General features: G+C 42.8%; 833 protein-coding genes, 2 tRNA genes, 5 pseudogenes, 1 riboswitch and 6 other annotated features (2 of these 847 cut by a window edge). Of the genes and pseudogenes, 230 read left to right on the top strand and 610 right to left on the bottom strand.

Annotation, left to right across the window (positions count from 1 at the left end):
- Together IGI69_RS08250 and IGI69_RS08245 are read left to right on the top strand one after the other, a co-directional pair.
- Positions 1-676 carry the 3' portion of a VanZ family protein gene (locus IGI69_RS08250; protein ID WP_438740393.1) on the top strand. 488 nt of this gene lie to the left of the window's left edge, so the window shows 676 of its 1164 coding nt (coding positions 489-1164); its start codon lies off the left edge, out of view; the stop codon is at positions 674-676.
- A gap of 58 nt (positions 677-734) precedes the next feature.
- Positions 735-2081: a DEAD/DEAH box helicase gene (locus tag IGI69_RS08245; RefSeq protein WP_005226134.1), complete on the top strand. Its 1347-nt coding sequence runs from the start codon at positions 735-737 to the stop codon at positions 2079-2081.
- Between the two features lie 37 nt (positions 2082-2118).
- Here IGI69_RS08245 and IGI69_RS08240 read toward each other — a convergent pair whose 3' ends face one another.
- A complete protein-coding gene (locus IGI69_RS08240; RefSeq protein ID WP_373191804.1) occupies positions 2119-2556 on the bottom strand; it encodes a GNAT family N-acetyltransferase in 438 nt (145 codons plus the stop codon).
- Between the two features lie 70 nt (positions 2557-2626).
- On the opposite strand from IGI69_RS08240, the gene IGI69_RS08235 reads away from it, so the two are divergent.
- From IGI69_RS08235 to cls, 4 genes are all read left to right on the top strand, one after another.
- The gene (locus tag IGI69_RS08235) at positions 2627-3679 is read left to right on the top strand and encodes a DUF7278 family profilin-like fold-containing protein (protein ID WP_005226132.1); all 1053 of its coding nucleotides are present in this window, start codon (positions 2627-2629) and stop codon (positions 3677-3679) included.
- A gap of 351 nt (positions 3680-4030) precedes the next feature.
- Positions 4031-6673 carry an alanine--tRNA ligase gene (alaS, locus tag IGI69_RS08230; protein ID WP_438740391.1) on the top strand — a complete coding sequence of 881 codons (2643 nt, stop codon included), beginning with the start codon at positions 4031-4033 and terminating at the stop codon, positions 6671-6673.
- 278 nt (positions 6674-6951) lie between these two features.
- Positions 6952-8094 (top strand): cation diffusion facilitator family transporter, encoded by a 1143-nt coding sequence (locus tag IGI69_RS08225; protein ID WP_438740389.1) that lies wholly within the window; start codon positions 6952-6954, stop codon positions 8092-8094.
- 24 nt (positions 8095-8118) lie between these two features.
- Entirely contained in the window at positions 8119-9585 is a 1467-nt protein-coding gene (gene cls / locus IGI69_RS08220; protein ID WP_015509734.1) for a cardiolipin synthase, read from the top strand.
- Here the strand turns inward: cls and IGI69_RS08215 are convergent.
- Positions 9565-9981, bottom strand: coding sequence for a ribonuclease HI family protein (locus tag IGI69_RS08215; RefSeq protein WP_438740386.1), 417 nt, complete (start codon positions 9979-9981; stop codon positions 9565-9567). The two genes, cls and IGI69_RS08215, sit on opposite strands and share 21 nt — an antisense overlap.
- Positions 9982-10046: 65 nt before the next feature.
- Between IGI69_RS08215 and IGI69_RS08210 the strand changes: the two genes are divergently transcribed.
- The 19 genes from IGI69_RS08210 to IGI69_RS08120 all read left to right on the top strand — a co-directional run bounded on the left by IGI69_RS08210 (position 10047) and on the right by IGI69_RS08120 (position 29309).
- Positions 10047-10457: an EbsA family protein gene (locus IGI69_RS08210; protein ID WP_015509732.1), complete on the top strand. Its 411-nt coding sequence runs from the start codon at positions 10047-10049 to the stop codon at positions 10455-10457.
- 209 nt (positions 10458-10666) lie between these two features.
- Positions 10667-12337: a formate--tetrahydrofolate ligase gene (locus IGI69_RS08205; RefSeq protein WP_142964935.1), complete on the top strand. Its 1671-nt coding sequence runs from the start codon at positions 10667-10669 to the stop codon at positions 12335-12337.
- 228 nt (positions 12338-12565) lie between these two features.
- On the top strand, positions 12566-12973 hold the full coding sequence (locus IGI69_RS08200; RefSeq protein WP_010748376.1) for a hypothetical protein: 408 nt from the start codon (positions 12566-12568) through the stop codon (positions 12971-12973).
- Entirely contained in the window at positions 12966-13673 is a 708-nt protein-coding gene (locus IGI69_RS08195) for a CBS domain-containing protein (protein WP_005226123.1), read from the top strand. The genes IGI69_RS08200 and IGI69_RS08195 overlap by 8 nt, the downstream gene beginning before the upstream one ends.
- A complete protein-coding gene (gene lspA / locus IGI69_RS08190; RefSeq protein WP_438740383.1) occupies positions 13670-14155 on the top strand; it encodes a signal peptidase II in 486 nt (161 codons plus the stop codon). Before IGI69_RS08195 ends, lspA begins: the two co-directional genes overlap by 4 nt.
- Positions 14139-15047, top strand: coding sequence for an RluA family pseudouridine synthase (locus IGI69_RS08185; protein ID WP_074535788.1), 909 nt, complete (start codon positions 14139-14141; stop codon positions 15045-15047). The genes lspA and IGI69_RS08185 overlap by 17 nt, the downstream gene beginning before the upstream one ends.
- A gap of 243 nt (positions 15048-15290) precedes the next feature.
- Complete coding sequence (gene pyrR, locus IGI69_RS08180; protein ID WP_016609309.1) at positions 15291-15827, top strand: bifunctional pyr operon transcriptional regulator/uracil phosphoribosyltransferase PyrR; 537 nt, start codon at positions 15291-15293, stop codon at positions 15825-15827.
- A 19-nt stretch (positions 15828-15846) separates the two neighbouring features.
- On the top strand, positions 15847-17127 hold the full coding sequence (locus IGI69_RS08175; RefSeq protein WP_005226119.1) for a solute carrier family 23 protein: 1281 nt from the start codon (positions 15847-15849) through the stop codon (positions 17125-17127).
- 47 nt (positions 17128-17174) lie between these two features.
- Entirely contained in the window at positions 17175-18101 is a 927-nt protein-coding gene (locus IGI69_RS08170; RefSeq protein ID WP_005226118.1) for an aspartate carbamoyltransferase catalytic subunit, read from the top strand.
- A gap of 36 nt (positions 18102-18137) precedes the next feature.
- Positions 18138-19421 (top strand): dihydroorotase, encoded by a 1284-nt coding sequence (locus IGI69_RS08165; RefSeq protein ID WP_005226117.1) that lies wholly within the window; start codon positions 18138-18140, stop codon positions 19419-19421.
- A gap of 1 nt (position 19422) precedes the next feature.
- Complete coding sequence (locus tag IGI69_RS08160; RefSeq protein ID WP_010748372.1) at positions 19423-20502, top strand: carbamoyl phosphate synthase small subunit; 1080 nt, start codon at positions 19423-19425, stop codon at positions 20500-20502.
- 1 nt (position 20503) lies between these two features.
- Positions 20504-23689, top strand: a complete 3186-nt coding sequence (carB, locus tag IGI69_RS08155) for a carbamoyl-phosphate synthase large subunit (RefSeq protein ID WP_438740380.1) — start codon at positions 20504-20506, stop codon at positions 23687-23689.
- Positions 23690-23710: 21 nt separating this feature from the next.
- Complete coding sequence (locus tag IGI69_RS08150; protein ID WP_005226114.1) at positions 23711-24487, top strand: dihydroorotate dehydrogenase electron transfer subunit; 777 nt, start codon at positions 23711-23713, stop codon at positions 24485-24487.
- Entirely contained in the window at positions 24487-25410 is a 924-nt protein-coding gene (locus IGI69_RS08145) for a dihydroorotate dehydrogenase (protein WP_201689129.1), read from the top strand. Before IGI69_RS08150 ends, IGI69_RS08145 begins: the two co-directional genes overlap by 1 nt.
- Entirely contained in the window at positions 25410-26129 is a 720-nt protein-coding gene (pyrF, locus tag IGI69_RS08140; protein ID WP_005226112.1) for an orotidine-5'-phosphate decarboxylase, read from the top strand. Before IGI69_RS08145 ends, pyrF begins: the two co-directional genes overlap by 1 nt.
- Positions 26126-26761 (top strand): orotate phosphoribosyltransferase, encoded by a 636-nt coding sequence (gene pyrE / locus IGI69_RS08135; protein ID WP_438740376.1) that lies wholly within the window; start codon positions 26126-26128, stop codon positions 26759-26761. Before pyrF ends, pyrE begins: the two co-directional genes overlap by 4 nt.
- 157 nt (positions 26762-26918) lie before the next feature.
- Positions 26919-27596, top strand: coding sequence for a carbonic anhydrase family protein (locus IGI69_RS08130; RefSeq protein WP_017144366.1), 678 nt, complete (start codon positions 26919-26921; stop codon positions 27594-27596).
- 307 nt (positions 27597-27903) lie between these two features.
- The gene (locus IGI69_RS08125) at positions 27904-28806 is read left to right on the top strand and encodes a helix-turn-helix domain-containing protein (RefSeq protein ID WP_438740374.1); all 903 of its coding nucleotides are present in this window, start codon (positions 27904-27906) and stop codon (positions 28804-28806) included.
- Positions 28807-28820: 14 nt separating this feature from the next.
- On the top strand, positions 28821-29309 hold the full coding sequence (locus IGI69_RS08120) for a pyridoxamine 5'-phosphate oxidase family protein (RefSeq protein WP_438740372.1): 489 nt from the start codon (positions 28821-28823) through the stop codon (positions 29307-29309).
- Positions 29310-29560: 251 nt separating this feature from the next.
- Here IGI69_RS08120 and efbA read toward each other — a convergent pair whose 3' ends face one another.
- Both efbA and IGI69_RS08110 read right to left on the bottom strand, forming a co-directional pair.
- A complete protein-coding gene (efbA, locus tag IGI69_RS08115; RefSeq protein ID WP_156236187.1) occupies positions 29561-31261 on the bottom strand; it encodes a fibronectin-binding protein EfbA in 1701 nt (566 codons plus the stop codon).
- A gap of 108 nt (positions 31262-31369) precedes the next feature.
- Positions 31370-31768 (bottom strand): DUF1622 domain-containing protein, encoded by a 399-nt coding sequence (locus IGI69_RS08110; RefSeq protein WP_016609320.1) that lies wholly within the window; start codon positions 31766-31768, stop codon positions 31370-31372.
- Positions 31769-31894: 126 nt separating this feature from the next.
- On the opposite strand from IGI69_RS08110, the gene IGI69_RS08105 reads away from it, so the two are divergent.
- From IGI69_RS08105 to IGI69_RS07990, 24 genes are all read left to right on the top strand, one after another.
- Entirely contained in the window at positions 31895-32473 is a 579-nt protein-coding gene (locus IGI69_RS08105; protein WP_438740370.1) for a hypothetical protein, read from the top strand.
- 374 nt (positions 32474-32847) lie between these two features.
- The gene (trpX, locus tag IGI69_RS08100) at positions 32848-33900 is read left to right on the top strand and encodes a tryptophan ABC transporter substrate-binding protein (protein WP_438740368.1); all 1053 of its coding nucleotides are present in this window, start codon (positions 32848-32850) and stop codon (positions 33898-33900) included.
- Between the two features lie 78 nt (positions 33901-33978).
- Positions 33979-34863, top strand: a complete 885-nt coding sequence (locus tag IGI69_RS08095; protein WP_010748362.1) for an ABC transporter permease — start codon at positions 33979-33981, stop codon at positions 34861-34863.
- On the top strand, positions 34863-35621 hold the full coding sequence (locus tag IGI69_RS08090) for an ABC transporter ATP-binding protein (RefSeq protein ID WP_005226102.1): 759 nt from the start codon (positions 34863-34865) through the stop codon (positions 35619-35621). Before IGI69_RS08095 ends, IGI69_RS08090 begins: the two co-directional genes overlap by 1 nt.
- 413 nt (positions 35622-36034) lie before the next feature.
- Positions 36035-36904, top strand: coding sequence for a shikimate dehydrogenase (locus IGI69_RS08085; protein WP_015509715.1), 870 nt, complete (start codon positions 36035-36037; stop codon positions 36902-36904).
- 39 nt (positions 36905-36943) lie between these two features.
- Positions 36944-37969: a 3-deoxy-7-phosphoheptulonate synthase gene (gene aroF / locus IGI69_RS08080; protein WP_005226100.1), complete on the top strand. Its 1026-nt coding sequence runs from the start codon at positions 36944-36946 to the stop codon at positions 37967-37969.
- Positions 37970-38005: 36 nt separating this feature from the next.
- On the top strand, positions 38006-39061 hold the full coding sequence (aroB, locus tag IGI69_RS08075; protein WP_142974258.1) for a 3-dehydroquinate synthase: 1056 nt from the start codon (positions 38006-38008) through the stop codon (positions 39059-39061).
- A gap of 19 nt (positions 39062-39080) precedes the next feature.
- Positions 39081-40247, top strand: coding sequence for a chorismate synthase (gene aroC / locus IGI69_RS08070; protein ID WP_438740364.1), 1167 nt, complete (start codon positions 39081-39083; stop codon positions 40245-40247).
- A gap of 44 nt (positions 40248-40291) precedes the next feature.
- On the top strand, positions 40292-41374 hold the full coding sequence (locus tag IGI69_RS08065) for a prephenate dehydrogenase (protein WP_010748358.1): 1083 nt from the start codon (positions 40292-40294) through the stop codon (positions 41372-41374).
- 9 nt (positions 41375-41383) lie between these two features.
- A complete protein-coding gene (aroA, locus tag IGI69_RS08060; protein WP_128488562.1) occupies positions 41384-42673 on the top strand; it encodes a 3-phosphoshikimate 1-carboxyvinyltransferase in 1290 nt (429 codons plus the stop codon).
- Positions 42670-43176, top strand: a complete 507-nt coding sequence (locus IGI69_RS08055) for a shikimate kinase (RefSeq protein WP_015509710.1) — start codon at positions 42670-42672, stop codon at positions 43174-43176. The genes aroA and IGI69_RS08055 overlap by 4 nt, the downstream gene beginning before the upstream one ends.
- A gap of 1 nt (position 43177) precedes the next feature.
- The gene (pheA, locus tag IGI69_RS08050) at positions 43178-44059 is read left to right on the top strand and encodes a prephenate dehydratase (protein ID WP_438740361.1); all 882 of its coding nucleotides are present in this window, start codon (positions 43178-43180) and stop codon (positions 44057-44059) included.
- Positions 44034-44504 carry a GNAT family N-acetyltransferase gene (locus tag IGI69_RS08045; protein WP_010748355.1) on the top strand — a complete coding sequence of 157 codons (471 nt, stop codon included), beginning with the start codon at positions 44034-44036 and terminating at the stop codon, positions 44502-44504. The genes pheA and IGI69_RS08045 overlap by 26 nt, the downstream gene beginning before the upstream one ends.
- Positions 44505-44621: 117 nt before the next feature.
- Positions 44622-45896: an LCP family protein gene (locus IGI69_RS08040; RefSeq protein WP_438740359.1), complete on the top strand. Its 1275-nt coding sequence runs from the start codon at positions 44622-44624 to the stop codon at positions 45894-45896.
- 93 nt (positions 45897-45989) lie between these two features.
- Positions 45990-46838, top strand: coding sequence for a DegV family protein (locus IGI69_RS08035; RefSeq protein WP_005235946.1), 849 nt, complete (start codon positions 45990-45992; stop codon positions 46836-46838).
- Positions 46839-47014: 176 nt separating this feature from the next.
- Positions 47015-47557 carry a GNAT family N-acetyltransferase gene (locus tag IGI69_RS08030; RefSeq protein WP_438740357.1) on the top strand — a complete coding sequence of 181 codons (543 nt, stop codon included), beginning with the start codon at positions 47015-47017 and terminating at the stop codon, positions 47555-47557.
- On the top strand, positions 47550-47807 hold the full coding sequence (locus tag IGI69_RS08025; RefSeq protein ID WP_225000846.1) for a TfoX/Sxy family protein: 258 nt from the start codon (positions 47550-47552) through the stop codon (positions 47805-47807). The genes IGI69_RS08030 and IGI69_RS08025 overlap by 8 nt, the downstream gene beginning before the upstream one ends.
- A 189-nt stretch (positions 47808-47996) precedes the next feature.
- Positions 47997-48476, top strand: coding sequence for a DUF6530 family protein (locus tag IGI69_RS08020; RefSeq protein WP_005235941.1), 480 nt, complete (start codon positions 47997-47999; stop codon positions 48474-48476).
- Between the two features lie 18 nt (positions 48477-48494).
- Positions 48495-50762, top strand: coding sequence for an AAA family ATPase (locus tag IGI69_RS08015; protein ID WP_438740355.1), 2268 nt, complete (start codon positions 48495-48497; stop codon positions 50760-50762).
- Positions 50763-50899: 137 nt separating this feature from the next.
- Positions 50900-51538, top strand: coding sequence for a hypothetical protein (locus tag IGI69_RS08010; protein WP_438740353.1), 639 nt, complete (start codon positions 50900-50902; stop codon positions 51536-51538).
- An 87-nt stretch (positions 51539-51625) separates the two neighbouring features.
- Complete coding sequence (locus tag IGI69_RS08005; protein WP_086338209.1) at positions 51626-52294, top strand: hypothetical protein; 669 nt, start codon at positions 51626-51628, stop codon at positions 52292-52294.
- 15 nt (positions 52295-52309) lie between these two features.
- The gene (locus IGI69_RS08000) at positions 52310-53158 is read left to right on the top strand and encodes a sce7725 family protein (protein WP_005226083.1); all 849 of its coding nucleotides are present in this window, start codon (positions 52310-52312) and stop codon (positions 53156-53158) included.
- Positions 53159-53278: 120 nt separating this feature from the next.
- A complete protein-coding gene (locus IGI69_RS07995) occupies positions 53279-53431 on the top strand; it encodes a hypothetical protein (RefSeq protein WP_010748347.1) in 153 nt (50 codons plus the stop codon).
- A 1449-nt stretch (positions 53432-54880) separates the two neighbouring features.
- The gene (locus IGI69_RS07990) at positions 54881-55291 is read left to right on the top strand and encodes a hypothetical protein (protein ID WP_438740350.1); all 411 of its coding nucleotides are present in this window, start codon (positions 54881-54883) and stop codon (positions 55289-55291) included.
- 159 nt (positions 55292-55450) lie between these two features.
- On the opposite strand, the gene IGI69_RS07985 is transcribed toward IGI69_RS07990, so the two are convergent.
- Positions 55451-55837: a hypothetical protein gene (locus tag IGI69_RS07985; RefSeq protein ID WP_074535834.1), complete on the bottom strand. Its 387-nt coding sequence runs from the start codon at positions 55835-55837 to the stop codon at positions 55451-55453.
- Positions 55838-56050: 213 nt separating this feature from the next.
- Here IGI69_RS07985 and IGI69_RS07980 point away from each other — a divergent pair, with 213 nt between their 5' ends.
- The 4 genes from IGI69_RS07980 (at position 56051) to IGI69_RS07965 (ending at position 57467) form a co-directional block, all read left to right on the top strand.
- On the top strand, positions 56051-56419 hold the full coding sequence (locus IGI69_RS07980; protein WP_074535836.1) for a hypothetical protein: 369 nt from the start codon (positions 56051-56053) through the stop codon (positions 56417-56419).
- Positions 56420-56455: 36 nt separating this feature from the next.
- Positions 56456-56734: a hypothetical protein gene (locus tag IGI69_RS07975; protein ID WP_438740347.1), complete on the top strand. Its 279-nt coding sequence runs from the start codon at positions 56456-56458 to the stop codon at positions 56732-56734.
- Positions 56731-57018, top strand: a complete 288-nt coding sequence (locus IGI69_RS07970; protein ID WP_005226077.1) for a hypothetical protein — start codon at positions 56731-56733, stop codon at positions 57016-57018. Before IGI69_RS07975 ends, IGI69_RS07970 begins: the two co-directional genes overlap by 4 nt.
- A gap of 95 nt (positions 57019-57113) precedes the next feature.
- Entirely contained in the window at positions 57114-57467 is a 354-nt protein-coding gene (locus tag IGI69_RS07965) for a DUF2200 domain-containing protein (protein WP_081116305.1), read from the top strand.
- 315 nt (positions 57468-57782) lie between these two features.
- Here IGI69_RS07965 and rsgA read toward each other — a convergent pair whose 3' ends face one another.
- Together rsgA and mgtE are read right to left on the bottom strand one after the other, a co-directional pair.
- Complete coding sequence (rsgA, locus tag IGI69_RS07960) at positions 57783-58724, bottom strand: ribosome small subunit-dependent GTPase A (protein WP_015509693.1); 942 nt, start codon at positions 58722-58724, stop codon at positions 57783-57785.
- Between the two features lie 152 nt (positions 58725-58876).
- Positions 58877-60241, bottom strand: a complete 1365-nt coding sequence (gene mgtE, locus IGI69_RS07955; RefSeq protein ID WP_438740344.1) for a magnesium transporter — start codon at positions 60239-60241, stop codon at positions 58877-58879.
- Between the two features lie 408 nt (positions 60242-60649).
- Between mgtE and IGI69_RS07950 the strand changes: the two genes are divergently transcribed.
- Positions 60650-61636: a DNA/RNA non-specific endonuclease gene (locus IGI69_RS07950; protein WP_128431959.1), complete on the top strand. Its 987-nt coding sequence runs from the start codon at positions 60650-60652 to the stop codon at positions 61634-61636.
- A 34-nt stretch (positions 61637-61670) separates the two neighbouring features.
- Here the strand turns inward: IGI69_RS07950 and IGI69_RS07945 are convergent, their stop codons facing one another.
- Positions 61671-61940 (bottom strand): LexA family protein, encoded by a 270-nt coding sequence (locus tag IGI69_RS07945; RefSeq protein ID WP_438740342.1) that lies wholly within the window; start codon positions 61938-61940, stop codon positions 61671-61673.
- A gap of 340 nt (positions 61941-62280) precedes the next feature.
- Between IGI69_RS07945 and IGI69_RS07940 the strand changes: the two genes are divergently transcribed.
- Entirely contained in the window at positions 62281-62766 is a 486-nt protein-coding gene (locus IGI69_RS07940) for an AmiS/UreI family transporter (RefSeq protein ID WP_284591704.1), read from the top strand.
- A gap of 35 nt (positions 62767-62801) precedes the next feature.
- On the opposite strand, the gene IGI69_RS07935 is transcribed toward IGI69_RS07940, so the two are convergent.
- Positions 62802-64052 (bottom strand): glycosyltransferase, encoded by a 1251-nt coding sequence (locus IGI69_RS07935; protein WP_438740339.1) that lies wholly within the window; start codon positions 64050-64052, stop codon positions 62802-62804.
- Positions 64053-64214: 162 nt separating this feature from the next.
- Here IGI69_RS07935 and IGI69_RS07930 point away from each other — a divergent pair, with 162 nt between their 5' ends.
- From IGI69_RS07930 to IGI69_RS07920, 3 genes are all read left to right on the top strand, one after another.
- Complete coding sequence (locus IGI69_RS07930) at positions 64215-64607, top strand: hypothetical protein (RefSeq protein ID WP_438740337.1); 393 nt, start codon at positions 64215-64217, stop codon at positions 64605-64607.
- A gap of 61 nt (positions 64608-64668) precedes the next feature.
- Complete coding sequence (locus tag IGI69_RS07925) at positions 64669-65208, top strand: sigma-70 family RNA polymerase sigma factor (RefSeq protein WP_438740335.1); 540 nt, start codon at positions 64669-64671, stop codon at positions 65206-65208.
- On the top strand, positions 65198-65992 hold the full coding sequence (locus IGI69_RS07920; RefSeq protein ID WP_438740333.1) for a hypothetical protein: 795 nt from the start codon (positions 65198-65200) through the stop codon (positions 65990-65992). The genes IGI69_RS07925 and IGI69_RS07920 overlap by 11 nt, the downstream gene beginning before the upstream one ends.
- 718 nt (positions 65993-66710) lie before the next feature.
- Here IGI69_RS07920 and IGI69_RS07915 read toward each other — a convergent pair.
- Positions 66711-68036 carry a dihydrolipoyl dehydrogenase family protein gene (locus tag IGI69_RS07915; RefSeq protein ID WP_086295375.1) on the bottom strand — a complete coding sequence of 442 codons (1326 nt, stop codon included), beginning with the start codon at positions 68034-68036 and terminating at the stop codon, positions 66711-66713.
- 183 nt (positions 68037-68219) lie between these two features.
- Here IGI69_RS07915 and IGI69_RS07910 point away from each other — a divergent pair, with 183 nt between their 5' ends.
- The gene (locus IGI69_RS07910; protein ID WP_005226063.1) at positions 68220-68408 is read left to right on the top strand and encodes a hypothetical protein; all 189 of its coding nucleotides are present in this window, start codon (positions 68220-68222) and stop codon (positions 68406-68408) included.
- A 62-nt stretch (positions 68409-68470) separates the two neighbouring features.
- On the opposite strand, the gene IGI69_RS07905 is transcribed toward IGI69_RS07910, so the two are convergent.
- The 3 genes from IGI69_RS07905 to IGI69_RS07895 form a co-directional block, all read right to left on the bottom strand.
- The gene (locus IGI69_RS07905) at positions 68471-69448 is read right to left on the bottom strand and encodes a Gfo/Idh/MocA family protein (RefSeq protein ID WP_005226062.1); all 978 of its coding nucleotides are present in this window, start codon (positions 69446-69448) and stop codon (positions 68471-68473) included.
- A gap of 23 nt (positions 69449-69471) precedes the next feature.
- Positions 69472-69870 carry a heme-binding protein gene (locus IGI69_RS07900; RefSeq protein ID WP_438741506.1) on the bottom strand — a complete coding sequence of 133 codons (399 nt, stop codon included), beginning with the start codon at positions 69868-69870 and terminating at the stop codon, positions 69472-69474.
- Between the two features lie 114 nt (positions 69871-69984).
- Positions 69985-71010, bottom strand: a complete 1026-nt coding sequence (locus IGI69_RS07895; protein ID WP_005226060.1) for a Gfo/Idh/MocA family oxidoreductase — start codon at positions 71008-71010, stop codon at positions 69985-69987.
- Positions 71011-71214: 204 nt separating this feature from the next.
- Here IGI69_RS07895 and IGI69_RS07890 point away from each other — a divergent pair, with 204 nt between their 5' ends.
- The 4 genes from IGI69_RS07890 to IGI69_RS07875 all read left to right on the top strand — a co-directional run bounded on the left by IGI69_RS07890 (position 71215) and on the right by IGI69_RS07875 (position 74108).
- On the top strand, positions 71215-72108 hold the full coding sequence (locus IGI69_RS07890; protein ID WP_010748330.1) for a MurR/RpiR family transcriptional regulator: 894 nt from the start codon (positions 71215-71217) through the stop codon (positions 72106-72108).
- Complete coding sequence (locus IGI69_RS07885; RefSeq protein WP_118215221.1) at positions 72105-73070, top strand: Gfo/Idh/MocA family protein; 966 nt, start codon at positions 72105-72107, stop codon at positions 73068-73070. The genes IGI69_RS07890 and IGI69_RS07885 overlap by 4 nt, the downstream gene beginning before the upstream one ends.
- A gap of 159 nt (positions 73071-73229) precedes the next feature.
- On the top strand, positions 73230-73454 hold the full coding sequence (locus tag IGI69_RS07880; RefSeq protein WP_005226057.1) for a hypothetical protein: 225 nt from the start codon (positions 73230-73232) through the stop codon (positions 73452-73454).
- Between the two features lie 177 nt (positions 73455-73631).
- Positions 73632-74108, top strand: coding sequence for a GNAT family N-acetyltransferase (locus IGI69_RS07875; RefSeq protein WP_208788281.1), 477 nt, complete (start codon positions 73632-73634; stop codon positions 74106-74108).
- A gap of 71 nt (positions 74109-74179) precedes the next feature.
- On the opposite strand, the gene IGI69_RS07870 is transcribed toward IGI69_RS07875, so the two are convergent.
- The 8 genes from IGI69_RS07870 to IGI69_RS07835 form a co-directional block, all read right to left on the bottom strand.
- Positions 74180-75223 carry an AI-2E family transporter gene (locus tag IGI69_RS07870; protein WP_081119471.1) on the bottom strand — a complete coding sequence of 348 codons (1044 nt, stop codon included), beginning with the start codon at positions 75221-75223 and terminating at the stop codon, positions 74180-74182.
- Between the two features lie 172 nt (positions 75224-75395).
- Positions 75396-76253 carry a triphosphoribosyl-dephospho-CoA synthase gene (locus tag IGI69_RS07865; protein WP_438740329.1) on the bottom strand — a complete coding sequence of 286 codons (858 nt, stop codon included), beginning with the start codon at positions 76251-76253 and terminating at the stop codon, positions 75396-75398.
- 12 nt (positions 76254-76265) lie between these two features.
- Positions 76266-77351, bottom strand: a complete 1086-nt coding sequence (locus tag IGI69_RS07860; protein ID WP_438740327.1) for an acyltransferase family protein — start codon at positions 77349-77351, stop codon at positions 76266-76268.
- 24 nt (positions 77352-77375) lie between these two features.
- Positions 77376-77969: a malonate decarboxylase holo-ACP synthase gene (locus IGI69_RS07855; protein ID WP_438740325.1), complete on the bottom strand. Its 594-nt coding sequence runs from the start codon at positions 77967-77969 to the stop codon at positions 77376-77378.
- A gap of 3 nt (positions 77970-77972) precedes the next feature.
- Positions 77973-79655, bottom strand: coding sequence for a biotin-independent malonate decarboxylase subunit beta (gene mdcD, locus IGI69_RS07850; RefSeq protein ID WP_413135663.1), 1683 nt, complete (start codon positions 79653-79655; stop codon positions 77973-77975).
- Complete coding sequence (locus tag IGI69_RS07845; RefSeq protein WP_221693066.1) at positions 79645-79944, bottom strand: malonate decarboxylase subunit delta; 300 nt, start codon at positions 79942-79944, stop codon at positions 79645-79647. Before IGI69_RS07845 ends, mdcD begins: the two co-directional genes overlap by 11 nt.
- A 25-nt stretch (positions 79945-79969) precedes the next feature.
- Positions 79970-81616 (bottom strand): malonate decarboxylase subunit alpha, encoded by a 1647-nt coding sequence (gene mdcA / locus IGI69_RS07840; protein WP_015509676.1) that lies wholly within the window; start codon positions 81614-81616, stop codon positions 79970-79972.
- Positions 81617-81621: 5 nt separating this feature from the next.
- Entirely contained in the window at positions 81622-82536 is a 915-nt protein-coding gene (locus IGI69_RS07835) for an ACP S-malonyltransferase (protein WP_010748321.1), read from the bottom strand.
- A gap of 117 nt (positions 82537-82653) precedes the next feature.
- Between IGI69_RS07835 and IGI69_RS07830 the strand changes: the two genes are divergently transcribed.
- A complete protein-coding gene (locus tag IGI69_RS07830) occupies positions 82654-83508 on the top strand; it encodes a LysR family transcriptional regulator (protein ID WP_010748320.1) in 855 nt (284 codons plus the stop codon).
- Positions 83509-83730: 222 nt separating this feature from the next.
- Here the strand turns inward: IGI69_RS07830 and IGI69_RS07825 are convergent, their stop codons facing one another.
- The 4 genes from IGI69_RS07825 to IGI69_RS07810 form a co-directional block, all read right to left on the bottom strand.
- Positions 83731-84150: a cupin domain-containing protein gene (locus IGI69_RS07825; RefSeq protein WP_438740322.1), complete on the bottom strand. Its 420-nt coding sequence runs from the start codon at positions 84148-84150 to the stop codon at positions 83731-83733.
- On the bottom strand, positions 84151-84495 hold the full coding sequence (locus IGI69_RS07820) for a carboxymuconolactone decarboxylase family protein (RefSeq protein WP_005226045.1): 345 nt from the start codon (positions 84493-84495) through the stop codon (positions 84151-84153).
- A complete protein-coding gene (locus tag IGI69_RS07815; RefSeq protein WP_438740320.1) occupies positions 84464-85030 on the bottom strand; it encodes a flavodoxin in 567 nt (188 codons plus the stop codon). The genes IGI69_RS07820 and IGI69_RS07815 overlap by 32 nt, the downstream gene beginning before the upstream one ends.
- A 166-nt stretch (positions 85031-85196) precedes the next feature.
- Positions 85197-86078 carry a LysR family transcriptional regulator gene (locus tag IGI69_RS07810; protein WP_005226043.1) on the bottom strand — a complete coding sequence of 294 codons (882 nt, stop codon included), beginning with the start codon at positions 86076-86078 and terminating at the stop codon, positions 85197-85199.
- A 289-nt stretch (positions 86079-86367) separates the two neighbouring features.
- On the opposite strand from IGI69_RS07810, the gene IGI69_RS07805 reads away from it, so the two are divergent.
- A complete protein-coding gene (locus IGI69_RS07805) occupies positions 86368-86556 on the top strand; it encodes a hypothetical protein (protein ID WP_438740317.1) in 189 nt (62 codons plus the stop codon).
- Between the two features lie 130 nt (positions 86557-86686).
- Here the strand turns inward: IGI69_RS07805 and IGI69_RS07800 are convergent, their stop codons facing one another.
- The 17 genes from IGI69_RS07800 to IGI69_RS07720 all read right to left on the bottom strand — a co-directional run bounded on the left by IGI69_RS07800 (position 86687) and on the right by IGI69_RS07720 (position 105788).
- On the bottom strand, positions 86687-90004 hold the full coding sequence (locus IGI69_RS07800) for a polysaccharide lyase family 8 super-sandwich domain-containing protein (protein ID WP_438740315.1): 3318 nt from the start codon (positions 90002-90004) through the stop codon (positions 86687-86689).
- Between the two features lie 127 nt (positions 90005-90131).
- Positions 90132-90944 carry a PTS system mannose/fructose/sorbose family transporter subunit IID gene (locus tag IGI69_RS07795; RefSeq protein ID WP_086292358.1) on the bottom strand — a complete coding sequence of 271 codons (813 nt, stop codon included), beginning with the start codon at positions 90942-90944 and terminating at the stop codon, positions 90132-90134.
- The gene (locus tag IGI69_RS07790; protein WP_016611815.1) at positions 90934-91728 is read right to left on the bottom strand and encodes a PTS mannose/fructose/sorbose/N-acetylgalactosamine transporter subunit IIC; all 795 of its coding nucleotides are present in this window, start codon (positions 91726-91728) and stop codon (positions 90934-90936) included. Before IGI69_RS07790 ends, IGI69_RS07795 begins: the two co-directional genes overlap by 11 nt.
- Positions 91729-91739: 11 nt before the next feature.
- On the bottom strand, positions 91740-92237 hold the full coding sequence (locus IGI69_RS07785; protein ID WP_142968415.1) for a PTS sugar transporter subunit IIB: 498 nt from the start codon (positions 92235-92237) through the stop codon (positions 91740-91742).
- Positions 92238-92259: 22 nt separating this feature from the next.
- A complete protein-coding gene (locus tag IGI69_RS07780; protein ID WP_438740311.1) occupies positions 92260-93447 on the bottom strand; it encodes a glycoside hydrolase family 88 protein in 1188 nt (395 codons plus the stop codon).
- Between the two features lie 157 nt (positions 93448-93604).
- Positions 93605-94366 carry a GntR family transcriptional regulator gene (locus tag IGI69_RS07775; RefSeq protein WP_438740309.1) on the bottom strand — a complete coding sequence of 254 codons (762 nt, stop codon included), beginning with the start codon at positions 94364-94366 and terminating at the stop codon, positions 93605-93607.
- 288 nt (positions 94367-94654) lie between these two features.
- Positions 94655-95359, bottom strand: coding sequence for a flavodoxin (locus IGI69_RS07770; RefSeq protein WP_438740307.1), 705 nt, complete (start codon positions 95357-95359; stop codon positions 94655-94657).
- 192 nt (positions 95360-95551) lie between these two features.
- Positions 95552-96493, bottom strand: coding sequence for an ABC transporter ATP-binding protein (locus tag IGI69_RS07765; RefSeq protein WP_438740305.1), 942 nt, complete (start codon positions 96491-96493; stop codon positions 95552-95554).
- A 103-nt stretch (positions 96494-96596) separates the two neighbouring features.
- Positions 96597-98027, bottom strand: coding sequence for an ATP-binding cassette domain-containing protein (locus tag IGI69_RS07760; RefSeq protein ID WP_438740303.1), 1431 nt, complete (start codon positions 98025-98027; stop codon positions 96597-96599).
- Positions 98028-98033: 6 nt separating this feature from the next.
- Entirely contained in the window at positions 98034-98930 is an 897-nt protein-coding gene (locus IGI69_RS07755; RefSeq protein ID WP_438740301.1) for an ABC transporter permease, read from the bottom strand.
- Between the two features lie 11 nt (positions 98931-98941).
- Positions 98942-99871: an ABC transporter permease gene (locus IGI69_RS07750; protein WP_438740299.1), complete on the bottom strand. Its 930-nt coding sequence runs from the start codon at positions 99869-99871 to the stop codon at positions 98942-98944.
- A 61-nt stretch (positions 99872-99932) separates the two neighbouring features.
- Positions 99933-101510, bottom strand: coding sequence for an ABC transporter substrate-binding protein (locus tag IGI69_RS07745; protein ID WP_015509666.1), 1578 nt, complete (start codon positions 101508-101510; stop codon positions 99933-99935).
- A gap of 678 nt (positions 101511-102188) precedes the next feature.
- The gene (locus IGI69_RS07740) at positions 102189-102917 is read right to left on the bottom strand and encodes a DUF554 domain-containing protein (RefSeq protein WP_332282706.1); all 729 of its coding nucleotides are present in this window, start codon (positions 102915-102917) and stop codon (positions 102189-102191) included.
- A 28-nt stretch (positions 102918-102945) separates the two neighbouring features.
- Positions 102946-103326, bottom strand: coding sequence for a RidA family protein (locus IGI69_RS07735; RefSeq protein WP_015509664.1), 381 nt, complete (start codon positions 103324-103326; stop codon positions 102946-102948).
- A gap of 9 nt (positions 103327-103335) precedes the next feature.
- Positions 103336-104037, bottom strand: a complete 702-nt coding sequence (locus tag IGI69_RS07730; RefSeq protein WP_074535896.1) for a 4-carboxy-4-hydroxy-2-oxoadipate aldolase/oxaloacetate decarboxylase — start codon at positions 104035-104037, stop codon at positions 103336-103338.
- On the bottom strand, positions 104037-104780 hold the full coding sequence (locus tag IGI69_RS07725; RefSeq protein ID WP_438740296.1) for a PIG-L deacetylase family protein: 744 nt from the start codon (positions 104778-104780) through the stop codon (positions 104037-104039). The genes IGI69_RS07730 and IGI69_RS07725 overlap by 1 nt, the downstream gene beginning before the upstream one ends.
- Before the next feature lie 54 nt (positions 104781-104834).
- The gene (locus IGI69_RS07720; protein WP_142968408.1) at positions 104835-105788 is read right to left on the bottom strand and encodes a catechol 2,3-dioxygenase; all 954 of its coding nucleotides are present in this window, start codon (positions 105786-105788) and stop codon (positions 104835-104837) included.
- Between the two features lie 336 nt (positions 105789-106124).
- Between IGI69_RS07720 and IGI69_RS07715 the strand changes: the two genes are divergently transcribed.
- The 3 genes from IGI69_RS07715 to IGI69_RS07705 all read left to right on the top strand — a co-directional run bounded on the left by IGI69_RS07715 (position 106125) and on the right by IGI69_RS07705 (position 108146).
- Positions 106125-106778, top strand: coding sequence for a GntR family transcriptional regulator (locus IGI69_RS07715; RefSeq protein ID WP_074535900.1), 654 nt, complete (start codon positions 106125-106127; stop codon positions 106776-106778).
- A gap of 137 nt (positions 106779-106915) precedes the next feature.
- Entirely contained in the window at positions 106916-107419 is a 504-nt protein-coding gene (locus tag IGI69_RS07710; RefSeq protein ID WP_086295329.1) for a GNAT family N-acetyltransferase, read from the top strand.
- Positions 107420-107645: 226 nt separating this feature from the next.
- The gene (locus IGI69_RS07705; protein ID WP_010748304.1) at positions 107646-108146 is read left to right on the top strand and encodes a hypothetical protein; all 501 of its coding nucleotides are present in this window, start codon (positions 107646-107648) and stop codon (positions 108144-108146) included.
- A gap of 174 nt (positions 108147-108320) precedes the next feature.
- Here the strand turns inward: IGI69_RS07705 and IGI69_RS07700 are convergent, their stop codons facing one another.
- The 5 genes from IGI69_RS07700 to IGI69_RS07680 all read right to left on the bottom strand — a co-directional run bounded on the left by IGI69_RS07700 (position 108321) and on the right by IGI69_RS07680 (position 113740).
- Complete coding sequence (locus tag IGI69_RS07700) at positions 108321-109010, bottom strand: ABC transporter ATP-binding protein (protein ID WP_086295327.1); 690 nt, start codon at positions 109008-109010, stop codon at positions 108321-108323.
- Between the two features lie 176 nt (positions 109011-109186).
- Positions 109187-110203 carry a Tat pathway signal sequence domain protein gene (locus IGI69_RS07695; protein WP_256925778.1) on the bottom strand — a complete coding sequence of 339 codons (1017 nt, stop codon included), beginning with the start codon at positions 110201-110203 and terminating at the stop codon, positions 109187-109189.
- Complete coding sequence (locus IGI69_RS07690; protein ID WP_260459607.1) at positions 110200-110631, bottom strand: hypothetical protein; 432 nt, start codon at positions 110629-110631, stop codon at positions 110200-110202. Before IGI69_RS07690 ends, IGI69_RS07695 begins: the two co-directional genes overlap by 4 nt.
- A 183-nt stretch (positions 110632-110814) precedes the next feature.
- On the bottom strand, positions 110815-111303 hold the full coding sequence (locus tag IGI69_RS07685) for a hypothetical protein (protein WP_438740292.1): 489 nt from the start codon (positions 111301-111303) through the stop codon (positions 110815-110817).
- 421 nt (positions 111304-111724) lie between these two features.
- Positions 111725-113740: a glycosyl hydrolase 115 family protein gene (locus tag IGI69_RS07680; RefSeq protein ID WP_438740290.1), complete on the bottom strand. Its 2016-nt coding sequence runs from the start codon at positions 113738-113740 to the stop codon at positions 111725-111727.
- 405 nt (positions 113741-114145) lie between these two features.
- On the opposite strand from IGI69_RS07680, the gene IGI69_RS07675 reads away from it, so the two are divergent.
- On the top strand, positions 114146-114550 hold the full coding sequence (locus tag IGI69_RS07675) for a hypothetical protein (RefSeq protein ID WP_373191884.1): 405 nt from the start codon (positions 114146-114148) through the stop codon (positions 114548-114550).
- A gap of 762 nt (positions 114551-115312) precedes the next feature.
- On the opposite strand, the gene IGI69_RS07670 is transcribed toward IGI69_RS07675, so the two are convergent.
- From IGI69_RS07670 to lepA, 3 genes are all read right to left on the bottom strand, one after another.
- Positions 115313-115564 (bottom strand): hypothetical protein, encoded by a 252-nt coding sequence (locus tag IGI69_RS07670; RefSeq protein ID WP_015509648.1) that lies wholly within the window; start codon positions 115562-115564, stop codon positions 115313-115315.
- Between the two features lie 273 nt (positions 115565-115837).
- Positions 115838-116788, bottom strand: a complete 951-nt coding sequence (locus tag IGI69_RS07665) for a zinc-binding dehydrogenase (protein ID WP_438740287.1) — start codon at positions 116786-116788, stop codon at positions 115838-115840.
- A gap of 180 nt (positions 116789-116968) precedes the next feature.
- On the bottom strand, positions 116969-118804 hold the full coding sequence (gene lepA, locus IGI69_RS07660; RefSeq protein WP_005226023.1) for a translation elongation factor 4: 1836 nt from the start codon (positions 118802-118804) through the stop codon (positions 116969-116971).
- A gap of 145 nt (positions 118805-118949) precedes the next feature.
- Between lepA and IGI69_RS07655 the strand changes: the two genes are divergently transcribed.
- From IGI69_RS07655 to IGI69_RS07640, 4 genes are all read left to right on the top strand, one after another.
- Positions 118950-120164 carry a GNAT family N-acetyltransferase gene (locus tag IGI69_RS07655; RefSeq protein ID WP_005226022.1) on the top strand — a complete coding sequence of 405 codons (1215 nt, stop codon included), beginning with the start codon at positions 118950-118952 and terminating at the stop codon, positions 120162-120164.
- A 51-nt stretch (positions 120165-120215) separates the two neighbouring features.
- A complete protein-coding gene (locus tag IGI69_RS07650; RefSeq protein ID WP_010748216.1) occupies positions 120216-120701 on the top strand; it encodes a nucleoside 2-deoxyribosyltransferase in 486 nt (161 codons plus the stop codon).
- The gene (locus tag IGI69_RS07645) at positions 120702-121367 is read left to right on the top strand and encodes a hypothetical protein (RefSeq protein ID WP_438740285.1); all 666 of its coding nucleotides are present in this window, start codon (positions 120702-120704) and stop codon (positions 121365-121367) included.
- 276 nt (positions 121368-121643) lie between these two features.
- On the top strand, positions 121644-121829 hold the full coding sequence (locus IGI69_RS07640) for a hypothetical protein (RefSeq protein WP_005226019.1): 186 nt from the start codon (positions 121644-121646) through the stop codon (positions 121827-121829).
- Between the two features lie 60 nt (positions 121830-121889).
- On the opposite strand, the gene lepB is transcribed toward IGI69_RS07640, so the two are convergent.
- The 4 genes from lepB to clpB all read right to left on the bottom strand — a co-directional run bounded on the left by lepB (position 121890) and on the right by clpB (position 127888).
- The gene (gene lepB / locus IGI69_RS07635) at positions 121890-122459 is read right to left on the bottom strand and encodes a signal peptidase I (protein ID WP_060792036.1); all 570 of its coding nucleotides are present in this window, start codon (positions 122457-122459) and stop codon (positions 121890-121892) included.
- Positions 122460-122625: 166 nt separating this feature from the next.
- Entirely contained in the window at positions 122626-123579 is a 954-nt protein-coding gene (locus IGI69_RS07630) for an ABC transporter ATP-binding protein (protein WP_086295310.1), read from the bottom strand.
- A complete protein-coding gene (locus tag IGI69_RS07625; RefSeq protein ID WP_221693052.1) occupies positions 123576-125117 on the bottom strand; it encodes an ABC transporter permease/substrate-binding protein in 1542 nt (513 codons plus the stop codon). Before IGI69_RS07625 ends, IGI69_RS07630 begins: the two co-directional genes overlap by 4 nt.
- A gap of 167 nt (positions 125118-125284) precedes the next feature.
- The gene (gene clpB / locus IGI69_RS07620) at positions 125285-127888 is read right to left on the bottom strand and encodes an ATP-dependent chaperone ClpB (RefSeq protein ID WP_086295306.1); all 2604 of its coding nucleotides are present in this window, start codon (positions 127886-127888) and stop codon (positions 125285-125287) included.
- 309 nt (positions 127889-128197) lie between these two features.
- Here clpB and IGI69_RS07615 point away from each other — a divergent pair, with 309 nt between their 5' ends.
- Positions 128198-129724, top strand: coding sequence for an ABC-F family ATP-binding cassette domain-containing protein (locus tag IGI69_RS07615; RefSeq protein WP_081117045.1), 1527 nt, complete (start codon positions 128198-128200; stop codon positions 129722-129724).
- Between the two features lie 38 nt (positions 129725-129762).
- On the opposite strand, the gene IGI69_RS07610 is transcribed toward IGI69_RS07615, so the two are convergent.
- From IGI69_RS07610 to IGI69_RS07555, 12 genes are all read right to left on the bottom strand, one after another.
- Positions 129763-130794 carry a lysylphosphatidylglycerol synthase transmembrane domain-containing protein gene (locus IGI69_RS07610; protein ID WP_074535939.1) on the bottom strand — a complete coding sequence of 344 codons (1032 nt, stop codon included), beginning with the start codon at positions 130792-130794 and terminating at the stop codon, positions 129763-129765.
- Positions 130795-130821: 27 nt separating this feature from the next.
- Complete coding sequence (locus tag IGI69_RS07605; protein ID WP_010748207.1) at positions 130822-131094, bottom strand: DUF1294 domain-containing protein; 273 nt, start codon at positions 131092-131094, stop codon at positions 130822-130824.
- A gap of 33 nt (positions 131095-131127) precedes the next feature.
- A complete protein-coding gene (locus IGI69_RS07600) occupies positions 131128-132036 on the bottom strand; it encodes a diacylglycerol/lipid kinase family protein (protein ID WP_438740280.1) in 909 nt (302 codons plus the stop codon).
- 99 nt (positions 132037-132135) lie between these two features.
- Positions 132136-133368 carry a peptidase T gene (gene pepT / locus IGI69_RS07595; protein ID WP_005226010.1) on the bottom strand — a complete coding sequence of 411 codons (1233 nt, stop codon included), beginning with the start codon at positions 133366-133368 and terminating at the stop codon, positions 132136-132138.
- An 11-nt stretch (positions 133369-133379) separates the two neighbouring features.
- Positions 133380-134498: a Nif3-like dinuclear metal center hexameric protein gene (locus IGI69_RS07590; protein ID WP_438740277.1), complete on the bottom strand. Its 1119-nt coding sequence runs from the start codon at positions 134496-134498 to the stop codon at positions 133380-133382.
- Positions 134495-135190, bottom strand: coding sequence for a tRNA (adenine(22)-N(1))-methyltransferase (locus IGI69_RS07585; RefSeq protein WP_086295301.1), 696 nt, complete (start codon positions 135188-135190; stop codon positions 134495-134497). Before IGI69_RS07585 ends, IGI69_RS07590 begins: the two co-directional genes overlap by 4 nt.
- Positions 135191-135285: 95 nt before the next feature.
- Positions 135286-135747, bottom strand: coding sequence for a hypothetical protein (locus IGI69_RS07580; RefSeq protein WP_309421243.1), 462 nt, complete (start codon positions 135745-135747; stop codon positions 135286-135288).
- A gap of 25 nt (positions 135748-135772) precedes the next feature.
- Positions 135773-136702: a primosomal protein DnaI gene (dnaI, locus tag IGI69_RS07575; RefSeq protein WP_005226006.1), complete on the bottom strand. Its 930-nt coding sequence runs from the start codon at positions 136700-136702 to the stop codon at positions 135773-135775.
- On the bottom strand, positions 136702-138078 hold the full coding sequence (locus IGI69_RS07570) for a replication initiation and membrane attachment family protein (protein ID WP_438740274.1): 1377 nt from the start codon (positions 138076-138078) through the stop codon (positions 136702-136704). Before IGI69_RS07570 ends, dnaI begins: the two co-directional genes overlap by 1 nt.
- Before the next feature lie 13 nt (positions 138079-138091).
- A complete protein-coding gene (nrdR, locus tag IGI69_RS07565; protein WP_005226004.1) occupies positions 138092-138562 on the bottom strand; it encodes a transcriptional regulator NrdR in 471 nt (156 codons plus the stop codon).
- Between the two features lie 203 nt (positions 138563-138765).
- On the bottom strand, positions 138766-139407 hold the full coding sequence (locus IGI69_RS07560) for a FusB/FusC family EF-G-binding protein (RefSeq protein WP_015509634.1): 642 nt from the start codon (positions 139405-139407) through the stop codon (positions 138766-138768).
- A 248-nt stretch (positions 139408-139655) separates the two neighbouring features.
- The gene (locus IGI69_RS07555) at positions 139656-139994 is read right to left on the bottom strand and encodes a CsbD family protein (RefSeq protein ID WP_438740272.1); all 339 of its coding nucleotides are present in this window, start codon (positions 139992-139994) and stop codon (positions 139656-139658) included.
- Between the two features lie 168 nt (positions 139995-140162).
- Here IGI69_RS07555 and IGI69_RS07550 point away from each other — a divergent pair, with 168 nt between their 5' ends.
- Entirely contained in the window at positions 140163-140942 is a 780-nt protein-coding gene (locus IGI69_RS07550) for an ABC transporter ATP-binding protein (protein WP_438740270.1), read from the top strand.
- Between the two features lie 174 nt (positions 140943-141116).
- On the opposite strand, the gene coaE is transcribed toward IGI69_RS07550, so the two are convergent.
- From coaE to IGI69_RS07415, 27 genes are all read right to left on the bottom strand, one after another.
- Complete coding sequence (gene coaE / locus IGI69_RS07545; protein WP_015509632.1) at positions 141117-141710, bottom strand: dephospho-CoA kinase; 594 nt, start codon at positions 141708-141710, stop codon at positions 141117-141119.
- Entirely contained in the window at positions 141707-142549 is an 843-nt protein-coding gene (gene mutM, locus IGI69_RS07540) for a DNA-formamidopyrimidine glycosylase (protein ID WP_060792046.1), read from the bottom strand. Before mutM ends, coaE begins: the two co-directional genes overlap by 4 nt.
- 15 nt (positions 142550-142564) lie before the next feature.
- On the bottom strand, positions 142565-145210 hold the full coding sequence (gene polA / locus IGI69_RS07535; protein ID WP_005225998.1) for a DNA polymerase I: 2646 nt from the start codon (positions 145208-145210) through the stop codon (positions 142565-142567).
- A gap of 125 nt (positions 145211-145335) precedes the next feature.
- Positions 145336-146028, bottom strand: a complete 693-nt coding sequence (locus tag IGI69_RS07530) for a Bax inhibitor-1/YccA family protein (protein WP_005231333.1) — start codon at positions 146026-146028, stop codon at positions 145336-145338.
- Complete coding sequence (locus IGI69_RS07525) at positions 146021-146494, bottom strand: MaoC family dehydratase (protein WP_438740266.1); 474 nt, start codon at positions 146492-146494, stop codon at positions 146021-146023. Before IGI69_RS07525 ends, IGI69_RS07530 begins: the two co-directional genes overlap by 8 nt.
- A 141-nt stretch (positions 146495-146635) precedes the next feature.
- Positions 146636-147970, bottom strand: coding sequence for a UDP-N-acetylmuramate--L-alanine ligase (gene murC, locus IGI69_RS07520; RefSeq protein WP_005225995.1), 1335 nt, complete (start codon positions 147968-147970; stop codon positions 146636-146638).
- A 114-nt stretch (positions 147971-148084) separates the two neighbouring features.
- Positions 148085-148549: a SprT family protein gene (locus tag IGI69_RS07515; RefSeq protein WP_086295283.1), complete on the bottom strand. Its 465-nt coding sequence runs from the start codon at positions 148547-148549 to the stop codon at positions 148085-148087.
- Positions 148546-150732, bottom strand: a complete 2187-nt coding sequence (locus IGI69_RS07510) for a Tex family protein (protein WP_438740264.1) — start codon at positions 150730-150732, stop codon at positions 148546-148548. Before IGI69_RS07510 ends, IGI69_RS07515 begins: the two co-directional genes overlap by 4 nt.
- Positions 150733-150869: 137 nt before the next feature.
- Positions 150870-151604: a metallophosphoesterase family protein gene (locus IGI69_RS07505; protein ID WP_123833883.1), complete on the bottom strand. Its 735-nt coding sequence runs from the start codon at positions 151602-151604 to the stop codon at positions 150870-150872.
- 165 nt (positions 151605-151769) lie between these two features.
- Complete coding sequence (locus tag IGI69_RS07500; RefSeq protein WP_005225991.1) at positions 151770-152141, bottom strand: VOC family protein; 372 nt, start codon at positions 152139-152141, stop codon at positions 151770-151772.
- A 22-nt stretch (positions 152142-152163) separates the two neighbouring features.
- A complete protein-coding gene (locus IGI69_RS07495; RefSeq protein WP_167822796.1) occupies positions 152164-152577 on the bottom strand; it encodes a DUF1149 family protein in 414 nt (137 codons plus the stop codon).
- A 91-nt stretch (positions 152578-152668) separates the two neighbouring features.
- The gene (locus IGI69_RS07490; RefSeq protein ID WP_005235759.1) at positions 152669-153721 is read right to left on the bottom strand and encodes a SepM family pheromone-processing serine protease; all 1053 of its coding nucleotides are present in this window, start codon (positions 153719-153721) and stop codon (positions 152669-152671) included.
- Positions 153711-154205 (bottom strand): pantetheine-phosphate adenylyltransferase, encoded by a 495-nt coding sequence (coaD, locus tag IGI69_RS07485; protein WP_005231326.1) that lies wholly within the window; start codon positions 154203-154205, stop codon positions 153711-153713. Before coaD ends, IGI69_RS07490 begins: the two co-directional genes overlap by 11 nt.
- 1 nt (position 154206) lies before the next feature.
- A complete protein-coding gene (rsmD, locus tag IGI69_RS07480; RefSeq protein ID WP_005225987.1) occupies positions 154207-154761 on the bottom strand; it encodes a 16S rRNA (guanine(966)-N(2))-methyltransferase RsmD in 555 nt (184 codons plus the stop codon).
- A gap of 100 nt (positions 154762-154861) precedes the next feature.
- Complete coding sequence (locus IGI69_RS07475; RefSeq protein WP_373191911.1) at positions 154862-155206, bottom strand: YlbG family protein; 345 nt, start codon at positions 155204-155206, stop codon at positions 154862-154864.
- Positions 155193-155621: a YlbF family regulator gene (locus IGI69_RS07470; protein WP_373191912.1), complete on the bottom strand. Its 429-nt coding sequence runs from the start codon at positions 155619-155621 to the stop codon at positions 155193-155195. The genes IGI69_RS07475 and IGI69_RS07470 overlap by 14 nt, the downstream gene beginning before the upstream one ends.
- On the bottom strand, positions 155608-156738 hold the full coding sequence (locus tag IGI69_RS07465; RefSeq protein ID WP_015509623.1) for a CAP-associated domain-containing protein: 1131 nt from the start codon (positions 156736-156738) through the stop codon (positions 155608-155610). The genes IGI69_RS07470 and IGI69_RS07465 overlap by 14 nt, the downstream gene beginning before the upstream one ends.
- 15 nt (positions 156739-156753) lie before the next feature.
- Positions 156754-160182 (bottom strand): pyruvate carboxylase, encoded by a 3429-nt coding sequence (locus IGI69_RS07460; RefSeq protein WP_016609529.1) that lies wholly within the window; start codon positions 160180-160182, stop codon positions 156754-156756.
- 22 nt (positions 160183-160204) lie between these two features.
- Positions 160205-161368, bottom strand: coding sequence for an FtsW/RodA/SpoVE family cell cycle protein (locus IGI69_RS07455; protein ID WP_005225982.1), 1164 nt, complete (start codon positions 161366-161368; stop codon positions 160205-160207).
- Between the two features lie 2 nt (positions 161369-161370).
- On the bottom strand, positions 161371-161670 hold the full coding sequence (locus tag IGI69_RS07450) for a YlaN family protein (RefSeq protein ID WP_010748186.1): 300 nt from the start codon (positions 161668-161670) through the stop codon (positions 161371-161373).
- Between the two features lie 370 nt (positions 161671-162040).
- Positions 162041-163075, bottom strand: coding sequence for a diacylglycerol kinase (locus tag IGI69_RS07445; protein WP_010748185.1), 1035 nt, complete (start codon positions 163073-163075; stop codon positions 162041-162043).
- A 10-nt stretch (positions 163076-163085) separates the two neighbouring features.
- Positions 163086-164516 carry an Asp-tRNA(Asn)/Glu-tRNA(Gln) amidotransferase subunit GatB gene (gatB, locus tag IGI69_RS07440; RefSeq protein WP_005225979.1) on the bottom strand — a complete coding sequence of 477 codons (1431 nt, stop codon included), beginning with the start codon at positions 164514-164516 and terminating at the stop codon, positions 163086-163088.
- Complete coding sequence (gatA, locus tag IGI69_RS07435) at positions 164513-165985, bottom strand: Asp-tRNA(Asn)/Glu-tRNA(Gln) amidotransferase subunit GatA (protein WP_010748184.1); 1473 nt, start codon at positions 165983-165985, stop codon at positions 164513-164515. The genes gatB and gatA overlap by 4 nt, the downstream gene beginning before the upstream one ends.
- The gene (gene gatC, locus IGI69_RS07430) at positions 165985-166290 is read right to left on the bottom strand and encodes an Asp-tRNA(Asn)/Glu-tRNA(Gln) amidotransferase subunit GatC (protein ID WP_005225977.1); all 306 of its coding nucleotides are present in this window, start codon (positions 166288-166290) and stop codon (positions 165985-165987) included. Before gatC ends, gatA begins: the two co-directional genes overlap by 1 nt.
- Before the next feature lie 215 nt (positions 166291-166505).
- Entirely contained in the window at positions 166506-168536 is a 2031-nt protein-coding gene (ligA, locus tag IGI69_RS07425) for an NAD-dependent DNA ligase LigA (RefSeq protein WP_373191918.1), read from the bottom strand.
- Positions 168537-168549: 13 nt separating this feature from the next.
- Complete coding sequence (pcrA, locus tag IGI69_RS07420) at positions 168550-170793, bottom strand: DNA helicase PcrA (RefSeq protein WP_438740258.1); 2244 nt, start codon at positions 170791-170793, stop codon at positions 168550-168552.
- Between the two features lie 211 nt (positions 170794-171004).
- The gene (locus IGI69_RS07415) at positions 171005-172471 is read right to left on the bottom strand and encodes an alpha-amylase (RefSeq protein WP_438740256.1); all 1467 of its coding nucleotides are present in this window, start codon (positions 172469-172471) and stop codon (positions 171005-171007) included.
- Positions 172472-172676: 205 nt separating this feature from the next.
- Between IGI69_RS07415 and IGI69_RS07410 the strand changes: the two genes are divergently transcribed.
- Genes IGI69_RS07410 through IGI69_RS07400 form a run of 3 tightly spaced genes read left to right on the top strand, consistent with a single transcriptional unit; the run spans position 172677 to position 176285 of the window.
- On the top strand, positions 172677-173432 hold the full coding sequence (locus IGI69_RS07410; protein ID WP_159160620.1) for a DeoR/GlpR family DNA-binding transcription regulator: 756 nt from the start codon (positions 172677-172679) through the stop codon (positions 173430-173432).
- On the top strand, positions 173429-174346 hold the full coding sequence (gene pfkB / locus IGI69_RS07405; RefSeq protein WP_015509619.1) for a 1-phosphofructokinase: 918 nt from the start codon (positions 173429-173431) through the stop codon (positions 174344-174346). Before IGI69_RS07410 ends, pfkB begins: the two co-directional genes overlap by 4 nt.
- Before the next feature lie 13 nt (positions 174347-174359).
- Complete coding sequence (locus IGI69_RS07400; protein WP_438740254.1) at positions 174360-176285, top strand: PTS fructose transporter subunit IIABC; 1926 nt, start codon at positions 174360-174362, stop codon at positions 176283-176285.
- 42 nt (positions 176286-176327) lie between these two features.
- Here IGI69_RS07400 and IGI69_RS07395 read toward each other — a convergent pair whose 3' ends face one another.
- Positions 176328-177659, bottom strand: a complete 1332-nt coding sequence (locus tag IGI69_RS07395; protein ID WP_438740252.1) for a hypothetical protein — start codon at positions 177657-177659, stop codon at positions 176328-176330.
- 130 nt (positions 177660-177789) lie between these two features.
- Here IGI69_RS07395 and IGI69_RS07390 point away from each other — a divergent pair, with 130 nt between their 5' ends.
- The gene (locus tag IGI69_RS07390) at positions 177790-177966 is read left to right on the top strand and encodes an SPJ_0845 family protein (RefSeq protein ID WP_375820124.1); all 177 of its coding nucleotides are present in this window, start codon (positions 177790-177792) and stop codon (positions 177964-177966) included.
- 113 nt (positions 177967-178079) lie between these two features.
- Here IGI69_RS07390 and IGI69_RS07385 read toward each other — a convergent pair whose 3' ends face one another.
- The 8 genes from IGI69_RS07385 to IGI69_RS07350 all read right to left on the bottom strand — a co-directional run bounded on the left by IGI69_RS07385 (position 178080) and on the right by IGI69_RS07350 (position 185832).
- Positions 178080-178961, bottom strand: coding sequence for a helix-turn-helix transcriptional regulator (locus tag IGI69_RS07385; protein WP_438740250.1), 882 nt, complete (start codon positions 178959-178961; stop codon positions 178080-178082).
- Between the two features lie 171 nt (positions 178962-179132).
- Positions 179133-179717 (bottom strand): ribosome biogenesis GTP-binding protein YihA/YsxC, encoded by a 585-nt coding sequence (gene yihA / locus IGI69_RS07380; RefSeq protein ID WP_005225967.1) that lies wholly within the window; start codon positions 179715-179717, stop codon positions 179133-179135.
- A 69-nt stretch (positions 179718-179786) separates the two neighbouring features.
- On the bottom strand, positions 179787-181031 hold the full coding sequence (gene clpX / locus IGI69_RS07375) for an ATP-dependent Clp protease ATP-binding subunit ClpX (protein ID WP_438740248.1): 1245 nt from the start codon (positions 181029-181031) through the stop codon (positions 179787-179789).
- Positions 181032-181257: 226 nt separating this feature from the next.
- On the bottom strand, positions 181258-182541 hold the full coding sequence (gene tig, locus IGI69_RS07370) for a trigger factor (protein ID WP_005225965.1): 1284 nt from the start codon (positions 182539-182541) through the stop codon (positions 181258-181260).
- Between the two features lie 119 nt (positions 182542-182660).
- The gene (locus IGI69_RS07365) at positions 182661-183608 is read right to left on the bottom strand and encodes a hypothetical protein (RefSeq protein ID WP_201689033.1); all 948 of its coding nucleotides are present in this window, start codon (positions 183606-183608) and stop codon (positions 182661-182663) included.
- A gap of 37 nt (positions 183609-183645) precedes the next feature.
- Positions 183646-184476, bottom strand: a complete 831-nt coding sequence (locus IGI69_RS07360) for an RDD family protein (protein WP_438740245.1) — start codon at positions 184474-184476, stop codon at positions 183646-183648.
- 2 nt (positions 184477-184478) lie between these two features.
- The gene (gene sppA / locus IGI69_RS07355; protein WP_156235750.1) at positions 184479-185510 is read right to left on the bottom strand and encodes a signal peptide peptidase SppA; all 1032 of its coding nucleotides are present in this window, start codon (positions 185508-185510) and stop codon (positions 184479-184481) included.
- Between the two features lie 31 nt (positions 185511-185541).
- Positions 185542-185832, bottom strand: coding sequence for a hypothetical protein (locus IGI69_RS07350; protein ID WP_005225961.1), 291 nt, complete (start codon positions 185830-185832; stop codon positions 185542-185544).
- A gap of 445 nt (positions 185833-186277) precedes the next feature.
- Here IGI69_RS07350 and glmS point away from each other — a divergent pair, with 445 nt between their 5' ends.
- The gene (gene glmS / locus IGI69_RS07345; protein WP_373191937.1) at positions 186278-188089 is read left to right on the top strand and encodes a glutamine--fructose-6-phosphate transaminase (isomerizing); all 1812 of its coding nucleotides are present in this window, start codon (positions 186278-186280) and stop codon (positions 188087-188089) included.
- Between the two features lie 291 nt (positions 188090-188380).
- On the opposite strand, the gene glmM is transcribed toward glmS, so the two are convergent.
- From glmM to nifJ, 4 genes are all read right to left on the bottom strand, one after another.
- Positions 188381-189736, bottom strand: a complete 1356-nt coding sequence (gene glmM / locus IGI69_RS07340) for a phosphoglucosamine mutase (RefSeq protein WP_005225959.1) — start codon at positions 189734-189736, stop codon at positions 188381-188383.
- Between the two features lie 39 nt (positions 189737-189775).
- On the bottom strand, positions 189776-190867 hold the full coding sequence (locus IGI69_RS07335) for a CdaR family protein (RefSeq protein ID WP_373191940.1): 1092 nt from the start codon (positions 190865-190867) through the stop codon (positions 189776-189778).
- Complete coding sequence (cdaA, locus tag IGI69_RS07330) at positions 190864-191745, bottom strand: diadenylate cyclase CdaA (RefSeq protein ID WP_005235688.1); 882 nt, start codon at positions 191743-191745, stop codon at positions 190864-190866. The genes IGI69_RS07335 and cdaA overlap by 4 nt, the downstream gene beginning before the upstream one ends.
- Before the next feature lie 268 nt (positions 191746-192013).
- Positions 192014-195697 (bottom strand): pyruvate:ferredoxin (flavodoxin) oxidoreductase, encoded by a 3684-nt coding sequence (gene nifJ, locus IGI69_RS07325; protein ID WP_438740242.1) that lies wholly within the window; start codon positions 195695-195697, stop codon positions 192014-192016.
- Positions 195698-195924: 227 nt separating this feature from the next.
- On the opposite strand from nifJ, the gene IGI69_RS07320 reads away from it, so the two are divergent.
- Complete coding sequence (locus IGI69_RS07320; RefSeq protein WP_016610143.1) at positions 195925-196440, top strand: DsbA family protein; 516 nt, start codon at positions 195925-195927, stop codon at positions 196438-196440.
- Positions 196441-196527: 87 nt separating this feature from the next.
- Here the strand turns inward: IGI69_RS07320 and whiA are convergent, their stop codons facing one another.
- From whiA to uvrB, 7 genes are all read right to left on the bottom strand, one after another.
- On the bottom strand, positions 196528-197463 hold the full coding sequence (whiA, locus tag IGI69_RS07315; RefSeq protein WP_015509605.1) for a DNA-binding protein WhiA: 936 nt from the start codon (positions 197461-197463) through the stop codon (positions 196528-196530).
- 18 nt (positions 197464-197481) lie between these two features.
- Entirely contained in the window at positions 197482-198483 is a 1002-nt protein-coding gene (locus IGI69_RS07310; RefSeq protein ID WP_010748165.1) for a gluconeogenesis factor YvcK family protein, read from the bottom strand.
- Positions 198480-199370 carry an RNase adapter RapZ gene (rapZ, locus tag IGI69_RS07305; protein ID WP_438740239.1) on the bottom strand — a complete coding sequence of 297 codons (891 nt, stop codon included), beginning with the start codon at positions 199368-199370 and terminating at the stop codon, positions 198480-198482. Before rapZ ends, IGI69_RS07310 begins: the two co-directional genes overlap by 4 nt.
- Before the next feature lie 113 nt (positions 199371-199483).
- Complete coding sequence (locus IGI69_RS07300) at positions 199484-200194, bottom strand: amino acid racemase (protein ID WP_005225951.1); 711 nt, start codon at positions 200192-200194, stop codon at positions 199484-199486.
- 3 nt (positions 200195-200197) lie between these two features.
- On the bottom strand, positions 200198-201451 hold the full coding sequence (locus tag IGI69_RS07295; protein WP_016610145.1) for a carboxylate--amine ligase: 1254 nt from the start codon (positions 201449-201451) through the stop codon (positions 200198-200200).
- A 308-nt stretch (positions 201452-201759) separates the two neighbouring features.
- A complete protein-coding gene (gene uvrA / locus IGI69_RS07290) occupies positions 201760-204576 on the bottom strand; it encodes an excinuclease ABC subunit UvrA (protein WP_275850480.1) in 2817 nt (938 codons plus the stop codon).
- Between the two features lie 13 nt (positions 204577-204589).
- Positions 204590-206581, bottom strand: coding sequence for an excinuclease ABC subunit UvrB (gene uvrB, locus IGI69_RS07285; RefSeq protein WP_438740236.1), 1992 nt, complete (start codon positions 206579-206581; stop codon positions 204590-204592).
- 270 nt (positions 206582-206851) lie between these two features.
- Between uvrB and IGI69_RS07280 the strand changes: the two genes are divergently transcribed.
- Together IGI69_RS07280 and IGI69_RS07275 are read left to right on the top strand one after the other, a co-directional pair.
- Complete coding sequence (locus IGI69_RS07280) at positions 206852-209005, top strand: amino acid ABC transporter substrate-binding protein/permease (protein ID WP_010748161.1); 2154 nt, start codon at positions 206852-206854, stop codon at positions 209003-209005.
- A 1-nt stretch (position 209006) separates the two neighbouring features.
- Positions 209007-209744 (top strand): amino acid ABC transporter ATP-binding protein, encoded by a 738-nt coding sequence (locus tag IGI69_RS07275; RefSeq protein ID WP_005225946.1) that lies wholly within the window; start codon positions 209007-209009, stop codon positions 209742-209744.
- A gap of 48 nt (positions 209745-209792) precedes the next feature.
- Here IGI69_RS07275 and IGI69_RS07270 read toward each other — a convergent pair whose 3' ends face one another.
- A complete protein-coding gene (locus IGI69_RS07270) occupies positions 209793-210032 on the bottom strand; it encodes a hypothetical protein (RefSeq protein ID WP_438740233.1) in 240 nt (79 codons plus the stop codon).
- Positions 210033-210429: 397 nt separating this feature from the next.
- Here IGI69_RS07270 and IGI69_RS07265 point away from each other — a divergent pair, with 397 nt between their 5' ends.
- Together IGI69_RS07265 and IGI69_RS07260 are read left to right on the top strand one after the other, a co-directional pair.
- The gene (locus IGI69_RS07265; protein WP_438740231.1) at positions 210430-210783 is read left to right on the top strand and encodes a hypothetical protein; all 354 of its coding nucleotides are present in this window, start codon (positions 210430-210432) and stop codon (positions 210781-210783) included.
- A 294-nt stretch (positions 210784-211077) separates the two neighbouring features.
- Complete coding sequence (locus IGI69_RS07260; RefSeq protein ID WP_438740229.1) at positions 211078-211833, top strand: Tat pathway signal sequence domain protein; 756 nt, start codon at positions 211078-211080, stop codon at positions 211831-211833.
- Between the two features lie 95 nt (positions 211834-211928).
- Here IGI69_RS07260 and IGI69_RS07255 read toward each other — a convergent pair whose 3' ends face one another.
- The 11 genes from IGI69_RS07255 to IGI69_RS07205 all read right to left on the bottom strand — a co-directional run bounded on the left by IGI69_RS07255 (position 211929) and on the right by IGI69_RS07205 (position 224151).
- Entirely contained in the window at positions 211929-212384 is a 456-nt protein-coding gene (locus IGI69_RS07255; protein ID WP_008382180.1) for an S-ribosylhomocysteine lyase, read from the bottom strand.
- 12 nt (positions 212385-212396) lie between these two features.
- The gene (locus tag IGI69_RS07250; RefSeq protein WP_438740227.1) at positions 212397-213041 is read right to left on the bottom strand and encodes a class I SAM-dependent methyltransferase; all 645 of its coding nucleotides are present in this window, start codon (positions 213039-213041) and stop codon (positions 212397-212399) included.
- 2 nt (positions 213042-213043) lie between these two features.
- A complete protein-coding gene (locus IGI69_RS07245; protein WP_438740225.1) occupies positions 213044-214189 on the bottom strand; it encodes a cystathionine gamma-synthase in 1146 nt (381 codons plus the stop codon).
- Positions 214179-215144 carry a PLP-dependent cysteine synthase family protein gene (locus IGI69_RS07240; protein ID WP_438740223.1) on the bottom strand — a complete coding sequence of 322 codons (966 nt, stop codon included), beginning with the start codon at positions 215142-215144 and terminating at the stop codon, positions 214179-214181. Before IGI69_RS07240 ends, IGI69_RS07245 begins: the two co-directional genes overlap by 11 nt.
- A 409-nt stretch (positions 215145-215553) precedes the next feature.
- Positions 215554-216654, bottom strand: coding sequence for a glycerol dehydrogenase (locus IGI69_RS07235; RefSeq protein WP_034857973.1), 1101 nt, complete (start codon positions 216652-216654; stop codon positions 215554-215556).
- A 187-nt stretch (positions 216655-216841) separates the two neighbouring features.
- On the bottom strand, positions 216842-218011 hold the full coding sequence (gene dnaJ, locus IGI69_RS07230; protein WP_005225937.1) for a molecular chaperone DnaJ: 1170 nt from the start codon (positions 218009-218011) through the stop codon (positions 216842-216844).
- Positions 218012-218137: 126 nt separating this feature from the next.
- Positions 218138-219967: a molecular chaperone DnaK gene (dnaK, locus tag IGI69_RS07225; RefSeq protein WP_005225936.1), complete on the bottom strand. Its 1830-nt coding sequence runs from the start codon at positions 219965-219967 to the stop codon at positions 218138-218140.
- A 52-nt stretch (positions 219968-220019) separates the two neighbouring features.
- Complete coding sequence (gene grpE, locus IGI69_RS07220) at positions 220020-220607, bottom strand: nucleotide exchange factor GrpE (RefSeq protein WP_005225935.1); 588 nt, start codon at positions 220605-220607, stop codon at positions 220020-220022.
- 38 nt (positions 220608-220645) lie between these two features.
- Positions 220646-221689, bottom strand: a complete 1044-nt coding sequence (gene hrcA, locus IGI69_RS07215; RefSeq protein ID WP_087627396.1) for a heat-inducible transcriptional repressor HrcA — start codon at positions 221687-221689, stop codon at positions 220646-220648.
- A 182-nt stretch (positions 221690-221871) separates the two neighbouring features.
- On the bottom strand, positions 221872-223062 hold the full coding sequence (hemW, locus tag IGI69_RS07210; RefSeq protein ID WP_373191961.1) for a radical SAM family heme chaperone HemW: 1191 nt from the start codon (positions 223060-223062) through the stop codon (positions 221872-221874).
- Between the two features lie 441 nt (positions 223063-223503).
- Positions 223504-224151 (bottom strand): hypothetical protein, encoded by a 648-nt coding sequence (locus IGI69_RS07205; RefSeq protein ID WP_438740219.1) that lies wholly within the window; start codon positions 224149-224151, stop codon positions 223504-223506.
- 161 nt (positions 224152-224312) lie between these two features.
- Between IGI69_RS07205 and IGI69_RS07200 the strand changes: the two genes are divergently transcribed.
- A complete protein-coding gene (locus IGI69_RS07200; RefSeq protein ID WP_005225931.1) occupies positions 224313-225134 on the top strand; it encodes an aldo/keto reductase in 822 nt (273 codons plus the stop codon).
- A 136-nt stretch (positions 225135-225270) separates the two neighbouring features.
- Here the strand turns inward: IGI69_RS07200 and iadA are convergent, their stop codons facing one another.
- The 4 genes from iadA to truB all read right to left on the bottom strand — a co-directional run bounded on the left by iadA (position 225271) and on the right by truB (position 230299).
- Positions 225271-226455: a beta-aspartyl-peptidase gene (iadA, locus tag IGI69_RS07195; RefSeq protein WP_373191963.1), complete on the bottom strand. Its 1185-nt coding sequence runs from the start codon at positions 226453-226455 to the stop codon at positions 225271-225273.
- 30 nt (positions 226456-226485) lie between these two features.
- Positions 226486-228177, bottom strand: a complete 1692-nt coding sequence (yfcC, locus tag IGI69_RS07190) for a putative basic amino acid antiporter YfcC (RefSeq protein ID WP_438741503.1) — start codon at positions 228175-228177, stop codon at positions 226486-226488.
- Between the two features lie 239 nt (positions 228178-228416).
- The gene (gene ribF / locus IGI69_RS07185) at positions 228417-229370 is read right to left on the bottom strand and encodes a riboflavin biosynthesis protein RibF (protein WP_373191964.1); all 954 of its coding nucleotides are present in this window, start codon (positions 229368-229370) and stop codon (positions 228417-228419) included.
- A gap of 2 nt (positions 229371-229372) precedes the next feature.
- Positions 229373-230299 (bottom strand): tRNA pseudouridine(55) synthase TruB, encoded by a 927-nt coding sequence (truB, locus tag IGI69_RS07180; protein ID WP_086295210.1) that lies wholly within the window; start codon positions 230297-230299, stop codon positions 229373-229375.
- Between the two features lie 122 nt (positions 230300-230421).
- Between truB and IGI69_RS07175 the strand changes: the two genes are divergently transcribed.
- Complete coding sequence (locus tag IGI69_RS07175) at positions 230422-231000, top strand: phosphatase PAP2 family protein (RefSeq protein ID WP_086295208.1); 579 nt, start codon at positions 230422-230424, stop codon at positions 230998-231000.
- 51 nt (positions 231001-231051) lie between these two features.
- On the opposite strand, the gene rbfA is transcribed toward IGI69_RS07175, so the two are convergent.
- The 12 genes from rbfA to IGI69_RS07115 form a co-directional block, all read right to left on the bottom strand.
- Positions 231052-231402: a 30S ribosome-binding factor RbfA gene (rbfA, locus tag IGI69_RS07170; protein ID WP_438740215.1), complete on the bottom strand. Its 351-nt coding sequence runs from the start codon at positions 231400-231402 to the stop codon at positions 231052-231054.
- A gap of 32 nt (positions 231403-231434) precedes the next feature.
- A complete protein-coding gene (infB, locus tag IGI69_RS07165) occupies positions 231435-234194 on the bottom strand; it encodes a translation initiation factor IF-2 (RefSeq protein ID WP_373191967.1) in 2760 nt (919 codons plus the stop codon).
- Between the two features lie 12 nt (positions 234195-234206).
- On the bottom strand, positions 234207-234509 hold the full coding sequence (locus tag IGI69_RS07160) for a YlxQ-related RNA-binding protein (protein WP_015509584.1): 303 nt from the start codon (positions 234507-234509) through the stop codon (positions 234207-234209).
- Positions 234502-234798: an RNase P modulator RnpM gene (gene rnpM, locus IGI69_RS07155; RefSeq protein ID WP_005225922.1), complete on the bottom strand. Its 297-nt coding sequence runs from the start codon at positions 234796-234798 to the stop codon at positions 234502-234504. Before rnpM ends, IGI69_RS07160 begins: the two co-directional genes overlap by 8 nt.
- A 16-nt stretch (positions 234799-234814) precedes the next feature.
- On the bottom strand, positions 234815-236029 hold the full coding sequence (gene nusA / locus IGI69_RS07150; protein WP_060792086.1) for a transcription termination factor NusA: 1215 nt from the start codon (positions 236027-236029) through the stop codon (positions 234815-234817).
- Positions 236030-236050: 21 nt separating this feature from the next.
- Positions 236051-236524 carry a ribosome maturation factor RimP gene (gene rimP, locus IGI69_RS07145; RefSeq protein WP_008378146.1) on the bottom strand — a complete coding sequence of 158 codons (474 nt, stop codon included), beginning with the start codon at positions 236522-236524 and terminating at the stop codon, positions 236051-236053.
- Positions 236525-236731: 207 nt separating this feature from the next.
- Complete coding sequence (locus IGI69_RS07140; RefSeq protein ID WP_256925774.1) at positions 236732-237073, bottom strand: DUF2752 domain-containing protein; 342 nt, start codon at positions 237071-237073, stop codon at positions 236732-236734.
- The gene (locus IGI69_RS07135) at positions 237070-237504 is read right to left on the bottom strand and encodes a DUF4234 domain-containing protein (RefSeq protein ID WP_034857985.1); all 435 of its coding nucleotides are present in this window, start codon (positions 237502-237504) and stop codon (positions 237070-237072) included. Before IGI69_RS07135 ends, IGI69_RS07140 begins: the two co-directional genes overlap by 4 nt.
- A 174-nt stretch (positions 237505-237678) precedes the next feature.
- Entirely contained in the window at positions 237679-239619 is a 1941-nt protein-coding gene (gene thrS, locus IGI69_RS07130) for a threonine--tRNA ligase (protein ID WP_438740211.1), read from the bottom strand.
- Between the two features lie 311 nt (positions 239620-239930).
- The gene (locus IGI69_RS07125) at positions 239931-240107 is read right to left on the bottom strand and encodes a 2-hydroxymuconate tautomerase (RefSeq protein ID WP_005225916.1); all 177 of its coding nucleotides are present in this window, start codon (positions 240105-240107) and stop codon (positions 239931-239933) included.
- 88 nt (positions 240108-240195) lie between these two features.
- Positions 240196-240693 carry an ASCH domain-containing protein gene (locus IGI69_RS07120; RefSeq protein WP_081116852.1) on the bottom strand — a complete coding sequence of 166 codons (498 nt, stop codon included), beginning with the start codon at positions 240691-240693 and terminating at the stop codon, positions 240196-240198.
- Entirely contained in the window at positions 240663-241535 is an 873-nt protein-coding gene (locus IGI69_RS07115) for an aminoglycoside 6-adenylyltransferase (RefSeq protein ID WP_438740209.1), read from the bottom strand. Before IGI69_RS07115 ends, IGI69_RS07120 begins: the two co-directional genes overlap by 31 nt.
- 140 nt (positions 241536-241675) lie before the next feature.
- On the opposite strand from IGI69_RS07115, the gene helD reads away from it, so the two are divergent.
- The gene (gene helD, locus IGI69_RS07110; protein WP_438740207.1) at positions 241676-243955 is read left to right on the top strand and encodes an RNA polymerase recycling motor HelD; all 2280 of its coding nucleotides are present in this window, start codon (positions 241676-241678) and stop codon (positions 243953-243955) included.
- 57 nt (positions 243956-244012) lie between these two features.
- Here the strand turns inward: helD and IGI69_RS07105 are convergent, their stop codons facing one another.
- The 24 genes from IGI69_RS07105 to fabT all read right to left on the bottom strand — a co-directional run bounded on the left by IGI69_RS07105 (position 244013) and on the right by fabT (position 262711).
- Entirely contained in the window at positions 244013-244672 is a 660-nt protein-coding gene (locus IGI69_RS07105; RefSeq protein ID WP_438740205.1) for a hypothetical protein, read from the bottom strand.
- Between the two features lie 215 nt (positions 244673-244887).
- Complete coding sequence (locus IGI69_RS07100) at positions 244888-245610, bottom strand: YebC/PmpR family DNA-binding transcriptional regulator (RefSeq protein ID WP_005225911.1); 723 nt, start codon at positions 245608-245610, stop codon at positions 244888-244890.
- A gap of 79 nt (positions 245611-245689) precedes the next feature.
- Positions 245690-246856, bottom strand: a complete 1167-nt coding sequence (locus IGI69_RS07095) for a nucleotidyltransferase (protein ID WP_438740203.1) — start codon at positions 246854-246856, stop codon at positions 245690-245692.
- A gap of 27 nt (positions 246857-246883) precedes the next feature.
- On the bottom strand, positions 246884-247612 hold the full coding sequence (locus IGI69_RS07090) for a class I SAM-dependent DNA methyltransferase (protein ID WP_034695540.1): 729 nt from the start codon (positions 247610-247612) through the stop codon (positions 246884-246886).
- Complete coding sequence (gene rsfS, locus IGI69_RS07085; RefSeq protein WP_034695537.1) at positions 247612-247953, bottom strand: ribosome silencing factor; 342 nt, start codon at positions 247951-247953, stop codon at positions 247612-247614. The genes IGI69_RS07090 and rsfS overlap by 1 nt, the downstream gene beginning before the upstream one ends.
- A gap of 11 nt (positions 247954-247964) precedes the next feature.
- Positions 247965-248564 carry a bis(5'-nucleosyl)-tetraphosphatase (symmetrical) YqeK gene (yqeK, locus tag IGI69_RS07080; protein ID WP_005225907.1) on the bottom strand — a complete coding sequence of 200 codons (600 nt, stop codon included), beginning with the start codon at positions 248562-248564 and terminating at the stop codon, positions 247965-247967.
- On the bottom strand, positions 248554-249195 hold the full coding sequence (locus IGI69_RS07075) for a nicotinate-nucleotide adenylyltransferase (protein ID WP_438740201.1): 642 nt from the start codon (positions 249193-249195) through the stop codon (positions 248554-248556). The genes yqeK and IGI69_RS07075 overlap by 11 nt, the downstream gene beginning before the upstream one ends.
- A gap of 12 nt (positions 249196-249207) precedes the next feature.
- Positions 249208-249519 carry a ribosome assembly RNA-binding protein YhbY gene (yhbY, locus tag IGI69_RS07070; protein ID WP_005225905.1) on the bottom strand — a complete coding sequence of 104 codons (312 nt, stop codon included), beginning with the start codon at positions 249517-249519 and terminating at the stop codon, positions 249208-249210.
- A gap of 15 nt (positions 249520-249534) precedes the next feature.
- The gene (gene yqeH, locus IGI69_RS07065; RefSeq protein ID WP_010748089.1) at positions 249535-250653 is read right to left on the bottom strand and encodes a ribosome biogenesis GTPase YqeH; all 1119 of its coding nucleotides are present in this window, start codon (positions 250651-250653) and stop codon (positions 249535-249537) included.
- 1 nt (position 250654) lies between these two features.
- The gene (locus tag IGI69_RS07060) at positions 250655-251179 is read right to left on the bottom strand and encodes a YqeG family HAD IIIA-type phosphatase (protein WP_005225903.1); all 525 of its coding nucleotides are present in this window, start codon (positions 251177-251179) and stop codon (positions 250655-250657) included.
- Between the two features lie 359 nt (positions 251180-251538).
- Positions 251539-252264: an amino acid ABC transporter ATP-binding protein gene (locus IGI69_RS07055; protein ID WP_438740198.1), complete on the bottom strand. Its 726-nt coding sequence runs from the start codon at positions 252262-252264 to the stop codon at positions 251539-251541.
- Positions 252265-252280: 16 nt separating this feature from the next.
- On the bottom strand, positions 252281-252970 hold the full coding sequence (locus IGI69_RS07050; RefSeq protein WP_005225900.1) for an amino acid ABC transporter permease: 690 nt from the start codon (positions 252968-252970) through the stop codon (positions 252281-252283).
- 22 nt (positions 252971-252992) lie between these two features.
- The gene (locus IGI69_RS07045) at positions 252993-253838 is read right to left on the bottom strand and encodes a transporter substrate-binding domain-containing protein (RefSeq protein WP_005225899.1); all 846 of its coding nucleotides are present in this window, start codon (positions 253836-253838) and stop codon (positions 252993-252995) included.
- A gap of 190 nt (positions 253839-254028) precedes the next feature.
- Positions 254029-254814 (bottom strand): acetyl-CoA carboxylase carboxyl transferase subunit alpha, encoded by a 786-nt coding sequence (locus IGI69_RS07040; protein ID WP_015509573.1) that lies wholly within the window; start codon positions 254812-254814, stop codon positions 254029-254031.
- The gene (gene accD, locus IGI69_RS07035) at positions 254807-255676 is read right to left on the bottom strand and encodes an acetyl-CoA carboxylase, carboxyltransferase subunit beta (RefSeq protein ID WP_005225897.1); all 870 of its coding nucleotides are present in this window, start codon (positions 255674-255676) and stop codon (positions 254807-254809) included. The genes IGI69_RS07040 and accD overlap by 8 nt, the downstream gene beginning before the upstream one ends.
- Positions 255677-255688: 12 nt before the next feature.
- A complete protein-coding gene (locus tag IGI69_RS07030; protein WP_005225896.1) occupies positions 255689-257053 on the bottom strand; it encodes an acetyl-CoA carboxylase biotin carboxylase subunit in 1365 nt (454 codons plus the stop codon).
- A 7-nt stretch (positions 257054-257060) separates the two neighbouring features.
- Positions 257061-257489 (bottom strand): 3-hydroxyacyl-ACP dehydratase FabZ, encoded by a 429-nt coding sequence (fabZ, locus tag IGI69_RS07025; protein ID WP_005225895.1) that lies wholly within the window; start codon positions 257487-257489, stop codon positions 257061-257063.
- A 4-nt stretch (positions 257490-257493) separates the two neighbouring features.
- A complete protein-coding gene (gene accB / locus IGI69_RS07020) occupies positions 257494-257976 on the bottom strand; it encodes an acetyl-CoA carboxylase biotin carboxyl carrier protein (protein WP_016610184.1) in 483 nt (160 codons plus the stop codon).
- Positions 257977-259215, bottom strand: coding sequence for a beta-ketoacyl-ACP synthase II (gene fabF / locus IGI69_RS07015; RefSeq protein ID WP_016610185.1), 1239 nt, complete (start codon positions 259213-259215; stop codon positions 257977-257979).
- A 12-nt stretch (positions 259216-259227) separates the two neighbouring features.
- Positions 259228-259965, bottom strand: a complete 738-nt coding sequence (gene fabG / locus IGI69_RS07010) for a 3-oxoacyl-[acyl-carrier-protein] reductase (RefSeq protein ID WP_438740195.1) — start codon at positions 259963-259965, stop codon at positions 259228-259230.
- A gap of 9 nt (positions 259966-259974) precedes the next feature.
- Complete coding sequence (gene fabD, locus IGI69_RS07005; protein WP_154694429.1) at positions 259975-260898, bottom strand: ACP S-malonyltransferase; 924 nt, start codon at positions 260896-260898, stop codon at positions 259975-259977.
- Between the two features lie 123 nt (positions 260899-261021).
- A complete protein-coding gene (locus IGI69_RS07000; protein ID WP_005225890.1) occupies positions 261022-261246 on the bottom strand; it encodes an acyl carrier protein in 225 nt (74 codons plus the stop codon).
- Between the two features lie 52 nt (positions 261247-261298).
- Complete coding sequence (locus IGI69_RS06995; protein ID WP_005225889.1) at positions 261299-262261, bottom strand: beta-ketoacyl-ACP synthase III; 963 nt, start codon at positions 262259-262261, stop codon at positions 261299-261301.
- A 9-nt stretch (positions 262262-262270) separates the two neighbouring features.
- The gene (fabT, locus tag IGI69_RS06990; RefSeq protein ID WP_008378199.1) at positions 262271-262711 is read right to left on the bottom strand and encodes a fatty acid biosynthesis transcriptional regulator FabT; all 441 of its coding nucleotides are present in this window, start codon (positions 262709-262711) and stop codon (positions 262271-262273) included.
- Between the two features lie 320 nt (positions 262712-263031).
- On the opposite strand from fabT, the gene IGI69_RS06985 reads away from it, so the two are divergent.
- Positions 263032-263973, top strand: coding sequence for a GIY-YIG nuclease family protein (locus tag IGI69_RS06985; protein WP_154694428.1), 942 nt, complete (start codon positions 263032-263034; stop codon positions 263971-263973).
- 68 nt (positions 263974-264041) lie between these two features.
- On the opposite strand, the gene IGI69_RS06980 is transcribed toward IGI69_RS06985, so the two are convergent.
- The 7 genes from IGI69_RS06980 to IGI69_RS06950 form a co-directional block, all read right to left on the bottom strand.
- Complete coding sequence (locus IGI69_RS06980; protein ID WP_005225886.1) at positions 264042-264272, bottom strand: YkuJ family protein; 231 nt, start codon at positions 264270-264272, stop codon at positions 264042-264044.
- A gap of 83 nt (positions 264273-264355) precedes the next feature.
- Positions 264356-265231, bottom strand: coding sequence for an NAD(P)-dependent oxidoreductase (locus IGI69_RS06975; protein WP_438740193.1), 876 nt, complete (start codon positions 265229-265231; stop codon positions 264356-264358).
- 74 nt (positions 265232-265305) lie between these two features.
- A complete protein-coding gene (locus IGI69_RS06970; RefSeq protein ID WP_005225884.1) occupies positions 265306-266538 on the bottom strand; it encodes a glycosyltransferase family 4 protein in 1233 nt (410 codons plus the stop codon).
- 31 nt (positions 266539-266569) lie between these two features.
- Positions 266570-267580, bottom strand: a complete 1011-nt coding sequence (locus IGI69_RS06965) for a glycosyltransferase (RefSeq protein ID WP_438740191.1) — start codon at positions 267578-267580, stop codon at positions 266570-266572.
- A gap of 266 nt (positions 267581-267846) precedes the next feature.
- Positions 267847-269574, bottom strand: coding sequence for a phosphoenolpyruvate--protein phosphotransferase (ptsP, locus tag IGI69_RS06960; RefSeq protein WP_438740189.1), 1728 nt, complete (start codon positions 269572-269574; stop codon positions 267847-267849).
- A complete protein-coding gene (locus IGI69_RS06955; protein ID WP_003126335.1) occupies positions 269574-269840 on the bottom strand; it encodes a phosphocarrier protein HPr in 267 nt (88 codons plus the stop codon). The genes ptsP and IGI69_RS06955 overlap by 1 nt, the downstream gene beginning before the upstream one ends.
- 160 nt (positions 269841-270000) lie before the next feature.
- Positions 270001-270192 (bottom strand): hypothetical protein, encoded by a 192-nt coding sequence (locus IGI69_RS06950; RefSeq protein WP_005225880.1) that lies wholly within the window; start codon positions 270190-270192, stop codon positions 270001-270003.
- A gap of 270 nt (positions 270193-270462) precedes the next feature.
- On the opposite strand from IGI69_RS06950, the gene IGI69_RS06945 reads away from it, so the two are divergent.
- Together IGI69_RS06945 and IGI69_RS06940 are read left to right on the top strand one after the other, a co-directional pair.
- A complete protein-coding gene (locus IGI69_RS06945) occupies positions 270463-272727 on the top strand; it encodes an ATP-dependent Clp protease ATP-binding subunit (protein ID WP_179190657.1) in 2265 nt (754 codons plus the stop codon).
- A gap of 148 nt (positions 272728-272875) precedes the next feature.
- Entirely contained in the window at positions 272876-273187 is a 312-nt protein-coding gene (locus IGI69_RS06940; RefSeq protein WP_005225878.1) for a DUF1827 family protein, read from the top strand.
- 162 nt (positions 273188-273349) lie between these two features.
- On the opposite strand, the gene IGI69_RS06935 is transcribed toward IGI69_RS06940, so the two are convergent.
- Positions 273350-274669: a helix-turn-helix domain-containing protein gene (locus tag IGI69_RS06935; protein ID WP_275855243.1), complete on the bottom strand. Its 1320-nt coding sequence runs from the start codon at positions 274667-274669 to the stop codon at positions 273350-273352.
- A 473-nt stretch (positions 274670-275142) separates the two neighbouring features.
- Complete coding sequence (locus IGI69_RS06930; protein ID WP_010748074.1) at positions 275143-275610, bottom strand: hypothetical protein; 468 nt, start codon at positions 275608-275610, stop codon at positions 275143-275145.
- Between the two features lie 1029 nt (positions 275611-276639).
- On the opposite strand from IGI69_RS06930, the gene IGI69_RS06925 reads away from it, so the two are divergent.
- Positions 276640-277134, top strand: coding sequence for a hypothetical protein (locus tag IGI69_RS06925; RefSeq protein ID WP_087627379.1), 495 nt, complete (start codon positions 276640-276642; stop codon positions 277132-277134).
- Positions 277135-277154: 20 nt separating this feature from the next.
- A complete protein-coding gene (locus IGI69_RS06920; RefSeq protein WP_438740186.1) occupies positions 277155-278213 on the top strand; it encodes a hypothetical protein in 1059 nt (352 codons plus the stop codon).
- Between the two features lie 112 nt (positions 278214-278325).
- Here IGI69_RS06920 and IGI69_RS06915 read toward each other — a convergent pair whose 3' ends face one another.
- The 8 genes from IGI69_RS06915 to IGI69_RS06880 all read right to left on the bottom strand — a co-directional run bounded on the left by IGI69_RS06915 (position 278326) and on the right by IGI69_RS06880 (position 287609).
- A complete protein-coding gene (locus IGI69_RS06915; protein ID WP_438740184.1) occupies positions 278326-279036 on the bottom strand; it encodes a hypothetical protein in 711 nt (236 codons plus the stop codon).
- 726 nt (positions 279037-279762) lie between these two features.
- Positions 279763-281343, bottom strand: coding sequence for a peptide chain release factor 3 (locus tag IGI69_RS06910; protein WP_005225872.1), 1581 nt, complete (start codon positions 281341-281343; stop codon positions 279763-279765).
- A gap of 191 nt (positions 281344-281534) precedes the next feature.
- Complete coding sequence (locus tag IGI69_RS06905; protein WP_016610206.1) at positions 281535-282350, bottom strand: MetQ/NlpA family ABC transporter substrate-binding protein; 816 nt, start codon at positions 282348-282350, stop codon at positions 281535-281537.
- A 5-nt stretch (positions 282351-282355) separates the two neighbouring features.
- Positions 282356-283024 carry a methionine ABC transporter permease gene (locus IGI69_RS06900; RefSeq protein ID WP_159160494.1) on the bottom strand — a complete coding sequence of 223 codons (669 nt, stop codon included), beginning with the start codon at positions 283022-283024 and terminating at the stop codon, positions 282356-282358.
- On the bottom strand, positions 283011-283736 hold the full coding sequence (locus IGI69_RS06895; protein ID WP_438740181.1) for a methionine ABC transporter ATP-binding protein: 726 nt from the start codon (positions 283734-283736) through the stop codon (positions 283011-283013). Before IGI69_RS06895 ends, IGI69_RS06900 begins: the two co-directional genes overlap by 14 nt.
- Before the next feature lie 11 nt (positions 283737-283747).
- Complete coding sequence (locus IGI69_RS06890) at positions 283748-284764, bottom strand: lipoate--protein ligase (RefSeq protein ID WP_431402037.1); 1017 nt, start codon at positions 284762-284764, stop codon at positions 283748-283750.
- Positions 284765-285004: 240 nt separating this feature from the next.
- Positions 285005-286381, bottom strand: coding sequence for a hemolysin family protein (locus IGI69_RS06885; protein ID WP_005225867.1), 1377 nt, complete (start codon positions 286379-286381; stop codon positions 285005-285007).
- 112 nt (positions 286382-286493) lie between these two features.
- Positions 286494-287609 carry an AI-2E family transporter gene (locus IGI69_RS06880; protein ID WP_010748066.1) on the bottom strand — a complete coding sequence of 372 codons (1116 nt, stop codon included), beginning with the start codon at positions 287607-287609 and terminating at the stop codon, positions 286494-286496.
- Positions 287610-287750: 141 nt separating this feature from the next.
- Here IGI69_RS06880 and IGI69_RS06875 point away from each other — a divergent pair, with 141 nt between their 5' ends.
- Positions 287751-288185, top strand: coding sequence for a GNAT family N-acetyltransferase (locus IGI69_RS06875; protein WP_438740178.1), 435 nt, complete (start codon positions 287751-287753; stop codon positions 288183-288185).
- Positions 288186-288252: 67 nt separating this feature from the next.
- Here the strand turns inward: IGI69_RS06875 and IGI69_RS06870 are convergent, their stop codons facing one another.
- The 4 genes from IGI69_RS06870 to recX all read right to left on the bottom strand — a co-directional run bounded on the left by IGI69_RS06870 (position 288253) and on the right by recX (position 291941).
- Positions 288253-289215, bottom strand: a complete 963-nt coding sequence (locus IGI69_RS06870) for an N-acetylmuramoyl-L-alanine amidase (RefSeq protein WP_438740177.1) — start codon at positions 289213-289215, stop codon at positions 288253-288255.
- A 160-nt stretch (positions 289216-289375) separates the two neighbouring features.
- Positions 289376-289909 carry a nucleoside tri-diphosphate phosphatase gene (ntdP, locus tag IGI69_RS06865; RefSeq protein WP_005225863.1) on the bottom strand — a complete coding sequence of 178 codons (534 nt, stop codon included), beginning with the start codon at positions 289907-289909 and terminating at the stop codon, positions 289376-289378.
- A 93-nt stretch (positions 289910-290002) separates the two neighbouring features.
- Positions 290003-291154, bottom strand: a complete 1152-nt coding sequence (mutY, locus tag IGI69_RS06860) for an A/G-specific adenine glycosylase (RefSeq protein ID WP_438740176.1) — start codon at positions 291152-291154, stop codon at positions 290003-290005.
- Positions 291147-291941 carry a recombination regulator RecX gene (gene recX, locus IGI69_RS06855; RefSeq protein ID WP_438740175.1) on the bottom strand — a complete coding sequence of 265 codons (795 nt, stop codon included), beginning with the start codon at positions 291939-291941 and terminating at the stop codon, positions 291147-291149. Before recX ends, mutY begins: the two co-directional genes overlap by 8 nt.
- Positions 291942-292055: 114 nt before the next feature.
- Here recX and rlmD point away from each other — a divergent pair, with 114 nt between their 5' ends.
- On the top strand, positions 292056-293432 hold the full coding sequence (gene rlmD / locus IGI69_RS06850) for a 23S rRNA (uracil(1939)-C(5))-methyltransferase RlmD (RefSeq protein WP_438740174.1): 1377 nt from the start codon (positions 292056-292058) through the stop codon (positions 293430-293432).
- Between the two features lie 71 nt (positions 293433-293503).
- Here the strand turns inward: rlmD and IGI69_RS06845 are convergent, their stop codons facing one another.
- The 4 genes from IGI69_RS06845 to IGI69_RS06830 are packed head-to-tail and all read right to left on the bottom strand — an operon-like array spanning position 293504 to position 297179.
- Complete coding sequence (locus IGI69_RS06845; protein ID WP_254777448.1) at positions 293504-294073, bottom strand: hypothetical protein; 570 nt, start codon at positions 294071-294073, stop codon at positions 293504-293506.
- Between the two features lie 16 nt (positions 294074-294089).
- Positions 294090-295295: an ABC transporter permease gene (locus tag IGI69_RS06840; RefSeq protein WP_438740173.1), complete on the bottom strand. Its 1206-nt coding sequence runs from the start codon at positions 295293-295295 to the stop codon at positions 294090-294092.
- Positions 295292-295966 (bottom strand): ABC transporter ATP-binding protein, encoded by a 675-nt coding sequence (locus tag IGI69_RS06835; RefSeq protein WP_118214905.1) that lies wholly within the window; start codon positions 295964-295966, stop codon positions 295292-295294. Before IGI69_RS06835 ends, IGI69_RS06840 begins: the two co-directional genes overlap by 4 nt.
- On the bottom strand, positions 295950-297179 hold the full coding sequence (locus IGI69_RS06830) for an efflux RND transporter periplasmic adaptor subunit (protein ID WP_118214906.1): 1230 nt from the start codon (positions 297177-297179) through the stop codon (positions 295950-295952). The genes IGI69_RS06835 and IGI69_RS06830 overlap by 17 nt, the downstream gene beginning before the upstream one ends.
- Before the next feature lie 244 nt (positions 297180-297423).
- On the opposite strand from IGI69_RS06830, the gene IGI69_RS06825 reads away from it, so the two are divergent.
- Together IGI69_RS06825 and IGI69_RS06820 are read left to right on the top strand one after the other, a co-directional pair.
- The gene (locus IGI69_RS06825) at positions 297424-298569 is read left to right on the top strand and encodes a sensor histidine kinase (protein ID WP_123834839.1); all 1146 of its coding nucleotides are present in this window, start codon (positions 297424-297426) and stop codon (positions 298567-298569) included.
- 18 nt (positions 298570-298587) lie between these two features.
- On the top strand, positions 298588-299265 hold the full coding sequence (locus IGI69_RS06820; RefSeq protein ID WP_016610236.1) for a response regulator transcription factor: 678 nt from the start codon (positions 298588-298590) through the stop codon (positions 299263-299265).
- A 145-nt stretch (positions 299266-299410) separates the two neighbouring features.
- On the opposite strand, the gene glyS is transcribed toward IGI69_RS06820, so the two are convergent.
- The 5 genes from glyS to IGI69_RS06795 form a co-directional block, all read right to left on the bottom strand.
- Positions 299411-301483: a glycine--tRNA ligase subunit beta gene (gene glyS / locus IGI69_RS06815; protein ID WP_438740172.1), complete on the bottom strand. Its 2073-nt coding sequence runs from the start codon at positions 301481-301483 to the stop codon at positions 299411-299413.
- A 1-nt stretch (position 301484) separates the two neighbouring features.
- Positions 301485-302396 (bottom strand): glycine--tRNA ligase subunit alpha, encoded by a 912-nt coding sequence (gene glyQ / locus IGI69_RS06810; RefSeq protein WP_005225852.1) that lies wholly within the window; start codon positions 302394-302396, stop codon positions 301485-301487.
- 15 nt (positions 302397-302411) lie between these two features.
- Positions 302412-302651 carry a hypothetical protein gene (locus tag IGI69_RS06805; RefSeq protein WP_015509542.1) on the bottom strand — a complete coding sequence of 80 codons (240 nt, stop codon included), beginning with the start codon at positions 302649-302651 and terminating at the stop codon, positions 302412-302414.
- Between the two features lie 298 nt (positions 302652-302949).
- Positions 302950-304707, bottom strand: a complete 1758-nt coding sequence (locus tag IGI69_RS06800) for a glycoside hydrolase family 35 protein (RefSeq protein ID WP_373192008.1) — start codon at positions 304705-304707, stop codon at positions 302950-302952.
- Positions 304707-306719 carry a beta-galactosidase gene (locus tag IGI69_RS06795; RefSeq protein WP_438740171.1) on the bottom strand — a complete coding sequence of 671 codons (2013 nt, stop codon included), beginning with the start codon at positions 306717-306719 and terminating at the stop codon, positions 304707-304709. Before IGI69_RS06795 ends, IGI69_RS06800 begins: the two co-directional genes overlap by 1 nt.
- A 121-nt stretch (positions 306720-306840) precedes the next feature.
- Here IGI69_RS06795 and IGI69_RS06790 point away from each other — a divergent pair, with 121 nt between their 5' ends.
- Complete coding sequence (locus IGI69_RS06790; RefSeq protein WP_218213011.1) at positions 306841-307647, top strand: AraC family transcriptional regulator; 807 nt, start codon at positions 306841-306843, stop codon at positions 307645-307647.
- On the opposite strand, the gene recO is transcribed toward IGI69_RS06790, so the two are convergent.
- The 9 genes from recO to IGI69_RS06745 form a co-directional block, all read right to left on the bottom strand.
- A complete protein-coding gene (recO, locus tag IGI69_RS06785) occupies positions 307641-308414 on the bottom strand; it encodes a DNA repair protein RecO (RefSeq protein ID WP_438740169.1) in 774 nt (257 codons plus the stop codon). The genes IGI69_RS06790 and recO overlap by 7 nt on opposite strands.
- Before the next feature lie 93 nt (positions 308415-308507).
- Positions 308508-309407, bottom strand: coding sequence for a GTPase Era (era, locus tag IGI69_RS06780; RefSeq protein ID WP_005225846.1), 900 nt, complete (start codon positions 309405-309407; stop codon positions 308508-308510).
- A gap of 34 nt (positions 309408-309441) precedes the next feature.
- Entirely contained in the window at positions 309442-309831 is a 390-nt protein-coding gene (locus IGI69_RS06775) for a diacylglycerol kinase family protein (RefSeq protein WP_016610244.1), read from the bottom strand.
- On the bottom strand, positions 309815-310291 hold the full coding sequence (gene ybeY, locus IGI69_RS06770) for an rRNA maturation RNase YbeY (RefSeq protein WP_005225844.1): 477 nt from the start codon (positions 310289-310291) through the stop codon (positions 309815-309817). The genes IGI69_RS06775 and ybeY overlap by 17 nt, the downstream gene beginning before the upstream one ends.
- Positions 310291-312492, bottom strand: coding sequence for an HD family phosphohydrolase (locus IGI69_RS06765; protein ID WP_373192012.1), 2202 nt, complete (start codon positions 312490-312492; stop codon positions 310291-310293). The genes ybeY and IGI69_RS06765 overlap by 1 nt, the downstream gene beginning before the upstream one ends.
- Before the next feature lie 21 nt (positions 312493-312513).
- On the bottom strand, positions 312514-313488 hold the full coding sequence (locus IGI69_RS06760; protein WP_438740166.1) for a PhoH family protein: 975 nt from the start codon (positions 313486-313488) through the stop codon (positions 312514-312516).
- 170 nt (positions 313489-313658) lie between these two features.
- The gene (locus tag IGI69_RS06755) at positions 313659-314108 is read right to left on the bottom strand and encodes a GatB/YqeY domain-containing protein (protein WP_005225841.1); all 450 of its coding nucleotides are present in this window, start codon (positions 314106-314108) and stop codon (positions 313659-313661) included.
- 33 nt (positions 314109-314141) lie between these two features.
- The gene (gene rpsU, locus IGI69_RS06750; RefSeq protein WP_002356740.1) at positions 314142-314318 is read right to left on the bottom strand and encodes a 30S ribosomal protein S21; all 177 of its coding nucleotides are present in this window, start codon (positions 314316-314318) and stop codon (positions 314142-314144) included.
- Between the two features lie 160 nt (positions 314319-314478).
- On the bottom strand, positions 314479-314910 hold the full coding sequence (locus IGI69_RS06745) for a Fur family transcriptional regulator (RefSeq protein WP_005225833.1): 432 nt from the start codon (positions 314908-314910) through the stop codon (positions 314479-314481).
- A gap of 95 nt (positions 314911-315005) precedes the next feature.
- Here IGI69_RS06745 and IGI69_RS06740 point away from each other — a divergent pair, with 95 nt between their 5' ends.
- A complete protein-coding gene (locus tag IGI69_RS06740; RefSeq protein ID WP_010748043.1) occupies positions 315006-315893 on the top strand; it encodes a pyruvate, water dikinase regulatory protein in 888 nt (295 codons plus the stop codon).
- Between the two features lie 81 nt (positions 315894-315974).
- Here the strand turns inward: IGI69_RS06740 and thrB are convergent, their stop codons facing one another.
- The 6 genes from thrB to trxB all read right to left on the bottom strand — a co-directional run bounded on the left by thrB (position 315975) and on the right by trxB (position 322617).
- Positions 315975-316844, bottom strand: a complete 870-nt coding sequence (gene thrB / locus IGI69_RS06735) for a homoserine kinase (RefSeq protein WP_005225831.1) — start codon at positions 316842-316844, stop codon at positions 315975-315977.
- The gene (thrC, locus tag IGI69_RS06730; protein ID WP_005225830.1) at positions 316841-317899 is read right to left on the bottom strand and encodes a threonine synthase; all 1059 of its coding nucleotides are present in this window, start codon (positions 317897-317899) and stop codon (positions 316841-316843) included. Before thrC ends, thrB begins: the two co-directional genes overlap by 4 nt.
- A gap of 2 nt (positions 317900-317901) precedes the next feature.
- Positions 317902-319152 (bottom strand): homoserine dehydrogenase, encoded by a 1251-nt coding sequence (locus IGI69_RS06725; RefSeq protein ID WP_081116560.1) that lies wholly within the window; start codon positions 319150-319152, stop codon positions 317902-317904.
- A gap of 116 nt (positions 319153-319268) precedes the next feature.
- Positions 319269-319562, bottom strand: coding sequence for an ArsR/SmtB family transcription factor (locus IGI69_RS06720; protein ID WP_005225828.1), 294 nt, complete (start codon positions 319560-319562; stop codon positions 319269-319271).
- Positions 319563-319809: 247 nt separating this feature from the next.
- Complete coding sequence (locus IGI69_RS06715) at positions 319810-321537, bottom strand: phospho-sugar mutase (protein ID WP_438740163.1); 1728 nt, start codon at positions 321535-321537, stop codon at positions 319810-319812.
- 147 nt (positions 321538-321684) lie between these two features.
- On the bottom strand, positions 321685-322617 hold the full coding sequence (trxB, locus tag IGI69_RS06710; RefSeq protein WP_015509534.1) for a thioredoxin-disulfide reductase: 933 nt from the start codon (positions 322615-322617) through the stop codon (positions 321685-321687).
- 185 nt (positions 322618-322802) lie between these two features.
- Here trxB and IGI69_RS06705 point away from each other — a divergent pair, with 185 nt between their 5' ends.
- Positions 322803-324188 carry an MATE family efflux transporter gene (locus IGI69_RS06705; RefSeq protein ID WP_010748039.1) on the top strand — a complete coding sequence of 462 codons (1386 nt, stop codon included), beginning with the start codon at positions 322803-322805 and terminating at the stop codon, positions 324186-324188.
- Positions 324189-324341: 153 nt separating this feature from the next.
- Positions 324342-324812 carry a glutathione peroxidase gene (locus IGI69_RS06700; protein ID WP_010748038.1) on the top strand — a complete coding sequence of 157 codons (471 nt, stop codon included), beginning with the start codon at positions 324342-324344 and terminating at the stop codon, positions 324810-324812.
- 233 nt (positions 324813-325045) lie between these two features.
- Here the strand turns inward: IGI69_RS06700 and IGI69_RS06695 are convergent, their stop codons facing one another.
- Both IGI69_RS06695 and IGI69_RS06690 read right to left on the bottom strand, forming a co-directional pair.
- Positions 325046-326479 (bottom strand): 6-phospho-beta-glucosidase, encoded by a 1434-nt coding sequence (locus IGI69_RS06695; protein WP_438740160.1) that lies wholly within the window; start codon positions 326477-326479, stop codon positions 325046-325048.
- Positions 326480-326499: 20 nt separating this feature from the next.
- Positions 326500-327891 (bottom strand): 6-phospho-beta-glucosidase, encoded by a 1392-nt coding sequence (locus IGI69_RS06690; RefSeq protein WP_005225822.1) that lies wholly within the window; start codon positions 327889-327891, stop codon positions 326500-326502.
- 260 nt (positions 327892-328151) lie between these two features.
- Between IGI69_RS06690 and IGI69_RS06685 the strand changes: the two genes are divergently transcribed.
- Positions 328152-329072 carry a MurR/RpiR family transcriptional regulator gene (locus IGI69_RS06685; protein ID WP_375814900.1) on the top strand — a complete coding sequence of 307 codons (921 nt, stop codon included), beginning with the start codon at positions 328152-328154 and terminating at the stop codon, positions 329070-329072.
- Between the two features lie 86 nt (positions 329073-329158).
- Here IGI69_RS06685 and IGI69_RS06680 read toward each other — a convergent pair whose 3' ends face one another.
- The 16 genes from IGI69_RS06680 to IGI69_RS06605 form a co-directional block, all read right to left on the bottom strand.
- Positions 329159-331078 (bottom strand): beta-glucoside-specific PTS transporter subunit IIABC, encoded by a 1920-nt coding sequence (locus tag IGI69_RS06680; RefSeq protein ID WP_438740158.1) that lies wholly within the window; start codon positions 331076-331078, stop codon positions 329159-329161.
- A 200-nt stretch (positions 331079-331278) separates the two neighbouring features.
- A complete protein-coding gene (gene licT, locus IGI69_RS06675) occupies positions 331279-332121 on the bottom strand; it encodes a BglG family transcription antiterminator LicT (protein ID WP_438740156.1) in 843 nt (280 codons plus the stop codon).
- Between the two features lie 413 nt (positions 332122-332534).
- Positions 332535-333644 (bottom strand): LacI family DNA-binding transcriptional regulator, encoded by a 1110-nt coding sequence (locus IGI69_RS06670; protein ID WP_438740154.1) that lies wholly within the window; start codon positions 333642-333644, stop codon positions 332535-332537.
- A gap of 148 nt (positions 333645-333792) precedes the next feature.
- Positions 333793-334506: a hypothetical protein gene (locus IGI69_RS06665; RefSeq protein ID WP_438740152.1), complete on the bottom strand. Its 714-nt coding sequence runs from the start codon at positions 334504-334506 to the stop codon at positions 333793-333795.
- Positions 334507-334523: 17 nt separating this feature from the next.
- Positions 334524-336653 (bottom strand): hydantoinase/oxoprolinase family protein, encoded by a 2130-nt coding sequence (locus tag IGI69_RS06660; RefSeq protein WP_074931560.1) that lies wholly within the window; start codon positions 336651-336653, stop codon positions 334524-334526.
- Positions 336654-336715: 62 nt separating this feature from the next.
- Complete coding sequence (locus IGI69_RS06655) at positions 336716-338068, bottom strand: SLC13 family permease (protein ID WP_074931563.1); 1353 nt, start codon at positions 338066-338068, stop codon at positions 336716-336718.
- Positions 338069-338742: 674 nt separating this feature from the next.
- Positions 338743-340518 carry an ABC transporter ATP-binding protein gene (locus IGI69_RS06650; RefSeq protein ID WP_010748035.1) on the bottom strand — a complete coding sequence of 592 codons (1776 nt, stop codon included), beginning with the start codon at positions 340516-340518 and terminating at the stop codon, positions 338743-338745.
- Entirely contained in the window at positions 340518-342266 is a 1749-nt protein-coding gene (locus IGI69_RS06645) for an ABC transporter ATP-binding protein (RefSeq protein ID WP_060792801.1), read from the bottom strand. The genes IGI69_RS06650 and IGI69_RS06645 overlap by 1 nt, the downstream gene beginning before the upstream one ends.
- A gap of 200 nt (positions 342267-342466) precedes the next feature.
- A complete protein-coding gene (locus IGI69_RS06640) occupies positions 342467-342688 on the bottom strand; it encodes a YneF family protein (protein ID WP_005225816.1) in 222 nt (73 codons plus the stop codon).
- Positions 342689-342795: 107 nt separating this feature from the next.
- Positions 342796-343599 (bottom strand): ABC transporter permease, encoded by an 804-nt coding sequence (locus tag IGI69_RS06635; RefSeq protein WP_438740147.1) that lies wholly within the window; start codon positions 343597-343599, stop codon positions 342796-342798.
- 2 nt (positions 343600-343601) lie between these two features.
- The gene (locus IGI69_RS06630; RefSeq protein ID WP_438740145.1) at positions 343602-344510 is read right to left on the bottom strand and encodes an ABC transporter ATP-binding protein; all 909 of its coding nucleotides are present in this window, start codon (positions 344508-344510) and stop codon (positions 343602-343604) included.
- A 240-nt stretch (positions 344511-344750) separates the two neighbouring features.
- A complete protein-coding gene (locus IGI69_RS06625; protein WP_438740143.1) occupies positions 344751-346274 on the bottom strand; it encodes a helix-turn-helix domain-containing protein in 1524 nt (507 codons plus the stop codon).
- A 297-nt stretch (positions 346275-346571) separates the two neighbouring features.
- Complete coding sequence (locus tag IGI69_RS06620; protein WP_438740141.1) at positions 346572-347624, bottom strand: LPXTG cell wall anchor domain-containing protein; 1053 nt, start codon at positions 347622-347624, stop codon at positions 346572-346574.
- Between the two features lie 225 nt (positions 347625-347849).
- Positions 347850-348758, bottom strand: a complete 909-nt coding sequence (locus IGI69_RS06615; RefSeq protein WP_434237730.1) for an ROK family protein — start codon at positions 348756-348758, stop codon at positions 347850-347852.
- Positions 348759-348820: 62 nt separating this feature from the next.
- A complete protein-coding gene (locus IGI69_RS06610; protein WP_434237727.1) occupies positions 348821-349993 on the bottom strand; it encodes an MFS transporter in 1173 nt (390 codons plus the stop codon).
- A gap of 28 nt (positions 349994-350021) precedes the next feature.
- A complete protein-coding gene (locus IGI69_RS06605) occupies positions 350022-352034 on the bottom strand; it encodes a beta-galactosidase (protein ID WP_438740138.1) in 2013 nt (670 codons plus the stop codon).
- A gap of 119 nt (positions 352035-352153) precedes the next feature.
- Between IGI69_RS06605 and IGI69_RS06600 the strand changes: the two genes are divergently transcribed.
- Both IGI69_RS06600 and IGI69_RS06595 read left to right on the top strand, forming a co-directional pair.
- Complete coding sequence (locus tag IGI69_RS06600; RefSeq protein ID WP_087627344.1) at positions 352154-353056, top strand: AraC family transcriptional regulator; 903 nt, start codon at positions 352154-352156, stop codon at positions 353054-353056.
- A gap of 447 nt (positions 353057-353503) precedes the next feature.
- Positions 353504-354631 carry a CdaR family transcriptional regulator gene (locus IGI69_RS06595; protein ID WP_087627343.1) on the top strand — a complete coding sequence of 376 codons (1128 nt, stop codon included), beginning with the start codon at positions 353504-353506 and terminating at the stop codon, positions 354629-354631.
- Between the two features lie 319 nt (positions 354632-354950).
- On the opposite strand, the gene garR is transcribed toward IGI69_RS06595, so the two are convergent.
- The 11 genes from garR to IGI69_RS06540 form a co-directional block, all read right to left on the bottom strand.
- The gene (garR, locus tag IGI69_RS06590) at positions 354951-355835 is read right to left on the bottom strand and encodes a 2-hydroxy-3-oxopropionate reductase (protein WP_086338335.1); all 885 of its coding nucleotides are present in this window, start codon (positions 355833-355835) and stop codon (positions 354951-354953) included.
- A 12-nt stretch (positions 355836-355847) separates the two neighbouring features.
- Positions 355848-356993: a glycerate kinase gene (locus IGI69_RS06585; protein WP_118214921.1), complete on the bottom strand. Its 1146-nt coding sequence runs from the start codon at positions 356991-356993 to the stop codon at positions 355848-355850.
- Positions 356994-357025: 32 nt separating this feature from the next.
- On the bottom strand, positions 357026-357922 hold the full coding sequence (locus IGI69_RS06580) for a dihydrodipicolinate synthase family protein (RefSeq protein WP_010748025.1): 897 nt from the start codon (positions 357920-357922) through the stop codon (positions 357026-357028).
- Positions 357923-357971: 49 nt separating this feature from the next.
- Positions 357972-359300 (bottom strand): enolase C-terminal domain-like protein, encoded by a 1329-nt coding sequence (locus tag IGI69_RS06575; protein ID WP_438740134.1) that lies wholly within the window; start codon positions 359298-359300, stop codon positions 357972-357974.
- A gap of 120 nt (positions 359301-359420) precedes the next feature.
- Positions 359421-360731: an SLC13 family permease gene (locus tag IGI69_RS06570; RefSeq protein WP_118214923.1), complete on the bottom strand. Its 1311-nt coding sequence runs from the start codon at positions 360729-360731 to the stop codon at positions 359421-359423.
- Between the two features lie 109 nt (positions 360732-360840).
- Positions 360841-362193: an enolase C-terminal domain-like protein gene (locus IGI69_RS06565; protein ID WP_167822872.1), complete on the bottom strand. Its 1353-nt coding sequence runs from the start codon at positions 362191-362193 to the stop codon at positions 360841-360843.
- Positions 362194-362879: 686 nt separating this feature from the next.
- Positions 362880-364502, bottom strand: coding sequence for an Ig-like domain-containing protein (locus IGI69_RS06560; protein ID WP_438740131.1), 1623 nt, complete (start codon positions 364500-364502; stop codon positions 362880-362882).
- 304 nt (positions 364503-364806) lie between these two features.
- The gene (locus tag IGI69_RS06555) at positions 364807-366897 is read right to left on the bottom strand and encodes an ABC transporter permease (protein ID WP_438740129.1); all 2091 of its coding nucleotides are present in this window, start codon (positions 366895-366897) and stop codon (positions 364807-364809) included.
- On the bottom strand, positions 366869-367645 hold the full coding sequence (locus IGI69_RS06550) for an ABC transporter ATP-binding protein (RefSeq protein ID WP_438740127.1): 777 nt from the start codon (positions 367643-367645) through the stop codon (positions 366869-366871). The genes IGI69_RS06555 and IGI69_RS06550 overlap by 29 nt, the downstream gene beginning before the upstream one ends.
- 89 nt (positions 367646-367734) lie before the next feature.
- Complete coding sequence (locus IGI69_RS06545; RefSeq protein ID WP_060792808.1) at positions 367735-368682, bottom strand: sensor histidine kinase; 948 nt, start codon at positions 368680-368682, stop codon at positions 367735-367737.
- Complete coding sequence (locus tag IGI69_RS06540; RefSeq protein WP_438740125.1) at positions 368679-369374, bottom strand: response regulator transcription factor; 696 nt, start codon at positions 369372-369374, stop codon at positions 368679-368681. The genes IGI69_RS06545 and IGI69_RS06540 overlap by 4 nt, the downstream gene beginning before the upstream one ends.
- Positions 369375-369536: 162 nt before the next feature.
- On the opposite strand from IGI69_RS06540, the gene IGI69_RS06535 reads away from it, so the two are divergent.
- Positions 369537-370154 (top strand): FMN-dependent NADH-azoreductase, encoded by a 618-nt coding sequence (locus IGI69_RS06535; RefSeq protein WP_005225804.1) that lies wholly within the window; start codon positions 369537-369539, stop codon positions 370152-370154.
- A 134-nt stretch (positions 370155-370288) separates the two neighbouring features.
- On the opposite strand, the gene IGI69_RS06530 is transcribed toward IGI69_RS06535, so the two are convergent.
- The 4 genes from IGI69_RS06530 to tyrS all read right to left on the bottom strand — a co-directional run bounded on the left by IGI69_RS06530 (position 370289) and on the right by tyrS (position 373946).
- Positions 370289-370675: a cytidine deaminase family protein gene (locus IGI69_RS06530; protein ID WP_034858030.1), complete on the bottom strand. Its 387-nt coding sequence runs from the start codon at positions 370673-370675 to the stop codon at positions 370289-370291.
- Between the two features lie 45 nt (positions 370676-370720).
- Positions 370721-371614: a deoxyribonuclease IV gene (locus IGI69_RS06525; protein WP_438740122.1), complete on the bottom strand. Its 894-nt coding sequence runs from the start codon at positions 371612-371614 to the stop codon at positions 370721-370723.
- An 88-nt stretch (positions 371615-371702) separates the two neighbouring features.
- The gene (locus IGI69_RS06520; protein WP_005225801.1) at positions 371703-372614 is read right to left on the bottom strand and encodes an AEC family transporter; all 912 of its coding nucleotides are present in this window, start codon (positions 372612-372614) and stop codon (positions 371703-371705) included.
- A 69-nt stretch (positions 372615-372683) separates the two neighbouring features.
- Positions 372684-373946, bottom strand: a complete 1263-nt coding sequence (gene tyrS / locus IGI69_RS06515; protein WP_005225800.1) for a tyrosine--tRNA ligase — start codon at positions 373944-373946, stop codon at positions 372684-372686.
- A gap of 262 nt (positions 373947-374208) precedes the next feature.
- Here tyrS and IGI69_RS06510 point away from each other — a divergent pair, with 262 nt between their 5' ends.
- On the top strand, positions 374209-376653 hold the full coding sequence (locus IGI69_RS06510; RefSeq protein ID WP_151195322.1) for a transglycosylase domain-containing protein: 2445 nt from the start codon (positions 374209-374211) through the stop codon (positions 376651-376653).
- Positions 376654-376796: 143 nt separating this feature from the next.
- On the opposite strand, the gene ccpA is transcribed toward IGI69_RS06510, so the two are convergent.
- The gene (ccpA, locus tag IGI69_RS06505) at positions 376797-377795 is read right to left on the bottom strand and encodes a catabolite control protein A (RefSeq protein WP_008378470.1); all 999 of its coding nucleotides are present in this window, start codon (positions 377793-377795) and stop codon (positions 376797-376799) included.
- A gap of 194 nt (positions 377796-377989) precedes the next feature.
- Between ccpA and IGI69_RS06500 the strand changes: the two genes are divergently transcribed.
- Together IGI69_RS06500 and IGI69_RS06495 are read left to right on the top strand one after the other, a co-directional pair.
- Positions 377990-379090 carry a M24 family metallopeptidase gene (locus IGI69_RS06500; RefSeq protein ID WP_438740119.1) on the top strand — a complete coding sequence of 367 codons (1101 nt, stop codon included), beginning with the start codon at positions 377990-377992 and terminating at the stop codon, positions 379088-379090.
- A gap of 54 nt (positions 379091-379144) precedes the next feature.
- On the top strand, positions 379145-380023 hold the full coding sequence (locus tag IGI69_RS06495; RefSeq protein WP_086295096.1) for an NAD-dependent epimerase/dehydratase family protein: 879 nt from the start codon (positions 379145-379147) through the stop codon (positions 380021-380023).
- An 83-nt stretch (positions 380024-380106) separates the two neighbouring features.
- Here the strand turns inward: IGI69_RS06495 and IGI69_RS06490 are convergent, their stop codons facing one another.
- The 6 genes from IGI69_RS06490 to hprK all read right to left on the bottom strand — a co-directional run bounded on the left by IGI69_RS06490 (position 380107) and on the right by hprK (position 385207).
- On the bottom strand, positions 380107-380787 hold the full coding sequence (locus IGI69_RS06490) for a YtxH domain-containing protein (RefSeq protein ID WP_086295094.1): 681 nt from the start codon (positions 380785-380787) through the stop codon (positions 380107-380109).
- 14 nt (positions 380788-380801) lie between these two features.
- A complete protein-coding gene (locus IGI69_RS06485; RefSeq protein WP_005235398.1) occupies positions 380802-381227 on the bottom strand; it encodes a DUF948 domain-containing protein in 426 nt (141 codons plus the stop codon).
- Between the two features lie 160 nt (positions 381228-381387).
- On the bottom strand, positions 381388-382305 hold the full coding sequence (galU, locus tag IGI69_RS06480; protein ID WP_005225793.1) for a UTP--glucose-1-phosphate uridylyltransferase GalU: 918 nt from the start codon (positions 382303-382305) through the stop codon (positions 381388-381390).
- A gap of 17 nt (positions 382306-382322) precedes the next feature.
- Positions 382323-383351 carry an NAD(P)H-dependent glycerol-3-phosphate dehydrogenase gene (locus IGI69_RS06475; protein WP_086295092.1) on the bottom strand — a complete coding sequence of 343 codons (1029 nt, stop codon included), beginning with the start codon at positions 383349-383351 and terminating at the stop codon, positions 382323-382325.
- A gap of 75 nt (positions 383352-383426) precedes the next feature.
- Positions 383427-384257, bottom strand: coding sequence for a prolipoprotein diacylglyceryl transferase (lgt, locus tag IGI69_RS06470; RefSeq protein ID WP_010748008.1), 831 nt, complete (start codon positions 384255-384257; stop codon positions 383427-383429).
- 14 nt (positions 384258-384271) lie between these two features.
- Entirely contained in the window at positions 384272-385207 is a 936-nt protein-coding gene (gene hprK / locus IGI69_RS06465; RefSeq protein WP_005235388.1) for an HPr(Ser) kinase/phosphatase, read from the bottom strand.
- A 157-nt stretch (positions 385208-385364) separates the two neighbouring features.
- On the opposite strand from hprK, the gene IGI69_RS06460 reads away from it, so the two are divergent.
- Positions 385365-387065, top strand: coding sequence for a M3 family oligoendopeptidase (locus IGI69_RS06460; RefSeq protein WP_086295090.1), 1701 nt, complete (start codon positions 385365-385367; stop codon positions 387063-387065).
- 62 nt (positions 387066-387127) lie between these two features.
- Here the strand turns inward: IGI69_RS06460 and IGI69_RS06455 are convergent, their stop codons facing one another.
- From IGI69_RS06455 to rplU, 37 genes are all read right to left on the bottom strand, one after another.
- Positions 387128-387487, bottom strand: a complete 360-nt coding sequence (locus IGI69_RS06455; protein WP_005225788.1) for a phage holin family protein — start codon at positions 387485-387487, stop codon at positions 387128-387130.
- Complete coding sequence (locus tag IGI69_RS06450) at positions 387487-387795, bottom strand: PspC domain-containing protein (RefSeq protein ID WP_005225787.1); 309 nt, start codon at positions 387793-387795, stop codon at positions 387487-387489. The genes IGI69_RS06455 and IGI69_RS06450 overlap by 1 nt, the downstream gene beginning before the upstream one ends.
- 49 nt (positions 387796-387844) lie before the next feature.
- Positions 387845-389407: a daptomycin-sensing surface protein LiaX gene (liaX, locus tag IGI69_RS06445; protein WP_074931614.1), complete on the bottom strand. Its 1563-nt coding sequence runs from the start codon at positions 389405-389407 to the stop codon at positions 387845-387847.
- A 528-nt stretch (positions 389408-389935) separates the two neighbouring features.
- Positions 389936-390613: a phosphate signaling complex protein PhoU gene (phoU, locus tag IGI69_RS06440; protein ID WP_010748004.1), complete on the bottom strand. Its 678-nt coding sequence runs from the start codon at positions 390611-390613 to the stop codon at positions 389936-389938.
- An 11-nt stretch (positions 390614-390624) separates the two neighbouring features.
- Positions 390625-391383, bottom strand: coding sequence for a phosphate ABC transporter ATP-binding protein PstB (pstB, locus tag IGI69_RS06435; protein ID WP_005225784.1), 759 nt, complete (start codon positions 391381-391383; stop codon positions 390625-390627).
- Between the two features lie 31 nt (positions 391384-391414).
- Positions 391415-392221 carry a phosphate ABC transporter ATP-binding protein PstB gene (gene pstB, locus IGI69_RS06430; RefSeq protein WP_005225783.1) on the bottom strand — a complete coding sequence of 269 codons (807 nt, stop codon included), beginning with the start codon at positions 392219-392221 and terminating at the stop codon, positions 391415-391417.
- 13 nt (positions 392222-392234) lie between these two features.
- Complete coding sequence (gene pstA, locus IGI69_RS06425) at positions 392235-393119, bottom strand: phosphate ABC transporter permease PstA (RefSeq protein WP_005225782.1); 885 nt, start codon at positions 393117-393119, stop codon at positions 392235-392237.
- Entirely contained in the window at positions 393119-394039 is a 921-nt protein-coding gene (gene pstC / locus IGI69_RS06420) for a phosphate ABC transporter permease subunit PstC (RefSeq protein ID WP_005225781.1), read from the bottom strand. The genes pstA and pstC overlap by 1 nt, the downstream gene beginning before the upstream one ends.
- Before the next feature lie 97 nt (positions 394040-394136).
- Positions 394137-394991, bottom strand: coding sequence for a phosphate ABC transporter substrate-binding protein PstS (locus IGI69_RS06415; RefSeq protein ID WP_010748000.1), 855 nt, complete (start codon positions 394989-394991; stop codon positions 394137-394139).
- 401 nt (positions 394992-395392) lie between these two features.
- Positions 395393-396124 (bottom strand): alpha/beta hydrolase, encoded by a 732-nt coding sequence (locus IGI69_RS06410; protein WP_205905082.1) that lies wholly within the window; start codon positions 396122-396124, stop codon positions 395393-395395.
- Positions 396125-396220: 96 nt separating this feature from the next.
- On the bottom strand, positions 396221-397894 hold the full coding sequence (gene recN, locus IGI69_RS06405; protein WP_016610293.1) for a DNA repair protein RecN: 1674 nt from the start codon (positions 397892-397894) through the stop codon (positions 396221-396223).
- A 15-nt stretch (positions 397895-397909) separates the two neighbouring features.
- Positions 397910-398359 carry an arginine repressor gene (argR, locus tag IGI69_RS06400; RefSeq protein ID WP_005225777.1) on the bottom strand — a complete coding sequence of 150 codons (450 nt, stop codon included), beginning with the start codon at positions 398357-398359 and terminating at the stop codon, positions 397910-397912.
- A 97-nt stretch (positions 398360-398456) separates the two neighbouring features.
- The gene (locus IGI69_RS06395; protein ID WP_151195330.1) at positions 398457-399278 is read right to left on the bottom strand and encodes a TlyA family RNA methyltransferase; all 822 of its coding nucleotides are present in this window, start codon (positions 399276-399278) and stop codon (positions 398457-398459) included.
- Positions 399275-400171 carry a polyprenyl synthetase family protein gene (locus IGI69_RS06390; protein WP_081116532.1) on the bottom strand — a complete coding sequence of 299 codons (897 nt, stop codon included), beginning with the start codon at positions 400169-400171 and terminating at the stop codon, positions 399275-399277. The genes IGI69_RS06395 and IGI69_RS06390 overlap by 4 nt, the downstream gene beginning before the upstream one ends.
- The gene (locus tag IGI69_RS06385) at positions 400168-400389 is read right to left on the bottom strand and encodes an exodeoxyribonuclease VII small subunit (RefSeq protein ID WP_005225774.1); all 222 of its coding nucleotides are present in this window, start codon (positions 400387-400389) and stop codon (positions 400168-400170) included. The genes IGI69_RS06390 and IGI69_RS06385 overlap by 4 nt, the downstream gene beginning before the upstream one ends.
- A complete protein-coding gene (xseA, locus tag IGI69_RS06380; RefSeq protein WP_438740112.1) occupies positions 400370-401722 on the bottom strand; it encodes an exodeoxyribonuclease VII large subunit in 1353 nt (450 codons plus the stop codon). Before xseA ends, IGI69_RS06385 begins: the two co-directional genes overlap by 20 nt.
- The gene (locus IGI69_RS06375) at positions 401723-402574 is read right to left on the bottom strand and encodes a bifunctional methylenetetrahydrofolate dehydrogenase/methenyltetrahydrofolate cyclohydrolase (protein ID WP_005235351.1); all 852 of its coding nucleotides are present in this window, start codon (positions 402572-402574) and stop codon (positions 401723-401725) included.
- Positions 402575-402867: 293 nt separating this feature from the next.
- Entirely contained in the window at positions 402868-403332 is a 465-nt protein-coding gene (nusB, locus tag IGI69_RS06370; RefSeq protein ID WP_271292600.1) for a transcription antitermination factor NusB, read from the bottom strand.
- Positions 403325-403750 carry an Asp23/Gls24 family envelope stress response protein gene (locus tag IGI69_RS06365; protein WP_005225770.1) on the bottom strand — a complete coding sequence of 142 codons (426 nt, stop codon included), beginning with the start codon at positions 403748-403750 and terminating at the stop codon, positions 403325-403327. Before IGI69_RS06365 ends, nusB begins: the two co-directional genes overlap by 8 nt.
- Before the next feature lie 209 nt (positions 403751-403959).
- Positions 403960-405024 carry a M24 family metallopeptidase gene (locus IGI69_RS06360; protein ID WP_005225769.1) on the bottom strand — a complete coding sequence of 355 codons (1065 nt, stop codon included), beginning with the start codon at positions 405022-405024 and terminating at the stop codon, positions 403960-403962.
- A 217-nt stretch (positions 405025-405241) separates the two neighbouring features.
- A complete protein-coding gene (locus tag IGI69_RS06355) occupies positions 405242-405481 on the bottom strand; it encodes a GlsB/YeaQ/YmgE family stress response membrane protein (RefSeq protein ID WP_005225767.1) in 240 nt (79 codons plus the stop codon).
- Between the two features lie 74 nt (positions 405482-405555).
- Positions 405556-405921: a DUF956 family protein gene (locus IGI69_RS06350; protein ID WP_005225766.1), complete on the bottom strand. Its 366-nt coding sequence runs from the start codon at positions 405919-405921 to the stop codon at positions 405556-405558.
- A 114-nt stretch (positions 405922-406035) separates the two neighbouring features.
- Complete coding sequence (locus IGI69_RS06345; protein ID WP_005225765.1) at positions 406036-406947, bottom strand: PTS system mannose/fructose/sorbose family transporter subunit IID; 912 nt, start codon at positions 406945-406947, stop codon at positions 406036-406038.
- A 20-nt stretch (positions 406948-406967) separates the two neighbouring features.
- A complete protein-coding gene (locus tag IGI69_RS06340) occupies positions 406968-407771 on the bottom strand; it encodes a PTS mannose/fructose/sorbose transporter subunit IIC (protein ID WP_005225764.1) in 804 nt (267 codons plus the stop codon).
- Positions 407772-407801: 30 nt separating this feature from the next.
- On the bottom strand, positions 407802-408794 hold the full coding sequence (locus tag IGI69_RS06335; RefSeq protein ID WP_005225763.1) for a mannose/fructose/sorbose PTS transporter subunit IIA: 993 nt from the start codon (positions 408792-408794) through the stop codon (positions 407802-407804).
- A 69-nt stretch (positions 408795-408863) separates the two neighbouring features.
- Entirely contained in the window at positions 408864-409358 is a 495-nt protein-coding gene (locus tag IGI69_RS06330; protein ID WP_026008065.1) for a PTS system mannose/fructose/N-acetylgalactosamine-transporter subunit IIB, read from the bottom strand.
- Between the two features lie 229 nt (positions 409359-409587).
- Complete coding sequence (locus IGI69_RS06325) at positions 409588-412362, bottom strand: sigma-54-dependent transcriptional regulator (RefSeq protein ID WP_060792504.1); 2775 nt, start codon at positions 412360-412362, stop codon at positions 409588-409590.
- Between the two features lie 230 nt (positions 412363-412592).
- Positions 412593-413126, bottom strand: a complete 534-nt coding sequence (locus IGI69_RS06320) for a GNAT family N-acetyltransferase (RefSeq protein WP_086295078.1) — start codon at positions 413124-413126, stop codon at positions 412593-412595.
- 96 nt (positions 413127-413222) lie between these two features.
- Positions 413223-414131: a diacylglycerol/lipid kinase family protein gene (locus IGI69_RS06315; protein ID WP_086295076.1), complete on the bottom strand. Its 909-nt coding sequence runs from the start codon at positions 414129-414131 to the stop codon at positions 413223-413225.
- Positions 414132-414276: 145 nt separating this feature from the next.
- Positions 414277-415068, bottom strand: a complete 792-nt coding sequence (gene phnE / locus IGI69_RS06310; protein ID WP_010747988.1) for a phosphonate ABC transporter, permease protein PhnE — start codon at positions 415066-415068, stop codon at positions 414277-414279.
- Positions 415065-415847 carry a phosphonate ABC transporter, permease protein PhnE gene (gene phnE / locus IGI69_RS06305; RefSeq protein WP_005235330.1) on the bottom strand — a complete coding sequence of 261 codons (783 nt, stop codon included), beginning with the start codon at positions 415845-415847 and terminating at the stop codon, positions 415065-415067. Before phnE (IGI69_RS06305) ends, phnE (IGI69_RS06310) begins: the two co-directional genes overlap by 4 nt.
- Positions 415844-416632 (bottom strand): phosphonate ABC transporter ATP-binding protein, encoded by a 789-nt coding sequence (gene phnC / locus IGI69_RS06300; RefSeq protein WP_016610305.1) that lies wholly within the window; start codon positions 416630-416632, stop codon positions 415844-415846. The genes phnE (IGI69_RS06305) and phnC overlap by 4 nt, the downstream gene beginning before the upstream one ends.
- 95 nt (positions 416633-416727) lie before the next feature.
- Positions 416728-417663 (bottom strand): phosphate/phosphite/phosphonate ABC transporter substrate-binding protein, encoded by a 936-nt coding sequence (gene phnD / locus IGI69_RS06295; protein WP_015509497.1) that lies wholly within the window; start codon positions 417661-417663, stop codon positions 416728-416730.
- A 460-nt stretch (positions 417664-418123) separates the two neighbouring features.
- On the bottom strand, positions 418124-418588 hold the full coding sequence (locus IGI69_RS06290) for a GNAT family N-acetyltransferase (RefSeq protein ID WP_081118057.1): 465 nt from the start codon (positions 418586-418588) through the stop codon (positions 418124-418126).
- A gap of 109 nt (positions 418589-418697) precedes the next feature.
- Entirely contained in the window at positions 418698-418991 is a 294-nt protein-coding gene (gene rpmA, locus IGI69_RS06285) for a 50S ribosomal protein L27 (protein ID WP_003126181.1), read from the bottom strand.
- 12 nt (positions 418992-419003) lie between these two features.
- Entirely contained in the window at positions 419004-419348 is a 345-nt protein-coding gene (locus IGI69_RS06280; RefSeq protein ID WP_005225752.1) for a ribosomal-processing cysteine protease Prp, read from the bottom strand.
- Positions 419349-419374: 26 nt separating this feature from the next.
- A complete protein-coding gene (gene rplU / locus IGI69_RS06275; RefSeq protein WP_005225751.1) occupies positions 419375-419683 on the bottom strand; it encodes a 50S ribosomal protein L21 in 309 nt (102 codons plus the stop codon).
- A 19-nt stretch (positions 419684-419702) separates the two neighbouring features.
- Positions 419703-419773: a sequence feature (ribosomal protein L21 leader region), on the bottom strand.
- Between the two features lie 169 nt (positions 419774-419942).
- Between rplU and IGI69_RS06270 the strand changes: the two genes are divergently transcribed.
- A complete protein-coding gene (locus tag IGI69_RS06270) occupies positions 419943-420596 on the top strand; it encodes a uracil-DNA glycosylase (protein ID WP_010747984.1) in 654 nt (217 codons plus the stop codon).
- A 17-nt stretch (positions 420597-420613) separates the two neighbouring features.
- On the opposite strand, the gene leuD is transcribed toward IGI69_RS06270, so the two are convergent.
- The 4 genes from leuD to IGI69_RS06250 are packed head-to-tail and all read right to left on the bottom strand — an operon-like array spanning position 420614 to position 425145.
- Complete coding sequence (gene leuD / locus IGI69_RS06265; RefSeq protein ID WP_087627315.1) at positions 420614-421201, bottom strand: 3-isopropylmalate dehydratase small subunit; 588 nt, start codon at positions 421199-421201, stop codon at positions 420614-420616.
- A complete protein-coding gene (gene leuC / locus IGI69_RS06260) occupies positions 421201-422583 on the bottom strand; it encodes a 3-isopropylmalate dehydratase large subunit (protein ID WP_087627314.1) in 1383 nt (460 codons plus the stop codon). Before leuC ends, leuD begins: the two co-directional genes overlap by 1 nt.
- Complete coding sequence (leuB, locus tag IGI69_RS06255) at positions 422564-423628, bottom strand: 3-isopropylmalate dehydrogenase (RefSeq protein ID WP_015509492.1); 1065 nt, start codon at positions 423626-423628, stop codon at positions 422564-422566. Before leuB ends, leuC begins: the two co-directional genes overlap by 20 nt.
- Positions 423625-425145, bottom strand: coding sequence for a 2-isopropylmalate synthase (locus tag IGI69_RS06250; RefSeq protein WP_438740104.1), 1521 nt, complete (start codon positions 425143-425145; stop codon positions 423625-423627). Before IGI69_RS06250 ends, leuB begins: the two co-directional genes overlap by 4 nt.
- Before the next feature lie 575 nt (positions 425146-425720).
- On the opposite strand from IGI69_RS06250, the gene IGI69_RS06245 reads away from it, so the two are divergent.
- The 3 genes from IGI69_RS06245 to IGI69_RS06235 all read left to right on the top strand — a co-directional run bounded on the left by IGI69_RS06245 (position 425721) and on the right by IGI69_RS06235 (position 427402).
- The gene (locus IGI69_RS06245; RefSeq protein WP_010747978.1) at positions 425721-426419 is read left to right on the top strand and encodes an O-methyltransferase; all 699 of its coding nucleotides are present in this window, start codon (positions 425721-425723) and stop codon (positions 426417-426419) included.
- A 145-nt stretch (positions 426420-426564) separates the two neighbouring features.
- Positions 426565-426638 (top strand) — tRNA-Arg (locus IGI69_RS06240).
- A 341-nt stretch (positions 426639-426979) separates the two neighbouring features.
- Entirely contained in the window at positions 426980-427402 is a 423-nt protein-coding gene (locus IGI69_RS06235) for an HIT family protein (RefSeq protein WP_438740102.1), read from the top strand.
- Between the two features lie 39 nt (positions 427403-427441).
- On the opposite strand, the gene IGI69_RS06230 is transcribed toward IGI69_RS06235, so the two are convergent.
- Positions 427442-427978, bottom strand: a complete 537-nt coding sequence (locus tag IGI69_RS06230) for an adenylyl-sulfate kinase (RefSeq protein WP_438740100.1) — start codon at positions 427976-427978, stop codon at positions 427442-427444.
- A 114-nt stretch (positions 427979-428092) separates the two neighbouring features.
- Between IGI69_RS06230 and IGI69_RS06225 the strand changes: the two genes are divergently transcribed.
- Positions 428093-428950, top strand: a complete 858-nt coding sequence (locus IGI69_RS06225; protein ID WP_438740098.1) for a PhzF family phenazine biosynthesis protein — start codon at positions 428093-428095, stop codon at positions 428948-428950.
- Between the two features lie 154 nt (positions 428951-429104).
- On the opposite strand, the gene trpA is transcribed toward IGI69_RS06225, so the two are convergent.
- From trpA to trpE, 7 genes are read right to left on the bottom strand one after another with little or no spacing between them, the layout of a single operon-like run.
- Positions 429105-429881: a tryptophan synthase subunit alpha gene (gene trpA, locus IGI69_RS06220; protein ID WP_375806378.1), complete on the bottom strand. Its 777-nt coding sequence runs from the start codon at positions 429879-429881 to the stop codon at positions 429105-429107.
- Entirely contained in the window at positions 429878-431071 is a 1194-nt protein-coding gene (gene trpB, locus IGI69_RS06215) for a tryptophan synthase subunit beta (RefSeq protein WP_438740096.1), read from the bottom strand. The genes trpA and trpB overlap by 4 nt, the downstream gene beginning before the upstream one ends.
- Complete coding sequence (locus tag IGI69_RS06210; protein WP_347482806.1) at positions 431068-431715, bottom strand: phosphoribosylanthranilate isomerase; 648 nt, start codon at positions 431713-431715, stop codon at positions 431068-431070. The genes trpB and IGI69_RS06210 overlap by 4 nt, the downstream gene beginning before the upstream one ends.
- Positions 431712-432470, bottom strand: a complete 759-nt coding sequence (trpC, locus tag IGI69_RS06205; RefSeq protein WP_438740093.1) for an indole-3-glycerol phosphate synthase TrpC — start codon at positions 432468-432470, stop codon at positions 431712-431714. The genes IGI69_RS06210 and trpC overlap by 4 nt, the downstream gene beginning before the upstream one ends.
- A 26-nt stretch (positions 432471-432496) precedes the next feature.
- Positions 432497-433531 (bottom strand): anthranilate phosphoribosyltransferase, encoded by a 1035-nt coding sequence (gene trpD / locus IGI69_RS06200; RefSeq protein ID WP_438740091.1) that lies wholly within the window; start codon positions 433529-433531, stop codon positions 432497-432499.
- A gap of 16 nt (positions 433532-433547) precedes the next feature.
- Positions 433548-434126 (bottom strand): anthranilate synthase component II, encoded by a 579-nt coding sequence (locus IGI69_RS06195; protein ID WP_438740089.1) that lies wholly within the window; start codon positions 434124-434126, stop codon positions 433548-433550.
- The gene (gene trpE, locus IGI69_RS06190; RefSeq protein WP_438740087.1) at positions 434107-435513 is read right to left on the bottom strand and encodes an anthranilate synthase component I; all 1407 of its coding nucleotides are present in this window, start codon (positions 435511-435513) and stop codon (positions 434107-434109) included. Before trpE ends, IGI69_RS06195 begins: the two co-directional genes overlap by 20 nt.
- A gap of 58 nt (positions 435514-435571) precedes the next feature.
- Positions 435572-435818, bottom strand: a binding site (T-box leader).
- Positions 435819-435884: 66 nt separating this feature from the next.
- Positions 435885-436097 (bottom strand) — a binding site (T-box leader).
- 862 nt (positions 436098-436959) lie between these two features.
- Here trpE and IGI69_RS06185 point away from each other — a divergent pair.
- Complete coding sequence (locus tag IGI69_RS06185; protein ID WP_438740086.1) at positions 436960-438411, top strand: helix-turn-helix domain-containing protein; 1452 nt, start codon at positions 436960-436962, stop codon at positions 438409-438411.
- A 16-nt stretch (positions 438412-438427) separates the two neighbouring features.
- Here the strand turns inward: IGI69_RS06185 and IGI69_RS06180 are convergent, their stop codons facing one another.
- Positions 438428-440992, bottom strand: a complete 2565-nt coding sequence (locus tag IGI69_RS06180; protein ID WP_438740084.1) for an HAD-IC family P-type ATPase — start codon at positions 440990-440992, stop codon at positions 438428-438430.
- Between the two features lie 268 nt (positions 440993-441260).
- On the opposite strand from IGI69_RS06180, the gene IGI69_RS06175 reads away from it, so the two are divergent.
- Positions 441261-441599: a RidA family protein gene (locus IGI69_RS06175; protein WP_015509482.1), complete on the top strand. Its 339-nt coding sequence runs from the start codon at positions 441261-441263 to the stop codon at positions 441597-441599.
- A gap of 76 nt (positions 441600-441675) precedes the next feature.
- On the opposite strand, the gene IGI69_RS06170 is transcribed toward IGI69_RS06175, so the two are convergent.
- Positions 441676-442827, bottom strand: a complete 1152-nt coding sequence (locus IGI69_RS06170; RefSeq protein WP_438740082.1) for a glycerate kinase family protein — start codon at positions 442825-442827, stop codon at positions 441676-441678.
- 170 nt (positions 442828-442997) lie between these two features.
- Here IGI69_RS06170 and IGI69_RS06165 point away from each other — a divergent pair, with 170 nt between their 5' ends.
- The 4 genes from IGI69_RS06165 to IGI69_RS06150 are packed head-to-tail and all read left to right on the top strand — an operon-like array spanning position 442998 to position 446077.
- On the top strand, positions 442998-444188 hold the full coding sequence (locus IGI69_RS06165; RefSeq protein ID WP_309420288.1) for a helix-turn-helix domain-containing protein: 1191 nt from the start codon (positions 442998-443000) through the stop codon (positions 444186-444188).
- Positions 444181-444408: a PLD nuclease N-terminal domain-containing protein gene (locus tag IGI69_RS06160; RefSeq protein ID WP_010747962.1), complete on the top strand. Its 228-nt coding sequence runs from the start codon at positions 444181-444183 to the stop codon at positions 444406-444408. Before IGI69_RS06165 ends, IGI69_RS06160 begins: the two co-directional genes overlap by 8 nt.
- Positions 444405-445316 carry an ATP-binding cassette domain-containing protein gene (locus IGI69_RS06155; protein WP_438740079.1) on the top strand — a complete coding sequence of 304 codons (912 nt, stop codon included), beginning with the start codon at positions 444405-444407 and terminating at the stop codon, positions 445314-445316. Before IGI69_RS06160 ends, IGI69_RS06155 begins: the two co-directional genes overlap by 4 nt.
- Positions 445313-446077: an ABC transporter permease subunit gene (locus IGI69_RS06150; protein WP_428206366.1), complete on the top strand. Its 765-nt coding sequence runs from the start codon at positions 445313-445315 to the stop codon at positions 446075-446077. The genes IGI69_RS06155 and IGI69_RS06150 overlap by 4 nt, the downstream gene beginning before the upstream one ends.
- Positions 446078-446179: 102 nt before the next feature.
- Here IGI69_RS06150 and IGI69_RS06145 read toward each other — a convergent pair whose 3' ends face one another.
- The 4 genes from IGI69_RS06145 to IGI69_RS06130 all read right to left on the bottom strand — a co-directional run bounded on the left by IGI69_RS06145 (position 446180) and on the right by IGI69_RS06130 (position 449060).
- The gene (locus IGI69_RS06145; protein ID WP_144808501.1) at positions 446180-446803 is read right to left on the bottom strand and encodes a YitT family protein; all 624 of its coding nucleotides are present in this window, start codon (positions 446801-446803) and stop codon (positions 446180-446182) included.
- A gap of 168 nt (positions 446804-446971) precedes the next feature.
- Positions 446972-447532, bottom strand: a complete 561-nt coding sequence (locus IGI69_RS06140; RefSeq protein WP_438740077.1) for an NAD(P)H-binding protein — start codon at positions 447530-447532, stop codon at positions 446972-446974.
- A 67-nt stretch (positions 447533-447599) separates the two neighbouring features.
- Positions 447600-448004 carry a MerR family transcriptional regulator gene (locus IGI69_RS06135; protein WP_167822894.1) on the bottom strand — a complete coding sequence of 135 codons (405 nt, stop codon included), beginning with the start codon at positions 448002-448004 and terminating at the stop codon, positions 447600-447602.
- Positions 448005-448079: 75 nt separating this feature from the next.
- Positions 448080-449060, bottom strand: coding sequence for an aldo/keto reductase (locus IGI69_RS06130; RefSeq protein WP_005225721.1), 981 nt, complete (start codon positions 449058-449060; stop codon positions 448080-448082).
- 171 nt (positions 449061-449231) lie between these two features.
- On the opposite strand from IGI69_RS06130, the gene IGI69_RS06125 reads away from it, so the two are divergent.
- Positions 449232-449636 carry an HIT family protein gene (locus IGI69_RS06125; protein ID WP_144055301.1) on the top strand — a complete coding sequence of 135 codons (405 nt, stop codon included), beginning with the start codon at positions 449232-449234 and terminating at the stop codon, positions 449634-449636.
- A gap of 65 nt (positions 449637-449701) precedes the next feature.
- Here IGI69_RS06125 and IGI69_RS06120 read toward each other — a convergent pair whose 3' ends face one another.
- Genes IGI69_RS06120 through IGI69_RS06110 form a run of 3 tightly spaced genes read right to left on the bottom strand, consistent with a single transcriptional unit; the run spans position 449702 to position 453914 of the window.
- Positions 449702-450550, bottom strand: coding sequence for a PRD domain-containing protein (locus IGI69_RS06120; RefSeq protein WP_010747958.1), 849 nt, complete (start codon positions 450548-450550; stop codon positions 449702-449704).
- Between the two features lie 20 nt (positions 450551-450570).
- Positions 450571-452034, bottom strand: coding sequence for a glycoside hydrolase family 1 protein (locus tag IGI69_RS06115; protein WP_015509472.1), 1464 nt, complete (start codon positions 452032-452034; stop codon positions 450571-450573).
- Between the two features lie 47 nt (positions 452035-452081).
- On the bottom strand, positions 452082-453914 hold the full coding sequence (locus IGI69_RS06110; protein ID WP_438740074.1) for a beta-glucoside-specific PTS transporter subunit IIABC: 1833 nt from the start codon (positions 453912-453914) through the stop codon (positions 452082-452084).
- Between the two features lie 336 nt (positions 453915-454250).
- Between IGI69_RS06110 and IGI69_RS06105 the strand changes: the two genes are divergently transcribed.
- The 8 genes from IGI69_RS06105 to IGI69_RS06070 all read left to right on the top strand — a co-directional run bounded on the left by IGI69_RS06105 (position 454251) and on the right by IGI69_RS06070 (position 461568).
- On the top strand, positions 454251-455174 hold the full coding sequence (locus IGI69_RS06105; protein ID WP_438740072.1) for a dihydrodipicolinate synthase family protein: 924 nt from the start codon (positions 454251-454253) through the stop codon (positions 455172-455174).
- Complete coding sequence (locus IGI69_RS06100) at positions 455164-455823, top strand: HD domain-containing protein (protein ID WP_438740070.1); 660 nt, start codon at positions 455164-455166, stop codon at positions 455821-455823. Before IGI69_RS06105 ends, IGI69_RS06100 begins: the two co-directional genes overlap by 11 nt.
- Positions 455824-456137: 314 nt before the next feature.
- The gene (locus tag IGI69_RS06095) at positions 456138-457202 is read left to right on the top strand and encodes an ABC transporter permease (protein WP_005235249.1); all 1065 of its coding nucleotides are present in this window, start codon (positions 456138-456140) and stop codon (positions 457200-457202) included.
- 11 nt (positions 457203-457213) lie between these two features.
- A complete protein-coding gene (locus tag IGI69_RS06090) occupies positions 457214-457930 on the top strand; it encodes an ABC transporter ATP-binding protein (RefSeq protein ID WP_005225713.1) in 717 nt (238 codons plus the stop codon).
- Positions 457927-459414 (top strand): phytoene desaturase family protein, encoded by a 1488-nt coding sequence (locus tag IGI69_RS06085; RefSeq protein WP_005235239.1) that lies wholly within the window; start codon positions 457927-457929, stop codon positions 459412-459414. Before IGI69_RS06090 ends, IGI69_RS06085 begins: the two co-directional genes overlap by 4 nt.
- Positions 459404-460327: a phytoene/squalene synthase family protein gene (locus IGI69_RS06080; RefSeq protein WP_081116731.1), complete on the top strand. Its 924-nt coding sequence runs from the start codon at positions 459404-459406 to the stop codon at positions 460325-460327. Before IGI69_RS06085 ends, IGI69_RS06080 begins: the two co-directional genes overlap by 11 nt.
- A gap of 2 nt (positions 460328-460329) precedes the next feature.
- Positions 460330-460890 carry a TetR/AcrR family transcriptional regulator gene (locus IGI69_RS06075; protein ID WP_010747950.1) on the top strand — a complete coding sequence of 187 codons (561 nt, stop codon included), beginning with the start codon at positions 460330-460332 and terminating at the stop codon, positions 460888-460890.
- Positions 460891-460989: 99 nt separating this feature from the next.
- Complete coding sequence (locus IGI69_RS06070) at positions 460990-461568, top strand: TMEM175 family protein (protein WP_074535651.1); 579 nt, start codon at positions 460990-460992, stop codon at positions 461566-461568.
- A 106-nt stretch (positions 461569-461674) separates the two neighbouring features.
- Here IGI69_RS06070 and IGI69_RS06065 read toward each other — a convergent pair whose 3' ends face one another.
- The 10 genes from IGI69_RS06065 to IGI69_RS06020 all read right to left on the bottom strand — a co-directional run bounded on the left by IGI69_RS06065 (position 461675) and on the right by IGI69_RS06020 (position 471411).
- A complete protein-coding gene (locus IGI69_RS06065; RefSeq protein ID WP_074535650.1) occupies positions 461675-462679 on the bottom strand; it encodes a sugar kinase in 1005 nt (334 codons plus the stop codon).
- Between the two features lie 9 nt (positions 462680-462688).
- Positions 462689-463438: a 2-dehydro-3-deoxy-phosphogluconate aldolase gene (gene dagF, locus IGI69_RS06060; RefSeq protein WP_438740067.1), complete on the bottom strand. Its 750-nt coding sequence runs from the start codon at positions 463436-463438 to the stop codon at positions 462689-462691.
- On the bottom strand, positions 463435-464541 hold the full coding sequence (locus IGI69_RS06055; protein WP_438740065.1) for a DgaE family pyridoxal phosphate-dependent ammonia lyase: 1107 nt from the start codon (positions 464539-464541) through the stop codon (positions 463435-463437). The genes dagF and IGI69_RS06055 overlap by 4 nt, the downstream gene beginning before the upstream one ends.
- Positions 464525-465637 (bottom strand): amidohydrolase/deacetylase family metallohydrolase, encoded by a 1113-nt coding sequence (locus IGI69_RS06050; protein ID WP_438740063.1) that lies wholly within the window; start codon positions 465635-465637, stop codon positions 464525-464527. The genes IGI69_RS06055 and IGI69_RS06050 overlap by 17 nt, the downstream gene beginning before the upstream one ends.
- A gap of 4 nt (positions 465638-465641) precedes the next feature.
- The gene (locus IGI69_RS06045) at positions 465642-466736 is read right to left on the bottom strand and encodes a DUF871 domain-containing protein (protein ID WP_438740061.1); all 1095 of its coding nucleotides are present in this window, start codon (positions 466734-466736) and stop codon (positions 465642-465644) included.
- A 1-nt stretch (position 466737) separates the two neighbouring features.
- Positions 466738-466989 (bottom strand): hypothetical protein, encoded by a 252-nt coding sequence (locus IGI69_RS06040; RefSeq protein ID WP_438740059.1) that lies wholly within the window; start codon positions 466987-466989, stop codon positions 466738-466740.
- A 27-nt stretch (positions 466990-467016) separates the two neighbouring features.
- Entirely contained in the window at positions 467017-468315 is a 1299-nt protein-coding gene (locus tag IGI69_RS06035) for a PTS sugar transporter subunit IIC (RefSeq protein WP_005225702.1), read from the bottom strand.
- A gap of 140 nt (positions 468316-468455) precedes the next feature.
- On the bottom strand, positions 468456-468701 hold the full coding sequence (locus IGI69_RS06030; RefSeq protein ID WP_010747943.1) for a hypothetical protein: 246 nt from the start codon (positions 468699-468701) through the stop codon (positions 468456-468458).
- Position 468702: 1 nt separating this feature from the next.
- Positions 468703-470007, bottom strand: coding sequence for a PTS sugar transporter subunit IIC (locus tag IGI69_RS06025; protein ID WP_121261710.1), 1305 nt, complete (start codon positions 470005-470007; stop codon positions 468703-468705).
- 12 nt (positions 470008-470019) lie between these two features.
- Positions 470020-471411, bottom strand: a complete 1392-nt coding sequence (locus IGI69_RS06020) for a glycoside hydrolase family 1 protein (RefSeq protein WP_010747941.1) — start codon at positions 471409-471411, stop codon at positions 470020-470022.
- A 171-nt stretch (positions 471412-471582) separates the two neighbouring features.
- Between IGI69_RS06020 and IGI69_RS06015 the strand changes: the two genes are divergently transcribed.
- On the top strand, positions 471583-472353 hold the full coding sequence (locus tag IGI69_RS06015; protein WP_016620488.1) for a MurR/RpiR family transcriptional regulator: 771 nt from the start codon (positions 471583-471585) through the stop codon (positions 472351-472353).
- Positions 472354-472376: 23 nt separating this feature from the next.
- Here the strand turns inward: IGI69_RS06015 and IGI69_RS06010 are convergent, their stop codons facing one another.
- Both IGI69_RS06010 and IGI69_RS06005 read right to left on the bottom strand, forming a co-directional pair.
- Positions 472377-473114, bottom strand: a complete 738-nt coding sequence (locus IGI69_RS06010; protein ID WP_438740055.1) for a MurR/RpiR family transcriptional regulator — start codon at positions 473112-473114, stop codon at positions 472377-472379.
- Between the two features lie 30 nt (positions 473115-473144).
- Positions 473145-473633 carry a GNAT family N-acetyltransferase gene (locus IGI69_RS06005; protein ID WP_010747938.1) on the bottom strand — a complete coding sequence of 163 codons (489 nt, stop codon included), beginning with the start codon at positions 473631-473633 and terminating at the stop codon, positions 473145-473147.
- 168 nt (positions 473634-473801) lie between these two features.
- On the opposite strand from IGI69_RS06005, the gene IGI69_RS06000 reads away from it, so the two are divergent.
- Positions 473802-474065 (top strand): hypothetical protein, encoded by a 264-nt coding sequence (locus IGI69_RS06000; RefSeq protein ID WP_438740053.1) that lies wholly within the window; start codon positions 473802-473804, stop codon positions 474063-474065.
- Positions 474066-474181: 116 nt separating this feature from the next.
- Here the strand turns inward: IGI69_RS06000 and IGI69_RS05995 are convergent, their stop codons facing one another.
- The 3 genes from IGI69_RS05995 to IGI69_RS05985 all read right to left on the bottom strand — a co-directional run bounded on the left by IGI69_RS05995 (position 474182) and on the right by IGI69_RS05985 (position 476585).
- On the bottom strand, positions 474182-474352 hold the full coding sequence (locus IGI69_RS05995; RefSeq protein WP_005225698.1) for a hypothetical protein: 171 nt from the start codon (positions 474350-474352) through the stop codon (positions 474182-474184).
- 131 nt (positions 474353-474483) lie between these two features.
- Positions 474484-475359 carry a cation diffusion facilitator family transporter gene (locus IGI69_RS05990; RefSeq protein WP_005225697.1) on the bottom strand — a complete coding sequence of 292 codons (876 nt, stop codon included), beginning with the start codon at positions 475357-475359 and terminating at the stop codon, positions 474484-474486.
- A 200-nt stretch (positions 475360-475559) separates the two neighbouring features.
- Positions 475560-476585 (bottom strand): NAD(P)/FAD-dependent oxidoreductase, encoded by a 1026-nt coding sequence (locus IGI69_RS05985; RefSeq protein ID WP_010747936.1) that lies wholly within the window; start codon positions 476583-476585, stop codon positions 475560-475562.
- 266 nt (positions 476586-476851) lie between these two features.
- On the opposite strand from IGI69_RS05985, the gene IGI69_RS05980 reads away from it, so the two are divergent.
- The gene (locus tag IGI69_RS05980) at positions 476852-477577 is read left to right on the top strand and encodes an alpha/beta fold hydrolase (RefSeq protein ID WP_005225694.1); all 726 of its coding nucleotides are present in this window, start codon (positions 476852-476854) and stop codon (positions 477575-477577) included.
- A gap of 2 nt (positions 477578-477579) precedes the next feature.
- Positions 477580-480126, top strand: coding sequence for a bifunctional lysylphosphatidylglycerol flippase/synthetase MprF (mprF, locus tag IGI69_RS05975; protein ID WP_010747935.1), 2547 nt, complete (start codon positions 477580-477582; stop codon positions 480124-480126).
- Positions 480127-480193: 67 nt separating this feature from the next.
- On the opposite strand, the gene IGI69_RS05970 is transcribed toward mprF, so the two are convergent.
- Complete coding sequence (locus IGI69_RS05970) at positions 480194-481153, bottom strand: SPFH domain-containing protein (RefSeq protein ID WP_010747934.1); 960 nt, start codon at positions 481151-481153, stop codon at positions 480194-480196.
- Positions 481150-481425 carry a hypothetical protein gene (locus tag IGI69_RS05965; protein WP_016620494.1) on the bottom strand — a complete coding sequence of 92 codons (276 nt, stop codon included), beginning with the start codon at positions 481423-481425 and terminating at the stop codon, positions 481150-481152. Before IGI69_RS05965 ends, IGI69_RS05970 begins: the two co-directional genes overlap by 4 nt.
- A 185-nt stretch (positions 481426-481610) precedes the next feature.
- Between IGI69_RS05965 and IGI69_RS05960 the strand changes: the two genes are divergently transcribed.
- The 3 genes from IGI69_RS05960 (at position 481611) to IGI69_RS05950 (ending at position 484204) form a co-directional block, all read left to right on the top strand.
- A complete protein-coding gene (locus tag IGI69_RS05960; RefSeq protein WP_026008061.1) occupies positions 481611-482021 on the top strand; it encodes an organic hydroperoxide resistance protein in 411 nt (136 codons plus the stop codon).
- A gap of 58 nt (positions 482022-482079) precedes the next feature.
- Positions 482080-482526 carry a MarR family winged helix-turn-helix transcriptional regulator gene (locus IGI69_RS05955; protein ID WP_438740049.1) on the top strand — a complete coding sequence of 149 codons (447 nt, stop codon included), beginning with the start codon at positions 482080-482082 and terminating at the stop codon, positions 482524-482526.
- 127 nt (positions 482527-482653) lie between these two features.
- Positions 482654-484204 (top strand): IS1182 family transposase, encoded by a 1551-nt coding sequence (locus tag IGI69_RS05950; protein ID WP_438740047.1) that lies wholly within the window; start codon positions 482654-482656, stop codon positions 484202-484204.
- A gap of 160 nt (positions 484205-484364) precedes the next feature.
- Here the strand turns inward: IGI69_RS05950 and IGI69_RS05945 are convergent, their stop codons facing one another.
- The 5 genes from IGI69_RS05945 to IGI69_RS05925 form a co-directional block, all read right to left on the bottom strand.
- A complete protein-coding gene (locus tag IGI69_RS05945) occupies positions 484365-484727 on the bottom strand; it encodes a hypothetical protein (protein ID WP_005225688.1) in 363 nt (120 codons plus the stop codon).
- A 277-nt stretch (positions 484728-485004) separates the two neighbouring features.
- A complete protein-coding gene (locus IGI69_RS05940; protein ID WP_015509452.1) occupies positions 485005-485373 on the bottom strand; it encodes a DUF7006 family protein in 369 nt (122 codons plus the stop codon).
- A 680-nt stretch (positions 485374-486053) separates the two neighbouring features.
- Positions 486054-488216: a lectin-like domain-containing protein gene (locus IGI69_RS05935; protein ID WP_438740044.1), complete on the bottom strand. Its 2163-nt coding sequence runs from the start codon at positions 488214-488216 to the stop codon at positions 486054-486056.
- 18 nt (positions 488217-488234) lie between these two features.
- Positions 488235-489284, bottom strand: a complete 1050-nt coding sequence (locus IGI69_RS05930; protein WP_438740042.1) for a DUF916 and DUF3324 domain-containing protein — start codon at positions 489282-489284, stop codon at positions 488235-488237.
- Positions 489285-489300: 16 nt separating this feature from the next.
- Positions 489301-489969 (bottom strand): WxL domain-containing protein, encoded by a 669-nt coding sequence (locus IGI69_RS05925; RefSeq protein WP_086294982.1) that lies wholly within the window; start codon positions 489967-489969, stop codon positions 489301-489303.
- Between the two features lie 92 nt (positions 489970-490061).
- Here IGI69_RS05925 and IGI69_RS05920 point away from each other — a divergent pair, with 92 nt between their 5' ends.
- Positions 490062-491567 (top strand): helix-turn-helix domain-containing protein, encoded by a 1506-nt coding sequence (locus tag IGI69_RS05920; protein WP_438740039.1) that lies wholly within the window; start codon positions 490062-490064, stop codon positions 491565-491567.
- Positions 491568-491649: 82 nt separating this feature from the next.
- On the opposite strand, the gene IGI69_RS05915 is transcribed toward IGI69_RS05920, so the two are convergent.
- The 7 genes from IGI69_RS05915 to IGI69_RS05885 form a co-directional block, all read right to left on the bottom strand.
- Positions 491650-492537 carry an SDR family oxidoreductase gene (locus IGI69_RS05915; protein WP_086338394.1) on the bottom strand — a complete coding sequence of 296 codons (888 nt, stop codon included), beginning with the start codon at positions 492535-492537 and terminating at the stop codon, positions 491650-491652.
- A gap of 246 nt (positions 492538-492783) precedes the next feature.
- Positions 492784-494484, bottom strand: coding sequence for a DUF4091 domain-containing protein (locus tag IGI69_RS05910; RefSeq protein WP_438740037.1), 1701 nt, complete (start codon positions 494482-494484; stop codon positions 492784-492786).
- 2 nt (positions 494485-494486) lie between these two features.
- Positions 494487-495458, bottom strand: coding sequence for an alpha/beta hydrolase (locus IGI69_RS05905; protein ID WP_438740035.1), 972 nt, complete (start codon positions 495456-495458; stop codon positions 494487-494489).
- 3 nt (positions 495459-495461) lie between these two features.
- Positions 495462-496826 carry a glycoside hydrolase family 1 protein gene (locus IGI69_RS05900; protein WP_438740033.1) on the bottom strand — a complete coding sequence of 455 codons (1365 nt, stop codon included), beginning with the start codon at positions 496824-496826 and terminating at the stop codon, positions 495462-495464.
- Positions 496819-497724 (bottom strand): ROK family protein, encoded by a 906-nt coding sequence (locus IGI69_RS05895; RefSeq protein WP_218213079.1) that lies wholly within the window; start codon positions 497722-497724, stop codon positions 496819-496821. The genes IGI69_RS05900 and IGI69_RS05895 overlap by 8 nt, the downstream gene beginning before the upstream one ends.
- A 9-nt stretch (positions 497725-497733) precedes the next feature.
- Positions 497734-499086: a PTS sugar transporter subunit IIC gene (locus IGI69_RS05890; RefSeq protein WP_438740031.1), complete on the bottom strand. Its 1353-nt coding sequence runs from the start codon at positions 499084-499086 to the stop codon at positions 497734-497736.
- A gap of 19 nt (positions 499087-499105) precedes the next feature.
- On the bottom strand, positions 499106-501307 hold the full coding sequence (locus IGI69_RS05885) for a glycoside hydrolase family 3 N-terminal domain-containing protein (protein WP_438740028.1): 2202 nt from the start codon (positions 501305-501307) through the stop codon (positions 499106-499108).
- 159 nt (positions 501308-501466) lie between these two features.
- Here IGI69_RS05885 and IGI69_RS05880 point away from each other — a divergent pair, with 159 nt between their 5' ends.
- The 3 genes from IGI69_RS05880 (at position 501467) to IGI69_RS05870 (ending at position 503552) form a co-directional block, all read left to right on the top strand.
- Entirely contained in the window at positions 501467-502642 is a 1176-nt protein-coding gene (locus tag IGI69_RS05880; protein ID WP_270266561.1) for a helix-turn-helix domain-containing protein, read from the top strand.
- A gap of 106 nt (positions 502643-502748) precedes the next feature.
- Positions 502749-503006, top strand: coding sequence for a hypothetical protein (locus IGI69_RS05875; RefSeq protein ID WP_005225681.1), 258 nt, complete (start codon positions 502749-502751; stop codon positions 503004-503006).
- 360 nt (positions 503007-503366) lie between these two features.
- Positions 503367-503552, top strand: coding sequence for a hypothetical protein (locus tag IGI69_RS05870; RefSeq protein ID WP_438740025.1), 186 nt, complete (start codon positions 503367-503369; stop codon positions 503550-503552).
- Positions 503553-503601: 49 nt separating this feature from the next.
- Here IGI69_RS05870 and IGI69_RS05865 read toward each other — a convergent pair whose 3' ends face one another.
- The 3 genes from IGI69_RS05865 to IGI69_RS05855 form a co-directional block, all read right to left on the bottom strand.
- Entirely contained in the window at positions 503602-505071 is a 1470-nt protein-coding gene (locus IGI69_RS05865) for a glycoside hydrolase family 1 protein (RefSeq protein WP_015509445.1), read from the bottom strand.
- Between the two features lie 91 nt (positions 505072-505162).
- Entirely contained in the window at positions 505163-507064 is a 1902-nt protein-coding gene (locus tag IGI69_RS05860) for a beta-glucoside-specific PTS transporter subunit IIABC (RefSeq protein ID WP_438740023.1), read from the bottom strand.
- Between the two features lie 170 nt (positions 507065-507234).
- A complete protein-coding gene (locus tag IGI69_RS05855) occupies positions 507235-508077 on the bottom strand; it encodes a PRD domain-containing protein (protein ID WP_005225677.1) in 843 nt (280 codons plus the stop codon).
- A gap of 1061 nt (positions 508078-509138) precedes the next feature.
- On the opposite strand from IGI69_RS05855, the gene IGI69_RS05850 reads away from it, so the two are divergent.
- Together IGI69_RS05850 and IGI69_RS05845 are read left to right on the top strand one after the other, a co-directional pair.
- On the top strand, positions 509139-510002 hold the full coding sequence (locus IGI69_RS05850) for a helix-turn-helix domain-containing protein (RefSeq protein WP_438740021.1): 864 nt from the start codon (positions 509139-509141) through the stop codon (positions 510000-510002).
- Positions 510003-510081: 79 nt separating this feature from the next.
- Entirely contained in the window at positions 510082-510264 is a 183-nt protein-coding gene (locus IGI69_RS05845) for a hypothetical protein (protein WP_438740019.1), read from the top strand.
- On the opposite strand, the gene IGI69_RS05840 is transcribed toward IGI69_RS05845, so the two are convergent.
- Positions 510261-512054, bottom strand: a complete 1794-nt coding sequence (locus tag IGI69_RS05840; protein WP_438740017.1) for an oligopeptide ABC transporter substrate-binding protein — start codon at positions 512052-512054, stop codon at positions 510261-510263. The genes IGI69_RS05845 and IGI69_RS05840 overlap by 4 nt on opposite strands.
- A gap of 377 nt (positions 512055-512431) precedes the next feature.
- Between IGI69_RS05840 and IGI69_RS05835 the strand changes: the two genes are divergently transcribed.
- From IGI69_RS05835 to IGI69_RS05815, 5 genes are all read left to right on the top strand, one after another.
- Positions 512432-513733 carry a DUF1576 domain-containing protein gene (locus tag IGI69_RS05835; RefSeq protein ID WP_128487511.1) on the top strand — a complete coding sequence of 434 codons (1302 nt, stop codon included), beginning with the start codon at positions 512432-512434 and terminating at the stop codon, positions 513731-513733.
- Positions 513730-514080 carry a hypothetical protein gene (locus IGI69_RS05830; protein WP_010747917.1) on the top strand — a complete coding sequence of 117 codons (351 nt, stop codon included), beginning with the start codon at positions 513730-513732 and terminating at the stop codon, positions 514078-514080. Before IGI69_RS05835 ends, IGI69_RS05830 begins: the two co-directional genes overlap by 4 nt.
- 167 nt (positions 514081-514247) lie before the next feature.
- Entirely contained in the window at positions 514248-514610 is a 363-nt protein-coding gene (locus IGI69_RS05825) for a YxeA family protein (RefSeq protein WP_275851001.1), read from the top strand.
- 7 nt (positions 514611-514617) lie between these two features.
- Entirely contained in the window at positions 514618-515370 is a 753-nt protein-coding gene (locus IGI69_RS05820) for an ABC transporter ATP-binding protein (protein ID WP_005225671.1), read from the top strand.
- Between the two features lie 13 nt (positions 515371-515383).
- The gene (locus tag IGI69_RS05815) at positions 515384-517189 is read left to right on the top strand and encodes an ABC transporter permease (RefSeq protein WP_438740014.1); all 1806 of its coding nucleotides are present in this window, start codon (positions 515384-515386) and stop codon (positions 517187-517189) included.
- Positions 517190-517293: 104 nt separating this feature from the next.
- On the opposite strand, the gene IGI69_RS05810 is transcribed toward IGI69_RS05815, so the two are convergent.
- From IGI69_RS05810 to IGI69_RS05795, 4 genes are all read right to left on the bottom strand, one after another.
- The gene (locus tag IGI69_RS05810; protein WP_086292111.1) at positions 517294-518001 is read right to left on the bottom strand and encodes a demethylmenaquinone methyltransferase; all 708 of its coding nucleotides are present in this window, start codon (positions 517999-518001) and stop codon (positions 517294-517296) included.
- A 159-nt stretch (positions 518002-518160) separates the two neighbouring features.
- Positions 518161-518889 (bottom strand): GntR family transcriptional regulator, encoded by a 729-nt coding sequence (locus tag IGI69_RS05805; protein ID WP_081116759.1) that lies wholly within the window; start codon positions 518887-518889, stop codon positions 518161-518163.
- A 101-nt stretch (positions 518890-518990) separates the two neighbouring features.
- On the bottom strand, positions 518991-520346 hold the full coding sequence (celB, locus tag IGI69_RS05800) for a PTS cellobiose transporter subunit IIC (RefSeq protein ID WP_081116760.1): 1356 nt from the start codon (positions 520344-520346) through the stop codon (positions 518991-518993).
- Positions 520330-520842, bottom strand: a complete 513-nt coding sequence (locus IGI69_RS05795; RefSeq protein WP_015509419.1) for a hypothetical protein — start codon at positions 520840-520842, stop codon at positions 520330-520332. The genes celB and IGI69_RS05795 overlap by 17 nt, the downstream gene beginning before the upstream one ends.
- 418 nt (positions 520843-521260) lie before the next feature.
- Here IGI69_RS05795 and IGI69_RS05790 point away from each other — a divergent pair, with 418 nt between their 5' ends.
- Positions 521261-521629 carry an iron chaperone gene (locus IGI69_RS05790; protein ID WP_081116761.1) on the top strand — a complete coding sequence of 123 codons (369 nt, stop codon included), beginning with the start codon at positions 521261-521263 and terminating at the stop codon, positions 521627-521629.
- Between the two features lie 76 nt (positions 521630-521705).
- Here IGI69_RS05790 and IGI69_RS05785 read toward each other — a convergent pair whose 3' ends face one another.
- A complete protein-coding gene (locus IGI69_RS05785; RefSeq protein ID WP_010747909.1) occupies positions 521706-523046 on the bottom strand; it encodes a peptidoglycan DD-metalloendopeptidase family protein in 1341 nt (446 codons plus the stop codon).
- Between the two features lie 283 nt (positions 523047-523329).
- On the opposite strand from IGI69_RS05785, the gene IGI69_RS05780 reads away from it, so the two are divergent.
- Positions 523330-523761, top strand: coding sequence for a GNAT family N-acetyltransferase (locus IGI69_RS05780; RefSeq protein WP_010747908.1), 432 nt, complete (start codon positions 523330-523332; stop codon positions 523759-523761).
- A gap of 253 nt (positions 523762-524014) precedes the next feature.
- Here IGI69_RS05780 and IGI69_RS05775 read toward each other — a convergent pair whose 3' ends face one another.
- From IGI69_RS05775 to IGI69_RS05705, 15 genes and pseudogenes are all read right to left on the bottom strand, one after another.
- Positions 524015-525325: an alpha-glucosidase/alpha-galactosidase gene (locus IGI69_RS05775; RefSeq protein WP_010747907.1), complete on the bottom strand. Its 1311-nt coding sequence runs from the start codon at positions 525323-525325 to the stop codon at positions 524015-524017.
- A 19-nt stretch (positions 525326-525344) separates the two neighbouring features.
- Positions 525345-525446 (bottom strand): annotated as a pseudogene (locus IGI69_RS05770) (carbohydrate ABC transporter permease); the annotation flags it as partial.
- A 147-nt stretch (positions 525447-525593) separates the two neighbouring features.
- Positions 525594-526616: a LacI family DNA-binding transcriptional regulator gene (locus IGI69_RS05765; RefSeq protein ID WP_010747906.1), complete on the bottom strand. Its 1023-nt coding sequence runs from the start codon at positions 526614-526616 to the stop codon at positions 525594-525596.
- Between the two features lie 219 nt (positions 526617-526835).
- On the bottom strand, positions 526836-527528 hold the full coding sequence (locus IGI69_RS05760; RefSeq protein ID WP_010747905.1) for a response regulator transcription factor: 693 nt from the start codon (positions 527526-527528) through the stop codon (positions 526836-526838).
- Positions 527529-527539: 11 nt separating this feature from the next.
- The gene (locus tag IGI69_RS05755; protein WP_142962722.1) at positions 527540-530140 is read right to left on the bottom strand and encodes a sensor histidine kinase; all 2601 of its coding nucleotides are present in this window, start codon (positions 530138-530140) and stop codon (positions 527540-527542) included.
- A gap of 12 nt (positions 530141-530152) precedes the next feature.
- Entirely contained in the window at positions 530153-530689 is a 537-nt protein-coding gene (locus IGI69_RS05750) for a potassium-transporting ATPase subunit C (protein ID WP_431406104.1), read from the bottom strand.
- A gap of 41 nt (positions 530690-530730) precedes the next feature.
- Entirely contained in the window at positions 530731-532761 is a 2031-nt protein-coding gene (kdpB, locus tag IGI69_RS05745; RefSeq protein WP_081116762.1) for a potassium-transporting ATPase subunit KdpB, read from the bottom strand.
- Positions 532762-532773: 12 nt separating this feature from the next.
- Entirely contained in the window at positions 532774-534450 is a 1677-nt protein-coding gene (gene kdpA / locus IGI69_RS05740; RefSeq protein WP_438740011.1) for a potassium-transporting ATPase subunit KdpA, read from the bottom strand.
- Between the two features lie 259 nt (positions 534451-534709).
- Positions 534710-540640: a bacterial Ig-like domain-containing protein gene (locus tag IGI69_RS05735; protein WP_438740009.1), complete on the bottom strand. Its 5931-nt coding sequence runs from the start codon at positions 540638-540640 to the stop codon at positions 534710-534712.
- 28 nt (positions 540641-540668) lie between these two features.
- The gene (locus IGI69_RS05730) at positions 540669-541397 is read right to left on the bottom strand and encodes a LytTR family transcriptional regulator DNA-binding domain-containing protein (protein ID WP_431406113.1); all 729 of its coding nucleotides are present in this window, start codon (positions 541395-541397) and stop codon (positions 540669-540671) included.
- A 667-nt stretch (positions 541398-542064) separates the two neighbouring features.
- The gene (locus IGI69_RS05725; RefSeq protein WP_438740007.1) at positions 542065-543096 is read right to left on the bottom strand and encodes a DUF916 and DUF3324 domain-containing protein; all 1032 of its coding nucleotides are present in this window, start codon (positions 543094-543096) and stop codon (positions 542065-542067) included.
- Positions 543097-543207: 111 nt separating this feature from the next.
- The gene (locus IGI69_RS05720; protein ID WP_431406108.1) at positions 543208-543855 is read right to left on the bottom strand and encodes a WxL domain-containing protein; all 648 of its coding nucleotides are present in this window, start codon (positions 543853-543855) and stop codon (positions 543208-543210) included.
- The gene (locus IGI69_RS05715; RefSeq protein WP_375836783.1) at positions 543852-544160 is read right to left on the bottom strand and encodes a hypothetical protein; all 309 of its coding nucleotides are present in this window, start codon (positions 544158-544160) and stop codon (positions 543852-543854) included. Before IGI69_RS05715 ends, IGI69_RS05720 begins: the two co-directional genes overlap by 4 nt.
- A 151-nt stretch (positions 544161-544311) precedes the next feature.
- On the bottom strand, positions 544312-545643 hold the full coding sequence (locus tag IGI69_RS05710) for an adhesive domain-containing protein (protein WP_438740004.1): 1332 nt from the start codon (positions 545641-545643) through the stop codon (positions 544312-544314).
- 102 nt (positions 545644-545745) lie between these two features.
- Positions 545746-555156, bottom strand: a complete 9411-nt coding sequence (locus IGI69_RS05705; protein ID WP_438740002.1) for an Ig-like domain-containing protein — start codon at positions 555154-555156, stop codon at positions 545746-545748.
- A 1161-nt stretch (positions 555157-556317) separates the two neighbouring features.
- Here IGI69_RS05705 and IGI69_RS05700 point away from each other — a divergent pair.
- A complete protein-coding gene (locus tag IGI69_RS05700; RefSeq protein WP_375836791.1) occupies positions 556318-557202 on the top strand; it encodes a helix-turn-helix domain-containing protein in 885 nt (294 codons plus the stop codon).
- 73 nt (positions 557203-557275) lie between these two features.
- Here the strand turns inward: IGI69_RS05700 and IGI69_RS05695 are convergent, their stop codons facing one another.
- Positions 557276-558838 carry a polysaccharide deacetylase family protein gene (locus IGI69_RS05695; protein WP_438740000.1) on the bottom strand — a complete coding sequence of 521 codons (1563 nt, stop codon included), beginning with the start codon at positions 558836-558838 and terminating at the stop codon, positions 557276-557278.
- Between the two features lie 234 nt (positions 558839-559072).
- On the opposite strand from IGI69_RS05695, the gene IGI69_RS05690 reads away from it, so the two are divergent.
- Entirely contained in the window at positions 559073-559747 is a 675-nt protein-coding gene (locus IGI69_RS05690) for a CPBP family intramembrane glutamic endopeptidase (RefSeq protein ID WP_413155640.1), read from the top strand.
- A gap of 78 nt (positions 559748-559825) precedes the next feature.
- Here IGI69_RS05690 and IGI69_RS05685 read toward each other — a convergent pair.
- From IGI69_RS05685 to IGI69_RS05675, 3 genes and pseudogenes are all read right to left on the bottom strand, one after another.
- Positions 559826-561370 (bottom strand): annotated as a pseudogene (locus IGI69_RS05685) (MucBP domain-containing protein); the annotation flags it as partial.
- Positions 561371-561513: 143 nt separating this feature from the next.
- Positions 561514-562676 (bottom strand): annotated as a pseudogene (locus IGI69_RS05680) (IS3 family transposase).
- A gap of 40 nt (positions 562677-562716) precedes the next feature.
- Complete coding sequence (locus tag IGI69_RS05675) at positions 562717-563664, bottom strand: SpaA isopeptide-forming pilin-related protein (RefSeq protein ID WP_438739997.1); 948 nt, start codon at positions 563662-563664, stop codon at positions 562717-562719.
- Between the two features lie 639 nt (positions 563665-564303).
- On the opposite strand from IGI69_RS05675, the gene IGI69_RS05670 reads away from it, so the two are divergent.
- Positions 564304-564918 (top strand): helix-turn-helix domain-containing protein, encoded by a 615-nt coding sequence (locus IGI69_RS05670; RefSeq protein ID WP_431406116.1) that lies wholly within the window; start codon positions 564304-564306, stop codon positions 564916-564918.
- 45 nt (positions 564919-564963) lie between these two features.
- Here the strand turns inward: IGI69_RS05670 and rfbB are convergent, their stop codons facing one another.
- From rfbB to IGI69_RS05585, 17 genes are all read right to left on the bottom strand, one after another.
- Positions 564964-565908, bottom strand: a complete 945-nt coding sequence (gene rfbB, locus IGI69_RS05665) for a dTDP-glucose 4,6-dehydratase (protein WP_413153500.1) — start codon at positions 565906-565908, stop codon at positions 564964-564966.
- 151 nt (positions 565909-566059) lie between these two features.
- Positions 566060-566932 carry a UTP--glucose-1-phosphate uridylyltransferase GalU gene (gene galU / locus IGI69_RS05660; RefSeq protein ID WP_086338432.1) on the bottom strand — a complete coding sequence of 291 codons (873 nt, stop codon included), beginning with the start codon at positions 566930-566932 and terminating at the stop codon, positions 566060-566062.
- Positions 566933-566953: 21 nt separating this feature from the next.
- Positions 566954-568120, bottom strand: coding sequence for a nucleotide sugar dehydrogenase (locus IGI69_RS05655; RefSeq protein ID WP_431406117.1), 1167 nt, complete (start codon positions 568118-568120; stop codon positions 566954-566956).
- A gap of 10 nt (positions 568121-568130) precedes the next feature.
- Positions 568131-569510: a lipopolysaccharide biosynthesis protein gene (locus tag IGI69_RS05650; RefSeq protein WP_431406119.1), complete on the bottom strand. Its 1380-nt coding sequence runs from the start codon at positions 569508-569510 to the stop codon at positions 568131-568133.
- Complete coding sequence (locus IGI69_RS05645) at positions 569497-570900, bottom strand: glycosyltransferase (RefSeq protein WP_167821742.1); 1404 nt, start codon at positions 570898-570900, stop codon at positions 569497-569499. Before IGI69_RS05645 ends, IGI69_RS05650 begins: the two co-directional genes overlap by 14 nt.
- A gap of 20 nt (positions 570901-570920) precedes the next feature.
- Entirely contained in the window at positions 570921-572045 is a 1125-nt protein-coding gene (locus IGI69_RS05640) for a glycosyltransferase (RefSeq protein WP_167821741.1), read from the bottom strand.
- Positions 572046-572055: 10 nt separating this feature from the next.
- The gene (locus IGI69_RS05635) at positions 572056-573132 is read right to left on the bottom strand and encodes an EpsG family protein (protein WP_431406121.1); all 1077 of its coding nucleotides are present in this window, start codon (positions 573130-573132) and stop codon (positions 572056-572058) included.
- Between the two features lie 13 nt (positions 573133-573145).
- Positions 573146-574132: a GDP-mannose 4,6-dehydratase gene (locus IGI69_RS05630; RefSeq protein ID WP_438739992.1), complete on the bottom strand. Its 987-nt coding sequence runs from the start codon at positions 574130-574132 to the stop codon at positions 573146-573148.
- 1 nt (position 574133) lies between these two features.
- Positions 574134-575246, bottom strand: a complete 1113-nt coding sequence (locus IGI69_RS05625; protein WP_167821738.1) for a glycosyltransferase — start codon at positions 575244-575246, stop codon at positions 574134-574136.
- Positions 575243-575737 carry a PssE/Cps14G family polysaccharide biosynthesis glycosyltransferase gene (gene pssE / locus IGI69_RS05620; protein ID WP_167821737.1) on the bottom strand — a complete coding sequence of 165 codons (495 nt, stop codon included), beginning with the start codon at positions 575735-575737 and terminating at the stop codon, positions 575243-575245. The genes IGI69_RS05625 and pssE overlap by 4 nt, the downstream gene beginning before the upstream one ends.
- Entirely contained in the window at positions 575737-576186 is a 450-nt protein-coding gene (pssD, locus tag IGI69_RS05615) for a PssD/Cps14F family polysaccharide biosynthesis glycosyltransferase (protein WP_205820736.1), read from the bottom strand. The genes pssE and pssD overlap by 1 nt, the downstream gene beginning before the upstream one ends.
- Positions 576187-576200: 14 nt before the next feature.
- On the bottom strand, positions 576201-576881 hold the full coding sequence (locus IGI69_RS05610; protein WP_431406143.1) for a sugar transferase: 681 nt from the start codon (positions 576879-576881) through the stop codon (positions 576201-576203).
- 27 nt (positions 576882-576908) lie between these two features.
- Entirely contained in the window at positions 576909-577673 is a 765-nt protein-coding gene (locus tag IGI69_RS05605; RefSeq protein ID WP_431406123.1) for a tyrosine-protein phosphatase, read from the bottom strand.
- Positions 577674-577696: 23 nt separating this feature from the next.
- A complete protein-coding gene (locus tag IGI69_RS05600) occupies positions 577697-578401 on the bottom strand; it encodes a CpsD/CapB family tyrosine-protein kinase (RefSeq protein ID WP_086338445.1) in 705 nt (234 codons plus the stop codon).
- Between the two features lie 13 nt (positions 578402-578414).
- Positions 578415-579194: a YveK family protein gene (locus IGI69_RS05595; protein WP_431406125.1), complete on the bottom strand. Its 780-nt coding sequence runs from the start codon at positions 579192-579194 to the stop codon at positions 578415-578417.
- A 16-nt stretch (positions 579195-579210) separates the two neighbouring features.
- Positions 579211-580140, bottom strand: coding sequence for an LCP family glycopolymer transferase (locus IGI69_RS05590; protein ID WP_431406126.1), 930 nt, complete (start codon positions 580138-580140; stop codon positions 579211-579213).
- A 45-nt stretch (positions 580141-580185) separates the two neighbouring features.
- Positions 580186-581055: a hypothetical protein gene (locus IGI69_RS05585; RefSeq protein WP_438739987.1), complete on the bottom strand. Its 870-nt coding sequence runs from the start codon at positions 581053-581055 to the stop codon at positions 580186-580188.
- 854 nt (positions 581056-581909) lie between these two features.
- On the opposite strand from IGI69_RS05585, the gene IGI69_RS05580 reads away from it, so the two are divergent.
- Complete coding sequence (locus IGI69_RS05580) at positions 581910-583379, top strand: helix-turn-helix domain-containing protein (RefSeq protein WP_422700448.1); 1470 nt, start codon at positions 581910-581912, stop codon at positions 583377-583379.
- Between the two features lie 229 nt (positions 583380-583608).
- Here IGI69_RS05580 and IGI69_RS05575 read toward each other — a convergent pair whose 3' ends face one another.
- From IGI69_RS05575 to IGI69_RS05565, 3 genes are all read right to left on the bottom strand, one after another.
- The gene (locus IGI69_RS05575; RefSeq protein WP_431406128.1) at positions 583609-584808 is read right to left on the bottom strand and encodes a 3D domain-containing protein; all 1200 of its coding nucleotides are present in this window, start codon (positions 584806-584808) and stop codon (positions 583609-583611) included.
- A 205-nt stretch (positions 584809-585013) separates the two neighbouring features.
- The gene (locus IGI69_RS05570; RefSeq protein ID WP_431406129.1) at positions 585014-585781 is read right to left on the bottom strand and encodes a putative ABC transporter permease; all 768 of its coding nucleotides are present in this window, start codon (positions 585779-585781) and stop codon (positions 585014-585016) included.
- Positions 585782-585918: 137 nt separating this feature from the next.
- Entirely contained in the window at positions 585919-586296 is a 378-nt protein-coding gene (locus IGI69_RS05565) for a DUF7006 family protein (protein WP_438739984.1), read from the bottom strand.
- 489 nt (positions 586297-586785) lie between these two features.
- Between IGI69_RS05565 and IGI69_RS05560 the strand changes: the two genes are divergently transcribed.
- Positions 586786-587409, top strand: coding sequence for a hypothetical protein (locus tag IGI69_RS05560; protein ID WP_431406131.1), 624 nt, complete (start codon positions 586786-586788; stop codon positions 587407-587409).
- A 62-nt stretch (positions 587410-587471) separates the two neighbouring features.
- On the opposite strand, the gene IGI69_RS05555 is transcribed toward IGI69_RS05560, so the two are convergent.
- From IGI69_RS05555 to IGI69_RS05545, 3 genes are all read right to left on the bottom strand, one after another.
- Positions 587472-589349 carry a glucosaminidase domain-containing protein gene (locus tag IGI69_RS05555; RefSeq protein WP_438739982.1) on the bottom strand — a complete coding sequence of 626 codons (1878 nt, stop codon included), beginning with the start codon at positions 589347-589349 and terminating at the stop codon, positions 587472-587474.
- 33 nt (positions 589350-589382) lie between these two features.
- Positions 589383-590873: an NlpC/P60 family protein gene (locus IGI69_RS05550; protein ID WP_438739980.1), complete on the bottom strand. Its 1491-nt coding sequence runs from the start codon at positions 590871-590873 to the stop codon at positions 589383-589385.
- A 368-nt stretch (positions 590874-591241) separates the two neighbouring features.
- Positions 591242-591862, bottom strand: a complete 621-nt coding sequence (locus IGI69_RS05545) for a TetR/AcrR family transcriptional regulator (RefSeq protein WP_005225615.1) — start codon at positions 591860-591862, stop codon at positions 591242-591244.
- Between the two features lie 110 nt (positions 591863-591972).
- On the opposite strand from IGI69_RS05545, the gene IGI69_RS05540 reads away from it, so the two are divergent.
- Positions 591973-592575, top strand: a complete 603-nt coding sequence (locus tag IGI69_RS05540) for an ECF transporter S component (protein ID WP_016613515.1) — start codon at positions 591973-591975, stop codon at positions 592573-592575.
- A gap of 132 nt (positions 592576-592707) precedes the next feature.
- On the opposite strand, the gene IGI69_RS05535 is transcribed toward IGI69_RS05540, so the two are convergent.
- The 8 genes from IGI69_RS05535 to IGI69_RS05500 all read right to left on the bottom strand — a co-directional run bounded on the left by IGI69_RS05535 (position 592708) and on the right by IGI69_RS05500 (position 600974).
- Positions 592708-593067, bottom strand: coding sequence for a DUF1304 domain-containing protein (locus IGI69_RS05535; protein WP_016613516.1), 360 nt, complete (start codon positions 593065-593067; stop codon positions 592708-592710).
- A 2-nt stretch (positions 593068-593069) separates the two neighbouring features.
- Positions 593070-593357 carry a putative quinol monooxygenase gene (locus IGI69_RS05530; protein ID WP_086294924.1) on the bottom strand — a complete coding sequence of 96 codons (288 nt, stop codon included), beginning with the start codon at positions 593355-593357 and terminating at the stop codon, positions 593070-593072.
- 14 nt (positions 593358-593371) lie between these two features.
- Entirely contained in the window at positions 593372-594007 is a 636-nt protein-coding gene (locus IGI69_RS05525; protein ID WP_008378805.1) for a nitroreductase family protein, read from the bottom strand.
- Positions 594008-594021: 14 nt separating this feature from the next.
- Positions 594022-594429 carry a MarR family winged helix-turn-helix transcriptional regulator gene (locus IGI69_RS05520; RefSeq protein WP_008378808.1) on the bottom strand — a complete coding sequence of 136 codons (408 nt, stop codon included), beginning with the start codon at positions 594427-594429 and terminating at the stop codon, positions 594022-594024.
- A gap of 209 nt (positions 594430-594638) precedes the next feature.
- Entirely contained in the window at positions 594639-597305 is a 2667-nt protein-coding gene (locus tag IGI69_RS05515; RefSeq protein WP_413127474.1) for a cation-translocating P-type ATPase, read from the bottom strand.
- Positions 597306-598071: 766 nt separating this feature from the next.
- Positions 598072-598986 (bottom strand): cation diffusion facilitator family transporter, encoded by a 915-nt coding sequence (locus IGI69_RS05510; protein WP_086294922.1) that lies wholly within the window; start codon positions 598984-598986, stop codon positions 598072-598074.
- Between the two features lie 175 nt (positions 598987-599161).
- Positions 599162-600316 (bottom strand): LCP family protein, encoded by a 1155-nt coding sequence (locus IGI69_RS05505; RefSeq protein WP_034868433.1) that lies wholly within the window; start codon positions 600314-600316, stop codon positions 599162-599164.
- Between the two features lie 193 nt (positions 600317-600509).
- Complete coding sequence (locus tag IGI69_RS05500) at positions 600510-600974, bottom strand: VOC family protein (RefSeq protein ID WP_042890471.1); 465 nt, start codon at positions 600972-600974, stop codon at positions 600510-600512.
- Positions 600975-601051: 77 nt separating this feature from the next.
- Between IGI69_RS05500 and IGI69_RS05495 the strand changes: the two genes are divergently transcribed.
- The 5 genes from IGI69_RS05495 (at position 601052) to IGI69_RS05475 (ending at position 606604) form a co-directional block, all read left to right on the top strand.
- The gene (locus IGI69_RS05495; RefSeq protein WP_438739975.1) at positions 601052-601984 is read left to right on the top strand and encodes a helix-turn-helix transcriptional regulator; all 933 of its coding nucleotides are present in this window, start codon (positions 601052-601054) and stop codon (positions 601982-601984) included.
- A gap of 73 nt (positions 601985-602057) precedes the next feature.
- Positions 602058-602417 carry a hypothetical protein gene (locus IGI69_RS05490; RefSeq protein ID WP_086294920.1) on the top strand — a complete coding sequence of 120 codons (360 nt, stop codon included), beginning with the start codon at positions 602058-602060 and terminating at the stop codon, positions 602415-602417.
- Between the two features lie 150 nt (positions 602418-602567).
- A complete protein-coding gene (locus tag IGI69_RS05485) occupies positions 602568-603107 on the top strand; it encodes a GNAT family N-acetyltransferase (RefSeq protein WP_086294919.1) in 540 nt (179 codons plus the stop codon).
- Positions 603108-603122: 15 nt separating this feature from the next.
- On the top strand, positions 603123-604853 hold the full coding sequence (locus IGI69_RS05480) for an ABC transporter ATP-binding protein (protein ID WP_142967783.1): 1731 nt from the start codon (positions 603123-603125) through the stop codon (positions 604851-604853).
- The gene (locus IGI69_RS05475) at positions 604850-606604 is read left to right on the top strand and encodes an ABC transporter ATP-binding protein (RefSeq protein ID WP_086294917.1); all 1755 of its coding nucleotides are present in this window, start codon (positions 604850-604852) and stop codon (positions 606602-606604) included. Before IGI69_RS05480 ends, IGI69_RS05475 begins: the two co-directional genes overlap by 4 nt.
- A gap of 65 nt (positions 606605-606669) precedes the next feature.
- Here IGI69_RS05475 and IGI69_RS05470 read toward each other — a convergent pair whose 3' ends face one another.
- The 6 genes and pseudogenes from IGI69_RS05470 to IGI69_RS05445 all read right to left on the bottom strand — a co-directional run bounded on the left by IGI69_RS05470 (position 606670) and on the right by IGI69_RS05445 (position 612677).
- Positions 606670-606942: a GNAT family N-acetyltransferase gene (locus tag IGI69_RS05470; protein ID WP_086294916.1), complete on the bottom strand. Its 273-nt coding sequence runs from the start codon at positions 606940-606942 to the stop codon at positions 606670-606672.
- Positions 606930-607208, bottom strand: a complete 279-nt coding sequence (locus tag IGI69_RS05465; RefSeq protein ID WP_142967784.1) for a (4Fe-4S)-binding protein — start codon at positions 607206-607208, stop codon at positions 606930-606932. Before IGI69_RS05465 ends, IGI69_RS05470 begins: the two co-directional genes overlap by 13 nt.
- A 191-nt stretch (positions 607209-607399) precedes the next feature.
- Positions 607400-609592 carry an alpha-galactosidase gene (locus tag IGI69_RS05460; protein WP_086294914.1) on the bottom strand — a complete coding sequence of 731 codons (2193 nt, stop codon included), beginning with the start codon at positions 609590-609592 and terminating at the stop codon, positions 607400-607402.
- 40 nt (positions 609593-609632) lie between these two features.
- Positions 609633-610448 (bottom strand): annotated as a pseudogene (locus IGI69_RS05455) (carbohydrate ABC transporter permease); the annotation flags it as partial.
- 2 nt (positions 610449-610450) lie between these two features.
- Positions 610451-611326 (bottom strand): carbohydrate ABC transporter permease, encoded by an 876-nt coding sequence (locus IGI69_RS05450; RefSeq protein ID WP_005225588.1) that lies wholly within the window; start codon positions 611324-611326, stop codon positions 610451-610453.
- A 61-nt stretch (positions 611327-611387) separates the two neighbouring features.
- A complete protein-coding gene (locus tag IGI69_RS05445) occupies positions 611388-612677 on the bottom strand; it encodes an ABC transporter substrate-binding protein (RefSeq protein ID WP_016608159.1) in 1290 nt (429 codons plus the stop codon).
- 168 nt (positions 612678-612845) lie between these two features.
- Between IGI69_RS05445 and IGI69_RS05440 the strand changes: the two genes are divergently transcribed.
- Both IGI69_RS05440 and IGI69_RS05435 read left to right on the top strand, forming a co-directional pair.
- Positions 612846-614369 (top strand): response regulator transcription factor, encoded by a 1524-nt coding sequence (locus IGI69_RS05440; protein ID WP_086294912.1) that lies wholly within the window; start codon positions 612846-612848, stop codon positions 614367-614369.
- The gene (locus IGI69_RS05435; RefSeq protein ID WP_086294911.1) at positions 614366-616069 is read left to right on the top strand and encodes a sensor histidine kinase; all 1704 of its coding nucleotides are present in this window, start codon (positions 614366-614368) and stop codon (positions 616067-616069) included. The genes IGI69_RS05440 and IGI69_RS05435 overlap by 4 nt, the downstream gene beginning before the upstream one ends.
- A gap of 106 nt (positions 616070-616175) precedes the next feature.
- Here IGI69_RS05435 and IGI69_RS05430 read toward each other — a convergent pair whose 3' ends face one another.
- The 9 genes from IGI69_RS05430 to IGI69_RS05390 all read right to left on the bottom strand — a co-directional run bounded on the left by IGI69_RS05430 (position 616176) and on the right by IGI69_RS05390 (position 626848).
- Positions 616176-617603, bottom strand: coding sequence for a 6-phospho-beta-glucosidase (locus IGI69_RS05430; protein WP_142967785.1), 1428 nt, complete (start codon positions 617601-617603; stop codon positions 616176-616178).
- A gap of 16 nt (positions 617604-617619) precedes the next feature.
- On the bottom strand, positions 617620-619491 hold the full coding sequence (locus tag IGI69_RS05425; protein ID WP_086294909.1) for a beta-glucoside-specific PTS transporter subunit IIABC: 1872 nt from the start codon (positions 619489-619491) through the stop codon (positions 617620-617622).
- 116 nt (positions 619492-619607) lie between these two features.
- On the bottom strand, positions 619608-620444 hold the full coding sequence (gene licT / locus IGI69_RS05420; RefSeq protein WP_074535051.1) for a BglG family transcription antiterminator LicT: 837 nt from the start codon (positions 620442-620444) through the stop codon (positions 619608-619610).
- Positions 620445-620671: 227 nt separating this feature from the next.
- A complete protein-coding gene (locus tag IGI69_RS05415) occupies positions 620672-621718 on the bottom strand; it encodes a hypothetical protein (protein WP_179190655.1) in 1047 nt (348 codons plus the stop codon).
- A gap of 241 nt (positions 621719-621959) precedes the next feature.
- Positions 621960-622775, bottom strand: a complete 816-nt coding sequence (locus IGI69_RS05410) for a carbohydrate ABC transporter permease (RefSeq protein WP_015509354.1) — start codon at positions 622773-622775, stop codon at positions 621960-621962.
- A gap of 21 nt (positions 622776-622796) precedes the next feature.
- The gene (locus tag IGI69_RS05405) at positions 622797-623681 is read right to left on the bottom strand and encodes a carbohydrate ABC transporter permease (RefSeq protein ID WP_074535050.1); all 885 of its coding nucleotides are present in this window, start codon (positions 623679-623681) and stop codon (positions 622797-622799) included.
- Between the two features lie 30 nt (positions 623682-623711).
- Entirely contained in the window at positions 623712-625022 is a 1311-nt protein-coding gene (locus tag IGI69_RS05400; RefSeq protein ID WP_086294907.1) for an ABC transporter substrate-binding protein, read from the bottom strand.
- Positions 625023-625192: 170 nt separating this feature from the next.
- On the bottom strand, positions 625193-626305 hold the full coding sequence (locus IGI69_RS05395; protein ID WP_086373150.1) for an NADH-dependent flavin oxidoreductase: 1113 nt from the start codon (positions 626303-626305) through the stop codon (positions 625193-625195).
- A 171-nt stretch (positions 626306-626476) separates the two neighbouring features.
- On the bottom strand, positions 626477-626848 hold the full coding sequence (locus tag IGI69_RS05390; RefSeq protein ID WP_438739966.1) for a MarR family winged helix-turn-helix transcriptional regulator: 372 nt from the start codon (positions 626846-626848) through the stop codon (positions 626477-626479).
- 308 nt (positions 626849-627156) lie between these two features.
- Between IGI69_RS05390 and IGI69_RS05385 the strand changes: the two genes are divergently transcribed.
- Entirely contained in the window at positions 627157-627813 is a 657-nt protein-coding gene (locus IGI69_RS05385) for a hypothetical protein (RefSeq protein WP_373192892.1), read from the top strand.
- 43 nt (positions 627814-627856) lie between these two features.
- Here IGI69_RS05385 and IGI69_RS05380 read toward each other — a convergent pair whose 3' ends face one another.
- The 10 genes from IGI69_RS05380 to IGI69_RS05335 all read right to left on the bottom strand — a co-directional run bounded on the left by IGI69_RS05380 (position 627857) and on the right by IGI69_RS05335 (position 637730).
- Positions 627857-629233, bottom strand: coding sequence for a TrkH family potassium uptake protein (locus IGI69_RS05380; protein WP_373192893.1), 1377 nt, complete (start codon positions 629231-629233; stop codon positions 627857-627859).
- A gap of 78 nt (positions 629234-629311) precedes the next feature.
- On the bottom strand, positions 629312-629941 hold the full coding sequence (locus tag IGI69_RS05375) for a V-type ATP synthase subunit D (protein ID WP_010747829.1): 630 nt from the start codon (positions 629939-629941) through the stop codon (positions 629312-629314).
- Positions 629922-631319: a V-type ATP synthase subunit B gene (locus tag IGI69_RS05370; RefSeq protein WP_438739963.1), complete on the bottom strand. Its 1398-nt coding sequence runs from the start codon at positions 631317-631319 to the stop codon at positions 629922-629924. The genes IGI69_RS05375 and IGI69_RS05370 overlap by 20 nt, the downstream gene beginning before the upstream one ends.
- Positions 631303-633090, bottom strand: coding sequence for a V-type ATP synthase subunit A (locus tag IGI69_RS05365; RefSeq protein WP_016608179.1), 1788 nt, complete (start codon positions 633088-633090; stop codon positions 631303-631305). Before IGI69_RS05365 ends, IGI69_RS05370 begins: the two co-directional genes overlap by 17 nt.
- Positions 633091-633105: 15 nt before the next feature.
- Positions 633106-633414, bottom strand: coding sequence for a V-type ATP synthase subunit F (locus IGI69_RS05360; RefSeq protein ID WP_005225570.1), 309 nt, complete (start codon positions 633412-633414; stop codon positions 633106-633108).
- Positions 633404-634390, bottom strand: a complete 987-nt coding sequence (locus IGI69_RS05355; RefSeq protein WP_438739961.1) for a V-type ATPase subunit — start codon at positions 634388-634390, stop codon at positions 633404-633406. The genes IGI69_RS05360 and IGI69_RS05355 overlap by 11 nt, the downstream gene beginning before the upstream one ends.
- A 3-nt stretch (positions 634391-634393) precedes the next feature.
- Positions 634394-634978 (bottom strand): hypothetical protein, encoded by a 585-nt coding sequence (locus tag IGI69_RS05350; protein ID WP_005225568.1) that lies wholly within the window; start codon positions 634976-634978, stop codon positions 634394-634396.
- 13 nt (positions 634979-634991) lie between these two features.
- Complete coding sequence (locus tag IGI69_RS05345) at positions 634992-635462, bottom strand: V-type ATP synthase subunit K (RefSeq protein WP_005225567.1); 471 nt, start codon at positions 635460-635462, stop codon at positions 634992-634994.
- Positions 635459-637420 (bottom strand): V-type ATP synthase subunit I, encoded by a 1962-nt coding sequence (locus IGI69_RS05340; protein WP_086294903.1) that lies wholly within the window; start codon positions 637418-637420, stop codon positions 635459-635461. The genes IGI69_RS05345 and IGI69_RS05340 overlap by 4 nt, the downstream gene beginning before the upstream one ends.
- The gene (locus IGI69_RS05335; RefSeq protein WP_015509344.1) at positions 637398-637730 is read right to left on the bottom strand and encodes a hypothetical protein; all 333 of its coding nucleotides are present in this window, start codon (positions 637728-637730) and stop codon (positions 637398-637400) included. The genes IGI69_RS05340 and IGI69_RS05335 overlap by 23 nt, the downstream gene beginning before the upstream one ends.
- 110 nt (positions 637731-637840) lie before the next feature.
- Positions 637841-637894 (bottom strand) — a sequence feature (sodium ion sensor (DUF1646 type); this cis-regulatory element may regulate processes involved in with the transportation of sodium ions).
- A gap of 718 nt (positions 637895-638612) precedes the next feature.
- Between IGI69_RS05335 and IGI69_RS05330 the strand changes: the two genes are divergently transcribed.
- The 11 genes and pseudogenes from IGI69_RS05330 (at position 638613) to IGI69_RS05280 (ending at position 644110) form a co-directional block, all read left to right on the top strand.
- A complete protein-coding gene (locus tag IGI69_RS05330; RefSeq protein ID WP_438739959.1) occupies positions 638613-638828 on the top strand; it encodes a hypothetical protein in 216 nt (71 codons plus the stop codon).
- A gap of 51 nt (positions 638829-638879) precedes the next feature.
- Positions 638880-639113 carry a hypothetical protein gene (locus IGI69_RS05325; RefSeq protein WP_438739957.1) on the top strand — a complete coding sequence of 78 codons (234 nt, stop codon included), beginning with the start codon at positions 638880-638882 and terminating at the stop codon, positions 639111-639113.
- A 15-nt stretch (positions 639114-639128) separates the two neighbouring features.
- A pseudogene (locus IGI69_RS05320) lies at positions 639129-639380 on the top strand (GNAT family N-acetyltransferase); the annotation flags it as partial.
- A 57-nt stretch (positions 639381-639437) separates the two neighbouring features.
- The gene (locus IGI69_RS05315) at positions 639438-639923 is read left to right on the top strand and encodes a tetratricopeptide repeat protein (RefSeq protein ID WP_167826802.1); all 486 of its coding nucleotides are present in this window, start codon (positions 639438-639440) and stop codon (positions 639921-639923) included.
- Between the two features lie 227 nt (positions 639924-640150).
- Positions 640151-640522, top strand: coding sequence for a hypothetical protein (locus IGI69_RS05310; RefSeq protein WP_074535041.1), 372 nt, complete (start codon positions 640151-640153; stop codon positions 640520-640522).
- Complete coding sequence (locus tag IGI69_RS05305; protein ID WP_438739954.1) at positions 640465-640974, top strand: YybH family protein; 510 nt, start codon at positions 640465-640467, stop codon at positions 640972-640974. The genes IGI69_RS05310 and IGI69_RS05305 overlap by 58 nt, the downstream gene beginning before the upstream one ends.
- Positions 640975-641058: 84 nt before the next feature.
- Positions 641059-641643: an AAA family ATPase gene (locus IGI69_RS05300; protein WP_060793076.1), complete on the top strand. Its 585-nt coding sequence runs from the start codon at positions 641059-641061 to the stop codon at positions 641641-641643.
- A 103-nt stretch (positions 641644-641746) separates the two neighbouring features.
- The gene (locus IGI69_RS05295) at positions 641747-642169 is read left to right on the top strand and encodes a VOC family protein (protein ID WP_438739952.1); all 423 of its coding nucleotides are present in this window, start codon (positions 641747-641749) and stop codon (positions 642167-642169) included.
- A 213-nt stretch (positions 642170-642382) separates the two neighbouring features.
- Positions 642383-642541 carry a hypothetical protein gene (locus tag IGI69_RS05290; RefSeq protein ID WP_167823014.1) on the top strand — a complete coding sequence of 53 codons (159 nt, stop codon included), beginning with the start codon at positions 642383-642385 and terminating at the stop codon, positions 642539-642541.
- Positions 642542-642665: 124 nt separating this feature from the next.
- Positions 642666-642854 (top strand): hypothetical protein, encoded by a 189-nt coding sequence (locus IGI69_RS05285; RefSeq protein ID WP_096741410.1) that lies wholly within the window; start codon positions 642666-642668, stop codon positions 642852-642854.
- 404 nt (positions 642855-643258) lie between these two features.
- A complete protein-coding gene (locus IGI69_RS05280; RefSeq protein ID WP_081116612.1) occupies positions 643259-644110 on the top strand; it encodes an Rgg/GadR/MutR family transcriptional regulator in 852 nt (283 codons plus the stop codon).
- Positions 644111-644182: 72 nt separating this feature from the next.
- Here IGI69_RS05280 and IGI69_RS05275 read toward each other — a convergent pair whose 3' ends face one another.
- The 4 genes from IGI69_RS05275 to IGI69_RS05260 form a co-directional block, all read right to left on the bottom strand.
- A complete protein-coding gene (locus IGI69_RS05275) occupies positions 644183-645409 on the bottom strand; it encodes a glycoside hydrolase family 3 protein (protein ID WP_074535037.1) in 1227 nt (408 codons plus the stop codon).
- A gap of 130 nt (positions 645410-645539) precedes the next feature.
- Positions 645540-646070, bottom strand: coding sequence for a folate family ECF transporter S component (locus IGI69_RS05270; RefSeq protein ID WP_005225551.1), 531 nt, complete (start codon positions 646068-646070; stop codon positions 645540-645542).
- Between the two features lie 26 nt (positions 646071-646096).
- Positions 646097-646198: riboswitch (THF riboswitch) on the bottom strand.
- Positions 646199-646429: 231 nt separating this feature from the next.
- Positions 646430-646612: a hypothetical protein gene (locus tag IGI69_RS05265; protein WP_005225550.1), complete on the bottom strand. Its 183-nt coding sequence runs from the start codon at positions 646610-646612 to the stop codon at positions 646430-646432.
- Between the two features lie 31 nt (positions 646613-646643).
- Positions 646644-647909 carry an MFS transporter gene (locus IGI69_RS05260; protein WP_074932126.1) on the bottom strand — a complete coding sequence of 422 codons (1266 nt, stop codon included), beginning with the start codon at positions 647907-647909 and terminating at the stop codon, positions 646644-646646.
- Positions 647910-648131: 222 nt separating this feature from the next.
- Between IGI69_RS05260 and IGI69_RS05255 the strand changes: the two genes are divergently transcribed.
- Positions 648132-648788: a Crp/Fnr family transcriptional regulator gene (locus IGI69_RS05255; RefSeq protein ID WP_015509334.1), complete on the top strand. Its 657-nt coding sequence runs from the start codon at positions 648132-648134 to the stop codon at positions 648786-648788.
- Positions 648789-648843: 55 nt separating this feature from the next.
- Here the strand turns inward: IGI69_RS05255 and IGI69_RS05250 are convergent, their stop codons facing one another.
- From IGI69_RS05250 to IGI69_RS05180, 15 genes are all read right to left on the bottom strand, one after another.
- Positions 648844-649236 carry an OsmC family protein gene (locus IGI69_RS05250; protein ID WP_438739948.1) on the bottom strand — a complete coding sequence of 131 codons (393 nt, stop codon included), beginning with the start codon at positions 649234-649236 and terminating at the stop codon, positions 648844-648846.
- Complete coding sequence (locus tag IGI69_RS05245; RefSeq protein ID WP_002316738.1) at positions 649233-650123, bottom strand: ATP-binding cassette domain-containing protein; 891 nt, start codon at positions 650121-650123, stop codon at positions 649233-649235. Before IGI69_RS05245 ends, IGI69_RS05250 begins: the two co-directional genes overlap by 4 nt.
- Positions 650123-651001, bottom strand: coding sequence for an ABC transporter ATP-binding protein (locus IGI69_RS05240; protein WP_005234835.1), 879 nt, complete (start codon positions 650999-651001; stop codon positions 650123-650125). The genes IGI69_RS05245 and IGI69_RS05240 overlap by 1 nt, the downstream gene beginning before the upstream one ends.
- Positions 651002-651004: 3 nt before the next feature.
- Complete coding sequence (locus tag IGI69_RS05235) at positions 651005-651835, bottom strand: ABC transporter permease (protein WP_010747808.1); 831 nt, start codon at positions 651833-651835, stop codon at positions 651005-651007.
- Complete coding sequence (locus tag IGI69_RS05230) at positions 651835-652794, bottom strand: ABC transporter permease (RefSeq protein ID WP_167823003.1); 960 nt, start codon at positions 652792-652794, stop codon at positions 651835-651837. Before IGI69_RS05230 ends, IGI69_RS05235 begins: the two co-directional genes overlap by 1 nt.
- A gap of 72 nt (positions 652795-652866) precedes the next feature.
- A complete protein-coding gene (locus tag IGI69_RS05225; protein WP_086294892.1) occupies positions 652867-654447 on the bottom strand; it encodes an ABC transporter substrate-binding protein in 1581 nt (526 codons plus the stop codon).
- A 51-nt stretch (positions 654448-654498) separates the two neighbouring features.
- Complete coding sequence (locus tag IGI69_RS05220) at positions 654499-655329, bottom strand: MetQ/NlpA family ABC transporter substrate-binding protein (RefSeq protein WP_002307592.1); 831 nt, start codon at positions 655327-655329, stop codon at positions 654499-654501.
- A 256-nt stretch (positions 655330-655585) separates the two neighbouring features.
- Positions 655586-656680 (bottom strand): aminotransferase class I/II-fold pyridoxal phosphate-dependent enzyme, encoded by a 1095-nt coding sequence (locus IGI69_RS05215; RefSeq protein ID WP_086294891.1) that lies wholly within the window; start codon positions 656678-656680, stop codon positions 655586-655588.
- Entirely contained in the window at positions 656670-657869 is a 1200-nt protein-coding gene (locus IGI69_RS05210; RefSeq protein WP_086294890.1) for a MalY/PatB family protein, read from the bottom strand. Before IGI69_RS05210 ends, IGI69_RS05215 begins: the two co-directional genes overlap by 11 nt.
- A complete protein-coding gene (locus IGI69_RS05205; RefSeq protein WP_086294889.1) occupies positions 657859-658827 on the bottom strand; it encodes a homoserine O-succinyltransferase in 969 nt (322 codons plus the stop codon). The genes IGI69_RS05210 and IGI69_RS05205 overlap by 11 nt, the downstream gene beginning before the upstream one ends.
- A gap of 399 nt (positions 658828-659226) precedes the next feature.
- On the bottom strand, positions 659227-659997 hold the full coding sequence (locus IGI69_RS05200) for a C39 family peptidase (protein WP_086294888.1): 771 nt from the start codon (positions 659995-659997) through the stop codon (positions 659227-659229).
- Between the two features lie 138 nt (positions 659998-660135).
- Positions 660136-660747 (bottom strand): hypothetical protein, encoded by a 612-nt coding sequence (locus IGI69_RS05195; protein WP_005225537.1) that lies wholly within the window; start codon positions 660745-660747, stop codon positions 660136-660138.
- A gap of 118 nt (positions 660748-660865) precedes the next feature.
- Complete coding sequence (gene rsmA / locus IGI69_RS05190) at positions 660866-661753, bottom strand: 16S rRNA (adenine(1518)-N(6)/adenine(1519)-N(6))-dimethyltransferase RsmA (RefSeq protein WP_086294887.1); 888 nt, start codon at positions 661751-661753, stop codon at positions 660866-660868.
- A complete protein-coding gene (gene rnmV / locus IGI69_RS05185; protein WP_016608225.1) occupies positions 661750-662322 on the bottom strand; it encodes a ribonuclease M5 in 573 nt (190 codons plus the stop codon). The genes rsmA and rnmV overlap by 4 nt, the downstream gene beginning before the upstream one ends.
- Positions 662315-663085 (bottom strand): TatD family hydrolase, encoded by a 771-nt coding sequence (locus tag IGI69_RS05180; RefSeq protein WP_005225534.1) that lies wholly within the window; start codon positions 663083-663085, stop codon positions 662315-662317. The genes rnmV and IGI69_RS05180 overlap by 8 nt, the downstream gene beginning before the upstream one ends.
- 185 nt (positions 663086-663270) lie before the next feature.
- On the opposite strand from IGI69_RS05180, the gene IGI69_RS05175 reads away from it, so the two are divergent.
- The 3 genes from IGI69_RS05175 (at position 663271) to IGI69_RS05165 (ending at position 665329) form a co-directional block, all read left to right on the top strand.
- Complete coding sequence (locus tag IGI69_RS05175) at positions 663271-663987, top strand: hypothetical protein (RefSeq protein ID WP_015509323.1); 717 nt, start codon at positions 663271-663273, stop codon at positions 663985-663987.
- 173 nt (positions 663988-664160) lie between these two features.
- On the top strand, positions 664161-665021 hold the full coding sequence (locus IGI69_RS05170) for a metallophosphoesterase (protein WP_015509322.1): 861 nt from the start codon (positions 664161-664163) through the stop codon (positions 665019-665021).
- 134 nt (positions 665022-665155) lie between these two features.
- On the top strand, positions 665156-665329 hold the full coding sequence (locus tag IGI69_RS05165) for a hypothetical protein (protein ID WP_010747796.1): 174 nt from the start codon (positions 665156-665158) through the stop codon (positions 665327-665329).
- Positions 665330-665357: 28 nt separating this feature from the next.
- Here the strand turns inward: IGI69_RS05165 and IGI69_RS05160 are convergent, their stop codons facing one another.
- Together IGI69_RS05160 and IGI69_RS05155 are read right to left on the bottom strand one after the other, a co-directional pair.
- Positions 665358-667115 carry a metal ABC transporter permease subunit gene (locus IGI69_RS05160; protein ID WP_086294886.1) on the bottom strand — a complete coding sequence of 586 codons (1758 nt, stop codon included), beginning with the start codon at positions 667113-667115 and terminating at the stop codon, positions 665358-665360.
- A gap of 1 nt (position 667116) precedes the next feature.
- Positions 667117-667839 carry a metal ABC transporter ATP-binding protein gene (locus tag IGI69_RS05155; RefSeq protein ID WP_081116599.1) on the bottom strand — a complete coding sequence of 241 codons (723 nt, stop codon included), beginning with the start codon at positions 667837-667839 and terminating at the stop codon, positions 667117-667119.
- 573 nt (positions 667840-668412) lie between these two features.
- Between IGI69_RS05155 and IGI69_RS05150 the strand changes: the two genes are divergently transcribed.
- Positions 668413-669927, top strand: a complete 1515-nt coding sequence (locus tag IGI69_RS05150) for a flavocytochrome c (RefSeq protein ID WP_010747793.1) — start codon at positions 668413-668415, stop codon at positions 669925-669927.
- A gap of 83 nt (positions 669928-670010) precedes the next feature.
- Here the strand turns inward: IGI69_RS05150 and IGI69_RS05145 are convergent, their stop codons facing one another.
- The 4 genes from IGI69_RS05145 to IGI69_RS05130 form a co-directional block, all read right to left on the bottom strand.
- Entirely contained in the window at positions 670011-672077 is a 2067-nt protein-coding gene (locus tag IGI69_RS05145; protein WP_438739940.1) for a beta-galactosidase, read from the bottom strand.
- A 9-nt stretch (positions 672078-672086) separates the two neighbouring features.
- A complete protein-coding gene (locus IGI69_RS05140) occupies positions 672087-672941 on the bottom strand; it encodes a sugar ABC transporter permease (RefSeq protein ID WP_081116596.1) in 855 nt (284 codons plus the stop codon).
- Position 672942: 1 nt separating this feature from the next.
- Positions 672943-674178, bottom strand: coding sequence for a carbohydrate ABC transporter permease (locus IGI69_RS05135; protein WP_016608233.1), 1236 nt, complete (start codon positions 674176-674178; stop codon positions 672943-672945).
- Positions 674179-674317: 139 nt separating this feature from the next.
- Positions 674318-675589: an extracellular solute-binding protein gene (locus IGI69_RS05130; protein ID WP_086294881.1), complete on the bottom strand. Its 1272-nt coding sequence runs from the start codon at positions 675587-675589 to the stop codon at positions 674318-674320.
- A gap of 254 nt (positions 675590-675843) precedes the next feature.
- Here IGI69_RS05130 and IGI69_RS05125 point away from each other — a divergent pair, with 254 nt between their 5' ends.
- A complete protein-coding gene (locus tag IGI69_RS05125) occupies positions 675844-676842 on the top strand; it encodes a LacI family DNA-binding transcriptional regulator (RefSeq protein ID WP_086294880.1) in 999 nt (332 codons plus the stop codon).
- A gap of 81 nt (positions 676843-676923) precedes the next feature.
- Here IGI69_RS05125 and IGI69_RS05120 read toward each other — a convergent pair whose 3' ends face one another.
- From IGI69_RS05120 to IGI69_RS05040, 17 genes are all read right to left on the bottom strand, one after another.
- On the bottom strand, positions 676924-677445 hold the full coding sequence (locus IGI69_RS05120; protein ID WP_086294879.1) for a GNAT family N-acetyltransferase: 522 nt from the start codon (positions 677443-677445) through the stop codon (positions 676924-676926).
- 17 nt (positions 677446-677462) lie between these two features.
- Positions 677463-678224: a YibE/F family protein gene (locus IGI69_RS05115; RefSeq protein WP_086294878.1), complete on the bottom strand. Its 762-nt coding sequence runs from the start codon at positions 678222-678224 to the stop codon at positions 677463-677465.
- Positions 678221-679252 (bottom strand): YibE/F family protein, encoded by a 1032-nt coding sequence (locus tag IGI69_RS05110; RefSeq protein WP_010747785.1) that lies wholly within the window; start codon positions 679250-679252, stop codon positions 678221-678223. Before IGI69_RS05110 ends, IGI69_RS05115 begins: the two co-directional genes overlap by 4 nt.
- 168 nt (positions 679253-679420) lie before the next feature.
- Positions 679421-680380 (bottom strand): D-2-hydroxyacid dehydrogenase, encoded by a 960-nt coding sequence (locus tag IGI69_RS05105; protein ID WP_015509314.1) that lies wholly within the window; start codon positions 680378-680380, stop codon positions 679421-679423.
- Entirely contained in the window at positions 680377-681708 is a 1332-nt protein-coding gene (locus IGI69_RS05100; protein WP_438739936.1) for an APC family permease, read from the bottom strand. Before IGI69_RS05100 ends, IGI69_RS05105 begins: the two co-directional genes overlap by 4 nt.
- Positions 681709-681831: 123 nt before the next feature.
- Complete coding sequence (locus IGI69_RS05095) at positions 681832-683052, bottom strand: MFS transporter (protein ID WP_438739934.1); 1221 nt, start codon at positions 683050-683052, stop codon at positions 681832-681834.
- Positions 683053-683240: 188 nt separating this feature from the next.
- Positions 683241-683840: a YczE/YyaS/YitT family protein gene (locus IGI69_RS05090; protein ID WP_005225521.1), complete on the bottom strand. Its 600-nt coding sequence runs from the start codon at positions 683838-683840 to the stop codon at positions 683241-683243.
- Positions 683841-683947: 107 nt separating this feature from the next.
- Positions 683948-685432 (bottom strand): response regulator transcription factor, encoded by a 1485-nt coding sequence (locus IGI69_RS05085; RefSeq protein WP_005225520.1) that lies wholly within the window; start codon positions 685430-685432, stop codon positions 683948-683950.
- Positions 685425-687173 (bottom strand): sensor histidine kinase, encoded by a 1749-nt coding sequence (locus IGI69_RS05080; RefSeq protein ID WP_438741499.1) that lies wholly within the window; start codon positions 687171-687173, stop codon positions 685425-685427. Before IGI69_RS05080 ends, IGI69_RS05085 begins: the two co-directional genes overlap by 8 nt.
- Positions 687166-687786, bottom strand: a complete 621-nt coding sequence (locus tag IGI69_RS05075) for a DUF624 domain-containing protein (protein ID WP_438739932.1) — start codon at positions 687784-687786, stop codon at positions 687166-687168. The genes IGI69_RS05080 and IGI69_RS05075 overlap by 8 nt, the downstream gene beginning before the upstream one ends.
- A gap of 279 nt (positions 687787-688065) precedes the next feature.
- The gene (locus tag IGI69_RS05070) at positions 688066-689535 is read right to left on the bottom strand and encodes an ABC transporter substrate-binding protein (protein WP_005225517.1); all 1470 of its coding nucleotides are present in this window, start codon (positions 689533-689535) and stop codon (positions 688066-688068) included.
- Positions 689536-689562: 27 nt separating this feature from the next.
- Positions 689563-690483: a carbohydrate ABC transporter permease gene (locus tag IGI69_RS05065; RefSeq protein WP_438739929.1), complete on the bottom strand. Its 921-nt coding sequence runs from the start codon at positions 690481-690483 to the stop codon at positions 689563-689565.
- A gap of 13 nt (positions 690484-690496) precedes the next feature.
- Positions 690497-691378 carry an ABC transporter permease gene (locus tag IGI69_RS05060; protein ID WP_086294872.1) on the bottom strand — a complete coding sequence of 294 codons (882 nt, stop codon included), beginning with the start codon at positions 691376-691378 and terminating at the stop codon, positions 690497-690499.
- A gap of 240 nt (positions 691379-691618) precedes the next feature.
- Positions 691619-693010, bottom strand: coding sequence for a glycoside hydrolase family 1 protein (locus tag IGI69_RS05055; protein WP_438739927.1), 1392 nt, complete (start codon positions 693008-693010; stop codon positions 691619-691621).
- A complete protein-coding gene (locus IGI69_RS05050) occupies positions 693003-693878 on the bottom strand; it encodes an ROK family protein (protein ID WP_081091708.1) in 876 nt (291 codons plus the stop codon). Before IGI69_RS05050 ends, IGI69_RS05055 begins: the two co-directional genes overlap by 8 nt.
- Before the next feature lie 3 nt (positions 693879-693881).
- Positions 693882-696560, bottom strand: a complete 2679-nt coding sequence (locus IGI69_RS05045; protein ID WP_086294870.1) for an alpha-mannosidase — start codon at positions 696558-696560, stop codon at positions 693882-693884.
- Positions 696561-696633: 73 nt separating this feature from the next.
- Entirely contained in the window at positions 696634-697923 is a 1290-nt protein-coding gene (locus IGI69_RS05040) for a glycoside hydrolase family 125 protein (RefSeq protein ID WP_086294869.1), read from the bottom strand.
- 155 nt (positions 697924-698078) lie between these two features.
- Here IGI69_RS05040 and IGI69_RS05035 point away from each other — a divergent pair, with 155 nt between their 5' ends.
- Both IGI69_RS05035 and IGI69_RS05030 read left to right on the top strand, forming a co-directional pair.
- Positions 698079-699131: a GntR family transcriptional regulator gene (locus IGI69_RS05035; protein WP_086294868.1), complete on the top strand. Its 1053-nt coding sequence runs from the start codon at positions 698079-698081 to the stop codon at positions 699129-699131.
- A gap of 5 nt (positions 699132-699136) precedes the next feature.
- The gene (locus IGI69_RS05030; RefSeq protein ID WP_438739923.1) at positions 699137-701287 is read left to right on the top strand and encodes a GH92 family glycosyl hydrolase; all 2151 of its coding nucleotides are present in this window, start codon (positions 699137-699139) and stop codon (positions 701285-701287) included.
- 85 nt (positions 701288-701372) lie between these two features.
- Here the strand turns inward: IGI69_RS05030 and IGI69_RS05025 are convergent, their stop codons facing one another.
- Complete coding sequence (locus IGI69_RS05025; RefSeq protein ID WP_042890481.1) at positions 701373-702179, bottom strand: Cof-type HAD-IIB family hydrolase; 807 nt, start codon at positions 702177-702179, stop codon at positions 701373-701375.
- Positions 702180-702351: 172 nt separating this feature from the next.
- On the opposite strand from IGI69_RS05025, the gene IGI69_RS05020 reads away from it, so the two are divergent.
- The 5 genes from IGI69_RS05020 to IGI69_RS05000 all read left to right on the top strand — a co-directional run bounded on the left by IGI69_RS05020 (position 702352) and on the right by IGI69_RS05000 (position 709538).
- Complete coding sequence (locus IGI69_RS05020) at positions 702352-703347, top strand: ROK family protein (protein WP_438739920.1); 996 nt, start codon at positions 702352-702354, stop codon at positions 703345-703347.
- A gap of 37 nt (positions 703348-703384) precedes the next feature.
- Positions 703385-705226, top strand: coding sequence for an FAD/NAD(P)-binding protein (locus tag IGI69_RS05015; protein WP_438739918.1), 1842 nt, complete (start codon positions 703385-703387; stop codon positions 705224-705226).
- A gap of 192 nt (positions 705227-705418) precedes the next feature.
- The gene (locus tag IGI69_RS05010; protein WP_005225502.1) at positions 705419-706357 is read left to right on the top strand and encodes an AAA family ATPase; all 939 of its coding nucleotides are present in this window, start codon (positions 705419-705421) and stop codon (positions 706355-706357) included.
- Positions 706358-706359: 2 nt separating this feature from the next.
- Positions 706360-707403, top strand: coding sequence for a DUF58 domain-containing protein (locus IGI69_RS05005; RefSeq protein ID WP_438739916.1), 1044 nt, complete (start codon positions 706360-706362; stop codon positions 707401-707403).
- The gene (locus IGI69_RS05000; RefSeq protein ID WP_167826820.1) at positions 707400-709538 is read left to right on the top strand and encodes a transglutaminase-like domain-containing protein; all 2139 of its coding nucleotides are present in this window, start codon (positions 707400-707402) and stop codon (positions 709536-709538) included. Before IGI69_RS05005 ends, IGI69_RS05000 begins: the two co-directional genes overlap by 4 nt.
- 58 nt (positions 709539-709596) lie before the next feature.
- Here the strand turns inward: IGI69_RS05000 and IGI69_RS04995 are convergent, their stop codons facing one another.
- Positions 709597-712248 carry a cation-translocating P-type ATPase gene (locus tag IGI69_RS04995; protein WP_438741498.1) on the bottom strand — a complete coding sequence of 884 codons (2652 nt, stop codon included), beginning with the start codon at positions 712246-712248 and terminating at the stop codon, positions 709597-709599.
- 349 nt (positions 712249-712597) lie between these two features.
- Here IGI69_RS04995 and IGI69_RS04990 point away from each other — a divergent pair, with 349 nt between their 5' ends.
- Positions 712598-713341 carry an NADPH-dependent oxidoreductase gene (locus IGI69_RS04990; RefSeq protein WP_034857682.1) on the top strand — a complete coding sequence of 248 codons (744 nt, stop codon included), beginning with the start codon at positions 712598-712600 and terminating at the stop codon, positions 713339-713341.
- Positions 713342-713460: 119 nt separating this feature from the next.
- Here the strand turns inward: IGI69_RS04990 and IGI69_RS04985 are convergent, their stop codons facing one another.
- Positions 713461-713811, bottom strand: a complete 351-nt coding sequence (locus tag IGI69_RS04985; RefSeq protein ID WP_074535004.1) for a hypothetical protein — start codon at positions 713809-713811, stop codon at positions 713461-713463.
- Between the two features lie 160 nt (positions 713812-713971).
- On the opposite strand from IGI69_RS04985, the gene IGI69_RS04980 reads away from it, so the two are divergent.
- Together IGI69_RS04980 and IGI69_RS04975 are read left to right on the top strand one after the other, a co-directional pair.
- Complete coding sequence (locus IGI69_RS04980) at positions 713972-714280, top strand: DUF5960 family protein (RefSeq protein WP_240934852.1); 309 nt, start codon at positions 713972-713974, stop codon at positions 714278-714280.
- Positions 714281-714408: 128 nt separating this feature from the next.
- Positions 714409-714615 (top strand): hypothetical protein, encoded by a 207-nt coding sequence (locus IGI69_RS04975; RefSeq protein ID WP_034857684.1) that lies wholly within the window; start codon positions 714409-714411, stop codon positions 714613-714615.
- A gap of 143 nt (positions 714616-714758) precedes the next feature.
- Here the strand turns inward: IGI69_RS04975 and IGI69_RS04970 are convergent, their stop codons facing one another.
- Positions 714759-715052: a hypothetical protein gene (locus tag IGI69_RS04970; protein ID WP_438739913.1), complete on the bottom strand. Its 294-nt coding sequence runs from the start codon at positions 715050-715052 to the stop codon at positions 714759-714761.
- A gap of 221 nt (positions 715053-715273) precedes the next feature.
- Complete coding sequence (gene pepV, locus IGI69_RS04965) at positions 715274-716698, bottom strand: dipeptidase PepV (RefSeq protein ID WP_005225493.1); 1425 nt, start codon at positions 716696-716698, stop codon at positions 715274-715276.
- Between the two features lie 159 nt (positions 716699-716857).
- Between pepV and IGI69_RS04960 the strand changes: the two genes are divergently transcribed.
- Positions 716858-717694: an NAD(P)H-hydrate dehydratase gene (locus tag IGI69_RS04960; RefSeq protein ID WP_034868393.1), complete on the top strand. Its 837-nt coding sequence runs from the start codon at positions 716858-716860 to the stop codon at positions 717692-717694.
- A 74-nt stretch (positions 717695-717768) separates the two neighbouring features.
- On the opposite strand, the gene IGI69_RS04955 is transcribed toward IGI69_RS04960, so the two are convergent.
- From IGI69_RS04955 to IGI69_RS04915, 9 genes are all read right to left on the bottom strand, one after another.
- Entirely contained in the window at positions 717769-719823 is a 2055-nt protein-coding gene (locus IGI69_RS04955) for a beta-galactosidase (protein WP_438739910.1), read from the bottom strand.
- Complete coding sequence (locus tag IGI69_RS04950) at positions 719820-722057, bottom strand: alpha-galactosidase (RefSeq protein ID WP_438739908.1); 2238 nt, start codon at positions 722055-722057, stop codon at positions 719820-719822. The genes IGI69_RS04955 and IGI69_RS04950 overlap by 4 nt, the downstream gene beginning before the upstream one ends.
- 8 nt (positions 722058-722065) lie before the next feature.
- Positions 722066-722533 carry a hypothetical protein gene (locus IGI69_RS04945; protein WP_438739906.1) on the bottom strand — a complete coding sequence of 156 codons (468 nt, stop codon included), beginning with the start codon at positions 722531-722533 and terminating at the stop codon, positions 722066-722068.
- Between the two features lie 52 nt (positions 722534-722585).
- Positions 722586-723920 carry a PTS sugar transporter subunit IIC gene (locus IGI69_RS04940; protein ID WP_008379001.1) on the bottom strand — a complete coding sequence of 445 codons (1335 nt, stop codon included), beginning with the start codon at positions 723918-723920 and terminating at the stop codon, positions 722586-722588.
- A 100-nt stretch (positions 723921-724020) separates the two neighbouring features.
- The gene (locus IGI69_RS04935) at positions 724021-725055 is read right to left on the bottom strand and encodes a LacI family DNA-binding transcriptional regulator (protein WP_086294853.1); all 1035 of its coding nucleotides are present in this window, start codon (positions 725053-725055) and stop codon (positions 724021-724023) included.
- Between the two features lie 141 nt (positions 725056-725196).
- A complete protein-coding gene (locus IGI69_RS04930) occupies positions 725197-725799 on the bottom strand; it encodes a hypothetical protein (RefSeq protein ID WP_438739903.1) in 603 nt (200 codons plus the stop codon).
- The gene (locus tag IGI69_RS04925) at positions 725796-726656 is read right to left on the bottom strand and encodes a carbohydrate ABC transporter permease (protein WP_005225484.1); all 861 of its coding nucleotides are present in this window, start codon (positions 726654-726656) and stop codon (positions 725796-725798) included. The genes IGI69_RS04930 and IGI69_RS04925 overlap by 4 nt, the downstream gene beginning before the upstream one ends.
- Positions 726656-727567: a carbohydrate ABC transporter permease gene (locus IGI69_RS04920; protein ID WP_005234717.1), complete on the bottom strand. Its 912-nt coding sequence runs from the start codon at positions 727565-727567 to the stop codon at positions 726656-726658. Before IGI69_RS04920 ends, IGI69_RS04925 begins: the two co-directional genes overlap by 1 nt.
- 132 nt (positions 727568-727699) lie before the next feature.
- Positions 727700-729016, bottom strand: coding sequence for an ABC transporter substrate-binding protein (locus IGI69_RS04915; protein WP_008379010.1), 1317 nt, complete (start codon positions 729014-729016; stop codon positions 727700-727702).
- Positions 729017-729258: 242 nt separating this feature from the next.
- Between IGI69_RS04915 and IGI69_RS04910 the strand changes: the two genes are divergently transcribed.
- Positions 729259-729777 carry an isochorismatase family cysteine hydrolase gene (locus IGI69_RS04910; protein ID WP_086338495.1) on the top strand — a complete coding sequence of 173 codons (519 nt, stop codon included), beginning with the start codon at positions 729259-729261 and terminating at the stop codon, positions 729775-729777.
- A 55-nt stretch (positions 729778-729832) separates the two neighbouring features.
- Here the strand turns inward: IGI69_RS04910 and IGI69_RS04905 are convergent, their stop codons facing one another.
- Positions 729833-730117 (bottom strand): hypothetical protein, encoded by a 285-nt coding sequence (locus IGI69_RS04905; RefSeq protein ID WP_005225480.1) that lies wholly within the window; start codon positions 730115-730117, stop codon positions 729833-729835.
- A gap of 287 nt (positions 730118-730404) precedes the next feature.
- Here IGI69_RS04905 and IGI69_RS04900 point away from each other — a divergent pair, with 287 nt between their 5' ends.
- The 4 genes from IGI69_RS04900 (at position 730405) to IGI69_RS04885 (ending at position 733169) form a co-directional block, all read left to right on the top strand.
- The gene (locus tag IGI69_RS04900; protein ID WP_074534994.1) at positions 730405-731538 is read left to right on the top strand and encodes an alcohol dehydrogenase catalytic domain-containing protein; all 1134 of its coding nucleotides are present in this window, start codon (positions 730405-730407) and stop codon (positions 731536-731538) included.
- A 19-nt stretch (positions 731539-731557) separates the two neighbouring features.
- A complete protein-coding gene (locus IGI69_RS04895; protein WP_086338496.1) occupies positions 731558-731902 on the top strand; it encodes a YrhK family protein in 345 nt (114 codons plus the stop codon).
- 28 nt (positions 731903-731930) lie between these two features.
- Positions 731931-732146 carry a DUF378 domain-containing protein gene (locus IGI69_RS04890; RefSeq protein ID WP_008379021.1) on the top strand — a complete coding sequence of 72 codons (216 nt, stop codon included), beginning with the start codon at positions 731931-731933 and terminating at the stop codon, positions 732144-732146.
- Between the two features lie 180 nt (positions 732147-732326).
- Complete coding sequence (locus IGI69_RS04885) at positions 732327-733169, top strand: hypothetical protein (RefSeq protein WP_086338497.1); 843 nt, start codon at positions 732327-732329, stop codon at positions 733167-733169.
- 113 nt (positions 733170-733282) lie between these two features.
- Here the strand turns inward: IGI69_RS04885 and IGI69_RS04880 are convergent, their stop codons facing one another.
- From IGI69_RS04880 to IGI69_RS04830, 11 genes are all read right to left on the bottom strand, one after another.
- Positions 733283-734833 (bottom strand): IS1182 family transposase, encoded by a 1551-nt coding sequence (locus tag IGI69_RS04880; RefSeq protein WP_074536951.1) that lies wholly within the window; start codon positions 734831-734833, stop codon positions 733283-733285.
- 158 nt (positions 734834-734991) lie between these two features.
- Entirely contained in the window at positions 734992-735855 is an 864-nt protein-coding gene (locus IGI69_RS04875) for a formylglycine-generating enzyme family protein (RefSeq protein ID WP_438739898.1), read from the bottom strand.
- A gap of 15 nt (positions 735856-735870) precedes the next feature.
- Positions 735871-736647, bottom strand: a complete 777-nt coding sequence (locus IGI69_RS04870) for a sulfite exporter TauE/SafE family protein (protein ID WP_074534991.1) — start codon at positions 736645-736647, stop codon at positions 735871-735873.
- Positions 736644-737756 carry a radical SAM/SPASM domain-containing protein gene (locus IGI69_RS04865; RefSeq protein ID WP_270266372.1) on the bottom strand — a complete coding sequence of 371 codons (1113 nt, stop codon included), beginning with the start codon at positions 737754-737756 and terminating at the stop codon, positions 736644-736646. The genes IGI69_RS04870 and IGI69_RS04865 overlap by 4 nt, the downstream gene beginning before the upstream one ends.
- 29 nt (positions 737757-737785) lie before the next feature.
- Positions 737786-739273, bottom strand: a complete 1488-nt coding sequence (locus tag IGI69_RS04860) for a sulfatase-like hydrolase/transferase (RefSeq protein ID WP_270266370.1) — start codon at positions 739271-739273, stop codon at positions 737786-737788.
- Positions 739274-739286: 13 nt separating this feature from the next.
- Complete coding sequence (locus IGI69_RS04855; RefSeq protein ID WP_438741497.1) at positions 739287-741221, bottom strand: beta-glucoside-specific PTS transporter subunit IIABC; 1935 nt, start codon at positions 741219-741221, stop codon at positions 739287-739289.
- Between the two features lie 111 nt (positions 741222-741332).
- A complete protein-coding gene (locus IGI69_RS04850; protein WP_010747748.1) occupies positions 741333-742154 on the bottom strand; it encodes a PRD domain-containing protein in 822 nt (273 codons plus the stop codon).
- Positions 742155-742368: 214 nt separating this feature from the next.
- The gene (locus IGI69_RS04845; RefSeq protein WP_438739894.1) at positions 742369-743682 is read right to left on the bottom strand and encodes a DUF438 domain-containing protein; all 1314 of its coding nucleotides are present in this window, start codon (positions 743680-743682) and stop codon (positions 742369-742371) included.
- Entirely contained in the window at positions 743679-743912 is a 234-nt protein-coding gene (locus IGI69_RS04840; RefSeq protein ID WP_010747746.1) for a DUF1858 domain-containing protein, read from the bottom strand. The genes IGI69_RS04845 and IGI69_RS04840 overlap by 4 nt, the downstream gene beginning before the upstream one ends.
- Before the next feature lie 113 nt (positions 743913-744025).
- Complete coding sequence (locus IGI69_RS04835) at positions 744026-744760, bottom strand: ABC transporter permease (RefSeq protein ID WP_421758379.1); 735 nt, start codon at positions 744758-744760, stop codon at positions 744026-744028.
- Positions 744757-745476, bottom strand: a complete 720-nt coding sequence (locus tag IGI69_RS04830; RefSeq protein WP_438739892.1) for an ABC transporter ATP-binding protein — start codon at positions 745474-745476, stop codon at positions 744757-744759. The genes IGI69_RS04835 and IGI69_RS04830 overlap by 4 nt, the downstream gene beginning before the upstream one ends.
- 96 nt (positions 745477-745572) lie before the next feature.
- Between IGI69_RS04830 and IGI69_RS04825 the strand changes: the two genes are divergently transcribed.
- The 3 genes from IGI69_RS04825 to IGI69_RS04815 all read left to right on the top strand — a co-directional run bounded on the left by IGI69_RS04825 (position 745573) and on the right by IGI69_RS04815 (position 747754).
- Positions 745573-746325, top strand: coding sequence for a polysaccharide deacetylase family protein (locus IGI69_RS04825; RefSeq protein ID WP_179190629.1), 753 nt, complete (start codon positions 745573-745575; stop codon positions 746323-746325).
- Positions 746322-747299 carry an ABC transporter substrate-binding protein gene (locus IGI69_RS04820; RefSeq protein ID WP_438739890.1) on the top strand — a complete coding sequence of 326 codons (978 nt, stop codon included), beginning with the start codon at positions 746322-746324 and terminating at the stop codon, positions 747297-747299. The genes IGI69_RS04825 and IGI69_RS04820 overlap by 4 nt, the downstream gene beginning before the upstream one ends.
- A 128-nt stretch (positions 747300-747427) precedes the next feature.
- Positions 747428-747754, top strand: coding sequence for an arsenic metallochaperone ArsD family protein (locus IGI69_RS04815; protein WP_438739888.1), 327 nt, complete (start codon positions 747428-747430; stop codon positions 747752-747754).
- 56 nt (positions 747755-747810) lie between these two features.
- Here IGI69_RS04815 and IGI69_RS04810 read toward each other — a convergent pair whose 3' ends face one another.
- Together IGI69_RS04810 and IGI69_RS04805 are read right to left on the bottom strand one after the other, a co-directional pair.
- Positions 747811-749073: a PTS sugar transporter subunit IIC gene (locus IGI69_RS04810; RefSeq protein WP_438739886.1), complete on the bottom strand. Its 1263-nt coding sequence runs from the start codon at positions 749071-749073 to the stop codon at positions 747811-747813.
- A 109-nt stretch (positions 749074-749182) separates the two neighbouring features.
- A complete protein-coding gene (locus tag IGI69_RS04805) occupies positions 749183-749839 on the bottom strand; it encodes a YczE/YyaS/YitT family protein (RefSeq protein ID WP_010747739.1) in 657 nt (218 codons plus the stop codon).
- A gap of 92 nt (positions 749840-749931) precedes the next feature.
- On the opposite strand from IGI69_RS04805, the gene IGI69_RS04800 reads away from it, so the two are divergent.
- Entirely contained in the window at positions 749932-750603 is a 672-nt protein-coding gene (locus IGI69_RS04800) for a cyclic nucleotide-binding domain-containing protein (protein ID WP_438739884.1), read from the top strand.
- A gap of 122 nt (positions 750604-750725) precedes the next feature.
- Here the strand turns inward: IGI69_RS04800 and IGI69_RS04795 are convergent, their stop codons facing one another.
- The 3 genes from IGI69_RS04795 to IGI69_RS04785 form a co-directional block, all read right to left on the bottom strand.
- Positions 750726-752168 (bottom strand): glycoside hydrolase family 32 protein, encoded by a 1443-nt coding sequence (locus IGI69_RS04795; protein ID WP_373192933.1) that lies wholly within the window; start codon positions 752166-752168, stop codon positions 750726-750728.
- A 43-nt stretch (positions 752169-752211) separates the two neighbouring features.
- On the bottom strand, positions 752212-753588 hold the full coding sequence (locus IGI69_RS04790) for a PTS transporter subunit EIIC (RefSeq protein ID WP_015509272.1): 1377 nt from the start codon (positions 753586-753588) through the stop codon (positions 752212-752214).
- A 146-nt stretch (positions 753589-753734) separates the two neighbouring features.
- Positions 753735-754730, bottom strand: coding sequence for a LacI family DNA-binding transcriptional regulator (locus tag IGI69_RS04785; protein WP_270266351.1), 996 nt, complete (start codon positions 754728-754730; stop codon positions 753735-753737).
- 364 nt (positions 754731-755094) lie between these two features.
- On the opposite strand from IGI69_RS04785, the gene mazE reads away from it, so the two are divergent.
- Complete coding sequence (gene mazE / locus IGI69_RS04780; RefSeq protein WP_270266349.1) at positions 755095-755325, top strand: type II toxin-antitoxin system PemI/MazE family antitoxin; 231 nt, start codon at positions 755095-755097, stop codon at positions 755323-755325.
- 282 nt (positions 755326-755607) lie between these two features.
- Here the strand turns inward: mazE and IGI69_RS04775 are convergent, their stop codons facing one another.
- From IGI69_RS04775 to IGI69_RS04755, 5 genes are all read right to left on the bottom strand, one after another.
- Complete coding sequence (locus IGI69_RS04775) at positions 755608-755949, bottom strand: DUF7006 family protein (RefSeq protein WP_081343842.1); 342 nt, start codon at positions 755947-755949, stop codon at positions 755608-755610.
- A gap of 177 nt (positions 755950-756126) precedes the next feature.
- Positions 756127-762672 (bottom strand): MucBP domain-containing protein, encoded by a 6546-nt coding sequence (locus tag IGI69_RS04770; protein ID WP_438739880.1) that lies wholly within the window; start codon positions 762670-762672, stop codon positions 756127-756129.
- Between the two features lie 247 nt (positions 762673-762919).
- On the bottom strand, positions 762920-764398 hold the full coding sequence (locus IGI69_RS04765; RefSeq protein ID WP_074534977.1) for a helix-turn-helix domain-containing protein: 1479 nt from the start codon (positions 764396-764398) through the stop codon (positions 762920-762922).
- Between the two features lie 550 nt (positions 764399-764948).
- Positions 764949-766259, bottom strand: coding sequence for an NCS2 family permease (locus IGI69_RS04760; RefSeq protein ID WP_016610053.1), 1311 nt, complete (start codon positions 766257-766259; stop codon positions 764949-764951).
- A 160-nt stretch (positions 766260-766419) separates the two neighbouring features.
- Positions 766420-767019: an NUDIX hydrolase N-terminal domain-containing protein gene (locus tag IGI69_RS04755; protein ID WP_438739877.1), complete on the bottom strand. Its 600-nt coding sequence runs from the start codon at positions 767017-767019 to the stop codon at positions 766420-766422.
- A gap of 189 nt (positions 767020-767208) precedes the next feature.
- Here IGI69_RS04755 and IGI69_RS04750 point away from each other — a divergent pair, with 189 nt between their 5' ends.
- The gene (locus IGI69_RS04750) at positions 767209-768213 is read left to right on the top strand and encodes a DUF389 domain-containing protein (RefSeq protein ID WP_438739875.1); all 1005 of its coding nucleotides are present in this window, start codon (positions 767209-767211) and stop codon (positions 768211-768213) included.
- Positions 768214-768256: 43 nt separating this feature from the next.
- On the opposite strand, the gene IGI69_RS04745 is transcribed toward IGI69_RS04750, so the two are convergent.
- The 20 genes from IGI69_RS04745 to IGI69_RS04650 all read right to left on the bottom strand — a co-directional run bounded on the left by IGI69_RS04745 (position 768257) and on the right by IGI69_RS04650 (position 790999).
- Positions 768257-768883, bottom strand: coding sequence for a zeta toxin family protein (locus IGI69_RS04745; protein WP_026008045.1), 627 nt, complete (start codon positions 768881-768883; stop codon positions 768257-768259).
- Positions 768884-769750, bottom strand: a complete 867-nt coding sequence (locus IGI69_RS04740) for a class II fructose-bisphosphate aldolase (RefSeq protein ID WP_428206492.1) — start codon at positions 769748-769750, stop codon at positions 768884-768886.
- 22 nt (positions 769751-769772) lie between these two features.
- Positions 769773-770165: a hypothetical protein gene (locus tag IGI69_RS04735; RefSeq protein WP_005225457.1), complete on the bottom strand. Its 393-nt coding sequence runs from the start codon at positions 770163-770165 to the stop codon at positions 769773-769775.
- A gap of 18 nt (positions 770166-770183) precedes the next feature.
- A complete protein-coding gene (locus IGI69_RS04730; protein ID WP_008379073.1) occupies positions 770184-771473 on the bottom strand; it encodes a PTS sugar transporter subunit IIC in 1290 nt (429 codons plus the stop codon).
- A 31-nt stretch (positions 771474-771504) separates the two neighbouring features.
- The gene (locus IGI69_RS04725; RefSeq protein WP_005225455.1) at positions 771505-771807 is read right to left on the bottom strand and encodes a PTS sugar transporter subunit IIB; all 303 of its coding nucleotides are present in this window, start codon (positions 771805-771807) and stop codon (positions 771505-771507) included.
- Positions 771808-771831: 24 nt separating this feature from the next.
- The gene (locus IGI69_RS04720) at positions 771832-773901 is read right to left on the bottom strand and encodes a BglG family transcription antiterminator (RefSeq protein WP_438739871.1); all 2070 of its coding nucleotides are present in this window, start codon (positions 773899-773901) and stop codon (positions 771832-771834) included.
- 236 nt (positions 773902-774137) lie between these two features.
- Entirely contained in the window at positions 774138-775187 is a 1050-nt protein-coding gene (locus IGI69_RS04715) for an FUSC family protein (protein ID WP_086294828.1), read from the bottom strand.
- A 261-nt stretch (positions 775188-775448) separates the two neighbouring features.
- Positions 775449-776669, bottom strand: coding sequence for an NAD(P)H-dependent oxidoreductase (locus IGI69_RS04710; RefSeq protein ID WP_438739868.1), 1221 nt, complete (start codon positions 776667-776669; stop codon positions 775449-775451).
- A gap of 26 nt (positions 776670-776695) precedes the next feature.
- Complete coding sequence (locus tag IGI69_RS04705) at positions 776696-777301, bottom strand: NADPH-dependent FMN reductase (protein ID WP_005225450.1); 606 nt, start codon at positions 777299-777301, stop codon at positions 776696-776698.
- A gap of 24 nt (positions 777302-777325) precedes the next feature.
- The gene (locus tag IGI69_RS04700; protein ID WP_101699225.1) at positions 777326-778264 is read right to left on the bottom strand and encodes an FAD:protein FMN transferase; all 939 of its coding nucleotides are present in this window, start codon (positions 778262-778264) and stop codon (positions 777326-777328) included.
- 201 nt (positions 778265-778465) lie between these two features.
- Entirely contained in the window at positions 778466-779317 is an 852-nt protein-coding gene (locus IGI69_RS04695; RefSeq protein ID WP_438739865.1) for a helix-turn-helix domain-containing protein, read from the bottom strand.
- A gap of 66 nt (positions 779318-779383) precedes the next feature.
- Positions 779384-780106, bottom strand: a complete 723-nt coding sequence (locus IGI69_RS04690; protein ID WP_005225447.1) for a deoxynucleoside kinase — start codon at positions 780104-780106, stop codon at positions 779384-779386.
- Positions 780107-780121: 15 nt separating this feature from the next.
- Positions 780122-780562 carry a nucleoside 2-deoxyribosyltransferase gene (locus IGI69_RS04685; protein ID WP_438739863.1) on the bottom strand — a complete coding sequence of 147 codons (441 nt, stop codon included), beginning with the start codon at positions 780560-780562 and terminating at the stop codon, positions 780122-780124.
- Positions 780559-781137: an LOG family protein gene (locus tag IGI69_RS04680; RefSeq protein ID WP_438739861.1), complete on the bottom strand. Its 579-nt coding sequence runs from the start codon at positions 781135-781137 to the stop codon at positions 780559-780561. Before IGI69_RS04680 ends, IGI69_RS04685 begins: the two co-directional genes overlap by 4 nt.
- Before the next feature lie 322 nt (positions 781138-781459).
- Entirely contained in the window at positions 781460-781867 is a 408-nt protein-coding gene (locus tag IGI69_RS04675; protein WP_016613633.1) for a helix-turn-helix domain-containing protein, read from the bottom strand.
- Between the two features lie 506 nt (positions 781868-782373).
- Positions 782374-785274, bottom strand: a complete 2901-nt coding sequence (locus IGI69_RS04670; RefSeq protein WP_438739859.1) for a WxL domain-containing protein — start codon at positions 785272-785274, stop codon at positions 782374-782376.
- A gap of 990 nt (positions 785275-786264) precedes the next feature.
- Positions 786265-787488, bottom strand: a complete 1224-nt coding sequence (locus IGI69_RS04665; protein WP_194193118.1) for an amidohydrolase family protein — start codon at positions 787486-787488, stop codon at positions 786265-786267.
- 16 nt (positions 787489-787504) lie between these two features.
- A complete protein-coding gene (locus IGI69_RS04660; protein WP_005225442.1) occupies positions 787505-788866 on the bottom strand; it encodes a hypothetical protein in 1362 nt (453 codons plus the stop codon).
- Positions 788867-789214: 348 nt separating this feature from the next.
- The gene (msrA, locus tag IGI69_RS04655; RefSeq protein WP_438739857.1) at positions 789215-790138 is read right to left on the bottom strand and encodes a peptide-methionine (S)-S-oxide reductase MsrA; all 924 of its coding nucleotides are present in this window, start codon (positions 790136-790138) and stop codon (positions 789215-789217) included.
- A gap of 315 nt (positions 790139-790453) precedes the next feature.
- Positions 790454-790999 carry a cysteine hydrolase family protein gene (locus tag IGI69_RS04650; protein ID WP_035006689.1) on the bottom strand — a complete coding sequence of 182 codons (546 nt, stop codon included), beginning with the start codon at positions 790997-790999 and terminating at the stop codon, positions 790454-790456.
- Between the two features lie 120 nt (positions 791000-791119).
- On the opposite strand from IGI69_RS04650, the gene IGI69_RS04645 reads away from it, so the two are divergent.
- Positions 791120-791533, top strand: coding sequence for an Lrp/AsnC family transcriptional regulator (locus IGI69_RS04645; protein ID WP_420901887.1), 414 nt, complete (start codon positions 791120-791122; stop codon positions 791531-791533).
- A gap of 226 nt (positions 791534-791759) precedes the next feature.
- Entirely contained in the window at positions 791760-791888 is a 129-nt protein-coding gene (locus tag IGI69_RS04640) for a hypothetical protein (protein WP_420901886.1), read from the top strand.
- Here the strand turns inward: IGI69_RS04640 and IGI69_RS04635 are convergent.
- From IGI69_RS04635 to IGI69_RS04625, 3 genes are all read right to left on the bottom strand, one after another.
- Positions 791844-792194: a type II toxin-antitoxin system PemK/MazF family toxin gene (locus IGI69_RS04635; RefSeq protein ID WP_074932270.1), complete on the bottom strand. Its 351-nt coding sequence runs from the start codon at positions 792192-792194 to the stop codon at positions 791844-791846. The two genes, IGI69_RS04640 and IGI69_RS04635, sit on opposite strands and share 45 nt — an antisense overlap.
- Positions 792188-792451: an AbrB/MazE/SpoVT family DNA-binding domain-containing protein gene (locus IGI69_RS04630; RefSeq protein WP_086316420.1), complete on the bottom strand. Its 264-nt coding sequence runs from the start codon at positions 792449-792451 to the stop codon at positions 792188-792190. Before IGI69_RS04630 ends, IGI69_RS04635 begins: the two co-directional genes overlap by 7 nt.
- 236 nt (positions 792452-792687) lie before the next feature.
- A complete protein-coding gene (locus IGI69_RS04625; protein ID WP_201705861.1) occupies positions 792688-793557 on the bottom strand; it encodes an AraC family transcriptional regulator in 870 nt (289 codons plus the stop codon).
- Positions 793558-793662: 105 nt separating this feature from the next.
- Here IGI69_RS04625 and IGI69_RS04620 point away from each other — a divergent pair, with 105 nt between their 5' ends.
- Positions 793663-794148: a GNAT family N-acetyltransferase gene (locus IGI69_RS04620; protein WP_167822960.1), complete on the top strand. Its 486-nt coding sequence runs from the start codon at positions 793663-793665 to the stop codon at positions 794146-794148.
- Positions 794145-795023, top strand: coding sequence for a DMT family transporter (locus tag IGI69_RS04615; protein WP_201705860.1), 879 nt, complete (start codon positions 794145-794147; stop codon positions 795021-795023). Before IGI69_RS04620 ends, IGI69_RS04615 begins: the two co-directional genes overlap by 4 nt.
- Before the next feature lie 331 nt (positions 795024-795354).
- Here the strand turns inward: IGI69_RS04615 and map are convergent, their stop codons facing one another.
- The 4 genes from map to rlmH all read right to left on the bottom strand — a co-directional run bounded on the left by map (position 795355) and on the right by rlmH (position 798466).
- Positions 795355-796113, bottom strand: a complete 759-nt coding sequence (map, locus tag IGI69_RS04610; protein ID WP_005234612.1) for a type I methionyl aminopeptidase — start codon at positions 796111-796113, stop codon at positions 795355-795357.
- Positions 796114-796155: 42 nt separating this feature from the next.
- Positions 796156-796893 carry a tRNA pseudouridine(38-40) synthase TruA gene (gene truA, locus IGI69_RS04605; RefSeq protein ID WP_167822958.1) on the bottom strand — a complete coding sequence of 246 codons (738 nt, stop codon included), beginning with the start codon at positions 796891-796893 and terminating at the stop codon, positions 796156-796158.
- 189 nt (positions 796894-797082) lie between these two features.
- Entirely contained in the window at positions 797083-797943 is an 861-nt protein-coding gene (locus tag IGI69_RS04600; protein ID WP_074534952.1) for an LEM-3-like GIY-YIG domain-containing protein, read from the bottom strand.
- Between the two features lie 43 nt (positions 797944-797986).
- Complete coding sequence (rlmH, locus tag IGI69_RS04595) at positions 797987-798466, bottom strand: 23S rRNA (pseudouridine(1915)-N(3))-methyltransferase RlmH (RefSeq protein WP_438739850.1); 480 nt, start codon at positions 798464-798466, stop codon at positions 797987-797989.
- 373 nt (positions 798467-798839) lie between these two features.
- Here rlmH and IGI69_RS04590 point away from each other — a divergent pair, with 373 nt between their 5' ends.
- On the top strand, positions 798840-800144 hold the full coding sequence (locus tag IGI69_RS04590; RefSeq protein WP_010747716.1) for a S1C family serine protease: 1305 nt from the start codon (positions 798840-798842) through the stop codon (positions 800142-800144).
- 68 nt (positions 800145-800212) lie between these two features.
- On the opposite strand, the gene ytpR is transcribed toward IGI69_RS04590, so the two are convergent.
- The 5 genes from ytpR to pepA all read right to left on the bottom strand — a co-directional run bounded on the left by ytpR (position 800213) and on the right by pepA (position 803305).
- Entirely contained in the window at positions 800213-800827 is a 615-nt protein-coding gene (gene ytpR, locus IGI69_RS04585) for a YtpR family tRNA-binding protein (protein ID WP_005225431.1), read from the bottom strand.
- Positions 800828-801013: 186 nt separating this feature from the next.
- Entirely contained in the window at positions 801014-801196 is a 183-nt protein-coding gene (locus IGI69_RS04580) for a hypothetical protein (protein WP_422704517.1), read from the bottom strand.
- A gap of 104 nt (positions 801197-801300) precedes the next feature.
- Entirely contained in the window at positions 801301-801762 is a 462-nt protein-coding gene (locus IGI69_RS04575; protein WP_438739847.1) for a universal stress protein, read from the bottom strand.
- A gap of 12 nt (positions 801763-801774) precedes the next feature.
- On the bottom strand, positions 801775-802095 hold the full coding sequence (locus IGI69_RS04570) for a thioredoxin family protein (protein WP_194193215.1): 321 nt from the start codon (positions 802093-802095) through the stop codon (positions 801775-801777).
- 133 nt (positions 802096-802228) lie between these two features.
- On the bottom strand, positions 802229-803305 hold the full coding sequence (pepA, locus tag IGI69_RS04565; protein ID WP_034872382.1) for a glutamyl aminopeptidase: 1077 nt from the start codon (positions 803303-803305) through the stop codon (positions 802229-802231).
- A 292-nt stretch (positions 803306-803597) separates the two neighbouring features.
- On the opposite strand from pepA, the gene IGI69_RS04560 reads away from it, so the two are divergent.
- Complete coding sequence (locus IGI69_RS04560; protein ID WP_005225425.1) at positions 803598-803942, top strand: peptidase; 345 nt, start codon at positions 803598-803600, stop codon at positions 803940-803942.
- Between the two features lie 59 nt (positions 803943-804001).
- On the opposite strand, the gene IGI69_RS04555 is transcribed toward IGI69_RS04560, so the two are convergent.
- From IGI69_RS04555 to IGI69_RS04545, 3 genes are all read right to left on the bottom strand, one after another.
- Positions 804002-805036, bottom strand: coding sequence for a YncE family protein (locus IGI69_RS04555; protein ID WP_368264147.1), 1035 nt, complete (start codon positions 805034-805036; stop codon positions 804002-804004).
- A 77-nt stretch (positions 805037-805113) separates the two neighbouring features.
- Positions 805114-805515, bottom strand: coding sequence for an Ohr family peroxiredoxin (locus IGI69_RS04550; RefSeq protein ID WP_005225423.1), 402 nt, complete (start codon positions 805513-805515; stop codon positions 805114-805116).
- Positions 805516-805699: 184 nt separating this feature from the next.
- On the bottom strand, positions 805700-805948 hold the full coding sequence (locus IGI69_RS04545) for a GlsB/YeaQ/YmgE family stress response membrane protein (RefSeq protein WP_005225422.1): 249 nt from the start codon (positions 805946-805948) through the stop codon (positions 805700-805702).
- Between the two features lie 406 nt (positions 805949-806354).
- Between IGI69_RS04545 and IGI69_RS04540 the strand changes: the two genes are divergently transcribed.
- From IGI69_RS04540 to IGI69_RS04530, 3 genes are all read left to right on the top strand, one after another.
- A complete protein-coding gene (locus tag IGI69_RS04540) occupies positions 806355-807614 on the top strand; it encodes an ABC transporter substrate-binding protein (RefSeq protein WP_087627106.1) in 1260 nt (419 codons plus the stop codon).
- 92 nt (positions 807615-807706) lie between these two features.
- Entirely contained in the window at positions 807707-808579 is an 873-nt protein-coding gene (locus IGI69_RS04535) for a carbohydrate ABC transporter permease (RefSeq protein WP_194193132.1), read from the top strand.
- Entirely contained in the window at positions 808569-809420 is an 852-nt protein-coding gene (locus IGI69_RS04530) for a carbohydrate ABC transporter permease (protein WP_010747711.1), read from the top strand. The genes IGI69_RS04535 and IGI69_RS04530 overlap by 11 nt, the downstream gene beginning before the upstream one ends.
- Positions 809421-809492: 72 nt before the next feature.
- On the opposite strand, the gene IGI69_RS04525 is transcribed toward IGI69_RS04530, so the two are convergent.
- The gene (locus IGI69_RS04525) at positions 809493-810434 is read right to left on the bottom strand and encodes a magnesium transporter CorA family protein (RefSeq protein WP_086294811.1); all 942 of its coding nucleotides are present in this window, start codon (positions 810432-810434) and stop codon (positions 809493-809495) included.
- Between the two features lie 185 nt (positions 810435-810619).
- On the opposite strand from IGI69_RS04525, the gene IGI69_RS04520 reads away from it, so the two are divergent.
- Complete coding sequence (locus IGI69_RS04520) at positions 810620-811447, top strand: manganese catalase family protein (protein WP_005225417.1); 828 nt, start codon at positions 810620-810622, stop codon at positions 811445-811447.
- Positions 811448-811582: 135 nt separating this feature from the next.
- Positions 811583-812422 carry an aldo/keto reductase gene (locus IGI69_RS04515; RefSeq protein ID WP_086294810.1) on the top strand — a complete coding sequence of 280 codons (840 nt, stop codon included), beginning with the start codon at positions 811583-811585 and terminating at the stop codon, positions 812420-812422.
- A gap of 351 nt (positions 812423-812773) precedes the next feature.
- Here the strand turns inward: IGI69_RS04515 and IGI69_RS04510 are convergent, their stop codons facing one another.
- The 9 genes from IGI69_RS04510 to IGI69_RS04470 all read right to left on the bottom strand — a co-directional run bounded on the left by IGI69_RS04510 (position 812774) and on the right by IGI69_RS04470 (position 824922).
- Positions 812774-814297: a hypothetical protein gene (locus IGI69_RS04510; RefSeq protein WP_086294809.1), complete on the bottom strand. Its 1524-nt coding sequence runs from the start codon at positions 814295-814297 to the stop codon at positions 812774-812776.
- A 67-nt stretch (positions 814298-814364) separates the two neighbouring features.
- Positions 814365-815906 carry a hypothetical protein gene (locus tag IGI69_RS04505; protein WP_142967793.1) on the bottom strand — a complete coding sequence of 514 codons (1542 nt, stop codon included), beginning with the start codon at positions 815904-815906 and terminating at the stop codon, positions 814365-814367.
- Positions 815907-816038: 132 nt separating this feature from the next.
- The gene (locus IGI69_RS04500; RefSeq protein WP_438739842.1) at positions 816039-818621 is read right to left on the bottom strand and encodes a S8 family serine peptidase; all 2583 of its coding nucleotides are present in this window, start codon (positions 818619-818621) and stop codon (positions 816039-816041) included.
- Between the two features lie 320 nt (positions 818622-818941).
- Positions 818942-820171 (bottom strand): GLUG motif-containing protein, encoded by a 1230-nt coding sequence (locus tag IGI69_RS04495; protein ID WP_438739840.1) that lies wholly within the window; start codon positions 820169-820171, stop codon positions 818942-818944.
- Between the two features lie 400 nt (positions 820172-820571).
- The gene (locus IGI69_RS04490; protein WP_074534940.1) at positions 820572-821309 is read right to left on the bottom strand and encodes an SIS domain-containing protein; all 738 of its coding nucleotides are present in this window, start codon (positions 821307-821309) and stop codon (positions 820572-820574) included.
- Entirely contained in the window at positions 821310-822560 is a 1251-nt protein-coding gene (locus IGI69_RS04485; RefSeq protein ID WP_016610654.1) for a PTS ascorbate transporter subunit IIC, read from the bottom strand.
- A gap of 2 nt (positions 822561-822562) precedes the next feature.
- The gene (locus tag IGI69_RS04480) at positions 822563-822844 is read right to left on the bottom strand and encodes a PTS sugar transporter subunit IIB (protein ID WP_005225413.1); all 282 of its coding nucleotides are present in this window, start codon (positions 822842-822844) and stop codon (positions 822563-822565) included.
- A gap of 12 nt (positions 822845-822856) precedes the next feature.
- Positions 822857-823285 (bottom strand): PTS sugar transporter subunit IIA, encoded by a 429-nt coding sequence (locus tag IGI69_RS04475; protein ID WP_074534939.1) that lies wholly within the window; start codon positions 823283-823285, stop codon positions 822857-822859.
- Positions 823282-824922 (bottom strand): BglG family transcription antiterminator, encoded by a 1641-nt coding sequence (locus tag IGI69_RS04470; protein ID WP_074534938.1) that lies wholly within the window; start codon positions 824920-824922, stop codon positions 823282-823284. Before IGI69_RS04470 ends, IGI69_RS04475 begins: the two co-directional genes overlap by 4 nt.
- A 201-nt stretch (positions 824923-825123) precedes the next feature.
- Here IGI69_RS04470 and ypfJ point away from each other — a divergent pair, with 201 nt between their 5' ends.
- Positions 825124-826014 carry a KPN_02809 family neutral zinc metallopeptidase gene (gene ypfJ / locus IGI69_RS04465; RefSeq protein ID WP_010747705.1) on the top strand — a complete coding sequence of 297 codons (891 nt, stop codon included), beginning with the start codon at positions 825124-825126 and terminating at the stop codon, positions 826012-826014.
- Between the two features lie 285 nt (positions 826015-826299).
- On the opposite strand, the gene IGI69_RS04460 is transcribed toward ypfJ, so the two are convergent.
- From IGI69_RS04460 to IGI69_RS04435, 6 genes are all read right to left on the bottom strand, one after another.
- Entirely contained in the window at positions 826300-827115 is an 816-nt protein-coding gene (locus IGI69_RS04460) for an ABC transporter permease subunit (RefSeq protein ID WP_438739836.1), read from the bottom strand.
- Complete coding sequence (locus tag IGI69_RS04455) at positions 827112-827996, bottom strand: ABC transporter ATP-binding protein (RefSeq protein WP_115232041.1); 885 nt, start codon at positions 827994-827996, stop codon at positions 827112-827114. Before IGI69_RS04455 ends, IGI69_RS04460 begins: the two co-directional genes overlap by 4 nt.
- Before the next feature lie 442 nt (positions 827997-828438).
- On the bottom strand, positions 828439-829269 hold the full coding sequence (locus IGI69_RS04450) for an energy-coupling factor transporter transmembrane component T family protein (protein ID WP_438739834.1): 831 nt from the start codon (positions 829267-829269) through the stop codon (positions 828439-828441).
- Positions 829259-830968 (bottom strand): ABC transporter ATP-binding protein, encoded by a 1710-nt coding sequence (locus IGI69_RS04445; protein WP_270266273.1) that lies wholly within the window; start codon positions 830966-830968, stop codon positions 829259-829261. Before IGI69_RS04445 ends, IGI69_RS04450 begins: the two co-directional genes overlap by 11 nt.
- 25 nt (positions 830969-830993) lie before the next feature.
- Positions 830994-831548 (bottom strand): ECF-type riboflavin transporter substrate-binding protein, encoded by a 555-nt coding sequence (locus IGI69_RS04440; protein WP_005225401.1) that lies wholly within the window; start codon positions 831546-831548, stop codon positions 830994-830996.
- Entirely contained in the window at positions 831545-832393 is an 849-nt protein-coding gene (locus IGI69_RS04435; protein ID WP_005225399.1) for an SAM hydrolase/SAM-dependent halogenase family protein, read from the bottom strand. The genes IGI69_RS04440 and IGI69_RS04435 overlap by 4 nt, the downstream gene beginning before the upstream one ends.
- 91 nt (positions 832394-832484) lie before the next feature.
- Positions 832485-832724: a binding site (T-box leader), on the bottom strand.
- A 630-nt stretch (positions 832725-833354) separates the two neighbouring features.
- Here IGI69_RS04435 and IGI69_RS04430 point away from each other — a divergent pair.
- A tRNA-Leu gene (locus tag IGI69_RS04430) sits at positions 833355-833436 on the top strand.
- A 93-nt stretch (positions 833437-833529) separates the two neighbouring features.
- Here the strand turns inward: IGI69_RS04430 and IGI69_RS04425 are convergent.
- Positions 833530-835182 carry a peptide ABC transporter substrate-binding protein gene (locus tag IGI69_RS04425; protein ID WP_270266270.1) on the bottom strand — a complete coding sequence of 551 codons (1653 nt, stop codon included), beginning with the start codon at positions 835180-835182 and terminating at the stop codon, positions 833530-833532.
- Between the two features lie 561 nt (positions 835183-835743).
- Here IGI69_RS04425 and IGI69_RS04420 point away from each other — a divergent pair.
- Positions 835744-836196: a DIP1984 family protein gene (locus IGI69_RS04420; RefSeq protein ID WP_270266269.1), complete on the top strand. Its 453-nt coding sequence runs from the start codon at positions 835744-835746 to the stop codon at positions 836194-836196.
- Between the two features lie 235 nt (positions 836197-836431).
- Here the strand turns inward: IGI69_RS04420 and IGI69_RS04415 are convergent, their stop codons facing one another.
- From IGI69_RS04415 to IGI69_RS04400, 4 genes are all read right to left on the bottom strand, one after another.
- A complete protein-coding gene (locus IGI69_RS04415; protein ID WP_270266587.1) occupies positions 836432-837148 on the bottom strand; it encodes an NADPH-dependent F420 reductase in 717 nt (238 codons plus the stop codon).
- Positions 837141-838202, bottom strand: coding sequence for an LLM class flavin-dependent oxidoreductase (locus IGI69_RS04410; RefSeq protein WP_015509212.1), 1062 nt, complete (start codon positions 838200-838202; stop codon positions 837141-837143). Before IGI69_RS04410 ends, IGI69_RS04415 begins: the two co-directional genes overlap by 8 nt.
- A 152-nt stretch (positions 838203-838354) precedes the next feature.
- The gene (locus tag IGI69_RS04405; protein ID WP_016610641.1) at positions 838355-838717 is read right to left on the bottom strand and encodes a TIGR02328 family protein; all 363 of its coding nucleotides are present in this window, start codon (positions 838715-838717) and stop codon (positions 838355-838357) included.
- 14 nt (positions 838718-838731) lie between these two features.
- Positions 838732-839700, bottom strand: a complete 969-nt coding sequence (locus tag IGI69_RS04400; protein ID WP_015509211.1) for an NADP-dependent oxidoreductase — start codon at positions 839698-839700, stop codon at positions 838732-838734.
- Between the two features lie 267 nt (positions 839701-839967).
- On the opposite strand from IGI69_RS04400, the gene IGI69_RS04395 reads away from it, so the two are divergent.
- Together IGI69_RS04395 and IGI69_RS04390 are read left to right on the top strand one after the other, a co-directional pair.
- Positions 839968-841047 carry an ABC transporter substrate-binding protein gene (locus IGI69_RS04395; protein ID WP_115232034.1) on the top strand — a complete coding sequence of 360 codons (1080 nt, stop codon included), beginning with the start codon at positions 839968-839970 and terminating at the stop codon, positions 841045-841047.
- Positions 841048-842652: an amidohydrolase gene (locus tag IGI69_RS04390; RefSeq protein WP_270266265.1), complete on the top strand. Its 1605-nt coding sequence runs from the start codon at positions 841048-841050 to the stop codon at positions 842650-842652.
- 117 nt (positions 842653-842769) lie between these two features.
- Here the strand turns inward: IGI69_RS04390 and IGI69_RS04385 are convergent, their stop codons facing one another.
- Genes IGI69_RS04385 through IGI69_RS04375 form a run of 3 tightly spaced genes read right to left on the bottom strand, consistent with a single transcriptional unit; the run spans position 842770 to position 846947 of the window.
- On the bottom strand, positions 842770-844200 hold the full coding sequence (locus tag IGI69_RS04385) for a glycoside hydrolase family 1 protein (protein ID WP_270266263.1): 1431 nt from the start codon (positions 844198-844200) through the stop codon (positions 842770-842772).
- A gap of 28 nt (positions 844201-844228) precedes the next feature.
- Positions 844229-846100: a beta-glucoside-specific PTS transporter subunit IIABC gene (locus IGI69_RS04380; RefSeq protein ID WP_142973717.1), complete on the bottom strand. Its 1872-nt coding sequence runs from the start codon at positions 846098-846100 to the stop codon at positions 844229-844231.
- Complete coding sequence (locus tag IGI69_RS04375) at positions 846090-846947, bottom strand: PRD domain-containing protein (protein ID WP_074534926.1); 858 nt, start codon at positions 846945-846947, stop codon at positions 846090-846092. The genes IGI69_RS04380 and IGI69_RS04375 overlap by 11 nt, the downstream gene beginning before the upstream one ends.
- A 721-nt stretch (positions 846948-847668) precedes the next feature.
- On the opposite strand from IGI69_RS04375, the gene IGI69_RS04370 reads away from it, so the two are divergent.
- Positions 847669-847815, top strand: coding sequence for a hypothetical protein (locus IGI69_RS04370; protein ID WP_005234527.1), 147 nt, complete (start codon positions 847669-847671; stop codon positions 847813-847815).
- A 218-nt stretch (positions 847816-848033) separates the two neighbouring features.
- Positions 848034-848618, top strand: a complete 585-nt coding sequence (locus IGI69_RS04365) for an SOS response-associated peptidase (protein ID WP_005225388.1) — start codon at positions 848034-848036, stop codon at positions 848616-848618.
- An 81-nt stretch (positions 848619-848699) separates the two neighbouring features.
- On the opposite strand, the gene IGI69_RS04360 is transcribed toward IGI69_RS04365, so the two are convergent.
- Positions 848700-849305, bottom strand: coding sequence for a short chain dehydrogenase (locus IGI69_RS04360; RefSeq protein ID WP_270266256.1), 606 nt, complete (start codon positions 849303-849305; stop codon positions 848700-848702).
- 201 nt (positions 849306-849506) lie between these two features.
- Positions 849507-849738: a binding site (T-box leader), on the top strand.
- 49 nt (positions 849739-849787) lie between these two features.
- On the opposite strand from IGI69_RS04360, the gene IGI69_RS04355 reads away from it, so the two are divergent.
- Entirely contained in the window at positions 849788-850627 is an 840-nt protein-coding gene (locus IGI69_RS04355) for a MetQ/NlpA family ABC transporter substrate-binding protein (protein ID WP_438739826.1), read from the top strand.
- Positions 850628-850762: 135 nt separating this feature from the next.
- A complete protein-coding gene (locus tag IGI69_RS04350; protein WP_438739824.1) occupies positions 850763-851674 on the top strand; it encodes a LysR family transcriptional regulator in 912 nt (303 codons plus the stop codon).
- Between the two features lie 137 nt (positions 851675-851811).
- Here IGI69_RS04350 and IGI69_RS04345 read toward each other — a convergent pair whose 3' ends face one another.
- The 11 genes from IGI69_RS04345 to fdrA (IGI69_RS04295) all read right to left on the bottom strand — a co-directional run bounded on the left by IGI69_RS04345 (position 851812) and on the right by fdrA (IGI69_RS04295) (position 867502).
- The gene (locus tag IGI69_RS04345; RefSeq protein WP_373193338.1) at positions 851812-853560 is read right to left on the bottom strand and encodes an ABC transporter ATP-binding protein; all 1749 of its coding nucleotides are present in this window, start codon (positions 853558-853560) and stop codon (positions 851812-851814) included.
- Positions 853544-855298 carry an ABC transporter ATP-binding protein gene (locus tag IGI69_RS04340; RefSeq protein ID WP_074534922.1) on the bottom strand — a complete coding sequence of 585 codons (1755 nt, stop codon included), beginning with the start codon at positions 855296-855298 and terminating at the stop codon, positions 853544-853546. Before IGI69_RS04340 ends, IGI69_RS04345 begins: the two co-directional genes overlap by 17 nt.
- Before the next feature lie 461 nt (positions 855299-855759).
- Positions 855760-857403, bottom strand: a complete 1644-nt coding sequence (locus IGI69_RS04335) for a peptide ABC transporter substrate-binding protein (RefSeq protein ID WP_438739821.1) — start codon at positions 857401-857403, stop codon at positions 855760-855762.
- Between the two features lie 28 nt (positions 857404-857431).
- On the bottom strand, positions 857432-858142 hold the full coding sequence (locus IGI69_RS04330; RefSeq protein ID WP_428214609.1) for a gamma-glutamyl-gamma-aminobutyrate hydrolase family protein: 711 nt from the start codon (positions 858140-858142) through the stop codon (positions 857432-857434).
- A 293-nt stretch (positions 858143-858435) separates the two neighbouring features.
- The gene (gene ssb / locus IGI69_RS04325; RefSeq protein WP_016610622.1) at positions 858436-858918 is read right to left on the bottom strand and encodes a single-stranded DNA-binding protein; all 483 of its coding nucleotides are present in this window, start codon (positions 858916-858918) and stop codon (positions 858436-858438) included.
- Between the two features lie 228 nt (positions 858919-859146).
- A complete protein-coding gene (allD, locus tag IGI69_RS04320) occupies positions 859147-860208 on the bottom strand; it encodes an ureidoglycolate dehydrogenase (RefSeq protein WP_167826869.1) in 1062 nt (353 codons plus the stop codon).
- Positions 860209-860256: 48 nt separating this feature from the next.
- On the bottom strand, positions 860257-861474 hold the full coding sequence (locus tag IGI69_RS04315) for a dicarboxylate/amino acid:cation symporter (protein WP_438739817.1): 1218 nt from the start codon (positions 861472-861474) through the stop codon (positions 860257-860259).
- A 13-nt stretch (positions 861475-861487) separates the two neighbouring features.
- Positions 861488-862420: a carbamate kinase gene (gene arcC, locus IGI69_RS04310; RefSeq protein WP_438739815.1), complete on the bottom strand. Its 933-nt coding sequence runs from the start codon at positions 862418-862420 to the stop codon at positions 861488-861490.
- Positions 862417-863667 (bottom strand): MFS transporter, encoded by a 1251-nt coding sequence (locus IGI69_RS04305; protein WP_005225376.1) that lies wholly within the window; start codon positions 863665-863667, stop codon positions 862417-862419. The genes arcC (IGI69_RS04310) and IGI69_RS04305 overlap by 4 nt, the downstream gene beginning before the upstream one ends.
- Before the next feature lie 15 nt (positions 863668-863682).
- Positions 863683-864504: a DUF2877 domain-containing protein gene (locus IGI69_RS04300; protein ID WP_142972820.1), complete on the bottom strand. Its 822-nt coding sequence runs from the start codon at positions 864502-864504 to the stop codon at positions 863683-863685.
- Complete coding sequence (gene fdrA / locus IGI69_RS04295; RefSeq protein ID WP_015509195.1) at positions 864494-867502, bottom strand: DUF1116 domain-containing protein; 3009 nt, start codon at positions 867500-867502, stop codon at positions 864494-864496. Before fdrA (IGI69_RS04295) ends, IGI69_RS04300 begins: the two co-directional genes overlap by 11 nt.
- A 116-nt stretch (positions 867503-867618) precedes the next feature.
- Between fdrA (IGI69_RS04295) and IGI69_RS04290 the strand changes: the two genes are divergently transcribed.
- From IGI69_RS04290 to IGI69_RS04280, 3 genes are all read left to right on the top strand, one after another.
- Positions 867619-869196: a PucR family transcriptional regulator gene (locus IGI69_RS04290; RefSeq protein ID WP_201688593.1), complete on the top strand. Its 1578-nt coding sequence runs from the start codon at positions 867619-867621 to the stop codon at positions 869194-869196.
- On the top strand, positions 869193-869990 hold the full coding sequence (locus tag IGI69_RS04285; RefSeq protein WP_438739811.1) for an alpha/beta hydrolase: 798 nt from the start codon (positions 869193-869195) through the stop codon (positions 869988-869990). The genes IGI69_RS04290 and IGI69_RS04285 overlap by 4 nt, the downstream gene beginning before the upstream one ends.
- Before the next feature lie 204 nt (positions 869991-870194).
- Entirely contained in the window at positions 870195-871340 is a 1146-nt protein-coding gene (locus IGI69_RS04280; RefSeq protein ID WP_005225371.1) for a cation:proton antiporter, read from the top strand.
- Positions 871341-871496: 156 nt separating this feature from the next.
- Here IGI69_RS04280 and abc-f read toward each other — a convergent pair whose 3' ends face one another.
- The 4 genes from abc-f to IGI69_RS04260 form a co-directional block, all read right to left on the bottom strand.
- Positions 871497-872966 (bottom strand): ribosomal protection-like ABC-F family protein, encoded by a 1470-nt coding sequence (gene abc-f, locus IGI69_RS04275; protein WP_438739809.1) that lies wholly within the window; start codon positions 872964-872966, stop codon positions 871497-871499.
- Positions 872967-873325: 359 nt separating this feature from the next.
- Complete coding sequence (locus tag IGI69_RS04270) at positions 873326-874594, bottom strand: dicarboxylate/amino acid:cation symporter (protein ID WP_074932367.1); 1269 nt, start codon at positions 874592-874594, stop codon at positions 873326-873328.
- A gap of 18 nt (positions 874595-874612) precedes the next feature.
- A complete protein-coding gene (locus IGI69_RS04265; protein WP_005225368.1) occupies positions 874613-875863 on the bottom strand; it encodes an MFS transporter in 1251 nt (416 codons plus the stop codon).
- A gap of 151 nt (positions 875864-876014) precedes the next feature.
- Positions 876015-877229: a pyridoxal-phosphate-dependent aminotransferase family protein gene (locus IGI69_RS04260; protein ID WP_086338592.1), complete on the bottom strand. Its 1215-nt coding sequence runs from the start codon at positions 877227-877229 to the stop codon at positions 876015-876017.
- A gap of 130 nt (positions 877230-877359) precedes the next feature.
- Between IGI69_RS04260 and IGI69_RS04255 the strand changes: the two genes are divergently transcribed.
- Positions 877360-878991: a PucR family transcriptional regulator gene (locus IGI69_RS04255; RefSeq protein WP_167821641.1), complete on the top strand. Its 1632-nt coding sequence runs from the start codon at positions 877360-877362 to the stop codon at positions 878989-878991.
- 30 nt (positions 878992-879021) lie between these two features.
- Here the strand turns inward: IGI69_RS04255 and arcC (IGI69_RS04250) are convergent, their stop codons facing one another.
- Genes arcC (IGI69_RS04250) through allC form a run of 7 tightly spaced genes read right to left on the bottom strand, consistent with a single transcriptional unit; the run spans position 879022 to position 886990 of the window.
- Positions 879022-879957, bottom strand: coding sequence for a carbamate kinase (arcC, locus tag IGI69_RS04250; RefSeq protein WP_194194823.1), 936 nt, complete (start codon positions 879955-879957; stop codon positions 879022-879024).
- A complete protein-coding gene (locus IGI69_RS04245) occupies positions 879930-880793 on the bottom strand; it encodes a DUF2877 domain-containing protein (protein ID WP_438739805.1) in 864 nt (287 codons plus the stop codon). Before IGI69_RS04245 ends, arcC (IGI69_RS04250) begins: the two co-directional genes overlap by 28 nt.
- A 38-nt stretch (positions 880794-880831) precedes the next feature.
- The gene (locus IGI69_RS04240; protein ID WP_005234461.1) at positions 880832-882094 is read right to left on the bottom strand and encodes a DUF1116 domain-containing protein; all 1263 of its coding nucleotides are present in this window, start codon (positions 882092-882094) and stop codon (positions 880832-880834) included.
- Between the two features lie 12 nt (positions 882095-882106).
- Positions 882107-883861 carry an acyl-CoA synthetase FdrA gene (gene fdrA, locus IGI69_RS04235; RefSeq protein ID WP_270266211.1) on the bottom strand — a complete coding sequence of 585 codons (1755 nt, stop codon included), beginning with the start codon at positions 883859-883861 and terminating at the stop codon, positions 882107-882109.
- A gap of 8 nt (positions 883862-883869) precedes the next feature.
- Positions 883870-884946, bottom strand: coding sequence for an ureidoglycolate dehydrogenase (gene allD, locus IGI69_RS04230; RefSeq protein WP_438739802.1), 1077 nt, complete (start codon positions 884944-884946; stop codon positions 883870-883872).
- A 13-nt stretch (positions 884947-884959) separates the two neighbouring features.
- Positions 884960-885745 carry a (S)-ureidoglycine aminohydrolase gene (gene allE, locus IGI69_RS04225; protein ID WP_005225360.1) on the bottom strand — a complete coding sequence of 262 codons (786 nt, stop codon included), beginning with the start codon at positions 885743-885745 and terminating at the stop codon, positions 884960-884962.
- 15 nt (positions 885746-885760) lie between these two features.
- Positions 885761-886990, bottom strand: a complete 1230-nt coding sequence (allC, locus tag IGI69_RS04220) for an allantoate deiminase (protein WP_270266204.1) — start codon at positions 886988-886990, stop codon at positions 885761-885763.
- 169 nt (positions 886991-887159) lie between these two features.
- Between allC and IGI69_RS04215 the strand changes: the two genes are divergently transcribed.
- Positions 887160-888032, top strand: a complete 873-nt coding sequence (locus IGI69_RS04215; protein WP_270266202.1) for an alpha/beta hydrolase — start codon at positions 887160-887162, stop codon at positions 888030-888032.
- Positions 888033-888118: 86 nt separating this feature from the next.
- Here IGI69_RS04215 and tkt read toward each other — a convergent pair whose 3' ends face one another.
- The 11 genes from tkt to rhaB all read right to left on the bottom strand — a co-directional run bounded on the left by tkt (position 888119) and on the right by rhaB (position 900026).
- Positions 888119-890122: a transketolase gene (gene tkt / locus IGI69_RS04210; protein ID WP_218212877.1), complete on the bottom strand. Its 2004-nt coding sequence runs from the start codon at positions 890120-890122 to the stop codon at positions 888119-888121.
- Between the two features lie 165 nt (positions 890123-890287).
- Entirely contained in the window at positions 890288-890980 is a 693-nt protein-coding gene (gene alsE / locus IGI69_RS04205) for a D-allulose 6-phosphate 3-epimerase (RefSeq protein ID WP_086294769.1), read from the bottom strand.
- 70 nt (positions 890981-891050) lie between these two features.
- A complete protein-coding gene (locus tag IGI69_RS04200) occupies positions 891051-892151 on the bottom strand; it encodes a PTS fructose transporter subunit IIC (RefSeq protein ID WP_005234436.1) in 1101 nt (366 codons plus the stop codon).
- 24 nt (positions 892152-892175) lie between these two features.
- Positions 892176-892496 carry a PTS fructose transporter subunit IIB gene (locus IGI69_RS04195; RefSeq protein ID WP_008380953.1) on the bottom strand — a complete coding sequence of 107 codons (321 nt, stop codon included), beginning with the start codon at positions 892494-892496 and terminating at the stop codon, positions 892176-892178.
- Between the two features lie 25 nt (positions 892497-892521).
- Positions 892522-892974: a PTS sugar transporter subunit IIA gene (locus IGI69_RS04190; RefSeq protein ID WP_074536500.1), complete on the bottom strand. Its 453-nt coding sequence runs from the start codon at positions 892972-892974 to the stop codon at positions 892522-892524.
- Positions 892975-893032: 58 nt separating this feature from the next.
- Entirely contained in the window at positions 893033-893470 is a 438-nt protein-coding gene (locus IGI69_RS04185) for a PTS sugar transporter subunit IIA (protein WP_074536501.1), read from the bottom strand.
- Positions 893463-894941: a BglG family transcription antiterminator gene (locus IGI69_RS04180; protein WP_270267244.1), complete on the bottom strand. Its 1479-nt coding sequence runs from the start codon at positions 894939-894941 to the stop codon at positions 893463-893465. The genes IGI69_RS04185 and IGI69_RS04180 overlap by 8 nt, the downstream gene beginning before the upstream one ends.
- 351 nt (positions 894942-895292) lie before the next feature.
- Positions 895293-896444, bottom strand: a complete 1152-nt coding sequence (fucO, locus tag IGI69_RS04175) for a lactaldehyde reductase (protein ID WP_270267243.1) — start codon at positions 896442-896444, stop codon at positions 895293-895295.
- An 84-nt stretch (positions 896445-896528) separates the two neighbouring features.
- Positions 896529-897353: a rhamnulose-1-phosphate aldolase gene (gene rhaD, locus IGI69_RS04170; protein WP_216697758.1), complete on the bottom strand. Its 825-nt coding sequence runs from the start codon at positions 897351-897353 to the stop codon at positions 896529-896531.
- Positions 897354-897360: 7 nt separating this feature from the next.
- The gene (gene rhaA, locus IGI69_RS04165; RefSeq protein ID WP_270267240.1) at positions 897361-898614 is read right to left on the bottom strand and encodes an L-rhamnose isomerase; all 1254 of its coding nucleotides are present in this window, start codon (positions 898612-898614) and stop codon (positions 897361-897363) included.
- The gene (gene rhaB, locus IGI69_RS04160; protein WP_438741494.1) at positions 898611-900026 is read right to left on the bottom strand and encodes a rhamnulokinase; all 1416 of its coding nucleotides are present in this window, start codon (positions 900024-900026) and stop codon (positions 898611-898613) included. Before rhaB ends, rhaA begins: the two co-directional genes overlap by 4 nt.
- A 199-nt stretch (positions 900027-900225) precedes the next feature.
- Between rhaB and IGI69_RS04155 the strand changes: the two genes are divergently transcribed.
- On the top strand, positions 900226-901107 hold the full coding sequence (locus IGI69_RS04155; protein ID WP_005225353.1) for an AraC family transcriptional regulator: 882 nt from the start codon (positions 900226-900228) through the stop codon (positions 901105-901107).
- 192 nt (positions 901108-901299) lie between these two features.
- Here the strand turns inward: IGI69_RS04155 and IGI69_RS04150 are convergent, their stop codons facing one another.
- The 17 genes from IGI69_RS04150 to IGI69_RS04070 form a co-directional block, all read right to left on the bottom strand.
- Positions 901300-903129, bottom strand: coding sequence for a lantibiotic ABC transporter permease (locus IGI69_RS04150; protein ID WP_438739796.1), 1830 nt, complete (start codon positions 903127-903129; stop codon positions 901300-901302).
- Positions 903104-905368 (bottom strand): glycosyltransferase family 2 protein, encoded by a 2265-nt coding sequence (locus IGI69_RS04145; protein WP_438739794.1) that lies wholly within the window; start codon positions 905366-905368, stop codon positions 903104-903106. Before IGI69_RS04145 ends, IGI69_RS04150 begins: the two co-directional genes overlap by 26 nt.
- Entirely contained in the window at positions 905365-906405 is a 1041-nt protein-coding gene (locus tag IGI69_RS04140; RefSeq protein WP_074536517.1) for a bifunctional glycosyltransferase family 2/GtrA family protein, read from the bottom strand. The genes IGI69_RS04145 and IGI69_RS04140 overlap by 4 nt, the downstream gene beginning before the upstream one ends.
- Before the next feature lie 60 nt (positions 906406-906465).
- On the bottom strand, positions 906466-907518 hold the full coding sequence (locus IGI69_RS04135) for a GGDEF domain-containing protein (RefSeq protein ID WP_074536518.1): 1053 nt from the start codon (positions 907516-907518) through the stop codon (positions 906466-906468).
- Between the two features lie 332 nt (positions 907519-907850).
- Positions 907851-908960, bottom strand: a complete 1110-nt coding sequence (locus tag IGI69_RS04130; RefSeq protein WP_438739791.1) for a GGDEF domain-containing protein — start codon at positions 908958-908960, stop codon at positions 907851-907853.
- A gap of 4 nt (positions 908961-908964) precedes the next feature.
- Positions 908965-909672, bottom strand: a complete 708-nt coding sequence (locus IGI69_RS04125) for an EAL domain-containing protein (protein WP_151195855.1) — start codon at positions 909670-909672, stop codon at positions 908965-908967.
- 375 nt (positions 909673-910047) lie between these two features.
- Entirely contained in the window at positions 910048-910455 is a 408-nt protein-coding gene (locus IGI69_RS04120) for a NusG domain II-containing protein (protein WP_005237322.1), read from the bottom strand.
- A gap of 25 nt (positions 910456-910480) precedes the next feature.
- Positions 910481-910876: a hypothetical protein gene (locus tag IGI69_RS04115; protein ID WP_005225342.1), complete on the bottom strand. Its 396-nt coding sequence runs from the start codon at positions 910874-910876 to the stop codon at positions 910481-910483.
- Between the two features lie 37 nt (positions 910877-910913).
- Positions 910914-911084: a 50S ribosomal protein L32 gene (rpmF, locus tag IGI69_RS04110; RefSeq protein WP_005225341.1), complete on the bottom strand. Its 171-nt coding sequence runs from the start codon at positions 911082-911084 to the stop codon at positions 910914-910916.
- Positions 911085-911113: 29 nt separating this feature from the next.
- A complete protein-coding gene (locus IGI69_RS04105) occupies positions 911114-911248 on the bottom strand; it encodes a putative metal homeostasis protein (protein WP_005237325.1) in 135 nt (44 codons plus the stop codon).
- Between the two features lie 15 nt (positions 911249-911263).
- The gene (gene rpsN, locus IGI69_RS04100) at positions 911264-911533 is read right to left on the bottom strand and encodes a 30S ribosomal protein S14 (protein ID WP_005225340.1); all 270 of its coding nucleotides are present in this window, start codon (positions 911531-911533) and stop codon (positions 911264-911266) included.
- 16 nt (positions 911534-911549) lie between these two features.
- Positions 911550-911702 (bottom strand): 50S ribosomal protein L33, encoded by a 153-nt coding sequence (rpmG, locus tag IGI69_RS04095; protein ID WP_005225339.1) that lies wholly within the window; start codon positions 911700-911702, stop codon positions 911550-911552.
- Positions 911703-912003: 301 nt separating this feature from the next.
- Positions 912004-913983 (bottom strand): prolyl oligopeptidase family serine peptidase, encoded by a 1980-nt coding sequence (locus IGI69_RS04090; RefSeq protein WP_438739788.1) that lies wholly within the window; start codon positions 913981-913983, stop codon positions 912004-912006.
- 90 nt (positions 913984-914073) lie between these two features.
- The gene (locus IGI69_RS04085) at positions 914074-915018 is read right to left on the bottom strand and encodes a tocopherol cyclase family protein (RefSeq protein ID WP_074536524.1); all 945 of its coding nucleotides are present in this window, start codon (positions 915016-915018) and stop codon (positions 914074-914076) included.
- A 118-nt stretch (positions 915019-915136) separates the two neighbouring features.
- Positions 915137-915970, bottom strand: a complete 834-nt coding sequence (locus IGI69_RS04080) for a hypothetical protein (protein ID WP_074536525.1) — start codon at positions 915968-915970, stop codon at positions 915137-915139.
- A 6-nt stretch (positions 915971-915976) separates the two neighbouring features.
- Positions 915977-916294, bottom strand: a complete 318-nt coding sequence (locus IGI69_RS04075) for a PadR family transcriptional regulator (protein WP_074536526.1) — start codon at positions 916292-916294, stop codon at positions 915977-915979.
- A 152-nt stretch (positions 916295-916446) separates the two neighbouring features.
- Positions 916447-917484 carry an NADH:flavin oxidoreductase/NADH oxidase gene (locus IGI69_RS04070; protein WP_438739785.1) on the bottom strand — a complete coding sequence of 346 codons (1038 nt, stop codon included), beginning with the start codon at positions 917482-917484 and terminating at the stop codon, positions 916447-916449.
- A gap of 263 nt (positions 917485-917747) precedes the next feature.
- Here IGI69_RS04070 and IGI69_RS04065 point away from each other — a divergent pair, with 263 nt between their 5' ends.
- Positions 917748-919886 (top strand): HelD family protein, encoded by a 2139-nt coding sequence (locus IGI69_RS04065; protein WP_438739783.1) that lies wholly within the window; start codon positions 917748-917750, stop codon positions 919884-919886.
- Positions 919887-920050: 164 nt separating this feature from the next.
- On the opposite strand, the gene IGI69_RS04060 is transcribed toward IGI69_RS04065, so the two are convergent.
- On the bottom strand, positions 920051-921427 hold the full coding sequence (locus IGI69_RS04060; RefSeq protein ID WP_438739781.1) for a CHAP domain-containing protein: 1377 nt from the start codon (positions 921425-921427) through the stop codon (positions 920051-920053).
- Positions 921428-921818: 391 nt separating this feature from the next.
- On the opposite strand from IGI69_RS04060, the gene IGI69_RS04055 reads away from it, so the two are divergent.
- Positions 921819-922746 carry the 5' portion of a metallophosphoesterase gene (locus IGI69_RS04055; protein WP_438739779.1) on the top strand. It continues 473 nt past the right edge of the window, so only the first 928 of its 1401 coding nucleotides appear in the window; the start codon lies at positions 921819-921821; its stop codon lies off the right edge, out of view.

The raw sequence follows: 922746 nt of genomic DNA, 5'->3' as shown, positions 1-922746 counted from the left end.
TCGTCCGTATCGCTTATTCGATGTCAATGATCTCTTTGTCAATACAGTTGGAGGGCTTGTGGGCTGGACGATCGCCCCACTTTTTACGTTCTTATTGCCATCAAGGGCAGAGATGGATGCCGATTCTTACGCCAAAGGCACTCGGGTGACTGTGACACGAAGGGTGTTTGCTTGGTTGATCGACTGGGGAATACTGAATGTGGTCAGTTTTATTGTGGTGATCGCTGTTCGTTTGCTCACTCAACAGACGGTACGGGACTTTAGTGGGGACTATTGGTACTTTGCTCTTGAAGTGTTGCTGTACTTTGTGTTGTTGGCTTACCTTGCCAAAGGACAAACGATTGGAAAAAAACTCGTACGAATCAAAATCATGCAAGAAGGCCGTGAGCGTGTCAGCTTGGGGGCTTTATTGAAACGCTATGGTTTGTTTTATCTGATTTATGCCAGCATCAGTCGGGTCAATATCTTTTTCGCACCGTTTCTTGAGTCCAACAATCTGCTGCTTTTAGTCGTTAGTTTGTTGATGGTAGTTATTTTGGGGTTGATCCAGTTTGGTTTTTACTTGAATCTCTTGTGGGCAGCAATAAAAAAAGAAAGCCGCTTTTTCTATGAACGCCGCAGTGCAACGTATACTATCAGTACGATCGATCCTCAATCGATTACAAAAGAAAGTTAGGAAAACAAGGCAACATATGCTATAATCCAAAGGATGCTAAAAGAAAGAAGGTGTTTGAATGTCTTTTGAGTCATTTAAATTTCAACCATTTATTTATGAAGCACTTGCTGATAAAAAGTTCTCTAAACCAACAGAAGTGCAAGAAAAACTGATACCTGTTATCCAAAAAGGACGCAGTGTTGTAGGGCAATCACAGACCGGAAGTGGTAAGACCCACACATTTTTACTGCCGTTGATGGATAAAATCGATGCCGAAAAAGATGAAGTGCAAGTAGTGATCACTGCACCGAGTCGTGAATTAGCCACGCAAATCTATCACGCCGCAAAACAAATCGGCGGATTTCATGATCCTGAAATTCGAGTGTCAAATTTCGTCGGAGGAACGGATAAGCAACGTCAATTAAGCCGTCTGCAAAATCAACAGCCCCATGTCGTGATTGGGACACCTGGTCGCATCTTGGATATGATCAACGAACAAGCGTTAGGGGTTCACACTGCCAATGTATTTGTCGTGGATGAAGCAGACATGACCTTGGATATGGGCTTTTTGGAAGAAGTCGATCAAATTGCGGGGCGTTTGCCTGAGAAACTACAAATGCTGGTTTTCTCCGCAACGATTCCAGAGAAATTGCGCCCATTCTTGAAAAAATACATGGCCAATCCATTGATCGAAGAAATCAAATCGAAAGCAGTCATCTCTGATACGATCGAGAATTGGTTGATTTCTACCAAAGGGAAAAATACCAATAAATTGATCTATCAATTATTGACTACAGGCCATCCCTATCTTGCCATCGTTTTTGCCAACACGAAGAGCCGTGTGGATGAAATTACGGATTACTTAAAGGAACAAGGCTTAAAAGTAGCGAAGATCCACGGCGACATCAGTCCTCGTGAAAGAAAACGGATCATGCGCCAAGTGCAAAATTTGGACTACCAATATGTTGTCGCAACAGATTTAGCTGCGCGAGGAATTGATATTGAAGGGGTTTCTCATGTCATCAATGCTGAGATTCCAGCTGATTTGGATTTCTTTATCCACCGTGTTGGTCGGACCGGTCGAAACCAAATGGATGGGACCGCGATCACTTTATATGATCCAAGCGATGAAGGGGCAATCCAAGCCATCGAAGATCTAGGGGTTGTTTTCCAACCGAAGGAAATCAAAAATGGCGAGATCGTTGCGACTTACGATCGGAATCGTCGGCAAAAGCGGGAAAAATCTCGTGACGAATTAGACCCAACCTTGATTGGCTTAGTCAAGAAAAAGAAGAAAAAAATCAAGCCTGGCTACAAGAAAAAAATTCAATGGGCCGTTGATAAGAAGAACAAAGAAAAACGGAAGATCGAACGTCGTCAAACGACTCGAACCGCCCGCAAAAACAAGAAAAATTCGAATAGCTAATGCTTACCAAAACAGCAGTCAAGGAAGAGAACTACTCTTACTTGACTGCTGTTTTTAATTGTTTGGTCATTTCTACACACAATACGCCATCTTCAGCATAGGGTTCAGATGTTTGTTGATACCCACAGGATTCATAAAACGCACAAGCGTCGATCTCTGCGGATAACACTGATTGGAGGGCGCCCTCTTGGACACCACGCATTTCGAGATAATGCAATAATTTGGTGCCGTATCCTTGGTGCCGATAGGCCTTGGCTACGCAAAAGCGATCAGGTTGCAGGGTGTTTGGCGTAGAGAATTGATATCTGATGGTAGCGATCGGTGCGTTTCCATCTAGCCAAAGAAAGTATGGGCAGGTTTGGTCTTTTTCATCAAATTCCCATTCTATAGGGATGTGCTGTTCTTCCACAAAAACGGCTTGCCGCAGGGCGAAAACCGCTTGTAGCATCCACGGACTGCGTCCAAAATAAAGCATCAGTCGTTTTCCTCCTTTTTCGTGGTATACTCGTTATAGAGTAATTGTAGCAGATGAGAGGAGAAATGACGTGGATTTTTTTGAGGCGTTACAATGGTCAAATTGGAAGACACTGTCCTTTGAAATCAAAGAACAGCTGATCCAGCAAATTTTAATGTATTTTGTCAGTCCTTTAAAGGAGATCACCGATGTCCATTTTAGTCAGTTGACGTATGCAGGGTTGAAATGTGCTACCTTTGAATTAACGATCGATGGCGAAGACTTTGTCTTTATACCAGGGAACTCTGAGGCGATCTTAGGTTGGGATCTCGGTGTGCAAGGATTACCAGCTACTTGCTGGAGTAAAAATTGGCAGTCACCACCCAACGAGATCATTCGCCAGCTGGAAACAATCTATGAGTTAGAAACCAGCCAGGATTGGGGGATTTTTGTCAATGAGTCTACGAGCCCTTTGCGCAAAGCTGTGATTGATCCTATGCTAGTCCAAAAAAGTTCTCTGCCTGCTGGCGCAAGGTATATCGGGCAGTTAAATACAATCACTGGGGAGTTTCACGGGTTAGTCGATCAATTCAGTGTTTTCGAAAAAGAGCTAAAGGCACAATTCACAGCACCAGCGTCCTTTGAGGAAAGCTTGCGTTGGGAATTACCCGCTTTTTATCACGAAGAGAATCGCTATTTTGCTGCACTCGAGCCGTTATCGGAAACCTATCAGTTATTTACCCACGAATCCGTCAGTCAAACAGAATTGAAACAGCAGTTAGACAAACAAGGCTTTCAGCTGTTATCAGAGGATCAATGGGAATACGTTTGCGGTGCTGCGACTCGGCGACTTTTTCGCTGGGGCAATGAAAAATCCTGCGACGATGGTGTCTCTTTGTCAACCGCTGAATTGCTTGAACCGAATTTATTTGGCTGCACCTATGGGCTTGCGGATGCTTGGGAGCTGACAGATGGCTTGTCTTTAAAAATGGAGAACTGGCAGATTTGTGGGCATCCCTTATTCGATGCCTTGCCATATGCCAGTTATTACCGTTCACGGAAAATGCTGCAGCCAGATCAAAAGCTTTCTCCCCAGAGCTATCGTTACCGCAAAGCGATTCTGATCAACAAAGAACGGATTTGAGGATTGACTTTTTCGACACATTTCCTTATACTTTGAATGACGAAGGATATGGTCGGTTTGATGATTCATCACAGAAAGTTTTTCACTGCTGAGAGAAAAACATGAATTCAGACGGATTGCTCCCTTTGGTGCTCAACTGCAGCAGAAATGTTGCCGTCCACTCCGCGTTAACGAGTCTAAGAGGTAATGAGTCACATCATTGCAAGCAAGGTGGTACCGCGTATCGACGTCCTTGTTCTGCAATGGTGTTTTTTTATCGTCAAAATGACTCGACAGGCATAAGAGCGCCTTACCAGCAATTTTGTCAGCCCCTGTATCTTAAGCGAACACAGAAGAAAGTAGGAGAATAACGTGAAACAATTATCCAGTGCAGAAGTACGCCAAATGTTTTTGGACTTCTTTCAATCAAAGGGTCATTCAATTGAACCAAGTGCGTCCCTTGTCCCAGTCAACGATCCAACCCTATTATGGATCAATTCAGGGGTGGCAACGCTAAAAAAATATTTTGATGGCAGTGTTGTTCCTGAAAACCCAAGAATTACCAATGCGCAAAAATCGATTCGGACTAACGACATTGAAAACGTTGGGAAAACAGCAAGACACCATACGATGTTTGAAATGCTAGGAAACTTTTCGATCGGCGATTACTTCAAAAATGAGGCGATCCATTGGGCATGGGAATTTTTGACCTCACCAGAATGGATGGCTTTTGATCCAGAAAAATTATATGTCACGGTTTATCCAAAAGACACAGAAGCAAAACGGATCTGGGCAGAAGAAGTCGGCTTGACACCAGAGCATATCGTTGAGATTGAAGACAACTTTTGGGACATCGGTGCAGGACCATGTGGACCAGATTCAGAGATTTTCTATGACCGTGGTCCTGAGTTTAATGACGTAGCGGAAGATGATCCCGAAAACTATCCTGGTGGCGAAAATGAACGCTATTTGGAAATCTGGAATCTGGTCTTCTCAGAATTCAATCATCAACCAGATGGCTCCTATGAACCATTACCACATAAAAACATTGATACGGGGATGGGGCTGGAACGAATGGTTTCCATCGTTCAAAATGCACCAACCAATTTTGAAACAGACTTGTTTCTGCCGATCATCAATGCAGTGGCAGATTTAAGCGGTCGTGTGAACTACGGCGACAGCAAAACGACAGATATCTCCTTTAAAGTGATTGCAGACCATATCCGCGCGCTTTCTTTTGCGATCGGCGATGGGGCACTTCCTTCAAATGAAGGTCGTGGCTATGTTTTACGTCGTTTATTACGTCGTGCAGTCATGCATGGGAAAAAATTAGGGATCGATACTGCCTTCTTATACAAATTAGTACCGATCGTTGGCGAGATCATGGAAAGCTACTATCCTGAAGTACTAGAACAGCAAGAATTTATTGAGAAAGTGATCCGAAACGAGGAAGAACGTTTCCATGAAACGATCAATGAAGGGTTAGATATTTTAAATCAAGTGATCGCCCAAGTAAAAGCAGACGGTCAAGATACGTTAGCTGGTCAAGATATTTTCAAATTGTATGACACTTACGGCTTCCCAGTTGAATTGACAGAAGAAGTGGCGGAAGACGAAGGGTTGAAAGTGGACCACCAAGGGTTTGAACAAGAAATGGATGCACAACGTGCCCGTGCTCGTGCGGCTCGACAAACGGAGCTTTCAATGGGCGTACAATCCGCTTTATTGACAGATATCAAAGTAGACAGCCGTTTCGTTGGCTATGATTCACTTGAAGCAAACAGCGAATTATTAGTGATCATCCAAGACGAAGCGTTACATGATTCTGTTTCGACAGGTGAAGCAAAACTGATTTTTGCCGAAACACCATTTTACGCAGAAATGGGTGGACAAGTTGCGGATACAGGCACGATCGTAGCAGAAGATGGTACGATCGTAGCGGAAGTGACGGATGTCAAAAAAGCACCGAACGGTCAGTTCTTGCATACTGCTACAATCAAAGCGCCACTACAAGAAGGCATGAACTATTTCTTACAAGTGGATCAGCATCGTCGCAATAAGATCATTAAAAATCATACAGCGACTCACTTATTGCATAAAGCCTTAAAAGAAGTATTGGGCAGCCATGCGAACCAAGCAGGTTCATTAGTTGCTCCAGGACATTTGCGCTTTGACTTTAGTCATTTTGGGCAAGTGACCAGCGAAGAGCTGAGCCAAATGGAACAAATCGTAAACCAGAAAATTTGGGAAGCTCTTCCTGTTGTGACGATCGGAACGGATATCGATACCGCAAAAGGCATGGGAGCGATGGCACTCTTTGGTGAAAAATATGGGCATGACGTTCGCGTCGTCAATGTTGCCGATTGGTCGATCGAATTATGTGGGGGAACCCATGTAGCAAATACGGAGGATATCGGTATTTTCAAAATCGTTTCTGAATCAGGGATCGGTGCTGGTGTTCGTCGGATTGAAGCAGTGACTAGTCAAGAAGCTTATACGTTATTGCATGAAGAAGAAGCGCAATTAAAAGCAATTGCAGGGATCGTTAAATCCGCCCAATTAAAAGAAGTCGTTGCCAAAACAGAACAACTGCAAGCGCAGCTGCGTGAATTGCAAAAAGAAAACGAAGCTCTTGCCAGCAAGTTAGCAAACCAGCAAGCAGGGGATGTTTTCAAGGATGTCAAAGAAGTAAATGGTCTGCGTCTGATCACAGCAAAAGTGACTGTAAAGGACATGAACCAATTACGTCAACTAGCTGACCAATGGAAACAAAAAGACCATTCTGATATTTTAGTGTTAGCTACCGCGAATGATGGCAAAGTGAATCTTTTAGCTGCCATGAACAAAGCAGCCAACGAAAAAGGATTGAAAGCGGGCGATTTGATCAAAGAGATCGCACCTAAAGTTGGTGGCGGAGGTGGCGGCCGTCCTGATATGGCACAAGCCGGCGGGAAGAATCCTGAAGGAATCACAGCAGCACTTGAGACCGCAGCAGCGTGGTTAGCTGCCAAGTAATCACACTAACTGGTTGAATCTGTGCCAGGGAATTTCTTTCGTTTAAGATGATAGATGAAAGAGAAGCGCAGGTCTTTAGCACAGTCCTTTTTTGAACGAAGATGACGGAGGGGGAGACCCTTCCGTTATCTTTTTCCTTTTTTCCTACGTGTTATCTGAAAATGCGTTCGATAATTGAAGGGAATTCGCTTTTTTTTCGAAAAAACGATACGAATAGTTGTTTAATTGAATTCCTTCGGGGTAAAATAAGAAAGATGGTTTTTTGAGAGGGTGATGATTTGCTAAACTTTTTTTTAAATCGTAGCAAAAAAAATGGTGTCTACGAACGTACAGCCATCGGGAAGTTAGCAGGTAGCCTCGGGTTGCTTTCCAACCTCCTATTATTTGCCGGAAAATTTATCATTGGGTTATCTGCACAATCTGTTTCGATTATGGCCGATGCCATCAACAGTCTTTCAGATACAGCCTCGTCTATTTTAACATTGATCGGTTTTCGGATCTCGGCGAAACCAGCCGACAGTGAACATCCATATGGACATGAGCGATTTGAAGCCATCAGTGGGTTTGTGGTATCTTTGATCATCACGTTTGTTGGCGGTCAATTTCTCATCAGCTCTGTGCAACGCATCATGGAACCGACGAGTATCCGTCTTTCACCACTATTGTTTATCGTTTTGGTTTTATCGATTTTGATCAAAATCTGGCAGGGAGCGATGTACCGCAAACTGGCGAACCTGATTGGCTCTCAAACACTTAAAGCCAGTGGGCAAGACAGTCTCAACGATGTGTATACAACGGGTGCGGTTTTGTTTTCAGCGACGATCGAGTGGTTGACTGGCCTACGTATCGATGGCTTTGTCGGCTGTCTGATTGCCTTGTATATTTTGATTAGCGGAATCAAAATGATTCGTTCCTTTATCAACGAATTATTAGGGGCACGCCCAACCCAAGAAGAAGTAGCTGCCATGGAGCAACGCTTGGATCACTATCCGACGATTCTCGGTTACCATGATTTACTGGTTCATAATTATGGACCGAAAAATCGCTTTGCCAGTGTGCATATCGAAGTGGATGAAACGTGGTCTTTACGAGAAGCGCATGAGGTGATTGATGCGATTGAACAAGATTTTCGCCAATCTTTAAAGGTCGACCTGGTCTGTCATCTTGATCCAGTACCAATTCAAGATCAGCAGTATCGGCATTTAAAAAAAGAAGTGTCAAAGATCCTTCGCTTCGTTGACCCACAGTTACGGATGCATGATTTTCAGGTCAAAGGAGATCTGTTGGCTTTTGATTTAGTGATTCCCGCAAAACCGGCGTATAGTGATCAAGAAATCGAAGAAATGCTGAAACAAAAAATCAAAGAAACACTAGGGGACTATGAATTGAAGCTTGCTTTCGATCACAGTTACCTATTATAGGGTTACAGGATATAGGAGGAAACTATGATAAAAATGGATATGAGCATGATTTCCACGGTCTTATTGGCACTTTTGTTTATAAATACGATTGCTGCTTTTATTACTGTTTTTCGGAAACCACGCTCGATTGCAAGTGTCTTTGCTTGGATGATGACATTGGTATTCATCCCCGGCATCGGGTTCTTGTTGTACTTGTTTTGTGGTCGGGGGATCGACGGAGAAATTATTTATAAATTTAGTGAGCACCACCAAAGTAGGATCAATGAGTTGAATCAAATCATCAAAGTGCACAATTATTCTTTTCCTGAACATCCTTACTCAGATGACAATCATCTATTAGAGCGCTATTTTAAGAACCTTGATGAATCGCCCTTGACGAAAGGAAACAAAGTAGAATTTTATACAGATGGAAAAGAAAAATTTGCCGCATTGTTTGAGGACATGAAGCAAGCAGAAGATAATCTGCATGTGGAGTATTATTCGTTTTTTAATGATGAGATCGGTGGCCAATTCTTGTCTATCTTGATCGATAAAGCCCGTGAAGGCGTTGAAGTGCGTTTGGTCTATGACCCATGGGGGTCACCAAAAGCCAATCGAAAATTCTTTCAACCGTTGATTGATGCCGGTGGAAAAGTCGTGCCTTTCATCACTTCGAAGAATCTGATCCGCAACACACGATTGAACTACCATCTACATCGAAAAATCGTTGTGATCGACGGTCAAATCGGGTGGACTGGCGGCTTTAATGTTGGTGATCAATATCTTGGGAAAAAGGCCAAGTTCGGCTATTGGCGAGATACCCACGCAAGAATTGTCGGAACTGCCAGTTTTACACTACAAGAGATTTTTATTCGTGATTGGAACGCATCTGTAAAAAGAGAAGAGGATCAGCTGGAATACGAGGATCGCTACTTTATTCTACCGCCGAAAGAGCGCTCTGGAAATGTTGATTTGCAGATCGTCGCTGATGGGCCTGAAAGTGAGACCCAAATTCTCAAAGGCGGTTTTGTAAAAATGATCTTAGCTGCCAAAGAATCGATTTGGATCCAAACGCCTTATTTGATTCCTGATGACAGTATGATGAACGCATTGGAAATTGCCATCCACTCAGGTGTAGACGTCCGAATCATGATTCCATGTATGCCGGATCACCCATTCATTTATCGGGCAACACAGCATTATGCCAATTACTTGCATCGCCGTGGTGCAAAAATCTACATTTATAACAATGGTTTCCTCCATGCGAAGACGGTCATGATGGATGATACCATTAGTTCCTTTGGGACGACGAATCAAGACATTCGGAGTTATGCCTTGAATTTTGAAGTCAATGCCTTCGCCTACGATCACGATGTCACGCAAACGTTGAAAGGCTTCTTTGAAGAAGATATGGCACAATCAACATTACTGACGGATGAAATTTTGGCGAAGCAATCTTACTGGTTGCGCTTCAAACAAAACTTCTCTCGGTTATTGTCTCCGATCCTTTAATTTCATCGCTTTTGCTAATCCTTGGCGTGCCAAATGGTCGGCACCTTTGTTTTGACTCTCAGGGACCCATTGGATGATTGCTAAAACGAACTGTTTCAACAAGTATTGAATTTCTGTTAAATAATCAGAAAAAGCAGGGTTTTTGGTATAATTCTTGTCGATGGTCTGCGCAACGACTTTGCTGTCGGTATAGAGCATAATTGTCTGTTCCTGTAAACCTTTGTCAATCAGCAGCTGCAACGCGTTGACCATCACAGCGAACTCTGCTTGGTGGTTGGTTGAATCAGGTAGCGAAAACGCAATTTGTTCATGCAGATCAGTACCGACAATGACGATTCCACCGCCACTAGGGCCGGGGTTGCCTTTCGTGGAAGCATCAAGATAAACTTTTAACATTGTCTCACCCTTTTTTGATATGATAAAGATAGTATACTAGAAATTTTATGTTGTGAGGAACTTTTATGAAGCGTAAATTGTATTGGCAACCGGAAGCTGCTACAGCGATCATTTATTGGTCGTTTACTATGATGATATTATTTATCAGTTTGATTCTTTCGTTAGAAAATACCAGACCTTATTGGAAAAGCAACCTCGTTTTAGCCGTCTTTTTCTTTTTTGTATGGTTAGGGATTCACCGAAGCATGCTCATCAGGAATGATTTGCTCCTGATTCGCTATGCGCGCTTATGGAAGAAAAGCCTTATTTCTTTACCTGAGATAGAAAAATGGCAAATTATAAACCGTTTAATAAGCATTACCGATCATCAAAAAACGTATACCTTCACGTTGCGTAAAAAAGATGTGGCATGGTTAGAAACTTTTTTTCAAGAAAAAATCCCTGAAAAAAGGGTGCAGATCGAAACCAACGAGTAATTCATAGGAATCTAGAAAGCAACGATCACTCCTTTTGGCGTTACAGCCTTAGGAGGGACGTTGTTTTTTGTTTACATAAAGGATTCGTGAAACTTCTTGTAAAAGTGTGAAAAATCACTCTTTCTTTCTGAATAAAATCAAGTATAATAAGAGCATAGCAAACAAAATACATTTTAAAGTGCTAAATAGTTCGTGAATTGAGGGTAAAAATGAAATCAGATATCGAAATTGCACAAGAATCAATGCCTAAACCGATTATTGAAATTGCTGAACCACTTGGTTTGACAGGCGATGACCTGGAACTTTATGGCAAATATAAAGCAAAAATCGAATGGTCGGCAATCAACGAAAAAGCAAACAATCCGCTGGGTAAACTCATTTTAGTCACAGCGATCAGTCCGACACCCGCTGGAGAAGGCAAGTCAACCGTGACCATTGGACTTGCAGATGCGTTAAATCAAATCGGCAAGCAAACCGTCATCGCCTTACGTGAGCCATCTTTAGGACCAGTAATGGGCATCAAAGGCGGCGCCACCGGCGGCGGCAAAGCACAAGTGTTGCCGATGGAGGACATCAACTTACACTTCACTGGCGATATGCATGCGATCACAGCAGCAAACAATGCCTTGTCTGCATTGATCGACAATCATATCCAGCAAGGCAATGAGCTGGGGATCGACGGACGTCGGGTCACATGGAAACGGGTTGTCGATTTGAATGATCGAGCGTTACGACAAGTGATCGTCGGTCTAGGGGGACCGTTACAAGGCGTTCCCCGAGAAGACGGTTTTGACATCACCGTTGCTAGTGAAATCATGGCGATTTTGTGCTTGGCAACAAGCATTGATAATTTAAAAGAGCGATTAGGAAAGATTTTAATTGGTTATTCTTTTGAGAAACAACCGATTTACGTAAAAGATCTGGCGGTCCAAGGTGCTTTAGCCTTACTTTTAAAAGATGCCCTCAAACCGAATCTTGTTCAAACGATTGAAGGAACCCCTGCGCTGATCCATGGCGGACCTTTTGCAAATATCGCTCATGGGTGTAATAGTGTCATCGCAACCGAGACGGCTTTGCACTTAGGCGAATACACGGTGACCGAAGCTGGGTTTGGTGCTGACTTAGGGGCAGAGAAATTTCTTGATATCAAAACACCGAACTTATCAAAGGCACCAGATGCGATCGTAGTAGTAGCGACGATCAGAGCACTGAAGATGCATGGTGGGGTCGCTGTGGCTGATTTAGGGACAGAAAACTTAAAAGCATTAGAGTTAGGCTTCAGTAATTTAAAGCGACATGTTGAAAACATGCGTAAATACGGGATTCCAGTTGTCGTTGCGCTTAATGAGTTCTCACAAGACACCGAAGCGGAGCGAACATTAGTCGAAACCATGTGCCAGCAAATCGACGTCACCATCGCACGGACAGCCGTTTGGGCAGACGGTGGTGCAGGTGGAACGGATCTAGCAAAAGCAGTGGTTCAAGTAATCGAGGAAAAACCTGCCAACTATCAACGCTTGTATACCGACGATTTGCCTTTAGCGGATAAAGCTTCTTTGATCGTGCGGGAAATCTATGGCGGGGCAGAGGTTGAGTTTGCGCCGAAAGCCAAGGCACAGTTGCAAAGCTTCAAAGAACAAGGCTGGGATCAGCTGCCGATCTGTATGGCAAAAACCCAGTATTCCTTCAGTGATGATCCAAAGCGATTGGGCGCACCAGATGACTTTACAGTAACGATTCGCGAATTCGTGCCAAAATTAGGGGCTGGCTTTATCGTAGCCTTGACAGGTGCCGTGATGACGATGCCAGGATTACCGAAGAAACCTGCCGCCATCAATATGGACGTGACTTCTGATGGCCAAGCGATCGGTCTTTTCTAAAAGAGCTATCACAAACAAAGAAGGCATTCGCTGCATTTGAAACGGAAAAACGGAAAGAGATGATTTGAAAGGACGGGTGCAAGCGGCATTCGTCTTTTTCTCGTTCATTAGACGTGATGGAAGATAAAAGTAGGGATTCTTGTTATAATAATCAAGGAAGCAAGCAAAAGTCTATTTTCTTTCTTTTGATAATCAAGTATACTTAACCAATTGAGGTGATCTTTGTCAATGGAGCTACAACTAACTAGGAGGACTGGTTTTTATGGAATGGGCAGTCCCTTGGAGGTCATGCAAGGAAAAAAAAGAATCGCTGCCATCAATCATCAGCAAACGATTTTTTTGGCGCTGGCTGAGCAGACGCCGATTCGTGTGCGCATGTTTTTTTTAGAAAGTCAGCCTTTTCAGTTACCAAAAGGCCAATCAGCGCTCAAGCTGGAGGTCGTGATGAATCCTGCGCTTAAAAGAATATATATCGGCTTTTATTTAAGCCTTTTTCTCATGATGGGGGTATTGGGCTTATTATCCATCTCCCTTTACTCGTTGCTTTTTGTCGGTGTGTATTTAGTGGCATATTTTGTCTTTGTTTTGATTTATTTAAAAAAAGCGTATCTTATCAAGGAGGTTCCTCATGGCTAGTGGTGCAGATCAATTTTTGAGCAGTTTTAATCGAATCGAAAAGCGGCTTCGTGACGAATTGGATAATCCGCGGAATATGGGTTTTTCTGAAATGGTTCGTCGCTTGTCAAAAAGCAAAAATATCAATGTCAGAAGAGCAGAAGATGATCTATTACAAATGGCTCAGCTGCGCAATGCCATCGTACATGAAAAAATCGGAGAAAACTTTGTCATTGCAGAACCGAATGAATGGGTTGTCAATCGCATCCAAGAAATTGAACGCTCCTTACTGGCACCTGAAAAAGTCATGCCGCGTTTTGCGAAACGAGTGACTGGTTTTGAAAAGCACCTGCCATTACCAGAGTTATTGAAAATCGTTGCCCAAAAGCGCTATTCACAATTTCCGATCTATGATAATGGTCGATTTTTGGGATTGATCACCTTGCGGATGCTGGGATACTGGTTAGCGAAAGAAAGCCTCCATGGTGAAATCAAGTTGGCAGGCAGAACGGCAGATGAATTATTAGCAGGAGATGGGAAACGATCGAATTATTGTTTCGTGTCGGCTGAAACGACCATCGTAGAAGTGGAAGAATTGTTTCAAAAAAATGCCCTGCTTGAGGCGGTTTTGATCACCAAGGATAAAAATCCGAATGGAAATCTCTTGGGCATCATCCGTCCGCGAGATATTTTTAAAGAAGAAAGAGTGGAAAATTTATGATCGCGTTGTTTTTTTTGTTAAGTGCTGTTGTCATTGGCTTGGATCAATGGCTGAAAATTTGGATCGTTGCCAATTATCAACTGGGTGAAACACATTCTCTGATCGACAATGTGTTGTCCCTGACCTATCTTCAGAATACGGGCGCAGCTTGGAGTATTCTAGAAGGAAAAATCACCTTTTTTGCGATCATCACCGTTATCGCGGTTGCTGTTGTTGTTTACCTATTGTTTCGCTACCAAAAAAGCAGTCTATGGTTTCGTTTCGGACTTGCGTTTGTTCTAGGTGGGGCGATCGGTAATTTTATCGATCGGTTGCAGCATGGCTTTGTGGTCGATATGTTCCAGTTTGATTTTATCAATTTCCCAATTTTCAATATCGCTGATATGTCATTAGTGTTCGGGGTGATCTTGATTTTTATTTATGCACTGGTAGATGACGAAGCAAAAGGGAAACAAGGAGAATCAAATGGAAAAGCAAATTGAAGTAATCATTAAAGAAGAAAAAGGGCGGGTCGACAAAGTGTTGGCTGAACGCTTGCCAAATCATAGTCGGTCACAAATCCAGCAGTGGCTAAAAGAAGATGCGGTCACATTGAAGGGCGAAACGGTTCGGGCAAATTATAAGGTAAAAGCAGGTGATCACTTGATCATCCAAGTACCAGAACCTGAAGTTGTAGACTTACAACCAGAAAATATTCCTTTGACGATCGTCTATCAAGATGCTGATGTGGCAGTCATCAACAAGCCGCAAGGGATGGTGGTTCATCCATCCGCTGGGCATCCCAATGGCACCTTGGTCAATGCGTTATTGTACCATATGGATGATTTATCCACGATCAATGATGTTGTTCGGCCAGGAATCGTTCATCGAATCGACAAAGATACGTCGGGTCTGTTAATGATCGCCAAAAATGATCAGGCACATGAGTCGTTAGCGAAACAATTGAAAGACAAAACATCGTTACGCAAGTACGTAGCATTGGTCCATGGCAATATCAGCCACGAAAAAGGCACCATCAATGCACCGATCGGCCGCTCGAAAGTCAATCGGAAAATGCAAGCCGTGATCGAGAATGGCAAACCCGCAGTGACTCATTTCACCGTGTTGGAACGCTTTGATCAATTTACCTTGGTGGAATTGCAATTGGAAACTGGAAGAACCCATCAAATAAGAGTCCACATGCAGTACATCGGTTTTCCGCTAGCTGGCGATCCGCTATATGGACCTAAGCGCACGCTAAAAGGCAATGGGCAGTTTTTACATGCCAAGCTTCTAGGCTTCACCCACCCAACAACAGGCGAGTCGCTGGTCTTTGAAGCGCCATTACCAGAGCTGTTCGCGGACACGTTAAAAAAATTGCGAAAAAATGATTGATTTTTTTGTGTGAGAACTGTATAGTAATTGTAACAACTAAATAGCTCCTTTAAATGTAGTCCCGTGAGGCTAAGAAGGAATGAGTAAGCAGACGACTCCCGCGTTGGAGATTCGAACCCTTACTAGATGATAACGTGTACCCAAAATCCACAGAATGGGATTTTAGGCAACGATCGGAAAACATGACTCCTACCTCAAGCAGGTAGGAGTTTTTTTATGTTCAAAATTAGGAGGGAATAACATATGGCAGCGAAAGAAGTAGTAGATGCAGTAACAATGAAACGAGCGTTAACGCGGATCACCTATGAAATTATTGAAAGAAATCGAGGCATTGATAACTTGGTGCTGGTAGGGATCAAAACCCGCGGCATCTATATCGCGCAACGAATAGCAGAACGTTTAAAACAACTAGAAGGCGTAGAAGTACCTGTCGGTGAATTGGACATCACCTTGTACCGAGATGACAAAAAGAAAGAAGATGATCCAGAGATCCATTCATCAGACATCCCGACTGCCATTGATGGCAAAGAAGTCATCTTGATCGATGATGTCTTGTTTACAGGACGGACGATTCGGGCAGCTTTGGATGCAATCATGGATATTGGTCGACCAAAAAGAATCTCACTCGCCGTTTTAGTTGACCGCGGTCATCGTGAACTGCCGATTCGGGCAGATTTTGTTGGAAAAAATATTCCAACTGCTTTAAGTGAAGAAATTATCGTGGAGATGGAAGAATCAGATGGTTCTGACCGGATCATGATCAATAAAGAAAACGACTAGGAAGAAGAGTGACAGCAACATGCAGAAGCAAGAATTTCGTAATCCAGACGCAGTTTTAGACATCAAAGATCGGCCCAAAGCACTGCCTTGGCTAGGCCTAAGCTTACAACATCTTTTCACGATGTTTGGGGCAACCGTTTTAGTTCCGATCCTCGTTGGGATCAACCCCAGCATCGCATTAGTTAGTTCAGGTATTGGAACATTGGTTTACTTGGTTACGACGAAAGGGAAGATTCCAGCGTATCTAGGCAGCAGCTTTGCGTTTATCGCAGCGATGCAGATGCTGATGAAATCTGACGGCTACCCAGCTATCGCACAAGGCGCCATCACGACTGGGTTGGTCTACGTGATCGTTTCGATGATCATTAAACGTGCAGGTGCTGCTTGGTTGGATAAGATCTTACCACCGATCATTGTCGGTCCTGTGATTATGGTGATTGGATTAGGGTTAGCCGCTAACGCAGCTCAGAATGCGATGTACAATGACTCAGTCTACGATTTCAAGTACATTCTGGTAGCGTTGGCTACCTTAGGATTAACGATTTTCTTCAATATGTTTCTGCGAGGGTTCTTAGGACTGATTCCGATCCTTCTGGGGATCGTGGGCGGATACTTGATCGCCTTAGCAGCGGGAATCGTCGATGTACAGCCCATCATTGACGCCAACTGGTTTGGCATGCCGAGCTTCGAGATTCCCTTCATTAACTATGAACCAAAACTGTATCTGAATGCGATCACGACGATGGCGCCGATCGCTTTTGTTACCATGACCGAACACATCGGTCATCTGATGGTCTTGAACAAATTAACCAAGCGGAACTTTTTTGAAGAGCCAGGCTTGAACCGAACACTTTTGGGCGATGGTTTTGCTCAAATCGCAGCCGGTCTCGTTGGGGGACCCCCAGTGACAAGTTACGGAGAAAACATCGGGGTTTTAGCCATTACACGCGTCCACAGTGTGTTCGTCATCGGTGGTGCGGCAATTCTAGCCATCGTACTAGGCTTCGTTGGAAAACTAAGCGCATTGATCTTAAGTATTCCTGGTCCAGTCATCTCAGGGATCAGCTTCCTGCTCTTTGGCGTCATCGCTGCCAGCGGGTTAAAAATTTTGATCGACAATAAAATCGATTTTGATCGTAAGAAGAATTTGATCATTGCGTCAGTGATCCTTGTGGTAGGAATCGGCGGGCTTGTCTTCACGGTCGGGACCTTCACCTTATCCGCAATGGCGTTAGCAACTGTCCTAGGAATCTTCTTGAATCTTATTTTACCTGACAGCTCTCGCAGCGAAGAAAAATAACTTGTGACAACTCATCGTTTAAACAGAATCAAAGGAGGAATTCATTCATGATTATTCAATCCGAAAGAATCAGCTTAAAGCATCTTTTGACGGTCGAAGCATTGACAGACCGTGAAGTGATGGGACTCATCCGCAGAGGACAAGAATTCAAAAGAGGGGCGAAATGGATGCCCCAAAAAGAACAATATTTCGCAACAAATCTCTTTTTTGAGAACAGTACCAGAACCCACAAAAGCTTCGATGTTGCTGAGAAAAAACTAGGGATCGAAGTCATCGAATTTGAAGCCTCCACCAGTTCTGTTCAAAAAGGCGAGACCTTGTATGACACGGTCTTGACGATGTCGGCTTTAGGTGTAGACGTTGCGGTCATTCGTCACGGCGATGAAAACTACTACGACTCTTTGATCCAAAGCAAAACGATCCAGTGCAGTATCATCAATGGCGGGGACGGCAGCGGCCAACACCCAACGCAATGTTTGCTAGATCTGATGACGATCTATGAAGAGTTCGGGCACTTTGACGACTTGAAAGTCGCAATCGTAGGCGACATCACCCACTCACGGGTCGCAAAATCAAACATGCAAATGTTGAAGCGGCTCGGCGCGAAAGTCTTCTTCTCAGGTCCAAAGGAATGGTATGACGAAGAATTTGAAGTATACGGTCACTGGATGCCACTCGACGAATTGGTCGCAGAAGTCGATGTCATGATGATGCTTCGTGTCCAGCACGAGCGCCATGATGGAACGGAAAGCTTTTCAAAAGAAGAATACTTAAAAAATCACGGGTTGACCGTCGAACGCGCCGCAAGAATGAAAGAGCATGCGATCATTATGCACCCAGCACCAGTCAATCGCGATGTGGAGTTAGCTGATGCCTTAGTTGAAAGCTTACGCTCGCGCATCATCACCCAGATGTCCAATGGCGTCTTTGTTCGAATGGCAATTCTTGAAGCGGTGTTGAACGGTAAGGCCTAACAGGCAAAAAGGAATGAATTAGAGGAGGAAGTTTACATGAAAACACTCATTAAAAACGGTAAAATCATCAAAAAAGACAATCACTGTGTTCCTGCAGCAATTTGGATCGAAGACGGAATCATTCGCGGGATCGGTACAGCATTTCCCGAAACAGATTTTGACGAAGTCATCGATGCCAAAGAGCAATTGATCACACCAGGTTTAGTGGATGTTCATGTACACTTCAGAGAACCGGGCTTTGAATACAAAGAAACAATCGAAACGGGCAGCATGGCAGCCGCTCGTGGCGGGTTCACGACAGTTTGCGCAATGCCAAACCTTGACCCAGTTCCTGATACACCAGAAAAATTAGCAGCTGTTTACGAAAAAATCAACGCAGATGCATCAATCAATGTCTTACAATACGCCCCGATCACCGAAAACTTGCGCAGCGAAACGTTGACGGATGCAGCTGGAATGAAAGCCGCGGGGGCATTTGCCTTAACAAATGACGGTGTCGGGGTTCAGACTGCTGGCACAATGTATTTGGCAATGAAGCAAGCCGCCGAAAATGACTTGGCCTTGGTTGCCCATACAGAAGATGATTCCTTACTCTTTGGCGGCGTGATGCATGCTGGTAAAAAAGCAGAAGAACTTGGATTGCCAGGGATCTTGAGTGTAACAGAAGCTTCTCAAATCGCTCGGGATGTGCTTTTGGCGGAAGCAACAGGAGCCCATTACCATGTCTGCCATGTCTCTACGAAAGAAAGTGTTCGAGTGATTCGAGATGCCAAAAAAGCTGGGATCCATGTGACAGCCGAAGTTTCTCCCCACCATTTGCTTCTCATCGATGAAGATATTCCTGCCGATGAAGGCTTTTGGAAAATGAACCCACCGTTACGTGGGCAAGAAGACCGTGAAGCGTTGATCGAAGGTCTGTTGGATGGCACGATTGATTGTATCGCGACGGATCATGCCCCACATGGCTATGAAGAAAAAATGCAAAGCTTTTTAAAAGCACCATTTGGCATCGTCGGATCAGAATATGCCTTCCAATTGTTGTACACTCATTTTGTGAAAACAGGACGCTTTACCTTGCAGCAGCTAGTGGATTGGATGACCGTGAAACCAGCGTCGCTCTTTGGTCTAAGTGCTGGAACGATGATGGTCGGAGACAAAGCCGACCTGGCAATTTTTGACTTAGAATCAGCTTATAACGTGGATCCTAAGCAATTCCTATCAAAAGGAGTCAATACGCCTTTCGGTGGATGGACGTTATATGGGGATACGAGTTATACATTTGTAAATGGTAAAACAGTATGGCAAAAAGGTGGGCAATAATATGAAGCGTTGGCTTATTTTAGAAGATGGAACATACTTTGAAGGCGAAGGGTTTGGTGCCAGTGTCAATGTTTTTGGTGAGATCGTTTTTACCACAAGCATGACAGGGTATCAAGAAGCCATTACGGATCAAAGCTTTAACGGACAAATCATTACGTTTACGTATCCGATGGTTGGCAATTACGGCGTCAACCGAGACGATTACGAATCAATTTCACCAACTTGTAAAGGGGTTGTTGTGAAAGAACACGCGCGTCTAGCGAGCAATTGGCGGAAACAGCTGACGTTAGACGAATTTTTAAAACGCAAAAATATTCCAGGGATCGCAGGAATCGATACACGAGCGCTGACGAGAAAGATTCGTCAACACGGAACCATGAAAGCGAGTATCGTTGATGCAGGCGATGTCTTTGATCATGCCTTTGATCAATTAAAAGCGGCGGTTTTACCAACCAATCAAGTGGCACAAGTTTCTACCTCAAAACCTTATCCAAGTCCTGGAACGGGTCGCAATATCGTGGTCATCGACTTCGGCTTGAAGCACAGTATTTTACGGGAGTTGTCACGCCGCAACTGCAATTTAACGATTTTGCCATACAATACGACAGCCCAAGAAATTTTAGACCTCGCACCAGATGGTGTAATGCTGACGAATGGACCAGGCGATCCCAAAAGCTTGCCAGAAGCAATTAAAATGATACAAGGGATTCAAGGCAAGGTACCAATCTTCGGGATTTGTTTAGGCCATCAGCTCTTCTCATTAGCGAATGGAGCAGATACCTATAAAATGAAGTTCGGTCACCGCGGATTAAACCATCCGGTAAGAGAGATCGCCACTGGTCGGATCGATTTTACCTCACAAAACCATGGCTTTGCTGTGGATGAAGCATCCATCGATCCAGAAAAACTAATGGTGACCCACGTCGAAGTAAACGATGGCACGATCGAAGGAGTTCGTCATCGCCGTTACCCAGCATTCAGTGTCCAATACCACCCAGATGCGGCACCGGGCCCGCATGATGCAGTCCACTTATTTGACGAATTTTTAGAGATGATCGATGCATGGAAGGAGCAGAACTAATATGCCAAAACGTACAGATATCAAGAAAATCATGGTTATCGGTTCTGGACCGATTATTATAGGACAAGCGGCAGAGTTTGATTATGCCGGTACACAAGCTTGCTTAGCTTTACGAGAAGAAGGCTACGAAGTGGTGTTAGTCAATTCGAATCCCGCAACGATCATGACGGACAAAGAAATTGCTGACAAAGTCTACATTGAACCAATCACATTTGAGTTTGTCTCACGGATTTTACGTAAAGAACAGCCTGATGCAATTTTACCGACATTAGGCGGACAAACGGGCTTGAATATGGCGATGGAATTAGCCAACTCAGGTATTTTGGATGAATTAGGAATTGAGTTGCTAGGAACCAAATTAGCAGCAATCGACCAGGCAGAAGACAGAGATTTATTCAAACAATTAATGGAAGAATTGGATCAACCGATCCCAGAATCCGAAATCGTGTCAACGGTGGAAGCAGCAGTTGATTTTGCGAAAAAAATCGGCTTTCCAATCATTGTTCGTCCAGCATTTACGCTAGGGGGAACGGGCGGCGGCATGTGTAACAATGAAGAAGAACTTCGCCAAATCGCTGAAAACGGCTTGAAGCTCTCGCCAGTGACCCAATGCTTGATTGAACGGAGTATTGCTGGATATAAAGAGATCGAATATGAAGTGATGCGAGATTCTGCTGACAACGCGATCGTCGTTTGTAATATGGAAAACTTCGATCCAGTCGGTATCCACACCGGCGATTCCATCGTCTTTGCGCCGAGCCAAACTTTGTCAGACCATGAATACCAAATGTTACGGGATGCCTCATTAAAAATCATCCGCGCGTTAAAAATCGAAGGTGGCTGTAACGTTCAATTGGCGCTTGATCCTCATAGCTTCAACTACTATGTCATTGAAGTAAATCCACGGGTCTCACGTTCCTCTGCGTTAGCAAGTAAAGCTACAGGGTACCCGATTGCCAAACTGGCAGCGAAAATTGCCGTCGGTTTAACATTGGATGAAATGAAAAATCCAGTCACAGAAACGACGTATGCAGAATTTGAACCCGCCCTTGACTATGTCGTCGCAAAAATTCCTCGCTGGCCGTTTGACAAGTTTGAAACTGGGGAACGTCGATTAGGAACACAAATGAAAGCGACTGGTGAAGTGATGGCGATCGGTCGTAATATTGAAGAGTCATTATTAAAAGCCGTTCGTTCATTGGAGATCGGCACACACCATATCGAAATGAAAGAATTAGAAGCTCTTTCTGACAATGATCTGATGGAAAAAGTCATCAAGGCGCAAGATGATCGCCTATTCTACGTCATGGAAGCCATCCGAAGAGGGTACACCATCGAAGATTTGAACGAAATGACGAAAATCGACTTGTTCTTCTTGGATAAGATGCTTCACATCTTTGAGATCGAACAAGCATTAGCAAACGAACCACATTCCCTTGATGTGTTGAAAAAAGCCAAGCAAAACGGCTTTACGGATAAAAAGATTGCTGAGCTGTGGGAAACCACGGAAGCTGAGATCCGCACGCTGCGTCATGAGCAAAAGATTTTGCCCGTCTACAAAATGGTAGATACATGTGCCGCAGAATTTGAATCAGCAACACCTTATTTCTACAGCACCTATGAGTTTGAGAATGAAAGCAAGCGCAGTGAAAAAGAATCTGTTCTTGTCCTAGGTTCTGGACCGATACGAATCGGACAAGGGGTGGAGTTCGACTATGCAACAGTGCACTCGGTGAAAGCGATCCAAGCTGCTGGCTATGAAGCGATCATCATGAACAGTAATCCTGAAACGGTTTCGACTGACTTTTCTATCTCCGACAAGCTGTACTTTGAACCATTGACCTTAGAGGATGTCTTACACGTCATCGACTTGGAACAACCCATTGGGGTCATCGTCCAATTTGGCGGGCAAACGGCGATCAATTTAGCAGAGCCTTTAGTAAAAGCTGGGGTCAAAATCTTAGGCACCAGCATTGAAGATCTTGATCGTGCCGAAAATCGTGATCTCTTTGAGCAAGCATTACAAGCGCTAGATATTCCGCAACCACCAGGGGATACAGCGACGAACGAACAAGAAGCGATCGCCATCGCTCAAGAAATCGGCTATCCTGTTTTAGTCCGCCCAAGTTATGTCTTAGGGGGACGTGCGATGGAAATCGTGGAAAACCAAGCCGATTTAGAAGATTATATGCGTCATGCAGTGAAAGCATCACCAGAACATCCTGTTTTGGTCGATCGTTACTTGGTTGGTAAAGAATGTGAAGTCGATGCTATCTGTGACGGCAAAACTGTTTTGATACCTGGAATAATGGAACATATCGAGCGTGCAGGGGTCCATTCAGGAGATTCAATGGCGGTCTATCCACCGCAAAATCTTTCGGATGAACTAATTGCTACGATCGAAGAATATACCAAACGCTTGGCATTAGGTTTAAATTGTATCGGTATGATGAATATCCAATTTGTCATCCATGAGAACAAAGTGTATGTCATTGAAGTAAATCCTCGTGCTAGCCGAACCGTACCATTTTTAAGCAAGGTAACAGAGATCCCAATGGCCCAAATTGCCACGAAGGCGATTCTCGGGGAAGAGATCACAGCGTTAGGTTATCAAGACGGACTTGCCCCAACACCAAATGAAGTACACATCAAAGCACCTGTCTTCTCCTTTACAAAACTTTTAAAAGTCGATACTTACTTAGGCCCTGAAATGAAATCAACGGGTGAAGTAATGGGATCAGACAAAGATTTGGCAAAAGCACTTTATAAAGCTTTTGAGGCATCAGGCCTGCATATTCCTGAATTTGGAAAAGCACTTTTCACCGTTGCAGACGAAAGCAAAGAAGAGGCAGCAGCACTGGCAGCGCGTTTCGTAGAGGTCGGCTTCACCTTATTGGCTACCAATGGAACCGCCGATTACTTTGAAGAAAAAGGACTACAAGTGACTCGGGTTGCCAAGATTTCTGAACAGCAAGCAGAAGAAACGGTTGTTGATTTGATCCGTAAAGGAACGACCCAAGTAGTAGTCAATACCATGGACAAAGATCGCCAAAATGCAACGGAAGACGGATTTATCATCCGCCGAGAAGCGGTGGAACATGGTGTACCGACCTTTACTTCTCTTGATACAGCGGATGCGATTCTAAAAGTGATGGAATCCCGCAGTTTTTCAACGAAAGCAATTTAACGCAGATAAAGGAGTTTTTTGATGAAGCAAGAAATCATGACCATCAGCAAACAGCGTCAACTGGCACCGCGGATTTTTGAAATGACATTGACGGGTGAATTAGTCAATGAGATGAGGACCCCAGGGCAATTTCTACACCTGCGGGTTCCTCAAAATGCCTTTCTTCTTCGCCGACCGATCAGTATCAATCATATCGATGCTGAGAAAAAAGAATGCCGAATCATTTATCGGGTCGAAGGAGATGGCACAAGAATTTTTTCAGAAATGACTGTTGGTGATCCAATCGATGTGATGGGGCCGTTAGGAAATGGGTTTCGCTATCATCATTTAAACCAAGGGGACACTGCATTTATCGTAGGGGGCGGTATCGGTGTACCGCCGCTCTATGAATTATCGAAACGCCTGACGCAACAAGGCGTCCACGTCATTCACTTTTTGGGCTTTGCCAGCAAAGACGTCATGTATTATGAAGAGGAATTTCGCGCACTGGGAGATACGAGGATCGCTACCGACGATGGTAGCGCGGGTTTACAAGGAAATGTTGGCAACCTGTTATTAGCTGCAGAGCAAACACCTGCGGCGGTCTTTGCTTGCGGAAATAACGGTCTTTTAAAAACCACCGCCCAGCTTTTCGAAGACCTTCCAGATGTTCAATTATCAATGGAGGCACGAATGGCTTGCGGGATGGGTGCCTGTTATGCCTGTGTTTGCCATACGAAAGATGATGAACAAGGCACAAAAAGTGTCAAAGTTTGTGACGAAGGGCCTGTATTTCAGGCGAGAAAGGTGGTCATTTAATGTCGATCAATGTCGAGCTACCCGGATTGAGTCTAAAAAATCCGATCATGCCTGCCAGCGGCTGTTTTGGGTTTGGTGCAGAATATGATAAATATTATGACATCAGTCAATTAGGTGCGGTGATGATCAAAGCGACTACACCTGAACCACGTTTTGGCAATCCGACCCCAAGGGTAGCAGAAACGCCTAGCGGTATGTTAAATGCCATCGGGTTGCAAAATCCTGGGTTAGAAGCGGTCATGAATCAAATTTTACCCGACTTAGCTCAAAAACACCCCGATTTGCCAATCATCGCGAATGTTGCCGGTTCGACCGTCGAAGATTATGTTCTTGTGTGTCGGGAAATCAGTCAGGCAGAAAATGTCAAAGCGATCGAATTGAATATCTCTTGCCCGAACGTCAAGCATGGCGGCATCACGTTCGGAACCGATCCTGCGGTTGCTGGTGCATTGACTGAAGCGGTCAAAAAAGTCTCGCAAGTGCCGATCTATGTCAAACTTTCGCCGAATGTGACGGATATCGTCCCAATTGCGCAAGCGATCGAAGCAGGCGGCGCCGACGGGTTTACGATGATCAATACACTTTTAGGCATGCGGATCGATCTAAAAACACGGAAACCAATTTTAGCTAACCAAACGGGGGGCTTGTCTGGTCCGTCAATCAAACCAGTGGCGATTCGCCTGATCAAACAAGTGGCGCAAGTTTCTCAATTACCAATTATTGGCATGGGGGGCGTGATGTCAGTGGATGATGTCCTTGAAATGTATCTGGCAGGTGCTAGTGCTGTTGCAGTCGGAACCGCAAACTTTACCGATCCTTACATTTGCCCAAAGTTGATTGAAGAATTGCCTATACGAATGGCAGAATTAGGAATCCCTTCTTTGGAACAGCTGATAAAAGAAGTGAGAGAGGAGCACATGTGATGAGTGAACGGCCAATTATTGCCTTAGATTTTCCTAACAAACAGGCTATTGAAACTTTTTTAGCGCAATTTCCTATAGAGGAAAAGTTGTTTGTGAAAGTGGGAATGGAGATTTTCTACCAAGAAGGACCAGCGATCGTTACTTGGTTAAAAGACTGTGGTCATGATATTTTTTTAGATTTAAAACTACATGATATTCCCAATACAGTAGGACGAGCAATGGAACGCTTAGCTTCTTTAGGTGTTGCTTTGACGAATGTTCATGCGGCCGGCGGGATCGAAATGATGACTGCTGCTAAAAAAGGCCTGCAGCAAGGAACCCCCGCAGGGCACAAAGTTCCTGATTTGATTGCAGTTACCCAATTGACCTCCACTAGTGAGGCACAAATGCATCATGATCAGCAGATCATGACGTCACTGCAAGAAAGTGTCATGCATTACGCCACTTGTGCCCAAAAAGCTGGGTTAGACGGTGTTGTTTGCTCCGCTCACGAAGCAAAGCAGATCAAACAAAGGACAACGGATGCCTTCATACGCTTGACGCCTGGTATCCGACCAGCTGGCAGTGAAGTTGGTGATCAAAAACGGATCATGACACCTGCACAAGCTCGTAAAGCAGGGGCTACCATGATCGTTGTGGGACGTCCAATCACCCAATCTAAGGCACCGTATGAAAGTTATCTGCAAATAAAACAAGAATGGAAGGAAGCTAGCCAATGAAAGAACAATCCAATCAAATCGCCAAAGATCTTTTAGACATCGAGGCGATTTTCTTACGACCGAATGAACCATTTACTTGGGCAAGCGGCATCAAAAGCCCTATTTACTGCGACAATCGAATTACTATGAGTTATCCACATGTACGTCGCGCCATTGCGAAAGGCTTAGCTGCAGTCATCAAAACGACTTACCCAGAAGCAGAAGTGATTGCAGGGACCGCAACAGCTGGGATTCCCCATGCTGCATGGGTCGCTGAATTGTTAGATTTGCCAATGGTTTATATTCGAAGCAAAGCAAAAGAACACGGTAAAGGCAATCAAATTGAAGGGCGTATCCAACCAAATCAAAAAATGGTCGTCATTGAAGATTTATTGTCAACAGGTGGCAGTGTCTTAGAGGCTTGTGAAGCAGCCAAAAGAGAAGGAGCCGATGTATTAGGCGTCGCTGCGATCTTTACTTACGAGCTGCCTCAAGTCCAAGAAAATTTTGATCAAGCAGGTTTATCCTATGTGACTTTGACAAACTATACAGCGTTGATCGAGTCGGCTTTAGAAACGGGTGCTATTCAAGAATCTGATGTTGCCCTGTTACAAAAGTGGCGTAAAGATCCTGCTGCTTGGTTGAGTGAATAAGGAATTGAAATAAGAAACGGATATGTGAGGGAATGACCAAGCATATTCGTTTTATTTTTACCTATTTTCTGATAGCATTGGGAGAAAGTTTTTTGATAGGAAGGGCTATACCTTGCTGTCAACTTGAATTAGGAGGCTGTTTTTTTTGAAAAGAAATATGGACGTTCCCTGGAGTTATTCCGGAGACAATGGACCTGAACATTGGCACACTTTGTGCGACTGGTATGCACAAGGTGCCGAATTTCCTTACCAATCCCCAATCGCTTTAGTCCACGATGAGACCGAAGAACCCATCGATCAGGACTTGGCTTTTCACTATAAACGAGAGCGGTTCACGGAAAAAGAATTCAAAAATACGATTCACTTCGTTCCTTATAACAAAGAAAGCTATGTCACATTTAAAGGGATCAACTACTATTTGACGGATATTCATTTTCACATGCCGTCTGAACACATTATCGATGACGAGCAGCAAGAATTAGAGTTTCATCTCGTTCATATGAATGATGACGGAGAAAACTTGGTCGTGGGTATCTTATTCAAACTGACGGATAAACTCAACTGGATCTGCAATCAGCAAGACGACAGCATCTGGGACTTTGAGAACCACACCCAATGGTTTGATCCGAGCATGTTCTTGCCAGAGCGCACCCACCATTTTCATTATGTTGGTTCCTTGACGACCCCACCAACGAAAGGGCCAATCAACTGGTTTGTCTTTGACTGGATTGGGGAGATGAGCCGTCGCTTCATTTTAGAATTCCGCGAAGAAGTATTAGAAAATAATAATCGCCCATTACAAGACCGCAAAGATCGGCCTATTTATTTCTATTGATTTATAAAAATGGTTCCTTTTACGTATTTTTTTCGGACTTCTCTTCTGATTATCCTATAAAACCCGACGTAGTGGGAACCTTCAAGCAATACAATAGTTTAAAACGAACGGAAAAAAAGACGAAAATCCTCGTCTTTTTTTTATTTTCATAGGCATCGAGCACAAAGACTATGCTAAACTAATCAATAAGCAGGTTTTGAGTATTCGTTTTATTGTGAAATAAAACACAATTGAATCAATTGAAAAAGAGCAGACACGGTAAAGCTTTTTTAGCGAATTATTTTATAGTAAAAGAAAGGAAATTCATATGCATGCATGGGAGGCAATCCAAAAATCAATCGATTATATTGAAGACAATCTTACCGAGCCGTTAGAGATCGAAACGTTGGCGCAAGTTGCATCATTGTCCGTTTTTTATTATCAGCGCTTATTCACTCGTTTGGTTAAAATTTCTGTTAGGGAATATATAAAACTGCGTCGTTTGGCAAGAGGTGCGCTTTTATTGAAAAACCAAAAGAAGCGAGTCATTGATGTCGCTTTTGAAGTCGGCTTTAGCAGTCATGCCGTTTTTTCAAGAACGTTTAAAACGGTCTATAGAATTTCACCCTCGCTTTATCAGAAAAAGCCCATTGGCTTACAAAACTTTGATAAGCCAGATCTTTCATTAGGCTATATTGTGACGGAAGAGGGTATCCCATTGATCAGTGAAGGGGTTGTTTTAGAAATCCAGAAAAAAAGCAATCCGCATCTACTGGTCTTCTATGGGATCGTCGGTTACTACCCATTCAACTATGGGAAAATGCTAGGGCAACGAACAGGGATCGACCCGATTGAAGAAATTTGGCATAAATTTCTTCAAAAGATTGCCAATCAACCGGGAAAAGCCAACTACCAGATCGGTGTTTCGTTTCCAGGAGATGCGCCAGAAGGCTATTCGAGTTACTTTGTTGGCCAAGTAGGTGATGACTCACAGGGATCGACCTTCAATGAATGGACGCTACCGGCTCGGGATTACGTTGTTTGCAGTTTTGATACGATTTCAGAGCAACTGATCATCAATATGGGGAAGGCGATGCGCTATACCCGTTTCTGGTTAAAGAAGAATGGGTGGATTGCTGAGGATTTTTTCCCTGAGCTTTATCAAGAAAGAGAAAATCATGTCGTTCATGTTGAATTATGGATTCCTTTTAAAAAAAGAAGTGAGATGTAAGGAGGAACAGTACAATGACTCAGTTTGAAGAAGGAGTAAAACTACTTGAAGAAAAATTCGGACATTTTAAAGACAATGTGATCGCCCTTGCCACGACTGCTTGTAACGAGAATGACAAGGGAGAAACACAGCCAGTCGTCCGAGAAGTAGATGCTTTTTATGAAGACGGCGTTTTTTACGTGACAACTCATGAGCAATCAAACAAAATGAAGCAAATCAGTAAGAATTCAGCAGTTGCGATTGCTGTCAGTGGTGAATGGTTTACTGCGATCGGTCAAGGAGAGAATTTAGGGTGGGTGCTAGACCCTAAAAATGCAGAATTAAGAAGCAAAATTCGAAAAGCCTTTGTCTGGTACGACGAAGTTAACAATGAGGATGATAAAGGCTGTTGTTTTCTAGCGATCCGTTTGATCAAAGGAACGTTGAATATCAATCACTGGGAAAAGCTGTATCATTTTGATTTTGAGAAGAAAGTCACTATGGAGGATGGCGGGATTTATTAGCCAGCAGAGCCTATTAGCCGCAAGTGATGTTCAATTGCCATTCTAGCGGATCTAGCAGATATGTTGATGGCTGAATTCTGAGAAGGCTTGCCTTTTGTGATACAAGCTAAGCAAAATTGTTGCTGAAAGAGCAGTAGATAGAACGAAAAAGCATAAAAACCGATCACAAGCGCGTGCCTCTTCGCAGCGCTTGTGATCGGTTTTTTGATTGATTACTTTATGATTTTTGATCCGAATAAACTTAGAAACAGCTAGGACTGTTTTAATCTCAAAATTCCCTCATCAGGTGTCACAAAAAGTGTTTTTTGATTCTCATAAATGACGAATCCAGGCTTGGCACCATTCGGTTTCCGAATATGTTTGACTTGCACGTAGTCCACTGGTACTTGGGCAGATTGACGATATTTTGAGAAATATGCGGCAAGCTCTGCAGCTTCCATTAAGGTTGTCTCACTAGGATCATCCGAACGAATGATGACATGAGAGCCAGGAATATTTTTGGTATGCAGCCAGATATCACTCTTACGAGCTGTTTTTAAGGTCAGTTGGTCATTTTGTAAATTGTTTTTTCCGACGAAAATTTCAGTTCCGTCTGAAGAAAGAAATCGTTCTGGTTGCGAAGGAGCAGCTTTTTTACGCTGTTTCGCCCGATTTTTGACATAGCCTTGTGCGATCAGTTCTTCCCGAATAACCGCCAGATCCATGGGAGAGGCAATTTCTAATTGGGCTAACACGGATTCGAGATACGCGATTTCTTCTTTCGTTTCGGCAATCTGCTGATGGATCAGTTTGACTGCATTTTTTAATTTCTGGTAACGTTGAAAATATTTCTGAGCATTTTGATTGGGAGAAAGAGCAGGATCGAGTTTGATCGTCAAAAGCCGATTCTCATCATAATAATTTTCCAAATCAACTGAAGCAGCACCACGGGGGACTTGATTCATAAAGGTCGTCAAAAGCTCCCCTTTTTGACGGAATTCTTCGGCGTTTTCTGAATCGATCAACGTTTGTTGGCGTTTCTTTAACTTCAACTGGTTCCGTTTCAGTTCATTCTCAATCTTCTTTAGTAATTCGCCACCTTGTTGTTTGACCCGATCTCTTTCCGCCTTGTCGTGATAAAACGCATCTAAAAGCTCGCTCAGACTCTGATAATGGGTGACAGTGGTGGTCGCATCGATCAATGATGGATAGGGAATTGGTGTAAAATATTCCTTTTTCTCTGACTGGAGATAACTTGGTGCTAGCTCCTGGGTAAGCTCTGTAAAGAAAGCTTCCCACTGACGCAGTTTTTCATTGGGATTGGCATTGATTCGAGCGATCAATTCTTCTGCTGTATCGCGGCCTAAGCCTTGGAATCGTTGTTGAAGTTCTTTTGCCGTCAATGGATCAAGAGTAGATAATTCTTCAAAAATTTTGGTGCGAGAGGCTGTGAAAGGATTAAGCGTCGATTGCTTTGGTGGTGCAACATAGACAGCACCTGGCAATAAGGTACGATACGTATTTTGGGAATGACCAATGTGTTTGATCGTATCGACGATTTTTCCACTCGTCTTATTCATTAATAAAATCGTACTGTGACGGCCCATTAATTCGACGATCAAGACGAGGGCTTGCAAATCACCTAATTCATCTCGTCGCGTGAAATGAAAATGGATCACACGGTCATTGTCGATTTGTTCGATTGATTCTAAGATCGCCCCTTCTAAATATTTCCGTAGCATCATCAAGAAATTCGGTGGGGTTTCTGGATTGCTATAGGCGATCGTTGTGCATTGTACACGAGCATAGGTGGGGTGTGCGGATAGCAAAAGTTTGTGATTTTTCCCTTGGGAACGAATCACAAATACGACCTCATTTTCATAAGGTTGATGAATTTTGTTTACACGTCCACTGGTTAATTGATTTTGTAATTCTTGGACCATTAAATGGGTAAAGACACCATCAAAAGACATATTGTTTCCCTCTTTTCTTTTAAGGATAGTTTGACTGAGGGATTGATCCTTCCAATGTCAAATATTCCTATCTATTATACCGAAGAATCCAAAGAAAAGCCATGGCAGCTAGCTTTCCTTTTTCTTGGTAGGTTGGTGATCGGTGGTTTGCAGTGCACGCTCGATTTCCTTATTCAAGAAATAAGAGATGACTGTCCGAATAATAACGACGGCAGCTAGACGTACGATGTCTTCGAAAGTAGGGTGGATGATCGTCTCAATAATATCTGCTGCAATCAAGATCTCCAGACCTAATAAGACATAGCTCCCTAAATAATTGCGGATAAAATTATTCTCTCTGGCTGCCACCAATCGATCCTTTTCTGTTAATTCGTAGCGCACAAAATCAATGCCTGCGATCAATACACCCCAAACGATGACAAAAATGGAGAGAAAGTTCAAACAGACAACGATGAAATCGAAGATTGGATTGGCTCCAGTCATCAATGAATCAGCTAGATTATGCATAATGACTCCTTTACCGTTTTCTTTTATCTTACCGAATTATCGAAGAAATGTGAAGTTTCTTGACGTTCTAGGAGGGAATTGATAGTATGAATTAATAGTAGGATTTTTAAAAAAGGTGGGCAAATTATGGAACAAGTTAGGAACTTTGTTCATTACACGAAAGAAAAAATAGTTGAAAGCTGGCAAGCTTTTTTAGATGATCTTTATCGAGATCAGAAAAAAACGATTTTCACGCTGATCGGGGGAATTCTTTTCGCACTGGTCTTCGCAGGTTTGATCGTCTTTTCTCAAAACCGTATCAATGCTTCTTTAGTGGATCGGATCACTTTTGACAAGCTGCCGTCAGAAAAAGTACAGCCATTGCCTTATCTGACTGCAGACAAGACGATTCGTGAAACACGAGCGATCTCGGTGATGTTTAGTAAGCCCAACGGACCTCAACTCGATCAAGTATTTGATCTGATCCAAGCGCAAGAAGATGAGCTGAATCGGACATTTTTTTATTATCCAATCGTCTATGATGCGGCTTTTTTCTCCAATGAATACAGCGTTGATCCTGATAAAGTGACGTTTGTTTTTTATGAAGAAGGGGTTGAGAAAAATCGCTTTACCTTTGATTCATTTGAGCAGCCAACGACGGAATTCATCCCAGAATTGAATCGTTTACCGATGTGGACGATTCGTTCTTCTGCCAATGATCGATAAAAAAATCTGACAATTTGACAGAAAATTGTTGACGTTTTTTTATCAATAAGCTAAACTGAACTCAATCAAGAAAGAAAACAAGTTGAGAAGGAGGAACAATCATGAAACTATTTATTCCATTGCAAGTGAAATCATGGCAAAACTGGCGTAGATAGTTGTATTGATGGGACCTCATTCCATAGATACAACTTTTTAGAGAACCTTCTAAAGTGCTGTATCTATGCTGGTAGTTGAATTTATCGCCGCATAGGACAAGCTTCTATGCGGCTTTTGCTTACTTGCAATTGCCGTCACATAGGCAGTTGCTTTTTTTGTTCTCAAAAACCATAAAATGAAAAACACGAAAAACGTAAGCAGAAAAAGGAGAATGAAAAATGAAAAACAAGGGATTAATTGCATCGGTTGCCGTTATTTTATTATTTTTAGGAGCGACATTTGTCTATCAGTTAGGAATGAGAAGTGGGACCAATCAAGCTAGTGAGACTTCGGAACCAGTAGAAAAAGCTGAAAAAACAGTCGGGATCCTACAATTTGTCAGTCATGAAGCACTGGATGCGATCACCGAGGGGATCAAAGAAGGCCTTAAAGAATCAGGCTATACCGAAGGGGACAACTTGACAATCGAATTCCAGAACGGTCAAGCGGATCAAAGCAAATTGGCAACGATGAGCCAGCAGCTGCTAAATAAAGATGCCGACGTTTTGGTTGGGGTAGCAACACCCTCAGCACAAGCGTTGGCGAATGTCACTCAGGATGTACCGATCGTTTTAGGAGCAGTCACTGATCCAGTTGGGGCAAATCTGGTGGCAGATATGGATCAACCCGGCGGCAATATCACTGGTGTTTCCGATAAAGCACCAGTTGCTGCACAAATCAAACTAGCAAAAGATTTGCTGCCAGAGGCAAAAACAGTCGGTATTTTGTATTCTTCGACCGAAGACAATTCGAAATACCAAGTGGCAGAAGCAGAAGCTGCTGCCGAAGAAAATGGCTTGACCAGCAAATCGTATGCCGTTCCTTCAAGTAATGAAATTGCGCAAATGGTGCAAGTGATGGCACGGGAAGTCGATTTTATCTATATTCCGTTAGACAATACGATCGCAAATGCTATGCAGACCGTGGTTCAAGAAGCCAATAAATCAAAAACACCAATCATTACTTCCGTAGACACGATGGTGGAACAAGGCGGTTTGGCAACGGTCGGACAAGATCAATTTACGATAGGCGTGGAAACTGGGAAGATGGTGGCAGCAATTCTTGATGGGACAGCAGAACCTGCGACAACACCAATCTATACATTCAGCGATGGCGAAACGATCATCAATGAAACCCAGGCGCAGTTATTGGGCATCACTATCCCAGAAAACCTCAAAGACGAGGCGAAACTGATTACAACGACGCCAGAAAGCGAAGCAAGTGACGAGTAACAACCAAGAACAGCGACCACCTGCGATCATCGAGAGGGTCTTGAAAGAGAAAACTTGTAAGAATATGGAGGAAGAATGATGATTGTTTCAGCAATAGGGCAAGGACTACTTTGGGGAATCCTGGGATTAGGGATTTTTATGACCTATCGAATTTTAAATTTCCCGGATATGACGACGGAAGGGTCCTTTCCGTTAGGCGGTGCTGTCTGTGTGACAGCGATCACCCATGGGGTGTCGCCCGTCTTAGCGACTTGTTTAGGAGTATTGGCTGGGATGTGTGCGGGCTGTGTGACAGGACTTCTTTATACAAAAGGCAAAATTCCCGTGATTTTAGCTGGAATCTTGGTGATGTCTTCATTGAACTCGGTCATGCTGTTTGTGATGCGCTCACCCAACCTCTCTTTATTAAACCAACCGAAAATTCAAGATTTTTTTACTAGAATGAATTTACCGAATTATTATGATACGGTAATCATTGGATTGATCATGGTCTTGTTGATCGGGGGCGTCTTGGTTTACTTTTTCCATACAAATTTGGGTCAAGCTTACATCGCTACAGGTGATAATGAGCATATGGCAAAATCGATGGGGATCAATACCGATCGAATGAAAATCATTGGATTGATCGTCTCCAATGGCGTGATCGCACTCTCAGGCGCATTGATTGCGCAAAATGACGGCTATGCCGACATAAGCAAAGGTATCGGTGTGATCGTTATCGGACTGGCGTCAATCATCATTGGTGAAGTGTTATACGGGGAACTGACCTTGCTGGAACGTTTGATCGCTATTGTGATCGGCAGCATTATTTACCAATTATTGATCCTATTTGTGATCAAAGCTGGATTTGATACGACCTACTTGAAGATCTTCTCTGCAATCGTCTTGACGATCTGCTTGTTGATCCCTCAATTTAAACAAGCCTTGCATCTACGCACTGGTTTTGAAACGGAGGACGAATAATGTTAGCCTTAAAAAAAGCCTTTAAAGTTGTCGGCAACGGACCAAATGAGAAAAAAGTACTCTTGAATAAAATCGATCTTTCTTTAAAGCCAGGAGAATTTGTCACGGTCGTTGGAGGAAATGGCGCCGGCAAAAGCACGTTATTCAACTGCATCTCAGGCACCATGCCCTTGACGAGTGGGCAAGTGATGATCGATGATCAAAATGTGACTACACTTTCGGAAGAAAAGCGCGCACGCTTTTTGGCGCGGGTTTTCCAAGATCCGAAAATGGGCACTGCTCCCCGTATGACAGTGGCAGAAAATCTGCTGTTAGCCCAAAAAAGAGGGCAAAAACGGTCACTTGGTCTTCGACAACTCCAAGGACAAAGGGAAATGTTCTTTGCACTTTGTAAAGAAATCGGCAACGGGTTGGAAAATCATTTGGATACGCCAACGGGCAGTTTATCTGGTGGTCAACGACAGGCACTAAGTTTATTGATGGCAACGATCCAAACTCCAAAACTGTTGTTGCTAGATGAACATACGGCTGCGTTAGATCCAAAGACCTCCAAACAGCTGATGCAAATCACTGCAAAACGCGTGGAAGAACAAAACCTGACCTGTCTAATGATCACCCATCGGATGGAAGATGCATTAAAATACGGAGACCGCTTGATCCTGCTCAGAAAAGGGGAGATCGTCAAAGATCTTTCAGCAGAGGAAAAAGCGCAATTAAGCTTACCTGAACTATTATTGTTCTTTGAGGATGACTTATAAACCCTTGATAGAACAGTGTTTTCAAAAAAAACAATCAAATAAATGAAAAAAATAAGAAAAAATCATTGACATCTTTCAAAGTTAAACCTATACTTAGGTCAATCTTACATCAGTTTGGAGCGAACGACTATGCAAAAATTATTGCTAACGAACCCCACACAACTGAATAAATATTACTTTAGCTATTTTAGATAGGTTTGTATTCATGAAGGCATGGGTACAAACGCTAAGTTTGTATCTATGATGGCTAGAGCATTTCGTAATGAATTCGCAGCCACGTAGATCGTAAAATCTATAGTGGCTATTTTTTATATTCACATATCGGCTCTGTCGTTATGTAATGTTTGAAGGTGTTCACTGTAGATTCTTAAATTTACGGTGGACATCTTTTTTTGTTGAAAGGAATGAACCAGATGAAACAAATGATAACCGGACACACACGGTTGGCGGCACTATTTGCCAAACCAGCCAAACACAGCATCTCTCCAGCGATGCACAATCTTTCTTTTGAAGAACAAGGGATCGACGCCGTGTATCTGGCCTTTGATGTTGAGCCGGACGATTTAGCCGCTAGTATCCAAAGCATCCGTCAGTTGGACCTCTTAGGTGTCAATTTATCGATGCCTCATAAAATGGCGGCTGTAGCGCTGATGGATGAATGTTCACCAGCAGCCGAGTTGATCGGCGCAATCAATACGATCGTCAATCAAGAAGGTCGCTTGATTGGGCACAATACAGACGGCATCGGCTTTATGCGAGCTCTTGAGGACATTCAAGTATCCATCATTGGCGACACCATGACGGTGATTGGAGCTGGCGGAGCGGCGACAGCGATCATTAGCCAAGCCGCACTAGACGGCGTCAAAACGATCCATGTCTTTAACCGCAAGGATGAGTTTTATCCAATCATCCAAGAAAAATTAACACAGATTGCACAAAAAACAGCTTGTGAAATTACCTTAACCGACTTAGAAGATCAGATGGCTTTAAAAACAGCCATCGATCAAAGCAGCTTATTGGTAAATGCCACGGGCGTGGGAATGAAACCAAATGATACCGTAAGTCCTCTGAAAGATAAAACACTCCTACGGGAATCATTAGCTGTCTATGATGTCATCTATAATCCAAGAGAAACGCAGCTTTTGAAAGATGCGAAAGCAGTCGGCGCCAAAACTGCAAACGGCTTAAGCATGCTACTCTATCAAGGTGCAGCCGCATTTGAACTTTGGACTGGCAAAGCGATGCCTGTTGAAAAAGTCAAAGCACTCATCGAATCCATGTAAAAAATAAAAAACAGAAAAAAACGAAAGTAGGAAGAAAAAATGATCGTAATTATGAAACCAGGCGCTACGCCAGAACAAGTTGAAGTTGTTGTAACAAGAATCAAAAAAGAAGGCTTAGATGTTCAAGTCAACCAAGGAAAAGAACAGGTCGTTATCGGCTTAAAAGGGGATACCCGCCGCATCCAAGATGTTGCTTTTCGCAGCTACGAGGGTGTCGAAGATGCCATTCGGATCTCAAACACCTACAAATTGACCTCTCGTGAGTTCCATCCGCAAGATACGGTTGTGGATGTAGATGGCGTGAAAATCGGTGACGGCAACTTTGTTACGATGGCTGGTCCATGTTCGATTGAAGGCTTAGACCAAATTCGTGAATGTGCCCGAATCGCTAAAGCTGGTGGTGCACAAATCTTACGTGGTGGTGCCTTCAAACCACGCACGTCGCCATACGCATTCCAAGGGCTGGAAGAAGAAGGGCTAAAATACATTCGTCAAGCAGCGGATGAAACGGGAATGAAAGTCATCACAGAAGTCATGGACGAAGGACATATCGATATGGTTGCGGAATACAGTGATATTTTGCAGATTGGTGCTCGGAACATGCAAAACTTCAAATTGCTAGCTGCCGTTGGGAAAACTGGGAAACCAATTGGCCTTAAACGAGGCATCTCTGGCACAATCGACGAATGGTTGAATGCAGCGGAATACATCGCCGTTCAAGATAAAAGTGAAGTGATTTTCATTGAACGTGGGATCCGAACTTACGAAACAGCAACCCGTAATACCTTTGATTTAAGCGCGGTACCAATCATCAAAAAACTGAGCCACTTCCCAATCATCGTTGATCCTAGTCATGGAACAGGTATCTGGGATCTTGTACCGCCTATGGCTAGAGCGGGTGTTGCTGCTGGCGCCGATGGGATGATCGTTGAGATCCATCCAGATCCAGCCAATGCTTGGTCTGATGGTCCTCAATCACTTAATGAAAAAACGTACATGAACATGATGAAAGAAGTCCATATCATGGAAAAAGCGATGAAAGAAATCAAAGCGTTGCAAGACTAAGCGTCAAGACAACCAATAAAAGAGGTGCAAAAATCAATGTTACACATTCATTTAGAAGAACATTCCTATGATATCCTCATCAAACGAGGGGCGTTTCAAAACGTCGGAACCTGGGTGCAACAGTTGTGGGACAAACAGCGTATTGCCGTCATTACAGACAGCAACGTCGCACCCCTGTATGGCGGACAAATCGTCGATTCCTTGACCGCTGCAGGGTTTGAGGCAACACTGTTAGTCGTACCAGCTGGCGAAAAAAGCAAATCACTAGAGCAAGCAGCTAATTTATATGATGGTCTTGCCCAACTCGGAATGACCAGAAGCGATGGGATCATTGCCCTTGGTGGCGGTGTGATTGGTGATCTTGGAGGATTTGTTGCTTCTACTTATATGCGCGGCATTGATTTCTTGCAGATTCCAACGACGTTATTGGCACAGGTCGATTCAAGTATCGGCGGAAAAACAGCTGTAAATACTGGCAGTGCCAAGAATCTCGTCGGGACATTTGCACAACCAGCCGGTGTGATGATCGATCCAGATTTACTTACAAGTTTGCCCCTCAAACGCGTCCAAGAAGGCATTGCTGAAATCATCAAGTCAGCCGCTATTGCAGATCCTGAGCTTTGGCAAACGTTAGCAGGTTTGAAAGATGAAGTCGATCTTTTGGCACATGCTGAGAAAGTAATCACTGCTTCTTTAAAGGTAAAACAAAAAGTAGTAGAAGAAGATCCTTTTGATCATGGCAGTCGTCTGACACTGAACTTCGGTCATACGATCGGGCATGGCTTAGAAAGAACAGCCGCGTTTGACACCAGTCATGGCGAAGGGGTTGCAATGGGGATGATCATGATCACCCGTCATGCAGAAGCCATCGGATTAACACCAAAAGGTACGACCCAGCAGCTTACAGAAATGGTTGAGAAGTTTCATTTGCCGATCACACCAAGTGAAATAGATAAAGAGCAATTATACCAAGCAATCACTCATGATAAAAAAGCCCGCGGGCAACAATTGAAGATTATTCTATTAGAAGCGATCGGACAGGCGAAAATCGTGACGATCCCGACTGAAAAAATCAAAGACTACCTATTATAAGAAAGGAAGGTAACGGATCATGCGTTATATTACAGCAGGCGAATCACATGGACCAGAGTTGACCGCCATTATCGAAGGTTTACCGGCAGGATTGCCATTAACAGCAGAAGACATTAATTTTGAATTAGCGAGACGACAAACCGGCTATGGCCGTGGGGGACGGATGCTGATTGAAAAAGACCAAGTCCGTATCACTTCGGGTATCCGTCATGGAAAAACACTAGGCTCTCCTGTGACTTTAGTGGTTGAGAACAAAGATTGGAAAAACTGGACCAAGGTCATGGCGATCGAAGAGGTACCAGAAAAAGACCGCAAACTACGACGAGTGGCACGACCAAGACCTGGTCATGCTGACTTAGTCGGCGGCATGAAATACCATCATCAAGATTTACGAAACGTTTTGGAACGCTCATCTGCTCGTGAAACGACCATGCGGGTAGCCATCGGAGCAATCGCGAAGAAAATTTTAAAGGAGCTTGGCATCGATGTGGCGGGTCATGTAACAATGTTAGGCGGCATCAAAGCGGAAATTCCTGAAGGGTTGACCGTCAAAGAAATCGCAGAACGCTCTGAAGCTTCAGAAGTAAGGGTGTTAGATCCGTCAGTCGAAGAAGAAATCAAGCAGCTGATCGATCAAACGAAGAAAAATGGCGATACGATCGGCGGTGTAGTGGAAGTACTTGTTGGCGGCGTTCCTCCTGGTTTAGGCAGTTACGTGCAATGGGACAAAAAACTTGATGCGAAAATCGCCCAAGCCGTGGTCAGCATCAATGCCTTTAAAGGTGCTGAGTTCGGCGTTGGCTTTGAGGCTGGTGTTTTGCCAGGTTCCAAAGTCATGGATGAGATTTTATGGGACGAACAACGAGGCTATACCCGTCGCAGCAACAACCTTGGCGGGTTTGAAGGCGGCATGACGAACGGTGAACCAATCGTGGTTCGTGGTGTTATGAAGCCGATCCCGACCTTGTACAAGCCGTTGCAAAGTGTGGATATCGACAGCAAAGAACCGTATAAAGCAAGCGTCGAACGCTCAGATAGCACCGCTGTACCAGCAGCCAGCGTTGTTTGTGAGAGTGTGGTGGCGACAGTGGTGGCCAATGAACTATTAGAAAAGTTCCCAAGCGATTCATTCGCAGAATTGACCGCATCTGTTCAGGCGTATCGAGAATACTTGTTAACCTACTGATTAAAGAACCAGCAAAAATTCCAGTAGAAATGAGGATTCTTTTCATGAACCAAAATATCTTTGTCGCCGGTCTAGGATTGATCGGCGCTTCCTTAGCAAAATGTATCAAAAAGGCACATCCGCAAGTGCATTTGATGGGCTGGGATTGTCAGGAAACCAATGAGATCGCATTAGCAACAAGTTTAGTAGACGAAGTGCCCCCTTCATTTTCAGAAGGTGCTGTCCGTGCCGACGTGATTTTGTTGGCATTGCCGGTAGAGATCACCAAAAAATATCTTGCCGAACTGGGGGCACTTTCATTAAAGCCTTCGGTGCTAGTAACAGACACCGGCAGTACCAAAGCGGAAATCACCCAATTCGCCGAGTCCTTTTCCTTTGATTTTATTGGGGGCCATCCGATGGCTGGCTCTCATAAATCAGGGATCACAGCAGCCGATGAGAACCTTTTCGAGAATGCTTACTATATCTTCACACCGACGAAAAGTCAGCGGATGGAAGAGCTGCAAGAGCTTTTTCGCGGCACCAGAGCCAAATATGTGGCGCTTGCGCCAAAAGAGCATGATCAAATCACAGGGATGTTGAGCCATTTGCCCCATATTATTGCTTCTGGATTAGTCAATCAGGCAGACGCTTTCAACCAAGCCCACCCCAGAGCGCAGCAACTTGCAGCAGGTGGTTTTCGCGATATCACTCGCATCGCTTCTTCAGATCCTCGCATGTGGACCGATATCTTATTGAGTAATCGACAGGAACTGCTGCAGCTGATCGATGAATGGCAAAAACAAATGACGACCATGGCTCACTGGTTGCAGGAAAAAGACGAACGGGCGATCTTTCGGTTCTTTGAATCCGCGAAGGAAACACGGGATCAATTGCCGGTTCATCAAAATGGCGCGATCCCGGCATTCTATGATCTATTCATCGATGTACCGGATCATCCCGGTGTTGTCGCTGAAGTGACGGGCCTATTGAGCGAACATCAGCTCTCTTTGATCAACTTAAAAATTCTTGAAACTCGAGAAGACATCATTGGTGTTTTACAGATTTCATTCAAAACGCAAAATGATTTGCTGCAAGCAGAGCAGCTGATCCAAAATAAGACGACCTATTCGTGTCGAAAAAAATAGGAGGCTGGGATGAAACTAAAAAAAGCAACACATTTAAAAGGGACGATAGCGGTCCCTGCTGACAAATCGATCTCGCATCGCAGTATCATGTTCGGGGCGTTAGCTGAAGGAACAACGACTGTCCGAAATTTCTTACGTGGAGAAGACTGCTATAGCACCCTTCATGCATTTCAATCATTAGGGGTTCCGATCCATGATGACGGTCAGACGATCACGATTGAAGGACAGGGCTTCAATGGCCTTAAGCCTGCCCACGAACCAATCGATATCGGTAATTCTGGCACAACGATTCGTCTAATGATGGGGATTTTGGCTGGACAGCCATTTACAACTACCTTATTCGGTGATGACTCATTGAATAGACGACCAATGAATCGCGTGATGCTGCCATTAAGAGAAATGGGTGCCAATGTGAGAGGGCATGAACAGACGGAATTCCCACCGATCACCATCAATGGCACGGCTTCATTACATCCCATCAATTATCAGATGCCCGTAGCAAGTGCTCAAGTAAAATCAGCGCTGATTTTTGCGGCACTACAAGCACAAGGTACATCTACGATCATTGAAAAAGAAACAAGCCGCAACCACACCGAAGAAATGATCCGTCAATTCGGTGGTGTCATCACAACACAAGGCAAAACGATCACTGTGACGGGACCTCAAACACTCCAAGGACAAGAAGTAGTTGTTCCCGGTGATATTTCCTCTGCTGCCTTTTTCTTAACAGCTGGCGCGATTATGCCAGAAAGTGAGATCGTTTTAAAAAATGTCGGGATCAACCCCACTCGTACAGGAATTCTTGACGTGTTAGAGGAGATGGGTGCTTCGATTGCTTTTTCTAATCAAGATGATCAGAATCAATCAGCTGACCTTACCGTTCAAAGTTCTACCTTGCAGGCAGTAACCATCGCTGGCGATATTATCCCACGCTTGATCGATGAATTGCCGATCATTGCGTTGTTAGCCACGCAGGCGCATGGCAAAACGGTGATCAAAGATGCGGAAGAACTAAAAGTAAAAGAAACCAACCGAATCGATGCAACTGCCGAAGAGTTGACAAAACTAGGAGCGGACATCACTCCCACCGAGGACGGGTTGATCATCAACGGTCCAACCCCTTTGCATGGCGGACGTGTGTCAAGTCGGGGGGACCATCGCATCGGTATGATGCTGCAAATTGCCGCCTTATTGACAGATGAAGAGGTAGAATTAGAAAAAGCCGAAGCCGTAGCAGTTTCTTATCCTGATTTTTTTGAGGATGTCGCACGTTTGGCTAAAGGAGGAAACAGCGAGTGAAAAAAGTGATATTAATTGGCTTTATGGGTGCTGGAAAAACCACGATTGGTCGTCTTTTGGCTGAAGAAACGAACCAGTCTCATGTGGATTTTGATGACTTGATCGTTGCTGAGATCGGCATGACCATTCAAGACTTTTTCGACCAACACGGTGAGGAAGCCTTTCGCAAAATCGAAACGGATATTTTAGCTAAAACTTTGGCAAAGGAACAAATTATTTCCACTGGTGGGGGCATCGTGTTAAAAGAAGAAAATCGTCAACTTTTAAAAGAGATGCCGCTCGTCGTGTATTTAAAAACAGATCCCGAGGAACTGATCCATCGCTTAAAGGCGGATACTGGCAGCATTCGTCCCTTAGTCGTCTCAAAATCACCAGAAGAAATATTGGCTGTTTACCGTCCTCGGATCCCTCTTTATGAAGAAACTGCTTCATTGATCGTTGAAACGACGAACAAAACACCAGAAGAAATCGTACAGGAAATTTTGATCAAAGCAGGTGCATAAAATGAAGATTGGTTATTTAGGACCGAAAAGTTCCTTTACGCATTTAGCTGCGCAAGAAGCGTATCCAGAAAATGCCTGTATCCCTTATGGATCGATTCCACTTTGTATTCATGCGCTAGCTAACGGTGTGATCGATCGTGCGGTCGTTCCGAACGAGAACTCATTAGAAGGGTCCGTTCATGCCACTATTGATACACTGTTTCGTCAAAATCAATTGAGCATCGAACAGGAAATTATTTTACCGATCAATCATCAATTGTTAGTTTCTCAGCAAATAGCAAAAGACAACCGTCCTATCACTAAGATAATTTCTCATCCGCAAGCCTTGGCGCAATGTGCCGACTTCATCGAAGCCCGATTTGCTGGAGCTACTGTTGAGGCGGTTGCTTCCACAACGACTGCAGCAGCCTACGTAGCAAAACATCCAGAAGAAGCAGTTGCGGCGATTGCTTCCAAAGAAGCCGCTTTGGCTTATCAGTTAACGATCAAAGAAACCAATATTCAAGATGTTGCCTTTAATCAAACCCGTTTTTGGGCTTTGACGAAGAAAGCAGCAAACACCCAATTACCAGAGCAGACCGTCGAGAAAGCAACGATTTTTGTGACGCTGCCAGCAAATCGTCCGGGAATCTTGCACAAAATCTTAGCAACCTTTGGCTGGCGAGAAATTGATTTAAGCAAAATTGAATCGCGGCCGTCAAAAACCACCTTAGGGGAATATTTTTTCGTGATCGATCTAGTGATGGACAAACCGTGGCAACTGATTGTAAATGCCTTTGAAGAGATTCAGTTGTTGGGTGGACACGTCCATCTTCTCGGCGTGTACTCGGTAAATGTTGTTGAGGAAGTGACAAAAAATGACTCAAGTCAAAATAAAAATTAGCCAAGATGAAACACTTTTAGCAACGTTTCATAAAGAGATCCAAACACAGCACCATCAATGGTACCCAACGATTTTTAAGCCCTTTGATCAGCCAAGATTTGAACAAGCAATCACACAGCAGCTGCAAGAACCAAGCCACCACTTTTTTATCGCTTGGTTGGCGGAACAGCCTTGTGGCTTTGTGCATCTTCAAGAGGTCTGTTTGCCACAAAATGCGATGATGCATGAACGAAAGTGGCTGGAAATTGCAGCGATCGCTGTTGACCCTCGGTATCAAGGGATGCATATTGGGAAACAATTGTTGGCATTTGCTGAAAACGTTGCGCTGGAAAAAGGCTTCGATGATCTCTCACTAAACTTTTGGTCGGCAAATCAAGTGAAATCATTTTATGAGCAAGCAGGATTTGTGAGCACACGACAAGGAGCATCAAAGCATCTAAGGTAGAAAAATGAAGAAATTTCCTAGAAAAAGGTTAAAATTTCAGAAAATAGCTTTCTTTCTATAAGGTCTAGGGTATCCTTATAGACAGAGAGCTATTTTTTAGTTGGAGGATCAGAAGCAATGAGCAGGATGGAAAAAAATAAAAAACTGCATGAACGGCTAGAAAAGGAATCCAGTCAGGCAGCCAAAGAAAGTATCTTTGCCCGCCGAGAAGCAAAAAGAAGAAACCAGCGCGTCAGACCGAGTGATTCTACTTCGTCTGCTGATGAGCCAGTAAGAGACATTTTGTATCAAAACACCGAGCATCCTAGGGCAAGCGACCCTCGTGCGGCTCAAAGTTCCCGAGAACAGTCACAAGTAGGAATAAAAAAATCTGAGGGACGAAAAAGAGCAATCCCCCCGCTATCTGCTCAGGGACCTGCGATGCATCATGGCCAGGAACAAAGCAAACAAAAACCGCAAAAGCTTAAGAAGAGCAAGCAACCCAAACAAAAGAAAAAGCGGAAGCACCCAGTTCTACGTATTGTGGTTCGGGTACTATTGGTGCTTTTTGCCTATTCATTGATTGCGTTTCTTGTCGGTCAGCAAGTCGCAAGAAGTGACGCTGCTTTTGCTACGACTGATGAAGAGTCCTTTAATGGTACGGCCGCTGCTAATGGTGCTCGTAATATATTGCTCATTGGTAGTGATAGTCGTGAAGGAGAAGCTGGACGCGCAGACACTATTATGGTTTTGCAATTAGATGGTCCCAGTAAGCAACCGAAGCTGCTTTCCTTTATGCGGGATACTTTAGTTACGATTCCCGGTTATGGCGAAAACAAGATCAATGCGGCGTATGCCTTTGGTGGTGCTGATTTAGTCAGACAAACATTAGCGGAGAATTTCGGGCTAGAAACCAACTATTATGCAAAAGTTGACTTTCGTTCCTTTGAAAAAGTGATCGACACACTGTTTCCCTCAGGTGTTGCTATCAACGCGGAAAAAGATATGAGTAAAAATCTTGAAGTTGCCATCAAACAAGGGCAACAACAAATGAATGGGCTTGAGCTGTTGCAATACGCACGCTTTCGGATGGACGAAGAAGGTGACTTCGGTCGTGTAAGACGACAGCAGCAAGTAATGGATGCGATCTTTAGCGAAATGAAAAATCCTTTAGCTATTTTAAAATTGCCTTATGCAGCAGGAAAAGTCTTAGGCTATGCTTCCACCAACCTGCCAATGTCTTTCCTATTAAAAAATACCTTCTCGATTGCTCGAGGGGCGGGAGGCGTCGACAGCTTGACTGTCCCAGTCGCTGACTCTTGGCAATACGGTTCAAGTGCGAGTGCTGGAAGTGTGTTAGTCGTCAATCTTGAAACCAATCAACAAGCGATCAGGAATTTTCTTAATGAGTAAGCAGAATGAAAAGTTCTGAAAACCATTTGAAAGTAAGTAAATTTATGCTATATTATTAATGACGTTTGAAATTTGTTGAAACGAGGAAAAAGAATGAAATTAGCCGTTGTTACTGACAGTACAGCTTATCTGCCGGAACGGATCAAAAATCATGAAGATTTGTTTATCATACCGATTCCTGTTATTTTAGATGGAAAAGTCTACAATGAGGGTATCGACATTGAAGCTGATGAGTATTACGCTTTGCTGAAAAACAGCAAAGAATTCCCAACCACTTCTCAACCGGTATTAGGAGAAGTGTTAGCCTTATATGAGTCATTGAAAGATCGCGGTTACGACACGATCATTAGTATCCACTTATCAAGCGGTATCTCTGGATTTATCGGAACGCTGTATGGAATCACCGATGAAATCGAAGGCGTTCAAATCATTCCTTACGATTCGAAAATCACAAGTATGCCGATGGGTCACATGGTAGAAACCGCTCTTGATCTATCAAGTCAAGGCAAAACCGTCGAAGAGATCATTTCCCATCTGGACACTATCAGAGACAATACCTATGCCTATCTAATCGTGGACGACTTGAATAACTTGGTTCGCGGCGGTCGCTTAACCAATGGGGCAGCCTTGATTGGCGGATTATTAAAAATCAAACCGATCTTGACCTTTGATCAAGGAAAAATTGTGCTTTACGAGCGCATTCGTTCCAGTAAAAAAGCATTCAATCGCGCAGAAGATATCATTGGTCAACGGGAGCAAGAAATCGCATTGCCTGTTAAATTTTATGTAATCCACGCCAACAATTTAGAAGTAGCGAAAGAAGAAAAAGCGAAGCTACAAGCGAAATACCCAAATGCAGAAATTGAGATTGGTCACTTCGGACCAGTTATCGGCACGCATTTAGGAGAAAAAGCCATTGGGATCGCTATTTCAGCGCAATAATTTTTATTTTTTCTATGTTTATCACGCCATTATCTTTTCAAGACGATGTATGTAAGAACCAGTTAGACGTTTGTCTAGCTGGTTCTTTTTTCTGCTTTTTTGAGATTCGCTTGTAAAAAATCACACAAACTCGTACAATAGGATCAAAATGAAGGACTGATAAAGGAGGAATTGCTATGAAGTGTTCCTTAAGAAGGTGGCAAATGAGCGATGCGCAAGATTTAGCCCATGCGTTAAATAATCAAAACATCCACGATTATTTACGAGATGGGTTGCCATTCCCCTATACGGTCGCAGATGCACAAGCCTATATTCGATCTGTGGAGGAAGCAGAATTTGCCTTTGCGATCACTGTGGATGACCGAGCAGTCGGCAGTATCCGTGCTGTTCGCAAAGAAAATATCCATTATAGAACGGCTGAGATTGGCTACTCTATTGCACAAGAGTATTGGGGAAAAGGCTTGATGACCCAAGCTGTTCAGCAACTATGTGACTATGTATTTACTACATCAACTATTGTTCGTATGTCTGCAGAATCTTTTGCGAAGAATCATTCCTCTTGTCGTGTGTTGGAAAAGGCAGGTTTTACGTTAGAAGGCGTTTTGCGAAAGCATGCGGAGAAAAACCAGCAGCTGTTCGATATGAAGCTCTATGCGTTGGTTCGTCAAGAGAAAGAGGGGCAAGATGACCACAATCAAAAAGGAGAAACCTATGAATGAACTGCAAAAATTACCAAATGTAGGTCAGGTTTTAGCGGATCACCTGGTTCGTATCGGCATCAATACCCCTGAACAACTACGCACAAAAACGGCCGAAGAGGTTTTTCTAGCTATCCGCCACCAATGCGATGCGGGCGCTTGCTTGCATATGCTCTACGGCATTGAAGGGGCGATCCAAGGCATTCCTAAAGCGCAGCTTACACATCAGAGAAAACAAGCGTTGCGCCTTTTTTTCAATCAATTGAGTTAGTGAAGTAATGCATCATAAAAAAGCACTTTTTAAGAGCGTTTGTTTTTAGATCCTTCTTATCAAGTGCTTTTTCTATAGACATCTGTCCCTAGCTACTAGAAAAGACCTTTTGCTTGTTCCAAACCAACTTCCTCATTATACTTACTCTATCTAGTAAATTACTAATTTACTAAACAAGGAGTGAGAATAATGAAAATACCAGAAAACTTGAAACATAAGCCCGTCATTAAAGTGGAAGACTATGATACTGTTGACGGAAAAAATGCGTTACATACAGATGCAAAAGGCCTTTCCCTCGGATTAGCACAATGGAATGATCGCGGAAAAGTCGATATCTCAGGCAAGGTTTGGCGCCATACAGGTGAAAAATGGTCTCGTCAGTCAGAAGAACTACCCCTCACTAGAATCTTAGATCTAGCAATCTTAGTGGCGCAATCTAGTTTGTATTTTCAAGAGGCCTATCGCCATGAAAAGTTTTACGATCCTGAAAACCCGTTGATCGAGATCATTGGCTTACAAGGAAATCGAATGACCGTTGAAGTAGACACCGAAAATCCTAAAATCGATGAAGACATTTTGCTTTTTTATGATTCCTTGCAAAAAGATGGCGAGCTTTACGGCGAACGCTTCAAAATCCTGAAACGGCTTTTAGATGAGCTAGGCTATTAAGAAAAGGAGCAGAGTGCCATGACACAACATCAACCGTCTTTTGTCGTAACGAAAGGACGCGCTTTTAGCAAATTAGAACAAACCATGATTTGGAAAAAACCACAAAGTCATCAGACCAGTGCTGAAGAACTACGAATTGCTTCAGAGATCGCGTTGAATTGGGCGGATCCAGAGATGAAGATCTTCAATGTGTTGCTGGAAGGCGATGCTGGGTCCGGTAAGACTCAGTTGGCAAAGGCACTTTCTGCCGACCTGCAACTGCCCTACACCAAAATCACCTGCTTTGCGGATATGGATAAGTCAGATGTATTTGGTGCTTTATTACCAGTGATCAACACCGACCAAGAAGAGGACAAGGACTTGCTGGATGCGATTTATCAAAGTGATTGTTTTGAAGATGTCTTAGGGTTGATCCAGCGGCATTTTTCCCTGACTCGTGAGCGGGCACGGGCGAAATTTGCGGAACTGATCGAACGGATCGAAACCAGTGATCAGCAACCGACGATTCAATACAAATTTTATCCCTCCGAAATCGTACGGGCGCTGGAAAAAGGCTACTTGCTTGAGATTCAAGAACCAACGGTCATTCGTGATGCTTCGGTACTAGTGGCACTAAACTCGGCCCTTGAACAAAACGGGATGCTGAATATCCCGACTAGCTTTGTTCGACGACACCCTGACTGTGTGGTGATCATCACAACGAATCGGAATTACCAAGGCAACCGCCCCTTGAACGAATCCTTGCGAGATCGGATGCAGCATGCTGAAAAAATGGATTTACCTGAGCTAGCAGTCATGGTGCAGCGAGGCATTGCCAAAACCAATTATCCGGACAAAACGACTGCAGAGAAAATGGCTGAAATCATACGATTACTAGACGTGACCGCCAAAGCCAACGCCATCAAAGGGGTGGCGGGCATGCGTTCTTATTTTTATTGGTTAAATGCAGTCAAACAAGGACAAGATCCCTTTACAGCAATTGATAGCAAAGTGCTCTACAAAATCACTACCGATCCAAATGAGCTTTCTCTGTTACAACAGGCGTTAGAAGCTTCAGGATTATTGGCGCAATTGCGGCTTTTGTTTTCTGGACAACCGCTAAATGCCTTTAAAGAACAAATCAGAGGACGCCGAATCAGCAGCGAAGAGGCTAACCAACGCAATGTAGTGGAAGAAGGCACGCCCATCCTAAAAAATGAGCAAGTCCTTGAGACCGTCAATCAAGAAACTGAGGCGGAAACGATGGAAACCAGTGATTCTGACAAACAAGAAGCGAAAAGCGCAGCAACTGAGGCGACGTTTTCAGAAGAACTAGAACGCAATAGTCATGATGGCCAAGCAAAAGCTGGGAGTGAGACACAAGATGCAGCTCCTGCTTCTCATTCTTTGTCCATAGAAGCGTATGAAGCCCAGGAGAAAGAAAAGAAAACCACGGCATCAAAGGCAGCACGACAAGCATTGAAAGAATCGATCCATGCCAAAGAAGGGCTGATCGTTCATCGACCACCCGTCGATTTAGAAAAAGCGACTGAAGCCCAACAGCGTTTGCAGCCGTTGCTGCCGATCGTAGAGTCATTGATCAAGCAAACCCAAGAAGTATTGGAAAACGAACAAGCTTCGGCATACAGTAAAGGTAAGTACAGCGGTACACGCTTTGATGCCAGCAAGGTTGCGTATCAGGATTTTCGGACCTTTGACAAGAAGAATCCACCTCACGAACAGCCTTCCTTAGCTCTTGCTTTGCGCATCGATGAATCGGGTTCGATGATTCGAGAAGATCGGATATTGTATGCGCAACAGGCGGTCTTAGCGGTGAATGCTTTTGCCGAACGTTTATCTTTGCCATTGATGATCTATGGCGATACAGCGGACGTGACCGCTCGTGAAAAAACCTCGCTTTTTGCATACAAAGAATTCTATGAAGGCTTTGAATTTATGCCAGAGAAACTCATGACAATGAAGCCTCGGCAAAATAACCGTGACGGAGCTGTCTTGCGTGTGCTAGCTGAAAAGCTCGCTCATCAGCCGGCAACCACTAAATTACTCTTGAATATCAGTGATGGCCAGCCAAAAGCTCTTCCTGATTATACAGGGGTAAAAGCCAAAGAAGATATTCAGCAGGTGATCGCTGACTATGAACGACAAGGGGTGCTGTTTCTTGCAGCTGCTATTGGGCAAGACAAAGAGGTGATCAAAGCGATTTATGGGGAAGAACGCTTTATTGATCTTTCCAATCTAACAGAATTTCCGCAACGTTTGTTGCAACTACTGACAAGGTATTTGTAAACGTCGATAGCTAAAGGGAAAAGAGTGTGGACTGCATGCCGCACTCTTTTTTTGATTATAATTATATTATGTAAACAAGATGATATTTGTCTAAATTTGGAAAGTTCTGTAAAATAGACGCCAAAAGGAGGGTTATCATGAACAAATGGCGGTACTTCTACTATCCTTGCCAATTCGGCTGGCACGCGGCTCTTCGTAGGCGCAGTTTGCTGATGAGTGGTGTATTGGCGATTCTTCTACTGATCATCGCCATCTTTGCAGAGCATTGGCTAGTGTTTTTTCATCAATGGCTACAATATGAAACAAATAGCAGTGAGAATCAGTTGGATCTCACGTATGCCAGTTGGCTTTTCTTTTTGCAGTTGCTACGCTTCGTACTAGGCGTTCTAACTGTAGGCTTGATCGCCGCCTTTTTATGGCACTGCAATCACATGTATCGTTTTCATTTGATGGGGGAGGAGCAGCAATCTCTGAGTATTCGGTTGTTGTTAGGACAGTCTCCGTTGTTGGTCACCTTTGAAGAGCTTTTCTTTGTAGGCATTCAAAGCATTGTTATTAGTTTGATAGGGCTTGTCAGCGGTTTGTGGCTTAGTCAAAAAGCACTGCAGGATTTTTTCCATTTCTTTCATCTTCCCGCAGGCTTTACTTTCGAATTTCCCTTTAAAGGTCTATTAATCGCTCAACTTGGTGTGCTCTTGCTGCTTTTTTTGTTACGATTCCGCGGTACAAAGAGGACGGTTGAAGAGATTCTCGTTAACGGATGCCCGAATGGGTGAGGGGATGATAGGCTGCTTTTATTTCCCTCTTCCAAAATGCGAACATATGTTTTATAATAGGTGAAACAAGACAAAGGTCGTGAATTTGTGAAGACATCCTTAACTTTAGAAATGGAAGAGGCACTTTATTATTATTGTCGGGAAAACAGTGATATTGTGGTAGAAGAGGTAGTCATGCCAGATGATCACGGCATCGTGGATACTTTGAGTTGTCGCTTGACGACTGAAAACACGTTTGAATGGCGTTGCTACGAACTCAAAGTTAGTTTGGCAGATTTTCGCTCAAAAGCAAAACTATCCTTTATTGGGAATTATAATTATTTTGTCTTACCTAAGGCATTGTATGAAAAAGTCAAAGATCAGATTGGACCTACAATTGGTGTTCTGGTCTATCATGCATTTCTTGAAAAAGAAACGGGCAGCAAAGGGTATTTCAGTGTCGAAAAGAAGCCCCAACGGCAAGAGCTGCAGGTTCCAGAAAATGCCTTATTGTTTCGGTTGATTTCGGCACAAGCGCGAGAAGTTGGCAAAGCAAAACAGACTGCTCGAGGATTGCGGGTATTTTCAACAGAACGTTTGTACCAAGAACTGAAGAAACGTCAGCCTGAGTATGACTTGTTCGGTGGTGGAGTCAATTACTATGATCGATTTATTGAAGATACTCAGCTGCAAGCGATCGAAGCCTTGAAAGAAGAATTGGCCGCTACGAGATCAGCCTATGAAGCGCTGGAAAAACGTTTTTTATCAGGCGAGTAAGAAGGAGAGAAGAAGATGTACTTCCCGTATATTCGTGGAAAACAATTTGATTTATTGGCGTTGAAAGCACTGTTGGAACAAGATTGTTTGTCAGACGCGATCCAGCCGATCATTGAACCAGTCAAGCAATCAAAAACGTTTTGGACGACCATTGACCTGTTTCAAAGGAAGCAGCATCCTTTTTATCTGGTTCGCAATCCACAGGCGGGGGCTTTTCTGACGGCAGAGGGGTTAGCAGAGTTGCAAAATGTTACTGCCCCTAAAGCAATGATCGTAGATCGCCCCATTGAGACAGTGGAAGAAAAGCCTGATCTTTGGATCATTCATCAAGCGGACCAAGCACTCGCTAGTGATTGGCGGGAAAATACGCTGCCGGTGCTGGTAAGCAAAGAGTTTCGTTTGTTAAATAAAATCAACGGCCCGAAACTACTGATGGAAGATCCGTTTACCCGTTTACCTAAAAATAGTTTTTATACAGAATGTCCAGACGAAGGATTTTCAAAAACCCATCATCTTTATCATAAATTGGGCTATGCGGGATTTAGTGATTTTTCTGTCGATAGCAAAATTTATTATGAGCACAGTTATCCCTCAAAACGGTTGGTTTTGCATTGGATCTATCCAACAGCAGAGCAAGACTTGCGAATCGTTCACTTATTTTCTGAGGAAGAATTACCAAGTCAGAAAGAAAAGTTTTTCGAAGTCATGGAAGCTTTGTTACAGCATGAGGAAGAGTATCCTACGCAAACAGCTGGGCTGCAGCTATTAGTTGCTGCTTATCAGCAAGGGGCGTTTCCAGGTATGGGCGTTATTCGGAAAGCTGCCGTTATGAATCACTTGGAACTCGTCAGTCGTCTTATTTAGTCGCTATACGCATACGATTGTAGGCTCTAACAAAATACTGCCATTTATTGTACAAAACACCTTGATTGCACCCATTGTTTTCAGGATAGTGATAAAATCAGGGAAAAGGAGTTGGCGCTCGTGGGAACAAAAGATAGAGAATATTATCGAAATGAAGGAAAAGAATTTGAAAAAAACAAGAAAAACCTGCTTATTCGACGTTTAAATCAACTAATCGTTGTCTTGGTCATTTTGATCATTGTCTTTTCGGCGATCCTGTATTACATAGTTTGAAACTTTCCGTAGCTGTCATTGCTTTATTGGCAGCAACAAAACGAAACTTGTACTTAGATGACTGTGCACCCTTGATTAGGACTCGCTATGGGAATCTGATCCGTTTAAGTGAAAACTGAACGCAACGAAATGTTTCTTGTTTATCGTTGCTGGTTTGCCTGTGATCAAGATTCCCATTAGGCTATTAGTTAGCACAAATTTGCTGGGTTAAGTGCGAATCATTACTGATAAGATCGTGAACAATGATACTTGACTGATTCATTGAGTTTGGCCAGCAGCTGCAAACAAACCTTGAATTCAAAGATTCAATAATCAACAAGATCAAATACAGACAAAGGTACAGGTATAATTTGTCAGTTGATTTTCTTATCAGACCTAGAACAAACAAAAACTATCGCTCAAATAACCATTTTTTTGGATTATGCTGCCAATTAGGTGAATTTAAAGGAAATATTCCTAAATAAGAGGGAGGAGAGCCGTAAAATTACCAGTTAAATACGGTGTTCGAAAAATTTTATATTTTAGTTTACATAATATATATTATACAAAGTTATATTCGAAAAAGAGTTCGTGATATTTTAGACAGTTCAAGTCAATTTTGCATCATTTTACCTCCCTCCGAATGACTTTTATCAGAAAATTGTCTCTAATTCATCTAAAATTTAACTAAAGCTAAGAATTTCTTATTTTACAAGTTTCTTCAGATTCTTTTTGGATTTACTAATCAACAGATTGTTAACGGTCTTGTAGCAAGTTACATACGGATTCGTCTTTTTTATCTCAGCAAATACAGAATCAAGCTATCAGCCTTGATTCACGAACCAATCGGTTTGATTATATGCTATAATCATGTTGAAAATCTTTGAGCTTTTACCTAGAACTTTATTCATATATAGCCAATCCATTTCAAAGTTCTTACACAAGTAGTTAGACGTTGCAAATGACAGCAAATATCTATTACATGATTCGATAAAAAAGAACCCTAAAATCATGTAGATAATTTAGGGTATTTCGTTATTTAATATAATTGTAATGTTCATAGGTCGACATAAACGTCCATATTTTGCTAAAAAAGTCTGAATAAAGCGCCGTTGATCATTCCTTGGAATACTAGAATCATGGCAAGTAAAATCAAACCAGCAGCTACCCATAAGCTTATTTTTCCTTTTCGTCGACTGCTGAACGGGTTTTGCTTCAAGTTGCCACTCGTCAGGATGAAATACATAATCATGCTGAATGATATGAGCAAAATAATTTCTATCCCTATACCTAACCATAATCGCTGATTGTTTATTATTGTCATTTTATCACCTCAACTCATTTTACCATTAATGAGTTGCAGACTACTGATTTGCCTGGTTTGCAGCTTGTTTTTTCCATTTGTGTAATTAACACCCGATAAAAGCAATTCCATCCGTATAAGCTGACAATTTTAAAAGGAGAATAATAATGAAAAAGAAGAAGCAATTAAAGCTAGACTTTTTACCAAAAATCTGGGCGTCACTCCTCTACTTGCTTTTCGTGTTCACAGCCCTCTTCCTCTACTTATCAAAGTACTTGGACGTTTCTTTCTTTACTTCGATGTATCCTGACTTTTATCTTCATATCTCCAATTTTTCGATTAGTTTGATTATTGGCTTACTGGGGTACTTTTGGCTTCTCGTAGGTGCGCCATTTAAAGCCGTCACGCTATTGACCCTGCTCTTACTCATTGCCAATCTATTGAGCGAGACTGTCTTGGGCTTTATGAACACCCCTGATCGAATCGATTTACTTTTTGGGATTGCAGGAACGCTCGTCGCATATTTTACTTTGGCAATGATCAAAAGACACGGTTTAGTCAAGAATCAATCGGTTTGATTCAAACAGTCGTGACTTCTCCTTATATGATCCCCCTTGCTACTTAGGTTCAACCCATTTTTTGGGAAAAGAAACATCTTGCTGCAGTGATTTAGCCGAAAAAAGCACTCAATAAAGGGAGTGCTTTTTTTCGTTTCCATTGGCGATACTTTCGTATGGCTAGTCACTTGGTAGCCAATACAATGGACTTAGCTGTAGATTTTCCCAATACGGGTTGTGAAACCCTATCAAATAGTGCATAGCTAAATACCCAAAAATCATAAAGCCAAATGACAAAGTCACGATCCGTCCCCACCGTGGTATTTCTTTGATAAATAGACCTAGCATACCTATCAATAAGGGGAACGAATAATTAAACAGTAAATCACTTCTAATATTTTGGTTCCGAGGATCCTTCATTATTTTGTCATTTAAGCCCCAACTTATGCCGACGATCACAAACATAAGCGCCAGAATAGTCAATCGTTTGGGATCAAAAAGCCACTGTTCTTTATCTTTCCTACTTGCAAAGTAGATCGTAAGCAGGACCACGATTAATCCAGACATACTATTCTCCTTTTTCGCCAGCTATTTTCTAAAACGTTCATGATTACTTCAGGATAAATTATAACATATATAGTATAAAAAAACGATACCCGCCACTATCCCCTTGTTTGATGCACTTTTTAGATGTTTCATAGAAGAATCAGAAATTTAAAAATCTGTTCGCTTTACAAAAGAGAACGTATGTTTGTATTATATAGATAAGAGGTGATTGCTATGGGTATGCTGCAACCATATGAAGATCGGAAAAAGCTAAAGTGGCAAGGATTCTTTTTATCTGAGCATACAACTGAAATTGAAGAAGAGCCGACACGCACGTTTGATTGTCCGCCTAAGCCGTCACTCACAACGGAAGAAATCAATCAATGCTTATTCGAAGCGATGAAAAAGAATCTAACTGTGGCGATCCAACGAGAAGAAGTCAATGAAGAAGGTGGCTATCCCCCAGATATTGTCGGAAAAATCAACGGATACGACACATTGGGCATTTATTTGACGGGAGAAACCACAGAAAAAATTCATTATGATGAGATTCGTCATGTTGCTTTTTATGAAGAGAAAAAATGGTTTGATCTCAACGAATGATCCGCTTTTTACTACTTACTAAAGGAGGAATACCTGATGCAAACACAAAAAGGCGCTGTCTCAAAAATAAGGATCGTCTCCTTTGCCCCCTCCCCTTTGGTCCGCTTTACACTAGGCACCACCAACTGTTTGATTGCGAAGCACAGTTTGAATTTTTTAGGCGATGTTGATGAGGGCATGTTTCTAACTGTGGGTGGCTATTGGAATAAGCGCCACCAATTCGTGGTGCAAAAGTATACGGTATACGGCAAAACAAAAATCATGTTGGATATCGATGCCTATCGACAAAAAACAGTAATGGCGGGTTCATTATGAGAGCAAGAGACCTCTTGACAGCACTGACAACGTCGTCGAGTGCAGCAGATTACCAAGGAATTTATTTAACTTACAAAGAAAACCTGATTCCTTTTACGACGATCGCACAAGATAGTCATAACCAATTGATTTTATTTTTCGAACCCAAAAAGCCTGCTCTGACTCTGAAAGAATTATATACACAGCTAATGCTGCATAAGAATTTGGACTTGCTCTATTGGGATGGCGAGTCACGACAAAAGGTATTGGGGTTTCGTGAACAAGAAGAAAAAATCATCCTTTAGTCCCCTCGCCTATTTTGGCACACAACAAACGTTGAAAATCTCTGCAAAAAGAAAAAAATGAAGTATACTTTGTGTAAAGACTAAAGGAGTTTATCATGAAAAATCAAAAGATTACCCAAATGAGTTTTGCGAAAGTCTATCCTCTGTATATTGCCAAAGCAGAACGGAAAAATCGGACAAAAGAAGAAGTAGATCAGATTATTACCTGGCTGACTGGGTATGACCAAGAAACACTCCAACAGATGGCTGATGATGTTTCTTTTGGACGCTTTTTTAAGCAAGCCCCTCAGCTCAATCCTGCACGAAAACAGATTACTGGTGTGATTTGCGGGATTCGGGTAGAAGAGATCGAAGAGCCAATAGTTCAAGAAATTCGTTACCTAGATAAACTGATCGATGAATTGGCGAAAGGAAAAGCCATGACGAAAATTCTGCGCTCTGCTGAATGAGGCGTTTTTTTCGAGTTGCTATTTAAGAATCAACGCTTTATACTAGAAATACCTTGGCAGGGGCAAATCATTGCTCAAAACACAGTGGGACAACACCCCACTGTGTTTTTTTATCCTGCCTTTCTGGACGACAGCTTGTAACCAGGCAGGCGATCTTAGTTTAGTTCAACCACTTAGCATGTAGTGCCCTTTGGAATTGGCCGCCTTTTCGTGAAAACACAAGAACGTTGGCTGCGGCTCTCCTCTTCTTTACTCAACAAGGCGCTCTTGACACGTACAAAAAAGCACTCCTCTTATAGAAAGGAGTGCTAACTATTACTTTTTCATTTCTTTGATCTGTTCTTTTCGTTTCAAATACGCCAGCTCTTTTTCCATTTTGCGATAGCGAGCGAAGGCTGCTTCTGAAAGCTCACCGGCAGCAATAGCTGCTTTTACCGCACATTTCGGTTCTGTTTCATGCTGACAGTCTCTGAAGAAACAACCTTCAGCATATTGACTGATCGCTTCAAAGGATTGCTCGATCGAAGCTGACCGAACGGTACTGATGCCAACTTCCCGCATGCCAGGAGTATCGATGATCATTGCGCCAGAGGGCAGTGTGAACAACTGGCGACTCGTCGTCGTGTGTCGTCCTCGACTATCCTCTCGTATGTCATTGGTTTTTTGAACGGCTTGTTCCATGAGCTGATTTAATAAGCTGGACTTCCCGACGCCTGACGAACCGATAAATGCACTGATTTTTCCGTCTGAAAAGTAGGCTTCTGTCAGCAATTCGTTCGGTTCATAAATAGAAGTAGCGAATGCTTTCACACCAAAAGCATCGTTTAATGCTTGCAGCAGCTCTGCTTTTTCATCAGCTGTGACTTGATCGGCTTTGGTCAAGAGAATCACTGGGTTAGCGCCACTGTCCCAAGCGATCGTGACAAAGCGCTCTAACCGAGCGAAATTAAATTCTTCATTGGCACTAGTAGCAATAAAAACCGTGTCGATGTTCGCAGCGATCCCTTGTTCATCCGTCCGATTTCCGGCTACTTTTCGTTGTAAAAAACTCTTTCGTGGGAGCAAAGCATCAATCAAGAAATGATCTTGATCATACACCTGCCCTTGGACAAAATCGCCAACAATAGGATAATCCTTTGGCGCTCGTGCCTGTTGACGAAATTTTCCTGAAACGGTTGCTAAACATTCTTCTCCTGTAGTCAGGCGGACTTTTGCGATATCCTTAGCCTGAAAGACCACGATTCCTTGTTTTTCCATGATTTCCCTCCAGTTAATTAGGAGGCCGCACTTAAAAAGAGAAACCTCCGAGTTGATGTTGCTTCATTTGATTTGTCATAGGACATTTCCCCTTTCTATGTTGTGCTCATTATGTGATGTCGCTTTATTATACCACTGGAACGGACAGTATGCTAAAGCAAATGACCCAAAAGAACATTTACTGAAACGAAGTAGATAAACAAGCCAGCAATATCTTTGATCGAGGTGATGATCGGTGCCGAACCGGCTGCTTGGTCGATGTTTAGTTTAATAAGTACAAACGGGACTAAAAAGCCAAGTGCTGCCGCTAAGGTCATAGCAAAAACTAAGGAAATCCCAACAGCGACCCCTAACATCGGGATCCCTTGCCAAAGTGAAGCAGCGGTTCCAGAGATGATCCCGACGATCAAGCCTAGACTCAAACCGATCCAAACTTCTTTAAACAAATGTCTGGTGAAGGTTGAAAGATCAATATGCCCTAACGACATCCCCCGAACAAATACAGTAGAGGATTGTGTACCAACGTTTCCACCCATATCCATGATCAAAGGAATAAAAATCGCAACGGCTGCCACCGACTCTAACGTTTGTTCAAATTCATCAATGACGACCCCAGCTAAAAGTCCAGCCACTAAAGTGATCACTAAGAATGGCAAGCGGACTTTCCAGATTTGCCACAGGCTGCCATTGATCAAAACATTACTACGGTCTGCTTCGTTGGAGGCGACATCGACCAAACCAGCGGCATTAAACATGTCTTCCGTTGTTTCCAACTCGATGACATCGATCGCGTCATCGACGGTAATGATCCCAACGATTCTTGATTCCTTGTCTACGACTGGCAGCGCAATGATATCTAGTTCATTTAGCAAACGGGCTGCTTCTTCTTGGTCGGTGTCCGTGGTCACATAAATAACTTTTTGGGACATGATCTCACTGATGCGTTGATCCCCTTGTGCTATTAAGAGATCTTTCAGCGACAAAACACCTTCTAACGTTTTCGTTTGATCAGTAACATAAAGCGTATAGATCGTTTCTTTTTCTTTGGCTTGCATTCGCACTTTTTCCAATGCTTGATTGACTGTCATATCTTTTTTCAATGTAATGAATTCCGGTGTCATCAAGCGACCCGCAGTTTCGGCTTCATACCCTAGTAAGAGGTTTGTTGCAGCTCGTTCATCAGGCGCCAACGATTGTAAAAGTTTTTGTGTTACGGTCGCTGGCAACTCATCTAAAAGCCGTACACGAACATCTGGCGCCATCTCATTCACAAATTCGGTTGCTCGTTCATCGGTGAAAGAGCGTAATAAGTGTTGTTGGGTAGCTGGTGTCAAATCTTCAAACAGGATAAGGGCTTTGTCTTTCGGTAACAGTCGGAAAACGATCACTTTTTCATCCGCGGATAAGTTGCTGAATAATTGTAATAGCGGCAGCTCTTCCATTCCTGATACGAGTTCTTTTAACTTTTCAGAGTCTTTCTTATTTAAATAATGTAAGATGGTTTCTTGCTGGTTCATGGGATACACTCCTTCTCCTATAATTTTGGTCAAAGAAAGAAAGGCAATCGTTCAGAAAATTGTCCAGTTTTCTTTCGTTTGAACGTTGTCTGCTAGACAGCTGAAAGTTTGTTCCGCAGCTGGAGATGACTGTTATTAAAACAAGCATCAAAGGGATAGAGCAGCAACTTTATTCATTATATCACATAGTTTTTTTAAAATATGAAAAATATCACTCGCAGACGAAAAATTCTTTTAAAGGACGTCGCTTGTAAAGAAAATTGACTGAAGTTTGTCAAGAACAAAAGGCAAAAGAAGCTAGCAGACGCTGTAAAACATCCCCCGCAAATGGTATGATAAACTAGTTGTGATTTTTTTACTCACCGTTTATTCTAAACCTATATCAATGAAAAGAGAGGCAATAAAGAGATGGCAAAGAAAAAAACATTGATTGGATCGGTCACTGCGCTTCTCGCACTCGCAGCAGTTGGCTTTGGTTTCCTACAAAACAATGAACTATTTCCAAAGCAGGAAACGCAACAATCAGAGGTAAGCACCCCTTCTGCTAAAGATATTCGCGCAGACGAATTGGCACAGCTAACCTACCAAGGCACCCAAACAATTGAAGTCAATCAAAACATCCCTGAGTTTTCAGAAGACGACCTTTCACTTGAAAATGGTGCCTGGGAAGCATACGGCGACCTTGACCACCTCAATCGAGCGACTTCGGCTGAAGCAATGTTGAATCAATCCTTAATGCCTACGGAAAAACGTGGCGATATCTCCAGCGTGAAACCGACAGGCTGGCGTAATAAACAGCTCCCCAATGGGAAATATTTATATAATCGGACGCATTTGATTGGGTTTGCTTTAGCTGGCGAAAATGCAAACTGGAAGAATTTGATCACGGGAACTAGTCAATTGAACAATCCAGAGATGTTGCGCTTAGAAATGGATATCAACTACTATCTCAAGCAAGACAAAAACCATTATGTTCGATATTCTGTCACTCCAATCTATCGTGATGACGAGCTGGTTGCCCGTGGGGTACAGATGCAAGCCCAATCTATTGGCGACGATACGATCCAATTCAACTATTATATCTTCAACATCCAAGATGGTGTCACGATCAACTATGCGGATGGCAGCAGCGAGATTTCAAACGAAGATATGACGCAACAGGAGAATGCTACAAGTAGTGAGAACAACACGACAACAGCCACTTCTCAAAACAGTGAAACAGAGGAGAAACAGAAAGAATATGTCGATCAACAAGGAAATGGTTTGATCAAAGGATCAAGAAGCGGCATCTATCATTTGCCAGGATCTAAATACTATGATGATACGACGAATCCGAAAGAATGGTTCAAAACGATCGCTGAAGCGGAAGCTGCTGGCTACCGTGCACCAAAATAAAAAAGCCTAGAGGCTTTTTTATTTTGGTGTTAAGTTATTCTTCATTGCCATGCGTTTGTTTTTCGTCTGCTAAAAGTGCTTGTCGCAACACTTTGACATAGGCCTTCCCTTCGTCTGTAAAACGAACCGAACGTGACTTAAAGCGATAAGCTCGGTAAATCAGGCCTCTTTTTTCGAGACGCAGCAAATGAAAAGAAGTTGTTTTTATCTCTTCATTGGCACAGATTTCTCGTATGGTAGGTGCGCAACCTTGAGCTTGCATATATTCGTCAATGAAAAGTAAGATTCGATCTTTTCTAGGCATAAGTCCTCCTTTCTGCAAAACAGTCTTCACTGCTGCAAATTCGTAAAAACCGATAAACTGCTACCTGGTCTGCTTTTTGTCCGATCAATACACTGAAAATCTATTGATCTGTCTCTTTTCCCCTTCTTCTAACGAGTAAAAGTTCTTTTTATACGCTGAAATTTTCCCCTTAACGAGAAAAGCATCGGCTAGCAGCGCTCTTTGGTATTGATTTTATCAAATTTAGCAGCAAAAAATAGTAAATTTCAAAATTATTTTCCTTTTTATTGACCTAAAAATAAATAGAGCTATTATTTTTTCTTAGAATTTGTTATTCTAAATTTAAGTAAAGGAGGATTTTATGTTAGGGATCGGTTTATTTTTTGTAGGAATTACTTTGATAATCAACGGCTGGGGCAGCTTACTTCACATTGACTACCGCTCACTTGCTTTGATCAATCTTTTTACAGGTACGTTATCTTTTATTATCAATCTAATCTATATGCTTCAAGGCGCTTATTATGAAGCGGGCACTGGCTTTCTCTTTGCCTTCACGTATTTGTTGGTAGGGATCATTTACCTTTTTGATTTAGATCTACGTATTTATGGGATTTTCGCACTATTCGTAGCCATCAATACCTTACCTTTTGCTTGGGTCTCTTGGCAATGGGAGCAAGATCCCCTCTTTGCATTGATTTGGTTAACATGGGGAGTGTTATGGTTTTGCGGCTTTTTGGATACGATCGTGAAGGTAAACTTTGGTCGTAAGATTCATTATTTTGCGATCGCTTGTGGTATCTTCACTACGTGGGTCCCAGGCTTGCTGATGCTAGTAGATCTCTATTAAAAAAGAGTGATTATCTCAATGATAATCGCTCTTTTTTAATAGGAAAATTTAGAAAAATTGTTTTTTTCTAAAAAGTGTTCAATCTCCTGCATCGCTTTCTGAGGACCATTTGTTGGGAAATGCTTCTTTAGCTGGCAGGCTTGTTGTCGGATTTTCGGTAAACAAACCTCAGTTAGGGCAGATTCTAGCTTTTTCTCAGTTACAGGTTTTGTCAGTGCGATTGCATTGCCATACGCCACGCAGTACTGAATATTGCAGCTTTGCTCATAGTGCATCCCAATTCCGATAAACGGCTTCCCAGATGCACAAGCTGTTTGAACAGTCCCTTCCCCACCATGGATAAAAGAAAAATCGATATGCTCATGCAATAGATGACTTGGCAGATATTCGGTCAAGAACAGATTCTCTGAGTCGTTGTGTTTCCCCTTGAGTAGATGTGTAACCGGAGCAATGATCGCTAGTTCCGAACGGTTTCGCAAGAAAGCTAAGATTTTTCGCACCATGCGCGGATTCCCCGAACTGCCCATCGCAAAATAAACGATTCGTTTTCTTTCCCGCCGCTTTTGTTGAATAAAAGTCAACACTTCGTCTGGTAAAGAAGACCCGAGCTTCGCAAAAATCGGCCCAACGATTTGATAATTTTCTGGCAGCTGCTCTTTCGTTAAAAATAAATCAGGAGTGGTGATGAGATTTAAATCAGCGTCCATCATTCGTAAGCTCGTTTCAGGCATAAAAAGTTTTTCTGTTTGAGCAGCGTGTTTGAATGCTCGGGGCATCCAGCGGGATTTTACCAATTGTTTTCTTATCCAATACCAAAGTGGTTTCCTTAGCGGTCCGAAGAAACGCAAACTAGAAGGGATAAATGCGCTATCTGATCGAAAAAAGGGATCGCTCATCGCATAGGGTTTTACGTAGACTAAGGGAATCTGTTTGCTGCGAGCAGATAGAAAGATCGTGACATTCGATCCAGTTACAATGACCTGAGGAGCAAGTTTATCGATCAGCTTTTGTTCGCTCAGAATACGCGCGGCAACCATCTCTTTGGTGAAGGGATTTTTGATTGAGCGTAGTTGATCTAATTTTATGATCTGTTCCTCTTGTTTTTCTGTCAGAGTCGGCGTCAGCAAATGGTACGTAAAGCCACTTTCAGTGATAAGTGAAGCAAAGGTTTTTGAAAAACCAAAGAACTCGCAGTGGTGATTTCCTTGCATTTGTTTAGCGACTTCGATCATCCTTGTCGTTTCAGCCAAGTTGAATACTGCAGGCGCAAAAAGAATCGTTGGCATGAAATCCTCCTTATGTATCGAGTCCATCCACTCGTTTCTTTCAAGTATACTAAAAGTAGGCACATGTAGGAGAAGTTTTTTTGCAGACCTTCTCGTTCATCTTTTTACATTATTTAATTAAAAATTTGCTATAATAAAGAAAACCTTTCAAGGAGTAAACCAATGCGAAAAAAAATATCTTCCTTGCGGCTTAGTACATTCTCACGCGGGCTCATTCTCTTTGCTTTCTTTTTCTTGATTCAACAATTTTGGGAAATGGTTGTTTCTGACTTTGCACTTTTGCCTTCGCTGGCATTCATCCAAATTCTCTTGATGATCCTTTCAACCTTTCTCATTAGCAAGTTTGTTAAAAAACGCTCGTGGCGGCAAGTGCTTTTTGGCAGCTACCTATTCATCATCGGCTCGCTATTTTCTTTCTGGCTAGCAAATAATCCATTGGAGCTGCAAGCAGTCATTCTTTATATGATAGGCGCTTTTTTTGGCGGCATTCTTTGGGAATATTTGGCCCAGCGCTTGACAACAGATTTTCTGGCCAAAGAACATGAACCTCGTTAACAGAGGTTTTTTTCTTTTTCTGATAGAAAAGGCAAACATTCTTCGTATATAGTGTGAAGGGGTGAAAAAGGTGCAGGATGAAGAAATCATTGAACGAATCAAAAAGAAAGACTATGCCGGCTTAGAAGAACTGTTAGCTGTTTATGGTGATAGCATGCTGAGGACGATTCATAGTGTCCTCTCCCAACCGCATGAAGTGAGCGAGCGCCAAGATGTAGCGAACGAAGTTTTTTACGAGGTTTGGCAAAAGATTGCTGCGTACCAACCAGAAAAAAGCCGCTTGATTACTTGGCTGCTTTTGATCAGTCGTAGTCGTGCAATTGACCACAAACGGAAGTTGAACAAGCGCTCACTGGAAGAAAAACCTGTTGATGAGCAGGAACTAGCTATTGAAGAATCACCTTTGACAAAGGAAAACTTTTTGGGTTTTATTGAATCCCTTGAAGCCCTCGATCAAAGGATCTTTCTGCTCTACTATTTTTACCAAGAGTCACCCGAAACCATCGCAGAGCAGACGGACTTAAATGTCTCAGCGATCTACAATCGTCTTTCCCGTGGCCGCAAACGCTTAAAAGAAAGGATGACTATCGATGGATTTTAAACAGTTAGTCTTAAATGAAAACAATTCACTGACAAAAATATCTGAACAAGAAAAAGCAACAACCTTCGAGCTGTCCAAACAATATGTTTTCTTGCAAGATCTATTAGAGGAGCTTCGGACGCTTTTAGCAAAAGACGAAACGATTCTTGGCTATCTGCCTTTGACGCCAGATGGAAACCTCGCCTTCGCCAATCAAGGGCTTGGCGCCTATGCCTATGCAACAACCGAGAAAGCAAAAGCATACCGTGACATCTTTCATGATACCCGCGGCAATCGTTTGTTAGTTTTCACAGAAACCCGAATGCTTTTTCTGGTCATCATCGACTATTTAGAAAGTAACACCTATTTCAGTTACCCCTATGAGACCATCAAGGCGTTCACGATCAAGCCAAGAAAGCTGATGAAGCACGAATCACCAGAGGATAAAGAACAATTCCATTGGGGCTATTTCGACTTTCAGGCAGGGACGCACATTTTCTCAGAAGTACTGACGAAAAAAGACTACGAATTATTTACGTTCTATCATGAATCGATCCCTGCACTCAAGAAAATTCCGATTCAAAACAAAGTTTACCGAGCAGCGAAATATCAGTATTTCCTGAGTAATTGGCATTTCAGTTTTCGCTTGATGACCGCTTTCAACCTGGTTTTCCTGCTGCTGTTTGTATTAATGATTCTCGGTTTTTTCTTACACATTGGTCCACTGAAAGGATTTTATTATAAGGATCTGTTGGACATAGGTATGGTCATTTCCCTTTTTTATAGTAAGAACATCTTGCCATAAAAAAGGACTGCTGCTCCTTCCTAAGCATTTCTTTTATATCAATTGAATAAAGCACCAGATTTTCTACAAAAGAGTACCCCTTGCAGGATTCAAGTCAAAATGAATGCTGCAAGAGGTATTTTTCGTCTCGGACTATTGGGATATTCCTAACCGTTCATTTTTTCATTTCCTTTTGAAATTCTCAGATTTCTTGTGAACTTTTCAGAAGACTCCACTCATAATTTCATACACGCCTAATGGGATTATTTTTTCCTTCACGCTTGCTTTTTAGGAAGAAACGTTATGATGATTTTACTTGCTATGAGGTGTGAAAAATCGAACTTATCGGACATTTGGTCTTTTGGATCCCGTTTTGTCTTTTTCTAGTGATTGGATCGTTTTTCATACAATGGCGGAAACGTTTCGTTTCAACCCTTATTGCAGCGATCCCGTTTCTCTTTTTTATGGTAAAAATATTCAATTATCGGCACTATGAGCCAGATTCTATTTTCATCATCTATTTGGTCGGGCTCTTCTTGTCGGCGATCTTACTGATTGCTGCTGTCCGCCGGCTGTCAAAAAAAGCCTAAACCTAGGGTTACTAGAAAACAAAGACATTGCCTAAAATGAAACCCAGCCTAACTTTAAGGTTCATTTAAGGTTCACGGACTATAGTCAATACGGACATAATAATTTAGAGCCTGTGCTAGCGGAAACTAGCGCAGGCTTGTTTGATTATTTATAGAAAATAGGACAAATCGCTAGCAGGTGTTGGGTAGGCAAAAATCATTTGGGCCAGCGCTTCTTTCGATAGCTGATTCTCCAACACAAAAACGAAGTGGTTGATCAACTCATCGGCCAATGCAGAAACAATCGTGACAGCAACGATGGTATCAGATGTGTCATAAATCAATTTGATTTTTGCATCTTGATCATTGATTCGTCGATAGGTATACCAAGAAGAAAGATCCATCACCTCGCTATGATATTCTGAGGCATTATCGGCAATCTCTTGCTCACTGATCCCGACTCTTGCCAGTTTTTCCGCACCAAAAACTAGTGTAGGGATCAGTGGATAGCGGATGGGCGTTTTCTGGTCATCTATATGCTCGACAAGATAGGCGGCTTCAAAGCTAGCAACAGGCGTCAGTTTTGGCTGCTTTTTCGCTAGCACATCTCCGATTGCGTAGATGTGTGTTTGACTAGTCTGCAAAAACTCATTTACAACGATCCCTTGTTTTGACGTTTCTACCCCTGCCTTTTCCAGTTGCAGCTGATCGCTATTGGGTCTGCGTCCCGTGGCACCAATCACTGCTTCTACGGTGAGAGACAATGCTTGTGTCTGAATTGTATAGTGGTTTTGTTCTTTCATGATTCGCTGTGTGTTCTGGTTAAAGTGAAACGAAACACCTTGGTCCTGCATTGAACGAACCATTTCTGCGGTCAATTCAGCATCAAATCCTTTTAATGGCTGGTCATTATGATGAATCACATGAACTTCAGCACCTGCTGCTTGAGCGATCATCGCCAGTTCGAAGGTAATATAACCAGCACCTATGAAAGCAATCGTTGCTGGCATCTTTTCAAAGGAAAGAAAATCAGTACTGCTTTGTAAATGTTCCTTGCCGACGATTGGCAGTACCGCTGGACGCTGTCCTGTCGCAATAATTATTTTTTCTGCTTGAATCTCTTCTGCGTCCACGACGACCGTATGGGCATCACGAAAAGCGGCTTGTCCGTAGTAAGTAGTGATTCCTTCTGCTAGTAACCCTTGTTTGGTTGACTCCGGCACCCGATCGGTATACGAGCGCTTAAACGCCATCAGTACTGGCCAATCAATGGCTACCTGCCCTTGAACGCCATTGCCTTGCATACGTTTCGCCTCTGTTTTGACTTCTACGCCTCGCATCAGTAGTTTTTTCGGATCGCACCCGCGATTGGGGCAAGTGCCACCCCATAAATCGGCTTCAACGATCGCCACTGTCTTACCTTTGGCTTTTAACCCATAGGCAGCAGCCGTTCCAGCTGGACCCGCTCCGATAATCAGTACATCCACCTTTTTCATCTGTCTCCTCCTTCTCCTAAAAAAATATTCCTGCGCTTTCTCTTCCCTTCAAGTATAGCGAATCACGGCCAGTCGACAAAACAATTCGCCTTTAGCGGCTCCTGCGAAAGATCACATTCAGCCCTTGAAGTTGCATTTGATGTGGTATACTTTTCTTGTCAGTTTAACGACAAAGGAGAATGAATGACTGTGAGTTTTAAACGTTTTTTTCAGCTCTTTCTTTTTTATTTTCTCTCGATTCTGGTGGCATATGGCCTGATTGCATTTCTAGCAGTAGATAACTTTTGGCTGGTGGTCTGTTTGATGACGATTGTCGGCTACCTCACATTGGGTATCCCACTAACCTTATTGAGTTTAAAGAAGAAAAAATAAGACAACAGACAAAGACACCAGCAACTTTTCTAAGAAGCTGGTGTCTTTCCTCATTGATGCGATTATCCTAATACGATCTGGGCATCTGCCAATGCTTTTTCCACGACTTCCATCACCAGCTTGCTATGGGCAAGACGTTCCTTGACAAAGGCCTGATCATTTTCGTGAATGGCTTGTGCAAAACGGACAAATTCTTCAAACATACGATGTCCGTGAACGCTGCGATCCTGATGGCTTTTTGCCCCATGGACCGGTTCAACGTCATAGCTGGCAAGCATATTCGTCGGCCCATTGACGATGATCGATCCTTTCGTCCCTTGGATCGTTGAACGAATCGTCGCTGTCGAATCTTTGGCGCCGATACAAACGACTTTTGTTTGTTCATAGTCTAAAAACAGCATGCCAGAAGTATCGATCCCCTGTTCGACATTAGCAAAATAGCGGACACTTTTTGGTTTTCCTAAAAGCCCGACGACAAAATGAATATTATAGATATTGATATCCATCAATGCCCCACCACCCATTTTCGGGTTAAATGCAGGTAAAACGGTTCCCTCTTTGAATAAATCATAACGAGAAGAATACTGCGAATAGTTGCATTCAATCACTTTCAGCTCTCCCAATGTTTCAAGCTGCGCTTTTATTCCTTGATAGTTGGCTAAGTACTGATTTGTGATGGCTTCGATCAAAAGCACCTTGTGGGCAGCAGCCAATTCTGCTAATTCTACTAATTCTCGTGTCTGCAACGTAAATGGCTTTTCACAAATGACGTGTTTGCCAGCGAGGATTGCTTCTTTGGCAAAGGAATAATGCAAATGATTGGGCAGTGCGACATACACGGTATCAACGGATGGATCCGCCAAACATGCCCCTAACTCTGTGTAGACGGTTTGAATCCCGTATTGCTGTTTTAAGTGATTCATTTTTTCTAAATCATTTTCTGTCCCAAAAATAGCGGACAGTTCAAGCTGCGGGACATCCCCTGCCACCGTCAAAAAATCATGGACGATCATGCCTGCCCCTAAAATCGCTAAGTTCATCTTGCTTCCCCTTTTCTATCTTCTTAAATCATTTGTTTCAATACTTCGGTGATCACTTTATGATCCTCTAAATGGGCCAAACCTGACACACAGATAGCACCAGTGACTTTCCTGTCTTCGATAATTGGAAAACCACCACCACAAATTGCATAATGTTCGTCTTGTGCCCATTTAGCAAATTGTATATCTCTATCTTTTTGCGCATAGACGTATAGTGTACTATGCCCGCTTTCTAGTACCGTTCGTTCTTTTCTTTCAAGCCAAGGGCTTTCTTTTCGCCCTGCCATTAAAAATCGAATGATCGGCAAGCCCTGATGAACAACTTTGATCCCTACCGGCTTCGGGTAGTTCCTTTTAACGTACTGATCGATGGCAATAACCAACCGCAATGCGAGGTCATTGTCAAAATGAGCAAACTGCAGCTGCTGTTCTTCTTGCAGGATTTCTGAAGGTTCGATTCGGATCTACTCCTTTACGTTGAGTCAGTTGATGCCTTCAGGCGCTTTGTTTGTCAAAAGCCCCATAATCACCCTGCCTTATGACTCAGTAATCACTTGATTGATGCCTGTTTCTAGCATTTCGATTTGTAAAATCGTTTCTTCGTCTTTCACGATTTTCTCTTTGCCATGGATGATCGTTTCATAGACGCCCTCATACACACGGCTATAATCACCAATTTCAGAGATGACTTTTTCTTCATGGTAGTTCCCGTTAGCATCCATATAAGTTAGTGTGCCATAGTGCTCTGGCAAATCGATCCCAAAATCGGCATGATCTGGGAGATAAAACTGTTTTAGATGCTCTTCTTGTCGATCCTTGGTTTGTTTTACAAAAACGCCGTTTTCGCCATAAACGACAAAACTAGGCCGCTCTTTTAATCGGAAGTAACTAGATTTGACTGAGACTTTCATTCGACCATAAAACAGATCCAAATCGAAGTAATCATTCATGCGATTTTTTCCAAGCAATTGCCGAACCTCATAATGGACATCGTCTGGTTGCCCAAAATAGGAGATCACTTGGTCCAGTGTATGACAAGCGTGTCCGTACAAGTAGCTAGTATTCAATGAAAATTCGGTCACTGACCGTGGAATCTCTGGACGAAAATAATCATAATGCATCTCTACTTCTAAGAGATCTCCGAGCACGCCGCTTTCGATCACTTTTTGCGTAGTCAAAAAATCGGAATCAAAGCGGCGATTTTGATAGCATTGCACAAACAAGCCTTTCTCCTGCGCCAGTGCGAACAATTCCTTTGCTTGTGCCGAAGTTTCCGTAAAAGGTTTTTCGATCAAGACATTTTTCCCATGAAGCAAGACATCCTTGCCTAATTCATAATGCAAATGACTGGGGGTCGTGACCACAACTAATTGAATTTCAGGATCACGGTAGATATCCTCTAAGTCAGAGGTGTAATGAACACCTTCTAGTGTTGGCCAGGTCAGCTTGCCGCTTGGTGAATAGATCGTCTTTACTTTGATCTTATCCTGCAGCTTGGTTGAAAAAGGCAGATGGTAGCGATTGGTGCTTTTTCCGTTTCCGAGATATGCGATAGTTAACATTATGACGCCTCCTATGAATTGATAGCTTGATTATTGCTGATATCCTTCGAAATGAGAAGTCTTTTGCCAAAAACAGGTTCTTTTGACCAGACTTTTTCGCAAACTGCTCAGTGGTTCTGAACATTTTTACCAAATTGCCAAAAAGGTACAGTTTTTGCTTTTGGTTTTCTTTGTCCTAGGCTATGATTAGAAAGAGGTGGTTTGATGTTATTAGGAGATAAATTACGGCTTCAAGAAGGATTGACCAATACGGAGAAACGGATTGCCGATTATATTTTGCAAAATATCAATGATGTGCCTTCGTTGACGATTGAAGTCATCGCTAAGCATACATACACATCCCACTCTTCCGTCATTCGTCTAGCCAAAAAGATGGGGTATGAAGGATTTAAAAGTTTTCGCTTAGGTCTGGCTGAAATTGCCCATAATCAGATGTTCAACCCAACCTTTGTTGACGCGAATTTTCCCTTTTCGCCTAAGGATCAAACACCTGACATTTTGAAAAAAATGGCCGATCTAACGATCAACTCGATCCACAAAACCCATGCTCAGGTCGCTCCAGAAATGATGGAAGCAGTGGTGCAATCGTTGGAAGCTGCGCAACGGATTTTCTTATTTGCTCGCGGCGATTCTCAGATCCGGGCAAGAAGTTTTCAAAATAAGTTGGTCAAAATCAATAAGTATCTGATCGTTGCTGATGAATATGGGGATGATGCGTGGAATGCATCGAACGTCACGCAAAATGATTGTGCCGTGTTTATTACCTACCGTGGGAAAAATACGCAATACGAAAAAATCATGCAGCACTTTCGTGATGTCGGGGTACCAGTGATCGTGATTTCTGGAAACGCCCATGCGAAAATCATCCCATTAGCGACCCATGCGATCATCGCTTCTCATGATGAACGTGATTTTCTCAAAGTCGGCACCTTTTCTTCACAGGTCGCCTTTGAGTATATTTTAGATTCACTGTTTGCATTGCTGTATGCCAAAGAATACCAAAAAAATATTGTCGAGTTAAGAAAAAAACAAACTGTTTTGGAATCAGGGATTCTCTCAGAATACCCGTCAACTGAAGAAAAGAGGGAAATGAAATGATCAATTGGGGAATTATTGGTGCCGGAAATATCGCCAATCGCTTTGCTGCAAGTTTAGAAAATTTTCAAGACGCCCAGCTTTATGGGGTTGCTTGTCGTACGATGGAAAAAGCGCAAGCGTTTCAAGCAAAATTTCCGTGTGATGCCGTCTTTGATGACTACCAAAACCTATTAGATGATCCAACTATCGATGTCGTTTATATTGCTTTGCCACATTTGTATCATTATGAATGGATCATCAAAGCCTTTCAAGCGAAAAAAGCTGTTTTATGTGAAAAACCAGCAACCTTGACTGCACAAGAAATGCGCGATGTACAAAAACAAGCTCAAGCACACGAAGTCTTCTTTATGGAAGCCATGAAGCCACGCTTCACCCCAGCGTATCGCAAACTAAAAGAACTTGTGGATGGTGGTCATATCGGTGAGCTAACAAGTGTCACGACTACTTTTCGCCGCCATTTACCAGTCGAAGGCAGTTCTTACCATTATCTGCCAAAACAAGGGGGTGCTTTACTGGATATGGGGATCTATAACTTAGCCTTTATCCAAGATTTTTCACCAGAAAATTTAACTGCCGAAATGATCGATTACAGCCTGTATGAAACTGGGGTTGATACCTATGTTGAAGCACGCTTTGTCAGTGAAGACTTTGTTGCAGTGATTGAGACTGGATTTGACCAAACAAAAGAGACGGTGGCGGAGTTACAAGGAACAAAAGGGAAAATCACGATCCCCAACTTCCATCGCCCCGCTTCTTTTACCGTGACGATTGACCAAGAAGACACGGTCTATGATATTGGGTACGAGATCGATGATTTCCATTCGGAGATTCAAGCAGTTCATACCGCTCTTGCACAAGGACAACTCGAAAATCCCCTGATGTCCTTAACGGATAGTATTGCCTGTATCGCTTTAGCTGATGAACTAAGAAGCTTACTAGATGCGGAAAAAAAAGACAATTAAGATCATGCCCCATCGTTTTTGAATAGAACTGACCAGTGGTTGCCACTCGGTCAGTTTTTTGTATCAAAAATTGAGCGCTTTCTTTGACGGTATCGAAATGGTTATATTATATTTATTGAGTATATTTTTATGCAAACAGAAAAAGAAAGGAAAACGCTTATGACTCCAGAAATTATTACGTATCTTATTTGTTTATTGACCTTCGCTTATCTAGCTGTGACGGTTTTTACTTTTGTAAAAAATCGCCGGACAGGTGACGGCTATCGCCTCCGTATTTTTTACGTGTTGGCAGCAGCACTCGTCTTTTTGCTTTCCGTTTATGCAATCGCTACCGGTCAAACCTATGACGACTTAGTGACATCGATAAATGATCTTTTTCAATAAAACAACGACGGCACGAACCCCTGCGGATCTCTTCGTTTGTGAACCTGTGGTTGAGGGAAGGATCAAAACAGAAACGAGCCAATGAAAGACTGCTAATCGATGGCTTTTCCATCAGGATCTGCTAAGCCGAATCAATGTCTTTCAATAAATGATGTCTGATTTTTTATGGAGGTGTGCATGCTCATTCAGCTTAAAGAAGCGAAGCTTTCCGATCTGCTTTCAATCTACTTGATACAAAAAGCGGCCTTCAAACCACTCTTTCTCCGTTATCAAGACAAAGAAACTTCTCCCTATTTACAAAGTTTCGAGAAGCTAAACGCAAAGTTTTCGGCGTCGAATACCACTTATTATTTAATCATGACCGCTCAGAAAACCGTGGGCTTTATAAAACTGACGGTTGAGCAGGAACATACGACGAAGCTATCTTCCATCGCCCTTCTTCCCTCCTACGAGAACCGCGGGATTGGTAGACAAGCAATGACCTTGATTGAAAGGCTCGTTCAAACAGATACGTTACGTTTGAATACGATCCTGCAAGAACCTAAGCTGGTTCACTTTTATCACTCGTTAGGGTATTCAGCAACAGGGATGTTTCAAAGCCCCTCTTCAGCAATCTGCTTTGTCTCCTTTACGAAAAAAATTGCTGCGAAATAAAAAAGCCATCTCGCCTTTCATCGGCAGAGATGGTTTTTTCTATCAATTGCCATCCTTTATAGCAATCATTTTTATTGGTCCTGCAAGGTGTCATCGGTTTTTTTACGCAATCGCGGAATCTCTTTCACATTCATTAAATCTAAAAAGAAAGTGAACAATGGGATCCCGATGATCAAGCCCCACAAGCCAAAGAGATGTTCGCTTAGATACAGGAGAATAAACGTGTAAAACATCGGGATCTCTGTTTTATTGGCCATCAAGCGGGGATTTAAGATATACGATTCCAACGCATGAACAAACACTATGATCAATAGAATGTAGATCACATCATTAAATCCGCCGATGGAATAGGCTATAAACGTCAATGGGATACACGAGATGATCACACCAGCAACAGGAATCAAGCTGAGGAAGAAAATCATCAACGCCAAACTCAACAGCTGCGGAAAGCCCATCACCGCTAAGGCGAAGACAGTGATTGCTGTATTAACTAAGGCGATCACCAACTGCGTCTCAATCACATTTCCGAAAGCCCGCGTAAACTTAGCTCCTAAATAGTAAACATCTTCAAAGAACCACGCCCCTCGCCCTTGCAAAAACAACTGAGAAAACGCAACGGTCTTTTTGTTATCGATCATAAAGAAGAAACTAAGCAGAAATGAGATCAGCACCGTCAATGCCAGTTCACCGAAATTATACAGATAATTGATCACGACTAAAACGCCGCTTTGTAATTTCTGAATATATTCACTGGTTTGCAATAAATTTAAGACATATTCGATCAATTCATTATTGGAGTCTGTCCGTTGGTAGAAATCAGCAACGGAATTGACTAATTGGACGGATTGTTTGATGATGATGGGAACATAATTTGTTGCTACTAAATAAAGAATAAAGACAATCAGGCTGTAAGTCAGGATGCTCGTAAGCTTGATGGGCAGTCGGCTTTTTCGATGGAGCAAAAGAACCAGCCGATAAATCAGATACGTAAAGATAAAGGTCAGCAAAAGAATGGTCATCATACTGCGAAACAAAAAAAGAATGCCCGCAAGCATAAACAGGACCGTCCAGCGCCGCAACACAAGATTTTGAAGAAAAGCATTATAGTATTTCATCTGTAACTCCTTTATTCGTTGCAATGGAGCAACGAAGCATTTCAGTAGTGCCTAAGAATTATCTAATCATTAAACTATCCAAATAGCAAGAGATTTTATTTTTCTTAATCGAGCGAAAAAATGAAACAAAAAATCCTTAGAAGAATCGTTGCCTTTCTTCTAAGGAAAAGAGTTATTGGTAAACGGTCTTTCCTTCATTAACGGGTAAAACCGAGTTGATGGACAATAAAAAGAAGCTGGCAGCCAACAGATCAGCACTACCGCCGGGAGACACATTTTCTGACTGGCAGAAGGCTGCTAGTGCATGAAATGCTGGGTTCGGCAACGCTTGCTGATTGGCTTTTTGTGCGAGTTGCTGAACCAGTGCCAGTACCTCTTGATTGCTGCGGTATAAAATACACGTATCGTCCAGCGTAGCGATGATCGCCAACAGCATGTGGAGTCTTTTTTTGGTCTCATTGGAACAATCCCGAGAAAAGTAATCTACTAGAGCGATTTGAACATGAGGAAACCCAGCAGCAGCTTCCCCATACGCACCGAGATGTCCATATTTGGCTTGAACAGTTTTGCCATGACTTTCTGTTTGTTGAATCAGCGCACGATCAGGAAATGCAGTGAGAAGCTGGATGTCAGAAAAAACTTCTGGTAAAAAAATCCGCTGTTTGCGACTAAGTTGGCTGCTGACGGCGCTGATGAGCAAGCCTAATGCCCAGATGGCTCCTTTATGAGTGTTGATGCCACCAGTGGCTGCCAACATCGCCTGTTCTGCCTTCCGACCGATTGCAGCGATTGCTTCCCGCAACTCTTGAGACATGCTGCTTCCCCAAGACACCAAGGCCATTTCTTCAAAGTATGGCGTCAATGCTCGAGCTGATCGCAGAAAGAGTGCTTGATCCATATCGTGATGGGCACCTGAATCAATGGCATCCACTAACCCAGGTTTTGGGGACAATGTCACTTCTGCAATCAAGGCTTCTTCTACCAATTGGGCGAGTCGTCGACAATTTTCTTCTACAGCTAATGCAAACATCCAACTCCTCCTCTAGTTTTTGATTTGACCTTTGATCGTTACCCATAAAACATGCAAAACATAGCTTGTTAAAAAACCACAGCTGGCAGTTGCCAAATAAGCGACTATGATCATGATGCCCATTGGCAGTTGCAGCAACAAATCTTTGAAGCATAGCAACAAGACTTGAAAGACAAAAACATTGGCAAGATAGGTTCGATACGCATAAGTAGACAGCCACTTAAACGTCCCTAACTGTGGGGCATTGTTTTTGATCATGGTTGATCCAAACATAAAGACTGCAAAAATCAATACTAAGCTATATAGGCTTTGCAATGTATTTAAATACGGTGCATGAGCGAAACTTAGATCACCTGCATAATGTAGCAGATGATTGGCAGATAATAGCCCTAATGCTAAGCCCACTGGCAAGAAAGCGTAGCGAATCTTGTATAGGAAGCGATAGACGGTTTCGTGATAAATCAAAGCGGCTTCGCCATAGATCCCGTAGATCACAAAGCTAAAGACAAACCGATCCAATAAATACCAGCTTTCATGATGCGGTCCTTCAAAAACTTGGCGATCGTAAAACACATACCAAACGACATACAAAGCAGTTGCGACGATCAATACTGGCCAAACAGCTTTTTTCTTCGTCAACACTTTGTAGCCTAACCAGACAAAAAGCGGCATCAACAATTGGATCTGCAGCATCATGATCGTATACCACAAGTGTGGCGCCGCATCCCCCGTCACATATTTCAGTAAAAACGTTGCTGTGTCAGTATAAGGTTTTCCTTGTTGGACAGCGGGAAAGAGCCATAAATAAGCCGTCGTCCAAAGCACATATGGCACGACAAGTTCAAAAAACTTTTCTTTCAAAAATTCTAGATAAGACAGATGTTGACTAGTCTTAACCATGTTATAAACAATAGCAAAAATAAACAGGGGTGCGGTAAATTTCACCAAGACATAAAAGGTACCGATGAATGCTGCAGTCTTTTCATCTTGGGTATTGGATAAGGCAAAAGTCAAAATCGTTTGCATCATTACTGCTGTCACGGCAAATACTTTTTGGAAATCACTGATGTTGATTTTTAAATCGTTGTTCTCAAACATGTTTTTCGCTCACTTTTCTAATAATTACCAAATCTCAGTGGTGAGTTTTGGCCCTTCGTCTGTTTTTACTAAGATTTTTTTTGATGGATGTTCCAAATACTCCTTTAAGGCAAACCCGCCTTGTTTTGTGATAACTTGAACATCGATCTGTTGAAAAAAGGCTGCCTGCTTTTCCAATAGTTCCAGTGGCAGCTTTTCTTTCGTGTCGGCATAAAGCAACAGATCTAAATCACTGGTCGGCTTGATTGCTGCCTGTTTTGCAGCCAATTCAAAACCCAAGCTGCCACCGATTCCCCAAGAATAGTGCTTCAATAAAAGCCGTGCTTGTTGATAGCTGCGGTAAACTGGATAATTGGCTACTTCATTGAATCGAAAGCTCTCACGAGTGATCAATTCCCAAGGATGGATCGTTCGTTTGATCATGTTGCAGGGTGCCTCAAAGGCAAACCGTTCTTGCCGCTTTTCCCCGCGCAACCCCACTGGTAAATAGCTGGGGTTACGGGGTTTCCCACGACGGACGGTCGCAAAAAGCTGTTCTTTTTCAGAAAACCATTTGGGAATATCAATCATATCAAGAACTTCTTTATCTAATTGAACGATATCGTGGGCACTGTTCATTCGTTACTCATTCCATTCTGCATTCATTTTTTCAAATACGTTATTCGTTTCCAGCCGGCCGCTCTTTTTAGCGATCGGATTGGTGTAGCGACTGGTCAACATCGTGTCATTCGTTTTACGCACATCATCAATCGCCTCATTGATCGCTTCAATTACAGTCGCTTTGCTTTCAGAGGTGACAGACTGATCCGTAATGGAGGATAAGAAAGTGAAGATTGCCCCAAGTTTCGTATAATTTTTGATATCATAAGCAATACTCGGTACTTTTTCCGCCGCGGCTTCAATCGCGGCAATCGACCGTTTGGTGACTCGACTTGCACTTTCTTTTGACATTGCTTGAACAGTGATCTTTTCACTATTTAATGCGATCAGACGACTTGATTGCAAGCCATGCGCTAAGAAAGCCCCAGAGATCGCATTACCAGCGATAAAACCGATCACTGGATGACCCGCTTGGCGTAGTTTGGCATAAGCTGCCGCACTATTTGCTAAAGCTGCATGAATACCAATCAATTCTTCATTATAGCCATACGCTTGGCTAGGGACATCGATGACCGCAACGATTGGCCGTTTGATTGCTTTCTCTTTGTCTTCGTGATAAACAGTTTCTAACAGATGGCCCATCTCGTACCCTTCGACTAAACCAACTTCTCCATTGCGTACCCGATACATCGGATTATTTGGGTTTGGCACGATGGCTGTAACAACGACTTCTTCAGTAAAAAGGTCAGATGCAGCTGCATAGACTGTTGCACTAGTTGAGGTTGGGAACTGCAGATTCGTCAATGCTGAAAACCAATGATAACCGATACTGTCAGCAGCAGCTTCTTGGCCTTCTGTTACAGTAATAGGTGCCACTTCAGTTGCTTTATGCGCTGCAAGAGCCTTATTGTATGCCTCGATAGTCAGCGGCTTTGATAGATCAAGTTCGTTTAAAAGAGAAAGATAAAAACCACTTTTTTCGCTGCGATGACTGTCTTTCTTTTCAACCATCGCCGCAATCACAGCTTCTTGGATCGATTCGACACTGTCAGTCACTAGTTCATCGATCATTTGTGCTTCCAAACGTTGTTTGGCGCCAATGGTATTCCAAATCAAATCTTTATCACTGGAATCAAATTCTCTCACGCCAGCTTCTTGTTCGATGACTTCAGGACCGTTCAAACCGATACGGGCTTTCTTCGTCGCTATCAAGTAACTCATAAGTGCTGAGGTAATCGACATACCGCCAAAAGAACCCACCCGACCTGGCACTAAGCCAATCACTGGCACATACGATTTTATTGCAACGATCAAATTGCCGATTTCTGCGATCGACAATAAGCCGTAATTCGCTTCTTGGAGGCGTACCCCACCAGTATCGAGGATGATGATCGGTGTGATCGGATTGCCCTTTTGGTTTTCTTCCAACACATGCGTCAATGCAGCGATGATTTTAGCACCAGAAACTTCACCGATACCGCCACCTTGGAATTTCCCTTCCATAGCGATCACGACTACGTTTTCTCCAGAAATCGTTCCACGACACACAACGATCCCATCATCGCTTTGTGGCACGATGTCTTGAGCCACCAGATTGGGTGCGATCATTTGGTCGAATGGATCGATCAATTCACGACCGCTCTTGGCATCCAATAATGCGTGCACCCGTTCTCGAGCATTTAATTCTACAAAACTATTCTTCATCTGCTAGTTCCTCCATTGCTTGGGTTAATCGTAGGTAAACCACACCGGGAGTGGCGCCAAAGTCGTTGATCACTATTTGCGCACTGATTGGATAGCGCTCAAAAAAACGCGTCAAGACATTTTGCCACACATCGCCAAAGCCGTCACTTCCTGTACAAACTGAAACGGTGGTTCCTTGTTTGTCTGTTGGAAAAAGCAGAATTTCCAAGTCACCAGAACCCACCACGCCAACATGGACTTTTTTGGTGACTGGTTTCGTTGTTTGATACGTATAAGCTAATTTTTCCATCTCTTCTTCTCTCCTCTTGCTCTTATTAAGACCACGTTCTGAATTTCATTGGCGGTTCGTACAACCCATCGGACCATTCGATCAAATCATCAACGGTTTGAGCTGCTAGCAATGATCGTTTGGCATCACTGCGTTTGATCCCTAAGTCTTCTGGTAATTTCACGATCCCCGCTTTGCGAAGGGCATCCAGAGAAGCTTTTGTGCTGGTCATTCCTAGTGGGGTTACACCACCGATGGCTGCGATGGCTGCTTGTTTTTCCTCTTTTGAATTTGCTTTATAAAGATAAGCGATGCCTTCTTCTGTCACGATATGCGTCGTATCTTCGCTATAGATCATAATTGGGGCATTGGCTAAACCAGCTTGCTTTTGGACAGCCAACGCATCTAACGTTTCTACAAAAACAGGTTTTTTATTGGACCCATACGTTTCAACCATTTGAACGACTAATTTTTGTCCTTTTGCTAAAGGATCTGTTTCATCCCGCAAGGATTGCCAAGCTGGAGTCGAATGCCGACGGCCCCCCGGATTATGCCCCATATTTGGTGCACCACCAAACCCAGATAAGCGGCCTTTCGTCACTGTAGAAGAATTTCCTTGATAATCTAGTTGTAAGGTCGAACCGATAAACATATCGATGGCATATTGACCTGCAGTTTGTGATAATGCTCGATTGCTGCGCATCGTGCCGTCTTTTCCGACAAAGAATACATCGGGTCGAGCGGCAATATATTTTTCCATACCAACTTCCCCACCAAAACTGTGGATGCTTTCGACCCAACCAGATTCGATAGCTGGAATCATCGTTGGATGAGGATTCAAGACCCAGTTTTTCGCTACTTTTCCTTTGATTCCAAGCGTTTCTCCATAGGTTGGTAAAAGTAACTCGATCGCAGCGGTGTTAAAACCGATCCCATGATTCAACGATTGTACTTCATGTTCTGCATAGATTCCTTTTAATGCCATCATCGCCATCAAAATTTGTAATTCCGTAATGTTTTGCGGATCTCTCGTAAAGAGGGCTTCTAATTGATACGGTTGGTCTGCTACCACGACGACATCGATCCAATCGCTGGGAATGTCGACCCGCGGCAAACGATCGACCACTTCATTAACTTGAACGATCACAATCCCATCTTTAAAGGCTGCTGCTTCGACGATCGTTGGCGTTTCTTCCGTATTGTAACCTGTATAAAGATTTCCTTGGCGATCGGCTTTGTCCGCCGCCACAAGGACCACATTCGGAATCAAGTCGATAAATAAGCGACCATATAATTCCAAATACGTATGAATGTCCCCTAATTTCATAGTTTTGTCTTCAATCATTTGGGCAACGCGCGTACTTTGTGCGCCTGCATAAGAAAAATCGATTTTCGCTGCAATGCCTTTTTCAAATATCGTCAAATGTTCTGGACGGGAGATACTCGACATGATCATATGCAAATTATTGACTTTTTGAGCATCGACTTGTTCTAAGCTTTTTGATAGGAAGCTTGCTTGTTTTTGATTGTCGCCTTCAAGGACCACTTTGTCTCCCGGACGGATCAACTGTTCTAAGACTTCAATGATCGCTTCCGTTGGGACATATTTTCCATCGAGAAGATGCTCGATTTTTTTCATGGTTTGGGCCTTCTTTTCACGTTTACTTGCCCAGTTTCTTGCAGGTTTTTCCATTCTATTCATCTCCATTTTTGATATAGGAATAAAGCATCATCCAAGCCATGTTGATCCAAATTGATCACACGGATCGCTTTGTTTTCACCAAATTTTGCTTGGATCAGTTTTGTTAGGGTATTGCCAGGAGGAAATTCAAGAGCCAAATCAAGTCCTGCTTCGTAGGCAACATCCATGATCTTGTTCCACTGCACCGGATAAGCAATATTTTGCAGCAAATCTCGACGGATCTCTTCAGGGTTCATGGTCATCCGACCATCCGTATTTTTGAGGTACGGACAGATAGGCACATCAAGGAATACCGTGTTCATAAATGGCGCAAACCGTTTCACGGGTTCTGCCATCAACACACAATGGGACGGGACAGGCACTGCTAAAAGTTTGGCGGTTTGCGCATGATAATCTTTCGCTTGAGCTAGCGTCTTGCGCAAGCCTTTGATATGACCAGAGATCGTATGCTGCATGGGGCAATTTTCATTTGATAAATAGACGGGAGCAGCAGGATCAAATGTTTTTGCCACGAGCGCTTCTGCTTCACTTCTCGTTACACCAACCAGTACCCCCATGGCATAATCAGTCGGATAGGCTTCTTTCATCAATGTCGCCCGATGATAGACCAAGCTAGCGGCATTTTCGAAACTCAAGCTTTCACAAGCTAACGCAGCGGAAAAAGCGCCAATCGAATGCCCCGCCACAAGCTGAGGTTGCACACCAGATGCTTTCATCTGGTCCGTGTAAAAAGCCGCTTTTACTAAAAGGGCCAACTGAATAGAGACGGTATCTTGTTTGAGATCCCCCGATACAGGGTGTAAATCAAAGCCTGTCGCCTGTTCTAGCCGATGGAAATAACTGGCAGGCACGTCCTCAAGCATCTTGCTGGTCTGACTGCCTTGTCCTGGGTATAAGAAACCTGTACTCATGAAACACCTCCTAAACAATTTCTCTTTCCTGTGTCATAATAACGGAAGTTTGTTATAATAAAAAATACCAGTTTCGTGAATATCCATAACCAAAAGGTATGGAAAGAGGAGTATCTGATGAACCTTGATCATTTACGCTACTTTAAAAAAGTAGCCGAATCGAAAAATATTACCCAATCTGCACAAGAATTATACATCTCACAACCTGCCTTGAGCCGTGCCATGAAACACCTAGAAAGTGAACTAGGCGTTCCTTTGTTCTATCATGCCGGTCGGCATATCGAGTTGACGATGTATGCTGAAGAATTTTATCCCTATGTCGTTGAGACGTTAGCACGTTTCGACGAAGGAATGAGTGCGATCCAAGCCTTAAATGGAGAAATGGTCCCTGCAGTGACGATTTACTCTGAAGTCGCTTCTGTTTCCTTGCCCAACTTGGTGGCGACATTCGTTGAAAAGCACCCTGAGATCCAACTTTCGATCAAGCAGCACGGCAGTAAGGAGACCAACAAAGAACAAGCATTCTACATTACCTCTGAGCCAAAGAACGGCTTGACCAATCTGCCAATATTCACGGAACCCATCTTACTGGCGATCCCCAAAAAGCATCCCTTGGCAGAAAAAAAAGACTTGCAAGTTGCCGATATCCAACACGTGCCTTTGCTGATGCTGGTTGAAAACAGCCCGCTGCGTAGAACCATCGACGAAGCTTTTGAAGCAAAAAAAATCAGTTTGGCTATCGGTTCAACGACGGACGATCCGGCGACGTTGCGCTCCCTCATCAATCAAGGACTAGGAATCACGTTCTTTCCTAAAATTACTTGGGGCTATGAAGATGAGGCACCTTTCGTTTTACGTGAACTAGCAGATTTCCCCTTATCAAGGACGATCTATTTAGCATCAAGCTTTACTAAAGGTCATCCCATGACAAAACTAATTGCAAAAACGTTGATTGAATTTTATCTTGGCTAAACAAAAAGAAGCGTCCATTCGCACGTTAGCTGTGCAAGTGGACGCTTCTTTTTTCTCTCCTATTTACAAAGGTTGAATCATCGGCTCGACCGTACATTCATTCACATTGATCACATTGACCACTTCGATCTCTTTTGACTCGCCACACTATTGGCTGCCCCAGTCAGGTGAGACCCCATAAGATTTGTTACATGCCTTCCAGTACGGCTGCCTTATCATCGCTTATGCATCAGGCAATTGATCGTATTCTTCATCACTAACTGCTTCTAACCATTCTGAAGCACCAGCAGTAATCGCGACATGGGCAAACCAACTATTTTTTGATGCACCATGCCAATGTTTGACCCCTTCCTTGATGACTACGACATCACCAACAGTAAGTTTTTGCGGTTTCTTGCCTGCTTCTTGGTACCAGCCTTCTCCTGAAGTCACCAACAACAATTGATACCCACCATCAATATGCCGATGCCAATTGTTGCGGCAACCTGGTTCAAAAGTCACATTGCCAACGTTGACTGGAATCGCTGGATCAGCTACTAAAGGATTCAAGTAACTCTGACCGCTAAAATATTGTGCATAGGCGTCATTTGTATTGCCTAATGAAAAGATTCCAGCTCCTTTTGCTGCATCGAGTTCTGACATTTATTTTTCCTCCAATTCAGCTAGCTCTTCTTGATAAACCGTTTTGGCGATGTTAAAAGCAGACCAAGCTTTGGGCCAGCCAACATAGAAAGCCAGATGAGTGATTACTTCTGCAATTTCCTCTACAGTGATCCCGTTTTCCTTGCCAATCGTCAGATGGGCAGTCAATTGTTCAAAATTGCCACCCGAAATCAAGGCAGATATCGTTAATAAACTTCTTGTATGAGGAGCCAATTCTTCCTCACGTGACCAAACTTCACCAAATAACACATCATCATTTAATTGCGCAAATTTCGGCGCAAATGTCCCTAGATTATCTCTTCCTGCAGTTTGTTTCTTTACCATATCGATCGACTCCTTCTTCTATTGTGATAAAATGCTGGCTCACCCAATTTTGAATGGCAGTATCCGCCTTATTCACTCGTGAACCACGGATGGCTAATCCAGGATAAATGAGGGCTTCAGGACAAGTTTTTTTAAAGTCTTCTAGGCTATTGCCGAATCCTGAGCCTTCATGAGTACAAAAGGGAAAAATAATCTTCCCATCGAAATGATTGTCTTTTAAAAAACTCGCCACGATCATCGGATAGGTCCCCCACCAGTTGGGAAATCCAACAAATAGTATCCGTTCTTTAAAAAACGCAGACGGTACTGTTTGATAGCGGGGAAAATCATTAGCAGCTTTTTCTTTTTTTGCATGTTCGACCATCGCCCGATAACTTTCAGGATAAGGTTCCACAGGGTCAAGAGTATAAAGGGGGCATTGCAGCTGCTCTGACAGCTTCTCTGCTAGAATCTGCGTATTTCCTATGCCCAGTTTTTTGAGCTGTCCCTCAATCAGATTTTCACCAGCTCGTGAACAAACAAGTATTGCCGCCATTGTGTCACCTCCTACTCTTTGTTTCCTGATAGATTTAATGGTAAGCCAATCGAGTTGGATTGGCTAATGCTTTTTCACACAAGACCTTATGCTTACAAAGCATAGCTGGTTTCGATATACAAAAAAGAAGCGGATATCACCGCTTCTTTTGATGTTTACACTGAGACTATTGAAAGGAATCGCGAAATCGTCGAATAAACTCGATAACGACTGGAGACAGTACACGATTCTTTTTCCAAACCAATACACAGCTGGTCTCGATTTGTGGTACTAAAGGCAGAAACTTGATTGCCTCATTCCTTCGCTGACCAACAGCGCCACTAACAGTCAGTGCCGAACCAACATGGTTTTCTACTAAGGAAAAGACATTGAATATTAAATTGTAGGTACCCACGATCGGCAACTCTTCCACTGGTGTCTTCGACCATTGGCTGAACATTTGCTGTACTTCTGGACGCTTGGAGATCAATAAAGGCACACCTTTGATGTCTTCGGGTGTAATTTCTTCTTTATGCGCAAGAAAAGAATCAGCCGAAGTCAAAAAGCCCCATGTTTCTTTTCGTGGTAGAACGATTTTTTCATACTTCTCGATTTCAATCGGTTCGATCAAGATCGCTAGATCCAACAAGCCTTTCTCTAGACGATCGCTGATATCATCTCCGGTACCACTATGAATATGAAAGCGAACATCCGGATAATCATTGATAAATTCTTCCAACATCAAGGAAAGCGTATCGGAATTATCTGCTTCCACACAACCAATCGTGAAGTGACCGCTAAATAAATGTTTTTTACGATCTTCAAACGCTTGCATTGTCTGGTCTGTCAAACTCAAAATCTCTTCCGCACGGCTTTTAAAAAAACGCCCCGCTTCCGTTAAAACCATTTTACGATTATCACGAGTGAATAGTGCCGTCCCTAACTCGTCTTCTAATTCTTTTAATTGTCGACTCAATGTCGGTTGTGTGATGTGGAGCACTTCTGCAGCTTGAGAAATCGTCCCTTCCTCCGCAATCGTGTAGAAATATTTTAATAACCGAATTTCCACAAAATCTCCTCCTCATTTTTTTCTTTTGCATTCAAGGTGTTCGAAACAAAAGAGAACCACCCTCTCCAGTCTCCTTTTCAAGTCTTATGATAACAAAGAATCACTGTTCCAGCGAATCTAGCTAAAAAATCGTAGGAAATTGCAGAATTGTAAAAAGATTCGTCAACAACATGTAAAAACTGTTCGCTTAAACGAACAGTTTTGTCAGCTGCTTGCTTTTTTCGGCTTTTGGCGTAGGATGTATGAGTATCTTGGTATGAGTCCTCATACAATGATTTGGAGGAATATGATGTTAAATTTATCAATTTTTTTATTTTGTGTAGCGATCGCTTTACTCGGACTTGGAGTATTCATCTTTAGAGTGCGTGCGTTGCTGAACAAACGTCCGTGGAATGGTCCTGTATTGCCATTGTCGGTTATTGGTGTGATTCTTTTGGCAATTTCTCTTGTCATGATTTATCTTTCTTATCCGAAATAAGAATATTTTTCGAAAAAACTAAAAGAAATCCAGTTTTAATTGTTAATTGACAAAAAAGGACTGGCAATACAGTCCTTCTATGAAGAAAGCTAAGTTTGAAAAGAGATTATACAATCATCAATTGTTTTCTTTAATCTTTGTTAAATAAAATCTGGCTATTTTGTCCGTTTGAATCGGTTGTATCAATTTCAATCTCCCAATAATACATTCCATCTAGAGAAGTGACTTTTTTCGCTGAAATATTACTATCTGCTTCTTTAATACGATAACCATCGTCTTTGAGATGAATCAGATCCTTTTGAGCACGCTTCATTGTAGGATCTGAATGTGAAAGTATAATCATTTCATCGCTGTCCACTCGTGTAAGTGCCATTGGGGTTTGAAATTTCATATCAAGGATTTCGACTTCGGTCTCATTGTAGACATTAATACCAATTACATTATTTGACTGTACTGCATGAATGTTTTTATCATTGCGCAATATTTTAGCAGGTTCAATTTTTTCGAATTCAGTTCTGTCCCTATTAGGATAGATAGCATAGTTGTACCCATCTTCTTGATGGGTATGCGTTTTCCACATTGTAAAGTAGCTTCTCGTAATCGGGTCAATGCTCCCTGATCCATTGATCCGATTCCAACTATCTGTACGTTCTTCAATCATCAAAGTCAAATCTTGAGGGTTGATAAATTTATATCCGATAGATTGTTGCGGATCAGAAGCCTCCAAATAAACACTTTCAACATTAGAAAAGCTTTGTTGTCCATTTGATAAATCAATCTGTTCATTATTCACAAATAATCTGTAATCAATCGTCTCATTTAGCTTTCTGTTCTCTATAACTGTTTCAATGATACGGTCATTTTGAAAGTTTATATTACTTCCGATAGCAACAAGCTCGTCACCAAGGATGAACCATGACTTTTGAGCTGTCAACGTTCTTTCATAATTGATAAAATCCATGACAAAACTACCATAACGATCATCAACAGTGGAACCTCCCACGAAGTCTGTTTCCGCTACACTATAACCGCTTTGATCAAGTCGAATTTGCTTATCCACAGTAATGCCTGGCAATCTATAGGGATCAACTGTCGCCCAAAAGTCTTGATTAAATTGATTTAGATCATCATTATATAGATAAAGCATTCCATCGCCCGTATGCCATCCTTGAAGGTTTTCATTATTCATTGTTTCATATCGTTTGATTCTACTAGAGGACATACTTAACCCAAAACTAAAATCAAAATCTTTATTAAAATAGGTCATTCGATCCATATTCGCAAAATTTGTAAGTTTTGTTGTGTAAGGACTATCGGAGGCTATATCAGGATTAGATAATATTGTTTTTGCTAGTGAAATATCTCTAAAGCTTGATAAACTATTTAAGTAGTCAAAATTCGCACTATTTGCCTCTATCCAATGCTTAGCAAAATGAAAATATCTTTCGCTGTTCGATAGTTCTGGAATACTCGCAAAACGAATCATCGCTTTTGTCATTTCAGCTCCAGCAACATTGCTCTCCATTTGGCTCCTTGAGATAGCTCTTCCTCTGACCATATCCATCATATTTCCTTTATACATGAACGGGACGATTGATTCTTGAATCCAGAAATCTATCACTTTAACTATACTATCATCTGGAAAACAGTCTGTTGACTGAGTCATTGTGAATATCTGTGAGATACCATCAAGAAGAACATTTCCATATGAACCAATATAAGGAACGTTGTCATGTTGTAAAAACGAACCATCAGTATAAAAGCCATCACCCTCGGTTACAAAAGGATAAACTTTTTCTAATGCGCTTATCGCTTCACTAACACCAGAATCCTTTTCTTCCAAGATGCTTTTAATTAGTATTATTCGGGTGTTATCCACTTGATTAGCTCCAGTTGCTTCAAGTGCAAGTTCTGGATTTACACTATACCTATTATAATTGACGTCTGGCAAAAAGCGGTCAATCGGTCTTAAAAAATCGCCAATCTGTTCTTGTGATAAAAAAGGATGTAAAGTAGTAACCAAGTCATTGATAGCTCGAGGAACACCAATTTCCCAATCCCACCAGTTCCCGTGCGTTTGGACGGAAAGATTATACTTATAAGAGTACATCCAGTCTAATCCTGAAAAAATATCCTCTAATAATTTTCTGTTGAGGTAGTTTTCCGAATGTGGATTCGTTGCTGACAGGGCTAAGGTAGTTAAATTTCTAAAACTTCTTGTCAAATTAGCTGATGATGTCAATTCAGATTGTTCATCCCACAAATCCTCTTTATCTTCATCTTTATTCAATGTTTCCCATAATAGGTTGGCTGTTCTATCCATTGATCTTTGCTTATCAATCATTAACGAATCATCAGAATCAAAATAGTTAGCTCCAAGAATCATTTCGTGCCACTTTGTTCTCATGTCATCAAATTTGTTGTGGTCACCTTTATCAATCGATACATTAACGAGAACGATCAGCTCACCACTTTTATTGGTTATTTTTATTCGTGTTGTTCCCTCCTTTTTAGGCAGAATAATCCCATCAAAGACCTCTAATAAATCTTGGTTTTCCACAAAAACGTCTAATTCTTCAAGTGGTTGGAAGAGAGGTATGATATGCATTTGATCTAATGTAAGATGTACATTGTCATGTCTATCTTTTGTAACAAAAATGGGGATACTTACTTGAATAGTCTCATTTTTATCGCTAATAATGATCTCACTGGTCCCTGATGCTACACCAGTAACATACCCCCGCTCATTTACTTGAGCTACCTTTGGATCACTTGAAGAAAAAGATAGGTTTTTCCGAGGGAAATCTTCGGGGTAAGTTTTAAGCTCGATTAACTGGCGTTCACCAATTTGCAAATGCAGCTCTTCTTGAGAAATGATAATCTCTTGTATTTCTTCATATATGCGATCATACAAACGTGCATTTCTGTATTCAATCAATCCCGAGGTATTATCAAAAAAAAGCTCCAATTTTACTTGTTCCGTATCTGCTCCAGTCGTAAAAGTAACTGCAAGGCTTTCCCATCCCGAAGTTCCTGAAACAGCTTCACTTGAGTAAAGAGATATTTGAGTTCCATTTTCCATGTACTGAACCCTTATTCTTCCACCAAGTACATTAGAAATATCTGTTGTTTTCACCTCGACAATTGCGCGATATTCTGTATTTGGAAGAACAGGTATACCTTCTTGAAAAACTGCTGCACGACTGACTTGATTGGAAGAAATTTCAATGCTATTTTCTTCTGTTACTCTCACTTTTGGACGGATATCTGAAGGGAACCAAAGGCGCCAGTGATCTGCTCCAATTGAATCATGCCACCCATTCGTATTCTCAGATTGTTGTGAAAAGTCCCCGTTCAATAATAAATTATGTTCAATCGTTGTGCTGTGAACAGTGATTGGTAGTATAAACAAATGGGTCAGAAACAGAAATAAAGCAAGTATTTTCATATTTTTCCTTTCTGCATTAGGCGGAGGCTTCTTGTCATCATATACATAAAGAAACTGTCATTGAATTGAATAAAAACCGAATAACTATAAAATTGATAGAACTATGGTCTAATAACTACATGAACAGTCATCCAAGGATACCTGACAGCGACCCTAAAATACCCAAAACAAACAACAAAATGAGTAACTTATAAACATTCCAATTTTTCTTTTTAATTAGATAATAAACCATGATCGTTACTAATCCAGGTAAGAGCCGAGGTAAAATCTGGTCAAAAACTGTTTGGAGCGCTACTACTTGTTGTTCGCCTTCGATCGTCGTTGCATACTCTATAGCCATTTCAGCTTTTACAAAGCTGACCGCTAAACCAGAGATAACTGTGACACCAACAATATTCGCTGCCCGAGAGATTTGGTTGATTTTTTGGCTGAGCATTTCAATTGCACTTGTGCCCATTCGATAACCCAACCAGCCTAAAAGACACTTAAGAAACAGATTAAAGCCAATCATACAAACCAAAAACATGATTGGGCTAGCAGTAATACCCGCAATCGCCATGCTAGCAAAAATCGTTGAAAATAACGGTGCTACACCAAATTGAGATATCGCATCCCCAATTCCTGCCAAGGGACCCATTAATGCCATTTTTATACTTCTAATTTTTGATACATCTTCCCCGTGATCAAGCATTGCTAATTGTAAGCTAGTAACAAAGGGGACTGTCTGAGGATTGACATTATAAAATTCCAAGTTATCAATAGTGGCTTTTTTTAATGCTTCCTGATCATCTTTATAGATCTTTTTTAATCCCGGAAAAATAATATTTGCATAACCCGTTCCTTGATACGTGTTATAGTTGAAGCCATTTTGGAGAAAGTATGAGCGCATAGTTGCTATAAAATAATCGTTTTTCGTTAGTTTTTGTTCTTTAGATTCCATCTTCTTCGATTCCTCCTTGTTGAGCGAAAGTCATTGAAAGTTCTTGTCTTTTTTCTTGATTATAGTAATCGATCATTGCAAATACTGCTCCTACTAATGCAATCGCCATAACAGGTAAATCTAAATATGCAATACAAATGTAGCCTAAGATCACGTAAGGAATAACGTCTTTGGAAACCATGACCGATAGAATCATTGCAAAACCGATTGCGGGTAGTAAGCCTCCAGCAACAGTCAGTGCTTGAACCAATTCATTCGGAATCATTTCGACAAATTTTCTAAGAGGCTCCATACTTAAAGCAGAAAGTAATGCAATAAAGAATCCCACAAAGAAAAAACTAATGAAAGTTGTATGTGCAAACCATTTAAAGCGTTTGAAACGGCCATTTTCTACCGCAACTCTTGCAGCTTCGGATGAACCAGCACATACTGTATAAATGAGTGTCTGGCAAATTTGAAATAATACTGCAAATGGATAAGATAATGCCAAGGCACTTTCAGGTGTGACCCCTTGATCTTTTAAAGTTATCGCCATTATGGTCCCCACCACTCCTGGACCTAAAGGATTAGGTGGGACCGTTCCCCCAGCGCCAACGCCAAATCCCATAAAAGCAAGTTCACCAATGGCACCCATCATTAATCCAGTTTGAACATCACCAAGAATCAACCCTACAAAAAAGGAAAGGACAATGCAACGATTTGTAAAAATGCCTAGCAATAGACCCGAATAACAAACGCCTGCCATAAGTGCCAGTAAAAAAGCTTGCATAATTGATATATTCATTTTATTCTCTCCTATTCGTTTTCAAGATGAGACATGAGTTGTTTCAATGAATCAACGTCTGGAGCCATCGGCGAGGTACGGGTATCAAACTTGATTTGGAATGCATCCTTTAATTCTTTTAACGCTCTTTTATCTTCTTCACCGATAAAAATATAGTTGGATATTTTCGTTTTTCCTACTGCATTGTGAATGTTCCCAACATTGATTTGTTCTATTGGTACACCTCCTTTGACAAGTGCCAGTGCATCCTGTGGATTAGCCACAACGATAAAAATCATTTGCTTAGGCGAGGCTTTATGAATGATTTCGCATGTTTGTTGAATCGTGAAAAATCGCATACTCACATTTTGTGCCACTGCTTTCATTAATTGTTGTTGAAATGGATCATTTGCGGCTTGATCGTTAGCTACGATACATAAGTTGACACCCAATGATTTGATCCACATTTGACCTTGACCATGTATCAAGCGTTCATCAATTCGTGTCATTTTAATATTTGGTTTTGCCATTTGATTCCCTCCTTTAGTCTTTTTACCAAAATAATTGCCAGTTTTTTTTATGTCTTACCAGTGCTTCCATATAGAAGTAATCCCCCCAAATATTCCCTTCATTCACACCCTTTCCGGAATGCCAGGAATAGACCCCTTCATTGATGAGCGCTACAGCTCCTGTGCCCTTTTTTTCTGTGTAACGGTTCATTAAGTTTCTTAGCATAACTTGTTGGATGTTGTGATACATTTTTTTCATAGGATGGTTATCCGCTAGATATTTTTCCATTTCATTCATCCCACAAAGGGTTATTGCATTAGCAGAGGTATCCCGAGGTTGATCAGATCCCTCTTCAAAAACCAAATCCCAATAACAGATTAGATCACTAGGCAAACGATTTAAGAAGTAATTCGTTACAGCTTCATAAAGTTTTACATTTTCCTCCTTTCTACAATAATGCTGATTTAATGCTATTCCATAAATCAACCAACTTTGGCCGCGTGCCCAACTGGAGTCGTCAGAGAATCCTTGCTTCGTTTTACCATATAGGGGCTGACCTGTTGTGGGATCGAAATAATAAGTATGAAATGCTGAAGCATTTTCTCGAATCGCATATTTAATGGTGGTCTCATAATGTTTCTCTGCCACAGCTTTATAGATATCGTCACCAGTCTCCTCATATGACCAATGCAATAATGGTAGATTTAAGAGACAGTCAACAATTAAACGAAATTCATTAGAGTCATCCAAATCTCCCCAAGCTTGTATAAATTTCCCTTTATTTCGAAATCGCTCAACGAGTTTGTCAGCTGCGCTAATGGAAAGTTCTCTAGCTTGGGAGTTGCCTGTGATTTTGTAACAACTGACACACGAAAGAGTATAAAGAAAACCTAGATCATGATGATTGATTTCTATATTTTGAGACAATCTTCTGGAAAAGCTTTCCATATGCTTTTCTGCTAAATCCTTATACTTATTTTCCCTGGTAATATCATATGCGAGCCATAAAATGCCTGTCCAAAAAGCCGTCGTCCATTCTGTGTTATCAATAACTTGGTAATTTTGGTTTTTAGTGGCAGGTGCAGGAAATTTCTCTCCAAATATAGCCATATTTTGATCAATTTTCTGTAAACACTGATTAATCGCTTGATCAATTTCTTTCGTACTTAATTCTAATACTTCTAGTTTTTGATAATTATTCTTTAAAGGTTCAATTCTTTTAGAAAGCATGTTTTTCCTCCATTCGCAACTTATAGCGTTAACGTGTTATCTGGATGCAGTATACAATATTCTCGCTTTCTACGCAAGCGTTTTCAAGTTTTTTTGCTTTAATGGAATAAAAAAAGCACATAACGTCAGTTATATGCTTTTGAAATATAGTTGTTAACTAATTAATAATATCAATACTATAGTAATCAGGATGAATAAATGCCTGATCATATTCAATAGCATTTTCAAAACGATCATAAACAATTCGATTCCTCACAAACAAAGCTGCTGGTCGATTATTCTTAAAATAGCTTTTCATTATTTTCTGATCTTTCTCTGATAAATTATCTATGATCGATTCAAAGTCAGATACAGAGATTGTCATTTTCTCTGATTCTGGTATTTGGTTTAAATCTTCTAGCACTTTAGTAAATGACAACCCCTTTTTCAGCTGAGCGATTGGAATATCAGTCGGTCCAGTGATATGTGCATATCTAAATTGAAGTTTCCACGGCTTATTATTAATAAATGCAACTTGACTTAGTTTTAAAAACGGTACCCTTGTTTCTTCAAACGAAGGAGCATGTAAAATCTTTGCTATATCTGAATTCGTTATTTGTTGAATGAGATCTACCGCTTCCACGACAGTCTTTTCAGATATTGGTTCTTTTTTATCATTAGTCAAGGGGCGTGTATTTTCACTAAAGAAAACACGTTTATTTAGAATGTTTTTTCGTACAAATGTTCCTTCGCCTTGTCTCCGAATGAGATAACCTTGTGCAACCAGATCATTCATCACTTTGATGACGGTTGTATTACTTACCCCATATTTTGCTTTCAAGTCTCCCTCTGAATAGATACGGTCCCCCGGTTTAAATTTACCAGCTTCAATATCTCGAAGAATATCTTGTTTGATTTTTTCATATTTTAATACAGCCACTTTTAGTCCCCCTAAAACAATCTTTATGTACGCAATTTTAGCTAAATGGAATAATATTTAATTTACCTAAATTAAGACAGCAATTGATTAAAAATTTTTATTGAATCGACGAGTATTATAGCTGAAAATAAGGTTCTTTGCTTTTACGCTAAATCATTAGATTAATCATATCATATATCTCAAATAGACGTCTAACAGTCTCATAGAAAAATAAAACAAAGAAGAAGCCTTTAAACAAGGCCCCCTCTATAATTAAAGAAATTCTTTTATTCTTTATTGCTGCTCTTTTTATAATCCCATCTGATTTAGCCACTCTAATACTTCAGGTTCAGCGTCTTCAACACTTCCCGCTCTTGCTGCAAAGCCTTCAAGAATGTCATACGCTGGATACAACGATTGAAGTTCGTTTTGACTATTGGTCAGTCCACTTCCCCCATGGGTTGCAAAAGGAATGATTTGTTTATCCGTAAGATCATAGGTTTCAAGAAATGTTAAAACGGCTCTTGGGGCACGGTTCCACCAAACGGGAAAGCCGATAAAGAGAACATCCACTTCAGTCATTTGGGCAACGTCAGCCTTCAACGTTGGTCGGGCATCTTCTTCCACCTCTCTAGTCGCTAAAGCTGTATGTTCATCGTAAACGTTAGGGTAACCTACTTCTGTTTGAATCGAGAACAACGCACCGCCGGTCTGTTCAGCGATCATTTCTGCTAGCACCTGGACATCTCCTACTAAGGTGTCATCGATTACATTAAAACTACTTCCAGAAACTGCTTCGACCGCTGGTTCATGCTCTAAATTTTCTGGTCTTGTGAAGTAGGCGATCAAAATATCGGCCTCCCCATCAATCCCTGTTTCTCTCATTTGTTGCGTAACGGTGTCACTAGTACTTGTTTCCGTTGTACCGATGTCTGGCTCGTCATTCATTGAATCACTGCTGCATCCTGCTAGAAAAATCATTGTCAGAAAAAGTCCTTTTGTCCATTTGTTCATTGAATTGCTCCTTTCTTTTCCCATCAAAAATGGTAGTTCCAGTATAATTCTTGAAGTGGACTTTAAGGCAAGGCTCTTGAGCAAACCTTCCCCCATTTTTTACATCTTTCTCACAACTTCCTCACAAAAAAATTTCCTTCCCAGCATACTGAAAAAAGCCGTAAACAAAGCTTCGTTTTACGACTTTTTCGTTTAGTTATCGATTTTTCTCAAACTGGCAGCGACAAAATGATTTGTTCCTACCTGAACCCAATCCGGGTCCGCTGTTTCATCTGTTTTAAATGTGGTGAAATCAAAGACATTGTTTTCCTTACTGTAAAAGTCATCAGGCGCTGTTTTCTTGTTTCGAATGTCGGTTCTTAAAAATGCAGCAAGTAAGCGCCTTGTGTACGGATGGTAAGCATTTTTGAAGATCTCATTGATTGGGGCACTCTCGACGATTTTTCCCCCATGCATCACGATCACATCATCGGCCATTTTACTAATGACACCCAAATCATGGGTAATAAACAAAATACTTGTATCCAGCTTGTCTTTTAACTCATTCATTAACTTAAGGATTTCTGCTTGGATGATCACATCGAGTGCGGTAGTCGGTTCATCGGCAATCAATAGCTTCGGATTGCAGGCTAATGCCATTGCGATCATTACCCGCTGACTCATTCCTCCAGATAACTGATGAGGATATTGCTTGGCTACTCGTTTAGGATCTGTGATCTTGACAGCTTCTAACAGCTCATATGCCCGTAAAGTCGCCGTCTTATTGTCGACGTGCTGATGAAGTTTCAAGGCTTCTGTCAGTTGTGCTTTGATTGTAAATACCGGATTCAAACTTGTCATAGGCTCTTGAAAGATCATTGAAATATCATTTCCGCGAATTTTCAAAAGCTCTTTTTTGCTTAATTCGAGGATATTTTTTCCATCAAAACGGATCTGCCCTTCCGCTATATATTGATTTCGCTGAAAAAGTTGAAGGATCGACATGGCTGTTTGACTTTTGCCACTCCCACTTTCTCCAACAATTCCTAATGTCTTCCCTCTTTTTAATGAAAAAGTAACGCCTTTGACGGCTTTGATAGTGCCCCGTTTCGTATCAAAATACGTATGAAGATTATCAACTTCTAGTAAATCCATCTGGACCTCCTTTTGATTTTTTTCCATTAAACCAATCGTATCATGCTTATGGTTCGATTGATTGACTCATCAACCATGTTTCAATTCCTATGTTCTAAAAAAACTATTTTCGCGTACACTTCACAAAATGATTAGGCTCGACTTCTACCCAATCTGGATCAGCATCAGTTTCTTTTGAATAGTTGAATGCCAAATCAGGATGGGTTTCATCAAGAGCCCATGGGCGATACTCTTCGTCTAGCGTTGGAATGGCATTTAATAATTGCCGTGTGTACGGATGGATCGGGTTAGAAAAAATCGTCTCAGCTGAAGCTAATTCTACAAGATGCCCAAAATACATCACACCGATCCGATCAGAAATAAATTTTACGACTCCAAGATCATGGGTGATAAACAAGTAAGTCAAATTGAGTTCTTCCCGCAAATCATGAAGCAAATTGATGATCTGTGACTGAATCGAAACATCTAACGCTGAAACAGCTTCATCGCAAACAATGAATTTGGGCTTTAAAGCTAAGGCACGAGCAATCCCGATTCGTTGTCGTTGTCCACCAGAAAATTGATGCGGATAGCGATGAATAAATTCTTTCTTTAACCCGCATTTTTCCATGATATCAAGAATATAGGTTTCATAGTTTGGGTCCTTTTTACTAGCAAAAAATTTGTGTATCAACAAACCTTCTCCAATAATATCACCCACTGTTAACCGTGGATCTAGTGAGGAGTAAGGGTCCTGAAAGATAATTTGCAGGTCTTTTCGTAAAACTCTTGATTCCTTTTGAGTCAAAGCAGCTAGATCGATGCCAGAATCAAGCTGCTCTTCGTAGTATGAAAAGTCTTTTTTGTTCATGACTTCATTTTTTAGTTGTGCGACTTGCTTATCAATAGCTGCTAAATCATTTTGTTGTTCAGCGATCGTTTTTTCCAAGTTCATGAGCTCTGTTTGATCCACTGCCCCATTCATCGCTTGTTTTTGCTGATTAAATGTTAACGCTCGCTTGCTAGCGGCGACTTTTGCTGCAGCTTCGTAACGAGACGAAAGAAGCTTACTGACCTTTTGTAGATCATCATGCAAAATCAAGCCTCCGACTAATCGTAGGGTATTGCCATATTCATTTTCAAAAGCGATTTTCTTTAGACGCAACCGTTCCGTTGTTGCCTCTACTTCAGCAGCTGAATCGATAGCGAGTTTTGATTCGATCGACTGGAGCTCATTGACAGAATCAGTAAACTGTTTCATCTTTTGTGGCAGTTGTTGATAGACTTTTTTTACGTAACGAGGCATGAAATCTTCGATCGTCTCTCCATAGTAAAGGGTCGAGCCTCCGGTTTGTCGCTGGAGCTGAATAATCGTGCGTCCAAAGGTCGATTTTCCACAGCCACTTTCACCGACGATGCCTAATGTTTCTCCTTCATATATATCGATCGTAAGATCTTTATTTGCTTTCACATAGTCTTGTCCCACCCCAAAAAAGTTTTTCTTCTTCACAGGAAAATACTTTTGTAGATTCTTGACGCGCATGATCGTGTCCATAACTGCTTACCTCTCTCTCATCTTCGGATCGATGGCATCTCGGATTCCGTCACCGATCAAATTGAAGGATAAAATGGTCAACATGATCGCGATCCCTGGATAAATCGTCAGGTAGGGATGTGTTCGGATATAGCCTCGTCCAAAATTTAACATCGTTCCCCATTCCGCAACGGAAGCCTCCATACCTAAGCCAATAAATCCTAAGCCAACAGCAGATAAAATTGCTGTGGCAACGCCCATTGATGAATGCACGATGACTGGTGAAAGGATATTTGGCAAGATGTGTTTGAAAATCAGCAATCCATTATTTGCGCCCAGCGCTTTTCCAGCTTCAATAAATTGCTTCTCTTTGACCGCCATCACACTTGCCCGAATAATACGAGCAAAAATGGGGATATTCGCCAACCCGATCGCCAAGATCATGTTCGGCAGACTGGATCCCAAAGAAGCCACGATGGCGATTGCCAACAAAATGGAAGGGATGGATAGTAAAATGTCACAAAAACGCATAATCAGCGTATCGATCCACCCTCTGAAATAACCGGATAAGACACCTAAGATGCCACCTAAAAAGAGTGCCAGTAACACCGCACAAACACCTACAGTAAGCGATATTCTCGTGCCGTAAATCAAACGAGACAATACGTCACGTCCCAAGTCATCTGTCCCAAACCAATGAGAACGACTTGGAAATTGCAATGCATTGGCTAGATTTTGCTCCCGCATACCATAGGGAGCTATAAAGTCTGCAAAAATCGCAGTAATCGTCAGTAACGTGATAAATAGTAACCCAAACATTGCTCGGCGATTTGCTTTTAAGGAAAGCCAAATCTCTTGTTTCGATCCTTCTGGTACGCCTGCAAGTGCTTGCGTTTTCGCTATGGCCTTTTTTCTAGAAAACATGAGTTCCTCCCTTAATCATATGAGGTTTTAATTCGCGGATCGATATATGCATAGAGAATATCGACACATAGATTAACCATCGTAAAAATAAATGCAATAAATAAAACGCCGCCTTGGACGATCATTGTGTCTCTTGTACGGATCGCATTCACCATCAATGTCCCGATCCCATTGATACTAAAAACAGTCTCGGTCAATACAGCCCCACCTAATAAAGCCCCAAACTGCAAACCAATGACTGTCACTACGGGAATCAAGGCATTTCTTAAAGCATGATGGAACGTCACCTTTGAACCATTTACTCCTTTGGCTTTTGCCGTGCGAATATAATCTTGGTCTAAAACGTCCATCATACTCGACCTTGTGATCCGGGCGATCGTGCCAATTGACGAGGAAGCCAATGCAAATACTGGCATGATCATTTGCTGCCAAGTATCAAAACCAGATGCTGGCAACCAGCCCAGGGTAGAAGTAAAAAGAATAATTAAAAGGAGTGCCTGCCAAAAGGTTGGCATAGAAACCCCAACTAGTGAAAGAAACATCACGAAATTATCAACCTTGGAATAAGGTCTCGAAGCAGAGATCACTCCCAGTGGAATACCAATCAGCGAGGCAAATAACTCACTCCATACTGATAATTTGATTGTGTTGGGCAAACGGACTAGGATTTCATCCATGACCACCCGGCCAGAAACATACGATCTCCCAAGATCAAATTTGACGACAACATTTTTTATATAATGAAAAAATTGTTCGATAAAACTACGGTCAAGCCCCATTTGCACACGCATGGCCTCATATTGTTCAGGAGTCGCTCCTTCCCCCAACACCATCGTTACAGGGTCTCCAGGTGATAGATACATAATCGTAAATACAATAAAAGAGACGCCTAGCAGGATAGGAAACAACCACAGAATTCGTTTTACAATATATTGGAACATCTATTCATCTCCTCAAAATAAAGAGCCATTGCGGCTCTTTATTTTATACTCTCAATCCAATTTAGTTTTTTGACACCGTATCTAAGAAGTAACTTCCAGTTGGATGATGTTCGAACCCTTGCACCCAGTTGCGGATACCTGAAACATTTTCTCTGGTTTGTAAGTAAACCCATGGCATCTCATCATTGATAATCTCTTGCGCTTCATGATAATAGGCCAAGCGTTCCTCTTGGTCAGAAGTGCTACGAGCTGCATCAAGTAATTCATCTACCCGTTCATTATGATAGAACGTACGATTTCCAGCTTCGCCAAAGCTACTTGAATGGAACAGTGGATACAATCCATAGTCAGCATCTGTTGTGATCGTTGTCCAACCTAGTAAGAACATATCTGGTTCACCAGCTGCTGCAGCATCTAAAAATGCTCCCCACTCCATTTGGTTGACCTCAACAGTGATACCTAATTCTTCTAAAGCAGCGGAAACAACCTGCGAGACACGGATTCGTTCTTGATTGTTATCACCGACATACAACGAAAGAGAGAACCCGCCATCTGGATAACCAGCTTCTGCTAATAGTTCTTTTGCTAATTCAACGTCATAAGGAGTAGCTTCCAAGTTTTCATTATATCCAAAAACCAATTCATTGATCGGTCCACTCATTTGAGTCCCGATCCCCATATGAACCGTTTGGATAATCGATTCGACATCGATAGCATGGGCAATCGCGCGACGTACCCCTACTTCTTGCAATGGTGTATCATTTCGAACGTTGAAACCTAAGTATTCCGTTCCTAAATTTTCTGTCGCTAATAAAGTCAATTCATCGTTTTCTTCAACCTTTTCATTATCAGAAGGAGCGATATCATAAACAATATCGACGGTTCCTGACTCTAGTTCAATCAAACGAACACTTGAATCTGTAATTGTCCGAAACTCAATTCTTTCCATTCCCGCTGGCTCATCCCAGTGATCGTCAAATCGATCCAACGTCACGTGACTACCGGTAGCCCATTCAACAAATTCAAAGGGACCCGTTCCCACAACGCTGCTGATACCATAATCTTCACCAGCTTCTTCCACAGCTTTCTCACTCAAAATTCCAACCGCAGGATGTGCTAAATGAGTCAAGAAAGGCCCGAAGGCACCATTTGTCCCGATATGGATCGTATGATCATCGATCACTTCGATCGTATCAGGATCGATCGAACCAATGATATGACTGATCGAAGGTGAGTCAACCGCCCGTCGAAGAGTGTAGGCAACATCAGAAGCTGTCATCGCTTCCCCATTATGAAAGACAACATCTTCTCGCAACTTGAACTCATAAAGGTTCTCTTCAATTTCTTCCCACTCTGTTGCTAACCCTGGCACTAACTCAAGATCGTTCGTCTGTTTGATCAGTGTTTCATAAATCTGTCTTGCTACCCTGGTAGTTGCTTGGTCGTTCGTTTGATGGATATCTAATGTCACTGGATCCGCACCTGATGCGACCACTAATACATTAGGATCAGAACTAGCTCCCCCTGACACATTCCCTCCCGAACTATCTGTTGGGTCTTGGCCTCCACTACCACAAGCACCTAATACCATCAGACTTGTTAACAATACGAGAGCCCAGCTTGTTTTCCTTTTTTTCATGTTATCCTCCATTTCGTCCCCCGTAACTTAAGGTTTTTTTTTGCGCTCTTCTTAATACCAGAAAATATAGAAATTAGACGCACTGGTGTGTAATTTGGATCGAAAACACATACGCTCGTCCTGTTTTCTATCAACTAACTATAAAAAATTTGCTCATAATGAAGAAGCTTTTATCTGAATGATGAAAATTTTCAGATAATAACAAACTTTAGCTTGGAAATGTGATAGATTTGTGATGAACACCTAAGAAAATTGTCATTTTGTTAGAATAAAATGAAGAATTGCGATTTATTATCATTAATTTGACTTTTTTTTATAAGCTTCCTCTTTTTTAGATGCCGTTTTATTCCTAATTCCCTTCTTTAAAATAGAGCGAACGCTGATTCGTACAGAGAATCAGTGTCTTTAGCAAGACAGGAAGCTTTGCGAGTTTTTTTTTCATCTCACCAGAACCCCGATCCCTCTAGACTATTTGGAAAAGCTGAAATCGCTATTCATTTGACAAGAACTGATCGAAAGAAGCGTTATGCAAACTTTCTTCAGTTACATTTAACTAACGCTCCTTTAATTGTCCAAACGATCCTTTTAAGCAGAAAAAAGTACAATGGGCAAAAATATGCCTCACTGTACTTTTTAGTAAAAACGATCACCCGAATCAGTTATTTCTAATAAGGACCATTAGATCAGTGGAACAATGAAGTTGGTCCAAAGATGACTGATAGGCATCGCTAAAATCATTGCTGGGATCATATCTGCTACTGGGAATTCTTTGACTTTCATCATCCGAAATCCAGTAGCGATCATAAGAAATGCCCCCGCCGCTCGAAAATCGTTGATCATTTCTGGCGTTGTCAAAGGCAAAATCTGTTTCGCCCCCAAAAACAACAGGAAAAAGATAATAAATTGCGGTAGAGCGATGATCGAAACCACATAACCTAAATTTGCGGCAAAAATCGCAGCAGTGAAAAGATCCAGAATCGATTTTGAGATCAATATAGTGTTATCCCCTGTCATCCCAGCATCTAAAGAACCATATATGCCGGTTCCACTGGCACAAAATAAAACGATCGCTGTAGTTAACGCGGAGACAAACTCTTCTTGTGATAGTGTGCTTTCTTTGCTCTTTGCCATAGCAGCAATCGGTTTCTCCATCATAGAGGCACCATGATTGATCCACTTACCTAATTTCAAAACCAATCCTAACCCTGTTCCAATCACTACCGCAAAGACCACGGCTGGCATATTCTGCATTAAACCTAAAGTAAAAATCCCCATCGACATTGAACAAACCCCAAAGATCAAGGTAATCTGGGTCTTAAATTCTGCACTTAGCTTTTTTCCTGCTATCCCGCCGACGATTCCTCCAACGATAACAGATGAAACATTAATTAGTACTCCTGTGGGCATGCTTGGTTTCCCCTACTTTCACTTAGTATCAAAGAACAGCGACCATCTCCACTTGAACGTGAACCCCCGGTTTCAATGAATGAACGGTGGTATGCCTTGCAGGTCGATTATCAGGGTCAGGGAATAGTTTTAGCCATTCTTTGTTTACAATTTCTTTGTATGATCGATCTGTCACTGATACGCTGAGATGGGCAATATTTTCGCTACTCCCACCTGCTTTTTCCATAATCTCAAGGATATAGGTAAATAGTTGTGCGACTTCTTCTTCTACAGTTTCTGGCATTTGTCCCGAAGAAGGATCGGTACCCATAAGTGCAGAAGTATAGACCATATTTCCAATTTTAACTGCTGTTGGTATTGGATTTTCATGCGCAGAACCGTTGATTTGAATCACTTGTCTTTTTGTCATGGTTATCACCTACTTGATTTCATCATCGACTTGGTCAAGATAAACGACCCCTTGCTCTGATAATCGCCCACGCAAATTATGGAAATCCATACTTAAGATACCTGCCGCAATTTGCTCCTTGACCGTTGCTTCTTTTCGCATTCTTTTTTCTGCGCTTGCTAAAGTTGCCGCTAGGTTTTCTTTTTGAACGACGACTACCCCATCATCGTCAGCCATGATCAAATCACCGCCCCGCACGACTTGTCCAGCACAAGCTGCCGGTGCATTGACCCAACCACCTTTATTTTTGAACGTTCCTTTTGAGTAAATCGCTCTTGTCCATACTGGAAAACCTAGTTTACGAATTTGCGCAACATCCCGAGCAGCAGAATCGATCACTACTCCTTGTATTCCACGTTTCATCAAAGCAGTAACGATTAATTCGCCGATCATACCGCCAACATATTCGCCACTGGTCGTCGTGATCACTAAAATATCTCCTGGCTGACAAACCTCGATCGCTGCATGAACCATAAGATTATCCCCTGGTGGACAGATGACTGTCACCGCAGGCCCGACGATTTGCTGACCTTCGATCAATGGTCGCATATAAGGCAACATCAGGCCAGTTTTGTCCTGTGCTTCATAGACAGTGGAAACATCATATTTCCGATAGTCCTTTAACGTATCTTCTGATGGGCGGTAGATATTTTTTAAAATATATTTATTCATTAGTTAAAGGCACCTCCTACATAGGGAAAGAAACGTGTGAATGCTTCTGCATATTGATAGTCGTTATTTCCTGAACAACGTCTTGCCTGATTGCCCCGCAGCAAAGCTTTGGCACTGTAATAGTTGATCAAATGTTCTTGTGCTTTGAAGCAGTTCATTGCTGCTTGTTTTTGCTCATAGGTTTCAGTAATATCAATGATTACTTCTGGTTGAAAGCCACTGATCTCTGATTGGTGTGGTTCAAACCCGAAAAGCCGACTTTGCTTGCATCGTTTTGTGTCATCGATCTGTACACCGTTTGAGGTGGACAAAACGCTCGCCTCAAAAACAAAGTTAGAAACAAGTTCATGATCAGGATTAAACGCATCTTTTGGTCCATGGGTCAAAATGATATGTGGTTGAACGTCGCGCATCTTACGAACCATTCGATCCATTTCGACTTCGCCTACCGACATATGATAGTCTTGCAAATCCCATAGCTCATAATCCGTAACCCCTAAATGTTTTGCCGCTTTCATAATTTCTGAACGCCGAACTGATTTGACCTGCTCCAGCGTTTGACCTGGTTCATTCCATAAGTCGTTTGACTCACCTCGAACGCCATAGCTCAAAACAACCAGTGAGACGTGCGCGCCATACTTGATGTATTTGGCGATCGTTCCGCCACTGCGCCAAATAAAGTCTCCGGCATGGGCACTAACAACTAATAAGCGTGTCTTTTCATTGATCAATGATGCTTCCAATTTTATTCCTCTTTTCTATGTTCTCTGTGGAAATGCTGCTTTTATTTATAAGGATTATTCCTCAACATGAGGTGTGCCGTACGTATGGAAGGTCGAAACAGTTTTATTGCCCCAAGCCTGTCCACGAGCGCGTTCCTCTTCGTCCCATGAGATGACTTCCCAGTCCGGTTGCAATACTAAATATCCTCCTGCGGCGATCTCGATGCGATTTCCACCTGGTTCATAACAATAAACAAAATACGTTTGATTGATCGCATGCTTACTTGGTGCAAATTCGATGTGAATGTCATTCTCACAGAAAATATCAGCCGCACGTGCGATCTCAGCAAACGAATCGACCGCCATTGCAATATGATGAAAACGTCCTTTTGAAGCGGTTGCATCTTTTGTGAAAACAACCTCATAAGACTTGTTATTTGGACTGTACCAGACAGCTTGACGTGATCCGTCTTTAAATTTGATCTGTTCCGTGAGACGCATTCCAAGTAACTCTTCCATCATGTCGCCATCAGCCGGTGGGTTTGAGGACAAGAAATTGATGTGGTCTAAGTGTTTTACAGCTGCTCCACGACCAGTAAATTTCTGCGGTTGATTTTTCAAACAAGGCTTAAGTTCAGGTGGCGCAACATATTTTACTGTTTCGTAGTAGAGCTCGTGGAGATGTCCATCGGGACCTTTAAAACGGTATGCTCGACCATGACCATAATCCCCTTCGATCCAGCCAACACCAAAACCAGCTTTTTCTAAGGCATTCGCTCGTCTTTCTAACGCTTCTGGACTAGTCGTTCGATACGCTGTGTGCTTGATTCCAGCAGTATTTGAAGCAGTCAAAATGACAGAATAAAGCTCATAGTCACCCCAACAACGTAAATAGACAGAGTCGTCTTTTTGATGGACTTCTTCCATTCCTAATACATCAATAAAGAATTTGGTGCTTTCGGATAACTTCGGTGTCAACAGTTCTACATGACTTAAGTGTGCAATTTCATGACTCATTTTCTGTTTCATTTTTCCACCTCATTATTTAATAGTTTTGTGTTCTATTTCTAGTACCAACCTTCTTACCTCCGGACAGTAAGCGATTACAAAAGTCTAAAAAATAAAACAACGGTTTTTCTTCTTGCTAGCAACGATCCAACAACGAATAACGTTAAACATCATTGTTGAACAATTTCATTCTACAATTCACTCTTTTCTTTGTCAACAGCTTTTGGTGATTCTTTTTTTGATCCATTTTTGTTCCCCCTAGAGGAAATCATTGACATACAACGGAAAATCCCTGTATAGTAAGTCTAGAAGATTGTTGAACAACATTTTTCAACAATAAAAAAAGCAGGTGAAGAGATGGAACAAAAAGCAGCATTACCCGTTGATAAAGCCTATGAATATATAAAAACGCGCATCATGGATGGACGTTTTCATCCTTCTCAGAAATTAATTGAGAACGATTTAGCACAAAGTATTGGTGCCAGCCGTAATACCATAAAAAAAGCGTTGCTTAAGCTTGAACAAGAGAATCTAGTTATTTTGGAACCAAACAAAGGAGCAAAAATTAAAGCCTTTGAATTGCAGGAAATCAAGAATTATTTGGAAATTCGGGAGGTTCTAGAAGGTGCGATTTTGCGTCGGACCGCCAAGACGATTTCTACCTCCGATATCAAAGCACTTGAAGATCTGATTGAGCAAATGAAGGAATTTGCAGCCTCCAATAATCTGAATGGGTATTCACAATGCAATCAACAGTTTCATGAAATTATTTATCGTGCCTCAGAGAATCAGGAGGCAGTTGCCTTAGTCAAACAAATCAAAACACAATTGCAGCGATTGCAGCTTCGAACGAATCTCGTTCCCGGACGAATTGAGCAATCGATCCAAGAACATCAGCAGATATTGGCAGCGCTGAAAGCAAATGATGGCAGTGCTGCTCAAAAAGCGGTCGTTGCCCATATCACCCATTTAATAGAAACGATCGATGCGAATTATCAACAGCTGATTTAAGTAGAAAAACGTCTATTCTGATAAACTATAGCGACTAGACAAGATGAACCAGCGCTTTCGTTTCTGCTATATGTTTGAATGTGAGTTTTTTTATAAGCAATCAGTCCGTCTATTAGGAAAATTAAGGAGAAGCACACATGAACATTTCTTTTCGCCCCCCGCTATTACAAGACCTTAAGTCTATAATGGAAATTGAGCGAGCTAGTTTTACGGTAGATGAGGCAGCATCAGAAAAAGCGATGAAAGAGCGTATTTCAATCATTAAAGATAGTTTTTTGGTTGCAATCAATAACGACGATCAACCGATTGGCTATGTTGTTGGACCGATTATCCAGGAGCGGTATTTATATGATGAACTATTCGAAAAAACCAGTCTAAATCCTCCTTCTGGCGGTTATCAAAGCATTCTTAGTTTAGCTGTTGCACCCGAGTATCGACAGTTGAAGGTTGGTGGAAAACTTTTGAAGCAACTTATCCTGCAGTGTAAGGAGCAGCAAAGAACTGGAATTACATTGACCTGTTTGGAGCCATTGATCCCTTTCTACAAAAAACACGGTTTTAGTTTAGAAGGTCTTTCTGCTTCACAGCACGCAAATGTCCCTTGGTTTAATATGGTTTTAGAACTGAAACGAAATGAATAAAAAAAGAGATCACTTCGATCTGTAATGGTCTCTTTTTCGTCTAAAGAGCTCGATAATCATTTCCTTTGTGAAACCTGAGGAAGCGAGAATACTGTTTAAGCAAATGAGACATAGTAAAAAAAATCTGAGATTCTTCATTCTATTTACTAGTAATTAGAATGAGATAGATGTATTATTAAGATAAAAGAAATAAGTTGGTATAATTTTACTTAAAAGGAGAAAATACATGAAAAAAATATTTATTGCCTATTTTTTATGTTCAATGTTGGGTCTTGCAGCTTGTAGCACAGGTACCTCGGATAGTGTATCAACCAAAGAAAGCACTACTCGCACTTCGCTTACAAGTGAAAGTACTCTTTCCAGTTCCTCTTCTACAAATGAATCAATAGCTGAAACAACAACTGGAACAATTCCCAGCCAATCATCTGTTACACAGAACACACAAATCCAATCATCAGATATTGCGACTGATTCAAATACACAAGCGAATGCTGACGCTACGCTTTCTATGGAAGATCAAGCATTAGAAATGCTGTATGCCGCTAGACCAGAAATGAAAAATGACGATTATACATTCGCATTTTTCGGGATGGTTGGTGCTGATTATCTTTTCCGGGGTACAAGCATTTCGATTCGTAATCAAGGCGGATCGGGGACAATAGGATTTTTCCGAGTAACACCTGAAGGCGCTGTGATCGATACCGACTCATCGGGAAATCCTTACTAAATCATCCGTTCTCAATGATTCAAAGTTACTATTAAAAAGTTTTGCGGATTTCAACATCCCCAGAACCGAATAGTTGGATATGTTTTTCATTTTTCGAAGAACAAAATGAATAAAGAGAGAGCAAAAAAGAGTTGTCTTTTGCTTCTCTCTTTTTAATTGCCGGTTGTCCTTTTATTATTGGTCCTTCACATAAATCTCCTGATATTTTTCCATCAATGATTTTTTAGGATCATTGTATTCAAACATAACCCCATCTTTCAGAAATAAGATCTGCTGAGAGATCTCCTCCAAATTATACAAAATATGAGAAGAAACCATGATCGCTTTTCCTTCTGCAGCCAGCTGCTGCAAAATAGTCGAAACCAATAAAACATTGGTAGGATCCAGTCCGTTCATCACTTCATCCATGAACATATATGACGTATCCCCGATTACTTGCATCGCAAAACAGAGCCGCTGACGCATGCCTAATGAATAGGTCACTACGCGGTTTTTTGCATAATCTTCCATTTGTAGCAGAGCAATGATCGTTTCAACCTTCTTTGATGACTTCCAAATACTTTTGTATAGCTCAAGATGTTCAATACCGGTAAATTCCTCAAACAATTCACTTTGATCTGGTAATAGAGATACATTTTCTAATAAACGGCTTTTTTTCTTTAGCGAAGTGAAATCTTCGCCGTTTAATGTTATCTCACCAGAAAAGCACGGTACTTGTCCCAGGATTGCTTTCATCATTGTGGTCTTGCCAGTACCATTTGGCGCTACTAAACCAATAATCGCCTTTTCTGGCAATTCAAAGGAAATATTTTTTAGGATCTGCTTATCTCCAAAATTGACGGATAAATTCTGAATGCTCAACATTTTTTTCGTCTCCCTTCAATCAGATAGGTAAGCAGAAGCAAACCCGTTAAACGAACGATCCAGGCTAATAAGACCCTGACTCCGAAATCAAAACGCATCCGAGGATCATAATAATCAAACCAGCTTCTCCCCAATACGACCTTCCCAATACTAACAAAAGAAGTGGGGAAAAAATGTCAGCTATTGTATGCTCCGCCACCTCGAACCAGATAAAAATTACTGGAAACAAGCAGCAGCAATGAAAACATCGCACTAATAATCTGAGAAGAAAACCACTTATTTAGTAAAAACGCAAATAGAAAACCAAGAATCAGGAACAACACATAGAGAGCAAGGCAACGAAGCAACACGCTTCCCAACGTCGATAAACCAAAATTCACTTCGATACCACTTGTCCAATAAACCGCCACTGGATAATCTAAGCGCCCAACTTCATGGGTAAAGCTATAGAGAAAAACGCAAGCCATGACTGGTAAAAGCAAGCTGAGCCCATACGCTAACCCAGCTGCAGCTTTGGCTAAAAATCTGCGGGACTTGCGCAATGGAAATGTCGCAAGCAGTGTCTCATGTTTTTGGTCCCGTGTAAAACTATCACTAATTCCTAAAATGAAAAAGAAAAGCAAAGCCATTGGCAAGATCGTTTCACTGCTTCTGAGCAAGGCCTGCAAAGCCGTTTTTTCCTCCAAGGCTTGTGCTGTCACCTCCCCCTCATAGCGGGCAAATTCCTGATATTTCAAGATATTTTTTTGATAGTCGTAATGTCCATCGATTTTTGCATTCGGATTATTGTTTAAATAATAAGGAATGTCGTAACGTAGAACCCCAATATCGTTTGCGAATAGCTGCTCGTCAGAAAATCGATACCATTCACTCGTGGCTTCAGCGTATTGCCGCCAATCATGATCATCGATCGCTGCTAATCGCATTTGATCCCATTTGTTCCAAATCGGAAATACACTCAGCGCATAATGAACATAAAAGTGAGTATTTTCATCCACAGTAGTATTTTCTAGAAATGTCTGTCTTTCCGCAATTCTGGTGTTGATAACAGGTCGATTGATTTTATCGATCGGCTCGAAAGTGGATGCGACCTGCAATGTATAGTAGACACCTAAGAAGAAAAGCAGGAAAAAAGAGACATACGTTCTTTTTTGGCGAAACTGTCGCTTTAATTCGAACATCCAGATAGTCATTTCCTTAATCCCCCTTTCACTCGTTGTGTGGTCAACCAAAAAAGAGCGACCGTATAGATGAGCAAGAGGATCAGAGCGAAATAGAAAGAATAGAATGACCAATCACTGGCAAAAGCATAGTCTCCTTGAAGCAGCTGGAAGACATTCAGAAATTGAAACGGTGTAAGCAGCCAGATCCGACTAGGAACAATCAGCGGTAATGCCCCAAGTAAACTAGCAAGTAAGCAGGTTTGTAAGACGTCTTTCGTTACAGTAAAAATGAACGAGGTCAAACAAATGGCAAAGCCAGTGATGACAATCGTCATCAGAAAATACAAGAGCAAAAAGAGAAGAAATTCAACTGCTTGAATTTCCCGCAACCAATAGGCAAAAGGATATGAAAAATCAACATGATCAAAAAAGAAAGAACAAAAAACAGCACTGATCAAAAACAAGCTGGTCCCTATGGTGCAAATTACCAGTCGAATGATGATAGGAATAAAAATTCGGTCTCGTTTTCTAAAAGGTACGCTGTTGGAAAACTGCGGTCGTTTCACTTCTGAAAGAAAAAGATCTGCTGACCAGAAAACAGTCAAATAAAAAAGTAGTGCGCCATAGAGTAAAAAAACGGTTTACCAGTAGTCACTAAATCCTTGCTGATTCCAATGAAATTCTTTGCTTTTGGCAAGTACTTGTGTGAACTCACTTGTTTCTTGAACCACTTTTGCCTGTTTTGGAAACAAGGATTGGTCACTTTCAGCGACATATTGCTCATAGAACGTTTCCATTTTTTCACCATAATCTATGCTGGCAGATAGATACCGTTGGCGATTTTCTAACATAGCAGATTGTGTCATGGTTGCTAAAGCGTTGGATTGATCGATAAGACTAAGGTAACGCTCATCGGTATTCTCTACATCGGTCAAATCAATTTTTTGATAACTTTGCAAGGCGATATCGATAGATGATAGTCGTGCCTGAGCAATAGCTGCGACTGTTTCTGTCACATTTTTTTGAATGAAAACAAAAAATAGCGGCAATAACAGCAAGAATACTACTATAAAGCGATGCTTTAGGCTGTTTGTTTCTAATTTTAGGTAAAAGAGTAAGGTGTTTTTCAAAAGACGCTCCTCAATAAATCATTTTTAGAAAGTTCATCATTACATAAAAGTCCATAAAACATTCATTTTGCAAGATATATTTTCGTTTTTATGATTATATATAAATAAACATTAACTTTTTTTGCTATTGTAGTCAATCGATTTTCTACACAAAAACTTCCTAACTCTGTAGGCTAGGAAGTTGTCGTAAAACCGTTTATAAATATATGACTTGAAATTTTTCTCAAAAAGATGCTTAAGAACAATTATTTTATGAAATTGGAAAATTCGCTAAATCCGGGCCAAAATTGCATGGCTATATATCCATAGATAATGACTAAAATTATTAATAAAAAATGCAAGGATGTCTACTCGCGTCTTTAAAAGTACTTATTTCAATACATTAAGGCTACTCTGATTTTTCTTGCTAACTTTTCATCCGTCAACGCTTTTTTAGTATTTGAAAGCAACATAACTCTTGATTCAGTGGGATCCATAATATATTTTCTCTCCCACTGATCTTGATTGGACCATCGCCAATGATGCGAATGTAAGACAACAGACTTTTGATCATCTCTTTTGTCAATGTTAGGTTGGTATAGCCATCATTTTCATAAAAATCATACCATGTATCACTAGGATTTTCCTTCAGTATTTGAATTAGTTGATGGATTTCTTCTAATGCATCGAAAACTTTTACAAATACAAAGACCATTTCTTCCCGATCAATCATCTGATAAGCGTCTAACAAATGGAGCAGTGCTTTTAATGTTTTGCATTGAACGGCTACTGAGAGGTAAATATCATTAAAAAAGCGAGCATTTTGTGCATGTTTATCCTGAAGGGATAATGTAATCTGCTGGCATCTCAGCAATAGATTCTCCCAGGCTGCTATCTTTTCTCCTACCATAGAGAAAATTTCTGTGACTTGCTCCTTGTTTTTCCGATCACCCGTCAACCATTCTATCCTCGGAATTTTTGTTTCTTGCTTGAGCCAGGATTGAATAATTTTTCGAATCAAATAACAGGCAAACTCGTCCCCAGCGGTTTGATCCTCATGTGTTCCATAGCGAATAATCGCTTCAAAGTAAGCTTCATAGACAGCTTGGATCTCTTCTTGCTGATTTTGATAATATTGTGTTACATGCTCTGAAATTATCTCTTGATTGGTTCGTAACTGATAATCTGCTCGCCAGAAATTCGCTATTTCTTGTAAGAACAAAATATGCGGTTTTATGTTGCCTGTATTGACTAAGACAAACTTATCCATCTTGACTTCTCTAACCGCCATTAACTCTCTAGAAACAAATTCTGGGCTATTAGGCAAGATTGTCAAGAAATTAGATGCTTGTAAATCATGAAAGGCAACGTGATAATAGATTCCCCTTGATTGATTTGGTTTTGATGTGTTTGTTAACACTTCATCTCGTGGATCGTGATTTTCTTGTCTACGAGAAACCATTTTGCCATAACCATTATCCGCCCAAATCTCAATCACATCATCTGGAAGCTCAAGTAAGCCAAGATTAAATAATTCCGTCATCTCCCCATAAATGTTCACTGAACATACTGCATGAGGATCGATTTCTTTAACCATATGGTATTGCAGATGGACGACTTCGTTGATCACTGCTGCTTTTTCCGCTGCTGACCACTGTCGATCAAGATCTTCTGCCCAGAAAGGACAATCCCCTTGTCCCCGAAAACCGAGTGTGTAAATAACGTTGGTACCCTTTTGCTCGTGTAAGGCTTTTTTCCATAATTCCTGAAACAACGCAAAATGTTCCTCGTATGAAGCCTTCAAACCAGGATACCTTCTAGCAAACATCTCAGCGCCTAGTGGCTCGGCATGATGATGTGTATAGATCAACCCCATCGCTTGCGCACTTTCTCGATGTCTATGACTGTTCTTATCTGTTCCAGGGATGATGACATTTCCGCCTAAACGTAACAATGTTTCATAAATACGTTCCCATACATATTCATTTGAACCATTATCTTCCCATTGATCCAGCAGCAACTCATCATTAACGAACCAGCCCCGATAGTCCGTTGCAAAATCAGGCAGTGTTAAGTCAAAACCTGTCCATTCAATAAATGGCTTTTTTATTGGAGGAATATCCATGAAATACCAAAAGGGTTGAACATCTAAAATTTTATGAGAGATTTCAAGAACCCCATACATTAATCCTAACGGTGTTTCAGCACACACTTTTACTTTATCTGGCGATACGAAAAGTATATGAAAAGCATCCTTTTCATTTTTTTCATCAAGTAAAACCAATTCAATTTCATTTGCCTTCCTCGTGTCTGTCACAACAGTTAAAATGTCACGCTGCAAGATCTTGCAAGCATGTCCAATCACTTCATTTTCCAGCTGTTTTGACGTGACAGAAGTATTTTTCGAAATGAAAAATGTTGTTTCCATGTAATCACCCGTTTCATCTTTTTCTTTCATTACTTTAACTCTAATGAAATCCAACTACTGTACTGTAACTAATATTCTATCTATAACTTGATAGTCAATTCGCTCTTAGAAAAAATAGGACCACATTCTAAAAATCATTCTAATAATCCCGATCTAAACACTTTGAGATCGTTTACAAGTATAGAATAAACGAAACCTTTCCCCAAAAAAATAGAGAAAATCGATGAAAAAAATAAAAAAACAGACTTTTTTCGTATTGTGGTTTTAATCGTCTTCTTTTAAGTAAACACGTCTCTCATAGACAGATTACTTTAATTCAATCAATAATTTCGTCCTTCCCATTACTAGATTGGCGATACAAGTTAGCTAAAATTTCCCTCGCTTAGCACCTTCATCCTGATATAATGAAGTAAATCAACGACAAGGAGCCATAGCATGTCAAAAATAATTATTTCTGGAAGTATCGCTTTTCAAAAGGATTTTGAAGAACTGACGAATACACTTACTGAAAATGGTCATCAGGTGATCAATTATCCAAGAGCCACGGACGATCTTTCTACTCAGTTTCCAACCTTATTCGTAGACTTTTATAAAGACATAGAAAAAGCCGAGATTTTTTATTTATATAACAAAGAAAAAAATGGCATCTGCGGTTATATTGGTGCAGCTGGTTTTGCGGAAGCAACCTTTGCTTTGACTCGAAAACTACTTTACGGACAGAAAATTCAATTGTTTTTGCATGAGGAACCGAGTGAAAAAGTAGCTTGTTCTGAAGAGATTGAGCTGTGGAAAAAGAATGGTTGGATCACAGTTAAAAATCTAAACACATCTTTGGATTGAGAAAAAATTAATTTTTATATGAAAGCTGGCGGTAGTCTGATGAAAAAGCTTATATTTATCAGCGGTACGATGGGAATTGGTAAATCAACTATAACTGAAGAACTATCCAAACAAACAAAGCAGTCTGTTTACCTTGACGGGGATTGGTGCTGGATGATGAATCTGTTTGTCGTCAATGAATAAACTAAGGATATGGTGATCAACAATAGCCATTTTCTGTTAAACTCGTTTATCAATAACTCTATGATCAACGTCATTTATTTTTGCTGGGTTATGGATGAGCAAAAAATTGTGGATCGAGTCTTGAACGGCATCGCGTTGGAAGATATTGACGTGTAACACTTCTCATTAATTGCCTCGCCAGAAAAATTGCAGACAAACTTTGAAGGAGATATAACCATCGGGAAACGAACATTATCTGATTTACAACGTTCACTGGATAGGTTACCAAAATATACTGAATTGCGTTCAAGAAAAATTGATATTTCCCATTACTCTGTTGCGGAGACCGTTTCAGATATAAGAAAAATAATTTTGGCATCTTTTTAAATATTCCTTCAATTAGTAAATTTTGACCCATGTTTTTTAACGCAACTATTATCAGAGAGCTACTTCTTCTGAATGATACAAACAAGCCCACACTCATAAGAGCATGGGCTTATTGAGATCATTGTCAATTCTAAATCTTCAATTGAAATCTGGCTTTTATCAATTCAGATTTCAATTGCTGAATAATGGTGACAACTTCTTATTTTTCATCAATTACATATACTTCTCAACTTCATCAATTTCTTTTTGTAGTGCTTTTTCATCGTACTTTTCATACTTACCGGCTTCGTGTGCGATCTTTTTGATTTCATGAATCGCTTTTTTCTCAACGATCCACTTCTTCATACTATGTTTTTTTGCATCTGCATCTAGTGTGTCTAATTCAGCTAAATTTTCATCTAACTTATCAAGAACCTCTGCAATCTTTACCAATGCTTTTGCTTCCTTTTCTTCATAGTTTGTCATAGATATCACTCCTTAAGTATTTGATATATTTATCTTACTGCTGTAATTAAATATTTTCAAATTAAATGTACTGTTTATCACAAAGTTTTATCTTATTCTCACTGAATAGATAGAAACTATTATTTTCTTGCAATATTCTATTCATTTTACATTTATTTTTATCTTTAAAGATGTATCATAAGAGAACTATCGATTATATAAAAAAATGATTTAGTGAAATATCAAACATTCGGTGTATCGTTTACAATAAAATTATTTAGTTTTGTTACTTTCTTATGGTTGCAGCAGAATTTTACCGATACTTTTTCCAGATTCTAAATAATCATGGGCAGCTTTTCCGTCAGCTAATGAAAAAATGGTTGGTTGACTGATTTTCATTTGATCCTTGCTAAAGTAATCAAACAATCGGGTGCTTCTTCTCTCCCGCTCTTGAAAACTTGTCAAGTAATCCCAGAGATCCCCTGTCAAAATACTTTTTGATTTAGATAACAAGGGAATAAAGTCGATCGCTGGCGGATTTCCGCCGGCCATGCCAAAAAAGATAACCTTTCCTCTATTTTTGAGCAAGTCGACACTTTCGGCTAATGTATGCCCAATGCCATCATAAACGGTATCAAAGAAAGAAGTGTAGGTATCTTGCCATTTTGTATTTCTTAAAAAGACTTGTTTTGCTCCTTGGTCTAAAGCCAGTTGTCGCTTTTCTTCCGTAGAAGTGACGCCATACACTTCTAGGCCATCTGCGGTTAATAGTTGCGATAAAATTTGTCCGACGCCACCACTTATCCCATGGACGAAGACCTTACTATGATTCACATTATTGCCAAGATCATGAGCTAAAAAATCAGCTGTCAACCCTTGCAGACCGATACTGGCTGCTAATTTAGGTGGTATACCTGATGGAATACGGATAGCATTTTCCTCAGGGACAGCCACCAATTCTGCATTAGCAAAAGGAACATCCACAAAAAGAATCGTTTCTCCTAGCTGAAACTTGGAGACAGATCTTCCTTTTTGAACAATCCTCCCTACCCCTTCATAGCCATTAATAAGAGGGGCTCGGGATTCAATATGATAGTTACCCTTTCTCCGATAAATATCAGCATAATTCAACCCAATATACACCATTTCTACCAATAGCTCATTTTCATGAATGATGGGATCAGGCAAATCCCCATATGTTAAAACAGTTGAATCACCGAATTCATTAAAATACAACGCCTTCATGCGCAAATCATCTCCGATCTTCAATCTATCAAAAGCCACGCATCAATCGATTGAAACTATCTACTAAACAACCGACGAATGTCCCTTCGGTCATTTTATATTTTTCCTTTTATTAAAAAAAGCACCTTCTCTCGAAGGTACTTTCATTTTATTCCTCTTACTGACATCCGTCAAAACAGATTATTTCTTCGGTTCATCCTCATCCATCTTCAGAACGGCCATGAAGGCTTCTTGCGGTACTTCGACGGAGCCGATTTGTTTCATCCGCTTCTTCCCTTCTTTTTGTTTCTCTAGGAGTTTGCGTTTTCGAGAAACGTCACCGCCGTAACATTTCGCCAATACGTTTTTACGCAAGGCTTTGATGTCGGAACGCGCAACGATTTTTTGTCCGATGGCTGCTTGGATCGGTACTTCAAATTGTTGTCGTGGGATCAGTTTTTTCAGTTTTTCAACGATGGCTTTACCGCGTTCATAAGCAAAGTCACGGTGAACGATAAAGCTTAACGCATCAACTTTTTCAGTATTCAGCAAGATGTCCATCTTCACTAGCTTGCTAGTTCGATAACCAGACATTTCATAATCCAGTGATGCGTACCCTTTGGTGCTGGATTTCAATTTATCAAAGAAATCAAAGACGATTTCCGATAGTGGGATCTCATAAACGACGTTTACACGATAATCATCCAAGTAATCCATCGTGACAAAGTCTCCCCGTTTGCGTTGGGACAATTCCATTACAGCACCGACGTAATCATTAGGCACCATGATTTGTGCTTTGACGTAAGGTTCTTGTACGTTTTCAATTGTGACTGGTTCAGGAAATTCTGCTGGGTTATCAACGACCACCATTGAGCCATCTGTCTTGTTGACATGATAGATTACGGATGGTGCAGTCGTAATCAACTCAAGGTTAAATTCACGTTCTAGCCGTTCTTGCACGACATCCATGTGTAATAGGCCTAAGAAGCCGCAACGGAACCCAAATCCTAATGCTTGAGAGGTTTCTGGTTCAAATTGCAATGCTGCATCATTCAATTGTAATTTTTCCAATGCTTCTCGAAGGTCGTTGTAGCGTGAAGTATCGATTGGGTACAATCCGCAATAAACCATCGGATTCATTTGACGATAACCAGCTAAGGCTTCTTCTGCTGGATTGTTGGCTAATGTCACCGTATCCCCGACTTGGGTATCTTTAACGGTCTTGATGGCAGCAGTGATATACCCAACATCGCCCACCATCAACGCATCTCGTTGAATGGCTTTTGGTGAAAAGACACCAACTTCCGTAACATCAAAGGTCTTGCCATTGCTCATCATTTTGATTTTATCTCCAGGTTTGACCATCCCGTCCATGATGCGGACGTTTAAGACCACCCCACGATAGGAATCGTACACGGAGTCAAAGATCAACGCTTTTAGCGGTGCTTCAATATCACCTGCTGGAGCTGGGACATACTCAACAATTTGTTCCAAAATGTCTTCGATCCCAATACCTGCTTTGGCACTTGCTAAAACAGCTTCACTGGCATCGATACCGATCACATCTTCGATCTCTGTTCGTACTCGCTCAGGATCGGCAGCTGGCAAGTCTATTTTATTAATGACTGGTAGGATCTCTAAATCATTGTCTAACGCCAAGTAGACGTTTGCCAATGTCTGTGCTTCGATCCCTTGAGCTGCATCAACGACGAGCACGGCGCCTTCACAAGCAGCCAAACTGCGGGAAACTTCATAGGTGAAATCGACGTGCCCTGGGGTGTCGATCAAATGGAAGATGTAGGTTTCGCCGTCTTTGGCGGTATAGTTAAGTTCCACGGCATTTAATTTGATTGTGATTCCTCGTTCACGTTCAAGATCCATGGAGTCTAATAGTTGGTTTTGCATTTCTCGTGACGTCACCGTATGGGTTTGTTCCAAAATACGGTCCGCCAATGTTGATTTCCCATGGTCGATATGGGCGATAATGGAGAAATTACGAATCTTCTCCTGTCGTTTTTTCATTTCTTCTATGTTCATGGATACGTTCCTCATTTCTTTTAGTCAGCTTTTCTATTATACCAACGAAACGCCAATAGATAAAGTATTTTTCTTAACCGTTATTTAGACATATTCATTCAGGTTTTGCTATACTAGAGCTAGCAAATAAATTGGAGTTGAAAGAATGGACAATAATTTTCATCAAAATCTACATATTCGAGCGGTGGAAGAAAAAGACGTTGATCAGTTCAACGAACTGTTAAGCTATGTTTTTCAGATCACTGAATCGGATATTGAAGAAAGCGGCTATGAGAGCAAACGGGAAATGATTAAATCTAAGCGCCCGATCTTAGAGCTTTCCAAAGTCTTTGGCTGGTTCAATGAAGACAAGTTGATCTCGCAAATCGCCGTTTATCCTTGTGAAGTCAATATACACGGCAAATTGATCAAAATGGGCGGAGTGACCGGTGTTGGGACCTACCCAGAATATGCCGGACATGGCCTGATGAAAGACTTGATCAAGCTTGCCTTAGAAACGATGCGGGAAGATCAGCAATGGATCTCCTACCTTTACCCTTATAATGTGCCCTACTATCGTCGCAAAGGCTGGGAGATCATGTCCGACAAGCTGACCTTCAAAATTCGTGATACCCAGCTTCCGAAAACCAAAGAAGTCCCTGGGATCGTAGAGCGCAAAGAAGTGGATGATCCTGATGTCTTTACTGTCTACAACCAATTCTCCCGCGACAACCATGGTGCCTTGCAGCGGACCTCTTTTCACTGGGAAGAGTATTGGCGCTATGAAAATGAAGAAGAGCGCACCGCGGCTGTTTATTACAATGCCAGTGGTCATCCGACTGGTGTACTTTTTTATTGGGTAGCCGAAGAAGTCTTCCATGTAAAGGAAATGTTCTACTTGAATCAAGAAGCCCGCAATGGTCTTTGGAATTTTATCTCTGCCCATTTCTCAATGGTTTATTGGGTCAAAGGAGACATATATTCAAACGAACCCCTGTCCTTCTACTTGGACGATAGCCAAATCAAAGAAACCATCGAGCCTTATTACATGGCGCGGATCGTCGATGTTGAACAGTTTTTGAAAAACTTCCCATTTGAAGCCTTCCAAACACCCTTTCACTTTGTTGTTTCCGACCCAGTTGCCGATTGGAACAACGGGATCTTCGGTGTCCAATACAATCACGGGGAGATCGTGGTTTCAAGAGAAGCTATCGGAAAAGCGGTCCAACTGGATATTCAGACATTGTCGTGTCTGTTGATGAATTACCGCCGCCCAGCTTACTTAGAGCGTGTGGAGCGGCTAAATACCGATTCAGAAACACTGGCATTACTGGAATCGATCATCCCTGATATGGAAGCCTATTTCAGCGATTATTTCTAAACAACGAATCAACAAAATGTACAACTATGAATGATTAAGGAGTGTTTTTGAATGAAACTATATTTTGCTGCTCCCCTGTTTGCTGCTAGTGACCTGCGCTACAACGCCGAACTTGTTGCGTCGATTCGTCAGCAGTATCCGCAGCTGGAGATTTATTTACCTCAAGAAAATGCCGCGATCAATGATAAATCCGCCTATGCGGATAGCAAAATGATCGCTTTGGCAGATACCGAAAAAGTGCTGGAAAGTGATTTAATGATCGCATTGCTGGATGGTTTGACCATCGATGCTGGGGTTGCCTCTGAGATCGGTGTCGCTTATGCTAAAGGCATTCCTGTTTTAGGGCTTTATACGGATAGTCGCCAACAAGGTGCCGACAATCAGCAAAAGCTGGCAGCATTACAAACCGTTGCGGAAAATCAGTTCCACTATGTCAATCTTTATACGGTGGGTTTGATCAAGCTAAACGGGGAAATTTACTCCTCTGAAGCAGCCCTTTTAGCTGGCTTAGCCGACTATCTTTCGGAGGACAACTAAATGGGGCAAAATTATCAGCGACTGCAAAAGGTATTCACTATTTTTGGTATTCTCGTGTTTTGTTTTTCTTTGTGGGAATTTTTCCGTGGTGTCTATCCGCAAACACAAGGATTGATTTTCCTCGCCCAAGCCTTGCTTGGGATTTTATTGATCTTCGTCCCAGAAATGAGTAAAAAGTTCTTGAAAATCCAGCTACCAAACGCCACCGTCTACTTTTATTGGTTTTTCTTGCTGATCTCTGTGTTTATGGGGACGATCTTACATTTGATCGAAACCATTGCTTTCTGGGATAAAATTCTGCATGCGGTAAGTCCAATGGTCTTGACGGCTGTCGGCTATGGATTGATCTGTCTGCTACTGAAAGAAGTCAAAGTTTCAAACGTCTCTCCCTGGTTATTCTTACTGATGGGCTTTGCTTTTGCTGGCTTGTGTGGTATCTTCTGGGAGTTTTGGGAGTTTATCTGCGATTCTGTTGGTGGAATGAACCTCCAACGTTATGCAACCTTAGATGGCACCCCATTTATCGGTCGTGAAGCATTAATGGATACGATGGGCGATTTACTGACCAACACGATTGGTGCTGCCTTGATGGGCGTGATCGCATATGTGCAAGGTCGAGGCAAACCTGATTACTTTGAAATTTATCGGATTAAAAAATTATCATAAACGACCATAAAAAGCTTGTTGAAACCAGCGTTTTTCAACAAGCTTTTTTCTTTTGTTCTTTTATCCATAAAGAAAAATTTATAAAAATACTTAAATAACACATCTTATTTTTATAGATTCGCTTTCTATCAAGGTTTGACCTTTCTTACACTTCCCTATAAAACGATTACAACTACAAAAAAATTCCCTCGTTTAATCATTTTTATTTCCCCAAAAAACCATGGTCTGTTATAATTACATTATTCATTTGACGTTGCGTCAGTAAAGGAGAGGCTTATGGTTCTAACAGTGTTTTTTATTTTATGCTGCTTGATTTTTTCATCGATCACCTACGCGTTCTCTAAAGATGCCCGAAAATTTGTCCAACCTTTATCAATCAAAATTATTTTTATTGCATCAGCTATTATTGCGGTTTGGACAATGTTCTTTTCAATGGTTGCATTTGTCGCTTGGGTCATCTAAAAAACATTCTTGCCAGTTGCGGCGTTTTCGCTGCACTGGCAAGAATGTTTTTTCTTTTGATTAAAATAGTTTGATTTGATTCAATGGCCAAAAGCGCAGCAGCACTTTCCCTTCCATTTGATCTTCTGTTACAACCCCGAAACTGCGACTGTCTCTAGAGATCAAACGATTGTCTCCCATCACAAAATAACTGCCTTCAGGAACAGTTACCGTAAAATCGTCGGTAAAGTGTTCCGCACCAGCGGCGATTTGCTGAAACATTTCGCGATAAGAATATTCGTCTTGTAATTGATCGTCTGCAAATTTCTCTTTAAACTCATCTAAATAGGGTTCTTCGTATACTTCTCCATTGATCGTTAGGACATCATCTTTCATCTCGATGGTATCACCGGGTAAACCAATCAACCGCTTGACAGCGATTTTACTTGGATCATCTGGTTCAACACATATCACGATGTCTTGTCGGTCATAGGAGGAGATTTTTGATGCAATCAAACGCTGTTTATCTGCCAACGTCGGGTCCATAGAATGGCCACTGACTTGAACAGGGGTCAGGACAAACAGACGGATGAGAACCACGGCGACGATAAAGAAAAGCAGTAACCAATTTTCTTTGAGAATTTTTACCATAGCTGCTCTTTCGCTCCTTTACTGCATCTTTTGTCATCAGCGAAAGCTTGTTCTGCCATTTTGACAAAAGATATCTTCCTCAATCTTACGTGGAATATTTGCTTTGAGCAAGAGAAATCATCGATTTTAAAAAATTTATGATATTTCTCGTTGCGAAAAGAATCGTTTACGTTCGATCACGACTCAAGAAAGCAAACACATCTTTTCGACGTAGACTCCCTATCAGTTGGTGATTTTCTTCGATCACCACCGTCTCATGACTCGCAAATAAAGTATACAACTCATTTAATGGCGCAGATGCTGCAATTTTCGGGTCAGCTTGATTGATATCATTGCTGAAAAAGTTCATCCGTATCAAATCTCCTGCTGTGACCAGTTTTGCTTCATCTTCCCCGGTTTCTTCAAAGAAGCTTTTCACAAAAGCGGTCTTCGGTTGTGAAACGATGACTTCTGGTGTATCGCATTGAACGATCTTCCCTTGATTCATCACAGCGATGCGCGTCCCTAGTTTTACCGCTTCTTTCATGTTATGCGTGACAAAAATAATCGTCGTCCCAAGCTCTTTGTGCAGATCGAGGACTAGCTCCTGTAAAGAATTACGAGAAATTGGATCAAGGGCACTAAAGGGTTCGTCCATCAGAATGATTTCGGGATTGGCAGCTAACGCGCGCAAGATCCCGATCCGTTGCTGTTCCCCACCAGACAATTCTTTCGGCATTCGATGACGGTACTGCTCTGGGTCAAGTTTGACCTGTGTCAGCAAACGATCCACGGCTTCTGAGCGATCTTTTTTTGACCACCCTAACATCTCTGGGATCACTTCAATATTTTGTTTGACATCCATCGTCGGAAACAGAGCGATTTGTTGGAGAACATACCCCATTTGCCAACGCATCTTTTGAATATTGTATTCTTTGATGCGTTTTTCTTTGAAGTAAATATCACCATCTGTCGGTTCTGACAAGGCGTTGATCATCTTCAAAGTCGTCGTTTTCCCACTCCCAGAAGGACCGACCAAAACAAAGATTTCTCCTTTATTGATACTCAGATCTAATTGATCGATCACTAGTTTTTGATCAAACTTTTTACTGACGTTTTTAAATTCAATAATTGGTGTCATTCTTGTCCCTCCTTAATTAATCCTTCGTCTATCAGGAAGGTACGTGCGACTTCTGCTGGATTTTTTCCTTCGACATTGACCTGATAATTCATTTCACTCATTTGTTCTTCGGTGATTTTCCCTGCCAACTTTTCCAATGCACGGACGACTTCTGGATGTTCCTTGGCAAAGGCTTCTTTCATCAAAGGCGCTCCTTGATAAGGTGGAAATAGTTCCTGATCGTCTTCTAGAATAACTAAGCCATATTGACGCAATTCACTGTCCGTGGAATAGGCATCCAGTAGATTGATATCACCATTATTGATGGCTTGGTAACGCAATGCTGGTTCCATACTTTGGACACTTGGAAAATCTAGCCCATAAAGTTCTTGGATCCCCGCATATCCGTCCGTCCGATCAATGAATTCGAGAGTGAAGCCAGCTTTGATTTGATTTTCGATTTTCTTCAAATCAGAGATCGTGGTTAGTCCATTTTCCTCAGCAAATTCTTTTTTGACAGCCAACGCATAGGTATTTTGATACGCCATCGGCTGAAGCAAGGTCATCTCAAACTGATCCTTCAATAGATTGACTGCTTCGGTATAGGTTTCGTCGGAGTCAAGGTTTTGACTCGCAAGCTTTTCTGGTACCTCAACTAAGCTCTCCAACACGGTACCAGTAAACTCTGGATATATATCAACTTGACCATTGTCCAATGCGCTGAATAAGAAAGAGGTTTTTCCAAAATTTGGCTCTAGTTCAACTTGGGCATCAGGGTCTTCTTGTTCAATCAATTCTTTGTACATGTTGATCAAGATATCAGGTTCAGACCCTAGTTTCCCTGCGATCGTAATGGTTTTGGGAGCAAAAAATCCGCTTTGTGAGAAGGAAACCCCACCAATCAGCAAGATGATTGCTGCCAACGTGATCAAGGTATAGCGCGGTTTTAAATGTTGCAGGTAACGGATCAGGGTACTGAAAACAATCGCCAACAAGGCAGACCCGATCGCACCAATTAACGTTAACTCAGGCGCATTTCGATCGATCCCTAACAAAATAAAGGAACCTAACCCGCCAGCGCCAATCAAAGCGGCCAAGGTCGCTGTTCCGATGATCAAGACCAGCGCCGTGCGAATCCCAGAAATTATGACAGGCAAAGCAATCGGCAACTCGACTTTGATCAATCGGCGCATCCGAGACATACCAAATGCCGCAGCAGCTTCTTCGATTGATGGATCGATCTCCGAAAGGCCAATATAGGTATTTTGAAAGATCGGCAATAATGCATAAATAACTAATGCGATCAATGCAGGTGGCGTTCCGATCCCCACGAATGGAATCAATAAACCTAACAGTGCCAGTGATGGAATCGTCTGCAACACACTCGTTATTTGTAGGCCGACTTCCGCTGCCCGTTTATGATTAACCAGCCAAATAGCTAAAGGAACAGCAATAACGATCGCCACGAGCAGCGCAATGATCGACAATGATAAATGTTCAAAGACAGCTGTCAGCAATTCCCCTTTTCGCTCATTCAACGTTTCAAAAAAAGTATTCATCTTTTCATTCCTCTCCTACTCCATAAGAACAGTATAATCGAAGTGCGAATTTCCTCCAAACAACAAGCAAGGAGAACTTTTTTGTCTTATGTTGAGCGACAAAAAAACGATGGCTGCCAATGAAATGGCAACCATCGTTTTGTATTTATTCATTTGTTCTCTTTTTATTATTCGGTCATTGGCGTATTTTCAAAAACCAGCTGATCGTTCAATAATTCGATGGTGACTTGGGTCTTTGGTAAGACTCTGCCAGCAACGATTTCTTTTGCCAATGGGGTTTCGACTTCTCTCGTGATAAACCGACGGAGAGGACGCGCACCATACGCTGGCTCATAAGCATTTTCAGCGATCCAGCGTTTGGCTTCTTCAGTGATCGTCAACAGTATATCTTGGACTTCCAGTCGTTGTGAAAGCTGTGCGATGATCTTGTCGACGATGCCTGTCACATCGTTTAGACTAAGCGGTGTGAATAAAATCGTATCGTCGATCCGATTTAAGAATTCTGGTTTGAAATGCCCTCTCAAGAGATTACGGACAGTTTCTGCGACAGTTTCTGGGATCGTTCCTTCTGCCGTTACACCATCTAGCAAGACTTGAGAGCCGATATTGCTAGTCATGATCAAGACGGTATTTTTGAAATCAACGACGCGTCCTTTTGAGTCTGTCAAACGGCCATCATCAAGCACTTGCAATAAGATATTGAAGACATCTGGATGGGCTTTTTCGATCTCATCCAATAAGACGATCGTGTATGGATTGCGTCGAACGGCTTCAGTCAATTGTCCACCTTCTTCAAATCCAACATAGCCTGGAGGGGCACCGACCAAACGAGACACCGAATGTTTTTCCATGTATTCGCTCATATCGATCCGAACCATATGCTCTTCAGAGTCAAAGAGGTTGACCGCTAACGCTTTCGCTAATTCGGTCTTACCGACGCCGGTCGGTCCTAAGAACAAGAAGGAACCTAATGGTCGATTTGGATCTTGCAGACCAGCTCGGGAACGAATGACTGCGTCACTGACGGCATCGACTGCCTCATCTTGTCCGATCACTCGTTGATGCAAGGTCTCGTTTAATTTCAACAGTTTTTCTCGTTCGCCCTCCACTAATTTCGCAACAGGGATTCCTGTCAAACGGCCCACGACTAAGGCGATCTCATTTTCTGTCACTGACTCTTGAACCATCCGAATGCCTTCGTCTTGGTTTTTTTCTTCCAATTCAGCGAGTTCTTTTTCCAGTTGGGGAATCGTCCCATGACGAAGAACAGCTGCCCGTTCCAAATCATAGTTATTTTCAGCATCTTCCAACTCATGCTTGGCTTTATCGATCTCTGCCCGTTTATTGGAAACTGCATTGACTTCTTCTTTTTCCGTTTCCCACTGCATTTTCATGGTATTGACTTCTTCACGCAATTCCGCCAATTCTTCTTGTAAAATGCCTAAACGTTTTTTCGATGCATCATCGGATTCTTTTTTCAGTGCGGCTTCCTCGATCTCCAGTTGCATCAACCGTCGAGTGACCTGATCGAGCTCGGTAGGCATCGAATTCATTTCCACCCGAATCGTGGCACTTGCTTCGTCGATCAAATCGATGGCTTTGTCTGGTAAAAAGCGGTCCGTGATATACCGATCAGATAAGGTCGCAGCAGCAACAAGCGCATTGTCATGGATATTGACGCCATGATGGATCTCGAACCGTTCTTTCAAGCCACGTAAAATCGAAATCGTATCTTGAACGGTTGGTTCCTGTACCAGCACTTTTTGGAAACGACGTTCCAAGGCTTTGTCCTTTTCCATGTATTGACGGTATTCATCAAGGGTGGTTGCGCCAATCGTATGCAATTCTCCCCGTGCCAGCATTGGTTTTAGTAAGTTTCCAGCATCCATGCTGCCTTCCGTCTTACCAGCACCTACAATATTGTGGATCTCATCAATAAAGAGAATGATCCGTCCATCGGCTTTTTTCACTTCTTGTAAGACGGCTTTCAAACGCTCTTCAAATTCACCTCGGAACTTGGCACCTGCGATCAAGGCACCCATATCCAGAGAAAAGATCGTTTTGTCTTTTAGGTTTTCTGGGACGTCTTTTCGCACGATCCGTTGAGCCAATCCTTCAACAATGGCTGTTTTACCAACCCCCGGTTCACCAATCAAAACGGGATTGTTTTTTGTTTTCCGAGAAAGGATGCGAATCACGTCGCGAATTTCTTCGTCTCGTCCGATAATGGGGTCCATTTTTCCGCTGCGGACTTGTTGGACCAAGTCAACGCCGTATTTTTCTAATGCTTTGTATTGTTCTTCTTGATTTTGTGAGGTCACACGATCCCCTCCTCTTAATGTTTCGATCGTTTGCTTGATTTCTTTCGCGGTGATTCCTTGTTTCTTTAAATACACCGTCAATGGATGATTTTTCAATTTCATCAACGCATAAAGGACGATTTCTGTGGAAAGATACTCGTCTTGAAATTCATTTTTTAATTGATCTGCCTCAGACAAAAGATGAAACAGATTTTGACTCATGGATTGACCATAACGAACATTTCCTCCTTCAACCGAAGGCAGTTCATCTAGTAGCTGGTCGACTTCCTTTTCAAATGCATCGACATCAAGGCCTGTATCCGTATAAAAATTGCGGCCGAATTGATTGGCTTGCAATAAAATCTTCCATAAATGCGGAATATCGATTTCTTGGTGGTGACGCGTCATGGCAATCTGCTGTGCTTCCGCGATGGCACTCTGTAAGGTAGTCGTCATTTTTTCTGGGTTCATACTTTTCCCTCCCAAAATGGTAGTCAGAAAAATAAGTACGCTGCAAGCAGCATCCTTTTTTCTACTCTTGTATTATACAATATTGGTCAGTAATGGTCAAAAGATTTCCCTCGAAGATCAAGATTTTTTTCAGTATTCTTTCATGAAAATTGACAGATAGGAAGCCGCAATGGTATGCTAGGTCCTGATTGGTCAGGAACTATTGATTTTCCTGATCCTTTTGATCGCTCTTTGGCGATAGTTATTCAGTAAGATTATCTACTTAGCTGTAACGTCTACTGTTTACAGCTTTTTTATATGGAGGAAACGATGTTAACATTAACGAATATTAGCCAACAATTTGGCGACAAATTGCTTTACGAAGATGTTTCCGTTCAAATCAACCGTGGGGAAAAAGTCGGTTTGATTGGACGAAACGGCGCTGGCAAAAGTACTTTAATCAAAATCATTACAGGAGAAATTCTCCCAGACGATGGCTTTGTTCAATTTCCGAAAAATTTGAAAATGGGCTATTTGGATCAATACGTCAATGTTGATGAAACGCAATCGATCCGTGATTTTTTGCGCTCTGCCTTTGCAGAAGACTTCGAAAAAGAACAACAGATCGCAGATCTTTATACTGCTTATGGCGAAAGTCTTGACGATAAGCTTTTAGAAAAAGCCGGCGAATTGCAAAATCAATTGGATCAAGGAAATTTCTATCAAATGGATACATTGATCGATGATTTAGCAGAAGGATTAGGTATTTCGGTTCTCGGCATGGATACCCCCCTCGCTTCCTTAAGTGGTGGTCAACGCTCAAAACTGATCTTAGCAAAAATGCTGCTAGAAAAACCCGACATGCTGATTTTAGATGAACCGACCAACCACTTAGATGATGAGCATATCAAATGGCTGGTTGAGTTTTTACAGGACTTTACTGGTACCTACTTAGTCGTTTCTCATGATCGTCAATTCTTGAATGAAATCACGACCCATATCATTGATATCGAATTTGGCAAGCTTTCTAAGTATACGGGGAATTTAGACAAAGCATTAAAGCTAAAAACGCTGCAAAATGAAAGTTATATGAAGCAATACGAAGCACAACAAGAGCATATCAAGAAAACCGAAAGCTATATTCGTAAATACAAAGCTGGTTCTCGTTCAACAATGGCAAAGAGTCGTGAAAAACAATTGGCAAAAATCGAACGTTTGACCCCACCCCAAGATGTCCCTAAACCGCATCTAGGATTTGATTTGGCACCGATCGTTACGACCTTGGCATTAGAGACGACCAATCTAGTGATCGGTTATGACCAAAAGCCTTTACTATCGCCAATCAACCTAACGATCCGCTATGGCGAAAAAATTGCGATTCGGGGATTTAATGGGATCGGTAAATCGACGTTGATCAAAACAATACTTGGTGTGATCCCTGCAATTGAAGGAACCGTTTCTTACCCACAGCATACAAAGTTTAATTACTTTTCTCAAGATCTTGACTGGGAGTATCCATTACAGACGCCTCTGCAATACCTCGAGGATCTTTTCCCAAAGGCAACCAACAAAGAATTGCGACGACAACTTTCTCGTGCGGGATTACCTAGCCAGCTTGCTCAAGAGGAATTGAAATTATTAAGTGGTGGCGAGCAGACAAAAGTGAAGTTAGCTGAAATGATGCTGATCAAAAGCAACTTTTTGATTCTTGATGAACCGACCAACCATATAGATCAAGACACGAAAAACAATTTGGAAGAAACCCTGGCAACTTTTCCCGGAACCGTTCTGATCGTTTCCCATGAAGCTGAATTCTATGAATCCTTTGTTGATCGGATCATTGATTTGAAAGACTAAAAAAAACGCTTATCCTCTACTCGAAGATAAGCGTTTTTTTAACTTTCCACTTTTTCTTTTCTGAGCTCTGTCAGCTCTTGGCTAATGTCTTTGCGCTTTTCTTTCATTACATATGCAAAACCAATAATGAAGGGCCAAATGAATGTCGCTAAGCGATACAGCAGCATAGAAGATGCTGCATCGACTGTGCCGACTAATGGACCAAAAAGCAGCATATAAATAAATTCAAAGGAACCGATCCCTGCCGGTGTTGGAATCACCCCGGACAAGACGACGGCAAAGCTGATGAAGGATAACGTCAACAAGAAATCGATCTCTGGGTGCTGCACGACAAGAATCACATAAGGGATCACGTACCAAGGCAGCATCTTCAAAAGATTCCAAAGATAGATGCGTAAGAAAGCGGTGCGGTCGGTAATGATCGCATTGACCGTTTCTCGCAAAGAATAGATCTGGGTGTTGCATTTGTCAACGATCCCTCTTAACGCTGCACTTTTGAATAGCTTATTGCTGACGATCACAAAAAAGACTTGAATGTTGATACTGACAGAAAGTGCCAATAAAGCGGCAATGATCAAAAAGACGAGTACGATCCCCGCCAATATCACCCAAATCATATTCGGCGCATTGTCATAAAATAGCGAGAATTGAATGATCAACCCAGCGATCGCATAAGTCAATATGGCAAACTTATACATCACCATGTGTAAGGTGGTGACCCCAACCCCTTGCGACAACTGCAAGCCATTTTTACGATAAAAATTCACTTCTGAGATCAAGGTGCCCGCGCCAAAGGTCACAATTCGGTAAAACCCACTGTAACAGACGGTCAGAAACCCCGCCTTGGTGGTGAATTCCGGTTGGAAAGTCACAGCAATCTCTTTGACCGTTCGTCCTTCAATCACTAGGTACAATGTGCCAAGCCCCATAACCAGTAAGACGACGAGAAAGCTGGTCTCTCTTAGCCCCGCTAAAATTTCCATCATCGAGTTACGGACAAAAAAATACATCACACCCAGAATGCCTACTAATAAAAGTAAATTAAGGGCGAACTTCACTTTAGTTTTCATATTAACTCCTTGCTTGTTAAACCGAATTTATGCAAAAAAGACCATCAGCAGGATAGCAAAAACGGTGCCGAAAGCAAAAAAGAAATAAAACTTCTTCTTTCTTGTTTTATGGCGAAACACGCGTTGCGCGATCAAACCGCCTAATCCGCCGCCAATCGCCCCCATAAAAAGGAGATTTGCTTCGGGAACCCGCCAACCTTGTTTTACTGCCTGATATTTATCATAACCCATCAGACAGAAAAGATAAAGATTGACTGCAATTAAATAAAACCACAATGGATTGTAAATCAGTGCATCCATCCATTTCCTCCATATGATTGATCGTAGGGACCATTATTTTGATTCTTGTGCTTCCTCAGGTACCAACATCGTCAACCCGTGCTTGATGACTTTCATGTCGATTGGCAGATCATCCGTTGGATCGCCGTCGGTCCGAGTATGAACCGTTTTTTCTTTCGCCTTGATCGAGACCTTTGCGGCAGTGAAATATTCAACACTTGGTACTTTGGCAATTCTACCACGAATAATTCTTGGCAAATACAAAATAAACCGTAAAATGTTCAATTTTGGCAAAAGAATAACATGGAACAAGCCATCGTCAGGTTTTGCTTCTTCATCAAAGTTCTTAAACCCACCTGCTGAATTCGACATAACGATCGTCAGTAATTGACTTTTCCCCTGCCATTTCCGTTCGTCAGCAATGACTTCCAATTTGTATTGTTTCTTTTTGATCAACAGATGAATGAACCGTTTCATAAACGCCAACGGACCGTACTGTTGTTTTTCTTCTTGGGAAGTTGCTGCTGCTGTATCTGCCAAAAGACCAATGGTCATCGTCGAGATCATTACTTGATCATTGACCATCCCATAATCGATCGGACGTTCAACCCCTGTTAAAATATTCTCAAACGCTTCTTCTGGCTTGACTGGTATACCTAACATTCGAGCGAAGTTATTTACCGTTCCTCCAGGAATGATCCCGATCTTCAGCTCATCCAGCTTTTCTTTGAATGTTTGCAGCCCATGATGGATCGTTCCATCCCCACCAATAATAACAATCGTATCGACCGCATGTTTCTTGGCTGCCTCTTTAACATCCTCAGGGTCAACATCGGGATTTGATGCTTGTAAAAACACTTGATGCTCATCGCCTTGTTCGTTCACATAGGCTTGGAATTTTTCTGCTGTTTCTTTTGCTTCACTTTTCCCCGCTGTATCGTTGTATAATACGAGAATTTTCATCCTATTCACATCCTTATAAAAGGCCGGGCCTTACGCAAGACCTGCGTGAAGAGTTCCCAGCCCTAAAGTTGTTCTTTTCTTTCAATGAAGAAGCTGCTGCTATGCTTGCGCATTCAGTTCGGCGATTTTCACAATCACATCGGTCGCTTTCATCATTGATTGTAGTGAGACGAACTCATAACGTCCGTGCATATTTTCTCCACCAGCAAAGATATTCGGGGTTGGAATCCCTAGATAGGAGATTTTCGAGCCATCGGTCCCACCACGGACAGGTTCTGTCATCGGTGTGATTCCAACTGCTTTCATCGCATCTTTCGCTAAATCAATGATGCTCATATCTTTTTCGATGATTTCTTTCATGTTGTAGTATTGATCATATAGATGTACGTGCACTCGTGGTTCATCAAAGCGGGCATTCAAGCTTTCTTGAACCGCTAATAATTGTGCTTTTCTTTCTTCGAAACGACTCCGGTCATGATCTCGAATAATGTATGCCATTTTCGCTTCTTCTACTGAACCACTAAGGCTCATCAAATGGAAGAACCCTTCTGTCCCTTCGGTTTTCTCAGGAACTTCATCAGCAGGTAGCGCATTTTGAAAATCGACTGCTAGTTGCAAGGCGTTGATCATGGTGTCTTTAGCTGTTCCAGGGTGGACATTCTTTCCTTGGATCGTAATTTCAGCTTGCGCCGCATTGAAGGTTTCGTATTGCAATTCTCCTACTGGACCGCCATCCATTGTATAGGCAAAATCAACATTGAAATCTTCAACATCGAATTTATCGGCACCAACACCAATTTCTTCATCAGGTCCAAATGCGACTTTGATTTCCCCATGCTTGATCGTTGGGTTTTTCAGTAAAATTTCCATGGCTGTCATGATTTCTGCAATACCTGACTTATCATCAGAACCTAATAAAGTGGTACCATCAGTAGTGATCAAGGTTTCGCCAGCATAATTTTTTAAATTCGGAAAATCTTTTGTGTTTAATGTGTATTTTCCTTCTTTATCTAATTTAATGGTCGATTCGCCATCGTAATTTTCGATGATCTGCGGATCAACATTTTCTGCATTAAAATCGGCGGTATCCATATGGGCGATAAAACCGATGGAGCGCACGTCATGATCGACGTTACTTGGTAATGTTGCGATCACGAAACCATTGGATTCATTGTAATGAACATCGCTTAACCCTAGTTCTTCAAGTTCTTTTTGCAGTTCTTTAGCAAACGCGACTTGTGTTTGGGTGGAAGGTGTTGTGGTGCTTGTCGCATCTGAGCGAGTTTCTGTTTTGACATATTTTAAAAAGCGAGGCAATAAATTTTCGTACATAAAAGATTCTCCTATCTATAGTCAAATGGATTTGTTGAAGTGGTGGAAGGAACAAAGGTCACAGCCCAGTTCTCTTCTGCTTTCCACTGATAGAATTTCTCAATAAACCAAGGAATACATTCCTTTTCGATGTTGTGCCCTGGATCGATCCCGATCAACCCATTGGCTTGCATGTCATGGGCGAAATGGTAACTGATATCGCCAGTGATGTACACATCCGCTTGATGGCGTAAGGCATCGGAATAAAACGATTGACCACTGCCGCCACAAATGGCGATTCGCTGAATTTTTTCAGGTGCATTAGGAAAACTGACAACCCGTAAAGCAGTCAAACCAAACCGCTCTTTGACACGTGCGACAAACTGATCAATGGAAAGAGGCTCAGCGAGGTTGCCAACCCGTCCGATTCCATAGGTCTTCGGCAAATTGTCTAAGGCATACAGATCATAAGCTGGCTCTTCGTAAGGATGAGCAGCGATCATTGCCGAAAGGACCTTTTTCTCGATCGTTTCTGGAAAAATGACTTCGATTTTCGCTTCTTGCACCTGTTCTTCTTTTCCGATCTCACCGATGGCAGGATGCGCCGCTTGCTGTGGTGTAAAGCGACCGGTGCCAATCAATGAATAGCTGGTGTTTTGGTAATTGCCTTGCTGACCAGCACCAGCTTTTCCTAATGCCTTTCGCAATGCTGGTGCCGATTCAACAGGTGTAAATACAGCTAGTTTCTTCATTTTTACTTGATGGGTTTGCTTCAAGTACGTATCTGGTTCAACTTCTAGCAGTTCACAAAACCAATCGTTCAAACCGTCTTCAATAATATCCATATTGGTGTGGGCGGCGTAAACGGCGATATCATGCTTGACGAGATCCATCAACATCTTTTGTTGCGGATCATCGGTCAGCAAGCGGTTCAAAGGGCGAAAGATCGGTGGATGTTTCGCGATGATCAAGTCGATCTTTTTCTCGATGGCTTCGGTTACCACTTCTGGACGTACATCAAGGGTCATCATGACTCGCTCGAGGGGTTTGTTTAATGTACCAACATGCAGACCAACAGGATCGCCTTCTTCTGCCAACCATAACGGGCAGTATGCTTCAAAGCGTTTGATAAATTCTTGACCAGAAATCATGCCAGTACCTCCTTGATCCATTCGATTTGTTCTTTCAATTCATTCATTTTCTCAGCAGGTGGTTCTTTGGCTTTCTCTAACTCTTTGACCACTCGTTGACGCTGCTTCAATTCATGCTGCCATTTTTTATAAAAAACTGGATTTTTTTCTTTTAATAAAAAGGGACCAAAAAATAATTGCTGGGTCGTGTACGTCGCTTTTCCAGTTTCCGCAACGATGATTTCATAATTTTTGTCATTTTCTTCTAACAGCACTTCATGAGTGATCGTAAAATTGTGATCAACGAGCCATTCCCGCAAGGTCCTTTCGCCAACATTCGGTTGTAAGACCAAACGTTTGACCCCCGCTAAGCGATTTTTTCTGCTGCCTTCTTCTAAAATAGAGCGAATCAAAGTTCCCCCCATTCCAGCAACAACAACCGTGTCGATCTTATCTGCTGGCTGAATAGCGTCCAATCCGTCTGCTAAGCGCACCACGATCTTCTCTGTTAGCCCGTTTTTACGTACTTGTTTACTGGCAGAATCATAAGGTCCTTGAACGACTTCTCCAGCTACAGCATAAGTGATTTTGTTCTGCAGCATCAATGCCACAGGTAAATAAGCATGGTCGGAGCCGATGTCGGCGATACGTGCTTGGTCGGGAATTTGTTCGCCCACGCAAGCCAAACGATCCGATAATGCATGTTCGTTCATATTGTCACTCCTTCTTTCGTAGTATAACACGCTTTCCATAAATAGAAAAAAATGTGCGTCTTGACTGTGGTGCCATTGCCAAGGCGCACATTGCATTAATCGTTCACTAATTCAACCTTTTGAATCGAGTTACCGGGAATTTGCGGTGGGATCGACATCGTCATGATCGGGACGCCTTGCAGCGACACTTGGACTTTGTCTCCTTCAACTAACTCCTCGATCTCTCCTGAATAGACCTCGATAGGGACATGGAGAATGACCCCATCATTTTGAAAACTTTGGACGACTTGATCCTCATCTTCAACTGCCGCTACGTCTTTCAAAAATAATTGAAAGGTATCATCTGAACCTGCTCGGGCATCTTCTTGAATAATACCAGTAAAAACCGTCGCTGTTTCGCTCTCTGAAGAACTATTGGCAACGGAACTAGTATTCTCACTTGATTCAGAAGGCGTGTTATCGCCACTTGATGCATTGTTGTTTTCGGGACTGCCACAAGCCGTTAACAGCAGCACTGCTGCTAAGGACAAGCCTAGAATCACTTGTTTTTTCATCATCTTCTTCCTCCAGTAATGGTCATTTTTAGGCATCATTTCGTCGATTTTTGCCCGTCATTTGGATTTCTTGTGTCAAGTAACGAATACGCTCCATAATACGTTTGGCTTTCAATGGTTCGGATTCGCCGCGTTGCGTTACTGAAAGATGCTGCTCTAACTCATGCATGGTAAAATTCGAGGTGAAGAACGTCGGGAGTTGCTCTTGCATTCGGTATTGTAGAATCACACCGAAGACTTCATCACGAATCCAACTACTCATCGCATCCGCACCGATATCGTCCATCATTAAGATTGGGGCTTTTTTCACTGCGTTCAGCTTATCCCCCACCTGATCTTTGCCGATTGCTTGTTTCATCTCTACTGCAAATGTCGGGAAGTGAACCAATGTCGTCGTGTAGCCTGCCTCCGCTAAATCTCTGGCGATCGCGCCAAGCAGATAGGTTTTTCCGATCCCAAAACTCCCCACAAAGTAAAGTCCTTTATGAAACTCCTGTGGATTGGCTGTCAACTCACTAATAAAATCAACGGCAGCTGCGATGGCCTCCATTCGGCCAGGCGTTTGCTGATAATCTGCAAAACTTGCTTCTTGTATATCTTTAGGCATATCCATCGCTTTGATGCGACTGCGGATCTCTTCTTGTTTCTGATATGCCAGTAGTTCTTTCGTTGGTACATAGGTGACGTCAATAAAATGAAAATTTAACGCTAAGCGCGGCTCATAGCCCGGTGCGATCATGGATGGATCATTGATGCGGAATTTCCGCTTTTCTTGGACGAACTCATATAGTTTCGCATAGCTTTTTTGAATATCTGCTTCGGTCAATACCTCTTCATTTTCGGCAATAAATGCTTTGACATCAGGATCTTGTAAAACCTCTGCCATCATTGCTGAAAACTGATCACGGTAATTGCGTTTATCCAATAGTTTTCCTAAGTTTTTCCCTACATCTTCCATTACTTGTCACCAGCTTTCTTATGCAAGTAGTTTTGCAGTTTTTTATCTAATTCTGCTTGTCGCTCTGGCGTTAATGCTGTCTCTTCCACTGGTTTTTCAGCCCAAGAAGGCAGCTTTTCTTCGCGAATGATTTTTTTGCCGCTGGTTTGTGGTCGGCTGCGTTTTTCCTTGGCACTTCGAACAAGGCTCCGAACATGTTTGATGGCATCTTCTGCCGTACCAATTTTTAATTCTGACCACTGGGCGGCGATATTGTTCACATAATTCCCTGACAAAGCGGCATTGTTTTGGACCACCAAGACATAATGAACCAGAACATTGATCACACTATTTGGCAATGGTGACCGTTCGACAAGGCTCTTGATCAGCCATTGTTCTGAATCGGTCATAAAACTGTTTTTCTCCGCTTTGATCGCCTTGAGAAAAGCGATCGGTGCATTGTTCTCACTTTCTTGAATCAATAAGACATCATTTTCTGAAAAACCATTCTGTTTTAAGGTATTGAAGCGGCGCAACTGACTTTCCGCTTGGGGATCTTCTCTTTTTGATGTTTTCGTGAATGTTTGCCGTGATTTCTTCATGATAGCTTGTTCCAGCTTCTTCTGGTCGACCTCGCCTGTTGTCAAAGAAACATTGTCCGCCATCAAATCCAACAATTCCAACACATCATAGCCATATAAAGAATGGTATAGAACTAACTTTTGTCGAAAACTTGGCGTGAAATTAGCGGCACGGATATACCGACGCTGCGCTTCATATAAAAGAAAGTCCCAATCCAACTGCTTTTCGTCAAGCACCAAGTTCGCTTTGGTTTCTTGAAAAGAATCACTGACTGCCTGTAACGTTTCTTCATGGGAAGCAAAACGTGCGGTATTTAACCCATAGGCGGCTGAGAAGGATTGAGTCACTTCCTGATAATCGGTCAAGGAACACTGCTTTGGTTGATACAACTTGACCAGCTGATTAAATTTACGCTCTCCGACTCTTTCCAACAACAGATAAACATACAATTCATCTTGAAAAAACGCTGCTGGATGGACCGGTTCTTGCAACCAATACAGATACGAGCTCCCGTTTTGAGCATCTGCTTTCTCATAAGACTTTAGCAAGCCGATGCCCTCTAAGTTTTGCTTGGCTTTTATGAAGCGAGGCATTCCCGCATTCATGGCATTCAAGATATCGAGATGCACGGCCGTCATCGACTCCTCGCCAGAAAAGCTTTGGGCTTGGACATCGCTTGCGAGTGTCAAATACAACGCTAAAGCATCACTTTCAATAATTGGTTGATACAAATAAATGAGGGCGTCTTTCCCTTCCGTTGTAAGTGGACGGCTTTTGAACACTTTGTACGATTGATTCGGTAAACTATTGCCCACTTGTTGTCCCCCTCTATTCTTGTGGTTCTTTCGCTTTTTCGACGATGTCTTGTAGTTCTTTCAAGAAAACTGACATGTCTTTAAACTGGCGATAGACACTGGCAAAACGGATATAAGCGATCTCGTCTAAATCAACTAAATCCTCCATCACATACTCACCAATCTGTGTTGTAGAAATTTCATTTTCACCAAGAGCACGAACACGACTTTCCACATGATCGACGATCGTTTCCATCTGATCCATTGTCACTGGACGTTTTTCAGCAGAACGAATCAACCCCCGTAGGATTTTTTCTCGATTGAATTCTTCACGGGCACCATTCTTCTTAATCACAAGTAGGGGTGCCTCTTCGATACGTTCAAATGTTGTAAAGCGATAGCCGCAATTTTCGCATTCACGACGGCGGCGAATCACACGTCCATCATCGGCTTGTCGACTATCAACTACCCTAGAATTGTTATGATGACATTTTGGACATTGCATAGTTCCACCTCATTTTCTCTCTTATGCGCTTACGTATTTACGTAAAGTCATCGGTTTCTATGATTAATTATAACATGAAATCCGTTGGTACAATAGCCAAAGTGGTTTATTCTGTTCATTTATTACAAAATTTAAATAATGTTATAACTACTGTTTTTTTGAATTTGAAAAAACGGCAGAAATCTTTCTGCCGTTTCATTTCGTTATTTATCTTTCATTTGCAGCAAAGAAACAAAGTCATGCAAATTTGCTGGCTGTTCCATCTGCTGATTGCACCGTTGGCTATCACGACAAATATAGTTCCCCCGTTTGGTATACGTTCCATCGCCATTGCTTTTCGTCAGAGAAAGAAACATCGAGACATTCCCTTCATGCTGACACAAGGGACAGATTCCTTTCTTGACCTCGGTTGAGACATGACCGTGAAGTCCTGTAAAGCCCTGCTCAGTGGCAATGATCATAAACTTACTTTGACTACCGATATCATCCCAAGAAAGATAGGTGGTCTCTTTTAAATCAACGGAAGCAAAATCAGGTATTTTCAGTTTTTTTACTTTCCGAAACATTTTTTCAATTTGTTTTGTTGTCGGTACCTGAAAGGGTCGGACGTACTCTTTGAGCTCTGTTAATAGCTCATTGCTGCGACTGATCGTCATCCCCGGTTGAAAGAAAGCAGCTAAAATTTCTCGTGGTGCTGTTTCTTCTTCAGGAAAAAATTGTTCTATGGCGTCTTTTGTCATCGTTTCAACCGTTTTGATCGTTCGAGGATCATTGACCGATTGATACGTTCGTACTAATTGGTATACTTGATGTTTAATTGAATGAAATTGGTAAGGTTCGATCATAAAAAAGCCTTCTTTCTAATTTTCCGTTTCCTATTGCGGCTGTTCTACTTTCTTGACAGTCGTACACAATGCATAAATAAGCATTTGATGACCACCTCCCAATTTCTTTGCTTCTTTCCACGCGATCTTAATGGATTATAATGAGAGGTTGAGAAATTGTCAACTGTGTAGGTGGTTGTCTTTCAACCTCTCTTTGGTCTCATTAACAAAAAATGCCTCGTCTAGAAGACGAAGGCATCCATGTTTGTTTATAATTTATCTTCAATTCCTGTGTAATGCTTCAGCTGGTCTGCATCCCGTCGATCATTCGAAGAAATTTTATTTGCATCGGGATTTTCAGCTCGCAATAGTTCTTCGCTGCTGACATTTTCAGGGGTGGTTCGATCATTGCGGGCATCACGCTCAGCATTTTGATCATCTAGTTCATTGACTCGTTTTTGATCGTGCTCTTTCTTGATTTGACCTTCTTGTGCTTGTTCTTTCCCAGAGTGGGCAAGTTCTTCATTGTTGGTCCACTCACCGATTTTTTCTTTGGCTTTGCCAACGATCACATCTTTTTCATCTTTAAAAGTACCCATAGTTATCATCCCTCCTGTATAGTTTCATCATAACAAGCATTCTGTTTTCTGACAAAAGATATGAATGCGATACCAAACAGTCAGCAAAATGTTTTTCTTTATGCTATAATATGAGCGATTATTTTCTGAATATTCATACAACTGGAGGTGAAGAACCTGTCTAAGGTTCGACAATAGATGACAATCCTCGATTTCCAACAGGTTTCTTTCGTTCGCGACAAGAACTATTTATTAAAAGCAATCAATTGGCAAGTGAAAAAAAATGAGCATTGGGCGATTTTAGGGCTGAATGGTGCTGGCAAAAGTTTATTACTCCAAATGATCACGGGAAGCTTATGGCCTTCTTCTGGTCAACGAACGGTCTTAGGTGAGCGTTACGGAAAAACGTCTGTGCCCGATCTTCAACGGCGCATTGGTTGGGTCAGTTCAGCGCTGCAAAGCAAGTTTTATGGTCGCGATCTTGCCGAAGAAATCGTTCTTTCGGGGCTTTATTCCAGTATTGGTCTTTATGCGTCCTACGAAGAAGAGCAGCTGATCCAAGCAAAAGAGCTTTTGGCTGACTTAGGTTTGTCGCATCTGATCCATCGTTCCTATCATGTCCTTTCGCAAGGGGAAAAACAATTTGTCATGATCGCACGTGCCATGATGGCACAACCAGAGATCCTCATTTTGGACGAACCTTGTACGGGCCTTGATTTATTTGCGCGAGAAGAACTGCTAACCCGTCTGCAGGCTTTTTCACAGCTGCCGAATACGCCGACTCTTCTTTACGTTACCCATCATACGGAAGAGCTACTACCGATTTTCACTCATTTGCTGATGTTAAAAAACGGCAAAGTCCACGCCGCTGGTCAACGAGAGACGATTTTTACTGAGGAGGTTCTCACCTCTTTTTATGATCAGCCGATCATTCTTCACCCCTTTTCCAGCAATCGCGTGATCGTGACCCCAAAATAAATCAGGGCTGGTACTTTGATATTTAACCATTCATACACGATCGTCTTACTTTCCAAACCAAACAGTTTCCGACATGTTTCAGCGCCAGTTGTTTTTGGAAATGATAGGGGTAGGTTTGCTATTGAAAGATAAAATAGCAGGTTCCCTTTTACTGAAGGGAACCTGCTGTCTTATCTATTTGTTTAAGGATGCTAACCAATCATCGATCTGCTGATTGAGTTGGGCGATCGTTCCTTGATTATCAAAGACAATATCTGCCCGTTGTTTCTTTTTCTCAATGGAAAGCTGACTGTCGATTCGTTGTTGCGCTTCTTGCTCACTCAGTTGATTACGTGCCATCAACCGCTCTTTTTGAAGCGCTTCTGGCACATAAACGACTGCGGTTTGATCCATGTATTGGTCGTAGTCGGCTTCATAAAGCAAAGGAATGTCAACGATCAACAAGGGCACTTGCTGCCTTTTTTCTTCGATCTGAGACAAAATCTCTTGTCGAATAAATGGCGACAGCGTCTGATTCAGCAAGCGACGTTTTTCTGGATCATTAAATATCAGGGCACCGAGGGTTTGCCGATCCAGGTGTCCGTCATCGGTCAAAATCTGCGGACCAAAGGCTTGTGTCACCGCCTGCAAGCCCTCCGTATTCGGTTCAACGACTTCTCTGGCGATGATATCGGCATCAATAATCGGTAAGCCCAGTGAGCGAAAATGCGCGACTGCGGTACTTTTCCCAGTGGCGATCCCGCCAGTGACCCCTAAGACAAAACTCATTTGCTGGACCTCACATGCAATTTTTGGCACTGAGGACAAAAGTGCGTCCCCCGTTGGGCAACCTTGGTCTTGACGATTGGTGTCCCGCATCGCCCGCAAGGATTGCCCGTTTGGCCATAGACATTTAATGACATTTGGAATTTTCCTGCTTCGCCCAATGCATTGAGATAGGTCCGAATGGTTGTCCCCCCTGCTTCAACGGCGCGTTCCAAGACATCGATGATCGCTTGATGCAACACGTTGGCTTCTGCTGGGGTGAGCGAATCTGCTGGTTGTTCAGGATGGATCTTCGCTTGCCATAGCGCCTCATCTACATAAATATTGCCCAAACCAGTCACAAGTTTTTGATCTAACAAAAGGGGTTTGATGGCTTTTTTAGACCGCTTTAAGCCTTGCTCAAATGCTTCCAATAAAAACAATTCAGGCTTAGGCTCAGGACCTAATTGCATGATGCCTTTATAGGCTGCGCTTTGGTCTTTATCCACTAAAGTCATACGACCAAATTTTCTTACATCATGGTAATTTAACTGACTGCCATCTGTAAAATGGAAAATGACATGTGTATGTTTATCGACAATCGGGTCTGACTCAAAATACTCGTACTTGCCTTCCATTCGTAGATGAGAGATCAGATCATAATCTGTCAATTTAAAAATCAAAAATTTTCCACGTCGTTCAAATTTTTCAAAACGTTGCCCTTTCAACAGTGCCGAAAAGATCGGCACTTCAGGACTTTCGATGATTCGCGGCCAAAGGATCTCGACCGATTCGATCGTTTTATTTAAAACAAGTTTTTCAAGTCCTTTGCGGACCGTTTCAACTTCTGGTAATTCAGGCACCTCTGTTCACCTCATTTATTTTGCATCGTACCATGTTTTGCCCCAATTGCTGTCTGTCAGTAAAGGGACATGCAATGCAACGGCTTGCTCCATCACTTCTTTCACTAAAGCGTCAAGACGAGGCAATTCAGATTCAGGTACTTCAAAGACTAGTTCATCGTGTACTTGCAGCAGCATCGTTGCTGCTAATTTTTCTTCTTTCAAACGTTTCGCCAAATCGATCATGGCAATCTTTAAGATATCCGCCGCACTGCCTTGGATCGGTGTATTGATGGCGGTTCTTTCAGCAAAAGTCCGAATATTGAAATTGCGCGAATTGATATCAGGTAGGTAACGACGGCGATGATACAAGGTTTCAACGTACCCTTTGTCCTTCGCCTCACGAACCACATCCTCCATATACGTTTTCACACCAGGATATTTTTCAAAATACGTATCAATGTATTGTTGGGCGGCTTTTCTGGTGATTCCTAGATTCTGGGATAAGCCATAATCGGAAATACCATAAACGATACCAAAGTTGACCGCTTTGGCTTGACGACGCATATTTGGTGTCACATCTTCTGCTTTTTCGATACCAAAGACTCGCATCGCTGTGCTTGAGTGAATATCTTGACCTTCGATAAAGGCTTCTTTCAAATGGGTATCATCTGAAATATGTGCCAATACCCGTAATTCGATTTGAGAGTAGTCAGAAGAATAGATCACCCAATCAGCTTCTCGTGGCACAAAGGCTTCACGGATCTTTCGACCTTCTTCTAAACGAATCGGAATGTTTTGCAGGTTCGGATCGACAGAACTTAAACGACCAGTTTGAGTCAAGGTTTGTACATATCGTGTATGGACTTTGCCATCCCCTTGGATCACTTTTAATAAGCCTTCTACATAGGTTGATTGGATCTTAGCGATTTGACGATAAGTCAAAATGTCTTCAACGATCGGTGCTTGCTCTTTTAGTTGTTCTAACACATCGACGGCTGTCGAATAGCCAGTCTTGGTTTTTTTGATGACTGGTAAGCCCATTTTTTCAAATAAGATCACACCCAGTTGTTTCGGTGAGTTTAAGTTGAAGGTTTCACCAGCTTCGGCGTAGATTTTTTCTTCAATTTCATGCAACCGTTGCGCAAATTCGCCCTTCATCTGATGCAAGCGAGACGCATCAACTTTGATTCCAGTAATCTCCATATCAGCTAAAATCATTGATAAAGGCAATTCCATTTCTTCAAATAGCGCTGTTTGATTCTTCGCTGCCAATTCTTCCGTAAGCTTTGGTGTTAGGTTCGTAATCGCTGCTACTTTACGGGCTAAATGAGCAAAGAAGTCTTCCTCATCCGCTGGCAGACCTTTTTTCGCACCTTTTCCATAAATCGCTTCATCCGATTGGATCGCATCATAGCCATAGTGAGCGGCAACACCTGCGATGTCATTATTCGTATCATTCGTGTCTAAAAGATAAGCTGCCAATAAAACATCAAAAGCGATTCCTTTTGGTGCTGTCGTGTATCGGTTTAATGCCACATACGTGCGTTTGGCATCATAGACGAATTTTTTACGCTCCTCGTCTTTTAACCAATTGGTAAAGACTGGACTTTCAAACAATTCTTCACGATTGCTGACATAAATTTTTTCTTGATTGCCCCAAGCAACACCGACGATGTCTTCCAAATGATAGTTATCCCCCATCATCTCGACATACAATGCTGTGTCTCCTTGGAACATATCTTCTGTTACTTCTTCAACGACCGAAAACAAAATGTCTTCCATCTCAACTGGTTCAGCTGTAATCTGCAACTTCTCTAAGAAGCTATTAAAGTTCATTTCTTGGTAGAATGGCACCAATTTCTCTAAATCTTTGCCTTCATATTTCAGTTTGTCGACATCGACCTCAATGGGCGCATCCACATCGATGGTTGCTAATTGTTTTGAAAGAAAGGCGATCTCACGGTCATTGATCAGGTTTTCTTTCATCTTGCTTTTTTTCATTTCATCGATGTGTTCATAGATCCCCTCAACGGAGCCATATTCCTTCAATAGCTTGATGGCTGTCTTCTCACCAATTTTGGTGACACCAGGAATATTATCGGAAGCATCGCCGGCTAGTCCTTTCATGTCGATGATTTGTAAGGGCGTTAGGCCGTCATATTTTTCAGCCACATGAGCGGGCGTATAACTTTCAATTTCGCTAACTCCTTTGACCGTAATGTCAACTTTCACGTGCTCCGTTGCCAGCTGGGTCAAATCGCGATCGCCAGATAAAACGACGACATCAAACAGCTCTTTGTCGACTTTATTCGCCAATGTACCAATAATATCATCGGCTTCGTAATTATCTAATTCGTAATATTGAACACCTAACGCGTTGATCAATTCGCGAATGTAAGGCATTTGTTCTTTAAATTCCCCAGGGGTTTTTGAACGTCCGCCTTTATAGTCTTCATACATCGCTGTCCTGAAGGTGGTTTTTCCAGCATCAAAAGCCACTAAAACATGTGTTGGCTGTTCTTTTGCCATCACATTTTCAAACATAGTATGAAACGCATAGATGGCATTTGTGTGCAGCCCATTGGCATTTTTAAACCGTTCTAATGAATTATGCAACGCAAAAAACGCGCGAAAAGCCACACTATTTCCATCAACGAGTAGTAATTTATTTTTTGGCATTTGATTACTCCTTTTCTCAAAAAGTTCCTCTTTATTCTATCAAAGAACGGGCACAAAAGCGATGAATTGCTTTGTTTTCTCTCTCATTTTATACAAAAAAAAAGGCGAGTTTCCTCGCACTTTTTTTAGTTGTTTTTTCCAAAGATTCGCAATAACGCAAGGAATAAGTTGATAAAGTCCAAATACAGTTGTAATGCCATGAAAACGGCCACTCCTGTATTTGCGCCACCATTCGTTGCGAAGTATACATTGCGGATTTGCTGATTGTCATAAGCGGTGATCCCCATAAAGACAAAGACGGTCACGATCGATAAGAAAAAGTCAACCGGTTGACTGCGTAAAATAAATACATTCAAGAGCGTCGAGATGATGATCCCGAGCAACAGACCATAGCCGATACGACCAACTACACTTAGATCCCGTTTGGTCATGATCCCAAATGCTGACATGACACCAAAAGTGACAGCTGCTGAAACAAATGCTCCCACGATCGATCCAAAGTCATAGATCATCAGTGTCACAGATAAGGTCAATCCATTCAAGAGCGAATAGACTAAAAAGCCAGCAACGGTCAAGGACGGATTTTTCTGCGCCTTCACCCCTAATACAATAACTAGAATGATCTGTAAGATCCAAAGACCGGTAAATCCTAGCGGAAAGTTGCTGATAAATTGCAGGGTTTGCGCTTGAAAGACTTCCCCAAATATATAGGCTGAGATCGCACTGATCGCAAGCCCAACGCCGAAGAATAAATACACTTTTGAATAAAAGCGATTTAAGCCTTGGGCTTGGACGGTTTCATTATTTAAATTATTCATCTTGTTGTTCCTCCTCATTTTCTGCTACTGCTTTTGGCGGCTGGACCATGACCACAGCATCTAAAATACGATGATCTTCTGTGTTGATCGCTTCAACCGAAATAGTTACCACGTCTTTCATTTTATCCACTTTGATCACTTCGAATTCAAAGGTCAACGTTTCATAATGATATACAGGTTCAATAAAGTTTACCGAAAAATTGACTACATGAGAGCCAGAACCAGGCAAATGTTTCGATACGGCACTGGTGATGATCCCCATCAACATAATGGATGGTACGATGGGACGCTGGTACTCAGTTTTTTGCGTGTAGTCATGTTGTATATACAAAGGATTGGCATCATTAGTCAGCCCTAAATATAACAACAGTTGATTGTCTTCGATCGATTCTGTTAAGGATAACGAATCGCCTTCCTCGATATCTTCAATACTTTTTCCTATTTTTCGCGGTTTCCCTATATTCAAAATTTAATTCCTCCAAAAAGAATAGTTTCATCTGAGTATATTCTATCAGATGCCGACAAAAGTGCAAGTTCGCGGTGCTGCTTTTGCAAAAACTTCAGATGTAAAAAACTCTTGCAGCAAACACGCCACAAGAGTCTTTGATTACAATACGTTACGAGTTGTATTGCTTAATAGTTTTTCATAGGCTGTCTCAAATTTTTGCACATCGCCTGCTCCCATGAAAATCACGACAGCATTTTGATGATCCAATAGCGGAGATACGTTCTCTTCTTTGATCACAGTTCCGCCTTTTTGAATTTTCTTGCCTAGATCTTCAATTTTAACATCTCCTCGTGATTCACGAGCAGATCCAAAAATGTCACATAGATAGACATGGTCTGCAAGATCCAATGCTTCCGCAAATTCATCCATCAAAGCGATCGTGCGGGTAAAGGTATGTGGCTGGAAGACAGCAATAATTTCTTTCTCTGGATATTTTTGACGAGCGCCATCGATCGTTGCTTTGATTTCTGCAGGATGGTGGGCGTAGTCGTCCACGATCGTCATATCCGCCACGATTTTTTCGCTAAAGCGGCGTTTCACTCCAGGAAATGAAATCATCTCAGCTGCAACTTCTTTCATATCCAATCCTTCTTTGTAAGCCACAGCGATCACACTTAATGCGTTGTTGATGTTGTGCTGACCAAACGCTGGCAAGACAAAATGGCCAATATTTTCACCATGGATAAAGACGTCGAACTCTGAACCTTGGGTGGTGCGTTCAATATTTTTTGCTTGGACATCGTCGTTATCGTTGACGCCGTAATAGTAGATTGGGACATCGGCTTCAAGTTTACGCAAGTATTCATCATCACCAAAAGCAAAGATGCCTTTTTTCACTTGACTTGCCATCGATTGAAAGGCTGAGAAGACATCCTCGATCGAGTGGAAGTAGTCTGGGTGATCAAAATCGATGTTGGTCATGATTGCATAATCCGGTGAATACGCTAAGAAATGACGACGGTATTCACAGGCTTCAAATGAAAAGAATTCCGCATCAGGTTCCCCATGACCAGTCCCATCGCCAATCAAGAAACTTGTTGGACGGATGCCGCTTAAGACATGAGAAAGCAATCCTGTCGTACTGGTTTTCCCGTGAGAACCGGTCACCGCAATACTCGTATAGGGCTGAATGAATTGGCCAATAAAGTCATGATAACGAGTAACTTCTAAACCAAGTTCTTTTGCCCGTACGATTTCTTCGTGGGTGTCAGGGAAAGCATTCCCTTGGATAATGACCATTTCTGGTTGAATGTTTGCTTTATCGAAAGGCAACAATTTGATCGCTGCTTTTTCTAGATCACGTTGAGTGAAGAAATATTCTTCCACATCAGAGCCTTGTACTTGGTAGCCTTTTTCGTGCAGAATCAAAGCCAATGAACTCATACCGGAACCTTTGATTCCAACAAAATGATGTATTTTGTTTTGATTTTCCATTATTATAATCCTCTTTTCTCAAATCCGCGTCGTAAAAAAACGCGTGTATTGACAAATATCAGGTTGTCACACGACCTACATTATCATACAAAATGTAAAAAATAGCAACGAGTTTTATTTTTCGACTTGACTTTTCTCATCATTTCCTATTTCTAGCAAACGTCCACGACATTTTCCACAAACATATTTTTTGATATCCACACGTCGCTGCCGCCGAATCTCGCAGCCGCAATTTTGGCATCGATAGCGATGTTTGGCTGTCCTTTTGGCAGGAGGTGCATAACGCAAGCCTCCCGTTCTTGCCAGCAATGCTTTAAAGGCAGGATCTTGGTGACGGTGACCAAGACCTGCTAAGTGCAAATGATAATGACACAATTCATGCTTGATAATGCCGATAAAAACCTCCATCCCGTGTTCTGTGAGCATGGTTGGATTGAAATCCAAGTGGTGATCACTTAGATGGTAGCGGCCACCGGTTGTTTTTAAGCGAGAATTAAACACCGCTCGATGCGTGAATGGTTTGTTGAAAACAGACAGCGACAGCTCTTCCACCAACCGCTGCAGTTCTTGTTGGGTCATTTGGCATTTCCCGGATCGACCATGGTTAAACTGATACGGCCTTTTTTGACATCTACTTGCTCGATCCAAACGGTTACGACATCACCGACGGAAACAACGTCTTTCGGATGCTTTACAAACGAACGGCTCAGCTTCGACAAATGCACCAGTCCATCTTGTTTGACACCGATATCGACGAAAGCACCAAAGTCGATCACATTTCGAACCGTTCCCTTCAGTTCCATTCCCGGTTTTAGGTCCTCCATACTCAGCACATCTTTGCGCAATAATGGGGCTGGCATTTCATCACGCATATCGCGTCCAGGCTGCATTAACGCCTTTAGGATATCCGTGATGGTTTCTTTGCCGACTGACAATTTTGCGGAAAGCTCCGCTGGGCGTAGTTGGGCAAGTTTCGCTTTATTTTCTTCCATTTGCTCTTTCCCTAGCTCCGCTAAAGAAATACCCGCGATCGCCAAAATTTCTTTGGCAGTGTCATAACTTTCTGGATGGATCCCGGTATTGTCCAAAATGACTTTTCCGCCAGGTATCCGCATAAAGCCGATCGCCTGTTCATAAGCTTTTGGTCCTAAGCGAGGGACTTTTTTCAGTTGATTCCGCTGCGTAAATACACCATTTTCTTCTCGATAAGTCACGATATTTTGAGCAGTGGTTTTATTTAAACCAGCTACATGCTGCAAGAGTGCCGCACTTGCGGTATTGACGTCAACGCCAACTTGGTTGACAACAGTCTCAACAACAAAATCCAATTGTTCAGCGAGGCGTTTTTGCGAAACGTCATGCTGGTATTGTCCGACGCCCACGGATTGTGGATCAATTTTGACTAATTCTGCCAAAGGATCTTGCAGACGGCGACCAATACTGATGGCGCTGCGTTCTTCCACTTGCAGATCAGGGAATTCTTGACGAGCGATCGGACTGGCAGAATAAACAGAAGCGCCTGCCTCATTCACGATCACATAATATACTTCTTGATCGATCAATTTTAATTGTTCAGCGACGAATTGCTCTGATTCCCGACTCGCAGTCCCATTACCGAGTGCGACCATCTCGACTTTATAGGTTTGTAATAAGCGACGAAACGCTGGTCCAGCAGCTTCTCGCTTATTCATAGGCGCTGGTTTATGAGGATAGATCACTTCGATCGCTAGTACTTTTCCAGTCTCATCAATGACGGCTAGTTTACAGCCTGTACGATACGCTGGATCAAAACCTAAAACGACTTTGCCCTTCAATGGCGGCTGCAGCAACAGATTGCGAAGATTTTCTCCAAAAATCGCAATTGCTTGTTCGTCAGCTTTTTCTGTCAATTCATTGCGGATCTCTCGTTCGATGGCTGGTGAAATAAACCGTTTCAGCGCATCAGCAGCTGCAGCTTCAACAAAACTGGCTGCGGGTGAATCCCTATTCGTGATCAATTTGCGACGTAGGTAATCCATGATTTTTTCTTCATCTGCCACAAGGGCGACCTTCAAGATGTCTTCTTGTTCCCCACGATTAGTGGCTAAAATTCGGTGGGATACCATCTTATTGATAGGATGCTGGAAATCGTAATACATTTCATAAACGCCTTTTTCATCTTTTTCAGCATTTTTGACCGTGCTTTGATACAGTCCTTTGTTTGTGTAATAGCTGCGGATCCAACTACGAAACTCTGCAGTATCACCAACGCTTTCTGCAATGATCTCGTGCGCGCCTGCTAAGGCATCTTCTACAGTAGGAACAGCATCACTGATAAATTCGGCCGCTTTTTCTTGAACGTCACCTGCTTTTGGGAAGCTTAACAGCCACTGAGCAAATGGTTCCAAGCCGTTCTCTTTGGCGATCGTCGCTTTGGTGCGTCGTTTTTGTTTATAAGGACGATACAGGTCTTCGACGGCCTGCATTTTTGTTGCAGCTAAAATCGCCTGAGATAGTTCAGGCGTTAGCTTTTCTTGTTCTTCTATCAAACGCAAAACCTCTTGCTTGCGCTTCTCTAAGTTTTCTAAGTACTGGTATCGCTCTTCAATTTCTCGAATCTGAACTTCGTCAAGTCCATTCGTCATTTCTTTACGGTAGCGGGCAATAAAGGGGACGGTATTTCCTTCTTGCAATAACTGCAACACCGTACTGATTTGTTTTTGGGTAAAAGCGGTTAATTCTTGTTTTACTAAATCAAGTACCTCTTGATTCATTTCTGCCATTTGTTCTCACCTTTCCTTTGTTGCTTTTGCTATTTTAACATAAAAAAGACAGCCATTGAGCGAACAAGATTGCACGAAAACAATGTTGCTTTCGCGACTCTTGTTATGGCTGCTTTTGTCTTTTCTCAAAAAGACTTTTAAAAGTCTGGTTGCCAAGGACCTGCTAAATTTTGGTATTCGATGTCCTGAACGATCCCTTTGTCATCAAAAATCACGCCATGCACCGATCCACCAAATACTGCCCCGCCATCGATGCCGATTTTGTCGTCTTGTTGCCATAGATCCGTCGTCTGCATATCTCCATGCAGCATGGGCGTGATGGTATGGCCAAAAACGATCGTTTTTCCTGTACGGTTTTTTCCTTTATGAAATGGCTCGCGAATCCAGATAAAATCATGGTCTGCGGTCTTACGCCAATCTTTTTTACTTAAATCCACGCCCGCATGAACAAAGAGATACTTTCCCCATTCGTAATAAAGCGGTCGCTCCATCAAAAACTCTATTAAGTCTCGATAGCTACTGCGGATCATTAAGGCGATTTCCGTCGGCGAATACTCCTCAGTAGCGCCTGTATGCAAAAGACTTTCAATCGTTTCTTTGCCGCCATTGCGTACGTAAGCGGCAAACCAATCCTCAGGGGCATTTAGAAATTGCAGAAAATACTCTTCGTGATTGCCGCGTAAATAAATCGCTTGGTATTCTTCGACTAACTTTTTTCCAAGCAAAAAACACTCTTTTGACTTCGGCCCCCGATCATTTAAGTCTCCAATCAAAAGCAGCTGATGGAGCTTAGGGTCATAATCGGTAAGAAGTTTTTTAAACAGATCGGCCATTCCATGAATATCACTGATTGCATATAGATAGTTTTGCATAGTCATTTCCTCCTTAAAGGCAATTGATTCTCTTGTTATCAATTTTAGACCTTTGCCCGTAAAATGTCTTGCAATAAAACGAAAAAACCAACCATTTGTCCTGAACAGTACGACAACATAAAGTCGGGTTCAAAAGGACGAATGATTGGTTACGATCGACAAAAGCTATTTTCCTGAAACAGCAAAATAATTGCCATCCGGATCGGCAAAATTGAAAACCAGTTGTTCTTCCATCTGAATCAATTCACCCACTTCTGCTTCCATCTCTAAAAGCTTTTTATAAAGTGTCGTAATATCTTCTGCAAAAAACATGATCGATGGGGAATTCAAAGCGACTTCGGGTGAATGTGTTTCGATAAACTCACGGTCATATAAGACAAAATGTGCCTCTGCCTCTTTTGATGGCGCGATTTCAACGACGGATGTTCCATCAACGGTTTGTTGTTCAATGATCACAAACCCTAGTTCTTGCCAAAACTCAACTGCTTTCGTCACATCATCGACGTATAGCATCACTTGCATTTGATTGGAAAACAATGGGCATCCCTCCTATTTCTCGTTATTCGTCTTCTTCCTTCGCTTCTTGCGCAGCGTTCGAATTGGTATTAAAGTTCAATTGTAAACCTGGTTTGTCGGTCACGATCTCTGTCACTTCATAAGTCAAGCGTTTGACGATATCAAACAAGGGCTCAACCAAGCGATCAGTTTCGGCTTTCGTCAAATCCTCTCCAGAATTGACTTTGCGATTCAAAATATGATTGACTTGTCCGACACGTCCTGACAAAACGTAATCAGGGAACACCAATTGGAATTCTAAGCGGGCACCAATAATACTGTTTTTTTCCATATATTCTTCATCTTTGACTTTTAACGGCGCAAAGCCGACATTCAATTTTGTTTCCATTTCTTTGTCTTTCGGTTTCATATCGAAATGATATGCTTCAACGATCGGTTGTTGTCTTTTTAATTCCACTAGATTCACACTCCTTATCTAAAAGTATAGCATAACCTTTTCTTTGAGCCTACTGTATTCTTTAGACAATAAAAAAACGGCAAGTGCCGTTTTAATTTGCTTCTTTTAGTGTTGCTAGGTAGTCCAATGCATCTTGGACATTGGCGATCGGAACGATTTTCATGTCTGTGTCTAACTTCTTCGCTGCTGCCACTGCCTCTTCGTAATTCGTTTTAATGGAAGGATCTATTTCACGCTCTTCATCAGTGATTTCATCGTCCGGAGCAAAAAAGATTTCTGCACCACTTTCGCTGGCACTCGCTACTTTTTTGTCAATCCCACCGATTCGACCAACCGTCCCATCAGCTGAGATCGTTCCGGTTCCAGCAATATTATGGCCTTTACGCAAGTTATCTCCAGTTAGCTGTTCATAGATTTCAAGGGTGAACATCAACCCAGCTGAAGGCCCACCGATATTGCCAGAATCGATCACGATCTCTTCATCAGAAGTGATCTCTGTATGATCGACGAGTGAGATACCGATCCCAGCTTTTTGATTGCTTTCCAGTTCAATTAATTTGCCTGTTGCTTCTTTTTCTTCGCCATCTTGCAAGTAAGTCACGGTGATCTCATCACCAATGGTTTGACTTTGTACATAGTCGATAAAGTCTTGGCTACTTTTAAACTCTTTGCCATTGACAGCGGTGACGGTATCTCCCACGGATATTTTCCCCGCAAAACTGGAATTTGGATCGATCCCCATGACATAGACCCCTTTATAGGTCATTTCATAAGGCAAGTCTGCCAGCTTTAATGCTTGCTCAATCGCACTATTTTGCGAGGATTCCATATAATAGCGCTGGATGCGATTGTACTCCTCATCTGTCGCACCGCCTAAAAGTTCTTCCTCACTGATCAAGTCTTGAAATTCATTGAATTTCGTTCCAATCGCCGTAAACACGGTAGCCTGTCGAATCCCGACACTGGTTAAAGAAAAGGAGCCGGCTGAGGTGTCTTCTTTTTGATTGACGGTAATCAATTCTTTTAAATCGATCGTTGCACCGGGTTGCTCGATATAATAAGGAATCGGCAAAAAGGCACAGGCTGCGATGATCAGTGCTAAAACAAACAAGAGAACATATTTGATCGTTGATTTAAGATTCATTGGTATCACGCTTCTTTACTATAGCATCGTAGATATTTTGTGGTAAATATTCCGCAACATCGCCGTTAAAGGTTAAGATTTCTTTCAACAAACTGGAGCTGATGAAACTATGCTTTGCATCTGCTAAAAGAAAGACGGTCTCTAGGGAAGGTTCTAAGTGATGATTCATTTCCATGATGTCCCGCTCATACTCATAATCTTTCACACTGCGAATGCCTCTAAGCAGAAACTGTGCGCCTAGTTTTTTCGCGATCGTGACCGTCAGCTCCGTTTCTTGCGCCAGAATCTTGACGTTTGGAATATGAGCGAGGGCTTCTTCAATTAGATGAACTTTTTCTTCACTTGTAAAAAAACTTTTTTTATTGGTATTTGTAAAAACACCCACGATCAGTTCATCAAAAAGCGTTGCGCCTCGCTCAATCAGATCCACATGACCTGACGTCAGCGGATCAAAACTTCCTGGAAATAAAGCAATCTTTTTCATGTTATCCCTCATTTCTATAGATCGTCACCGCAGATATGCCATAGGTTTGGGCGCGCATCAAATGCAAAGAACCAATCTTTTCTGGCAAGACGATGGACTTATCTGTTTCGCAAACCACATAAGCAAACGGACGAATCAATTCATCCTTCAGCATAGCTTCTAGCTGTTGCAGGATCTCTTGCTTTGCGTAAGGTGGATCTAAAAATAGATAGTCAAAACTTTGTCCCTCAGCTGCAAACTGGCGTAAGGCTTGATTGGCATCCATTTTTAGTACCGTGAACTTTTCTGGTTCTTTGGTTATTGCAATATTTTCACGGATCACTTTGATAGCTGGAAAACTACGGTCGACACAAACGGCATGCTCCGCACCACGAGAGACCGCTTCGATCGCTAAGCCCCCGCTCCCACTAAACAGATCCAGTACAACTCCTCCATCTAAATATTGCCCTAACATGTTAAAGATCGCCCCTTTTACTTTGTCTGTCGTGGGGCGAGTGTTATCTCCAGCAAGACTTTTTAATCTGCGGCCACCATATTCTCCGGCTACTACACGCATGCGTTTTTCCCTCCAAGATCTTCGTAAATACAAATATAGCACTGTTTCTATAAATAGCAATAAAAAAATGGCGGTGACTCAAGGCACCCCCACTTTTTTATTACACGTTTTCTGCCAATCGAATCATCGTATTTTTTTCTTCGATATCAAACCCTTCATCTTTCAATGGATAGGCTGCTGATGTACCAATTTTTTCAGCAAAATCCATTTCGACATCTGGTCGATAGGAAGCTTCAACTTGTCGAACAAAGTGAAACTGCTCGATTTTTGTTTTTTTGCTTTCGTATTCTTCTTCGTTCAAATACATGACCACATATTTCATTTTGCGTGACACATAATGAACGAAGCCAAAACGACGCAAATTTTTTAGTTGACGTAGGCTGTAGACCCATACGATCAATCCTCGACGCTTCTGCATCGTAAAAGGCGTTTTATCCTCGTGCATGACAATTTCCTCCACAACTTGATTTTGATTGAAAAAAAGGACTTCCAGCATCCACTTTGACAGTTGGTGAAAAACACGTAGAAATCGCTACGGTCAGTTCATCCAGCAAACGCTGCAGCTGCGTTTCACTCCAGCGGTACTCGCTCACTTGCTCATTGAGATCCAGCTGTCGCTTAGCTGTGCGCATCGCACGCTTTTTCTCTTTGAAATCAGGGGCATATGCGCCGTACGCTTCAATTCTTTCAAAATCCAGCTTTTTTTCTATAAACGATCGCATCAATTCCTGAGCAACAGGATCTTGATGCATGGTTTGTTTCGCTATTTGATAGTTTCTACACGTTTCACTCGCTTTGATTGCCGTTACAAGTGAATCGATTTGATCTTCAATCTCGAAAAAGGCTTCATCGTAAATCATCTGATGTACTATCCTCGGTCCCTTCTACATCTTCTTGCACTAAGACTACCATATTTGCTTCAGAAAAAGCAATTCCTATCTTTTCTGATTGTTCATGGGTCAAACGTTCAGTAAATCTTGGGTTACTGAACCAAGATAAAATAGTAAAGGTTGGATCATAGACAGGCGCTTCAAAAATCGAAGCAGAAGCCTCTAACTCCTTCGCTGCTAATAACTCCTGCCACTCATCGTTCGTCAAAACAAAATTACTCGTTTTTTCCGAAGAAAGAGCACGTTGATAGGAATGGATGCGTTGAGAGGTCAAATGATCCGATAGATTATTCGTCAAATCCGCTAAAAGTCCGACCGCATCTTGATGCGTCTGGGTATCTTGTACAAAGCTTTCCAAACCGATTTGATTACGAAGCTTATCAATAATGACAAAGGCTAACGTCTCTTTTTCAAGATCAGCTTGTGCTTGGTCAATCGTTTGCGAAACTTGAAACAGCGGTCGTTCTCCTTCTGTCAAGGGATAGGGCGCTAACTTAAGCAGGGTCGTCTGATCCAAGTAAGTGATCGCCTGCAGTTGAGCCGTCTCTTGATCAAAGAATAAAACAGCAAATGTCCCATTATCAAACGCTACTAAGGGTCGGTAGTTCATATCTTCTTCCATCAACTCAAAACTGATGGTGCGATCATTTTGTGTCAAGGTAAAATTTGGATAAATCATGGTCAGCTCAGTCAAGTCAGTCAAGGTCATGCCCATTGCAAAGGGCGCTAGGGAAGATCCCCCGGCGCCGATCACTTTGATTGCCTGCACACTCTCACCATCAGTATTGATCTCAACATATTGCTGATCGTCTAATTGATTGTAGACCCGAATTTCAAACTCGTAGCCCGAGCGATACGTTTGAACTGGAAGCCCGTAGATTTCTTCAAAATCAGAAACAGGCTCCCCAATCAATTCAGCTAATCCTTGGGCTGCGATTGGTTCATAATTCATGGTCGTTGGTGCTTTGATTGGGTTCTCGATCGTCATTCTTGAATCTGAAGCGTTTTGCATGAATACTGGCTGCAAATACACGATTATCAGGGCTAGGACAAATAAGCCGCAAAATAATAATCCCCTTCGCTTCATCTGCTGATCGACTCCTTATTTTTCTTTGACTTCAATCAGAAGGTCTCCTGACTGGATTGGTTCCCCATCGGTTACGTAAACATGCTCAACTACACCAGAGAAGCGAGCTTCGACGGAAGTTTCCATCTTCATCGCTTCAGTGACCATCAACGTCTGTCCACGTGCCACTCGATCACCTTTTTTGACTAATACTTCTAAAACTGAACCACTCATGGAGGCACCGATTTGTTCTTTGTTCGTTGGCTCTGCTTTGCGTTTTGTTTGAACAGAACTGATGATCGAACTATCTTTCACAACGATTTCTCGTCGTTGACCGTTTAAGTTAAAGAAGAGGGTCCGATTGCCTTCGATATCTGGTTCACCGATTTCATCGAGACGAATGATCAAGATTTTGCCTTTTTCTAATTCGACATTGATCGTTTCGCCTAAGCGCATACCATTAAAGAAGGTTGGTGTATCAAGGACTTTTACATCGGCAAACTGCTCATACGCTTTTCGATAATCAAGGAAGACTTGCGGATACATCAAGTAGCTCAAGACTTCTTCGTGTTTTGGTTCATAGCCGATTTTTTCGGCTAGTTCTTGTTTCACTACGGCAAAATCAACTGGTTTGGCAAAGGCTCCTGGACGTTCCGTAAAGGCTGGGCGTCCTTTTAAGATAATGCGTTGCAATTCTTTCGGGAAACCACCGACTGGCTGACCTAACTCGCCTTGGAAGAAGGTGATCACTGATTCTGGGAAACTCAATGTATCGCCTTTTTCAAAAATATCTTTTTCTGACAAGCCATTTTGTACCATGAAGAGCGCCATATCGCCCACGACTTTCGAAGAAGGTGTCACTTTCACGATGTCTCCAAACATCATATTGACTTCATGATACATTTCTTTGATTTCATCCCATTTTTCGCCTAAACCAACGGCTTTGGCTTGTTGCTGGAGATTGGTATATTGTCCTCCTGGCATCTCATGCTTGTACACTTCCGTTTGAGGGGCGTTCAAGCCATTTTCAAAGGAATGATAGTACATGCGCACATCTTCCCAATAGTGATTCAATTGTTGGATATTATCCACATTGATCTCTGGGCAACGCTCGCCGTTTAAAAGAGCATAATACAAACTACTCATACTTGGCTGACTCGTTGCGCCACTGATAGCTGACATAGCGACATCCACGATATCAACGCCAGCTTTGGTAGCTGCTGAGTAAGTGATAATCCCATTCCCGCTGGTATCATGCGTGTGCAGATGGATCGGTACATCGATCGTATCTTTTAACTCACTGATCAAACGATAAGCCGCTTGCGGTTTTAATAATCCAGCCATATCCTTGATCGCAATAATATGGGCACCAAGATTTTGCAATTCTTTTGCCATATCTTTGTAATATTGTACCGAATATTTTTGGCGGGATGGATCATTGATATCCCCTGTATAACAAATCGTCGCTTCTGCAATTTTCCCCGTATCACGAACAGCTTGGATACTTTTCTCCATTTGTGGGACCCAGTTCAAACTATCAAAGATTCGGAATACATCGATTCCTTGTGCCGCAGATTCTTTGATGAATTCTTCCAAAACATTGTCTGGATAATTGGAATACCCGACAGCGTTGGAGCCTCTAAACAACATTTGTAAGAGTGTATTCGGCATTTTTTTCCTGAACATCCGCAATCTTTCCCATGGATCTTCTGTTAAGAAACGGTACGCAACGTCAAAGGTTGCCCCACCCCACATTTCACTTGAGAACAATTGTGGTAGGCCAGCTTCCGTCATCGCGGCAATTTTCTTAAAGTCATGGGTTCTTACACGAGTTGCCAACAAACTTTGATGGGCATCTCGGAAGGTTGTATCCGTCAGTAAGACATTCTTTTGTTGACCGATCCATTCAACGACACCCTCGGCACCTTTCGTATCTAAAATATTTTTGGCGCTGACAAAATCAGGCGTTGCTTGGATGTGTTGTGGCATCCGTGGTTCATTGTAGAAAGGTTTCTTTTGTTTTTCGATTCCCGGGAATCCATTGATCGTGATTTCACCGATATACTTCATGGTTTTGTTTCCACGGTCACGAATCCGAGGGAAATTGAATAATTCCGGCGTATTGTCGATAAAGGTGGTTTTGGCTTCCCCTGAACGAAAGGCTGGATGAGAAACAACATTACGCATAAAGAGAATGTTTGTTTTTACACCACGTACTCGGAATTCTTTCAGACAGCGCATCATTTTTTGAATTGCTTGGTCGAACGAAGCAGCATGCGTACAGACTTTTACTAGTAGCGAGTCGAAATAAGGGGTTACCACTGCACCAGCATAAGCATTTCCGACATCTAAACGAACCCCAAATCCACCCGGAGAGCGGTAGGTATCGATCTTACCAGTATCTGGCATAAAATTATTCGCTGGATCTTCTGTCGTCACGCGACATTGGATCGCAACACCCTCAAAGCGAATGTCTTTTTGTTCAGGAATTCCGATTTCTTTATGCAAGTCTTTGCCTTGTGCAATCAAAATTTGTGTCGTCACGATGTCTAAATTGGTGATCATTTCAGTGATCGTATGTTCCACTTGGACCCGTGGGTTTACTTCGATAAAGTAGAATTTGTCGCCCTCTACTAAAAATTCCACGGTTCCAGCATTGATATAGCCGACATGCTTCATTAGTTGAACGGCTGCTTGGCATATTTTTTCCCGTTGTTCATCAGTCATTGACACACAAGGTGCCACCTCGACTACTTTTTGGTGGCGGCGCTGAACCGAGCAATCACGTTCAAATAAGTGAACGACGTTTCCGTGCGTATCTCCTAAGATTTGGACTTCAATATGTTTTGGATTACTAATGTATTTTTCAACGTAGACTTCATCACTACCAAATGCCGCTTTGGCTTCACTTTTGGCACGTTCGTAGCCGTCTCTTGCTTCTTTTTCATCATGAGCGACACGCATGCCTCGCCCACCGCCCCCAAGGGCTGCTTTGATCATGATTGGATAATCATGTTCGTTTGCAAAAGCTAAAACGTCATCGATCGATGCAACTGGACCATCAGAGCCAGGAATTGATTGAATTCCGGCCTCGATCGCTGCTGCTTTTGCTTTGATCTTGTCGCCAAAAATATCTAAATGATGGGTGGATGGTCCGATGAAAATCAAACCTTCTTCTTCACAGCGTTGAGCAAATCCCAGATTTTCTGATAAAAAGCCGTATCCGGGATGGATTCCTTCGGCACCGGCTTTTTTCGCCGTGCGAATGATATCTTCAATGTCTAAATACGCATCGATTGGACGTTTGCCTTTCCCCACTAAATACGCTTCGTCTGCTTTAAAGCGATGGACGGAGTATTCATCCTCCGCAGCATAAATTCCGACAGTTTTGATCCCAAGTTCCGCACATGCGCGGAAGACACGGATCGCGATTTCTCCACGATTGGCAACAAGAATTTTCTTCATCTAATCCACTCCATTCAATTGATCAATAATTCAAATAAACCTGTTTCCTCTTTTCTTCGGCACTGATATTTAACACAAAACCGATACAAATCGATAGCATCAGCAAGCTTGATCCACCTTGACTTAGAAATGGGAAAGTGATTCCCGTCAATGGGATCAAACCAGTGATTCCACCTAAATTGATAAAAATCTGAGACATAAATAATGTCCCTATACCTATACACATCATGGAATTAAAGGGATCTCTTGAACGAATACCGACAAGAAAGATTCGTCCCACCATATAGAATAAAACACCTAAAATGATGATCGATGGAATCAGCCCTAATTCTTCCATAACGATCGAAAATATATAATCGGTGTGCGCTTCGTTTAAGAAGCCACGTTTTTGGATACTATTTCCAAGCCCGCGCCCGAACAGCCCACCGTTGAACATTGCGTAATACCCATTAACCATTTGATGACCTGTATTGTATTCATCAGCAAACGGGTTCAAAAAAGATGAAAAACGACTATAGACATAGTCGGGTAAAAGCTTACCACCGGTTAGATTCACAAACAAGACGATCAACATACTACCGATAATACCTGCCACACCTAATATTAAGGTATACAGGTAATTCAATCCGCTAGACAATAACACGACAAATGCCAGCAACATAACGATTACAGCATTCCCTAAGTCGGGATAAAGTGCCATGATCCCGGTGTAGACAAAAACGATTCCGATTGGACGCCAAACCGTTTTCCAAAATTCTTGTTGGATACCTTTTTGACGATAAGATAGCGTCACCGATAAAAACCAAATCACAATAAACTTTAAATACTCTGCTGGTTGAATGGAAAAGCCAGCAATCGATAACCAACCGAGTGCCCCATTTCTTCTTGGGAAAAAGAAGGCAGCGATCAATAAAAACAAGATGACGATCATGGCGATCTGGACAAATTTTTTGTTCCGAAAAACATCCGTTTTCATTTTATACATGACAGTGATCGCTATTAGGCTCACCAACCAAAATAATGTTTGATTGATGACGTAAGAAGCAGCTGTGGTCGGTTGTGTGGCGGTCATCGCAACGTAAGATGTGGAACTATAAACCATCATCAAGCCCGTGACACACATAACAATATATGGTAATAAAATACTATAATCTAATAAATGTCTTTTCTTTACTTTCTCTGGCAAGTTTATGCCTCCTTGCCGATGTCAGGTGTCCGCTGGTCCTCGTAGACCTCGCTATACAATTGGTTCAAATCTTTTTCAAGATCCGCCATCAATTGCTGCCCTGTTTGATTATCAACGATCCCCAAGCGGATCGCAAATGCCACTTGTCGTGATAGACCATACATCTGGGTATCAACCACTTCTTCAAATGCTTTGCATTGTGCGATACATAAACTATTTTCTTGGTTTCGGATCAGCTTTTTGATTCGTTCTGCGTCATCTCTCAGCAGATCAAGCGCTTTTGTAGAATCGATTTGCTCCATTCCGGTCCCCCCATTTCTTCGTTTCACCATTATAGCATATTCTTATTCGCTTTTGCATCCATAGATTGGATAGAAATACGGAAATAACGAACTTTAATGAGCATATATTCGAAAAGTTCGCTTTTTGATGATTATCATTCGTGTTTTGGAAATTTTATTCGTTTTATTTATATGATCCGCGCCTGACTTCGTGAAACAAAGGCAAATCGTGAAACACTTTATAAAAAACGTCCTTTACTAAAATTTAAGAAAAGCTATTCTATCAAGTATTCGAAAAAAAATCGGTGCCTGCTTTTCCACAATTACGTTTTAAAAAAAGAACAGGTCCAAAAGTCCCTGTTCTTTCAACTCGCATGAAAAGAAAAATCGTTTACTTTGTTTCGTCGCCGATCTTGCCATCCCCATTGATGTCCTCATCGGAAAGACGTTCGACTTCTTTAATAAAACCTTCGCTCATCTCTTGATAATTTTGCTCACCAACGACCGCATCGTCAGGGATTTGATCGACATTTGCAAAAAACTCAATATGATTGTGTAGGTTTTCAAAGCGCATAGGAGCATCTCCGCCGTATTCGCCATCAAGGTTGATCATTAAACGATTGACCTGTTCTGGTGCGTCTACTTCAAGAAAAGATGTTTTCGTATAAATCAGACGACGATCGTTGATGTGTTTTCCACCATTCATCATTAAAGCAACTAAGTGGACGATCTCAAAAATATTGGCCGTTTTGACAATGATCAACGAAAATTTCCCATCGTCAAGCTTTGCATCAGGCGCAATCTGTTCAAAGCCCCCCACTGAATTCGTCAGCCCTAAAAAGAACATCGACGCTCCGCCAATGTATTCTCCGTCTTCATACTTTAGATGCATTTTGATTGGTTTGACACGAGGGAGTAATTCCGCTCCTTTTGCTAGATAAGCTAAGTAGCCAAAAACACTTTTCAGTTCAGAAGGAACATCGTAGGTCAACTCCGTTAAGTGCCCACCAGCAGCAATGTTGATAAAATACGTGTTGGGTGTTTTTCCGACATCCATTTTCACTGTCTGCTGCTTCAAAATCACTTCCGCAGCTGCTTTGATATCCGTACGGGGAATCTTTAGTGCTCGTGCGTAGTCATTGGTCGTGCCTCCAGGAATGATCGCCATTTTTGGTCGCTTTTCTAAAGGAGCGATCCCATTGACGACTTCATTGATCGTGCCATCCCCACCGGCAGCTACCACCAAATCAAAACCAGCTTCGCCGGCTCTTCTTGCTTCATCACGAGCGGAAAATGGCGCAGCGGTCGTGGCAAATGCACTCGCCTCATAACCGCCAGTTTCCAAAACATCTAAAATATCTGCTAAGTTTTTTCGAATCAATTCTTTCCCAGATGTCGGGTTGTAGATTACTCTTGCTCTTTTCATCGCTTGCCTCTTATCGCTTTGCTAGTTCTTCTTGCAACAACTTGTTCACAACACCTGGATTCGCTTGTCCTTTGGTTGCTTTCATGATTTGACCAACTAAGAAACCGACTGCGCGGTCTTTTCCGTTTTTGAAGTCATCGACGGATTGTTGGTTGTTATCTAATACTTCATTGATCATTGGTAGTAATTGCGCAGGATCTGATAATTGGATCAATCCTTTGGCTTTTACGACTTCTTCAGCGTCGCCGCCGTTTGTGATCAACTCTTTGAAGACTTTTTTCGCAATCTTCGAACTGATCGTGCCATCGGCGATCAAACGAATCATTCCCGCTAAATTGTCTGGGGTTAATTTCGTTTCTGGCAGTTCCAATTTCTCGCTGTTCAGATACGCTGAAACTTCACCCATCAACCAGTTAGAAGCTTGTTTAGGATCAGCTCCGGCATCGATGGTTTTTTCAAAGAAATCGGACATTTCTTTTGATAAAGTCAAGACCATTGCATCGTATTCTGGTAAGCCTAATTCAGAGATGTAACGGGCACGACGTTTTTGCGGCATTTCTGGCAAGCTTTGACGTACACGTTCGATCCATTCATCATCGATCACAAACCGTGGGATATCTGGTTCTGGGAAGTAACGATAATCAGAAGAACCTTCTTTGACACGCATCAATAAGGTTTTGCTGGTTGCTTCATCAAAACGTCGAGTTTCTTGTTGGATCTCGCCTCCAGAAAGCAATACTTTGGCTTGGCGTTTTTCTTCAAATGCCAACCCTTTTTTCACGAAGGACATAGAGTTTAAGTTTTTCAGTTCTGTTTTTGTTCCGAATTGTTCTTGGCCGTAAGGTCGCAACGAAATATTCGCATCACAACGCATGGAACCTTCTTCCATCTTCACATCGGATACTTCTGTAAACAAGATGATTGAACGCAACGCTTCTAGATACGCATATGCTTCTTCTGGTGAACGCATATCCGCTTCGGAAACGATCTCGATCAAAGGGGTTCCTTGACGATTTAGATCAACATAAGAATAACCGCCTTTGCCGTGCATGTTTTTCCCAGCATCTTCTTCCAAATGAACTCGCTCGATGCGAATCTTTTTCTTTTTGCCTTCCACTTCGATCTCGATCCACCCATCATGACCGATCGGTTGATCGAATTGCGAAATTTGATACGCTTTAGGATTGTCGGGATAGAAATAGTTTTTGCGGTCGAAATGGGTTTCTTTTGAGATTTCACAATTCAGCGCAAGCGCAGCTTTCATCCCAAATTCGATAGCCGCTTTGTTCATTACTGGTAAAACACCTGGATAGCCCCAGTCGATCACATTCGTGTTGCTATTTGGTTCAGCGCCAAAGTGAGCAGGTGCTGGAGAAAAAATCTTTGATTCTGTTTTTAATTCTACGTGGACTTCAAGCCCAATGACTGTTTCGAAGTTCATGCCTTATCCCCTCCTAAAATCACTGGTTTTTTCGTATGGAAATCAGTTGCTTGTTCAAAGGCATAAGCCGCTTTATACATGGTTGCTTCATCAAAATGTTTCCCAATGATCTGCAAGCCGACTGGCAGTCCTTCAGAAAAACCTGCTGGGATCGACATCCCTGGCAGTCCTGCTAAGTTCACAGGAATGGTTAAAATATCATTCAAGTACATGGTGATCGGATCATTGATGTTTTCTCCAATACCAAATGCTACCGTTGGGGAAGCTGGGCCAATGATCAAGTCGTATTGGCTGAAGACCTTATCGAAATCTTGTTTGATCAACGTACGTACTTGACCGGCTTTTTTGAAGTAGGCATCGTAGTAGCCAGCACTTAGTGAAAACGTACCTAACATGATCCGACGTTTTACTTCTTCCCCGAATCCTTCACTGCGAGAATTGACATAGACATCTTCTAGATTGCTGACATTTTCTGAACGGAAACCATAACGAATACCGTCAAAACGTTGCAAATTAGAACTTGCTTCAGAAGAAGCGATGATATAGTAAACGGCTACCCCGTATTTTGAGTGTGGCAAGCTGACTTCTTCCACAGTCGCTCCTAACGCACGGAAAGTGTCCGCTGCTTTTAAGATTGCTTCTCGAACGCCTGCTTGGATCCCTTCACCTAAGTATTCTTTAGGCAAAGCGACTTTCATTCCTTTGATATCACCCGTCAAACCTGCTGTAAAATCAGGGACAGCAGCGCCTGCTGATGTACTATCTTTCGCATCAAACCCACTGATGGCATTTAATGCAAAGGCATTGTCTTTCACACCACGCGTCATCGGTCCAATTTGATCTAAAGATGATGCAAACGCGATCAGACCAAAACGAGAAACCCGTCCGTAAGTTGGCTTCATCCCGACGATTCCATTGAAAGCTGCTGGTTGACGAATCGAACCACCCGTATCGCTACCTAATGATAGGGGGACTTGTCCAGCTGCAACGGCAGCCGCCGAGCCACCTGATGAACCACCAGGTACTTTTGTTTCGTCCCAAGCGTTTTTCGTTTTCTTAAAGAACGATGTTTCGGTACTTGCGCCCATGGCAAATTCATCCATATTTAACTTACCAACTGGAATCATGTCTGCTTGATAAACTTTGTCCATAACGGTCGCATCGTAAATTGGATCAAAATTACCTAAGATTTTTGAAGCAGCTGTTGTCCGCAAATCTTTGGTAACGATGTTGTCTTTGATTCCGATTGGAATTCCCGCCAACACATTGCTTTCAGTGATGCCTTTTTGATCGATGGCTTGTGCCAATTCCTGCGCTTTTTCTTCATTCAACGCTAGAAACGCATCGACTTTCGGCTCTGTTTCTTTAATGCGAGCAAAGGTTTCGCTCGTTAAGTCTGTTGCAGTAATTTCCTTTGACACTAATAAGCTGTGTAATTCTTCTAAGCTTTTTTTATATAATTCAGTCATTAGGCACCCGCCTCCCCATTATCAATGATTGCAGGCACTTTGATAAAGCCTTCTTCGGATTCTGGAACATTTTTCATTAATTCATCACGGTCCCAGCCGCCGGTCGTTACATCTTCACGCATCACGTTGATCGTTTCTGCGACATTCGATGTGAATGGTACTCCTGTAGTGTCCACTTCTTCAAGTGTTTCAACCATATCAATAATTTTTCCTAGCTGAGAGGTAAACTCATGTAATTCATCGTCTGAGAATGAAAGTTTTGCTAGTTTGGCAACGTGTTTGACTTGTTCTTCGCTGATCGCCATAAAATCCTCCTCTTTCTCGTATCCGTAATCTACGTTTACGTTTTTCCAATGTATTGTATCATTTTTTTAACAAATCATGAAATAGAATTTGAAAATTATCAAATATAATTGCAAATAAAAGCAGAAATCATTTCTTTCCTCGTAGTGCAGGGAAGAAATGATTTCAATTAGACAAGAAAAAACAACTGCTTCTCGTCTGTGACAATGCTTAAAGGTTATTGATCTGCCGAATGACTGCCTTCGATCGCAGCCACCATTTGAGCTTCATCCCAAACGGTGACACCTAGGGATTGTGCTTTGGTCAGTTTGCTGCCTGCTTCTTCCCCGGCAACAACGATATCGGTCTTTTTCGATACACTGCCTGTTACCTTCCCACCGAGATTTTCAATTCGTTCCTTGGCTTCTTCACGAGTGAAGTGACTTAATTTTCCTGTTAAAACGACGGTTTTCTCTTTAAATGGTGATTCGACGTCTTCCAACTGTTCATTTCTAAGCCCCAAATAAGCAAAGTTGACACCCGCTCTTTCAAGTTCATCTAACAGGTCGTGAACTTCTTGATTGTCAAAATACGTAACGACACTTTCAGCAATCGTTGCGCCGATAGCTTCTAGCGAAATGATTTCTTCTTCCTTGGCTTTGCTGAGCGCCCGCAGATCACCGAAATGTTCTGCTAAAATCCGAGCCGCTTTCGCACCGACATGACGGATGCCTAGCCCAAAAATCAAACGTTCAACCGAATTTCCTTTACTTTGATGAATCGCCCGCAACAGGTTATTGGCTGATTTCTCTTTGATTTTATCAAGGGTCAACAATTGTTCTTCTGTTAAAAAGTACAAGTCGGCCACATCTTTAACTAAGGATTTATCGAACATTTGCTCTAAAACACGGGGCCCTAAACCGTCAATGTTCATAGCATTCCGTGAAACGAAATGGCTGAGTCCTTCTTTGATCTGTGCTGGACACTTTGGATTGATACAACGCAAGGCAACTTCTTCATCTAAATGGATCAGCTCACTCCCACATTCGGGACAATGTGTAGGCGATTCAAAGGGTTGACTTGCTTCTGTGCGTTTTTCTTCCAAGACTTTCGCAACCTCTGGAATAATGTCCCCCGCCTTATAGATGATGACCGAATCGCCAATGCGGATGTCTTTCATTTTAATGAAATCTATATTATGGAGACTGGCACGGCTGACCGTCGTTCCAGCAACACGAACAGGGGTCATAACAGCGGTCGGTGTCACAACACCCGTCCGTCCCACGGTCCATTCGATCGTTTCGATCACTGTTTCCGCTTCTTCCGGTGGAAACTTATATGCCGCCGCCCATCGGGGTGCTTTTACGGTAAAGCCTAGCGCATCTTGATCTTTGAAATTATTGACTTTGATGACTACGCCGTCAATCTCATAGGGAAGCTCGCTGCGCTTGTCATGAAACTCTTCGATATATGCCCAAACCTCATCGATGGTGTGACACACTCTGCGTTCGTGATTTGTACGAAAGCCTAATTGATCCAGTTCATTCAATGCTGAAAATTGATCATTGGCTTCAATTGGTCCAAAGTCAGCTAGTGTGTACAAGAAGGTGCTTAAGTTTCTTTGGGCTGCGATCCGTGTGTCTAATTGTCGCAAGCTTCCAGCCGCTGCGTTTCTAGGATTGGCAAAAACTTCCGCCCCTTCTTCTTCTCGCTGTTGATTCAATTTCAAAAACGAAGCCTTTGGCATATAGCATTCGCCACGAACTTCCAACGAGATCGGTTCTTTTAATTTCAGTGGAATCGATTTGACGGTCTTTAGGTTTTCTGTAATGTTTTCACCTACCGTACCATCTCCTCGAGTTGCTCCACGAACAAAGCGCCCTTCTTCATATTTCAAGGAAATTGACAATCCATCGATCTTTAACTCGCAGACATAATCTACCGCTTTCCCCAGTGCTTTTTGAACACGGGCATCAAAAGCCACGATTCCTTCTTTGTCAAAGACATCGTTCAGGCTATACAGCGGAATATCATGCGTGACCTTTTCAAAGCCAGGTAAAATGATACCGCCTACTCGTTGGGTGGGTGAGTCTTCGGTTACTAGCTGCGGATAATTGGTTTCAATTTCAACCAGTTCTGCATATAGCTGATCATAGAGATAATCTTCCACGGAAGGCTGATCTTTTACATAGTATTCGTAAGCATACTGATTTAATTGTGTGCGCAGCTCTTCTGCTCGTGATTGGATTTCTTTTGAAGGGACATCCATCCTAATATCCTCCTTATTTTTCAACTTTTTCAATCGGCGCAAAGGCCGCCAACAATCGTTTGACGCCTTGTTGTGGGAACGCCACATCTAATTCAACATCTTGCGCGCTGCCAGTCGTCCGAACGACGGTACCGATTCCCCATTTTTTATGTTGAACTTTCTCGCCTACTTGCCAAGTATTACCAGCTGCAGAAGTCTGTTGTTTAGAAGCGACGGTCGTTTGACGCGGTTGTGTATAGCTCGGTTTGAACATTTTTGGTTGAAACGGTGCAGCAGCTTTCGGCTGTGAACGCTCGCCTAATGATTGCAGCAGATCTTGTTCGATCTCTTCGATAAACCGAGACGGACGATTGTATTGGGTCCGACCGTATAATGTTCTGGAAAAAGCGTTGGTCATAAAGAGCTCTTCCTCGGCACGAGTGATTCCCACGTAAGCAAGGCGCCGTTCTTCTTCGAGCTCGCTTTCTTCCATTAAGGCACGAGAAAGCGGGAAGATATTTTCTTCCAACCCAATCAAAAATACCACTGGAAACTCTAGTCCTTTTGCAGCATGCAAGGTCATCAAAGTCACTTGACTACTTTCTTCTTCATAACTATCGACGTCTGACAATAAAGCTAAGTCATTTAAGAAAACACTCAACTTCTCATCTGGTGCATCTGCATCGTCTTCGTTTTGCGCCTCAAATCGTTTGTCGAATTCTTGGGTAACCGATAAAAATTCTTCCAAGTTTTCAAGTCTAGCTTGTGCTTCTAAATTATTCTGGTTGACTAACTCTTGACGATAACCCGTTTTTTCTAATATTTCTTTCGTCAGTTCGGTTACTGATAGGTAAGGAACCATCTGGGCGAAGCCATCCATCATCATCCCAAAGCTCCCTAATTCTTTGCCAGCCTTTCCAGAAATATTCGCTAACTCGACATTCATGGCTGCTTCTAACAATGACCATTCATGAAGATTCGCAAACGCTCGTAGTTTCTCGACGGATGTCGCACCGATCCCACGTTTCGGTACATTGATGATACGCTCTAAGCTGATGGAATCTCGCGGATTGGCGATCGCCGATAAATAGGCCAAAATATCACGGATTTCTTTGCGGTCATAGAATTTTCTGCCGCCGACCATCGTATAAGGAACGTTGGCTTTTAAAAGCATTTCTTCAATGATCCGTGACTGGGCATTGGTCCGATACAATATCGCAAAATCACCGAATTTACGGTTCTTTTCTGCAATTTGTTTTTGCATTTCACTGACGATAAATCGCGCTTCATCTCGTTCACTATCCCCGCGATAATAAGTGATCTTTTCCCCATCATGATTTTCTGTCCATAGATTTTTATCTGGACGGTTGCGGTTATTTTTGATTACTTGGTTTGCCGCATTTAAAATCGTTTGCGTTGAACGATAGTTTTGCTCTAACAAAATCGTTGCGGCATCTGGATAGTCCTTTTCAAAGTCTAAAATATTTTGCATGTTGGCACCACGCCAACCGTAAATACTTTGGTCCGCATCCCCAACAACACAAAGATTTCGAAAACGAGCGGCCAATAAATTGACCAGCGTGTATTGGGCGTGGTTGGTATCTTGGTATTCATCGACATGGATATAGTGGAATTTCCGTTGATAAAATTGCAGCGCATCTTCATTGTCTTGGAAGAGGCGGATCGTATTCATGATTAAATCATCGAAGTCCATGCATTGATTGTTTCGCAGCTCTTTTTGATATTTTTCATAGCAACGACCTACGATCTGCTCAAATAGACTACCTTCCATGGCTTGGTAAGCTTCAGGTGTCAACAGCTCGTTCTTTGCATGAGAGATCGTTCCCAAAATAGAACGAGGATCATATTTTTTGGGATCGATATTCAATTCTTTTAATACCCGTTTCATCAGTGTATTTTGCTCAGAAGAGTCAATGATGGTAAAATTCTTCGAATAGCCAATACGATCAACGTCCCTGCGCAAGATTCTGACACACATCGAGTGGAAGGTTGAAACCCAAACGTCTTCTCCACCTGATCCTAATAGTTGACTGACCCGTTCCTTCATTTCACGTGCCGCTTTATTCGTAAATGTGATGGCTAAAATATTCCATGGATTTACATTTTTTTCTTCTATTAAATAGGCGATTCGGTGGGTTAGGACACGGGTCTTCCCGCTTCCTGCACCTGCCATCAGCAGCAACGGTCCTTCCGTATGCATAACGGCTTCTTTTTGCCGTGGGTTCATGCGTTCAAGTAATTCACTTTTGGATGACATGATTTTAAACATCCTTTCTTTCTCAATCTTCTCAATTATAGCATTATCCGGGAAAGGGGAAAACCGAACGCTTTGAAAACTTTTAATTAAAAGCGCTTTGATTTTTTCCCTTACGATTCATGCGATTTTTCAAGAGAAAGCAGGCTTGGTTTGTTTACATAATAAAAAGGCTGTAAACCTACCAGCCTTTTTATTCGTTTGAAGATTTTGGTTAACTAAAGTACTTCTCTACTAGTTTTTCATTTACATAAATCGAGACTTGCCCATCATTGACCGGGAAAACACCTTTTCCGGTATCATCTAAAACAACTTTCGCTTCATTGTTTCTCAATATATCCACGAAGGTCTCTCCACCATGGATCGCACTGATAGTCATTTCTTTTTCCGCTCCTTGGGCATTGGTCATCACGACCGCTAATCCAGAAAGCTCATGTTCATAATCGCCAGTTAATACCCAGCCAATGCAATTAGGATCATCGAAATAATCGACTTGATTCCCGAATGCAAGCTTCTCCCGAAGTTTCAGCATATGGACCAGCGCATCCCCGACAGGGGCGATTTCTTGCGCGGGAATCCCAAATAAATCCCCCCAGAAAACTACTGGTACGCCAGCTTTACGTAAAAGGATCAATGAATAGGCATGGACTTTGAACCATCCGTCTATCCAAGATTGTAAACTTTGCCCAACCTGCGTGTCATGATTATCCACAAAAGTCACTGCATAATCTTCGCGAGCGGCGGTCAACGTACCTGCAAAAATTTGGCTCATATCGTATTCGCCATTTGAGTGAGATGCTTCATATAAATTGTAGTGCAATGGCACATCAAATAAATAAATCAAATTTCCTGAAGAATCTAAATACCCTTCTAATTTTGGCAGATCCCCTGACCAATATTCTCCGACAACAAATAGTGGTTTGCCTTTTTCCTCGCGTCGGTTTAAGATCCAATCCGCGTAATAGTTGAACTCAATGTGTTTGACCGCATCTAGTCGATACCCGTCAACGCCGGTCAGTTCTTGGTACCATTGGCCCCATTTATTGAGTTGTTCCACTGTTTCGGGATTTTCCATGTCCAAATCACAACCCATTAAGTAGTCGTAATTGCCCATCTCATCATCCACTTGGTTTTCCCAGCCCTTATCAGCGAAGTTAAAAATCCCGTGGTCTTTGTTGCGGTCATCATAATCGACACCAGAAAAATTATGCCACGTCCAAACGTAATCATTGTACGTCCCCTGACGTCCTGGGAATGTGAACTTGGTCCAAGCTTCGATTTCTTCCTCATCACTGATCGGTTCATTACGGTTTTCGGTATTGTATTTAACCGCTGGAACGACTTCTTTTTCATCGGCACCAATCAAGTGATTGAAAACGATGTCGGCATAAACCTCTATTCCTTGTTCTTGCAGTGCTTTGATGGCTTCTAGGTATTCATCCTTTGTCCCATATTTTGTTGGCACCGTCCCCTTTTGATCGAATTCGCCTAGATCATAATAATCATAGACACCATACCCAACGTCTTCGGACCCAGCTGTCCCTTTATAGGCAGGCGGCAGCCAAATTGCGGTAAATCCATACTCTTTGATTTCTTTACTCATTTCTTTCAATTTGTTCCAGTGCTGGCTATCTGCCGGCAGGTCCCATTCGAACCCTTGTAAAATGACTTTGTTATTCATTTATTTATCCCCCCTTACTTCAATTAAGCCAAATAATAGTAAAAATTGTCAAATATAAGGATAGCTATTAAATCAAAATGAAGGTTATCATGACCGTTTATGACCGATTCCATTTATTCACGCTTTCATTTTGAATGTTTTTTACTGTTTATGATTGATTTTGAACGAATCATATGGTATCATGGCAGGTGAAGAGGTGATGAAAATGCTTACAGAGGAGCGTCATCAAGCGATTTTGGCACGATTGGAACAAGAAGAGATCGTCAAGGTCAGTGAACTGATTCAACTGTTGGATGCTTCAGAATCAACGATCCGTCGAGACCTGCAAGAGTTGGAAGACAAAGGATTTTTAGTCAGAATTCACGGTGGAGCCAAGAAAAGTCAGCAATTAGGCTTCGAACCAAACATGTCAGAAAAAACGGCGAAGTTTCAAACGGAAAAGCAAAAGATAGCAAGAACAGCTGCCCAGACGATCAAAAATGGTGAAGTCATTTACTTAGATGCTGGAACAACGACCCTCGAAATGATTCCTTTCCTATCGGCTATCACAGGCCTTAAGGTGGTCACGAACTCCGTCAAACACGCTTCCCTATTGATCGATCACGGGATCGACACCATGATTTTAGGGGGAACCATTAAGATATCGACGAACGCTGTGTTAGGGATCAATGCTGGTGAACAACTGCGAAAACTACGCTTTAATCGTTGCTTTATGGGCATGAACGGGGCTCATTCTGAGGCTGGATTCACAACACCTGATCCTGAAGAAGCCCTGATCAAGCAGATCGCTTTAGAGCACAGTCAACAAGCCTATGTCTTGCTAGACCATTCCAAATTTCAGCAAACGACTTTTGCTCAAGTTGCCTTTATCGAAGGTGCGACGATCATCACCGATTATTGCCCAAAAAACTATTTAGCGAAATTCAGAGCAAAAACAACCATTATGGAGGTAATACAATGATTTACACAGTAACACTCAATCCATCGATCGACTTTATCGTCCATGTCGATCATTTGGAAATCGGCGCCCTTAATCGAATGAAACAAGACTTTAAACTACCTGGCGGCAAAGGAATCAATGTCTCACGGATTTTGAAACGCATCGGCATCGCCTCGACTGCCCTTGGTTTCGTTGGCGGATTTACTGGTCGTTTTATTGAAGAGTGGCTGACCAAAGAGGAAATCAACAGCAACTTTACCCAAGTCGCTGCGGACACACGAATCAATATCAAACTAAAATCCGGCGAAGAAACAGAAATCAACGGTCTTGGTCCAGTCATTCGCCAGCAAGAAATTGCTGAATTGAAACACCAATTAGCCACTCTTTCTGCCGAAGACATCGTCATCCTATCAGGAAGTAAACCAGCTGGTCTTCCAACCGACTTTTATAAAGAATTGATCAAAATCGTTAAAGAAGCGGGTGCGGAATTTGTCATTGATACGACCGGCGCGGAACTTTTTGACGCTTTATCCGATCAGCCTTTGCTAATCAAACCAAATAATCATGAATTAGCCGAACTTTATGAAACTTCTTTTTCAACAATCGAAGATATTTTGCCTTATGGTCAAAGAATGCTAAAGGATGGCGCTAAAAATGTCATTGTCTCTCTAGGCGGCGATGGCGCCCTGCTCTTTACTGGCAATGAGATCTATCGATCCAATGTGTTGAAACGACCTTTGAAAAATTCAGTTGGCGCTGGAGATTCCATGATTGCTGGATTCATTGGGCGTTATGCAAAGACCAAAGATGTGGTTGAAGCATTCAAATGGGGAGTCGCTTGTGGCAGTGCCACTGCGTTTTCAGATGATTTAGCTGAGGCGTCATTTATCGAAGAATTACTACCGGAAGTCATAATTGAACAAGTGAATCTATAGGAGGATGGAAAAAATGAAAATCAATGAGTTGATGCTAAAAGATGCCATGATCATGGACTTACAAGCAACAGACAAAAAAGGTGCCATTGATGAAATGGTAGCAAAATTATATGCTGTCGGACGAATTTCAGATATCGAGGTCTACAAAGAAGGAATTCTTGCCCGAGAAGCTCAAACATCAACAGGGCTAGGTGACGGCATCGCAATGCCTCATGCCAAAAACAGTGCGGTCAAAGAAGCGACGGTCTTATTCGCAAAAAGTAATGCGGGTGTTGACTATGAGGCGTTAGATGGACAACCAACGTACCTCTTCTTTATGATCGCAGCACCAGAAGGAGCAAATGATACTCATTTACAAGCATTAGCAGCGCTATCTCGCTTGTTGATCGATCCAGATTTCGTTGCTAAACTAAAAACAGCGACAACTTCTGATCAAGTACAACAACTTTTCTCAGAAGCTGAGGCACAGCAAGAAGCCGATGCTTTAGCAGAAGAAGCGGCAAACCAAGAAGCAGCACCTGCTAGCGAACGTCCCTATATCGTCGCAGTTACAGCTTGCCCGACAGGGATCGCCCACACCTACATGGCAGAAGATGCTTTGAAAAAGAAAGCCAAAGAGCTTGGTGTTGACATCAAAGTCGAAACAAATGGTTCAGAAGGAATCAAAAATCGTTTAACAGAAGCTGATATCGCCCAAGCTGCTGGTGTGATCGTAGCTGCCGATAAAAAAGTTGAAATGGATCGCTTTGACGGCAAACATTTAGTAAACCGTCCTGTGAGCGATGGTATCCGTAAAACCGAGCAATTAATCAATGAAGCATTGAGCGGAACTGCTCCTGTTTTTCACGGTAGTGGCCAAGCTTCTGATAAAGAGGACGCTTCTGCTGATGGTTCAGTCGGTCAACGAATCTATAAAGATTTGATGAATGGTGTTTCTCACATGTTACCATTTGTTATTGCCGGTGGAATCATGATCGCTATTTCCTTCATGGTGGACCAGTTCATGGGTGTCCCTCAAGATGCCTTGAGTCAATTAGGAAACTACAACCAAGCCGCTTCTTGGTTCAATCAAATCGGTAGCGCGGCATTTGGTTTTATGTTACCTGTCTTAGCTGGTTTCATCGCTTCAAGTATCAGTGACCGACCTGGATTGATCGTCGGTTTCGCAGCAGGTGCCCTAGCAAATACGGGTGGTGCTGGATTCTTAGGAGCATTGATTGGCGGTTTCTTAGCTGGTTATGTCATCAAGTTCTTGCGTTCATTATTCAAAGGTTTACCAAAATCATTAGAAGGAATCAAAACGATCCTTTTCTACCCTGTTTTCGGCCTATTGATCACTGGCTTCTTGATGTTACTGATCAACGTGCCAATGAAAGCCATCAATGACGGTTTGAATAGCTTCTTGACTGGCTTAAGTGGTACCAACGCAGCTTTACTTGGCGCTTTGTTAGCAGCGATGATGGCAGCCGATCTAGGCGGCCCAATCAACAAAGCCGCTTATGTTTTTGGTACTGCAACATTGGCAACGACCGTTGCTGAAGGTGGTAGCGTCGTAATGGCATCTGTAATGGCGGGCGGAATGGTTCCTCCATTAGCAATCTTTGTCGCAACGTTATTGTTCAAAAATAAATTCACAAAAGACCAAAAAGAAGCAGGTTTGACAAATATCGTCATGGGGCTGTCCTTCGTCACAGAAGGTGCGATTCCATTTGCAGCAGCAGATCCACTGCGAGCGATCCCAAGCTTTATCGTCGGTTCTGCCCTGACTGGTGCACTTGTCGGTGCCTTTGATATCCAATTGATGGCGCCACATGGTGGGATCTTCGTTGTCCTATTATTATCTAAACCAATTTTGTTCTTGCTATTCATCTTGATCGGTGCGATCGTTTCTGGCGTCGTATTCGGTTTGTTGAAAAAAGCGCCTGAGCAAACAGCTTAATTGAAAAGACCCACAAGATCCTCGTAATCTTGCGGGTCTTTTTCATTCTTGATTGGTAAAAAGCTGCTGCTCGACTAGCTTTTGGGTGTTCATAAAATACACTCGTAGTTTTTTCCCATCCTTCTTTAGATTGACCCATGTATATTTGCGCGTGCGGTGCAGATAGCCAAAATGAACATCAGGCATGGTCGCTTTCAATGCATCTAGCGGTAAGTGCTTCAAAGCAGTCTCAGGCAAATAAAATTGCAAGCAAGCAGTATAGTCTTTAAAACGATCCTCTGAATATTCAATCTCAAGATGACTACGAATATAGAATGAATAAGCCTCTACACCATCGTCTATCGTTAGTTCTGGCTTTAATACGATATAATCCATCATGCGCAACCGCTCTTGATCCACCCAAGGAAAATACGCTTGGGCATTCAGATACCCTTTCACTCGCCGCTCTTGATACTCTTCGTTCACGAGGTCGAAGCTTCTGGTGACAAAATGTGTCGCACTGCGTTTTGTTGTTGGCTGCAGTCGATCATTTTGGTATTGAATGGTTTGGATCAAGTGATCGCCAAAGGCATATTCAATATATGGTTCTCTCAAAATACCGACCCCGTTATCCGAAGTCAATTGATCGATTCCAGTTTGATCGCGAAACAATCGCTGGTAGGATAGATTCAATTCGTGATCCCACTGGAAAGGATCTCGATACAATTCCACCATCACAACCCCTTGATCTCTTACCTGCACTTGCTCCACCTGCTGCGCATCAGTAATGATCACCTGAGGAATGATATGCGCGTAGAATGCCGAAAAGTACATGCGCCAGCAAGAAGTCAGTGTATAGCCATTGTAAAAGACGTCGTAACCAGAAAACTGATTGCAGTCGATGACGATTTCTTGTTCAAAATTTTTCCGCTTCGGTAACGCGTTGATTTCAGCAATCGATTGAAAATTTTGCCTTTTCTCGATTCCCTCGACGTTATGCATCAAGTACTCATCATATGAACGCAAATAGCCGAACAAGCCATCTCTTTGCATCGTTTCATCGAAGTAACTTAAAATCACGGGTTTTTGCGTGGAAAATACGTCTTTCGTAAACAGGTGCCGTTGTAAAACAGCCTCTTGAATGATATGGATACTGGACTCATTTTGGCCGTCCGTCACAATCAATTCCGTATTGATTTTTTCAGGGGCGCTATGCAGCAGTTGACTGACCTCATCCAAATCATAAGGTTTCTTTGCTTGCTGATTGTAGTAGTATTCCGTCGGCTGATAGCTAAGACGAACCAAAGCGAACCAATTTTCAATCAACAAACGCAACTGTGCTGCTTCCATTTGGGTTGATTGTAGAAAGCCATAGATTTTTTCAGTTTTGATCATCGCTATCCCTCTTTTCTATCCCCTTTCTTTAATTATAGTAAAGGGGGAAACGATTGAACACTATTTCGCTTTTTTTTTGATGAAATCTACCACCGTTCGTGGTAAACTTAAGGCGCTTGGAGGTGAACCTATGGGCTTAAAATTCCAACGAGAAGACTCGCTAGATAAAATGTTTGATGATTTTGCCTTTCTTCCCGATAACAACAAAGACAAGAAAAAGCAGGAAAACGATATTGAGCGTTTCTTGAAAAACGAATCTGATGAAGAGAAAAAAACACAACCTAAAGATAGTAAGAAAGCAGACTAATAAAAAAGGCAAAGGACGCGTCAGTCCCTTGCCTTTTTTTACTTGCCGAAATAGATAATGAGCCACTGAAGCTACAGAAGTTCAACGATCAGAATCATCATCTAGAGGTTTTCTTATAGCTCTTCATACAACATACTTTGACGTAATCGCACCAAGCCAATGGTCAACAAACAAAGAATAAAAAAGATGGTTGTTAAGATCGTCATCACGAAGATCACCACAAAAATCGGTGAGCTTGTAAAACGAATCATTGGTTCAAAGATAGTGGTTTTAATCAAGTCAGGGATCTCAGAGACCAAGAGTTGTTGAATCGCTTGGTTAAAATCTTCCGTTGATGAATTTGCGGGCAAAACAGCCATAAAACTCCCTACACCATAATTTGCGACCCCAATCCAAGCAATTGCGACGTTTGCTAGAGCGAGCCAGCCAACGCCAAGATTACCGACAACGATCGAACCGATCGCAAGATTGCCAATCCCAACTAATAAGCCAAAGCAGAGATTCCCTATTGCAATGACACCGATACTGACTGTCCCAATTCCCAACATTCCGAAGGACAATAAGCCAATCGATAAAAAGCCTAAACTGACAACCCCCAAAGCAATAATCCCTTTGGCTTTGACACCAAGGCTAAACCAGCCGCTGGCAGTTGGTAACTCTTTCATCAGCACAAAAAACCCTCGAACACTCGTCACTTGATTCAGTAATAAGAATAAATTGGGAATCAAAATGTGCATCAACGGAAGCCGCAGAACCGTCCGTTCACTTTTGTATTCATAATAGTAGGTTTCTTTTTTTTCTTTTAATAGCTCTTCCACTGGTGTGCCTAATAAATCGGCTAGACGGACCAATGTCTCGATGTCTGGCAACCCATTTCCTCGTTCCCATTTTGAAATGGCCTTATCAGAAACAAATAACCTCGCAGCTAATTCCTTCTGTGTTAAATTATGTCTTGATCGATACTCTTTTAATTTTTTACTTAATGATTCATGCATTCGACCACACCTCCTTGTTACAAGTTTAACAAATAACAAGGAGATTTTCGCTAAAATTGAGCAAATTCAGCACTCTACGCTGCGTAGAATAGCTTAAATCAGCTAATTTCCACTGTAAAATGAGAAAAACCGAAGCAAAGGACTTTCTTGCTTCGGTTTCCTAAATGATAATTATTTTATTGCTGCTTCAATCGCTTTCCACGCTTCTTCTTTTCCTTGTTTGGTAATGGAAGAAAAGAGGATAAACGTATCTGCTGGATCAAAGGATAATGCTTTTTTGATCATGCTTTCATGCTTGTTCCATTTCCCGCGAGGGATTTTGTCTGCTTTGGTGGCGACCACGATCACTGGAATCTCGTAGTATTTCAAAAACTCATACATTTGAATATCTTCTTGTGAGGGGGCATGACGTAAATCAACAAGAGATACGACTGCACGCAGCTGCTCTCTTTGTTCAAGATATGTCTCAATCATTTTCCCCCATTTCGCTCGCTCTGTTTTCGATACTTTTGCATAGCCGTAGCCGGGGACATCGACAAAATGCAGCGTATTTTCAATCAAATAAAAGTTCAGCGTTTGCGTCTTCCCAGGTTTTGATGAGGTACGGGCTAAATTTTTACGATTGATCAATGTATTGATGAAGGATGACTTTCCGACATTTGAGCGGCCTGCTAAGGCAATCTCCGGTAAAGGTGTAGCTGGATATTGTGCTGGAGAAACGGCACTGATGACGATTTCAGCATCATGTACTTTCATCGAATCGCTCCTTTCTATTTTTTCAAAAAGAAAGCCGGATAGCAATGAAACTATCCGACTTGGTCTCGATTAGACTGCTTTTTTGGTCTCTTCATTGTAAATGATTTTTGGTTCACCAAGTCCTTTTGCCGCTTCTTCCGTGATGGTGACTTTTTGGATCGACTCATCAGAAGGGACATTGAACATGACATCCATCATGATATTCTCGATGATCGAACGCAACCCGCGAGCACCGGTATTTCGCTCAATGGCTTGCGCAGCAATGGCACGCAAAGCCTCTGGCTCAAATTCCAGCTCGGTGTCATCTAATGCCATTAACTTTTGGTATTGTTTGACCAGCGCATTTTTTGGTTCAGTCAAAATATGCACTAAATCATCTACTGTTAATTTCTCTAGCGCAGCCATCACTGGCAAGCGGCCAATAAATTCAGGAATCAAACCGAATTTAAGCAAGTCTTCAGGAATGATTTGCTGCATCACGCTTTCGCCTTCTTCAAGGCGCTTATTGTTCGTGCCAAAACCAATTGTTTTTTCACCTAAACGGTTTTTAACGATGGTTTCGATTCCGTCAAACGCCCCGCCAACAATAAAGAGAATATTGGTGGTATCAATTTGGATCATCTCTTGATGTGGATGTTTCCGTCCACCTTGTGGCGGTACACTAGCAGTCGTTCCTTCTAGGATCTTCAGCAAAGCTTGCTGTACGCCTTCACCGGATACGTCACGAGTAATCGATACATTTTCACTCTTACGGGCGATTTTATCGATCTCATCAATATAGATGATCCCTTTTTCAGCCATTTCTACGTTATAATCAGCAGCTTGTAACAGTTTCAAAAGAATGTTTTCCACATCTTCACCGACATAGCCGGCTTCTGTCAAACTGGTTGCATCAGCGATTGCAAAAGGCACGTTTAGTGAACGTGCTAACGTTTGTGCCAAAAATGTTTTCCCAGAACCTGTTGGTCCGATCAAGCAAATATTGCTTTTTTGTAATTCTACATCTTCTGCTGTCGTTTCTACATTGACCCGTTTGTAGTGATTGTAAACTGCTACAGCCAATGTCCGTTTCGCACGATCTTGTCCAATCACATATTCATTGAGAACATTCAGTAATTCTTGCGGTTTCGGCACTTCGGTAAATTCCCGAACTGCTTCTTCGTAAAACTCTTCATCAATGATTTCTTTACACAAATCGATGCATTCATTACAGATATAGACCCCAGGACCTGCAACGATCTTTTTCACCTCTTCTTGCGTTTTGCCACAAAAAGAACAACGAACAGCTTCATTACCGTTTGTATTATCGTACATACTGTTCACCCCTTGAAAATTTTCCAACCTATTTAAAGGAGTGGAATTTTGTTTACTAACTTTGCAGTCTTAAACAATCATATCATAACTTTTTTGAAAGAAAAAGTTCTTTTTACGTTGCCTAACGTTTTCTTATCATTTGTTAGTAATTGTTAAACTAGCCCCTCTTACTCCCAAGAAAAAACGGCAAACACCGCTAGATGTTCGCCGTTTTTAAGCATGTTGCTTACGCTTCTTTTGCAGTACCTGTGACAAGTTCAACTGCTTTCTTCATCGTGATATCATGTTTCAACATGTCTTCTGTTAAGACGCGTTTGATTTGATCCACTGGCATGTTGTAAGCTTCAGAAAGTTCTTTGATTTCGTTTTCGATATCTTCTTCTGTTGCTTCCAAACCTTCTGCTTTAGCGATTGCTTCAATAACAAGGTTTGTTTTCACGCGGGTTTCTGCTTCACCTTCAAATTGTGTGTGCAGATCTGCTTCAGTTGAACCAGTTAATTGATAATACATTTCTGGTGAGATTCCTTGACGTTGCATATTGTTCAAGAATTCATCCATTGAACGGTGTACTTCATCATGAACCATTGAATGTGGTAATTCAACGATTTCTGCGTTTTCAACTGCTTGACGGATCGCAGCTTCATCTTTTGCATCTTCAGCTGCTTTTTCTTTTGTTTCAGTCAATTCAGCACGGTATTTTTCTTTTAATTCAGCTAATGATTCAACGCTGTCATCAACGTCTTTTGCGAATTCATCATCTAATTCAGGAAGTTCTTTTGCTTTTACTTCGTGAACAGTTACTTTGAAGACTGCTTCTTTACCAGCTAAATCTTCTGCTTGATAATCTTCTGGGAAAGTAACGGTAACGTCTTTGCTATCACCAGCTTTTGTTCCTACTAATTGTTCTTCAAAACCAGGGATGAATGAGTTTGAGCCAAGTTCAAGTGAGTAGTTTTCACCTTTGCCGCCTTCAAATGTTTCTTCCCCTAAGAAGCCTTCAAAGTCGATAACGACTGTGTCGCCATTTTCAGCTGCTTCGTCTTCTTTGATAACTAATTCAGCTTGTGCTTCTTGTTCACGTTTGATGCGTGCATCCACGTCTTCTTCTGTTACTTCACGGTCTTGTTTTTCAACTGTTAATTCTTTGTAATCACCAAGTTTTACTTCAGGTTTTACAGTAACTTCTGCTTTGATAACCCAATCTTGGCCTTTTTCCATGCTGTCAACGTCGATTTTTGGTTGCGCAACAGGATCGATCCCTGCTTCTTTTACAGCAGCTTCATAAGCTTCTGGAAGAACAGCGTTCAATGCATCTTCATACAACGCTTCTTCGCCGTACATACGGTTAAATACTTGGCGTGAAACTTTCCCTTTACGGAAGCCAGGTACGTTAAGATTGCCTTTCACTTTATTGAATGCAGTCGTCAAGCCTTTTTGGATTTCTGCTTGAGCGATCGTAAATGTCAAAACACCATCATTGGTGCCTGTTTTTTCCCATTTTGCAGTCATTTATTTCCCTCCGAATATTAATTGATTTACATATGAAATAGCTTCATGCATACCTTTAAATAGTACACTAACGTTGTTTAATTGTAAACATTTTACCATGAAAGTTGCGAATTTTTCTTTCAGCGAATGCTCAATCGTAGGATATTGCGTAGGTGTCGTTTGCGTTCTTCTATTTCATTCGCTGCTTTTGGCTGTTCTTTTTCTTCAAATAACCCACGATAATCTTCAATGTAGCTTGCCACCCATGCTTTTGCCTCCTCTTTTGCAGGTAAAAATGGGTAGCTGATGGCTAAATGATCATTGATCTCTGCTGAGACGCTTTCTGCTAAAATCGGATCTTCTTGGGCGATCGTTTCGTCAATCTCTTTCTGGATCGCTTTAACAGCGGCATCTTCTTGCAAAAGTTTTAACTCTTTCGGAACGATTTGCTGCATATTCCCAAGGTAATCGATCAGTTCAAAAGGTTCGTCCACTTCAAGACGTACGAGCTCATCCACTAATTTGGGCAGTAAATATGGATTTTTGATGGAAGCTAACGTTTCATGCATCAGCGTGACAAATTGTGGTTTGGTAATGGCTTGGGTAAAAACGTGCCATTCTGTTGCACTCACCGGTTGATTGGCTTCATCTAATGCACGTAAATGCTTGCGTTTCCCATGAAAATCTTCCAGTCCTAAAATTTGCTGAACTTCTTCTACCTTTGCTAATTCACTTGCTAACTGTTCCTGATAGCGGCTTGCAATTTTTGTTTTTTTACCTAATGTAAGCCAGCGCCGAGCTTTTAAATACTGACCATCCAAGATCAGCAGATGACCAATTTGTAAATACCCGTCGGTTTCTTTTAGATAATCATCCAAATAGTCTTCCGCCAGATCTAACGCTTTGGCAAAATCATTCAACTGCTGCAGACATTCAACCAGCCATTGATTGATCTCAAAACTGGCATTTTTTTGATAGAGTTCATTGTACAGGCGAAAAGCTTGCAAAAACTCCTTTGACTGGTAGGCTTTTTCTGCCGCCAGCCGAAGCCGTTCATTTGGTCCTGGGAAATCAATCGTCTCACCCATTCTCGATCCCTCCTTTACTACTTGCTTGATCTGCTAGTTAGTTTTGTGCGCCAATCATTACGTGATTGGCATCCACTTGTTTATTGAAAGCTTTGATCAGATTAATGGTCACCACACTGGTTTCTGCAAAATAATCCGCAGCCTGCTGCTTATTTTTATTAAAGGCGATCGGTAAATAACCAAGATAAAAGAAAAGATTGAATTGTAATACGTAGCGTCCGCAAAGCTCGCGAATCAACACAGTTTGCCAGCTGAGTTCTTCCTCTACAAAAGAAACCACTCGAATGCCAAAAAGCATTTTTCCAATCGTTTGACCATGATTTAGCTTTGTCATTAGAACAAAATAGCCTAGATAGATTGCTAAGGCACAGATGTTGTAAAGGCCAAACCGCTGATTGGTTGCCGTTAAATTCGCTAGATTGTAGATACTACCGATCGTTATTTGAGTAATCGCTCGGATCACCAACACATCAACGAGATAAGCAAAGAAACGAATCCAAAACCCAGCAAAAAAGTAGCTAGGAAAATCATTGAAGAACCGTTTGTCTTCTGCCTGTTTTTCAGGTTCTTCATACCGTTGCCAGGCTTGTTGTTTTTCCTCGATCTCGCTTTGGGTATACTCTTCTTCCTTAAAAGACGTCAAGACTTGTTGGTAAAAATCATCGGGATGATTTACTTGTGCGTTCCTCATCGCTTTGCTGGCGTTTACTGGTTCGGTTGTTTCTGAAACCTGCGCTTCAGTTGGCACATCCGTATGACCGGTTGACGGTGTCGAGGTTTCCCGCTGTTCCCTTTGATCGATTGACGTACTTGTGTGATTGTCATCCGTTGACGATGTGCCAGCGGAATACTTGTTTTTCTCTGTCATAGTCATTCACCTCCATAGTAATAAAGAGGTTTCGGAGCATCGCTGGTTCCAAGGCTTTCCATCAATTGGATCACTCGCTCTGTGTTTGATTCTTTTAATCCTTGCAGTTCGGCTAAACTTGAACCTAACCAAGTAGAAGCAAATCCAGTAGAGGAAACATCATAGCTGAAAATCTCGGCATCTTCCAAGCCTAGATCTGCTTGCATTGCTGCTAATGTATCTTCAGGAAAACCGATTTCATCCACTAAACCAACGGACACTGCTTGCTGCCCATCATAGATGCGGCCATCAGCGATCTTTCTAACGGCTTCTTCTGTCATGCCACGTCCTTCTGCTACGATTTTTACGAACCGACCATAGGCATTGTCGACATAGGTCTGCAAGACTTCCTTGTCGGCTTCTGTGGGTTCTCTCGTTGATGAACCTACATCTTTTAGTGCGCCACTTTTATACGTATTGTCTTCGATCCCTAGCTTTTCGAATAAGCCAGCATAGTTTAGCCCTGACATGATCACCCCGATTGAACCAGTAATGGTTTCATCCGTTGCAAAAATTTTATCAGCACCTGCCGAGATATAATAACCGCCACTGGCTGCCATGTTTTTCATACTGACATACATCGGAATCCCTAACTCTTTGATTTTTGCTAACTCCCGAGCGATCTCCGCACTTTCATAGACGCCGCCTCCAGGGGTATTAACTTCCATCAAGATGCCCCCAATAGTTGGATCTTCTTGGATCATCCGTAGTTCTTCCAAAAACCGCTGATGATCATAAGATTCCGTTGTGAATAAACCGCCACTGGAGCTGCTGGCGATGGTTCCTTCTAAAGATAAGCGAACGATGCGATTGTCTTGATCTCCGGCAACTAACGTTGTCTCTTCGATCGCATTACTTCCATAGAACAAAGCATTTAACCCTTGTAACGTCTGAGTTTCCTCTTGCTCTGGACGATTTGTGATTACTGAAAAAACCCCCGAGCAGATAAATAACCCTGCTGCGATCGCCACTGCGATCCATCTTCTTTTATTCATTCTCCCACCTAACTTTTCACCTTTCCCATTTTTAGTATAGATTTTTGATGACGATCACTGCTTCTTCGTCTCCAACCGCATCAAATTTCTCACTTTTTTCAGCTAAGACGTAGCCACCAAAAAATTCCTTTGTTAGTTCATCTTGGACTTCGAATGTTTGCGCGGTTTCCACGGTGACTGATCCAGGCAAAATTTCTTGCAAGCTGTCCCAGCCCGTATCCAACATGACCTTTGTTTCATCTGTGACATTAGGATCTTTTTCTATCGCAGCTACCATTTTCTTTAGCTCGGAAAAAGTCATACAATTTACAAATTCTGGCATTTCATTCCCTCACTTTCTTACTTTTTTATTGTAGCGAACTTAAAAAAAAAAGCATAGCTTTATGAGGAAATTTCTTGGGAATCTTATTCGACAAAGCTATGTCAGCTGTTTTGATTTCCTTTACACAGGTTCAAATCAACCTTACCAATAACTATACCAATTATTTTTATATAACTTACAGTTGACAGAGACAGGAATAAATATTATGATATTGCTTGTATTTCTATAAAATATCTCACAAGGAGGATAGATAGACCAATAAGGATAGCGCCTGATCTGGAAACAGATGACGAGGAAAGAGTTTATCGAAACATTCGGCGGATGACTCTAGGGACTGCACTCTACAGGCAAGAACAAATCTCATCGTAAGATGATGACAAAGACTTGCTACGCAGATAGAAATACATAATGCCAAACTAAATTTTTTGAAAGTAGGATTATCATTATGTGTGGAATTGTAGGAATCGTAGGAAAATCAAATGCAGAACGAATTATTTTGAACGGATTGGAACGCTTAGAGTATCGCGGCTATGACTCAGCAGGTCTTTATGTCGCTGATCGGACTTCGGATCACTTAATTAAAGCCCAAGGAAGAATCAAAAACTTGGAAGAAAAAGTGACTTCTGAAGTAACAGGAACGATCGGTATCGGACATACCCGTTGGGCGACCCACGGCAAGCCATCAGAAATGAACGCTCATCCTCATACTTCAGCAAACCAAGCACTCGTGTTGGTTCATAACGGTGTGATCGAAAACTTTGAAGAGCTTCATCAAGAATATTTAAGCAACCACCAATTTGAAGGTCAAACAGATACGGAAATCGTTGTTCATTTGATTGAAGCATTGAAGGAGCAAGACAACAGCACGACCAAAGCAGCCTTTAAAAAAGCTTTGTCCTTGATTCGCGGCTCTTATGCCTTTGCCTTAGTAGAAAAAAATGATCCAAAAACCATTTATGTTGCCAAAAACAAAAGTCCTTTATTGATCGGTTTGGGAGATGGGTTCAATGTCATCTGCAGCGATGCCTTAGCAATGCTCGATCAAACGACTCATTTTGTTGAGATCGAAGATGGCGAAATGGTGACCGTAACAGCCGATACAATCGAAATCGAAGATCCAAAAGGAAACCTTGTGTACCGTGAGTCTTATGAAGCACAACTAGATCTGACTGACATCGAAAAAGGAACGTACCCTTACTACATGTTAAAAGAAATCGATGATCAACCAACTGTGATGCGCCGCTTGATTCAAGAATATCAAGGAGAATCTGGTGAAGTAGTGATCGATCCAGCGTTAAAAAACGAACTTTTAGCTAGCGATCGGATCTACATCATTGCTTGTGGTACTAGCAATCATGCTGGCTGGGCAGCAAAAGCCATTTTAGAAAAACTAACACAGATTCCTGTTGAGGTTCATTTATCTAGTGAGTTTGGCTACAACATGCCATTGTTGTCAGCAAACCCCTTCTTCTTGTTCTTATCACAAAGTGGTGAAACGGCAGATAGCCGTCAAGTATTAGTGACGATCAACCAGTTAGGTCTTCCTAGTCTGACGATTACCAACGTTGCTGGTTCTACTCTTTCTCGAGAAGCGAACCATACCTTATTGCTTCATGCTGGTCCAGAAATCGCTGTTGCCTCTACAAAGGCGTATACTGCACAGATCGCAGTGATGACGTTATTAGCAAAAGCCATTGGTGATGAAAAAGCTGTTCCTGAAGCATTGGACTTTGATGTTTTCCATGAACTAAGCATCGTTGCTTCTGCAATGGAGGCTTTAGTGGATGAAAAAGCTGTTATCAGTCAATTTGCTGAGGATTTCCTTTCCGAAACCCGTAATGCGTTTTACATTGGACGTGGAAATGATTACTATGTATCGATGGAAGCGGCATTGAAATTAAAAGAAATTTCTTATATCCAAGCGGAAGGCTTTGCGGCTGGTGAATTAAAACACGGCACCATCGCGTTGATCGAAGAAGGTACACCAGTGATCGGTGTGATCACGGAAGAAGTGACCGGCTCTCATACGCGAGGCAATTTGAAAGAAGTCGAATCTCGTGGGGCTCATACCCTTGTGATCGTTAGCCAAGAATTAGCAAAAGCGACTGATCAAATCATTTTACCAAGCGTTCACCCATTGGTAACCAGCTTAGTGGCAGTCGTTCCAACACAGCTGCTGGCTTACTTTGCCACTTTACAGCGCGGATTCGACGTTGATAAACCAAGAAACTTAGCAAAATCCGTTACCGTTGAATAAGTTTTTTAAAAGATTGAAACCGAATTGGTTATCTTCTGAATAATAAAAAGAACTCCTCGTTCGATGACTCGATCGTTCATAGGGGTTCTTTTTTTCTTGTCTACTGCACAACAAATCCGAAAAGACTTTTAAAAGCAACTATCCTTCGCAAGGCTTGCCCGCTGCGTCTCCTCTGTTAAGCGTTGCCGACAAAATCGTTGACAAGTTTCTCTAATTCGCAAGTTGGCTTCTTGCTGGTAAGTAGACAAAAAAGACGACCAAAGGATGTCTTTGATCGTCTTACTTCTTCATTTATTCCGCACCGATTTCCTCTCGAACGACCGCTGCGATTTTTTCAACATAGTAGTCGACTTTTTCAATGGTTGGCGCTTCTGCCATCACCCGAAGCAATGGTTCTGTTCCTGAAGGACGAACCAAAATACGGCCTTCGCCGTTCATTTCTGCTTCTGTCTCTTCCACGATTTTACGGATAGCTGGAACATCCATCGCGCCATTTTTATCTGTCACTCGAATGTTGACAAGTTTTTGTGGATAGATTGTTACCTCTCCTGCTAATTCCGACAGTTTCTTGCCCGTTTGTTTCATGATATTCAATAGTTGAATTCCTGATAGCAAACCGTCACCTGTCGTATTGAAATCCAAGAAAATCATGTGACCTGATTGCTCGCCACCAAAATTATAATCGTTTTTACGCATTTCTTCGACGACATAACGGTCACCGACTTGTGTGATGACATCTTTCAGTCCAATTGCTTCCACTGCTTTATGGAACCCTAAATTGCTCATGACTGTTGTCACGATCGTTCCTTGGTTCAAGCGCTTTTGCTCCGCTAAATATTTCGCACAGATATACATGATTTTATCGCCATCAACGATGTTTCCTAGTTCATCTACTGCGATGACCCGATCACCATCTCCATCAAACGCAAGACCAGCATCCGCCCCTTTTTCAACGACAAATTCAGCTAACGCTTCAGGGTGAGTCGATCCCACACCATCATTAATGTTCAACCCGTCTGGAGACGTCCCCATTGTGAAGAATTCTGTTTCTAGATCGGCAAACAAACGATTGACACTTGTTGCTGTTGCGCCATTTGCTGCATCAACACACACCGTGATTCCTTCCAAATCATCAGGAATCGTTTGACGTAGAAATTGAGAGTATTTCAACAACCCTTCTGGAAACTCATCCACCGTTCCTAAGCCATCGGCAGAAGGACGTGGAAGTGTGTCTTCCGGCGCATCAAGTAATGCTTCAATTTCAGCTTCTTGTTCATCGACTAATTTAAAGCCATCATTCCCGAAAAACTTGATGCCATTGTCTTGTGCAGGATTGTGAGAGGCAGAGATCATTACACCTGCACTCGCTTTTTGCACTTTCGTCAAGTACGCAACACCCGGTGTAGAAATAACACCCAATTGGAATACCTCGATCCCGACAGATAATAGTCCAGCGATCAATGCATTTTCTAGCATCTGTCCAGAAATCCGTGTGTCCCGTCCCACCAAAACGCGGGGACGGCGGTCACCAGTTTCATGCTGACTTAATACATAGCCGCCGTAACGACCTAATTTAAATGCTAATTCAGGTGTCAACTCCTTGTTTGCTTCTCCTCTAACACCATCAGTACCAAAATATTTTCCCATTTTAATAACCTCTCTTATTCATTCTCTACAGTCAAACGACTAAGAACTGCTTGTCGTCGTGCTGCTTGCGGAATTCTCTGTTTGTTCTTGCGTCGTGTCGACTGTCGAAGAATTGGCTTGAGAATTCGCACTGTTCGTTGCTTCATCGCCATCATTGTTTGATTGATTCTCAGTAGTTGTTTCTGCAACCGGAGTGATTTGGATCGTCACAACTGTTGGATTGATCGTTGTTCCCTCTGGTACTGGAATCGTTACTGTCCGTTCGGTCGTGGTTGTGATCTCACTAACATCCACTGGGACACCGATCTGCTGGGTCTCATCCAAAATACTTTGTGGTCCTGTTAGCACCGCACTGATACTACTCATCCGGTAGATGTAATGAGAGATCCCATCTGGTGTTGTCCCCTGTTGAGTGACAAACAATTCAATTTCTTTGCTTGGTGCTTCCATCATCAATGCCACATCGACCGAATCTGGCTCAGGAATGATCGCTAAAGGATTGTTTTCACTATCCCAAGCCTCGATCGTTCCATCCACCGTGATCGAATCGCCAGTAATATCATCTGGATTCACGATCGCTACCACTCGGTCGATTTCTGCCAGTGTCTTGTCGCCAGTAGTGATCTCTACTTCTTGCGGTTCAACACTCATTGAATCAACGCCGTAACCACTCGTTGCTCCATCAGTCGAGATGACTGGCTCAACGGTAAACGTTTGGGTGACTTTTTTCTCGATCGTCACAGTGACGGTTTTGGGTTCGATTTCGGCTGTCACACTTGAGCTAAGATTGTTCACTTCTAAAGGGACCTCATGGGTTCCTTCATCAAGTCCAGTCAAATCAGCAACTACTCGAAAGCTCCGCGTTTCCTCGCTACGTTCAGCATTCAATTGCACCCGATTTCGACTAGACAAAGTCACGTCTACTGTTGTTTCAAATCCTTGGATAAAGTATTCATCTGTGTCATAGGTGGTCTGAATCGGTACATTATCGATCTCTTCCTCATAAGGATTTGAAGTTCCTGCAAGGTTGACTTGCAGGCTTGATCCGCTGGCGATGAAAAACAGAACCAGACTAAAGAACAGCGCTAGTATACCATAAAATACGTTTTGACGACGTTCTTTCTTGATCATTTTCTTCCTCCTTTGTTGACCCCTTCAAAGAAAGATTGCAGCAAGTTGCGTTTACCAGGCTTTTCTTCTGGCACTAATTCGCGATTCAACACGTCGAGATACTCTTGTCGCGAAAGCTCAGTAAGCATCCGATTATTCAGGGTAATACTGACGTCTCCCGTCTCCTCTGAGACGATAATGGTCAACGCATCACTAACTTCTGAAATCCCGACAGCCGCTCGATGGCGCGTCCCAAATTCTTTGGGAATCAACGGACTTTCTGACAGTGGTAAGTAGGCACTAGCAACAGCGATCTTATCATCTCTTAAGATGACTGCACCATCGTGTAGCGGTGTATTGGGAATAAAAATATTGATAAGTAATTCGCCCGTCACGTCCGCATCTAAAGGAATCCCCGTTTCAATATATTCTTCTAACCCCGTCGTCCGTTCGATCGTGATCAATGCACCAATTTTTCGTTTTGCCATATATTGAACAGCTTTGTCCAACGCTTGGACCAACACTTCATCCCGTCGTTTTTCATTCTTAGAAGTCTTGAAGAAAGAGCTACGGCCAAGATGCTCCAGCCCTCGTCGAATTTCTGGTTGGAAAATAACAATCGCGGCGATCACCCCATACGTGATGACTTGATCCATCAACCAAGATAGCGTCTTTAATCCTACGATACCTGCCAAAAACCTTAGAACAATGAATAGGCCGACGCCTTTAAACAACTGGATCGCTTTTGTTCCTCGCACAAGCTGGATCAGCTTATAAACCAAGTACCAAACAACGATCACATCTAAAACATTTACTAAAAATGACCAAGAAAATATATCAAATGAGAGCAATTCTCTCCAATAATCTAAATTAAAAAAATCCCTGAAATTTATCAACATAAACAGCCTTCCTTTATTCTTAAGACTTCAGATAATAGTATAACATAGGACCTCTTCAAAGATTTGAAAAAAAACAAATTTATGAAAAAGTTTTGAAAAAATAAACAGCTCTTTTACTTAGTTTACCATTATCCTGAAATCATTGTTTGTCAAAGGTCTTAGAAGATTTCATCTAAACGAGCTTCTTGCACTCATTTCTTAGGAAAAACAACAAATGACCCTGAAAAACGGGTCAAACCGTTTTTCAGGGTCATTCCTCAGCGAGCGATTACTCTTGCTGACGGCGCTTTGCGCGCGCTGCACGCCGTGCTGCTCTTTCAGCGATCTGTTCTTCGCTTAACGGCTGTTTTTCTCTTCGTACACGCTCCGTTTTTACTGCCGTTGGTTGTTCTGCATCAGTACTTACCTTTTTTTCAAGCTTTGCTCGTATTTTTTCTTCTTGACCTGCTAAGCGGGCATAGTTGTAGAAACGAGTTTTCGCATCTGAAACGGTTTTTTCAAACAATGCTTGCGCCGCATTCGGATTGGCAGACTGCAAGGATGCAAATCGAACTTGTGTCTGCATAAAGGCAGGCATTTGATCAAATGCTGGCTTTTTGAAATCGAGTGTCATTGGCTGTTTCCCTTTTTCTGCCAACAGCGGGTTATAGCGGTAGAGACTCCAATACCCCGATGCAACTGCTTCTTGTGCTTCTTTCAAGGATTGACGCATTCCGCCTGCAAGACCGTGGGTGATACATGGCGTATAGGCAATGATGATTGACGGTCCTCGGAACCGCTCGGCTTCTTCAAAGGCTTTGATCGTTTGCATTTGATTGGCACCAGATGCGATTTGTGCGACATAGACATGTCCGTAGGTCATCGCCATCATTCCTAAATCTTTTTTGGAAACAAACTTGCCACTCGCAGCGAATTTAGCAATGGCCGAAGTCGGTGTCGCTTTAGAGACTTGCCCCCCTGTATTAGAATAGACTTCATTATCTAACACGAGAATATTGACGTCTGCACCAGAAGCGAGAACATGATCGATACCGCCAAACCCAATATCATATGCCCAGCCGTCACCGCCTATCATCCATTGGCTTGGCTTAACAAACAAATCTTTCTCCTGCAAGATTTTGTTCAGCTGAGGTGTTGTGGCAGCTTCAGCTTCTAAGGCGGCGATCAATTTTGCTGCTCGCTGTTGCGTCCCAGCACTTTCTTCTCGATGAAGGTCCCAATCATCAATCAAAGTCTGCAATTCTTCTGATACATTGGCTTTCAACGACTGCAACTGGGCTGCTAATTTCTCCCGTCGGGTTTGATTGGCTAAAAACATACCATAGCCATATTCGGCATTGTCTTCAAATAACGAGTTTGACCAAGCTGGCCCTTGTCCTAAGTGATTGGTTGTATAAGGGGATACTGGTGAGGTTCCACCCCAAATCGAAGAGCAGCCAGTCGCATTGGCGATCATCATGCGATCACCAAACATTTGGGTCAATAGTTTCACATAGGGGGTTTCTCCACAGCCCGCACAAGCACCAGAGAACTCCAATAAAGGTTTATTGAATTGGGAGCCCAAAACAGTTCCTGGTTTTGCTGGATTTTCTTTTTGACGTAAAGTCATCGCAAAAGCCCAATTTAAAGCTTGTTCTTTTTGTTCTTCGTAAGGACGCATCGTCAAAGCTTTCCCTTTGGCGGGACATGCTTCCACACAAAGGCCGCAACCTGTACAATCTTCAACGGAAACTTGAATTCGATATTTTTGCCCATTCGCGCCTCGCATCTCTCTGACGATAAAGCCTTCAGGTGCTTCGGTTAATTCATCTTCATCTGCCAAAAACGGACGGATCGCCGCATGAGGACAGACAAAAGCACACTCATTGCACATGGTACAGCGATCTGATAGCCACTCGGGCACTTCAACAGCGATGCCCCGCTTCTCAACCGCTGTTGTCCCGACAGGGATCACCCCTTCGGTCATTTGATTCCGTACGAGGGTGCCCACGGTTAGTTGGTTGCCTTCTTGACGATTGATGGGTTCCACGATTTCCCGCACAAATTGTGTTGTCGCAGTGGATGTCCTCTCCGGCACTTCGAGAGTTGCCCACTTGCTTGGAACAGGGATTTCTTGTAATAATTCGATGGTACGATCGATGGCTGCTTGGTTCTTTTCAACGATCGCCATCGATTTGTGCCGATAACTTTTCAGTGCCTCTTCTTTTAAAATCGGCAAGATTTCCTCGGTCGGAATGATGTTTGCCAAGTAAAAGAAGGCTGTTTCCATCGCGGTATTGATCCGCCCACCTAAGCCAACTTCCATTGCCAACTGCATGGCGTTGATGGTATAAAAACGGATCTCGTTTTCAGCAAGATAACGTTTCATTTTCTTCGGTAAATTTTTTAAGATTTGCTCTTGTGACCAGGTCGTATTTAATAAAAAGGTTCCGCCTTTTTTGAGTCCTTTCAGCAAATCATACGTATGCAAATACGCAGGCGTATGACACGCAACGAAATCCGCGTGTTCGATCAAATAGGTAGAACGAATGGGGGTATCCCCAAATCGCAGATGAGAAACCGTTAGACCACCAGATTTTTTCGAATCATAATGGAAATAGCCTTGTACATATTTTTCGGTATGGTCACCGATGATTTTGATTGCTGACTTATTTGCCCCGACGGTCCCGTCAGAGCCGAATCCCCAGAATTTCGCTTGGAAGGTGGATGGATCAGTTAGATCTAGCGTGCCCTTTGATGGCAGCGACAATTGCGTCACATCATCCGTGATCCCAATGGTGAAGCGTTTCTTTTGGCTCGCTTTTGGTTTGAGCAATTCGTCATAAACGGCAACGATTTGATCTGGCGTCACATCTTTTGAACCCAGACCATAGCGTCCACCAATGATCGTCGGCCGCATCGCTGCATCATACATGGCACTTTGCACATCCAAAAGCAAAGACTCGCCATTGGCACCAGGTTCTTTGCTGCGATCCAATACAGCGATACTTTTAACGGTAGCAGGCAGTTTTTCTAAGAAGACTTCTAGTGGGAATGGTCGATACAAATGGATCGACAAGACCCCCACCTTGCGGCCTGAAGCGCATAAATGATCCACCGTTTGCTGGATCGTTTGCGTCGAGGAGCCCATCGAAACGATCACTTCTTCGGCGTCTGAAGCACCATAATAATCCACTAAATCATAGTTGGTTCCTCTTAAAGCATTGATTTTCTTCATGTAAAAACGAACGATGTCAGGCAATGTTTGATAATGCTGATTGATCGTTTCCCGCTGTTGAAAATGGATATCAGGATTTTGATTCGTTCCACTCGTTGTCGGATGATTCGGGTTCATGGCTTTTTGTCGAAAGGCGGTCAATTTTTCATGATTAACGAACTGAGCCAATTCCTCATAATCTAAGACCTCTATTTTTTGAATCTCGTGACTGGTTCGGAAACCATCAAAAAAATTTAAAAAAGGTATATTGGCTTCGATAGCTGCTAAATGAGCGACTGGCGCTAAATCCATTACTTCTTGGACACTGCTTTCCGCTAACATAGCAAAGCCTGTTTGTCGAGTGGCCATTACGTCGGTATGATCTCCGAAAATATTCAAAGCATTGGTGGTCACTGCTCGGCTGGCGACATGAAAGACGCCTGGCAGCATTTCCCCAGCAATCTTGTACATATTTGGTACCATTAATAAAAGTCCCTGGGATGCCGTATAGGTCGTCGTTAAGGCGCCCGTTTTTAATGAGCCGTGAACCACACCGGCCGCCCCTGCTTCAGATTGCATTTCAACCACTTTCACCGGCTGCCCAAAAAGATTATGCTTTCCTTGAGCAGACCACTGATCCACTAATTCAGCCATGGTTGAACTAGGGGTTATCGGATAGATCGCCGCAAGTTCCGTAAAGGCATAGGAAATATAGGCTGCTGCCGTATTGCCATCCATTGTTTTTCTTTTTCTCATCTATATAACATCCTTTAATCATCATTTTGCACAATAAAACACAATTCATTATAGCTGAAAATCAAGGAATATAAAAGCACAGTCAGGGGATTTTTCATAATTTCGTGAAACGAAATACATAGTATTCAGCTCATTCTCCCCCTCTTTTCACAGACTTAAATCAAAAGACCTGAGGCTTTTCTTTCAGCAGAAACTTCGGTAAACTAAAAGAAAAAGGAGGAATCTTAATGGATATTTCAATCATCAAAGCACAAGAAACAAATGCGGTAACAGGGATACATATCGGAGACCCTTCCGCTAAACCGATCGTCGAATTTATGAATTTGCGCTGCCCTTACTGTCGGCAATGGTTTGAGGAATCGTTACCGATCTTAGGTGAAGCTGTCGCAGCTGGGAAACTACGCCGTGTCATCAAACTATTCGACAAAGAAAAAGAATCATTGCAACGAGGCAATGTGATGCACCGCTTTGTTTCCAGTACAGATCCTCAGGCAACGATCGCTGAGATCACAAAAATTTATCAAACACAAGACGAATGGGGTCATTTATCTTTACCTGAAGTGGCAGAATATGCGAAAAATACCTTAGGGCTATCTGAACAAGACCATCCTGCGATCGCAGGAGAAATTGTGGAAGAAGCGAAAAACGCCAACATTCAATTTGTGCCAACGATTATCTTAGATGGGCACATTTTTGATGAATCGATCTCTGCTGAGGAATTAACTGCATTGATCAATGAATAACCACTAACAAAAAACAGGAGCTGATTTGACACTAAAATCCATGTCAAATGCAAGCTCCTGCTTTTTTGATTTCATTCACTACTTAGATTAACTGACTTGTTCACGCAAATGATCCGCAAATTCATTGATTTTGCGAATGCGATGATTAATTCCTGATTTCGAGATCGCTCCTGATGGAATCATTTCTCCTAGCTCTTTCAAGCTGACCTCGGGATGTTCCAAACGCAATTCGGCGATTTCTTGCAGCTTTTCAGGTAAAGCTTGCAAGCCAACTCGATCTTGAATAAATTCGATATTGTCGATCTGCTTCGAAGCAGCGTCGATCGTTTTGTTCATATTGGCGGTTTCGCAATTCACCAAACGGTTGACTGAGTTACGCATATCACGCACGATCCGCACGTCCTCGAATTTCAGCATGGAATTGGTGGCACCGATCAGTGTCAAAAAATCAGCGATTTTCTCAGCGCCTTTCAAGTAAGAGATATACCCATTTCTGCGTTCTAATGGACGGGCATTCAATCCATATGCGTTTAGCATATCGCAAATATCTTGGTTATGCTCCTCATAGATGGAATAGATCTCTAAATGATAGCGGCTGGTTTCTGGATTGTTGATGGACCCAGATGCCATGAAAGCGCCTCGTAAATAGGAACGCATTTTTTGAGTATTGCCCATGATCTCATCAGAAACATGGCTTTGAAACATCAGCCCGTCCATGATATCTAAGTCCAAAAGCACGCGCTGTGTATCTTGCTTCAAACGAACGATGTAAACGTTGTTCTTTTTTAATTTCATTTTACGACGGACCAGCAATTCGCTGCGCACGTCGTAATGATCTTTTAGTAACGAATAGATGCGTCTGGCAATCGCCGCGTTTTCTGTTTGAACGTTTAAAACAAATTGCTGGTTATTGATACTTAATGACCCATTCATCCGAATCAAAGCGGCCAATTCTGCCTTGGCATGTTCGCGATGAACTTCTAATGCGGTCAATTCTTTTTTTACTTCTGCTGCAAAGGACATAAAAAAATCCCTCCTTTCTTAGATTTTGGCCCCGTAAACGATACGTAGAAGTTCTTCAATCACTTTATCTCCGTCATGAAAAACTCCGCCATCTCTAAGCTCCAGAAAGTCAGCTGAAATGACACGGCTGGCTTCTTCTCGCAGTCCTTGGAAATCGTGTTTCACTTGTACAAGATATTCATCATAAATCTCTGGGTCCATATACCCTTCTGGAACTTTCTCGGTGTTGACTAACACCGTATCAATAAAGGGTTTGCCTAAATGCTTATGCAGGACCCGCACATGGTCGGCATCACTAAAGTGTTCAGTTTCACCTTTTTGGGTCATGATATTACAAATATAAACCGTTTCAGCTTGTGTTTCCAACATTGCTTGGCCGATCTCGCTAATCATGAGATTGGGCAAAATACTAGTAAAGAGACTACCAGGACCCAAGACGATCATATCTGCCTCCATAATTGAAGAAACAACTTTACGAGCTGCTTTCGGCTCATCATTATTTTCTTGATTACGAACAAAGACCCGATCGATCGTTTTGCGATCAACCGCGATCTTGGACTCTCCTACCGCTTCGGTGCCGTCTTTAAAAACAGCGTGCAACACCAATGGCAGATCTGACGAAGGATAAACTCGTCCATCGATATGCATGATTTTTGACAAAATTTGAATGGCTTCATAGGTACTGCTGCGCATTTCAGCAATCGCCGCAATAATCAAGTTCCCCAGGGCATGATTGGCTAAAAATTTGTCTTCGGCTTTAAAACGGTATTGAAAAATATCATTATACAGTTGCGGCATATCAGATAGAGCCGCCAAAACATTGCGCAGATCCCCCGGTGGCGAGATAGAGGAAACCAAATTGCGAATTTCGCCGCTGCTACCGCCATCATCAGCGACCGTAACGATCGCTGTGATGTCGACACCCTGATTCCGCAAGCTCTTCAGGATGACTGGTAACCCAGTTCCGCCACCTACCACAACGATCTTCGGCTTTCTGATTCGGTACGTTTTCATTTTCATGAACGATTCACCGTCTCTTTACGCTTATCTTTGTCGCGATGAGTAATATTGACGCGATAGTCTTCTGCCAAAACCGCACCGATGCGCTCAGATAATGCAACTGAACGGTGTTGGCCCCCTGTACAGCCGATAGCCACCGTCAAGCTGCTTTTGCCTTCCTTGACATAGCCTGGCATGATCGTTTGCAACAGTGTACTAAATTGCTGATAGAATTCTTCCGTTTCTGGAAAAGACATGACGTACTCATACACGTGTTCATCTTTACCCGTTAAAGGACGCAACTCTGGAATGTAATGGGGATTCGGTAAGAAACGAACATCCATCACAATATCAGCATCGATCGGCAAGCCATACTTGAAGCCAAACGAAAGTATTTCAATACGAAACCCTGTCTCATGAGAAGCACGAAATTCTTGATTGATTTTTTCTCTCAATTGCCGTGGAGTCAGCGTCGTTGTGTCGATAACAATACTGGCACGCGTCTTCAAATCGTTTAAGATCGCTCGCTCTTTGCGAATCCCTTCCGTAACTAAGCCATCCATCGCTAATGGATGTGCTCTTCTCGTTTCTTTGTATCTTGACACCAATTCATTGTCCGATGCATCTAAAAAGAGCATCCGTGTGTCAATAAAATTCGTGTTTTCAATATCGATCAGCATACTTTGGATTTCTTCAAAAAACGATCTTGAACGCAGATCGACAACTAAGGCAATTTTTGTCACTTTTCCTGATTCTTTGATCAGTTCCCAAAATTTAGGGATCAAGCTTGGGGGCATATTATCGATACAAAAGTACCCCATATCTTCAAAACTCTGGATCGCGACCGTTTTGCCGGCTCCGCTCATCCCAGTAATAATGACCAATTCTAAATGATCCACTTCAGTCATAGGTAAAACTCCTTTCTGAAACAACTCTATTATATCATGCCGGGCGTATCATTGGAACACTGGCATAAAAAAAGACGTTAGCTCAAAAAATGCCGCTAACGTCGCTATCAGCTTTAGATTGCTTGGCGATTTGCCAATGCTTTTTCGATCGTCCGATCAACTAAAATCGATTGGGCATCGACGACTGGATACGGATTATCAGTCACAAATTCATCCATCAAGGACAACTCGGTACATCCAAGCACTACGCTTTCACAGCCGATACGTTCGGTGACTTCTTCCAGTATCTCAAAGTAAAGTTCTTGATCCAAATGATCATTTTCTTTGATTCGATCATAGATCAATGTATTGACCTTTTTTTGGATCGTCGGCTCTGGAAGATAGACGTCAAGTCCGAACTTCCGCAATTCTTTTTCATAGATGCCAGCTTTGACACTGCCTTCTGTCCCAAGAAAGGCCACTTTTCCAGTGACGCCTTTTTCAAAAACGACTTTCGCAGCCTCACGAGGCATATGCAAAATCTCGATCTCAGTGGCAGCTTGCAGCTCATCAAAAAAATAATGGGCAGTGTTACAAGTCAACACAATAAAATTTGGCTTTAACAAATTTTGTTTTTCGATGTCGTCCATTAAATATGGAACAGGGTTTTCTAACGTGTTGTCTAAAATATATGCCGTCCGATCTGGGACTGTCGCATGATTGAATAAAACATAGTTCAAGTAATCTTGGTCTTTATGGGTCTGTGTCCGTCGGTTTAAAATGCGGACAAAACTTTCCGTCGCTAACGTTCCCATGCCGCCTAAAATACTAAAAAAATTCTCCATCTTCTAGCCTTCTTTCGTATGGAAATACGTTTTGAATCGTTTGTTGTACAGATGAAACATTCTCTTTAATAGAATCCAACGCTTTAGAGATAAGTCTTCTTTGTAAAAGACAGTCGTTCCCCAGCGATTCTCTGCTAATAATTTTTTTGCGCGTTCTTTCGCAGGATTTTCTTTTGCATAAGTCAAGAAAATGTTTTTTGGTACCCCTAGCCATAATTTCGCTTCAGGCGCGTCAGCTTTGCCATAAACCGTTTCTGTGTAAGGTTTTTCGAAGACTAAATCCTCTGTGATGAACTTCGCCAGATTCAATCCGCTTAAGGTAATAAAGAAACTGCTTCTTCCTTGACGCAAGTTGATTTCAAATAATTTATATTGACCGTCTCGCGCATCATATTTCAAATCAAAATTGGCAAATCCAACATATTCAATCTCTTTTAAAAACTTACGGATCATTTGATAGATTTGATCATTTTCATCTGGAATGATCACGACATAATTCCCAACAGCTCCAGGCGTTGGATCCTCTAACAAAGGATGACCTAAGCCCATCACGCGAACTTCGTGATTCTCATCAACATAGGCATTTAAGACCCGCATGTTGCTGTCATCGCCAGGAATAAAATCTTGGACGATCATTTCATATTGATAACCCGCTTGATAAATGCGAGAAACGATTTCTTCAAATTCTGTTCGATTGTCAATAATGAAGGCTTTTTTGCGCCCTTCAAAATCAACTGACAGCCACGCGACACTATTTGCTGGTTTCAAAGCCACAGGAAAATCAAAAGGCAGCTCTCCTTTGAACGTTCCTTCCGTCAACAGTTCAGGTGTTAAAATGAAGGTCTTAGGATAAGGCAAGCCATATTCCTCGCAAACTTCGTAAAAACTGACTTTATTGATCAACCGTTTTAATAAGGAATAGTCATTGGCAATAAAGGTATAATAAGGCTTCAATTCTTCTTTATGCTTCGCTAACAGTTCTGCATAGCCATCGCCGCAGGGAATCAATAAATATTTCATGGCAGGATCGTTGTAAGTATTTTTACCTAACTTGATCAACGTCTCAGTGAATCCTGGATCATGGTCAAAACCTTCCACTTGATTGATTGTAACAATTTTACTAAAGCGGGTTGGCGCAAGTTCCGCACCAGCATAAGCAACTGATTGAATGCCATATGCTTCGTGGAATGCTCTGGCCATACCATAAACATTCATATCGCTTCCTAATAATATGGGAAGAAAATTTTCCTGACTCATCAAAAATCACTCTCTCTTTTGAATACGAAAAACGACCTCTCTCGTTTCGTTTAATTACAATAGAATTATAATACCACAAAGAAAAAAGCAATCAAAGTATCTATCTTTGATTGCTTTCTCCCACTTTGAACGGATAGAACTTATAGGCAGTTTATTCAATGCGAATATACGTATACCTATTGCTATTCTATCAAATAAAATTTTGATTTCAAGCCCTTATCATGAAATTTGCAGATATTTCACGCTTCCTTAAACTTTAGCGAAACCTATTGACAGACAAGTAAAAAAGTGAGTGCTCTTTTCCTTGCTTAAAGGACTTTTTTCAAATAATGACCGGTGTAGCTTTCAGAAACCGCAGCAATCTCTTCTGGTGTACCAGTTGCAATGATCGTTCCACCGCCTTCGCCACCTTCTGGACCTAGATCAATCACATGGTCCGCTGATTTGATGACATCCAAGTTGTGTTCGATCACTAAAACGGTATTGCCAGCGTCGACAAATCGTTCCAAAACTTTCAACAAACGGGCAATATCATCCGTATGCAGACCAGTCGTCGGTTCATCTAAGATATAAAAACTCTTGCCATTGGAATTTTTGTGCAGTTCACTGGCAAGCTTCATCCGTTGCGCTTCCCCACCAGACAAAGTAGTCGCTGGTTGTCCCATCGTGACATAACCTAGACCGACATCGACGATCGTTTGCAATTTTCGATGGATTTTAGGAATATGTTGGAAAAATTCCACTGCATCTTCCACGGTCATATCTAAGATTTCCGAAATATTTTTTCCTTTGTAATGAACTTCTAACGTTTCTGAGTTATAACGTTTGCCATGACAAACCTCACAAGGTACGTAGACATCAGGTAAGAAGTGCATCTCGATCTTGATGATTCCGTCCCCTTTACATGCTTCACAACGTCCACCTTTTACATTAAAACTAAAGCGGCCTTTTTTGTAACCACGGACTTTCGCCTCATTGGTTTTAGCAAATAAATCGCGAATGTCATCAAAGACACTGGTATACGTTGCTGGATTGCTTCGAGGCGTCCGACCGATAGGGCTTTGATCGATATCGATCAATTTCTCAATCGCTTCATAACCAGTAATGGTTTTAAAGCGACCAGGTTTGTTCGAATTCCGATTGATTTTTTGCGCCAAGGCTTTTTTCAAAATTTCATTGACTAATGTCGATTTACCAGAGCCAGAGACCCCAGTAACGGCGACGAACTTTCCTAATGGAAAATCGACCGAAATGTTTTTCAAGTTATTCTCAGAAGCACCGGTCACACGAATCTTTTCACCATTGCCTTTGCGGCGTTCCGTTGGTGTCGGGATTTGTCGTTTTCCTGATAAGTACTGACCTGTTAAGGAAGACGCATTGGCTGCGACTTCATCAGGAGTGCCTGCAGCGACGATCTCGCCACCTGCGTGTCCTGCACCTGGACCGACATCGATCAAGTAGTCCGCTGCCCGCATCGTGTCTTCGTCATGCTCAACGACGATCAGCGTATTCCCAAGATCGCGCATTTTCCGCAATGAATCTAGCAAGCGATCGTTATCCCGTTGGTGAAGACCGATCGATGGCTCATCAAGAATGTAAAGCACCCCAGACAAATTGGAGCCGATTTGTGTTGCCAAACGAATCCGTTGCGCTTCCCCACCAGAGAGTGTGCCTGATGCACGACTCAAGGTCAAATAGTCCAATCCGACATTTTTCAAGAAGCTTAGACGATCATCGACTTCTTTCACGATCGGACGTGCGATCATTTGCTCTTGTTCCGATAGTTTCAATTCTTCGACAAAGTTCAACGCATTGTTGATTGCCATCTCGCTCATTTCACCAATGTGTTTTCCGTTGACTTGCACGCACAGCGCTTGAGGGTTCAAACGATAGCCATGACAAGTTTTACAAGTCAATTCCGTCATATACAAACGCATTTGATCACGGGTGAAATCAGAGTTGGTTTCATGATAACGGCGTTTGATATTTGATAATATCCCTTCAAAAGCTACCTCAACATCACGCACGCCACCGAAATCATTCTCATAATGGAAATGGAAAATTTCTCCATTCGAACCATTCAAAATAATGTCTTTGTGTTCTTCTGGCAGTTCTTCAAAGGGTGTATCCATATCGATATTGAACTCTTGGCAGGCTTGTTCCAGCATTTGCGGATAATACTGTGAACTGATTGGGTTCCAAGGTAATAGTGCACCTTCACGCAACGTTTTGCTTTGATCGGGAATCACTAGGTCGACATCGACTTCTAGCTTCACACCAAGACCATCACAGTCTGGACAAGCACCAAAAGGCGCATTGAATGAAAAGAGCCGTGGTTCTAATTCACCAACTGTAAAGCCACAATACGGACAAGAATAATGTTCACTGAAAAGCATCTCTTCTTGACCAATCACATCGACTACCGCATAGCCATCAGCTAAACGTAATGCCGCTTCAAAGGAATCAAACAGACGAGAACGGATGCCTTCCTTTACAACGATTCGGTCAATGATGATGGCAATATCATGCTTTTTATTTTTTTCTAATTCAGGCGCTTCAGAGACATCATAGACTTCGCCATCCACCCGCATCCGAACATAACCTTCTCTTTGGATACGTTCGAAGACTTTTTTGTGCTGCCCTTTCTTTTGATAAACGATAGGTGCCAACAATTGGATCTTGGTGCGTTCTGGTAATGCCAAAACTTCATCCACCATCTGCTCAACCGACTGACTAGTAATCTCGATATGATCATTGGGACAGATTGGGTGACCGATTCTGGCGTAAAGAAGCCGCAGATAATCATTGATTTCAGTAACCGTCCCCACTGTTGATCGCGGGTTCTTACTGGTGGTTTTTTGATCGATAGAAATCGCTGGACTAAGTCCATCAATGCTATCTACGTCGGGTTTATCCATTTGCCCTAAAAACTGACGGGCATATGCCGATAGACTTTCGACATATCGGCGCTGTCCTTCGGCATACAACGTATCAAATGCTAAGGAGCTTTTCCCTGAACCCGAAAGACCAGTTACAACAACGAGCTGGTCTCTGGGAATCGTCACATCGATATTTTTTAAATTATGGGCCCGTGCCCCATGGATCACGATTTTATCATTTGCCATATTGTTTCTCCTTCTAATCAGCAGCTTTTAGCTCAAGAATAGTATCTCTCAAGGTAGCAGCCGTTTCAAAATCCAGTGCTTTCGCAGCATCTTTCATTTCTTTTTCTAATTTCAACAACAAGGTTGCTTTCTCTTCACGACTCAGTTCTTCATAAGAAGTCGTGGTGTATTCGCCAGTTTCTTCCGCCACTTTCGTGATCGCGATCAGATCGCGAATCTCTTTGATGATGGTTTTCGGTACGATTCCATGTTCTTCGTTATAGGCTTCTTGAATACTTCGGCGTCGCGCTGTTTCGTCGATCGCTCGCTGCATCGAATCGGTCATTTTATCGGCGTACATGATTACTTTTCCTTCTGAGTTTCGAGCTGCTCGTCCGATGGTTTGGACTAATGAACGCTCACTGCGCAAGAATCCTTCCTTATCGGCATCAAGGATCGCAACCAGGGAAACTTCTGGGACGTCTAACCCTTCTCGCAGTAAGTTGATTCCGACCAGTACATCAAATTCACCGAGACGCAGGTCGCGAATGATCTCTGTTCGTTCCAATGTTTTGATGTCACTGTGCAAGTATTTGACTTTGATCCCTAATTCTTTAAAGTAATCCGTCAAATCTTCAGACATTTTTTTCGTCAAGGTCGTGACAAAGACCCGTTCATTTCGCTCGACTCGCTCATTGATTTCTCCTACGAGGTCGTCAATTTGACCCATGATCGGTCGTACTTCGATCACCGGATCTAACAGACCAGTCGGACGAATGATTTGTTGAACGACGGTATCGGTTTGATCGTATTCATAGGGGCCAGGTGTTGCTGACACATAGACGATTTGATTGACATGCTTCTCAAATTCTTCCAAGCGTAACGGACGGTTGTCCAGTGCAGAAGGCAAACGGAAGCCATAATCCACTAACATTTGTTTTCTAGCACGGTCACCATTATACATCCCACGAACTTGGGGCATCGTTACGTGTGATTCGTCGATTACTAATAGAAAATCATCTGGGAAGAAATCCAATAACGTATAAGGCGGTTCGCCTTCTTTTCGTCCATCCATATGGCGAGAGTAGTTTTCGATTCCTGAGGTATACCCCATTTCTCGCATCATTTCAATATCATAGTTGGTTCGCTGCTCTAAACGCTGTGCTTCCAGCAGCTTATTTTCTGCTCGCAAAACTTTCAGTCGTTCATCGAGTTCACTTTGGATCGAAGCGATCGCATGTTCCATATGGTCTTCATTGGTCACAAAGTGCGTTGCCGGAAAGATCGACACATGTTCGGTGTCACTCATGATCTCGCCCGTCAAGGCATCGACTTCACGAATCCGATCGATTTCATCGCCAAAAAACTCAATGCGTAACGCTCGCTCATCACGAGAAGCTGGGAAAATCTCCACAACATCGCCGCGCACGCGAAAACGTCCCCGTTGAAAATCGATGTCGTTTCGTTCAAATTGGATCTCGATCAATTCTTTTAATAGTTGATCCCGAGACTTTTCCATCCCTATTCGTAAAGAAACAACCTGTCTGGCATACTCGATCGGCGAACCTAAACCGAAAATACAGGAGACAGAAGCTACAACGATCACATCGTTTCTCTCTAATAAAGAACTTGTCGCCGAGTGACGCAGCTTATCGATTTCATCGTTGACACTGGAGTCTTTTTCGATGTATGTATCACTGGAAGGAACATACGCTTCTGGTTGATAGTAATCATAGTAACTGACAAAATACTCGACTGCATTATTTGGAAAGAAGTCCTTAAACTCGCCATATAATTGTCCAGCCAATGTTTTATTATGGGCAATGATCAATGTCGGTTTATTGACTTCCTTGATTAGATTAGAAATCGTATAAGTCTTACCGGTCCCAGTGGCTCCCAACAAAATCTGTGCTTTTTTTCCACCGACCACCCCGTCAACCAATTGATGGATCGCTTCTGGTTGATCCCCAGCTGGTTGATATTTTGATACTAAGTCAAATTCATGGGAAGTTGTTCTTTCGATCATCTTCATTCCCCCTCGATTATTCTAAACGACAACAAAAAAAGAAAAACTCGCTGCCGCTTTTCCATAAATAAGTATATCATAGCGAACATACTTTCGCCATCATTTGCTATGAAAGTTTCATGCGATTAAGCATAACTTAACATGTTTGATTTTCTAACATCTGATGTGAGGTTTAAGCAATTTTGTCATATTTTTAAAGAGAAAGACTTGTGTGTTGAAGAAAAAATCCATATAATCTATAAATACGTTATATCTAAAGGGGGAATTTTCTTGAAAAGAAAACACATGTCCTTCGCTTTAATCGCGCTGATTATCAGCATTTTTACGCTATCAGTAAAGTCAGCAAGTGCGGAGGAAACTACGTATAAGATAGGAACAGATTTAACATTTGCTCCTTTCGAATTCCAAAATGAAAATAATGAATACGTTGGGATCGATATAGATTTATTAAACGCGATCGCTGAAGATCAAGGTTTTGCAGTTGATTTACGTCCTTTAGGTTTTGACGCCTCCATTCAAGGCGTGCAATCAAATCAGTTAGATGGCATGATTGCTGGGATGAGCATCACTGATGAACGTAAAGAAACGTTTGATTTCTCAGATCCTTATTTTGATAGTGGGATTCAAATGGCGGTAGCTGCGGACAATGACAGCATTACTAGCTACGAAGATCTTGAGGGCGAAACGGTCGGTGCAAAGGTCGGTACCGAAAGTGCCCGCTTTTTAGAAGAAAATAAAGACCAATATGGCTACGACATCAAACTTTATGATGACGCTACTGGGTTGTATGGCGCTGTACGCAATGGTACTGTGGCAGCCGCTTTTGATGATTATCCAGTGCTTGGCTATGCCATCAACAACGGCGAACCGATGAAACTTGTCGGCGAACCTGAAAAAGGTGCTTCTTACGGATTCGCTGTCAGAAAAGGCCAAAATCAAGAACTACTTGAAAAATTCAATGCTGGTTTAGCCAACATGAAAGCTTCTGGCAAATACGACGAAATCGTCAATACTTACATCACAACGTCTGATTCAGATGCAGACACCAGTGAAATGGTGAAAGTCGAACCAAAGAAAGATGTTTACCGAATTGCCAGTGACTCCGCCTTCGCTCCATTTGAATTCCAAAATGAAGACAATGAGTATGTAGGGATCGATGTTGATTTAATGAATCGGGCGGCAGAATTGCAAGGGTTCAACATTGAATTCAATTTCATCGGTTTTTCAGGAGCTTTGCAAGCCTTGGATGGTAACCAAGCAGATGGGATGATCGCTGGGATGACGATCACTGATGAGCGTCGCCAATCCTACGACTTCTCAGACTCTTACTTTGAAAGCGGCATTCAGATCGCTGTAAAAGAAGGCAATGATTCCATCAATTCCTATGAAGATCTAGATGGAAAAACCGTTGGTGCGAAAGTGGGGACAGAAAGTGCAGACTTCTTGATCGCCAACGAAGAAAAATATGGCTATTCGATCAAATATTATGATGCGGCCGATCAATTATATGCGGCTGTTAACGGCGGACAAATCGATGCCATGATGGATGATTATCCAGTGATTGGATATGCCATCAGCCAAGGTCAAAAACTAGTGACACCGATTGAAAAAGAATCTGGCGGTCAGTACGGTTTTGCGGTGAAAAAAGGCCAAAATCCTGAACTGATCCAAATGTTCAATGAAGCATTGAAAGAAATGAAACGGACTGGCGAGTACGATCAAATCATCAATAAATACATTGAAGATGGCTCTGCCACAGAAAAACGAGTGGATGAATCAACGATCACTGGTTTGATCAGCAACAACTATAACGTCTTATTAAAAGGTTTATGGAATACCCTTTTACTAGCATTGATTTCTTTTGCCTTAGCATTAGTGATCGGCATCATTTTTGGACTATTTAGTGTTGCTCCAATCAAAGCATTGCGGGTTTTTGCAGGGATCTATGTTGATATCATTCGTGGTATTCCTATGATGGTATTGGCTTTCTTCATCTTCTTCGGCCTTTCCGATGCCATTGGTATCACGATTCCCGACTTTGCAGCCGGGGTCATTACATTGACTTTAAATGCCAGTGCCTATATCGCTGAGATCGTCCGTGGCGGGATCAATGCGGTGCCAAAAGGTCAGATGGAAGCCTCTCGTAGTTTGGGGATGACCTACACTCGGACAATGCAGAAAATCATTTTACCGCAAGCGATCAAAATCATGATTCCATCTTTCGTTAACCAATTCGTTATCTCGTTAAAAGATACAACGATCATCTCGGTTATCGGAGTCGTAGAATTATTGCAAACTGGGAAAATCATCGTTGCTCGGACTACGCAAAGTACCTATGTTTACTTGATCATCGCGATTATTTACTTAGTCGTGATCACAGCTTTAACGAAACTTGCAAAAGTTTTAGAAAAGAAGGTGAAATAGCATGAAAGAAAAAATCTTAGTTGAAAATCTTGTAAAAAAATACGGCGACAATACCGTATTGAACAATATCAATGTTTCAATCGCTGAAGGAGAAGTCGTTTGTGTGATCGGTCCTTCAGGATCTGGGAAATCGACGTTCTTACGCTGTTTGAACCGCTTAGAAGAACCAACCAGCGGCGATATAATCGTTGACGGCGCACATCTGATGGATAAAAACACCAATATCAATGCTGTTCGTCAACATATCGGCATGGTGTTTCAGCATTTCAATCTCTTCCCTCACTTGTCGGTTTTAGAAAATATCATTTTAGCACCGATGGATCTAAAAAATGCTTCTCGGCAAGAAGCGGAAAAGAACGCAATTCGTTTATTAGAAACGGTCGGTTTGGCAGATAAAAAAGACATGTACCCTGACAATCTGTCTGGAGGACAAAAACAACGGGTGGCGATCGCTAGAGCTTTAGCAATGAATCCCGATGTGATGTTGTTCGATGAACCAACCTCCGCACTCGATCCAGAAATGGTTGGCGATGTACTCAATGTTATGAAGGATTTGGCAAAACAAGGAATGACCATGGTAATCGTTACTCACGAGATGGGGTTTGCCAAAGAAGTAGCAAATCGTGTGATGTTTATTGACGGCGGGAACTTCTTGGAAGACGGTACACCTGAGCAAATCTTTACCAATCCTAAGCATGAGCGTACCAAAGACTTCTTAGACAAAGTATTGAATATTTAAAAAAACCTCTGCATCAGTCCGACGAAGGAACTGTTGCAGAGGTTTTCTTTATTGCTTGTTTCGTTTCGTTTCATCTGCGATCCGCTTTTGATTTTCCCCCAAAAACACTTTTGTATCGATGGGGTTTGCTTTGTTCGCCCCGCCGATGCCAGTATCAACCATTTTCCCCCAGCCCTTCAACGGCTCTTTCCCTGCTGCACGAAGCTTGGCATTTTTTAACCGTAATGCCTGCTTTTTTGCTTCTTTTTTCGCTTGATGTTTTTCTTGCCATTGCTTTAAGATGCTCATATTCCTTCCTCCTCTCCGTGTTATGAAAAAAATCATTCCTTACATAAATTCTTAGCAAAAGGTATGCTGGTTCCTGTTGATCTGGTAAGAGTAAACAGGATTCGCCTTTAAAATAGCAAATTTTTATTGAGTAGTTAAATCTATTATAACATTTCCTTTTCAACATCGTAAGCTACAGATACCAATTTTACTAAAACCATGAAAGGATATTGAAAATCAAGTAGCCAGATCGGAAGCAACATGTTACACTTATTAAACACCACTCCCTCCAAATCTAAATAGGTATACAAACATTTTTCTTTTTTATTTTATAGCAACTGACGGGATTTTTCTAATAAAAAACCAACATTAAAATAACAAAGAAAATTAACGAAATCATTTTGGAGGAACCTATCTTATGAAAACCATCTTTTTATTTCCCTTACTAATGTTACTCTCCCTCTTTCTCACTGGCTGTACCTTAATTGACGAAATCATGGATGACACCACCAAGAGCAGTTTTTCACCAGAAGCAACGTCGTCTTCTCAATCTTTGTCAGCTGATTCTGAAACCATAGCTTCTTCTTCCAGAACTGAGAACCACACATCAGAACCCGCATCTGAAACAGCTCGTTCTTCTGATGACTTTGCACAAGCTCAGAGCAGTACCGAAACAGCTGCCCCTCAATTTTCGTATTGTGAACAATTGCAGATCGGGCTGCCGCGACGGTGGAATCGAACAGTCAACAAAGACTTACTCCACCAATTGTAAGAAGGAATGTCCTGCGATCAAGTTCTTGAGATCATGGGTGGACTGCCTTCTTGGCGACTAGCGGTTGTTGGTGTGGAATCTAATGCATGGATTAATTCCGATGGTGAGGCAATCATTGTCACTCTTATTAACCGAACCGTTTCTGATGTGACCTGGCATGATCAGTTTTCTGAATCAGAAATTGAGTAATCCATTAAGCGATCTCTCGTAACTAAGATTGGCAAAATGCGTGATGAAATTCAAACACCTCTATTATCATGAGTCGTCTAAAAAACTTAGGAGTTTAAGGATAAAATGAAACTGAATCGTCCTATGAAAAAAATCCGGGAGCATCGCAGAAGAAGTCTGTTTCTTTGTTTGGGCATTAGTTGTTTTTTACTCAGAGCTGTCCTCTTCTACAGCGAAAATCAACCAGCAGTTGCCTACGAGCAGTTTTTAGAGATCGATTACTTAACTGCTTTACTGGAAGAAAGACCTTCCCCTGAATCTATCAGCGATCTTGGCCTCGCTCTCATCAAACGGAGTGATCGGGTAAACCAAGAGCGCAGTGCCATTAACCGAAAGCGGCGCCGCGAAAATGTGATCGTCACGGAAGAGACTAGAAAAGTTTTTTCTCCCGATCAAGGAGCAATGGTGGATGAAGTAAGAAAAGTAACCACTCGTTTACCTGATTCAGCCATTGATTTGTTATCAACGATGGCTGACCGCAGCGCTCTCGAGACCAAAAGAGTTCCTTTAGGTTCAAGGGACAAACTGTCCAAAATCAGCTTTGATTTTGACTCCGATAACGCGGGAAATGAACATTTATCTAGAATCACATTGGTTGATGTATCGGAATTTTTCGGTATTGATTTCTCACAATTCGGGAAAGAGGATGATGTTGAGGAGATCAAAGAGACATTGATCGAGCAGTATGGTTTAGATGCTCACATCAGAGACGTTAGCGCCATTCGGAGACTTTTCTTTGTTCATGAAGGATTTGAGTTTTACATTAGTCATACCTATAATCCAAACGGAGTTGGCATCACCGTCCAAGCAGTAGAACCATAAACAAAAAATAGTGAATCCCCGTCTCTTTGCGGGTTTAACAAAAAAGGCGTCTGCGAATCCAAACGCAGGCACCTTTTTTCTACTTCTATTTTTATTTAGGCAAAAACGGTCGACCAATTGTCACGTTCATCAAGAAATTCTTGCGCTAATTTTTGCGCACCCTCTAAGGTATGGTTCGCCGCCCAACCGCATTGCACTTCATTGCTGGCAGGTACTTCAGTTGCTTGCAAAACGTCCTTCATAGTTTTTTCTAGGACGGTCAAAATCTCTTCATAATCGTCGTGATTCAAGACAGTCAAATAAAAGCCGGTTTGGCAGCCCATTGGTGACCAGTCCACGATATAATCCGCATGATTACGAATCAATTCTGCCGTCAAATGTTCTAGCGAATGCAGACTTGCCATATCCATATGTGCTTGGTTCGGCTGCTTCAAACGGACATCATATTTGATGATGGTATCATTTGTTCCTTGTTTTTTATCGGCAACCCGTACATAAGGTGCTTTGACTTTCGTATGATCCAAATTAAAGCTTTCAACATTCATTTTCATTGTACTTCTCTCCTACTCTTTTTGTGCTTCCACAAGCCAAACATACTCATTGATTTGCTTAAAACGACTGGTAAACCCATGTTGGCGAAAATATCGTTCGATATCCGCAGTAACTGGATAGTACTCCCGTTGCAGATCAGCGGCTAGTCGCTGGTGTCCAGCTTGCCGCGCTTCATCGATTAGCTCCATTTTTCGTGCTAGGGAAAGAAACATCGTATCCCCGAACATCACTTTCCCGCCTTTGGGCAGCATCGCAGCATATTTGCCGATTGCCCGTTGTTTTTCGTCCTCCGTAAGATGATGAAAAACATAGGTAGAAACGATCGTATCAATGACATCCGTGATCTCAGGAAAAACCTCCATATCACCATCTACAAAAGTCACTTTAGAAAGACTGGGTTTTGACTTGGCGATTCGCCGCATCTCTGGCGATGGCTCGATTGCCAGCACGTTTTTTCCTTGATCAAGCAGAGCTTGTGTTAGATTTCCAGTTCCACTACCAAATTCTACCACAGACTGCCCTGCTTTTTCAGCAATTTCAGCGAGTAACTGTTCATATTTGAAAAAAACCGCTCGATACTCTTCATCCTTACCTGCAACTGTTTCATCGTACTCAGCTGCCCAGTCAGAAAAAATTGGAATAAACTCTCTCCCCATCACTAGCTACCTGCCTTTTCAAACGCTTGCTCTAAATCTGCCTGCAGATCCTCACCGTCTTCGATGCCCACCGACAACCGAATCAAGCCATCTTTGATCCCAGATTGCTCACGAATTTCTTTAGGGATCGAGGCATGGGTCATCACGGCTGGCACTTCTACCAAGCTTTCCACGCCACCTAAACTTTCTGCTAAAGTAAAAATCTTTAATGATTCAACAAAGCCGGCTGTTTTCGTTTCATCGTTTAGTTCAAAAGATATCATACCGCTATACCCAGACATCTGTGATTTGGCGATCTCATGACCTTCATGGTCAATCAATCCTGGATAATAAACCTTTGCAACAGCTGGATGTGCTTGTAAGTAGTGGGCAATTTTCATCGCATTGTTTTGATGTGCTTTCATCCGCAAAGCAAGTGTTTTGATGCTTCGCTGAATCAACCAGCTATCATGAGGCCCCAATACACCGCCAATAGCGTTTTGTAAAAAGGCAATTCTTTCGGCGATTAGCGGCTCTTTGGCAACCGCTAATCCAGCTACTACATCACTGTGTCCACCGAGATACTTGGTAGCACTGTGAATCACAATATCTGCGCCTAATTGTAGCGGCTTTTGAAAGTAAGGGGTCGCAAAGGTATTATCCACGATCGTCAAAATGTCCTGTTTTTTAGCTAGTTGGGCAATGATTGCGATGTCCGTGATCTTCAATAATGGATTAGTCGGCGTTTCCAGAAAGATCGCTTTGGTTTCTGGAAGGATGGCTGCTTCAACGGCAGCTAGCTCATTTGTTTTGACAAGTGAATAAGTCAACCCGCTTTTTTCTAATACTTGATGAAGCAAACGAAATGTCCCCCCATAAACGTCATCTCCTAAAATGACATGATCTCCTGTCTGAAAAAGCGTGAAGATCGCATGGGTGGCTGCTAATCCAGAGGCAAAAGCAAACCCTTGAGCGCCTTCTTCAAGATCCGCAATCAATTCTTCTAAGGCAAAACGAGTTGGGTTGCCTGAACGACTGTATTCATATTGCTTTGGCTGACCAAGAGCATTTTGCCGATAGGTAGATGTTTGGTAGATTGGCACACTGACTGCACCGGTGAATTCGTCTTCGCTGATACCGCCGTGAATTACTTTTGTATTAAAATGCATTGTTTGTTCCTCCTATGAATGGTGTGATTGCTGATTGGCCAGCATAAATCTTTTTTGATAGATAGCGGTCGCCACCATCGGGAAAGACTGTGGCGATCGAGCTTCCGGTTGGTAATTCGAGGCTTTCTTTTACTGCTGCTGCCATCACGGCTCCACTTGAACTTCCAACAAGCAGACCATAGTTTTTTGCCAAGTAACGCGTAAAAGCAAAGCCTTCCGCATCACTGATCGTATAAATTTGATCAATACGTAAATCGTCAAAAAATTGTGGAATGAACTCAACTCCGATCCCTTCAATCTCATGTCCATGGGCAGGCCCGCCATTTAAGATCGATCCTTCTGGTTCAACGACAGCAAGTCGAGTGCTTGATTTTTGCTTCTTTAAGTATGTTGCGACACCCGCGAAGGTCCCCCCGCTACCAGCTCCAGCAACAAAGCTGTCAATTTTTCCAGATAACTCCTGAAAGATCTCTGGGCCTAAGGTTGCTTGGTAGGCTGCAGGATTGTTTTGATTGTGAAATTGCATTGGCATAAAACTATTTGGCAGCTGTTTTGCTATTTTCTTTGCTTTTTCAATCGCCCCTTGAATGCCTGCTTCAGTGGGCGTATGAACGATGGTCCCGCCCAACGCTTCAATCAGTTGCTGCTTTTCAAGGCTAAATTTTTCAGGAATGACAAAAATCATTTTTAAGCCATACTCGATCCCAGCTAAAGCTAAACCAATTCCAGTATTTCCCGCTGTCGGTTCGATAACGGTTGTCTCATGATCGATCACATGCTCACGAAACGCTTCATCGATCAAATACTTTCCTAAGCGGTCCTTGATACTTCCACCAGGATTCAAATACTCAAGTTTCGCATAGATGGTACTTCCCTTTTTGCCGCCAAATGCTGCGGCATCAAATTCAAAGAATGGGGTGTGCCCAATCAATGCTTTTATATTATTAACGATCATCGCTCGACTCCTCACTCAACTTTGTTTGGCACAGCTCGTATGCTTCATGTACTCATTTTCATTTGCAATCATCAGCCGTCGCCAATGAAAGCGGTAAAAAACAGCAAACAAAAAGGGGTACTGACTATTACATCAGTACCCCAAAAAAATGTCGTCTTATCCGGATAGAAGTGAATCACTAAAGAAACTTCAGCGATCTTCTGCGACAAAGGAACTAATAATAGGCATGACAAATCGGTATGCTGCTTTTTGCACCATACAACAACAACAGGTAGTTTGTGTGTTGACGTTTGTCATGTCTTGTTCCCTCCTTTAATTTGCTTGTTATCAAAATAGCACGACTCTTTTTTATTGTCAAACGTTTTTTGAAATCACCGAGCACACATTGATGACCTTTAATAAAATAACATCATAGAGGATAGTAAGCACTCACATAGGCATCCACGGCTTTGATCGCTGCTGCAACATCTTCTGCAGAAACCGGAAATGGCATATTGTGGATCGTTTCCCCTTCGATGGTTGCTTGCTCGCCAATTTTTAATAGGTCTGCATCGCTGGCTTCCGCAAGATGCATGTCGGATAATGTCGTCGGTAATTCTAATGCCTGATACAATTCTATATATTGGTCGAGCTCTTCAGGATCTGCATTTTCCAGCATCAATTGAGTGAGTGTTCCGTAAGCAACCTTCTCACCATGGGTCAGATCATGAACGTCTCCTTCAAGGGCTGTCAAGCCATTATGAATCGCATGAGCTGCTGCCAGACCTGCACTTTCAAAGCCTAATCCACTAAGCAAAGTGTTGGCTTCCACGATTTGTTCAAAAGCTTCGGTAACGACTTGTTTTTTATTCGCTTGATAGGCTTTTAAGGCATTCTCAAAAAGGATCTCTTCGCATTTTTCAGCGATCGCCATGCTGGCAATTGGTTGCACTCCGCCGACCATATTTTTACTATGGCTTCGAGCAACAGCACGTGCCTCGACATAGGTTGCGAGTGCATCCGCAATACCAGCGGCTAGCAATTTGGCAGGCGCTTTGGCAATCACAGCGGTATCCACTAAGACAAGTTCAGGATTTTTGTTATAAAAACGATACTTTTCAAAACGACCTTCATCAGTATAAATAACAGAAAGTGCCGAAGTTGGTGCATCAGTGGAGGCAATCGTTGGCAAAACAGCAATCGGTATTTTCAATTCATCCGCAACAGCTTTCCCAGTATCGATGGCTTTCCCACCACCTAATGCGGCAATCACTTCGATTGATTCACTTTTGGCTTTAGAGACGATACGATCGATTTCATTTGCAGAAGCTTCTCCACCAAAAATTTCTTTTACCGGTTCTAACTCGGCTGCTTTCAGGTTCTCAAATAGTTCTTCACCGGCAATTTTCCAAACAGTTTCATCGGTCAAAAGAAGCACTTTCTTTCCTAAATCTTTGATATGGGATAACCCATGCTTCAAGACCCCTTTTCCTTGAACGTATCGTGACGGACTCGCAAATATTCTTTCCATTGTATCTCCTCCTTTAATTGGTCTACTTTTATTGTGACACACTAAGCAAGCGATTTCAAAGGAAAAGAAAAAAAGATGGCCAAGAAGATTCGATTCTTGCCCATACTGCACATTTATAGCCATACAAACACTCATGCCCTTATAAAACGGATGGTTTTATAAGGGCATGAGTTGGATTTTTTCATGGTTATTTCTTTTTCCCACCAAAAGCATCTTTCATTTTATCAAAAAATCCTTCTGGTTGTTGTTCGTTCGTTTCATGGCCACTGGCTTTTGCATAAGCCCGCAATGCCTCTTTTTGTTCCTCATTTAAGTTCTTAGGTGTGATCAGCTTCACTTTGACCTGTTGATCGCCATTGCCGCCTCCCCGTAAGCGAGGGGCTCCCTTGCCGCGTAAGCGGAAGTTTGTGCCTGTTTGCGTACCAGCTGGAATTTTTAATTTCACATTCCCATGAACCGTTGGTACATTGACTTCGTCGCCTAAAGCAGCTTGGACAAAGTTTAACGGCAGTTCGTAATAAATTTCCGACCCATCACGGTCAAAAATATCACTTTCTTCCACTCGGAAAACAACGTACAGATCACCATAAGGACCACCATTGGTGCCAGCTTCTCCTTGACCAGACAAGCGCATTTGTTGTCCATCTTCGACACCTGCAGGTACGTTGACTTTCACACTGTGTTTTTTCTTTTCATGGCCAGTACCATGACATGTTGTACATGGTTCTTTGATTTCTTTCCCAGTTCCATGACAAACATCACAGGTTTGACGGCTCATCACACGACCAAGCGGTGTTTGACGTTCAACATTGATGGTACCTGCACCATGACATTTATGACAGGTTTCTGGTGAAGTACCTGGTTTTGCCCCGTTCCCACCGCAGGTATGACAGGTTTCTTCACGATTGTATTGAACAGTTTTTTCCACTCCGAAAATCGCTTCTTCAAAGGAAAGATCAACCGCATATTGCAAGTCCGCTCCTTGTCGAGGTGCATTAGGATTGGCTGCTCTGCCGCCTCCACCACCGAAAAACGATTCGAAAATGTCTTCAAATCCACCAAAACCGCCACCGGAGAATCCGCCACTGTTAAAGCCGCCGAATCCACCGCCATAACCGCCTCCGTAGTTCGGATCGGTACCAGCATGACCATACTGGTCATAAGCAGCTCTTTTTTGGGAATCACTTAATATTTCATAGGCCTCAGAAATCTCTTTAAACTTTGCTTCTGCATCAGGTTCTTTATTGATGTCTGGATGATATTGTTTTGAAAGCTTACGATAAGCTTTTTTGATTTCGTCATCCGAAGCCCCTTTTTGTAGACCTAAGACCTCATAATAATCTCTTTTGTCTGCCATTGGCTTCCCTCCACTATATTCTTGCGTCTCTCGTATTTTAGCATATAATTCGCTCTAGAAAAATACGTTTCGCAAATTCATAAGAAAAAGCCAAAGCGGTGACTTTGGCTTTTTCACAAACAGCGATTATTTATCGTCACCGTCTACTTCTTCAAAGTCGGCGTCAACCACATCGTCTGCGCCGCCTTGTGCAGCTTCTGGATTTTCTTGTGCTTGTTGTTGTGCTGCTTGTTCGTATAACTTAACAGTTAAGTTTTGTACGATTTCATTCAAAGCATCACGTTTCGTTTTCATTTCTTCTAAGTTGTTTGCTTCAAGTGCAGCTTTCAACTCATCACGAGCTTCTTCCGCTTTTTTGACTTCGTCTGCATCCACTTTGCCTTCAAGCTCTTTCAATGTTTTATCAACAGTGAACAACAAAGCATCGACGTCATTGCGTAGATCAACTTCTTCTTTGCGTTGTTTGTCGGCTTCAGCGTTTGCTTCAGCATCTTTTACCATGCGTTCGATTTCTTCATCTGATAAACCTGAAGATGATTTGATCGTGATTTTTTGTTCTTTTTGTGTACCTAAATCTTTTGCAGAAACATTGACGATCCCATTTTTATCAATATCAAATGTTACTTCGATTTGAGGGATGCCACGAGGTGCTGGTGGAATATCCGTCAATTGGAATCTACCTAATGTTTTGTTGTCAGCTGCCATTGGGCGTTCTCCTTGCAAGACATGGATATCAACGGCTGGTTGATTGTCTGCTGCAGTTGAGAAGACTTGTGATTTACTTGTAGGGATCGTTGTGTTACGATCGATCAGTTTTGTGAAGACGGCACCCATTGTTTCGATACCTAATGATAATGGTGTAACGTCTAGTAAGACGACATCTTTCACATCACCTGTGATCACGCCACCTTGGATCGCAGCACCCATCGCTACCACTTCATCTGGGTTTACTGATTTGTTTGGTTCTTTATTGGTTTCTTTACGAACAGCATCAACTACTGCTGGAATACGTGTTGAACCACCAACTAAGATGACTTCATCGATTTCTGATTGTGATAAGCCAGCATCTTTCAAAGCTTGACGTACTGGAATTTTTGTCCGTTCGACTAGGTCTGCGGTCAATTCATCGAATTTCGCACGAGTCAAGGTCATTTCCAAGTGCAATGGACCAGCATCACCAGCTGTGATAAATGGCAAGCTGATTTGAGTACTTGTTACACCTGACAAGTCTTTTTTCGCTTTTTCAGCAGCATCTTTCAAACGTTGCAAGGCCATTTTATCTTTTCCAAGATCAATGCCGTTTTCTTTTTTGAATTCTGCTACCATGTGATCGATGATTTTGTTATCAAAGTCATCCCCACCTAGGTTGTTGTCCCCAGCAGTTGATAATACGTCAAAGACGCCATCCCCTAATTCAAGGATCGATACGTCGAAAGTACCGCCACCTAAGTCAAAGACTAGGATTTTTTCATCTTTATCTGTTTTATCTAATCCATAAGCTAAAGCTGCAGCAGTTGGTTCGTTGACGATCCGTTCTACTTCAAGACCGGCAATTTTACCAGCATCTTTGGTTGCTTGACGTTGCGCATCGTTGAAGTATGCAGGAACAGTAATGACTGCTTTTTCAACTTTTTCACCTAAATAGTCTTCGGCAAATCCTTTGATGTATTGAAGAACCATTGCGGAAACTTCTTGTGGTGTGTAAGATTTGCCTTCAACTTCTACTTTGTATCCAGCTTCACCCATATGGCGTTTAATAGAAGAAATCGTATTCGGGTTTGTTACTGCTTGGCGTTTTGCAACTTCCCCTACTTGGATCTCACCGTTTTTGAATGAGACAACAGAAGGTGTGGTACGGTTCCCTTCTGGATTCGTAATGATTTTTGCTTCGCCACCTTCAAGGACAGCAACAGCTGAGTTTGTTGTTCCTAAGTCGATACCGATAATTTTACTCATAAGTAATACACTCCCTTTTTTAATTTAAACATCTACTTATAGATAGAAAGAACTATTGTGCAACGATGACCATGCTTGCACGCAAGACACGATCATGCAATTTATACCCTTTTTGCAAGACAGTAACGATTGTGTCTGCCGGTGTTTCATCAGAGGCAGGTACAGTCTGCACCGCTTGATGCAAGTTCGGATCGAACATTGCACCTTCAGCAGGAATCTCTTCGATTCCCTCTTCTTTTAAGGCTTGACGCAGACTTTCAAGAACCATTTCAACGCCTTTTTTCAAATTCGCAGCTTGGTCTTGATCGACATCTGCTGCCATCGCTCGTTCCAAATTGTCGATTGCTGGCAACAGTTTTTTGCCAAGATCTTGCGAGCGGTATTTTTGTAAAAGTTCCCGCTCGTTGCGGTTACGTGAAGTGATATTTGCGATCTCTGCACGAGCACGCAGGAATTGATCTTCCAATTCGTTATTCTTTTCTTGCAAAAGTTCCAATTCGCTTTTTTCCACTGCTTCTTCCTCTGGTTGAGGAGTCTGTGCTTCAGTTTCAGTTGATTCATTTGAAGATTCAGTTGTTTCTGCGGTTTCTTCAGCAGTTTTATCTAATTCTTCATCTAAACGCTCTTCTTTTTCCGTCACGTTTCAACCATCCCTTCTACGATTTGTTTCATTGCCGCTTATTCATTGGCAGCGTCCAATGCGCGATAATAATCGGCCAATTTTTTTGCTAACTCGCCTCGAAAAACTTCCATCAATCCAAACATCCGTGAATACGGCATACTTGATGGACCTAATAAAGCGATCGTTCCTTGTCCATGACCTTCGATTTCATAGCTGGCTTGGATCAAACTCATATTTTGTAACAAGTCGTTGCCAAGCTCAGAGCCGATTCTGATTTGAATCGCAGAATCTCTTGGCGCCAGCAGCTGTGTCAGCTGATCTGCGTTTTTCATAAATGAATACATCGATTTGAACTGACTAACATCTTGCGTCGGTTCAAAATCCAGAAGATTCATTCGCCCGCCGACGAAGATTTTTTCTTCAAAAATATGGCTCAGCATCGTATCAAAGAGATCAACGATTCCGTCAGTCGTTTGAAAATACTTATGCAGAATCATAGGAATCTCGGTTCTTAATCGATGGTAGACCGTCATTAGAGGTTCACCGATCAATTTGTCGTTGATGATCCTTACCATTTTTTCCAAATCTTCGCTGCTCATCGATTCAGGAAGAGCAAAGACTTGATTTTCGACATTTCCTTTATCCGTCACGATGATCGCGATGATCTGTCGTGCATTCAAAGGGACGATTCGAAAGCCCGTCAATTTCCTTTCCTTCATATCTGGTCCGAGAGACAACGCTGTATAGCTAGTCAAGTTGGACAAGATCGTGGCAGACTGCTGGATGATTTCATTGATTTCATGAAAATCTTTTCCAAAAGAATGACGAATGGTTTGAATTTCGTTTTGGTCAACTTCAGATGGCTTCAATAAGTGATCAACGTAATAGCGATACCCTTTTATTGATGGCACACGCCCTGAAGATGAATGTGTTTTTAGCAGAAGTCCAGCTTCTTCCAGCGCCTTCATCTCATTACGAATGGTGGCAGAGCTAGCTTCAACCCCATCTTCCATCAATCGCTTCGAGCCCGTGGGCTGACCAGTATTCGTATAGTTTTGGATGATGAGGTGTAAAATCATTTGTTGTCTAGGTGTCAACATTTTATCCACTCCTCCGTTAGCACTCATTCCTATTAAGTGCTAACACGATTATAAATATACCATATTTGCTAGGAATGTCAAGTATTTGCATCACTTTTTTAGCACTCTTTCTAAGAGAGTGCTAAAAAAGAAATCAAAAAAAGAAGCAGCGCGAAATGGCTACTTTTCTTCCTTGTTCTTTCTTATTTTTCTCCATCCAAGAGAAATGCTTCAAACACTTCGTTGCCAATGAACATCCCAGCTTTCGTTAAAAAGACACGATCACCTTGACTAGCCAACCAGCCTTGTTGAATCAACTGTTCGCTAGTTGAACCATAGATTTCCTGAAAAGACTTCCCGAATTTTTCTGCAAAGCGTATTTTTGAAATGCCAGCCTTTTTACGAAGGCCTAAAAACAGTTCCTCTTCCATTTGATTACTGGTTGTCAGTTCTTCGGTTTCATGGATTGGCAATTGATTTTCCTGTAATGGTTTCAAATAATGCTGGATTGGACCTTTATTCTTGTAGCGGGTCTGTCCAAGATACCCGCTGGCGCCTGCCCCAAATCCAAAATAATGTTCATTGTTCCAATACACTAGATTATGCAAGGACTCATACCCTGGTCGTGCAAAATTACTGATTTCATATTGATTCAAGCCAGCTTTTGTCATCGCGGCGATCGCCTCATCAAACATCTGCGTTTCAGCTTCTTGAGAAGGCAGCGCCATTCTGCCTTGGCGAACCCAGTTCATAAACATGGTTTTGTTTTCTAAAATCAAGGAATACATCGCATAGTGAGGCAACCCGAGATCAATCGCTCGCGTCAGTGTATCACGGAAGCTTTCTATGCTTTGTCCCGGAAGTGCATAAATCAAATCGATCGTCACATTCTGAAAATCATGTTTTTCCAGCAGCTGAATGGTTGAATAAACATCTTCAGCGGTATGCTTGCGGCCAATTTTTTTAAGCAAGCGATTATCAAAGGTTTGGACCCCCATCGACAAGCGAGTGACTTGATGGTTTTTCAAAACCAGCATTTTTTCTTCACTCAAATCACCAGGATTTGCTTCCATGGTAAACTCTTTGGTTGTGTGGGTCGGCAGCAATTCATGCACACCTGAAAGCAATCGATCCAGCTGGTTCGCCGAAAGCGACGTTGGCGTCCCGCCGCCGATATAAATTGTTTCCGCCTCATTGATAGGCTGACGCAAGAGGGTCAGCTCAATTTCTTTTAGTAACGCTTCGATGTACTCATCCACTGGCTGCCCTTCTAAAAACACTTTGTTGAAGTCACAGTAATAGCAGATATGTTCACAGAATGGTATATGTATATACGCAGAAATATTTTGCGCGCTTTTTGTAGATGGATCGTTTATTGTTTGACCTTCAGGCATTCCTAAGTGATTCTCCTCTACCTTCTTTTTACTCCCATCGCTGAGAGCATCGGCACTCATTGTAGCATAGTTCTTAGAATTCTCCTATCACTTGGACTATTTTGGGCAAGAAAAAACACCACTTCCAAGAAGTGATGTCTTCAAATAGTCATAGCAAAAATTAAGAGCACTACTCTTATTAAGTACGGTAAAATACCGCTTTTGTTCTTATCCCACCCAGAAAAAAATCTGTTTGTTACAAGAACTAACACTTCCCCCAAACTGTTAGCGCCACAATAGATAAGCTGTTGCTGACGGCTTACTTAACAAGAGCAGGACTCTTATTCTTGAAAGACAATTGCTTGTCTTATCTGACTTAAGTATACCTTTTTTAAAAAATTAAGTCCTATCATCTTTTTCACCAGTCTATGAAAACGATGAGAATCATCCCCTTGGCGACCGTTATAGAATGTGCAGCAAAATATCGATCAGATAGCGGATCAACCGATACGCAATAAATAAGAAGAAAATATTTCCCAGCAAGAATTGAAAAACATTGCCGATCGATCCCTTAAAGGAGCGAAAGCTGAAATAACGCGACCAACGATTGAACCCGTTTTGGCGATTTCGTTTCAAACGATACGCTTCATCATATTTCATTTCCAAGAGGTCATAGTAAAAAATCATCAAGGGTTGTTGCACAAAGAAAACTTTTTTATAGCCTGCCATCAACGTGTACTGTTTATTATTGGAAGGGAAATTGCGATTGCCGTTTTTCTTCACGCGCATCGTTGTTCCATCGTTCATTGGGAACGCATAATGATCCTCGAATTCTGTCAGTTGATGAATTTGCGGCACCTGATTTTCTTCTTCAAAAGCACGTACGACCTCACTCGCTTTCTGAGAAAGTGAAACCAGCCACGCCATCATCCCTAGCAAAATACCTAGCAAGATGATATTTAAAAGCAAACTTTCTTGTAACAAAAATAAATAACCTAACATAATCAAAATCGCCACACCCAGGGCAATCATTCTTCTACGGAAATAACTGCGATACATCAATTCAAAAGAGCGCCGATAATAGGCAAAATCTTCTTTTACAAAATCCATTTTTTCCACATCTTTCTGCGTTTAGGTTGCTGATAATGTATCAAAGATCCTTTTGAAAGTCAATTTACCGAAAAAGTTTCAGCGTCTGATTTGTTTCAAACAAGAAAACGTTTTATAATGGAAGATGTAACAAAAAAAGCGATGAAAGTAGGTTGAGATACGTGATATTACAAGAAACATTTACCTTGCAGAACAAACTGACGATTCCTAAGATTGGCCTTGGAACCTGGCAATCTTCTCCAGAAGATGCTTACAACGCCACAAAATTTGCCATTCAAAACGGTTATCGACATGTCGATACAGCGGCAGCATACAAAAACGAAGAAGCGGTTGGGAAAGCTGTGCGCGATTCAGGCGTTGCCCGCGAAGAAATTTTTGTTACCACGAAAGTACCTGCTGAGTTGAAGACCTACCAAGAAGCGGTTGATAGCATTGATGCTTCTCTAAAAAAACTTGACTTAGGGTATATCGATTTGATTTTGATCCACGCCCCTCGTCCTTGGAAAATCATGGGAAACAATCCAGAAAACAAAGATTTTTATCTTGAAAACATCGATGTTTGGAAAGCATTAGAAGAAGCCTACTTAAGTGGGAAAGTAAAATCAATTGGTGTTTCCAACTTCGATCAAAAAGATTTACAGAATATTTTTGATCATTGCGATGTGAAACCGATGGTCAACCAGTTTGTTTACCATATTGGACGCACAAATGAAGAGTTATTGGCATTTTGTAAAGACCACGAAATTTTAGTGGAAGGCTATTCTCCAATCGCCACCGGTCGTTTACTCGATAACGATGCAGTGAAGACGATTGCGGAAGCTTATGGAAAATCTATTCCACAACTTTCAATTCGTTACTTGCTACAAAAAGACATTCTGCCATTGCCAAAATCCGTTCATGAAGAATACATTTCTGACAATGCCAAAGTTGACTTTGAAATTTCTGAAGAAGACATGAAGAAATTGGATGCGTTGCAAGCTTAAGAATGCTTGCGTTTAATTGAAAAAAGCAGTCCGATCAAGTCCAGTAAATGCTGGTCATGGATCGGGCTGCTTATTTTGTTCTAAAACTCTGTTTAGAAAAACAACCGTTTCTTAGTTTGTCAAAGCTGGAATCTTCTTATGTTAGTTGCTCAAAGGTACCCCACACTTTTACTTCTTGTTTTTCTACCATCGTTCTGCCTTTCGCTAGAACCGTTTCTACTGTTAATGATTCTTTGTTCAGCAAGCAAATATCAGCATCCATCCCTGCTGCAAGACGTCCCTTTTGATCAAGCTTCAATACTTTCGCTGGATTAGAAGTGATTGCTCGAATGGCGATCTCCAATGGAATCTGCTCTTTTTGGACTGCTTCTTTAATGCCTACCATCAGCGCTCGCGAACTACCGACACCCAGACCTATGAATTGATTGTTTTCATCAAAGTACGGGAGGCTGCCTTGCCCATCAGAGGTCATGGTAAATTGATCCAGCCCGATCCCTTCTGCTAACAAACGCTTCAGTCCTTTACTGAAGCGAACCTCATCGTCTTCTTTTTCCCAGAAATCAGGATCCTCACTCGCCGTAAAATCAATCGTTCCACCCATTTTTGCAAAAGCAATACTTGCTTCGAAAAGCTCGCTAGTCCGATTGGCATGTGTCGGTAAAAATTGGCTGATTGGAATCTCTGTTTCTTCGATAGTTCGTAAAAGCAGCTCATATTTTCTCTTTCCTCCACCTAAGTGGACGTTTACGATGCCTGCTTTTCCAGAGAGCATCCCACCAACACGGGCATCCGCCACCGCGCGGGTAAATTCTTCGAAACTCGGTTGTGAAGAACGATGGTCAGAAACGGCAATTTCACCGATACCAATGATTTTGTCAATAGTCAAAAAATCTTGAATGATAGAATCGGTGACCGGAGTCAATGGCAATCGATAAGAACCGTCATACAAGTACGTCGTGATGCCTTCTGCCTCTAGTCCACGGGCCTTACTGATCAAGGCAGTCATATCTCTGCCTACTCCGTCAGTACCCAAACAGCCAACCACTGTCGTTACCCCCGCAGAGGTCAGCTGAGACAATTTCACTTCTGGTGTCCGGTTCTGAAAGCCGCCTTCCCCGCCACCTCCTAAGATATGAAAGTGGCAGTCAATAAAGCCGGGCACAGCGAGTAACCCTGTGCCATCGATTTCTTCAAGAGGAACCCCTGAGAATCCTCCTTCGATCGAATCTTCAATAGCAATGATCTTGTCTTCGCTTAATAGAATATCTTTTTTTCCTAAATAGTCAGGCGTGTAAACCTCTGCTTGTCGTATCACCTTCATGAGTGCTTCCTCCTTGTGTCTGATTGCTTCTTATTGCAAGCCGATCGCGACCGCAATAAAGATGAAGATCGTTCCTAATACAAATAAGAACCCTTGCATTTTGATCTGGAATTTCGCCCATTTCACCCATTCGATTCTTGCGACACCTAGCACACCGATCAGACTTGCCGATACTGGAGTGAAAGCATCCATGAAGCCTGAGCCTAATTGATAAGCCAATACAGCGATCTGTCTTGAAACTCCCAAAAGATCAGCTAATGGCGCCATGATCGGCATGGTCAATGCAGCTTGACCTGAATTTGAAGTCACGATCAAATTGAAGAAGCTTTGGAAAATGTACATGAACCAGGCACCAATAAAAGCTGGAACATTGCTTAACAAACCGCCGATGCTGTGCAAAATCGTATTCAACGCTGATGGCACATTGGCATCAGAACCGCCGAGAACCAGAAGAATCCCTTTGGCCATCCCTACAACGATTGCAGTTCCTGCCAATTCTGAGGCCCCTGATTGAAAGGCACTCGCCACATCATTCAAGCCCATATTTTCTAATTTGAAAAGAACCGCTATGATTCCTGCCCCTAAGCCCATAACAAAGAATTGAGAAGCAATCTCGGGAATATAGTAGCCTTTCTGCGTCACACCCCATACGATCCAGATCAAAACCGCCAGCATTTCAACCAAGATCAATTTATGACCTAATAAAAATGGTTTTTGCTCACTGGAGGTTTTTTCAAGATGATTTCTAAAATACGCATCCGATTGATACGTTAGCGATTTCTCAGGATTCTTGCGAATTCTTTCGGCATAGATCATGAGGTACCCTGCGGATAGTGCGGTAACCACGACCCACATGATGATTCGGAACGTTGCGCCTGAAAGAACGGGAATACCTGCGATCCCTTGAGCTACTGCCACACTAAACGGACTCATCCACGAGGTGGCATTTCCAATCTGGGAGGCGACATAGGTGACGGTGACCGCCACGATCGAATCATACCCCAATGCGATCACGAAAGGCACCATGACCATCGAAAACGGAATGACTTCTTCTGCCATCCCAAAGGTAGCGCCCCCAAATGAAAAAGCAAAGAACAACAGCGGCAATGCCAAGCGTTCTAATCCACGAGTTTTGCTGATAAATGCAAAGATCCCCGCATCGATCGCTCCCGTTTGCATGATAATACCAAATGCACCACCAACCACTAAAATCAGTGCTGCAATCCCAACTGCTGAGCCGTATTTGTCGCCAGAAACCAACCCTTCAAAAACAAAATTTAAAAAGCCGAAACCGCCAAAGTCATCGGTTCCCCAAACCTTGGCTGTTTTGTGCAGTTTTTCTGAAGTATCATAAATCTTTTCGCCATAAAGGCTGTAAAGGGTGTCATCCGTTAGCCCGACCTCATCTAATTGACTCTGGGACAACTCTTTAGGACCTTCAGCTAGAACAGCTGCTAAAGCCTCAGGATCGACATCTAATTCTGCCAACTCTTGTGGATCCTCTTCCAATTGATTCAACTGTTGATAGACGTATTCGTTATCTAACGGGTAGGCATAACGAAACGAATCTTGCATCAAGACCGTTCTGGTACTTATGTCCCCATTTGCATCGGTATACTCGATTTCTTGTGTACTAAATTTCCCAGCAGGAACTAAGAAAGTCAGCAACCATGCCAACAGCACAACCCCAAAAATGATGACATACGTATGCGGCGTTTTCATTTTGGTTAAATCTTTCTTTTCTTTCCCCTTTTTCGCTTTTTTTCCAATTGTCACTTTTTCTCTCCCTTTCCCTTTGCAGCGTACTGCATAAATTATCATTTTAGCCTATTTTTTAGTATATCGAAAAAACGTTTTTTCCTCATGGGGAAAGCATTAGAATTCAAATAAACTACGTTATAAAAAGAGAGAAAAAGAAAAAGTGAAAAGAAGCCAGAAACGCTTCTTTTCACTACGAATGCTTACTTTTCTTCAGAAAGCCCATCAAAATAAACTTCAGTGTCTCGTTCATCTTGCTTTAATTGCTCGATCAACGCTTGTGCGCCATTGAAAGCGACTTGATCACGTAAGAAATGATGCCAACGGATCGCCACGGTTTCACCATAGATATCTTGGTGAAAATCGAGAATATAAATCTCAACTGTTAACTGGCGACCTTGACCAAACGTATCATTGTGACCAATCGATCCCATCGATGGATACCACTTGTCACCAACTTTGATTTCCGTCACATAGACGCCTTCTTTTGGCAACCGAACGGTGCTCTTCACTTTGATATTTGCGGTTGGAAACCCAAGTTCTCGTCCTCTAGCATCTCCGTGAACGACCGTTCCTTCAAATTCATAAATATACCCTAACAAGCGATTGACTTGCGCCATATCGCCATTTTGTAGTGCAGAGCGAATGCGTGTGGAGCTGACCTTTTCCTCATGAAACGATTCTTGCGCGACAGTCACGACTTCAAAACGTCCTTCTGCATAGGTTGGCAAAAGCGCCATGTTGGCAATTTCCTTCTTGCCATAGGTATAGTCAAAACCTGCAACAACAACTTTTGCATGCAGTCCGATCATGTATTCATCTACAAATACTTGCGGTGCCAAATTTGCAAAAGCAGAAGTAAATTCAATGATATAAAGAATATTTACCCCAAGTTGTTCCATATGCGCTTCTTTTTGCGGCAAACTGGTCAGGTATTGCATTTTTTCAGGATCAACCTTTTGAAAAACGATCGAGGGATGCTGATTAAAGGTCATCAACGCCAATTTTAACCCTTTCTCCTCTGCAATCTTTCGTCCTGTTTCAATGACTTTTTGATGACCTAAATGCACGCCATCGAAAAAGCCTAAAACTAAGACGATCTCCTCATCAGGAATCGCTGCGTGATCATAAGGGTGTCTTATTTCAATGATTTCCATATTCATTCTCCTATTTCTGTACGGATGACTTTTACCGGTTTCATCATATCCTGGTATTTGTCATGAGCTTTATAGATACTGATCAATTGTTCTCGATAAAAAATCGCCACTAATTCCTCTGGGCGCTTTGGTAATCCAAACGCGCTGAAGGGCAAACGCATGCCATTTTTTACTTTCTGCCAGAGGTCTGCATCGATCGTCACTTGAAGAAATTCTGATACCCCGTATTCTAAAGGTAGTAGTAGTTCCGAAACACGTTGTTCATCGACTGCCTTTTGCACCTCTGCAATCGTGTAGGATTGTTCTTTTGAAAAACCACCGCTTTTTAGGCGAGTCAAATCAGACATATGCGCGGGTACACCCAGCAATTTCCCTGTGTCGACCGCTAACGTGCGAACATAAGTCCCTTTTCCACAAGAAACTTCAAAACGCCAGCTTTGCGTATTGTCCTCATGAATAATCGGCTCTGAAATTCGTTCAAAGGAATAAATTTCTGCTTTGCGCTGTGGCCGCTCGACACTTTCATTGTTACGAGCATATTCGTAAAGTCGTTTGCCATTGACTTTGACCGCCGAATACATCGGCGGGATCTGGGTAATCGTCCCCGTCAACTGTTTCATTGCCTGATCGATCTCTTCCTTCGTAAAAGGACGAGTTAGTGCTTGTTGTTCAACGATATCCCCCGACCGATCTTCTGTAGTGGTACTGAAGCCCAAAGTGATTTCCCCGGTGTAGACTTTTCCAGAATCAACCAAGTATTCGACGATCTTCGTTCCTTTTCCGATACAAATGGGCAAGACACCATCCACGTCAGGATCTAGTGTGCCGCTGTGTCCGATTTTTTTTGTCTTTAATATTTTTCGTAATTTAAACACGCAGTCGTGACTTGTTTGTCCACGCTCTTTCCATAATGGTAAAATCCCGTCCATCGTATTCCTCCATTTCACTTCAACTTGCTTATTATAACATATAAAAAAAATTCATTGCACGACAAAATCCTTTTCGCTCTTTCTCATTACATGATAAACTAAGCATATAAGGAGGTCCTAAAATGGTTGTTTTAACGATAGGGTCATTTATTGGATTTGCCATTTTTTTGATCATGATTCAGCTCGGCACGATGCAGCGTTGGGAAGAAGCGTTTGCTTTGCAGATCATCCAAAGCCGTACGCCCTCTTTGACGCGCATGATGCACTTTTTTACCAATTTAGGAAAAGCCTTTCCGACAGTTGCGATCGCTTTACTGTTGTTTGCCTTTCCATCATCGCGGGCGGATCTTGCACCAAAAACAGCAGTCAGTATCTTCATAGTATCAGCAGCTGCTTACTTGATCAAACGAATCGTCCGACGAGATCGTCCTATTGATCATCGTTTAGTTGAAGAAAAAGATCACAGCTTTCCTAGTGCCCATGCTGCCACATCCGCTGCCATGTACGGAACGATCGCCTTGAATCTTGGACAATTGGTTCCCTCAGCAGTCCTTCCGATGACTCTGCTGGCAGTTTTGTTAAGCTTTATGATCGGCTTTAGCAGAGTCTACTTAGGGATCCATTTTTTAACAGATGTGATCGGAGGCTGGCTCTTGGGGACAGGTGTTGCTGGACTGGTAACTTTACTGATGAATACCTGATGCTCTTTTCAAATAAAAAAGAACAGCTTCGATTGGAAGCTGCTCTTTTTTTTATTCTTCTGAGTGCAATGCGCGAATCATTTCATCAATTTTATTCCCGTATTGTACTGATTCATCCAATTCGAATTGGATTTCTGGAACTTTATAGAGCGTTAACGCTTGACCTAATTCACGACGAACCAAGCCAGTTGCTTTATCCAGTCCTGCTTGGGCTTTTTGCTTATCTGAAGCTAAGTCCGTTAGGGTGCTGTAAAAGATCGTTGCTTGCTGTAAATCTCCAGTTACTCGTACATCTGTGATCGTCACATCTTGCACGCGAGGATCACGAACTTTTTTACGAAGAATTTGATTGACTTCTTTTAAGATTTCTTGCGCCACTCGGCGATCTCGATAGTTAGCCATTCAAAAAGCCTCCTTGTATAGTTGTCATTCCGTTATTTTGTCGGTACTTCTTCCATGACATAGCCTTCGATCACGTCATCAACTTTAAGATCGTTGAATTTCTCGATCATCGCGCCACATTCAAACCCTAGCTTCACTTCTTTGACATCATCTTTGAAGCGTTTCAAGCTGGCAAGTTTTCCTTCATAGATAACGATGCCGTCACGGATCACGCGGACGCCACTGTCACGGCGAATACTGCCTTCCGTTACGTAGCAACCTGCGATCGTGCCCACTTTAGATACTTTGTATGTTTCACGAACGATCATTTGACCAGTGATTTTTTCTTCGAATTCAGGATCAAGCATCCCTTTCATCGCGGTTTCGATTTCTTCGATCGCTTTGTAGATGATGCGATGCAAACGAATATCGACTTTTTCCGCTTCCGCTTGCTGTTTGGCTTGCGGTGTTGGACGGACGTTAAATCCGATGATGATGGCATTACTTGCTGCTGCTAGCGTTACATCACTTTCATTGATTGCACCAACGGCTGAATGGACGATGTTCACTCGCACACCTTCAACATCGATTTTCTTCAATGAAGCAGCTAATGCTTCAGCTGAACCTTGTACGTCTGCTTTGATGATGACATTTACTTCTTTCAGTTCGCCTTCTTTTAGACTTTCAAACAAGTTATCCAATGTCACACGACTGCTTGATGCGCGTTGCTCCATCAAGGCACGTTTTGCACGTTCTTCACCTGCTGCCCGAGCCGTTTTTTCATCTTCAAAGGTAACGAAACGGTCACCTGCTTGAGGGACATCGTTCAATCCTGTGATTTCGACTGGCGTTGCAGGTCCAGCTGCTTTATCACGACGACCTAAATCATTCGTCATCACGCGGACACGACCGAAAGTGTTCCCTACAACGATTGGATCACCAACATGAAGAGTTCCTTGTTGTACCAATAGTGTTGCTACAGGACCTTTGCCTTTATCAAGGCGCGCTTCAATAACGGTACCGATCGCTCGTTGGGTAGGATCAGCTTTCAAATCTTCGACTTCTGCTACTAAGAGGATCATTTCAAGCAATTCTTCAATGTTTTGCCCAAATTTCGCTGAGATTTCAACGAAGATCGTATCCCCACCCCAAGCTTCTGGGATCAACTCATGTTCACTTAATTCTTGCATCACATGTTGAGGGTTAGCACCTGGTTTATCGATTTTGTTAACTGCAACGATGATTGGCACTTTTGCTGCTTTCGCATGGTTGATCGCTTCCACCGTTTGCGGCATGACACCATCATCAGCTGCGACAACTAAAATCGTAATATCAGTGATACTTGCTCCCCGTGCACGCATACTGGTGAACGCCGCGTGTCCAGGAGTATCTAAGAAAGTGATTGGTTTGCCATTGATGTCGATTTGGTAAGCCCCAATATGCTGCGTGATTCCTCCAGCTTCACCACTTGTTACGCGTGAATGACGTAATGTATCAAGCAATGTTGTTTTCCCGTGGTCAACGTGACCCATGATGGTAACAACAGGTGGTCGTGATACTAAATTCTCTTCAATTTGTTCTTCTGCTTCGAAGAATTTATCGATATCTGCGATATCCACTTGAACTTTTTCTTGTGGTTCGATTCCGTAATCGGTAGCAAGCAGTTCAATCGTATCTTTATCTAAAGGTTGGTTTTGATTGACCATAACCCCCATCATAAAGAGCTTCTTGATGATCTCTGCTGGTTCACGGTAGATTTTTTTCGCGATATCCGCTACGTTCATGCCTTCTGTATATTCCAATACTTCTGGCAGTTCACGGAATTTACGTGCTGGAACTGGCGGTTTCTTTTCCGTCTGCTGACGGCCTTTTTTCCCTTTTTTGTTAAATTTATTGCGATTGTTGTTGTTGAAATTGTTATTGCGTCCACCGTAATTTGACTTGCCGCGGTTTTGATTTCCTCCACGGGAATCATTCGAGCCTTGCGTACGGTTGTTGTTGCGGTCTGCTCCTTGCGTATTTCCTGCAGATTGAGCGGCTGGACGGTTTTGTTGCCCTTGATTGTTCGGACGATTTTGTTGTCCTTGGTTGTTTGGACGGTTTTGCTGTCCTTGGTTATTCGGACGATTTTGTTGCCCTTGGTTGTTTGGACGGTTTTGCTGTCCTTGATTGTTTGGACGGTTTTGTTGCCCTTGGTTGTTTGGGCGATTTTGTTGCCCTTGGTTGTTTGGGCGATTTTGTTGCCCTTGGTTATTCGGACGGTTTTGCTGTCCTTGATTGTTCGGACGATTTTGTTGTCCTTGGTTGTTTGGGCGATTTTGTTGCCCTTGATTATTCGGACGGTTTTGTTGTCCTTGGTTTGTTGGGCGGTTTTGTTGCCCTTGATTGTTACGATTCTCTTGGTTATTCACTCGATTATGACTTCCTTGGTTATTTGGTCTGTTACTTCCTTGACTGTTCGTGCGCTCTACTTGTCCTTGACCAGCAGGACGGTTATTGCTTTGCGTAGTTCGCTGTTGACTTTGATTGTTATGACGGTTTTGGAAGTTAGGATTATTTCTTTGCGTTTTAAATTTCTTTTGTTCTTGTTTTTCCGGCTGGTTGGCTGGTTTCTGATTTGCGGGATTTGAGTTTGCAGATGTTTTACCATTTGGATTGCCGCCTAATGACTGCTGCAATTTCTGCGCCTCTCCATCTGAGATCGCGCCCATATGATTTTTGACATCAAAGCCTAAAGATTGTGCTTTTTCAACAACCTCTTTGCTCGATTTGTTCCATTCTTTTGCAAGTTCATAAATTCTTTTTTTCCCCATGCAATCACCTTCCTAACCTAATATTAATTCCTGCACCTTCCTTGCAAATCCTTGATCTAAGATGCCAATGACCATTCTTGGTTTCCCAATGGCCGCACTGATTTCATCAGCAGAAAATGCATCTAGGAGCGGAATTTCGTAATAAGAACTTTTGTCCTTAATTTTCTTTTGTGTATTTTTACCAGCATCACTGGCGACAATGACCAAAGCAGCTTTCTCATTGCGAATCTCTTTTAAGGTCATTTCTTCACCAGTCACTAATTTCCCAGCACGCATGGCTAGTCCTAACATATTTAATGCTTTGGTTTTATTCATTTGCAAATAACTCTTTTCGCGCTTTTTGGTGCGTTACATAGTCCAATAGTTCTTGGTAAAATTCATCTGTTAATTTCGTTTCCAGCACCCGATCCAAGATCCGCTTATCCCATGCTTTCTGGGCTTCAGCCGGTTCGATCGCTATATAAGCTCCTCGACCGGGCATTTTTCCTGTTGGATCGATGGAAACAACGCCTTCTTTTGAACGAGTGATACGAAGCATTTCTTTCTTAGGCAGCATTTCGCCTGAAATCACTGATTTTCGTAAAGGAATTTTTCGTTTTTTCATCACGATCTCACCTCAACTATTTTTCGTCAAACTCAACATTTTCATAATCATCCGCAGTCATATCTGATGAAAGGATCGCTTCATCAACTGTTTCTGCAGATTCTGTTGCTTCTGTGCTGCTTTCTTCAGCAGCTTCTGAAGCAGTTGCATCATACTCATCGATATAGTCGCCTTCATCCAGCTTCGCATAAAACTCTTCCATATCTGTTTCTGATTTGATATCGATTTTGAAGCCAGTCAATTTGGCTGCTAGACGAGCATTTTGTCCGCGTTTACCGATCGCCAATGATAATTGGTAATCAGGAACGACAACAGTACATGCTTTCGGATTATCAACGTCGAAAATAACGTCGCTGACTTCTGCTGGATTCAACGCATTGGCGATGAAGATCGCTGGATCTTCATTCCATTCCACGATGTCCATGTTTTCGCCTTTTAGTTCATTGACGATCGCTTGAACCCGTTGACCTTTAGGGCCGACACAAGTGCCGACTGGATCGACGTTGGCATCAAAGGAACGAACAGCGACTTTGGCACGATCCCCTGCTTCACGAGCAATACTTACGATCTCTACAGTACCATCATATACTTCTGGCACTTCTTGTTCAAATAATCGGCGTAGCAAATCTGGATGGCTACGGCTAACGAATACTTGAGGGCCTTTCGAAGTATTTTCAACACGAGAAACGAATACTTTGATCCGATCATGGGGTTGATAAAACTCATTTGGCATTTGGTCTTGTTTTGAAAGCACGGCTTCAATTTTGCCTAAGTTTACATAGATATAACGATTGTCTTGGCGTTCAACGATTCCTTGCAGAATGTCTTTTTCGTACGCGCTAAATTCGTTATAGATAATGTTTCTTTCTGCTTCACGGACCCGTTGCAAAATGACTTGTTTTGCCGTTTGCGCCGCAATACGACCAAAGTCTTTAGGCGTTACTTCAAAACGGATTTTGTCGCCGATTTCATAAGCGGGATTGATTGTCATCGCTTCTTTTAATGAAACCTCTAGTTGCGAGTCCATGACTTCTTCTGTCACTTCTTTGACTGCATAGACGTGGATGTTGCCTTTTTTCTGATCAAATTCAACTTCCACATTTTGTGCTTGCCCGTAATGACGTTTGTAGGCTGAAACCAATGCCGCTTCCAAGGCATCGATGACAATCTCTTTTGAAATGCCTTTCTCTGCTTCTAATGCATCCAATGCATTCAACATTTCTTTACTCATGATTCTTTCATTCCTCCGTGTTTAAAATTGAATGGCTAAACGAGCTTTGGCAATATTTTTCCGGTCGATCGTTCGTTCTTTTTCTCTGGTTTTGATTCGGGTCTTCATAACTAGCTGATTTTCGTCGAATGACTGTAAAAAGCCTTCGAACTGTTTTTCTCCATCAATCGGTTGATATAAAGAAACATGAATGTACTCGCCGACTGCCCGTTGATAATCTGCTTCTTTCTTCAATGGACGCTCGGCGCCAGGGGAAGAAACTTCCAAGAAATAGGCCTGTGGAATAGGATCAGGTTCGCATTGGTCTAATTGTTCACTAAGTTGTTCACTGACAAAGGCACATTCCTCGATATCGATTCCGCCTTCTTTATCGATGAACACACGAAGAAACCAATTTTTCCCTTCCTTCACGAATTCTACTTCAACTAATTCAAATTTTTGCGCATCCAGAATAGGGGTCACTATATCTGTAACAGTTTCCACTACCGTACTCACAACATCGCCTCCTTTATTTCTCAACGAAACGAACTTCATTCCATTAAAAAGAGTGAGCGAAAAAACCGCTCACTCACTCTAAGTATCATTACATTGTAAATATAACACAATTTTCATAAAGATTCAACTACTGTCGCATGTTCCCTTCGCTTTCAGAAAAAAACAAAGCATTTTCTTAAAGATTTTTAATGCTTGGGTGAATGGCTGTTAGTGAATCACTTGACCAATCCGGCGTAGTAGTTGTGGGTAAATGCTCTCTGGATCAAAGTCCATTGGCGCGTCATGTGGGAAATGAAGCCAGAGCCGACCACCATAAACCACTAGTACCGAAAGTGTCAAGGTCAGCCACAGGTTGTGACTGTGGTAAAGTTTGCTGATTTTCGGATTTTTTTTGAACAAAACGATTCCGAATACGATCGGCACTAACCAAAACAAGGGATGAAAATGCAGCGCACCTTCAAGATCACCCTGAAATAAGTGCAAGTAGGCGCGCGTCATGCCACAACCTGGACAAGGAAACCCCGTTAACCATTTAAACGGACAAATCAATAATCGACCCAATCATCTGAATCAGACGAATCGTTTGATGTAGCAGATGACATCATGGCATTTTGATCAGCTGCTTCCCACATTTGATTCATATCACCTTGTAAAATCGCCATGTTGATGAAATCAAAAGCAAAAAGGCTCAAGACGACAAAAAGGATTTTGTTGTCACTCAGACGAGGCATATTCGCTCGTTGTTGTGCACTCATAAAGATATCCGCAATTCGGTACCACCAATAAATTTGGTACAATCCGCAAGTAAGGATCGTGAGTAAAATCGACGTTTCTGGCGAAAGACGATTATCCCCGCTGTACTCTGCTAGCTCTTTGGTTGTTTGGTACATCCAAAAGAATGTATAAATGCCACAAGTAATAAATGTTAATAAAATGACCGATACAACCGATTTCTTTCTAACCCCGTAATTATAATTCATCACAAACTCCTTCTAGTTTATTCCTTTTTATCACTTACTAATTATACACGATTTTATTCACAAAAACAAAAAAAATCTAATTATTTTATTTTATATAGATTAAAAAAGGTAAATAGCACCTACTGAAAGCAGGTGCCTATACTATAAAATCATTCGTTTTCTTTGAACCAAAAGCTATGCTCGACTATAATTTTTCACTTCAGCAGCCATTGCATCAACAAACAAACTCAATTCTTCGACTTGGGTCTCCTTGCTGCCGTAGCGACGGATATTGACTGTCGCATCATTGACTTCTTGATCCCCAACAACAATTTGGTAAGGAATTTTTTGGGTTTGTGATGCACGGATCTTATACCCCATTTTTTCGTTGCGGTCATCCACTTCCACTCGCAGTCCTTGCGCTTGCAGGCGTTCTTTGATTTCGTAAGCATAGTCGCTGTGGGCTTCGACTGAGACCGGAATGATCGATGCTTGGATTGGTGCCAACCAAGTCGGGAATGCCCCTTTATAGACTTCTGTCAGGTAAGCCACAAAACGTTCCATCGTTGAAACGATTCCGCGGTGGATCACCACTGGACGGTGATTGTTTTCGCCATCTTCACCAACATATGTTAGATCAAACCGTTCAGGCAATAAGAAATCCAATTGGATCGTTGACAAGGTTTCTTCCATACCTAAAGCTGTTTTCACTTGGACATCTAGTTTAGGTCCGTAGAAAGCTGCTTCACCGTCAGCTTCAAAATAATCCAATTCTAATTCATCCATGGCCGCTTTTAGCATTGTTTGCGCATTTTCCCACATCGCATCGTCATCAAAATATTTGTCTTTGTTTTGTGGATCGCGATAACTTAAACGGAAACGATAGTCAGTAATATTAAAGTCATCATAAACACCGATCATTAAATCAAGTGTCCGTTTGAATTCTTCTTTGATTTGATCAGGACGAACAAATGTATGACCATCATTTAAGGTCATTTCCCGAACCCGTTGCAATCCAGATAATGCCCCTGATTTTTCATAGCGGTGCATCATGCCTAATTCAGCGATCCGAATAGGTAGCTCACGATACGAATGAATGTCATTTTTATAAACCATCATATGATGCGGACAGTTCATTGGTCGCAATACTAACATTTCCCCATCCCCCATATCCATTGGCGGGAACATGTCTTCATGGTAATGATCCCAGTGCCCTGAGGTTTTGTATAGATCCACGTTTGCCATGATTGGTGTATACACATGTTGGTACCCTAAGCTGATTTCTTTGTCCACGATATACCGTTCGATCGTACGACGGATCGTAGCTCCTTTTGGCAGCCAGAAAGGCAAACCAGCGCCGACTTCAGGTGATAACATGAACAATTCTAATTCTTTTCCTAATTTGCGATGATCGCGTTCTTTTGCTTCTTCCCGTAAACGGATAAATTCCTTCAAGTCTTTTTTATCGAAAAAGGCTGTTCCGTATACCCGTTGCATCATTTGATTATCAGAACTTCCACGCCAATAGGCTCCGGCTACTGATAACAATTTGTACACTTGGATACGACCTGTCGATGGGACATGAGGGCCGCGGCATAAGTCAACAAATTCACCTTGCTGATAGGCAGTAATCGTTTCATCATCTGGTAATTCAGTGATCAACTCTACTTTGTATGGATCTTCGGCAAAAAGGGTCAACGCTTCTTCTTTTGTTAACACGCGGCGTTCGATTGGCAGATTTTCTTTGATGATCTTCATCATCTCTGCTTCGATTGCTGGTAGATCTTCTGCAGTTACTGGGTTTTCCCCATTGTCTGTGTCATAGTAAAAACCAGAATCAATTGCAGGTCCTACCCCAAAATGGATCGATGGATAGAGTCTGCGCATGGCTTGAGCCATTAAATGAGCTGTCGAATGACGAAGTAAGCCTAAGGCGTCTTCATGATCGGGTGTCACGATCTCAATCGTTGCATCTTCTTCGATCGGACGTGAAAGATCGATCAGTTGTCCATTGACTTTTCCAGCTAAGGCTTTCTTTGCAAGACTTTTCGAGATACTTTCAGCAATCTCTTTGGTTGTTACCCCAACAGCAAAATCTTTTTTTGCGCCATCAGGAAATGTAATAAATAATGACATATGAATGTCCTCCTTTGATGATTTCAATCAATAAAAAAAGTCCTAGTATCGGTTACGATACTAGGACGATCACTCGTGGTTCCACCTATTCTTCAAAAACAGAAAAAGTCTGTTTTCCTCTTCATGAGATAACGGTTCAACCGCCTCCGTTTCAACAGAGGTCTTAAAAAAGTGGTCATCCTTTGGTTTTCTTCTAGGAAATTTTCAGCCAAGATTTCCCTCTCTTATCGAAGACTCTCAAATTCAGGTGTCTTTTTTATTGATCGATTATGGCTCAATTAAACCACTCTCTTGATAAAAAAGCAAGAGAATTATTTCCAATCGCCATTCACAGCATAGGTTCCTTGCTTCATTTCATTGATGATAACGTGGATATGCTCTTTAGGGGCGCCTGTATTTTTATGGACCGCCTCAGTGATTTCTTTCATCATATTCGTCAGTTGCTCTTGCGAACGTCCTTCAACTAGTTCGACATGGATAAATGGCATACGACTTCCTCCTTTGTTTGCTTTTGATTATACACCTTTTTCAAAAAGACAAAAACTATTACCTTGGTTTCCAAAGAAAACCATGACTTTATTCTTCCTGATAAACGACACAAAACTTTTCGCAAACACACAGCATTTGATCGTGAAAAGACAACCCCGCTGAGGCATAAGCTCGTCGAAAAAAAGCTTCATGAACACGGCGCCAATAAGCCAAAGTGCGATCTCCTTCCCCTTCTAAAAAGGCAAAGTCTGCTGTCACCTCATCAAAAGGCACGATGGACACTGACTCTAAGTAAAGAACAGCTTTTGGTACATCCGACCCATTTAAAAGGACACTATAGGTTCCTGATTGCGGCAGTGCTTCTTGCTCTATTTCATAGAGCGCAGCGGCAGATGTCGTTGCCGTCTTTTTGCCAGCTAAAACCAGTGCTGCCAGTTCATCGGCCATTTGTGGGGTATCACCAAAGGACCAAGCATCTTCATAGGTCAAAGGAGATTGATTTCTTGGATTTGCTTTTAAAAACCGCTGCCAAAACGCCTGAATCTGACAGTCTTTTATTTTTGATTCTCTGGTTTCATCTGCCAATTTTTTTCACTCCAATACTTCGTATATGTTTGGACATTCTCAGCTTCTTGCCAATCATAGGCCAGCCCTAATTTCTCGCTGATGTTCTTTGCTTGGCCATCAAAACGTTTTTGCATCTTCAAGAGGGACTGACCGCAAGCAGTGATCGTGGAAAAATCAAGCAATGAGGTCAATTCCCGCCACTCCTTTTCCGTTAGAAACGACTGTAGGTATTTATGATTTTTCCCTGTACTCACCTGAAATTGCTGAGCTTGGGCAACGAACAAATCTTCAATCCATAACAATTCTTGCCAACAAATAGTGTATAAATGATCTGCAGCATAAATCAGCTGCTTTCGAAGCAGCCCTTTCACGACATACGTGCTTACCCACCAAAATTCGTTGCAGTGTTCCTGAAAAGCGGCTTGGGTCGGGCGCTTGATCCAGTAATGCGAATGATTTGCTTGATTAGCAAAACTTAGTATTTGGTCTGGATCAAGCAGCGGCTGCAAGCCTGGTTCGTTAGCCAGACGATCGACCAGTGCAAGAGGACATAGCATGAGATCGATTCTTACTCCGTCTAAAAAATGCATCAAGTACGTAAAACACCCGCCCAAACTTGGCGGATAGATGGTGCTAGTTTCCGGTGTTTGCCTGATCATGATCGGTCCAAAGGCTTCTAACCATGAAGGATCATCGACCAAGGGCTGAATATCATCCATTACGTAAACCACATCAAAGTCTTGCAAAAAATCTTTTGGCGCCTGTGGATCGGTCCGTGAACCAGATAAACCGATGGCACGTGCCCCAACACGTTGCCCCACAGACAGGATCAATTGGTGCAATTCTGATTCTTCCCTCACCGTCTCCACCTCTTTTTCGTTTCGTTTTTGAACACCTAAGCTCTTTTTATAAATATTAGCATAGTTTCTTTTTTTCCACGACATTCGCAGGGAAAATATGCTATAATTTTATGTCGCAATTTTTTTAAGGAGGATCCTTCGTGAACGAACGTCAAAAAGAACAACAACATGTTAATGAAACCATTGCTCTGATCCACAGAGAACAAGCGATCCTTTCGCAGCAAAAACAAGAGTTAGCCGCTAAAATGGATGATCAATTAAAAGAAATCGCCGATAAGAAAATTCGCGGGGGCGACAGTGAAGCCTTTTATGAATCAGTTATCGAGTACCAGCAGCATGAACAAGAATTGCTGATAAAATACCAAACCGCAGAATCACAAGAAAAACGCGTCAAAACCTTAACAACGATGGCGGGCAATCCGTATTTTGCTCGAATCGATTTCAAAGAAGAACAAGAAACCGAGACCCTCTATTTGGGGATCGCTTCATTGCGAGACAAAGATGAAGAAACGATCGTCATTGACTGGCGCGCACCGATCGCCAATCTTTATTATGAAGGAGAGCTTGGTGAAACCTTCTACGAAACAGACACTGATCGGTTTACGGTAGAATTGCTTTTGAAACGCCAATTTAAAATTCAAAATGGGGAAATCTTGTCGATGGTCGATACTTCGGAGATCATCAATGACGAATTTTTGTTGGAAATATTGGATGAAGCCTCTTCTTCTCAAATGCGTAACATCGTTTCGACGATCCAAAAAGCACAGAATCAAATCATTCGTGATACCACCAATAAATTCTTACTGATCGAAGGAATTGCTGGAAGTGGGAAAACCTCTGCTTTGTTGCAGCGGGTCGCCTTTTTACTTTATCGGAATCGCAAATGGTTGGACGAAAAACAAGTCTTGCTGTTTTCACCCAATCATTTGTTTTCTGACTATATTTCCATGGTCCTGCCTTCTTTAGGTGAAAGTGAAGTGCCCACAAGAACCTTCCACCACTTTATCCAATTGATTCTGACTGGCTATGAAGTGACGAAAGAAACCCAACAAGAAGAAACCTTTTTAAGTGGCGACGATGATGCCATTGAAAAAATCAAAAGTAGTCTTTTCTTGGTGGAAAAAATCAACCGTTATGTCCGTTCGATTGCACCGATCGGTCCCTTGTTCCGTGATCTAAAAATCCAAGGGCAAACCTATTTGACAAAAGAACAGATTCGCCGCTGGTATCAAGAAACCAATAACGAACTGCCGATTTACCAAAGAACCCAACTGCTTCAAACGAAATTATTAAAAAAAATCGGCGGATTGGAAAAAGATGAAGCCAAAAAAGACTGGGTCAAAGAAGCGACCGAAGAACAATTGCAACAAGTATTTGCCAATGATCCTCATCAAGAATACAGCGAAGAAAACGAACGCCGTTTGCGGAAGAAACTTAGACAGCAGATCGTCCGCAAGAAGTTCCGTTCCTTGACGCGGGGAGTGAAAAACTTTCAGTTTATCAACCAAGCCAAGCAATACTTACACTTTTTACAATCGGTTGAGTCTGCTGCAGTCAAAGAAACTGGCATCGAGCCTGCGGCTTGGCAGCAAAGTATTGCCGATATTCGACAAGGCATGCGCCAAAGACAGATCAAACAAGAAGACGCCGTTTTGTTTTTCTTACTGATCAAACAGCTTTATCCTGTTCACGTCGAAGAAAAAGCTCGGTTTATCTTTATCGATGAAATGCAGGATTTTCCACCAGCACAAGTGGCTCTACTGCGTCAGCTTTATCCAAAGGCTGGCATTACCCTGTGCGGCGATTTGAATCAAAAAGTGTATGGCAATGAAACGGTCGTCGGGGCATTAGCAGAATTATTCCCCCGCGAAAGTGTGAAACGTTATCAATTGAAAACCAGCTATCGTTCGACTAAGGAAATCACAGATTTCGCCAATCAATTTTTAGTTGGTAGTGATCAAGTGGAATTGACGGCTCGTAAAGGGGCGGTACCAACAATTGTTAAAGGAACTGCAACTGAAAATCTGGCTTTCCTAGAAACCAGTATTCGTGACGCCGCTGAGAATCAGCGTTGGCGCACCGCGATCATTTGTAAAACCGCAAAGGATTGCCAGCAGTTATATGCCCAGCTGGCAGAAACAATGCAGGAACAAGTGCAGCTGATCACCTCTGAAGAAGACTTCATGAAACGCAATGTGATGATCTTCCCGGCCTTTTTAGCAAAAGGGCTAGAGTTTGACCAAGTATTTGTCTGGACACCAGGTGCCACTTTCGTGACTGAACAAGACCAATTGATTTTTTATACAATGGCGACACGGGCGATGCATCAGTTGACCGTCCTCACCCAAGAGGAATTGCCGCTGCTAGCAAAAGCTGATCCTACCACTTATCAGTTCCAAGAAGCATCAACGATCGGATAACAAAAAACATCACTTTCGGCGAGTTCCCAAAGGAAACAAGCCGATCGTGATGTTTTTTTAGCCTTTTAACTCGCCAATAAATAAACGGGTTTCTGGATAGCGCATCCCTACGATGGTTAAAATCATTTGCAGCTCAGAAACGTGTTCGGGATCTTCTGGAACGAATAATTTTGTATGTCGTCCAATGCTGCCGTTATCGATCAAGCGACGGGTACGATTCCACTCACTAAATTCTTCAATCGTCGTAAAGCGACTAAGAGGAAAGCCAGCGCCATCTAGAATTTCTGTCAATCGAAAAAGTACATAGGAACTGTCGATGACAAATTCTTTTTTATGAGGCAAAGCACGCGTTCGTTTATAATCAATAATTGCTTTTTCTGGTCGGTGCTCTAAAAGCCAATCCAACAGCAAGAAGAACCCTTCCATTCGATACTCATCGATAAAGAGCCGTTCAGAGTATTCCGACATGCGAAAGACTAAAGGAATCAAGAATCGCTCTTTATATATTAATAAGGGTGCGCGATCAACGACGACATTTAAATAACGATTCAAATAAGAAGAGCCGCGATAATCACCTAGACGATACCCTTCCACCCCATACTTTTGATATTTCCGACAAAGAGCCGAGCAGTCAGAAATCGATACAGACACTTCTGCTAGCTTTTCAAAACCACTTAAGATTCGATTAAATGGCTCTAAAACGATTTTTTCTTCCATGTCTGCCCCCCTAACGATTTGTTTGCTTATGTAGTAAATCATAACACATAAAATGTATAGAAACCAACTGAAAAGATGATCAACACAGAAGAATTTTCATTAAATGAGCAACGCTACCGCTTCATTATTTCTCTTGCATAAGCGACAAAGCTTCTACATAAAAAAACATACTAAAAAAATGGCAGCCAGATTGTCTCTAGGCTGCCAAGTGACACTTATTCTTCCGCGTCTGCCACATTGTGATAGACGTTTTGTACGTCTTCAAGATCTTCTAACACATCGATCATTTTTTCGAATTTTTCTAGATCGTCACCCGTCAAGGTTACTTCATTTTGAGGAATCATTTGCATTTCTGCAATTGAGAATTCAGTGATTCCTTTTTCTTTCAAGGCTTCTTGAATGGCATGGAAGTCACTTGGTTCACCGTGAACGATGATTTGTCCATCTTCTTCAACAACATCACGAACATCGATCTCTTTGTCCATCAAGTATTCTAAGATTTCATCTGCATCGTCACCGGCAAAGCCAAAGAGTGCCGTGTTATCAAACATATAAGCAACGGCCCCTGAAACACCCATATTCCCACCGTTTTTACCAAAAGCGGCCCGAACATCGGCTGCGGTACGGTTGACGTTATTTGTCAACGTATCGACGATCACCATTGATCCATTTGGTCCAAATCCTTCATATCGAAGTTCTGAGTATTGTTCATCGCCAGAACCTTTGGCTTTTTCAATCGCACGGTCAATAATGTGTTTTGGCACATTGTAGGTTTTCGCACGTTCGATAACAAAGCGTAATTTTTGGTTCGCGTGAGGATCAGGATCACCCGATTTTGCTGCTGCGTAGATTTCGATTCCAAATTTTGCATAAACTCGGCTATTGTTTGCATCTTTAGCAGTTTTTTTCGCTACGATATTTGCCCATTTACGACCCATGATTTCACTTCGCTTTCTTGTTTTTAAAAATCCTTATTCATTATACTTGTCAAATGACGTTCTGTGAAGTAATTTTCACTTATTTATCAATAAAAAGCGGAATTCTCCGAAAATTTTGTTCTGTGATTTGAGGATTCCCTTGCTGATAGATCTGGTCGATCCGCAATGACAAGCCGTAGCGCTGTGCTTCTTGCTTACCAAATTTAGCGATCAGCGGCAGGGTCAGCTCTTTTTTGACCTCTTTTAAATATTGCTGCCCTTGCTTCGTATACCCTAAGACTCGAATAAAGGAATGTTCTTGGGCTTCCTTCATTTCAGCTTTTGTCACTTGGAACAATACATAACAAGCAAGACGCTGCAGCCGCGTTTGGGTATAACGTTTCGTCTTCAACAACTTGATAAAATCTGCAAAAGAATCCGCCGCTGTCACATATTGTTTTAGTCGATATTCTAGTCCTTCTTCCATCTGGTAAATAGCAGCTAATTTTTCGATTGGGGCAGAGATGATCTGGTATTGAAGATACGGCCAAAAGGCTTCCCAGTCGACTGTTGCTTGTGAAAGAAAGTTTTGGGTGGCTTCAGGAACAAAATCCGCAACAGCTGTACCTTGTTTGATTGCTTGGCGAATGGCTGTTGCACTGGCGATCGTGGGATGATCGAATTGTTCTGAATGATAAGACGCCGCAACGCGTTGGATGGGGACCAAGCGTATTGGTTTTTCATAATGCAGTACTTCCCGCGCATACGCCATACCCAACAGATGATTAGGCTGGTCCTTTTCTGCATGGTACTCAGGATAAAGCTCACTGAAGACCGCACTCATTTTTTGACTATAGGTAGCATTTTGCCTAGCTAAGCGTTGAAATGCGTCATCGATCATTAGGTGATTTTCTTTTTCAAATTGAGCAAACTTGGCATAGTCGAAGGGGTGTTTCGTATCTGTGCCAAAGCATAACAACTCACATTGCAGATCCTGCAGAATCCTAATCGCTCCCGCTGCAAAAAAATCAGCAGAGTGGACGGCCCAAGCGGGGGGCAATTCGACGATCAAGTCTACCCCATGTTGTAGTGCTGCTTGAGCTCGCTGCCATTTATCGATGATTGCTGGTTCGCCACGCTGTAAAAAATTTCCACTCATCACCGCAACGACGACATCAGCATTCGTTACTTGTCGTGCTTTTTCCACATGGTATTGGTGTCCATGGTGAAAAGGATTGTATTCTACGACTAGTCCGCAAGCCTTCATCGACATCCCTCCTGTTTTACATAACGGTTACTTATGGCAGACAAAAAACCAGCGACGGCTTTTTTCATTTGGCTTCGTATCGATAAAATCGGCATAGCATTCAACATTAGCAAAACCAGCATTTTCTAACATTCTTAAATAGCTCTCGAGAGGATAGGTTCTTTCTTGATGAAGCTCATCTAAGCGTTCAAACAATCCATTCTCTTGTGCAACAAAAAAGGTCAAGAAGTGTTCAATGCTATGGTCTTTTTCGCCTTGATAGCTTTCCCAAAGAAAGGCAAATTCATCGGTTTGGTAATGATAGCTATAATCAGGAAAGACTTCATCGATTTGATATACGGAATGCACATCAAATAAAAAGACGCCGTCTTCTTCTAAACAACTGTAAACACCATCAAACACTTGCTGCACACTCTGCTCGTCTTCCATGTAGCAAAGGGAGTCAGAATAGCAGGTAATTGCTTGATAGGTGCCAACATCTACGAGATCCAGCATGTCACCCGCAACAAATTGCACAGCCGCCTCTTCTTTTTCAGCCCGTTGACTAGCGATCATCAGCATCTCTTCTGAAAGATCTAACCCAGTCACGTCAAAACCAGCCTTGGCAAACTCAACGGCTAACGCACCAGTTCCACAAGCCAATTCTAACAGCTGTTTTCTTTTTCCTAAATGACGACAAGAAAAATCCAGCCACTTTTTATAGAGACTGGAATCCATTACTTCGTCATAGACAAATGCGAAGGTTTCGTAAGCCATTACGCCACGACCCATTCATTAAGATCCACAAGCGGCGCATCAGACCATAATTTTTCTAGGTTGTAAAAAGCACGTTCTGAGGCACTGAATACGTGAACGATCACGTCACCTAAGTCGATCAAGACCCATTTTCCACCATCTTTTCCTTCGACACGACGAACAGATACTTGATTTTCTTCTTCTTTATCGATGACTTCATCAATGATCGCATTGATTTGACGTTCGCTATTTCCTGAACAGATCACAAAGTAATCTGCTAGCAAAGAGATTTCCCGCACATCTAATGCCATAATATCTTCGGCATGTTTTGAATCGGCGGCTTTTACAGCAATTTCTAATATTTTCTGACTATCTATGGTAATTCCCTCCTATATTTGGCTACCCAAAAATTGTAGGTTTCGATCGTTTTTGGGTAGATAACTGCTTCTGTTTCGATCAAATGAAGCAAGGTATGTTTCGTTTCGTAAGCAACAGCGGCATCTAAGTCAATCATTGCGATCTCTCTGGCTTCAACGACTCCAGGAAACGTACGTCCGGGTTCGATATAATCTGCCACATAGATGATTTTATCTAACAGGCTCATCTTAGCAGCTCCGGTGGTGTGCAAACGGATCGCTTGTAAGATTTCTTCGTCATCGATTTCTAATTCTCGTTGAACGAAATCAGCACCGACAAGTCCATGCCAGATAGCATTGTTCCAGTTCAAGAGATCCAAGTCGAATCCGTCTCTACGAATGACTAATTGAAATTCTTCATCGCTGCGTTCTTTCGCATAATCATGCGTCAAGGCGGCGATGCTGGCTTTGACCGGTGAAGCACCATATTTTTCCGCAAGGGCAACGGCCGTTTTTTCGACACCTAACACATGCTCAAAGCGCTTTTGACTCATCTGCATTTGGACCTTTTGCATCAAAAGTTCCCGTTCTGCTTGTGTGTAGTGTTCACTCTTCATCCAAGTACAACCCCTTTTCTTGAATATAGTGTAACACATTATCTGGCAATAAGTAGCGAACCGAACAACCTTGTTGCACTTTTTTACGAATTGTTGTTGAGCTGACATCCATTAGCGGGATATCGATCCAAATAATCGGGTATGGGCTATCGATCGGCACTTCTGGACGGCGAACCCCCACAAAAGTCACCAATTCCATCAGATCATCGATTTGATGCCATTTTGGTAAATAGTTCACCATATCCCCGCCAATGATAAAATAATAATTGGTATCTGGATTCTTAGCTGTCAATTCCCGCATCGTATCAACCGTATAACTCTTGCCTTTTCGTTCCAACTCAATGGTCTCTACAGCAAATCGCGGATTATCGGCGATCGCCAACTCCAACATCGCCAAGCGGTGCTCAGCTGGGATCGTCTTTTTCTCATCAACATGAGGCGGTAAATACTCAGGCATGAAATAAACTTTATCCAGCCCTAATGCTTGCCCTACTTGCTCACCCATGACCAGATGTGCGTAGTGTACTGGATTAAAATTCCCACCAAGAATGCCCACTTGCTTTTTCGGTACAAGTTCTTGTGTTTGTGTCTCTAAAACCATTTGTACCTTTCCAAATGTTTGTCCTTGCATGCCTTCTCCCTCCTAAATTGAACGAACTTTGCTTGAAATCGTTTGGTATTTTTCTTTGCTTGACGGTTTGAATAAAACGATCACTCGTCCGATGATCTGTACCACTTCACAGCCGACTTTCTCACGGATCGTTTCAGCTGCTTCGTCAGCAACCTCATCGGTATTTTGGAGCAATGAGACTTTGATCAATTCTCGTTTTTCTAGCGCTTCTTCAATTTGCGCCATCATCGCGTCATTCAAGCCGCCTTTGCCGATTTGAAAAATCGGGTTTAAATGGTGCGCTTCACTTCGTAAAAATCTTTTTTGTTTTCCTCGTAAGTCCATATTCTTCCTTCTTCCTTATACTAATGCTTTACGTCTAAGCACATCGACACCCTTTGGCGCCCACCCAGCGATGACACACGGTTTGGTGATCGTGATCCAGCCAAGTCCAGCAAAAACGATATCGGTTTTTTCTTTGATTGAAAATTCGAAACGGACGAGTTCAGGAAAATCCGCCACTTCATCTGCTCGCGGCGGCTGCAGCAGCCCACCAACATGTTTCTCATAAAACTCATCGGCTTTCGTTAATTTGGTCCGATGGATCGCCACATCATTTGCTACATAAGCAATAAATGAACTGCGTTCTCCTTGAATGAAATCAAATCGGGCAAGTCCTCCTAAGAACAAAGTTTGTTCTGGATTCAACTGATACACCTTTGGTTTGATCTCTTTGGCTGGTGCCACGATTTTTAGATCTTTTTTACCTAAATAATGCGCCATTTGATGACGATGAATGATTCCTGGTGTGTCGATCAAGAAGTGTCCGTCATCCAATGGAATCTCGATTTTATCCAATGTGGTTCCTGGGAAACGCGAAGTCGTGATCAATTCGTTGATCCCCGCTGTTTGTTTGATGATTTGATTGATCAATGTTGATTTTCCAACATTCGTCACACCCACCACATAGACATCGCGTCCTTCACGATACGTTTCGATCGCTTGCAGTAAAGCTTCCGTTTCACCTGGCTTCTTGGCACTCGTCAATAATACATCCACTGGTCTTAAACCAGCTTCATGAGCACGTTCCTTCATCCATTGGGTCATCTTCGATTTTTTCAAAGATTTTGGCAAAATATCCACCTTGTTGCCCACTAATAAAACAGGATTATTGCCGACAAAGCGGTGCAGTCCTGGGATCAATGAACCATTAAAATCGAAAATATCAACGACATTAACGATCAAGGCTTCTTTTTCCCCGATTTCATTCAGTAGACGCAGAAAATCATCGTCGGTAAGGGAAACATCTTGGATCTCATTGTAATGGCGCAAACGGAAGCAGCGTTGACAATAGACTTCTCCTGATTCAAGTCCTTTTTCTAATGCGGATTGCGGGGTGTAGCCCAATTCATTGGGGTTCGTTGTCTGAATCACTGCCCCGCAGCCGATACAGTGAATTTCTTCGATTCCTTCTGTCATATTAAATTCCTCCACGCCATTTTAACTCTGGGTTGTGCTTCAATAAATAGTTCATGATTTTTCTTTCTGCGGCTCGATTAAATTGGGTTTTCCAAGAATCCGTTGGGATCACTGGTTTCACTAAAATACTGCGAACACCGGCACGATTGGCACCTCGTACATCCGTCATGATTTGATCGCCGATCATCACGACCTCTTCTTTTTTCAAGCCTAATTGTTGATAGCCTTGTTTGATCCCTCTTGAAAAGGGTTTTAATGCGCGGTGTACGTACTTTAAACCAAAGGGCGCAACTGCCCGTGCCACTCGTTCACTATTGTTGTTGGAAACGACAACTACCGGTATCCCTGCATTTTTCATTTCCAGTAGCCAGTTTTTTAGTTCTTCGGTTCCGTCAGGATTGTTCCAAGCAATCAAGGTATTATCAAGATCGGTCAAAATCCCTTTGATCCCCTGTGCCTTTAGTTGGCTAGGGGTGATTTTATAAATCGCATCGACCATCCAAGTCGGTTTATAATTTGAAAACATAAAATCTCCTTTGCTGCATGATTTCTTCACGTATTAAAAATCGGCGACTAGTCATCGATCCAAATTGTCGATCCTTAAAAAGAAACAGTCCGATCTGCCTACAATCACGCAGATGGTTTCTATCAAGATCAGACCTCCTCAACCTGTAATTATACAATAGAATCTTTTTGAATACTAGCAAGTGCGCCAGTTTCTGCAGGTTTCTTGTAAAAGAACTGAAAAAGGAACCTGCCAAGACAACCGTTTGTCCTATCACTTCTTTAAAGTAGTCTTTTTTCCGTCAAAAAAGCATCCTTTTACTGAAAGGATGCTTAGGAAAGGTCCAAATTTATCACTAACAACTGCGAACTTCTCGCAGTTTACAATACTTTACTCAAAAAATCAATGGTTCGTGGATTTTTCGGATGATCAAAGATCTGTTCTGGCGTTCCTTCCTCCATAATGATTCCCTGATCCATAAATAAAATCCGATCCGCGACTTCTTTCGCAAAGCCCATTTCATGAGTGACGATGACCATCGTCATTCCTTGCTGAGCCAAACGCTGCATGACGGACAATACTTCGCCAACCATTTCTGGGTCTAACGCTGAAGTCGGTTCATCAAAGAGCATCACGTCTGGTTCCATCGCCAAGGCACGTGCGATAGCGATTCGTTGCATTTGTCCACCAGAAAGACTTTGAGGATAGGCTTTTGCTTTGTCTGGTAAGCCAACATCATTTAGTAGTTGTTTTGCCAACTGATCAGCCGCCGATTTTGCTACCTTCTTGACTTTCGTCGGGGACAAAGTAATGTTTTCTAAAACCGTCATATTCGGAAAAAGATTAAAATTTTGAAATACCATACCCATTTTTTCACGCATCTTATACAAATCATTCTTTGGATCGGTAATATCGGTTCCTTCAAAAAAGATTTTTCCGCTTGTCGGTACTTCTAATAGGTTCAAACAGCGTAAAAACGTGCTTTTTCCTGACCCAGATGGCCCAATCACCACTACGACTTCTCCTTGAGCGATCGTCGTTGTGATCCCTTTTAGCACTTGATTGCTGCCAAAGGTTTTGTGTAAATCTTGAATATCTAACATCATAGCTTGTCTTCTCCTTTTAACGACGATAGCCTTTGCCTAGTTTCTTTTCCCATAAACTCAATAGTCGCGAAGTCGTAAACGTCAAGATGAAGTAAATGACCGCCGCCACATAGAAAGGCGTTAATGGTTGGAAAGAACTGGTGACAACGATCTGCGCACTGTTCATCAGCTCGTAGATGCCGATCGTTGAAAGCAAAGAGGAATCCTTAATCAAAACGATAAATTCATTGCCTAGTGGCGGCAAAATGTTGCGTAGTGCTTGTGGCAATACGACATAACGCATCGTTTGAAAAGGCCGCAACCCTAAAGAACCAGCCGCTTCTGTTTGACCGTAATCAACGGCATTGATTCCCCCTCGGACGATCTCAGCAACATATGCCCCAGAATTAAGCGAGAGCGCAATGATCCCAGGAAATAGCCGCCCAAAATCAAGACTCAACACGCCGATCGAGACCGTCGGCAAGGCAAACATTCCTTGCAAAAGACCAAAAGCGATCAATATCTGCACCAGCATCGGTGTGCCGCGGATGACTTCAATATACGCATTAGCAAACCAGCGCAAAGGCGTCACTTTTGATAATTTCATTAGGGCAAAAATCACCCCTAGAATCGTTCCAAAGATCACGGTGATGATAGAGATCACGATGGTGATCACCACACCAGAAAGAAAATAAGGGTAATATATCGCTAAAAAGGATAAATCCATAATTGTGTCTACTCCGTTCTATCTATTGCGCCGCATTTTCGTTGGCTAGATCTGTGTTCTTTTGTACATACTCATCGATTGTACCATCTTCAATCAATTCTTTCAAAATACTGTTTAGTTCTTCTTGTAATTCGGTACTCCCTTTAGGTAAAGCAATTGCATAAGAATCGCCTTCAGATGCTTCTAATGCTACATCAGTGATCACGAGGTCATCATTTTGTGCAACATACGATTCAGCAACCGCACTTTCAAGGACCAAACCGTCGATCGAGCCTTGTTTCAATTCATTGACTAGATTCGGAACTTTGGCGATGGAAACCAATTGCGAATCAGCTAATTGATCTTGAACGATCATTTCTTGGATCGAGCCTTTTTGAGCGCCTACTTTTTTGCCAGACAAGCTTTCGATTGAATCAAATGCCGATTCATTGTTTTTATTAACAACTAATTTTTGTTCTGGTGTAAAATAGTTATCGGTGAAATCAAAAGTCTGTTTACGTTCGTCAGTTGCTGAGATGCCTGAAACAGCGATATCGGCTTTCCCTTGTTGCAAAGCAGTCAAAACAGCATTGAAATCAAGGTCCAAAATATTCACTTCGACACCAAGACGATCAGCGATCTCATTGACCATATCGATATCTGCGCCCACGATCGTATCTTTGCCATCGATCAAGGCATGAAATTCAAACGGGGCAAAGTCAGCAGAAGTTGCCACATTTAACACACCAGCTGCTTTGATGGCTTCCAATTGATTATCCGCCGAACCGCTGGCACTAGAACTTCCAGTACTCGATGATCCGCCATTCCCACAAGCTCCTAAAACCAAAATCCCCGTCAATACAACAAGTGCTCCAAATAATTTTTTCATTAAAAACGCTCCTCTTCAAAACAAATATTTATGCAATATAATCTTCTTATATTCAGAATATATACATAATAGCACAGAATAATTAAATTTTAAACTAAAAACTTCGCCATTTGTACGATTTATTCAATAACACTTTTAATAAAAAAATACTAGGATACCCATCCTCTAATCAGAGTGGATATCCTAGTTTTTAAAATCGGCGAAAACGTTGATACCTTGCCTCAAGCAATTCATCTGTTTGCAAGGTAGAAAGTTCGGCAAGTTTCTTTGAAATTGCCGCTTTCATCTGTTCCATCAATTGCTCTTTCGGTAAAAAGGCCTCTTCATGGGTTTCAGCAATCACTTTTTCAATAACACCGAGTTCATATAATTCTTGAGCTGTGATCTTCATCAAGCCAGCAGCTTCTTTGGCACGGCTGCCATCTTTCCATAGGATCGAAGCAAAGCCTTCGGGAGATAAAATGGCATAGATCGAATGTTCCATCATCCAAACCTCATCGCCTAATGCCAGTGCTAAGGCACCGCCGCTGCCGCCTTCACCAATGATGATTGCCAAGATCGGTACCGTTAAATCGGACATTTCCATCAAGTTACGGGCAATCGCTTCGCCTTCTCCGCGCTCTTCCGCGCCAATACCGCAAAACGCCCCTGCTGTATTGATCAATGTGACCACAGGTCGCTGAAATTTTTCTGCTTGCTTCATTAAGCGTAACGCTTTGCGATAGCCTTCAGGATGTGGCGAGCCAAAGTTTCTGCGTAAATTTTCAGGCAGATTACGGCCTTTTTGAATACCGATCACGGTCACTGGCTTGCCATCTAAACAAGCAATGCCGCCAACAACGGCTTCATCTTCGCCAAACAGACGGTCTCCATGAAACTCTTCAAACTCAGAAAAAATGCCGTCAAAGTAATCCAGTGCCGTCAAACGGTCTTTGCTGCGAGCGAGTTCAACGATTTCGTGGGCTGCTCTAGTCATTACGATCCCATCCTTTCCGCGTATGCAAAGAAATCAAATGGTGGATTTTCTCCCGCAAGTTCGTCCGCGGAACGATTTGATCGACAAAGCCATGATCTAACAGAAACTCTGCCTTTTGAAAGTCTTCAGGTAGTTCCTGACGAATGGTTTGTTCAATCACACGTCGTCCAGCAAAACCGATCAAGGCTTGCGGTTCTGCCAGGATGATATCCCCTTCCATCGCAAAACTAGCGGTGACGCCACCGGTTGTCGGGTCCGTTAAAACCGTTAGATAAAACAAGCCAGCTTTACTATGGCGTTTTACCGCCGCAGAGATTTTTGCCATTTGCATCAGTGACAAAATTCCTTCTTGCATCCGTGCACCACCTGAAGCGGTAAAAAGAACAACTGGTAGCTGTTTTTCGATCGCACGTTCAAACAAACGGGTAATCTTCTCCCCCACGACCGTTCCCATACTGCCCATGATGAAATTCGCATCCATGATCCCGATCGCTAACGGCAATCCTTGAACTTTTGCTTCTCCTGTGAGGACAGCCTCATGCAACCCAGTTTTTTCTTGCATTTGGGCGACTTTATCCAAATATCCAGGAAAATCAAGAGGATCTTTTGTGGTTACATCTGTGTCCCATTCTTCAAAACTTTTCTCATCAATCGTGATAGCGATTCGTTCCCAGGCACTGATTCGGAAATTATACCCGCAGTGAGGACAGACTTTCTCTGCCCCCATCTCCTTCGTATAAAGCGTTCGTTTGCAACTAGGACATTTCGCCCAAAGATTATCTGGTACGACTGGTTCGTTCGTTGGCAGCTGACCTCGATTAGGATTGATGCGAATGTAGTTTTTCTTCTTAAATAAAGCCACTCATCTTCCCTCCTATTGTTCAGGTGTCCAATTTGGCAGAAATTCCTCTTGTAAAAAGGCGGTTGTATAGTCTCCCGCAATCACTTTCGGGTGACTGATCAAGTCCATTTGGAATTCTGCATTCGTAATGACACCATCGGTCACTAATTCGGCTAACGCCCGCTGCATCTTCATCAACGCTTCGAAACGGTTCTCGCCGTGAACGATCACTTTAGCGATCATAGAATCATAATAAGGTGGAATCGTGTAGCCAGAATACATGGCACTGTCTACACGAACGCCTAGGCCGCCACTTGGTAAAAACAAATTGTTGATCTTGCCTGGTGACGGTGCAAAATTGAAGGCTGGATTTTCTGCATTGATCCGACATTCGATCGCCGCGCCCGTCATCTTGATGTCTGCTTGCGTCAAACCTAGCGGTTCACCACTAGCGACTTCAAGTTGTTTTTTGACTAAATCAATGTTTGTCACCATTTCGGTGATCGGGTGTTCCACTTGGATTCGAGTGTTCATTTCCATGAAATAAAACTCCCCAGTGTCCGCCATTAAAAACTCGATCGTGCCAGCATTACGATACCCTACCGCTTGTGCGGCACGCACCGCTGCTTCTCCTAGTTCTGCTCGCTTGCTTTCAGAAATCACCACAGAAGGGGATTCTTCCAACACTTTTTGGTTGTTGCGTTGTAGCGAGCAATCGCGTTCACCAAGGTGGATAATATTACCAAAAGAATCACCTAACACTTGCACTTCTATGTGTCGAGCAGGATAAATGATTTTTTCAATGTACATTTCATCGTTGCCAAATGCCGCTTTCGCTTCTTGCTGCGCCGAAGCAAAATGATGAGGCAATGCTTCTTTATCTGCGACTTTCCGTATCCCTTTACCGCCACCGCCGGCCGCAGCTTTGAGCATGACTGGGTAACCAATCTCTTCAGCGATCGTTAAAGCTTCTTCCACATCAGAAATCGCGCCTTTGCTTCCGGGAATGACCGGTACTTCTGCTTCGATCATCAAGCGTCTTGCATTGATTTTGTTTCCCATTGCATCGATAGTCTCACTCTTTGGCCCAATAAAGACGATATTGCATTCCTCGCACATCGCAGCAAAGCGGCTATTCTCTGAAAGAAAGCCAAATCCAGGATGGATCGCCTCAGCCTTTGTGACGATCGCAGCGCTTAGGATCTGCTGTACATTCAAATAAGAGTCGGCTGCTTTGGCAGGTCCGATACAAATCGCTTCATCGGCAAGCTCTGTATGCAACGCTTCTTTATCTGCTTCTGAATAAACGGCGACCGTTTGAATACCTAATTCGCGACAAGCGCGAATGATACGTACGGCGATTTCGCCACGGTTTGCGATCAATACTTTAGAAAACATGTCTCACCTATCCAATCATGAAAGTCAATTCTGCTTCCGCCACTTTTTTCCCATCAACATAGGCAATTCCTTTGCCGATGCCAGCTGCAGATTTCACTTTGATTATTTCTACTTCTAAGATCAAGGTATCGCCTGGTGTTACTTTTTTTCTGAATTTTGCTTTGTCTAAACCGCCAAAGTAGGCAGTTTTCCCACGAAAATCTTCCAATGATAGCAATGCCACAGCACCTGCTTGTGCCATTGCTTCCACGATCAATACTCCGGGCATCACTGGTTCATGGGGAAAATGACCTTGGAAAAACGGCTCATTGATAGTAACGTTTTTCTTCGCAACGACCCGTTTGCCTTCTTCTAACTCCTCTACCCGATCCACTAAAAGCATCGGATAACGATGGGGGATGATTTCTTTGATTTCTTGAATCGTTAATGCGCTCATTGCTTTACCCTTCTTTCACACGGAATAATGGTTGATTGTATTCAACGATTTGTTCGCTTTCAACCAAGACTTCAACTAATTCGCCATCGACGTCGCTGACGATTTCATTCATGACTTTCATCGCTTCAACGATACAGAGAATATCACCTTTTTTCACGTGATCGCCGATTTGTTTGAAGTTGTCTTTATCAGGACTTGGTTTCAAATAAACGACACCCACTAATGGAGAGACAACTTCTTTGCCCTCTAAAACAGGTTTTGCCGTTTCTACTGTGTCCGGTGTTGCTGAGACAGCAGGCGTTGGTGCAACAGGAGTTGGCGCAGCATTCGCTGCAGGAGCAGAAGCAGGTGCAGAGGATGCACTTTGTAGCCCACTTGTCGTATTTTTATTAAAATAAAGTTCAAATGTCTCTTTTTTTAATTGAAGCTCAGTTAACGTCGATTGATCGAATTGGCTGAGCAGCTCTTTTACCTCATGTGTTTCCAATTACGCTTCCTCCCAACGTTTCAGCAAGATCACTGCATTATGACCGCCAAACCCAAGTGAATTACTCATGGCATAGGTCAATTCTGCTGGCTGGCTTTGATTGATAACAACGTTCAAGTCGATCTCAGGATCTTGTTCTGTCACGTTGATGGTTGGTGGAATAAATTGATGTTGTAATGCTAATAGTGAAGCAATGGCTTCGATTCCACCAGCCGCTCCAAGCAAATGACCAGTCATTGACTTTGTACTGCTGACATATGGTTTTTTATAGTCTTCGCCCAATCCGTATTGGATCGATGTCGCTTCTGCACTGTCATTGGCAGGCGTGCTTGTACCGTGGGCATTGATGTAGCCAACTTCAGCCGGGGTGATCGCTGCTTCTTGCATCGCCAATTTCATTGCTTTTCCAGCACCTGATCCATCTGGATTTGGCGCAGTCATATGGTAGGCATCACAGTTCGCACCATACCCTACGACTTCACCTAAAATCGTTGCCCCACGTTTTTGCGCATGCGCCAATGATTCTAAAATGAAGACACCAGCGCCTTCACCCATGACAAACCCACTACGATTTTTATCAAACGGAACGGAAGCTTTGTCAGGGTCTGATTCAGTGGTTAACGCCGTCAGAGACGCAAAACCAGCGATACCGATTTCACAGATCGTCGCTTCTGAACCACCAGCGATCATGACATCTGCGTAGCCATGCTTGATGTTCCGAAAAGCTTCACCGATTGAATGGGTACCAGAAGCACAGGCGGAAACAGTCGTCGTACAAATGCCTTTCGCACCTACCCGTAATGCAATGTTGCCGGCAACCATATTTACGATCGACATCGGTACAAACATTGGTGATACCCGGTTTGCTCCTTTGTCATGCATCCGAATTACTTGGTCTTGAATCGTTGGCAAGCCGCCGATCCCTGAACCAACCATCACGCCAAAACGATCCACATCAATGGTTTCTGTATCTAACTTCGCCATTTCCATCGCTTCTAACGCCGCATAAATTCCATAAATGGAAAAAAGATCCATCCGCTTCGTATCTTTTTTAACGAAGTACTTTTCTAACGGAAAATCTTTGACCTCAGCGGCAACTGAGATCCCAGTTGCTTCTGCGTCAAATTTTGTAATCGGGCCGATGCCGTTGGTCCCGTTTTGTAAACTTGCTAAAAATGTTTCTGGGTCATTTCCGATTGGAGAAGTGACGCCGTATCCTGTAACTACTACTCGATTCATCTATTCTTCCTCCTACCCTTGCATTGCCATCCCGCCGTCTACACTGATCACCTGACCAGTGATGTAGGGGCTTTTTGCTAAAAAGACTGCTGTTTGCGCAACATCCTGTGTGGAACCAAAACGCTGTAATGGAATATTTGCCAATGATTGTTCTTTGACTTTATCCGACAGCACTTCAGTCATCTCTGTTTCGATAAATCCTGGGGCGATCGCATTGCAGGTGATCCCCCGAGCGGCACCTTCACGAGCGGCAGATTTCGTAAAACCGATCACGCCAGCTTTACTTGCCGCATAGTTGGCTTGCCCGATATTTCCCGTCAAGCCGACCACACTCGTCAAATTGATGATGCGGCCTTCTCGCAGCTTCATCATTTTTTTCAACGCGTGCTGCGTCATATTGAAGGTACCAGTCAAATTGATTTTGATCACTGAATCAAAATCTTCGGGTTTCATTCTCAACAATAATTTGTCATTCGTGATCCCGGCATTATTGACTAAAATGTGGATCGGTCCGACTGCCGCTTCTGCTTCTAAAAGCATGGCTGCCGCTTGATCAAAATCAGAAATGTCCCCATTGATCGCTACACATTTCACGCCGTAGTTGGTGATGCGATCGATCAGTGACTGAGGAATTTCTTTTCGTCCATTTAAAACGATATTCGCTCCTTCTTTGGCAAAGGCTTCCGCGATGGTAAAACCGATCCCTCGCGAGCTACCAGTTACAAAGACGTTTCTATTTTGCAGATCCATAAATTCCTCCTAGTTGAATCGGGCTAGTGTATCTGCCAACGTTTGGCTATCTTCTACACGCGCAGTCTGGATTTCTTTGTCTATTTTCTTCATAAAACCGCTCAATACTTTTCCTGGTCCGATCTCGATGACTTGTTGGATGCCAAGCTGCTTCAGTGTCGCAATGCTTTCGTAAAAACGCACTGGCGATTTCACTTGCAGCGTCAACAGTTCCTTGATTTGGTCTTGCTGCATTGGCTGCGCGGTCGTATTGCTGATGACAGGTATTTGCAACTCATCAAAGGTGATTTGAGCTAATTCCTGTGCTAATTGCTGCGATGCGGGTTCCAACAAAGCAGTATGGAAAGGACCGCTGACATTTAAAGGAATCACCCGTTTGGTTCCAGCAGCTTGTAACAATTCCACCGCTTTATCCACTGCCGGCGCTTCACCGCCAATGACGATCTGCTGCGGCGTATTGTAATTCGCTGGTGTCACGATCCCCACTTGACTTGCTTCTTTACAGATTTCTTCAATCGTCTCAGCGGGTGTGTTCATCACAGCGACCATTTTCCCAATACCTGCTGGCGCCGCACTTGCCATATACCGACCGCGCTTTTGCACCAATGCGACTGCTGTCTGGAAATCAAGCGCACCACTAGCGACTAAGGCTGTATATTCGCCTAAACTCAAGCCAGCAACAGCATCTGCTTTGATTCCTTGCGCATCCAAAAGTCGCCAAAAAGCCGTACTTACCGTTAAGATGGCAGGCTGCGTATATTCCGTCTGGTTTAAACGTTCGTTTTCAGTAAAGCATAGCTCGGCCATATCATATCCTAGAATGGTGCTGGCTTGTTCAAACGTCTCACGAACGATTGCTTCTTGGTGATAGAGCTCTTCTCCCATTTGGGGGTACTGTGCGCCTTGACCGCTAAATAAAAAGGCTGTCTTCATCTTGCACTCCTTCATTACTTTGATCGTTGTCGTTGGAGAACATGGCTTCTTGCAGTTCGTCTATGAATCAGCAAAAACACGTTCTTAAAAAGGAAAGGCTAGGCTGTCTGCCTAGCCTTTGTTTTATGCTTGTTGTTTTTCTACATATTTAACTAGATCTTCAACGGTTGTGATACCATCTTCTGTTTCGATCTTCACATCGAATTCATCTTCGATCTCGTTAATGATTTGGAAAAGATCCAAGCTGTCTGCTTCTAAATCTTCTTGGATGTTTGTGTTCAATTTGATTTCTTCTTTTTCTTTTCCTAATTCTTCTGCTACGATTTCTTGAATTTTTTCGAATACCATGTGTATATTCCTCCAATGTGTTTTTCAATAGTAATTTTGTTTCGTGAACAAGTTATAAGGTGGCTAACATAGTTCCCCATGTCAATCCGCCGCCAAAACCTGAGAACACCACTTTTTGACCACTGCCAAGTGACAGTGTACCTCGTTTGATTTCTTCATCTAGCAATAACGGAATCGAGGCTGCCGAAGTATTGCCATAATCTTGCATATTTTGCAAAAATTTCTCACGGGGCTGCTTCAGCTTGCGAGCAACTTTGTCTAAAATACGTGAATTTGCTTGGTGAAGCAAAAAATAATCGATTGCTTCATCTTGTGTCAGATCATTGATCGAGGCGACCACATCACGCGTCGCAAAATCAAAGATTTCTCGTCCAATCATTTGCATACAAGCACTATACGCCGGAGCGTTTTGTGAAAAAGGATTCTCATTCGTTCGAAAACCAGATGTTAAGGACATGCCTCGCGTCCCATCTGCTTTTAAAGACTCTTTGAGCAAATGCTGCTCTGAAGATGCTTCCAGCAATAGACCGCCGGCACCATCTCCGAATAAAACAGCCGTCGAACGGTCGTTCCAATCCAAGACTTTTGAAAGTACTTCTCCACCGATGACCAATCCTTTTTTAGCGCCCGTTCGAATCAGTTTTTCAGCCATAGACAATGCATACACGAAACCAGCACATGCTGCACTGATATCAAAAGCAAAGGCATTGACTGCCCCAATCGCCCCTTGGACTTGGCAAGCAACCGCCGGTGTATTGAAATCCGGTGTGATCGTCGCTACCAAGATAAAATCTAGACTTTCTGCTGAAAGCTGAGCATCTTGCAAGAGCGTTTGAGCGACGCGAATACAAAGGTCTGAAGTGTTTTCGCCAACAGCGACTCTTCTTCGTTTGATTCCCGTGCGAGAATGGATCCATTCATCTGAAGTATCCATCAAATTTGATAGATCATCATTTGTTACGATTTTTTCTGGAACATAACTTGCAGTCGCGGTAATTTTTCCAAACATATTCATCCATTATTCTCACTTATAATCTTGTAAAAAGTCATGCAGATTTTTCAGTGCTTTCAACAGTGCCTGTTCCTCTTCAGGAGACATCTGACTCAAGACACCTTTCACCATCTCACGATGAAAATGCTGATGAACACGATAAAGGAGTTTTCCTTTTTTCGTCAAACCTAGTTTGACGACTCGCCGATCATCTTCACTGCGAATCCGTTCTACATATTCTTTTTTCACCAAACGATTGATCGCGATGGTCAAAGTCCCAACAGTGATCGAAAGCTCTTTGGCAACTTCAGTCGTGGTCTTTTTTTTGTACATCCCGATGGCTTCGATGGTATGCATTTCGGTAATTGAAAGGTCTTTGAATTGAGATTTTTTCAATTCAGATTCTTCAATCACTAAGATGTCATTAAAGACGCTGACTAAGTAGTCATTAACTGTTTCTAAATTGGGTTCCATAACCTTCACCATCCGAATACTTTGATAATCAAATCATTTGATAGTCAAACTATATCGGAAGTTATTGAGAAATGCAAGAATTTTTTCGAACTTTTTTTATTTTTAAGCGCATTTTTATTTAAGAATTGATTTTCTAAGATTTTAAAAGCTGCGAGTTGACAAAATAATCTGTTTCCGTTATAGAGAAATTTCCTTTGAATGTCAAAGTTTATCATTGCGTTGCCTCCACTCTATTTCTAATTTTTTCTTGTCAATGGCCAGCAAACGTTGCTCTCTTACGCTTCATCTGCTACTCTTTGGAGGAAGGAGAGGAACGATCGATGAATCCGAACAAAGAGTTTTTAAAAAACAAAGCAAATGCACTGCCTGAAAAGCCTGGTGTTTATTTAATGAAAGATCAGCACAACGAAGTCTTGTATGTAGGAAAAGCCAAATCATTGAAACAGCGTGTCGTTTCTTACTTCCGAAAAAATCAGCAGCATGCCAATAAGGTGCTTCGACTTGTTTATAATGTCGTTGATTTTGAAACGATCGAAACAGATACAGAATTGGATGCACTATTACTTGAATGTCGTTTGATCCAAGCTTTTCATCCTATCTACAACCGACAAATGAACCATTCAGCCAACTATTGCTTTGTTGACTTGACGAATCATACCTTCACGATCACTCAAACACCACAAATTGGCAGTTATGGCCCCTTTCGGCAAACAAAAAAATTGCCAGCATTGTTTCAATTATTGTCAGAAACCTTTCAATTGCCGACTGTCAACGAACTGACGCTATTAACCTTACGTAAGCAGCTCCCTCAAATGGATGCGTATCCCTTGGAAGAGAAGTGGCGGGAGATCGGCTGTTTTTTTGCAGGAAAGAAGACCGACTGTTTTTCACTCCTTAAAAAACGCTTGGCATACCTGATTGATCACTTATTGTTTGAGCAAGCTAGTGTACTGCAGCGCGAGATCCATTTAGCAAAAAGCTTTTACCAAGAAATCGTGAGGGTCAATCAGTTTATTCAAGAACCAGAAGTGATTTTTTCTATTCCCCTTGACTTAGAGGAGCCAGGATCACAGACGACTCAAATCAAATACTATCAAGTTAGCTTTGGCAAGTTGATCCAAACAAAAGTTCTTTCTCCCGAGGAAACATTCCAGCCACTCCCGCCAGCAAGCGCTGCGCTTCCTTTAGCCCCGGAAGATCTCGATCCATTAGGGATCATCCTTAATCACTTGTATCGCCAAGAAAAAGCAGCAGATAAATAAAAAACAGCAAGCCCAAGTAGGCTTGCTGTTTAGAAATGAGAAAGCGACGACGAACGTCCCACTCATTCTTATTGGATCAAATCATAGATTTCCATGGCTACAATATCAACATTATCAAATTGATAAGATTGACTTGATTCTGCTTCCGTTAATTCAAACGTTTCTGTCGAATTGTCATAAGTAACGGTACATTTTTCGACGCCTTCTTTTTCAAAACGACGTACTTGAACTTCATTGTCTTGCGCTTCGACCATCGCTTCTAAACGTTTGATGATAGCGACTAATTGCGAACTTTTCATTCGTAAGCCTCCTTTTTCTGTCCGTTATATTGTATCAAAACATCCTCTATCTTGCATTGATTTTTCGTATTTTTTTTGTCATTTTAAGATTTTTTTCCATCTTGCCACCAAAGTTTAATCAGCGCCTGCGTTCCGTCATTTTCGAAGCCTTTTTCAGCCAACTGATCATACAATTTTTTAGCTAAAGCGGTGCTTGGCAAATCCAATCCCATCTTCTTGGCCTCATCCAAAGCGATCCCCAAATCTTTGATGAAATGTTTGACAAAAAAGCCTGGTGAATAATCCTCTTTTAGGATACGAGGACTATAATTCGTCATGGACCAATTGGCTGCCCCACCACCAGAAAGGGTTTCAATCACTCGTGGTAAATCAAGACCCGCTTGGTTCGCATAGACCAGCATTTCTGTCATCCCCGTCATGGTTCCGGCAATCATGATCTGATTGGCCATTTTCGTATGCTGACCTTTCCCTGCCCCTCCTTGAAGTTGAAACGTCTTTCCTAATACTTCAAAAAGTGGTTTTACTTGTTGGTAAGCTTCTTCATCGCCACCAACCATAATCGTTAGCGTAGCGTTTCTCGCACCAAGATCCCCACCAGAAACTGGCGCATCGATACTCGCTGCTCCTTTTTCCTTCGCTGTCTGGTAGATTCGTTCTGCCAAATCAGGTGTACTGGTGGTAAAATCCACCAATGTTTTGCCCGTCACAGCCGTTTGAAAAATCCCTTGAGGCCCATAGTAAACTTCTTCAACGTCGGATGGATAACCAACCATTGTAAAGATGACTTCACTTTCTGATGCAACTTCTGTTGGGGTGTCACACCAAATTGCTCCATTCGCAACGAGTTCATCAGTTTTTTCTTTCGTCCGATTGTAAACATTCACTGTATGTCCTGCAGCTAAGAGATGACCAACCATCGCTTGACCCATGACACCAGTACCGATAAATCCTAATTTCATGCAGATCCCTCCAAAATAAAAAAGTTCATGTCTTTAGTATACGCTAAAAACATGAACTTGCGAAAATTTTCTGTTTAATCGATCGTTCGGCGAAAGGCCTTTAATTTTACTTTGAATTTTTCTAGCGTCTGCTCGGTTTCTTTTTCGATGCGTTCTGTTTCATAATAAGCGACCATGTCATGGTAGAAAGATAGCATCGACTCACCGAAGCGCAATGCCGAGATCTCGTACATTTTTCTAGCAAGAACTTCGGGATCAGCAGGAATCTTTCGTTCATAATAATCAATAAATGCTTTTGCGAAATCCCGATCACTCTCATAGGTGACGCCTAAAGACGGATCATCGATCAAGGTGTTTAAGTAGTCATTGCCTTCAACGACTAACGGTGTTCCAGCAGCCATTGCTTCCGTGTAAGTCAGTCCTTGTGTTTCTGATGTGGAGGCACTGACGAAGTAATCGGCAGCATGGTAATAGATCGCCACTTTATCATTTGCCACTTCACCGACAAATTGAACATGGTCAGATAAAGCCATATCCACCACTTTTTCTTCTAATTTTTCTTTATGCGGACCTTTCCCAACGATCACTAATTGCGCATCAGGAATCTTCGTTAAAATTTCTGGCATGCCGTCGATGATTGCTTGGATATTCTTTTCATAAGAAATACGACTGAGGGAAAGCAGCATGGGTTGATTCTCAGTGATGCCCAATTTCTCCCGCAATTCTTTTTTCATGTCAGTTGTAATATCCGGTCGGCGAAACTTCTCAACTTCGATCCCTGTGGGGATGATCCGCATTGGTGAAACCACACCATACCCTCTCAGCGTATCGATGACCCGTTCACTTGGACAAACAACACCTGTCGAGTGGTTGGCAAATAGCCGTGAAAGATATTTCACGTGAGATGGTCGTAAGACTTTCCCGTTTGCGATGTAGTGCAAGTAATCTTCATACATTGTATGGTAGGTATGGATCACAGGAATCTGCAATTTACGCCCCACCATTTTCCCCAACATCCCAGAACCAAACTCTGTATGGGTATGGATCAATTCCAATTCTAATTCTTTGGCGATCAAATAGGCATACAACATGCCGCGAACCACGATTCGCCGATCTTTGAAGGACACAAACGGGACACTTGGCATGCGAATGATATCTTCTTCATCCAGATCAGCATTTGGATCGGTCGTTGTAAAGATATACACTTTATGGCCTTTTTTCTCAAGCTCTTCTTTCAATGTCTTGATCGATGTCGCCACACCACTTACCTGGGGGAAGTAGGTGTCTGTAAAAAATCCGATTTTCAAAACGGTACCTCCAAACTTTACATTAGTTTCTTCATTCCGTATTCATCACTTTTGTATAAACCTCTTGTAATTTAAACCCAATTTCATCAATACTCTTTTGCTTTGCTGTTTCATAACCCGCTTCACTCAATGGTGGTAACGTGCCTTCCACGATTCCTTTGATTTTCTCAATAAATCCTTCATTGGTTTTTTCCATGTATGCATTGCGCCCATTACTTAGCCACCCTTTATAAACAGGAATATCCCGAACAAGCACATTTTGGCGGCTGGCTAACGCCTCAAGGACTACGATCCCTTCTGTTTCTTCATAAGAAGGAAAGAAGAATAAATCGGCAGCGGAATATGCGCCTTCGATGATATCCCCTTTGATATAGCCGGGAAACAACACATTTTCTGGATGGTCTTCATTGACGAGGTCGCGGATCTGTTTAGGAATCGTCATCATTGGTGTATGACCAAACCAGATAAGCGTATACTCAGGCAATTGTCTAGCTATCTCTACAAAATCAAGAATGCCTTTTCGTTCAAAAAATAAACCGACGGATATAATGACTTTTTGATCTGGTAAGAGATTGAAATACTCACGAAAGGCTTTTTCTTTCTCTTGATCCGGCTGATATTTGTCAAGATCGATGCCGTTTGAGATTGCCTCGATCGGTACTTGGATACCATACCCTTCCAAAAGTTCTTTCGAATAAGGAGTCGGTGTGATCAACTGATCGGCTCTAGAATAAAGATTGATCAAATATTTTTTATATAATGGCGAAAGCTGGTTTGAGCCGATAAATGAATTCCGAAAATCCTCTTCTGTAGAATGGGCATGGTAAATCACTTTTTTCCCTTGTCTTTTGGCTTTGTTGACCATGTGCATACTATTGATCCCATACGTGTTGATATGAAGGATATCATAGTCCTCATCATTTTTATCAAGAGTAAAAGGAATCCCGACAGATGCCAGTGCTCGTTGCTGATGGGCCAACGCTCGACCGATACCTGATTTAGCTAATAATTTTTCTCCTTCAAAATAAAGAAGTACTTTCAAAGATGATTCCTCCTTGGAAATGCTTATATCTGATATTAGTATACCATAGGCAATCGGAGACATACTCCTACCATGGTCCTAGATTTTGTTCCCCATTTAATCATGATACGTGAAAAACCTACGGAATCATAGCTTTATACAAAGATATGACAAAATTGTTCGTTTTCTGAAAAAACGAGCAGGCTGTTGCAAGTCAAATCGAACAAGAAGGCTTCTTATAACAAAAAAAAAGGCAACAAGCAAAATTGCTTGTTGCCTAGAAATGATTAGTTTACATACTGTTCGATTAGCTCAACAACTTCTTCCATTGTATCGCAATCTTCTAAAGCACGTTTTGCTAATTCTTGCATGTCAGTCGTTGACAAGCGTTTCATTAAGCTACGTGTTTTCAGAACAGATGTTGCACTCATTGAGAACTCATCTAAGCCCATACCTACAAGAAGCGGCACAGCAGTTTGATCGCCCGCCATTTCTCCACACATACCAGCCCATTTGCCTTCAGCATGCGCTGAGTCGATCACGTTTTTGATCAAACGTAAAATTGATGGGTTGTATGGTTGGTACAAGTAAGACACGCGCTCGTTCATGCGGTCTGCAGCCATTGTGTATTGGATCAAGTCATTGGTACCAATACTGAAGAAGTCAACTTCCTTCGCAAACTTGTCTGCTAAGACAGCAGCTGCTGGAATTTCGATCATGATTCCGACTTGGATCTCGTTAGAAACCTCAACGCCTTCGTCAATCAATTTTTGACGCTCTTCTTCATACATTTTCTTCGCAGTACGGAACTCTTTCAATGTTGCCACCATTGGGAACATGATACGTAAGTTGCCGTGAGCAGAAGCACGTAACAACGCACGAAGTTGGGTACGGAACATGTCATCCCCAAGTTCAGATAAGCTGATACGCAATGCACGATAGCCTAAGAAAGGATTCATTTCATGAGGCAATTTTAGGTAAGGAAGTTCTTTATCGCCACCGATATCCATTGTACGGACAACCACTGGTTTGCCAGCCATTCCTTCTAAAACTGCTTTGTATGCTTTGTATTGGTCTTCTTCTGTTGGGAAATCAGGAGAATCCATGTACAAGAATTCAGTACGGTATAAACCGACTGCTTCTGCACCATTGTTGTGGACACCTTCTAAATCTTTAGGCGTTCCAATGTTCGCAGCTAATTCAAAGTGCTTACCATCAGCGGTAACTGTTTCAGCATCTTTCAATTTTTCCCATTCTGCTTTTTGTTCTGCGTAGGCTTTCCCAGCTTCAACAAATTCAGCTGCTTGGTCATCTGTCGGGTTGACGATAACGTCACCGATAATACCGTTAACAGCTAAGATGTCGCCCGCTTTCACTTTTGCAGTGATCTCCATTGTTCCAACGATTGCTGGGATTTCAAGAGAACGTGCCATGATAGCGGAATGAGAAGTACGTCCACCGATATCTGTTACAAAAGCTTTTACAAAGTTGCGGTCTAATTGTGCAGTATCACTTGGTGTCAAGTCATGCGCAACAACGACTACTTCTTCGTTGATCATTGAAGGATTAGGCAAAGTCACATTCAGCAAATGCGCCAAGATACGTTTTGCGACATCTTTAATGTCAGCTGCCCGTTCTTGCATGTAAGCATTGTCATCCATTGCTTCAAACATACCAATATACATGTCAGTAACTTCTTTCAACGCAGCTTCTGCATTGACTTTGTTATCTGTCACGTTTTGTTTGATTTGACCAATCATCTCAGGATCTGAAAGAACCATTAAATGAGCATCAAATACTTGTGCTTCTGCTTCACCTAAAGTTTGCGCTGCTTTGTCACGGATTTGTTGTAATTCCGCTGTTGACTTCGCTAACGCATCATCTAAGCGTGCTTCCTCTGCTACAGTATCTTCAACTGATACTTTTGAAAAAGATAAATCAGGTTGTACTAACAGGTAGGCTTTCGCAACGGCTACACCATCACTAGCAGCAATTCCTTTTAGCATCTCAACCATTATTCAGACAAACCTTCTTTTTTCATTGTTTCTACGATTGCAGCGATTGCATCTGCTTCGTCAGCACCTTCAGCAGTGATAGTTACATCAGAACCTTGGCCAACGCCTAATGACATTACGCCCATGATTGATTTAAGGTTTACTGATTTACCTTTGTACTCTAAGTTGATATCAGAGTTGAATTTGCTTGCTGTTTGAACCAATAATGTAGCTGGACGTGCGTGAATCCCTGTCTCAGCAACTACGTGAAAATCTTTCTTTTCCATATTGATCAATCTCCTTTATGATACGTTTTTTTGTGTGAAGGCAAAATTTCCATGCATGCAATGACACCCGAAAAAAATCGCCCTTTCAACTGTTAAGATTACCATTTTTTTCCTCGATAGACAACCGTTTTCTCTTAAATAAACGATTGAAATAAATGTCCTATTTATTTTCTTGCACATAACGGTAGATGATCTTCCCATTTAAGCCCGCTTCTCCGACAAAAGAAGACCGATCTTCCAACTGGAGCCAGACATCTCTAAACGCCAGGAATTCTGGCTGTTGGACAATCAATTCTTGGATCTCTCCATTGCGCAAACGCGTTATTTCTGAAGCAAAATCTCTGTTCTCCATCCTAAATTCTCACCTCTTTCTTTCTATTATAATGGAATTACTTTTTATTTAAAAGACGCTTCTGCTAATGAAAGAGCGGCAAAAATTTTTACGAGTAAAATTCTTGCAGTCTGACAAAAAGTTAGTATAATAGAATTATGGTCAGTAAAGGTCAATAACACATTACCTCGAAGATGACCGTTTCTATGCACACAGCCCCTTTTCTTTTACAAGTGTAAAAAAGCGCCGTAAAATAAGGGTGTTGGAACAAATATGAAAGGTCGTGAATCTATGCTTTGTCAAAATTGCGGCAAAAATGAAGCGTCTATTCATTTATATGCCAGTGTCAATGGTCAAAGAAAACAACTCGATTATTGTCAAAGTTGTTACCAAAAATTAAAAGCTCAATCTGGGAATGCTGCAGCTGCAATGGCGCAAGATCCTTTTGGATTCGGCAATATTGATGATCTATTTCGTCAAATGTCTCGCCAGATGCAGCAAGGAAATACCCCTTATGAACAAACCCCACCGACGCAAACCGGCGGTAACGGTTTTGTCGGTGGACAGCCTCCACGCAATAACCAAGCACCTGCAGGTCTGTTAGGAGAATACGGTATCAATATTACCCAAATGGCTCGTGATGGCGAAGTCGATCCAGTCGTTGGTCGTGATTCAGAGATCAAACGAGTGATTGAGATCCTTAATCGTCGAACAAAAAACAACCCTGTGCTTATTGGTGAACCTGGGGTTGGGAAAACTGCCGTCGTTGAAGGGTTAGCCCAAAAAATCGTAGATGGCGATGTGCCACAAAAACTGATGGACAAAGAAGTCATTCGTTTGGACGTTGCGTCTCTTGTTCAAGGCACAGGTATTCGTGGACAATTTGAAGAACGCATCCAAAAATTGATTGAAGAAATCAAGCAAGCAGAAAACGTGATTTTGTTCATTGATGAAGTCCATGAAATCGTTGGCGCTGGTGCAGCTGGCGACGGAAATATGGATGCTGGAAACATCTTAAAACCAGCTCTTGCTCGTGGAGAACTACAAATGGTCGGAGCAACGACGTTAAATGAATACCGCATCATTGAAAAAGACGCTGCTTTAGAACGCCGTTTGCAACCAGTACGTGTGGATGAACCTTCTGTGGAAGAAACGATCCGCATCTTAAAAGGTTTGCAACCACGTTATGAAGATTATCATCATGTGAAATATACTGATGAAGCGATCGCAGCTGCCGCTACCCTTTCTAACCGATACATCCAAGACCGATTCTTGCCTGATAAAGCAATCGATCTACTAGATGAAACAGGTTCTAAGAAAAACTTAACGATCCAAATCGTTGATCCAAAAACGATCGAAAAGAAATTACAAGAAGCAGAAGAGCAAAAACAAGCTGCCTCTCGAGAAGAAGATTTCGAAAAAGCTGCTTACTATCGCGATCAAATCAATAAATTGCAAAAAATGAAGGAACGCCAAATCAGCGAAGAAGAAACGCCAGTCATTACCGAAAAAGACATGGAACAAATCGTTGAAGAACGGACAAATATTCCAGTTGGTGAATTGAAAGAAAAAGAACAAACGCAATTGAAAAATCTTGCGGATGACTTGAAAGCTAAAGTTATCGGACAAGATGAAGCGATCGATAAAGTAGCCAAAGCGATCCGCAGAAATCGGGTCGGTTTAGGCAAACAAAATCGTCCGATCGGCTCTTTCTTATTCGTCGGTCCAACCGGTGTCGGGAAAACCGAATTAGCAAAACAATTAGCCTATGAGATGTTTGGTTCTGAAGAATCGATGATTCGTTTCGATATGTCAGAATACATGGAAAAACACAGTGTATCCAAACTGATTGGCTCTCCTCCTGGTTACGTTGGCTATGAAGAAGCGGGTCAATTGACTGAAAAAGTTCGTCGGAATCCATATAGCCTGATTTTATTAGACGAAGTGGAAAAAGCCCATCCTGATGTATTGCATATGTTCTTGCAAATTCTCGATGATGGTCGTTTGACGGATGCCCAAGGACGTACAGTCAGCTTTAAAGATACCTTGATCATCATGACAAGTAATGCTGGAACTGGCAAAGTTGAAGCCAACGTCGGCTTTGGCGCAGCGCGTGAAGGCATCACTCGTTCCGTGTTAAATCAATTGAACAATTACTTTACGCCAGAATTTCTCAATCGCTTTGACGGGATCATTGAATTCAAGGCACTTAGCAAGGACAACTTGTTATCGATCGTGTCCCTTATGCTGCATGATGTCAATCAAACACTTAGTCATCAAAAATTGCATATCGATGTTCCACAAGACGTGCAAGAAAAACTGGTCGATCTAGGTTACAGCGCAACGATGGGTGCTCGCCCATTGCGCAGGACCATCCAAGATCAAATCGAAGACGGGATTGCTGAATATTATCTTGAGCATCCTCAAGTCCGTCAGTTAAAAGCACAATTGGAGGATTCCGATAAAATCGTTGTAACTTCAGCTGAATCCTCTGCACTTCCTGAAGAAACACCTTCTGCTGAAGACGAAAAACCATCGGAAACAGATGAGCAATAACGTGTCAAAACGGTGACCAAACCGTTCGTTTTGCCAGACAACCATGTTTTGCCAAAAAATTGGGTAATTCCGAGTTGTCTGGCTTTTCTTTTGAAAAAAAACGACCTATAATGTTATTAATAAATACATAGAATGTGAGGTGAGTCTGGTGAAATTAATCAACGTTACAAACAGCCATTCTCGACTAGTATTGAATCAACTTGAAAATACCGACGCAGAACTTGTAAAGGTTTACACTGCCGGAGACACGACCGTGATCTTTACCTCAGCGCCGAACCACAATGAAATTTTGCTGATCAATAAAAAACGGAATATTCGCCCGACGGAAGTAGAAGAAATCAAAAATTACTTCTTGAAAAAATTACCTGATGGCTCCTATGATCCTGCTACGATCTCTGTGATCCAAATGCCCGAAGTGGTAGAAATCTCCATCAAAAAAACGTTGTCTTCCTCACGTTAGCTTTGCCTAATCACGTGTTTAAAAAATATCTATAAAAGGTGACTGTCGCAGCCCTCTTTTATAGATATCTTTTTTTGTCTTCTCTCCTCCTTCTTTCGCCTAGTACTTCGACCAACGCTACCTGATAGTCAAGCAAAAAAAGAGAGCGTTACGCTCTCTTTTTCAAGTATATTTATTAGAAATCATCGACTGGATCATCACATGTAGATTGTGCCAATCCTTGGTACTATGAACATTGCCAAAAAATGTAAATTTCTGCGACTCATTATGGATCAGCACGCCATCAGAAACCAGTATGTCTGAGTCTCCTAAGTTCGAACTAAAGTGAATCACATTTTCATTGTAAATTTTCAATAGTTTGTTCTTAATGACCGGAATATATTCAGGGTGGTTCAAAAGAGAAATACCAATGCGAATCGGTTCCTCTTTTTGGATAGGTAAATAAGATGCTGTAATCTGAGCGATTTTCCTTAAGAAAAGGGCTTCTTTTTCTATTACAAACGAATGGCGCTGCAAGACGGTCGCAATCAGCTCCTCCACCTCTAATACGCGTTCGTTCGTAGAGGACAAATCTTCAGTAGACACAAAACTATCCAAAAAGAGATGAAGACAGCCCCATGTATTCATCACTAATTCATAGGTAAGAAACGCTTCGATCGCTTTGGAAAGATGATACTTTTGCGACAAAACAGCCACAACATCGGCAGAAAATTCGACCAATGGATTCCCCGAGAGGTTTCGCAGCTGTTTCCCCAAAAGAAGTTTCTCTTGATCCGAGATCGTTTCAGGTATGAAGAGAAAAACCCAGAAATGATAAAAAATCTGTTCTTTCTCGATATCTTGCTGACTTCTGATCGGCAGCAGCTTGATCACTTGCTTTTCCCCATTGAGTTGCTTGATTTGCTCATAAATAGCGATGGAAGCTTCGTCTAATTCATTGACGATATAGCCCCTCAACACCGCATTCTCAATGATTGAAAACATAATGTCGTGCTTCACTTTTGTAGTTTTCAACGGCTCATATTCTTTCGCAGCTAATTCAACGCTTGCACGGGTGCGCTGATTGATGTAAACATTGCAAGCCATGATCTCAACTAAATAATGGTACATCCGCACACAAGGCTCGGCCCCTGTCAGATCAATGGAATCTGTGTTGTTATTGATAGTAATCGGGACATTTTGGATAACCAGCATTTTTTTCAGATAGCTGATCAATTTATAACAATAAGAAATACTAAAAATCAATTCTTCTGAGATGTCCACCATACGGGTCTTTCTTTTTCTTAACAAATAGGATAATAGACGATAATAAGGAGATTCTAAGAAATACTTCTTCTTTAGATTCACAAAAATATGCAGGCTTTGTTCTTCGTTTAATTCTCGTGACAAATAAACGGTTCTCTTTTTCAACAAAAAAATAGACTCGTCAAAGGTCGTAAACTCTCTCATATCTTCGGCGATTTCATTGATCAATATTTTCACCTGATACAAAGATTTGTTTATCGTTTCACATATTTTATCAAGAGACAGCTGCTTCTCCAAAATGATATTTCTAATAATAGTTAATTTATCTACCTGTTTTTTGGTTAAATAAAACCTATACAACTTTTCTATATACTCCAAAATTTTTTACCCGCCTTATTTAAAAAGTATCCTAGTTTCCAATTATAGTAAAATAAACTTAAATTTGAGCCTCTTTTTTCATTAAACGGACAATTTTAATAAAAACTTCAGAAAAATCCCCGCTTCTTTAAAACAGAACGGGTGAGAAAAACTTGTGAAACGATTCTTACCTTTTGTAACAAAAAAGCGTTGGAAACCATTAAAACGATCCTGTGAATTAGCTGTTTCCATAGACTAAGAAAAAATTCGTATTCTTTCATTGATTGGTAAGTGACTTGGAGAGTAAAATCATTTTCTAGCTGGACAAACTTCTTTGAGGAATCAAGTTCATTTCAAAGAGCTTGTAATAAAATATCTTCTCTTTTTAGCCAGCAATCTTTGTATTCATAAATGTTGATGATCGACAATTCATCACTGATCTCATTAATTGACCGCATAATTTCTTCATCATCCGAATCAACATTGCCAATCACATGCAAATCATAATGAATACCAGATTTATCCACGCACTCAACGATATAACTGATGACATCTCCCCAAAAATGTTCCAATCGATGCGTGCCTCCTGCTTTTTCTAGCCTTGAACGTTCAGCGATACACAAAACGTTTTTCGAAGAGTATTGCAAGATGTTGATTTCCCCTAGTGATTCTGCTAAGTAGTCAAGAACCGATTGACGATCATCCTCTTGATCCACAATTAAATTTCTCTCTAAAATCGTGTTCGTCTTGTTGCTGAAAAAGCGCACAGTCAACATGGTAGCATTCTTTTGTCCACTGAAATTTATTCTGGTTTGCAGCATTTTGATTCACTCCTTAAAAGAACTTTGATCCTCTGCTATTAAGGATATAGTAAGAACCAGCTGATTTTTATCGTCTTTTTTTCAAAAAAACTACAAATAAAATAATCATTGTCACTCTTTTTCTTTCTACTGACTAAAAGACCTGTCGATTAGAAACGAGTAGCAACTTCATAAAATTAAGAAAGACAAAAAAACTCTTTCAAAGCTTTCTTCAAAGAGTCTGATTGTATATTCCTAAAAAAATATGCTTCCTATTAAAATCTATGGTTCATGAGATAGCCATCCCCACACAGTTAGTTTTTTGAGATTTCTTTATAATGAAACAAACATGAACGTTTATTAACACAGGAGTAACCCTTGATGTCTCTGTCGCTTGAAGCTAGAAGAATTGTAGGTGCAGATTACTAATTGAATGAAAACGTTAATTGATATTTTTTCATAAGTAACTTCGATATACCTATCCAATAGGAACGCATAAATAGAATCATACTTTTCAATCCCCACCCTACGCAACTGTTCATACGCGTAAAGCTACTTCCAAAATAGTTTCTTAAAAATGATAGAAAGTTGGTTTCTATTGAATTGCAGGGTTCACTAAAGAAATATCAAACATGAATTTTCAGAAAGGCTTTTTCTGATACTACTGACCCAAAGCAAATTTTCAGAGACTACGAATAACTTTTTTTCTTTTTTTAGGTCCAATCCTAGTTGGAACGACAATTCTTTCAGCTCTGAGAAGACTTTGACTTAAAATAAAAGCCAAAATATACCCCTGCAACAAATTTACTTTCATAGTGATTATTACCGAATTGATAATTCATAGACAGAAAGATAGGTCAACTTGATAATCAACATCATTTGACCACTAGAATATTTTATTAAATTATTTTATAAAAAAATCAGATTAATAAAATACTTTCTACTTTTTCATTAAAAATAGCGAAAAAACGGATAATAACATAATACACCATCATTGTATACTTTATTTAAGCAGTAATTCATCTGCAAAAATTAAAGTGAGGTTTTATTATGAAAAAAGTTATTTTGGGTACTACATTCATTGCATCTTTGTTGTTAGCCGGAGGAGTCAACGCGTTTGCTGTGACAGATATCCCTGACCCGATGACGATTCCGATTGAACTCGAATATGGAGTTGCAACATTCGAGTTTAATGACGACATCGAATTGGAAGAATCTGTACAGATTACTAAAGATTTATTAACCGACGGAACTGTGGAAGGAACTATCTTAAATGTAGGTGGTACTTTGACCAATTTAACTGCTTCTACAGCAATCGTTAATATTTATGTTAACGCGCCTGATGACATCATTGTCGACGCCACTAATCCTAACACTTTGACTGCTGAGCCCGTTGCTATTGATTCCTTAAGTACAGACATAACATTTACAATCAATCAAAAATTTGCACAAGATTTTGCTGCATTAGCAGAAGGTGCAGACGCTCCTGTGATCACTGTAACTGCTCAAGATGGTACCGATACTGGTGAAACTCCACCTTTATAATTTTCAGAAGGAAAAAAATCATGAATCATACATTCAAACACAGAAATTCTTTTCTAAGGATTTCTGTGTTGCTTCTCTTACTGACACTGATCAGCAATACAAACATCCGTAATGCAAATGCCGATGAGACGACGAACTCACTGAAACTTACTCTTAGAGAAACAGAATACAAAACTTCTGATAATACCTTGAGTATTTCTCCTGAGATGGAGACGACGTATATTGTTGAAATTACACTAGAAAATGTTGGATCCGGTGATTCATCCATTGTTGTCACGCCTTACACCTCTACTGCTCTCTCACGAGAATCAGCTATCATCTATAGCGATGACCTAAACTTACTGCTAGATGACAAGTATAACTTTTCCAATTATGCATTGATCGAATCAGAAGCATTAGATGATGATGATCAAATTGAGATTCTCCCAAATGAATCCGTTCTTGTGACTGTAACGATTACTCTTCCAGAGGAGCCTGCACGTGAAGGAACCGTGATGGGAGCAATCAATTTTAGTCAGATCATGGGTCTTGAAACAGCAGAAGATTCAGTTGGTATCAAATCTGTGTATGAGTCACTTATTTTTATCAACTTACTTTTTAGTGATGTAGAAGAGCTCAAAGACGTCGTTTATGAAGACTTCTCCTTTGTTGCTCTTCAGGACACGGTAAACCTACAATTTTACGCACTCAACTATAATCCTATTTTAGGCAACTTGAACAATGCTCTTTACGAACTAATAAATCCAAATGGAGAAACAATTGCCTCTGGGGAGTTAGCAGATTCCGTTCTTTTAACGCCGTTAACCAAATCAAGAATGCAGATCCCTTTACTAGACAATAGTGAACTTATTGAAGGCGAATACCGTTTGACAATAGAAACAACTAGAAAAGCGATCACGACTACTTTTTCTTATGAGAAAGAAGACATGGATAACTTCAAAAAAGAGAACCCTCCAACGAACACTGCCGATGTTCAGACAAATAATCAAATCCTTATCTGGATCATCTTTGTTCTCGTTGCAGCGTTGGCAGCTGCAATCATTTACATCTTAAAATCGAAAAGAAAAAGAGAGGGCTAGTTCCTCTCTTTTGTGCTGTTTCTGCTTATTCCACTGGTCATCAATTATTGATAGTTTTCTTTTTAAAATAATGTTGCGTATCTCCTCTCCGAAGTGGGACAAGAAAAACCGCTCATATCAAATAAGCGGTTTTTCCTGATATATGCCTAAATATTTTTTCTTCAATGATCATTTCTTTTGAAAAAAAGGTTGCTGTCTCGCACTGGCTTTTCTTCCCTAAAAAAAACTCAGTACTAGCCTCATCCTCGACATCACTGATTGAATCTTCTAGTTTGGTAGAATCATTATCAAGTGAGTCTTCTTCCAAGTTTGCTTGTTCGTCGTAAATAGATTCTGCTTCTTCCTTTTGGCTCTCGGATTCTTCCTCGAGGCCATCGTCTTCTTGCTTTTCATCCTCTTGGTCTTCATTTGTCAAGTTTTCATCTGGAATCTCTTCTTTTTCCTCATCCGTCTGATTCATTTTTATATCTTTCGTAAAGGTCTCTGAATCATTAATTGCTGTAAACGTGACTGATAGGTAGTACTCAGAGTTGGCATCAAGGTATTCCTTTATGTTCAATGTTGCAGCTACATTAAGAATCATTGATGCTTCATCAGTATCCTCAATCTGAATGATCAACTCTTCCGAACCGTTCACGCTGTTTAGTTCTGCTGAAAATGCTTCCCCGACAGCCGTGATTGTTACGCCAAAAGCACCTTCACTGCCGTTGCTATTGACGGTCAGCTGAAGATCCTGTGTGGTTTTCAATAAATAATAGTGTTCGTCCTTAAAATCAATCGTGTTCAATTCAAAAATCAACGTTTCGGAAACGTCATCAGCCATAGCCTCTACTGTTGGAAAGAAAAATATCGCCGAAAATATGAATAACAAACTTTTTAGCACTACATGGTCCCCTTTCTGGTTTCAGAAATCACTTTTATTTAATAAATAATCATTTGCTTTAGCAAAAGCGATAGATAGATAACTGTAAACTAGCAATAAGACTAATTCATTTTTTGAGTCGCGAAGCCATGGTACACCAACTGAAAACTTAAACCATCTGTTAGAAGTGCTTCAAATGAAGTTTCAAGGGCAATCACCGATTCATGCTCAGATAAAGAAAGCTTAGGCTTCACTAGTAGCATCTGACAAAAAGAACATGTCCCTCGATCAAATGAATAAACGACCTCTATCACTGGCAATCTATTCTGTGCTTTCCCCCTACTTTCAAACAAGGAGAAAATTTCCTGAACCATCAAATGTGCCTATGATATTTTTCTATTCATTTCAAGTGTATTTCCTTGTGGTCACCTTTAATACTACGCTCTTTTTCCGACTCATTTTATCTTCTTTTAAAAGAATGGTTATAAATTAGGATAATTGTCTAATCATTGGACGATTGCCCCCAATCATGCAACCTTCCTTCTGTATCAAAAGCACGTTTTCAGCAAAAAAAGCCCCTTCTTATCCATTTGGATAAGAAAGGACTTTCTACGATCGTTCAATTAAAAAAGATCAGCCTTACGTACAATGTTGCGCATACCTAGACAGTCTCGCGGGAAACGACTCTTACATCAAACTCTTCAATTCGACGTCTGGGTACTTATCTGCGAACCAACGCATTGCAAATTGATTTTCAAATAAGAACAATGGCTGGTCGAAACGGTCTTTCGCTAAAATGTTACGGCTTGAGCTCATACGCTCATCCAAGTCTTTCGGATCGATCCAACGGGCGATCTTGTGGCCCATTGGGGTCATAATGACTTCGGCATTGTACTCATTCATCATGCGGTATTGGAAAACTTCAAATTGCAGTTGCCCGACAGCACCGATGATATACTCATCACTAAGATACGTCTTGTACAACTGGATAGCCCCTTCTTGGACCAACTGATAGATTCCTTTGTGGAAAGATTTTTGCTTCATCACATTTTTTGCAGTGACTTTCATAAAGAGTTCCGGAGTAAACGATGGTAGCTCTTCGTAAGCAACTTTTAGTTTTCCTTCATAGATCGTATCGCCAATTTGATAATTTCCCGTGTCATAGACACCAATGATATCTCCAGCGACTGCTTCTTCAATATTTTCTCGGGTATCTGCCATAAATTGTGTCACATTGCTGAGTTTCATTTTTTTGCCAGTACGCTCAAGTGTCACGTCCATGCCTCGTTCAAAGGTTCCTGAACAAATCCGGACAAAGGCGATCCGGTCACGATGGGCAGGGTTCATATTTGCTTGGATCTTGAACACAAACCCAGACATTTCTGGTTCATAAGGACTGACTTCATCACCAGCCAAAGTTTTGTGACCGTAAGGCGCTGGTGCAAAGGACAAGAAGGTTTCCAAAAAGGTCTGCACGCCGAAATTCGTAAGGGCGGAACCAAAGAACACGGGTGTTTGATCGCCTCGTGCGATTTTTTCTGTATCAAAGGCATCACCAGCTTCTTGCAACAATTCCACTTCTTCTAAAACTTGTTGGAACAGCCCATCTTCGGCAAATGGATGATCTGCAGGAAATTGTCCATTTTCATCTAGGGCAACTAAACGTTCCCCACCGTGATTGTCAGGACGGTAAAATTCGACCCGTTGGTTATGGATATCATACAGTCCTTCTAAGCCTTTCCCCATGCCGATCGGCCAATTCATTGGAAATGATTCGATCTCTAAAAGATCTTCTAGTTCTTCTAATAATTCTAATGGTTCGCGGCCATCACGGTCGAGTTTATTGATAAAGGTAAAAATCGGAATACCGCGTTTTTTAACGACCTGGAAGAGTTTTTTCGTTTGCGCTTCGATCCCTTTTGCGCTATCGATCACCATGACCGCACTATCCACCGCCATCAAGGTACGGTAGGTATCTTCAGAAAAGTCCTCATGCCCAGGGGTATCTAAAATATTGACCCGTTTGCCTTGGTAATCAAACTGCATAACAGAACTGGTAACGGAGATCCCCCGTTGTTTTTCAATTTCCATCCAGTCGGACTTTGCGAAATTCCCAGTCTTTTTCCCTTTGACCGTACCAGCTTGGCGAATCGCGCCACCGAATAATAATAATTGTTCTGTAATGGTTGTTTTCCCCGCATCCGGGTGGGAAATAATCGCAAAGGTACGGCGACTATCTACTTGTTGTTTTAATTTTGGATTATCCATTGATTTTATTGCTCCATTTCTTGTATTTACAATGCGAACAGTGTCCATTTTAGCCTGTCGCTAGTTTTCTGACCAAATCAGTATATCATGGATAAGGGTGATAAAAAAGCAAAAAAAGACAAGAAATCCCTTTGACTATTCTCTTTTACAGAGTTAGGCAAAGGGCGTTCTTTCCATTTGATGGAAAGAAATTAAAATGCTGGCAATAAGGTATCGCTATGGTCGTTTTCTAAAAATTCGCGAACTTTATCGCTAGTCATGGCACGGCGCAAAACGGCGATTTTTTCAGAATCTTGATTGTCTTCTCGAGCAACCAATGAGATAGCAAAGCGATCATCGATCGTTTTTTCTAAGAAAAGGGCATCGGCTGGTTTCAAACCGATTTTCGCAATATAGGTTGGGTAGTTGTATACCAAGGATACATTCGGCTCATCATAGGCTTCCGCAAGATTCAGTAAATCAACAGATAACCATTCAAAGTTTTTGGGATTTTCGGTAACGTCTTTAAGTGTTCCATTGACACCAACGCCTTCTTTAAGAGTGATCAATCCTTCTTCTGCTAAAATCGCTAATGCTCGACCTTCATTGGACACATCATTCGGCAATGCGACTTTCGTTCCTTCTGGAATATCATTGATATCCGTATATTCTTTGGAATAAAAACCGACTTTTGCGTTATAGATTTTATCTAATGCCACTAGGTTTGCATCTTTTTCTTCATTATACATTTGCATATATGGTTCATGTTGCGCAAAGTTGGCATCGACCTCGTCATTATTCAGCAGCTCATTGTACTGGATATTGTCATTGACTTGGACCAACTGGATTTCCCAGCCATCTTCCACTGCTTCCGCTGCAACCTTTACGACATCGGTCATTGGTGTCGTTTGCGAAGCGACCTTGATGATTTTCTCTTCGCTTGCCTCATCAGAACCCGTACCGCAAGCCCCCAATACACCTAATGCCAATACACTCAATCCTAAAACAAATCCTTTTTTCACTTTCATTCCTCCTATTTTCGTTTATCAAGTTTTCTTGCTGCTTGATTGCCAATCCCCTGCAGGATAAAGACCAAAAGAATCATGATGATAATTGCAAAATACATGACGCCATATTCATAGCGTTGATAGCCATAGCGGATCGCAAAATCGCCGATACCACCACCGCCGACGATCCCCATCACTGTTGAATAAGAAACCATGCTGACTGCTGTCGTCGTTAAAGATAAAATCAAGCCGCTTCTAGCTTCCACCAGTAAAAACGACCAAACGTATTGCCATTGACTGACACCAAGGGATTTCGCCAAATAAGAAACTTCTTCGGGGACATCCAGCAATACTTGCTCCGTCAAACGAGCAAAAATACTCATAGCAACGATGCTCAAAGGGAAACTGGCGGGAATTGGTCCAAATGAGCTACCTAAAAGCATTCGCGTCAGTGGAATCAAGGCTACGACAAATAATAGAAACGGAAATGAGCGGATAATCGTCACAACGAGATTCAAACCCTCATAAAGAAATGAGATTTTTTTCCCACGACTGCGGCTAAGAAAGAGCCAGACACCTAGCGGTAGTCCTAAGACAATGGTTGCGAGCATCGAAATCCCCATCATGATCGCTGTTTCTTTCAAAGACTGAAGTAATTCAGGTAAATAATACAAAATACTCTCACTGATCGTCATGCAGCAAACTCCTCTCCACTTTGTCCACATAAGAGCTTTCTTTGCGGACAATTGGCTGCGGATGATTGACAAATTCCGCCGCAAAGACGGCATCTTCCAATACAAACACACGTTGACAAATTTGTCTGACTGCGGTTAGCTCATGACTAACGAAAATGACTGCTGGCTGAAACGTCTTTTGAACTTTTTGCAGTAAAGCAAGTACATCGGCTTTCGTATCTTCATCCAGCGCACTAGTGGGTTCGTCACACAGCAAGATTTTCGGCTCACGGATCAACGCCCGTGCGATAGCTACTCGTTGTTTCTCCCCACCGCTCAACTTGGCTGGATAACTGTCGGCTTTGTCTTCCATCCCAACAAATGAAAGCATCTCCAACACCTTCTCCGATGATTTCCCCATTAACTTCAAGGGCAAATAGACATTTTCAAAAACGGTTCGATTGTGTAGCAGATTGTAATTTTGAAAAATCATGCCGATTTCCTGCTGCGCATGTAGCAGTTGCTTTTTGTTTAAGGGATCGATTCGTTTCCCGTCAAAGAGCAGCTCCCCACTGTCAGGTGTCTCAATTAAGTTCAAAAGCCGAAGCAACGTTGATTTCCCCGAGCCGCTTTTGCCGACGACCCCAACAATTTCCCCCGGCTGAACAGCAAAAGAGAGACCATCTAGGACGCTTCGATCGTAACGCTTTGTGATGTTGATGGCTTCTAGCATCTTTTTTCCTCCTAATCAAACAGCAACGCAAGAAATTCAGCGTTAGTCATCTGATGGATAAATTGCTCGATGGCAATATCCTTTAGCAAGCGGCTAATGGTGTTTTGTTCAAAATCAATACCTTGTAGCATCGCTTCAAGTTCACTGATCTCTTTTTGTCCAAAAAAATCACCGGTAATTTGAATCGCTGCAATCTTGCCTTTGTTGACAGTAAAATCGACTTCAACGATCCCAACCTGCGCAAACCGCTTTCTTTTTTGCCATTCAAAAGCAGGCGCTTCATTAAAAATCCACTCATTGTTCGCGTAACGTTCTTCAAACAACGTTTGGATCGCTTGGCGATCCGCATCCGTCAAGACGATCTCTTGCTCACTGATTTCATCAATCGATTCTACTTCATAGATATGGCAAAGGAGTGTATCTCGAAATGCCTTGGTATCCATTGATTGGTATTGTTCTGCCAAATACGGTTTAATATTCGTCACACTTTTCCGTACGGATTTCGTTGCTTTAGAGGCAATTTTTTCTTGGGCAACGTGTAGAACTTTTGTTAATTCTTCTAGATCCACATCATACATCAATGTGCCATGAGAATACGTTCGACCTTTTTTTGTATACATCGCATTGCCAGAAAACTTTTTCCCATCAATGAACAGATCATTGCGACCATGTACTTCTACCTCCTTGGCTCCCATTGCCGCTAAGCCTTTCATGATCGGTTGTGTTGCACTTTGGTAGTCACCAAAACTCGTGGCATCTTTTTTGGTGACAAAACTAAAGCTCATGTTGCCTAGATCGTCATAAACTGCTCCACCGCCAGATGTCCTGCGAGTCAACACGATATTGCGACTCCTTAAATAGTCAAAATCAATCTCTTGATACGCATTTTGATTTCTGCCGATTATAACACATGGTTTTTGTATGTATAACAGAAGACAAGGTTCTGAAACATCTACGTTATTCATTAAATACTCTTCAGTTGCCAAATTGTAACGGATATCCTCACTAAGCATACGGTAAAATTTCATTTCAAGCCCCTCGTTCTTATTAGATTTCTATGGATATTCTCGCTTTTCTTACGGAAAATTGCAATCAAACTGCTTAACGATAAGATACACTTGTTTTTTTATCTGTTTTTAAACTGTATTATTGATTAGATTTATCGTAACCGTTTCTTACAAACAAATCAAGGGGAATAAGTAAAAAAAAAGGAACAAAAAAGACCAAAGCAGTTGCCTTGGTCTTTCTCATTTCATTCATGCGGAACTTTAACGGCGAGGCTCATCTTCCTCAAAATCTTTGCGGAAATAGCGGCGTTCTTCTTCTGGTTCCACTTCGCCTTCTTCTGGATCATGGAAGATTACACGGATCTTCAAGACACGTGATCCTTCCATTTCTTCAGAAATCAATTTCACGTTATCCACTTCAAAGGAAAGTTTCTCTCCTTCATCTGGAATCATTCCTAAAGCAGTGATCAAGTAGCCTGCCATCGTATCGACGTCGCTCATATGCAAGCTCATATTGAAAGCTTCATTGAAATCATCGATCAGCATCCGACCTTGGATCACGTATTCTTTATCAGAGATTTTTTCATAAAGCTCTTCGACCTCATCGGATTCATCATCGATCTCACCGACGATTTCTTCAAGCAAGTCTTCTAACGTAACTAACCCAACGACTCCGCCGTATTCATCAAGCAAGATCGCCATTTGGTTTTGGGTTTTCTTTAATTCATAAAGCAAATCATCGATAAAGACTGTTTCTGGCACAAACAATGGTTCTTGCAAGATCTGCTTGATATCCATTGTTTCAAAGCCGTATTTGTAGGCACATTTCAAGAGATTTTTGGTATGCAAAATCCCAACGACTTTGTCTTTATCTTCATTATATACAGGAATACGAGAATAATTTTCTGCTAAAATTTCAGTCAAAATTTCTTCTACTGAGTCATTGATATCCACCATAAAGGCAGAGGTTCGAGGAACCATGACTTCACGGGCGACTTTCGTATCTAATGAAAAGATCCCTTGCAGCATCTCTAATTCATCTTCTTCGAAGACCCCTTCTGTTTCCAACATATACCGCATTTCATCACGGGTCATCTTTGTGTCTTCATCGTCAAATTCCATTGGAGTGATCCGCGCCAATAAGCTTGTTGAAGCAGATAAGAACCAGACAAAGGGCTTTGCAATAATCCCGATCGTTCGAATCACACCAGAAGTGAACTGGGCAACTTCTTCTGATTTGTTCATGGCGATACGTTTTGGATACAACTCACCGAAAACGATCGACACATAGGTCAAGATCGCTAAAACGATAATGTTCGCTAAGCTTTTAGCCGCCGTTCCTCCACCTAATAAAGGTGCCAGACGGGTCGACAAGGTATCTGCCAGAGATGCCCCAGATAAGATATTCACCAAGGTAATCCCAACTTGGATCGTTGACAAGAAATTTGTTGGATTATCAATGATTTTCAATAATTTTTGTGATTTGACATTTCCTTCTTCCGCTTTTTGCTCCACACGGTTTTTGTTGACTGAGACGACTGCGATCTCAGAGGCCGCTAGAAAAGCGTTGATCAATGTCAAAACGATCAATAATAAAATTTGCGCTAGAAGCGACTGACTCTCGGGGTCAGCATTCATAATAGCATTCTCTCCTTATTTTTTCATATTCTAAAAAAAATCGTGGGCTTAGCCCACGATAAAATCCTATCACAAAGTTTTTTTCTTTGCAATAAAAAACACCAGTCATTGATTACTCGATCAACCGTTCTTGATTTTTCTTGATTTTGTCATCTTTGATCAGACGAACAATAAAGACCACGATCGTCCGACAAATTGCGTAAAACGGTACTCCTAAGAAAATTCCCAGCAAACCTGCCAGATTTCCAGCGACCAATAAAACCAAGATGATCGTTAATGGATGGATCGCTAATGATTTTCCGATCACATTCGGGTAGATAACATTTCCATCTAATTGTTGGACGACTAGTACCACGACACAGCACAGCAATGCGCGGAAGGGTTCATCAAAGACCGTTACTAAGACTGCCGGAATCAAGCCAAGATACGGACCTAAATAAGGAATCAAGTTTGTGACCCCTGCGATCACCCCAAAAAGAAAGGCATAGTTGACGCCGATCATCCAGTACCCAATAAATGTGAAGGTAGCGACAAAAATACATTCGATCGCTTGCCCACTGATGTAATTGGATAGTGTCTTGTTTAAGTCACCTAGCAACCCAACAATCTGATCTCGTCTTCTTTCTGGAAAGACTGTTTTCAGATTAGGAACTAGCTTTTCTCCATCCTTCAACATGTAGAAAAGGATGAATGGAACTGTAACGATGATCATCGTCGCGGAAGCAATCGTACTGACGATCGATCCTAAGCTAGTGGATAATCCACTAAGAAACTGCTGCAGCAAAGAACCATAAGAAAGATTTAGGTTTTCTAACTGCTGCGCGATATCGATTTGTTTGAAAAATGGATCATCTGCGATTCTTGAGATCCAGCTTTCCATATTTTTGGCAAATGTTGGAATATTTTCCGCCAATGAAGTAATCTGACTCACCAGATTAGGAATAACGCTGACGAAAATCAAGATGATTGCTGCTACTAATAACAATAGAACCAATATGACAGCAAACAGTCGTTTTATTTTTGTGGTTTTCATCAAAAATAGGACGATTGGATTTAGCAGATAATACAGAAAGCCAGCAATCAATACTGGTGCAAATAAAGTAGAAAAAAACGTGCCAATCGGTGCAAATAGAAAATTGACTTTACTTAACACAAACACGAGTGTCACTAAAACCAATGCTTCCAATGACCAAAAGAACAGTTTTGATTGTTTGAATTTGTCGAACAAAAGATTCCCTCCTTTTTTATAACATTATAGTTGATTTTGTAAAAAAAAGCTTGCGACTTTAGCCGCAAAAAAAAGAAATTTGTAAAAAAAGTGGTATACTAATAAAAATAACGGAGAAATCATAGCTGAGGTGAGTTTTTTATGCATATCGCACAAACAAAAGATACGCTAAGTGAGATCTATTTGGCGTCATTGAAAATACGAAATCAAGTGTTCGTAAAAGAGCAAGGAGTTCCATTAGCATTAGAAGTAGATGAAAATGAGGCATTGGCTGTTCATGTCGTCTTATATGACGATGACAATGAAGCAGTAGCAACCTTACGTTTTTTACCGATCTCTGATCATGAGGTGAAATTACAGCGAATGGCGGTGCCAGCTGCTCATCGAGGTTCAGGTTACGGCAGGCAGTTGATCGAGGGAGCGGAAGCTTTCATTCAAAAACAAGGAATCAAAAAAGTCACCTTAGGGGCACAGTTAACTGCCAAAGAATTTTACTTGAAGTTAGGCTATCAGCCTGAAGGCGATGTCTTTTTAGACGCGGATATGCCCCATATCAAAATGAGCAAAACCTTTTAACGAGCAGTGATTACTTAAAACAGCGACCCCAAAACAGATCCTTTCTCTGTTTTGGGGTCGCTGCTTTTTATTCCTCTGCTTCAACGATCTCTTCAATCGCTGTAAGCAGTGCTTGCGCCACCCTTTGATCATAGCCTTCACTTGTAATCACTGCCAGATCAGTGTCACTGTTCAGATAGCCTAACTCCAACAAAACTGCTGGAATATATTGCTCTCGTAAAACATAATAGTTACCAAAACGAGTGCCGTTGGAACTCAGTGCCACTGAACTACTCAAACTGGAAGTGATCGTTTCTGCCATCTCTTTTGCCCCAGTATAGTAATAGTAAGTTGTCAGTCCTTGATTGCTGTTTGGTAGCTCTGAATTATCGTAATGAATGCTGATAAATAGATTTGGTTCCTCCGAGAGTGAAGCTGCAGTAATTTCAGACAGCGCTAAATAGCGATCTTCGGTGCGTGTATAACTGACTTGAATTCCCGCTTGTGTCAGTACTTCGCCGATCGTTTGGACGGTGGCTAACGTCAAATCTTTTTCCAGGATCGTTTGATCCGTTGACAGTGCCCCAGAATCTTCGCCGCCGTGCCCCGCATCAAGAACGACTTTATAGTCTGACAATTTTTTCGGCGTCTCCGAAAGTGGAACTTCTTGGATGGATGCAGAATGCTTTTCAATGTAACCTGTTATTCCATCGTCAGTTTGGATTTCAACCATCTCTTCTGTTTGACTAAGTACGGTTGCCCAACTTCCACGGTGGATCTTCCCGATGACGGTCTCTTGACTTGTTGTCTGATAGATCGATACATAATCGTTCTCACTTTCAATCGTTGCATCGTATTCTGAGGGATCCACGTAAATTTGGACCATGCTTGCCGTTTGAGCGACCTCTTCTGCTTGTGCGTCCGACTCGGTTTGAGCCGTGCTTTCTTGAGTCTCTTCTTGAACAAAATGATCATTTCTCAACACGGCAAAACCTGCCGCAAAAATTAGAATCATGGTAGTACCGATAACAAGCTTCCCTTTTTTCTTCATTTGCTTCCCCCACTTTTTTCTTGGTCTTTCTATCATGGGACTAGCAGCTTAAACAGAACTTAAAGGCAACTGCTAGAAGCAACCCTCTCACAGCACAAAAAAACTTCAACCGAAATGGTTGAAGTTTCTCGGGAAAAATGAGCGATCCGACCCATTTCACTTATTTTTGAGACAACTGCTTGTAGCGATCATACCAAATGTCCACATACCCTTGCGAAAAGGGTCCTTTGCCATTATTGATCCAATCTACTAAAATTTTGACATTTTCTTTCAAGATAAAATCAATGTCTTGCGGATATTGCATAATCTTACTGTGCAATTCATACTCATCCACATCTAGTAAACGTTTCTCGCCATCAGGAAATACTTTGATATCAAGGTCATAATCGATATATTTCAATGCCTCTTCATCAAGTAAATACGGTGAAGCAAGATTACAATAATAGGAAACCCCCTTTTCTCGAATCATTGCAATAACATTAAACCAGTATTTTTTATGAAAATATACAATTGCTGGTTCACGGGTAACCCAGCGTCTTCCATCTGATTCGGTCACTAATGTATGATCGTTGACCCCTATCACTGAGAATTCACTGGTCTTTAAGACCATCGTATCCCGCCACGTTCGATGCAAATTGCCGTCATGTTTGTAGCTTTGAATGCTGACAAACTCTCCTTCTTTTGGAACTCGCATAGCAACCCTTCCCTCAGCAAGAAAACTTGCGTTTTGTTTGGGTGTTCATTACACCGACATCGTTAATATTATAGCAATAAAAGAAAGCTTTGCCTAGAAATCTTTATCGAGTTTCTGATATTTCTTTAATTGATCCACCAATTTCTGCTGAGGTTTTGGGAAAACATAGTTTTGAAAGGATTCTTTTGCTGCCCATTCGCTGTCTCGTAACGTGAGCTCTCCACGTTTTCTGCCGTAAAATAAAAGGACGTGCCATTTCAAATGACTAAAGATATGAGTGATCTCGCCAAAATGTCGTTTTTGCCAAACGACAGGCAGATCAGGAAAAATCTCGAGCGCATCATCTTCGGCAATCAAATCCAACTGCAGCTGCTCCTCTTTTGCCCATGCTCGCTGCAGAGCCTCGTACTGTTCTTTCGTCACTTCTACCAATGGAAAATGCCACATAGAAGCCAATAAGCCTGTTTCAGGTCGCTGAACGAGTAAAAACGAGCCTTGATCTTCGATGGCGCCTGCGATGTAATAGACATCTTTTGGCTTTGCTTTTTTCGATTTCACTGGAAAGTCTGTTTGTCGATTCTGCGCATAAGCAAGACAATACTGACTGATGGGACACTCTTCACATTTCGGTGTGGTGGGTGTACAGATTCGTGAGCCAAGATCCATCAAGGCTTGATTAAACTCACCGGGTTCATCGGGGGAAATGATCGTTCTCATCGCTTCGTCGAATGGTCTTCGGCTGCTGGCTTTCGCAATATCTGCTTCGATACAAAATAACCGACTGACGACCCGCATCACATTTCCATCGATTGCCGGTTCTGGCAAGCCAAAAGCAATACTGCCAATGGCTCCAGCTGTGTAGGGACCAATTCCTTTTAGTGAGCGAATCTCCTCAATTGATTGGGGCATTTCTCCGTCGAATTCGGCAACGATTTGCTGGGCGGCAGCCTTAAGGTTACGGGCACGAGAGTAATAACCTAGACCTTCCCAAACCTTTAAAAGCTTTTGTTCTTCGGCTGCCGCCAAGTCTTGGATCGTCGGGAATTGTTCCATAAAACGATAGAAATAGCCAATCACTGTCTCCACTCGTGTTTGTTGAAGCATGATCTCTGAGATCCAGATTGCATACGGATCGTTGGTCGCCCGCCAAGGGAGATTGCGTTTTTCTTTATGATACCAAGTTAAAAATGTTTCTTGGAACGTCTTGATTTTTTCTTCATCCCAAGTTTCCCATTGCTTACTCATCCATTACTTCCTCATCTAAGAATCGTTGTATATCATCGATGGCAAACCCTTTTTGATAAAGGCCTTGCTTGATTTTCATTTTTCGTTTCATCAACGGTAACCGCTGATGCCGCCGCATAAGTCGGGCACCTTCTCTTTGGAGCGCTTCATTTTCTTGGTCCTCATCTTTTTCCATCGGTAATTCATCCAAAATCATCTGAATGACTCCTTGATGAAAACCTTTTTGCATCAAATGCATTTTTATCTTTTGGACCATTTCTTTATGGCTTTTGTTGTGAAAACGACGCATCGCTTTTTCAGCCGTATGATAACCGACTTCAAACTGCATTTCCTCGGTATACAAAGGCAATACTTCCTGAATCACGGGATCTTTTAATCCTTTTTTTCTCAATTGCTGACTGATGACCACGGGTCCTTTATCACTCATACGGACTTGGGTGCGAATGTAGCTTTCTCCGTAGTTTTTGTCATCGATCAAATTCAGCTCTTTCAGACGTTCAACGACTAAGTCTCGGTCTTGTTTTTCGATTTCTTTGTCTTTCAAATAGGTACGGACTTCCATTTCAGAACGCAGCTGATAGCTGATATAGTTCATGGCTTGCTGCAATCCTAAATCAAACCCCGCACTTTTTTTGATTTCTTTTAATTCTTCTTCACTCAGTTCCTTGCCTTTTAATAGCCGAAAACGGACCAAAAGATCTTCTGAGACCCGCAGTGTTTCACCTTCTGATGTCGCCACTTCATAAAATGGTCCTTTTCCTTTATTGATACGAATAATTGTATTCATCTTCTTCACCTCGCGAACGTACATTCTATTTTACCACAACTACGATGAAATTCCTTCTAATCAAGCTGAAAAAATGTGGTAAAATGAACTGACTATTTTATTTAAGGAGTTCACATGGCAAATACACAAGTCCAGCTTGGACAAAAACTACAACTAACGATCAAACGCTTGGGGATCAACGGAGAAGGCATCGGGTATTACAAAAAGCTGATCATCTTTGTTCCCCGTGTTCTGCCGGGGGAACAGGTCATTGCCGAAGTCACCAAAGCATCTCCCCGCTTTGCGGAAGCCAAGATGACCAAAATCATCAAGCCAAGCAGCGATCGCATCCAACCACCCTGCAAGTTTTACGACCGGTGCGGCGGCTGCCAATTGCAGCACTTAGTCTACGACAAACAATTAGACTTCAAAAAAGACCTATTGAAACAAGCACTTGAAAAATTTAAGCCAAAAGGCTACCAACAGTTTGAATTAAGGGATACTTTAGGCATGGATGTTCCTTGGCATTACCGCAACAAAGCACAATTTCAATTGCGTTACAACAGTCAAACCAAACGAATCGAAGCGGGTTTATACGAAATGGAGTCTCATCGCTTAGTCGCCATTGATGATTGCCTCGTACAAGAACAAGATACACAAAAAGTGATCAACGGCATCGTCCAATTGTTGAATAAATACCAGATCCCGATTTACGATGAACGCAAGAACAGCGGGATTCTACGGACATTGATGGTTCGTATCGGGATCGCGACTGGCGAAGTTCAAGTCGTGTTCATTACCAACTCTGTCAAACTGCCGCAAAAAAATGCGCTGATTCGCGAGATCAATCAGCGCTTGCCGCAAGTCGTTTCCATCATGCAAAATGTGCAAAACAAAAAAACGTCCGTCGTCATGGGAGAGGAAACGATTCATCTTTGGGGCAAAGAAGCGATCGAAGAACGGTTGAATGAACTGACCTTCGACTTGTCCGCCCGCGCATTCTTCCAGCTGAATCCACAGCAAACCAGCATCTTGTATCAAGAAGGGTTAAAAGCCCTTGACTTGAGCAAAAATGAAACAGTCGTTGATGCCTATTGCGGTGTGGGAACGATTGGGTTGAGCGTGGCTCCATATGCCAAAGAAGTCCGCGGCATGGACATTATTCCTCAAGCAATTGAAAATGCCCAAGAAAATGCACGCCGCATTGATGCCCAAAATACCCATTATGAAACGGGGACTGCAGAAGAGCTCTTACCAAAATGGTTCAATGAAGGCTTCAAACCTGATAGCATCATTGTTGATCCGCCAAGGACAGGCTTGGATGAACGATTATTGCAAGCTTTGCTGAAACAACCACCGAAGAAGATGGTCTATATATCTTGTAATGTTTCTACTTTAGCAAGAGACTTGGTCCAATTAGCCAAAGTGTTTCACGTAGAATATCTGCAATCAGTAGATATGTTTCCACAAACCGCCCGCTGCGAAGTAGTGGTAAAATTGACCCGCAAATAAGCATTCGCCTGACAAATCATCTTGTGATCTGTCGGGCGAATGCTGTTTTCGTTGTCTTTTAAGTATAACGATTAATTGATTTGTAAGACGAGGACTTTCGTGGCAATAAAGGTGTCCCCTACTCGCTGCCCATAAAGACTTACCGATCGTTCAAGCTGCAGATCCGCACGTGACCCCTCCACGATTCGAGAATTATGTGATTGCGCATCATATAGAATTACTTTTATCTCAGTCTCGCTAGTAATCGTAAAGGATAATCTTTCCTCAGATGCGATCGCCATATCAAAGACTTCGCCGTCTTCCCCTGTTCCTTGAGAAATGTTCGTCAACTCCATCTCAAAACGATCACCATCAATAAAAATGAGTGTGCCCGTTTCATCTGCTTGTGCCAATTCCTCATTCGCTCGCTCTGCATCTGTCTGAGTCACTTGTTGTGCTTTTGTCTGATCGGTTTGATCGATTTGATCGTGATTATTTTGCGTCTCGTCTCCACTTTGACTTGATTGTGTTTGCGTTTGCGGCGTATTGACTTGGTTGTTGATGGGTACGTTGTCGTTGTTTGTCTGTGGGTCATTCGTAGCAACACCACAACCACTAAGTAATGCCACAAACAAGATAATTGCTGTTTGTTTTTTTATCATAAAAAACACCTTCCTTTTATTCATAGCGTAATGCTTCGATCGGTTTTAATTTCGACGCTTTATAAGCGGGTAAGTAACCAAAAATAGTACCGATCAGCATTGAAAATGACACACTGATCAAAATGGATAACAATGAGATCGTCATCGGATACTCTAACAGACGCAAAGCGATCAGACTGATCAACAGACCGACGATGATGCCAATCAGCCCCCCGATCACCGATAAAGCGATTGCTTCTGTCAAAAATTGCTGCAAAATCACTTTACGTTTGGCACCCAATGCTTTCTTCAAACCGATCTCTCTGGTACGCTCTGTCACACTGACCAGCATCGTATTCATTACTCCGATCCCACCGACGAGTAAGGAAATGCTAGCAATTCCCCCCAGTAAAATCATATTCGATCGATTGATATCATCGGTCATTTTCTGCACTTCATCATAGTTGCGAATGGAAAAAACAAAATCTGAAGGCGGAATACTCTTGGTCAATTCATGGCTGGCTTGGACGACTGCTGATTCTAAGACGTCCGCATTCGTCGCCTGAAACAGCACTGTTGGCCTTTGGTTGAGCTTTCCTTCGACGAAACTTTGGCTGCCTCGAGGGATGAAGACATATTTTCCTGACAGTTGCTCCGTGTCAGAAACAGCTACGCCAACGATGCGAAAGGGCGTCCCACTGATTTCGATCAGTTGATTGATAGGATCACGATACGAGAAAAAAATTTCCGCCAAATCTTTCGTAATCACCGCAACTTGTTTTTGTGTCTGCAATTCGGTTTCACTCATTGCTCTGCCAGCAAGGATCGTATGGGGCAAAATTTCAAAGAACCCGCCATCCATGCCTAGCACTATCGTATCGGTTTGCTGGTCTCTTTGGAAAACTGTCAGATTGGCTTCATAGAACAAGCTAACGTTTTTGGCATGATCAATAGTCAACAGCTTTTGCAGCTCTCCTTCTGATAGTTGCGGGGCGTAATCAGGCAAACGATCATTTCTGCCGCTTTCGCCCGCTAAAAAAGCACTTCTGGCGTCATATTCGATCCGCATCGAGTTAGTATCACCACCAATCAGCTGCTTTTTCATGTTCTCAGTATTTCCGTTGATGATACTCACAATGGAAATGATGGAGGCAATCCCGACAATGATTCCTAGCATCGTCAACAAGGAACGCAAACGATGCTGGTAGATTGCGTGAATGGCCAAGCGAATATTTTCGGTCATCTTGCGCCCTCCTCAACAACTTCACCATCTTTAATGACGATTTGCCGCTTTGCATAGTCCGCGACTTCTTGTTCGTGGGTAATCAAAACCACTGTTTTTCCTAGATGGTTCAGCTTAGTAAATAGCGCCATGATCTCATGACTATTAGCGGTATCTAAAGAACCCGTCGGCTCATCTGCTAAAATCACATTTGCTTCTCCTGCTAATGCCCGAGCGATCGCTACTCGTTGTTTTTGCCCCCCTGACAACTGATTGATCCTAAAATCGATCCGATCCCTTAATCCGACACTTTCTAAGGCGTGAATTGCTCGAGTCGTTCGTTCTTCCTGATTGACACCAGCATACAAGAGCGGTAAGGCAGCATTTTGTAAAACGGATAGTTTGGGCAACAGTTCAAAATTTTGAAACACGAAGCCGATTTTTTGATTGCGGATCTCGGACAGTTCATCTTCACTCAATTGACTGGTATTTTTATCATCGAGTAGATAGCTGCCCATTGTTGGCGTGTCTAAACAGCCAATAATATTCATCAAGGTCGACTTGCCTGATCCTGATCGGCCCATGATGGAAACAAACTCGCCAGCATTGATTGTTAAGTTGATTTTTTTCAAAACGTGAATTTCGCTAGTGCCCTGTGGGAACGTTTTGCAGACATCAATCAGTTGGATCATTTGGTTTCACATCCATTCCTTCTTGGATCCGAACTGTTGGGAAGACGAGCACCACTTGCATATCCAGTTCACTTTCTAACAGATACATGGCTTCATCCGTTTCATCTTCCATGATTTCCACGGATAGTTTACTGATTTTATAGTCCTCAACGACGTAGATGAAGGGCCTATCTTCTTCATAAAACACGAAAGATTTGGGCAGCTTGATCGCGGTTTGCTCTTCCTCAATGCGTTCTACAAAACAATGGATGCCAATACTAGGTGGCTCTTCACTTTCATCTAAAACGACCTCAAAACTAAATTGCGACAAATTAGGGTTTGCGCCTTGTTCTTCAACCACTACCGAAGGCTCTTTCATATCCCCAACTCGGGTGATCTTTCCAGTCCATCGCTGACTGCCGCCATTACGGTCTCTAAGTTCAACTTTTTGACCAGGCTCAAGTTGATTGCGGCGAAATTCATCCACAGTCCCTTTTAAAAAGAGCCGACTGGTATCAACGATCGTCATAAAAGGATTCTCTGGAGCCGCTTCACTTGCGCTTCGATTCATTTGTCGCTCGTCCACGTCTTTAACGATTCCATCAATTTCGGCTTCCACGACGTCTGAGCCATGTTGCTCTTTGACTGAACGTAGTTCTAATTCTGCCCGTTCCAGCTCTAATTCGGCATCGCCAATGCTGCTTTCCAAGTTTTGCGCTTCTAGCAGTAATTGACTTTGCTGCATTTCCAAATCGGTTTTACGATCTTCCAGCCCTTCTTTGTCCTCTTCTTCCGCACTGGCAATTTTTTGTTTCGTCTCCTCCAGCTGATTCGTGACCTTATTGTATTGTTCCCATTTTTGATTCGTTTGCCGTCTTGCTTGTTCCACAGCTCTCGAGCGATTTGCCGTCGCCTGTTCTGCTTCTTTAATGGCCAAAGCCCCCTCAGGGTTAGAGTAAACAAAAAGAGCTTGCCCTGCTTTGACTTGATCCCCTGCCTCTACTTTTTTCTCAACAACTGATCCTCTTGAGCTATCCACCTTGACTTCAACCGTTCTTGCTGGTTCAACGACTCCTACTAAGTAAAAATCTGCTCTCGGTTGCAGATCTTGCAAAGTTATTTGAGTGATGGAAGGTTCTTCACGACGAGCAATCCCCCAGGCACTCGTCCAGCCTAAACTGCCGATGATCAGTAAACTACTGATGATCATGAAACTCTTTTTTGATTTGTTCATATGCTTTCTCAAACATCTCACCTTCCTGATTGGTTAATCGAATGACCACCTTTATTTAACCATTGTATCAATTTCTGTTTTAAACGTTTCTCTTAATATCTGCTGAAGATTTCTTAAGAAAATAGAATTTTTCCATTCTTTTTTTATTAATATGAAGAATTCTTAAGAAGAATTAGCTATTCGCTCTTACTCCTCTTTGCTATAATCAAGAAAGAATCAAGAACGAGTTAGAAAGGACTGTTTCATGCGTACGAAAACCTCTTTATTAATTTTTTCATTGTTTGGTCTTTGTTTATTGGTAGGTGCCTTATGGCTATTAAAGGAAACGAGACTCATTCAAATGGTGCTAGATAATTTTTTGTCAAACCTTGTTACAGATGGCGTTGTGGAAACAAGTGATGGCGAAGGCGGGATGATCGTTGGTACCTTTGTCGACTGGCGCCCTATTAAACAATTGTTCTTGGCATTCTCCTTCTTCCTCGTTTTTGCCGTTACCTTGATTTGCTATTTTAGTTATCGTTATGTTTCAAGAAAAAAAATTGCAAGGATCGCCGAAGGAATTCAGCTCTTTTTCTCTCAATCGGAAGCAAGTTCCACGGGCAGCCTAGCGATCGATCATGAATTATTAAAAATAAAAGATACGATGAACCGCAATGAGGCTCTTTTAAAGGAAGAAACACAGCGCACCAAGGACTTGATCACCTATTTGGCGCATGACTTAAAGACTCCCTTAGCTTCAGTGATCGGCTATCTCAACCTATTGTTGGATACGAAAAACTTGACCAATGAACAAATGACGCAATCCTTGACGATTGCTTTAGAAAAGTCTGAGCGTTTGGAAACGCTGATGAATGAATTTTTCGACATCACCCGTTTTAATCTGCAAGACATCCAATTGTATCAACGGGAACTTGATTTCGTCTTCTTACTGAAGCAAATCCAAGAAGAATTCTATCCGCTGCTAAAAGAAAAAGAACAAACCATCTGCTACTCTGGACCAGAGAGCTTGAAATTAAAAGCCGATAGTGAACAGTTGGCGCGAGTGTTAAACAATCTGTTAAAAAATGCCATTGCCTATGCGCCTGATCAAACCACGATCATAATGCAGCTAACCGTGGACGAACAAGCAGCAACTTTTATCCTAGCGAATCAAAGTGAGCCGATCGAACAAGAACAATTGGAGGCATTATTTGAAAAATTTTATCGTCTGGATCAAGCTCGTTCAACCAAGACAGGTGGAGCAGGTCTCGGATTGGCGATCGCCAAAGAAATTATTTTGGCGCATCAGGGAACGATCCGAGCTGCTAGCAAGAACAATGAGATTCAAATGATCGTCACATTGCCTTTAGCGACAAACCAACACGAAAAAACGAGAAAGTCAGTTAACTGAAAAGGAAGGTCAATACGAGTGGAAAAGATACTTTTAGTTGAAGATGAAAAAGAAATTTCAGATTTGATTGCCTTTTATTTACGAAACGAAAATTTTTCTGTCATCACTTGTGCAGATGGGAATGAAGCTCAGGTACAGATCGAGCAAAACAGCTTTTCTTTGGCGATTCTTGATGTCATGCTGCCAGATATCACAGGCTTTGACCTGTGTAAAATCATCCGCAAAAAGCATCATTATCCAATTATTATGTTGACAGCTAAATCTGAGGAAATCGATAAGATCACTGGTTTGACAATTGGTGCCGATGATTACATCACCAAGCCCTTTCGTCCGTTGGAAGTGATCGCTCGGGTGAAAGCTCAGATACGCCGCTCGACCCAATACAACGGCTCAGATCAAAACAAATTGATCGTGAGGGAGTTGGAATTAGATGTCAATAAGCGAAAATGTTTCTTGCAAGAAGAAGAACTTTCCCTGACGCCCATCGAATTTTCCATTTTAAAATTATTGATGGAGCGAAAAGGCCAAGTGGTAAGCTCTGAGGAAATGTTTCAAGAGGTTTGGGGCGAAAAATATTACACGTCTTCCAATAATACCATCATGGTCCACGTTCGAAACCTTCGGGAAAAAATGCACGATACCCACAAGAAGTCCTCTTATATCAAAACCGTTTGGGGGATCGGCTATAAAATTTAACACCAAAAACCGTCCTTTCATTGTACGAAAAGGACGGTTTTCTTGGGACTGAACACAAGTAAATCGAGAAACATAGAAAAAAGCTGGAACTGATTCTTTCAGTTCCAGCTTTTTTTATTTAGAAACGTGCAACTGCAAGCTTCTTTTATTTCGTAATCAAAGCATCTAAACTAGCCACTGCCAGACTCATCTTCGCGATTTTATCCAACAAGGCAAAACGGTTGCGGCGAATCTGTTCATCTTCCACCATGACCATTGTTTGATCAAAATAAGCTTCGATCAATGGGCGCAGTGCCACTAAGCTTTGGTAGTTTTCTTCCATCGTTTGATGTGGGAACTTGTCCTCTACTGTTAAGACCGCTTCATACAAGGTAGTTTCAGAGTCGTTTTCAAACAAGGCAGGATCAATTGCTGCTTGATCCAATTCGGCTTTTTTCGCTAAATTGATCACCCGTGTCAAAGCTTCCATCGATGGTTTGAAGTCGTTGTCCTGCAGATGTTCTCTTAACATTTGAGCCGTTTCAAACAACGTACTGATGTCTGCTTGACGTGCGCCTAAGACAGCTTCGATGACATCATGACGCGTATTTTTGCTGAGTAAGAATTGACGCAGACGACCTTTCACAAAATCGGTCACTTGTTCTTGACCAGCGGCAAGTTGAATCCCAAAAACTTCTGGTTGAGCATTAATGGCTTCCCGAATTTCTTCTTGCAACTGAGCAAATGGGAAGTACCAGCGCTTTTCAGCTAAGATGCGAATAATCCCGTAGGTTTGACGGCGTAAAGCATAAGGATCGTTTGAACCGCTTGGAACCATATCAACAGCGAAGAAAGCAAGTAAGCTGTCTAATTTATCCGCAATCGCTAAAACAGCCCCGATTTTTGATTGTGGCAGCTCGCCTTCTGCTGAGATCGGCATGTAGTGTTCACGAATCGCTTGGGCAACTGCTGGTTTCTCTCCTTGGATCAGGGCATATTTTTCCCCCATGATCCCTTGCAACTCAGGGAATTCCCCTACCATATTGGTCACTAAATCAAATTTATAGATTTGAGCTGCCCGTTGAAGGTCGGTCAGTTCTTCTTGTGTTAAACCAACGGTCTTCCCGATGATTTGCGCTGCTAGTCCGACACGTTGCATTTTTTCATATAAGCTGCCGATTTTTTCGTGGAAGGTGACTTGCTTAAGTTTTTCCACGCAATGGTCAATGGTCAGCTTTTTGTCTTCATTGTAGAAAAACTCAGCATCTTCTAGACGAGCGGTCAGGACTTTTTGGTTTCCTTTGATGACATTATCGATCTTCACAGCATCCCCGTTGCGGGCAGAGATGAAGTGCGGCAGCAATTCTCCGTCAAGGGTGCGGACATCGAAGTAACGTTGATGTTCTTTCATAGAAGTAACTAATACTTCTTCAGGGACAGAAAGATATTTTTCTTCAAAGTCCCCTACAAAGGCTGTTGGGTATTCAACTAGATTTGTCACTTCTTCTAGTAAGTCTTCATCTAAATCGATCCGCCAGTTGTTTTCTTGAGCGATCGCATTGATTTGTGCGGTGATCATTTGTTGACGTTCGCTTGGATCAGCGATGACAAATTGATGCTTCATTTTTTCCAAATAGTCGTCCGCATGATCAAACGTGACCGCCTCACCTAAGAAACGATGACCTTTTGACTCGCGACCGGTAACAATATCAAGGATTTGGAAAGGAATGACTTGCTCACCAAAGAGTGCTACGATCCAATGAATTGGTCGGATATATTCAAAATCGTAGTCTGCCCAGTGCATCGTTACTGGGAACGTCAAACTCGTGATTACTTCCTGCAATCCTTTCAATACCTCAACGGTTGGTTGACCTTGGGTATGTTTCGTTACATAGACATACTCAACACCTTTTAATTCACGGAAGGTGATGTCATCGGTTGTCAATCCTTGTCCACGAACAAACCCTTGAGCTGCTTTCGACCAATTGCCTGCATCATCTAACGCGATTTTTTTCGCTGGTCCTTTGACCTCTTCTTGCGTATCCGCTTGTTTTTCAGGAATACCGGTGACATAGACAGCCAAGCGGCGAGGTGTGGAATAGGCTTCGATCGTTGTATAAGGCAATGCATGAGCATCTAAGAAAGCTGCCGTTTTTTCTTGTAATTGTTTCATACTTGGGGTTACGACATGCGCAGGTAATTCCTCTAAGCCGATTTCTAATAATAGGTTTTGTGCCATCTTATTTTCCCTCCTCAATCAGTTTTTGCGCCACTTCTGGATCAAGCAATGGATAACCGAGATTTTCCCGTTCTGCTACAAATAGTTTTGCTACTTGACGTGCCATGTTACGGATACGTGCGAGGTACCCAGCACGTTCAGTGACGGAGACTGCACCACGTGCATCCAACAAATTGAAGGTATGGCTGCATTTTAAGATATAGTCGTAAGCTGGATGAACTAAGCGTTCATCGATACAGCGTTTTGCTTCTTTTTCAAAACGATCGAAGTTCCCTAAAAGCAAGTCTTGGTCACTGACTTCAAAGGAATATTTTGAATGTTCATACTCAGGTTGGCGGAAAATCTCACCATATTTGACACCTGCAGACCATTCAAGATCGTAGACACTTTCAACTTCTTGAATATAAGATGCTAGACGTTCTAAGCCGTAAGTGATCTCTGATGTCACTGGCTTACATGCTAAGCCGCCGACTTGTTGGAAGTAAGTAAACTGAGTGATCTCCATCCCGTCTAACCACACTTCCCAACCAAGACCTGCACAACCCATCGAAGGATTTTCCCAGTTATCTTCGACAAAACGAATATCATGTTCTAATGGATCGATCCCTAAAAGACGCAGGCTTTCTAAATAAAGCTCTTGGATATTTTCAGGAGAAGGCTTCATCACGACTTGGAACTGGTGGTGCTGATACAAACGATTTGGGTTTTCCCCGTAGCGGCCATCAGCTGGACGGCGAGAAGGTTCTACGTAAGCGGCGTTCCATGGTTCTGGACCGATTGCACGTAAAAATGTGTATGGGCTCATGGTCCCAGCCCCTTTTTCTGTATCATAGGCCTGCATCAGCATACAGCCGTTTTCAGACCAGAATTTTTGCAGGGTCAAAATCATCTCTTGCACAGTTAGTTTACTCATCTTTATCTTCCTTTCTTATAACGCATTGACGACAGGATAAAATTCGACAACTGATCCAGGAATCAATTTCACTTCGACCACGACATCTGCTTCTAAAACATCCGATAAGTCGTAAAGCATTTGGTCTGGGCTCGTTGTAAATTCATGTAAAAGCTGTTCATCCTTTAAAAGGCGAACTTGCAGTGGAATACTTGCTAATACTTTGAGCTTTTTTTCGGTAAACGCACTTGCTGGAATCGTCATATCAAATAACATAAAAACCCTCCTTTGTTTTTGGCTATTCTTGGTGTGAAACATAAAAAAGTCCCTATATCTATACAAAGTGTATAGATATAGGGACGATAAATTCGCGGTTCCACCCTACTTCCGACAAGTCGGCAGCTTCATTGATCATGCTCACGGACGCCTGCGAAATAAGGTTCCAACTTGGCTTTCACTCTCCCAAGTTCGCTTCATGGAATGGTCTTCTTTCTTTCTTCCGATCATAGCACGGATTCGATTACCCTTATGATAGTAGTTGAAGCTAGGGTTTGTCAATGATTAATTTGAACTTTTATGCTTCTGGGCCTAAATCCGCCTGATCATGAAAGACGATCTCATCAGCGATTTTCCCATCACTTTCAAAAACGATGATCTCATTCATTCCGATTTTTAAAAACGGTGCTGGGACGTACAAGCGCTGCTGCGGTCCTTTTTCCCAAAAACGGCCGATCGTATGACCATTGACTTGGACAAACCCTTTACCCCAGCCTGGCAATTCGATAAAGGTATCTGCACATTCATCAAAAACACATTCAAAGCGTGAGAAACTTGGTTGTCCTTTTTGCCATTTTCCTTGGAAATCAATGGCATGCAAATTATCCATCGGTAAGGGATAGATTTCCCAGTTGCTTTGGAAGGCGCCATTGATGATCACACCGTCTTTGATGCCTTTGTGCTGATGGTTCATTTTTACAGAATAATTGACCCGCCCCATATTCTCCACCAAGATCCCCAACTCGTTTTCTGATTCTGATAAATCGAAACTGTAGGTTTGACCGATTTCTTGATCGTAATCGATGCGCAAAAGTTCCTGGTTGATAAACGTATGGGCACGATCCATCGTATTGATCAGACGGTAGTCGGCAATCTTCCGAGCAGGCCCAATCAGTGAGCGATAATAGATATAACCTGTCGCTTGATTGCAGGCTTCCATCGATAACGGGTAATTACTTATAATCGGTTGACTGATCGTGTCGATCGTCGAAAACAAGGAGACTCGTTCTTTCACTGAGAATGTTCCATAAGCTTTTCGCTCAATTTCCATACTCAAGGGAAACTCAGGAATTTCCGCATAGTCAGCGATCACCTTTTTGAAGGCTTGGTATTTGGCAGTAGGTTCTCCCCATTCTGTCAACAAGGCATCGTAATCATAGCTAGTGACATCCGGCGCTAAGCGTTCATAATAGTTTGACCCGTTCATAAAGCCAAAGTTGGTCCCGCCATGAAACATATAGATATTGACAGAACCTAATGCTAAACAATCCTGCAATTCCTTTACTGCATCTTGTGTTGAGGTCGTATGGTGCTGGTCGTCACCCCAGGCATCAAACCAGCCGATCCAAAATTCCATGACCATCAGTGGCCGTTTTTCTCCGTGAAATTTTCGAAGTTTTTCAAAATTTTCCTTGATGTTGGAGCCGCAGTTGATCGTAGGCAATGCCAAGTCTTTGATACTGCCGTTTTCTAGCATATCGTGCCAAGGTCCGTCAGAGGTCACTAACGGCGTTTCTACACCATGCTGCCGCATCGCAGCCACCATTTTCCGCAAATACTCTTTATCATTGGCGTAGCTGCCGTATTCATTTTCTACTTGCATCATTATAATCGGACCGCCTTGGGTGATCTGCAGATCCCGCACTTGTGGAAACAAATGGGCGAAATAACGAGTGATTTTTTCCATAAATGGGGGATAATCAAACCGAAGCTTCATCATAGGGTCTTGCAATAGCCAATAAGGCAGTCCCCCAAATTCCCACTCCGCACAAATATAAGGTGCTGGTCGCAAGATGACATAAAGCCCTACTTCTTGTGCCGTTTGGATAAATCGCCGCAAATCAAGGATCCCATCAAATTGATAGACACCTTCCTGTGCTTCATGAAGATTCCAAGGAACATAGGTTTCGACGGTATTACAGCCCATCAAGCGTAGTTTCTCTAAGCGGTCTTGCCAATATTCAGGAACGACACGAAAATAATGGATCGCTCCAGAGATCACTTTAAAAGGCTTGTTGTCTAAATAAAAGTCATCTTCAATAGCAAAAGTTCGCATCAGTTACGCCCCTCTTTGACGATATAGGTGGTGTAATGCGTCAGCATCATTTCTGAAGAAAGAACCTTACCCGTCAGAAGATCCGTTTTTCCAACAAACATTTCTGGCAGCGGTTGTGCTTCTTCGTGGAAATTGATGATGACGAAAAATTTCGCCTCTTCATTTTCACGACAGGCAATTTCTAGTTTTGTTGCCTCCTCGATCACTGGGGTAATATCGGACTCTTCGACGATCGTTTTGAAAAGCTGATCTTGCAGCTGATCTTCCAACTGTCCACCGAAGTAATAGACGGTTCCATCGCCAAATGTATTTTTGGTCACTGCCGGCATTCCTGCATAGAAATTGCTCGTGTAATGCGCTAGCGCTTCGGCGTTTTCTAAATGAATCAAATCGCTGACTAAATTACTTGTTCCTGTGAGTTCTTCATTGACTAACGAAACCCCGTTTGATTGTTCTGGGGCTAATGCATCGATTTCTTCCACCCAGATGCCAGCTAATTCCCGTAATGGTCCAGGGTAGCCGCCTAAGTGAACATTGTCTGATTGATCAACGATGCCGCTCATATACGTCGTAAGTAAGGCACCACCTTGCTTAACGAAATCAGTGAGCCGCTCTTGCATCCCTTCTTTGATCATGTAAAGAACCGGAGCTGCGACTAGCTTGTATTTTGATAAGTCAGCATCCACGGGAACCAAATCGACCGCTATATTTTGGTCGTAAAAATAGCGATAGTAGCGATGGATCTGTTCTACATATTTCAGATCAACGGTCGGACCACTCGTGTATTCTAATGCCCAATAATTGTCCCAATCGAAAATCACAGCAACCTGTGCTTGGGTTTGCGTGCCAATGATGTCTGAAAGCTGTGCTAATTCAGCCCCAAGAGCGGCTGTTTCTCGGAAAACCCGCGTGTCTTCATGACCGACATGTTCGATGACCGCGCCATGGAATTTCTCACAAGCACCAATGGAACGTCGCAATTGGAAGTATTGGATCGTATCTGCCCCATGAGCAATCGTTTGGTAGCTTTGCGCCCGCATCTGTCCTGGTTTTTTTAATGAATTATAAGGCTGCCAGTTTTGTTGGGAAGGTGTTTGTTCCATCAGCATAAAAGGCTGCTGTTTTAACCCGCGCATCAAATCATGGGTCATGGCTACTAAGCTCCATGGCGTATTGTACGATGGATAATTATCCCACGAAACAAGATCCATTTCCTTTGCCCACTTGAAATAATCCAGTCCTTTAAAGGTTCCCATCAAATTCGTTGTAATCGGTGTTGTGGGATCGATTTTCCGAATAGCGTCCCGCTCCATCATGTAGTTTTTTAAAAGACTATCCGAGTTGAACCGTCGGTAGTCAATAGAAATTCCTGCAAATGCCGTCTTGTCATAGCCGATTCCTTCTGACAGCGCATTTGGCAGCACGATTTCATCCCATTCATACACGGTATGCCCCCAAAATTCCATATTCCAGGCTTTATTCAGTGCTTCGATCGTATGATATTTATCCTTTAACCAGACACGAAACGCTTTTTCACAGTTGTCGCAATAACATTCGCCGCCGTATTCATTATTGATGTGCCAACAAGTCACTTGTGGATTTTCGCCGTAACGTTCGGCTAATTTCGTTGCCAAGCGTTCTGCGTATGTTTGATAAACCAAACTGTTGGGACAGGCATTGTGCCGTTGCCCAAACTTATGATGGCGTCCATCATAATCGGTGCGAACGACTTCTGGATACTTCTTAAACATCCAAGCTGGCAAAGCGGCTGTGGAAGTGGCTAAGACGATGTCGAAGCCTTCCGTACTTAATTTTTCGATGATTTGATCCAATTCCTCAAAATCATAACAATTTTCAGAGGGTTGGATCTTTGCCCATGAAAAAACATTGACGGTCGCGCTATTGATACTTGCTTTTTTAAAGATCCGAATGTCTTCTTCCCAAATCTCTTTCGGCCACTGATTGGGATTATAATCGCCGCCAAATAGAATTCTATCAAAAAATTTTGTCATGTAAGTGAACGCTCCTTTAAAATAAAATGATTTCTACTCTCTTATTGTAAGGCTTTTCATTCTATTGTAGTATAATACATGAAACACTATTTTATAACTTTTCGAAACACGGAGGTACACTATGCCTATCTACTTTTATCAAACCAATCAGCAGCTGCCTTTATCTCTTGAAAGCATCGGCAACGATTGGGCGCAAGATGACGTCGCTCGTCCTGATGGTTATCCCTACTTCCATTGGCTGCAAACCGAGCAAGGGGAAGGCCGAATCACATTTGGTCAGGAATCGTTTATCTTACGTCCGAATGAAGGCATTTTGATTTTTCCTTTTACGCCCCATCGCTACTATCCATTGACTAACTGGAAAACATCCTTCGCCACATTCCAAGGCCCTTTGGCAGCTGAGGTGTTAAAGCAGTACACGAATCAGCCCTATATATTAGCTGAAGAGTCAGAAACCTTTTCTTATGTCACCTGGATCAATCAACGGATCAAAGAAGACCAACAAATCAGTTGGGACCCGCTACGGGCTTCTAGCGAATGTTACCGCTTTTTATTGACGATCATGCAAGAACGCTTAGGGAATCCAACAGAAAAACACCCGCTGTTCCAACAATATCTGGTTCCCGTTATACAAGAAATCGAAACGAATTACGATCAGGCGATCACGATCAAAGAACTAGCAGGGCTCGTCTATGTGTCACCACAGTATCTCTCACGTTTGTTCCAACGTTTTTTGGGGCAATCTACTGCACAATATTTATTGAACTACCGCATGACCCGAGCCAAAGAGCTTTTGGTGGCACAGCCAGATCTGCCCATTCAACAAGCTGCCTTCGCCGTGGGGTTTCAAGATGCAAGTCACTTTACAGCATTATTCAAAAAAAGAGTCGGCTTAACTCCATTGAAGTTTCGCCAACTCTATCATTGATTTTTCGGTTTTAAGACGTCTTGCCAGTGCCCCATCTGATCGATAAACTTCTTACTTTTTAAATGAATGCCCACATATTCATCATATAATAAATCAATCACTCGTCGGATCGCGGCTTTCGTTTCTGGCTTTAATTTGATTGATGCAATCTGCTCGTAGGATATTTGCGAAAATAAGCGAATAAAATGGATCGCCCGAGAATCAGCATGATAACGACGTTCGTCCATCCCCCAGTGCTGTTCACATAAAATACCGCTATATTTTGAGGAATAGTCAAACCGACCGTCGGTTTTTCCGCAGATCGCACAATGGGTCCAATTCGGGGTGATCCCGAAACGGTGCAAAATCTGGATCTCAAAGATATTGGTGATGATCTCTGCGTCGTTTTCTTGATCCATTAATTGCAAGGCCTCATGTAAAAATTGGTATAGATGTGGGTCATAGACCCGATCATCAATAGCAGAATCAGCCAAATTCAATAAGTAGGTTGCATAACCAGCAATAAAAATATCACTTTGGATCGTACGAAAAGGATGGATGTCTTTGGCATTGTTTAAAAAGGACAAGCCTTCCGTTTTGATGGTTCCCATGTAGGTGGCTTCAGTATAGGAGAGCAGCGCTGGTGCCAAGGGGTTATTTTTCCGATGGGCACCCTTGACATAAAACATTTGCTTCCCAGCAGATTCCGTAAAGATTTTGACTAGCTTGTCTTTTTCTTTATGGTCTTTTGAAAAAAGTAAGATTCCTTTTGTTTCAACAAGATTCATCGTCGCACCCCATTTCTTTAAAAAAACTGATCCAGTTCGCTGACTGCATCAGTTTTTCCTCATTAAAACAGATCATGTTTGATCTGCATGTCATCAATACTCATCTTTGCGATAGCCATAGTCCGTTAAGAAGGTTTGCTTGTCGCGCCAATCTTTTTGCACTTTTACCCATAATTCCAAGAAGACTTTGTCATCTAACAAGTGTTCAATGTCTAAACGAGCTTTCGTACCGATCTGTTTCAGCATTTTTCCGCCTTTACCAATGATAATGCCTTTTTGACTGTCACGTTCGACAATGATCGTCGCTTGAATATGCACCTTGTCATTGTGGTCTCGTTTCATAGAGTCAACGACGACTGCTACTGAGTGAGGTACTTCATCTCTGGTCAGTAGCAAGACTTTTTCCCGCACCAATTCGGAGACGATAAAGTATTCTGGATGATCCGTGATTTGATCCTCTGGGAAGTACTGAGGTCCTTCTGGCATTTCATCGATCAGTAGCTTCATTAACGTTTCGAAATTATTGCCTTCTGTTGCGGAAATCGGTACGATCTCAGCAAAGTCCATTTGTGAGGAGTAGTCTTCAATAATTGCCAATAAGGCATCTGGATGGACTTTATCAATTTTATTGATCACGAGGAAAACCGGTGTCTGACTTTGGCGCAATCGTTCGATAATAAAATCATCGCCCTTGCCACGCTTTTGGTCCGCACTGATCATAAATAGCGTCACGTCAACTTCTCGCAGTGCACTATAGGCGGTTTCAACCATAAAATCGCCTAAACGGTGTTTGGGTTTATGGATCCCTGGTGTATCGATAAAGATCAGCTGTGCGTCATCCGTCGTGTAGACCCCTTGGATTTTGTTACGGGTCGTTTGCGCTTTGTCACTCATGATCGCGATTTTTTGTCCTACGACTCGATTTAGTAGTGTTGATTTCCCAACATTTGGCCGCCCGACGATCGCAACGAAGCCTGATTTGTGTGTTGTCATTGTTGTTCCCCTTTATCTTGTGTTTTGGTGCGCATCAGAAGAGCTGCAGCAATTTTGGCAAGAAGATGATCGCTGCGACGACTAACGCAAAAACTGCGGTCATCAGCACGGCACCAGCTGCCATATCTTTGATTTTTTTTCCGATAGGATGGAAATGGAAATCTGTAAACATATCTACGACGTTTTCAAAGACGGTGTTGATGATCTCAACGATCCAGACTAAGAAAACAGCTAGCAGCAACCAGAGCCATTCCATTTGACTCAAACGGAAAATAAAGCCTGCAATGATCGCAACGATTCCTAGTGCAACATGTTTACGCATATTGCGTTCCTCTTTAAAGACGGTTTTTATACCAGTGAAAGCAAATTCGATCGACGAAATAAATTGTTTGTTTTTCCCAATATTCTTATCTTTTGAGTCCATAGGCATCCAGTATTTCCTTTTGCAGTCCAAACATTTCCTTTTCATCTTCAGGTGTCATATGATCATAGCCATTGATATGCAAGAAACCATGTAACGCCAAGAAACCCAGCTCCCGATCATAGGTATGCCCGTATTCAGCAGCTTGTTCTTTCGCTCGTTCAATGGAGATCATAATATCTCCAAGATCACGCGGCAGCTCTTCAAGGGCTTCGTCAAAAATGATCGACAGCTCTTCGTCAGTTTCTTCTTCAAAGGCAAAACTGATGACATCTGTTGGCATATCTTTGCCGCGGTACTCCCGATTGATTTCTTGGATCGCCGCATTGTCCATAAATGTGACGGACATTTCAGTATCCTCTGGAAGTTCTAAATGTCCTGCAGCAAATTGCAACAGTCCTTCGATCTCTTTGATCTTGGTTTCCCCCACTGAATTTGTCTCATCTAAAAAGGTAATCTCCATTAGCGCTCTCTTCTTTCTTGTTCTTCTTTCATTTTCTCTGCTTCCGACTTCATTTTTGGATATTTGATCCGTGAATGGAAGGTACTGCAAAGTCCGTTGACCAGTGATTTTTCAATCATTCGGATTTCTTTCAAAGTCAGGCCTGTTTCATCCAATTGACCGTCTAAGATCCGATCATTGATGAGATTTGCAACAAATTCTTGAATCTTTTGATTTGTTGGATTTTCCATCGCTCGAACAGCTGCTTCACAACTATCCGCGATACTCACAACGCCAGCTTCTCGTGTTTGCGGTTTTGGACCAGGATAACGGAAATCTTCTTCCGTCACCTCGGGATTACGCTCTTTGGCTTTCACGTAGAAATAACGCATCAAGGTCGTGCCATGGTGTTGACGACAAATGTCGATCACCATGCGCGGCATTTTGGCTTCTTCGAGAATTTCCGCCCCATCGATCACGTGACCGAAGATGATTTGTTTGCTGTCTTCAGGCAACAAGAAATTATGCGGGTTTTCGGCACCAGCAGGTAAATTTTCTACAAAGAAATTGGCATGTTTGACCTTGCCGATATCATGGTAATAACAAGCCACACGAGTCAGTAAGCTTTGCCCGCCGATTTCGGCAACGGCATTGGCACTAAGATTAGCAACCATCATACTGTGATGATACGTTCCTGGCGCTTCTTCCAGCAACTGTTTTAACAATGGATGATTCGGGTTACTCAATTCATTTAACACGATCATACTCTCATCCGTCACCAACAATTCGATGTAAGGATGTAGTCCCATCGTTAGCAAATAGCTTAAAAGAGAGCCTGCTAAACCACAAATGATCGTGGTCCAAGTGTTCCCGCGAGCAAAATCCATTCCTTGGAAAATCACCAGCACAAAACTCAGTAAGAGCGGAAAGACGATCACCCACGCTACTGCCGTTTTCCCTTGACTAGCGATGCGGGCGCGCTTGATCATCGTTCCCATCAAGCCAGAGAACAAATAGGTGACTAAGACGGTCGTCAACAAGTTGGTTCCGCTAGAATCAAAGTAAATAAAGAGTGCGCTGATTACTTGGAAAATCGCTGACAAAATCCCCAAACGACGGCTGGAGAAAATACTCAGGATCAACGGTGTAAACGCAGCTGGGAAAAACAGCGGGATAAAGGTCACTAATTCAGATTGGAAAAGTTGGAAAAACTTCATGATCAAAATACTGAATGCCATTGCCAAAATATAAAACGTGACCGCATTCATCCGTTTTTCCACGTCTTTCGTCTGTTTCGTGTAATAAAACACCATCAGCATCTGTAAGACTGTTGCTAACACTAAAGCGATCAATGGAAAAACAGAAAAGGTCTGATTAGTCATTCCTAAAAGCTGCAGCTTCTCTAGGGCATTGGCATCGATCTGCGAGCCCTCACGGACAATGATCTCTCCTTGATAAATCATCACTGGAGGAACAGCATCCATGGCGGTTTGCCGTGCTTCTTCTGTCCGTTTTTCATTTGGGATATCGTTCACGACGATTCCTTGATTGACTAAGAAACGTAAGACAGAAGCCATATCTGAGCTAACATCTAAGAACTGGATCTTATCTTCCGCCTCAGAACGGAACGCACTTAATTCCGTTTGGCGGATCTGTTTCGCCATTTGTTCATCTATTAATTGTAGCGCATAGGTACGAACTGTATTTAATTCATCATCACTTAATGAGAACATCGTCGTCAAAAAATTATTGGTAAATGACTGATAAAAATCCAGTTCATCATCACTCATTTTTTCAAATTCTTGTTTTAAGGCTGCGATATATTCATCTGTACTAGGTTTAGGGATATTTTCATCCTCATCGGCCTCAGCCACTTTTTTTTCATGGGCTTCATCCACTGATTTTTTGACTGAAGCAACTAAGTCAAATAAATGATCGATACGATCATGCTGCGTTTGCGCCAGTGTATCCTGATACGTGTACTCTGGTGGTACAGCTTCGGCAGCCAGTTTACGCTTTTGTTCTGTCGCAGCGGTATTTTCGATCGTTTTATTGGCACGGATATTTTCTTCCGCCACTTGACCTTCGCTATAATCGACATTGTTTTGTTTGACGCTGGTGTACATGATACCAATCGAAAAAAGAAAGAAAAGGAACATCAAAACTGGTAGATAGAATTTCCCAAGTCTTTCTCTAAATTTCCGTAGTGGTTGAATGATCATAGTTCTCCTCCTAAAAGACGATCAGCGCTTGTCTTTAAGATCTGCTTCTTTATATGCGCGAATGATCTCGGCAACAACTGGATGCCGCACGACATCTCCTGCTTCAAAATTAGCAAAAGCAATTTTAGGGATCTCTTGTAACGTTCGTTCGGCGTGGATCAGGCCGCTTAAAGTCCCTTTTGGCAAATCGATCTGGCTGGTATCGCCATTGACGATCATTTTAGAGTTGAATCCTAAACGGGTCAAAAACATTTTCATTTGAGCGATCGTCGTATTTTGCGCTTCATCTAAAATGACAAAGGCATCTTCTAGCGTACGTCCACGCATATATGCCAATGGTGCGATCTCAATGACGCCTCGTTCCATGAGACGGTTCGTATGATCCATCCCAAAAATTTGATACAACGCATCATAAACGGGGCGTAAGTAAGGATCGACTTTTTCTTTCAAGTCTCCTGGTAGGAAACCAAGATTTTCTCCTGCTTCAACCGCGGGCCGTGTCAAAATGATTTTTTGCACTTGGCCTTTCTTTAAAGCTGCAATTGCCATTACGACTGCTAAGAAGGTCTTTCCGGTTCCAGCGGGGCCGACACCAAAGACTACATCATGTTTACGGACGGCTTCGATATATTTTTTTTGCCCAGCATTTTTCGCTCGGATCGGTTTGCCGTTACGGTCTTTGATGATCTCTTCTTCATACATATCTTTGAAATAATCAAGACTGCCCTTATTCACCATATTCAACGCGGTGATCACATCGGGGGTACTGATATTGATGCCTCGTTTGATCAACTCTTGCAAAGCCCGAATCACGGATTGTGCCTTTTCAGCGGCTTCGGTTTCTCCTACGATTTGGATCAGCTCACCACGAGTGTGAATGACCGTTCCTGTGGAGTCTTCAATAATTTTGATGTTCTTATCGTGGGCACCTAATAATAAACGAACGTCATCGTTTTCACTAAGTGTTATCTCGATCGTTATTGTTTTGTCTGTCAAATATGTTACAGCTCCTTTTTTGGCGTTCTTATTAATAATAACATAAGATGGAAAAAAGAAAAATTACTTATCAAGCACAACAGTCGTTTCCCCTTGTCCTTATGCTTTTTTTAAGTTTTCGAAATCAGAAAAAAAGCCGCAAGCATGTCATCCATACTTGCGGCGTGAGCTTACATTTGATCCAATAATTCTTTAACGATCGCATTGACTTGATTGCCGTCTGCTTTGCCTTTAACTTGTGGCATTACAGCACCCATCACTTTTCCAAATTCTTTGGAAGAAGAAGCACCAGTCTTTTCAATCGCTCCAGCGACGATTTGGCGGATTTCCGCTTCATCGAGTTGTGCTGGCAAATATTTTTCAACAACTGCAATTTCAACTTTGACTTTCTCTGCTAGATCATTTCGGTCAGCTTTCTCAAACTCATTTAAAGAATCACGACGCTGTTTCATCTCACGAGACAAAACGGTCAACTCTTCTTCTTCATTCAAGTCAGAACCTTTTTTGATCTGCTCATTTTGAATTGATGCTTTCAACATGCGGATCACCTGCAAGGTTTCCTTGTCTTTGGCTTTCATCGCTGTCTTCATGTCATCATTCAGTGTACTTAGTAGTGTCACACTACCAGCTCCAATTCTCAAAACAGTAGAAAATTAGAATTTTTTGCGTTTTCTAGCTGCTTCAGATTTTTTCTTACGCTTTACGCTAGGTTTTTCGTAAAATTCACGTTTACGAGATTCCTGTAAAGTACCCGCTTTTGACACGGAACGTTTGAAGCGACGAAGAGCATCGTCAAGTGATTCGTTTTTGCGAACGACTGTTTTTGACATGTAAATTCCCTCCCTCCGAGCTTAAAAAGTAACCGTAGTTGTTATTGAAATAAAATCCCAAAAAACACGACTGTCCTTTAAAAATTATAGCTAACCCCTGAAAAAGTGTCAAGGCATTCTGTTAAAAAAGTCTTCGATCCCATCAAGTTTGTTTGGGTTTTCATTGACATTCTTCACAACGGCCCAAAATCTCGAAGCGATGTCCCTCGATCAAGCAGCCAGGAAGCTGTTCTTGGAAGAAGTCCATCGGGCAAATATGTAGTTCTTTTGTTTTGCCACAAACCGTGCAAATAAAGTGATGGTGATGATGGTCCTCTAATTCTGCACAGCAGTTATAGCGAAACTTCATCTCCCCGTTCAGCTCTGTTTCTTCTAAAATACCGATCTCAGAAAAATCATGCAGATTACGGTAGATCGTATCATAACTCAAGCCAGGATACTTTTCTGACATGTATTCATGAATTTCCTTTGCTGGCAAATAGCGATTGCGTTTCACTAAATAGGTGATGATCGCTTCTCTTTTTTTGGTGTATTTAAAGCCATTTTCTTTCAATGTAGTCATGGCATGCTCAATAAGTGTTTGATTTTTCATCGTAGGCCCTCCTGATAAATCAAAATCATTCCGATTCTATCGATCTTAAGTATGGTATAATGAAATCAATAAAAAAGCAAGAGAGGATTTTTCTTATGAAGCCAACTGAACCTGAACAACCAGACTTGCAAGAAAAATTGCAAACCAGTGCCGCAGTGACGATGTTCGTGTTGTCGGACTCTGCCGGCGAAACGGCATCGAAGCTTGCACAAGCGACAATGGCCCAATACCCCAGCGTCGAATTTAACCTTTTTAGACGCACGTTTATCCACACAAAAGAGCATTTGATCAAAGCTTTGTCTGATGCAAAAAAACACAACGCCATTATTCTTCATACCTTGATCAAAGAAGAACTTGTGGATTTGACGAATCATTTTTGTGAAGAAGCTGACCTTTACCATTTCGACGTATTGACCCCTCCAGTAAGTGAAGTAGAACGACGAACTGGCGTAGCACCTTCACGAGAGCCAGGGGCTTTGCACCACTTAAACGAAAATTATTTCAAACGCATCAAAGCCATGGAATTTGCGGTTATGTACGATGATGGGAAAGACCCTCGTGGCTTCTTGGAAGCAGATGTCGTGTTACTAGGGGTTTCTCGGACGTCAAAAACGCCTTTGAGTCTATTTTTAGCAAACAAAAATTTAAAAGTTGCTAACCTGCCTTTAGTACCGCAAGCCCACATCCCAAAACAGCTCTGGGAAATCGATCCGAAAAAAATCGTCGGGCTAACAAACGATCCGAATGTGTTAAACAGTATTCGCAAAGAACGGATGCGCTCCTACGGATTGAACCCCGATTCTGCGTATTCCGATATAGAAAAAATCAAAGCGGAGCTGACGTTTGCCAATGATCTTTACGAGAAACTAGGCTGTGTCGTGATCAATGTCGCTTCTCTTTCCATCGAAGAAACCGCCTCTATGATTTTAAATGCATTAAACTTAGAAGATCATAGTTATTACACGTCAGAAACGAAAGACTAACCCCGATGAAGCAATGAAAAACGGTGAGCAGAAAATCTTCTGCTCACCGTTTTTGGTCTGTGGCTCATTTATTATTCTCTTTTAGAACACTTGCAGCCCTTCACGATCGATTTGCAATTGTTCAATATACGCATTGCTCTCCAAGGCGTGCAAAAGTTTTGAGATTCGTTCTGCCCGTTCCTCTGGGACGATCGCTAAGACCGTAGGACCTGCGCCGCTTAAGAAACAGCCATAGCCGCCTTCTTCTTCGCAGATTTGGCGAATGGTCGACAAGTGCGGTACAAGCTTTTCCCGATAGGCTTCATGAAAACGATCCTGCTGCATCAATTTTCCTGCAAGAGGCAGATTGCCATTGATGACCGCTGCGATCATCACGTTGGCGATCGCACTGGCTTCGACAGCTTGCTCGTGAGAAAGGGTCTGCGGCAAGACTTGACGACTTGCTTCAGTCAACAGTTCTTCATGAGGAATATAGGCAATGATCTCGCACTCTGGAAAATGATGCTTGACTAAATACGTATGCTTGTGCTGATGGTCGTAAGCAGCAACCGCAAAATCTCCATAAATTGCTGGTCCAACGTTGTCAGGATGCCCTTCGATGGCAGTTGCGATCTCAAGCTTTTGTGCTGCACTCAGATTCATGTGGGCCATGCGGTTGGCTAGTTCAATCCCGGCGACGATCACTGAGGAACTGCTGCCTAAGCCTCGTGCCAAAGGAATGTCCGAACTCATTCGGATTTTCAAAGGCTTCATGTTTGGTGCTAATTTCAATGCCACACGCAAAAGCAAGTTGGTTTCATCCGTTGGGATCTCTGAACCTAGCTCATGGATGATTTCCCACGTATCGTTTTCTTTTAAAACTTCAATGAACAAATACTTTGACAGGGCAATCCCGCAGGAATCAAAACCAGGCCCTAAGTTCGCACTGGTTGCAGGAACGCGGATCTTCATAGATTGGCAACTCCTTCACGAAGATGCTGACGCATTTCTTCTAAATCACTCATCTTATTGATGGTTACTTCTGTCGCTTTGATAGCTGTATCAGGATCTTTCAGACCATTTCCAGTAAAGACGGCAACGACAGTCTCACCTGGTTTGATTTTCCCTGCTTTCACGTGCTGGATGACACCAGCCAGCGAGGCAGCTGAGCCTGGTTCAATAAACACACCATCTTGCGCAGCAATTTTACGGTAAGCATTCAAAATTTCCTCATCGGTTACTGCATCGATGTGTCCATTTGATTCATCACGAGCGGCTTCTGCCAACTGCCAGCTGGCTGGATTGCCGATCCGAATCGCTGTAGCGATCGTTTCTGGCTGTTCGATGACTTCACCACGGACGATCGCAGCAGCACCTTCAGCTTCAAACCCATGCATTCTTGGCAACGCGGTGCCTTTTTTCTCATGCCATTCTTTGAACCCTTTCCAATATGCCGAGATATTTCCTGCATTACCGACAGGAATCGCAAGAACATCTGGCGCTTGTCCTAATTGTTCGCATACTTCAAAGGCAGCTGTTTTTTGTCCTTCTAAACGATAAGGATTGACTGAGTTTACTAGTGCCACGGCTTCGGTTTCTGCAATATCTCGTACTGCTTTTAACGCTTCATCAAAGTTTCCTGGGATCGAAATGATGTCGGCTCCATAAACGATCGCTTGCGCCAATTTCCCCATAGCGATCTTGCCATCTGGAATAACAACGTAAGCTTTGATCCCCGCTCTGGTCGCATAAGCTGCTGCTGCCGCACTGGTATTTCCTGTCGATGCACAGACGATTGCTTTGGCACCTTCTTCCACCGCTTTTGCCACCGCCATGACCATCCCTCGGTCTTTAAAAGAGCCTGTCGGATTCAGCCCTTCGTATTTTCCATACAATTGAATCCCTAATTCCTTGGAAAGGCTTGGTAAGGGAATCAACGGCGTGTTGCCTTCAGCCAGCGACAATGCTGGTGTATTTTCGTTGACTGGCAGATATTCCTTGTATTGATGCAATAATCCTTGATACATGTTTATTCCTCCATCACTTTCATTATTTGTATGTCTTGTGCATCGGTATAAGTTGCGAGTTTTTCTGTTAGCTCTTTTTCGCTCATTGGATTGGTGATTCCAGCTATTCGTTGGTCTGCTTCGTTGAACACCGTTTGCTCAAACGCAAACCATTCTGGAAGAGCGTTCCCTTTGATCTCTTGACTTGAAAAAGACACATAATGCTGGCTAGGGACTTCTTCTACAGATGCTAATGCTGTTTCTTTTTCAAAAGTTAGAAAAGGTTCAACGATCCCAAAGCTTTTATTTTTTGCTAAAACGGTCAAATCCGCTACCACGCTGGTGGCCGTCGGTCGTGATCCTGCTCCTGGTCCATAAACCATTGATTGATCGATGCCTTCACTCTCGATAAAAATGCCATTAAACTCGTTTTGGATCGTCGCTAACGCATGGTTTTTCGGCACTAATACAGGTCCAACTGACACAGTAAGGGAACCGTCAACTGTCTTTTGTGCTGCACCGATCAACTTCACTTCATAACCAAAGGCTTGTGCCTGCTTAATATCTGCCACAGCTAAGCCGCGGATGCCTTTTGTTGCCACATCAGCAACATGGATCGTTTTCCCAAAAGCAAATTTGGTCAGGATCACCATTTTATAGGCCGCATCGATACCGTCAACATCATTAGTAGGATCTGATTCGGCAAAACCTTTTGCTTGGGCTTGTGACAAAGCATCTTCATAGGTCATGCCATCTTCCGTCATTTTTGTCAGCATATAATTGGTCGTCCCATTGACGATACCAAAAATCCCTGTGATGGTATCAGGCAGATAGTGGGTGCTCAATGTACGCAAGATCGGAATGCCACCACCCACGCTGGCTTCATAATAAAGAGACACCCCGGCTTTTTCAGCGATTGCCAGCAGTTCAGGTCCATGGGTGGCAATCAAGTCTTTATTTGCCGTCACAACGTGCTTCTTATTTTCTAAAGCAGCTGAAATAAACGCTTTTGCCGGATCGATCTTCCCGATCAATTCCACAATTACGTCGATGGTCTCATCTTCAAACAACTCATTTGCCTCATTCGTCAACGCAAACCCGTACTTAGCCGCTAACGCAGACTTATCCTCGTAAGGCGAAGCTAATGCTTTCGTGATTTGCACACTGACTCCTGTGCGTGCCAGAATGGCTTCTTTTTGCTCTGCCAACACTTGGCATACCCCGCTGCCGACAACACCCATTCCTAATAATCCAATGTTCAATTGCTTACCCATAATGCCCCCTAACTGAAAACGTTATTAAAAACCGTTCATCTAATTTTAATATTTCCACTAGCATACCAAAAACAATAAGAAAAAACTAGGACTTTTGAGAAATTCTCGCCCTAGTTTTAACGGTGATGGATATGTTCGAATGTTTTTTGCAAAATATCCACAACATGTTTGTCATCAAGACTATAAAGGATGGTTTTTCCTTGTCTTTCCGACTTTACGATCCGATTATCTTTCAAAAGTTTCAGCTGATGAGAAACTGCTGATTGTTCCATATGTACTTGTTCTGCAATCGAAGTGACATTGCGCTCTCCTTCTTGAAGAGACAACAAAATTTTTAGTCTAGTGGGATCACTAAGCATTTTAAAAATCTGTGTTACTTGCTGAATTTCTTCTAGTTTCGGCGTAGTCATCGCGCCACATCCTCTCTTATTTCCTTTTGCATTTTAGCCCTTGATAGACAGCTTGTCAATCAATGCTCGACGATCAAGGAGAAGAAACGAGCTAAAAGACAAGAATAGATCCAAGCGTCAGAAAATTCCCTTTAGAAGCTTCGGTCCCTCAACACCTGTTTGCTGAGGGAAGCGAACGCTTCTTTTTCTACCACTCGGATCATTCAGTCAATTGCAATTTTTTTGATTATGAAGACATCAGATGACTTTATTCACCTGTGATTTCTTCGATCGCTGCTTGCAGATCAGCAATTTTTTGTTCTGCTGCTTCTGCCGTATCGCCTTTTACACCAATATAAAACTTGATTTTAGGTTCGGTCCCAGAAGGACGAACAGCAATCCAGCTTTCATCTTCCAAGGTGTATTTCAAAACATCAGAAGGCGGTGTGGTCATTTTTTGTTGGTGACCATCTAAGCCCACACGAGTCAACACTTTAAAGTCTTCTGTTTGCACGACAGGGGTTCCTGCGAAGACGGAAGGTGCTTTTTCACGGAAAGTCTTCATCAAGGCAGCAATCTTAGTTGCCCCTTCCATGCCGCTCATCGTTACAGAAATCGTTTTTTCTGCATAGTAGCCGTACTCTTCAAAAATATCTTGCAGACCATCATACAATGTTTTGTCTGATTGTTTGTAAAAAGCAGCCACTTCTGCTAATAAAACGAGCGCTTGGATCGCGTCCTTGTCCCGTACGAATGGTTTAACTAAGTAGCCATAGCTTTCTTCAAAGCCAAACATGAAAGTTTGAGAATGGTCTGTTTCAAATTGTTGGATTTTTTCGGCAATAAATTTAAAGCCAGTTAAAACATTGATCATATCAACATCGTAGGATTTAGCGATCGCTGTTGGCAATTCACTTGAAACGATCGATTTTAAGACTGCTGCATTTTCTGGCAATGTTCCAGCTGTTTTATGGGCTTCTAAAATGTAACGGATCATCAATGCACCTAACTGGTTACCTGTCAAGACTTGGTAGTTGCCATCTGGCATTCTTACTGCAGCCCCTAAGCGATCGGCATCTGGATCTGTTGCGATCAATAGGTCAGCACCTTCTTTTTCTCCTAAAGCAATCGCATATTCAAAGGCAGAGTGCTCTTCTGGATTCGGTGATTTTACTGTACTGAAGTTTGGATCAGCAACCGCTTGTGAGGGTTCAATAATGAATTGTTGGAAACCAGCTTGTTTCAACGCTTTCTCGCCAAGCATCCGCCCTGTTCCATGAAGTGGTGTATAGACAAGTTTCAAATCTTTGCCCACCGTATCGATCAATTCTTGATCGATCGTGACTTCTTTGATTTCTTTCAGATAGGCAGTATCGATTTCTTCGCCAATAATAGAGATCAAGCCGCTGTTTTTGGCTTCTTCTTCACTTAATACAGGAATCTCCAACGGATTTTCAATTTCCCGAACAAATTTTGTCAATGCATCCGCATCTGCTGGTGGCATTTGCCCACCATCTTCCCCATATACTTTGTAGCCATTGTATTCGGCTGGATTGTGAGAAGCAGTGATCATGATTCCAGTAAAGGTTTTTAAGTAACGCACAGCAAAAGATAATTCTGGCGTCGGACGTAAGCTTTCAAAGACAAAGGCTGGAATATCATGTTTTGCCAATGTTTTTGCTGCTTCCATCGCGAACTCAGGTGAAAAATGACGGGAATCATAGGCAATCGCTACGCCACGACGTCTTGTTTCGGGATCTTGTGTATCCATAAAGCGAGCCAAGCCTTCGGTTGCTTGACGAATCGTATAAATGTTCATCCGATTGATACCAGGTCCTAAAATCCCTCGCATGCCAGCAGTCCCAAATTCCAAAGGCATATAAAAAGCGTCTTCTAACATCGCAGGATCTGCTTCTAATGCGGTTAATAGTTCTTTTAATTGTGGATCTAAGTGTTCACTGTTTTTCCATTGATTAAATGTTTGTTCCCATGCCATAAAATAACCTCTCCTTTTTCCGTTAAAATGCTCTAAAATTAGTATAACACTACTTACAGATTTCTCAAAGAATAACCAAACGAAAAATAAAAAAAGCTGCTATCAAAAGTGATTGACACTTTAAAAATAACAGCTGATTTCATTAAATTATTTTGTTAATTGTGCATCCTTTTGTGTTTCAATAAAATCAAACACTTGTTGACCAGCAATACTGCCATCGCCGACTGCCGTCGTGATTTGACGCAAGCCTTTTTCACGAACATCGCCAATCGCGTAAACACCAGGAATTGAAGTTTCCATCTGATCATTTGTTAAGATCCAGCCAGCATCATTCGTGATACCGCTAGCTTTGAAAGGTTCTGTCAACGGATCTAAACCAACATAGATAAAGACACCGCCAGCAGCTTCTTCTGTCACTTCATCCGTTTTTACGTTTCTGATTTGCACGCCAGTTACGACCATCTCATTGCCTTTGATTTCTTCCACAACAGAATCCCAAATAAAAGAGATTTTCTCGTTGGCAAATGCGCGGTCTTGGATGATTTTTTGTGCTCGTAATTCGTCACGACGGTGAACGATCGTTACTTCAGAAGCAAATTGCGTTAAGTAGATAGCTTCTTCGACTGCTGAGTCGCCTCCGCCAACAACGATCAAGCGTTTGTTACGGAAAAAGGCACCGTCACAAACCGCACAGTATGAAACACCGCGTCCTGCGAATTCTTCTTCGCCTTTGACGCCTAACTTTCTATGTACACATCCTGTGGCAATGATGACTGTTTTCCCTTGATAGGTTTTGTCTTCGGTGGCAACTTCTTTGAACTCCCCTTGATCCGTGATGCTTTGAACGATCCCATAGGCATTTTCAACCCCAAACTTAATGGCACCTTCATACATTTTAAATGCTAATTCAGGGCCTAAGATTGATTCGAAGCCAGGATAGTTTTCAACCTCAGCCGTATTGTTCATTTGTCCGCCAGGTGCTCCTCGTTCAATCATTAGTACTGATAAATTCGATCTTGACGCATAAAGCGCTGCTGTCATCCCCGCAGGGCCTGCGCCGATGATAATTACATCATACATATATTTCCCTCCAATTTGGACTACCCATACTTTACTTTCAAAAGCAAATTCTTTCAACTCATCTGCTTACAAAAAATAATAAGATATTCCCGCTTTTACTTTTGAAAATTACATTGACTTTCTTTTCAATTTTTGTAAAATTTTCACGATACGTCTATTATATAGAAAATAAGGAGTCCTTACAATTGAATAAGAAAAAACTTTTAGGAAAATCAGACCGTGAACTGATTTTTCTCAGCTGGCCGATTTTTGTTGAGCTATTTTTGCGGGTCGTTATTGGGAATGTCAACGTTTGGATGATTTCTCATTACTCCGAGCCGGCAGTAGCGGCCGTCAGTGCTGCCAATCAACTATTGAATTTAACGGTCTTTATTTACGGGTTCATCACCGTGGGTACTCAGATCATTATCGCACAATTGATTGGTGCGAAAAAACGCGACCAGATACCGAAAGTCATCAATACCGCTCTTTTTGGGTCATTGTTCATCGGGATTTTGATCAGCTTGATGTTCCTTTTCGGCTCAACCTACCTTTTGCGATTCATGGGCTTAGATGCTGAATTAGTTGCTTTAGGTCATGGATACTTACAAGTATATGGCGGAAGTCTGTTCCTTTCATCGATCACGGCGGTCATAATTGCTGTCATGCGTAGCCACAGTTTCACAAAACCTGCGTTATTGGTACCGATGTTTGCTAGTATCCTAGCCGTCATTGGCAATTATTTTGTCTTATACAGCCCCTTTGGTTTACCGAATTTCGGTGTGACTGGATTGGCATTTTCTAGCGTCTTTGGTAATTCGATCGGTTTACTAATTGCCGCCATGTTGCTGAAGAAACATGTGAATTTTTCTGTTTTATCTGCCCGTTTCTCGAATGTCTCTTGGGGCGTGATGAAAAACATTTTGACTTACGGATTGCCTTCTTCTGGCGAGTCTCTTTCCTATCAAGGAGCGCAAGTCGTGGTGACGATGATCGTGGCTCAACTTGGCGCAAGTGTCTTGATTGCAAAATCTTACGTAACAGCTATCACCCAATTTGTTTATTTGATCGCCTCCGCATTAAGTCAAGGAAACCAAATCATGATTGGCCGCAATGTCGGTGCGGGTGAATTCGATCGTGCACATCAGCGAGGCATGCGCACGATGGTGATCGGGATCATCGCCTCGGTAACGATCTGCTTATTGACCTATCTATTTATTGAACCGATCATGGGGATCTTTACTTCCAATACCGAAGTAATCGAGATTGCTAAAGGTGTCTTTTTAGTAGAGATCGTCTTAGAAACAGCGCGTGCAGTCAATATGATCCTAGTTGGTTCATTAAATGCAAGTGGTGACGTGAAGTTCCCATTGATCTGCAGCCTAATTGTTCTATGGGTCATCAGCTTACCGTTTTCCTACTCACTGGCCATCGTCTTTAAATTTGGCTTGATCGGCGTTTGGATCGCTTATGCCATTGACGAAGCATTGCGCAGCGTCTTAATGATCTATCGCTGGCATTCTGGGGTATGGAAGACTAAATCTGTCGTTCATCCACAAGAAGCAGAACCAGAAGTCTTACCAGAAGCATAATAAGAGTCCAGTGGTCCCAACGGCCGCTGGAATTTTTTGTTTTTTATAAGAAATAAAATGCGCCAAGAAGTTTGCTTGGTTTTTTTGAAGACTTTGCTCTATACTTATCTCAGAAACTATCGACTATGATTTACATTAAAAGGAGCGTTTGCTATGTCAATCTATGACTACCAAGCAACATTAGAAAACGGCGAAACTTATTCGCTAGCAAACTACGAAGGTCAACCGCTGGTGATCGTCAATACAGCTACAAAGTGCGGGTTGAGCCCGCAGTTCAAAGAATTACAAAGTCTTTATGAAACCTATAAAGACCAAGGGTTGGTCGTTCTAGGGTTTCCTTCTGACCAGTTCAAACAAGAAGTCGGCTCAGCCGAAGAAGCCGCAGCCGCTTGCCGAACCACCTATGGTGTTGATTTTCCGATGCACAAGTTAACGGTGATCAATGGCAAAGACGCGGATCCCTTGTTTCGCTATTTGGAAGAAGAAGCACCGGGTACATTAGGGAAAGCCATTAAGTGGAATTTTACGAAATTCTTGGTGGACCGCCAAGGTAAAGTCGTTGAGCGTTTTGCTCCACAAACTAATCCTCAAAAAATGATTCCAGAAATCGAAAAAGTTCTTTAAAAAACTGATAAAGGCGACCTCAAGGACAAAACATGTCATCCTTAAGGTCGCCTTTTTTGCACTTGCTGCAACGCAAACATTTTACAGTACTCTAATTGTCGGTTATCAAAATTCTCTGAGCAGCCATTTCTACTTATAGAAATCATTTGTTAAAAAGTTTTTAAAAAGACTTTAAAAAAACTGCAGTTGATCTACTTAGATTTCTCTAAGGGAGCAACTGCAGCTTCTTATGATTAGTTATTCGATAAATCTTCACCATTTGAAGCAATCACTTGTTTGTACCAATCAAATGATTTTTTCTTTGTTCGTTTCAAGGTGCCGTTTCCTTCATTGTCACGATCCACATAAATGAAACCATAGCGTTTTTTCATTTCACCTGTTCCAGCTGAAACTAAATCGATACAACCCCATGTGGTGTAACCCAATAAGTCGACACCATCTTGTTCAACCGCATCTTTCATTGCTTGGATATGCTCTGCCAAGTACTGGATTCGATAGTCATCTTCCACATAGCCATCTGCATCTGGTGTATCCACAGCGCCTAGACCATTTTCAACGATAAACAATGGTTTTTGGTAACGGTCATAAATGTCATTCATCGTGATCCGCAAACCAAGTGGATCAATTTGCCAACCCCATTCACTTGCTTCCAAGTATGGGTTTTTCACAGAGGCAAAAATATTGCCAGCCGTTTGTTCTAACAATTCAGCGTCCGTGGTTGATACGCGTGAAGAATAGTAAGAGAAGGAAATAAAGTCTACGGTGTGAGCTTTCAACAGCTCAAGGTCGCCTTCTTCCATTTTGATTTCGATCCCATTGCGTTCCATTTCTTTCAGCGCATATTGTGGATATTCCCCACGTGATTGAACATCAATAAAGAAATAGTTTTCGCGATCTGCTTTGCGTGATTCCCAGACATCTTCTGGTTTGCTTGTATATGGATAGTATGCGCCAGCAGCTAACATACAGCCTACTTTGTTCTCAGGATCGACTTCATGAGCGATTTTCGTTGCGATCGCAGAGGCCAATAGCTCATGGTGAGCCGCTTGGTATTTCACTTGCTCAACGTTATCGCCTTCTTCAAAGTAAAGACCAGCTCCCATAAATGGCGCATGGAGAATCATGTTGATTTCGTTGAAGGTCAACCAGTATTTTACTAACCCTTTGTAACGGTTGAAAATCACCTTACACAAGTTTTCATAAAATCCGACCAATTCACGAGAACGCCATGCCCCGTATTTTTCAACTAAATGCATTGGGCAATCAAAGTGAGTGATCGTTACTAATGGTTCGATCCCATATTTGTGGCATTCTTTGAAAAGATCTTCATAGAACTTCAAGCCGTCTTCATTTGGTTCTGTTTCATCCCCTTTAGGGAAAATTCGACTCCAAGCGATCGACAAACGGTAGGTTTTAAAGCCCATTTCGCCAAATAGCGCGATGTCTTCTTTGTAGCGATGATACATATCGATCGCTTCTTTTGCTGGGTAGAAATGTTCGTCATCAAAATCGAACATTTTCATTTGACCCGTAATGACTGGAAAACGATCTTTGCCGATCGGTACCACGTCAACGTTTGCCAAGCCGCGTCCGCCTTCTTGGTAGCCTCCTTCACATTGATTGGCAGCTGTTGCGCCGCCCCATAAAAAGTCTTTTCTAAATGCCATGTTTCTTTCCTACTTTCTCTTTATTTAACTAGTTCGCGATCAAGTTCGCGGGCTACTTCATCTTGTACTTCTACGCCTTCTTTTTCAAGACGTGCGATCGTTTCCTTAAATTTAGGCAAGTGATCTTTGTGGGCAATAAACAGTTCATCCATGACACGTTTTGCCGTATCACCTGATGGAACCAATGGGTTGATGGTGAAGGCTTGTAATGCGATATTGTAATCCCCCGTCACAGCTGCTTCGATCGTTAATAATTCCATTGCTTTCATTACCTGTAACCAACCTTTTTCAGCTGTCGGTAACTCACCAAAGGCAACATTTCTAGCCCCTTGTCCGCCAACGTAAGCTGTTACTTCGACTACGCAATCGGCAGGAAGATCTGGAACGGCGCCTTCATTTTTGGTTGAAACGACGATTTGGGTATTTTTATTAGCATAAATGGAAGCAATCGTTTCACACGCTGCATCTGAGTAGTATGCACCACCACGTTTTTGCAGCTGTTCAGGTTTATGATCCAATTCAGGATCTTTGTACAACTCAAACAATTCGGCTTCGGTTTGTTTCACTTGCTGTGCGCGTGTACCGACAGTCTTGTACTCTTCGATCGCATGATTCAACATTTCTTCTTGACGATAGTAATAACGGTGATACCCGCAAGGAATCATCTTCATTTGTTCCAGCTGTTCTTTGTAAAATGGTACATCAAAGATATTCTTCGGTAAGCCATTGTCTTCTTCATACATTTTATCAATAATGTCCATCGTAACGTCATTGCCGTGTGAGTCGGTAACTTTGTGCCAGTGAAAGTGGTTCAATCCTGCAAATTTGTAAATCAATTCGTCAGGTTCTTTGCCAAGCAACGCAGGTTCAACCATCGTTGCCATGACAGGCACGTTACACAACCCGATGACTTTGTCCCATTTTCCGTAACGCACGATTGCTTCAGTCACCATACCGCTTGGATTCGCAAAGTTGATCAACCAGGCATCGGGACACAAGCGTTTCATGTCTTCAACGATTTCAAGAATGATTGGAACCGTACGAAACGCTTTGAACATACCACCAGGGCCGTTGGTTTCTTGACCAATCATGCCGTAATAGGCAGGAATTCGTTCATCTTTGATACGGGCATTCAGCAATCCTACTCGGAATTGAGTCGTAACGAAATCAGCATCTTTTAACGCTTCTTCTCGATCCAATGTCATGTGGATTTTTACATCGTAGGGTGACGCATCCCACATCCGTTGTGCCATCGCACCAACGATTGCTAATTTTTCTTTTCCTGCTTCGATATCTACTAGCCAAATCTCACGAATCGGCAATTCTTCATAGCGTTTGATAAAGCCTTCCATTAACTCCGGGGTATAGCTGCTGCCGCCACCAATGGTTGCAATTTTAATTCCTTTTGTCATTGTATTGCTCCTTTGCTATTTTATTTACATTCTTATTATCATTCATAAAAACATTTGATTCAATGTAAATAGCCTATTTAGAAAAAGCGTTTGCAAATCTCACTTCTTCTTGCAGTTGTTTTGTAAAAAAGATTTACAAAGAGCATCAAATAAGGAATAATTAGGATGTAAACGATTCGCTATGTACAGAATAAAAACGAATTTCTGTAAAAACCATTTACAAATAATCATAAAAAAATGTAAAAAGGAGCATATATACCATGTTGTTACAAGAAAAAATGCGCCAAATCAAACTAGCACCCGCCGAACGATCGTTGATTGATTATTTATTAGCCAATCCGACCGCGATGGCGGATCAAACCATCAAGGAATTATCTGAAAAAACCTATGTTCATCCTTCTACTTTTATTCGGATCGCAAAAAAATTAGGCTTCAATGGTTGGCTCGACTTAAAAACGGCCTTTGTGGAAGAGCAAACTTATATGAGCAGCCATTTTACCGATGTGGATGCGAACTTTCCCTTCTCCTCCCATGACGGTATTATGACCATCGCCAAAAAGTTGGCAAAACTTGAACAAACAACGATCGAAGACACGCTTTCCTTGATCCATCATGATGAATTACAAAAAGCGAAACAATCGTTACTCAATGCCAACCATATCAGGATTTTCGCCAGCAATGCCAACACTTTGATTTCTCAAGACTTTGTTTTGAAGATGCGGCGTTTAGGAAAAAGCATCCACGTCTGCGATACCTTCGGCGAAAGTGCCTATGAGGCTTCCAACTGTACCTCCGATGCGACCGCGATCTTGATTTCTTACACAGGTGAAAACAAAATGGTCAAAGAAATCGGGAAGATTCTTGCCGAACGGCAGGTCTCCATCATCGGAATGACGAGTATCGGCGAGAATGCGTTGGCGAAATTAAGCGATTGTGTCTTGAATATCACCACAAGAGAAAGGCTTTATTCAAAGATTGCGAATTTTACGATCAATACCTCGGTTTGCTACTTGCTAGATTTGTTGTATGCAGTCGTCTTTTCGGAGCACTATGAGAAAAATCTGCAGCATTTGATCGATATTGGGATGGCGTATGATAAGCGCCCCACTTCATCAACGATAATCGCTGAACCAACCTATGATAAAAACCTTCATTATAAAGACTCACTGTTTCCCAATTAAATGACTGTCAAAAAGCGATCGCGCCTTCACGACCGATCGCTTTTATCCTTATATAGCTATATAGCTGTTTTGTAGGTAAACATTTCCTAAACTAAAGCCGTGATCAAATCATCGGAACAACCAACTTCTCGTTTGTCAGACTCGATGATATCCAAATAATCCGCTGAGTTGGTCACTAGCACTGGGGTCTCAATATTGAATCCTGCTTTGATCAATGCATCTTTATCAAAGCTGATCAATTTTTGCCCACGAGTGACTTTATCGCCTTGCTTCACATGCGCTTCAAAGAACTCACCATTCAATTGAACAGTATCCAAACCAATATGGATCAAAAGCTCTAAACCATTCTCAGAAATCAACCCGATGGCATGTTTGGTTGGGAACAATGTCATCACTGTACCATCAAAAGGAGCCACGACTTCGCCTTTTGATGGATGGATCAGGATGCCTTTTCCTAGCACTCCTTGAGCAAAAGCTTCATCTTTGGCACTGCTTAGTGGCGCGATCGTTCCTTCCACTGGAGAAGTGATCACTTCTTTTCGAACAGTCATCGCTGGTTGTCCTTCTGCGATTTCTTCTTCCACTGCATCATCTTTCCAGAAAGCCATGGTCAAACCAAAGCCAATCGCTGCAGCGATCAAGATTCCGAAGACAGAGAACCACATGCCACTAGCGTCGCCTTCTGGAGTGATGTAGTTGAAAATGCCAAAGACCCCTAACCCACCAGAGGTGTAGCTCGTTGTTCCATTAATCATCAAGAAGGCACCTGCGACCGCACCACCGATCATTGAGTAGAAGAACGGCATTTTTTTCGGTAACGTGATCCCATAAATCGCTGGCTCCGTTACACCGAAAAGTCCTGAGATAATAGCTGGCGGACATAGTGCTTTCAGTTTTTTATCTTTCAGTTTAAAGTACATCGCTATCACTACGGCTGTTTGAGCAAAGCTGGCACCAAACGTAGCTACCAAAATCTGACTATAACCAAGTTGCGTGATTTGCATAATGTGTAGCGGAACAACTGACCAGTGAAGACCGAAAATAACCAATACTTGCCAGAAAAAACCTAGCAACAAGCCATAGGCAACTGGTGAGAAGTCCATCAACGCTTCAAATCCTGAGCTCAAAAGGTCCGTCAACATACTGATTACAGGTCCAATCACCAAAAACCCAATTGGCAATGCAATCAAGAGAACCAAGAACGGCACTAAGAACGTTTGGACAACAGAAGGAATGATTTTTTTCGCAAATTTTTGAACTTGCGCAGCAAAGGCAATGATAAAGATGACCGGCACCACACTGCTAGTATACGTTGCGCCAACCCACGGAATTCCTAAAAACGTTTCGTACGCAGGCAAGCCTAACAAGCTATACGGTGCAACAGCTCCCTCGCCAGCGCTTGCAAGAAATGCGGCTTGCAAAGCAGATCCTTGAATCGTTGGGTAACAAAGCGCTGACCCGATCACGATTCCCACCATTGGATTTAAGCGAAACTTTTTCGCTGACGTATACCCTAAAATCACTGGCATAAACATGAAGATCGAATCGCCGATCGCATTGAACATCACATAGGTACCAGTCGTTGTTGTATAATCGATCAAGCCTGTTGTACCAATAAAAAGCAACAGTGCGTTTAGTCCTTTGATCATCCCCGCCGCACACAAAGCCCCTAAGAAGGGTTGGAAGCAGCCGCTCAAAATATCGATCAAACGATCAAACAAGTTGCCACCTGAAGCTGTTTCTTCAGCATCACCACTGATTCCTGCAACATCGATCACTTCTGCATAGACATCTGGCACATGGTTTCCGATAACCACCTGGTATTGACCGCCACTCTTCATGACCGTCACGACCCCATCCATGTTCTTTAAGACTTCATCATTTGCGACGCCTTCATCCTTTAATTTAAAACGCAGGCGTGTGATACAATGCGTCAAGCTATTGATGTTCTCTTTTCCACCGACATTTGCTACGATTTTTTCTGCTAATTCACGATATTTTCCCATTTTTGATTCCTCCAATTTTTTTTTATTGAAGGTTTAGCCAACTGAATGTCACTATCCAAAATGTTTTCTTTTTTTGATTTCTTGCTACATGGTCAGATGTCTTGAAGCTGACGTTTGATAAGAATCATTGCGCAGAAATTTTTCTTTTTCGACACCTTCTCATGAATCAAAAAATCCTTCTCCTTTCTTGTTTTTTTCAATCAACGATTTTTTTGCACAAGTCTGGCAATATGAATCGTTAAATACAAACTTTCGTCACTGGACATTTGATACTGATACTGATTTTCTAATAGCTCAGCGATTTTTTGTACGCATTGATACGCATTTCGGTACTTCACTTTGACCATAGCCAAAAGATCTTCATCGGTTTCATCCACATGAGTAGTATAGTTTTGCATTCTTGAAACAAAAAATTTCAAATGCGTAGTGAAGCGATAAAAATAAACGGACTCTTCATCAAAGGTTGTTTTGAAAAAATATTTAACAATGTTTATGATGTCTTGCATCGTTTGGGTTAGTTCAGCAATATTGCCTTGGTCACCATTCTCAGTTTGCGCATTGACGAGATGCAGAGCAATAAAGCCAGCTTCGTCATCTGGCAGCTGAATCCCGTAATGTTCTTTGATTTTCTCTACTGTTTTGCAGCCTATTTGGTACTCATCGGGGAAAAAACGCTTGATATCCCACAATAAGACATTTTTGACCGTCATTCCTTTTTTCGATCGTTCAATGGCACAGTGCATGTGATCCGTCAAGGAGATGTAAATGGAATCATTGATTGGGGATGACAATTCTCGCCGAGCATACTCAATGATCTCATTGGATAATTCAAGATATTCCAGTGGTAAGTCAGCAAGCAGCTCTTGAAATTGAGATAAGATCGTCTGATTTTCTAAGCGATACACTTTATCGACCGTTTCTGAAGAAATTTCATCTCCCACTTTTTTCTTAAATGCAATCCCCCGCCCCATAACAATAATCTCGTTTTGACTTTGATCGGTAGTGATCACAACATTATTGTTTAACACTTTACTGATTTTCATGTCCTACCCCCACTTACTTTATCATTGCGGATATGGTTCATTGCTTGTCTTTATTGCTGAGCCAACAGTCAACACAGAAAAAACCTCATGAAAGCAGCGCAAATACCGCAGCTTCATCAGGTTTAGCTTGTTAAAAATCAACAATCACTATCCATTAGAACCAGTTTTATTATCTTTATCATAGCAAAGGTAGAAAGCGCTGTCAATCGTTGTTCGTTATTTTTACCGACACCTAATACGAATCTATTGATCGTTTCTTAAAAACACCAGCGATCAATTTCTATTCATTCTTATCTTAGATAAAGACAAAACCCTTAGCGAATGAAAAAAACGCTCCCCAAAGACTTGACTGATCAATCTAATCTTTGGGGAGCCGGCTGTGGTGTCATTTGTTTCTTGTTTTTCAAAAAAACCTAATCATCTTGTTTACGATAATTTTTTTTGATGTAGGGCTGGTTTTCTTGGTTCATACGGATAACGATCTTATCAAAACTATTGTCACTCACTTGTGTCGAACCATTCATTTTGATTTTTGGCTGTACTTCGATCACCTTTGGTTTATACTGCATTTTCCCTTTTGAGATCCGCTTGACTATGAGTTCAGCAGCTTGCGAACCAATCTCATACGACGGTTTTTCAATCACAGACATTTCATGATGATAAAGTTTGTTCCAGCCTAAATCATCATAGCCCCCGATCGCAACGTCTTCTGGAATCCGTAAGCCCAAGCTATAGATCACATGGATCAACGCAAACATCAACTCACTGTTTTCAGCTAGTATTGCTAAACGATAGCCTTGATTTTTTTTCAACAATTCGTTTAGTGACTCCTTACACGCGTCAAATGCCGCTTGTGTTTCTTCGATCTCAAATGCTAGTTGTTCAGGATTTCTAACTGCGATTTTAGAACTTTCCAGAAAAAGAGCGAGCTTTTTCTTCCGACTAGGCGTTGTGAGCGGTGGTGTAAAGTAAGCGACTCGATCAAAGCCTTCTGAATAAATTCGTTGAATCATCTCGCCCGTCGCTTTTTCATTATCAACGATGACTGTATCAATCATCACTTCTTCGATCGTGCAATCAGCCAGCACGATCTTGACCTTTTGCTCAGTCAAGCTTTTCACGAATGCTTCGTTCTGATTCGACGACAGAATCAGCCCTTCCACTTGACGGTCGATCAACGCTTGAATTTGATCCTGCTGAGAAATATTTTTGTGATCGGTTTCAACAAGAATCACCTGAAAAGATTTTCGTATACAATAATCATTGACGCCTCGAACTAAAGCTGCTACTTCCGGGATCATGATATTGCTGACAACGATGCCGATCAATCCCGTTTTATTGTTTTTCAACCCCTGTGCTAGCGCATTTGGACGGTATTCAAGCTCTTCGATCACTTCTTCGATGCGCTTTTTTGTCTCTGCTGACATAAATTCATATTTGCCATTCAAATATCTAGAAACGGTGGTTTTTGAAACATTTGCTTTTTCTGACACCATCTTAATGGTGATTTTCTCATTTGCCATTCAATCCACGCCTTGCTTTTTGCTGTTGGTCAATTATATCATGGAACCCTTGAAAAATGAACAAGGACCGATTTCGTTTGACATGGACTGTCCTATCTCAATAGTGACGGATCGTAAAGAAGCCGCTAAGTGAGCGATTTTCAAAGAACTAGCCCATTGCTTCAATGTGGCGCATTTCTTGCTGCACGACTTCATATATACTTTTTGAAAAGTCGACTTCCAACGGATAAGAAAGCAAAATATCTAACATTTGAGGCACAAAGTCTGTCTCACACAGTTCTTTTGCAAAGGCCATCGCCGCAATTTCCGAAGCACAACCAACCGTTGAACGATGCTCGTAGGAAAAAAAGCGCCACAGTGGAATCGTTTTGGTGATATGGTACATCGTTGCCCCATGTTGCTCTTCTAAATAGTGAAAAATTTCATGAGCGATCAAGACTCCTCGGATAACTTCTGGTTTAGGCAATATTTCCGAAGATCGAGTCAGCTCGGTGTAAGCAGCAATGGGTTCAGTGATCAATTCAATGGAGCGCTCCATGATAAACTGCGCAAAGACCATACGAAACTTCGTCGGTTTTCCAGATCTTTCCGTAATCGATAAACCAAGCTTATTCGCCAAGTACCAGGCACGATCTGCCTTTTCCTGTTTTTTTAAATCAAACTGGTCGAGCATTTTTTGCGCCCATGTTCTACCACATAGAATGGCTTCTTCAATGATTTCGTTTTTTTCCTCTTCACTCACTTTATTACGCAGCATCTCGCGGGTAAACTCAAATACTCCCCAACTGAATTCGTTGATGGGCATGAGCTGTTCATACCACGTTTCTAATAATGCCAGATCAACCGTATGTTGCTGTTTCAAGAAAAACCTCTGCTTGATCATAGGGAATTCGCCGCCAGAACCATCACTTCTTCATTTGGATCTAAAGTCGACATTTCGATATCGATCAACAACATCAATGCCTCCAAATCGTTTACTGAAAAATCCATCACCCGTGGTCCGGCACAAATATAGAAATCTGGACGCAAAATCACTTCTGTCTGATAGATCGCCAAGTCATCCCACAGTTGCTCGACTGCTTGCACATAATTCTCCGCGGTAGTTTTGATGACCTTCCCTGAAGCTCGTTGTACTTTAATAAAGCCTTTTTTATCAAGGATTCGAATTGCCGGATTGTCTCCTGAAGAAACACGGGTTCCAAACACATAAAAATGCGAGCTTTTCTCTAAAAGATCAATTTCGTTGGTAGGTAGCCCCAAATCGCCTGCTGCTAATTCTTGGGCTTCCTCGACGGTTGCCTCTGCTAAAAGATCCGTCGTCTTGACTTCGGTGGAACCAGTCGCAATGGCTGTGACTTTAGACGTTTGAGGATCGATTTCGATAAAGACTTCCACACTTTCTGGGGTAGCCCCACTCTCAATGGCTTTATTGATAGCCTCTGTTTTGATTGATCGCAAGTCTTCTTTCGAAGGGGAAGGAATGATCCGTTCAACGACATCTCGCACCATCGCTAGGGCGACGCCAATTGAGGAAATCACTTCAGCATTCTCCGGAATCGAATATTTTACGCCCATTTTTTCTGACAAGTAGATAATTAATGACGAAGCGCCGCCACCAACTCCTACTAAGGAAATTTGGCTTTTTTCTAATTTGTATTTTTCTGCTAAAGCCAAAATGACTGGCTCTAATTTTGCATAAGAACGCTCCATGATTTGAGTCGCGATATCTTCGATCGTCGTGCCACAATAATCCGCTAATACGCCCATCGCTTTTCGAGCCGCTTCGATATTCCCATAAGAAAAATGTTCCGGTTTGATTAAGCCCAACACATTCGCTGCACACGAATTGGTGATAGTTACCCGCTCACCATTATCAAATTTGATTGCAACATAATCCGCAGGATCTCCTTCTTTCGGACTAAAGAATTCCACCTTTCCTCCTGTCCAATTGGTTGGATCAGAGTAGACTGCGTAGTCCAGACCGGCAATATGAGCAGAACGAGGTCCTACATCTACCACTCCATTAGCAGTTGCACGAATCATGGAACCCCCTGCACAGCCCGTGATCCGAACATCCAAACTGGAAATGTATGTTTCATGTCCGCCAACGACAGAATAGTCGATCGCTGGCCGTCCGTTTTTAATGACACCGATATTGGTGGTTGTGCCGCCTACTTCAAAATACACACCATTTGATGCTCGTAAATACATCAGTGAACCCATTACTGAAGCTGCTGGACCCGAGAGCATAGTCAGAACTGGTCGCTTTTTCATCTCAGCAATTTCCATAACCCCACCATCGCCGCGCATGATCATTAAGGGTACATCTACTCCCGACTCCTTCACAGAGACTTCTGTTGAATTTGCGACAGATAACATTTTAGGTAAAATACTTGCATTGATAGTGGCCGTTCGTGTTCTTCTGGTCAATCCGTAAAGTTTCGTAATATCCGAAGCAACGGTACAGGGAATTCCTTTTTCTGTACAAACTTCCATCACTAGATTCTCAGCATCATTATTATCTACTCCAAAAGCCATACTAGCGACGATCACTTCTGATCCTTGCCTCACTAGATCATCGATCATCTCTTCCACACTCGCTTTATTCATTCCTTTGAGTTTTGAGAAGGCATTGATGATCTTAATGGATCGCTGATTCCCTAGGACGATATCGGCAATTTTTAATTGACGCTTTGCCAGAAACCCTTCGAAACCACCCCGAGCCATACCGAAAACACCAATGTCAGCCACATCCCCTTCAATCAAAGCGTTCGTGGCTTGGGTGGTTGAATGAGCAACAAAAATCACACTTTTTGGGTCAATATCATTTTCTTTCATACAATTTTGAAAACTCTCGACAACGCCAGCAGCTACCCCCCGTTCATGATCATGGGTAGTCTTCACGCTAGATTTTCCTATGATCTCGTGAGTCAGATTATCGATAGCGACAGCTTTTGTATGGGTACCGCCTACATCGATCCCCATTCTAACTTTTCTTAATTCACTCATTTCCACTTTCCTCCTACATCCATAGTTGCATGATTTATTGATTAGCTACGTTCCTTCATCGACTAGTTATTCAATCCGAACAAAATGAGCGCAATGATACACAGGATCGCACTAGAAAGCCACCCAGCTGGTATCGAAAACTTCATGAAATCTTTAGAACCAACTTTATGATGTCCTAGCCCCCATGCTACCCATGACTGAGTAATATCCAAATGCTGAGGAGCGATCGTGACCACAGCGAAAAGTGGAAAAATGAATGCCAGATCCCAATTTGTGGCAGCTAAGATCACTGCCGCTACTGCGCCTCCTGATCCGACTAAGTTCAAAGGACCACGGAAGAAACCAAGGGGTGCTAAGATGGCAAATAAGATCGCAAGAGCCACGGTACTATGAGGAACTAGACCGCCAACGATTGGTTCAAAGAAAGGAACCGCGAGACTTGCAGCTGAATTAAACATAGCCAGTACTAATAAGAAACCTACCAGGGGCGCAACATCGACAGCACCATCTGCAAATTGTTTAGCTAACATGCGGCAAATATTCACGAAACCACCTTTTAATTTTCCGCAAGTCAGTAAGGCGTACAAAGCTGCCAGAATAAATGCAGGAATAATAGGAAACTCAGCAAACACAACGAGTAAGACTGGTGCGATCACAGCCACCCAAGAATACCAAGGAGCATCGCCTGAAGTTGCACCAGGTGTGGAAGCCCACGCTTTGACTTTTGATGATTTCGCACGACTTAAAGCAATATTGGCAAAAACTAATGTCACAAGTAAGGAAACGACTAGTGCGATCATGCCGAATGTGAAATAGTCGGAAAACCCATATTCCATCATGGATTGACTTCCTTCAGGTTGTAATGCTGCTAAAATACCTTGGTATTGCACAAAATTTGTTACATTGGCAAAAATTCCCGCCATGATGGAACCCATAAAAGCGAATAAAGCAATCGCTGTTGGAATACCCAACGCTTGCAAAATCGGCATAACGATCACTGCGATAGAGATTACAGGACCAATGCCCGTCATGGAAGTAAAACATAAGGCAGTAACAGTACATAAAAGGGTCATGGTGATCCGTGGTTTATCTCCACCAAGCTCAACAACCTTCCGAATCAGCGTTGCTGCGATCCCTGTATCCATCAAAATCCGACCAAAGAAGGAACCGAAGAAAATATTGACCAGAATCGAACTAGCAAAACCGGCGGGTCCTGTTTGATAAATGTTCGTGATCGTATCGACAAAATTCAAAGCTGTTAAATCCGGACTCAACGCATTGCCAATAAAAGCTAAAACGGTCCAAAGTGTTGCCATAACGAAGAAACCTACCATCAGGTTGAACCCTTTGACGCAGTACCAAACCATTCCTAAGAAAGAAACGATCATTAAAATACCAATTATAATTTCTACCATAAATTTTCCCTCATCTTTCCATTTGAACTATTTTTTTTTCATAGATCGTGTTGCAAGTTTCTACGTTTGCTACTTTCCCTATTCTCGCTGAATGCAACCTTTGCCATGAAAAAAACGGCTAAACTTGTGACTATTCCCCACGTTTGCTTTCCTCCTCTTTTTTGTTAACCGTTTTAGTTAACCGGTTAACAAAGAATTTAAAAAAATAAAACAACGAATGATTTCTCGTGTTTATCCACTCGACTATCTTTGAGCTCTCAATACATTCCTTTTCGCCCCCTTCTCGATGGGACTGCCTTTATTCCAATCACCCTCCACAATCCTCTCTCGTTGGTTGGGTTCTTCGTAAAAAATAGGCTCAGGATACTTGCCTTTTGCTTAGAGCAACTTCTCTCATATATCTAGTCTATAATTTGATCCTCCTATTTGCGCAACATTTCACATAGAGCTCCTCTGCCACTCGCTTGACTGCGTGTGATTCCTAATCTTAACCGAAAGGTCTCGCGACCGTTTGATCCGTTTGTATGTCTAGGAGCTAGTTGCTTTAATGTCTACATGATAGCAAAGGGTGAAAACGCTGTCAATCACAAATAGAAATTTTTTCCTCCATTTGTTCAATTTATACAAAATAGACCTTTAAATACCTAGGTGGTATTTTAAGGTCTATTGGTCGTTTAAACTTCACTTGCCTGCAAACGGTACATATCGGCATACAACCCTTTTTGAGCCAAAAGTTCATCATGGGTGCCTCGTTCGACGATCGAGCCTTTATCAAGCACCAAAATCAACTCGGCATCGCGGATGGTAGACAATCGATGGGCGATCGCGATCGTGGTTCGCCCTTGACGCATATTTGCCAACCCTTCTTGGATCAGTCCTTCTGTTTCAGTATCGATATTGGCAGTCGCCTCATCCAAGACCAGCACTTTCGGATCGGTCACCATGGTGCGAGCAAAGGAAATCAATTGTCGCTGCCCACTTGAATAGCTGGCGCCCCGTTCAATCACTTTGGCGTGGTATTTACCAGGTAATTTTTGAATAAAGGCATCTGCTTGAACAAATTTTGCTGCTGCTTCGATCTGTTCCTCACGAATGTCCTGATTCAATAAGCGGATATTGTCAGCGATGTCCCCATAAAACATGAAGGCGTCTTGCAATACGAGTCCGACTTTTTTCCTAAGCTCTTCCATCGTGAAGTCGCGGATATCTTGATCATCGATCAAAATTTGCCCTTCCCCGAATTCGTAAAAACGCATTAACACATTGATGATCGAGCTCTTGCCACTTCCTGTGTGACCGACTAAAGCCACGGTCTCACCTGGATAGGCGATGAAAGAAATATGATTCAATACGTTGTTTTTACCATCATAGGAAAAACTGACATCGCGAAATTCGATTTTTCCTTTGGTGATGGTTTGACTAGCATCGGGGTTTTGCTGGGGCGTGTATTCTTCGTTATCCATAATCTTTAGAATACGGCTGCCGGCGACCATCCCATCAGTAAAGACGCTGAGAAAATCCATCATCTGTGTCATGGGATTAAAGAATCCTTGAATATAGGTCGTAAAGGCGAAAATCAACCCGACTTCAATGGGCGATTCTAAGGCATCAAACCCAAAGACCGTCAACGACAAGGCGATTGCTAAGGCATACAACAAACTAATGATTGGTGATAATAGCAGCGCATTCGTGCGGATCATAGCGTATCTAGTTTTCAAATAATCATCGTTGGTCGCTTCGAATTCTTCATTCAGCCGCGCCTCTTGACGGAATTGCTGAATGATCTGCATACCAGAAATCGATTCATTCAATTTCGTATTCAGCTGACTCAGTTTTTCCCGCATTTGACGATAGATACGAGAGCTGAATTTTTGATAATACCAGATGACTACCATTAGGATCGGCAGAAAAATCAAGTTCAGTAAGGCAATTTTGACGTTGATGCGGAACATGGCGGCAAAGGAAGAAACCACCGCAAAAATTCCTGTCAATACCATCAAGAAGACATACCAAAATTCATACAACGTTTCTGTGTCGTTGCTGACCCGTGAAACGATCGAACCCGCTGGCGTCTGATCGAAATAGCGCATCCCAAGACTATGCAATTTTTCAAATAATTTTGCTCGAATATACTGATAGGTTTTTAAAGAACCCATCGAATAAAGGAACCATTGGAAAAACCAAATCACAGCTTTTACCAACACCCCAAAGAAATACAATGCAGCAAAGAAATAAATGACTTGCTGGGTCGCCGTTTGATTGGTCAAATAATTATCCATAAAGGTTTGAATGATCAAAGGCAACAGGATATTGACGATCGATAGCACAAAAGCAAAAAAGATCGCTGCATAGAAGGTTTTTCGAAATGGCTTGGCAAAAAGAAACATTCGTTTGATGATGTTTTTTTGCTCTTTAAAGGGAATCGATTTACTCCATTCTGATTCTTGCATTAGGCTTCACTCCCTTCGATTTTGGCTTCTAGTTGCTGTTTGTCCCACATTTTTTTATACCAGCCATTTGCAGCCAATAATTGTTCATGGGTCCCGCGTTCACTGATTTTCCCATTGTCGATCACGAGAATTTCTTCTGCGTGCTTGACACTGCTTAGGCGGTGGGCAGCAATGATCGTTGTTTTATTCTGACGGAACGTCCGCAACTGTTGTAAAATAGCTTCTTCCGTTTTGGCATCTACTGCTGAAAGAGCGTCATCTAAAATCAATAATTCTGGATCGGTGATCAAAGCACGGGCAATGGATAACCGCTGTTTTTGTCCGCCAGAAAGAGAAACACCACGTTCCCCCACCATCGTTTCGTACCCTTCAGGAAACTGACTGATATCCTCGTGGATCACTGCCAATCCAGCAGCTGCTTCCACTTCTGCTTGAGAAGCCCGTGGTTGCGCAAAGCGGATATTGTCTCGAATCGTCATGGAAAATAAGAAATGATCTTGCGGAACATAACCGATCGACCCCAAAAGAGCATTCAAGGAGTATTGCTTGCTGTCGATGCCCCCGAAGGTGATCGCCCCGTCAAATGAATCATACTCTCGCAACAAGAGCTTCATCAAAGAGGTTTTTCCAGCACCGGTTTTCCCGACGACACCAAGTGTTTGCCCGGCAGGCAAAGTAAAGTGGATGTCTTGCAGGGCAAAATCATCTCCTTGATAGTGAAAATCATTGATTTGAACGTCAACCGTTCCTTGGGCTGGGGCATCGACCGCATCTTTGGCTTCAATGATATGGGTCTTGGCCGCCAACAATTCGGCAACCCGATCATAACTAGCATTGCCTCGTTCCAGCACATTAAACAGACGTCCGATGGCAAACATCGGCCAAACTAACATACCGATATAACTGATGAAGGATACCAATTGACCGATCGAGATGGTACCGTCCATAACATAATTGCCGCCGACGATGATCGTTAGCACATAGGAGATTCCGATGATGATCGTAATAAACGGATCAAACAAGGCATCCAGAAAATTGACTTTGCGGTTTTTGATGATGGCATGGTCGATTTTGGTTTGAAAATCAGCGATGTCCTCTTTTTCCTGTCCAAAGGTTTTGATGACTTTCATCCCAGTAATACTTTCTTGGGCTTTGTCGTTGATGGAAGAAAATGCTTCTTGCGAGTCACGAAACGCATCATGCAATTTGCTGCCAAGAACCCTTGCCATGACTGCTAAGAAAGGCAGCGGCAATAGAGCAATGATCGTTAACCGCCAGTCGATAAAGAGAACCATCGCAATGATGGTTGCCCCTCCCGAGATGAAGGAATCGGCAAAGGTCAAGATCCCTGCCCCTGCCACATTTTGGATGGCATTCAAGTCATTGGTGGCATGGGCCATCAAATCACCTGTCCGATGCTTTTGATAAAACAACTGATCCATCCTTGTAAAATGTGCAAATAGCTGTCTGCGTAACGTTTTTTCTAGCCGAGCGGCACTGCCCCAGATATGCGTTCGCCAGACAAAACGAAACACGTATTGAGCGATGGCTGAAGCAATCAAGATCATGACCCAAAAAAAGATCGTCTGCATCGAGATCTCTTTTTCCGCAATCTCATCGATGATGATCCCGATAACTTTGGGAGGTGCCAACTGTACCAAGGCGACCAAGACTAAAGAGCCTACGCCTAACAAATAATGTTTCTTTTCTTGTTTAAAAAACCAACCTAACTTCCTAAATATTGACATAACACTCTCCATTTCTTTATGACCTGTTGCCTAAATTTTGCGATTTTTCCGAATATTCATTGGATTCAGATTCGATTGCTACCCCGCTATTCACAGAACGTAAACAGAAAAAGTAGCCTGGGGACATTTTTTATTGGCTCCTGCGTTTTGCCGCAATAAAAAGCGAGCTGATAAAATCAGCCCGCTTTTTAGAAAAAAACCTACTTTTGGTTTTTCATTTGCTGCATCATCTGACGAATTTTTTTCTCAGAAGGTTTTTGACCCATTGACATCATCATCGAGCGAAGCATATCCTCATTAACGGGAGGATTTTTCTTTAGATAATCTTGCATATATTTACGCGCCAAAAAGAAGCCGCCGACAGCGCCTAGTAATGCTGCAACAACAGCGATCACGATTACGATTCCTATATTAATAGTCATTTGAAAACTCTCCTTTCTCTTGTACTCTCAATGAATCATTTTACTAGAAAAAAACACAAAAAGAAAGAGTGAAAGCTGGATTTATCCAAAAACTTTCACTCGTTTCCTCAACTTAATGCGACATCTCTTTTGTTGAATAACCAATTTGTTAAAAGGTAGATTAAAACACTGTAAACAAGGATCCCGATCGCCATTTCCCAATAGCCCAATCCCGGATCAAAGGCAGTCATCTGCATGTCAGGACTATTTAATAAACTCGGTATTTGCTCTTTAATATTCATAAAATTAAATGGATTCCACTTCAGCCATGGGTATTTTTCTTGCGCAAAAAGCATGATCGAGTTGATGATGCTGCTTCCAAACAACATACCCAAGCCTAAGCCTACCGCCAAGCTTTGGGAGCGAATCACGGCTGAGATAAAGATGGTCAATGCAATATAAAAGACAATCAATAGCAAGTTGGTTCCCGCAAAAACAAGGGCAACGAGAATCGCCGCTAGCCCGTTGTAGCCAGTAGCAGCAAAAGGTGATTCAGCTGCTAAAAATAAATTGGCGGCTGCTAAACTACTGATTAGTAAAACAGCAGTCCCTAAAAGCGCAAATAAAAACGTGTTGATGGCTTTTGCTGCTAAGATTTGACTTCTGGAAAAAGGCCGAATCAATAAGAACTTGATCGTTCCTCGACTAAACTCTTCCGCCACTGAAGAAGCCGCCACAATCACTACAAATAAGTTTAAGAACGACGTCATATCGCTTAAAGAAGTAAATAAATCATTGGCACCAATTTCTGGACTACCTAAGCGTACAACATAGGTCAAGCCAAACGTCATTAAAACCAATAAAAGCAGCATGATCCAAGTAGAACGCTTTTTGGTTAATTTGATCCATTCATTTTTAATCAATGTCAGCATGCTTACAAACCTCCTTCTTCGGTCCAAGCCAAGAATGTATCTTCTAAAGAAGATTGCTTTGTCCGTAGTTCTTTTAAGCCGATGCCCGCCGTCACGATCGCTACAGCGATTTCAGAACGCTGATCTGATTGCAACGTGACGTGCAATTCGTCTTCTACATGCAAGACCTCGACGTCAAAGGAAGCTTTTAACAGTGCTTCTGTTTGCAAGTGATCATCGGTTTTGATGATCAACACATTTTTCTCTGCTTTCAACTCTGCCATTGCTACTTGATGAGTGACTTTTCCTTTTTGCACCACGATCAAATGATCGGCAATTTGTTCGATATCGCTTAATTGATGACTGGAAACTAAGACAGAAACTCCTTTTTCTCTCAAAGAAAGAATCATTTCTCGAAACTCCCGCATGCCTTTAGGATCCAGGCCATTCATCGGTTCATCTAAAACTAATAAGTCTGGTTGATGGACCAATGCCTGGGCAACACCTAAACGCTGACGCATCCCTAATGAATAGGTTTTGACTTTTTGATGGATATGTCCTTCTAAATGCACCTGACGGATCAGGGCTTCTAGCTCAGAGGCTGTGCCTTTTTTCTTCGCCATACGCTGATACTGCATCAAATTCTCATAACCGGTCATATAATTATAAAACTCAGGATTCTCAACGATCGCTCCGACTGAGGCAATCGCTGTTTTAAAAGAAGAATCCAATAAATTTCCCATAATGGCAATCGATCCTGTGTTGTGCTTCATCAAGCCAACGATCATTCGGATGATCGTCGTCTTCCCAGCCCCATTGGGCCCTAATAAACCAACGACTTGTCCTTGGTCCACCACAAAGGAAACATCATCAATGATTCGTTTGGTCCCAATCAATTTGGAAACATTTTGCAGTGCTAATACTTCTGTCAAAGTTACCCCTTCTTCCTAACACCATTTCTGCAACGATTTTAAATAAAAAACGTTATGATAATATGTATACCATGCCATCTCTGTAAAAAAAAGTCAAGAAGCGAAAAAGGAACATCGATGCTCCTGTTTTTGCTTCTTGACAACTTCGTTTATCACTGATGCTTTTCACGTTTGCCCTATTGCTGCTGGTCAAAAGCTTGGCAAAATTATAAGTTCTATATGCTCGATCTTATTGCGGGGTCACTCCGTTTGGGTGAATGCCAGTTGGGCGAACGCCGCCTTGTTCTTGGCACTTCTGATCTGTTTGATCACTTGCTTGAGCTGTTTCCACTCCTTTGCGCTTGGGTGACCATTCCAATAAAAGAGGTAAGGCTGTTCTTCCTCGGAAAATTCCTGATGGATCGGATAATCGCTGATCACCAAATCTGGTTTTTGAGACAGCGAATAATGGGCCATCGCTCGATGCGTGGCATTCATCAAGCGGTTCTTGATCCAAAGCTCTTGCGTTTTTCCGTATTTCGAATGGATCGAGAACGTGACCGGCTGTTCATATTTGATAAAAATAACTCTCAGTAACATACAGTATTGGAAAATCAAACGATCATTCATTTGCAGTAATCTACGCAACGCTGGTAAAGAAACAGTCGCTTCCAAAAAAAACCGTTTCATGGTTGGATAGAGTACTGGAAAAGCGGCTTGCAGCTCTTGCTCGTCGGTTGTTTTGCCAAAACTATCGCTTTTTTGTCGCGTACCAAAACAGCCAGAGGCGGAATGGATCATGACCAGATTAACCAGTAAATAGTTTTTTTCGGCTTCTGTAAACGTCAACTGAAAATACACGGCTAGTTTTTCAACGAGCTGTGCTTCTTGCTGGTACTTTGGCTGAGTCAGCCACGAGATGTTAGCAGCATCGAGATCCTCTTCAAGATAGGTGTTCATTACCCCAAACATATAATACAAGAAGCTGCGTTCAACCTCCGAAATTTCAGAAAACGGCAGATGATTCCTGTGAAACAATGGGTTCAAAAAGACCTGATCAAACTGTTTTTTTTCAATTAATGGGTGCTCAAAGGTCAGTACTTCGTTTGGTAAAAACGAAAGCGGATGCTTTTGATGGATTCTTTGCACGGAGATAGCGAATAGATGAAGAAATTTATCGATATCGATTTTTCTCATATAAGAAGCATGGGTTTCAAACAACGCTTCAGCCTGCTCTTTCTCCTTGATCGATGCCAAGACTTGTGAGTCCTTCTCATCAAAAATTTGCCAATAGGTAAGATGATAAAAATAGCGGATCGCATATTCATCACCTGCCAAAGGATCACCTTTTTTTAAACTATAGGACAAATGATAGTTCGCCAAAACATGATTTAACTCCTGCAATTTTCGTTGAATCGTGCGGGGACTGCTAAAGGTTTTGTGGCTGAGTTGTTCAAGGGAATGATAATCCCCCTGAAAGAGTGCATCCAGCAAGATAAACCCAACGGTTCCCTGCAACAATACACTATAGGCTTGGCTCAATAGAAATCGTGGAGAAAAAGCAATCGACACTTCTTTTTCCAGCCGATCATAGGTCAAAGTAAACTGAGGATAGCGTGCACGAAACACCTCTACTTGCTGAACGATCGACTGCATTTTGTTGGTTTTCCTATCGAAAACACCTGAGAGCTCTTTAATTGTATAGTCTTTCTTGTTCGTTTCGTAACAATAACTTAGAAACGCATAAATTTGTTTTTCTGTCGTATCCAAAAGTGCCTGTAACATGAAATTTCCCTCGCTTGTATAATCAGCAAACGCTGTTTTTATCCTAAATTTGTCATCTTACAAAATTGTAAGCTGGCAGTGTTTGGTGATGGTACCACCGTGCGCTCTTTTCTGTCAAATCACTTTTAACAAATTTTCCTTTCGTTATCTGTATATTTTCATAAAAAAAGTCTGACGCCTCAAAAGGATCGTCAGACTTTTTGTTAAAAACGGTAAAACAAAACGTGATTGTGCTTTCTGGGGAAGAAAATTCCAATCGTGGGTTATCAATTCTCTCATTATCCTCGGCTTTTTTCTTTACTGCCTCTCATCAGAAAATAACTTTCGATTCAGCCAGTAAAGGAAGACAGTAAGGATAACCACGCCTAGACCAAAGAGTAAATAGCGAATACTTGTATTTTTGCTGCCGGTTTTCGGTAGTACGGCTCCATTGACCTCCTTAGCACTGCTTGTCTCCGTACGTTGTTCCTGTTCCATTTTCACTGAAGACGATGCTTTAGCGAGTTGTTTGCCTGCGGGATCATCGGAGGAAACACTTCGCTTGCTTGACTGACTTAGGTTAGGCGCTAATTTGTTTGGTTTCGTTTCTGAATCTGAAAGATCCTCAGATGCCGCTTCACTAACGGTCGTTGTTCCTGTTGTTTCGGTGGTTTCTTGACTCCTAATTGTCTGACTCGATTCACTCTCACTAACTGGTTGGGTGTTGAAGTTTTCTGACTCACTTGCATTGTGACTACTTTCGATACTTTGAGAATCCTGACTTGTGTTTTCCGTAGTAGAAGTCCTTGGATCCGTCGATTGAGAGTCGCTAAATTTCGGTTCGATACTACTAAAGGAAGAGCCTGTTTCTTCAGACACCTTAGAGCTTGCGCTTATCTCAGAGTTCGTGCGCTCACTAGAGCTCGGGGGTGTTATTACCTGCCATTGACTAGGCTTCAAGTTTTCAGTAATCGTTGTTTCACCGTCATAAATCACAACTAAATCTACTTTATCCACACTTTTGATCTCATCGATGGCCATCTCAGCATAGATCCTTAAGTAGTTTTCAACACCTGAAAACCAATCGACATTTGTTAGATACGTTTCACCAATCACCTTTTCACTGTGTCCATTGCCATCCCAACCATAAGTTAATCGGATACAAACTTTTTGTGAAGTCAGCGTTTTGTTCGGCCGTACCGGGATCGTAATGACTTTCAAGGCTTCATCATAGATCACTCGGTTCGTTTGAACAGAAAACGATAAATTCCCTCCGGCTCGTTCTTTTGCTGAAGTATGATCGAAACCAAACACCAGCAGCAATAATCCCGCTAACAGCAAAATCAACACAATTCCAACCAGTTTTCTCATTTCCTCACTTCCTAAATGAATATTTCAAGATAACTTGATAAGGAAATTATAATAAATTCTCAGAGAAAACATGCGCCGAAAAAAAAAGGAAAGACCCAATAAAATGGCATCTTCCTTTTGCTATAAAGCATCTGAATTTGTTGATAATCTTCCACGGAATCAAATTGGGCGTGCTTATTCACACATTTTACGATTGTTCTACTTCCATTTAATAGAAACCACTATTCAAGAAAACCTTTGTTCGATAGATAGTAATAAATTATAAACCGCACCAAGGAGGTTCGCTTCGTTCCCGTAAAGACAAGCTTCGATGCTAATTTCTTTAAAATTCATTGCCAAAAGTGGTAACTGCTTTCGAACTGAACGGTACTGGTATTTTATTTCTTGTATTAAAATCGGTTGGGCACTAATGCCTCCACCAATCACTAGTTTGTCAAGATCAAGTGTCACCTGCAAATTAATAATCATCCGTGCAATCAGCTGACAATAGTCCACAAACAATTTCTTTAACGCCACATTCTCACCTTTGACTAGTTCATCAAAAACAGTTTTCCCGTCATACTGATCGTCCATATTTAAAAGTGCTGCCCCACTTTGCACGAAGCCTACAGCGGAACCTTTCACTCCAATTAGTTGTTCCAAAGATAGTTCTCCAGTCATATTTGCTAAAAAGCTTATCTCACCAGCCTGAAAGTTGCTTCCTTGATAAAGCTTGTTGTCGAGAATCAAACCACAACCAATGCCTGTACCCAAGACAATCGCTGCCCCGTGTGAACAGTCTTTTAGATTTCCAATCCACCATTCTGCTAACGCGGCGGCTTTTCCATCATTTGACAAAGCACAAGTAATTCCGTGTGTTTCTTCGATATATTTTTTTAGTGGGTATTCATGAAGATACGTTAGTGCTCCCCCGAAATACACAACTCCTTTTTTGGTATCAATTTTACCTGGTAGACTTATGCCTACCCCCTTGATTTGGTCATGATAGCTTTGAATAATAGAAGAAAACGTTTCGAGGAAATCGGTCAGATCATTCGGGGTTACACGTTGTTTTTTCTCCACGATGCTTCCTTTGTAGTCAATCAATGCATATTTGATTGCTGAACCACCAACATCAATTCCTAAATAATTCATCTATCCACTCCTGCTCTTTAATCAAACTGGTTTTTAAATTTCATAACTAATCGTTCAGTTTGTTAGTTTTCTGACACTCTCAATTGTTTACTGAAGAAGAATGTGATCAAAGCAAAGCCCGTAAAGACATAGCCTGACGAAAGCATACTGAATGCTGCTGTCTGGTTAGTAAAAAAATTGCTGATAGCAGACATAATATACGGGGAAAAGAAAACACCCAAATTAACGCCTACCATGCCAATTGATACTGCTAAATTTGCCGCATTTCTCGGTGCTTTTTGCATTAGTATCCCAAAAGAATAGGGTGTATATAATGCTGCTCCCGCACTGGCTAAAAAGATTGCTACGGTCAATGAGAACATGCTCGAACTGTTCGAGATTAAAAAGAATGAGATCCCCAAAATAAGATAACTAATAGGCATTGTGTAATGTTTCGTGTACTTTACAATGTTTCCATACAAAAAATTACAAATAAATGCGACGATCGTCGCCAATGATAGAGCAGTGCCTAAAAACTCGGCATCCGAAAAATTTGCTTCTAAAACAAACGTTGTTGCTTTCGTGTATAAATTCATAATAAATGCAAAGGTGAAAAAGAAGCCTAGCGCCGATAGAATGGTAAAAGGATTTATTTTGATCGTTCCCTTATCTTTCTCATCGCCTTCAGTCTTCGTGTGAATTGTTGGAATAAAGAAAAGAAACAAAACAACTGGTACCAAGGCTAAACCATAAACGATGTATGCATACTGCCAACTGATCACAGCCAACTGACTTGCTAAAAAGGTCATAATCATCTGACCTAAACTTTGAAAAGCAGTTTGATAGCCTAGCATTTTATTACGAAGCTCCCCTTCATAAAAATAATCAATCAGACTCACAGCCAAAGAATTATACATTCCTAACCCCGCACCAAGCGCTAAACGCGACAGATAAACAATTGTATAATTTTCTGTAATCATGGGCACCATCCCACTGATCCCAGCAATCGTCAATCCTAATAATACAACCGTCTTTGTCCCTAAACTTCTAACTAGAAATGTGCTTAGCAAAACAAAGATCATGATGGTAATATTTGGTGCAGTTACTAAGGATTCAACGGCAGTCGCTGAATGATCAACAAAGGTTTCTTTCATTTTAGAGACCGCTATGGCAATTGTTCCGCCCGATTGTAGCATCAATGAAATTGAGAGAAGTGCTAGCTTAAAGCTGGCACTTCTCGGACTTGCTTTCTCCATAAAAACACTCCTTTTTTGATTGCTTTTATTACTTTTGAATGAATATTTTGACGTCCCAAGGGTTTAGCTCAACACTCGTTCCGGCAATCGTTGTCTTATTTTCAAAAAGGTCATAATATTCTTTGGTGAGACAAATTTTTTGAGGATCATTACAATAATTAAAGTAGAAAGATACTTTTTGTCCTTGTTCATTTAAACAATTTTTGATAATTACAGGGAAAGCTTCTGAGGGTCTTTCAATTTGAGCATGGGTCAACATTTCAATGAATAATTTACGAATCACTTCATTTGAAGCAAAGCACCCAATATATGTTGCTGTGCCTTTTCCATAATGATTTTTTGTGATGGCTGCATATTTTCCCCAGTGCTGATGATTGTAGGAAGCGATCGTCTCTGCAGTAGTTGGGACCAGCAGTTCCATCCATTCAGAAATATCATACGTTGTTGCTTCGTCATCCGCGAATGACAGAGTCACATTCTTTGGCTTAACAAATTGCTGATAGTGGACCCCACAAACTTCCGAGATATAACCTGGCTGAGCGGTGGTCCGAACTTTCACATGCTCATCCGTAAAGCCAGACTTAAAGGTGTAGAGAATATGTCCTCCATTTTCCACAAATTGATTTAACTGTGCCAGTTCTGTGTCAGAAGCAGTGTATAAAGCTGGAACGATCAGCAACTTGTAACGGTTGATTCGTTCATCACCAACACTTATTACATCAGCGCCAACATTCAAATTATAAAGTTCGTCATATAGTTGACGAAAAATATCATTGTAGCCATGCGCACCGTTATTATATAATTCATGACCAGAAAACGGGAACCAGTCATTTATGGCTGTCAAGCTTTCATTACTGACAACAAAGGCAACTTGATTTTTCTGTTGTAACCCAGAAAGTTCTTTTTGGTATTTTTTCAACTCTGAGCCAATAATTTTCGCTTCGTTATAAACTGGATTTGGTTGCAGATCATGGCTTAACAAACCTTTCCAATAGGTTTCAGCAGAATTATGAATCGAATGCCAGTGCCAATAACAGATCATTGATGCACCTGAAGCAATATGGCTGAACGCTTGCAATCGCAATTGATTTTCATAAGGAACCCATTCCTTAAAGGCCTGTGCTTCTGTTTCAACAACAAAATAATTTTGATCTTTTGTTGTCCTAGCAACGTCCCCCGCAAATGAAATCTCTCTACCCGTGAGTTCATCCTGTGAAGGATGGTAAACATCAATTCCAGTAATATCGAGAGGTTTTGCAGCTTCAAAATGATTGACGTCTGGTTGAATGCCGAAAGAATAGCCACGCCATTCAAAATCAAAGTTGTGCATGACAAACTGATGATCTTTCTTATATTCATTGACGATCGAAACTTGCCATGCTAAAAAGTCAGTGACAAGTTTTCTTTGGAATTTTGAAAACTCACTGCCTAAGCTCCCATTGATCGTACCATTAACAGAGGGAAAATCTTCCCAAGCATTGATGCGATTGCTCCAATAAGACAAACCAAAGGCTTGATTCATTGCCTCCAAATCATGACTGAACATTTCTTTTACATATTTTTGAAATTGAATCTGGACATTTTCTCCTGCAGTTCCATAATGTTTCGTTTCATTATCTACCTGAAAACCAATCACCGCTGGATGATCAATGACTTCCTCAATCAGCTTTCGTATAATTCGTTCACTGTAATAAAGGTATTGAGGATTTGTTATATCCATAATTTGTCGCGCGCCGTACGTTTTCTTTCCTTCTTTCGTAGTAACCAATACCTCCGGATATTTTTTTACTAGCCAAGTCGGTACAGCATACGTCGGTGTTCCTACGATTACATCAATTCCGGCTGCATGCATTGCATCTAAAACACGATGGACCGACTGGAAATCGAAAACTCCTTCTTGTGGTTCATGGGTACTCCAAGTACTTTCCCCAATGCGCACAACATTGATATTCGCGTCTTTCATCATTTCAATATCTTTTTGCAACCGATCGTAGGGCATATACTCATCATAATAAGCAACGCCGTAGTGAATCTTACTCATAAATCTTCCCCTCTCTTTGAAACCGCTTTTATATTTGTGTTTACATTCTATAAAACATTTGCTAATCTGTATATGGACAAATATTTAAAGAATTTGTACATTTTTCAGGTGGTGGATCTATGAGTATATTAAAAGATGCTAAGCGATTACCAGCAATTGATTGGAAATTATCGTTCTTCGGGGGACATACACAAGAAGTCGATGAGGGATGGTCTGTAGCTGAGGACAAGCACTTGGCTTTTGAATTGATCTATGTCATTCAAGGAAGTGAAGATGTTATTATAGATAAGACTTGTTACCACTTAGAAGCAAGTGACATGGTCATTATTCCCCCAAACAGCCTTCACAAAATCCAGGCCGGTCCTAGGCTTCATTATTTTTGCACGCATTTTGATATTGACGACCCAGATTTCGTCTCTGACATGATCAATTACAGCGACATTAAGATTACACCACAAAGTAGTTTTTTTATAGCAATCAAAGAAGTGATCCAACGTTGGATTCAATTGATCAATAACCCCGCTATCAAAGAATTCGAAAAGAAAATGCACATTCAAATTTTATTATCCCAATTTCTGCTTATATTGAATCATGAGATTGAGAAAAAAAAGCAACAGCAGCTCTTCCAAGAAAACAGCAACTTAACGATTCACTATGCAAAAACTATTTCAAAAAAAATTCAGTTGGAATTACAGAAAATTTGGAAAGATCCTCAAAAGCAGCGCTGTTTGTCTGATATATCAATCAAGGAGCTGATTGAAGAGATTGGTATCCAAGCATCTTATGGCAGTACTCTCTTTAAAAGAGTGTATGGTCTTTCTCCAAAAAAATATGAATCATCCTTGATTTTAAAAGAAGCAAAAAATTTGCTTAAGATCCACTCCCTTTCGATTGAGGAAATCAGTGAACAACTGCGTTTTAACTCCCTAGCAAGTTTCAGCAAACAATTTAAGCGGTGGGTCAACATGTCTCCGCAACAATACCGAAACAAATACTACAAATCGCTGAAAGAAAACGAATAATCAAAAAGTCGTTGAAACTATATTGTTTTCAGCGACTTTTTGATTGTTCAATTTTCATTGCATCTAACGATAACAAATAAAAACGAACCATTTATATATAAAGTTAGCTTTGTGTATCCAGTTCCCAAAAAGGTATTTGAAAAGTTCTCGCTCCTTTGTGAATAAAACGTTAGTATACACGTGCCAATGAATAATCTCTTTATGCACGATAGAGAAAATACAACGGTAGTTTTGCTAATTGGGATTCAGCGATTCAGCAAACATCAGGAAATGTTTCCATACATAAAAACACGATAGAAATTGTGAATAAACTGAACCCTAAGCAAAATAAACCGCCAATAAAACAGTTTATTATTTATCATTTAAATATATATTATATATAATATATGACCATTTTTGTGCTAAAATTCAAGTATAAGCAAATCAACCTTTAGGAGTACGTGATCGATGGAATTAGAGCCAAAAGTAGCAAAATTGATTGTTAAAAGCTTAAAAGATATCATCAACCATGAAATCAATCTTTTTGATACCTCGGGTACGATCATAGCTAGTACAGATACCGTGCGGATTGGTACCAGTCATGAAGGCGCCCGTTTAGCAGCCAAAAATCAACAGACATTAACGATTGAACATGACAATCAATTTAAAGGAGCAAAAAAAGGAATCAATATCCCGGTCCTTTTTAATCAATCCGTTGTAGCAATTATTGGAATTACTGGCGAGCGTACAAAGGTAGAACCTTTGGGGAATATTATCAAAAAAATGACGGAGATTTTGATCCGAGAAAACTGGATTCAATTGACAAATTTCCATCAACGGCAAAACTACCACAGTCTAGCTACGATGCTGATCGCTCCTCAAAGAGATGATAGCTTGGCGGCTTATTTAGCCTCGCTCTTGGACATTGATTTGGAACGACCTCGCATCCTCGTGATAGGGAAATTCCTTTTTACTAGAGAAAAAAATAATCTGAATTATGAAAAACTGCTCCATACCATCCAATCGCATTTGCACATTTTTCCAGGTAGTTTCTTCTCGCTGATCAATCAAGAAATTTGCCTGTTTTTCGAAAAGCAGGAAGAAGCTTCGCTGATCCCCCTACTGATGCAAATGCAAAAGGATATTTCTAAGCGTTTTGATCGTCAAATGTCCTTTGGGATCGGCGGTTTAGCAGAAACCATCGATGAGTATTGGTCTAGTTATGAAAAGGCGCAAAAAACCGTCAATTGGTTGATCAATCAAAAAAGTGCGACCATCTCTTCTTATCAAGAAATGGATTATGGGTTGCTCTTTGTCGGGATTTCTGCAGAAGATAATAAACAATTGCAAAAGAAAGTGCTTGGCAGTCTGACTGTTGAGGAGATTGAGCAGTTCCAATTGATCTTTGAAACGTATAAACGCTACAATGGTAGTATTATGAAGTGTGCCGAGGCACTTTTTTTACACAAGAATACTTTTCAAAACAAACTGAATCGCATCACGGAAAAGACGGGCTACAATCCACGTAATTTGAGTGATTTTACTGTGTTGTCGGCTGCTTTTATGAGTTATCGCTTGTCTAATCTAGAGAGATGATTTGTTGAACAAGCAACTGCTTCAGCGTAACAAACTTCGCATTTAAAATTGATGGTATCATTTGTTGTTCAAGTCATCTGTTTCCAATCAGCCTGATTATCCATCAACAGCCTAACTCATAGCACCAGCAACGTTTCCCTGTTTTCTTTCTTCCAGTGGACGAAAAATTGTTTTTACACTGTATTTTTGAGTTTCAATACACGCAACAAAAAGAGCGCTCCTGTGAGAAGAAACGCTCTTTTATTATGTCCTTTAGTTGTGAACAGCTCGTGCTCTCTTTTCAATGAAAAGGAAAACAAATGACCTCGATTCGTTACTGTTAACCTTGCAGTTTTAAATCATTGATCGTTTCATAATAGTTTGCGATTGCAGAATGATCCCTTTTTTCTAATCCGTAGGCTTTCAGTGATTGCATAATCTCCATTGCAGATGCTGTAAATGGTGTAGAAACATTACTATCATGTGAGGTGTCTAATGCATTTTGTAAGTCCTTGATATGCAATTCGATACGGAAACCAGGATCGAAGTTGCCAGAAAAAATCTTTTCTGATTTTTGATCCATGACTGTGCTTCCTGCCAAACCTGTGCGAATGGCTTGATAAACTGCTTCAGGAGAAACACCTGCTTTTTTAGCTAGACAATAAGCTTCAGAAATAGCTGCGATGTTGATCGCTACAATCATTTGATTGGCTAGTTTCGTAATATTTCCAGCCCCTACTTCACCGACTCGTGTCACAGAAGAAGCCATCGTCTTCAATAAAGCTTCATATTTCTCAAAAACTGCTTTTTCTCCGCCAACCATTACCGCGATCGTTCCATCAATGGCTTTTGGTTCTCCACCAGAGACAGGCGCATCAATAAAATGGACTCCTTGTTCTTTCAAACGAGCCGCAAAGTCTTGGCTGGCTTTTGGTGCGATTGAACTCATATCAATGACTGTTTTACCAGCTGACAAGCCTTCAGCGATCCCTCCAGGATTGAATAGCGCCGCTTCTACGTTTGGAGAATTCGGTAGCATCGTAATGATCACTTCTGCTGCTTCTGCCACCTTGGCGCCTGACTCTGCTGCATGTGCACCAGCTGAAACAACTTCATCGATTGCGGATTGGTTAAAATCAAACACAATAACCTCATAGCCATTCTTTACTATATTTTTCACCATTGGTTTACCCATGATTCCTAAACCGACAAATCCTACTTTCATCAATACCATCTCCTACTTTCGTTGATTTAATAAATATGCTCGGATCGCGGTTTCTCCAGCGATCACCACATTTTCCTCTACTTGTGTCATTGCTTCTTGCAAACTCATTGGTCGATGGATAATTGGCAAAATAAGGTCAATTCCAGCGGCATAAGCTGCCGAAACCTCTTTCTCCCGACTACCGACCACAGCAATCACCGGTTTATGGTGCTTTTTGGCTAGCTCGGCAATTCCCACAGGAACTTTGCCATTCAGCGATTGCTGGTCAAGCTTGCCTTCGCCAGTTATGACGAGAGCAGCTTGGGCAATTTTCTTTTCAATTTCTACTAAATCTAAGATCGTTTCAATACCGTTGCACGTTTTGGCTTGGCAAAACACTTGCAATGCAGCCCCTAGACCGCCTGCTGCGCCTGCACCTGGTGCGTCCGCAATATCAATCTGCATCTCTTTTTTGATCACAGAGGCATAATGTTTCATCCACTGATCATAGGTTTTCGTTTGGTCAATCGGAATGCCTTTTTGAGGACCATAGATAGCAATGGCACCTTTTTCACCGACTAACGGATTCGTTACATCCGATAAAATATTGATTTTTACATCCTTTAATCGTGGATCAATTTTAGAAATATCTATCGAAGCAAGCTTTGCTAATCCAGCTAATCCTCTCGGGATGTCCTTTCCTTGATCGTCGTAAAAGGAGACCCCTAATGCTTTTGCCATTCCAGTCCCGCCATCACTTGTTGCACTGCCGCCTATGCCAAGGTAGATCTCTTTTGCGCCTTCATCGAGGGCAGCCAAAAGCAACTCCCCTACCCCGTAAGTCGAAGCATTTAAGGCATTCTCAGCATTTTGCTCGATCAAAGTAATCCCACTTGCTTCTGCCATTTCTAATACGACGATTTGATTAGGTAAAACACCATATTGCGCCTTCACAGGATTTCCCAATGGATTTTGAACAGTTATCCTTTTTCGTTTTCCTGCCAAGGCATCAACTAAAGCTTCGACTGTGCCTTCTCCACCATCGGCGACTGAAAATTTATCGATAGGACTATGAGGCAAAACCCGACGAATCCCTTTTTCTAACCACATTGAGATATCTTTACTGGAGGCACTTCCTTTGAAAGAATCTGCTGCAATCACAATTCGCTGTTCTTCCATGAATCCACCCCCTTTTCTATAGTTAGGCTTGATTATAAGAAACCCGCCTTCTTCATTTCATCAATCATCTTGTCTAACACAACGCCCTTACTTGCTTCCGTCGGCAAGATCGAAGGTCCCACATTCAAGCCCATCAAGTTTGCCATATCTTTGGTAGCTGAAGGGAAACTTGCTGCATCTTGCGATAAACGGATCGGGTTCAGGGTAAATTGGTTCTTTAGCGCGCCTTGGAAATCACCAGATACGTACTGGTCATAAATACCGCAAACCAATTCAGGATAAATATTTGCCGTTGAACACACACCGCCGACTGCTCCCACACAGAGTGAAGGATAAACAATGGTATCTTTTCCTGCAATCACTCGAAAGCCAACATCAGCATTCCGTCGAACCAATTCGCTTAGGAAGGTCAAATCTCCGCTCGAATCTTTTATCCCTACGATATTCTCAACGGTATGCGCCAGCTTTTCGATCAATGGTTGACTCAACGAATACCCAGCTCTTGCTGGATTGTTATACAAAAGCACCATCGTATCGGAAACCGCGTCTGCGATTGCTTTAAAATGATTGTACAGTGCTTCTTCTGTGGGTTTGATGAACATTGGGTGTAAAACGGAAATACCAGCGATCGGCAATTTTGCTGCCTGTTTGGCAAGTGCCACCGCATGTTTCGTACGTATTGGGCCCATCCCAAAGAAAACAGGTACTTTTCCAGCGGCTTCATCTAAAATGATTTCTGTTGCTGCAAGCATTTCATCATGTTCGAACATATAAAACTCACTATTACTGCCAAAAGCCAAAATGCCATGAACACCATGATCGATCACATGCCGTACGATCTTTCGCAACTTAGTTTCGCAAATCATTTCTTCTTCATTCACTGGCGTGAGTAAAGGAACAATGATCCCTTTAATCTTTTCTTTTTCCATTATGGTCAATCCTCTCACTCAAAGCTTCGATTAATTTGTATTCGCTCGATTACTCTCTGACTAAAGCTGGTTTCTTATTGTCAAATGTCCAGCCAGGAATCAAGTACTGCATGGCAATCGCATCATTGCGCGCCCCTAAGCCTTCTTTTAAATACAGTTGATGCGCTGCATCTAGCTTTTCTCGGTCAAGTTCTAGCCCAAGGCCATGGGAATTTCTTGGAATGGTAATTTCACCGTTTTTGATTTGATGCGGATTTTTGGTCAAGCCTTCGCCATCTTGCCAAATCCAGTGGGTATCTGCGGCATTTACTTCCCCAGGTGCTGCCGCTGCAGTATGAGCGACCATCGCCAAAGAAATATCAAAATGATTATTGGAATGCACACCCCAAGTCAAATCTAGGTCATGACATAACTGCGCCACACGCACACTGCCTTGCATCGTCCAAAAATGCGGATCTGCCAGCGGAATCGTCACACTATCTAAGCGAATCGCTGCTTTCATTTCTCGCCAATCCGTTGCTACCATATTCGTCGCCGTCGGCAATCCTGTTTTTCGGCGGAATTCTGCCATCGTTTCTCTACCAGAGAAGCGACCTTCTGCACCACAAGGATCTTCTACATACGCTAATACGCCGTGAAGGTCTTTGCAAAGCGCAATTGCATCATCTAGTAACCATCCGCCATTCGGATCAAGGGTAATCCGAGCATTGGGAAATTCTTTTTTCAACGCTTTGACGGTTTGTACTTCTTCTTGCCCTGATAACACGCCGCCTTTTAATTTAAAGTCCTCAAAACCATAGCGCTCATAGGCAGCTTTCGCTATCTTGACGATTGCTTCTGGGGTCATCGCTTCTTCACGACGTAGTGCTCCCCATGAATCATCGAGCGTATTGTCAGAAGCATAAGGCAAGTCTGTTTTGTTGCGATCTGCTACATAAAACAGATAACCTAAAAACTTCACTGATTCGCGCACTTGTCCTTCACCTAACAAAGCGGCAACGGGCACCTGCATGTGCTGTCCTAGTAAATCCAACAATGGCGCTTCAACAGCAGTCATAACATGAACCGTCGTTCGCAAATCAAATGTTTGGTTCCCGCGCCCACCAGCATCCAACTGTGCATAACGTTCGTGAATCTCTTTCACGATGTTTTTGTATTCACCCAAAGTCCGACCCACAACTAATTCACGACAGTCTTCCAATGTCTGACGAATTTTCTCACCACCTGGCGCTTCTCCTAAACCTGTATTACCTGTGTCATCAGTTAAAATAACGATATTTCTAGTAAAGAAAGGGCCATGGGCTCCACTTAGATTTAATAGCATACTGTCATGTCCTGCTACAGGGACAACTTCCATTTTTACGATTTTTGGAATCATCAAAATCTCTCCTAGTCAAATTGATAGTTTTTAATATACTGTTTCCCCCAAAAAGAATACAGAGTATCGAGTGCAGACTTTTCGTCGAAAAACAGTGAATTTATGTGCTAAAGAACATTTTTAAATAAAGATCCCCAATAAGATCCCTACTAGCGTCCATGCCAAGCTGATTCCCCAGAATTTAAAGAAGGAATAACGCAAGAATTTTCGTACATTGGTTTCCCCTAAATCACAAGCCATGATGATTTGTGGTTGGGCAATCAGTGAAGCAAACGCACCAATATTAAAGAATAATGTCAAGGCAACAATATCTGGAGCAACGCCATATTCTCCTGCTAAAGCTGCAATGATCGGAATGAGCGCAAAAAACCAAGTATCGTTGGTAAACAACAGCATCAATGGTGTGCTGAAGATAGCGATCGCAATATGAACATAGGGACCAACAGCTGCGGGAATAATATTCACGAGAACTTGAACCATCGCATCCATCATGCCCGTTCCTTGCAAGATCCCCACGACAACCCCAGAAAGCAAAACGATGGGCGCAATCGGATATGTTTTTGAAGCATATTTACTGATCAATTGATTTTGATCTTTGAAGTCTGGATAGTTCACGCACAAAGCGATGATCAAACCAGCTGCGAAAATATAGTAAGAAGGCAGGTTTGAAAACGACAAAGCGATCACTAAGAGGATGGTCAAGATCAGATTGAACCAAAATAGCTTGGGACGAGCAAGCGGTCCATAGTTTTGCTCTTTCGCTAATGAATCAGCGATCCCTTCAAATTTTTCTCCATTTGCCAGATGCTTTTTATGGACACCTAAACCTAAAAAATAACCAAGGATCATCGTTCCGATAAAGACAGTGATCCAAACAGGTAGTAAGGTGGTAAATAAGGTCATCGGTGCATTGGGTACATCTGGAAGCAGACTTGCAGCCCGTAAGATCCGTGCGTTCCATGGTGTGATCGATCCTAACATGATACCGACTGAGCAAAGAAAAACGAGTATCACCGGATCGATTTTCAACTTCTTAAATAGCGGCAAAAACAACGGGATCGCAATTAGATAGGTCGACATGACACTTCCATCTAATGTGGTGATCACCGAAATAAACACAGTCAAGCTGCAGAGAATCGGCGCTTTGATTTTTACTTTTTTTAAAAACTTGAATACCATAATATCGAAGACTGCTGCATCAGATATCAGAGAAAAATAAGGTAATGAAAACATGATCATCAAAAAGATGTCTCGTGTCATATCAAGACCGTCAGCGATATATCCTTCCGTCGCTGTCCAGCTTGCCCCGCTTAAGAAAGAAAATGCGACAGGTATCAATGCAAAACAGACAAGTATATTTATTTTATTTCTTAGTAATAAACCCGTGATCAATGTCATCATGACAAAGCCAAGAATAGCTAAATAGCTCATTTTTTATATCCCTCCGATTAATAGATCAGTCAAAGAGGAATATAGCTGAAACTTCAAGCAAAAATTTCAGCTATATCTCTGACATCAAGTAGTCCTTCAATAAATACCTTTAGCGCACAAAGCAAGGTTTTTTTGAGTCAAACTGCCAATCTTCAATAAAGTATTGCATCGCAATTGAATCATCACGATCACGGTATTTGGGATCCATTGACTGGTACAATTGATGTGCTTCCAGCAATTTCTCCATATTGATTTCAATACCTAGGCCAGGTTTATCGGTGATTTTGATCACGCCATCTTGAATCAAGACAGTGTCATCGCAAAGTTCTTGTCCATCCTGCCAAATCCAGTGTGTATCGATTGGTGTAATATTTCCTGGTGCAGCTGCGGCACACTGTGCGAATGTTGCCAACGTAATATCAAAATGGTTATTGGAGTGAGAACCCCAAGTCAATCCCCAGTCATTCAAGATTTGGGCCATGCGAACACTTCCGTTTAATGTCCAGAAATGCGGATCAGCCAGAACGATATCTACTGCTTTTGAATTTAATGCATGATAAAATTGTCGCCAGTTGGTCGCAATCATATTTGTTGCCACTTGATGTCTCGTGGCTGTTTTGAATTCATTCATGATCTCACGACTTGAAAAACCTGCTTCAGGACCACATGGATCCTCCACATAAGAAATCGTGTCTAGTTTGTCTTTGCAAAGCTCGATTGCCTCTGCTAACGACCAAGCACCATTAGGATCAATATTGATTCGCGCTTCTGGAAACGCCTCATGTAAAGCAACTACTGCTTCCATTTCCTCTGTTCCCTTCAGCACGCCACCTTTGACTTTGAAATTTTTGAACCCATAGCGTGCCTCAAGTGCTTTTGCTTGCTGCACCATTCCCTCTGGTGTTAAGGTTTCCTGTCTTCTAATGCGCTCCCACTCATCTTTTGGCTCTTCCTCTATGCGATAAGGCAGATCGGTTTTCCCTGCATCGGCGATATAAAACAAATACCCCAACACTTCAACTTCATTACGCTGCTGACCATCACCTAACAATGCACACATCGGTTTATTTAGAAACTTGCCAAGCAGATCCAGCATCGCACATTCAACCGCTGCCTCCGCTTGGACGACAAATTTCAGATTTTTTAAATCCAACCCTTGAAGTCCTTCCCCATCATTTCCTTTCATCGCCGCTCCATTTTTGCGAATCGTTGTAATCACATTACGATAATTGGCAATTTCTTGACCCACGACAAAAGGAATGTAACTCTCCAGCATTTTGGTGATGTCTTCACCGCCATGGATCTCACCAATGCCTCTATTCCCAGTTTCGTCTTCTAATACAACAATATTCCTCGTAAAATAAGGTGCATGACACCCGCTTAAGGTAAGGGTCGGACTGTCATACCCAGCAATCGGAAACACCTGCATCTTTGTCACTTTTGGAGAACCATTTTTACTCATATTCATTCCACCTTCTCTATTATTTTTGGTTTGTTCAGTTTGAAGAAAAACATGCTTCGTAATCAAAACGCTTTACGTTTTTATAAATTGCTTCCTGTGCATACCACTAGATCCTTCTTCGCTCATTCTTGTTAACAAAATCACAATCCATTGGTCAGTAAATGTTTTTGAAGAATTCTGCTCATTTTTCGAGCAATCGAAACAAAAATCAGTTTCTAGAAAGAAGGGTCCGAAACACTAACTAGACTAAGGGAACTTCTGATAGTTCTCGCACATTTCCAGTCAGATGTCGAAAAAGCGTCAGCGTATGGAAGCGGTTTATGATCATTAACTTGCTCTAAGAATACAAATATTCTTCGCGAATAAAAAGGGGATGTGAGATAGTTATCCGCATCGTTTCTGCTTGATAAATGTTACAGAAACCATTTTAAGAATTCCAAAACAGCCAAATTTTTTCTGTAATCGACGGACTACAAGCGTAAAAACGGTAGGTCACCCCATCGAGAAAATAACAAAAAAAAACCGATAATGCCCTTGATGACCTCTTTCAGCAAAAAGAACTAAATTTTACTGAATCAGTCGATCAAAACACATGAACGGTTTTGTCGCTACTTTTTATTCTGTTTTCTGCTAACCCAAGTCCCCATTGGATAATTATATTTGTTTTTGCCCGTTGTAGACTTTTGTTATCTGTTGAAGGGACTTTTCCCCATTGATTTTTTTAGCGTCACATAGGTAACGATAGACAGTATGACTATTCCTAAGAAAATCAACCGATCATTCAAGACTTCATCCGTCTGCGGGAGAAGCTTCTGCTTATTATGGTTGGCATCACCACTTCTTGCCGAGCTAGAAGAGTGACTTGACCCACTATTATTTAGCAAACCACCGATTGTATTGCTTGTACTACTTTCACTACTTGGTTCGGTTGTACTACTGGTGCTGCTTTCGCTACTTGGTTCCGTACTACTACTTGTGCTGCTTTCGCTACTTGGTTCCGTACTACTACTTGTGCTGCTTTCGCTACTTGGTTCCGTGCTGCTACTTGTACTACTTTCACTACTTGGTTCCGTAGTACTACTAGTGCTGCTTTCGCTACTTGGTTCCGTACTACTACTTGTACTGCTTTCGCTACTTGGTTCCGTGCTGCTACTAGTGCTGCTTTCGCTACTTGGTTCCGTACTACTACTCGTACTGCTTTCGCTACTTGATTCCGTGCTGCTACTTGGTTCCGTACTACTGCTGGTGCTACTTTCAGTACTTGGTTCCGTAGTACTACTAGTGCTGCTTTCGCTACTTGGTTCCGTACTACTACTTGTACTGCTTTCGCTACTTGGTTCCGTGCTGCTGGACTCCCCTGGTTCACCGGTTCCGCCACCACCGCCACCATAGCGTGGCGTATAGCCAGTAATACTGCTTGTTCTTGGCACATCATTGACAAAAGCATCAAGGATGCCCCGATTGGTATATTGTTCCAATGAACCATCCGTTTCTGTTTTGTAGGTAATGTAGATCCGTTCCTCCGTATCCCGCAAAGGAATTTCAAAGGACCCATCACTATTTAAAACGATCGGTACTTGCTCGACATACGTTGGGTTGGAAACGCTGGGTCCATAGACCACTCGAGCACTCGTACTAACTAAAGTCTGATGAGGACCTACAAAGTCAATAAACGTTCCATCTTTGATTGCCACTTGGTTCGTGTCAAACGAGTTGATATACACACGCCAATCAATGATCCGTTTGGGTTCTTGCGTACCTAAATACAGTCCTTGTTTGGCGAGTAAGGCACCCTTCCCTGTATCATCCACTGCTTGAATAAAAATAGGCACCGATTGCGTCCCATTTGCCGTTTCAAAGCTGATGTTGTTGATCTGGTTTTCTATCACGTCATCACTGAACTTTGTCCAAAAATAAAAGTCCCCATGTACATTGGTATTTTGTTCGACAAATTCCGTGAAAACAAAGGTCAGCTGATTGCCAACTTGGGTAACATTGACCACTAAGTTGTTATTTTCATCGTATAAAGCATACGTATTATTAACGCCTTCAATCTCAGCTGGCAAAGTGACGGTCGCTTTGTCACCTGCTTTTAAATCACCTAAGTCCTCCAAACTCCAGGTCATATCTATTTTGAAGGAATCATCCTTTTCAATACTTGTGATGACCTCGTTGCGGCTATTAACGATCGATACATTGGTGATCAGCTTGGCTCCCACATCGGTTTCCCCATAAACAACCCGCATACCAGCAAAAACAGGAATCAACAGCAGCAAGACAGCAAATGCTTTTCCTAGACGTTTGATCATTGATTTCCTCCCTTAAGTGAGCGCTTAGCTAAACCTATCGGTCACAGCAATTACTGTACTCGTCATGAATATTGTCATTAACAGTTGTCTTTTTGTTTCACGGTGAGAAAAATAAACTTCCAGTTGCCACATTCTTGCAGCGTAACAGCGACTGCCTAATAGAATCAGTGTTAACTAATTTTATCTGCTTTTCGGTGATTTACACAATTAAAACGCTTCATTGGTGAAAGAAAATAACAATGCAGCAAACAAAAAACCAAATCCCAATCTGTGTGGATTGAAAGGGATTTGGCTAAAAAATAAATCACTCTGTCGGATCGGCGATCCTATCAATTTGCTGGAAGTACCGGTACTGACAAACAAAGTAAAAAACGATTTGGAAAATCAAAAAGAGACTAACGATCACGCCATAGTATTGCCAAACAGGCAATTCTACTAAAATACGCAAAGCGGTCATTGCCACCGCAAAATGGATCATTGCCACGACTGTTGGCAAGAAGTACATCACTTGCAGCTGGCGTCTCAGAACGTTGTGACGCTCCTTGGGCGACACGCCTAAAATATGCAAGGAACGATGATACGCACCATCTTTATCTAAATCTGCAAATAAACGGAAATAGATAATCGAAGCGGAGAAAATAAAGAAAACCGAACCCAGTAATACCGTGATCATTAAGATGATGCCATTTCCTTGACGATTTTCTTGGAAAACTTGGTATTTCGAGGTATAAGACGTACGCATCGGAATGTCTTTTGCCGCTTCTGACCACTCTTCATCCGTATAGTCACCTTTGGCTTCAAACTCCCGACTGAGTTCTTCGTATTGCTGATCGATCAAGGCATTTTCTTTATCTAACTTTCCATTGAAATCAGATACCAATTCAGGTGTTTCAGCCCATTCTGGATAGTCTAACCAAATAAAACCAGATTCCATATCATCGTTAGATTCTTGTAAAAGAGCTTGCCATTCCTCAAAGGTCTTATCTGTCACAACTGACAAACCAAAGTGATTCAGAGAAAGCATTGAGGGGCTGTGGACAATCGAAATATCCTTTTTTATACCGGCTTCTGAACCCAATTCAAGTGGATAGATACTTGTGCGTTCGTTCTCAGGGACTTCTAGAAGCTGTTTTCGACGTGAATAATTAGCACTAAGTGTCATTATTTGATTATCTGCAACGGAATCAGCTTCCTCACCGATTTGTTTCATCATTTTCTGATAGTCGCTTTCTCGCATAATTGAAAAGCCATTCGTCGTATAAAATGAATCATTCATAACTGCAGATTCATCAAGATTCGCATAGGCCCATAGTAAGGAAACACTATCCGTTACAGGCGCATACCCTTTTTCTTCTATGGCAGTTTTAATTTCATTCACTTTTCTCTCAGAATGATCGAGGTCTTCTGGCCCAGACCACGGAAACACATAGGCTACACTGATTCCTTGTATCGAAGAAAAAGAAGAACTGCCAATCGCCAGCATCACGGAAATCCCAACGAATGCCACGGAGGTACTTATAGCGATCAAACTATACATCGCCGCATTGTCTCGCATGCGAAAAATCCATTCGCTGATAGTCAGCATCCGAGTCCCTCGTAAGAAGGTCGGGCGTTTCTTTAATCGTTTCAATAGAAATACGCTGAACTGATGGAATGACAAAATCGTGCCTGCAACAGTCAACAAGACTCCTAGCATAAGTGGCAGCATTGAGTACGTTTGGTAGCTAAAATAATAGACCGATCCATAGCCAACTAGTAACAGCACAATTCCTGAAAATGCCAATGCCCAATGACTTTTTGGCTCAGGACGTGGTTTTTCATTTTCCTTGATCAATGAGATGATCTGTTCTCCTTGCAAGGCCCGAGTACTGAAAAAGGAGATCAAGAGGAAAATAAAGACATAGATCCCAAAGGTCAATTCTAAACCTTCCATAGGAACCATAAATTTCAGTCCTTCTGTTAGATACATGACATTTTGCGCAATCAGCAGCAATAATTTCGTCAATAAAATCCCTAACCCAATACCAGTTACTGTGGCACAGGTTCCTAAAAGGGCATTTTCGACAAACAAAATCTTTCGCAGATCTTTTTCTTCGATCCCCAAAATCAAGTAGATCGCCAGATCACGTTTGCGTCGTTTCAAAAAGACCACAAATGTATACCATAAAAACAACAGCGACAGTAAGGCGATCACCACGAGTGCGACGGATAGACCAACCTTAGCTAAGCTTGAAAGTGTATCGCTATTAGATAAGTTTTCTTCCAATTGCGGATGAAAGAGCAAAAGACTAAAGATATAAAACACCATCGCCGCAAAGGCGCTGCTGACGAAGTAGGCCGCATAAGTTCGAAAATTCCCCCGCAGATTACGAATGATCAACTGTCTGAAATTCATGGCGGCGACCTCCTAAATGTGCTAGGACTTCAAGAATTTTTTGATAAAATTGCTGTTGATCAGCACCACGATAGACTTCGTTATACAGCTTTCCGTCTTTGATGAAAACGACCCGATCAGAAAAGCTGGCGGAATACGGATCATGGGTGACCATCATGGTGGTCACCTTGCGCTGCTTGTTCATCTGACTTAGTATTTCCATGACATCTCGTGCTGCCTTTGAATCAAGATTCCCCGTCGGTTCATCTGCTAAAAGCAATTCCGGCTGATGGATCAAAGCTCTAGCGATCGCAACCCGCTGCTGCTCCCCACCGGAAAGCTGATAGATGCGTTTGTCTTTTTTCTCATAGATCCCAAGTTCACGTAATAGCTGTTTCGAACGTTCTTTCATCTCAGGAACCGGCACCCGATCCAATGTCAGTGGTAAAATAACATTCTCAAGCACGCTCAATGGCGAAAGCAAATTGTAGTTTTGAAAAACAAAGCCTAGTTGCCGACGACGAAACTCCGCGAGTTTTTGCTTAGATAAATCCAGTGGCTGCTCGCCCTTGAGGATCACCGAACCTGAAGTCGGTTTATCCAATGTTGCCACCAAGTTCAACATGGTGGTCTTGCCACTGCCAGATGGACCCATAATGCTGATAAATTCTCCTTCTGGCACTTTGAGATCGATTTGCTGTAAAACCTCAACAGACACTTCCCCTGTATAGGTTTTCGATACATTTTTCAATTCTAGTAAAGCCATCATCTTCACTCCTTTGCTACCAGTTTAGCAGGCGGAACCGCAATCAGTTATCGATTTCATGATAGAAAGCTTACAAAAATGTAAGAAAGCCTTCACCTCCGAAATGTTAAGGTAACTGTCGTGCCTTGATTCTCCTTAGAGGCAAGCGACACATCGATATCTAATTGTGTACTGATCGTTTCAACTAAATAAAGACCGATCCCAGTTGCCTCTCCTGTTTGCCGCCCATTCTGACCTGTATAAAAGGGGCGAAAAACTCGCGGGAGATCCGCTGTTGCAATCCCGCAGCCTTCATCTGCGATCGTTAAGCTTCTAGAAAAAGGATCGATCTCAAAATAGACTTTACTGTCTGGCTTTGAGTACTTGATGGCGTTGCTGATGAGTTGAAAGAGCAAAATACCTAGCCATTTTTTGTCTGTTGTCACCGTGATATCTGCTTCACTCATCAGCTTCGGATAGACTTCACTGCGAATAAAATTTCGCTTCTGGTCACCGATACTGTGTTTTAACAATTCCAACAATGAGGCTGATTCGATAACGAAGTCCTCCGTGAAATCTTCCAAGCGCACAAAATTCAGCGCAGTCGCCAAGCCACTTTTTAAGCGATCTGTTTCAGCCAAAAGATCATAGCTATCGACTTCTTCACTTTCAGCCATTAGCGCCAAAACTGAGACAGGTGTTTTCATTTGATGAACCCAGATATTCATGAAACGAATATGATTTTGATGGTGCTGATCTAATTCCGTCAGCCGCTCTTGCTCTTGCTGTTCATGGGCATCGAACTGCTTGCGCCATTGCTTGGAAAGGTAGCCATTGCTTCGGTGTGTCGCTCTTCCATGCTTGATATACTGATAAAACGCAGTATTGGAAAGGTAATCTACCAAATAAACAAGAACAATGAACAGCCCGAATAGAAGCAGACCATAACCAATTACGAGGTAATTTCGATAGCCATCCAACCAAATCACTAAAACGAACAATGAAATGGCTAGGAAGGTAACGAGTAGTTTAGGTAAATGAACACTTGCATATGCTTTCATTCTTCCGTACCTATCACTGATAAAGCGTAACCCTTTCCGCGAATCGTTTGGATCGGATCATTAATGCCCATTGCCGCCAATTTTTTTAGCAAACGGCCGACATTGACAGAAAGCGTATTGTCATCAACGAAGCGCTCATCATCCCATAATAGATTTAAGATCCGTTCCCGTTTGACCATCTCTGGGTGTGCCGACATTAACAGGGTCAATAATTCTCCTTCTCGAACAGTCAGCCATTCACTGACTTCACGATAGACCATCTTCAATGCTTCGGGATAGTAGATCAATTCGCCGGCTTTCAAACTTCTCGCCCGATCAGACTGTGAATAATCCCCGTAGACTCTGCGAATGTGGCTTTTTACTTTTGCCAGCAGCAAATCATAAGAAAAAGGTTTGACTAGATAATCATCAGCACCGTATTCTAATGCCATCACTTGGTCCATATTGCCGTCACGTGCGGAGATGAAGAGAATTGGAACCAACGAACGTTCCCTGATTTTTTGACACCAATAAAACCCATCATAATAAGGTAGATTGACATCCAACAAAACCAAATCAGGTTGGATCAGCAAGAATTCATCTAAAACCGCAGCGAAATTTTCTGGAACAAAGGTTTGATACGCATAGCGGGATAATTGATTTTCCATCATTTTGACTAACGATTTGTCATCTTCGACCACGAATATTTTCATATAAATCCTCCTGTTTTCTCTAAAGTTTACCAAATCTGTGTGAAAAAAACTGCAAAATTCCAGCTTTTTTAAAAAAAGTGTACTTATTTATTGTAAGCAAAATTATTTTATAGTATACTACATTTTGTGATTAAAACTTACTTAAAGTAAAGGTGGAAAAAAATGAAAAATATTTTAGTTGTTAAAGCCAATAACCGTCCTGATGGAGTATCTGCAAAAATGTTTGATACGTTCGTTGAAAATCTTGATACCAACAATGTGGACGTTGTAACCTTTGATGTGTACGCACAACCAATGCCTTATATCGGTCAAACGTTATTTGAAGCATTTGGCAAACTTTCACAAGAACAAGAATTAAACCAAGAAGAACAAGAATTGATGACTGTCCGTCAAGACGTGATGAACAAATTCGCAGCAGCGGATACCATCGTTTTCGCTTTCCCAATGTGGAACTTAACGATTCCTGCTGCCTTGCACACATTCATCGACTATATCTTCCAAGCTGGCTTTACTTTTTCTTATAACGAAGATGGTTCAATGAACCAATTATTGAAAGACAAAGAAATCGTTCTATTGAATGCCCGTGGTGGTGTTTACTCAGGCGAAATGAGCGCAATGGAAAACGCTGTAACCTTTATGGAAAAAGTTTTCGGTGGTATGTTCGGCATGAACATCACAGAAGAAGTAATCATTGAAGGCCACAATGCAGATCCTTCTAAAACAGCAGAAATCATTGCTGAAGGTTTAGAACGCGTAGCAGCTGCTGCGAAAAAATTCTAATCATTGCTATCGATCAACTCCTCAACAAAGCGCTATTGCTTGTTGAGGAGTTTTTTATCCAAAAGCGTAGCTCGTCCATGGGATCGATAAAATAAAGAAGCCCCTTAGAACACAGCGGTCTAAGGGGACTCTTTTTATTTTGATGCTTTCCAATCAACAGGCAACAGCTCTTCTAGCGTCATGATTTTTCCTGCTGCGATCATGACCTGCGTATTATGGTTGGCAGGATCCAGCTGGCTGATGAATTCACGGCAACGACCACAAGGTGGGATCGGCTCACCTGCCGAATTGATTGCAACCATCTGTAACACCCGCTGCTGACCATCGGTGATCATTTGCGCAGCCGCAGCCTGTTCGGCGCAAAAACCCATAGAACAGCTGGTATCGATACAGATCCCTGTATAAATCTGTCCATCTGCAGTAGCCAGAGCTGCCGCGACACTCCCTGCTTCTGCAAATTGAGAGAGCTGTCTGAATCCCAGTTTTTGCTTCGCGGCATCGATCAGCAACTGAAAGTCCATTTTTCTTCCTCCAATAATAAGCTGGCTCATGGTTAAATGAACCGTTTAAGCACCCGCCATGATTTTCGTCAATAGCTCAGGATCAAAGGTCTTTTCCCGCAGCATCGCGATTTCATAGCCATAAGGGGCTTTTTTATTCTTTTTGTCTTCGCCAACATAGGGTGTTTCCAAAATTTTCGGTAACGCTGATAATTGCTCATGATGAACGATCTTATTCAAGGCTTCAAAGCCGATCGTGCCAAAACCAATATTCGCATGTCGGTCTTTGTGGCTGCCCTGTGGATTTTTTGAATCATTGACATGGATGACCTTCAAGCGATCCAACCCGATGATTTTGTCAAACTCGTTTAACACGCCGTCAAAGTCTTCTTTGACATTGTAGCCAGCATCGTTCGTGTGACAAGTATCTAGTGTAACGGATAATTTTTCATTTAAGTTGACACCATCGATAATTGCTGCCAATTCTTCAAAGCTGCGACCAATCTCGGTGCCTTTACCTGCCATTGTTTCTAATGCGATCTGGGCAGTTTGATTTTTTTCAAGGACCTCGTTCAAGCCTTTAATGATCTGCTTGATCCCAGCTTCTGGTCCTGCACCGACATGGGCACCGGGGTGCAATGTGATTTGAGTTGCACCTAAAGCTTGGGCTCGTTGGATTTCTTCTTGTAAGAACGAAACAGCAAAGCCAAAGTTTTCTGGTTTGATGGTATTGCCTAAATTAATGATGTACGGGGCATGGACGACGATATTCGAAATTCCTTTTTCCGTCATAAAATCTTGTCCAGCTGCGATCTGCATCTCTTCGATCGGTTTGCGCCGCGTGTTTTGCGGAGCTCCGGTATAGATCATAAACGTAGTAGCTTGATAGCTAGCTGCCTCTTCTGCTGCTCCTAAAAGCATTTTTTTGCCGCTCATTGAAACGTGTGAACCAATCAACATTTTTCTTTTCCTCCTAAATCTAGTCTTCTCTATTATCGATAAAAGCGCCTTGTAAAGCGATTATTTTGCTCATTGCCGTATTTTTTTATCAAGCGAGTCCAAATAACATCAGAACACCCGTCATTAGCGGCATACTTATCAAAAAGCTAATGGAAGAAACGAACCCCACCGCTTCTTCCTCCATTCCAGCAATCACGGAATTAATGACACCGAATAAAGGAATTGGAGCAAACACTAACAAACAAAGAACTGGCTTTAATAAAACTGGGATTGGTAAAACATAGAAAGCTGCGAACAGCACGAATGCCAGTCCGTACCGCAAGCTTAAAATTTTGATCACTGTTTGGGTGGTATGCTTCGGTAAGCGGAAATCCAAAAATAAGCCAATCATAAACATGGACAAAAACGTATTTGCGATCCCGATTGGTTGGACAAGCGCCAATGCCGCTTCGGGAATCCTCCAATCCGCACTGCGGATAATCAGCATCACTAGATAAATAGTAAACGTTGGCGAACGCAGGAGATTCAAAAAGATTTTCCCTGGTTCAAACGTCGTCCGCTTTCCAATCAAGAATTCGATGAAAATCGTCGTTCCCCCTGCCAACATGATACTGTTCCCCATATCAAACAGCGAAATCAGCGGAATCCCTAAAGGATAAAAGCTTTGGGCAAAAGGAATCGCAAAATTGCCGATATTAAAGCCTGAACCGCAGTACATCGCAAACTGCTGCAGCGTGTTCGATTCTTTTTTGGTCAAGAAAAATGCGAAGAGGATCTGGACGATCGTAATGATCAACGCGATCACAATCAAACTAAGCGCACTGACTTGTACTTGCATTGAAGCTAAATTCAAAATGATTGCTGCCGGTAACGTCACATTCAAAATAATTTTGGATAAGATCGAGCCATCCGCTTTTGAAAGGACATTTAGCCGCTTAAGAAAATACCCTAAGAAGATCATGGCAAATAAACCGGCGGCATTCAACACTATATTTCCCATTCCAACAAAAACCCTTCCTCTACAAAAATTTGAAAAAAGCGAACCAACAAGGCGGTTCGCTTTTTGCGATTAAAATGTTAATAAGAAATATTTTTTCTTGCCACGACGAATCACGACGTATTTTCCACCGATCCGATCACTTGCTTGGAGCTCGTACGTTAGGTCTTGGACGCGTTCCCCATTGATGTAGATGGCACCATTTTGAACGTCTTCTCTTGCTTGACGTTTTGATGGTTCGATTTTAGCAGTCGTCAACACTTCAACGATGTTCAAAGAATCATCTGCTGTTACCTGATGGCTTGGCACCCCTTTGAAGCCTTGTTCGATCTCTTCAGCGTTCAATTCTTTGATATTGCCACTGAATAAACTTGCTGAGATGCGTAAGGCTTGTTCATAAGCCTCTGCCCCATGAACCAAAGTAGTGACTTCTTTTGCCAAAGCTTTTTGTGCTGCTCGAGATTCTGGTGCAGCGTTAAACTCTGCTTCGATCGCAGCGATTTCTTCTAATGATAAGAAGGTGAAATATTTCAAGAATTTGACTGCATCACGATCATCCGTATTGATCCAGAATTGGTAGAACTCGTAAGGCGTCGTTTTCTTGGCATCTAGCCAAACCGCATTGCCTTCTGTTTTCCCAAATTTCGTTCCATCTGCTTTTGTGATCAATGGCATAGTCAAACCGAACCCTTGAACTTCACGCTCACGACGCAATAATTCGATCCCAGAGGTGATATTCCCCCATTGATCGCTACCGCCTAATTGCAACAAGCAACCGTGGTTGTCGTAAAGGTTCAAAAAGTCATAGGCTTGTAAAAGCTGGTATGCAAATTCGGTGTAGGAAATTCCTGTTTCGATCCGACGTTTGACACTTTCTTTGCTCATCATGTAGTTGATGGTAAAGTTTTTCCCCGTGTCCCGTAAGAAATCGATCAGTTTCAATTCCCCTAACCATTCATAGTTATTGGCAATGATGGCAGGATTTTCTTGGTCATCAAAATCAATAAAGCGAGATAATTGGCTTTTGATACTTTGTGACCATTCCAAAACGGTATCCAATGTGTTTAATTGACGTTCTTGATCTTTAAAGGATGGGTCACCGATCATTCCTGTACCGCCACCAACTAATGCGATCGGCACATGTCCGTTTTGTTGGAAACGGCGCAACATCAAAATAGGCAATAAATGACCAATATGCAGGCTATCTGCGGTAGGATCAAAGCCGATATATAGTTTCACAGACTCTTCATTTAATTGTTTGGTCAAGGCTGCTTCGTCTGTGGTCTGATGAACTAATCCGCGTTGCTTTAGTTCTTCAAAAAAGTCTGTACTCATTCTTTCTCCTCCTAATAATTGCTTCATTGTTCATCTTAACTGAAAAAGAGGGCAATGAAAAGTCTTTCTCTCAAAGTCCTTTACCAAAAAAGAAACTTTTAGGCAAATCAGTTCGTTTTCCCTTATTATCGCTGGTTCAATACAAATACCAACTGGCATTTTCTCGCACACTTCTTTCGATAACAGATAGGGTGCTACCCAAGCGCCTTGTTTTTTGCTATAATTACACGGAATCTATTCTAATTTATTGAGGTGACTCTTTTTGTCCCAGAAAACGAAAAATCAAAAGAATACAGAAAACAAAAATAGAGGCTGGTTCTATTTCAACATCAGTCTTAGGGTTTTACATGCCTTGTTCTTAGTTGCTATTTCTTTGCTGGTTCTAGGCGGTTCTTTAGCCTTAGGGATCGGTGCCGGCTACTTTGCTTTTCTTGTGGAAGATACCGCAGCTCCTTCTAAAGATGAGTTACAAAAAGAATTGACCGACATCACAGAGACTTCTCAACTCGCATACGCTGATGGCAGTAAAATCGCAACGATTCGCTCAGATCTGATGCGAACGTCGGTTAATTCCGATCAAATTTCAGACTACTTGAAAAAAGCGATCATCGCAACAGAGGACGAATATTTTAATATTCATAATGGGGTCGTACCAAAAGCAGTCGTGCGGGCATTATTATCAGAAGCGACAGGCTTTGGCGGCAGCGGGGGTTCCACTTTGACCCAGCAGCTGGTAAAACAACAAATCCTTTCCAGTGAAACGACCTTTAAACGCAAAGCCAATGAGATTTTATTAGCCATGGAAGTGGAGAAATTTTTCGATAAAGATGAGATCGTCACCATGTATTTAAACATCTCCCCTTTTGGTCGAAATAATAAAGGGCAAAATATCGCAGGTGTGCAAGAAGCGGCGCAAGGAATTTTTGGCGTCAACGCAGCTGACCTGTCTTTACCGCAAGCAGCCTTTATTGCGGGTCTGCCACAAAGCCCGATCGTCTACAGCCCTTATACAAATACGGGTGAGATCAAGGAAAACTTGACCGCTGGCTTAGAACGAAAAGACTTCGTGCTCTTCAGTATGTATCGTAACCACGATATTACGAAAGAAGAATACGAAGAGGCGCTTAATTATGACTTGAAGCAAGACTTCAAAAAACAAGAAGCCATTGAACAAACGGATCAAAGCTTCCTTTATTACACTGTGTTAAATGAAGCAAAAGACATTATTGCCAAACAGCTGGCAGATGAAGATGATGTCAGTGACGAAGAATATGCCAAAGACGAAACCTACCAAAAATACTTCGAATTGGCGCAGCAAAAACTGGTTAATGGTGGCTATACCGTCACATCAACGATCGATAAAGATATTTATAATGCAATGCAAGATGCCGTCGATAAATACGGCTATATGTTAGACAACTGGGGCGACTCCACCATCGAAGTCGGCAATGTCATGATGGACAACGCCACTGGGAAAGTACTAGGCTTTATTGGCGGTCGTAACTATGCTGAGAATCAATTCAACCATGCCTTTGATGCTAAACGCCAAGCAGGTTCAAGTATCAAACCAATGCTGGTTTACGGACCGGCGATCGAAAGTGGCTTGATGGGCTCTGAATCAATGGTTTCTGATTATGCCGCAAAATGGAGGACAGGAGAAAACGCCGGTGAGCCGATCGTCAATGCCACAAACCGTGGAACCAATACTTTTATGTCGATTCGCGAATCATTGGAAGTTTCCAGTAATATCGCAGCGACAAATATTTTCCAAGATCTGTGGGAAAAAGAAGGCGATCATTTTTATGCCTATTCAAATTATTTGAGCAAAATGGGCTATCCTGAAGATAACAGCTGGGCATATGAATCAGCGCCATTAGGGGTTACCGATGTCACAGTGTTGAATCAAACAAATGGCTTCCAAACATTTGCCAATAACGGTGTCTATCAGCAAGGCTACATCATCGAATCAATCAAGGATAATGAAGGCGAAGTGCTTTATCAGCATGAAGCCAAACCGGTCCAAGTCTTTTCTGAAGCGACAGCTTCCATCATGACCGACATGATGCGTAGTGTTATCGATGAGCAAAAAACCAGTTCCTTTAAATCGGTTATCAGCGGATTAGATTGGAACCTCGGGAATGCCGATTGGGTCGGTAAAACTGGGTCTACCAATAATTGGTCTGACTCTTGGCTAGTCGTTTCCACCCCATCGATCACCATCAGCAGCTGGTCAGGGCGGGATGACAATAAAGGGACCGATAGTGCAGCAGGAACTCGGACAGCCAATTACATGGCTTACTTGATCAATCGTATCTATCAAACAAACCAAGAAGTCTTTGGTGTAAATCAGAAGTTTGAACTTTCTAGTGATGTCAAAAAAGCTCAAGTTTCCAAGTTTACTGGTACCCAACCAGGGGGAACCGTGCGAGTCGATAATCGAACCTATACGAATCCAAGTAGTACCGTTACTTCTTATTGGGCAACTGGCGGACCAGATACGGTCGATTTCAAATTTGGGCTCGGTGGTTCAGATGCAAACTATGCTGACTATTGGAAAAAAGCATCTTCTAGCCGTTCAACAAATCGTTCGTCGAATACATCATCGAATAACGCATCCAACAATGTTACACCTACGGCAAATGATGAAGATGACGATGAGGAACAGCAAGACAATAATCAACAAAATACTAACAATGATGATGACTGATCAGCCTTGTGCTGATCAGTTTTTTTATGCAAAAAAAAGTGTGAGGAGAAAATCCATAGATTTTCTCCTCACACGAACGATCGTTGAAGCAAAAAGTGGAACAACAAGGCGTTGTTCCACTGATCGTTTGATCAAATCGTTGCTTATTTCGTAGAGCTTTTTTCTGAAATACCGTAAGGCAAGACGATCGTTTTTTGTTCTACATCTTCTTTGTTCATCATTTTAGTTAATAGACGCATCGCAACGGCACCCATATCATACAATGGTTGCGTCACACTTGATAAGCGTGGACGAGCTGCTTCAGCCAATAATGAGTTGTTGCTGGTGATGATCTCGAAATCCTCAGGAACTTTAACGCCTTTGTCTAACAAACCATCTAAGACGCCGATCGCTAACTCATCGTCTGTAACATAAGCTGCTGTTGCACCACTGTTGATGATGCGATCAACTAATGCTAAGCCTTCTTTAAAGCTGTATGGTGATTCAAAGATCAACCCTTCAGAATAGTCAAGGTTGTTTTCTTTCAAGGCTTCTTTATAGCCTTTCAAGCGGTTTTGGCCATTGATTGGATCGATCAAAGCACCGCTGACAAAAGCGATTTTTTGATTGTTTTTCGCCAATAATGAAACAGCATCTTTGGCAGCTGCTGTGTAATCGATATTGACACTTCCTACTTGTTCATCAGGATCGATCGAACCAGCTAAAACGACTGGTGTTTTTGAGCGAGAGAATTCCCCGCGAATTTCATCCGTGATGCGATGACCCATGAAGATAACGCCGTCCACTTGTTTTGCTAACAAGTTGTTCAAAACGTTGACTTCTTTCATCGTATCGCCATCAGAGTTGGCTAAGATGATATTGTATTTATACATGGTCGCTACATCATCGATCCCACGAGCAAGTGATGAGAAGAACATATTGCTGACATCAGGAATGATGACACCAACAGTCGTGGTCTTTTTACTTGCTAACCCTCGAGCAACTGCGTTTGGACGATAATCCAAGCGGTCGATCACTTCCAGCACTTTCTTACGAGTTGCTGGTTTTACATTTGGATTTCCGTTGACTACCCGTGAAACAGTTGCCATCGATACATTCGCTTCCCGTGCAACATCATAAATCGTAATTGTTTGTTTTTCCATGATATATCTCCCTTATTCTATTTTCAGAAAATCTTATTTACATTTCTTTGTTAGGATAGCAAATTTTTTCTGGATTTGCAACCGTTTTAATTTTGTTTTCATGAAAACTTAGCAATTTCCTACTTTCCCCTCCCCTATTCTCTTCGAAAGCATGATAAAATAGAAAAAGAATACTTGAAAGAAGGTTTTATCAAATGAATGATAAAAAAATCAATGAGTTAAATGCCTGGTTGAAAACCAATGGCGCCGATGTTACCTATATTTCTAATCCAGCAACGATCGCTTATTTTTCCGGTTTTAAAAGTGAACCTCATGAACGGGTCCTTGCTTTGTTCGTCGCACCTGGAAAAGATCCCTTTCTTTTCACACCAGCTCTGGAAGTAGAAGAAGCAAAAAATAGCGGCTGGCCCTTTGACATTATCGGTTATCTCGATAGTGAAGACCCTTGGGCGAAAATCTGCCAAGAATTGACCTCTCGTTACGAGGTTTCTTCCTTGGCATTAGAAAAAAATGACCTTTCCGTCGAGCGCTATGAAGCATTGAAACGGTTCTTGCCAAAAACCGATTTTTCTTTAGATGTGACCCCGGTGATTCAAAAAATGCAATTAACAAAAACCGCGTCTGAGATTGACACCTTACTAGAAGCTGGCAACTGGGCAGATGTTGCTTTTGAGGTTGGGTTTGCTGCCATCAAAGAAGGCGTCAGCGAAATGGCAATCGTGGCAGAAATTGAGTACGAGTTGAAAAAGCGTGGGGTTTCCCATATGTCCTTCGATACAACGGTGTTAGCTGGTGCCAATGCAGCAAGTCCTCATGGCGTACCTGGGGATCGCAAAGTGACTGCCAATGAACTTGTCTTGTTTGACCTAGGGGTCGTTTGGAAAGGATATTGCAGTGATGCAACCAGAACGGTTGCCTATAAAGAACCGACTGCATTACAAAGAAAAATTTATGACATCGTTCTTGAAGCAGAACTAGCAGCGCAAGCAGCGGTCAAACCTGGGATCACCGCTGGAGAATTAGACAAGATCGCTCGTGATGTGATTACTGGCTATGGCTACGGCGACTACTTCAACCATCGTCTAGGTCACGGCATCGGGACCACGGTTCATGAGTTCCCCTCTTTGATCACTGGCAATGATTTAGTGATCGAAGAAGGCATGTGCTTCTCTATCGAACCGGGCATTTATTTACCAGATCAGGTCGGTGTCCGCATTGAAGACTGTGTGTATGTCACAGCAGATGGCTGTGTACCTTTTACCAAAACAGCAAAAGAATTATTGATCTTATCTTGATTTTCCTAATGAAACGGCGCAACTTGTTGGCATTACATGAAAAGGAGTGTTCTTATGAGTAAAAAAGTGTTGGTTTTAGGCGGCACACGTTTTTTCGGTAAATATTTGGTCCAATCACTAATTGATCAAGGATTGGACGTGACGATCGCTACCCGAGGGAACACGAAAGATTCCTTTGGCGATCAAGTCAACAGAATCATCTTCGATCGTACGGACGAAGAAAGTATCAAAACGGCATTGACAAAAGAAACCTATGAGGTCATTTACGACAATATTGCTTATACTTCTAACGACATTGAGATTCTACTGCGTCATGTCACACCCAAGCGCTACATCGTTACTAGCTCAATGTCTGCGTATCATGAATTACACTTCGATTTGATTGAAGCGGATTTTGACCCTGCTAAAGAACCCTTCAGACTGGTCAGCTCTGAGGAGGTCGATTATGCACAAGGCAAGCGAACCGTGGAAGAGATCCTGACCCAAAAATACAGTCAGATCCCGTCCGTTTTTGTCCGCTTTCCTTATGTGATCGGTGCAGATGATTACACAAAACGTTTTACCTTTTACATTGACCATCTGATAAAGCAAAAGCCAATGGCTGTCGATAATCTAACGCATCAAATGGGCTTTGTGGATGCCCAAGAAGCTGGTAAATTTTTAGCGTTTCTAGGCACTAGCTCGTTCACAGGCCCCATCAATGGTGCGTCAAAAGGTACAGTTTCCTTAGAAGAAGTGCTGCAATACGTAACGAAAAAAACCGGTCTTTCCCCGCTCTTTTCAGAAACAGGCGATCAAGGCCCTTATAATGGTACACCTGCTTATTCGATCAATGTTGGTCTCGCTGAGGAAATTGGCTTTCCATTCAGTCACCTGCAGGATTGGCTCTATCAACTTTGCGATTGGGAAATCACCCAAGCATCAAACGAATAACTACCAAAATCACAAAAAACGTTCGCCGATTTAACTGGCGAACGTTTTTATCTTTTGAAGTAATCAAATTTTGGTATCCTTACTTATGCTTCAGGATTGTTTTTTTCTAATGTATCTTTTAATTCTTCTTTCGCATCTTCTAAGTCAGCTTTGGCATCTTTTGTTTCTGCTTTCGCTGTTTTTTTGGCATCATCTGCTGCTTTTCCAGCTTCTTTTTTCAAATCAGCTGCGGCTGCTTGACCGTCTTTTTTGGCTTCTTCAACTACAGGTTTTGCTTCTTGTGCTCCTTCTTTGACGGTTTGTTTCATATCCGCTGCAGAAGATTTTGCATCAATGATGATATCTTGCATCGTGTCATCAGCGTCTACTTTGGCATCTTTCGCTGATTCTTTGACCTCGTTCGCTGATTTTTTGAAGCGTTCTGATAGATCACCTGCTTGTTTCTTTAACTCTTCAACGGTTTCTTCTGATGAACCAGCTGCTGTTTCTTTTAAGTCATCGACTTTCGCTGTTAAAGAACCGGTGAAGTCAGATGCTTGCTCGCTTAGTTTTGCCGCTTTATCTTTAGCGATATCGACAAGATCCGTACTTCTTTCTTTGGCTAAATCACCATAATCAGATGCTTTATCTAATAAATCGTCTGCTTGTTTTGCTAATTTATTTCTTAATGTTTTACCAGATTCTGGCGCCAACAAAAGTGCTGCTGCTGCTGCCGCTGTTCCTCCGATGATTGCTCCTAATAAAAATCCGCCTTTTTTACTCATTGAAAGTCCTCCTTTTATTTTTGGTTATTTTTGTCTTTGAAAAATTTCATGGCTGTTTGACCGACTTTTCCAGCTACCGTTGCTTTGGCAGTGGTCCGGCCAAGACTACCCACGCGCGTAATTAAATTTTTTCCAGAAACATTTAGTTCTGAAACACTGGTACTTAGATCTGCAACTGCTGTGAACAAAGGATCGATGGTTGCGACTTTTCCGTTCACATCTTGTAAAAGCTCATTCGTTTTTACCAAAAGACCTTCAACCTCTTTTGAAAGAATATCAACGTCTTTGGTAATGACACGGATGGTTGTATTTGCCTCTTCGACCGTTTTGTCTACTTTGGTCATTGTCTTGCTGACTTGCATCAACAAACGAACGACGAAAATGACCAATACGACAAATGCGATCGCAGCAATCAATGCAGCTAGTTCTCCTCCTGACATAGAATGGCTCCTTTCCCCATTTACTTATATTAAGAATAGCATTTCACTGCACTTTCTACAAATAAAAGACTGCATTTTTAAGAAAATTATCCGCTTTCAACAGGAAATAATAAAAAAACAAAGCAATTTCATCAGAAATCGCCTTGTTTAGGAGTTTTTGTTATTTTTTTGACGCTTTCGGTGCTTCTTTGACTTCTTTTTGAGCCGGAGCTAGTTCTTTTCCTAACTCGATCAAATACTCTTTCAAGCTGTCTTTGACTTCAGGGTGCACTAGACCATACTCGATACTTGTTTTTAAGAAACCGAATTTGTCTCCAACATCGTAACGCTTGCCGGTAAATTGATGAGCAAACACGCGTTGGGTTTTATTTAATGTGTCGATGGCATCCGTCAATTGGATCTCGCCACCAGCACCTGGTTCTTGATTGGCTAAAATATCAAAAATTTCAGGGGTCAGCAAGTAGCGGCCAATAATTGCTAAATCACTTGGCGCATTTTCTGGCGCTGGTTTTTCAACAAAGTTTTTGACATTGAACAAGCCTTTTTCAACTTCCATACCAGGATCAATGATCCCGTATTTTGATGTATCTTCATGAGGAACATCCATGACAGCGATCGTTGATGCATGCGTTTTTTCATAATTATCGATCAGCTGTTTGGTCAACGGTACTTGATCTTCCATCAAGTCATCACCTAGCATAACTACGAACGGTTCATTTCCGACAAATGCCCGAGCCTGTAATACGGCATGGCCTAATCCTTTCGGATGAGATTGGCGAATGAAGTGAAGATTTACGTCAGTTGTTTCTTCCACTAATTTCAAAAGCTCCGTTTTGCCTTTTTCTTTTAGATTCATCTCTAATTCTAAATTGGCATCGAAATGGTCTTCGATCGGACGCTTTGCTTTCCCTGTGACGATCAAAATATCTTCGATCCCTGATTGTAAAGCTTCTTCCACGATAAACTGGATCGTTGGTTTGTCAACGATCGGCAACATTTCTTTTGCCATTGCCTTTGTAGCTGGTAAAAATCGGGTACCTAGACCAGCTGCTGGGATAACTGCTTTTTTAACATTCATGTGACTCGCTCCTTTAATCATAATGATTGATCTACCGAAAATTCGTTTTCTTCTTTGCCGTCTCGCAGCATAATATCTTTCGCTGCTTGCTTGATGTCTTTGCCTTCATACAAGACCGAATAAATCGTTTCTGTGATTGGCATTTCCACCGACAAAGCTTCTGCTAATTCGCGGGCAGCTTTTGTGGTTGAAACTCCTTCAACGATCATCCCCATATTGTCTAATACTTCATCTAAGCTATGGCCTTTTCCTAATAGGTTTCCTGCACGCCAATTCCGTGAATGGACACTGGTACAAGTGACGATCAAATCGCCAACCCCACTCAATCCGATAAAGGTTAAAGGATTGGCACCCATTGCCACACCAAGACGACTGATTTCTGCTAACCCACGGGTCATGATCGCTGCCTTCGCATCATCCCCAAAGCCAAGTCCTGCGATAGCACCGGCACCAATGGCGATGATGTTTTTCAAAGCGGCGCCAGTTTCGACACCGATCACATCGTTATTCGTGTAGATTCTAAAGTAATCATTCATAAATAGCTCTTGTACATACTTAGCAGCCGCTTCATTTTCTGAAGCTGCCGTAATCGTGGTGATATCATGGACAGCGACTTCTTCCGCATGAGATGGTCCTGACAAGACAACGATTTCTTGCCGTTTATCAGCTGGGATCTCTTCGGCAAGTACTTCTGAGATTCGTTTATGACTGCCTTGTTCTAACCCTTTTGAGGCATGGATAATGACTGGCTTGCCAGTTGTTTTCTTAGTGAATTCTTGTGCCACGGCACGAATCGCTTTGGTTGGTACGACAAACAAAACGGCATCGGCATCTTGGATCGCCTCTTCTAAATCTTTACAGCCTAAGATATTTTCAGGTAATTTTAAATCTGGCAAATAATGCCGATTCGTATGATACGTATTGATTTCATCGATTTGGGCGGGATTGTTCCCCCAAATAGTCACTTCATGTCCATTTTCAGACAAGACTTGTGCCAAAGCAGTCCCCCATGATCCGGGACCTAAGACGGCGATTTTCTGTTTCACTATGGAAACCTCCTCTATCCTTTTCGCAAATTCATGCACTTCATCATTTTACCATAATTTCGATAAAATAACTGTTTAGATAATCGCTTGGTTCTTACCAAAGCTGCGGTTGTAATCCTTTAACGCTTGTTTTTTCCTGCGCCAGATCATTAAAGCGATCGCTCCGAAGAACAATAAAGCGGAAAGTGCCTGTGACACACGGATTCCACCAAATAAGTATAAACTATCGGTACGCATTCCTTCAATAAAGAAGCGCCCGAATCCATACCAAATCAAGTAGCTCAAGAAGACTTCGCCTTCTTTTAATAACCCAGTTTTCTTACGCAAGAAGATCAAAACGATAAATCCAATCACGTTCCAAACCGATTCATAAAGAAAGGTCGGTTGCCGATACGCTTCATCAATATACATATTATCGATAATAAATTTCGGTATATACAAACTTTCTAAGAAGGAGCGGCTGACTTCAGCGCCAAATGCTTCATGGTTCATAAAGTTGCCCCAACGTCCGATGCCTTGTGCCAATAAGACACTTGGTGCGGCGATGTCTAAGAAGGTCCAGGGAGAAATAAAATTTCGTTGGCAGAAAAAGTATAGCCAGATCCCCCCGGCGATCAGTGCGCCGTAGATCGCGATCCCACCAGAGCGAATATTGAAAATTTGACTTGGGTCATCAATGTAGTATTGCAAGTCAAACAGAATATAATAAAGCCGCGCACCAATGATCGCTACTGGCAATCCAATCAACATAAAATCAGTCACATCATCTGGCTTGAGCCCGACACGAACCGCCTCTCTCGTGCTTAACCACATAGCAATGATCACGCCTGATACGATAATGATCGCATACCAATAAATCGGCAAACCAAATAGTTCAAATGCGACTCGATTTACTAAACCTAACATCTATCTTATCCTCTCTAGTTTCCAGAATTTTCTTCGATCAATTGCGTCAATCGATTTTCAAAGGTCTTCGTTGCATCGTAGCCCATCGTTTTCGCTCGGAAATTCATGGCAGCGACTTCGATAATGATCGCAACATTTCGTCCAGTTTTTACGGGGATCTTGATTTGTGGTACATCGACGCCACCAATTTCAACCGTCGTATCATCGGTTCCTAGTCGGTCATACTTTTTGTCTTTCGCCCAAGCTTCTAAATACACTGCTACTTGAACCTGCATATATCCGCGTACGGCACTGGCACCAAAAAGATTCATGACATCGATGATCCCGATCCCGCGGATCTCGATCAAGTGCTGCAAGATTTTCGGCGGTTCCCCTACCAAAGTCAATTCATCTTGCTTATACACATCCACACGGTCGTCAGCGATCAACCGATGCCCACGTTTGATCAACTCTAAGGCTGTTTCGCTTTTACCAATTCCACTATCGCCTTGGATCAAAACGCCCAAACCATAGACATCCACTAATACTCCATGGACACTGGTTCTTGTTGCTAAACGCCCATCGAGAAAACTAGAAAGCTCTCCTTGCAGACGTGACGTTGAGATGGGCGAACGTAGAATCGTAATCTCGTGTTCTTTGCAGGCTTGAATCATTTCTGCTGGTACTTCCAAGCCGCGAGAAACAATAAATCCCGGTGTATCATCGGCACACATTTTGCGCATCACCATCAAGCGTTCTTCTGGCATCATTCGTTCCGCAAAGGTGATCTCTTTGCTGCCGAATAATTGCAGACGATCATGGGAATAGTAATTAAAATAACCCGTCAATTCCAAACCAGGTCGGGAAATATCGCCGGTAATGATTTCTCTTTCTAAACTGTTTTCAGTTCCTTCCACTATCTCTAAATTTAAAGCCTCCGCCAGCTCGCTGACTTTGACGGTTTCTGCCATAGGTTTTCCCTCTTTTCTCAATGATTCTTGCCGTTGCTTCTTGTAAACGACACTCTGGTTCTATTTTATCATTCTATCAGTAAAGTTACTACCTTCGCCAATAGAAGTCCTCATTCTTTTTCGTTTGTGTTATTATTTTACTAAGGAGGGATTTTTAATGAAATTTTCAGCATACAAGTATCAACGCCCTGATTTTCCAGTTTATCAAGAAACATTCAAAAAAGCATTAGCAAACCTTCAGTCAGCCAATACCTTCTCGGAGGCGAAGCAAGCCCTTGATGCTTTGAACGAACTAAGAGGAACGATCGATACCGCAATGAACTTGGCTTCGATCCGCTATTCGATCGATACCAACGATGCCTTTTATGAAGCAGAAGACACCTTTTGGAATGAATACCAGCCTCATTTTGAAGCTCTGGATTTTCAATTCTATCAAGCGCTCCTGGCTTCACCTGTCTTAGATGAATTAAAAGCCGAATATCCAGAAACACTTTTTTTATTTGCCGAAAGCCGTGTGAAGCTTTTTGATAAGGCCTTGATCGAATTATTTCAAAAAGAAAACCAATTGGCTTCCGATTACAGCAAATTGGTCGCTTCTGCCCAAATCGACTTCCAAGGAGAAACCTATACCCTCGCACAACTGCGACCATTTACCGAAAACAAAGATCGCGGTGTTCGAAAAGAAGCGTTTGAAAAACAAACGGCTTTCTTCACGGAAAATGAAGACCGTTTTGATCAAATTTATGACGAGATGGTCAAGGTTCGTACCGAGATCGCCCACAAGCTCGGCTTTGAAAATTATGTTGCCTTTGCGGATACCCAAATGAATCGTTGGGACTATGATCGTTCAATGATCGAGACCTATCGTCGGGAAATTTTAGAAAAAGTCGTCCCAATTACCCAAAAACTGTACCAAAGACAGGCGCAGCGTAATCAATTAACTCAGGCAACCTTTACCGACCTGCCGCTTGTTTATCCTAGTGGTAACGCAGAGCCTAAAGGAACTCCTGAAGAACTAGTAGAAAAAGCCCGTGTGATGTATCAGGAACTATCCCCTGAAACTGGCGAATTTTTTGATTTTATGGTCGAGCATGACCTACTTGATCTACTAAGCAAAAAAGGCAAACAATCTGGCGGCTATTGTACGTTTATCCAAGACTATCAATCGCCATTTATCTTTGCCAACTTTAACGGCACTTCTGGCGATGTCGATGTTTTGACCCACGAAGCTGGCCACGCGTTTCAAGCCTTTCGCTCTCGTTGGATCAAAGAACCGGAAATTCTCTTTCCCAATTATGAGTCTTGCGAGATCCATTCAATGTCGATGGAGTTTATCGCCTGGCCATGGATGGATGCTTTTTTTGAAGAAGAAACAGAAAAATACAAATTTGCGCATCTTGCTAGTAGCCTGCAATTTCTGCCTTATGGCGTTTTAGTGGATCACTTCCAACAAGATGTTTATGAGCATCCCGAATGGTCACCAGCACAGCGCAAAGCCCGTTGGCGGGAATTAGAGCGCCAATATTGCCCAGAACGGGATTATTCAGAATATCCAGACCTTGATCGTGGCTTGTATTGGTTTAGACAAGGGCATATTTTTGAATCACCTTTCTATTATATCGATTATACATTGGCGCAAGTGTGTGCGTTCCAATTTTGGTATCGATTCATCGTGGCAAAAGACGAAACCGCTTGGCAAGATTATTTGGCCATCTGCGAAGTCGGCGGCACGAAAACATTCCTTGAGATCCTGTCTCTTGCTCATTTGCGTTCACCTTTTGAAAAAGGGGCGCTTGATGAGACGTTACAGGCAGTAGATACGTACCTTGCTGCTATCAAAGAAGAACAGTTAAACTAAAAAAGACGTTTCCGTTTCTCCACTAGCTTGATAGCTAGTGGGAGAAAACGTGAAACGTCTTTTTAACGTGAATATTTTTCGATATGGTGTTCGGTCACGATCATATTGATCACTGACATGATCAGTGCCACTAATAAAGCAGCCCCAAACGAGGAAAAGCCGAAGTTGGCTGACCCAACAAAATATGAAGTCAAATTCAGCATGAGCGCATTGATCACAAAGGTGAAAAACCCAAGCGTCAGTAAAGTCAATGGAAATGAAATGACGATCAAAATTGGTTTAATCAAAGCATTCAGGATCGACAGTACGAAACTGGCGATCACTGCAGTCATAATGCTTTGAACGTGGATCATATTTGGTAATAGAACCGCCAATGTGACAAACGTCAGTGTATTCATGATAAGCCGTTGAAAATAAGACACTAGAAGTCACTCCAGTCCTCATCCTCCACCTTTTCCGCTTCTTTACGGGGACGATTTGCTTCATTGTATTTGTTTTGTTTGTAGTAGTGATTGTCGTGACCATATCCTGAGGTGCTCTTGCGTCCTGAAGGAATCAAGACCGCCATGATGATATATAAAGTGATTCCAGGGAACCCAGCAGTCACTAAAGATAGAAAGACATAGATCACGCGAACGATGGTTGGATCGATTCGCAAGTATTCTGCCAGACCCCCTAGAGTACCTGTAATGACAACGTTATTGGCTGATTTTGTTAATTTTTTGTTCATTTATCTACACCTTCCTTCTTTTCTTTAATGAGTGTAAACCCAGCGATTCTTATTTGTCTGTATCTTTGATAAAGACATTTCCTGTTGTTGTGGATAGATCGATTTGAGCGACTTTATCGGCAACCCGACGGAATTGCAATAGTTGGTTTAGGCGTTCTTTTTTCTCACGCACAACTTCCATCTCGCTTAAACGATTGTTGATGCTACCTAAACTTGTTTTTGCGATCCCTTCAAAACCGATTCCTGTCGGTAATGCTACTTTGACATTCCCATTTACAGAGCTGGCGTTTAATTTTTGGACCGTTTCTTCTTTGTAGGTCACACGGATATTGCCGTTAACTAAAGAAATGCCGGTATTTTGTGGCGTTGCTGTCAACGTAACGTCGCCGTTCACCGTTTCGATAATGGCATCTAAAATCTCACCCTCTTGAACAGTGATCGTTCCATTCACGCCTTCAATCTCTAACATCGATGCGTTTACTTTGCGGAAATCGATATTGCCGTTTGTTGATTTTGTATAGACATCTTTCGCATCCAATTCATTGAATGTAACATTGCCGTTCAACAATTTCACTGCCACATGATCATAGGTCCGTTTTGGCAAGTAGAAAACGAGATCGGCACGAATGCGTTTGTTGGGAATTTGGAAAGAGATGCGTTCATCATCGACATTGATTTGGCTTCTTGCTTCAAAAGCATCGAAAGGCTCCGCCGCATCCATTTTACCATATAGTTTGATTTTGGCATCTACTTTGACACCTGGTTCATCCCATAATTGGAAGGAAACATTGCCGTTTGCCAATTTCACATCGATCAATGTCGCTGCCGTTTCATCATAGCTGAATGTGTGCTCAAATTTTGTCGCTGCAACACCAGGAACTTTCAAGTTGATGTCTTTCCATTCCATGTTGTCATTGACTGACTCTGTCACTGCCCGAACCGTTTTCTTCAAGAAGTGTCCGAAGTGTGTGCTGGCATCGACCATTTTTTCACTTACTTGGTTGAAGGTGTCAGTCGCTTGCTCTTTCCAATCCTCTGGAATATCTAATTTTTGAGAAATTTTTTCTTTTGTTTGAGACCATTGGTCTTTGCGAATATTTTTTAATTTTGCTTCCAATTCTGCTTTTTCTTCAGATAAACCATCTAAGGTTTCTTCCAAGGCAGTAATGGTCGCTTCTGTTTCGTGACGCGTAGCCAATTCATCTTCTGACAATTGATCCAACTCTTCTTTGGTGTTCAATTGCATCAGTGTTTCTTGTGCTTCTTTTAATTCTTCTTTGACGCCAAGAATTTCAGCATTGATTTCGTCCAACTCAGCAGATGCTTGGTTGGCTTCCGTTGCTAAACCATCGAGAATCTTTTCAAGATTTTCTTTGTCTTGCGCTTCGTTTTGACGAAGTTTTTCTTCGCCGTCAAACGTGAACATCTCATCGTCGTTTTCAGTATCATCAAAAGGGCTTGTCGCATTCTTATCCGCGGTTACCTCAGCAGCAGCTTTGTTAATTTGTTTTTCGTCTTTGGCTTTTGCCATACCTTCTAATAAATCTAAGGCTTCTTCTGTAGAAAGCACACCTTTTTTTACTAGATCCAATATACGTTCTCTTTCGTTCATGGAAATTGCCTCCTTCAGCAAATGTGTGATTGCAAGTTTAGCTTACGAACCTATTATGCCTTGTTTTTGCAAAAGTGTCATAGGTCTTAAGTACCAAGTTTTTCTCAATCTGCAGATTGGCAAGCAAAACCGACACTTTTTCTTCATTACACTAGGCTCAAAACGATCTTCCTATTATTAACAGTACCACGAAAAACCAATAGAAACAAAAGTTTCAGCTAGTAGCAGCCTTGAGGAATAGGCCTGCTAGAGCAAATGAGCGATTGCTCCTTTCACTGCAGGTCGGCGACGAAAAGCATAGACGGCTCAACTAGTAAATTTCAGGGACGATAGAATCGATTTCCATTGGCCATCTTTATGGTGGAGCCATTTTCTAATTTGCCTATCCTGTTCACGTCATCGATTGAAGCGATTCTTCCAAATCAAAAAGACCGCCGAGAGAAGTTACTCCTTAAAGGACAACTTCTTTCGACGGTCCGTCCCATCTCTTTTAAAAGAGATATGTGATCAAGAACCCAAGCTGGTTTCTTAAATCATTTCCGTACGGTTTGTATTCAATTCACTGATTTTCCCAGTAGCAAGATACACGATCCATTCACAAATATTCGTTACGTAGTCACCGATTCGTTCCAAGTATTGAGCAACGGATAAATAATCGGTCCCACTGACAACTGTTTCTGGATTTTCTTTCATACTCTCGATCGTTTTGTAATAAATGTCTTTGTAATATTCATTGACCCGATCGTCCATTTGAGCGATCATACGGGCATCTTCTTGGTCGGTCTTTACATACGCCACTAAAACATTATCAACCATTTTTTTGACGTAATCCGACATATCTGAGATTTCTTTTTCGATTTCGGCGATCCGCGTTTCGCCTTTGACCCGTATCGTTGACTTCGCGATGGATACCGCATGGTCCCCCATCCGCTCCAAGTCAGAGCTGGCTTTCATAACGGTAATGATCATTCGTAGATCGGTCGTTACTGGTTGTTGCAAAGCAATCATCTCAAAGCTCTTTTTTTCTAAACGAACCTCCATATTGTTGATCGCCAAATCATTTTCAATTACTTCCTGCGCAATTTCTTTGTCATGTCTGACATATGCTCGCACAGATTTATGAATGGCACTGCTGACTAGCATCCCCATTTCATAAAATTGATTGTGTAAATTTAATAACTCTTCTTCAAATTGTGTACGCAACATCCCTTTTCCTCCTAACCAAATCTTCCTGAGATATAATCTTCTGTTTCTTTTTTGCTTGGACTTAGGAACACTTTTTTCGTGTCATTGAACTCGATCAAGTTGCCGTCCAAAAAGAACGCGGTTTTATCTGAGATTCTTGAAGCTTGTGACATGTTGTGAGTCACGATGATCATGGTGTAGCGTTCTTTCAGCGCTAGAAGGGTATTCTCGATTTTCCCTGATGAAATGGGGTCTAACGCACTGGTTGGTTCATCCAGCAAAATGATTTCTGGATCGACAGCCAATACCCGAGCGATACAAACCCGCTGCTGTTGTCCACCTGATAAAGAAAGCGCACTTTGGTGAAGTTTGTCTTTGACATCTTCCCAGACAGAAGCTGCTTTCAGGCTTTCTTCTACCGTCTTATCAAGAATCTCCTTGTCCGTGACTCCTTTTAATTTTAACCCATAAATCACATTTTCGTAAATTGAAAAGGGAAAAGGATTCGGTTGTTGAAAAACCATCCCGATTTCTTTGCGCAAATCAACGATGTCTTGCTTTGGACTATAAATGTCTTTCCCTTTATAGACAACACTTCCTGTAATTGTCACACCAGGGATCAAATCATTCATTCGATTAAGAGAACGCAAGTAGGTCGATTTCCCACAACCTGAAGGTCCGATCATTGCCGTGATCTCGCCTTTTTTGATGGAAAGGTCGATTCCTTTCAATGCTTCTTTTTTTCCATAGTATAAATGCAGATCTTTCGATGTAATAATTTCTTCTGCCATTGTTTTGCCTCCGTTTACTGATCGAATCGGCTCAGCCAAAATGACCGGATACGTAATCTTCTGTTGCTTTAATTTTTGGACGAGTAAATATCTTACGGGTCTCATCGTACTCGATCGCATTTCCTAAGTAGAAAAAGGCAGTATAATCGCTGATCCGAGCAGCTTGCTGCATATTATGGGTCACGATGATGATTGAATAGTCGTTTTTCAAGTTGATAAGAGTTTCTTCCACTGTCCCTGTTGAGATTGGATCAAGGGCACTAGCTGGTTCATCTAGAAGCAAAATATCTGGTTTCATCGCAATTGCTCGAGCGATACACAGACGTTGCTGCTGTCCACCGGACAATGCCAAAGCACTTTTGTCTAAGCTGTCCTTTACTTGATCCCAAAGTGCGGCTTGTTTCAAGCTGGTTTCGACTGCTTCATCCAATTTCTTTTTGTTTCTTTCTCCATGACGTCGCAAAGCAAAGGCGATATTGTCATAGATCGATTTACTGAAAGGGTTTGGTCGTTGGAAAACCATGCCGATACGCTTGCGCATTTCGAAGACATCGACTTCTTTTGTATTGACGTCGACTCCTTTATACATGATGTTTCCTGTGACTCTCGTGTTTGCGATCCCATCATTCATTCGATTCAAAGAACGCAGATACGTTGATTTACCGCAACCGGAAGGTCCGATCAATGCGGTGATTTTATTTTTTTCAAATTGTAGATCAATGCCTTTGATGGCTTCATTTGATCCATACCATACATGCAAGTCAGTGGTATAAAGCGCCACATCTTCTGGTTTATCGAAGGTAATGATATTTCGATCGTCCCAATTGTAATCGTTCATACTGTCATTCTCCTTATGCTGACGTCATTTTCTTGTACAACCGTTTGCCAGCTGCACGGGCGCCAAAGTTAAATAGCAAGACGGCAATGATCAATACCGCGGAAGCCCCGGCTGAAACTTGAGCGCCATCAGGCATCGTACCTTCTGTATTGATTTTCCAAATATGGACTGCCAGCGTCTCCGCTTGTCGGAAAAGACCGATCGGGCTGGAAACACTCAATGGATTCCAGTTTGTAAAATCAAGGGCCGGTGCACTTTGTCCTGCAGTGTAGATTAGCGCTGCCGCTTCACCAAAAATCCGACCAGAACTTAGAATGACCCCAGTCAAAATCCCTGGTGTTGCTTCTGGAACAATGATGCGTGTGACAGTTTCCCAACGGGATAAGCCTAACGACAAGCCCGCTTCACGCTGCGTATAATGAATCGCTTGTAGAGATTCTTCCACATTTCTAGTCAATAGTGGCAAATTGAAGAAAGTCAATGCCAAGGCACCTGAAATGATCGAAAAGCCATAACCAAACTGGATAACAAAGACCAAGAAACCAAAAAGACCGACAACCACAGAAGGCAGTGAACTCAAGATTTCGATCGATGTCCGAATGATATCCGTCAACCAGTTTTTCTTCGCATATTCTGATAAGTAGATCCCCGCTCCTAAAGAAATCGGAAAACTAATGATCATTGTCACTAAAAGCAAGTATAGGGAATTGAACAATTGGATGCCGATCCCGCCACCTTCTTGATATGCTTTTGAAGAAGAAGTCAGAAACTCCCAATTGATATGGGGAATACCACGTACCAAAATGTACAATAGTAAGGAAGCCAAAATCAAAACAATGACTCCAGCAACAGCATACAAGACGCCGGTAGCAATTTTATCTGAACGTTTTGCATTCATTATTTCAATGCTCCTTTCTTCCCAATAAAGCGAATGACAATGTTAAATAGTAAGGACATCAATAAGAGAATCAAGGCTAATGACCATAGAACGTTGTTTTGGACTGTTCCCATGATCGTATTCCCAATACCCATGGTTAAGATCGATGTCAATGTTGATGCAGGTGTCACTAAGCTCGTCGGCATCAATGCCGCATTACCGATAACCATTTGGATCGCCAATGCTTCCCCAAATGCGCGAGCCATTCCGAAAACAACTGCCGTTAAAATCCCAGGGACAGCTGCTCGTAAAACAACTTTATAGATCGTTTGCCAGCGTGTTGCACCTAAAGCTAAGGATGCCTCACGGTAGTGCCGAGGGACTGCCCGTAACGCATCGACAGTCATCGTAGTCACTGTCGGCAAAATCATGATAAATAGGACAAAGGTCCCCGCCAAGATCCCAAACCCTGTACCGCCAAAAACCGAACGGACTGCAGGTACAATGACAGACAAACCGATAAAACCATAAACTACAGAAGGAATACCGACTAATAGTTCGATAACGGGCTGCAAAATCTTCTCTCCGTTACGAGGGGAGATCTCCACCATAAAGACTGCTGCACCGATCGCAAATGGTGTTGCGACGATCGCTGATAGGAAGGTTACGAAGAACGAACCAAGGATCATCGGTAAAGCACCTACTAATGGTTGGCCATCAGGACCAACAGCACTTGGATTCCATTGCGTACCAAACAAAAAGTCGAAAACATTGACTTTGTCTACAAAGAATGTCGCTAATCCACGGCTAGCAACGAAATAAAAAATGGAGATCACAACCAATACAATCAACGCAATACATAGAAAGCTAACCAGCTTTCCTCTTTGTTCCATTCTTGCGCGCTTGGATTTTTTTGTTAACACTTCTTTTACATTTTCCACGAGGGTTCCTCCTCAAAAATCAAACTAAACTCATAACCATTAGTTTATCGGTTCAACATCAATTTCTGTTAAAGCTTGTGTAAATTTTGTGTAAAGATTACTCGACGATGTTGCCTTCCCAATCTCTTTCCACCTGCATGATGGAAATTGGAATATAACCCAGATCCCCGACGATATGCTCTTGTACTTCATCAGAAAGCATATATTCGAGAAATTCAGCGGTTAATCCCGTTGGTTCTCCTTTTGTATACATATGCTCGTAAGCCCAAACTTTCCAATCATTGGTCGTTACATTTTCAATCGTTGGTTGAACCCCATCGATCGAAAGGACGTTGACTTCATCCGTTACATAAGAAAATGCAACATAACTGATGGCACCTGGTGTATCTGAAACGATCGAACGGACCATCCCACTAGAATCTTGCTCTTGGGAAGGAATCGCTGTTTCACCATCCATGATCCATTTTTCAAACGTGCTTCTCGTACCACTACCTGTCGCTCGATTCAACAAAACGATGGGCAGATCATTTCCGCCAACTTCACGCCAATTTGTAATATTTCCTAAGAAGATATTTTTTAAGTCCTCTGTTGAAATATCCGTGATCCCAACGCCTTTGTTGACGATCGGTGTGATACCCACCGTTGCCACTCGGTGGTCAACGAGTGCATCCGCATCGATCCCTGGCTTTTCTTCTGCAAACAAATCAGAATTCCCAATATCGACTGCACCTGCTTGGACTTGACTTAACCCAGTGCCGCTCCCGCCTCCTTGGACATTGATAAATCGCCCAGGATTTGAGTTTTGAAATTCTTCTGCAACGGTTTCTACGAGTGGCTGCAAGGCAGAAGACCCGACTGCTGTGATCGATTCTCCTCGATCTGCCCAGCTTGCACATCCTGAGAGTAAAATAACCAATCCGATGATAGGACTTAGAAGTTTTAATTTTTTCATCATAACGCTCCTTGTACTTTCGAAAGTCATTGATTATAATAATCAATTATTTTCATTTTACCATTAGTTGAAATCAATGAAAATTATTATTTGCTTTTTTTTCTTAAGCTGAGTCTGTCCCTTTATTTAAAACGCTTTTTTTCTTTTACAAAATAACTATTTTGTAAATAGAATGACAAGATTTCTTAATTAAATTACGTGCATCCAGAAGGTATGCTGTGCTATACTGTGAGAGGAAACGTATTTTAAAAAGAACATAATTATTAATCTTGCTTCCCCAATCAAGTACAATATGTTGTTATGTTCAGCGTTTTCACGATTTCATCAACATTTCCCCAAAATGTCTGTTGAATCGAAACGGCAGAAAGAAGCATTCCTATGCATCTTCTGCCGTCTTTTTTTTATTCTAATTCACTTAACCATGCTGCCATCTGCTCAATAATGGCTTCTTGCTGTGCTTCATTTGGTAGATCCGCTGCTGCTTCTCCTTTTTGTAACCCATAGGTACCAAAGCCAGCATGATTGCCGCCTTCGATCGTTTGGAACGTCGTAGTTTCTGGAAGGAGGCTGCGGGCAGCCTGCCAATTTTCTTGATTCACTACTTGGTCTTGACTGCCTGAGAGTGACAACACAGCAATCGATTGATCAGCTAAGGATCCTTTTTCATCTGGGTAACTAGCAAAGAAAAAGACGCCTTTTAACTCGTTGTCGTTTTCAGCCAACTGATTCGCTGCAAAACGGCTTGCCATGACGCCACCTAATGAATGACCGCCAATGACATAAGAGCTATGAGGAATTTCTTTCAAGACCTCTTCTGCTCGATTGCCTGCTAAAACAGCCATGTTAAAGGGCATTTTAACAATCGCGACAGGATAGCCTTTTTCCGCTAAACCTGCTGCCCATACACTATAGCTTTCGGCATCGACAAGAGCACCAGGATAGAAAATAACCAAAGGCTTTTCTTCATCTCCAGCAAAATAGAGGACATTTCCCTCATCATCTGCCTCTTTCGCTGCTGTAACTGCAGCATCCACTGCTGGGTAATGCAGTTGTTGCCAACCGACCCAACCGGCAATAGTTAAAATAACAACGGTGATCAATACACCGATCAAAACTTTTGTTCTTTTTCTCATCATATCCTCCTGCAAAAAAAGAAGATCAGGAAAGGATGGCAGACGAAAGTTGCGGGTCCATCATCTCCTGAATCTTTCTATAAGTGTTTCCAATTTTTATCGGTGAGCCAGCGCCAATAGTTCTCGTGCATGTTCGATCGTTAAATCGGTGATTTCTGCACCTGAGAGCATACGGGCGATCTCAGCCACTCGTTCTTCTTCTGATAATTTACGGACATGGGTTTCTGTCCGACCTTCTTGAATTGCTTTTTCGATAAAATATTGATTGTCCGCCACAGCCGCTACTTGCGGCAAGTGGGTGATACACAAGACTTGCGAATTCGCAGCGATCTTGGCGATTTTTTCGGCGATCGCCTGAGCTACTCGGCCACTGACCCCAGTATCCACCTCATCAAAGACAATACTAGTGATTCCTTGCTTGCGGGAGAAAATCGATTTAAGCGCTAATAAGATCCGGGAAAGCTCTCCTCCAGAAGCAACTCGCACTAACGGTTTCATGCCTTCACCGGGGTTGGTGGTCAAATAAAACTCCACGGTATCAAAGCCGCTGCTGCTTAATTGTTTTGAGCCAGATGCAAACCGTACTTCAAATTGCGCGTGCTCCATATACAGCTCTTTTAACTCTTGAACGATTTCTTTTTCTAAACGATGAGCCAATTCACGTCGTTTGACGTGCAAGGCTTCCGCCAGCTGCCAAACTGCTTCAGCTTTTTGGGCAAGCTCTTCTTCTAATTGCTCCAACTGACCTTCCGTATAGGCTGATTCGCTGATTTCTTTACTGATCTCATCATAATAAGCAAGGATCACAGGAATCGACTCCCCGTATTTGCGCTTCAATTGACGAATCGTTTCCAGCCGTGAAATGACTTCTTCCAGTCGGCCTTCATCTAATTCAAGGTTGTCGACTTGCCGCGAAATATCAGTGGCTGCATCTTGCAACAAGTAATACGCACTTTGAATCGCTTCACTGATTTTTTCATACGCGGGATCAAGATGGGCGATCGACTGGATTTCTGATAGAGCTACACTGACCCCATCTAGGCTATTAACTTCTTCGGCGGATAGAGCGCCATAGCTTTGCCCTAGAGCATCCACGATTTTTTGATAATTGGTCAGTTTTTCTCGTTCATCGATCAGCTGCTCTTCTTCATTTTCCATCAATTCCGCTTGGGCAATCTCTTCTTGTTGAAAACGCAGCATGTCCATTCGCTGCACATAGAGCTGCTCATTTTCTTGAATGGTCCGCACATGTTTTTCTAAGGAGCGATAGGCTTGATAGGCTTGACGGTAACTTGCAAGTTCCGCTTTAAAGGCATCATCTCCAAAACCATCCATCAACGCCAAATGTTTTTCTGGCTGCAGTAGCTCTTGATGCTCATTTTGTCCTTGGATATCAACTAAAAACAAGCCGATTTGGCGCAAAACCGACAAGGTAACGGTTCGACCATTCACACGACAAATAGTTTTACCCGATTGAGAGATATCCCGTTGTACGATCAGAACTTCTTCTTCATCAATACCCAGATCGGCAGTCAATTCTTTGAACTCCTGCTGATTCGGCCATTCAAAAATCCCTTCCAAACGGCATTTTTCTGCGCCTTGACGCAAATAGTCACTGGATCCTCTGCCACCTGCTAGTAAGCCCATCGCATCGATAATGATTGATTTTCCAGCACCTGTTTCACCTGTTAGAGCCGTCATCCCCTCATGAAAAGACAGGTGCAAGTTGGAGATAATCGCAAAATTTTGGATCGACAATTCTAAAAGCATCCCTTGCCTCCTCTTTTATACGTAACGTTGGAAATCCTTGAATAGGTTCTCGGTATCTGCTTCTGTTCTGGTGATCATCAAGACGTTGTCATCATCGTTTAGCGTGCCAAATAATTCTTTGGCATAACGCTTATCGATCAAATTCGCCAAAGCCGAAGCATTGCCAGGCAGTGTGCGCAGGATCACAAATTTGTCCATTCGATCGACAGAAACAAACGCCGTTTTTAGGATTTTATCTAGTTTACCACTCACGTCTTCCGTTGTCTCTTGTGGAATACTATAGCGATAGCCGCCTTTTTGGGAAGGAACTTTCACTAACTTCAATTCCTTGATATCCCTTGATATGGTTGCTTGTGTGACTGAGACGCCGCGATCTTTTAACAACTCGACAAAATCTTCTTGTTTCTGAATATCTTGTTCACTTAACAATCGTGTAATCAAGCGATGCCGTTCTTTTTTTCTCATCTCTTGTTCCTCCTGAATGAATTCCTACTAATTTTATCCTATTTTGCGCAAGAAAGAAAGAGAGCCGACAAGTAAAATGTCCACTCTCTTCCATTCTTTATTTTGGTTGATGAAAGGTCTCATGTGCTGATGCAACAACTTTCGGGATGTCGATCCCTGCTGCGGTGCCTTCTTGCAGGCTTTTCTTTAAATGTACGATAAACTCGATATTCCCTTCGCCACCAGTGATTGGTGAAAAACTTAGGTTTAATACATCGAAGTTTGTTTTCTTAGCGAATGCCAGTACTTCCTCCAACACTCGTTCATGGGTTTTGGGGTCACGAACGATCCCATTTTTTCCGACCGCTTCTTTGCCCGCTTCAAATTGTGGTTTGATCAGCGCCATCACTTCGCCATCCGCTACCAAAATATCGTAAAGGGGAGGTAAGATCAGTTTAAGTGAAATAAAAGAAACATCGATCGTAGCGGCTTCAGGAAGACCATCCAGGAAGTCTGTTGGTTTTGCATAACGGAAGTTGACCCGTTCCATTACGATCACTCGCTCATCTTGCCGCAGCTTCCATGCTAACTGATTGTAACCGACATCCAGTGCATAGCTTTTTTTGGCGCCATTTTGCAGCGCCACATCAGTAAAGCCACCGGTGGAAGCGCCGATATCTAACATGATTTTATCGGTTACGTCAAAATCAAAAACTTTGAGTGCTTTTTCTAACTTGAGACCACCACGAGAAACATAAGGCAGCTTCTTCCCTTTGATCTGCAGAAGTGTATCTGCGGCAATTTTTTCTCCAGGCTTATCTAAGCGCTCATTGTTTTTTTCTTTGTACACCAATCCAGCCATCACTCCTCGTTTGGCTTGCTCGCGGGTCTCAAAGAGGCCTTGCTGGACAGCTAAAACATCTACTCGTTCTTTCTTCATGCGTTCCCTCGAATCTCAAATCGTTCCACAAATGCTAATAAAACATCCTGCGTAAATTGACCGTATTGGCTTAACTGTGCCAGAATTTCTTTGGCTTTGCCCAATTCTTCAGTCAAGGCTTGCTGCGCGCCTGCTAAGCCAAGTAAAGCAGGATAGGTACTTTTCGCCAACTCGTCATCTCGGCGGACAACTTTGCCTAGCTCTTCGGTTGTACTAGTGGCATCTAACAGATCGTCGCGAATTTGAAAGGCTAACCCAATATGCTGGGCAAAGCGATCCAATTCATGCAGAACCTCTTCCGTCTGGTCGGCTAAGACACCACCAGCAATCACCGCAAAGCGGATCAATTCTCCAGTCTTTCGTTCATGGATTGACATCAGCTCCTCAAGACGAAGCGCTTGGTTCTCCCCTTGAATATCAGCTGCTTGGCCGGCAACCATCCCTTGCGTGCCCGCTGCTTTACTCAACTGCTGCAGCAGCAAGACTTTTTGATTGGCTTCGATTTCCGCCATAGCGACTAATTGAAACGCAGCCGTCAAAAGACCATCTCCAGCTAAAATCGCTAAAGCTTCACCAAAAACCTTATGGTTGGTGGGTTTGCCTCGACGCAGATCATCGTTGTCCATTGCTGGCAGATCATCATGGATCAGCGAATACGTATGCACCATTTCTAGGGCTGCTGCACACTGGTACACCGCGGTATTGATGGGTTTGTGAAAAGCGGCGACTGTTGCTGCCAATAAAAGCGGGCGAATGCGTTTGCCGCCAGCTTGGATCGAATACTGCATGCTTTCAAATAGTCGTTGATCAGAAGTGTGTTCTTTGACAAAACGTTCCATAACTTCTTCGATCAATGGGGCGTGTTCTTTCGTAAATTCCTTCAAAGCACTCATTGGCTTTCCTCTTCAAAGGGGACTTCTTCATTGGATTCAGTCATCATTTTTGTTAAGGATTTTTCCGCTTTACTCAAGGTGTCCTTGCATTGCTTGCTCAAAACCATGCCTTTTTGAAAAGCATCTAACGCTTCTTCCAATGGAACATCACCTTGTTCCAAACGGGTTACGATTTGTTCTAATTCTTGTAATGATTCTTCAAATGTTGGATTTGCCATGATTAACTCCTTCTGTACTAATAACTTCGACAAGCGCTTGGCCATCTTGGTAATGGATCGTCAGCTGATCTTCTGGCTCGATCGCATCAATCGATTTGATCACCTGCTCATTTTTCGTGGTATAGCTGTAGCCGCGTCCCATGATTTTTAGTGGGCTTAACAAATCAAGGGATTGGACTGCATTTGCAAATTGATTTTCTTTTGCTGCATAGATATCTTTCATGGCTTTCGTTAAGCGTTGAGAAAAATAGCTGACCTCTTGATTGCTGGCTTGTAATCGCGCTTTTGGTTGTTGTTGTGCCAACCGTGAAATCAATTGCTGTGCCTGGCGATCCTTGTCATAAAGCAAGGTTTGCAAGCCTTGCTGCATCCGCTGCTGCAACTGATCGAGTTTGATGGATTGTGCCTCATACAAGCGCTCTGGTTGTCGAAAAACATACGATCCAATCACTCGCTGATAGCGTTCTTGTTTGTACTGGATCTGGTGCATAAATGCTTGCTCTAATCGGGCTTGTCTTTCTTCGATCCGCAAAATCTCCTCCGACAGCACTGGCACCGCTAATTCGGCAGCGGCGGTCGGAGTTGCCGCCCGCACATCCGCCACTAAATCAGCAATCGTCGTATCGGTTTCATGCCCCACTGAAGAAATAATGGGGGTTTTTGCATCAAAAATGGCTCTTGCCACTCGTTCTTCATTGAAAGGCCAGAGGTCCTCGATCGATCCACCCCCACGTCCGATGATCATAGTATCAAAGGTCCCATCGGCTTCGACTCGTTGGATATTTTTCACCACATCATCCGCAGCTTTATTGCCTTGTACCACGGTTGGATACAAAACGATCTGAGCAATGGGGTAACGCCGCTGTGTCGTCGTGATGATATCTCTGATCACCGCCCCACTAGGACTGGTCAAAACCGCGATGCGTTTCGGGTATTTCGGCAACGACTGCTTCGGTGCAGAAAATAATCCTTCTGCTGCCAATTTCTGCTTTAATTGTTCATAGGCTTGATAAAGAGCGCCGACACCGTCTGGTTCCATATGATCGATCACCATCTGGTAATTTCCGCTTGCCTCATACAGAGTGATACGCCCAACCGCCATGACTTTCATGCCCTCTTCTGGTTGAAAGCGCAACTTGTCAAAAGCGCCTTTGAACATGACGGTCGAAATTTTTGCACCATCATCCTTCAAACTAAAGTATTGGTGATTGGGGCGCCGACGAAAATTGGAGATCTCCCCCGTCAAATAAACCCGCTCTAGATACGGATCGACGTCAAACTTACGCTTGATATATTTTGTTAATGCGGTTACCGTTAAATATTCTTGCGCCATTTAGTTTTTCATTGTCTCCTTTGCTGCCTCGATCGTTTGGGCCATCAACATCGTGATCGTCATTGGACCTACACCTCTAGGTACCGGGGTGATATAGCTAGCGATCGGTTCGACTTCATCAAATTTCACATCGCCGATCAACTTGCCGTTGGCATCACGATTCATCCCAACATCGATCACCACAGCCCCTTCTTTTACAAAGTCTTTTGTGACAAAATGACCGCGGCCGATCGCCACGACTAAAATGTCCGCTTGTTTTGCCAACTCGGGCAGATTTTTGGTTTTTGAATGAGCAATAGTCACGGTGGCATTTGCCCCCAAGAGCAAGTGCGCCATTGGTTTTCCGACAATGTTGCTGCGCCCGATCACTAAGGCATTTTTCCCTTCCAATTCGATCCCATACGCAGCAAACATTTTCATGATGCCATAAGGGGTACAAGGAATTCGGTCAGGTACACCGGCGAATAATTTTCCTAAATTGATTGGATGAAAGCCGTCGACATCTTTTTCTGGTTTGATGGCTAACAGTACTTTTTCTTCATTGATATGTTTTGGCAAAGGAAGTTGAACCAAAATTCCATGAAAGGCATCATCGTTATTGAACTGTTCGATTTCTGCTAATAATTCTGCCTCAGTAATGGATTCAGGGTAGCGGGCAACACGGGAATTGATACCGATTTTCGCCGCAGCTAGTTCTTTATTTTTCACATAAGTCTGACTCGCTTTGTCTTCTCCAACAAGCAAAACAACTAATCCCGGTGTCACACCCTGCTCTTTTAGTGTTGCTGTCTCTGAAAGAAACGCTGCTTGCATTTTTTCAGCCAATTCTTTTCCATTGATTAATGTACCCATTCTGACAACTCCTCCAACCTGATTATACTGACTTATTTTGTAAAAAGAAACGTACCAATCGTTTGTCGATATGCTTCTTCACGTTTTCTATCATAGCATTTTCTGAAAAGAAAAACACCGTCTAAGGCTCCCTTTTTTCGGAAAAAACGAGGGTAAACCGACAAAGTGCGTGCAAAAAAACCGAACGATCAAGCAGGACCGTCAAAACAAGGCGGTTGCTCATAAATCGTTCGGTTTCTGACTCGATCGAAAAAAAGCTGATCTCTTTTGATCGATCGTGTTAGGGCTGAAAATTACTCACTTACCTGGTTGGCTTTTGTTTCTAGTTCTTGATTGACTGTCGATAAAATACCGTTGACAAACTTTCTGGACTGATCGTCACTAAAGGTTTTCGCTAATTCGATCGCTTCATTCAAAGCCACACGATTCGGCACATTATCCACATAGATCATTTCATACAAAGCAATTCGTAAAATCGTCACGTCCATTTTTGATAAACGCTGGATTTTCCAACCAGATTTTAAATGACTTTGAATGACTTCATCCAAGGCTTCTTTGTAATGACAGACACCTGCCACTAATTGATCTAAATAAACAGGCACAAAATGCTCTTGTTCTTCATCGATCAATTCATGGTGTTCCAACTCGATGGCATGCATGATGGCATCTTGTTTCGTTAAATCTTTATTAAAGTCTAGTGGAAATAAAGCTTGTAACGCCATTTTCCGTATTTCATGCCGTGATAATTCTTTACTCATTTTCTTCCTCGTCGTTTCCAAATAATTCTTCGATGTCTGGTAAATCTACTTTTTCTGGCACGACTGCCACAACATGAACATTTACTTCAGCCAGTTGCACATCTGTCATAAATAAGACTTGCTGTTTGACCCGCTCTTGGATCTCCATTGCCACTTTAGGCACTGACATTCCATAAGTGATATAGCAGTAGATATCCACTTTGATCCCTGTTTCATCGATCGTTAAGTAGACTCCTTTGCCATGAGCTGCGCGACCTAGTAATTCAGTGACACTGTTTGCCAGTGTTCCTCGCATCCCATAGACACCTTCCACTTTAGAAGCAGCGATCCCAATAATGATCTCGATCACTTCTGGCGCGATGACGATCTCGCCTAATTCAGGACTTGCATTTAATACAAGGTTTTTATCTTCATTCATACGTTTTTGCCTCCATTCTAAACAGCAGTACCGTATTGTTTGTAAAAAAACCGCTCGTTTTTTCCGATTGAAGCAAACCAACGCTTGATTCAATCAATAACATCCATGGCACAGTGTTTCTTCTCGCTCTAAGTTTATCATTTTCTGCACTGAGAATCTATAATAACCCACTATTCTCAATGAATTTTCTGAAAAACAAGGTCGATGAATCAGAGAATGATCAATTCTTTCGGTGAATGTGTCAACACTTTATTGCCAGTTTCGGTGATCAAAAGATCATCTTCGATACGAACGCCGCCAATTCCTGGAAGATAGATCCCTGGTTCATCTGTAATGACGTTTCCGACAACAAATGCTTTATCAGCACGGAAGGATACATTTGGTCCTTCGTGGATCTCTAAACCAATCCCATGGCCTGTTGAATGACCAAAGGCATCTCCGTAGCCAAAGGAAGCAATGTGATCCCGGGCGATCGCATCTAGTTCAATTCCGGTCATTCCAGGTTTTGCTGCTGCCAAGACTTTTTCTTGCGCTTCAAGTACGATTTGATAGATTTCCTTCAATTTATCGCCAGGATCTCCTACTGCAAAGGTTCTAGTCATATCAGACACATAGCCTTGATAGTAACAGCCAAAGTCTAACGTGATCAGATCGCCTTGTTCGATCACTTTTTCACTGGCAACCCCATGGGGCATTGCTGAACGCAGCCCACTAGCAACGATCGTTTCAAAAGATACGCTTGTGGCACCTAATGAACGCATAAAGAAATCTAACTGATTCGCCACTTCGATTTCTGTCATTCCTGGGCGGACCATTTTCAAAATATGTTCAAATCCTTGATCGGCGATATGGCAGGCTTGTTGGATCAATGCGATCTCTTCCTCATCTTTGACTTCCCGCAAAGCCTCGATCATACCCGATACAGGGGCAAGGGATGATTCCTCGATCAAGTCTTCTAAGACGGAGTATTCAGCAAAGCTGACGAAACTTTCTTCAAATGCTAAGACATTGATTTCTTCCTTTTGGCAGATAGTTGCAACTTCTTCAAAAATCGGTCCGCTATTTTTTACGATCTCAAAACCTTGAGCTTGGGCAGCTGCTTGCTCTGTATATCGGAAATCTGTTACAAAAAAAGCTTTGTCCAACGTAATGACTGCTAAACCAGTTGTCCCAGTAAAGTTAGTCAAGTAACGCAAATTGTATGGGCTGGTGATCAAGAACCCATCAATCGAATCTTTTCTCATTGCTTCACGTAATTTTTCAACTCTTAACATGTATCGTTCCCTACTTTCTTGTTCTATACGATAGTATTATAACAAACTTCCAGAAAAAGCGGAAAGCAAGCGAAAAGTTTTCTAAAAAATCAAGCAATATGAATAAACGATAGAGTACTTTAACAAAACTGCAGTGTGATCTTTTGTTGTTCTCTTCTAAATGATGGCTTCCGTGCACAAAAAAAGCAATTCAATCAATGAATTGCTTTTTTGATAATTATCTTTTACGTCCCAAAAAGAACGATACGACTGCCACGAAAATGACCGCACCGATAATCGCAGGCACGATGGCCATACCTGCTACTTGCGGTCCCCAAGTGCCAAAAAGGCCTTGACCAATCGATGCGCCTACAAGTCCTGCAACGATATCAAAAATACAACCGCGTTTTTCGCCTGCAATGGCACCACCGATTGAACCGATGACCGCTCCTACGATCAATGTCCATAAAAAGTGCATACTAACCCCTCCTAAACTTTCTTATAAAAAGGGTACCATATTGAGAATCAATTGGAAAAATATATGCTCTCTTGTTATTTTCTGCGAGTGAAGGCTCGTTTCAATACATCAAAAAAGCCTAATGAATGCACCATATGGTCTGGATCGACGTATTCACGAATCGCTCGCAAGACTTTTTTTGGTTCTTTTGAGGAGAAGGTATACGTGCCATTCTTTTTGGTGCGGATCGCATAGCGTGGTATCCAACGGCCTTTGAACATGACCGAAGCGATCACATAGTCGACATCTTCCCATGGGATCTGAATAAACTTGCGTTTGTCACGGTCATTGTAAAACTCAAAGGCTTTATCGCCGATCATGATTTTGCCGTACTCATTGATTCCTAAAAAAGACGTAGCATCGATCGTCAAATCCACTTTTGTATTAAGAGATTGTACCATTTGCGCTTACTCCATTCTATATCGTCTTATTATCTTATTATACGTGTTTGCAGCAGGTTTGGCGAATAAATAAAAAGGTACTTGGGTTGCCCCAAGCACCTTTCATTGAAAAGATTATAACAATCCGATCAAGTGTCCACCGATACCGACTAAGAATAGACCGATAATAATGATGATTGGAGAAACTTTTTTCTTCAATAACCACATACATAATAAAGTAAGCAATAGTGCAGCTAGACCAGGAATCAATTGATCCAAGTTGTTTTGCAATGTTGTTACTTTTGTATCAGTCAACGCACGGCCTTCAGCAACTTGTTGGAAGGCTTGTTGCAAACCAGCAGAGCCAGAAGGCAAGTTCGCCCAATCGACATAAGCACCTTCATCAAGCGGTACGCTTGAGACAACTGGCGCAAATGAGATCGATACCCAACGCTGAACGAGTGACCCTAATACGAACATCCCTAAAATTGAAGCACCTTTTGTTACATCTTGCAACAATCCGCCTGAAAGGTCATCAGTGATTTTTGAACCAGCACGATAGCCGAATTCTTGTGTGTACCACATAAATGCCCAACGGATGATGTTCCATGCAACGAAGAAGATGATTGGACCTAAGATGTTTCCAGCTAAAGCAAGAGAAGCACCTAGAGCACCTAACATCGGACGGACAGTAAACCAGAACACAGGGTCACCGACACCGGCTAAAGGACCCATCATACCAACTTTTACCCCTTGGATCGCTACGTCATCGACAGGCGCGCCATTTGCGCGTTCTTCTTCTAAGGCTAATGTTACCCCTAAGATTGGCGATGCGATATATGGGTGAGTGTTAAAGAATTCTAAGTGACGCTTCAATGCAGCGGCACGGTCTTCTTTTGTTTTGTATAATTTTTTGATTGCTGGAATCATTGAGAATGCCCAACCACCATTTTGCATACGTTCATAGTTCCATGAACCTTGAATGAAGGTAGAGCGCCATGCTACGGCTAAACGATCTTTTTTATTTAATTGAATTTTTTCTGCCATTTTTTTCTCCTCCTTCGATTCTAATAGTCATTCAAGATATCGCCTAGAGGGTCGCCAGTGTTGCTGCCGCCGCCTCCATTTGATGATCCGCCCATTTTAGTTAGGTTCAAGTAGATCAATGCGATTGCTACTGCCAAAGCACCGATAGCGATCAATGTCAATTGAGAAATAGCTGCGATAACGAAACCGATAATGAAGAATGGCCATACTTCACGAGTTGCCATCATGTTGATAACCATTGCATAACCAACGGCAACGACCATACCACCACCGATAGCCATACCATCAGTTAACCATGCAGGCATTGATTCTAAGAAGTTTTGAACAGTTGCAGCAGGAATTGCCAACAATGCAGCTGCAGGAATCGCAATACGAACCCCTTGCATACATACAGCGATCACATGCCACATTTCGATTTTACGAATGTTGCCTTCTTCAGCAGCAGCATCCATAAAGTGAACGATTGGCACAGCCAATGTACGAACGATCATTGTCAAGAACAAACCAGCAACAGCTAGAGGGATCGCAACGGCAATCGCTGTATCAACACCAGCAGTTCCTTGTCCACCTAAAACTAAAATAATTGCAGATGCAACAGACGCCAATGCAGCATCAGGTGCAACAGCGGCACCGATATTTGCCCATCCAAGTGCGATCATTTGTAATGATCCGCCCAAAATGATACATGCTTCCAAATTACCGGTCACTAAACCGATCAAAGTACACGCGACTAGCGGTTGATGGAATTGGAATTCATCCAAGATTCCTTCCATACCAGCTAAAAAGGCAACGAGTACTACTAATACCATAGATATAATAGTCATGATAGACCTCCTATTTAGTTGAATACGTTTCTATTTATTCGCCAATTCATTTTTGGCTTTGCGTAAGATTTCGTCCATGTTGTCTCGAGAGTCATTTGGCACTTTACGTACATCAAATTTGATGCCGCGTCCTTTTAGATCTTCAAATGTCTTCACATCGTCCGTACCCATCGACAATACTTTACTTACAACAACTTTCCCAACAGAGTGAGCCATTGAACCAACGTTCACTTCAGTGATGTCAACGCCGCCTTCAACTGCACGCAATACATCTTGTGGGTTTTCAAATAATAGTAAAGCTTTCGTATTCCCGAAACGAGGGTCTTTAGAAACTTCGATCATTTTGTCCACTGGAATGACGTTCGCTTTTACTCCAGGAGGAGCTGCTTGTTCGATCAGTTTTTTACGCAAATCATCTTTTGCAACTGCATCAGAAACAACGATGATCCGAGATGGATTAACTGATTTTGTCCAAGCTGTAGCGACTTGACCATGTAGCAAACGAGAATCCACACGCGCAAGCACGATTTTGATTTTGCCATCGCCTAGAACAGTTCCCGGAGGAAGTGATCCTTTAGGTTGATCGTCTTGCACAGCTTTTGGTGCTGTCGCTTCTTCTGGTTCAAGCTCTTCTGGTTTGACCTTAACCCCTTCTTTAGCTGTTTCAACGATGTGCGCAGCGATTTCATGCGCAGTGTTCATTGAAAAACGTGAAGCATAGGCTTCGATCACCATTGGTAAATTCATACCAGCAACGATTGCCCATTTGTCTTTGTGATCTTCAAACAAGCTGTTTGCTTGGTTGAAAGGAGTACCACCCCAAAGATCAACTAAGAATAATACTTCTTCTTGATCGTCAAATGTAGCAATTGCTTCTTGCATTTTTGCCTTGATGTCATCTGGACCTTCACTTGGCATCAATGTAACAGCTTTAACATTTTCTTGTTCGCCGAAGATCATTGAACCAGATTGCAAAATGCCGTTAGCAAATTCTCCATGACTTGCTAGGATAATTCCTACCATCTTTTTACCTCCTATATCAAAATTGAAAAATGTGACACGAATACGAAAGAAAAAACAACATCGAAAAAATTAAGGGTGACTACCTTCTTTTTCCAAAATATCCTTCAAAAAGATTTTACGATCAGCTGGAACTTTGCGTATCTCTACTTCTATGCCTTGATTTTGCAAATAAAGCAGCGAAGCAAGATCTTGATCATTGACTGACACGAAATTAGTGATCATCCGTTTTCCCATTGAAAAGCTCATGCCGCCGATATTGACGGAACGAATGTCAATGCCTCCTTTGACCAGAGTCACGACATCTTGAGGGTTGGTAAATAATAACATGACTTTTTGCGTATTAAATAATGTGTTATGCGCCACCTCAAGCATTTTTGCTACTGTCACCACATTGGATTTGATTCCTGGTGGAGCAGCTTCTTTCAAGAGAAACTTCCGTAATTGGTCATTTGCGACCTCATCACTGACCACGATGATTCGATTGATACCAGTCATTTTCGACCAAGCTGTGGCGACCTGACCATGAATCAACCGATCGTCGATTCGGGCAAGACGTATATCCATTCCCATTGTGCAAGCCTCCTACATCCATCGATCCGCTTTTCATATTGAGGATCTGTTCTTTTTTCGATCACCTCCTGTATCCACTTATATAGAAGCAAGAAGCGTGCCAAGTTTTTTCGATACACTATTCTTGAAAAAACCTTAAGAATCAGCATTCGGACAATACACTAAAAAAGATACACTAAAAAATACTGTATCTTTTTTAGTGTATCTGTATTATTTGCAGGATTTAAAAATACATTTCTTTTTCGTGATGGTTTTTGATCAACTCCAGCAGGTAATACTCTTCTGTCTTCGGCACTTCGATATTCATCAAGCGCGAAAATGATTGGACATGCACATGCAATTGGCCGTAAAGAGGATTCTCCTCCATCGCTGCTAAATCAATTTCAGAAACAGTCAATGGTTGACGCAATAAGATCCGCTCCAGCATACCTGCGCCATGCATCACAAAATTGATCTGAAAGCCTTGCTGCGCCCCTACCAAATCCAAATCGTGAATGATCTCTTCGCCAAATTTCCACAACGGCTCTACCACTTTTTTCGCATTAATATAGGTAAAGTTTTCCTCTAAATACCGAACACAGATTTCCTTTGCCTGCCGATCATCTAGCTGCACTTCATCTTCAAAACTCAAATCGTTTTCCAATAAGATATCATCCAACAAAAGATCAACATCTTGGTCGATAAAACGTTCTAATGAAATAAACGGTGCATCGATATGCGGATCAATGATCCCCGTTGCGGCAATCAGCCGGTAGCGCTGTTGAATCTGATCCAAGTCCGTTCTCAGATCCGCCACCGATAAGGTCACTACGTCAACATTTTGATTTTGGCGTTTTGACAATGAGCTTTGGATCAATTCTTTGATGCGCTGCGCTGTCCCTTTTCCCGAAGCGCAGACCGCTAGAATCGCTTTAGGGTGGTGGTTTTGTGTCACTGGTTCTTCCACAGTGACCGCTCCGTATCCGCGGAACTTCCGTAATGAATCATAGAGCTGATCGAGGTCCGTGCCGATCACTGATGCTTTGCGGACCGTCTCGAGGACGATGGAGGTAGTCACCATATCGACTGTTCGAACAGCCACACCCGTTTCTCGCTGGATTTCATTATTAAAGGTCGCTAAGGACCCCATATCGACTAAGAGGATCACCCCACTGCCGTCATTGACTGCTCGTACACTATCCACGATTTTTTTCAACGCCACAGCCGGTGGCATATCTAATGGCATGTCCACCGCTGTCACTTGATCGACTTCCAACAGCTGCTTGACTACTTGTACCATACTACTAGCCGTACTGTTGCCGTGAGCTGCCACAACGACACCAATTTTCCCAGAGGAATGTGTCGTACGCAGTGAAACCAATAGAACTGCCAAGTAATAGGATTCACTTTCAGGAATCGCCACGTGAAAGCTGTCGCCGATGAAGTCGCGGACTTCTTTGGCAACTTCGAACTCTTGGGGGTAATCCGCCACCATTTGACGAATGTTGTCGTTGGTTTGCCGTTCTTCTCCCAAATGGATCTTTTTCAAAAAAGAACTGATATGCAAACTCATCGCGTAAATAAAGTTTTGCTGGAAATCGTAATTTAACCGTTTCCGAACCATCTCATAAATTTGATTTGTTACACTGATCACTTTCTGATCGACAAATTCACTTAGTTTATTGACAGAATTAAAAGAGAAGCCGTGATCTTTATAAAAAGATTTCAAATGAACATTGATATCGGTTGAAATAAAATGATTGATTGCTTCTTGATCCAAACCATCTGCTTTTAATAAGGCTGCTTTATCCCCGATGATGTCGTAGAGATTGTAAGGCAATTCATAGGAATCTGATTGAATATTGTTTAAGTTTTGATTCGGTTGAATGCTGATCTTCGGTTCAAGGATCTTAGAAAGCTCCGCCAGCTCATTGCGGCGATTCCCCAAAACGATCAATCCAGAACGAATCCCTTCTGGCAAATCGATCAAATCGATCTCAATCTCATCTTGTTGCATATGATTCAAAAAGCCCCGTGCACAGACGAGCTGGACATTGGATTTCAATTGACCGATATTCCCAAAACTGACACTGCCGATCAACGCTTTGACTACATCTTCTGTCAAGGTGATCGTCCGCTGAATACGGGACGCCTCTTGCCCGACTAACACCCGAACGAGATCGACTTTTTCTGATGCGGGTCGTTTCTCAAAGAAGGGCAGTTGAATATTGATAGGAATGCGTCGGGTAAAGGTATCTAATAGCGTTGAGTTGGGGTCTTCGGTAGTCGCTCCAACGATTCGGACATTCGCTTGATGATTTTTGCCCGTCTCCCCTAAACGACTAAACGTTCCATGGTCCATAAAGTAAAAAATCATTTCTTGCCCTTCTGGCGGTAATCGATGGATCTCATCGAGAAACAACATACTCTCATCCGCTTGATCAATAATACCGATCTTCTCTTGATCGGCACCCGTAAATGCCCCCCGTACATAACCAAACAAATGGCTCATCAAAAGCTCTGGGTTATTTGCATAGTCTGCACAGTTAAAGACGATCAATTCTTTGTCATCGGCAATTACTTGATTGCTTTTGGCAAACTGAAACATTGCATGGGCAAAGTAGGTTTTTCCAGAACCAGTAGGCCCTGTGATCAAGCAGTTTAGCCCTTTTGGCGGATACAAGATCGCTGCTTTCGCCTGCTCAACAGCATTTTTCATACTTCCGTTGGCACCGATGATCGTCGCAAAAATATCTCGGTCAGAGGGTTTTCCTTGTACCCGTTGAGGGAAGGCTTTTTCTCTTTGCGGGCGACTTTCTTTGTAGCTTGGCACATACTTTTCCCTACTGCTGGGATCGACCCCTGCCGCCCAGTAGCGAACAGGCCGCGAGTCGCTTTTTTCGACGCGCCCTTCTTTGACAAGCTTATTTAAATCCTTACTGGCATTACTGCGCTGAATGGCTAAATGATCGGCAACTTCTGAAGTAGACAACCCTTTCTTTTCCCCTAAGCCGCTCATCGTATTTTCGACGATATATTGATAAATCCGTTCGATTCGCTTGCCCAACAGCTTCGCCTCCTTGTTTTTTCCACTTGAATACTTTACTCATTTTTCTATAAAAAAGCAACTTTTTTTCCGCACAGAAAAAGCAAAATACTTTGTTCGAAAGAGCAATAGAACGTCCTATCACATGCTACTCTCAGCATAAAGCATTTTGCCAAAAAAAGATATTCAAAAGTCAGGATGCGTTAGGCTTTTTCATTGGGAATGAACGCTGGTACCTTCTCAGGAAACCATTGCAGTTCTTTTTGCATCCAAATCACATCGTGCCATTGATTGAACTTATAGCCGACATGCGCAAAATCAGCAACTTTCCGATACCCAAGCTTCTCATGAAAAGCCTCGCTTTGTTGATTGCCTCCTGTAATACATGCAGTCAGATTGACCACGTTTTGCGCTTTTAATTTTTCTTCAAGCGCTTGATAAAGAGCGGTGCCGAGCCCTTTTGCTTTGGCATCCGGTGCTAAATAAACGGTTACTTCAACGGTCCAATCGTACGCCGCCCGTTCTTTATAGGCTGACGCATAGGCATAACCGACGATTTCACCAGCCTCTTCTGCAACGAGATACGGGTAGCGTTTCAAGGTCTTGGCGATGCGTTCCGCGAATTCTTGAACCGATGTCACCTCCGTTTCAAAGGTAATCGGGGTATTTTCTACATAATAAGCATAGATGGCTGTCAAGGCTTGGGCATCTGCAATCGTGGCAGAACGTATCGTCATAGAATCCCTTCTTTCAGTAAATTTTTTCCCAGTATACTCTTTCTGAACAAAAAAAACAATCCGCTTTTGACGGATCGTTTCCTAGCGATAAATGATTTAGCGGGCTTTTTCAGCTCCGCAATACACGGTAAGATGTTGTGGCAGTACCGCTACTGTGATTGGCAATTCAGGTCCTGGATCACCATCGACATTTGTTTCGATCGTTGCCCCATCCGTCAAACGAATCGCAGCTTTATCAAAGGTTTGATAGCCAAGAACATCATTTGATTCTGTCACCCCTTTGAGAAGCTCTGGGACACTTTTGACGGTCTCCCAAAGATTCGTATCCTTCAAGTAGATCAGATGCAATTTGCCGTCATCGGTACTCGCTTTAGGCAAAAGAGATTCGAAACCGCCGATCGTATTGGATGACCCAACGATCATCGTACTGCTTTCCACAGCGATCGTCGTTTTTTCGCCATTATTTTCGGCGGTCACTTCAAACGGATGACTTTCATTTTTCCGCACTTCCCGTAGACCAGAAACAAAATAGGCCATTTTTCCCAGCTTGGTTTTTTCTTCGACTTCTACGTTGTTGATCGCTGCTGGAATCATACCGATCGCCACCACATTGGTAAAATAGGCTTGATTGACCTGACCAATATCGATTTTGCGGGTGTGATCCACTGCAAATGATTCGATAGCTTCTTTAGGATCTAGTGGAATCGCTAATGCTCTGGCTAAATCATTTACTGTTCCCAGCGGGAAGAAACCAAAATTTGGTCGTTTGTCATGAGGGGCTAAGCCATTGACCGCTTCATTGACGGTACCATCACCGCCCATTGCGAAGACACTGTCAAATTCTGTTGCCGCTTCAGAGGCAAAACGTGTGGCATCTCCTTCTTTTTCGGTATGTTTGACCACGACTTCTGAAAAAGCCTCCCGCAGCTTTTCTTCTGCCAGCTGCTCATATTCTTGGGCCTCTTCCCCACCAGAGCTTGGATTGACGATCAATAATGCTTTCATAAAACAGCCTCCTTGTTTGGGTTCATTTTCTATGAATCTAGTATAACAAGTTTCACGAAACCTGTCTTAAACGACCTCCGCCTATCCGCTACAAAAAAACACAGCCTAATCAGACTGTGTTTTTTCGAGTACTCACTTCATTTAATTAAACCAATCGTTTACGCAAACGCCCAGAAATAAAATCAATGATCGTGACCGTCACCACGATCCCTAATAAAATGATTCCTACACGGCTCCATGATCGCGCATTGATGGCAAAGATCATCGGCGTACCGATCCCACCTGCCCCTACGATCCCTAAGATCGAAGCTGAACGGACAGCCAGTTCAAAACGATACAAGGTAAAAGAAAGAAATTCTGGAATCAGTTGTGGCAATGTCGCAAAGCCTAATACATCCCAACGGCTTCCTCCCGCACTAATGACGGATTCCGAGGGACCATGGTCCATGTTTTCGATCGCTTCGCTGTAAAGCTTTGCTAGCATCCCAATGGAATGGACACTGACCGCCAAGACTCCAGCAAAGGAGCCCGGACCCACTGTTTTGATGAACATGATCGCTAAGACGATTTCTGGAAACGTTCGAATCGCCGTCAGCACGATTTTCCCAAATCCCGATAACCAGCGAGGGCTGTTTTTGCTGCGCGCCGCCCAAAAGGCAAAAGGAATACTTAAAATCGATGACAAAAAGGTCCCAACAAAGGCAATCGCGACGGTTTCGATCATCAGACTGATCAAATCTTCGCCATCACCGGTATAAACATAGCCCCAATCAGGATGGATCAGGCCATAAAAGATCGAGCCGACAATTTGACCGACATTTTCTTTAACACCAGCAAAAGGCACGCCAGCAAAAGCCCAGATATAAAGGAGGATAACGACTACTGCGATCAGCCAATTCCGTATTTTTTTCTTCTTCGGTTCTGCTGGCAACATCATAATAATCGCTCCCTTAATCTATTACTAATGGTATCAATCACCAAAACAACTGCAAAAATCACTAAGACGATAATCGAGGTCTGGTCATATCGAAATTGGCTTAAAGATCGTTGTAAGAAAACACCGATTCCGCCTGCGCCGATATACCCAAGAATCGTCGATGCCCGCACATTGATCTCAAAGGCATAAAGCAAGTAACTAAGAAAATGGCTCATGACTTGCGGTACGACTGCATAGCGGATGATATCAAACTTCGATCCTCCAGAAGCCGTGATCGCTTCGATCGGACCTTCATCAATCGTTTCAATCGATTCATAAAACAATTTGGTGATCATCCCAAAAGAAAACACAGAGATGGAGATCACCCCTGCAACGGGACCAATTCCGACAATGGCAACAAATAAAGCCGCCAGCATCAAATCAGGTACCGTCCGAATGATATTCAAAACAAAACGGAAACAACCACTGATCCAATGATTGGTCATGATATTTCGTGCTGCTAAAAGTGAAAACGGAAAGGCCGCCAGTGCACCAAAGGTTGTGCCGATGATCGCCATTTGGATCGTTTGCAAAATCGGCTCAACAATGATTTTGGCATATGCCCAATCAGGATGAGCCATCTTTTGTAAGATGACATTCATTTGACTGCTATTGCTAAAGAACCGTGCCAAATCAACACCTGAAATAGAGCCGCTAACGAACAATACCACTAAAAAAATGACGAGCCAAAGAACATTTTTCCATAGTCCGCTGCGTTTCGGCAACGTATTTGTCGTCATTGTCCCGCCCCTTCCTGCTCTTCCATGATCTCGCTGCCATAAATCTGTTTCAATCGCTGGTCGGTCGCTTCACTGACAGGACCATCAAAAACCAAGCCTCCGTCTCGCAACCCAATGATCCGCGTGCCGTATTCTCTTGCCAATTGGACAGAATGTAAATTGACTACGATGGTGATCCCCAGATCTTGATTGATCCGTTTTAAGTCATTCATGACTTTTTCAGTGGTTAACGGATCCAATGAAGCAACTGGTTCATCCGCTAAAATAATCTTCGGTTCTTGCGTCAACGCCCGGGCAATCGAAACCCGCTGCTGCTGACCGCCAGACAATTCATCGGCTCGGGTATAGACTTTTTCTGCTAAATTGACCCGCTGCAGTGATTGATACGCCAACTCTTTGTCCGCTTGCGGAAACAGACCCAGCAGCATTTTGATCGTGGGATGATAAGCCACCCGCCCCGTTAAGACGTTTCGCAAGACACTCGAACGTTTCACCAAATTGAAGCTTTGGAAAATCATGCCAATGTCTCGACGAATCAAGCGCAGCTCTCTTCCTTTTGCTTTTGTGATCGACTTGTTATCGATTAAAATCTCGCCGCTTGTGATCTCGTGCAGTCGATTGATGGAGCGCAGCATCGTCGATTTACCTGCACCGGATAAGCCCACTACGATGACAAATTCCCCTTTTTTGATATCGATGTTCAAGTCCTTCAACCCCAACACCCCATTTGGGTATTGCTTGGTCACATTCTGAAATGAAATAATCGTTTCGTTCTCTAGAGCCATGATTCTCCTACTTTCTTTCCATTAGGTAAAAATTGCTGTCCATTCGAAAAGGGTACCTCAACTACCGGTACCCTCCCGATCTATTCATCTATTAATTATTGTCCGACTTGTTCCGCATACTCTCTTACGATGTCGAAATTGCTGTCTTGTGAAACAACGTATCCTTCATGAGAGTAAATATCAGAGATGATTTGTTTTCCTTCTTCATCTTTTCCGATCGCGATAAAGGCATCTTGGATTTTTTTGTCCCACTCTTCACTCATATCGCTGCGAACACTGATCGTATCGTTCGGAATCGGTTCGGTAAAGTACATTGGTTCTACCTCATCCATGATTTCTGGGTAATCATTTTTGACCGTGTTACGGGCATCTTCAAAAACGAACGCCGCGTCAACATCGCCATTCAAGACAGATAAGACCGCTTGGTCATGGCCTTTGACTTGAACAGTCGTCACATCCGTATTGATATCGATGCCTGCTTTTTTCATTTCTGCTACTGGCCAAACATAACCGGCAGAAGAAGTAACATCTTGCGTGGCAATCGTTTTGCCTTTTAAATCTTCCAACTCTTTGATGTCGCTGCCGCTTTTTACGACGATCATTGAACGATAGCTATCAACCAATTCATCCGTTGATTCGCCACCAGGCTGCTTGATGCCATAACGCTGTGCTTGCAACAGTACCTTAACATTGCTTTGTTCATTTGCTAAAACATAGGCATTCGGCGGTAAAAAGCCGACATCTACTTGTTTAGAAGCCATTGCTTCGACGATTGTATTGTAGTCAGTGGAAACACTCACTGTGACTGGAATCCCTAATTCATCACTTAATAATTGCTCAAGTGGTTTTGCTTTTGCTTCTAATGTTTCTGCTGCTTGTGATGGGACAAATTGAACGGTCAACTTTTCTGGTACATATCCTGCGTCCTCAGCCGCCGAGTCAGTACTTGCTCCTCCTGAGCCACATGCCGCTAGCGTAACTGCTGCCACCAAACCTAAACCAAACATTGCCGTTTTCTTCCAAACTTTCATCACTTTTTCTCCTTTTCATATAAAAAATCGAACTCATGGAATTCCGAACTTTCCTTTTTGATTATAAAAAACCAACGAATTAAAAACAATCTTTTTCGAATTACGAACGTTTTCTTTTTTGATAATGTTCGTGTTTTGACCGAAATCATTCGTGAGCACATTCTCAATAATCAACGTTTTTCGAAAGTTTCTTTCCATTTGTTCTACTTCCTCAGAGTATCAAATGAATATAAGGTTTGTGTTGTCAACGTGTAAAGATTCTGTTAACAGCAAAAGGAACTTTGTGAACAACAAAGCATGGACATACTCGTCATTCTTACCCCAAGTACACAAAATTTCTTGAAACGTCTAACCAGAAGATGACCGCACACTTTTTTTAACGAAACAACACAAAAAAAGCAGAGGATTCCCTTAAGAACCTCTGCTTTTGACCTCATTCTCTTACTGTAAAAAGAGTCATTTACCCTTGATCCGTTGGCAGCTGCAACAAGAGTACATGCTCGTTCTCAATCATTTCACCCGTCAAAACAAAGCCATTGCGTTCGTAAAGCTTCGTTGCGATCTCGTTGCCATCCACAGCGGAGATCCTTAATTCTTGCGCTTGGATATGGGTTTTGAACCAATCTAACCCAGCAAGAAACGCCTGAGTGCCTAACCCTTGATTTTGGAATTTTTCTGCGATCATAAACCGCTCGATCCACCACGAAGCTTTTGGATAATCCTCATCCGCCTCGTAAAAACTAAATAGGATAAAGCCGACCATTTCCTCACCATTGTATAGGGCAAATGCCTGACGAGGTTCCTCATAGATTGCCTCTAACATTGAGTACCAATTGGGCGCAACAAAATCTTCTTGCTCCTTCGTTGTCTTCAAATTCATGCACGCACGATAGTTTTCTTTCGTGATTTCTTTTAACTGAATCATTGCTTCGCTCCTTATCTAATCCATTATAAATAACTATTTCGTTAAAACGGTTTCATTGGTGTATAAAAAAACACCCAGGTTACTTTTACGTAATCTGGATGTCATTTTCTTATGCTTCTTGCGCTACTGGATACACAGATACTTGCTTTTTGTCGCGGCCTTTACGTTCGAAACGAACAACGCCGTCAACTTTTGCAAACAATGTATCATCTCCACCGATACCTACGTTTACCCCTGGATAAATTTTAGTACCGCGTTGGCGATAAAGGATTGATCCGCCTGAAACGGTTTGACCGTCAGCACGTTTCGCACCTAAACGTTTTGATTGAGAGTCACGTCCGTTAGAAGTAGAACCCCCACCTTTTTTGTGAGCGAAGAATTGCAAATTCATTTTCATCAACATGAGATGCACCTCCTAGTTTTCTTTAGTAGTTTTGATTTGGATATAATCGTTGTACTCTTCTTGAACTGATTGCAAGCCGATCAACAAATTTTCTAAAAGAATTTGTGCGATATTCGACTGCTCTTGGGTCAAACGAGAAGGCAGTGTGACTAATAAGTACCCACCATTTTCGTTATCTGCTTCAACTTTTGGCGCAACGCCAGCCAAAGCATCGATCCCATTGACTGCACTGATCGCTAAAGCGGATGCTGCAGCACAGACGATGTCTTTGCCGTATTCTCCTGCTTGTGCGTGTCCAGCTAGTTCAAAAGAAACAATCCGACCAGAGTCATTTCGTTTGAATGTCCCTTTGATCATATTCGTTACCCTGCTTTTCGTAAGAATTAAGCGTTGATCGCGTCAATAACAACTTTTGTGTAAGGTTGACGGTGACCTTGTTTACGGTGTGAATGTTTTTTAGGTTTGTATTTGAAAGTTACGACTTTCTTTTGTTTGCCGTGTTTTTCAACAGTCCCTTCAACAGTTGCTCCTGCAACGATTGGGGCACCCACTTTTGTTGATTCGCCACCTACTAAGATAACTTCATCAAAAGTAACCTTTTGTCCAGCTTCAACGTCTAATTTTTCAACGTAGATTGCTTGACCCACTTCAACTTTTACTTGTTTCCCACCAGTTTTGATAATTGCGTACATGCTCTACAGCACCTCCTTATAATATACTTAGACTCGCCATCCCAAGTGACTTTCGTACTTACTACTTGTTCTGTGCGGTTGTAGCTGTGGAGTCCACAATTACAACAGATTAACTTTATCAAAATGTTTTCCTAAAGTCAATCACTAATTAAGGAAAAGACAGAATTCTTTTGCTACTAGTCATTTCCTTTTGTGCATTTTTTATTTTCTATTACTATAGAAGAAAGAGCACAAGTGAAACAGAATTGGAGGAGTTTTCATGCAATACCCCAAAGAATTAGCCACTGCCGTTCAACAGGCGTCCCGCAGTTATCCGTTGGAAGGATTTGTTCCCGGTCAAGGACCGCTGCAGCCCAAATTGATGATCGTTGGGGAAGCCCCTGGACGAACCGAAATCGAGAATTTTATTCCTTTTAGCGGACAAGCAGGAAAAGAATTGATGAAATCGTTGGCTTTAGCCGGTTTGACCCGTGAGGATGTCTACATCACCAGCGCTGTTCGCAGCCGCCCATACTCCGTCAAAGAACGGATCAACAAGCGCAGCGGTGCCCATGAGATCGTCCATCCCAATCGGACACCTACCAAAAAAGAAGTCTTGCTACACGCACCGCTGCTTGACTACGAGTTGTCCGTTGTAGATCCGCCTGTCATTGCAACTGTTGGCAATATCGGACTGCAGAGATTATTAGGCAACGCCTATTATATCAAAGATCACCATGGCGAAGTGATCCGTTCCAAAATACAAGAAAGCAATCCAACAAAAGATGGCTATCAATGGTCGGAAAAAGAATATTTGATCGTGCCGATGTATCATCCCGCTGCGATCTTTTACAATCGAACGTTGACTCCGCAAATCGAAGCCGATTGGCGAGGGTTAAGAAACATCCTCTCACAAATACCAGCCGACGAATAACGACCAGTCCCCTAGCCCTACTGCCAATACGCTGGAATCGTCTGCTCATAGGCGGTGATTTTCGCCTCTTCCTGCAACGTGATACTGATCTCATCGAGACCGTGGATCAATTTGTGTTTCCAGGTAGCATCGATTGCAAAGAAATGCTCCTCCCCGGCAACGGTCACACATTGCCTTGGCAAGTCAATGCTGATTTTTTCTGAAGCAGGCAGCGAAGCGATCCTTTGGCGAACAGTCAAAGGCAGCTCGATGGGCAGCAGCCCGTTTTTGGTGGCATTCATATAGAAAATATCACCGAAGCTGCCAGCAATCACGGCTTTAAAGCCGTAATCCAACAGCGCCCATGCCGCGTGCTCTCGAGAAGAGCCAGAACCAAAATTATCACCAGTGACGAGGACTTGAGCGGTCTGATATGCTGGATCATTCAAGATAAATGCTGGATTAGGCTTTCGTTGCGGCAAATAGCGCCAATCGTCAAATAAAAATTCGCCAAAACCCGTTTTTTCAACGCGCTTCAAATAATTTTTCGGTAGGATTTGATCGGTATCGATATTGTCATTCATCAAAGGCAGCGTCGTACCTTCAAATTGCGTAAAAGCTTCCATTAACCAACACCTCCAACCACTTCTCGTACATCGACAAAGCGCCCATGAATCGCAGCTGCTGCCGCCATCGCTGGACTACAGAGGTGCGTCCGCGCGTTTTTCCCTTGCCGTCCAACAAAATTGCGGTTTGATGTGGAGGCACAGTGGACGCCTTCTGGTACTTTATCAGGATTCATTCCTAAGCACATGGAACAGCCAGGCTCCCGCCATTCAAAACCAGCGTCAATAAAGACTTTGTCTAAACCGATCGCTTCCGCTGCTTTACGAACAGGGCGTGAACCAGGAACGATAATACCAGTGACCCCTTCTTTGATGGTCTGACCTTTCAAAATCGCCGCTGCCTCTTGCAGATCAGACAAACGACCATTGGTACACGATCCAATAAAAATGTATTCAATGGGAATATCAGCAGCTGTCTGTCCAGGTTGCAGCGCCATATATTCATAGGCTTGCTGATCATTGTGATCCCGCACTTCAGGAAACGCTTCGCTGACTGGTACCCCCATTTCTGGATTGGTTCCCCAAGTGATATAGGGTTCTAAGGTTGTTGCGTCTAGGGTGATCAGGGCATCATAGTTAGCATCTTCATCGGTATAAAGGCTTTGCCAATCAGCCACCGCACTGGCAAACGCTCGTGGCGCAAAGCGTCGATCCTTCACATAAGCAAAGGTCGTTTCATCAGGGGCGATCAAGCCCATTTTCGCCCCACCTTCGATCGACATATTGCAAATGGTCATGCGTTCTTCCATCGTCAGGCTACGGATCGTTTCGCCAAAGAATTCTACGGCATAGCCACCACCAAAATCAGTGCCATGGGTCGCGATCAATGCCAAAATAATATCTTTGGCGTACACTCCCGGCTGCAGCTGACCGGTAATCTCAACTCCCATGCGTTTCGGTTTTGTCTGCCAAATCGTCTGTGTCGCAAAGACATGCTCTACTTCACTCGTACCGATCCCAAACGCGATCGCACCGAAAGCACCATGGGTGGCAGTGTGGGAATCCCCGCAAACGATCGTTTTCCCTGGTTGGGTCAAGCCAACTTCTGGGCCAACCATGTGGACGATTCCTTGGTTGGCAGAGCCATTGTCACACAATTCGATCCCAAAATCTCGACAGTTTTTACGTAACGTGTCCATTTGCTTTTTTGCAACCAGATCAGTGATGGTAAAAATATCTTTGGTAGGCACGTTGTGATCCATCGTTGCGAAGGTTTTTTCGGGACAACGGACGGTCCGTCCCGCTTGCCGTAATCCTTCGAAGGCTTGCGGTGTCGTCACTTCATGGATCATATGCAGATCGACATAAAGCAGCTGCGCTTGCCCTTCTTCTCCTGTTATGACATGCCGATCCCATAGTTTATCAAACAGCGTTTTCCCCATAATTGCTCACTCCTAACTGTGCAATAACCGCTTCTGTAAAGGCAGTTGTCGTTGCTGTACCACCTAGATCACGGGTCAAGATCCCCGCATTCATTACCTCGTAACAAGCACTTTCTATGGTATCCGCCAGCTCTTCCTCTTGAAAGGACTCTCTTAGCATCATGACGACAGATAAAATCATGGAAACCGGATTGGCGCAATTTTGCCCAGCGATATCAGGTGCAGAGCCATGAATCGGTTCATATAAAGAAACCCCTTCTGCGCCATGACTTGCGCTAGGCAGCACCCCTAATGACCCTGGCAAAACCGAGGCTTCATCACTTAAAATGTCGCCAAAGAGATTTTCTGTCACGATTACATCAAAGTCTTTGGGATTTTGGATGATTTTCATAGCGGCGGAATCAACATATTGATGAGTCAACTGACAATCTGGGAATTCCTGTGCCGTTTCTTCCGCTAATCGGCGCCAAAGTCGGCTAGTCGCCAACACATTTGCTTTATCGACAGAGAGAACCCGCTTCTTCCGCGTGCGGGCGATCTCAAAAGCTTTACGCAAAATTCGTCGAATCTCTACTTGATGATAATGATTGATGTCGTAGGCTTCTTCAGGTTTTTCTGCTTTTTCGCCAAAATAGATACCGCCAGTCAACTCACGAACGATGACAAAATCTGTCCCCCGAAGGATCGCTTCTTTAATGGGAGACAAAGCAATCACCGCATCAACTACTTTGATGGGCCGAATATTGGCGTATAGCCCTAACGCTTGACGCAAATCCAAAAGTCCTTTCTCGGGTGTTATCGGTGCGTTTTCCCAAACTGGATCACCAATGGCTCCTAAAAGGATCGCATCCGCCTGCTGGCAAGCTTGTAGTGTTTCTTGCGGCAATGGCTCTCCAGTAAGTGCCAGCGCCGCACCACCAAATGGCCGCTGGTCAAAATGAAAGCGTTGGAGATGGTCTGGACAAGCCGCTTTCAATACCGCAAGCGCACTGGCCATAATTTCTGGTCCGATGCCATCTCCTGCTAAAACCACGATCTTTTTCAAACAAGGACACCTCGATTCTTTAGAGCTGCGCTAGCCTGTACATAGGCTTTGGCTGACGCCTGCAAGACATCAAAGTCTAAGCCGATCCCGCTGATTTTTTCATTGGTTTCCTGGCATTCAATAACCACGTGCACTTCCGCTTGCGCATCTTCCCCACTGGTCAAGGCAGTGATCTCATAGTTCAACAACTTCGGCTGCTGCTGGAAAATCTGATCGATCGAGTTGTAGATAGCTTGGATACTGCCGGCACCGATAGCTGATGCCACTTGTTTTTCCTCGTCTTTGATGATAGAAACCACCGCTCCTTGATGGCCATTGGACACGTATTGCAGCTGAACTGACTCCAACTCGCAGCCATCTTCTTGGCTGCGGCCCTGGTCAGCCACCAACGCTAACAAATCTTGTTCGGTCACTTGCTTTTTCTTATCTGCCAACTCTTTGAAGCGTTTAAACAATTCATTGGTTTCTTCTTGGTCAAACTGGTACCCCAGCTGCTGCATTTTATCGACAAACGCATGGCGGCCAGAAAGTTTGCCAAGAGGCAGTGAGTTGGTTTGTACGCCTACCAATTGCGGGGTAATGATTTCGTAAGTTTCAGGATTTTTCAAGACGCCATCTTGATGAATCCCAGATTCATGAGCATAGGCATTGCCGCCGACGATCGCTTTGTTTTTCGGTACCGTGATCCCAGACAAACGTGCCACCAGATCGCTGGTGCGTTTTGTTTCGTTTAACTTGATGTTGGAGGTAGCCTGATAGAAATCATTGCGAATATGCAACGCCAGCGCCACTTCTTCTAGTGCGGTATTGCCCGCTCGTTCGCCGATCCCGTTGATCGTTCCTTCCACCCGATCAGCACCATTTTCGATAGCTGCCAGCGCATTGGCTGTCGACATTCCCAAGTCATCATGACAATGGGAAGAAAAAATGATCGGCTGCTCACTCTTGATATTGGCGATCAAATAGGCAAAAAGCGCACCATATTCCGTAGGATTGGTAAACCCTACTGTATCGGGCACATTGATGATCGTCGCGCCGGCATCAATTGCTGTTTGAACCGCCTCAAGCAAGAAGGCCTTATCGGTGCGGGTGGCATCTTCTGGCGAGAATTGAACTTTTTCAAAGCGTTCACGGGCATAAGCTACATGTTCTTTGATGGAAGCGAGTACTTCTGCTTTCGTCATATTCAGCTTGTACTGGCGATGTACCTCACTCGTTGCTAGAAAGACATGGATCTGGGGATCGACGGCTTGATGAAGAGCTTCATAGGCACGATCAATGTCTTTTTTCTGACAACGGGCAAGTCCTGCAACGGTCATTTTCGTCACCGCCCCAGCAATCGCTTGGACTGCTTGAAAGTCTCCTTCTGATGCAATCGGAAAGCCTGCTTCGATCGTATCGATCCCCCATTTTTCTAATTGCAGCGCCAGTTGAACCTTCTCTTTTGTATTGAAGTTGACTCCCGGCGTCTGTTCACCGTCTCTCAATGTGGTGTCAAAAAACTGGATTTTTCTCATCACTATTTCCTCCTTGGCAGTGGTAGGGGCACGCTTGGCGCGACCTCATTCAAACAAATTGAAAAAATGGTATAAAAAAAGCACTCCATAAAGGGTTTCCTTCATGCAATGCGAATAGGACTCTTCAAATGATGCCTTAAAAAGGCGGGTCATAGAAAAAGAGTCCTTACGATAATAATAATAAAAATGCAGCTGTTTGTTTCAATCGTTTATCCATCGTCGTCACCTATCACTTTTTTTATCTTGTTATGAAGATACCAAACAGCAGGTTCCTCTGTCAACACTTTTCCCTGAATTTTCTGAATATTTCGATAAAAAGTTCGTTTTCGCCCTGATGATGGGTTGCTTTTCTTCCTTGATGAAAATTTAAGCAGAACCTGACGAGATCTTCACAGGATTTTAACCAAACCTCCACATAACACCGTTATGATAGAAATATCCCAAAAATATTTTTCACCCCTTTATCCTGCCAGTCTTATGACTGGTTTTTTTGTTGTTCCCAAAGACTCGAAAAGATTGAACTTAAGGTGAGTTATTCGTATAATAAGGGGCAGCGATAAATTAGGAGGATGAAGATGCGCAACGAAATGATGCATCGTCCAGTAGTCAAACCAGAACTAGTGGCGTTTATGCGTGAAAAACAAAAACAATTACCCGGCGAACTTGGTGAAATCGAGCAAGCCGCTCATGAAAAAGAAGTGCCAATCATCCCACACGAAACAGTGGTCTTTTTGCAGTTTTTATTGGGACAGCTTCAGCCAAAAGAAATCCTTGAGATCGGCACAGCGATCGGTTTTTCTTCAAGCTTGATGGCGCAATGTGTGAAAGAGGGGCATGTCACAACAATCGATCGCTTTGACGTCATGATCCGCAAAGCCAAAGAAACCTATGCTCGCTTAGGGAATGAAGACAAAATCACGCTATTAGAAGGTCAAGCGGCAGACGTCCTGCCTACATTGAGTGGTCCTTATGATTTTATCTTCATGGATAGTGCCAAATCGAAATACATTGAATTTTTACCAGAATGTCTGCGTCTATTACGCAAAGGCGGCGTGTTGATGGTGGATGACGTGTTTCAAGCTGGAACGATTCTACAACCCATCGAAGAAATCCCGCGCAACCAGCGAGCGATCCATCGCAAATTGAATCTTTTCTTGGATACCGTGATGAACCATCCTCAGCTGACCTCCACCCTTGTCCCTTTAGGAGATGGCGTGATTCTCATTACGAAAGAAGCAGATAGCGTAATTCTTGAGGAGCCTGAGAAAGGTTGAGGGTAGCTGCGCTTCCTTTTTTCAAAGAAAAAATAAGAAAAGGGCGAAAAGCGATTGACATTGCTGCGCCCTTTTTCTATAATGTTATTTGTTGCTGATTGATTTCAACAGCTTAGGCGAAGTGAGCATTCGCTGAAAATTATTTGTTCCAGTAGCTCAGCCGGATAGAGCATTCGCCTTCTAAGCGAACGGTCGGGGGTTCGAATCCCTCCTGGAACGTTATATTATCGTGCATAGCGCTAGCAGATCGTTAGGAATCTTGATTCCTAGCGATTTTTTTTGAGAAATTTTTTAAAAGCCACTTTTTTCAAACGTCACTTTTACCACAAATCAGCAGCACGGTGCTTTTCTTTTGCAAACAACCTATTAACTAATTATCTAAAACATCATTAATTATCACATATAGTTTTAACTGCTAAATAAATATGATATTATCCTCTCAAAGAGTGGCTTAATTGCAAAGCTCGTTTATGGTTTCCCATAATCCAGTAGCTTCACGTTTTTAGATATTATACTTCTCGAACACAACTAACAAAATTTATTCCATAGGAGGAATTTTGATGGAAGAATGTCCTTTTTGCCGCATCGTATCTGGAAAAATAAAAAGCTATGTAATCTATGAAGATGACAGTGTTTGCGCCTTCCTTGATCATGCCAAAGACGTGGATTATCATATGCTGGTTATTCCTAAAAAACATTACACCAGTATTTTAGACTGCGACCCCGTTCTTCTTGCTCACCTCATTCAAACGGTTCAAAAAATAGCAGATCATTGTGTCACTCACTTAGGATTTGATGGGATTAATTTGCTAAGCGCAGCAAATCAAGCAGCGGGTCAATCAGTCCCTCACTTTCATCTTCACTTGATTCCGAGAAAAAAATGTGACGGTATCAATGCGTGGCCCACATTCCATGGAGCAGCGCTCTCTTTAGAGGAAGCAGCGGCATTTTTGACCTTTGAAACAGATAGTAAGGGAGCTTAAACAAAACTCAGTAGACTAAATCTTGCTTAAAAGCGCTTCTTAAAATACTTGATAATACTTTACTTGTTCTGCTAGCTGATCAGTTGGTAGAGCACCATCCAGTACATAGTCGGCTGTTTCAGCAATGATCTGTTCGTGTAAAACAAATAGCTCCCTTGCATAGGAAAGATAAGTATCTGCCCAAGTCAAAATCGCTTCTTTTGATTCGTTCGTATAATCCCGTTTAATCTGACGAGCAAAAGCAATATCTAGTGGTGTTTTCAAATAAATCACCGTATCGATCAACTGACGCAAATCTTGGTGCTCATATCCGAAGGGAAAGTCCACAAAAATGATTGGGTAAAGTAGCATCGCTCTCTTCAGATCTTTCAGTAGCAGACTGATGTCATACTGATTGATCGCTGCGCGGGGATCTTGTAAAAAATAATCAAAAGATGGTGCTGAGGGCAATGCATCGATACTATAATCATCAAAGGAGATCACTATTCCATCTGCCAATCTACTCAATTCACGAACCAATGTCGTTTTGCCGGACGCTGTAACACCACTGACTACAATTACTTTCCCTCTCTTCATGAAGTCCCTCCTCTGTCGTACCTTCAGTATAACACGCTCAACCAATCCTTTTTCTTATCCTCCTCCTGCAAAAATTATGCTATGCTTAACAAGAACAAAGAAAGCAGGTGTCCTATGGAGATAACGGTACATATCGCAAGCGGATTTAGTAAAAATCAAACAGGTGGCAACAAGGCTGGAGTCGTTTTGCTGGAACAGCCCCTTACACCACAACAAAAGTTAGCCATCGCAAAAGAGTTAGGCTTTTCAGAAACAGCTTTTTTATCGAAATCCCCGGAGGCCGATTTCCGATTTGACTATTTTACGCCAAAAGAAGAAGTTGACTTGTGCGGACATGCAACAATTGCTTCCTTTGCTCTGTTATCGTATTTGAACAAACTTTCCAAGCCACATTATCGCATCGACACCAACGCCGGACGTTTGTCGATCACCATCAAAGACGGTGTCATTTTCATGGAACAGAACAAACCGCTGTTTTCAGATGTCCTTTCACTAGAACAATTAGTTGACTGTTTCGATACCAATGCTATCAATGATCAAATTCCTATTCAAATCGTTTCTACAGGATTAAAAGATATCCTTGTTCCAATCAAAACAACGGCCCAGTTGCAGCAAGTTGTACCTAATTTTGAGGAAATAAAAAAAGTAAGTGCGCTGCAACAAGTAGTTGGCATGCACTTATATGCAATGGAAAAAGAACGAATCGTTTGCCGTAACTTTGCCCCATTGTTTGACATCAATGAAGAATCTGCCACAGGTACTTCCAATGCCGCTTTGGCTTGCTTCTTGTATCAAAAGTGTTCCCTTGAAAAAGAAGTGTATCGCTTTGAACAAGGCAGCAATTTAGGTGAACCTTCTGAAATCTTTGTCAAACTAGCTACGTCCTCGCGAAAGGAAATCCAACGTGTTTACGTTGGGGGCAGAGGGCATTTTTGCGAGACAGTCACCATCGACACCTATACACTGGCATAATCAAAATAATTTAGGCTGATCTTCCATCAGCCTTTTTTCTTTTCCACTTCACACATCGTGTTCTTTTTTCCCATAGCAACCCATCAGTATCTCGAATACTAATTTTCTCATAAAAAAAGAACCCAACTCGGGCTCTTTCCTTCACCTTGATTTTCTATGGCTTACCAACAAGTTCTGCTAACAGCTCACTGACTTTAGGCAGTGGCTCGTTTTGTAAGGCTGCTACGATTTTTGAACCGATCACTACCCCATCACACACTCGGGCAAAGCGCTGCACGTCTGCGTGGGTCGATACCCCGAAACCAGCTAGTACTGGAATCGGACTTTTTTCCGAAATGGCTTGCAAATGCTGATCCAGCTGTTCGTTGTATTGACGATCTTCTCCAGTGACACCGTTCACTGTCACAGCATAAACGAATCCTTCCGCTTCTTCGATCAGCGTCTGAATTCTGTCTGGAGGACTGGTCAAAGAGACCAGTGTGAGCAGCGCGAGATCCGCCGCATCAAACGTAGGCGTTACTAGCGATCGATGTTCAAAAGGCAAATCTGGAATAATCAGCCCTTTCACATTTGTCGTTTTTAACTCATTTGCTAACTGTTCAATCCCATAATGAAAGAATGAATTGGCATACCCCATCAATACCAGTGGAACCTCAGAATGGATCGTTTGCAGCGCAGCAATGATCTTTTTTAAAGTGGTGCCATTGGCTAATGCCTGCATTCCAGCCGCTTGGATGACCGCTCCATCTGCGACTGGGTCTGAAAAGGGCACGCCGATTTCAATGGCGGCTGCGCCATGTGTCGTCAACAGTTCGATTTCTGCTGGCAGGCGTTCCAGTCCGTTGGCACCCGCCATGATATAAGGTACAAACAAAGGCTTGCCTTGTTTTTGGCGCTCTTTTAGTTTCATCGTCAATGTTTTGCTGGTCATTTCGCTTCCCCTTTCCTATCTTTGATTTGTTGAACATCTTTGTCCCCTCGCCCAGACAAACAGATCACTAAACGTTCTTCTGCTGTCATCGTTGGCGCTAACTTTAAAGCATAGGCAACGGCATGAGCACTTTCCAAAGCGGGAATAATGCCTTCGATTTGAGACAAGAGATAAAAGGCGTCAACAGCTTCTTCATCAGTGACCGCGAAATACTCCGCGCGTGCAATTTCCTTCAAATAAGAATGCTCGGGACCGACCCCTGGGTAATCCAAACCAGCTGAAATCGAATAGGGTTCAATCACTTGCCCATCATCGTCTTGCAGCAAATGCATTTTGGTACCATGTAAAATACCGATACTGCCATTCGTTAAAGTCGCCGCATGCTCGGTAGTCTCCACGCCTTTTCCAGCTGCTTCAACGCCAATCAAACGAACGGTTTGATCGTTGATGAAAGGGTAAAACATTCCCATCGCATTGCTGCCGCCGCCAACACACGCAACGACTGTCGTTGGTAGTTGTCCTTCTTTTTCTAATAGTTGCCGCCGTGTCTCACTCCCAATCACACTTTGAAAATCTCGAACGATCTCTGGAAAAGGATGCGGACCGAGTACCGAACCCATCACGTAATGAGTGTCCTCGACGGTGGCGACCCAGTAGCGCAGCGCTTCATTGACAGCATCTTTCAATGTCTGATTGCCTGAAGTGACTGAAACCACTTTTGCTCCCAGTAATTCCATTCGAAAGACGTTTAGTGCTTGTCGCTGAACATCTACTGCGCCCATAAAAATCGTGCATTCCATACCGAACAACGCTGCCGCAGTCGCTGTAGCGACGCCATGCTGCCCCGCACCGGTCTCCGCTACCACTTTCTTTTTCCCCATCCGTTTTGCTAATAAGACTTGGCCAAGTGCATTATTGATTTTATGGGCACCCGTATGATTCAAATCTTCTCGCTTCAGATAAATTTTGGCACCGCCTAAGTGTTGTGACAAGCGCTGGGCATGATAAAGGGGGGTCTCTCTTCCTACATACTCTTGCAAATATTCCTGCAACTCTGCTTGAAAACTTGCATCCGCTTGTGCTTCACGGTAGACAGTTTCTAATTGCTTGACTGCATACATCAATGTCTCTGGCACAAACTGTCCGCCAAAAGAACCATAAAATCCTGTTTTTGTGGGATACTGAGTCATCTTTTTTTCTCCTTTACTAAATGAATAAATTGTTCGATTTTCCGACTGTCTTTCTTGCCCTGGGTTTCCACGCCTGAAGAAACATCGACAGCATAAGGCCTAAAAAGTTGGATCGCCTCTTCTACATTTTCCGCGTGCAACCCGCCAGCAATAAAAAATCGCTCAGACAACGGCAACGGTTCTCTCGCCGCTTTTTTCCAATCAAAGGACTGGCCGTTGCCGCCAGCATAAGGGTGATCTCTTACTGGAGCGTCCAATAAACCAAAATCTGCATCGCAGCTCAGGAAATCTTGCTTTAAAGTTTCTGCTTCTCCATCAAAGGCTTGGATCACTGCGATCTTTTGATGAGCAAAAACCCCCTTCTGAATGGCTGTTTGCAAAGATGGCAGGACCTTTCCATGGAGCTGAATCGCTGTCAGTTGGGCGGCTTGAATTGCCGCTTGCACTTCTTCAACACTTGGAGAAACGAAAACCCCGACTTTCCCTACATTTTCGGGTACTTGCTCCGTTATCTTGCGGACTTGTGTCGGATCGATTCTCCGACGGCTTTCAGCAAAAACAAAGCCAAGGTAATCTGCTCCTGCATTGATGGCAGTTTCGACATGCAGGCGTTCGGTGAGTCCGCAAATTTTCACTTTGGTCATCGACGGCTCACCTGCAAATCTGCCGCTGTTTCAGCAATTCGATGGCTTCTCATCAACGTTTCTCCAACGAGGACTCCATGATAAAACGGTGCAAGCTGCAGCACATCTGCGGCAGTTCGAATACCAGATTCACTGATATAAACCGCCTCTGATGGCTGAGGTGCTAAAGCAACACTGACATCCAAGGAAACGTCAAAAGTTTTTAGATCACGATTGTTGACGCCGATGATTTTGGCACCTAATGCTTGGGCTTGTTGAAATTCAGCCGCATTATGAGTCTCAACGAGTACTTCCAACCCTAGTGCTTCGGCTTCTTGATACAGCGCGACCAAACGGGCTGGCTCCAACGCAGCCACGATCAATAAAACGATACTGGCACCCGCATTCTTGGCGCGAATCAATTGTTTTTTGTCGATAATGAAGTCTTTGCATAGTATAGGCACCGAAACAGCCTTACTGACTGCTTCAAGATCTGCCAGCGAGCCTTTGAAAAACTGCTGGTCGGTCAAAACGGAAATCCCGCTGACACCCGCGGCTTCATAAGCTTGCGCTTGCGTGACTGGGTCGATCGCTTGGTTAATGTCTCCTTTTGAGGGTGAAGCACGCTTGATTTCAGCAATGAGGTGCATCTTTTGTGGTCGGTCCTTGACTTGCTGATAAAATGATGGGCGTTTCGCTACGACCTTTTCGGTTTCTTGTGGCATCGCGGCAACTTCTTCAACTTTTTTCTGGATGATCGTTTCTAAAAAATCCATGATTCTCCTCCTTACAGCTTTCGTAATTATTGACTATTTGACTGGCGGATCAACTCCTGCAGTTTGTCATAGGCGGCGCCCGAAGCGATACACGCCCGTGCCATCGCAAACCCTTCCGCTAGCGTGGCGGCTTTGCCGTTAGCGTAAAAACCTAACCCTGCATTTAAGACCACCGTTTCTAGATAAACGGAGGGTTGATTTTTCAACACCGCAGTTAAGATCGCTGCATTTTGAGCGGCATCCCCGCCGACGATCGCCTCGATCGGCGCTGGCGTAAAGCCGTACGCTTGTGGATCCAAAGAAAAATTCGTTACCTTTCCTTCGTGATAAAAACTGATCGCCGTTTCACCTGCCAAATTGGCTTCATCCATCCCATTGCATCCATGGATCACCATTGCTCGTTGCCGACCAAGACCGCCTAACGCCTGAGCGGTGTCGGCCAAGCTCTCGCCTGCGTATGTCCCAATCAGTTGCGTAGTCAACGGAACAGGATTGATCAAGGGGCCTAATAGATTAAAAATCGTTGGCGTTGCTAATTCTTGCCGTATTTTCATCACTGCTTTCATGCCCGGATGCAACGACGGGGCGAAGAGAAAAGCGATGCCGACTGTCGCTAATAGATCGGCGATTTTTTCTGGTGATGCTTGGATCGATACCCCCAAGCAGGCTAAGACATCGGCACTGCCTGAACGACTAGAGATACTGCGATTGCCGTGTTTTGCCATCGTGATTCCCCCGGCTGCTAACACGAAAGCCGCCGTAGTGGAGACATTAAAACTATTGGAGTGGTCGCCGCCAGTACCGCAATTGTCCATGGCGTCTCCTCCTTCATAAGGAATGGTCACGGCATGCTCTAACATGATTTCCGCTAAAGCGGTCAATTCGGCGGCTGTGATGCCGTTGATCTTCATCGCAACTAACGCTGCCCCCAATTGACTTTCTGAAAACATCCCGCTTAAAATTCCTTGAGCAAAGTGGCGCATCTCCTGATAACTTAAATGACTGCCATTAAAAAGCTGCTGGGTGATTTGCTGCGGCTGCTGTATTTTGACTGCTTCCATAAATGTTCCTCCTTTTTCATTTGCTGCTTTTTGCTGAGTTTTCTGGAATGAGTTCAAGAAACCGTTGGATAAAAAATGCCCCTTCGTTTGTCCCCATTGATTCAGGGTGGAATTGAAGGCCTACGATCGGCTTTTGTCGATGCTGGATCGCCATGATGATCCCTTTTGTTTCAGCCAACACCTCAAATTGTGTAGGAAGGGTCGCTGGCTCAATGACCAGCGAGTGATAGCGCATGACAGTCATGTCTCCTAGGTAGGTTTTGAATACGCCTTTTTTCTGATACGTAAGGCTCGATTGCTTGCCGTGCATAATGGCTGGTGCTTGGACCACTTTGGCACCAAACGCTTCCCCAATGGCTTGATGACCTAAGCAGATCCCTAAAAGCGGCTTGCTATCATGGTATGTTTTGATCAAAGAAATCATAAATCCTGCCTCTTCGGGACGGCCTGGTCCTGGAGAAAAAATGATGGCATCTGCTTCTTCAGCAACAAGGAAAAGGTCTGGATCATCATTTCGCAAGACGACTGTTTCTTCTGGACAGAGCTGGACTAAGTTATACGTAAAGGAATCATAGTTATCGACGAGTAAGATCATTGGCTGACACCTCCAATAGTGCTTTGGCTTTGTGTAAGGTTTCGTGGTATTCAGATGAGGGATCAGAATCATAAACGACACCCGCCCCTGCCTGGACATAAGCGATCGCGTCTTTCAAAACCATTGTCCGAATCCCGATGGCAAAATCCGCTTGATCGTTTCGAGAAAAATACCCAACGGCTCCCGCATAGACCCCTCTTCGAACAGCTTCCCATTGATAGATGCGAGTCATGGCACGAATCTTTGGTGCCCCGCTGACCGTGCCTGCTGGCAGGGTTGCTTTCAAGGCATCCATTGCCGTCACACCTGCTCTGCGCTTGGCAGCCACAACCGAAACGATATGCATGACATAGCGGTATTTCTCAATCACCATGTATAAAGGAACATGAACCGTGCCATGTTCAGCGATTCGACCCAAATCATTGCGCCCCAGATCGATCAGCATTTGGTGCTCTGCACGTTCTTTTTCATCTGCTAATAGTTCCGCCGCCAAAGCTTCGTCTTCTGCTTTGGTTGCCCCTCGTTTGCGGGTACCAGCGATTGGATTTGTGGTGATCGTTGTTCCTTGAACCCGAATCAAGCTTTCAGGTGAACTGCCGATCACTTTGAATCCGTGATCGAAATCAAGATAATAGAGGTAGGCAGACGGATTCGTCACTCGCAGTTTTCGGTAATAGTCAAAAGGATCTTGTGTAAATGCTGCTTGCAGACGTTGGGAAGGAACCACTTGAAACATATCCCCTGCCGTAATTCGGGCTTTTGCCTCACGAACGATCGTTTCATAGGCATGTTGGGTAACATTACTTGTAAAATGCAGCTTTTCATACGATAACCCACGGGTCTCAGCTGCGACTGGTGTCCTTAATTGCTGCTGCACCGCTTGGAGTACCTGCTCCATCTCGGCGGTCCCCCTTTGGCTGTAGCAATTTTCAAGGATGATCGTCAAGGTTTCCCTTTGATGGTCCAGAACGAGAAAGGTTTCAAAAAGCCAAAAGGCCATATCAGGCACCTGCAATTCATCTGCTGGCAATTGTCCAATGTCTTCATAGCAAGCTGCGATATCATAGCCCGCATACCCGATCGCCCCACTTTGCAACGGCAGATCCGATAAAGCGGTGATTTCTTTTTTGACTACATACCGTTCCATTTCTTTTAAAGGGTCCTGACAGGGATACTTGTTGATCGTTTTTTCCAAAAGATCCTCTACTTGAAAAACACCATCCTTAAAGGTTAGTTTCTGAACAGGATCAAAGGTGAGGATCGAATAGCGTCCCGTATCTTCTTCTCTGGGAATACTTTCCAGTAAACATTTATGCGCCCCTTGAATCCGTAAAAACACTGAGACAGGTGTCAAACAATCGCTGTTGATTCGTTCCATTCGATACATAAGCTGCTCCTTTCTTTGTAAACAAAAAGCCCTCAAGCAAACATCATAAAAACGTCTACTTGAGGGCGAATGACCGCGGTACCACCTCAATTGAAAGTTGCCTAAAAAAGCAACTTCTTCTCTATCAACCGTCTAACAACGGTCTTCCTCTATAACGGGAGTTCCCGCATTTTCCTACTGCCAAAAAAGGGTTCAAAAAATGATCGGCTAAGGCCATTTCCTTGATTTCTTGGTATCGGACTCTCATCACCGCCGACTTTCTGTAACCAAAAAAGACTCAAGTACTTCTCTTAGTTTGATTTTACGTTTATTTTTCTATTGGTTGAAGGGCAAGAAAAACAAAAAAGCCCTCATGCAAACAAATTCGTCTGCATGAGGGCGATTACTCACGGTGCCACCTCAATTGGTTCTCTAGATCGTCTATCAACGATCGTTCTCTGTAACGGGAGATCCCGAAAAAAGCCTACTGATTTCAGCCTTTCGACACAAAAGTCCATTTCTGAAGCGTCAATCTGCTGATTTACACCACCATCAGCTCTCTGCAAGACGAACGTCCTCATACTTCTCTTTTGTTTGGTCTTTACTAGTTATTGGTAGCTATATTACGTGGCTTTTGCTGATCTGTCAACAGAAAAAAGCGAATTTTCTTTTTTTGTCTCCTTTTGACAATACAAGAAAACAACCTACAATGGGTTGGCTTAACCAAAATAAAAAGACATTCTTTAGGACAAAAATCTCCCTCACTTCTTTCAGCGTACTTAATTATAGCTGCCACTCTATTTAAATAATAGTTGTTTTTTTATAACCCTTACGTGAAGATCAAAGAGTGAAAACTTTGCTATAATTTTGCCAATAAATCGACATTTATCCAAAATTTTCATAACATCATGAAAAAACAAAATTGTTATTTGAAATATTCTTCTATATGATTGAACCGAATGTAAGAAAGGGTGATTAAATGCACATAGACAAATTATATTTTTCCACCTTTATTTATAAAATGAGCTGCTTAGAATTTACTTACTCTCTCATTCAATCCAATGAGAAAAAAGTCGAATTATCCGAGGAAGAACAAGCAGAAATTGAATGGATCATCAATTCTGCGCTCCATCGAAAACTCTACGCCTCTCGCAAAAAGAGTCTTTTTTCCTCAAAAATAAAATTGTCGAAAGAAAGTTATTCTATGTATTTGCGAATGAAGAAATACGAACACATGATAGACCTCTAACCGTTAAAACACATAAAACAAACGCATTCCTTTAGACAGTTACTCAGAAGGTTGCCGATCCCATCTTTTTTAATAAAAAAAACATCATCCAGTGAATTGGAAATAGCAAAACTTGCCTTTTTCGTATAAAATCAAAAAGAACACGAAAGAGTTGTCTTTCATCAAAACAGTCAATGTGACTCTTTTGACCTTCAAGACTCGGAAAGGAAGTTTTTGTCATGGATGGGATGATGAAAAAAATCATTACGGAGAAGGATTTATTACGTCAGATCCTTCTCTTGGAACAACTGGCGAATCACAAAATGATCACTGCCAAGCAACTAGCAAAATTGATCGATACGACGGAGCGAACCGTTTTTTCCGATCTAACCTATATACGCCAACAATTGCCTAATGGTTGGCAGATCGAAGCTGCCAGTAGTGGCTTTGCTCTGACCCATGATGGGCCATTGTTGATGAGTCAGCTCTGGGAAACGTTTTTCCCTCAATCGATCGGTGTTTCTTTGATGAAAGCATTGCTTTTTTCCAGCGAACTCCGTACGCAAGATATTCTTAGCCAAACAGGGACATCCTATGAGACCTTGCGACGACATGTGACAAAATTAAACAAAAGTCTCACTGATTTTTCGTTGCGGATTCGGATCACCAATCGCATGATCCGCTTTGAAGGAAGTGAGATCAACATCCGTGTTTTTTTTCATCGACTGTTACTGCCATACACCCATAACAATTACTTTTTTGAGGAATATACGATTCATGAGTCCCACTATTTTCATTTCTTGGATCGCTTAGCAAAAGCCAAGCTGCAGATCGAAGTGGAACAAATCTACGGTACCTGCTGGTTTTTTATCAATACGATTCGCATCAAAGCCAATTGCCGTATCGATTCTTTTGAATTTCAGGGGAACGATCCCCTTTACAGCCTTTTCCAACAGCCATTAAGCCAGCTGTATCAAAAAGAAGGCGTTTATTTAGAACGCAGCGAACACTTCTTTAGCTTCTACTGCTTCTTAGAAAGTTGGAACTACAATAACGACTGGTTCGCAACGATCCAAGCAACCCTTGAATCCTACAAAACTATTTATCAGAAAACGACCCATTTTGTTGGAAAACTAGACCGCTTGTTGCAGTTGTCTTTAGCTAGTGATACACAACTGATTGAGAATCTACTGTTGCTTTTGATCAAATCGCAAGAGTCAGCCAAGCTCTCAGAATTGTTCGGGCTTGAATTTCACGAGATCCAACGGTTAAATCAACCCTATTCGCTACCGATCGAAGCGACGATCCATGACTTCTTAGAAGAACAAACAGCCAGTCAATCGGAAATGAGTTTTCCATTATGGTCAACCACCACCTTACTGATCCAACAAGCGATTTTACAAATCAATCCCATTCGCGCAAAAGGATATTTTGTTTTCCAAGGTGAGCCTGCCTGGAAAGCTTATCTCCTGCAAGAATTGAATGACTTCCTCGGTGCCCGCATCCTTTTATCGGCGATCGAGCCTGGTCAACTAGAAGCGTTGGCGAAAATCGAGGTTGATTTTATTCTCTCAAATTTCCCTTTAGAGGAAGTATCTGTTCCAGTCTTTTACTTATCGATGGTACCAACGAAAAATGAGCTCAATCAAGTGACTGAGCTCATTCAAACCTATTATTTAAGCTATCGCTAGAATCATCAAGCTGCCGCTACTGCTTCACTGGAGCGGCTTTTTGCCGTCCTTGCAGCTTATTCGTAATAAATTTCTCACCCTCAACGACTGCGAAAAGGAGTGCGCCGTTAGCAGCGATACTCAACTGCTGCATCAAGGTCAAAGAACCGATCCCTAAAAGCTGGTGCCCAAGAGGGGTTAGGAAAATCGCTGCCTGCAATACGATCAGCAGTGCCAGAGAGACTAAGAGTGCTTTATTGGCAAAGAGTTGGCGATTCAAGGCTGGCTTGACCAGCTCACGACAGTTCAACAAGTAGACTGCTTGAGCAAAGACGATACTTTGCAGTAGCATACTTTGCTGAAGGACCGTTCCCTCAAATTGAACCGCTAAGACGTAAGAAGGAATCATGATCAACAGCGAGACGTAGAAGATGCGGAACAAGCTGTACCAAGACAAGATGCCTTCTTTGATTGGCCGTGGTGGTCGATTCATGACATCCGCACTTGCCTTTTCAAAACCGAGTGCGTAAGAAAGCGTGATCGTTGTCACCATATTTACCCATAAAATTTGGACAGGTGTCAGTGGTAGTGGTCGGTTCAACAAGAGTGCCGCAATAACGATCAATCCTTGGGCAACCGCAGTTGGTAAGAAGAAGTTGATGGTTTTCTTCAAATTATCGTAAATTCGACGACCCACTCGGACGGCATTGGCGATCGTATGAAAATTATCGTCTGCCAAAACCATATCGGCTGCTTGCTTGGTTACTTCACTGCCTTTGATCCCCATAGCGATCCCAATATCGGCTTTTTTCAGCGCTGGTGCATCGTTGACGCCATCACCGGTCATTCCGACGATCTCTTCATTCGCCTGCAAAGCACTAACGATCCGTAATTTATGCTCAGGGGTCGTTCGAGCAAAGATGTCTGTCTTTTGGACTGCTTGCTGCAATTCTTCCTCCGACAACAGATCGATTTCTAGCCCTTCCAACACGTGATTCGTGTGCTTCAAACCAATTTGCTTGCCGATGGCTTGAGCGGTCTTGCCATGGTCTCCTGTGATCATTTTGACTTGGATGCCCGCTTGCAAGCACTCTTTTACCGCTTTGATGGCACTGTCTTTCGGAGGATCAATGATGCCAGCGATCCCGACAAAGGTTAAATTGGTTAGCCCTTCGTGGGACAAGGACTCCTGTGCCGACAGCGTCAGATGCGCAAAGCCGATCAGCCGCTGCCCTTTCGCTGCTAATTTTGCACTTTCATCTAACCACCATTGCTTTTGATCTGAAGTCAGTTGGCTTTTCTCAAGCAACACTTCGGGCGCACCTTTGACAAAAACTACCGAGGCATTCGGCTCTTCTTGATTTTGATGGCGTGTTGCCATGTACTTGTAAGAGGAACTAAAAGGAATCTTATCGACTGTTTTACGCAATGGTTGCTGCGCTGATTCTGCGTATTGTAACAAGGCTTTTTCGGTTGGGTTCCCAACGAGATCCGCAGCCTTTTGTCCTTCGTCTTGCTTCAAGTCTTGACAATTTGCCATGATATCAAGCACCGTTGCTTTATCCACGTTTGACTCAACTAAAACATCAACGACCGTCATTTCATTTTTGGTCAAGGTTCCTGTTTTGTCTGAACAAATCACCGTCATGGCACCTAGTGTTTCCACTGATGGCATCGTTTTGATGATTGCTTGCTCCTCGGACATTTCCTTGACACCCATCGATAAAATCATGGTCAGCACGGCTGGCAAACCCTCAGGAATCATCGCTACCACTAAGGCGATACCTGATGAGAACAAGAGATCAAGATCAAAGCCGTAGCGGAAGGTAGTAAAGAAGATCAAGAAAATCACTAATCCGATAATGCCTTTAAAGATTTGGTGATTCAATTGCTTCATTTTTTTGATCAACGGGGTTTCTTGCGCTTTCACAGACTGAATTGCTTGATTGATCTGGCCGATTTGTGTATCGTCGCCTGTTTCAACGACGATCCCGCTGGCAGTTCCGCTTTCTACATGGGTACCAGAAAACGCCATGTTCCGCTGGTCACCAATCGTACTTTCTTGAGTAATAGGCTCGGTCATTTTTTGAACAGGCTCAGATTCGCCAGTTAAAATCGACTCTTCAATCACAAGATCATGGGTTTCGATCAAGCGCATATCTGCTGGTACGACATCCCCTGGTCCTAAAACGACTAAATCTCCATTTACTAAGGAAGAAACAGCAATTTTCTTCTTACGGCCGTGAACATAAATCGTTGCTTCTTGCCCCATGAACTGCTTCAATCCATCCAGTGATTCTTGGGCTTTGCGCTCTTGCCAGTAGCCGACGAATCCATTGATGACGACGACCGCCATAATAATGCCGCTTTCGATATAATCACCAGAAATCCCTTTTAAGACGGCTGCGACGATCAAGACCAACATCAGTAAGTCGGTAAAGTGCTTGCCGACTTTCTTCCATGTGGGGATCTGCGCTGCCTCAGTAATTTTATTTTCACCTTGCTTTGCTAAACGCTGGTTGCGTTCTTCGGAGGAAAGGCCCTGCCGTGTTGTTTGCAACGTGTGTAATAGTTCTTCTGTTGTGTTTTTGTACCAATTCATATTTTTTTCCTCCTTGTTTATTTATTTGATCTGAACATAGTATAAGACATTGAAACCATAAAATTCTGGCGATAATTTCAGCGGAGCCTGAAAAAAATGAGTGATTTTCTTAAAGGGGAAGAGCGGCTTGCTCGCGTGGCTTCACACAACCAACTGAAAACCTCCGTTGATTGTTTTTGCAGGTGGAATCAGGTAAACTAGGACACACCTGATCAATTTCTATCTGTCCCATCATCCAAAGGCAAGATAGACGAAAGGAGCCAAAGAAATGGCAATCTATACCGATACAAAAATCGCTCAAGGACCTTTTCTTTTCATTTCTGGTCAAACGCCTTCGCAAGACGGAGCCACACCTGAGGACCCGCAAGAGCAAACAACCATCGTTTTGAAAAAGATCGAACAGCTTCTATCAGCCAATCAACTGTCCTGGTCATCAGTGGTCAAAATGACCGTCTTTTTAACAGATGCTGCCTACTTAGCTGCTGTCCGTACGGCGTTTACAACTATTTTGGCAGAAAACAAACCAGCCATGAGTCTCGTCATCGTTGCCGGCTTGGTTGCCCCTGAATTTAAAGTAGAGATTGATGCACAAGCTACCTTGGCTTAAGCACAGAGAAAAACACCAAAAAAAAACTTCGTACAAAAGGCAGTAGCCAATACGAAGTTTTTTTGGTGTTATCTTCTTATTCAGTCCTATCTGAAGTGTCTGATTCAGTCTTTTTTTGCCACTGCTCCACAAAACCAGCGATGGCTTGAGCAGTCTGTTGAGCATTCACTAAGGTTCGCTTTTTCTCCATCGCTTCTGTCAACGAAATCGGACCTTGCTGGATACAAAAGACGGCAGATAGTAGTTGCGTCAGTTTTCCTAGATCGTCGCTTCGGGAGCCGCAGATGGCAACAACCGGTACCTGATGTTTGTGGGCGAGCAACGCGACGCCATAGGGTACTTTTCCCCCAGCGGTTTGCCCATCGATGCGTCCTTCGCCGGTGATCAATAAATCTGCTCCTTTGATTTTTTCCTCAAATCCAATCAGGGAAGCGATCGTCGCAAATCCTGGAACCAATTGACCACCTGCCAAACGAACAGCACCACCAAGCCCACCTGCCGCACCAGCACCAGGGACGTCCAGATCGATCCCCGTGGTCCGCTTGATGTGCTCAGCCAAACGCTTTGCTTGCTGATCCAACTGCTGGATCGTTTCTTGGGATGCCCCTTTTTGCGGACCAAAAACCGACGCAAATCCCTGATTGCCAAAGTAGGGATTCGTTACATCGGCTAAAGCAAACAGGTCAATTTGTGCAAGCAGAGGGTTCAACTGGCTGAGCGCCAGAGATTCTGCTTGCAGCAAAGGATTGTTTTCCATTCGCTCGTTTCTTTGAATGGTTGCTCCTAGCGCAAGTAAAAAGCCTACGCCCCCATCAGAAGTGCCGCTACCGCCAAGGGTCAGGTAAATTTTTTTCACACCTTGCCTGCAAGCTGCTAAGACCATTTGGCCTAAACCAAAAGAAGAGCTATTGCGGGTGGTCTCGTCACTAGGTTCCACGAGTTGCAACCCAATCACTTCTGCAGATTCAATCAGGGCAATTTTTTCTTCCTTGATTTTGGTGACCAACATACGGGCTTGCAACTTACCGCCTAATGGATCGGTCACTGAAACCGTTTCGTAATTGCCTCCCAGCGCAGCAATGACTGCTGCCATTGACCCTTCTCCCCCATCAGCGATTGGGATACTGCGTGTTTCCCACTGGTCTGAAAACCCGCTTAAGACCGCTTGATTTAGTTCTGCGGAAGTCGCACTTCCTTTGAAGGAATCGATCGCTGCTACAACTTTCATTTTTCTACCTCTCATTTACGATCATCTCTTTCCCAAAGATTGGAATACTTCGCCTTATAATCAACTTTTAGTTAATTAAATCAACCAAAAATTAACTAGCAATCCATTGTAAGTCATCTCTTCTCCTCTTATGATAGAAGTATACCAAACAAACCTATCGGAGGTGCACTATGGACTTACCAATTGGCGAGGAAATCGCTCGGAGAAGAAAACAACGAGGTATTACCCAGCAAGAATTAGCAGTGTTTATGAATGTGTCCAAAGCATCCGTTTCGAAATGGGAAACGGGACAGTCTTATCCAGATATCACCTCGCTGCCCTTATTAGCAGCGTATTTTGATTGCAGTGTCGATGAATTATTGATTTTGGACTCGCAGCTATCTCCTAAAGAGATTCAGCGAATCTATCAATTACTAAAAGACGCCTTTCAAACAAAAACACCAAGCGAAGTCCTCGCGCTGGCACAAAGTTTTACCAAACGGTATTACTCTTGTTACCCGTTCTTGTTACAGATGGGCTCCTTTTACTTAAATCATTGGGATCTTTTGCCAGATGTCCCTGTAGCAGATAGCTCAGAAGGACACCCCTCTGAAGAAGCCTTAATGGAAGCGAAAAAAACTACCTATTTGAAAGAAGCAGAAATCCTTTACCAACGGATCATTGCGCATGGTGACAATGCGTTAGCACAACAAGCGCAACAAATCGAAGCCTATTGTCTGCTGATGAGAAACAAACCCGATGAGGTCTTGGCGATCCTTGGCACGAAAACTCTCTCTTTTTTACCTAGCGAACCGTTGATTGCCGCCGCATTTCAGCAAAAAAATCAGTTGCAACAAGCTGAGATTGTGACGCAAAGTGCGATTTACCAATACTTGATTCTTTTTATGAGCTTACTGACAAATTATTTGGCAATGCTCACACAAGACGAGGAGCAACTGGAAAAAACCTTTGCACGTGGGCTGGCACTCAGCGAGAGCTTCCAACTGGCCCAGCTGCATCCCCTTTCTTTACTGAATTTTCTAGCCGCTGGGATGGTTTCTTTTGCCGCTTTGGGAAAAGAAAGCTTATTGCTGCAAGCATTAACGCTGTATGTCAAAACATTAGCAGACACGCCTGAGGAAATCGTTTTGAAAGGAGACGATTATTTCAACAGCATCGACGAGTGGATCAGCGAATTAGAATTAGGCAGTCAGATCCCGCGGAACTCAGACAATGTCAAAAAGCAATTTCTCGAAATCGCGCAGTTCACACCATTATTTGAACCTTATCTGAAGCAACCACTATTTGAAGAATTATTTCAGCAGCTGCAAAAACTGTCCGAACAAGAAAATGAGCCACAAAGGAGGGCTTCACATGAATAGTGTTTCACTAAATATACCAGAAAATATGTCTGATTATTTGCCCGTACTGATCCCCTTGATTGTTTTGCAATTGGTCCTGATCATCTTGGCGGTTCGCGATATTTTAAAACAAGAACAGTTTAAATTCGGCTCCCGTATTCTTTGGCTTTTCATCGCCTGTTTTGTTAGCCTGATCGGTCCTATCCTTTATTTTGCTTTCGGAAAAGAGGACCAACAATGAAGATGATCGAGATCAACCATTTATCCAAGCGTTTTGGGCGCAAACAAGTGCTGCAAGACCTAACCTTTTCGGTTCCAAAGGGCAGCGTTGTGGGGTTTGTCGGGGAAAACGGCGCTGGCAAAACAACGACCATGAAGGCGATTTTAGGATTGCTCCCCATTGATGAAGGCGAAATCATCGTTTGCGGCGAGCCGGTGCAATTCGGCTCAGCCAAGACCAATCGCTGGATCGGCTATTTACCAGATGTACCGCAGTTTTACTCGTTTATGACAGCTGTAGAATATTTGACTTTTTGCGGAAAGATCCAGCCCAATCAAGAACCTTTTCAGCCTCAGCGGGTGATGGAAGTTTTAGCGTTGGTAGGCCTGGAAGCTTCGAAACAAAAAATCGCTGGCTTTTCTCGAGGCATGAAGCAGCGTCTTGGATTAGCTCAAGCATTGATCAACCGACCAGCTATCTTGATTTGTGATGAGCCGACCTCTGCACTTGATCCTTTAGGTCGCAAGGCCTTTCTTGATGTATTGGCTAAAATCAAAGAAGAAACGACAGTTCTTTTTTCATCCCATATTCTCGCAGATGTCGAGCAGCTGTCAGATTACATTGCGATTTTGCACAAAGGCCAGATCCAGGCGTTTGAACCGATGGATTCCTTAAAAAAACGTTATCGAAAAACCGCCTTTGGGATTGTCTTTACCAACGAAGGTGACCATTCGAAATTTGCCAATCTGTTAGCATCCCACGGCATTGCGGCAGAAAGAAAGAACAATCAATTACTGATCGACGAAACTGCCGACACGAATGTTGGAAAGCAGTTGCTGCGATTGCTCAATGAACTACAGATAGTACCTGAATCCTTTCAACGGATCGAACCGACTTTAGAGGCGATTTATTTGGAGGTGATCAAATGAAGGTGTTTCTTGTTTTCTTAAAGAAAGAATTTCTCGGTGGTCTTCGCAGCAAAAAACTGCTGATTTGTTTGATTCTGTTTGCGCTGATTGGTATGCTCTCTCCCTTTACCGCGAAAATCATGCCCGATTTGATGGCCAGCATGATGCCAGAATCGATTGAGATCACGATCGCTGATCCGACTGCGATCGATGCATGGCTGCAGTTTTACAGCAATATTGGAACGATTGGTCTGTTGGTATTTGTAGTTCTTTTTACCGATACGCTCTCTGTCGAAATAGCCCAAGGAACCTTTATTCAGCTGATTACGAAAGGATTACCGAAAACGACGATCGTCTGTGCCAAAGCTGGCTATTTAACGATTCTGTGGTCTTTGAGCTACCTCCTAAGTGCCAGTGTCAGTGCTTTTTATACCTTGATCTATTTCGATGACTCCAGCGCTGCCCAAGTCCCTAGCGCATTGTTCAGCTATTGGCTGTTTGGTTTATTAGCGATCAGCATCCTGCTGCTAGGTTCCAGCTTTGCTAAAAGTATCTATCAAGGACTGTTGTTTATTGGCGCTTGTTATCTGATCGGACTGTTAGGTAGTTTGTGGAGCCAATTAACAAATTGGAACCCTTATTCTCTTTCTAGCCAATTTCCTAACTACTTAACTAACCAAATCAAACTAGGAGAACTGATGCCAGCGCTGCTGCTGAGTTGCTTATTGATCATCAGCTGCCTAGCGGGGGCTATTGCTGTTTTGAGAAAAAGAAACTATTAAAAAACCATCGGTGCAAATGTTGTACTGACCTCCTGTAGGTAGACGTTTCGTCTAACTCTTGGGGGTCACTACCTGTTGCACCGATGGTTTGCTTCTGCTAGTTTATTCTAGTTCTGCTGTTTCTTGAACGTTCACTGCTTTTTTTGCCTGTGTTTTTTGCTCGATCCGCATAAAGAAGCGCATGAAAAAGGCAATCAAATAGATAGAGAAAGCGGAAATGAGGGCTTCTTGCCAAGAAAAAATCAGGAGATTCAACAAGATGATGATCAGATTGGTTAAGAAGACACCACTAGACTTTCGAATGCCATAGTATTTTTCCAAAATCAGCGGCGGAATCGTGACCCCACCATTGGAAGCACCGATTTTGTAAAGTGAAAAAATACCGAAGCTAAAGAAGAAACTACCTAAAATCAAGGAAACGGAATAAAAACGCAAGAGCATGATCTCTGGTAAAAGCGCCAGAAGAACGGGAAATGCCAGACTGCCGATAACCGTATTGACAAAGACCTCTCGCTTTAAAAGCAAAAATGCCAACGCCAGCATCAATAAATTAATCCCCCAGACAACGATATGACGATTGATCGACCAGCCAGTTTCGATGAGGTAGCCAATCGACCCGACGCCGGCAGAAGCAATGCTGTGAGGTAAAAGGAAGAAGTTTAATGCGATGCAGATCCATAGCACCCCAAGCAATAAAGCAAGATTTTTTTTGATAAGTGTTTCCATCAACGTTCTCCTTTCGATCTGGCAACTATTTTTATGTATAAAAGCTTCTGTCTATTCTATCAAAAAAATCGTAAAAGAAAGAACCAATTTTTTCATGAAAACATGAAAAAATTGATTCTGACCTTCAAGAAAGTATTCTGCTATTTTTTCATTCCTTTAAGATTGCTGTTAAGCTGCACAGCAATCACCAGCGGAAAGGATTTCTTCTACAACAGATTCCCGCCATGCTCTTCTATTCGCCATACGTTTCTTCTCTGACGGCAAATGAACAAAGTAAACCGACAATTCTGATCCTTTAATCAATTGATAGGACATCAACCGATTTTTTTGCTGCAAAAGCAGCTGATGCGTTTTTGGGGACAGGGAAAGACCTGATGAGGTTGCCAATTGCTTTAATTCCTCTGGCTGGCACAGGTTTCTTTCTGGTGCAATACTGATCAACTTTTTGACGCCTGCTAATTTCATTGCTTCGATCACCCGTAGCGTTGCCCGCGGATCGTGAATATCCGTCAGACAAACATACTGACATCCTTGAAAAGCACGAACCAGTCGACCCAAGTCTAGAAAGTCACCATCTATGATCGTCTCACGTTCTGGATCTGCTGATTGCAAACGCTCCTTTGCACGACGAGCATAAAGTACCAGGGATAAATTGGTTCTTTCTAAAATTTTTTTACGTGTCAGCTGCCCAATCGTCCCAGCAGCACCTAAAATCGCAAGTTGTTTCATAAGCTTCCTTTCTTTTCGATTGTAATATGCAGAATGCTTCTGGTTTCCATTGCAACAAATTCAGTCATTAAGACTTAGTGACCAAATTGGCTTTGCGTTGACGCAGTCGTTCTTCAGTCGGCAGAACATGCTCGTCGTAATGTTCCAGTTTGTATTCTAAACGTTCAACAGCTTCCGTCATATCTGAGATTTTCTCCCGCAAAACAGCAATTTGTTCAGCTAACAGTTGCTTACGCTCAGGAACCGTTCCTCGCCCTTCTTCAAATAAAGCCAGGTAATGACTTAGCCCATCAATCGATAGTCCAGCGTTGCGCATTTGTCTGGTAAAGGTGATCCATTTTAAATCATCTTCATCGAATTCACGAACGCCATTTTTGTTGCGTTTGACTGCCGGGATCAGCCCAATTTTTTCATAATAACGGATGGTATCAGCGGAAGCACCGCTCAATTCACTGACTTTCTTGATATTCATGGCTTCACTTCCTTATTTTGCATTTTTTCCTAGATCGTTTTGTATGCTACGAGCCAGAAGCCCTTTTATTACTCGTTATTCCGCTCCTACCACTGCATGAGGCAAGTAAGGCTCTTCCAAATACGCAATCTCTTCGGCAGTCAGCTTTAGATCAAGGGCAGGTAATGCATCCAATAAATGGCTTTCTTTTGTTGCGCCGATAATTGGTGCGACCACTTGTTCTTTTTGTAATAACCAAGCCAAGGCGATTTGCGCCCGTTTGCTTTGGTGTTTGTCAGCGATCTGTGCGACCCGCGCCACGATCTCTCGGTCTTGTTCCATCGTTTTGTCGTACTTTTGATTGGCGGTTTTATCCGTTAAGTACCGTTTAGTCTCTGCACCCCAATCTCTTGTTAACCGTCCGGCAGCCAATGGGCTATATGGCGTCACGGCAATTTTTTGATCGGCACACAAGGGCATCATTTCTCGCTCTTCTTCTCGATAAAGCAAGTTCAAGTGATTTTGCATCGAAACAAATTTGGTCCAGCCATTTTTTTCAGCGACTGCTTGTGCTTTGGCAAATTGCCAAGCGTACATCGCAGATGCGCCGATATAGCGTACTTTTCCAGAAACTACCAAATCATGTAATGCCTTCATGGTTTCTTCAATTGGCGTGTGGTAATCCCAACGATGGATGATATACAAATCAATGTAGTCCATTTGCAGGCGTTTTAAGCTTTGTTCGACTTGATAAAAAATCGCTTTTCGGGATAAGCCTCCACTGTTAGGTCGCTGTTTCATTTTTGAATACAGTTTTGTGGCAACCACGATCTCATCTCGTGGTGCAAAATCATTCAATGCTCGACCGACGATTTCTTCGCTCGCTCCATAAGAATAGACATTTGCCGTATCAAAAAAGTTGATGCCCAGATCCAAGGCTTTTTTGATGACTTCACGACTGTCGTCTTCTTCTAACACCCACTCATGAAACCCGCTGTTGGGATCGCCAAATCCCATTGTCCCTAAACACAAAGGTGACACATCAAGTCCTGTATTGCCAAATTTTACATAGTCCATTTGTACGTCCTCCTGTTTTTTTAAGTTACACTAAGCATACAGGTTGAAGTGCACTCTAAGTCAAGCGAATCTATAAACTTTTTTTTATTTTACTGTCAATTGACTCAAAAGGACATGCTTTTTGTCATGCGTTTCATTTCAAATCAGCTTTTGGTACACTAAAGATAAGTATTGATACGCTATCAAGCCAAGAAAAAGGAGCGAAAGATTTTGACTTGTATTTTTTGTACTGCCTCAAAACATGCGATCATTGAAAACGAACGCTTTTATGCGATCGCTGATAAGTACCCCGTCACCCCTGGACACTTGCTATTGATCCCCAAAGCGCATCGCAGGGATTATTTTGCTCTCACCCAAGAGGAATTACAAGACTTGCAGGCTTTGTTGCAGGAAGGCAAAGCTTATTTATTGGAAACCTATCGACCAGACGGCTTCAACATCGGCTTCAATTGCGGGGAGGCTGCTGGACAGACGGTCTTTCATTGCCATTGTCATTTGATCCCACGCTACCAAGGCGACGTGGAGCAGCCAAAAGGTGGCGTTCGAGGCGTGATTCCTAACAAGCAAGCCTACTAAACACAAACAAGCCGTTTCTCCAGCAAAGGAAAACGGCTTGTTTATGTTTGTTAAAATGAGGACGCTTAGGAATTGATCGCTGAATGATTCATCAATCGATTGATATGAACGCCTAGATAGACGATTTCATTGACAGGGATCTTCGTTTGGTATTCTTTATCGATATAGGCTTTGACTTTTGTCGCAATCTCCATGGCATTCGGATAAAGAGCCCACATTTGACGGTATAGTCCTTCGTCTTCTTCTTGCAGCAGCCCATCCAAAAAGAATCGGTCAACGAAGAAACGCACGTGGGTGATAAAGCGATTGTAATGGATCGAATTGGTGTTGACGTCTTGCTGGATCGAGTAGCGCACCATATTGACGATCAACCCGATCAATTTGGCCTTTTTCAACCCATCTTGATTTTCCTCGGTGTTCGACTGGGCATTGATCAAATGAAACGCGATATTGGAGGCTTCTTCTTCTGGCAGCTCAATCTGATACTTCTCTTTCAGTAAGCGCAGTGCCTGTTCGGCGGCTCGAAATTCCTCTGTATAGTAATTCTTGATTTCCCAATAGAGCCGATTCGTCACACTCAAGCCTTTTTGCTGACGTTCTACAGCAAAGTGCAAGTGATCCGATAAGGTGAGGTAAATCGTTGAATTTAGCGGATATGGCAGCATTTTTTGCGCCAGCTGGACGATTTCTTTGGTCATTTCAAAATAGTACAACGGAATCTCATCCACTAAATCGGCAAACTGACCTGATTTTTTTTCATCGATTGGCAGAAAAACTTGATCGATCTGGGTATCGGCTATGCTGTCGCCGACTTTCTTTCCATAGCCGATGCCTTTCCCAAGTGCAATCATTTCTTGGCCTTCCTTATCAACAAGTACGACACTTGAATTTAAGACTTTCTTGATGTAAATCATGCACTCTCGCTCCTCACTGCTTATTCTGCCAAACTTGCGCCATTGGTGGCGATCACTTCTTTGTACCAGTCGAAGGAATCTTTTTTCAAACGGTCATAACTGCCGTTTCCTTCATCATCGGCATCCACATAAATGAAGCCATAGCGTTTCGTCACTTGTGACGTACCAGCACTGACCAGATCAATCGGTGCCCAAGAAGTATAACCAATCAAATCGACCCCTTCATCGATGGCTTCCTTCATTTGTTTGAAGTGTGCCTTGAAATAATCGACCCGATACGGATCATGCACTTGGCCGTCTTCAAGGACATCCACGGCGCCCATACCATTTTCAACGATCATTAATGGCACTTGATACCGATCATACAATGAAAGCAAGGAGATTTTCAAGCCTTTAGGATCGATCTGCCAGCCCCATTCAGTTGATGGCAGCTTGGGATTTTTTACCCCTAAAACCGTATTGCCCGGTGTCCGTTCGGCATTTGGATCACCTGATTCGGCCATAGACATATAATAACTAAAGGAAAGAAAATCAACGGTGTGATCTTTTAAGATTTGGCGGTCTTCTGGTGCCATTTCAATCTTGATCCCGCGTTTTTCCAGATCTTTTTCAATCATTCGCGGATAAGCCCCTTTGACTTGAACGTCCGCATAAAAATCATTTTCCAAGTTTTTCTTTAAGGTCAATTCAACATCCAATGGGTCACAAGTCAATGGATACGTCATTAGTTTCGTTAACATACAGCCAACTTTATTGTTTGGGTTTTTCTCATGAGCGATTTTGGTCACTAATGAGCTGGCAACAAATTGGTGATGGAGCGCTTGATACACCTCTTGCTCTTCTTTGCCTGCTTCTGATTGTTCTGGAATGATGCCTGCTGTTGTAAAGGGATGACGATGGATACTGTCGATTTCGTTAAAGGTCAGCCAATATTCCACATACTCCCCAAATTCTTCGAAACAGACGGTTGCAAAGCGGACAAAGTCATCGATTACTTTACGTTCCACCCAGCCATTGTACTTCAAGCTAAGGGCTAGCGGCATTTCATAGTGAGACAACGTTACGATCGGTTTGATCCCCAAGCGCTGCATTTCTTGAAAGACATTGCGGTAAAAAGCGATCCCTTCTTGATTGGGTGTCGTTTCTTCCCCGGTTGGGAACAAACGGGTCCACGCAATCGACAATCGCAACACTTTAAAGCCCATCTCCGCAAACAAAGCCAAATCTTCTGGATAGCGGTGATAGAAATCGATTCCTCGCCGTTTTGGATAGATGGTATCTGTTGGATCTGCCATCGCTTCTTTGACGGCTTCTACGGTCACGCTCATGTGCGCCGCATAATCTTTGTTATCGACATGAGGTTTGTAGGTCGCCACATCCGCCACCGACAAGCCTTTGCCGCCAAGATTCCAACCTCCTTCTACTTGATTTGCGGCGATAGCGCCACCCCATAAGAAGTCCTTTGGAAAAGTTGTTTCAGTCATTTTTTCAATCCCCTTTTTACATTGTTTTTGTTGCATTGCTCATTTGTTTAGACGAGCGGTGCGATCGATAGGACACCTTGGTCGCTTTGCTCATCGGTTGATTCGATCGTTTTGACCGTAAAGTTTTCTTGATTGGTGACCACACAGATCACGATTGGATCAAAACCAGCTGCTTTGATGGCATCTAGATCGAATTGGATCAGCGGTTGCCCTTGTTTCACTTGATCCCCCGCTTTTACGTAAGGGGTAAAGTGTTTGCCTTCTAGTTGAACGGTATCCAAGCCGATATGAAAGAGCAATTCTGCGCCATTACGGGTTTTTAACCCGATCGCATGGTTGGTTTCAAACAACATCGTGATCTCGCCATCTTCTGGTGCGATCAATTCGCCAGACGTCGGAATGATCCCGAACCCTTCTCCGATCATACCGCTTGAAAAGACTTCATCGTTGACTTCAGATAAAGCTACCACTTGCCCATCTACTGGTTTGCTCAATACTTCGGCTTTGGAATCGGCAACCGTCGTCTTATTTTCTACCGCTTTGTCTTTGAATAAGAAAAGGACAAGGACAAAAGAAACAGCAAAGGATACCCCTAACGTGACCAATGCCCACACAAGATTCATCGGGTTGGCTTCATCCACGAACATAGTGATACTTGCTAGACCAGGGCCAACTAATGCGAAGGCCTTGATGGCAAACAAACCAGCCACCGCTCCACCAACTAGGCTGGAAGCCATCACGCCGTAAAGCACTCGTTTATGCAGGATCGTCACCCCATACAAAGCAGGCTCGGTGATGCCAAAAAGGGCGGAGATGCCTGCAGAAACAGCGGTTGAACGAAGTTTTTGGTCTTTGGTCCGAACACTCACCGCAAAACAAGCACCAGCTTCTGCAATGTTATGTGCCAATGAGGCAGGCAAGTATAACAGCTCTGCCCCCATCTCACTCATGGACGAAACAGCATAGGGAATCATGGCTTTGTGCATACCAGTAACCACCATCAATGGTAAAACAGCGGCTAAAATCCCTGTTGCCACCCAACCTAAATGGGCATACAGCCAAATGATCGCTGCTGAAAAAATCGTTCCGACTTCAAAGCCTAATGGGCCTAAAATCAATAAAGCAACTGGAACCGTAATAACTAAGCTCATCATCGGAACAAAGAAGATACGGATCGGTTTTGGTGAGATTCGGGTAAATAGCTTTTCAATTTGAGCGTAAAATAAAACCGTTAAAATTGCTGGAAATACTTGTGACGCATAGGCGATATTTTGTAAACCGAAGCCCATGAACGCTGCGCCATCTGTCAATAGTGTCGTTAGTTCAGGCAAAATCAAGGCACCGACAGCGGAAACCGCCACCAATTGGTTGACCTTTAATTTATTTGCCGTGGTGATCGCCACTAAAATCGGTAAGAAATACAATGGTGCGCCACCGATCAGATTCAAAATTTGATACGTCTGGCTCGTATTGTCCATCAATCCAGTGACAGAAGCAAGTAACAGTAAGGATTTCAAGACGCCCCCACCAGCGACCGCTGGAATCAACGGTTGAAAAATCGAGATAATAAAATCAAGCAGGACCGCACCCCACGATTGTTTTTGTTTGCCTTCACTTCCTCCATCCGCTGTTAGCTCATGACCTAACACGTTCATAACCTCATCATACACTTCGACGACATCATTGCCGATGATGACTTGGCATTGGACATTTTGTCGCACCCCAATCACGCCATCGACTTTTTCCAAGGCATCTTTTTGTACGAGGCTATTGTCTTTTAAGGTAAAGCGCAAGCGTGTGGAGCAATGTTCCAAATGTGCGATATTTTCTTTTCCGCCAATCAACTCAACGATGGCAGTTGCCGTTTCTTTTACATTCATAATTTTCTTCTCCTTTAATTAGTTTTCCTTTGTTGGCCAAACAAAGAAAAAAGCAGGCAGCACCTACAAAAACATTGAACGGAATCCAACGATCCCTTCCATGTTTTTTATAGGTCCTGCCTGCATTACCAGTCACATGCCTGTTTTATTACTTGCATAATACCATGCTTTATTTGAAAACGCAACCACCGTTTGAAAAATATTTTGCTAAGCCTTTTGCTGAAACGAGAAGTTTGCTACACTTAGTGGATAATCAGTTGTTTCGTCTTCCTTGGCTTGCACCAGAAGCAAGAAGAATATCGCTGGCTAAACGTATCACAAGAAAGGATGAATCGGATGACTTCATTGAATCACTCACTGCATGTCGCCGTCCCAACAGCATTTGATCATGCAGAAAGACTTGACACGAAAAGGACGATCGCTCATATCTTGCAACTGCAAAAGCAAGGGATCAAATCGGTTTTGGTGTGCGGCTCCACCGGTGAACAGCACTCATTGACCTTAACAGAAAAAAAGCAGCTTCTACATGCCTTAGCGCAAGAAACCAGCTGGGCAGCCGATTTCGAAGTCCTCTTCGGTTTAGCTGGCATCGTATTTCATGAAACGCTCGCGTTGGCAGAAGCAATTAGCAAAAATCCCCGAATCGATGGTGTGGTTTTAGGCTTTCCCCCTTATCTTTGCCTGACCCAAAAGGAAGCTGTGCTCTATGCTCAGGGATTGATCCATACTTGCGAAAAACCAGTTATTTTATACAACAATCCCCGCCGCACGGGCTTTGATTTATCTGCAGAAAGTATCTTGACCTTGATCGCTGACCCTCGGGTGATCGGCTTAAAAGAAGCTGGCAGGAAGGAGCGAGTGCCTCAACTAAAAACAAAGACGGCTGCCGATTTTCGCTTTTATGCTGGTGGTGAAGCGGACTTGGCGGAAAAGGTCGCACTAGGGTTTAACGGGCTGTCATCAATGGCAGGAAACCTTTGTCCCAAGGAGATCCAGGTGATTTGGCAGGGCTTATTGAAAGGTGATGCAACGATTTCTACGTCGAATGAATGGCAGAATATGGAACAAGCAGCTGCTGGCGATCCAACCAATACCATCAGTTACCTTCCGTGGCTCAAGCAGCAAATCACCATTGATGGACAGCCCTTTGGCTTTTGTCGTCAGCCGCTAGGTCTAGCAACAATTGATCGGTTTGGCACTGGCTCAATTCCCCCTCATCTAGCACATGAAAGGCAGGAGAACCAGACAAATGAAGATTGATGCACCGATTGATCCACAACTAAAGCACTATATTGAAAGCTCCATCATCCCGCAATACAACCAATTGGATAGCAGTCACTCACCAGCGCACGTCCACCAAGTGATCCAAAATAGTTTTGATATTGCTGAAACACTGCCCGTTGACCTGAATATCGTCTATACGGTAGCTGCCTACCATGATATCGGCTTGCTCTATGGCCGCAAAAACCACGAAAGCAATTCCCGCAAGATCGTTGAACAAGATGCTGTGTTGCCACGCTTTTTCTCTCCTCCAGTCATTTCAATGATCGGCGAAGCAGTAGAAGACCATCGTGCTTCGCTGCCCTATGAGCCGCGCTCGCTTTATGGCAAAATTATTTCCGAAGCCGATCGCGACTTAAATTTTGAGCGAATCCTCAAGCGTACCTTGCTTTTTGCTTATGAGAAAAAGCAGCTGACAGATTTAGAACAATTGCATCATGAAGCGTATCAGTACATTTCAAAGAAATACGGTCCTCAAAGTGAGCTGAAGGTTTGGTTGGATTATCGCAAAAACCAAGACGGTTTGGCGATCATCTATCAAAAATTAGCACGACCTGAAAGCTTCCGTCACTCCTTTGAAAAAATCGTGCCGTTAGTTATCGCTACAAGCAAAGAAACTGACGATTGACACTTTGATCCAGCACCAGACTTCAAATAGGAACCCTCTGATTCAGCGCCGCAGTTGTGTCTGCACTGAATCAGAGGGCTTTTACTGTTATTCTAAACGTTCTTTCTCCACTAAAAACCCCCGCTCCTTCGTTGCTCCTACGCGCCTATTCAAATCAAAGGGCAGCAAGTGGTTTTCTTCAATCAACAGACGCCCCTTCTAAATAACCTTCCTTTTTTCACCGAATTTACTCTTTGTAAGCAAGATAGTTTGCTGAAAATAAAAAAAATGGTATTTTTATTTTATCAAGTGATAAAATATTAGGAGGAATCGTTATGTTTTTGGCAATCAATGAAATACGCCATTCCAAATTGCGTTACGCCCTAGTCACAGGGGTCATGTTTTTAATCGCCTATTTGGTCTTTTTTTTAACTGGGTTAGCTTATGGGTTGGCTCAAGATAATCGGATGGCGGTCGACAAATGGGAGGCAGATCAAATTTTGTTGACCGAAGAAGCAAATGATAATTTAAACATGTCGATGCTTCCTCGCAGTCTTTATGATGAAGTCGATGCACCAGAAAAAGCAGTTTTGGCGCAAACCGCTGGAGTTGTGACCAAAGAAGACAACGGTGAAAAAGTCGATGTCACCTTTTTCGGCATTGATCCAGATCAATTTTTAGCACCCAATATTACCGATGGCGAGATGTTTGCTTCAGATGATGAAGCGGTCGCCGACAGCAGTATTGAGGAAGAATACGGGATTTCCATTGGTGACACCATCAAATTAGCAGGCAGTGACAAAAAATTGAAAATCGTCGGTTTTACAGATAACGCCCGCTTCAGTGTCGCTCCGGTCCTCTACACCTCGATCGGTGCTTATCAAGAAATTCGTTTTGAAAAAGAAGATGATTCTGAAAATGCCCGTATCAACGCGATCGTGACTCGCGGCAAAATCAAAGAAGTGCCAGATGATCTGGTCGCTACGGATATCAGCAAATTTATTAATGAATTGCCTGGTTACAACGCACAAGTGCTGACCTTTGGCTTTATGATCGGGTTCTTGATCGTGATCGCTGCCATCGTTATCGGTATTTTTATCTATGTGCTAACGATGCAAAAATCAGAAATATTTGGTGTCATGAAAGCTCAAGGGATCTCTAGCCGCTACATTGCTTTTTCGGTGATCGCCCAAACGTTCTTATTGGCAACCTCGGGTGTTTTGATCGGTGGTTTGGCAACGATCGGTACCGCCCTCGTGTTACCTGCGGCAGTGCCATTCCAAATCAATCTATTATTCTTTGCTAGTATCAGTGTCATGATGATTCTGATCGCGATGCTAGGTGCTTTCTTCTCGGTGCGAACGATTGTAAAAATCGACCCATTGAAAGCAATCGGATAGGAGGAAAAAACATGAGTGCCATTGAATTCAAACAAGTCAAAAAATCATTTAAAGATGGGGACGCGACAATTGAAGCCTTGAAAGAAACCAACTTTTCGGTAGAAAAAGGCGAATTTGTCGCCATCATCGGTCCTTCTGGCTCTGGGAAAAGCACCTTTCTAACGATCGCCGGTGGTCTGCAAGCCCCCTCTGAAGGCGAAGTGTTTATCAATGACGAACCCTTCAGTAAACAAAAAGAAAAGCAACGGGCAAAAACTCGTTTCAAAAAGATCGGCTTTATTTTACAAGCTTCCAACCTTGTCCCTTTTTTGACGGTCAAAAAGCAACTCCAATTAGTGGATAAGGTCAGCAAAGAAACCCAAGAGCAATCAGCAACTGAATTGTTTGAACAACTTGGGATCGAAAAGCTGCAGAACAAATACCCCGATGAACTTTCTGGTGGTGAAAGACAGCGTGTGGCTATTGCCCGAGCGCTCTATCATGATCCCACCATCATATTGGCAGATGAACCAACGGCGAGTCTTGATTCAAAAAAAGCCGTCGAAGTCGTCAAAATCTTAGCAAAAGAAACCAAAGAAAAACAAAAAGCCACCATTATGGTGACCCATGATACCCGTTTAACAGATTATTGTGATCGGGTTCTCGTCATGAAAGATGGCGTTTTAGAAGAAAAAGAACACACGAAAAAAGAAGCCGAATCAGATGATTCGCAGAAGGAGCAAGCATGAAAAAAATTATTGTTGTCGGTGCGGGCGTGTCAGGATTAGCTGCTGCTGTCCGTTTGCAAAAACTTGGCTATGACGTCACCCTCTACGAAAAAGAAGGTCAACCTGGGGGCAAAATGAATCAGATCAAGGAAAACGGCTTTACCTTTGATGTGGGCCCCACCATCGTGATGATGCCTGAAATTTATCGTGAAGTGTTTGAATTTGCTGGCGTTGATCCGAATGACTATATTCCTATGGAGAAAGTCGATCCGATGCTGCAGCTGTATTTTGCCCAAGACGAACCGCTGACCTTCTCAAATGACTTAGTAGAATTGACCAAAACGCTAGAAGCGATCTCAGAAGAAGATGCTCAAGGCTATTTTGCCTTTTTAGCAGATATTTACAAACGCTATGTGATCGCCAAAGAGTCCTTCATCACCAAGTCGTTTCGGACATGGCGAGATTTTTACAATCCCAAATCATTATGGGCAGGGTTAAAGCTGCGAACGTTTAGTGACGCCTACTCTTCCATTTCTAAATTTGTCAAAGATGATCGCCTGCGTAAATCATTGGCGTTTCAAACCTTGTATATCGGTGTCTCCCCTTACCAAGGGCCGTCCCTTTATACGATCATCCCTATGATCGAGTTGATGTATGGGGTCTATTTCATCAAAGGCGGCATGTATACGTTAGCCACTGGTATGGCACGTTTGTTCCAAGAATTAGGCGGTACGATCCATTACAATACGCCGATCGATGAATTATTGATCGAAAACAAGCAAACCAAAGGCGTTCGTGTCAATGGAGAAACGATCACCGCAGATGCCGTGATTTGTGCGGCTGATTTTCCTTATGCCATGGAAAGCTTGATTCCTGATGAATCAAAACGCGGCAAATACACCAATCAAAAAATCGCTTCGATGGATTACTCTTGTTCTTGTTTCTTGCTTTATTTAGGTCTGGACAAAAAATATGAGGATAGCGCACTCCACAGCATTTATTTTGCCAATGATTTCAAACGCAATGTAGATGATCTTTTCGAGGCTGGTAAGCTGCCAGAAGATCCTTCCTTCTACTTGTATCGCCCAACCCTGAAAGATGCTTCCTTAGCACCTGATGGTCAAGAAGGTCTTTATGTTTTAGTCCCAGTACCTGAATTATCTAAATTTGATCAATGGACGGATGAAACGATCCAAAGCTACCGCCAGCAGATCATTGGATTATTAAAAGAAAAAACGATCTTTACGGATATCGATGAACACATCGTGTATGAAAAAATGTATACGCCAGATACGTTCAATGATCGGTTCAATGCCTACAACGGTGCGACATTTGGCTTGAAACCGACCTTAGCCCAAAGCAATTATTATCGTCCCCATAATAAATTTGATTATGCAGAAGGCCTATACTTCTGCGGCAGCAGTACGCATCCAGGAGCGGGTGTGCCAATCGTGATGCAAAGTGCCAAGTTAGCTGTGGAGGAGTTGTTAAAAGATGACCGTTAAATCATTAAGCGTCTTTGATGAATACGACAACGATTTTTTATACTGTGAGGCCATCATAAAAAAGCATTCGAAAAATTTTCATACCGCCTTTTCTCAATTGCCAAAAGACAAAGCCCGCGCCGTCTATGCCGTCTACGCCTTTTGCCGACGTGCCGATGATGCCGTCGATGAAAAGCAAGACCCATTGTTGATCGAAGCCATGAAAAAACGCTTGGAAGAAATGCAAAAACAAGTATCAGACGATGCAATCGACTTGCCGCAAGCCATCCAGGAAGAAGATCCTGATGAAGCCATTTGGCGGGCATTGACCCTTTCTTTCCAACAGTTTGATCTGCAATTTCAACCCTTTTTCGACCTATTGGTGGGGCAAAAACAAGACCTTGACTTCCAGCAGCCCACCTCTGAAAAAGAGCTTTCTGACTATAGTTACTACGTAGCTGGCAGTGTAGGTCTGATGCTCTTGCCGATTCTCTCGCAAGCAGCCGCTGCGATTCAAGAGCCCGCCATCAAATTGGGTGAAGCGATGCAGCGCACCAATATTTTACGTGATATTGGCGAGGATCTGCGGATGGGCCGCATCTATTTGCCGCAAACGGTCTTGGCGCAATACAACCTTTCGCGAGAGGCTTTAGCCGCTGGCAATCAAAATCCACAGTTTATCGAGATGTGGGAACACGAGGCGCAACTGGCAGAGACGCTTTATCAAGAATCTTTTGTCATGATGCCGCAAATCGATGAAGATTGCCGTGAAGCTCTATTAGCAGCTGCTTTGATCTATCGGGAAATCTTGACTGTGATTCGCAAAAACAACTATCAAGTATTTGCTGAAAAAACAGCGGTACCGAAACAACGGAAAATCCAACTTTTGTTTACCGCGAAAAAAATGCTTCGTCAGGAACGTTGGGAGGGCTGACTTTGAACTTGCGAGAAAAAATATTACGAGTGGCAGAGAACCTGTTTATGCAGCAGGGGTATCAAGCAACTTCTACTAGACAGATCGCAGAAGCCGTCGGCATCACGCAACCCAATCTTTATTATCACTTCAAAGGCAAAGAAGCCATCTATTATGAAGTGATGGTTTCTTTGGCACAAGAGGTTTCTGGAAAGCTAAATCAGACCGTTGAAGATACTTCCTTGACGATCTCTGAAAAAATCTTGAACATGTTTCTTTTTTTAAGAAGTCGGCATCGGATCAATTTTTATATGATGATGCACGACATTCAGCATACCGTTTCTGAGGACACTTCTAAAAAACTGTACTTGCTTTGGCGGAAAAATTATAAAGAACCGTTTCTTGACTTGTTTCGTCGCAGTGATTCCAATCTCCGTTCGGATGTCGACCCAGAATTTGTCACCAGTCAATTGTTAGTACTGATGGCGGCTCATTTGGACTCACCAGAAAAAGAAGACAAGATGCCAGAAGCGATCGATTTGTTTTTATTCGGTGCACTAGGCAATGGGCCAATTGCGAAATAGCTGGAACGTTGGCTTTTGTCCCGAGAATAATCATTCGACGAATTTCTGACAATCGCGTACACTGATCCAGTAAACAGAAACTTAAAAGGATGGATGTACATGTCAAAAAATCGAATCGAAGCCTTTACCGATGCGGTCATTGCGATCGTAATGACCTTATTAGTATTGGAATTGCACCAGCCCGAAGGCGATACCTTTGCTTCTTTTTTAGGAGTGGAACAGCAATTTATTATTTATTTGATCAGCTTTGTGATGTTAGCGATCTACTGGAACAATCACCATCATCTGTTTCAAGTAGTGTCTAAAATCGACGGTTGGACCTTGTGGGCGAATCATTTGTTGATCCTGGCACTGACCCTCTTTCCTTTTGTAACGTCATGGGTCAGTCGTTATCCAGTCGCTCTTGCCCCTCAGCTGCTATACGGGGCTGTCATTTTATTGACGGATTTCAGCTATTTCCTTGTAGGAAAGTCCTTGGTGCGTGCCAACCCTGATAATCAAGCCATCGTAGAACTGTTTCGCGGATACAAGAAACTCTACTTTACGTTGTTTATCAACGTGCTGGCATTGCTCCTCGGCTGGCTGATCCATCCCCTATTCATCATCACACTGGATAGTCTCGTGCTATTGTTGTGGGTGATCCCTGAGAAAAAAGTAGAAGCCTTTTTAAAACAATAAAAACACTTGCGTCCTTCTCCTAAAAGCGGTGAATGATTGCGCAAAAGCAGCCGATTGGTGTACTTTTGCGCAGTCATCCATCAAGAGAAGGACGCAAGTGTTTTTTCTAGCGAATCAAGTCTTTCCCAGGTGCCTGTAAGACTTGTTCCACTTGTTCTTTGGTGGTTAAGGGGACATCTCCCAGCATCGTATGAGCCAATACTGCATTCGTGATAGCAAAATCAGCGGTGCGTTGGAGTGACCATTTTTCGGCGTAGCCTAATAATACGCCAGCAGCATAGGCATCCCCTGCCCCGATCCGATCCAATACTTGCAGCAGCTGCGGTGCCGTTTCATAGGCATCTTGTGCCGTAATGATCCTTCCGCTGATAAACTGCTTGTCTTCCACGGCTAGACGCCGTGTCCCGCAGAACCATTCGAGTTGATACTGATCAATAAAGGATTGGATCAACGCAAGCTCTGCGCCTTCTGTTTCCTCTAAGGGATAAGCCAATAGCTCCTCCAAGTCACGGACAGAGCCGAAAACTAGGTCACAATAGGGTAGGATCGTTTCATACCGTTGTTTCAGTACCTCCCGATTTAATTCTTCATTCAAGCTTGGACGGAAGTTGAAATCAAAGCAGACGCGAATCTGCTTGGCATGGGCCTGTTTCGCCAAAGCCAAAGCTGTTTGCCAGGTTTTCTCAGTCAAACTAAGAGAGATCCCGCAAATATGAATGAGATCGACCGTTTCTAAAAATCCATCGATAGCATATTCTTCTGGACCAGAAACGCCAAAGGAACTATGATGGCGATTTTGATACGTCACATAGGTCGGACGAGCGCCGTAGCCGATCTCGGCGAAATAACTGCCGATATGACTGTATTTTTTGCCAACAAATGCCGTCTGGATTCCATAGGAACGCAAGCTGGCTTTTGCCGTATCTCCTAATCGGTTGGCTGGCACCTGTGTCAGCATCGACGTCGTCAAGCCGAAATGCGCCAAATTACCTAACAGATTGACCCCTGTTCCCGTAAAATCCATTCGCAAAGAGTGAGTCTGTTCCAATGTTCGATATTCTGGTGGCGTCAACCGCATCATTACCTCACCGTAAGCACCGATCCGCATCATTGATCCCCCCTATTTGGCTGCTGCCAACACCTTTTTCGTCATTTCTGCTAATGTCTGTACATCTCCAGGGCGTGTGTCCCCTGTTTCTCCATCGATGATCGAGCTGTAAATATGCGGAATGATTTTTTTCACGCCTGCATCAACAGCGATCTGCAAGATTTCTTCGAAGTTTTCTAAATCGATACCGCCGGTCGGTTCCAAATAAAAATCATTCGCAGCACAAGCCTCGGCTACCGCTTGATATTCTGCTTTATGAGCCAACCCTTTCATTGGAAAATACTTGATAGAACTAGCGCCCATGTCTTTTAATAAAGCGATCGCTGTTTCGACTGGGACTTCTGCAGCTGGAGTTTGTGAACTCAATGGACCAGTCGCAATATTGACATAGCCGACTTTTCCCGTTGGTGAAACCAGGGCATTGACGATCGTTTCAGATTGTCCTAGCAAAGCTCGTGAGGTCCCCGCTCCCGTGAACACTTGGTTAACATGCTGTGGTTGAAGAACAGCGGAAATTCGGGAGACCATTTCACTTTGATTGGGGTCGCCAGCACCAAGCCCTACAGAAAGGGCATTATTTGTTGCCGCTTGGTAGTTCTTCATGTCAGCGATAGCCGCCTCGTCACTATCATAGTTTTTTGATAAAACACCTAGGACGATGTTGCCCTCTGCTGCTTCGTAACAAGCTTTCGCATTGTCGATGGAGTTTGCTAACACATTTAGACAGACACGGTCAGCGAAATAATTGGGTGCAGTTTTCATTTTTTGGTTGCTCCTAACATAATTTCTTGTAAGCGATCAGTAATCACTGCCATTTCTTGTTCATTGACTGCTCGGATATCAAATTCAATAATGCCGTTATTGGCTTGGTATTCACGGGTATAAATCGCTGGTTCTCCCGCTTTTAGCGCGTCAATCACTGCTTTGGCACTTGGTTCTTTCACTTTGACACTCGCTCGATAAATGTCTCTGCCGGCGCTGTCTTGAACGATTTTTGCTTCGAAACCAGTGATTTGATTGATTGCCGCAATAAATGGTTGTAGGCGCTCTTGCATCGAAGCGCCAGATTCTGTTCCCTCCGCTAGATAATCCGTCACGGCTTGAGTAAATCCGAGAATATTGTCTTTACCGATTTTCATTGCTCGACCAATACCTTTGGATTGCAGGCGCACCCAAGAGACATAGGGCTGCTTGCCGATCACTAAGCCAGCACTTGGTCCTGACAGTGCTTTCGCACCTGAATAGATCACTAAATCAGCACCAGCTTGGGTATAGGCAAACAAATCTTCCTCAGCAGCCGCATCAACGATCAATGGAAGATCGTGTGCCTTGGCAACTTGGGCCGTTTCTGCTACCGTTAGCATACTTTTTTGAACGGTGTGATGACTCTTTATGTAGAGGATCGCCGCTGTTTCGGGCGTGATCATCTGTTCAATGTGCTCGGGTGTGCACATATTGGCATAGCCTGCTTCTACGACTTTCCCGCCGCCTTGCGCTACCATCACTTCCACCGGTGTGCCATAATCTACGTTGTGGCCTTTGGGCAAAATGATCTCCCGCTTGCTGATTTTCTCACTGTATGGGTGGTACAAATGATAGCTGTCTCCTTGACCGATGAGTGCCGCCACTGATTGGGCGATTCCCGCTGAAGCGGAAGAAACGATCTGCGCATCTTCCGTTTTCAACAATTTTGCTAAATAGGCACCGGTTTTTTCTGCTAGATCTGCCATTTCAAAGAAATGCTCCCCGCCATAGCGCTGGGCTGCAAGCACACTTTCGCTGACTTTCGAGACACCAAGAATCGTCATTTTGCCAGAAGCATTGATGACTTCTTTCAAGCCTAATTCTTCAATATTCAGTGTCAAAAAGTTTCCCTCCTATCACCGCTTTTTGCGGCACGATCTGTTGTGTCGTGATTCGGCGATTGCCGTTAGAATCCGTCAATTCCTTTTCGCCCGCTTCAAAGCGGAAAATCGTAAAATCAGCATCATATCCCAATGCGATCTCGCCTTTGTTTTGTAAATGAAATTGCTTCGCAGGGGCACTGGTCACCTTTTCGATGATCTCACGCCAATCATACCCTACGACCGCTAATTTTTCCATAGTCGTCGCTAAATCAAAGACTGGTCCATTGGTACGATTGCGAATGTAGATATCCGTACTAATGGAAGAAGCCTTCAGCTGATTGGCAAAGGCCGTCTCCGCCACATCAAAATTGAAACTGTCTGTCCCATGACCAATATCGAAGACCAAGCCTTTTTCATAGGCAGCAAAGACGAAAGGCTTGATGGTTTGGTTTGTCTGATCCAAAATCCCATTGGCTTTGCCGTTAAAGCAATGGGTTACCACATCGCCTGTTTCCAATTCAGCGAGAATCTCTGCTAAATTCGGTGGTGCTGAACCAATATGGACCATCAAAGGCAGCGGTTGATTTTCAGCTTGGATCGTTTTCGCTAATTTCAACGGCGTGATGCCATTTTCGCCGATCACCGTTTTGCTCATTCGGGCTTTGATCCCGACGATAAAGTCAGGAAACTTCTGCAGTGCTTCTTTGACCAATTCTTTTTTGACTTTTGACAGATCCGCAAGTTCATCCTGCTCTACGATCCCCCATTTGGAAATGTTGACTAAAGCAAAGACATTGGTTTTGGCTTCTTTGGCTAAATCATAAAACCGATGGATATTTTCAGCGCCCGTCGTCCCCGCATCGATAACGGTCGTGACGCCTTGTTTGACACCGATCTCGTCTGGATAATCATAATAGAGCGTCATTTCCTCGAAACAATGGACATGGTCATCGATCCAACCAGCTGACAAGAACTCCCCTTCTGCTAAGGTCAGCTCTTGTTTCGCCTGCTCCTGCAATGTGGGTGCCAGAGCAGTGATTTTGCCGTCTTGAATCCCAATATCAAATACTTCTTCATCGATCGTGCGGGCTTGACGAATAATCATATCAAACATTTCGTTACACCTTCCTCTCTGTGAAAGTGAATTTCGACCAAGGATGGATAAAGGGCAGCAGAACGAACTCTTGTTCGACGATCGAACCGATTTTATTTTTTCGTGGATCTGAGTGAGGCTCCAGCACGACTTGCAGCTCGTTTTTGTACTTGCCAAAACGATCGTTGCCGATCACAACGTCCCCTCGTTGAAAGACGCCTTCGTGGTCATGGACAGGATTGTCATGGTTCTTATACTTTTTACGAACTTCTGTGGAACGGATCATCCGATCGGTGATGTCGCCTCGACGGTAATGCTGCTCGTCCAGGGCGATTTGGCGTTCAACTTCATTGATTTCAGGCACAAATTCAATCGCAAATGCGGTCTGGTAGCAATCAATCGCTCCTAGCGCTGCCAATTCTGCTTCAGAAGCATAAGCATTTCCGATAATGACATCGTCGATCAAGCCTGTGGCAAACAAATGCTTTGCGGCAGTTTCTACAGACATTCTTCGGTGCATTTCTAAGGTCGGTAAGCCATCATTGATATCCCAAGGTCCGATCGTTCCCGTTTGAGAAGAGATAAATGCGGCGGTTCGAATGCCTTTTTCCTTGAAACGACGACTGCATTTTTCAAAGAAATCATAAGGCAAGGCAGTCCCTTCTTGCGGATAGAAATTGTGGCAGCCATATAAGTAAGGAATGTTGGCTTGATAGGTCAAAATATTGTCTAAATACGCCACATCATTGCTCATATTCAATTCAACAGCTAAACCAAAGGGATTGTAGGTCAACATCGCTTCTTTATTGCCGTCAAAGCCTAAATCTAAACGAATCCCATCGGCACCTAGTTCATGGAAAAAGGTCAAGTCATCATAGGAGATGCCTAGTTCAGAAAAGATGGCTGGTGCCACGTCTAAAATCGTTTCATAGCCTAATCCTTTGGCAAAATCAATCAACGCTTTAAATTTTTTCTGCACGTTTTCTTTGCCGTCACTCACTTCCAACATACTCATAAAAATGCGGCTAAAGCCATAATCATGGGCTAATTGCAGATAGGCTTTATCTGTTTCAAAATCACTGTGATCGGGATACACCGATACTCCTAGTTTTCTTTTCAACTTATCTCATCCTCATTTCTTCATAAAAAGCAGTAAAACGTGTCAGTAAAAGCGAACTGCAAACAATCGTCGCCGTTATCGTCAAAAATGGTCCCCACGGAAACTGACGGCTCAGTAGGATCGCTGCAGCAACGCCAAGAATCCCGAACAAAAGCATCCGCCAAAACGGCACTTCTTGAATTTTTTTCCCTTGTGCTGATTTTGTTAACCAAAATTGACAACCAAAAAATAAACAAATGGCATAAATCCCCATGTTTGCACCTCACTCTTTTTTTCTTGCTTAAGCGGCTGTTTCTTCTTCTTGTTCGCGGGCAATCTGCTGTTTCTCAAAGACTTTAAAGAATGGGTAGTAGATTGCGAGTGTAATAAAGAAGTTGACGATCACTAAAATCGCTGCTGCGATACTCCAGTCCGTACTCATCCAGGCGGCGATTGGTGCTGGAATGGCAAACCCAAGTCTGGCAGCCATCATCGGTACGACGCCCGTAATGGTCGCGAAGTAAGAAATCGTTGTCGTAATCAACGGTGCCACCAAGAAAGGAATACCTAAGATTGGGTTCATTACGATCGGTGCACCGAAAATCACTGGTTCATTGATATTGAATAGGCCTGGCAAGATGGACAAACGGCCCAATTGTTTCAAGTATTTTGATTTGGAGAAGAAGAACAAAACGACCAACGCCAAGGTCGTACCGGCTCCACCGATCCAGACGAACCATTGTAAAAATTGTTCCGTAAAAATATTAGGCAATTCATGCGCATTGCCAGATGCTTGGAACGCTTCCATATTTTCAGCAATTGAAATATCCCAGAATGGACGAATGACAGGACCCATGATGGCTGGTCCATGAATCCCCAGTACCCAGAAGAAACAGATCAAGAAGACAGTCAATAAACCACCAAACAAGCTGTTACCCGCTAGCACGTCTTTTAACGGCATCAACAAGTTACTTAAAAAGCCATTGATGTCAAAGCCTAACATATGACGGATCACCCAGAACAAAATCAGGATCGCTCCTCCAGGAATCAACGCCATGAATGAATTCGTCACTTCTGGTGGCACGCCATCTGGCATTTTGATGGTAATGTTTTTTACGATAAAGAAACGATAGATTTCAACGGACAAGATTGCCGTGACGATCGCGCCAAACAAAGAGCCTGAGCCTAAGTTTGCCACATTGATATAACGTCCCGCATCAATGATGCCTTCCACAGAATCAAAGACTCGCAACGGTGGTGCAGCGGTTACAAGAAAGGACATCGTTGCTAAGATACCCGCAGTCAATGAATCCAGCTTGTAGCTTTTGGCTAGCGATGAAGCAATCCCATATGTTGCATACAATGCCAATAATCCGACTGTATAACGAAAGGGAATATCCAAAACTTCCCGATACGGTTCGATCACCGCAGCGACTGATTCGATGGGAAAATTCAGTAAGATCGTGAAGAAAGACCCAACGATCGTTAATGGTAACGTAGCGATGATCCCCTTACGAATCGCTACCATGTGCCGTTGCATCCCCACTTTATTTGCAATCGGCATCAACTTCTGTTCAATAAATTCTACAAACCCTTTCATAATTGCCTCCTTAGTTTATAACATTATAATGTTTATACAAGGATAATAGCACAGAGGATCTGGGTTCGTAAATAGTTTTTTAAACAGTAGATAGAATAATCTTTTCGCAATAACATTTCCTACAGTAACCATCAAGCGTCCTATCGTTGTCCTTTCGGTCGATACTGATACATAAAACGATTTTGGATGACGGTACAATTGATAATAAGTAACAAAATGAAAACTGGTGCCAAAGGAGTGCGGATCAACAAGAAAAACAAACTGAGTAAGAAAAGTAAGGAAACAAGTAATAGTTTCCAAAAAGCCAGCGTGATTTTGGCATTATTTTTTTCTAAAAGAAGATGGGTCAGAAAAATCAAGAGCAAACAACTCACTACTAGAACCATTCTACTCACCTTCTTTAGCTGTTTCTAGCTCTTGCGCCACTTGAAGTTTCTCAAATGCTTTAAAGAATGGATAGTAAATCGCTAATGAAACGAAGAAACAGACGAAGACCATCAAACAAGCAACCCAATTCCAATTTGAGGTAATCAATGCGCCAAGAGGTGCGGGAATCGAAAATGGTGGTTTGACCATCATCTTAGGCATCCAATCTAAAGCGGTAACGATATAGACTAAGATAGTATTAGCGATTGGCACAAGAATAAACGGAATTGCCAACAGTGGATTCATCACAATTGGCGTCCCAAAGATCATCGGTTCATTAATATTAAAAATCCCTGGTAAAATGGAAAGACGACCCAATTGTTTTAAATAGTTTGAACGAGAGAACATAAACAAAACAACCAATGCAAGCGTTGATCCAGTACCACCCATTTGCGCATACCATTGATAAAATTGTTCGGTAAAAAGATTTGGTAGATCAAAGGCAGACATACCGTTTTGGAATAATTCCGCATTTTCTAAAATTGCTTGATCCCAAAATGGACGAATGATGGGTCCTAAAACGGCATGGCCATGAATACCCAATACCCAGAAAACGCAGATAACAAATTGTGTGATGATTCCGCCAACCAAATTATTGCCTGTTAAGAAACCTTTTAAAGGAGAGATGGCGATCGTCAGTAATCCATTTAAATCGAAGCCGAAAAAGTGGCGCGGAATCCAAAAGACTAAGATAACCAGCAAGGTTGGTAGGAGTGCCGCAAAGGATTCGCCTACAACAGGCGGTACGCCTTCTGGCATCTTGATTTCCAAATTTTTTGCTTTTGTAAAATGATAAATCTCTACTGAAACTAGCGCCGCAATGATCGCACCGAATAATCCTTGTGATCCAAGTGAAGCGATGGGTAAATACCTTCCTGCAAGTACGGCATCTCCTGTCGTGCTGATGCCTTCCGCCAAATTGATCGGAACGACCATTAAAATCGTCGCTAACATGGATAAAAACCCACTTGTTATTCGATCGAGTTTGTAACTGGCACCTAAGTTGGAGCCAATCGTAAATGAGGCATAAAGAGACATTAACCCCACCGTAAATCGAAAAGGAATGTCAAGTGCCGGTAAATAAGGAGCGACCCATTCGGTATAGCCAGGAATCGGCAAATTTAAAATAATGGTGAAAAAAGAGCCAACGATCGTGAGCGGCAAAATAGAAATCAACCCATTTCGAATTGCCTGCAAGTGCCGCTGCTGTCCAATAGCATTGGCAACCGGTAATAACTTCATTGCAACCGAGTCTAAAACTTTCATTATAAAACCCTCCTAAAATTCGTTTGAAAAACCATTTTTTTGAATCACTTCTTTAAACCATAGACCAGACTTTTTCATCGTTTTTTCTCCCGTTTCTAAATCCAGACGATAAAAGCCATAGCGGTTTTTGAACGCATTCTGCCAACTCCAACAGTCCACAAATGTCCACATGTGATACCCCAGACAGTTACTCCCCTCCATCATTGCTTGATGAAGCTCAATTAAATGCTCTTTTAAAAAAGCAATTCGGTAGTTGTCTTGCACTTGCCCCCCTTCGATAAATGTTTCTTCTCCCTGGATTCCGATGCCATTTTCTGAAACAAACCAATCAATATTCCCATATTCTAACTGGATTTTTTTAGCGATATCATACAAGCCATGAGGATAAATCTCAATCCCCCTTGAAGTATTCATTCTTCTGCCAGGCATCTCGTAATCATCGTAAAACCATTCTGGTGAGAAAACTCCCTCGGGATTAGGCAAAGATTCTTTGGCTTTCACTCGCCGTGGACGGTAATAATTGATTCCTAACAGATCAATCGTTGTTTCAGCAATCAAGGCAAGATCTTGTTCTTCCACTCGTGGCATTTGGTTGTAGCGCGTTAAAATAGCCTTTAACTCCTGCGGGTAACGACCTTTTAAAATCGCTTCATTAAGCGAGCGAGTATAGAAGAGGTCTGCCATTTCCGCTGCTTTTAAGTCGGCAGGATGCTGGCTTCTTGGGTAAACTGGAATCACATCCATAATGATACCGATTTTTCCTTGATATGTTCCTTGTCGAAAGACCTTAACTGCCTCACAGTGAGCAAGGATGATATGGTGAAGTACTTGCGCCGCTCGTTTAAAATCAACTACATAAGGATAGTGTCGGTCATGCAAATAGCCGGCTTCTGCTGGAATCATCGGCTCATTAAAGGTAAACCAGTAAGCAACTTTCTCATGAAATAGATCAAAACAAATTTTTGCATACGCCCGATACGCTTCGATGACCTCACGATTTTCAAATCCGCCGATTTCTTGTAATTTCATTGGCATGTCAAAGTGATAAAGATTGATAAACGGTTTGATGCCTCTTTGATTTAACCCATCAAGCATTCTGGTATAAAAGTCAACAGCTTCTGGATTAACTTCCCCTGTACCTTCGGGAATAAGACGTGACCAAGAGATCGAAGTCCGAAAAGAATTAAAAGAAAGTGCCGCCATTCGATCCAAATCCGCTTCCATTTCCTGATAAAACCTTGATGTATGTTCTGTTGTAACTCCTTCAAAAAACCGATGGTTATAGTTTTTTGATGCATAATCCCAAATGTTTTCTCCTTTATTGTCTCCAGCAATCGTTCCTTCTGATTGTGTCGCACTTGTTGCTGCACCCCAGAAAAAGTCCTTCGAAAAATTATACGCCATGTCGCCCTCCTACAATTCCTTTTTTACTAAGCGAAGCATCCGCTTACATTATTGAACAACGAAAGTATAGCATGAAGTAAAATCAATATAATGTTATAATCCAAAATAGAAAACGTATTCATCCCTTGTCATTTGTTCCACAAAAAAAACACTTTGTTACGGAGGTGCGTCATGCTTTTTCTTGACTACAATCCTGAACTTACTGCACTAGAATACGAGGTTTACCGATTTGTATCAAAAAACTTGGCTTCAGTGTCTAAAATGAAGATGAAAGAACTTGCCAAAGAGACCCATACCAGTACTGCTAGTATTAGCCGCTTTTGCAAGAAATTTGAATGTAATACGTTTACTGAATTTAAGATCAATTTGCGCTTTTACTTAGATTCTCTCGTAAAATCTAAAATATCCGATAGTGATGAATCCCAAACAATTGATTTCTTGAAGCGAGTAAACCAGCCCTTTTTATCTGAAAGAATCGATCGAGCAACAGAGATTCTTAAGAACAAAAGCTTCGTGCTATTTATTGGATCAGGCTTATCTGAAACGATTGCGGAATATGGCGCACTCTATTTTACTGACTTGGGAAAAACGGCATTAAAAGTTGACGATCCCTCAAATTATCCTATCGACTGGTTTCCAGAAGACATATTGTGCAAAACCGGTATCATTGTTTTGTCTATTTCTGGAGAAACACAAGAAATGATTCGATACTTACAAAAGTTAAATCAAAAAGATTGTCAGATTATTGCCATCACGAATACCGAAGATTCAACCATCAGCCAGTTATCCGACTTAACGGTGCCTTATTACATCGAAAGAGAGACCATTTTTAAAGCCAGTCAGAAAAAAGAGAAAACCATTGAACTGACTTCTCAACTACCAGCAATCTATTTAATTGAAAAAATTGCCAAAAGAATACGCCTATCAGAAGAACTTCTCTGATAGGCGCAGGTAGTTTCATTTATTCAGCGATCTTCACAATCTGTAACTAAATCAAATAAAAGTTCCACCAAATAAATGGCTGGAATTTGTGAGGACAATGAATCAGCTGCTTGATTATCGGAAAAATAATAAGCAAAATTTCGCTCAGATAGTTTAGCAATTGACGTTGTTGAACGATTTGTTAGTGAAATGGTCGAAATTCCAGCGGTGGTACATTCAGTAATCAAGGATTCAAGGAATGGATCGGCGCCTTTATTAGAAAAAACCAGCAACGTGGCTTCGCTACTTAAGGTTCGCCAAACGGATTTAATCGATGTTGTTTCTTCCTCTACGCACACGATCTTATCTAAACGTGCAAACTTTTGTTGGGCATAGGTCAAAGCAAGTGTCGATTCCCTGTCACTGGCTAAGATTAAAAGTTTTGTTTTGCTTATTCCTTTAGCAATCGTTAATAATGTTTCTCGATAGAAGGATTCATCCATACGTTCAAAAAAATAGTGCAGGGCTTTTTTATCTTGTTTGAATAATCGATCAGTCTTTCCTTGTTTCTGTAACGTCCTTTTCAATTTGATTTTAAATTCTGAAAAACCTCCGCAATCAAATTTTCGACAAAACCGCAGAACAGTCGTTGAGCTAGTTTTTGTTGCATCCGCCAACTCACGAATAGACATCGAACAGACTTCTGCTTGCTGATTTAATACGTACTGAAATAGTTGCCATTCTTTCTTACTAAATGACTTATTCTCGGCAGTGAGTTCCATCAGTTTTCTCCTTGCTGCGCACCTTCGCCTTCAAACCATCTTCTTCTCATAAATAAAATCATCCATCACAAACCCCGAACCAATCGTAACAGTACGTTCAGAAACACGCGTAAAGCCGCGATGCTCATAAACAGCGATCGCTTGCTGGTTTTGTTTGTTGACGTTTAAATGCAGTGTTTTTCCTGAGGCGATCTCCTCATACCAATCAAAGACTTGGCTGGCATAGCCTTTGCCTCTAGTGGATTGATGGAGATACAATTTACTTAAATAAATCTGCTGCTGCGTTTCTTCATACGCTGTATATCCTACTGCTCGGTCTCCTTCTAATAACAAAAGATAGACTGCTCCTTGCTGGACTTCGTTTTGAATCGCTGCTGGTGATTGGTAATGAGCCAGCATATACGCGACTTGATCGGACCCAATGATAGGTGTAAACACTTCTGGCCAGATTTCTTTGATCAAACGATCCAACGTTTGGAAATCTTCAGGTGATTGAATGATTTTTTTTGTGATTGCCATAAGAACCCCTTCTTTCTGCTGCACGAAACAAAAACTCGTTTATAAATATCTCTATTATAAGGGATAGGGAAAAAAAAGAAAGGGCACGTGGAACAAAGACCCCAAAACGTCTCAAAAGGTGGTAAACTAGAAGTGAAAAAATGGTGACGAAAAGGAGGTAGCAACACCATGCAGCTCTTGCAACTACTTTTACTGGCAATCATTTTTGTTTCGTTCTTCATGGCGTTGATTGGATGGGTTTTATCGATGACCAATGGCTTGATCTTTTCTCGTTCTCCTCAGCAATTTAAAGCACACGCTCATGATCCTAACTATGAAAAAGAACGACAAGCAGGCAAGCGCTTGAAAGAGATTATAGTCCGACGCATTGTTCCTCTAGGAATAGCCTCTTTGATCGTCTATGGATTAATCGCACTATTAAACGTCCTTTAAAAGTTTTTAAAAAGACTCAAACAAATCAAAAAATAACCGGCATCTTTTCCTGTTGATCAATGCGCCTTTCGCTTTCGCTGAGGGGAACATCAATACATAAGATGCCGGTTTGTTTTTTATTTACTTACTGCTGCTTTTGAGGCTTGAACTTTTTTCAGTAAAGCGAAGAGGACTTGGCTATCATCAATAGCCGCAATATATTGTTGGCAAAGTGCCATCATTTCTGTTTCATCCATTTTATCTAAAGAAATAACTAATTCATTTTCTACTACCTGCTTATTATTCATAGGGCTCCCTACTTTCTTCCTTTGTTACCTCTAGTTTGCCATGAATGAGCAGGTTCCGTAAGAACTTTTCAGTTTACAAACAGGAAACGGGTAGTTTACATCCTTGTCCTATCAAGGTTTTGCCAGAAAATTTATTCGGTAGCAGGCTCGATGTGGATGTCAGTATCAAACACCTGAAAACGATCAGCTAAGAGATCTTCAATAGCATCTGCCACGTTATGACTCTTTTCAACCGTCAAAGATTTGTCCATCGTCACGACGACATCGAGAAAAACATTGGCGCCATACATCCTTCCTCGAATCGATTTGACAGATTTCACTTCAGAAAAACCAGCGATTGCCGCTTCATACTCCACGACTAACGATTCATCAAACCCATCAGAAAGTGAAAAGGCACTCTCACGAAAAATATCGACGGCGGTTTTGATAATCAAAAGAGCTACCACGATCGCAGTCAAACTGTCCAACCAACCGATACCAAATGAAGCGGCAAAAATAGCGATCGCCGTTCCAATACTCGTCCACGCATCGCTGCGGTTGTCTTTAGCAGCTGCTAGCAGAGCGGAGCTTTTTACGCGAGCGGATAATCGCTTATTATAGTAATACATGCCATACATCAAAATAGCTGAAATGATACCGACGACTGCCGCGATCATATCGGGACTTTGCGTTTCTCCGAGTAGAATCGTTTGAATGGAAGACCATAAGACCTGCAGACCGACTGCCAGCATAATCAAGGATGTTACGAGACTCGCCACATTTTCTGCTTTCCAATGACCATATTTATGGTCTTCATCTGCTGGCTTTTGAGCCAAACGCAAACCAATCAAGACAGCGATCGACGCTACGATATCCGTCGCATTGTTCAACCCATCTGCCCATAGTCCTTCAGAGTTTGCCAAACGACCGATGGCAAGTTTTGCGATCGAAACCAAAATATAAGCAACGATACTTAAGATGGCGCCTCTTTCTGCTTGTTTTAATTCTGCGTATCTTGTTTGATTCATGTCATCCCCTCCAAATAGTCAACTTGAAAATAATAGCTGAAATTTTCACAGTTTGCATCATTTATTTGAGAGATTTTATTTTTTAGGAGCGGCAAACATTCACTTCTAGTGAAACGAATTTCTGTTCTGAGGCCACCAAAAAAGCAGGACCCACAAGGGACTCCTGCTTTTTCTACTATTTCTTTCACAAAGAAGTATGGCTACTCATTCACCAACAACTGGCGATTTCTTTCACTGAATTTCTCGTTGTGGGAGGAAACCATCGCCTGTGGGACACTGGTCGGCTCTAAATAGTGTTTGATTTGGTTGACTGCTTGCGCAGCATCTTGAAAGGCTCCCGCCAATAGATTCACTTTGCCTTTGAAATAATGAATGTCGCCAGCTGCAAAAACACCAGGATGGCTAGTTTTTGTAGGAATCTCGCAATTGAGGTAAAAGTCTTCATGGCGTGCCAGATCAAAGGAAACTTTATCTAACAAGCCACTGTCACGGTCATACCCGTGTTGGATCAGTAGATGATCGCATAAAAAATCGATCGTCTCATGGTTGGCACTGTTTTTTAGTCGTAGAACCATATTGAATGTTTCTGCTTGATTCACCCCATCGATGGTGTGATTCATCAGCACTTGAATCCCTTCTGCTTTCATCTTCTTTACTTGTGCTTCATGGGCTTTCAATTTTTCTCCTCGGTAACACAGGGTGACTTTAGCACCATAAGACACTGCTTCGATCGCATAATCCACTGCCGCATCACCGCCGCCAGAGATCACTAGATGCTTGCCTTGGATCGCTTGCTGGTCAGGAAACTGATAGTGGATATAGTTGTCGACATTATTATGGATGAAACATGGCAATTTTTGCGGAGAAACGACACCGCCTCCGATACAGACTAAAACGGTGCGTCCAACGTGGGTCCTCCCTTGGTCATCCACTGCATAAAAAAGATCGTCTTCCTTGGTCAATGCGATGATTTTCGTTTTCAGATAGACCGTTGGATCAAACAACTTGGCCTGATCAATCAAGTGTTCTTTGACTTTCTTCCCCTTGGTTGGCGGCAATGCACCCACATCCCAGACCATTTTTTCAGGATAGAAATTGATCTTCCCGCCTAATTCGGCTTGTGCTTCAAACAATACGACCGATAGATCACGTAATCCAGCATAAAAACTCGCATAGAGTCCAGTGGGTCCTCCGCCGATAATCAGAACATCTGCTATAGTGGTCATTGGCTAGCCTCTCTTTCGTAAATGAAAATCATTCTCAATTAGTTAGTTCGATTATAGACAACGATCGTCCATTTGTAAAGAATTTTCTAAAAACAAATTAATTATGTTTACCAATTATTTTTCTTTACATTGTAAAGAAAAAAGCCTTTTCCTGAACTTCTGGTAAAAAAAAGATGAGCAGAATGTTATTTTTTCTCATTTTATCTAGTGATATGTTTGTGATAGTCCCTGACTTCAAGGTATACTCTTAGAAAGTAGGTGAAAAAATGGAAGTTGAAAAATGTTACGCGCCCTTACCGGACGGGTCTGTCCTCTATTACGAGAAAACCGGTTCAGGACGCCCTCTTTTTTTACTGCACGGAAATGGCGGCAGCAGTGCCTATTTCTCAAAGCAGGTCGACGCCTTGCGTCAAAAACATCAACTGTATTTAATCGATAGTCGAGGGCATGGCAAATCCACTAATACGCAGAAGAAAATCGATTTTTTTAAAATGGCAACAGATCTTTTAGCAATTATTCAGCAAGAAAAGCTAACGAAAATCGCCTTACTAGGATTTAGCGATGGTGCCAATCTAGCGATGGTCTTTTGCCATCTCTACCCAGAGCATGTCAGCTGCATGATTTTAAACTCTGGCAACACGGAACCGCGAGGTGTGAGGCTCTTTTCTCGAATCGGCAGTGTCTTGCAATATCTGATCGTTTGGCTTTGTTCCCCATTCTCCAAAGGCATGCGGGGCTTTCTGCCTATTTTGGGTTTGTTGTTTCGTCCAATCGGTTTATCTACAGCCGATTTGAATCACCTCAGTGTGCCGACATTGATTTTGGTCGGCAAACGTGATTCGATCAAGCTTTCCCATTCTTTTTATATTGCAAACAGTATCCCTCAGTCCAATTTTATCGTCGTCAAAGGACAAGGACATAGTTTTGCACGAAAGAATCCAGAGGTATTTAACACGAAAGTATTATCTTTTTTAGAAAAGGTCGGTGAATAACTATGAGAATCTTTACTTGGCTCCGCGACCACCGCTCACTGTTTAAAACACTCTTCTTAATTGCAGTCGCCGTGATCGTGTTCGGCGAGCTGCTTTCGTTAAGCAAGACGATCTCGATTGATCAACTAAAACAATTGTTTGCGCAGCTATCCCTTTGGCGAGTGGCTTTAATGGCTGTCATTGGCTTACTGTGTGTCTTTCCCATGGTCTTATATGATATCGTCTTGAATCGCTTGCTAGGGGACAAACCTGATCGCCGTTATTTACTAGAAACCAGCTGGATCATCAATACCATGAACAATTTGATCGGCTTTGGCGGTTTCATCAGTATCGGGTTACGGTCGGAATTTTATGGCAAAGGAAAAAAAGGCAAAGACGTTGCCCAAGCAATATCGAAGATTTTTATCTACTTGATGTCTGGTCTTTCGATTTTATCGCTTGCAGCGCTGGCATTCGTCCTCTTCGGTCCCACGACCGATTATCTCCAACAGTATTGGATCTGGCTTTTAGGCGGCAGTCTTTATTTTCCAATCGTCTATGCGCTTAGTTTTTCCAAAAAAAATGCCTACTTAGGTGGGCTGCAACGACGTGATCGTCTGCAGCTGATCGCCGCTTCCTTATTGGAATGGCTAGGTGTTTTTGCCGCCTTCTTTACGACGGGTCTGTTGATGGGTCTCTCGGTCGATGTGTTTCAACTGTTGCCGCTTTTCATCGCTGCTTCCGTGATTGGGATCGTCTCGATGATTCCTGGCGAACTGGGAACCTTTGATATCATGATGATTATGGGAATGGGTTCACTACAGATTCCCCGTGAAAGTGTCATTGCCTGGCTCTTGCTGTTCCGTCTGTTTTATTACATCATTCCCTTTTTGATCGGTTTGCTTTTTTTCTCAAAAAATGTCGGTGTCTCCCTCAACCAGCGCTTTTCTGGTATTCCAAAAAGCTTGTTGTTGGAAGTGTTCCACAAGATCGAAGTGTTGCTGCTTTATCTGACTGGAACGATGTTGGTGCTTTCCGCCACGATCCCAGAAGCCTTTGATCAAATCAAATGGTTAGCCCACCTCAATCCGATTCGCTTGAATTTTGTGATGCAGTACCCGAGTATCTTTCTCGGCTATCTCTTTTTGATCGCCGGTCGCGGCATCTCTGCCCGTGTCAGTCGCGCGTATATGCCGACGCTTTTGTTGATTGCAGCAACGATCGGCTATGCTATTTTTGCGGGTTTCCGCTTTTCGACCATGCTGTTTCTTCTATTATTACTGGCGATCATGATTTTTTCAAAAAGCGAGTTATTCCGAAAACAACTGGTTTTCGCTTGGGAATGGCTAACGATCGATGGGTTGCTGATTGGTTCGTTGACGATCCTCTATGTCATTATCGGGGTCTACAATATGCCCCATATCAATCGGCATCCGACACATCACCATTCGATGGATTTTTTGCTTTTCCCTTCTGAAAAATTATGGCTCCAAGGCTTCGTTGCGATTTTATTCGTCGCCGTTGCGATGCTGTTGTTTGCACGCTACTTGATGGGACCAAAGCACCAACTCGGCGTCAGTGCCGCCACCGATAAAGTGAAGCATGTTTTGAACACTTATGGCGGCAATAGCGACAGCCATCTTGTCTATTTAAAAGACAAGCAAGTGTACGTTTATCCAGAAATCGGCGAGCCGACGGTCTTTTTTCAATTTACGACCTTTAATAATAAATGCTTAGTCATGGGGGATCCTTCTGGGAAGCAAGCAGACTTTCCCCAGGCACTGGAAACCTTCCTAACAGAGATGGATCAGTGGAATTACTTGCCAGTCTTTTATGAAAGTAGTGAAGAAATGGTGATGCTGCTGCATGAATTTGGGTATGACTTTATCAAATTCGGTGAGAAAGCCTATGTGGATCTGCCTAGTTTCACCCTCTCAGGAAAGAAAATGAAGGGACAGCGGGCTTTGAACAACAAGATCACCAAAGAAGGCTTTACCTTTGATGTGCTCACCCCACCCTTTTCAGCCGAAACCTTTGCAACACTTAAGGAAATTTCTGACAACTGGCTAGATGGACGGAAAGAAAAAGGGTTCTCCCTTGGATTCTTTTCAGAATCCTATCTGAGTACCGCACCAATTGCAGTCGTCCGTAATCAGCAACAAGAGATCGTCGCGTTTGCCTCCTTTATGCCAACTTATCAGACAGGCTTAGCTTCCATTGATCTGATGCGTCACGATCCTGAAAAAGCCCCGAACGGAACGATGGATTTCTTGTTTATTCAGCTGTTTGACTATTTTAAAGAACAAGGCTACCAACAATTCGATTTAGGTATGGCACCATTAGCCAATGTTGGTACTTTCCGCAGTAGTTTCTTACAAGAGCGGATCGCCTATCTCGTTTACACCTTCGGGTCTCGCTTCTATTCTTTTGAAGGATTGCGGGAGTACAAACAGAAATATGCCGCTTCTTGGTCCCCTCGCTACATCTTATATTCTCGGGACAGTTGGATCGGTTATGTCATGATTGCTCTGTTGATCGTCGATAATCAAGCGGCGGACAAAACGAAGTAAAAAAAGCTCAATTGCGCCGGTTTGTTCTCGGTGCATTTGAGCTTTTTTCATTTGTTGCGCTTCGAAGTTATTCTGCTGATTTAGATGGTGCGTTTTCCCAAAGTTGTTTGACGACTGGAATATTTCCTAGTTCCGTCATATTGGATGGCAGAATGACCGTGTTGGTATTGCTGTTGACCACGTCTTTAAAGGCCTCGATCCCTAGATAAGATAAGGAGCGCTCGTCTAGCTGGCTTTCTTTGATTGCTTCATTGATAGCTAAAATCCGTTTGCGTTCAGCTTCAGTGATTTTCGCGATTCGTTCCGCTTCTGCCTCAGCATCGATCCGTACACGTTTTGCCCGCGCCTCTGCATCGATTTGGGTTTGTTCTGCCCGAGCTTGCGCGTCGATCGTCATTTGAGAAGCTTTGGCTTCGGCACTTAAGACTGAAGAAGATTTCTCCCCTTGGGCTCTTGTGATCATGGATTCTTTGTCTCTTGAAGCTGTGATCAATTTATTCATTGATTCAATGATTTCTTGGGAAACTTTGATTTCCCCGATATTGATCCGGTCGATCGCTAACCCATAGCCAGCAGTGATGTCTTTGATTGAAGTAAATAGAGCCACGTTGATTTCTTCAGTTCCATTTAGAACCTCATTCAGATCCATTTTCCCGATGATTCCCCGTAAGTTTGATTGGGCATCTTGAATCATTGAGATAACGGAGTTTTCATTTTCGTAAACAAAGGCACGAACATCTGTGACGTGGTATTTGATTGCTTCATCGATCTGCACGATTACGTTGTCTTTTGTAATTGCACTTTGCGGTTCGATCTCCAGAGGAATCTGTTTCAAGGACACTCTTTCTCTTACGGTATATAAAATCGGAACAAGAAAATGAAGCCCTGGTTCCAACGTTCGAACGTACTTTCCAAAACTTTCGACAACTTTGACTTCCCCTTGACGAACGATCACAGCAGTGCTTGCAATCAGCCAAATCAAAATCACTAATACGAAGATAACTAAAATAATTTGGATAATGATCATTGTAAAAACCCTCTTCCATTTTCAAATAATGTATTGTTTACACGGGTCAATAAGACACCGTTTTCAACCCCGATAATCTCTAACATGACATTTTCAGCAGGAATCCCTGCAATCACCCGATATTCTGTATAGGTGCCATAAAGCCGTATATAGCCTGAATAATGATCCGTCAACGATCGAAAATAGCGCCCTACCGCTCGTTTTTCCATATAATCTACGATGATTTTCACCCTCTTTGCCTTCATGCAGTAAATTTGAAGCTTCAAACTCATTTGTTAATCTATTACAAGTGTTACTAACTATGATAGCACGTTTCACCCAAGAGAACAGTAAACTTATGCAGATTCCGCTTTTTTTTAGAAAAAAAACATAGAACGAAAACCAATTCCTTGCATTTCCTCATTAAATTGCATACAATTTAATTGTACAAAATATAAAAAATAGGAGTGAAGAAATGATGAAAAAAATGTATTCTACTAAAATGATCAACACTGGTGGCCGTTCAGGAGAAGTACACAGTCCCGATCATTCATTTGAGCTAAACATCACTGCACCTGGCAAACGTGTTGAAAATGCCACCAATCCAGAACAACTTTTTGCGGCTGGGTTTAGTGCTTGTTTCAATAGTGCCCTTGAATTAGTGAAAAGCAACAAAGGAATCGACGGTGCTTCGACTGTCAGTGCACAAGTGACGTTATACGCAGAAAGTGAATCAAGCTTTGTTTTAGGCGTTGAGATCGAAGGTCAAATCGAAGGTTTATCAACAGAGGAAACACAAGAATTGCTTGAAATCGCTCATACCGTATGTCCTTACTCAAAAGCTACAGCTGGCAACATTGAAGTGACTGTCAAAGCCGTTAGCGAGTAGACTTTCGTTGAAAAAACAGCTATGATAAGAGGCGGATGTTAGAAAAAGGGGTGAAAACATGAATGTCTTAGCGTTAGAAAACCAATTGTGTTTTCCTCTATACGCCGCTTCAAAAGAAATTATCAAACAGTACAAAGACTTACTGGACCCGTTGAATTTGACCTATACCCAATATTTAGTGATGTTGGTGTTATGGGAAGATGAAGCGATCAGTGTCAAAGAATTGGGGAAGCAATTATGTCTAGATTCTGGCACACTGACACCGGTTTTAAAAAAGCTTGAAGCAAAAGGATACCTAGTAAGAAATCGAAATCAAGACGATGAACGTTCCTTGCGGGTCACATTGACTGATTCAGGCAAAGGACTCCATGAACAAGCGCTAGAGATCCCCTACAAAGTAACTGAATTCTTGCCCCTTGAACCGGAAGAACTGTCAGTCCTCCACGAATTGACGACCAAAATGGTCCAAAAATTTCAAGAACAAGAAAAAGGTACTGTGACATAAGTCCATAGAAGAAAACCGCAAGAAATGACGAGAAATCGTTCATTTCTTGCGGTTTTTTGGGTAAAATAAAAAGGAGCACCGGTTGCCGCCAATGCCCCATCATTTAATCCTGAAAGGACTAAACAAAATGTATACTAATTATAACATGAATCAACTCACTTTGGATCTATCTACTTCATTTTCTCCAAAAGAAAATCATGTCGCCGTTTTTATCCATGAACTGGTCGAAGCGCTTCAGATTAATGACCCCTATCTTTTTGGTCGACCAAGAGAATATGATTTAGGTGCCATGTTGAAGTTGGTTCTTTTTGCGTATACGCGAGAAACCTTTACAAGTCGCAAGATTGAACGCTTAGCTGAAGAAAACCTCTATGCTCGCTGGTTGACGCAAGAACGGGTTCCGACTTATCGAACGATCGCCCGTTTTTGTGTATCTAACGATGTGCAAGAGTTGACCAATAAAGGCTTAGATCAGTTGACAGAGTATCTGCGTGCACGGAATCTGATTGATGATGCGTTGTTTATTGACGGTACAAAAATCTTGGCAGATGCGAATAAGTACAGCTTTGTCTGGAAGAAAAACACGATCCGATTCGATCAAATGAATCGCGAAAAACTGCTTACTATGATGACGGAACTAAGAGAAGCGTATGCCCTGAAACAGATTCCCGAAGGGACGACCTTGACAGTAGACATGATAGATGAACTGTTAACACGGATGGAACTACGTCTGGAAGAACTAGAAAAAGAAGTTGAGGCAACGAAACGTCTTTCGCCAAATCCAGCGAAACAACAACGGCGAACGTTGAAAAGCCAAGTACGCAAATTAAATACAAAACGAGAAAAACTTCTGGAACATCAAACGCAGTTTTCTACTTATGGGACAAGAAACAGTTATTCAAAAACTGATCATGATGTGACATTCATGCGCGTAAAAGAAGACCCTATGAAAAATGGCCAACTTAAGCCTGCGTATAACCTGCAGATCGCTACTTGTAATCAATTTGTACTCGGCTACGATGTCTTTCAAAACCCAACAGACACTAAGACGCTGAAACCATTACTGGAAAAGATGAAGATTGCACAAAAGTCCCCTCATTATTTGGTCGCCGATGCAGGCTATGGTTCAGAAAGCAATTACCGCTATATAGAAGATGAACTTCCCCAGCATACTGCACTGATTCCTTATGGAACGATGTTTAAAGAACAAAGCAAGAAATGGCAGACAGATGATCGGAAAGTAATGAATTGGGATTATGAGCCTAAGGAGGACTTTTACATCGACCCCAAAGGGGTACGATTCAATTTTCATGCTTACCGTCAACGAACAGATGCGGATGGCTTTGTCCGAGATTTTAAAGAATACCAAGCAGAAAAAACGGATGCGAACCAAGCGCTCATTCCTGAAGCCTTAACCCCAAAGGGGAATCGCAGAAAGATCACTGTAAATCCGTCTTGGGAATATTATAAAGAAAAACAAAAAGAGCGCTTATCAACGCCTGAAATTCAAAAAATATATGGTCGGAGAAAGATCGACGTGGAAACAGTCTTCGGATTTATGAAGGCTTGTTTGGGTTTCACTCGATACACGGTTCGGGGCTTAGAAAAAGTCAGAAAACAGACGGGTTTACTCATTACGGCAATCAATATGATGAAATTGACAAAAATAGGTACTTGAACTACCCAAAATGAATAAAAAAAACAAGGAGTACTCGAAAAATCACATGATTTTCGAATGCTCCTTATATTTTGGAGAGCGTAACTAGTTAACTTATGTCACGCCCCCTTTTTTTATCTTTTAAACCTTCACTAACAAATAGCGAAGAAAACGGGATGACCTACGAAGCTTTGGTTTTCAATTCGCCAATTACATTTCGCAACTGAGTTAATTGTTCTGGGTCTTCAATTTTTTTGATCGCAATTTTTACCAATTCAAAAATTTGTTCCTCCGTCAAACCACTTTGCAAAATCTCCAATTCGGTGACAGCTGGTTGGAAACGACGAGCCAAAACTGACCCACTCATCTTGATACTTGCGATCTCAAGTATCCCTTTATTGACTAACTTACGAATCACTGACAATGACGTGTTGCGATTCAAGCCGAAGCGTTCACTAAATTCGGTACAGCATAGCGGCTCATCCACAGCCCAAAAACAAACTAAGACTTCCCACTCTTTTTTTGAAAAACTCAAGTAATCCATAACTGCTCCTTTCCATGCCAATCAGGCTGGTTCTTATTTTCTAATCAAAACAATCGCAGCTATTGACATAAGCTATCTATCCTCTACATTTTACGATTGTTTTTTCTTTCACTAAAAGGATTATATACCAATAATAATCTATTTTATTCATAATTTCAAAATAATTTTTATTTTAATGATAAATAACACGTTTAATTCTCCTTCTTCTCCATAAAAAAAAAGCGACTAGATGCGCTAGTCGCTTTCTTTTCTATCAAGTGATCCTAAGAAGAACCGCTTATTGGATGTTGAAGATCAGGCTTTCGTGCTCTTTTTCTTTTAAGGAATAGCCACAAAACTCTTTATTCAAATTCGGATAATCGCGTTCGATCATCTGAATAACCTCGATTTCCGTCAAAAATTTGTCTTCCGACAATTGCAGCGAGTTCAACAAGACAAAGCGTGAGTCATAGCCTAAAATCTCTGGCATCAATTGCCAAAAATTTGAGTGATCAATTTGTTGGATCGTTTCTTCAAAGTTAGCAATCAATTGTTGTACATGATCATAGACTTTGGGATAATCAGATTTTAACAAATCCAACAGTGCTTGATCGACCACCTTATCCAAATAAGCCTTTGTGTCCGTATAGATTATTGAAGAAATCACTTATTTCATCAATCCTTTCATTCAAATGCCATATTCGACATCGTCAAGGATGGCTCCCTGTTCCTATATATAGCATACTATCGGTGATTTTCGTTCTCAGATTAAGGATAGAATCAAGAAAAAAAGGAGAAGTCGTTTTTTGATTCCTCAATCTTACTCCACAATAGCAAAATTTTGCTGAACTGATAAGCAAAGCGAATCAGCAACATCTGAAAATGAGAAAACTGTCAGATTTCCCTCCTTTTTTAGATAGATTACCTCTCTTCTATACGAAAAATCAGCCGCCAAGGATGGCATCCTTTAGCAGCAATCGATTTGAAACAAACAACCAGCAGCCCTTATTGCCCTTCACAAAAAACGGAGACAGCATAATCTCAGACAGAACCTTCAGCAACATGTATAATTAAAGTAGAAAAAGTCATCAAAATAAACGAGACGAGGTGTGGAGCAAAGATGAAGAACCATTGTAAATGCGGCAAGAAGTTAACTGGCAATGAAAAAAGCTGTCCGGACTGCAAACGCAAAAAACAGCAAACTTTAGATTCCTTGGAAAAATTCGTTAAATACGGCAGTTTTGCTTTAGCAGGCCTATCACTAGTTTTAAAAATTGCGAAAAGTCGACAAGCTTAGCATTGATCGACTGAGAACTTTAATAAAAAAAACGCCGTAATGGCGTTTTTTTATTTGTCTACAATCGTACTCTCCAACTGCCAATTGACCGTACCTGAATAGGTACCAGGTTCTATCAAATCCAACTTGGGAACAAAGCGAAAGTAGCAATCATATTCCTGAAGATCCAGAGTTAAGTCCGTTGATCCTGTTGGCTGCTGTTGGAAAATCACTTGTTCTTCAGAAGTGACAGAAGCCACCAGCTGATTGGTCACCGGATCATAGAGGACCAATTGGATTTCCTCCGCTAATTGTTGCTGATTTTGCATAAAATCAGTCATCTGGCCGCTTAACTGCCAGGTCCCTTCGCTGGTATTGCTGACAGACAAAAGGGCTTCTTGATCAAAAGAAATCGTTAAATAAGCAAAGCCATCGTCTCTGATGGATCGTGCGAGTTCATTCAAGGTCACTGCCGCTGCGTTGATTGAAGCAGGCGCACGCTCAAATACCACGATCCCTCGAAAGTCAATGCCATAATAACGTGTCTCCGATCGATTGCCTTCTGTATCGATCACATAAGACGCAAGATAATAGGTTGTGCCCGGTTCTAGATCTGAGGTGTCTAGTGCCAATGTATCCGACAATGGCTCCGACAATGTTCCCCGTTCAACCAACGCAGCTTCAGAGAAATCCGTTTCGGTGATTGTCTTATCCACCGTAAAGAAATCCGTGACATATATTTTGGCTTGGATCGAATTTTGGTCATCAATCGTGATCGGTATGTAGGAATTGCGCTTTTGCCGCACGATCTGCAGGTCTGCTTTTGCTTCTGCCAATGACGCCGAACCTGTTGAAAGAGTCGGTGGAAAGGATCCGGTCATTTGATAATAATGAGTTTCTGGATCACCTGATGTCATACTGGAAACAAAAGCATTTCCATTAAAAACAGTTTGGACAGGGATGGCTACATCTAAATTCTGATCGAGCGGAGCTTCTGTGTAATTGACGGAAAAGTGAACGATGTATTCATTCCCTTTGACCATGTCGGGCAGTGTCACAACCAATTGTCCATTTTCAATGGCAAAGGGCAAGGCAGTTCCGCCTTCAGGCATGCCATTAACCATGATTTCACTGGCTTTCCCAAAATAAACCGCCTCGGGAACTAATGATAGTCCTTCTGGAAAAAGCGATGAGAGCAAGATTCCCGATTCCAAGTCAGCTAGATCACTGGTGCTTTTATAGGAGAGATAGGTCGCATAAGTAATGGTTTTGCTATTGTCGACAGTGGCTGGCTGGGCAAGTGTCGTACCAGTATCCAACAATAGTTTGACTGGGTCTTTTTCAAAAACACCGGTTCGCATATCAAGTTCTACTAGTCCTTCAACATCGACAAAGGCCACAGCTTTTTCTTGAACATAGCCCCCGTTTGCACCTGTAAAACCAAAATAGACCGGTGCACTATTGGTGAGATTCAAATTCGATTTGAAGGTGTCATCAACAGGAACCGTCACATCAACACCGAAATCTGGTACGGTGTAACGCAACGTTTGCGTCGGCTGATCAAAGACTACTGTAAAAATATGCCACTGCCCATCGGAAATATCTGGTACGGATACCGTATCTCGATGGTTTAAGACTTTGTCAATAATCAGCCAACCATCGGTGGTATATGCGTCATTTGAACCTGGAAAATTCCAAGCGATATGATGGCCGGAAGGAACATCACGATCCATCATTCCGTCCCCCGTCAACCCTGCATTATTATAAAATGTATCGAATTCAATCGCAAAACTTTGGGGGATCGCCCCAGTACTTAAAGGAGTCGCTCCTCCCGAATTTGACCAGACACCAATCGTCGGTCCCGCTTGTTGCGCCAGTGCATTTAAACCATTGCTTTGCATCACAAAAGCGATCCCATCACTGTCCGTTGCTGTATTATCGATACAAAATGCCATTTCTAAGCGAAAGGAGCGAGTAAAGGAAACTGGCTTATTAAACCAAACACCACCACTGGAATTGGTAGTAGTTCCATCATTGATCTGAACATAATTGAATCCTGACTCTCCTTGTGGCGAACCCGCTTGCCCCACAGGAGTGATCAAAGAATCGTCAATCGCCAACGTAGGAAAGTCCGGAACAGATACCGCAGCATAGATTGTCTCTTGCCGCCAGCCCATCAGAAAGAAACTAAAAAGAAGTACATAGAACCATCGTTTAATGCCAAACTTTTTCATCGCTGTCCCCTGCTTTCTTCATTCTGATTCTTCTTGCATTGCCGGTGCATCATCTGCTTCTGCTTTTTTGCGTCGCTTGTACAAAAAGAACAAAAGAAGCAAGACAAGCAGGAAGAGTAGTATCCCTAAAGCATAGAACCAGTACTGTTTTTGAAGATACGCTGCACCTAATGTTGTCTGACGGTTGATAAGGTTGGCTTGCTTGCGATCAACCACCACCGAATCCTCAAACACCCACGTTCCTTTAGGCGCATTCAACTCGATCCGTAACAGATAGGTCCCCGGTTCGAGAATGTTCTGATCACAGGTACTAAACAGCTCCAAAACCGAATTTGGAGCTATTTGAAAATTCTCTGCAGAAAAACCACCAACTTTGTTGCCACTGTCTTGCTCACGTATGATCGTTTTCACAGATATTTTGCCAAATGCTGTGGGCTGACTATTGCGGATACTGCTTTTGAGAGCAGCAGAACCATTTCTTTCCGCCGCCTCAGAATTAATCAAAGACAATTGGGGATCAGGCATGGTTGCCACATTCTGACGCAAGCGGACCCCTTGCTGAATTTTATAGTTGGCTTGCAGATTTGTTTGCTGGCTTTCAGTTGTCTCTGACGGTTCTTCTTCAAAGGCAAACACACCAAGTATTTCTCCTGCAAATTCTTTTCCTTTCATTGAAAGGGTAAAATGAACCTGATAGCTTTCTCCAGGGGCAAGTTGGATCGTCTGCCTTGGATTTTCAATCAATTCACTAAAAGAGATTCCTTGATTCTCTTCGGCGGTCTGTTCTGCTTGGTACGCAATAATCCCAGTAGAGGCCGTATAACTATTTAGTGCGGATGCTTTAATGGTCAACGGGTCTGGACTTGTATTATGAAGGGCAACGGTCAAGTTCTGTTCGGTCTCATGATTTACCAGTAAGTCGAAATAAGTGACGTCACTGACTTGATTTTGGGGAAGTTCAGGTGTTACAGTGAACCGTGTGGTCTGTGCATGACCGGTGACTTTCGTAACGCAACACAAACTGATAAAGAAACTAATGAGTACGAAGCACTTGATTTGTTTTTTCATTGTCGCCCTTTCTTTCCTACTCTGCTTGATACGTGTTCGCTAATGTCCAAGTGATCGTGCCGCTATAAGTGCCGCTGTTCACATTTTGCTTCGGTACGGTTAATGAAGCATTGGAAAAGTTAAAGTCATTGGTTGCTAAGCCAGTTGTGCCATTAGCAGAAGCAATCAGCGTTGGGTCTGTTGCCCCTACTATCAATTCGGTGCCCGAGACTAGCGCTGCATCGCCAGAAGCCGTTGTACCATTTAAAGTGACTTTGGCATTTGCCAGCTCGTTATCGCTCGCATTCGTCATTTTCGATAATTGCGCCGTCAACTGCCAGCCAGCTTGATTCGGCCCCCGGTAATCCGTGATCGAAGTCACTTCATTCGACGTTGTTTGAATCACTTGTTCATCAGTAGCGATCTCTTGGATACTGCTTGTACCGAAGTTAAAATTAGTCACCTGATCCAGTGACAAGATTCCTTGTTCGATCGTTAGTGTTGCTTGACTCGTCATTGAAGCCGTTGGATTCGCTTCTGCTGCAGCTGCCGCAGTCGGCGCCATTCCTAAACCCATTCCGACCAAACCTAACATTACTGCCTTTTTGTTCATTTTCATCTCTTCCTTCACTTTTTTTAATGAGAAACCGAGGTTAATCGAAAAAAACAGCCTTGAAAAATAATAAATTAATTGGCGTTTTTTCATTCTATTCTCATCTATCATAAGTATAATCCATCATGGTTATCATACGGTTCACAGATTTAGCGTAAAAAAAACGCCAAAAAGGAGAATCCCTTATGTATCGAGAATTCATTTCTCCCGCAGAAGAAAAGAAATTAGAGATTTTCAAAGTTGTCTGTAATTCCAATGGCGTGACATTGGTCCAACTGTCAGAAGTTTTGAACATCCCACAAAAAAGTCTGCAAAAATATATTTATTTTTTAAATGAAGATTTGCAGCTGCTTTCCCCTCACCTGCTTCTATCAAAAAATCATTACAATCAGTATTTTGTTGATCGAGCAGAGGATGATGAACCTTTCTATGCAAAATTGATGTATCATTATTTGCTCAACTCCACACAATACACCTTGATTCACTACTTGATTGGGCGCCCGCAAATGACCTTGACGCAATTATGTTTGGATTTGCATGTCAGCCAATCGCATATGTATCGGTTGATCAAGAAAATCAACCAACTATTGGAAAAATTTCAAATCCAAATTCGAACAGACCTGAATAACCGCATCGTTCTTGCTGGAAAAGAGCTTGATATCCGTATTTTCACCTACAGTTTCTTGACCCAAAGTGCGCCTGCTGATTTGTGGCTATTGCCGAGCGTTTCCCATAAAAATGTCGAAGAGTTTACAGCGTTCTTTGCTGTTTCTCACTTTGATCCGTTGACGAAAAATAAACTCGCTGCATTTTGGCAAGCAGTGGTCAGCCGAACGATCCAGAAAAAATATTTGCCAGCGATCCCTGAAAAATACATGGGATTGATGAATTTCTATTGTTTTTTACCAGAGGAAATCCTCGAATCGCTTTTTTTGAGTGCCGATTATGCCTCAGAAAAGACGCTTCAGTCAGAATATCTTTACTTAAATTTCTTTTTGCATGTGTTTTTGCCAGGGGTAATTCCCCAAGCGAAGAATCAAGCGATCATCCAAGAAATCAAACATTCTGATACCGATCTTGTGCGCTTTTTCACTGCAATGATCAAAGATTGGCACGATACCTTTGCTCCAAGTCAGGAAGTCGCCGAATTTGAAAAATTATTAAGCAGCTGTCTGCTGGTCTTCAATCTTTCGATCATTATCGGCATCGATCTTCTGGAAGTGTGGCAGCTCGAACACCAACTGTTGACCGAAAACACTCCTTCGAAAGACAAAACCTATGAAGCAATCTGCACACTTTTACTGACCCATGTTGCAAGGTATCCATTTGCTGACTTGGATAAAGAGTATTTTGAACAGACACAGTTGCCTTATCTTGCGCATCTCTTGTATTTGGAAACACAGATGAATACGCCCCCGACCGTGTCGGTCTATATTCAAACGACGATCCAATACCGCACGAAGCAAATGATCGAGACAAGGATCCATTCGATTTATTCCAAAGCTTCAGTGACTTTTATTAACCAGATGGAAGCAGCCGATCTATTGATCACCGATAGTTATGAAGAAGTGATTTTTTCCGAAAAATTAGTCTTACTGTCTAACCTGCAAGCCGAACAAGAGTGGGCAGCCGTTTTTGCAAAGATCAATCAACTGATGATGTCCAAGATGTTTGCCAAACAAGGAAAGTAAGCTACCGATTCCATTTTCATCCCAAAAAAAAGCCCGAGCATCTTTGCTCGAGCTTTTTTCCTACAAATTTATTCAGGGATTGTTAAGCGAAGAAGCTACCACCCGTTACACTGTACACTTGACCAGTTACATAGCTTGCTTCATCAGAGGCTAGGAAAACGTAGACTGGTGCTAATTCGACTGGTTGTCCAGCACGTTTCATCAATTCTTTTTGACCAAATTCTGGGATCGCAGATTGTGGTTGTCCACCAGAAATTTGAAGTGGCGTCCAGATTGGACCAGGCGCAACGGTATTGACCCGAATGCCTTTTTCACTTAATTGCGCAGCTAGCCCTTTACTAAAGGAAGTAATGGCACCTTTCGTGGCTGCATAGTCTAAAAGATGGGCGCTTGGTTCCGCACTTTGGATCGAAGTGGTCGTGATGATGCTTCCACCAGCTGGTAAGTAATCCAATGCTTCTTGGACTGTCCAATACATCGAGATGATATTCGTTGTAAAGGTGTCTTGAATTTGTTGCGTAGTCAACTCTTTGATGTCCTTCACTGCTTGTTGCATCCCAGCATTTAGAACCAACGTATCTAACCCGCCTAATTCTTTGGCTGCTTCATGAACCAATTGACGAGCGAAGGTTTCATCTTTCAAGTCTCCTGGGATCAAGACGGCTTTGCGTCCAGCTTTTTCAATGACTGCTTTGACTTCTTGCGCGTCTTCTTCTTCAAAAGGAAGATAGTTGATTGCAACATCGGCGCCTTCTTTGGCAAAAGCGATCGCTGCTGCTCGACCAATACCAGAATCACCACCGGTCACTAATGCTTTGCGTCCAGCTAATTTGTCTGAACCTGAGTAGCTTTCTTCCCCGCAATCAGGTACTGGCTGCATCTTTCCTTGAATCGCCGGTGCTTCTTGCACCTGTTTTTCAAATGTGCCATCATAATACTTCGTTAACGGATTGTTGATTTTTTCTGACATGCTCGTTTCCTCCTTGATTATTTCTACTTCTTATTTGTCATCGTTTGTTATGACCTTACTTAAAAGTGTAAAGGAAGATGGAGGGAATGAGAAACGAAACGCTCACCAGAAAAAAAGCATCCGTAAGAAAACAGATGCTTAGTAAAACGAAAATGCTGCATGACTCAGTAGTGAGAACGCCGCCAGGCATCTCATCATTTTGCTGGGAAATCGTAGTGAAGTTTCTGTGTGCAGTGGTTGATTTTGCTACTTTTCTAGCAGTTCGAGCAGTGCCCGACGAAAGGCCTCCATCTCCTTTGCGGTCTGTAGAAAAACATCGGGATGACTGTGGTGGCTGTCGATCATCCAGCGTTTGGTGTCTGTAACTTTAAGAAAATCTGCTACTAAGGCGTCCGTTTGCTTCGGTTGAGCAGCGTGGGCTGTCTTCAAAAGATAAAAATCTTCAATTCCCCGTTGGAGTTGCTTATATCTTAGAGACAACAATATATGTCCGTGATTCCCAGGATAGACGAAACAAAGATCACCGATCGGTAGTGAGCTCGTGTTGTATCGAATATCGGTCCGAGCCTGTTCTGGCCAGCAATTGTATGCCCAACGCAGAAAGCCGTCTGTTTTGAACTGATACGATAAGATTCCTTGCATTCGCGTTTCTAACAAGGGACTATGCAAAAAGGTATTCGGTTTGTCGGGATAATTGCAGACATAGTATTGCATCTTCCCTGGATGGCTTTTTATCAGTGATTCGTAATGGTTGCAAGTACAGTAATAGGAAGTCACAGGATGATCGATCACTGGCAGCAGCTCAAACAATACGTCTTCTTTATCAAAAGCAGCTTTGATCTGGATCGACGGATCAATTTCTTTTAAGACCGCTAACGAGGATCGGAAACTGTCGATTTGCTGTTTCTTCGGTTCATCAGAAACGATGCGAACCTTCTCCCATAGATTCTTCCCTTTAAAATAATCAAATATTTGGCGTAGATACTCCTGCAAATCAGCTTTTTGATTGAGAAAGCCAAAGGTGCCTTTTCCCTCATCGTAAAAGCGAATCACCAATTTTTCTGGATGGTCCAAGTTGACCAGCGGGAAAAATGGCGGTTCCCAGACCCCTAATAAACCAAACACATCAATTTCTTCTTTGATGCCCGCAGCAAAAAAACAATCAAGGTAACGTGTCAGCACAGAAAAATCGCAGGACAGTTCTCCGTCTGGCGTCTTTTTGACCTTGACCATCGAATACTCATATAAATTGGCGGGATAATCTTTGACGATGTAATTGAACCAGCCCTTCCATGGAATCTCTCCGGCGATCACTGTGATCGCTTTTTGTCCGATCGCAGCGAGACTCTCAGCCATTTCCTTGATCAAGTCAAAGTGGGCATCGCTCCATAACGGAACGTCAAAGGTGCGAGCCAAATTGCTGGGCTGCTGCCACATATTTAAGTGGAACGTCTCTAAATAGTCTTTTGGAAAAGTAAAGCCATCCACTTCAATCGTTAGGTTCTTTTCTAACAAGCACTCCTCATGGCTAGTCAAGTGTGCCCGATAGACCTTGATTTTCACGGGATATGCTTGTGGTTTGATCGTCTCATCGATCTGCCACTCTAAATAAAGAGGCGCAAAGCGATCGCCAGGATAGGTTTTGGCAGTTCGTTCAAGCAATTTATCGGCGTACGCCAATTCCTGCTGACCGACATAATAATCGACGAATTGCGCTTTGACCGGCAATTCGCTAAAAATCTCAACACGTATCATGGGAATCTCGATTTCATCGGGGATCGAAAACTCGTCGCCAATAATATAATGATTGCGATTGCCATCGTGCAGCAGCAGCTGACAAGCAGCAGTACTGTTACGAACAGCTGATAACTGTTCAATCGCTTGTGGTTCTTGGGTGATCAATTCTGTTGAAGCCTTATAGCTTTCATGGACCAGGATTGCTTTCATTTTTACTCTTCCTTTCTAGGATCAATCAGCTGCGATACAAGCTTTTGATAAGAAACATTTTCAAACGCTTCTGGCATGATTGTTAGTAGTTGCTGCAAGCTGATGTTTTTTACGATTTTTAAGCGGCTTTTGTCTGCCCATGATGGAAAAGCCTGCAACAGCAAGCGTCTGTTTTCCCCTGATTCAAGCAACGCTCGAATTGGCCACTGCCCTAAATCAGGAAACAAAGCTGGCTGGGCAACTTTATCTGCCCAGTTCAACTCTAGCCATTCGACGCATTCATCAAACCAACGGGCAAAGCGTGGATCGACCATTTCTTTGCGATTACCGAAGCGTTCGGTCGCCAAAGAAAGACCGTGACGTCCTTTTTGGAAAATATGACTTTCAAAAGGGACCTCATGCTCTTCTAGGGCTTGTAAGTAGGCCAGCGAGTTTTCGATAGGAACAACATTGTCTTCATAGGTTGAAAACAAAAAGGTGGGCGGCGTATCTTTTGTGACACATTTCTCTAATGAAGGGGCATCGATCTTCATCACAGCAGCAAATGAGGACAAAATCGCTGGATAGCCTAACAGACATAAGCTCGGTTTCATTGGGGAGAGTGTCGATAGCGCCGCCGCTAGATGACCGCCGGCAGAAAAGCCGATCACAGCGATTTTTTCGCTATCGATTCCCCATTCACTGGTTAGTTCTTGGATTTTGGCAATCGCTTTTTCGGCATCTTCTAAAGAATGGCTGAAACTGCGATGTGTTCCTACATGATAGCGTAAGACCCCGGCGTGAAAGCCTTGGGCAGCAAAATTTAAAGCGATCGGCTCGGCTTCCCGCTCACTGCAAAAGGAGTAGCCGCCGCCAGGAATCACCAAGACAAAGGGACGATCACCCACCCGTTCATACTCGGCTTTTTCCTCATGCAGATACACTGTCAGACCGGCTTGCGCTTCTGGATCAAATAGATATTCCTGAATAAACACCGCTTACTCTCCTAACCCATTTTTATCGATGACGTTTTGATACCAATAAAAACTATCTTTCTTGTATCGCGCCAAGTCCAACAGCTGCTCGTCCGTACGATTGACATAGATAAACCCGTACCGTTTAGCGATGCCTTCGTGAGTACTGACTAGATCAATGGCACTCCACGGGCAATAGCCGATCACATCGACGCCGTCTTCGATCGCCAATGCCAGCTGCTTTATGTGCTGCTGCAAGTAGTCGATGCGATAATCATCGTGGATTTTACCATCAGTTGTCAAAACATCCTTGGCACCGATGCCGTTTTCCGTGATCAAGAGCGGTAGACGATAACGGGAATAGATTTCGTTCAACGTAAAGCGAAAGCCCTCTGGATCGATCGGCCAGCCGAATTCAGTCATTGGCAAATGGGTGTTTTCTACTGTTTGGAAAAAGCCAGGAATCCCGAAACCAGACTGTTGATCGAGTTTTGTCTCTTTTTGAAAATAGCTGCTGACGGTCATCGTATTATAATAATTCAATGCGATGTAATCACAGGTTCCAGCTGCCAAAATCTTTCGATCTGCTTCAGTGACTGTCGGTGCTGCACCAATCGTCTCTAACAAATGCCATGCGTTATGGTTGTATGTGCCGAAAACAGCCGCATCTAGGAATAACCAATTTCTCAGCGCACTCATAGAAAGAGCTGCCAGCTGATCAGCTGGTTTTTCAGAAGCTGGATAGACACTGGCGATATTCGGTGCTGGGCCAATCTTGCCGCTAAAATTACCTGCATGAAACTGTTGGGTCACCAATGCTTGGGCCACTAGCATATGGTGATTTTCTTGAAATTTTTCTTTCATGGATTTTTGACTCGTCCCAATGACCGAACCAGCAAGTGCCATCACATTTTGCTCGTTGATGGTTTGCCATAGCGGGACTTGATGACCAAAGTTTTCGAACAGTACTTGGCAGTAATCAGCAAATGCTTGGATCGTCTCTCGGTTTTCCCACCCACCTTGCTTCGCGATCGCAACAGGCAGATCAAAATGGAAAACGGTGACGATCGGTTGAATCTCGTTTTCTAGTAGCAGATCGATCAGTTTTTGATAAAACGCCAATCCTGCTGGGTTGACCTGACCATCGGGCATGACGCGGCTCCATGATATGGAAAAACGATAGGCTTTTAAGCCTAATTCTTTAAACAATTTCACATCTTCTTCATATCGATGATAGTGATCTGATGCTACTTTAAAATCAGTGGTCCCTTGCGGAATCTCTTTGATATCTTGCACTGAGGGACCTTTGCCGTCTTCTGCCCATGCGCCCTCTACTTGATAAGCACTAGTGGATGCTCCCCACAAAAATGCTTCCGGAAATTTACTCATCCCACGGTTCCTCCTTGGCTGCGCCGATCAAATTGGCGTCCGCTTGAAAATAAGCGGCTTGGATCGCAACTGGCTGCAGCGTTTTCTCAATGATTGGTGCGGTTTTAAAAATAGCTTGATAGCTGCTAGCTATGGCTTCGATCAAGCGTGGTTGACGGCTGATTCCGCCACCGATAACGATTTTCTCCAGAGCTAAAAGACACTGAAGATCGAAACACAAGACAGCGATTTCTTTGGTATAAGTTAAAAATAAAGCCTCTGCCTCCGGATCAGCAGTTTTCGTAAGGGTATCAAAGACCAAAGGACCATCAGGCGCAACAGCCATACTAGTAGCCAAACGCTCAATCAATCCGACAGCCGAAAGACCGATCCCCACAAAAGAGTCCGCGCCTCTCATTTGTCGGTCACGAATCATAAAACTGACTTCACCAGCTTGTCCATGATGCCCGCGATAGAGTGTTCCATTGAGACAAAGGCCGACCCCTACGCCAGTTCCTAAAATGATCGCCGCACCATTTTGGATCCCTTGCAGATTGCCAGCTTTCATTTCCCCTAGTGCGGCGGCTTTTGCGTCGTTTTCGACACTAACCTCTGTCACCATGCCATCGCTTAACTGGCAGATCAATTCTGGCAAATTTACCCCATCAAGGTATGGCAAGGCACCACCAAAGAAGACCGTCCCTGTTTCATTAACTGAACCAGGGACTGCGATCGCCACTTTAGTGAAAGAAACTTGACGGGCATAGCTTTGCAATAGCCCTTTGATAGCTTCTTTAAAGGGTTCCAAAGCTGTAGGAGTTAAAATGGTCTGCCGTTTGCTGACCTCGTTGTGTTCGACCCATCCCGTTTTGATGTGCGTCCCACCGATATCAATTCCTAAATAAACCAAATGTGCCACTTCCTTTGTTTACGCTTGAATTTCTTCCACGACTTTTTCTGTCATTTTTGCTGCTTCACTCGCTTGCTTTTTTTCAGCAGCCAGTTCTAATTCGTACTCTTTTTTATCCGCAATTTTTAGGAACGGATACCACATCACAATACCGATCAGCATACAGATGATCATTAAAATCGTGTAGTTAAGCCCTCCTGAAAATGGCATTTTGATAAAAGTCGGTGTCGTCCATGGCAATAGACTCATGGTTGGATTCAAGCTGATTGGGAGGATCGTAGTCGCCAATCCCCAGGTCACAAAGCCAGCGATCAATTGTGTGAAGACTTGCGGAATAAAGAACAACGGATTCAAAATAATCGGCATCCCAAACATGATTGGCTCTGTGATATTAAAGATCGACGGGATAAACGACAATTTTCCTAATTGTTTCATTTTTGCCGATTTGCTGCGGATCATAAAGAAGGTCACAAAGCCCATGAAGCCAGCAGCATACATACCCATATAAATCACTGAAGGAATCAGATAAGGCAGTTCTTGTCCTTGTTGGTAAGCGGCAATATTCGAAACGACCATGGTCATACTAATCGCGCCGAGCGGTCCTTGTAAAACTGCATTATGAATTCCGAAAAACCATAAAACGGCTAATAATTCCATAATGATGATGATCGATAGCGGACTGGCAACTAAGGAGTTCAACGGCGCATTGATCACATCGATAAAGAATTGGAAAATCGAACTAGATGAAGTAAACCCAAATAAGACACGTAAGACAAAGACGACTGCAAAAATGATCGTGACAACAAACACTGGTGCTAAGGACTGGGTCACCATTGGGGGAACACTGTCTGGCAGTTTGATCATAATATTTTTTCTCGACAAGAAAGCATAAAAGCGAGTGACCAACAAAGCGGTCAGCATGCCGATAAACAGTCCTTGCCCGCCTAAGAAATCAAGCTTCAAGGCACCAATCGTTTGTTCCACTGCTTGGCCATCTTGCATGACAGTTGTTGCGACGGTTTGGGGCATCAACATAATGAAACTAGCTAAAGAAATAATCGCCGAGTTGCGTTCGTTGCTTCCTAACTGTTTTGCGTAAGAATACGCCAAACTGTATACGACATACAAGGCAAAAACGCCAGTTGCTCCGTTGGTGATCGCTTCAACATGTTGGAAGATGCCAATTTTCGTCAAATAGTCCGTCCAACCGGGAATCGGAAAATTTCCAATAATCGTGATAAACGCAATTCCTAAAGTGATGGGACTTGTTCGAATAAAGCCTTCCATCAAAGCGGCCAACACTTTGTTTTGTTGTAATTTTTGTGACATTGGTAATAGTTTGCTACTTAAAAATGCTTCTAATTTTTCCATTCTTTCTCACTCCTTTAGTTTAGATCGTTACACTAAGCATCGTTTCTTTTTGATCGATCCGTATTAGGAATCGATAAGTACCTTTGGTAAAATGTTTGGTTCCTTGATTGTCATAGAAAACAAGTTCTGACAACGGCAGTGAAAATCTTCGCTCTTTTTCTTCCTGGGGCGCGAATGAGATGAGGTCACTCGCGATTAATTGGCGACTTGGACGTACCACTGCCGCTGGGCGCTGCATGAGATAAAGTTGAATGACGGTTTCTGCAGCTGTTGCTGATTGGTTTTTCACTCGATAAGCCAATTGGATCGTCTCGCTAGATACTTCACTACCAAGCCATTCTCCAGTAAACGTACTGTAACTAAGACCTGTTCCGAACGCGAATAAGGGTTCATTTGATTCATCGCGGTATTTTGACAAAAAGCGATCAGAATGCTCACTATCTGTCAGAGGTCTGCCCGTTGGCATCTGGGCACTGTATAGTGGGATCTGTCCTTCACTACGAGGAAAGGTCATCGCCAATTTTGCCGTCGGAGAAGCCTGCCCACTCAACAGATTGGCAATCCCGATCCCGCCCATTGTTCCTGGATACCAAACGAGCAACAGACTATCAAATAATGCTTCCACTTGTGTTAAGACTAACGGTCTGCCAGTGTAAAGCACGCCAATCAAAGACTTGCCAGTTTTTTTCAACGCTTGGATCAAACGCATTTGTTTCATTGGCAGCTGCAAATGAGCTTTTGATGCCCCTTCGCCGCTTTCCAAAAATTGTTCCCCAAAAGTCAAGACGATGACCTCTGCAGCCTCAGCCGCTTTGACGGCTTCTAAAAGCAGCTGGTCTTCTGGTTCGATCGGTCCATTCAGCTGTTCGATTCCGACTTTTAAAGGACCAAATTGCTCATACGAATCGAATAAATTGTATCCACGAGCAAAGATCAGGTTTTCAGGTGCGAAGTGCTTCAGCAAACCAGTTTTTAAAGGAATCGTATCTTGTGGCTTGCCGCTAACTGACGCCCAAAAGCCTAATGTCAACCGGCTTTCTCCATAAGGACCGATCACAGCGACGGTTTGGTCTTTTTTCAAAGGTAAGCTGCCCTCATTTTTTAAAAGCACGCAGCTTTTTTCCACTAACTTAACGGCTAGCTCTTTGGCTTCCTCCGACAAAACCTCTCCAGTCTGTTGCGTTTTCAACCCTCGATAGGGTTCCTCAAACAAACCTAATTGATTTTTTAATACGAGAATTCGCCAGACTGCTTCATCCAACAAAGCTGCTAATTTGGGTTGTTTGATCAGTTCTGGCAAGTGCGTCGCATAGACCGATGTCATCATATCAAAATCAACGCCCGCTTCCAAACCTTTCTGAGCGGCCTCCCGTTCATCTTTGGCAAAGCCATGAGGGACCAATTCTTTGATGGCCGCATGATCGGAGACCAATACCCCATCAAAACCGAATCGTTCGCGCAAAATCTCTCGGTTCAGCCAGCGGCTACCCGTTGCAGGTTCACCATTCAATAGGTTGAAGGCCGTCATCACTAGCAGTGCTTGCGCTTCGATCGCCGCTTGATAGGGTTGCAAATATTCATTGAATAAGCGCTGATTCGACATATCGACCGTATTGTATTCTCTGCCTGCTTCGGGTGCACCGTAACCAGCAAAATGTTTGATGCAAGCAGCAACGTGATTGTCTGCCACTCCTTGATCAAGATTACCTTGGTAACCGGTCACGACGCTTTTAGCAAAACGTTTGGCAGTATAAACATCTTCTCCTGGCGACTCCATCACCCGCCCCCAGCGAGGATCGCGAACAAGATCCAGCATGGGTGAAAAGATCACATGAAGGCCATTTTGGTAACATTCTTTGGCGGTCATCTCAGCGGCTTGCTCGATCAGGTCAAAATCATAAGAACCTGCTTGCGCAAGGGGGATCGGAAAAATCGTCCGAAACCCGTAGATGACATCAGACATAAACAGCATGGGAATCTTAAGTCGGCTGTGTGCCAACGTTTCCCTTTGTAACTGAATCAATTTTTGATGATCATTGACATTATAGATTGAACCAATCTCATGAATCTTCAACGATTTGGGAAGTCCAAGATCTTGCATCGGTCCCGTAGACATCACCTCATTTTCAATGACTAAACTGCCATTCAATTGAATCGTCTGAGCGATTTTTTCTTCTGGCGTCAATTGCTGAAACAATTCTTTCAATTTATTACTATCCATGTTTGCTCCTTCCTGTAACCGTTTTATTTATCTGAATTATAGAAAGAATCCTTCCTTAGATATACTAAGAAACTAGTGTTTATAATAAAATATTTATTGAATGCGAAAAAATTTACGTTATACTAAAAGAAAAAACAATGTTTGGATTTGAGGTGTCTCATGAACAAAACAACGCTTACGACCGCCATGGATCTGCTGTATCGCAAATATTTGATCCCGATGATCCTCTTGGATCAAGAAGGGACTCCCTTGTATCCCCCTCTCACCTTAACAGCCCAGAATCCTCTGAAACACTATTTGGAAGAAACGAACGGCCCAGTTGCGAATCTCTATCATTACGGCAAATATATGCTTGGTTGTTTTGCATTTCAGTTAGCTGGAAAAACCTGTTATATGGTCATCGGACCCTGTGGTGTGATTGGTACACCAGATACGTCTTACCTATTTCTTGAACACGAATACCACTACAATGTGCACTACTCAAAAGAAGACAAATACTCCTTTGAAGAGTACATCCAACTGCTTTATACGCTGTTTGCGGAGCAACCTCTTGCAAAAGACCAAATTCACTGGCATTACCAAAACGAGCCTCACGACCGATCCATGCAAACAGATCTTAGTCTGGAAACCAATCTTTACGAACGTCGGGTGCATGAAGCCACCTTTGATTCCTACCATTTTGAATTGCGTTATCTCGACTACATCAAACGTAATGAGCCTGAAAAAGTGGTTTGGGTGTTCAACAAAATGAAAGAGACCTACAGCGTTTCGCTCTCTCCTTATGAGCTTGAAGGGTTGAAACTAAAATTTTCGGCCTTTGTCGCTGTCGTGACCCGCATGAGCATTGATGAAGGAGTACCAGTCAACCAAGCATTCGGCTTATCTGACTCCTTGATCCAAGGTCTGGTTTATATTCATTCTGCTGAGGAATGTCTTCGCTATATCAAAGAAGCCACCTACCGCTTCATGGAGCTTTTACATAGCTACCCGCTAGCGAAAAAATCACTGCTAGTCAAAACGATCGTGAATCATGTTGATAGCCATCTCTACGAAAAAGTGACCATTGATGACCTCGCTGCCATCACTCAAAAACACAAGACCCATCTGTGCAATCAATTCAAAAAAGAAATGAACAAAACGATCCACAGTTACATTCAGGAACGAAAAATCAGTGAAGCCAAGCATTTATTGTTGTTCACAGATTATTCCTACGAAAAAATCAGCACCCAATTAGCCTTTGCCAATCAGAGCCATTTTATTCGCAATTTCAAAGCAGTCACGGGGCAAACACCAAAAGAATTTAAAGAGCAGCATTACGCCCATGCCTTAAGTTGAAAACACAGTTTACGAAAAAATGCTCAGAAACAATGGTTATTATTTTTAATAACAAGCGTTGTAAGCTATCCTTTTACTCAAATCAATACGAATGAGGAGAGATAAAATGATCCAACTTGCTCGCTTGATCTTTTGGGTACCAGTCATCTTTTTTTCGTTAGGTTTGGTCTTCCTAACCAAACGACTGCCGCGTTTCACATGGGTTTCTCTAACGATCACTGTTTCTTTGATCATCTTTGTTTGTAAAATCTTAGAATACTCCTATGTCATGCCAGATATGAAACTAACCGTTTATTTTATGGGTTTCTTGATTTCTGCTAGTCTGCTTGGGTATATTTTTTATTTGCGTAGTAGAAAACGTTGACTGCAGCTGCGCCTGACTCGCGCCAAAACGCCCTCTTAATGCCTTTTGACTACAACAAAGACGATCTATACCTATGAAGTAGCTCCTTTCATCCCCTTCGTAAGGATTACGGCTCATGATCCCCTTTCGAGGGGATTTTTTTATTGTTCATCCTCACTCATTCTTATTCAATCTGCTTTGATGAAAAAATCACTTTTCGCCGATCAATGCGTGCCAAGCCTTTCTCTCTGATTCCTTTCGTTGTGACACTTGCGATCCCAAAGAACACATTGTCTTCCTAAACAATTAAATATATAATAAAATTGTAAATTACCACATCATAACAAAGAATCATCAAATCTCTTGAAAGGAGCGTTTCCTATGAACTGGCTGACCTTTGTCGTCCAACCACTGACCCTGTTGTTTTTTCTTACAGTATTCTCTCTTGTCTATTTGATACCCGAATCCTTTGTGCCTAAATTAAAAATGAAAAAATTGGCGTTGACTGTTTCATTGATCTTTCTAGTATGGCAGCTGCTAACCCCCTTTCTCTTCTTTTTTTACTGAGCACATCAAAAAAGCGGCTCTCACAAAAGAGAGCCGCTTTGGTTTATTTTTAATCCTGTAACAAACTACCGCCATTGGTGGCAATGACTTCTTTGTACCAGTAGAAACTATCTTTGCGAGAACGGTCAAAGCTGCCGTTTCCTTCATCATCCGCGTCTACATAGACAAAGCCATAGCGTTTCGACATTTCTGATGTGGAAGCCGAAACTAAGTCGGTACAACCCCAAGGCGTATAGCCCATCAATTCCACACCATCTTCGATCGCTTCATACATTTGCTCGATATGCGCCTTCAAATAATCGATGCGATAGCTGTCATGGATTGAACCATCTTCTTCCACCGTATCCAAGGCACCTAAGCCGTTTTCAACGATAAACAACGGTACTTGGTAGCGGTCGTACAAGTTATTCAAAGTCACACGCAAGCCGATTGGATCGATTTGCCACCCCCAGTCAGAGGCTTCCAAGTAAGGGTTTGATTCGCCTAAAGAAAAATTGCCAGCAGTTGCTTCGCCGCCTTCTTCAGGATTGTGGCGGGCAATAGAACTCATGTAGTAAGAAAAGGACATGAAGTCGACAGGGTATTGCGCAAGAATGTCTAAATCGCCATCTTCGAAGGTCACTTCGATGCCGTTTTCTTTAAAGAAGCGCTTCGTATATGCAGGATACTTCCCACGAACTTGGACATCAGAGAAGAAGAGATTCTCGTGGTCACGCTTGATTTCTTCCATCACATCTGCTGGATTTGGTGTAGCTGGGTAAGCTTGCATTCGTGCCAACATCATCCCTACTTTGATGTCAGGATTGATTTCGTGGGCAAATTTTGTTGCTAAACTAGAAGCCACAAATTGATGATGCACAGCTTGATACATGTCAGAAAGGTTTTGTGTGCCGTCTTCGGATAACAAGGCACCACCAACATAGCCAGAGATCCCCATGATATTGATTTCATTGAAGGTCAACCAGTATTTGACTTTGTCTTTGTAGCGGGTCAACACGGTTTCTGCGTATTTGACAAACAAATCGATCACTTGGCGATTTTTCCAGCCACCATAGTTCAACGCGATCCCAATAGGTGTTTCGTAGTGAGAGAGGGTCACTAAGGGTTCGATCCCGTATTTCGCACACTCATCAAACACATTGTCATAAAATTGCAAGCCTTCTTCATTTGGCTGAGCATCGTCACCATTTGGAAAAATTCTTGACCAAGCGATGGACAGACGGAAGGTTTTGAAGCCCATCTCTGCGTACAAGGCGATATCTTCTTTGTAGCGATGGTAAAAATCTGACCCCCAACGTTTTGGATACAAGCCTTCTTTGTCATTTAAGGCAAACAAAACTTTTTCCCGTGTCATTGGTGCAGCAAATTCTGCCATGTTTTTGCGGTCTTCTGGTTTGACAGCGATCGCTGTATCGGATGTGGCTGGGCCACGTCCGCCTTCGTTCCATGCTCCTTCAAATTGGTTGGCTGCAGTGGCGCCGCCCCATAAAAAGCCTTTTGGAAATTGTTTTTCTGTCATGATTAGCCTACTTTCTTTTTCTTTAATAATCGACACAGCAGATCAGCAAGAAAGCATTCTTACTGATCCGACGACGTGCCGTTAAATGCATTTATTTTACGACTTCGATCAAATCGTCCTGCGCTGTTACTTCTTTTGACTGTGTCGTTTGGATGTCACTGTAGTCGTTAGAGTTCGTGACAATGACTGGTGTCAGTAAAGAATAGCCTTCCGCACGAATCGCCTCTGTATCAAAAGAAATCAATTTTTGACCAGCTTTGACTTTGTCTCCTTGGTTGATGTAGGCAGTAAAGTGATTGCCTTCAAGTTCTACCGTATTCATGCCGATGTGGATCAATAGTTCTGTTCCATCTTCTGTCACTAAACCGATGGCATGTTTTGTTGGAAACAAGATTTTGACTTCTGCATCTGCTGGCGCAGTGATTTCACCGATCGCTGGTTCAACGGCGATCCCTTTTCCCATAGCACCTGAAGAAAAGACTTTGTCTTCCACATCTGCTAAAGCAACCACTTGACCAGTTACTGGGCTTTTGACTGTTTCATCTTTGACGCTGGCAGAAACAGTTTTTGCTTCTGGCGCTGGCGCTACTGGTGTTGCTTGACCGTCGACTGGTGAATCAACAGTTGTATACAATGTTGGTACTTTCAACAACATCATGATGATAAATGACGCTACGATCGCAATCACTGTACCAATCGCCAAGTGGATCACACTATGGAAGCTGCCTGTTGCTGGATCGATATATGCAGGATACAAGAAGATCCCCATACCACCCATTGCATAACCAGTGACGTTAAAGATTGACAAGTAGATACCGACGAAACCTGAAACTAAACAAGAAACGATAAATGGTGTTTTCATTGGCAACGTGTACCCGTAGATCGCAGGTTCAGTCACACCGAAGATCGATGAGATCAATGCTGGCATTGCGCCTTGTTTGACTTTTGGTTCTTTCGTTTTCAACCAAATCGCTGCTAACACACCCGTTTGCGTGAAACATGGTAGCACTGCTGCGGTCAAAATAATCGAAGAGCCGTTTTGTGCCATATCCATGATCGCCAATGGTACAAGACCCCAGTGAAGACCAAACATAACTAATACTTGCCATAATGCCCCTAAAGCAAAGCCGTAAATTATTGGGCTGAAATCGTACACCGCTTGGAAAGCAACACCGATCCAGCTAGATGCTGTATTTGCGACTGGACCTACCACAAAGAAGGTCAACGGCACAGTGATCAAAATCGTTACAAACGGAACCACAAACATTTTGACTACATCAGGTGTAACTTTGCGCATAAACTGTTCAATTTTCGAAGCGACAAAAATCGCTAAAATGATTGGCAGTACGCTGTTAAAGTAGCCACCTGCTGGTAAGGTCAAGGTTAGACCGAAGACTTTGCTCGCTTCAGCCACACTTTCTGCTAAGCCAGGATAGACCATCGCCCCTGCGATCGCTAATGCTGTATAGGTGTTCATCTTGAATTTCTTCGCTGCAGTGACGGCTAAGATCATTGGTAAGTATTGGAACAAACCATCGCCTAGAGTATTCATTACTACATAGATACCATTGGTCGCTTCCATCCCAGTTGCTGCCAGCAACGCCGTGATCCCTTTTAAGATACCGGCTGCCGCTAATGGACCTAAGAACGGTTGGAACAGGCTTGAGATAACATCGATAAAGCGGTCAAACAAGCTGCCTTTTTGCCCGTCGCCTTCATCGATATCAAGACTGCCACCATCGGCTAATCCGCCGACTTTCAACACTTCATCATAAACATCTGGCACATGATTGCCGATAACGACTTGGTATTGTCCGCCTGCTTTGACGACGGTCACGACACCGTCACGTTTTTGCAAATAATCAGTGTCCGCTTTGCTTTCGTCTTTTAAGTGGAATCGTAAGCGAGTCACACAGTGTTTTACAGATGAGACATTTTCTTTGCCACCAACGTGGGCCAAAATGTCTTGCGCTAATTCAGTATATTTTGCCATTTTGATTGCTCCTTTTTTATTGGTCATTTAATAAAAATAAAAAGACCAGCCATTTCTACAATAAACAAGCATGAGAGATCCCCTAAAAAAAGAGTGACGGGTTTCCTCATCGAGTATTGTAAGAAAGTGCAGGTCTTGCCAGCCGAACTGTAACGAATCCATTTCCATTCTTAGGTTAATTTTGAGTGAGCGGCTAAGTTACCGATATGCAGAATCAAATACATCAATTCCATATCGTTGACATGCCAGCCCTTTTGTTCAAATAAGTATTCTTTGATCGAATCTGCGGTTTCTTTTTCTTTTGGATAGCTGCTGAAGGCCAAGGCAATCATTGGATTTGCCAATACTGGCTCTTCTTTTTCTTGACTTTGTCGAATTAAATAATAGCGAATGTGGGTCACGAACCGTTGGAAGTAGGAAGAATTCTCATCAAACTCGATGTTCATGCTGTACTTAACGATCCGTAAAATATTGTTCGTCAACTCGGTGTGCTCATAAGCACTTTGATTGGCGCTTTTTTCAATTTGCGCATTGACGAAATGCAAAGTGATAAACGCAGCTTCTTCTTGTGAAAAATCGGGATACAGCTCTTTGCGGATCAACTCGACCGCTTGGACACTGACCGCATATTCCTTGGCATAGATTTTCTTGATTTCCCAATGCATGGGATTGGTCAAAACAATTTCTTGCTTTTGACGACTGATGGCAAACAAGATATGATCCATCAGTGTGAAATAAACATTTGGATTGAAATCGGTTCCAACACTATCCCGAAAAAGACGCACGATTTCATAAATGACGGCCATTTGTTTTTCGTCCGCCTTCGTCATGACTTTCGACATATGTTCCACTGTCAAATCATCTTCTGGATAGTATTTTTTTTCGATTCGCTCAGCTGGAATCGGGTCACCCGGTTTCGTTTGAAAGCCGATCCCTTTTCCCATTAGGATCACTTCAACTTCATCTTCTTTTGAAAGTACAACATTGTTGTTGATCCTCTTGATAATCTTCACGAACGATCCTCCTTGATCAGCATAGCCCGTAAAAACGTTGCATCCTTTGACGTCTATGCAGAAGGTCTTGTATTTTTTTCTTTCTCTGACGTGCCGTTAAGTGACGAGGTGATTGACTGCTCCAGACAGTGCTGCAGGCTATCGTCAAACCTAGCTGGCAGTTCATTGCGTTTTACTTCTCCCCTCCTTTGCTGATCAATGACTGGACCTTACCTTGGAACCGGTTCTTTTTTTAGCGAATAGAAATAATGGAGCAAAAAAAGAAGACCAAAGCAAAAAAGTGTACAACCCAAGAAACTTTGGGTAATCAACGCACTTTTTTCCTCTGGTCTTGCCTGCCGAACAGTAACGAATCCAGTAATGAGAACACTCTCATGTTCCGTTGAGATAATAGTACTCATTCTGAGAAAAAATGTCAACACTTTTTTTGCAAACGTTTTTCTTTTTTCCTTTTCGGCTTTGTTTCACTCTTATTTGAAGTGGATTTTTTACTGATAGTGAGGGGTTTTTCTGTATAAACCCTCTGTGACAACTCTTGCAGATTTTATCCAACAGCACACAACAAAAAAACCGTAATCTTCGTACATTACGGTCATAGCTAGAAGGATGATGCTTTACAAAAAACGATCAATCACAAAGAATCAAAGAATTGGGGAAGGTCTGGTGCATGACAGACATTCAATGTGACTGACCGCTTTTAGCGATTCATGCGCTTCATGACTTCCACAAACGAAAAGGTGTCTTTGAGAGGGGGAAGCAATCAAATAACCTTTCGATTCTTCAAGATGTTGCTCGATCCTGCGATAAAAACCGCAGAGAGCGAGGAAATGCTGTTCCTATCATAAAGGAAACAGTCACAAGACTTATCATTGAAAGGTCAACGATAAGGTTTCGCAGAAAAGGCAGTACTAGTTTTTAAATGGGTTGATTTCCCAAGGGCCGAATGGTTCAAATTCCATGAAAAACTACCTCCTTTATTATTTGCTATACCTTATTATATTTGATAACATGTTATTAAAATCACATTGTTCAGAAATGCGTCACAATTAAGGAGGTCCCCCATGAAACAGCAAGGCTCTTTAATCAAAAAACTGCGTACAGATCGCAAAATCTCGCAAGCCAAGCTTGCCGAAGGTATTTCCTCACGTACTACCCTTTCTTCATTCGAAAATCGTAAAACAAACCTCTCTTCACAAACCCTTTTTGACTACTTAGACAAAATGAATATTACGGTTCATGAGTTCAGTCTGTTGATCGACAGCGAAGCCACGGATCAGAAACGTCAGCTGGTGCAAGATTTCTATACCCGATACTATGATCGAACACTGACTCTCGACTACTTGACTAGCCTGGAAAAACGCTACTTTGAGACACAAAATTTTTTTTATTATTCTTTGTATGTCCAAGGCTTGCTGCTGCTCAACCGTGAATCATTTCTGATGAATCGAGGAGCTTACACCCAAGAAGTTGAACTGGTAAAGCAATACTTGTTTGATATCGAAACCTGGGGGCGCTTTGAGTTGAACTTATTCTCAAATTTGTTATTTATTTTTGACCAAGAAACCATCAGTTATTACTTAGATCATGGGATCAAAAAAATCCTTCACTACGCCAATGATCCATTTTATGCAAATCTGTTAAGTGTCGTGATCTTAAACGGCTGTGCCTTTGCCAGCGAAAATAAAGATGCCTATCTACTAAACAAGTTTCTGCTTTTGTCTGAACCGCTACCCAATACACCCCTCTATTTTTATTTGAAAATCCATCAAGTGCTGTATCAGGAAATTTACTCGTATTTGCAATCCGCTCAGTTGAACAAAGAGATTCTAAAAAACACCTTAGTCGTTATTGAACAAGCCGGTTACCAGAACCATAAAAACGATCTCCAACAGTTGCTTGCTGCTGTTACCAATCGTGCGATTTAGCCGCTTATTAAATGGGCATTTATGTAATGTTATCTAACAAAAAAAGCTGATCTTCCAACGGAGCTCAGCTTTTTCGTCAATGTCACTCCAACCCGCCCACGAAACAGCCGCTCGAAATGAAGGGTTCAACATTCGACTTGCTTCTTCCGTCTACATGGACCAAGAAAAAAACCAGTTAGGTTTTAGACCTAACTGGTTTTGTTTGGCAAAAGCAACGAGCATGCTGCTGCCGATTCATTTGTGTAATTTACTAACCGATTAACGAGATTCTGAAGTCACACCGATGGTTGCCCATGGGTTATGATCGGCGTCAAATGCCCAGGTAAAGTTTGCGACACGATCAGAGATCGGTAAGATTTGATTCCGATACAACGTTGGGATCGCAAAAGCTTCTTCAATCGCATATTCTTGCCATGCATCAAAAGCAGCCTTCCGTGTTGCTTCATCAAAGGAATCGATTGAATCGATCGCAGCTAACAATTCAGTGTTTTCATCTGACTCAAAACGAGTGTAGTTAAATGCTGAATTTGGTCCCCATAAGCTGGTTGGTGATGGATCTGAACCAGTAGACCAAGCAGCTTGGAAGACATCGATATCTGGATCATCGTTTTTCAGCTTGTCGTAGAAGGCTTGGAAATCGATCAAACGACCTGTTGAATATTGAACATCTAAACCGATTTCTTGCCATTGTTGAACATAGTAATCCGCCAATGGTTGGGCAACTTCCCCACCAGACATTGACGCAAAGTTGATGGTCAATTTGTTGCCATCTGGATCTTCTCGGAAGCCATCGCCATCAACATCGATAAAGCCAGCGTCATCTAGAAGTTGGTTTGCTTTCTCCATATCTAAGTGGTATCCTTCGGCATCGCTATTGTGCAACGTACCATAAACAGGTGGGATCAATGTTGAAGCATTTGAACGCAAGCCGTGGTAGAAACGCTCACCGATTGCATCATTGTCGATGGCATAGCCCATTGCTTGACGCAATGCTTTGTTCGCCATTTTTGCATTTGGATCAAAATCAACACTGTTTGTTTCATCATTCCATGAACCTAAATTAAAGCCAAGATACGTGTAAGATTGTTCTGGACGACCTAACATTTGGTAGCCATCCATGTTTTGATACGTATCAAAGGTATCTGTTGGCATTTTTAAGACTAAATCGTATTGCTTCGCGTTTAACGCTTCATTGATTGAAGCCGAAGGGACGTTACGCATCACGATTTTTTCTAAGTTTGGTGTATCGCCATAGTAATGTTCATTCGGTACATATTCCACCGTTTCACCTGGTACGATATTACTCATTTTGTATGGACCAAAACCGATTGGATTGGTTCGAACGGGATCACTTGAAGGCATATCTGCCACTTCAATGCCTTCAAAGGCATGTTTCGCTAATGCAGAATGCCAGATCGCTCCACCGGATTGCTGCATACCTGGATGCATTTCTTTAAACTCGATTTCAACGACTTTATCGCTGACTGCTGTGATTCCTGAGATCGTATCGGCATCGCCGCTGTGGTATTCTTCCATACCAACGATATTCGTAAAATCATTGTTGTAACGAACGCCATCATAGTCTTGATGTCCGATGACTTCATAAGAGAAGATCACGTCTTCAGCCGTTACATCGACCCCGTCAGACCATTTCAAATCTTCACGCAAAGTGATCGTTGCTTTGTTGTTATCGACATCTAATTCTAAATCAGCTGGTCCACCATTCACAATTCGGAAATCTTCATCTTGTAGGAACAAATATTCATGGCTTGGTAACATGAAGTCACGGTCATAAGCATCTTGATAAAACTCCCATTGAAACAACCCTTGGAATTGCGTATCAGTTACTACCGCAACATCTAAGACGCCCCCATCGATCACTTCATCGTTATTTTTAACTGCAAGCTGCAAATCATTGATATCAAATCCAGCTGCCTCAGTTGATGATTCTTGTGTATCTGTCGAACCTGTTCCACCTCCGTTACTTTGTCCGCAAGCCCCTAAAACAAGCGCTGCCAATAAAGTAATCATGCCAAACTTCGTTTTCTTCATACTCTTCCTCCTTATTTAAATCCCTTCCTCGTGATTCAGTGATCACTCGATCTTCGAATAAAAAAACCAAGCAAACAGTTTTTTTTATCTTAAAATGGCTTTTTTATTAGAAAATCTGAACGAGATTAACTAAATTATAACAATTTTCGTAAAATTCTTTCTGTCAATAATTTCACCGATTGATGAAATTATTGAAAAAACGGCGATTCTCCTTGATACATCGCCGTTATTTTTATTCGCATTTTCTTAAATTTTTCTTTTTCTCCCTTTTTTGGTTCTCATTTACCTTGTTCTCCCGCTGCTTAAAACTGTCAAAAAATACTTTTTTGTCGCTAAAAGGTGTGATACTATGAAAAAAAGGAGCGTTCAATGAAACTATGGCAGATAAACGAGTTTTCTTACAAACAAAATCGAAACCCTTTGCACCTATCTCACAGCTCTTAACCCAGCGCTTGCTTTTGGCGTATAGCATCGTCTTGATCCTCATTGGCTTGGTTGCTTCCCCTCCTCAAGCTTTGTGGCAAGGCTCGCTGGCAATCTTAAATGCCCCCAGCAATTTGATTTCTGATTATTTTGCGATCGGCAATCTTGGAAGCGCCTTTTTAAACAGTGGCTTATTGACATTGATCAGTATCCTCCTTGCGAAAAAGCAAGGAACGATAATTAGTGGACCAATGATCGCTGCTTTTTTTACCATATCTGGCTTTTCTTTTTTTGGAAAAAACATCTTTAACTCGATTCCCATTCCACTTGGTGTCTATTTATACTCTTACATACAGCAACGCCCCGCTACACAATATTCACTGGTTGCCTTATTTGGCAGTGCCGCCTCGCCGGTCATCAGTTACTTAGCATTCGGTTTAGGGTTGCCTTTACCCGTCGGGATCGCTTTTGGTTATGGCATCGGTCTATTGATCGGTTTGGCGCTTCCTCCTCTAGCAGCTCAATTTTTACAATTCCACCAAGGTTTTTCTTTGTATAATATCGGGTTTGCTGCTGGCATCATCACTATGTTTTTCACGAGTTTTTTACGCCTGTTCGACTTAGAAGTCTATTCAAACAAACAGTTGACGACAGATTATCACTATTACCTGACTGGGTTCTTGCTCATTCTTTGTCTTGCTATGTTTCTTATCGGTTATCTTCTAAATCAGCGATCCCTCAAAGGCTTGCCTGAGCTTTTTCAAACGTCAGGGAAATTAATGACGGACTATGTCACGATTTTTTCCCTTGGGGTCACGATGATGAACATGGCGATGATGGGGATGTTGATGCTGTTCTTTGTCTTCTTCTTACAAGGCGAACTATCTGGTCCCCTTTTAGGCGCAATATTGACCGTGATAGGCTTCAGTGCATTCGGGAATCACTGGAGAAATAGTTTGCCTGTCATGATTGGGGTGGTTTTAGCAACCAAGGTCGGTTTGACCTCTGATGTATCGACCTTCAGTTTATTGCTGACAGCGATCTTCGGCACCAGTCTAGCCCCCATCAGTGGGTATTATGGTCCAGTTGCTGGCGTAATCGCTGGGGTGGTCCATGCAGCCTTGGTCACAAATATCACCTATTTACATGGAGGATTGAACTTATACAATAATGGCTTTTCCAGTGGATTTGTCGCGGCAGCAATGGTACCATTGTTAGATGAATACCAGCAAATCAGAAGGCGGAGAAGAAAATGATTGAAAAAGAACGGGCACGGCGAATCGTCGATGAAGTGGTCACCTACTTTTTGTCCCATGACTGTCAAAAGATAATAAGTGAGATGGCCTTTGAAGCAGAGGGGTTTAAAGCAGTTGTGCAAGGTCAATTTCCAGAGCAGCCCTCTGATTTAGAACATTTTATCGACATGCTCAACACACCAAGAGATAGCACGTTAGAAAATTATTATGTGGAGCTGTTAGGCGGTCATCAAACGATCCATGAAGAAAAAGATTACTATCTATTAGGATTAATGATCGACGAAGCATCCATCATGTACGAGGATGAGCAATTGATCGTTGAATTGTATCGCAAAAAATACAACTGAAAAGCCCTACGCAAAAAACGTTTCTAAGCGGTGACCTTCACCCTTTAGAAACGTTTTTTGTTCGTTTGTCGTGACAAAAATGAAAGTTTATTGATAGATTTTTCACACTACTTTTCAGAAAACCAGCGTTATACTTTCATCATAATAAAAAACGAGGTGACCGATAGATGAAAAAACTTCTGATTGGACTTGCAGCGCTCCTCCTCATAGGGTTCGGCGCATTGCAAGTCGCACAAACCGTCATCATGGGCGGCGACAGCTACTATGTCCAAATCACCACAGATGGTGAAAAGACGACTTCTAAGGATGACAATGGGAATGTCTATACGCAATACCATTACGAATTGCCAGGGTATGACGAAAACGGCAAAAGCAAAACCCTTGATTTCAACGGTTTCCAAGAACGACCATTGCGCAAAGAAGCCTATTTGAAGCTTACTTGGAACGAAAAAAAAGGGGTAACTGGCTATGAAGAGGTCAAAGAAAAAGACATCCCAACCAAAGCATTAACCCAATTAAAAGGAGCGTAACGCAACGATGGAAAAAATTATTCAAGCAAATGAACTGACCAAAGTATACGGAAAAGCCAACGAAAAACAAACCGAAGCCTTAAAAGGCATCAGCTTTGATATTGAAAAAGGCGAATTCATTGGAATCATGGGGGCTTCTGGTTCAGGGAAATCCACCCTACTCAACATTCTTTCAACGTTGGATCATCCGACAAAAGGTGCGATTCGCATCAACAATAGCGATATCACCAAACTAAAAGGCGATGCCTTGGCAGATTTCCGCAGCCGTGAAATCGGCTTTATTTTCCAAGACTTCAATCTATTAGAAAACTTAACGGCTTCAGAAAACATCGCTGTCCCGTTGTCTTTACAAGGAGTCAAACCAAAGATCATCCAACAACGGATCAAACGAGTCGCAGAACGCTTGTCCATCACACATATTCTCGACAAATATCCAGCAGCGATCTCTGGTGGACAAAAGCAACGGGTGGCAGCCGCTCGAGCCTTGATCACGGAACCAACGATCCTTTTTGCGGATGAACCGACAGGTGCCTTGGATTCAAAAAGTGCGAAAGACTTATTGAATATGATGGACGACTTGAATACCAATGACCAAGTGTCGATTTTATTGGTCACTCATGATCCCCTTTCTGCCAGCTATTGCCAACGTATTTTATTTATCAAGGACGGAAAGATCCATCAAGAAGTCAAACGTGAGGATCAAAGCCGCGAAGCATTTTACCGCCAGATCCTTGTCATTCTAGGAAACTTGGAACAATAAGGAGGAAGAACACATGCTTTGGAAACTATCACTTACCGGGATCAAAGCTCGGTTGAAGGATTATATCGTCCTCTTTTCTGGTTTAGTCATGGCTTCAGCCATCTTTTATATGTTCGAATCAATGGCGAGCAATGAAGCCTTTTTAAAAAGCAACTCGATCATCAGTATGGTGGTCTTCGTCTTTCGTTTTGGCTCGGTCCTCTTAGGGATCATTACCTTTGCCTACATCTTATATGCCAATTCTTTCTTGATGGCGATGCGCCAAAAGGATTATGCCATGTTTATGATGTTAGGAGCCAAAGGACGAAAGATCGCCCAAATGATTTTTATCGAAACCTTTATGGTAGGTATCGTTGCCACCGCTGTCGGCTCTATCTTAGGGATCGGCTTAGCAAGTGGTGTCAATACTTTGCTAGTCAATCAATTAAACTTGCAGATCACCCATTATGCAGCATTTAGTCCAGAGGCATTGATCGTAACCGTCGTCTTCTTCTCGGTTCTCTTTTTGATTGCTGCCATCTTCAATGCACGGGCAATTGCCAAAAAATCGATTTTAGCATTATTACGGGAAACAAGCACGCCCGCACAAGTCAAACAACGGCCATTCTTGCTCTTCTTGCAAACAATTTTAGGTCTTTGTTCCTTAGCCATCGGCTATTATATGATGAGTGATTTGATGACCTTCCAATTGATCGGCATCGGCATCGCCCTTGTCACGATTGTTCTTGGCACATACCTAGTCTTTCGTTCGGTGATCATCGCTCTTTTATCCCTATTAAAGAAGAACGATACGATCGCATTGAAAAAGTTAAACAATTTCACCTTGTCGCAATTAAGCTTTCGGATTCGTGAGTATACCCAGATGCTTTCGATGGTGGCGATGCTTTTTGCTCTAGCATTAGGTGCCTTGACGGTTGGTCTTGGCTTTAAAAACGAGATCCCTATCTTGGCAAAAACTGTTGCCCCTTATGACTTGTATTTGAACAATGCCCAAAACGCCTCTGACGAAAAAGTCAATGCGTTAAACCCGACCCTTGATGTGACCTACAGCATGAAAGAAACGGATGACACCATTTATTACGTGAAGGAACAATTCAACGAAAACAACTTGCTCAGCTCCAGTATGGATCAGTTGAGTGTCGATGTCACTTACAACAAGCTGACTGGCGATCAATTAGCTTCTGATGTGACCGCCCAAGACCAATTGCGTAGCTACCTCTTACCAGAACAACAAGGTAAGGAGATCCAAGTCGTCGATCAAACCGCTTTTGGTGCGGTCAATGCACCTGAAACCAGCTTGCGAATGGTACAAGTCAAAGACTTTCAAGCAAGCTACGATGGGCTGCGTGAGTTGGCGCAAGCAAATCAAGACGCAAATTCTTCAGAAACCGCCGATATGAATTTTTCCCAACGGGTCTTCGCTTACGACAGCTATAACGGGATTTTCTCTGGTTTTGAATTTATGGGCTTCTTCCTGGGTATCGCCTTCTTGACGATGTTAGCTAGCTGCCTGATGTTCAAAATTCTTTCAGGGGCAAACAGCGACATTCAACGTTACACGATGTTGAAAAAAATCGGTACCCGCACGCGTTTACTGAAAAGCTCGATCCGCAAAGAGATTGGCGTGCTCTTCCTAGTTCCTGGTATCTTAGGAATGATCCATGTCTTGTTCGGTCTAAAAATGTTCACCACCTTGATGATCGATCCGTACCATGACCTATGGCTACCTTTTGGTATCTTTATCGCCCTCTACGCCATTTATTACGTGGTGACTATTGGGTTATACACCAACATTGTTTTAAATCAAAAGAAAAAATAACAATCACTCTCTGAATTGCTCAACGCAAAGAGACCATCAAGCCATAAAGGGCATGATGGTCTCTTTCATTTTTTCGTTTTTTCTCGCACAAAGGGAAAGCAAGCTTAGGGTTTGACCCCTAGATGCATCGCCGCCGCACCTCCTGCATAGCTTTTGACTTGCAACACATCAAAGCCAGCTGCCTGAAATTCTCGTTTCAATGCCTCCCTGTCAGGAAAATCCCGTGCGGACTCCTGCAGCCAGGAATATTCTTGATAGCTTTTGGCGAACAGTTTGCCAAATAACGGCATGACATGGTGAAAATAAAAGGTAAACAGTTGCCGCCAGCCGATCAGTGTGGGCTGTGATGTTTCGAGACAAACGATTTTCCCACCTGGGCGCAACACCCGATGGATCTCTGCCAAGACTTGTTGGCGATCCGCGACATTTCTCAACCCGAACCCGATCGTCACATAATCAAAGTGCTCGTGTGGAAAGCTTAATGCCATCGCATTGCCGGTCTGCCACTGGATCTGCGTTTGTTGCTTTTTCTGTGCCTTTTCTTTGGCAACCGTTAACATTTCTTCGCTAAAATCAACGCCGGTCACTTGCCCCGTCGGACCGACCGCTTCATTCAACGCAAACGCCCAATCCCCGGTACCGCAGCATAAATCTAATATCTCAGCACCCATTGGTACTGCCATTCGTTTCATGGTATCCTTGCGCCACCGTTTGTGCAGCTGAAAGGAGATAATACCGTTCATTCGATCATAACGGGAAGCGATCGATTCAAATACATCATGTACTTTGGTTTCTTTGGCTGTTGTTGCCATTGCGGCACGTCCTTTCTTTTCCTCGTTTTAGACCCTAAATTCTTAACGTTTAGCTGCCAGTTGCTAAAAGCTGCTGATAATTTTAGTCTAGCACGAAAAAACGAGGGGAACAAAGACCATGCTTGCCATCGTTTTTAGTCGATTTGCATTGTTAATAACTTAAAGTATTATCTTTTTGTGCATATACAAGGTTGCCATCCGATAATCATAATGAATCATCGAAAATGCCAATAGTTCGCCATTTTTTAAGTAACTATCATCCCTTACAATCAGTGCGGGCATGCCTTCTTCTAGATGAAAAAACGCTGCTTGTTCCTGTGATAGCGGTTTGCTTTGGATGAACTTGTCGATGAAGGCGACTGTCAGTTGTTTTTCTTCTGCCAAAGCTTGGAACATCGACCCCTCCATCATTGTTTCGGAGATCTCCCCCACGATTTCAGGTATATAATAGGAACGTTCAATCAAATAGGGTTTGTCATCTAATGTGCGAAAACGTTGGACTTCGATAAAGTGTTGATCTTTCGCAAATTGTTTTTGACTTGGAAGAAACAGCGCCTCTGATACTTTGACCAGCCGCTTTGAGGCTTTGACCGTTCGAATGTTTTTCTCGCCCCGTGTCAAGTCTTCATTGAAGCCAAGATCACCTTGTTCAATGGCCGGTTTTTGGTTGTTTTGAAAGCGAATATACGAGCCGCGGCCTTGCATCTGGTAGATCCAGCCCATCTTGCTCAATTTATTGAGGGCTTGACGTAACGTATAACGAGAAACGGGATAAATCGCCAAAAGCTCTCGTTCACTAGGCATCTTCCCCTGCTCATTTCCTATGTCACCCGCTTCGATCTTTCTGATCAATTCCGCTGCTAAGTCTTCAATACTGAGTTTCGTCATTTGCCTACTCCTTTCCTTCGGATTCTCTACTACTATTATCATCTTTGGCGTAAAAAAAGCCAGCTATTTTTCATAGCCGGCTTATCAAAAAAACAGATTGATTATGCCTTCGTTGCGTTTGCTTGTTCGTCCTTGTATAATTTGCCATCATACATTTTGATGAATGGGAACCAAATCAAGAAAGCAACGACTGCACAGATGATTGCTAAGACAAAGGCACGCCAGTCACCACCTGAACCAATAAAGCCAGATAATCCAATTGGGGTCGGCCACGCTACTTGAGCAATCGGTGGGTTAACAAAGCCTAAGTTGATGCCAAAATAAGCAACGGACATTGAAGCCATTGGTGCTAAGAAGAATGGGATCGCTGTGTACGGGTTGTATACCACTGGCATCCCGAATAAAATCGGTTCATTGATATTAAAGAAGGATGGCACGATCGCTGCTTTTCCTAAAGCACTTAACTGCGCTGATTTTGCAAAGAAGGCGATGAAAATCACCATTCCTAACGTCGCTCCTGAACCACCGATCGTAACAAAACTGTTGTTAAATTCACCCGCAAAGGCAATGTTGGCACCATTTTGGTTTTCCACCATATTTGACAACACGATTGGCGTCAAGAATGAGGTCACGATCGTTGCCCCATGAATACCGACGATCCATAGTGCATGCATGAAGAAGTAGATAACAAGCAGTCCGATCCAGGTACTGGTCAATTGCGTCACGAAACTAAACGGAATCGCAATGACTTTGAAAATATCTGTGCCCATTGCGACTAATGCACCATTGATAACGATCACAGCTAATGAAGTCAGTGCCGTTGGAATCAATGCCGTAAAAGAGGAAGATACTCCTGTTGGCACTGTGTCAGGCATTTTAATGACAATATTGCGTTTCACACAGAACGCATAAATTTTTACGGCAATGATCGCCATGATAATCGCTGTAAAGATCCCAGTTGTTCCTAAACGAGTAACGCCGCCAGCCATTTCCCAGCCATCGATGATTTTTTGGTCATCAGAAATCACATTGACTAGTGTTGCCATACCGCCTTCAAAAACTAATTGTGGCAAGCACATAAAGAACGCCATCATAGAAAGTAATGCTCCATTGACTGGGCTCAGAACGATTTTCTCTTCTTGCGCTTGGATTTTCGTGTACTCGTAACCAAACACGACACAGAAGTAAAGTGCTAAAATCCCCATTGTTGCGGTATTACCTAACATGTAAAGATTTTGGATTTTATCGAATGACGCACTCCAAATACCCTCTAATACAGGAAAACTTTGTGGCAAAACGCTGATGATCAAGAACATTGATCCTACGATAGTGAAAGGAATCGACGCCATCCCGGCTGCCATGACCCCACGAACGATCCGTAATTGTGAGATTTTCCCCATTGGACCCATTAAGTAGCGGTCCAAGAAGGCAAACATTTTGTTATTTTCTGAATCCATTGACTGTTCCTCCTTGAGTTTCAAATGTAGTCAAATACGTGAAATATTTGTCGCGGTCATGCTCGATCAACCACGCTTTACGCTGAATGAACAAACACGCCATCATGCCGACAGAAAACAAGGCAAGTAAGATCCCTCTACCCGATTGATTCATAAAAGGAATCAACGTTGCTTGCTGCCCGATCAAAATACCAAAAATTGCAATGAGATTGACGCCGAATTGGAGCCAATAACCGATCTTTGTCACCAGTAAACGATTCGATTGCTGCCAATATTTTTGAGTTTGTTCAATAAGTATAAGTCCATCAACGATCAATAAGGCAATGGGAATCAAACCAGCCCATGTCCATTGAGACAGACTCAATAGGGTCCAATAAAGATTGACAAAGAAAAAGATCGCAGTCATATAACGAAAAAGCAAAAAACGATTAAACCGCATACTTTTGTTTGCATATTCTTTCTTGGCTGCTTGGGTTACCGGTTTCCTTTTGGTCACAAGTCCTCCTCCTTTCGTTTTGCTTTCGCTCAACAACTTGTTCGAACAAGTTATATTCTAGCAGAATTCTTGTTGAATGCAACCGATTTCTTTTTGAAAGTGTTCTCTGAAAATAATCTGCTTTTTCATTCGTTATTTCTGAAAAGTTAAGCGAATCTCAAGGAACCTTGCAGGATAGCGAGGGAATGTTCCTGACTCTTGGCTTTTGTTCGAGTAGAAAAAAGTTATTTTTAGCATTCGTTTTTGCAAACAGTGTTTGTTCCTGAAGGCTTTATCCCCCAAACAAGGCAACAGGTTTGTAAACTTGCTAACTTTACAGTACACTCTAAGTAACAAAATGTTTGATTTCGAACACGCGTTATTTTTAGTGATCGACATTCCCTGTACTCGTTCCTTAAAACGAAAGGAGATCCTCCCAATGGATGTATTAGAAACTTACTTAACCAGCATTGAAGATCCAGTAAAGCAAGAAAAACTGCGTGCCTTATTTGCCGCTATTACCAAGAAATTTCCTGACCTCGTTCCAGTCATCAAGTGGAATCAGCCGATGTTTACCGCCCATGAGACCTTTATTATCGGTTTCAGCGTTTCAAAACCGCATTTTTCTGTCTCCCCTGAAACCAAGTGTCTTGAACAGTTTGCCGATGCTATCGAAAAAGCTGGCTACAGCCATACGGATAACATTTTTCGCATCAGGTGGACTGAGCCGATCGATCAAGCATTGATTGAGGACATGATCGCTTTCAACCTGAAAGACAAAGCGGAGATGACCCGCTTTTGGCGCTGAGCCAATCGAGACTTCGTAAAAAATGAGCAACTTAAAAACCGCAGAAGCTGGTTCGCTTCTGCGGTTTTTCTGACTATTATAAGCCTAATTCTGGCGCCGGATCAAAGAATCCTGACCATAAGCTTGTTGACATCCCTAAATGTAGATGGACGCCAGTTGAATTTCCAGTCGTTCCCATACCGCCAACATATTGTCTAGCTGAGACGCTTTGTCCGACCGAAACAGCTGGCAGCGTACTAAAGTGCATGTAGTAGCTGTAAACGCCATTGGCATGTTTGATGATCACATAGTTACCAGTTGACGGACCATAGCCCGCTTCAACGACTTCGCCTGCTTGGATCGCATAGATCGGCGTTCCTGTCCCCCCAGTAAAGTCGATGCCATTATGTTGATTTCCTGATGCACCTGTTGGATCTGTTCGATACCCAAAACGACTCGAAATATGAACCGAATCGACTGGCATTTGCCATCCACCTGTGCTTGCTTGTTCCTTTGGCTCAGCTGCTTGCTGCACAGGTGCAGGCGTAGCTGCAGTTTTTTCTGACGACACCGATGTTTCTGGCGCCACTGCGGCTTCCGTCTTCGGCTGGGCTGCTGCCACTGCTGCTTGTTGAACGGCAGGACTTTCGGCGGTTTCAGCTGACTTGGCTTCTGCTGCTTGCTGACGTTTTGCTGCTTCTTCTGCTTCTTTGCGCGCTTTTGCTTCTTGTGCTTCTTGCTCAGCCAGTTGCTTCAACGCTGCTTCTTTTTGCCGTTGTGCTTCTGCTTTGTCTGCTTCCAATTGGTCTTTTTTCTCTTCCTCGGTGTTCAACGCCAAGGCAAGGTCGGCTAGTGCAACTTCTTGATTCAATTTGACATCAGCTAATTCCGCTTGTTTTCCTTGCAATGCGTTTGACTGCTCTTCGATCGCAACCAATTGTTCCTGCAACTCTTTTTCCAATTTCTGGCTCGTTGCGATATCTTCTTGCTGTTGTTCGACGATACTGTTGCTGGCATTCATGATCGTTACAGAAGCGATCGCCCGTTGAATGGCTTCTCCGATGGATTCCGCATCAACGATTTTTTGGAACAAACGATTGGAAGGTTCCGACGTTTGAATGTCACGCGCTTGATTCGCCAGTACTTCTGTGCGCTTGATGATTTTCTCTTCAAGGACTTGGATCTCTTGTGCCAAGGCATTGACTTCTTCTTCCGTCGCCGTTTTCTTTTGTAGGATTGCTTGGATTTCTCCTTCAATCGATTGAATCTCTGCCTCTGTAGATCGTTTCAGTGATTCTAATGAGGTGGATTCATTTTTTATGTCATTGATTTTTTCATTTTGCTGCTGGATCTTCTGATCAAAGCTGTCTGCGGATACCGTCACGACAGGCAGCGTCAGCAAAACAAGTGAACTTGCAACCAAAAGTGTCTTTTTCATTTTTTCTCCTTAACTAGATGTGTCTTATCGCTTTCTCTAGCATACCGAAAGATGTCACTCTTGGGGCTGTTTTCACACAAATAACATCTGGCTGCAAGAAATTGACATCTAGCTGAAACAAAGTTGTTAGAATATTTCAACGAAAAAGATTGCTTTTCTTCGCCATTTAACCTTCGTTACTTATCAATCGGTTCATCTCCTATCCGATTGCCTACGAAAATGCCGCGATTTGCAGTAATCAGCAGTGGACCTATGCTATACTGAATAAAAAAAGGAGGTTCTCATGATACAACAAGTGACCAAATTTACCGATTCTGAATTAGAAACTATCGCCCAGATTTGGCTGCAAAGCAATTTGGAAGCCCATGACTTTATTTCAGCTGCCCATTGGCAAGATAACTATGACTTTGTGAAAAAAGCCTTTGCCGATGCCCTTATCTACACCTATTCGGTGGATGATCAGCCTGTCGGCTTCATCGGGATGTTGGATGAGTATATCGCTGGTATTTTCGTTTTGAAAGACTATCGTGCCCACGGCATTGGAAAGCAACTTTTACAAAAAGTACAAGCAGAACACGAGAAGCTGACTCTGAACGTCTACCAAAAAAATACAGCTGCTATTGCGTTTTATCTCAAACATGACTTTACCATCGTTTCTGAACAACTGGACTCTGATACCAATGAAATCGAAAACACCATGGAGTGGCATCGTTGATGCTGCTTTTTTTCACCTTCTTTTTCCCCTTTTGATCAATCGTACGACCATAACCGCTGATCGGCTGACCCGTCGAATCAATGGATACATTAAACGTCAAAAAGCATTGCCTTCCATTTGCTGGATCGGCAATGCTTTCTTTATTTACTAGCGGTATTTCAACCAATGGTTCCCCCATTGGTGACAATCACTTCGCGATACCAATCAAAGGATTTTTTTCGATACCGTTTGAGTGAACCAGTTTCCTTTTTTATCAGTGATAATCTGGTAAATAATCCCCATGGGCTTCGATCAAATCGTCGACTAATTGGGTAATGTCTGCCAATGATAGTTCTGATGATAAATGAGGATCGAGGTATGCTGCTTGATAAATCTTGTCTTTCTCAAGGGTCAACGCTGCTTCGACAGTCAATTCTTGCACATTGATGTTGGTTCGGTTCAATGCAGCAAGCTGCGTTGGTAAAGCGCCGACGTAGGTTGGTTGGATGCCGTTCTTATCCACCAAACATGGAACTTCCACACAGACATCTTCTGGTAAATTGGTGATCAAGCCTTTATTCAAAACATTTCCAGCAATAACGGTTGGATTGCCGGTCTTGATGGCATCCATGATATAAGAGGCGTATTCCCGACTTCTCTTATGGGTCAAATCGCCATTATCGACGATATCCTCCCGCATCGTTTCCCAATCGCGAATCTGATTTTCGCAACGGGTTAAATATTCATCCAACGGAATCCCCAAATCGTCGATCAATTCTGGGTATTTTGATTTAATGAAATAAGGGTGATACTCGGCATTGTGCTCACTAGATTCTGTAATATAATAGCCAAAACGTTTCATCAATTCAAAGCGGACTGAATCACGGTGGGGATTTTCTTTCTCTTCAGCCAACTGACGGATCGTTGGATAGAAATCTTCCCCATCTTTGGTAATTTCCAATAAAAATGCCATATGATTGATCCCAGCAATTTTCCACTGGAAGTCAGCCAGATCATATTGTTCTTTGATCCCTAAATACTCGAATAATTCTGGAACACATACTTGCACACTATGACAAAGCCCAACCGTTTTGATGGATGTTGCTTTCAATACCCCCATCGTCAGCATCGCCATCGGGTTCGTATAATTCAGCAACCATGCATTTGGACAAACTTCCTCCATTTCTCGAGCAAATTCCAACATGACTGGTAACGTACGCAACGTCCGAAATATTCCGCCAATGCCCATCGTGTCACCTATTGTTTGACGTAAGCCATATTTCTTCGGTATCTCAAAGTCAATGACGGTGGAAGGTTTGTAGCCACCAACTTGAATGGCGTTTACTACAAAGTCGGCATCTCTTAGTGCTTCTTTGCGGTCATGATAGACCTGTATTTCTGCTCGGTTTTGATTGGCATTTTTATTGATCGTCTTTAACATTGCCTCGGATTCACGAAGTCGTTTCTCATCGATGTCGTAAAGGACGATGTGGGAATCTGCTAAGCTCGGGGTCAACATTGCATCTCCTAGAACATTTTTAGCGAAAATAGTGCTTCCTGCTCCAATAAAGGTGATTTTTGTCATTCTCTATTGCTCCATTCTTTTATAATTTACCGCCAGTAGTGGCAATTCCTTCAATAAATTTACGTTGAAAAATGATAAAGACAGCAACCATGGGCCAAATCGCTAGTAGCGAGCCTGCCATTTAGAGCCACTTTCTTGAAATGATTCATGCTCTTTTTATGTATCCGCTTTCTTTTTACAAAACAAATATACTGTTTACTAATCAGATTGTCAATGCCTTTTAACTAAAATAAAAAGAGTAAACACTTTACAGTGTTTACTCTTAGCATTAATCTCTTTCTTTTTCACTTTCTCTGACGATCATCTTACTGGCCACCATGATTTTAACAGGTACTTGACGAATGCCTTTGATCCGCTCTTCTACCATCCGTAAAGCAATTTTTCCCAGTTCTTCCATATCGATGGCAACGGTACTTAAAGATGGGGTCAAAAATTCTGCAACTTCGATATTGTTGAAACTGACTACTGAAATATCTTCTGGTATCCGATACCCACGTTTTTGCAAGGAGCGATATGTACCAACTGCAATCGAATCATTGGCGACCATAATAGCTGAAGGAAGGCTCTCTTTGCATTGTTCAAGCAATTGCTCAGTGGCTTTGATACCGTCTAATGTGTTCCATCCTTCTAGGTAGACATTGATGTATTCTTCCAATCCTTTTTCTTTCATCCAATACACATAAGTGATCATCCGCATATCATCTGGCGATTGATGTATCTCACTGGATGCATCCAGACGTACCCGATATCCCCCAATAAAAGCGATATTTCGATGCCCTTTTTTATACAAACGCTCTAAGTGCTCGGTTGCTGCTATAGAGAAATCCGTATATACCGCATCCCATTCTGAAGACAAAGAAGGATCATCGATCACGACTATATGAGGATTGACTGCTGCGATCTTTGCTAAAAAAGTTGGCAAGACTTGACCAATGACAAGGATTCCCTGATACTCCCTTAGCTCCTCAATGGCAACGGGGTGTTCAGACATATAATACGTTTTTTTTATGCGAAACTTATTTTGTTCTGCTTGTGCTTGAATGCCACGACGAATCGCCCGAAAATAGGGATCTTCTAATTCAGCTTCTTCCGAAACAGTGGATACCACTGCAATATTCATTGCCTTTTTCACAGGTACTTTCTTCTTACTATAGTGAAAATATTCCACGGCTTCGTTGATCTTATTTTTTGTTTCTTGCGTGACAGATAACGTAGGATCTTCATTGAGCACCCTCGATACAGTTGCGATCGATACACCCGCTCGTTTTGCGACGTCTCTAATTCCTGCCATAATACTCTCCTTTTTTACTTTATACTATGATATAAACACAAAATGATCAGAATGAAAAGAAATTTTAGTTAACAACCAACCTACTTGTTTACCCACAGTTTCAAATCATCTATGGAGAAGCAATCAGTTCAACGTCTCTTCGCAATTAACAAAAAATAGAAACGAGCAGCGACCAAAGAACCGCTGCTCGTTTTTCCTCCTTATTTCCTATGACGACCGCTACTCTGCTGGATACTCCCGCAAGCGATACCCGACGCCGATTTCAGTGATCAAATATTCTGGCTGCAGCGTATTGGTTTCGATTTTTTTGCGAATGTTTGAGATATTGACTCGCAAAGTTTGTGCATCCGCTGCAAAAGGTCCCCAGACTTCGCTAGTCAGGGTATCGTAAGTGACGACTTTGCCTAAATTCTTGAACATAACTGCCATGATGCGGTATTCGTTTTTGGTCAAATGGATCTCATTTTGATTCTTGTACAGGATTTTTTTTTCAAAATCGATCGTTAACTCCTTGTTTACAAGAATTGGGCTGCTGCTAAAGGCAGTTGTCTCCTTGTGCCGTAGTGCCGTGCGAATGCGGGCAAATAACTCATTGGTACTGAAGGGCTTCGTTACATAATCATCGGCACCGAGGTCTAATGCTTGCACTTTGTCTTGTTCATCTTTGCGAGCAGAGATCACGATGATCGGTGTGTTCATGCGCTTACGGATGATTTTCAACAGCTCCATACCATCAATGTCCGGTAAGCCCAGATCCAGCAAGATGAAGTCGATGGTTTCTTCCTGCAAGAGCATCAATGCCTCCATGCCAGTGCCGACTGATGTAAAGTTGTAATGCTCTCTTTGCAAGACGACTTCCATAAAATCAACGATATTCGAATCATCTTCAATCAATAAAAAATGTCGCTGCATGTTCTCCCTCCTTACTGCTTTAAATAAATACGAAAGATCGTACTCCCTGCTTTCGTTTCGATCGCCAATTTGCCTTCATGGGCATGGATGATGGTTTTAACGATACTCAGTCCGATACCTAATCCATTTTTTGAATCCACCGGCACTTCGGTGTCATTGGTCAAATTCGCTTGGATTTTTTGGTATTGCCCTAAGGGGATCTCCCCTTGGTTTTCGATTTCAATGACCACTTCTTGCTCTTGAGAAACTCGCAAGAAAATCGGTGTATCGGCGGTTCCATGGCGAACCCCATTTTCAATCAAATTAAACAAGGCTTGTTCGATCAAGATGGGATCGACTTGGACAAAAATCAGCTGATCAGGCATCTTCACGATGATTTTTTGTTGCGGATAGACTTTCTTTAGGTGTGTCAAAACCGCTTCGATAATTTCTTCGATTGGTTCTTCACTGCGCTTGACCGCCATATTGGTCAAGTTGATACGGGTCACCGACAATAAGTTTTCAACCATGCGGATCAACCACTGGGATTCACTTTGGATGTCTCCTAGCAGCTTTTGTTTCGTTTCCTTTTTGATCACGCCTTCGGTTTCACTCAATGTTTCGGCAATGCCAGAAATTGTCGTCAAGGGGGTCCGCAAGTCATGGGAGACCGCACGCAGCAGATTGCTGCGGACTTTTTCCCGTTCGTTTTCTAATTGGATCTGTTCTTTCTCACTCGCTAATGAGACTTGTTCCAACACGGTCGCGATTTGGGTGATCACAAGGCGCAAGTAATTCAATTGACTATTGGCCAACTGATGCTCCTCGTTGCGTTCTACCCCAAGGGCGCCTAGTGGTTTGCCGTTTAAAACGATCGGCAAGTAAAACCCATTGGCACCAATCAGAGTATCTGTGCCGCGACCAGCTTCTTTTTGATTTTTCACGACCCAAAAAGCGACGGCTTTCTCATCCTTGCCAGTCAGTTGAGACAGTGTTTCTCTTGAAGAATGCAGACTTCTTAAATGGCCTTCTCTGTCATATAACGCCACTTCTCGCTGGAGTAAGCGTGCCAAATAGGTGGTCGTACTTTCATAGATTTCTTGCTCATTCCGCGTTTCCATGTATTGTTTGTTCAGTTCATACAATATCTCCATTTGATGCTCTTTTTCCTTGGCATTTTCTGCTTGGGTCTTCAATCGAACCATCAAGTTACTGATCATCAAGGCAACGATCAGCATGATCACTAATGTGATTGGATAACCTGCTTTATAGACCGTCAAGGAATACAAGGGTTCGACAAAGAACCAGTTGTAAGAAAGGACACTAATGATCGATGCCATGGCACTCCATAGATAGCCACTCGTGTAACGGGCCACTAAGAGAACAAAAAAGATGTAGACCAGCATCAAGTTCTGCTCGCCGAAATGCAGATACTGCATGCCTTCTGTCACTAAGGTGGCGAGCATGATCAGCCCAAAGGTCAAGGTGAAATCTCGACCGCCGCCTTCAAATAATTGCGAAAATGTCAGCCGTGGTCGCTGCATTTTTTCTTTAAAAGGAATCAAATGGATCTCAATGTCATCAAGGCGGCGAATCAAGCGGTCTTCTAAATCCTCGACAAACAATTTTTGGAACCACTTTTGAGAAACCTGTTTCCCCATGATAATGTCACTGGCACCCGTCATTTTGGCATACTCTACGATGGTTTCAAAACTGTCATCCGCTTCGATGTTGATGACTTCTGCTCCCAAACGCTCTGCCAATGGCACTTCGGTAGGTGTATCATCTAACGATCGAACTTGGATGACCGTCCATTCGGCACCCACTCCTTGGGCTAAGCGGGCGGTCCAACGAATGCATTTCTCTGCCATTTTCGGCAAGCGATCATCAATGATGGTCAAAAGCTTGCTTTGGACTCGTTTTCGACCGCCGTTCATTTGATTGATATGATTGGAAGCTTTTTGGATCGCTAATCCACGTAAGTGATCAAGTTTTTCTGGCGTAAAAAAGTTTTTTAGCGCTCGTTTGGCATTTTCATCAGCATAGATTTTTCCTTGTTCCAATCGATCGATCAGTTCGTCTGGTTCAACATCCACTACCCGCAAACTGGCGTGTTGGAAAAAGGTGTCAGGCACCGTTTCTCTGACTTCCACTTCCGTGACCTTTTCCACGATATCATTCAGACTTTCGATATGCTGGACATTGATGGTCGTGTAGACGGTGATTCCTGCATTCAATAGTTCATCGACATCTTGGTAACGTTTTTTGTTTCGCGCACCAATGGGATTGGTATGTGCCAACTCATCGATCAAGACGATATCTGGTTTTAGTTGGATCAGTCGATCGATATCTGGCTCATAAAGGGTCAATTGCTTGTGCTGGTATTGCTTTAATGGTACTTGTGGTAACCCTTCAAGCAATCGATTAGTATCGGGACGTTTGTGGGGTTCGATATAGCCGATCACCACATTTTTGCCCATGAGCAAACACTCATGGGCTTCGGTTAACATCGTATAGGTTTTTCCGACACCGGCAGCAAAACCGAAAAACACCCGTAGTTTGCCACGTTTAGGTCCAAAGCCTGCTTGCAGCAGTATCTCTTCTGGGATCGTCTGCTGGTTGTTTTCACTCATAGATGCTTCCCCCTATTCCTCGGGTAATTGATCGAGCTGCTGATTCAAGGTCATGATATTGACGTATTCTCTTGCGGAGAACAGATCAGCTACTTTATTCCTGTTTATTATATCATGAATTATTTGTTCATCGATGCCTCTTGTGTCAGCGATCCGCGGCAGTTGAAAAAGTGCCGCTTCGACACTGATATCAGGATCGACGCCACTACCCGAAGCGGTCACGAGATCGATCGGCACACTGGTTTGGGTTGGGTTTTCTCCCAGCAACGTCGCTGTCCGCTCAGCTACAGTCTTTTTTTGGGTCGTATCATAGGGCGACAATTGTGAAACGGTTTGATCACGCCCTTGGAAGTAACCTGCTTGGTCAAAAGGTTGCGCAATTAGCTCAGATCCTTTGATCGCTCCGTCTTCCACGATTTGACTGCCGTTGGCTTGATGGGCAAAAAAGACTTGTCCGACTCCAGTGACCAACAATGTATAGAGACCGCCAAATAGCACGGTACTAACTAGTAAAAATTTGATACTGGCAAAGAGGGTGTTCTTCATCATGTTTTCCTCCTAAATGACTCCTTGACTCTGATGGATTTTTCTTATAGCAGAACAGCTGACAAAAGCAAATCTACTAGCTTGATGCAAATGAATGGTGCGATGATGCCGCCTAGGCCGTAGACGACCAGATTGTGCCGCAGCATTTGGCTGGCTGGTTTTTCTTGGTACTTGACCCCTTTCAACGCCAGAGGGATCAAGGCGATGATCACGACTGCATTGTAGATGACTGCGGACAAAATCGCAGTTAAGGGACTACCAAGATTCATGATATTCAGCGCTGCGAGTTCTGGATAAATCGCATAAAACAGAACAGGGATCACTGCGAAATATTTGGCGATATCATTTGCGATACTAAAGGTCGTCAAAGCCCCACGGGTCATCAGCAGCTGTTTACCAATTTGGACTACTTGCAGTAATTTGGTAGGGCTGGAATCAAGATCGATCATATTGCCCGCTTCTTTGGCTGCTTGCGTACCAGTGTTCATCGCCATTGCCACATCGGCTTGGGCGAGTGCGGGTGCATCGTTGGTTCCATCCCCCGTCATAGCCACCAAATGCCCTTTTTCCTGATATTCGCGAATCAGGTTCATTTTGTTTTCTGGTGTTGCTTCGGCTAAGAAATCATCGACGCCCGCTTCGGCGGCAATAGCAGCTGCCGTCAAAGGGTTGTCCCCAGTGATCATGATCGTTTTGATACCCATCTTGCGCATGTCGGCAAATTTTTCTTTAACCCCGTTTTTCACGATGTCTTTTAAATAAACGACCCCGAGTACTTGGCCATTTTTCACTACGACCAATGGAGTTCCACCAGCCTTAGCGACTTTTTCTACGATCTCGTCACATGCCGTGGGATAGGTCTGCCCTTTTGCCGTCACATATTGCTTGATCGTATCCGCAGCTCCTTTACGGATCTCATCACCACGATAGTCGATCCCAGACATCCGTGTTTTGGCACTAAAATCGATCCAATGAACATCGGCTTGCTGAAATTCCCGTTCACGAATATTGAAGGCTTCTTTGGCTAAAATCACGATACTGCGTCCTTCTGCCGTTTCATCGGCAAAAGATGCCAACTGCGCTGCATCTGCCAACTCTTTAGCGGTGACCCCCGGTACTGGCAAGAACTCACTGGCACGGCGGTTTCCCAGAGTAATGGTTCCTGTTTTATCCAGCAGCAAAACATCCACATCTCCTGCTGCTTCAATCGCGCGTCCACTCATGGCGATGACGTTTTCTTTGGTCAAATGACTCATTCCAGCGATCCCAATCGAGGAAATCAAGGCGCCGATCGTGGTCGGTGCGAGACAAATCAATAAAGCGATCACGATCACACTGGAAATCGCCGTTCCCCGACCAGATAACTGACTGCTAAAATCGGTAAAAGGAATCAATGTGATGGAAACTGCCAAGAAGATGATGGTCAGTGTCACTAAGAACAGCTGCAAGCCAATCTCATTGGGTGTTTTTTTCCGTTGCGTCCCTTCCACCATCGCAATCATCTTATCCAAAAAGGAGTGGCCATTTTCAGCGGTCACTTTGATGACCAAGTAATCGGAAACGACTAACGTTCCTCCCGTGACTGCACTGCGGTCGCCGCCAGATTCACGAATGACAGGTGCTGATTCTCCTGTGATGGCACTTTCGTCCACCGAAGCAGCACCTTCCACGACATCCCCATCGGCAGGAATTTGTTCGCCAGATGGAACATACACCAAGTCGCCTTTTTTCAAATCGGAGGAACGGACTTCGATAAAAGCCTCTTTCGCTACATCTTCCAAGGACATGACTTTGTAGGTCATGATTTCTTTTTTGGCTTGCTTCAAACTATCCGCTTGTGCTTTGCCGCGCCCTTCTGCCACTGCTTCGGCAAAATTGGCAAACAACAAGGTCAACCATAAGAAGATGGTCACACTGATGCTAAACCACAACGGGACCGTTTGTTCTTGAAAACATAAAATCGTTGTCAAGATTGCCCCTAAATAAACCACAAACATCACGGGGTTTTTGATTTGGTGACGAGGATCCAATTTCTTAAAGGATTCGCCGATCGCCCATTGATAGATTTTTTTCATTTTTTCTCTCTCCTATTTCGTTGTAAAGAAGTCTGCGATTGGACCTAAAGCCATCGCTGGTAAAAAGCTCAGTGCACCGATCACGATGATCACAATGATCAGCATCGTGACAAAGACTGGACTCGTGGTTGACAAGGTTCCTTCATTACGAACGGTTTTCTTTTTGGCCCCCATGTTTTCTGCCAGATATAAAATGGCTGCGATGGGAACGAAACGTGAAACGAACATCAAGATACTACCCAAACTATTTAGGAAAACAGTATCTGCGGTCAAGCCGCCAAAGGCACTCCCGTTATTGTTGCTGAAGGAAGTTGCTGCATACAACAGTTCGCTAAAGCCATGGGCGCCTTGGTTGGTTAGCCAGCTCATGATGTCAGGATGCAAGGTCATCAACATAGCCCCGAAAAGAGTCAGTAGCAATGGCGTCAAAATAACGATACTCGTCATTTTAATGTCAAAAGCTTCGATTTTTTTGCCGATATATTCAGGTGTTCGTCCGACTAATAAACCAGCGATAAAGACCGTCAATAATAGAAAAGCGATCATGCCATAAAGTCCGCTTCCGACACCACCAAAGATGATTTCCCCCAGCTGCATCAAGAACATCGGGATCGCACCCCCGAGTGGTGTGAAACTATCCAGCATGGCATTGACTGATCCACTGGAAGCAGCGGTGGTACTCACTGCCCAGAGACTCGACCAACCGACACCGAAACGTACTTCTTTGCCTTCTAGATTGGCATTCCCAAGCACTTGACTGAATTGCGGTCCATAAGCTTCACTGATCACTACGCCAATAAAAGCTAGGATCAAAAAGACGGTTGCGGTGATCAAGATCGTACGTCCTTGTTTCCATTCTTTGATCCAAAAGCCAAAGGCAAAAATCAAAGCAGCTGGCAGCAACAAGATCGCTAAGTTTTCTAAAAAATTACTGAACATCGTTGGGTTTTCAAATGGATGGGCGGCGTTGGCGCCAAAGAACCCGCCGCCGTTGGTCCCTAATTGCTTGATGGCGATTTGACTCGCTACTGGTCCGAGCGCCATCCAAAAGGATTCCCCCTCAAATCCATTGACTTCCACGCCGCTGCTCAACGTTTGGACAACGCCTTGAGACAGGAGCAAGATCGCTAAAATCAATGAAAGTGGCAAAAGGATATAGAGCAAGGAACGGGTGATGTCTTGCCAAAAATTTCCTACCGTACGTTTTTGCTTTTGCTGCAGCCCACGAATCAAGGCACACAGTACGGCTAGTCCTACTGCCGCTGATAAGAAATTTTGCACCGTTAATTCTAATGCTTGGGAAAGATTGGTCAGTGCTTCTTCCCCAGCGTAAGCTTGCCAGTTCGTGTTCGTCACAAAACTGACGGCTGTGTTCAATGCTAAGTCAAAGGACATATTCTCAACGGCTGCCCCTTGCGGTAACCAGTGCTGAACCATCAATAATCCGGTCAAGCCGATGATGGAAAAGACACTGACGGCCAAGACGGAAAATAGATAGGTTTTGGCGGTCATTTCTTTTTTACTGACCGAACCAATCACTCGATAGGTCAACCGTTCAATGGGTTGAATAAAGCGGACAAACCGCGGTGTTTTTCCTTGCATGATTTCTTTGATATACCAGCCCAAAGGAACCGCTGCTGCTAGTAAGATCAGTAAAAATAAAAAGCCTTGCACAAAATAGCTACTCATCGTTCTCCCCCCTCAAACAAGTACCAAAAGAGATAGATCATTACGATCACTCCGATTATTCCTAAAACAAGATTCATATTCTTCACTCCTTCATGACGTAAGCATACGCAAAAAGAAATAAAAATAGTGTAAATCTTCTGCTAGCATCTTTATATCTTCTTTATACGGCTGCTTATCGGACAAGAAAACCGCAATACAGCAGGTATTAAAAAAAACAGCGGATATCGTGAAGGATATCCGCTGCTAGAGTCATTGCGACTTATTTCGTTTTTCTGCTTTTGTTCGTGTGTTTCTTACGAAAGAAGACGATCCCCGCTAGAGCAACAAGGCTCACTCCTGCAATCGAATAGCCTTGAGTGATGGCTGTACCAGTCTTTGGTAGCACCCGTTTGTCCTTTGCGGTCGCTTTGGTTTGTTTGTCAGTCTGCCCTTCATCCGTTGGTTTTTGTTGCCCTTTGTCAGAATCATCTTTCTCTGGCTGCTGATCGTCCTCCTCTGGTTCTTCTGCTTTTTCAACGACTTTGATCGTCGCTGTGGCGGTGACTGCTTCTTGTGAGCGAGTACCAAATAAACGTGCGAAAAAGTTAGGAGTTGCTGCTTCATCGGTTACGATTGAATAAGTGACTTGATAGGTGCCCGTTTTCTTCGTATCCACCGAACCGTCCACCAGTAGTTGCTCCAATGCGAGTGACTTACCGTCACGATCTGTAGCGAAGACAAAATTGTCGGCTGCTGTCCAGTTGTCACCGACATAAATCACGCTATCTTTCACAGTCACAGACGTTTGATCTGCCAACACGGTGATCGTGGCAGTTGCTTCGGCTTTGCCATTTCGATAAATGACTTGGTATTTTCCAGGCACATCAGTATTGACTGTACCGCTAATCAATACTTGATCATAATCGACTACTTGTCCGCTTTTATCTGATGCCGAGACAAAATTATCGACGGCTTGCCATTTCTCTCCTTCATAGATTGTACTATCTTTTGCTACGACCGTTTCTTCGTGAGCAACCACAGTGATTGTCGCTGTGGCGCTGACTTTTCCATTCGTATAAGTGACATCGTATGTGCCTTCTTGATTGGTATCGACGGTACCAGTAACGATTACTCCTGATAATTCAACCGTTGCTCCCGTTTTGTCTGTGGCTGAGACAAAGTTGTCGGCAGCTTCCCAATCGTCGCCGACGTACAGAGTACTGTCTTTGGCTTTGACACTCGTTTGATCTGCCAATACGGTGATCGTCGCTTTCGCCTCAGCTTTACCATTGCGATAAATCACCTCATATTTCCCTGGTGTGGCGCTATCGACTGTACCTACTGTTGTGATATCTGCAAGTTTTACTGCGTTGCCGTCTTTGTCTGTTGCCGACAAAAAGTTGTCGTCGGCTTGCCAGTCATCGCCTTCATAAATCGTACTATCTTTAGCAACTACCGTTTCTTGGTTGGCAACGACCGTAATCGTCGCCGTTGCTTTGACATGACCATTTTGGTAAACCACTGGGTACTCGCCTGCTTTGGAGGTATCGACTGAGCCATTAACGGTTACTCCTGAAAATGGTAGGTTTGCTCCTGTTTTGTCTGTGGCTGAGACAAAGTTGTCGACAGCTTCCCAATCGTCGCCGACATACAGAGTACTGTCTTTGGCTTTGACACTCGTTTGATCTGCCAATACGGTGATCGTCGCTTTCGCCTCGGCTTTGCCATTGCGATAAATCACTTCATATTTCCCTGGTGTGGCGCTATCGACTGTGCCTACTGTTGTGATATCAGTCAGTTTTACTGCGTTGCCGTCTTTATCTGTTGCCGACACATAGTTGTCGGCGGCTTGCCAGTCATCGCCTTCATAAATCGTACTATCTTTAGCGACTATCGTTTCTTGGTTCGCAACGACTGTAATCGTCGCCGTTGCTTTGACATGACCATTTTGGTAAACCACTGGGTACTCGCCTGCTTTGGAGGTATCGACTGAGCCACTAACGGTTACTCCTGAAAATGGTAGGTTTGCTCCCGTTTTGTCTGTGGCTGAGACAAAGTTGTCGGCAGCTTCCCAATCGTCGCCGACATACAGAGTACTGTCTTTGGCTTTGACACTCGTTTGATCAGCTAACACGGTGATCGTGGCTGTCGCTTCGGCTTTGCCATTGCGATAAATGACTTGGTATTCTCCTGGTACTTTCGTATCCACGTCACCACTGGTGGTGAGCTCTGCCAAGCTTAACGGTTGCCCCTTCTTATCCGTTGCTGAAACAAAATTATCCGCAAGTTCCCATGAATCTCCAACATAAAGTGTACTATCCTTGGCAACGACTGTTTCTTGATTGGCAACCACGGTGATCGTCGCTGTTGCTTTTTGATTGCCGTTTTGATAAACCACTGGATATTGACCTTCTTTGGAAGTATCCACGGTTCCACTAACGGTCACTCCTGAAAATGGTACATTCGCTCCTGTTTTGTCCGTTGCCGAAACAAAGTTATCAACCGCATGCCATTCATCCCCGACGTATAAGGTGCTATCTTTAACTTTGACCGATGTTTGATCAGCTAACACGGTAATCGTGGCTGTCGCTTCGGCTTTGCCATTGCGATAAATGACTTGGTATTCTCCTGGTGTGTCCGTATCAACTTCGCCGTTGATAGTCACTTCTGCGATTGTCACTGCATTGCCGTCTTTATCCGTTGCCGATAGAAAATTATCAGCTGCTGTCCATGCATCGCCCACATATAACGTGCTGTCTTTGGCTGCTACCGTTTCTTGGTTGGCAACCACGCTGATCGTCGCTGTTTGGCTAACGCTACCGTTGATGTATTTGACCTCATAGGTGCCAACGTTTGTCGTGTCGACCTCGCCATTGACGGTGAATTCCGAGAAGGTCAACGCATTGCCGTGTTTGTCTGTCGCTGAAACAAAGTTGTCTTCAGCATGCCATTCATCTCCCACGTAGATCGTGCTATCCTTGGCGTCGATCGTCGACAAGTCTTCTTCTGGTGTGATGCCGACAGAAAGATGATTGCCTGTCCGGTTCACTTGCACCTCTTTACCAAGCTGAAGTTCCTGTGGTATGACGTAACCTTCTGGGACGTAGGAAACATAAAGCGTATAGGTCCCCGTATAAATATCAGTTAATTGGTATTCTCCATTTTCATCCGTTACGGCAGAAACGATATCTCCTGTCAATTGATTCCGAAGCTTCAAAATAACCCCCGCAATCTTCTCAGTTGGTTCTTCGGTATTATAAACATCAAGTGTCGCATTGGTTTTGTAGATGATCCCGCTGGAATCGCCTGCCGAAAATTGCAGATTGGCCACCGTCGAGGTTGCCGTCCGTTTGGCTTCCGACAAGGTATCGATCGTCTCAGAAGCAATCGTTGCTGAGGCTGAGATTTGGCCGGCGTTTTGTGAAAGGACGTTGTAACTGATTTCGATGTTTTTCGTTAGAACATAGTTTGAAAAGACAAGCAGTACGTCCCCGTCAATTTCTTTGACTTCATAGCTGTCATCTGGCACATTCGAAACAGCGATCGATCCTAAATTGATTTCGCCATTGGTATTTCCTAACGATTTTAGAAGGATCGTTGGATTTGCTACCTTTTTCGAACCATCATCGATATTTTTAGTCGTGACCTTGACCTGCGTCATGTTTTTTGTATTATTGACTGGATTTTGGGTAACTCCGATAATGTCCGTTGCTGTATTTGAAATAGAAACTGTGGCTGATCCTTGCAGATTATTGAACAACGGCTCTTTTGCAAAACCAGGCACATAAATGGTACTCATTTCTTGCCACCCATTGGCGTATTGATAAGAAATAATGTAGCGTCGATTGGTCGTCCCAAAGTCAAAGGTGTAATAGTTGGTTGCCTCATTGTGAGTGATCGTTGGATAATTTGGATCGCTTTCTTTCATTGCTTGATTATTATACGCCCCATAATCCCAATACTGCGGATAAATGCCACTGACTTGTTCATTGGAAACATCGATGATCGAAAACACAACATCGGTATTTTTCGGCACATGGGTCTCAACGGTCAAATCACTGATGGTATCTTGACGAGCATTCACTAAAAACTGATTCTTACTGCTTTGCAGTGTATATTCAGAATATAGTTTTCTTCCCGTATAGACAGAGGTATGAATCGTGTCGAGCCCGGTTGCGGAAATTGTGAGGGGAATGGTTTCCCTTGGAATGGACTGTGTTGATGGTAGACTGTCCGGTACATAATTGAATCCAATGTTAAATTGAATGGAATAAGTAATTGGCGCCGTAAAGGTAATCATTGTTCCGCCTTCTACTTCTTCAATCGTATAATCTTTTCCTAAAGTATAATAATAACTGACTTTTGGTACCTTTCTAAAAGTAAGATACTCTGGATGTTCAACAAAAAATTTTAGATTTTTAATTGGTTGTGTGGTACTGCCTTCGATATTGATAGGTGTGTCACTCGTATAAGCGCCATTTTGATTGTAATTTCCCCAAGCCGTCTCGGCGTTATCGGAATTAAGGACGCTGATAGGTTTAACATAGTTATCTTCAACGATTTTAAATTCTTTATTAGCGATCAAGGGTGTGGAAACATTCAGAATAATATCTTTCTGATCAAAGGGTACGGTCGTTTCCGTGGAACCAAGAGCGAGATTGCTGTCTTTTACAGCGGTCAAAATCAGTTTATCTCCTTTATTTTCGACAGAAAAATAATCTGAAAAGTCCACATTTTGGTAAAAGGCGTCTCTTGCTGTCAACTGATCCGTTGTAATCGGCTGTCCATTTTGACTAGAAAGAACGACTTGTTGGCCCGCTTTCATCGTAGTCGGCATTTGATGAATTGAAAGATAGTAATTCCCTTTCGAATTAACATTCATAAAGTTGGCCGAAGCAACACCCATATAATACCTATAATCGACTTCCTTTTCATCTTTACTGGTTGCTGCTGTAAAGGAAAACCCTCTGTTTTTCGCATCAGTTTGTTTCAGTTGCAGCGAACCAAACCCAGTAGTCGGAAACCCTTTTGAAAAAGAAAATGTATAATCGGTTAGCTGGGTCAAGCTCATGGTGAATTGATAAGAAATACCATAAGCCTTTTGTTTGTCCATTTGATTGATTTCAACAGAAGTATTGTAGAGACTATTTGATGTGATCGTGTAGTCAGATCCTTCTATTAAGGCTGTTTGCGTTTCTGGCTTGATCTTTCCTTTAATATCCACTTCATAGCTGAATACTTTTAACGGTTGCGTTTCAATCTTTTTGAAGGAAGCGCCCGGCGTATCAACTAGATGTAACGAAAGAGTTTGTGTGCCGGTCAATGCCCGATCGGCATTGTAATAAACCATGCCTTCCATACCAAAGACATTTTTTTCTGACACATATTGAATTGGATCGACCTCTTCATACAAGTCAATCGCATAACTGGTCTTGTTTTTATCGTCGATCGCAATCGTCAACTGAGGCTTATCTTCTGAATAAAGATAGCTGGTTAAAATGAGCGAAAAAGATGCATCATGAACGGATTGATTAAATGTGATCGTTAATTGACGTGATGCACTATCTACTGCCCAAGATGCATTGGTTGCATCATTAGTGCCTTGCATATCATTAAACCCTAGGCCTTTTGGCAAATCAAAAACAACAGTGGTGCCTGCTAGATAGTCTTCGTCATTGATTTCAAAATCTAATTTGAGTTTCACTGGACTGTTGTTTAAAAGCCGCGTTTCTTCCGTTTGGCTGAATTCTTCGCCAGCAATTGTCAGCAGGGTACCTTTTTTCAATAGCTCTTGGTCATTGATACGGGTGCGGACACGAGAACTCTTTTGGGTTTCTTTTGCCTCTTTGGATTCGGTTTCTGAAGAACTTCCTTGTGACGAGTCAGTGGTATCTGCTGTATGGGTGGAAGAAGTTGCAGTAGGCGTTTCACTTTGATTCGTTTTTTCTGAACCCGTCCCTGAGGTTTTTTCGCCGCTTTCTTCTGAAGAACGATCCGATTGAGAAGACTCGGTTGGTTGTGGATCACTTGTGTTTATTTCATTGGCAATGCTGCTAGTTGAATCCAGCAGATGATTCGAGCTGTCTAAAGTACGAATCGTTTGTTCCTGTTCCGTTGTTTCCGCAATCGCCATGATCGGTGTGACTACTTGAGTCAGTCCTAAAGCGGCAACAACAACGCCATGACGAATTCGTTTATTTCTCTTTTTCATTTTTTTCCTCCATTAAATATATGTAGTTTTAACTGATTGCTTTACGGATTTTTTTTCCAACTTCTAATTCTTCCCCATTAAAAAAGCCCAGAACATTATTTGTTCGATCGATCATTTTGATTTGGCGTGCATTGATAATGTAGGATTTGAAAACTTTATAGTACTCTGGCAGATCTAATTGTTTGATACCCTTCAGCGAAGTTTCGAGAAATTCGATTGACTTTTTTTGATGACATGCGATTCGGTTTCGCTCTCCTTTAATCGTTGCTATATAGTTGATTGCTTCTGCATCAACGATCATCAACTCTCTTTTACTAGCAATTTTTAATAAGTGCTTTTTTCCGAGTAATGATCGTTTGATTTCGATCGCTTCTGTTAATAAATTTCTTAGTTGCATCATCACATCCATTTCTCTTGTATCGATGATTCCCAAAAGACAGATAAGGTTCAGTTTTTTGATTTCGATTTTGGAGGCATAGGCACCATAAAAAGCAATTTGACACTTTTTACACCGTTTCCTCAAACTTCCTGCTAATTGAAAACCTCGATCAAATCCTTTGAGTTCAATGGAAAATAAGAATAGGTCGTTCACATCAGTCAGATACCTTTCAAAAAAAGGGGCTAGATCGTCAGGTGAAATGATTTCTACCAAATAATGTGGGAAAGAACTTTCTGTGATCATTTTCTTCATCACATTTCCATTAAAAAAATTGTCATCTACTATATAAATAGCAAAATTGCTCAAATTTGCAGACATCTTAATTCTCCTTTTCACATCATTTCTAATTGTATTCTTAATTAAAAATGCCTGCATGCACTTTCAAACAAATTAGCGAAACATTTATGCAAAAAAGGGGATTTAAATGACAAACAAAGTAAGAAAAAACGCTATAATTGGTCTAAACCTATTATAGTAAAGCACTCCTCGATGCATTGCTTTCTCAACAAATTTCTAAAAGAGAATGTGCAAGCACCAATAATAACCCTCGTTTTTTTATTCGAAAAACGATTAATTAAAATCATCCTCCATCCCCTTTATTGACAATCTTTTTTGGTGATTATTTAAGAATAATCTCCTTTTTCAAAAAATAATAATTGTTATCTATCAATAATTATTGGCAAAAAAAAGCTACCCATTTTTTTGGGGCAGTCCAGCCATACATAATCAACGATATATTTGAGGTTTTTTTGATCAAAATACAAGCGTCAGTTGGTTACTGTACACTGCAATCAAAAAAAATTCTACTTAATTTACCATATCGAATCTCCCTAGACACGACAAAAAACCATTTATTATGAACAATAAATGGCATGTTTGTTGATTCTCTTTATGCTTACGATTCGTTACAATCCTAGCGATTTTAATTGTTTTCTTTTTTTTTCAATATCAGTAGGGATCTGCTTACAGACGCTCACAGTGTTTTCTAATCTGTTTTATTCAATGCTCGCTTCAGCTTACGATTATGCCAAATCAAATAGGCAATGATCAGACATAAAACACCACCAATCAATAAATAGAGAAGGATCGGCGAAGAGGTTTCTTCAATACTGACATCTTGCTCGTTTCTTTCTTGCGCTTCTTGCCTTGCACCTTGGAAGGTCGGCTCTCCTTGCCATTGTTGATCAGCTGCTTTGAGGGTCGTTTTTATTTCATACTCTCCTGATTGCAGTTCGTTTCCATCTAATGGCAGTGCGTAATTCATTAACGCATTGGGCGCTAATTGGATCTCTTTTTCTCCTTTGATCGCTGTTGCTTGTCCATCATGAAACACTTCATAAGCAAGCGTGGCCTTACTAAGATAATTTGCCGCTGTATTTTCCACCGCTACGATGATGACATTGCGGCGATTGATTTCTTCCAGATGGGCTTCCTCAATCCGGACCGCTGGTGGGATGTCGGTCTCTTTGTTACGGAGCAACACCGCCACTTCTCTGGCTAGTAGGTTTTGGACATTTCCTTGAAATTCTTCACTGCCGGTTTGCTGGACGTATAGTCCCCCTGCCAAAATCCCATCAAAGGATTCAGATGGCATCTGGACTGTCAAGGTGATTTCTTTTTGCTCACTAGGGGCTAACGAAAGAGTTTCATCACTTAAAGTGACGAGTTCTTCGATCGCGTATGGAGCAGAAGGCGTTGCTTCCTCATTTACCCCAGAATACTCAACGACGCCCGTCATATTCGTGACCGCTCGATTAAAGGATAGCTGTAGATTGATTGGTTGCTCGCTTTTATTGGAAACCATGACCGCTAGTTTTTCTTCTGCCTTGGGCTCCAGCAACAAATCATAGTACATCAGCTCTTTGTCTTGCTGTGACTCTGGCAATTTGATTTGAACATCGAAGGTATCAAGTGAATCTGCTGCCCCCGTACTGCTCGTACCAATGAAAAATAAGACCGTTAGAATACTTACTACCCAATACTGAAATCCTTTGCCTCGAACTTTCTTCTGATGCATCCTGTCAGATCCTTTCTACACAAAATAGGAAAGAAAAGTCAGCTAGCATAAAAAGCAGCCGCTCAGGCAAGCTGCTTTTTTTCTGCTAACTATTACGCAATGACTACTGCCCTATGGGGTCGTCGGCGCACTGCTGATCGTCCAAACGAGGGTCGTTTGGTAGGTTGCTGATTGTTTTTCCGTATTAGCTGGGATCGAAAGGGTAAATTGTTCTAAAGGCATCGACGTTTCACCAATCCCTTCGCCAGCATTGGCGGTCAAGAACGCATACTCATTGTTGATCGCCGCAAAATCAAGCTCGCCATTGGCAATATCACTGGTTCCTGTTGGCGGCGAACTCAAGTTATTGGTCAACGTCCGCGTATCTACCGTTAATACCGCACCGTCCAACGTGCTGTCTCCTGCCGTAAATTGGGTTGCTTGCCGTACTTTGATCGCCCAAGAAGAGTTTGCCTGTCCTCGGTTATCGCTGACCGCAACTGCCCCTCTTTGCAGCGTTGACCCATCCCCAGGTAGTCCAGTTCCATCCGTAGTAGCTACCCACGTTTCGGCATTTTCTGTTTGGATTTCATGGGCACCAAAATCTAAATTCGTTGGTAGCTGCGTATTGGGATCACTCCCGCCTTTATCCGGGTCAAACACGATGCCCCCAGAGGTATATTCTACGACACCGGTCGTGTCATCTGCTTGCACTGTCGCACCAATGCTAAGGGCAGTCAATACCCCCAATGCGCCTATTATCGTTTTCTTTGAAATCATTTTGCCATCCTCCTTTTTTTGATGCAAATGATCAATGTCAGACTAGTGAAGAATCCGCCTATTACGGGCAGCCAAAAGTGGTTGGTTTCCGCAAGCTGTGGCAGCGGTTCTTCTGCGTTAGTGATCGTTTCTTGGCTGGTCGGTGGTTCAATTTCTTCATCAATGGAATCACTGCTAGCTGTTTCCGTTGGTCCTTCATAAAACTCAATGTTGCCGGTCGTCGTATTGGCTACTGCTGATGGAACGATACTGTAGAAACTGCCGATCATCAAAACCAGAAGCAGCACAAGGGAATTTTTTTTCATTCGGCTCTTCCTTTTCAAGGTGTATCGGAAACGGTCCACACGACTGTGGCGCGATACTGACCTTGAAATTTAGGTGTTTTCTCAGGTACAAATAAATTGAACTGGGAAAAATTAACAGTCAGTCCACCAGTCGATGCCGCATTTTCCAACGTCACCACATTTTTTCGACATTTTGCTGCAGGGCAATCGTTGCATTATCAGGTAAAACCACTCGACCGTCTGTAAATGTCGAATTGACAGTTCCAAGCTGAACCCTTAATTCGGCAGCTGGCAATGTTCGCGTACCATTGACCCAATTGGTGGATTGTCTGACCTTGACTTGCCATTTTTTCTGACGATTGCGGGTATCATTGATCCGTAAAATCCCAGTTGTAGCTGCTGCGCTTTGGTCGCCGTTGGCGGTTGCCCGCCATGTCTCACTCTTTTTCGTTTGAATGGCATGTCGGCCAAAATTCAGCTGAGTCGGCAGATTCGTCCGATCCATCGTCAGTGCTTCGACCATGAAATAAACCATGGTTTGGCGACTGCTGATATTTAGCGCACTAAAGTTCAAGAGATTGATGTCCGTCGGCTTTGCCTTCAACACAGAAGCCGAAAAATTGGCGGTCCAATTTGCGGTCAACTGTCCTGGACCCGAAAGTAACGTAGGAATTTGAACATCCGTTGCTCCTAAAACGGCTGCATCCGCCATTTGTTCTTGGACGGTTGCCAAATTATTTAACGCTGACGTTACAGTGTTAAGCAGGGTATTCAGCAACCCTTGCAGCAATGCACGAACAACGCCACCAATATCGATGCCGATCACTCGGATCTGGGTATTTTGAATCGCCGTACTTAAATTCCGTAAAATTTGCGGGACATTGGTTCCTAAAACGACACCGAGGTTCGAACTCATATTGGCATACAACGCTTCTCTTTGGGTGGTGAACTGCAACGGACTGCTTATTTCTACATTGCCTAAATTACCAACGGTTTTTAGCAAGGAAATTTGCTGATTGACAGCTGTTAAATCGATTTGCACGATCCCGAGATTGAGATTTAAGGAGCTGGTCAAGGAATCAAGCGCTGTTAAGATCGCATTCAAAAGCGGGACATTGGCAATATTGACTGTGGTCGACGTTTTGATAGCTGCTGATCCATTGGCACTGATGCTAGCTCTCAACTCTGTGGGGATCGCCAACAAAGCAAATTTATCCTCACCGTTGACATTGACAGAAGCATTCAAGCCCCCGTTCCCTTTGATCGAAAAAGTCACTGGTCGATTTGTCACACTGCCTGGCCAAGGGGCACTTGCTGAAGTACCACTTGTATTGGCACTCGTCAAATTGCTTAAAATTTCCACATCTAATACGTTCACAGCCGCCTCGGCTTCTTTGGTCGTTGTTAATAGATACAAATTGACGAAACTGATGCTGGTCAACAAGAAAATCAACTGAGCGATCGTCCATTTGTAAAAACGTTTTTCCCTCCTTCTGCTTTCCATACCATTTCTAACCCTTTCTTTACGAAACGATGATCAATGCTTCAAAGTTTTGATTCACTAGAGATACCAGCGGAGGATGTCCACTCCGCTGGTAAAGTCATGCTATTTTTGCTGGTCTTTTTTCTTTCTTGCTTTGAAGAACAAGCCGATTCCTCCGACAACGAAGACTGCTGGTCCAATCACTGAAGCATACCAAGTTCCTTCTGATCCCGTTTTCGGTAAGAATTTGCTTCCCCACCAGCTTTGGTTGTTATTGTTGCTGTTCCAATTATTGTTTCCCCAATTGCCCCAGTTGCCCCAAGCGCCATTGCTTCCGTCGGTACCATTCGTACCATCAGAACCATTGGTGCCATCCGTGCCATCGGTTCCGTCCGTACCGTCAGTACCATCTGAACCATCTGAACCATCTGAACCATCCGTGCCATTGTCACCCGTTGGTACCACGATTGGTGTAGCTGCACTGCGGTATTCTCTGCCACCTGCTGTAACGATCGCCACAACGTCAAGGGTTTCTTCTGGTGACACATCCTCTGGATCTAATGTGATGCTAAACGCACCATTTCCATTGGTCGTTCCTGTTCCGACAACGTCACCCGCTTCATTCAATATTTCGATCGTCGCATTGGCTGGCCCATTCCCGAAGACTGGATAGCCATCGGTAGGATTGCCAGTGATCGTAGCAACCGGTGCATCAACCGTCAAAGCATCGACTACGGTCGTCGTCGGATCACTTAGGGTTTCGCCATCTGCTAAAGCAAGAACCGTAACGGTTTCACCTTCCGTCGCTTCTGCGGATAGCTCAACACGCCAGTCGCCATTTTGATCGGCGATCGTTGTGATAGGTCCTTCAGCCGCGAAAATGGTCAGGAATCTACTTGTTAACGGATCGCTGATGGTAACGGTGATCGTAGCACCTGGCTCACTCGTTCCGCTGATCGTTGTATCACCAGCCGTAACTGGGTCAATGGTTGGTGTATCTGTCTTGATGCTTTCATCATCGACAGGTACGACGATTGGCGTCGCATTACTGCGGTAGTCATCCCCACCAGCAGTGACGATCGCCACAACCGATAAGTTTTCTTCTGGTGCGACATCCTCACTAGTCAATGTGATCGTGTAGTCACCATTTTCATCGGTAGTGCCTGTTCCAACGACATCCCCCGCTTCATTCAAAATTTCAATCGCTGCATTGGCAGGCCCGTTCCCAGTTACTGGATAGCCTTCTTGGGAATTCCCAGTAATGGATGCTGAAGGTGCGTTGACCGTGATGCCATTAACAACGGTCGTTGCTGGTTCACTGGCGGTTTCTCCTTCGCTTTGCGCCACTGCTGTTACGATTTCATCTCGAGAAACTTCCGCAACGTCCACTGACCAATTTCCTGCTTCATCTGCTTCGGTTTCAACCGCTTCTTCTCCTGTTACCGTCACGGTGACCATCGCTCCCGCTACAGCAGTACCGGTAATGGTCGTTTCACCAGCTGTGACTGGTTCGATGATTGGTGTAGCGGTTTGATCGATCGTATTCTCAACGGGCACTACGATTGGTGTCGCATTACTCCGATAGTCTTTGCCACCAGCGGTGATGATCGCAACGACATTCAATGATTCTTCAGGAGAAACAGCTTCACCAGAAAGCGTGATCGTGTAGTTGCCATTTTCATCGGTAGTGCCTGATCCAACGACTTCTCCCGCTTCATTCAAGATTTCAATCGCTGCATTTGGTGCTGCCATCCCCGTCACTGGGTAACCATCCTCTGGATTGCCAGTGATGGACGCGGTCGGTGCTGAAACCGTGATGCCATCCACACTCACTGTGATTGGTGCACTAGGATCTTTTTCAGGTGATTGGGCCACAACAGTGACGGTATCACCCTCCGCAACTTCAGGTACCTCAACTGTCCAATTGCCCTCTTCGTCCGTTTCGGTCGTGATCGGTTCATTTTCACCAATCGTTACCGTCACCGTTGAACCTGGTTCGGCAGTCCCGCTGATCGTCGTATCGCCAGCTTTGACTGGATCGATCGTTGGTGTTGCAGTTTGTTGCTCTTCTTGATCCAAAGGTACCACGATCGGTGTCGCGTTACTGCGGTATTCCTTGCCGCCAGCTGTCAGAACTGCAACGACGGTTAAGCTTTCCGCTGGTGCAACAGCTGTTGGTTCAAGAGTGATACTGTAGTTTCCTTCTGCGTCTGCAGTTCCTGAACCGACGATTTGTCCATCGCTATTCAAGATTTGTACGGTGGCATTGGCTGGTGCCGTTCCAGTTACTGGATAGCCGTCCGTGCTATTGCCTGTGATAGTTGCACTAGGAGCAGTGACCGTCAACGCACCTACACCAACTGTGACTGGAGCGCTTGGCTCTTTGTCAGGTGATTGTGCCACAACAGTGACTGCATCGCCTTCAGAAACTTCTGGTACTTCTGCCGTCCAATTGCCTTCGTCATCCGTTTCAGCCGTGATTGGTTCCGCATCTGGTACGGTGATCGTCACGGTTGAACCTGGTTCAGCCGTTCCGCTGATGCTGGTATCCCCCGCCGTGATTGGATCGATCGTTGGTGCTGCTGTCTGATCCACTACCGTATCTGCTGGTACGATGACCGCTGTTGGATTACTGCGGTACTCTTTCCCACCAGCTGTAACGATGGCAACGACGTTTAAGGTTTCTTCTGGATCGACAGTTTCAGCAGTTAAGGCCACTGTATAGTTGCCGTCTCCATCAGCAGTGCCTGTTCCTACGACTTCATTGGCTGCGTTCAAGATCTCGATCGCTGCATTGGCTGGTGCTGTCCCAGTCACTGGGTAGCCATCCGTGCTGTTGCCGCTGATGGAAGCTGTTGGTGCTTCGACTGTCACTCCTTCAACGATGACAGTGATTGGATCACTTGGGTCTTTGCCGTCACTGTCTGCGACGACTGTGATGGTATCCCCTTCAGACAATTCAGGGACATCGACACTCCAGTTGCCTTCGTCATCTGTTTCAGCGGTCTCTTCTGTGCCGTCAGGTAGTGTCACAGTTACAGTTGAGCCTGGTTCGGCCGTTCCGCTAACTGTTTCATCGCCTGCTTTGATTGGATCAACCGTTGGTGCCGTTGTTTGGTTTTCACCTGGTTCAGCTGGCACCATGATCGGTGTCGCTGGACTGCGATAATCCTTGCCACCAGCTGTGACCACCGCAACCACCGTCAAGTTTTCTTCAGGAGAGACATCTTCACTGGTCAAATTGATCGTGTAAAGCCCTGCATCATCGGTTGTACCCGTTCCAACTGTCTCGCCAGCTTCATTCAAGATTTCGATGGTCGCATTCGCTGGTCCTGTTCCAGTCACTGGATAGCCATCGGCTGCATTGCCGCTGATAGACGCACTAGGCGCCGCCACCGTTAATGCCCCGACCGTGATCGTTGCTGGTGTACTTGGTGTTTCATTTTCTATTTCTGCCACTGCCGTAACAGTCGTTCCTTCGGAAAGCGCTGGTACCTCAGCTTGCCAATTGCCCTCTTCGTCAACTTCAGCGGTGATTGGGTCTTCCTCACCGACCGTCACGCTGACTGTTGCTCCTGGTTCGGCTGTTCCGCTGATTTCTGTTGCGCCAGCCACTGCTGGATTGATCGTTGGTGTCGCCGTTTGATCCGCTGGCACCACGACAGCCGTTGGTTGACTACGGAAGTCATCCCCACCTGCTGAAACGATGGCAACGACACGAACCGTTTCCCCCGCTGATACTTCTTCACTGGTCAAGGTAACGGTGTAAACGCCATTCTCATTGGCTGCCCCTCTGCCAATCACTTGATCATCAGCATTTAAGATTTCGATTGCCGCATTGGCTGGTGCTGTACCAGTTACTGGATAACCATCTTCACTATTGCCAGAAATCGTTGCCGTCGGTGCTGCCACGATCAGCCCTTGCACCGTCACTGTAACTGGTAAACTTTCTGTTTTGCCGTCTGCCAAGGCAGTAACGGTCAAGTCATCATCTAGAGAAACCGTCGGCACAGTTGCCGTCCACTCACCTTCGTCATTTGCTGTTGCAGTGTAAGTATTGCCGCTTGGCAGTTCAACGGTTACCTCTGCTCCTGGTTCAGCCGTTCCGCTAACGGTTGTATCCCCAGCAACCACGGGTGCGACAATTGGTGCCGCTGTTTGGTCTTCTGCGTTATCTTCTGGCACCACGATACTAGTTGCTGGACTGCGGTATTCTTGTCCGCCAGCTGTTACCACTGCTACCACTCGCAAGGTTTCTGCTGGAGACACACCATCTGTCAAGGTGATAGTATACTCACCCTCTCCATTGGCAGTGCCACTGCCCACCACTTCACCCGCATCATTTAAGATTTCAATGGCTGCGTTGGCTGGTGCTGTCCCTGTGACTGGATAGCCGTCAGTACTGTTGCCAGTGATCGTTGCCGTTGGTGCTACCACGTTCAAGGCACCGACACCGACACTGATTGGTTCACTTGGATCTTTGCCTTCAGCTTCCGCAACCACTGTGACCATGTCGCCTTCTGAAAGCTCTGGTACGGTGACTGTCCAATTGCCTTCCTCATCCGTTTCGGCAGTCACTGGATCTTCTCCAGGGATCTCCACCGTCACCGTTGAACCAGGTTCGGCCGTCCCTCCGACGGATGTATCCCCTGCTTGCACTGGATCGATCGTTGGTGCGGTCGTTTGGTCTGCTGGGACCACGATGGAAAGCGGCGCACTGCGGTATTCATCGCCGCCAGCGGTTACCACTGCCACCACCTGAAGTGGTTCTGAAGGATCAACATCACTACTGCTCAAGGTGATGCTGTAGGTACCCTCCCCATTTGCTTCGCCACTGCCGACAACCTCATCGGCTGCATTTAAGATCTCAATCGCTGCATTCGGCGTGGCCGTTCCTGTAACTGGATACCCATCGGTACTATTGCCGCTGATCGCTGCTGTCGGTGTCGCCACACTAAGTGGATTTACGACGACCGTTGCTGCATCACTTGGTGTTTCCCCATCAAGGGTCGCTACCACGGAAACTATTTCTCCTTGAGAAACCTCGGGCACCGTTGCCGTCCAATTGCCTTCGTCATCTGCTTCGGCAGTGACTGGCTCTGCGTCACCAATCGTTACCGAGACTGTTGCGCCAGGTTCAGCTGTACCACTGATGGTCGTGTCGCCGGCTGTCACTGATTCAATCGTTGGGACTGCAGTTTGATCCAAAGGTACTGTGATTGGTGCAGCCGCACTGCGGTAATCTTGACCACCGGCTGTGACTACCGCCACCACCCGTAAGGTTTCAGCTGGAGACGCATCATCACTCGTCAACGTGATCGTATATTGGCCTTCGTCATTGGCAGTGCCAGTACCTACTACTTCGTCATCGGCATTCAAGATTTCGATGGCTGCATTGGCTGGCGCCGTTCCCGTTACTGGGTACCCATCGGTACTATTGCCACTGATCGTCGCGGTTGGCGTAGCAATCGTCAATCCATTGACCCCTACACTGATTGGTGCACTTGGGTCTTTGTCTGGTGCTTGTGCGACCACTGTGACGGTTTCTCCTTCAGAAACTTCAGGAACTTCAACCGTCCAGTTGCCCTCGTCATCGGCTTCACCAGTCACAGGTTCTTCACCTGGGATCGTTACCGTCACCGTAGCGCCTGGTTCGGCAGTCCCACTGATCGTCGTGTCCCCTGCATTGATTGGGTCGATGGTTGGTAATGCTGTTTGTTCAAGCTCATCTGCTGGGACCGTCACTGGTGTGGCAGGACTGCGGTACTCATCCCCGCCAGCTGTTACGATCGCAACGACAGACAAGGTTTCTTCTGGTGCTGCATCGGCTGGTGCGATGGTTACCGTATAGTTTCCATCCCCATCGGCTGTGCCAGTACCAATCACATCGCCTGCTTCATTCAGTACTTCGATCGCTGCATTCGCTGGTGCAGTCCCCGTGATTGGATAACCATCGGTACTATTGCCGCTGATGATCGCTGTTGGTGCTGCCACCGTCACTCCATTGACTCCAACGCTGATTGGCGCGCTTGGCTCTTTGCCTTCAGCTTCCGCAACGACTGTGACTGTATCGCCACCAGAAACTGCTGGCACTTCTGCAAGCCAGTTTCCTTCGTCATCCGTTTCAGCCGTTACTGGTTCTTGATCCGTGATCGTCACAGTAACCGTCGACCCTGGTTCTGCCGTTCCGCTAATCGTGGTATCACCCGCTGTAACCGGATCGATCGTTGGTGTCCCTGTTTGTTCAATGTCTGCTGGTACCGTGATTGGTGTGGCATTACTACGGTAGTCTTGACCGCCCGCTGTCACAACTGCCACTACCCGCAAGGCTTCTTCTGGCGCCTCATCGGCTGGATCTAAGGTCACGGTATAAGCACCCGTGTCATCCGCCGTCGTGCTACCAACAACATCGCCTGCTTCATTCAAAATCTCAATTGCCGCATTCGGTGTCGTTGTTCCGCTGACTGGATAGCCATTCGTGCTATTGCCTGTGATGGAAGCGCTCGGTGCACTGACCGTAACACCATCCACGGTCACGGTAATCGGTGCACTTGGATCTTTGCCTTCAGCTTCGGCAACGACTGTTACCGTATCGCCTTCTGATAATTCAGGAACCGTCGCTTCCCAGTTGCCTTCGTCATCGGCTTCTGCCGTGATCGGATCGCCTTCAGGCAGCGTGATCGTCACTGTTGCCCCTGGTTCAGCCGTTCCGCTGACAGTCGTATCCCCAGCTGTTACTGGGTTGATCGTTGGTGTTTCCATCAAGTTTTCTACATCATCTGCAGGAACTACAAGCGGTGTGCCTGTACTGCGATAGTCTTCACCACCAGCCGTCACGATCGCTTCCACCCGCAAGTTGTCGCCAGCTGCCACCTCTTGAGGATCAAGGGTGATCGTGAAGTTGCCATCGTCATCGGCTGTTCCACTACCAACGACATCGCCTGCTTCATTCAAAATTTCAATCGCTGCATTGGCAGTCGCTGTTCCCGTTACTGGATACCCATCTGTGCTATTTCCAGTGATCGTAGCTGTTGGCGCCGCCACAGTCAAACCACTTACACTCACGGTGATTGGGGCACTCGGATCTTTGCCTTCAGACTCAGCTACGACCGTCACGGAATCGCCTTCTGACAATTCAGGAACCGTTGCTTCCCAGTTGCCTTCATCATCGGCTTCAGCCGTGATTGGGTCGCCTTCAGGAAGCGTGATCGTTACCGTTGCCCCCGGTTCGGCTGTCCCACTAACAGTTGTATCTCCAGCACTGACTGGATCGATCGTTGGTGTTTCCGTCTGCAGGATATCTGCAGGCACCACAACAGGTGTCGGGTTGCTTCGATAGGTTTCGCCGCCAGCGGTCACAACCGCCGTCACATTCAAGGTTTCTTCCGCGGCAACATCTGCTGGATCTAACGTCACCGTATAAACGCCATTCTCATTGGCAGTACCTGTTCCGACAATTTCGCCATCCGCATTGGTGATCTCAATGGCCGCATTTGGTGCAGCTGTTCCAGTCACTGGATAGCCCTCTTGACTATTTCCTGTGATCGAAGCTGTCGGGGCATTGACCGTCAAGGCGGACACGGTGGTACTTGCTGGCTGACTTGGTGTTTGTCCTTCTAGTTCGGCGACAGCTGAAACCGTATCGCCCTCTGACACTTCGTCCACATCAACACGCCAATTGCCCTCTTCATCGGCTTCCGTCACGATCGGATCTGCACCGTTGACGGTCACAGTAATCGAGGCACCAGGCTCAGCCGTTCCGCTGACGCTTGTATCCCCGGCAGTCACTGGTTGGATCGTTGGTGTTCCCGTTTGTTGCTCGGCATCGTCTGCTGGAACGACGATTGGCGTATTGCCACTTCGGTACGTTTGACCGCCAGCAGTAACGATTGCAGCAACATTCAAGTTTTCATTTTCTACTACATCTGCTGGGTTCAACGTGATACTGTAGTTGCCGTTCTCATTCGCCGTCCCAGTGCCAACGACTTCACCCTCGGCATTAGTGATTTCAATGGCTGCATTTGCTGCGGCTGTCCCCGTCACAGGATACCCATCGGTGCTGTTTCCTGCAATCGAAGCCGTCGGTGCATTGACCACTGGTGCTGCTACCGTTGCTGTCGCAGGTTCACTCGCCGATTCCCCATCCGCTTCCGCTACTGCTGTGACTGTATCACCTTCTACCAATTCAGGGACATCGGTCGTCCAATTGCCGTCACCATCTGCGGTTGTGGTAATAGGCGCACCGCCGTTGATCGCCAATGTGATGGCTGCGCCTGGCTCAGCTGTTCCGCTGATCGTCGTTTCCCCTGCTGTCAATGGATTGATCGTTGGTGTATCGGTTTGATCTTCTGGTGTGTCTGGTGCAAACCAAATCGAGTTATTGCCGTCAGCATCCGTAAATAAATCAATGGTGATGAGGTCAAGCTGAGACATCGTTGCTTCGAAGCGAGCTTCGTAAGGAGTGGAAGGATTCGCCACCCCATTTTCAACCAATTGCGCATAGGTCGGACTGGTAACATTCGTTGGAATCACCACGTTGGTTTGACCTAAAACAGAAGCAGAAGCAACCTGATCTGCTAGATTGGTCGTAGCATTCAAGACATTTTGAGCAGTTTCAACCGTGCCATTTAAAGTCGCTTTGGCGGTATTGACCGTCGTTTGTACCAGTGTATTGATCCCGCTGATCAAGGTACCAATTCCTGGGATGCCGCTGGCACCATCTAGAATACTGACTTGGATCTGTGCCGCTTGTAAATTATCAAGAATTTGATTGATGCGCTGATTGACAACGATAAATAAACCATCATCCACATTGGCAATCAGGGCACGTTCGTTTTCGGTTAATCCAGCTGGAACTTCAAAATTCGCTTGGCCAAATTGTCCAAGTTGATTTAATAAGTCTAACTGGGTCGTAATTTCATCTAAGTTGACGGAAATCACTTGGCTAACATCCACGATTGAAGCCGCCGTATACAACGGATTTGGTACGCCGGGTAGGATTGTTGGCGGAATATCCAATGCGTCAGCTAAATTTTGATTGACGATTCCATCAACCGTGCTGATCAAGGTATTGACTGCTGGTGTGACTGTCCCGATCAATGTTTGCAAGGCTGGGAAATTCCCCAGTTGGAGTATCACATTGGTGGAAATCGATGCATTTCCTGCCGGTTGAACCAAACCAGTAAGCCCTTGAGGAACCCCAACAACTGCGACTTTATCCCCATTCAAGACATCAACCGTTACTGCATTTGATCCAGAAATCGAGAAATTGACTTGGTTCGTTGCACCAGGCGTTGCATAAGGTGCAGACGCACTCGTGCCTGAGTTATTAGACGCTGTGATATCTGAGAAAAGTTCAGCTGAAACCAAAGCAGCTTCAACCGTCGTTGGTGCCCATAATAAACTTGCTGGCACGACCACCGTACTCGTCAACAACATCCCACTGACAGTTAAATTCGCAATAATGTTTTTCTTTGTTCGAACGCGTGTGTTTTTCTTTGAATCCATGAGCTTTTTGTAATTAATGCCTTTCATTCATTCTCCTCCTGTTCGAAAAAATTTAACCGACAAAAGATAAAACTGATGATCTCTGGAATGATTCCTGCCCCCTTTTAAACCAGATGAAAATCTATTTCAACCCAACACCCAAAGGCATAGAGAGAAAACAAAAGTTACCGATCGCAAAGCGAAGATTTTTTCGCATGCTTTCTGAAAAACCCAGTGATTTTTGTTCAAATCGTTTCACAGCACATTAGAATGCGCTTGTGAAAACCGAGAGATAAAATAACTAATCGAACACACTGTGCAACAAAATTCTAGCAAATTTATTTCTTTCCAACAAATTATAAACACGATAAATAATTAAAAAAACACTGAAATTAACGTTACAAAACATAAAACATTTATTTTATAAACAAGCACAGATTATTTATATTTATCTTATAAACAGGTGCATAACGATAAAAAGTTATCATTTTTTATCAAAAAAAGCACCTTACTCCTTATAATTAATCAATACAATGAATACGATTACATTTGTTTCTTTATACTCAAGAAGAGAGAAAAACGATGATGTTGTTTTTTCTTGTCTTCAACCCCGTTTTTTACCTACGAAAATAAAAAAAACAAAAATAATTCAGGCGTTTTTCACGATATTGTCTAAAATAACTCTTACCGACGAAAAAAATGGGCTCGAAAAGCTCCCAGAACGTTCTGTGAAAAAAGGAATGAAAATCTCCTATTAAAATCGAGCGTGAGCAATCATGAAATGAAATTTCTTCAATCGCCATTTACTTTTTTCTTTCAGGGAAATTCTTCCGTAGCTATTTGGTCTTATATTTTGGACGTAAGCGTTCATTCGCTTCTTTTTGTTTATACTTGCTGGTAAGAAGGAAACGCTGCTGCCCAATCGTCTTCTTCTAATACCACATAAGGAGCATGAGAAGATGGATTGGTTAGTAATGATTCTTGTATTGATATGTCTTAGTTTTGTCTGAGAAAAAAGCGTGAGAACGAATCGTTCTCACGCTTTCTTATTATTTCACGCCCTCTCTGGGTGCACATTACCGCGAAACATCCTTCCATCAAATCAGAAGCGGTCTGAAATATAAGACCTTTTTAATTTCTACACTGGACTTGTTTTACTATAATGGGGATACATGATTTCATTAATTCAATGAGAGCGGAGGCTTTCTTATGTATGGCGAAACGATCAGACAAATCCGATTGAAAAAAGGCTTCACCCAAAAAGAAGTCTATGGCACGATTATTTCAAAATCCTATGCCATCGAATTTGAAAAAGGCAAGCATCAGATTGCTGCCAACCTGCTGTTGCAAATCTTAGAAAATCTATCAATGGATATCGATGAATTTCTCTATATCGCTAATGGCTATCGGCTGGATGAGCAAAACAGCTACAACCATCGGTACACGCAATATTCAAACAAGCACGATATCTACCAGTTACAAATTCTATTACAGGAGCTGCAGCAAACCTCTAGCCGACTGAACAAGGTCCGCATCGCGGAGGTTCGCTCACGGATTCGCATGCTGCAATGCTTGGCAGAGCATGGCGTCTATCGGAAACGTGCGGTTTTGGAATGTGATCGTCAAACGATTATCTCCTATCTCGTTGATGTTGAGAGCTGGACGTTACAAGAAATCCAACTCTTTGGCAACACCATCGATCTTTTGGACAACGACCATAATTTCCTCTTCTTCAAAAAAGTATCCAAGATGCTCGAATACTACATCGATATGGAAAAAGGACGGGAAATCTATTGCGCACTACTGATCAATTTGATCGAATATACGCTAAAACACCAGCAATACGATGCGACGGAGGTTCTCGTCGTCCAATTAAAACTTTTGGCGACAGACTACAAAGAATTTTTCCACCAAGCCGTCTGCAAGTTTTTCCAAGGCGTGTTGCTCTTAAGAACCGGTGACAAAAAAGCAGGAAAAAGGATTACCACAAAGATGTTAGCTATCATGCGAGAATTGGATCAAGGTGCCCTTGCCGATGATTTTGCTTTACTGCTGGATGATGACTACCTCCGAGCATTTGCCTCCTCCGAGTGATAAAGCGGCAACTGCAGCGTTCGTTTAATAAAAAAAGGAAGTGATGATTGCCGTCACTTCCTTTTTTCAGCTATTAGCTAACGCTGCGTTCGTCTGTCGCCCCAAAGTATTGATACATTGGTTTTTGGCTGCCATTGAGCAATTGATCGACCGTCACAAATTCATAGCCTTGCGCTTTGAGTGCTTTGATAATGCCCGGCACGGCTCGAACAGATTTCGGATGAATATCATGAAGCAAAATAATCGATCCATCGTAAACATTGTTTTGGACGACCTTCAAAATCTTGTTTGGATCTTTTAGCTTCCAATCCTCGGTATCAACACTCCATTGAATGATCGATTTTCCTGCCGCTTGGGCGCTTTGCTGATCGATCGCCCCATATGGCGGGCGCAAATTCTTAGGCAAGACCCCTGTCGCCTGATAGATGGCTTTGTCCGTTTTGGTTATTTCCGCTTTGACCTCCTCTGGCGACAACGTATTTAATTGGGGATGAGAATAGGAGTGACTGGCAATTTCATGCCCTTCCTCATGGACTTTTTTCGCGACTTCAGGGTATCGATCCACCATTTGGCCTAATTCAAAAAACGTTGCCTTCACATCATTGTCTTTCAAGATTTTTAAGAGATCCAATGTCGAAGTATCATTTGGTCCATCATCAAAAGTCAACGCAACATATTTTTTGTTTTCGTCTAACATCGCTTGTTGCTCTTTCAATTGATCCGCATTGACAAGCTCTGGATCAATAAAGGGCGCAATCTCTTTGTAAGCCAAAGTGATCTCGGATACACCTGTTTGATTTTGCGGCAACTGGAGCGTTATTTTTTCAGGATCATAAGTAAATTTTGAATCATAGGTGATTCGGTCCATCCCCAAGACGGCATCAATGATTTTAGTCGGTTCTTTGGCTTGATCCAAAAGCTTTTGTTGAATCACTTGCTGGATTCCTAGCAAGCTGCCTTCATCTGGAACCAATTCTTTCAAGGATAATTCATTGCCGGTTTTCTCGGAAATAAAAATTGGATCGGCAACCACGCTATCCGCATCTTCAAACCGCCCAGTCTCCCGATTCCAAACATAGCTGTCCGCTTTTAAGGAATAGGTTGACACTTTTGATGCAACTGCTTGTGCTTGAATCCGAGCGATCGTAACGGTCTCTTTGTCGGCGTGCTTTTTGCATAGCTTGTTCGCCATGGTCGATAATTTCTGACTTGCATCCTTTACAGGGATGGCATTTTCTTCTTTTGGTCGGAAAATCAATTCTTTTTTGTCCCCATCAGACAATGTTTCAAGTTTTGCGGGAATTCCCTCTTTGGCCTGCTCTTCTTGGATCGACGCTAATAGCTTTTGTGCGGCAGCTTCATATTTTTCCCGTGCCAATGCTTCTTGCTGCTTCAAAGTAAAAGCGATATAGCCCCCAGTGGCGATAATGACGATTGTCAGCAGCGTCATCAATGAAAAGAGATACTTGCGATGGGTTGGCTTCTTTTTAGAAACTTGACGATTGGCGGTTGGCGTGCGTCTTGTCGTTCCCGTTGTTTGCTTTTGATGTGATTCGACCCTCGAAATAGGTGCTTGTTTTTCAGAAGTCGCTTCTCTATGTTGTGAATTATTTGAATCATTGCTTGATTTCTTCATAAACATTCTCCCTCAAACATAATAACGTAAACAAAATGTAACATAAGCGTAATAATATTTCAACAGTGTTACAGAGATTCTTATAAACTTCTCTTTTTGTTCATAAATTTTGAGAATTGTTCTTAGAAATCCTTTATTCTGCTTTTAAGAAAACCAATTCTGCCAAGTATGATATCGTGTTCACTGCTTTTTCTTTTTGTTTAAAAATAATGAGAGATATCTTTTTGTACTTTGATGTTTTTTCTGTTTATAATTCAGCATGTGGCAATTACTATGAAGGATGTGTTCAAAATGAAACACAAATCAGCAGTTTATTTATTCGTTCTTACCTTACTCATTGGGTTAACCTATCAATTACTTCCATATACCCCACTAAACGATTCCGTGTTATCGATCGTCGGTACCATCTGGAATCTGGTCTTCGCATTTAGCGCAGGGTATTTTCTCTTACGAGCAACCTTTTTGGAGCAGTTCAAACATTTTCGGTTTACCGTTTTATTGTGGGGTGTCCCTTTCGTCATTTTGACTGGCGTGTTCTTTTCCTTTATTTATGCCGCTATTTTTGGACAACCAACAACCAACTCGATCAGCGAAACCATCACTGTCCAAATGGTCTTTTTGCAAGTCCCCTTTATGCTGATGGGAGAAGAATTGCTTAGCACCAACCTCTTGTTGGCGTTGCAGAAAAGAGGCCTTTCATTTGCCTGGTCATCCATCATTTGCAGTGTGCTATTCGCTTTATGGCACATCCCAGCCTACGGCTTTCATCCAGCCCAATTATTGATCACCTTGATGCCTGCCAGATTGGCACTCAACTACGTTTGGAAAAAATCCAATAGCGTATGGGTCAGCTGGATCTGCCATTTTCTTTATGATTCCCTGGGATTCATTTCATTTTTAGGTAAATAAGCAACAAAAAGGACAGCTGAAGCCTAGCTGTCCTTTTTGATAGTTAGTAACGCCTTTCCCCAAGGGCTTACTTAATCACTATTTACGCTTTTTGAAATAAAGCCAGCTTGCCGTGGCGATAAAGAATAAACCAACTACAAACGGGAACAACGTCCCCTGCTCATCGGTCTGCGGCAATCTTTGTGCAGAAGCGCTTTTTTTCGAAACAACAGTCGCCGTTGGTTCTTTTTCTTTTTTATCAGAAATAATGGCGGTTGCTGCGTTTTCTTTTGTATAAACATACGTCACAGTTGCCTCTTCCTTACCAAATGTACCTTTGGCATTTTGCGGCAGCCGACTTTCGTCTACTATGTAGCCGTCGATTGTTAGTTGATATTTTTTTGTGCTGGTATCGTAAGACTCGCCCACGTTTCCACTGATCGTTTGTGAAGGATGAATTTCTTTGCCTTCTGTATCTACGTATTCGACCGTTATATCCGCTGCTGGTATCGGATTTTTTGTGTAGATGTAGGTGACGGTTTGCGCTGTTTCGCTAAATACACCTTTACTATTTTCTGGTAATTGGCTTTTATCTATGGTGTAACCGTCGATTTTTAGTTGGTATTGTTCTGTGCTAGCATCATAAGACTCGCCCACATTTCCACTGATAACTTGAGAAGGATGAACTTCTTTGCCTTCTGTATCCACATACTCCACTGTTACATCCGCTGCTGGTATCGGATTCTTTGTATACACATAGGCGACTGTTTGCGCTGTTTCGCTAAACACACCTTTAAGCTTTTCTGGTAATTGGCTTTCGTCTAAGGTGTAGCCTTCAATCACTAATTGATAGTTCTTCGTGCTGGCATCGTAAGACTCACCTACGTTTCCACTGATCGTTTGGCTAGCATGGATTTCGTTGCCTTCTCTATCTACATACTCGATCGTGACATCCGCTGCTGGTATCGGATTTTTTGTATAGATGTAAGTGATGGTTTGTGCTGTTTCACTAAACACACCTTTACTGTTTTTTGGCAATTGACTTTCGTCTAGTGTATAGCCATCGATCGATAGTTTATACTGATCTGCGCTTGCATCGAAAGAGTCACCCACATTCCCGCTAATCGTTTGGCTAGCGTGGATTTCGTTGTCTTCTAAATCTACATACTCAATCGTGACATCCGCTGCTGGTATCGGATTTTTTGTGTAGATATAGGTGACGGTTTGTGCTGTTTCACTAAAGACACCTTTAAGATTTTCTGGCAATTGGCTTTGATCTAGGGTGTAGCCTTCGATTGTTAGCTGATATTTTTCTGTACTGGCATCGTAAGAGTCGCCTACGTTTCCACTGATCGTTTGTGAAGCGTGAATTTCGTTGCCTTCTGTGTCCACATACTCGACCGTTACATCCGCTGCTGGTATCGGATTTTTTGTGTAAATGTAGGTGATGGTTTGTGCTGTTTCGCTAAATACGCCTTTACTGTTTTCTGGTAATTGGCTTTCGTCTAGGGTGTAACCGTCAATTGATAACTTATACTCATTCGTATTAGCATCATATGAAGCACCAATGGTACCAGATAAAGTCTTCGTTTCATGGATTTCTTGCCCTTGATTATCAAGATATCTGACAGTTACCTCTCCCACCTGCTCCGGATCAACTGGAATGGCAACAGTTTTTTTGACAAATTTTATAAGGTGCAGAACTTCCTTCCGTATGCTATTCCGATTGTCCTTGACAATGAGCCTCCTCGGATGTGACGATCTTCGGCAGGAGCTAACAGTTAAAGTTAGACTGCCTCGCTAGCGTTAGCACATCCGAGCTCATTATCAAGGATTCGCTGCGCCAATCTCTGGTTACGGTAACCAACCGGTGTCTCGTAGCCAAGTGTACCGTGCAACCGAAGGTGGTTCCACCAATTGACATAGTCAAATAACTCCAAATCCAATTGTTGTAAGGTTTCAAATGTGTATTGATAGACAAATTCTACTTTCAACGACTTATAAGTTGATTCAGCTACGGCATTATCAAAAGGACAGCCTTTATGACTCAATGATCGATTGATGTCAAAAGTTGTTAATAATTCATCAATAGCTTGGTTATCAAACTCTTTTCCACGATCAGTATGAAAAATCTCAACCTCTGTCAGAGGTTGTTTGATACGGCTAAATGCTTTTTTTACTAGAACGGCATCTTTATGTTCTCCACAAGAATAGCCGAGAATTTCTCGATTGAACAGATCCAAAATGAAACAGATATAATTCCATTTTTTCCCGACTCGTACATAAGTCAAGTCTGTTACGATCGCTTCTAATGGGTTGTCTCTTAAGAATTTACGATTCAATACGTTTGTCGTTTTGGCTTCATTGCAAGTAGAATGATGTACTTTAAAATAAGCAACAGTATAGCTCGATTTTAATCCTCTATTTTTCATGATTCTACTAATTTATCGTCGGCTGATCCGAATGCCTCGTTTTGATAAGGCTTTTTTTATTTTTCTTGAGCCGTAGGCCTTTCGGCTGCGGATAAATTCTTCAGCGACTACTTCTTCAAGTTCTGATTCGTCTTTCTTTGGTTTTGATTGATAATAATAGGACTGACGTGATAGACCTAATATTCTGCACATCGCTGATATAGGGTAAAGATGCTTATTCGCATCGATTACTTGTCTCTTCGTCCGAATATCAGCGCTGCTTGCTTTAAAATACCATTTTCCATTTCTAATTGCTGGTTTCTTTTACGTAGTTCTAACAATTCTTTTTGTTCAGGCGTAAGATTATCTTTTCCTTTGAATGAACCACTCGTTTTAGATTGCTTTACCCATTTGTCAAATGCTGAAGCCGTTAGTTCATATTCTCGAATGATTTCTACACGTGGCTTTCCAGCTAAGTAAAGATTGACGATTTGTTGCTTGAATTCTTGTGAAAAAGTTCTTCGTGTTCTCTTAGACATAAAAATTCCTCCTGGTATGTTTTCTTCTAGTCTACACACCTTAATTTTTCTGTCTAGTTAATTGTAGCCTATCCACAACAATGACATTCACTACATGTGTTGTATATACACTATATGAGGCTTGTCTAGCCATAAAAATTGCTACGTAAGTCCCCGGTTTGCTCGGATCAACATTTGTGTAGTACGGAAAGATCTGTGAGTCAGAAATACTTTTTTCTATGTTGCCGCTAAAATTTAACTTAAACGCCTCGATCCCTAATGCCTGTGTTGAGAAATCGAAGTTACTGTTTACAGGAATATGAATCGTATCGGGGCTATCTCCAAAAGCATACTCGCCTACAATTTGACGCTCATAAAGTGCCAATGTTTTGGTTTCTCCTGCTTGCAAATTGATAGAATTTCCAATCGATGTAAATGCGTAGTTCAATCTTTGATTCGTTGTACCCACTTGCTTAATAAAGTAGCCCCCTGAAGGAACCTGAATCGTTACCTTTCCTGAACTGTCCGTGACTAACAACGTCACTTCACCAGATGTCGAGGAGGTCAATGTGAAATAAGCGCCTTGGATTGGCTGGTTTGAATTACTATCTAAAACTTGAACCGTCAGTTGTGCATTGGCAGCTCTTGCAGACGACGGATCAACAGAAGAAGGGACATTATTTACTGTGTCTACAGCAGGTTCTTCTTTATTTTCTGATACGCTGATGGCTTCTTTACTGTCACTACTTGCTTGTGTTTGTTCGTTCTCAGCATCCACACGCGCTGAGGTCGTTGTTGTTAGCGTAGGATTTTCTACTTGAGAGGTAGCTTGTCTAGCATCCGCAGAAGCATTCGTATAATCAGATTGCACAGTATTCACTTCTTCCTGATCCACCTGCGGAGATTCTGAAAACACTTGGCTTTCCGCCACTACCTGAAATGCTGGCGTTACCACCGCAGCACTTAATAAGATTACTAAAGATAGAATAGACTTAAACTTCTTTTTCACAAACTTTCACCTTAACCTTCTTTTTCAAAATTAAAACCTTTTTATCCGAACTTTTTTTACGCCTGAAATTCAGTATAATTTATTGATTTTTAATTTACAAACATTTTTTATTTAGCGTATCATCCACTCCTATCAAAAGTTTTGTTTTGCGGACACATGAAATACCATTGAGCGTATGTTTACCTGATTCACTTGTCATCGCATTGCATCACCTCTTCAGAATTTTATAATTCAAGCACCCTCATCTTCAAGCAAATCCAGTGCAAATCAGCGCAAAGCTTCTTTGCATCCTTGTTTTATCAATGATTTCATTTTCAAAAAAAGGAAGCTATTTTTTTACTTAATCATGACTTTCTTTTTTCGAATGATTCGAGTAAGACTATCTTCTACTCTCAATATGTGCTATCTTTGAACATTTATCAGTTCATATATGACAATTGTTACCTATTACAGGTGAAGGATTCACTGAAAAAAATCGAGCAATTTCAGGAAATTTTTTAGGAATATCTGACATAAGCTCATTTAAATTTAATCTTTTAAGAACAAAGAAAAGAACTTGTGCATTTTTTCGTTAAATCGAGCTTTACAATTGTTTCTTTGAACCGCTTTATGATAGGATAGGTCAGAAGGAGCATTGAAATGACTATAGCTGAAAAAATAAAAGAGAGTCGCTTGAAATTAGGACTCACCCAACAAGAAGTTTCCGAAAAATTATTTGTTACTAGACAAACGATCTCAAATTGGGAAAACAATCGAAGTACCCCAGACATCGACACATTGATCAAATTAAGTGATCTCTATCAAATCGATTTAGAGTCACTACTAAAACCAGAACAATTAGCAGAAGAACCAGAAAGAATGAGCGAGGAGAAGAAACCAACCTTCCGCCTTCCTCTATACTTGCTAAATTTGACTGCAGTCGTCGCTTGCGTTTTCACCGACTTCTTAACACCTACAGGAACAATGACCCTATGGACAGCTGCTGCACATTTTTTGTTACTAGTTAACTTTGTCCTTTTATTCGGCTTTTTCCTCACAAAAAAAAGACCCCTCCCTGCAAAAACAATTGTCTTTGCATTAGGAAAAGGTCTGTTGATCTTAGCCATTATATTAGTTTTTACTCTTTGGTCGAATAAAGGAGCTTCCGCTGATGCGTTACATCTGATTGGCCATAATTATGGTCACTTTATCTATTTGACGTTTAAAGCAATCGCGGTGATTTATTTGTTTGATTGGCGGAAGTTTGAGATGTAAGCCAAGAAGGATTATCCAATGAAAGTCATGATCTTATATGCTATTTCAACTTTCCAACCGTTTGGCTTCAGAGTACCACTTTACAGTTTTAATTAAACCTTTTTCTAGGTTTGTTTTTGGTTTCCAGCCAAGTGATTCTATCTTTGATGTTTGCATGGCATAACGATAATCATGACCTAATCGATCTTCAACGAATTCAATCATGCGTTCATCATATGAGCATAAGTGACATAACTTCTTAACTAAAGCAAGATTATCAATTTCTTCATGGGCGCTAACATTATAGATTTCACCCGTTTTTCCGCACTCTAATACGATGAAGATTGCCCTACAAAAGTCTTCAACATATAGCCAGTCACGTTTATTCAAACCATTGCCATATACCGGCAATGGTTTATTATTGCTTATTTGATGTAACATCAACGGGATCAATTTTTCTTTGTATTGATTTGGACCGTAATTATTTGCTGCTCTAACAATATTGACATTCAATTCGTAGGTTTTATGATAGGACATAACAAGATGATCTGCAGCAGCCTTCGATGCAGAATATGGCGAACTAGGATTCAAAAATGTTTTCTCATCAGCATATCCTTCTGTTAAACTACCATAAACTTCATCCGTTGATATCTGTAGATATTTAATTTTGGATAATCTAGCACATTCTAACAAATTGGCAGTGCCAACTATATTGGTTTGAATAAAGTCTTCCGCATTTTTTATTGAATTATCTACATGAGACTCTGCGGCAAAATTTATTATACAATCAATTTTAAATTTTTGTATGGTCTTCATAACCAATGTACTATCTTTAATATTTCCCTGAATAAAATGGTAATTAGGTAATTGTTGGATTTCTTCTAAATATTCCAGATTTGCAGCATATGTCAATAAGTCTAAATTAACGATCGTACTTTCCGTTTTTTCAATTATAAATCTGATAAAATTACTCCCAATAAATCCAGCACCACCTGTGATTAATACGTTCAAGTTAGTAACCACCTTTCTCTATAATCAATGCTACCTGAGAAATATTCATTTAGAAACAGAATATCATATTACAATAGATACCATTTATATAAGCAATCTTCAATAATATTATAAATAAAAAGCAATCAGTTTCATCTGATTGCTTTTTATTTTATATTCGCTCAGCTAGCTCTTTGATATAACTCCGAAGTTCATCTTTGATTTCAGGATGTTTTAATCCATATTCAATGTTTGCTTCAACCATTCCTAGCTTGTCACCAACATCATAGCGTTTGCCTTTAAATTCATGAGCAAATACCCGTTGGATCTTGTTTAGTGAATCGATCGCATCAGTAAGTTGAATTTCATTTCCTGCTCCTGGTTCTTGATCTTCTAGTATTCCAAAGATTTCTGGCCGCAAAAGGTAGCGACCAATAATTGCTAAATCACTCGGAGCATCTGCAGGTGATGGTTTTTCGATAAATTCGCTCACGCTATATAAATCTTTTGCGGCTTCTTCACTGGGATTAATGATGCCATATTTTGACGTGTCTTCATGAGGAACTTTCATGACCGCAAGAGTAGATGCGTTTGTTTTCTCATAATTGTTGATCAGCTGCTTTGTTAATGGAACATCATCTTCCATAATATCATCTCCCAGCATGACGATAAATGGCTCATCGCCTACAAAAGCTTTTGCTTGGAGAACCGCATGTCCTAAACCTAAAGGACGTTTTTGACGAATAAAATGCAAATTGATTCCTGTCGTCTCTTCAACTAGTGCCAAAAGCTCTTTTTTCCCTTTTGATGATAGGTTTGATTCCAATTCAAAGTTTGAATCGAAATGATCTTCAATTGGACGTTTCGCTTTTCCTGTCACAACTAAAATATCTTCAATTCCTGAAGCAATTGCTTCTTCAACAATGAATTGAATCGTTGGTTTATCAACGATTGGTAACATTTCTTTTGCGATTGCTTTTGTTGCTGGTAAAAATCTGGTCCCTAACCCTGCTGCAGGAATAACAGCTTTACGAACTTTTTTCATTTTTGCCCCTCCAAAAGAATATTAGTTATCTCCAAAAATATCTCTCGTATATACCTTTTCTTTTACATCTTCGAGAATACCTTCAAAACGATTACTTACAATGATATCCGAAATGTCTTTAAATTCTTCAAAATCCTTAATCACCTTAGAATTGAAGAACGTTTCCTCGTTAAGGGATGGTTCATACACCACCACCTCGATTCCTTTTGCTTTAATACGTTTCATAATCCCTTGAATCGATGAATATCTAAAATTATCAGAATTAGCTTTCATTGTTAAGCGGTAAATCCCTACTACTTTAGGATTTTTCTCTAAGATTTGACTGGCAATAAAGTCTTTACGAGTAGAATTAGATTTAACGATAGCTTCAATGATATTGTTTGGCACATCTTCATAGTTTGCTAATAATTGCTTCGTATCTTTTGGTAAGCAGTATCCACCATAACCAAAAGATGGATTATTATAATGTGAACCAATACGCGGATCTAAACCAATACCTTCAATAATTTGTTTAGAATCTAAGCCTCGAACATCAGCATACGTATCTAACTCGTTGAAGAAAGAAACTCGTAATGCTAAATAAGTATTCGCAAATAATTTAATCGCTTCTGCTTCTGTTGAATCGGTTAATAAAACTGCTGTATTCTTCTCTACAGAATTCTCTAATAATAAATTAGCGAATTGTTGCGCACGTTCTGATTGCTCTCCCACCACAATTCTTGAAGGATATAGATTATCATACAAAGCTTTACCTTCACGTAAAAACTCTGGTGAGAAAATAATATTTTCCGTTCTATATTTCTCCTTTAATTCTTTCGTATATCCTACTGGAATCGTTGATTTGATGACGAATACCGCATCAGGATTAACTGCTAATCCTTTCTCAATAACATCTTCCACAGTTGATGTGTTGAAATAATTTTTCTTCTCATCATAATCCGTTGGTGTCGCAATAATGTTGAACGTACCGTGCTTAATAGCTTTCTCAAAATCAGTCGTAAATTCAACCGATAGTTCTTTGTTCTCTATAAAATCAATGACTTCTTTATCTTCAAGTGGTGATACTTTGTTGTTTAACATATTGATTTTTTCATGAACAATATCATAGGCAACAACTTCTTCATTTTGGCCTAATAGCAAGGCATTTGCTAACCCCACATATCCTAAACCAAATACTGAAATCTTCATAATTAAACCTCTACTTCAATAATTTATTTTTTATTTCTTTAAGATTGTTTTTATATTTTATTAAACAAAATATCATAGTAAAAGTAAGAACCGAAATATTTACTATGACATTACTCGTAATAAATATTAGGCTAGTAATAATAAATAAAACAAATATTAAAATTATTTCCATATCTATAACTTTAAACCCAATTAATCTATTACCAAAAAAATATCTAGAAATCAACAAACTAACCGATCCTATCAGAGAGCCTATTGAAACACCTACTAATCCAAGAAAATCCCCTAATAATAAAATAAATATAACATTTACTGTGCCTCCAATAATAGAACTATAAAATATATATTTAGTCTTACCCAAACTATTAAATATATTACCTACATTCGAAGACATAGTTGTTAGAATAATACTAAGCATACCATATGGTACTAAAATAAAAGATTGAAAAAAGTCACTTGACGTAATAAAACTATAAAATATATTGATTACGGGTAATGATACTATTCCAATTATCAACATTAACTTAAACACACTTAATACATTTTTTTCAAATCTATTAATAAAATTTTTATCATTGACAGATACAAGCGCATCTTCAATTAATACCATTGTAATTATTGAGCCGAATGAGCCAACAATATTTACAAATTTATTTGAAAAGGCAAACATACCGTTTTCAGAGCTACCCATGTTTATATTAATAAAGAATCTAGAAAAACTATTTGAAAACCAAATGAAAACCAAATTAAATATTAATGGAGTCGAGTATAGCAACATTTTTTTTAGTAGGTATAAGTTAAACTTTTTAATATCAATTTTTTTTGATATTTCTCCTTTATAATACATATATATAATACATATAATTTGTGAAATAATTTGTGAAATAAGCAACCCAATTAACCCATAACTTAATAAAACCACTGTAATCAGGATTAACAGGAAGTTAAAAAATGTTAGCAATACTCCTGCTTCTACATAAACTCGATTCTTCTTAATCGACCTAACTATATACTGAAATAATATTAATAAAGGTGTTAAAACTATAAGAAGTGAATAAAGTAAAACATATCTATACGAGTACAATTGAACATAGATACTGACTATTACAATTATTTCTATTATTAATAATAGGGTACTGAATAATACAGATGTAGTAATCACTTCATCTTCATCATAATCTTTCCCAGATAAAGAGAATTTTAATACACTTTCCCAAATCGCACATAATAATATAGGTGCTAGGAATTGAGCAATTGATAATTGAAAATCATACTCACCCAGATCTTGAGAAGTTAAATATATTGCATAGATTGGAACCAATAATGAACTTAGAAATTTCGAACCAAAATTACCAATAAAATAAAAAACAGCTTTACTATAATTGTTCATATTTTACACCTATTTTTTTTGCAGGATTACCTGAATAGATTGAAAATTCATCAGTATTTTTAATAACCACAGAATTTGGAGAAATTATATTACTAATATTCACAAAAACATTTCCCACTATTACAGCGTTTGGATATATCACACTATTCTCATAAATAGTCGGATAATAAATTTGTTGACTAGAGCTATTCCAATGGTCCTTACTCTTTATGCCCAAAGTAACGCCTTGATATATAGTAACATTTTTTTCAATGTGAACCCCCCAGCCAATAACTATATTCATGGGATGAGGAAACTCTATTGAATCATCTAATATTGCTCCTGGAGAAATATATACATTATACTTTTTTGACAATCTATTACTAATTAGACTTCTAAATTTCATATTATTTATATTATTATATGTTAAAAAATCTCGTCTAAAATTCCTTGGAGAACCGAATAATAATATTAATTTAAAAAAATATTTACGTGGAAAGAAAGTTCTTAATAATAAAAACTTTCTTTTAAGTTTTATTAAATTATATTTTGATAACATAATTGAGTATAAATAATAATATATTTTCATTAATCCTTTTTTTTTTGTAGCTTTTTTCATTGTTATTTCAGATTTTGAATATTTAAAAATTTCTTTAGCACTCTTTTCAGTTTTCTTCTCTAAATCTTTTTCATCAAAGCTATCTTCTTTATTTTTTGTTCTTTCCGTATGCAGTTTTTGAATATAATCAGCTGTAAGTAGTTGTCTTAACCTATTACTGCCTCCAATACTTGAGTTCCTTATTCTGTATAACAATACACTTTGATTTAAATAGCCTACTTTTTTTTCATTATCCAACGTGCGAAGTAAAAAATCATAATCCTGGGCAGTTTTAAAACTCCTATATCCATTATTCGATTCAAATAATTTACGTTTCATCAACCATGTTGGATGATTAGTCATTGGTAAATAATAGATATTTTCTTTAAAATATCTCTCATTATAATTATTAAATGAATACTCTTCAATTATATCTTCATTTTCATCAACTTTTGTTAATCCTGAAATTAATAGATCATATCTATTTTTTTCAAAATATTGAATTTGTTTTTCAAATCTATTAGGAAGACTTATATCATCCGCATCCATACGTGCAATATATTTACCTCTTGACTTTTTAAAAGCTTCGTTTAAAGAATTAGCCAATCCTAAGTTTTGACTATTTTGAAACACTTTTATTCTGTTGTCAAGTTTCATAAAATCTTTCAAATATTGAAATGTTTCATTATCGACCGGGTTATCGTGGATGATTATCAATTCAAAATCCCTATATGTTTGATTCAATATAGAATCTACAGCTTTTTTAATCCAATGTTTTTCTTCATTGTATACACTCATTAAGATTGAAATCATATACCTAATATCTCCTAATTCTACAAAATTTTACGCCACTCTTTAACAATCGAACTAGAATAAAAGTCTTTAACTCTTTCTAATGATTTCTTTTGATAATATTTTCTCATTTCGATTTTTGTAAGAATATTTTCTAATTGCTTATAAAAATATGAAATCGGATATTTTTGATCCACTAATATCCCAAACTTCTGCATAAGAATCTCTCGCGAACCTAACTGAGAGTAAGATACTATAGGCAGTCCAAAGGACATAGCCTCTGGGATAACCAATCCAAAGCCCTCAGTCCTAGATAAAACTATTAGGACTGAGCAAGATTCATAAAACTTAACAAGCTCTTGATTGTTTAATGCACCTTCCAAAATTATTTTGTTTTTGACACCTTTTTCAATAAGCATATAATTTAATTGTTCAATTTGTTCAGAACTGCCCGTTCCAGCTACATGAATAGACCACTCATTTGGAAGAAATCCAGCAAGTTCTATCAATCTGTCATAACCTTTTTGAATTAATTCATATCTTGCTACGAAAGCAATTTTTTTATTTTTTAATTTACTAATTCTATTTTTATTATCAATAGTTAAAGGATTGTAAATACATTTGGAAGGAATATCTTTTTTTTCTAAATACTTAACATCTTCACTCGTTAAAACTATAACATCATCTGAATTTTTCAATCCATTTAAGAAACTCTTTTTCGAATTTAAATAATATTTTTCGTCCTCAAAATAAACTGAAGCGTTATTATGAAACCATGAAATTATTTTCACATCAGGGTGAATCTTTCTTAACTCTCTTGCGTATAAAATCATATTAGAGCATAGGATTAATACGTCTATATTATTTTTTTTGATATATTTTGAAAGAAAAAAAATAATAGGTAGCTTTATTAAGGTACTATTTAACTCTTTACCCAACAACTTAAAAAAAATATTTCTACATCTCAAGTCAATATGAAAAAAAATATTTGGAAAATAAGTCTTTGGCGTTATTCTATTCACATTCATTTCAAAATAACTTTTAGACTTACTAATTGTGACAATTTCTGTTTGATAAAAATTCGATAAATTTTTTGCCAAAGTATCAGAAACTTTCTGCTCTCCGCCTAATTTCATATTCTGTGTAAATATTGTTACTTTTTTCATTCTTTCACCTTTAATTGTTAAAAATAGTTTGATATGGGAAAATATCTCCAGAATTATTTATAAAAAATTTATTTACTGAATAAACAGAAAGTAACACAATAATTCCAATTATTAACATACGCCTTTCTTTTAATCTATTTTCTACAAATACATTGGGTACCGATATAATCAAAACACTGAGAAATAAATATACTATCCTAGAGTAATTAGGAATTATACCAGATAATATTGCGACTATTGTAGCCGTTACTTGCATGTTAAAATATAAATTAAATTTTCTTCCTGTTAATTTTGACTTACTAATTACTACTAGTATTATATAATTTAAAGCTATTAATGAAGTATCTACAATTGAATAGTCGTATTGACTACCAAAATAATGATCATATCCTGGAATAAATTTAACAAAAAACTCTATTAATATTCTTATATATGGATAAAGAACCAAAAATATTGGTAGTGTAAATAAACAAATTTTCCTGTTAAGTTTAATATATTGAAGAGGATATGCTATTAAATATAATATAGCAGTCTTATGAAATAAAAATGCAATAATTATCCAAGCAATAAATTTATTTGGTTTTTTTTCATAGATGTACTTGATTGCATATAAAAAAATAGAAATTGAAATAGATTGTCTCATTATATTCAACGAAAAGAAATAAAAACCTGTTGCAAATACAAGAAAAACACTCAAAGTAATATTTTTTGAATTTTTATATATACCTAAATAACAAAAGAAAATAATTAATATGTGAGTAATAATAAAAACAGTTTGCTCATTCCCAATATACATCGAAAATCTTATAAGATACCTATATAATGGTTCAACAATATCTTTATAGCCGAATCGATGTAATTCATTTAAAACAAAGGGAATCTGTTTAATTCTGTATAGAGAATAATCTGTCCCTACATTCCATCTTACACCTGCAACAATAGTTGGTATTAGCATTGAAATAATAAAAAATTTATTCATAATAGATATCTTGTTATTATTTTTCAAAGCAACCACTAATTTAGTATCATGATCACCCAACCATGCAAACAAAACTGAAAAAAAAATCATCGATAAGTATACATACATAAACTACACCATTTTATCTTTCATTATAATCTTTATACCAGTCAACAAATTTTTTCAGTCCATCATCCAAACTTGTTAATGGTTTAAAGCCCGTTATTTTTTCTAATTTTTCAGTATCTGCAAATGTTTTTTCTACGTCTCCTTTTTGCATTTCTTTATATTCAATTACTGCTTCTTTTCCGATATGCTTTTCTAAAATTCTAACAAACTTTTTTAGTGCTACGGGACTATTATTGCCAATATTCAAGATTTTATAATATTCATTTTTCTTATCTGTAAATATTTTATTATCTAGATTTTCATCTAATAAATAATTAATACTTTCAACTATATCTCCAATATATGTGAAATCTCTACTCATATTTCCATTATTAAATAAACTTATTTTTTTCCCTTCAGAAATATTTTTTGTAAAACTAAAATACGCCATATCTGGTCGTCCCAATTCACCGTAAACAGTAAAAAATCTCAATCCTATTGTCTTCATCTTATATAAACTACTATAGCTATATGCTAATAATTCATTTGATTTTTTTGTTGCTGCGTATAAACTAACTGGTCTATCTACCTGATCATCTTCTGAAAAAGGTACTTTATCATTACCGCCGTATACTGAGCTTGAAGAAGCATAGATTAATTTAGATATAGAATGTTTTTTACATGCTTCTAGTATATTGAAAAAACCTATTAAATTCGCATCTAAATAAGCTTTTGGATTCTCAATTGAATATCTAACACCAGCTTGTGCTGCTAAATTAATAACAATGTCAAATTTTTCATTTAAAAATAAATCATCTAATAAATCTGACTCTACTAAATCAATTTTTTTAAATGTAAAATTTTTCTCTTTTTCCAAAAAACTTAAGCGTTTCATTTTTAAATTAGTATCATAATAATCATTTATATTATCTATTCCTACAACAATATTATCACTTTCTAACAATTTTTTACTTAAGTGATAACCTATAAATCCACAAGAACCTGTCACTAAAATCTTCATTTTAAATACCATCCTTTATTAAAATTTTTTCCCAAATATCCAGTATTTTTTTTTCATTAAATCTATTCAACGCGCTCTCTCTATTATTAAGCTTCATATTTAAAGATTTGTCACTATCCAGAATAATTTTTTCCATTGCATAAAACAATTCTTTTGAATTATATTCTACAGTATATCCATTAAAGCCATTTGCTATTAATTCTTTACTTACACCGTTGGGAAGATTTGTGCATATTACTGGTAGTCCTGAAGCCATTGCCTCCATAAGTGCATTAGGATATCCTTCGTAAATTGATGTCATAATATACATAGATGAATCATAGATTTGTAAAAATGGATTTTTCAGAGTACCTTTTAATATAACTTTATTTGATAAATCCAATTCTTCTATTTTTATGGTTAGTTTTTCACGTTCCGGACCTTCTCCATAAATTTCTAAAATGTAATTTGGATATTTATCACTGAATATTTTAAAAGATTCCAAGAGTAATAAATAATTTTTTTGTTTATGTAATCGTCCAACCGCTACAATCTTTTTTGCATTCTCTTTCTTAATTTCACCTAGATATATTGCTTTCATATTTAAAGGATTAGGAATTATAGATATTTTTTCTTTATCTATATTCATTTCATTGATATAGTAATTTCCAACAAAATCGGTTTGGCAAATTAGAGTATCAACTTCTTTATACAAATTTTTTTTAATAAAAATAGATAATTTAGAATTTTGAGATACGTCATTTCGTTCAGAAATCACAACTTCTTTATCCTTAAAAAATAACTTTTTCAAAATTGATACAATATAATTGGCATTATCTAAAAAAGAAAGAATTATATCTGGATTTTCTTTTTCGATAATTTTTTTTAATTCAAAAATTGAACTAATACCACTTCTTATTAACTGAAACTTTCTTTTTACTCCAGTTTGTTTATCGACTCTTCCATTAGTCGTTATATAATTCACTTTTTCATTTAATTCATATTTTGATTCCATTTTTTTTAGTGATACTAAAGTAACACTATATTTCTCAGAAAATGAATTTGCTATTGTGGCCATGACTCTTTCTGCTCCACCAAGTGGCATCCCTGTAATTACTAATAATATTTTTTTCATAATAACTTTTCAACCACCTTATTAAATCCTATGCAAAAAGAATTATTATTACTTTTCAATGTTGAGTTATTCTTTTTGTTTAATTTCGTGGCATCATTAAGTGCGTTTTTTAATAAATCTATATCATTAACCGCAATAATATAATATCCATTATCTATAACCTTTTCACAAAACTCTAGCTGATGATCATTCACATGCTCTTCAAATTCTAATTTTCTTGGAACCACAATTGGTACTTTATTTTTATTGAGAACTCCCATAAAGCTAGCAGGACCTCCATGAGTTATTACGATATTTGCCTCCTCTATATAGTTTTCCATTTCATCATAATTAAGAAATTTTTTCCATTGACAATATTTCGGTTCATAATCTGAATAACCAGTTTGAATAAAAACTTCTTCCTCAATAATTCCTTCTTCTACTAGTCGATCCACTTCCTTTATCAATCGATTGAATTGCTGCTCATGAGTTCCTACTGTAACAAATATCATCAGAAAATCCCTCCTAAATTTATTGCTTTAGGGTATACTTTCTTCATTTCTTCCCACTGAACAATAAATCTATCTGTTACTGGGTATACTAATTTACCTGTTAACGTAGGACTATCTATTCTATCAAAGACCTCTATATAAATAGTTTTTATACCAAATAGTTTTCCTAAATAAAAGAACGGAACCGCCACAGCCGCCCCTGAAGAAATAATTAAGTCTGGTTTTTCTTTTTTCAACACTTTCCATGCTAATACGGTATTTTTTTTTAGATTTTTAATATTTCTATTAGTAGGATAGTAACATGGATACACTCTTTCATTTTTTAAAATGCTTTTCGCATCTTGCTTATCAAAAGTTACCCAAAATCGGTTTTTATCTTCCCAAAAAGGCTTCAACAAATATAGATGTGTTAAATGTCCACCACTAGATCCTACTAAGCAAACTTTCAAATTCTTATCATCCATTAATATGCTCCATCCGGTTTCATCATTACTATGACAGTTTTTAAAATTATTTTTATATCATATAATATACTTTGATTGATAATATACTTTAAATCAAGCTCTACCATATCATGAAAATCCACATCGTTTCTTCCATTAACTTGCCATAAACCCGTGCATCCTGGTTTAACTAACAAGCGCTGTATATCATAAGCTGAATACTCGTCAACCTCTCGTGGAAGTGGTGGTCTAGGTCCAACAAGACTCATATCACCTTTTAACACATTCCATAATTGTGGTAACTCATCAACACTATATTTTCTAATAGTTTTCCCCACTTTGGTAATTCGAGGATCATCTTTCATTTTGAACATGGCCCCTTCAATCTCATTGTACTTCAATAGTTGCTCCAATTTTTCTTCAGCATCAATAAACATTGATCTGAATTTATACATTTTGAAACTTTTACCGTTTTTTCCCACTCGGTTTTGGGAGAAAAATACTGGTCCCTCTGGCTCTTCTCGTTTAATTTTATAAGCAACTAATATGAAAATTGGACAGAGTATTAATAAACCTACTAAACTTCCTAAGATATCAATAAGTCTTTTCACAAAATAGTATATTATTTTCGAATCAAGTTCTTTTTTGTTGACCCAAACTTTTGGAGAAGGTTTAATATCTAGTTGCTTATTATTGTGCATCTCAATTTCCTCCAACAAACTCTCCCCCTAAAATAACCCGAATTTTTTTTTCTTAACAACAAGATAATCAGGATAATTAATTGAATCACCATTCAATAAATCTCTTGCCACTTGTTGCATTTTTACCACTTTTTCATTCCCAAAATCTTTTGCTATTTGTTCGTAAGCTTCTTTCAAGTTAAAGGAGCGCTTTTTCACGCCATGTGCATCCGAAGCTACCATCTGAACCAAATTATACTCTACCATTATTTTTGCCGTTTTTTGAATATCTTTACCAAATACCCCGACGTAACTTGGAGCAGTAAGTTGTGCCAAACAACCCATTTCTAAAAATGGAATTAAGTTGTTAGGGTCCTTTCGAAAATGAGCATTTCGTTCTGGATGAACGATCACAGGAACTTTCCCCATTTGTAATAGTTCAAAAAAAACTTGTTCTGTATATGAAGGAACTTCCATTGTAGGAAATTCTATCAAGATATACGTATCCTCAAGGTCTGTAAATAAAATCTTATCTTTTCGTATATCCTCAATTAAATCACCTGTAATTCGAACTTCTTGTCCTTCTAGTACAGTTAACGGCAGATTTCTTTTGTCTAATTTTGCCTGTAAAGATGCGACAAGAGAAATGACCTCTGACTTAGGATTTGTATATTTCCCATTATTATGATGTGGTGTACACAAAATATGTGTAATACCTTGACTAACAGCTTGTTCAGCCATGGCAATACTTGCCTCAATATTTTCTGCTCCGTCATCAACACCTGGTAAAATATGACAATGTAAATCAATCATTTCTCCCGTCTCCTTTATATCATTTAGTTTCCATAATAATAGTAATAGCCTGAATCTTTACTATTTTCGGCGCCATTGTAAACAACCCCTAAAATTCTCGCTTGAACCATAGTTAATAAATCTTTTGCTTTTGCAAGAGATTCCTTACGGGAAACATTTTCCCGAACAACCAGCAAAGTGCCATCTGCTTTCGATGCCATGATCTGTGCGTCCGTAACTGCGACCACAGGAGGCATATCGAAAATAACTACATCATATAGATTCCTTGCTTCTTCGATCACTTGATTCATTCTAGAAGATCCTAAAAGCTCGGATGGATTTGGAGGTTTAGGTCCACTAGTTAGAACAGAAAGATTATCGATAACCGTTTTTTGTGATGCTTCTAAGACGCTTGTTGTCGTGCTTAACACCGTACTCAAACCAGAAGCGTTGTTTAGGTTAAAAGTTTTATAAACCGTAGGTTTACGCATATCAGCATCAACTAACAACACCCGCTGACCAGATTTTGCAAAGACGACTGCTAAATTCGCAGAAGTCGTAGATTTTCCTTCTCCTGGACCAGAAGATGTAATTACTAATGTTTTGATCTGTTGATCGGCTGAGGATGCAAATTGAATATTCGTCCGTATTGTTCTATATTGCTCTGAAATAGGTGACGATGGATCAACCAATGTAATTAAGCTGACCGCATGTGTTTGTGTTCCTTTATGCTCTTTTATCTTCGCCATTCATCTTCCCTCCTTAAACTCTTGTACGGCTACGGCGCGATTCAGCTGCCTTGTCACCAGTATTTTTTTTGATCATTTGTATGGATGGTTTCTTTTGGATCGTGGCATTTACTTCTTTGGCAGACATTTGTGGAACTGTTCCAAGAATCGTAAAGCCTAATGTTTCTGTAACAAACTTATTATCTTTGACCGTTCGATCCAACAATTCCAGTAAGAAAGCAATCCCAAAACCGACTAGAATTCCCAAGACTAAACCAATTGCTAAATTAAGTTTATTGTTTGGTGATACTGGGGAAGAGCTTGCTTCTGCGTTGGAGATGATTGATATTTTATCCACACTCAATACATCTTTTGCGTTTTCTTGGAAGACTAATGCTGTTGTATTTGCGATGTTTGCAGCATAAACAGAACTAGTATCTGTAGCCATAATAGAAAACATCAGTGAATTTTGTGATTGGGTCACTTCGACAGAATCCTTCAATTCTTGCACGCTTTTATCAATGCCATATTCTGACTCTATTCGGTCTTTGACCTGATTGATAACCAAATCTCCTGTAACTAGTTCTTTATACGTGTTGATCATTTGTAGATTCATATTTACATCATTTGCATTTGTTGTTTCGGTTTGTGGCAACGTAACAATCAATTGTGCTTGAGAACGATACTTGGGCGTAAGAACAAAAAAGGTAACGATCGCTGCTAACGCCAAGCCAACAAACATCGAAATTAATATTGATGTCAGGTGTTTCCGTAATATATCAAATATTTCATTTAAACTAATAGTCTCTTCCATATTTCTCCACTTTCTTCTAGTTATTAATATCTAACTGGTCTTTAAGGATACTTTGTACACGATTTAATTCTTCATCACTCACACGCTGATACGAGATACCATCTTGCATGAATCCTTCACCTTGAAGCTGGTCTTGTTTGATCGTTTGAAACGCACTGCGATAATTCATTGCCAATGTCCGCATATCATCAAAACTCATATCAGTTTTCATATTGTTCTCAACTGCATTCAAGATAGTCTGATATTGACTAACCCCATCTAGACTAAGAACTTTCTTTACGATTGCTTCAACCATCTTACGTTGTCGGTCTTGTCGCCCGTAGTCTCCGTTGGGATCATCATATCTCATTCTTGAATAAGCGAGTGCTTGTTCTCCGTTTAATTTTGTACGACCAATTGTAAAATCAAAGCCATCCTTTGAAAAAGTCAAATCATTATCAACTTCAATACCGCCGACCGCATCAACTAACTCTTTCAAGCCTTCCATATTAAGAGATACATAATGATCGATGGGGATATCTAAAAACTTCTCAACCGTGTTCATAGACATGGCTGCCCCTCCAAAGGCATAGGCATGATTGATTTTATCTGTTGTTCCATGTCCTACGATATCAACATAGGTATCGCGAGGAATACTCACCACCGTCGTCTGATTGTCTTGAGGACTGATGGTCGCCACCATCATGGTATCAGAACGGCCTTGTTCGACTCTGCCTAAATCACCGGTATCGATCCCCATCAGTAAAACCGAGAAGGACTCTTGTTGGGATAGATCGACATCATTTTCACGTAAGCGATCTTCTCGATCACGCTCGACTGATTGATAAGTTTCATTAATTGAGTTTGACACATCAAAATATAGTTTGGCAGCGACACCGATCAATCCGATGACTAACACTGCGACGATTGAAAAGATAATTAAAAAAATCTTTTTTCCTTTTGACATTTGCTTTCCTCCAGTTATCTCTATTTTCTTTGATACATATTTCCATTAGTAGACAACGTCTGAACTTTGATCTGTCCAGGTGCCGTCTCCTGCGGATGTATCCTCTGAATAACTTTCCGTTGAAGCGGGGGGGGTATACGTGCTGTATCCTGTGTACCCCATTTGGGTAGCGACTTTGTCAGCTAATTCGGTGTATTTCTCTTTCAATTCTTCATTGCGAACTTTGCTGATACTGTCGACTGCACTCAGGTATTTTTCTAAGGTGACTTCACTGGTCACCTCATCCCCATCAAGCATTTCATCAAAAGTTTCTTGTAATTTTGCAATGCGGTCCAATTGGGTATCCGCATACTCTAAATAGGAAACAACTAACTCTTTCCATTTACTATCTTCAAAAAAGCTCAGATTTTCACGGACATTCCCAACATCCGTTTCTTTTAGATCGTCTCTAATGATGACATCATTCTCAGCACTTTGCCAATTTGAAACGCCTTCAGTAAATAAGGCTTCCGTATCCGCTTGTACTTTTAATTTTGCCTCGATGTCTTTTAGTTGATCATCAAGGGCGGCTTTTTCTTGTTGGATCTCGACTGACTCACTTGGTAATGCATCATCATCGATCCCATAATCGTCTGCAGATACTTTCACTGCAGAAAGTTTTGCGACTGTTTTAAGAACGTCTTCCTCTTTAAGATCTTTTCTTAAAAATGTTTGATCCTCGTTGCTGTATAATTCAGCAATTTCATTAGACAACTCATTGATGCGATCTTTTTCGCTGGCAATCGCTGTCTGTGCGTATTCGACTCGCTGCTGATATTGCCTTTGGTTATTTTGTCGGTAACCAATGAAACATATTGCAACTGCGCCAATACCCACGGCTAAAACAGTCAAAGTCTTTACTAACGGCTTTCCCATGAACACACTCCCTACTTCAATTGTGCTTGTTTAAGCATGCTGCCTTCGTCTCACATAATAAAGGCAATTCTAGTTTATTATAAGAGAAATGTATCATTAAATAAAGGAAATTCCTGTTTTTTCTTTTTAAAGGTATATTTTTCATCAACAAAAGACTTATATAATGGCAAACATCAGTTATTTTAAATATACTTAAATAACGTATAGCATACTTGACAGTTTTTTTAAACCCTCATTTTAAATAATAAATAATTCAGTGATAATCGTTGTTCTCATCGTCTTTGAGAGGTGTCACATCATAGAAAAATAACCTCGAGTGATTATATTCATTCATTTTCTCAACATCTTTTCATTATAAATAGAAAACATAAGAATTTCAGAAAGAAAAGTTAAATGCTTTTGTTGTTATTATAAATCAGTTGAATAAAACTGAATATTTTTCTTGGGGCACATAGGTTTTCCTTCGCGGTTACTATTTAATTACACCAGTCGTTCCTGTTAAAATTATAAGTTATCTTCCCCAAACTGACTTTCCCCCTCAATTCCGCCCTTTCATCTTCTATCGGTTTATTTCAAATATAGTTAATCATTCATTTTTTATTTTATCGTAATAAAATTATCCCCCCTCTCTTACTATTCAATGCCAGTCAATTTCCTTGTTTGCACTGAAAAAACGTGTTTCTACCTATATATATGCCGATCATCAGTTGATTTATAGAAAATGCAAAAAATCTTGCACAGGCTCAGGTATAGATTTCACCAACCGATGAAATACGTGATTTGTTTTTTCTTCCCTATCTTCTTTAAGATGAATAAGTAAGATTTGCGATTTTATTCATGAAAGGAGCCACGTCTTGAGAAATTTTCAAATTAATTTTATTACCAACACAGCAACGATTCGATGGCTGAAAATTTTGATGGCATTCGAGAAAAATTATCAATGTTCGACTCAAGGTTTGGCAAAGATTTCAGGAAGTACCACGCGAACGATCGTAACGGACGTGACGGATCTAAAAGAGTATTTTGGCGACTGTTTATCGATCGACTCTTCTCATAAGGGGTATATTTTTTCAATCAAGCAGTCCGCTGTGTATTTAACGAAAAAACGTGCGCTGATTGCCGATGAGATTTTGTTCCATATCATCGAAAGTATTTTCCACAATGATCTTTATAGCTCATCGGAATGGGCAGAGAAATACCATATATCAGAAAGCACCGTTCTTCGCTATTTGCGGAAGGTGCAACCTATTTTTTCTTTCTATCGTTTGGAGATCCAAACAAATCCCATTTGCTTTATTGGTGAAGAGATCAATATTCGCAAATTTTTCCATGATTTCTATTATGAATCGGAAATTACTGCCCATACGATCTTTCCACCCATCGCCATCCAAAATATCACGGCTAGTGCTTTTTCAAGATGTTATCAACTCGACCAACATGCTTGTTCATTTGGTGAATTCAATTATTACTTATATATCACCTTTGAGCGCCATTTTGCAGGTCAACGTATCGAGTTGCCTAAGCAAATAAAAAAACTATTTGAACAGTATAATGATTTTCGGCTATTTTCTGAAATCAATGAGGCTGTAAGTGAGCAATATCAAAAAGAACTTCCCCACGAGGAAGTCCTTTATTTGTTCTTATTGGTAAAAGCCCGTCGCTCGATCAGCAACTTAGCAATCGAGCAAACCTTTTGTAGAGAGTATAATCATTGGCCTGAAATCAAGCAGCTTGCGGCAGCCTTTGTCAAGGATTGCTTGCCAGATACACAAGATAGCGCTCGCGATCGACTCTTAGTAGAGTCCTTTTTTACGGTAGCAAAAATCAAGCAATTATTATCCCCCTTATTAAATCATATGATTTCTGATACCGTTCAATTTGTCGAAGAGGCGTATACGGACGATTACCATCTATTTAAAAACTATCTGTTGACGCAACCATTAGCTAGAGAAATTTGGGACAGTAACACACTGGAGCACTTAGGAACGAGTCTTACGATGTACGTTACTTCTATTAAATCTTTGTACTGGCAAGCCAAGAAGAATATCGCTTTTTTGTTCGAAGGCCCCTTTTATTTATGCCAATTATTAAAATGCAAATCTGTTCGTTATTTGCGCAGTTCTCGGACCTTTTATTTTCCGGACTCCAATGAATTGTCGGCAGGCTATTTGGAAAAAAATCAGATTGATTTGATCGTTACCAACTATACGGAATACATTACCGAATATGCCCAAGACATTGATTATTTGCTATTCAAAACCTTCCCTGATGAGCACGACTGGGAAGCTTTAGAGGAAACGCTAAATGCTAATTTCAATCCTTGATCAACGAACACCCGCCGTTTCCCGTTTCCCTCGATCTGACCAAGCTATTCAAAAAATGCTCCTGAGAATGAGTGTAAGAGCTTGTGAGCAGTTTAACAATAAATCCAGAGCCTATCGCTTATGTCGTCACTGACGCAGCGATAGGCTCTCTTCTTATGCCTTCCTACATTAAAAGTAAAAAAAGAAGCAGCCACTTCATTCAGTGAGCTGCTTCTTGCTAGTTGATTGATTAATCAAGGATCGTTACTTTTACTTGACGACGGCCCCATTGGATACATTGTGCGACGTTATCAAAGTGAACATCAATGATGTTTCCTTTGATCGCGCCACCAGTATCAAGCGCTAATGCTACGCCATAGCCTTCAACATTGACTAAGGTGCCTAAGGGAATCACGTTTGGATCAACGGCAACTGCCATTGGATTTTTACGTAAGTCTGTCCCACTTGCTGTAAAGAAACTAGAGCCAGCTTCTTTATACGAGTAAGCAGTTGATTCCATCATCAATGTTCGACCACTGCTAGTATTGCTGTTGTCGCTATTGTTATTACTGTTGTTAGTTGTATTGCTTGAGCTGCTGTTCGAGCTATTGTTGTTGCTTGAAGAGCTGCTCGATGATGAGCTGCTGCTTTCAGTCGTATTGCTGTTCGATGAAGCAGACGCTTGGGATTCAGAAGCGCTTGAACGTTCAGCAGCTTGGGCTGCTTCTTTTTCAGCTTTTTCTTTCGCTGCTTGTTCCGCTGCTTCTTTGGCTGCCCGTTCTTCTGCTGCTTTTTCAGCAGCTAAGCGAGCTGTTTCAGCTTCTTTGCTGGAAGCGATTTGTGCCAAGGTTGCTTCGTTTTCTTTCAATTGGGCTTGTAGATTCGCAATTTTTGAATCCAGTGTTTTGGCTTCTGATTCTAATGCGGTTTGATTTTCTTTCAATGATTGCTGTGTTGACTGTGCTTTTTCTTCTAAAGCTTCCAGCTTTTCTTTTTCTGCTGTCAATGAATCGATCTTTTCTTTTTCCAAGTTTTGTAGCATCGTCATCGCATACGCACGATTGATAAAATCTTGGATGTTGGATGATTCTAATAGTACCGTCCAGTCTCTGGTAGCCCCGCCATTGACTTGGATGTCTTTCATACGTTCCGCAACGACAGCTTCACGCTTTTCAATTGTTTCTTGTGCAGTTTTGATTTCTGCTTTGGTTGTTGCTAATGATTCTTCATTTTCAGCGATTTGAGCTTTTAGCTCTTCTACCTCACTGTATTTCGCATTCACATCAGTCAATGCAATCTGTACTTCCGTACTGATTTCCTGACTTTGCTGCATGACGGCACTTTCTTGCTCTTGCAATGATTCAAGTGACTCAGCCTGCGCAAAGATTGGAGAAACGATTCCTGCCGCAAAGACAGCGACAACGATTGTTCGTAGTTTCTTTGCCTTCAAAAAATTCCCTCACTTCTCACTATGGTTTCCAACATATCCTATTATACAAATTCTTAAGAAGAATTTTATTGCAGGACCTTTACAATTTGTTACAAATTATCGTAAAAGTGGGTGTTTTCATCGTCTTTTCCGACTGAAATTAGTCAGAAGTGGGAAGAATCAGCATTGATAAGGGTTTATTTTTTGTAATCTAACCGTAACAAATCTATTTTTTCTTACGAATGGCTTCAATAAATCGAGACAATTCCTGACTGCTTTTTATCTGATTGATTTCTAACTTTTGAAAGTTTTTTAAGAGTCTTCTTTGATGGAAATTCAATCGCGGTAGATTTTGTTTTAAAACGCGCCATTCTTCTGGAAACGCTGCGAAGCGCCCTTGCCAATCGTTTTTATATTGCTCAATATTTTCAGCCAATTCTTTTTTGTGCTGCTCAAAAGCTTGATTGACTTGTTGCACCGCTTTATGAAAGGCAACCAAGTTAGCAAGGGTATAGCCCATATCAAAAGAAAGAACCATTAATAAGAAAACGGGCAATAAGAATCCGACCCGAGCACTCAATGTTTGCACGATCTCCAGCATTTGCGGATGAACAAATCGAACAATCAGCACGCAACACACGCCCCAAAAAAGAGAAATCGGCAATGCCACCCGTCCATTGATATTCAGTGGCACCTCTTTATAATCCCACCATGAAGCATGAAAAAACCGCTCAAGTAAATAACTTGTCACATATTCAAGCACGGTGACCAATAACGCTGCCGCAAAGAACAGTGGAATCACTTGCTCATGCAATGGCCGTAACAAATAGACAACGCCAAGAATTCCAAAGCCGTAGATGGGTGTGATTGGGCCAATAAGGAACCCCCGATACACAAAGTGCTTGGCTTTTAGTGAGCAATAAATGGTTTCCCAAAGCCATCCGATAAATGAGTACAAGAAAAACAATAAAATGATCCGTTCAAATTGAACCATACCTCTCCGCTCCTTTTCAAACTGTTGCAATGATCTGTGCAATCGTACTTGTCATCACAATCATACCACAAATCAATCGGTCTTATTTTGAATCAGTGCAGTAGCTTATTCCTCGTTTGAACGGTCTTTTTTGTTGCTTATTGATCACCAAAAATAATTGATGGGTGCACCTGTTCTTTCAAACTATAGCCACACAGTTCTTTGTTAAAGGTAAAATGATCTTGTTCCACATTGGCAATGATCTCATCTTCGGAAAATCCGTGAAAATCGTAGTCATTGATGTAACTGCGAAGTAATACTAATTTTGCATCGATCAAGAGAACTCGTTGGATGTCCATCCAAAAAGCCATGTCTTTTTTTTTCAATATTTTTTTCAATTCTGCTTCCTGTGCTAACCAGTACGCATAGACTGATGGCATTTCACCTTTAATGGTTTCAGCAGATAATCCTTCTCTCATTTTTACTAGATACTCATTCACTGATTGATAAAACAATTTCCTTCCCCCTAGTTCCATTATTTTTAAACGTAGATCCTATGTTCCTTCTATTTCCTCGTCGCTTTGAGCTATCTTCCTCTATCCGACTGTCGCTGATGTCGCCTACTTTTTGTATCGAAAGAAGCCATAGTATTTCGCAACAAAATTCTGACAATTATTCAAAACAAATAGACAAATAAAAAGCACACTATTATTTTATAGATATAACCGACACAATTTTTAACTTCACTATTCTTTTAATGCTTCCTTTCTTTTCTAAAGCATAGCAAAAGTCGCCCCGTATTTATAATCAACTTTTGCATCAATCTAAGAAAAAAGTGAAAATAAGCGGTAACAGTCAGTTATTTCCGCTTCATTTTTTTAAATTTACTATTTAACAATCCTTTATTTTTTTCGATTCATGCAATAACTGAGAATATTTTATTGCGTTATTTCCTTTCCTATTATACGATTAACTAAATAATGTTGGTTATTTGAAAATAAAAAACAAAGGGGAACGTGAGAATAATGAGAAAAAGTGTTGTTTTTAGTTTATTGGGGTTCACACTTCTTTTTGCTGGCTGCACGCCAAAAGAGGAGAAACCAGCTTCAGAAAGTACGGAAAATGCAAGCGCTACAAGCTTATCTATGACATCATCAACCGAAGTCGCCCAAGAATCGACGGTCTCTTCCAGTGAAGCGGCTTTACCTAGTTCAGAACAAACCATCACAGGCGTTAGCGGAACAAACTATACCATCGATTTACCTAGCAATTGGCAAGAGGTACCTGATTTCACTTCATTGAATCCTGACAATGATTTTATGTTGTCCGATGCGTTAGAAACGAAATATTTAGCTGCAGTCGTTGAATCGAAAAAGGATTTTGCCGATTTAGAAACTTATCTTGGATTGGTTCAAGAAAATTTGGCAACGAGCTTCGATACGACGGCCACCTTTTTACCAATTCCTGACACAAAGGCCTATTTCGTGGATTTTCCTGCGACAGTTGAAGGGCTAAATATCCACTATATTTATTATGTACTTGAAACCGAAAATAATTACGTTCAGTTGTATGGCTGGACGTTAGAAAGCTTATATGACTCTTCAAAAGAGGAACTAACAGCGATCATGAACAGCTTCAAAGAAGAATAAACAAAATATCTGTACCCATTTTGGCAAATAGCCAGAAAAATGGGTACAGATATTTTTTCTTTTTATCTACGGACTACAAGACGTTGCCCTACAAGAATCAATGAGCCAGAAAGGTTATTCCATTGCATCAACTGATTCACAGTCACACCGTAGCGTCGCGAAATCCCCCATAGAGTGTCTCCCGAACGTACAGTATAGGTGGTGCTGTTTGATGAGGAAGCGTTCGTTTCTTGAACGTACGCTGCACTTACCCAGCCACGCCCTTCAATTCGATACCAGACATTGTTGCCATTGACACTGGTTCCGGTCTTTTGCGCAACTGCACGAAAAGAGGAGTTGTTTAACAAAGATCCAACAATTCTGGCACTGGTAGACGCATCAGAGCGAATATTCAATGTTGCGGTAGTGCGAAACTCTTTATTGATGCTTTGTTCAGAGCTATTACTTCCAGCGTTGACTTCTGTCACGTACGCAGCGCTCACCCAGCCGCGTCCTTGGATTCGATACCACACATTGTTGCCGTTGACACTCGTTCCCGTCTTTTGAGCGACTGCTCGAAATGTTGCATTGCTTGCCAAGGAGCCGACAACAGAAGCGCTAGTCGATGCGTCTGAACGGATATTCAAAGTAGCGGTGGTGCGAAACTCTTTATTGATGCTTTGTTCGGCACTGTTGTTACTGTTATTATTATCGTTGTTATTACCATTATTATTGTTGTTATCATTCCCACCCGTATTCGATGAGATCTCCGTCACGTGAGCGGCACTTACCCAGCCACGTCCTTGAATTCGGTACCACGTCGTATTGCCGTTCACACTGGTGCCGCTTTTTTGCGCTACTGCTTCAAATGTTGCATTGGCAGCCAATAAACCCACGATCGAGGCGCTGGTGGAAGCATCCGAACGGATATTGAGTGCTGCATTTGTTCTGAATTGCTTATTGATCGCCTGTTCAGAATTGTTATTGTTGTTATTGTTATTATCATTTGAACCACCACCACTTGATGTATCGTATTGGGTCAAATTGTACGTTTCAATCAAGTTGTTTAGCTTACTTGCATAAGCCGTGTCGGTGGCATAGCGTCCTTGCAGCCATTGTGTCGCGTCACGATAAGAATTCGTATTAGACTTCCATGCCCCATGGTAGAAGAAAACACCCGGCGAAAATGAGGTGGTTCTCAAAACGTGCGCATTGTCTTGAAAAGATTCTTTTAATGAAGGGTATTTACGAAACTTCGCAATAATCGGATAGAGATTGCCATTCCCGTCATCTTCCAAGGTTTGCATCTCTACAAATTGTCCATTGTAAGATCCCTTGATACCAAACATATTATTGGCAAGAGTAGTCAGCGTGGATTGCCCCCAACCTGATTCTAAGATCGCTTGCGCAATCATGACTGAAGCGTAGAGGTCATTTGCCCCCGCCACTTCTTGTGCCATTGGTCCTACTTGCTGAATAAATGCTTGCTGATTATTAGAACGTGCCATTGGATTGTTGTAGTTGGGCATGACCTTCGTTTCAATGGCGATCCGCTCTTCTTCTGACAGAACAGGAATGTCACGATCGATTTCTGCTTCATTCTGTTCAGAAGCATCATCTGCTGGTTCATTTTCGGGTACGTCTTGAATTTCTACTACATCCGAACTTTCAGCTTCTGATGGTTCGGTACTATCTTGCGTTGCTGGTGATCCCTCGTTCACTTCTTGATCTTCTACAATGCTCACGGAATCTTGCGTCGATGTGTCTCGGGTTGACTCTGCTGTTTCAACTACTTGAACACCATTTTGGGTTTCTGCTGACTCAAGTGTATCTGCTAAGACATTCATCGGCAAAATATTCACCGTACTAACAAGTGCAGCGGTTGCCGCCGCACTTTTACGGTAAAGAAGCCCTCTTTTTTGTTTCTTCGCACGATAACGAAGCTGTTTTCTTTCTTCCATTTGTCTCTCCTTAAAACTACAGCTAGCTACTTCTTACATTCTTACTGCAAAGCTAGGTGTAAAATGAGCGGTGCTGCCAACAGAAACATTTTGTCCTGGGCGTGGTGCATGAATGTATTGTCCGCCACCTAAAGCAATGGCTACATGATAGGTGCTACCTGATGAACCCCAGAATAAAAGATCTCCTGGTTGTGCTTGGCTAACGGAAATCACTGTACCGGCTGTTTCTTGTGGCACCGTCCATCCACCAATATCTCTCCCTGTTACTTGTAAAAAGACATAGCGAGTAAACCCAGAACAGTCAAAGCTGTCCGGTCCTTTGGCACCCCACACATAGGGTTTTCCGATATGCTTATAGGCTTCTGCCACGATTGCAGCACCATTTGTTGATGCTGGTGCAGAAGGTGCTGGCGGCGTCACGATCGGTGCAGGTGACGGAGCAGGCGTTGGCGCCGGTGTTGGTGTAACTGGCGTCGGTGCTGGCGTTGGTGCAGGAACTGCAGGTGCACTGTCCGCTGGCGTCTCCGGTGCTGCAGGTGTCACTGGTGTTTCTGGCTCATGAATTTCTGGTGTATCTACTGGTGTTTCCTCTGGAACCTCTGGTGTTTCAACCGGTTCAGATTCTTGCGCTTCCTCTGGTTGCGTTTCTGCTGGTGCTTCTGGCTCTTCCACTGGCGCTGGGCTCTCTGTTTCTGCGTCAGGTTCTGTGCTCTCTACTTGAACAGCTGCTTCATTCAAGGCTGCTTCTTCCGCTGCAGCTTGTTCTGCCTGCTGTTGCGCCGCTTGTTCCGCTTGGGCTTGTAAAGCAGCTACTCGGGCAGCTTCTTCACGAATTCTCGCTTGCTCCGCTTCATAGGCTTCTTTTTCCGCACGCAGCTGTTCTTTTTCTTCTTCTTTCGTTGCTTCTTCGTAGGCTAAATTACTAACTAAGACATTTAATTCTGCTTGGCTTGCTTCCAAAACACCTTTTTGTGCTTCCAGATGGCTCTGTGCTGCTTGCAATTCTGCCACTTTTTCTTGTGATTCCGCACGCTTTTGTTCAACAGCTTGTTGGTCGGCTTTTTGCTGTTCGATCACTTCATTATTCGCTCGAATGATCGTCGTCATCGCATGCAAACGACCGACTAGATCACTGACAGAGTCCGCCTCTAGTACCGCTGTTAGAAAATGGTCGCCTTTTCCATTAACTTGTGTTTCTCTGGCTTGCTTTTCAATGTTTTCTGAGCGTTTGGCAATGCGCTCTTCTAACTGACTGATTTCCTGATCCAATCCTTCGATCGCTTGCAACAAATCACTTTGCTGCGCTAAAATGATTGCTGCTTCTTGATTTAACGAATCAATTTCTGCAGACAATCCGTCAATTTCCCCTTGTACGCTTTGACGTTGCTGTCTCAACTGATCAATTTCGTTATTTTTTTGTTCGATCAATTGATCGTGATTCGTAGCAAAAACGGTCACAGGTCCGCCGAATGATGACAATACAATGCCGCACATACACACTGTTGCAAAGATTTTCTTCTTCATCTGATCCTCCAAATTCAATTTTAAAACTTTTTTTTCATTTATTTGACCATTTTCATTTTACCATAGTTCAGCAACAAACCCAATCCGTAAGCGATTTACATTTTAGTTACATAAATAAGCTCTGTTTTTTTATTACATGTTCCCCACTCCTATCCCGCCGACACGCCGAGTGAATCCCTATGTATCAACTGTTCAAGAAAACTTCATAGAAAAAGTCCTTTTTCTTAAGAAAAAATAAATAATGTTGTAGATTTCACTTTTATTACATTAATTTTCTGCAAAATATGCTTGATTCACAAAGTTATAAACAGACGAAAAAAGCTCCTTCCTAGTGTTTTCTAGAAAAGAGCGAGTTTTTTTTGTCTGTGTTATTCACGATAAGGGAGTAGTTGTCTCATTACGGCGATTTGGTCATCAATGGTCTGTTCTGTGATGTGACCGGTCAGAGCCAAAATCCCTAATCCTTCAATCACGAACATATAGTTTTCTGCAATCACTGCCAAGTTTTCATCTTTTAATACACCTTGCTGAACGCCCACTTGAAAAATCTCATGGATCGTCCGTTTCGTCTCAGCGAGTTGAGCTTGCTGCAGTGAACTGGAGGCTTCGGTTTTATGCGTATAGTAATACTCGTAGACGGCTCGCAGCATACCGTCAGAAATGCTGTGGAGTAGACGCTTGCGATGGTCGGAAAAATATTTGTTTAAAATCGTTTCAAAGGGTACTTGCTCCATGATCATCTCTCGTACATCATCAAATTTTCGTTTGGAACGCTGCTCTAACACTGCCAAAAAAATCTCATCCACCGAACGAAAGTACAAATAAATGCCGCCGCGACTAATGCCGCACTCTTCGATAATGTCCTTCATTGTCGCATCAATCAAACCTTTCTTACTAAAGACGACTTTGGCACTTTCAAGAATCAAATCACGCTTTTGTTGTTTTTTCTTTTCCGCTGTAGTCAATTCGCTCTGCTGCTTCTTCGCCATTTTTTTGGCTCCTTTCATCACATTATTAATGACACTCGTGTCATTTTGTTGTATAATCAACCTAACTTAAAAATGACACGAGTGTCATTATAAAAAAAGGAGTTTTTACAATGAATACAAAAAGCAAAACCTATCGCCTTGTCATTCGTGCCATTTTGACTGCTATTATTATTTTACAGACGATGGTACCTTTCCTTGGATTTATTCCGATCGGTATCACTAGTTTAACGATCATCCATATCACGGTGATCGTCGCTGCCATCGTTTTAGGGACAAAAGACGGGATGTTCATCGGCTTAGTCTGGGGTGTTTTTACCATGATCCGTGCGTTTACTTCTCCGACAACGCCCTTGGACATTGCCGTTTTCACCAACCCAATCATCTCGGTGGTTCCCCGTGTGTTGGTTGGCTTAGTGGCTGGTCTCTTGTTTACGATCATTTACAAAAAGACCAAAAAAGTCGTCGCTGCTTCGATTGTTGCAGCAATCTTTGGGACCATCACCAATACAGTTTTGGTCTTAACCCTAATGGGAACCTTATATACTGGCTTAGTTGCCAATACCTATGGTGTCGATGCTTCGGCTTTATTCGTGACCCTCGGTGGAATTGCTATAACGAATGGAATCTCTGAGGTGATCACAGCTGCGATCTTAACACCCATTCTAGTAAAAGCCTTATTTGCGGCAACCAGTTTACGTCCAGAAAATCGTTAGTCCCTTCTCTTATCCTATCATTTTTTTCACGTTCTGAGTACTCTTTGCCCAAACATTAAAAGCCCCCGATTTAAGAAAGCTTCTATTGTATAGAAAGGCTTTCTTAGATTAGGGGGCTTCTTCTTTTATTGGTTAAAAAAAGGTGGACAGCAAGGCAAGGATCGCTAGACCGCCTTGGGTCAAAATAATTTTCTTGTCGCTAGTCACACTGCCATATGCAGCTACTAAGATAATGTAGATCAGCAACAAGCGACTGATTTCCAATGGTGCTGAAGCAAAGGTAATACTATACAGTAACCCCAAACCAATGAGTCCATTGTAAACCCCTTGGTTTTTGAACAAGGTCACAACGATCGGTCGTTCAAGTTCTGCTTTCGTCACGTTGAAGACCCGCGCCGTTGCTTTGGACGTAGTGGCAAATGTTTCTAAATAGAGAATATAGAAAAACTCTAAGGCAACCAGTACAATTAAAATCGTCGATAAAATCGTCATCTTTATTCTCCTTGTTGAGCGACAATGATCTCGCTCGGTTTGGCTGCAAAGTCAGGCATTTGCTGGAATAATTGTTGCAGCAGCGGGTTTTGATTGTGGGCGGTGATCGCTTCTTGATTCGCCCATTTTTCGACCATGACAAACTGATTGTTTTCTTCCAATGATTCATAGAGATGATAGCCGTGGCAGCCATCCTCAGTTCTTGCCGATGCTATTAATGGGGTAACAGCGGCTAAAAAATCTGCCCGCTTTTCTTCTTTGATGTAAAACGTTGCATTGATGATTTCCATCGTTTTCCCTCCTCTTATAGAAATGTCGTAATTTGTTCTGCGTCTAACCGAACGGATTCATAGCCTAATTCTTTGGCTTTTCCGACTGAAAGGATCATGACAGGAACATAACGTTCTTTGTCTAAGCCAAAAGCTTCTGCTAATTGATCTGCTTCAAAGCCGCCGATTGGGTTGGTTTCATAGCCATGCGCCCGCGCAACTAACATAAATTGCATCGCTGCTAAACTAGCGTCGATCTTCACCACATCATTCATTTGTTCTTTTGTAAGATTTTCGTAATGAGGAATGATCGCTGCTAATTGTTGGTCACGTACTTCCGCTGGCATTTTGCCTTCTGCTACTGCTTTGTTATAAATTTCTTCTCCTAGTTCATGACAAAGCATATCGCCAAAAATCAAGACCATTGCAGAAGATGTATCATTTTGTCGGACGTTGAAACGAATCAACGGTTTCAATTTTGCTTTTTGCTCATCGCTTTCCACAACGACAAAGCGCCAAGGCTGCATATTGACTGAGGAAGGTGCTGTCGTTGACTCTTGGATCATGGTCAACATTTCTTCATGGGGGATTTTGTAGGTTTCATCATAGACACGAACCGATTTTCGGCCAAAGGTGATCTCTGAAAAATTGTTATTGCTGTATTCTGTCATGGGTTTGCCTTCTTTCATGGAACTAATTTCATAAGTAATGTTAGAAGCTGTGCTTCTTCTTCTTCGGTCAAATTGATGCCTAACGACTCCTCAGAGCTGGCATGCTTTGAAGCACAACTAGCCAAATCGGCTTGTGCTTTCGGTGTCAAAGAAACAAAAATCTCGCGGTTATTGTCTTTGTTTCGTTCCCGTGTCACAAATTGTTTTTCTTCGAGAATCTTCAAATGCCGAGTGACCGCTGCACTATCGATCTTCAATTCATTCTGTACTTGATTTTGGGTACAGCGTCCTTGCTCATTCAAAAACTGCAGCAACTGATAACGGGTCAGACTAAAGCCAGTCTCTTTTTCAAAGATCGCCGTTAATTCTTGATTCACGATTTTCATCCGATACAGCAATCCGCTTAGCTCACGTAAATTCATTGCATAAACCGCTCCTTTCATCATTGACTTGTCAACTGTTGACTAGTCAAGTATAAATCATTTTCTTTTGCTTGTAAAGAGTAAGCAAAAAAGACCCGCAGCTAGGCGAACTTCATCAAGGATCGAATCAAGAATCCTTTGGCGAAGTTGCGCCATTAGGCTGCGGGTCTTCGTTACTCCGGTATTGAGAAAATACTGGAGAATTTATTTTATTTTAATTGGAAGAGTTTCTTCAAGCCCATCACAATCAGTGTAGAGATCGCTGCAGCAGCGAAGATGATCCCCCACGTGCCGGCTTGAATTGGCATCGTGTCTAATAGCTCATTCATAAACGGTACATAGACTGCTGAAAGCTGTAAACCTACGGAAAGGAGCAATGCCCCCATCAACGGTTTGTTTTTCAAGAGAGTTTTGTCTAAGCCAAAACCGCTGCTCTTACGAACGTTGAAAATATGCATCAATTGTGCTACTGCCATAAAGGTAAAGGTCGCTGTTTGTGCATAAAGCAACTCGTGATCCGTCAACATCAAGAAATTGAAGAAGCCAAACGCCACCAGACCAATCACAACACCACTTAAAATGATGCGTCCTAAGAAGCGTTTGTTGACGAGGCCATCAGCTTTCGACCGTGGCTGACGTTTCATGATATCGTCTTCTGCTGGTTCAAAGGCTAACGCCATTGCTGGCGCAATATCGATGACTAGATTTAAGAAAAGGATATGCAGCGGTTGGATCGGCATTGGCATCAAGAAGATGACACTTAAAAAGATCGTCACGATCTCAACCATATTACATGAGAATAAGAAAGAAACATATTTTTTGATGTTGTCAAAAATGATGCGTCCTTCTTTGATGGCATCGACGATTGTTCCAAAACGGTCATCCGTTAAAATCATATCGGAAGATTCTTTGGCTACTTCTGTCCCACGAATCCCCATGGCGATCCCGATATCGGCGCCGTTGAGTGCCGGCGCATCGTTAACGCCATCGCCAGTCATAGAAACGATATCGCCTTCTTCACGCAAGGCTTCCACAAGTTGTAATTTATTTTTTGGAGAGACTCGAGCAAAGACAGCGACTTCTTCGATTTTTTCGTTAAAGCCTTCCTGCCCTGCCAATTCATCGATCTCGCGACCTGTCATGGTTTTTTCATGATCTTTTAAGCCAATTTCTTTGGCGATCATGGATGCCGTCTTCGGATGGTCCCCCGTGATCATCTTCACTCGGATCCCCGCTTCTTGGGCGACCTTCACTGCCTCTTTGACATCTGTTCGTGGCGGATCGACGATGCCCGCAAAGCCTTGGATCTTGATTTCCTGTAATGCTGCTTTCAGTTCTGCTTCGTCCGTCCCACCTTGATAATCCTTGATGCAACCGACAGCGATCACCCGCTGCCCATGACTGGCTAACGTGTCATTGTATTCATGAAGTTGTTCTTTTTCTGTGGCATCAGCATCAGCTAAATCAATTAAGACATCTGGTGCCCCTTTGATGATCAATGTCCGTTGCTCTCCTTCATACACGGTCACCATGTATTTGTTGTCGGAATCAAAGGGCATTTCTGCGATTTTCTTCAGCCCGCTGTCCTGCTCTTTTTGGCGATCGATGCCGATTTTTTGACCTAAAACGACGAACGCCCCATCTGTTGGATCACCGAGGATCTCGTATTGCCCTTCGTTTTCACGTAAAGTGGCGGTGGTACATAAAGCACCATTTTCGATCATCCCTTGCAGCGCATCATGATTGGCTGCATCGATCTCGGTTTCATCCTCCGAGTCTGCCTTGTAAAATTTCCCGTTGGGTTCATACCCATTTCCTGTCACTTTGAACATTTCTCCTGAACCTAAAATGATCTCAGCAACCGTCATTTGGTTTTCTGTCAGCGTCCCCGTTTTGTCACTGGCAATGATACTGGTGGCGCCCAGGGTCTCAACAGCTGATAACGATTTGACCAGTGCTTTGTGCTCGGCCATCGTCCGCATGCCTCGGGACAATGTGATGGTCGAAACGGCTGGCATTGCCTCAGGTATCGCTGCGACCGCCAAAATAATCGAGATATGGATCATTTCGACAAATGGTTGATTCGTCAAGACCCCAGCGATCAAAACTGCCACCGCAGCAAAAAGCGCGGCAATAATGATTGCTTTTCCTAGCTTGTCCAATTCGATATCTAACGGCGTTTGACGCTTTTTGTCACCCGTCAGCATGTCACTGATTTTTCCGACCTCAGTCTTCATACCGGTTTCTGTCACTACAGCATAGGCATTTCCCCGAGTTGCCGCAGTTCCTGCAAAAACGACATTGCGGCGATCGCCTAGTGGAACATCTTCTTCATAGGTTTCTCGTGCATCTTTTTCAACAGCTTCTGACTCACCGGTCAGCGCTGATTCGATGCAGGCAAAGTTGCTCGTTTCAAGTAAGCGGGCATCTGCCGCAATGGCATCCCCTTCTTCCAGAACGAGAATATCGCCTGGAACGATTTTTGCCGACTCGATCTCCATTACTTCTCCATCACGAATCACTTTTGCGGTAGTGTAAATCATGCTTTGAAGAGAATCAATTGATTTTTGTGCTCGTAATTCTGTGATAAAACCTGTCATTACAGCAATCACCACGGCAATCAATACTGCAATTCCTTCAATCGTTTCCCCCATCGCAAAAGAGAGTAACGCAGCTGCTAGCAATAAATAAACAATCAAGTTGTTCAAGTTATGCCACAGCAATTCCCATACAGAAAGGGATTCTTGTTGCTGGATCGTGTTTTCTCCGTATTTTTCTAAGCGTTTGTCGGCTTCTTTCCCGCTTAGGCCTTGCTTGCGGTCACTTTCAAAATGTTTCAAGGTCTCTTCAGTCTTTTGCTGGTAAAATTTTTCCATCAAATTCCTCCTTTAAATTATAAACTTCTTGCCGAGGGTTTCCACGTTTCTGAAGGGATAAATCGGTACAGATACCTTGCACAGTCATTTTTTGATTTGAATCGGTTCAGGCAATTGCTGAGTGAAGGGAATATAACCAATAAGAAAAGCAAGCGCAGGTTGACTGGCTGAGGGAAAAGGTATGTGTGTTGAGCATCGATCATTTTGCGAGCAATGAAGTCGCTTCTTTTAATCGTCGCAAGTGATCTTTCTATGTACGTACTTTGTGAAAAAACCATCCGGCCTACTTCTAACCTATCATGGATGAAGATGTTCGCAAAGGATTTTGCTTCACAAGTGGTGTAAAAAAACAGTCGTAACAAAATTAGCACCACCGCTTTTGGTGACGATTGGGCAGCATGTCAGCAATGCCAAACAGGTACTCGTTTCGGTGTTTTCTTAATAAACTAAGCTTCTGCTATGTTGTGATTTACAATGTTACAACTCTAGCAAAAAAATAACTTTAAAAAGAGAACGCTTGCTGTCCTTACTTTATTTTAACAAAAAACAACAAACTTTTGAACAAAAAAAGTGTTTATTGCTAAAAAAACAATTGAATTACGACCTCTCGCTGACATTCTCCTTCCTGATCGCCAGAAAAGGTTGAAGCAAAACAAGCCATTGATCCATTGTGTTCATATAAAACAAGCACGCCAATACCCCAAAAAAGCATTCCTCGTTTGAATGATAAATCACCAACCGAGGAATACTTCGTATCTATTCTAATTTAAGAGGGAACTTCCTCACTCTCGATGTAGCAATAGACTCGCAGATCAGGCAAAGCCTGTTTGATCCGCTGTTCGATGGTATCGATAAATACGCTTGGTTCTTCGGGTCCTAGCTTCAAGGTAAGGTCGGCGACGATCAAAAGTTCTTCTGGACTTAGATGGAGGGTTCGCAAATCTTTGATTTGAATGATGGCAGGATCGGCTAAAATTTGTTTGATCGCCATTAAATCAGAAGCAGAAGCGCCTTCACCAATCAAGAGGCTATAAAATTCTTTGGCTAAAAAGACAGCAGCAGCAATCAGCAACAATCCACCTAAAATGCCGCCGAGGGAATCAAATACTGGATTGTCCGTCAATGCGGTCAATAAGATTCCTGCGATGGCGATCGTCACACTACCTAAGGCAAACAAATTTTCCGTGAAGCCTAAAAGCAGATCGGAATCGCGGCTTTCTTTTAAGAAACGGACGAGGGGCTGGTTTTGCTTGTTTTGTTCTTTGACTTCTTGCCAGCCCTCTTGAACAGCCGTTACTTCAATGAACAAACTGACAAATAAGATCGCTGCCACCAGCTGGATCTGCTCCACTTCGTGGGTTGGGTCTAGCAGATCACGGCTGGCTTCAACAACCGCTAAAATCCCACCACCTAAAAAAACTGTCATGGCAACTACAGTACTAAAAAAATAGGTCGCTCGTCCTTCACCAAACTGATGCAGTTCACTGCGTCCTCGCTGTGCTCGGTTTTCACCGATGGCTAGAAGTCCTTGATTGATGCAATCGATCAGACTATGGATACTTTCGTTCATCAAGACAGCACTGCCGCTAAAGAAGTAGCCGATGGATTTCATGATCAACCCTAAGACGTGGGTCAGCAAAACGATTCTACGGGCTTTTTGCTCTTGCTGTTTTTCCATCATGGTTCCTCCTTCGGTGTCGGACTCGCTGCAACAAGCTGTCTCTTTTCATAAGCATAGCACTGCACTTCCTAGATGAAAACGAAAGTGGCTTGTGATAAAGATTTACCATTTACTCCCCTCTTGAACGCAAAAAAACCAGGATTTCTCCTGGCTTGCTTCTGACAATAATACTTCATTAATAATTTGAATCTGATCCATACTCCGTGCCATAGCCCGTTCCGTTGTCAGTACCGTACTCGCTGCCATAGCCTGTGCCTTGAGACCCATCGTCGTACCCTGTCTGAGCATCTGTATTTTGATTTTGGGTACTCTGTTCTTCTGTCTGCTTGCCTAATGCCTTAAGCATGTCGTTTCGGATTTCATTGTAAGAGTAGTCTTGGATGTACACAATGGACTGACCATCGTAAGACTCCCCATCATACCATTCAAAGGTATGACTATTGATTTCAAATCCTGAAATCATATTTCCAGCAAGGGAAACTAAATCTTCAAATTTAAAGTTTGTATTTACGTCATTACTTACAGAATCTAAAATTTCTTGATATTTCGTCACGTTATTAATTTTTAAAGCCTGATGAATTGCTGCTTCAATGACTTCTTGCTGACGATTTCCCCGATCAACATCGGTATCCATTTTTCGAATACGCGCAAAAATCAAAGCTTGCTCACCGTTCAACAACTGACGACCTTCCGGAATCAATGTTTCCCCAGAGTTATCTGCGGCATAATCTTGATTTATGTCGTAAGGGACATTTACAGTTACACCACCAATTGCATCAATAATTTTTTTAAAACTAATAAAATTCACGTTTACGTAGTAATCGATTGGGAGCTGCAAATAATTTTGAACGGTTTCGATTGTTGCATCCTCTTCACCGACTGTATAGGCACTATTGATTTTTGCTGTCGTATAAATTGTACCCGTTCCAGTTCCATCATAGATATTCGTCCAAATATCCCGCGGGATGCTCACCATATCGATTTTTTTGTTTTCGCCATCATAAACCATGTAAATCAAGCTGTCTGTACGTGCACTGTCTAAATGATCTGTTTGTTCACGTTCCTCATCATTATCGACACCCATCAATAAAACTCCGAATTTGGAACTTACATCGGATGTTTTGAGTGATCCATCCTCTTTTTCTTTGTTAGAGGTTATCACAGCGGATTCTTTAAACATTTTATCCACTGAATTTTTTGCTGCATAATACGTATAGCCGGCAAATAAAACGATGCCTGCAATGGCGAAAAGAAAGATTCCTCCAATAATCACGCGTTTGTTGCGCGCTTTGTGGGCTCTTTGCTGTTTATATCTCGTCTTTCTATCCATAGTGCCTCCTTCATTTCTCCTGAATTGCTCTCCCCGATTGTACCAGAATTTTTGCGATCCGCCTATTTTTTTAAGAAGTTTTATTCTTTTTCTGTGAAGTCCTTTAAACATTCCTTAAAAATAATTCTGATGATGAAAGAAAGCTGGATAATTAGTCAACTTCTATGGATATTTTATTAAAAAACGATTTTTTTCATTCACCCTTTTTTGATGGATCAACTTCTTTTTCGACAGTAAGCTGAATAATTACACCAAATGGATCGCGAACACTTGCATAAAAAAACGCAAACGGATTTTCACTAGGTGCCTGGATCACCTGACTGCCCTTTTCCACTAGTCGTTGATAAAGCTTTTGAGCTGTTTTGGTGTCGTCTATCGTCAAACTCAAGGATAAGTGATTCCCTGCTTGAATGGGCTCCCCTTCGATCAATGGATTGTCAGCCAGCTGCAACTGGAAATCTCCGATTTGTAGGATGGAATGAGAAAGATACTGTTCTTGACCTGCAAGAATCTCCAGCGTTGGATCAAGTTTTTTTTGATATTCTTGGTTGGTGATGGCGAATAAGAGGGTCGCGTCTAATGTTTCCTGATAAAAGTGGATGGCTTCTTGGGCTTTGCCGTCTAAGGTCAAAAATAAAGCGATTTTTGGTTCGATCATTTGTTGGTTCCTCCTTTTCTTGTTACCATAAGTGTAACTGTGAATATTGCCAAAACTTGGCACCATTGGAGAAAGAAATGAAAAAAACAGAACGTTTAACTCAGGAGCTATTGTATTTACAAGGAAAAACCACTTTTCATCTAGCTGATTTGATGGAAACCTTTGCGATTTCAAAACGCACAGCCGTCCGCGATGTCCAATCGTTGGAAGAGCTGGGCTTGCCTCTCGTGGTAGAAGCCGGTCGTTATGGCGGCTATCAGATCTTAAAAAATCAACTGACCCCCTTGTACTTTGACAAAAATGAACGTTATACCCTTTTCTTTGCTTTACAGCTCTTACAAAAACTGTCCGATTCTCCTTTTGATCGGAGCTATCAAGGGCTGCGGCGAAAACTTTTGCAGTCTTTTTATCAAGGAGATACCGACTGGATAGAAAAAATGGAGACGGCGGTTTCGTTTCAAGGGGTGCCTCAATTGACGAGTGCACCGATCCTCTCAGCGCTTTTTTCAGCAATCGTACAAGAACAGGTCATCCAATTTACCTATCAGCGTTATCAAAAAACGAACAAGACCGTACAACCCTATCAGCTGGATTTTCGTGCTGGTTACTGGTATTGTTTGGCCTTTGATTGTCAAAAGCAGGCCTTTCGCCGCTATCGCTGTGATGCAATGCAGGGACTTGCTCCGACTGAAAAAACAGGCTATACCTTGCAGCAGTTAGCTGAAAAACAGCTGCAGCAACAAGTGTTGACACAAACACTGGGCTATCACATCCGCTTTGATCTATCGGCAAAGGAACGCTTGTGGCAAGAAAAATATCCTGATATGGCAGTGGTGGAACGTCCTAGTGAGCTTTGCTTAGAAGGACACATTGCCGACAATGAGCTTGATTTTCTAGCTGACTTTCTCTTGCAATTTGGGCCAACCATCAAAGAAATCGAACCGTTAGCCCTCAAACAGGCGTATACTGAAAAAGTTCGGCGGATGCTGCAGCCATTTACAACTGACTAAGCGTCTTCACGCTGTTCGATGATGGTTGACACTCTGCCTAAAACGATTCTTACTTATAAGGAGTTTTCTACCCATGTTTCTTTTAAATAAAAAAACCTTCCAAGCGTTGGCAGCCCCCTATTTAACGGAAGGAGCTGTGATCGGCTATGCAAAATGGCAGTCCTTCAATGCCATCACCAGCCGTACCCTGCTCGTCTTAGATGATCAGCAATTGACGATTTTGGCATTGAATCTTTTCTCGACAAAAGTCCTGCAGCACAAAAACGTGCCGCTTGCTGAGCTGAAAAAACAGCACAAAGATCCTGTTGTAGGGATGCTCGTCCCGATTCGCTTTACTTATAAAGGGGAAACCTACCGTTTTCAAATGCAGCGAGTGATCTTGCCCTTGGGAGATTGGCAAAAAACCTTTCTTGCCCGCTGGCAGTCGTGGTAAATGAGCAGCAACTGGCAGGGTTCGTTTGCCTAGAAAAAGACTTTTCAAGTGATTTACATTTTTTTTGCAAGAAAATGAATAGATTTTTCAGGGGATGTTTTCGGCTATTTCATTCTATGGTAAGATGTCCCTAAAGAATTGGAGGCTGTTATGGATTTTATTGAAAGCGAACGTTTACTGCTCCGTCCGTTTCAAGAAAGTGATTTTGCCGATACCTTTGCTATTTATCGTCAAGCGGAAGTCTGCCGTTTCTTACTTCATGAGCCTTGGCAGACAGAAACGGCAGTGGCAGCTTTTGCCAAAAAATGCCAACAGCACGCCTTGACGGACCAAGCAGGCCTTTCTTTGGCGGTACTACACGATCAAACGGTCATCGGCGATTTGTCGGTGTGGTTTACTGGTCAGCCGTCTTCCGTTGAAATCGGCTATGCCTTCCATCCGTCATTTGGCGGACAAGGGTTTGCTCAAGAAGCATTGAAGGAATTATTGGACTGGTTGTTTGCCAGTCAGAAGATCCATCGGGTCCAAGCGACGCTAGACGCCCGCAATCAGGCCTCAGCTAAGCTTTGCCAACGCATTGGATTACGCCAAGAAGCACATTTTATCCAAGACTGGTGGAACAAGGGGGAATGGACCGATAGTTTGGTTTTTGCCTGTTTGGCCAGTGAACATCCTGCTCATCCGAAATAATTTAGGAGGTTTTTTATGATTAGCTTGTTACGCTATGCCAAGGATTATCGCAAACAGATTATTCTTGGTCCGTTTTTCAAATTTTTAGAAGCGGTGTTTGAATTGGTCCTGCCTTTGCAGATGGCCGCTTTAGTCGATGAGGGGCTACGGCAAAACAATTGGTCAAAGGTCGTTGAAATGACGATCTGGATGATCGTGATGTCCGTGGTAGGCATGATCTGTGCCGTCATCTGTCAATATTATGCTTCCGTCGCTTCTCAAGGCTTCGGAACAGAATTACGCAATCGCTTGATGAAAAAAATCAACACCCTTTCCCATAGCGAACTGAACTTATTCGGTACAGATACCTTGATCACCCGAATGACCAACGACATCAATCAGATGCAGATTGCTCTGGCGATGCTGATTCGGCTGGTGGTCCGTGCGCCCTTCTTAAGTATCGGTTCGGTGATTATGGCCTTTGTCATTGATTGGCAAGCTGGCTTGATTTTCCTACTCGTCTTACCGCTCTTTTGTATCGTCTTATTCTGGATCATCGCCAAAACCGTGCCATTATATAAGAAAGTTCAAATTCATCTCGACGAATTGAACGAACTAGTGAGTCAAAATTTAAGCGGGATTCGGGTGATTCGTGCCTTTGCCCGCACAAAAACGGAAACGAAACGTTTTGATAAAGCAACTGATGATTTAAGTGATGTCTATTTACGGGTCACAAATCTCTCCGCCTTATTGACGCCTGCCACCACCTTGATCATGAATGTCGGCATTATCGCGTTGTTTTATATCGGTGGATTCAAGGTCAATATTGGCAATTTGCAGCAAGGACAAGTGTTGGCACTGGTCAATTACATGAATCAAATGCTCTTAGCGTTGATCGTGGTTTCCAACTTAGTGATCATCTTTACCCGTGCCGCAGCATCTGGTTCACGGATCAACGAAGTGTTAGCCACTGAGCCGTCGATCGGCGACGAACTTTCAGAAGTCTTTATGGATCAGCCGAAAAACAACGTGGGAGCGATTCGCTTTGAGCACGTTGATTTCCGCTTTTCAAAAGAATACGGATTAGCCTTGAAAAACATTGATTTCCAAGTCGCGCCGGGGACTATTTTAGGTATCACTGGACCAACCGGGAGCGGGAAATCTGCCTTGACCCAATTGATCCCCCGCTTCTACGATGTGGCAGATGGCAAAGTGATCGTTGACGGGCACGATGTGCGGAAATGGCCTTTACAGCAATTACGCCAAAAAATCGCCATGGTGCCTCAAACCGCCGTGCTGTTTACGGGAACGATTCGAGAAAACTTGCAATGGGGCAAAAAAGATGCCACCAATGAAGAGTGTTGGCGAGCACTCGAAATCGCTCAAAGCCGCGACTTCGTTGAAGCCTTGCCGCAGCAATTGGATACCCCGATTTTTGAAGGGGGCAAGAACTTTTCTGGAGGACAAAAACAACGGTTAACGATTGCCAGAGCATTGATCGCTAAACCAGATATCTTGATTTTGGATGATTCTTTAAGTGCCCTTGACTATCAAACCGATCTTGATTTGCGGATGGCTTTAAAAGAAAGCATTCGTGGTACGGTCATCATCATCTCCCAACGGGTTCGCTCCATCCAAGATGCGCAGCAGATTTTGGTCTTAGACCAAGGGAATTTGGTAGGCAAAGGGACCCATGAAGAGCTACTGGCAACGTCAAAAGAATACCAAGAAATCGTGGCATCACAGGCAGAGGAGGAAGAAGCATGAAAAAGAAATCATTCGATTGGTCGGCCTTTCGTCGCTACCTCCCTTATTTGACTGCCTACGCGAAGGAAACTTGGGCAGCAGTTGTCCTCGGGATCGCTGCTGGTGTTTCATCGGTTTATATGACGTATCAGATCGGTCAAGCCGTCGATCAGCTGATAGGTGCCGATCAAGTGCAGTTCAGCGCCCTCTATCGCATTTTGCTTTTGTTTGCCGGAGTGGTTTTAGTGACTGTGGTCAGTCAATGGTTGATCCAGCGACTAGGCAACCGCGTGGCGTATTTATCTGTCGCCGATTTGCGTAAAAAAGGCTTTGCCCATCTCAATATATTGCCGTTGCGCTATTATGACCAAAACTCCCACGGCAACATCGTCAGTCGTTTTACCAACGATATGGACAATATTTCCATTGCCGTCGCTGCAGTCTTTAACCAATTGTTCTCTGGTATTTCGGTCGTCTTGATCGCCTTAGTCGTCATGCTGCAAATGAGTGTGCCCTTAACGTTGGTCGTATTGGTTTCGACCCCGATCATCTTTTTGGTCAACTGGATCGTGGCACGAACGTCTCAATCGCATTTTGCTCGCCAACAAGAAATCGTCGGCGAAATTTCTGGCTTTGTTACGGAAATGATCGGCAATCAGAAAATCGTCAAAGCCTTTGATCGAGAAACCATCAACCAAAACCGTTTTGAAACGATCAACCAAGAATTGAATGTCCGGGGGCAAAAGGCACAGTTTTCTTCTTCTTTGACCAATCCCCTTTCACGATTCGTCGATCATTTGGCGTATCTGTCAGTCGGCTTTGTCGGCGGTCTGCTTTACTTTTCTGGTACAGGTGCTGTCACGGTTGGGATGATTTCCAGCTTTACGATCTACTCCAGTCAGTTTTCGAAACCATTCATTGAATTGTCAGGAATTACGACCCAGATCCAAACGGCATTGGCTGGACTTTCAAGAACCTTTGAGCTGTTGGATCAAGAGCCAGAAACAGCCGATGATCAAGAATCTCAATCACTGGGAGAGATCAAAGGCGAGATTGCCTTTGAGGAGGTGTCTTTTGCTTATGATCCTGGTCAAAAATTGATCGAAGATTTCACTTTTACTGCAAAACCTGGAGAAACCGTCGCAATCGTCGGAAAAACCGGTGCCGGTAAATCGACGTTGGTCAATTTGTTGATGCGTTTCTATGATGTCGATAAAGGCGCGATCAAGATCGATGGCACCGATATTCGTCAGTTGAAACGAGAAGAATTACGGCAAAGCTTCGGAATGGTCTTGCAAGATACATGGCTCTTTGATGCCTCTTTACGAGAAAACTTGCAATACGGAAATGACACTGCCACAGATGAAGAAATCTATGATGCCCTAAAGCATGCCTATATGTATGAATATGTGATGCGCTTACCAGAAACACTAGATACGCCGATCGGTCATCAAGGCATCAAGATCTCTGACGGACAACGACAGCTATTGACGATTGCCCGCACGATGATCAGTAACCCACCAATGCTGATTTTGGATGAAGCAACCAGTTCGGTTGATACTCTGACTGAGAAAAAAATTCAAGATGCCTTTTTGAAAATGATGGAAGGCAAAACCAGCTTTGTGATCGCCCATCGGTTATCAACGATTCGAGCAGCAGACAAGATCCTTGTAATGGATGCCGGTCAAATCGTGGAGCAAGGAACCCATGAAGAATTACTGGCAGAACAAGGCTATTACTATCGCCTGTACCATGCTCAATTCCAACATTGATCAGTCAACAACAACCCCCATCAGCTCAAAGGTACCTGCTTGAGCTGATGGGGGTCTTTTTTTATTTATTGGTTCCAAACATCGGCATATTCCGGTTTGCGTTCAAATTCTTTTTTGGCAAAGGGACACAAAGGAATGATTTTCTTTTGTTCTTTGCGGGCTTTTTCCACCCCTTTTTCCACTAATTTTTCGGCCAGACCTTGGCCCCGATAAGCGGGATCGACAAAGGTATGGTCAATGATCAAGCGTGTTTCGCCCGCTTCCGACCACGTCATTTCACCGATTTCTTTGTCGCCGTCTTTTAACACAAATCGAGTGTTTTCTTCTAAGATTTCCATGGTTCTTCCTCCTTTAATATGTACTTTAATGCACCGCTGGGGCAAGTGTGGATCACTTGTGCCGCTTGCGCTGCTTCCCCGTTATCAGGAATCACCCATGGGCGCCGTCCAACTTCAAAAATAGCGGGATTGCCCCTCACACAGTTGCCGCTGTGAGGGCAAATTTCTTTGTTGTAATAAATATCGATCGCTTCGCCACGATACTTCCGATATCCTGCAGCAATCAACCCTGCTTCTGTTTCCTTGCCTAGTGGCTGTTCGTCCATGTTGAACACCCTCCTCTTATTGATTGTCAGAAGCAATCTGCCTGCCTCCTCCTTCATCATACGACTTCTCGAGAAAAAAATAAATCATTTGTTCAAAAATAACCTCTCAGTTGCCGATCATTAGCCAAAAGCTTGCGGCAGCACAATAAAGCGTCCCGTCAAAACATGCTGCTTTGACGGGACGCTGATTTTCATTCGTGAGGCGCTTTTGCAACAAAATGGAACCGCTGCGTGGCGTAATCCCCTGCTAAATGAGGATCGATATAGAACCCGAGCTGCATCAATTCATCACCACCGAAGGTCTCTTCCCCACTTTGATAGGTCAGGTCAGGATCTAAGCCAGCCAGCTTTAAAGTAACCAATGGTGCAGAGGCTTCGGCTAAGACTCGGAAGTAAAAGACGATCGCTTCTTTTTTATCTGGGGAAACATACAGCCAGGCGGTGTCATTGCCTTCATAAGGGCTGAGCAGTCGAACAAAGCGACCCAACTGCAGCAGGCGCCGATGTTTTTTATAAAAAGCGATTTGTTCTTTGATCTGCGCTTTTTCCTTTTGTGTCAGCTGTGTCAAGTCAAGCTCATAGCCCAGCAAGCCAGACATCGCAGCATTGCCGCGAATCGCTAGGTCCGTTGCCCGTTGGGTCTGATGGTTCGGGATCGCTGAGACATGGGCACCCATGGTGGATGGCGGATAGACCAGACTGGTTCCGTATTGGATCTTCAGGCGGGCGATGGCATCGGTGTTGTCGCTGGTCCAAATCTGCGGCATATAATACAAGAAGCCAGCATCAAAGCGCCCACCGCCACCAGAACAGCCTTCAAACAGGATCGTCGGATAGGCAGTGGTCAGTTTCTCTAGGAACTCATACAAGCCCAGCAGATAGCGGTGCGCGACCTCCCCTTGCTGGGCAGGATCGAGGAGCAAGGAATAGACATCCGACAGACTGCGGTTCATGTCCCATTTGATATAGTCGATGGCAACCGTATCAAACAGTTGGGTTAACTGGTGATAGAGATGGTCTCTGACATCTTGTCGAGAAAAGTCCAACACATACTGACTGCGGCTAAGCGCTGGCTTGCGATTGGGTACTTGTAACAGCCAATCGGGGTGCTGTCGGTTTAGTTCACTGTCACCAGAAATCATTTCTGGTTCCAGCCAAAGCCCGAATTGCAGCCCTTTGTCATGGACTTTTTGGGCAAATCCTGCCAAGCCAGAAGCTAGCTTGCCTTCGTTTTCAAACCAATCGCCTAATGAGGTTTGGTCATCTTCTCGCTGACCAAACCAGCCGTCATCCAAAACAAACAGTTCGATTCCCAGCTCCTTGGCTTCATCAACAAGGGCATCCAGTTTTTCTTCATTGAAATCAAAGTACGTTGCTTCCCAGTTATTGATCAAGATCGGCCGTTCTTGCTTTTTGTATTTACCCCGAATCAAATGCTCGTCATAAAAATCATGATAGGTGGCTGACAGCTGATTCAAGCCAGCCTCACTATAAGCGATCACGGCTTCTGGGGCTTGAAAGCTTTCAGTTGGCGCCAATTGCCAGGCAAATTGATGGCTGTTGATCCCCATGATCACACGGGTTTGTTGGTAAGGATCTTTTTCGATGATGGTTTCATGATTGCCGCTATATAGCAAGCTAAAACCAAAACACTCCCCAGCAAACTCCGTAGCATTAGGTTCCAGCAAGACGGCAAAGGGATTTTGCTGATGGCTGCTGGAACCCCGCTTGCTGTCTAAACGCTTGATGCCGCGATGGATGGGTTCTCGGGTAATTTGGCGTTCCTTCGCCCACGCCCCCGGCAAGTGGATCAAATCAAAGGGCCGGTTAGGAAAATCCAGCGCTTGACTCGCCAGCTGCTCGATCGTAACAGGCTGGTTACCGTGGTTGATCACTTTGCTTGAGCGGACGATCACTGCCGCATCCTCAAAAATCGTGTAAAACAGCTGCAGTTCGAGTCCCGCCACATCATCTTTTAAGGACAGAATCAGTGTTTCGATGCCGTCGTCGGCCCCATGGGTCTGAGGCAATCCTGCTAAGGCTGGTTTGCCTTGTTGAATCTGGTAATCACTAAAGACAAAATGGCTGACTCGGCTGCCGTCAGACTGGCGAATCGTATAGGCAGCTTCTCGAAAGTCCCCGAAGCCATTACCAGGAAACTCTAGCATCAAGGTGTCTAATGAGAAAAGCCGATCGCTACTGTCTGGGGGATTAGGTGAAAAGGACCGATCAAGGCGTGGGTAGCGATAGCCACCAGAATAATGGGCGATTTTCTTCCCAAAATAAAGGTGCGCCACATTGCCCCCTTCCTCTATCTGTAAGAGATAGCTGATTTGATCGTTGCTTAAATGAAAGACGTTTAGTTGTTTGTCAAAAAGAATCATATCGTACCCTCTACTTTGTATTTGCTTGCTGATGTCCCGCTTATTTCACGGAGCCCAGCATCCCTTGGACGAATTGTTTTTGTAAAACGAAGAAAATGATGGCCGTTGGCAGTGTGGCGATCACGATGCCGCACATCATCATGCCATAATCAGGTGTATAAGAAGCACCCATAGCCGAAAGAACCAGTGGAACGGTCCGTTTGTCTGGTGATTGCAAGGCAACTAATGGCCACAAATAATTGTTCCAGCTGCCCATAAACGTAATGATCGCGGCAGCTGCATAAGTATTTTTAGCCGTCGGCATGTAGACTCTAAAGAAAATACTCAGTTCATTCAAGCCATCGATCCGAGCAGCTTCGACTAATTCTCTAGGGAATGCCTTGATGTTTTGGCGGAAAAAGAAAATCAAAAAGGCGGTACAGATCGAGGGCAAAATCACGACAGCGAAGGTATTGATCCCGATTGGTGTGCCGCTAAGCTTGCTGAACATCCGATAGAGCGGGATCATTAGCGCGGCAAAAGGCACCATCATCGACAGCAGGAGAATATTAAAGATGCAGTCTTTGGTTTTCGTCCGATAGATCTCAAAGCCATACCCTGCCATGGAGGAGAACAACAGCGCAAAGACGGTCGTAATCACGGCAATCACTGCGGAATTGCCTAATGCTCGAGTAAAATTCAAATCAGAAGAAAAGAGATTTTGGAAGTTGATCACCAATTGATCCCCAATCATGATTTTTCCAGCAACGATATCAAAGGTTTGATTGGTCATCCCTAGGATCATCCAGACAAATGGAAAAATAGAGATGAAAGCCAAAATCGCCAGAAAGACGTATTTTAAAGTGAGTGAGATTGTTTTCAATTTTCTTTTCCTCCTATTTTCGTTTGGATGATCGATAAGATCACGATCGCAATCACGATAACAAAGGAGACCGCAGCGGCGTACCCAAAGTTTGGCGTGAATTTGTAACTCAAATTGTAGATATATTGCGACAAGGTCGTCGTAGCATTGGCTGGTCCACCGCCAGTGATATTTTGAACTTCATCGAATAATTGCAGCGTACCGATCGTTGAGGTGATCGTGGTAAATAGGATGATTGGACGCAAGTTGGGAATCGTGATTTTGAAGAACTGATCCCATTTTGAAGCGCCATCGATCTCTGCCGCTTCATAAATACTTGGATCGATATTCTGCATGCCTGAGATGAAAAAGATCATATTGTAGCCAGTCCAACGCCACGTGATGGCAAAAATGATCAGTACTTTTGCCCAAAAAGGATCTGTCAACCATTGGATCGGTGCATCGATCAAGTGTAGCTGTGTCAAAAAGTTATTGACTAACCCATTTGCCGAAAAGAGACTTTTCATGATCAAGGAATAAGAAACCAAAGATGTGATACAGGGTAAAAACAAAGCGGTGCGGAACAGCCCTTTAAATTTCAATTTTTTGTCATTCAATATGTTCGATACGATCAGCGCCAAAAAGAGCATGATCGGAACTTGGACTAATAAGTATAAAAACGTATTGCCAAAGGCTTTTTTAAAGGTTGAGTCGCTCAACATCCGCTGATAGTTGCCAAGACCGTTAAAGGTCATCGCTGTCGGTGGTCCTGATTGGAATGACGTGAACAATGCCGAGACCATCGGGATAAAGACCAGCATCGTGATCAAAATGACGGGTAAGGTAATAAAGGCATTGCCGTTTGCAAACCAATTTTTTGTTTTGTTTTTCATTGTAATTCCCCCTTAACACAGAAACTCGCGATCGCTCACGAGTTTCTGCAAAGTTGTTCGATTAGTTTGCAATTTGTGCTTCCACTTGTGATTGTGCTTCTTCTAATACTTTATCGATGTCTTCGCCGTTGATCACTCGTTGCAAGCTTTCAGTCAAGACAGATTCAATGGCATAGGTGTGATTTCCGTAGTTCACAGCTGGAATTTCTTGTGACCATTGAGAGAAATCTTGGAAGACTTTTTGACCGCCATAGAAATCAAGCCCTGACGTATATTCTTCCGTTTCTTCTGCAGCATTCATGGTTGAAACCAAACCGATCTCGGTAGCTAATGTACCCATCAATTCTTTATTTGAAGCAAAGGTATTGGCTAAAAAGTCTTTGGCATTTTCTTCGCCGTCAACCCCTTTGATCACGTACCAGCCTGCTCCGCCGATGCTGGAAGCATTGACTGAATTGCTGTTGCCAGCGATAGATGGGATTGGAGCGATCGCCCATTTGCCGCTTTGGTCTTCCGCGCCTTGAATCGTGCTGGAATACCACGCACCAGTTGGCGCAGAAGCGACATTGCCTGATTGAACGGCATTGACCCCGCCATCCCAATCAGAAACTTGTTCAACTAAGCCTTCATTCAACAATGTTGCTAAGACAGTTAGACCAGCTTTGAAGGATTCATTGTCTTTGATGGTTACGGTGGAGCCATCTTCACCGGTATACCATTCGCCTGCCGATTGCATAATGATTCGTGCCAAGCCAAGATCGCTTGGGTCTAACGACATCATAGCGTGACCCGTTTTTTCTTTGACGTCTTTGGCGATGCTGATAAAATCATCCCAAGTAATATCTTGGAGATCAGCCTGCTCATAGCCTGCATCGGTTAAATAGTCTGTGCGGTAAAATAGTCCTGCAACGCCACTGTCAAATGGCACCCCATAAATGACATCGTCGACTTTATTGACCGCAAATTTATAGCTGGAGAAATCCTCCTCATTCACGATATCCGTTAGATCACTAAACGCATCTGGATAAGAAGAAAGGTATCCTTGGATGCGGTAGTCTTCGATCAAAACGATATTTGGTAGTCCGTCCGTATTTCCAGATGCCAGACTCGTATTTAATTTTTGGACGATATCATCTTGCGACATCGTCACGACTTCCACATCGACATCTTGATTTTCATATACTTTTTTGGCTTCATTGACTGCCTTGATGTTGAAGGTCTCATCCCATGCCCAGACCGTGACTTTGTTTGAGGACTCGCCAGAATCCCCAGAGCTTGTGTTGCTGTTTCCGCAAGCCGCCAAAGTCAGCACTGCAGCCGCCGTTACCATCGATGCAAGTAGTTTTTTCATTTTTATCCCTCTTTCCTTTTATTTACATGGCTAACTATACACTGACTTTGTAACCGTATTCAACGATTATGAAAGAGCTTACTAAATTTGTCCAAAAATAGAAAAAAGTTACAATACCTTTCTTTTTTGAAAGCGTTTATAATAAAGAAGAGATATAGGGGGGATACCATGACTATTTTACGCACGGTCTTAGTCGTTGATGATGAGGCAACGATCCGAGATGGATTGAAACATATGATACGTTGGGAGCAAGAAGGGTTCCGTCTCTTAGGCGATGCAGCGAACGGGCAAGAAGCATTGGCGCTGATCCATGAACTGAATCCCGACATCGTGATCACAGATTTGAAAATGCCACAAATGGACGGTCTTCAACTCACAACGATCATTCAACAACAATATCCAGAAGTCCATTTTTTGGTCTTGAGCAGCTACGATGATTTCCAATACGTCAGTCAGTCTTTTAGAAATGGTGCCGTAGATTATCTTTTAAAACCGACACTGACACCGATACTCTTGTTGAAGACACTGCACAACATCTCACAAAAGCTGTCACATACAAAAGGCTCCGTGACTGAGGAGACGCAGCTGCAAGAATCGTTGAATCGCTATTTAGCAGGGTATGAAGAACCGTTGGCTCCTTTGGCGGACTACCTTGCATTAGATCAGTCGCAACAGCAAGCCCAAATTTTGACCACCAATTTTAGCGGCTTTCGTGCCAATGATCAGCTGCTGCACGCATTAACGGAATTTACTCAATCACAACCGCAAGTAAAGACGCTCTTTTTTCAAACCAGTAACAAAGATGCCGGCTTAGTGATTAGTTATCCCGAAGGAACGGATGTTTATTCTTCTTTGAAAGAAACGTTGGAACAATTGCGTTTTACCGAGCCAGACGCCTTCTTTACTCTCAGTGTGCCCTTTCAAAAGATTGAACAGTTGCGGGACCATTTTGTGACGCTTAAAGCCAAAAGCCAAGGACAATCGTTTTTTTATAAACGACAACGGCTGGTGCCAGAACAAGAACTCTTTTTGTACATTGAAAGTGATCGCTTTGATACGAAGAAGTTCTTACGGGCTTTGTTAGACAACAACTTTTTGTTAGGAATCACCAGAATCGAGGAATATTTTAATGACATGATCTTATCCAATGTCGATCCGACATTCTTAAAACAGCAGGCCAGCAGTATTTTTTACACGTTACTGTCCCGCTTGGAAGAAGAATTTCCCACTGCGCCACGCTTTAGCCGCTTAAAAGCCGAATTTTTGCATGCCATCGGTCACGTGCAGTATTTGGAAGATTTTTCTGATTTGTTGTTGGCGACCATTGATGATATTCGTCAACAGTTGACGACCTTATCACCGCTGGATGAAGATGATCTACTCGTTGCGATTCAGCGCTTTATTCAAGACAACTACACCAAAAGTCTGTCTTTGTCTGAACTAGCTGAAACCTTTCATTTTAGTTACACCTATCTTTCGGCTTTTCTTTCTGCGAAACTGAAAATGAGCTTTTCTGAGTATGTAAAGAAAACCCGCTTGGATAAAGCCAAAGAACTACTGACACAATCTGATCTGAATCTATCTGAAATCAGTGAAGCGGTCGGGTATTCGGATATCAGCTATTTTTCTCGCATCTTTAAGAAAGAATGCCAAGTCACCCCATCGAAGTATCGGCGGTTGAATCAATTATGAAAATCAACCAATGGATTCAGAAAAATGAATTATTCAGTCGGATCTTCCTCTTTGTTGTCGTCGGGGTCATTAGTGTTTGTCTGCTAACCGTCGTCGTAATCTATGGTCGCTCGAAAGATGCCTATGTTGCTTCGTACCAGAGTTCCAATCAGCTGCTACTGGAAAAAATCCAAGAAGATTATGAGCGTCTGAACGAGAATATCCATCGGATTTTTGATATCGTCGATGAAAGCAAAGCCGTTGAAACATACTTAGAAGGCGACATGAATCAAGGCCGTACGATTTTAGAATTAAACGAGCAATTAAAAGACACCCGCTCTTTGTTTCAAGACATCCCCTCGAATTTAGTGTTGATTGGGGTCAACGGGGGCACTTTCTTTCAAAACGATGCGGTTCGCAATCAATCAGTAGATGATTTTCTCGCCAGTGCCTTTATCCAGCAGATCAATGACAATGACGCCATCAGTCAGTATTATTTCTTGGACCAAGGCTTGAGCACCTCCACCAGCGACTCCCCTGGCTTGATGTACGTGCGCAAATTAATGAAAGAAGAAACGATTTTCGGCTATGCCCTGATTTTCTTAAAAGAATCCGATTTTTCTTCGATCTATCGTCAACTCTTAGATACCAGTCTCCACTCGATCTATATCGTCAATGAACAAAATCAAATTCTTTCTACTTCTGATCCGAGCCTTTTAGGCAAGCCGTTTGAAGATCGTCTCGTCACGGTCAAAAGAGATACTAGCATCAATCAGCTGCCCCTTTATTCGTATCATTTTACTTTTTACGATGTTTTGGATGAATCGCATCTAGTACGCAATATGAATCTGATCAAGCCAGCTCTTTTGATTTCTGTCGTCAGTATTTTACTCTTTAGTCTGCTGGCATTTTGGATCATCCGCAATATCACCCAACCGATTTATCAGCTGATTGCCAAGCTGCCGGCGGTCACACAAGGCGATTTCAGCGACAAGGTCACCATCAACGGGACGTACGAAACGCGAGAATTGGGGCGTGCCTATAACTTGATGCTAGAGGACTTAGAATCTTATGTCGATCATTTAATGGTTACAGAAGCCGAAAAACGCAAGTTCGAGATCCGCTCGTTGCAAATGCAGATCCAACCGCATTTTGTCTACAACACATTGACTGCCATTAAGTTTTTGATCTGGCAAAACGAACAAGAAGCCGCAACCCAAGCGATTGAAAGCTTTGTCCAATTGTTGCGGCACACCTTTAACCGCAAAGAGATCGTCCCCTTAAAAGATGAGCTAGCGATCGTGGAAGAATACCTCGTGTTAATGAACGTACGTTACGGCAATCGCATCCAATCGACGATTTTTTCAGAAGATGGCTGTGAAGATATTCTCGTACCGAAAATGATTTTGCAACCGATTATCGAAAATGCCTACCTGCATGCCTTTCCCGAAGAGGATTCAGGATTGATCCAGATTTTTTCTCGCGTCAGTAAGGAAGGCCTGAAAATTGAGATCATCGATACGGGCATCGGGTTCAATGAAGAGCACCCAACCAGCACCGCCAACCACTTTGAACACTATTCGGGTATTGGTTTAGACAATATTGATCAGCGTATCAAGCTGCTCTATGGGGAAAAATACGGATTGACTGTAGAATCACGCATCAACGAAGGAACCACCGTTCGCTTGCTGCTGCCGATCCAGCGGGAGGAATCAGAGTAATTTCTTTCATTAAATAAGAAAAGCGCCAACAGAACCAGACAGCTTCCAAGAGCAGTTCTGTTCCGTTGGCGTTTCTTTCCTTAAAAATAATCGTTGGTTAACTGGCTTAAGCCAAATCTTCCCCATTTGAGGCAATCACTTTTTTGTACCAATAAAAGGATTGCTTTTTGCTGCGGGCTAATGTGCCATTGCCTTCATTGTCGCGATCGACATAGATATAGCCATAGCGTTTCTTCATTTCTCCGGTTCCTGCAGAAACCAAATCGATACAGCCCCATGAAGTATAGCCCAACAGTTCAACACCGTCTTGGTCAATGGCTTCTTTCATCGCAGCGATATGCGCACGTAAATAGTCGATGCGATACACATCATTGATTTTTCCATCTTCGTTTGGTGTATCCACCGCTCCTAGACCATTTTCGACGATGAAAAGCGGTTTTTGGTAACGATCATAAAGATCATTCATCGTGATCCGCAAACCAAGCGGATCAATCTGCCAGCCCCATTCCGACGCTTCTAAATACGGGTTTTTAATGGTCGGGAACAAGTTGCCTTCCGTTTTTTCAACACCGGAATCTTCTGAAGCAGCGACCCGAGAGGCATAGTAAGAAAAGGAAATAAAATCGACGGTATGGGCTTTTAATAAAGCCGTATCTTCGGCGGTTTGCTCCAAAGTGATTCCTTTTTCCGCTAGCATCTTCAAACCATAATTTGGATATTCTCCTCGCGATTGCACATCGATAAAGAAATAGTTGCCGCGATCGCTTTTTTTGCTTTCCCAGACATCTTTCGGATTGCAGCTGTAAGGATAATAACTAGCCGCTGCCAGCATACAGCCTACTTTGTTTTCTGGATCGATCTCGTGGGCGATTTTTGTTGCCAACGCACTAGCGACTAACTCATGATGAGCAGCTTGGTATTTGATTTGTTCTTCATTTTCGCCCTCAGCAAAGGTCAGCCCTGCACCGAGAAACGGGGCATGCAAGATCATATTGATTTCGTTAAAGGTCAGCCAGTACTTCACCAATCCTTTGTAGCGAGTGAAGATCGCCCGACAAAGGTTTTCGTAAAAGGCAATCATCTTACGGTTGCGCCAACCGCCATATTCTTTGATCAGATGGATCGGACAGTCAAAATGCGTGATCGTCACCAAAGGTTCGATTTGGTATTTTCGACATTCTAAAAACAGTTCTTCATAAAAGCGCAAGCCTTCTTCATTAGGGGTTTCTTCGTCGCCCTTCGGAAAAATTCTTGACCAAGCAATCGATAAACGATAGGTTTTAAAGCCCATCTCCGCAAATAAGGCGATATCTTCTTTGAAATGATGGTACATATCAATCGCTTCTTTTGCTGGATAGAAATACCCTTCTTCAAAGGCAAGCATCTCACGCTTGCCGGTAATGACTGCTCGTCGGTCCTTGCCAGTCGGAATCACATCGACATTGGCAAGTCCACGCCCCCCTTGATCAAAACCGCCTTCACATTGATTGGCGGCTGTAGCGCCGCCCCATAAAAAGTTTTCTGGAAATCCCATGTCTTATTCTCCTTTTTTAGCCGATCACTTTGATGATTTGATCGCCAAACGTAATCGGACCACTGTTTGCCGTCAAAATGTCGCCAACTTCTGCACTGTTGGTGATAACGATCGGCGTGATCACTGGATAACCTTTTTCTTTGATAAACTCGATATCAAACGTAATCAAAGGATCGCCAACTGTCACTTTTTGTCCTTTTTCTACTTGATAGGCATAGCCTTCGCCATTCAATTGCACTGTATCGATCCCCACGTGAATCAGCAGCTCAATGCCTTCCTCACTGGTCAATCCAATGGCATGTTTGGAATCAAAGACTGCTGTGACAGTCCCGTTGACTGGTGCTAGCACTTCTCCAACGGTTGGCTCGATCGCTACCCCTTGTCCAAGAATTTCTTCTGAAAACATGCCGTCATTGACTGCTTGCAGGCTTTTTAGTTCCCCTTTTAAAGGTGCTTTGATCTCCGCGCCGCTGATTTGATGGGTTGGTTCTTGCTCTTTGTCTGCTGGTGTTGCTTCAGGTGCTTCTTCTGTAACAGGGTCTTTGTATAAGAATAATGTCGCAATAAATGTGACCACGATACTGATTGCCGCACCAATGCAGGCATTGGTCAAATGACGTAAGGTGTCATCGCCGATATAGCTTGGCAAAGTCAATAGGCCCGGTGAACCGCCTGAGAAATTGCGGACACGCATGATTCCCATAAACAGACCCCCAAATCCGCCACCGATCATTGCTGCATACAAAGGTGTTTTAAACCGTAAGTTGACCCCATACAACGCTGGTTCAGTGATGCCGAATAGACCTGTCAGACCTGCAGAAAATGCCAATTGTTTGATCGTAGAATCTTTTGATTTGAAACCAACGCCGATAGCTGCAGCTCCCTGACTGACGTTTGAAGCCAGCATGCCAGGATAGATCACTGTATCATAACCTGTGGTCATTCGGTTGTTGATACCGATAGGAACCAATCCATAGTGGGTACCCGTTGCCACGAACAATGGGGTGAAGGCACCGATCAATAACGGAACGATCCATGGGCTGACCGTTTCTAAGGCTTGGATCCCTGCGGAAATCGCTTCACTGATCATATAGCCTAGAGGACCTAAAGCAACTAATGCTACCGTCCCTACGACGAAGATCGTCAGCAACGGTTTGCTAAAGAATTTGATTGCTTTTGGTGAGACCTTATCAGCAATCGGTTCAACGTAAGACATGAACCAGACACTTAAGATGATGGGGATCACCGATGATGAATAGGTCACTGGTGAAATCGGCAAACCGAACAAATGGATGCCGCCACCTGACTCATTGACTGCTGTCACCATACCGATGAAGTTGGGATGCAGTAAAATTCCACCCACCATCATCGCCAGATACATGTTGGCTTTGAACTTTTGCGCAGAAGAAGCAGCCAGTAGAATCGGTAAGAAGTAGAACGCAGCATCTGCCATAAAGTTTAGGATTTGGTAACTTTGACTTTCTGCCGTCAAGACATTGAAGACCACCAACAACGAAAGGACCGCTTTTAACATCCCAGCTGCCGTGATGGCTGGCAAGATCGGGGTGAAGATCCCAGTGATCGTATCGATAATTTTCGCTACACGTCCCCGATCGTCTTCTTCTGTTTCTTGATCACTAGTCAAATTGGTTTGGGCAGTGATTTCGTTGTAGACATTGCCAACATCACTGCCGATGATCACTTGGTACTGTCCGCCCTTGTTGACCACACCCATGATGCCTGGTGTGTGTTTTAAAGTGCTTTCTTGTGGTTTGCTGTCATCTTTCAAGTTGAAGCGCAAGCGGGTCGCACAATGGGTCAAGCTTTGGATATTTTCTTCCCCACCAACATTGGTGATGATCGTTTTTGCTAACTCTTTGTAATTCATGTCGTTCCTCCTATTTTGGTCCTTCGTTTGCTTTTCGTGTGTCAAAACATAAAAAAATACCTAAACGAACCCCTTGGGAGTTCATTTAGGTATAGCCTGCCAATCCAGTAACAATCCTAAGCACTTGTTATTCGTTTGATGTGTATAGTTAAATAGATCAATTCGTCTTCTTCTAACGGTCTACCGAATTCTTTGTTGATGTAGTCGCTGATTTTCAGCGCACACGCATATTCCTTCATATAGCGGTCTTTCAACATAAAAATAAAACTGCCGGTTCCTGCATCATCGAGCTTTGTTCCGCTGAATAAGCGCTGGACAAAAAATTTCAAATGGGTCACAAAGCGTTCGTAGTTCAATGAATACTCATCAAGCTCCATTGAAAAATGATATTTAACGATGTTTAGGATATGCTGAATGATCTTCGCCATTTCCGATACTTGACTGACCTGCGCCATATCCAACTCCGCATTGACGATGTGCAATGCTATGAAGCCGGCTTCATCTTCTGGCAGCTCGATCGCCAAGCGATTTTTGATGATCGATAACGCTTCTTTGCCAATGAGGTATTCATGGTTATAAAACCGCTTGATTTCCCATAGCAAGGCATTTTTGATTTCCATGCCATTTTGATAGCGCTCGATAGCATAATTGATATGATCGGTCAGCGTCAGAAATAATTTTTCGCTCAATTTTTTCCCAAGGGAAACTTTTGCAAAACTGATGATCTCATTCGCTACTTGAATATGTTCGATAGGGATAGAAGAAAGTAATTGGGTTAGTTTTGTGACATTCCACTCTTGTGTACTGAGATAGACTTTTTCAATCTTGGTATCGTCGATCACATCGCCTGGCTTTTTCTTAAAGCCTAAGCCTTTGCCCATGACGACCAATTCTTGTTTTTCCTCATTCTCAGAAATCACAATGTTGTTATTGATCACTTTTGTTACGTTCATTTTAACGACCCTATTCTTCTTTAGATTTCTTCACACAAAAAAATAGGTATAGCCCGCCTAAAGCGGTAACAATCCTCAGAGCCAGTGTAGCATGAGAAAAATCACTCGTCAATGGGGATTTTTAACCGCTTGTTTAAAAGCAGAAAACAGCGCTGCTGCCATTTGAGTCTTTGGCAGAACGCTGTTCACTGGTTTATGGCTCACTAACTCTCTTTGTGAGAGATGAATTAGATACGATTTTCGTGGTCAGCAGTTTTGACTAAGTTTGCACCCACCATACCACCGATTGACGTAAGAACGAGTCCTAAGACCATTGCCACAAAGCCCCAAATGGATGCTTTGGCTGTTGCATCACTTGCTTCTTCCGCTTTTTGACGAGCGTCTTCCACTGCTTGGTCAATGTCTTGTTTGGCTTGTTCAAGATTTTGTTGCGCATTTTCGATTTGTTTTTGCGCTTCATCAGAAGCATCTTGTAAGCCGTTCACGATATTGTTCGTTGCTTCTTCTGCTTCTTGTTGGCTTAGATCTGTGTTTTGAGCCACTGCATTTGAGATTGCTTCTTTATCGACTGAATCACCGATCGTTGTAGCACGATCTTGTAATTTGCTTGCTAAATCATCAATGATTTTATCAGCATCATTTGGATTCGTTGCAATGTCTTTGCCGGCATCTTTGATGTCGTTCGTCGCATCAGACAATTGATTTTGCAAGTAGTCTGGTTGTAATTCAGGAACATCGGTATCTTGTAAAACATCATTGACATTCGCTTGTAATTCATCTGTATTGACGTCTTCCATGTTTCCTGTTATTTCATCGAAGGCTTTTGAAGCGACATCGCCAGCACCTGAGGCAACTGTTTCAACGCCACTGCCAACAGCAGAAGCAACGTTCCCTAAAAGTGAACCGACTACAGAAAATGCACCGATCGTTAAGTAAGAGAGCATAACCATCATCACGATCATACTAGTTGCCCATGTTAAGAAACCATGAACCAATCCAACACGTCGAGCCGCCACACCTGAAACAAAACCAGCACCGAATAATGCCAAGACAAAGGTAATGACTGTCCAAATCAATAATCCTGTCCCAACACCATCTAATGGATTATTTGATGTTGGTTCCACCAAACCAAAACCGATTGCTGAGCCGATCATTGACAGTGTCATGAACAATGCGATAAATGTTACGACCCCTGCAAAGATAGACCCCCAAGACAAATTGTAGCCTGCCTCCCGCTCATCTGAACCTAAATAATTTCTGAATCCTCTTTTCATCATTACATCCCCTTTTTGTTTTTTTAACCTGTATTCAGTCTAACAACTGATTGTTTTTTTATCAATCAACTCGACTTGCGCTATCTTTTTGTAAGAAAAATGAATGAATCTGAATTGTTTGACTATTTATTAAAATAATGCCTCTCAAGGCAATTGTTTTTTATCTGAGGAAAGCTATTTCACCCCCTGCGTCAAGCCTTCCCCAACCTTATGGAAAAGTAGCCAAGCTGGTTATTGCTACTTATAGTTTCAAAGAACCGGTCATGCCTTTCACAAAGCCTTTTTGCATAAACAAAAACAATACCAACGTTGGGATCGTTGCAATCACGATCGCCAGCATTTGAACGCCATAATTTGGTACGTAACTGGCTGACGATAAATTGGAAATCAGCAATGTCATGGTTTGACGACTTTCCGTTTGCAAAAAGACCAGTGGTAGCAAATAGCTGTTCCATGCGTTCATAAAGGCATAGATGGCAGCGGCAGCATAGGTCGAGCGCATCATAGGGAAAACGATCCGGAAAAATATCGTGTACTCTGTTGCCCCCTCGATGCGACTCGCATCTAAAATACCGTCAGGAAAAGACTTGAAGTTCTGGCGAAAAAAGAAAATCAGAAACAGGTTATTGACCAATGGCAAAATGACCGCCACGTGCTGATTGACTAGCTGCATTCCTGCCATCATTTTAAACAACGGGATCACCAAAGTTGCCAGTGGCACCATCATACATAGCAGAAAAACCGCATAAATCCCTTCACTCGCCCGCGTTCGAAACTTCTCAAATCCAAAGGCAGCCAAAGAAGTGACCAGTAGACTGACAAGGACGGTGATCAATGAAATCTTGATGGAATTCCACATGATCAATGGGATGTCGTAATTGCTGAACAGCACCTGAAAATTGCTTGCTAGCTGATTCCCAAAAGTCAGCTTCCCTTCGGCAACTTGATTGGCGGTATTGGTAGAGCCCACCATCATCCAGTAAAACGGAAAAATCGAAAAAAACGAGACGATCAGTAAAAAACCATATTTTATGCATCCACTTAAAGTAACTTTCATAGCTGCTCCTTTCTATCGCTTTTATTGATTCGTTTTCGAGAGTTTCAACTGGATCACAGATAAAAGAGCGATGATGATCACTAAGACCCACGACAGCGTAGCCGAATACCCAAAATTTGACGTATAGACAAAGGAGTGATTATAGATCAGTTGGGCGACAGTCAACGTCTCATTGGATGGGCCACCACCTGTTAGATTCACCACTTCATCAAAGAGCTGGATCGTCCCAATGGTGGAGGTGATGGTTGTAAAAACGATCACCGGCTTCAGCTGCGGGATCACTACGAAAAAGAACTTTTGAAACCCATTCGCCCCATCGATCGCAGCAGCTTCTAAAGTGTCATCCGAGATATTTTGCAATCCTGCCAAATAAAAAATCATGTTATAGCCTGTCCAACGCCAGCACAGGGCAATAATAACGGTCAGTTTTGCTAAAAACGGATTATTTAGCCAATCTAGCGGTTGCGTGATCAAGCCAATGTTCAGCAGCCCTTGATTAACGATCCCGCCAATTTGAAACATCATTTTAAATAAAACTGCATAGGAAACCAGCGAGGTGACACAGGGTAGAAACAACGCCAATTTAAAGAAGGAGCGTCCTACAAGCTTCGGCGTGTTCAAAACAAACGCTAGCAGAAGACCCAATAACACCATGATTGGTACTTGAAAGATCAGAAAGATAAAATTATTAAGTAAAGCTTTTTGAAAAATCGTATCCTGCAGCATGCGCAGGTAATTGCCGAAACCGACAAAAACCGATTGCAGTCCCTGCATCCGATGCAGGGAAAGGTATAAGGAATAAACGATGGGATACAGCAAAAAGACACTACTGAATACTAAAGAAAGGCCAATAAATCCCCAGACTTGTTGGTTTTTGGGGCGCTTTTTTCTGATCGTATTTTGCATATTCATCACTCCTTAAGCAACACAAGTCGGCTATTCGCCGACTTGCATCTTGTAGGTGTTTTCTGCTTCCGTCAACATATCATCTAAGGACATGGCACCATCAAAATAGCTTTGCATTCCCCCACGCAAGGCATCCACTGCCGCTTGGGTATTTACCCCGTAATCAACGGCGGGGATGTCCGCCATCCAACTGGAAAAATCTTTATAGATCGGGGCGTCATTAAAGAAAGGATCTTCATATTGATAAGCTTCTCCTTCTTGTGAGGGTAGGTAAGTCCCCACTGCCCCATTTTCTACTAAAATCTCTTGATAGAATTCATCATTCCCAGCAAATTCTTGTTTGAGAAAATCAATGGCCAACGCTTTATTTGGTGAGTCATTAAGCACCAACCAGCTAGAGCCACCCAAGTTCGAGTAAGGTGTCGCTCCAGACACTGTCTCTAATTGGGGAAGATTCGTATAGCCCCATTTTCCTTTTTGATCTTCTGCGGATCGGATCGTCGCTGAAAACCAGATGGCTGAATTGACTGCCGCCACTTCTCCACTCGTCACTGCACCGATCCCTTCTGGCGCAAAATAATCTACTGGTTTTGCCAACTCTTTTTCTTCGATCTTCTTCAGGATTGGCAGCATTTCACGAATAGCAGGATTGTCTTTCAAGAATATGTTTCCGTCTTCATCAAAATACCATAATCCGGCTGACTGCATTGCCATCTGGATATAATGAGTGCCGCGATTTGGAATAAACGCGACGAACCATTTCCCCGTTTTTTCTTTGACTGTCTCACCAATCTCCACAAATTTAGACCAGGTTAGATTGGTGAGTTCCCTTTCATCAATCCCCGCTTCACTTAAATAATCTTTGCGGTAGTAGAGTCCAGCAGAACCTGAATCAAAGGGAACCGCATAAACGCCTTCTTGATAGGTCGCATTCGTTACTTTGTAAGGAGCAAATTGGTCAAAGTCCATGTCTTCCGATAATTCTGCAAATTTTCCTTCGTAGTTTAGCAAATAGTTCTGCACATCATAGTCATCCATCAAAACGATGTCTGGCAAACCTTCGGAGACCCCTGAAGTAAAGGATGAAACCATTTTTTGCTTGGTATCCTCGTTGGACATCTCGACGACATTAAGGTCGATTGCATCATTGTCCGCATTGTAATATTCCCCGGCTTTTTCCATAATTGGAATATTAAAATTTGTGTCCCAAGCCCAAACAGTCAGCGTATTCTCATCTGTACTGGCAAAATCTTGTGAATCTGCTGTTTCTTGATTTCCTCCACAACCAGCAAATAACAACCCTGTGAAAAATACTAGCAAGAACAAGCCACTTTTTTTCATTTTTCTCCCTCCAATATGATTCTCTCCTCATCCCCATCAGCATAAAAATAAAGTAAGCGCTTTCCGTTACACCAATTATAAAGAATGATGGTCATAATTGAAAATAATCGGATCGTTCCTCTCGTTTTACCAAAAAACCACCTTCGCCCAAGGCGAAGGTGGTTGTCTGCTTATTTTTCTTCATTTAGTCGATCTGGCATCATGTTTTCCATAAAACCCCAAACGCCGTTTTGTAATACGAGTTCCTCACGTTCGTAAGTAGAAACCGTGGTGCGGATCAACTCATCTTGACCGTCTAAGACTTTTTGTCCCCAATGAGGATCGATCAACAATGCCCGGCCCACTGCTACAAAGTCTGCATGTTCTAGCAATCCCGCGGCATCTTTCGATGTTCGGACATCCCCTACACCAATCAAAGGAACCCGCTGAGCGATTTTTTCATAGACATACGCCAACATCGATTTTTCTTGGTACGCTTTTGAAATCGATTTGCGGGTATAATCCGCAAGGGAGATGTGCAGATAGTCTAATCCTTTTTCTGCCAGTTGGTCCACTAAGAACAACGTATCTTCAAAGCGAATCCCTGGTTCTTCGAATTCTTCCGGTGAAAAACGATAACCGACGATAAACTCCTTCACACCTGATTGGTCCACTGTTTCCAATACTTCATCGACGAGCTTCTCAATAAAACGATAACGGTTCTCTAGTGAGCCACCCCATTCATCGGATCGACGATTTGAGTGCGGAGAAAAGAATTGTTGGATCAAATACGTATTGGCTCCGTGGAGTTCTACGCCATCAAACCCCGCCTTGATCGCCCGTTCGGTAGCTTTTTTAAAGTTTTCAATAATCGTTAAAATCTCATCTACTGTGACTTCTCGGGGAACCTGGGCATTTGGTCGTTCGGCAGCAACTGCGCTAGCAGAAATCGGTTGTGTTCCTCGTAGGACCGAGTCATCCGTCATCCGACCGGCATGAAAAATCTGTAAAATAGCTTTGGTCCCATTGGTTTTGATGGTGCTGGCTAATTTACTTAATCCAGGTAAAAAGGCATCGTCGTAAGCGCCTAATTCCCCTTCCCAGCCCTTGCCATCTTCTTGGACATTGGCTGCCGCTGTGATGACTGCTCCGACTTCCCCAGAGCGTAAGCCATAGTAAGCCAACTCATCTTTCGTAATCACCCCATCAAAGAAGGACATCTTGGTCGTCATTGGTGCCATAATGATTCGATTTTTCAACTGCAATCCGCGCTTAAATGTTGCTTTGTCTGTTACATTTCGCATGGGTTTCCCACCTTTTCCATTGGATTCATTTCGCTTTGTGGATCTGACTGGCTTAGTTTTTCAAGGAGATCCTTAAAGCAAATCGGTGCATCTTTTTCCCTTTATCAAAATATACATGCACATGCATCTATATTACAAAAGAATCAAGGAGAAAACAAGTGAAAAACATCATTAGTCTAGCATTTCCTCCAAGACTTTTTCAAAAACGACTTTTGAACGATGCAGTTTCTTTTCCCCTGATTGGGTCAAATCAATATAGATCCCCCGCTTATCATCTTGACAAGAATGCCGTTCGATCACACCGCACAGCTTGTCTTCCATGCGCATGATCATACGTGACATCGCACTTTGACTCAGATCAAAATGGGCGATCAAATCATTGAGGCGCATGCTATGATTGGGGGTCTTTTCTAAGTAATAAAGCACGTAATACTCATTCAAAGACAGATTGCTTTCTGCTTTGAGGGCTTGCTCCAAACGAGCTTCGATCGCTTGATGCTGATTCGTAAAGGCTAACCATTGCCCCATCCGTTCTTTTTCCATCCTCTTCACCACCCATTCTTCTATACCAAGGTATTTTAATCTAGATCCCCGCGTTACGCAAGTCGCCAGAAAAGGTTAACGCTTTATTATACAAAATTAGCCAGCTACTGCGGGCGTTCATGAATGTTTTATGATAGAATTGACGAAAAATTCAGCAAAAACTTCCTGTTCTTTCTCAATATTCTATACTACAATAGCTTTAACACCAAAGAATATTTAAGCACTATATCAGCAAAATTGTGCATTCCGACACAATAATTTGCTTGTTTTAGATGTTCTAGTATTCTAAGGAAAGGATGAAGCAAACGATGAAAAAAACATTTTCTTTGATTGGGACACTGACGTTAGTCAGTTTGGGGCTTTTGACAGGTTGTAACAACGAAAAAGATACCGCGCAATCAACCAGCGAGCTAAGTCAGAGTCTTGTATCTACTGAAAGCAAGCAAAGTACGAAGATGCAAACGACTGAAAGCAGCTCCTTAGCGTCAACCTCTACTTCAAAAACTTCGACCACAAGCCAGCAATCGACGGACCACTCTGACGCAATGCAAACGACAGCAAGCTCAGCTTCCAACGAGTTTCCATATGCCGTTGATCTTTCCCAATATGGCCCTACACTGACTTTTCACTTCAACGGTTTCAATGTACCAGATACTGTCACGATTCAAAATACGACTCCAATGATCATTTCGATTCCCGACAGAATTAGTTATGAAGCACAAGTCGATACGATCGCGACAAAGGAGATTCGCATCTTTTCAGCAAATGACAATGGGATTCGTACAGTAAAAGTGAATACCCAGTTGACCTTTGCAAAAGAGATCACACCCAATAGCAATCCTGATTTTAACCAAAACCTGTACCTATTTACAAATAAGGAGGGTGGTCTATCTTTGATCACGCCGAACTATGCGGGAAATGTCAGCGATGACCAACGAGATGTGATGTTAGAAGTACTTCAATAAACGAAAAACAGGGAAACGAAGCACGCTTCGTTTCCCTGTTTCGTTACCCGATCATCACGGTTTCATCAGGATATTTATAGCCAGCTTCTTGTTTGTTGGCTTTTTTCATCAATGAAAAAGCAACGGTCATGATGCCGACTCGACCAATGAACATCAAAAAAATGATCAAAAGTTTGCCAAAAACCGACAAGTAAGGCGTCAACCCCATGGTCAATCCCACCGTTCCAAAAGCGGAAAAAACTTCAAAGGCAATGGTTGGCAACCCAAAGTTTGGGGTTTGCGGCATACGCTCAGTGATCGACAATAAGAAAATCGCTACGAAGCATAACGTCAAGGTAAGAAAGAACAACGTAAAGGCACGCGATACAGCAGATTCTTTGATCGTGCGACCAAAAACTTCCGCTCGACTGCGCCCTTTCAATAAGCTGCGGATCTTGATGATCAAGACCGCAAATGTCGTTGTCTTCAATCCCCCAGCAGTTGATCCAGAGGTGCCGCCGATATACATTAAAATCATCGTCAGCATCAGGCCTGCTTGACTCATTTGTCCGTAATCAATACTGAAAAATCCAGCGGTTCTTGGGGTGACCGCTAAGAAGAGGTATTGGAAAAAACGTTCGATGACCGAGTCACCCGTGATCAACTGTGAATTGGCTTCGGTCAAAAAGAACCCTGCCGTTCCAAAAACCACCAAAACGATCATAGCGATCCATGCCAAGCGGCTATGCAGGGACCTTTTTTTGGACGCCGTATGCAGGAGATCGAACCAAACGAGAAACCCCAGACCACCTGCGATGATCAAGAAACTGACGACCCCCAGCACAAATGGGTCGTTTTGAAACCCTACCATGCTGTTGCCGAACAAATCAAACCCAGCATTACAAAAGGCCGAGATCGCATGAAAAACACTGTACCAAAGGCCTTGCTCCCAACCAAAACGGGGCACGAATGCAAAAGCCAGCAAGATGATCCCACTGACTTGGATCAAAAAGGCGATCCGAATCAGGTACCATGCCAAATGGATTTCTCCAGACATTCGGTCCAGATTCAATGATTCCCGCAAAATCATCCGAGTACTAAGATGGACTCTTTTTCTCGCCAAGATGTAAAAGAAGACGGGAATCGACATGAAGCCGATCCCACCGATCTCAATCAGCATCAGCAAGATCCCTTGGCCCCACAGGTTGTAATGATCGGCTACGGTCAAGGTCGAAAGACCCGTCACGCAAACAGCCGATGTGGCAGTAAACAGCGCATCTAAAAAGTTGGTGCCTTCACCACTTTGGGTGACAGCCGGCAGCATCAGCAAGCCAGTTCCTGCCAATATCAGCAAAACGAAGACCAGTGTGACGATCTGCGGAATCAAAAAGCGTTGCGATGCCAGCTTTTTTTTCAAACGATTTTTTTTTTTCATTTTCATTTCCTTTGACCTTTTGCAAAAACCAATGTCTTAGTAATCCAAGTTTATTGCATTTGTTTTTTCTCTTATCATACCATTTTATTTTGATTTATTCTTCACTTTAATCATTCTTGTTACGTTTGCTCGTTCATTTTCTTCCAGCCGCATTTTGATTCCATAAATGGCTTCTTCCAGCTCGGGAATCGTCAAATATTCTAGGGCATTGACGCGTCGGCGCGTCCGTTCGATTTCCCCTGCCATCAATTGACAGGTCTTTTCGATTTCCGTTAGCTCCAACAGCTTCGGCATGACGTCAGTAAAACGGGCGACAGCATTATCTAACGGAACATTGGAATTCAAAAAGCCGTACTCGATCGGCGCTTGCATCACCGTATCGTCGTAATCAAAATGCATCACTGGCACTTCCACACTCATGATGTTTTTCGTGGACAATTCAAGGGAGACTTCAGTTGCTGGTAAAATAAACATTTCTTCAATGTATTTTTCATTGATCGTGGCATTGGCTAAGCGAAATGCCTTCATGGCACGCTGCAATTGTTCTTCGACTTCTTTACGCAAGCGGTCATTCTTTTTGATCAATTCAATAAATTGACGCATGAGTTCGTCTTGTTTGTCTTTTAATAATTTGTGTCCGCGTTTGGCTGTCGCCAATTGTTTGCTGAGGCGCGACAGCTCCATGCGGGTTGGATTAACGGTTTTTTGCGCCATTGTTCTCCTCTCCCGGTAAGTATTCCGCCAGTAGGGCATCGCTGATCCGCTTCAGCTCGACTTTTGGCAGCATCGCCAATAATTCCCACCCTAATTCCAAGGTTTCGATAATCGAACGGTTGGTGCGATACCCTTGGTTCAAGTATTCATTTTCGAAGCGTTCCGCAAATTTGGCATAGGTTTTATCTACTTCCGACAATGCCGAGTCTCCTAAAACAACTGCCAATTCCTTGGCTTGCTTTCCTTGAGCATAGGCAGAAAACAACTGGTTCATCGTTGCGGCATGGTCTTTACGGGTTTTTCCTTCACCGGTCCCTTTATCTTTTAACCGTGACAATGACGGCAAGACATCGATGGGTGGCTGGATGCCGTTTTTATACAAATCACGAGACAAGATGATTTGTCCTTCGGTGATATAGCCGGTCAAATCGGGAATCGGATGGGTTTTGTCATCTTCTGGCATGGTCAAAATCGGTAGCTGGGTCACTGAACCTTTCAAGCCGCGAATCCGTCCCGCACGTTCATATAACGTTGATAGATTGGTATAAAGATACCCAGGATAGCCCCGACGTCCTGGCACTTCACGACGAGCAGAGGAAATCTCCCGCAAAGCTTCACAGTAGTTGGTCATATCCGTCATGATCACCAAGACATGCATGCCCTTTTCGTAAGCCAAGTATTCGGCTGCCGTCAGTGCCATTCGGGGAGTAGCGATCCGCTCGATCGCTGGGTCATTGGCTAGATTCATAAAGACGACAGAATGGTCGATGGCGCCAGTTTGACGAAAATCTTCCATGAAATATTCTGCTTCTTCAAAGGTGATCCCGATGCCAGCAAACACAACAGCGAAATCGTCTTCCGAGTTCAACACTTGTGCTTGACGCGCAATTTGCGAAGCCAATTCTTTATGAGGCAGACCAGAACCAGAAAAAATCGGCAGCTTTTGTCCCCGAACGAGCGTATTCAAGTGGTCGATCGATGAGATCCCCGTTTGAATAAACTCATCAGGATAATCCCGCGCTGCTGGATTGATCACTTCGCCGTTGATGTCCATAAATTTTTCTGGGACGATCTCTACTCCGCCATCTTTAACCCGACCTAAACCGTCAAAGACTCGCCCGATCATTTGCTCGGAAACGCCTAATTCCAAAGGATGTCCTAAGAAACGCACCGCAGATTCCCGCAAATTGATCCCGCCGGTTCCTTCAAAAATTTGAACCAACGCTTTGTCTTCTTGGATCTCCAGTACTTGTCCTTGCCGCGTTTCGCCGTTTTGCATGCGGACTTCGATCAACTCTTCGTATTTGACACCGGAGACGCGATCGACGGCCATCAATGGTCCGACGACTTCTCCAATCGTTTTATATTCCTTGATCATCGGTGCGGTCTCCTTTCTGTAAAATTTCTTTCATCGTTGCTTTGATCTCTTGATGTAAAGCAGGAATTTTTGCTAATTCCGTTTCAGGCAAGTACTTCATACGTGCCACTTTGTCTCGCAATTCTTCGGTTCCTGCATAGATTTCTGAAAGATACGCACCTAGTGTCAACGCATCTTCCGCTTCTTTGTGGAGCAGCAAGATCGTTTCCAGCATTTTGAACTGCTTTTCACGAGAGGTAAACGTATCGACGTCGTCAAAAGCGTTTTGCTGCAAGAAATCTTCTCTCAATGATTTGGTGGTTTCCAGCAATAACTGATCTTTTTCGGACAAAGCGTCGATGCCGACAAGTCGAACGATCTCTGACAACTCAGATTCTTTTTGCAGCATCCGCATGGCTTCTGTTACTTGTTTGGACCAATCTACTTGCATTTGTTGGTCCAAAAAGGCACCCAATTCGTTTTCGTATAATGAATAGCTCTTCAACCAATCGATCGATGGAAAATGACGCTTTTGCGCTAAAGTGGCATCTAAGCCCCAAAAGACTTTTACGACCCGCAACGTATTTTGGGTAACTGGTTCTGAAATATCGCCGCCTGATGGTGAAACGGCGCTGATGGCAGTGATACTGCCTTCTTGATCAGAACCTAAGCAAATCGCTTTTCCAGAACGCTCATAATACTCTGCCAAGCGGCTGCCTAAGTAAGCTGGATACCCTTCATCCCCAGGCATTTCTTCCAGACGACCAGACATTTCTCGCAGTGCTTCTGCCCAACGTGAGGTGGAATCCGCCATGATCGCCACTGAATACCCCATGTCTCGGAAGTATTCCGCAATCGTGATCCCAGTATAAATCGACGCTTCCCGAGCGGCTACCGGCATATTGGAGGTGTTAGCGATCAACACGGTTCTCGCCATTAAAGATTCACCACTACGAGGGTCGATCAACTCTGGAAACTCGTTCATTACATCGGTCATTTCATTGCCGCGTTCGCCGCAGCCGACATAGACGACCAGATCGACATCCGCCCATTTGGCGATTTGGTGCTGAACGACAGTTTTCCCTGCACCAAAAGGTCCTGGAACGGCTGACGCCCCGCCCTTAGCGATTGGAAAGAAGGTGTCGATCACTCGCTGGCCAGTAATCATTGGTTCGACTGGATTCAGTTTTTGCTTTACTGGACGGCTATGACGAACGGGCCATTTTTGCAGCATCGTGAAAGACCGTTCTCCTTTGGGTGTATCTAAAACATAAATCGTTTCATCGATGGTAAATTCCCCCGCATAAACAGCCTTGACTGTTCCTGAAACGCCATGAGGAACCATGATCTTGTGATTGATCAACGGTGTTTCTTGCACGGTGCCGATGACCATCCCGGTACTGACTACTGCGCCGACTTCGACTGTCGGTACAAAGGGCCACTTTTTCTCATGATCCAACGCAGGCAATTGCACCCCACGCGTCAAGAAGTTGCTTTGGGTGACAGACATGAAGGTTTCTAAGGGACGTTGGATGCCATCAAACATTTGTGACATGATCCCAGGCGCCAATTCGACGGATAGCGGTTCACCGGTGGTTTCGACTGGTTCACCAGGTCCGATCCCAGACGTTTCTTCATAGACTTGGATCGAAGCGACGTCGCCGCGCATTTCGATGATCTCACCGACCACGCCTAAATCTCCTACATAACAGATATCTTCTAAACTTGCATGGCCCATATTTTTGGCTAGCACCAATGGACCAGATACTTTAATAATTGTTCCTTTTTCCACAACATCGGCTCCTCTCTATAGTATGTTTTGTCCAACTGCTTTTTCGACATTTTCTTGAATCATTCGCTTGCCGATTCCTCGGGAACCATCATAATCAGGAATCAAGATGACTGCAGGTGTCATTTTTTGTTGGACTTTTGCTAATTCATCGGGAATAAGCTCGGCACATTTTTCAGTCAGGTAGATGATCGTACTGTTCTTCATTAATTTTGCCAGCGCCTGCTTCACTTCTTTTTCTTCCGAGGCATAGCAGACCTGAAAGCCAAATAGTTGAAAAGGAATGACGGATTCTTTCTCGCCGATTACGCCGATTTTATGAGTCATAGTGCCGCATCCTTTCTCTGAGTTGTTCTTCCGTAAAGCCACTGCGTTTGCCTACTAGCAAGATACGCAGATTTTGCAGTTCCAAAACCTTAGCATTCAAAAATGCGAGTAAAGGCAGTGGTCCTAAAGCATCTGTTTGGGCTTGGCCATAGCTTTCTGTGATCAAATTGTCTTGTAAAAGTGCCAAGCCAGCAAAGTCGATCACCTGTTCATGAATCAAAGGCCGCAACACTTCCTGATAATCACTTTCTAATAAGAAGGCTAAAAAGTCACTATAGGACGCATCCGCAAACGCTAAAAATTCTTCTTTCGGGATACTGCCGACACTCACTAAGACTGCCTCCATAAAACTACGCGATCGTTTTTGAAGTACACAACGAGCGGCAATCGTTATATTGGTCAGATCGATCATCTTGATGACAGCTTCTTGTAGCTCAGGGATCTTGATTTCATCTGCCAGTCGCCGTTGTTCATGTAAATACCGGCGATCGTAAATGATATCGATGCCTTGCAGCACGGCGCCGCCTTCTAAGTACTCCCGCACTTCTTGGATCGTAGTCACGATTTTCTCAGGCAATACCTCTGAGGTTCCCGTTTTGATGGCGGTCCGACACTCATCGATCGTGTAAAAACCATCTTCGATCAGTAGATAATCATAATCTTTTCCAGTGACTGACTCTTTGGTCAAGACTTTTAGATTATGGAAAGTAAAAGGCATCATATACAGTCGGAGGATCTCTTGATCAGGAACCAGCTCGGCCAATTCTTTGATCGTCTTTAACAATTCTTCATCGAGATAGGTTTCGAATCGTTCATGAAAATCTGGCTTCAAATAGCGTTGATAATGGGTCTGCTGCAAGACAGCTTCGACTTCAGCAAACCCTTTTGCCGCAATCATTTGTTCGACTTCTTGCGGCTTTAGCAACGTCATCTCTTTCAGCCGAATGATTGGATTCAATTGATGATAGTTCCTCATGGATCAACCTCCTTGTTGTATGATCTGCAACCACCGTTCCCGGGTTTCTTTCTTGTATTCATCAAGCAAAACCTGATAGGTAAAATTGTATTGAATGCCGTTGTCATCCACCAAAAAGCCTGCTTCTGTCAATGGTGCGCCTGCTTTGATTTGATACGGTAGTTTTGATTGACAAGACGTAAGCCAAGCGGCATCTAGATGGGCTGCTTGCTCAGGACCAGCGTGGAAGGTCACCGTCCCGCTGATCGGCAGCTGTTGCAGCACATTTTCAGCAAATGACTGCAGCTCTTCTGGCGTCCAGGCAACCATTTGTTGATACGCTTGCTCAAAAAGTTGTGTCAGGTATTCGTTTTGTTTCACCATTTGCTGCTGCTTAGCGGCACTTGCTTGGCGATTCAGCGCTTGCTGATAATTTTTTTCGGCTTGCTTTTTTGCTTGCTGGGCACGAAGCTGCAAGTCCGACTCTTTTTTCGCCCAGTCACGTGCCATCGTTTCACTGATCCTAGCACGTTCAGCGGCAGCCAAACGTTCCCGTTTTGTCTGCGCTTCTTGGTCTAGTTCAGCAATCATTTTGTCGATTGCATCCATACCTTCGCCCCCTTTAAATCGTTCCTAAAAGTAAGAAAGAAATAACAAAGCCTAAGATGGCATACATCTCAACCATTACTGAGAACATAACCCCTTTAAAGAAATGCTCTGGTTTCTTCGCTAAAATTTGAATCCCAGCTGCAGCGACCTTCCCTTGGGCCATTCCTGAGAATAAGCCAGTAAAGGCAACTGGCAGTGATGCCATCAAGTACGCCATACCAGTCACTGTCGACATTTCACCACTTAAGCTACCATAGATCATAAACGCAATAACGAATCCGTATAGTCCTTGCGTTCCGGGAAGCAATTGTAAAATCAAGGCTTGTCCAAACTTCTCCGGCTGATTCGTCGTTAAGGCTGCCGCTGCTTCACCAGTTTGGCCCACCCCTTTGGCTGAACCGATCCCAGAAAAGATCGTAGCGATCCCCATTCCGATAATTGCAAACACCATACCACCATTGTTATTAATTAAGTAATCAATCATTTATTGTCTCCTCCATTTTCTTTATCAAAATCAACGTATTTCTCACTTGGCTTAAAGGTTTCAAATTGGCGCCCCCCACCAGTGAAAAATTTTCCGAAAAACTCTACATATTGTAAACGAGCGGCATGCACATACGCACTCAGTAACGATAAAAAGATGTTTAAAGCTTGTAGGACAACCAATAAGAGAATGCCTACAGAAAAACGAGCGGCTGGCGGCAAATAGCCCACCAATAAGTTGAAGGCTGCTGCGATACTCCCACCAGAGATCCCTAATGCCATCAAGCGGCTATAGCTGACAAAGTCGCCGATGTAACTGGTCACACCGTATAAGTCATACAAGCCTAAAAAGAAGCCGCCCACTTTGGTTTTCCCTTTCAGAATCGGTACGACGATGATCAATAAGGCACTAAAGCCTGCTAAAATCAAGCCGACGGTTGTTAGTGCTGGGACATCGATCAAAAGATTGCCTGCGGCTGCCACTAAAAGACCACTCAAAAGTCCTAGCCACGCAAAGCCTTCGTTGACTGCACCTAAAAGATCCTTTTTGCGGATATTTTCTTTGGCTGCTAAATAAAGGCCTGTAAACAGTTGGATCCCACCAAAAATCATGGATAGACCAAAGATCGCCATAAAATCTTCGGAGGGCGATAAAAGTTGGAAGGGCAATGTAGCACCAAAGAAGGAGCCGTAGATTGCGCCCCAAATCATAGTTGGCACAGACAAAATCTGGAACAATTTCAGAAACCGTTTGGTCCCTTTGGGCAAACGCAAGGCGTGTAGCCCAATCGTGGTCGCGACAGCCATTAATGCACCATAACCTAAGTCAGCCACCATCATACCAAAGAAAACATAGTAAAAAGGCGTCATCCATGGGGTTGGATCGATCTCATCGTATTTTGGCAAGCTGTACATTTCCGTCAACATTTCAAAGGGTTGAATAAACGAGGCGTTTTTTAGTTTCGTTGGCACTTGATTGGCAGCGATCTCCTCTGCAGTGGGTTCTTCAAATGAATAGTAAATCTCGTTGGCAAAGGATTCTTGGACCATTTCCGCCACTAACGGCTGATCCTTTTCTTCGATCCAGCCGCGCAAGAGGGCAAAGGTCTGACCAGCTGCTAAGCGCTGTTGCATCATTGCCCGATTCTCACGAGTCAAAAACAGTTCTTCCGCTTGCTGCAGCAGGATCAGCCGTTGTTTGTGCTGACTAATTTCTGTAATCAGTTCTTTGCGCTGCTGCGTCAAGGAAGTCAAGGCTTGTTTCGCATTTTGCAAAACCACTTTTGGTGATTCGGATGTCAGGCCAGTTTCTTTCTTCACCCCATATCGGTGAAACAATTGGAACACTTGCTCTTCGATCGCTGTTAAAAACAGGCAGCTGAAATTGACTTTTTTGGGTTCAGAATAGATCACTTCGATATGAACCTCTTCCAATTGACGCAAGGCTTCAGCTAGATCTTCCCAGCGTGGACCTTCGACACTCCCAGCAAAAAAACTTGTATGTGCAGGCGCTTCGATCTCCAAGGGTACGTCAAGATTTTGCCATTGTGTCGCCCATTCTTCCGACTGCGTCGCTGCTTCGATCGCTTCGATCGTCTCTACCCAGCGCTCCTGCAAATTCTCGACTTCAACCAGCTCCGTTAATGCTGCTGCTTCATCGAAGCTTGTTTCAAAGTCCGACAGCCGCAAGGCATCTCGTTGCCATTCCGTGCCTTTTTTCGCATCACCATTTTGACGAATAAAGCGGATCGCTTCTTGCAGTCGACGAATCATTGGTTGATGAGAAGCACCTTCTGGGGTGGCTCCTGCAAAAAATTCCCGCAGCCAAGTTTCGTTCGCTTCCTGCTCAAATACGTTCTCGATTTCAACAAACTGCATCGTTTGCAGCTTCGTCAATAACCTTTCTTGGTAGTGCTTCGGGGTGATCAACGTTAGTTTATTTAGTTTGGTTACTGCCATAAGTCCCGATCACTCCTTCAACGATCTGTTGAACCGCTTGTTCTTGGAAGCTTTGCATATTTTTTTGGTAACGATCTAACACTTGCTGGTTCTCTTTTGCCAGCTGCTGCTTTTGTGCTGCTAGTGACTGTTGCAACTGCTCTTCGATTGTTGCTTGTTCTTGAGCAAGCGCCTCTTCCAAAGCGGCTGATCGCTCTTGCAATGCTTGTTGCTGCTGCGCTTCTTCCGACTGCAATTCTTTTTTCAAAGCGCGCAATTGCTGTTCATTGGCTTCTTCTGCTTCTCGTAAACGAGTCAAAGCTTCTCTCATCGATTCCCCTCCTATAATGATTTGTATTCTCAACTGAAAAATAAACAAAAAAAGCATACCTCACGAAGAAGTATGCTGATATGAAAAAAGGCCAGCATTCCTCCAAGAATGTTTGCCTCACCCCTTGGCAAACCTGATCCTTGAAGCATAAAAAATGCTCAACCTTTGTCTATTTTATTTTTCAATTCCTGAACTATTATAGCAAAAAACGGCGTTCTATTCAAGTGAAATCATCTTCTGTGAGAAAAAAGCCAGTGTCTACTATTGTATGTTCGCTCGTAATTCCATTGCTATGGGCTGTTCAAATGACCATTACTATTCGTTCAGTCTCTTAGAGATTTTCCACCTAACATTTGCCAGGGATCGGATTGTTCTTACTAAATTGAAATCGGTCAAAATCAATTTAAGACTTAGAATGGTATGAATGAAGAACGTTGAGATTTTTTGAAAATGCTAGACATCATTTGATTGGTACCCAAAAGGAGATAACAGTTCCAACAACCCATTCGATCCCTGACAAATCTTAAGTGAGAAGTTCGCTTATTTCGCTTCTCTTTTTGTCGGTGGCAGCGGTTGGCCCTTTTCTTCACAAATGAAATAACCGCCTCGATAAAGGCATGTGTAAATTTTACCCGGTTCCATTGTTAAAGGAAGCCCATTTTTTAAATACATCGGTTTTCTTTCCATTGTGCTCACCTTGTCTTTCGTGGGAAAATCAGTCAAAATAAAAAACAACAGCTATTTCTAATCTTATCTTCAAGATTACCAAAAAATAAATCAATTTTCTAGTTTTTTAATCAAAATATAGAAACTCTATCGATTATTTTATATAAATATGGAGATTTAACGAAGTGTGTGTGTAAAGAATGAACAGGAGGAAAAATGGATGTCGATGAACGTTGGTTTCAAATTAGAAGAAAGCGAAACATCGAATTGGGAATTTGTTTGCTCGTCGTCCTGCCAATGGTCTATGGCTTATGGTTTCAGCTCGCTTTTTTGATCCACTACATGTCGTTTTTGTTTCTGGTGGCTGTCTTCACTGCAATCTACGAAGGAGTTCGTTGGATCTGGGCTATCGTTAGAAAAAAACGATCTTGAAAAAGCTTGGCTCTGCTATAATAAATGAAACGAGCAGAGAGGAGTGCTTTTATGAAACGAATCATTATGGCTTATGACTTACAACATGCCCCCAAAGCTTTACAAGAATCCGCCCTTTCTTTTGAGCCTTTTCTCCCGGAATCTCGAAGCGTTGCAGAACTTTTTTATTCCGCCTATCATGAAACGACGGATGACGAAGGGGAATCGCTTGCTGATTGGCAAAAAGAGCTGAGAGAGACTGCTGACGGAAAATACGGTCCCTTGATTCCAGAGCTTTCTTTTTAGTTACAAAAGGATGACCATCCTATCGGTGCCGTAGTAACCAGCACGTTTCAAGAGCTTCCCCTGCTATTATTTGTTGTTATGAGCGCAGCCTTTAAAGGCAAAGGCTTATCCAAGCTGCTGATGAAGGAAGTGATCCAACGAGCAAAAGCCATGGGGCTCACTCGCCTTTATCTGGTAGTGACGGTTGAAAACCAGCCAGCCTACAAGCTGTATGAAGCATGCGGTTTTTCTTTTGCAGGTGAAAGCTGGGCTGATCTTTCTCCTTAGCTAAGCTTGCAAGTTATCTAAGTCATTTTCTACTATTTGAAAAGGAGCTTCGAACCAATGAATGAACGAGTAGCTGCTGCGATCCAACTGCGGACTGAAAAAAAACTGCAACAATCAAATGAACAATTGATTCAATTAGCTGCCGAAAATCCCCAAGATGCCTTTGTGCAGTACCAAACGGCTTGGAGCTATGATCTTTTAGGGGAAGAACAACAGGCAATTCCTTATTATGAACAAGCAATCGCGTTAGGTTTATCAGAAAACGACTTGCCAGATGCCTACCTAGGTCTAGGCAGCACCTATCGTGCCCTCGGCAATTATCAAAAAGCCGAAGACGTGTTTTTACAAGCGATGAAGCTATTTCCAAAAAATCATGCTTTGCAAACCTTCTATGCCATGACACTGTTTAATCTCGCCGAGTATGAGCAAGCCACTAAACGATTAATGACCCTGCTTGCCGAAACCTCTAGCGATCCAGACATCCAGTCTTACCGACAGGCTCTTTTGTTTTATGCGGATAAACTCAATGAGACATGGGCATAAATATACCCCATGAAGCAGCTCCTCCGCTCCCTTTTCTCGTAAAAGGGAGTCTTTCTTTTGGATATCTCGCGATCATCCTTTGCTACCACCGACTGTCCTTTGAACCCTTTCCTCCAAGCATTGCCACCCTATCATTATCGAAATTTTCGATAAAAAACCAGTTGACGGCTCTCAATAAATCTGTTAGTTTATCTATGTTTTTTTAATAACAGATTGGAGGCATGACTATGCCCTTTATTGTCTATTTTTTCCTATCCTTATTGATCATTTATATTCCGACACCAACCCTTTTGCTGTTTTTTCAAAAACTCGCCTCGCAGCATGACAATCTGACGGCTTTCAGTAAACTTTTTCTATTATTGATGATCTTGCTAGATTATTACTTAAGCTATTATTGGTTAAAAAACTGCAAGGTCAAAAAAGCGCACTACCTTTATTTAGTCTTTGTCAATGTCTTCGAATGGCTGATCCACTTCTATCTTTATTCACGATTTGAAACGATCAATCTACTAGTCATTTTGTTGTTCCAGACTGTGCTTTTGTGCTGCATGGTTTTCTTCCCTTTATCGGAGAAGTTCCGACGTTTCTTATTTACATAGTCAGTGAGAAGAAGGGTTCACAGTTTTCGGTTTCCTTGATACACTATCCTTATCTATTTGCGAAAGGAAGTGCGCGTATCCACACACCGGAACAAGCTCTTGAAGGCTATATTCAAGCTACCAATACCCACGATTTTCGTCAAGTTCAGCCATTCCTTGGAAAACAGGCGATCTATTACTTTTCTGATGCAACCTGTCGAACACCTATGGAAATTTGCCAATATTTTGAGAATGCTTGGGACTTAATCAAAGACGAACATTATCATATTTCAGATGTACAATGGCTCCACAAATCTGCTCAATCCGCAGTCTGTCTTTATACGTATCACTATGAAGGTTTTCTAAATGAAGAATTTATTGAAGGCTCGGGTAGAGCCACAAATGTTTTTGAAAAGATCGAAGGAAACTGGGTTTTGGTCCACGAACACTTAAGCTCCTCAGTTACCCCCTAGCCTACGTCAAGATTCAATTGATCACAAGAACTGATTTACATTGCAAACCACCTTTGTTACGATTGATAAAAAGGATGTGTTGTGATGTCATTGATCGTCTTGATTGGCGCACAAGCCGCAGGGAAAATGACTGTGGGCAAAGAACTGGAAAAACGATTGGATGCAAAGCTTTTATTCAATCACCAGACCATTGATCTTTTTGCGAACTTTCTTGGCTATAGCCCCGCAGCATTCGCTTTGTCTAATCAAACACGGATCGAACTCTTCAAAGCCTTTGTTCAAAATGAAGCCAATAATACGACAAAATCAATCATTTTTACGGTCTTGATTGATTTCGATCAAGCGGGAGATTTAGCTTTTTTACAAGAGATCGCCCAACTATTTACCGATGCCCAGCAAAAGGTCTATTTTATCGAACTAGTGGCTGATATTGAGGAACGCTTAAAGCGCAATTGCCATGAGGACCGTTTAGCCGCAAAGCCGTCAAAAAGAGCGCTGGATTTTTCTAGAAACGAGCTTTTGTCTTCGTTTGAAAACTATCGCTTAGAAAGCCTGCCACAGGAATTAACTACCCTTTTTCCAACGATTCCTTCGCTGAAAATCAACAATACCCACTTATCACCTGATGAAGTGAGTCAAACAATTATTGCCCATTTTTCCTTGACTTAAGTCTAAAAGAAACGCCTTTCTCAAGCTTTGCTTCAATACGAAATTGTCTATTGACTTTGACGCTGCGTCAAGCGGTATCCTCTAATCAAGAGGAGGTGTCAAAATGAAGGTTTATGTTATGCCAATGTTTTACCAATTGAAGACAAAAGATATTGAACAATCATCAAAATGGTTTGCAGAAATCTTGGGGTTCCAGTCATTGTATCAGTTTCGCAATCAAGAAAATCAAGTGACGATGGACCATCTGCGTCTTGCTGACTACCAAGATTTGATGCTGATTGCCGCAGACTCGTTCACTGTTGGCGATGGGGCAATTTTGAATGTAGCGATAATTGATCTTAGGAATATCGCTCAAAAAATTCCCGAAAAGTGGATCGTGGAACCTTTGATGGAAAAGCCTTGGAATGCCCTTGAAATGACCATCAAAGACCCCAACGGTTATTTGTTTACCCTAACAGAGGCGATAAGAAAAAACGAATCAGACTTTCAAACCTTGATGGACCAAACCAAGGATTATTTTCAATAAAAGGAACCGAGTAAGAAGGATGGCTTTCTTACTCGGTTCTTTTTCTCTTTGTATTACCAGCTATCTAATACATATATTCTTATAACACAAAAGAGAATTATTAATCATATAAAACAAATAAAAAGAACACAGTTTATTTATTTTGAATAATTTCATTGTTTTTAATTCTGTTCAAATATATAATGGTTTTATCTTAATAAAAGGAGTGACGCAATGAACGTAAAAATAATTTCAAGTGGTTTTTCTGAAAAATCCTTTGAGAATAAAGTCAACCAGTATTTAGACTTTATTCAGGATAATGGTTTAAAAATTGTTGAGATTCAGTATCGCCCAAGTTTTTACGGCTATTCTGCCATGATCATCTACAACTGATCCTATACAATTCCTAAATCAGTGTAACGAATGATACACATCCCCCAAACGAAATTTTATCAACATCATATTTATTCACACCGACTTGAGAACATGTTACACTAAGCGAAAAGGGGGATTTCCTATGGAAAAGAAATCGCAGCTTCCGTGGTACAAGCACAAAAAATTCTACCTTCCAGTTGCCGTCGTCCTTGGCATGATTGGGTTTCTTCCCAGTCTCGTTTCTCTTTTCGGGGTATCGATCGATGATGAATTCAATCCTGATTACTATTCTGATCCGAATGAACCAATGTTCAAGAAAAAGCAAAACTGACTGTTGCGATGCCGTATGCAGGTTTTTTAACCAACAAAAAAAGAGCAATCACTCGCTGTTGTGTTTGCTCCTTTTTTAAAAGGGATTCGGCAGACCTACGCACCTTGACAGGGTAAGCTGTTTGGGGAGAGGGCGTTTGAATGCGCGAATGAACAGTAACTTATTACGTGAAACCACTTATACTTTTTTCCTGTTAAAAAATCAATTGCTAACCAATCACAAAGGATCGATTATTTGAAGAAAGAAAAAACGTTAGCCATTAGTTCTACAACTTCCCAGGGAAAACTAAAAAAATCAAACATCCATTTCTCCTCCTTTAATTGACTTTCTTCAAGTTTACCCGCAAAATAAAGCTGTAACATATTTGGACTATTTTTCCGTCCACTTTTTTTAGGAGGGATTTTTTGAAGGCCAATGACTTGTTAAAAGAGTTACGAACGGAACGAAATATCTCACAGCGAAAATTGGTTGAGAACATTTCAGAACGCAGTACACTGGCAACCTTTGAACAAAAAGGGCACCGCATCGCCTTTGATATTTTGCACCAATATTTGGACCGCTTAAATGTCACTTTGGAGGAATTTGAGTATCGCTTGGATGACAATCAAGTCAGCGAGAAAAAGCAGCTATCCAAACAGTTGACCACCGCTTACTATGAAAGCAAGTATTCTGAAGTCCTTTCTTTGATCAACAAAGCCCAAGCGCTGTATAAAACCACGAAGGATTTCTTCTATTATGTCCTGTATAGTCAATTCTTTTTGATTTTAGAGAAAAAAGGCGTGGTTACCGACGAGGAAGAACGGCGCATCATCGAAGCGACCATCAAGAAATACTTGGAACGCATCGACACGTGGGGAAAATTTGAAATCTCCTTATTTACCAATCTGCTCTTCCTCTTTTCTGACGAGTACATCTTGTATCAAATGAAACACCTGAATAAAAAAATTTTTTACAGCAATGCGTTAAGTATCAATTATCAAATCTACACAAAATTGCTGACGAATGCGGCTTTCTTGTTTATCGATCGCAAAAAACCTGCCGAGTTGGCGCATGTGCTGACGTATCTAGCCGATCACCTGCCGCCGGACAATGATCGTATCCGCTTGATGATTCGTTATTTCGAAGGCATTTACGCCTTGTTCCAAGGCGATCGTACGTTGGGAATGGCCACGATTGAAAAAGCATTGGACTATTTGCGATTTATTGGTCAAGAAGCCTTTGCCAAAGAATTAGAGGCACTGGCTCAGAGTATCTAAAAAAACCTGCTGCTTCCTCTCAGTAAGAGAACAACTCTCTTACACGGAGGAAACAGCAGGTTTATTTTTTTCTTAAAGTAAATGCAATGCTTCTTTCCAGAGCAAGACTCGTTTGACGGAAGCATTCAAATCAGCTTCTAAATAGCGGCCATCTTCAACCGCTTGTACCACAAAAGGGATCTGTTCTTGATAGGTAGAGGAGATCACTAGATCATTTCCCGCCTGCAACGCCTGTAATGCGGCTTCTTTTTGCGGAATGAACTCAGAAAGTCCTGCCATATCCAAGTCATCCGTCATGATGACCCCTTCAAAATGCAATTCATTTCGCAGCAGCTCATGCACGGGTTTTGAAATAGAGGCGGGTACGGTCTTATCGATACTATTGACGATCGTATGCGCCACCAAAATACTATCGGCACCAGCTTTGATCCCTGCGGCAAAAGGCAGAAAATCCGTTTCCCGCAGTGCAGATAGCGGGCGGTCATCGGTGACGATTTCGACATGCGAGTCACGATTGTTGCCATAGCCAGGAAAATGCTTCAAGGTAGACCCAACGTGGTGTTTCTGTAAAACATGAACCACACGTTCTACAAACGTACTCGTGCCCTGCGCATCCATGCCAATGGTTCGGTCGTAGATAAAGGACTGCGGATCAGTGGAAACATCGGCAACGGGAAACAGCCCAGCATTGATGCCGTAAGCTTTTAAAATTTCCGCTTTCTTTGCTGTATCTTCTTCGATCGCCGACCATCCACCTTGGGCATACAGCTGTTGTGGTGAGAGAAAACGCTGATCCGTAAGGTTCGGATTGCGGCTGATGCGAGTCACTGTGCCCCCTTCTTCATCCATACCGATCAACAGCGGAATGGCGCTGGCTGCTTGGTAATCTGAAATTTTCTGTTTCAAGCTCTCCGCCGTCTCATTTTCGGTATCACGGCCGAATAACAGATAGCCACCGAAATGATACTTTTGAAGCTCTTCGATTTGATTGCTTTCTGGCACACGCACAAAAAACAATTGCCCGACCTTTTCCTCCAAACTCATCGTGGCGATTTTTTCTGCTATTGCCTCTTCTGGCTGTTCTTGCGTGGAAGTTGAAACAGAAGTTGACGTGGAAACTGAGGTAGTTTCCTGGCTTTCCCTGCTTTCTTCCTGTGTTTCGTCCCTCAAGCTGCTTTGCTGGATCATGGCTGGCTCTTCGGTTTGCTGTTTTTGCTGTTCTATCATCCACTTCATCCCTCCCATTGCTGCTAAGACCAAGAAAAGAAACAGTCCCATAGCGAGTCCTTTTTTATTCATAGATTCCCCTTCCCCTCTAAACAAGTTATTGAGAATGATTAAGCCAATCCTTAGAAAGAAAAAAGTGAACCACTGACGAAATATTCGCAGATGATTCACTTCAATGGATGTTATCGTTCTTTTTTACTCGTTAAACGAACCGTCGGATCAGCCGTTTGTATGGTACCGCACGCCCTACGATGTAAATCAACGCAGTTTGTATCGGGAACATGATGACTGCTTTTAGCAAGCGGACCGACCAAATCGCCCAGCTTGTCAAAGGAATATTCAGCATCATAGCTAACCAGATCGGTGTTAAGATCAAGGTTATTAAAAGTGTATTTAACAAGACGACCATCGCCGCTCGTTTTAATGTGACTTCTTTCCGATAAAAGAAGTAGCCATAAATCAGTCCACCAACGAAGGCATTGATGGTAAAGCCAAAAAAGTAGGCTGATTTTGGAAAAATCACCATTCCTGCGATATCAGCTAATGACGAGCCAACTGCTGTCCAAAACGGACCAAACAGCATACCCATGATCAGCTGGGGTACAAAGGAAAATGTGATTTTGATATAGGAGGTTTCAAACCCCAAGATTTGCGACAAGACCACCATTAAGGCAATCAAAAGTCCCATGACCGCAATCATGTGTGCATCGACTTTTCTTTTCATAGCGAGCATCTCCTTTTAGAGTTGCTACAAATTCATGCAGCGAATGCGAAAATAAAACCGCGAACGAATGATCGTTCTTCGTCCGAAAGGCAACATCCCATCCTTTCAGCACTTAACGCTTTATTTCCTACTCTGATTTTTTTTAGGTATTGCTACCCAGACACACTATAGCATACAAGCGCGGACTGCTACAATTTTTCTTGTTTATTTTCTTGTACAAAATCTGCCAATGTTCGCTTTTCTTTTTTTGTGCATCAAAAAAACGCTTTTCTCATGTGAATCTTTCTACCACCAGTAAGTGAGCAGCAAACATTCTCAAAAAAAGCGTTCATTCTTGTTTCTTGTTTCCTTTCAAGCCTTATGACAATTTACCCAATCAGATTGTCATTGATCAATACCGATTTGATGTCGCGTAATTGATGATCGATAGCAAGCTGTTCATGGGTCATTGTTGCGGTGACCTCTTTCATGGCATGCATTTCTTCATTCAATTCGTTGATATTCGTTACTAATTTGTTCAATGCTTCAATAATCAGTTGATTGTTATCCATGGTGAAACACTCCTTTTTGTAATGGTTGAGGTTAGTCTTCTTCGTTGATTGGCTGCTTCATCGTACCAACGGCGGCAACTGCGCGTTTCGTTTTATAAAACAATTTGTATAAAACAAGAACGACGACTGGGATCAGTCCGCATAAGATGTAGATTTGCGAATAATCAAACAGACCGTGTAAGCTTCCTAGTGCATAGGGACCTACGCCTAAGCCAAGATCCAGCCCGATGAAATAAGTGGAGAGCGCTACGCCGACTCGGTGAGGATCGACTTCTTTCAGACAGACGGCTTGGCCATTGGACATGAAGGTGCCATAGCCCAAGCCGACAAAGCAACCCGCAAGCAACAACATCCAGCTATTGCCAGTAATACTCAATAAGAAAAGACCAAGGGTCAAGAAAAGAAAGCTGGGATACATGACTGCATCTGCGCCATGGCGGTCAAACAGTTTGCCCGTCATTGGCCGTGTGAAGGTCACAGAAAGTGCATAGACGATGAAGAAAAAGGCACCGGCCGTTTCCAACCCAAGGTCACTGGCGTAGATCGATAAGAAGCCGAGAACGCTGGAATAAGCCAACCCGATCAAAAAGGCAATCCCAGAAATGAAAAAAACTTTTGGTTCGACAAAACTTTTGACGGACCATTTTTGCAGCTGTGCTTTGTGTTCTTCCGTCAATGGGATGTTTTTGACTGGGAACCAGAAACAAGCGATGGCTGTTGCGATCGATAAAATAGTTGCTAACCAAATAATGAAATCAAAGCCGACTGTCGGTAGTAAAAGCATACCAATAAAAGGTCCGACCGCCGCTGCTAAACTAGTACTTAATCCATAGTAATTGATCCCTTCGCCATGTTTGGAAGCTGGGATATAAGCGGTGACGATCGCATTAGCCGCAGTCGAGACGGCACCATAAGCAAAGCCATTGAAAAAGCGCACCGCATCTAAAATATAAATGTTGACTGAGACCAAATAAGCAGCGGTGGTAATGACATAAAACAATATCCCCCAGCGCAAAACGGCTTTACGACCAACTAATTCTAAAATTTTCCCAACATACAAGCGAGCGATCAAGGTCCCGATAATGTAGATCCCCGCTGCCAAGCCAGCTTGTGCAGTGGATGCCCCTAACTCCTGCGTGGCAAATTTCGCGGTGATGACGACAAAACAATAATACACGAGAAAGACGATAAAATTGATCAAGGTAATCGTGATAAACCCTTTGTTCCATAGTTTTTCATTTTTAGTTGACGGCAACGAGCTGACGACTCCTTCTTGATTGGTTTCCCTATCTGACATGTTTCTTCCATTCCTCCTGTTTGTGCTGTGATGCGTTTTACTATACCGAAACTTCCTCTGCTTGAAATGCGCTTTTGCTGTTAAAAAAGAGCATTAACAAGAAACATTAACATTTGTTATTGCTTTTTCACCAGAAATGTCTTTTAATGAAGCATGAATAGAGGAAATTTCAAATTTTTTTCAGAAAATGTTGGGTTGGCATGAAGTGAAGGAGTAACGTGGGTGGAGAAACAGATATTACGTGATTATTTAGAAAAACAAGCAATACCGGTCGTTATCCGTAAGAAAAAGAGTTACTTGACATATGAAGGCATCCCGGATCGGTACGTCTATATTTTAAAAAAAGGCATCATCAAAACTAGCGTAGTGACCCATGAAGGGCGCGAATTCAACTTGCGCTATTTGACGGATTTTGAGATCGTCTCTTTGTTTAAAGACGAATCCTCTCAAGAAGTCGAAGCCCCTTTTAATGTGCGGGTTGAATCAGAAGAAGCCGAATTATACAAAATCGTGCGGGATCAATTTTGGGCAGATGTCAATCGTGATCGCCTGCTGCAGGATTATGTCAAAGAGTATTATCGAAGAAACTTGATGGATACGATGAAAAAGATGCAGCAAATGCTGATGAACGGCAAATTTGGTGCTGTCTGTACCCAAATCAATGAGCTGTATGAAACGTTCGGAATCAAGACAACAGATGGTGTCTTGATTGACTTTGAAGTCACCAATGAGGAGATCGCTCGCTTTTGCGGCATTACCTCTGCCAGCAGTGTCAATCGAATGATGCAAAAATTACGAGAATCTGGCGCCCTAAAAAGTGTCGATCGCAAACTATTAGTGACAGATATCGACTTTATTCGGGAGAATATTATTTATTGATCAAAAAAAAGACTTTGTACGCCTATTGGTTTCAGGCACACAAAGTCTTTTTCGATTAAATAAACGTCACTGTTTCCGTCACTTCGATCGCTGGATCTAATGATTGGATCACGGGGCAATTTGGTGAAACGAGTTTTAGGCAACGGGTCGCTTTGTCATGGTCGGCTTCAGCGATTTTCGCATAAAACTGAATGTGGATGGCACTGACTGGTTGGGCTTTTTTGTTGTCGTCCCGGTCATAGCTGACTTCGATCTTTTCGATTTCTGCTGTGATTTTTGAATTCTCTAGGACGGATGCGTATACATAGCCGCCGCAAGCAGAGACTGCACTCACCAGCATTTGGACTGGCGAATAGCCTTTTTCCCGTGCTAATACCCAATTGCCAGTTGGGGTCGTCATTTCAAATTTGTCGCTTCCTTGATGGATCGTCAATGTTTCTACTGTCATCGTTTTTCTCTCCTCACAAAATGATCTGGTTCAACTTCGACCCATTCATACAATGGTGTCAAAGTAATCGTGCTTTGAATTTCCGTTTGTTCCATCGCACCTCTTGCTAACACAGGATCAGCGATCGGCGCTGCTGCTAATAATTTCTTCGTGTAAGGATGCAGCGGATTGTCGAACAAACGGTCGGTGGGTGCCAATTCAACTAATTTCCCTTGATACATGACGGCTGTTCGGTCACTGATATGACGAATCACGGACAAGTCATGGGAAATGAACAAATAAGACAACGAAAACTCTTTTTGCAGACGCAGTAGCAATTGGATGATCTGAGCCTGAATGGAGACATCTAATGCCGAAGTCGGTTCATCACACAAGACGAACGCCGGGCGATTGACCACCGCACGAGCGATGCCGATCCGTTGCCGTTGTCCGCCGCTGAAACTGCGGGGCAGTTTATGGACATCATCACCCGTGATCCCGACGATCGCTAAGATTTCTTTGGCTTTCGCTCGGGCAGCATCTTTCGTTTCATGATACAACGGCTCCATCACCAGTTCAAGTGCCGTCATGCGGGGATTCAATGATGAATACGGATCTTGGAAAATGATCTGCATTTGCTGATACGCTGCTTTGCGATCTTCTGCCGTCAATGCTGTTAGCTCTTTGCCTTCAAAGAAAATCTCCCCGCTTGTTAAGGTCTCTAAATTTAAAATACTGCGTCCTAAAGTGGTTTTCCCACTCCCTGATTCCCCTACTAGCCCTAATGTCTCGCCCCGATGGATCGTTAGGCTGACATCTTCGACCGCTCGGACTTCACTGACAGTGCCGCGCCAGTTTTTGCTGCGAAAGGTTTTCGTCGCATGTTCTACGCGAATCAGTTCTTCCATTATTCTGTCACCTCCTGATTGCGCCAAACGCGATGGGTCTTAGATAGCTGCGTTTCTTGCAGTTCATCTGCCAATGTCTCATGATAGTCAAAGACTTTTAATTCGGCATGCTTGTCGCCTAAATGGGCCGCCTGCAATAATTGTTTCGTATAAGGATGTTCCGGCTGATAAAAAATTTCTTCCGTGGTTCCTTCTTCCACGACTCGGCCTTGATACATCACTTTAATAAAGTCGCACATTCCTGCAACGACCCCAAAGTCATGGGTCACAAGGACGACGGAAAGCTGGTTCTCTCTTTGCAGGTTTTTGATCAATGCCAAAATCTGTGCTTGGATCGTCACATCTAAAGCCGTTGTCGGTTCATCTGCGATCAGCAATTTCGGTTGCGCCAACAAAGCCATGGCAATCATCACCCGCTGACGCATCCCCCCAGATAGCTCATGAGGATATTGTTTCATGCGTTGTGCTGGAAAAGGTATGCCGACTTTTTCTAACTCTTTGACGGCGATTTCTTGTGCTGCTTTTTTCGATACTTTTTGTGAGCGGCGAATCACTTCGATCAAATGATAGCCAATCGTGCGCAAAGGATTTAACGAAGTCATCGGGTCTTGAAAAATCATGGCGATCGGTAATGTTCGACGATCGGTCACTGCTGCTCCTTCAAATGTATAACTGGTATAGTGATCGGTCACTTTATCAGGCAAAAGATCCATGACGCTTTTCATGGTCATACTTTTGCCGCTGCCAGATTCGCCAACGATCCCAACGACTTTGCCCTTAGGAATTACCAGATCAAGATTTTTTACTAACGGTTTCGGACCGGTTTTGCTTTGAAATGTCACATTCAACGCTTCGATCGCTAATAACTCTGTCTTCATCGGTCACACCTCTCTCTGCAAGACATGTTTGATCATGTCGCCGATATTGTTAAAGGAATAGATGGTGAAAATAACAAAGAGCCCTGGAAGAATCGCCATGTATGGTGCCCGCTGCAAGCTGTTTTGCGCGTTTTGCAACAGACTGCCCCACGAAGCCATCGGTTGCTGAATCCCTAATCCGAGGAAGCTCAACGCTGATTCGGTCATGATCGCACCAGAAATACTTGCGGATGCCGCAACGATCAAGGTTGGCAGTACTGCGGGGAAAACATGCTTCACGATAATACTGAATGAAGAACGACCGATAAATTTCCCGTAAGCAACATACTCCCGTTCTTTCGCTGCTAACGTTTCACCACGAATCAAACGAGCGATGTTCATCCATGAAAACCCGCCGATCACAATAATGATCGTGGTTAGTCCAGGACGTAAAAAGACGCTCAAAACGATCACTAACACCAGCCAAGGAATTGATGACAACACATCGACGAGCCGCATAAGCAAGTTATCGATCCATCCGCCAAAGTAGCCAGAAACAAGACCGACAAGGGTCCCGATAAACGTCGCAGTGATCATTGCCAACACACCTACAAACAAGGACACCCGACCGCCGTAGACGACCCGAATAAAGTAATCCCGCCCCACTTCATCAGTCCCAAACAAATGAGCCCAGCTCGGTGGCTGTGACATGTTGCTGACATCCGTTGCATTGGGATCGATCGGGATCAAAGGCGCAACGAGCGATAACACGATCAATAACGTCAAGAAAACGACAGAAAAAGTATAGATGGGCGAAGCAAGCATGACTTCACTGATTTTTTTGAAACGTTTCATTACTTGCTCCCTCCTTTACGGATACGTGGATCAACCACGGAATATAATACATCCGCTAACAAATTCCCTAAGATGACCAGTGTTGCTGACAGCAGCATGATCGCCATGATCACAGGATAATCGAGGCTTTTCGTTGCACTCATCAAGTAAGGTCCGACGCCCGGCCAGCCGTAGATCGTTTCTGTAATGATCGCACCGGTAACTAACATCGGTAACGCCAAGCCGATTTGGGTGACAACGGGAATCAAAATATTGCGACTAATGTGACGACTGAAGATCTGCCATTTGCTGGCGTGGAATGCCCGTTGCACCATCACGTAGTCTTCTGATACTTGCTGAGTCGCTGATGCCCGAATATACCTTGTCAAATCTGGGAAGAAGGCGACAGTCAATGTGGTATAAGGCAAAATAAAATGCTGCAGAAAATCGCCAAAATCCCCTTCTTTACCGACCGTATACATGCCAATGATCGGAAACATATTTAATAAGTAACCAAACACATAAATCAAGATCATCGCAAACCAGAAGGTCGGCACAGCGATCCCTAGAGATGCCACAGCGTCAATGATCCGATCCCAAATCTTTCCTTTGTTGGCAGCAGCCAACAGGCCCAAAATGATCGCCAGCAATAAAGCGGTCAAATATGCAGGGATCACTAGCCGCATCGTATTCGGGATCCGAGTCGCAAGTTCTTGTGAAATACTACTTTGAGACACCAAAGAAAAGCCAAGATTACCAGTAAGAACATTTCTGATCCAAAGAAAATATTGAACCAAAAAGGGTTGATCCAAGCCATAGCGCTGCCGCAACAGATCGATTTGCTCTTGTGACATATTCGGTGTCGTGATGGAATCGATCACATCATACGGGGCGATATGTATAAGTGAAAATACGATAAAAGAGATCACAAATAGCAAAGGGATTGCTTGCAATACTCGTTTTGCAATATATCGAAACATAATTGACCTTCTTTCTTTTTCATAGAAAAAAGCTGTGATAAAAAAGATTCCTCTTTATCACAGCCAATGGATTTACTTGATTGTCAATTTAGACATATCTTCGAATGTATAGATTGGGATCAAGCCTGCATCTTCTACATTACCAATTCGGTTATTGACCGCTAAGATTTTCTTGTTGTCAACGATTGGGTAAATGATCGCTTCGTCAGCAATGGCTTTTTGCAGATCATCGTACAATGCTTCACGCTTGTCTGTGTCCAATTCAACTGCTGCTTGCGCAAACAAATTGTCAATGGTTTCGCTATTGCTTTGGAAGTAGTTGGCACTACCGCCAGTTTCAAATAGACTGCCGTATAAGTCGGGGTCATTTCCCATGATATACCCGCCAAGGAATAAGTTGTACTTCGTTGAATCAGGTTTCTTCAACTCAGTGAAGATCGCAGTACCATCGCCCCCTTCAAGGGTAACTGTGATGCCTGCTTGTTGCAATTGTTGTTGGATCAACGTAGCTTGGATCGTTTGAGCTGGGTCAGTTGAGTTGAACGCCAAGTTCAATGACAAATCAGTGACACCTGCTTCTTGTAAAAGCTCTTTTGCTTTTTCAGCATTTGTTTCATATTTCTCGACATCTTCGGTGACGTATGGATTGTTCGGTGGTAAGAATGAATACGGTGTTGCATAATACTCTTCATCTAGATATGCAGCTTGATTTAATTCATCTTTGTTCAACGCATACAAGACTGCTTGACGGACCTTCACATCTTGTAATGCATCTGAATGAGTATTTAAGCCTAAGTATCCGATGCGGTTTTCTGTATAGGGATAAACAGAAATTTGCGTATCATCTAAGTCTTCAATATCTGAAGGCAAGACAACGGCTGCATCCACTTCCCCTTTTTGCAAAGCAACTTTGGCCGTATCAGTACTTTCAATGATCCGCAAGGTCACGTTTTGAATCGAAGGCTTGCCGCCATAATAGTTTTCATTGGCTTCAAAAGTAAAGTACTCACCACGTTTGTATTCTTTCAATTGATATGGACCCGTACCAACTGGTTTTTCAGGCAGTTCACTGACCGAAAAGTCGCTAACATCTTTAAAGATGTGCTCTGGAATGATGTATGTTTCAGTTGCGATATTGCTGATCGCTGCCGCACTCGGTGTCGGCAACACGAATTTGACGGTGTATTCATCCACTTTTTCGATCGCGATTGGTTGGTCGTCGACCCAAAGGGAATCGGCATTGCCATTTTCTTTTTTGACTTTTTGTTCATATGTGAAAACAACGTCATCGGCGGTAAAGCCTTCGCCATCTGACCATTTCACATCTTGTTTCAAATGCACGGTCAATGAAAGGCCGTCTTCCGCCGGTTCCACTGATTCTGCCAACGCATTTTGTGTTGTTCCGTCTGCTTCCACTGTAACTAGTGGAGAATAGATCATGTTTGTCACTGTCAAGCCCCAGCGATCACTGGTGTTGATCGGGTTGGTGGACGATGGGTCCCCGCTGATCGCATAAGTGAATGTTGCATCATCCCCAGCTCCAGCTGCACTACTGGTTGACGTTTCTTCTGTATTTGATCCACCGCAGGCTGCTAGAACAAATCCTAGTCCAACGACGGCAACACTTGCTAAACCTTTTTTCCAATTGATCATTTTTCCATCCTACTTCCTGTTCCTATATAATTATAGTAGATTTTTTGCTTTTTATTCCCAAACAGGGATACTTGATTTCTTGGTAACTTCGTCAATAATTGCTTTTACTTCATCGGTCTGATAATACGCTACGACCGTTTGGTACACATCATTTTCTGCTTCGTCTGCTCGCGCAGCAATGACATTATAATAGGGCGTGGAGGAGTCAGCCACAGGTTCTAAGAAAATCGCATCTTCTGTCGGAACCAAGCCAGCATCGACTGCCATGCCGTTGTTGATCAAAGAGATGTCGACATCGGTCATTGCCCGAGCCGTTTGATTGGAATCAAGCAGCTCAAATTTCAAGGCTTTGGGATTCTCAGTGACATCACTGGTTGTTGGCAGTAACCCTTTTGATTCATCCAAAGTGATCAAACCGGCCGTTTGTAAGAGTAATAGTGCGCGGCTTTCATTTGACACATCATTGGGTAAAGCCACCGTAGCACCATCTGCCAATTCGCTGACATCAGTGATTTTATCGGAATAAATACCAAGTGGGTTTAATGTCGTATACGCAATCGTCGTGTTGGAATAACCACTTTCTTCGTTGACATTATCCATAAAAATTTCCGTCAATGCTGCGTGAAGATCGATTGACCCATCCTCTAGTGCGACGATTGGTTGGCGATAATCGGTGAACTTCACCAGTTGCAAGTCGATATTTTCGTTTTCCTTCAATTCTTCCTGCACATGTTCCCAGGCTTCATTTTGTTCGCCAACGACACCTAATTTGACGACGGTCGTTTCTTCATCCGCTTGGTTGGTGCCACAGGCAGCCAAGCTAAACAAGGCAAGCAGCCCAATTACTCCTGTCGTCAACACATTTACTACATTTCTTTTCATCCCTTTTTTCCCCTTTTGTTCCCTCCTCAGATCAATCGTCCTATTTCCTTGTCGAATGGCCCAACTAGACCAATTTCCCCTCTGTTTCTCAAAACAACCTACTTTTTCAAAGGAGAAATGGTTAATCCCTGTTGCCGTCAACCGAAAACATCGGACTCACTATTCATATGTAGTGTAACTTTATCCTATACAACTAAAACTGTCAATAAAATTACTCTACAAAAGTAAGTTTTTCACTAGCTGATCTGTGGTTGGGTTATTTGAATATCTTCAGTGCATTTTCTAAGTCATCGATCAAATCTTTACTACTTTCGATCCCAATGGAGATCCGTAAAAGATCCGGCGTCAATCCATAAGATTCTCGTACCTCTTGAGGAATATCTGCGTGGGTCTGTGTCGTTGGATACGTGATGAGACTTTCCACACCACCCAGGCTTTCCGCAAAGGTAAAGACCTTTAATGCCGCTAAAAAGCCGCTGATTTTGGTTTCATCAAGCACCCGAATACTGATCATCGCCCCTGCATTTGGGTACAACACCTCTTTGATCGCCGGATGGGCTCGTAAAAAGCGGCCAACTTCCTTGGCGTTGGCTTCTTGCCGTTCAAAGCGCAACGGCAGCGTCTTTAAACTTCGGATGAATAACCATGTATCAAAGCTGCTCAAGGTCGGGCCTGAAGTATTGGCTAAATAATTCAAGCGCTCCCCTACTTGCGCATCTTTGGCGATCACGACGCCAGCCAAAATATCATTGTGACCTGATAAGAACTTGGTGCCTGAATGGATCACTAGATCCGCGCCTTCTTCTAATGGCAACTGCCGTAACGGCGTCAAAAAGGTGTTATCTACGATCAGTAGTGCCCCATGGTCGTGAGCAAGCCTGGCGGTTTCAGCAATATCCGTCACGGTCATCAAAGGATTCGTTGGGGTCTCTAAAAAGACAGCCGTTACCTCGTCAGTTAGTTTTTCACTTAATTCTGTTACAGTGCTGAAGGTATCGAAGAATGCCCGTTGGCTTTTTTCCAATTCCGCAAAATAGCGAAAGCTGCCGCCATACAAATCACGAGAAACCAAAAAGCGACTCCCGCTGGTAAATAAGTCAAAAATCAAAGCGATCGCACTCATGCCAGAGCTGGTCACTACTGCCCGAGCTCCTTTTTCTAATTCAGCAAGACCTGCTTCTAAGATATCACGGGTCGGGTTTTTGGTACGGGTATAATCATAGCCTGTACTTTGCCCTAACTCGGGATGAGCAAAGGTCGTGGAAAGATAGATCGGTGGGCTGATCGCCCCAGTTTGCTGATCCGAATGATTGCCTAATTGTGCCAGAAAAGTTGCTGTATCAATCGTCATGTCGTTCCTCCTTTTTGATTGCCTCGATCATGCGATCAAGGGCTTCTTGAATGATCGTCGGTGTTGTCGCAAGATTCAGACGAATCAATCCCTGACCGTCTTGTGAAAACCATTCCCCATAGTCGACTGCCAGACCGGCAGTATCTTGGATCACGTGCTTGGTTCGTTCTTTGGCAATGAGTTGCCGCAGATCGACCCAGAGAAGATAGGTTCCTTCTAATGGCAGGAGCTCAATTTTGGGAAATGCTTCTTGCAGTTGCTGGCGGACCATTTGTTCATTGGCAGCAATCACCAAAAGCAGGTCTGCTAGCCATTGATCCCCCGATTCATACGCGGCTTTCGCAGCCACCAATCCCAAACGGTTGACTTCCGTCTGCTTGTATTGTCGGCACCACGCCTGATAGGCTCTGCGCATCTCTAAATCAGGAATCCAAACATGAGAGAGCAATAATCCTGCTAAGTTGAAGGTTTTTGAGGGCGAATCGACAACGATCAGTTTTTCAAAACCTAAACGCTGCGCCACTGTTATTGCCGAAACAAATTGCTGCTCACCGAGTATCAGCTCCCGATGGATCTCGTCGGCGATCACGACAACCTCATGTTTTTGGCAAATGGCCAATAATTGATGCAGTTCTTTCTCTTGCCAGACCCGCCCTACTGGATTGTGGGGGGAGCAGAGAATAAATAGTTTCACTTTTTCTTCAATGATTATGGCTTCAAAAGCAGCAAAATCGATTTGATAGGAATTCCCTACCTTTTGCAAGGGTGCTTCTATCAAGCGCCTTTTCGTCTCTTTGATGCTGTCAAAAAAGGGATAATAGACGGGCGGCTGGATCAAGATGCCATCGTCTGGTTCTGTGAAACAATGAAGCAAATCAACCAAAGATTGGACGACCCCTGTGGAAAACGAGAGCCATTTTTCTTCGAATTTCGTCCCCCAGTGGCGATCTTGCCAAGCTTGATAGGCTAAAAAATAGCCTGAGGGGGGAATCGCATAGCCAAAGGTTCCTTGAGCAACCAGTTGCTGCAAGGCTTCTTCCACTGCCTTTGGCGCAGCAAAATCCATATCAGCTACCCATAAAGGCAAAAGCTTTTCTCCTTGGAACCGTTGATCCACAAGATCCCATTTTAAAGAATCAGTGCCTTTTCGCTGTCTAGCATAGTGGGAGAGAAAATGCTCAATCGTCATTGATACTCACCCGACCTTCTGGCTCACTGCCAATTCGGTAACCTTCTTTCGTCGGCGTGACGGACAGGTCATACGGCGTTCGCAAGTAGGTTTCATTGATCCAATTGCTGAAAAACAAAGAGGCATGTCCCCGCCAACGGTTGGTAATTTTTCCGCCTAAACGGTCATAGGCAAAGTAATTTTTGGGCAATGCGGTAGCTAATCCCCGTTCCATGTCTCGCAAGTACTCTTCATTCAAGGTCGTTGTGTGGTATTCAAAATGCCCTAGCAAGAAGGCATTTTTATGATCTTCTGATACGAAGATGGAAGGCCCTGTTTCAACACCCGCTGCCAAGATTTCTAAAGGCGCTTGGGCGAGCTGGCCTTCATCGATGCCAGTATAGCGCGAATGGGGCGTATAAAAGACGTCGTCAAAACCGCGAACGAGCGGATGAAAATGCGTGACTGCTTGTTCGAAGACGCCAAACAATTTGCTTGGGTACAACACTTTGTCGATACCATAATGATAATAAAGACCAGCTTGTGCCCCCCAACAAATATGCAGGACTGAAGTGCAATTCGTCTGGCTCCAATCCATGATCGCTTGCAGTTCTTGCCAATAATCAATGACTTCAAAGGCCATTTTTTCAACAGGGGCACCAGTGATGATCAAGCCGTCGAATCGTTGGGACTGGATCACTGAGAATTCTTGATAGAACTTTTCCATGTGATCGACAGACGTGTTTTTACTTTCGTGGTACTTCATTTTCAGTAAAGTTACTTCAATTTGCAGCGGACTTTGGGAAAGCAGGCGCAGCAATTGATTTTCTGTGGCGATCTTTTTCGGCATCAAATTGACGATTGCGATCTTCAAGGGACGAATCTCTTGTTTCACCGCTTTATGCTGCAGTAAGGCAAAGACATTTTCTTTTTGCAGGACCGCTGCAGCGGGTAGTTCTTGGGGAATAATGATCGGCATTGCTTCAACTCCTTACAGATAAATTTCTTGTTGAAAAGAAGGCGAACAGTTTCGGCTGTGAAAAACAAAAAAAGCCGCCCTTTTATCCTTACGGATAAAAGGGACGACTTGATGCGCGTTACCACCCTAATTCGTGCTATTCTCACAAATAACACCTCAACAGTACACTATGATACTTGGCGCTGTAACGGGCGCATGCCGTTTTGCTGGCGTGAACCAACAAAAAAACTCAGAGCTCATCTTCACTGATCACCGCATGTCTCCTTTTTCACCAACCGGAGTCTCTGTACCTTTGTTGATCTGCTACTCTTCTCTTCAACGTTATCGATTTCTTTGTTTAATTTTAAAAAATTATAATTGTTTTTTCATTTACTGTCAACGGCAAGTTAGGGATTTTTCTTAGATTTCTTCTAAATATAAGTATTGCTGACCCATTTTTTCATAGATCGCTGCTAAGTCTTCTTTGCTGACTTCACGATCCTTATATCCATAAGGGTCGTTGACATACATCGTATCACCATCAATGCCGGTGATCACCACCGAATGGATCAATGCAGTCACAAGGATTTGCCCACTTTTGGTCTCCCATTCAAAGAAATCCTTATCAGCAGGTACTTGTAATTCTAACGTCGCAATCATCCAAACTGGTTTCCCGGATTGTAGTACTTTGACGATCTCATCAAAGCTTTTGTCTCGTCCACTAACAACTTCGTATTGCTCTTTTACAATCCTTTCGGCGACATCGGTGATCGGTTCTACGTCAACCCCCATCGCGCTATCGCCGCCATAGATGTTTCCAACAAAGCCTTCTCGTGGATCTCCATGGTGATAATAATCCTCATAAAGCGGGACATACGCTAATTCTTCCGCCAATTGATTTTTATTGGTATCAAATCCGTAAAAATTCAAGAGCATCGATAAAGCCGTTACCTCACAGCCGTTCCCTAACGCCACTTCATCGAATTGATTTTCTAACGGAACATCCAACTGAATAACCTCACTGTATTCAGGCTCTGGTGTTTGTTCTTCATCCGAAAGTGCTAGTGTCAATTCATCCTCTATCTTTTCAAAGGGGGACTGCCCGTTCTTACTGTCATAAAAAATCAGCAGAAAGAAGAGCATCAAGACGAACATACCTAAAAGTAACCGTTTTAACTTTTTCTTCTTCATCTACTTCCTCCTCTTGTATATTATAACTTATTTCTGTTTATTATTTCACTATAATAAACTTTTTAGGAAGGAGTATTTTCTTAATCTAAACACAAAAAAATAGACCCGTTTAGGCAGCGGGTCTATTCAAACTGGCGCTTATGCCGCTTTCTTCTGTTTCTGGATAAAGCGTCCTTTTGCTTTTGAAAACGAACGAATATCAAATTGTTTGCTTAAGGCACCTGCAACAAAATAAGCCAAATTGAAATCGATCAAGCTATGGATCAACCCGCCGATCCCCATCAAAACGAACAAGAAATAGTAGAAATTACCATCGAATGCGGTCCCTGGTACATTTCCTGTGAAGTAAAAGGCGGCAACGACGGCCATTTCAACGGCAGAATGGATCAGTCCGATAATCAAGTTAAAGCTCTGAAATTTGATATTCAATAAAGAGGGTTTGCCATTTTTTAGTAAAATATCTGGGTGCTTCTGTAAATAAAAGGCACCGATGACGGCAAAAACAACATGAGACAATGCCCGTAAAGCAATGATTGGTGGCAGTGTTAAGAAAAAGCCAAAGGTCGTTCCTAAAGCTACCGCGATCGCCATCGCAGGTGAAAAGAACATCGCCACAAAGACGGGCACATGGCTAGCTAAGGTAAAAGATGCTGGTCCGATGACGATTTTGGGCATTACCATGGGAATGACGATCCCCATGCCGATCAACAATGCAGCGATCGTTAAATGGCGAATGGAATGATTTTTCATTTATACTCTCTCCTTCAATGTGTCATGACAGTTCTGTCTTGCTTATTCTACTGGTATTTCCACGAGGTGTCAAGACACAAAAAAACGAATGTTTATTCAACATCCGTTTTTATTGAAGTTATCCTTTACGCGCTTGCATTTCATTGCTTAATTTGGCAAATTCCGCTAACGACAGCGTTTCTCCACGTCGTTTCGGATCGATCCCACTTGCTTCTAAGCTGTCTGCCAACCACTGTTTGGTTGTTTCATCTTTTCCATAGCTATTTTGCAAATTGTTCCAAAGGGTTTTACGACGCAGCTGAAAGGCTGCTTTCGTTAATTTGAAAAACTCTTTTTCATCGGTGACTGCGACTGCTGGTTGTGATCGACGCGTCAATTTCAAAATAGCCGAATCAACATTCGGTTGGGGCACAAAAACGGTTTTCGGGACGATGAATGCCAGCTTTGCTTCCATGTAGTATTGCACAGCGATCGACAACGAGCCATAGGCTTTAGTCCCAGGAACTGCTGAGATTCGATCAGCCACTTCTTTTTGCATCATCACGACCATTTCATCTACTTTTACCTGAGACTCTAAAAAGTGCATCATAATTGGCGTAGTGATGTAGTAGGGCAAATTTGCGACAACTTTTAATGAAGCAGCCGTATCGCTGAATTCTGACCGAATGGTCGTTGATAGGTCTGCTTGCAAGACATCTTGATGAATGATCTTTACGTTTGCGTAAGGCTGCATCGTATCAGCTAACACAGGGATCAACCGATCATCGATTTCAAACGCCAACACTTGCTTGGCGTGTTTTGCCAACTGTTCGGTCAGCGCACCGATTCCAGGACCAACCTCAATGACGTTTGTCGTCTCGTCGATGCCTGCAGTTTCTACGATTTTCCGTAAAATATTCGGTTCTGTTAAGAAGTTTTGCCCTAAACTTTTTTTAAAGGTAAAGCCATGTTTCGCTAAAATCTCTTTGGTTCTTGAGGGGGTTGCTATATCCCGTTCTTCCTTCACAATTCTTCCTCCACTATTTTCATTGCTTCTGCCAACTCTGCATCGGTGATACGAAACATTGTCAGCCGCTTCTCTAATTGTTTGCCGTTCGTATAGCCGATGCGTAAAAGATCCCCCAACCGCTCTCGTTTCTCTTTCGCTCCAGCCCCTGCGATCAAGCCATACGCTAACAACTGTTGCCGATCAATGGTCCCCTCACTGACTTCATTTGAAGCAATCGGGGTTACGACTTTTCGCAAGGCTTCTTTCAACGCTTCATGGCTGGCGTGTTCCACGCCTAAACTGCCCTTGCTTTTCGGTGCTGCCTGACTGCGCGGTAAAAAGGCATGCTTGGCATCAGGAACGACTTCCATAATGATTTTGCGAATCTTTTCTCCCGAAAAATCGGGATCGGTAAACACGATAACCCCTCGTGTCTCTTGGGCGTGCTCGATTTGATCAAGGATCGTGTCATCGATCGCCGAACCGATCGTCTCGATGGTATCTACATCGAACACTTCTTGCAATCGGCGGGTGTCGTCTTTGCCTTCGACGACAATGATTTCTTCGATTTTCGGTTTATTAGTCATTGATCCTAAACAAGCGATGGGCATTTTTTGTCGTGTAGGCCGCAACATCAGCCACCGCTTCTTGCCGCAGCTCCGCGATTTTATCCACTACATAATGAGTATAGCCCGGTTCATTGCGCTTGCCACGATAAGGAACAGGGGCTAAATAAGGCGCGTCAGTCTCAACGAGTAGCCGATCTTGTGGCACGACTTGCGCAGCTTCTTGTACCTCCGTCGCCTTTTTGAAGGTCACGACACCACTAAAGGAAATATACATTCCTAGGTCCAAGAACTTTTTCGCCCATTCGCCGTCCCCACTAAAGCTGTGCATGATGCCGCCGATCGTTTGGACTTTTTCATCCTTTAAAATCGCATAGGTATCTTCTAAGGCTTCACGGGTATGAATACTGATAGGCAGCTGATGTTCACGGGCGATCGCCATTTGCCGACGAAAGACCTTTTCTTGAACTTCCTTCGGATCTTCCATCCAGTGATAGTCTAAACCGATTTCACCTAGGGCAACGACTTTTGGTTGTTCCAAGCGCTCTTGCAAATAGGTTTCCACTTGCGGGGTATAAGAACCAGCTTCGGTTGGATGCCAACCGATAATACTGTAAATGCCAGGATATTCTTTGCTTAATGCTAACGATTTTTCAATCGTTGGCTGATCGAAACCGACGACCGCCATCTCCGTTACTCCTAGTTCTTGCGCACGGGCGACCGTTTCGGGAATGTCTTCGTTAAACTGTTCTGCATTCAAATGTGTATGAGAATCAAAAATCATGAAATCTCCTCCTTAGTCCTTCTATACTCTAGCATATTTTGACGGTTTAAGAAACGAATCCTCTTCGCTTTTTTCATCAGTTTAAGAAAACTTTCAGCAAGCCAAAAAAATCCGCCCAAAGTTGGAGGACGCCGAAGCTGATTTTCTCTATACTGAGGGTAACGAAATTGTATGGAGGTGGAAATATGGAACGATCAAAAATTGATCCCGGCCGCTTTTTTTCTGGCCAAAAAGCAGCAACGAAAGGCACGTTAAAACATCAATATCATTACTATCGGCAGCAAAATGCCCATCAAGCATTCAACAGCGATTTTCAGCGAAATTTCCAGCATGATTTCCCGAATTTTGCTACCTGGCTAAAATTGCAGCAACAGACACCACAAAAGAATCAAACAGCGACTTTTTCTCACTGGTTATTGGTTGGTTTCTTCGGACTTTTGACAGCAGCAAGTTTTTCGCAACAGCTCTTATTCCTACTTTTTGTCTTTGTCTTAGCCGCTCTCGTCAAAGGACCTGGCATGATCGTATGGGGCATCGTGTATTCCTTCTTAGTTAGTCTGTTCCCGCCATTGGGTATCGTTCTTTCTGGCTTATTTTTCTTACTGACCCTGCGTCAATTAACCAAAAATGTCACTTTCGTTTTGACTGCATTGTACTTTTACGGTTATCCCTTTGTCATCACAGCCCTCCAACACTTTACGAATTGGGACCCGCAATGGCTGTGGGTCGGCAGTATCGGGTTTGCCTTGATCAGTGGCCATTTTGTCTTAAAGCAAAACTATCCCTTTGCTTCAAGTAAAAGTCTCGCATGGGCGATCATCTCCGTCCCTTATGATTGTGTCATGGCTTTGATCCCCGTCAAACACAAAGCACGCTTTAAACGTTTGGTGAAAATCAAATAATTACGATCTAGGATACAAAAGTAGGCTATTGCCGCCCCTTTTGTATCTTTTTTTCACGGAAGAAACAAACGAAATACGATGGATATTTTTTGTTATTTTTGCTTTCGCATGATTGCTTTTTTTGTAAGAATCTACTATGCTAGAAACTAGCAAATCAAAAAAGGAGCCACGCCATGTACACCCTCATTCTTATTGCATTCCTCCTTACGGGCTTGCTAGTTTACTCCTTTATTATTGAACCGCATCTTCTCAAACAACGGCACTACCTCATAAAAAAAGACAAGCGCACCGTCTTAGATATTTCAAAGGCTTACGATCTTTATCAAGCAGAAAGCAATCTCGTGATCGCCCATATCAGCGACCTTCATTTTTCTCGTTGGTACAAACCACGGCGAATGAATCGCATCATTCGATCAACGATCCAAAACAAGCCGGATCTGATCATCATCACAGGGGATCTGATCGATAATTATAAAAAATGGCCGCATCGTTCAACCAAGCGACTGATCGAAAAGCTGAAAAAATTGCAAGCGCCTCTGGGTAAGATCGCAGTTATGGGGAACCATGACCATTTGAATGACGGGCATTACTTTGTTAAGGAAATATACCAGCATGCAGGGTTTACCTTACTTGATAATGAGTCGGTTTTTGGTTCTGATGACAAGACGTCGATGAATATTGTCGGTATCGATATAGAAAGTCCGAAAGTCAGTTTTACCTATGAAGCAACCTTAGCAGAATGGCAGCTGCTTTTGCTCCATGAACCCGATTATGTTTCTCGGATCACCAATCTGCCAAACTACGACTTGATTCTTTCTGGCCATAGCCATGGCGGGCAGATTCGCTTGCCTTTTTATTATGCGAAAACAAAGGGCGCGTTGAAATATACCGATGGGCTCTACCTTTTAGGCAATGAGACCTTATTAAGTGTTTCCAGCGGGGTTGGTATGACCAAGATTCCCGCCCGACTCGGTGTCCCACCTGAGATCCTTTATTACCATTTAGAACCGCAACAGCAATTGAACGTTTCTTAACTGTTCATCGGTGCAATTGGGAAAAAATCAGCGACTCGTTTCAGCAAACGTTCGATTCGCTGATTTTCTTTTTGCGCCTACCGTGTTAAAATATACTAAATAAACACTTTTCAACAATTAGGAGGAACCAAAAAATGCTCATCTCGGGAACGCTTTGGTTTTTGATCGCCTTCTTCGCTTATACAGCCTATGTATACGGTCAGGGGTTGTACTTTCCTGTCATCGCTTTTCTTGCTGCTTTGATGGGCTGCGGATTTTATCTCTTTGCTTTTCTCCAGCACAAAAATACGACGAAAAAACATCCTTAGCCAGAACGAGCTAAGGATGTTTTTTGCATTATTGATTCAAGCCCTGATAAATCGTATCGAGATTCCACTTCATCATGTTATAGTAGCTGTCGCCTTCTTCTCCCGGTTCTGCAATCGAATCGGTAAAGACGGTTCCGAATATCGGAATACCTGCATCACGAGAAACACTTTGCATCGGACGAGTATTGACGCTGCTTTCGACAAATAAGGAAGCGACGGCTGAGTTTTGCAGCTGATCCACTAAGTTCTTGATTTGCGCAGGGGTTCCTTCTTCTTCGGTATTGATTTCCCAGATATAGGCCGACGGTACACCGTAGGCTTTAGAAAAGTATTTGAAGGCTCCCTCACTGGTGACGATCAATTTCTTCTCTTCGGGAATCGATTGGAAGTTTTCCTTCGCTTGCTGATCCAGTTCTTCTAATGAAGCCAAGTAGCGTTCAAGGTTTTCTTCATAGAAAGAGCGATTGTCAGGGTCCATTTCGCTCAAGCGTTGAGCAATGTTGCGGGCATAGATCATACCGTTTTCTAGATTTAACCAGGCATGAGGATCGGCTTTGCTGTGGTCTTCATCATCAGAAAGATAAAGCACATCCACGCCATCACTGACGGCAAAGTAATCTTCATTTTCTACCTTATTGGCATTGTTCATCAATTTGGTAAACCAGCCATTGCCGCCAGTTTCTAGATTCAAGCCGTTGTAAAGGATAAGATCGGCATCGGTCGCTTTTCGAACATCTTCCACTAAAGGTTCATATTCATGGGGATCACGCCCCACTGGTACGATACTGTGAAGATCGATTCGATCACCGGCAATGTTTTCCGTAATATCAGCAATGATCGAATTGGTCGCTACTACTGAAAGTTTCCCTTCTGTTTGGGCCATCTGTCCGTTTTGCTGTGCCAAAAAGAAGCCACCAGCTACAGCTGCCGTTGCTAAAACCGCCGTCGCTGACCAGCGTTTGACTGGACTGGTCTTTTGTTTTGGTGAGAACAAGAAACCGATCACGAAAAAGGCTCCTGCGGTCAAAACGATACTTGATCCTGCGGCAATATTAAAGCTGTACCCGATAAACAAGCCGATAAATGAGGCGAAACCACCTAAAACCCCTGCGATGACCATCATATGCTTCAATTGTTTTGTATAAAGATAAGCCGTTGCTGCTGGAGTGACTAACAGAGCCACGATCAAGATCGTTCCGACGCTTTGCATCGCTGTCACTGAAACCAAAGTCAACAAGAACATCAATAAATAGTGATAGGCTTGCACTTTCATCCCAAAGGCCTTTGCCATCATCGGATCAAAAGACGTGATCAACAGTGGACGGAAGAAGAGGATGATCACTGCCAGCACAAGGATAGCGATAGCGATCGTCAGCCATTTGTCGCTGTCTTGCACCGCTAGCACATTCCCAAACAAAATGTGAAACAAATCAGTCGAACTATTTGCTACTCCAATCAAGATAACCCCTAAAGCTAGAAACGAACTAAAGGTGATACCGATCGCCGTATCGCTTTTGATCAGGCTGTTATTGGCGATATAGGTAATGATCATGGAAGCCAAGATCCCAAAGAAGATCGCCCCGACAAAAAAATGAACGCCGAAGATATAAGACAAGGCTACCCCTGGCAAGACCGCATGAGAGATTGCATCCCCCATCAAGGACATCCCTCGTAAGATAATAAAACAACCGATCACCCCTGCCACGATCCCGATCGCGACTGCCGTGATCAAGGCATTTTGCAAGAAATGATAGTTACTTAAACTCGTAAAAAAGCTTGTCAACATGTTAAACGCCTCCTTTCACGATGATCGCATCGCCAAATGTTTGCTTCAAATTGCTCTCGGTAAAGACTTCACTGACTGGTCCCGCAGCGATCAGGGTTTGATTGAGCAGAACCAAGAAATCAAAGTATTCGGTGATTTTCCCCAGATCATGGTGAACGATAAAAATCGTCTTGCCAGCATCTCGCAAGTTACGCAACAGGCCGACGATGATCGCTTCACTGGTGGCATCGATCCCTACAAAGGGCTCATCGAGGAAAATATAGTTGGCATCTTGCACCAACGTTCGAGCAATCAAGACCCGCTGAAACTGCCCGCCGGACAATTCCCCAATCTGACGTTCCGCAAAGGATTCCATTTCTACCGCTGCCAGAGCGGCTGTCACTTTCTGCCAATCGTTTGCCGACATCCTTTGGAACATGCGCATCTTAGGATACAAGCCTAAAGATACGACTTCTTTGACTGTGATTGGAAACGTGTAATCAACCGCGGTCTTTTGTTCGACATAGGCAATTTCCTTTTGAAAGTCTTTTAACGCTTTTTTGTCGACACTCATGTTCCCACTGGAAGGGATCAATTTCAACGCCGCTTTGATCAGCGTCGACTTCCCTGCCCCATTTGGACCAATGATCCCTACGATCGACGGTTTTTCTACTTGAAACGACAAATCCGAGATCACTTGATGATCGCCATCATAGGCTGCGGATATTTCTGAAAAAGTAATCATTATTTTCACTCCATTTCCATAGTTAAGGATAGTTTATTTATTTTTTAGGTAGACCTAACTTATTTTTATTATACTAGAAAGGATTTGTTTTGCAAGACAGTTCTCTTGATTTTTTTAAGAAACACCACAGTTTCTTGGCAATAACTCTTGAAAACTAAGTTTCTATCTTTATTTATTGAGTAAAAATTGGTGCCCACAAACACGGATACCATCAATTTCTTTCTATCTTTTGATCGCAAAGCATTTGATTTATTCTTAATAAAAGAGATCATTCCTCGGCACCTCAGTGACGTACGTTTTTTCAATAACAGAAGAGAGGCGAATCAAAGCCTCTTTGCTTTCTCCCTTCATGATTAATACCAAACAAATCAAAGAATCAATAATTCTTCTATTTCCATAAATTCACGAATTCACTCTTTTTTATGATGACCAAGAAACCCTTTCACCTCGACTAAAACGCTTTATAAATTAAACTTTTCTAATTATTATGTGATTTTTCGAACAAAAGCTAAAAATAACATGACAACTATGTTAGTCTTTGATTTGGAAAAAGTTTTAGGAGGAATAAAAACAATGAAGAAAATTTTCCAAACACTATTAGTCCTAACCTCGTTAGCAACTTTGAGTGCTTGTGGCGCTGATTCACAAACAAGCAGCAGCTCAAGTACTGGTTCATCTGCTAATGAAGAAACAGATGCAACTTCTGCTGCATCTGGTCAAGAATACACAGACCCTAGCGAACTTGCAGACAGCTACGATGTCGTGATCGTCGGTGCAGGTGGCGCTGGAATGGCCGCTGCGATCCAAGCAAAAGAAGCTGGCGCAAACCCAGTTATTTTAGAAAAAATGCCAATTTCTGGTGGGAATACATTGAAATCTTCAGCAGGAATGAACGCTTCAGAAACCAAATTCCAAGAAGCAGAAGGCATCGAAGATTCAAACGATCTATTTTATGAAGAAACATTAGCTGGCGGTCACAACACCAATGATGAAGAATTGTTGCGCTACTTTGTGGATCATTCAGCAGAAGCGATCGATTGGTTAGATTCCATGGGTATCACTTTAGACAACTTAACAACGACTGGCGGGATGAGTGAAAAAAGAACGCACCGTCCATCGGATGGTTCTGCTGTTGGGGAATACTTAGTTGATGGCTTGATGCGCAACATCCATGAATTGGAAATCCCAATTTTTGTGAATGCCGATGTCAAAGAAATCAATGAAGAAGATGGTCAAGTCAACGGGGTGACCGTTGAAGTAGAAGGAACCGAACAAACCATTGATGCCAAAGCAGTTGTCGTTACAACAGGCGGTTTCGGTGCCAATTTCGACATGATCACCGAATACAAACCAGAATTGGCAGACTACGTGACAACGAACCAAGAGGGTTCGACTGGTGATGGGATCAAAATGATCGAAGCATTAGGTGGACAAACGGTTGATTTAGAGCAAATCCAAATCCACCCAACAGTGGATCAGTCTAAATCACTGTTAATCACTGAAGCTGTCCGTGGAGAAGGCGCGATCTTGGTCAATCAAGAAGGCGAACGGTTCTTCAATGAAATGGAAACACGAGACAAAGTCTCTGAAGCGATCATTGCCCTACCTGAAAAATCAGCAACGTTAGTTTTTGATGCAGGTGTCAAAGAACGCGTGACAGCCATTGATTTTTACGAGCAACAAGGGTTAGTCAAATCCGCTGACACGATCGAAGAATTAGCAAAAGAATTGGACATGCCTGAAGCAGCGCTTGCTGAAACGATCGCTACCTGGAACAGCAGTGTAGCTGCTGGTGAAGACGAAGCCTTTGGACGCAGCACAGCAATGGACAACGATTTGTCAACAGGACCTTACTATGCTATTGCCATCGCTCCTGGTATCCACCACACGATGGGCGGCGTGAAGATCAACACCAACACAGAAGTGATCGCTACGGATAACGAGATCATTCCAGGTCTTTTTGCAGCTGGTGAAGTAACTGGTGGGTTGCATGGTGAAAACCGAATTGGCGGTAATGCCGTTGCCGATATCATCATCTTCGGACGCCAAGCAGGAACAAAAGCTGCCGAATTTGCGCAAGAAAATTAAAACACTCTCTATAAAAAAGAAGTACTTACGTTTTTTTCATCAACGTAAGTACTTCTTTTTTCATATAATTGACACAATAGTTTTTATTGTTCTGGTGCTGTCACTTTGATAATCTGCACCTCATAAGGCGCCAACTGAAGCATTTGGTTTGTCGTTTTTCCAGTAAGCAAATCGACTCCTGTAGTTGCTACCTCTACTTCTTGATTTTCTTCGGAAAAATTCATCACAAAATAATAGGTGGTCGGAGCGAGCTGCTCTTGCTGACTTTCTCTACTTTGGATCGACACGTTCGTTGAACCTTGACGGACCCACTCATTTTGTATGCGAAGCTGTTGTGTTACTTCTTGATAGAAGTCTTCCAAAAAGGCTTGATCCGTCCGTCCCCCAAGATAGTAGGCACTTCCTTCACCATAATCATTTACGGTCACTGCAGCTTGACCTTGATAAAAATCAGCACCGTAGACCCCTAACGTTTGGGCAGTGTTTGTTTGAACAACACTACAATAATCATGAATTTGGTACTGCTGCTCCTTCATTAAAAGCAGATTTTTTTGTTTCGGATATAACGTATCGATTTCTTTCACAGACACACCAAACAGTTCTTCTAACTCTTGGGGCCAGCCCCCTAAATAGGTCAAGTCCGTTTCATTCACGATCCCCGTCAAATAAGTGGAAACCAGCGTCCCGCCATTTTTCGTATACTGTTGAAACTTTTTCATAGTTTCTTTTGGTAAAAGGTAAAGCATCGGAGCGATGATCAATTGGTAAGAGTCAAAGTCATGGTCTTTCGTGATGACATCAACCGCGATGTCATGATCCCAAAAATAGCGATAATGCTCTTGCAACGTTTGTGGGTAGCGTTTGCTCTCCAAACCAAAACCTTGCGCATCATTGAGCGCCCAATTGTTATCCCAATCATAGATGATCGCCACTTTGGCTTTTTTGTGCAATCCTTTGATTTCTTTGATTTCTTCTAAGGCTTTTCCCACTTCTGCTACATCTTGAAAAACACGATTCTGTTCGTCGTTGTCATGGTCCACGACGGCCCCATGGAACTTCTCAGATGAGCCTCTTGATTTTCGCCATTGGAAATAAAGATTACTATCTGAACCGTGAGCAATAAATTGCATAGAAGACAACAGATGCATCCCGGGGAGTTTCGTGCGATTGACTGGATGCCAATTCACACCACTAGGGGTTGATTCCATGATCAAAAAGGGTTGCTTTTTCAAGCTACGGTACTGATCATTGATAAACCCAACCTTACTTGCCAAATCAGCGGTCGTTCCCCAATCATTATGCCAAGCAGGATAACAATCCCAACTAATGACATCTACATGCTGGGCAAATTTTCCATAATCAAGGCTATAAAAGGGAATCAAATCTCGGGTATCTGCCATGAAATTCGTTGTGATCGGCACATCTGGAGACAAACGACGAATGTCTTTGATCTCATGTTCATAGAAATCAATGGTCTGATCTGTCACAAAACGATGCCAGTCTAGATTTAGTCCATGAACTTGCATTTCGCCGATCGGTGAAGGAGATTCGATTTGCGACCAATCGGTGATCGTATGGCTCCAGAAAGGTCCCCACCAGGCCTCATTCAAGGCTGCTAATGTTTGGTACTTCTGCTTGACCCACTGACGAAAGTTTTCTTGGCAAATGGGACAATGACAATCTCCAGAATACTCATTGGAAATATGCCACATCAATAGTGCTGGGTGATCGTGGTAGCGTTCAGCTAATTTCCGATTGATGATCGCCACTTTCTCACGATAGATCGGTGAAGAAAAGCAGTGATTGTGACGCCCGCCGTGTAACATTTTTTCCCGTTTTTCATTGGTCCGTAGAACTTCAGGGTATGCTTTAGACAACCAGGCAGGACGCGCGCCGCTTGGCGTCGCTAAAATGACGTTGCTGTTTCGTTCGGCGAGCTCATCCATGATTTTGTCTAACCATTCAAATTGAAACACCCCTTCTGCTGGCTCTAAGGCACTCCAAGCAAAAATACCAAGGGAAAATGTATTAGCATGAGCTTTTTCCATTAGTTCTAAATCTTTGGCTAAGATCTCGGGATAATTTAGCCACTGGTCAGGATTATAATCCCCACCATGTAAAAAGCGTTCTTCTAAGTTATATCTTGTCATCTTCTCTTCCTATCCTTTTGTGCCACCAGCGGTCAAACCGGAGACAAAATGTTTTTGTAATGCAATAAAGACGAGCGCGATCGGAATACTGATCAAAATAGCCCCTGCCGCAAAAGTTGTATAGCTGGCTCCCATTTTATCCGTGACTAATTTGTATAACCCGATGGGTAATGTATAGTACTCAGGATTACGTAAAATCACAGAAGACAGGGCAAAGTCTCCAAGTGGTCCAGTAAAGCCATTCATGGCAACGACTGCCAGCATTGGTCGTGATAAAGGAATCAAAATTTGCCAGAATATTCGCGTATTGCTTGCGCCATCTATCTTGGCACTCTCGTCTAAATCTAACGGGATCGAGTCAAAATACCCTTTCAATAAGTACGTGTTCATGGGAATCTGGCCCCCAACGTAAATCAAGATCAGCAACCAATGGCTATTGATCAAGCCGAGCATTTGCGCCAATACAAAAATTGCGATCAAGGCAGAGAACTGCGGGATCATTTGTAGGAGTAAGAACAGCATCAACCCATTTTTACGGCCTGCAAAACGAAATCGTGAAAAGGAATACGCCGTCATGGAGACAAAAATCAGTGACAAGAACATGGTGCATACACTGATTTTTAATGAATTCAAATACCATTGACTATAATAAAGCGAGTTGTCACCAGCAAACAATTTCGTGTAGTGACTTAATGTCGGACTCGTCGGAATCAAACTCGTACTTACTAAACTGTTCCCAGGATTAAAACTAGCACCGATCGTCCAAAGTAAAGGGTAGACGATCACTACTACCGTAAAAATCAGTACGAGATACGTCAAGGATAGGCGGACAAATTTTTGTTTCTTCATACTTGCTGCCTTCATGTTATCCAACCTCCTTGAATGAATTTGTTCGGCGGAATTGCCATAAAGCAATCGCGATCACGACGATCGATAAGAGAATCGTCAACGCTGCTGCCAGTGCATATTGACTATTTTGCATCGTTAGCTTATAGATCCACGAAACCAAAATATCGGTACCACCAGCGGTCGAACCAGGAACTGCTGGTCCACCAGAATTAAACAGATAAATAATATTGAAATTGTTGAAGTTAAACGTATATTGCGTAATCAAAATCGGTGCCATTGCATAAAGCAGTAATGGCAATGTGATTCGGCGAAATTTTTGTAAAGCTGAAGCACCATCGATGGTCGCCGCCTCATACAAATCATCAGGAATGGATTGCAGCGTCCCTGTAGTCACGATAAAAATATACGGAAAGCCTAGCCAGCCTTGAATCAGTAGCAAAGCTAAGCGGGTCCAATTCGCACTCGTTAGCCAAGGAATCGGTGAAATCTGGAAGAAATTCAAAATCGAATGATTGATCGCACCAAAGGAATCATTGAACATTCCTGAAAACACCAAGATCGTAACAAATCCCGGAACTGCCCATGGGAGGATCAAAATCGTTCGAAAGAACTTTTTGAGTCGTAATTCTTTTTGATGCACCAGCACCGCTAAAAATATTCCGATAGAAACTTGTAACGTTGAGGCGATCAATGTCCAGATAACTGTCCAGCCCAGAACATTGAAGAAGGTACTACGCCAAATATCGACAGTAAAAATCTTCTTAAAGGTCTCTAATCCCACCCAATCTGCTAAATTGGCAGGTGCAGAATGATACAGATCATAGTTCGTAAAAGCTAACGCGATACTAAAGAGAATCGGAAAAATAACAGAAAACACGAGTAAGAAAAATGCTGGGCTACTCATTAAATAAGGATACCCTTCTCTTAATAGTGCCTGGTAGCTTTCACGGATAGAGTTGACTGGTAGCTCATTATCTCTTAATTCACCGTTTTTATAGGCATCACGGATGTTTAAATAATAAAACAACAGACCAAAACCGATGACGATCAAGGCAACTAATCCTTCTGCTAATAAAAAGATGGAATTGTCTCTCGGCACTTCCACGCCTAATGTCACGATGCCCCAAAGTCCCATATTAAATAAATCTTTAAAGACGACAAGATACATAGCAAAAAAGAAGAAAAATAAAGCGCCTTTGATTTTTTGCCGATTATAAAATTGACCGAATCCTGGTATTATCGAGAATAGCATTGCTCGTTTTGCATACGACTGCGTGTTTTTCACATTTTCGCCCCCTGTAAGAAAAAGCCGCTGACAAACGTTTCGTTCGGCCTTACTTGATTCCTAATGATGAATGACCATCCGAAACGTTTGTCCTTGAGACGACTTTCTAGTTTTGAATTGCCGCAATGGCTGATTTGATCTGTTCGACTGCTTGTGGTAAAGCTGTTTTCGGTTCAGCCTTTCCAGTAGCAATGGTTTGCAATGCGGCATCCATTGGTTCCCATACTGAATTCATTTCAGTGATCCCAGGCGTTAGTTCTGCGTGTTGGGACTGAGCGGCAATGGCTGCAGCACTTTCACTTTCTTGAACTGCTGGATCATCTGCCAATGAAGCAACCGCTGGTACTTCCTGTGTTTTTTCATAACGAACTTTTGAATTTTCTTCATTGCTGATAAATTTGACGAATGCTTCAGCTAATTCAGGGTTTTGGGAATAGCTACTTACGTTGTAGCTTTTGACACCGATAAAGGAGCCCATATGTTCACCATTGCCTAATAATGGCAATTCTTTCACACCATAGTCGATGCCCGCTTCTTTATATGGAGACAAGTTCCATGGTCCCGAGATGACAGCGGCAGCTTTTCCTTCCGTAAATAAAGAGTCCAACACATTGATTCCTTGTTCGCCGACCAATCCCGATGGAAAAACACCTGCATCATAAAACTGTTGGATATAGTCTGCCCCTTCGATCGCGCCTTCATTAGCTAATCCAATATCTTCAGGGTCATAGGATCCATCGGCATTCTCGCCAAAAACATAACCGCCATAACCGCTCAATACACCTTGTGCGTAATAAATTTGATCCCATAATGCCAGTAACCCATAACTGTCAGCATCTAAGACAGACTTGGAATACTCCAGCCACTCATCCGTTGTCTGTGGCAAGTCTTCTTCGGAAATTAGTTCTTTGTTATAATACAAAATTTGTGTTTCAACCGCTTTTGGTAAGCCGTAGACTTTGCCGTCAACGATTTGCGATTGCATTGCTGATTCTGTATACAGCTCTTGTAGCGTTTGATCGACTGTTAATTCTTTCAACAAACCTTCGGTAACGGCTGTACCGATTTGATCGCCAGGAATCGTGATGACATCCGCACCTGTACCAGCGGGTCCATCCAATCGCAAATCTTCGATCTGTCCACCATAGGCTTTTTCGACCACTTTGATCGTCACATCGTGTTCTTCTTCAAATTGTTTGACTGCCTCTTCAATCCCAACTGATTTTGCTTGGTCTTCCCAGACCAATAGATCATAGTCCTTATCGCTGCCACTATTTGCTGCAGTACTATCTGTCCCTTCACTTTGTGGACCGCAAGCACCTAATCCTAAAGCTGCTACACTTAAAAAAAGAACTCGAGACATTTTTTTCATCATCATTTCTCCACCTTTTCTTTATTTTGCAAACGCTATCTTCTTGTTTATAATAAATTATTTTACTTAATATGTAAATAGTTTTACTAAATTAATTTCTTCAACGAAGTAAAAAAACGGATTAAATAAAGGTTTATCTCACAAATAATTTTTTAAAATACCTCCACGCTCTAAAATTTCACTATTGAGTAAATATATTTAGTAAATTCATTTACTTAGTAAAGTTGTTAGCGTATACTAGAAGAAAGAGGTGAAGAAGATTGGTTACAATAAAAAAAATTGCCGAGCAATCAGGCTTTTCACAAGCGACTGTTTCCCGATTATTGAAAGGCGACGAATCGTTGTCGATCGCAGCCGATACGCGTCAAAAAATTATTCATACCGCTTTATCACTAGGTTATGATCGCTCAAAAATAAAAACAACACTAGAAAAAATCGCCGTCCTTTTCTGGCTGACAGAACAAGAAGAGCTGCAAGATGTCTATTTTCGACAATTGCGTATCTCTTTAGAAAAATATGCGAAAATCAACAATTTGGAAATTCAACTGATCACCCATGAAGATGATGTTTTAGAAACACTGCAAGAAGTCGCCGGATTTATTGGGATTGGCTCTTTCACTGAGAAAGAAACGCAGCAGTTCAAATCCGTTTGCCCCTATGGCGTCCTTTTGGAAATCAACCCCTGTCCAGAGCTGTTCGATACGGTCAAACCTGATACTGATCGAATGACGCAACTGGCGATCGATCTATTTTTAACAAAAGGATACCGAAAGATCGGCTTTATTGGTGGTGCTTATCTAAATCCTGATACCCAACTTGCAGAAATGGATAGTCGCGAGGTCATCTTCCGTCAAACGCTGGCTCGTCGAGATGCGCTCGATGAGGCGTTCTTGTTTAGTGGTGGCAATTTTTCCGTTGAAACCGGCTATCGTTTGGCGAAAAAAATGGTGGAATCCCTTGGTGACAATTTGCCAGAGGCGCTCTTTGTGGCTTCTGACACCATCGCAGTTGGTGTGCTCCAAGCGTTAAATGAACGATCCATCATCATTCCTGATCGCTTGGAATTAATCAGTATCAACGACAATGAGATCGCAAAATTTGTGGCTCCCCCTCTAACAACGTTTAAAATTGATGTGGAGGAAATCGCCAAAACCGCGATCGATTTATTGGTGGATCAGATCGTTCATCCTCGAGCGATCACCAAAACAGTCCTTTTAGGGGCTGAACTCATCGAACGAAAAAGCTTTACGCAAGCATAAAAAACGCCCCTAGAAAGTTAGAAAAGCTAACTTTCTAGGGGCGTTTCATTGTCTAAATCGAAAAAAGCATTCTTTCGTTTTTCACATCTCTTTCGCCACAGCATACACAAGATGCGGCATGTCCACTTGCCGATAGTGTTTGACAAAGCGATCCACCAGCTTCATTCCATTGCGCAATGCCACATTTATGGAGGCTTGATTGGTCTCACGAATGATCGAATAAACAATGGCGGCATTCAGCGTTGCAAACGCATAGCCTTTACAAGCCTGGGCGGCTTCTGTGGCAAAACCATGATGCCAGAAGTTCTTTTGAAACAAGTACCCAATTTCTAAAACGGCTTCTCCCTTGACGTCTTGCCATGTCAACCCGCATTGACCGATCGCTTGCCCGGATGCTTTCTCAATCACTAGCCACAAGCCAATGTGATCGTTTTGATAGCGTTGCAGCTGTTTGTCGATCCAACCAGTGACTTCTTGCTCACTGAAGGGTCCTTCATAGGCAATCATCACTTCTGGATCTTGCAAAATCTTTTCAATCGCTGGTCGATCGTCATGACTCATTTCTCGCAGCACTAATCGCTTAGTTTCAATTAGTGGTTCCATGGTGGTTGCGCTCCTTCCTATTCCATTCGGTTTCTTTTCAAAAAATACCAACTTGCTGCCCATGCGGTGATGGGTAAAATAATCACCGCTGCCAGACCCGTGATCAAACAAACGACCAATTCTGAGACGAACGCCTTCGAATTGATCATTTCACCAAAGGAGATCGACAAATCTTGAAACCACGCAATCAACGCCAGATTACTTCCCATAAAGGCAAACAATAAGGTATTGATCGTTGAAGACAATACGTCTGATACCACGGTCATACTACTTTTACTTAATGCCTTGATCGAGACTTGCGGGTTTGCTTGAAAAAGTTCATAGGTCGCAGTGCTGATTGCCATACTCCCATCTGCCACCGCCCCCGAAAAACTCATCAAAATGATCGCAGTCATCAATGTCTTAAAATCGATGGCTACATCAAAGGAATACATCGCCAACTCATCCAGTTCCTCTGCCGAAAACCCATGCAGATTCATTGCAGAGAGCACAAGCGGAAATAGTAGTAGAAAAAGCCCTAGAAAGACCAACACACAGACAAAGGCAATTTTGGTTTTCTGATTGACGCCATTCACGAAAAACAAGGTGATCGCCGCCACGGCTAAAAAGGCAACACAAGCCGCTGGTATGATCGGTGCCCCTCGGTCAATCAGGACCAGAAGCGCTAGAAAGACAGCCACATTCATAAACAGACCAGTGACTTGAAACAGCCCTTCGATCCGAAAAACAGCGAAAGTCAGCAAGAGAAAAAGCAAGATCAACACAAACAAAACATTCATCCTGCTTTCCTCCTTTGTAGTTCAAAGCAAAGGAGCGTCAACGGTACCGATAAAACCAGCGCAAAGCCGCCGCATAATGTACGCACTATTTCTAAAGAAAGATGCATCGGCAATGCTTGCGACAGCAGCCAGCCATTTGCTAGGTAAAACAATAGCGCTGGCATACTCCCACTTAAATAAGCAAACAACAAGACATTGATCATCGAAGAAGTCGTATCTTGCGCGATGGACCGACCGATCGCTAATCGTTCCTTGCGGCTAGTCTGGGGATTGATGCGCTGGATCTCATCTAGACTGGCAATCAGCATGACAATATTGTCCATGCTGGCACCAATCGCGCCAATCAGCAGACTCCCTAGATAGACACTGCGATACGGACGGGTCAGAAACGACATTTCTTCATAGCGCAACCCATGATCTTGCAAAAGATCCATGGCGAACCGACAGAGAAAAAACGCCAAGAGGACGCTGGCTAACGAGGCAATGATTTTGCGGCTGTCGATCGTACGAAAGCCATAGGAAATCCCCATCGTCAAAACCAACGAGACGATCGTAAAAACGATCATCAAAAAGACCAATGAAAAGGAGCTGTTGCCTTTGTGAAACCAAAGAAAAAGGAGCAGCAAGCCAGTATTCACAAAGATACTAAGTAAAGCCCGCAAGCCCTTTTTGCCACCAATTGCGACTACTGCCATCAAAAATAAGGCAAGGAAGAAAAAGAGATACCCATCCCGTTTTTGTGCTTGTACCTGCCAGCCATCCCCTTCTTTTTGCAAAAGCAGCTGTTGTCCGGTCTGATACAACGGATGAATCGCACCGTTGGGGGTGTATTGCGTAGTGACTGTCCGTAGTACCCCCGCTTCTTCTCCGTTACGAACGATCCCTTGGATCTGCTGCTGGTCGGCGGTGACTTGAACCGTTTGTACTTCTATGATCGGCTGTGCATAAAAGCGGCTGCTTTGGGTTTGGATCAGCCAGCTCAAGACCAGCACGCTAACAAAGGCCGCTAGATAATAATACTTTTTCAAGATCGTCTCCTTTCATTTTCAGCAAAAAAAGACTTAGACAAACCCCCAGTCCTACGACCGATCACCTTGTGAGGCTGGATGACTGGTCGAAATGGTTACTGTGTCGGCGAGACTAACTGCTTTGCTAGTCGCCTGTTTTGTCAAAGTCCTTTTACTTGCTCGTTTTGCTTACACGACATTTTGCGGTGTACCTGCTTTAAAGCCGCTTAAGTTCGCCACAGCAATCCCCATCAAACGACGCCGCGTTTCGACGGGTGCCCAAGCGATATGCGGTGTCAAATAGCAATTTGGCGCCTGTAATAAGGGATTGTCAGCTGCGATCGGTTCTTTTGAAACGACATCTGCCGCCAAGGCTGCGATCTGCCCAGTTTGCAGTGCTTCAGCAACTGCCGCTTCATCGATCAAGCCGCCACGGGCGGTATTGATCAGGATCGCAGAAGATTTCATTTGTGCCAATGCTGTGCGATCGATCATTTTTTCTGTCTCAGGAAACTGCGGAACATGAAGGCTGATGATATCTGCTTCTTGATACAATTCCGCCAGCGAAACTTGTTTTGCCCAATCTGCTTGTGCTGGTTTTGGTCGATGATTAAAGTAGATCACCTTCAACTGAAACGCATGAGCGATCGTGGCAACTGCTTGAGCAATCGCACCATATCCAATCAGCCCAATCGTTTTGCCTGCCAATTCCATCAATGGTGTCTGCCAATAAGAAAAATCTTTGCTGGTTTGCCAGTCGCCCTGATGCACGGAACGATTATGGTGTCCCACTTGATTCGTCACTTCCAGCAGCAAAGCAAAGGTCGCTTGTGCTACTGCATTGGTACTGTAGCTAGGAATATTGGTCACGGTGATTCCCTGTTCCTTCGCTGCTGCCAAATCAACGACATTGTATCCAGTTGCCAAGACCCCAATGTAGGTCAATTGCGGACATGCTTTGAGCACATCTGCGGTGATCGGTGTTTTATTTGTCAAAATTGCTTCGGCATCGCCGATTCGCTCAATAATTTCTTGTTTATCTGTATACGAGGTACGATCATACACCGTCACCTCTCCTAATTCTTCAAACCCTTGCCAAGACAAATCTCCTGGATTCAACGCATAGCCATCAAGTACAACGATCTTCATTCTTTCGCTCCTCTCGCTTTTCCTTTTGCTTTTCCATAAAAAACGGGAATTCCTAGTAACGTCACGCCAATTCCCACGACTGCTAACCACGTGTCAGTGATCAAGGTCATGATCAAGATAAAACAGCCGCCTAAGATCGCAATCAAGGGAATGATTGGATAGAAGGGAACTTTATACGGACGCTTCATCTGCGGTTCTGTTTTTCGCAAACGAAAAACTCCTACAAATAATAATACACTAAAGAACCACATAACAAAAACCAGCATATCGGTCAAGAGATCAAAGGTGCCTAAAAGCATCATGATACATGCGATCCCCAACTGTAAAAAGGCCGCCGCATTAGGTGCATTGGTGGTTTTACTTAAGGTGGCAAAGGTCTTGCTGAAAGGAATCTCATCTTCCAACGCCATCGCATATGGGACCCGCAAGCCAGTCATTGTATAGCCGTTCAATGCGCCATAAACAGAGATCAAGATACCGATCGTGACCAGTTTTCCGCCAAAACTGCCGAACAAGGCCATCGCAGTTTCTGAGGCACTGTTCAAATTACCAGCGATTTGATCGATCGGCAATGTTTTTAAAAAGGCAACATTGATCAACACGTACACCAAGGTGACAAAACTCAGCCCAAAGATGATGGCTTTAGGCAAATCTTTTTCGGGTCGCTTCATTTCTCCAGCGACATTGCCGACCCCCATCCAGCCATCATAAGCAAAAAGGGTTGCTAAGAGGGCACTACTGATACCAGCTGCAAGGGAGCCTTGAGTATTGGAAGAAAAATCCACCAATGAGACCGATACTTGCCCTGGTGTCATCAGGCCAGCCACGATAATCACCGCAATCGGAATCAGCTTGACTGCTAAGGTGACGGACTGGACTTGAGCTGCAGCTTTTGTTCCCAAAAGATTAATCAAGGTCACACTCGTTCCGGTCAAAATCGATAAAGGAAGCAAATAATTGCTGGGTAGATGAAATAAGTTCAAACACTGGGTCGCAAAAATAATACTTAATGCCGCCACGTTCGCTGGAAAGTAAATGATACTTTGTGCCCAGCCTAATAAAAAGGAGGGTAATTTTCCATAAATTCTTTCAATATATCGAATGGGTCCGCCAGTCTCAGGAATCGCCGTCGCTAACTCCGCCACCGTCAAACCGCCGCAAATCGTTAGAAAGCCGGCAAGCAGCCAGACCAACAAGGTCAAACCGGTGGATTGGGTCTGCTGGACCACAGCCGCTGCTTTGAAAAACACGCCGGCGCCGATCACCGTTCCCATTACTGTCGATAATGCCCCAAAAAAACTGATTTCTTTTTTCAATTGACTTTTCACAACATCACTTCCTTTTTAAATGAATAAGTCAAAGTATAGCGGATAGAAACTATCTTGACTAGAGGAATTTCAGAAAACAAAAAGCAAATACCATGAAAAGACGGCATTTGCTCCAAAATTTTTTTATTCTTTTGTGGATTCTTGAAAAATCAGCAACGGAAGCTGTCGTTTTTTGTGCATTTGTTGAACTAAATAAATTCCTGCCAGCAAGATGATCGGGAAAACGATCGCCCCTAGAATCCCAACCTGCAGCTGTTGTCCCGTCCATTCGACGATACTGCCGACGACAGCGGGTCCGATTGAACACCCTAAATCTCCTGCTAATGCCAAATAAGCAAATAGCGCCGTTCCGCCGTTGCGAATGTATTGCGCAGAAAGACTAAAGACCCCTGGCCACATGATCCCTACGGCAAAACCGCTTAAGCCGCAGCCAAGGAACCCGATCAATGGCAATGAAGCAAAGCCGATCATCATATACGCCAGTAGGCAAAGCAAAACACTCAAAAACATAAAGCGTTTCAAATCGATGCGTTCCCCGAACTTGCCGTAAAGCAAGCGGGAGATCCCCATCATCAAGGCAAAAACCATTGGCCCTGCTAAATCGCCTAGCGTCTTACTAACGCCTAAGCCCTGTTCGGCAAAGGTCGATGCCCATTGGCTGACTGCTTGTTCGCTGGCTCCAGCACAGACCATCATCACCAGAAACAGCCAAAAGCTTTTCAAGGAAAAGAGCTGCCGAGTGGTCAACCCTCGTTCTCCTTCGGCAACGATTGGCGCCAACGGGACTTTGGTAAAGAAAAATAAATTGACCAACGGGATCAGTGCCCAGATGATCGCCAAAATCGGCCACTGTTGAATACCGAACACCATGAAGAACGCCGTTGAGAACAAAACGACCCCCACGTACCCCCAGCAATAAAACGAGTGCAGCATGCTCATCGTTTTTTCCTTATGTTCCGTTGGACAGGCTTCAACGATGGGACTGACTAAGACTTCCAGCAAGCCACCGCCAACGGCATACAACAAAACCGCTGCTAACAATCCGCTAAACGGGGTCGGAAACCATAAGGGAAAAACGGCTAGACCAATCAAGCCGATCGCTGCAAAAAAATGCGCGGCTACGATCGACACTCGATAGCCGATGCGGTCTACAAAAAAGATTGCTGCAAAATCGACGGCTAACTGGGTCAAAAAGTTAAAACTAACCAGCAAAGTAATCTGGCTGATCGGTAGCTGGTATTGGCTTTGAAAGGTCAAAAATAATAAGGGGGCAAAATTATTGATGACGGCTTGAACGATGTACCCTACAAAGCAAGCCGCAATCGTCGAACGATAACTTTTCATTTTCACTTCTCCTTTACTCGTCTTATCAGTATACCAAGTCCAATAAGACAGTAACCATGGAGAAAACACTTTTTTTACCCAGAGAATCTTAAGGAAATCAGCATTTTTCTTCCTTCAGATAATTCCCTTAAATGGAAGCAGCAAAAAAGCTATCCTCACAGACAGCTTTTTCCGACTTATTCTCAAGGCTAGGCGTTTTTCTTCCGAGCAGCGATGGTTTTCATGGTGGCTTCAAAGATTGGGCCAATAAAGACGATACACAAGAGAGTACCTAACCCAACACTGGCGCCTAGCGCAAAACCGATCAAGACCATGGCTGCATCCAAGCCGATACGGATCGTTTTTTGCGTCAATTTGCTTCGTTTGTAGATTAAGGCAGTCAAGGCTTCTAACGCCGCTGATCCTTTGTTGGAAGAAACGTAGATACCAGCGCCGATCCCAAATAAGATCGGTGCAGCGAAAATAGCGATCCAAGGATAAAAAGGCAAATGAATCGATACTTTGTCCATCACTGGTTCAAAGATCCCAATCAACAGGCCTAATCCGATCCCATTGATAAAACTGCCAATGCCTAATTCAGCACGATCAAAGACTGCAACGATCAACAAAACAATAATATTAAAACACAAACTGGCAATCCAAAAAGGGACATCGACGAAATTCAAAATTCCTAGTAAAAACGTACTGATCGTATCATAACCTTGATGGGCGGTGATCAATAAGGAAATGGCCAACGCAATCAGCCCGGTACCTATCAAAACTTGTGCAAATTTTTTGGTTTCTTTCACAACATCACGCTCTCTTCTTTATTTTTCCTCTCTTAGTTTACCGTGAAAGCGTCACAATTACTATCATTTAATCACAAAAACCAGATTTTTTTTGAAGAAATCTAAATTCAATCAAGGGATTCATAATGCTGTTCATAGGTATCGCGAAACTCTTTGGGGGTCAGACCATTCAATTTCTTAAACATTTTGGAAAAATAGTTGGTATTGTTGTAACCAATACGATCGCCGATCTCACTGATCGTGGCTTTCGAATGAAGCAGCAGCTGCTGGGCTTGCTTGATCCGCACCAGATTGACGTACTGATTAAAACTCATTTCCGTTTCTTTCTTAAAGAGCTGGCCCAAATAAACGACGCTGACATGCAGTTCTTCTGCCGCTGATTTGACCGTCAAATCATGGGTATAGCCTTCTTCGATCAGTTGGATCGTCTTTTGAACGATCTCCGAATAGCGTTTTTGCGGTGGCTGCGATTTCGCCAGCTCCAGCACATCATCAAAGAGCTGCCGCAAATCTGCCAGTGTATTAGACTCACGAATCCGTGCCAAAATCTGTTCATGGTTTTCATGGGAAAGTACTGGTAGCTGCCGATAAATATCATTGAACAACAAGAACGAAACATAGCGAACATGCTCAGGGTCTGCTTGGGTTTGTTCCAAAATAGCGAACATTTTATCCAGCTCATGTTGGATCGTTTTGACATCCCCAATGGTCAGTGCTTTGTTAAAAGACAGAAACGGGAGTTCTTCGTTTCGCTCTAAAATATCCACGTGGATCGTCTGTTCTTGTAAGAACAGATCTGGGTAGAAGGCTTGCAGTGACTGAACCTGCTTGATTTTTTCATAGGCTTTATACAAATTCTCCCACTCGTTGATGGTCTCGCTCATAATCAACTGCCAGTCAGTACTATTGAGCTGCTGTGCCAGTGCTTTTAGATCAGCGTTGATTTGCTGCCTTGGTCCAGCAGCAGTAATGATCACTTGGTTTTCATCTAATCGCCCTGGTAAGATCAATGGCTGATCGTGTTGCTGAAAAAACGTCGTGATTTTTTGTAAGATCTCAGCAGTCCCATTGAACTGCAAAACGGTAAAGGGTGCTGCTAGTGGCACCCGCTGTTGCGCCAGCAAATGGAGGTACTCGCTTTCGTTCAATTCATCATTCAACCAAAGCAGCAGGCTTGACTCTTGATACAGTTCTTTTTCTGCCAACAGTTTTTGCTGCTCCTCTAACTCAGCTGCAATTGCTTGTACACTGCTGCGTAGTTCTTCTTTGTTAACAGGTTTGACGAGATAATTACGCACACCTAACGCCATGCCTTGTTTGACAAAGGCAAACTCCTGATAGCCTGATAGAATGATCGAGAAAAATCGATTCCCAAACGCTTGTGCTTGGCGGATCATATCGATGCCATTCATTTCTGGCATCCGAATATCCGTGATCAGCAAATCAACGGAATGCTCTTGCAAGTACTCGAGGGCTTCACTAGCACTTTTCGCTGTATGCACCACTTCAAAGCCCAGTTCTTGCCAAGGCAAGATCATTTGCAGCCCCTGCAAGATCATGTATTCATCATCAACGAACATTGCTTTATACATCTGTCTCATGCCCCCTTTGCAAACGTTTCTCATCTAAGCGGATCTTGACCGTAAACCCAGCACCTGCCTGAGACGTAACGTCCATTTGATAGGCGCTGTTGAACATGCCCCGCAACCGTTCGTGAACATTTTTGATCCCGATCGAGGTTTGGGCTCCGATCTCCTGATTTTGCAGTTCTTCTTGGATCATCGCCAACTGCTGTGCATCTGCGCCTTTGCCGTTGTCTTTGACCTCAATCACGATCTGATCGACTTCTTTATAAGCCTTGATACTGATGGCATTATCATTGCGCTGATAATCGATGCCGTGAACAAAATAGTTTTCGACAAGCGGCTGCAGCGTGAACTTCGGCAATTTCAACTGTTCTAATGCTGGATCGATGGTTACATGATAGGCGATCTTATCTGGGTAGCGCATCTGAAACAAGTAGACATATTTTTCACAAAAATCGATTTCTTCTTTTAAGGTCTTCGTCTTTTCTTGCGTCGTATTGTTCCGTAGCAGTGCCGAAAAGGCATAGACGACATCCGCCAGCTCTTCTTGGTTGCGACTCAAGGCATACATTCGAATGTATTCTAACGTGTTATACAGAAAATGCGGATTGATCTGTGCTTGCAGCGCCCGCATATCGGCGTCTCGCTGCTTGATCTCTAACGTGTAAATGTCTTTGATATACTCGTTGATACTGTAAGTCATTTGATTGATGGCTTCTGCGATTTCTTTCAGCTCTTGTTGGACATTGGCGGTATCGATCCGCTTATCAAAATTTCCTTGACTGACTTCTTTCGTCGCATAGACGATCTGCTGTACTTGCGATGTATAGCGCTTGAAGGTCCGATGGAGCACCCATAGGACCAATAAGAGAATCCCAATCCCAAAGCTAAAGATCCAAATGGCGCTAGAAAAAATATCCCGCCAGATCACACCTTTTGACAACAAGATCAGTGACAACTCTCCGCTAACGGTCGTTTGTTTTTTGATATAAAAGTCTTTCGACAGAGTGTCGTGAATAGTTCCATGAGCCACCGCCTGATCAATTTTCGCTAAGGTCTGCTTGCTAAGGTTCGCGGCATCCTTGTATAGTCGCTGACCATTGGAGGTATACAAAAAACTGTTAATACCATGCGCTTGGTTGTCTTCTTGTCGATTGGCTAAGACATCGTCTGAGTGAAAAATCACGTAGACTTGCCCTAACGGTTGCGCATAATTACTTGGTTGGGCGATCGAACGAACAAAAAACAGACGATTTTTCAAATCGATCTGCTTGCCGCTGCGTTTTTCTCCATAAGGGGTATCTGGGGTTGCCACTAGTGTCTCATTGCTTTCATCTAGTTGAATAATGATCTCTTCGATACTAGGATGATTACGGATCAAGCGATAGAGGATGTTTGGCAAATACACACTTTGACCCGTCTGGCGAAAAATATCATTACTATAGGAAAAATAGTCTGGCAATGAAAGCTGTAAATAATTGCGCAGCGATTCAAAAGCAGTATCCGAACTGGTAAATTCGCCTAATACCGTTGAGACGACCGCGTTTTGATCCTGCACGTATGCATCCAGCTGCATACTGGTAGCTTCCACGAGGCGTTCGCTGCTATTGAAGCGGTCTGCCCCAGTATATGCCGTCAGAACCAGCATGATAATAATCGAGATGATCACCAAAAGGACGCTATACAACTGCATCAACTGATTGATCAAAAAGTCATGTTTAAATAAACGAAAGCGCTGCTTAGTCATGTGCCAAGTCCCGATCAATGACGTTTTTTTCCTGACTGATCGCCACGTGGCACCACAAAATCAATAGACTGAAGGTTCCAAAGAGCAAGAGCCCTTTCATCATCCAAGTAAAAGCGAAAATACTGGCAATCCCCACGAACAATTTTAGAAAGGTCGCCATATGAAGAAACAGACACACGAAGGACAATTTCAGGTTATTCCACAGGGAAATCTCATAGGATGTGTCAAAAACCACACTTAGTAAGTACAGTAAGATACTCAATCCGCTGACGACAACTAAAACAAAAGAGATCATCAGCCAAATCAAGCCTTGGATCTGGGTAGCTAAATACAAGTTATACACTAAGAAACCTGTCAGTAGGAAGAAAAGATAAAATTGTTTATTGGCTTTGACAAAGACGCTTCGCCAAATGCGCCATGCGCTGCGAAAACTTTGATGCTCATAATTTAGTCCGTCTTCATGGATCAAGGTACTAATGGTATGAAACGCTGGACCGATCCCTAAGATTCCGCCACCTGCCAATGTCAATACGACGAAAAACAAATTCAACTTCACGATCGCCCAAATCAAGCGAAAGCCCTTGACCAACCCACTATTTGCTGTTTCTTCCATTTAAAATTCCTCCCTTATTTGTTCCCTATCGAAAATGTAGCATGATTTTAGCTTCCTACTCAAGCTACCTGAGAATCTTTTAATGCTATGTACGTTTTAGAGGCACTATGCTTGCTGCTTGAAGGTTAAAAAACAAAAGTAACGTTATTTTTCCATCAAAAAATTTCGCTATTTACTTTAAAGAAAAAGCAGCCAGAAGCTAGACGTGGGAACCATTGGTCCTGATGCGTTTAGCCTCCGGCTTACTTGATCTATTGATTGGTGAGCGGCGCCTGTTGCTTATTCTTGGCTTGCACGATACTCATCAAATTGTTTTTGCATTTCATCGCGGACCTTCTCCCAGCCAGCGGTTTTTAATTCTTCGTTTAGTTTCGGAACATTTTCTTCTGGATCGATCGTTCCCGTTGCTAAACTTGCTTTGTAACGGTTCATGACATTGGCGATATTCGTGATTTCTGTTTTCACATTATCAGTCTTGAAGTTGAACCCTAAGATTGGTGATGCTTCAGCGTTAGCAATATTTTCATCACGCTCTTTGATCATATCGTCTGTGATGGATTCTTGTGTATAAAGGATCATGTTGTTCCCAGTGTTCCAAGCAGCCATCCGGGTATTTGGCAAGTAGCCATCAAGGAGACGGATTTTGTTGTCTTCGCCCTCGATTTTTTCCCATGCTTCGCCTTCGACACCCCAAACCAATCCATTCAACAATTCAGGGTCGCTGTTCAACAAGCCCAACACTTCCACTGCTTTTTCTTTGTTTTTCGAAACATTCGCTACGACAAAGTTTGCCATTTGCGCTTGGCCTGTTGATTTTAATTGTTTCGTGATTGGACGTGAAACCAATTCATGACCTGCGGCATTGCTTAAGATCGTATCGCCGTAATCCATTGGTCCTTGGGTTTCTTCACGCATGAACCATGTGTTGCCTTCTAATGGGTAACCAGTCGTATTAGTGGCTGCATCAGTTGGGATCAAGCCTTCGTTGTACCATTTGTGCATCAATTTCAAGTTTTCCATTTGTTCATCATCTTCGTATTGATTGATGATCTTCGTTGTATCGCCGTCCAATTTAACAGCAAATGGGTAATCTTTCCCGATCACATAATCATAGTTTCCAGAAACATTAAAGGTTTGTCCGATCGCAAACGGTGCGATGTTTGGTTCTTCTTCTTTAAACTTCTTCAACACGTCTTCGGCATCTGCATAAGATTCGATCCCGCTAATATCCAAATCATATTTATCTAAATACTCTTTATTGAAGGTCAAGACTTGTTGGGCATAAATATTGCCATTGACTGGAAAGGCATATAATTTTCCGTCGATCGTATTGCCTTTGATATAAGATTCGTCTAATTGATCATACGCTTCTTTGGCATATTTTGGTGCTAACTCCGTCAAATCTGCATACGCGCCTTTTTGCGCATTCGCAACATAGTTTGAGGCAAAGGAAATATCGTAGTTTTCACCCGATGAAATGATGGTACTCATTTTTTGATCCCAATCACCCCAGCCGATATACTGCAGATCGATGCGAGCGTTGGTTTTTTCTTCAATGCGTTTATTGGCGATCTCCATTAATTGATCAAAGTTTTCTGGCTTGTCCCCGACTTGATACATCAATAAAGTCGTTACGCCGTCTGCATTGTTTTCTGAATCGGATGTTGCGCCGTTCGACCCACAGGCAGCCATTCCCAAAGTTGCCGCTGCGGCCATCCCAGCAAAAGCTGTTTTTTTCCACAAATTCATTTTTGTTTCCTCCCTATACTTATTTGATTATTCTTTGACGCCACCAATTGTCAGACCACCGACAAAATACCGTTGGAAGAATGGATAGGTGATCGCAATCGGTAAGGTTGCAACAACAACGATTGCCATGCGAGCAGTTTCGCTTGGCAAAGCGGCCAAACCACCTTGGATCTGGGCAGCCATACCAGAGCTTTTGGCTAGATAGTCCAAGTTGCTTTGAATCCGCATCAAAAGTGCTTGTAAGGGCACTAAAGAGTCTTTTTGAATATACAACAATGCATTGAACCAGTCATTCCAATAGCCAAGAGCGGCAAATAGACTGATCGTTGCGATCCCTGGAACGGCTAACGGCAACACGATGGACAGAAAAATCTTCATTTCGCTGGCACCGTCGATGCGCGCAGATTCTATAATACTATCTGGTACCGTCTTTTTAAAGAAGGTCCGCATAACAAGGATATTAAAAGGCCCTAAGGCAAGGGGTAAAATCAACGCCCAAATCGTGTCTTTCAATTGGATCAAGTTGACCATCACTAAGTAATTGGCAACCATCCCTGGCGCAAACAACATGGTGATCAAAGCGAAGATCGTAAAGAAACGACGGAATGGAAAATTTGAGCGAGAGATGACATAGGCATATAGCGAAGTCATCGTTGCATTGACGAAGGTACCAAAAACAGTGATAAAAATAGATACGCCAAATGCTTGGAAAATTTTGCTGCTCATTTGTCCGCTAAACAGGTAGGTATACGCTGCGAACGAAAATTCTTGTGGCCAAAAGCGATAGCCGTTTTCTGCCAAAGAGGTTTCACTGGTCAATGAGATCGCGATCACAAAGAGAAACGGCAAGACACAGGAAATCGCGAACAGACCGATCACCATATTAAAAATCAGGTTGACCGTTGGGTTAAAGGAGCGGATCTCGACTTTCGTTACTTTTTTCTTCATTTATCCATCCTCCTTAGAATAATGCTGAATCTGGTTCTAGTTTACGAACAACCAAATTCGCTGTTAGTAATAGTAATGCCCCAACCACTGATTGATAAAGGCCGGCAGCTGCGGTCATCCCGAAGTCGCCTGTGGCAGTCAGTCCATTATAAATGTACGTATCTAAAACGGAGGTGACTTGGTACAACGCCCCAGAGTTTCGTGGGACTTGATAGAAAAGTCCGAAGTCGGCACGGAAGATCCCACCGATGTTCAAAATCAACAAAACAGAAATCATTGGAATCAGCTGTGGCAACGTCACATTTTTGATCTGCTGCCATTTGCTGGCGCCATCGACCATCGCGGCTTCGTAATACGTCTGATCGATCCCGACCACTGACGCATAATAGATGATGCTGTTGTAGCCTAAGCTCTTCCAGACATTCATAAAGACGAAAATAAACGGCCACCATTTCGGATCAGCATACCAGTTGATTCCTTCACCGCCCATACCCGTGATCCATTGGTTAATGATCCCTTTGTCTGGACTCAAAAAGGCATAGACAAAGTACGAAATAACCACCCAAGAAAGGAAGTACGGCAACAGGGACATCGTGTGATACACTTTTACCAAGCGCTTATTGCGCAGCTCACTCATAATAATGGCAAAGGCAATCGCAAAGAATAGGTTGAATGCTAAAAATACGATATTGTAGAGTAGGGTATTTCTAGTGATCAGCCAAGCATCATTAGATGCAAATAAAAATTTAAAGTTATCAAAGCCGACCCATGGGCTTTGTTTCAAACTGGCAAAAAAGCCGTCTGGTGAAATGTGGAAATCTTTGAACGCCACCACATTTGCGAATACAGGTATATAGAAAAAAAAGATAAACCAGACAACACCTGGCAAAGCCATCAATATCAATGCTTTGTATTGCCAGACATTCCTCCAAAACCCCTTTTTCTTCACATCTCATCATCTCCTTCATGCTACTAGAATAACGCTTTCATCCCTAAAAAATAAGGAACAAACTAAAGATAAAATGAAACAAATTAAAGGTCTTTGTTTATATTTTGTTTTTATTCTCTAAAAAACTGAAAAACGTCCTACCTTTTGCAAGATAGGACGCTTCATTGATTTGTTTTTTATGAATGATCAGTCGACAAAGCCGTTTTGTAGAATCACTTCGTGGAACCACTCACCAGACTTTTTGATGGTCCGTTTTTGGGTAGCCAAATCGACAGCAATAAACCCGTAACGATTTTTGAATTCATTCAGCCAAGACCAATTGTCCATGCAGGTCCACATGTGATACCCGCGGCACTGGCTGCCTTCTTGGATCGCTTGGTGAACATACCGCAAATGATCTTTGATAAAGGTGATGCGGTACTCATCTTGGATCTGACCGCTGGCATCGATAAAGCGTGTTTCATCTTCGACCCCCATGCCGTTTTCTGAAATATAACAGGGGATATTGCCGTAGTTGTCTCGTAGGTTGATCAAGGTATCATAGATGCCTCGTTCATAGATCTCCCAGCCTCGATGGGGATTGATTTTCTTTTCTGGCCAATCATACACATCGAAGTAATCTTCTGGCATTGGTGTGTCCGCTGTTTTGGCAGAACGCTTTTGCTGCACCCGCCGTGGCTGATAATAGTTGACCCCCAAGAGATCGACCGTGTTTTCTTTAATGATCTGCAAATCTTCTGCCCTGGTTTCTGGCATGATCGCCAACTCGTTTAAGACAGCGATCAATTCTACAGGAAAGGTGCCTTTGACCGCTGGATCTAAGAAGGATCGGTTAAAAAAGGCATCTGCCAGTTGCGCCGCTTGGACATCTTTTTCATCGTTCGGATCTTTCGGATAAGTCGGTGTCAAATTCAAGATGATGCCGATTTCGCCTGATTGCTGAGATTGACGGAAGCGTTGGATCGCTAAGGAGCTGGCGAGTGCTTCATGGTAGCCGACTTGCACCGCATGTGCCAAGTTGATTTCTGCTGGGTAATGCTGTTGATACAAATACCCCATCTCCACTGGCACGATCGGTTCATTTTGCGTGAACCAATGACGGACTTGATCACCGAACAACTCAAAACACAAAGCAGCATAATCTGCAAATGCTGTGACAGCCTCGCGATTGAGCCAGCCGCCTTCTTTTTGCAGTGCCATCGGCATATCAAAATGATACAAATTGATGAAGGGTTCGATACCATTTTCGATCAAAGTGGCGAAGTACTCGCGATAAAACGCCACCGCTTGTTGATTGACCGCTCCTCTTCCTTCTGGCAGCAAGCGACTCCACTGAATCGAGGTTCGAAAAGAATTAAAGCCGATCTCTTTCATCAACGCCACATCTTCTGGGTAACGCTGCAGCAGCTGGACGGTATCTTTTGGTCCCCGTTTTTGATAAAAACGTTCTGGCTCCGTTGCGTACCAATAGTCCCAAATCGAATCGCCTTTACCATCATCGGCCGTTCGTCCTTCAGTTTGCGGACCGCTGGCGGCGGCTCCCCACCAAAAATCTTTAGGAAAATGCAAGTTAGTCATGGGCAGTCACCTGCTCTTTGCCTAACAAGAGACAGCCGATAATCCCGCTTTTGTTCGGCAAGCCCCAAGTGACGATGTAGTCTTCCACTGGTGGTGTCTCCATATAGCCTGCCATTTGTTTTTGGAAGGCTTGTTGGATTTGAGCGAGTAGATGCGGCTGATTCATGACCCCGCCGCCTAAAATGATTTTCTCAGGTGCTAAGGTCAACGTGATATTGACCAGCGCTTGCCCTAGATAAAAGGCCTGCAACCCCCAAATCTCGTGCGCTTGCGGCAAGTCTTGTCCTTTGATCCCCGTACGTCCTTCTAAAGAAGGCCCTGCGGCTAATCCTTCCAGACAGTCGCCGTGATACGGGCAGGTGCCAGCATACGTATCTTCACTGTGGCGTTTGACATAGGTATGACCGATTTCTGGATGACCGATCCCCTCGAAAATCTTTCCTTCACGAACGACTCCTGCGCCAATGCCGGTTCCTACTGTCAAATAGACACAGCTGTCTTTGCCTTGCGCCGCTCCTTGGCGTAATTCCCCATAAGCGGCAGCATTGACATCTGTTGTCCAAGCAAATGCTGTCTCTGGGTAGCGCTTCTTCAATGCACCGAGAAAATCGAACTGCTGCCAGCCCTGTTTCGGCGTCGCTAGTATGTGGCCATAGGTCGCTTGGGTTGGATCGATCCCGATCGGACCAAAGGAACCGACCCCTAATGACACGAGATCGTAGGGATCGAAAAAGGCAAAGATCGCCGCTAACGTTTCCTCTGGTGTTGTCGTTGGGATCGACTCTTGGGCGATGATCGTCAACTGGTCATCGGCAACGGCACAGATCATTTTTGTGCCGCCGGCTTCAATTCCTCCATAAACCATCATTACTCACTCCTTTACTCCAATGGTACGAATTTCATATGGGTGTAATTGCTGATTGACGGTCAATGCTTGTTCTTCCTCTAAAAGGTTCAACAGACAGAGCGTCGCCTGCTCTTTTTGCACGTGAAAGGCAGTGGCTTGATCCGCTAAATTATAGCCTCGCAAAACGATCTGCTGGTCTTGGCGATTGCGTTTTAAGGCGGTGATAGCTACTGTCGATCCATGAGCTTCCATGTATTGGTTGCTGCTGGCTATCTTGCCTTGATGTTTGTCGGTCTGACTTGCCGTCCAAGGAACTTGGGCAGCTTGTGCTTGGCGATACGTTTCATAACGTTCTTTAGGAGCCCCATGACAGGCTACGCCGTATTCAAAGGTGTGGCTGCCTAAGCATTGCGCTTCTGGTGTTGGGAAGTAGCCCCAATCGCCTAGCTCTCCCGTACAGCGCAACAAGGTCAAGCAGATCTGATCCTTCACGATTTCATATTCGTTCAAACCAAAATTAGAAACCGTCATGCCGCTAGTTTCATCATGCAAGTTGACAAAGGCGTGCTGATGCTGCGGATTTGTTGGGTTTTCCCAATGACTGGAAACCTGATTCGGCCGTTTTACGACTTCATAAATGCTGTCAGCTTCATGGAAATCCGTGATGATCCCTGTTGGGAATAACACTCGCAGTCGGTGATCTTTGCTTTGGTTGTTGACGGTGGTTTTAAATGCCAGGCGGTTGCTGGTTCGTTCTAAACGGATCTCCGTCTCGATCTTGAAAGCAACCAATTCTTGACTCCGCTGTGCCTTACGGAAACGGAAATCGACGACAGCTTTTTGTTCTTCTAACAAACGGTCATCTGCTGAAACGGGAATCTGCAATTCTTGCGTCAGTCGCACGATCCCCACCAGTGGATCGTTTTGTTCGATCGTCACGTGATGCGGAAATTGTGTCGATAAGATTGCTTGATCCCCTTCTGGTTGTTTGAAGATGTACTCATTGGCGATATCCCCCACATCCTCGAAAACCAGTAAATTGCGATACGTTTTTTGGGTTGCTTTGTCTGTAATCGCCAAGCTGCCGTTTTCAGTAATGACGGCTTCCAAATGTGCGTTGGCAAGTTTGCGCCCTCCTTCTGAAACGATCGGGGCGCTCTCTACTGGCGTAGCGGCTTTTTCTACTAGGGCAAAGGTCTGCCATGAAAATTCTGGCAACTGGTTTGCTTCAACTTGGACCTTGACAAAGCGTTTCATGAAAGGAATCCGAAAAGCATCTTTAGGCAATTCATAGTCAAAAAGGACCTCTTCTTCACTGATGATCGCAGCAACAGGGTTCCCCTGTTCATCGATCACCGAATAAGAACCTTTTGGCTTCGCCAACAATTCGTGGTAAAGCTTGCTTGGCAATCCTTCACGGAATGTTTTACGCTCAAGTTCGATCACGACTTCCACTAAACCAGAACGGGTGCTGCCAGTGGTGTTGAAGACCACGAAGGGGCGACTCTCCTCAGGAAACTGGCTCGTGTCGATGGCGGCTACTAAATTGCGTAACGCTTCATCTGCCACGAACTTGCCGATTTCATTGGCTTTTTCAAACCGCGGCATCATTTCTCGGTGTACTTCGTCCACTGAACAGCCGCAGATGCTGTCGTGAGGATGATTTTGCATCAGGGTTTTCCACGCATGATCCAACATATCGTGAGGATAGCTGCCGCTTGCTTCATAAGCCATAGTTGCTAATGGCTCCGCAACATTTTCTAATTGGCGGGAAACCTTTGTATTCCATTGTTTTAGATAAACTCGGGAAGAGGCGGTATTGGCTAGAGTATACCAACCATCGGTTTCTTGACTGGTCAATTCACCTGTGACAGTTCCTAGGTCATCTGGCAGATCTGCTTGCACCGCTTCAAGGTATTCGGTAAAGCTGGCGTGTTTGAATTCATACTCTGGGAATAGCTCGTTGGCTGTACGAATCGCTGCCGAAATGTCTTTTTGGACGGGTTGATGATCGACCCCATTCATCATTAAGTAATGATTGGTGGCTCCAAATTTTTCTACATCTTGCAGTTTTTGTGTCCAAAAAGCTTTGGCTTCTGCTTTATCCACTGGAATCTCATTGCCATTGGAGTACCAGTTGGCAAAAAGTAGACCAAAGATTTGACTGCCATCTGGACCTTCCCAATGCATTTCAGAATATTGGGAAGTAAATTGATCATCGGGTAAAACTTCGTTGTCAAAGCCGATCGGTTTGACGCCACGTCCAAATGCAGCACTTTCAAGATTGGCTTGCAGCATCATTTGCGGGGTTTGCCCCATATTGCCGAAAGTATCTGGGAAATACCCCAACATAACAGGGGTGCCCCACTTTTTGCTTTCTGCCTTTCCAATCAGCATATTACGGGTGTTTGATTCAGCACTGATCAAAAAGTCATCTTGCAAAATATAAAACGGACCGATCTGTAATTTTCCTTGTTTGATGGCCGCTTTGACCGCTTCGCGTTTTTCAGGTCGCACTTCTAAATAGTCATCCAAGATGATCGTCTGCCCATCTAGATGGAAGCTGTGGAACTCAGGGTCATTTTCAATTAACTCTAAAAGATCATCCATCAATTCAACTAGCCGCATGTGATGCTGTTCGTAAGGCATGTACCATTCCCGATCCCAGTGGCTGTGTGAGATGATATAAACTTGTTTCTTCATTGATTTTTACTCCTCGCTGTTTGCGTCGTTGGACTGCTTTTTGTGTCACTCGAATGGTGGTGGGTCGTGCTGCTTATTTTTCCACTCGGATATCGAAATAATCCATGACCAATTCACAAAACATCATGTTCGCCCACGAGAACCATTCTCTCGTGTATTGCGAAGGATCATCGACATCGAACCCTTCATGCATCAAATTTGTACCCGCATCTGTCGCCACTAACTGATCCAAAATTCGTTTCTTTTCTTCTTTGTCAGTGGTGGTCATCCCTTCCATTGCCATGGCGATCGGCCAAACATAATTTTCTGGTGTATGAGAGCTACCAATGCCTTTGGCGTATTTCCCTTCATAGAAATACGGATTTTCACTGCTCAACAACGTTTTACGGGTTTGAAGATAAAGGGGATCTTCCATGCTGCCATACCCCAAGTAAGGGGCGGCGATCAAATTCGGCACATTGCTGTCATCCATCAGGGTGCCATTGCCGAATCCATCCACTTCATAGGCGTAGACTTCTTCGCCAGCTTGGTTCGTGGTCAACCCGTATGCTTTAATCCCTGCTTCGATATCTGCTTGCAATTTTTTCGCTTGTGCCACGATCGCTGCGTCTTCTAAAACCGTCGTAAAGATTTCTTGGATATAGCCTAAGACCACCACCGCAAACATATTGGAGGGAATCAAATAGCCGTATTTGCAGGCATCATCACTTGGTCGAAAGCCTGACCAAGTCAAGCCGACAGGTTTCACTGGTGCGCCTTTGCCGCCATGAGTCAAGGTATCTTCTTTTCGCCAGGTATCCCGTTCAAAGCGATATGGAGATTCCTCATGATTTTGTTCTGTCACAAACACCTCCAAGGCTTTTTTGATGCCTGTTACAAAATCATCATTGAACTGATCGGTTCTACCTGTGTTTTTATATAGCAGATAGGCCAGTTGGATCGGATAGCATAGAGAGTCGATCTCATATTTGCGTTCCCAGATCCAATCGTTCATTTCAGTATCGTCTGTTTGGTGGCCAGCGCCATTGGCTGATTCGTTAAAGGCATTTGCGTAAGGATCGATCGTAATATAGTAGAATTGCTTTTTAACTAACCCGCTGATCATGCTTGCTAAGTCTTCATCTTCTTTGGCGATCACCAAATACGGACGAACTTGTGCAGTGGAATCTCGCAGCCACATCGCTGGAATATCCCCCGTCAGTAAAAAGGTCGTGCCATCCTCATGACGCTTGACCGTCGTTAATAGTGTATTGGCGAAAGCTGCGTTAAAATTTTTCGCCCAATCGGCATGCGTTTCTCCGCATAGATCCGTAATCGTTTCCATAAATGTTGCTACTGAAGTTGGTATTTCTTTATAAACCATTCCATCACCTTCCCTGATTTGATATATCAATTTACGAACCTAGTATATCATGAATTATCTGAATGTCTAGCGCTTTTCCAAAATAATTAAAGGGTTTTCATTTTTATTAGTTTATGGTATGCTAACAAATATGATATATCAAAAGGGGTTTTCTTATGAAACAACCATTATATAAAAAAATTTACGCGGAGCTTCACGAAGCCATCGTTGAAGGGCGATTAGCGCCTGGCAGTCGTGTCCCTACTGAAAAAGAACTATCTGAACAATACCAAGTCAGTCGGATCACCTCTAAAAGAGCCTTGACGGAACTGGAACAAAATCAGCTGATCTATCGCGTGCAAGGCAGCGGCAGCTTTGTCCGAGAATTGAAGGAAAAAAAAGCGACTGGACGAATTTTGTTTGTCTTGCCCTTTGCCAATGATCTCTCTTTAGGAAACTTTACCGAAGGCATTTACCCCGTGATGCAAGAACACGGCTTTGAACTTTTGATGACACCAGTGGATTATTTGGAAAAAACGACGGCAGCTGAGCTGATGCAAGAATTCGACGGCCTGATCTATTACGCCAGCAATACGTTTTCTTACTATGACTTGCTGTTCGAATGTGCTGAAAAACACTTTCCTATCGTGACCTTAGATAAAAAGCTGCATGAGTTTGATTTTCCAGCGGTCATGCCAGATAACTTTCAAGGTGGACAGCTAGCTACGGAGCATTTACTTGCGTTGGGGCATCAACGGATCGCTTATATTTTTGGTGATACCCATCATCCACAATCCGTCCGTCAGCGTTATCTAGGTTACATCGATGCGCTGAAAAAAGCCCAAAGAACCTTTCGCACCAAGCTCGACGACACAGCTGCCAGTATCGCAAATGCGCTTGCCTACCTGGAAGAACATCAGGTCACGGCAGCCGTCTGTGAAAATGACTTGATCGCCATCGAATTGATGCGGGCATTGCGCCAAGCAGATTTGCACGTCCCTGCCAACATTTCCCTGGTTGGTTTCGATAATATCCAAGCCGCTGCCCTCGTTGATCCAGCACTAACGACCATCGGGCAGAATTTTGCGGAGATGGGGCGCTTGGCAGGAAACCAAGTGATTGAGAAAATCAACGCTGCGAAGGCAGCACCCCCAGTACCAACGGAGACGACCACCCATTTAGTGGCTGTTTCTTTGATCAAAAGAGAATCAACCCAATTAAAGGAGTGAACCAAGTGAACGTATCAATGATCGACACACGACACGGAACAGACAACCAATATAGTTTTTCCCATGGCAACTGCCTGCCTTATACAGGGGTTCCTTTTGGCATGAACTACTTTGCCCCGCAAACCAGCGATCAACGAGGCAGTTGGTGGTTTCATCCAGAAGATCGAACCTTTCAGGGCTTTCGCATCACCCATCAGCCTAGCCCTTGGATGGGTGATTTCAGCCATCTGACGATGCTGCCGCTAAACGGCACGCTTTCTGAAAATACCCTTTTCCATGCGCAAAGCTCGTATCGTCCGGAAGAAAGCACCTTTAATCCAGCCTTTCTTAAAATCAAGACGCAGCGGTATTTAACAACAACGACTTTGATTCCCAGTATGTATGGCGGTGTGCTGACTATTGAAAACTGCGGGGATCAGCCGGGTCTTGGCTTGTCACTGCCGGGTGACTATGTCTTAGAACAGTTGGATGAACAGACAGTGGCTGGTCAACTGATCGTATTTTCAGGATGCGAAGACGAAAGCTTCACCTTCCATTTCGTCTATCGTTTTGAAACACCCATCACGGCGATCGAAGGTGCCTTGACAGGCAAAGAAGCCTTCGTCGTTCTCCGCTTTGATGATTGCCAAACACAGACGATCCGTTTTGCAACCTCGTTTCTCAGTCGCGAACAAGCTTGTTTGAACTTGCAGCGGGAACAGCAATGGGCTCCTGCCGATTATCTGGCTTCTGTCCAACAGCAATGGAATCATTTTTTGCAAAAAATCGAGATCGAGCATCACGATCAAGCACAAGTTTCTACTTTTTATCATAATTTTTATCGCTTATTCTTGTTTCCTCAAACCTTCTTCGAAATCGATCAAGAGGGTCGCAAAGTGCACTGGGATACCTTGGCAAAAGCGATCAAACCAGGACCACTGTACACAAACAACGGCTTTTGGGATACGTATAAAACTGTCTACCCGCTCTTTTCACTCTTGGCTGTCGAACAATTGGAAGACATGCTGGAAGGCTTTTTGAACAGTTATCGCGAAAGCGGCTTTTTACCAAAATGGCTATCACCTGATGAGCGTGGATTGATGCCCGGGACGCTGATCGATGCCGTGATCGCTGATGCCGCAGTAAAAGACATTCGTCCCGATTTGATGCCCGAATTTTTAGCAGCGATGAAAAAAGGTGCCACCGTCCAAAGTGAAAATCCCAATTATGGTCGGCGCGGCACGACGGACTATTTGACTTACGGGTATGTGCCATTGACGCATCATGAATCGGTCAATCACACCCTTGATTATTGTTACAGTGATTTTTGTATCTCACAAGTCGCGCAACAGCTGGGTGACGAGCAAGCAGACTATTATCAGCAGCAATCGCAAAATTACCGCAACATTTTCGATCAGGAGACCGGCTTTATGCGGGCAAAAGACCCAGATGGCGCTTTTCGTCCAGAGTTTAGTGACACACGCTGGGGCTTGGATTATGCAGAAGGCAGTGCGTGGCAAAGTAGTTTTGCTGTTTACCATGATTTCGCTGGCTTGATCACTGCACACGGCGGCAAAGCGGCCTTTGAAGCAAAACTGATCGACTTGTGCAATCAAGAACCTCGCTATACGACAGAAGGCTACGGGTTCGAGATCCATGAAATGAGTGAGATGGCCGCACTCGATTTTGGTCAGCTGGCGATCTCCAATCAGCCAAGCTTCCACTATCCGTATCTATTCAGCTATTTGGGCAAACCAGAAATGGCACAGCCCTTGATCAAGCAGTTACTGACACAGTGCTTCAATGACTCACCAAAAGGCTTTCCTGGCGATGAAGACAACGGCAGCATGGCTGGTTGGTACATCTTCAATGCCTTGGGCTTTTATCCAGTCACACCGGGGACAGGCGAATATGTCATTGGCATGCCCTTATTTGATCAAGCAACACTGCATCTTGCTTCAGGCAAAGACTTAGTGATCAAGAGCACGCCCAATGCGCCGCAACAGCTCTTCGTGGATAAAATTACATTGAACGAAGAACCCTTCGAGCGATTATTTTTCACCCACCAAGAATTGACTGCCGGTGGTACATTGAACTTCCAGCTAGGTATCGTCCCTCGCAGCAAAGAGTGGTCAGCCGATGCCTATCCTTATAGCGTCAGTCAACCACATGCATAACGAAAAAACCGCTCCTTAGCAACAGGCAGCAGTCTACTTTCAGTCAATTGAAAGTGCACGCTGTCCCTGCCAGGGAGCGATTTTTTTATTGTTTCATTTGTAGCGGTAACAGACGTTCGATAGTTTTCAGCACGCCATTTTCATCGTTTGATTTGGTCACAAACGCTGCCGCTGCCTTGACTTCCTCAAAGGCATTGCTCATGGCGAAACTAAACGTGCCAGCTGCCATCAACTCCAAATCGTTCAAGCCATCGCCGAAAACCATTGTCTCCTCGGGTGTGACGTGCAGCAATTCTTGCAAGTGTGCCACAGTCGTTCCTTTGTGGACGCCTTGATTGGTGATATCGATCCAAGCGGCTTCCGAAGCCACGATGTACGCTTCATTAGTAAATTCGCTTAACTGTTGGACATGCTCAAAACAACGTAGTTTGGGATCAAAAATAGTGAGCTTCACAAAATCTTCTGTGATAGTTTGATAATCCGCCACCGTTTTGACCACCCGATAAGAGCCACGCACTTTCTGCGCATCCGCTTCATTGGTTGTGTCAGCAATGTACGCCGCAGTCGGTGTACAAGCGATGATCACATGATCTTGCGCAATCGCAGCGAGCTTCGCAATGATCCGCCGCCCTAATTCGTTTGGCAGCAGCGATTCAAAGATGTACTCTCCTTGATGTTTGATGCGGGTCGCGCTATCCCCAAGAATCCAAACATCCGCTGCTGCTTCACCAAACAGTTCTTCCACTCGTTCACACTGTTTGCCGGTACACGCAGCAAAAGCAACACCCGCTTCTTTCATTTGTTGGCTGACTTGTTCATAATAAGGCCGATCAAAACTGCCTTGGCTGTTCAAAAATGTGCCGTCTAAATCTGTGATGACTAATTTGATCATACGTTTCTCTTCCCCTCTACCTCGTGTCCTCTTCATGGCGAATCACTTAATTAACATTGTTAATTAAGTATACTTATTTTCAAGTTTTCCGTCAAGTCAGTCTTTTAAAAACTTTACATCGTTCCATCCCGTCGGTATACTTAATTAAATCACTTCATTAAGGAGAACACCTATGGCTTCTACCACCCATTCCATTCGCCAGCAAAACAAACAGCTGGTTTTAAAAACCTTATTTCAAAACGGGGCATTATTCGCCTCCGATTTAGTAAAGAAAACCGGCATCAGCATGGTCACCACTAACTCATTATTAAAAGAATTGTTGGCAGAGGGGGAAATCACTAAAGGTCCGCTGGAGCAAAAAGAGCTAGGGCGGCCTGCTGTGACCTATCAGCTCAACCAAGACCGAGGTCATTCTCTTTTGCTTAGCTTTATTGATCACGATGGTTCCTTGGCTCTTTGGTCCATGCTAATCGACCGCAAGGGAAAGGTTTTGGCAAAACACGACCAGCCCTTTCCTGATGTTGCCCCCCATCGCTTTCAAGAATGTGTAACGAACGAGCTAGCATTATTTCCCTCTGTGGAACAGATCGCCCTCTTTTTACCAGGAAAAATCAGTGGAGGAACCGTGACTTCCAGCTGGTATGAAAAATTCAATGGCTGGCACCTGGCAGCCCTCGTGGCAGAGATCACTGCACTGCCCTTCTACTGTCAAAACGATGCCCATATTATAACGATCGGCTATTGCATCGCCCAACAGATCTCTTTGCAGCAAACCATCGTCGGCATGTACAATCCCGAAAAAAGCATGCCTGGTATCACGCTCCTGGTCAATGGTGCACTTTTAGAAGGAAAAGATGCCCTAGCGGGAGAGGCAAAATTTTTGCCCGGCTACTTGGATCAAGGGGCACCGCAAGACCGCACGGCTTTGGTTCAGCGCCTGACAAGCTTACTGCCATTTTACAATGCAGCTTTTGCCCCCCACTGTATTATTTTAGCCAGCAGTGATGCAGTAAAAACCGATCTCTTAGACGCGATCCAAAAAAATCCATTGCTGCAGCAACAACCCAATCAGCCTGCTTTTCATTATATCGATGCCATCGAGGAAGCCATGGTGCTAGGCATGCACTGGCTGATTTTCCGCAAGACACCTTTTGACTTAGCCCGTTGATGACACAATGACCATAGAATAATAGAGGCGGTGTGATATGAAAATAGCTATCATTGGTGCTGGTCCTCGTGGACTTTCACTTTCAGAACGACTGATCGCTCATAGCAAACAAAACAAACAAGCCATCAACTTGCTGCTGTTTGATCCCTTTCTTCCTGGGGCAGTTTGGCGCACGGACCAATCGGCGGATCTGCTATTGAATTCTGTAACCAGTCAAGTCACCCTTTTCACGGATGACACATTAAGCACCGGCGGTCCCGTGGTCAAAGGACCTACCTTATACGAATGGGCAGTGACAGAAGGGAAACATTTCGCAGCCACGCATGCCCCTGAGCTCGTTACGGAATGCACAGCACTTGATTCACTTGATCCTAACGGGCATTGCTCGCGGGCGTTATATGGCCTCTATCAGCAGTGGTTTTATCAGCAGCTATTAAAAGAGCTGCCTGAATCCATTACCGTCAACCATCTATCAGACAGTGTCAGCTCCTTGACCCCTCTTTCCAAAAATCGCTACCAGTTGACGACGGCTCACCACACATTTCTTGTTGATGCCGTCGTCTTAGCTACAGGCCATTCACAAGCCCAACTGTCAGCAGCAGAACAACGATTGGCGGCTGCCGCAGAAAATAATGGCTGGTTTTATGCACCGCCAGCCAATGCGGCAGATACGGATCTAAGGGCGGTGAAAGCTGGAGAACCTATGATTTTACGGGGACTAGGACTTGCTTTTTACGATTACGTCACCCGCTTGACCAGCGGTCGGGGCGGAACCTTCGTCAAAGTCAATGGATCCCTCGTCTATCAACCTTCTGGTGAAGAACCGCAAATCATCGCAGGTTCTCGTCGGGGTGTCCCGTATCATCCTCGTGGCCGCAATCAAAAAACACCGACGCAGCAGCGAAAGCCCGTTTTTTTGACCCCTGAACGCCTAGCTACTTGGCAAGCAGCCAAAACGGTTGCTGGCAAGACCCTACTCTTCTATTTAAAAAAAGAGGCAGAACTCGTCTATTATCAGACGCTGCTTTTAGAAAAACAGCTGCTGGACAAAGATCAGCTTGCCGCTTTTACCGCCGCCTTTGTTGCCTCTGAAGGATCTGAAGACTTGCTGAAAAAATGGCAGCTTCCTACGACGGAGTGGTGGTCATGGCAACAACTAGCCGACCCCTTTGCTCAGAAAAAGCAACAGTCGTTGCAAGACTTTTTCATTGCACTATTACGTACCCAAATCCAAGATGCCGAAAAAGGCAATCTAACAGGACCTATCAGCAGTGCCTTGGAAGTCTTCAAAGATCTGCGGGACCCGATTCGGTTTGTTCTCGATCATCAGCTAATGCCAGCACAAGACCTGAAAACACTCTTTTGGCAGTCTTTCGTTCCCTTGAACAGCTTTTTATCGATCGGACCGCCAGTTCAGCGACTGCAGGAACTGGTGGCATTGATGGAAGCGGGAGTGGTAACCTTACTAGGTTCTGACATGACTGTTGAGATCGAGGAGGCTTACTGTACGTATTCAAAGCGATTTGACGACACACGCTATCACGCGACGCAACTAATTGAGGCTCGCATTCCATCGACAGCGATTCGTCGAACCAATAATTCCTTGTTGCGGCAACTGCTAAACGATCGGATCATTCATCCACACCACTTGGCGATCCCCAATGAGGTGCCTTTTGAGACGGGTGCGATCGCCATCGATCCTGAGACCAATCAGATCCTTGGACCAGATGACCGCCCTTACCCTACCCTCTATTGTTTTGGGATTCCCACAGAAGGCATCCACTGGCTGACGGCTGCCACTGCTCAGCCAGGAACCGATGCTTGGAATTTACGGCAGGCGGACCAGATCGCCGCTGACCTCTTGCACCACACCTTCTAGTCGCTTCTGTTCTATCAAACGCAAACTTCCGAGGAAACGCTTCGGAAGTTTTTTGTTTTTCTTTCGCAAATCCGCTGAAAGGATTTTTCTTTTTTTGAATATTCTTGAAATTTCCTTTAATTGTTACACGAAAATTGCGACAGTCCTAGAAAACCGTTACAATGGAAGAAACGAACGTAGGGAGGTTATCAGATGACCGCTGAATTACAAAAAATAGATGCCTTGATCGCAGAAGTGGAAAAAGTGATTTTAGGCAAACGAGATGTGATCCAATTTACCGTGGCTGCGCTGCTTGCTGGCGGACACGTTTTATTCGAAGATATCCCCGGTGTCGGGAAAACGATGTTGGTCAAATCGTTAGCCAAAGCCATTCAAAGTGACTACAAACGGGTACAGTTTACCCCAGACCTTTTACCTAACGATGTGTTAGGTGTGTCGATTTTTAATTCCCAAAGCCACCAGTTCGAGTTTCGTCCTGGCCCGATCTTCACCTCCGTCCTCTTGGCAGATGAGATCAACCGAACCACACCAAGGACGCAAGCCTCACTCTTAGAAGCTATGTCAGAAAATCATGTCACCATCGACAATCAAACGTACCCATTGAGTCCCCACTTTTTTGTTTTAGCCACGCAAAATCCAATCGAGTATGAAGGAACGTATCCTTTGCCTGAAGCCCAATTGGATCGTTTTTTGTTCCGCCTGCATATCGGTTACCCAGATTTTCAAGATGAGCTCGCCCTCTTGACTGGAAAACGACAGCAAAGCTTGGATCAGATCCAAACCATTTTACATGCTGATGAAGTGACCGCTTTAAAAGCGATGGTCGATGACGTGTATGTCGATGAGCGGGTCGCCCGTTACGCATTGCAGCTGGTTCAAGCGAGCCGTCAGCATAATGCCATTGACCTTGGTATCAGCCCTCGTGGTGGGATCGCCTTCTTAAAAGGGGCCAAAGCGTTAGCATTGACGGAAGGTCGGACCTTTGTCACGCCGCAAGACTTGCAGCGAATTTTACCAGCAGTCTTCGGTCATCGTTTATTACTGAAAGGTGGCGTTCATGCCAGCACGGAGACCCTTTCAGACTTGATGAAACAGATGATCCAACGAGTGCCTGTCCCAACGAGGAGATAGCGATGAAGAAAAAGAAGCTTGAACGCCTGCTGCGCCTCCTGTTGTTTAGCGCTGCCTATTTTCTGCTGCTGGCTTACTGTGTGATCTTCAATAATAATGCTGGCTGGAGCCTTTGGTTTTTACTGACTTTGTTATTGTTGCTTGATGCAGTATTCTTGCTCCCCTCCCTCAAGAAGGTTCAAATCATTTTAGAAGAGTCGATCCAAGCTGAAACACACACAGCGATCACCTTACCGCTGCAAGTCTTCAAGTATCGCCCGACGCTGCTGCCGCTGGTCGATTTCACCTTACAGTTTGACGATCGTTTCAAGGAAAGTCATCACAGCACCTTTTATCGAGGCAATCTGATTCGGCTGCAGCTGCCTTGGACCCCAAAGGAGCGAGGCATCTATGAAGAATTGCCCGTTCAATTGTACAGCCATGATCTCTTTGGCTTTTTTGAAAAAAGCTACGCTGCAGTTGCGAAACAATCGATTTTTATCCTGCCTAAATTGGCGCCAGAAGCCGTTACCCTGCTGCCATTTTTTAAACAGCAAGTCCGCAGCCAAACCCACGGAGAACCCAATTTTTCTATTCGACAGTTCCGTCAATACCAGTTAGGGGATTCCTTAAAAAATATCGATTGGAAATTATCCAGCAAACAACAGGAATTGATCTATCGCGAACGAGAACATGAAGCAGAACATGACATCGTTCTGCTCTTTTGGGGAGAAGATCATCCTGCTTTTGAAGAGACTTTGACACTGTTTTATTCGATCCACCATTTCTCGCAAAATCAACGACTTTTTCAGCCGCTCTTGATTGGTGACGGATTGACTTCTCCTTACCAAACGGATGCCGCTGCCTATGCCCAGATCCTTCCCTTCGAGAAAGTTCCTGAAGGGGTACCGCTTTTGACTGGCAGCCATCTTGTCTTCATTACCCCGGTTTTTACCCCACAACTGGAAGACTACCTCAGTCAGTTGGAAGCAAAAAACAGCTGCCAAGTGTTTACCTACGCTGATTTAATGAGGCAGTTGAATAAACTTGAGGAGGCGGTAGGATGAGATTTATTAAGAAAGCGCTGATTGGTCTTCTGACCTTTCTCAGTCTATCACTGGTGATCTTGCCGTTTATCGCAGTTTATGACCTTGGCAATCAGTTCACCCTTTTAACTTATGCCTTTAGTGTCTGTTTGATTTTGACCGTGGTGCCGAAAGTCCGTTACAGTTTGCCTTTGCTGGCAGCCGCTTGGCTGATCGTCTTGTATCGGATCTTTCCTTATGGGACTGCCTTTTCTTTTGATTGGCTGCTGCGTTTTTGGCTAGACCTGCACCGTGCCTTTCAAGAGATCCTCAGCGGTGAAGTCGGCTATATCACCGAACTGGCGGCGGTGACATTGATCGTTAGTTGGGTTTTGTTTTTAGCGATCTTACCGATCGCTTATCAACGCTTTTTCTTGATTTACGCTACCATGATCGGCTACTTGCTAACAGTCGTGATTTTTAATCAATTTGATCTGACGTGGCATTTGATGGGTATTTTTCTTTGTGCCTTGGCTTCTTCACTGATCCAGCGCAGCGTCTTTCAATCCAGTCAAACGATCGCTCCCTGGTTCGCTGTGATGCTATTGATTGGTGGACTAGCCGTCACTGCTGTCTACTTGCCGCAAACGAGCCTGCGGGAACAGTTGGCAGCCCGTTCCACGCCTATACGGACAAATCTGAATCAGCTGGGTTTTTATCAATTTATTGAAGATCATGGCACGCCCAGCGGCTCTCGCACTGGATTCAGTGAAAACGACCGTCAATTAGGCGGACCACTACTGGATGATGCGACGATTTTATTTGAAGCGCAACAAGAAACCCCGCATTACTGGCGGGTGGAAAGCAAAGATTTTTATTCTGGTAAGGGCTGGATCAGTACGAGCCGCGAAGAGGCTCGCTTAGAAGCAGAGGCCGTCACGATCGCGGATCAAAGCTATCAGCAAGCCTATCTTGAGAACGAATCCGTTCGGATCCAATTTCAAAACCATGGAGACTATGTCCCATTGCCCTATGGACGCAGCACGTTGTCCCTTGAAAACGGTGCTCGCGGTTTTCAGATCAGCGACGCCATCCAGCGGGTCGATCTCATTGATCCACTCCCAGACACCACCTTGACCTTCGATTGGGACCATCCAGATTTTGCCGCAGAAAATCTCCAAAATCTGCCTTTGATCTATCCGGATTCTCCGATCGATTATATCCAGTTACCCGATTCTTTGCCGCAGCGGGTACGAGATCTCGCAGCTGAGATCACCGCTGACAGCAACAGTCTGTTTGATCAAGTCACGGCGGTTGAAAGCTATTTGAAAGATCCGCTCGTATTCCGCTATTCCAAAACCGATGCCGTCGTGCCTGCAGAAGAGCAAGATTATGTTGATCAATTTTTATTTGAATCACAAGTCGGCTACTGTGACAATTTTTCCACGGCAATGGTCGTGCTACTACGGAGTTTAGAGATCCCTGCTCGCTGGGCAAAAGGCTTTTCTCCTGGATCTCCTGCGACAGAAAACGGCATCACTACCTATACCGTTCGCAACTTGAATGCCCACTCATGGGTGGAGGTCTACTTTGACGGATACGGTTGGGTGCCTTTTGAACCGACCCCTAGTTTCCAAAATCCAGATCGTCCCGTGTTGACTCAAGAATCTACTAGCTCCGAAGAAACGCCGACCGCTAGCAGTGAAACAACACCAACGAGCAGCAGGGAAACAGAAAGTAGCGAAACCACGACCAGCAGTTCTGCAACAGCCGCGGTTACCGATGACGTTTGGTTGACTGAGGAGCTGAAACAAACGCTGCGCAATGGCTTCTTTGGAAGCTTAGCTCTCCTAGGACTTGGCCTGCTTTTCTATTTCCGCCATTCGTTTTTCCGTATTCATTTATGGTTGATCTGCCGCTTTAACAAACAGCCGCTAGTTGCTGCCTATCCTTTGTTTTTACGGCAAACGACGAAAGTTCTGTACCGTAACGAGGCGGAGCCGTTGATCGATTATGCCCAACGACTCGAAGCATTCTATCCACTGTTTCATGGTGATTTTATCCGCTTGACGCAGCAATACGAAGCCTACCTTTACAGCCAAGAACAGCCGGCTGGCCAAGAAGCCTTCTTGAAGCAAGTCGCTGCCCAAATCAGTCAGCTGAAAAAAATCAACTAAGCGGTGAGGATAAACGACAAAAAAACGTATCGATCAAAGGATCGATACGTTTTTTGCTCTAGGCGTTTCCTTGACGTTTTTGAACGGCAATAATAATCAGCTTTGTGATTTCCATCAAAACAACTGCTACAGCAGCCATTGCGATACATAGACCGACATGTCCTAAAGTGAAGGTTGCTGGAATCGCAAAGACTTCACGGATTCCAGGAATCAAGGTAATGCTGTATAGTCCACCACAAACGACGATCGCCAACCATACCATTTTATTGGCAAAAAGGCCAGCTTGCCAAGCAGTCTCGGTATTTGAGCGTGCTGGCAATGTTTGCAATGTCCGGCTCCAGATAAGTGTTGAGAAGGCCATCGCTACACCTAACTCAGGTGATTGGCTCATCCCTAACCATTGTGCCAAAATCACGACAGCGGCAATCAAAATACCGCGATACGTTACTGAGATCAAAGTTTTTCCAGTGAAGATACCTGCATTTGGATCTCTAGGCTGGCGCTGCATGATCGTTGGTTCGGCTTTTTCCATTCCTAGAGCAATCGCTGGTAATGAGTCGTTGACTAGGTTGATAAAGAGCAGCTGCAAGGCAGTAAATGGATTGTCCCAACCCATCACTAAGGCAAAGACGATCGCAATGATCGCACCTAAGTTTCCAGCAAACAAATACGAAATGGCTTTTTTGATGTTGTCAAAGACGTTTCGGCCAACTTCTACGGCACGAATGATCGAGGCAAAGTTATCATCCGTCAAGACCATCGCCGCTGCATCTTTGGCAACGTCCGTTCCGGTTCCCATTGCGATCCCGATATCCGCTTGTTTCAAGGCGGGTGCATCATTGACCCCATCTCCGGTCATGGCAGAGATCTTGCCTTTGTCTTGCCAAGCCCGCACGATACGGATTTTGTTTTCCGGCGAAACACGAGCATAAACCGTGATTTTGTCTAATTGATCCGCTAGTTCGGTTTCAGAAAGAGCATCCAATTCCGTACCAGTCAAGGCTAAATCGCCCTCGGCTGAAATACCGATCTCTTGTGCGATCGCCACGGCTGTCGTTTTGTGGTCCCCTGTGATCATAACTGTTTTGATACCAGCAGATTTAGCATCCGCTACGGCTTGTTTGACTTCTTTACGAGGAGGATCGATCATTGCCATCAAACCAACCAAAATCAGCTCGTTTTCATCCTCTAGTGTCAATTCTCGTGATTGGGCATCGGTCAATGGACGGTAAGCAAACGCCAAGACCCGTAATGCCCGTTTTGAGAATTCTTCGTTTTGATGTTGCAATTTATTTCTGATTTCATCTGTTAAAGGCACGACTTGATCATCGATCAAGACTTTAGTACTGCGGCCAAAGACGATGTCTGGACCACCTTTGGTCAACAATAAATGTTCGCCATCGATCTCATGTAAGGTGGACATCAATTTACGATCAGAATCGAAAGGCAATTCTTGCAAACGAGGAAACTGTTGACGAATCGCCCGATAAGGCTGATTTAGTTTCTCACTGTAATCCAGAAAAGCAATTTCAGTAGGGTCTCCTAGCTTCGCCCCATCTTCACTGATGGCAGCATCATTTGCCAAAACACTGATCTCTACCAAGCGTTTTTCAGGCAATGTCCAGGTAGTTGGCTCATCGGAGAACGTACCCGTTTGCCCATTTGGTAAATAGTAGTCAACAACGGTCATTTTGTTTTGGGTCAAGGTCCCTGTCTTATCGGTACAAACGATACTCGTTGAACCCAATGTTTCAACCGCTGGTAGTTTTCGAATGATGGCATGACGCTTCGCCATTTGTTTTGTTCCAATGGAAAGGACGATCGTCACGATCGATTGCAAGGCTTCTGGAATCGCTGCTACGGCTACGGCTACCGCAAACATAAAGGCGTTGACTAAGTCTTCCGTCATATCGCCTGTTCCGTCACCTAAGAACAACCGTGCGACTTGAACCCCTAAAATAATCAATGAAAGGACCAAGATCGCCAAGCTCAGTTTTTTACTGAAGCTGTCCAATCCTCTTTGCAATGGTGTTTTGTGTTCAACTGTACTTTCCAATAAGCCAGCCACTTGACCGATTTCCGTCACATTACCAGTCGCAGTTACGATAAACCGACCACGTCCATAAGTGACGATCGTTCCACTGAAGACCATGTTGTCACGGTCGCCGATCGGTGCGGTACGATCGATCACACCTAATTCTTTTTCCGCTGGCGTTGATTCCCCAGTCAGCATTCCTTCATCGACCTTCAAAGAACCCTCTTCGATCAATCGACCATCTGCTGGTACATAGTCCCCAGCTTCTAAAATAACGATATCGCCGACAACCAATTCTTTCGCCAGCACACTTTGTTCTTTGCCATCCCGAATGACGTTAGCATCTGGTGCCGACAGGCTTTTCAAAGCGTCTAACGACCCTTCGGCTTTTTTCGTTTGAATCACACTGACGACGGAATTCAACAAGAGTACTGCGAAGATAACGATCGACTCAACGTGGGCACCCATAACCATTTGGATGATTGCCACGATCAGCAAGACGATCACCATCGCATCTTTGAAGGTATCTAAGAATAAGGCAAAGCTAGATTTCTTAGGTGCTTCCTTCAGCTGGTTCAAGCCATTTTCTAACCGCTTGACTGCCTCTTGCTGCGTCAACCCCTCTGGACTGCTCTGGACCTCTGCCATAATTTCCGAGATTTCTTTTTGATACATTTCTTTCGCCAATTTTTTTGCCCCTTTTAATTTTATTTTCCTTAGGCACTCTGCTAGAAAAAAAGAGACCTAAGACAAGTATACGCTTGTCTTAGGTCTCACCATTTCAAATAATACCAGAAAGCTGTCGCCAGCTTACTTACTGTTGATATTATCGCAGCTTGCGCCACCGGTTACTCCCCTAAGGAATAATAATAAGAATGTATCATTATCATAACGGAAACTTTTGTGCTTGGCAACTATAAAACATCAATTTGAAAATTTTTTGAAAACATTCTTTTTGTTCCCATTCCTTTTTTTCTGTTACACTAAGGAAGAAAGAAATTTGTACGTTACAGGAGGAAAAACGATGGATCTTTTTGATACTTTTACCCGCCATAGCTCTGTCCGAGATTTTCAACCCCGGCCACTATCAAAGGAACTCAAGCAAAAATTAGTAACGGTTGCCCAGAGCGGTTCCAGTTCGAACTTTGTTCAAGCCTATTCGATCATTGAGGTCAGTGATCCTGAAAAACTGGCTGCCATCGAAGAAATTGCCGGTGCCCCAAATTACATCACTCGAACGGGCGTCTTCTATCTTTTTGTCGCCGACTTACATAAACACCAGCAGCTGCTGACCCAAGCAGGGGTGCCTGATACCCACTTAACCACGATGGAACCATTTATTGTGTCTGTCGTCGATACGACCATCGCTGCCCAAAATATGGTAGCATATGCTGAAGCACAAGACTTAGGAATTTGCTACATCGGCGGCATCCGCAATGATTTGCCTCGTATCGCAGAACTTGTCGGCTTACCAAAATTGACGTTTCCGTTATTCGGTTTAACGATCGGCTATCCGCAACACAGAAATGAGCCGAAAGTCCGCTTGCCCCAAGAAGCGATCGTAAGTGTCGATCAGTATCAACCGCTGACGCAGGAGCAAACAGCCCAGTACAACCAAACGACGGAAGCCTATTATGCACAACGCAGCAGCAATCAACAGCAAACCAATTGGCAAACGAAAATGACGGAATTTTTCCGTGAACCGCGGCGTCCAGATGTCGCTGCCTTTATGAAGCAACAAGGCTTCTCAGACTACTTCGGTGAATGAGGACACTAATTACCACGGGAAAATAAAAAACGATCTTTGGCAAGGAATCTTGTCAGGATCGTTTTTTGCTTAGTGTAAAAAATCAGGTTCAGGCTGCTCTTGTATCTTTGTCGCGCTAATTAACGTGCGGCTTCTTGTGCGGTTTCGTTGACGGCAACTGCCTGCTCACATTTTTCTATTAATGCTACTAACGCTTTATCTAACACTGCTTCATTTTCGGAGGTTCGCTGACTGATTTGCATCATAGGCTGCGCCGCAAGATCCAGCAAATAGGTAGGGATTGCTTCTTTTTCAGCAAAAGTGCCCTTGATCAGCGGCTGGTAGACAGACTCGCCACAGGGTCCGGTTTTGATAAAGGCTAGTTCGAACTGCGCCTTCCCTGACAAACGCAACCGATAGACCCCTTCTTTGGTCAGCAGTTTTTCATCGGCAAAGCGTGCCTGTAATCGTGCGAAACGTTCGTAATCCATGGTATCTGCTCCTTTTTGATTCCTTCTTTTCTCTAGTGTAGCAAATTTCTTGTTAGCAAAACATCTTTTTCATAGAGAACGCCTCCTTTTTCCTCGTTTGGTAATTTTTCACTTTACAAACAGAACAAACGTTCGTATAATTCAAGTGAGGTGAATGTGTATGCCAGCTGCAAAAATCGCTTATGCAAAACAAGAAACCTATGCATTTGAAAAACACTATTATGAATTGGTAAACTTTCCCACACCAGTGGCGCTTTTGTTTGATGAATTCTCACTGACGATGGAGCGCAATCAAAAATCGTATATTGCGATCCCCGCGCGCTATTCCGTCTTAAAGGTTCCGCTCGTCTTTGTTTTTCGACTAGAGACTAAGGATGCGCCTGTTTATTATTATGAGCACGTACTCGCTGAAAATAAGATCATTCGCCGCTACAACCCCGAGCGTAACTATTTGCCCGGCGGAAGATAGACCAATGGTTCAACCCGTTTGCTATACTCAGCGGCTGCACTCTCCTGATGCATATCACTGAGCAGCAGTTCGAATATTTGTCATCCAAACGAAACCCCTCTATACTAAAAAGAAAGGGGTTTTTCACAATGACGAAAAAACCGCCGCAAACGTCTGAAGAAAAGGAAGCCGCTTCTAACAATATGGGACTGGGGATCGGTGTCGGAATGGCATTAGGTGCTGCATTTGGACTGCTGTTTTTTGACAACCTGGCATTAGGCATGGGTTTAGGCATCGCACTAGGTGTAGCGATCGGTGCGGGCATGGATCAAAAAAGCAGCAAAGACAAGAAATAGCTGCAGCAAGGAGCTGTATTTATCTGTTACAAATTGCTGCCCAGTAAATACCAAAAAAGCCTAGGTTCTGCACTTGTTGTGCAAGACCTAGGCTTTTTTGCTACTTCGAGCAATATTCTCGAAAGCAGCTGCTTCACAGTTGGTTACAGCAGATTTCTTTTCGCCATTTCTGCGCGATACAGTTCATAGACCGCATCACTTTGCTTTGCATGGCTGCGGTAAAAGAGCCCATAAGAGAAAATCGTTTGGAAATTGCTTCCTTGATTTGCTCGTGCTACAGCATGGTACAAATTCGCCAATTGCTGATCAGACATCTTCCCGCTTTTGATTCGTTTGGCAACTGCTTTTTGGGAAAGGGTAAATAAAATCGTCGTAAATACTTGATAAACCACCCAAATCGCCAGAATAACCAAAATAAATTTCACCAAATCAGGCATCACTTTTCAACTCCTTACAAAAAGTAAATCATTCAGATGATTTGATGTCAATAATAAAATAACCCAACGAAAATAAAATATTTATTTCCCAAAGTAATAAAATAGCAGTACGACATTGATTGAAACAATCAGTCGTACTGCTATTCCTTTATTGCCTCTATTCATCTAAGTATTAATAAATCGACTCAGCTAAAAAAAGAATAGACGGTATTAATATCTCTTTATTTCGCCAAACGGTAGATAGCATCTGCATAAATCACCGCTGCGTTGAATAGGTCATCCAAGCTCATAAATTCATTGGCTTGGTGCATGGTGTCAACATAGCCAGGGAACATTGCGCCATAAGCAACGCCGCGTTTCAATAGACGGCCGTATGTGCCGCCGCCGATGATTTGTTCGAAGCCTTTTTCGCCGGTATGTTCTTCATAAACCGCCAATAAAGTTTCTACCAATGGATCATCTGCTGGCACGTAGTGAGGTTCCATGTTGCGGTCATTGCGGGTAACGGTTGCCCCTTCCATACCGACGGTGCGTTCCACACCGATTTCAAGTCCTTCCGCAGTTACGCCTTTAGGATAACGGAAGTTCAATGCGATAAAGTTGTCTGCTTGTGTTCCTGCTTGGTTCGCTTTAAAAGCAAACAAGCCAGCATTCATAGTCAATTTACCCATTTTTTCATCTTCGTACGCCACACCTAATTTTTCACCGTAGAAATCTTCATGGACATAGGCTGCTGCTGCATGGATGAATTGTTTTGCGCCGCCGCCAAAGGCATAGTTATCTAAGAAGACTGCTAAGAAAGTCCCCGCATTGATTCCTGATTGTGGGCTGGCACCATGAGCACCTTTACCGACTAATTCGATCGTCACTTGTTCATTTTCTGTTTCAATCGTCCCCGTCACTGGATTGGCTTCAACGTAATCGAAAAAGGCTTTTTCGATCGCTAATGCTTCTTCTGTTGATGGAGCAATGAAGCTTGCTGTTGCCGTTCCTGGTACCATATTTTCTCGCAAGCCAGCAGTAAAGCTTTGCAGCGTGAAGTCTCCTTCATTGTTGCCTTGGAAATGGATCCCTAATGTCACATTTCCTTTTTCTCCATTAATGATTGGGAAATTGGCATCTGGTGAGAAGCCAAAATCAGGCTTTTCTTCATGCTCAAAGTAGTAATCCATATCTGCCCAGCCGCTTTCTTCATCAGAACCAACGACAAAACGGATTTTTTTCGATAATGGCAAGCCCAATTCTTTGATGATCTTCATCCCATAATAGGCAGCCATTGAAGGACCTTTATCATCAGAAGAACCACGAGCATAGATTTTGTTGTCATTGATGACTGGATCATAAGGATCGGTTGACCAGCCGTCACCTGCAGGAACAACATCCATGTGGCCGAAGATCCCTAATGTTTCGTCTCCTTCACCAAATTCGATGTGACCAGCGTAGTTATCGACGTTTTTGACTGTGAAGCCATCACGTTCGCCATAAGCTAGCATGTGTAGCAACGCATCACGAGGTCCAGGACCAAATGGCGCATCCGCAGTCGCTTTATCATCTTCTCTTTCACTTTTCACTTTCAATAGATCAATCAAGTCGTTCAGCAAATCGTCTTTGCGGGCTTCGACCTCTTTTTTCCAATCGATTGTCATAGTGTTCCCTCCATTTCTGTTCTCGCTATTTATGATAACACTCTTAAACCAAAAAAGGAAAAAAAATTGCGCCTTTTTCCATGGGTCTTTTCTATGAAATTTCTAGGAAACAGGTATAATAAATATAACTCGATTTTGATTAACGAAAGGAGTCATTGCATGGAGCAACTTGATTCTGCAATTTTATCCAAAGTGATCCAACAGCGCCCGACAAAAAGCCACAAAGGCACTTTTGGCCGAGCCGTTTTAGTAGGGGGCAACCGCCAATTCGGTGGGGCGATCTTAATGGCTGCGCAAGCCTGTGTGTATGGGGGAACTGGTTTGACCACCGTGATCTCCGATGGCGTCAACCGAACCGCCCTGCACGCCCGCTTGCCTGAAGCGATGTTTGTCGATTGGCAGCAAACAGAACTGATCGATACGGTCACCGAATCGGCAGACGTCCTACTGATTGGTCCTGGATTAGGCGAAGGAAAAAGCAATTTTGATCTGCTGCAGCGGATCGTTTCTGCCCAAAAAGAACACCAATGGTTAGTGATCGATGGTTCGGCGATCAATTTGGCTGCCAAATATCCGCTGATCATCCCCTTTCCTGAACAAGTCGTCTTCACGCCGCATCAGATGGAATGGCAACGGCTCAGCGGACTGGCAATTGCCGACCAGACAGAAGAAAACAACCAGCAAGCCCAACAAAAACTCGGAAGTCTGGTAGTCTTAAAAAGCCATCGCACACAAATTTACGGCAGCAGCATCGCCCAAAATCCCCTCGGAACACCCGCTATGGCGACTGGTGGGATGGGTGATACGCTGGCAGGCATGATCACCAGCTTTTTGGCACAGTTTGAAAAAACAGAGGAAACGATCCAAGCGGCTGTCTATCTCCATAGCCTGATTGGCGAAGCATTGGCAAAAGAGCACTATGTCGTTTTGCCGACACAAATCAGTGCCGCATTGCCTCAATGGATGAAAAAGCACCAAGCAGCCGATTCAGAATGATTTCTGATAAACCTTTCATCAAAAAAACGTCCCTTTCTGCATTTGTCGAAAGGGACGTTTTTTCCAATGGTCAGCTAATTGTTAAAATAAACCACTCGCACTTCATACGGCGCCAAGGTTGCTGTTTGAGGGACTGCTTGATTGGTCTCTAAATCAACGACTTCTTTGATCAAGTGTAGTGTCTGCTCTTTCTCAGAAAAATTCATGATGAAAAAGTACGTTCGTTCTGGACTGATCCTGCCTTGGATCGAGACTGCAGGGTTGGCATGCGCGATCCTTTCCTCTGCCAAAGACAACTCACGGACCAAAGAGGCATAAAACTGTTCGAAAAAGTCATAGTTGGTGCGAGCCGCCAGATAGTAGGCGGTGCCTGCACCAAAGGTATTTTTGGTGATCGCAGGTGTTCCTTGGTAAAAATCCGCTTGATACTCCCCTAGTACCTCCGCTGTTTCGGCTTCAATGATTGCAGAATAGTCCCGTGTTTCAAAGGGCTGTCCTTGAAAAACCAGCTGATTGTGTTCAGTGTCAAAAAGAGTTTCCAACTCCAGCACGTTGATGCCTAATAATGCTCGCAACGGCTGTGGCAATCCCCCCAGATACAACAGGTCGGTTTCATTGACCATGCCGCTAAAGTAACTGGAAATCAAGGTACCACCAGCTTCCGTGTACTGGCAAAGTTTTGCCATCGTCTCTGATGTCATCAAGTAAAGCATTGGAGCGATCACCAACCGATAGTCAGAAAAATCTTGCTCTGGCGTCAAAATATCGACCGCGATGTCTTGTTCCCAGAAATAACGATAATGCTCCTGCAACGTTTGCGGATACCGTCTGGTTGGTCGCCCAAACCCGCCGCCTCGCTTCAATGCCCAGTTGCTTTCCCAATCAAAAAGGATCGCCACTGCTTTTTTTCTGGTGGTTCCTTGAATCTCCTTGATTTTTTCCAAGCGCTTGCCGTAAGCCGCAACTTCTTTGAAGACCCGATTCTCCGTGGAATCATCATGTCCCACGACTGCCCCATGGAATTTTTCTGAATTGCCGCGGGATTGGCGCCATTGAAAATACAAGGTACTATCTGAGCCATGGGCGATCTGCTGCATGGCACTCAACTGATGGACACCAGGCTTTTTCGCTTTATTGAAGGAATGCCAGTTAACAAAACTCGGCGTGCATTCCATCACTAAAAAGGGCTGTTTCTTCAATGACCAGTACTGGTCATGCACATAGGCGGATTTCATCGCTGTCGCTGCCAAGGATTCAAAGTTGTTGTTCCAATCAGGGTAACTATCCCAGCTAACGATATCCACATGACGAGCGAACTTGCTGTAGTCAATGCCTTCTAAAGGAATAAAATCTTGGGTAGCATGTCCTTCCGCCATAAAATTCGTTGTCACAGGAATGTCCGGTGTCAGCTGACGGATCGGCGCACATTCATGCAAATAAAAATCGATCGTCCTATCTGTGACAAATCGTTTCCAATCAAGATCCATGCCATGCACTTTGTGTTCCCCTAAAGGTGAAGGCGGTAAAACCTGCGACCAATCGGAGTAAGTACCGCCCCAAAAAGAAGTCCACCAGGCATGATTCAACGTGGCTAAATCACCATATTTTTTTTGCAGCCAGCTGCGCCAGTTTTCCTGACAATAGGAGCAAAAGCATTCCCCAGAGTACTCATTGGAGATATGCCACATGGCTAATGCCGGATGCTTGCCGTAACGTTTTGCCAACTGTTGATTGATTTGCGTCACCTTTTCCCGATAGATCGGTGAAGAGTAACAGTGATTGTGGCGAAACCCATGGGTATGTTTTTGTCCTTGGGCGTTGGTCCGATTGACTTCGGGATACTTTTGGCTCAACCATTGAGGACGCCCACCGCTAGGAGTGGCCAAAATGACTTTGCCGCCGATGCCATGGATCTGATCAAACACTCGATCCAACCAGTCAAACTGATAAACGCCTTCTTGCGGCTCTAAGGCACTCCAAGCAAACACCCCTAATGTGACGGTGTTGACATGGGCTTGCTGCATATAGGCAAGATCCTTTTGCAAGATTTCTGGATAAGCCAGCCATTGATCGGGGTTGTAATCCCCGCCATGCATAAACTGCTGATCAAACAATTGATTGCTCATCATTCTACTCCTTTTTTGGCTTGTAACTGGTAGACAAATGATTGAAAATCGCCAGTGACTTGCGCTGTTCCATGGTTGACGGCATTAAACTGATAGGGTTTACGCAAGCCTAATTGCCTTAACAGCTGACCAGAGACAGTTTCACCATTAACCTGGTACACCTGTTGGGCATTGAGAAAGGCTGCGGGCAAAAAGTCTTCCGCCGTCGGATTGGCTTGTGCCAACACGCGAAAGAAAGCAATCAATGCTTCTTCGTTTTGCGGATCATACACTGCCCAAGTCGTTTCATTGGCATGGTTCAACTGCTGCAGCTGGTAAAAAGTGCCAAAGGTCAGCAATTGCCGCTGTTTTTTATAAAAGACGATTTGGGATTTGATCGCCTGCTTTTCGGTTTCAGACAAGTGAAAGAGATCGAGTTCATACCCCAAAGGCCCAAACATTGCGACGGTTTGCCGAAAGGCTAAAGACGTTGCCCGGCCGACTTGGTGGTTTGGTGCCGCCGACACGTGATTGCTGAAGGAGGACAAAGGATACCCTAACAACGTTCCGCTTTGGATGGCTAAACGTTCCACTGCATCACTATCATCACTAGGCCAAATCTGCGGACTGTAAAATAAGATCCCTAAATCGTATCTGCCCCCGCCGCCAGCACAGCCTTCGATCAAAAGGGTCGGAAACGCCGCTAAGATTTTTTCATATAAACGATAAAGACCTAAAATGTAGCGATGATAAAACTCCGTCTGAGAAATTCCCTGTTCCGCTAAATAGGGAGAGTAAGCTTCAGTGATATTGCGGTTCATATCCCATTTGATGTAATCTAGCTTGGTTTCAAGGATCACTTTTTGCATCGCTTCGAAAATCGCCTCGACCACTGCTGGATTGGCAAAATCCAACACGTATTGTCCGCGCCCCACAGAGATCCGCTCATAAGGATGCTTGACTACCCACTCAGGGTGCTCTTGGTACAACTGACTATCTGGCGAAACCATTTCTGGTTCAAACCAAATCCCCAGTTGCAGCTGCATGGCATGAATTTTCTCAGCAAAAGACCCGATTCCTTTTGGAAATTTGGCAGGGTCCGCCACCCAATCGCCCAATGAACTGCGATCATTGTTGCGTTTCCCAAACCAACCATCATCCAGCACAAAGCACTCCATCCCTAATGCCTTGCTTTCTTGGGCTAAGGACAACAGCTTTTCTTCATTAAAATCAAAATATGTCGCTTCCCAGTTATTAAAGACGATCGGCCGCTGCCGCTTTTGCCAATAAGGGGCAATCACATGCTTTTCGATAAATTGGGCGGATTCTTGACTCAAGCCATTCAGACCAGCAGCGGTGAAGGTGAAGAGGCATTCTGGGGCTTCAAAGGTTTCTCCTTGTGAAAGCTGCCAGCTGAAATGCTCAGGATGTATCCCCAACATCAATCGAACGTTGTCCCACTCATCCATTTCCGCTTGCGCCAAAAAGTTGCCCGAATAAATCAGGTTGGCACCATAGACGTGACCAGTGTCATTGGTGGCTTGCTGTTCTTTTAAGGCGACAAAAGGATTGTGCTGATGACCAGACGCTCCTTTTAACGAGCCGACACTGATCGTACCTTGGGTCAAAGGGACCGTCTTGATATGCCGTTCTTTCAGCCATGCACCTGAAAGATGCAGCAGTTCAAAATCGCGATTTTTCAGCTCCAAGACACCACTCAAAAAGCGCTGGATGGTTCTAGGCTTGCTCCCCGTATTGGTCAGTGTTTGCTGCCGCGTGATGGTTCCTGATCCTTTGAAGATCGTATAGGTGATCGCCATTTCCAGCTGCCGCTCTTGATCTACTAATTCAAAGACGATGCTTTGGCTTTCATCAGCAGAAGCAAAGCTGGCTGGTTGCGCCAGCTTTCGTTCTTTGCCCTCAAAACAGTGAAAAGTCATAAGTTTAAAATCCACATAAAGAGGGGTTTCTTCCTCAAAAACCGACACTGCCCCTTCTCGAAAATCAGAAGTCCCATACGTTGGCAATTCTTGAAAACGGTCCGCCAAGGTAAAAAGATTGTCTGCTTCAAAAAATTTGACGGTTCCTGCCGATTTATTCTCATTTTTCTCAAGGTACGCTTGATCAAACGGCGCCAGTGTGCCTAGAGATGGCCCAAAATAGACATGACCCAGTTGCTGATTTGGTAACACATTTATGATATAACTGATTTTTTCATTGTATAAGTGAAAGAGTTGTTCATTCCTAATTTCTATCATTGCTATCCTCAATTTTCCCCATTTTTTTCATTTTCTCCTGCTCGTTGACAAGCTGCTTCAAGATAACGCAAGCGTTTTTTGACGCCGCGATTGAAAAAGAATTTGTAAAACAGCGCCGCCAGCATAAAACTGTAGGTTGTTTTCTGCTGCTCAAAACGGCTTTGTTCCGAATACGTGACTTGCAGCTTCCCTTTTCGTCCTGGAGCAAACCTGTACCGTTGATCGATCACTCCTTCTTCATGGGTCGTACGCAGCCACAGCTCATCCGCGGCAATTTTTTTGACCGTTATGACGGCAGGTACCAACCGCGGGGCGGTTTTGGTTTGGATCATCGTTTCAATGCGGCAGCCTTCCCCGAACGGTTCTTGGGCTTGTTTGGCTAGAAAGAATTTCTCTTGTTCCGCCAATAACACACGGGAAAAGTCCGTAGGTGTGGTATTCATTTGATAACTGCAAGACAATGTATCGGTTCTCATCACAAATTCCTTTCTAAAGGGTGCGCTATTGCATTCCTTTACGTTTCTGGGCTTATCTTTCTTCTACCCTTTGATTGATCGTTTCAGATGCCGCTTGTTCATTTAATGCCGCTTCCGCTTTTTCTTCTTTCAAGTACCCGCGATCCATTACGATCAAGAATGGCACCCAGATCAAGGTCATTACGGCAACCGTCACTAACTGTAAGATTGCACCGGCAACAGAACCCGTGCCTAACCAACCAGATAAGAAGACCGGGGTCGTCCAAACCACCGTTGCTCCAATTGGTCGTGGCACCAAGCCTGCGGCAATCGCAAAGTAAGAGATCGTCGTACTGGCTAATGGCGCTAAGATCCATGGGACAAAAGCGATCGGGTTCAAGACGATCGGCAAACCAAAGGTCATTGGTTCAGATACGTTGAAAACAGATGGAGCGATCACCGTCTTCATTAATTTTTTCATCCGAATCGAACGAGCGATAAAGAAGGCCATCGTAATCGAGATCCCCAGCTGCATTCCTTGATTGACGAACACGCCCATAAACGTAGTGTTAATGATATGGGGCAATTGTTCCGCCCCTGCTTTGTAAGCTTCATAGTTTTCGATCGCTAACGCATTCATGATTGGATCGATCACCGCATTGACCACTAGTGTTCCGTGAATCCCAAACCACCAGAAGAATTGGGTGAACAAGACGGCGATAAGTACTGCTGGCAACGTACCGCCTAAGCCCATCAATGGTTTTTGCAAAATCTCATAAACGAAATCAACGGCATTGCCCCATGAAGTAAAGGTGAACAAGTAGCGGATCAAATTGAAAAGGAACAACGGTGCCGCACCAGGAATGATGGCGACAAATGATTCTGCGATCATTGGCGGAACCGAATCTGGCATTTTGATCGTCAGTCCAGCCGCACTGATTTTGCAATAGATCTGCGTAGCGATAATGGCCGTGATGATTCCGACAAACATTCCCTCAGCCCCTAATTTCGACAAGGGGATCACTGTACCTAACTCTTCGGATGAGCCAAAAGGCAGTAGCATCAAAAACGAAGACAGTGAGATGGCACCCGCAAATAATTTGGCTTGTCCATATTTGCCAGCCAACTGATAGCCGATCCCAAAAACAACGAAAATAGCGGTGATACTCATGGTCGCATTTCCGATAGGACCAAAAAAGTCGTTTAGAAACGTGATGAATCCCTCTGGAAGTTTTTCCGAGAGTCCGAAAGTAGCAGGCAGATTTTGAATAATAATCATAATTGACGCAAACATTGTCGCAGGAAAAGCGACCATAAACCCATCACGAAGACTTAACAAGTATTTGTTGTTGGCAATGATCTGAGCAAAAGGCACCATCTTTTCGGCTAATTTATCAATAAACTTCATTTCGTTTTCTCCTTTATTTTTAACTGTAAACGTTTACTACAATCAGTATAGTTGTTTAGTTAATGTTTACACAACCCCTAAAATAAAAAAAGATCAGACGTCACTGATCTTTTTCGGCAATCGATTCTCTAATGATCAATTCACTGCCACAAACGACGCGAACCGGCATCGTCCGCACCCCAAGGATTTTATTTTTCGCTAATTCGACACTCATCTGCCCCATCTCTTCGGCTTTCATCTTAACGGAGGACAATGCGGGCGTCATAAATTGCGCCATTTCGATATCATCAAAACTAACGACCGACACATCTTTAGGAATCGATAGCCCCGCTTCAGCGAGTGCCTTGTAAACCCCGACAGCCATAGGATCGCTGGCAACGACGATCGCTGTGGGGCGAGGATTCATTTGCGCGATCTGCTGACCAAAATGCAACCCAGTCTCTGGTGACCATTTCCCCTGCAACACGGTTGTGAACTTTTCCAATTTATTGAGCAGCATCCATTGGCGGTAGTTTTCTGCTCGAATCTCTTGTTCATCGTAAACGACTTCGCCAGAAATCGTCACTCGGCTGGCAACACCACCCACAAAGGCGATATTCTCATGGCCCTTCTCTTTTAACATCGTGAGGATCTGGTGGGTCTTTTGGGCAAAATCGGTTTGGATGCAATCGTAGCTGGGTGCTTCACTATAATTATCCACCAGGATAATATTGGCATTTTGCTGACTGATCTCTGCCAAAGCATCGCTGGTCATCTCTCCAATAATAATGACTGCGCCATACTTCGCCAATTGTGCCAAATCTTTTTGAGGCTCCCGCATGGAAAAGGCCCGAATCGTTTTTAAACGCCACTTCGCCGCTTCCTTTTCGATCCCATTGCGGATCATCATAAAATACGGATCGTTTCTTTCCGACTCTCGATCGTGGCGGGTAATGATGGCAATCGTGTTTTGGTCGCCGACGTCACGGGAATGGGGTTGATTTTTTTCTTTTGAATAGTTCATTTGATTGGCGATCTCAATGACTCGTTGACGCGTGTGTTCATTGATACTGAAGGTTTCATCATTGTTAAGGATTCTAGAAACACTTGCTACCGACACCCCGGCTAATTTCGCGATATCTCTCATACTTGCCATAGCTGCACCTCATCTGTTTACTGTTTACTAAATTTACATTCAGCATAGGCATAATTTTTGACCCTGTCAACCTTCTTTTCACAAAAAAACCGAAACTCCTTGGCTTTTCACTAAGGAAGTTTCGGGATACCCATTTGTTTTCTATTTGAGCGCTTGGTCACAGAGCACGACATTGACCAAATACAAGGTGCTGATTCCTAAGACCAATAAGTAGACTGGGCCAAACAGCAAAAAGGTCAAGACAAGCGTCACTGTTGCTAAAAGATGCGCCAGTACTCGTTTGGGTGAACGAGCAAACTGATAAAAACTATAAAACAATGAGCTGGGCTGCTGCGGATAGGTGTGAAGCAGCCTCGTTTGATAAAGTAAGACCAAGCAAAACAAGCCAAAGGTGAACGCTAACGCGTAACTAGCGATCTGAAACAGTGGGTGCTGCAAACGGCTAAAGATAAAGCTGTCCGCCAAAAGCAGCAGGAAGAATAGACTGAGCCAACGGTCTTGCCCTTTTCTTGTTGTCCACTGTTGATGAAATGCCTGCTGAAAACGAGCTTTGCTGCTTGCCTCCAAGCCATCGTTACGCAGTTCCGTCAACGTCTCGATCAATGCTCGACTAGCAGTGGTACTCGTGATCAAAGGCAAGGAATACAACAGCCACATGCCTTGTAAAACCAGTAAATGCGGAAGCCAGTTGATGCCAGTCAACAGCGCTTGGTTTAAGCGTTGCGGGGTAACTTTTGTTCTCATCCTTTGGAACCTCCCGTCAGATCCATTCCCTCAATAAAGTAGCGTTGAGCGAGGAAGAACAGCAAGATCGTCGGCAATAGCACAAGCGTTGCTCCTGCCATCAAGTAGTTCCACTGGGTGGTTGATTGGTTTTGGAAAACTTGCAGGCCAATCTGCAGCGTGTACTTTTCTTGGTTTTGAATATACAGTAATGGTCCTAAGAAATCATTCCATGCCCCATTGAAGGAGTTGATGGCAATCGTGATCAGCGCGGGTTTCGTCAATGGGATCATTAGATGGCTCCAAATATAAAGATGATTGGCGCCATCGATCTTAGCGGCTTCGATCAATTCATTGTTGACGGACAAGTAAAACTGCCGCATCAAGAAAATGTTAAAGGCGTTGCCGAAAAACGCTGGAACAATCAGCGGCAGATAGGTGCCGACCCAGCCGATTTTGGAAAACAAGACATATTGCGGGATCATCGTCACAAAGCCAGGAATCATCATCGTAGACAAGACGAGGGCAAAGATCAGATTTTTTCCTGGAAAGGCCAATTTTGCAAACCCATAAGCAATGAAGGAATTTGATAAGACATTCCCGAAGACCACTAAGACGGTAATGAATAACGTATTTTTTGCATACTGCCAAAATGGAAAGGCGTTGATAGTCTCCAAATAATTGCCAAGATTGATTTCTTCTGGGAAAAAGGTCGGCGGGTAGCGCACGATCTCCTCCATCGGTTTCAATGACGTAAAGACCATCCACAGCAACGGAATCAGCAGCACGATCCCGATGATCGACATCACCACATAGCTGATGATTTTTTTGACTCGCTGTTGGCTTGATTTGCTTCGTGTTTTTGTCGTCATTTCCATTAGCTGCCACCTCCGGTATAGTGAACCCAGCGTGGTGCCAGCTTGAGATTGATAAAGGTCAAGACTAAGACGATCAAGAACAAGATCATCGACATGGCCATCGCATAGCCCATATCAAAGGCGACGAAGGCTTTGTTCCACATATGCAAATTATAGAAGAGCAGCGAATTTGCAGGACCGCCGGTACCATTTTTGGTCATCACGTATGCTTCTTGGAAAATTTGAAAAGAACCGATCGTTGAAGTAATCACATCATAGAAGATGATTGGCGTGATCAAAGGGATCGTAATATTTTTGAATTTCGCCCAAACTCCCGCCCCATCGATCTCAGCCGATTCATACAGCGTCGGTGAAATATTTTGCAAGGTAGCTAGATACAAGAGCATCGCGCCCCCCGAACTCCAAATCTTCATCAAAATCAACGCTGGTTTCGTCCATTCGGGATCAAACAGCCATGCTGGACCTTTGATATTGAACCAGCTCAAGAAGGTATTGATCAATCCTGCGGAAGGAGATAATAATTGCATCCATAAGACGTAGACGGCAACCCCTGAAAGGATCGCTGGTAAGTAAAAGGTGGTTCGGAAAAAACTGATTCCGCGGATTTTTTGATTCAATAAAGTGGCTAGGAAGACACTGAACAACGTGGTTAAGGGAACATTGAAGAGTACAAAATACGCCGTGTTATAGAGAGATTTCCAAAACAGGGTATCTTGCGTAAACATGCGGGTAAAGTTCTTAAAGCCGATAAAATTCATTTTCGACGTCAGATTGTAATCGGTAAAGCTTCCTACGAAGGAAAACAGCATGGGCCCTAACATAAACACCACGAACCCAAGCAAAAATGGTGCTACGAAGAAGTAGCCCCAAAGAGCTTCTTGCCGTTTACTTTTTGAACGCTTCTTTGGCATTCCTTCCACTCCATTCTATTTTTACTCATTGTTTGTTCAAGAAAACATGTCCGCTTCGCAAAGCAGAAAGCAAAGCCCAGTCCGCTAACCGACTGGACTTTCCTTCTTTTTTAAAAACGCTCGTTTTGAAGTTTATTTGTTTTGCTCAACAAGATCTTCCACCGCTTTTTGCGCATCTGCCAACCCTTCAGCCGGTGTTTTGCTGCCGAGCATGATTTGGTCGATCTGTTCATTGACAAGACTGCTGAAGTCAGGCGCTGTCAACGGCACAGGCGTGATCACCGTATTGGCAAAGTTTTCATCCGCCATTTGGTAGATCATTTGGCCGTTTTCATCTAGATTGTCGTTGTTGACCAAGTTTTCGTTGGCTGTCCGATTCGCCATGATATCAAAGCTCTTCTCACCAAATTTCTCTTGAACTTCTGGTGTCGACAAGTATTTGATAAACTCATAGGACGCTTCAGGATCTTTGGCACCGTATGGCACTTCTAGGACGAACCCGCCGCCCCATGACCAGTGACCAGAGCCGCTTTCTTTTTCAGGAATTTGAATGACCCCAAATTCAAAGTCATCTGGTGCATTTTCCGCCAAACTTGAGTAGTAGTTGATGTTTTGCGCACGCATCGCCACTAATCCAGAAATGAATGGATCGGCAACCCCTGAACCAAATTCAGCTTCTAAGCGATTGATGGTATCTTGACCATAATACTCTTGCCAGTCTAAGATCCATTCCAACGCTTCCACTTTGTTGTCTGTATCGATTTTGACGTTCTCATCCTTGTCAAACCAGCTGACGCCATCGTCGGCATTCAACGCCCACACGTCAGCGCCTAAATTCCACAATGGGTAAAAGCCGATTCGCTCAAAATCATCACCGTTTTTGACATCTAATTTACGAGCAACTGTTTCTAACTCCTCCCACGTTTGTGGCAGTTGCTCTTCACTGATACCAGCCTCTTTAAAGAGTGTCTTATTGTAGAAAATCACTTGCGTATCTGTATTGAATGGAACGGCATAGGCATCCCCTTCGTACTCCACCGTATCCCATAATTGCGGATAAAATTCATCAGAAAAGCCCTCTTCGATATACTCGCTTAAATTCGTTGCTTGCTGCGCTTCTGCCCGCTGAGCAACAGAATTGATATCTTGTACAATAACATCAGGCGGATTGCCAGCAGTGATCGACGACAGTGATTTTGTCCAAATATCGCCCCAAGGCTGGTAGCTGTATTTGACCTCGATTTTATCTTGTGAGGCATTAAAATCATCAATAATTTCTTCAATTACTTCTTGTCTTGCACCAGACCCCCAGAAGGACCAAAAGTCCAACGTCGTTTTGCCATCTGCTGACTCATTCCCCGAGGAATCAGCGGTTTCACTGTTGCCGCATCCTGCCGCCAGTACACCAACTGAAAAAAGCAAAGTCCCCATATAAAATAACTTTCTCATTTAACCTAACCTACTTTCATTTATTTTTAATGTACTATTTAAAAGCTATCACTACTTCTTCTTTTCAGCAAATAAAAAGCATCGTGATCCGAATAAAAAAATAACGTTTTTACTGTTTATCGACAAGAAGAGCGTTTTCTTTGAAAATATAAAAAAAGTGGGGCATCATAGAAATAGCACCTATTTTTCATCCTCATGTCAGACCATTTAAAAAACGATGTTTATAGAAAGGGAGTAACCACATGCTAGTCATTGTCGATATGCAAAACCAAATTCTCGATGAAGAGAACGAAGCGTATGTGCCAGATGGCGCCGCTCTCGTCAAACGAATCGCCAAGCGCCTAGAACAAGCGAGGGCAAATGGGGAGTACATTTTACACACCCGCGACATTCCAATCGAAGTCAAAGGAACGCCTGATGAAGAAGCCGATGCCCTGCAGCTGATCCCAGAACTTAAGCCTCTCGAAAATGAAAAAGTCGTCAAAAAATACTATTACAGTATTCCACCTGAAGTCTTGATCGACATTAAGAAAAATCTATTTGAACCTGAAGAAGAAAAGAAAATCGAAATCACCGGTGTTGAAACCAACATCTGTGTCCTTTCCAATACGATCGAGATCCAAAGCGCCTTTCCTGACGCTGATTTCACTATCAATAAAACATTAGTCGCTGGTAAAAACCACGAGTCGCAAGGACTCGACATCTTACGAGACTTCAATGTCGAAATCATTGATGGCACAAAACAAACCAATGGCCAATAGGTAACGAAAGCTCCCTGTTCAAGGAACAGAGAGCTTTTTCAATTTGATTATTCATTTAATTCATTGAGCCATCTAATAGCTCGGTCGGAATTTCAATCCGAACCTCATTTTCAGTCTGACAGTTTGGACATATGAAGGTTCCTTCGATGGCTTCCTTCACTTCCCCGTAAGCATAATGAATAGCGATTTCATCTTCTGCCAATTCATTCGTTTCCAACGGTGGTACCATGGTTAATTGCCCCTCGCTGTCTTCTTGTAAATGAACGACCAGCTTCCCATCAAAGTTTTCATTGCAATTGGTGCAGGAAGCTTTTCCTCGAATCGTTAGATCCATGATCATCCCTCCTCATTTCTTGTCACTAGTTGATGCAGGTTTCGTTAGATACTCGTAACGCATGCATGCTTCACTTTAATAGTGTCACGCTTTCACTTTTTTAGCAAATCATCTGTTTTTCTTTTTTTAAACCATTGATGAAGAAAAAACAAATCAACCGTTTTGAGCGTTTTCGTTGTCAAATCCTTAAAATCCTTGCAGAATTAAATTAACTGTTACTAAAAAGTAAAAACGTGTTGTTGAAAAAATTAGTGATTGTCCGAACTTATCTGAACAAACAAGGAGGAAAAATGATGCAAGCAGTAACCTGGCAAGGAAATCAAAAAATGGACGTTCGCCGTGTAGAAGATCCAACGATTTTAGAACCGACGGATGCGATCATCCGAATCACCGCAACCGCAATCTGCGGCTCTGATCTCCACCTTTACCACCATGGCGGCTCGGTCTTGGAAGAAGGCTATGTTGTTGGTCACGAACCAATGGGTATTGTCGAAGAAGTTGGCAGTCAAGTACAGAAACTAAAAAAAGGCGACCGCGTCGTCATCCCTTTCAATATCGGTTGTGGCCATTGCCACTTTTGTCAAAATGAAATGGAAAGTCAATGCGACAATTCTTCAGAAGATACATTGTATGGCGGCTTATTCGGTTTTGGAAAAATGAACGGCAACCACTGGGGCGGTCAAGCCGAATTCTTGCGCGTTCCTTTCGCAGATTTCACCTCGTTTATCGTACCTGAATCAACGATCCCTGATGAAAAAGTATTGTTTTTATCTGACATCTTACCTACAGCGTATTGGAGCGTCCAAAATGCGGGCGTCAAAAAGGATGATACCGTGATCGTCTTAGGCTCAGGCCCAGTTGGGTTGTTTGCCCAAAAATTTGCCGTGATGGCAGGCGCTAAGCGGGTGATTGCCGTGGACCCTGTTGCTCATCGCTTAGAAAAAGCCAGCAGCTACAATCAAGTCGAAACATTCCAATTGGATGATTTGGCTACTAGTGCTGATGAACTGTATGAGCTGACCAAAGGTGGCGCTGATGTAATCATCGACTGTGTTGGGATGGATGGTTTAGAACCCGTCAAAGAAAAAGCCAAAAACCTAGTCAGCTTGCAAAGTGGAACGATCTCACCGATCCAGATGGCCGCCAAAGCAGTCAAAAAATTTGGTACCGTCCAAATCACTGGCGTTTACATGACACCTGCTTCTTCTTATCCATTGCAAGAATTCTTTATGCGCAACATTGATGTCAAACACGGGCAAGCACCTGTGATCCATTTGATGCCAAAAATTTATGACATGATTGCGGACGGACTCTTTGATCCGTCACAGATCATCACCCACACGATGCCTCTAGCAGATGCTGCCAAAGCGTATGAGATTTTTGACAAAAAAGAAGACAAGAATATCAAAGTTGTCTTGAAACCTTAGCACAAATAAAGGAGCAGTGATGGCACCTATGCCAAAAATCAAACGGAGTGAACATCAATTCGATCCGGGAAAAGAAGAAGATGTGATCATCAAGGCAAGCCGCTTTCGCATCTACTTTCAAAATCGCTACATGTTGATCTCACTTACGAATGATATTTTGACGGGCTTGTTTTATATTTTCGGAAGTATCGTTTCATTAACTAGCTTGCCTGCGATTTACGGAACGATTGCTTATTTGATCGGCGGAGTCTTTTTGACCATTCGCCCGCTGATTAAAATCGTTCGCCATGTCTATATCTATAATGAGCGCAATCAACAAGGCGAGAAAGAAAAAGATGTCACCATCACCGACGATGAACGTTGATGGGACGACAACTAGAGAGGAGTTTCCTATGTTAAAAACATTTGATGGGATCGCACTGACCTTATTGATCATCGGCGGTATCAATTGGCTGCTGGTCGGCGCCTTCGAGTTTGACCTTGTCGCAGCGATCACCGGCGGCAGCACGTCGATCATTGCCCGCGTCATTTATATTCTAGTTGGGATCAGCGCATTGTATAGCCTGAAATTCTTTCCAGCTATCGCCCGCCAACAAACACTCGACTAATTGAAAATAAAACCTGCATCTGCGGTGTCCTGACCCTAAAAAGTTAGATTTTTGGTCTAACTTTTTGAGGTCGCATCTGTGGATGCAGTTTTTTTGTCTACAATCATTGAAAAAAAACACCAGTTGTACTACTCTTGTATTTAACCTACTATTTTCGAAAAAACAAAAAGGACGTGACTCATGACCCCACCTACTAGACCCTCGCTGATACGTCGGATACTCGGCCGGATACTTTTGCTATTGATTTTCTTATTTATTCTAAGTATTATTGGCGGAATCATTGTTTTAAATAACCTCACCATCGCGGAAAATTGGTTTGGTCTGAATGAATACCAAGTCGTTGAAACCAGGCATCAGATCATTCGTTTGTTCCCCTACTTTTGGGTCGCAGGGATCCTGCTGGTCTTTTTGATTGGTTTGGTCATCGGCATCAAGAAACGGAAAAAATCGCCATTCTATTGGTTATTCTCATTGCTCTTGCTGCCAGTGATTCTCTTTTGTATTGGCGTAGTTTCCACCTTTTTACCTGTAGACCGCCAACTCTTTCGAGAAGAAGCCAGTGCCAAAGAAATTATGGCTGCGCTGCCGAATCAATCCTCATTCAAGGACAAAGAGCTGCAACTGGTAAGCTATAGTTTTCACATCCGCAATGTCCCGCTGAAAAGCGGCATTTATGCAGTTGCGCGAGTGATCAATCCAAACACAGGCCTGCAAGACGAGTATTGGTATTACCCAGAAAATCTGTTGACTAAATGGAAAAAAGACGACGATACGATCGAGCTTTCGATGGAAGATACCATTGCCTTTGATGCCATCGATTGGGGCGTCATTCCCAAGATCATCAAGGATTCTGAGGCACGAGCAGCTCAGCTGGATCACTATGTTCCTGGCGTCAGCATCGTCATTTTAAACGGCTTCCAAGGCGAATGGACTTGGACCGTTGGTTTAAATGGGATTCGTAATCGCACCGAGATCAATTATGTTTATGATCTCAAAGGAAATTATCAATCCGAATGGCAATAAAACAAGGGGGCGTGACATAAGTTAATTAGTTACGCTCTCCAAAATATAAGGAGCACTCGAAAATCATGTGATTTTTCGAGTGCTCCTTGTTTTTTTTATTCATTTTGGGTAGTTCAAGTACCTATTTTTGTCAATTTCATCATATTGATTGCCGTAATGAGTAAACCCGTCTGTTTTCTGACTTTTTCTAAGCCCCGAACCGTGTATCGAGTGAAACCCAAACAAGCCTTCATAAATCCGAAGACTGTTTCCACGTCGATCTTTCTCCGACCATATATTTTTTGAATTTCAGGCGTTGATAAGCGCTCTTTTTGTTTTTCTTTATGGTATTCCCAAGACGGATTTACAGTGATCTTTCTGCGATTCCCCTTTGGGGTTAAGGCTTCAGGAATGAGCGCTTGGTTCGCATCCGTTTTTTCTGCTTGGTATTCTTTAAAATCTCGGACAAAGCCATCCGCATCTGTTCGTTGACGGTAAGCATGAAAATTGAATCGTACCCCTTTGGGGTCGATGTAAAAGTCCTCCTTAGGCTCATAATCCCAATTCATTACTTTCCGATCATCTGTCTGCCATTTCTTGCTTTGTTCTTTAAACATCGTTCCATAAGGAATCAGTGCAGTATGCTGGGGAAGTTCATCTTCTATATAGCGGTAATTGCTTTCTGAACCATAGCCTGCATCGGCGACCAAATAATGAGGGGACTTTTGTGCAATCTTCATCTTTTCCAGTAATGGTTTCAGCGTCTTAGTGTCTGTTGGGTTTTGAAAGACATCGTAGCCGAGTACAAATTGATTACAAGTAGCGATCTGCAGGTTATACGCAGGCTTAAGTTGGCCATTTTTCATAGGGTCTTCTTTTACGCGCATGAATGTCGCATCATGATCAGTTTTTGAATAACTGTTTCTTGTCCCATAAGTAGAAAACTGCGTTTGATGTTCCAGAAGTTTTTCTCGTTTTGTATTTAATTTGCGTACTTGGCTTTTCAACGTTCGCCGTTGTTGTTTCGCTGGATTTGGCGAAAGACGTTTCGTTGCCTCAACTTCTTTTTCTAATTCTTCCAGACGTAGTTCCATCCGTGTTAACAGTTCATCTATCATGTCTACTGTCAAGGTCGTCCCTTCGGGAATCTGTTTCAGGGCATACGCTTCTCTTAGTTCCGTCATCATAGTAAGCAGTTTTTCGCGATTCATTTGATCGAATCGGATCGTGTTTTTCTTCCAGACAAAGCTGTACTTATTCGCATCTGCCAAGATTTTTGTACCGTCAATAAACAACGCATCATCAATCAGATTCCGTGCACGCAGATACTCTGTCAACTGATCTAAGCCTTTATTGGTCAACTCCTGCACATCATTAGATACACAAAAACGGGCGATCGTTCGATAAGTTGGAACCCGTTCTTGCGTCAACCAGCGAGCATATAGGTTTTCTTCAGCTAAGCGTTCAATCTTGCGACTTGTAAAGGTTTCTCGCGTATACGCAAAAAGAACCAACTTCAACATGGCACCTAAATCATATTCTCTTGGTCGACCAAAAAGATAGGGGTCATTAATCTGAAGCGCTTCGACCAGTTCATGGATAAAAACGGCGACATGATTTTCTTTTGGAGAAAATGAAGTAGATAGATCCAAAGTGAGTTGATTCATGTTATAATTAGTATACATTTTGTTTAGTCCTTTCAGGATTAAATGATGGGGCATTGGCGGCAACCGGTGCTCCTTTTTATTTTACCCAAAAAACCGCAAGAAATGAACGATTTCTCGTCATTTCTTGCGGTTTTCTTCTATGGACTTATGTCACAGTTCCTTTTGCTTTTATCGGTTTACTGATCCAAGTCTTTGACACACCGAAACCCTAGATTATTGGCTGCCGACATCCCAGAATTACCATTTCTAGCGGCAATTCGGTATCGTTTGCAATAGGATTCGTGGCACAAAAACGAACCGCCGCGAGTCGCATACAGTTGATCATCTTGTGTTTGATTCCTTGCCCAAAAGGTTTGTCCCGTCTGTTGTTGAAACTGTGTCAGCGGGATGCGGGCAGGATTGACGCACCATTCCCAGACGTTGCCGATCACTTGATAGAGACCAAAGCCGTTGGGCTCATACCATTTCGCTGGCGCTGTATTGGCAAAGCCGTCTGCTCGCGTGTTGCTTTTTGGAAACTCTCCTTGCCAAATATTGCAATGATAGGTATTTTCTGCCAAAAATTCCCTTCCCCAAGGATATTTTTCAAAACTTGTCCCGCCTTTTGCAGCGATCTCCCACTCTGCTTCTGTCGGGAGGCGTTTTTTTGCCCATTGGCAATAGGCGATCGCATCGTTGCGAGACACCTGAACCACTGGGTGATCCATCCGCTGGGCAATCGTTGAATCAGGTCCTTCAGGATGACGCCAATCTGCGCCGCTAACCGCGTACCACCAAGCCATATTTGGTACCTTTTGACTGCGGTGTTTCGTTTGCTCACTTAAAAAATAGTGAAAAACGAACGACCAGCCAAATCGCTCGGCTTCTGTGACATATCCTGTTGCTCCCACAAAAACTTGGAAAGCTTGGTTCGTCACCGTCGTGGCATCAATGGCAAATGCTGGGCTGTCGAGGCTGATTTGCGGTCCCTCAAGATCCTCGGCAAAGCCGTCCATCGTATTCGTGCCGATTCGATAAGTTCCTGCTGGAATCGTGGGCATCTGTTTGCCTCCTTTTTACAATAATTGATAGCCATTGTACAGATTGATCAGTAACACCAGCACGATCACAGTTTGAAATACCAGTGTCACTCGCTGCGGTGACAGGACGTTGCTGGCCTTGGCGCCTAACAGTCCTCCCACGATCGCGGCTGGAATAACAAACCACAAAATTTGCAGATCATACGCACCAAAACCTGTCGTAAAAGCGATCGTCAAAATTTTTGCCAGCTGTGAGAAAAAAATCGTACAAATTGAATAAATCGTCGCCTCTTTGATCGGCATGGCAAACAGCAGCATCAATAAAGAAACATTGATGGGTCCGCCGCCGATCCCCAGCAAACTGGCTAGAAAGCCGAGAATCAAGCCACAAGCTGCATACCAGCCGACTTTTTCCAGCGCAAACCCACGCCAGTTATATTTTGTATACAAAAAAGCAAACAATAGTGTTAGCACGGTCACAAGGATTTGGATCAGCTGAACCATCTTGTCGTCTCGAAAGACCAGCAATAGCTGTTCAAAGGCAACATTGCCTAAAACACCGCCTAACACAGCGCCGCCAGAAACCCACAAGGCAATCGACCAATTGATTTTCCGTCCACTGGCTAATTGTCTAGCTGTCGAAACGATGGACATCGTGAAGACCGCTGTCGCCGAGTAAAAAGAGATCGCAGCAACAGAATGGGCGCCGATAAAATCGAAAATCGGTTTGATCAGCACGCCGCCCCCCATGCCCGAAACTGCCCCTACGGCATTTGCTAAGACGATCACGAGAAAATAAATCAGTCCGATCATTGTCTCACCCCTTGCAAAAGTCCCAGTATCTCATTGATTCTAGGTGTAAAGTCTTTTAACAGCTCCTGATAGCCGCAAAAACCCTCACTATCCACGTACATTGCATCTTTCATTCGCTTACAGCCTCCTCGGCACATTTTTTGGAAAGGACATTGCGTACACTTCGAAGGCATGTCTTTTTTCTGGCACAAAAACTGCTGCGAACAGTCTTGAGAAAACAATTCCCGCAACGTTTGCTCTTGGATATAGCCCATGCGAAACTCATCTAATACATAGAAGTCACAAGGATAGACACTGCCGTCGGCTTCGATCACATACTGCACTTGGCAATTGCCTAGAATCCCACAGGCAGTTACTTGCTGCCGCACCAATAGATTCAATAAGTCATCGAACAGCTTGATACTTAGGTAGCGCCCTTGCTTCAATTCCTGCAGCCAAAACGCCAACAGCTGCTGATAAAAGCCAGCAAAGCTTCTTGGTGTCAAGGCATAGTCGTTGGTTGATGTGGCATCCAAATCAGCCAAACAAGGAATGAACTGCACAAAGGCAATCTGCTCTTCCTTGAGAAAATCAAACACACGCTGGGCTTCCTTTGCTAACGGGTTTGTCAACACGCACAAGACATTGTACTCGATCTGATAGGCATCCAATAACCGCTTGGTCTGTAAAACCCGCGCAAAGGTCCCCCGTCCTTTGGCGTCTAATCGATGCCGATCGTGCGCAAGCGGATGCCCATCCATCGACAGTCCGACTAAAAAGCGATGCTCTTTCAAAAAACGACACCACTTGTCATTGATCACCATGCCGTTGGTCTGGATCGCATAGTGTACTGTCACTTGCTTTTTTTGCGCCGCAACATAAGCCGTTAGTTTTCTAAAATAACTCAGCCCCGCCATCGTCGGCTCTCCGCCTTGAAATGCCAACGTCAAATGATCGCCAGCTTCTAAGTCTGCATAAATGTTTGCAATCATCTTTTCCATTACATCCTCTTTCATTTTGCCAAAGGAACGCACTTCGCGCAAGGAACTGACGTTGGCATAAAAGCAATAGGTGCAGCGCAGATTGCAAAGAGAGGATGCTGGCTTGATCAATACGGAGATGTGTTTCATGTGAAGGCCTCGATTCTTTTTTTACTTATTTAGCGTTTGTCCCGTTTCATCGGAACAAAATCAGTCGTTTCCATATAAAAACGAGTAACGCGTTGCTTCATTTTCTCGACAATTTCGGTGTATTCTTTTTCTAGCGCCAAGTTTTTGATTTCCATTGGGTCTTTTTCCAAATCATATAATTCGTCATGCTCATAAAGACGCATCACATATTTATAGTTCCCCATCTTGCACATAACTGCTTTAGTATGTTCCGGACCTTCGCTATACTGTGTCGCAAGCCGCGGCCAATACGGAGATTTCGGTCCATGCCCCAGCTCCATCGCTTGTGTCTCGCCATGAATGCGTCCGCCTTCGCAAAAAACAGCATCTTTGTGCTCTTCGGCTCCTTTGATCACAGGAACCAAGGATTTTCCAAATTGTGTATAGGAAAGATCGAACTCAGCCAGTTCAGCGATCGTTGCTGGTAAATCTAGCAATTCCGCTTGTGCTTTGGTGATTCGCGGCACACTTTCAATCGTTTTAGCAGGTTTGATGACCAATGGGACATTCGTGATCGGCTCTTCAAAACAGTTTTGGACTTTTTCAGTGATCGTGTAGTCACCAGTATAGTCTCCATGGTCACTGAAAACAATGAGGTTTGTTTCATCATAAAAGCCTGTTTCACGCAGCTTCTCTTTGATCATGCCCAGTTGATGATCAAAACGCGAAACCATTGCTAAATAGGTAGCTCGTAATTCATCAAAACGCTCTTCTGTCCAACCGTTCAAATTCTGTTTCTCATTGATGCCATACAGCATTGAGGCTTTGTTAGGAATATCTTTGATATTCGGCCGACGTTTCGGCAGTTTCTGACGATCAATACTCGAATACCATGGATCTTCGCAAGCATAGGGTGGATGTGGGAATGAGATCGTACAATAAACGAAAAATGGTTTGTCTGTCTTTTCCTGACTGCGGCGTTCAAGATAGTCCAACGCCTTTTTCACACAATTCCAGTCCGTTTTGCCATAGCCCTCACTGTCTGGTAATTTTCCCATATAAAATGAATAATACGTATCTCCTGAAAGCATCTGGTCGTACAGCTGTTTACTGGCTTCGTTCATATCAGCAGAATGATTGACTTCACTGTTTTGAGCATCCCGAGTGTTTTCATCTACCACACCGTCATAATATTCATCACAATAGTCTGTTTTTGGTTTATCCCCTGGAACCACATCATTTCTGCCGATCCAGATGACTTCATAACCTTGATTCTTCATTTCTTTCAAAATATTGGGTTCATCTTCTCTTTGCAAATAGTGCATCGTTCGATGCCCATTGACATGTGGATAAAAACCCGTCAGAAAACTATTTCTAGAAGGCACACAGACAGGGTTTTGGCAGTAGGCATTTTCAAATGAAACCCCTTCTTCTGCCAGTTCATCAAAGTTAGGGGTGATTGATGCGGGATTCCCCATATGTGCGAGTGCGTCATTTCTCATCTGATCTGCTACGAATAAAAAGATATTTTTTTTCAACTGGTCTTTCCTCCTAACCGATGACCGTTAATAAGGTATCTTGTTTTTCAACATCTTGTTTGTCTGTTTCAACAATATCTAGGTAATCCGCCGTGTTTGAAATAATAATCGGTGTCACGATGGAATAGCCTTCTTTTTCCAATGCGTCTTTATCAAAACTCAAAAGTAATTGTCCCTTCGTTACTGAGTCTCCTTGGGCAACGGCTGGTTGGAAATACTGTCCTTTCAAATTCACTGTATCCATCCCTACATGAATCAGAACTTCGACGCCATCTGCGGTCGTGATTCCCACTGCATGATTTGTCGGAAAAAGTGTTGAAACGATTCCATCTGCTGGTGCGTAGACCTTTCCTTCTGACGGAATGACAGCTAATCCTTTCCCTAACAATCCACTGGAAAACGCTTCGTCTTTTACTTCTTTTAGTGGGATGATCGTTCCTCTAACTGGTGTTGCTAAATCATAGAGAACAGTTTGTCCAAGTTCATGATTCAGTGTCGATGACTCCACGTTTTTTTCCTGAGTTCCTTCACTAGTTGGTTCGTCATCACTTTTAGGATTATAGGCATAAAAGAACGTGATCAAAAATCCTAATGCAAAGGCAACGGCACTAGCTAAGGCAAACCCGATAAAGCTGTTATCAATGCCATTTTCTGGGTGAATAAATCGTGGTAAAGCGAAAATACCTGTCCCGCCGTTGATGTAGACTCTCGTTTTGAACAATCCCATGATTCCTCCTGCAACAGCGACTGCGATGGAGGTAGTATAAAATGCTTTTTTCCTAGGTAAGGTTACCCCATACAGTGCAGGCTCCGTGATACCGAAGATTGCTGAAAGAAAAGCAGGGAAGGCGATTTCTTTTAATTTTTTGTTTCTAGTTTTCAAAAAGATTGCGAGGGTGACTCCCGCCATCGCCACGGGTGTTGCCAGACCAGCCATCATCACGACATCGTACCCTAGTGTGGCATAGTTGTTCAAAGCGATCGGCACAAAGCCCCAATGCAGGCCAAACATAATGAAGACTTGCCAAAATCCACCGATAACAACACCCGCGATAATCGGACTAAATTCGTAAGCAGCTGACAATGCTTGCCCTAGTAATAATCCTGCCCAAGTAGTAATCGGTCCAACGATTAGAAAGACTAATGGAACTGTGATGATCAAGGTCAGAAAAGAAACAAAGAAACTCCGCACTGCTCGTGGAATCAATAAAGAAAAGAAAGCTTCTAGTTTTGATGCCAAATAAGTAGCTGCAATAATTGGAATCACGCTTGAAGTATAGCTCATCAATATAACAGGGATTCCAAGAAAAGTAATATAGATTGGAGATTCTAAGACAGAACCTGCAAATAAGGTATACATCGCTTCGCTTCCGCCATTTGCTGCTACGATCGTCGGATAAACTAATGCTGCCCCGATCGCCATTCCGATAAAGGGTTTACCCCCAAATTTTTTCGAAGCAGTGTACCCTAGAAAGAGTGGGAAGAAATAAAACAATCCATCCCCTGTCGCATTTAAAATCAAATACGTCCCTGATGCTTTATCCAGCACTTCAAACGTTGTCAATAAAGCAAGTAACCCTTTGATCATCCCTGCTGCCATCAAGACATTGATGATCGGCGTAAAAATACCAGCGACAATATCGATAAATCGGTTTAAAATCCCTTTTGGTTCTTCCTCTTGTCCAGAAGTTTCTTCCGTATTCATATCGATCATGTCCGTAAATTCTTTATAAACTTCTGCTACGTGATTTCCGATAACTACTTGATACTGTCCCCCACTTTGGACGACGGTGACAACCCCCGGCAAATTTTTGATCGTTTGGGTCTGGGCTTTTGATTCATCTTTAAGTTTAAACCGAAGACGGGTAATACAATGCGTCAATCCAGCAATGTTTTCTTTTCCGCCGATATTCTTTAAAATTTGTTCATTCAATTCTTGGTATTGCATCTCATTCATTCCTTTCTCTACTATACAACCAATAAAAAAGGCAAGACCAAACAACACTACATTTCTTGTAGCCTTGTCAAGTCTTGCCTGCTTTACCAGTAACACCTTGAATTATTGATCGATCAATTTTTGTACATGAAGCGTTAAATACAATTGTTCATCGTCATATAATGTTTTATTTAAATATTCGCCAATCAAACGGGTGGTTTCATAGGCTTTAGGATATTTATCAATCACGTGGACTAACAGAGGATTCCCGACGCCTTCAACGATTTCCTTGTTTTCAATCCGTTTAAAAAAGAATCTCAAATGGGTGACGAAGCGATCGAAAGCTAAACTATTCTCATCAATGTGCACACGATTGTGAATACGAATAAGTGAAATAATGTCTTTGATTTTTTGTGTCAGCAATTCGATATCTTCCATCTTCTCTGAATCGTCATTGATTTGCGCATTAATAAAATGCATGGCGATATTACTGATCTCTGCCTCATTTAGGGAGAATTGCGTTTTGCTTTCAATCAATCGAACCGCATGCTCTCCTACTGCATACTCGTTGGGATAGAAACGCTTGATTTCCCAGGTCAAGCGATTGTTAATGCTGATCCCTTCTTCTTTCAAGCGAATCAAATTATAGATGTGATCCGTCAAAGAGATGTAAATGGAATCACTTAATTGGTAGGAAATGACTTGCTTGCCATAACGGATAATGTCATCCGCAAGAGACGCATATTGGATTGGAATGTTCTCTAGCAATTCCATCAAACGATCAGAGGATTTCTTATGAAGCACAAACACTTTTTCAATTTTTGATTCATCGGCGGTTTGTCCTGGTTTCATTTTGAAGCCAAGGCCGGTACCGATCCAGATAAAATCTTTGCCATCTTGTCCGACCAAAACTGCATTGTTGTTTAAGATTTTTTTGATCTTCAAGACGCTTCTCACCTCCTTAAAATGAAAAAAGGCGATACCTTAATACATGTGTAGGATCCATACACACGTAAAAAGGTATAGCCTGCATTATCAGTAACTACCCATTTGATTGCCTTTACTATACTATTTTTCTAGAAACGTTGCAAGCGTTTTATTGATTTTTCTTTTTTTGCTTCGTTTCAAATAGACACGGATCAGCCTTTCTCCAAACTGCTCACTGGTCCAGCAAACGGCTTTGCCCTTCGATTTTTTGGATCTCCGTAATGTCTTGCGTGACTTCTAGACAACCTAAATAGATGCCTGCTTCATTTTTTAATGCAAAATAGCGAATATAGATTTTACGGCCCCGCATATCGATCCAAAATTCAGCAGTCTCCCTTGTACCCGCTCGAAAATCATCCAAAATCTGTTGCACGAGATGCATGCTTTTCGGTGGATGGCAGTTGACGACTTCACGACCTAAAACCGAATTCGTTCGTGGAAAGACGCGCCTCTTGCCTTCTGAATAAAAGCGCACCCGCTCTTCATTATCTACAAAGGTCAAGTCCACTGGCAACGTTTGAAAAATTGCCACCAATTGCTCAAATTGCAGATTACCAGTAGGCAATGAAACGGTCGGCTGTTCAGCAATTTGCGGCGAATCTTCCGTTTCTGTGACTTGAAAGTCATTGAATCCTAAACCGGCTGCGATGCCAGCGGTTGTTTCTTGGGCTTGTTTGATCGCCGCTTGCCGTGCGGGTTCTGCCGCCTGTTCCTTTTCAAGGGCTTCTTGGCTCGGTTTCCAAGGAAGCGGTTCTGGGATAAAGGCAAAGCCGATGTCAAAACTGTCAGCCGCAATTTGTTCCCAATCTTTAAGACTGAAGACATCCAGCGTCATGGGCACCATGATTTCTTCTTCTTTGAAAATCATCTCTTCGATCTCGTTTTTGACTGCTTCCCATTGGACAGCGATTGGATTATAGGCAGCTTTTTCGGATGCCAAAAGCTCATTGAGCGCTTTGATCATAACCCGAATATCATCATCAACACCCCACATCACTTTTGGCGGCGCAGTGATGCCATACTTCTCCATGTAAGAAAAAATCAACGTTTCTTTTCGCGCATAGTGTTTGTCGATCTGCATTAAATCATTGCAGGCAGCTTGTAGACGCTTTTTAGGCGTCCAATCACCGGTTTTGATTTTGGCTAAGAGGCTGTCGATCTCATCGGTCAACAGGGATTGCAGGACTTGGTTCTCCAATTTCAGGGTATGAACAGGATGGCCTGGTTGCCCATATTCTTCATTGGAGTGATGGATCTCGTTGATCGATCCTTTAAAAACAGCAGCATGAATATTGCACAAACGCTGAATCTCAGAAGGGTCCAACCCCGTTTGGATCAAAGCTTTTTCAGCAGCAGTGATCTCCGTCACATCCACACCATCAAATTCTTCGTTAAATAAGCGTTTAGCTTCTTCAAAGGAACCGCCTTGGTGAAGCAAACTCAGTATTTCGACGATCCGTTCTTGTCTTTGACTGTTGGTTTTCATTTCGTCGCTCCTTTCACAAGAAACCCTTGTTTTTCGAAAGCGAGACAAACCATTTCCAAGGGGATCTTCTTCATCTGAGCACCTTTGGGTATCGTCATATAACGTCCAGCAGTTTGCAGCATCCCTGGTTGATTGATCGCCGTAAACCCTAGTTGACTCATGATTTCTTGTATTTCAGGGTATTGTGCCACAAGTTCATAGAGCGTTTTTGACAGATCGATTTCTTTCATAGTAAGGTCTTCCTTTCAGTGAGAATGATTCTCAATAAGATATCCTTAGTATAAATCATTTTGTTCAAAAATACACGAACTGCCGCAAACATTCATCAATCGATCATTTTTTTCTAAGATTGTCGGTAACGGCACACCACTTTTTCCAACCAATCGATACTGGCAAAAAGCAGATAGCCCATCAAAGCAATCAGGAGGATACCCGAAAGCATTTGTGGGTAGTCCATTTTTGACCACGCACTTAAGATCAGATAGCCGACACCATACGTCGTGTTATAATTTTCGGCAAAAAAGAGGGAAGCCAACGCGATCCCGATACTGACCCGCACACTGGCAAAAAGCGCGGGCATGAGCGCGGGCAAAATAACGAAGCGCAAGACATGGCGCCATTGGTTGGTATAATTTTTCATGACCTGAAAATACGCTGGCGGGATCTTCGTGACTGCATCACGAATCGAGACGATCACTTGAATGACGATCACCGCAAAAATCAAGAGAATTTTTGAGAGATTGCCTAAGCCAAAGAAAATCATAAAGACGGGTAAAAACGCAACTTTAGGAATCGGATATAAAAAGTAAAGCAGTGGACCAAGCAGCCGATCCACTCTTTGGGATCGCCCAATCAAGATTCCTAACGGCACCCCGACTAGCAACGCCCCACTCAACGCCGCAAATACCCGCAACAAACTGGCACCTGCGTGGATCAGTATGACTTCTCGCAGTGCCCAAAAACGTTCGGCCGTTTCTAAAGGATTAGGCAGTGAGCGATTGTTGGTCACCCAGCTTACGCCCCACCAAACCACGACAAACGAACAGAAGCCCCAAGCAAAAGATTTGATGGGTTTCATTGCCTCGCCTCCCTCATTTGTTCTTTCAACTGCAAGACGACTTCATAAAAAGCCAACGAGTCTCGTTCCTGCTGGCTGCCGTAAAAAGGATTACTGATCGGCGTAACGCCCTGATCTTTTAGCAGCAAAATCGTCTGCCCCAAAAACACTGCCTCTTCTGGATCGTGGGTCACCACGATCAAGCTGTTTTGTCTGCGCTGCTGTTGGGCAGCGATCATGGCTTGGGCGTTTGCTTTGGTTTCTTGGTCCAGCGAAGCAGTCGGCTCATCCAATAATAAAACATCGGGCTGTGTGATCAGTCCCCGCCCCATGGCAGCCCGCTGTTTTTGACCGCCGCTAAGCTGATGCGGATAGCGGTCCTGCACCTGCGTCAATCCCAACTCCGCCAAACAGCTTGTGACCCGTTTTTTACGGCTCTCACTGGGTGTTTGATTGATAAGCAGCGGCATTTCCAGTGCTTGGTAGACTGTTTGCCAAGGAAACAAATGCAGTTCTTGGAAAACGACCTCGATGTTGTCAGGGGAACAGCCTTGGTAAGTGATCGTGCCCGATTGCGGTCGCTGCAACCCTTTGACCAAGGATAAAAGCGTGCTTTTGCCAATGCCCGATTCTCCCAGCAGCACATAGGTCACGCCTTGTTCAAAACAAAACGAAAGGTTTTTAAAAATGGCGGTATCTCCATAGGTAAAGGAAACGGAATCGAATAGAATACTCATCAGAGAATAAACTTCTTTCTTCAAATTATTTGTGTTGGTTTTCACATTTTATGCTATACTATTTTTTGCGTGATTGACAAGAAAGGATGGTTTATGATGTTTCAGACCCTCGTATTTCATGAAATACGTCCCGAAGCAGAACTTTATGATCAGGTTCGCCCGATCAAAGTCGCAGACGGGTATCAAGATGCCTTGCCTCTGCCCTTATTCAATAGCACTTCTCATTTTAAACAACAAATCGACTTTTTGAAAGCAGAAAATTACCATACGTTGACCCTTGCAGAAGTCAAAGATTTTTATTTCCAGCAGCAGCCGCTACCAGAAAAATCCGTGTTGCTGACCTTTGACGACTGCTATCAATCGATGAAAGAATATGCCTACCCACTGTTGAAAGAAGCTGGTTTCAAGGCAACAGCCTTTGTCGTGACTGGCTGGCTTTTTGATGCCCCTCAGCCTTACGAGCCAGAAGTTTCGCGGACATTGAGCAGCGCCGAATTAGCCGAAATGAGCGATGTCTTCGAATATGCCAACCATACCGATCATTTTCACGAACGCAAGGACCAGCAAGGGCGTTCAATGTGGGAAACACCAGCAGCCTTTGCGCAAGACTTACGAAGCTGCAATCAGCACGTGGCCATCAAGGATGTTTTTGCCTATCCCTTTGGCTTTTATGATCCGCAGACGATCGCTACCTTGGAAAAGGAAGGCTTCGTTCTAGCATTTACCACCAAACCAGGTATCAACACGGCACAAACCAAGCCAATGGAACTCCATCGGGCAGTCATCCCGTTCTCACTACCAATGGCTGCTTTTGAACAACGATTTAGAAACGAGGAAATGAACCAATGAAAAAAACGATTTTAGCAAGTATCCTAGCACTATTCGCTGTTGGCGCTGCCGCATGCGGTAACACTGGCGAAACAGCAAGTACCAGCAATTCCAGCACTAGCAGTACAGAAGCTGCGGTCACAGATCAAACATTGACGATCGGGGTGTTACCAGCAGAATCAGCGATTCCGATCATTCTAGCAAAAGAAGAAGGCTTTTTCGAAAAGCAAGGATTGACTGTGGAACTCAAATCCTTCACTTCCCCGAATGACCGCAATGTGGCGGTGCAGGCAGGCGAGCTGGATGGTACGATCAGTGATGTCATGACAAAAGCGACCTTTAAGCAAAACGGCATTGATATGACGATCACTTCTGATATTTTGGAAAACTTCAAGATTCTCGCTTCACCGAATTCAGGGATCACTGAGATGAAAGGGTTAGCGGATAAAAAAATCACCCTTGTACCGAATTTCATTTTAGAATACATCATGGACCAATTTGCACAGGAAAATGATTTTACCTATGACATCGTGGATATCGCTTCTTTTTCTGCCCGTTCCGAAGCATTGCTCAATGACCAAGTCGATGGCGCTGTTTATACGGAACCGCAAGCCAGCATGTTGGCTGCCCAAGGGGCGATTGTTTTAGGCAGCTCTAAAGATGTTGGCATCAAAGGCGGCACACTGCAATTTATGGACGAAGTTATCCAAAATCGCCCGCAAGACCTAAAAGCATTCTACACTGCTTACAACGAAGCCATCGATTACATGAATGCTCATTCAGCAAAAGACTATGCCGACATCTTGGCAGACTATCAATTTCCCGATGCTATGAGTACTTACTTAGACAGCCAGGAAGACTATCCGTATGCCCAGGCAGTGCCGCAAGAGCAATTCGACGCAATCATTGCTTGGACGAAAGACAAGGGTCAAATCGACCAAGCGTATTCTTACAACGAGTTGACCAATTTCGATTTTTTACCCGCTGACAAATAAGAAACAACAAAAAAGACGCATTTGCGTCTTTTTTTGTTGCTTCACTTCTTTTTGATACTCTTTTTTCTCGTGGCAAGAAATTCAGGTATACTTTTGACAAATCAGCTGCCATGAAAGGATTTGATGCAATGCCAACGATCGCGGTTTATGCCGACCAGAAAGAAGATACTTGGGAAGCACACTTGACTCACCAGTTAAAAATAAATGAAGAAAGGACCCAGGCTCATCAAACATTCTATAACGAACCTTTAACGATCGACGAATACTTCTTTACAGAAGATCCTACCCCTTTTCATACGAATCAAGCCGTCAGGCAGCAATTAGCAAGCAATGGTCTCAGCTGTCTGCCACTCGTTTATGTCGACGATCAGCTATTTTGCCAAGGTCGCTTGCCAACGATCCGTGAATGGGAACAATTGACGAAATCTGGGATCACTGTGCAATTTGATGAGTAGCAGCCACTGTTTTCTTTGCCAGACAAAACAACGCACCACGTGCCAATCATCAGCGTTTAGTTCTCCCCCTTCGCGGCAACTGCGTCGGTAACGCCTTTTTCTTCTTCCGTTAAACTTCGTTCGCTGATTTTAAAGAATGGATAGTAGATCGCCACACTAATCAGTAAGGAAGCGATACTCCAAAGAACAGCAGGGATATTGCCACCGGTTGCAAGGTAAGTATTGATAAAGGGCGGTGTGGTCCACGGTGGATTGAACATGATTCGCCCAATGACATTGGTGACCGACAAGAAATACGTTCCGACACATAATACAAGGGGTGTCAGGATGAAAGGAATCATCATAATAGGGTTCATCACGATCGGAAACCCAAAAATGATTGGCTCATTGATACAAAAAATAGCAGAGGGCAAAGCCATCTTCCCTAGGGAACGATAGGCTTTTTTCTTTGAAACTAACATGTTGATGATCAGCCCCAGTGTTGAACCAGTGCCTCCATAGCACAAAAACATGATATAAAACCCGCCTGCAAAAATGTTCGGTAACGGTTCGCCTGCAGTGTAGGCTTCGGTATTGGCTGCTAATAAAGCTAGAAAAATCGGATCGCCGATACTCCCCATCACATTGCTGCCATGAATCCCTAAGCACCAAAGCAACAAAATCAAAAAGGTATACAACAGCATCCCAGGCAATGTGTTTAGACCAACTGCCAGCGGTGAAAAGATGGCTTGCACGAATTGATTGACATTAAATTCCAACAAGACCCGAATCACCCAGGCACCAGTGATGATGGCAGCTCCAGGAAGCAAGACCGAAAAACTCTTGGCAACTGCGGGCGGCACTTCTGCCGGCATCCGAATCACTAAGCGGTGCTTGAGAAAAAAGCGATGGATCACTACTGTCGCAATCGCTGTGACGATTCCTGTAAACAGACCAGACGCCCCCAAAGAAGCTGGATCGATCGTCCATTCTTCCCCCGCCTGCAGCAGCAAAAACGCGCAGACTGCCAACACGACAGAACCGATCCGATCGATCTCATACGAAGCCGCCAAATAGTAGGCGATCCCGATACAAGCGGCCAGTCCCAAAATCCCAAATGTAAAATTGCTGGCGGCGCCTAGTTTGATGCCAAACTCCCCGACAAACTCGGTCCAGCCGGGAAAAGGCAGATTGGCTAAAATCAAAAAGAGACTGCCGATTATCGTCAGCGGCATCGTGACGGCGACTCCGTTGCGCACGGCAACTAAAAACCGATTTTCACTGATCCTAACCAATTTTGGTGCAAAATTTTCCTGAAACCCTTCAATCAACCGATTCATCCTGTCTCCTCCTACTAAATATCTCGCTTTTTTAATAAGAGTAGCATAAAAAACGCTTTCTGCATTTTTAGAACACTCGACGCCTTCCCAATTCCAAGAATACTACTGGCTAACTGTTTCTTTGCCAAATGGGTAAAGCCGCTGCCAAATCACGTTCCTTCGACCAAGCAATGGCACCTGACAGCAAAAAGAAACTAATGACCGTCCCTTCCCTCACCGCTAGCGGTAAGCCCAAACTGATCGCTAGCAAGAGTGCCCCCGAAATACAGACTGCATCAACGCCATAACGGTACTGCTTAAATGTCCAACGACTGCGTTGCGCCAGCAAATGACACCAGTGCTCGATTGGAAATTTCAAGACCTGCAACCGTAGGACTTGTCCCGTCGCCGTTCCAGAAATCAAGATCCCACCGATCAAAGCAGCTAGTTGGCTCCAATAATTCGTCAAGTGCAGCGATGCCAAGAAGTAGTAAACAAAGCCATTGATCAAATAGCCGAAAGCCAGCAAAGCGAAAAACATAATCAAGTACTCACTGCCTTTTTGTTTGAGGGACGTCTGCCGCCGATCCAATAGCCAACAGGCAGCTAAAAAGCCCAAGTTGATGGCTGTTGTGATGGTGCCGACTTTGATTCCTGACATCGTTGCCAGCGTAACATTCAAGGCATTAAAACTACTGACCCCAACGCTTGCTTTAATGGTCAAGCTGATCCCGAATGCACTCAGCCCATAAAAAATCCCTGATCCTATCCATTGCTTTTTATTCATTTTTTCTCCCACACTTTCGTTTTTGCTTTTCTAAGTATGTGCTATACTGACTAAAAACAAATAGGAGATTTCTCCTAGTTTGGAGGGAAAAAGTGAAAAAAACCGCTTATGCCTTGGCAATAAAGCAGGTACCAATCAAAGAAAGCTGCCCCTTGCCGATTCCTGAGGAGATTTTACAACAAAGTGCCCTCTGGACCTTTGATCATCGAGAAGCGATCCAAAAAGAAACGGTGCCGATGTCGGTCTTTTTCGTCCTATTGACTGGCAAAGCCAAGATCATTCAAACGCAAGAAAACGGCAAACGTGCCTTGCTGCAGTTTCTCCATCCTGGTGATTGCATTGGCGATCTCACGTTGATTGGCGCCGAAACAGTACCGAAAACCGTGGTTGCGATCGGTGAAACAACATGTCTGGGCATTCCTATGAAAGCAGCGGACCACGGGCTCATGCAAGACCTGGCTTTCGTACAAACACTAGGCAAAACTATCGGTGAAAAATTGCTGCTGCGTATGGATCATTTTTCCGTCAATCAAACCTATCCCTTAGCATGGCGCCTTGCCCAGCTACTGTTGGAAGCTTCGATCGATGATCTTTTTCAAGAAAAATTGACGGAGACCGCCGAATACTTAGGCGTGAGCTATCGCCATTTGACGTATACCTTAAAAGATTTCAAAACGCAAAAACTAGTGGTCAAAACTGCTGACGGCTATCGGATCGATGCGCCTGCGCTGCAGACCTTTATCCAAAACCAACAAAAGCAGTAGTAAGCAAAAACGACAGCGAAATAGTTGGTATGATACACCCCCTAAAAGCCAGAGAGAAAGCTGACTTTTAGGGGGCGCAACAAGAAAAACCAACTGTTTGCTGTCGTTTTCGGGACGTTGCTTTATTTTTTCGCCAATGCCCAAGCATTGACACTAACCGTGCCGGTTCCGCTGAGAGCGATCGCCGCGGTCCGTTTTGGATACACGCGAGAAGTCAAACAATATTGCCCGCCATTTAGGAAGATCTCAATGGAAGACGTATCGACGAAAATCTGTAGCTGCATCAGTTCATCGACCTTGACACTACGCTGTTTACGACCATAGCCAGAAACGCCATGATGAATCGTAAAGACGCCAGCTTCATAAGCCAAAGTCGTATCTTGCAAAAGCCCAAGCTGGAAATGCTGCAAGGGTGCTTCCGCCGTAACTTTCAACTCATATACCGATTCATCGAAAGACAAGTGCTGCGGTTTCTCTGATAGCACAATTTTTTGGCTGACTTGCTTGTCTCGCAATTTTTGAAATTCTGGCAAAGGTTCTTGATACAACTGGTCATTTTTGACCGAAAGCTGTCTTGGCAGCGTTGCGGCATGCTGCCAGCCACGAGGGATCGTAGGATTGCTGTATTCAGGACTGGTATCCCCTAGTCCCATCCAGCCCCATAAGATGCGGCGTTTCTGCTCATCTTCAAAGGTTTGTGGGGCATAGAAGTCAAACCCATAATCAAGTTCGCGAAACGCAGAAGTTTCTTTAAACGTCAGAGTCTCCCAATCCACCTCACCAATCAGATACCCTGATTGATGGATATTTTGGCAGGAATGTTCTTTGGCTGCCAAGCCTTGCGGTGAGAAGACCAACACATCTTTGCCATCTAAATGGAAGTAGTCTGGGCATTCCCACATGTAGCCTAGAGCATAGTCCTCACCGAAAAAGATTCCTCGATAGGTCCATTCATTTAAATCCGTCGATTCATAAATCAAAATTTTGCCTTCGTTTTCCAACGTACGCGCGCCTAGCAGCATATAGTAGGTGTCTTCGTGGGCAAAAACCTTTGGGTCACGAATATGATCGGTAAATCCTTCAGGGTAGTCCTCATGAGGAATCACGACTTCTTGCTTTTCGACGGTATAGCCGTCTTTGCTGATTACATGGACCGTGTTTTGTTCTCGTCCACTAAAGGTATAGTCATGATCACCTGGATGTTTGACATTCCCAGTATAGAAGAAATGGATCGCGTCATTCTCGATAAAGGCAGAGCCCGAGTAGACCCCGTCTTTGTCATAGTCGTGTTCGGGAGAAAGAAACAGCGCTTCTTCTTGAAACGTGACATAATCCGTCGACGTTTTGTGTCCCCAGTGAGGTGGTTCCCCGCCATGGGGCGTTTGCGGTACATATTGATGGTAAAAATGAACCACGCCTTTGAATTGGCAAAGACCATTCGGGTCGTTCATCCATCCTGTTTCTGGCATCAAATGGTAGTTCAAGCGCCACGCATCAGCACTGATTTTTTCTGCTAAATCGTTTTGGGTTTGGGCAAGTTGTGCCCAGTATTCCTTCGTTAACAATGTGGTACCTCTTTTCTCTTGCCGATGAACAACAAGGGATTATTTATTGGTTCAACTCTTTGGCTAGCGGCTTGCGCTGCAATTGGACACCAGCAAAACCGACACCAAAGGCAATCAAAATCACGACAACGTATTTCAGCATGGCTCCGAAATCTCCAGTATACAACAACAGTCCTGGAATAAAAGTGATGCCCATCCCAGTGGCAGCTAATTGGAAGACATACGTCGCAAACCCACCGACTGCGCCTCCCAGCATGCCTGCGCCAAAAATCCGCATCGAGCGTAAGTTGACCCCAAATAGTAAAGGTTCAGTGATCCCAAATAAGGTTGGAACCGCCGCACTGATGGCATTTGAGCGTTTGACTTTGTTTTTATAAATAAATGCCGCAGCAATCGCAGCCCCAAATTGTCCCGCCATACTTGCTGTACCTAAGACTTGTAGGACGTTTTCGCCTGTCGTATTCAATAACCCTAACTCAATAATACTTAACGAATGGTGCAATCCAGTGATTACGATCACTTGCTGAACCCCTCCGTAAATGATATAACCGATGCCCAATGGTGCTTGCACCAAGTAGACGATACTGTTGATGACTGCTCTTTCAGCTACTTGCAAGATTGGTCCTAACGCAAACAAAATCAAACCTAAAGTAATGACAATCGTTAAGAATGGTGTCACGATCAAGTCCATCATTTGCGGAACAAATTTACGGAACCATTTTTCTAGCTTAGAAACTAAGATCCCGACAATAATTGCTGGAAAAATCGACCCTTGATACCCAGAGATCGATAAACCGAATAAGTGCAATGGCTCTGCATCCCCGCTGGCAACTGCCCAAGCGTTCGGCAATTGCGGTGCCACCATCATCAATCCTACCACGATCCCGATGATCGGATTACCGCCGAATTTTTTCGTCGCACTATAGGCGATCAAAACAGGTAAAAAGGCAAACGCTGTATCCGTTAACATTTCAAACATAGCTAACCAGTCAGCACTATAAGTGACCCCCAACTCGGTCAATAATCCCCGAATCCCCATCAAAAGCCCCGTCGTTACCAAAGCTGGAATCAATGGCACCAAGACATCTGACAACGTGCGGACAACTTTTTGGACGGGTGACAGATTCGAATACACATCATCTTTGAAGCCAGCTTTATCAGCGGAGGCGTCATTGCCCATTTCTGCTGCGAAGGCTTGATAAACTTCATTGACTTTTCCTGTTCCAAAAATGAACTGATGCTGTCCCGTGTTGAAAAAATAGCCCTTGCTGCCCTCAACTGCTTCCGCTTTGTCTTTATCTACTAACTGATCGTCTTTCAAAATCAAGCGCAAACGTGTGGCACAGTGTTCAAAGTTTTTGACATTTTCTTTGCCGCCAACAGCTTCTAACACTTGGTCGATCGTTTTTTGTTCCTTCATTTTTCCCACTCCTTTGATCGTCGGTCCATTTGTGGAACCGGTTCTACATTTGTAGATTAACAGAAACCGTTTGCAATTGCAAGCAAAGAAAATAAAAAAACAGAACGCCGCAACTGGACGTCCTGTTTTCTCTAAAAATGTTTGCTTTATTTCTCCTGCTTGTCAAGCTTGGCAGTCGACTGTTTGACCACTAATCGATTCGGTAACTCGATCACCTCAGGAACCTCTTCCCCTTGCGTCAGTTTTTGGATCGTTAAGACGGCATCGATGCCTAATTGGACATAGGGATATTGGGTCGTTGTGATGGTCGGATAGACATAATCCGTCGAATCATAGCCGCCAAAGCCGTTCAAGGAAAAGTCTTGCGGCACTTGATACCCTAGTTCATGGGCGGCTTTCAATACAGCAACAGCAATATTGTCGGTAGCACAGGCGATGTACGTTGCCGATTGATCTTTCAAGAACATAAGGGCTTTTTGGTACGTTTCTCTTCTTGAAAAGGACGTTTCGATAAAGTCGACTTTGACGTTGGGCGTTTGTGCCAAGACATCAAGAAACCCTTTTTTCCGCAAGACACCTACCGCATAATCATTTTCGCTGACACCAACAAATAAATAACGTCGGTGGCCAGCGCTGACTGCATATTCTGCCATGGTTTTGCCAGCTTGATAATCTTCATGGACGATGGAATGAATGCCAGCTAACTGTTGACCTAACAATAAAACAGGCATAGGAACCTCTGCCAGCACCGCTTGCAGCTGCGGCGTGATTTTGCGCGCAAACAGGATCATCCCTGCTACTTTTTGTTTGACCAGCATTTCGATATTTTCTAATTCCCGTTCATCGCTTTGATCAGAGTTGGTGATTAGCATTTGATAGCCGTTTTCCCGTGCCGTCGTATCGATCCCTTTCAACACATCATTTGTCGACGGTGAATTCAGTCGAGGAATGATCACGCCCAGCAATTTCGTGTCTTGGGCTTTCAGCGAGCGAGCAAATGTATTGGGGCGATAGCCAGTTTCAGCAATGATCTGATCAATTTTTTTGCGCTTTTCTTCACTGATATAGCCATTGTTCAGATAGCGGGAAACCGTACTTTTCGCTACTCCCGCCTTTTCAGCAATGTCCTTGATCGTTGTCATGATTTCCCACCTTTGCATTTTCTTTTATTATAACAATAACTGAAAGAAAAGCGCAGGTTTTGCGTAAAAATTGTTGGGTTGGGCGGTTTTGGAATGAAGCTTCACTTTTTCGTTGCTTTAATACCCTGGTCCTTGGTATGCCATAAATGATCCATCTAAAAAACTTCGTAATTCTGCTTAAAATCTAACATCTATTTTTCTGAGATGTTCATCCATCTTTTCAAACAATATTTCATTGCGGTTTCTTATCTATCTTATGTAAAGTGCGTTTTGAACTTTTGATGTGTTCAAAATACATTAAATCTCACTGTTGTCTTCTCCTTCCATAGTATTGCAAGGGTTACTATCTCTAAGAGGTGATACTATGCTTATTACTAAATCAAGTCTACAAGGCAATTCCATCGCCGTTACGCTTCCTTCTGATAACGGAAAAAATCCTCCTGAAAACCAAGAATATATTGTTGTCTACGCAGAGGATGGGACGATCATTCTTGTTCCTAAAATTGAAGATCCTTTTAATGGTGGAGTGGAATCAGAGTTTTATGAAAAAGATGCGTGGGAAGACCTTTCATCTGAAGGGAAAATGATTTTTTAGTAACTAATGTTCAAACATACATTTCCAAAAAGCGACTATCGCTTGGATCGACTTTGCCCCTTCGGCTGGAAAGGAAATTCAATAAAAGACGTCCTGGCTTAGATATTTAACCGTTATTCGATTCTGATCATTTTTATAGCAAGCGGCATATAATAAAAAAACCAGCTAAGCTGCGCTTAACTGGTTTTTTCATTAGTAGAAATCGTACTTTAACTTTACTTTAAATCACCTCTACCCACGGTCCATCTTAACCCCGATGCTTTTTCGATAAGTTGCTATTTTTCAGCAGACATTAAAAACTATTGAGTACTTCGTTTGCATACTAAGATCGTACCCACACAATTCTTTAAAATAATTTTGATAATCACTTTCAATAATTCTTATAATGTCGGCTTCTGAAAAATCCTCATACTTTGATAAATCAGCTAATAGACTCAGTTTCGCATCAATCCCAAGAATTTTAGGAAAAACCTTCCAAAACGTTTCTTTCGAAATTTCATCTATCAATTGATTTAACCGTTCCAGTTGTTTTTCTAAGTAGTCTTCCAGCATGTCTTTCTCTCTTGGCAGAGATCTAATCTCTTCTAGAAAATATTCGTTATATTCTTTTTTCGTCGAAAACATCAATTCAATTGAACTCCTTTCCACTTTTTACTGATTATTACCATCTACTATAAAAGTAAACCGTGATCCTCTTCATTTAGTGAATGATTTTTCTGAAGTTTTTTTAGATTTGAGAAAGCAGCAAAACCTCCACGGGCTTTGCTGCTTTCTTTTTATATTGACTATTCTAAAAACTAATTATCTTGTTTTTTTCTTCTTATCAAAGATAATGAAAATGGCAAATAACAGTAGCAGCGATCCAACAATGATCATGATTCGTTGTCCAACCATCGCTTCCCCAGTATTGGGAAGTTTTGGATCGTTAGAATCTTCCTTCTCATTTTCTGGATTCTCTTTTTCAGGTGTATTTTGCCCACCGTTATTTTCTTCTTTATGATAGACATAAATCACTTCTTGCACGTCATTCGTAAACGTTCCAGATGCGTTATCTGGTATTTCCTTCACGGTCCAACCAGAAATTTCTTTTGGCTTACTCTCGTATGGCAGACCGACTTTTCCACTTAGAATCGTTGGTTCCGACAGTTGATTTCCTTCGGTGTCTTCATATTTGACTATTACAGGTGCCGCATCTGAACGGTCATAGATATAGATTACTTCTTGCGCTTCTTCAGTAAACGTTCCAGACACATTGCTTGGCATTTCTGGCACATACCAGCCTAGAATTTCTTTCGGTTTGCTTTCATATGGCAGACCAACTTTTCCGCTTAGAATCGTTGGTTCCGAAAGCTGATTCCCTTCGGTATCCTCATACTTAACTGTTACAGGTGCCGCATTCGAGCGGTCGTAAACATAGATCACTTCCTGTGGATCTTCGCTAAAAATTCCACGAGCATTGCTTGGCATTTCTGGCACATACCACCCTGGAATTTCTTTCGGTTCGCTTTCATATGGCAAGCCAACTTTTCCGCTTAATATCGTTGGCTCCGAAAGTTGATTTCCTTCGGTATCTTCATACTTAACTGTTACGGGGGCTGCATCCGAACGAGCATAAACGTAGATCACTTCCTGTGACTCTTTTCCAAAAATTCCACTGGCATTGCTTGGTGACTTTGGCACATACCAACCTGGAATTTCTTTCGGTTCGCTTTCATATGGTAAGCCAATTTTCCCGCTTAGAATCGTTGGTTCCGAAAGCTGATTTCCTTCGCCATCTTCATACTTGACGGTTACAGGTGCTGCATCGGAGCGGTCATAGACATAGACCACTTCTTGCGCTTCTTTTCCGAAAATCCCACGAGCATTGCTTGGTGTCTCTGGCACATACCAGCCTGGAATTTCTTTTGGTTCGCTTTCGTATGGTAAGCCAACTTTCCCACTTAATATCGTTGGCTCCGAGAGCTGATTCCCTTCGGTATCCTCATACTTGACTGTTACAGGTGCCGCATCCGAACGGTCATAGATATAGATTACTTTTTGCGCTTCTTCAGTAAACGTTCCAGACACATTGCTTGGCATTTCTGGCACATACCACCCTGGAATATCTTTCGGTTCGCTTTCATATGGCAGACCAACTTTTCCGCTTAGAATCGTTGGTTCCGACAGTTGGTTTCCTTCGCCATCTTCAAACTTGACCGTCACTGGTGCTGCATCCGAACGGTCATAGATATAGATTACTTCTTGCGCTTCTTCAGTAAACGTTCCATGAGCATTGCTTGGCGTTTCTGGAACATACCACCCTGGAATTTCTTTTGGTTCGCTTTCGTATGGCAACCCAACTTTTCCGCTTAATATCGTTGGTTCTGACAATTGATTTCCTTCGCCATCTTCATATTTGACGGTTATAGGTGCTGCATCGGAGCGGTCATAGACATAGACCACTTCTTGCGCTTCTTTTCCGAAAATTCCATGAGCATTGCTTGGTGTTTCTGGCAAATACCAGCCTGGAATTTCTTTCGGTTCGCTTTCATATGTCAAGCCAACTTTTCCGCTTAATATCGTTGGCTCCGAAAGTTGATTTCCTTCGGTATCTTCATACTTAACTGTTACGGGGGCTGCATCCGAACGAGCATAAACGTAGATCACTTCCTGTGACTCTTTTCCAAAAATTCCACTGGCATTGCTTGGTGACTTTGGCACATACCAACCTGGAATTTCTTTCGGTTCGCTTTCATATGGTAAGCCAATTTTCCCGCTTAGAATCGTTGGTTCCGAAAGCTGATTTCCTTCGCCATCTTCATACTTGACGGTTACAGGTGCTGCATCGGAGCGGTCATAGACATAGACCACTTCTTGCGCTTCTTTTCCGAAAATCCCACGAGCATTGCTTGGTGTCTCTGGCACATACCAGCCTGGAATTTCTTTCGGTTCGCTTTCATATGGTAAGCCAATTTTCCCGCTTAGAATCGTTGGTTCCGAAAGCTGATTTCCTTCGCCATCTTCATATTTGACGGTTACAGGTGCTGCATCGGAGCGGTCATAGACATAGACCACTTCTTGCGCTTCTTTTCCGAAAATCCCACGAGCATTGCTTGGTGTCTCTGGCACATACCAGCCTGGAATTTCTTTTGGTTCGCTTTCATATGGCAACCCAACTTTTCCGCTTAGAATCGTTGGTTCCGACAGTTGATTTCCTTCGCCATCTTCATACTTGACCGTCACTGGTGCCGCATCCGAACGATCATAGATATAGATTACTTCTTGCGCTTCTTTTCCGAAAATTCCATGAGCATTGCTTGGTGTTTCTGGCACATACCAACCTGGAATTTCTTTTGGTTCGCTTTCGTATGGTAAGCCAACTTTTCCGCTTAAAATCGTAGGTTCCGAAAGTTGGTTTCCTTCGCCATCTTCATACTTGACTGTCACTGGTGCCGCATCGGAGCGATCGTAAACATAGAGCACTTCCTGTGACTCTTCGCTAAAAATTCCATGAGCATTAGTCGGTGTTTCTGGCACATACCAACCTGGAATTTCTTTTGGTTCGCTTTCGTATGGTAAGCCAACTTTTCCGCTTAGAATCGTTGGTTCCGAAAGTTGGTTTCCTTCGCCATCTTCATACTTGACTGTTACGGGGGCTGCATCCGAACGGTCATAGATATAGATTACTTCTTGCGCTTCTTTTCCGAAAATTCCATGAGCATTGCTTGGCATTTCTGGCACATACCAACCTGGAATTTCTTTTGGTTCGCTTTCGTATGGTAAGCCAACTTTTCCGCTTAGAATCGTTGGTTCCGAAAGTTGGTTTCCTTCGCCATCTTCATACTTGACCGTCACTGGTGCCGCATCGGAGCGATCGTAAACATAGAGCACTTCCTGTGGCTCTTCGTTAAAAATTCCATGAGCATTGCTTGGTGTCTCTGGCACATACCACCCTGGAATTTCTTTTGGTTCGCTCTCGTATGGCAACCCAACTTTTCCGCTTAATATCGTTGGTTCCGAAAGTTGATTTCCTTCGGCATCCTCATACTTGACGGTTACAGGTGCTGCATCCGATCGATCGTAAACATAGAGCACTTCCTGTGGGTCTTCGCTAAAAATTCCATGAGCATTGCTTGGTGTCTCTGGCACATACCACCCCGGAATTTCTTTTGGTTCGCTCTCGTATGGCAACCCAACTTTCCCTCTTAATATCGTTGGCTCCGAAAGTTGTTTTCCTTCAGTATCCTCATACTTGACTGTCACTGGTGCCGCATCTTTATGTTCTATTTTTTCCCAAATATAGGTTCCTGGAATGGTTCCGTCATATAAGTCCATAAAATCAAACGAGGATTCATAAACCATTGGTACACTTGGCTCATTCCCATAAGCATCTTCTTTTTGTATCCACCTGCCAGTATATCCGTTCTCAATAAGAATCTCTGGTAAACGAGTAGACGTAGAAAAGATCGAATGCTCGCCTACTACTAGTTCGTTCAATTGTTTCGCGTCTAAAAACATCTGAGCCATACTTTCCACTATCGATGTGTCGAAATTTGATACATCAAGCTTTTCTATGGCTGATTCGCGAAACATCCACCACATATTGGTTACTTTCGCGGTATTCCAATTTGACAGATCTAAGTTTTTCAATGCTCTTGTATACTGGAACATTTCTCTAATATCAGTGACATTTTCAGTATTCCAGTTGGATACATCGAGAGAAGTTAAAGAATGAGTGAAGGCAAACATGTTTCTCATATCAGTTACGCTAGATGTATCCCAATTGCTAACACTAAATTCAGTTGGTACCCGTACTCCGCTGAACATATACGCCATATTTGTTACTTTGTTTGTTTTCCAATTGCTTGTATCAAGTGATGTCAATCTTGAAGCATTTCTAAACATGCTTAACATGCTCGTCACATTCTCTGTATTCCAATTAGATACGTCCAGAACTTCTAAATGAGGTAAGTTCTCAAACATCCAATTCATATTTGTTACATTAGATACATTCCAGTTTGAAACATCTAATTGACTCAGTGAACTATTTCCTCTATTGAATCCTCCAGCAAACATGCCATCCATCCGTTCTACTTTAGAGACATTCCAGTTGGATACATCCAAAGAGGTCAAATTCTTCTTTCCCCCAAACATATACCTCATATCTGTTACATTTCCTGTCTTCCATTTAGATACATCCAAAACAGTTAACGGTGTTACTGGGCTAGCAGAATTATCTAATTCTCTGAACATTTCTGCCATGTTTGTAACATTTGAAGTGTCCCAGTTAGACACATCTAACTCTTCCAAACCATAAGCATATCTAAACATGGCGAACATGTTAGTAACTTTAGAAGTGTCCCAGTTCGAAACGTCCACTTTTTTTAATTTTGGTAATCTAGCAAACATGCTTGCCATTGTCGTCACTTGGGAAGTATTAAAATTATTCCCATTTTCTATAATCATAAGCTCACTTAAATCACTGAATAAAACCGCAGAATTTACTGGCAACAATACTGGTGCCTTAACAACGATTTGTGTCACAGACGTGTAGGTTTTCCAAGGCGCAGTTGCAACGGTACCCGCATTTCCTTCTTCTAACACAATTGTTTTCGTTTCTTCATCCCATGTCCACGGAACGGTTCCCCACGTTCCTCTGACTAATGAATCTGATCGCTCATAAACATAAATGACTTCCTGTTCTTCTTCTGTAAATCTACCTGATGCATTAACTGGTGTTTCTATAACAGACCAACCGGGAATTTCTTTCGGTTCACTTGTGTAACGTTCTCCCACCTCCCCATTTAATATGTCTGGTTCGGATAATTCATTTCCTTCAGTATCTTCATACCGTATAGTCACTGGTGCTGAGATTAACCTTTCCCAAACATATGTCCCTGGGTTACTGCCATCATACTGATTCATAAACTCATCAGATGAAGCATAAATTACTGGAGTTGAACCGTTATCCCCCCCATCATTGATACGCTCTATCCATCTTCCAGAGTAGGGTAGACCTGCGTTGATTCTTGGCAATCTTACGTTTGAAGCAAAAATAGATTTCTCACCTAAGGTCAGTTCACGTAACGATTGGGTCATGTCAAACATATTATTCGTATTTGTAACATTCGTTACATCCCAGCTCGAAAGATCAAGACTCGTTAAAGATCTAGCCGAACTGAACATACTCAGCATCGATGTGACATTCGACACGTCCCAGTTTGACACGTCAATAGTAACTAATGAAGTCGCTACTCCAAACATATTCGACATGTTTGTTACACTCGAAACATCCCAACGTGAAAGATCCAAGCTTGTGAGAGAGTTAACCGCATTAAACATCAAGCCCATATCAGTTACACTGGAAACATCCCAGTTTGAAAGGTCTAAGTCGGATAGGGATCTGGCTAGACCAAACATGCTACGCATATTCGTCACGCTTGATACGTCCCAACTTGCAACATCCAAACTCGTTAAAGACTCTGCTGAATTAAACATTCCTCCCATATTTTGTACATTTGATACATCCCAATTTGACACATCTAAGCTTGCTAAAGATCTGGTTTGTCCAAACATTCCATTCATGTCCGTCACATTCGATACATTCCAATTTGATACATCAATATTTTTTAGTGTAGTAACGCCATGAAACATGCGATCCATGTTTGTCACATTTGACACATCGATATTTCCTGCATGCTCAATCGTCAGCAAATCTGTTAGACGTTCTGCTGCTTGCGCTTGCGGTGATCCAAACAACCATGAAACGTCTTCTGGAAAAATAACCTTGCCATTAACAGAAATTTGAACAACATTCGTGTAGGTTTTCCAAGGTGCTGTGGCTGACGTGCCGGCTGCCCCTTCTTCTAACACAATTGTTTTCGTTTCTTCATCCCACGTCCACGGAACAGTTCCCCATACGCCTTCCACATTTTCATCTGACTCTTCATGACTGTCTTCCTTACTACTGTCTTCTGCACTACTATCTACTGATTCTTCATGACTGTCTTCTGTACTACTATCTAATATAGCTTCACTGGAGCTTTCCTCAGAAGAGCTTTCAGATGAATCTGCCTCTATACCACTGTCTGTTTCGGTATGTTCCCCAGATCCATTGGTACTTATGTTTTCTTCAGTTACTGTCGACGGTTGATCGTCTTCTATCAATTGCCTTTCTTCATAACGATCTGCATTTCCATCCGCCAATTCACTTAGAAACCCTTCAGCAACAGGAACATCCGTCATTTCCAAATTATTTTCTAAGCTGTCGTTTTGAGAGCCATCCTTTACTGTATTAGCAAATACAGTGAGCGGCTGTCCTAGAGTCATTGCAATGACCAACATTATGTAACCTAACTTGCGTATCACTTCCCTAACACTCCTTTTCTTTTTAACGTAAACTTCTTGAAACATGAAAAATAATTATTCATGCAGACACTGCCGAATTGGTAGAATAATCTATCACGAGCTTGGAAGTTCTAAACAAAAGTATATAAGGATGTTTTTTAATAAAAAAATCATGTTTTTCACCCTAGGGGGAAATTAAGTATAAAAAAACCTATGCAAAAGGCTTTCTTTCCTTCTGAATAGGTAAAAAATAGGGTTATTATTTTAATTATTTTATAAGTTCGAACATTTTTGGTTCGATCGTTTTGAATAAGAGTTCCCAATCTTGTTTATCTGGAACTGTTTTCAATAATAGGCAGTTGGTGCTCACCTTATACTCTGACAAGTATTCACTGTAGTTTGTCACAATTAAATCAATATCTTCTTGGTTTAAGAATTCTTCCGTCAAAGCTGGAATCGTAATAAAAAAGATTTGATGACGATCACCAAAGTATTGATATACTCGCGATCTTATCAATTGACAGACATACAGATCGCCTTCTAATAAAAAAACAATTCTCTTGCTTTTGTACAAATACTGTTCTTTCAATCTTTCTCCCAGCAAAGTTAAGCTCGCCGTAATATCTTCCAAAAAGTCTTCTGTTATTCCTGATTCAGCGAAAAAGGAGCGCAAAAAGTGATGATTGTTGATGTATGATTCTTTGCATTCATGTTTTGTTTTCTCTATGATTTCTGACATTATTCTATTTTGAACTGGTGAAATTAGATGATTCACGTACCTAGAAAGGAAGAACGCACGATAGATCCATAAAAGTTCTGATGTATACAACTCAGGCGAGCAATTCTTGAGATAGTTTTCAGTTAAATGAGCAAAAGAATCAATGCGCTGCAATTGCGTACAGAATACCTTATCTTGGTCTATTTGATCAAAAGGCCGTTTGGCAATCGTTACTAAAAATAGCCAACAGAGCTCATCTGCACATAATTCCACTTGATAGATCTTTTGAATTCTTTGCTGAATCAAGAATAAATTAAGAAAATCCTTGTTATTCCTAACACTCTTGTAAAGATTTGTTGGTACATTGATCCTCTTTCCCTGACGTACTCGCTCGATAGCAATATATAAATTATAGTAAAATTCATTTGGAGAAGTACCTGTACCAATCGTAATTTCCTTGATTTTAGATAAAAAAGTTTGATAGATCAATTCATGAATCTCTTTTGGAGGAACCAACGTATGAGGGGTCATTTCCCCTTCATAGTAAAAATCTTTGAAAAACTTTCGGATGTTTGCTTCATCGCCTTTTAAATCAATGGGAGTGAGTGATAGTTTTAATCCGTATTCTTTAAGAACCGGCTCAATTTGTCTCAAATAGCGTCGAAATGACGTTTCTGATATGTGAAATCGGTCAATTAATTCCGCTACGTCCTCTAGCTCTCCATAGAAAACGTTTCCCAATAATTCAAACAAAATTTCATTTTGCAATAGTTTTTCTTTTTGTTCAATAAATCGAAGGGAGTTCTTTTTTTCGAAAAGGTACCCATTGTTCGTTGAAACAATTTGCGCACTATCAGAAAAATACTCCTTTAGCTTATTTATATCAGTTAAAATCGTCCGTTCTGAAACCTCATTTAGTTTAGCTAATTGACCCTTAGTCGCTTTTTGTGTCCGCTCAAAAAGATTCAATATACGAAACCAGCGAATAGTTGTTGGATCAACAATAAACTTTAACTGCAGATCTTTCATCCTAACACCTCCCAACTTTATAGAAAATCATACCATGTATTTTTAACCCATAATCATTTTTTCATTCCTTTTCTAACTTACTACATTTTCTCAATGATGTGAACGTCACTTGTAAATGAATATTTTTTGCTATTGATCAAAGACTCTAGTCAAAAAATATCAAAACGATTACTGCTGAAAAGAAGGCGTTATTTATCTAATCTAAACAAAGAACAATTGAAGTAAGAAAACCTATACAAAATCAGCTACGCCAAAACTTTTCCTTTTGTAGGTGCTACCATTTGATTGAAGAAAATTATAAGTTAGAATCAATGATTCGTTTTTTTAAATCAGAATAAAATCATATGAATGTTAGGTAAAAAATAGAATTCCTTAACCACTCCTCGTATTTGTAAAAAATGAAAAAAACTACTATTCAGCATCCATCGCTTTAATAAACACTGTTTTACTTTTTTCAGTTTGTATTTATCAACTCTTATTCTCAATACAAAAAAAACAGCTAAGCCACAAGCTTAACTGTTCTTTCTTTTATAATTGATAAACGTCTCTATCACACATTCAAAATCCACATAAACCCAAGAAAGACAAAGAACAAGCCGTACATGATTGGTGAGACTTCTTTGCCGCGTTTGGCTGCTAACATGGTGATTGGGTAAAAGATGAAGCCCAAGGCGATCCCATCGGAGATACTGTAGGTCAACGGCATGCCTAGTAGAATCAAGAAGGCTGGGATTGCGATTTCCATTTCGTGCCATTTGATTTCTCGTAGCGATTGTGCCATCAGCACGCCTACGACGATCAGAGCTGGTGCCGTCACTTGGGAAGTAACAACGGATAGCAATGGTGAAAAGAACAAGCCGAACAAGAAGAAAACTCCAGTCGTCACGGCAGTCAAGCCAGAGCGACCGCCCACGGCGATCCCAGCGGAGGATTCGACATATGCGCCTACTGGTGAGGTCCCTAATAAAGAACCAGCGAGCATGGCGGTGGAGTCAGAAGCAAGTGCTTTGCCGACCCGCGGCATTTTGTTGTCTTTCATAAAGCCCGCTTGATTGGCAAGTCCCACCAAGGTGCCTGCCGTATCAAAGAAAGTGACGAGTAAGAAAGTCAGTACTACGACCCACATTTGCAGGGAGTTGATGTCTCCTACATGGTTTAGCGCCACTAAGAATGTGGAAGAAATACTTGGTGCAGCAGAAACGATACTGGATGGTGCTTGGATCAAGCCAGTCAAAAGACCTAAAACAGTTGTTGCGGCCATCCCGATAAAAATTCCACCAGGAACTCTGCGAACCATCAAGACGGCAGTGATCACTAAACCAAAAATCGTCAGCCACGTCGTACCGACACTCAATGACCCTAGTGCCACAAGGGTCGAATCATCGGAAACGATGATCCCGCCTTCGCTCAATCCCAAAAAGGCGATGAACAGACCGATCCCGCCAGAGATGGCGTATTTTAAATCAGCAGGGATCGCATCAATGATCAGCTCCCGTAATTTGAAGATCGTGATCACGATGAAAATCAGTGATGCCACAAACACACCCGCTAATGCTGTTTGCCATGGAACCCCCATTCCAATACAGACTGAATAAGAAAAGAAAGCGTTGATCCCTAATGCGGGTGCCGTAGCGATCGGGTATTTTGCTAAAACCCCCATCAAGATACAGCCCAATGCGCTGGCTAACGCCGTTGCCGTAAAGACGGCACCTTCGTCCATCCCAGATGCCCCAAGGACCGTTGGATTGACGAATAAAATATAGGCCATCGAGATAAAGGTGGTAAAACCAGCTAAGATTTCTCGTTTGACCGTTGTTTGTAAGGCATCCAGCCCAAAAAAGGAATTGATTTGATTCTTCATTTTTACTCCTCCAGCAATCAAGCAAAGGTGCCGCCATTGCTTGATTTTTTATAATGAAAACGACGAAATCAATCATAAACCAACTTTATCTGCAAGTAAATATTATCCAGTTAAAAAAACCAATAAAACGCTTTTTCCAACATCTTACCCTTAGCTGTTTCTAATCAACGTGTAACGACTTCTCATTCACCAATTGCTCCAGTTGTTCCTTGGTGGTGCGCTTGATGGAAAGCTTCGGCAGCTCCTTCAACGAAAAGTAATCGCTGGTGGAGGTTTCACTGTTTTTGATGAAGTCCCCTGCCAAAACATCACAGGCAAAGACCAGCTTATAGTATTGGAACACTTGCGGAATGTCTGGTCTTACATTCGTATCAAAAATTGCTCGCAGCTCCTTGACCTCAACGAGTAAGCCAGTTTCTTCCAGCACTTCTTTTTTGATGTTTTCCCGTGGTGTCAAGCCAATTTCTGCATAGCCTCCTGGCAGTGACCATTCTTTCGTCAGGCTGTCTTCCACCAGCAAGATTTTTTCGTCTTTTTGGATCAATGCTCGTACATCGACTTTTGGCGTAGGATAGCCCTCATTTTTTTCTGTTAAAAGGGTCAACGCAGCTGCGTCTTGATCCACGACGGTACTCATCAAATGCAATGCCAACTCTTTGATCTCTTGGTAACGTTCCTTATCGTACACATCTTTGCCATAGTACAAACCTGCTTCAGCGATCGATAACAGGCGTTTGTATTGCGCAAAATAATCTTTCATCCATTCCCCACCTTTTCCATTTATCTTATATGCTTCTTATTCTAGAGGAAATCGGCGGTTTTGCAAAAGATTGGCAACCCAATCATTGAATTCTCGTTGCTATCATCACCTGATAGACGCAGATTTTTGTAAAATCAGCCGATTTAAGGGACAATGAAAAGAGCAGAACGATTTTTCTCAGAAAGGATGATGAAGGTGAACTTAACGCCTGATTTAGTTTCCAAAGAACAATTGATTGGAAAAATTCAAAAAGATATGGACCAAACGATGCTCGTCTATGCACTTTTAGTTTGTGCAACGCTGATTGCTTCGATTGGTTTGAACTACAACTCTACGACAACGATTATCGGGGCGATGTTAATTTCGCCACTTTTAAATGGGATCAACGGGATCGGCTTTGGTTTAGGTCTTTCCCACTTGCGCTTAGTCAAAAAAGGGCTGCTGGTCTTTAGCATCCAAGTCATCATCGTACTTATCATCTCATTTGCCTTTTTCTTACTCACGCCAGTCAAAGACACAACACCTGAGATCATCACCCAAACGTCTGCGACGATTTGGGATATTTGCGTCGCATTGATCGGTGGTTCAGCACTGGCTTTTGCCAAAGTCAGGGGCCGCGACAACGATGTTATTATCGGCGTCTCCATCGGGACGTCCCTGATTTTGCCGCTTTGTGTGACAGGTTATGGGCTGTCGATCAAAGACTATTCGATTTCATGGGAGTCTGTTCAACTCTTCTTCACCAATTCCTTTTTGATTTGTTTTTCCTTGTTCATTACCATCTGGCTGTTGCAGTATGGGGATTTCCGTCACCAAAAATGGTGGAAGTTTGCCGTGGTTGCCTTACCGATCACGGTCATTGGGAGTTTCTTCGTTTATACGACGATCCAAACGACCATCGTGGAATACCATGCCAAGCGTTTTGTAGAAGCCAAACTGGGGGAACATTATTTGCTGGAGCAAACACTTAATGAGCAGAAACAATCCCTTGAATTAAAACTCGTCGGTGAACCACTCTCGAAACAAGCGGTCGCGCAGCTTGAAGCAAGTCTTGAAAACTATGCTTTGCCCGACTACCAGCTCAAGGTCAATGTCTATTCTGCCAATAAAGAGGGGCAATTTGATGCCAAAGTATTAGCCGAAATCCTACAAGTCCAAAACCAAGGAACTTCGAAATTTTTGGGCTTAGACTAAAAAAACAGGCGCTGCCCTTTTCAGGTGTAGCGCCTGTTTTTCTTCAATTTAAGTCATTGAGTTGTTCAGCGATTCTCTCGATCAACGGGCGATAATCCACTTGCTCGTAATCTTCCACATTGACTTCGATAAGCGCTCCTAACTGAAAGTCATCGTAACGGCGATCAGTGATGATTTGCCGAAACGCTTCTTTGGTTATATGGTTGGTTGCAGCTTGTCTATCTTCCAGCACATCCCCGTAATGGTACCGTTCCATGATAAAACTCAAGTGACGGTCATCCGCTCGATCACGTAAGTAACGTCTTTCCCATAAGGTTTCAAAAGAAGCAGTCAAGCGAATGGTCAAGCACTCATAACCATAGCTTTGGGCGAGAAAAGTTAGCAATGGCTTCTGTTTTTCACTAAAAGGGTATTCCGAGACCACCAAGCGTTTTCCTAAAGACATGTACAAGCCCAATGCCTGATAGTAAAAAGGCCAAACATACTGCTTTTCGATCTGGGCTTTTTCTGCCAATGAATCAAAGCCGAGGGATTCGGCATAGCACTCTTTGATTTCATCTGGCGTAAGAGCGAAAAGATCAGGAAAACGTTTCTTCAACAGATTCAGTAAATAACTTTTTCCAGTTCCAGGGCTGCCTGCTAATAAAACAAGCATCTTTTTGCGTACCATCTATTTGCCGATCGCAGTCGGCGCTTTCGTATTCATGAAAAGGCCGATCTTGTGCTTGACGATTTCTTTGATGGCTTCATTGGATGGGATCACGTTGTGGCGCAAAGATTTGTTGACTTCCGTTGCCCCAAAATTTTCTTTCGCAATCTTCGTCCAATTGACCAACAATTCAGTACCTACATTAAACTTGCGAATGCCGTTATTGATCAATTCGGGATAATCTTCTTCTTTGACGCCAGTTCCTCCATGAATGACTAGCGGCACGTCGACGACTGCATGGATCTCCTTCAATAACTCAACATTCACTTCGGTTTTTGAGCGGAATTGACCGTGATTGGTTCCGATAGCGATGGCTAGCGCATCGACGCCAGTAGCAGCAACAAATTCTACCGCATCTTCTGGGCGTGTGAAGACTTTATCGTCTTCTTCCACATGAATGCCTTCTTCTGTGCCGCCGATCGTTCCTAGTTCTCCTTCGACGGACACACCATTAGCATGAGCGTATTCGACGACTGCGCGCGTCTTCAAAATGTTTTCTTTGAAGGGCAAATGCGAGCCATCATACATCACCGAGCTATAGCCGCTATCAATCGCCGCTTTGATCTCATCGAAATCTCTGGCATGATCCAAATGCAAGACAGCATCTACTAGCTCGTGATCGGCAATCGTTTTGACGACATTGACCAAGACATCATAGCCGATGTATTTCGCCGTATCGATACTTGTTTGAATGATGATGGGTGCCCCCATCTCTTTGGCTGCCCGCAGCATACTTGGCAGCATTTCTAAATTATGGGTATTAAAAGCCCCCACTGTAAAATTCAATGCTTCTGCTGTTTTCGTTACTTCTTTTAATGTTGTATACATCCTTGATTCCACCTCGTCTAGTTTAATTGCCGCTGATCGTAAGTTGTTTGGCGATTTGCCGCATTTCTTCCATTTTGTCCATGTAATAGTCGATCTTTGCATCGTCGCCGTTTCGTGCGGCGGCGGCACGCTGAGCATTGTAAAGGGACATCAGTTTTTTGTAGCCGTCCCCGATCGATTTTTTCGCCTGCAAGCTTTTTTCCAATGCGTCGATCGCTTCTTCTGTGCGGGAAAGTTTTGCCTGCGCCAAGCCTAACGCTTCATACAATTTTGCTTGTTCGTCGATGTCGGTTTCTGCTTGCAACTGACTTTCTAGATTTGCAATAAGCGCTTCTGCCTCTTGGCTTTCTTCAGCGGTCAAAGGAACCGCTGGTGTTTCTGTGGGCTTTTTTTCTTTTTTGAAAAAAGAGAACATGCGTCTTCCTCCTAGCGATTAAAAGTTTTTCAATAAGGGACTGATGATCCAAGCATATAGCAAGGCTGCCGTGACGGTATCCACATCAGTTGCCGTAGCGTTAACAAAGCCCATTTGATTGAAGATCGTTACAAGTAGGGCTGGCAATAACGTAATGAAGAAACCGTGAAAGATCCCTCCGATGATCGCCCCTCGACGTCCACCGACCGCATTGCCGAAGATCCCAGCGGTGCCGCCTGCAAAGAAGTTCGTCAGCATCCCTGGCAAGATCATCGCCAAGCCAAAGACTGGTAAAACGAACATGGCTATGACTGTCCCAATCGTTGTAGTAATGAAGCCTAAAATAACTGCATTTGGGCTATATGGGAAGAACACTGGGCAATCGAGTGCTGGTTTTGCATCAGGCACCAATTTCATGGCGATCCCACGAAACGCAGGGACGATCTCGCCTAAGAGCAACCGAACGCCTGCTAACAAAACATAGACCCCAACCACGAATTGAATGGCTTGTAAGAAGGCATACATGATGTAATTTTGATCACCAGAGAGCGTAGAAGCAAAGGTTTCTCCAGCAAACAAGACCGTCACGATATACAGTGGAACCATCACGACCATGACAGAAAGATAGGTATCTTGTAAAAATTCAAAAGAACGTGGCAGTTTGATGTCTTCGATCGATTTTTTCTTCTCGCCTCTTTCTCCAAACAGATAGGCAACGCCTGCTTCAAAGAGGTAGCCGATCGTACAGAAATGTCCGAGAGCAATGTCGTCTGACCCAGTGACTTTGCGGATGATGGGCTGAGCCATCGCTGGCATCGCTACGGCAAAGATCGCTCCAATCAACCCACCGACAAGAATCAAGACAACGCCCCGTAAACCAGCGAAATAGCCAAAGACCGTCGTCATGGTCGCCATCCATAAAATGGCTTGACCCGTCAAGAAAATATATTTCCATTTTGTAAAGCGTGCCAATAAAATATTAAAAACAAAGATGGCTAAAAATGTCAGCGCTATGTCCCGACCCAAGCCCAACTCATTCATCGCTTGCCCGTTGATGGCTTCGATGGAAGGAATTATGCCTTGCATGTCGAATCCTTCTGTGAAAATCTCGCCGAAATAGGTCAAACTACCGACGATGATGCTAGAACCAGCGCTTAAAACCTGGAAGCCCAATAGCGTCTTCAAACTTCCTGAAATGACTTGACCTGCTGACTTTTTCTGAAGCAGCAGCCCTAACATCGCGATCAAAGCGATCGTGATCGATGCCTGCGTTAAAATATTATCAATGATAAAATTGATGATGCCCATTTTTTCAAACTCCCTTCGTCATGACCCTTCCTTACAGTGCGCCTTTTTCCGTTAATACCGGGGTGATTTTTTCTTCGATTTCTGGTTTTGAAACGATGTTGCGTAAATAAATGATTGCGGTTGTCGGGTCCAAAGCAAACTTTTCAAATTGCGTCCGAAAATTCTCTGCCGTAATGATGATGTCTGGTTTCATTGATACTGCTGATGAGATATCGACATGATCCAATTTCGCCTCCACTCCTAATTTCGTTAAGACATCTTCTGTTGACATCTGAGCCGCAAAACTGCTGCCAAGACCTGCACCGCATACGAATAAGATCGATAATTTGTTCATGATTTTTTCCCCTTTTCTTGTTTTTTATGAAAATAGCAATGATTGAAACGCTTCAATCGTAGAGCAAGCCAGCAACTGCGTGACTTTTTCTTCATCATTGATCAGTTCGATCAATTCCTTCATGATGGCAAGATGAGAGTAGGAGTCCACCGCAGCCAAGCAAAAAATGATTTTGACGGGGTCCATTTCTGGGTTCCCAAATGCGACTGGCGGCGCCAAGGTGAGGACACTCACACCCAACTGCTGGGCGCCATCTTCTGGTCGTGCATGCGCCAGCGCCAAATGTTTGCCAATGACGATATAGGGACCGTATTCCTCCACCGCCGCAACCATTGCCTCGATATAGCGTTTTTCGATGATCTGTTCTTTTACTAGCGGCTGCGCAGAGCGTTCAATGGCTTCTTCCCAATTTTGAACAGGAACGTTTAATTGAATATGATTAGCGGATAAAACATCTTTTAACATTGGCTGAATCTCCCTTGCATTAATGGATAATTGATTTTGTTCAAACAAGTGTGTCAATTTGCGATAGGCGGCAGCATCGACTGTCCCGCCGCTTTCTTCAATCACTGTAAGCAACTGATTGAAGAACAGCGTGGCATTTTTTTGGTCAAAGGCGATCCGCTTGAATTGTTCATTGTTGTTTAAGAAACGGCGGATCACTTGGTGATTTTCTTCATTGATGATCGGTGGGATCAGTAATACCGGCTTTTCTCGATAATCGATCTCATAGGTTGAAAAAACCAGATCCACATCGAATTTCGTAATCAAATTGACTTCTTGTGAATTCAAGACTGCCGCAACTTCTACTTCTGGAAACTTCTCCTTGAGGCTGGCTGCCAGCAGATTGCCGGTTGCCATTCCATGGTTACAGACGACGACTGCCTTATAGCTCGTAATGAGCTCGTGGTTCAATGAACTTAGGGCTGTAGAAAAATGGATCACGAGAAATGTCAGTTCATCTTCTGAAAGTGATTGCCCGACGATCTCTTCGATCGTGGGGGCGAAGCCCTTGACGGCTTGGTAGATTTGTCCATAATTTTTGCGAACAGTCTCTTTGATCGGATTGGGTACTTGAATGCCGCTCTTGGCTCGAACGATCAGCGCTGCCATATGTTTATACAATCCCTCTAACAGCTCTTCTTCCTTTTTACTAAAAGGGATCTTGGTTTGGCATTCCACAAATTGGATCAGCTGCAGCGACAAAAGTTGCGCATGCGCCCATTCGATGGAATTGGACAAATCTTTAAAGTTCAGTGACTCGATGATGAAAGAAAGATAGTTGACTTCGATTTCTGGTGGCTGGATCGAAAAGGTTTCAGCGATCGCCTGGATATAGGCTGACCCTTGGAGCGGATTGCTGGAAGTAGACCAGTTCATGCGAGTGATAAATTCCTTCATTCTGATACGCATCAGCCAAATGGCGGTAAACAATAAGATTTGGCTACTGTACAACTCATTTTGATTTGGCGGCAACACTGCTTGCATCACTAGTTGGATCTGTTTGATTTCTTTTTGCGGCAAATAGCGATAAAGCAATTTCGTAAAGACTAAATCTGGGGTCTGTTTATCAAGTGGCAACCTACCGATCCGCTGATTGATGATGTCAAAAATCATCGTCCGAATCGCTCGTTCCGATCCATTCAACCGCAGTCCTTTTTTTCCTAGGCTGATGATCTCAATGCCATATTTATTGATGTCCGCCCGCAAACGGCGCATGTCTTCATCCATGCTGCTTTTTGATATCTGGTACGCTTCTTCTTTTTTATTCAACACCAGGATCTCTTTTGAAAATGTCAGATGCAGCAGCAGATCAAAACTCCGCTCTTCACGGGTCATATATTCCGACTGTTGTGCCTGTAATGCCTGCCAAACGATGGCTTGCTGTTTCGAGGTCAGTTTCAAAAGGATGCCCTTTCCTCGAAGAGTTTGGATCGGTCCGATGTGTAAGTCAGCAAGAAACGTGTTGATCTCATTCAAATCATTGCGGATCGTCCGCCCACTGGCTGCGGTCTCTTCTGCCAGTTGCTCGATGGATAGTGGATAATCAGTCACCAACAGGCGATGCAAAACATCTACGATTCGTTTTTTCACAACTTTCTCTCCTTCTCTGATTTGAGTATATGATTTCGCTTACAACAAAAAAAGTAGATGTTTCTGCCACTTTAGTTTGCAAAAATGTAAACGCTTCTATTTCAAAATAGGAACCTTTGCTCGATTATTTCATATTTCCCTTATTTTTCCTATCCGATGCAGAAAACGTTTAGATAGAGGATCAAAGGCAAAAAAAAGCAAGAGCTGCTGCTCTTGCTTATCGATGATGGTGCATTCTATTGTGTATGATCCGTCGTGTCTTCTGGCTTATTTCCCAGCGCTTGTTCCATTTGCTTTACTGCCCAATCCATTAGAAAGATCAACAGCATTGCCAGCACGCTGCCGATCAATGCCCCTGAAAAACGCAATGGGATCAATTTCAGCGGCGTAAAACTAGTACCGATGGTCATTAACAGCAGGACTTGCGGATTGGTAAAAAAATTAGCAACGGTATAATTGACTGGCATAAAAAACTCCGTCAATATGTTTAGAATGATCAATACCACTGCGATCGCTTCAAGGGGCATATGCAAGGACATCAATAAGAAACCCAGCAGCAGCCCCACGATTCCTCCCAGTACCCTGCCAATCGTGCGATTTTTGATTTTTTCCATATGTTCTCCTGCCAAGACGGCAGCAGCAGAAATCAAGATCCAATAGCCGTTGCTGTCCCGCAACAGATAGGCAATGTAGGTCGCAATAAACAATATCAAAGAAAAGTGCAGCGCCTTGATGACCATTTCTGGTTGCTGAGATAATGCTAGCGAATATTTCTCGTGCAAGCTCAGTTGTTGAAAGGCCGTTTTTTCTTCTTTCAACGGCAGCTGTTCAGCCAACGAAATCACCAGTCCAGCAAGCAGCGAGCCTGCGATGCCATAAAGCAAATAGGAACTGTGGTGCAAAATCTCTCCAAGGTGCGCTGCGTGAAAATTAAAGCCGGTGGCATAAAGCATCAACACGAAGAAATAATCGGGCTTGGGGATCCGCATCACTTTTGACAACAAAAACGCAGAAAACGATAACGCACCGATGATAAAAGGCGCGCTCCAAGGAATCAGTGCTGTCCCAGCACCTAAAATAAATGCCAGCAGCAGCGCAGCGCCGTGGGTCAAAATGGCGCGCAGATTATAAAAAAGGGACCGATGTTGAAAAGCCAAGTAGGAAAAAGCCCCCATCGCCCCCACAGAACTTATCAAAGGGTCCTGAACGAGGATCCCTATAAACAAAGGAACCGCCATCGCAAACCCTGATCCTAACGGACGCAAGACTTTTCGTTTGTCTTTCATGCAATTCCTCCTATCAAAAAATATGTACGATGATACAGCCGTTTTATAAGCAACGTCCTAAACTAGTATACGAAGCAAAAGATGAATATGCAAATTTTTTTCAGAAACTTTGCGAAATCCTCGCAACGATGTCCTTGATCAATTCAATCGCTCATAGAAAACCGTTCATTCATGAAAAAGCAGCAAAAAGAGAAGCATTCGCTTGGCAACTGATTGCAAGCGAATGCTTCTAGCGATTCCTTCTCTCCCTTTAGACAACCCTTATTTCACTGAAGCGCTGGTGACCGCATCTGCTGCAGGTGCGTCATGAGTACTGGCACTAGTGACCGCATCGGTCGGTTCTTGGTGCACAGAAGCACTGGAAAGGGCGTCTTCATTGCCGACAAGTTTTTGACCGGTTTGTTGCAAATACCATTCGATGATTGGCTTGAAATCAAGGATGTATTCGTTGATCCCCGCATATTCGCCGTTTTCATCGTGCATCGCTTGATAATTGTGGACGATGTATTTTTCTGGCACCTGTTTCGGTACATGGACCCGAACCGCGTCGGTCGCTCCACTGCGCAGCTGTTGGATCACCCACTCAACATTTTTGAAGGATTTTTCAGGATGGCATTTTGCTAATGGATTGCCGACTTGTCCTGGCACACGTGCTGCCAGCATATTTTGGGCTTCTTCCCGCAGATTGTAATACAAGAATTGGTTGTTGCTATCGGCAAATGTCAATTCCATCGGCATCGAATCTAAGAAGTAATTGATCTGATCGACTGTCAGCAAGCCGCGATTTAGTTTGACGTAGGTATTGCCAGAAACGGCACCGACTGCTTCAGCGGCTTTTTCCAGCCATTGATCATCATACATATCCACCCCTTCCACGGTGGTTGCGATTTTCCCTGTGGCGTAGAGGTCTTCGGGCGGCAATTGTTTAGGACCCGCTAAGGCAGAAACGACTTTGATAAATTGCAAGAAGCTGTTGATCGTCGCATCTAAAAAAGCAACCGTTCGGGCATCGATCAAATCACCCGCTTCATCGAAAGCTTCTTTGGCTTTGCCCAACAAAAACTCATTTCCTGGCATCACTAAAGCATTGACTCCCGGTGCGTCCAAAATCTGGCGCAGATGCAGCTGGGCCCTTGATGTTCCTTGATCATAGTAAGAGGCACCCACGATCATCACTGGTTTGTTTTCCAGAGGATGGATCTTGAATGAAAGCCATTCTAGCAAGCTTTTCAGTCCTGCCGTCACGGTATGGTTGTGCTCTGGTGTAGCAATGATCACACCGTCTGCCATCAATAATTGCCGATTCAAACGCTGGATGGCTGGGCTTTGGGTTTGATCTTCCTCTTGATTAAAGAGAGGAAAGTCTTTGATCTCTACAAGTTCTAACGTGAATTCCTTTTTGTATTGCTTTTTGATAAAGTTCAGCAGCTGACGATTGGTGGAGACTTCAGCGGCTGATCCGACGATTCCGATCAATTTCATTGTCTTTACGCTCCTATCTTTTGCGGTTAGATGGTTTCCCATGAAAATTCAGCAGCTTCTTTTTGATTGGCGGCATGGGCGTGCTGCAACTGGCTGGTAATTTTTACAAATAAAAGAAAATCGTTGAACAGTCCTTGCAGTTTTTGGGTCTGCTCTTCATCGATCAAGTTGCCTTGCTCGTCAAACGCTTGCAGCGAATGACCTAAGAGAAATTCAGAGCTAGGCATGATCCGTGCTTTTAACTCTGGAGAATCCAGAATCTGTCTTAGATGGGCTTGGGCACGAGAAGAACCTAACGTCCCATAAGAAGCACCAGTGATCATCACTGGCTTGTCAACAAAAGGGAAAATTCCATAGGACAACCAGTTCAGGGCATTGATCAACGCTGCGGGTACGGCATGATCGTATTCTGGTGTACTGATGATCACACCGTCTGCTGCCGCGATTTTTTCGGCAAGCTGGGTTACTTGTACGGGCAACTCCTTTGATTCTGGTTTGTTGAACATTGGAAGATCTTTGATCTCGACTAGTTCAATCTCTGCCTCATTGGCAAACATTTTTTTCATAAATTGCAACAACGTGCGATTGGTGGAACGAGTGGCATTGGTTCCTACGAATCCGATAAATTTCATCCTGTCTCTTCCTTTCTGGTTGGGCTATCTTAAAAGTCTTGCCTGAATGCCTTTAGAGGCAATGACTTCATTTTCTTTGGTTACGATGATTCCTTCGATTTCTGGCTGCTGCTGAATCTCTTGCAAAACAACTGGAATGGGCTTGCCAAACAAGCGCGAAGTCCAGATTTCCCCCAGTAACGATGTCGCTGCAACGATCGTGATGCTCAAATACCCACATTCGATGGGAAAGCCACTCTGAGGATCAATCAAATGATGATACGTTCCTTCAGCGGTGGTCAAGACCCGCTCATAGATCCCCGAAGTGACGACGGTTTGGTCCTTGATTGGCAGAATGCCCAAGGTGTCTGCCCGACCGCCTTTGGGATCTCGGATCCCGATCCGCCAATGCCCGTCCGAATGATTTGGTGCAGCGCCGAAACAGACAATATTTCCGCCTAAGTTGATCAATCCATACGCTGCTCCACGGGCTTGGCAATGGGTGCGTAACTTATCAGCGATGTAGCCTTTTGCTAATGCTCCGAGGTCGATCCTCATTCCAGCTTTTTTCAAAAAAACCTTGCCTGCTGCCAATTGGATCTGTTGCGGGTCTGTTAGCGCAAGCAATTCTTTGACCTGCGTCTTTGATACGATGCGGGCATCTTCAAACCCGATGCGCCATGCTTGGACCAGTGGACCGATGGCAATATTCAGCTGACTGTGGGGAGCACAGCTATGATGTTTGCCGATTTCGATCAGCTGGTACAATTCTGGATCAAGCACAAGCCCCTTTTGTCCTGCCAACTGATTCAGCTGATTCAATTCCGATCGCGGATCATTGGCACTAAAGCGATGGTCGTATACTTTCAGTTGGGTCTCCAGCTCGTCCAGTACACTTTCTGGTTTTGTATGAGCAACTTTTAACTCAATGGACGTGCCCATCCGCTGAATCGTGCGAGCGGCTTCTCTCACTGCTGTCTTCATAAAATCCCTTCTCCTAAAAACGATATACCTCAAATTATGTTAGTTTTTTCACAATTAAAGAATACTCCCGATATATTTTTTTGTCAACACGATTATATATTTTTTTATATAAAGAAAATTCAAAAAAGCAGTCCCTTCGTCGAAAGGACTGCTAGTTATCAAGCATTTGCGCAACAAAACTTTTTTGTCGAAAATATATTTTTAATCAATCGTTTCTTCGACCGCTTTTAAATGCGCCAATAATTTTACATTTTTATTGATTTTGGCATACGCTCGTGCATCGTGTAACATTTCCAAAATTGTTTCTTTCGGCTGTTGTTCACGAATGGCATTTTCGGTCAGTTGGGCTGCCGCGCGAGCCAAGTAGTAGGTCAAATGATTGTCGGAACAAATCGCCAACACATAATTCAACAAGGTATCACTAGTTTCCAAATCATCGACTTTCGCATAAAAGACGCCGCAATGAAAGACGATGTTCAACACCCGCCACGTGTCTTCGATCGTTTTGATCGGATAGGTATAAATTTTCTCAAAGACCTTCGTCACATAAAACTCAGCCTTTGCCCATTCTTCTTCTCTGGCATACACCAAACCGATCCCAGTATACGCTAAGAGATCAAACAATTCCTCCGCCGTTTCATTCATCAATAACTGATCGAATTGAAACAAGACATCGGTAATCGCAGCTTCATTAAAAATCATTTCAAAGCCTTTTAAATAATCATATTGCGCTTTTAATGCTGGTTCATCGATCAGCTTCACTTCGATTTGACTTAGCAATGCAGCCAACTGTTCATACTCGCTCGTGATCAAGAAGAATTCGGCTTTTGCCAATTCTTCTTTGATTTTGGTCGTTGCGACATTCATGGAAGAAAACAAGTCGACCAATGGCAAGCCGATCCGATTACACAATTTGATCAAAATTTTGAGGGACGGTGCCTGACCGTTGTTTTCAAATTTACTCAAAGTGGCTTGCGTACAGATTCCTTCCGAAAGTTCTTGCTGCGAGAAGCCCGCCTGTTTCCTCGCTTCAATAAATCGTTCTACATTCATCGCCTTGCTCCCTCCCATTGTCGATAAGACACTTGTTTTTTCCCTAAGCTGTCCTCAACTGCTGGGTCAGCTTGTCACAGATGCTGCGTTTTTCTTAGAAAAATCACCTTTTGCGATGGCTTTGTCCGTACAATAGTGGCCTTTGCCATGGGTCTGACGGACTTCCGCCAGTTTTTCTTGGATCATCTCGAGGATCACCATGAGGTTGTCCTCATTGGCAACAAAGTCCAATTGATCCCCATCAATTTGCATTTTCGGACAAACGTCAAAGTTTTCATACCATTCATCGTACCGCTGATTTAATTCTTTGTAATAGTCGTACAATGTCGGATCGTTGGCAATTTGTTCATAGGAACGACCACGTTTGTTGATCCGTTCAATCATTGTATCCAAGGAAACCTTAATATGAACCATTAGATCTGGATGTTTCAATGGTGCTGATTCTTCCAATTCCCGCAACATCGTGTTCAACAGGTTATCGTATTGTTCGACTTCCATCGGTGCGATTCGGCCTAGATCCGCATTTAGATGAAACATCAAGCTATCCTCATAGATGGAGCGGTCAATGACATTGTCATCATTGGACAAAGCTTCCCGCATCCCTAAAAAGCTTTTGTTTAAGAAAAAAATCTGCAATAAAAAGGCGTATCGTTCTGGATTGGAATAAAACAATGGCAGAACATCGTTGTCCTCCACGTTTTCATAGAAAGGCTTCGACGCCATTTCCTTCGATAAAAAATCAGTCAAACTGCTTTTTCCTGCCCCGATCGTTCCTGCGATTAATAACACATTCATCATCCTTTATTAAATATAGTCACCGACAAATGCTCGGTGCGCCATCGCTTCAAAATCATACGCTGTTCGCGCCGCCAAATCAGTCAAATACGCTTGCACCGACTCCGTCAACATCAGATTGACCGCCGCGTCTTTTTCCTGAAAAGCGATCACTGGTTTATTTCGTACGTGTGCTGCGCCGATTTCAAAGGCTGTTCCCGGATCGGTGATCCCTTCATGGTCATCCAAAACGGCAACGACGACGTCGGCTCGTGTCAATTCCAGCATGTCTTTTTCGAAAATTTCTCTTGCCCATTCTGGTGTATTGGGTTCAGATGAACCTTCTTGATACAAACGCGGCGAATAGACCGCCAAGGGCTGCGGGTTTTCAGCTAAACTGCGTTCTACCTGTTTGAGTCGGGCGACTTGTTCGTTTGAAAAAAACGGTCCCGCTAAATAGACATGCTTCATCCTGCCAAGCACTCCTTTCCTGACCCCTTCGCAGCCAATCGTTGGATCAACGACTCAACGTCAGATAGGAAAAAGAGCGTTTCAGACAGTTCAGCCCAAGCAAAGCTGGAAGCTTCAAACATTTTTAGCAGCGGCTTTAGTCCATCATTTAAGCCTTCGGTCATCAACACACCGATCGGCTTGCCTGACAATGGCCCAAGAGTCGTAAAAGAGCATACTGATGACAACTCCTCTAGTGTACCAAATCCACCAGGTAATACAAGGTAGGCATCGCTCATTTCCAGCAATTGTTGCGTTTGTTCCTCCCTCGTATCCGTATAGAACTCGGTATAGGTGCTTGATCCAGCGACGATTGGTGGCAATTCTTCTGCAAAGGAACCTGATGGATAGATCCCTGTCACTGCGCCTTCTTTCTCAAAGACCCCTTTCACGATCTCCCTCATCAAGCCAGCCAAAGGGCCGCAATAAACCAACTCGATGTGATTTTTTGCCAAGGCATTGCCGATGGCACGAGCGGTCTTTGCCAACTTTTTCTCATTTTCTAAACGGGTCCCGCAACATACAGCTACTCTCAAAAACAACAGCTCCTTCTTCACTACATCTGCTATTTTACACAATCTCTCACAAAAGTAAATACTATATATTGTGCTCCATTTAGATAAAAAACGTTCTATTCACTATATATTGTATATAGCCGTTAGCATCTTTTCACTTTTCCTTAAACGTTACAAACCTTGAAAATAGCAGAAAAGAAAAAGTAGAATCAGCTTTCATCGATTGTCTCAGCCCTCTTTCATCCCACATAAAAAAACACGACGCAGCTGAGCTCGTGTTTTTTTATCCATCACTTTTTTTCTCTTGTCCAAGCAAAATTTAGCAAAAACCTGTATAAAAAAATTATTTTTCGTCGGTGGCTGCTTTTAGCTTTTTCAAATCCTCTTGCTCGACAAAAAAGGTCACTTCTCCTGTTTCTAAATCGACGGATGCTTTGACTTCAACCCCTTTTGGGAAAAACTTGCTGGCATCGGTCTCGATTTTCAAACGCATCGTTCCATCTTTCAATCCAGCACCATAGGTCATCGTACGAAAGTTCTTTTTCATTCCTGCTCGCTCCTTTTTTAATAGCTCATCGACACTGCACCCATAAAGGGTACTCAGTTTTAATAAATTCAAACTGTCTGGTACCGTCTTGCCGGTTTCCCAATTTGAGATCGATGTGCGGGTCACTAAAATTTTTGTTGCTACTTCTTCTTGGCTCATTTGCTGTGTGACTCGATGGTTCTTTAGCGCTTCCCCAATCGTCATCTTGGCCTCCTTCTTCTACCTTAACGCAGACCTGCTGTGGTTTCTGCTCAAATCCATTGATATCATGGCGTTGTCAAACAGTTTTGACAGGATTTTCTTAAACGAACTCTCCGTGATAGCGGTTTTCTTTCTATCATAGATGAAAAAAGAACAAATGACTAGAGAACCGCTTATTGAGTGATTTCGGCATAATACGTATCTGAGCTTTCTACAACATTAAACCAGATTCCATTCAATTAACGTCTTAACGCAAAAAATCCCAGCTACATGAAGTCGGAATTACTCCATTAGTATTTTTTTGTTTTATAATTTGTCGACCTAATAAATCATAAGGCATTCTTCAGTCTCAGATTTGAATTTGCAAAACACATCCGCCCTTATTGACAAAAAGTCGTAAAAAAAAGAAGCTGTAGATTCCTTCTGCAGCTTCCGCATAACTTTTTTCATTATTTTTTCTATCATTAACCGGATAGTTGATCATGCTGTTGTACTTAGCTGTAAAACAATCAATCCATTCCCGGAACAAAACTCAGTTCCCAATGGATCGTGGCTGTGTATGCAGTCGCCTGTGGTACTGCTCCAGAAGGTACTTCTAGCACAACGCTATCCGCCATTGTTTCTTGATCTCCATACCGTTGGATCCACGTACCGCCGCCTTGATTTACTTCGGCGTTCGCCAGCGTTTGTCTACCAGTGTTGAGTGCTCGGCTTTCCCAGTAGTGAGGACGCATCGAATTGTTGGATCCCGTCGTTACCATATCAATGTTGTTCAGCGAGAGTTCGACACCACGAAGTTTGTGGCCATCATTGCTGACAAAGCCATCCTCTCCGAGACGAGCACTTAACGTCCATCCACTATTTTCCGCTCGCCGATCAGTGACTTGGATAAAGTTTGGTCGTTTTCCACCGAATGTATCCCCTTCAGCATTGTTTAATTGTTGTGGTTGTGCTGAATAGGAGGTTCGGCTTGAACGAATCGGTACCGATCCAAAATTAAATTGTGAAATAAAATCGATACTGATGATGCCGCGATTCACACCCAAATCTGGTGGATTATCCGGATCGATCGTATTGTCAGGTTGCAGTGGATCTTTTGGATCCATATCTTGTATTGCCTCAACGATAACCGTTTTACTTGCCCACTCACCATATAACATAGCATGGGCTGTAACAAACTCTCCCACTTGAAAGCGTTCAAAAGGCTCATACTGTGATAAATCAAATTCATAGTAACCATTTGCATCTGACATGACATGAAAGGATTCAGTATCCTGATTTATTATTGTGATTGCTGATATCTCTGGCTCAGGGAGTGCTCCCTCTCTTTGAAATCGAATATAGCTGCTTGGTGTCGCCCTGCCAGATATAACACGAGAATTTCGAAGAGACGGATCTTCTGTCAAGGAATCGATGGTCACTTCCACGTTAGGAACATGTTCAAAGATTAAGCGATTCGATCTCGAATTAAAAGAGGTCCTCAAACTTTCCTCTGTATCTGGTAGAAAAGACGTCACACTCGTAACGTTTGTTACGGCATTTGCTGCATTGGAGATATTTGCAGTCATCGAAAAAATCGGTGCCCAATGAAAGTTGGAGCTCCCACTGATATTCCCATAGTCCCATTGCTGAATCGATTGCCTTCGTGCAGTAACTCCCCCGCCGTGGATTAGATTGCCAGTACTCATGCTGTTTAATTTTTGAAGATTGACACGTTTGGCTTCATCTATCACAAATCTAGTAGCATTGTTTGCTCCAGAAAAACCAATAAGATTTTGACCAGTAGCCGTAGTATCCGAACGAATATCCAACGTCGCATCTTTGCCAACTTGAAGTATTCCAGTAGTCCCACTAAAATTCACGATATTCGCCCCTGAGCTTGTCTGATTGATTGCTTCTATATCTAATGTACTTCCCTCACCGAGCATAAGATTGTTTCCTGCCGCTACCCAGATGAGGTTGGTTGTCAAACCGTTAATGCTCGTTGTTCGACCCGATGAGCGAATAGAAACAGTGCTATCTTCGAGCAATTGAATGTTGCCATTGTTTCCAACCATGGTGATGGCTGCTCCATTCGCACGTGGAATAAGATTGACCGTCGCGCCTTTTCCTACTGTCATATTCCCTTCCAAATTTTGAAAAACGATATTCGCCCCATAAGCTGAATCCATCCAAGTAGAAGTACCATTTGACTGCAATGTCAGTTTTGCGTTCTCTCCGATTCTTAAAGCAGCTCTTGGATCAGTTGGCCAACCCCCGCTTCTCAAATCGAGATTTCCCGAATTAAAGGTGGACAAAGATACTTCCGCATTTTCTGCAATATCGATTTGATTGACAGTAAGATTCGCTAAGTTTCGTGCACTAGAAATGTTCCATGAAGTGTTAAACATCGATGAATACGTCGTGGTTTGGTGAGAGCTAACATAACCTGACATAGAAACACTGGCTTCCGCTTCTAGTATTAGACGATTTCCGACACTCATCATATTGTGATAGCGAAGTCTAGATCGACGTATATTCTCAGTGCCTCCAACATAAAAGTTAAAGGCTCCAAAGGAACTCCCATGATAGATCTTGATATTTTGTAAAGTCACATCCCAAGGATTAGAAGCATTGTGTGAAACACTGGGCATCCCCAAGACTACTGCTTGCATATCAAGGGTATGGCCTTTTCCATCAACGATCAGTGTTCTTGAAATATTGCTTTGATTAAACCAGATCCAATTGTCTCCCCCGTTGACATTTGAACCACCATTATTCCACATTCCGGGTACTCCTGCAGTAGCAGGATTGGTCGAGTTGAAACTTCGTTCAAAATAAATATAGTTGACACTAGGATCACTGTAGGCTGTTAAAAACTCAACCCAATTGCTGACTCCTCGCTCAACGATTTCCTGCCCCTCTAACAAATAAAGATTTCCTGAATCATTGGGGTCAAAAGGCAAATCTGGATCAGGTGTTGTAAAGATATCATCACGGGCATGCTTTGTTCCATCTTCTGAATCCTCCACTTCCTCATCCGATTGCTGCTCCTCTATTTCTCTCGGAGTTTCTGGCTCAGCTGTTTTATCGTCTTGCCCTATTTCCACAGTGAGCATCTCTTTTTTTACTTGGACTTCATACTCGCCGGTTTCTTCAAAGATCAATGGGAGCAAAAAAACGCTTAACGGTTCTTTGGACAGAAGATGCCATTGCTCAGCTTCTACCTGCTGGATGACGACACCTTCTAGCAGAGAAGATGTTTCGATTTTTGCTTCTGCTGGCAAGATCAGATCGATTTCGTCTAGAGGCTGATTAGAAGTGAATTCGATCAAGACTGTCTCTCCAGGACTCCCTTGCTTCGTTTCTGTTGAAAAACCAATTTCGACGTCTTGCTGTTCAGTCCCCGCAGTCTCCAAGGTAGAATGCACTGCATCATCTTCTTTATCTTGTAGTGCATAAATCGTATCAATGAAAAAATTTTGAACTATGGGAAACCCCTGCTGAACAATAAACAGCCCGATAAAGATTAATGCCATTACTTTTAGTGTTTTCATTTTCATACTATTGATCCCACCTTACTTTGTTTTTTTCTTGATGATCGAGACAACAATATGCAAGACGACTAAGACAATTCCGATGATTCCAGCAAACAGTCACCAATTGGTCTCCGGCTAATGGAGACATCTTCATTGTTCAAACGGCGTACGTAAGTAGCATCGATCCGAAGCTCCTTTTGCATTCACACTGCTCCTTTAGAACGAGCAGTCATCGCGGAATAGAATCGATTTAGATTCAAAGCGCCTTGAAATGGCATATGAGTACTTAGTGCCATTTGCATACCAGAATGATGGCATTCATCCAAAACCTCATAACTAACACAGCAATTAAAGAATGTCTCGCTTCACAAAAGCAATTTATTGACTGCCTAAGTTAAAAGTATCCAGTGGGTTGAGGATCGTTATTGAGATAGAAATTCGTTGTTTTTTATCACAAAAGAAATTTACTACAGAAGCAACGTTAGGCGTTACTTTAAAAACCTTTCAATACGTCTTCATTGCTGTTATTCATACACGAAGTTTCTCAAACTTACTCTCTTCCAGTATAGTGGACATCTTCCATGAGAAAAAATCAGAATATTCATCGATCAACGAAAATCGTGTTTCAAAGATGGCATTCTCTTCAATGGGTATAAAAAAACATCAACTTTTTAAAACAAATAACGATACACCTTTTATTTGAAACATAGCAATAACATCCGAGACACTTGTTTTATAAAAATCCACTCCTATATGTGTGAAAATATTCGTTTAAACACAAAAAACTCATGAAATGATTGAATTCTTCATCTCACGAGTCTGTTTCATCTATTAAAATATGTTTTATTTTTGCATCGAAAAATTAAGTTTCAATTATTGTCATCAGCGGTGGATCGTCACTTCTTTTTTGACTTCCACGGTGATGCGGCCATTTTTGATGACCATCAAACGTTCAGGAATATCGATCAGCACATCGGCTTTTTTCTGGGTATCTAAAAGAATCAAATCTGCGCGGTTGCCAACAGCGATCCCATAGTCTTTGATATTTAATGCTTTGGCGGTATTGGTCGTAATCATTGGCAAGACCGTCGGCAAGTCATCGGCGCCGCCTAAATGCGCCACTGGCACAGCCAACATAGCGATTTGAATCAAATCCCCATTGCCATAGGGCGTAAAGGCGTTACGAATATTGTTGCTGCCTAAGCAAATATTCACACCGGCATCACGTAATTTGCGAATCGGCGTCACGGCACGACGAACGTTGTAAGCATCGTTTCTAGCACCTAAGTGTAAATCGGTCGCAGGCAACGGCATCACATTGATTTGGGCTTTGACCATCAAATCGATAACTTCTGCCAGCTGATCCGGTTCCATGGCGTGCAGCGCAGTCAAATGTCCTACTGATACCCGGCCTTGGTAGCCTTCTGCGATGGTTTTTTCACACAGGTAGACGATCGATGTATCGTCTGCTTCATCGGCAAAATCTTGATGCAAGTCAATGTCTTTGTCAAATCGTTTGGCGATCTCAAAGATCAAGTCGATGTGTTCATTGGCTGGCGCATCATTGTAAGGAATGCCGCCAACGACATCGGCGCCTCTTTCCATCGCTTCGATCATCATTTTATCCGTTCCGGGTGCTTTAAAAATCCCTTCTTGGGGAAAGGCAACGACCTGAATGTCGATCAGGTCTCGGTATTCTTCTTTTAAGCGCATGATGGTGTCAAATCCAGTGAAGCCTTGTGCTGGATCAAATTCGGCATGGGTGCGCACAGCAGTCGTGCCATGTACGATCAGCATTTCTAATGCGCGTTTCGCCCGATCATAAATGTCTTCTTCGGTAAAGGTCGGTTTCAACTTTGCCGTAACTTGGATCGCTTCTTGCAACGTACCTGAATTATTGGGTTCACGATCGGCGATCAAGGCTTTGTCTAAGTGGATATGACTTTCGATCAATCCAGGGATCACCACTTTGCCTTTCGCCTCAATCGTTGTTGCTGCTGATTCTTCAATGTTGGGTGCAACTGCGGTGATTTTTCCTTCTGAAATTGCAATATCTACTAATTCTGCATCGTCTTCAAGACGTGCTTGCTTGATCAATAAATCCATGTTTTCCTCCTATCCATCAGCCAAACACTAAGCCGATGACTAATAATAATACGGCTGCTAAACTCAACCACTTCACGTTTCCTTTGACTACATCCAGAATCGGAATTTGGAAACCAGAAGATAAAGCTTGCATCGTAATGTTGACGAAACTCATTTGACTGCCGAGGCCAACCCCCATCGTGACAAAGCCAAGAGCTAAGACTGGGAAGCCTAATGAAACGGCAACTGGTAGCACGAGTGTTAAAACGGAGCCGACATAGGCACCTGCGGGAATCCCAATCAAGACACCCGTCAAGATCGCCACAGGAACGACGATCGCTGCGGGGGCATTTTGTGCCGCACCTGCAATTACAGCAAACGTCCCAGTTTCAGCGATTACGTTGATGAAGGCTAAAAAGATCCCCACTTGGAACAAGCGGGTCAAAATATACGTCGATCCGTCCACCATCGCTTCCACCGATTGATTCATCGAAAAGTCGGTACAAACAAAAATCAACGCCAACGTGACCACCATATAAACTAGCGGCGTAAAGAGGACAAAGCCGATCAGGTCATTGATCAACGGGCCAAAGATGACCGCAAAAAGCAAGAAGATCGCAGGCAGTGTCGTTTTGAATAACTCGCCATTGCTTTTGTTTTCGTACTCTTGGTTGGCTGATTCTTTGAAGCCCAAATGACGACGCTTGGTCCCGAAGAATGCCAATAAAATCGCCAAACCAACGAATAGCAACCAAAATGGGCGCATTTGATCGACATAAGAAGCGACACTAAAACCGCCTAGTTCAGACACGATACTAGATTCCAAAGAGGCAGGAGAAGTCGTAAAGGAGACCGCTGCCGCTAACGACATCGCTGCGATCAATTCGGGTACCACCCCAACTGCCGCAAATGCTAACGGTGCGATCACCATCGCACTCCCGCCGCCGATTCCAGACATATAAGTCGCTGCTGCCAATAAGATGACAATAAAACCAGCCACATATTCCACTTTTCCTTTGGTTCCTCTTTTGGCTAAGGTTAAGGCCGCCGTATAACTGCCCGCTTTGAAGACCGCCATCGCTACAGCGGAATTGATGATTGGCACCGTAATACTCAACATCGTCGGAATAGCTTCCAACAGTTGGGAATTGGCTTCAGCTAAACTGATCCCGCCAATAATCATCGCCAAGATCCCAGCAATCAAGCCAGCAATGATCATATCTACTTTTTTAAAGAGCAAAACCAGCACTAACACTAATGGAATCAGTACTAGAAATGCTTTGACTCCTGTTGGTGCGACGATCTCATTGATCGCTTCTGCCGCAAACACTGTTCTTTCTGAAAAGATAAAAAGAATGAGAGCCATAAACAGTGAGACGAACGTTCCCTTTTTTTTCATCACATTTCTCCTAACTTATATGAACCTTCATATAATAAATGTTGTGTTGCTATGGGGTGTTGCCGATTGATTTTTCCGCTGATTTTTCTCTGGTGTTTCCCACCTTCTTTCCTCGAAGAAAGGAATCAAGCAAAAGACACCTGCTTTTTCGACCTTTTTCGCCACTTTTTCTTTCTCTATTATAATTCTTGTTGTTAACGCTTTCTTTGGACATTATTCTAAAATAAATCTACGTTTTTTATCCAATTGGCTAAAAGCGCAGAAAAAAGCGCGGCTTGTGGAGAAAAGAGCCTTCATTTGAACCTTTTCCCCTTTTCTCGGAGTCCCGCTTTTTTAATGATCTTCTGTTTATGATCGTTTTTTTCCTCGGTTTGTCCAGCGTTTCAGCCGATAAAAAAGCATCAGTTGTTTGCGCGCTCGCTTGATCCGCTGGTAGCGCTTTGGCTGTTTCTTGTAAAATGCTTGATGGTAGTTTTCCGCTGGCCAAAACTGCATGGCCTTGCGGATCTCAGTCACGATGGGTTGCTGATAATAACCAGATTGTGCTAGTTCCTTTTTGGCTCGTTGCGCAAGCACTTCCTGTTCAGCAGTCGTATAGAAAATGATTGGGCGATAAAAATTGCCGCGATCTTGAAATTGTCCGAAAGCATCTGTCGGGTCTGTCACTTGCCAGTACAATTGCAACAAGTCCTGATAGGTGATGATTTTGGGATCAAAAACGATCTCTACCGCTTCGACATGCCCTGTTGTTCCGCTTAGTACTTGATCATACGTCGGATTCGGGACTGTTCCCCCGGTATACCCCGACAAGACGGAAAGAATGCCCGGCTGGTCTTCAAAAGGCTCTACCATACACCAAAAGCAACCGCCAGCAAAAATAGCCACTTCTTGTGCTTTTCCACCTGTTTCGTTCGGCTCCACCGAAACTTCTGCTGGTTGGACTTTGCTTGTTTCTTCATTCATTGCCTTTTTCGGTGCTGACTGGCTGATTGTTTGATAAAACTCGGCGACATTCGGGGTCAGATTGTTTCTCAGTGCCAAAGGACGCAACGACGCTTCTAGTTTTTCCAAAACCCGTCTGGTCTCTTGGTCTTCAAGGCTATTTGACGATTCCTTTTCATGTTTGCCTGCTTTTTGCTTGGTCGCCAGCTGAGTTTCCAGTGTATTTTTTGCTTGCACCAGTTGTTCTCGTTCCCACTGTCTTGTGCCAGGATGCAAGATCAAATTATAGATTTCTGACAGCCACGCCATCGTTTTTTGCTTCATCACCATTGCCCCTTTGCCTCATGAAGGAGCGACTTTCGCTCCTTGTTTGGTTGCACTGTACCATAGTTTCGCCGATTCGCCCAATTTGATGCCCAAAAAACGTTCGAGAAAAATCCTCGAACGTTTTTGGCTTTTGTATGGGTTAGTTCTTATTCATCCTCTGAGGGATCAGCTCAGTATAATTGGTGGGTACGCAACTGGGCATTCATTTTTTAAAGAAACATTGAAGCGGAATGAGATAGGATCGCCGATCTCAAAGAGTGATCAAGAACCACTCAATGCAAATGAACCTTTGCCTTTGTTAGTAAATACGCAATTTTTCTACAATCCGTTTAAATAGTCATCGGTTTTCATCACCGTAGAGAAGGTTTCCAAGGCCGATAAAAACGCTCGTTGAACAGCTTCCGCAGGAATTTCGTGTGCTTCAAATGTTAATGCTTTCGTTGCCGTAGCATCAGAAATCAGTATGGGCTGATAACCGAGTTCTTTACTAGCTCTTGTGGTTGAATCGATGCACATATGCGTCATCATCCCAGTGATGATAACTTGTTGAACACCTAAAGAGTCTAACGTTTCTTTTAAATTTGTTTCAATGAAGGAGTTAGGAAAGTGCTTTTCGATAATAATAGAAGAATGCGTTGTTTTTAACTGTTCATGCAGCAGTACACCTTTGGTCCCTCGTTCAAAAAAATCAGCTGCTTCTTGATCGTTGATGTGCTGGATATAGATGATCGGGAGTTGCTTTTCGATAAAAGATGCTTCTAGTTTATTTATGTTTGCAAGCGCCTGTTCAGGGGAATGAAGGGCCATTCTTCCTTCTTTAAAATAGTCATTTTGGACATCAATAATTACTAAAGCTTTTTTCATAGAATCACCATTTCTTTTCTTATTTGTTATAATCCAGTATAAATACATATAACCTTACAACAAAGCGTCTCTTGAAAAAGATAAAGTCAATTTACTTTCATTATGAAAGGAGGAACCCTTATGGACATCATCGATGAACAAATCCTAGCTATCCTGAAACACAACAGTAAATTATCGAACAAAGAAATCGGCGAAATGGTCCACCTGACGGGACAAGCCGTGGGCAATCGGATCTTGAAATTGCAAGATGAGGGAATCATTCAGCGATTTAGTATTGTAGTAAACTACCCAAGTACGCAATACATCCGGTTTTTTATGGATTCAAATCGCTATACAGCTTTTGAAGCCTTCGTGAATCAATACAAAGAAATTGAGGTCTTTCATAAAGTTTCGGGTCAAGCTTGTTATCTCTTGGTCAGTCATTTTACAGATGTAACCTTCCCTTTGTTTATAGAGAGTCTCTCAAAATGGGGCCGGTATAGTGTAGAAACCTTTGTGGCTGACAAACTCAATCATGGGGATGATTTATGTTAGCCGCTGTGGGCTAGTCCTACATCCATTAGATTCCTTGATATATTCATCAAAGTCTTGATCGTCGAAATTTTCGCAATGATGCCCAGCAGCAGCGTGCCGAATTCAAACATCGCCAAGCACAAAGTATTAAGATTGCTAGTGCAAACACAAAAGCGCCCCACGTTGCCTTGTTTATAAAAGCATCGTTCAGGATCATGGGAATGGAGCTGGTATCTTAAAGATTGCAATGGAGTATAATGTTACGAGACAAAGCGTTTATAGAATAAAAGAAAACAGCATGGTCAACATCGATAAGATGAGCATGCTGTTTTTATTTACTTACTTTTTGAAATACTGTTCTAACTTTCATCAATAACTCATCAACCAAGTGCTCATGCGCTTTTTCCAAAAAAACACATGCTCTGGCTTCATAATCAATTGTCGTTAATTGATCCAACAATACTTTTCCTGTTGTCTTCATTCCGTAATCTGGATTAATACTTACATATAACGGATAGTTTCTACTTGTACTAGAAATCGGAGCAACGGTGGCAACGTTACTATAATCTGCAATCATGTCATGACTTAAAACAATATAGGGTCTTTTTCCCGTTTGTTCATGCCCAGAACGAGGAGCTGTATCCAATAACAAAATATCACCTTGTCTAGGTTTTCTTACCATTTTTCATTCCCTACTGCTTCACCTAAATGTTGAATTTCCACATGATTTTTCTCAGCAGTGTAGTTTTCAAATAACTCTTCAATCGTTAACTCGTTTTCTAAATTTGCTGCTTCGATGATTAGCCGTTTATGTCCGTTTACTTCTTCTTGTATTATCTTCACTTTGTCATCAGTATGAATGCCAAGATACTCCATAATGTACTTTGGCAATCTAAGACCGTTACTATTGCCCCATTTTTTTATAGGTAGCATTTCCATGTTCGACACCTCTTTCTGTATATACATAGTATAACATATACCGCGACAGAGTATATACATAATTATCCTTTTTGGTCGATTCACCTAAATTCATTTAAAAAGAATTGTTCTTAAAAGTGGTCTCTGCTGTGCTAAATTAGTATCTTCGTGACCTAACTAATGGCGCTACTAAAGGAATTGTGAAATGAAGAACCAAAAAATTTTAAGTTTCTGACCCTATTTTAAGTTATCGCCCATTAATCTATGGATCCGGGCGTTCGCCCATATTTTTTCTTAAAACTTTGGATAAAATGACTCGTATCAGAAAATCCTATTTGTTGAGAAATTTCAGTAACTGTTAGATTCTTATTTTCCAATAAACTCTGACTTCGTTGTAATCGATAATCAATCAAGAATTTATAAGGGGTCATGGATGTGTACTGTTTAAACAATCTGTTCGCCTCTGAATTACTAATGTGACTACTTGAGGAAATATCAGCTAAAGCTATATTGTCGGCATAGTTTTCATATATAAATTGGATCATTGTCATTATCTGATTTATTTTAGTATTTTTAATGGTAGTCGGTTGCTTTATCTGATTTAACTTCGAGTTGATTAGAATAAGCCAAACTTTACAAAGATCTATCGATATCAAGTACTCTCGACCAAATCTTGGTTCCATGTAATACAAATCGATAATTTCTTTTAGGATAGATAAGATTTCTCTTGAAGAAATATCCAGGTTGTCCATCGCAATACAAGGATATTTTATACTATTTACATAGGGCTCCACATAGCTAAGGTCCATTCGGCTTCCAGGGAAGAAAGTGAGATTCTCCTTGATAAAATTTATGCTTATATAAGAGCTATTGGGTGTTAGTTGAGTCATTTGATGAAGAACATTAGAGTTGATAAAGATAAAATCACCTTTATTTAATATATAGTCGACTCCATTAATTTTTGCATTAACTACTCCCTTCTCAACAATGGTAAATTGTAATTCATCATGCCAATGGGCATCATCGAATCCTCTACCTGAAGGTTTTACTCCATTTTGATTTATATGATAAATTTCAAAAGGAAAACTAGTATCTTGATAGTGATTCTGTTCAAATAATTTTTTCATCAACTTGTCCTTTTGGTTATATTTTTATATGAAAGAACCTTTTTTTCATATTATTATATAGCATTTGATGATATTATCATATAAAAATATTGGAGTTGAATAATTATGACAATCGAATTTATCCCCTATGATAAGCGTTTTTTAAGTGAAATGACACAAACCTGGAATGATATTTTGATAGATGGTGAAGCATTTCCAGGAGAAGATTTATTTAATACAGAAGGTTTTGAATTAATGTTATTAGAACAATCTGCTACAACCTGTCTTCTTTATAATGGAGTCTATGCAGGATTCTTCATAATTCATCCTAATAATATCGGTCGTTGTGCACATACTGCAAATGCGAGCTATTGTATCGATAAAAGGATGAGAGGAAAGGGCTTATTCAAACACGTAGTAAAAAGATCCTTATGGGAAGCAAAACAACTAGGTTTTCAAGGAATGCAATTTAACGCCGTCGTTTCTAATAATACCGCAGCGATCCATACCTACGAGATAAATGGGTTTTCCATTATCGGTTCTATCCCTAAAGGATTCCGACTGAGGAATGGAATTTTTACTGACATGTATATTATGCATCGATCGCTATGATAAAAAAATACCAAGGCATTCTCTTCACTATCTTTACAATTCTAATAGTCAGTTCTACAGAGATCACACTAAAGTTACTAGGGGGAACGAGTAGCCACGGGGGGCAATTAAATTTTTGGCGTTTTTTGATTGGCGGTATTTTTCTATTTATTTTAGCTAAGAAAAAAAGTATAAAGGTAGCTTCTTTGCCACTCCTTGTTTTAAATGCAACTTTATTTATCGTATTCAGCATGAATTTCTATCAAATGGCTATCTTTCAATCAAGCGCATTCTTTGTAGCAGTTGTTTTTAGCACAAATCCATTGTTTACACAATTGATAAATACGTTATTAACTCGTCAGTTAAAAGTACCTTCACTTTCGATCATACTTTCAGTACTAGGAATCATAATCATCATTGTTTCAAATTACACAAAAAATGACCTAGGGGTTCTATTTGCTTTGATCTCTTCTATTTTATTTGGATTATATAGTACACTAAATGAAAGAATTATAAAAAAATATACTTTAAGTACAGTGACTTCTACATCATATACCTTTATTTTTGGCGCATTGGAATTGGCGCTATTAAATTTGATTTTTTCGAAATTTAATGATGGTTCTCCATTAAAATCGATTTTGACATTTCATTACTTTACCGATTTTAGCCTACAAACATTACCAGGTCTATTCTATTTGAGCATTGTGGTAACCGCCTGCGGCTTTCTGTTTTACCTTATCTGTCAAATAAAATTCAAAAAATTATCAAACATTGTTTTTTTCTCTAAGCCTGCGGTTTCTGCAATATTTGGTTTGCTAATCTTAAATGATCCTATTCCTTTTTCTAGTATTGTAGGTATCTCGTTGATATTTTTAGGTAGTATATTAACTTCCTAATAATATACTAATGTATAATCCTAATGTCACTCGATTCCCTCTTCTACTGATCGTTAAATGATTTATAAAGCAAAATAAATAATCGGAACCAAATAAGAAAAAAACAAAAACGTTTTAAGTTTCTGAAACCTTAAATAAAATGACTCCATCAAATAATACCAATATGAATAGACAAGCACTTGTTGATTACTGAGTTCTTTTACGATCTTTTTGAAAAAAGCACAGATCGAAAGGGCGTACCATCAGTTAGGTACGCCCTTTTAAGAGATCTAGAAAGTATAGATGTTACAGAAAATACACACAGTTACTTTTCAAAGACAATAAGTGATGTTCACGTTTCTTCCTTTTGCAATGTCATGATGACAGGACCTTCTTTGGTGATGGCGATCGAATGTTCATATTGGGCACAATAGCTGCCGTCGATCGTGCGTGCTGTCCAGCCGTTCGGGTCCATCTTCATGCGCCAAGTGCCGGTCGTGATCATCGGCTCGATAGTGATCGTCATGCCTTCTTTCAACCGAATTCCTTTGCCAGGTAACCCGAAATGAGGAAAGAATGGTTCTTCGTGAATGGTTGGGCCAATGCCGTGAGCAATAAAGTCCCGCACGACACCATACCCTTTTTCTTCAGCGAAGCTTTGGATCGCATAACCAATATCGCCGACACGGTTACCGACTTGTGCTTGCTCGATGCCTCTCATCAAGGCTTCTTTCGTTACTTCCATCAGCGCTTGATGTTCTGGTGAAATCTCTCCTACCGCATACGTCCAACAGCTGTCAGAGATTGCCCCTTTGTAATCGACACAAAAATCGACTTTGACGACATCGCCTGATTTTAAAACATATTCTGAAGGGAAACCATGACAAATCTCTTCATTGACACTGATACACGTCGCAAATTCATAGCCTTCAAACCCGATTTGCGCGGCTGTTGCCCCTGCAGCTTCTATCTGTTGATGGACAAAGGCGTTGATTTGGTTCGTGGTGATACCGGGAACGATTTTTTCCCGTAGCTGTTCGTGAATACTTGCCAAGATACGACCAGAAGTTTTCATTTGTTCGATCTCTCGTGGGGATTTTAATGTGATCAATAGATGATCTCCTTTCCTTAAATAGCCATTACCATGTTTCTTTTAATAATACACCTCATCTAGAAATAAGCCATGAGAAGGCACTGTCTCACCAGCTGCTTGTCGTACTTTATCGGCTAACACTTGATCGATCACTTCTGGTGGCAGTGTGCCATCGCCAATGGCAATCAGTGTGCCTGTCAAGATTCGGACCATTTTATGCAAAAAGCCGTTGCCTTTGAAGGTAAACCGCAATAGGTCGCCTTCTGGTGTGATGGTGATTTCATCGATCGTGCGCACCGTTGATTTTTTTGATTTTTTCAATGCAGAAAAGCCGATAAAATCATGGGTGCCGATCAACTTCTCAGCCGCTTGCTGCATTTTTTCCAAATCAAGGGGCTGCGGGCAATGAAAACTAGTATTGCGAGCAAAGACCGATGGGATCGCGTTGTTCCAAACATAATAGCTGTATTGCTTGCCTTTGGCGTGATAGCGTGCATGGAATCGTTCAGGCACTTCCTCAATCTTGTTGACGACGATGTCTTGCGGCAAATAGCGGTTAAAGAACAGCTGCATCTCTGGCAAACTCATTTGGTGGTTCGTCTTGAAATTCGCCACTTGTCCTCGAGCATGCGTGCCCGCATCGGTTCTGCCAGAACCGACGATCTCAATTTCTTCTCCCGTCAGTAATTTGATGACCCCTTCAACTTTTTCTTGGATCGTTTTTTCAGAATCTCCTAGTCGTTGCCACCCTAAGTAGCGCTTGCCGTCATATTCAATCGTTAATTTGATATTTCGCATGGTTGTTGCTCCTTTTTACCGATACTATCGGTGGATAGTTGTGATTGTTGTTTAAAGTGACTTTAAAAAAATATACAAGTGCATTGATACAAGAAACAGTACACAAAAATTTTTTCTATTTTTTCATACTATTTCTATTATTTATAAACGTTTCGTCAACCTAAAAGTTCTTAAAAGAACAATATGACGTTATCTCGCTTGTTTTGTGTTTATATAAGCGATCGCACTGCCGCTTCCAAATTTAACTTCTGGCAATGAACGCTTTACTAAATTGAGTTCCTTCAGTGTTTCTTCTCTGGTTGATAGTGCACGGAACGCATATCGCGTTAGGCCGTTTTCTAGTTTCTTTGATTCTGAAAACTGCTCAGATACTTTATAAGCTGCCACAACAGCATTTTCTGCTCCTGTGTTAATAGCGATGATATAACGGATGTGTTGAATTTTATTGCGCCCAATAACCCAGTTCCCTAAAGTTCGCGACTTTAGATTTGAAATATCCCGATATTCTTCATCGATAGGGTATTCTTTAGATTCATCTTTACTCAAAGAAAAAGCATCTCTTACTTTTACTGCTAATATCAAGTCATCCGTTGCTATTTCACTGATAGACATTGGTTGGAAGCCAAAACGCTCTTCGATTTCCTCAACGAGCATTACTTTAGAACCATGTCCTTTCACCAAATTTGTCAGTGAAAGCCCCTGTACCAGCTGTGCATAATTGATCATAACATTTTCGCTTGCATATGCCTCATTTTCAGATAACCCATAACTTAGGATATAACTTAATACTTGTAAATTTGATTCAATAATTTCTTGAATCGTTTTAATTTTTAAAGTAATTGCTGTTTCATTTTCTCCAACTAAATTTGCTTGTTTCATCCTATTTAAAGCAGCTTGCCGATGGGCAAAAATACGATTCCCTTTTCCTTTCCCAATATAAAAAGGCTGGTTGTTTCTAGGATCAACTAAACAATATACATAATATAGATGCTTCTCATCTTTTTGTAATGTTGCGAGCGTAGAAGCTGAAAACTGATTAATTTCCTTCATTTTTTCTTTCCTTTTATTGATAGATTATCCTTACTAATTCGTTTTACTTATGATACGGCGCCCCCGTATTGATTCGATACGCGCGATAGATTTGCTCCAATAAGATCAGTTTCATGAGTTGGTGCGGATAGGTCATTTTGCCAAAAGAGATCTTGGCATCACTGCGGGTCATGACTTCTTGACTCAAGCCTAGGGAGCCGCCGATGACGAAGGTCAGTTGGCTTTTTCCTTGGATGCCGAGTTGATCGATTTGTTTGGCGAAGGTTTCGCTGGTGGGATTGGTGCCTTCGATCGCTAAGGCAAAGACATATTCGGTGTCTTTGATTTTGGCTAAAATGCGCTGCCCTTCTTTTTCTTTGATTTGCAGCATTTGGGCTTCACTCAAGGTTTCTGGTGCTTTTTCATCTGGTACTTCGACAAACTCAAGCTTTGCGTATGCCCCCAATCGTTTGGCGTACTCGTTGATTCCTTGAACGAGGTACTTTTCTTTTAGTTTTCCTACTGTGACGATTTTGATTTTCATAGGTTCCTCCTCGTTATCCCCTTATTTTACGAAAATGTGGACAATGCTATCCACAACCTTTTACACACTTTGACTTTCTTTGAAATTCTTCTATCCTATCTATAAAACTGCGACACTTCAAGGGTTTCTTCATCCACCCAATCAAAGCTCTCGAACTTGTCCACACACTGTGGATAAAAAGACCTTCGCTTCTCCCCAGTTTCGCCTGCTATTTTTATTCAAAAATGAACGGGTTTTGCGAAGAAAATTTCATCGTTTGAAACAGATTCTTACGCAACTTCTTCATATTTTTTTCAAAATCTCTTAGTAGACTAATCTCAGATAGAAGGAATATACTGATTATAACGAATTATTCATTAAGGGGGAAATAGTAATGGCAAGAAAATATGTCACACCAGGCAAGAAAACTTCTCCTGGTTTATTAAAACGATTAGGAATTGGGATTTTAGGCGGTATGGTCGGCGGTTTATTGACCTTCGGCGGTCTGTATCTGGCAATGGGTTCCTCTTTGACTTCAACACCAGAAACCACGACCAACAGCGGGGTCCAAGATTCTAACGGACAAACCCAAGTATCCAATGTAAAACTTGATGTGACTAGCGATGTCACTGAGGCAGTTGAAAAAGTACAAGATTCTGTCGTTTCCATCATTAATCTACAACAAAGTCAAAGCAACGATTGGAACAGCCTCTTTGGTCAGCAAGGCGGACAAAGTGAAGGCGATAGCCAAAGCGACGACGACAGTGCTTTAGAAGCTTCTTCTGAAGGTAGTGGGGTCATCTACAAAATCGATGGCGACGATGCCTATGTCGTAACCAACAACCACGTCGTTGAAGGTCAAGACGGTTTGGAAGTTGTTTTAGCAGACGGTACGAAAGTCAAAGCTGAATTGGTCGGTACTGACGCTTACACAGACTTAGCTGTATTGAAAATCTCTTCAGAGCATGTGACGACTGCCGCAACATTTGGTGATTCAAGTGCCTTGAAAGTCGGCGAACCAGCCATCGCGATCGGTTCTCCTCTAGGCTCTGACTACGCAAACTCTGTGACACAAGGGATCGTTTCTTCCTTGAATCGTCAAGTAACAAGCCAAAACGAATCTGGTGGTACGATCAGCATCAATGCGATCCAAACGGATGCTGCGATCAACCCAGGGAACTCAGGTGGTCCACTGATCAACGTTGATGGTCAAGTGATTGGGATCAACTCAAGTAAAATCGCCAGCACATCTGGCTCTGCTTCAGGTGTTAGTGTCGAAGGGATGGGCTTTGCGATCCCAAGTAACGATGTCGTTGAAATCATCAATCAACTAGAAGCAGATGGCAAAGTGGTTCGCCCTGCACTAGGTATCCAAACGATCGATTTAGGTTCCATCACATCACAACAACAAGAACAAATCTTGAAAGTTCCTTCATCCGTAACTTCTGGCGTTGTGATCTACTCAGTCAACAATGCAACACCAGCAGAACAAGCAGGATTGCAACAATATGACGTTATCACGAAGATCGATGATACAGAAGTCAGCACAACAACGGATCTGCAATCTGCGTTGTACAAACACAAAGTCGGTGACACGATCACTGTAACCTTCTATCGTGGCGATGAAGAAAAAACAGCAGAAGTAAAACTTTCCGTTGATACGTCGATCAACGAACAATCAACAGACAGCAGCAACTAATCACCAAAACCAATCGAAACAATCAAAAAATGAACTGCCGCAAAAACAGGAAGCGGCAGTTCATTTTTTTAGGCTTTACCGACTGGAAAAGCTTCACCTACAACGGCATCTTGAGGCAGCTCAAGGATGCCTTTTTTCATTGGTGCACCTTCTAAATGCAGTTCTTTAGCAGAGCAGATCATTCCGAAGCTTTCTACGCCACGAAGTGTCCCCGGCCAAATCATCAAGCCATCTGGCATCATTGCCCCAGGTTTTGCGACAACGACTTTCAAGCCTTTACGGATATTGGCAGCACCACAGACGATTTGCAAGACTTCCCCATCCCCGACTTCTGTTTCCGTGATAGACAGATGGTCGCTGTCTGGATGTTCCACACAAGACTTCACATAGCCAACGACGATTTTTGGTTCTGTATCTGCTGGCAGTTCTTCGCTGAATCCTGCTTCTTTGATCATGGTGTTCAATTGTTGGATTTGTTCTTTCGTCAACGTCACTTGGCCACGGCCTTCGATCGTCATCACTTCTGAGATCGCAAAAAAGTTCCAGCCGACGATCGTGCCTTCTTCATTTTTGATTTGGGCAACATTGCCTTTGCGTTCGACGGTTTGTTCTAATCCTTTATCATCTGCTGTGATGGCAAGCAGTGTATCACTGACATATTCTTTGTTATAAGCAAAAATCACGTTTTTTCCTCCTTAGGTACTTACACATTCCGCCCATAATCTTAACAAATTTTTTGGCATCCGTCATGGAATTTCTTTGTTTTCCTTGAAATTCTACTCATTTTCAAAGACAAAAAACGCCTGAGAACCAACTTCTGCTGGCTGGCTTAGGTTGAGGATTGGCGAAGGAGCAGAACCTGCGGCTTATTAGCTAAGACGCTGCTTTGCTAACGAGCCGATAAACACTGGTTCTAAAAACTTCTGTTTGGCACTACTACCTAAGAAGAAAGACAACAGCGACAGATGTCTTCCTTCAAAATGAGCAAAAAATCCTGAGAACCAGCTGCAGCTCATCAGCGAAAGACGGTGCTTTGCTAACAAGTGAAACATCGCTGGTTCTCAGGAACTTTCTTTTAGCCCTTGTCTTCTTTTGCTGCCATCTTCTTTAAGGAAAAGAACACGGCAACGACAAGCTTATTTTTTCAAAAATGACCTTACGCTTTGGTTTCTTCAGGCGATACGATCAGCACGTCGCACCGGGCTTCACGGATAACGAAGCTGGCGACACTCCCCATCATGAAGCGTTCCACGGCGTTCAGCCCAGATTGCCCCACCATGATCAAATCGATGTCGTATTGGTCTGGTAATTGAGTGGCAAGGGCGTCTTTGATGGAGCCGTAAGCGACGATGCCTTCTACTAGATCAAAATCCACTGATTTTGCATAAGCTTTGCAGTCGTCGATCAGATTTTTCGCCGTATCTTTTTCTTGTTCTAAGATGGAACTATCCAAAGGTGCATAGCCCATCATGGTCGGCACTTGCTGATCAATGATCGTTGCGGCATAGACCTTCCCTTGATTTCGGCGAGCGACTTCCACTGCTTTTTTGAAGGCAGACATCGCTTGATCTGACCCATCGATCCCTACTAAAATGTTTTGATATCTTTGTACTTCCATCTTTTTCCCCTCCTATGCTGATTGTACACTGGTTAAAAAGGCTTCGATCTCTTCTTTGGTTTTGCGATCCTTGTTGACTAACCGTCCCAGCTCCTTGCCGTCTTCGATAACGACGAGGCTAGGAATACCAAAAATGTTCCATTCAACCGCTACATCCATGTATTCATCACGGTCGACTTCGACAAATTGAAGCTCTGGAAAGTCCGCTTCGATCTCAGGCAATTGCGGTTTGATGTATCGGCAATCGCCACACCAATCGGCGGTGAAAAAGAAGACATTTTTGCCTTTCTCCACATATGTTGCTAACTCTGCTAAATCTTTTGGAATAATCAAATGCTCACCACTTTCTTTTCTTTCAGTATACACCTTTCTTTCAGGGACTACCAACTGACATGCTGATCTTGCAAACCCCTGCAGAAAAAAAGAGACAACGGATTGCTGTCTCTTTGCTTTCGTTCGTTCTCGCTTATTGTCCAGCCAAAATCGTATCAACAGTGGAACGATCCAAACCTTTCAAGACTTGAATCACCATTTCCCGTGCCGCTTCAAAATCAGCGATACTGAATAGGGTTTGGTGAGTATGGATGTAACGTCCAGGAACACCGATGACAGAACTTGGGATCCCTTCATTTGCCATGTGTGCTGCACCAGCATCGGTACCACCTTTTGAAACAAAGTATTGGTAAGGAATGTTGTTGCTTTCTGCTGTATCCAACAAGAATTCTTTCATCCGTGGCAACATGATCATGCCTGGATCATAGATTCGCATCAAAGTCCCGGCTCCTAGATGACCAAAGGTGCCATTTTTCGTGACTGTGTCATCTGCTGGCGAGCAATCGACCGCAAAGAACAAGTCTGGTTTGAATTTCGTCACAGATGGACGAGAACCTCGTAAGCCGACTTCTTCTTGAACATTGGCACCAGCAATCAGCGTATGGCCTAACGTTTCCTCTTTCAAGGCTTCAAGTGCTTCTAATACGACTGCACAGCCGTAACGGTTGTCCCAAGCTTTCGAGATGATGTTTTTCCCATTGGCTGTTTTGATGGTTTCCACTTGTGGGACGATCGTATCGCCAGGACGTACACCAAAGCTTTCTGCTTCTTCTTTTGATTCAAACCCAGCATCAAACAAAATATCTGTGACTTCGACATTTTTTTGACCGCTGCTTCCTCGCAACAAATGTGGCGGTACTGAAGAAGAAACACATGGATAATCGCCTTTTGCTGTTTTCAATGTAAAGCGTTGAGCAGAAACCACATAAGGGTTCCATCCGCCTAAAGGAGTGACTTTGAATAAGCCGCGATCGGTGATCGTCGTCAATAAGAAACCAACTTCGTCCATGTGAGCAGCTAACATCACCCGTGGTGCATCTGCTTCTTGGTGGTGACGCAGACCGAAGATGCCGCCTAAGCCGTCTTGTTGGATCTCGTCCACCAATGGGGTCATCGCTTCACGCATATACGCTCGCACGTCGTGTTCAAACCCGCTGGTTCCTTGTAACTCCGTTAGTTCTTTGATGCGTTGAAATGTTTTTTCTTCCATGATCATTCGAGAAACACGTATCGGTTGTTTGCTGCCCTAAAGAAACAAAGCTGCTTTTTTTGAAAAAGCAACGCTTGCTGTTGCTGTGTTTTCCAGCAATTTTTGGGTGAAACAACGGATGTGCTCTCTTCCTCCTTATTCCTACTGATATTCTTTATTATAGCGCAAATTTCTATTGTTGGTTATTTTTCTTATAGAATATTTCTAAACTATGGTAAACTATTGTTAAGAGAACCTGTGCTTTCACCGAGATCAAAACATTCGGGAAAACTTACTTTAGGAGGGACATTAGATGGAGAATGAGCATCCATTGCATTATTTTAAAAATGGACTGACCATCGGTTTAGGTCTTGGCTTTGCAGGAGGAATTTTTTCAACGATCTGGTTGAAGAAAAGGCAAGCCATGAATGCCGATGATGTCTTAGACAATATAAAAGCAGCATTTATCAAAGAAGGACCAATCGAAGGTTCTTGGATCAATTTCGAAAAACAACCTTTGCGCAAATTTGCGATCACTTCCCAAGGATATACTGGCGGCATCACCCGCACCGAAGACGGGCAACTTGTCACCTATGAATTTTTGGCAGATGCTCATACAGGTACCGTCTTAGATATCCAACGAGCAATCGTGGACTAATCACTGCACTTACGACCAGCTTCTTAAGAGGCTGGTCTTTTTTCTTTTAAGCAGTGCTTTTACTGGAGCAAGGTCGCAAGGTCCAATACCACGACTTCATCAATGCTGCCGCCTTTTTGCCGATACGCCCATGCCCCACTTTCAAACAAGCAGTACAGCTGCCCTTTTTCTACCACGATCTGTTCAAGGTAATGGGGAAACTTGATGCGCCGCAACGCATGTTTGCGGGTCAGCACCGTTGCATCCTTTGAAAAGACCCATAACTCCGCCGACCCTGGTCCAAAAGAACGTGCCAGCAACATGTATTCAGTGGTAAAGGCGATACTTTGGACTTTCGTGGTGGTGACCCTTCTCTTACGAGGCTTGATGCGAGGAGGCGCTTTGCGACCGCTGTCTGAAAGGACAGACAATGGATAATTCGCCACCACGCCTCCTTGTTTCAAGGCAAAGGTCCCTGAGACAAGTTCACCGCCATCGGCTGCCAAATAGGAGCTGTGAGTGATGCCTGCCAATTCGATGACTTGCTGATAAGCGATAGGCTGATTGGTTGCCAAGGAATCATCTTCCAGCAGTGCTTGCAAAGAAACACACGCCACGCGCCCCATTCCTTTCCCTGTAATGGTTAGCCACAGCATTTGCGTTGCTCGATCAAAGACTAGTCCACCGACATGGGGGCGTTTTGGCAGAACCACCGTTTTCAGATGCCGCCCGCTCGTTCTTTCTATTATATAAAGCTGTGAGTGATGTTCCTGCTGCGAACAATACGCTGAGATGAACAAATAGTCCTCTGAAACGGCCAACCCTTGTGGGGTCATTGCCTGACATTGATCTGCATGCTTGTGCAGCCTCGTTTCTGCTTTCGCCGTTGCCGTCGTTGCCACTGCGGCAGTGGCTTCTTTTAAACCGGGAACCAAAAGGACTGCTTCCCTTTTCGCCCCGGCTGCCAGCCACGCTTGCCGCACGCTGGGGTAACGCTTCAGCTGGGCTGCCAGTGCTTGGTTGTGGCGTGTATGTCGGTGCTTTTTTAGCCAGTACACCACAAAAAGGCCAACCGCAAACACGCCCAAAAGCAGCAAGCTCTCTGTTTGTCTCATTGATTGGCCTCCTTGATGAATTCCCTCTTGTCGGTTGATTTCCCAACCGCTTATTGTTTGCCTATTCGTAATACTGCTTAGACTACTTGAACTTCGACATCAATGTTGCCGCGAGTGGCACGAGAATACGGACAAAAATCGTGGGCTTCTTCTGCGATTTTCTCTGCCTCGGCTTTTTCAACGCCTGGTAACGATACTTCTAAAATCACGCCGATTTGGTAACTACCGTCCTCATGCTGATACAAAGACACTCTTGCTTTAACTTCGGATTCGGATTCGATGTTATGCTCTTTCAGCATATGCTGTACGGCACCGTTGAAGCATGAAGCATAGCCTGCGGCAAATAATTGCTCTGGATTGGTCCCTTCACTATGAAGACCTGGCTTGTCGATTTTCAGGTGAAAACTACCGTTTGGTGCTTCGACCTCTCCGACACGTCCGCCTCGATTGATCATCGCTGTTTCATATTGCTTTTTCATTGAACCTCTTCCTTTCTTTTTTTGACCTACTTCAAGTGTAACGACAATTTTCTAATCTGACAAAAGGATTGCTTATGCATCCTTTTAAAAAACAAAAAAGGCAAACCCAGAAACTCTGGATTTGCCTGTCTATTCAAGGTAGTTCCTACCCGAAATAAATGAATGAAAACAATTGCTGAATGGACTAGCCGTTTGAACGTCCTAAGAAGAATGAAACAACAGCAACTACAATAACCGCACCAATAATTGATGGGACGATTGCCATTCCAGCAAGTGATGGACCCCAAGAACCTAAGATCGCTTGTCCAATAGCTGAACCTACTAAACCTGCAACGATGTTGGCGATCCAACCCATTGATCCACCTTTATTTGTGATAGCTCCGGCGATCAAACCGATAATAGCTCCTACGATTAATACCCATAACCAATGCATATTTTTCTCCTTCTTTCTTTTAAGTAGTTATTACACATATTATGTTACGCTTAATCCCCGTTTTAGACAAAAGATTTGCACTCAATTTGCAAAAAAAATTTTCAAACCTTGTTATATTAACGTTTATCAGCACTTCCTAATTATCGTTGTAAGAGCTTTAATTCGTTTTTTTTAGTATTGGTGCATTTTTTGAAATCGTTTTATTTTGTATTTTGCATCTTATCCGCTAAACTGAGGGAGAACCACTCTTATTTTGTCAGATAATTGGCACTTTTCACTCCTCAATCAGTCCTAGGACTGCTATCTTTTCAGTACTTCAGCTATTTTTCATTGGGGGACGTTTCGATCGTTTTCGATTGGAAACGTTTTTTTGAACAAAAATCATTCAATTAAGGAGAGGAACAAAATGAACAAAAAAATAGGGTATTCAATTTTGTCTTTGGCGGCAGTGATGTTGGGAGTCGCCGGCTGCGGCAGTGGTGACAGTGCCAGCGAGAACAAGCAGATTCGTATGTTCGTTTCTGGAGATACCAGTGAAGGCGGCGCTTATTCGAAAATGGCGGAAAAATACAAGGAAGAAACTGGTGTGACTGTCGAAGTCACCGATGTGCCTTATGCGGACTTGCTGACAAAGATCACCAAAGCTGTTCAAGCGGATGATGCACCAGAGGTCGTGCGGGTTTCTACCGTTCAACCTGACTGGAATGACTATCTAATGGATCTATCAGACATCGCCAGTGAGGCAAAAACATTGGAATCGATGACGATCAAAGATGAAGCAGATGTCGTCAAAGCACTCCCTTCCGATGTCACTGCCACTGGGTTGTTTATCAATACGGATTTGTTTGATGAAGCTGGCGTGACCTACCCCACTTCGGAAGAGGACATTTGGACTTGGGATGAATTTTTAACTGCGATCAACGAAGTCGTTGAAAAAACCGATGCCAAATACGGCATGGTCATGGACGCGTCGGATCACCGTTTACGGGCTTTCACCTATCAATACGGGGGACAAGATTTCTTTTTAGATGACAGCGGTGATTCTTATACGACCGATGATGCTACGAAAGCGGCTTTGCAAAAATTTGTTGATTTGAACAATGACGAAGTGATGCCAAAATCGGTTTGGACCTCTGGAGAAGATGCTTCTGCTATGTTCAAAAGCGGCCGTGTTCCAGCTTACTTTTCTGGCAGCTGGCAGATCGTTGATTTTTCTACCAACATCAGCAACTTTAACTGGCAATCCACCTATTCTCCTTATGAAGAGACCCGCGCGGTCAATATGGGCGGCAACTTCATCACTGGCTTCAACAATAGTAAAAACAGTGAAGAAGGTGAAAAATTCATCAAATGGTTGTACGAAGAAGAAAATTACAAACAGCTTTGTACCTATGCTGGCTACTTACCTGCGGTGGAAGATTTGACGGTCGATTATGAACAAGGCCAGGATGCTTATGAAATCTACAACCAAGAGATCGCAGCCGCTGCTCAACCAATCAGCAGCAAGCAAACCACCGATCAAGTGACGATGAGTATGAAAGGCTACACTGGATTGACAGGGGCTTACCGTGATGCCATCGTGCAAGTGTTAAATGATGAAATTACATTAGATGAGGCAATCGACAAGACGATCAAGGATTACAATGATGGGTTTTTGAAGAAATAAACAGACGTTCAACCACAAAGAACCCATAGTCTGGCTTTTTGCAGACTGCGGGTTCTTTGTTGCTGATACGATCGTCGGAGGAGGAATTTTCTGTGAGCACTTTACAAAAAAACAAATGGCCGTTGCTATTCACTGGCGCAAGCATCATTTTGTTCATTATCTTCTTTTTGATTCCAGCACTCTTAGGACTTTATTACTCGTTGACGGACTATAAAGGCTTTGCGACAGCCAATTTTATCGGCTTGGCGAATTATCAAGAATTGTTTCAAGACGCCAGCTTCTATAAAGCACTATTTCGTACATTTCGTTACGTGATCATTCTGGTCCCAAGTATCTATGTCGTTTCTCTCGCCGTCGCTTTGATGTTGAACAGTCAGCTGGCGAAAGGCAAATTTTTCGCAAAGATCATTTTTTTCTTACCATGGACTATCTCTGGGATCATCGCTGGGGTTATCTGGAAATGGCTGTTTGGTGAAAACTTTGGCTTTATCAACTTTGTTCTAGAGCAAGCAGGACAACAAACTGTCCCGTGGTTTACCGACTCGAATGCTGCCTTTTCTGTCATTATTTTGGCTGCCATCTGGGGTGGCACTGCCTTTAACATGCTGCAATTTACTGCAGCTTTGAAAAATATCCCTCGCTCATTGTATGAAGCTGCCGAGATCGACGGCGCCAGCTTTGGGCATAAATTACGCTACATCACCTTGCCTATGCTGCGGCCGACTTCCTTTATGGTCATCTTATTGGCTTCGATCGGCGCTATGAAAGAGTTCGCCCTCGTGCAATCGCTGACCAATGGTGGTCCAGGAACCGACAACATGTTGATCGTGCAATATATCTATACGACTGGGTTTGACAAAATGCGGGTCGGCTATGCTAGTGCTGCCTCCATGGTACTTTTCGTGATTCTTTTACTGTTAGGCTTAGCACAAATGAAGATTGGAGGCGGCAAGAATGACATCTAAGACCATCAAAACCAAACGACCTGTCACAAGAAAGTCAGCGATGTTTTTTTTAACGCTGGCACTGATCATCACTTCCCTGCTGTACCTTTTCCCACTACTTTGGTTCTTATTAAGTGCCTTTAAACCAGGGACTGAACTATTTGCTTATCCCTTGAAAATCATTCCTGAAAATCCAACCATTCAAAACTTTATTGATGCTTGGACAACATTGGATTTCTTTCGTTACTTCAATAATACGTTGATTTCAGCGGTGGTCACCACTTTATTGACGATCCTAGTCAGCGCCGCCTGTGGCTATGCCTTTGCAAAATACGATGCCAAATGGCTGCGTTTTTTCTTCATCTGTATCATCGCCACCACCATGCTGCCGACGGAAGTTATCATGAACCCAACGTTTTCTGTCATTCGTTCGCTAGGCTTATATGATAACTTATTGGGGATCATCATCCCTTCCATCAATACAGCAACAGGTATCTTTATGTTCCGAACCTTTTTCGTCTCCGTTCCTGACGATCTGATTGAATCAGCCCGCATCGATGGCGCTTCGGATGGGATGATCTTTTTGAAAATCATGCTGCCGATTGCCCGACCAATCATTATGACACTGGGGATCTTTTCCTTCCAGTGGCGGTGGAATGATTATATCTGGCCCTTGATCGTCTTGAATGATCCGAAAAAATACACCTTGCAAGTGGCGATCCGCAGCTTGGTGGGTGCGGAAAATATCAATTGGACGATTTTGATCGCTGCCTCGGTAATTTCCATTTTGCCTTTGCTGCTGGTCTTCCTCGCCTTTCAGCGCTGGATTCTCGATAGCAATTTAGACAGCGGACTAAAATAAAAAAAGTGCCGACTGCTTCGTCACACCTTTCTCCTTTTATGGATGAATGGTGCAACAGAGCAGCGGCGCTTTTTATTTTGAAAAGTCTTTTCGTGACAAGTAGACGGCAGTTAAAATGCCGACTAATATAGCCAAACCAAAGACAATGATCGTGCCGATGGCATTGTCTTTTCCTGGCAGTCCCCCGGTGTTGATCCCCCATAGCCCCGCGATCAAGGACGGCACAGCCACCACTAATGCCGCAGAATCTAAGTATTTCATCAGATGGTTTAGATTGTTGTCCATCATATCAGAGAACAAGCCACCGATGGTTTCTAGCAAGTCGCGATAGATGGTGACCATTTTCATGGCAAATTTCTGCCGCAGCTTGATGTCATAAACGAGTGCTTCATTATCCAAACGATCCAAAAATTCTTTGCGATCCATCAAACGATCGACAGTATGGTTTTGGTCCCGCAAGGTGTGATCCAGATAGACCATGTCTCGTTCGGTATCGGCTAAATTAAACAATTCGTTGTTTTCCGTCGTTTTACGGGCTGCTTCATCTAGTGCATCAATCTGTTTCTTCATTTCCTGCAGACCTTTGATGTAATGGGTGTAGATCATCAGCGTCGAGTAGGCAACAATATCTTCATACCGTTGAATGTCTTGCTCATGCTTTTCGATCAATCGTTTGATCAGATTGGATTGATGAGAGACATACGTGATCAACAGATCTTTGGTGTAGATAAAAGTCACAGGCTCAAGACGGTCTTCGATTCGATCCTCAGTCACTTCCGATAAATCGATCAGGGTATAGAGAATCGGATGATTCAACTTAGTGTTGCGCAAGTATTCCAACCGCGACACTTCTTCCGGTTCATTGGCGCCAATAAAAATATCTTCGGGCAGTTGATACTTATCTAACAAGTGGCGTTGTTCCTCTGGATCTGTGCCAGAAACCACTAGCCAATTGTAATCCTCCTCCGAAGATTTCCTTATTTTTCGGTCTTCCATTTTGTAATACTGAAACATGGTGACTCGCTCCTTTTCTAATTCTCTCTTAATTTAACTATCTAACGCTTCAGGCTTTTTGTCAAAATAAATGGCTTTTCTTTTCAATGCTTTTTTCATTTTGGCAAAGTGCGTTTTATTAGACGAACGTTTCGATTCATGAGAAACTTTTTATGGGCCCAATAAAAAATTTTAGGAGGAATCGTATGTTTCGTCATCAGAAAGAATTACAGTTTGAAGCTAAACCAGAAAAACCAAATCCGTTAGTTGCGAAATACCTTCAAGAATTAATCGGTGGACAATATGGAGAAATGAGTGTTGCCATGCAATACTTATTCCAAGGATGGAGCTGCCGTGGGGAAGAAAAATACAAAGACATGTTAATGGATATCGCTACTGAAGAGCTTGGACACGTTGAAATGTTAGCAACGATGGTTGCACGTCTACTGGAAGGTGCACCTGTGGAAGATCAAGAAGCGGCTATGAAAAAAGACCCAACGATCGGTGCGATCATTTCTGGAATGAATCCGCAACATGCCATCGTTGCCGGCTTAGGACCACGTCCTGCTGATAGCGTCGGCAATCCATGGTCAGGTGCGTATATCATTGCTAGTGGCAACTTACTTGCTGATTTCCGTGCCAACTTAAATGCGGAATCACAAGGTCGTCTGCAAGTAGCACGCATCTATGAAATGATCGATGACCGTGGGGTCAAAGACTTACTTTCGGTCTTATTAGCGCGTGATAGCTACCACCAAAATCTCTGGGCAGCTGCCGTGAAAGAATTGGAAGAAAACGAAGGCTCAATTTTAGTGCCGACTACCTTTGACCGCAAAAACGAACGCTTAGATATCGCTTATGATTTCTATAACTTCTCAGAAGGCGACCAAAGCAAAGAAGGCTCTTGGGCGAAAGGCAAAGCCCTTGATGGTGAAGGCGAATACCAATGGCTAGACGAACCAAAAGTCGAAGGAAAAGCGCCAAAACTCGATCAAGTCACACCAAAAATGTATGGCACACCGCCTGAAAAATAATTTGATCAAAAAGAGCAATTGTTTCTGAAACAGAAACCGTTGCTCTTTTTTCTTTGTCTGCTTGAGCAAGTTGGTTACGTTCCTGTCAAAAAAGCGTTAGAGTAGAATGTAGAAAAGAAAAGGAGGAATCATTTTATGAAAGCACCTTTACTGACATTAAACGACGGCAATTTACGCCCCGCAGTGGGCATCGGTACCTATCAGATCCGCGGTGAAGAAGGATTGAGCCAGCTGCAAGCAGCGATCGCCGACGGGTATCGCTTGATCGATTCTTCAACCAATTATGACAATGAAGGCATTGTCGGCAAAGCGATCCGTCGCTCTGGTATCCCACGTTCAGAATTTTATATCACCTCAAAATTACCAGGAAAATACCATGGCTATGATGATGCCTTAACCAGCATTCAAGAATCCCTTGCTCGCATGGGGCTCGACTACTTCGATGCCTTTTTGATCCACTGGCCATTACCAAAACGCGGCAAATATGTCGAAGCTTGGCAAGCCTTAGTGACCGCCCAAAAATTAGGCTTGATCCGTTCCATCGGCGTTTCCAATTTTGAACCAGAACATTTGGATGCCATCATTGAAGCAACTGGTGTGACCCCTGCACTAAATCAAATTGAGATCCATCCTTACTGGGTCCAAGAACGGATGGTCGCAGAAAACAAAAAGCGCGGCATCGTAACGGAAGCTTGGAGCCCATTAGGTCGTGGCAGCGATGCCCTGAAAGAACCACTGATCACTGAATTAGCTGAGAAATACCAAAAATCCGCTGGTCAAATCATCTTGCGCTGGCATGTGGATCGTGGCATTTTGCCCCTTCCAAAATCAAGAAACCTCGCCCATCAACGAGAAAATCTTGCGATCTTCGACTTTGAACTGACTGAAGATGAAATCAATCAAATCAATCAGTTAAACAAAGCAGACGGCCGCATCGATAGTCAAGACCCAAATGAGTATGAAGAATTTGAATAAACAATTTCAACTGGAAAAAACACCATAGCTATCTCTTGGTAGACAAAACCTCTCAAAAATCAGCGACCAGCTGCTTTTGAGAGGTTTTTTATGTAACCAAGGCTCCAGTGGTTAGCTTTGCGTGGATCAAAGTCGTACGATCAAAATATTCTTTTTGGCAGAAATTCCCTTGCTAGCACTTCGATTTTCTTAAAGGCGACAAGCGTCAGCTAGGCGTTCATCACAGCTTTTAATCGAATGTTGGTTTCTCGAAAGAAGGTTGTCCTTCACTGTTTCGACACTTAAAGACAACAGCGTTTCCCCCGTTCTCCTTCAGCTTGAAAGGACTTTCCACATGCCAATCAATGAACGTTATCCCCAAAACTCGTGTTTCTTGCGAGGAGGTCTTTTTCGGTAAATGAAGATGGCGAAATTCAGAATGCCACAAAATAGACCGGCGCCTCCTAGTAGTTTCACGATAGTCGGCAGCCCTCTTAAGCCCATTTTGTATATGGATGATACTGTGCCATTCCTATTGATGGTCGCCCAGATAGGATAGTTCCGTTCTTCAAAGGTGCTCATAACACGCCATCGTCGTTTGTATTCGGCTGTGGTAGTATAGCCATAATTATTTTGCCTTCCTCTGATTATTACATACCCTTTTGAAAAGACTTCGGGATAATTCGTCAGTAGTTGTTGCCCTTTCTTCACTAAATTCCTTGGTGTATTTCCTCCTACAGCTATTTGCACATAAGGATAAGAAAGTCGATTTTCTTCTAAACGAACGCCGCCAATCGCTGCAACAGCTTCATCGATTTTTTCGTTTATCAGTGCCTTGCTGAGATAAGTTTCAGGAAATGATTCTGGACTTAAAAATGTGGTTTCTTCATGCAGCTTGAAGCCTACTACATTGTCCTGATATCTTCGGAAAAACAAACCTGGTACCCAGCCGATTTTTAGCATCTCTGGTTTGAATTCTACAGAACGATTGACAGGTTCCTCTGTCCTCGGTAATCGTTCTGCTGCTGCTAAAGTCATTTCTTCAATTTCTCCATCGGTAACAATATCCTCAGTAAATGTTTCTAAATCACGAATAAATCTATTAAGCTCTCTATAAGGAGTTTGTTTTAACTGAATCGTTACTCGGGCATTCTTGTCTGGACCAGCAATCAATACCATGTCGTAATATGCAAGTTCATCAAGCAAATCATCTAAAAATTTTTCGGCATTCACTTCATTTTCTTGCACGAATTTCTCATTATTCAATTGGAGATGAAGCCGATTGTTAATGAAGGTCACTTCTTCCCCATAATAATCTTCCGTCGTTACATCAGCGATAGTCGGCAACGGCGGCTCGGGATTTTCCGATAACCAAAATGACTGCTCTATGGGATAATAAGTCCTTTTGTTACTACTATCGACGGCGACCAATTCAAATTTACTTTCCTGTTGGTCACTAGAGAGAAAAAGCCTCGCCTCACCAAATGTTCGCTCCGTGAACTTTGGCTCTCCTATCGCTCTTTGATACAAATGCCGATCATATTCACCGTTCACATTGACATAGACTTCTTTCAGCATTTCCCCCTCACTTGGTGTCACTGCATAAATCAATTCAAAAAAGGGAATCATTAGTTCTGAATCGGGTAGCTCTGTGACGATTTCTAGCAATGGTTCAGTGAGTGGCTCTGTGGGTTCTGGGGTATTCCTTTCGCTGTTGAAGATGTCGGCTAAGACGCCTTGAGACTGGCCGGTTGGTACTTCGACTGCTGATACTTGCCAACTGGTCATATGATAGATGGCAAGAGAAAAGAAACACAAACAAAAGATTTTATGGTTGCGAAAGAGGTTTTTAATACCTTTCTCGTCGGTTGAATTTATTTTCGCAGCGACTTGCATTCACTTTGCTCCTTTCTTCTTTAGAGGTAACAGAATTCTTTCAGATTTTAAGAATGACAAACGGGTATCAGTTTTTACCTGGTTCCCTATTCCTCTTCCGTTTTTCTGCCCTTTGACAAGCAAAAAATTCAAATATAAACACAATAAAGCCGATAGAACCAAATCCTATCACTAACGCCATGCTGACAGTCACGCCGTGCCAACCCATACTCGTTAACGACGAAACTGTGCCGTTCGGGTTGATGATTGCCCAGATAGGGTAGTTCCGTTCTTCAAAGATACTCATAACACGCCATCGTCGTTTGTATTCGTCTGTGGTAGTATAGCCATAAAAATTTTGCCTTCCTCTGATTATTACATACCCTTTTGAAAAGACTTCGGGATAATTCGTCAGTAGTTGCTGCCCTTTCTTCACTAAATTCCTTGGTGTATTTCCTCCTACAGCTATTTGCACATAAGGATAAGAAAGTCGATTTTCTTCTAAACGAATGCCATCAATCGCTGCAACAGCTTCGTCGATTTTTTCATTTATCAGTTTCATACTGAGATAAGTTTCAGGAAACGACTCGGGATTTAAAAAAATGGTTTCTTCATGCAGCTTGAAACCTACCACGTTGTCCTGATACCTTCGGAAAAACAAGCCCGGTACCCAGCCGATTTTTAACATATGCCGTTTAAACTCAACCGAGCGATCGACGGGTGCTGCTGTTTTGGGTAACTGGTCCACCTCAGCTAAAGTCATCTCTTCAATTTCTCCATCGGTAACAATACCAGAAGTAAATGTTTCTAAATCACGAAAGAATCTATTAAGCTCTCTATAAGGAGTTTGCTTTAACTGAATCGTTACTCTCTCATTCTTGTTTGGTCCAGCAATCAACGCCATGTCATAGTAAGAAAGTTCATCCAACAGCTGATCTAAACTCGTTTCGCCGTTTTGCTCGTTTATTCCTGTAAGTATCTCGTCATTATATTGGAGATGGAGACGATTATGTACAAAAGCTATCTTTCCTTCATAACGATCAAGGATTGATATGTCGGCAATAGTCGGCAACGGCGGCTCGGGATTTTCCGATAACCAAAATGACTGCTCTATGGGATAATAAGTCCTTTTGTTACTGCTATCGACGGCGACCAACTCAAATTTACTTTCCTGTTGGTCACTAGAGAGAAAGAGTCGTGCCTCACCAAATGTTCGCTCCGTGACCTTCGGCTCCCCTATCGCTCTTTGATACAAATGCCGATCATATTCATCGTTCACATTGACATAGACTTCTTTCAGCATTTCCCCCTCGCTTGGTGTCACTGCATAAATCAATTCAAAAAAGGGAATCATTAATTCTGAATCAGGTAGCTCTGTGACGATTTCCAGCAATGGTTCAGTGAGCGGCTCTGTGGGTTCTGGATTAATTCTTTCGCTGTTGAGGATGGCGGCTAAGGTGCCTTCTATCTGAATTGAATCAGTATCTGAAACTTCGGCTGCTTTTACAGGTAAAACTAAAAAGTGACAGATGGTGAAACAAATTAATAAAATACAAAGAATGATACATAAGGGATTTGCTCTATCAGTCTCTTTCTTATTCATTGCGGTTATGCGTTGATCTGATTGCATTCAATTCACTCCTTACATCTAAGGTTTTCGAAGTTTATGAAAAATGTCCATCAAATGATTATTTTTCACTAGTAAAAAAACTAATTGATAACCATTTGATGAACAACAAATTCATATTCCTTAAAAAGAACTCTATGCTACTAAACGTTCAGACTCCACATTGGTCGTCTGAAGATTTTGAGCAATAGTATCTGAAAGTTCGATTTGCAGCTTTTGGATATCTTCGTCAAATAGTTCGTAACGAATTTTTTCAAAAATTTCTGCTAATTGTTGGAAGTTAGAGATATGGAAGAATTCACCATCTGTTTCTTTTGCAATATTTTCGAGAAAGCGTTGATTTAGATTATTCCCCACCCCTATAGAAAAGATTGTTACATCGTTTTCTTTAGCCTGTTGGATCAACTCTGCCTCTGGGGGACCTGAAATATTATTGTGTCCATCTGTAAGAACAACCATTACTTTTTTTGCGTTTTTTCGTCTATACTGTTCAAATTCTTGGTTACCTTGCGCAATTGCTTGGTTTAATGCAGTACTACCGCCAACTTGCCTAGGAAGCCGCTCAGCTGCAAGTAAAGGATTTAAAAATGAGAAATGTAGATTTACTCTAGAATTAAAGGTAAACAAGCTAATCCGATCGTCACTCGTAAAAGCATCTTCATTTAAAAATAATGCCTGTACTTCATTAGTCATCTGCCTAAAATTATTCGCGCTGATACTGCCAGAATCATCTAATAAAAAGACAGTGTCAATTCCTACATAAGAAGATTCATGGAGGAAAATTAGCCCTACATTCGTTTCTTGACTGCCAGCAGTAGTTGAAAGATTATTGATTCTGGCAGCTGCATGCCATGGGTAGTGCACTGTTATTCGGTAATCATGACCGGGCGTTTGATTGTGGAATCGAAACTCTCCCCCTTGATCTGTCCATGTTCGTTCTAATAGTTCATTATTCTGATACAAATGAACACGAGCATTTTCGACCATATGACCATTAGATTCTAGACAAACTTTTCCACGAATGAGAACCGTATCAATATCTGGATTTACTCCACGAGCTTGACTTAGTGCAGCATGAGCATCTACTTGATAGTATGTTAGTTTAGGAAGATCTGCCCTAGTTTCTTTAACCTCTGTGCCAGACCTTTTTGCAGATTGGGTGATGACCTCTTTAACTTGTGCACTCGAAAGTCCTGGATTTTCCGACCATACAAGAGCGGCAAGACCAGCAACATGAGGTGCTGCCATGGACGTTCCACTCTTATGAACATATAAGTCTTTACTAACCGATGAAGTACTTTTTATACTATGCCCTGGAGCAACAACATCTATAATCGTTCCATAATTTGAATCGCTCCACATTTCAATTTGATTGTTCTCAGTCATTGTTGCTCCTACTGTTATTATTCGTTCTCTTAATGCATGGTTTTCTCTAATGTTAGAAAAAGACGTTGTATATTTAGCATCCATTGTACTGTTCCCTGCAGCATGGATAATCACGAACTCATATTGAGCACTAGCTAAGTTCTGAGTTATTTTTATAAAAGGATTAAAAAAACTAATCTGTGGTAATGGTTTAACCCCCTTATTTGAGCCAATACTTGCATTGATTACTTTGGAACCGCTTATGACATTCCATTTTAAACCACTTAATTGAGCATTAGCACTGGTTGTTAAAGATTTTTTACCCGTGTTTCTATCTGTAGCTATCCTATCAAACGAATTATAACTAAGAAGATTCTGTCGTGAAATATTAATTACTCCACTAACTCCTAGTTGATTATCTTGAATGGCTCCGATCGTTCCCATAACATGCGTACCATGATCGGCTGTAGATAGTTCCGTATTTATTTTAGCGTTTGGATCATTTTCAATATTTCCAGCTGGTATCTGTAGGTCCTCATGCTTCCCCCATACACCATCATCGATAATCCCTACTTTGACATTCTCCCTTTCATGTGTGCCAAATAACGCCCATGCTTCGGGTAAATTAATCGCACGTAGCCCCCATTCATCGTTATTCCACCAAGGATCGTCAGGAAAATATTCCTTATTGCTCATTGTTTCCACAGGGGTGACTTCGTTGATTGATGCATCATCTAATGTATCAAGATTGCCATCTTCAAAGACTTCTGGGAAATTTTCTATCACATCTTCAATCATTTCAATCAGCTCTTCTGCTGTACTTTCTTTTACTTGAACAGTAAGCTGACCGAGCCAATCAGGTTCGATCAATAAAGTGGCATCAATGGAAGCAAGCGCTTCTTCAATCATCTCTGGCGTCACATTTTTTCTTTCCTCAACGGTAGCTCCTGTAAGCCATAACTGGAAGCGATTATTCACAAAGCTGCGTTCATCTTCCCAAAAGAACTCCGTACTAATTTCTTCTGGTTTTGGTGAATCTGGAACAGGATGTTCCACCACTTTCACAGGCTGATCAACTTTATAACTTCCTGTCACACCACTACTATCAAAAGCCACGACCTCAATATGATTTTCTCCTTGTATCGGTCGGAAAAAAACTCTCCCTGTGCCCAACTCACCCTTGGGCGTAATACCATTCCCGCCTTTCAGATACAAATAACTATCAAAATTACCGTTGATCTTCACATAGACTTCTATAATCTCATTGCCTATTGTTGGGGTTGCTGTATACTCAATGTCAATGAATGGGACAGTGACTTCTCCTTCTGGAAACGCTGTATGAACAATGATCATGGGTTCTTCGATCTCCTTTGGAATGTCAGGTTCTTTATAGGAAAATTGAAATACTGGATAGCCATTATCAATGATCCAAGTATCTTCAAAGTCCCACCCCTCGAATGTCCCTGACTGTGAAAATTCTTGCGTATCTTTTCCTTGAGGTCTAGCACCACTCGTTTGCTCGCCGCCTGCATTACTTAAATTTTGTGCGATACCAGCTATTTGCTGATCAAAATAATTCGTCCCTGCATATTGTTGCCGTGTGCCAAGATGTTGACCGGCAAAAGCACCAGCACGCTCTTGATTTCTTTCATCCGTATGGATCGTATTCGCTGCTAGCTGTTTTCAATGATCGCTGAATCATAGAATGTACCAACAAAGCCACCTAGTTCGGTTGTTCCAGTCACTGCTCCTCGTGCGTAAGAATTACTTACAGAGGCCGAGTTATACAACGCTCCGACAAAGCCACCTGTATAGCGCACAGCCTCGACAGAACCATAAGCCGCAGACTGGTCAACCGTTGAACGATCGTAAATAACTCCAGCAAAGCCGCCATTGTAGGACCCTTTGCCGACTACTTTCGCATGCGTCAGTGTTTGCCGCACTTCACTGCCTTCATAAATTGCCCCAAATGCCCCTCCGGCATAGGAGCCTCTTCCCTGTACGCTGCTTTCAGTATCGACAATGTTTTTCGTTACTAATGTGCCATTGCTGTGCGCCTGAGCAGAGTATCCATAAGTAACCCCAGCTATCCCTCCAGCATAGGAATACGCCTCTACCTTGGCACGATTGATTGCATTATCGAATAATGAAGAGTTACGAGCAGCACCGACAAGTCCTCCGGCGTAATTGCTAACGCCATTTGTCAGGACATTGATATGTTCTACCTGATTGTTTTCCAGTCGTGTATTATCTCCAGAATAACCAATCAGCCCGCCGGCATACCCAAGCAGCGCCGTGGCTCTAACTGTATGCCCGTTGCCAATCACCTGATTGTTTTCTAAAACGGCACCATTGTTTGTTACATGCGTCGTTCGCCCTGCAATGACACCAACAGCGGAAGATCCTAGGATATCCCCACCAAGTGCAACGGTCACATTTTTGATTGTCGCTCCATTGACTGAACCAAATAAACCTAAAAAACTACTACCTGTTCGATTTATCCGCAACCCACTGATCGTATGGCCATTACCATTGAACACACCCGTAAAGTTTGGGATCGGTAGCCATCCTTGATTCGCAGTATTTGTATTAGAACGATAGTCGGATAGATCAATGTCCTTAACTAGCTTAAAATTACCGTTTAGTTCCTTACGTATTAAGGTATCTAATTCTTCTGCTGAATGAATCTCTGTATATTCGATACCATCTTCACTATTTTGCTTTTGTTCTGTAGAAGTAACGGCTTCTACCACATTGTCAGCATAACGACCAAATGGAAATAGATTAAGTACAAGGACAACGATCAGTCCGACAAGCAGATACTTATGTAGTTTCCGACTCCTTCGCTTGTCTGTTTCTTCACAATAACTTTTATCACCTAACATTCTCTTTTCTTTTTTCACATTCTTCCTCTCCTTCTTATCGAAAAATCGATACCCACTACCTACTCCATAAGCTGCTCCTTTCTAATCAACGGTTTGTAGATTTTTTATTCATTATTTGTTGTCTTGCTGTAGCTCCCAAGCTAATTATACCGAGCGGGAAGTTAAACAACAATCGTTTTTGTAGTATTTTATTCATATTTTAGCTAATATTTTATATATTTTTATTTTTAAAGACCATTATTAAGTAAAAATACATAATTCCAGTTTAAGCCTTCTTTGCTTGAATCGCTTTTTCATCCCTATGCTCCGGCCCTTTTCTAACAAGTAACTACAAAAAAGACATTCTCTCGCAAGGAGAAAATGTCTTGAATGGTTTCTTTGACCGTCTTATTTCGCTAAGGAACGACTAACTCTTGACTTACAGCTGATAATGGATCGCTTCTTGGTACTTTTCAAACAGGGACTGGTTCAATTCATCCCCGCCCTCTAGGTTCGCTGAGTAAAAAATCGGCGGATAGTCGACACCGGCTTCTTTTAGTTTTTGGCAAACTTCAACGATGATCGCATTTAAGATCGTTGCGCCGACTACGGTGGATGTAGGTCCGACTTTTTGTTCGACGTCTGGAATCGTACACGCAGCATCGCCAATCTCCCCATGATTGTCGATGACGATATCCGCCGTTTCAAACAAACGCAAGCCTGAAGTATGGCGGCTGGTGACTGTTTTCGAATAGGTAAGGTTCGTTAATGCGATGATCTTGACTCCTTTTTCTTTGGCATGAAGCGCCATATCGATGATAACGGGGTTTCGCCCAGACACCGAATGCAAGATCAGCACATCACCTGATGTAAAGGGTTGGGTCGCCGCCAAGGCACTACCATAGCCTTCTAAGCGCTCCATTTTACTTGTGAAGGTGATTGGGCTACGATCAAGCATCAGTTCTCTTCCAAAGATCGCGTTGATCGTCATCATGCCGCCTGCTCGATAATACATCTCTTCGGCTAAGATCCCAGCGTGACTTGCGCCAAAAATGTAAATGGCTTTTTTGGTCAAGTTGGCTTGCGTCAGCAATTCAATGGCTTGCTCAATCGCTGGTGCTTCTTTTTCTTCTACAATAGACAATAGTTCTTTTGCTTTTTCAAAGTATTGAAACATTTAAAACCCTCCAAACAGCTTGCCGATCAATTCACCAAGGATGCCCCATAGAGATAAATCGTTCCCACCGAAAATCAAGATCCAGTTTTGAATCGTCGTTGAGAACAACGCTGCAGAGATCCCAACGAGTGCTACCATAACGACAGAAGCTGTGATCGTACCAATAATGGCACCTCGCAAGCCCCCTTGTCCTTCGCCGATCACCGCAGCACCGCCACATTCAAAGAAGCTGGTGATGACTAAAGGAACGATCAAAATGCCAAAGACGTTGGTCGTATTGGCAATGACCACTAAAATCGTTGAGGTGATCATCGCCACGATAAAGCCGATGATTACAGCATTTGGACGATAGTTGAACAAGATGGGCACATCAAAAGCTGGTTTTGCTCCAGGAACGACTTTTTCTGCGATCCCTTGAAAGGCGGGAATGATTTGGTTGATCAATAGACGTACCCCATACAACATGATCAATAATCCTGCACCGAAGTTCAAGCCAGCATCAACCGCAAACATCACCAAGTTGCCCCCTTCAGGAACTAATACGGGCGCAATCAAACCGATGACGACATTCATCAAAAACATCACTAACGCGCCAGTAATCGATATTTCACGGAAAAACGATAGATTTTCTGGCACTTTCAAATCTTCCGTCGATTTTTCTTTGTTTCCGACCCGTTTTGCAACAAAGCCTGAAACCAATGACAAGATCCCCGTTGGATGACCGATCAAGAATGAATCATCGCCTGTGGCATCCCATACATATTTACGCATGATCCATGGCATGAAGGACCAGTAACAAGCAGATAGAACCGCCCCTAAGATCAACAGTGGGATTCCAGTAAGCCCGCCTTCAACGCCCCCAGCGACGATGACAAATGGGAACCACCACAACATGTGGCCGGTGAGGAAAATCGTCTTCACAGGTGTAAAGCGAGCAATCAATAAATGAATGACAAGTCCGAAAAACATCGCTAAACCAACTGTTCCGCCGTATTCTGCCGTAAAGGTGATGTCAGAGAGACCATCTGACACAGCAACGCCTAATTGGGTTTGAACCGCTGCATTGATCGGTGCGATCGTTCCCACCAACATATTTACCCCAGCCGTCAATGCCACCATCCCGAAGGAAGCTGTTAAGGTTCCTTTGACGACTTCTGCAAAAGGTTTTCTTTGTACCAATAACCCAATCATGGCAATGATCCCCAGTAGGACTGGCGGATTTTTTAAAATATAATCCGTGACAAAATTCATGATTATCCCTCTCTTTCAGCTAAAAATTTTTCCATTTGCTGTTTGACTTCTTCTTTATCCATATACTTTTTGATTGGATAAACGGGTGCTTTCACGGATGCTTTTAACTCATTCAATAATTCATTACTCGTAAAATAAACATCTGCTGGTGTCGCTTTTGCCGTCGATAAATCAGTATTCTCGGCAGTTGCCGTCAACCCTAACTCTTTGATCACCTTGTCGATCGTCATCTTCAATACCATTGAGCTTCCTACACCAAATCCACATACTGCTAAAATTTTCATATCCTTTTCCTCCTATTGGAATAATTGACAAATTTGTTCCCGATCGCCATTTAATATCACGTTGTATTTTTCTTCATCCATAAAGATCGCCATGATCTCTTTCAAGCTTTCTAGATGGCTTTGACTATCTGCGGCGGCTAAGACAAGAAATATCCGCACCGGTTTGCCCTCAAGATCGATGGGCTGTTTCGTTACTAAAAGGCTCATACTTTGTTCCAAAACCCCTTCTCCAGGACGGGCATGCATCAGCGCAAAGTAATCCGCCAACACCATGTAAGGACCATTTTCTTCCACACTTTGAATCATCGCTTCGATGTATTCTGACGTAATTAGCGCTTCATCCAGCAAGGGCTGGCTGGCTAATTTTACGGCTGAGCGCCAATCTGTCACTGTCTCATCCGTTTGTATATGCTTTTCAGGCAAAGAATCCTTCACTTTCATTCTGATTTAACCTCCAACATTTTTGATAGGAACCATTCTTTGTTTTCGATTCCTTGCATGATCAATTTCATCATTGGTTCCACCTTTTGCGTCTCATCCTCTCGGATCATCAATAAAATAATGATGTCGGCTTTTTGGTTGCCCCATTCTACTGGCTGATCCAAAAGCAAAATCGAGATGGCTGTTTTTTCGACATAATTCGGATTGCCATGAGGGATGGCAAAGCCATTATCTAAATAGGTTGATTGTAGCTGCTCTCTTTCAATGACGGATTGCTGAAACTGCGCTTTTCGTTTTTCATCACTAAAAGGGGTTTGTTCGATCAAAAAATTGATGGCTTCTGTTTTGCTGGCAAATCGCTCGAAAAAGACGGTTGGCTGGATCATCGATTGGGCTTGAAGAAGTAAACTATTTTGATCGACCGCCGCCTCATTATCGATGACTAAATCGATGTAGTGATTCATGATCCGCTTCATGTCGCGATTGGTCACCATAGGCGAGATCCGCACCACAGGTTTTTGAATCTCGACGAGATCGATGGTTGAAATAATAAAATCGATCGCCGAGATGTCCATCTGCTTTAATTTTTCTACTGAAACGGTTTCGATACTGTCGATCTCTGGCAGAATGCGACGAATTTTCGCAGAGACAAACGAGCTAGTGCCGACGCCATTGGGACAGACAAAAATGATTTTGTTCATGCGGCGCATTCGCTCGATCGCTGCTTGAAAATGGATCGTGACAAATCCGATCTCATCATCAGAGATCCCCACTTGATACGCTTTCAAGAAATCATGGAGCGAGAACCAGACCACGCCATACAAGGCAGGATAGTTTTGTTTGATTTCCTCTAACAAAGGGTTGATGACTGTGGTTTGCGCTTCGATCCGCAACAGCAGTTGATACAGATGAATCGTCACATCTTCTTCCAATCGATTGTCTTGGGTCAAGTCGGTGCCTAAGCCTTCGCTGATTTTTTGAATCAAGTTGCGCACTTTTCCCCGAAAGACGAAAGGAACTTTTTCACTTTTCATAAAAAATTTCAAGCCGCTACCGACAATCAGGTAGGTTAGATATTGCACTTCTTTTGGTGAAAATTGATAAATGTGCTGTTCTTCGATTTCTTTCAGTAGCTCATAGACTAACGGATATTTGTCGAACTCCAAAAACAGTTTCCCCACTTGGCGATTTTCTTCAATCACTAAGTTTTCCGCATGACTCGCCCGTTCGATCAGCAGCACGATGGAAAGGACGATACTTTGGATATAGCTGTCGGGCATTTCCACTTGTTTTTCCACTAACGCTCGACGAAACGCCTGATTTACTTCCTGGTATTTCGCAGGTTCCACCAACAAGGAAAACGCCGCTGGTTGATCCAGCATCATTAAGCAAAAGCGTTTCAGCACCCGATGAATCTGGGATTCACTTCCTTCAAAAAATGTACCTGAATTATCAAATCTCAGACGTAAGCTTTCTTTTTGAAACAGTTCTTTTAAATAAGAAATATCTTTTGCAATACTGCTGCGGGAAACGAAATAATCCTCTGCTAACTGCTGATAGCTGAGGTGCTCGCCAGCAATCAACCGTTTAAAAATCAAAATCCTTCGTTCCGATGTCCCCGAATAATTCATTTTCATACGCTCACCATCTACCTCTATTTTATTGCTACTGTAACAAATTAGAAGGCTAATTGTTAGATTAAAGAATGATTAAAAGGAGTGTACACTTTGATTTTCAAGGCTCCTGAAGGCATTTTATAACAATTTCAAGGCGCTTTTTTTCACAATCTGCCGCCTTTCTCTTATAATTAAGCTAGGATTTATATAGGAGGAGATAACATGAAATGGCGTGGGGGTAGACAAAGCAGAAATGTCGATGATCGAACGGGGCGATCATCTGGCTCAGGCGGGATGTTGGCTGCTGGTGGCGGGATCGGTACGGTGATCATCGCTGTTTTATTTTTCCTGTTTAGCGGTGGTGATTTAAATTCGCTGCCGGATGTCTTGGGTGGCAGCGGTCAAGCAGCCAATTACCAGACAGAAAATGTGGGCACTAGTGAGTACACGGAGGAAAAAGAATTTTCCGCAGTCGTGTTCGGCTATTTAGAAGATTATTGGCAAGACGTTTTTCAAGAGCGGCAAGAAACCTATCAAGACCCGACACTCGTATTATTTACGGGAAGCGTGCAGTCGGCATGCGGCTATGCCACGTCACAGGTTGGTCCGTTTTATTGCCCAGCAGATGAGAATGTGTACCTTGATCTGAGCTTTGCCAATGAGCTTTCCGATAAATATGGCGCAAGCGGCGACTTCGCAATGGCCTATGTCATCGCCCATGAAGTCGGTCATCATGTGCAAAATGAGCTGGGGATTACCCAACAATTGGACAAAATCCGCCAGCAAGTTTCAGAGAAGGAATACAATCAGTACAGCGTTCGCTTGGAACTGCAAGCTGACTACTTAGCTGGTACTTTTGCGAAATACTTGCAAGGCGAAACCTATCAAGGACAACCGATCTTAGAAGCTGGCGACATTCAAGAAGCAATCACAGCTGCCAATGCCATCGGGGATGATACACTGCAAAAAGAATACCAAGGCTATGTTGTTCCAGATAGTTTTACGCACGGCACATCGCAGCAACGCGTGGACTGGTTTAACCGTGGCTATCGTTATGGTGACTTAGCACATGGCGACACCTTTAATGTCGATAGCCTTGACTTGAGCAAGTAGCTTCAACTAAAAAATCACTCCGAAACAGCATGAACCGCCTGCTGCTTCGGAGTGATTTTAGGTTCTTGTTGCCCCTTCAAGCCTTTTGGTGAAGGGACGCTTTACGCTTTCTTAACTTTCGCAATGATTTTTTCGCAAAAACTTGCCTGCTTCGTCATACTTTTTTCACATTTCGAGACTATTATATAAGCATACCAACAAACAACCCTAACACTTTTTCATTTTTACTCCTTTGCCTGTCAGTCCCCGCTGACAGGCTCTTTTTTTGTCTTTTGATTGATATACTCAGACCTGCAAGTCTTTGCGCTCATAACGGGAAAAGGTGCCAAAGAAACAGATGATACCGAGCAGCAGTACCCATAGGACTGATGTGGCGCCGTTATCCATGAGTTGGACGGGTAATGCCATCCGCACGGGTGAAAGTCCTGCCAGCCATTCCAATTTATCGTAGAGTTCCCCCACGATGCCGAGCAAATACAGACCGAACACGCAGCCTAAGCCGACGCTGGCGGTTTGTTTGCTGGAACGCAAGATCGTGGATAAAAAGAAACCTAGACAGAGGAAGAAGACTAAGACACCGTACTCGGCAACTAAGATTTTGCTGATTTCTTCAATAAAAGAGGACAGGTCGTCTTCAGGCAGTTTGAACAGAGCAAAAGAGGCCAGACTACTGCCATAAGCAATCAGCCAAAAGCCAGTCAGCAACAACAATCGAGCGAGGAACTTCCACCCAACGATTTCTCTGCGGCTAATAGGCTGAGCATATAAATACTCGATCGTTCCTTCTGATTCTTCAGTGATCAGACTGTTCAAGCCTAAAAGCATCCCATAAATACACGCAGCAATAAATAAGTATTGAAAGTAGTACCCGAAAAAACCTGTTGGAGAAACCAAACTTGAGGGTCCTGTCAGTTGGATGTTAAAGATGCCTAGTAATTCTGGGCTGAAAGAGCCCAACATCTGGTCTAACGACGTTTTCATTTCTGGCGTGATCATTTGAGGATAGATAGCCGTAAATGCAAAAATGATTGCTGCAAAAAGGATCGCCCAGACTAGCCAGCCTTTGAAGGTATTTTTAAGATCGATTTTCATTAAAGTCATTTTTGAGAACCTCCTTCATACAGGAGCATAAATTGCTGTTCAAGGGTTGGGTGTTCGATCGTGAACTCTTTAATGGCAGGATTGGTTAAAAAATGTGCCAGCTGATTCATGTCCCCTTGATAGAAAAAACGCAAGCTGTGTGACTCCTGAGCAAGAACCTGTACATTTTCCAAGCCGGCTAATGAGAGGCTGTCCTCATTCGTGAGCGTTACAACTTTGCCGAAATTTTCTTCCTCACTCAATTCTTTCACGGTGATGATCTGTCCTTCACGAATAAAGGCAGTCCGATGGGCATAGGTCTGAATTTCATGCAGATCGTGGCTGGATAGAAAAATCGTCATCCCCTGTTTGTTTCTCCTGAGAAGCTCTTCAAACAGCCGTTTTTGGATCAGGGGATCTAAGCCATTGGTCGGTTCATCTAAAATCAACATTCTCGGTTGTGCAATCAAGGCGCTCGCAAGCCCGACTTTTTTCTTGTTCCCTAAAGAAAGTTCTGCGATCGATTTGTTTGGATCAATTTGAAAAAGCTCCATCAACTCCTGAATCTCTTTTTTTGGCTGCTTGACTTGATGAAAATCCGCCGTAAATGCCAGTAGTTCTGCTGTCGTCATTTTTGAATAAAACCGTACATCACTGGAAACATACCCAGTAAACGTTTTGATCTCTTTGGCTGCTTGTTGGCAATCTCGTCCAAAAATCGCCGCCTGTCCTGCATCTGGTTTGATAAAATTCAACAATACTTTGATGGTCGTTGATTTTCCCGCACCATTTGGTCCGATAAAGCCAAAAATCTCTCCTTCTGCCACTTGCAATGATACGTTCTCGATGGCGTACTTCTTGTTGTATTGTTTGCTTAGTCCGTTGATCGTAATGGCATCCATCCTGTCCCCTCCTTGTACTGCTTTGATGCCATCAGTGTAGCCTTATTTCGTGTTTCCGTCAATCAAAGATCCAAAAGGCTTACGCTGGAATGTTTTACGAAAATCATCAACAGATTGACACACTTCTATTGCTTTCTCTTCCTATTTTTTTCACATTTTCCCGCTATTATCAATACATACCAATAAACAACCCTAACACTTTTTCATTTTTACTCCTATCCCGCCAGTCCCCGCTGGCGGGCTCCTTTTTTTAGCGGCAAAAAAACGCAGGATAGTCAGTCAATTAACTTTAGCGAGTACTACATTTGCTAAAGTCAGTTGCTGCTAGGTCTGCGTTTTTTTGCTCGATCATTTCTGGGACGGATAAATCAGAGTTGACTCATCCGTCCCACTTTCATTATTGACAATGCGTCCGTTTTTTAAGTTTTCATGGGGTGATTTGTTAACGAAACGGATTGTAGAAACGTCCGCCATTAAGGACCATCAAGGACAATCCGAGCGCCACGATCAAGCAAACGACAGCAATCGCCAAGAGATCTTTGCCTTGGATCGGCTTAGCTTTCAGCCAGGTACGCTGCTTATGCTTGCCAAACCTTCTTAGCTCCATGGCAGCAGAAATATGGTCGATCCGTTCCAAGCTGGAAAAAATCAAAGGAATCGCGGTCGCGACATTGCCTGCCACTCGCTTGCGCAAAGGTGCTTTTTTAGAAAGCTCCACGCCCCGTGCTTGCTGCGCTTTGGCAATGGTCCGAAAATCATCTTGAATATCGGGAATGTAACGCAAAGCCAGTGCGACTGCATAGGCGATCTTGTAGGAAATCCCGATGCGGTTGATGCTGGACGCCAACTCACTAGGATTGGTGGTAAACAGGAAAATCAACCCTGGGGGAATCGTGACAAAATATTTGATCAACAGATTCAGCTCATAAAACACTTGCTCTTGGGTCAATGTATACCGACCGATCCCTTCGAAAATTACGTGGCGCGTACCGTAGATCTCCACCCCATATTCTGGTGCGAAAAGATAGACCGCCACCAAATTCAAAAGCGAAAAAAAGATGATAAATTTTAATACAAAAGCGATATCTCGGTAGCGAATTCCAGCACTGGCAAATAGAAAGACCGAAAACAATGCCAGTCCAATGAGAAAGCGCGTATCATAAGAGATCATCCCGATGACGGATAGCAGCAAAAAACAAATCAGTTTTGCGGCACCGCTTAATTGGTGAATCCACGTTTTGCGGTCAAGATAGCCGATTAGATTACTCTCCATCGTGTCCCCCCTTCTCGCTGGCAATGAAGGCGGCAGTAAAAGCGGCGGGATCTGTCAGCTGGTTAAGGGTCGCCAGTGTATACAAGCTGGTTTCTTTGAGGTTTGCGGCACTCACCACTTGTTTGTCTGCTAAAACAACTTCTGGCGGTGCGTCCAGCAAAATCGTTCCTTTTGTCAAAACGATCGTCCGCTGTGTATACTCCAACATCAAATGCATATCGTGGGTGATCATAACGATCGTTAATCCCCGCTGGTTCAACTCCTGTAAAAATTGCATCATTTCGGTGTAATGGCGATAGTCTTGTCCCGCTGTCGGCTCATCCAATAAAATGAGTTCAGGATCTAAGACGAGGATCGCTGCAATGGCGGCTCGGCGTTTTTGCCCATGACTTAGTGCCGACAATGGCCATGAACGAAACGGATAAAGACCACAAATTTTCAAGGTCTGATGAACTTTTTCTGTAATTTCAGCCTCTGGAACGTTTCGGTTGCGCAAGCCTAAGGCAACTTCGTCAAACAGGAAGTTTTTTGACAGCATTTGATTGCTGTTTTGCAACACATACCCGATTTTTTGCGCTCGTTCTTTGATGGAATCATTGCCCATGTCTGCTCCTTGCCAAAGTAATTTGCCAGAAGTCGGAGTTAAAAAGCCGGTAATCAAATGGGACAAGGTCGATTTTCCTGCGCCATTATGCCCGACCAAACTAATCATTTCTCCTTGATGGATGGTAAAATCCAGTGCCTGCAAAATTGGTTTGCCCACTTGGTAGGAAAACGATAGATTTTTTGCTTCCAACAACGGCGGCTGGTGGCTAGGAAGCGCTGGTTTCGGAAATTTTTCTTGAAACTGAGTCAGTTTTTCGGCAATCTCAGGTGATGCAAATGCTTCTACCGCGACCAAATCAGCAGCGTCGGTCACGGGAACCCCCGCTTTTTTTAAAGCAGCTAAATACAGCGGTTCACGAATGCCGACTTGCTGTAGCATATCCGTTTTTAATAGTTCATTCGGTGTACTGTCGGCAAGGATGCGGCCTTCTTCCATCACGATGATGCGATCGACAGCTGCGGCTAACACTTCTTCTAAGCGATGTTCAATGATGATGGTGGTAAAACGCTTCTCTTGATACAGCTGGTCGATCATTTTGATGGCTTCCACACCTGTTTGCGGATCCAAGTTGGCTAGCGGCTCATCAAACAGTAGAATCGGTGTTTCATCGATCAAAACACCTGCCATTGAAACACGTTGCTTTTGGCCACCCGATAATTCCTGCGGTTTTTTCGCCAAATGATCCATTAAGTCAGTCTTTTCTGCCCAAAAACGCAGCGCCTCTTGCATCACTGCTTGACTGCGCTGATCGTTTTCCAATGAAAATACGATATCTTCTGCTACGGTCAAGCCTACAAATTGGCTATCGGTGTCTTGCAGCACCGTGCCGACGGTCAAAGACAGCTCGTAGATGGAAGCTTGCCCAAAGGCATTGGTACCGATCGTCAATTCTCCAGTACTACTGCCTTTGTCGTTTTGCGGGATCAAACCGTTCAAACATTTTCCTAATGTACTTTTGCCAGAACCGCTGGCACCGACGATCAGGACTTTTTCTCCTTCATAGATCGTTAGATCGATGTTTTTCAAGGTCGGTTCCGCTTGTGCATCATATTGGAAAGAAAAATTCGTAAATTGAATGATTTTTTGTTTCATTTTTAGCCTTCACACATTTCTTTGGTTAGGATTCCTTGCTCAAGCTGCCTTTTTTGGTTTTGGTTTGGGCATAGGCTTTTAGCAGGATCACTCCGATTATCCCAGTTACGACTGCATTGGTCAATCCCGCAATGACTCCTTGCGTAAAGACTTTGTTCGCTGGTTCGCCATAGATCAAAATATCCCCGATCGGGGCAATGATCACCCAGACGACCAAATTTGCGATCGTTTCACCGATCAAGAAGGTCCGAATTTCTTTAGCGCCAAAGGTTCCTTGCTGGATTGGAATCCAACGAGTCAAAAGTCCAAAGAACACCCCTAAGATCCCAGAGGCGGCGATCCAAGACCACCATGGACCATAAGTCGTTAAATCTCCTAGGGCATGCCCGATAAAACCTGCTAAACCAGCCACGATCGGACCGTAGACAACGCCTAATAGCGCCAAGAAAGGATAGGCTGTGGCGATATCTGTATTTGGGAAACCCGTCGGAATCGTGACGAAACGTTTTAAGACGAAAAAGACCGCGGCACCGATACCGATTGCAACAATGTGTTTTACTGTAAACTTTGATTGATTCATTTTTCATTTCTCCTTTTTTTGAGGGTAATTTTCCAATTTGTGCCAGTGCCGATTTTATAGGTTTCAGCAAATGAAGCCAAGTTGAGCCCTAAACCGATATTCAGCAAGGAATTGACATATAAGACGGGTTCTTGTTCTGCCACTTGCGCAAAGGAGCGTCCGAAACGCACTTCTTCTTGATAACGCAGGGTATCTTGGTAGTAGATACTGACGAGCAGCGACTCATTGTATTGGACCTGCCATTGCTTAAAGAACGTGTGGGGAATATTCGTCCACAACGAACCAAAGCGGATATCGAGAATATCGATCGTCCCTGTGATCGTTTCAGCTGTTTGGCTTGGCTTTTCAATGGCAAAAACTTGGATCGCTTCTTTAGGTTCAGGTGTTCCTAGCTCTTCAAAGCTGATGGCGCCGCTGGCGAGCCGAGCGGCATTATACATATAAACATCCCGACCATGAAACGTATGGCTTTCGGCTGATCCTGCCAAGCGCTCAGTTGCCTCATTGATCACCCGAAGTTCAGCGATTCCGATATAAGTCGCTAAATAGGTCAGGGTGCCGTTATCTGGTGTCAAAACCAACTGCCCGGTCGCCAGCTTGGCAACCACACTTCGTCGATCAGACCCTACGCCAGGATCGACCACTGAAACAAAGACTGTTCCTGCTGGCCAATAGGTGACGCTTTGCAGCAGGCGATAGCTGGCGTCATGAATGTTGTATGGCTCGATCTCATGAGTCAAATCCGCAATGACCAGCTCTGGTGCCACTTGATAGGCTACCCCGTACATCGCATTGACCGCTCCATCTTGCAAACCAAAATCGGTTTGAACCACTAATTTGTGCATTTTCTCTCCTCCCAACAACCTTTCTCCTTTTCAACAAAACCTTCGCATGAAACAGCTGACCCTACAGACACAAAAAAAGCCCTTAGCCAAAGCTAAGGGCATCACCTGCGGTACCACCTTAATCTGTAAAACCTTCACAGGCCTCACCTCATTCAGTACCCGAGAACACTCGGAGACTGTCGCTTGTTAACGGGGCAACCGTATTTTCCTAATTAGTCAGAAAATCCGCTCCAAAGTCATTTTCAAATCATTTGTTGTCGTTCCTTCTCACCTGCTGGAACTCTCTGCTAGACAACGCCCGTGATTCTACTTTCTTTTTCATCGCGTTTGCATTTTGTTTCATTAAAATTATCAAAGCTTGTGCCTTTTGTCAATTCTCTTTTAAGAAAAAATTCAAACAGAAGCCATAATTTGTCAAAAGATTCACGCAATTTCTAAATTTCACTCGAAAATTCTTCATATTTTCTCGGTATGATACTTGTATACCAACAAACAACCCTAACACTTTTTCATTTTTACTCCTTCCCGCCAGTCCCCGCTGGCGGGCTCCTTTTTGTCTTCTGACTGTTTTAAATGGTTTCACTTTTTCTTGGCGATTTCTTCTCAGAATTCTGTTTGATTCGTCAATTTTTTTTCACATTTTCCCGCTATTATAAATGCATACCAACAAACAACCCTAACACTTTTTCATTTTTACTCCTTCCCGCCAGTCCCCGCTGGCGGGCTCCTTTTTGTCTTCTGACTGTTTTAAATGGTTTCACTTTTTCTTGACGATTTCTTCTCAGAATTCTGTTTGATTCGTCAACTTTTTTTCACATTTTCCCGCTATTATAAATGCATACCAACAAACAACCCTAACACTTTTTCATTTTTACTCCTATCCCGCCAGTCCCCGCTGGCGGGCTCCTTTTTGTGAGATTGGACTTGCATTTCATCCTAGAAAGGATTATCTTTATCTTATGCGGAAGTGGCGGAATGGCAGACGCGCACGCTTCAGGCGCGTGTGAGTTTATCTCGTGTGGGTTCAACTCCCATCTTCCGCATTTAGCAGTTCGGCTTTCTGAACTGCTTTTTTTGTTGCAAAACGCGCATGTTCATCGAATAAACATGCGCGTTTCATTCAACTATTTTTCCCCTTATTCACTAACATAGGCGGTGCGGAAAAAGAAATGCGCGCCATAAGCTGGGAATTGGATGTCTTTAACATTTGATTTTATCAGATAATTTGAAGCACTTTGGTAAAGAGGGACTTGCGCAGCATCTTGTTCCAACAAAATTTCTTCTGCCGCTTTGTAATCTTCAAAATATTGATCGGGGTCATTGGCATGAACGGTGCGCGCATCTTCCGTCAACGCCGTATATTCTTCATTGACATAGCCGCCGTAGTTAAAGGAAGCGCCGTTTTTGTATAAGATAAAGAACATATCCATGTCACTGCTTCCAGCGATCCAGCCAGAAACGGAAAGCTCATAATCACTATTTGCTCTTGATTGATTCAAGCTGGCACGTGGCTGTTTGTTGATGGAGATCGACAAGCCTGGCAAGTTTTCTTGCAGTTGGCTTTGCAAGTACTCCCCGATTTTTTGACCATTGTCATCATCTGTCACTAATAAACGCAGCGTCGTACTTTCGCCAATTTCCGCTTGGGCTTTTTCCCACTCTTCCTTGGCAGCCTCTAAATCATACAGGTTATAATCACCGCTATATGCTCGAAAATCTTCGCCAGTATTTGGATTCGCAGCTAAGCCGGTAGGGATCAATCCATTTAAAACTTTCGCTCCATCGTTCAACACATTATCCACGAGACTTTCTTTGTCGATCGCCAACGCGATCGCTTTACGCACATGAACATTTGCTAAGGCATCGTTGGCGGTTTTATTGAAGTCTAAGAAAAAGTTCGCCACATCGTTTTGCGTAACTAGTTCTTCATTGTCCCCGTATTGTTGGACGTAGATCCCGCTGATTTTTTGCAAATCAAGGTCGCCGCTTTCAAACAATTGGATCCCCGTATTTTCTTCTTTGATGGTGGAGCCTTTGATCTCCTCCAATTGAACGACATCAGCATCGTAGTATTGGTCGTTTTTCACTAGCGTCCACTCGTCTCCTGTCTGTTGCCAATCGGTTAAAGTAAAGGGACCAGAATACAACAAATCTTCACTTGTACGGGCATAGGTCTCGCCTTTTTCTTCAACAAAGGCTTGATTTTGCGGTGCCAACCAGCCGATGGAAATCAAGGATAAAAACGAAGGCTGCGGCTGCTCCAACTGCACGATAAAGGTCGCGTCATCTGGGGTCTCCAGACCAATCGTTTCTACGTCTGCATTGCCTTCACGAATGTCTTTACTATTGACTACATTATCTAACAAATAGGCATTTGGTCCCATCGTTTCTGGATCAACTAACTTTTTCCACGCATAAGCAAAGTCAGCCGAAGTGATCGCTTCGCCATTGCTCCACTTCGCATCGTCTCGCAAAGTAAAGGTATAGGTTTTGCCATCTTCACTGATTTCGACTCCTTCTGCCAAGCCTGGAACTGGTTCGCTGTTTTCATCGAAACGATAAAGCCCTTCGAATAAATGTTGTACGATGGTAAACGTTGCTTTATCCGTCGTTTGGGTCGTATCGAGAGTCGTCAGCTCAGCTGGTAGACTCACCGCGATCGCTTGATTCGGCGCTCCGTTAGTTCCAGCCTCTGATCCCTCGGTATTTCCTGTTGTCGTGCAGCCAGAAAGGGTCAACCCAATCACTCCTGCTGCCACCAATAAACGCTTCTTCCAGATCATTTTCATTCTTCCTCCTATGTGATTGCGCAACCAACGCAAGTGTTTTTCATGACAGCAAAAAACGCATTCAACGATAAAAAGAAAAAACCTCATCCCTTTGCTTATCAACTTTGACAAACAAAGGGACGAGATTTTCGTGTTACCACCCTTTTTCGCACCATTCTCACAAATGGCACCTCAACAGTACGCTAAGATACTTGGCACGGTAACGGCTGCTTTCCGTCTGATTTGCGTGAACAAATCAGATCACTCAGAGCTCATCTTCACTTTTTTTCTGCTGCCCTTTCTCACCATCCGGGTTCTCTTCTAACAGATTCCAAAGCTACTCTTCTCTTCATCGTCTTTCTTTTTATCTAAAAAACAGGTAAATGACGTTTTTTTGTCTATTTCATGATTGTTTTAAAGTATACTATTGGTGTTTTTGGAAGTCAACAAGAATTGCGAATATTCAGTTTTTTATGATTTTTCTATTAGTGCTTGTTTTGCGTCTTGCTTGCCTTTCGTCACCTTCTTCTCTAGGATAAGAACTAGATAAGCCTTCTCATTTGTAAAAAGGAGTGTGCCAAAATGAAATTAGCAGAAGCGTTACTTTTAAGACGAGATTTGAACAATCGTCTGTTTCAATTGCGCAACGAAATCTCTAGTAGTATGTTAGTCCAAGAAGGCGATACCTTGGATCGCAGTATCACAGAATTGTTCAAGGAATACGATGAGATCAATCAACAGTATTCAGAACTAGTCGTAGCCATCAATCGGAAAAATGCGACTGCCTCTTTAGCAGATAGTGCGTTATTGTTGATGGAAGCACTAGAACAGCGAGAACAGCTGCGCCGTAAGCATGCACTGCTTACGCAAGCACTGGATGAAACCAAAGCAGCTCCCCGAATGGGTCGCAACGAAATTCGACTGGTGCGCACGATCGATACAAAAACGCTAACGGAGCAATTGAATGCGACCGCCAAACAGCTGCGAGAATTAGATGGAAAGATCCAACAAACCAACTGGCTGGTCGATCTTTAACAAACATGGGTGGGTGTCAAAGGCGAGCACAAAGCAGGTACAGGCTAATATGTACACTATGGAACGTCTGGCAGAGACGTAAACGTAACAACCACTGCTTACGAATCACAATCGTAACAATCACATTGTATTTTTTAGCGACCACGTGCTGATTTGACTGGATGGGAAAAACCCTCTTCTTTTTTGAGAAGAGGGTTGTTTTTATCGTATCCAATCGTACATTGAGGCGGCTCTTTTACTGCGAAGCCTGCTGCTTGTTACTCACAGCGGAAGGACGCGCCAGAAACGCTTGCCCTTTCTCACTGCTCCAAAACGCCTTCATCAATGCCGTCAATCCCTCTTTGGTTTGATTGGCACCAAAGAAAGGGCTGCCGGGTTCTAACATGATGCCATTAGCTAAAGCACCGATAGGAAAGGGATCAAAGCCGAAGGCAGCAATGATTTCTGCTGTCTGATCGAGGGCGGTTTGGTCATCGCCAGCAATGGCGATGGCTTTTTTGGCAGTTCCTTGAGCAGCCGTTCTCGTCAGCAAGGATTCCTCTTGGATGTCGTGGTACCCCATATGATTGAATCCTTTGACTACTTTACTTTGGGAAAAATAGCGTTGCACACGTTCCGAAGAAGTCTGCTCGATGGATGAGTATTCTGTTTCTTTGCCATCGACTTCCCACCAATAATTCATGGCATCGATTATTAGCTTGCCAGCCAAAGCTTCTGCTGGTAGCTGTTGGTACTTACTCAACGGAATTGCCAAAAGGATCGTTTGGGCTTCTGTCATCACCTCAACGGCATTTTTTGCGATCGCTCCCGGAGCCAACACAGAAACGGACAAGGCGATTTTTTCTGCTGGCTTCGTACTAGCGATCAAGACCCGATAGCCCGCCTGGGCACCAAGATTTGCGAGCGCTAAGCCTAACTTGCCTGCGCCTAAAATACCGATGGTTTTAGGCATTGCCATCACCTGCTGCCAACAATTCTTTCACCCGTGGAATCACTTTGGTTCCATACAATTCAATCGTTTTGAAACGGTCTTTTTGCAGCTGGCCGCCAGTACCGTAAACCAGATCAAAGCGTTCTACACCGACTTGCGGCATCATACGGGCGATTTTTTGCGCCACGGTTTCTGGACTGCCTACATAGTAAGACCCATGTTCGACTTCAAAGTCAAAGCGCTCTTTGCTCATGGCTGGCCAGCCGCGATCAAGACCGATTTTGTCCATGCTCTTTTTAATGTAGTTCCAGCCGATTTCATAGGCTTCTTCGTCGGTGTCGGCGATCACACCATGGGAGTGCATGCCGATTGGCAAAATCGGTTGTCCCAGTTGCTGCGCTGCCTTTTTATACAGATCAACATAGGGCGCAAAACGAGCAGGTTCGCCACCGATGATCGCTAACATAACGGGAAACCCATAACGGACGGCACGAATGATCGATTCAGGGGTTCCACCGACACCTACATAGGTATCTAATTGGTGTCCCTCGATTTTTGGAAAAACGTCGGCATTTTTTAAGGATTGCGTGAACTTGCCTTCCCAAGTTAATGGTTTGCCTTTTCTCAATTCACTGAACATCGCTGTTTTTTCTTCAAATAGTTCTTCATAATCTTGCAAGTCATAGCCGAATAGAGGGAATGATTCAGTAAAAGATCCTCGTCCCAGCATGATTTGTGCACGACCGTTCGACAACGCGTCAACGGTCGCAAACCGTTCGTAGACCCTCACGGGATCATCCGAACTCAAAACAGTTACACCGGTACCTAGTTTGATGGTTTTGGTAACCATTGCTAAAGCCGCTAGTACCGTATCAGGACTTGAGATCGAATATTCTTCCCGATGGTGCTCCCCTAAGGCAATGACATCGATGCCGACTTCATCGGCTAATTTTCCTTCTGCCACGATATTGCGCAACGATTCGCTGTAACTGATCCGTTCTTTCGTTGTATCATCAAAGGCTAGATCGCCAAACGTATCTAACCCAAATTCAAGATTTCTGTGATTGATGGTCATTTTCTTTTCCTCATTTCTCATTACTGATTCTCTGTTCTCACTATAACAAGGAACAAAAAAAGTTGCGAACAATATGCTTACTTTTTGTAAGTTGTCGATTTTAAAGCAAAAAAACACTTTCCCGAACAAATATTCAGGAAAGTGTTTGGTCTTTAAAGATAGATCCCTTTACTATGGAGATTCACTAAGCATTCTTCCAAGTATGCTTCATCATGTTCTGGATAGATCGGCGTAGTCAAAGGAACAGCTTGAACGGAGGGTTCCAGCGGCAGATTTTTGCCACGATACGCTGGATCGTACCATTCAGGTGCTGGCCGATAGCCTCGACGGGTCATTTCATCCAGCACTAACTGATGGTATTGAAACAATTTATAGGGCGGATGGGTAAAAACGTAATCGACGGTTGCGTGCTTTTTACCCCAGCCTAGCCCCCGCAAGGCTGCTGCTTCACGATGCTGGCCTAACAGCTGCTGCCGAGGCAAAGCAGGTATCAGCGCTTCATGCCATAAGCGCATCGGTTCAGCCTCCTTTATTCTGCGTCTTGGCTGATGAAATTGTCTTGGTTTTCAATAACGATCTTGCCGACTGCATGGTGTGTCTCACTCAATGCGTGGGCATCGTAAATTCCTTGTGCTGTCAATGGGAAGGTTGCACCGATGATACTGTTGACTTTTTCTGCTTCGATCAGCTCTGTCAATTCTGCCAATTGTTTGCCGTTGGTTCGTAACCAAATTGCTTTGGCGAAGATGTCTTTTTCTTTTGCTAAGTCTTCGTCTTCAATACTCAAAATCGAGATCAGACGGCCCTTAGGTTTTAAGACAGTGAAACTTTTCTTCTGGGTGTCGCCCCCCATCGTATCAAAGACCAAATCGATGTCTTGCAAGACTTCTTCAAAATCTGTCGTATGGTAATCGATGATCTCATCGGCACCAAGTTTTTGCAATAACTCATGGTTACGAGGACTAGCCGTCGTGATGACGTAAGCGCCAGCTGCTTTTGCTAGTTGGATCGCATAGGTACCAACTCCGCCTGCTCCGGCATGGATCAAGACTTTTTCCCCTTCTTTTAAACGACCGTGTTCAAACAACGCTTGGTAAGCAGTCAAACCAGCTAATGGCACTGCAGCTGCTTCTGCGTAGTTTTGGTTTTCTGGTTTGATCGCTGCTAACTCAGCATCCACGATGGCGTAATCAGCATACGTCCCAAAACGAGTCGTTTCAGGGCGGGCATAGATCGCATCACCAACTTTGAACTCTGTCACGTCAGCACCTATTTCTACGATATCCCCTGCGACATCCCAGCCTAAAATAATTGGGAAGTCCCACGGAAACATTTGTTTTAAATAGCCTTCTCTTAATTTCCAATCGATCGGGTTGATGGACGTTGCGGCAACTTTGACTAATAATTGATTTGCTTTTAATTCTGGTAATTGGACCGTTGCTTCTTTTAATTGGTCTTTTCCACCATAGGCTTCAATAACGACAGCACGTGTTTCCATTGATGCTTCACTCCTTACATTCATTCTTCATCAAAGAGAGGTTCCTGTTTTTCCATCCCTTGATTTCTCACTTCCCTAGCTTAGGCAAAAGGAGGGAATTTGACAAATGATATGTTTGGAAACTGCCCCAGCCACCTGGCCGTTCCTCCTTCAAAGCCTTGAAAGAAACGGGTTTATTTTTTCTTCATTTTTTTATTGCCTTTTCTTTAAAAATCAATTACGCTACTCAAGAAATACGAAATTGTAGAGAAAGAAGGAATTGATGAATTGAAAAGGTTGTGGGTATTTTTTGGCGGTGTGATCGGCATCACCGCGTTGCTGTTTTTAGGTGCTTCGGTGTTAACGAAAGAATCGGGGGCAGCAACGTCGTCCGACAAAAATACAGTGATTATTTACAATTGGGGCGAATATATTGACCCCGAATTGATCAAAACATTCGAAACTGAGACTGGTTACTCAGTGATTTATAATACATTTGACTCCAACGAAGCGATGGAAACCAAAATCAAACAAGGCGGCTCGCGCTATGATTTGGTTTTCCCTAGCGAATCGATCATTCCGAAAATGATCGAAGAAGGATTGTTAGTGCCTTTAGACCATCAGAAATTGACGGGAACGGAAGATCTTTCGCCTTTTTTGATGGATCAAGCCTTTGATCCTGACAATACCTACTCAATCCCCTATTTTTGGGGCACGATCGGAATCATGGCAAATACTGAAGAAGTTGATGTTTCTTCGATCCATGGCTGGAGTGACTTATGGGACCCTGCATTTAAAAATGATGTATTGATGGTAGATGGTGCTCGCGAAACCTTAGGAATCGCGTTACAGACGCTCGGTCTTTCCCAAAATGAAAAAGACCCGACCAAGGTCGCCAAAGCCTTGAAGAAGCTGGAAAGTATCCGTCCCAACGTCAAAGCAGTTTTGACCGACGAGATCAAAACCTTGATGATCAACAACGATGCCCCTTTAGGAATCGGATATTCGGGCGATGCCGCTTATGTGATGGCGGAAAATCCTGCCGTCACCTATATCGTTCCCAATGACGGCGGTGCGATTTGGACAGACAATTTTGCGATCCCGAAAACCGTTGGCAATCTTGAGGGAGCCTACGCCTTCATCAATTTTATGCTGCGACCAGAAAATGCCGCACAAAATGCCGAATACGTGGGCTACGCCACGCCGAGTGAATCGGCCAAAGCCATGCTGCCAGCAGAACTGACTGCTGACAAGGCTTTCTACCCTGAGCCAAGTGCGATGGAACAAATGGAACATTATGAATACTTAGGAAAAGAAGCGGTTGAGCTTTACAACGACCTTTTCCTTGAATGGAAGTTGGGATTATAATTGTCACTATTACTAAAATCTGAACACATCTTTGATACCAAAACGAAAACGACTTTTGCGGGCTTTCTCCTGATAGAAGACCAGAAAATCACGGCTGTAGGTCCTCTTTCAGCGCTGCCAACACTTGCTGAAGACACCCAGGTCATTGATCTCAAAGAACAAATGATCATCCCAGGCTTTATTGATGCTCATGTTCATTTTTATCTTTCCGCATTACTCCATCAAGGGGCACTGACCCATCTTACGGGAGTGACAGAAGAAGCCGTTGCCCAGCAAGTACCCGCCTTGCCCATCACCCATGGATGGAAAATCGGCATCGGCTGGTTCAGCAGTGATTTCGGTCAGCAAGTCTACCCGACGAAAGATTCAATCGACAACTATTGTGCCGACACGCCTGTCATGCTGATTTCAGGTGATGCCCACAGTATTTGGTTGAATAGCCAAGGGATCGCTGCTTTAGGGATCACACCTGAGAACTTACCAGCAGGGATCAGCGGGGAGGCACTGCTTGACGAAAACAGCGGACAATTAAGCGGCTGCTTTTTAGAAGCGATCGCCATTCATTATTTAGCAAAGGTCTTACAGTCATTTCAGGCACAAAGCCCTGCTGCCTTTCTGACCTATATGAAGCAGCTCAATCAATACGGCATTACGACGATCGGTGATGTTGCCTTGACAGGAGAAAGCTGGGACGATTTGGTTTACCCCACTCTTTATCGGCAAACAGAAGCAGAAGCGACCTTGCGCGCTGTCTTTTATCCAGCCATGCGAGAAGACATCACGCAACTGAAAGAAACTTACCATACTTATCGCTCCGAAAAAGTACAAATGGGCGGCGTCAAACAATTTTTTGATGGCGTGACGAGTACGCACACGGCTTTTTTAAAAAAGGAATATGAAACACCGTATTTTGCTGGTGATGTCGGGATGCCCTTGATCGATGTTCAACGGATGCGCCGCTTTATTTTACAAGCCAACCAGCAAGACTGGCCGATGCGCATCCATACCATCGGTGATGAAGCGATTCGACAAGCACTCCTCTTTTATCAAGAAAGTGCTGCTGCTCACCCGCTTTCTAAAGGAAAAGCCAATACCTTGGAACACTTGGAAGTGATGGATGCCGCTGATCTGCCACTAGTTCGCCAAGAACAACTGGTACTCTCCGTACAGCCTAGCCATTTATTAGTCGGTTATGAGACCCTCGATGAAGAAGTAGGCCCTCAGCGTGCCAGTCAAATGTTTCCTTTTCAGTCCTTTCTAGAGCAAGGCGCAACCTTGGCTTTTGGGACTGATACGCCAGTCGTGATCGACGTGACCCCTTTAGACTCGCTGTATTATGCGGTTGCTCGGCAGGAAAAAAACGGCCAGCCTGCAGGCGGATTGATGCCACAAGAAAAAATCTCCATCGCCGATGCCCTCTATGCCCACACCGCAGGCGCCGCCAAAGCCTTGAGTCGGCAAGATATCGGGCGATTAGAAGTTGGCTGTTTAGCCGATCTTTGTATTTTGTCCCAAAACATCTTGCCTTTGACTGCCGAAGAATTGCTTCAAACGACTGTTGAAGCGACCGTATTTGATGGGCGGTTTGTTTATTGGCGTAATTGACATGAACCACCGATAGGGACCACGCGTGAGCTACGCGTGGTTTTTGTTTTGTACGCGCTGAAATTGATGCGCAAAAAAACCCCAGCACTTATTCACCGCAAGTACTGGAGTATTTAATCATAAGCCGTTTCGTTCAATCACTTTTTGATACCAATAGAAACTGTCTTTTTTCTTTCTATCTAAATTCCCTGTCCCGTCGTCATATTTATCCACAAAAATGATGCCATACCTTTTTTTCATTTCTCCTGTAGAAGCACTGACAATATCGACGGCACTCCAAATCGTGTAACCAATCAACTCGACACCATCATCGATGGCTTTCTCCATTTCAGCAATATGCTTTTCTAAATAATTGATACGATAATCATCATGAATCTGTCCATCTTCAGCAACAGTTTCTGAAACCCCGATCCCATTTTCCACGATCATCAATGGCAGTTGGTAGCGATCATAAATATCATTCAACGCAATTCTCAATCCTACTGGATCAATCATCGCGTTCCATTCCGTCTGCTCTAGATAAGGATTATTTACGCCAGAGCCGCCAATCATGCTGTGTCCATTTTTGGTAACTTTCTCATCTGCAGAGACACAAAGTGTTAGATAGTAACTAAACGTGTAGTAATCCACTGTTCCCTTAGATAGGATCGCTTGATCTTCTGGTGCAAACTCGATTGTAAAGCCATGATCAGCAAAATATTTCTTTGCATAATAAGGATATTTCCCTGTGACCTGCACATCGCCACAAAACTTCGAGTGCATATTTTCTTCTTGTTTGGCTAGTAATACATCATTTGGATGGCTGGTATAAGGATAGCGTGGCATATAAGAAATCATACAGCCGATTTTCAGATCTGGATAGTGTTCATGTCCGTAAGCGACAACCTTTGCACTGGCAACAAATTGATGATGCAGGGCTTGGTATCGTTGCTGTAGATTATCCGGCTGATTGATAAATTCAGATTCACCAACTTGCAGTCCCAGTGATAAAAAGTTTCCGATACTTAAAGTGGCCGTGTTGATTTCATTAAAAGTGATCCAATAGTTTACTTTTTCGTGATAGCGTTCAAACAATACCGCCGCATATCTCGCATAAAAGTCGATCACTTCACGACTCGCCCAACCATTGTATTCTTGGCTCAAATATGCGGGAACATCAAAATGAGCAATGGTTACAATTGGTTCGATCCCGTACTTCCGACACTCGTCAAACACACGATCATAAAAGGCCAGTCCTTCTTCATTCGGTTCAGCGTCGTTGCCCTTGGGAAAAATCCGTGTCCAGTTGATTGACATGCGGAAAGCTTTAAATCCAGCTTCTGCAAACAATGCAATATCTTCTTGATAATGATGATAAAAATCAGTTGCTTCGTGGCTCGGATACAACAACTCTTCTTCAATTTTCGCTGTGATTTTCCGAGAAGTCGTATGGCTGCCACCACTGATCAAGTCAGCACAAGCGAGCCCTTTTCCGCCCTCATTATAGCCGCCTTCATATTGGTTTGCCGCCGAAGCGCCGCCCCATAAAAAATGTTTTGGGAAACTCATTGCTGTCATCCTTTCTTCTTTCTAATGGTTAAAAAATGGCTAATAACTGATCGCCAGCTTGAATTTCTTGATGTTGGGCAAGTGCCACAACATCTAAGAAGTCTGCCGTATTAGTAACAGTGATCATAACGGTATCTTCATACCCTGCCTGAGCGATTTTTTCTGAATCAAAATGCAATAACGTTTCTCCCACTGTGATTAGATCACCTTCATTGACTAGTCGTTCAAAGGCACTTCCTTGCATATTCACCGTATCGATACCGATATGGATCAGTAGTTCAATCCCCTCGGTACTGGTAAGTCCAATCGCATGATTTCCTGGAAAAACGGCAGAAACCTGTCCCGTAAATGGTGCTATCACCTGTTGATCGTGTGGCTTAACAGCAATTCCTTTACCTAATGCCAATGAAGCAAACGCCTGATCATTGGTTTCTGTCAATGGAACCGCAGTCCCTTTTAAAGGTGATAATACAATTTTTTCAATCGCTGTTTGTTCTTTCTTCGTTTCAGAAGAAACATCAGTTGCTTCGGGTGTCGCATCTTGCGCTCCAGATTTTACTGCTTGTGGCTGATTATTGTTAGGAAAATCTGCATCTTTGACCATGAGCCAGGTGTAGGCAAAGGCAATCGCAAAAGTAATCAACGAGCCGATCAGCGCATGAAACACACTGCTGTATGATGGAAGCGCCACAAATGAAGCAATGACGACTGGCGTATTGATTTTCATCAAACCAAAATAAAGTCCCCCAGCAGCACCCCCAAGGATCATTCCGACAATCGGTTTTTTCAGACGTAGTGTTACTCCGTACAAAGCAGGTTCAGACACACCCATCAGGGCAGTAATTGCTGATGAAAAACTCACTTGTTTAAATTCCGTATCCTTAGCTTTGATTCCAGCCGCTAAACAAATCGCTGCTTCGGCAGCCAATCCAAGCAGCATACCAGGGACGATCAAATCATCATACCCGTACGTCGCCAGAGAAGTTAATAAAATAGGGGTCAGCGTCGTGTGCATGCCCGTCATTACTAGCAATTGAGCAAAGGCACCCATAAACAAGACCGCTAACGGACCAAAATTGTTTGTTAAGTAGTTCAAAAACTGTGACACATAGTTACCGATCGTCACACCTAATGGTCCGATTAGTAATAGAGCCAGCGGTGTGATCACGATGATGGCGATCAAAGGACGTAGAATAAATTTGACACTGTTCGGTAAAATCCGATCGGCGAACCGATAAACATAAGACATAACCCAGACACTTAATAAGACTGGCAAAACGGAGGCATTGTAGCTCACATTCGGTACGAGTAACCCAAATAATGAGATTCCTCCTTCTTGGCTAAGAAGGGCCGTCAATCCAGGCATCACAAAAATCGCTCCGACGTAGCTTCCTAAGAAAGGATCAATTTTTAATCGTTTGGCCACAGAATTTCCTAAATAAACGGGAATGAAAAAGAAGGCTGCTTGCGATACTTGATACAATACGAGATACGTATCATCAGTTGCTGCTAAAATGCCTGATAACTCCAACAGTGAAAGGACCACTTGCAGCATTCCTCCAGCTGCAATGATTGCAATCATCGGTGTAAAACAACCTGCGATAAAGTCAAGGAGTCGTGAGATGATCGATTGATCGTTGTTGCTTTGATCAGCCGTCGCTTCTGTCGTCGGAAGTTGCGCGTATACACTCGATACATCCGGCCCAATAATCACTTGGTATTGACCATTTCCCTGAACGAGTCCAGTCACTCCTTTTAATTGTTTAATTGCTTCACTGTCAGCTTTTTTGTCGTCGGCCAGCGTGAAACGCAGTCTTGTTGCACAGTGGGTCACGTGCTGGATATTTTTACCACCGCCGACATTTTCATAAATTTCATTGGCTAGTTGTTTATAGTCCATTGTTTTTCTCCCTTTCTCCTTGTTCCGTCAATTTCTGGATATGGAGTGATAGATAGATTTCTTCATTTTCTGAGATATTGATATCATACGTATTTTTGATATAAACCTTGATTTTTTCCACACAGTGAAATGCTTGCGGATACATCTTTTCAATTTGTGCATAGAGCGTCGACGCTTCATAGCTGGGAAGTGTATGATTGATCACATTTTGTGCGAAATAGTGCAGATGCGTGACAAAGCGAGAATAATGGAAACTATTCTCATCAAAATTTTGTTTGTACTCATACTTTACGATCGTCAGTACGTCTTCTATAAACTTCGCGATTTGATTGGTAACCGCCATATCCTTCTTTTGTGATTGGACATTTACAAAATGCAATGCGATGGAGATCGCTTCTTCTGTTGGTACATCGATCGCTAGTTCTTGCTCCATAAGCTGGACAGCATACACCCCAATGGCATATTCATCGGGATAAAATCGCCGAATATCCCATTGCAAAGGACTATGAAAAGTCATTTGCTGCTTGATCCGATGAACAGTGAAATCAATATGATCCAGCAAAGTCAAATAAATATAGTCGCTGACTGCTAAGCGATAATTCTGTTTGGCATAAGCCACAATTTTAGCAACGATCGCAACGTATTTCGGATCGCATTTTCCTAATTGATAGCTAAAATGTTCCAGCATTGCATGGGTATCCAATACAAAAATCTTTTCAAAATCTTGTTCTTCTACATCATCTCCTACCTTCTTATTGAAGCTGATGCCTGTAGAAAATCCGATAATTTCATTGCTGCCTTTCTTTAGTAAGACAACATTATTATTTAAAAACTTCTTTATTTTCATGATTTCCCCCACCTTAAAAACACTAAAAAACCTCATACTCCACCCTTGGTGGAATATGAGGTTTGCCTTCTTACAGTAACACGCCTCTTGGTCACAGCACTTCTGTAACCGTTATCTAATTACATCGGTATCATAGCACTTCAAAAAAAACTTGTCAATCGCTTCCTTAAAATTTTTCACACGATCGGTTAAGCCCCCGTTGAGCTTCTCACAAAAGCTGCCTTTGTCAGACGGACATTTCAAGAACAACTTTTGCTTTTTTATTCCCCAAAAACCAGCAACTTGCCAACACAATAAACAACAAGCTTCGTTCTTATATAGCGCTTGAGTCATCGTTTCTTTCTACAAATCATTTTTTGAGGAAAAATGTATCAATAACACGCAAAAAACGAAAATTGCTTCTATTCTCTACTTTTGACACATATCTTAGTTATTCTTCGATTGGTCTATTTGTTGAAATGTCAAAACAAAATAGCTTTCATTCTTTGTCCTTCTATGCTGGAAAGCAAGTAGCAGAAATTTTATACGTTTCCGTTCCTTCGTCTTTCCTTCAAATACGAATTGGTCTATTCCACTCCCCTCCCTTTCTCCTTCAATCGTTTCTTAAAGCTTTGAATAAATTCTTAATAAAATAACTAACAAAAAATAAACTTTTACTATATCCCTTGAATGTAAGCGGTAAATTTGTTATTATTACCAAGGATAAGGAGGTGTTTATCTATTGTATGCGATTAAAATCTTTCATGGTTATCTAACCGCCGAAGGAAAAAGAACACGGGACAAAACAATTGCATTGACCTATACTTGCAGAGAAGATGCTGAACGTTTCGCAAATAAAATCGGCGGGAGAGTTAAAAAAATTGGCTAACCAACTAGAATAAAAAAGGCTGTCAACCTCAGTAGGTGACTGCCTTTTTTTGTTATCTGATTTCCAGCAAATCAAGCGATACTCCTGATTTTTTACATATGTTTAAGCTCCTTTTCTTGTTGAATCGAGAAGTGAAGCAAGTTAGTTGGTTTTGACGCCTTGAGTCTTTATACTGAAACAAAGGCACCAGCCAATCCAAAAAAAGGAGTGACCCGTCCATGTGCGGCCGATACTTATTTGACCCAACAACTGGCGAATTGTCAGAATATTATCAAGAAGCCGCGGCGAAAGCCCGCAAGCGCCAACAGACTGTCGCTGTCAATGATGTTTTCCCTTCCAATCATGTCGTAACCATCGGTGCAAATCAACAACAACAAGTTGTAGCTGGTGTGACAAGATGGGGCTTTACCGGCTTTAAAAAAGGGCATTTGATGATCAATGCCCGTTCTGAGACCGTTGAAGAAAAACCGACTTTTCGCAAACCTTTCCAAGAACATCGCTGTGTCTTTCCGATGTCTGGTTTCTATGAATGGAATCATGAAAAGGAAAAGTTTCTCTTTTCGCAAGATCACGTGATTTATGCCGCTGGTTTTTATCGCATCCTTCAAAAAGAGGATCAAATCGAAACCGAATCAATCATTCTAACGACTGCCGCGAACGATTCTGTTGAACCAGTCCATGATCGAATGCCTCTGTTCTTAGAAAAAGAAGCGATTGCTTCTTGGATCAATGACTTGGCTTTTGCTCGCCAACAACTCAAAGCAGAAATGCCCAAGCTGAAAACTCAATTGCTCTCTTCTTAACTGCTTGCTACTTCTTTTTCAGCAGAACAAAAACCGCCAAGTCAGCTTTGATTTGGCGGTTTTTCCTACTTCTGCTTTTTCTTAATAAACGGTGAAGGTTTTGCCAGTCATGATCCCAAAGACTGCTTTTTGATACGCTGCAAAAACGGGTGCGTCACCAACGGGAATAAAGCCTTTGAAAGAATCGGCGAAGGTTTCCCAAGAGCCCACAAGTGCATTGGGACTGACTGCATTGATTCGTACCCCATGACCGATCTCAAAAGCTGCCGATGCCACGAAGGCTTCCAAACCGCCGTTGACCAGTGCTGAAGGCGTGCCCATTGGGATAAATTCGTCTTTGATAATTCCAGAAGTCAGTGTGATACTGCCGCCTTCAGTGAGAAAATGCTGGCCAATCAACGCAAGGTTGACTTGTCCTTGCAGCTTCGAAGCCACTGATTGTTGAATATCTGCTGGCGTCAACTCCTCAAAGGGTTTAAACACTGTGCTTCCCGCAGCGGAAACAATGGCATCCACTTTCCCAGTAGCTGCAAATAGCTGGCTGACACTGGCTGCATCCGCAATTTCGACCTGATGATCGCCGCTGCTACGGCTAGCCGTGATCAGCTCCACCTTTGGTAGCTGCTGAAAGCCTTCAACTAAAAGCTGCCCAAGTGTGCCGGTATGTCCAATCAAAAGTAATTTCATTTGCTCGCCTCTTTTTTTGTTTTGTGTTTCGATTCTAACTCAACCAAGCGATTTCGACCATTCATCTGCTTTTCCTGCCTTATTGGTCTATTCTTATCCTTCCCCATTTGTTCCCCTACTACCTGCGTAGTGATTGGAATCACCTATCACGAAAGCAATTGACAACTTTCTCATCTTGTTCTAAGATACTACTAATTTCATACACATGCAGTGAGAAGAAGAGTACGATCCCCCCTTTCTTTCAAGAGAGCTCGGAACTGGTGGAAACGAGTAAGGAAGACGATCCGAAGATGACCTTTGAGCATTCGTGGACGAACAATCCCCGACGGAGAAAGCCCGATAGCGCAATGCAGTTTATTTGATGAACTGACTGAGGTTTTTTGTTTCAACAAAAAACAAATGAAGGTGGTACCGCGAAATGATCGTCCTTCCCAAAGAATTGTCTTTGGGAAGGTTTTTTTTATAAAAAAGGAGGAAGAGGTATGAAACGAAGGATTCGATTAGGTATGGGCATTGGTCTGTTGTCCTTGGTCTTATTTTCTGGCTGCGGCAACCAAGAAGAAGTGACCGGAAATGCCGAAGAGCAGCAGACAGAAATCAGAGTTGGTACGACACCAGGACCTTACAGCGAACTGTTTCTTCAGGGAATCAAACCGATTTTAGAAGAAGCAGGCTATACCGTGACTGATATTGGCTTTACTGGGGTATTGGAAGCAGACATTGCACTGAACGATGGCGAAATCGACTTAAACGTGGATCAGCATACCGCCTATTTAGAGAACTTTAATGAAAACACGGGTGCCGATTTGGTGGGTATCACACCGATCCCTACCGTACCAGCTGGCTTGTATCCTGGCAGAAAGGACAATTTAGCAGCGATTGAAGCAAACGATACCATCGGGATTCCCAATGATCCGTCAAATAGCGCCCGTGCCCTGTTGCTGCTGCAAAAAGCTGGCTGGATCGAACTTGACCCCGAAGTGGCGCCCATTGACGCGACGTTAAGAACTATTACTGACAATCCTTATAACCTGGATATCGTCGAGATGGATTCTGCGCAAATCCCCCGCAGCTTAGCAGACTTAGACTATGCGGTGATCCCCGGTAGCATCGTTTATAGTGCTGGAATTGCTGCAGAGGAAAGTTTATTAAGTGAAGACATTTTGCAAGAGTATGAACTGGTGGCAACGGTAAAAAAAGCCAACCAAGACAGTGATTGGGCACAGGCAGTGGTGGCAGCTTATCGTTCCAAAGCCTTTAGAGAACTGCTGGCAGAAGAGAGTCAAACGGGCTATTGGTTTATTCCTGAAGAATTGCAATGACCGCTTCACAAGTAGCAATAAGCAGCAACTGTCGTCTTATTTTTTAAGAAGCTTCTATTATAGAAGGAAAAGAACTGACTACTATTGATTGGTGGACCCTTTTTCCGTCTGAATCTTTGTAAAGGAGGTCAAAAATTGAATATTCAACAAATGCGGATCGTGCAAGCGATCGCTGACCATGGAAGTTTTCGTGAAGCAGCCAAGCGGCTGTATCTCTCACAGCCAAGTCTTTCCCAAGCCGTGAAAGAGTTGGAAACAGAATTGGAGGTCCAGCTTTTCGAGCGTACGAATCAAGGTGCCCGCTTGACTGCCGAAGGCTCGGAATTTCTAGACCATGCCCAGCCGATCTTGAGTCAAGTGGCGCAGCTGCAAACGCGTTTTTCCAGCAAGCAAGCAGCGAGTCAAACCTTCGCCATCGCAAGCCAGCACTATGATTTCACGGCTGGAATTTTCAGTGAGCTGCTACAGGAATTTCCCGACTGTCGTCAGTTTCGCCTATTAGAAACCACGACCTTAAAGGTAATCACGGACGTGCAGCAATATCGAAGTGAATTTGGGGTTCTTTATTTGAATGAGCAAAACCAAGCAGGATTGGAACGACTGTTACAAGGCGCCCAATTGTCCTTCGAGGCATTGGGACGGTTTCGCCCCCATGTCTTTTTACGAGGGACTCATCCCTTGACAGAAAAAAAGCAGCTTTCCTTAAAGGATCTCGCCCCTTATCCGCAAGTACGCTTTTTGCAAGAAGATGAACGCTATTCGTTCTTTTCCGAGGATTTGATCGACTTTGCTCAAAGCCCTCAAGTGGTGCATGTCAGCGATCGAGGCACAATGGTCCAGCTATTACAGCAGACGGATCTTTATGGAACCGGCTCGGGGATCGTTGCCCAACCAGAACGCCAAGGATTGGCTTTTCTTCCTTTGATCGACGCGTCCGAGGGTGAGATCATCCTCATTAAAAAGAACGCTCGCCCATTATCAGTGATCGGCGAGCGTTTCTTAACAAAATTACGACAAAACCTTGCCGCTTTTCCTACTGATATATAAGCGAAGGCCTCCTCTTCCTACTCCCCATAGATGATTGGCTGCACCTTCGCATTATATAAAAAATCCTTGAGCCACTTCCCATGCAGAAGGCTCAAGGATTTTCTTTTACGGTTACTGTTGTCGGCAATCACCGCTGATTACAGCTGCTCTGCCTGCATTTGATACATTTGCTGATAGATTCCCTGCCCTTGGACAAGACCTGCATGGGTTCCCCGTTCCACGATCTTCCCTTGGTCTAGGACCAAGATTTGATCGGCTTGTTTGATCGTTGACAAACGGTGAGCGATCATGAAGGTCGTCCGTCCTTTTTGCAAGACGGTCATCGCCTTTTGAATGATGGACTCTGTTTCAGTGTCCACATGGCTCGTCGCTTCATCCAGAATCAAGATTTTTGGATCAAACACCAGCGCACGGGCGAAACTGATCAGCTGGCGTTCTCCACTAGAAAACTCATTGCCTTTTTCAACGACTGGATGATGGATGCCTTTTTCGTAGCGGCTCAAAAGGTAGTCAGCGCCGACTTGCTTCAAGGCATCGATAATCATCGCTTCGGTGATCGTTGGATCGTTCATCCCGATGTTGCTGGCGATCGTTCCAGTAAATAGATAGGGATCTTGCATGACGATTGCCATTGAATCTCTTAAACTATGACGATCATAATCAGCGATCACTTGTCCATCCACAACGATTTTTCCCTGCTGCGGATCATAAAAACGGAACAACAGGTTCAAAATACTCGATTTTCCAGAACCAGTATGACCAACTAAAGCAATGGTCTCTCCTGCGGCAACGTCAAAGTTGATATCGTGCAAGATCGCTTGCTCAGGGTCGTAGCCAAAGGTCACTTGTTGGAAAGAAACATCGCCATTCGTGACAGTCAGCCGCTCACTTTGTTGTTTTTCAACCGGCTGATCAGCAAACTCAAAGACCCGCTGTCCAGCAGCTAATGATTGCTGCACATTGGTGATGGTTTGGACAAGCCCTTCGATGGGATCATACAGGCGGTTGATGTAATCAATAAAGGCATACAGCAAGCCTGCTGAGATCGCCAAGCGGCCATCAAGGAAAAAGGCGGCCAAGGTCGTGATCAAAATCAAGATCGTTGAATTTCGCAACAAGTTGCCTAATCCCCAAGCGATACTTGAATCGAGCAAGAGGTATTTACGTCCAGTTTTGAACCATTTCTCTACTGTTTCATTAAATTCTTTCTGCAACTGATTTTCTCGTTGGAAGGCTTGGATGATCGCCATTCCTTGGACAAATTCATTCAACTGCCCACTGATTTGTGAGATGTATTCCCGCATTGCTAAATTGTAACGAGAGGCATATTTGGTATAAAAATGCTGCCAGATTCCTAAAATCGGGATCAAAATCAGCATCGCTGCTCCTAAGGTGCGGTTCAAAAGAAACAATGCAATAAACGCCCCAATGATTTGGATGATGTTGCTTAACAAATTACTGATCACGATCACGTAGAAATTCGACCGCAAGACTTCAGTGTCATTCGTGATTCGTGCGACGACTTTACCTGCTGGGATCTGGTCAAAGTAAGAAACCGGTAATTTGTGCATATGGTCAAAAAGCTGATCCCGCATTTTTTTGACAATACTGTTGGACATTTTTCGCAATTGCAGCAAGCTGATATAACGAAAGAGAGAACCAATCAAATTGACCAGCAAATACCCAGCGAGTAATTGGATCAAAAGCATCGTGTTTAGGTTTCTGCTGTCAACCGCCGGTGTCATCACTCGGTCGATCAGCTGTTTGGCAATCAGTGGTGAAGTCAGTTCGAGCGCTGCTGCCAACAACAGCAAGATTGCGCCCACGGTAAATTGTTTTTTATAATAGCTCAAATACGTGAGCAAACGCTTAATCGTTGAGAACACTTGTATCGTCCTCCTTTAACTGTTGATGGTAATACTGTTCTTGGTACCAGCCTGGCGTTTCGATCAACTCCTGATGGGTACCACGCTGTGTGATCCGTCCGTCTTCTAAGACGATGATTTGATCCGCTTCGGTGATGGCGGACAATCGATGGGTCACGATGATGGAGGTCGGTGCCTGCTTCATCGTTTTCAAATTCGTGATGATGGCTTGTTCCGTTTTGGCATCAACTGCCGAAAGGGCATCATCCAGTAAGAGGACTTCACTGTTTCGTAAAAACGCCCGTGCTAAGGACAAGCGTTGTTTTTGTCCACCAGAAAGGGAAACGCCTTTCTCACCGACGACCGTTTCGAGCCCTTCTGGCATCCGCTTGATGTCTTCGCTAAAGCAAGCAGCTTCCAGTGCTTCCCACAATACTTCTTCGGAAGCGTCTGGTTGTCCGAATAACAAGTTCTCGCGAATCGTTCGTGAAAACAAGGTATGTTCTTGCGGTACTTCTGCAAAGTGGTTGCGCACTGCTGTTGTTTGATAGGCCGTCAACGGCTGCTCGTTGATCAAGGGGACTTGATCAGAGTATGGATAGCGGTGACCGAATTGTCTTAGCAGCGTCGTTTTTCCGCTGCCGGTCTTCCCAACGATCCCTAAGACTTCTCCACGAGTGATCGTCAAATCCAGTCCTTCTAACACATAACGAGCTGCTTGCGGGTATTGGAAATGATATGCTTCAAAACGGATCGTATTGATGGCTTGCAGGTCGGCTTCACCTGGCGTTTCTAATTCATCCCCCGTCTGCAGCACTTCATTGATTCGACGCCAGGATGCGGCACCTTGCTGCATCACATTCACAAGATCTCCTGCTGAGATCATCGGCCAAACGACCATTGTCAAGTACACTTGGAAAGAGACCATCGCACCGATGGTGATCGTTTGGTTGGCAACAAGAAACGCCCCGACACCAAAGCTCATCACAAAACTGATTGCTAAGATGATGGTAATCAGCGGCCCAAAACGGGAATCGATCTCAGAAACGATATTGTTTTTCGCTCGTGTTTCCAGTGTTTTCTTTTGAAACTGTTCCGTGGTGGCTCCTTCTAGTCCATAAGCTCGGACGACCCGAATGCCATCAATGATCTCCAGCACTTCACTGTTCATCTCAGAAACAGAATTCTGCGCTTCCGTAAACGCCTTATCGACTTGCGAGCCCCATTTGAAAATGTAATAGGCTAAAAGCGGCATTGGAATCAAGGCAATCAAGGTCAATAACCAAGAAACCGTCCCAGCCATCATCGCTACGATAAAGCTTAGATACAAACTAGTATTTAAGAAAACCATCAGACCATACCCAACGGTCATCCCCATCACTTGGACATCGTCACTGGAACGGGTCATTAAATCACCTGTTCGGAAACGATGGTAAAACGGCGCCCCCATTTTGAGAAAGTGGCTCATCAATTGTTCCCGTAATTGTTTTTGCAAATCGTAGGAACCAATAAATAAATTAAACGTCCAAACAAATTCCGCCAAATATCCTAACAAGATAGCTCCCGCGAAGAGACTCACATATTGGATCAGTACGGAGTAATCAAAATTATCTTGAATCAACGCATCGATGAACAAGCGCAGAATATAGATCGGTGCAACATACATCGCACTAGCGATCACCATAAAGACGAATACAAAGGTATAGCGCACCTTATGTTCTTTAAAATACGTTGTTAATTGTTTTAATACATACTTCATGTTTTATCCCTCACATTCTAAAAAAGTACACAAAAAAGCTCTGTCCCTTCGGAAAAAGGACAGAGCATAAACGTCGTTATTATAGACATTATCTGTACACTAATGGTTACCGAATGAGGGATTCACTTTATTCAATTTGGTTGTTTTTTTATCAAATACTTTTTGCATCGTAATCCCTCCTTCTCTTTTTATTTTGCTGACTACACCTAACACTTTACAGATAAGTTTCTGAGAATGCAACAACTTTTATTAATTTTTTTTCAAAAAGATTGACTTTTCTAAAAAGGCGTTTCTCAATTTTTCGCTTTTTAACAACTATTTTTTGAAAACGAATTCTCGGTTTATCCTAAGCGTTGCAAGGAATCTGGCAAAATAAAAAAACAGATGCCCCTCTCTTCAACAAGCGTTGTTTGGTCAGCACACTTGGTTGAAAAAAGTTCCTCTGTTTTCTTACTGCCTGTTTATTCTGTGACAGATGCTAGGCGATAGGATACTGTTCGTCCAAAAGGAAACACTTGCACCCCTTGCAAACGATCTGTTTTCAAATACGCTACCGCTCCTTGATATAACGGCAAGACGGCTGTATCTTCAACGATCAATTGTTTCTCGAGTTCTTTCAATAAGTCCCAACGGGCAGCTGGGTCGTTTGCTAAAGTCGTCCGTGCTTCTTGTAACCCTTGGTCGTACCTTTCACTAGCATACCCAGAGGTATTCAAGCCACCTGTCGAATCATAAAATTCTAAGAAGTTGATCGGGTCCGCGTAATCTGGTGTCCAAGTCCCGAAGACGAGATCAAATTCACCTTGGGATTGCAAGTCCAAGCGGTTTTGTAAAGGAATCGACTTGGCATCGATGGTTAATCCAGGCAAATTGGTTTCTAACTGTCCTTGGACAAATTCGATGGTTTTCTTGGCTGCTGCTGTATCTGCTGACAACAGTTCCAAAGTGATCTCGTCTTGTCCCAACTCTTCTTTGGCTTGTGCCCAAAGCGCTTGTGCGGCTGTTAGATCATACGGCAGTAAATCGCCATTTTCTTCACGAAAATCTTGGTCTGTTTCAGGATCTTTGGCAAAGTTGCTTGGCACAAAGCCGTTCAATGCAGTGGATCCATCGCCTAAGATATTTTCAGCAAATGCCTCTTTGTCGATGGCTTGTAAAATCGCCTGACGTACCTTGACATTGCCTGTGACTTCTCGTTTTTGGTTGGCACTTAAATACCCCACCAGCGCCTTTGGCACATAGTTGGCTTGAGCTGAGTTTTGGTATTGCTGCGCGTACGTATCCGTTAAGGTGGTGTAGTCCAGTTCTCCTGTTTCAAAAAGGCTGACACCAGTTGCCGTTTCCTTCACTACTTGCACGTCGATCTTGGTCAATTGGACATTCTCAGCATCCCAATAATCAGGATTTTTCGTTAACGTCCATGATTCATTGGTTCCGTTCCACCCTTCGATCAAGAATGGGCCGTTGCCAACAAAATTTTCCGCTGATAACCCATAATCGGCACCTTTTTCTTCAGCAAACGCTTGATTTTTTGGCACAAAAGGTGTCCCGACCAGAATCTGATCCAAATACGAGATCGGACTTGCCAATGTCAGTTCTAACGTCTGCTGGTCCAATGCTTTGGCACCTAACTCACTGACCTCAGCATCTCCTTGACGTACTTGACTGCCATTTTTCAACACATCCATTTGATTGCTGCTGCTAGAACCGTTCTCTGGATTGGCAACATATTGAAAGGCGTAGACAAAATCATCTGCTGTAACAGGATCGCCATTGCTCCATGTTGCATCACGAATGGTGAAGGTATAAACCAGTCCATCTTCTGATACCGTAGGCTCTTCAGCGGCCATCGCAAGCTCAGGATCCCCCTCTTGATCCAGACGGTATAACCCTTCTGCCACTTGTCCGATCATATCGGAACTGTTGACATCCGTGTATTGCCCGCTATCAAGGGTCGATAAGGCGCCAGCGGTTGACACTTGAATCTCTTGCGCAACAGCTCCTTGCTCCTCTTGCTGTCCAGAATCCGTCGTGGGACTCGTGGTACTGCAGGCACTTAAAACCAATACTGTTAAAGCAGTGATACCAATCATTTTCTTTTTCATTTTTCTCCTCCTTGCGTGACCCTCTTTCTTACAATACGTCAACGACATACTTGAAAACCGCTTGTTCTTGTATAAGCGCATCATAGGCAAAGTCAGGATGCCATTGAACCGCCAACAAGCGCTGACCCACGTGTTCAATGCCTTCAATGATGCCATCAGGACTCCAAGCTGTCTTTTGCAATGGACGAGCCAATCGATCCACCGCTTGATGATGAAAGGAATTGACCTTTGTTTTTTGACCGTATACACGAGCCAACATGCTTTTTTCAGCCGTCGCGATGGCATGGGTCGGCACTTCTTTCGGAATCGGCGCCTGCATATGAATGATCTCACTGAAGGTACTGATGTCTTGCTGCAGCGTGCCCCCAAAGGCCACGTTGACCAGCTGCATCCCCCGACAAACCGCAAAAATTGGTTTCTTTTGCAGCAGCGCTTCATCGATCAGCGCCAGTTCAAACTCATCCCGTGCCAAAAAGCCGCTTCCAGTTGCCTGATGGGCCTCCTGCCCATAAAACTTGGGTGAAACATCTTGTCCACCAGCTAACACCAGTTTATCGATCTGTGAAACATAGTCCTTGGCTATAGCTGGCTCACTGATTGGCAAGAGCAATGGCAGTCCGCCCGCTTGCTGGATCGCTCGCACATACCCTAATGGTGTGTAGGCGATCGGCAAATGATGCAGCACATCGCCAGCATCTTGCACTTCATTCGCAGCGATCCCTATAATTGGTTTGCCCATCGACATCCCTCCCTGATTAACGATTTTTTCAGAAAAAAGCGACATCTAGTAGTTGAACAAGGCAAGCACCGCTTTTTCCCTCAAGATATGTTTCAACTATTCTAAACCAATCGGCACTTTTTGTGAAACACTATTTTCACTTTCGCGATCATTTATTACAATCACCATTCTATTCAACCGCCTCTTTGATTCGCAATAAAGAACACCGATAGTCAGATATAATTGAATTTTTCCAACGCTTTCTCTACGTAAAAAAACATGCGAGAAGCCGTTGCTTTCCGCATGTTTCGTCATTAAAATAATCGATTGTCTTTTAAAAACTCCAGCATCTGTGTTTTTAGGGGATCTTTTTCATTACGGATCGACTTTGTTTGCGTCGGTTCATCAAGTGTCGATGGTCGCTTTTTAGGAAAAGGCGCCGCTGGTTCTTCTGCTAACTCTAAAATTTGAAAGGTATCCACCACGACTTCTGCCGCACAAAATCTTTGCCCTTCTGCTGTTTCATACGGACAGCCTTGCAAGTGTCCGTTGATTTTGATACTTGCTCCTTTTTGAGTATACCGTAAAAAGGTCTCTGCCTGTTTCCCATGAACGACACAAGCAAACCATTCATGATGCACTTCTTCACTGTTTTGCCATTGAGATACAATGACAAGATCAAAACGTACGCCCTGATCGTCCGCCGCATCAAACGCTTCTTTACTAGGCATCGCTGCGATTTTCCCAGTAAGAACCACTTTATTCATTGCCACGCTGCATCCTCGCTTTTCTCTCATTTCTTGAGTGATCTAAACTTATGCGACCTATTCTACCATATTCCAAAAAACAAGCAATCAAAGGTTAAATGGCTTAAGAAATGCTTTGAAAAAAATGAACCAACTCAAAGAATTCGTCTGCTCCTTTCAAAAAGCTGCGATTTTTTGACGGAAAAATTCTCTTTGCTCCACACAGTAAAAAAACAGTTGGTTCAATACCCCTATGAACCAACCGTCTTCTGCAAATCTTTATTTAGCAAAGGAATCTTGACTCCCATAGCGATCAAAATGGAGGGTTTCGCTTTCGAGATAATCGATGATCGCTTTGGGGATCAGGACCCCTTCTTGCTGAGCTTTTTCAAAGTGTATTTGACTGATCTCTCCAGGATAGTAGACTTGTGATTGCCCTTTTACTGGCGGGATTGCATGCAGCTCAGTCACCATCCGATCGATGCTTTGCTTGAAGGTTTCGGTGTCCGTAAAACGAGACGGATCGATCACCAAAAGGAATTGTCCTAAGCGACGTTTTTCCGTCAAGTCCGCATACATGGAGGTGACCTGTTTACCAAAAGCCAAGCCCAACATCGAGCCAGCTAAAATATCCACCATCATCATCAAGCCATACCCTTTGGCACCAGCGATTGGCAATAATCCTTGGACTGCATAGGGGTCGGTGGTAGGCAAGCCTTGCTCGTCTACGGCCCAAGTATCGGGGATCTGCTGCTTCTTCGAGCGAGCGTCCAAAATTTTGCCCCACGCTTGAACCGTTGTCGCCATATCAAAAACCACCGGCGGATGATTGGCTCGTGGTGCTGCAAACGCGATTGGATTGGTGCCAAAATAGTTTTCGGTCCCACCAAAAGGCACCGCCATCGGATCCGATTGACACATGGCGATCGCCACTAAGTCGGCTTCAGCAGCCTGTTTGACGTAATACGCCATCGTCCCGCTATGGCTGGTCTGCTCGATTCCTACTGCAGCGATCCCTGCTTCTTTCGCCAGATGAATGGCGATCGCAATCGCTTCGTTGCACACATAATGCCCCATGCCGTTATCTCCGTGAAAAATTCCGGTAGCGGCGCCTGTTTTTTCAAAAGACATGTTTGGTTCTAGCGTGATGCCGCCTTTTACTAAGCGCTCGGCATAGTAGTCCATCCGCACGGCACCATGAGAATGGATCCCGCACGCATCCGCAAAGGTCAAATGTGCCGCTGTTTCACTGGCAGCGGCTTCTGGCAAACCAGCAGCCAAGAGTTTCTTTTTCATCAATGCTTCTAATTCCAGCAGAGAACGTCTGCTCATTTCTTCCATCTTTTTTCCTCCTTAGAAAAAGAGAAGCACGCTTGGCAACGGCTTCTCTTATTGATTAAACACGCGATGATCGAGTTCATCAGCTGATTTAGCGATCAAAAGCGCTGAATAGACATCTGAGTTCACGTTCAAGATCGTCCGCAGCATGCCAACAAACCATTCGACACCAGCAAATAGCGCAATGCTTTCGATTGGTAAACCGAGCTGGGGAACAATGATTGCCAAGGAAACTAACCCCGCTCCGGGAACAACTGCATTGGCTAAAGAAACGAAAGTCGCAGTTACAGCTACCGTCACCATTTGGATCCCGTCAAAGTTGATTTGATACATTTGGGCGATCGTCATGACTGTAATCGCCATATGCATCGCTGACCCATTGCTGTTCAAAGACATCCCTAACGGCAATACCAAATTGGTGATGCGGCTACTGAGTCCTAATTTATTCTGGGATTCTTCCATAGCGATCGGCAGCGTGATGGCAGAGGAGGTTGTCGCCAATGCCATGACCGACATATTTTTCATATTTTTGATCAATCGTAACGGATTGATCCGACAATACACGGTCAACAAGACTAGCCACAGCCCAAGGAACGTGACGGTGGCTAGACCGTAGACAAGCAAATAGCTGCCTAATGGCAAAATGATCTGCAAGCCCAGGGATCTGATCGTTGAAGCGATCAAAGCAAAAATACCGATTGGTGCCACGATCATCACGTAACGAATGATGGCAATGACGACCTCATTCAGATCCACGATCAGCCCATAAAGAGCTGACTCAGGTTTCTTTTGCATAAAGCGATTGAGGGCAACACCAAAAAATAACCCAAAAACGATGATTTGAATAATTGACCCTTTACTCAACGCATCGAAAATATTCGTGGGAATAAAGTTGATCACTGTCTCTGATATAGAAATTTCTTGTGCTTGCAGAGGTTCGCCGGCAGCTTGTGAAAAGTCGATCCCTTTGCCTGGAGCAAAGAAGAGCGCCATCAGCACGCCCCATGCAGCAGCGAATAAGGAGGAAATCCCAAAGACAGCGATCGTTTTTCCACCCAAACGAGTGAGTTCTTTCGGGGCAATCCCCCCAACTGCTTGAATGATTTGTCCAACGATCAATAATGGGATCGCCATTTGCATCAGACGCAAGAAAAGATCGCCCAAAATTTTTAGGAACGAAGCGGCTTGCCCAAAGAACAAACCGCAAAGAATCCCTAGAAGAACGGCAATAACGATCTGCGTCACCATCGGTAGTTTTTTTGCTTTCACTTTGATCCCCTCTTTATTTTCGAAGTATGGTTCCTGTATGCTGATCCAGTTCAGCTAACTTTTCGATTGAGGTAATAATCGCGGTTCTGGCTGCATCTTCTTCGACAAAATCAATCGCAGCTTCTATTTTTGGCAACATACTACCCGCTGCAAAATGGCCTTCCTCGATGTAGCCCTTGGCTTGTGCCACACTGATTTCCCCTAAGGCTTGCTGATTCGGCTGGTTGTAATTGATGTAGATATTGTCGACACCAGTCAAAATGATTAGGCGATCGGCCTGCACGTCTTTTGCTAAGACACTAGCGGTAAAGTCCTTGTCGTTGACGGCTTCCACGCCAGTAAACCCATTATCATTGCGAACGACAGGTACGCCACCACCACCGGCACAAATCGTGATTACACCAGCATCGACCAATGTTTTAATGGCTTCTTTTTCAACGATTTCTTGCGGTTTCGGGGATGGAACCACTTTCCGGTAACCACGCCCAGCATCTTCTTGATATACCCCGCCATTGGCTGCCATCGCAGCATTGGCTTCCTCTTCACTATAAAAAGGTCCGACTGGTTTGGAAGGTTTCTCAAAGGATGGATCTGCTGGATCGACACGAACTTGGGTGACTAATGAGATCACCGATGGATGTGCTTGACGTGTGGCAAACTCGTTGATCAAGGCATTTTGCAGCCAATAACCGATACTTCCTTGGGTCATCGCCACGCAGCTGTCTAATTTCAATTGGGGATTTTTTTCACTTTCCCCTGCTTTTTGCTGCAACAGTAAGTTGCCGACTTGTGGTCCATTGCCGTGACAAACAATGACTTTTTCCCCTTTTTCGACAAAATCGGCAATATAACGTGCTGCTTGCGTAACAACTGCTTTTTGTCCTTCATCACTAGGGTCTTTATCTAAAATAGCATTGCCGCCTAACGCGATCACATTCAAACTCATTTTATGCTCTCCTTCTGATTTTCCTTTGCTAATACGGCAAAAACACCTAATCCGATCAGCAGTAATAGACAAGACAGGTAAAACCCGACCTGCATCGATCCTAAAGAATCGGCTAAAAAGCCAGTAACATAAGGTGCTAAGATCGACCCCGACATCCCGATAAAATTATAAGCACTCAAAGTCGTTCCTAAGGCGCCTTTTGGTGCGTTTTTCGTCACAAAGGTCACGACGATTGGATCAAGCGCCAGCTTGCCAGTCAATCCATACAAAATCAAGACAGTGATCAATAAGGTACGATCCGTTACAAAGGCAATGGCAAATACGGAAAGGGTCGCCAATGGGACCAATAAATAGACTAATTTTTTCGTTGCGCCTGTTTTATCATTCAATCGAGCAAAAATCAACGCACCTGGAATTGATGCCCATGGGACTAAGGAAGCAATAAAGCCGACACTCGCCCCTTCAAAGCCACGCTCGGCAATCAAGAATTGCGGCAGCCAAGTAATGATCACAAAGTTTGCATAAATGCTGGTAAAGCATAGAACAAAGGCTGCCACGAGATTGCGGTTTGAAAAAATCTGCTTCAAGGAAATCTTTTCTTTCGGCCCTTCTTCTTTTATTTCTTGTCCTTCATCTTCTGGACGAATCACTTTTTCTTTCAAAACAAAATAAAACAAGACACCGACGATCAAGGTCGGAATCGCCATTAGGAAGAAGGGTTGGCTCCAATGGCCCCCGTTATCCAAGACCAATTTACTAGAAAGCAAGTACCCGCCAGACGTTCCAAACGCCATTCCACTGTTGATAATGGCATTTCCGACGGTTCGTTTGTTGTCGGGAATCGCTTCGGTAGACAATGCGTATTGCGGACCGTAATAGGCACCTTGACCAATCCCTGCAATGGCACGAATCACTAAAAACAAAACAAAGCTTGTGGCTAGCCCACTGAAGTACGTAGTCACCGCCAATAAAACAAAGCCTAGAGCGATCACTAATTTGCGACCGATTTTGTCGCCGATGATCCCAAAAGGAATTTGCGCAACGGCATAAGTCAAAAAGAAAATACTATTGGCAAGTCCTAGTTGTGTGTTACTTAAATTGAATTCTTCACCGATCACACCCATGATTGGATTGAAGATCGTCCGTGTGGCGTACATTAAAATCCAGCCGACAAAGAAAATAGCAACGACTTTTTTCCAGTAAGAATTGCTTACTTTGACCGCATCTTTCTGGTTACTGATTTCCATGATTTCTCCCCTTTTCTATTCTTTCTCCTCAAGTGACAATGACTCCAACGCTAACAACAACCCAAAGCTAAGATCTTTGCCTGACGAATGACCGATGGACATCAGCTGCTGCACATCGTTTTCCAGCACCTGCGGGTTTTTACTTTTTACGTCTTGGAATAATTGCAGCATTACCGAATTGACATACCCTTGACTGGCACTTTGAATATATGCAAGGCTGACATCCGTCGTAGACAGCGGTTTTGCCAATGCTTGCGCTAACGTTTCGGCTTCTGGCTGCTGCAAGGCATAGAGCATCGCTTGATAGGCAACGAGAAGATCATCGCCGCTAGGTGTCAATCCTTTGCCACGACCAATCAGGTGGTCAATGATTGGTTCCCAATCTGAGACAGACTGCCGCAATGCCGCAAACACTGCTCGGGTTTTCTCATCTTCTGGCAACCCAATCTTGGTTTCTAGTTTTTGTTGAAGCAGTATTTCTTTCAAAAGCTGCAATTCCGCAGAGGTGAAGGATAGCTCCTTCACCTGCAGCGAAACCAATTCTTTCTCCTCTAATGAAAGAGAAAATGTTCCTTTTGTGCTGTAAAAAGTCAGACCATGCTCTCGGACTTGCACGCGATTGCCGACTTCGATCAAAGGCAAGACTTGTTCAAACAATGCATCAGGTAAAAAGACCCCGAAGCCAGTCAAATAGTTGCGATAGTTGTTGATATTGACCAGCTGCTGCCCGATCATCACATTGAATGAACGATCAAACACGCTATGCACCCGACCGGTACGACCGAATCGTTGCAGTGGGTCTAGATAATCACTGATTTTAATTTTCTCAGTCAACATCGATCCCCAGATCCTTCGCATAAGCCGTCAAGGCATTTTCAAAACAGCCTAACGGTGCACGCACCGTGCCTGCGCCGACTTGACCGACACCTGCTTCTTTATGGGCGATCCCAGTATTAATGATTGGGGTGATGCCTGTTTCAACGACTTTGCGGATGTCGATCCCCAAACAAGTCCCTTGGAAATCCCATGTTGGGATCGAGAAGGTCGGATTATGACCGAAACAGATTTTTGCCATTTCATTGGAAGTTTCTAGCGCATCTTCAAAACCACCAGCGCCGACAAAGCGTGTTACCCCTGGTGCGGCTACCATTGCCATTGCTCCGACACCGACGGTTTCAGTAATGGCACTGTCCCCAATATCGGGATTGCCATCTGCTTCGGTAAACCCAGTAAAGTACAAACCTTTCGGCGTATTGACTGGTGCAGTATGCCATTGGTCTTCTGTTTGGGCGACACGAACCCCAAAGTTAACACCGTTTCTCGTCATGGTGGTCACGATCGTTCCTTTGGCATCGACACGGGCACCGTCAACGATGGCTTTGCCAGTTGCCATCATGATATTCAAGAAGAACTGATCGGTATCTGCTAAGAACTTGATCACTTCATATTTTTGCTTTTCATCGATCTCTGTTTGGATGATCAACGGCGCGATTTCTTTCAAAAAGTTCAATGATGCTGCAATATTTCGTTGATGGAATTCATCCCCCATTGTGATCGACCGGGCAATCAATACATTCAAGTTGATGCCTTCTTCTGTTAATTGTAATGCCTTGGCAATGGTTGGTCCTAAGACGTCTTTGATCCAATCCAAACGATCGATCACTTCTTGTGAATAGGCACCAAATCGTAAGACTTTACCGATCCCTTCGTTCAAAATACAGTAGGCTTTGTTGCCGACAAGGCGGTTCTCAACCACAAAGACAGGCATATTCCCAGAAGTGATTCCCCCCATTGGTCCAACTGCCTGGACATGGTGACATGGCATAAAGCGGACTTCCCCACTTTCGAGTAAACGGCGGGCTTCGTCTTCATCCTTCGCCCAGCGTTCAAACAAGGCAGCGCCGATACAAGACCCTTGCATCGGTCCCGTCATTTCCGACCATTGGATCGGCGGTCCTGCATGCAGCAAGGTTTTCTGGCTTTCGTTTAATTCAGCGATCACTGATTTAGCTGGAACGACATCAATCAAGAATGGTTGGGCATTTTTGATTTTATCCGTCACTGCTTGGTTTTCAGCTGTGATTTTTTCGTCAAATTCTTCTAACGCGTCTAAAATACGGATCATTTTCTTGTTGCCGTTGGCACGAGGACGCCAGTTAAATTGTTCTGTTTTCCCGCCATATTGCAGGATCGATTCATTGAAACTTTGCAAGCCAACATTGATGATCCGTGGTTTGGTGGTCAACAGCTCCATCACTTTCTCGCTAACTGTCGGCACCTCAACTTTGCTACCAGTATAGTCATTGACCGCTTTGTCTGCTTCAGAAAGAGTCGCCCCTTTTAAGGCGAGGGCTAATTGCACTGCTTGAGCATTGCTTGGTGCCACATAGACGCCAGCTGCTTTCAAACGGTTGACTGCTTCTTGATAGTTTTGCGGATCTTTTTCAGTTCCGCAGACGGTAGCAACAAAGTACAACGCGCGATCGGCTGCTTGGGCTGTTTGCTGTGCAGCTTCGATGGCTGGTAACAAAGCTCCTACCATATCTGCATGTGCGCCGTAACCTAACACCACATCAAATAAAATGACCCCGGTTTGCTCATCTTGCGCATAGTCTTCGATTTTTTTAATGCGCACTTCAGGATCGATCATTGGGTGCGGTTTGCCTTGGGTATAGATATCATCACCAAGGTCGATCACATCATAGCCGTGGGAATGCAAGATATAGCCTTCTTGTTTTACAAGGCCTTCCAGATTCAAGGCTTCGGATATCAGCATTCCTGCTTCGGCAGCTAATGTACCGCCAGAATAAAGACCTTTGACCACTTTGTCTTCAGCGAGTTTGGGCACATCTGGGGTTGCCACGCGTTCAAAATAGTTCGCTTTGACGGGTTCTTCATTGGCAAGATCAACAGCGATGCGCGCTGTTTCTTCCAGAGTATGTGCCAAATAGACTTTTCCTTCATGGGCTTCTGGTTTTTCTCCTAAGAAAATCGCTACCACTGGTTTGCTGATACTTTGCAGCAATTGAACGACTTCATCCCGCACTTCTTTTGCAGGTGGTTTCGAGATCACGCAAATCACATCTGTCGGTTCATGATTTTCTAAAGCAACGATGGCATCTTTGACAGTGATCGCCCCAACTTTGTCGCTTAAGTCACGTCCGCCGGTCCCGATGGCATGAACGACACCACCGCCTAATCGGTCAATGATCGTCGTCACTTCTTGAATCCCCGTACCAGAGGCACCAACGACGCCGATGTTTCCTGGTGCCACGACATTCGTGAAGGCAATCGGAATGCTGGAAATAATACCGGTCCCACAGTCTGGCCCCATCATCAATAAGCCTTTTTCATGAGCCAGCTTTTTCAAACGCACTTCATCTTCGATAGCGACATTGTCCGTAAACGAGAAAACATGCAAATCATTTTTCAAGGCTTTTTCCATCTCGGCTGCGCCATATTCCCCAGGAATACTAAATAATGCAACATTGGCATCCGGCATTGCGCTCAAGGCTTCTTGCCATGAAGCCGCCGCTGGCGTTTCTTTGCCTTGATCTTTTGCTGAGAGATCAGCTAAAAATGAATCGATCGCTGGCATTACTTGATCCATGATCTGTTCGTTTTGGCTATCGACTACGATCATCATATCGTTGGGTGAAGCACCTTCAGCCTCTTCAGAAAGCAAGCCAGTGTTATTTAATATGTCTTTGTTTGCATCCGTCCCCATCATGATTTGACTCATTTCGACATCGCCTAGATCATTGATCGTATTCGTCAGCAGCATTAAGTTAATGGAATCTTGGTAGTTATTCTTTAAGATTACTGTGTGCAGCATTTGTTCTCCTCCTTTTCTTATACTCTCATTCTAACGAGCCTTGTTTGCGTTTTCATTGGATAAAATTCTAAAAAAATGCTATACTTTTTATCCAAAAGAGAAAAAAGGAGCATTTTATGAAATTAAAAGAATTGGTTGAACTGCCGCTTTTTGAAAAAAGTAAAGTCCTGACTGGCTCCATTGGTTTAACAAATTCCGTCGGTTCCGTCATGGTGCTGGAAGCGATGGACATCGAGAAATGGAGCAAAGCCCATCAATTGATTTTGACTTCTTTTTATGCCTTCAAAGACCAATCCCCTGAGGAACTGCGTGTTTTTTTTGAAAAAATGCAGCAAATCGGTGTCAGCGGTTTAGTGATCAAAGTGGATCGCTTGATCCCTATGATTCCGGATTGGGTGATTGAGCTTAGCTTTGCTTATCAGATCCCTTTGATCAAAGTGCAGCAAGAAGTCAGTTATGAAGCCATCATGCTAGCGGTTTACGAACCATTGCTAAATCACCAAACCCAGCTGCTGCGTACCTATTACGAAGTTCGCCAGCGCTTCATGAAAGTCGAGCGCAACCACTCTTCTTTCGATCAGATCATGCAGGAGTTCTATCAATTGATCGAAAAGCCTTGTTCTTTGCGCATCCCCCATTTAGATGTGCATGTGTCCGTCGGTCAATCCTTTAAGAATTTCGTGGTGACCAAACAAGAACCCATGAAAACCGTCGAGTTTACCAAGAACCACTACGAATATTTGGAATTATTTTCTCATGAGAACAATCAATATGTGACTGCCATCAAAGTAGAGATCATCAATCCTTACAATGATTTATGTACCTTGATCGTTTATCAGAAAGATTCGCAGATCCCTGAGGCAAAAGTCATGATCATTGAAAATGTGATCGACGTCATTTATGAACGCCTCCAAATGGAGTATTTGTTGAAGAAAGAACGCTACAATCGCATGAACAATCTGGCCGATGCGATTTTACAAAACACTCCTAGTAATTTGGCTGAGCTGGATCTTTTGTTAGAAGAAGCGCAACTGGATCGCTACGATTTCTACCAAGGCATTGCCTTTGCTTCCAACAGCTTTAAAGATAAGGAGCGTAAGTCCGTCGTTTTGCACAAGCTACGGGCGTTGAAAACACCCCACGTCTTTTTTGAACACCACAATTATTTGGTGATCCTCTATAATTTCCAGTCGATCGCCCATCAGGTGACGAAACAGATGCTGCAGACACATTTTGATGATACCCTGTTAGCCGATGAACATGGCTGCTTGGTGGTCAGCGAAGTCTTGCGCAAGGAACAGATCAAAGAGATCCTGCCAGAGTGTTTGGATGCGATCCGCTTCAATCGGCAGTTTTATTTGGCGCCGATCATTGCCTATAGCGACTTAGGTATCTTTAGTTCCTTTATCAAGGAGAACCAACTGGAAAAGCTGCAGCAAAGCATTCCCCCGAAGCTGTATCAACTTTCGGAAGAAAATGAAGAGCTGTTCAAAACGCTGTATACCTTTTTTATCACGAATCGCAATTACAAAAATACGGCTGAAACCTTGTTTCTTCATGCCAAAACGATTCGCTACCGGCTAAGCAAAATCGAACAGCTACTAGAGATCGATCTGACAAGTCCGATCCAATTAGTCAATTACGAGATCGGCACCTATTTATTAGAGCTTCAGAAAAGGAGTCAAGCAAAATGAAAAAAGAATGGCAATTGACCACCGGTGCTTCGGTGTCCCTTTATCCTGCTTCGGAGAAATACGTGATTTACTTTCACGGCGGCGGTTTTGTTTATGGAACCCGTCAAGACATTCCCGCATCACTGATCGCACTATTTCAAGAGCAGCAATACAGCGTCCTCACAGTCGATTATTTACTGGCGCCCAATTCATCGTTAGCGGAGATTTTGGCGCTGAACTGGCAAAATTTTCAAGAATTGCAAGCAACTGTGCTTAAAGATAACCCGTTTTGTTTCTGCGGACGCTCAGCTGGCGGTTATTTGATGCTGGCGCTGACCCAGCAATTACTGAAGGAACAACAGAGATTGCCTGAAAAACTGGTCAACTTTTATGGGTATACCGATCTTTCTTTTATTGAAAACAAACGAGTCTTGCAGCAGCCGCTCTTAAGCAAAGAGCAAGTCCCTTCTTTGGATCAAACCGAGATCGTTTGGGATGATCCGCAGTTTCAGCGCTATTTGCCTTATGTTTATTGGGTCCAACAGCAAGAACTCACCACGATCTATGGTCTAACAGCTGAAGCTCTTTCTGACTATGCCATTGATCCTGAGCTGCTTGTTCAATTTCCTCCAATTTTCAGCAGTGCCAGCAGTACCGATGAGGAAGTTCCTTTTCGTTACAGCAAAGGCTTGAAGAAAGTGCCTAAAAGCAAATTTGTCCCTGTCTATGATTTGCCCCACGACTTTTTGAAAAACGTCGAGGAGCCGCAAGTCCAAATGGTGTTTCAGCAGCTCGCCCGTTGGCTCAAACAATAATTTGATACAAGTAAAGTGAAAATAATGTTTTTTTATTTCGACGAGTGCACAGAAAAACTCTGATTGCCTTCGCTTCCTCCTTATCTCAAAAAACGTGTGGTTTAATGAAACTCTTTTAATAAAAAAAGGCTTGATACAGGCTCAATTCAAGAGAGAATGCTATACTAAAGGGGAGTATGTTATAGGAAAGAAGGATGAGGTTTTATGCATTTTGTCGGGATTTTGTGTTTGATCCTAATCACGACGACCCTCTTCTCGCATCTGGCGAGACGGATGGGCGTTCCTGCTGTCATCGGGCAGTTGTTAGCGGGGGTTTTATTAGGAGGCGCAGGACTCAATTGGGTCCATCCAGATATTCTGGTTCATGATTTTTCAGAGATTGGTGTTATTTTGCTGATGTTTTTAGCGGGACTGGAAAGTGATATTTCTTTATTGAAACGCTATTTTCGTCCTGGGATGCTCGTTGCCCTTTTGGGGATCGTGTTCCCAATGCTCTTCGGGTATGCCACAGGGGTCGGTTTTCAAAGCAGTCCCACAGAAGCGTTCTTTTTCGGGATCGTATTAGCTGCCACCTCAGTCAGTATTTCTGTCGAAGTATTGAAAGAGTTGAATGTGGTGAATACGAAAGAAGGATCGACGATTCTTGGTGCTTCCGTCGTGGATGATATTTTGGTCGTGTTGGTTTTGAGTCTTAGCCTTTCCTTTTTAGGCGGCGAAAGCAGCCAAGCAACACCACTGCCGGTCACCTTATTGGTAGAATTGATTTATTTTGTGTTGATTTTTCTATTGGTGAAATGGATCGCTCCGTTCTTAATGGCACTTGCAGAAAAGCTATTTGCAAATTCCGCGGTGATCATCATGTCACTGATCATCTGCTTAGGAATGGCTTATCTTGCTGACCTCGTTGGGTTAAGCTCGGTCATTGGTGCCTTCTTCGCAGGGATCGCTGTCAGTCAAACGAAGGTTCGTGAGGAAGTGGAACACAGTGTCGAAGCATTAGGTTACGCCGTCTTCATTCCGGTGTTCTTTGTCAGCGTTGGCTTAGAAGTTGATTTTTCCCGCTTAAATGAGCAATTATTCTTTATTCTTGCCTTTACCGTGGTCGCGATCTTGACCAAACTGGTCGGCGGCTATGTCGGGGCGAAAATCGCGAAATTCTCGAACAACAGTGCTTGGATGGTGGGAGCTGGAATGATTTCCCGAGGTGAAATGGCATTGATCATTTTGCAGATTGGTCAACAAAACCAATTGATTTCGTCCGCATTGTATTCCCCTTTGGTGATCGTTGTCTTGTTGAGTACCTTGATCTCTCCCCTGATCTTAAAATACTTTACGAAAAAGATTTATTAAGCGATGTAGCAACAGCTAGGCGATACCGATGATTGCGAAAAAAACAGCACGGGTTTTGTAGTGACCGCTCAACGGCCGATTGTTGATTGAACGTTGGGCGGTCGCTTCCTTTCCCGCGCTGTTTTTCTTTATACAGTTATAAAAGTGACAATGCTGCTAGTTACTGGAAACCAATGTTAATTTTCCATGATCGATTTGATACACATCATCCGCGACAGCATCGATAAACGCTTGATCGTGAGATGTGAACAAAACCATGCCTCGATAGCTGCGAATCAATTGTTCCAAGACGGTAATTGTCGGCAGATCAATAAAGTTCGTCGGTTCATCAAGTATCAAAACATTGGCAGGTTGAGTAAAGATGCGTGCGAGCTCGACCCGTGTCGCTTCTCCGCCGCTTAGCACATTGACTGGCTTCATCACGTCAATCTGGCTAAATCCCAGATTGTGTAAAATACTGCGGACCAGTGGTTCCTGATAGTCTGTTTGAGCCATCAATTCCGTCAAAAGCGGTGTGGTGCTGTTTTTTCGATAGCCCATTTGCTCGTAGACCGCAAAGACGATTTTCGGTGATACATAGATTCCCTCTCCGCCTGCGATGATTTCTTTTAGTAAAGTCGACTTTCCCGAACCGTTCGGACCCACGATAGCGATTTTCTTCCCGGCAGCAAACTGGAAACTGCTGCTGTCTAGCAAACGTTTCGCCCCTCTTTGAATGGTTACTTGCTCCCCACGAATCGGTCGTTTATTATGCAGCTCCACTGCAGGGACTACTGGAAAACGAATCACCTGCTGCCGGGCGACGCCCTTCACTTCTTCCAAGTGATCCAAGCGGCTTTCCATGGCTTTGACTGTTTTTTGCAATGACTTTTGCACCGTGTCTTTTTGTTTTGATGACGACAAACGGTCTGGTCGGATGTTCTGCTGCCGCTTTTTTTCAGAAATGCGACTGCTCTTGATCACTTGTTCTTTTTTCTTTTGGATTGCTTGGGTCAACTGCTGTTTTTGTTGCTGATACTGCGCAGCCTCCCAGGCAACACGCTGTGCCGCTTGCTCTTTTTGCTGTCGGTAACTGTCATAATTGCCAGCATACTCGGTGACTTTTCCTTGATCGACTTCCCAGATTTTCGTTGCCAGCTGATTCAATAGATACCGATCATGACTGACCACGATCAGGGTGCCATAATAATACTGCAATTCATCAATCAAGACTTGAATTCCTTGCTGGTCCAAGTGGGTCGTTGGCTCATCGAGCAAAAGTCCTAACTGATAGGAAGATAACGTTTGTGCCAACCGGTATTTGGTCTCCTCCCCGCCGCTTAGTGTCGCCAATTCATTTGTTGGGATCGAAAAACGACCGAACAGCGCCCAGTCAAGGGCCTCCGTCTTTTCAGTCACCTCAGCGATTTGCGGGAAATAGTGAAACGAATTTTCTTTTTGAATCGTTCCTGAATCAGGATCGACCACTCCCGCAATCAACTTCAGCAAGGTAGACTTGCCTTGCCCGTTTGCTCCCACGATCCCGATACGATCCGTTTGATAGGTGCTCAGTTCTTCAATGTTCAGTACTTCTTTGGACCCATAATTTTTGATTAGATTGTTTATTTTTACACTTAATTGTTCCATCAGTCTGTCCTTCCCGTCTAGGAAAACGCAAGCACAAAAAAAGGGCATAGCCTACCGCTATACCCTGATTTTAATAAGAAATTGGAAAAAAGAGGACACTCATCCCTTGAAATCACGATTGCCTAGACTTTTGAAATAGATTTAAATTAGCTATTCAAAAGGTCAATCCACAATTTCATCGATGCTGTCATGTTTTTTCCTCCTCTTTTTGTCGTAGTTGTCTGTTGAATGACGAGCGGAAAATCAGCCGCTACTGGTTACCGTTTACGGTATTTCAGGAAGCTTCTTTCGTCTATCAACGAATCAATCGTAGCACGTTTTCAAAAAAGAGTAAAGTTTCATCACAAGAATGATTGGTCTTATACGCCATCGGTGATTTTTTCTGCTAATTTGACCGAGGCTTTTTCACCATTGAAGACTGCATGATCCAGTTCTCCTTCATCATGAGCAACGATCAACGCCACCGTGACGTCAGGGTCAACATTCAAGAGGGTCCGAAACATCCCAGAAAACCAATCGATCCCTGCCAGCAAGGCGATGCTTTCATTAGGCAGTCCTAACATAGGTAAAACCGTAGCCAGTGTGACTAATCCGCCGCCTGGAACGACGATCGTTCCCAAGCATGCCAACGAGGACAACAAGACCACTTGCAAAAGATCCCCCCAGCTCAATTGGATCTGGTACGCCTGAGCAACGGTTACGATTGCCAGGGCTAAAAATAAGGAGAGCCCATTGCTATTTAAGGTCATGCCCAGAGGCATCACGAGCTTATTGATTCGATCACTGATCCCAAATCGTTCTTTGCCATCTTCCATTTGAAACGGCAATGAAACAGCAGAGGAGGTGGTCGTAAAGGAAACCACCGAGAGGCGCCACATGTTCTTTATCAAACGAAACAAGGAAACTTTGCAATAGAGCGACGTCAAGAGAAACCAAAGAAACAAAAAGAGCAAAGATGCTGCTGCTAACGTCAATAAAAAACTGGCTAACATTCCCAACACACGAATACCGGTATCTTCTACTAAGGAAGCAACAAGGCCGAAAATCCCGATCGGCGCCAACTTCATGATCATGCTGACCATTTTTATCAAAATATTATTAAAACTGCTGATCATATCTAGAAACAGCTGATTCTTTTTTTCATGCTTGATCAAGCTCAAGGCAAGGCCAAAGAAGAGCGAAAAAATAATCACTTGGATCATATTCTGCTCCACCATGGCTTGAATAATGTTCAGTGGAACAAAGTTTAAGATGACTTCTTCCATGCTGCTGGTACTTAATGCGGTTTCTGTACTTTGCAGCAGGGACTGATCAAGGCCTGCGCCAGGCTTGAGGATCAAGGCGAACAAGAGACCGAAAATAGCGGCGACGAGGGTCGATCCAGTAAACCAGAGGAAGACTTTCCCGCCGATCCCACCTAATTCTTTTGGATCAAGTCCCCCCACCGCTTCAATCACCGAGCCCATGACCAGCACGACCACAGACATTTGAATCAGTCGCAAGAAGAAGTCCCCGACTAGCTGCATTTGATCACCTAACCCGGGAAAGGAAACGCCCCAAAAAATCCCCAATACCGTTGCAATCATGATTTGGTTGGTCAAACTGATTTTTAAGGATCGTTTTTTCATCTGTTGTGCCTCACTTTTCTACTTGGCTGTTTTCTTAGAGTTTACAGTCAAGAATAAGAATGTACCACCGATCAACAAAATAATTGCGATATAAAAGCCCATTACTTTTGACCCTGTTGCATCCGAGATCGATCCGGTCAATGTTGGTGCGATAACGGAAGACATCATGCCGAAAAAGTTGAAGACCCCTAATGTCGTACCGACCCCAACTTTGGGTGCATTTTCCCCTAGCCAAGAAATGATGATTGGTTCAACCGCTAATTTCCCAAGGAACCCGTACAAGATCAACGCGATCATTAAGAAGGTCGAATTTGTCGCTTGCACCGTTACTAATAACATCAACGCCGCCAATACTTCTAAAATAACGATAAAAGTTACTTTTTTGTGCATGTATTTGTCTGCCAAGCGGCTAAAGAACAAGGCCCCAGGAATGGAAGCAAATGCTACTAATGAAGAAGAGAAACCGATCGCGACTCCTTGGAAGCCTCGCTCTGTTCCTAAGAAGTTTGGTAGCCAAGTAACCGTCATATAGTAGGCATAACACGTCGCAAAATATAACACATAAGTAAAGAGCATCCGCAGTGAGAACAAGGTCGAAAGGGAAACTTTTTCTTTCGGCTGATCCGTTGTTTCTTCTTCAGCTGCTGCTTGGCTCTCCAAGAAAGCCACGTCTTCTTTGTTGCTGCGGATCACCAATGCAAAAGCGATCGTCATACAAACGATCAAGAAAGCGGATAAATACATCATTGTTTGCCAAGGCATGTTCATCTGAATAACGATAAAGCTTGATAAGATCATCCCAAACCCTGAACCAACGGCAGAACCACTATTGACGATCGCTGTTGAGAAGCTCTTCTTTTCTTTCGGAATGTTCTGTGAGGTCAAAGAATACGCTGAACCGTAAAATGACCCACAGCCGATCCCTGCTAAAAAGCTACCGGTATAGATCATGGAGATTGAAGAGGCTTGTGAAATCAGTAAAGCTGCCAGTGCAAATACCACGAATCCTGGAAGCAGAACTGTTTTCTTCCCAATCTTATCCACCAAAAAGCCGGCCGGGATCTGCATGATTACATAGCCGAAAAAGTAAAAGCTGGCAATCGATCCTAATGCTGTATCAGAAATATTGCCGCCAAGTGACTCATTGATTTGCGGATAGACTGGCGATAACGCAGCGCGATAAATCCAGATAGTGACCCAGCCTGAACACATTAAGATAATAATTTGTTTCCAGTAGGCAAGCCCACCACGTTCTTTATTGATTTCCATTTTTTTCCCTCCATCAGTTACACAAGTAATGTTTGTGAAGCACGCCAACGAAAGCGCTTTAAGATAGTCTTAGTGTACGTTTTTTTGCCGACGATTGCATTTGTCATTTTTCACAAAGCGCTTTCAGTCGTTGTGCATTTGTGCTAAAAATTTAAGTCGTTTTTTGGTAGTAATTTAACGCAGCGATGAGCGCTTTGCCAGCAGAAATTGGTGCTTGCTGGTACAATAGTGCCCCTTCTAACGCGGCTAGGACATGTAAAATATTTTCTTTGCGGCTGCTGTAGCCCATATTTCCAATCCGCCAGATTTTTCCTTTTAGATCACCAAATGAACTAGCAATCTCTACACCAAAGGAGTGAAGCATCTCTTCTCGGACAGCTTCGCCATCAACCCCTTCTGGAATAAAGATAGGGGTAACTGTCGGCATTTTGGTTGCTTTTTCCCCATAAATCGACAGCCCCATTGCCTCCAGTCCAGCGACCAACGCGCCTTCATTCGTCAAATGACGTTGATAGGCTGCATCAAGGCCTTCGTTTAGCAGCATCCGTAATCCTTCATGAAGCGCATAGATCATACTCGTCGCTTCTGTGTGATGGTTGATTCGTTCAGTGTTCCAGTAGCGTTGTAGTTGACTCAAATCCAGGTAATTGCTCATAATGTGCCGCTTGTTTCGATCCGTTTTACTCAAGCCTAATTCTTTTTGGTAACGGGCATTAAGGACGGCTTCGACGCGATCGTTGTAGGTCACTAATGAAAGACCAGACGGCACACTTAAACACTTCTGTGTACCGGCAATCGCTAAATCGACACACCAATCATCGACTGACAGGGCCACGCCACCATAAGTCGCCACCATGTCAACGACAAAGAAAATATCTTTTGCGCGACAATACTGCCCGATTTCTGCTAACGGCTGCATTTGCCCGTTGGCGGTTTCCCCGTGGACCATCGCCACGATCTTGGGTTGAAATGCGTCGATTTCTTTGATGACCTCTGCGGGTGCAAAAGGAGCTGTCCACTCTTTTTCTACATATTTGACTTGTGCTTGGGCACGTTCACAGATTTCTCCCAGTAAGAAAGCAAAGCGCCCATAGGCTGGGATCAAGACTTTGTCCCCTGGTTCGATCAAAGCGATCAGCGCCGCTTCTAAACCAGCTCGGGAAGTCCCGTCAATGGCAAATGCCTCTTTGTTTTTGGTTCCAAACGGTTGTTTGATCATTTCTTTGACCTCATCCATGATCGCCAAAAAATTCGGATCAAACTGCCCCAAAATGCGATTGGTCATTGCTTGTAGAACAGCTGGATGGGCTTCTACAGGCCCAGGTGTCATGATCGTACGTTGTGCGATCGTTAACTCTTTATACATCTTTTTCCCTCATTTCTCTTTTTGATTTCACTGTTCAACGCCTTGTCAACGTTTCCAAGTTTGTTGTACAATAAAGCTAAAAAAGGACATGTTTTTGTTTGTTTTGTTCAATTCCAAAAGGAGTTTCTCTATGAAGTTAGTTGCTGAATTGCTTGCTATACCACGCTTTTCCAATTTGCGTTTATTGACAGATCCCCTGACTGCGGAAATTCCCGTCGACAGTATCGAAATCACCGAGACCCCCGATATCGCCCACTATATTCCTGAGCATACCTTTATCTTAAGCACGGCGATGGTTTATAAAGATAATCAAGGAGCGCTTCTAGAGCTGATCGATTCTCTCGTAGCCAAAAATGCCGCTGGATTAGGCATCAAGATTGGTCGTTTTTTGGATGTCATCGATCCTGAAGTCATCGCCTACGCCGATAGCTTGGGTTTCCCCATCGTAGAAGTACCTGCCACGATGCCGCTGGGGCGTTTGATGCACCAGCTTTTGAATTTGCTGTGGAACACCAAAACCGAGCAGCTGAGTTATGCGTTAGACATTCAAAAACGGTTCTCTGCTTCCTTGATGAAGGATGTCAGCATTGCTCGCTTTATCGCTGATTTTGGCCAAATGGTCAATACACCGATCATTTTGTTGAATCCTTTTAAACAAGTGATTGCCCACTCCAAGCATTTCACCCGCATGTCAAAACCCGCGGAGTATTACATCCATCAATTAGGACAAACGAAAGGGGTTTTTACTGGTGAAAAAAGCGGGGCGATCCCTATCAAAGATCTTCATGAAAAAACGTCACAAATTTCTTATTATGCCATTGAAACCTCCACTTATTTCCCCCATTATTTAGTCATTTTGAATCCTGAGGCGATTCCTTATCCTGTCTCGGATTTTGCGCTGGAACAAGCAGCCTTGGTCTTGTCGTTTATGCTCTTCAAGAACCAAAAAGTGCAAGAATCTTTTGAAGATTTAAAAAGTGACTTTTTAACACGGATGATCGAATACCAGCAATCCACCAAGCAAGAACAAAAGGATTGGTTAGATCTCGGAAAGACTTACGGTTTGGTCAAAGCCCGCCATTATCGTGTCATCTATGGTGCCTGCGAACCAACCAAAGAAACCAAAGGCAAAGACAAATACTTAAAAGAAGAAAGTGACTTGGTTTATCAGTGGTTTAGTGAACAACTGCCTTATCGCATCAAAGATGTTTGTCTCTTTCGCTTAAAGGGCAGCAATCACTTTGCGATTTTCGTGCAGCACAAGTGTGATGCCTTAGAAGACCATTTGATCGAGACCGCCAATGCTTTGACCAATCGGTTGCCCTTTCGAATGGCCTTTGGGGTAGGGAGTGTCTGTGAAAGTATCAATGATTTAGCCAGCTCCTACATCGAAGCAAAGACTGCTTATGAAGAACGAAGAGGCCAACATGATTCGTCCATCGTCTCTTTCTACCATCAACGGGGAATGCGGAGTCTCTTTGAAAAAATGAGCCCTGAAGATATCCATTATTTCTGCCGTACGATTCTTAAAGAATTGGCGTTTCCGCAAGAAGATGCCACCATCGAATTGCGCAAAACCTTACGAGCTTACTTGGATTATCAATGTGAGATCACCCGCACCGCCAAAGCCTTGTTCGTTCATCGCAACACGATCAAATACCGCATCGAACAGTGTCAAAAGCTACTAGGAAAAAACGTGCATGATCCTAGCATCAGCTTGGATCTGCGTTTAGCCCTTGAGCTGTCCGAAGAAGGCGACTAATAGGCGAATCAAGCAGTTGGATCGCTGGTGTTACCCAGCGATCCTTGTGCCTGCTTCACCTAACAATGCTAAGTCCGCTTCTTCCAATGAGCAGATGATTGCTGTCTTTCCTTGTTTGGCAAACGCAATCGCCGCTTCCATTTTCGGTCCCATACTACCTTCTGCAAAATGCCCCGCATCAAAATATGCTTGCGCTTCACTTACGGATAAGCCCGTTAATTTTTCTTGTTTCGGTGTTCCATAATTGATATAAACGTTGTTGACGTCGGTCAGCATCATAAATACATCGGCATCCACTTGTTCTGCCAGTTTTTTCCCAGTTCGATCTTTATCGATGACTGCTTCGATCCCTTTCAAGCCTTCCGCTTGTTTTACGACTGGAATCCCACCGCCGCCACCAGCGATCACGATGGTATTTTGATTCAATAAATGAACCATTGATTCCACGCCGTGGATCGTCACAGGTTGTGGAGATGGCACGACGCGACGGTACCCACGTCCAGCATCTTCTTCCATCACCCAATGTTTTTCCTCAGCCATTGTTTTTGCTTCTTCTTCTGAGTAGAACAAGCCGATTGGCTTCGTTGGCTTTTCAAACGCGGGATCATCCGCTGCCACTTCCACTTGGGTCAATAAGGTCACGACATTGCTGGTCAATTCTTCTTGCTCGATTTTATTTTTGATGCTTTGCTCCATTAAATAACCGATAAAGCCTTGTGACTCTGCATTGCAGACATCCAGTGGAAAAGGCGGCACGACTTCTTTGGCTTCTTCATTTTGTCGTAAAATATTGCCGACTTGCGGACCATTGCCGTGCGTCACGACGATTTGATGGTCAAGCTTCTCGATTTTAGCGATCTGTTCCGCACTTAACTGGATATTTGCAAGCTGTGTTTCTACGGTCGCTGGTTGATTCGGTTTTAAAATTGCATTGCCCCCTAGAGCGATGACCACTCGTTTTGCCATATGAATTCCTCATTTCTATTGTTTTGAAATTGATCGATACTGCGAGCAAACCCTGCCAAAAAGTCGGCCCCCGAGGTATGACCGATCGCTAGTATCTCTTTGATTACTTTGGAAAAAGCCGCTGAATCGGTACACCTGGTCAAGGATAATGCCGATTGATTGAATGCGCCTGTCAGTGCATGCAGAAGATAGTGTTTACTGACGTCAGTCGTTAAATCATTGACTGTCAACAGCCTTCTTTGTAGATAAGCCACCAAGCGGGTATCTTCTTGCCCCATCACTCGGCGAGCCAGTAAATGACCAACTAGCATATCATCGCCTGTGGGGGTCAATCCGACACCCCGTCCGACTAAATAAGCGACTGCTTGCCGTTGTTCCTTAAATGAAGGCGTGCATAGCTGATCGATTGCGTCATAAAACGGATGATTGCTGCGGATGGTTGCTGAAACAGCTTCTTGAATCCCCGTCTTTTCCGTGACGTTTTGAAGGGTTGACCAAAACCGTTCTCGATCGAATGGGACTGTGCCAGCTGGAACAGTCGTTGTAAATTTGGCTGCCTTTTGAAAAGACAGACGATGATGCGGAAAATGGATCACCCGTTGCTGAACCAAAAGAGTGGTACCAGCAACTAAGCCTGTCGCCAACGCTGCATAATCGTCGGCAGCTAAAATCATCCCTTTGGGCACGCAAGCCGCTTGTTTGGAGACACAGATCAGCTGATCCTGACGAGAATCTTGCAGATTGAAACTATGCTGAAACACACTGTGAACGAGCCAGTTGCCATTGATAAATGCGGGTTCAAATAAAGCTTGGTCGATCCATTTTGCCTGTATCATCGCTCGATTGCTCCTTTTCCACGTTTTCAGTCCCTGATTTATTCTTCAAATCCTAATTTTTTTGCATAAGCCAAGACAGCTTTTTCAAAGCAATCCATTGGTGGTGTCACTGTCCCGGCACCAATTTGTCCTCGTCCAGCTTGTTTGTTGGCGATCCCTGTATTGATCACCGGTAAGATCCCTGTTTCCACGACTTTCCGAGCATCGATCCCTAAACAGATCCCTTTGAAGTCCCATGTAGGAACGGGAAAATTCGGATTGGTATCAATGGAGATCTCTAACATCTCATTGCTGGTTTTCAACGCATCGTGAAATCCACCAGAACCAACGAAGCGTGTCACAGCTGGGGCAGCAATCATTGCCATTCCCCCAACACCAAAGGTTTCCGTAATGGCACTGTCGCCCATATCTGGAGAGGCATCTTCTTCACTGAATCCTGAGAAATACAGCCCTTTTGGTGTATTGACAGGTCCAGTAAACCACTCATCTCCCATGCCAGAAATACGGATACCGAATTCATGGCCGTTGCGACACATTGCGGTCACAACCGTGCCTTCTTCAATCGTCCGGGCGCCATCAAGCACCGCTTTTGAAGAAGCCATCATGATATTCAAGAAGAACTGATCCGTGTCTGCTAGAAACTGAATGACTTCTGGTTTTTCTTTTTCAAATCCTTCCAGAGTAACGATCGCTGGTGCTACTTCTTTTAAGAACGCCAACGAAGCAGCGATATTCCGTTGATGGAACTCATCCCCCATGGCGATTGCTTTTGCGACTAAAACATTGATGTTCAAGCCATCGGGTTTTGTTTGTAGTGCAGCACTTAAAACTGGTGCTAACGTATTTTTCATCCAATGCAAGCGATCAATGACTTCTTGAGAATAGGCGCCAAATCGTAAAACTGCCCCGATCCCTTCGTTCATCGTACAATACGCTCGGTTGCCATCGGTTTTGTTTTCCACTACGAGCACTGGCATATTGGCAGAGGTGATGCCCCCCATTGGGCCAACCGCTTGCACGTGGTGACAAGGAATCAGTTGAACTTCCCCAGATGCTAATAAATGACGTACCTCTTCTTCCGTTTCGCCCCAGCCTTCAAAAAGCCCCGCACCAACACAAGCACCTTGAATCGGATCGATCATCTGATCGTAGCGGATCGGTGGTCCTGCATGCAATAGGACTTTTCCTTCACCTAACTCTGGAATGACACTGACTGCTGGAACGACATCCAGCAAAAAAGGCGAACCGGCAACGATCTTGGCAATAACGGCTTGGTTTGCTTCTTCAATAGTTTCGTACACGATAACTTCCTCCTACTCTGATAGTGACACTTGTGCTAAGAAACGTAAGGCTTTTTGTAACGTTACGTTTCCACCAGCAATTGGCTGCCAGTCATATTGAACGACTTGACCGTGATGCGCCTGGATCGCTTCCGCAAAGCTACGCAATCCTACATTGATGAACGCGTCATTCGCTAACAATTCGCGGCTCTTTTCAGATGGCTCTGGCAACGTATCGGCAGTTGTCACTGCTTTTGGCAACAGCTTACGACTAATTGGGGAAAACGGGTGACCGAGCATTGCTAAAGCTTGTTTGACTGCTTGGGCATTGCTTTGACACAAAATCACGCCAGCTGCGGTTAAAATCTCTGCTTGCTCGTTGCTGTCTTGGGGGTCTAAATCAGTTCCGACGATCGTAGCGATCACCGCTAACTCCCGGCCAGCTGCTTGCGCTGCTTCCTTCAACGATTTGATGGTCGGTGCCAATTCACTCGCCATATCTTGATGAGAGCCGTACCCTAAAACGATATCTAACAAGATCACTGCCGTCTCAGGATCTTCTCCCGCTTGTTTCAACAGTTCGATCCGCTTTGTTGGGTCGATCATCGGATGGGGCTTGCCTTGCGTATAGATGTCATCACCTAAATCGATGATCTCATGGCCAGCTGCTTTTAAGATGTACCCTTCTTGATGGGCATCTTCTTGTTCTAGATTTAATCCTGCTTTGACCAGCATCGCTGCTTCGTACGCCAATGTTCCGCCAGAATAATAAGCTTTGATTTTTTGCTGTTCAGGTCCAAAAGCGGCAGCTGCCGTTTCCTCTTTTACTGGCTCTAATCCAATCTGTTCTTGACGTAGCAGCTGCACGGCTAATTGTGCCGCTTCTTCCAGCGTGTAGGCTCGGTAAAGATTTTCTTCGTGATCCGTTGGTTCTTCCCCAAGAAAAATCGTGACTGCAGGTTTTGTTCCTCTTCTTAATAATGCCAACACTTCATCGCGGACACGTGGTGCAGGTGGCTTGGAGATCACCACGATCACCTCCGTATCAGGATCGTGTTCCAAGGCAAGAATGCTGTCTTTCATGGTGATCCCACCGACTTCTTCTTTGAGATCTCGTCCACCGGTTCCGATGGCTTGTGTCACACCGGCACCCAATTTATGAATGATGGTGGTGACTTCTTGGATGCCCGTACCCGAAGCGCCGACAACACCGATTTTCCCTTTACGAACGGCATTCGTGAAGGCTACTGGTATCCCATTGAGAATCCCTGTGCCACAATCTGGTCCCATTAAAAGAAGTCCTTGTTCATGAGCCATTTTCTTTAGTCGAACTTCCTCTTCCAACGAAACATTATCACTGAAACAAAAAACATGTTTGCCTGCTGCTAATGCGGTTTCAATTTCTGGTGCTGCCATAGTACCAGGAATCGATAAGACAGCGACCTTCGCATCTTTTCCAAGATCTAAGGCTTTTTCCCAAGTTTTGACGCTTTGGGTTTCTTCTCCTGCGCTATTGCTTTGGTCCGATAAGAAGGCATCGATTTCTGACAGGACTGTTTCGATGATTTCTTCCTCTTCAATGTCTAACACGAGCACCATATCGTTGGATGTCGCATTGCTCATCTCCTCGGTATAAAGACCACCCGTCTTGAAGATATCCTTATTGGCAGGTGTACCCATCATGACCGAAGCGTTGTTGATCCCTTCGATCGTCAGTAAACGATTGGTCAAAAGCATTAAAACAATGGAATCTTGGTAATTGTTTTTTTGAATAATAGTGTGTAACATGGGTCTCCTCACTTTCCTGTTCCTGTCTGTGCAAAGGCATCTGACCCAGAATACTGGTCAAAATGAACCGTGTCACTAATGAGATAGCGATAAATGTTCTTTTCGATAGGAATGCCTTCTGCCATATATTTTTCATAGGTTAGTTGATTGATCTCGCCTGGATAATAGACTTGCTGGAACTGTTCAGCAGCCGGTATGGCGTGTAGCTCTTCGATCATCGTTTCGACTGACTCTTTAAATGTCTCTAAATCTGTAAAGCGTTGCGGATCGATCAGCAAAATAAATTGCCCTAAGTCGCGGCCTTTCGTCAGATCGTTGTACATAGAGGAAACATGCTTGCCAAAAGGCAGCCCAAGGAGCATTCCAGACAAGATATCCACCATCATCATCAACCCAAAGCCTTTTGGTCCTGAGATTGGCAATAACCCATGAACATGATGCGGATTTGTCGTTGGCTTGCCATGGGCATCAACGGCCCATGTTGCTGGAATCTCTTTATCTTTGGAACGAGCATCTAAAATTTTGCCCCACGCTTGGACCGTCGTTGCCATATCAAAAACCACCGGCGCACCATGCTTTCGCGGTGCCGCAAAGGCAATCGGATTGGTACCAAAATAATTTTCTTTGCCGCCAAAAGGAACCACCATTGAATCCGATTGGCACATAGATAATGCAATCAAGTCAGCTTCTGCGGCTTTTTTGACATAATAGGATAGTGCCCCACTATGACTCGTTTTCCGCACACCAACCGCCGCGATCCCAGAACGTTTGGCCATCTCAATGGCATGCTTTGTCGCTTCTAATACGACGACCTGCCCTGCGCCATTTTGCCCGTGAACGATCCCGCTGCTCGGTCCAGTCTCTTCAAACGAGATCTGCGGGGTGCGATTCATCCCACCTTTAGCGATCCGCTCTGCGTAATAGTCTACCCGCACAGCCCCGTGAGAGTGGATCCCGCTGGCATCGGCAAAGACCAAATGCTCTGCAACGATGGCTGCGTGCTCTTCAGACAAACCAGCAGCCGCTAATTTGTTTTGGATCAATTGCTGTAACTCTTGTGACTGTACAATAACCGTTTCTTCCATCTTCTAAACTCCTTTAAATTTCCGGATCGCGGTTGCAATCTTTGGAATAAATATAGGTCAATGGTTCGTCACGACCAACACCATAGGCCGCTTGCTGTACATAGGCACTCATGAAAATGTAGTCGCCTTTTTCCACTGGGAACCACTCATTATCTAAGTTATACATCCCTTTACCTGACAGTAAGTACGCTCCATGTTCTTGGTAGTGGGTCTCAATGTAGCCATGACTTGCCCCTGGTTCAAAGGAAAGGATATGGATATTCATGTCAAAGCCCAGCTCTTTTGGCAAGAAATCCCAAAGTAGGACGTCTGCCATCCCTTCGTATTGGATCGGTGTCAACTCTGAAAGATTCCCCACTACTTTGTAGGCTTGGTGATTTTCAAGTGGTTGGTAACGTTTCTTATACAAGAACACTTCTGTCGCTTCTTCTTGGAGATTTTTCATATACAGTTTTTCTCCAGCAGGCAGATAGATATAGCCTCCGTCCGTCAATGTATGGGTTTCTTTGCCATCACTTACTTCCAGTTTGCCCGAGATGACATACAAGAAACTCTCGATCTCTGGACCACCGAAGCCCAATTGGTTGGCGCCATCTTTTTTGAATGAAATGATGTAATCGACAAAAGACGCCCCTAATTTTGGTGTGCCGAGTATCGAACATTCACAGTTTTCGAAGCCTGGAATGACATTATTCACTAGCCCATCATGCGGCAAGATCGCAAAATTATTTTTTCTAATGACTGCTCGTGATTGCAGCAATCCATCTAAATAGCCCGTATTATTATTTTTATATCCCATGTGTGTCCCTGCTTTCTATTCTTTGTATGCTAGCTCGTAAAGGGAAGCTGCTAAAACTTCAACCCCAGCTACTAAATCTTCGATAGTCGTTGCTTCGGCTGGGTTGTGGCTAATCCCATCAATACTTGGTACAAACAGCATCGCAGTTGGAAAATGTGGTGCAATGATTTGGGAATCATGCCCCGCCCCACTATGCATGACTTTGTAGCGTTTGCCAGTTTGCTTCACCGCTTGTTCCACCGTGGCAACGATCGTCTCGTCCATCGGCACAGGGCGTTCATCCATCCATAGATCCATCTCCACTGTCAGGTCGTGCTCTTTGGCGATCGCTTGAATGATCTGTTCTGCTTCAGCAGTAAAGGCATCCAATAGCTGTCCATCGGTATGGCGACAATCCATCGTAAACAACACTTCACCAGGAACCACGTTGACCGTATTCGGTTTTGGCTCAACTTTACCGAACGTCACTACTAATGGATCCCCAAGCTCTAAGCCACGGTCGATCACTGCGGCACACATTTTGGCAAAACCATACACAGCATCTTGGCGATAGCCCATCGGTGTGGTTCCTGCATGATTGGCTTGTCCTTTTAAAACAAAGGTGTAGCGCTTTTGACCAGCGATACTATTGACGACACCGATCTGCAAATTTTCTTTTTCTAAAACACTGCCTTGTTCGATATGGATTTCCACGAAGGCTTTGATGTCTGATCGAACCGGTTCTTGTGGGTCGCGAAAATCAAAGCCTTGGCGTTGCATCTCTGCCACGAAGCGATTGCCTTCAAAATCTGCGATCGCTTCAACATCGGATTTTTTGGCCTCTCCGACAAAGTTTTTACTTCCCCAAAAAACGGTTGGAAAACGACTGCCTTCTTCTTCTGCCATTGAGATGACTTCCAAGGAGCGTAAAGGTTGCCCATAGGTCTCTTTTAAATACTTGATCGCTAAAGCAGCAGCAACGACCCCGTATTGACCGTCTAATGTGCCACCGTTGACGACTGTATCGATATGTGACCCTGAAAGAATCGTTTCTTCTGGATACTGGCTGCCTTCCATTCTGCCGAAGAGATTGCCGACTGCATCATAGGACGTCGTTAAGCCAGTTTCTTTTAATTGTTTTTCTACAAATGATTGCGCTTCTTTCCATGAATCGGTATAAAGCAGTCTAGTCATTCCTCCAGTTGGATCACTCCCAATCTGAGATAGTGCATCGATCATTGCCGCTACTTCTTTTTTCAACTCCATTGTTCTGCCTCCTTTGATTTATACGGTTATTGTAAGCGTGTTACTGAAGGACATCATTGTTCACTTTCGACAAAACCGTTTCTATTTTTAGTCATAACGCTGTTTTTTAAACCGCTTCCTTCTCCTATACTCTTCCTTATACTATCGAAGAAGAGAAAGGAAGAAAACAATGGTTTATCCTAAAAATGCCTTTGCGCAAACAGAAAAAATCCAATTTGACACCTATGGCACTTTGCCGTTAGAAGTGACGATCCTAAAAGCAGCGCAGCCTCGGATCAGCCTTTTGTATTTTCATGGTGGTGGCTTCCTCTATGGTCAGCGGGAAGACCTCCCACAGGATTATGTCCACCAATTGCTGGCTGCCGGTGTTAGCCTTTACCTGTTCGATTATCCACTGGCTCCCGAAGTAGCGCTACACGATATCTACCTTCATGCAAAAAAGGCAGTGGAGTGGTTTTTGGCCGAAGGCTGGCAGTTCAGCGGCGTTGGTACAAATGAGTACGTTTTGTTCGGTCGCTCCGCCGGCGGTTTTTTAGCGACCTTACTGACCGCACGCACAAAGCACTCGGAGCAAAAGGGTTTGATCCGATTTTACGGTTACCAAGAGTTGTTTTGTAAAGAATTTTTGCAGCCGGCACGCTTTTACACACAATTTCCGAAAGTCCCACCACTCGCCGCTGAAGCCATGATCGAAAGCCAACCCATCACCCACGGCACGTTAGAAAAACGATTCCCTTTGTACCTTTCCGCCCGTCAATATGGCAACTGGCAGCGTTATTTAGGGAATCGGGAACAGCTAGCAGCCTTGGCGATCCCTGCTGCCGCTTACCAAGACTTTCCTCCTTGCTTTGTCGTTCATTGCAAAAAAGATCCAGATGTTCCCTTCAGTGCATCCGAAGCTTTCGCTGCACAAGTCCCCCATGCCAAAACACTTTGGCTCGACTTAGATCAGCATGACTTTGATCGGACACCAAATGCGATCGCTGATGAGTGCTATCGAGAGGTGATTTCATGGCTCCTTTTAATAATAGAGAAACAATGAGCGTAAACTTATCCGCGTTTCCTTAATAAATAAAAACAGGCGATCTTCAAAGGAGTGTTCCCCTTTAAAGACCGCCTGTTTTTTGATTATAGTGAGTTGAAAGTATTCACGACATTCTCAACACTGAAGCCGAATTCCGCTAAGACTTTGTCACCAGGTGCGGATGCACCGAAATGATCGATCGCGATCACTTTTCCATGGCAACCGGTGTAACGTTCCCAACCAAATGGGGAAGCCGCTTCGATCGCTACCCGTTTCTTCACTGCTTTTGGCAAGACGCTTTCTTTGTATTCTGAGCTTTGTGCTTCAAACAGATCAAAGCTTGGTAAGGAGACCACCGATACATCGATGCCTTCTTCTGCCAATTTAGCTTGTGCTTGGACCGCAAGATTCACTTCAGAACCTGTGGCGATCAAAATCCCCGCTGGTGTTTCACCAGCTTGTTTTGAAATCACGTAGCCACCTTTTGCGACATTTTCATCCGCACCGGTTTGCGTGCCTTCGATCACTGGTAGATTTTGTCGGCTTAAGACTAAGACCGTTGGTTTATCCGTTGTTGTCATAGCCAATTTCCAGGCAGCACGGGTTTCATTGCCGTCTGCTGGACGAATCACTTGGACATTTGGCATGCAACGGACGCTGGCTAATTGCTCGATTGGCTCATGCGTCGGTCCATCTTCTCCCACCGCCACGGAGTCATGCGTCAAGACATAGATCACAGGTGCATGCTGGATCGCAGACAAGCGCACCGCTGGACGCAAGTAATCAACGAAGACGAAGAAGGTCCCGCCATAGATTCGCGTCCCGCCATGCAATTGAATGCCGTTCATCGCTGCTGCCATCGCAAATTCTCGGACACCAAACCAAATGTTGCGGCCTTCGTATTGGCCAGGTTCAAAGTCTTTTTCTGCTGCCACCATCGTGTTGTTGGATCCAGAAAGGTCAGCCGATCCACCCCAGAGACTAGGGACGGCTTTGGATAAGGCTTGGATCATCTCTTTGCTAGATACCCGACTAGCTTGTGAGCTGCCAACTTCGTAGCTTGGTAATGCTGCATCCCAATCTGCTGGCAATTCACCCGCAAAGGCTTGTTTGAATTGCGCCGCAAGTTCTGGGTAGGCTGCTTCATAGGCACGGAAGGTTTCGTTCCAAGCTGCTTCAGCTTTTTGCCCTTCATCGATCATGGTTTCTTTGAAGCGCGCGGCAACTTCTTCAGGTACGGTAAATTCTGGGTATTCCCAACCATAAATCGCTTTGGCTGCAGAAATGCCTTCGGCACCGATCGGCGCACCATGAACGGCAGAGGTGCCTTGATTTGGCGCACCGTATCCGATCACAGTCTTGATTTCGATCAAGGTTGGTTTGTCGCTTTCAGCTTTTGCTTCGTCGATCGCTTTCGAGATCGCTTCTAAATCATTGCCGTCTTCAACGAGAATGTGTTGCCAGCCATACGCTTCAAAACGCGCACCGACATTTTCTGTAAAGGCTTTTGAAGTTGGGCCATCTAGGGAGATGTCATTTGAATCGTACAAGACGATCAGTTTGTCTAATTTCATGTGACCAGCCATGGATGCAGCTTCTTGCGAAACACCTTCCATCAAGTCCCCATCGCCACATAGAGCGTAGGTATAGTGATCAATGACTTGATACTTGTCGCGATTGTAGGTTGCAGCCAAGTGGGCTTCAGCCATTGCCATACCGACTGCCATGGCAATCCCTTGTCCTAAAGGTCCAGTGGTTGCTTCCACGCCGTCTGTGTGATCGACTTCTGGATGTCCTGGCGTGCGGCTATCCCATTGACGGAAGTTTTTTAGATCCTCAATGGTCACATCGTAACCAGACACGTGCAACAAGCTGTACAATAACGCCGAACCGTGTCCAGCAGACAAAACAAAGCGGTCACGATCCACCCAGTTGCGAGAAGTCGTTGGATTGACTTTCAAGTGTTTCGTCCACAAGGCATAGGCCATGGGTGCTGCCCCCATCGGTAATCCTGGATGTCCTGAATTGGCTTTTTGTACGGCTTCGATACTTAATGTACGAAGGGTGTTCACTCCTAATTGATCGATTTTATCAAATAGTTTTTTCAATTAAATTGCCTCCTTCACTTTCTTCAGCCAGCATGTTTCTATTCACTGCCTTTTCACAATAGAAAAGAACCGGACGTCCAAAGTTTACTGGCTAATAGGCAACGAATGCTCCTCTTTTTAACAGTCCTAACTTTGGTCGTCCGATTCTTTTGCTTTCGGCTTTGCTCAGCTGCTCAAAACTTTTCCAGTCATTTCTTGATAATCTGCGACCATGATCGACCATGCTTTGGCAATGTCGTCATCTAAACCAAACAATCCACTGCGTCCGACAATATAGATGTCTGGATTGGCTTCATCGATCCGTTTGAAGGATTTCCGATTGGAGGAACCGTCCATTTCAATGACATAGTGATAGTCGTATTCTTCCCGTAATTCCCGCAGTTCAACAATTTTATCTAACGCCCCTTCAATAAAGCGTTGGCCAGCAAACCCTGGATCAACTGTCATGATCGTGACTTTATCCAAAAGATCGATATAAGGCAAAATGACCGATACTGGCGTTTCAGGATTTAAAACGATCCCGGCTTTTAATCCAGCATCATGGATTTGATCGATCAGACGAAATGCTAATCCATCCAAAACCTCAGCGTGCATACAGATCCATTCACAGTTGATATCGATCAGCTGCTGCACCCAAAAAGCAGGTTCAGTGACCATCAAATGAGCGGACAGAGGCAACGTACTGATTTTGCGGACCTCTTGAATAAACCATGGGGATAGGGAAATATTGGGTACGTAATGACCATCCATAATATCAATATGATAGGAGTCAACTTGGTCATTCAAAAAAGTGATTTGTTCTTTAAATTTATCTAGATCCATCGTCATCAATGACGGTGAAAATTCAACTTTGTTCATAGACTTATCCTTTCTCCTCAATCAGTCTTGTACTGAGAGGAACGACTCTTCTTTCAATTGAATCGCTTTTTTAGAAAATTTGAATATCATCTAAATCGATTTCTTCTTCTTCCACTTCTGCTTGTGCGGCTACTTGTTCTTCAGTGACATTTTTCTTAATCAAAGCCAAGGTGATCCCAGTCACTACTATATTTACCAGCAAAGCTACTGCCCCAGCCCACGGACGAGTCATGGTCGGCAGCATCAGCACACCACCAAACGGTACCGTTGCATCTGCCCCTAAGACCATTGAAACAGCTCCGCCAGCAGCGCCGCCAATAGCTGTTGCGATCAGCCCTCGGACGATATCGTTCATAACGATTGGGATCACCCCTTCAACGATATTGATCACACCCATTGGTACGGCAGACTTTAACGTTTCCACTTCTACAGGCGTATAGATGTTTTTGCCGAAAAGTTTTGCAATAAAGAATGCTAAACCAAAGCCGATCGGTGTTGCAGTATTGACTAATTGCAGTGCAGTGATCGGTCCATTGATCCCTTCTGCCTGCATCGTCAGAACAAAAGCAAAGACCGTTTTATTGATTGGTCCACCATAATCAACGCCGCTCAACAAGCCGATGACGGCACCAAAAACCAATAATGAAGAGGAGCCTAAGCTATTTAATGCGTTCGTCAGTAAGTTCGTAAAGGCAGTGATCGGTGTACCGATAATATAGACCATGATCAGACCACCGATCAAAGAGGTCAAAAAGGGAATGATCAATGTCGGCATCAAGCCTTTCGCCCAATTTGGTACTTTAATAAATCGTAAAATAGCAATTACTAGATATCCAGCTAAGTAGCCGCCCAAAATTCCCCCAATAAAACCTGCACCAATGGCATTGGCTGTCAAACCAATAATAAACCCTGGCGCGATCCCCGGTTTTTCGGCAATCGCATAAGAAATTCCTGTCGCAATGACCACTGGAAGCAACCCGAGTCCTGCGCCTCCCATCGTAGCTAAAGCATCCCAAATCGTAAATTCACCTGGCACTAGTTGTCCCTGGCTGGTGCCGCCGAAAGCCATGCCAATGGCAATCAAGAATCCGGCACCGCAGACAATCGGAATCAAATAGGAGATGGCTGTCAACAAGTGTCCTTTTAAATTCAATGCTTTGATTTTTTCCATAGTTTCCTTCCTCCTTCGGTTTTCTTAGACCGCCTGCTGTTGGACGACCTCTTTGGCTTTTTCCAACAATTTGCTTGGGGACTTGATGGCAACTTCGGTCGGCACTTGAATGATCCGTTTCCCTTCAAATCGTTCACGTCCTGCTACTTTGACGTCAACTGCTAAAATCACGACATCTGCAGCCGCAATCGCTTCAGGTGACAATTCATTTTCACGACCGATCGTTCCTTGTGTTTCCACATGGATCTCGTAACCTGCCTTTTTAGCCGCATTTTCTAACTTTTCTTGAGCAATATAAGTGTGAGCGATCCCTACTGTACATGCACATACTCCGACGATTTTCATAAATAATTCCTCCTTAAATTTTCTGTTATCCTTGAAATGCTTCAATCACTTGCTGCGGCTCTTTTGCTTTCAACAAGGCAGCCGTCACCTCGTCATTTCCTAATTTCCGAGCGAACAAAGAGAGTAGTTTCAAATGCTTTTGCGCCCCTTCCGTGTCATCACCGACGGCGAATAAGATAATTCCTTTCACTCCCTTGCCATCCAACGTTTCCCAAGGGATCTCTTCTTTTAAAACCCCGATTGCTACGCCGATCTCCTTCACATGAGCACTTTTTCCATGAGGAATGGCAATGTAATTACCAATCCCTGTTTGACCAACTGCTTCCCGCTCATAGACATCTTTTAAAAATGCTGCCTGGTCCGTCAAGTACTCATTGGTATATAAAAGCTGACTCAATTGCTGCAGAGCTTCTTCTTTAGAAGCTGCCTCCATGTTGGTTTTGATTATTTTTGGATCAATCACTGTTGAAATATCCATTCGTTTTCCTCCTCTAGTTGAGTACCTCTTGCCTTACTGAATTGATCATTCATTCCTATCAGCCGCGTTGGTTGAGAAGGAAGGCTTCGATTTCTTCTTTTGATTTTTCTGCAATGAATTGCAGATTTTCTTCATAGGCGAAACATTTCATTAAGCGGATGACTGCTTGTTTCACCGCGGTTGTTTCGTCAGTCTTCATCAGGATCGCAAAAATCGTTTTTGCTTGCAGCGTTCCCTGCCAAAGGACTTTTTCACCTCTGACTAGGACGATTCCGCTTTTTTTCACCACATCACTTTCAATGTGTGGTAGCGCAAAATCTTCAGCAATCATCGTATTGCCGCTCGCTTCTCGGGCTTGCAGTGCTTCAAATAGCAGGGTTTTGCTCTCCGTCAGCCCGATTGTTTGGCTAACAGCTGCAATCTTCCTTAAAACATCGACTTTCGTCTCTCCTGCTTTTGTTGAAACTAAAGTAAGGGACAAAGGGAATTTAGTCATTTCTCACCCTCCCAATCATCACTTCAAGGCGTTTTTGGTCTTCCATCGTCAGCATGGCGCTCACGATCACGACCGGAATCGGACTCTCGATCGTTAATTGAACGGTTGAGATGATCATCTCCGTATCCGGGTGTTGCTTTAAAGCCGCTTCCACATCACGAGAAGGTAGGACAGCGGTGATTGCCAACTCACGAAATTTCTTATGCACTTTTACTTTTAATAATTCGGAGGTCCCGATTCCCGTAGTACAGACGATCATAACCTTGAGTTGTTGAGGATGTTCTTCGATCGCTTGAGCAAAGTAAAGGGTGACAAAGCCGATTTCATCTTCTGTGAGCGCTGGCAAATCGTACACTTGGCAGATTTCTCTTGCAGTCTCTTCGGTAGCAAAAAACAAATCTGTGTATTCTAATTTGATTTGCTCCAAAAGATTGTTTTTGACTTCAATCCCATGTCGCAATCGATTGATCATTGGTTTGATATGGCGAGCCAATTTACCGAATAACTCCTCGTCTTCAAATGAGCGCTGCAGCTGGGTGCTCATTTTTTCTATAAATGCATTGGAAATCAGTTTTACTTGTTCTGACAGATCCTCTAATTCATCCGTGGCCTTTTGCATCCGTGAGGAGACGAGGTACTGATACATATAATAGCTTTCGTTTTCTGGTAATTTCGTATGCAAGTACTGTTCGCTATTGCCAATGATCTCTTTGGCGATGGTGGCTAACTCTGGGTTTTCTTGCATTTGCTGTTTCTCTTTCTCATCTAAAATATCCTCGTTAAACGAATTCCCTACTTTGCGAAACCGCCGCAATAAGATATACAGGTGAGAAAAAAGATTGATGTTGTATGGGTGAGGAATTACTAAGCCTAGGTGATTTTCAATCAAATTCAGCTGTCGCAAAACAAACTCCGCATCATAACGGTTGAACGCCTCATTCGTCACATGCAGATCATCCAAGCGGATATTGCGGGTTTGCTGGATATACTCCTGCAATGCTCGACGGATATTTTTTTCTGCACCGTTCACCCCGATCATTTTATTTTTGCGGGAAACCGTCAGCTCAAAACGCTGCAAAGCTTCAGAAATTAATTTCTCATCACTGTTGATGACCGTTTCACTCACATAAAAAGGCTGATACAGGGAAAAAATATTCTTTCTTTTGGGTGAAATAAGCAATAGCTCCTCCATCACCTTGTTACGGCGTTCCACTGGTGTCAGTGCATTCGGCATCTCCGCTTTCTGACTCTGGGGCTTTTCTTGATGATGGAAACTTAAGCGGTAGCCTTTCCCTTTTTCTGAGAGAATCACATAGTCAATCGTGGCATCCTCATTGATCGCTTTTACGATGCGATAAATCGACTTTGTAGAAAGTCGAAGCGCTGCGGATAGTTCATCGGCTGTGACAAATTCTCTCGTATTGGAAAGAATATGGATGATTTTTCTCTTTCGTTGTTCCATAACAGTCATGTAACCGTTCTCCTTTCTACACACTTATCATAGCACCAGGAAATGTAAGCGTTCTATCATTCTTTGTCCCCTTCAAGGGACAAAGACGATCGATAATAAGAATTACAATACAACGTTAAGGACAAAAAAACAGCCATTTTTCAAAATGGCTGTAACAAAATCTGTGTTATCATCAATGTTCCTTATTCAACTGTTGGAATAAGAAAAGAAAAGCTGCTAGTTCCAATAAAACGAGAAGGAAAACGCCGTTTATCGAAACCCTTCAACCCCCGTTAAAAAACAATCTAGGTTTAAACGGCTTGTGCAGCAAGCGAAATAACCACTCTCATTGAAAGGAATGATTTGAGCTTTTTACATCAACGAACGATAAAGCTCAATAATCTCTTCTAAAGTCGTATCCCGCGGGTTGCCTGGTGTGCAGACATCGTTCAAGGCATCTTTGGCGATGGCTGGGATATCTTCTTCTTTGACGCCTAATTCAGAAATGGTCGCTGGAATGCCCACATCTTTGCTTAACTGATCGATTGCTTGGCAAGCAGCATCTCGGACGTCTTCAAGTGACATCGTTTCTGCCCCTTCAATGCCTAAAACGAGCGCGATCTCACGGTATTTTTCACCCGTAAAGTCTTTGTTGTATTTCATGATGGTTGGCAACAAGGACGCGCACGCTACTCCGTGAGGAATGTTGTACCAAGCGGACAATGGATGGGCCATGCCGTGGACTAAGCCCAAGCCGACGTTTGAAAAGCCCATACCGGCAATGTATTGTCCTAACGCCATCGCTTCTCGTCCTGCTTGATCGCCATTCACGGAATCTCGCAATGAGCGGCCGATGATTTCAATTGCTTTGATGTGCAGCATATCAGTCATTTCCCAAGCGCCTTTGGTGATGAAGCCTTCGATGGCGTGGGTCATGGCATCCATTCCCGTTGCGGCTGCCAAGCTCTTAGGCATCCCCATCATCATATCACTGTCCACAAAGGCTACCAGAGGAATATCGTGAGGATCTACACAAACAAATTTCCGATGATTTTCTTCATCTGTAATCACATAGTTGATTGTTACTTCGGCTGCAGTCCCAGAAGTTGTCGGTACCGCTAAAATCGGCAAGCATGGATGTTTCGTGTCTGCCACTCCTTCCAAACTAATCACATCGGAAAATTCAGGATTCGTAGCAATGATCGCGATCGCTTTTGCCGTATCGATCGGTGAACCACCGCCAATCGCAATGATACAATCGGCTTGAGCTTCTTTGACAAACGCTAAGCCGTCTTTGACATTTTGGATCGTTGGGTTCGGCACGATCCCATCATATAACGCATAATCGACACCTGCTTCATCCAATAATTTCGTCACTTTGGTCGCAACTTCAAATTTCACCAAATCTTTGTCGGTGATCACTGCCGCTTTTTTAAACCCTCGTGCCTTGAATTCTGTAGGTACGTTCTCGATCGCTCCTTTTCCAAAATACGATGTTTCATTCAAAATCATTCTATTTGCCATTCTTCCTACCTCCATTTGTTTGTTTATTCACAATTTATTTTAAATAGAAAAGACTGAAAGCCTTTTCTATTCTTCTACCATTGATTATACCTCAAGATAGCCTGTTCGGGGAGTGACTTTGAAAGCGTCAGCCAATTTTTTCAGATTTTCATCTGTAATGGTTTGTAAAATTGGGCCTTGCGCTTTGACATAGGTGTACACTTCCGCAGCTTTCTCTGCCGTTTCAATCAAGCCAAAGACTTCGTCCATATCTTTGCCAGCGCCATAGATGCCGTGTTGTGGCCAAAGAACCAAACGGGTTTCTTTCATTTTAGCAGCCGTTGCTTCGCCGATTTCATTCGTTCCTGGAACCATCCAAGGAATGATGGAAACACCTTCTGGGAAGACCACCAAGCACTCCGTACACATTTGCCACAAGGTCCGCGTGAAACTGCGTTCATCCAACTCATGGGTAAAACTCATGGCTAAAAGATGCGATGCGTGGTTATGCATGATGATTCGGTTTTCTGGATCGACCGACAAGCGAGCGATATGACTCATAAAATGACTTGGCAGTTCACTCGTTGGCACCGCACCATTTTCCAAGCCCCAAAGCAATTCCAATGTTTGCCCATCTTCTTTGACTCGGATCACACCAAGGTTTTCCGCTGGATGTGCCGCTACATTTTTAAAGTATTTTCCTGAACCTGTCACGATAAAGTACTTGCCAGCTAGTGCCGTGGCATCAAAAATCATCGGAATTTCCCGCAAGACGCTTTGCGGATCGATGAAAGGCAAGATCTCTTCTTCTGTTAATAAGTAAGAAATATTGCCGCCGTTGCGCTCATCCCACCCTAAACGGTAAAGATTTGCTGTCGTTTCCATCATTTCTTGTACAAAATTCGCTTGTAAAATATCAATCTTTTTCATCGTTCTCCTACTTTCTGGCTTTTAAGACGGTTTCTTCATAGGCTTTCACTTCTGATAGCCAATCCAGACCTGCTGGTACCCCTTGGCTTTCACAGAAGTAATTCCAAACATCTGCATACGGATAGTCTTTTAATTCTTCCGTCATGGCTAAACGAGTGGTGAAATCACCTGACAATTCGATTGCTTTTAGTTCTTCGATCGGTTCCAGCATCGCTTTTAGCAACGCTTTTTGAGTATTGCGCGTCCCGATCACCCACGCAGCGACCCGATTGATCGTCGCATCAAAGAAATCTAACCCAATGTTGGTTTTTGGCAATAAGTCATTGCGAACCAATTCGCGGCCAATCTCTTGCAATTCATCGTCCATGATCACGACATGATCACTATCCCAGCGTACAGGACGGCTGACATGCAGCAAAATGCCTTTGCTGAATAGTGCCAATGAAGACAATTTATTGGAGATCACTTCGGTTGGATGGAAGTGTCCAGCATCCAAACAAATCAATTTATCGCGCGTCAAGCCATAGCCCATATAAAATTCATGAGAGCCGACGGTGTAGGCTTCGGCACCAAGACCAAACAACTTGCTTTCCACGGCATCTACCGTGTATTCCGCTGGCAATTCTTCAGCAAAAATCTCATCTAATGCTGTCATCAAGCGTTCCCGTGGTGTAAAACGATCAATCGGATTGTCTTTGTAGCCATCTGGCACCCAGAAATTATTGACACAGACTTGCCCAGTTTCTTTCCCCATATAGGTAGCGATTTGACGAGAACGTTTGCCGTGTTCGATCCAGAACTGACGAACTTCTTCATCTGGTGAAGCAAGGGTAAAGCCATCTTTGAACATGGGATGTGAGAAAAAGGTTGGATTGAAGTCTAAACCTAAGCCTTGTTCTTTCGCCCAAGCGACCCATTTTTCAAAATGCTTCGGCTCCAATTCATTTAGATCCACTGCTTCCTCGGTGTCTAAATAGATGGCGTGAAGGTTCAATTTGTGATTTCCAGGAATCAAAGAGTAGGCTTTTTCTAAATCTTGGCGCAACTCCTCTGGGGTATGGGCAGCACCAGGATAATTCCCCGTTACAGAGATCCCACCAGATAATGCTTCATCACTCAAAAATCCTTGGACATCGTCCCCTTGCCAAACATGCATCGAGATTTTCACATCGGCTAATTTTTTCAAAACCGCATCCGTGTCGACACCTAATTTGGCATATGCTGTCTTAGCTTCTTCATAACGCTGCTGAATCGTTGTCATTTTTTTCCTACTCCTTCTATAAAACATTGATAGTTGCTTAAAATCTTGTGATCAAAAGGCTGTGGTTCATGAACACTGCAAGGAAATGAGTGTTTGACCGCGCGGCGTGCTTCAGCCAGCGACGTGAAGATGCCAGCACTCATCATCTGCATTAAAAGATTACCGATCGCCGTTGCTTCACTTGGGCCAGCTTCGATCGTCAGCTGCGCAGCATCTGCCGTCAGTTGATTTAAAAAGCGATTGTTGGAACCGCCCCCCACGATATGCAGTTTTTGCAGCTTGCTCGTCGTACCTGTCAGCTGTTCCAGCTTTTGCAATTCACTGGCATAGCAAAGCGCTAAGTTATCATACACACAGCGAGCCAGTTCCCCTGCGGTTTCTGGAACTTTCTGCTGGGTTTCTCGACAATACGCTTGCAGTTCAGTAATCATGTTTTCTGGATTCAAAAAACGAGGATCATTGACATCGACAAACTGTTGAAAAGCAGGCGTTGCTTGCGCTAATTCCGCCAATTCTGCATAAGAATACTGATAGTCTTGCTGCCTAGCCACTTCTTGGATCAGCCACATGCCCATGATGTTTTTTAAAAAGCGAATCGTATTGTGGGCACCCCATTCGTTCGTATAATTTTCATCAAAAGCGGCGAGGGAAACATTGGGTACTTTGGTTTCGATCCCCAGCAATGACCATGTCCCGCTGCTGATGTAGCCCCAATCTGCCCCCTCTCCAGGTGTACCGATGATCGCTGATGCCGTATCATGACTAGCGACAGTGACAAAGGTCGCTTGTGGCAAATCATAGGCTGGAAACTTCTGTGTTTGCAGTGCGCCTAAAACCGTTCCAGCATCAACCAATGGTGGGAATAGGCCTTCTGTTACGCCGATCTCAGCTAACAATTCTGCATCCCATGTTTGGGTGTTGGCATTTAGAAGCTGCATCGTCGAGGCATTGGTTTTTTCCGTGACCATCTTGCCAGTAAAAACGTAGCCCAAGTAGTCTGGAATCAGCAGCAGCTTGTCGGCTTTTTGCAGCAGTTGCGCTTCTTCTGCGGCTAACTGAAAAATCGTGTTGAAGGGCTGCAGCTGAATGCCTGTTTTCTCATACAGTTTTTGCAAAGAATAGCGCTGACCAAAAGCTGCGATCGCATCATTGGTGCGATTATCTCGATAAGCGACTGGGTCGCCTAAACGTTCGCCTGCTTGATCGATCAAACAGTAATCCACTGCCCAGGTGTCGATTCCGACGAAGCAGTCATGGATACCTGCTTGTTTCACTTTTTGCAGTCCTACTAAAATCTCTTGGATCAAATAATCGATCGCCCAACGGTCAAAGCCTTCATGAGGACGAAAGCCGTTTTTAAAGCGATGGATCTCTTCTAAAGTGATCTGCTCATTTTCCCAACGGCTCAGCATCAGACGCCCGCTTGATGCACCGATATCGATTGCGATAAATGTGTTCACTGGTCTCCACCTTTCATTATCTTGTTTAAAAATAAATCGATTACAATTCACTGTTTCATTCTTGTTGCCTCAATTTTAGCTTGACAATCAACGAGTTTCATCACACAATTTTGATAAAGACTTGCACAATCTTGGTAAAAAGGAGGATCCGATGGACTACTGGGAAAAAGCCAATCACTCATGGTCAACTGATTCACTGCGTTACATCAATACTTCAACTCAAAAGCAGCGTGAACTTTTCTATTACATTCAAGAAATCGGCTATTTCAAAGCCAGCAAACCTTACTTTACAGAACGAGAGAACCTGCCTTCTTATTTGATCAAATATACATTGTCCGGTTGCGGTGAATTGCGCTACAAAGGAAAAAGCTATCAATTGAAAGCGGGTGATGTGTTTTTTATCGACTGTCTAGACTATCAGTACTACCGCACCGTTAGTCAAGAGCCCTGGGAAATGGACTGGATCCATCTATATGGCGCCAACGTCGCAGCGTTTTATGAGGAATTCCTCAAAAATGGCAGTCCAGTTTTTCACACCAATCCTGCCAGCAGTCGTCAAAATCCGATCCATTTGGTCTTACAAGATTTATTGATGTTACAGCCAGAACCAAATGCGAAAACTGCCTTCCAAAGCTCTGTTTTGATCCATCAGCTGCTCAATGAACTGCTCCTGCAAAAATATCATCTCGACTTTTCGGATAGTGAAATCCCGCCTTATATTTTGCAGATTCGTGACCAGCTAGAAGAAGATTTCCGTCAAGGGATCACCTTGGAATCTTTGGAGGAAAGGTATCATATCAATAAGTATCAAATCGTCAAGGAGTTTTCCAAATATATGGGCTTGCCCCCCATCGAGTATCAGATCAGCAAACGCATCTCTTATTCGAAAGACCTTTTGCGCTATTCTCGGCTTTCCATCAAAGAGATCTCATTGGCGATCGGCATCGAAAACACCGCCTATTTCAGCCGTTTATTCAAGAAAAAAGTCGGCATTTCACCTAGTGATTATCGACAGACGGAGAATGGACGGTAGGGCTGGTTCTTATTAAAAAAGCACTTACTGTCATGTGTAGAAAGTACGACCGCAAAAGTTTAACTTTTGAGGGCCTATACGCATGTCAGCCGTTCCTTTTATTGATGTGCATTCCGTATAAATCAACCTTCAGACACCACAAAAGCCGATCCTCTCTAGAGTAGGATCGGCTTTTTTGTGTATAATCTTCATTTAACGCCCCAACACCTCCGCCACCGAATATACGCCTGGGGCAAAGGTCTTGCCTGTTAGCTTCTTCGTCATGGCATTAAAGGTATAGTGCTCTTCTAAGACGACGACTTCATCGTATTGCTTTAATAGCGTGCGAAATTCAGCATCGGATAAGAGGAAATTCTCTCGCCCATCGACATTGGGTGAAAACAAGTAATATTTTCCGACATAGCCAACTAAGTAGCTATCTACTGCTTCTTTGTTAGTACTGACCACCAAATATTTTTTCTCGTTTAGGTCAAAGTGATCGCCAGTAACGGCTAAAACTTGTGCTGGAATCGAAGCAGCATATTCACGATTGGTATAACGCATGCCATTATTCTCTGAAAGGATCAGCAATGTCGCAAAAAATAACAGAAACAAGGTACTGTATTGATAGATTTTTTTCGTGGTCAAGCTGGCAAAACTACGGTAGTTTCGCCGATCGATCGCTTGTTCATGATACAAATGATCAATGCCTCTGACCATGAAAAAGGTCATTAATCCAAGTACTAAAATCACGATACTTGAGGCATAGCGATCGAACCCTGCCAAAGACAATGCTTCATCAGTGGGCATCGAGAACAAGAACATGGCATAGATTCCTAAATAATACCCACCAATGATACCATCGATCAACAGCAGTTCTTTGAAAAATGGATTGCGTTTTTTCATGATAAATCGGACAAATAGCCAACTGCCCAACAGGATGACCTGGATCAAGAGAATCCCTTGCGTGGAGATCGTCGCAACATCCGTGATCGTTTTGACAAAAACATCCGTTATCTGCTGCAGTATCTGAGAATCCTTTTCGCCAAAAATCTGTTTATAAGCGGTCACGCTGACTTCATGCTTCGATTTAGGAAAATTCGCTTTGACATGCAGGTTCCAAAGAATCGCCGGCAGGACAGATAGCCCAATGGCAGCTAATCCTACAATCATCATGCCCAGCCGTTGCCGCCAACGAACTGATGCCTGCCACAAGCAGACTAGTAAATAGCCGCCTAAAATCAGCAGAAAAAAGACGGCGCTATTTTTGACCAAATCAAGAGAGGCGCCAATCAAAAGAAAGAAACCGATCGACGGTAGTACGTTGCCTTTTAAAGCGAATAAGCCAGCGATGCCAGCTAAAGTCAACACTGGCAGGATAAAGTCCACTAACAAATTATTCATTCGAATCGCAATATTAAAATAATTGAAAACCGCCATACTGGTGAAGATCAGAGCAAAAGCCAGCTTTCTTTTCGGATCACGAATAATCGCAAAGAAACTATACAGACTACAGAAAATCAAAATCAATTGACCAATCAGCAAGACATTCTCATGATAGCCAACAATGATCGCTGTATAAGTAACAAACAGCGAGCTGCCTAAAGGATAGGAAGTAAAACTGATGATGGCATCGGCTGCCGTTGGCAATTGTCCCTGCGTATAAAGGAATTTAACGATCGTCGCCCAATGGGAGAAGTTGTCATAGTGGGTCAAATGACTGTGAAGCAAGGTTAAAACGAACAAAGCAAAATAGCCGTAAAACCACAGCAGGATGGGCTCTTGCAAGCCCCAACGTACCTGATGGCGCTCCTGCCAAAAACGCCAAACGCATAATAGTAAACCAAGACCAAATAAAACCCATGCCCCCCGGATCAACCATCCTTTTGGACCATATGCGACAAAGGAAAGAACGAGGATCGGCAAACAGCAAGCAGCGATCCAGCTGATGTGTTTGGGAAAATGGCAAACTCGTACAAAAAGATAGGCATAGCCAGCTAATGATAAACCAAAAAGACTAAATCGCAGCAGGATCTCGATCATCATCTTCCTCCTTTCTCAGCAAGCTGTCTACCCATTCTTGAAAGGCTGCTGTAAAACGCAGCTCGGAAAGATTGCTTACTTGATAAATCACTTGATTTTCTGTTGGTTGAAGCGTTGCTTTTTCAGCGTGAAGCACAAGATTACTGATCGGCAAGGTTAGACGGGCAGGCATCTCGACTTCTTCTGTTTTTACCAACGTGAGCTGGTCAAAACCAAACGTTGTGACCGTATAGGCTCCTTCTTCAAAGACCCATTCTTGATCAATCGACAGGACAGGCACTCGCTGAGGCGGCAATGGCTTTTGTTTGGCTTGCAGCAGATGCTTACCGAGATTTTCAAAAAGACTATCAAAGAAGGTCATCCACGGGTCACGCAGAACTGGCAGGCTTTGATTGAAGCCATCATAAATGATCTGCAAATAAGCCAAGTAGTCTTTTTCTGATAATTGGTGTAAAGCAACCCCATAGACCCAGCGATCCTTGCCTGAAAAAACGCGGACGACGTTTCCCGTCATCTCTGCTTGGTAGCCATTACGGGTGATTTTAAACGTCAGCTGCGCATCTGGCGGAAAATAAAGAGGAACGTCAGAAACGAAGGACAAGCCGTTTTCTGAGATATTTTCTGTCATCAAAGAATAGCTGGCGTCTTGGTCGGAAACTTCAACAGGATAATGGGCTCTGAACCGTTCCGTCGTTCGGTAAATCGGGCGACCGAGATAAAATAAGACCGCGAAGGTTAAGTTAAAGAAATGGGTCAGCAACCAGAAAGTCAACACGCTGCCATAGAAAATCTCTGAGCCGAATTTGCCGTAATTAAACTTCACTAAGCCGATAATCGTCAAAATCAACAGCAACAAATGCGGCACCACAAACAACAAGTCTTTTTTAGACTGAGTTGCTGCTTTATTGGTCACTTTGAAACGGGTCTCTTTGATGCCAATGGCTTGTAAAAAGACAGGAATCACTAGGTAAGGTGCAAAAATCGTTTCCTGGATCTCGCCCCAGCGCTGCGTTCGAATATCACTGCTCAAATCCTGCATCGCCAAATGCAAGAACGTATAGCTTGGCAGCCAAAACAGCAGCAAGACCCAAAAGTTGGTCTCTACGACCCTTACATTAAAGACGGTGTACAAAATCGGCGCGAAAATAAACAGCAACCGACGTAAAAACGACCACCAATACAAATAACTGTTTAAGAAAACCATTTTTTGCGCCAAAGACAACGTCTTGTTCTTAAAAAGATGGAGATTGTGGACACTTTGGACCACTCCTCTTCCCCAGCGAATCCGCTGCTTTAAGGCACTTGGGATATCAATGGGAGACAGACCGCTGGCCATGGGCTGCAGTGTTGATAAACTGCGATAACCTTGGCAATTGATCAAGGCGCCTAATTCAAAATCTTCCGTGATGGTGTCCGTCGGAAATCCGCCGGCGGCTTCGATCGCTTCTCGTGCGATCACCGTATTGGATCCTGTATAAATAGCTGTATCATGGGCGTTGTTCAAAACATTGACTTCTCTGGAAAAGAAGTCCTGCTCGTTAGGGATCGCCGCTTCTAAAAAAAGATTGTACTGAAAAAGATCCGCATTGTAAAAGCTTTGCGGTGTTTGGACAAAGCCCAACGGTTTGATGGTCTGATCTTTGCGGCGTTCCTGCTGATTTGCCACAAAATAAGGCACTGTTTCCAGCAAAAACTCTGAGTAAGGGATCATATCTGCATCAAAGGTCGCCACTAGCGGCGAATTGGTTTTTGACAATGCATGATTGAGATTGCCTGACTTGGCATGCTGATTGCCTGTCAATCCGATATAGCCGATGCCAAATTTATCTGCCAGTGCTTTGACCTCTGGACGGTTGGTGTCATCTGACAAGTAGATGTGAACTTTTTTGGGATCGGGGTATTTCATATGAACTGCCGCATTGACCGTTTTTAATAAAAGCGGCACTTCTTCATTATGGGTCGCAATCAACACATCGATCGCTGGATAGTCGGCTTCTGGCACGATCGGTTTTTCAAAAGGCTTTGCTTTGTTTTTGTTCCAAATCAACAGCAAGCCCGTAAAGTTCGATATGATCTCACTGCCCCAAAGTAGCAAACCAAACAGCAGGGCAAACCAAGACTCGTGCCATGGCAATGTATACAGCCCCCGCCATGATAAATAGATCAGCGAAAAGACAAACGCCAGAAAGTAAACGACTTTTTTCGCCCAAGGCAAACGTTTTTGTTCCACCTCAATCACTCCTTAAAGATGACATTTTTTTGCACATGGTAACTAAAGAAAAAGAGCAGGCAATCGACGCCTATTTTTAACAACACAGAATCCCCGATCGGCAGGATCAAATAGATCAGGTAGACGAGGAAAGAGGACAGCAAAATCTGTACGATCACTAATAAAAAATACTGCAGCATACTGTTCTTTGTCCGTTGACCAAAAACAAGCTCGCGATTGATGTAGTAATTGACGATCGCCGAAATCAAGCGGGCACCCAACGAAGCGATCACGATGGAGGACAGATCGATGACAGACAAGAAATGGATCAATAACGCATAGGCGATCACATCGACAAAAAAGGAGACTACAGATGAAAACAAATACTTCAAAAAGACGCTATAGATAGCGACGGAATCTGCCAAGACCCGAAAATGGGAAGAGGCATTTTCTTCAATATAGATGGTGGCGATCGGTTGCGAGAGAATCGGCCACCCCCGTTTCTGGGCTTCGATCAGCATCCGCGTTTCGTATTCAAAACGCTCACCTGAGATCGCCAACAAATCTGTCATGAATTTCCGAGGGAAAACCCTTAAGCCCGTCTGCGAATCCTCGATGGCAAGACCAGTCGCTAAACGTAGGATATTTCGGGTCAAAATGTTGCCGAACTTACTCCGCAAGGGCACTTCTTTGCCAAAGGATCGGGTCCCTAAAATAATACTGTCGGGATGGGCTTGTGCCTTAGCTAAGCAAGCCATCATATCGGTATACTCATGCTGCCCGTCCGAATCAATGGTCACCATAAATTCAACAGCTGGCTGGTTTGTCAGCACTTCAGTGAGGGCGGTTTTGATGGCTGCGCCTTTTCCAAGATTCTTTGGATGGGTCAAAACCTGACAGCCAAACTGCTGTGCCAACGCCGAAAAGACAGACTGATAAGCAGCCCCACTGCCATCATCCACGACTAAAATCGGCAGGTGCTGGTTATGCAAACGAATTTTCTCCACCAGAGCCAACAGTTTGTGGTCAGGTTCTAGCGAAGGAATCATGATTAAACTATTTTCCATATGTGCTCCTCATTTAAGGTAGTATTTTTGAAAATAAAAAAAGAAAAGAAGCCAACCCCGTCAGTAAAGACAGAGTTGGTCGCGACCGCTGCGCTTGGCTCGATACAATGCTTGATCGGCACGTTCTTGCGTTTGCATCAGCAGCTCGCCCTTTTGCCGTTGTGCGATCCCAATCGACAACGTGATGCTGACCGAATCGCCTGCATCCAAGATGATTTCTTGGTAACGGATGCGCTTTTGGATTTTTTCGAGGAGATAAGCAGCAGCCTGTGCGTCTCCTTGGATCAAGATCGCAAACTCTTCCCCACCGATGCGATAGACCGGATTGCTCGCCGTACAGTAGGTCGAAAAAATACGAGCGATTTCTTGCAAAATCACATCCCCAGCACGGTGTCCGTAACGGTCATTGTAATTTTTGAAATGATCGATATCGATCAAAGCGATCGATAAGTCCACCTCGGTCGTGTCTAGGCGTTGGCGGTCCTCTTGAAATTTACGGAAGTTGTTCAACTGCGTAAGATCATCGATTTTGACCAATGCCAAAATGCGCTGCATATCATTGACTATCGAGTAAAGGAAAAACGCCAAAGTATAGGCGAGAATGCCATAAACTATATAAATTAGGGTCGTTTTTTGAATATCCCCCGTCAAATAAAAACCAAAAAGAAAGGAGATAGCGATCAAGTAGCTAATTGATAGGAATAACTCTTGTTTGTCAGTAAATCGCCGTTTGGCCCAAGCATGCAGAAATGTCAGTGTCACTATCAAAAAAAACGTAAGATATAAGTTCAACCAAGACGATTTTGATACTTCAAACAAGAAACGCCCTAACGCTAGATTGACCATCGTCGGTACGGTCACCTTCCACCCCAGATATTTCATGGAAAAAGCGTAAAGCAAAAAGCGCAGGTCAAATCGCGTTTCGTATACGACGTAAGAGAAATTCATCATCAGCATCCCCACCACGGTTTCACAAGCAATCGCAGCTGCGATCTGTTTCGCTTTGAACGTCCCTTGGCCAACGAATCCGTCACTGATTTTGAATAACAAATAAATATTGATGATAATTGCGCCTAAATTTGCGAGTGTATTGACAACCAGCGTATTTGCCATTTCCTGTGCTTCCTTTCTAAAAAAAAGAACCCTTACTTGCTGATTCGACGGGACAATTCCAGAAACATTTCATTGGAAAAGCGGACAAAGCATCAAGTAAGAATCACTATTAATTATTGACAGTTTTTATCACTCTTGATTTAGAATAATTTACCAGAAATTATACATAGTTTCAATCTTTTTGTTAATATGCGAAGATTCTCAAGATAAATAAAATAATCAAAATGTATATTTTGTAAATAAATAACATTATTTCTTTATTATTACTAACTTTTTGTGCATAAAGATTTAATTCTTTGTGAATTTGTGTAAATTATTTTTCCATTATTTTTTTACGTCTCAGGCAAGGTGCACACCCGGTTTCGACCACTTTGTTTTGCGAGATAGAGTGCTTGATCGGCTCTTTCGATGGCTCCCAAGATATCGCCATGACAAACGGTGCTCGCTTCAACGCCGCAAGACAAAGACATCGTCCCTTTTTCAAAATTAGCGACAGGAAACATACTACTAGAAATGGTTTGACACAGTGTCGTCATCGCAGCTACGGTCTGTTCTTTGACATCCCCTTCGATCACGACACAGAACTCTTCGCCGCCATAACGATAAAAGGAAAAGGTCTCGGCAAAATGCGCCTCTAAAAAAGTGGACGTCCGTGAGGCGAAAGTTCTCAATAGCTCATTTCCGGCGATATGACCATAACGGTCGTTGACCTTTTTGAAGTGATCGAGATCGATCATGGCGATCGTCACAGTCTTTTTCTGTGAAACGGCTTGAAGCAGATCGTGGTTATAGGTCCCATAGTTGAAGCAGCCGGTCAACGCATCGATCTTACTATTCGCCAACTCTGCCAGTACTTGGTATTCTTGCCCCTCAATCAACCGATGCAACCACATAAAACTTCCTAGCAGCACGAAAGAACCAACAAATACTGCCAACATCGCTTCCCAGTCATAGGTCGTCGTATGATGGACTAGCATCGAAAAACGCGGTGAGAGCAGACAGGTCAAAAAATACATCAAATAAAATTGCTGTTGCGGACGCAGCGGCTTGATTTTTGATAAGAGAAAATCAAGGACAAAGACGCCGACACCTAATAGCGGTAAATAAAAGGCTTTGCCAATGTCAGAAAAACCGACAAACAGTAAATAGAAAACGACCATACACGGCGTTATCAAAATCAAGATCTTGCCACGATCACCATAGAAAAAATGACTCGCAATAAAAGCAGTTGTGTATTGATAACAGATAAACCCAACTGAATTCATTGAAAAAGAAAGAATAAAATACAAATGCGTAAACGTCAGAATACCAATAATAAAATACTTAAATGGACGAGAAACCGATATTTTTTGCACACTTCGTACAAAAACATCTGCGGTCACCAGTAAACTGGCAATCATCAGCGGCAAACCAAACGCCAAGAGCACGCCTCGTTCTAACATTCCATCACAATCGCTCTCCTTTAGACCATAAATATCCTTGTTGTAAATGAACCCCCATCTCAAGCAGCTGCGCCATCTTATCGCGGGTCTCGATGCCTTCAACGATCAACTCAAGCTGATACTTTTTGGCGACCTTCAACCAACAGGTCAAGAAACTAAACCCGATCTCCTCATCGAGCTGAATAAAGGGCAGTAGTGAAAATTTCAAACAATCCACATTTTCAAGATTGGCAAAGACCAATGACAGGGTATTTTGGCCACAGCCGATGTCATCGACAGCGATCACATAGCCATAGGCTTTGATTTTTGCAAGGGCAGTAGACAAATCAAAAGAATCATGCTGACCTTTTACAGGATGCTCTGTTAATTCGATCTGCAACTGCTCTTTGTGAGCAGTCATCCCCTCAAAAAAGGTCCACGTTGACTGCCACAGCAGCTGTTGTGGATGAATATTGACACTAAAGCGGGTTTTCGGCTTTTCTTGGCACAACCGTCGCAGCTCCTGGGCATACCACTCCATCAACTGCTGGTTGCCACTTTCAGATTGAATCATTGCGCTGAATTCTTGTTGCGGAAAGCGGTTGTTTTTCTCGCTGCGCAGCAAGACCTCATAGCCGTTCACCTCTTGCTGACTTAGCGATTCTACCTGCATGATTGGTTGACATAACAGATAAAAATTGTCTGTGTTTTCCCAAATTGTTTCATTTACCATCTTCGTTAAGCCCCCATCTAGTAAAGTTATCACTTCCGAAAATTGGTCATATTTGTATCATCGCTCGTTTATAGTCCTTAGAAAAAGAAGCTTCAAAGGAACTGACTTGCCTAAGTATACCAAATAGAGCCGCAGTTCCCCAACTATTTTAGATGATTGGGCAGAAATTTTTGTGAACGATTGGACAGAGATTGTAGCTTTCACCCATAGTTCCTCTTTCTTCTGACAGTTGGAATTCTGCGCTTTTCTTGTATCAAAAACGCTGTTTCTGGCTGACTTACACGTTGGTCGATTGGCGGTTTTGACAGCTTCTTCTGCTCATCCTCATAAAAAAGCCAGCTGAACAGGAATTGTTCAGCTGGCTTCCTTTTTCTATTAATAAATTAAATAGTCAGAGGCACCGGCTTGCTTGATCTCGATCACCAGCTTATGAGGCAGGCAAATGCTCGTCTGCCCATTGCGATAGATCCAGCTGGTTTTGACAGCAATCTGGTCGGGACTATTGTCTTCACGAACTCGGATCGCGCCATCTTTGATCTCGACGATATTGTACTGACCTTCTGCTGGATAGTAGGTTTTTTCCATCGCATCGATTTCTTCTAAGTTAAAACGGTCAACCTCTTCTCCATTGATCCGCACGATTGCATACCGATCGCCGGTATCACTTTGAGCTTGTGCTTCAAATAGAAAAAGCGGTAAAAAAGAGCCGACAACTAACAGAACAAACAGCAGATAATCATAGGGCTTTAGAAGTTTTAAAAATGGCTGGATCGTCTTTTTCATCACATGTACGCCTTTCATGGTTCATTCACTGTTCCTTTTTAGAAGGTAATCGCTCTTCAAAAAAAGCAGTTAGGTCGATGATCTCTTCCTCTGTGAAGGTTTCTTGCTCCCATTGGGCAAGAATTTGTTCTTGCAAAGCCAAATCCATTTCCCAAAAATGCTCGATCTTCTTGAAATGCTTTGAGTCAAAGGAACGAAACACGGGGTAGATCATCAAAAATTCTTCAAAGGTAAGATCCCAGTCCTCAGTATAATCTTTAACGACCCCTTCTGACAAGGCTTTTTCCGTCGGATCGCCGTTTTCTTTGATCAAGCCGGCTTCGTAAAAATGGCGATAGATTGCCTCTTTGGTGATCTCTGGATGAAATTTTTTACTGTGACGATAGGCTTCTTCAATCAATGACGGATAGATGATCTCCATTTTCCCCCTGCTTTCTGGACGGCGTCATAAGACGGCGTTAATTCTTTTCGATCGGGTGCTGCGCTTTATATTCTGCTAATGATACATGGTGGCTGCGCTTGAAGGTTCCTGTTGTCCCATCAAACGAAATCGCTGGTGCTTTGACGCCATAGTGGGTCCGGCGCTTATTCTTTTTTGCTTTTGATGTTTTTCTTGCAGGTACTGCCATGTCATTTCCAACTTTCTTTCACTTTCTCATTATGCACGCAGCTGCAATGCATTTTTTCGTTTATTTCGCTTAAATTCATGAATGATCTTTAATGCGCGTTTCCTTGTTTTGATGTTCGGGCTCTTTAAACGTCGATACGCACTAGACAAGTCCGTTTTTTCCATATTGACTCCTTTCTGTTACCAGCTTGCTTTTGTAACGCCGGGAATTTCTCCGAGATGTGCATGCTTACGGAAATTGATCCGTGACATGCCGAATTTATTCATGTAGCCGCGCGGACGACCATCGATCATATCCCGTTTCTTCAAACGAGTCGGATTCGAATCCTTCGGTAGTTTGGCCAATGCTTGGGTATCTCCTTGTGCTTTTAGTTCTTGACGTACTGCTCGGTATTGTTCGATGAGTTGTACTTGTTTGTTGTATTTTGCAATTTTTGATTTTTTTGCCATTCAGTTATTTTCCTTCCTATTTCTTGATTTCACGAAAAATCGCTCTGCGCCGCAACTTTGGTGAATATTTTTTTAATTCTAAACGTTCCGGCGTATTGCGCTGGTTCTTATTGGTCAAATAAAGTCTTTCCCCTGTCTCCACACATGCCAAAATAATATTGTTTCTCATAATAACCAGCTCCTTTCTCTTGCGTCACACCAAAAGAACGCTTAAAGTGTAACGATTACGTTTTGTATCATATCACACTAAAACACAGGAAGCAAGCAAAACTATTTCTTCTTTTTGTTATTTAACACGTGAAGAAAACGTCATATGAATTTGTTTTCAACCGTCGCTGTCATTGGCGGCAAGATAACAGAAACCTATAGCTTTTGATCCCGCAAAAAAATCACCTGATTTTTTAAGAAATCACTGGTTGGGCTTTTCAAGCAGCCCAAGTCGTGATTCTTTGTCAGGTGATTTCATTCGGTTAATTTACTGATTGGTTCTCATGTGATGCAAGCCATTCACTGATCGCCTGCAAGCGTTCTATCCGCAAGTTCGGCAAGCCATTGCGCGACAAACCATGAGAGGATTGAGGAAACAGCATCAGCTTCGTATCGACGCCTTGACGTTGCAATGCCATGTAAAACTGCTGTCCTTGTTCTTGCGGACATCGCAAATCATTTTCCCCATGGAGGACTAGCGTGGGTGTCTTGACTTGGCTGGCATAGGCCAAAGGCGACATCTTCCAAAGTCCTTCGGTCTGATCAAGTTCCCGCAACAATTGGAATTTGACAAAGGCAGGTCCAATGTCACTCGTCCCATAAAAGCTGATCCAATTTGAGATTGAGCGTTGCGTAACGGCCGCACAAAAACGATCGGTATGGCCAACGATCCAGTTGGTCATAAAGCCACCATAACTGCCGCCAGCCACATGGATGTTGTTCGTATCGATTTCTGGATGGTTTGCCACCACGGCATCCACCCCCAACAGCAAGTCTTGATAATCTTTATTGCCATAATCACCTAAAATCGATTTGACAAATGTTTGACCGTATCCTTGCCCGCCACGAGGGTTCAACAAGATGACCCCATAGCCATTAGCGGCATGGACTTGCATCTCATGGAAAAATGTTTCCCCATAGCAGACCTGCGGACCGCCATGAATGTACAAAATCGCTGGATGATTCTCCTTTGTTTCGGTCGGAGGCAAATACCAGCCTTGAATTTGCCAGCCATCTGCTCCTTCGTACCAAAACGCTTCGGGTTTACTGATCGTTAATTGTGACATAACTGCTTGGTTAGGATCATAGAGATCGGTTACTTCGCCATTTGTTAAGTCAATCAACGCTAAGCGACTAGGGATCGTTGGCGTCGCATAAGCAACAGCAAGTTTGGCTTCTGAATAGATCGCCGCATCGAGGATATCCATTTTTTCATCAAGTAGTTTGGTCCATTCTCCTTGGGTCGTGGCACGGTACAATTGTAGCTTGCCATGTTCTGTTACGGGTACAAGGAATGTGTCATCCGTCAACCAGGTGATCGCTACGCCACGATTTTTTTGTTGAAAATCACTGATGATCGCATTGCCAAAGGCAACATCTAACTCCTTGGAAAGATTTTTGACTGCTTTCGTTTTTAAGTCGATCAAAAACAAATCATCCAAGGTCACAAATCCGTAAGAGAGATCATTGCCTAATAGTAACAGCTGATCATTGCGCGCAGCAGCAAAAGTGTAGGTTCCTTCTGGCAGGATGTTTTCTAAACTTTCTGTCTTTTTCGTCTGGCTATCAAGGAGACAAACCTTCGAGCCATAGTCCCATTCATCTTCTTCCTCTTTGTCAAAGGTGAGGAACAACGTCTTCTGATCATCCGCGATGCCAGAAAAAACAAAGGGAGAATCATGCTCAAAAATCAGTTCCGTTTCTTGTGTCGCGATCGTTTTTTTGACGATCGAATGTTTTTTTTCTTTTAAAAAGCCTACGCCATCCGCCAAATAATTGACTTTCGTAGTAGCTTTTACTTCTGGAAATTCCTTTTGCTTGTCCGTCTTTTCTGTGTCGTCTTGATTCTCTGAGACCGGCTCTTCTTGTGCCAGCTTATAATAGACCGCCGTTGCGTCTTGCTTCCAAAAATAGTCCCCCAGACCCTTCTCAGTGACAAGTGCTTGGGGCTTGCCTCCGGACACTGGCATCGTCCATAACGTACTTTCACCTTTCTTTGGATCGGTCGTCACAAAACTGAGCCTTTGCTCATCTGGCGAGACCTTTAGGTTGTTGTGGGTCGTCGCTTCGGTGCCCCACTCACGCCGTTCGTTGGTCTTTGCGTCAATACTATAAATCGCTGAATCATACGTATTAGTCTCTTGGTTGACTGCCGTTTCCAAGTAAAAAACCTGATTTTGCCCCACTGCAGGCTGCGCAATCGTTTTCAGTTCAAATAGTGTCTCATTCGTTATTTTTTCCATCCGTTTCCCTCCAAAGATACGTGTTTTCGCAGTAACTATCTACTAGTATATCAAAAGAAACGAATTTTTCTGCTTTTTTCCCGCCTTTTTTTAATAGTGAAATCCTCGCAGATTCGCTACTTCTTCAAAACCAGCTGACGTCCCTGTCTGCCGCAAGATCTCCTGCCCATTTTCTAAAAGGGTCAAGGCAATTTCCGTACTGGCGCTTTCGCGAATGATCCGATTCATTTGCCCAATAGAAGGTGCTAACAACGAATGGCCTTCTTTCGTCAACACTTCGATCGTCAGCAGCCACTGTTTTTGTTTGAGCTGGATCACTAAACGGTCTTCCGTACGTTTGACATCATGAATCTTTGCACCATGATAAGTAGCAAAACGATATTCTTGGCTGCCGACTTGCAGAACACAAATCGTTCCCAAAAAAGCAAAACCAGCAAAGGGAATGTCGGCTGCGGAGAAAAAGAACCGTACATCTGGTGCATCAAAACTGTTGCACTGAACCCAGATATAAGCTGCTGGAAAGGAGGTACCCCAGTCTTTTTCCAAATAACCGATCCCGTTCGTAAAATCGATTGGTTCTTCGTTCCAGTACAGCGTACCTTCTAAGGTATGACTCATGCTCAAGACACCGTGGTAGCACTCCATAAATGACAGATACGAAAAAGGCCCCATGATACTCGGCGCATAACGTGTCCGCTGAATCGGTTTGTGGTCGTTATATTTTACTGCTCCTTGTACTTGGAGATCGTTATTTTTTAAAGAAACTTGAATGCCTGCTTCACTAAAGATATTGTCACCAATCGTTACTTTTCGCTCCTCTTCTGAAACCTGAAAATCAGTTTCTGGAAAGGGGAAGTAATGCGCGCCCTCATGATTGATCACTTGAATGAACACTTCTTTGGTACCGTCTTCTTGAATCGAAAGACCTGGAATAAAAGCATAGACTTCTTCACCGATTTGGTGCTTATGGTACCAGCCTTCAAAAAAAGCGGTCTGCTTGTCGTGGCCGTGAAAGAACCGATCTGTTGTCAACATCTTGATTTCCCTCCGTTTCTTTTTTAAGTGTAGCATGAAGCAGAAAGATTCCTCAGGATAATGCTTTTGTCAATGTAAAAAAGCCAGAAACAAGCAACACACTTGTTTCTGGCTTTGCTTATTGCTTTTTCATCACTCGACGGGTCCACCAGAGAAAAATAAGAAACCCTACAACGAGCAGTGTCAAAAGTCCGCCGGTCATCCACGATGGATCCCCAATGTGATAAAATGCCATGGCTTTTTGCAGGCAACCAAGCAACACAAATACCCCCAGTAGAAAAACGATCGGATAAAAAGCTTTTTCTTTGCGTGATACAACAAAAACGATCGCCGCTACCAGCAAACTGCCAACCAATACTACATCAAGAGGAAATGCGATCGTCAGGAGCCACCAGTTTGGGGTCAGCAGATTGATCAACAGTGAAAGACCAATCCAGCCACTCACAACGAGCCAAAGGGAGCCGAAACGAATCACCTTGCTTGTGCCCTTCTTTTGATAGATGGTTTTGCTGATGATCGCAAAAATCCCGATGACCGCTACCACAGTTACCAATCCTGTTAAAAGATAATCCAGCAGGTTAAGAACCAGTGGTCCTTGATTTGTAAAATCAGCTATAAACTTGATGCCCCAACTGATGCCAACCGCTAGATACGCCAATTTGAGACGCTCTTCGAGATTACTCTTTGGCGTGTTTGCCAATAGTTCATCTGCTACCCCTTTCGGATCATTGCCAAAATAGTGTTGCGCCTCTTCCCCATGAGTTTGTGCTTCTAATAAATCCATTGCAATCGCGTATACCTGCTCTGTGACTTTATGCTCATCGTAAAAAAGGCTGGAAAGTAAGAGGTAGCTTCGAAAATCATCAAAAAATTGGCGATTTTTCTCATTGAATTGTTGCTCGATCAGATTGGTTTGCTCTCGCCAATAGGTCGTCTCTTGTTTATTTGCCATGTTTCCTCACTCCTTAAATAATCCTTCGACTTTCTTCATTAGGTTCGTCCATTGTTCTCTAAATTGTGCCAAATAGTCTATGCCTTTCGGGGTGATCAAGAAATACTTGCGATCAGGTCCTTCAGGTGATTTTTTCATCTCAGAGGTAATAAGTTCTTGTTTTTCCAACTTCTGCAGCAAAGGATAGATCGTGCCGCCAACGATCGTTTCAAAGCCTCTTTGCTTCAGTTCCTGTACCAGTTCATAACCATAAATCTCTTTTTGAGCAATCACTTGCAAAACACACCCTTCCAAAACCCCTTTTAGCAATTGCGTCTCTTTCACGATTTCCCTCCTTTGGTTCCCTTTATCTAGTTTGTTATACAAACTAGTATTGTACCTAGTATACGTGTTTGTCACTAGTTTGTAAAGCATACTAGTAGAATAAAAAAATCTCCTAAGAAGAATTTTCTTCTAGGAGAATTTTATCAGATGATTCAACGCTTCACCCCGCGTTGATAGGAATCATTGTACGCTTGAAAAGACTTATCGTGAAGTTTCGCCGCTGCATCTGCCAACCAGTTGACATTTCTGATCAATGCGCGGCCTTGTAAAACCAAATCCACTTGATTGGTTTGCAAAAGATATTCGCAAAGATCAGGATTATCCAATAAACCGACTGCTGCTACGGGAATATCGACCACTTGCTTGATAGCTGCAGCAAAGGGCACTTGATAGCCATCATAGATCGGAATGTTAGGCTTTTTATCCACCACACCGCCTGTGGAACAGTCAAGACAATCAATGCCATCTGCTTGAAGCCATTGGGCCACTTGCTGCCAATCTTCCAACGAATTTTGGCGTCCTGGTTCTTCATAGTCTGTCAGTGACAAGCGCATCCACAAGGACCCAGAAAAGACTGCCCGAACTGCTTGTACCGTTTCTTTTACAAAGCGATAGCGATTCTCTAAGGAACCACCATACTGGTCGGTGCGTTGATTGACGAGAGGCGAAAGAAATTGATCCATCAAGTAGCCATGAGCCCCATGAAGTTCGATCATCGTGACACCCGCTTTGGCTGCTCGTTGGGCAGCCTGAACAAAACTATCTTGCACCCGTTTGATCTCCGACAGGGTCATTTCTGACGGTAATGGGTAGCGCTCGTTAAAGGCAACGGCACTTGGTGCCAAAGGATTGGTGGCATCAACTGCTTTTCGTCCTGCATGGCTTAGTTGGATGCCTACTTGCGCATCGAACCCATGCAGCAGTTCCACCAATTTCGTCAGCTCTGTTTGCTGCTCTTCATTCCATAACCCTAGATCATTGTTTGTGATTCGTCCGTCTGGTTCAACGGCAGTCGCTTCAATAATGATCAAGCCGACTTTGCTTAATGCTCGTGCCCCGTAGTGAACAAAATGAAAAGGCTCCGCAACACCGTCTTCTTTTTTTACTTCATACATACACATCGGCGACATAACGACACGGTTGGCCAATGCTAAATTCGCTAGCTTCACTGGTGACAATAATTTGGACATGCTGACACTCCCTCAACGATTTTTCGCTTTGTATTTTTCTCTATATTCAGTATAAACAGCCCCTTCAAAAACACAAGCAATGACCCTTTTTCCCATTTTTAAAACAAAAAAATAGACGCATTCTGCTTGCTCCCATAACATTGGAACAATCAGCTGCCTCTTCCCACTATTATTATACCGCATCCAGAGTCAAAAAAATAGACTAGTATTTTTGATGGATGCTCGTATAATTGAGATACTTTGGAGAATGGATGTGAGTCTGAATGAACGACCTAAAGGCTGAAAAGAAGCATCTCGCAGACACGTACCAGCAATTGCTGACGCGGAAGACAGGGCTGAGCAGTTTCTTGACTGAAGGCAGAAAAAAAGATCGCCTTGCGATGCAAAGCATCGGCGAAGAGATTCGCTTAAACTTTGATAATTTTGCTGACCGTTTAGATACTTTTGCTGCCATCGAAAGTAAGAATCGTGAGATCGACCAAATGAACGCCGCTCTTCAATCTGCTGAACGTGAATTAGCTGCCATCGACCGTCTACTGGATAGTCCCTACTTTGGTAAAATCTCCCTACAGTTTGAAGATGAGGAAACAATAGAAGATTTTTACATTGGGATCAATGGTTTTGTTAATGAAAATAAGGAAGGGCTGATCTATGATTGGCGCTCCCCAATTGCCGAATTGTTCTATGCCAAACGCTTGGGCCCAGTCTCTTATCAAGTGAACAATCAGACGATTTCTGCCGCTCTTGAACATCGCCGACAATTTATTATTGAAAAAGATCAATTGAAGCAAGCCTTTGATACCTCAGTGGCGATTCAAGATGAAGTGTTACTGGCAGCCCTTGAAGCCAATAATAGCCAAAAAATGCAAGATATCACTGCTTCGATCCAACATGAACAAAACGTCATCATCCGTGAATTAGCGCATAAAAACCTACTGGTCAACGGTGTTGCTGGAAGCGGAAAAACGTCTGCTGTCATGCAGCGAATCGCCTTTTTGCTGTACCATTTTCGTGAAGAGATGACCGCAGAGAATGTCTTGATCCTCTCCCCGAACTCTCGGTTTATTGATTATATTTCGCAAGTGCTGCCTTCCCTCGGTGAAAAAAATCCACTGACGTTGACCATGCGGCAGTTTTGCCAAGCATTTCCTAGTGTTGACTTAGAATCGGAAGCGGTGTATTTTGACCGCATCCAGCAAGCCCCCAGTGAAGCAATCGACCTTTTGCGCAGTGCTGACTTCAGCCGCTTTCTTCAATCCTTGAGCAAACAGCTGCCAGAAGAACTTGTGCTTCAGTTTAAACCAATCAAAAGAAAAAACGTCGTCCTTTTTTCTAAAGAAACGATCGACACTTTCTTCCAAGAGACACCGAAACAGGCATCCTTGCGCGATCGCATCCAAGCTGTCAAAAAGAAATTGGCTTACGCTTGGGAGGAACGATTGCAAAAAAATGCCTTAGCAACAAATGTTCACGACCAAGTTCGTTCTTTGACTGAAGACGAACAGCGCTCCCTTTTAGGGACAGTTTTAAAAGATGATTCAGAAAAAACGATTCAGAAAGCAGCCCTTCGCCTCCTGAAGAAAAAATACGCAACGGTTTCCAAACAAATCAAGGACCTTACGTGGTTTGATACGAAACAATTGTTAGCAGACAGTGCCGACTATTTTACTCATGGACAGATCACTTTGACGCAAACAACAGATAGTTTGGATTATACTGTTTGTCTATTGCTGATACGTCATTTGGTGGCCGAAAAACAACCTGTCCCTGCGTTACGCTATCTGTTTATCGATGAAGTCCAAGATTATACGCCAGCACAACTTCAGTTTCTATTATGTCTTTTTCCTATGACCGCTTTTACCCTCGTGGGGGATCAGCAACAGGCGATCTTTACAAGTGCCATCACCGTATCAGAAATCCAAACGTTATTTCAACAACAGGCGAAATTCCTCGAAACGTATCAGCTGACTACGAGTTATCGGTCTAGCGGTGCAATCACGCGGTTATTTGCCCAAATGCTACCAAAAGAAACCAATTTAAACATCTCTGCCGTCCGACCAGAAGGAAAGTTGCCACAGTTTTATGCCAATCTGTCTGACGTTGCGTTAGTAGACATAGTAAAGGAACTTAAGCAACCAGTAACGATCATCACCAAAGATAGTCGATCCAGTGAGGAGCTCAAACAGTTCTTAGATAAACAGGCCGTGTCATTTCATGGAACGGTTTTACCGATTCATCTTGCCAAAGGATTGGAATTTAAGCAGGTCCTCTTATATGATGTCTCAGAAGAAAATTATCATACCGATCAAGATCGGCGGATTCTCTATACGGCGATTTCTCGTGCAATGGAAGAACTGGTGGTAACTTCAAAAGGAACCTTTTCGCCGTTTCTCACTCCTTGAATAGTAAAACGAGAAACCTCCTACTTTCTATAGAATCTTGATAAGATTTGAAAGAATCCTGTCTTGCTTCTCTAGATAGTTCTCTTATCTGACTGATTTAGAAAGCTATCGATCAAATAAAAAAGCATCAACGCGATTGCGTTGATGCTTTGCTTTTGAATTGATTAACGATGGATGTAAGTATATCCAGATGCGTTCATTGTAGCTCTATTTGGTCCACCAGGACTGTCAAAGCCCATTCCGCCTTGAGAGATTGTGATGGTATTGTTTGATGGGTTGTATGATTCAACATAAGCAACGTGTCCATAAACTGGATCAGCAGTCCATTCGCCACCAACTGATTGACCAGCGGCAAAGACTACAACGGCACCGGCTGCTGGTGTACCATTGACAGTGTACCCATCAGCTGCAGCTGACGCACCCCATTGTGCTCCGTTACCCCAGTAAGTACCTACCCATGGTGCAACGCTTTTCACGTACCAAGTACATTGACCCCAAGCATACATGTTACCTGAGCTTGAATGATCTTTTCCGCCGCCAATAGAAATACTTCCGGTAGAATTATTGTTTGATGCAGAGTTTGAATCTGAGTTACTTGAACTTGAATTGCTTGAACCAGTGTTTGAAGAGCCTACGTTCGATGAACTTGAGCTGTTAGAACTGCTGGTATTGCTTGAGCTTGTGTTGCTTGAAGAACTACTTGTTGCTGTTTCAGTAGAAGCAGTTGTATTCTCTGTCGTGCTTTCAGTTGATTGAGCAGCAGCTTCTTGTTGTGCTTCTTTCAAAGCAGCAGCTTGTCTTTCTTCTTCTGCTTTTTGAGCAGCAGCAGCTTCTTGTTGTTCTTTCAAGATACGGGCTTTTTCAGCTTCCGCTTCTTGTTTTTTCTTGTTCAATGCATCTTTGTCTTTTTCAGCAGTTGCTTGTTCTGCTGCTAAGTTTGCTTTCAAGACATTTAAATCAGCTTGTTTTGCTGCAATGGCATCTCTTTGTTGGCTAAGTTCTGCTTGGTTCGCAGCAACTTCTTGGATCTTGCTTTCATTTTCTTTGACTTTGTCTTCAACATCTTGTTTGTCTTGTTTTTGTTGTTCAACTAAATCATTGTTTGCATTGACGATCGTTGTCATCGCTTGCACGCGACCGATAACATCCGTTAAAGAATCTGCTTCTAAAACAGCATCAATGAAATTGGTGCTTTGACCGTTAACTTGTACATCACGGGCTTGCTTTTGGATTGCTTCTTCACGTTTGGCAATACGTAATTTCAATGTTGCGATTTTTTCTTGCAATTTCTCAGCTTCTTGACCTAACTCAACTTGTTTCGCTTCTAATGAAGCAACTTTTGCACTCACTGTTTCAATTTCTGCTTCTAGAGAATCGATCTGTGATTGGGCGTCAGCTTGCTGACCTTTAAGAGAATTGATTTTTTGGTCTTGCTGCTCGATTTGATCATCAATGGAATCTGCAAATGCTAATGCAGGTGCTGCAACTGCTGTTAATGTTAGTGAACACACCATTAATGCTGATAACAAACTATTCTTCACTCGTTTTTCCTCCGACTAGCTGGTTGATTTGACAGATGAACTGCCTTTATAAAAACTTAATTTTGTCTAAGAAAGTTTAATGTTCGATTTAACGACAAATGAATTCTACCATAATGATATGACACACAGATAAAGGAAATGTTACAAAAATGTTTCAATCTAACACTCCCTTTATCTCAACGATAAATAACAAGACAATTAAAGACCGTTAAATCAACGTTTCTGAATAAATTACCGCGTTTTCTTTTCATTTTCATCATCCAAAATAAAATCAATTCATGTTATCTTTATCGAAAGCAAGGCTAACTCTTCAAGGTTTATAACTTGATCACACTTATTTTAATAAGAAAAACTATGAAAACAAGAATTCATTCAAAAAAAGACCATTTATGTGACAAGATCCCTATTCCTTTCTATAATAAATAAAACAAGCGAGGAGGGAATCGCGATTCGTACACACAAAAAATGGTTTTGGCCATTGGCACTACTTACACTTTTTGTCACCTGTTTCCTGTTATTCTTTCAATTTCGTAAGGTGCATGAAGCCGATACTCCATTGCAACAGGCGAGCAACAGTGAGTTTTGGCTCTTAAGTGATATTCATTTTCTTTCCTCCACGCTCCATGATAACGGCGCAGCCTTTCAGACCTTCACAAAGGGAGCTGCTGGCAAAGAGATGACGTATCAAGAACAATCGATCGAGGCCTTCACCGCTCAAGCCTTAAAAGAGAAACCCACGGGAATTATTTTGACCGGTGATATGACGCTCAATGGCGAGAAAGCAAGTGCTCAAGAGTTGGCAAGATTGCTTGAACCATTGCAAGAAGCTGACATCATGGTTTTAGCATTACCTGGCAATCACGAGATTTACAATGGTTGGGCGCGAGCATTCAAAGGTGAAAAGGAATACTACGCAGATCAAATCAGTCCTGAGGATTTCCAAACGATTTTTGCTGAAGGTTACGAAAAAGCCAACAGTATCGACAAGTCTTCCCTTAGCTACAGCATTCAGTTAAACGACAAGTATCGCCTCTTTTTGCTCGATTCATGTATCTACGATTCTGAGGTTAATTGGGATGATCCTACTACGAATGGTGAGTTGAAACCGGCTACTCTAACTTGGTTGGAGGAGCAATTAACCCTGACGAAAGAAGCGGAGCAAGTACCACTGGTCTTTTTGCACCATAACTTGTTTGGTCATAATGAACTCTTACAAGACGGTTATGTTCTCGACAACGCCTCTGAGACTGTCGCTTGGTTGGAACGCTTCAACGTGCCAGCCGTTTTCTCTGGTCATATCCACATTCAAGACATTAACG

Source organism: Enterococcus sp. DIV1083b, from assembly GCF_051713705.1.
GTDB lineage: Bacteria > Bacillota > Bacilli > Lactobacillales > Enterococcaceae > Enterococcus_D > Enterococcus_D casseliflavus.
Note: the sequence above shows the minus strand (reverse complement) of the source record. Positions and strands in the feature narration are given on the sequence as shown.

Excerpts from the sequence above, each read along its gene's own strand:
- IGI69_RS07445 (WP_010748185.1), bottom strand. The coding sequence starts at position 163,075 with ATGAAAAGAGCAAGAGTAATCTACAACCCGACATCTGGGAAAGAATTG.
- rnmV (WP_016608225.1), bottom strand. The coding sequence starts at position 662,322 with ATGACTAATAAACCGAAAATCGAAGAAATCATTGTCGTCGAAGGCAAA.
- IGI69_RS06085 (WP_005235239.1), top strand. The coding sequence starts at position 457,927 with ATGAAAAAAATTATTGTTGTCGGTGCGGGCGTGTCAGGATTAGCTGCT.
- IGI69_RS04915 (WP_008379010.1), bottom strand. The coding sequence starts at position 729,016 with ATGAGAAAGTTATTTTATATGGGGACTTTGCTTTTTTCAGTTGGTGTA.
- IGI69_RS07530 (WP_005231333.1), bottom strand. The coding sequence starts at position 146,028 with ATGAATAATTTAAATAATGAAACCGTCCAAGCCCAAGGCTTAAATCGC.
- IGI69_RS04940 (WP_008379001.1), bottom strand. The coding sequence starts at position 723,920 with ATGAAGTTTATTGATAAATTAGCCGAAAAGATGGTGCCTTTTGCTCAG.
- IGI69_RS05150 (WP_010747793.1), top strand. The coding sequence starts at position 668,413 with ATGAAGAAAATTTTCCAAACACTATTAGTCCTAACCTCGTTAGCAACT.
- IGI69_RS04065 (WP_438739783.1), top strand. The coding sequence starts at position 917,748 with ATGAACGACCTAAAGGCTGAAAAGAAGCATCTCGCAGACACGTACCAG.
- IGI69_RS07980 (WP_074535836.1), top strand. The coding sequence starts at position 56,051 with ATGGGTATGCTGCAACCATATGAAGATCGGAAAAAGCTAAAGTGGCAA.
- mdcA (WP_015509676.1), bottom strand. The coding sequence starts at position 81,616 with ATGGAAAAACCTGCAAGAAACTGGGCAAGTAAACGTGAAAAGAAGGCC.
- hemW (WP_373191961.1), bottom strand. The coding sequence starts at position 223,062 with ATGCCTGAAGGTCAAACAATAAACGATCCATCTACAAAAAGCGCGCAA.
- IGI69_RS06900 (WP_159160494.1), bottom strand. The coding sequence starts at position 283,024 with ATGACGATCAGTGAGAGTATTTTGTATTATTTACCTGAATTACTTCAG.
- IGI69_RS06460 (WP_086295090.1), top strand. The coding sequence starts at position 385,365 with ATGAAATTTTCAGCATACAAGTATCAACGCCCTGATTTTCCAGTTTAT.
- IGI69_RS07930 (WP_438740337.1), top strand. The coding sequence starts at position 64,215 with ATGCGAAAAAAAATATCTTCCTTGCGGCTTAGTACATTCTCACGCGGG.
- IGI69_RS06925 (WP_087627379.1), top strand. The coding sequence starts at position 276,640 with ATGAAAAAAGTTATTTTGGGTACTACATTCATTGCATCTTTGTTGTTA.
- IGI69_RS05085 (WP_005225520.1), bottom strand. The coding sequence starts at position 685,432 with ATGTATAAAGCAATGTTCGTTGATGATGAATACATGATCTTGCAGGGG.
- IGI69_RS05155 (WP_081116599.1), bottom strand. The coding sequence starts at position 667,839 with ATGATTACTTTTTCAGAAATATCCGCAGCCTATGATGGCGATCATCAA.
- IGI69_RS07075 (WP_438740201.1), bottom strand. The coding sequence starts at position 249,195 with ATGCAAGGACAAACATTTGGAAAGGTACAAATGGTTTTAGAGACACAA.
- dnaJ (WP_005225937.1), bottom strand. The coding sequence starts at position 218,011 with ATGGCAGACAAAAGAGATTATTATGAGGTCTTAGGTCTACAAAAAGGG.
- IGI69_RS06670 (WP_438740154.1), bottom strand. The coding sequence starts at position 333,644 with ATGGCAAATGAGAAAATCACCATTAAGATGGTGTCAGAAAAAGCAAAT.
- IGI69_RS04960 (WP_034868393.1), top strand. The coding sequence starts at position 716,858 with ATGGAGCAACTTGATTCTGCAATTTTATCCAAAGTGATCCAACAGCGC.
- pyrR (WP_016609309.1), top strand. The coding sequence starts at position 15,291 with ATGGCAGCGAAAGAAGTAGTAGATGCAGTAACAATGAAACGAGCGTTA.
- IGI69_RS07630 (WP_086295310.1), bottom strand. The coding sequence starts at position 123,579 with ATGACACCAATTATTGAATTTAAAAACGTCAGTAAAAAGTTTGATCAA.
- IGI69_RS05600 (WP_086338445.1), bottom strand. The coding sequence starts at position 578,401 with ATGGCGAAGATAAAAGAGCATAAAGGAACACAAACACATGCGGTCAGC.
- IGI69_RS04995 (WP_438741498.1), bottom strand. The coding sequence starts at position 712,248 with ATGTATCAAAAAGAAATCTCGGAAATTATGGCAGAGGTCCAGAGCAGT.
- IGI69_RS08085 (WP_015509715.1), top strand. The coding sequence starts at position 36,035 with ATGAAACAAATGATAACCGGACACACACGGTTGGCGGCACTATTTGCC.
- IGI69_RS06270 (WP_010747984.1), top strand. The coding sequence starts at position 419,943 with ATGCAATACCCCAAAGAATTAGCCACTGCCGTTCAACAGGCGTCCCGC.
- IGI69_RS05335 (WP_015509344.1), bottom strand. The coding sequence starts at position 637,730 with ATGAGAGAAGCTTTGACTCGTTTACGAGAAGCAGAAGAAGCCAATGAA.
- dnaK (WP_005225936.1), bottom strand. The coding sequence starts at position 219,967 with ATGAGTAAAATTATCGGTATCGACTTAGGAACAACAAACTCAGCTGTT.
- IGI69_RS06950 (WP_005225880.1), bottom strand. The coding sequence starts at position 270,192 with ATGGAGAACAGAGATTTTGCTTCAGAAATAACGCGTTTGCGCAATGGA.
- IGI69_RS08145 (WP_201689129.1), top strand. The coding sequence starts at position 24,487 with ATGTCGATCAATGTCGAGCTACCCGGATTGAGTCTAAAAAATCCGATC.
- IGI69_RS04155 (WP_005225353.1), top strand. The coding sequence starts at position 900,226 with ATGGACTACTGGGAAAAAGCCAATCACTCATGGTCAACTGATTCACTG.
- IGI69_RS06715 (WP_438740163.1), bottom strand. The coding sequence starts at position 321,537 with ATGGCATGGGAACAAACATTTAATCAATGGAAAAACAGTGAACACTTA.
- IGI69_RS08045 (WP_010748355.1), top strand. The coding sequence starts at position 44,034 with ATGACTCAAGTCAAAATAAAAATTAGCCAAGATGAAACACTTTTAGCA.
- IGI69_RS07985 (WP_074535834.1), bottom strand. The coding sequence starts at position 55,837 with ATGTCTGGATTAATCGTGGTCCTGCTTACGATCTACTTTGCAAGTAGG.
- IGI69_RS04520 (WP_005225417.1), top strand. The coding sequence starts at position 810,620 with ATGTTTCGTCATCAGAAAGAATTACAGTTTGAAGCTAAACCAGAAAAA.
- pyrF (WP_005226112.1), top strand. The coding sequence starts at position 25,410 with ATGAGTGAACGGCCAATTATTGCCTTAGATTTTCCTAACAAACAGGCT.
- argR (WP_005225777.1), bottom strand. The coding sequence starts at position 398,359 with ATGAGAAAAAAAGAACGGCATCGCTTGATTACACGATTGTTAAGTGAA.
- IGI69_RS07680 (WP_438740290.1), bottom strand. The coding sequence starts at position 113,740 with ATGAAAGAAAAAGATGAAACGGGTGATTACATGGAAACAACATTTTTC.
- IGI69_RS06535 (WP_005225804.1), top strand. The coding sequence starts at position 369,537 with ATGAAAAATATTTTAGTTGTTAAAGCCAATAACCGTCCTGATGGAGTA.
- IGI69_RS06905 (WP_016610206.1), bottom strand. The coding sequence starts at position 282,350 with ATGAAAGTGAAAAAAGGATTTGTTTTAGGATTGAGTGTATTGGCATTA.
- IGI69_RS08245 (WP_005226134.1), top strand. The coding sequence starts at position 735 with ATGTCTTTTGAGTCATTTAAATTTCAACCATTTATTTATGAAGCACTT.
- IGI69_RS05020 (WP_438739920.1), top strand. The coding sequence starts at position 702,352 with ATGGCTTCTACCACCCATTCCATTCGCCAGCAAAACAAACAGCTGGTT.
- IGI69_RS04480 (WP_005225413.1), bottom strand. The coding sequence starts at position 822,844 with ATGAAAATTTTAGCAGTATGTGGATTTGGTGTAGGAAGCTCAATGGTA.
- IGI69_RS07335 (WP_373191940.1), bottom strand. The coding sequence starts at position 190,867 with ATGATCAAGAAAGAACGTCGTCAAAACGTATTTTATGGTATACTAGCG.
- IGI69_RS05250 (WP_438739948.1), bottom strand. The coding sequence starts at position 649,236 with ATGACAGTAGAAACATTGACGATCCATCAAGGAAGCGACAAATTTGAA.
- IGI69_RS05715 (WP_375836783.1), bottom strand. The coding sequence starts at position 544,160 with ATGAAAAAAAATTCCCTTGTGCTGCTTCTGGTTTTGATGATCGGCAGT.
- IGI69_RS07390 (WP_375820124.1), top strand. The coding sequence starts at position 177,790 with ATGGGCTTAAAATTCCAACGAGAAGACTCGCTAGATAAAATGTTTGAT.
- IGI69_RS04650 (WP_035006689.1), bottom strand. The coding sequence starts at position 790,999 with ATGAAAAAAGCTTTAGTAATTATTGATGTCCAAAATGACTATTTTAAA.
- rhaD (WP_216697758.1), bottom strand. The coding sequence starts at position 897,353 with ATGAAAAAGATTGATATTTTACAAGCGAATTTTGTACAAGAAATGATG.
- recO (WP_438740169.1), bottom strand. The coding sequence starts at position 308,414 with ATGAATCTTGTTGAAACAAAAGGAATCTTACTTTTTTCAAAAGACCAT.
- gatC (WP_005225977.1), bottom strand. The coding sequence starts at position 166,290 with ATGGCGATCAGCGAAGAACAAGTCAAACACGTTGCCAAACTAGCAAAA.
- phnE (WP_010747988.1), bottom strand. The coding sequence starts at position 415,068 with ATGATGTTGCCAGCAGAACCGAAGAAGAAAAAAATACGGAATTGGCTG.
- IGI69_RS07935 (WP_438740339.1), bottom strand. The coding sequence starts at position 64,052 with ATGCCAACGATTCTTTTTGCGCCTGCAGTATTCAACTTGGCTGAAACG.
- IGI69_RS06330 (WP_026008065.1), bottom strand. The coding sequence starts at position 409,358 with ATGGATATACGTCTTGCCCGAATCGACGATCGGTTGATTCATGGTCAG.
- IGI69_RS07715 (WP_074535900.1), top strand. The coding sequence starts at position 106,125 with ATGGAACAAAAAGCAGCATTACCCGTTGATAAAGCCTATGAATATATA.
- mgtE (WP_438740344.1), bottom strand. The coding sequence starts at position 60,241 with ATGAACCAGCAAGAAACCATCTTACATTATTTAAATAAGAAAGACTCT.
- IGI69_RS06580 (WP_010748025.1), bottom strand. The coding sequence starts at position 357,922 with ATGGAAAAAGAAAAGATTAAAGGGATCATTGTTCCTTTACTCACGCCA.
- IGI69_RS05535 (WP_016613516.1), bottom strand. The coding sequence starts at position 593,067 with ATGACGATTTTATCGACGATTTTAATTGTACTGGTTGCCTTAGAGTTT.
- IGI69_RS05230 (WP_167823003.1), bottom strand. The coding sequence starts at position 652,794 with ATGTTTCGATATATTGCAAAACGAGTATTGCAAGCAATCCCTTTGCTA.
- IGI69_RS07410 (WP_159160620.1), top strand. The coding sequence starts at position 172,677 with ATGCTTACAGAGGAGCGTCATCAAGCGATTTTGGCACGATTGGAACAA.
- IGI69_RS07750 (WP_438740299.1), bottom strand. The coding sequence starts at position 99,871 with ATGTTCCAATATATTGTAAAACGAATTCTGTGGTTGTTTCCTATCCTG.
- IGI69_RS05900 (WP_438740033.1), bottom strand. The coding sequence starts at position 496,826 with ATGAGTAAATTTCCGGAAGCATTTTTGTGGGGAGCATCCACTAGTGCT.
- IGI69_RS05465 (WP_142967784.1), bottom strand. The coding sequence starts at position 607,208 with ATGGACGAACAGCCACTAGGCAAGGAAACAGAAGCAGGGTTGATTGCT.
- IGI69_RS06660 (WP_074931560.1), bottom strand. The coding sequence starts at position 336,653 with ATGAGTGAATTAAGAAAAGTTAGAATGGGGATCGATGTAGGCGGTACC.
- fabF (WP_016610185.1), bottom strand. The coding sequence starts at position 259,215 with ATGAATCGAGTAGTAGTTACAGGATACGGCGTCACTTCTCCAATCGGA.
- IGI69_RS04405 (WP_016610641.1), bottom strand. The coding sequence starts at position 838,717 with ATGCGCTTATGGCATGAAGCGCTGATACCTGCTTTGCCTCGGCAGCAG.
- IGI69_RS06130 (WP_005225721.1), bottom strand. The coding sequence starts at position 449,060 with ATGGACTATGTAAAATTTGGCAATACAGGACTTGATGTGTCACCTTTG.
- IGI69_RS07770 (WP_438740307.1), bottom strand. The coding sequence starts at position 95,359 with ATGAACAAATGGACAAAAGGACTTTTTCTGACAATGATTTTTCTAGCA.
- IGI69_RS05830 (WP_010747917.1), top strand. The coding sequence starts at position 513,730 with ATGATTGAAAAAGAACGGGCACGGCGAATCGTCGATGAAGTGGTCACC.
- IGI69_RS06985 (WP_154694428.1), top strand. The coding sequence starts at position 263,032 with ATGAATCCGAACAAAGAGTTTTTAAAAAACAAAGCAAATGCACTGCCT.
- IGI69_RS07490 (WP_005235759.1), bottom strand. The coding sequence starts at position 153,721 with ATGAATCTTAAATCAACGATCAAATATGTTCTCTTGTTTGTTTTAGCA.
- lepB (WP_060792036.1), bottom strand. The coding sequence starts at position 122,459 with ATGGTAAAAATTCTCAAAGAAAATTGGTTACTGCTTTTCTTTATCGTC.
- IGI69_RS07610 (WP_074535939.1), bottom strand. The coding sequence starts at position 130,794 with ATGAAAACTAAAGTGAAGTTCGCCCTTAATTTACTTTTATTAGTAGGC.
- IGI69_RS05375 (WP_010747829.1), bottom strand. The coding sequence starts at position 629,941 with ATGGCGCAAAAAACCGTTAATCCAACCCGCATGGAGCTGTCGCGCCTC.
- IGI69_RS07905 (WP_005226062.1), bottom strand. The coding sequence starts at position 69,448 with ATGAACTTAGCGATTTTAGGGGCAGGCATGATCGTCCATGATTTTTTG.
- IGI69_RS04575 (WP_438739847.1), bottom strand. The coding sequence starts at position 801,762 with ATGGAAGTACAAAGATATCAAAACATTTTAGTAGGGATCGATGGGTCA.
- IGI69_RS04700 (WP_101699225.1), bottom strand. The coding sequence starts at position 778,264 with ATGAAGACAGCAGTGAGAGAAGCCGCTCGCACGATTCAGCGGATGGGC.
- IGI69_RS07395 (WP_438740252.1), bottom strand. The coding sequence starts at position 177,659 with ATGATCAAAACTGAAAAAATCTATGGCTTTCTACAATCAACCCAAATG.
- IGI69_RS05705 (WP_438740002.1), bottom strand. The coding sequence starts at position 555,156 with ATGAAAGGCATTAATTACAAAAAGCTCATGGATTCAAAGAAAAACACA.
- IGI69_RS04305 (WP_005225376.1), bottom strand. The coding sequence starts at position 863,667 with ATGGAAATCAGTAACCAGAAAGATGCGGTCAAAGTAAGCAATTCTTAC.
- IGI69_RS05390 (WP_438739966.1), bottom strand. The coding sequence starts at position 626,848 with ATGGAAAAAGAACGGATGGGGCAATGGTTAGCCTTTACGAATCAGCAT.
- carB (WP_438740380.1), top strand. The coding sequence starts at position 20,504 with ATGCCAAAACGTACAGATATCAAGAAAATCATGGTTATCGGTTCTGGA.
- IGI69_RS05370 (WP_438739963.1), bottom strand. The coding sequence starts at position 631,319 with ATGATCAAGGAATATAAAACGATTGGAGAAGTCGTCGGACCATTGATG.
- IGI69_RS04125 (WP_151195855.1), bottom strand. The coding sequence starts at position 909,672 with ATGGTAAATGAAACAATTTGGGAAAACACAGACAATTTTTATCTGTTA.
- yqeH (WP_010748089.1), bottom strand. The coding sequence starts at position 250,653 with ATGACAGAAGGAATCGAAGAAATTCACTGTATCGGCTGCGGGGCAGTG.
- IGI69_RS05395 (WP_086373150.1), bottom strand. The coding sequence starts at position 626,305 with ATGCGAAATGTAACAGACAAAGCAACATTTAAGCGCGGATTGCAGTTG.
- trpC (WP_438740093.1), bottom strand. The coding sequence starts at position 432,470 with ATGGATTTTTTAGAAACGATCATCCAGAAAAAAGTTGAAGAAGTTGCC.
- recX (WP_438740175.1), bottom strand. The coding sequence starts at position 291,941 with ATGAATACAATTATTCGTATCAATAAAGGAAAAGGACCATTTTATGAA.
- IGI69_RS06565 (WP_167822872.1), bottom strand. The coding sequence starts at position 362,193 with ATGAGTAAAAATGGTTCTCCAAAAGTGACAAAGATGCAGGTGTTTCCG.
- IGI69_RS06140 (WP_438740077.1), bottom strand. The coding sequence starts at position 447,532 with ATGAAACAACTTGCGATTTTAGGTGCTGCTGGGACGATTGGGCAGCTG.
- IGI69_RS06395 (WP_151195330.1), bottom strand. The coding sequence starts at position 399,278 with ATGAAGAAAGAACGAGTAGATGTTTTAGCTGTCCAGCAAGGCCTCTTT.
- IGI69_RS06415 (WP_010748000.1), bottom strand. The coding sequence starts at position 394,991 with ATGAAAAAATTAAAACTTCTAAGTCCTATCATCGGATTGGTTATTTTA.
- IGI69_RS06335 (WP_005225763.1), bottom strand. The coding sequence starts at position 408,794 with ATGGTAGGAATTATCCTAGCAAGTCATGGAGAATTTGCTAACGGCATT.
- IGI69_RS05955 (WP_438740049.1), top strand. The coding sequence starts at position 482,080 with ATGAATGTCTTAGCGTTAGAAAACCAATTGTGTTTTCCTCTATACGCC.
- ptsP (WP_438740189.1), bottom strand. The coding sequence starts at position 269,574 with ATGGTTGAGATGCTAAAAGGAATTGCTGCTAGTGATGGTGTAGCCGTT.
- IGI69_RS05810 (WP_086292111.1), bottom strand. The coding sequence starts at position 518,001 with ATGGCAACAACAGCCAAAGAAACCAAAGTACATGATGTATTTGAATCG.
- IGI69_RS05950 (WP_438740047.1), top strand. The coding sequence starts at position 482,654 with ATGTATACTAATTATAACATGAATCAACTCACTTTGGATCTATCTACT.
- IGI69_RS05360 (WP_005225570.1), bottom strand. The coding sequence starts at position 633,414 with ATGACTCATAAAATCGGCGTAATCGGCGAGAAAGAATCCGTCATTCCT.
- yihA (WP_005225967.1), bottom strand. The coding sequence starts at position 179,717 with ATGAAAGTACATGATGCTGAAATCGTCATCAGTGCCGTTTCTCCAGCA.
- IGI69_RS07600 (WP_438740280.1), bottom strand. The coding sequence starts at position 132,036 with ATGAAAATTCTCGTATTATACAACGATACAGCGGGGAAAAGTGAAGCA.
- IGI69_RS06955 (WP_003126335.1), bottom strand. The coding sequence starts at position 269,840 with ATGGAAAAGAAAGATTTTCACGTAGTTGCTGAGACAGGGATTCACGCA.
- IGI69_RS07135 (WP_034857985.1), bottom strand. The coding sequence starts at position 237,504 with ATGAATTATAATTACGGGGTTAGAAAGAAATCGGTTGTATCGGTCATT.
- phnE (WP_005235330.1), bottom strand. The coding sequence starts at position 415,847 with ATGACGACAAATACGTTGCCGAAACGCAGCGGACTATGGAAAAATGTT.
- IGI69_RS05630 (WP_438739992.1), bottom strand. The coding sequence starts at position 574,132 with ATGAAGATTTTAGTGACAGGTTCTTGTGGATTTATAGGTTATCACTTA.
- IGI69_RS04980 (WP_240934852.1), top strand. The coding sequence starts at position 713,972 with ATGCCAGCTGCAAAAATCGCTTATGCAAAACAAGAAACCTATGCATTT.
- IGI69_RS05890 (WP_438740031.1), bottom strand. The coding sequence starts at position 499,086 with ATGGAAAAATTAGAAGCATTTTTAAGTAGCAAACTATTACCAATGTCA.
- IGI69_RS08000 (WP_005226083.1), top strand. The coding sequence starts at position 52,310 with ATGTACTTCCCGTATATTCGTGGAAAACAATTTGATTTATTGGCGTTG.
- IGI69_RS05690 (WP_413155640.1), top strand. The coding sequence starts at position 559,073 with ATGTTTTTTCTGTTTATAATTCAGCATGTGGCAATTACTATGAAGGAT.
- IGI69_RS06790 (WP_218213011.1), top strand. The coding sequence starts at position 306,841 with ATGCCTATCTACTTTTATCAAACCAATCAGCAGCTGCCTTTATCTCTT.
- IGI69_RS06805 (WP_015509542.1), bottom strand. The coding sequence starts at position 302,651 with ATGTTATTTGATATGACGATTCCAGCAAGTGCGTTTACCGAAAAAAAG.
- IGI69_RS05035 (WP_086294868.1), top strand. The coding sequence starts at position 698,079 with ATGAAACAACCATTATATAAAAAAATTTACGCGGAGCTTCACGAAGCC.
- IGI69_RS05845 (WP_438740019.1), top strand. The coding sequence starts at position 510,082 with ATGTCACTCCAACCCGCCCACGAAACAGCCGCTCGAAATGAAGGGTTC.
- IGI69_RS04105 (WP_005237325.1), bottom strand. The coding sequence starts at position 911,248 with ATGGAAAAAACGGACTTGTCTAGTGCGTATCGACGTTTAAAGAGCCCG.
- IGI69_RS06635 (WP_438740147.1), bottom strand. The coding sequence starts at position 343,599 with ATGCTGACATTGATTAAAAATGAATGGATCAAATTAACCAAAAAGCGT.
- IGI69_RS04955 (WP_438739910.1), bottom strand. The coding sequence starts at position 719,823 with ATGATGAGCAATCAATTGTTTGATCAGCAGTTTATGCATGGCGGGGAT.
- IGI69_RS04450 (WP_438739834.1), bottom strand. The coding sequence starts at position 829,269 with ATGGAGAGTAATCTAATCGGCTATCTTGACCGCAAAACGTGGATTCAC.
- murC (WP_005225995.1), bottom strand. The coding sequence starts at position 147,970 with ATGGAAAATCAAAACAAAATACATCATTTTGTTGGAATCAAAGGTTCC.
- IGI69_RS04180 (WP_270267244.1), bottom strand. The coding sequence starts at position 894,941 with ATGACTGTTATGGAACAACGAAAGAGAAAAATCATCCATATTCTTTCC.
- IGI69_RS07365 (WP_201689033.1), bottom strand. The coding sequence starts at position 183,608 with ATGGGTGAGACGATTGATTTCCCAGGACCAAATGAACGGCTTCGGCTG.
- IGI69_RS07415 (WP_438740256.1), bottom strand. The coding sequence starts at position 172,471 with ATGAATAACAAAGTCATTTTACAAGGGTTCGAATGGGACCTGCCGGCA.
- rpmA (WP_003126181.1), bottom strand. The coding sequence starts at position 418,991 with ATGTTGATGAAAATGAATTTGCAATTCTTCGCTCACAAAAAAGGTGGG.
- nusA (WP_060792086.1), bottom strand. The coding sequence starts at position 236,029 with ATGAGTAAAGAAATGTTGAATGCATTGGATGCATTAGAAGCAGAGAAA.
- IGI69_RS07605 (WP_010748207.1), bottom strand. The coding sequence starts at position 131,094 with ATGGATGCACTGATTTACAATCCATTGTGGTTTTATTTAATTGCAGTC.
- liaX (WP_074931614.1), bottom strand. The coding sequence starts at position 389,407 with ATGAACGAAAGAGAACGTATATTGGATCTAGTAAAAAAAGGTGTGCTT.
- IGI69_RS07710 (WP_086295329.1), top strand. The coding sequence starts at position 106,916 with ATGAACATTTCTTTTCGCCCCCCGCTATTACAAGACCTTAAGTCTATA.
- IGI69_RS07740 (WP_332282706.1), bottom strand. The coding sequence starts at position 102,917 with ATGCCCACAGGAGTACTAATTAATGTTTCATCTGTTATCGTTGGAGGA.
- IGI69_RS04550 (WP_005225423.1), bottom strand. The coding sequence starts at position 805,515 with ATGAAAAAGCAATATGAAACAGCGATGATCAATCGAGGCGGACGTGTC.
- IGI69_RS07615 (WP_081117045.1), top strand. The coding sequence starts at position 128,198 with ATGTTAACATTAACGAATATTAGCCAACAATTTGGCGACAAATTGCTT.
- IGI69_RS06375 (WP_005235351.1), bottom strand. The coding sequence starts at position 402,574 with ATGGGTACATTAATCAATGGAAAAGAATTGGCTGAAAAAATGCAAGCA.
- IGI69_RS05430 (WP_142967785.1), bottom strand. The coding sequence starts at position 617,603 with ATGGGATTTCCAGAAAACTTTTTATGGGGCGGCGCTACAGCCGCCAAT.
- IGI69_RS04185 (WP_074536501.1), bottom strand. The coding sequence starts at position 893,470 with ATGACTAAATTCCCTTTGTCCCTTACTTTAGTTTCAACAAAAGCAGGA.
- ribF (WP_373191964.1), bottom strand. The coding sequence starts at position 229,370 with ATGGAAATCATTGAAATAAGACACCCTTATGATCACGCAGCGATTCCT.
- IGI69_RS07855 (WP_438740325.1), bottom strand. The coding sequence starts at position 77,969 with ATGAACAGTGCCCACGATATCGTTCAATTAGATAAAGAAGTTCTTGAT.
- IGI69_RS04675 (WP_016613633.1), bottom strand. The coding sequence starts at position 781,867 with ATGACGATTGGGGAAGCGCTAAAGAACCATCGAGTCACACAGCAAATG.
- uvrA (WP_275850480.1), bottom strand. The coding sequence starts at position 204,576 with ATGGCAAATGATAAAATCGTGATCCATGGGGCACGGGCCCATAATTTA.
- allC (WP_270266204.1), bottom strand. The coding sequence starts at position 886,990 with ATGGAGTTGAAAAAAGAAGTAGCGGCAATGATCGATGCACTATCTCAG.
- IGI69_RS05275 (WP_074535037.1), bottom strand. The coding sequence starts at position 645,409 with ATGAATAAAAAAGGACTCGCTATGGGACTGTTTCTTTTCTTGGTCTTA.
- IGI69_RS05780 (WP_010747908.1), top strand. The coding sequence starts at position 523,330 with ATGATACAACAAGTGACCAAATTTACCGATTCTGAATTAGAAACTATC.
- pssE (WP_167821737.1), bottom strand. The coding sequence starts at position 575,737 with ATGATATTTGTTACAGTAGGAACTCATGAGCAGCAATTCAATCGATTG.
- IGI69_RS05470 (WP_086294916.1), bottom strand. The coding sequence starts at position 606,942 with ATGGAAATCTTAGAAGAAAACACTCGATTTGTGTTAAAAGACGGCGAC.
- IGI69_RS04500 (WP_438739842.1), bottom strand. The coding sequence starts at position 818,621 with ATGATCATTGTTCATACAGCGTTTCCAGAAGGAGAAGTCACTGTCCCA.
- IGI69_RS05915 (WP_086338394.1), bottom strand. The coding sequence starts at position 492,537 with ATGTCAGAAAAAATCAACAATCCGTTAACGAAGTATTATGATGGCACA.
- IGI69_RS05765 (WP_010747906.1), bottom strand. The coding sequence starts at position 526,616 with ATGGCAGGAATTAGAGACGTCGCAAAACGAGCGGGTGTATCGATCGCA.
- IGI69_RS04290 (WP_201688593.1), top strand. The coding sequence starts at position 867,619 with ATGAAATTAAAAGAATTGGTTGAACTGCCGCTTTTTGAAAAAAGTAAA.
- IGI69_RS05410 (WP_015509354.1), bottom strand. The coding sequence starts at position 622,775 with ATGAAAGTTACTTTAAGTGGATGCATAAAATATGGTTTTTTACTGATC.
- IGI69_RS06390 (WP_081116532.1), bottom strand. The coding sequence starts at position 400,171 with ATGAGTGCTTTGAAGGAATTTACGAAAGAACACGCCCCATTGATCGAA.
- IGI69_RS08020 (WP_005235941.1), top strand. The coding sequence starts at position 47,997 with ATGAAAATACCAGAAAACTTGAAACATAAGCCCGTCATTAAAGTGGAA.
- IGI69_RS08215 (WP_438740386.1), bottom strand. The coding sequence starts at position 9,981 with ATGTTAAAAGTTTATCTTGATGCTTCCACGAAAGGCAACCCCGGCCCT.
- IGI69_RS06650 (WP_010748035.1), bottom strand. The coding sequence starts at position 340,518 with ATGCAAGAATCAGAATGGAGTAAATCGATTCCCTTTAAAGAGCAAAAA.
- IGI69_RS04200 (WP_005234436.1), bottom strand. The coding sequence starts at position 892,151 with ATGGAAAAAATCAAAGCATTGAATTTAAAAGGACACTTGTTGACAGCC.
- IGI69_RS04365 (WP_005225388.1), top strand. The coding sequence starts at position 848,034 with ATGTGCGGCCGATACTTATTTGACCCAACAACTGGCGAATTGTCAGAA.
- IGI69_RS05050 (WP_081091708.1), bottom strand. The coding sequence starts at position 693,878 with ATGATGGTTTATGGAGGAATTGAAGCCGGCGGCACAAAAATGATCTGT.
- IGI69_RS07255 (WP_008382180.1), bottom strand. The coding sequence starts at position 212,384 with ATGAAAATGAATGTTGAAAGCTTTAATTTGGATCATACGAAAGTCAAA.
- IGI69_RS06070 (WP_074535651.1), top strand. The coding sequence starts at position 460,990 with ATGTCAAAAAATCGAATCGAAGCCTTTACCGATGCGGTCATTGCGATC.
- IGI69_RS05750 (WP_431406104.1), bottom strand. The coding sequence starts at position 530,689 with ATGATGAAGAACACCCTCTTTGCCAGTATCAAATTTTTACTAGTTAGT.
- IGI69_RS05860 (WP_438740023.1), bottom strand. The coding sequence starts at position 507,064 with ATGGCAAAATATACTGAATTAGCGCAAGACATTTTGGCCCACGTTGGT.
- IGI69_RS05735 (WP_438740009.1), bottom strand. The coding sequence starts at position 540,640 with ATGAAAAAGAGAAATAAACGAATTCGTCATGGCGTTGTTGTTGCCGCT.
- IGI69_RS06035 (WP_005225702.1), bottom strand. The coding sequence starts at position 468,315 with ATGAAAGGGTTTGTAGAATTTATTGAACAGAAGTTGATGCCGATTGCA.
- IGI69_RS05450 (WP_005225588.1), bottom strand. The coding sequence starts at position 611,326 with ATGAAAAACAAAACAAAAAATTGGTTTGCAAACGGCAATGCCTTTATT.
- IGI69_RS07560 (WP_015509634.1), bottom strand. The coding sequence starts at position 139,407 with ATGATCGAACCTTACCAATTTCATTCAATTAAACATCAAGTATACCAA.
- rpsN (WP_005225340.1), bottom strand. The coding sequence starts at position 911,533 with ATGGCAAAAAAATCAAAAATTGCAAAATACAACAAACAAGTACAACTC.
- gatB (WP_005225979.1), bottom strand. The coding sequence starts at position 164,516 with ATGAACTTCGAAACAGTCATTGGGCTTGAAGTCCACGTAGAATTAAAA.
- pstA (WP_005225782.1), bottom strand. The coding sequence starts at position 393,119 with ATGAATGCAAAACGTTCAGATAAAATTGCTACCGGCGTCTTGTATGCT.
- IGI69_RS08205 (WP_142964935.1), top strand. The coding sequence starts at position 10,667 with ATGAAATCAGATATCGAAATTGCACAAGAATCAATGCCTAAACCGATT.
- IGI69_RS04330 (WP_428214609.1), bottom strand. The coding sequence starts at position 858,142 with ATGGGCAAACCAATTATAGGGATCGCTGCGAATGAAGTGCAAGATGCT.
- IGI69_RS04440 (WP_005225401.1), bottom strand. The coding sequence starts at position 831,548 with ATGAATCAATCAAAGTTTACAGTAAAACACATTGTTGCAATCGGTATC.
- IGI69_RS07300 (WP_005225951.1), bottom strand. The coding sequence starts at position 200,194 with ATGGAGAATTTTTTTAGTATTTTAGGCGGCATGGGAACGTTAGCGACG.
- polA (WP_005225998.1), bottom strand. The coding sequence starts at position 145,210 with ATGCCAAAAAATAAATTACTACTCGTTGATGGAAATAGTGTGGCTTTT.
- IGI69_RS06410 (WP_205905082.1), bottom strand. The coding sequence starts at position 396,124 with ATGAGAAAAAGAACAAAAGTTTTGATCGGTGTATTGATCACCGTTGTT.
- IGI69_RS06585 (WP_118214921.1), bottom strand. The coding sequence starts at position 356,993 with ATGGAAGAACAGCGAATTGTGATTGCAGCAGATTCTTTCAAAGGAAGT.
- kdpB (WP_081116762.1), bottom strand. The coding sequence starts at position 532,761 with ATGAAAAAAATCTATCAATGGGCGATCGGCGAATCCTTTAAGAAATTG.
- alsE (WP_086294769.1), bottom strand. The coding sequence starts at position 890,980 with ATGAACAAAGTTGAATTTTCACCGTCATTGATGACGATGGATCTAGAT.
- IGI69_RS04835 (WP_421758379.1), bottom strand. The coding sequence starts at position 744,760 with ATGAAACCCATCAAATCTTTTGCTTGGGGCTTCTGTTCGTTTGTCGTG.
- IGI69_RS07105 (WP_438740205.1), bottom strand. The coding sequence starts at position 244,672 with ATGGAAGAAAAAATCGTTTTAGAGCCATTTAATCGAATCTTAAGTGGT.
- IGI69_RS07585 (WP_086295301.1), bottom strand. The coding sequence starts at position 135,190 with ATGAACGAACATGCATTATCGGATCGTTTGGCTTGCGTGGGCGAACAA.
- IGI69_RS04685 (WP_438739863.1), bottom strand. The coding sequence starts at position 780,562 with ATGAAGCATGTCTATTTAGCGGGACCGTTTTTTTCAAACGAACAAGTC.
- IGI69_RS07275 (WP_005225946.1), top strand. The coding sequence starts at position 209,007 with ATGAAAGAAAAAATCTTAGTTGAAAATCTTGTAAAAAAATACGGCGAC.
- IGI69_RS05160 (WP_086294886.1), bottom strand. The coding sequence starts at position 667,115 with ATGTTGACAAGCTTTTTTACGAGTTTAAGTAACTATCATTTCTTGCAA.
- trpE (WP_438740087.1), bottom strand. The coding sequence starts at position 435,513 with ATGTATCGAATGGAACGAATCAACAGCGATTGTTTGACACCTGTCTCA.
- thrB (WP_005225831.1), bottom strand. The coding sequence starts at position 316,844 with ATGAAGATCCGCGTTCCTGCAACCAGTGCGAACTTAGGGCCTGGTTTT.
- IGI69_RS04530 (WP_010747711.1), top strand. The coding sequence starts at position 808,569 with ATGACATCTAAGACCATCAAAACCAAACGACCTGTCACAAGAAAGTCA.
- IGI69_RS06230 (WP_438740100.1), bottom strand. The coding sequence starts at position 427,978 with ATGAAGAGAGGGAAAGTAATTGTAGTCAGTGGTGTTACAGCGTCCGGC.
- IGI69_RS08010 (WP_438740353.1), top strand. The coding sequence starts at position 50,900 with ATGAACAAATGGCGGTACTTCTACTATCCTTGCCAATTCGGCTGGCAC.
- celB (WP_081116760.1), bottom strand. The coding sequence starts at position 520,346 with ATGGATTCAGAAAATAACAAAATGTTTGCCTTCTTGGACCGCTACTTA.
- IGI69_RS04845 (WP_438739894.1), bottom strand. The coding sequence starts at position 743,682 with ATGAAAACCAACAGTCAAAGACAAGAACGGATCGTCGAAATACTGAGT.
- IGI69_RS07765 (WP_438740305.1), bottom strand. The coding sequence starts at position 96,493 with ATGGATTTACTAGAAGTTGATAATCTTCATACGTATTTTGATACGAAA.
- IGI69_RS05960 (WP_026008061.1), top strand. The coding sequence starts at position 481,611 with ATGAAAAAAATGTATTCTACTAAAATGATCAACACTGGTGGCCGTTCA.
- rnpM (WP_005225922.1), bottom strand. The coding sequence starts at position 234,798 with ATGAAAAAACGAAAAATTCCTTTACGAAAATCAGTGATTTCAGGCGAA.
- IGI69_RS04380 (WP_142973717.1), bottom strand. The coding sequence starts at position 846,100 with ATGGACTATAAACAACTAGCCAATGAAATTTATGAAAATGTCGGCGGT.
- lgt (WP_010748008.1), bottom strand. The coding sequence starts at position 384,257 with ATGTTAGGTTTAGTAAATCGAGTCGCATTTGAACTATTTGGTTTGCCG.
- IGI69_RS04620 (WP_167822960.1), top strand. The coding sequence starts at position 793,663 with ATGACAATCGAATTTATCCCCTATGATAAGCGTTTTTTAAGTGAAATG.
- IGI69_RS05210 (WP_086294890.1), bottom strand. The coding sequence starts at position 657,869 with ATGACGATTGAGCATTTTCTCTCCCACTATGCTAGACAGCGAAAAGGC.
- IGI69_RS05695 (WP_438740000.1), bottom strand. The coding sequence starts at position 558,838 with ATGAAGAAATCAAGCAATGATTCAAATAATTCACAACATAGAGAAGCG.
- IGI69_RS04790 (WP_015509272.1), bottom strand. The coding sequence starts at position 753,588 with ATGAAGGAACAAAAAACGATCGACCAAGTGTTAGAAGCTGTTGGCGGC.
- rbfA (WP_438740215.1), bottom strand. The coding sequence starts at position 231,402 with ATGGCTAACTATCGAGATCGCCGAGTGGCGCAAGAAATCTTAAAAGAA.
- phnD (WP_015509497.1), bottom strand. The coding sequence starts at position 417,663 with ATGAAAGTTTGGAAGAAAACGGCAATGTTTGGTTTAGGTTTGGTGGCA.
- IGI69_RS04755 (WP_438739877.1), bottom strand. The coding sequence starts at position 767,019 with ATGAAAGATTATTTTGCGCAATACAAACGCCTGTTATCGATCGCTGAA.
- arcC (WP_438739815.1), bottom strand. The coding sequence starts at position 862,420 with ATGAGTTTGAATGTGATCGCGTTAGGCGGCAATGCTATTTTAGATAAA.
- IGI69_RS06365 (WP_005225770.1), bottom strand. The coding sequence starts at position 403,750 with ATGAATGAAGATAAAAACCTTGTATTAAATGCAAGTCCTGAATTAGGC.
- IGI69_RS07950 (WP_128431959.1), top strand. The coding sequence starts at position 60,650 with ATGGCAAAGAAAAAAACATTGATTGGATCGGTCACTGCGCTTCTCGCA.
- IGI69_RS04710 (WP_438739868.1), bottom strand. The coding sequence starts at position 776,669 with ATGAAATTGATCGGAATCGTCGGATCAGCCGCTGAAGTCTCCACCAAT.
- IGI69_RS05565 (WP_438739984.1), bottom strand. The coding sequence starts at position 586,296 with ATGGAACTAGGGGGAAGGAAATTGTTTTATCAATCAGTGAATGAGTAT.
- IGI69_RS07045 (WP_005225899.1), bottom strand. The coding sequence starts at position 253,838 with ATGAAAAAATTATTTGGAGCACTTGTTGTATTGACGGGGATTTTGGTT.
- IGI69_RS05700 (WP_375836791.1), top strand. The coding sequence starts at position 556,318 with ATGTATGGCGAAACGATCAGACAAATCCGATTGAAAAAAGGCTTCACC.
- rhaB (WP_438741494.1), bottom strand. The coding sequence starts at position 900,026 with ATGCTGAGCCGTTGGGAAAATGAGCAGATCACTTTAGAAGAGATCCAT.
- dnaI (WP_005226006.1), bottom strand. The coding sequence starts at position 136,702 with ATGGAAGATGTAGGGAAAAACTTAGGAAAACTATTGGATAAACGCAAT.
- IGI69_RS06155 (WP_438740079.1), top strand. The coding sequence starts at position 444,405 with ATGAAGATGATCGAGATCAACCATTTATCCAAGCGTTTTGGGCGCAAA.
- IGI69_RS06095 (WP_005235249.1), top strand. The coding sequence starts at position 456,138 with ATGTTTTTGGCAATCAATGAAATACGCCATTCCAAATTGCGTTACGCC.
- rpmG (WP_005225339.1), bottom strand. The coding sequence starts at position 911,702 with ATGAGAAACAATATTATTTTGGCATGTGTGGAGACAGGGGAAAGACTT.
- IGI69_RS06645 (WP_060792801.1), bottom strand. The coding sequence starts at position 342,266 with ATGTCAATATTTAGGAAGTTAGGTTGGTTTTTTAAACAAGAAAAGAAA.
- IGI69_RS04375 (WP_074534926.1), bottom strand. The coding sequence starts at position 846,947 with ATGAAAATAAAGAAGTTTTTAAATAATAATGTTGTCTTACTAAAGAAA.
- IGI69_RS05550 (WP_438739980.1), bottom strand. The coding sequence starts at position 590,873 with ATGAAGAAGAAAATCTTTGCAACAGTGTGTATGTGCGGCATTGTATTG.
- IGI69_RS07640 (WP_005226019.1), top strand. The coding sequence starts at position 121,644 with ATGGTTCTAACAGTGTTTTTTATTTTATGCTGCTTGATTTTTTCATCG.
- IGI69_RS07970 (WP_005226077.1), top strand. The coding sequence starts at position 56,731 with ATGAGAGCAAGAGACCTCTTGACAGCACTGACAACGTCGTCGAGTGCA.
- IGI69_RS05355 (WP_438739961.1), bottom strand. The coding sequence starts at position 634,390 with ATGAGGAACTATCATCAATTGAATCCAATCATTCGGCTGAAAGAGATG.
- IGI69_RS06870 (WP_438740177.1), bottom strand. The coding sequence starts at position 289,215 with ATGAAGAAAAAAGGGAAGCTTGTTATCGGTACTACCATGATTCTAATT.
- IGI69_RS04625 (WP_201705861.1), bottom strand. The coding sequence starts at position 793,557 with ATGAAAAAATTATTTGAACAGAATCACTATCAAGATACTAGTTTTCCT.
- IGI69_RS04945 (WP_438739906.1), bottom strand. The coding sequence starts at position 722,533 with ATGAGAACCGATACATTGTCTTGCAGTTATCAAATGAATACCACACCT.
- phnC (WP_016610305.1), bottom strand. The coding sequence starts at position 416,632 with ATGGCTCTAGAGAACGAAACGATTATTTCATTTCAGAATGTGACCAAG.
- lspA (WP_438740383.1), top strand. The coding sequence starts at position 13,670 with ATGATCGCGTTGTTTTTTTTGTTAAGTGCTGTTGTCATTGGCTTGGAT.
- rpsU (WP_002356740.1), bottom strand. The coding sequence starts at position 314,318 with ATGTCAAAAACAGTCGTTCGCAAAAACGAATCACTTGACGATGCTCTT.
- IGI69_RS07060 (WP_005225903.1), bottom strand. The coding sequence starts at position 251,179 with ATGTTTTCAAATTATAAACCGACTTGGATGGTCGATGCGATTTATAAA.
- IGI69_RS05480 (WP_142967783.1), top strand. The coding sequence starts at position 603,123 with ATGATTAGCTTGTTACGCTATGCCAAGGATTATCGCAAACAGATTATT.
- IGI69_RS07730 (WP_074535896.1), bottom strand. The coding sequence starts at position 104,037 with ATGAATAAATATATTTTAAAAAATATCTACCGCCCATCAGAAGATACG.
- IGI69_RS05970 (WP_010747934.1), bottom strand. The coding sequence starts at position 481,153 with ATGATCATTATCCAAATTATTTTAGTTATCTTCGTATTAGTGATTTTG.
- IGI69_RS05330 (WP_438739959.1), top strand. The coding sequence starts at position 638,613 with ATGGATGTCGATGAACGTTGGTTTCAAATTAGAAGAAAGCGAAACATC.
- IGI69_RS04600 (WP_074534952.1), bottom strand. The coding sequence starts at position 797,943 with ATGAAGGAAATTAATCAGTTTTCAGCTTCTACGCTCGCAACATTACAA.
- IGI69_RS04830 (WP_438739892.1), bottom strand. The coding sequence starts at position 745,476 with ATGAGTATTCTATTCGATTCCGTTTCCTTTACCTATGGAGATACCGCC.
- IGI69_RS05835 (WP_128487511.1), top strand. The coding sequence starts at position 512,432 with ATGGCAGATAAACGAGTTTTCTTACAAACAAAATCGAAACCCTTTGCA.
- IGI69_RS07475 (WP_373191911.1), bottom strand. The coding sequence starts at position 155,206 with ATGCACGAGGATAAAACGCCTTTTACGATGCAGAAGCGTCGAGGATTG.
- IGI69_RS05115 (WP_086294878.1), bottom strand. The coding sequence starts at position 678,224 with ATGAATGTTTTGTTTGTGTTGATCTTGCTTTTTCTCTTGCTGACTTTC.
- IGI69_RS06620 (WP_438740141.1), bottom strand. The coding sequence starts at position 347,624 with ATGAGAAAACTGGTTGGAATTGTGTTGATTTTGCTGTTAGCGGGATTA.
- IGI69_RS06875 (WP_438740178.1), top strand. The coding sequence starts at position 287,751 with ATGCATATCGCACAAACAAAAGATACGCTAAGTGAGATCTATTTGGCG.
- IGI69_RS07510 (WP_438740264.1), bottom strand. The coding sequence starts at position 150,732 with ATGGCAGAAATGAATCAAGAGGTACTTGATTTAGTAAAACAAGAATTA.
- kdpA (WP_438740011.1), bottom strand. The coding sequence starts at position 534,450 with ATGAGTAGCTATTTTGTGCAAGGCTTTTTATTTTTACTGATCTTACTA.
- rlmH (WP_438739850.1), bottom strand. The coding sequence starts at position 798,466 with ATGAAAATCAAAATCGTCACAGTAGGAAAACTAAAAGAAAAGTACCTC.
- IGI69_RS04740 (WP_428206492.1), bottom strand. The coding sequence starts at position 769,750 with ATGTATACAACATTAAAAGAAGTAACGAAAACAGCAGAAGCATTGAAT.
- IGI69_RS04255 (WP_167821641.1), top strand. The coding sequence starts at position 877,360 with ATGAAGTTAGTTGCTGAATTGCTTGCTATACCACGCTTTTCCAATTTG.
- IGI69_RS06625 (WP_438740143.1), bottom strand. The coding sequence starts at position 346,274 with ATGTTACAGGCACTTTTGGATACGACAGAAAAACAAATTTATGCGTTT.
- IGI69_RS06090 (WP_005225713.1), top strand. The coding sequence starts at position 457,214 with ATGAGTGCCATTGAATTCAAACAAGTCAAAAAATCATTTAAAGATGGG.
- IGI69_RS06840 (WP_438740173.1), bottom strand. The coding sequence starts at position 295,295 with ATGACCGAAAATATTCGCTTGGCCATTCACGCAATCTACCAGCATCGT.
- IGI69_RS04120 (WP_005237322.1), bottom strand. The coding sequence starts at position 910,455 with ATGAAAAAGACGATCCAGCCATTTTTAAAACTTCTAAAGCCCTATGAT.
- IGI69_RS06655 (WP_074931563.1), bottom strand. The coding sequence starts at position 338,068 with ATGGTAGAAATTATAATTGGTATTTTAATGATCGTTTCTTTCTTAGGA.
- clpX (WP_438740248.1), bottom strand. The coding sequence starts at position 181,031 with ATGTACGATAATACAAACGGTAATGAAGCTGTTCGTTGTTCTTTTTGT.
- IGI69_RS08130 (WP_017144366.1), top strand. The coding sequence starts at position 26,919 with ATGGACGTTCCCTGGAGTTATTCCGGAGACAATGGACCTGAACATTGG.
- tyrS (WP_005225800.1), bottom strand. The coding sequence starts at position 373,946 with ATGAGTACAGACTTTTTTGAAGAACTAAAGCAACGCGGATTAGTTCAT.
- IGI69_RS05650 (WP_431406119.1), bottom strand. The coding sequence starts at position 569,510 with ATGAACAATTATAGTAAAGCTGTTTTTTATTTTATTGGTAATTTTGGT.
- allD (WP_167826869.1), bottom strand. The coding sequence starts at position 860,208 with ATGGAAGAAATGAGCAGACGTTCTCTGCTGGAATTAGAAGCATTGATG.
- IGI69_RS04540 (WP_087627106.1), top strand. The coding sequence starts at position 806,355 with ATGAACAAAAAAATAGGGTATTCAATTTTGTCTTTGGCGGCAGTGATG.
- ntdP (WP_005225863.1), bottom strand. The coding sequence starts at position 289,909 with ATGCGAGTTCCAAAAGAAGGAGAGTTTGTCAGCATTCAAAGCTACAAA.
- IGI69_RS07830 (WP_010748320.1), top strand. The coding sequence starts at position 82,654 with ATGAACCTTGATCATTTACGCTACTTTAAAAAAGTAGCCGAATCGAAA.
- IGI69_RS07785 (WP_142968415.1), bottom strand. The coding sequence starts at position 92,237 with ATGGCAAAACCAAATATTAAAATGACACGAATTGATGAACGCTTGATA.
- IGI69_RS05285 (WP_096741410.1), top strand. The coding sequence starts at position 642,666 with ATGGAAAAGAAATCGCAGCTTCCGTGGTACAAGCACAAAAAATTCTAC.
- IGI69_RS04825 (WP_179190629.1), top strand. The coding sequence starts at position 745,573 with ATGTTTCAGACCCTCGTATTTCATGAAATACGTCCCGAAGCAGAACTT.
- IGI69_RS06690 (WP_005225822.1), bottom strand. The coding sequence starts at position 327,891 with ATGACAAAAGGAATTAAAATTGCAACCATTGGTGGCGGCAGCAGCTAT.
- IGI69_RS07515 (WP_086295283.1), bottom strand. The coding sequence starts at position 148,549 with ATGACCCAACAAGAACTGCAGCGGTTGGTGGAAGAGCTGTCGCTGTCT.
- IGI69_RS07825 (WP_438740322.1), bottom strand. The coding sequence starts at position 84,150 with ATGTCAGAACTCGATGCAGCAAAAGGAGCTGGAATCTTTTCATTAGGC.
- IGI69_RS05785 (WP_010747909.1), bottom strand. The coding sequence starts at position 523,046 with ATGAAAAAGACACTTTTGGTTGCAAGTTCACTTGTTTTGCTGACGCTG.
- IGI69_RS05760 (WP_010747905.1), bottom strand. The coding sequence starts at position 527,528 with ATGCAGCGACATTTTTTATTGATTGAAGATGATTCGAATATCGTTGAT.
- IGI69_RS05045 (WP_086294870.1), bottom strand. The coding sequence starts at position 696,560 with ATGAAGAAACAAGTTTATATCATCTCACACAGCCACTGGGATCGGGAA.
- IGI69_RS05500 (WP_042890471.1), bottom strand. The coding sequence starts at position 600,974 with ATGATCGAACCAAAAATCGCTTTATTTTTGACCTTAGACGGCAAAGCC.
- IGI69_RS06610 (WP_434237727.1), bottom strand. The coding sequence starts at position 349,993 with ATGGAGAAAGCAAGTCCGAGAAGTGCCAGCTTTAAGCTAGCACTTCTC.
- IGI69_RS06545 (WP_060792808.1), bottom strand. The coding sequence starts at position 368,682 with ATGAAAGCATATGCAAGTGTTCATTTACCTAAACTACTCGTTACCTTC.
- IGI69_RS07400 (WP_438740254.1), top strand. The coding sequence starts at position 174,360 with ATGAAAATCAATGAGTTGATGCTAAAAGATGCCATGATCATGGACTTA.
- IGI69_RS08195 (WP_005226123.1), top strand. The coding sequence starts at position 12,966 with ATGGCTAGTGGTGCAGATCAATTTTTGAGCAGTTTTAATCGAATCGAA.
- IGI69_RS04475 (WP_074534939.1), bottom strand. The coding sequence starts at position 823,285 with ATGAAAGTGAAGGATTCTTTGCCTGAAAAGCATATACAAACGGATGAG.
- IGI69_RS07820 (WP_005226045.1), bottom strand. The coding sequence starts at position 84,495 with ATGGTAAAGAAACAAACTGCAGGAAGAGATAATCTAGGGACATTTGCG.
- IGI69_RS06550 (WP_438740127.1), bottom strand. The coding sequence starts at position 367,645 with ATGATGGCTTTACTAGAATTGAAAAATGTATCGAAAACCTATACAGGG.
- IGI69_RS05555 (WP_438739982.1), bottom strand. The coding sequence starts at position 589,349 with ATGGAAGAAAGAAAACAGCTTCGTTATCGTGCGAAGAAACAAAAAAGA.
- IGI69_RS04080 (WP_074536525.1), bottom strand. The coding sequence starts at position 915,970 with ATGGCAAATAAACAAGAGACGACCTATTGGCGAGAGCAAACCAATCTG.
- trpD (WP_438740091.1), bottom strand. The coding sequence starts at position 433,531 with ATGGAAGCAGTCAAAATACAGCAGCCGCAGCAAATCACCCAGCAGCTT.
- IGI69_RS06895 (WP_438740181.1), bottom strand. The coding sequence starts at position 283,736 with ATGCTAGAAGCCATCAACATCACAAAGCGTTACGATCGAAGCGTCCTA.
- IGI69_RS05055 (WP_438739927.1), bottom strand. The coding sequence starts at position 693,010 with ATGACTAACTTGCATTTTCCTAAAGATTTTTGGTGGGGAGCCGCCGCC.
- IGI69_RS04460 (WP_438739836.1), bottom strand. The coding sequence starts at position 827,115 with ATGACTTTAATGAAAATCGATCTTAAAAATACCTTCAAAGGCTGGCTA.
- IGI69_RS05120 (WP_086294879.1), bottom strand. The coding sequence starts at position 677,445 with ATGGAACCACTAATTGAAACTAAGCGATTAGTGCTGCGAGAAATGAGT.
- IGI69_RS06080 (WP_081116731.1), top strand. The coding sequence starts at position 459,404 with ATGACCGTTAAATCATTAAGCGTCTTTGATGAATACGACAACGATTTT.
- pstB (WP_005225784.1), bottom strand. The coding sequence starts at position 391,383 with ATGGCAGAAGAAATTATTACATCGAAAGATCTGCATTTATACTATGGA.
- IGI69_RS07990 (WP_438740350.1), top strand. The coding sequence starts at position 54,881 with ATGAAAAAGAAGAAGCAATTAAAGCTAGACTTTTTACCAAAAATCTGG.
- IGI69_RS07720 (WP_142968408.1), bottom strand. The coding sequence starts at position 105,788 with ATGAAACAGAAAATGAGTCATGAAATTGCACACTTAAGTCATGTAGAA.
- IGI69_RS05000 (WP_167826820.1), top strand. The coding sequence starts at position 707,400 with ATGAGATTTATTAAGAAAGCGCTGATTGGTCTTCTGACCTTTCTCAGT.
- IGI69_RS07860 (WP_438740327.1), bottom strand. The coding sequence starts at position 77,351 with ATGTTTGAGAACAACGATTTAAAAATCAACATCAGTGATTTCCAAAAA.
- IGI69_RS07940 (WP_284591704.1), top strand. The coding sequence starts at position 62,281 with ATGTTAGGGATCGGTTTATTTTTTGTAGGAATTACTTTGATAATCAAC.
- IGI69_RS08065 (WP_010748358.1), top strand. The coding sequence starts at position 40,292 with ATGAACCAAAATATCTTTGTCGCCGGTCTAGGATTGATCGGCGCTTCC.
- trpA (WP_375806378.1), bottom strand. The coding sequence starts at position 429,881 with ATGACCAGCAAAACATTGACGATGAAACTAAAAGAGCGCCAAAAACAA.
- IGI69_RS04130 (WP_438739791.1), bottom strand. The coding sequence starts at position 908,960 with ATGTTAGAACGAGGCGTGCTCTTGGCGTTTGGTTTGCCGCTGATGATT.
- IGI69_RS06250 (WP_438740104.1), bottom strand. The coding sequence starts at position 425,145 with ATGAGAAAAATCCAGTTTTTTGACACCACATTGAGAGACGGTGAACAG.
- IGI69_RS07160 (WP_015509584.1), bottom strand. The coding sequence starts at position 234,509 with ATGAATAAAACCAAAGCATTAAATATGTTAGGACTAGCCATGCGTGCT.
- IGI69_RS08015 (WP_438740355.1), top strand. The coding sequence starts at position 48,495 with ATGACACAACATCAACCGTCTTTTGTCGTAACGAAAGGACGCGCTTTT.
- IGI69_RS06830 (WP_118214906.1), bottom strand. The coding sequence starts at position 297,179 with ATGAACAAATCAAAAAAGAGTTTCATGATCATCAGTAGTTTACTGATC.
- IGI69_RS07795 (WP_086292358.1), bottom strand. The coding sequence starts at position 90,944 with ATGGAATCTAAAGAACAAAAACTAACGAAAAACGATTATTTTATAGCA.
- IGI69_RS05400 (WP_086294907.1), bottom strand. The coding sequence starts at position 625,022 with ATGAAAAAAAGTGGCTTGTTCTTGCTAGTATTTTTCACAGGGTTGTTA.
- aroB (WP_142974258.1), top strand. The coding sequence starts at position 38,006 with ATGTTACACATTCATTTAGAAGAACATTCCTATGATATCCTCATCAAA.
- ybeY (WP_005225844.1), bottom strand. The coding sequence starts at position 310,291 with ATGGAGATTACCTTTTTAGATGAGACAAATTCAGTGGGGGAAACCAAG.
- IGI69_RS05290 (WP_167823014.1), top strand. The coding sequence starts at position 642,383 with ATGAACGTAAAAATAATTTCAAGTGGTTTTTCTGAAAAATCCTTTGAG.
- IGI69_RS04660 (WP_005225442.1), bottom strand. The coding sequence starts at position 788,866 with ATGAAAAAAAAGGGAACGTTCGTCTCACTGTTTATGGCTCTCATTCTT.
- IGI69_RS04425 (WP_270266270.1), bottom strand. The coding sequence starts at position 835,182 with ATGAAAATGATCTGGAAGAAGCGTTTATTGGTGGCAGCAGGAGTGATT.
- IGI69_RS06980 (WP_005225886.1), bottom strand. The coding sequence starts at position 264,272 with ATGAAAAGTTCGCAATTAGTCGCTATCATCAAACGTTTAGAAGCGATG.
- IGI69_RS07675 (WP_373191884.1), top strand. The coding sequence starts at position 114,146 with ATGTCAAAAATAATTATTTCTGGAAGTATCGCTTTTCAAAAGGATTTT.
- IGI69_RS06320 (WP_086295078.1), bottom strand. The coding sequence starts at position 413,126 with ATGACGATACGTTCTGCCACGATTGCAGATGCCCAAGCCTTGACAGCC.
- IGI69_RS04805 (WP_010747739.1), bottom strand. The coding sequence starts at position 749,839 with ATGAATAAAAAGCAATGGATAGGATCAGGGATTTTTTATGGGCTGAGT.
- IGI69_RS05505 (WP_034868433.1), bottom strand. The coding sequence starts at position 600,316 with ATGGATAGAAAGACGAGATATAAACAGCAAAGAGCCCACAAAGCGCGC.
- IGI69_RS07205 (WP_438740219.1), bottom strand. The coding sequence starts at position 224,151 with ATGGATTTTGTAAAAGAAGATTTTGCCTATTATCGGCGCTCTTTTGAA.
- IGI69_RS06000 (WP_438740053.1), top strand. The coding sequence starts at position 473,802 with ATGCAGCTCTTGCAACTACTTTTACTGGCAATCATTTTTGTTTCGTTC.
- IGI69_RS04725 (WP_005225455.1), bottom strand. The coding sequence starts at position 771,807 with ATGAACAAATTATCGATCTTATTCGTATGCGGTGCAGGTCTTGGCAGC.
- IGI69_RS06525 (WP_438740122.1), bottom strand. The coding sequence starts at position 371,614 with ATGTTGATTGGTTCACACGTTTCAATGAGCGGCAAAAAAATGCTTTTA.
- IGI69_RS05295 (WP_438739952.1), top strand. The coding sequence starts at position 641,747 with ATGAAGGTTTATGTTATGCCAATGTTTTACCAATTGAAGACAAAAGAT.
- IGI69_RS04935 (WP_086294853.1), bottom strand. The coding sequence starts at position 725,055 with ATGGCAAGTATGAGAGATATCGCGAAATTAGCCGGGGTGTCGGTAGCA.
- IGI69_RS04970 (WP_438739913.1), bottom strand. The coding sequence starts at position 715,052 with ATGCCTGATTTGGTGAAATTTATTTTGGTTATTCTGGCGATTTGGGTG.
- IGI69_RS04695 (WP_438739865.1), bottom strand. The coding sequence starts at position 779,317 with ATGAATGTAGAACGATTTATTGAAGCGAGGAAACAGGCGGGCTTCTCG.
- IGI69_RS06995 (WP_005225889.1), bottom strand. The coding sequence starts at position 262,261 with ATGAATATGTTTGGAAAAATTACCGCGACTGCAAGTTATGTTCCAGAA.
- IGI69_RS07320 (WP_016610143.1), top strand. The coding sequence starts at position 195,925 with ATGGATATTTCAATCATCAAAGCACAAGAAACAAATGCGGTAACAGGG.
- IGI69_RS07870 (WP_081119471.1), bottom strand. The coding sequence starts at position 75,223 with ATGAAATACTATAATGCTTTTCTTCAAAATCTTGTGTTGCGGCGCTGG.
- IGI69_RS06930 (WP_010748074.1), bottom strand. The coding sequence starts at position 275,610 with ATGCTGCAAACCAGAATAAATTTCAGTGGACAAAAGAATGCTACCATG.
- pfkB (WP_015509619.1), top strand. The coding sequence starts at position 173,429 with ATGATTTACACAGTAACACTCAATCCATCGATCGACTTTATCGTCCAT.
- IGI69_RS04335 (WP_438739821.1), bottom strand. The coding sequence starts at position 857,403 with ATGAAAAAGAAAATGATTGGTATCACTGCTTTAACAGTATTGGTTTTA.
- IGI69_RS05825 (WP_275851001.1), top strand. The coding sequence starts at position 514,248 with ATGAAAAAACTTCTGATTGGACTTGCAGCGCTCCTCCTCATAGGGTTC.
- IGI69_RS06685 (WP_375814900.1), top strand. The coding sequence starts at position 328,152 with ATGTTGTTACAAGAAAAAATGCGCCAAATCAAACTAGCACCCGCCGAA.
- IGI69_RS07055 (WP_438740198.1), bottom strand. The coding sequence starts at position 252,264 with ATGATGTTAGATATTCAAGATTTACACAAAACCTTTGGCAGCAATCAA.
- IGI69_RS05095 (WP_438739934.1), bottom strand. The coding sequence starts at position 683,052 with ATGAAAAGTTATCGTTCGACGATTGCGGCTTGCTTTGTAGGGTACATC.
- IGI69_RS05170 (WP_015509322.1), top strand. The coding sequence starts at position 664,161 with ATGTACACCCTCATTCTTATTGCATTCCTCCTTACGGGCTTGCTAGTT.
- IGI69_RS06115 (WP_015509472.1), bottom strand. The coding sequence starts at position 452,034 with ATGACTGAAACAACTTTTCCAAAGGACTTCTTATGGGGTGGCGCTATC.
- trpX (WP_438740368.1), top strand. The coding sequence starts at position 32,848 with ATGAAAAACAAGGGATTAATTGCATCGGTTGCCGTTATTTTATTATTT.
- IGI69_RS05510 (WP_086294922.1), bottom strand. The coding sequence starts at position 598,986 with ATGATGGAAAAACAGCAAGAGCAAAAAGCCCGTAGAATCGTTTTGCTG.
- IGI69_RS04470 (WP_074534938.1), bottom strand. The coding sequence starts at position 824,922 with ATGAAAATGAATTATTCGGGGACATCGGAACGAAGGATTTTGATTTTT.
- IGI69_RS06015 (WP_016620488.1), top strand. The coding sequence starts at position 471,583 with ATGCTTTTTCTTGACTACAATCCTGAACTTACTGCACTAGAATACGAG.
- IGI69_RS05815 (WP_438740014.1), top strand. The coding sequence starts at position 515,384 with ATGCTTTGGAAACTATCACTTACCGGGATCAAAGCTCGGTTGAAGGAT.
- IGI69_RS07705 (WP_010748304.1), top strand. The coding sequence starts at position 107,646 with ATGAAAAAAATATTTATTGCCTATTTTTTATGTTCAATGTTGGGTCTT.
- sppA (WP_156235750.1), bottom strand. The coding sequence starts at position 185,510 with ATGAATAAAAGAAGATGGATCGCAGTGGCGATCGCAGCAGGGTTATTT.
- hprK (WP_005235388.1), bottom strand. The coding sequence starts at position 385,207 with ATGGCAGAAACCGTCAAAGTCAGCGAGCTGGCGGAGGCTTTAAATTTA.
- IGI69_RS06355 (WP_005225767.1), bottom strand. The coding sequence starts at position 405,481 with ATGCACTTTTTATGGACATTGATCGTAGGAGCGGTCATCGGTTCAATC.
- IGI69_RS04115 (WP_005225342.1), bottom strand. The coding sequence starts at position 910,876 with ATGGAGATCATCTATCCGTCATTGATTGAAGAAGCCTATCGTCACAGT.
- IGI69_RS07695 (WP_256925778.1), bottom strand. The coding sequence starts at position 110,203 with ATGACTATCTGGATGTTCGAATTAAAGCGACAGTTTCGCCAAAAAAGA.
- IGI69_RS06195 (WP_438740089.1), bottom strand. The coding sequence starts at position 434,126 with ATGATCTTACTCGTCGATAACTATGATTCCTTTACGTATAACTTAGTC.
- IGI69_RS04645 (WP_420901887.1), top strand. The coding sequence starts at position 791,120 with ATGGACATCATCGATGAACAAATCCTAGCTATCCTGAAACACAACAGT.
- IGI69_RS08125 (WP_438740374.1), top strand. The coding sequence starts at position 27,904 with ATGCATGCATGGGAGGCAATCCAAAAATCAATCGATTATATTGAAGAC.
- IGI69_RS07245 (WP_438740225.1), bottom strand. The coding sequence starts at position 214,189 with ATGCATTTTAATACAAAAGTAATTCACGGCGGTATCAGCGAAGACGAA.
- IGI69_RS05425 (WP_086294909.1), bottom strand. The coding sequence starts at position 619,491 with ATGAATTACAAAGAGTTAGCAAAAACGATCATCACCAATGTTGGTGGG.
- IGI69_RS05910 (WP_438740037.1), bottom strand. The coding sequence starts at position 494,484 with ATGAAAGCAATCCTGGTCCATGAAAGCTATAAGGCTTCAACAGAATTG.
- IGI69_RS07945 (WP_438740342.1), bottom strand. The coding sequence starts at position 61,940 with ATGCCTAGAAAAGATCGAATCTTACTTTTCATTGACGAATATATGCAA.
- IGI69_RS04635 (WP_074932270.1), bottom strand. The coding sequence starts at position 792,194 with ATGGTAAGAAAACCTAGACAAGGTGATATTTTGTTATTGGATACAGCT.
- IGI69_RS05220 (WP_002307592.1), bottom strand. The coding sequence starts at position 655,329 with ATGAAAAGAAATGTAGTAAATGTGTTGACGACAGGAGTAATTGGGCTG.
- allD (WP_438739802.1), bottom strand. The coding sequence starts at position 884,946 with ATGGAAGAAACGGTTATTGTACAGTCACAAGAGTTACAGCAATTGATC.
- pyrE (WP_438740376.1), top strand. The coding sequence starts at position 26,126 with ATGAAAGAACAATCCAATCAAATCGCCAAAGATCTTTTAGACATCGAG.
- IGI69_RS07100 (WP_005225911.1), bottom strand. The coding sequence starts at position 245,610 with ATGGGTCGTAAATGGGCAAATATCGTAGCGAAAAAAACTGCTAAAGAT.
- IGI69_RS06885 (WP_005225867.1), bottom strand. The coding sequence starts at position 286,381 with ATGAATGCTGACCCCGAGAGTCAGTCGCTTCTAGCGCAAATTTTATTA.
- IGI69_RS04950 (WP_438739908.1), bottom strand. The coding sequence starts at position 722,057 with ATGATAGAAATTAGGAATGAACAACTCTTTCACTTATACAATGAAAAA.
- glyS (WP_438740172.1), bottom strand. The coding sequence starts at position 301,483 with ATGGCACAAAACCTATTATTAGAAATCGGCTTAGAGGAATTACCTGCG.
- efbA (WP_156236187.1), bottom strand. The coding sequence starts at position 31,261 with ATGTCTTTTGATGGTGTCTTTACCCATTTAATGGTCCAAGAATTACAA.
- IGI69_RS06010 (WP_438740055.1), bottom strand. The coding sequence starts at position 473,114 with ATGGAACTCACTGCCGAGAATAAGTCATTTAGTAAGAAAGAATGGCAA.
- IGI69_RS05350 (WP_005225568.1), bottom strand. The coding sequence starts at position 634,978 with ATGGATGCAATCGACAAAATGATTGCTGAACTAGACCAAGAAGCGCAG.
- IGI69_RS05990 (WP_005225697.1), bottom strand. The coding sequence starts at position 475,359 with ATGAATCAAACAAGATACGCAGAATTAAAACAAGCAGAAAGAGGCGCC.
- IGI69_RS05075 (WP_438739932.1), bottom strand. The coding sequence starts at position 687,786 with ATGGAAGAAACAGCAAATAGTGGGTTGGTCAAGGGCTTTCGCTTGATT.
- IGI69_RS05965 (WP_016620494.1), bottom strand. The coding sequence starts at position 481,425 with ATGAGTTTGAAGCTTCAAATTTACTGCATGAAGGCAAAGAGGGTGAAA.
- IGI69_RS05540 (WP_016613515.1), top strand. The coding sequence starts at position 591,973 with ATGAATACAAAAAGCAAAACCTATCGCCTTGTCATTCGTGCCATTTTG.
- IGI69_RS04925 (WP_005225484.1), bottom strand. The coding sequence starts at position 726,656 with ATGGAAATGACGACAAAAACACGAAGCAAATCAAGCCAACAGCGAGTC.
- IGI69_RS06845 (WP_254777448.1), bottom strand. The coding sequence starts at position 294,073 with ATGATAAAAAAACAAACAGCAATTATCTTGTTTGTGGCATTACTTAGT.
- IGI69_RS05995 (WP_005225698.1), bottom strand. The coding sequence starts at position 474,352 with ATGAATAATAAGCAGGTAGTAGAAAATGAATTAGTTATTTCTTTAGAT.
- IGI69_RS04085 (WP_074536524.1), bottom strand. The coding sequence starts at position 915,018 with ATGTTGACAACAGATCGGTTCTTTCACGGCCACGACAAGCAGACCGCT.
- IGI69_RS05840 (WP_438740017.1), bottom strand. The coding sequence starts at position 512,054 with ATGAAGAAAACGAAGTTTGGCATGATTACTTTATTGGCAGCGCTTGTT.
- IGI69_RS05380 (WP_373192893.1), bottom strand. The coding sequence starts at position 629,233 with ATGAAAATGAAAAAAAAAAATCGTTTGAAAAAAAAGCTGGCATCGCAA.
- IGI69_RS07625 (WP_221693052.1), bottom strand. The coding sequence starts at position 125,117 with ATGAATACTTTTTTTGAAACGTTGAATGAGCGAAAAGGGGAATTGCTG.
- IGI69_RS04355 (WP_438739826.1), top strand. The coding sequence starts at position 849,788 with ATGAAACGAAGGATTCGATTAGGTATGGGCATTGGTCTGTTGTCCTTG.
- yfcC (WP_438741503.1), bottom strand. The coding sequence starts at position 228,177 with ATGAAAACGCCGCATACGTATGTCATCATTTTTGGGGTTGTGCTGTTG.
- IGI69_RS06890 (WP_431402037.1), bottom strand. The coding sequence starts at position 284,764 with ATGAAATTTTACCGTATGCTTAGTGAGGATATCCGTTACAATTTGGCA.
- IGI69_RS07580 (WP_309421243.1), bottom strand. The coding sequence starts at position 135,747 with ATGATGAAAAAACAAGTGATTCTAGGCTTGTCCTTAGCAGCAGTGCTG.
- IGI69_RS05240 (WP_005234835.1), bottom strand. The coding sequence starts at position 651,001 with ATGAAGACAGAGTTATTAGCGATCGAAGCGTTGAATGTGACATTTCAA.
- IGI69_RS05925 (WP_086294982.1), bottom strand. The coding sequence starts at position 489,969 with ATGAAAAAACGCCAATTAATTTATTATTTTTCAAGGCTGTTTTTTTCG.
- IGI69_RS05345 (WP_005225567.1), bottom strand. The coding sequence starts at position 635,462 with ATGATTGATTACTTAATTAATAACAATGGTGGTATGGTGTTTGCAATT.
- IGI69_RS04900 (WP_074534994.1), top strand. The coding sequence starts at position 730,405 with ATGCAAGCAGTAACCTGGCAAGGAAATCAAAAAATGGACGTTCGCCGT.
- IGI69_RS05775 (WP_010747907.1), bottom strand. The coding sequence starts at position 525,325 with ATGACAAAAATCACCTTTATTGGAGCAGGAAGCACTATTTTCGCTAAA.
- IGI69_RS06540 (WP_438740125.1), bottom strand. The coding sequence starts at position 369,374 with ATGAAAATATTCGTGGTCGAAGATGACAAATCGTTAGTCAAAATGATG.
- rplU (WP_005225751.1), bottom strand. The coding sequence starts at position 419,683 with ATGTACGCAATTATCAAAACTGGTGGGAAACAAGTAAAAGTTGAAGTG.
- IGI69_RS04735 (WP_005225457.1), bottom strand. The coding sequence starts at position 770,165 with ATGTTCTCTTTTTTCAAAAAAGAAAAAAAGCCCACAGAAACACCAGCG.
- IGI69_RS05610 (WP_431406143.1), bottom strand. The coding sequence starts at position 576,881 with ATGCACAATAATAAGCAACTAGATATTAAACCTTCTCCAAAAGTTTGG.
- leuC (WP_087627314.1), bottom strand. The coding sequence starts at position 422,583 with ATGGGGAAAACGCTGTTTGATAAACTATGGGATCGGCATGTCATAACA.
- IGI69_RS04820 (WP_438739890.1), top strand. The coding sequence starts at position 746,322 with ATGAAAAAAACGATTTTAGCAAGTATCCTAGCACTATTCGCTGTTGGC.
- IGI69_RS07385 (WP_438740250.1), bottom strand. The coding sequence starts at position 178,961 with ATGCATGAATCATTAAGTAAAAAATTAAAAGAGTATCGATCAAGACAT.
- nusB (WP_271292600.1), bottom strand. The coding sequence starts at position 403,332 with ATGAGTAAAGAATTATCACGGCATGAAATACGGAAAATGGCGTTACAA.
- IGI69_RS08160 (WP_010748372.1), top strand. The coding sequence starts at position 19,423 with ATGAAGCGTTGGCTTATTTTAGAAGATGGAACATACTTTGAAGGCGAA.
- IGI69_RS07175 (WP_086295208.1), top strand. The coding sequence starts at position 230,422 with ATGGTTGTTTTAACGATAGGGTCATTTATTGGATTTGCCATTTTTTTG.
- IGI69_RS05515 (WP_413127474.1), bottom strand. The coding sequence starts at position 597,305 with ATGGAAAAATTTTACCAGCAAAAGACTGAAGAGACCTTGAAACATTTT.
- IGI69_RS07040 (WP_015509573.1), bottom strand. The coding sequence starts at position 254,814 with ATGACTAGAGCAGCCCACGAAATCGTTGAACTCGCTCGCAGCAAAGAC.
- thrC (WP_005225830.1), bottom strand. The coding sequence starts at position 317,899 with ATGTATCAAGGATTATTGCATCAATACAAGGAATATCTGCCAGTCAAC.
- glyQ (WP_005225852.1), bottom strand. The coding sequence starts at position 302,396 with ATGAGTAAACTAACTGTGCAAGAGATGATTTTGACCCTGCAAAAATTC.
- licT (WP_074535051.1), bottom strand. The coding sequence starts at position 620,444 with ATGAACGTAACAAAAGTGATCAATAACAACATTGTGATTTCTGAGAAT.
- IGI69_RS07235 (WP_034857973.1), bottom strand. The coding sequence starts at position 216,654 with ATGGAAAGAATATTTGCGAGTCCGTCACGATACGTTCAAGGAAAAGGG.
- IGI69_RS05640 (WP_167821741.1), bottom strand. The coding sequence starts at position 572,045 with ATGAAAAAAGTAACAATATTTACACAGAATATGAAATTAGGCGGAGAG.
- IGI69_RS05980 (WP_005225694.1), top strand. The coding sequence starts at position 476,852 with ATGGAAGTTGAAAAATGTTACGCGCCCTTACCGGACGGGTCTGTCCTC.
- IGI69_RS04905 (WP_005225480.1), bottom strand. The coding sequence starts at position 730,117 with ATGATCATGGATCTAACGATTCGAGGAAAAGCTTCCTGCACCAATTGC.
- fabT (WP_008378199.1), bottom strand. The coding sequence starts at position 262,711 with ATGGAACCCAATTTAGAAACAGTTAATGACTACTTAGTCAGCGTCTTT.
- IGI69_RS05870 (WP_438740025.1), top strand. The coding sequence starts at position 503,367 with ATGAACTGGCTGACCTTTGTCGTCCAACCACTGACCCTGTTGTTTTTT.
- IGI69_RS06350 (WP_005225766.1), bottom strand. The coding sequence starts at position 405,921 with ATGGTACAATCTCTTAATACAAAAGTGGATTTGACGATCGATGCTACG.
- pheA (WP_438740361.1), top strand. The coding sequence starts at position 43,178 with ATGAAGATTGGTTATTTAGGACCGAAAAGTTCCTTTACGCATTTAGCT.
- IGI69_RS04455 (WP_115232041.1), bottom strand. The coding sequence starts at position 827,996 with ATGGATGCCATTACGATCAACGGACTAAGCAAACAATACAACAAGAAG.
- IGI69_RS06520 (WP_005225801.1), bottom strand. The coding sequence starts at position 372,614 with ATGGGAAATATAGTGTTGAATGCCGCCGGTTTATTTGCCATGATCTTC.
- IGI69_RS04300 (WP_142972820.1), bottom strand. The coding sequence starts at position 864,504 with ATGTTGACTGAGAAAATTAAAATCAGTGATTATCTAGACCCACTGCAA.
- truB (WP_086295210.1), bottom strand. The coding sequence starts at position 230,299 with ATGGACGGGATTTTACCATTATGGAAAGAGCGTGGACAAACAAGTCAC.
- leuD (WP_087627315.1), bottom strand. The coding sequence starts at position 421,201 with ATGGAAGCTTTTACGCAATTTGAAGGTACGACGCTGCCTTTGATGAAT.
- phoU (WP_010748004.1), bottom strand. The coding sequence starts at position 390,613 with ATGTTGCGTACACAATTTGAAGAAGAGTTATTAAATTTACACAATCAA.
- IGI69_RS05625 (WP_167821738.1), bottom strand. The coding sequence starts at position 575,246 with ATGAAAAAAATATTATTAGTAATTACAGGGATGCCACTTGGTGGAGCA.
- IGI69_RS05495 (WP_438739975.1), top strand. The coding sequence starts at position 601,052 with ATGAAAAAAACAGAACGTTTAACTCAGGAGCTATTGTATTTACAAGGA.
- IGI69_RS04750 (WP_438739875.1), top strand. The coding sequence starts at position 767,209 with ATGAAGGTGAACTTAACGCCTGATTTAGTTTCCAAAGAACAATTGATT.
- recN (WP_016610293.1), bottom strand. The coding sequence starts at position 397,894 with ATGCTTTTAGAATTGTCGATCCAAAATTTTGCGATTATCTCCAACTTG.
- IGI69_RS06920 (WP_438740186.1), top strand. The coding sequence starts at position 277,155 with ATGAATCATACATTCAAACACAGAAATTCTTTTCTAAGGATTTCTGTG.
- IGI69_RS07460 (WP_016609529.1), bottom strand. The coding sequence starts at position 160,182 with ATGAAGAAAATTCTTGTTGCCAATCGTGGAGAAATCGCGATCCGTGTC.
- infB (WP_373191967.1), bottom strand. The coding sequence starts at position 234,194 with ATGGGGAAAAAAAGAATTTATGAACTTGCAAAAGAATGGAACAAATCG.
- IGI69_RS05080 (WP_438741499.1), bottom strand. The coding sequence starts at position 687,173 with ATGACTAAGCAGCGCTTTCGTTTATTTAAACATGACTTTTTGATCAAT.
- IGI69_RS04215 (WP_270266202.1), top strand. The coding sequence starts at position 887,160 with ATGGTTTATCCTAAAAATGCCTTTGCGCAAACAGAAAAAATCCAATTT.
- IGI69_RS04580 (WP_422704517.1), bottom strand. The coding sequence starts at position 801,196 with ATGTTTCACTTGTTAGCAAAGCACCGTCTTTCGCTGATGAGCTGCAGC.
- IGI69_RS07050 (WP_005225900.1), bottom strand. The coding sequence starts at position 252,970 with ATGGATTTATCCTTTTTAGCGATATATTACCCTTATTTTCTTTCTGGT.
- IGI69_RS05985 (WP_010747936.1), bottom strand. The coding sequence starts at position 476,585 with ATGACCACTATAGCAGATGTTCTGATTATCGGCGGAGGACCCACTGGA.
- IGI69_RS06555 (WP_438740129.1), bottom strand. The coding sequence starts at position 366,897 with ATGAATTTCAGACAGTTGATCATTCGTAATCTGCGGGGGAATTTTCGA.
- IGI69_RS05935 (WP_438740044.1), bottom strand. The coding sequence starts at position 488,216 with ATGAAAAAGTTTGGCATTAAACGATGGTTCTATGTACTTCTTTTTAGT.
- IGI69_RS04665 (WP_194193118.1), bottom strand. The coding sequence starts at position 787,488 with ATGGATTTATTGATCAAGCAAGCACGTCTTGAAGACGATGCAGAATTA.
- IGI69_RS04195 (WP_008380953.1), bottom strand. The coding sequence starts at position 892,496 with ATGAAAATCGTCGGAGTATGTGCATGTACAGTAGGGATCGCTCACACT.
- IGI69_RS07670 (WP_015509648.1), bottom strand. The coding sequence starts at position 115,564 with ATGACAAACTATGAAGAAAAGGAAGCAAAAGCATTGGTAAAGATTGCA.
- mazE (WP_270266349.1), top strand. The coding sequence starts at position 755,095 with ATGCTTATTACTAAATCAAGTCTACAAGGCAATTCCATCGCCGTTACG.
- IGI69_RS06945 (WP_179190657.1), top strand. The coding sequence starts at position 270,463 with ATGCTTTGTCAAAATTGCGGCAAAAATGAAGCGTCTATTCATTTATAT.
- IGI69_RS06180 (WP_438740084.1), bottom strand. The coding sequence starts at position 440,992 with ATGAATTGGTACAAAAACACAACAGAAGAACTATTACACACGTTGCAA.
- IGI69_RS04910 (WP_086338495.1), top strand. The coding sequence starts at position 729,259 with ATGCTAGTCATTGTCGATATGCAAAACCAAATTCTCGATGAAGAGAAC.
- IGI69_RS04855 (WP_438741497.1), bottom strand. The coding sequence starts at position 741,221 with ATGCAATACCAAGAATTGAATGAACAAATTTTAAAGAATATCGGCGGA.
- IGI69_RS04285 (WP_438739811.1), top strand. The coding sequence starts at position 869,193 with ATGAAAAAAGAATGGCAATTGACCACCGGTGCTTCGGTGTCCCTTTAT.
- IGI69_RS04880 (WP_074536951.1), bottom strand. The coding sequence starts at position 734,833 with ATGTATACTAATTATAACATGAATCAACTCACTTTGGATCTATCTACT.
- IGI69_RS05730 (WP_431406113.1), bottom strand. The coding sequence starts at position 541,397 with ATGTCTGCAAATTTGAGCAATTTTGCTATTTATATAGTAGATGACAAT.
- IGI69_RS04985 (WP_074535004.1), bottom strand. The coding sequence starts at position 713,811 with ATGGATTACGAACGTTTCGCACGATTACAGGCACGCTTTGCCGATGAA.
- IGI69_RS07270 (WP_438740233.1), bottom strand. The coding sequence starts at position 210,032 with ATGAGCATCTTAAAGCAATGGCAAGAAAAACATCAAGCGAAAAAAGAA.
- IGI69_RS08110 (WP_016609320.1), bottom strand. The coding sequence starts at position 31,768 with ATGCATAATCTAGCTGATTCATTGATGACTGGAGCCAATCCAATCTTC.
- IGI69_RS07295 (WP_016610145.1), bottom strand. The coding sequence starts at position 201,451 with ATGAGTCAGGAAAATTTTCTTCCCATATTATTAGGAAGCGATATGAAT.
- IGI69_RS07755 (WP_438740301.1), bottom strand. The coding sequence starts at position 98,930 with ATGTTTTCTAGAAAAAAGGCCATAGCGAAAACGCAAGCACTTGCAGGC.
- IGI69_RS05140 (WP_081116596.1), bottom strand. The coding sequence starts at position 672,941 with ATGAAGGCAGCAAGTATGAAGAAACAAAAATTTGTCCGCCTATCCTTG.
- fabD (WP_154694429.1), bottom strand. The coding sequence starts at position 260,898 with ATGAAGACAGCCTTTTTATTTAGCGGTCAAGGCGCACAGTACCCCCAA.
- IGI69_RS05605 (WP_431406123.1), bottom strand. The coding sequence starts at position 577,673 with ATGATTGATTTACATTGTCATATTTTACCAGGTGTTGATGACGGAGCA.
- IGI69_RS05415 (WP_179190655.1), bottom strand. The coding sequence starts at position 621,718 with ATGAAAAGAGGATTCAGAAATTATTTAGGTTCAGATGAGCGGGAGGCA.
- IGI69_RS05865 (WP_015509445.1), bottom strand. The coding sequence starts at position 505,071 with ATGACAGAAAAACAATTTCCAAAAGGCTTTTTATGGGGCGGCGCCACT.
- thrS (WP_438740211.1), bottom strand. The coding sequence starts at position 239,619 with ATGTCATTATTTATTACATTTCCTGATGGCGCAAAAAAAGATTTTGCT.
- IGI69_RS06160 (WP_010747962.1), top strand. The coding sequence starts at position 444,181 with ATGAATAGTGTTTCACTAAATATACCAGAAAATATGTCTGATTATTTG.
- IGI69_RS06765 (WP_373192012.1), bottom strand. The coding sequence starts at position 312,492 with ATGATCATTCAACCACTACGGAAATTTAGAGAAAGACTTGGGAAATTC.
- allE (WP_005225360.1), bottom strand. The coding sequence starts at position 885,745 with ATGGGATATAAAAATAATAATACGGGCTATTTAGATGGATTGCTGCAA.
- IGI69_RS06795 (WP_438740171.1), bottom strand. The coding sequence starts at position 306,719 with ATGACAAAATTTTTTGATAGAATTCTATTTGGCGGCGATTATAATCCC.
- IGI69_RS05525 (WP_008378805.1), bottom strand. The coding sequence starts at position 594,007 with ATGACAGAATACAGCAATAACAATTTTTCAGAGATCACCTTTGGCCGA.
- IGI69_RS08175 (WP_005226119.1), top strand. The coding sequence starts at position 15,847 with ATGCAGAAGCAAGAATTTCGTAATCCAGACGCAGTTTTAGACATCAAA.
- pepT (WP_005226010.1), bottom strand. The coding sequence starts at position 133,368 with ATGTACGAAAATTTATTGCCTCGCTTTTTAAAATATGTCAAAACAGAA.
- IGI69_RS06640 (WP_005225816.1), bottom strand. The coding sequence starts at position 342,688 with ATGACTATTAATATAGGAATCGTAATCGTGATCGCTGTTGTTGCAGCA.
- xseA (WP_438740112.1), bottom strand. The coding sequence starts at position 401,722 with ATGGCGCAAGAATATTTAACGGTAACCGCATTAACAAAATATATCAAG.
- IGI69_RS05245 (WP_002316738.1), bottom strand. The coding sequence starts at position 650,123 with ATGGAAGAACTGATTCGCGTAGAACATGCGACGAAAACCTTTCGCAGC.
- msrA (WP_438739857.1), bottom strand. The coding sequence starts at position 790,138 with ATGGTGATGAAGCAAAAAACGATGGCGTGGCTGTCAGAAATCTATAAT.
- IGI69_RS04810 (WP_438739886.1), bottom strand. The coding sequence starts at position 749,073 with ATGAATCGGTTGATTGAAGGGTTTCAGGAAAATTTTGCACCAAAATTG.
- IGI69_RS07505 (WP_123833883.1), bottom strand. The coding sequence starts at position 151,604 with ATGCAAAACTATCTATATGCAATCAGTGATATTCATGGAATGGCCGAT.
- IGI69_RS05725 (WP_438740007.1), bottom strand. The coding sequence starts at position 543,096 with ATGCATCAGAAGAAAGTTCGAGGCAAAGGATTTCAGTATTGGGTAGTA.
- IGI69_RS04895 (WP_086338496.1), top strand. The coding sequence starts at position 731,558 with ATGGCACCTATGCCAAAAATCAAACGGAGTGAACATCAATTCGATCCG.
- IGI69_RS06040 (WP_438740059.1), bottom strand. The coding sequence starts at position 466,989 with ATGGGGATTTATGCCATTTGTTTATTTTTTGGTTGTCAATTTTGGTTA.
- IGI69_RS05475 (WP_086294917.1), top strand. The coding sequence starts at position 604,850 with ATGAAAAAGAAATCATTCGATTGGTCGGCCTTTCGTCGCTACCTCCCT.
- IGI69_RS04070 (WP_438739785.1), bottom strand. The coding sequence starts at position 917,484 with ATGTCCAAATTATTGTCACCAGTGAAGCTAGCGAATTTAGCATTGGCC.
- IGI69_RS04760 (WP_016610053.1), bottom strand. The coding sequence starts at position 766,259 with ATGAAGAATCAAATCAATTCCTTTTTTGGGCTGGATGCCTTACAAACA.
- IGI69_RS08030 (WP_438740357.1), top strand. The coding sequence starts at position 47,015 with ATGAAGTGTTCCTTAAGAAGGTGGCAAATGAGCGATGCGCAAGATTTA.
- IGI69_RS07590 (WP_438740277.1), bottom strand. The coding sequence starts at position 134,498 with ATGATTTCTGGTCAAGAATTTATCAAACGCTTTGAAGCATACTGCCCG.
- era (WP_005225846.1), bottom strand. The coding sequence starts at position 309,407 with ATGACAACACACAAATCAGGCTTCGTTGCGATCGTCGGGCGGCCAAAT.
- IGI69_RS07700 (WP_086295327.1), bottom strand. The coding sequence starts at position 109,010 with ATGTTGAGCATTCAGAATTTATCCGTCAATTTTGGAGATAAGCAGATC.
- IGI69_RS06385 (WP_005225774.1), bottom strand. The coding sequence starts at position 400,389 with ATGGCAAATCCAACATTTGAAGAATCATTACAAGAATTAGAACAAATC.
- IGI69_RS05260 (WP_074932126.1), bottom strand. The coding sequence starts at position 647,909 with ATGTCAGATAGGGAAACCAATCAAGAAGGAGTCGTCAGCTCGTTGCCG.
- IGI69_RS07800 (WP_438740315.1), bottom strand. The coding sequence starts at position 90,004 with ATGAAAATACTTGCTTTATTTCTGTTTCTGACCCATTTGTTTATACTA.
- IGI69_RS04420 (WP_270266269.1), top strand. The coding sequence starts at position 835,744 with ATGAAATTAGCAGAAGCGTTACTTTTAAGACGAGATTTGAACAATCGT.
- IGI69_RS07550 (WP_438740270.1), top strand. The coding sequence starts at position 140,163 with ATGACAATCCTCGATTTCCAACAGGTTTCTTTCGTTCGCGACAAGAAC.
- IGI69_RS07645 (WP_438740285.1), top strand. The coding sequence starts at position 120,702 with ATGGGGCAAAATTATCAGCGACTGCAAAAGGTATTCACTATTTTTGGT.
- IGI69_RS06025 (WP_121261710.1), bottom strand. The coding sequence starts at position 470,007 with ATGAAAGTTTTAGACTCGGTTGCAATGAAGTTATTACCGGTTGCCAAT.
- IGI69_RS04560 (WP_005225425.1), top strand. The coding sequence starts at position 803,598 with ATGGAGAATGAGCATCCATTGCATTATTTTAAAAATGGACTGACCATC.
- IGI69_RS04765 (WP_074534977.1), bottom strand. The coding sequence starts at position 764,398 with ATGAAAGATCTGCAGTTAAAGTTTATTGTTGATCCAACAACTATTCGC.
- galU (WP_086338432.1), bottom strand. The coding sequence starts at position 566,932 with ATGAAAAAAGTTCGTAAAGCTGTTATTCCTGCAGCAGGGTTAGGGACC.
- IGI69_RS06725 (WP_081116560.1), bottom strand. The coding sequence starts at position 319,152 with ATGGGTAAGCAATTGAACATTGGATTATTAGGAATGGGTGTTGTCGGC.
- IGI69_RS06245 (WP_010747978.1), top strand. The coding sequence starts at position 425,721 with ATGCGCAACGAAATGATGCATCGTCCAGTAGTCAAACCAGAACTAGTG.
- garR (WP_086338335.1), bottom strand. The coding sequence starts at position 355,835 with ATGAAAGTAGGATTTGTCGGTTTAGGAATCATGGGTAAACCAATGGTG.
- IGI69_RS05340 (WP_086294903.1), bottom strand. The coding sequence starts at position 637,420 with ATGGCAGTAACCAAACTAAATAAACTAACGTTGATCACCCCGAAGCAC.
- IGI69_RS07250 (WP_438740227.1), bottom strand. The coding sequence starts at position 213,041 with ATGGGGAGAGAGTTTATTCCAATTTTTTCTGACTGGGCAGCTGAGTAC.
- IGI69_RS05885 (WP_438740028.1), bottom strand. The coding sequence starts at position 501,307 with ATGGATAGTAATAAATTGAAAGAATTGTTTCAGCAATTGACGCCAGAA.
- glmS (WP_373191937.1), top strand. The coding sequence starts at position 186,278 with ATGTGTGGAATTGTAGGAATCGTAGGAAAATCAAATGCAGAACGAATT.
- IGI69_RS05655 (WP_431406117.1), bottom strand. The coding sequence starts at position 568,120 with ATGAAGATTTCAGTATTTGGTTTAGGATATGTGGGGTTAGCAAATGCC.
- coaE (WP_015509632.1), bottom strand. The coding sequence starts at position 141,710 with ATGAGTTTTGTCTTAGGGGTCACTGGCGGGATCGCCACTGGGAAAAGT.
- IGI69_RS04555 (WP_368264147.1), bottom strand. The coding sequence starts at position 805,036 with ATGAGACAAACAGAGAGCTTGCTGCTTTTGGGCGTGTTTGCGGTTGGC.
- fabZ (WP_005225895.1), bottom strand. The coding sequence starts at position 257,489 with ATGAGCGCATTAACGATTCAAGAAATCAAAGAAATCATCCCCCATCGT.
- IGI69_RS05135 (WP_016608233.1), bottom strand. The coding sequence starts at position 674,178 with ATGCTATTCTCGATAATACCAGGATTCGGTCAATTTTATAATCGGCAA.
- IGI69_RS05310 (WP_074535041.1), top strand. The coding sequence starts at position 640,151 with ATGCCCTTTATTGTCTATTTTTTCCTATCCTTATTGATCATTTATATT.
- IGI69_RS05060 (WP_086294872.1), bottom strand. The coding sequence starts at position 691,378 with ATGGCTTTGCCAGGTGTTGTCTGGTTTATCTTTTTTTTCTATATACCT.
- IGI69_RS07360 (WP_438740245.1), bottom strand. The coding sequence starts at position 184,476 with ATGACAGAGAAAAACAAGTATTCCGCTGGCACATCGTCAACGGATGAC.
- IGI69_RS05710 (WP_438740004.1), bottom strand. The coding sequence starts at position 545,643 with ATGGAAAGCAGAAGGAGGGAAAAACGTTTTTACAAATGGACGATCGCT.
- IGI69_RS06210 (WP_347482806.1), bottom strand. The coding sequence starts at position 431,715 with ATGACCAAAGTGAAAATTTGCGGACTCACCGAACGCCTGCATGTCGAA.
- aroF (WP_005226100.1), top strand. The coding sequence starts at position 36,944 with ATGATCGTAATTATGAAACCAGGCGCTACGCCAGAACAAGTTGAAGTT.
- fabG (WP_438740195.1), bottom strand. The coding sequence starts at position 259,965 with ATGGATCTGCAAAATAGAAACGTCTTTGTAACTGGTAGCTCGCGAGGG.
- IGI69_RS06700 (WP_010748038.1), top strand. The coding sequence starts at position 324,342 with ATGTCAATCTATGACTACCAAGCAACATTAGAAAACGGCGAAACTTAT.
- IGI69_RS04510 (WP_086294809.1), bottom strand. The coding sequence starts at position 814,297 with ATGCAAGTCGCTGCGAAAATAAATTCAACCGACGAGAAAGGTATTAAA.
- IGI69_RS08210 (WP_015509732.1), top strand. The coding sequence starts at position 10,047 with ATGAAGCGTAAATTGTATTGGCAACCGGAAGCTGCTACAGCGATCATT.
- nifJ (WP_438740242.1), bottom strand. The coding sequence starts at position 195,697 with ATGAGAAAAAGAAAAACAATGGATGGCAATACGGCAGCAGCCTATATT.
- IGI69_RS05720 (WP_431406108.1), bottom strand. The coding sequence starts at position 543,855 with ATGATTTCAAAGAAAACGATAATAGGCGCATTGGGGGTATTGACTGCC.
- IGI69_RS05560 (WP_431406131.1), top strand. The coding sequence starts at position 586,786 with ATGAGAAAAAGTGTTGTTTTTAGTTTATTGGGGTTCACACTTCTTTTT.
- IGI69_RS07910 (WP_005226063.1), top strand. The coding sequence starts at position 68,220 with ATGACTGTGAGTTTTAAACGTTTTTTTCAGCTCTTTCTTTTTTATTTT.
- IGI69_RS08095 (WP_010748362.1), top strand. The coding sequence starts at position 33,979 with ATGATTGTTTCAGCAATAGGGCAAGGACTACTTTGGGGAATCCTGGGA.
- IGI69_RS04360 (WP_270266256.1), bottom strand. The coding sequence starts at position 849,305 with ATGAAATTACTTTTGATTGGACATACCGGCACACTTGGGCAGCTTTTA.
- abc-f (WP_438739809.1), bottom strand. The coding sequence starts at position 872,966 with ATGGAACAATTAAGTGTAAAAATAAACAATCTAATCAAAAATTATGGG.
- IGI69_RS08240 (WP_373191804.1), bottom strand. The coding sequence starts at position 2,556 with ATGCTTTATTTTGGACGCAGTCCGTGGATGCTACAAGCGGTTTTCGCC.
- IGI69_RS05005 (WP_438739916.1), top strand. The coding sequence starts at position 706,360 with ATGAAGAAAAAGAAGCTTGAACGCCTGCTGCGCCTCCTGTTGTTTAGC.
- IGI69_RS07650 (WP_010748216.1), top strand. The coding sequence starts at position 120,216 with ATGAAACTATATTTTGCTGCTCCCCTGTTTGCTGCTAGTGACCTGCGC.
- IGI69_RS04410 (WP_015509212.1), bottom strand. The coding sequence starts at position 838,202 with ATGACCATCAATCACAGAAATCTTGAATTTGGGTTAGATACGTTTGGC.
- IGI69_RS05585 (WP_438739987.1), bottom strand. The coding sequence starts at position 581,055 with ATGGGAAAGCCGTTAGTAAAGACTTTGACTGTTTTAGCCGTGGGTATT.
- IGI69_RS06360 (WP_005225769.1), bottom strand. The coding sequence starts at position 405,024 with ATGTTAAGAGTTGAAAAATTACGTGAAGCAATGAGAAAAGATTCGATT.
- IGI69_RS07865 (WP_438740329.1), bottom strand. The coding sequence starts at position 76,253 with ATGTTTGCATTAGCTGTAGAAGAAAATTGTCGACGACTCGCCCAATTG.
- IGI69_RS05440 (WP_086294912.1), top strand. The coding sequence starts at position 612,846 with ATGACTATTTTACGCACGGTCTTAGTCGTTGATGATGAGGCAACGATC.
- IGI69_RS07030 (WP_005225896.1), bottom strand. The coding sequence starts at position 257,053 with ATGTTTTCTAAAGTATTGATCGCAAACCGTGGCGAAATCGCCGTACGT.
- IGI69_RS05820 (WP_005225671.1), top strand. The coding sequence starts at position 514,618 with ATGGAAAAAATTATTCAAGCAAATGAACTGACCAAAGTATACGGAAAA.
- nrdR (WP_005226004.1), bottom strand. The coding sequence starts at position 138,562 with ATGCAATGTCCAAAATGTCATCATAACAATTCTAGGGTAGTTGATAGT.
- IGI69_RS06340 (WP_005225764.1), bottom strand. The coding sequence starts at position 407,771 with ATGACTATTATATCTATGGTATTAGTAGTACTCGTTGCCTTTTTAGCT.
- rlmD (WP_438740174.1), top strand. The coding sequence starts at position 292,056 with ATGGCAAATACACAAGTCCAGCTTGGACAAAAACTACAACTAACGATC.
- IGI69_RS05105 (WP_015509314.1), bottom strand. The coding sequence starts at position 680,380 with ATGAAGATCGTTGTACTTGATGGCTATGCGTTGAATCCAGGAGATTTG.
- dagF (WP_438740067.1), bottom strand. The coding sequence starts at position 463,438 with ATGAAAACTGCACCCAATTATTTCGCTGACCGTGTCTGTCTAAATGTG.
- IGI69_RS07125 (WP_005225916.1), bottom strand. The coding sequence starts at position 240,107 with ATGCCATTTATCCATGTCGAACTAGTTGAAGGACGTTCGCAAGAGCAA.
- IGI69_RS04485 (WP_016610654.1), bottom strand. The coding sequence starts at position 822,560 with ATGAATTTTGTCACGGATTATATTTTAAAAAATCCGCCAGTCCTACTG.
- IGI69_RS05385 (WP_373192892.1), top strand. The coding sequence starts at position 627,157 with ATGAAAAAAACATTTTCTTTGATTGGGACACTGACGTTAGTCAGTTTG.
- IGI69_RS05485 (WP_086294919.1), top strand. The coding sequence starts at position 602,568 with ATGGATTTTATTGAAAGCGAACGTTTACTGCTCCGTCCGTTTCAAGAA.
- IGI69_RS05490 (WP_086294920.1), top strand. The coding sequence starts at position 602,058 with ATGTTTCTTTTAAATAAAAAAACCTTCCAAGCGTTGGCAGCCCCCTAT.
- IGI69_RS04385 (WP_270266263.1), bottom strand. The coding sequence starts at position 844,200 with ATGAGTTTCCCAAAACATTTTTTATGGGGCGGCGCTTCGGCGGCAAAC.
- IGI69_RS07920 (WP_438740333.1), top strand. The coding sequence starts at position 65,198 with ATGGATTTTAAACAGTTAGTCTTAAATGAAAACAATTCACTGACAAAA.
- IGI69_RS06595 (WP_087627343.1), top strand. The coding sequence starts at position 353,504 with ATGGAATTAGAGCCAAAAGTAGCAAAATTGATTGTTAAAAGCTTAAAA.
- IGI69_RS07665 (WP_438740287.1), bottom strand. The coding sequence starts at position 116,788 with ATGAAGGCGTTGTATTTTAATGAATTCGGTGATTCAACTGTTTTAACA.
- IGI69_RS05460 (WP_086294914.1), bottom strand. The coding sequence starts at position 609,592 with ATGATTCTTTTTGACAAACAACTAAACGTCTTTCATTTAAGCAACGAT.
- IGI69_RS06170 (WP_438740082.1), bottom strand. The coding sequence starts at position 442,827 with ATGAAAGTTGTAGCAGCGATCGATTCCTTCAAAGGAAGTGCGACTTCC.
- IGI69_RS07265 (WP_438740231.1), top strand. The coding sequence starts at position 210,430 with ATGAAAACCATCTTTTTATTTCCCTTACTAATGTTACTCTCCCTCTTT.
- licT (WP_438740156.1), bottom strand. The coding sequence starts at position 332,121 with ATGAAAATCAGTAAAGTGTTAAACAATAATGTTGTGATCACTACCGAT.
- IGI69_RS06695 (WP_438740160.1), bottom strand. The coding sequence starts at position 326,479 with ATGGCATTTAGAAAAGACTTTTTATGGGGCGGCGCAACAGCTGCCAAT.
- IGI69_RS07095 (WP_438740203.1), bottom strand. The coding sequence starts at position 246,856 with ATGAAGGCTTGCGGACTAGTCGTAGAATACAATCCTTTTCACCATGGA.
- IGI69_RS04340 (WP_074534922.1), bottom strand. The coding sequence starts at position 855,298 with ATGAAGTATGTATTAAAACAATTAACAACGTATTTTAAAGAACATAAG.
- IGI69_RS06225 (WP_438740098.1), top strand. The coding sequence starts at position 428,093 with ATGGAGATAACGGTACATATCGCAAGCGGATTTAGTAAAAATCAAACA.
- IGI69_RS07465 (WP_015509623.1), bottom strand. The coding sequence starts at position 156,738 with ATGAAGCGAAGGGGATTATTATTTTGCGGCTTATTTGTCCTAGCCCTG.
- IGI69_RS05010 (WP_005225502.1), top strand. The coding sequence starts at position 705,419 with ATGACCGCTGAATTACAAAAAATAGATGCCTTGATCGCAGAAGTGGAA.
- IGI69_RS04400 (WP_015509211.1), bottom strand. The coding sequence starts at position 839,700 with ATGGAAACACGTGCTGTCGTTATTGAAGCCTATGGTGGAAAAGACCAA.
- IGI69_RS08120 (WP_438740372.1), top strand. The coding sequence starts at position 28,821 with ATGACTCAGTTTGAAGAAGGAGTAAAACTACTTGAAGAAAAATTCGGA.
- IGI69_RS05145 (WP_438739940.1), bottom strand. The coding sequence starts at position 672,077 with ATGACAAGATATAACTTAGAAGAACGCTTTTTACATGGTGGGGATTAT.
- IGI69_RS04865 (WP_270266372.1), bottom strand. The coding sequence starts at position 737,756 with ATGAAACACATCTCCGTATTGATCAAGCCAGCATCCTCTCTTTGCAAT.
- IGI69_RS05225 (WP_086294892.1), bottom strand. The coding sequence starts at position 654,447 with ATGATCAATTGGAAAAAAGGTTTAGCAAGTGTTGCCGTCGTTGGACTA.
- IGI69_RS06315 (WP_086295076.1), bottom strand. The coding sequence starts at position 414,131 with ATGAAAGCATTATTGATCGTCAATCCAAGCTCTGGTGGGGAAGAGGCC.
- IGI69_RS04270 (WP_074932367.1), bottom strand. The coding sequence starts at position 874,594 with ATGAAAAAACGATCCTTAAAAATCAGTTTGACCAACCAAATCATGATT.
- aroA (WP_128488562.1), top strand. The coding sequence starts at position 41,384 with ATGAAACTAAAAAAAGCAACACATTTAAAAGGGACGATAGCGGTCCCT.
- yqeK (WP_005225907.1), bottom strand. The coding sequence starts at position 248,564 with ATGAAGAGTGAACACTACACACAAGCAGAACGGGAACTTTTGATGCAA.
- IGI69_RS05180 (WP_005225534.1), bottom strand. The coding sequence starts at position 663,085 with ATGATTTTTGATTCTCATACACATTTGAATGCAGAACAGTTTAACGAA.
- ssb (WP_016610622.1), bottom strand. The coding sequence starts at position 858,918 with ATGAGAGAAAAGCGAGGATGCAGCGTGGCAATGAATAAAGTGGTTCTT.
- IGI69_RS05065 (WP_438739929.1), bottom strand. The coding sequence starts at position 690,483 with ATGAAGAAAAAAGTAACGAAAGTCGAGATCCGCTCCTTTAACCCAACG.
- IGI69_RS05945 (WP_005225688.1), bottom strand. The coding sequence starts at position 484,727 with ATGGATTACTTGAGTTTTTCAAAAAAAGAGTGGGAAGTCTTAGTTTGT.
- IGI69_RS07780 (WP_438740311.1), bottom strand. The coding sequence starts at position 93,447 with ATGCTTTCTAAAAGAATTGAACCTTTAAAGAATAATTATCAAAAACTA.
- IGI69_RS07805 (WP_438740317.1), top strand. The coding sequence starts at position 86,368 with ATGTTAAATTTATCAATTTTTTTATTTTGTGTAGCGATCGCTTTACTC.
- IGI69_RS04975 (WP_034857684.1), top strand. The coding sequence starts at position 714,409 with ATGACGAAAAAACCGCCGCAAACGTCTGAAGAAAAGGAAGCCGCTTCT.
- IGI69_RS06290 (WP_081118057.1), bottom strand. The coding sequence starts at position 418,588 with ATGATTCAGTTAAAAGAAATCACGAAAGAAAACTATCGTGCGTGCATG.
- IGI69_RS04815 (WP_438739888.1), top strand. The coding sequence starts at position 747,428 with ATGCCAACGATCGCGGTTTATGCCGACCAGAAAGAAGATACTTGGGAA.
- IGI69_RS06005 (WP_010747938.1), bottom strand. The coding sequence starts at position 473,633 with ATGGCAATCACAAAAAAAATCATTCAATCACCTGAAGATTTCCAAACG.
- whiA (WP_015509605.1), bottom strand. The coding sequence starts at position 197,463 with ATGTCCTTTGCAGCAGAAGTAAAAAAAGAATTGACCGCATTAGAAGTT.
- IGI69_RS08185 (WP_074535788.1), top strand. The coding sequence starts at position 14,139 with ATGGAAAAGCAAATTGAAGTAATCATTAAAGAAGAAAAAGGGCGGGTC.
- IGI69_RS06135 (WP_167822894.1), bottom strand. The coding sequence starts at position 448,004 with ATGAATATCAAGAAAGTCAGTGAATTGAGCGGTGCTTCCGCTGATACC.
- IGI69_RS05165 (WP_010747796.1), top strand. The coding sequence starts at position 665,156 with ATGCTCATCTCGGGAACGCTTTGGTTTTTGATCGCCTTCTTCGCTTAT.
- IGI69_RS04745 (WP_026008045.1), bottom strand. The coding sequence starts at position 768,883 with ATGGTACGCAAAAAGATGCTTGTTTTATTAGCAGGCAGCCCTGGAACT.
- IGI69_RS05850 (WP_438740021.1), top strand. The coding sequence starts at position 509,139 with ATGAAACAGCAAGGCTCTTTAATCAAAAAACTGCGTACAGATCGCAAA.
- IGI69_RS04545 (WP_005225422.1), bottom strand. The coding sequence starts at position 805,948 with ATGCATTGGTTATGGGTATTAATCGTAGGAGCTATTATCGGTTTGATC.
- IGI69_RS07350 (WP_005225961.1), bottom strand. The coding sequence starts at position 185,832 with ATGCCAGAATTTGTAAATTGTATGACTTTTTCCGAGCTAAAGAAAATG.
- IGI69_RS07915 (WP_086295375.1), bottom strand. The coding sequence starts at position 68,036 with ATGAAAAAGGTGGATGTACTGATTATCGGAGCGGGTCCAGCTGGAACG.
- IGI69_RS05270 (WP_005225551.1), bottom strand. The coding sequence starts at position 646,070 with ATGCTCGCTATGAAAAGAAAAGTCGATGCACACATGATTGCGGTCATG.
- rsgA (WP_015509693.1), bottom strand. The coding sequence starts at position 58,724 with ATGGAAAAACAAGGAATCGTGGTCTTTCAGGCTAAGGATATCGCAAAA.
- IGI69_RS06065 (WP_074535650.1), bottom strand. The coding sequence starts at position 462,679 with ATGATGCGGATCGGTGCTTACGGTGAGGTAATGATGCGGTTGACGCCA.
- rsmD (WP_005225987.1), bottom strand. The coding sequence starts at position 154,761 with ATGCGTGTAGTAGCCGGAGAATATGGTGGCCGCAGATTAAAAAGTCTT.
- yhbY (WP_005225905.1), bottom strand. The coding sequence starts at position 249,519 with ATGGACTTACGAGGAAAACAAAAAAGATTTTTACGAAGTGAAGCGCAC.
- IGI69_RS07835 (WP_010748321.1), bottom strand. The coding sequence starts at position 82,536 with ATGAGTACAGGTTTCTTATACCCAGGACAAGGCAGTCAGACCAGCAAG.
- IGI69_RS06185 (WP_438740086.1), top strand. The coding sequence starts at position 436,960 with ATGGATGGGATGATGAAAAAAATCATTACGGAGAAGGATTTATTACGT.
- pstB (WP_005225783.1), bottom strand. The coding sequence starts at position 392,221 with ATGAACGATTACAATTGGGACGATCGAAATATCATTACCTTCGATAAA.
- iadA (WP_373191963.1), bottom strand. The coding sequence starts at position 226,455 with ATGAAGGTGATACGACAAGCAGAGGTTTACACGCCTGACTATTTAGGA.
- ccpA (WP_008378470.1), bottom strand. The coding sequence starts at position 377,795 with ATGGAAAAACAAACAATTACGATTTATGATGTTGCACGGGAAGCGAAT.
- IGI69_RS08170 (WP_005226118.1), top strand. The coding sequence starts at position 17,175 with ATGATTATTCAATCCGAAAGAATCAGCTTAAAGCATCTTTTGACGGTC.
- hrcA (WP_087627396.1), bottom strand. The coding sequence starts at position 221,689 with ATGTTGACACCTAGACAACAAATGATTTTACACCTCATCATCCAAAAC.
- cls (WP_015509734.1), top strand. The coding sequence starts at position 8,119 with ATGATAAAAATGGATATGAGCATGATTTCCACGGTCTTATTGGCACTT.
- IGI69_RS05315 (WP_167826802.1), top strand. The coding sequence starts at position 639,438 with ATGAATGAACGAGTAGCTGCTGCGATCCAACTGCGGACTGAAAAAAAA.
- IGI69_RS06105 (WP_438740072.1), top strand. The coding sequence starts at position 454,251 with ATGACTTCATTGAATCACTCACTGCATGTCGCCGTCCCAACAGCATTT.
- aroC (WP_438740364.1), top strand. The coding sequence starts at position 39,081 with ATGCGTTATATTACAGCAGGCGAATCACATGGACCAGAGTTGACCGCC.
- IGI69_RS06120 (WP_010747958.1), bottom strand. The coding sequence starts at position 450,550 with ATGATTTACATCAAGAAAGTCTTAAATTCAAGTGTCGTACTTGTTGAT.
- galU (WP_005225793.1), bottom strand. The coding sequence starts at position 382,305 with ATGAATGTTAAAAAAGCAGTTATCCCAGCAGCTGGTCTAGGTACCCGA.
- IGI69_RS04515 (WP_086294810.1), top strand. The coding sequence starts at position 811,583 with ATGAAAGCACCTTTACTGACATTAAACGACGGCAATTTACGCCCCGCA.
- IGI69_RS06775 (WP_016610244.1), bottom strand. The coding sequence starts at position 309,831 with ATGGACTCAAAAGATAAGAATATTGGGAAAAACAAACAATTTATTTCG.
- pcrA (WP_438740258.1), bottom strand. The coding sequence starts at position 170,793 with ATGTCATCCAAAAGTGAATTACTTGAACGCATGAACCCACGGCAAAAA.
- arcC (WP_194194823.1), bottom strand. The coding sequence starts at position 879,957 with ATGGCAAAACGAGTGGTCATCGCTCTAGGGGGCAATGCAATTTTAAAA.
- glmM (WP_005225959.1), bottom strand. The coding sequence starts at position 189,736 with ATGGGAAAATATTTTGGTACTGATGGTGTTAGAGGAGAAGCAAACAAG.
- IGI69_RS04140 (WP_074536517.1), bottom strand. The coding sequence starts at position 906,405 with ATGGAAAATAGTTTAATCATGATTCCTTCGCTAGAACCTGACCACAAA.
- IGI69_RS04490 (WP_074534940.1), bottom strand. The coding sequence starts at position 821,309 with ATGTTTCAATACTTTGAAAAAGCAAAAGAACTATTGTCTATTGTAGAA.
- IGI69_RS05570 (WP_431406129.1), bottom strand. The coding sequence starts at position 585,781 with ATGGTTCAATTTGAACGGATCATTTTATTGTTTTTCTTGTACTCATTT.
- IGI69_RS06145 (WP_144808501.1), bottom strand. The coding sequence starts at position 446,803 with ATGGAAACACTTATCAAAAAAAATCTTGCTTTATTGCTTGGGGTGCTA.
- IGI69_RS04890 (WP_008379021.1), top strand. The coding sequence starts at position 731,931 with ATGTTAAAAACATTTGATGGGATCGCACTGACCTTATTGATCATCGGC.
- IGI69_RS06485 (WP_005235398.1), bottom strand. The coding sequence starts at position 381,227 with ATGTCAGGAGGAGAACTAGCTGCATTGATTGCTGCGATCGCATTTGTC.
- IGI69_RS06450 (WP_005225787.1), bottom strand. The coding sequence starts at position 387,795 with ATGAACAAAAAATTAACAAAATCAGCCAATAACGTTGTCATTACAGGT.
- IGI69_RS07965 (WP_081116305.1), top strand. The coding sequence starts at position 57,114 with ATGAAAAATCAAAAGATTACCCAAATGAGTTTTGCGAAAGTCTATCCT.
- fucO (WP_270267243.1), bottom strand. The coding sequence starts at position 896,444 with ATGGCAAATAGAATGATTTTGAATGAAACATCGTATTTTGGAAAAGGA.
- IGI69_RS06325 (WP_060792504.1), bottom strand. The coding sequence starts at position 412,362 with ATGAGCGGCTTAGGGGAAAAGAAAGGGTTGTCTACTTCAGAAGTTGCC.
- IGI69_RS07470 (WP_373191912.1), bottom strand. The coding sequence starts at position 155,621 with ATGATTTACGATGAAGCCTTTTTCGAGATTGAAGATCAAATCGATTCA.
- IGI69_RS06100 (WP_438740070.1), top strand. The coding sequence starts at position 455,164 with ATGAAGATTGATGCACCGATTGATCCACAACTAAAGCACTATATTGAA.
- IGI69_RS06600 (WP_087627344.1), top strand. The coding sequence starts at position 352,154 with ATGAGTATATTAAAAGATGCTAAGCGATTACCAGCAATTGATTGGAAA.
- rpmF (WP_005225341.1), bottom strand. The coding sequence starts at position 911,084 with ATGGCAGTACCTGCAAGAAAAACATCAAAAGCAAAAAAGAATAAGCGC.
- IGI69_RS04630 (WP_086316420.1), bottom strand. The coding sequence starts at position 792,451 with ATGGAAATGCTACCTATAAAAAAATGGGGCAATAGTAACGGTCTTAGA.
- IGI69_RS05015 (WP_438739918.1), top strand. The coding sequence starts at position 703,385 with ATGAAAATAGCTATCATTGGTGCTGGTCCTCGTGGACTTTCACTTTCA.
- IGI69_RS05530 (WP_086294924.1), bottom strand. The coding sequence starts at position 593,357 with ATGGAAATCATCAATGCAACGTTTTACATCAAAGAAGAAAAGCGGGCA.
- IGI69_RS04920 (WP_005234717.1), bottom strand. The coding sequence starts at position 727,567 with ATGCCAAAGAAGCGTTCAAAAAGTAAACGGCAAGAAGCTCTTTGGGGC.
- IGI69_RS05790 (WP_081116761.1), top strand. The coding sequence starts at position 521,261 with ATGGATGTATTAGAAACTTACTTAACCAGCATTGAAGATCCAGTAAAG.
- IGI69_RS04590 (WP_010747716.1), top strand. The coding sequence starts at position 798,840 with ATGGCAAGAAAATATGTCACACCAGGCAAGAAAACTTCTCCTGGTTTA.
- lepA (WP_005226023.1), bottom strand. The coding sequence starts at position 118,804 with ATGAACATAGAAGAAATGAAAAAACGACAGGAGAAGATTCGTAATTTC.
- IGI69_RS06235 (WP_438740102.1), top strand. The coding sequence starts at position 426,980 with ATGGAAGAATGTCCTTTTTGCCGCATCGTATCTGGAAAAATAAAAAGC.
- IGI69_RS06500 (WP_438740119.1), top strand. The coding sequence starts at position 377,990 with ATGAATGATAAAAAAATCAATGAGTTAAATGCCTGGTTGAAAACCAAT.
- cdaA (WP_005235688.1), bottom strand. The coding sequence starts at position 191,745 with ATGTTGATAAATTTCAGGGATTTTTTTAATTTAGATTATTGGAGAGAA.
- IGI69_RS06175 (WP_015509482.1), top strand. The coding sequence starts at position 441,261 with ATGGCAATCTATACCGATACAAAAATCGCTCAAGGACCTTTTCTTTTC.
- IGI69_RS08035 (WP_005235946.1), top strand. The coding sequence starts at position 45,990 with ATGAAATTAGCCGTTGTTACTGACAGTACAGCTTATCTGCCGGAACGG.
- IGI69_RS04090 (WP_438739788.1), bottom strand. The coding sequence starts at position 913,983 with ATGGAAAAAATAACGAATGAGACACTATTTGAACTGAAAACGATTGCG.
- IGI69_RS06720 (WP_005225828.1), bottom strand. The coding sequence starts at position 319,562 with ATGACTACGCCGAAACTAGAAGAAATTCAGCAAGTAACACAGATTTTT.
- IGI69_RS04445 (WP_270266273.1), bottom strand. The coding sequence starts at position 830,968 with ATGAAACAAAAAATCATTCAATTTACGAATTTTTCTTTCCAATATGAT.
- IGI69_RS07260 (WP_438740229.1), top strand. The coding sequence starts at position 211,078 with ATGAAACTGAATCGTCCTATGAAAAAAATCCGGGAGCATCGCAGAAGA.
- IGI69_RS05880 (WP_270266561.1), top strand. The coding sequence starts at position 501,467 with ATGAACAAAACAACGCTTACGACCGCCATGGATCTGCTGTATCGCAAA.
- uvrB (WP_438740236.1), bottom strand. The coding sequence starts at position 206,581 with ATGATCGAAAGAACAACTTCCCATGAATTTGACTTAGTATCAAAATAT.
- fdrA (WP_015509195.1), bottom strand. The coding sequence starts at position 867,502 with ATGCTGCACACAGTAATCTTAAAGAATAACTACCAAGATTCCATTAAC.
- trpB (WP_438740096.1), bottom strand. The coding sequence starts at position 431,071 with ATGACTCAGTATCCCACAAAAACAGGATTTTATGGTTCTTTTGGCGGA.
- IGI69_RS08150 (WP_005226114.1), top strand. The coding sequence starts at position 23,711 with ATGAAGCAAGAAATCATGACCATCAGCAAACAGCGTCAACTGGCACCG.
- pepV (WP_005225493.1), bottom strand. The coding sequence starts at position 716,698 with ATGACAATCGATTGGAAAAAAGAGGTCGAAGCCCGCAAAGACGATTTG.
- mprF (WP_010747935.1), top strand. The coding sequence starts at position 477,580 with ATGAGAATCTTTACTTGGCTCCGCGACCACCGCTCACTGTTTAAAACA.
- IGI69_RS06910 (WP_005225872.1), bottom strand. The coding sequence starts at position 281,343 with ATGGATAATCCAAAATTAAAACAACAAGTAGATAGTCGCCGTACCTTT.
- IGI69_RS04615 (WP_201705860.1), top strand. The coding sequence starts at position 794,145 with ATGATAAAAAAATACCAAGGCATTCTCTTCACTATCTTTACAATTCTA.
- IGI69_RS06825 (WP_123834839.1), top strand. The coding sequence starts at position 297,424 with ATGCGTACGAAAACCTCTTTATTAATTTTTTCATTGTTTGGTCTTTGT.
- IGI69_RS07895 (WP_005226060.1), bottom strand. The coding sequence starts at position 71,010 with ATGTTAACTATCGCATATCTCGGAAACGGAAAAAGCACCAATCGCTAC.
- IGI69_RS04265 (WP_005225368.1), bottom strand. The coding sequence starts at position 875,863 with ATGGAAATCAATAAAGAACGTGGTGGGCTTGCCTACTGGAAACAAATT.
- IGI69_RS04775 (WP_081343842.1), bottom strand. The coding sequence starts at position 755,949 with ATGTTTTCGACGAAAAAAGAATATAACGAATATTTTCTAGAAGAGATT.
- IGI69_RS05875 (WP_005225681.1), top strand. The coding sequence starts at position 502,749 with ATGATCCAACTTGCTCGCTTGATCTTTTGGGTACCAGTCATCTTTTTT.
- IGI69_RS07885 (WP_118215221.1), top strand. The coding sequence starts at position 72,105 with ATGATCAATTGGGGAATTATTGGTGCCGGAAATATCGCCAATCGCTTT.
- IGI69_RS06575 (WP_438740134.1), bottom strand. The coding sequence starts at position 359,300 with ATGATTCCAAAAATCGTAAAAATGGAAGTTGTCCCTGTAGCAGGACAT.
- IGI69_RS06560 (WP_438740131.1), bottom strand. The coding sequence starts at position 364,502 with ATGATCAAACGTCTAGGAAAAGCATTTGCTGTCTTGCTGCTGTTGATT.
- IGI69_RS05805 (WP_081116759.1), bottom strand. The coding sequence starts at position 518,889 with ATGACGAAACTCAGTATTGAAGACTTAGCAGCGGAATTGATCAGAAAG.
- ligA (WP_373191918.1), bottom strand. The coding sequence starts at position 168,536 with ATGGATGTCCCTTCAAAAGAAATCCAATCACGAGCAGAAGAGCTGCGC.
- IGI69_RS04730 (WP_008379073.1), bottom strand. The coding sequence starts at position 771,473 with ATGGGCATCATCAATTTTATCATTGATAATATTTTAACGCAGGCATCG.
- IGI69_RS07815 (WP_438740320.1), bottom strand. The coding sequence starts at position 85,030 with ATGGCGGCAATACTTGTTTGTTCACGAGCTGGTGAAAATCTGATTGAG.
- IGI69_RS04715 (WP_086294828.1), bottom strand. The coding sequence starts at position 775,187 with ATGAAAGACAAACGAAAAGTCTTGCGTCCGTTAGGATCAGGGTTTGCG.
- gatA (WP_010748184.1), bottom strand. The coding sequence starts at position 165,985 with ATGACTGAATTATATAAAAAAAGCTTAGAAGAATTACACAGCTTATTA.
- IGI69_RS05635 (WP_431406121.1), bottom strand. The coding sequence starts at position 573,132 with ATGTATGTATACTTATCGATGATTTTTTTTTCAGTTTTGTTTGCATGG.
- IGI69_RS04280 (WP_005225371.1), top strand. The coding sequence starts at position 870,195 with ATGCATTTTGTCGGGATTTTGTGTTTGATCCTAATCACGACGACCCTC.
- IGI69_RS05405 (WP_074535050.1), bottom strand. The coding sequence starts at position 623,681 with ATGCAAAATACGATCAGAAAAAAGCGCCCCAAAAACCAACAAGTCTGG.
- ypfJ (WP_010747705.1), top strand. The coding sequence starts at position 825,124 with ATGAAATGGCGTGGGGGTAGACAAAGCAGAAATGTCGATGATCGAACG.
- IGI69_RS08025 (WP_225000846.1), top strand. The coding sequence starts at position 47,550 with ATGAATGAACTGCAAAAATTACCAAATGTAGGTCAGGTTTTAGCGGAT.
- IGI69_RS04415 (WP_270266587.1), bottom strand. The coding sequence starts at position 837,148 with ATGCCTAAAACCATCGGTATTTTAGGCGCAGGCAAGTTAGGCTTAGCG.
- IGI69_RS07310 (WP_010748165.1), bottom strand. The coding sequence starts at position 198,483 with ATGAAAATGAAAACGTACCGAATCAGAAAGCCGAAGATCGTTGTGGTA.
- IGI69_RS05755 (WP_142962722.1), bottom strand. The coding sequence starts at position 530,140 with ATGAGTGAAAACAACCAGCAGACGATCCCAGAAGAGATACTGCTGCAA.
- IGI69_RS04640 (WP_420901886.1), top strand. The coding sequence starts at position 791,760 with ATGGAGTATAATGTTACGAGACAAAGCGTTTATAGAATAAAAGAAAAC.
- IGI69_RS05265 (WP_005225550.1), bottom strand. The coding sequence starts at position 646,612 with ATGGATAACAATCAACTGATTATTGAAGCATTGAACAAATTAGTAACG.
- IGI69_RS06110 (WP_438740074.1), bottom strand. The coding sequence starts at position 453,914 with ATGAATGTAAAAGAAACGGCAACTGCCATCGTTGAGTTGATTGGCGGA.
- IGI69_RS07790 (WP_016611815.1), bottom strand. The coding sequence starts at position 91,728 with ATGAATATATCAATTATGCAAGCTTTTTTACTGGCACTTATGGCAGGC.
- IGI69_RS06345 (WP_005225765.1), bottom strand. The coding sequence starts at position 406,947 with ATGGCAGAAAAAATTCAATTAAATAAAAAAGATCGTTTAGCCGTAGCA.
- IGI69_RS04245 (WP_438739805.1), bottom strand. The coding sequence starts at position 880,793 with ATGATACAGGCAAAATGGATCGACCAAGCTTTATTTGAACCCGCATTT.
- IGI69_RS04885 (WP_086338497.1), top strand. The coding sequence starts at position 732,327 with ATGACCCCACCTACTAGACCCTCGCTGATACGTCGGATACTCGGCCGG.
- IGI69_RS07555 (WP_438740272.1), bottom strand. The coding sequence starts at position 139,994 with ATGATAACTATGGGTACTTTTAAAGATGAAAAAGATGTGATCGTTGGC.
- IGI69_RS08200 (WP_010748376.1), top strand. The coding sequence starts at position 12,566 with ATGGAGCTACAACTAACTAGGAGGACTGGTTTTTATGGAATGGGCAGT.
- IGI69_RS06915 (WP_438740184.1), bottom strand. The coding sequence starts at position 279,036 with ATGGCTGATGACGTTTCCGAAACGTTGATTTTTGAATTGAACACGATT.
- IGI69_RS06615 (WP_434237730.1), bottom strand. The coding sequence starts at position 348,758 with ATGAATTATTTAGGAATTGATGTTGGTGGTTCAGCAATCAAATATGCA.
- IGI69_RS06280 (WP_005225752.1), bottom strand. The coding sequence starts at position 419,348 with ATGATCAAAGGGACATTCAAACGAAATGACTCTGGTCGGATTGTTTCT.
- IGI69_RS07000 (WP_005225890.1), bottom strand. The coding sequence starts at position 261,246 with ATGGTATTCGAAAAAATTCAAGAAATCGTAGCAGAAGAATTAGGAAAA.
- IGI69_RS04505 (WP_142967793.1), bottom strand. The coding sequence starts at position 815,906 with ATGCAATCAGATCAACGCATAACCGCAATGAATAAGAAAGAGACTGAT.
- IGI69_RS05435 (WP_086294911.1), top strand. The coding sequence starts at position 614,366 with ATGAAAATCAACCAATGGATTCAGAAAAATGAATTATTCAGTCGGATC.
- clpB (WP_086295306.1), bottom strand. The coding sequence starts at position 127,888 with ATGAACCCAGAAAAAATGACGACTACCTTACAGAGTGCCATCGCGGAA.
- rapZ (WP_438740239.1), bottom strand. The coding sequence starts at position 199,370 with ATGACTGAAGTGGATCATTTAGAATTGGTCATTATTACTGGGATGAGC.
- coaD (WP_005231326.1), bottom strand. The coding sequence starts at position 154,205 with ATGAAAAAGATTGCTTTATTTCCAGGAAGTTTTGATCCGCTGACGTCA.
- pepA (WP_034872382.1), bottom strand. The coding sequence starts at position 803,305 with ATGGAAGAAAAAACATTTCAACGCATCAAAGAACTAACGGAGTTACAA.
- IGI69_RS05130 (WP_086294881.1), bottom strand. The coding sequence starts at position 675,589 with ATGATGATGAAAAAAATGTCTCGAGTTCTTTTTTTAAGTGTAGCAGCT.
- IGI69_RS05325 (WP_438739957.1), top strand. The coding sequence starts at position 638,880 with ATGAAACGAATCATTATGGCTTATGACTTACAACATGCCCCCAAAGCT.
- IGI69_RS07880 (WP_005226057.1), top strand. The coding sequence starts at position 73,230 with ATGACTCCAGAAATTATTACGTATCTTATTTGTTTATTGACCTTCGCT.
- IGI69_RS05215 (WP_086294891.1), bottom strand. The coding sequence starts at position 656,680 with ATGACGATTGATACAGCAACTTTTCTGGCACAATTAGGCAATCATTCG.
- IGI69_RS05645 (WP_167821742.1), bottom strand. The coding sequence starts at position 570,900 with ATGATTTCAATCTTAATGAGTGTATACAATGAAGAAAAACATTGGATT.
- IGI69_RS04930 (WP_438739903.1), bottom strand. The coding sequence starts at position 725,799 with ATGAGAACAAAAGTTACCCCGCAACGCTTAAACCAAGCGCTGTTGACT.
- rhaA (WP_270267240.1), bottom strand. The coding sequence starts at position 898,614 with ATGACAACGATTCAGCAGCGTTATGAAGAAGCTAAGACAGCATATGCC.
- IGI69_RS07760 (WP_438740303.1), bottom strand. The coding sequence starts at position 98,027 with ATGGACACGATCATGCGCGTCAAGAATCTACAAAAGTATTTTCCTGTG.
- trxB (WP_015509534.1), bottom strand. The coding sequence starts at position 322,617 with ATGTATGATGTAATTATCATCGGCGCAGGCCCTGCGGGGATGACAGCA.
- IGI69_RS05590 (WP_431406126.1), bottom strand. The coding sequence starts at position 580,140 with ATGTCAAAAGGAAAAAAGATTTTTTTAATTATCTTTTCAATCGTCGCA.
- IGI69_RS06165 (WP_309420288.1), top strand. The coding sequence starts at position 442,998 with ATGGACTTACCAATTGGCGAGGAAATCGCTCGGAGAAGAAAACAACGA.
- IGI69_RS07240 (WP_438740223.1), bottom strand. The coding sequence starts at position 215,144 with ATGATCGTTAATAATATAAAAGCATTGATTGGGCACACCCCATTCTTT.
- IGI69_RS07450 (WP_010748186.1), bottom strand. The coding sequence starts at position 161,670 with ATGGAGCAAATCGATTCTACAAAAGCGCTTGATCTGCTGAGAGATGAC.
- IGI69_RS06490 (WP_086295094.1), bottom strand. The coding sequence starts at position 380,787 with ATGAGTAAAAAAGGCGGATTTTTATTAGGAGCAATCATCGGAGGAACA.
- IGI69_RS06030 (WP_010747943.1), bottom strand. The coding sequence starts at position 468,701 with ATGGTTCTAGTAGTGAGTTGTTTGCTCTTGATTTTTCTGACCCATCTT.
- IGI69_RS05175 (WP_015509323.1), top strand. The coding sequence starts at position 663,271 with ATGGAACGATCAAAAATTGATCCCGGCCGCTTTTTTTCTGGCCAAAAA.
- IGI69_RS07655 (WP_005226022.1), top strand. The coding sequence starts at position 118,950 with ATGGACAATAATTTTCATCAAAATCTACATATTCGAGCGGTGGAAGAA.
- IGI69_RS04150 (WP_438739796.1), bottom strand. The coding sequence starts at position 903,129 with ATGATCGAGATCCTGCTGCGATTTAGTCTTTTTGGTTTATCATTAGCT.
- IGI69_RS07975 (WP_438740347.1), top strand. The coding sequence starts at position 56,456 with ATGCAAACACAAAAAGGCGCTGTCTCAAAAATAAGGATCGTCTCCTTT.
- IGI69_RS05200 (WP_086294888.1), bottom strand. The coding sequence starts at position 659,997 with ATGAAGAAGAAAAAGTTAAAACGGTTACTTTTAGGTATGTTCGTCTTG.
- IGI69_RS04705 (WP_005225450.1), bottom strand. The coding sequence starts at position 777,301 with ATGAAATTTATCGGATTCGTAGGAACCAATGCCACTCGTTCCACCAAT.
- IGI69_RS06680 (WP_438740158.1), bottom strand. The coding sequence starts at position 331,078 with ATGGGAAAATATCGTGAATTAGCAGAAAAAATCGTAGCAAATGTCGGT.
- IGI69_RS05545 (WP_005225615.1), bottom strand. The coding sequence starts at position 591,862 with ATGGCGAAGAAGCAGCAGAGCGAATTGACTACAGCGGAAAAGAAAAAA.
- IGI69_RS05520 (WP_008378808.1), bottom strand. The coding sequence starts at position 594,429 with ATGAATTTACGTGAGCTAAGCGGATTGCTGTATCGGATGAAAATCGTG.
- IGI69_RS04875 (WP_438739898.1), bottom strand. The coding sequence starts at position 735,855 with ATGCCCACGATTCCAGCAGGAACTTATCGAATCGGCACGAATACGATG.
- IGI69_RS08090 (WP_005226102.1), top strand. The coding sequence starts at position 34,863 with ATGTTAGCCTTAAAAAAAGCCTTTAAAGTTGTCGGCAACGGACCAAAT.
- IGI69_RS08165 (WP_005226117.1), top strand. The coding sequence starts at position 18,138 with ATGAAAACACTCATTAAAAACGGTAAAATCATCAAAAAAGACAATCAC.
- IGI69_RS07735 (WP_015509664.1), bottom strand. The coding sequence starts at position 103,326 with ATGACAAAAAGACAAGTGATTCAAATCAACGGTTCTGCGCATGAAAAT.
- IGI69_RS05235 (WP_010747808.1), bottom strand. The coding sequence starts at position 651,835 with ATGAAACGTTTCAAAAAAATCAGTGAAGTCATGCTTGCTTCGCCCATC.
- IGI69_RS06495 (WP_086295096.1), top strand. The coding sequence starts at position 379,145 with ATGAGTAAAAAAGTGTTGGTTTTAGGCGGCACACGTTTTTTCGGTAAA.
- IGI69_RS06570 (WP_118214923.1), bottom strand. The coding sequence starts at position 360,731 with ATGAGCTATTTAGCTATTCTTGGCTTTGTCATGATGACATTGATCACG.
- IGI69_RS06050 (WP_438740063.1), bottom strand. The coding sequence starts at position 465,637 with ATGTTTGATATGATTATTCGTCAAGCCCGCACGATCGATGAAGAAGTA.
- IGI69_RS04435 (WP_005225399.1), bottom strand. The coding sequence starts at position 832,393 with ATGCACAAATTAGTGGTTCAAACCGATTTTGGTTTGCAAGATGGAGCG.
- IGI69_RS08105 (WP_438740370.1), top strand. The coding sequence starts at position 31,895 with ATGGAACAAGTTAGGAACTTTGTTCATTACACGAAAGAAAAAATAGTT.
- IGI69_RS04990 (WP_034857682.1), top strand. The coding sequence starts at position 712,598 with ATGGATCTTTTTGATACTTTTACCCGCCATAGCTCTGTCCGAGATTTT.
- truA (WP_167822958.1), bottom strand. The coding sequence starts at position 796,893 with ATGCGAAATATCAAATTAACGATTGAATATGACGGCAAGCGCTACTTA.
- IGI69_RS06745 (WP_005225833.1), bottom strand. The coding sequence starts at position 314,910 with ATGAAAAATCAAACACTTATTGAGCATGCCATGACTACATTGAAAGAA.
- IGI69_RS05595 (WP_431406125.1), bottom strand. The coding sequence starts at position 579,194 with ATGGAAGAGACTATTAGTTTAAATGAAATATTTGATATATTACGGAAA.
- IGI69_RS04870 (WP_074534991.1), bottom strand. The coding sequence starts at position 736,647 with ATGATCGGACTGATTTATTTTCTCGTGATCGTCTTAGCAAATGCCGTA.
- IGI69_RS06975 (WP_438740193.1), bottom strand. The coding sequence starts at position 265,231 with ATGAAATTAGGATTTATCGGTACTGGTGTCATGGGTCAAGCGATGGTT.
- IGI69_RS05070 (WP_005225517.1), bottom strand. The coding sequence starts at position 689,535 with ATGAATTTGTGGAAAAAAACAGCTTTTGCTGGGATGGCCGCAGCGGCA.
- IGI69_RS05920 (WP_438740039.1), top strand. The coding sequence starts at position 490,062 with ATGTATCGAGAATTCATTTCTCCCGCAGAAGAAAAGAAATTAGAGATT.
- IGI69_RS07745 (WP_015509666.1), bottom strand. The coding sequence starts at position 101,510 with ATGAAAAAAAGGAAAACAAGCTGGGCTCTCGTATTGTTAACAAGTCTG.
- IGI69_RS05300 (WP_060793076.1), top strand. The coding sequence starts at position 641,059 with ATGTCATTGATCGTCTTGATTGGCGCACAAGCCGCAGGGAAAATGACT.
- mutY (WP_438740176.1), bottom strand. The coding sequence starts at position 291,154 with ATGAGTAAGCAATGGGAAACTTGGGATGAAGAAAAAATCAAGACGTTC.
- IGI69_RS06800 (WP_373192008.1), bottom strand. The coding sequence starts at position 304,707 with ATGCGAACTTTTGCTATTGAAGATGACTTTTATTTAGACAACAAGCCT.
- IGI69_RS07845 (WP_221693066.1), bottom strand. The coding sequence starts at position 79,944 with ATGGAAAAATTAGCTTATACGTATCAAACAACGAAACCAGTCACCAAA.
- IGI69_RS07875 (WP_208788281.1), top strand. The coding sequence starts at position 73,632 with ATGCTCATTCAGCTTAAAGAAGCGAAGCTTTCCGATCTGCTTTCAATC.
- fdrA (WP_270266211.1), bottom strand. The coding sequence starts at position 883,861 with ATGTTACACACTATTATTCAAAAAAACAATTACCAAGATTCCATTGTT.
- IGI69_RS04525 (WP_086294811.1), bottom strand. The coding sequence starts at position 810,434 with ATGTTTCAGTATTACAAAATGGAAGACCGAAAAATAAGGAAATCTTCG.
- IGI69_RS05205 (WP_086294889.1), bottom strand. The coding sequence starts at position 658,827 with ATGCCGATCATTATTCCCCAAGAACTACCCGCTGCAGCGGTCCTGCAA.
- IGI69_RS04840 (WP_010747746.1), bottom strand. The coding sequence starts at position 743,912 with ATGAAAGAAATCGATCTGTCAAAAACGCTCTATGAACTTGTGGCACAA.
- IGI69_RS05040 (WP_086294869.1), bottom strand. The coding sequence starts at position 697,923 with ATGGTTTATAAAGAAATACCAACTTCAGTAGCAACATTTATGGAAACG.
- IGI69_RS05025 (WP_042890481.1), bottom strand. The coding sequence starts at position 702,179 with ATGATCAAATTAGTCATCACAGATTTAGACGGCACATTTTTGAACAGC.
- IGI69_RS05445 (WP_016608159.1), bottom strand. The coding sequence starts at position 612,677 with ATGAAAAAACTACTTGCATCGATGGTAACGGCGGCTGCAGTGCTGACT.
- mdcD (WP_413135663.1), bottom strand. The coding sequence starts at position 79,655 with ATGAAGAATAGTTTTGTAGAATTAAATGCTCGAGAACGGGTGCACGCA.
- IGI69_RS06835 (WP_118214905.1), bottom strand. The coding sequence starts at position 295,966 with ATGATCCAACTGATTGATGTCTGCAAAACGTTCCCACAGGGCACTAGC.
- IGI69_RS06150 (WP_428206366.1), top strand. The coding sequence starts at position 445,313 with ATGAAGGTGTTTCTTGTTTTCTTAAAGAAAGAATTTCTCGGTGGTCTT.
- IGI69_RS05195 (WP_005225537.1), bottom strand. The coding sequence starts at position 660,747 with ATGAAAAATCATTCCATTCGCCATTTAACGATCGCTGCATTGTTGATC.
- IGI69_RS07890 (WP_010748330.1), top strand. The coding sequence starts at position 71,215 with ATGTTATTAGGAGATAAATTACGGCTTCAAGAAGGATTGACCAATACG.
- IGI69_RS05930 (WP_438740042.1), bottom strand. The coding sequence starts at position 489,284 with ATGAAAAAACAAATCAAGTGCTTCGTACTCATTAGTTTCTTTATCAGT.
- IGI69_RS06020 (WP_010747941.1), bottom strand. The coding sequence starts at position 471,411 with ATGGCGTATAATTTTTCGAAGGACTTTTTCTGGGGTGCAGCAACAAGT.
- IGI69_RS08040 (WP_438740359.1), top strand. The coding sequence starts at position 44,622 with ATGAGCAGGATGGAAAAAAATAAAAAACTGCATGAACGGCTAGAAAAG.
- IGI69_RS06740 (WP_010748043.1), top strand. The coding sequence starts at position 315,006 with ATGAAGCCAACTGAACCTGAACAACCAGACTTGCAAGAAAAATTGCAA.
- IGI69_RS05670 (WP_431406116.1), top strand. The coding sequence starts at position 564,304 with ATGACTATAGCTGAAAAAATAAAAGAGAGTCGCTTGAAATTAGGACTC.
- IGI69_RS04135 (WP_074536518.1), bottom strand. The coding sequence starts at position 907,518 with ATGGCAAATACGCTGGTTGTCAATACACTCGCAAATTTAGGCGCAATT.
- IGI69_RS04190 (WP_074536500.1), bottom strand. The coding sequence starts at position 892,974 with ATGGATATTTCAACAGTGATTGATCCAAAAATAATCAAAACCAACATG.
- IGI69_RS04260 (WP_086338592.1), bottom strand. The coding sequence starts at position 877,229 with ATGTATAAAGAGTTAACGATCGCACAACGTACGATCATGACACCTGGG.
- IGI69_RS04785 (WP_270266351.1), bottom strand. The coding sequence starts at position 754,730 with ATGACAACGATCAAGGACATTGCTGAAAAGGCGGGAGTAGCGAAAAGT.
- IGI69_RS06530 (WP_034858030.1), bottom strand. The coding sequence starts at position 370,675 with ATGGACTTTCAGTTGCTGATCGATGCCGCGAAGCAAAAACTGGGATTC.
- IGI69_RS07090 (WP_034695540.1), bottom strand. The coding sequence starts at position 247,612 with ATGGCTTACGAAACCTTCGCATTTGTCTATGACGAAGTAATGGATTCC.
- tig (WP_005225965.1), bottom strand. The coding sequence starts at position 182,541 with ATGACTGCAAAATGGGAAAAAACAGGCACCAATGATGGTGTTTTGACA.
- IGI69_RS06605 (WP_438740138.1), bottom strand. The coding sequence starts at position 352,034 with ATGAGTAAGATTCACTACGGCGTTGCTTATTATGATGAGTATATGCCC.